Source organism: Stenotrophomonas sp. NA06056, assembly GCF_013364355.1.
Classification (GTDB): Bacteria; Pseudomonadota; Gammaproteobacteria; order Xanthomonadales; family Xanthomonadaceae; genus Stenotrophomonas.
On sequence record NZ_CP054931.1, the window covers coordinates 566,187 to 1,481,183 of the forward strand.

783 protein-coding genes, 12 tRNA genes, 1 other RNA gene, 2 pseudogenes and 3 riboswitches (2 of these 801 running past the window's edge) are annotated in these 914,997 nt (G+C 66.3%); of the genes and pseudogenes, 452 read left to right on the top strand and 346 right to left on the bottom strand.

The features are described from left to right. From HUT07_RS02535 to HUT07_RS02555, 5 genes are all read left to right on the top strand, one after another. Positions 1–1,023 carry the 3' portion of a LacI family DNA-binding transcriptional regulator gene (locus tag HUT07_RS02535; RefSeq protein WP_176019596.1) on the top strand. Its footprint begins 45 nt before the window's first position, so only the last 1,023 of its 1,068 coding nucleotides appear in the window; the start codon falls outside the window, past its left edge; it ends in the stop codon at positions 1,021–1,023. 7 nt (positions 1,024–1,030) lie between these two features. After that, a complete protein-coding gene (locus tag HUT07_RS02540) occupies positions 1,031–2,059 on the top strand; it encodes an SIS domain-containing protein (protein WP_100553557.1) in 1,029 nt (342 codons plus the stop codon). Then, positions 2,059–3,207 carry an N-acetylglucosamine-6-phosphate deacetylase gene (gene nagA, locus HUT07_RS02545; protein ID WP_176019597.1) on the top strand — a complete coding sequence of 383 codons (1,149 nt, stop codon included), beginning with the start codon at positions 2,059–2,061 and terminating at the stop codon, positions 3,205–3,207. The genes HUT07_RS02540 and nagA overlap by 1 nt, the downstream gene beginning before the upstream one ends. Positions 3,208–3,209: 2 nt before the next feature. Continuing rightward, positions 3,210–4,277, top strand: a complete 1,068-nt coding sequence (locus HUT07_RS02550; RefSeq protein ID WP_176019598.1) for a heparan-alpha-glucosaminide N-acetyltransferase domain-containing protein — start codon at positions 3,210–3,212, stop codon at positions 4,275–4,277. A gap of 290 nt (positions 4,278–4,567) precedes the next feature. Next, complete coding sequence (locus tag HUT07_RS02555; RefSeq protein WP_176019599.1) at positions 4,568–7,606, top strand: autotransporter outer membrane beta-barrel domain-containing protein; 3,039 nt, start codon at positions 4,568–4,570, stop codon at positions 7,604–7,606. A gap of 127 nt (positions 7,607–7,733) precedes the next feature. On the opposite strand, the gene HUT07_RS02560 is transcribed toward HUT07_RS02555, so the two are convergent. Further along, complete coding sequence (locus tag HUT07_RS02560; protein ID WP_176019600.1) at positions 7,734–8,156, bottom strand: hypothetical protein; 423 nt, start codon at positions 8,154–8,156, stop codon at positions 7,734–7,736. Between the two features lie 373 nt (positions 8,157–8,529). On the opposite strand from HUT07_RS02560, the gene HUT07_RS02565 reads away from it, so the two are divergent. The 5 genes from HUT07_RS02565 (at position 8,530) to HUT07_RS02585 (ending at position 10,244) form a co-directional block, all read left to right on the top strand. Further along, entirely contained in the window at positions 8,530–8,676 is a 147-nt protein-coding gene (locus tag HUT07_RS02565) for a hypothetical protein (protein WP_176019601.1), read from the top strand. Positions 8,677–8,679: 3 nt separating this feature from the next. Beyond that, entirely contained in the window at positions 8,680–9,018 is a 339-nt protein-coding gene (locus tag HUT07_RS02570; protein ID WP_176019602.1) for a hypothetical protein, read from the top strand. 46 nt (positions 9,019–9,064) lie between these two features. Beyond that, complete coding sequence (locus HUT07_RS02575) at positions 9,065–9,367, top strand: type II toxin-antitoxin system HigB family toxin (RefSeq protein WP_176019603.1); 303 nt, start codon at positions 9,065–9,067, stop codon at positions 9,365–9,367. Further along, positions 9,364–9,723, top strand: a complete 360-nt coding sequence (locus HUT07_RS02580) for a transcriptional regulator (RefSeq protein WP_100462573.1) — start codon at positions 9,364–9,366, stop codon at positions 9,721–9,723. Before HUT07_RS02575 ends, HUT07_RS02580 begins: the two co-directional genes overlap by 4 nt. An 86-nt stretch (positions 9,724–9,809) precedes the next feature. After that, positions 9,810–10,244: an SseB family protein gene (locus HUT07_RS02585; protein ID WP_049467432.1), complete on the top strand. Its 435-nt coding sequence runs from the start codon at positions 9,810–9,812 to the stop codon at positions 10,242–10,244. A gap of 44 nt (positions 10,245–10,288) precedes the next feature. Here the strand turns inward: HUT07_RS02585 and HUT07_RS02590 are convergent, their stop codons facing one another. Both HUT07_RS02590 and HUT07_RS02595 read right to left on the bottom strand, forming a co-directional pair. Beyond that, positions 10,289–11,509 carry a multifunctional CCA addition/repair protein gene (locus HUT07_RS02590; protein ID WP_176019604.1) on the bottom strand — a complete coding sequence of 407 codons (1,221 nt, stop codon included), beginning with the start codon at positions 11,507–11,509 and terminating at the stop codon, positions 10,289–10,291. A gap of 119 nt (positions 11,510–11,628) precedes the next feature. Then, positions 11,629–13,614, bottom strand: coding sequence for a transglycosylase SLT domain-containing protein (locus HUT07_RS02595; protein ID WP_176019605.1), 1,986 nt, complete (start codon positions 13,612–13,614; stop codon positions 11,629–11,631). A gap of 151 nt (positions 13,615–13,765) precedes the next feature. Between HUT07_RS02595 and HUT07_RS02600 the strand changes: the two genes are divergently transcribed. Then, on the top strand, positions 13,766–14,173 hold the full coding sequence (locus tag HUT07_RS02600; protein WP_176019606.1) for a biopolymer transporter ExbD: 408 nt from the start codon (positions 13,766–13,768) through the stop codon (positions 14,171–14,173). 257 nt (positions 14,174–14,430) lie between these two features. Further along, positions 14,431–17,295, top strand: coding sequence for a TonB-dependent receptor (locus HUT07_RS02605; RefSeq protein WP_176019607.1), 2,865 nt, complete (start codon positions 14,431–14,433; stop codon positions 17,293–17,295). Between the two features lie 147 nt (positions 17,296–17,442). On the opposite strand, the gene fhuE is transcribed toward HUT07_RS02605, so the two are convergent. The 3 genes from fhuE to HUT07_RS02620 all read right to left on the bottom strand — a co-directional run bounded on the left by fhuE (position 17,443) and on the right by HUT07_RS02620 (position 20,865). Beyond that, on the bottom strand, positions 17,443–19,602 hold the full coding sequence (gene fhuE, locus HUT07_RS02610; protein ID WP_176019608.1) for a ferric-rhodotorulic acid/ferric-coprogen receptor FhuE: 2,160 nt from the start codon (positions 19,600–19,602) through the stop codon (positions 17,443–17,445). A gap of 176 nt (positions 19,603–19,778) precedes the next feature. Continuing rightward, the gene (locus HUT07_RS02615) at positions 19,779–20,348 is read right to left on the bottom strand and encodes a M23 family metallopeptidase (protein ID WP_176019609.1); all 570 of its coding nucleotides are present in this window, start codon (positions 20,346–20,348) and stop codon (positions 19,779–19,781) included. A 43-nt stretch (positions 20,349–20,391) separates the two neighbouring features. Next, positions 20,392–20,865, bottom strand: a complete 474-nt coding sequence (locus HUT07_RS02620) for an Lrp/AsnC family transcriptional regulator (protein WP_165378087.1) — start codon at positions 20,863–20,865, stop codon at positions 20,392–20,394. Between the two features lie 72 nt (positions 20,866–20,937). Here HUT07_RS02620 and HUT07_RS02625 point away from each other — a divergent pair, with 72 nt between their 5' ends. Next, entirely contained in the window at positions 20,938–21,813 is an 876-nt protein-coding gene (locus tag HUT07_RS02625) for an EamA family transporter (protein ID WP_176019610.1), read from the top strand. Between the two features lie 136 nt (positions 21,814–21,949). Here the strand turns inward: HUT07_RS02625 and HUT07_RS02630 are convergent, their stop codons facing one another. The 4 genes from HUT07_RS02630 to HUT07_RS02645 all read right to left on the bottom strand — a co-directional run bounded on the left by HUT07_RS02630 (position 21,950) and on the right by HUT07_RS02645 (position 25,216). Then, positions 21,950–22,717 carry an endonuclease/exonuclease/phosphatase family protein gene (locus HUT07_RS02630; RefSeq protein ID WP_176019611.1) on the bottom strand — a complete coding sequence of 256 codons (768 nt, stop codon included), beginning with the start codon at positions 22,715–22,717 and terminating at the stop codon, positions 21,950–21,952. 22 nt (positions 22,718–22,739) lie between these two features. After that, positions 22,740–23,555 (bottom strand): thiol:disulfide interchange protein DsbA/DsbL, encoded by an 816-nt coding sequence (locus HUT07_RS02635; RefSeq protein ID WP_176019612.1) that lies wholly within the window; start codon positions 23,553–23,555, stop codon positions 22,740–22,742. 106 nt (positions 23,556–23,661) lie between these two features. Beyond that, positions 23,662–24,312 (bottom strand): thiol:disulfide interchange protein DsbA/DsbL, encoded by a 651-nt coding sequence (locus HUT07_RS02640; protein ID WP_176019613.1) that lies wholly within the window; start codon positions 24,310–24,312, stop codon positions 23,662–23,664. A 106-nt stretch (positions 24,313–24,418) separates the two neighbouring features. Beyond that, entirely contained in the window at positions 24,419–25,216 is a 798-nt protein-coding gene (locus HUT07_RS02645) for a c-type cytochrome (RefSeq protein ID WP_099820952.1), read from the bottom strand. 155 nt (positions 25,217–25,371) lie between these two features. Here HUT07_RS02645 and yihA point away from each other — a divergent pair, with 155 nt between their 5' ends. Then, positions 25,372–25,974 (top strand): ribosome biogenesis GTP-binding protein YihA/YsxC, encoded by a 603-nt coding sequence (yihA, locus tag HUT07_RS02650; RefSeq protein WP_176019614.1) that lies wholly within the window; start codon positions 25,372–25,374, stop codon positions 25,972–25,974. Positions 25,975–26,092: 118 nt separating this feature from the next. Here yihA and HUT07_RS02655 read toward each other — a convergent pair whose 3' ends face one another. From HUT07_RS02655 to HUT07_RS02665, 3 genes are all read right to left on the bottom strand, one after another. After that, positions 26,093–27,067: an MBL fold metallo-hydrolase gene (locus HUT07_RS02655; RefSeq protein ID WP_176019615.1), complete on the bottom strand. Its 975-nt coding sequence runs from the start codon at positions 27,065–27,067 to the stop codon at positions 26,093–26,095. Between the two features lie 680 nt (positions 27,068–27,747). Next, the gene (locus tag HUT07_RS02660; RefSeq protein WP_176019616.1) at positions 27,748–28,572 is read right to left on the bottom strand and encodes a helix-turn-helix transcriptional regulator; all 825 of its coding nucleotides are present in this window, start codon (positions 28,570–28,572) and stop codon (positions 27,748–27,750) included. Beyond that, the gene (locus tag HUT07_RS02665; RefSeq protein ID WP_176019617.1) at positions 28,569–29,273 is read right to left on the bottom strand and encodes a VIT family protein; all 705 of its coding nucleotides are present in this window, start codon (positions 29,271–29,273) and stop codon (positions 28,569–28,571) included. Before HUT07_RS02665 ends, HUT07_RS02660 begins: the two co-directional genes overlap by 4 nt. 152 nt (positions 29,274–29,425) lie before the next feature. Between HUT07_RS02665 and HUT07_RS02670 the strand changes: the two genes are divergently transcribed. After that, a complete protein-coding gene (locus HUT07_RS02670) occupies positions 29,426–30,790 on the top strand; it encodes a glutamate--cysteine ligase (protein WP_176019618.1) in 1,365 nt (454 codons plus the stop codon). A 122-nt stretch (positions 30,791–30,912) separates the two neighbouring features. Here the strand turns inward: HUT07_RS02670 and HUT07_RS02675 are convergent, their stop codons facing one another. Continuing rightward, positions 30,913–31,971 (bottom strand): NAD(P)-dependent alcohol dehydrogenase, encoded by a 1,059-nt coding sequence (locus HUT07_RS02675; protein ID WP_176019619.1) that lies wholly within the window; start codon positions 31,969–31,971, stop codon positions 30,913–30,915. A gap of 106 nt (positions 31,972–32,077) precedes the next feature. Here HUT07_RS02675 and HUT07_RS02680 point away from each other — a divergent pair, with 106 nt between their 5' ends. After that, a complete protein-coding gene (locus tag HUT07_RS02680; RefSeq protein ID WP_176019620.1) occupies positions 32,078–32,962 on the top strand; it encodes a LysR family transcriptional regulator in 885 nt (294 codons plus the stop codon). A gap of 126 nt (positions 32,963–33,088) precedes the next feature. Here the strand turns inward: HUT07_RS02680 and HUT07_RS02685 are convergent, their stop codons facing one another. From HUT07_RS02685 to HUT07_RS02695, 3 genes are all read right to left on the bottom strand, one after another. Further along, entirely contained in the window at positions 33,089–33,742 is a 654-nt protein-coding gene (locus HUT07_RS02685; protein ID WP_176019621.1) for a TetR/AcrR family transcriptional regulator, read from the bottom strand. Positions 33,743–33,934: 192 nt separating this feature from the next. Then, on the bottom strand, positions 33,935–34,351 hold the full coding sequence (locus HUT07_RS02690; protein WP_176019622.1) for a VOC family protein: 417 nt from the start codon (positions 34,349–34,351) through the stop codon (positions 33,935–33,937). A 108-nt stretch (positions 34,352–34,459) separates the two neighbouring features. Continuing rightward, positions 34,460–35,563, bottom strand: coding sequence for an alkene reductase (locus HUT07_RS02695; RefSeq protein ID WP_176019623.1), 1,104 nt, complete (start codon positions 35,561–35,563; stop codon positions 34,460–34,462). Between the two features lie 132 nt (positions 35,564–35,695). Between HUT07_RS02695 and HUT07_RS02700 the strand changes: the two genes are divergently transcribed. The 5 genes from HUT07_RS02700 to HUT07_RS02720 all read left to right on the top strand — a co-directional run bounded on the left by HUT07_RS02700 (position 35,696) and on the right by HUT07_RS02720 (position 40,601). Continuing rightward, positions 35,696–36,601 (top strand): LysR family transcriptional regulator, encoded by a 906-nt coding sequence (locus HUT07_RS02700; protein ID WP_176022460.1) that lies wholly within the window; start codon positions 35,696–35,698, stop codon positions 36,599–36,601. A 55-nt stretch (positions 36,602–36,656) separates the two neighbouring features. Then, the gene (gene frmR, locus HUT07_RS02705) at positions 36,657–36,932 is read left to right on the top strand and encodes a formaldehyde-responsive transcriptional repressor FrmR (RefSeq protein ID WP_005411009.1); all 276 of its coding nucleotides are present in this window, start codon (positions 36,657–36,659) and stop codon (positions 36,930–36,932) included. A 61-nt stretch (positions 36,933–36,993) separates the two neighbouring features. Further along, positions 36,994–38,103: an S-(hydroxymethyl)glutathione dehydrogenase/class III alcohol dehydrogenase gene (locus HUT07_RS02710; RefSeq protein ID WP_176019624.1), complete on the top strand. Its 1,110-nt coding sequence runs from the start codon at positions 36,994–36,996 to the stop codon at positions 38,101–38,103. Between the two features lie 52 nt (positions 38,104–38,155). Continuing rightward, the gene (gene fghA, locus HUT07_RS02715) at positions 38,156–38,986 is read left to right on the top strand and encodes an S-formylglutathione hydrolase (protein WP_176019625.1); all 831 of its coding nucleotides are present in this window, start codon (positions 38,156–38,158) and stop codon (positions 38,984–38,986) included. Between the two features lie 169 nt (positions 38,987–39,155). Further along, positions 39,156–40,601 (top strand): GGDEF domain-containing protein, encoded by a 1,446-nt coding sequence (locus tag HUT07_RS02720; protein WP_176019626.1) that lies wholly within the window; start codon positions 39,156–39,158, stop codon positions 40,599–40,601. 63 nt (positions 40,602–40,664) lie between these two features. Here the strand turns inward: HUT07_RS02720 and HUT07_RS02725 are convergent, their stop codons facing one another. Next, positions 40,665–41,105, bottom strand: a complete 441-nt coding sequence (locus HUT07_RS02725) for a universal stress protein (protein WP_176019627.1) — start codon at positions 41,103–41,105, stop codon at positions 40,665–40,667. Positions 41,106–41,246: 141 nt separating this feature from the next. Between HUT07_RS02725 and HUT07_RS02730 the strand changes: the two genes are divergently transcribed. From HUT07_RS02730 to HUT07_RS02745, 4 genes are all read left to right on the top strand, one after another. Further along, positions 41,247–42,164 carry a LysR family transcriptional regulator gene (locus tag HUT07_RS02730; protein WP_176019628.1) on the top strand — a complete coding sequence of 306 codons (918 nt, stop codon included), beginning with the start codon at positions 41,247–41,249 and terminating at the stop codon, positions 42,162–42,164. Positions 42,165–42,318: 154 nt separating this feature from the next. Then, positions 42,319–43,848: an MFS transporter gene (locus tag HUT07_RS02735; protein WP_176019629.1), complete on the top strand. Its 1,530-nt coding sequence runs from the start codon at positions 42,319–42,321 to the stop codon at positions 43,846–43,848. 22 nt (positions 43,849–43,870) lie between these two features. Then, positions 43,871–44,953, top strand: a complete 1,083-nt coding sequence (locus tag HUT07_RS02740; protein WP_176019630.1) for an HlyD family secretion protein — start codon at positions 43,871–43,873, stop codon at positions 44,951–44,953. Then, entirely contained in the window at positions 44,950–46,359 is a 1,410-nt protein-coding gene (locus tag HUT07_RS02745) for an efflux transporter outer membrane subunit (RefSeq protein ID WP_176019631.1), read from the top strand. Before HUT07_RS02740 ends, HUT07_RS02745 begins: the two co-directional genes overlap by 4 nt. A gap of 53 nt (positions 46,360–46,412) precedes the next feature. Here HUT07_RS02745 and HUT07_RS02750 read toward each other — a convergent pair whose 3' ends face one another. The 6 genes from HUT07_RS02750 to HUT07_RS02775 form a co-directional block, all read right to left on the bottom strand. Next, positions 46,413–46,811, bottom strand: coding sequence for a hypothetical protein (locus HUT07_RS02750; protein ID WP_176019632.1), 399 nt, complete (start codon positions 46,809–46,811; stop codon positions 46,413–46,415). A gap of 152 nt (positions 46,812–46,963) precedes the next feature. Next, entirely contained in the window at positions 46,964–47,302 is a 339-nt protein-coding gene (locus HUT07_RS02755; RefSeq protein WP_176019633.1) for a hypothetical protein, read from the bottom strand. A gap of 78 nt (positions 47,303–47,380) precedes the next feature. Beyond that, positions 47,381–48,322 (bottom strand): DegV family protein, encoded by a 942-nt coding sequence (locus tag HUT07_RS02760; RefSeq protein WP_049464775.1) that lies wholly within the window; start codon positions 48,320–48,322, stop codon positions 47,381–47,383. A gap of 95 nt (positions 48,323–48,417) precedes the next feature. Continuing rightward, positions 48,418–49,050 (bottom strand): DsbA family protein, encoded by a 633-nt coding sequence (locus tag HUT07_RS02765; RefSeq protein WP_176019634.1) that lies wholly within the window; start codon positions 49,048–49,050, stop codon positions 48,418–48,420. A gap of 19 nt (positions 49,051–49,069) precedes the next feature. After that, complete coding sequence (locus tag HUT07_RS02770; RefSeq protein ID WP_176019635.1) at positions 49,070–50,338, bottom strand: amidohydrolase family protein; 1,269 nt, start codon at positions 50,336–50,338, stop codon at positions 49,070–49,072. After that, on the bottom strand, positions 50,338–51,747 hold the full coding sequence (locus HUT07_RS02775; RefSeq protein WP_176019636.1) for an amidohydrolase: 1,410 nt from the start codon (positions 51,745–51,747) through the stop codon (positions 50,338–50,340). The genes HUT07_RS02770 and HUT07_RS02775 overlap by 1 nt, the downstream gene beginning before the upstream one ends. A 257-nt stretch (positions 51,748–52,004) precedes the next feature. Between HUT07_RS02775 and HUT07_RS02780 the strand changes: the two genes are divergently transcribed. From HUT07_RS02780 to HUT07_RS02790, 3 genes are all read left to right on the top strand, one after another. Beyond that, positions 52,005–55,646 (top strand): autotransporter serine protease, encoded by a 3,642-nt coding sequence (locus HUT07_RS02780; RefSeq protein WP_176019637.1) that lies wholly within the window; start codon positions 52,005–52,007, stop codon positions 55,644–55,646. 126 nt (positions 55,647–55,772) lie between these two features. Continuing rightward, the gene (locus tag HUT07_RS02785; RefSeq protein WP_025874105.1) at positions 55,773–56,549 is read left to right on the top strand and encodes an AMP nucleosidase; all 777 of its coding nucleotides are present in this window, start codon (positions 55,773–55,775) and stop codon (positions 56,547–56,549) included. Positions 56,550–56,592: 43 nt separating this feature from the next. Continuing rightward, positions 56,593–57,132 carry a DUF924 family protein gene (locus tag HUT07_RS02790; protein WP_176019638.1) on the top strand — a complete coding sequence of 180 codons (540 nt, stop codon included), beginning with the start codon at positions 56,593–56,595 and terminating at the stop codon, positions 57,130–57,132. Between the two features lie 93 nt (positions 57,133–57,225). On the opposite strand, the gene grxD is transcribed toward HUT07_RS02790, so the two are convergent. Then, entirely contained in the window at positions 57,226–58,152 is a 927-nt protein-coding gene (gene grxD / locus HUT07_RS02795) for a Grx4 family monothiol glutaredoxin (RefSeq protein ID WP_176019639.1), read from the bottom strand. Between the two features lie 60 nt (positions 58,153–58,212). On the opposite strand from grxD, the gene HUT07_RS02800 reads away from it, so the two are divergent. Then, entirely contained in the window at positions 58,213–58,992 is a 780-nt protein-coding gene (locus HUT07_RS02800; RefSeq protein ID WP_176019640.1) for a polysaccharide deacetylase family protein, read from the top strand. A gap of 346 nt (positions 58,993–59,338) precedes the next feature. Here the strand turns inward: HUT07_RS02800 and HUT07_RS02805 are convergent, their stop codons facing one another. The 3 genes from HUT07_RS02805 to HUT07_RS02815 are packed head-to-tail and all read right to left on the bottom strand — an operon-like array spanning position 59,339 to position 61,970. Then, a complete protein-coding gene (locus HUT07_RS02805; RefSeq protein ID WP_176019641.1) occupies positions 59,339–60,070 on the bottom strand; it encodes a class I SAM-dependent methyltransferase in 732 nt (243 codons plus the stop codon). A gap of 4 nt (positions 60,071–60,074) precedes the next feature. Next, positions 60,075–60,692 (bottom strand): SGNH/GDSL hydrolase family protein, encoded by a 618-nt coding sequence (locus HUT07_RS02810; RefSeq protein WP_176019642.1) that lies wholly within the window; start codon positions 60,690–60,692, stop codon positions 60,075–60,077. Between the two features lie 3 nt (positions 60,693–60,695). Then, positions 60,696–61,970 carry a pyridoxal phosphate-dependent aminotransferase gene (locus tag HUT07_RS02815; RefSeq protein ID WP_176019643.1) on the bottom strand — a complete coding sequence of 425 codons (1,275 nt, stop codon included), beginning with the start codon at positions 61,968–61,970 and terminating at the stop codon, positions 60,696–60,698. A 123-nt stretch (positions 61,971–62,093) separates the two neighbouring features. On the opposite strand from HUT07_RS02815, the gene rsgA reads away from it, so the two are divergent. Beyond that, positions 62,094–63,194, top strand: a complete 1,101-nt coding sequence (gene rsgA / locus HUT07_RS02820) for a ribosome small subunit-dependent GTPase A (RefSeq protein ID WP_176019644.1) — start codon at positions 62,094–62,096, stop codon at positions 63,192–63,194. 162 nt (positions 63,195–63,356) lie between these two features. Then, complete coding sequence (locus HUT07_RS02825) at positions 63,357–64,610, top strand: flavohemoglobin expression-modulating QEGLA motif protein (protein WP_176019645.1); 1,254 nt, start codon at positions 63,357–63,359, stop codon at positions 64,608–64,610. A gap of 446 nt (positions 64,611–65,056) precedes the next feature. Here HUT07_RS02825 and HUT07_RS02830 read toward each other — a convergent pair whose 3' ends face one another. From HUT07_RS02830 to HUT07_RS02845, 4 genes are all read right to left on the bottom strand, one after another. Then, positions 65,057–67,345 (bottom strand): TonB-dependent receptor, encoded by a 2,289-nt coding sequence (locus tag HUT07_RS02830; protein ID WP_176019646.1) that lies wholly within the window; start codon positions 67,343–67,345, stop codon positions 65,057–65,059. A 176-nt stretch (positions 67,346–67,521) separates the two neighbouring features. Continuing rightward, positions 67,522–68,262, bottom strand: coding sequence for an acetoacetyl-CoA reductase (gene phbB, locus HUT07_RS02835; protein WP_025874115.1), 741 nt, complete (start codon positions 68,260–68,262; stop codon positions 67,522–67,524). A 25-nt stretch (positions 68,263–68,287) separates the two neighbouring features. Further along, the gene (locus HUT07_RS02840) at positions 68,288–69,616 is read right to left on the bottom strand and encodes a CitMHS family transporter (protein WP_089238097.1); all 1,329 of its coding nucleotides are present in this window, start codon (positions 69,614–69,616) and stop codon (positions 68,288–68,290) included. A 78-nt stretch (positions 69,617–69,694) separates the two neighbouring features. Further along, positions 69,695–70,831, bottom strand: a complete 1,137-nt coding sequence (locus HUT07_RS02845; protein WP_176022461.1) for a porin — start codon at positions 70,829–70,831, stop codon at positions 69,695–69,697. Positions 70,832–71,107: 276 nt separating this feature from the next. Here HUT07_RS02845 and HUT07_RS02850 point away from each other — a divergent pair, with 276 nt between their 5' ends. Genes HUT07_RS02850 through HUT07_RS02865 form a run of 4 tightly spaced genes read left to right on the top strand, consistent with a single transcriptional unit; the run spans position 71,108 to position 74,944 of the window. Next, entirely contained in the window at positions 71,108–71,797 is a 690-nt protein-coding gene (locus HUT07_RS02850) for a response regulator transcription factor (protein WP_176019647.1), read from the top strand. Further along, positions 71,790–73,181 carry a sensor histidine kinase gene (locus HUT07_RS02855; protein WP_176022462.1) on the top strand — a complete coding sequence of 464 codons (1,392 nt, stop codon included), beginning with the start codon at positions 71,790–71,792 and terminating at the stop codon, positions 73,179–73,181. Before HUT07_RS02850 ends, HUT07_RS02855 begins: the two co-directional genes overlap by 8 nt. Then, complete coding sequence (locus HUT07_RS02860) at positions 73,178–74,233, top strand: ABC transporter substrate-binding protein (protein WP_176019648.1); 1,056 nt, start codon at positions 73,178–73,180, stop codon at positions 74,231–74,233. Before HUT07_RS02855 ends, HUT07_RS02860 begins: the two co-directional genes overlap by 4 nt. 60 nt (positions 74,234–74,293) lie before the next feature. After that, positions 74,294–74,944: a response regulator transcription factor gene (locus tag HUT07_RS02865; RefSeq protein WP_176019649.1), complete on the top strand. Its 651-nt coding sequence runs from the start codon at positions 74,294–74,296 to the stop codon at positions 74,942–74,944. 557 nt (positions 74,945–75,501) lie between these two features. Here the strand turns inward: HUT07_RS02865 and HUT07_RS02870 are convergent. Together HUT07_RS02870 and HUT07_RS02875 are read right to left on the bottom strand one after the other, a co-directional pair. Next, the gene (locus HUT07_RS02870; RefSeq protein ID WP_176019650.1) at positions 75,502–78,147 is read right to left on the bottom strand and encodes a PAS-domain containing protein; all 2,646 of its coding nucleotides are present in this window, start codon (positions 78,145–78,147) and stop codon (positions 75,502–75,504) included. 68 nt (positions 78,148–78,215) lie between these two features. Further along, the gene (locus HUT07_RS02875) at positions 78,216–79,385 is read right to left on the bottom strand and encodes a porin (RefSeq protein WP_176019651.1); all 1,170 of its coding nucleotides are present in this window, start codon (positions 79,383–79,385) and stop codon (positions 78,216–78,218) included. A gap of 331 nt (positions 79,386–79,716) precedes the next feature. On the opposite strand from HUT07_RS02875, the gene HUT07_RS02880 reads away from it, so the two are divergent. Next, positions 79,717–81,072: a dicarboxylate/amino acid:cation symporter gene (locus tag HUT07_RS02880; protein WP_176019652.1), complete on the top strand. Its 1,356-nt coding sequence runs from the start codon at positions 79,717–79,719 to the stop codon at positions 81,070–81,072. 229 nt (positions 81,073–81,301) lie between these two features. Continuing rightward, complete coding sequence (locus tag HUT07_RS02885) at positions 81,302–83,593, top strand: NADP-dependent malic enzyme (RefSeq protein ID WP_176019653.1); 2,292 nt, start codon at positions 81,302–81,304, stop codon at positions 83,591–83,593. 404 nt (positions 83,594–83,997) lie between these two features. Here HUT07_RS02885 and HUT07_RS02890 read toward each other — a convergent pair whose 3' ends face one another. Both HUT07_RS02890 and HUT07_RS02895 read right to left on the bottom strand, forming a co-directional pair. Next, positions 83,998–84,753: a basic secretory protein-like protein gene (locus tag HUT07_RS02890; RefSeq protein ID WP_176019654.1), complete on the bottom strand. Its 756-nt coding sequence runs from the start codon at positions 84,751–84,753 to the stop codon at positions 83,998–84,000. Further along, positions 84,750–88,094: a GH92 family glycosyl hydrolase gene (locus HUT07_RS02895; protein WP_176019655.1), complete on the bottom strand. Its 3,345-nt coding sequence runs from the start codon at positions 88,092–88,094 to the stop codon at positions 84,750–84,752. The genes HUT07_RS02890 and HUT07_RS02895 overlap by 4 nt, the downstream gene beginning before the upstream one ends. A gap of 438 nt (positions 88,095–88,532) precedes the next feature. Between HUT07_RS02895 and HUT07_RS02900 the strand changes: the two genes are divergently transcribed. From HUT07_RS02900 to HUT07_RS02915, 4 genes are all read left to right on the top strand, one after another. Continuing rightward, on the top strand, positions 88,533–88,730 hold the full coding sequence (locus HUT07_RS02900; RefSeq protein WP_025874129.1) for a zinc-finger domain-containing protein: 198 nt from the start codon (positions 88,533–88,535) through the stop codon (positions 88,728–88,730). 15 nt (positions 88,731–88,745) lie between these two features. Next, a complete protein-coding gene (locus tag HUT07_RS02905; protein WP_176019656.1) occupies positions 88,746–89,861 on the top strand; it encodes a glycosyltransferase in 1,116 nt (371 codons plus the stop codon). Then, positions 89,842–91,173 carry an O-antigen ligase family protein gene (locus HUT07_RS02910; protein ID WP_176019657.1) on the top strand — a complete coding sequence of 444 codons (1,332 nt, stop codon included), beginning with the start codon at positions 89,842–89,844 and terminating at the stop codon, positions 91,171–91,173. Before HUT07_RS02905 ends, HUT07_RS02910 begins: the two co-directional genes overlap by 20 nt. Positions 91,174–91,359: 186 nt before the next feature. Next, positions 91,360–91,809 (top strand): transposase, encoded by a 450-nt coding sequence (locus HUT07_RS02915; RefSeq protein WP_176019658.1) that lies wholly within the window; start codon positions 91,360–91,362, stop codon positions 91,807–91,809. A gap of 280 nt (positions 91,810–92,089) precedes the next feature. On the opposite strand, the gene HUT07_RS02920 is transcribed toward HUT07_RS02915, so the two are convergent. After that, positions 92,090–93,007, bottom strand: a complete 918-nt coding sequence (locus HUT07_RS02920; protein WP_176019659.1) for an LpxL/LpxP family Kdo(2)-lipid IV(A) lauroyl/palmitoleoyl acyltransferase — start codon at positions 93,005–93,007, stop codon at positions 92,090–92,092. Between the two features lie 60 nt (positions 93,008–93,067). On the opposite strand from HUT07_RS02920, the gene waaA reads away from it, so the two are divergent. Then, the gene (gene waaA / locus HUT07_RS02925; protein WP_176019660.1) at positions 93,068–94,366 is read left to right on the top strand and encodes a lipid IV(A) 3-deoxy-D-manno-octulosonic acid transferase; all 1,299 of its coding nucleotides are present in this window, start codon (positions 93,068–93,070) and stop codon (positions 94,364–94,366) included. 226 nt (positions 94,367–94,592) lie between these two features. After that, entirely contained in the window at positions 94,593–95,915 is a 1,323-nt protein-coding gene (locus tag HUT07_RS02930) for an amino acid transporter (RefSeq protein ID WP_254898799.1), read from the top strand. Between the two features lie 81 nt (positions 95,916–95,996). Here HUT07_RS02930 and HUT07_RS02935 read toward each other — a convergent pair whose 3' ends face one another. The 3 genes and pseudogenes from HUT07_RS02935 to HUT07_RS02945 all read right to left on the bottom strand — a co-directional run bounded on the left by HUT07_RS02935 (position 95,997) and on the right by HUT07_RS02945 (position 98,855). Continuing rightward, positions 95,997–97,355, bottom strand: coding sequence for a TolC family outer membrane protein (locus HUT07_RS02935; RefSeq protein ID WP_176019661.1), 1,359 nt, complete (start codon positions 97,353–97,355; stop codon positions 95,997–95,999). A gap of 16 nt (positions 97,356–97,371) precedes the next feature. Further along, positions 97,372–98,019, bottom strand: coding sequence for a protein-L-isoaspartate O-methyltransferase (locus HUT07_RS02940; RefSeq protein WP_176019662.1), 648 nt, complete (start codon positions 98,017–98,019; stop codon positions 97,372–97,374). Between the two features lie 136 nt (positions 98,020–98,155). Then, positions 98,156–98,855, bottom strand: a pseudogene (locus HUT07_RS02945) (TetR/AcrR family transcriptional regulator). A 123-nt stretch (positions 98,856–98,978) separates the two neighbouring features. Here HUT07_RS02945 and HUT07_RS02950 point away from each other — a divergent pair. Beyond that, positions 98,979–100,115: an efflux RND transporter periplasmic adaptor subunit gene (locus HUT07_RS02950; RefSeq protein ID WP_176019663.1), complete on the top strand. Its 1,137-nt coding sequence runs from the start codon at positions 98,979–98,981 to the stop codon at positions 100,113–100,115. 3 nt (positions 100,116–100,118) lie between these two features. After that, complete coding sequence (locus HUT07_RS02955; protein WP_176019664.1) at positions 100,119–103,280, top strand: efflux RND transporter permease subunit; 3,162 nt, start codon at positions 100,119–100,121, stop codon at positions 103,278–103,280. Positions 103,281–103,704: 424 nt separating this feature from the next. Here HUT07_RS02955 and HUT07_RS02960 read toward each other — a convergent pair whose 3' ends face one another. Next, a complete protein-coding gene (locus HUT07_RS02960) occupies positions 103,705–104,610 on the bottom strand; it encodes a LysR family transcriptional regulator (protein WP_176019665.1) in 906 nt (301 codons plus the stop codon). Between the two features lie 116 nt (positions 104,611–104,726). Here HUT07_RS02960 and HUT07_RS02965 point away from each other — a divergent pair, with 116 nt between their 5' ends. Beyond that, a complete protein-coding gene (locus HUT07_RS02965; RefSeq protein ID WP_176019666.1) occupies positions 104,727–105,500 on the top strand; it encodes an SDR family oxidoreductase in 774 nt (257 codons plus the stop codon). 43 nt (positions 105,501–105,543) lie between these two features. Beyond that, positions 105,544–106,674, top strand: coding sequence for a hypothetical protein (locus HUT07_RS02970; protein ID WP_176019667.1), 1,131 nt, complete (start codon positions 105,544–105,546; stop codon positions 106,672–106,674). Between the two features lie 99 nt (positions 106,675–106,773). On the opposite strand, the gene leuB is transcribed toward HUT07_RS02970, so the two are convergent. From leuB to ilvC, 9 genes are all read right to left on the bottom strand, one after another. After that, positions 106,774–107,835 carry a 3-isopropylmalate dehydrogenase gene (gene leuB, locus HUT07_RS02975; RefSeq protein WP_176019668.1) on the bottom strand — a complete coding sequence of 354 codons (1,062 nt, stop codon included), beginning with the start codon at positions 107,833–107,835 and terminating at the stop codon, positions 106,774–106,776. Then, positions 107,825–108,403, bottom strand: coding sequence for a 3-isopropylmalate dehydratase small subunit (leuD, locus tag HUT07_RS02980; RefSeq protein WP_176019669.1), 579 nt, complete (start codon positions 108,401–108,403; stop codon positions 107,825–107,827). The genes leuB and leuD overlap by 11 nt, the downstream gene beginning before the upstream one ends. Next, entirely contained in the window at positions 108,403–109,821 is a 1,419-nt protein-coding gene (gene leuC / locus HUT07_RS02985) for a 3-isopropylmalate dehydratase large subunit (protein WP_176019670.1), read from the bottom strand. The genes leuD and leuC overlap by 1 nt, the downstream gene beginning before the upstream one ends. Before the next feature lie 59 nt (positions 109,822–109,880). Further along, positions 109,881–110,660, bottom strand: a complete 780-nt coding sequence (locus HUT07_RS02990; RefSeq protein WP_176019671.1) for a class I SAM-dependent methyltransferase — start codon at positions 110,658–110,660, stop codon at positions 109,881–109,883. Between the two features lie 10 nt (positions 110,661–110,670). Then, positions 110,671–112,257 carry a 2-isopropylmalate synthase gene (locus HUT07_RS02995; RefSeq protein WP_176019672.1) on the bottom strand — a complete coding sequence of 529 codons (1,587 nt, stop codon included), beginning with the start codon at positions 112,255–112,257 and terminating at the stop codon, positions 110,671–110,673. Then, on the bottom strand, positions 112,254–113,345 hold the full coding sequence (locus HUT07_RS03000) for a threonine dehydratase (RefSeq protein WP_176019673.1): 1,092 nt from the start codon (positions 113,343–113,345) through the stop codon (positions 112,254–112,256). The genes HUT07_RS02995 and HUT07_RS03000 overlap by 4 nt, the downstream gene beginning before the upstream one ends. Positions 113,346–113,441: 96 nt before the next feature. Next, positions 113,442–113,693: an ACT domain-containing protein gene (locus HUT07_RS03005; protein WP_176019674.1), complete on the bottom strand. Its 252-nt coding sequence runs from the start codon at positions 113,691–113,693 to the stop codon at positions 113,442–113,444. After that, entirely contained in the window at positions 113,677–115,413 is a 1,737-nt protein-coding gene (gene ilvG, locus HUT07_RS03010; protein ID WP_176019675.1) for an acetolactate synthase 2 catalytic subunit, read from the bottom strand. Before ilvG ends, HUT07_RS03005 begins: the two co-directional genes overlap by 17 nt. 37 nt (positions 115,414–115,450) lie before the next feature. Continuing rightward, complete coding sequence (ilvC, locus tag HUT07_RS03015) at positions 115,451–116,425, bottom strand: ketol-acid reductoisomerase (RefSeq protein WP_176019676.1); 975 nt, start codon at positions 116,423–116,425, stop codon at positions 115,451–115,453. A 665-nt stretch (positions 116,426–117,090) separates the two neighbouring features. Here ilvC and ggt point away from each other — a divergent pair. Next, positions 117,091–118,809 carry a gamma-glutamyltransferase gene (gene ggt, locus HUT07_RS03020; protein ID WP_176019677.1) on the top strand — a complete coding sequence of 573 codons (1,719 nt, stop codon included), beginning with the start codon at positions 117,091–117,093 and terminating at the stop codon, positions 118,807–118,809. A gap of 528 nt (positions 118,810–119,337) precedes the next feature. On the opposite strand, the gene HUT07_RS03025 is transcribed toward ggt, so the two are convergent. After that, a complete protein-coding gene (locus HUT07_RS03025; RefSeq protein WP_176019678.1) occupies positions 119,338–120,915 on the bottom strand; it encodes a BCCT family transporter in 1,578 nt (525 codons plus the stop codon). 247 nt (positions 120,916–121,162) lie between these two features. Next, a riboswitch (TPP riboswitch) is annotated at positions 121,163–121,264 on the top strand. Positions 121,265–121,357: 93 nt separating this feature from the next. Here HUT07_RS03025 and thiC point away from each other — a divergent pair. The 5 genes from thiC to HUT07_RS03050 all read left to right on the top strand — a co-directional run bounded on the left by thiC (position 121,358) and on the right by HUT07_RS03050 (position 130,512). After that, positions 121,358–123,202, top strand: coding sequence for a phosphomethylpyrimidine synthase ThiC (thiC, locus tag HUT07_RS03030; RefSeq protein ID WP_176019679.1), 1,845 nt, complete (start codon positions 121,358–121,360; stop codon positions 123,200–123,202). A 101-nt stretch (positions 123,203–123,303) separates the two neighbouring features. After that, positions 123,304–123,975: an ion channel gene (locus HUT07_RS03035; protein ID WP_176019680.1), complete on the top strand. Its 672-nt coding sequence runs from the start codon at positions 123,304–123,306 to the stop codon at positions 123,973–123,975. Positions 123,976–124,234: 259 nt separating this feature from the next. Continuing rightward, positions 124,235–126,559, top strand: a complete 2,325-nt coding sequence (locus tag HUT07_RS03040) for a winged helix-turn-helix domain-containing protein (RefSeq protein ID WP_176019681.1) — start codon at positions 124,235–124,237, stop codon at positions 126,557–126,559. 115 nt (positions 126,560–126,674) lie between these two features. Beyond that, entirely contained in the window at positions 126,675–127,574 is a 900-nt protein-coding gene (locus HUT07_RS03045; RefSeq protein ID WP_176019682.1) for a helix-turn-helix transcriptional regulator, read from the top strand. Positions 127,575–127,623: 49 nt separating this feature from the next. After that, positions 127,624–130,512, top strand: a complete 2,889-nt coding sequence (locus tag HUT07_RS03050; RefSeq protein ID WP_176019683.1) for a TonB-dependent receptor — start codon at positions 127,624–127,626, stop codon at positions 130,510–130,512. Between the two features lie 219 nt (positions 130,513–130,731). Here HUT07_RS03050 and HUT07_RS03055 read toward each other — a convergent pair whose 3' ends face one another. Both HUT07_RS03055 and ppa read right to left on the bottom strand, forming a co-directional pair. After that, entirely contained in the window at positions 130,732–131,853 is a 1,122-nt protein-coding gene (locus tag HUT07_RS03055) for an HDOD domain-containing protein (RefSeq protein WP_176019684.1), read from the bottom strand. Positions 131,854–132,004: 151 nt separating this feature from the next. Continuing rightward, positions 132,005–132,541, bottom strand: coding sequence for an inorganic diphosphatase (ppa, locus tag HUT07_RS03060; protein WP_025874161.1), 537 nt, complete (start codon positions 132,539–132,541; stop codon positions 132,005–132,007). A gap of 183 nt (positions 132,542–132,724) precedes the next feature. On the opposite strand from ppa, the gene HUT07_RS03065 reads away from it, so the two are divergent. The 4 genes from HUT07_RS03065 (at position 132,725) to HUT07_RS03080 (ending at position 138,047) form a co-directional block, all read left to right on the top strand. Beyond that, positions 132,725–133,198, top strand: coding sequence for a hypothetical protein (locus HUT07_RS03065; RefSeq protein WP_176019685.1), 474 nt, complete (start codon positions 132,725–132,727; stop codon positions 133,196–133,198). A gap of 72 nt (positions 133,199–133,270) precedes the next feature. Beyond that, entirely contained in the window at positions 133,271–133,771 is a 501-nt protein-coding gene (locus HUT07_RS03070) for an RNA polymerase sigma factor (protein WP_176019686.1), read from the top strand. Between the two features lie 104 nt (positions 133,772–133,875). After that, positions 133,876–134,808, top strand: coding sequence for a FecR domain-containing protein (locus tag HUT07_RS03075; RefSeq protein WP_176019687.1), 933 nt, complete (start codon positions 133,876–133,878; stop codon positions 134,806–134,808). 320 nt (positions 134,809–135,128) lie between these two features. After that, positions 135,129–138,047: a TonB-dependent receptor gene (locus HUT07_RS03080; protein WP_176019688.1), complete on the top strand. Its 2,919-nt coding sequence runs from the start codon at positions 135,129–135,131 to the stop codon at positions 138,045–138,047. A gap of 115 nt (positions 138,048–138,162) precedes the next feature. Here HUT07_RS03080 and HUT07_RS03085 read toward each other — a convergent pair whose 3' ends face one another. Further along, on the bottom strand, positions 138,163–138,420 hold the full coding sequence (locus HUT07_RS03085) for a DUF2789 domain-containing protein (protein WP_176019689.1): 258 nt from the start codon (positions 138,418–138,420) through the stop codon (positions 138,163–138,165). A 109-nt stretch (positions 138,421–138,529) separates the two neighbouring features. On the opposite strand from HUT07_RS03085, the gene HUT07_RS03090 reads away from it, so the two are divergent. From HUT07_RS03090 to HUT07_RS03110, 5 genes are read left to right on the top strand one after another with little or no spacing between them, the layout of a single operon-like run. Further along, positions 138,530–139,117, top strand: coding sequence for a biliverdin-producing heme oxygenase (locus HUT07_RS03090; protein WP_176019690.1), 588 nt, complete (start codon positions 138,530–138,532; stop codon positions 139,115–139,117). A gap of 34 nt (positions 139,118–139,151) precedes the next feature. Further along, the gene (locus tag HUT07_RS03095) at positions 139,152–139,619 is read left to right on the top strand and encodes a YbaN family protein (protein WP_176019691.1); all 468 of its coding nucleotides are present in this window, start codon (positions 139,152–139,154) and stop codon (positions 139,617–139,619) included. Then, positions 139,606–140,334 carry a tonB-system energizer ExbB gene (gene exbB, locus HUT07_RS03100; RefSeq protein WP_176019692.1) on the top strand — a complete coding sequence of 243 codons (729 nt, stop codon included), beginning with the start codon at positions 139,606–139,608 and terminating at the stop codon, positions 140,332–140,334. Before HUT07_RS03095 ends, exbB begins: the two co-directional genes overlap by 14 nt. Positions 140,335–140,344: 10 nt before the next feature. Next, positions 140,345–140,770 carry a TonB system transport protein ExbD gene (exbD, locus tag HUT07_RS03105; protein ID WP_176019693.1) on the top strand — a complete coding sequence of 142 codons (426 nt, stop codon included), beginning with the start codon at positions 140,345–140,347 and terminating at the stop codon, positions 140,768–140,770. After that, the gene (locus tag HUT07_RS03110; RefSeq protein WP_176019694.1) at positions 140,767–141,483 is read left to right on the top strand and encodes an energy transducer TonB; all 717 of its coding nucleotides are present in this window, start codon (positions 140,767–140,769) and stop codon (positions 141,481–141,483) included. Before exbD ends, HUT07_RS03110 begins: the two co-directional genes overlap by 4 nt. A gap of 90 nt (positions 141,484–141,573) precedes the next feature. Here the strand turns inward: HUT07_RS03110 and HUT07_RS03115 are convergent, their stop codons facing one another. After that, a complete protein-coding gene (locus HUT07_RS03115; RefSeq protein ID WP_176019695.1) occupies positions 141,574–143,601 on the bottom strand; it encodes a sodium-translocating pyrophosphatase in 2,028 nt (675 codons plus the stop codon). A 306-nt stretch (positions 143,602–143,907) separates the two neighbouring features. Here HUT07_RS03115 and HUT07_RS03120 point away from each other — a divergent pair, with 306 nt between their 5' ends. Next, positions 143,908–144,411 carry a hypothetical protein gene (locus HUT07_RS03120; protein WP_176019696.1) on the top strand — a complete coding sequence of 168 codons (504 nt, stop codon included), beginning with the start codon at positions 143,908–143,910 and terminating at the stop codon, positions 144,409–144,411. A gap of 137 nt (positions 144,412–144,548) precedes the next feature. Here the strand turns inward: HUT07_RS03120 and HUT07_RS03125 are convergent, their stop codons facing one another. Together HUT07_RS03125 and HUT07_RS03130 are read right to left on the bottom strand one after the other, a co-directional pair. Next, entirely contained in the window at positions 144,549–145,343 is a 795-nt protein-coding gene (locus tag HUT07_RS03125) for a hypothetical protein (protein ID WP_176019697.1), read from the bottom strand. A gap of 164 nt (positions 145,344–145,507) precedes the next feature. Beyond that, positions 145,508–146,764 (bottom strand): 6-phosphofructokinase, encoded by a 1,257-nt coding sequence (locus HUT07_RS03130; protein ID WP_176019698.1) that lies wholly within the window; start codon positions 146,762–146,764, stop codon positions 145,508–145,510. A 136-nt stretch (positions 146,765–146,900) separates the two neighbouring features. On the opposite strand from HUT07_RS03130, the gene HUT07_RS03135 reads away from it, so the two are divergent. The 3 genes from HUT07_RS03135 to HUT07_RS03145 all read left to right on the top strand — a co-directional run bounded on the left by HUT07_RS03135 (position 146,901) and on the right by HUT07_RS03145 (position 149,732). Continuing rightward, positions 146,901–147,464, top strand: coding sequence for an adenylate kinase (locus HUT07_RS03135; RefSeq protein WP_025874177.1), 564 nt, complete (start codon positions 146,901–146,903; stop codon positions 147,462–147,464). A gap of 328 nt (positions 147,465–147,792) precedes the next feature. Then, positions 147,793–149,157 (top strand): UDP-N-acetylmuramate:L-alanyl-gamma-D-glutamyl-meso-diaminopimelate ligase, encoded by a 1,365-nt coding sequence (gene mpl, locus HUT07_RS03140; protein ID WP_176019699.1) that lies wholly within the window; start codon positions 147,793–147,795, stop codon positions 149,155–149,157. Further along, a complete protein-coding gene (locus HUT07_RS03145; protein WP_176019700.1) occupies positions 149,154–149,732 on the top strand; it encodes an LON peptidase substrate-binding domain-containing protein in 579 nt (192 codons plus the stop codon). The genes mpl and HUT07_RS03145 overlap by 4 nt, the downstream gene beginning before the upstream one ends. Positions 149,733–149,954: 222 nt before the next feature. On the opposite strand, the gene HUT07_RS03150 is transcribed toward HUT07_RS03145, so the two are convergent. Then, positions 149,955–151,952 (bottom strand): bifunctional DedA family/phosphatase PAP2 family protein, encoded by a 1,998-nt coding sequence (locus HUT07_RS03150; protein ID WP_176019701.1) that lies wholly within the window; start codon positions 151,950–151,952, stop codon positions 149,955–149,957. Between the two features lie 85 nt (positions 151,953–152,037). On the opposite strand from HUT07_RS03150, the gene HUT07_RS03155 reads away from it, so the two are divergent. Beyond that, positions 152,038–152,700 (top strand): serine/threonine-protein kinase, encoded by a 663-nt coding sequence (locus HUT07_RS03155; RefSeq protein WP_176019702.1) that lies wholly within the window; start codon positions 152,038–152,040, stop codon positions 152,698–152,700. Next, positions 152,697–153,185 carry a DUF2867 domain-containing protein gene (locus tag HUT07_RS03160; RefSeq protein WP_254898800.1) on the top strand — a complete coding sequence of 163 codons (489 nt, stop codon included), beginning with the start codon at positions 152,697–152,699 and terminating at the stop codon, positions 153,183–153,185. Before HUT07_RS03155 ends, HUT07_RS03160 begins: the two co-directional genes overlap by 4 nt. A gap of 47 nt (positions 153,186–153,232) precedes the next feature. On the opposite strand, the gene HUT07_RS03165 is transcribed toward HUT07_RS03160, so the two are convergent. Further along, positions 153,233–153,916 carry a hypothetical protein gene (locus HUT07_RS03165; RefSeq protein WP_176019703.1) on the bottom strand — a complete coding sequence of 228 codons (684 nt, stop codon included), beginning with the start codon at positions 153,914–153,916 and terminating at the stop codon, positions 153,233–153,235. A 107-nt stretch (positions 153,917–154,023) separates the two neighbouring features. Here HUT07_RS03165 and HUT07_RS03170 point away from each other — a divergent pair, with 107 nt between their 5' ends. Next, the gene (locus HUT07_RS03170; protein WP_176019704.1) at positions 154,024–154,842 is read left to right on the top strand and encodes an NAD(P)-dependent oxidoreductase; all 819 of its coding nucleotides are present in this window, start codon (positions 154,024–154,026) and stop codon (positions 154,840–154,842) included. Positions 154,843–154,989: 147 nt separating this feature from the next. Here HUT07_RS03170 and HUT07_RS03175 read toward each other — a convergent pair whose 3' ends face one another. Continuing rightward, complete coding sequence (locus HUT07_RS03175; protein WP_100554199.1) at positions 154,990–155,862, bottom strand: ion transporter; 873 nt, start codon at positions 155,860–155,862, stop codon at positions 154,990–154,992. 63 nt (positions 155,863–155,925) lie between these two features. On the opposite strand from HUT07_RS03175, the gene HUT07_RS03180 reads away from it, so the two are divergent. After that, the gene (locus HUT07_RS03180) at positions 155,926–157,152 is read left to right on the top strand and encodes an acetylornithine transaminase (protein WP_088101212.1); all 1,227 of its coding nucleotides are present in this window, start codon (positions 155,926–155,928) and stop codon (positions 157,150–157,152) included. 109 nt (positions 157,153–157,261) lie between these two features. On the opposite strand, the gene HUT07_RS03185 is transcribed toward HUT07_RS03180, so the two are convergent. After that, positions 157,262–157,864, bottom strand: a complete 603-nt coding sequence (locus HUT07_RS03185) for an HAD-IA family hydrolase (RefSeq protein WP_176019705.1) — start codon at positions 157,862–157,864, stop codon at positions 157,262–157,264. A 122-nt stretch (positions 157,865–157,986) separates the two neighbouring features. Here HUT07_RS03185 and azu point away from each other — a divergent pair, with 122 nt between their 5' ends. After that, positions 157,987–158,436, top strand: coding sequence for an azurin (gene azu, locus HUT07_RS03190; RefSeq protein WP_176019706.1), 450 nt, complete (start codon positions 157,987–157,989; stop codon positions 158,434–158,436). A 103-nt stretch (positions 158,437–158,539) separates the two neighbouring features. Here azu and hemL read toward each other — a convergent pair whose 3' ends face one another. Together hemL and thiE are read right to left on the bottom strand one after the other, a co-directional pair. Beyond that, a complete protein-coding gene (hemL, locus tag HUT07_RS03195; protein WP_176019707.1) occupies positions 158,540–159,829 on the bottom strand; it encodes a glutamate-1-semialdehyde 2,1-aminomutase in 1,290 nt (429 codons plus the stop codon). Positions 159,830–159,844: 15 nt separating this feature from the next. Then, a complete protein-coding gene (gene thiE, locus HUT07_RS03200) occupies positions 159,845–160,480 on the bottom strand; it encodes a thiamine phosphate synthase (RefSeq protein ID WP_176019708.1) in 636 nt (211 codons plus the stop codon). 34 nt (positions 160,481–160,514) lie between these two features. Here thiE and HUT07_RS03205 point away from each other — a divergent pair, with 34 nt between their 5' ends. Then, positions 160,515–160,739, top strand: a complete 225-nt coding sequence (locus HUT07_RS03205) for a rubredoxin (protein ID WP_176019709.1) — start codon at positions 160,515–160,517, stop codon at positions 160,737–160,739. Between the two features lie 76 nt (positions 160,740–160,815). Here HUT07_RS03205 and HUT07_RS03210 read toward each other — a convergent pair whose 3' ends face one another. From HUT07_RS03210 to HUT07_RS03245, 8 genes are all read right to left on the bottom strand, one after another. Then, a complete protein-coding gene (locus HUT07_RS03210; protein ID WP_176019710.1) occupies positions 160,816–161,661 on the bottom strand; it encodes a SirB1 family protein in 846 nt (281 codons plus the stop codon). Positions 161,662–161,979: 318 nt separating this feature from the next. Next, positions 161,980–162,426 (bottom strand): DUF192 domain-containing protein, encoded by a 447-nt coding sequence (locus HUT07_RS03215; RefSeq protein WP_176019711.1) that lies wholly within the window; start codon positions 162,424–162,426, stop codon positions 161,980–161,982. Between the two features lie 21 nt (positions 162,427–162,447). Next, positions 162,448–163,095 carry a ribose-5-phosphate isomerase RpiA gene (gene rpiA, locus HUT07_RS03220; protein ID WP_099820806.1) on the bottom strand — a complete coding sequence of 216 codons (648 nt, stop codon included), beginning with the start codon at positions 163,093–163,095 and terminating at the stop codon, positions 162,448–162,450. Between the two features lie 24 nt (positions 163,096–163,119). Further along, positions 163,120–163,599, bottom strand: a complete 480-nt coding sequence (locus tag HUT07_RS03225; RefSeq protein WP_176019712.1) for an EVE domain-containing protein — start codon at positions 163,597–163,599, stop codon at positions 163,120–163,122. Further along, entirely contained in the window at positions 163,596–164,189 is a 594-nt protein-coding gene (locus HUT07_RS03230; protein WP_176019713.1) for a 5-formyltetrahydrofolate cyclo-ligase, read from the bottom strand. The genes HUT07_RS03225 and HUT07_RS03230 overlap by 4 nt, the downstream gene beginning before the upstream one ends. An 83-nt stretch (positions 164,190–164,272) precedes the next feature. Then, positions 164,273–164,458: non-coding RNA, 6S RNA (gene ssrS, locus HUT07_RS03235), on the bottom strand. 97 nt (positions 164,459–164,555) lie between these two features. Beyond that, positions 164,556–164,852, bottom strand: a complete 297-nt coding sequence (locus tag HUT07_RS03240; RefSeq protein WP_025874199.1) for a cell division protein ZapA — start codon at positions 164,850–164,852, stop codon at positions 164,556–164,558. Beyond that, positions 164,849–165,070, bottom strand: a complete 222-nt coding sequence (locus HUT07_RS03245; protein ID WP_025874200.1) for a TIGR02449 family protein — start codon at positions 165,068–165,070, stop codon at positions 164,849–164,851. Before HUT07_RS03245 ends, HUT07_RS03240 begins: the two co-directional genes overlap by 4 nt. 153 nt (positions 165,071–165,223) lie before the next feature. On the opposite strand from HUT07_RS03245, the gene HUT07_RS03250 reads away from it, so the two are divergent. After that, complete coding sequence (locus HUT07_RS03250; protein ID WP_176019714.1) at positions 165,224–165,772, top strand: YecA family protein; 549 nt, start codon at positions 165,224–165,226, stop codon at positions 165,770–165,772. A gap of 5 nt (positions 165,773–165,777) precedes the next feature. Next, complete coding sequence (locus HUT07_RS03255) at positions 165,778–167,100, top strand: aminopeptidase P N-terminal domain-containing protein (protein WP_176022464.1); 1,323 nt, start codon at positions 165,778–165,780, stop codon at positions 167,098–167,100. Positions 167,101–167,618: 518 nt separating this feature from the next. Here the strand turns inward: HUT07_RS03255 and pepQ are convergent. The 7 genes from pepQ to rph form a co-directional block, all read right to left on the bottom strand. Then, positions 167,619–168,950, bottom strand: coding sequence for a Xaa-Pro dipeptidase (pepQ, locus tag HUT07_RS03260; protein ID WP_176019715.1), 1,332 nt, complete (start codon positions 168,948–168,950; stop codon positions 167,619–167,621). 75 nt (positions 168,951–169,025) lie between these two features. Beyond that, positions 169,026–169,400, bottom strand: coding sequence for a PilZ domain-containing protein (locus tag HUT07_RS03265; protein WP_176019716.1), 375 nt, complete (start codon positions 169,398–169,400; stop codon positions 169,026–169,028). Continuing rightward, on the bottom strand, positions 169,397–171,673 hold the full coding sequence (locus HUT07_RS03270; protein ID WP_176019717.1) for a DUF1631 family protein: 2,277 nt from the start codon (positions 171,671–171,673) through the stop codon (positions 169,397–169,399). The genes HUT07_RS03265 and HUT07_RS03270 overlap by 4 nt, the downstream gene beginning before the upstream one ends. A gap of 120 nt (positions 171,674–171,793) precedes the next feature. Next, positions 171,794–173,020: a radical SAM family heme chaperone HemW gene (hemW, locus tag HUT07_RS03275; protein ID WP_254898916.1), complete on the bottom strand. Its 1,227-nt coding sequence runs from the start codon at positions 173,018–173,020 to the stop codon at positions 171,794–171,796. 58 nt (positions 173,021–173,078) lie between these two features. Then, a complete protein-coding gene (gene rdgB, locus HUT07_RS03280; RefSeq protein ID WP_176019718.1) occupies positions 173,079–173,675 on the bottom strand; it encodes an RdgB/HAM1 family non-canonical purine NTP pyrophosphatase in 597 nt (198 codons plus the stop codon). Next, entirely contained in the window at positions 173,675–174,061 is a 387-nt protein-coding gene (locus HUT07_RS03285; RefSeq protein ID WP_176019719.1) for a VOC family protein, read from the bottom strand. The genes rdgB and HUT07_RS03285 overlap by 1 nt, the downstream gene beginning before the upstream one ends. Beyond that, positions 174,058–174,783 (bottom strand): ribonuclease PH, encoded by a 726-nt coding sequence (gene rph, locus HUT07_RS03290; RefSeq protein WP_025874210.1) that lies wholly within the window; start codon positions 174,781–174,783, stop codon positions 174,058–174,060. The genes HUT07_RS03285 and rph overlap by 4 nt, the downstream gene beginning before the upstream one ends. Before the next feature lie 122 nt (positions 174,784–174,905). On the opposite strand from rph, the gene HUT07_RS03295 reads away from it, so the two are divergent. From HUT07_RS03295 to recG, 6 genes are all read left to right on the top strand, one after another. Further along, positions 174,906–175,766 (top strand): YicC/YloC family endoribonuclease, encoded by an 861-nt coding sequence (locus HUT07_RS03295; RefSeq protein WP_176019720.1) that lies wholly within the window; start codon positions 174,906–174,908, stop codon positions 175,764–175,766. Beyond that, positions 175,763–176,425 carry a guanylate kinase gene (gmk, locus tag HUT07_RS03300; RefSeq protein WP_176019721.1) on the top strand — a complete coding sequence of 221 codons (663 nt, stop codon included), beginning with the start codon at positions 175,763–175,765 and terminating at the stop codon, positions 176,423–176,425. The genes HUT07_RS03295 and gmk overlap by 4 nt, the downstream gene beginning before the upstream one ends. 110 nt (positions 176,426–176,535) lie before the next feature. Beyond that, complete coding sequence (gene rpoZ, locus HUT07_RS03305) at positions 176,536–176,835, top strand: DNA-directed RNA polymerase subunit omega (RefSeq protein ID WP_042614409.1); 300 nt, start codon at positions 176,536–176,538, stop codon at positions 176,833–176,835. Positions 176,836–176,941: 106 nt separating this feature from the next. Next, the gene (locus tag HUT07_RS03310) at positions 176,942–179,104 is read left to right on the top strand and encodes a bifunctional (p)ppGpp synthetase/guanosine-3',5'-bis(diphosphate) 3'-pyrophosphohydrolase (protein WP_025874213.1); all 2,163 of its coding nucleotides are present in this window, start codon (positions 176,942–176,944) and stop codon (positions 179,102–179,104) included. A 138-nt stretch (positions 179,105–179,242) separates the two neighbouring features. Beyond that, positions 179,243–179,629: a RidA family protein gene (locus tag HUT07_RS03315; RefSeq protein WP_025874214.1), complete on the top strand. Its 387-nt coding sequence runs from the start codon at positions 179,243–179,245 to the stop codon at positions 179,627–179,629. Between the two features lie 6 nt (positions 179,630–179,635). Then, positions 179,636–181,747: an ATP-dependent DNA helicase RecG gene (gene recG, locus HUT07_RS03320; protein WP_176019722.1), complete on the top strand. Its 2,112-nt coding sequence runs from the start codon at positions 179,636–179,638 to the stop codon at positions 181,745–181,747. 113 nt (positions 181,748–181,860) lie between these two features. On the opposite strand, the gene HUT07_RS03325 is transcribed toward recG, so the two are convergent. Then, on the bottom strand, positions 181,861–182,271 hold the full coding sequence (locus HUT07_RS03325; protein WP_176019723.1) for a hypothetical protein: 411 nt from the start codon (positions 182,269–182,271) through the stop codon (positions 181,861–181,863). A 724-nt stretch (positions 182,272–182,995) separates the two neighbouring features. Between HUT07_RS03325 and HUT07_RS03330 the strand changes: the two genes are divergently transcribed. The 4 genes from HUT07_RS03330 to HUT07_RS03345 all read left to right on the top strand — a co-directional run bounded on the left by HUT07_RS03330 (position 182,996) and on the right by HUT07_RS03345 (position 187,279). Next, positions 182,996–183,934 (top strand): nucleoside hydrolase, encoded by a 939-nt coding sequence (locus HUT07_RS03330; protein ID WP_176019724.1) that lies wholly within the window; start codon positions 182,996–182,998, stop codon positions 183,932–183,934. A gap of 88 nt (positions 183,935–184,022) precedes the next feature. Continuing rightward, positions 184,023–184,265, top strand: coding sequence for a type B 50S ribosomal protein L31 (locus HUT07_RS03335; protein ID WP_010484049.1), 243 nt, complete (start codon positions 184,023–184,025; stop codon positions 184,263–184,265). Between the two features lie 296 nt (positions 184,266–184,561). Continuing rightward, positions 184,562–185,839, top strand: coding sequence for a citrate synthase (locus tag HUT07_RS03340; RefSeq protein ID WP_089236664.1), 1,278 nt, complete (start codon positions 184,562–184,564; stop codon positions 185,837–185,839). Between the two features lie 345 nt (positions 185,840–186,184). Further along, on the top strand, positions 186,185–187,279 hold the full coding sequence (locus HUT07_RS03345; protein WP_176019725.1) for a hypothetical protein: 1,095 nt from the start codon (positions 186,185–186,187) through the stop codon (positions 187,277–187,279). A gap of 239 nt (positions 187,280–187,518) precedes the next feature. Here the strand turns inward: HUT07_RS03345 and HUT07_RS03350 are convergent, their stop codons facing one another. Next, positions 187,519–188,286: a helix-turn-helix transcriptional regulator gene (locus tag HUT07_RS03350; RefSeq protein ID WP_176019726.1), complete on the bottom strand. Its 768-nt coding sequence runs from the start codon at positions 188,284–188,286 to the stop codon at positions 187,519–187,521. A gap of 93 nt (positions 188,287–188,379) precedes the next feature. Here HUT07_RS03350 and HUT07_RS03355 point away from each other — a divergent pair, with 93 nt between their 5' ends. The 7 genes from HUT07_RS03355 (at position 188,380) to HUT07_RS03385 (ending at position 200,201) form a co-directional block, all read left to right on the top strand. Beyond that, positions 188,380–189,135: an alpha/beta hydrolase gene (locus tag HUT07_RS03355; protein WP_176019727.1), complete on the top strand. Its 756-nt coding sequence runs from the start codon at positions 188,380–188,382 to the stop codon at positions 189,133–189,135. 280 nt (positions 189,136–189,415) lie between these two features. After that, the gene (locus tag HUT07_RS03360; RefSeq protein WP_176019728.1) at positions 189,416–189,919 is read left to right on the top strand and encodes a CS1 type fimbrial major subunit; all 504 of its coding nucleotides are present in this window, start codon (positions 189,416–189,418) and stop codon (positions 189,917–189,919) included. Positions 189,920–189,972: 53 nt separating this feature from the next. After that, positions 189,973–192,693 carry a TcfC E-set like domain-containing protein gene (locus HUT07_RS03365; RefSeq protein ID WP_176019729.1) on the top strand — a complete coding sequence of 907 codons (2,721 nt, stop codon included), beginning with the start codon at positions 189,973–189,975 and terminating at the stop codon, positions 192,691–192,693. Next, a complete protein-coding gene (locus HUT07_RS03370) occupies positions 192,690–193,823 on the top strand; it encodes a CfaE/CblD family pilus tip adhesin (protein ID WP_176019730.1) in 1,134 nt (377 codons plus the stop codon). Before HUT07_RS03365 ends, HUT07_RS03370 begins: the two co-directional genes overlap by 4 nt. Positions 193,824–193,840: 17 nt before the next feature. After that, positions 193,841–194,539: a pilus assembly protein gene (locus tag HUT07_RS03375; protein WP_176019731.1), complete on the top strand. Its 699-nt coding sequence runs from the start codon at positions 193,841–193,843 to the stop codon at positions 194,537–194,539. A gap of 67 nt (positions 194,540–194,606) precedes the next feature. Continuing rightward, positions 194,607–199,394 (top strand): ESPR-type extended signal peptide-containing protein, encoded by a 4,788-nt coding sequence (locus HUT07_RS03380; protein ID WP_176019732.1) that lies wholly within the window; start codon positions 194,607–194,609, stop codon positions 199,392–199,394. 69 nt (positions 199,395–199,463) lie between these two features. Continuing rightward, positions 199,464–200,201 carry a hypothetical protein gene (locus HUT07_RS03385; RefSeq protein WP_176019733.1) on the top strand — a complete coding sequence of 246 codons (738 nt, stop codon included), beginning with the start codon at positions 199,464–199,466 and terminating at the stop codon, positions 200,199–200,201. Between the two features lie 357 nt (positions 200,202–200,558). Here the strand turns inward: HUT07_RS03385 and HUT07_RS03390 are convergent, their stop codons facing one another. Both HUT07_RS03390 and HUT07_RS03395 read right to left on the bottom strand, forming a co-directional pair. Beyond that, positions 200,559–201,203: a hypothetical protein gene (locus tag HUT07_RS03390; protein WP_176019734.1), complete on the bottom strand. Its 645-nt coding sequence runs from the start codon at positions 201,201–201,203 to the stop codon at positions 200,559–200,561. Between the two features lie 279 nt (positions 201,204–201,482). Next, a complete protein-coding gene (locus HUT07_RS03395) occupies positions 201,483–203,909 on the bottom strand; it encodes a penicillin-binding protein 1A (RefSeq protein ID WP_176019735.1) in 2,427 nt (808 codons plus the stop codon). 219 nt (positions 203,910–204,128) lie between these two features. Here HUT07_RS03395 and HUT07_RS03400 point away from each other — a divergent pair, with 219 nt between their 5' ends. The 15 genes from HUT07_RS03400 to HUT07_RS03470 all read left to right on the top strand — a co-directional run bounded on the left by HUT07_RS03400 (position 204,129) and on the right by HUT07_RS03470 (position 220,994). Further along, on the top strand, positions 204,129–205,187 hold the full coding sequence (locus HUT07_RS03400) for a pilus assembly protein PilM (protein ID WP_032951624.1): 1,059 nt from the start codon (positions 204,129–204,131) through the stop codon (positions 205,185–205,187). After that, a complete protein-coding gene (locus tag HUT07_RS03405; protein ID WP_176019736.1) occupies positions 205,187–206,086 on the top strand; it encodes a PilN domain-containing protein in 900 nt (299 codons plus the stop codon). Before HUT07_RS03400 ends, HUT07_RS03405 begins: the two co-directional genes overlap by 1 nt. Further along, the gene (gene pilO, locus HUT07_RS03410; RefSeq protein ID WP_176019737.1) at positions 206,083–206,739 is read left to right on the top strand and encodes a type 4a pilus biogenesis protein PilO; all 657 of its coding nucleotides are present in this window, start codon (positions 206,083–206,085) and stop codon (positions 206,737–206,739) included. Before HUT07_RS03405 ends, pilO begins: the two co-directional genes overlap by 4 nt. After that, positions 206,736–207,272, top strand: coding sequence for a pilus assembly protein PilP (locus HUT07_RS03415; RefSeq protein ID WP_254898802.1), 537 nt, complete (start codon positions 206,736–206,738; stop codon positions 207,270–207,272). The genes pilO and HUT07_RS03415 overlap by 4 nt, the downstream gene beginning before the upstream one ends. A 21-nt stretch (positions 207,273–207,293) precedes the next feature. Next, positions 207,294–209,273 carry a type IV pilus secretin PilQ family protein gene (locus HUT07_RS03420; RefSeq protein WP_176019738.1) on the top strand — a complete coding sequence of 660 codons (1,980 nt, stop codon included), beginning with the start codon at positions 207,294–207,296 and terminating at the stop codon, positions 209,271–209,273. 309 nt (positions 209,274–209,582) lie between these two features. Beyond that, positions 209,583–210,608, top strand: coding sequence for a MoxR family ATPase (locus tag HUT07_RS03425; RefSeq protein ID WP_176019739.1), 1,026 nt, complete (start codon positions 209,583–209,585; stop codon positions 210,606–210,608). A gap of 8 nt (positions 210,609–210,616) precedes the next feature. Then, positions 210,617–211,546: a DUF58 domain-containing protein gene (locus HUT07_RS03430; protein ID WP_176019740.1), complete on the top strand. Its 930-nt coding sequence runs from the start codon at positions 210,617–210,619 to the stop codon at positions 211,544–211,546. Next, entirely contained in the window at positions 211,543–211,992 is a 450-nt protein-coding gene (locus HUT07_RS03435; RefSeq protein WP_176019741.1) for a DUF4381 domain-containing protein, read from the top strand. Before HUT07_RS03430 ends, HUT07_RS03435 begins: the two co-directional genes overlap by 4 nt. Beyond that, entirely contained in the window at positions 211,989–212,993 is a 1,005-nt protein-coding gene (locus tag HUT07_RS03440) for a VWA domain-containing protein (protein ID WP_176019742.1), read from the top strand. Before HUT07_RS03435 ends, HUT07_RS03440 begins: the two co-directional genes overlap by 4 nt. A 17-nt stretch (positions 212,994–213,010) precedes the next feature. Continuing rightward, positions 213,011–214,843: a tetratricopeptide repeat protein gene (locus tag HUT07_RS03445; protein WP_176022467.1), complete on the top strand. Its 1,833-nt coding sequence runs from the start codon at positions 213,011–213,013 to the stop codon at positions 214,841–214,843. After that, positions 214,840–216,540, top strand: coding sequence for a BatD family protein (locus HUT07_RS03450; protein ID WP_176019743.1), 1,701 nt, complete (start codon positions 214,840–214,842; stop codon positions 216,538–216,540). The genes HUT07_RS03445 and HUT07_RS03450 overlap by 4 nt, the downstream gene beginning before the upstream one ends. Positions 216,541–216,597: 57 nt before the next feature. Continuing rightward, positions 216,598–217,932: a dicarboxylate/amino acid:cation symporter gene (locus tag HUT07_RS03455; RefSeq protein ID WP_176019744.1), complete on the top strand. Its 1,335-nt coding sequence runs from the start codon at positions 216,598–216,600 to the stop codon at positions 217,930–217,932. Positions 217,933–218,134: 202 nt separating this feature from the next. After that, positions 218,135–220,132 carry a transketolase gene (tkt, locus tag HUT07_RS03460; protein ID WP_176019745.1) on the top strand — a complete coding sequence of 666 codons (1,998 nt, stop codon included), beginning with the start codon at positions 218,135–218,137 and terminating at the stop codon, positions 220,130–220,132. Positions 220,133–220,398: 266 nt separating this feature from the next. Next, positions 220,399–220,677 carry a type II toxin-antitoxin system RelE/ParE family toxin gene (locus HUT07_RS03465; RefSeq protein WP_176019746.1) on the top strand — a complete coding sequence of 93 codons (279 nt, stop codon included), beginning with the start codon at positions 220,399–220,401 and terminating at the stop codon, positions 220,675–220,677. 11 nt (positions 220,678–220,688) lie between these two features. Then, complete coding sequence (locus tag HUT07_RS03470) at positions 220,689–220,994, top strand: HigA family addiction module antitoxin (protein WP_176019747.1); 306 nt, start codon at positions 220,689–220,691, stop codon at positions 220,992–220,994. Between the two features lie 24 nt (positions 220,995–221,018). On the opposite strand, the gene HUT07_RS03475 is transcribed toward HUT07_RS03470, so the two are convergent. From HUT07_RS03475 to HUT07_RS03485, 3 genes are all read right to left on the bottom strand, one after another. Further along, positions 221,019–221,567, bottom strand: coding sequence for an NADAR family protein (locus HUT07_RS03475; protein WP_176019748.1), 549 nt, complete (start codon positions 221,565–221,567; stop codon positions 221,019–221,021). A 99-nt stretch (positions 221,568–221,666) separates the two neighbouring features. Next, positions 221,667–223,619, bottom strand: coding sequence for an acetyl-CoA hydrolase/transferase C-terminal domain-containing protein (locus tag HUT07_RS03480; protein ID WP_176019749.1), 1,953 nt, complete (start codon positions 223,617–223,619; stop codon positions 221,667–221,669). Between the two features lie 35 nt (positions 223,620–223,654). Further along, positions 223,655–224,212, bottom strand: a complete 558-nt coding sequence (locus HUT07_RS03485; protein WP_176019750.1) for a flavin reductase family protein — start codon at positions 224,210–224,212, stop codon at positions 223,655–223,657. A gap of 118 nt (positions 224,213–224,330) precedes the next feature. On the opposite strand from HUT07_RS03485, the gene HUT07_RS03490 reads away from it, so the two are divergent. From HUT07_RS03490 to HUT07_RS03510, 5 genes are all read left to right on the top strand, one after another. Further along, on the top strand, positions 224,331–224,696 hold the full coding sequence (locus tag HUT07_RS03490) for a BlaI/MecI/CopY family transcriptional regulator (protein ID WP_176019751.1): 366 nt from the start codon (positions 224,331–224,333) through the stop codon (positions 224,694–224,696). Continuing rightward, positions 224,689–225,903 (top strand): TonB family protein, encoded by a 1,215-nt coding sequence (locus HUT07_RS03495; protein ID WP_176019752.1) that lies wholly within the window; start codon positions 224,689–224,691, stop codon positions 225,901–225,903. Before HUT07_RS03490 ends, HUT07_RS03495 begins: the two co-directional genes overlap by 8 nt. Beyond that, positions 225,903–226,463, top strand: a complete 561-nt coding sequence (locus HUT07_RS03500) for a hypothetical protein (RefSeq protein ID WP_176019753.1) — start codon at positions 225,903–225,905, stop codon at positions 226,461–226,463. The genes HUT07_RS03495 and HUT07_RS03500 overlap by 1 nt, the downstream gene beginning before the upstream one ends. A gap of 234 nt (positions 226,464–226,697) precedes the next feature. Further along, positions 226,698–227,054, top strand: coding sequence for a hypothetical protein (locus tag HUT07_RS03505; protein ID WP_176019754.1), 357 nt, complete (start codon positions 226,698–226,700; stop codon positions 227,052–227,054). A gap of 73 nt (positions 227,055–227,127) precedes the next feature. Next, positions 227,128–227,601, top strand: a complete 474-nt coding sequence (locus HUT07_RS03510) for a hypothetical protein (protein WP_176019755.1) — start codon at positions 227,128–227,130, stop codon at positions 227,599–227,601. A 31-nt stretch (positions 227,602–227,632) separates the two neighbouring features. Here HUT07_RS03510 and HUT07_RS03515 read toward each other — a convergent pair whose 3' ends face one another. Beyond that, complete coding sequence (locus HUT07_RS03515) at positions 227,633–228,433, bottom strand: MBL fold metallo-hydrolase (protein ID WP_176019756.1); 801 nt, start codon at positions 228,431–228,433, stop codon at positions 227,633–227,635. Between the two features lie 10 nt (positions 228,434–228,443). Beyond that, entirely contained in the window at positions 228,444–229,262 is an 819-nt protein-coding gene (locus tag HUT07_RS03520) for a S1/P1 nuclease (RefSeq protein ID WP_176019757.1), read from the bottom strand. Between the two features lie 127 nt (positions 229,263–229,389). Between HUT07_RS03520 and HUT07_RS03525 the strand changes: the two genes are divergently transcribed. Then, the gene (locus HUT07_RS03525; protein ID WP_176019758.1) at positions 229,390–230,517 is read left to right on the top strand and encodes a GGDEF domain-containing protein; all 1,128 of its coding nucleotides are present in this window, start codon (positions 229,390–229,392) and stop codon (positions 230,515–230,517) included. A 152-nt stretch (positions 230,518–230,669) separates the two neighbouring features. Here HUT07_RS03525 and HUT07_RS03530 read toward each other — a convergent pair whose 3' ends face one another. Further along, positions 230,670–231,299, bottom strand: a complete 630-nt coding sequence (locus tag HUT07_RS03530; RefSeq protein ID WP_176019759.1) for an OmpW family outer membrane protein — start codon at positions 231,297–231,299, stop codon at positions 230,670–230,672. Between the two features lie 193 nt (positions 231,300–231,492). On the opposite strand from HUT07_RS03530, the gene gap reads away from it, so the two are divergent. The 8 genes from gap (at position 231,493) to HUT07_RS03570 (ending at position 243,235) form a co-directional block, all read left to right on the top strand. Next, the gene (gene gap, locus HUT07_RS03535; RefSeq protein WP_025874252.1) at positions 231,493–232,497 is read left to right on the top strand and encodes a type I glyceraldehyde-3-phosphate dehydrogenase; all 1,005 of its coding nucleotides are present in this window, start codon (positions 231,493–231,495) and stop codon (positions 232,495–232,497) included. Between the two features lie 129 nt (positions 232,498–232,626). Continuing rightward, positions 232,627–235,308 carry a DUF2339 domain-containing protein gene (locus HUT07_RS03540; protein ID WP_176019760.1) on the top strand — a complete coding sequence of 894 codons (2,682 nt, stop codon included), beginning with the start codon at positions 232,627–232,629 and terminating at the stop codon, positions 235,306–235,308. Further along, positions 235,305–236,681: a DUF3999 domain-containing protein gene (locus HUT07_RS03545; RefSeq protein WP_176019761.1), complete on the top strand. Its 1,377-nt coding sequence runs from the start codon at positions 235,305–235,307 to the stop codon at positions 236,679–236,681. Before HUT07_RS03540 ends, HUT07_RS03545 begins: the two co-directional genes overlap by 4 nt. A gap of 639 nt (positions 236,682–237,320) precedes the next feature. Further along, positions 237,321–238,496 (top strand): phosphoglycerate kinase, encoded by a 1,176-nt coding sequence (locus HUT07_RS03550; RefSeq protein WP_176019762.1) that lies wholly within the window; start codon positions 237,321–237,323, stop codon positions 238,494–238,496. Beyond that, positions 238,493–239,161 (top strand): HAD hydrolase-like protein, encoded by a 669-nt coding sequence (locus tag HUT07_RS03555; RefSeq protein ID WP_176019763.1) that lies wholly within the window; start codon positions 238,493–238,495, stop codon positions 239,159–239,161. The genes HUT07_RS03550 and HUT07_RS03555 overlap by 4 nt, the downstream gene beginning before the upstream one ends. Positions 239,162–239,342: 181 nt before the next feature. Further along, positions 239,343–240,809, top strand: coding sequence for a pyruvate kinase (gene pyk / locus HUT07_RS03560; RefSeq protein WP_176019764.1), 1,467 nt, complete (start codon positions 239,343–239,345; stop codon positions 240,807–240,809). 173 nt (positions 240,810–240,982) lie between these two features. Further along, positions 240,983–241,987 carry a class I fructose-bisphosphate aldolase gene (locus HUT07_RS03565; protein WP_176019765.1) on the top strand — a complete coding sequence of 335 codons (1,005 nt, stop codon included), beginning with the start codon at positions 240,983–240,985 and terminating at the stop codon, positions 241,985–241,987. Between the two features lie 135 nt (positions 241,988–242,122). Next, positions 242,123–243,235, top strand: a complete 1,113-nt coding sequence (locus tag HUT07_RS03570; RefSeq protein ID WP_176019766.1) for an ABC transporter substrate-binding protein — start codon at positions 242,123–242,125, stop codon at positions 243,233–243,235. A 73-nt stretch (positions 243,236–243,308) separates the two neighbouring features. Here the strand turns inward: HUT07_RS03570 and HUT07_RS03575 are convergent, their stop codons facing one another. Beyond that, the gene (locus HUT07_RS03575) at positions 243,309–243,905 is read right to left on the bottom strand and encodes an O-acetyl-ADP-ribose deacetylase (protein ID WP_176019767.1); all 597 of its coding nucleotides are present in this window, start codon (positions 243,903–243,905) and stop codon (positions 243,309–243,311) included. A 321-nt stretch (positions 243,906–244,226) separates the two neighbouring features. Continuing rightward, positions 244,227–245,186 (bottom strand): cysteine synthase A, encoded by a 960-nt coding sequence (gene cysK / locus HUT07_RS03580; RefSeq protein ID WP_176019768.1) that lies wholly within the window; start codon positions 245,184–245,186, stop codon positions 244,227–244,229. 208 nt (positions 245,187–245,394) lie between these two features. Here cysK and HUT07_RS03585 point away from each other — a divergent pair, with 208 nt between their 5' ends. The 8 genes from HUT07_RS03585 to HUT07_RS03620 all read left to right on the top strand — a co-directional run bounded on the left by HUT07_RS03585 (position 245,395) and on the right by HUT07_RS03620 (position 257,119). Continuing rightward, positions 245,395–246,378 carry a LysR family transcriptional regulator gene (locus tag HUT07_RS03585; protein ID WP_176019769.1) on the top strand — a complete coding sequence of 328 codons (984 nt, stop codon included), beginning with the start codon at positions 245,395–245,397 and terminating at the stop codon, positions 246,376–246,378. A 599-nt stretch (positions 246,379–246,977) separates the two neighbouring features. Then, positions 246,978–247,409 (top strand): DUF2946 family protein, encoded by a 432-nt coding sequence (locus HUT07_RS03590; RefSeq protein WP_176019770.1) that lies wholly within the window; start codon positions 246,978–246,980, stop codon positions 247,407–247,409. 72 nt (positions 247,410–247,481) lie between these two features. Next, positions 247,482–249,545 (top strand): TonB-dependent copper receptor, encoded by a 2,064-nt coding sequence (locus HUT07_RS03595; protein WP_176019771.1) that lies wholly within the window; start codon positions 247,482–247,484, stop codon positions 249,543–249,545. 291 nt (positions 249,546–249,836) lie between these two features. Further along, on the top strand, positions 249,837–250,943 hold the full coding sequence (locus HUT07_RS03600; RefSeq protein ID WP_176019772.1) for an efflux RND transporter periplasmic adaptor subunit: 1,107 nt from the start codon (positions 249,837–249,839) through the stop codon (positions 250,941–250,943). Beyond that, positions 250,940–254,065, top strand: coding sequence for an efflux RND transporter permease subunit (locus HUT07_RS03605; protein WP_176019773.1), 3,126 nt, complete (start codon positions 250,940–250,942; stop codon positions 254,063–254,065). Before HUT07_RS03600 ends, HUT07_RS03605 begins: the two co-directional genes overlap by 4 nt. Next, on the top strand, positions 254,058–254,597 hold the full coding sequence (locus HUT07_RS03610) for a GNAT family protein (protein ID WP_176019774.1): 540 nt from the start codon (positions 254,058–254,060) through the stop codon (positions 254,595–254,597). Before HUT07_RS03605 ends, HUT07_RS03610 begins: the two co-directional genes overlap by 8 nt. A gap of 178 nt (positions 254,598–254,775) precedes the next feature. Beyond that, entirely contained in the window at positions 254,776–256,293 is a 1,518-nt protein-coding gene (locus HUT07_RS03615; protein ID WP_176019775.1) for an alanine/glycine:cation symporter family protein, read from the top strand. Next, on the top strand, positions 256,286–257,119 hold the full coding sequence (locus HUT07_RS03620; RefSeq protein ID WP_176019776.1) for a TrmH family RNA methyltransferase: 834 nt from the start codon (positions 256,286–256,288) through the stop codon (positions 257,117–257,119). The genes HUT07_RS03615 and HUT07_RS03620 overlap by 8 nt, the downstream gene beginning before the upstream one ends. 569 nt (positions 257,120–257,688) lie before the next feature. On the opposite strand, the gene HUT07_RS03625 is transcribed toward HUT07_RS03620, so the two are convergent. From HUT07_RS03625 to HUT07_RS03640, 4 genes are all read right to left on the bottom strand, one after another. Beyond that, positions 257,689–259,110 carry a M28 family peptidase gene (locus tag HUT07_RS03625; protein ID WP_176019777.1) on the bottom strand — a complete coding sequence of 474 codons (1,422 nt, stop codon included), beginning with the start codon at positions 259,108–259,110 and terminating at the stop codon, positions 257,689–257,691. Between the two features lie 243 nt (positions 259,111–259,353). Further along, on the bottom strand, positions 259,354–259,758 hold the full coding sequence (gene mscL / locus HUT07_RS03630; protein ID WP_176019778.1) for a large-conductance mechanosensitive channel protein MscL: 405 nt from the start codon (positions 259,756–259,758) through the stop codon (positions 259,354–259,356). A gap of 54 nt (positions 259,759–259,812) precedes the next feature. Then, positions 259,813–260,529, bottom strand: coding sequence for a fumarylacetoacetate hydrolase family protein (locus HUT07_RS03635; RefSeq protein WP_176019779.1), 717 nt, complete (start codon positions 260,527–260,529; stop codon positions 259,813–259,815). Between the two features lie 70 nt (positions 260,530–260,599). After that, on the bottom strand, positions 260,600–260,881 hold the full coding sequence (locus HUT07_RS03640) for a hypothetical protein (protein ID WP_176019780.1): 282 nt from the start codon (positions 260,879–260,881) through the stop codon (positions 260,600–260,602). A gap of 178 nt (positions 260,882–261,059) precedes the next feature. On the opposite strand from HUT07_RS03640, the gene HUT07_RS03645 reads away from it, so the two are divergent. Further along, positions 261,060–261,395: a Rieske (2Fe-2S) protein gene (locus HUT07_RS03645; protein WP_049469607.1), complete on the top strand. Its 336-nt coding sequence runs from the start codon at positions 261,060–261,062 to the stop codon at positions 261,393–261,395. 320 nt (positions 261,396–261,715) lie between these two features. Here HUT07_RS03645 and HUT07_RS03650 read toward each other — a convergent pair whose 3' ends face one another. From HUT07_RS03650 to thiS, 4 genes are all read right to left on the bottom strand, one after another. Further along, positions 261,716–263,563 (bottom strand): SLC13 family permease, encoded by a 1,848-nt coding sequence (locus HUT07_RS03650; protein WP_176019781.1) that lies wholly within the window; start codon positions 263,561–263,563, stop codon positions 261,716–261,718. A 27-nt stretch (positions 263,564–263,590) separates the two neighbouring features. Further along, positions 263,591–264,325, bottom strand: a complete 735-nt coding sequence (gene trmB, locus HUT07_RS03655; RefSeq protein ID WP_089236613.1) for a tRNA (guanosine(46)-N7)-methyltransferase TrmB — start codon at positions 264,323–264,325, stop codon at positions 263,591–263,593. Continuing rightward, complete coding sequence (locus HUT07_RS03660) at positions 264,325–265,119, bottom strand: thiazole synthase (protein WP_089236612.1); 795 nt, start codon at positions 265,117–265,119, stop codon at positions 264,325–264,327. The genes trmB and HUT07_RS03660 overlap by 1 nt, the downstream gene beginning before the upstream one ends. A gap of 114 nt (positions 265,120–265,233) precedes the next feature. Continuing rightward, the gene (gene thiS / locus HUT07_RS03665; protein ID WP_176022468.1) at positions 265,234–265,434 is read right to left on the bottom strand and encodes a sulfur carrier protein ThiS; all 201 of its coding nucleotides are present in this window, start codon (positions 265,432–265,434) and stop codon (positions 265,234–265,236) included. 204 nt (positions 265,435–265,638) lie between these two features. On the opposite strand from thiS, the gene HUT07_RS03670 reads away from it, so the two are divergent. From HUT07_RS03670 to HUT07_RS03710, 9 genes are all read left to right on the top strand, one after another. Then, complete coding sequence (locus HUT07_RS03670) at positions 265,639–267,471, top strand: autotransporter domain-containing protein (protein WP_176019782.1); 1,833 nt, start codon at positions 265,639–265,641, stop codon at positions 267,469–267,471. A gap of 106 nt (positions 267,472–267,577) precedes the next feature. Next, a tRNA-Gly gene (locus tag HUT07_RS03675) sits at positions 267,578–267,651 on the top strand. A gap of 506 nt (positions 267,652–268,157) precedes the next feature. Beyond that, positions 268,158–269,744, top strand: coding sequence for an N-acetylmuramoyl-L-alanine amidase (locus HUT07_RS03680; protein WP_176019783.1), 1,587 nt, complete (start codon positions 268,158–268,160; stop codon positions 269,742–269,744). Between the two features lie 161 nt (positions 269,745–269,905). Next, positions 269,906–270,784, top strand: a complete 879-nt coding sequence (gene rimK, locus HUT07_RS03685) for a 30S ribosomal protein S6--L-glutamate ligase (protein WP_176019784.1) — start codon at positions 269,906–269,908, stop codon at positions 270,782–270,784. Between the two features lie 255 nt (positions 270,785–271,039). Continuing rightward, a complete protein-coding gene (locus tag HUT07_RS03690) occupies positions 271,040–271,516 on the top strand; it encodes a hypothetical protein (protein ID WP_176019785.1) in 477 nt (158 codons plus the stop codon). Positions 271,517–271,604: 88 nt separating this feature from the next. Continuing rightward, entirely contained in the window at positions 271,605–272,078 is a 474-nt protein-coding gene (locus HUT07_RS03695; protein WP_176019786.1) for a hypothetical protein, read from the top strand. Positions 272,079–272,086: 8 nt separating this feature from the next. After that, on the top strand, positions 272,087–272,764 hold the full coding sequence (locus tag HUT07_RS03700) for a response regulator transcription factor (RefSeq protein WP_025874286.1): 678 nt from the start codon (positions 272,087–272,089) through the stop codon (positions 272,762–272,764). Continuing rightward, entirely contained in the window at positions 272,727–274,097 is a 1,371-nt protein-coding gene (locus HUT07_RS03705; protein ID WP_176019787.1) for a HAMP domain-containing sensor histidine kinase, read from the top strand. Before HUT07_RS03700 ends, HUT07_RS03705 begins: the two co-directional genes overlap by 38 nt. A gap of 536 nt (positions 274,098–274,633) precedes the next feature. Continuing rightward, a complete protein-coding gene (locus HUT07_RS03710) occupies positions 274,634–275,020 on the top strand; it encodes a hypothetical protein (RefSeq protein WP_176019788.1) in 387 nt (128 codons plus the stop codon). Positions 275,021–275,072: 52 nt separating this feature from the next. Here the strand turns inward: HUT07_RS03710 and coaE are convergent, their stop codons facing one another. From coaE to HUT07_RS03725, 3 genes are read right to left on the bottom strand one after another with little or no spacing between them, the layout of a single operon-like run. Beyond that, entirely contained in the window at positions 275,073–275,684 is a 612-nt protein-coding gene (gene coaE, locus HUT07_RS03715) for a dephospho-CoA kinase (protein ID WP_176019789.1), read from the bottom strand. 11 nt (positions 275,685–275,695) lie between these two features. Then, a complete protein-coding gene (locus HUT07_RS03720) occupies positions 275,696–276,559 on the bottom strand; it encodes an A24 family peptidase (protein WP_176019790.1) in 864 nt (287 codons plus the stop codon). A gap of 7 nt (positions 276,560–276,566) precedes the next feature. Next, positions 276,567–277,826 carry a type II secretion system F family protein gene (locus HUT07_RS03725; protein WP_176019791.1) on the bottom strand — a complete coding sequence of 420 codons (1,260 nt, stop codon included), beginning with the start codon at positions 277,824–277,826 and terminating at the stop codon, positions 276,567–276,569. A 347-nt stretch (positions 277,827–278,173) separates the two neighbouring features. Here HUT07_RS03725 and HUT07_RS03730 point away from each other — a divergent pair, with 347 nt between their 5' ends. Continuing rightward, the gene (locus HUT07_RS03730) at positions 278,174–278,560 is read left to right on the top strand and encodes a prepilin-type N-terminal cleavage/methylation domain-containing protein (protein WP_176019792.1); all 387 of its coding nucleotides are present in this window, start codon (positions 278,174–278,176) and stop codon (positions 278,558–278,560) included. Positions 278,561–278,692: 132 nt separating this feature from the next. Further along, a complete protein-coding gene (gene pilB / locus HUT07_RS03735; protein ID WP_176019793.1) occupies positions 278,693–280,420 on the top strand; it encodes a type IV-A pilus assembly ATPase PilB in 1,728 nt (575 codons plus the stop codon). 129 nt (positions 280,421–280,549) lie between these two features. Here the strand turns inward: pilB and HUT07_RS03740 are convergent, their stop codons facing one another. Further along, positions 280,550–281,923 carry a sigma-54 dependent transcriptional regulator gene (locus HUT07_RS03740; protein ID WP_176019794.1) on the bottom strand — a complete coding sequence of 458 codons (1,374 nt, stop codon included), beginning with the start codon at positions 281,921–281,923 and terminating at the stop codon, positions 280,550–280,552. A 54-nt stretch (positions 281,924–281,977) separates the two neighbouring features. Next, positions 281,978–283,591 carry an ATP-binding protein gene (locus HUT07_RS03745; protein WP_176019795.1) on the bottom strand — a complete coding sequence of 538 codons (1,614 nt, stop codon included), beginning with the start codon at positions 283,589–283,591 and terminating at the stop codon, positions 281,978–281,980. A 377-nt stretch (positions 283,592–283,968) separates the two neighbouring features. Here HUT07_RS03745 and sucC point away from each other — a divergent pair, with 377 nt between their 5' ends. The 3 genes from sucC to HUT07_RS03760 all read left to right on the top strand — a co-directional run bounded on the left by sucC (position 283,969) and on the right by HUT07_RS03760 (position 287,894). Beyond that, a complete protein-coding gene (sucC, locus tag HUT07_RS03750; RefSeq protein ID WP_025874298.1) occupies positions 283,969–285,138 on the top strand; it encodes an ADP-forming succinate--CoA ligase subunit beta in 1,170 nt (389 codons plus the stop codon). A 21-nt stretch (positions 285,139–285,159) separates the two neighbouring features. Continuing rightward, the gene (gene sucD / locus HUT07_RS03755) at positions 285,160–286,035 is read left to right on the top strand and encodes a succinate--CoA ligase subunit alpha (RefSeq protein WP_017356169.1); all 876 of its coding nucleotides are present in this window, start codon (positions 285,160–285,162) and stop codon (positions 286,033–286,035) included. 224 nt (positions 286,036–286,259) lie between these two features. Further along, positions 286,260–287,894, top strand: coding sequence for an NAD+ synthase (locus HUT07_RS03760; protein WP_176019796.1), 1,635 nt, complete (start codon positions 286,260–286,262; stop codon positions 287,892–287,894). Positions 287,895–288,029: 135 nt separating this feature from the next. Here the strand turns inward: HUT07_RS03760 and HUT07_RS03765 are convergent, their stop codons facing one another. Further along, positions 288,030–288,914: an outer membrane protein assembly factor BamD gene (locus HUT07_RS03765; protein WP_176019797.1), complete on the bottom strand. Its 885-nt coding sequence runs from the start codon at positions 288,912–288,914 to the stop codon at positions 288,030–288,032. A gap of 113 nt (positions 288,915–289,027) precedes the next feature. Here HUT07_RS03765 and rluD point away from each other — a divergent pair, with 113 nt between their 5' ends. From rluD to HUT07_RS03780, 3 genes are read left to right on the top strand one after another with little or no spacing between them, the layout of a single operon-like run. Continuing rightward, positions 289,028–290,017: a 23S rRNA pseudouridine(1911/1915/1917) synthase RluD gene (gene rluD / locus HUT07_RS03770; protein ID WP_176019798.1), complete on the top strand. Its 990-nt coding sequence runs from the start codon at positions 289,028–289,030 to the stop codon at positions 290,015–290,017. After that, positions 290,017–290,784, top strand: a complete 768-nt coding sequence (gene pgeF, locus HUT07_RS03775; protein WP_176019799.1) for a peptidoglycan editing factor PgeF — start codon at positions 290,017–290,019, stop codon at positions 290,782–290,784. Before rluD ends, pgeF begins: the two co-directional genes overlap by 1 nt. Continuing rightward, complete coding sequence (locus tag HUT07_RS03780) at positions 290,784–291,209, top strand: thiol-disulfide oxidoreductase DCC family protein (protein ID WP_176019800.1); 426 nt, start codon at positions 290,784–290,786, stop codon at positions 291,207–291,209. Before pgeF ends, HUT07_RS03780 begins: the two co-directional genes overlap by 1 nt. A gap of 53 nt (positions 291,210–291,262) precedes the next feature. Here the strand turns inward: HUT07_RS03780 and HUT07_RS03785 are convergent, their stop codons facing one another. From HUT07_RS03785 to HUT07_RS03805, 5 genes are all read right to left on the bottom strand, one after another. Next, entirely contained in the window at positions 291,263–292,564 is a 1,302-nt protein-coding gene (locus HUT07_RS03785; RefSeq protein ID WP_176019801.1) for an OmpA family protein, read from the bottom strand. A gap of 394 nt (positions 292,565–292,958) precedes the next feature. Then, on the bottom strand, positions 292,959–294,323 hold the full coding sequence (otsA, locus tag HUT07_RS03790; protein ID WP_176019802.1) for an alpha,alpha-trehalose-phosphate synthase (UDP-forming): 1,365 nt from the start codon (positions 294,321–294,323) through the stop codon (positions 292,959–292,961). Then, the gene (locus HUT07_RS03795; protein WP_176019803.1) at positions 294,320–296,101 is read right to left on the bottom strand and encodes a glycoside hydrolase family 15 protein; all 1,782 of its coding nucleotides are present in this window, start codon (positions 296,099–296,101) and stop codon (positions 294,320–294,322) included. The genes otsA and HUT07_RS03795 overlap by 4 nt, the downstream gene beginning before the upstream one ends. A gap of 38 nt (positions 296,102–296,139) precedes the next feature. Further along, positions 296,140–296,898 (bottom strand): trehalose-phosphatase, encoded by a 759-nt coding sequence (gene otsB / locus HUT07_RS03800; RefSeq protein WP_176019804.1) that lies wholly within the window; start codon positions 296,896–296,898, stop codon positions 296,140–296,142. Between the two features lie 197 nt (positions 296,899–297,095). Beyond that, on the bottom strand, positions 297,096–299,528 hold the full coding sequence (locus HUT07_RS03805; protein ID WP_176019805.1) for a TonB-dependent receptor: 2,433 nt from the start codon (positions 299,526–299,528) through the stop codon (positions 297,096–297,098). 241 nt (positions 299,529–299,769) lie between these two features. Between HUT07_RS03805 and HUT07_RS03810 the strand changes: the two genes are divergently transcribed. The 4 genes from HUT07_RS03810 to HUT07_RS03825 all read left to right on the top strand — a co-directional run bounded on the left by HUT07_RS03810 (position 299,770) and on the right by HUT07_RS03825 (position 305,325). Then, positions 299,770–300,246 (top strand): DUF3574 domain-containing protein, encoded by a 477-nt coding sequence (locus tag HUT07_RS03810; RefSeq protein WP_165377925.1) that lies wholly within the window; start codon positions 299,770–299,772, stop codon positions 300,244–300,246. Between the two features lie 36 nt (positions 300,247–300,282). Beyond that, positions 300,283–301,140, top strand: coding sequence for an SH3 domain-containing protein (locus tag HUT07_RS03815; protein WP_176019806.1), 858 nt, complete (start codon positions 300,283–300,285; stop codon positions 301,138–301,140). A 109-nt stretch (positions 301,141–301,249) separates the two neighbouring features. Further along, entirely contained in the window at positions 301,250–302,968 is a 1,719-nt protein-coding gene (locus HUT07_RS03820; protein WP_176019807.1) for a thiamine pyrophosphate-dependent enzyme, read from the top strand. Positions 302,969–303,720: 752 nt separating this feature from the next. Next, positions 303,721–305,325: a hypothetical protein gene (locus HUT07_RS03825; RefSeq protein ID WP_176019808.1), complete on the top strand. Its 1,605-nt coding sequence runs from the start codon at positions 303,721–303,723 to the stop codon at positions 305,323–305,325. Positions 305,326–305,464: 139 nt separating this feature from the next. Here HUT07_RS03825 and HUT07_RS03830 read toward each other — a convergent pair whose 3' ends face one another. Beyond that, positions 305,465–306,175, bottom strand: a complete 711-nt coding sequence (locus HUT07_RS03830) for a glutathione S-transferase (RefSeq protein ID WP_176019809.1) — start codon at positions 306,173–306,175, stop codon at positions 305,465–305,467. A gap of 149 nt (positions 306,176–306,324) precedes the next feature. Between HUT07_RS03830 and HUT07_RS03835 the strand changes: the two genes are divergently transcribed. Continuing rightward, positions 306,325–307,140 carry a DUF3014 domain-containing protein gene (locus tag HUT07_RS03835; RefSeq protein WP_176019810.1) on the top strand — a complete coding sequence of 272 codons (816 nt, stop codon included), beginning with the start codon at positions 306,325–306,327 and terminating at the stop codon, positions 307,138–307,140. Between the two features lie 181 nt (positions 307,141–307,321). Continuing rightward, entirely contained in the window at positions 307,322–309,907 is a 2,586-nt protein-coding gene (gene clpB, locus HUT07_RS03840; protein WP_176019811.1) for an ATP-dependent chaperone ClpB, read from the top strand. Positions 309,908–309,979: 72 nt separating this feature from the next. Here clpB and HUT07_RS03845 read toward each other — a convergent pair whose 3' ends face one another. The 3 genes from HUT07_RS03845 to HUT07_RS03855 form a co-directional block, all read right to left on the bottom strand. Continuing rightward, complete coding sequence (locus tag HUT07_RS03845; RefSeq protein WP_176019812.1) at positions 309,980–310,780, bottom strand: MipA/OmpV family protein; 801 nt, start codon at positions 310,778–310,780, stop codon at positions 309,980–309,982. A gap of 141 nt (positions 310,781–310,921) precedes the next feature. Further along, positions 310,922–312,211 carry an ATP-binding protein gene (locus HUT07_RS03850; protein WP_176019813.1) on the bottom strand — a complete coding sequence of 430 codons (1,290 nt, stop codon included), beginning with the start codon at positions 312,209–312,211 and terminating at the stop codon, positions 310,922–310,924. Continuing rightward, the gene (locus HUT07_RS03855; RefSeq protein ID WP_176019814.1) at positions 312,208–312,942 is read right to left on the bottom strand and encodes a response regulator transcription factor; all 735 of its coding nucleotides are present in this window, start codon (positions 312,940–312,942) and stop codon (positions 312,208–312,210) included. The genes HUT07_RS03850 and HUT07_RS03855 overlap by 4 nt, the downstream gene beginning before the upstream one ends. Positions 312,943–313,122: 180 nt before the next feature. Here HUT07_RS03855 and HUT07_RS03860 point away from each other — a divergent pair, with 180 nt between their 5' ends. Both HUT07_RS03860 and HUT07_RS03865 read left to right on the top strand, forming a co-directional pair. Next, the gene (locus HUT07_RS03860) at positions 313,123–314,409 is read left to right on the top strand and encodes an aminotransferase class V-fold PLP-dependent enzyme (RefSeq protein WP_176019815.1); all 1,287 of its coding nucleotides are present in this window, start codon (positions 313,123–313,125) and stop codon (positions 314,407–314,409) included. Positions 314,410–314,493: 84 nt separating this feature from the next. Further along, a complete protein-coding gene (locus HUT07_RS03865) occupies positions 314,494–315,381 on the top strand; it encodes a GyrI-like domain-containing protein (protein ID WP_176019816.1) in 888 nt (295 codons plus the stop codon). A gap of 429 nt (positions 315,382–315,810) precedes the next feature. On the opposite strand, the gene ybaL is transcribed toward HUT07_RS03865, so the two are convergent. After that, a complete protein-coding gene (ybaL, locus tag HUT07_RS03870) occupies positions 315,811–317,511 on the bottom strand; it encodes a YbaL family putative K(+) efflux transporter (protein WP_176019817.1) in 1,701 nt (566 codons plus the stop codon). A 171-nt stretch (positions 317,512–317,682) separates the two neighbouring features. After that, positions 317,683–320,070 carry a TonB-dependent receptor gene (locus HUT07_RS03875; protein ID WP_176019818.1) on the bottom strand — a complete coding sequence of 796 codons (2,388 nt, stop codon included), beginning with the start codon at positions 320,068–320,070 and terminating at the stop codon, positions 317,683–317,685. 333 nt (positions 320,071–320,403) lie between these two features. Here HUT07_RS03875 and HUT07_RS03880 point away from each other — a divergent pair, with 333 nt between their 5' ends. Continuing rightward, positions 320,404–322,269 carry an ABC-F family ATP-binding cassette domain-containing protein gene (locus HUT07_RS03880; protein ID WP_176019819.1) on the top strand — a complete coding sequence of 622 codons (1,866 nt, stop codon included), beginning with the start codon at positions 320,404–320,406 and terminating at the stop codon, positions 322,267–322,269. A gap of 91 nt (positions 322,270–322,360) precedes the next feature. On the opposite strand, the gene ampR is transcribed toward HUT07_RS03880, so the two are convergent. After that, positions 322,361–323,224, bottom strand: coding sequence for a LysR family transcriptional regulator AmpR (gene ampR, locus HUT07_RS03885; RefSeq protein WP_176019820.1), 864 nt, complete (start codon positions 323,222–323,224; stop codon positions 322,361–322,363). A 176-nt stretch (positions 323,225–323,400) separates the two neighbouring features. On the opposite strand from ampR, the gene blaL2 reads away from it, so the two are divergent. The 3 genes from blaL2 to HUT07_RS03900 all read left to right on the top strand — a co-directional run bounded on the left by blaL2 (position 323,401) and on the right by HUT07_RS03900 (position 326,342). Beyond that, complete coding sequence (blaL2, locus tag HUT07_RS03890) at positions 323,401–324,312, top strand: L2 family extended-spectrum class A beta-lactamase (RefSeq protein ID WP_176019821.1); 912 nt, start codon at positions 323,401–323,403, stop codon at positions 324,310–324,312. Between the two features lie 117 nt (positions 324,313–324,429). Continuing rightward, the gene (locus HUT07_RS03895) at positions 324,430–325,644 is read left to right on the top strand and encodes a cation:proton antiporter (RefSeq protein WP_176019822.1); all 1,215 of its coding nucleotides are present in this window, start codon (positions 324,430–324,432) and stop codon (positions 325,642–325,644) included. A 56-nt stretch (positions 325,645–325,700) separates the two neighbouring features. Further along, a complete protein-coding gene (locus tag HUT07_RS03900; protein ID WP_176019823.1) occupies positions 325,701–326,342 on the top strand; it encodes a hypothetical protein in 642 nt (213 codons plus the stop codon). 112 nt (positions 326,343–326,454) lie between these two features. Here HUT07_RS03900 and HUT07_RS03905 read toward each other — a convergent pair whose 3' ends face one another. Next, the gene (locus HUT07_RS03905; protein ID WP_176019824.1) at positions 326,455–327,195 is read right to left on the bottom strand and encodes a DUF3011 domain-containing protein; all 741 of its coding nucleotides are present in this window, start codon (positions 327,193–327,195) and stop codon (positions 326,455–326,457) included. 159 nt (positions 327,196–327,354) lie between these two features. Between HUT07_RS03905 and aspS the strand changes: the two genes are divergently transcribed. The 18 genes from aspS (at position 327,355) to queC (ending at position 343,510) form a co-directional block, all read left to right on the top strand. After that, positions 327,355–329,106, top strand: coding sequence for an aspartate--tRNA ligase (gene aspS / locus HUT07_RS03910; protein ID WP_176019825.1), 1,752 nt, complete (start codon positions 327,355–327,357; stop codon positions 329,104–329,106). A 16-nt stretch (positions 329,107–329,122) separates the two neighbouring features. Beyond that, positions 329,123–329,458: a DNA primase gene (locus HUT07_RS03915; RefSeq protein WP_176019826.1), complete on the top strand. Its 336-nt coding sequence runs from the start codon at positions 329,123–329,125 to the stop codon at positions 329,456–329,458. A gap of 32 nt (positions 329,459–329,490) precedes the next feature. Further along, complete coding sequence (locus HUT07_RS03920) at positions 329,491–330,012, top strand: GNAT family N-acetyltransferase (protein WP_176019827.1); 522 nt, start codon at positions 329,491–329,493, stop codon at positions 330,010–330,012. A gap of 77 nt (positions 330,013–330,089) precedes the next feature. Further along, positions 330,090–330,722 carry an alpha/beta fold hydrolase gene (locus HUT07_RS03925; RefSeq protein ID WP_176019828.1) on the top strand — a complete coding sequence of 211 codons (633 nt, stop codon included), beginning with the start codon at positions 330,090–330,092 and terminating at the stop codon, positions 330,720–330,722. Positions 330,723–330,884: 162 nt separating this feature from the next. Further along, entirely contained in the window at positions 330,885–331,616 is a 732-nt protein-coding gene (locus HUT07_RS03930) for a YebC/PmpR family DNA-binding transcriptional regulator (protein WP_176019829.1), read from the top strand. 129 nt (positions 331,617–331,745) lie between these two features. After that, on the top strand, positions 331,746–332,267 hold the full coding sequence (gene ruvC / locus HUT07_RS03935; protein WP_176019830.1) for a crossover junction endodeoxyribonuclease RuvC: 522 nt from the start codon (positions 331,746–331,748) through the stop codon (positions 332,265–332,267). Between the two features lie 13 nt (positions 332,268–332,280). Next, positions 332,281–332,874, top strand: a complete 594-nt coding sequence (gene ruvA, locus HUT07_RS03940) for a Holliday junction branch migration protein RuvA (protein ID WP_176019831.1) — start codon at positions 332,281–332,283, stop codon at positions 332,872–332,874. A gap of 49 nt (positions 332,875–332,923) precedes the next feature. After that, the gene (locus HUT07_RS03945) at positions 332,924–334,843 is read left to right on the top strand and encodes a potassium transporter Kup (RefSeq protein WP_025874675.1); all 1,920 of its coding nucleotides are present in this window, start codon (positions 332,924–332,926) and stop codon (positions 334,841–334,843) included. A 341-nt stretch (positions 334,844–335,184) separates the two neighbouring features. Continuing rightward, a complete protein-coding gene (gene ruvB / locus HUT07_RS03950; RefSeq protein WP_176019832.1) occupies positions 335,185–336,225 on the top strand; it encodes a Holliday junction branch migration DNA helicase RuvB in 1,041 nt (346 codons plus the stop codon). Beyond that, positions 336,215–336,664 carry a tol-pal system-associated acyl-CoA thioesterase gene (gene ybgC, locus HUT07_RS03955; RefSeq protein WP_176019833.1) on the top strand — a complete coding sequence of 150 codons (450 nt, stop codon included), beginning with the start codon at positions 336,215–336,217 and terminating at the stop codon, positions 336,662–336,664. Before ruvB ends, ybgC begins: the two co-directional genes overlap by 11 nt. A 10-nt stretch (positions 336,665–336,674) precedes the next feature. Beyond that, on the top strand, positions 336,675–337,454 hold the full coding sequence (gene tolQ, locus HUT07_RS03960) for a protein TolQ (RefSeq protein WP_025874672.1): 780 nt from the start codon (positions 336,675–336,677) through the stop codon (positions 337,452–337,454). 24 nt (positions 337,455–337,478) lie between these two features. Beyond that, positions 337,479–337,907, top strand: a complete 429-nt coding sequence (tolR, locus tag HUT07_RS03965; protein ID WP_176019834.1) for a protein TolR — start codon at positions 337,479–337,481, stop codon at positions 337,905–337,907. Next, entirely contained in the window at positions 337,897–338,952 is a 1,056-nt protein-coding gene (gene tolA, locus HUT07_RS03970; RefSeq protein WP_176019835.1) for a cell envelope integrity protein TolA, read from the top strand. Before tolR ends, tolA begins: the two co-directional genes overlap by 11 nt. Positions 338,953–339,201: 249 nt before the next feature. After that, a complete protein-coding gene (tolB, locus tag HUT07_RS03975; protein ID WP_176019836.1) occupies positions 339,202–340,521 on the top strand; it encodes a Tol-Pal system beta propeller repeat protein TolB in 1,320 nt (439 codons plus the stop codon). A gap of 64 nt (positions 340,522–340,585) precedes the next feature. Further along, on the top strand, positions 340,586–341,104 hold the full coding sequence (gene pal / locus HUT07_RS03980) for a peptidoglycan-associated lipoprotein Pal (RefSeq protein ID WP_005410748.1): 519 nt from the start codon (positions 340,586–340,588) through the stop codon (positions 341,102–341,104). A 3-nt stretch (positions 341,105–341,107) separates the two neighbouring features. Continuing rightward, positions 341,108–341,926: a tol-pal system protein YbgF gene (ybgF, locus tag HUT07_RS03985; protein WP_176019837.1), complete on the top strand. Its 819-nt coding sequence runs from the start codon at positions 341,108–341,110 to the stop codon at positions 341,924–341,926. A 139-nt stretch (positions 341,927–342,065) separates the two neighbouring features. Further along, the gene (gene queE / locus HUT07_RS03990) at positions 342,066–342,767 is read left to right on the top strand and encodes a 7-carboxy-7-deazaguanine synthase QueE (protein WP_176019838.1); all 702 of its coding nucleotides are present in this window, start codon (positions 342,066–342,068) and stop codon (positions 342,765–342,767) included. A gap of 77 nt (positions 342,768–342,844) precedes the next feature. Next, positions 342,845–343,510, top strand: a complete 666-nt coding sequence (gene queC / locus HUT07_RS03995) for a 7-cyano-7-deazaguanine synthase QueC (RefSeq protein ID WP_176019839.1) — start codon at positions 342,845–342,847, stop codon at positions 343,508–343,510. Positions 343,511–343,575: 65 nt separating this feature from the next. Here the strand turns inward: queC and HUT07_RS04000 are convergent, their stop codons facing one another. Then, complete coding sequence (locus HUT07_RS04000) at positions 343,576–344,577, bottom strand: DUF2268 domain-containing putative Zn-dependent protease (protein ID WP_176019840.1); 1,002 nt, start codon at positions 344,575–344,577, stop codon at positions 343,576–343,578. Between the two features lie 172 nt (positions 344,578–344,749). On the opposite strand from HUT07_RS04000, the gene HUT07_RS04005 reads away from it, so the two are divergent. After that, positions 344,750–344,825, top strand: a tRNA-Lys gene (locus HUT07_RS04005). A gap of 219 nt (positions 344,826–345,044) precedes the next feature. Here HUT07_RS04005 and HUT07_RS04010 read toward each other — a convergent pair. From HUT07_RS04010 to HUT07_RS04020, 3 genes are all read right to left on the bottom strand, one after another. Continuing rightward, positions 345,045–346,097, bottom strand: a complete 1,053-nt coding sequence (locus HUT07_RS04010) for an acyltransferase (protein ID WP_176019841.1) — start codon at positions 346,095–346,097, stop codon at positions 345,045–345,047. A 254-nt stretch (positions 346,098–346,351) separates the two neighbouring features. Beyond that, positions 346,352–346,681 carry a hypothetical protein gene (locus HUT07_RS04015; RefSeq protein WP_176019842.1) on the bottom strand — a complete coding sequence of 110 codons (330 nt, stop codon included), beginning with the start codon at positions 346,679–346,681 and terminating at the stop codon, positions 346,352–346,354. A 79-nt stretch (positions 346,682–346,760) separates the two neighbouring features. After that, entirely contained in the window at positions 346,761–347,117 is a 357-nt protein-coding gene (locus HUT07_RS04020; protein WP_176019843.1) for a hypothetical protein, read from the bottom strand. Between the two features lie 735 nt (positions 347,118–347,852). On the opposite strand from HUT07_RS04020, the gene HUT07_RS04025 reads away from it, so the two are divergent. Together HUT07_RS04025 and HUT07_RS04030 are read left to right on the top strand one after the other, a co-directional pair. Next, positions 347,853–348,701, top strand: coding sequence for an alpha/beta hydrolase-fold protein (locus HUT07_RS04025; protein WP_176019844.1), 849 nt, complete (start codon positions 347,853–347,855; stop codon positions 348,699–348,701). 88 nt (positions 348,702–348,789) lie between these two features. Beyond that, entirely contained in the window at positions 348,790–349,725 is a 936-nt protein-coding gene (locus HUT07_RS04030) for an alpha/beta hydrolase-fold protein (protein ID WP_176019845.1), read from the top strand. Between the two features lie 154 nt (positions 349,726–349,879). Here the strand turns inward: HUT07_RS04030 and HUT07_RS04035 are convergent, their stop codons facing one another. Together HUT07_RS04035 and HUT07_RS04040 are read right to left on the bottom strand one after the other, a co-directional pair. After that, the gene (locus HUT07_RS04035) at positions 349,880–350,302 is read right to left on the bottom strand and encodes a response regulator (protein ID WP_176019846.1); all 423 of its coding nucleotides are present in this window, start codon (positions 350,300–350,302) and stop codon (positions 349,880–349,882) included. Positions 350,303–350,394: 92 nt separating this feature from the next. Continuing rightward, positions 350,395–351,162, bottom strand: a complete 768-nt coding sequence (locus HUT07_RS04040; RefSeq protein WP_176019847.1) for a CPBP family glutamic-type intramembrane protease — start codon at positions 351,160–351,162, stop codon at positions 350,395–350,397. Between the two features lie 149 nt (positions 351,163–351,311). Here HUT07_RS04040 and HUT07_RS04045 point away from each other — a divergent pair, with 149 nt between their 5' ends. After that, the gene (locus tag HUT07_RS04045) at positions 351,312–351,632 is read left to right on the top strand and encodes a zf-TFIIB domain-containing protein (protein WP_176019848.1); all 321 of its coding nucleotides are present in this window, start codon (positions 351,312–351,314) and stop codon (positions 351,630–351,632) included. Between the two features lie 6 nt (positions 351,633–351,638). Here the strand turns inward: HUT07_RS04045 and HUT07_RS04050 are convergent, their stop codons facing one another. From HUT07_RS04050 to HUT07_RS04075, 6 genes are all read right to left on the bottom strand, one after another. Further along, on the bottom strand, positions 351,639–352,151 hold the full coding sequence (locus HUT07_RS04050) for a GNAT family N-acetyltransferase (RefSeq protein ID WP_176019849.1): 513 nt from the start codon (positions 352,149–352,151) through the stop codon (positions 351,639–351,641). A gap of 81 nt (positions 352,152–352,232) precedes the next feature. Next, complete coding sequence (locus HUT07_RS04055) at positions 352,233–353,213, bottom strand: copper resistance protein B (RefSeq protein ID WP_176019850.1); 981 nt, start codon at positions 353,211–353,213, stop codon at positions 352,233–352,235. Continuing rightward, a complete protein-coding gene (locus HUT07_RS04060) occupies positions 353,210–355,024 on the bottom strand; it encodes a copper resistance system multicopper oxidase (RefSeq protein WP_176019851.1) in 1,815 nt (604 codons plus the stop codon). Before HUT07_RS04060 ends, HUT07_RS04055 begins: the two co-directional genes overlap by 4 nt. A 75-nt stretch (positions 355,025–355,099) precedes the next feature. Continuing rightward, positions 355,100–355,486, bottom strand: a complete 387-nt coding sequence (locus HUT07_RS04065; RefSeq protein WP_176019852.1) for a CopL family metal-binding regulatory protein — start codon at positions 355,484–355,486, stop codon at positions 355,100–355,102. 165 nt (positions 355,487–355,651) lie between these two features. After that, a complete protein-coding gene (gene recQ, locus HUT07_RS04070; RefSeq protein WP_176019853.1) occupies positions 355,652–357,457 on the bottom strand; it encodes a DNA helicase RecQ in 1,806 nt (601 codons plus the stop codon). A 595-nt stretch (positions 357,458–358,052) separates the two neighbouring features. Next, positions 358,053–358,601: a Dps family protein gene (locus HUT07_RS04075; protein ID WP_176019854.1), complete on the bottom strand. Its 549-nt coding sequence runs from the start codon at positions 358,599–358,601 to the stop codon at positions 358,053–358,055. Positions 358,602–358,687: 86 nt separating this feature from the next. Between HUT07_RS04075 and hrpA the strand changes: the two genes are divergently transcribed. Continuing rightward, on the top strand, positions 358,688–362,773 hold the full coding sequence (gene hrpA / locus HUT07_RS04080; RefSeq protein ID WP_176019855.1) for an ATP-dependent RNA helicase HrpA: 4,086 nt from the start codon (positions 358,688–358,690) through the stop codon (positions 362,771–362,773). 107 nt (positions 362,774–362,880) lie between these two features. Here the strand turns inward: hrpA and HUT07_RS04085 are convergent, their stop codons facing one another. Further along, the gene (locus HUT07_RS04085; protein ID WP_176019856.1) at positions 362,881–363,417 is read right to left on the bottom strand and encodes a hypothetical protein; all 537 of its coding nucleotides are present in this window, start codon (positions 363,415–363,417) and stop codon (positions 362,881–362,883) included. A 130-nt stretch (positions 363,418–363,547) separates the two neighbouring features. Here HUT07_RS04085 and HUT07_RS04090 point away from each other — a divergent pair, with 130 nt between their 5' ends. Then, positions 363,548–365,704, top strand: coding sequence for a bifunctional (p)ppGpp synthetase/guanosine-3',5'-bis(diphosphate) 3'-pyrophosphohydrolase (locus tag HUT07_RS04090; protein ID WP_176019857.1), 2,157 nt, complete (start codon positions 363,548–363,550; stop codon positions 365,702–365,704). Between the two features lie 30 nt (positions 365,705–365,734). Then, a complete protein-coding gene (locus HUT07_RS04095; RefSeq protein ID WP_176019858.1) occupies positions 365,735–367,300 on the top strand; it encodes a hypothetical protein in 1,566 nt (521 codons plus the stop codon). Here HUT07_RS04095 and HUT07_RS04100 read toward each other — a convergent pair. Further along, on the bottom strand, positions 367,297–369,396 hold the full coding sequence (locus tag HUT07_RS04100; RefSeq protein WP_176019859.1) for a glycosyltransferase: 2,100 nt from the start codon (positions 369,394–369,396) through the stop codon (positions 367,297–367,299). The genes HUT07_RS04095 and HUT07_RS04100 overlap by 4 nt on opposite strands. Before the next feature lie 95 nt (positions 369,397–369,491). Here HUT07_RS04100 and mrcB point away from each other — a divergent pair, with 95 nt between their 5' ends. The 4 genes from mrcB to tsaB all read left to right on the top strand — a co-directional run bounded on the left by mrcB (position 369,492) and on the right by tsaB (position 375,812). Continuing rightward, positions 369,492–371,933, top strand: a complete 2,442-nt coding sequence (mrcB, locus tag HUT07_RS04105) for a penicillin-binding protein 1B (protein WP_176019860.1) — start codon at positions 369,492–369,494, stop codon at positions 371,931–371,933. Further along, on the top strand, positions 371,933–372,466 hold the full coding sequence (locus HUT07_RS04110) for a hypothetical protein (protein WP_176019861.1): 534 nt from the start codon (positions 371,933–371,935) through the stop codon (positions 372,464–372,466). Before mrcB ends, HUT07_RS04110 begins: the two co-directional genes overlap by 1 nt. Positions 372,467–373,040: 574 nt before the next feature. After that, a complete protein-coding gene (locus HUT07_RS04115; RefSeq protein ID WP_176019862.1) occupies positions 373,041–375,089 on the top strand; it encodes an ATP-dependent DNA helicase in 2,049 nt (682 codons plus the stop codon). A 9-nt stretch (positions 375,090–375,098) separates the two neighbouring features. Beyond that, on the top strand, positions 375,099–375,812 hold the full coding sequence (gene tsaB / locus HUT07_RS04120; protein ID WP_176019863.1) for a tRNA (adenosine(37)-N6)-threonylcarbamoyltransferase complex dimerization subunit type 1 TsaB: 714 nt from the start codon (positions 375,099–375,101) through the stop codon (positions 375,810–375,812). Positions 375,813–376,353: 541 nt separating this feature from the next. On the opposite strand, the gene HUT07_RS04125 is transcribed toward tsaB, so the two are convergent. Then, a complete protein-coding gene (locus HUT07_RS04125; protein ID WP_100553284.1) occupies positions 376,354–377,238 on the bottom strand; it encodes an energy transducer TonB in 885 nt (294 codons plus the stop codon). Further along, complete coding sequence (gene gshB, locus HUT07_RS04130) at positions 377,238–378,185, bottom strand: glutathione synthase (RefSeq protein WP_176019864.1); 948 nt, start codon at positions 378,183–378,185, stop codon at positions 377,238–377,240. The genes HUT07_RS04125 and gshB overlap by 1 nt, the downstream gene beginning before the upstream one ends. A 239-nt stretch (positions 378,186–378,424) precedes the next feature. Between gshB and pilG the strand changes: the two genes are divergently transcribed. From pilG to HUT07_RS04165, 7 genes are all read left to right on the top strand, one after another. Continuing rightward, the gene (pilG, locus tag HUT07_RS04135) at positions 378,425–378,826 is read left to right on the top strand and encodes a twitching motility response regulator PilG (RefSeq protein WP_005418455.1); all 402 of its coding nucleotides are present in this window, start codon (positions 378,425–378,427) and stop codon (positions 378,824–378,826) included. 18 nt (positions 378,827–378,844) lie between these two features. Then, positions 378,845–379,207, top strand: coding sequence for a response regulator (locus tag HUT07_RS04140; RefSeq protein WP_108756949.1), 363 nt, complete (start codon positions 378,845–378,847; stop codon positions 379,205–379,207). Next, positions 379,207–379,737 carry a chemotaxis protein CheW gene (locus tag HUT07_RS04145; protein WP_025877750.1) on the top strand — a complete coding sequence of 177 codons (531 nt, stop codon included), beginning with the start codon at positions 379,207–379,209 and terminating at the stop codon, positions 379,735–379,737. The genes HUT07_RS04140 and HUT07_RS04145 overlap by 1 nt, the downstream gene beginning before the upstream one ends. 41 nt (positions 379,738–379,778) lie before the next feature. After that, positions 379,779–381,815 carry a methyl-accepting chemotaxis protein gene (locus tag HUT07_RS04150; RefSeq protein ID WP_176019865.1) on the top strand — a complete coding sequence of 679 codons (2,037 nt, stop codon included), beginning with the start codon at positions 379,779–379,781 and terminating at the stop codon, positions 381,813–381,815. A 100-nt stretch (positions 381,816–381,915) separates the two neighbouring features. Continuing rightward, entirely contained in the window at positions 381,916–388,605 is a 6,690-nt protein-coding gene (locus HUT07_RS04155; RefSeq protein WP_176019866.1) for an Hpt domain-containing protein, read from the top strand. Continuing rightward, entirely contained in the window at positions 388,592–389,923 is a 1,332-nt protein-coding gene (locus HUT07_RS04160; protein ID WP_176019867.1) for a chemotaxis protein CheB, read from the top strand. The genes HUT07_RS04155 and HUT07_RS04160 overlap by 14 nt, the downstream gene beginning before the upstream one ends. After that, the gene (locus HUT07_RS04165) at positions 389,920–390,384 is read left to right on the top strand and encodes a chemotaxis protein CheW (RefSeq protein WP_100553281.1); all 465 of its coding nucleotides are present in this window, start codon (positions 389,920–389,922) and stop codon (positions 390,382–390,384) included. Before HUT07_RS04160 ends, HUT07_RS04165 begins: the two co-directional genes overlap by 4 nt. Positions 390,385–390,531: 147 nt before the next feature. On the opposite strand, the gene HUT07_RS04170 is transcribed toward HUT07_RS04165, so the two are convergent. Further along, a complete protein-coding gene (locus HUT07_RS04170) occupies positions 390,532–391,269 on the bottom strand; it encodes a 16S rRNA (uracil(1498)-N(3))-methyltransferase (protein WP_176019868.1) in 738 nt (245 codons plus the stop codon). Further along, entirely contained in the window at positions 391,260–392,651 is a 1,392-nt protein-coding gene (bioA, locus tag HUT07_RS04175; RefSeq protein ID WP_217706633.1) for an adenosylmethionine--8-amino-7-oxononanoate transaminase, read from the bottom strand. Before bioA ends, HUT07_RS04170 begins: the two co-directional genes overlap by 10 nt. 77 nt (positions 392,652–392,728) lie before the next feature. Here bioA and nudE point away from each other — a divergent pair, with 77 nt between their 5' ends. The 5 genes from nudE (at position 392,729) to HUT07_RS04200 (ending at position 395,695) form a co-directional block, all read left to right on the top strand. After that, a complete protein-coding gene (gene nudE / locus HUT07_RS04180; protein ID WP_176019870.1) occupies positions 392,729–393,292 on the top strand; it encodes an ADP compounds hydrolase NudE in 564 nt (187 codons plus the stop codon). After that, positions 393,289–394,092, top strand: a complete 804-nt coding sequence (gene cysQ, locus HUT07_RS04185; RefSeq protein ID WP_176019871.1) for a 3'(2'),5'-bisphosphate nucleotidase CysQ — start codon at positions 393,289–393,291, stop codon at positions 394,090–394,092. The genes nudE and cysQ overlap by 4 nt, the downstream gene beginning before the upstream one ends. Before the next feature lie 14 nt (positions 394,093–394,106). Further along, positions 394,107–394,943 carry a nucleoside triphosphate pyrophosphohydrolase gene (gene mazG, locus HUT07_RS04190; protein ID WP_176019872.1) on the top strand — a complete coding sequence of 279 codons (837 nt, stop codon included), beginning with the start codon at positions 394,107–394,109 and terminating at the stop codon, positions 394,941–394,943. Next, positions 394,940–395,266 (top strand): YnfA family protein, encoded by a 327-nt coding sequence (locus HUT07_RS04195; RefSeq protein ID WP_100553277.1) that lies wholly within the window; start codon positions 394,940–394,942, stop codon positions 395,264–395,266. The genes mazG and HUT07_RS04195 overlap by 4 nt, the downstream gene beginning before the upstream one ends. Positions 395,267–395,392: 126 nt before the next feature. After that, on the top strand, positions 395,393–395,695 hold the full coding sequence (locus tag HUT07_RS04200; RefSeq protein WP_176019873.1) for a DUF962 domain-containing protein: 303 nt from the start codon (positions 395,393–395,395) through the stop codon (positions 395,693–395,695). A gap of 377 nt (positions 395,696–396,072) precedes the next feature. Here HUT07_RS04200 and HUT07_RS04205 read toward each other — a convergent pair whose 3' ends face one another. Genes HUT07_RS04205 through HUT07_RS04225 form a run of 5 tightly spaced genes read right to left on the bottom strand, consistent with a single transcriptional unit; the run spans position 396,073 to position 403,041 of the window. Further along, a complete protein-coding gene (locus HUT07_RS04205; RefSeq protein ID WP_176019874.1) occupies positions 396,073–397,260 on the bottom strand; it encodes a GDSL-type esterase/lipase family protein in 1,188 nt (395 codons plus the stop codon). Positions 397,261–397,274: 14 nt separating this feature from the next. Next, positions 397,275–398,027: a glucose 1-dehydrogenase gene (locus tag HUT07_RS04210; protein WP_176019875.1), complete on the bottom strand. Its 753-nt coding sequence runs from the start codon at positions 398,025–398,027 to the stop codon at positions 397,275–397,277. 48 nt (positions 398,028–398,075) lie between these two features. After that, the gene (locus HUT07_RS04215) at positions 398,076–399,380 is read right to left on the bottom strand and encodes an MFS transporter (protein ID WP_176019876.1); all 1,305 of its coding nucleotides are present in this window, start codon (positions 399,378–399,380) and stop codon (positions 398,076–398,078) included. Continuing rightward, positions 399,377–401,605 (bottom strand): oligoalginate lyase, encoded by a 2,229-nt coding sequence (locus HUT07_RS04220; protein WP_176019877.1) that lies wholly within the window; start codon positions 401,603–401,605, stop codon positions 399,377–399,379. The genes HUT07_RS04215 and HUT07_RS04220 overlap by 4 nt, the downstream gene beginning before the upstream one ends. Continuing rightward, positions 401,602–403,041 (bottom strand): polysaccharide lyase 6 family protein, encoded by a 1,440-nt coding sequence (locus HUT07_RS04225; RefSeq protein WP_176019878.1) that lies wholly within the window; start codon positions 403,039–403,041, stop codon positions 401,602–401,604. Before HUT07_RS04225 ends, HUT07_RS04220 begins: the two co-directional genes overlap by 4 nt. Before the next feature lie 243 nt (positions 403,042–403,284). Here HUT07_RS04225 and HUT07_RS04230 point away from each other — a divergent pair, with 243 nt between their 5' ends. The 6 genes from HUT07_RS04230 (at position 403,285) to gcvH (ending at position 410,922) form a co-directional block, all read left to right on the top strand. Beyond that, the gene (locus HUT07_RS04230) at positions 403,285–406,176 is read left to right on the top strand and encodes a TonB-dependent receptor (protein WP_176019879.1); all 2,892 of its coding nucleotides are present in this window, start codon (positions 403,285–403,287) and stop codon (positions 406,174–406,176) included. Between the two features lie 102 nt (positions 406,177–406,278). Beyond that, positions 406,279–407,022 (top strand): FadR/GntR family transcriptional regulator, encoded by a 744-nt coding sequence (locus HUT07_RS04235; protein ID WP_176019880.1) that lies wholly within the window; start codon positions 406,279–406,281, stop codon positions 407,020–407,022. 121 nt (positions 407,023–407,143) lie between these two features. Next, positions 407,144–408,103, top strand: coding sequence for an SPFH domain-containing protein (locus tag HUT07_RS04240; RefSeq protein WP_025877782.1), 960 nt, complete (start codon positions 407,144–407,146; stop codon positions 408,101–408,103). Between the two features lies 1 nt (position 408,104). After that, the gene (locus HUT07_RS04245; RefSeq protein ID WP_176019881.1) at positions 408,105–408,539 is read left to right on the top strand and encodes an NfeD family protein; all 435 of its coding nucleotides are present in this window, start codon (positions 408,105–408,107) and stop codon (positions 408,537–408,539) included. Positions 408,540–409,320: 781 nt separating this feature from the next. Next, positions 409,321–410,433: a glycine cleavage system aminomethyltransferase GcvT gene (gcvT, locus tag HUT07_RS04250; protein WP_176019882.1), complete on the top strand. Its 1,113-nt coding sequence runs from the start codon at positions 409,321–409,323 to the stop codon at positions 410,431–410,433. Positions 410,434–410,526: 93 nt separating this feature from the next. After that, a complete protein-coding gene (gene gcvH / locus HUT07_RS04255) occupies positions 410,527–410,922 on the top strand; it encodes a glycine cleavage system protein GcvH (protein ID WP_025877788.1) in 396 nt (131 codons plus the stop codon). Between the two features lie 283 nt (positions 410,923–411,205). Here gcvH and HUT07_RS04260 read toward each other — a convergent pair whose 3' ends face one another. Continuing rightward, a complete protein-coding gene (locus tag HUT07_RS04260; RefSeq protein ID WP_176019883.1) occupies positions 411,206–411,586 on the bottom strand; it encodes a hypothetical protein in 381 nt (126 codons plus the stop codon). Positions 411,587–411,698: 112 nt separating this feature from the next. Between HUT07_RS04260 and HUT07_RS04265 the strand changes: the two genes are divergently transcribed. After that, positions 411,699–412,238 (top strand): hypothetical protein, encoded by a 540-nt coding sequence (locus HUT07_RS04265; RefSeq protein WP_176019884.1) that lies wholly within the window; start codon positions 411,699–411,701, stop codon positions 412,236–412,238. Between the two features lie 63 nt (positions 412,239–412,301). Here the strand turns inward: HUT07_RS04265 and HUT07_RS04270 are convergent, their stop codons facing one another. Further along, positions 412,302–413,225, bottom strand: a complete 924-nt coding sequence (locus HUT07_RS04270) for a LysR family transcriptional regulator (RefSeq protein ID WP_176019885.1) — start codon at positions 413,223–413,225, stop codon at positions 412,302–412,304. Between the two features lie 113 nt (positions 413,226–413,338). On the opposite strand from HUT07_RS04270, the gene HUT07_RS04275 reads away from it, so the two are divergent. Then, entirely contained in the window at positions 413,339–414,097 is a 759-nt protein-coding gene (locus tag HUT07_RS04275; RefSeq protein ID WP_176019886.1) for an SDR family oxidoreductase, read from the top strand. A 126-nt stretch (positions 414,098–414,223) separates the two neighbouring features. Here the strand turns inward: HUT07_RS04275 and HUT07_RS04280 are convergent, their stop codons facing one another. Further along, entirely contained in the window at positions 414,224–415,624 is a 1,401-nt protein-coding gene (locus tag HUT07_RS04280; protein ID WP_176019887.1) for a serine hydrolase domain-containing protein, read from the bottom strand. A gap of 286 nt (positions 415,625–415,910) precedes the next feature. On the opposite strand from HUT07_RS04280, the gene HUT07_RS04285 reads away from it, so the two are divergent. Both HUT07_RS04285 and HUT07_RS04290 read left to right on the top strand, forming a co-directional pair. Next, complete coding sequence (locus tag HUT07_RS04285) at positions 415,911–417,239, top strand: MFS transporter (RefSeq protein WP_176019888.1); 1,329 nt, start codon at positions 415,911–415,913, stop codon at positions 417,237–417,239. A gap of 28 nt (positions 417,240–417,267) precedes the next feature. Beyond that, positions 417,268–417,618 (top strand): DUF1304 domain-containing protein, encoded by a 351-nt coding sequence (locus HUT07_RS04290; protein WP_176019889.1) that lies wholly within the window; start codon positions 417,268–417,270, stop codon positions 417,616–417,618. 504 nt (positions 417,619–418,122) lie between these two features. On the opposite strand, the gene HUT07_RS04295 is transcribed toward HUT07_RS04290, so the two are convergent. The 3 genes from HUT07_RS04295 to HUT07_RS04305 all read right to left on the bottom strand — a co-directional run bounded on the left by HUT07_RS04295 (position 418,123) and on the right by HUT07_RS04305 (position 422,046). Further along, entirely contained in the window at positions 418,123–418,590 is a 468-nt protein-coding gene (locus tag HUT07_RS04295) for a hotdog fold domain-containing protein (protein WP_176019890.1), read from the bottom strand. A 64-nt stretch (positions 418,591–418,654) separates the two neighbouring features. Continuing rightward, positions 418,655–421,132 carry an acyl-CoA dehydrogenase gene (locus HUT07_RS04300; protein WP_176019891.1) on the bottom strand — a complete coding sequence of 826 codons (2,478 nt, stop codon included), beginning with the start codon at positions 421,130–421,132 and terminating at the stop codon, positions 418,655–418,657. Continuing rightward, positions 421,129–422,046 carry an alpha/beta hydrolase gene (locus tag HUT07_RS04305; protein ID WP_176019892.1) on the bottom strand — a complete coding sequence of 306 codons (918 nt, stop codon included), beginning with the start codon at positions 422,044–422,046 and terminating at the stop codon, positions 421,129–421,131. The genes HUT07_RS04300 and HUT07_RS04305 overlap by 4 nt, the downstream gene beginning before the upstream one ends. Before the next feature lie 142 nt (positions 422,047–422,188). Between HUT07_RS04305 and HUT07_RS04310 the strand changes: the two genes are divergently transcribed. From HUT07_RS04310 to HUT07_RS04320, 3 genes are all read left to right on the top strand, one after another. After that, the gene (locus HUT07_RS04310; RefSeq protein WP_025877807.1) at positions 422,189–422,791 is read left to right on the top strand and encodes a TetR/AcrR family transcriptional regulator; all 603 of its coding nucleotides are present in this window, start codon (positions 422,189–422,191) and stop codon (positions 422,789–422,791) included. Positions 422,792–422,998: 207 nt separating this feature from the next. Then, complete coding sequence (locus HUT07_RS04315; protein WP_176019893.1) at positions 422,999–424,318, top strand: hypothetical protein; 1,320 nt, start codon at positions 422,999–423,001, stop codon at positions 424,316–424,318. Between the two features lie 38 nt (positions 424,319–424,356). Then, positions 424,357–425,001, top strand: a complete 645-nt coding sequence (locus HUT07_RS04320; protein ID WP_176019894.1) for a 2OG-Fe(II) oxygenase — start codon at positions 424,357–424,359, stop codon at positions 424,999–425,001. 61 nt (positions 425,002–425,062) lie between these two features. Here the strand turns inward: HUT07_RS04320 and HUT07_RS04325 are convergent, their stop codons facing one another. The 4 genes from HUT07_RS04325 to HUT07_RS04340 all read right to left on the bottom strand — a co-directional run bounded on the left by HUT07_RS04325 (position 425,063) and on the right by HUT07_RS04340 (position 430,714). Beyond that, on the bottom strand, positions 425,063–425,659 hold the full coding sequence (locus HUT07_RS04325; RefSeq protein ID WP_176019895.1) for a GNAT family N-acetyltransferase: 597 nt from the start codon (positions 425,657–425,659) through the stop codon (positions 425,063–425,065). A gap of 55 nt (positions 425,660–425,714) precedes the next feature. After that, entirely contained in the window at positions 425,715–428,471 is a 2,757-nt protein-coding gene (locus HUT07_RS04330; RefSeq protein WP_176019896.1) for a TonB-dependent receptor, read from the bottom strand. Positions 428,472–428,845: 374 nt separating this feature from the next. Continuing rightward, positions 428,846–429,700: a hypothetical protein gene (locus HUT07_RS04335; RefSeq protein WP_176019897.1), complete on the bottom strand. Its 855-nt coding sequence runs from the start codon at positions 429,698–429,700 to the stop codon at positions 428,846–428,848. Between the two features lie 120 nt (positions 429,701–429,820). Further along, the gene (locus tag HUT07_RS04340) at positions 429,821–430,714 is read right to left on the bottom strand and encodes an Hsp33 family molecular chaperone HslO (protein ID WP_176019898.1); all 894 of its coding nucleotides are present in this window, start codon (positions 430,712–430,714) and stop codon (positions 429,821–429,823) included. A gap of 77 nt (positions 430,715–430,791) precedes the next feature. Here HUT07_RS04340 and mtgA point away from each other — a divergent pair, with 77 nt between their 5' ends. From mtgA to HUT07_RS04355, 3 genes are read left to right on the top strand one after another with little or no spacing between them, the layout of a single operon-like run. Next, positions 430,792–431,541 (top strand): monofunctional biosynthetic peptidoglycan transglycosylase, encoded by a 750-nt coding sequence (gene mtgA, locus HUT07_RS04345; protein ID WP_176019899.1) that lies wholly within the window; start codon positions 430,792–430,794, stop codon positions 431,539–431,541. Between the two features lie 36 nt (positions 431,542–431,577). Continuing rightward, on the top strand, positions 431,578–432,597 hold the full coding sequence (locus tag HUT07_RS04350) for a glycosyltransferase family 2 protein (RefSeq protein WP_176019900.1): 1,020 nt from the start codon (positions 431,578–431,580) through the stop codon (positions 432,595–432,597). Beyond that, a complete protein-coding gene (locus HUT07_RS04355; RefSeq protein ID WP_176019901.1) occupies positions 432,557–432,988 on the top strand; it encodes a CBS domain-containing protein in 432 nt (143 codons plus the stop codon). The genes HUT07_RS04350 and HUT07_RS04355 overlap by 41 nt, the downstream gene beginning before the upstream one ends. Before the next feature lie 493 nt (positions 432,989–433,481). Here HUT07_RS04355 and HUT07_RS04360 read toward each other — a convergent pair whose 3' ends face one another. The 4 genes from HUT07_RS04360 to HUT07_RS04375 all read right to left on the bottom strand — a co-directional run bounded on the left by HUT07_RS04360 (position 433,482) and on the right by HUT07_RS04375 (position 438,866). After that, positions 433,482–435,455 carry an AsmA family protein gene (locus HUT07_RS04360; RefSeq protein ID WP_176019902.1) on the bottom strand — a complete coding sequence of 658 codons (1,974 nt, stop codon included), beginning with the start codon at positions 435,453–435,455 and terminating at the stop codon, positions 433,482–433,484. A 112-nt stretch (positions 435,456–435,567) separates the two neighbouring features. Then, on the bottom strand, positions 435,568–436,206 hold the full coding sequence (locus tag HUT07_RS04365) for a hemolysin III family protein (RefSeq protein WP_176019903.1): 639 nt from the start codon (positions 436,204–436,206) through the stop codon (positions 435,568–435,570). A gap of 96 nt (positions 436,207–436,302) precedes the next feature. Continuing rightward, positions 436,303–437,907 carry a peptide chain release factor 3 gene (locus HUT07_RS04370; protein WP_176019904.1) on the bottom strand — a complete coding sequence of 535 codons (1,605 nt, stop codon included), beginning with the start codon at positions 437,905–437,907 and terminating at the stop codon, positions 436,303–436,305. Between the two features lie 74 nt (positions 437,908–437,981). Next, a complete protein-coding gene (locus HUT07_RS04375) occupies positions 437,982–438,866 on the bottom strand; it encodes a M23 family metallopeptidase (protein WP_176019905.1) in 885 nt (294 codons plus the stop codon). 138 nt (positions 438,867–439,004) lie between these two features. After that, positions 439,005–439,123: riboswitch (SAM riboswitch) on the top strand. Between the two features lie 76 nt (positions 439,124–439,199). On the opposite strand from HUT07_RS04375, the gene HUT07_RS04380 reads away from it, so the two are divergent. The 3 genes from HUT07_RS04380 to HUT07_RS04390 are packed head-to-tail and all read left to right on the top strand — an operon-like array spanning position 439,200 to position 442,527. Further along, positions 439,200–440,231, top strand: a complete 1,032-nt coding sequence (locus HUT07_RS04380; RefSeq protein ID WP_176019906.1) for a homoserine O-succinyltransferase — start codon at positions 439,200–439,202, stop codon at positions 440,229–440,231. Next, positions 440,228–441,463 (top strand): O-succinylhomoserine (thiol)-lyase, encoded by a 1,236-nt coding sequence (locus tag HUT07_RS04385; RefSeq protein WP_176019907.1) that lies wholly within the window; start codon positions 440,228–440,230, stop codon positions 441,461–441,463. The genes HUT07_RS04380 and HUT07_RS04385 overlap by 4 nt, the downstream gene beginning before the upstream one ends. Continuing rightward, positions 441,460–442,527 carry a homoserine dehydrogenase gene (locus HUT07_RS04390; protein ID WP_176019908.1) on the top strand — a complete coding sequence of 356 codons (1,068 nt, stop codon included), beginning with the start codon at positions 441,460–441,462 and terminating at the stop codon, positions 442,525–442,527. Before HUT07_RS04385 ends, HUT07_RS04390 begins: the two co-directional genes overlap by 4 nt. Positions 442,528–442,614: 87 nt before the next feature. On the opposite strand, the gene HUT07_RS04395 is transcribed toward HUT07_RS04390, so the two are convergent. Beyond that, positions 442,615–443,610, bottom strand: a complete 996-nt coding sequence (locus HUT07_RS04395; protein WP_176019909.1) for an alpha/beta hydrolase — start codon at positions 443,608–443,610, stop codon at positions 442,615–442,617. A gap of 125 nt (positions 443,611–443,735) precedes the next feature. After that, positions 443,736–445,118 (bottom strand): L-serine ammonia-lyase, encoded by a 1,383-nt coding sequence (locus HUT07_RS04400; protein ID WP_176019910.1) that lies wholly within the window; start codon positions 445,116–445,118, stop codon positions 443,736–443,738. Between the two features lie 101 nt (positions 445,119–445,219). Between HUT07_RS04400 and HUT07_RS04405 the strand changes: the two genes are divergently transcribed. After that, positions 445,220–445,447 (top strand): glutaredoxin family protein, encoded by a 228-nt coding sequence (locus tag HUT07_RS04405; protein ID WP_176019911.1) that lies wholly within the window; start codon positions 445,220–445,222, stop codon positions 445,445–445,447. A 78-nt stretch (positions 445,448–445,525) separates the two neighbouring features. Here HUT07_RS04405 and HUT07_RS04410 read toward each other — a convergent pair whose 3' ends face one another. Genes HUT07_RS04410 through HUT07_RS04420 form a run of 3 tightly spaced genes read right to left on the bottom strand, consistent with a single transcriptional unit; the run spans position 445,526 to position 447,315 of the window. After that, the gene (locus HUT07_RS04410) at positions 445,526–446,098 is read right to left on the bottom strand and encodes a YceI family protein (RefSeq protein WP_176019912.1); all 573 of its coding nucleotides are present in this window, start codon (positions 446,096–446,098) and stop codon (positions 445,526–445,528) included. Between the two features lie 3 nt (positions 446,099–446,101). Beyond that, on the bottom strand, positions 446,102–446,674 hold the full coding sequence (locus tag HUT07_RS04415; protein ID WP_176019913.1) for a cytochrome b: 573 nt from the start codon (positions 446,672–446,674) through the stop codon (positions 446,102–446,104). Continuing rightward, complete coding sequence (locus HUT07_RS04420) at positions 446,671–447,315, bottom strand: YceI family protein (protein WP_176019914.1); 645 nt, start codon at positions 447,313–447,315, stop codon at positions 446,671–446,673. The genes HUT07_RS04415 and HUT07_RS04420 overlap by 4 nt, the downstream gene beginning before the upstream one ends. A gap of 166 nt (positions 447,316–447,481) precedes the next feature. Between HUT07_RS04420 and HUT07_RS04425 the strand changes: the two genes are divergently transcribed. After that, on the top strand, positions 447,482–451,027 hold the full coding sequence (locus tag HUT07_RS04425) for an ATP-binding protein (RefSeq protein ID WP_176019915.1): 3,546 nt from the start codon (positions 447,482–447,484) through the stop codon (positions 451,025–451,027). A gap of 96 nt (positions 451,028–451,123) precedes the next feature. Next, a complete protein-coding gene (locus tag HUT07_RS04430) occupies positions 451,124–454,654 on the top strand; it encodes a hybrid sensor histidine kinase/response regulator (protein WP_176019916.1) in 3,531 nt (1,176 codons plus the stop codon). A gap of 594 nt (positions 454,655–455,248) precedes the next feature. Here HUT07_RS04430 and mdtD read toward each other — a convergent pair. The 5 genes from mdtD to HUT07_RS04455 form a co-directional block, all read right to left on the bottom strand. Further along, complete coding sequence (gene mdtD / locus HUT07_RS04435) at positions 455,249–456,658, bottom strand: multidrug transporter subunit MdtD (protein WP_108265963.1); 1,410 nt, start codon at positions 456,656–456,658, stop codon at positions 455,249–455,251. A gap of 91 nt (positions 456,659–456,749) precedes the next feature. After that, entirely contained in the window at positions 456,750–457,832 is a 1,083-nt protein-coding gene (hemE, locus tag HUT07_RS04440; protein WP_176019917.1) for a uroporphyrinogen decarboxylase, read from the bottom strand. A gap of 28 nt (positions 457,833–457,860) precedes the next feature. Beyond that, entirely contained in the window at positions 457,861–458,100 is a 240-nt protein-coding gene (locus HUT07_RS04445) for a WGR domain-containing protein (protein WP_176019918.1), read from the bottom strand. Between the two features lie 122 nt (positions 458,101–458,222). Further along, positions 458,223–459,335 carry a 3-dehydroquinate synthase gene (gene aroB, locus HUT07_RS04450; protein ID WP_176019919.1) on the bottom strand — a complete coding sequence of 371 codons (1,113 nt, stop codon included), beginning with the start codon at positions 459,333–459,335 and terminating at the stop codon, positions 458,223–458,225. After that, entirely contained in the window at positions 459,332–459,874 is a 543-nt protein-coding gene (locus HUT07_RS04455; RefSeq protein ID WP_176019920.1) for a shikimate kinase, read from the bottom strand. The genes aroB and HUT07_RS04455 overlap by 4 nt, the downstream gene beginning before the upstream one ends. Positions 459,875–459,972: 98 nt before the next feature. On the opposite strand from HUT07_RS04455, the gene HUT07_RS04460 reads away from it, so the two are divergent. Continuing rightward, positions 459,973–460,176, top strand: a complete 204-nt coding sequence (locus HUT07_RS04460) for a dodecin family protein (protein ID WP_049465447.1) — start codon at positions 459,973–459,975, stop codon at positions 460,174–460,176. Between the two features lie 6 nt (positions 460,177–460,182). Here the strand turns inward: HUT07_RS04460 and HUT07_RS04465 are convergent, their stop codons facing one another. Then, positions 460,183–461,010, bottom strand: a complete 828-nt coding sequence (locus HUT07_RS04465) for a kinase (protein WP_176019921.1) — start codon at positions 461,008–461,010, stop codon at positions 460,183–460,185. 40 nt (positions 461,011–461,050) lie between these two features. Between HUT07_RS04465 and pdxH the strand changes: the two genes are divergently transcribed. Together pdxH and HUT07_RS04475 are read left to right on the top strand one after the other, a co-directional pair. Continuing rightward, positions 461,051–461,650 carry a pyridoxamine 5'-phosphate oxidase gene (gene pdxH, locus HUT07_RS04470; RefSeq protein WP_176019922.1) on the top strand — a complete coding sequence of 200 codons (600 nt, stop codon included), beginning with the start codon at positions 461,051–461,053 and terminating at the stop codon, positions 461,648–461,650. Between the two features lie 216 nt (positions 461,651–461,866). Continuing rightward, positions 461,867–462,328, top strand: coding sequence for a DoxX family protein (locus HUT07_RS04475; RefSeq protein WP_176019923.1), 462 nt, complete (start codon positions 461,867–461,869; stop codon positions 462,326–462,328). A gap of 136 nt (positions 462,329–462,464) precedes the next feature. Here the strand turns inward: HUT07_RS04475 and prpR are convergent, their stop codons facing one another. Next, positions 462,465–464,048: a propionate catabolism operon regulatory protein PrpR gene (prpR, locus tag HUT07_RS04480; protein ID WP_176019924.1), complete on the bottom strand. Its 1,584-nt coding sequence runs from the start codon at positions 464,046–464,048 to the stop codon at positions 462,465–462,467. Positions 464,049–464,204: 156 nt separating this feature from the next. Here prpR and prpB point away from each other — a divergent pair, with 156 nt between their 5' ends. From prpB to pbpC, 9 genes are all read left to right on the top strand, one after another. After that, on the top strand, positions 464,205–465,098 hold the full coding sequence (gene prpB, locus HUT07_RS04485; RefSeq protein WP_176019925.1) for a methylisocitrate lyase: 894 nt from the start codon (positions 464,205–464,207) through the stop codon (positions 465,096–465,098). 35 nt (positions 465,099–465,133) lie between these two features. Beyond that, entirely contained in the window at positions 465,134–466,291 is a 1,158-nt protein-coding gene (gene prpC / locus HUT07_RS04490; RefSeq protein ID WP_006384137.1) for a 2-methylcitrate synthase, read from the top strand. 97 nt (positions 466,292–466,388) lie between these two features. Further along, positions 466,389–469,007: a Fe/S-dependent 2-methylisocitrate dehydratase AcnD gene (gene acnD, locus HUT07_RS04495; RefSeq protein ID WP_176019926.1), complete on the top strand. Its 2,619-nt coding sequence runs from the start codon at positions 466,389–466,391 to the stop codon at positions 469,005–469,007. 101 nt (positions 469,008–469,108) lie between these two features. Beyond that, positions 469,109–469,351 (top strand): type II toxin-antitoxin system ParD family antitoxin, encoded by a 243-nt coding sequence (locus tag HUT07_RS04500; RefSeq protein WP_176019927.1) that lies wholly within the window; start codon positions 469,109–469,111, stop codon positions 469,349–469,351. Then, a complete protein-coding gene (locus tag HUT07_RS04505; RefSeq protein WP_176019928.1) occupies positions 469,348–469,710 on the top strand; it encodes a type II toxin-antitoxin system RelE/ParE family toxin in 363 nt (120 codons plus the stop codon). Before HUT07_RS04500 ends, HUT07_RS04505 begins: the two co-directional genes overlap by 4 nt. A gap of 3 nt (positions 469,711–469,713) precedes the next feature. Further along, entirely contained in the window at positions 469,714–470,898 is a 1,185-nt protein-coding gene (gene prpF, locus HUT07_RS04510; RefSeq protein ID WP_176019929.1) for a 2-methylaconitate cis-trans isomerase PrpF, read from the top strand. Positions 470,899–470,997: 99 nt separating this feature from the next. Then, positions 470,998–472,458 carry a bifunctional 2-methylcitrate dehydratase/aconitate hydratase gene (locus HUT07_RS04515; protein ID WP_176019930.1) on the top strand — a complete coding sequence of 487 codons (1,461 nt, stop codon included), beginning with the start codon at positions 470,998–471,000 and terminating at the stop codon, positions 472,456–472,458. A gap of 178 nt (positions 472,459–472,636) precedes the next feature. Then, positions 472,637–477,544: an alpha-2-macroglobulin gene (locus HUT07_RS04520; RefSeq protein WP_176019931.1), complete on the top strand. Its 4,908-nt coding sequence runs from the start codon at positions 472,637–472,639 to the stop codon at positions 477,542–477,544. 49 nt (positions 477,545–477,593) lie between these two features. Then, positions 477,594–479,978, top strand: a complete 2,385-nt coding sequence (pbpC, locus tag HUT07_RS04525; protein ID WP_176019932.1) for a penicillin-binding protein 1C — start codon at positions 477,594–477,596, stop codon at positions 479,976–479,978. Between the two features lie 154 nt (positions 479,979–480,132). Here the strand turns inward: pbpC and HUT07_RS04530 are convergent, their stop codons facing one another. Then, the gene (locus HUT07_RS04530; RefSeq protein ID WP_176019933.1) at positions 480,133–480,714 is read right to left on the bottom strand and encodes a ferritin-like domain-containing protein; all 582 of its coding nucleotides are present in this window, start codon (positions 480,712–480,714) and stop codon (positions 480,133–480,135) included. A 30-nt stretch (positions 480,715–480,744) separates the two neighbouring features. Further along, entirely contained in the window at positions 480,745–481,227 is a 483-nt protein-coding gene (locus tag HUT07_RS04535; RefSeq protein WP_176019934.1) for a peroxiredoxin, read from the bottom strand. 258 nt (positions 481,228–481,485) lie between these two features. On the opposite strand from HUT07_RS04535, the gene HUT07_RS04540 reads away from it, so the two are divergent. After that, positions 481,486–482,382 carry a DnaJ C-terminal domain-containing protein gene (locus tag HUT07_RS04540; RefSeq protein WP_176019935.1) on the top strand — a complete coding sequence of 299 codons (897 nt, stop codon included), beginning with the start codon at positions 481,486–481,488 and terminating at the stop codon, positions 482,380–482,382. 108 nt (positions 482,383–482,490) lie between these two features. On the opposite strand, the gene pilH is transcribed toward HUT07_RS04540, so the two are convergent. Both pilH and HUT07_RS04550 read right to left on the bottom strand, forming a co-directional pair. Next, positions 482,491–482,862, bottom strand: coding sequence for a twitching motility response regulator PilH (pilH, locus tag HUT07_RS04545; protein ID WP_005410644.1), 372 nt, complete (start codon positions 482,860–482,862; stop codon positions 482,491–482,493). A gap of 88 nt (positions 482,863–482,950) precedes the next feature. Continuing rightward, the gene (locus tag HUT07_RS04550; protein ID WP_176019936.1) at positions 482,951–483,946 is read right to left on the bottom strand and encodes a YhdH/YhfP family quinone oxidoreductase; all 996 of its coding nucleotides are present in this window, start codon (positions 483,944–483,946) and stop codon (positions 482,951–482,953) included. A gap of 152 nt (positions 483,947–484,098) precedes the next feature. On the opposite strand from HUT07_RS04550, the gene hflK reads away from it, so the two are divergent. The 5 genes from hflK (at position 484,099) to HUT07_RS04575 (ending at position 488,671) form a co-directional block, all read left to right on the top strand. Beyond that, the gene (gene hflK, locus HUT07_RS04555) at positions 484,099–485,235 is read left to right on the top strand and encodes an FtsH protease activity modulator HflK (protein ID WP_176019937.1); all 1,137 of its coding nucleotides are present in this window, start codon (positions 484,099–484,101) and stop codon (positions 485,233–485,235) included. After that, positions 485,232–486,095: a protease modulator HflC gene (locus tag HUT07_RS04560; RefSeq protein WP_089236460.1), complete on the top strand. Its 864-nt coding sequence runs from the start codon at positions 485,232–485,234 to the stop codon at positions 486,093–486,095. Before hflK ends, HUT07_RS04560 begins: the two co-directional genes overlap by 4 nt. Positions 486,096–486,162: 67 nt before the next feature. Continuing rightward, a complete protein-coding gene (locus tag HUT07_RS04565) occupies positions 486,163–486,348 on the top strand; it encodes a DUF2065 family protein (protein ID WP_176019938.1) in 186 nt (61 codons plus the stop codon). Positions 486,349–486,633: 285 nt separating this feature from the next. After that, positions 486,634–487,926, top strand: a complete 1,293-nt coding sequence (locus HUT07_RS04570) for an adenylosuccinate synthase (protein ID WP_176019939.1) — start codon at positions 486,634–486,636, stop codon at positions 487,924–487,926. A 106-nt stretch (positions 487,927–488,032) separates the two neighbouring features. Next, positions 488,033–488,671 carry a hypothetical protein gene (locus HUT07_RS04575; protein ID WP_176022469.1) on the top strand — a complete coding sequence of 213 codons (639 nt, stop codon included), beginning with the start codon at positions 488,033–488,035 and terminating at the stop codon, positions 488,669–488,671. 29 nt (positions 488,672–488,700) lie between these two features. Here the strand turns inward: HUT07_RS04575 and HUT07_RS04580 are convergent, their stop codons facing one another. Beyond that, on the bottom strand, positions 488,701–489,345 hold the full coding sequence (locus HUT07_RS04580) for a peptidoglycan DD-metalloendopeptidase family protein (RefSeq protein ID WP_176019940.1): 645 nt from the start codon (positions 489,343–489,345) through the stop codon (positions 488,701–488,703). Positions 489,346–489,349: 4 nt separating this feature from the next. Further along, positions 489,350–490,315, bottom strand: a complete 966-nt coding sequence (locus tag HUT07_RS04585) for a L,D-transpeptidase (protein WP_176019941.1) — start codon at positions 490,313–490,315, stop codon at positions 489,350–489,352. 231 nt (positions 490,316–490,546) lie between these two features. On the opposite strand from HUT07_RS04585, the gene HUT07_RS04590 reads away from it, so the two are divergent. Continuing rightward, positions 490,547–492,673, top strand: coding sequence for a methyl-accepting chemotaxis protein (locus HUT07_RS04590; protein WP_176019942.1), 2,127 nt, complete (start codon positions 490,547–490,549; stop codon positions 492,671–492,673). A 77-nt stretch (positions 492,674–492,750) separates the two neighbouring features. Here the strand turns inward: HUT07_RS04590 and HUT07_RS04595 are convergent, their stop codons facing one another. The 3 genes from HUT07_RS04595 to HUT07_RS04605 all read right to left on the bottom strand — a co-directional run bounded on the left by HUT07_RS04595 (position 492,751) and on the right by HUT07_RS04605 (position 498,683). Continuing rightward, a complete protein-coding gene (locus tag HUT07_RS04595) occupies positions 492,751–493,041 on the bottom strand; it encodes a hypothetical protein (RefSeq protein ID WP_176019943.1) in 291 nt (96 codons plus the stop codon). A gap of 14 nt (positions 493,042–493,055) precedes the next feature. Further along, on the bottom strand, positions 493,056–493,595 hold the full coding sequence (locus HUT07_RS04600) for a hypothetical protein (protein WP_176019944.1): 540 nt from the start codon (positions 493,593–493,595) through the stop codon (positions 493,056–493,058). Between the two features lie 99 nt (positions 493,596–493,694). After that, entirely contained in the window at positions 493,695–498,683 is a 4,989-nt protein-coding gene (locus tag HUT07_RS04605; protein WP_176019945.1) for an autotransporter domain-containing protein, read from the bottom strand. Between the two features lie 299 nt (positions 498,684–498,982). Between HUT07_RS04605 and HUT07_RS04610 the strand changes: the two genes are divergently transcribed. Then, a complete protein-coding gene (locus HUT07_RS04610; RefSeq protein ID WP_254898803.1) occupies positions 498,983–499,729 on the top strand; it encodes an alpha/beta hydrolase in 747 nt (248 codons plus the stop codon). 46 nt (positions 499,730–499,775) lie between these two features. Here HUT07_RS04610 and HUT07_RS04615 read toward each other — a convergent pair whose 3' ends face one another. Next, positions 499,776–501,872 (bottom strand): catalase, encoded by a 2,097-nt coding sequence (locus tag HUT07_RS04615; RefSeq protein ID WP_176019946.1) that lies wholly within the window; start codon positions 501,870–501,872, stop codon positions 499,776–499,778. 117 nt (positions 501,873–501,989) lie between these two features. Between HUT07_RS04615 and HUT07_RS04620 the strand changes: the two genes are divergently transcribed. The 3 genes from HUT07_RS04620 to HUT07_RS04630 all read left to right on the top strand — a co-directional run bounded on the left by HUT07_RS04620 (position 501,990) and on the right by HUT07_RS04630 (position 504,715). Next, a complete protein-coding gene (locus HUT07_RS04620; protein ID WP_176019947.1) occupies positions 501,990–502,712 on the top strand; it encodes an AraC family transcriptional regulator in 723 nt (240 codons plus the stop codon). A gap of 81 nt (positions 502,713–502,793) precedes the next feature. Continuing rightward, positions 502,794–504,164: an amino acid permease gene (locus tag HUT07_RS04625; protein ID WP_343203039.1), complete on the top strand. Its 1,371-nt coding sequence runs from the start codon at positions 502,794–502,796 to the stop codon at positions 504,162–504,164. A 140-nt stretch (positions 504,165–504,304) separates the two neighbouring features. Next, positions 504,305–504,715 carry a VOC family protein gene (locus tag HUT07_RS04630; RefSeq protein WP_176019948.1) on the top strand — a complete coding sequence of 137 codons (411 nt, stop codon included), beginning with the start codon at positions 504,305–504,307 and terminating at the stop codon, positions 504,713–504,715. A 137-nt stretch (positions 504,716–504,852) separates the two neighbouring features. Here the strand turns inward: HUT07_RS04630 and gcvP are convergent, their stop codons facing one another. Then, positions 504,853–507,720, bottom strand: a complete 2,868-nt coding sequence (gene gcvP, locus HUT07_RS04635; RefSeq protein WP_176019949.1) for an aminomethyl-transferring glycine dehydrogenase — start codon at positions 507,718–507,720, stop codon at positions 504,853–504,855. Positions 507,721–507,781: 61 nt separating this feature from the next. Then, positions 507,782–507,884, bottom strand: a riboswitch (glycine riboswitch). A gap of 299 nt (positions 507,885–508,183) precedes the next feature. On the opposite strand from gcvP, the gene HUT07_RS04640 reads away from it, so the two are divergent. The 3 genes from HUT07_RS04640 to HUT07_RS04650 all read left to right on the top strand — a co-directional run bounded on the left by HUT07_RS04640 (position 508,184) and on the right by HUT07_RS04650 (position 510,918). Continuing rightward, positions 508,184–509,410, top strand: coding sequence for a multidrug effflux MFS transporter (locus HUT07_RS04640; protein WP_176019950.1), 1,227 nt, complete (start codon positions 508,184–508,186; stop codon positions 509,408–509,410). 141 nt (positions 509,411–509,551) lie between these two features. Beyond that, positions 509,552–510,448 carry a siderophore-interacting protein gene (locus HUT07_RS04645; RefSeq protein WP_176019951.1) on the top strand — a complete coding sequence of 299 codons (897 nt, stop codon included), beginning with the start codon at positions 509,552–509,554 and terminating at the stop codon, positions 510,446–510,448. A gap of 77 nt (positions 510,449–510,525) precedes the next feature. After that, positions 510,526–510,918, top strand: a complete 393-nt coding sequence (locus HUT07_RS04650; protein WP_176019952.1) for a hypothetical protein — start codon at positions 510,526–510,528, stop codon at positions 510,916–510,918. Between the two features lie 122 nt (positions 510,919–511,040). Here HUT07_RS04650 and HUT07_RS04655 read toward each other — a convergent pair whose 3' ends face one another. From HUT07_RS04655 to HUT07_RS04670, 4 genes are all read right to left on the bottom strand, one after another. Then, on the bottom strand, positions 511,041–513,011 hold the full coding sequence (locus tag HUT07_RS04655) for a M2 family metallopeptidase (RefSeq protein WP_176019953.1): 1,971 nt from the start codon (positions 513,009–513,011) through the stop codon (positions 511,041–511,043). A 595-nt stretch (positions 513,012–513,606) separates the two neighbouring features. After that, complete coding sequence (locus tag HUT07_RS04660; RefSeq protein WP_176019954.1) at positions 513,607–515,256, bottom strand: phosphoethanolamine--lipid A transferase; 1,650 nt, start codon at positions 515,254–515,256, stop codon at positions 513,607–513,609. Then, positions 515,253–516,005, bottom strand: a complete 753-nt coding sequence (locus HUT07_RS04665; protein WP_176019955.1) for a phosphatase PAP2 family protein — start codon at positions 516,003–516,005, stop codon at positions 515,253–515,255. Before HUT07_RS04665 ends, HUT07_RS04660 begins: the two co-directional genes overlap by 4 nt. A gap of 112 nt (positions 516,006–516,117) precedes the next feature. Then, positions 516,118–517,821: a glycosyltransferase family 39 protein gene (locus HUT07_RS04670; protein ID WP_176019956.1), complete on the bottom strand. Its 1,704-nt coding sequence runs from the start codon at positions 517,819–517,821 to the stop codon at positions 516,118–516,120. Between the two features lie 132 nt (positions 517,822–517,953). Between HUT07_RS04670 and HUT07_RS04675 the strand changes: the two genes are divergently transcribed. Together HUT07_RS04675 and HUT07_RS04680 are read left to right on the top strand one after the other, a co-directional pair. Continuing rightward, positions 517,954–518,664 carry a response regulator transcription factor gene (locus HUT07_RS04675; RefSeq protein WP_099818923.1) on the top strand — a complete coding sequence of 237 codons (711 nt, stop codon included), beginning with the start codon at positions 517,954–517,956 and terminating at the stop codon, positions 518,662–518,664. Further along, positions 518,654–519,934, top strand: a complete 1,281-nt coding sequence (locus tag HUT07_RS04680) for a HAMP domain-containing sensor histidine kinase (RefSeq protein WP_176019957.1) — start codon at positions 518,654–518,656, stop codon at positions 519,932–519,934. The genes HUT07_RS04675 and HUT07_RS04680 overlap by 11 nt, the downstream gene beginning before the upstream one ends. Positions 519,935–519,971: 37 nt before the next feature. Here the strand turns inward: HUT07_RS04680 and HUT07_RS04685 are convergent, their stop codons facing one another. Then, on the bottom strand, positions 519,972–520,361 hold the full coding sequence (locus HUT07_RS04685; RefSeq protein ID WP_176019958.1) for a VOC family protein: 390 nt from the start codon (positions 520,359–520,361) through the stop codon (positions 519,972–519,974). A gap of 156 nt (positions 520,362–520,517) precedes the next feature. On the opposite strand from HUT07_RS04685, the gene HUT07_RS04690 reads away from it, so the two are divergent. After that, positions 520,518–521,768, top strand: a complete 1,251-nt coding sequence (locus tag HUT07_RS04690; protein WP_176019959.1) for a DUF819 family protein — start codon at positions 520,518–520,520, stop codon at positions 521,766–521,768. A 172-nt stretch (positions 521,769–521,940) separates the two neighbouring features. Beyond that, a complete protein-coding gene (locus HUT07_RS04695; protein ID WP_176019960.1) occupies positions 521,941–523,083 on the top strand; it encodes a DUF3103 family protein in 1,143 nt (380 codons plus the stop codon). A gap of 333 nt (positions 523,084–523,416) precedes the next feature. Here HUT07_RS04695 and HUT07_RS04700 read toward each other — a convergent pair whose 3' ends face one another. Together HUT07_RS04700 and HUT07_RS04705 are read right to left on the bottom strand one after the other, a co-directional pair. Then, on the bottom strand, positions 523,417–523,641 hold the full coding sequence (locus tag HUT07_RS04700) for a CstA-like transporter-associated (seleno)protein (RefSeq protein WP_025877091.1): 225 nt from the start codon (positions 523,639–523,641) through the stop codon (positions 523,417–523,419). After that, complete coding sequence (locus tag HUT07_RS04705; RefSeq protein ID WP_176019961.1) at positions 523,641–525,722, bottom strand: carbon starvation CstA family protein; 2,082 nt, start codon at positions 525,720–525,722, stop codon at positions 523,641–523,643. Before HUT07_RS04705 ends, HUT07_RS04700 begins: the two co-directional genes overlap by 1 nt. A 269-nt stretch (positions 525,723–525,991) precedes the next feature. On the opposite strand from HUT07_RS04705, the gene HUT07_RS04710 reads away from it, so the two are divergent. Beyond that, on the top strand, positions 525,992–526,843 hold the full coding sequence (locus HUT07_RS04710) for a pirin family protein (protein ID WP_176019962.1): 852 nt from the start codon (positions 525,992–525,994) through the stop codon (positions 526,841–526,843). 84 nt (positions 526,844–526,927) lie between these two features. Here the strand turns inward: HUT07_RS04710 and HUT07_RS04715 are convergent, their stop codons facing one another. The 5 genes from HUT07_RS04715 to HUT07_RS04735 all read right to left on the bottom strand — a co-directional run bounded on the left by HUT07_RS04715 (position 526,928) and on the right by HUT07_RS04735 (position 533,200). Beyond that, a complete protein-coding gene (locus HUT07_RS04715) occupies positions 526,928–527,386 on the bottom strand; it encodes a hypothetical protein (RefSeq protein WP_176019963.1) in 459 nt (152 codons plus the stop codon). A gap of 196 nt (positions 527,387–527,582) precedes the next feature. Further along, positions 527,583–528,302, bottom strand: a complete 720-nt coding sequence (aqpZ, locus tag HUT07_RS04720; RefSeq protein WP_176019964.1) for an aquaporin Z — start codon at positions 528,300–528,302, stop codon at positions 527,583–527,585. 121 nt (positions 528,303–528,423) lie between these two features. Next, positions 528,424–529,287 (bottom strand): pirin family protein, encoded by an 864-nt coding sequence (locus HUT07_RS04725; RefSeq protein ID WP_176022472.1) that lies wholly within the window; start codon positions 529,285–529,287, stop codon positions 528,424–528,426. 310 nt (positions 529,288–529,597) lie between these two features. Beyond that, positions 529,598–530,512, bottom strand: a complete 915-nt coding sequence (locus HUT07_RS04730; RefSeq protein WP_176019965.1) for an IS110 family transposase — start codon at positions 530,510–530,512, stop codon at positions 529,598–529,600. Between the two features lie 624 nt (positions 530,513–531,136). After that, the gene (locus HUT07_RS04735; RefSeq protein WP_176019966.1) at positions 531,137–533,200 is read right to left on the bottom strand and encodes a 3-hydroxyacyl-CoA dehydrogenase NAD-binding domain-containing protein; all 2,064 of its coding nucleotides are present in this window, start codon (positions 533,198–533,200) and stop codon (positions 531,137–531,139) included. A gap of 235 nt (positions 533,201–533,435) precedes the next feature. Between HUT07_RS04735 and rpoE the strand changes: the two genes are divergently transcribed. The 9 genes from rpoE (at position 533,436) to recO (ending at position 542,089) form a co-directional block, all read left to right on the top strand. Then, a complete protein-coding gene (gene rpoE, locus HUT07_RS04740; protein ID WP_025877103.1) occupies positions 533,436–534,056 on the top strand; it encodes an RNA polymerase sigma factor RpoE in 621 nt (206 codons plus the stop codon). Next, positions 534,053–534,928 (top strand): sigma-E factor negative regulatory protein, encoded by an 876-nt coding sequence (locus HUT07_RS04745; RefSeq protein ID WP_176019967.1) that lies wholly within the window; start codon positions 534,053–534,055, stop codon positions 534,926–534,928. Before rpoE ends, HUT07_RS04745 begins: the two co-directional genes overlap by 4 nt. Before the next feature lie 76 nt (positions 534,929–535,004). Further along, entirely contained in the window at positions 535,005–536,543 is a 1,539-nt protein-coding gene (locus tag HUT07_RS04750) for a DegQ family serine endoprotease (RefSeq protein WP_176019968.1), read from the top strand. 184 nt (positions 536,544–536,727) lie between these two features. After that, positions 536,728–538,521 (top strand): translation elongation factor 4, encoded by a 1,794-nt coding sequence (gene lepA, locus HUT07_RS04755; RefSeq protein WP_176022473.1) that lies wholly within the window; start codon positions 536,728–536,730, stop codon positions 538,519–538,521. A gap of 54 nt (positions 538,522–538,575) precedes the next feature. Next, a complete protein-coding gene (gene lepB / locus HUT07_RS04760) occupies positions 538,576–539,370 on the top strand; it encodes a signal peptidase I (protein WP_025877111.1) in 795 nt (264 codons plus the stop codon). A gap of 34 nt (positions 539,371–539,404) precedes the next feature. Continuing rightward, entirely contained in the window at positions 539,405–539,788 is a 384-nt protein-coding gene (locus HUT07_RS04765; protein ID WP_176019969.1) for a DUF4845 domain-containing protein, read from the top strand. Next, positions 539,778–540,458: a ribonuclease III gene (rnc, locus tag HUT07_RS04770; RefSeq protein WP_176019970.1), complete on the top strand. Its 681-nt coding sequence runs from the start codon at positions 539,778–539,780 to the stop codon at positions 540,456–540,458. Before HUT07_RS04765 ends, rnc begins: the two co-directional genes overlap by 11 nt. Continuing rightward, positions 540,455–541,351 (top strand): GTPase Era, encoded by an 897-nt coding sequence (gene era / locus HUT07_RS04775; protein ID WP_006382863.1) that lies wholly within the window; start codon positions 540,455–540,457, stop codon positions 541,349–541,351. Before rnc ends, era begins: the two co-directional genes overlap by 4 nt. A gap of 18 nt (positions 541,352–541,369) precedes the next feature. Further along, on the top strand, positions 541,370–542,089 hold the full coding sequence (gene recO, locus HUT07_RS04780) for a DNA repair protein RecO (RefSeq protein ID WP_176019971.1): 720 nt from the start codon (positions 541,370–541,372) through the stop codon (positions 542,087–542,089). A 241-nt stretch (positions 542,090–542,330) separates the two neighbouring features. On the opposite strand, the gene HUT07_RS04785 is transcribed toward recO, so the two are convergent. Next, a complete protein-coding gene (locus HUT07_RS04785) occupies positions 542,331–543,245 on the bottom strand; it encodes an IS110 family transposase (protein WP_176019965.1) in 915 nt (304 codons plus the stop codon). A 908-nt stretch (positions 543,246–544,153) separates the two neighbouring features. Then, positions 544,154–544,876, bottom strand: a complete 723-nt coding sequence (locus HUT07_RS04790; RefSeq protein WP_100461487.1) for a response regulator — start codon at positions 544,874–544,876, stop codon at positions 544,154–544,156. Positions 544,877–545,004: 128 nt separating this feature from the next. On the opposite strand from HUT07_RS04790, the gene rlmD reads away from it, so the two are divergent. Next, the gene (rlmD, locus tag HUT07_RS04795) at positions 545,005–546,339 is read left to right on the top strand and encodes a 23S rRNA (uracil(1939)-C(5))-methyltransferase RlmD (RefSeq protein WP_100461416.1); all 1,335 of its coding nucleotides are present in this window, start codon (positions 545,005–545,007) and stop codon (positions 546,337–546,339) included. A gap of 60 nt (positions 546,340–546,399) precedes the next feature. On the opposite strand, the gene HUT07_RS04800 is transcribed toward rlmD, so the two are convergent. Next, positions 546,400–547,020, bottom strand: a complete 621-nt coding sequence (locus HUT07_RS04800) for a hypothetical protein (protein WP_176019972.1) — start codon at positions 547,018–547,020, stop codon at positions 546,400–546,402. Between the two features lie 94 nt (positions 547,021–547,114). On the opposite strand from HUT07_RS04800, the gene HUT07_RS04805 reads away from it, so the two are divergent. The 8 genes from HUT07_RS04805 (at position 547,115) to HUT07_RS04840 (ending at position 553,336) form a co-directional block, all read left to right on the top strand. Continuing rightward, positions 547,115–547,600, top strand: a complete 486-nt coding sequence (locus HUT07_RS04805) for a CYTH domain-containing protein (RefSeq protein WP_176019973.1) — start codon at positions 547,115–547,117, stop codon at positions 547,598–547,600. A 92-nt stretch (positions 547,601–547,692) separates the two neighbouring features. Continuing rightward, positions 547,693–548,400, top strand: a complete 708-nt coding sequence (locus HUT07_RS04810; protein WP_176019974.1) for a DsbA family oxidoreductase — start codon at positions 547,693–547,695, stop codon at positions 548,398–548,400. Positions 548,401–548,562: 162 nt separating this feature from the next. Continuing rightward, the gene (gene nagZ, locus HUT07_RS04815) at positions 548,563–549,570 is read left to right on the top strand and encodes a beta-N-acetylhexosaminidase (protein ID WP_176019975.1); all 1,008 of its coding nucleotides are present in this window, start codon (positions 548,563–548,565) and stop codon (positions 549,568–549,570) included. Further along, positions 549,570–550,124, top strand: a complete 555-nt coding sequence (locus HUT07_RS04820; RefSeq protein ID WP_176019976.1) for a hypoxanthine-guanine phosphoribosyltransferase — start codon at positions 549,570–549,572, stop codon at positions 550,122–550,124. Before nagZ ends, HUT07_RS04820 begins: the two co-directional genes overlap by 1 nt. 80 nt (positions 550,125–550,204) lie before the next feature. Further along, positions 550,205–550,951, top strand: a complete 747-nt coding sequence (locus HUT07_RS04825) for an S-methyl-5'-thioinosine phosphorylase (protein WP_099818943.1) — start codon at positions 550,205–550,207, stop codon at positions 550,949–550,951. An 88-nt stretch (positions 550,952–551,039) separates the two neighbouring features. Next, positions 551,040–551,246 (top strand): cold-shock protein, encoded by a 207-nt coding sequence (locus tag HUT07_RS04830; RefSeq protein ID WP_019183439.1) that lies wholly within the window; start codon positions 551,040–551,042, stop codon positions 551,244–551,246. 373 nt (positions 551,247–551,619) lie between these two features. Beyond that, complete coding sequence (locus HUT07_RS04835; protein ID WP_176019977.1) at positions 551,620–552,888, top strand: NAD(P)/FAD-dependent oxidoreductase; 1,269 nt, start codon at positions 551,620–551,622, stop codon at positions 552,886–552,888. A 178-nt stretch (positions 552,889–553,066) separates the two neighbouring features. Beyond that, entirely contained in the window at positions 553,067–553,336 is a 270-nt protein-coding gene (locus HUT07_RS04840) for a hypothetical protein (protein WP_176022474.1), read from the top strand. Between the two features lie 21 nt (positions 553,337–553,357). On the opposite strand, the gene pdeM is transcribed toward HUT07_RS04840, so the two are convergent. The 4 genes from pdeM to HUT07_RS04860 are packed head-to-tail and all read right to left on the bottom strand — an operon-like array spanning position 553,358 to position 559,047. Further along, positions 553,358–553,999, bottom strand: a complete 642-nt coding sequence (pdeM, locus tag HUT07_RS04845; RefSeq protein WP_176019978.1) for a ligase-associated DNA damage response endonuclease PdeM — start codon at positions 553,997–553,999, stop codon at positions 553,358–553,360. Beyond that, a complete protein-coding gene (locus HUT07_RS04850; protein WP_176019979.1) occupies positions 553,989–556,448 on the bottom strand; it encodes a ligase-associated DNA damage response DEXH box helicase in 2,460 nt (819 codons plus the stop codon). Before HUT07_RS04850 ends, pdeM begins: the two co-directional genes overlap by 11 nt. Then, positions 556,445–558,052 (bottom strand): ATP-dependent DNA ligase, encoded by a 1,608-nt coding sequence (locus HUT07_RS04855; RefSeq protein ID WP_176019980.1) that lies wholly within the window; start codon positions 558,050–558,052, stop codon positions 556,445–556,447. Before HUT07_RS04855 ends, HUT07_RS04850 begins: the two co-directional genes overlap by 4 nt. Beyond that, the gene (locus HUT07_RS04860; RefSeq protein ID WP_176019981.1) at positions 558,049–559,047 is read right to left on the bottom strand and encodes a ligase-associated DNA damage response exonuclease; all 999 of its coding nucleotides are present in this window, start codon (positions 559,045–559,047) and stop codon (positions 558,049–558,051) included. Before HUT07_RS04860 ends, HUT07_RS04855 begins: the two co-directional genes overlap by 4 nt. Positions 559,048–559,161: 114 nt before the next feature. Between HUT07_RS04860 and HUT07_RS04865 the strand changes: the two genes are divergently transcribed. Beyond that, on the top strand, positions 559,162–560,799 hold the full coding sequence (locus tag HUT07_RS04865; protein WP_176019982.1) for an acyl-CoA dehydrogenase family protein: 1,638 nt from the start codon (positions 559,162–559,164) through the stop codon (positions 560,797–560,799). Between the two features lie 292 nt (positions 560,800–561,091). On the opposite strand, the gene HUT07_RS04870 is transcribed toward HUT07_RS04865, so the two are convergent. From HUT07_RS04870 to HUT07_RS04880, 3 genes are all read right to left on the bottom strand, one after another. Continuing rightward, positions 561,092–561,502, bottom strand: coding sequence for a hypothetical protein (locus HUT07_RS04870; protein ID WP_176019983.1), 411 nt, complete (start codon positions 561,500–561,502; stop codon positions 561,092–561,094). A gap of 147 nt (positions 561,503–561,649) precedes the next feature. Continuing rightward, positions 561,650–561,991 (bottom strand): hypothetical protein, encoded by a 342-nt coding sequence (locus tag HUT07_RS04875; RefSeq protein WP_089236409.1) that lies wholly within the window; start codon positions 561,989–561,991, stop codon positions 561,650–561,652. 124 nt (positions 561,992–562,115) lie between these two features. Continuing rightward, entirely contained in the window at positions 562,116–563,291 is a 1,176-nt protein-coding gene (locus HUT07_RS04880; protein ID WP_176019984.1) for a thiolase family protein, read from the bottom strand. A gap of 181 nt (positions 563,292–563,472) precedes the next feature. Here HUT07_RS04880 and HUT07_RS04885 point away from each other — a divergent pair, with 181 nt between their 5' ends. Next, positions 563,473–566,310 (top strand): S8 family serine peptidase, encoded by a 2,838-nt coding sequence (locus tag HUT07_RS04885; RefSeq protein ID WP_176019985.1) that lies wholly within the window; start codon positions 563,473–563,475, stop codon positions 566,308–566,310. 85 nt (positions 566,311–566,395) lie between these two features. On the opposite strand, the gene HUT07_RS04890 is transcribed toward HUT07_RS04885, so the two are convergent. Further along, entirely contained in the window at positions 566,396–567,493 is a 1,098-nt protein-coding gene (locus tag HUT07_RS04890; RefSeq protein ID WP_176019986.1) for a Glu/Leu/Phe/Val dehydrogenase, read from the bottom strand. Positions 567,494–567,768: 275 nt separating this feature from the next. Between HUT07_RS04890 and HUT07_RS04895 the strand changes: the two genes are divergently transcribed. Beyond that, positions 567,769–568,848, top strand: a complete 1,080-nt coding sequence (locus HUT07_RS04895) for an HDOD domain-containing protein (protein ID WP_176019987.1) — start codon at positions 567,769–567,771, stop codon at positions 568,846–568,848. Between the two features lie 3 nt (positions 568,849–568,851). On the opposite strand, the gene HUT07_RS04900 is transcribed toward HUT07_RS04895, so the two are convergent. The 3 genes from HUT07_RS04900 to HUT07_RS04910 form a co-directional block, all read right to left on the bottom strand. Beyond that, positions 568,852–570,420: a phospholipase D family protein gene (locus tag HUT07_RS04900; RefSeq protein ID WP_176019988.1), complete on the bottom strand. Its 1,569-nt coding sequence runs from the start codon at positions 570,418–570,420 to the stop codon at positions 568,852–568,854. Between the two features lie 162 nt (positions 570,421–570,582). Continuing rightward, positions 570,583–571,281 (bottom strand): RNA pseudouridine synthase, encoded by a 699-nt coding sequence (locus HUT07_RS04905; protein ID WP_176019989.1) that lies wholly within the window; start codon positions 571,279–571,281, stop codon positions 570,583–570,585. 47 nt (positions 571,282–571,328) lie between these two features. Continuing rightward, positions 571,329–571,829: a M48 family metallopeptidase gene (locus tag HUT07_RS04910; RefSeq protein WP_176019990.1), complete on the bottom strand. Its 501-nt coding sequence runs from the start codon at positions 571,827–571,829 to the stop codon at positions 571,329–571,331. Between the two features lie 61 nt (positions 571,830–571,890). Here HUT07_RS04910 and HUT07_RS04915 point away from each other — a divergent pair, with 61 nt between their 5' ends. Together HUT07_RS04915 and HUT07_RS04920 are read left to right on the top strand one after the other, a co-directional pair. Continuing rightward, entirely contained in the window at positions 571,891–572,448 is a 558-nt protein-coding gene (locus HUT07_RS04915; RefSeq protein ID WP_176019991.1) for a DUF2058 domain-containing protein, read from the top strand. A gap of 106 nt (positions 572,449–572,554) precedes the next feature. Beyond that, a complete protein-coding gene (locus HUT07_RS04920; RefSeq protein ID WP_025879161.1) occupies positions 572,555–572,821 on the top strand; it encodes a DksA/TraR family C4-type zinc finger protein in 267 nt (88 codons plus the stop codon). 514 nt (positions 572,822–573,335) lie between these two features. On the opposite strand, the gene HUT07_RS04925 is transcribed toward HUT07_RS04920, so the two are convergent. Then, complete coding sequence (locus tag HUT07_RS04925; RefSeq protein ID WP_080353823.1) at positions 573,336–573,929, bottom strand: mechanosensitive ion channel family protein; 594 nt, start codon at positions 573,927–573,929, stop codon at positions 573,336–573,338. Positions 573,930–573,964: 35 nt separating this feature from the next. Beyond that, complete coding sequence (locus tag HUT07_RS04930) at positions 573,965–574,144, bottom strand: hypothetical protein (protein WP_176019992.1); 180 nt, start codon at positions 574,142–574,144, stop codon at positions 573,965–573,967. 126 nt (positions 574,145–574,270) lie between these two features. On the opposite strand from HUT07_RS04930, the gene HUT07_RS04935 reads away from it, so the two are divergent. The 3 genes from HUT07_RS04935 to HUT07_RS04945 are packed head-to-tail and all read left to right on the top strand — an operon-like array spanning position 574,271 to position 576,261. Beyond that, the gene (locus HUT07_RS04935) at positions 574,271–574,849 is read left to right on the top strand and encodes a sigma-70 family RNA polymerase sigma factor (protein WP_176019993.1); all 579 of its coding nucleotides are present in this window, start codon (positions 574,271–574,273) and stop codon (positions 574,847–574,849) included. Next, on the top strand, positions 574,846–575,370 hold the full coding sequence (locus tag HUT07_RS04940; protein ID WP_176019994.1) for a hypothetical protein: 525 nt from the start codon (positions 574,846–574,848) through the stop codon (positions 575,368–575,370). The genes HUT07_RS04935 and HUT07_RS04940 overlap by 4 nt, the downstream gene beginning before the upstream one ends. Before the next feature lie 12 nt (positions 575,371–575,382). Next, positions 575,383–576,261 carry a DUF4097 family beta strand repeat-containing protein gene (locus HUT07_RS04945; protein WP_176019995.1) on the top strand — a complete coding sequence of 293 codons (879 nt, stop codon included), beginning with the start codon at positions 575,383–575,385 and terminating at the stop codon, positions 576,259–576,261. Positions 576,262–576,310: 49 nt separating this feature from the next. On the opposite strand, the gene HUT07_RS04950 is transcribed toward HUT07_RS04945, so the two are convergent. The 3 genes from HUT07_RS04950 to HUT07_RS04960 all read right to left on the bottom strand — a co-directional run bounded on the left by HUT07_RS04950 (position 576,311) and on the right by HUT07_RS04960 (position 578,390). Beyond that, positions 576,311–576,493, bottom strand: a complete 183-nt coding sequence (locus HUT07_RS04950) for a hypothetical protein (RefSeq protein WP_176019996.1) — start codon at positions 576,491–576,493, stop codon at positions 576,311–576,313. 11 nt (positions 576,494–576,504) lie between these two features. Further along, positions 576,505–576,798, bottom strand: coding sequence for a YkgJ family cysteine cluster protein (locus HUT07_RS04955; RefSeq protein WP_176022475.1), 294 nt, complete (start codon positions 576,796–576,798; stop codon positions 576,505–576,507). A 230-nt stretch (positions 576,799–577,028) separates the two neighbouring features. After that, positions 577,029–578,390 (bottom strand): Hsp70 family protein, encoded by a 1,362-nt coding sequence (locus HUT07_RS04960; RefSeq protein ID WP_176019997.1) that lies wholly within the window; start codon positions 578,388–578,390, stop codon positions 577,029–577,031. Between the two features lie 181 nt (positions 578,391–578,571). Between HUT07_RS04960 and HUT07_RS04965 the strand changes: the two genes are divergently transcribed. After that, positions 578,572–578,907 carry a zinc ribbon domain-containing protein YjdM gene (locus tag HUT07_RS04965; RefSeq protein WP_099818962.1) on the top strand — a complete coding sequence of 112 codons (336 nt, stop codon included), beginning with the start codon at positions 578,572–578,574 and terminating at the stop codon, positions 578,905–578,907. 7 nt (positions 578,908–578,914) lie between these two features. Here the strand turns inward: HUT07_RS04965 and HUT07_RS04970 are convergent, their stop codons facing one another. Continuing rightward, positions 578,915–580,072 (bottom strand): tetratricopeptide repeat protein, encoded by a 1,158-nt coding sequence (locus tag HUT07_RS04970; RefSeq protein WP_176019998.1) that lies wholly within the window; start codon positions 580,070–580,072, stop codon positions 578,915–578,917. Positions 580,073–580,300: 228 nt separating this feature from the next. Between HUT07_RS04970 and HUT07_RS04975 the strand changes: the two genes are divergently transcribed. From HUT07_RS04975 to HUT07_RS04990, 4 genes are all read left to right on the top strand, one after another. After that, positions 580,301–580,903, top strand: coding sequence for a hypothetical protein (locus HUT07_RS04975; protein WP_176019999.1), 603 nt, complete (start codon positions 580,301–580,303; stop codon positions 580,901–580,903). Positions 580,904–580,952: 49 nt separating this feature from the next. Next, the gene (locus HUT07_RS04980; RefSeq protein ID WP_176022476.1) at positions 580,953–581,132 is read left to right on the top strand and encodes an oxidoreductase-like domain-containing protein; all 180 of its coding nucleotides are present in this window, start codon (positions 580,953–580,955) and stop codon (positions 581,130–581,132) included. Then, a complete protein-coding gene (locus tag HUT07_RS04985; RefSeq protein ID WP_176020000.1) occupies positions 581,129–581,746 on the top strand; it encodes a DUF998 domain-containing protein in 618 nt (205 codons plus the stop codon). The genes HUT07_RS04980 and HUT07_RS04985 overlap by 4 nt, the downstream gene beginning before the upstream one ends. Positions 581,747–581,842: 96 nt before the next feature. Further along, positions 581,843–583,177: an AcvB/VirJ family lysyl-phosphatidylglycerol hydrolase gene (locus tag HUT07_RS04990; RefSeq protein ID WP_303245998.1), complete on the top strand. Its 1,335-nt coding sequence runs from the start codon at positions 581,843–581,845 to the stop codon at positions 583,175–583,177. 125 nt (positions 583,178–583,302) lie between these two features. On the opposite strand, the gene mprF is transcribed toward HUT07_RS04990, so the two are convergent. Next, on the bottom strand, positions 583,303–585,867 hold the full coding sequence (gene mprF, locus HUT07_RS04995; protein ID WP_176020001.1) for a bifunctional lysylphosphatidylglycerol flippase/synthetase MprF: 2,565 nt from the start codon (positions 585,865–585,867) through the stop codon (positions 583,303–583,305). A gap of 193 nt (positions 585,868–586,060) precedes the next feature. Between mprF and HUT07_RS05000 the strand changes: the two genes are divergently transcribed. Beyond that, the gene (locus HUT07_RS05000) at positions 586,061–586,408 is read left to right on the top strand and encodes a RidA family protein (RefSeq protein ID WP_176020002.1); all 348 of its coding nucleotides are present in this window, start codon (positions 586,061–586,063) and stop codon (positions 586,406–586,408) included. Between the two features lie 83 nt (positions 586,409–586,491). On the opposite strand, the gene HUT07_RS05005 is transcribed toward HUT07_RS05000, so the two are convergent. The 10 genes from HUT07_RS05005 to HUT07_RS05050 all read right to left on the bottom strand — a co-directional run bounded on the left by HUT07_RS05005 (position 586,492) and on the right by HUT07_RS05050 (position 596,916). Next, the gene (locus tag HUT07_RS05005; RefSeq protein ID WP_176020003.1) at positions 586,492–586,866 is read right to left on the bottom strand and encodes a hypothetical protein; all 375 of its coding nucleotides are present in this window, start codon (positions 586,864–586,866) and stop codon (positions 586,492–586,494) included. Positions 586,867–587,712: 846 nt separating this feature from the next. Beyond that, positions 587,713–588,126, bottom strand: a complete 414-nt coding sequence (gene rnfB, locus HUT07_RS05010) for an Rnf electron transport complex subunit RnfB (protein ID WP_176020004.1) — start codon at positions 588,124–588,126, stop codon at positions 587,713–587,715. A 24-nt stretch (positions 588,127–588,150) separates the two neighbouring features. After that, entirely contained in the window at positions 588,151–588,741 is a 591-nt protein-coding gene (locus HUT07_RS05015; RefSeq protein ID WP_176022478.1) for an HAD family hydrolase, read from the bottom strand. A gap of 76 nt (positions 588,742–588,817) precedes the next feature. Next, complete coding sequence (metG, locus tag HUT07_RS05020) at positions 588,818–590,896, bottom strand: methionine--tRNA ligase (RefSeq protein ID WP_176020005.1); 2,079 nt, start codon at positions 590,894–590,896, stop codon at positions 588,818–588,820. A 103-nt stretch (positions 590,897–590,999) separates the two neighbouring features. Continuing rightward, positions 591,000–591,443 carry a DUF2147 domain-containing protein gene (locus HUT07_RS05025; protein WP_176020006.1) on the bottom strand — a complete coding sequence of 148 codons (444 nt, stop codon included), beginning with the start codon at positions 591,441–591,443 and terminating at the stop codon, positions 591,000–591,002. Between the two features lie 479 nt (positions 591,444–591,922). Then, entirely contained in the window at positions 591,923–592,327 is a 405-nt protein-coding gene (locus HUT07_RS05030) for a VOC family protein (RefSeq protein WP_176020007.1), read from the bottom strand. Continuing rightward, positions 592,324–593,394 (bottom strand): serine hydrolase domain-containing protein, encoded by a 1,071-nt coding sequence (locus HUT07_RS05035; RefSeq protein WP_176020008.1) that lies wholly within the window; start codon positions 593,392–593,394, stop codon positions 592,324–592,326. Before HUT07_RS05035 ends, HUT07_RS05030 begins: the two co-directional genes overlap by 4 nt. A gap of 16 nt (positions 593,395–593,410) precedes the next feature. After that, complete coding sequence (locus tag HUT07_RS05040) at positions 593,411–595,354, bottom strand: DUF885 family protein (protein ID WP_176020009.1); 1,944 nt, start codon at positions 595,352–595,354, stop codon at positions 593,411–593,413. A 96-nt stretch (positions 595,355–595,450) separates the two neighbouring features. Further along, positions 595,451–596,236, bottom strand: coding sequence for a queuosine precursor transporter (locus tag HUT07_RS05045; protein WP_089236384.1), 786 nt, complete (start codon positions 596,234–596,236; stop codon positions 595,451–595,453). Next, positions 596,233–596,916: a DUF502 domain-containing protein gene (locus tag HUT07_RS05050; protein ID WP_089236383.1), complete on the bottom strand. Its 684-nt coding sequence runs from the start codon at positions 596,914–596,916 to the stop codon at positions 596,233–596,235. Before HUT07_RS05050 ends, HUT07_RS05045 begins: the two co-directional genes overlap by 4 nt. A gap of 84 nt (positions 596,917–597,000) precedes the next feature. On the opposite strand from HUT07_RS05050, the gene HUT07_RS05055 reads away from it, so the two are divergent. Then, positions 597,001–598,272, top strand: a complete 1,272-nt coding sequence (locus tag HUT07_RS05055; RefSeq protein WP_254898919.1) for a hypothetical protein — start codon at positions 597,001–597,003, stop codon at positions 598,270–598,272. A 7-nt stretch (positions 598,273–598,279) separates the two neighbouring features. On the opposite strand, the gene HUT07_RS05060 is transcribed toward HUT07_RS05055, so the two are convergent. The 5 genes from HUT07_RS05060 to trxA all read right to left on the bottom strand — a co-directional run bounded on the left by HUT07_RS05060 (position 598,280) and on the right by trxA (position 603,891). Then, a complete protein-coding gene (locus HUT07_RS05060) occupies positions 598,280–598,999 on the bottom strand; it encodes a hypothetical protein (RefSeq protein WP_176020011.1) in 720 nt (239 codons plus the stop codon). Positions 599,000–599,052: 53 nt separating this feature from the next. Beyond that, positions 599,053–599,505: a DUF4442 domain-containing protein gene (locus tag HUT07_RS05065; protein ID WP_176020012.1), complete on the bottom strand. Its 453-nt coding sequence runs from the start codon at positions 599,503–599,505 to the stop codon at positions 599,053–599,055. A gap of 89 nt (positions 599,506–599,594) precedes the next feature. Next, a complete protein-coding gene (locus HUT07_RS05070) occupies positions 599,595–601,229 on the bottom strand; it encodes a CHASE2 domain-containing protein (protein ID WP_176020013.1) in 1,635 nt (544 codons plus the stop codon). Beyond that, positions 601,226–602,926: a FecR domain-containing protein gene (locus tag HUT07_RS05075; protein WP_176020014.1), complete on the bottom strand. Its 1,701-nt coding sequence runs from the start codon at positions 602,924–602,926 to the stop codon at positions 601,226–601,228. Before HUT07_RS05075 ends, HUT07_RS05070 begins: the two co-directional genes overlap by 4 nt. Positions 602,927–603,033: 107 nt before the next feature. Further along, the gene (gene trxA, locus HUT07_RS05080) at positions 603,034–603,891 is read right to left on the bottom strand and encodes a thioredoxin (protein WP_176020015.1); all 858 of its coding nucleotides are present in this window, start codon (positions 603,889–603,891) and stop codon (positions 603,034–603,036) included. A gap of 153 nt (positions 603,892–604,044) precedes the next feature. On the opposite strand from trxA, the gene HUT07_RS05085 reads away from it, so the two are divergent. The 9 genes from HUT07_RS05085 to HUT07_RS05125 all read left to right on the top strand — a co-directional run bounded on the left by HUT07_RS05085 (position 604,045) and on the right by HUT07_RS05125 (position 612,062). Continuing rightward, entirely contained in the window at positions 604,045–604,653 is a 609-nt protein-coding gene (locus HUT07_RS05085) for a DUF998 domain-containing protein (RefSeq protein WP_176020016.1), read from the top strand. A gap of 105 nt (positions 604,654–604,758) precedes the next feature. Next, positions 604,759–607,398, top strand: a complete 2,640-nt coding sequence (gene leuS, locus HUT07_RS05090) for a leucine--tRNA ligase (RefSeq protein WP_176020017.1) — start codon at positions 604,759–604,761, stop codon at positions 607,396–607,398. A 139-nt stretch (positions 607,399–607,537) separates the two neighbouring features. Further along, positions 607,538–608,113 (top strand): LPS assembly lipoprotein LptE, encoded by a 576-nt coding sequence (gene lptE / locus HUT07_RS05095; protein WP_176020018.1) that lies wholly within the window; start codon positions 607,538–607,540, stop codon positions 608,111–608,113. A gap of 12 nt (positions 608,114–608,125) precedes the next feature. Further along, complete coding sequence (holA, locus tag HUT07_RS05100; protein WP_176020019.1) at positions 608,126–609,163, top strand: DNA polymerase III subunit delta; 1,038 nt, start codon at positions 608,126–608,128, stop codon at positions 609,161–609,163. Positions 609,164–609,166: 3 nt separating this feature from the next. After that, the gene (gene nadD, locus HUT07_RS05105; protein WP_176020020.1) at positions 609,167–609,832 is read left to right on the top strand and encodes a nicotinate-nucleotide adenylyltransferase; all 666 of its coding nucleotides are present in this window, start codon (positions 609,167–609,169) and stop codon (positions 609,830–609,832) included. 58 nt (positions 609,833–609,890) lie between these two features. After that, positions 609,891–610,304: a ribosome silencing factor gene (rsfS, locus tag HUT07_RS05110; protein ID WP_049467016.1), complete on the top strand. Its 414-nt coding sequence runs from the start codon at positions 609,891–609,893 to the stop codon at positions 610,302–610,304. 63 nt (positions 610,305–610,367) lie between these two features. Then, the gene (gene rlmH / locus HUT07_RS05115; protein ID WP_176020021.1) at positions 610,368–610,838 is read left to right on the top strand and encodes a 23S rRNA (pseudouridine(1915)-N(3))-methyltransferase RlmH; all 471 of its coding nucleotides are present in this window, start codon (positions 610,368–610,370) and stop codon (positions 610,836–610,838) included. A 22-nt stretch (positions 610,839–610,860) separates the two neighbouring features. After that, positions 610,861–610,937, top strand: a tRNA-Asn gene (locus HUT07_RS05120). Between the two features lie 150 nt (positions 610,938–611,087). Beyond that, positions 611,088–612,062: an alpha/beta hydrolase gene (locus HUT07_RS05125; protein ID WP_217706654.1), complete on the top strand. Its 975-nt coding sequence runs from the start codon at positions 611,088–611,090 to the stop codon at positions 612,060–612,062. A 50-nt stretch (positions 612,063–612,112) separates the two neighbouring features. Here HUT07_RS05125 and arcD read toward each other — a convergent pair whose 3' ends face one another. The 4 genes from arcD to HUT07_RS05145 all read right to left on the bottom strand — a co-directional run bounded on the left by arcD (position 612,113) and on the right by HUT07_RS05145 (position 618,258). After that, on the bottom strand, positions 612,113–613,534 hold the full coding sequence (gene arcD / locus HUT07_RS05130; RefSeq protein ID WP_176020023.1) for an arginine-ornithine antiporter: 1,422 nt from the start codon (positions 613,532–613,534) through the stop codon (positions 612,113–612,115). Between the two features lie 108 nt (positions 613,535–613,642). Further along, complete coding sequence (locus tag HUT07_RS05135) at positions 613,643–616,435, bottom strand: TonB-dependent receptor (protein ID WP_176020024.1); 2,793 nt, start codon at positions 616,433–616,435, stop codon at positions 613,643–613,645. Positions 616,436–616,650: 215 nt separating this feature from the next. Continuing rightward, entirely contained in the window at positions 616,651–617,301 is a 651-nt protein-coding gene (locus tag HUT07_RS05140; RefSeq protein WP_176020025.1) for an energy transducer TonB, read from the bottom strand. Between the two features lie 219 nt (positions 617,302–617,520). Further along, positions 617,521–618,258: an SIMPL domain-containing protein gene (locus HUT07_RS05145; protein ID WP_176020026.1), complete on the bottom strand. Its 738-nt coding sequence runs from the start codon at positions 618,256–618,258 to the stop codon at positions 617,521–617,523. Positions 618,259–618,387: 129 nt separating this feature from the next. On the opposite strand from HUT07_RS05145, the gene HUT07_RS05150 reads away from it, so the two are divergent. From HUT07_RS05150 to tldD, 4 genes are all read left to right on the top strand, one after another. Further along, the gene (locus HUT07_RS05150; RefSeq protein ID WP_176020027.1) at positions 618,388–618,996 is read left to right on the top strand and encodes a Maf family nucleotide pyrophosphatase; all 609 of its coding nucleotides are present in this window, start codon (positions 618,388–618,390) and stop codon (positions 618,994–618,996) included. Beyond that, positions 618,989–620,476 (top strand): ribonuclease G, encoded by a 1,488-nt coding sequence (gene rng / locus HUT07_RS05155; protein ID WP_025879287.1) that lies wholly within the window; start codon positions 618,989–618,991, stop codon positions 620,474–620,476. Before HUT07_RS05150 ends, rng begins: the two co-directional genes overlap by 8 nt. 30 nt (positions 620,477–620,506) lie before the next feature. Continuing rightward, positions 620,507–624,376: a YhdP family protein gene (locus HUT07_RS05160; RefSeq protein WP_176020028.1), complete on the top strand. Its 3,870-nt coding sequence runs from the start codon at positions 620,507–620,509 to the stop codon at positions 624,374–624,376. Positions 624,377–624,439: 63 nt separating this feature from the next. Then, entirely contained in the window at positions 624,440–625,885 is a 1,446-nt protein-coding gene (tldD, locus tag HUT07_RS05165) for a metalloprotease TldD (RefSeq protein WP_176020029.1), read from the top strand. Positions 625,886–625,926: 41 nt separating this feature from the next. Here tldD and yjgA read toward each other — a convergent pair whose 3' ends face one another. Next, positions 625,927–626,517 carry a ribosome biogenesis factor YjgA gene (yjgA, locus tag HUT07_RS05170; protein ID WP_176020030.1) on the bottom strand — a complete coding sequence of 197 codons (591 nt, stop codon included), beginning with the start codon at positions 626,515–626,517 and terminating at the stop codon, positions 625,927–625,929. A gap of 68 nt (positions 626,518–626,585) precedes the next feature. Here yjgA and pmbA point away from each other — a divergent pair, with 68 nt between their 5' ends. After that, the gene (gene pmbA / locus HUT07_RS05175) at positions 626,586–627,953 is read left to right on the top strand and encodes a metalloprotease PmbA (RefSeq protein ID WP_176020031.1); all 1,368 of its coding nucleotides are present in this window, start codon (positions 626,586–626,588) and stop codon (positions 627,951–627,953) included. 87 nt (positions 627,954–628,040) lie between these two features. After that, positions 628,041–628,403 carry a DUF4870 domain-containing protein gene (locus HUT07_RS05180; protein ID WP_176020032.1) on the top strand — a complete coding sequence of 121 codons (363 nt, stop codon included), beginning with the start codon at positions 628,041–628,043 and terminating at the stop codon, positions 628,401–628,403. Between the two features lie 123 nt (positions 628,404–628,526). Here the strand turns inward: HUT07_RS05180 and HUT07_RS05185 are convergent, their stop codons facing one another. The 5 genes from HUT07_RS05185 to HUT07_RS05205 form a co-directional block, all read right to left on the bottom strand. Next, positions 628,527–629,405: a farnesyl diphosphate synthase gene (locus HUT07_RS05185; RefSeq protein ID WP_176020033.1), complete on the bottom strand. Its 879-nt coding sequence runs from the start codon at positions 629,403–629,405 to the stop codon at positions 628,527–628,529. Beyond that, a complete protein-coding gene (locus HUT07_RS05190; protein WP_006381978.1) occupies positions 629,395–629,655 on the bottom strand; it encodes an exodeoxyribonuclease VII small subunit in 261 nt (86 codons plus the stop codon). The genes HUT07_RS05185 and HUT07_RS05190 overlap by 11 nt, the downstream gene beginning before the upstream one ends. A gap of 36 nt (positions 629,656–629,691) precedes the next feature. Next, on the bottom strand, positions 629,692–630,978 hold the full coding sequence (gene tilS / locus HUT07_RS05195) for a tRNA lysidine(34) synthetase TilS (RefSeq protein ID WP_303246016.1): 1,287 nt from the start codon (positions 630,976–630,978) through the stop codon (positions 629,692–629,694). A 614-nt stretch (positions 630,979–631,592) separates the two neighbouring features. Next, positions 631,593–632,138, bottom strand: coding sequence for a WG repeat-containing protein (locus tag HUT07_RS05200; protein WP_176020034.1), 546 nt, complete (start codon positions 632,136–632,138; stop codon positions 631,593–631,595). After that, a complete protein-coding gene (locus HUT07_RS05205) occupies positions 632,135–633,841 on the bottom strand; it encodes an alkaline phosphatase (protein WP_176020035.1) in 1,707 nt (568 codons plus the stop codon). Before HUT07_RS05205 ends, HUT07_RS05200 begins: the two co-directional genes overlap by 4 nt. A gap of 154 nt (positions 633,842–633,995) precedes the next feature. On the opposite strand from HUT07_RS05205, the gene HUT07_RS05210 reads away from it, so the two are divergent. The 7 genes from HUT07_RS05210 (at position 633,996) to HUT07_RS05240 (ending at position 641,073) form a co-directional block, all read left to right on the top strand. Continuing rightward, entirely contained in the window at positions 633,996–635,330 is a 1,335-nt protein-coding gene (locus HUT07_RS05210) for a dicarboxylate/amino acid:cation symporter (RefSeq protein WP_093820690.1), read from the top strand. Positions 635,331–635,560: 230 nt separating this feature from the next. Continuing rightward, entirely contained in the window at positions 635,561–636,100 is a 540-nt protein-coding gene (locus tag HUT07_RS05215) for a hypothetical protein (RefSeq protein WP_176020036.1), read from the top strand. A 32-nt stretch (positions 636,101–636,132) separates the two neighbouring features. Further along, on the top strand, positions 636,133–636,711 hold the full coding sequence (locus HUT07_RS05220; RefSeq protein WP_176022480.1) for a hypothetical protein: 579 nt from the start codon (positions 636,133–636,135) through the stop codon (positions 636,709–636,711). Between the two features lie 45 nt (positions 636,712–636,756). After that, the gene (locus tag HUT07_RS05225) at positions 636,757–638,127 is read left to right on the top strand and encodes an adhesin (RefSeq protein ID WP_176020037.1); all 1,371 of its coding nucleotides are present in this window, start codon (positions 636,757–636,759) and stop codon (positions 638,125–638,127) included. Positions 638,128–638,267: 140 nt separating this feature from the next. Next, entirely contained in the window at positions 638,268–638,972 is a 705-nt protein-coding gene (locus HUT07_RS05230) for a C39 family peptidase (protein WP_176020038.1), read from the top strand. Positions 638,973–638,985: 13 nt separating this feature from the next. Next, positions 638,986–639,738, top strand: a complete 753-nt coding sequence (locus tag HUT07_RS05235) for a hypothetical protein (RefSeq protein WP_176020039.1) — start codon at positions 638,986–638,988, stop codon at positions 639,736–639,738. Between the two features lie 45 nt (positions 639,739–639,783). Beyond that, complete coding sequence (locus HUT07_RS05240) at positions 639,784–641,073, top strand: transporter (RefSeq protein ID WP_176020040.1); 1,290 nt, start codon at positions 639,784–639,786, stop codon at positions 641,071–641,073. A gap of 23 nt (positions 641,074–641,096) precedes the next feature. On the opposite strand, the gene HUT07_RS05245 is transcribed toward HUT07_RS05240, so the two are convergent. The 3 genes from HUT07_RS05245 to HUT07_RS05255 form a co-directional block, all read right to left on the bottom strand. Next, positions 641,097–642,449, bottom strand: a complete 1,353-nt coding sequence (locus HUT07_RS05245; RefSeq protein WP_176020041.1) for a sigma-54 dependent transcriptional regulator — start codon at positions 642,447–642,449, stop codon at positions 641,097–641,099. Positions 642,450–642,677: 228 nt separating this feature from the next. After that, complete coding sequence (locus HUT07_RS05250; protein WP_254898920.1) at positions 642,678–643,385, bottom strand: C40 family peptidase; 708 nt, start codon at positions 643,383–643,385, stop codon at positions 642,678–642,680. A gap of 200 nt (positions 643,386–643,585) precedes the next feature. Continuing rightward, positions 643,586–644,125 carry a C40 family peptidase gene (locus tag HUT07_RS05255; protein WP_176022481.1) on the bottom strand — a complete coding sequence of 180 codons (540 nt, stop codon included), beginning with the start codon at positions 644,123–644,125 and terminating at the stop codon, positions 643,586–643,588. Positions 644,126–644,236: 111 nt separating this feature from the next. On the opposite strand from HUT07_RS05255, the gene HUT07_RS05260 reads away from it, so the two are divergent. The 6 genes from HUT07_RS05260 to HUT07_RS05285 all read left to right on the top strand — a co-directional run bounded on the left by HUT07_RS05260 (position 644,237) and on the right by HUT07_RS05285 (position 649,808). After that, entirely contained in the window at positions 644,237–644,719 is a 483-nt protein-coding gene (locus HUT07_RS05260) for a peptidylprolyl isomerase (protein WP_176020043.1), read from the top strand. A 99-nt stretch (positions 644,720–644,818) separates the two neighbouring features. After that, positions 644,819–646,063 carry a DUF418 domain-containing protein gene (locus HUT07_RS05265; RefSeq protein WP_176020044.1) on the top strand — a complete coding sequence of 415 codons (1,245 nt, stop codon included), beginning with the start codon at positions 644,819–644,821 and terminating at the stop codon, positions 646,061–646,063. Between the two features lie 202 nt (positions 646,064–646,265). After that, entirely contained in the window at positions 646,266–647,624 is a 1,359-nt protein-coding gene (gorA, locus tag HUT07_RS05270) for a glutathione-disulfide reductase (RefSeq protein WP_176020045.1), read from the top strand. A 160-nt stretch (positions 647,625–647,784) separates the two neighbouring features. After that, positions 647,785–648,705, top strand: coding sequence for a DMT family transporter (locus tag HUT07_RS05275; RefSeq protein WP_176020046.1), 921 nt, complete (start codon positions 647,785–647,787; stop codon positions 648,703–648,705). Beyond that, entirely contained in the window at positions 648,612–649,040 is a 429-nt protein-coding gene (locus HUT07_RS05280) for an MGMT family protein (protein WP_230109696.1), read from the top strand. The genes HUT07_RS05275 and HUT07_RS05280 overlap by 94 nt, the downstream gene beginning before the upstream one ends. A 93-nt stretch (positions 649,041–649,133) precedes the next feature. Further along, positions 649,134–649,808, top strand: a complete 675-nt coding sequence (locus HUT07_RS05285) for a rhomboid family intramembrane serine protease (RefSeq protein ID WP_176020047.1) — start codon at positions 649,134–649,136, stop codon at positions 649,806–649,808. A gap of 55 nt (positions 649,809–649,863) precedes the next feature. Here the strand turns inward: HUT07_RS05285 and HUT07_RS05290 are convergent, their stop codons facing one another. Beyond that, positions 649,864–651,450 (bottom strand): NAD(P)/FAD-dependent oxidoreductase, encoded by a 1,587-nt coding sequence (locus HUT07_RS05290; protein WP_176020048.1) that lies wholly within the window; start codon positions 651,448–651,450, stop codon positions 649,864–649,866. Next, the gene (locus HUT07_RS05295) at positions 651,447–651,929 is read right to left on the bottom strand and encodes a VOC family protein (RefSeq protein WP_176020049.1); all 483 of its coding nucleotides are present in this window, start codon (positions 651,927–651,929) and stop codon (positions 651,447–651,449) included. Before HUT07_RS05295 ends, HUT07_RS05290 begins: the two co-directional genes overlap by 4 nt. A 125-nt stretch (positions 651,930–652,054) precedes the next feature. Between HUT07_RS05295 and HUT07_RS05300 the strand changes: the two genes are divergently transcribed. Further along, positions 652,055–653,710, top strand: a complete 1,656-nt coding sequence (locus HUT07_RS05300) for an SDR family oxidoreductase (protein WP_176020050.1) — start codon at positions 652,055–652,057, stop codon at positions 653,708–653,710. 89 nt (positions 653,711–653,799) lie between these two features. Here HUT07_RS05300 and HUT07_RS05305 read toward each other — a convergent pair whose 3' ends face one another. The 7 genes from HUT07_RS05305 to HUT07_RS05335 all read right to left on the bottom strand — a co-directional run bounded on the left by HUT07_RS05305 (position 653,800) and on the right by HUT07_RS05335 (position 673,357). Beyond that, positions 653,800–655,806, bottom strand: a complete 2,007-nt coding sequence (locus HUT07_RS05305) for a M13 family metallopeptidase (protein WP_176020051.1) — start codon at positions 655,804–655,806, stop codon at positions 653,800–653,802. Positions 655,807–656,449: 643 nt separating this feature from the next. After that, entirely contained in the window at positions 656,450–658,555 is a 2,106-nt protein-coding gene (locus tag HUT07_RS05310) for a M13-type metalloendopeptidase (RefSeq protein ID WP_176020052.1), read from the bottom strand. A 190-nt stretch (positions 658,556–658,745) separates the two neighbouring features. Next, on the bottom strand, positions 658,746–661,736 hold the full coding sequence (locus HUT07_RS05315) for a TonB-dependent receptor (protein WP_176020053.1): 2,991 nt from the start codon (positions 661,734–661,736) through the stop codon (positions 658,746–658,748). A gap of 430 nt (positions 661,737–662,166) precedes the next feature. Beyond that, positions 662,167–665,019: a TonB-dependent receptor gene (locus tag HUT07_RS05320; protein ID WP_176020054.1), complete on the bottom strand. Its 2,853-nt coding sequence runs from the start codon at positions 665,017–665,019 to the stop codon at positions 662,167–662,169. A 181-nt stretch (positions 665,020–665,200) separates the two neighbouring features. Then, positions 665,201–667,234 (bottom strand): prolyl oligopeptidase family serine peptidase, encoded by a 2,034-nt coding sequence (locus HUT07_RS05325; protein ID WP_176022483.1) that lies wholly within the window; start codon positions 667,232–667,234, stop codon positions 665,201–665,203. A 158-nt stretch (positions 667,235–667,392) separates the two neighbouring features. After that, positions 667,393–670,200, bottom strand: a complete 2,808-nt coding sequence (locus HUT07_RS05330) for a TonB-dependent receptor (RefSeq protein ID WP_176020055.1) — start codon at positions 670,198–670,200, stop codon at positions 667,393–667,395. Positions 670,201–670,561: 361 nt separating this feature from the next. Next, complete coding sequence (locus HUT07_RS05335; RefSeq protein WP_176020056.1) at positions 670,562–673,357, bottom strand: TonB-dependent receptor; 2,796 nt, start codon at positions 673,355–673,357, stop codon at positions 670,562–670,564. Between the two features lie 215 nt (positions 673,358–673,572). On the opposite strand from HUT07_RS05335, the gene apbC reads away from it, so the two are divergent. Then, entirely contained in the window at positions 673,573–674,427 is an 855-nt protein-coding gene (gene apbC, locus HUT07_RS05340) for an iron-sulfur cluster carrier protein ApbC (protein ID WP_176020057.1), read from the top strand. Between the two features lie 79 nt (positions 674,428–674,506). After that, positions 674,507–675,073: a dCTP deaminase gene (gene dcd, locus HUT07_RS05345; RefSeq protein ID WP_089236335.1), complete on the top strand. Its 567-nt coding sequence runs from the start codon at positions 674,507–674,509 to the stop codon at positions 675,071–675,073. A gap of 65 nt (positions 675,074–675,138) precedes the next feature. On the opposite strand, the gene HUT07_RS05350 is transcribed toward dcd, so the two are convergent. From HUT07_RS05350 to HUT07_RS05360, 3 genes are read right to left on the bottom strand one after another with little or no spacing between them, the layout of a single operon-like run. Next, on the bottom strand, positions 675,139–675,306 hold the full coding sequence (locus HUT07_RS05350; RefSeq protein ID WP_025876120.1) for a DUF5668 domain-containing protein: 168 nt from the start codon (positions 675,304–675,306) through the stop codon (positions 675,139–675,141). Positions 675,307–675,321: 15 nt separating this feature from the next. After that, positions 675,322–675,744 (bottom strand): HIT family protein, encoded by a 423-nt coding sequence (locus HUT07_RS05355; protein WP_176020058.1) that lies wholly within the window; start codon positions 675,742–675,744, stop codon positions 675,322–675,324. Further along, positions 675,741–676,412: a dienelactone hydrolase family protein gene (locus HUT07_RS05360; protein WP_176020059.1), complete on the bottom strand. Its 672-nt coding sequence runs from the start codon at positions 676,410–676,412 to the stop codon at positions 675,741–675,743. Before HUT07_RS05360 ends, HUT07_RS05355 begins: the two co-directional genes overlap by 4 nt. 206 nt (positions 676,413–676,618) lie before the next feature. Here HUT07_RS05360 and rimO point away from each other — a divergent pair, with 206 nt between their 5' ends. After that, positions 676,619–677,980, top strand: coding sequence for a 30S ribosomal protein S12 methylthiotransferase RimO (rimO, locus tag HUT07_RS05365; protein ID WP_100553120.1), 1,362 nt, complete (start codon positions 676,619–676,621; stop codon positions 677,978–677,980). After that, positions 677,977–678,798 (top strand): DUF3025 domain-containing protein, encoded by an 822-nt coding sequence (locus HUT07_RS05370; protein ID WP_176020060.1) that lies wholly within the window; start codon positions 677,977–677,979, stop codon positions 678,796–678,798. Before rimO ends, HUT07_RS05370 begins: the two co-directional genes overlap by 4 nt. 43 nt (positions 678,799–678,841) lie before the next feature. On the opposite strand, the gene greB is transcribed toward HUT07_RS05370, so the two are convergent. Continuing rightward, on the bottom strand, positions 678,842–679,357 hold the full coding sequence (greB, locus tag HUT07_RS05375; protein WP_176020061.1) for a transcription elongation factor GreB: 516 nt from the start codon (positions 679,355–679,357) through the stop codon (positions 678,842–678,844). A gap of 78 nt (positions 679,358–679,435) precedes the next feature. Next, entirely contained in the window at positions 679,436–680,941 is a 1,506-nt protein-coding gene (locus HUT07_RS05380; protein ID WP_176020062.1) for a helicase HerA-like domain-containing protein, read from the bottom strand. Between the two features lie 122 nt (positions 680,942–681,063). On the opposite strand from HUT07_RS05380, the gene HUT07_RS05385 reads away from it, so the two are divergent. Together HUT07_RS05385 and HUT07_RS05390 are read left to right on the top strand one after the other, a co-directional pair. Beyond that, positions 681,064–682,674: a transglycosylase SLT domain-containing protein gene (locus HUT07_RS05385; protein ID WP_025876135.1), complete on the top strand. Its 1,611-nt coding sequence runs from the start codon at positions 681,064–681,066 to the stop codon at positions 682,672–682,674. Between the two features lie 23 nt (positions 682,675–682,697). After that, positions 682,698–683,045: a ribonuclease E inhibitor RraB gene (locus HUT07_RS05390; RefSeq protein WP_099819030.1), complete on the top strand. Its 348-nt coding sequence runs from the start codon at positions 682,698–682,700 to the stop codon at positions 683,043–683,045. A 92-nt stretch (positions 683,046–683,137) separates the two neighbouring features. Here the strand turns inward: HUT07_RS05390 and asd are convergent, their stop codons facing one another. After that, positions 683,138–683,980 (bottom strand): archaetidylserine decarboxylase, encoded by an 843-nt coding sequence (gene asd / locus HUT07_RS05395; protein ID WP_025876139.1) that lies wholly within the window; start codon positions 683,978–683,980, stop codon positions 683,138–683,140. Continuing rightward, a complete protein-coding gene (locus HUT07_RS05400; RefSeq protein ID WP_176020063.1) occupies positions 683,977–684,627 on the bottom strand; it encodes an SCO family protein in 651 nt (216 codons plus the stop codon). The genes asd and HUT07_RS05400 overlap by 4 nt, the downstream gene beginning before the upstream one ends. Positions 684,628–684,750: 123 nt before the next feature. Here HUT07_RS05400 and prmB point away from each other — a divergent pair, with 123 nt between their 5' ends. The 13 genes from prmB (at position 684,751) to HUT07_RS05465 (ending at position 703,051) form a co-directional block, all read left to right on the top strand. Next, the gene (gene prmB, locus HUT07_RS05405; RefSeq protein ID WP_025876143.1) at positions 684,751–685,680 is read left to right on the top strand and encodes a 50S ribosomal protein L3 N(5)-glutamine methyltransferase; all 930 of its coding nucleotides are present in this window, start codon (positions 684,751–684,753) and stop codon (positions 685,678–685,680) included. Further along, positions 685,677–686,780: a chorismate synthase gene (gene aroC, locus HUT07_RS05410; protein WP_176020064.1), complete on the top strand. Its 1,104-nt coding sequence runs from the start codon at positions 685,677–685,679 to the stop codon at positions 686,778–686,780. Before prmB ends, aroC begins: the two co-directional genes overlap by 4 nt. Continuing rightward, positions 686,773–687,810, top strand: coding sequence for a D-glycerate dehydrogenase (locus HUT07_RS05415; RefSeq protein ID WP_176020065.1), 1,038 nt, complete (start codon positions 686,773–686,775; stop codon positions 687,808–687,810). Before aroC ends, HUT07_RS05415 begins: the two co-directional genes overlap by 8 nt. A 90-nt stretch (positions 687,811–687,900) precedes the next feature. Further along, on the top strand, positions 687,901–688,929 hold the full coding sequence (locus HUT07_RS05420) for an aspartate-semialdehyde dehydrogenase (protein WP_176020066.1): 1,029 nt from the start codon (positions 687,901–687,903) through the stop codon (positions 688,927–688,929). Positions 688,930–689,059: 130 nt separating this feature from the next. Further along, complete coding sequence (locus tag HUT07_RS05425; RefSeq protein WP_176020067.1) at positions 689,060–691,042, top strand: FimV/HubP family polar landmark protein; 1,983 nt, start codon at positions 689,060–689,062, stop codon at positions 691,040–691,042. Positions 691,043–691,065: 23 nt separating this feature from the next. Continuing rightward, entirely contained in the window at positions 691,066–691,425 is a 360-nt protein-coding gene (locus HUT07_RS05430) for a VOC family protein (protein ID WP_176020068.1), read from the top strand. A gap of 32 nt (positions 691,426–691,457) precedes the next feature. Then, positions 691,458–692,228 carry a tRNA pseudouridine(38-40) synthase TruA gene (gene truA / locus HUT07_RS05435; RefSeq protein WP_176020069.1) on the top strand — a complete coding sequence of 257 codons (771 nt, stop codon included), beginning with the start codon at positions 691,458–691,460 and terminating at the stop codon, positions 692,226–692,228. After that, on the top strand, positions 692,225–692,881 hold the full coding sequence (locus tag HUT07_RS05440; RefSeq protein WP_100553111.1) for a phosphoribosylanthranilate isomerase: 657 nt from the start codon (positions 692,225–692,227) through the stop codon (positions 692,879–692,881). The genes truA and HUT07_RS05440 overlap by 4 nt, the downstream gene beginning before the upstream one ends. Before the next feature lie 168 nt (positions 692,882–693,049). Then, the gene (locus HUT07_RS05445; protein WP_176020070.1) at positions 693,050–693,724 is read left to right on the top strand and encodes a DUF1449 family protein; all 675 of its coding nucleotides are present in this window, start codon (positions 693,050–693,052) and stop codon (positions 693,722–693,724) included. Continuing rightward, positions 693,721–695,739 (top strand): hypothetical protein, encoded by a 2,019-nt coding sequence (locus tag HUT07_RS05450; protein ID WP_176020071.1) that lies wholly within the window; start codon positions 693,721–693,723, stop codon positions 695,737–695,739. The genes HUT07_RS05445 and HUT07_RS05450 overlap by 4 nt, the downstream gene beginning before the upstream one ends. A gap of 82 nt (positions 695,740–695,821) precedes the next feature. After that, positions 695,822–701,194 carry a DNA repair ATPase gene (locus tag HUT07_RS05455; RefSeq protein WP_176020072.1) on the top strand — a complete coding sequence of 1,791 codons (5,373 nt, stop codon included), beginning with the start codon at positions 695,822–695,824 and terminating at the stop codon, positions 701,192–701,194. After that, positions 701,191–701,898, top strand: a complete 708-nt coding sequence (locus HUT07_RS05460) for a hypothetical protein (protein ID WP_176020073.1) — start codon at positions 701,191–701,193, stop codon at positions 701,896–701,898. Before HUT07_RS05455 ends, HUT07_RS05460 begins: the two co-directional genes overlap by 4 nt. Positions 701,899–701,941: 43 nt before the next feature. Then, entirely contained in the window at positions 701,942–703,051 is a 1,110-nt protein-coding gene (locus tag HUT07_RS05465) for a toxic anion resistance protein (protein WP_176020074.1), read from the top strand. An 81-nt stretch (positions 703,052–703,132) separates the two neighbouring features. Here HUT07_RS05465 and HUT07_RS05470 read toward each other — a convergent pair whose 3' ends face one another. Further along, on the bottom strand, positions 703,133–704,020 hold the full coding sequence (locus tag HUT07_RS05470) for a LysR family transcriptional regulator (RefSeq protein ID WP_176020075.1): 888 nt from the start codon (positions 704,018–704,020) through the stop codon (positions 703,133–703,135). 96 nt (positions 704,021–704,116) lie between these two features. Here HUT07_RS05470 and trpB point away from each other — a divergent pair, with 96 nt between their 5' ends. From trpB to glmM, 5 genes are all read left to right on the top strand, one after another. Further along, positions 704,117–705,334, top strand: a complete 1,218-nt coding sequence (gene trpB, locus HUT07_RS05475; protein WP_176020076.1) for a tryptophan synthase subunit beta — start codon at positions 704,117–704,119, stop codon at positions 705,332–705,334. Further along, entirely contained in the window at positions 705,331–706,011 is a 681-nt protein-coding gene (locus HUT07_RS05480) for a hypothetical protein (RefSeq protein ID WP_176020077.1), read from the top strand. The genes trpB and HUT07_RS05480 overlap by 4 nt, the downstream gene beginning before the upstream one ends. Position 706,012: 1 nt before the next feature. Beyond that, positions 706,013–706,822 carry a tryptophan synthase subunit alpha gene (trpA, locus tag HUT07_RS05485; RefSeq protein WP_176020078.1) on the top strand — a complete coding sequence of 270 codons (810 nt, stop codon included), beginning with the start codon at positions 706,013–706,015 and terminating at the stop codon, positions 706,820–706,822. A gap of 216 nt (positions 706,823–707,038) precedes the next feature. Continuing rightward, positions 707,039–707,914, top strand: coding sequence for an acetyl-CoA carboxylase, carboxyltransferase subunit beta (gene accD, locus HUT07_RS05490; protein ID WP_176020079.1), 876 nt, complete (start codon positions 707,039–707,041; stop codon positions 707,912–707,914). Next, positions 707,914–709,278 carry a phosphoglucosamine mutase gene (gene glmM / locus HUT07_RS05495; protein ID WP_176020080.1) on the top strand — a complete coding sequence of 455 codons (1,365 nt, stop codon included), beginning with the start codon at positions 707,914–707,916 and terminating at the stop codon, positions 709,276–709,278. Before accD ends, glmM begins: the two co-directional genes overlap by 1 nt. Positions 709,279–709,350: 72 nt before the next feature. On the opposite strand, the gene galE is transcribed toward glmM, so the two are convergent. From galE to HUT07_RS05515, 4 genes are all read right to left on the bottom strand, one after another. Then, entirely contained in the window at positions 709,351–710,358 is a 1,008-nt protein-coding gene (galE, locus tag HUT07_RS05500) for a UDP-glucose 4-epimerase GalE (protein ID WP_176020081.1), read from the bottom strand. Between the two features lie 70 nt (positions 710,359–710,428). Next, entirely contained in the window at positions 710,429–711,286 is an 858-nt protein-coding gene (locus tag HUT07_RS05505) for a polysaccharide deacetylase family protein (RefSeq protein WP_176020082.1), read from the bottom strand. After that, positions 711,279–712,424 carry a glycosyltransferase family 4 protein gene (locus tag HUT07_RS05510; protein ID WP_176020083.1) on the bottom strand — a complete coding sequence of 382 codons (1,146 nt, stop codon included), beginning with the start codon at positions 712,422–712,424 and terminating at the stop codon, positions 711,279–711,281. Before HUT07_RS05510 ends, HUT07_RS05505 begins: the two co-directional genes overlap by 8 nt. 20 nt (positions 712,425–712,444) lie before the next feature. Next, on the bottom strand, positions 712,445–714,316 hold the full coding sequence (locus HUT07_RS05515) for a DUF3413 domain-containing protein (RefSeq protein WP_176022484.1): 1,872 nt from the start codon (positions 714,314–714,316) through the stop codon (positions 712,445–712,447). Positions 714,317–714,523: 207 nt separating this feature from the next. On the opposite strand from HUT07_RS05515, the gene HUT07_RS05520 reads away from it, so the two are divergent. The 27 genes from HUT07_RS05520 (at position 714,524) to pnp (ending at position 742,384) form a co-directional block, all read left to right on the top strand. Further along, positions 714,524–715,459, top strand: coding sequence for an isopenicillin N synthase family oxygenase (locus HUT07_RS05520; protein WP_176020084.1), 936 nt, complete (start codon positions 714,524–714,526; stop codon positions 715,457–715,459). Between the two features lie 718 nt (positions 715,460–716,177). Next, entirely contained in the window at positions 716,178–716,933 is a 756-nt protein-coding gene (tpiA, locus tag HUT07_RS05525; protein WP_176020085.1) for a triose-phosphate isomerase, read from the top strand. 50 nt (positions 716,934–716,983) lie between these two features. Then, on the top strand, positions 716,984–717,421 hold the full coding sequence (gene secG / locus HUT07_RS05530; RefSeq protein ID WP_025876192.1) for a preprotein translocase subunit SecG: 438 nt from the start codon (positions 716,984–716,986) through the stop codon (positions 717,419–717,421). A gap of 51 nt (positions 717,422–717,472) precedes the next feature. Then, positions 717,473–717,557: transfer RNA gene (locus HUT07_RS05535), tRNA-Leu, on the top strand. Between the two features lie 112 nt (positions 717,558–717,669). After that, positions 717,670–718,026 carry an NADH-quinone oxidoreductase subunit A gene (locus tag HUT07_RS05540; protein ID WP_005414075.1) on the top strand — a complete coding sequence of 119 codons (357 nt, stop codon included), beginning with the start codon at positions 717,670–717,672 and terminating at the stop codon, positions 718,024–718,026. Next, positions 718,017–718,571: an NADH-quinone oxidoreductase subunit B gene (locus HUT07_RS05545; protein ID WP_025876198.1), complete on the top strand. Its 555-nt coding sequence runs from the start codon at positions 718,017–718,019 to the stop codon at positions 718,569–718,571. The genes HUT07_RS05540 and HUT07_RS05545 overlap by 10 nt, the downstream gene beginning before the upstream one ends. 33 nt (positions 718,572–718,604) lie before the next feature. Continuing rightward, the gene (locus HUT07_RS05550) at positions 718,605–719,351 is read left to right on the top strand and encodes an NADH-quinone oxidoreductase subunit C (RefSeq protein WP_176020086.1); all 747 of its coding nucleotides are present in this window, start codon (positions 718,605–718,607) and stop codon (positions 719,349–719,351) included. Further along, positions 719,348–720,655 carry an NADH-quinone oxidoreductase subunit D gene (locus tag HUT07_RS05555; protein ID WP_176020087.1) on the top strand — a complete coding sequence of 436 codons (1,308 nt, stop codon included), beginning with the start codon at positions 719,348–719,350 and terminating at the stop codon, positions 720,653–720,655. Before HUT07_RS05550 ends, HUT07_RS05555 begins: the two co-directional genes overlap by 4 nt. Before the next feature lie 97 nt (positions 720,656–720,752). Continuing rightward, positions 720,753–721,280, top strand: coding sequence for an NADH-quinone oxidoreductase subunit NuoE (nuoE, locus tag HUT07_RS05560; RefSeq protein ID WP_025876204.1), 528 nt, complete (start codon positions 720,753–720,755; stop codon positions 721,278–721,280). 4 nt (positions 721,281–721,284) lie between these two features. Beyond that, positions 721,285–722,625, top strand: coding sequence for an NADH-quinone oxidoreductase subunit NuoF (gene nuoF, locus HUT07_RS05565; RefSeq protein WP_176020088.1), 1,341 nt, complete (start codon positions 721,285–721,287; stop codon positions 722,623–722,625). Continuing rightward, positions 722,622–724,856 (top strand): NADH-quinone oxidoreductase subunit NuoG, encoded by a 2,235-nt coding sequence (gene nuoG / locus HUT07_RS05570; protein WP_176020089.1) that lies wholly within the window; start codon positions 722,622–722,624, stop codon positions 724,854–724,856. Before nuoF ends, nuoG begins: the two co-directional genes overlap by 4 nt. Further along, a complete protein-coding gene (gene nuoH / locus HUT07_RS05575; protein WP_176020090.1) occupies positions 724,853–725,947 on the top strand; it encodes an NADH-quinone oxidoreductase subunit NuoH in 1,095 nt (364 codons plus the stop codon). Before nuoG ends, nuoH begins: the two co-directional genes overlap by 4 nt. A 3-nt stretch (positions 725,948–725,950) precedes the next feature. Beyond that, the gene (nuoI, locus tag HUT07_RS05580; RefSeq protein WP_005417924.1) at positions 725,951–726,439 is read left to right on the top strand and encodes an NADH-quinone oxidoreductase subunit NuoI; all 489 of its coding nucleotides are present in this window, start codon (positions 725,951–725,953) and stop codon (positions 726,437–726,439) included. Between the two features lie 9 nt (positions 726,440–726,448). Next, positions 726,449–727,105, top strand: coding sequence for an NADH-quinone oxidoreductase subunit J (locus HUT07_RS05585; RefSeq protein ID WP_176020091.1), 657 nt, complete (start codon positions 726,449–726,451; stop codon positions 727,103–727,105). Continuing rightward, on the top strand, positions 727,102–727,407 hold the full coding sequence (nuoK, locus tag HUT07_RS05590) for an NADH-quinone oxidoreductase subunit NuoK (RefSeq protein WP_006381125.1): 306 nt from the start codon (positions 727,102–727,104) through the stop codon (positions 727,405–727,407). The genes HUT07_RS05585 and nuoK overlap by 4 nt, the downstream gene beginning before the upstream one ends. A gap of 7 nt (positions 727,408–727,414) precedes the next feature. Beyond that, a complete protein-coding gene (gene nuoL, locus HUT07_RS05595) occupies positions 727,415–729,574 on the top strand; it encodes an NADH-quinone oxidoreductase subunit L (RefSeq protein WP_176020092.1) in 2,160 nt (719 codons plus the stop codon). Between the two features lie 23 nt (positions 729,575–729,597). Beyond that, positions 729,598–731,106, top strand: coding sequence for an NADH-quinone oxidoreductase subunit M (locus tag HUT07_RS05600; protein WP_176020093.1), 1,509 nt, complete (start codon positions 729,598–729,600; stop codon positions 731,104–731,106). Between the two features lie 15 nt (positions 731,107–731,121). Next, on the top strand, positions 731,122–732,582 hold the full coding sequence (gene nuoN, locus HUT07_RS05605) for an NADH-quinone oxidoreductase subunit NuoN (RefSeq protein ID WP_176020094.1): 1,461 nt from the start codon (positions 731,122–731,124) through the stop codon (positions 732,580–732,582). A 127-nt stretch (positions 732,583–732,709) separates the two neighbouring features. Next, positions 732,710–732,786: transfer RNA gene (locus tag HUT07_RS05610), tRNA-Met, on the top strand. 84 nt (positions 732,787–732,870) lie between these two features. Next, positions 732,871–732,947, top strand: a tRNA-Met gene (locus HUT07_RS05615). A gap of 366 nt (positions 732,948–733,313) precedes the next feature. Then, a complete protein-coding gene (rimP, locus tag HUT07_RS05620) occupies positions 733,314–733,904 on the top strand; it encodes a ribosome maturation factor RimP (protein WP_176020095.1) in 591 nt (196 codons plus the stop codon). Positions 733,905–733,908: 4 nt separating this feature from the next. Then, on the top strand, positions 733,909–735,420 hold the full coding sequence (gene nusA, locus HUT07_RS05625; RefSeq protein WP_176020096.1) for a transcription termination factor NusA: 1,512 nt from the start codon (positions 733,909–733,911) through the stop codon (positions 735,418–735,420). A 92-nt stretch (positions 735,421–735,512) separates the two neighbouring features. After that, complete coding sequence (infB, locus tag HUT07_RS05630) at positions 735,513–738,155, top strand: translation initiation factor IF-2 (RefSeq protein WP_176020097.1); 2,643 nt, start codon at positions 735,513–735,515, stop codon at positions 738,153–738,155. 132 nt (positions 738,156–738,287) lie between these two features. Beyond that, positions 738,288–738,671 carry a 30S ribosome-binding factor RbfA gene (gene rbfA, locus HUT07_RS05635; protein WP_176020098.1) on the top strand — a complete coding sequence of 128 codons (384 nt, stop codon included), beginning with the start codon at positions 738,288–738,290 and terminating at the stop codon, positions 738,669–738,671. A gap of 109 nt (positions 738,672–738,780) precedes the next feature. After that, a complete protein-coding gene (truB, locus tag HUT07_RS05640; protein WP_176020099.1) occupies positions 738,781–739,689 on the top strand; it encodes a tRNA pseudouridine(55) synthase TruB in 909 nt (302 codons plus the stop codon). Positions 739,690–739,863: 174 nt separating this feature from the next. Further along, positions 739,864–740,124 (top strand): 30S ribosomal protein S15, encoded by a 261-nt coding sequence (gene rpsO, locus HUT07_RS05645; protein ID WP_005410445.1) that lies wholly within the window; start codon positions 739,864–739,866, stop codon positions 740,122–740,124. A gap of 151 nt (positions 740,125–740,275) precedes the next feature. After that, positions 740,276–742,384: a polyribonucleotide nucleotidyltransferase gene (gene pnp / locus HUT07_RS05650; protein WP_176020100.1), complete on the top strand. Its 2,109-nt coding sequence runs from the start codon at positions 740,276–740,278 to the stop codon at positions 742,382–742,384. Positions 742,385–742,515: 131 nt separating this feature from the next. Here pnp and HUT07_RS05655 read toward each other — a convergent pair whose 3' ends face one another. Next, positions 742,516–743,508 carry a hypothetical protein gene (locus HUT07_RS05655; protein ID WP_176020101.1) on the bottom strand — a complete coding sequence of 331 codons (993 nt, stop codon included), beginning with the start codon at positions 743,506–743,508 and terminating at the stop codon, positions 742,516–742,518. A gap of 205 nt (positions 743,509–743,713) precedes the next feature. On the opposite strand from HUT07_RS05655, the gene HUT07_RS05660 reads away from it, so the two are divergent. Then, a complete protein-coding gene (locus tag HUT07_RS05660) occupies positions 743,714–744,904 on the top strand; it encodes a glycoside hydrolase family 18 protein (protein WP_176020102.1) in 1,191 nt (396 codons plus the stop codon). Between the two features lie 59 nt (positions 744,905–744,963). On the opposite strand, the gene HUT07_RS05665 is transcribed toward HUT07_RS05660, so the two are convergent. The 3 genes from HUT07_RS05665 to HUT07_RS05675 are packed head-to-tail and all read right to left on the bottom strand — an operon-like array spanning position 744,964 to position 747,093. Continuing rightward, positions 744,964–746,523: a PepSY-associated TM helix domain-containing protein gene (locus tag HUT07_RS05665; protein WP_176020103.1), complete on the bottom strand. Its 1,560-nt coding sequence runs from the start codon at positions 746,521–746,523 to the stop codon at positions 744,964–744,966. A gap of 10 nt (positions 746,524–746,533) precedes the next feature. After that, entirely contained in the window at positions 746,534–746,797 is a 264-nt protein-coding gene (locus HUT07_RS05670; protein ID WP_176020104.1) for a hypothetical protein, read from the bottom strand. Further along, positions 746,797–747,093, bottom strand: coding sequence for a hypothetical protein (locus HUT07_RS05675; protein ID WP_176020105.1), 297 nt, complete (start codon positions 747,091–747,093; stop codon positions 746,797–746,799). Before HUT07_RS05675 ends, HUT07_RS05670 begins: the two co-directional genes overlap by 1 nt. Positions 747,094–747,511: 418 nt before the next feature. Between HUT07_RS05675 and thrS the strand changes: the two genes are divergently transcribed. The 10 genes from thrS to HUT07_RS05725 all read left to right on the top strand — a co-directional run bounded on the left by thrS (position 747,512) and on the right by HUT07_RS05725 (position 755,634). Continuing rightward, positions 747,512–749,413, top strand: coding sequence for a threonine--tRNA ligase (gene thrS, locus HUT07_RS05680; protein ID WP_176020106.1), 1,902 nt, complete (start codon positions 747,512–747,514; stop codon positions 749,411–749,413). Between the two features lie 49 nt (positions 749,414–749,462). After that, positions 749,463–750,005: a translation initiation factor IF-3 gene (infC, locus tag HUT07_RS05685; protein ID WP_176020107.1), complete on the top strand. Its 543-nt coding sequence runs from the start codon at positions 749,463–749,465 to the stop codon at positions 750,003–750,005. Between the two features lie 274 nt (positions 750,006–750,279). Then, positions 750,280–750,477 (top strand): 50S ribosomal protein L35, encoded by a 198-nt coding sequence (rpmI, locus tag HUT07_RS05690; protein ID WP_002811096.1) that lies wholly within the window; start codon positions 750,280–750,282, stop codon positions 750,475–750,477. Between the two features lie 11 nt (positions 750,478–750,488). Continuing rightward, the gene (gene rplT / locus HUT07_RS05695; RefSeq protein ID WP_005410435.1) at positions 750,489–750,848 is read left to right on the top strand and encodes a 50S ribosomal protein L20; all 360 of its coding nucleotides are present in this window, start codon (positions 750,489–750,491) and stop codon (positions 750,846–750,848) included. 192 nt (positions 750,849–751,040) lie between these two features. Continuing rightward, complete coding sequence (pheS, locus tag HUT07_RS05700) at positions 751,041–752,036, top strand: phenylalanine--tRNA ligase subunit alpha (RefSeq protein ID WP_176020108.1); 996 nt, start codon at positions 751,041–751,043, stop codon at positions 752,034–752,036. A gap of 86 nt (positions 752,037–752,122) precedes the next feature. After that, on the top strand, positions 752,123–754,504 hold the full coding sequence (gene pheT, locus HUT07_RS05705; RefSeq protein ID WP_176020109.1) for a phenylalanine--tRNA ligase subunit beta: 2,382 nt from the start codon (positions 752,123–752,125) through the stop codon (positions 754,502–754,504). 27 nt (positions 754,505–754,531) lie between these two features. Next, positions 754,532–754,831 (top strand): integration host factor subunit alpha, encoded by a 300-nt coding sequence (locus HUT07_RS05710; RefSeq protein WP_005410432.1) that lies wholly within the window; start codon positions 754,532–754,534, stop codon positions 754,829–754,831. After that, positions 754,812–755,168, top strand: coding sequence for a MerR family transcriptional regulator (locus tag HUT07_RS05715; protein WP_005410431.1), 357 nt, complete (start codon positions 754,812–754,814; stop codon positions 755,166–755,168). Before HUT07_RS05710 ends, HUT07_RS05715 begins: the two co-directional genes overlap by 20 nt. A gap of 67 nt (positions 755,169–755,235) precedes the next feature. Continuing rightward, positions 755,236–755,312, top strand: a tRNA-Pro gene (locus tag HUT07_RS05720). A 118-nt stretch (positions 755,313–755,430) separates the two neighbouring features. Further along, positions 755,431–755,634, top strand: coding sequence for a hypothetical protein (locus HUT07_RS05725; protein WP_100460897.1), 204 nt, complete (start codon positions 755,431–755,433; stop codon positions 755,632–755,634). 250 nt (positions 755,635–755,884) lie between these two features. On the opposite strand, the gene HUT07_RS05730 is transcribed toward HUT07_RS05725, so the two are convergent. Genes HUT07_RS05730 through HUT07_RS05740 form a run of 3 tightly spaced genes read right to left on the bottom strand, consistent with a single transcriptional unit; the run spans position 755,885 to position 757,307 of the window. After that, positions 755,885–756,388: a GNAT family N-acetyltransferase gene (locus HUT07_RS05730; RefSeq protein WP_176020110.1), complete on the bottom strand. Its 504-nt coding sequence runs from the start codon at positions 756,386–756,388 to the stop codon at positions 755,885–755,887. Continuing rightward, positions 756,388–756,738 (bottom strand): DUF6713 family protein, encoded by a 351-nt coding sequence (locus tag HUT07_RS05735; protein ID WP_176020111.1) that lies wholly within the window; start codon positions 756,736–756,738, stop codon positions 756,388–756,390. The genes HUT07_RS05730 and HUT07_RS05735 overlap by 1 nt, the downstream gene beginning before the upstream one ends. A gap of 59 nt (positions 756,739–756,797) precedes the next feature. Further along, positions 756,798–757,307 (bottom strand): DUF3011 domain-containing protein, encoded by a 510-nt coding sequence (locus HUT07_RS05740; RefSeq protein ID WP_176020112.1) that lies wholly within the window; start codon positions 757,305–757,307, stop codon positions 756,798–756,800. A 240-nt stretch (positions 757,308–757,547) separates the two neighbouring features. Here HUT07_RS05740 and HUT07_RS05745 point away from each other — a divergent pair, with 240 nt between their 5' ends. Continuing rightward, on the top strand, positions 757,548–757,949 hold the full coding sequence (locus HUT07_RS05745) for a hypothetical protein (protein ID WP_176022485.1): 402 nt from the start codon (positions 757,548–757,550) through the stop codon (positions 757,947–757,949). A gap of 21 nt (positions 757,950–757,970) precedes the next feature. On the opposite strand, the gene HUT07_RS05750 is transcribed toward HUT07_RS05745, so the two are convergent. Next, positions 757,971–758,663 (bottom strand): aspartate/glutamate racemase family protein, encoded by a 693-nt coding sequence (locus HUT07_RS05750; protein ID WP_176020113.1) that lies wholly within the window; start codon positions 758,661–758,663, stop codon positions 757,971–757,973. Between the two features lie 150 nt (positions 758,664–758,813). Here HUT07_RS05750 and HUT07_RS05755 point away from each other — a divergent pair, with 150 nt between their 5' ends. From HUT07_RS05755 to HUT07_RS05765, 3 genes are all read left to right on the top strand, one after another. Further along, complete coding sequence (locus HUT07_RS05755) at positions 758,814–759,446, top strand: cation transporter (protein WP_176020114.1); 633 nt, start codon at positions 758,814–758,816, stop codon at positions 759,444–759,446. Positions 759,447–759,545: 99 nt separating this feature from the next. Beyond that, positions 759,546–760,184: a LysE family translocator gene (locus HUT07_RS05760; protein WP_176020115.1), complete on the top strand. Its 639-nt coding sequence runs from the start codon at positions 759,546–759,548 to the stop codon at positions 760,182–760,184. Between the two features lie 104 nt (positions 760,185–760,288). Next, the gene (locus tag HUT07_RS05765; protein WP_025876319.1) at positions 760,289–760,462 is read left to right on the top strand and encodes a DUF1328 domain-containing protein; all 174 of its coding nucleotides are present in this window, start codon (positions 760,289–760,291) and stop codon (positions 760,460–760,462) included. A gap of 25 nt (positions 760,463–760,487) precedes the next feature. Here the strand turns inward: HUT07_RS05765 and HUT07_RS05770 are convergent, their stop codons facing one another. The 5 genes from HUT07_RS05770 to HUT07_RS05790 all read right to left on the bottom strand — a co-directional run bounded on the left by HUT07_RS05770 (position 760,488) and on the right by HUT07_RS05790 (position 762,800). Beyond that, entirely contained in the window at positions 760,488–760,820 is a 333-nt protein-coding gene (locus HUT07_RS05770) for an SMR family transporter (protein WP_089236273.1), read from the bottom strand. A gap of 13 nt (positions 760,821–760,833) precedes the next feature. Then, positions 760,834–761,406 (bottom strand): TetR/AcrR family transcriptional regulator, encoded by a 573-nt coding sequence (locus HUT07_RS05775; protein ID WP_176020116.1) that lies wholly within the window; start codon positions 761,404–761,406, stop codon positions 760,834–760,836. 75 nt (positions 761,407–761,481) lie between these two features. After that, positions 761,482–762,237 (bottom strand): transporter, encoded by a 756-nt coding sequence (locus tag HUT07_RS05780; RefSeq protein WP_176020117.1) that lies wholly within the window; start codon positions 762,235–762,237, stop codon positions 761,482–761,484. A 53-nt stretch (positions 762,238–762,290) separates the two neighbouring features. Continuing rightward, positions 762,291–762,524, bottom strand: coding sequence for a DUF1653 domain-containing protein (locus HUT07_RS05785; protein WP_176020118.1), 234 nt, complete (start codon positions 762,522–762,524; stop codon positions 762,291–762,293). Between the two features lie 12 nt (positions 762,525–762,536). Further along, entirely contained in the window at positions 762,537–762,800 is a 264-nt protein-coding gene (locus HUT07_RS05790) for a hypothetical protein (protein WP_176020119.1), read from the bottom strand. Positions 762,801–763,215: 415 nt separating this feature from the next. On the opposite strand from HUT07_RS05790, the gene HUT07_RS05795 reads away from it, so the two are divergent. The 3 genes from HUT07_RS05795 to HUT07_RS05805 all read left to right on the top strand — a co-directional run bounded on the left by HUT07_RS05795 (position 763,216) and on the right by HUT07_RS05805 (position 764,473). Further along, positions 763,216–763,422, top strand: a complete 207-nt coding sequence (locus HUT07_RS05795) for a hypothetical protein (RefSeq protein ID WP_176020120.1) — start codon at positions 763,216–763,218, stop codon at positions 763,420–763,422. 130 nt (positions 763,423–763,552) lie between these two features. Further along, positions 763,553–764,095 (top strand): DUF3011 domain-containing protein, encoded by a 543-nt coding sequence (locus HUT07_RS05800; RefSeq protein ID WP_176020121.1) that lies wholly within the window; start codon positions 763,553–763,555, stop codon positions 764,093–764,095. A gap of 174 nt (positions 764,096–764,269) precedes the next feature. Further along, entirely contained in the window at positions 764,270–764,473 is a 204-nt protein-coding gene (locus HUT07_RS05805; RefSeq protein WP_032978640.1) for a hypothetical protein, read from the top strand. Between the two features lie 294 nt (positions 764,474–764,767). Here HUT07_RS05805 and dxs read toward each other — a convergent pair whose 3' ends face one another. The 7 genes from dxs to HUT07_RS05840 all read right to left on the bottom strand — a co-directional run bounded on the left by dxs (position 764,768) and on the right by HUT07_RS05840 (position 771,269). After that, positions 764,768–766,675, bottom strand: coding sequence for a 1-deoxy-D-xylulose-5-phosphate synthase (gene dxs / locus HUT07_RS05810; protein ID WP_176020122.1), 1,908 nt, complete (start codon positions 766,673–766,675; stop codon positions 764,768–764,770). Positions 766,676–766,780: 105 nt separating this feature from the next. Further along, complete coding sequence (locus HUT07_RS05815) at positions 766,781–767,446, bottom strand: HNH endonuclease (protein ID WP_025876340.1); 666 nt, start codon at positions 767,444–767,446, stop codon at positions 766,781–766,783. Positions 767,447–767,880: 434 nt separating this feature from the next. Continuing rightward, positions 767,881–769,671: an acyl-CoA dehydrogenase C-terminal domain-containing protein gene (locus tag HUT07_RS05820; protein WP_176020123.1), complete on the bottom strand. Its 1,791-nt coding sequence runs from the start codon at positions 769,669–769,671 to the stop codon at positions 767,881–767,883. A gap of 64 nt (positions 769,672–769,735) precedes the next feature. Beyond that, positions 769,736–770,212 carry an LEA type 2 family protein gene (locus HUT07_RS05825; protein WP_176020124.1) on the bottom strand — a complete coding sequence of 159 codons (477 nt, stop codon included), beginning with the start codon at positions 770,210–770,212 and terminating at the stop codon, positions 769,736–769,738. Positions 770,213–770,375: 163 nt separating this feature from the next. Further along, positions 770,376–770,927: a lipocalin family protein gene (locus HUT07_RS05830; protein ID WP_176020125.1), complete on the bottom strand. Its 552-nt coding sequence runs from the start codon at positions 770,925–770,927 to the stop codon at positions 770,376–770,378. Between the two features lie 148 nt (positions 770,928–771,075). Then, positions 771,076–771,151 (bottom strand) — tRNA-Phe (locus HUT07_RS05835). Positions 771,152–771,193: 42 nt separating this feature from the next. Further along, a tRNA-Phe gene (locus HUT07_RS05840) sits at positions 771,194–771,269 on the bottom strand. A 338-nt stretch (positions 771,270–771,607) separates the two neighbouring features. Between HUT07_RS05840 and HUT07_RS05845 the strand changes: the two genes are divergently transcribed. After that, on the top strand, positions 771,608–772,627 hold the full coding sequence (locus HUT07_RS05845) for an NADP-dependent oxidoreductase (protein WP_176020126.1): 1,020 nt from the start codon (positions 771,608–771,610) through the stop codon (positions 772,625–772,627). A gap of 73 nt (positions 772,628–772,700) precedes the next feature. Here HUT07_RS05845 and HUT07_RS05850 read toward each other — a convergent pair whose 3' ends face one another. Further along, entirely contained in the window at positions 772,701–773,543 is an 843-nt protein-coding gene (locus tag HUT07_RS05850) for a methylated-DNA--[protein]-cysteine S-methyltransferase (RefSeq protein WP_176020127.1), read from the bottom strand. A gap of 132 nt (positions 773,544–773,675) precedes the next feature. On the opposite strand from HUT07_RS05850, the gene HUT07_RS05855 reads away from it, so the two are divergent. Then, entirely contained in the window at positions 773,676–774,437 is a 762-nt protein-coding gene (locus HUT07_RS05855) for an SDR family oxidoreductase (protein WP_176020128.1), read from the top strand. Between the two features lie 236 nt (positions 774,438–774,673). Then, the gene (locus tag HUT07_RS05860) at positions 774,674–774,847 is read left to right on the top strand and encodes a hypothetical protein (protein ID WP_176020129.1); all 174 of its coding nucleotides are present in this window, start codon (positions 774,674–774,676) and stop codon (positions 774,845–774,847) included. A 59-nt stretch (positions 774,848–774,906) separates the two neighbouring features. Here HUT07_RS05860 and HUT07_RS05865 read toward each other — a convergent pair. The 4 genes from HUT07_RS05865 to HUT07_RS05880 all read right to left on the bottom strand — a co-directional run bounded on the left by HUT07_RS05865 (position 774,907) and on the right by HUT07_RS05880 (position 777,991). Next, a tRNA-Ala gene (locus tag HUT07_RS05865) sits at positions 774,907–774,982 on the bottom strand. Positions 774,983–775,117: 135 nt separating this feature from the next. Beyond that, positions 775,118–776,032 carry an alpha/beta hydrolase gene (locus HUT07_RS05870; protein ID WP_176020130.1) on the bottom strand — a complete coding sequence of 305 codons (915 nt, stop codon included), beginning with the start codon at positions 776,030–776,032 and terminating at the stop codon, positions 775,118–775,120. Continuing rightward, positions 776,022–776,915: an alpha/beta hydrolase gene (locus HUT07_RS05875; RefSeq protein ID WP_176020131.1), complete on the bottom strand. Its 894-nt coding sequence runs from the start codon at positions 776,913–776,915 to the stop codon at positions 776,022–776,024. The genes HUT07_RS05870 and HUT07_RS05875 overlap by 11 nt, the downstream gene beginning before the upstream one ends. A gap of 20 nt (positions 776,916–776,935) precedes the next feature. Further along, the gene (locus HUT07_RS05880) at positions 776,936–777,991 is read right to left on the bottom strand and encodes a sugar phosphate isomerase/epimerase family protein (protein WP_176020132.1); all 1,056 of its coding nucleotides are present in this window, start codon (positions 777,989–777,991) and stop codon (positions 776,936–776,938) included. 101 nt (positions 777,992–778,092) lie between these two features. Between HUT07_RS05880 and HUT07_RS05885 the strand changes: the two genes are divergently transcribed. The 3 genes from HUT07_RS05885 (at position 778,093) to HUT07_RS05895 (ending at position 782,399) form a co-directional block, all read left to right on the top strand. Further along, on the top strand, positions 778,093–778,683 hold the full coding sequence (locus HUT07_RS05885) for a TetR/AcrR family transcriptional regulator (protein ID WP_176020133.1): 591 nt from the start codon (positions 778,093–778,095) through the stop codon (positions 778,681–778,683). A 157-nt stretch (positions 778,684–778,840) separates the two neighbouring features. Then, on the top strand, positions 778,841–781,171 hold the full coding sequence (locus HUT07_RS05890; protein ID WP_176020134.1) for a TonB-dependent receptor: 2,331 nt from the start codon (positions 778,841–778,843) through the stop codon (positions 781,169–781,171). Positions 781,172–781,265: 94 nt separating this feature from the next. Continuing rightward, complete coding sequence (locus HUT07_RS05895; RefSeq protein WP_176020135.1) at positions 781,266–782,399, top strand: hypothetical protein; 1,134 nt, start codon at positions 781,266–781,268, stop codon at positions 782,397–782,399. A gap of 43 nt (positions 782,400–782,442) precedes the next feature. On the opposite strand, the gene HUT07_RS05900 is transcribed toward HUT07_RS05895, so the two are convergent. Beyond that, positions 782,443–784,515: a DUF4034 domain-containing protein gene (locus tag HUT07_RS05900; RefSeq protein ID WP_176020136.1), complete on the bottom strand. Its 2,073-nt coding sequence runs from the start codon at positions 784,513–784,515 to the stop codon at positions 782,443–782,445. Between the two features lie 117 nt (positions 784,516–784,632). Beyond that, positions 784,633–785,712 (bottom strand): ribonuclease D, encoded by a 1,080-nt coding sequence (gene rnd, locus HUT07_RS05905; RefSeq protein WP_176020137.1) that lies wholly within the window; start codon positions 785,710–785,712, stop codon positions 784,633–784,635. 84 nt (positions 785,713–785,796) lie between these two features. Here rnd and HUT07_RS05910 point away from each other — a divergent pair, with 84 nt between their 5' ends. Both HUT07_RS05910 and HUT07_RS05915 read left to right on the top strand, forming a co-directional pair. Next, positions 785,797–787,680, top strand: coding sequence for a formylglycine-generating enzyme family protein (locus tag HUT07_RS05910; protein WP_176020138.1), 1,884 nt, complete (start codon positions 785,797–785,799; stop codon positions 787,678–787,680). Between the two features lie 102 nt (positions 787,681–787,782). Beyond that, positions 787,783–788,673 (top strand): M48 family metallopeptidase, encoded by an 891-nt coding sequence (locus HUT07_RS05915; protein WP_176020139.1) that lies wholly within the window; start codon positions 787,783–787,785, stop codon positions 788,671–788,673. A 607-nt stretch (positions 788,674–789,280) separates the two neighbouring features. Here the strand turns inward: HUT07_RS05915 and xseA are convergent. Beyond that, entirely contained in the window at positions 789,281–790,621 is a 1,341-nt protein-coding gene (gene xseA, locus HUT07_RS05920; RefSeq protein ID WP_176020140.1) for an exodeoxyribonuclease VII large subunit, read from the bottom strand. Positions 790,622–790,666: 45 nt separating this feature from the next. Further along, positions 790,667–791,737 (bottom strand): tRNA epoxyqueuosine(34) reductase QueG, encoded by a 1,071-nt coding sequence (gene queG / locus HUT07_RS05925; RefSeq protein WP_176020141.1) that lies wholly within the window; start codon positions 791,735–791,737, stop codon positions 790,667–790,669. A 23-nt stretch (positions 791,738–791,760) separates the two neighbouring features. Between queG and HUT07_RS05930 the strand changes: the two genes are divergently transcribed. The 6 genes from HUT07_RS05930 (at position 791,761) to HUT07_RS05955 (ending at position 799,290) form a co-directional block, all read left to right on the top strand. Then, positions 791,761–793,245 (top strand): NAD(P)H-hydrate dehydratase, encoded by a 1,485-nt coding sequence (locus tag HUT07_RS05930; RefSeq protein ID WP_176020142.1) that lies wholly within the window; start codon positions 791,761–791,763, stop codon positions 793,243–793,245. Continuing rightward, complete coding sequence (gene tsaE, locus HUT07_RS05935) at positions 793,242–793,724, top strand: tRNA (adenosine(37)-N6)-threonylcarbamoyltransferase complex ATPase subunit type 1 TsaE (RefSeq protein WP_100460770.1); 483 nt, start codon at positions 793,242–793,244, stop codon at positions 793,722–793,724. The genes HUT07_RS05930 and tsaE overlap by 4 nt, the downstream gene beginning before the upstream one ends. An 82-nt stretch (positions 793,725–793,806) precedes the next feature. Continuing rightward, positions 793,807–795,357: an N-acetylmuramoyl-L-alanine amidase gene (locus tag HUT07_RS05940; protein WP_176020143.1), complete on the top strand. Its 1,551-nt coding sequence runs from the start codon at positions 793,807–793,809 to the stop codon at positions 795,355–795,357. A gap of 140 nt (positions 795,358–795,497) precedes the next feature. Continuing rightward, on the top strand, positions 795,498–797,399 hold the full coding sequence (gene mutL / locus HUT07_RS05945; RefSeq protein WP_176020144.1) for a DNA mismatch repair endonuclease MutL: 1,902 nt from the start codon (positions 795,498–795,500) through the stop codon (positions 797,397–797,399). 11 nt (positions 797,400–797,410) lie between these two features. Further along, positions 797,411–798,340, top strand: a complete 930-nt coding sequence (locus tag HUT07_RS05950; protein WP_176020145.1) for a DUF1684 domain-containing protein — start codon at positions 797,411–797,413, stop codon at positions 798,338–798,340. Positions 798,341–798,342: 2 nt separating this feature from the next. Next, the gene (locus HUT07_RS05955) at positions 798,343–799,290 is read left to right on the top strand and encodes a TraB/GumN family protein (RefSeq protein ID WP_176020146.1); all 948 of its coding nucleotides are present in this window, start codon (positions 798,343–798,345) and stop codon (positions 799,288–799,290) included. Positions 799,291–799,371: 81 nt separating this feature from the next. On the opposite strand, the gene phaR is transcribed toward HUT07_RS05955, so the two are convergent. The 3 genes from phaR to gluQRS all read right to left on the bottom strand — a co-directional run bounded on the left by phaR (position 799,372) and on the right by gluQRS (position 801,776). Further along, complete coding sequence (gene phaR / locus HUT07_RS05960) at positions 799,372–799,917, bottom strand: polyhydroxyalkanoate synthesis repressor PhaR (RefSeq protein ID WP_176022486.1); 546 nt, start codon at positions 799,915–799,917, stop codon at positions 799,372–799,374. A 180-nt stretch (positions 799,918–800,097) separates the two neighbouring features. After that, a complete protein-coding gene (gene phbB, locus HUT07_RS05965) occupies positions 800,098–800,838 on the bottom strand; it encodes an acetoacetyl-CoA reductase (RefSeq protein WP_089236243.1) in 741 nt (246 codons plus the stop codon). 17 nt (positions 800,839–800,855) lie between these two features. Continuing rightward, on the bottom strand, positions 800,856–801,776 hold the full coding sequence (gluQRS, locus tag HUT07_RS05970; protein WP_176020147.1) for a tRNA glutamyl-Q(34) synthetase GluQRS: 921 nt from the start codon (positions 801,774–801,776) through the stop codon (positions 800,856–800,858). A 93-nt stretch (positions 801,777–801,869) separates the two neighbouring features. Here gluQRS and htpX point away from each other — a divergent pair, with 93 nt between their 5' ends. Then, entirely contained in the window at positions 801,870–802,736 is an 867-nt protein-coding gene (gene htpX, locus HUT07_RS05975; RefSeq protein WP_176020148.1) for a protease HtpX, read from the top strand. A gap of 650 nt (positions 802,737–803,386) precedes the next feature. Here the strand turns inward: htpX and HUT07_RS05980 are convergent. After that, positions 803,387–804,214, bottom strand: a complete 828-nt coding sequence (locus HUT07_RS05980) for an inositol monophosphatase family protein (RefSeq protein ID WP_176020149.1) — start codon at positions 804,212–804,214, stop codon at positions 803,387–803,389. A 120-nt stretch (positions 804,215–804,334) separates the two neighbouring features. On the opposite strand from HUT07_RS05980, the gene HUT07_RS05985 reads away from it, so the two are divergent. From HUT07_RS05985 to HUT07_RS05995, 3 genes are all read left to right on the top strand, one after another. Next, on the top strand, positions 804,335–805,096 hold the full coding sequence (locus tag HUT07_RS05985) for an RNA methyltransferase (RefSeq protein WP_176020150.1): 762 nt from the start codon (positions 804,335–804,337) through the stop codon (positions 805,094–805,096). A gap of 183 nt (positions 805,097–805,279) precedes the next feature. Beyond that, positions 805,280–805,513, top strand: a complete 234-nt coding sequence (locus HUT07_RS05990) for a hypothetical protein (protein ID WP_176020151.1) — start codon at positions 805,280–805,282, stop codon at positions 805,511–805,513. After that, positions 805,510–807,636, top strand: a complete 2,127-nt coding sequence (locus HUT07_RS05995; RefSeq protein ID WP_176020152.1) for a GGDEF domain-containing protein — start codon at positions 805,510–805,512, stop codon at positions 807,634–807,636. The genes HUT07_RS05990 and HUT07_RS05995 overlap by 4 nt, the downstream gene beginning before the upstream one ends. Before the next feature lie 28 nt (positions 807,637–807,664). Here HUT07_RS05995 and epmB read toward each other — a convergent pair whose 3' ends face one another. Next, positions 807,665–808,705 (bottom strand): EF-P beta-lysylation protein EpmB, encoded by a 1,041-nt coding sequence (gene epmB / locus HUT07_RS06000; RefSeq protein ID WP_176020153.1) that lies wholly within the window; start codon positions 808,703–808,705, stop codon positions 807,665–807,667. A 96-nt stretch (positions 808,706–808,801) separates the two neighbouring features. Here epmB and efp point away from each other — a divergent pair, with 96 nt between their 5' ends. The 5 genes from efp to HUT07_RS06025 all read left to right on the top strand — a co-directional run bounded on the left by efp (position 808,802) and on the right by HUT07_RS06025 (position 813,021). Beyond that, positions 808,802–809,368: an elongation factor P gene (gene efp, locus HUT07_RS06005; protein ID WP_176020154.1), complete on the top strand. Its 567-nt coding sequence runs from the start codon at positions 808,802–808,804 to the stop codon at positions 809,366–809,368. Between the two features lie 159 nt (positions 809,369–809,527). Further along, positions 809,528–810,871 (top strand): TRZ/ATZ family hydrolase, encoded by a 1,344-nt coding sequence (locus HUT07_RS06010; protein ID WP_176020155.1) that lies wholly within the window; start codon positions 809,528–809,530, stop codon positions 810,869–810,871. A 25-nt stretch (positions 810,872–810,896) separates the two neighbouring features. Then, positions 810,897–811,613, top strand: a complete 717-nt coding sequence (gene ubiG, locus HUT07_RS06015; protein WP_176020156.1) for a bifunctional 2-polyprenyl-6-hydroxyphenol methylase/3-demethylubiquinol 3-O-methyltransferase UbiG — start codon at positions 810,897–810,899, stop codon at positions 811,611–811,613. Continuing rightward, positions 811,610–812,305 (top strand): phosphoglycolate phosphatase, encoded by a 696-nt coding sequence (locus HUT07_RS06020; protein WP_176020157.1) that lies wholly within the window; start codon positions 811,610–811,612, stop codon positions 812,303–812,305. The genes ubiG and HUT07_RS06020 overlap by 4 nt, the downstream gene beginning before the upstream one ends. Positions 812,306–812,316: 11 nt before the next feature. Beyond that, a complete protein-coding gene (locus tag HUT07_RS06025; RefSeq protein ID WP_176020158.1) occupies positions 812,317–813,021 on the top strand; it encodes a squalene/phytoene synthase family protein in 705 nt (234 codons plus the stop codon). 158 nt (positions 813,022–813,179) lie between these two features. Here the strand turns inward: HUT07_RS06025 and HUT07_RS06030 are convergent, their stop codons facing one another. Genes HUT07_RS06030 through yidD form a run of 3 tightly spaced genes read right to left on the bottom strand, consistent with a single transcriptional unit; the run spans position 813,180 to position 815,630 of the window. Beyond that, a complete protein-coding gene (locus tag HUT07_RS06030) occupies positions 813,180–814,028 on the bottom strand; it encodes a M23 family metallopeptidase (protein ID WP_176020159.1) in 849 nt (282 codons plus the stop codon). Further along, positions 814,028–815,374, bottom strand: coding sequence for a dihydroorotase (locus HUT07_RS06035; RefSeq protein ID WP_176020160.1), 1,347 nt, complete (start codon positions 815,372–815,374; stop codon positions 814,028–814,030). Before HUT07_RS06035 ends, HUT07_RS06030 begins: the two co-directional genes overlap by 1 nt. A 1-nt stretch (position 815,375) precedes the next feature. Continuing rightward, entirely contained in the window at positions 815,376–815,630 is a 255-nt protein-coding gene (gene yidD / locus HUT07_RS06040; protein WP_014037867.1) for a membrane protein insertion efficiency factor YidD, read from the bottom strand. A gap of 272 nt (positions 815,631–815,902) precedes the next feature. Between yidD and dksA the strand changes: the two genes are divergently transcribed. Beyond that, entirely contained in the window at positions 815,903–817,123 is a 1,221-nt protein-coding gene (gene dksA / locus HUT07_RS06045) for an RNA polymerase-binding protein DksA (RefSeq protein WP_176020161.1), read from the top strand. A gap of 612 nt (positions 817,124–817,735) precedes the next feature. Here dksA and HUT07_RS06050 read toward each other — a convergent pair. Genes HUT07_RS06050 through cysS form a run of 3 tightly spaced genes read right to left on the bottom strand, consistent with a single transcriptional unit; the run spans position 817,736 to position 820,863 of the window. Further along, the gene (locus HUT07_RS06050; protein ID WP_176020162.1) at positions 817,736–818,983 is read right to left on the bottom strand and encodes an MFS transporter; all 1,248 of its coding nucleotides are present in this window, start codon (positions 818,981–818,983) and stop codon (positions 817,736–817,738) included. Further along, the gene (locus HUT07_RS06055; RefSeq protein WP_176020163.1) at positions 818,980–819,432 is read right to left on the bottom strand and encodes a SufE family protein; all 453 of its coding nucleotides are present in this window, start codon (positions 819,430–819,432) and stop codon (positions 818,980–818,982) included. The genes HUT07_RS06050 and HUT07_RS06055 overlap by 4 nt, the downstream gene beginning before the upstream one ends. Before the next feature lie 54 nt (positions 819,433–819,486). Continuing rightward, a complete protein-coding gene (gene cysS / locus HUT07_RS06060; RefSeq protein WP_176020164.1) occupies positions 819,487–820,863 on the bottom strand; it encodes a cysteine--tRNA ligase in 1,377 nt (458 codons plus the stop codon). A 186-nt stretch (positions 820,864–821,049) separates the two neighbouring features. Between cysS and HUT07_RS06065 the strand changes: the two genes are divergently transcribed. From HUT07_RS06065 to HUT07_RS06115, 11 genes are all read left to right on the top strand, one after another. After that, positions 821,050–821,613: a hypothetical protein gene (locus HUT07_RS06065; protein WP_176020165.1), complete on the top strand. Its 564-nt coding sequence runs from the start codon at positions 821,050–821,052 to the stop codon at positions 821,611–821,613. 329 nt (positions 821,614–821,942) lie between these two features. Beyond that, complete coding sequence (locus HUT07_RS06070) at positions 821,943–822,953, top strand: N-acetylornithine carbamoyltransferase (RefSeq protein WP_025876421.1); 1,011 nt, start codon at positions 821,943–821,945, stop codon at positions 822,951–822,953. 60 nt (positions 822,954–823,013) lie between these two features. Continuing rightward, entirely contained in the window at positions 823,014–824,207 is a 1,194-nt protein-coding gene (locus HUT07_RS06075) for an argininosuccinate synthase (RefSeq protein WP_176020166.1), read from the top strand. A gap of 133 nt (positions 824,208–824,340) precedes the next feature. Beyond that, the gene (locus HUT07_RS06080) at positions 824,341–825,429 is read left to right on the top strand and encodes an acetylornithine deacetylase (protein ID WP_176020167.1); all 1,089 of its coding nucleotides are present in this window, start codon (positions 824,341–824,343) and stop codon (positions 825,427–825,429) included. 74 nt (positions 825,430–825,503) lie between these two features. Next, entirely contained in the window at positions 825,504–826,832 is a 1,329-nt protein-coding gene (locus HUT07_RS06085) for an acetylglutamate kinase (RefSeq protein WP_176020168.1), read from the top strand. Between the two features lie 5 nt (positions 826,833–826,837). Then, positions 826,838–827,437, top strand: a complete 600-nt coding sequence (locus tag HUT07_RS06090) for a GNAT family protein (RefSeq protein ID WP_176020169.1) — start codon at positions 826,838–826,840, stop codon at positions 827,435–827,437. Further along, the gene (gene argC / locus HUT07_RS06095; RefSeq protein WP_176020170.1) at positions 827,434–828,387 is read left to right on the top strand and encodes an N-acetyl-gamma-glutamyl-phosphate reductase; all 954 of its coding nucleotides are present in this window, start codon (positions 827,434–827,436) and stop codon (positions 828,385–828,387) included. Before HUT07_RS06090 ends, argC begins: the two co-directional genes overlap by 4 nt. Positions 828,388–828,407: 20 nt before the next feature. Further along, complete coding sequence (gene argH, locus HUT07_RS06100; RefSeq protein ID WP_176020171.1) at positions 828,408–829,703, top strand: argininosuccinate lyase; 1,296 nt, start codon at positions 828,408–828,410, stop codon at positions 829,701–829,703. Continuing rightward, positions 829,703–829,966, top strand: coding sequence for a YciI family protein (locus HUT07_RS06105; protein ID WP_176020172.1), 264 nt, complete (start codon positions 829,703–829,705; stop codon positions 829,964–829,966). The genes argH and HUT07_RS06105 overlap by 1 nt, the downstream gene beginning before the upstream one ends. A gap of 10 nt (positions 829,967–829,976) precedes the next feature. Further along, positions 829,977–831,134, top strand: a complete 1,158-nt coding sequence (gene proB / locus HUT07_RS06110; protein ID WP_176020173.1) for a glutamate 5-kinase — start codon at positions 829,977–829,979, stop codon at positions 831,132–831,134. Further along, positions 831,131–832,402, top strand: a complete 1,272-nt coding sequence (locus tag HUT07_RS06115; RefSeq protein WP_176020174.1) for a glutamate-5-semialdehyde dehydrogenase — start codon at positions 831,131–831,133, stop codon at positions 832,400–832,402. The genes proB and HUT07_RS06115 overlap by 4 nt, the downstream gene beginning before the upstream one ends. 233 nt (positions 832,403–832,635) lie before the next feature. Here HUT07_RS06115 and HUT07_RS06120 read toward each other — a convergent pair whose 3' ends face one another. The 11 genes from HUT07_RS06120 to HUT07_RS06170 all read right to left on the bottom strand — a co-directional run bounded on the left by HUT07_RS06120 (position 832,636) and on the right by HUT07_RS06170 (position 844,958). Continuing rightward, positions 832,636–833,550: an IS110 family transposase gene (locus HUT07_RS06120; RefSeq protein ID WP_176019965.1), complete on the bottom strand. Its 915-nt coding sequence runs from the start codon at positions 833,548–833,550 to the stop codon at positions 832,636–832,638. 634 nt (positions 833,551–834,184) lie between these two features. After that, the gene (gene pgaD / locus HUT07_RS06125) at positions 834,185–834,676 is read right to left on the bottom strand and encodes a poly-beta-1,6-N-acetyl-D-glucosamine biosynthesis protein PgaD (protein ID WP_176020175.1); all 492 of its coding nucleotides are present in this window, start codon (positions 834,674–834,676) and stop codon (positions 834,185–834,187) included. Then, positions 834,673–835,926 (bottom strand): poly-beta-1,6-N-acetyl-D-glucosamine synthase, encoded by a 1,254-nt coding sequence (gene pgaC, locus HUT07_RS06130; protein WP_176020176.1) that lies wholly within the window; start codon positions 835,924–835,926, stop codon positions 834,673–834,675. The genes pgaD and pgaC overlap by 4 nt, the downstream gene beginning before the upstream one ends. A 1-nt stretch (position 835,927) precedes the next feature. Then, on the bottom strand, positions 835,928–837,835 hold the full coding sequence (pgaB, locus tag HUT07_RS06135) for a poly-beta-1,6-N-acetyl-D-glucosamine N-deacetylase PgaB (RefSeq protein ID WP_176020177.1): 1,908 nt from the start codon (positions 837,833–837,835) through the stop codon (positions 835,928–835,930). 1 nt (position 837,836) lies between these two features. After that, on the bottom strand, positions 837,837–839,876 hold the full coding sequence (pgaA, locus tag HUT07_RS06140) for a poly-beta-1,6 N-acetyl-D-glucosamine export porin PgaA (RefSeq protein ID WP_176020178.1): 2,040 nt from the start codon (positions 839,874–839,876) through the stop codon (positions 837,837–837,839). Positions 839,877–840,248: 372 nt separating this feature from the next. Continuing rightward, positions 840,249–841,454 carry an MFS transporter gene (locus tag HUT07_RS06145; protein WP_176020179.1) on the bottom strand — a complete coding sequence of 402 codons (1,206 nt, stop codon included), beginning with the start codon at positions 841,452–841,454 and terminating at the stop codon, positions 840,249–840,251. Positions 841,455–841,688: 234 nt separating this feature from the next. Further along, positions 841,689–841,765 (bottom strand) — tRNA-Pro (locus tag HUT07_RS06150). Positions 841,766–841,903: 138 nt separating this feature from the next. Next, positions 841,904–841,980: transfer RNA gene (locus HUT07_RS06155), tRNA-Pro, on the bottom strand. Positions 841,981–842,036: 56 nt separating this feature from the next. Continuing rightward, positions 842,037–842,150 carry a cytochrome bd-I oxidase subunit CydX gene (cydX, locus tag HUT07_RS06160; RefSeq protein WP_025876452.1) on the bottom strand — a complete coding sequence of 38 codons (114 nt, stop codon included), beginning with the start codon at positions 842,148–842,150 and terminating at the stop codon, positions 842,037–842,039. A gap of 54 nt (positions 842,151–842,204) precedes the next feature. After that, positions 842,205–843,359, bottom strand: a complete 1,155-nt coding sequence (cydB, locus tag HUT07_RS06165) for a cytochrome d ubiquinol oxidase subunit II (RefSeq protein ID WP_176020180.1) — start codon at positions 843,357–843,359, stop codon at positions 842,205–842,207. 15 nt (positions 843,360–843,374) lie between these two features. Then, positions 843,375–844,958, bottom strand: a complete 1,584-nt coding sequence (locus tag HUT07_RS06170) for a cytochrome ubiquinol oxidase subunit I (RefSeq protein WP_176020181.1) — start codon at positions 844,956–844,958, stop codon at positions 843,375–843,377. Positions 844,959–845,243: 285 nt separating this feature from the next. Here HUT07_RS06170 and cydD point away from each other — a divergent pair, with 285 nt between their 5' ends. Continuing rightward, positions 845,244–846,932 carry a thiol reductant ABC exporter subunit CydD gene (gene cydD / locus HUT07_RS06175; RefSeq protein WP_254898921.1) on the top strand — a complete coding sequence of 563 codons (1,689 nt, stop codon included), beginning with the start codon at positions 845,244–845,246 and terminating at the stop codon, positions 846,930–846,932. Then, positions 846,929–848,608: a thiol reductant ABC exporter subunit CydC gene (cydC, locus tag HUT07_RS06180; protein ID WP_176020183.1), complete on the top strand. Its 1,680-nt coding sequence runs from the start codon at positions 846,929–846,931 to the stop codon at positions 848,606–848,608. Before cydD ends, cydC begins: the two co-directional genes overlap by 4 nt. A gap of 113 nt (positions 848,609–848,721) precedes the next feature. On the opposite strand, the gene HUT07_RS06185 is transcribed toward cydC, so the two are convergent. The 12 genes and pseudogenes from HUT07_RS06185 to ccmA all read right to left on the bottom strand — a co-directional run bounded on the left by HUT07_RS06185 (position 848,722) and on the right by ccmA (position 857,130). Continuing rightward, positions 848,722–849,066, bottom strand: coding sequence for a DUF1294 domain-containing protein (locus HUT07_RS06185; RefSeq protein ID WP_176020184.1), 345 nt, complete (start codon positions 849,064–849,066; stop codon positions 848,722–848,724). After that, the gene (locus HUT07_RS06190; RefSeq protein ID WP_176020185.1) at positions 849,066–850,178 is read right to left on the bottom strand and encodes a homoserine O-acetyltransferase; all 1,113 of its coding nucleotides are present in this window, start codon (positions 850,176–850,178) and stop codon (positions 849,066–849,068) included. The genes HUT07_RS06185 and HUT07_RS06190 overlap by 1 nt, the downstream gene beginning before the upstream one ends. A 117-nt stretch (positions 850,179–850,295) precedes the next feature. Further along, positions 850,296–851,285 (bottom strand): tetratricopeptide repeat protein, encoded by a 990-nt coding sequence (locus HUT07_RS06195; protein WP_176022487.1) that lies wholly within the window; start codon positions 851,283–851,285, stop codon positions 850,296–850,298. Next, on the bottom strand, positions 851,279–851,707 hold the full coding sequence (locus HUT07_RS06200) for a cytochrome c-type biogenesis protein (protein ID WP_254898922.1): 429 nt from the start codon (positions 851,705–851,707) through the stop codon (positions 851,279–851,281). Before HUT07_RS06200 ends, HUT07_RS06195 begins: the two co-directional genes overlap by 7 nt. A 34-nt stretch (positions 851,708–851,741) precedes the next feature. After that, a complete protein-coding gene (locus HUT07_RS06205) occupies positions 851,742–852,359 on the bottom strand; it encodes a DsbE family thiol:disulfide interchange protein (RefSeq protein WP_176020187.1) in 618 nt (205 codons plus the stop codon). Between the two features lie 9 nt (positions 852,360–852,368). Next, a complete protein-coding gene (locus tag HUT07_RS06210; RefSeq protein ID WP_176020188.1) occupies positions 852,369–854,288 on the bottom strand; it encodes a heme lyase CcmF/NrfE family subunit in 1,920 nt (639 codons plus the stop codon). Next, entirely contained in the window at positions 854,289–854,750 is a 462-nt protein-coding gene (gene ccmE / locus HUT07_RS06215; protein ID WP_176020189.1) for a cytochrome c maturation protein CcmE, read from the bottom strand. It lies immediately after the preceding gene. Further along, positions 854,747–854,896, bottom strand: coding sequence for a heme exporter protein CcmD (locus HUT07_RS06220; protein WP_343203040.1), 150 nt, complete (start codon positions 854,894–854,896; stop codon positions 854,747–854,749). The genes ccmE and HUT07_RS06220 overlap by 4 nt, the downstream gene beginning before the upstream one ends. After that, positions 854,865–854,948, bottom strand: a pseudogene (locus HUT07_RS20510) (hypothetical protein); the annotation flags it as partial. The pseudogene HUT07_RS20510 and the gene HUT07_RS06220, both read right to left, overlap by 32 nt. Further along, positions 854,929–855,693 carry a heme ABC transporter permease CcmC gene (gene ccmC, locus HUT07_RS06225; RefSeq protein ID WP_176020191.1) on the bottom strand — a complete coding sequence of 255 codons (765 nt, stop codon included), beginning with the start codon at positions 855,691–855,693 and terminating at the stop codon, positions 854,929–854,931. The pseudogene HUT07_RS20510 and the gene ccmC, both read right to left, overlap by 20 nt. Before the next feature lie 43 nt (positions 855,694–855,736). Beyond that, the gene (gene ccmB / locus HUT07_RS06230) at positions 855,737–856,432 is read right to left on the bottom strand and encodes a heme exporter protein CcmB (protein WP_176020192.1); all 696 of its coding nucleotides are present in this window, start codon (positions 856,430–856,432) and stop codon (positions 855,737–855,739) included. Beyond that, positions 856,429–857,130, bottom strand: coding sequence for a heme ABC exporter ATP-binding protein CcmA (gene ccmA, locus HUT07_RS06235; protein ID WP_176022488.1), 702 nt, complete (start codon positions 857,128–857,130; stop codon positions 856,429–856,431). Before ccmA ends, ccmB begins: the two co-directional genes overlap by 4 nt. A gap of 144 nt (positions 857,131–857,274) precedes the next feature. Between ccmA and HUT07_RS06240 the strand changes: the two genes are divergently transcribed. From HUT07_RS06240 to HUT07_RS06250, 3 genes are all read left to right on the top strand, one after another. Further along, positions 857,275–858,423 (top strand): pyridoxal phosphate-dependent aminotransferase, encoded by a 1,149-nt coding sequence (locus HUT07_RS06240; protein ID WP_176020193.1) that lies wholly within the window; start codon positions 857,275–857,277, stop codon positions 858,421–858,423. A gap of 14 nt (positions 858,424–858,437) precedes the next feature. After that, positions 858,438–859,244: an amidohydrolase gene (locus tag HUT07_RS06245; RefSeq protein ID WP_176020194.1), complete on the top strand. Its 807-nt coding sequence runs from the start codon at positions 858,438–858,440 to the stop codon at positions 859,242–859,244. Between the two features lie 106 nt (positions 859,245–859,350). Further along, positions 859,351–859,788, top strand: coding sequence for a hypothetical protein (locus HUT07_RS06250; protein ID WP_176020195.1), 438 nt, complete (start codon positions 859,351–859,353; stop codon positions 859,786–859,788). 35 nt (positions 859,789–859,823) lie between these two features. On the opposite strand, the gene HUT07_RS06255 is transcribed toward HUT07_RS06250, so the two are convergent. From HUT07_RS06255 to HUT07_RS06270, 4 genes are all read right to left on the bottom strand, one after another. Further along, positions 859,824–860,069, bottom strand: a complete 246-nt coding sequence (locus HUT07_RS06255) for a protein L (RefSeq protein WP_176020196.1) — start codon at positions 860,067–860,069, stop codon at positions 859,824–859,826. Between the two features lie 212 nt (positions 860,070–860,281). Further along, the gene (locus tag HUT07_RS06260) at positions 860,282–861,976 is read right to left on the bottom strand and encodes a pseudouridine synthase (protein ID WP_176020197.1); all 1,695 of its coding nucleotides are present in this window, start codon (positions 861,974–861,976) and stop codon (positions 860,282–860,284) included. Then, positions 861,969–862,841, bottom strand: a complete 873-nt coding sequence (scpB, locus tag HUT07_RS06265) for an SMC-Scp complex subunit ScpB (RefSeq protein ID WP_176020198.1) — start codon at positions 862,839–862,841, stop codon at positions 861,969–861,971. The genes HUT07_RS06260 and scpB overlap by 8 nt, the downstream gene beginning before the upstream one ends. 13 nt (positions 862,842–862,854) lie before the next feature. Then, positions 862,855–863,760 (bottom strand): ScpA family protein, encoded by a 906-nt coding sequence (locus HUT07_RS06270; RefSeq protein WP_089236191.1) that lies wholly within the window; start codon positions 863,758–863,760, stop codon positions 862,855–862,857. Positions 863,761–864,132: 372 nt separating this feature from the next. Here HUT07_RS06270 and HUT07_RS06275 point away from each other — a divergent pair, with 372 nt between their 5' ends. From HUT07_RS06275 to HUT07_RS06320, 10 genes are all read left to right on the top strand, one after another. Continuing rightward, complete coding sequence (locus HUT07_RS06275) at positions 864,133–864,432, top strand: YciI family protein (RefSeq protein ID WP_176020199.1); 300 nt, start codon at positions 864,133–864,135, stop codon at positions 864,430–864,432. After that, positions 864,429–864,704, top strand: coding sequence for a BolA family protein (locus HUT07_RS06280; protein WP_176020200.1), 276 nt, complete (start codon positions 864,429–864,431; stop codon positions 864,702–864,704). The genes HUT07_RS06275 and HUT07_RS06280 overlap by 4 nt, the downstream gene beginning before the upstream one ends. Positions 864,705–864,868: 164 nt before the next feature. After that, on the top strand, positions 864,869–865,891 hold the full coding sequence (locus HUT07_RS06285) for a LacI family DNA-binding transcriptional regulator (RefSeq protein WP_176020201.1): 1,023 nt from the start codon (positions 864,869–864,871) through the stop codon (positions 865,889–865,891). 76 nt (positions 865,892–865,967) lie between these two features. Further along, on the top strand, positions 865,968–869,024 hold the full coding sequence (locus HUT07_RS06290) for a TonB-dependent receptor (protein WP_176020202.1): 3,057 nt from the start codon (positions 865,968–865,970) through the stop codon (positions 869,022–869,024). A 246-nt stretch (positions 869,025–869,270) separates the two neighbouring features. Then, a complete protein-coding gene (locus HUT07_RS06295; protein WP_176020203.1) occupies positions 869,271–870,875 on the top strand; it encodes a glucoamylase family protein in 1,605 nt (534 codons plus the stop codon). A gap of 4 nt (positions 870,876–870,879) precedes the next feature. After that, entirely contained in the window at positions 870,880–872,220 is a 1,341-nt protein-coding gene (locus HUT07_RS06300; protein WP_176020204.1) for a sugar ABC transporter substrate-binding protein, read from the top strand. Next, positions 872,217–873,098, top strand: a complete 882-nt coding sequence (locus HUT07_RS06305; protein WP_025876513.1) for a sugar ABC transporter permease — start codon at positions 872,217–872,219, stop codon at positions 873,096–873,098. Before HUT07_RS06300 ends, HUT07_RS06305 begins: the two co-directional genes overlap by 4 nt. After that, positions 873,095–873,931, top strand: coding sequence for a carbohydrate ABC transporter permease (locus HUT07_RS06310; RefSeq protein ID WP_089236185.1), 837 nt, complete (start codon positions 873,095–873,097; stop codon positions 873,929–873,931). Before HUT07_RS06305 ends, HUT07_RS06310 begins: the two co-directional genes overlap by 4 nt. Further along, positions 873,928–877,095, top strand: a complete 3,168-nt coding sequence (locus HUT07_RS06315) for a discoidin domain-containing protein (protein ID WP_176020205.1) — start codon at positions 873,928–873,930, stop codon at positions 877,093–877,095. Before HUT07_RS06310 ends, HUT07_RS06315 begins: the two co-directional genes overlap by 4 nt. A 2-nt stretch (positions 877,096–877,097) precedes the next feature. Then, positions 877,098–877,979 carry an endonuclease/exonuclease/phosphatase family protein gene (locus HUT07_RS06320; RefSeq protein WP_176020206.1) on the top strand — a complete coding sequence of 294 codons (882 nt, stop codon included), beginning with the start codon at positions 877,098–877,100 and terminating at the stop codon, positions 877,977–877,979. A 176-nt stretch (positions 877,980–878,155) separates the two neighbouring features. Here HUT07_RS06320 and HUT07_RS06325 read toward each other — a convergent pair whose 3' ends face one another. Next, entirely contained in the window at positions 878,156–881,392 is a 3,237-nt protein-coding gene (locus HUT07_RS06325) for an Rne/Rng family ribonuclease (protein WP_176020207.1), read from the bottom strand. Positions 881,393–881,798: 406 nt separating this feature from the next. Here HUT07_RS06325 and HUT07_RS06330 point away from each other — a divergent pair, with 406 nt between their 5' ends. Further along, positions 881,799–882,773 (top strand): RluA family pseudouridine synthase, encoded by a 975-nt coding sequence (locus HUT07_RS06330; protein ID WP_176020208.1) that lies wholly within the window; start codon positions 881,799–881,801, stop codon positions 882,771–882,773. A gap of 546 nt (positions 882,774–883,319) precedes the next feature. Here HUT07_RS06330 and zupT read toward each other — a convergent pair. The 3 genes from zupT to HUT07_RS06345 form a co-directional block, all read right to left on the bottom strand. Beyond that, the gene (gene zupT / locus HUT07_RS06335; RefSeq protein ID WP_176020209.1) at positions 883,320–884,129 is read right to left on the bottom strand and encodes a zinc transporter ZupT; all 810 of its coding nucleotides are present in this window, start codon (positions 884,127–884,129) and stop codon (positions 883,320–883,322) included. A 97-nt stretch (positions 884,130–884,226) separates the two neighbouring features. Further along, positions 884,227–884,643 carry an energy transducer TonB gene (locus HUT07_RS06340; protein WP_176020210.1) on the bottom strand — a complete coding sequence of 139 codons (417 nt, stop codon included), beginning with the start codon at positions 884,641–884,643 and terminating at the stop codon, positions 884,227–884,229. Beyond that, positions 884,640–884,990 (bottom strand): 4a-hydroxytetrahydrobiopterin dehydratase, encoded by a 351-nt coding sequence (locus HUT07_RS06345; protein WP_089236179.1) that lies wholly within the window; start codon positions 884,988–884,990, stop codon positions 884,640–884,642. Before HUT07_RS06345 ends, HUT07_RS06340 begins: the two co-directional genes overlap by 4 nt. A 90-nt stretch (positions 884,991–885,080) precedes the next feature. Here HUT07_RS06345 and HUT07_RS06350 point away from each other — a divergent pair, with 90 nt between their 5' ends. Both HUT07_RS06350 and HUT07_RS06355 read left to right on the top strand, forming a co-directional pair. Further along, complete coding sequence (locus HUT07_RS06350) at positions 885,081–885,680, top strand: NfuA family Fe-S biogenesis protein (protein WP_049466593.1); 600 nt, start codon at positions 885,081–885,083, stop codon at positions 885,678–885,680. A gap of 10 nt (positions 885,681–885,690) precedes the next feature. Further along, the gene (locus tag HUT07_RS06355) at positions 885,691–887,448 is read left to right on the top strand and encodes a hypothetical protein (RefSeq protein WP_176020211.1); all 1,758 of its coding nucleotides are present in this window, start codon (positions 885,691–885,693) and stop codon (positions 887,446–887,448) included. 119 nt (positions 887,449–887,567) lie between these two features. Here the strand turns inward: HUT07_RS06355 and HUT07_RS06360 are convergent, their stop codons facing one another. Both HUT07_RS06360 and HUT07_RS06365 read right to left on the bottom strand, forming a co-directional pair. Then, on the bottom strand, positions 887,568–887,981 hold the full coding sequence (locus HUT07_RS06360) for a barstar family protein (protein WP_176020212.1): 414 nt from the start codon (positions 887,979–887,981) through the stop codon (positions 887,568–887,570). Beyond that, positions 887,978–888,433: a ribonuclease domain-containing protein gene (locus HUT07_RS06365; protein WP_176020213.1), complete on the bottom strand. Its 456-nt coding sequence runs from the start codon at positions 888,431–888,433 to the stop codon at positions 887,978–887,980. Before HUT07_RS06365 ends, HUT07_RS06360 begins: the two co-directional genes overlap by 4 nt. Before the next feature lie 223 nt (positions 888,434–888,656). Between HUT07_RS06365 and HUT07_RS06370 the strand changes: the two genes are divergently transcribed. Further along, the gene (locus HUT07_RS06370; protein WP_089236174.1) at positions 888,657–889,268 is read left to right on the top strand and encodes a superoxide dismutase; all 612 of its coding nucleotides are present in this window, start codon (positions 888,657–888,659) and stop codon (positions 889,266–889,268) included. Positions 889,269–889,366: 98 nt separating this feature from the next. On the opposite strand, the gene HUT07_RS06375 is transcribed toward HUT07_RS06370, so the two are convergent. Then, entirely contained in the window at positions 889,367–890,203 is an 837-nt protein-coding gene (locus tag HUT07_RS06375) for an endonuclease/exonuclease/phosphatase family protein (protein WP_176020214.1), read from the bottom strand. Between the two features lie 162 nt (positions 890,204–890,365). Here HUT07_RS06375 and HUT07_RS06380 point away from each other — a divergent pair, with 162 nt between their 5' ends. Together HUT07_RS06380 and HUT07_RS06385 are read left to right on the top strand one after the other, a co-directional pair. After that, entirely contained in the window at positions 890,366–891,931 is a 1,566-nt protein-coding gene (locus HUT07_RS06380) for an oligopeptide:H+ symporter (RefSeq protein ID WP_176020215.1), read from the top strand. Between the two features lie 7 nt (positions 891,932–891,938). Further along, positions 891,939–892,565 (top strand): rhomboid family intramembrane serine protease, encoded by a 627-nt coding sequence (locus tag HUT07_RS06385; RefSeq protein ID WP_025876742.1) that lies wholly within the window; start codon positions 891,939–891,941, stop codon positions 892,563–892,565. 58 nt (positions 892,566–892,623) lie between these two features. Here HUT07_RS06385 and HUT07_RS06390 read toward each other — a convergent pair whose 3' ends face one another. Beyond that, the gene (locus HUT07_RS06390) at positions 892,624–892,785 is read right to left on the bottom strand and encodes a hypothetical protein (RefSeq protein WP_176020216.1); all 162 of its coding nucleotides are present in this window, start codon (positions 892,783–892,785) and stop codon (positions 892,624–892,626) included. Positions 892,786–892,999: 214 nt separating this feature from the next. Here HUT07_RS06390 and HUT07_RS06395 point away from each other — a divergent pair, with 214 nt between their 5' ends. Genes HUT07_RS06395 through cfa form a run of 3 tightly spaced genes read left to right on the top strand, consistent with a single transcriptional unit; the run spans position 893,000 to position 895,358 of the window. Continuing rightward, positions 893,000–893,302 carry a GNAT family N-acetyltransferase gene (locus HUT07_RS06395; RefSeq protein WP_089236171.1) on the top strand — a complete coding sequence of 101 codons (303 nt, stop codon included), beginning with the start codon at positions 893,000–893,002 and terminating at the stop codon, positions 893,300–893,302. A 36-nt stretch (positions 893,303–893,338) separates the two neighbouring features. Then, positions 893,339–894,220, top strand: coding sequence for a DUF3298 and DUF4163 domain-containing protein (locus tag HUT07_RS06400; protein ID WP_176020217.1), 882 nt, complete (start codon positions 893,339–893,341; stop codon positions 894,218–894,220). A gap of 19 nt (positions 894,221–894,239) precedes the next feature. Continuing rightward, positions 894,240–895,358 carry a cyclopropane fatty acyl phospholipid synthase gene (cfa, locus tag HUT07_RS06405; protein ID WP_176020218.1) on the top strand — a complete coding sequence of 373 codons (1,119 nt, stop codon included), beginning with the start codon at positions 894,240–894,242 and terminating at the stop codon, positions 895,356–895,358. Positions 895,359–895,460: 102 nt separating this feature from the next. Here the strand turns inward: cfa and HUT07_RS06410 are convergent, their stop codons facing one another. Then, positions 895,461–897,626 (bottom strand): M3 family metallopeptidase, encoded by a 2,166-nt coding sequence (locus HUT07_RS06410; RefSeq protein WP_176020219.1) that lies wholly within the window; start codon positions 897,624–897,626, stop codon positions 895,461–895,463. A 161-nt stretch (positions 897,627–897,787) separates the two neighbouring features. Between HUT07_RS06410 and HUT07_RS06415 the strand changes: the two genes are divergently transcribed. Next, positions 897,788–898,267 (top strand): glutathione peroxidase, encoded by a 480-nt coding sequence (locus HUT07_RS06415; RefSeq protein WP_176020220.1) that lies wholly within the window; start codon positions 897,788–897,790, stop codon positions 898,265–898,267. 93 nt (positions 898,268–898,360) lie between these two features. On the opposite strand, the gene HUT07_RS06420 is transcribed toward HUT07_RS06415, so the two are convergent. The 4 genes from HUT07_RS06420 to HUT07_RS06435 all read right to left on the bottom strand — a co-directional run bounded on the left by HUT07_RS06420 (position 898,361) and on the right by HUT07_RS06435 (position 902,881). Continuing rightward, positions 898,361–899,140, bottom strand: a complete 780-nt coding sequence (locus HUT07_RS06420; protein WP_176020221.1) for a ferredoxin--NADP reductase — start codon at positions 899,138–899,140, stop codon at positions 898,361–898,363. Between the two features lie 79 nt (positions 899,141–899,219). Next, entirely contained in the window at positions 899,220–901,073 is a 1,854-nt protein-coding gene (locus HUT07_RS06425; protein ID WP_176020222.1) for an ABC transporter ATP-binding protein, read from the bottom strand. A gap of 425 nt (positions 901,074–901,498) precedes the next feature. After that, positions 901,499–901,948: a carboxymuconolactone decarboxylase family protein gene (locus HUT07_RS06430; protein ID WP_176022489.1), complete on the bottom strand. Its 450-nt coding sequence runs from the start codon at positions 901,946–901,948 to the stop codon at positions 901,499–901,501. A 36-nt stretch (positions 901,949–901,984) separates the two neighbouring features. Next, positions 901,985–902,881, bottom strand: coding sequence for an RNA polymerase sigma-70 factor (locus HUT07_RS06435; RefSeq protein ID WP_176020223.1), 897 nt, complete (start codon positions 902,879–902,881; stop codon positions 901,985–901,987). Positions 902,882–903,029: 148 nt separating this feature from the next. On the opposite strand from HUT07_RS06435, the gene HUT07_RS06440 reads away from it, so the two are divergent. The 3 genes from HUT07_RS06440 to HUT07_RS06450 all read left to right on the top strand — a co-directional run bounded on the left by HUT07_RS06440 (position 903,030) and on the right by HUT07_RS06450 (position 905,802). Next, positions 903,030–904,547, top strand: coding sequence for a fumarate hydratase (locus tag HUT07_RS06440; protein ID WP_176020224.1), 1,518 nt, complete (start codon positions 903,030–903,032; stop codon positions 904,545–904,547). A 221-nt stretch (positions 904,548–904,768) separates the two neighbouring features. Further along, positions 904,769–905,113, top strand: coding sequence for a hypothetical protein (locus HUT07_RS06445; protein ID WP_176020225.1), 345 nt, complete (start codon positions 904,769–904,771; stop codon positions 905,111–905,113). A gap of 53 nt (positions 905,114–905,166) precedes the next feature. After that, a complete protein-coding gene (locus HUT07_RS06450; RefSeq protein ID WP_176020226.1) occupies positions 905,167–905,802 on the top strand; it encodes a glutathione S-transferase family protein in 636 nt (211 codons plus the stop codon). Positions 905,803–905,895: 93 nt separating this feature from the next. Here the strand turns inward: HUT07_RS06450 and arsC are convergent, their stop codons facing one another. The 3 genes from arsC to HUT07_RS06465 form a co-directional block, all read right to left on the bottom strand. Then, positions 905,896–906,237 carry an arsenate reductase (glutaredoxin) gene (arsC, locus tag HUT07_RS06455; protein ID WP_176020227.1) on the bottom strand — a complete coding sequence of 114 codons (342 nt, stop codon included), beginning with the start codon at positions 906,235–906,237 and terminating at the stop codon, positions 905,896–905,898. Continuing rightward, positions 906,237–907,391 (bottom strand): phospholipase A, encoded by a 1,155-nt coding sequence (locus HUT07_RS06460; protein WP_176020228.1) that lies wholly within the window; start codon positions 907,389–907,391, stop codon positions 906,237–906,239. The genes arsC and HUT07_RS06460 overlap by 1 nt, the downstream gene beginning before the upstream one ends. Positions 907,392–907,513: 122 nt before the next feature. Continuing rightward, complete coding sequence (locus tag HUT07_RS06465) at positions 907,514–907,999, bottom strand: DUF456 domain-containing protein (protein ID WP_033831531.1); 486 nt, start codon at positions 907,997–907,999, stop codon at positions 907,514–907,516. A 237-nt stretch (positions 908,000–908,236) separates the two neighbouring features. Here HUT07_RS06465 and HUT07_RS06470 point away from each other — a divergent pair, with 237 nt between their 5' ends. Further along, positions 908,237–908,446 carry a cold-shock protein gene (locus HUT07_RS06470; RefSeq protein WP_025876765.1) on the top strand — a complete coding sequence of 70 codons (210 nt, stop codon included), beginning with the start codon at positions 908,237–908,239 and terminating at the stop codon, positions 908,444–908,446. Positions 908,447–908,534: 88 nt separating this feature from the next. Here the strand turns inward: HUT07_RS06470 and HUT07_RS06475 are convergent, their stop codons facing one another. Both HUT07_RS06475 and HUT07_RS06480 read right to left on the bottom strand, forming a co-directional pair. Further along, positions 908,535–909,032 (bottom strand): glycine zipper 2TM domain-containing protein, encoded by a 498-nt coding sequence (locus HUT07_RS06475; protein ID WP_176020229.1) that lies wholly within the window; start codon positions 909,030–909,032, stop codon positions 908,535–908,537. A 130-nt stretch (positions 909,033–909,162) separates the two neighbouring features. After that, positions 909,163–909,597 carry a cytochrome c gene (locus HUT07_RS06480; protein ID WP_176020230.1) on the bottom strand — a complete coding sequence of 145 codons (435 nt, stop codon included), beginning with the start codon at positions 909,595–909,597 and terminating at the stop codon, positions 909,163–909,165. A 79-nt stretch (positions 909,598–909,676) separates the two neighbouring features. Between HUT07_RS06480 and HUT07_RS06485 the strand changes: the two genes are divergently transcribed. Beyond that, a complete protein-coding gene (locus tag HUT07_RS06485; protein WP_176020231.1) occupies positions 909,677–910,504 on the top strand; it encodes a tRNA threonylcarbamoyladenosine dehydratase in 828 nt (275 codons plus the stop codon). A gap of 79 nt (positions 910,505–910,583) precedes the next feature. Here HUT07_RS06485 and HUT07_RS06490 read toward each other — a convergent pair whose 3' ends face one another. Then, the gene (locus HUT07_RS06490) at positions 910,584–911,357 is read right to left on the bottom strand and encodes a TatD family hydrolase (protein WP_176020232.1); all 774 of its coding nucleotides are present in this window, start codon (positions 911,355–911,357) and stop codon (positions 910,584–910,586) included. Then, the gene (locus HUT07_RS06495; RefSeq protein WP_176020233.1) at positions 911,354–911,569 is read right to left on the bottom strand and encodes a DUF6116 family protein; all 216 of its coding nucleotides are present in this window, start codon (positions 911,567–911,569) and stop codon (positions 911,354–911,356) included. The genes HUT07_RS06490 and HUT07_RS06495 overlap by 4 nt, the downstream gene beginning before the upstream one ends. A gap of 163 nt (positions 911,570–911,732) precedes the next feature. Between HUT07_RS06495 and HUT07_RS06500 the strand changes: the two genes are divergently transcribed. The 4 genes from HUT07_RS06500 to HUT07_RS06515 all read left to right on the top strand — a co-directional run. After that, entirely contained in the window at positions 911,733–912,572 is an 840-nt protein-coding gene (locus tag HUT07_RS06500; protein ID WP_176020234.1) for a glycine zipper 2TM domain-containing protein, read from the top strand. Between the two features lie 101 nt (positions 912,573–912,673). Further along, positions 912,674–913,216, top strand: coding sequence for a GNAT family N-acetyltransferase (locus tag HUT07_RS06505; RefSeq protein WP_176020235.1), 543 nt, complete (start codon positions 912,674–912,676; stop codon positions 913,214–913,216). A gap of 178 nt (positions 913,217–913,394) precedes the next feature. Further along, entirely contained in the window at positions 913,395–914,054 is a 660-nt protein-coding gene (locus HUT07_RS06510) for a glutathione S-transferase family protein (RefSeq protein ID WP_176020236.1), read from the top strand. Between the two features lie 89 nt (positions 914,055–914,143). Then, on the top strand, positions 914,144–914,997 hold the beginning of the coding sequence (locus HUT07_RS06515) for a thiamine pyrophosphate-dependent enzyme (protein WP_176020237.1). 1,426 nt of this gene lie beyond the right edge of the window; the window shows 854 of its 2,280 coding nt (coding positions 1–854); it begins with the start codon at positions 914,144–914,146; its stop codon lies off the right edge, out of view.

The following is a 914,997-nucleotide window of genomic DNA, read 5'->3' on the forward strand; positions in this document are numbered from 1 at the left end:
TCGCTGAAGACGGTGTCGCGGGTGATCAACAACGAGCCCTCGGTGATGCAGGCCACCCGTGCACGGGTGCTGCGTGCCATTGCCGAGCTCGACTACGAACCCGATCCGTCCGCGCGCAACCTGCGCAGCGGCACCACCTTCGTGATCGGGCTGGTGTACGACAACCCCAACCCGTACCACATCATCGGTGTGCAGAACGGCGTGCTCGCCGCCTGCCGGGAAACCGGCTTCGGTCTGCAGATCCATCCATGCGATTCCAGCTCGCCGCTGCTGGCCGATGAACTGGCCGACTGGGTGCAGCGCTCGCGCCTGGCCGGGCTGGTGCTGACCGCACCGATGTCCGAACGTCGCGACCTGATCCAGGCGCTCACCGCGCGTGGCATCAAGCTGGTGCGGATCATCGCCGCCACCGAAGATCCGGCCGATGGCGCCTGCGTGTTTGTCGACGACCGCGAAGCTGCCTACGAAATCACCGAGCACCTGATCCAGCTGGGCCACCAGCGCATCGGCTTCCTCTGGGGTGGCAGCTCGCACCGGTCCTCGGGCGAGCGCTACGCCGGTTACGAAGCCGCGCTGAAGGACTACGGCATGACCGTGGACAAGCACCTGGTGGTGCAGGGCGATTACACCTTCGACGACGGCTTCCGCGGTGCGCGGCGCCTGCTGGCACTGCGCGAGCCGCCTACCGCCATCTTCGGTTCCAACGATGAAATCGCGGCCGGCGTGCTGGCCGCGGCCAAGTCGGCCGGCATGAACGTGCCCTACGACCTGTCCATCGCCGGCTTCGAGGACAGCCCGTTCTCGCGCCAGTCGTGGCCGCCGCTGACCACCGCCAAGCAGGCCACCGAAGACATCGCCCGCCATGCCGCGCGCCTGCTGATCGCGCAGCTGCGCAGCGATGCCTACGACGATGCGCCGGCGTCGCTGCACAACCAGGGCTTCGTGCCACAGCTGGTGGTGCGTGGCTCGACTGCGCCGATGCGACCTGCTGCCGCCCGCCCCCTTCCTTCTGATCCTTCCTGAGCCTGCCATGTCGCTGTCCGACCCCACCGCCACCCTGATGTTTGCCGAGGCCGCCGAAGCGGCCGACGTCGTTGCCCGCCAGTTCGCCCGCAACCATGCCGTGATGGAGACGCTGGCGGCCAGCCTGCGCGCGGCGCCGCCGCCGTTCGTGGTGACCTGCGCACGTGGCAGCTCCGATCATGCCGCGACCTACGGCAAGTACCTGCTGGAGACCCAGCTGGGCCTGGTCGTTGCCTCGGCCTCGCCATCGGTGGGTTCGGTCTATGCCGCACCGCTGCAGCTGCGCGGTGCGTTGTTCATCGTCATCTCGCAGTCCGGCAAGAGCCCGGACCTGCTGCGCAATGCCGAGGCGGCCAAGGCCGCTGGTGCGCGCGTGGTGGCGCTGGTCAACGTCGAGGATTCGCCGCTGGCACAGCTGGCCGACACGGTGATCCCGCTGCATGCCGGCGTGGAGAAAAGCGTGGCGGCGACCAAGAGCTACCTCGCCTCGCTATCCGCGCTGCTGCAGCTGGCGGCGTACTGGAAGCAGGACAGCGCGCTGCGCAATGCCCTGGACCTGCTGCCGGACGCGATGCGCGAGGCCTGGCAGTGCGACTGGAGTGCAGTGACCGACGGCCTGGTGGAGGCCAACAACCTGTTCGTGCTGGGCCGTGGCCTGGGCCTCGGCGCGGCGCAGGAGGCCGCACTGAAGTTCAAGGAAACCTGCAGCCTGCACGCCGAGGCCTACAGCTCTGCCGAGGTCAAGCATGGACCAATGGCGCTGGTCGATCGCGGCTTCCCGGTGCTGGCCTTTGCCCAGCCCGATGAAACCGGTGCTGGCACCCGTGCCGTGGCTGAAGAATTCACCGCACGTGGCGCCCAGGTGTGGCTGGCCGGTGCCGGCGGCAACCTGCCGGTCGCTGCTGCGCCGCATCCGCTGTGTGCGCCGCTGCTGACGGTGCAGAGCTTCTATCGCGCGATCAATGCGCTGGCCCTGCGCCGTGGTTTCAACCCTGACCTGCCGCCGCATCTGAACAAGGTAACGGAGACGGTGTGATGGCAACCGTCCTGCGCAATGCCCGCATTCTTGCCGGTGATGAGTTCCGCGATGATCTTGCGGTCGTGATCGAGAACGGCCACATCAGCGCGCTGTTGCCCGACGCTGCACCGCAGCTGGGCACGGCCGACGAGCCGGTGGACCTGGGCGGCGGCTGGCTGCTGCCCGGCTTCATCGATGTGCAGGTCAATGGCGGTGGCGGCGCACTGTTCAACAACACACCCGACGTGGCGTCGCTGCGTACCATCGCGCAGGCGCATCGCCGCTTCGGCACCACCGCCCTGCTGCCGACCCTGATCAGCGATGACCTCGGTGTGATGCGCGAGGCGATCAATGCGATGCGTGAGGCCATTGCACAGGGCGTGCCGGGCGTGATCGGCATCCATCTGGAAGGCCCGTACATCGCACCGGCGCGTAAAGGCACGCACGATGCCAGCAAGTTCCGCGTGCCGGACGCGGAAGAGATCGAACTGGCGTCGTCGCTGGACAACGGCGTGACCCTGCTGACCCTGGCGCCCGAGCGCGTGCCGCTGGAGACCATCCGTGCGCTGGTCGAACGTGGTGTGATCGTCGCTGCCGGTCATACCGCCGGTACGTATGAAGAGATCCGTGCCGGTCTTGATGCCGGCGTGCGTGGCTTCACCCATCTGTACAACGCGATGTCGCCGCTGCAGGGCCGCGAGCCCGGCGCAGTGGGCGCGGCACTGGAAGATCGCGACAGCTGGATCGGCATCATCGTCGATGGCGTGCACGTGCATCCGGCCAGCCTGCGCGTGGCGTTGGCGGCCAAGCCACGTGGCCGCCTGCTGCTGGTGACCGATGCCATGCCGCCGGTCGGTGCCGACGATCCCAGCTACGTGCTGTATGGCGAAACCATCACCGCCATCGACGGCGTCGTGCGCAACGCCGCCGGCGCGCTGGCCGGTTCGGCGCTGGACATGGCCACCGCCTTGCGCAACACCGTGCAGCTGCTGCGGCAACCGCTGGCCGAAGCCGCGCGCATGGCCTCGACCTATCCGGCGCAGTTCCTCAATGTCGATGATCGCCTGGGCCACATCGCCGAGGGCTACCAGGCCGACCTGGTGCTGCTGGACGATGCGCTGCAGGTGCGGGGTACGTGGATCGCCGGCCAGTACGAGGCGGCCTGACGATGGGCAGCACGCCGCCACGCCGGCTGGGCTCGATCGACGCCCTGCGCGGCATGACCGTTGCGGCGATGCTGCTGGTCAACAACCCTGGTGACTGGAGTGCGGTGTTCGCACCGCTGCGCCATTCCGAATGGCACGGTTGTACACCGACCGACCTGGTGTTCCCGTTCTTCCTGTTCCTGGTGGGTGTGTCGATGGCCTTCAGCGTCGCACCGCGCGCGCTGGATCCGGGTGCACGGCCGGCACTTGCCCGTGGCGTGCTGGAACGCGCACTGCGCATCGCCGTTGCCGGCGTGCTGCTGCACCTGCTGGTGTGGTGGGCATTGCATACGCATCACTTCCGCATCTGGGGCGTGCTGCAGCGCATTGCATTGTGCGCGGCCGTGGTGGGCGTGCTGGCGGTGTATGCGCGTCCGCGCGCGCAGGCGGCCGTGCTGCTGGCGCTGCTGGTGGGCTACACCGCGCTGCTGCTGCGCATCGGCGATCTTGCGCCGTGGACCAACCCGGCCAGCCGTCTGGACACTACCTTGTTCGCGCCGTGGATCTACCAATGGCAGGCCGATACCGGTCTGGGCCATGACCCCGAAGGATTGCTGAGCAGTCTCGGCGCATTGGCCAGCACCGTGCTGGGCCTGCTGGCCGGCGGCTTGTTGCGCAGTGGTCGCGCCGGTGCATTGGCTGCGCTGGGCGCGGTCACCGCCGTGCTGGGCCTGCTGCTGACCACCGTGCTGCCGCTCAACAAGCAACTGTGGACGCCCAGCTACGTACTGTGGACCGGAGGCCTGGCCGCGCTGGCCTTGTGGCTGGGCCACGTGCTGATCGACCGCAAGGGGTGGCCGGCGCTGGGGCGGCGCTTCGGCGTCAATGCGATTACCGCCTATCTGGGTGCCTCGGTGATGTCGGTGATATTGCTGGCGACCGGCGCCTGGGGGGGGGTATGGCAGCAGCTGGCGGCCGCCCTGCCGCAGGCAGTGGAACTGGCGTCGATGCTGCAGGCATTGGCGTTCGTCGCGCTGTGGTGGGGAGTGGCGTGGTGGTTGGACCGACGTCGCATTTATCTGAAGATCTGAGCGTGTGTATCGCACGGTGGAAACACCATCCACGCATGGCGTGGATCAACCAAAACGGCGAACACACGCCTGGTGGATCCACGCCATGCGTCGATGCTCTCCACGGGCCGTCGAAGGTGAACCGATTCATCGACATGCGGGCTGCGTGAGCATGGACAAACTTCACATCGAAAACGTGACCGGTTACCTGTAATTTCACCTATCGAAATCATTCACGGCAGTGGCAGACTGCGTCAGCAGCGCCTACATAGCATCCGCAGTTCCTGATCCTTTCGACCCAGGAGTGCCGTATGTCACATGTCGTCCCGCCCGGGTGCCGCCGGCGCCGTTTGACCATTTCCCTGCTGCAGATCCTTACGGCGCCCCCGCTGCTCGCGTTGGCCACCCCGGCAGCATGGGCGGGATGTGACGCCTCCGCGCCCGCAGCCGGGCAGACCGTCACCTGCAGTGCGGCCGCGCCCAATCCCGAGACTGCAGCGATCACTGCAACTGGCGCAGCAGGCATCACCGTGAATGTCGGCAGTGGCGCCCAACTGCAGCAGGCAGGTGGGGGCAGTGCCATTTCCCTGCTCGGCGCTGGCAGCCACGTGCTGACCAACCTGGGGGCCATCAGCTCGGCGAGCGGTGCCACGGTGCAGCTTGGCGGTGGCAGTCGCGTCGACAACACCGGCAGCATCCGTTCTGCCAGCAGTACCGCGCTGCAGTTCAGTGGCGCCGGCGACAGCGTGCTGGTCAACCGCGGCACCCTCAGTGGCAGCATCGGCGTGCAGTTCGGTGCCGGCAATGATCGTCTGCAGATGCTGGCCGGCAGCATCACTGGCGGTGTCCAGCAGGGTGATGGCAACGATGTGCTGCTGCTCACCGATGGCACGATCGACAGTGTCGACCAGGGCAACGGCGATGACCAGCTGACCGTCAATGGCGGCACCATCACCGGGTTGGTGACGCAGGGCAGTGGCCGCGACGATTTCGTCATGACCGGTGGCACCATCGGTGCCCTGCAGCAGGGCGACAACATCGATACCTTCCGCATGAGCGGTGGCCGCATCGTCGGCGCGTTCGAAGATGGCGACCAGGCCTGGATGACCGGTGGCCGCATCGGCCGGGTCAACATGAAGCTGGACAAGAACCTGTGGGACATGTCCGGTGGCACCGTGGATGGCAACGTGGTGACCGGCTTCGACACCGATACCATCATCATCTCCGGCACCGCTTATGTGGGCGGCAACATCAGCGTCAGCGGCGGCAATGACAGCGTGACCATCACCGATGGCACCGTGCGTGGCCAGGTGCTGTTGAGCACCGGCAACGACACCTTCAACTGGAACGGCGGCGGCATCGTGTACGGCGCCATCGACGCAGGCCCTGACGACGACGTCGCCACGCTGAGCAACCTCAACCAGGGCAACATCGGTGCGGTGCCGCTGTTCGATGGTGGCAGCGGTGTGGACCGGCTCAATTTCAGCAACGTCAAAACTGCTGGTGTCAGTCGATTCCAGAACTGGGAAGCGATCAGTCTGGCCAACAGCACCGAACTCACCTTCGATGGCGATCTGGTGCTGGGTGACAGTGCAACCGGCAGCGGTGCGCTCACTGTGGATGACACCAGTACCGTCTACGCGGGCAGTGGTGGCCATGCCATCCGTCCATTCAACAGCGCCGCACTGGTGGACATGGTCAACGCCGGACGCATCGACCTGACCGGCACGGCCGCAGGCGATGTGTTCACCGTGCGTGGCAACTACCGTGGCGATGGTGGTGGCCTGTACCTGCGCACGGTGCTCGGCACGGACAACTCGATCAGCGACCGGCTGGTGATCGATGGCGGCGCCGCGACCGGCACCACCGGCATCGGCGTCCTCAATGCCGGCGGCAGCGGGGCGGCCACGCTGGTCGACGGCATCCTGCTGGTGCAGGCGCTGAACGGTGCGACCACGGCGCCCGGTGCGTTCTCGCTGTTCGCACCGGTCTCGGCCGGTGCCTACGAGTACTTCCTGTTCAAGGGCGGTGTCAGTGCTGGCACCAGCGAGAACTGGTACCTGCGCTCGACGCTGGCGAGCGGGCCGACGCCGGCACCGAATGGCAATGGCACCGCCACGCCGCCACCGCTGACGCCACCGGTGGCACCGCCGCCGCCGATTCCGCCGGCGCCCCCGCCGCCACCGGAAGGTGCCATCGATCCTGACCTGACCGCCGGCGAGACCGCGCCACCGCCGCCGCCGCCGGAACCGCCACCCGTGGCACCGCCCAGCGATCCCCCGGTGCCGGACGTGCCGGTGGCCGGTGGCAGCCTTCCCGCTACCGGTGCGCCGCCGCCCAGTGAGGGGGCGAGACCCGCCGCACCGGACGCGAATGGCCTGGTACCGCTGTACCGCCTTGAGACCGCCGCCTACGCCGTGGTGCCCCCGCTGCTGCGCGAGACCTCGCTGGCCAGCCTGGGTACTTTCCACGAGCGCCAGGGCGAACAGCGCCTGCTGTACAGCCAGGGCGCGTTCCGCACCGCGTGGGGGCGGCTGGTGGGGCAGAGCAGCGAGATCCACTGGAAGGGCGATGCACGGCCCGGCTTCGATGGCGACGTGATGGGCGTGCAGGCGGGCCTGGACGTATGGGCCGCTGCCGCCGACAACCACCGCAACCAGATCGGCGTGTTCGTCGGCCGCACCCGTGCCGATGGCAGGATCACCGGCCTGGCCATTGGCTGGGACAACGTGCTGGTGGGCCAGAGCCGGTTGGACGACAAGCACGTGGGCCTGTATTGGACGTTGACCGACAGCAGCGGCGGCTACATCGACGCAGTGGCGATGCAGAGCCGCTACGACGGCCGCACGCGTTCGTCGCGCGGGCTGGGCATCGACCTCAAGGGCGATGGCACCACGCTGTCGCTGGAAGCGGGCAAGCCACTGCTGCAGTTCGGGCAGTCATCGTGGTGGCTGGAGCCGCAGCTGCAGGTGATCTGGCAGCGCAGTTCGCTCGATGACCAGCGTGATCTGGTCTCTACCGTTTCCTTCGACAACGACAACGCCTGGACCGGCCGCGTCGGCCTGCGCCTGACGGGTGATTACCAACTGGCTGACAACGGCTGGCAGCCGTACTTCAAGCTGAACTACTGGCACGGCCGCTCGGGCGAGGACCGCATCCTGTTCGACAGTGATGCGATCATCAATCCGCAGCGCTCGCGCGCACTGGAAGCCGGTGTCGGCGTGGTCGGGCGATTCAACCGCACGATCAGCGCGTATGCCGTGGCCGATTACACCCGCGAGGTTGGCGGCAGCGACAACGGCACGCGCCGCATCATCGAAGGCAACATCGGACTGCGCGCGGACTGGTGACGCCCGCCACGTTGGCTGCTTGGGAGGGTGCCGACCTTGGTCGGCACAAATCCAACCGGCGACATGACCGCTCTGGTAGGTGTCGACGTTGGTTGACACGAATCCAACCGGCGTCATGGCACCTGCATCACAACGGCGAACGCCCCAACAACGCACCCGCGTGATCGGCCAGCAGCTGTACCGCATACAGCAACCCTTCCTCGGTCTGCGGCGGGCATTGCGCCTCCGCGTCGTCCAGTTCACGCGCGGCCTGCGTGGCCAACAACACACCACCCAATGCCGAGAGCGCCAGCAGGCAGCGCGTGGCGCCGGCCAGATCGCGCGCCCGTGCCGGGGTGATGCGCAGCTCCGTCCACGGCTCGCCGTCGGCGGCGTGGCAGCGCGTGATGTCGCGCAACCGCTTGAAAAAGGCAGGCGTGGGAGCGGATTCATCCGCTTCGGTCAGCGCGTCTTCCAACACCTCGGCAGTGGCGTTGGACAGCTGCAGGTCGGGCAGGGCATCGCCCAGCAAGGTGTGCAGGCGCGGATAGGTGGGGTAGAGCGTGGTCATGGCAACAACCTCACAGGACTGGGCCACCTGCGGGATGCAAGGTGGCGGGCGGTGCGGGTTGGCGTGCCGGTCAAGAGCAAAGAAGAAGCCGACGGACCCGAGAGTCCCCACGCACCGCCCGCCATGAACCGGCAGGTGGTGCATTGTCGCGAGTGCCTGCAGCGAGGCAATCGGTCATCTTTGCTCATTGATTCAGGACGCCAATCCCGGCCAACGCAGGTGGCGCTGGCAGAACCACCTTCGTGCTTTCGCTCGTGAGATGACATGAGCAAAGTTGCAAATCGCAGCCCGCTGCGTATGGGCCCAATACGACACCTTGCGCGTGCGCCGAGGCGGTATGCTGCGGTACTCATCAATGACGAAGGAACGTCGAATGCAGCTTGAGCTTCGAACGATGCTGCCCACCGCCGGCATGTCGACCGCCAACGTGATGCGGGACCGCAACGGACGTGACGATGCTGCAACCGTCGCCGCTGCCCAGGCCTGGTTGCTGGCCCAACCGGCCTGTGCGGGGCGCTGACCGATGCTGCTGATCGGCCAACACGAACGGGTGCTGATTGTCGGCCCCACCGAAGCGCACCATTGCCTGCGCTGCCAGACCGAAACCGAATTCGCGCCGCAGCTGCGCTACAAGATGGCGCGCATCGACCTGCTGTTCGGCTTCGTCTACCAGCGCCGCTATGAGCTGGCCTGCACCGGCTGCGAGCATGGCTGGGTGCTGGATACCGAAAGCATGGACCAGCAGCTGGGTGGGGTGCCGATCCCGTGGCGGCACCGCTTCGGCCTGCCGGTGATGCTGGTGGTGGTGGCCGGGCTGGCAGTGGCAGGGTGGATGTGGCGGCTGGGAGACGGAGGCGTTTGATGGCTCATGATTTGCATATGTCCCAAATTGGGACTAAGATGGCCCTGTGAGAGTTTTCGCGCTGTCTACGCTCAGGCGCTACTGGGAGAGGTTTCCAGAGTGCGAGCAGCCGCTGAAGGCTTGGCACGACGAAGTAAGGCGTGCCACTTGGGCGAGTCCGCATGACATCCGCAGTTGCTATGCGAGTGCGAGTTTCATCGGTGGCAGTCGCGTGGTTTTCAACATCAAAGGCAACAGCCACAGGTTGATTGTCGACGTTACTTATCAGCGTCAGATGGTCTACATCAAGTTCATCGGTACCCATGCCGAATACGACCGGATTGACGTAGCGACCGTGGAGGGAAAATGAACATTCGTCCCATTCGCACAGAAGATGACTACCAGAACGCGTTGCGCGAGCTGGAGGCCTATTTCGACAACGAGCCCGCACTGGACAGTGAAGAAGGCGACCGGTTCGAGATTCTCGCCACCTTGGTGGAGGCCTACGAAGCGAAGCATTACCCCATCGAGCTGCCGGACCCCATCGAGGCAATCCGCTTCCGCATGGAGCAGGGCGGTCTGACCGTCAAGGACCTGGTGCCCTCCATTGGTCAGCTCAACCGGGTGTATGAGGTATTGAATCGCAAGCGTGGATTGACCCTGGAGATGATCCGCAACCTGCACCGCAACCTCGGCATTCCGGCGGAAAGCCTGATCGGCCGCTGAGGCCCATCCGGGGCGGGATGCGGTGTACGTAGCCTTGAGTCGGGCCTGCTAGAGTTGCAGCCAGCAACCACGTACCGGAACCGACCATGGACCACGAAACGCCGTTCGAACCCGCCAACGACCTGGAAGTGCGCCTGTTGCAGGCCCAGGATGGAACCCTCACGGCCTCGCAGTTCCTCGACGGCCTGCTGACCGCGCCGGTGTTCGTGCTGTTGGACAAGGCCATCGGTGAGGACGGTGCCTGGGACGAGAGCATTTCGCCGCTGGTACTGACCAGCGAAGGCGGCGAGCCGATGTTCGCGGTGTTCACTGCGCCCGAGCGCGCGGAAATCTGGCACGAGCAGCTGCCGCAGTTCGCCCATGCCATGCCCATCGCGGTGCATGCGCTGCTGTCGGGCATCGGCGAGGGCGTTGGCCTGGTGCTGAACCCGGGCCTGGACGTGGGCATGGAGATGATCCCCGACGCGGTGGCGCAGCTGAAGGAACGTGCCGCGGCGATCACGCGTGGGATGGCGCACTGACAACGTGGATGCAGGGGGTGCCGGCCAGCGGCCGGCACTACCTCTCAACGGGCGGCGGCGATGGCTTTCACCCGCGCCTTGGCCAGCGCCTCACCAATGGCTGGACCCTTCAAATGGGTGGTATCCAGGTCACGCGCCTGCACTGACAACGCCGCCCGATGCAGGCGCTTCAGCGTTTTGCCCTGCGGGTAATCGCTGTCCTCGAAACCGAGCCGGCCGCGCTTGTCGGCCTCGCAGCACAGCGCGATGCGCGCCACGCGCTCGGGCCGGCGCAGCGCATCGCAGCGGCCCAGCAGCTCCAGCACGGTGGCATCGCGCAGCTCGTCGATGCGATGCACGTTCAGATGTTCGCGGCATACCGCCTCGGCCAACTGCTGGTGCTCGGTCGGAATCTTCAGGCGCGCGCACAGTGCTTTCAGCGGCGTGATACCGCGCTGTTCGTGCATGATGTGGCGCGGCCATTCCCCGGGCGGGGTCAGGCCCTTGCCGAGGTCGTGGGTCAGTGCGGCGAAGCCAACCAGGTCATCGCCGGGCGCCAGCTTCGCGGCCATGTCGCTGACCATTTCCTGGTGGATGCCGGTATCGACTTCCGGATGGAATTCCGCGCGCTGCGGTACGCCGTACAACGCTTCCAGCTCTGGCAGGATCGGGCCCAGCGCGTGCGCGTCGTGCAGCGTACGCAGGAACGCGGACGGGCGTTCGCACACCAGTGCCTTGCGCAGTTCCTGCCACACACGTTCGGGCACCAGCGCGTCGAGCTCGCCACTGGCGGCAATCTCGCGCATCAGGTCCATGGTTTCCGGCGCGACGGTGAAACCGAGCGAAGCGAAGCGGGCCATGAAGCGCGCCGCGCGCAGCACGCGCAGCGGGTCTTCGACGAAGGCAGGGCCGACATGGCGCAGCACGCGCTGCTCGATATCGCGCACGCCACCATAGGGATCGACAAGCGCGCCAGTGTCTTCATCGCAGGCGATGGCATTGATGGTGAAGTCGCGGCGCAGCAGGTCTTCTTCCAACGTCACCGCCGGGTCGGCATCGACCACGAAGCCGCGGTAGCCACGGCCGGATTTGCGTTCGGTGCGCGCCAGCGCGTATTCCTCGCCGGTCTTCGGATGCAGGAACACGGGGAAATCACGGCCGACGGCGGTAAAGCCCTGCGCTTCCATCTGCGCGGGCGTGGCGCCGACGACGACCCAGTCACGGTCGCCGGCAGGGCGCTGCAGCAGGCGGTCGCGCACGGCGCCGCCGACAAGATAGATCTTCATGGCCGGGATCATCGCATGCCCGACCTGTAGAGCCGAGCCCATGCTCGGCTGCTCGGGCGGTAGCGCTATCGGACAGGACAGCAGCCGAGCGTGGGCTCGGCTCTACAGAAGGCGGGCGATCAATCCCCGCCCTGGTCGGCGTTGGCGGCGCAGGTGAAGGCCTTGCGCTTGTCCACCAGACGGCCCATCAGGCGGTCGCTCAGTGGCAATGCATCGCCGTTGAGTCGCCAGTCGTAGATCACGCTGAAGGCCAGCACGCGGGCTACGTACTCGCGCGTTTCCTTGTAGCTGATGGTCTCGATCCACAGGTCCGGATCGAAGCCCGGGCGCTGGGTCTGCCAGCGTGCGGTCGGCGTCGGGCCCGCGTTGTAGGCGGCGATGGTGACGTAGGGCAGGCCGTCGTACTTGTTCATCAGCTGCCGCAGGTACGCGGTGCCGATGGCGATGTTGGTGTCTGGGTCGTACAGGCTGTCAGCGCCGCCGTAGCCGGTCAGGCCGATGGACTTGGCCACACCAGCGCCGGTCGCGGGCAGCACCTGCATCAGGCCCATGGCGTTGGCAGGCGAACGCGCGCGCGGAGTGAAGGTGCTCTCGGCACGAATCTCTGCAGCCACCCAGGCCGGGTCGATTGCATTGCGTGCCGACTCGCGGCGGATGGTGGCGTCGTGGTGCAGCGGGAAGCGCAGGTCGTACAGGCGCTGCTCCTGCTTCTGCTTGCCGAGCGAGAACACCGCGCGGTCGAACCAGCCGTTGTCCTGCGCCACGCGCACCGCGAGGCGACGCTGGGTGTCATCGAAGCGCGACAGTGCGTTGTTCCATTCGGCCACCGCCCAGCCGGTGCGGTCGATCTGGTACAGCGCCATCGCCCGCTGGATGGCCGGATCGCGTGCCACCACGGCCTGCGCTTGCGCGCTGTCGTTGGGCTTCCACGGGCACAGGGTGTAGGGCTGCTGCAGCTTGTCCGCCGCCAGGAAGCCATGGAAGGTCGGCGCGCGGGCGGCTTCGCGGAACAGCGGCTGCGCCTGCTGTGCCTGGCCGGTCTTTTCCAGCATGCGGCCTTCGAAATAGCGCCAGCGCGAATCGTTGCGCTGGGTCGGGCCCATCTTGCGGATCGCTGCCAGCGTCGCCGGCCAATCGCCACGCGACATCGCCTCGCGTGCGCGCCATTCGTGCAGGCGTTCGTCGTAGACCGCATCGGGTACCGCATTCAAGCGGCGGGCCGAATCGGGCAGGTAGGACGCGACCGTCCACAGGGCGATCTGGTAACGCACCTGGCCCTGCTGCTCGGCGCTCAGGCCCAGCGCCTGCGCGTACTGCGGCAGCTGCTGTTCGGTGGCGTCCGGGTCGGCCTTGGCCAGCTTGGCCAGGCCATCGGTGGCGATGCGCCGACTGCGCTCGTTGCGTGGCCAGTTCAGGGCACTGGCATTGGGCTTGTCGACGAAGGCGGCGTAGGCGGTGGCCTGTGCAAGATCACTGGCCGGCAGGCCGCGGGCGGCCGAGCGCATCACCGCTGGCTGCTGGGCATCGGCCGCGGCATCGATACGTTCCCAGCGCAGGGCATCGCTCATGCCGCCCTGCGCCTGCAGCACGGCGAATACGGCGTCGCAGGCATCGGGCAGCGATTTGCCGTTCTTGCGCCACAGGTCCTGCGCTTCGCCAATCCACTGCGGGTCCACCTTGCCGGTGGCCTGGCGTGCTGTCAGCTGCGCACAGCGCAGGCCGAGGTTGTCGGTCGGAACCCAGTTGGCCAGCAGCGTCGGCCAGTCCTGCCGGCGTGCGACAGAGGGCAACCAGGCGCTGCGGAAGCTGTTGGCCACGGCCTGGCCCTGGTAGCGCTTGAGGAAGGCCTGTGCCTGCGCGGTATCGACGGTGTCGATGTTGCGCCGCAGGTTGGCGAACTCCAGCCAGCCATACGCTGGATGGCGGCTGAGCGCGGCGGCCTGGCCAGGGTCGAACTGCCCACGTTCGGCGGCCGCGATGGCGGCCTTCAACTGGGCGTTCTGGGCATCGAGGGATTGGGCGCTCGCGCAGCCGATCAGCAGCGTGGTGGCCAGCGGGAGCAGGGACAGGGCGGTCGAAGATCGTCGGGTCATGGCGACCAGCATAGCGGGCGGTGGCTGAATTCAGTTTCGCACTGTGTACACGGCTGACGATGGCAACGACAGCTGAATGATGAGGTGATCCGCACTGCCGCGCGGCGGGCCACCCGGCGTAGGTTTGGGCTGGGGCAACGGGCCCTGCTGCAGGGAGCGGCACATGGCATTCAGTAGCGCAGGAAGAAGCGGCCCACTGGCGGACATCAACGTCACGCCACTGGTGGATGTGATGCTGGTGTTGTTGATCATCTTCATCGTGACCGCGCCGATGTTGTCACGGCCGATCAACGTGCAGTTGCCGCAGGCCACCGATCGCGTGGTTGATCGTCCCGAGCCGCCGCCGCCGATCGAGCTGCGGCTGGATGCGTCCAGCCAGTTGAGCTGGGACGGGCAGCCGATGGCCATCGGCGATCTGCAGTCGCGCCTGCAGGCGCAGGCCAGCGAGCATGCCGGCAACCTGCCGCAGCTGCGCATCAGCACCGATCCGTCGGCAGAGTACGACGGCATGGCCAAGATCCTGGCGGCCGCGGAAGCCACCGGCATGGAACGCATCGCGTTCGTGCAGTGAGCGCTTCACCGATGCGGCCCTCCTGATGGAGGGCCGCACTTGGCAGCAGGTGCTCATGAAGCGGCCGATGTCGATCCCGGCTTTCGGTGAATACGTCGCTATTTGACGACATCTGCTTTCAGAATCGTCAAATTCGCGTGAAATAGTGTCGGGCATCACGCCGCGATTTTTACCACTTGTTTACAAAGGAGACGCTGCCGCCATGCAGGGGGGAGCGCGGTAGTCCATGTCCCGACATTCCTTTGGAGAGAGAGCGAATGAATTACCTGCACCACCGCCCCTTGGCGGTTGCCGTCGCGCTGTGCGTGACCGCCCTGGCACCGTTGGGTGCTGCTGCCCAATCGACCACCACCAATCTGGACGCGATCGAAGTCACCGGCACCCGCATCAAGCGTGCTGAAGTGGAAGGCCAGGTGCCGGTCCAGACCCTCAATCGCGCCGACATCGAACGCACCGGTCTGACCTCGATTGGTGAAGTGCTGCAGCAGCTGACCGGCTCGGGCTCGGCGCTCAATGCCAAGTTCAATTCGTCGGGCAACTTTGGTTTCCCGCCCGACGGCAGTGGCGTCGGCGCGGGTTCGGCGCAGGTGGACCTGCGCCACCTGGGTGCCAAGCGTGTATTGGTGCTGGTTGATGGCATCCGCTGGGTCAACGAATCCTCGGCGTCGGGCGTAGGCTCGGCCACCGATCTCAATACCATTCCGCTGGCCATCGTTGAACGCATCGAAGTGCTGGAGGACGGTGCGTCATCGCTGTACGGCTCCGATGCCATCGCCGGTGTGGTCAACATCATCACCCGCCGCGATTTCGATGGCGGGCAGGTAACGTTGAACTATGGCCAGTACGGCAAGGGCGATGGCACGCAGAAGGGCGTGGACCTGGCCTGGGGCAAGAGCGGCGACCGTTACAGCCTGTTCCTGGGGGCCAGCTGGACCAAGCAGGACCCGGTGTATGCGAAGGACCGCGAGCAGTCGCGCTTCCCGATCCCCGGCACCGGCCTGGCCTTCGGCAGCGGCGGCATTCCGCAGGGGCGCTTTGCCTTCGTCGATCCCAACACCGGTGCCGAACAGGACATCGTGCCCAACACCGGCGTGAGCAGCCCGCGTTACGACGGCAGCGCCGGCTGCAACCGCACCGACGACTACCACTGCTTCACCAGCGCCGACCGCTTCAACTTCGCCGAATACAACATGGTGCTGACGCCGTCGGAGCGTAAGGGCCTGTTCGGCCAGTTCCGCTTCGACATCACCGACAACGTGCAGTGGTACGTCAAAGCGCTGGGCAACCGCCGCGAGTCGACCAACCAGGCCGGCCCGGAGCCGCTGTTCTTCGGCCCCGACGGCGCCACCGGCAATCCGCTGGCCGACAACATCGTGGTCTCGGCCCTGAACCCGTACAACCCGTTCGGCTTCGACCTGGTGTCGTCGGGCAACATGAGCCTGATCGGTCGCCGCCCGGTGGAAGGCGGCGCGCGCGTGTTCGAGCAGAAAGTGGACACCAGCTACTTCGCCACCGGCCTGGTCGGCAACTTCCAGGCGGCCGACCGCAGCTGGTACTGGGACGTCAACGGCATGTACAGCAAGAACAAGGCCGAGCAGACCAACTACGGCAGCTACAACATCTACAACGTCAACATGGCGCTGGGTGATCCGGCGGTGTGCGCGGCCACGCCAGGCTGTGTGCCGCTGAACATCTTCGGGGGTGTCGGTTCGATCACGCCGGACATGCTGAAGTGGATCCAGCCAGTGGTGCGCGATCGCAGCCAGAACGAGCTGAGCCTGTTCACCGCCAACCTGTCCAGCGATCTGTTCACGCTGCCGGCCGGCCCGGTGTCCTTCGCCACCGGCGTCGAACACCGCAGGTACAAAGGCTCGTACCAGCCTGACCCGCTGACGGTGATCGGCCACTACAACGGCGTGCCGTCGCAGCCGACGTCCGGCTCCTACGACGTCAACGAAGCGTATCTGGAGTTGAGCGTGCCGATCTTCGCCGACTCGGCACTGGGCAAGAAGCTGGACCTGAGTCTGGCCGGCCGCTACTCGGATTACTCGACCTTCGGTGGTGAGTTCACGCCCAAGTACGGCCTGCGCTGGCAGGTGACCGATGACTTCGTGCTGCGTACCACTTACGCCGAAGGCTTCCGCGCACCGTCGATCGGCGAGTTGTACGGTTCGGCGGCGCGCGCCGACCTGCAGTTGTTCGATCCCTGCTCGATCGGCCTGGGCGGGACGCCGCCACGAGGCAGTGCGGCCAACTGTGCTGCGTTGGGTGTGCCGGCGGGCTTCCAGCAGGCCAACTCGCAGATCTCGGTGACCACCGGCGGCAACCGCGAGCTGGAACCGGAGCAGTCGCGCAGCTTCAGTGCCGGCTTCGTGTGGAGCCCCTGGTTCGGCAACGATGCATCGTGGTCGGAGCGCTTCGATGTGGAAGTGACCTTCTACCGCCACAACATCGATGGCGCGATCCAGGCGATCAACGCGCAGACCCAGCTGGACCTGTGCGTGGATACGCTGGACCCGATCTACTGCGACGGCATCACCCGTGCCAGCACCGGTGCGGTCAGCAGCTTCAACAACCGCCTGACCAACCTGGGGTCGATCAAGACCGACGGCTGGGACGTGGACCTGTTCTGGACCCTGCCGCAGAGCTCGATCGGCCAGTTCAAGCTGGGCTGGAAGAACACCTTCGTCGGCCGCTACGAAGCCACCGGCGCGGCCGGCCAGCGGCAGCCACAGAAGCCGGGCATGGAAGTGGCTGACAGTTCGATTCCGGAATGGACCAGTAACGCCAGCATCGGTTGGACGCTGGACAACTGGAGTGCCAACTGGACGGTACGCCACATTTCCGAACTGACTGAAGACTGCGGTGACGCCGTGGCGTTCCCGGTGTGCAGCAACCAGGCCGCTGGCACCAACACGCTGTCGGCCACAACCTTCCACGACATGCAGGTGGGCTACAAGATCGACTGGATGAAGGGGCTGCAGCTGACCGCCGGTCTGAACAACGTGTTCGACAAGGATCCGCCGATCTGCCTGTCGTGCTCGTTGAACGGCTATGACGCATCGACCTACGACATCCCGCGTGGCCGTTACTGGTACCTGCGCGCGGACCTGCGGTTCTGATGAAGGGACGGCGCCGGGCTCAGCCCGGCATCCCCATGTGGATGTAGAGCCGAGCCCATGCTCGGCTTGATCGCCCACAACGTTGCGAAAGGCAGCCGAGCATGGGCTCGGCTCTACAGGTGCGGGGCGATCGTGCCCCGCGCCTGCTCAGAACGACCAGGTAAAGGTCAGCGAACCATTGCGACCATCGCCATACGCACCGTAACCGTTGATCTGCGACAGGTACTTCTTGTCCAGCAGGTTGTTGAGGTTGGCCTGCACGCTGAACTCCGGCGAGATGCGGTAGCGCACGAAGGCGCTGACCAGGGCGTAGCCGCTCTGTTCGATGCGGCCGTAGGCCGGTACCGGGTAGTAGATGCGGTTCTGCCAGTTGGCGCCGCCACCGACGGTCAGTTCCTGCAGCGACTGCGGGGTGTAGCTGGTGAACAGCTTCAGCGCGGTCTGCGGCAGGTTGGTGTTGATGTCGGCGTCGTTGATGTCCTTGGCCACGTAACGCGAAGCACCGAAGGTGGCATTCCAGCCCGGGGCCAGTTCGCCGTTCAGTTCGAACTCGAAGCCACGGCTGACCGTGCCGCGCGCGGCGCGATAGGCGAATTCGTTCGGACTGCCCTGCACGGGCTCACCGGTGGCCTGGCCGACGTTGTCCTGTTCGATGCGGAACACGGCCAGCGAGGCGTTCAGGCGGTTGTCGAACCATGCGCCCTTGACGCCCACTTCGTAGCTCTTGCCATCGACCGGATCGAGGTAGCTGCCGTTGCGGTCCTTCAGCGTCTGCGGCTGGAAGATTTCGGTGTAGCTGGCGTAGGTCGAGTACGTGTCGTTGATGTCGAACACCAGGCCGGCATACGGCGTGGTGACCTTGTGCGCGCGGTCGGCGCCTTCACCTTCGCTCTTCCAGTCGGTGTAGCGGGCGCCGATGATCAGCTTCAGCGGGTCAGCCAGCGACAGGCGTGCAGCGGCATAGCCGGCCTTCTGGGTGATGGTGCCTTCGCTGGCCAGGGCCAGTGGGTTCCAGTTCGGCTCGCTGATGTTGCCGGTCCAGTTCAGGTAGCTGGTGAACGGGTCCCAGGTCTGGCCGGCGCCACCAACCTGATAGTCGCCGTAGTTGGCGTAATCGCGCTTGTTGTAGCTCAGGCCGGCCATGAACTGGTGTTCGCGGCCGAACAGCTGGAACGGACCGTCAACGTAGCCATCAACGCCGGTGACCTTGCGCTCGGTGTTGTAGAAGCCCGCTGACGGCGAGATGCCGGCGCCGGTGGTCTTGTCGAAGCTCGACGCGCCGGTGGTCCAATCGTTGTACGCGGGGTAGAACAGCTTGTCGTCGGCCTGGGTCTCGTCATGCGTCGCGCCGATCTTGAACTTCCAGCCGTTGCTGAAGGCGTGCTGGAGGGTGGCAAAGGCGCGCTTGCTGGTGGTGTCCCAGTAGGTCCAGTTCGGGCTGGCGTTGAACGATTCGTCGTAGGGCGTCGCGCTGCCGTCGGAGTACAGCATCGGGAAGCCGCCCCAGGTCGCGCCGTTGGCGCGCTTCTGCTGGTAGTCGTAGCCCACGCTCAGCTGCGTGTCCGGGGTCAGGTCGGCATCGATGACTGCATAGCCCAGGGTCTTGCGCTGGTTGTAACGGTCCATCTGGCCGTCGGTATCCAGGTAGCTGCCGATCACACGGCCACGCACGGTGCCGCTGGCATTGAGCGCGCTGCCCACGTCCACGGTGGTGCGGGTGCGGCCCCAGCTGCCGACGTTCACCGACACGCTGCCGGTCAACTCGGCGATGTCGGCATGCTTGCGGATCAGGTTCACCGACGCCGACGGATTGCCGGCACCGCTGAGCAGGCCGGTGGCACCACGGACCACTTCCACGCGGTCGTACAGCGCCAGGTCCAGGCCGGAGTCACCGTAGCTCCAGTTCTGCACCATCTGCGTGGGCAGGCCATCGAACTGGTAGGCATCGATGTAGAAACCACGCGCGTAGAACTCGGTGCGCTCGCTGTCGGACTGGGTGCTGGTCACGCCGGTGGTGTTGCCCAGCACGTCGATGATGTCATCAAGGTTCTGATCTTCGATGCGCTGGTGGCTGATGATGCTGATCGACTGCGGAATCTCGCGCGGCGCCAGATCGAAGCGGGTACCGGCCGACGTGCGGCGCACCGAGTAGCCTTCGGCGCGCTCACCCTTCACTACCACCTTGTCGAGGGTGGTCGGGTCGGCGGCGGTTTCGGCGAGAGCGGCCGGGGCGGTGGCGCAGAGCGCGACGAGCACGGCAACGGACAGCTGCTGTGGCTGCGGGAGGCGGAGGGTGCGGGGGATCATGGCGGTTCCTGGACAAACACGCGCGTTCGGCCGGCATCCAGGAGGCGAGGCGCTACGGGTGGGGGAAGGGCGGGCAGGCCGTCCTGGCACCACCTGAAACGAAAGAAATGGTAATACGAACTATTCCTATTTACAAATCGTGAACAGGCGGATCCGAGGCCGCGCCCGGGCTGCTGTCATCGGGTGTCTCGGCGCTGCAGCAGCGGCAGCGGATCGCGAGCCCCGTCTTTTCCGTAGATGCCCCAATGCAGATGGGGCGGGGTGCCCTTGGCGTTGCCGCTGTCGCCGACATGGCCGAGCAGGTCGCCGGGCTGCACCACCTGGCCGCGTGCCAGGCCATCGGCCCAGTCTTCCAAGTGTGCGTAGTAATAGCGCTCGCGCCCCGGCCCGATGACCCACACCTGTCGGCCACCGAGGCCGCTGTCGCGGATGTCGGCGACAACGCCGGGGGTAGCGCTGCGTACCGGCGTGCCGCGCTTGCCGAAGATGTCGATGCCGGCATGGCTGCGGTCGCGACCGCGCGGCGCACCGAAGGTATCAGCGATCTGGCGCGGGCGGACGCCGTCCACAGGTACCGGCAGCTGCGTGGCCGGCGGCATGCGCGAGAGCGTCCACAGCATCTTCGGTGCGGCGGCCCACGGGCTGTTCCAGAAGGCCATCGCTGCGATGGCCAGGATCAGCAGGATGACGCCACGCAACAGCCAGCGGCGCAGGCGTCGGGCGTTGGAGGGGGCAGGGGTGTTCATGCGTTGCCAGTGTAGGTGCAGGCCAGGCTCAACCGCGCCTGCGCTATGACAGCGGCACGTCGAATCCACGTTTCAACGTGCCAAGCGCCACCGATGTGCGGAAACGCTCGATGTTGTCATCCGCACCGAACAGCCGCTCGGTGATCGCTTCGTACTCTTCCATCGATGCCGCCGAGAGCAGCAGCAGGAAATCGCCGTCGCCGGTGATCGAGTAGCACTGCTGCACGGCCGGATCGTCCTGCACACGGCGGCGGAACGGTGCCACCTTTTCACGTTGTTCGCTGACCACGCGCACCTCGACGATGATGGTCAGCGGTCGGCCGATCTTCGCCGCATCGATGACGGCCACATTGGCGGCGATTACACCGCTGTCCTGCAGGCGCTTGATCCGTCGCTGCACAGCCGGAGTCGACAGGTGCACGGCTTCGGCGATCTGCCGCTGCGGCAGGGTGTTGTCCTGTTGCAGCAGGGCGAGGATGGCGCGGTCGAAACTGTCCAGCACGGGGGCGGTGGCCATGGTGAGCAGAAGTTGCACGGACGGGCCGTCAATTGAGCCAAGTGCTCGCCGCTGGCGCAATAGACTGGTGGCATGCAGACTTCTCGAATCGCGCCGATGTTGCCGGCGCTGGCGGTGCTCGGCTCGGTCACCGCACTGGCCATTGGTACCTCCTACGCCAAGCAGCTGTTTCCGTTGATCGGTGCGCAGGGCACCAGCGCGCTGCGCGTGGGCTTCTCGGCGCTGTTGCTGCTGCTGTTCTGGCGGCCCTGGCGCTGGAAGACCAGCCGTGTGGATGCGATCACCATCCTGCGCTACGGCCTCACCCTGGGCCTGATGAACCTGCTGTTCTACATGGCCTTGCGGACCATCCCGTTCGGTATCGCGGTGGCCATCGAATTCACCGGTCCGTTGACGGTGGCGATGCTGTCGTCGCGGCGGCCGATCGATTTCCTATGGGTGGGCTTCGCGGCCGTCGGCCTGCTGTTGCTGCTGCCGATCGGCGGCGGCCCGGCACTGGACCCGGTGGGCGTGCTGTACGCCATGGGCGCGGCGGCCTGCTGGGGCCTGTACATCGTGTTCGGTAAGCGCGCCGGCCACCTGCATGCCGGGCACTCGGTGTCGCTGGGGCTGCTGGCCGCGTCGCTGGTGGTGGTGCCGGTGGGCGTGGTGCATGCCGGAGCAGCGTTGCTGGAACCGAAGATCCTGCTGGCCGGGCTGGTGGTGGCGCTGGTGTCCAGCGCAATCCCGATGTCACTGGAGATGATGGCGCTCAAGCGCCTGCCGAAGGAGACCTTCGGAATCCTGATCAGCATGGAACCGGCGGTGGCCGCGCTGTGGGCGATGCTGCTGCTGCACGAGCACCTGCATGGACTGCAGTGGCTGGCGATCGGCTGCACGGTGCTGGCCTCGGTGGGCAGCACGATGACGGCAAGGCGGTTGAAGGTGCCGGTGGCGCAGGCGGGATAGCGCCGGGCCATGCCCGGCGGAGAGCGTGCGGACCGTTTGTCCGCACCCACAAGAGCAGCTGTCCGCACCCACACGAGCAACGGTCCGCACCCACCAGATCAGCGTGCCAACCGAGGTTGGCACCTACCGGAAGCTCTCAGCGCAGGGCGTCGGCCGGGACGTCGATGGCCATGGCTAGGGCCAGATGGTCGGAGAACGCGGCCGGCACCGCTTCAACGGTACGGGTCTGCAGACCGCTGCTGACCAGGATGTGGTCGATGGCGCGGTCGGGGCGCCAGCTGGGGAAGGTCGGCACGATGCAGCCGGGCGGCTGCAGGCGGGTCTTCTGGTACAGCACCTGCATTTCCGGACGTTCGGCCAGGCAGTTGAAGTCGCCCATCAGCACCGCATTGGGATGGTCCGACAACAGCTCGGCGATGAAACCGAGCTGGGCCATCCGCGAGCCTGCGCCCAGCGACAGATGGGCCACCGCAACGGCCAGGCCATCGCGACCATCGCCGAACCTGGCCAACAGCACGCCTCGCCCGCCGATACGGCCGGGCAGGGCGTGGTCCTGCACTTCCACCGGTTCCAGCTTGCTCAGCAGGCCGTTGGCACTGGAGGCGACGCCGCCCATGCGCCGGTTCGGCTGATGGCTCCAGTAATTGAAGCCGGCGCGCTGGGCCAGGTAATGGGTCTGGTTGGTGAAGCCTGATCGCAGGCTGCCCGGGTCGGCCTCCTGCAGGCCGACGATGTCATGACCACGCGCCAAGGTGGCAATCGCGTCAAGGCTGCTGCGCTTGCGACCCGCCGGCAGCGCATGTGACCAGCTGCGGGTCACATAGTCGCTGTAGCGGCGGGTACTGGAACCGGCCTGGATGTTGGCCGTCAGCAAGCGCAGGGTCCGTGTTGTGGGGGAAGTCACGGCCGGGAAAACGTCTCTTTGATCAGTGAGCCTGGGCCGCACCGCGTTCGCGGGCGATCAGGTGGTCGGCAATGCGCAGCATGTCCGGGAAGCTCTTGCCCTTCACCAGGTACTTGCCGTTGACGATGATCGACGGGGTGCCGCTGATCTGGCTGCGCTGGGCAAACTGCTTGGCCGAGTTGGTCTTGGCATTGACCGCAAAGCTGCCCATGGTGGCGGCGAACTGCTTCGGGTCGACGCCGTAGGCACCGTAGAACTTGGCGATGTCATCGACCGAATCGGCACCGCGCTCGCCCTTCAGGGTCTTCTGCGAGTGGATGGCCGAGTACAGCGCTTCGTGGGTCTTTTCCTGCACGCCCAGCGTCTGTGCGGCGTAGAAGGCACGGGCATAGTTGTCCCAGGTGCCGCCGAACATGGCCGGCACGTAGACGAAGTTCACATCGCTCGGCAGGCCGGCCTTCCACGGGCTGACCAGCGGCTGGAAGGCCGCGCAGGCGGGGCAGACGTAACCGAAGATCTCGACCACTTCGACCTTGCCGGCCGCCGGCTGGAACGGCTGGCCGTTCGGGATCAGCTGGTAGTCGGCACCTTCCACCGGAGCCGGGCCGGTCAGCGCGGCGGTGGTCGGGGCAGGTGCGGCGGTGGCGGCGGTCTTGTCACCTTCGGCAGCCGGTGCAGCGGTCTCGCTGCCAGCGGCCGGTGCGGCCGGTTCGGTGCTGGCCGGGGTCGCTGCCGGTTCTGCCGGGGCGGAGGTGTTGGCGGTGCCATCGTCGGCCTTGCAGGCCGCCAGGATCGGCAGCAGCGCTGCGAGGGCGAGGACAGCGAAACGGGTCTTCATGGAAACGTCTCCAGCATCTGGAAAGGTGGGGCCGGCGTCAGGCGCCGGCCAGAGGGAAATGATGACATGCGGCGGCGACAGCGCCGTGTCGATGGTGTGAGTTGGTTCAGCGGCCGCGGGCGGCGCGGGCCTGGGCGATCAGTGCCGAGGCGATGCGCAGCTGGTCGTCGAAGCTCTTGCCACGGACCAGGTACTGGCCATTGATGATGATGGCCGGGGTGCCCGGCACCTGGGTGCGCTGGGCGAAGGCACGGGCGGCATCGACCTTCTTCTGTACCGCCTCGCCGCGCAGGGCCTGCGTGTAGCGCTCCGGAGTCACGCCATAGGCCTTGTAGAAGCTGGCGAGCTCATCGGCCGAAACGTTCTGCATCGGCAGCGTGCCATCCTGGTGCAGGGCCTTGAAGACGGCGGCGTGGCTGCGCTTGGCCACGCCCACTTCGTCGGCGGCGTAGTAGGCCAGCGCCCAGGCATCCCAGGCACCGCCGAAGGCGGCCGGGACCGGGGTGAAGCGCACGTCGGCCGGCAGTTTGGCCGCCCAGGCGGCCAGCTGCGGTTCGAAATGGGCGCAGTGTGGGCAGGTGTAGCCGAACACCTCGACCACTTCGATCTTGCCGGCCAGCGGCTGGAACGGGCCAGGCTGGGCGATGCGCTCGTAGTCTTTGCCTTCGACAAGCGGGGCGTTGGCGGGGGTGGCGGCACAGGCCGCCAACGGCAGCAGCACCAGCAGGGACAGCAGAAGGCGGGGAATCAACCTCATCGACACGCATCTCCGTTGAAAATGACAACGCCGGCGCAGCCGCCGGCGTGAAGGAAACATACCGCAGCGGCGGGCCGTCGTGGCGACCCGCGCCGACCAGTGGCTGTCAGGGGGCGGCGGCCGGTCGCGTCGAAGCGCCTTCGGCGGCGAGGTCGTCGGCCTTGTTGTGCAGGCCCTGCAGGTAGCTGGAAAGGGCCTGCACCTCCTGCTCGGTCAGTTTCTGCGCCACCGTGGCCATGATCTGGAAGTGCGCCTTGTCGGTTTCGTTGGTCTGCCCGGCCTGGTATTCCTGCAGGCGACGGGCGACATAGCTGGCGTGCTGGCCGCCGATGTGCGGGTAGGCCGGGCCGGGGTTGCCGGCGCCGCTGGGGCCGTGGCAGGCCATGCAGGCCGGCAGCCCGCGCTGGGCGTCGCCGCCGCGGTAGAGCTGCTGGCCGATCTGGTAGAACTTCATGCCCTTGTACGGGCCCTCGGCCACCAGCGTGTCGTCGGCGATGCCCGCGTTGGCCTTCTGGGTGGCGAAGAACGCGCCGATATCGCGCATGTCCTGCGGGGTGAGGTTCTGCACGAACGGCACCATCGCCACCGCAGCGCCGGAACTGCGCTGGCCGTTGGCGATCAGGGCCATCTGCTGGGCCACGTAGCGCTCGCTCTGGCCGGCGATGCTGGGATACATCTCCACCGTGGAATTGCCATCGGCCCCATGGCAGGCAGCACACGCGGTGGCCTTGGTCTGGCCGGCCTTGGCATCGCCCCAGGTGGTCTTGCTGAAATCCACCTCGAGTGAGGCGGTCCTGATCGGGCCGTTGTCGGGCAGCGGAGTCAGCGTGGTCTGCGCAAAGGCAGCAGCGGCAACAACGGCAGTAGCAAGGGCGGATACGGCAAGAACGCGAGCGTGGCGCATGCTGAAGCTCCGTATGGACCGGCCGGGCGGCGGCGGCCGGCATCGCCCGGATTATCAACGCCGTTTCCGTACACGGTCAACGCAGCAGTGCAGCATTTTCCCGCGGGAGGCCCACGGGCCGGGCGCGCGGCGCCGCAACATGCGATCCTATGCGCATGTCATTGCTCATCGAACGCGCCCAATACCACCTCTCTGCCCACAACATGGGGCAGCTGCCGCCCGATGAAGGTTCCGAAGTGGCCTTTGCAGGTCGCTCCAACGCCGGCAAGTCCAGCGCGCTCAACGCGCTGACCCGCCAGAACAGCCTGGCCCGGGTCTCCAAGACGCCTGGCCGGACCCAGCAGCTGGTGTTCTTCCAGGTCACCCCGGACGCCCACCTGGTCGATCTGCCCGGTTACGGCTACGCCAAGGTGCCGCTGGACCTGCAGGCGCACTGGCAGGCCTTCATCGACCGCTACTTCCGCACCCGCGAGGCCTTGAAGGGCCTGGTGGTGGTGATGGACATCCGCCATCCGCTGAAGGACTACGACCGGCAGATGCTGGCCTACGCCGTGCAGCGTGGCCTGCCGGCGCATGCGCTGCTGACCAAGGCCGACAAGCTCAGCCGCAGCCAGCAGATGCAGACCCTGCAGAAGGTGCGCAAGGAGCTGCATTCCTCCTTCGGCGATACGGTGAGTGTGCAGGTGTTCTCCGGCGCCGCCCGTACTGGCGTGGATGAAGCCCGCGGCATCATCGGCGGCTGGCTGGGGCTGGCATAAGGAACAGGGCGCTGGGCCTTGCCCGGCGTCATTTCCGTAGAGCCGAGCCCATGCTCGGTTGTCAGGGTCTCGCCGCGCTACGCGCGGCAGCCGAGCATTGGCTCGGCTCTACACGGGGTCATTTCAACGGCGAGAACTCTGCCGGTACCCACGCATAGGCCTTGCCTTCGCTGCGCACGTGACCCAGCCCGGGGAAGGGCAGGTGCGCACCGGCGACCCACCAGCCCTTGGCGGTGGCTTCCTGCAGCAGACTGCGACGGCTGGCCGTAGCCGCCGTGCGGTCCGAATCGGCCTCGAATGCTGCTTCCGGGTGCGCGAACTGGACTGCATGGAAATGCAGCACATCGCCCCACACCAGCAGTGACTGGCCTTGGCTGTCGAAGCGATAGGACACATGCCCCGGCGTGTGGCCGTGGGTATCCATTGCCACCGCGTGGCCGGGCAGGGCATCGCCGGGCTGGAAGGTGTGCAGGCGACCGGCAGCCTGGTACGGCGCCACCGCGTTGCGTGCCAGCGCGAAGGCGAAGCGCACGCCTTCCGGCGCTGTGGCTTCGCTGGCCGGGTCGAGCCAGTAGCGGGCATCGGCCTTGGACAACCACACCGTCGCATTCGGATAGGCCGGCTTGCCTTGTTCATCGAGGATGCCGCACAGGTGATCGGGATGGGCATGGGTGAGCAGCACCTCATCGATCTCGGACGGATCCACACCCGCTGCGCGCAGGTTGCCCAGCACCTGGCCCAGGCCGGGGCCGAAGCACTGCGCGGTGCCGGCATCGACCAGGGTCATGTGCGTGCCCTGGCGCACCAGGAAGGCGTTGATCGCAGTCTGCAGGCCTTTCTTGTCTTCGGGCACGTAGCGGCCTTCGAGCAGGCGACTGACCAGCGTTGGCGGCACATCGACCACTTCCTGCCGGCCGAGCGCGACCACGCCATCGAACAGGGCGGTGACCTGCAGCGCACCGATGCGCTGGTGTTGCACGCCCGGCACCTGCTGGGTGGGAGCGGGCGAGGTGGCCTCGGCCAGCGCGACCAGCGGCAGGGAGGACAGGGCCAGCAGCAGGGCGGCGCGCAGCGGCAGGTGGCGCAGGGTCATGGTGGTTCTTCTCGATGAGTGATGGGCAGGCCCGGTGCGCACAGCGTGCCGCGTTGCGCGAGCGTGCGGCGCTCAAACCACTGCGCGGAATGCTCAAGGGGTTATCGGCAGGACTGCGCCCTGCACCCGCGGTAGTGCCGGCCGCTGGCCGGCAACCTCAACAGCAACAGCAACAGCAACAGCAAAGGCGGGCATTCCGTGGGATGGCGGGGTGGGTCCGGTTGCGGGGGACGCTGCAAGTACGTCCATGTAAGCTCGGTCGCCGCATCCATGCGGCTCACGCCCCCGCAACCGGACCCACCCCGCCTTCGACAGATTTCCGCGATCTGTTGGGATGGCATGACCTGCTCTTGGTGGGTGTCGACCTTGGATCCAGGCCATGGGTGGATGCTCTTCGAATTCAATTCGGAATCATCGAAATGAATCGAATGGACGGGGAGGAAATCATCCACGCATGGCGTGGATCTACTGGCCACCGGGAAACTGTCGAAGGCGGGGCACTGTGGGTTTGCGGGGTGTGAGCCGCATGGATGCGGCGACCAAGCCTCCATGGATGGATTCACGGCGTCCCCGCAAACCCACAGTGCCCTGCCATCCCACGGAATGCCGCTTTGGCCTTTGCTGTCGCCGTTGCTTGAAGAGCCTCTGCGGGTGCAGGGCGCAGCCCTGCTGAAGAACCCTCAAATATCTGTAGGAGCGAGCCCGTACTGCTCGGCGAAGCGCTTGCTGAAGCTCGCGGCAGAGCGATACCCCGCGCGCGCTGCCACGGTCTTCAGCGGCAGGTCGGTGGTGTACAGCAGCTGCATGCCATGGGCCAGGCGCGCTTCGGTCAGCAGCTGGCGCAGGCTGGTGGCCTCGGCCGCCAACCGCCGCCGCAGGGTCGCGCCGCTCAGTGCGAAGTGCGCTTCAACGTCGCGCGACTGCCAGTCGCGTGCCGGTTCGGCAGCGATGCGGTCGCGGATCTGTTCGCCCAGCGTCGGTGCGTGCGGCAACAGCAGGTTGCCGTGGCCCTGCCGGCACCACGCCAGCACCAGGGTGGCCAGTGCCAGTCGCGCTTCGCTGTAGCGGGCATCCTGCAACGATTGCCGCCAGCTGCGCAGTACCGCCGCGTGATCACACAGCGCCTGTCGTGCCAGTGCCGGCCCGGCCGTTGGCAAGGCTTCGCTCCACAGGGTGCGCGCCGCGGCCAGTACTTCCGGGCACAGCGGCACGATCGCGCTGAGGTACCGGCCGGTCTGCGGGTCCGGCGTGTTGACCACATCGATGCGGCAACGCTGCGTGATCAGCAGGATGTCGCCCGGGACGAAGGTCAGCGACTGGTGTGCGGTACGCACCTGCTTGCGGCCTTCCAGCAGGATGGCGAACTGCGGCTGCGGTATCTCCACCGAACTGGCGCCATGCTCGCGGCGGGCGGTGATGCAGGCGTAGCCTTCGGCGCGTTCGCAGCCGGCCAGGCTGGCCATCTCCGCCAACAGTGCCATGGCGGTGGGGGGCATGCCGGTCATACGACGTGCGCGCCCAGCAGGCGACCCACCGCCGCTGCAGCGGCCATCGCCAGCGCGCCCCAGAACATCACGCGCAGGGCGCCGCGCATCGGTGACGCGCCACCGGCCCGCGCCGCCATCGCGCCGGTCAGGCATAGACCGGCCAGGGTGCTGACCGTGGTGGCCGTGGCGACGTTCTGTACCGGTGCCAGCAGTGCGGTCAGCACCGGCAGGGCAGCACCACAGGTGAAGGCGCCGGCCGAAGCCAGTGCAGCCTGCAACGGTCGCGCGCGCAGTTCCTCGGTGATGCCCAGTTCGTCGCGCGCATGGGCACCCAGCGCGTCGTGGGCGGTCAGCTGCTCGGCGACCTGGCGTGCCAGCGCCGGTTCCAGGCCGCGGTGGCGGTAAATCGCGGTCAGCTCGTCCAGTTCGCTGTGCGGGTCTTCGTGCAGCTCGCGTTTCTCCATCGCCAGATCGGCATTCTCGGTATCGGCCTGGGTCTGCACCGACACATACTCGCCGGCGGCCATCGACATCGCACCGGCCACGGTGCCGGCCACGCCCGTGGCCAGGATCGTGCTGGCCGAGGCGCCGCTGGCGGCCACCCCGACCACCAGGCCGGCCACCGAGACGATGCCATCGTTGGCGCCCAGCACGGCGGCACGCAGCCAGCCGACGCGATCGGCGCGATGCAGTTCAGGATGTCGTGAATGGCGGCTCATGGCCCTGAGTGTACGAGGGTCAAGAGGGTGTCGGTAGGATGCTGAAACCCGTCACCGTCGCATGACGTAACGAGCCGCCACGCTATAGTGCGCCCTTGCGATGCAAGGCTCCCAGCCCCACATCCCCTGCCACCGTCCAGCGAGCCACCCCCTTGTCGAGCCCCAGCCACGTCGCCGATACGCCCATTACCGACCGCTCGCAACTGGTGGCGGAGATCGCCTCCGGCGAGAAGCCCCGTTCGCAGTGGCGCATCGGTACCGAGCACGAGAAGTTCGGGTTCCGCCTGGATGACCTGCGCCCACCGACCTTCGAGGGCGAGCGTGGCATCGAGGCACTGCTCAACGGCCTGGTCCGTTTCGGCTGGACGCCGGTGCAGGAAAACGGCAACACCATCGCCCTGCTGCGTGATGGTGCCTCGGTGACGTTGGAGCCCGCTGGCCAGCTGGAACTGTCCGGTGCGGCGCTGGAAACCATCCACCAGACCTGCGTGGAAACCGGCACCCATCTCAATGAAGTGGCACAGGTGGCCGGTGAACTGCAGCTGGGCTTCCTTGGCATGGGCTTCCAGCCAAAGTGGACGCGCGATGAAATGCCGTGGATGCCGAAGGGCCGCTACAAGATCATGCGTTCGTACATGCCCAAGGTCGGTTCGTTGGGCTTGGACATGATGACCCGCACCTGCACCGTGCAGGTGAACCTGGATTACGCCAGCGAAGCGGACATGGTGAAGAAGTTCCGCGTGTCGTTGGCGTTGCAGCCGATCGCCACCGCGTTGTTCGCCGACTCGCCGTTCACCGAAGGCAAGCCGAACGGCTACCTCAGCTACCGCTCGCACATCTGGACCGACACCGATGCCGACCGTACCGGCATGCTCGACTTCGTGTTCGAAGACGGCTTCGGTTACGAGCGCTACGTCGACTACCTGCTCGACGTGCCGATGTATTTCTCCTACCGCGACGGCATCTACCACGATGCCAGCGGGCAGAGCTTCCGCGATTTCATGCAGGGCAAGCTGCCGGTGCTGCCGGGCGCGTTGCCGACGCTGCGCGACTGGTCGGACCACACCACCACCGCGTTCCCGGAAGTGCGGCTGAAGAAGTACCTGGAAATGCGCGGGGCCGATGGTGGCCCGTGGAGCCGCCTGTGCGCGCTGCCGGCCTTCTGGGTGGGGCTGCTGTACGACGACACCGCGCTGGACGCGGCGTGGGACCTGGTCCGCGACTTCAGCCTGGTCGAACGCCATGCGCTGCGTGATGGCGTGCCCAAGCATGCGATGAACCTGCCGTTCCGCAATGGCACCGTGCGTGATCTGGCGCGCGAAGCAGTGAAGATATCCGTGGAAGGCCTCAAGCGCCGTGCGGCGCGCAATGCCGATGGCCAGGATGAAAGCAAGTTCCTGGACGTGCTGCAGGAAATCGTCGAGTCCGGCCTGACCCCGGCCGAGCGCAAGCTGGCGCTGTTCCATGGCCGCTGGCACGGCGATGTGGATCCGGTGTTCCGCGAATTCGCGTACTGATCGCCTTGCGGTAGTGCCGGCCGCTGGCCGGCAGATGTACGGGGTTGCCGGCCAGCGGCCGGCACTACCAAACGAAAAACCCCGGCATTGCCGGGGTGTTTCGTTTTCACGTCCGCCTTGGATCAGGCGGCGTTCTTCATCGTCGCCATGTCGATCACGAAGCGGTAGCGCACATCGTTCTTCGCCATGCGCTCCCAGGCTTCGTTGACGTTCTTGATGTCGATCATCTCCACATCGCTGACGATGCCGTGCTCGGCGCAGAAGTCCATCATTTCCTGGGTTTCAGCCATGCCGCCGATCGCCGAGCCGGTCAGGTGCTTGCGACCGAAGATCACGCTGCCACCGGTCAACGGCGGGTCCAGTTCGGTCAGCACGCCGACCAGGCACATGGTGGCCTCGCGCTTGAGCAGGCCCATGTACGGGTTGGTGTCATGGCCGACCGGGATGGTGTTGAGCAGGAAGTCGAAGCTGCCGGCGTGGGCCTTCATCTGCGCCGCATTACGCGAGACCAGTACTTCATCGGCGCCCAGGCGCTTGGCGTCGGCACCCTTTTCCGGCGTGGTCGTGATCATCACCACGTGCGCACCGAGCGCCTTGGCGAACTTCACGCCCATGTGGCCGAGACCGCCCAGACCGATCACGCCGACCTTCTGGCCCGGGCCGACCTTCCAGTGGCGCAGCGGCGACCAGGTGGTGATGCCGGCGCACAGCAGCGGCGCGGCGGCCTTCAGGTCCAGCGTTTCGGAGACCTTGACCACGAAGCGCTGCTCGACCACCACGTGGTCGGAATAGCCGCCGTAGGTCGGGGCACCGTCAGCGCGTTCACGGCCGTTGTAGGTCCAGGTGGCACCTTCGGCGCAGTACTGCTCCAGGTCGTGTTCGCAGGCATCGCAGTGGCGGCAGGAGTCGACCATGCAGCCGACGCCGGCATGGTCGCCGACCTTGAAGCGGGTGACGTCGCTGCCGACCTCGGTCACGCGGCCGATGATCTCGTGGCCCGGCACCATCGGGTAGATCGAGCCACCCCAGTCGTCGCGGGCCTGGTGCAGGTCGGAATGGCAGATGCCGCTGTACAGGATCTCGATGCGCACATCGTTCGGGCCGACGGCGCGGCGCTCGAACTCGAAAGGTACCAGCGGATCGGTATGGGTATGGGCGGCGTAACCACGGGCGAGGGACATGGGGAATCCTTGGCGGGTTTGTCGAAAGGCGTTTTACAATACGCCCCGTACCGCAAGGTAAGAAGCCCATATATCGGCATGATTCATCAAGGCAGACTGCACAATCATGGCCACTGACAATCTGTCCCACCTGGCTGCCTTCGCCGCGGTCGCCCGCCATCGCAGCTTCCGCCGGGCAGGCGCCGAACTGGCCCTGTCGACCTCGGCGGTGAGCTATGCAATCCGCGCGCTGGAGGAACGGCTGGGGGTGGGCCTGTTCCATCGCACCACCCGCAGCGTGGCCCTGACCGAGGCCGGGCAGCGCCTGCTGGAACGCCTGCAGCCGGCGCTGGGCCAGGTGCACGATGCGCTGGAAGAGATGAACCAGTTCCGTGCCGTTCCCGCAGGCCTGCTGCGGATCAACGCGACGCGGGCGGCGGTGGCGACCCAGCTGGGTCCGAGGCTGGCGCGCTTCCTGCACGCCCATCCGGACGTGCGGGTGGAACTGACCGAGAACGATGGCCTGGTCGACATCGTCGCCGAGGGCTACGACGCCGGCGTGCGCCTGCACGAGTTCGTGCCCGAGGACATGGTGGCGGTGCCGATGGGACCGCCGCTGCGCGGATTGATCGTCGGTTCGCCCGAGTACCTGCGGCGCCGGCCGGCTCCGCAGCACCCGCGCGACTTGGCTGCACACGAGTGCGTGCGTTTCCGCTTCGCCAGCGGCCATCTGTACAAGTGGCAGTTCGAGCGCGAGGGCCAGACCCTGGAGATCGACGTACCGGGGCGGCTGACGCTGTGCGAGCAGGGCACCGTGGTTGGCGCGGTGCTCGATGGCATCGGCCTGGCCTATGTGCTGGAAGACACCGCGCGGCCGTACATCGACTCGGGGCAGATGGTGGCGGTGCTGGAAGACTGGAGCGAACCGTTTGCCGGGTTCGCGTTGTACTACCCCAAGCAGCGGCAGATGCCTGGAGCGCTGCGCGCGTTCGTGGATATGCTGCGCGAGTGAATCGTGGTGGGTCGCATCCACGCATGGCGTGGAACTACTGATCCACTGCCGCATGCCCATTTCGAGCCACGCCACGCGAGGATGCCCTTGCACAGTAGATCCACGCCATGCGTGGATGGCACCACGTTACGCAGCCTGCAACATCGGCTCCATCAACTGCAGGCAGTCGCGCAGATGCGCATCCACCGATGCGTCCTCGGCAACCACGCCGATGGCGCGTTCGCGCAGGGGTTCGGCCACGGCCATGGACAGCACCAGCCGCGCCATCTGCTCTGGATCACCGGCGCGCAGCAGACCACGTTGCTGCTGCCGCCGCAGCCAGTCCGTCAGCAGCGCACGACCGCGACCGATGCCGTTGTCGAGGTAGGCCTGCAGCAGCGCGTCCTTCCCCGGGAAGTCGGTGGTCAACAGGCGGAACACCCGCACCGCCTGCGCTGACAGTGCCTGCGCGCACACCGCCTGCAGGATGTCGTGCAGCAGTGGCAGCACGTCATCGGCGTGGCGGGCATCACGCTGCAGCTGCGGTGCGAAGCCATCGGTCCACTCGCGCACCGCCAGGCCCACCAGCTCGTCACGGTTGCCGGCATGCCGGTACACCGTCTTCTTGGCCACACCGGCATGCGCGGCGACCGCTTCGATGGTGGTCGCTTCGTAACCCTGCGTCAGCAGCAGATCCAGCGTCGCCTGCAGCACGGCATGGCGTACGTCGGCTTCTGGCCGTGCTGGACGGCCGCGGCGACGCGGCGTAGCGATCGGATCGGGCGTGGCGGTGGCAGTCATCGCGCACATTCTAGCGCACCCCGGGAATTTGGAAACTTATTTCGTTTCCGTATTTTCCGGACTTCATCTGCCGAAGCATTCACCATGGATACCGTCACCAGCGATACACCTGGCAGCACATCCGCCGGTGGCGGCACGCCTGAAGTTCCACCGCGCGCGTTGCTCACACCTGTGCCGTAGTGAGCAGGCGCGTTAGTCCAGCAGGGCGTCGTAGCCTGCATCGCTGAACTGGATCAGGCAGAAGCCGTGGCCGAAGGGATCGGCCAGCACGGCGATCTTTCCCCAGCGCCGCTCGCGCACGGATTGTTCGAGCGTGGCGCCGGCCGCAACCACACGCCTCAGCGCGACCTCGATGTCATCCACCACCCAATCCAGGTGCAGCGGCGTCCAGTGACGCTCGTAATCGCGCACGTCGCCGTCTTCGGTGGCGGCGCTGCCGGCGTCGTTCTGCAGCAGATACAGCGGCGTCGGTCCGCCCAGCAGTTCCAGCGCACCCGGGCCGAGGCGGCGGCCGGCGTGCAGGCCGAAGGCCTGGGTGTAGAAGGCTTCGGCGCTGGTGATGTCGGGGACGTCGAGGTTGACGATGAAGGAGGCGGCGGAGGGGAGCATGGTGGATGGCCGATGGGATGCCGGACAACCATGCGCCTGCTGTCTGGTTGCATCAAGGCGAGGCACACCGGCGGCCGCCGGTGCGCCGCATCTATGCATGGTGTGGATCTAGTGTGCGCGCGGGTAATCCAGGTAGCCTGCTTCGCCGCCGCCGTAGTAGGTGCTGCGGTCGGGCGAGGCCAGCGCGATATCGCGCTGCAGGCGCTCGACCAGGTCCGGGTTGGCGATGAACGGTTGGCCGAAGGCGGCCAGGTCGATGGCGCCGGCCTCGACCAGTTTCAGCGCACGGGCGCGGGTCATGCCGCCGGCCAGGATCAGCGTGCCGCCGTAGGCCTGCTTGAACTGCTGCAGGAACGCTTCGCCCAGCACCGATTCACCCTGCTGCAGGTTGTCGTTGAGGTGCACGTAGGCCAGCCCGCGTTTGCCCAGTTCTTCGGCCAGGTACAGGTAGGTGGCTTCGTTGTCCGGGTAGAACGGCATGTCGAAGGTCAGGTTGTTCGGTGCCAGCCGCACACCGATACGCTGCGCACCGATACGCTGCGCCATCGCATCGACGGTCTCCAGGATCAGCCGCGCGCGGTTCGGCAGCGAGCCGCCGTAGCGGTCCTCGCGCTGGTTGATGAGCGGGTTGAGGAACTGCTCGAACAGGTAGCCGTTGGCGGCATGCAGTTCGATGCCATCGAAGTCGGCGGCGATGGCATTCTCAGCACCGCGCACGAAGTCGTCGACGATGCCGGGAATCTCTGCAGTAACCAGCGCACGAGCCGGAGTCGGATCGGCATGGCCACGGCTGCCGTCGTCCAGATACACGAACGAGGTGTTCTTCGGTGCACTGGCCACCGGGCGCGTGCCGGCGCTGACCGGTTGTCCACCATCGGGCTGCAGTGAGGAATGCGACATGCGGCCGACGTGCCAGAGCTGGGCAAAGATCGTGCCCTGAGCGGCATGCACCGCCTCGGTGACCAGCGTCCAACCGGCCACCTGCTCGGCCGACCAGATGCCCGGCACATCGATGTAGCCCTGGCCCTGCGGCGAAACCGGCGTGCCTTCGCTGATGATCAGGCCGGCGCTGGCGCGCTGCCGGTAGTACTGCGCGGTGAGCTCATTGGCGACCGAACCGGGGTTGCGGGCACGGGTCATCGGGGCCATCGCGATGCGGTTGTGCAGGGGCAGTCCTGCAAGGTCGAACGGGCGGAACAGGGCGGCGGTCATGTCAGTCATCTCGGTGCGGGGGAGGGCGCCAGTGGCGCGATGCACACAGGATGGAGTTGACATGCAGACGCATAAAGCGCTTCGATTTCCCTTGGTGGGGGACTATTTGTCCCCAATGGAGAGCAGGAAATGATGCCGCCGCTGGAATCCTTGAATGGCCTGGTCACCTTCGTCACCACGGCGCGCTCGGGCAGCTTCACCGAAGCGGCCGATGCGCTGGGCATCTCGCGCTCGGCGGTGGGCAAGGCCATCGCGAGGCTCGAAGTGCGTCTGGGCGTGCGGCTGTTCCATCGCACCACGCGGCGCATCGCGCTGACCACTGACGGCGAGGCGTACTACGCCTCCTGCGCGGCAGCGCTGGAAGAAATCTCCGCAGCCGAGGCCTGCCTGGGTTCGGCCGGGCTGCCCAGCGGGCGGCTGCGCATCGACATGCCATCCTCGTTCGGGCGGCTGGTGGTGCTGCCGGTGCTGTTGCGACTGTGCCGGCAGTACCCGGATCTGCAGTTGACGATGACCTTCACCGATCACTTCGTCGACCCCGTCGAGGAAGGCATCGACCTGCTGATCCGCTTCGGCGGCCTGCATCAGGCCGAGCATCTGGTTGCGCGGCGGCTGGGACGCCAACGCCTGGTCACCTGCGCATCTCCGGAGTACCTGCGGGCACATGGCACCCCGCATACCGTCGAGGAGCTCGCACAGCATCGCAGCATCGTCGGCTTCCGCCACGGCCAGCCGGTGGCGTGGCGGATCGGCAGCGATGATGTGGAAGGAACCTTCATCCCGAATGCGGCCTACCAGCTCAACGACGGTGACGCGGTGATCGATGCGGCCATCGCCGGGCTGGGCATCTGCCAGATGCCCATTTCACTGATGCGCCGTCATCTGGAATCGGGCGCGCTGCACTCGGTGCTGGACGAGCACATGCAGCGGCATATCGACATCCACGCGCTGTGGCCGCCCACCCGCCACCTGCGGCCGAAGGTGCGCTACGTGGTGGATGAGCTGACACGATTGGCGGCCGAGGGCGCCTTCGATTGAGTTTGCGTGACGGGTCTGTATACTATCCCCCAGTATAGTTCCGAGGTGGGCCGTCATGCCGCACTCCCCCGAAGAAAAAAAGAAGGTTCTCGCCCGCGTGCGCCGCATCCGCGGCCAGTGCGATGCGCTGGACCGCGCGCTGGAAGCCGGCGCCGACTGCGGGCCGGTGCTGCAGCAGATCGCCGCCATCCGTGGTGCGGTCAACGGCCTGATGTCCGAAGTGATGGAAGCGCACCTGCGCGAGGAGTTCGGCCAGCCTGCCGCCTCCGATGAACAACGCGCCGAACGCGTGCGCGACATGAGCGCGTTGATCCGCTCGTACCTGAAATGAACGACGGCGCGACACAGCGCCGCGCATCCTGTTTTCCTTTACCTTTCTGGAGAGTGCCACCATGAAATCCCGTGCCGCCGTCGCCTTTGGTCCCGGCCAGCCGCTGCAGATCGTCGAGATCGACGTCGCTCCGCCGAAGGCTGGCGAAGTGCTGGTGAAGATCACCCACACCGGTGTCTGCCACACCGATGCGTTCACCCTGTCCGGCGATGACCCGGAAGGCCTGTTCCCGGTGGTGCTGGGCCATGAAGGCGCTGGCATCGTGGTGGAAGTGGGCGAAGGCGTGACCAGCGTGAAACCGGGCGACCACGTGATTCCGCTGTACACCGCTGAGTGTGGCGAGTGCCTGTTCTGCAAGAGCGGCAAGACCAACCTGTGCGTGTCGGTGCGGGCGACCCAGGGCAAGGGCGTGATGCCTGACGGCACCAGCCGCTTCAGCTACAACGGCGAGCCGATCTACCACTACATGGGCTGCTCGACCTTCAGCGAGTACACCGTGGTGGCCGAAGTGTCGCTGGCCAAGATCAACCCGGACGCGAACCCGGAACACGTTTGCCTGCTCGGCTGCGGCGTGACCACCGGCATCGGCGCGGTGCACAACACCGCCAAGGTGCAGGAAGGCGACAGCGTGGCCGTGTTCGGTCTGGGCGGCATCGGTCTGGCAGTCATCCAGGGTGCGCGCCAGGCCAAGGCCGGCCGCATCATCGCGGTGGATACCAATCCGTCCAAGTTCGAGCTGGCGCGCGAGTTCGGCGCGACCGACTGCATCAACCCGAAGGACTTCGACAAGCCGATCCAGCAGGTCATCGTCGAGATGACCACCTGGGGCGTGGACCACAGCTTCGAGTGCATCGGCAACACCAGCGTGATGCGTGCGGCGCTGGAATGTGCACACCGTGGCTGGGGCCAGAGCGTGGTGATCGGCGTGGCCGGTTCGGGCCAGGAGATCTCCACCCGTCCGTTCCAGCTGGTGACCGGGCGCAAGTGGATGGGTACCGCCTTCGGTGGCGTGAAGGGCCGCAGCCAGCTGCCGGGCATGGTCGAAGACGCGATGAAGGGCGATATCGAACTGGCCCCGTTCGTCACCCACACCATGGACCTGGACAAGATCAACGACGCCTTCGACCTGATGCATGAAGGCAAGTCGATCCGTTCGGTGGTCCACTACTGAGCCACGCCAGGTGGCGGGCCATTGAGCCTGCCACCCCTCGGGAGGAAACCCCATGGAACGCATCGAACACCGCGCCTGTGCCGGCGGCTGGCAGGACGTCTACCGCCATCACTCCGCTACGTTGGGCTGCGACATGCAGTTCGCCGTGTACCTGCCGCCGCAGGCCGCCAGCAAGAAGTTGCCGGTGCTGTACTGGCTGAGCGGGCTGACCTGCACCGAGCAGAACTTCATCACCAAGGCCGGTGCGCAGCGCTATGCGGCCGAGCACGGCGTCATCATCGTCGCCCCGGATACCAGTCCGCGCGGCGATGACGTGGCCGATGCCGAGGGCTATGACCTGGGCAAGGGCGCTGGCTTCTACCTCAATGCCACCGAACAGCCGTGGGCGAAGCACTACCGCATGCACGACTACGTGGTGCAGGAACTGCCGGCGCTGATCGAAGCGGACTTCCCGGTGAACGACGCACGCGCGATCAGCGGCCATTCGATGGGGGGCCACGGCGCACTGGTGATCGCGCTGCGCAACCCGGGCCGATACCGCAGCGTCTCGGCGTTCTCGCCGATCGTCGCGCCCAGCCAGGTGCCGTGGGGCCAGAAGGCCTTCACCGCCTACCTGGGCGACAAACCAGCCGACTGGGCGCAGTGGGACGCCACCGCGCTGATCGCCAACGCCAGCGAACGCCTGCCGCTGCTGGTCGACCAGGGTGAGGGGGATGAGTTCCTGCAGACCCAGCTGCAGCCGCAGCGCCTGCAGCAGGCCTGCGAAGCGGCCGGTCATCCGCTGACCCTGCGCCTGCAGCAGGGCTACGACCACAGCTACTACTTCATCGCCAGCTTCATCGGCGAGCACATCGCACACCACGCCCGGGCCCTGCATGCCTGACCGCTGGTAGTGCCGGCCGCTGGCCGGCAACCTGCAGACCTGGGTTTTCTCGGGGTTGCAGGCCAGCGGCCGGGTGCACGCGGAGTGTCGGTTTGCCGCAGTGGATCACGCCGCTGTGGCGTGGTGGCGCGCTATCGTGCCGCCATACGGCCTTGCGCATGGGGGATGCATGCTGGTTGTGCTGGCGCTGATGTTCGTGATCTGCCACGGCCTGGTCGTGGCGTTCTGGCCGGGCACGGCCGGTGGGGGATCGTTCGTGTTCCTGACTGCGGCGCCCCTGCTGGCCGCCGCGGCCTGCCTGTGGCGCGGCCAGCGCGACCGGGCTGCACTCGGCTGGCGGGCCACTGCGGTCGCGCTGCTGCTGTGGGCCGGTGGCATGGCCTTCAACATGGCCGATGCGCTGGGCGCCGGCCGAGCCGACATCACCCCACGCGTCAGCCTGCTGCTGTATGTGCTGTACGGCGTGCCACTGGTGTTCATCCTGGCCCGTGCCCGGCGCGAACGCCGGATGATCAGCCTGATCGACGGCGTGATGGCTGCATTGCTGGGCGTGCTGTTCTTCGTACACACGCAATCCTTTGCCGATCGCATCGACATCGATGACCAGGCGATGGCCCACATGCAGCGCATGTTCGACATCCAGAACCTGTGCATCGCCGGTTTCGCGGTGGTGCGCTGGGTCGCCGGCGATGCGCCCGAACGACGCAGCTTCTACCGCGCACTGGCGTTGTATGCGCTGTCCTATCTGCTGCTGGCGTTCTACATCAATCACTACACCGCCGAGCAGTCGTTCGGTGCCTTCAACGATCTGTTGATCGATCTGCCGTTCCTGCTGCTGGCATTGCTGGCGCTGCGCCAGGCACCCGCGCCGGGCTTTGTGCTGCACCCACGCCTGCTGCGATTGGTGCAGGCGGGCGGACCGATCATCCTGCCCCTGCTGCTGCTGGTGGTCGGCACCCTGGTGGTGGACCACGCGCGGCCGCTGGCGGTGACCGGCTTCGTGGTGGCGACACTGGGCTTCGGCCTGCGCAGCACCCTGCTGCAGATCGACCTGCTGGAACGGCAGGCGGGCCTGGATCAGCTGGCGCGGCAGGATGGCCTGACCGGCGTAGCCAACCGCCGTGAGTTCGATACGCTGCTGCTGGCCGAATGGAACCGCGCGCGCCGCAGCGGCACCGAACTGGGCCTGCTGCTGGTGGACATCGACCATTTCAAGGCATTCAACGACGAGCACGGTCATCCCGCGGGTGACCGTTGCCTGCAGGCGGTGGCCGCGGTGCTGCAGGCCACCGCCGGGCGTGCGGCCGACAGCGTGGCGCGCTATGGCGGTGAGGAGTTCGCAGTGATCGTGCCCGGCAGCCCGTTGTCAGGTGTGCTGGCATTGGCCGAGCGACTGCGTGAGGCGGTGGAAGCACTGCCGCTGCCGGAAGGCCCGGTCAGCATCAGCGTGGGTGTGGGCTACCTGCATCCGCCGGCGCTGGCCAGCGCCGAGCAGTTGCTGGCCGATGCCGATGCCGGCCTGTACGCAGCCAAGCGTGCAGGCCGCAACCAGGTGACCTTGCACGCGCATGTGCTGGACGACGACGGGAACGCGCACGGCACGCTGGACTGTTGAGCATGCCGGCGCAATGGCCACGGCAGCACGTCCCGCAGCCGTTCAGCGCTGGCGCCGGCGCACCTACGGATCGCGTGTTTCCACCAGCACCGGGCAGGGCGCGTGATCGATGGTCCATTGCCCGACCGAGGGCTCGAACAAGCGCTGCAGACGTGACAGATGTCGGTGGCCGATGACGATCAGGTCGCACTGCAGGCGGCGCGCCTGCGCGCTGATCACTTCACCCGGGTCGCCGCAGGGCAGCTGTGCGATGGCGTCCACGCCGCGCTCGCGCAGCTCGGCCAGGGCGTCGGCCAGCACGGCTTCGGCATGCGCCTGCTGCTTGGCGGCGGCGGGATATTCGCGGCGGTCGGCATCGGTGGTATTGGCGGCCAGTGCAAATTCGGGATCGAGCACGCACAGCAGGTGCAGGCGGCTGCGGGGGCCGGCCATGGCGGCGGCAAGGTCCAGCACGCGGTCGTGTTGGGGGCCGCCATCAAGCGCGACCAGCAGGGTGTTGAACATGAAAAGCTCCTTTGCAGGGCAATGATGGTCGCGCATGCCGTCGCGCGCACCCATGCCGTGCGCCGCAGTCAATGCGTGCACAGGACGCAACTCTGGCGGGTTTGGATTGCAGTAGAGTCATCGCATTTACGGGAGACTGCCATGCCCCTGCCGGACCTGAACCTCTTGCTGGCACTGGATGTGCTTATCGACGAATGCAGTGTGGCGGCCGCCGCGCGACGGATGAACCTCAGTGCGCCGGCGATGAGCCGTACCCTTGGCCGGGTGAGGGTGGCGCTGGGCGATCCGGTGCTGGTGCGCGCCGGGCGTGGGCTTGCCCCCACGCCACGTGCGCTGGAACTGCGTGAGCAGGTACGCGATGTGATCGAGCAGGCACACCGTGTGTTCAACGCGGGCCGCGAGGTTGACATGGCGACCCTGGAACGCACGTTCAGCGTGCGCGCCAACGATGTGTTCATCGGCAGCTATGGCGGCCGCCTGCGCGAAGTGTTCCGCCAACAGGCGCCGCGCTGCATGCTGCGCTTCGTGCCCGAAGGCGATACCGATGACGATGCGATGGTGCAGGGGCGGATCGACCTGTACATCAGCACCGCAGGCAAGCACAGCGCGGAAACCAAGGTGCAGCACCTGTTCACCACCTCGCTGCTGGGCGCGGCACGCGAGGATCATCCGCTGTTCGACGGCGACATCAGTGCCGAGCGCTTCGCCGCTTGCGACCACATCGCCGTGTCCCGGCGCGGGCTGGCGCACGGTCCGATCGACGAGGAACTGGCCGCGCTCGGCCTGCAGCGGCGGGTGGCGGTGGTCATCCCCACCTTCCACGGTGCGATCTTCGCCGCCGCCGATTCGGACCTGGTCCTGCCGCAGATGCCGAGCGTGATGCTCGACCGCATCACCCACATGGGCCTGCCGCTGCGCATGTTCCCGCTGCCGGTGCCGGTGCGTACCGTTGCACTGGTGCAGGCCTGGCACCCGCGCATGGACAGCGACCCGGCGCACCAGTGGCTGCGGCGGGCAATCAAGGGAATGTGTGATTCGGTCGAAGCGGCCCGCCACTGATCGCCTGCAGGTGTGCGCTGGACGCACGCCTGTGATGCCGGGCACGCCATTTTTCGCAGGCAACGACCTTTCTAGACTGCGCTCCCGATAGTTTCACTGAGCGCAATCCAATGACTCCACATATGCCGTGCACTGCACGGATCGGCAGCCGGCAGTGAGCACGCCTGCCGCCGTACTGCCGGCGCCGGCAGCGTCCCGTCCCGTCGCTGCACCTGGCCTCGACCGGCGCATCCTGGTCGGGCTGTGCGGTGTGCTGCTGGCGGTGCTGGTGTCGGGCTTCAACGAGAACGTCACCAAGGTCGCACTGGCCGACATCCGCGGTGCGATGGGTTTCAGCGTCGATGACGGCAGCTGGATCGTGGCGCTGTACAGCGCGATGTCGGTCAGCGCGATGGCGTTCGCACCGTGGTGCGCCGCCACCTTCTCGCTGCGCCGCTTCGCGCTGGTGATGATCGGCGGCTTCATGGTGCTGGGCGTGCTGTGCCCGCTGGCGCCCAACCTGCAGACCTTTCTGGTGCTGCGCGCATTGCAGGGCCTGTGTGGGGGTGCCTTGCCGCCGCTGTTGATGAGCGTGGCACTGCGCTTCCTGCCGCCAGGCATCAAGCTCTATGGCCTGGCCGCCTACGCACTGACCGCCACCTTCGGGCCGAGCATGGGCACCCCGCTGGCCGCGTTCTGGGTGGAGCAGGTGGGCTGGCACTGGGCGTTCTGGCAGATCGTGCCTTATTGCCTGGCAGCGATGGCGATGGTCGGCTGGGGGCTGCCACAGGATCCGTTGCGGTTGGAGCGCTTCGCCCAGTTCGACGGCGTCGGCCTGATGCTCGGCCTGCCGGCGCTGGTGCTGCTGGTACTGGGCCTGGTGCAGGGCCCGCGCTTGAACTGGTTCGACTCGTCGTTGATCACGCTGATGCTGGGGGGCGGTGCGGGTCTGCTGGTGCTGTTCTTCATCAACGAATGGTTCCATCCGTTGCCGTTCTTCAAGCTGCAGCTGCTGGCCAACCGCAACCTCAGCTATTCGCTGATTACGCTCGGTGGCGTGCTGTTCGTGCTGCTGGCGGTGATCTCCATTCCCTCCGGCTTCCTCGCCAGCGTGCAGGGCTATCGGCCGCAACAGACCGCGCCGATGCTGCTGTGGGTGGCAGTACCGCAGGTCATCGCGCTGCCGTTGGTGGCCGCACTGCTGAACATCCGCGCGGTCGATTGCCGTTGGGTGCAGGCCACCGGCCTGGCGTTGCTGGCGCTGGCCTGCTGGCTGGGCGCACATCTGGACGTCAGCTGGATCGGCGACAACTTCCTGTGGGTGCAGCTGCTGCAGGTGTTTGCGCAGCCGATGGCGGTACTGCCGCTGCTGATGCTGGCCACCGGGGGCCTTGCGCCACAGGACGGCCCCTTCGCCTCGGCGTGGTTCAACACGGCGAAGGGCTTTGCCGCGGTGCTGGCCAGCGGTGTGCTTGAAGCGGTCGCGCAGGGACGCCGACATTTCCATTCCACCGTGCTGGTCGACCGCCTCGGTGAACAGCCGTGGCTGGCCGAGGGGCCGCAACTGGGCTCGCGCCTGCATGCGCAGGTGCAGGCGTTGACCTCGGCCGATCTGTATCTGCTGGTCGCGTTGGTCGCGCTGGCCTTCATTCCCCTCATTGCCTGGATGCCCACCCGCATCCATCCGCCACGTGCCGTGGCCTGATTCCCTTTGCAGGAGCCCCCTCATGACAATCAATCGAACGTACCTCAACGCCGGCCTTGGCCTGGGCGTGTTGGTCCTGGCCGGCGCCGCCTGGCTGCTGCTGCGCGACGGCAGCCACCAGGCCACCAACAACGCCTACGTGGTTGCTGATTACACGGTGGTCGCACCGAAGATCGCCGGCTTCGTCAGCGCGGTGGACGTGGAAGACAACCAAGCGGTGAAGGCCGGCGACGTGCTGGCCCGCATCGATGATCGTGACTACCAGGTCGCGTTGCTGGCCGCCCGCGCCGACCTGGCAAACGCGCGTGCGCAGCTGGCCAACGCACAGGCAGCGCTGGCACAGCAGGGCTCGCTGATCGAACAAGCCCGGGCGAGTGTGGATGTCAGCCGCTCCGAACTGACCCTGGCCAGCGCCGACGGGCAGCGTTACCGCGAGCTGGCCCGCGATGGCGCCGGTACCGTGCAGAATGCACAGCAGGCGCAGTCGAAGCAGGCCGTGGCCAGTGCGCACCTGCAACAGGACCAGGCCGCATTGTCGACCGCGCGCCAGCGCACCGACATCCTCGCTGCCGGCGTGCAGGCCGCTCAGGCAGGCGTGCAACGTGCCGAGGCCGCACAGGCGCGCGCCGAACTGGATCTGTCGCACACAGTATTGCGTGCACCGATCGACGGCATGGTCGGGCGCCGCGCAGTGCGCGTCGGTGCCTACCTGACCCCGGGCACGCCGGTGGCTGCGGTGGTGCCGCTGCAGCGTGCCTTCGTGGTTGCCAACTTCCAGGAAACCCAGATGACCCGCATGCAACCTGGGCAACAGGTTGAACTGACGGTCGACGTGTTCCCCGGTACGCCCCTGCGCGGCCACATCGACAGCATTGCACCGGCCACGGGCGTGACCTTCGCTGCGGTTGCACCGGAAAACGCGACCGGCAACTTCACCAAGGTAGTGCAGCGCATTCCGGTGAAGATCGTGCTGGAGCCGGAGCAGCCGCTGCTGGACCAGCTGCGTGCCGGCATGTCGGTGGAAGCGAGCGTGGATCTGCAGGGTCCGCAGCGGGTGCAGAGTGCTCAGCGCCAGCAGCACCGCGCGGGCGGGGAGGGCGCATGATCCGCATATTCCCGCGTGTACTGGCTGCAGCGGCACTGTGCGCGGCATTGACCGCCTGCACGCTGGGCCCGGACTTCGTGCGCCCGCAGGCCGAACTGCCGACGCAGTGGCAGGGCGCAACGGTGGCATCAGCTGCGCTGGATGACGATGCGCGTTGGTGGTCCGGTTTCGACGACCCGCTGCTGGGGCAATTGGCGACGCAGGTACTGCAGGCCAATCTCGACCTGCAGTTGGCTGCCAACCGCGTGCAGCAGAGCCGCGCCGCGCGTGGTGTCACCGCTGCCGATCGCTTGCCCAGCGTCAACGCCACCGCCAGCGGCGTGCGCGCGCGCAACAGCGAGGTAGGCCTGAACGATCCGTCCGGCAACGGCGGTCGTGAGGACTATGGCCTGTTCCAGGCTGGCATCGGCATGAGCTGGGAACTGGATCTGTGGGGGCGCGTACGCCGCCAGGTGGAGGCCGCCGACGCACGCGTGCAGATGGCCGAGGAGGACGCACATGCGGTGCGTATCGCGCTGCTGGCGGAGACTGCGCGCGATTACCTGCAGTTGCGCGCAACGCGCCAACTGCTGGCCATCACCGAGGACAACCTCAGCATTGCCCGCGACATCAAGCGGTTGACCGAGGCACGCCAGCGCCATGGCGTGGCCAGCACGCTGCAGGTGTCCAGTGCGGCGGCACAGGTGGCATCGTTGCAGGCGCGTATCGCGCCGCTGCGCCATCGCGAATCACAATTGCGCAATGCGTTGGCGTTCCTGCTGGCGCAGCCGCCGCAGGCGTTGGACGCGCAGCTGCAGATCGCACGCCGCGACTGGCCTGCATTGCCGACCGTTGCCGTGGGCGTGCCCAGTGAGCTGGCCGAGCGAAGGCCGGACATCCGTCGCGCCGAAGCGGCGTTGCACGCAGCCACGGCGGGCATCGGCGTGGCCAAAGCCAGCTTCCTGCCGCGCATCACCTTGACTGGCGATGCCGGTTTCCAGGCCAAACAGCTGGCCGACCTGGATGGCTGGAACGCGCATCGCTTCAGCATCGGGCCGTCGATCAGCCTGCCGATCTTCCAGGACGGACGCCTGAAGGCCAACCTGGCGCTGAGCAGGCTGCAGCAGCAACAATCGGCGCTGCAGTTCCGCCGTACCGTGCTGCAGGCCTGGCATGAAGTGGACGATGCCATCGATGGCTATGCCGCCGAACAGCAGCGTACCGCGCAGCTGCACGTGGCGGTGGATGAGAGCGAGACGGCGCTGGGGGCCGCGCGTCGGCAGTACCAGGCCGGCGTGGTCGACATGCTGGATGTGTTGAGCACGCAGCGCATCGCGCTGGACAACCAAGCGGCGCTGGCCAACAGCCAAGCGACGGCGGCGATTGCACGCGTGGAGCTGTACCGCGCGCTGGGTGGCGGTTGGTAGGGCGCAGGATGGTAGTGCCGGCCGCCGGCCGGCAACCTGGCAGGCAGTCCGCCTCAGTCCGACGGCTTCTCGCGCTTGCGGAACAGCAGATAAGGCCAGATGCCGATCAACACCGCTGCGATGACCGTGCCGTAGACCAGCGCGAACACCGACTTGCCAGGCTCGGTCCAGACCATGCCCAGCAGAAGCAGGCCGAGCACGATGGTCGGCCCGCCCAGCAGGATCATCGCGAAGGTCTTTATCCGTCCACTGGTGGGCGCATTGGCGAGCTTGCCGACCATGTCGGTACCGCCGAAATGCACCTGCAGTGCATCGTTGGTGGAACGGGCGGGCTGCGGTTTTGCCGGTTCCGGCGGTGCCACCGGTTGCTGCAGGTCCATTTCCTGGGTCGCCGGCGGCAGCAGGTCCGACAGGTTGGTCTGCTCGATGAGGGCTTTCAGCTTGGGGTCCATGTGCAATCCGTGCGGTCGCCGTTGGCGGCGGCACGATAGCAGCACACCCAGGTGCCGGGTAGTGCCGGCAACGAGGAACGGGTAGATGCCAACCTTGGTTGGCAGCCTTTTGGGGAGCGCCAACCAGGGTTGGCGTCTACCCGAGCCGGAGCTCAACGTACGTCGCGCAGTTCCCAGTGGTGCCCGGCCAGCAGTCGCAGGCGCTGCTTGAACACGTCGCTGTCGATCCGGGTGGTAGCCACCAGGTTGATGCGCAGATCCTTCTGCTCGCCGGTCACGGTGGCGTCCGGATCGGTCACGCCCCACTGCGGTTCCACCGCATCCGGGTCCGGCTGCTTGTCGCGCCAGCGCTCGAACAGGCTGCCATTGCGCAGCGCATTCTGCAGTTCTTCGGCAAGGCCGGCGGCGCCCTGCGAATGGAAGGCCAGGTCGGGGTCGTTGCCGCGGGCCTTGGACGGGTCGGGCAGGCTGATGTGGTACTGCGCAGGCATGGTGATCTCCTTGTGGTGCGGCAAGGCTGGCATAAATGCGGTGGAACCGATGTGCAGATTCCAGCGCGTGGTTGACCTTCATTCAAACCGATGCGGCCCATCGGCGAAGCCCACGGTGACCGCGCCCTTGCCGACGTTGACCATGCCGGTCAGGCTCATCACCGATTCGTACACGGTCACGCCATGGCCGGCGCAGACCTCCTTCATCTGCGCGTAGCCGGGCAGGGCGCGCAGTTCGTCCAGTTCGCCGCCGTAGCTGACGCACACAGTGGGCGTCATCAGGCCGGCGCGTACGCGCTGGCCGACCACGCCGAACAGCTTCAGCACGGCATTGTCGAACCCCTTGATCTTCGCCACCGGCCCGGTCTCGCCACGGTAGCCATGCAGCACCGGCTTGATGTCCAGCGCACTGCCCAGCGCCGCGCTGAGCAGGCCGACGCTGCGGTCGCCCTTGTGCCGGGCGCGGGCACGCATGTAGTACAGGTCGCGGGTGACCATGTAGCCGTGTACGTTGCCGGCCAGTTCTTCCAGGCGCTCGCGGATCTGCTGCACGCTGGCGTCGCTGGCACGCAGGCGCACGGCTTCCACCGCCGTCACCGCCTGTGCGGCGAACAGGTTCTGGGTATCCAGCACGCGTAGCGCGAATGGCGAGTTGTAGCCTGCCGCCTGCCGCACCGGTTTGTAGTCGTTGAGGATGGCGAAGCTGGCCTGCAGCGCGTTGTCGTGGATCGGGCTGCGGGTCTTGGTGATGGTCATGCAGAACACGTGGTCGTAGTCGATCACCAGGCGTTGCAGGAACAGGTCGCGGATCTGGTTGACGCTGAAGGGGATGGTCTCCGCTTCGGCGCCGTGTTCGGCGACGTGTGCGTGCAGGAAGCTCAACGTGGCCTGCTCGTCGCGGTGGTCGGCGAGCACGGCTTCGCCGATCCGCACGGTGATCGGCAACAGCACGATGTTGTGCTCGGCAATGAAGTCCTGCGGCAGGTCGCAGGCCGAGTCGACGACGATTCCGATGCGCATCCGCAGCTCCCCCTCCAGGGCGGTTGTAGGTTCGGAAATGTGAAAACTATCTCAAAACTGGATCGGACGCGCGAGGGAAACGCGTCAACGCCTGTTCAGCGACTGCGCTGCACCGCCATCGGCAGCGCCACCGCCTGCTGCCAGTCCGGCTGATCCAGAAGGCCCGGGTCATCCAGTACCGCCACCATCAGCGGGTGGGTTTCGTTGCCCCAGAACAGTTCGCCATCGATGGCCAGTGTCGGCACGCCGAATACGCCAGCCTCGATCGCCGCGTCGGTGTTGCGACGCAGCTGCTCCTTGATCGCCGGCTCGCCAATGGCGGCCTCCACGTCGCTGATACCCAGCCGGGCGGCGGGTTCGCGCAGGGCCGGGGCACTGTCAGCCGCGTGGCCGTCGCGCCAGATCCAGTCGAACAGCACATCGACCGCCTCGGTGCTGACGCCCGCAGCCAGGCACAGGCGCAGCGCCGCCAGCGGGTTGAACGGATGCCCTGGCGGGAAGCGCAGCGGGGTGCCCTCGGCCTGCGCGGTCCACAGCAGCTGGCGGTACATGAAACGGCGCTTGGCCGGGATCTCGGCCGGGCCGAGGTTGCCCAGATGGTGCAGGACCGCACCGAAGGCGATCGGTACCGGCTGGATGTGCTCGAACTGCGGCAGCCGCTTCACCTTCTGCCAGTGCAGGTAGGAGTAGGGCGAGACGAAGTCGAAATACCAGCGCAGGGTGGGCATCGGTGGCTCCTGGTAACGGTCAGGGCTGCGCGTTGCGCTGCAGGTAGCGGTCGCGCAGTTCGGTCTGGCGCGAGCGCATCGGCATTGCGCGACCGCCCAGCCAGACCTGTTCTGCATAATGCGCCACATCCAGCGGATCGCCTTCCCACAGCACCAGGTCGGCGCGCTTGCTCGGCTCGATGCTGCCGATCTGGTCGGCCACGCCCAGCACCTCGGCCGGCACCCGGGTCAGTCCGGCCAGGCCGTCGGCCCAGGGCAGGCCATTGGCCACCGCGTTGCCGGCCAGCTGGCGCATCTTGCGCGCGTTGTGCGAGGCGTCGTCGCGCTGGGCAAAGGCCACCGGTACGCCGGCGCGCTGCAACCGCGCGGCGTTCTCCAGGGTGGCACCGATCTGGTCGAAGGTTGTTGGCAGGTTGCCCAGCGCGTCGACGAACACCGGTACCCTGGCCGCTGCCAGTTCCGGTGCCAGCTGCCAGGCCTCGGCACCGCCGGCGATGGCGATCTTCACCTTCTCGCGGGTCGCCCAGCGCAGCAGCTGGCGGATGTCGGCCGCGCGGTCCACTTCCACGACGATGCGGCCTTGCCCGGACAGATAGCGGGCCAGCGTGCGGCGACCGGCCGGAGTCAGCAGCGCATGCGGCGAGTCGGCGGCGACCTGGCCACGCGCTTCATCGACCATCTGCTGCAGCAGCATCCACTGCGCCGCGCGCGATTGCCCGGTCAGTTCAGACGCCGCCGCACCGAGGCGCAGGAACAGGGCGCGCGGGCCGATCGGGTCGGCACTGCCATCGAAACGCACGACGCCGCCCTGGCCGGCGACGAAGCCACCGCCGGTGGCCGCGCCCAGCGCTGTGAAGCCGATGCCATCCAGACGCGCGACCGGAATCAGCACCGAAGCGGGGTTGTAGGCCAGGGTCACGTCGAACTCGGGGCGCAGCGGTTGCTCACCGATCTTCAGCGCGCTGTCGACCGTGCTCGATTCGCCGGACACTTCCTCGATGCCGATCTCGGTGATGCCACCGAACAGGGCGGGGGTCAGCGTGCGGCCCTTGGCCTCGACCACCGGCACGCCGGCCGGCGCGGACAGGCCGCGACCCACCGCGCGGATGATGCCGCCCTGCACCAGCACGTCGGCGTCTTCGACGTTGCCGCGTGCGCTGGCGGTAGCGACGGTCGCACCGCGAACCAGCAGGTCCTGCGCCTGTGCAGGCGACGCGATGCAGGCCAGCGCCACGATTGCAACGCCGAGCGTTGCGGAAGACTTCGCCATTGCCTTGAACATGCCCATCAGCGCAGCTCCTGCCCAAGTTGGAAATCCGATCGCGGCGCCGCCGGTGGCGTACTGCGGTCGTACACGCGGCGGCCGTCGACAAATACCTGCTCGGCCAGTGCGTAGGAACTGAAGGGGTTGCCGTTCCAGATCACCACGTCGGCCATCTTTCCTGCCTCCAGCGTGCCGGTCTGTGCCTCGATGCCCAGTGCCTTGGCGGCGTTGGCGGTCATCCAGGTGATCGCGCGTTCCGGTGCGATCTCCGGCATGTGCGCGCGGCGTGCGGCGGCCATCACCTTGGCGGCTTCCTGGTTCAGGCGTTGGATGCCCTCGGGCGAGTCGGAGTGGACGATGGCACAGCTGTTCTTGGGACGGTCGACCAGCGCGATGTTCTCGGCAATGCCGTCGAAGGCCTCCATCTTGAAGCCCCACCAGTCGGCCCACAGTGCCCCGCAGACGCCTTCGGCGGCCAGCCGGTCGGCCAGCTTGTAGGCCTCCACGCCGTGGTGGAAGGCGGCCACCTTGAAGCCGAATTCCTTGGACAGATCGAGCATGGTGGCCATCTCATCGGCGCGATAGCAGTGGATGTGTACGCGGATATCGCCCTGGATCGCACCGGCCAGCGTGTCCAGCTTGAGGTCGCGCTTGCCGCCGGCGTCACCGGCACTGTCGCCCTTGTCGCTGCCGAACCAGCCTTTGCGCTTGGCCGGCTTCGGTTTGTTCTTGGCGATGTAGTCGGCCGCGTCGATGAAGGCCGCGCGGTAACCGGCGACGTTGCCCATCCGCGTTGCAGGTGCCACGCCCTTGCCACCGCCATAGACGCGCTTGGGGTTCTCGCCGCAGGCCATCTTCAGGCCCCACGGTGCGCCAGGGAATTTCATCGCCTGGTAGGTGGTGGCAGGCACATTCTTCAGCGTTACGCCGCGGCCACCGACCAGGTTGGCCGAGCCGGGCAGTACCTGCATGCTGGTCACCCCGCCGGCCAGTGCCGCCTGGAAACCGGGGTCCTGCGGCCATACCGAGTGCTCGGCCCAGACGTTGGCGGTGACCGGCGCGGTCATCTCGTTGCCGTCGCTGTGCGCGCTTACGCCGGGGCTGGGATAGACGCCCAGGTGCGAATGCACGTCGATCAGGCCCGGGGTCACCCATTTGCCGTCGGCATTGATGCGGGTAACGCTGGCATCGACCTGCAGCGCGTCGCCGACGGCAACGATGCGGCCATCACGCAGCAGTACGTCGGCATTGTCCAGCCGCTGGCCGGTGCCGGTCAGCACGGTAGCGTTCTGGATCAGCAACGGCCCATCGGGTTGCGCCTGGTAGGTGCTCGGGTAGGGATCGGCCACGAAGCGCGAAGCGCCCACGGCCGGCGCCGTGCTCAGTGATACCAGCGCCAGACCCAACCCGGCGCGCAACAACGTCGATGTCATGCAGATCCCCTTGGCAGCGTGTTCAACCCATCGACGCTAGCCGGGAGCACGGCCCCTTGCCAAGTGACGTTGGGCAGGGGGCAGGTGGGGGGAATTCCCGACAGTCACTGTGTGAAAAACGTATTAAGTTGACGTGAGCGCCGCCGATATCCGCAGGGCGGGCGAGCGCGCCCTGACCCGCCGCAGAGGTGTTCCCACAGTGCTCCACGAGGGAGCAGCACCCGAAACAATCCATGGAATCAAGGACGTAACTCCCGATGACCGTTTCAATGTCGTATCGCTCCACCGCTTCCCGCCGTTCTTTCCTGCCTTCCCCGCTCGCATCGGCCATTGTCGGCTCGCTGCTGATGGCCGCGGCACTGCCGGCCCTGGCACAGGGCAACGCAGACGAACTGACCCGCTATCAGTACCAGCGCAGCCTGCAGGCCGCATCGGCACGCCCGCACCTGAGTGCAGCGCCGGTGTCGGCATCGCTGCGCAGCGCCAACGGCATCGCCCCGATGGTCAGCGGCGAGCCGCAGCCGGTGATGGGCAGGCCGGGTGATCGCGCCAGTTGGCGTACCAGTGAGTTCAACCGCGACTGGGGCCTGCAGGCCGTCAATGCTGACGCCGCCTACGCGCGTGGGTTGACCGGCGCAGGTATCCGCCTGGGCGTGTTCGACAGCGGCACCGGCCTGGACCATCCGGAATTTGCCGGAAAGAACCATCGCAGCATCCATCTTGCCGATCGCCTGGCAGATGGATCGGCGTGCACCAACACCACCATGCTGAGTGGACCGGATGCCTGCTTCAGCAGTGACGGCGACCAGGTGGCCATTGATGCGCTGGTGTTCGACGGCAGCCTGACCCAGGCCCAGCTGGACCTGCTGGCGGCCAACGACTATGTGGAAGGCGCTTCCTACAACACCCACGGCACCCATGTCAGCGGCACCATCGCCGCCAACCGCGATGGCAGCGGCACCCATGGCGTGGCCTTCGGTTCGGACCTGAGCGTGGCGCGGCTGTTCTTCAACAGCGCCAGCCTGATCTACAACGACAACGGCACCCTGAGCCAGGGAGCGCTGGGCGGCGTCGGTCCTTCCGACGAGGTGTTCGCCGACCTGTACGCACAGATGAACGCGCAGCACGTGCGTGCGATCAACCACAGCTGGGGCTTCACCCGCGAGCCGGTCGATGCGGCCGAGCAGAACCTCAACTTCTTCAACAATCCGGCCTACGACGATTACTTCCGGATCATCGGCGACGGTTCGCGCGCCAACGGCATGATCCAGGTGTGGGCGGCGGGCAATACCACCGCACCCAATGCTTCGCCGGAAACCGCACCGATCGCCGGCGTGCATGCCACGCTGCCGCGCGTGCAGACAGACCTGGAGCCGTACTGGCTGGCGGTGGTCAACGTCAACCAGAACCTGGAACTGAGCAACCGCTCGATGCGTTGCGGCCTGGCCGCGAACTGGTGCCTGGCGGCACCGGGCACCGATATCGACTCGACCGTGTACGGTGCCGATTCGCAGATCGGTGGCAACGTGTACCTGACCGGCGCCAGCGGCAATGACGTGGCCTTCGACGTGACCGCGCGCATGCCGACCCACGCCTACGGTTCGATGTCCGGCACCTCGATGGCCGCACCGCATGTCACCGGCGCGCTGGGCCTGCTGTTCGAACGCTTCCCGTACCTGGACAACGCGCAGGTGCGTGATGTGCTGCTGACCACCGCTACCGATCTCGGTGCGGCCGGTGTGGATGACGTCTACGGTTGGGGCATGATGAACCTGGCCAAGGCCATTGAAGGTTACGGCTCGCTGCGCGTGAACACCAACGTGGTGATGAACCAGAAGGCTGGCGGCCTGAAGGTGTGGGAAGGCGATGCGTGGGACGATTGGACCAACGATATCGGCGGCCCGGGCACGCTGACCAAGAGCGGCATCGGCTGGCTGCGCCTGAGTGGCGACAACAGCTTCAACGGCGCGGTGGTGCGCGAGGGTGTGCTGGAACTTGATGGCGTCAACAGGCTGGGCAGCGTCTGGGTGCCCGGCGGCCGATTCGTGCTGAACGGTTCGCTGGTATCGACCCGCCTGGCGGTTGCAGGTGGCGAGGCCTGGCTCAACGCCGGATCGGTGGCAAGCGACGCGGATCTCGATCTCGCCGGCGGCAAGCTGGTGGTTGCCGGCACCGTTGATGGTCGTCAGTTCTACATGACCGATGGTACTGCCAGCATCACCGAGACCGGCAAGGTCCGCATGGACAACATCGACATGCGCGCCGGCACGCTGCAGGTGGACGGCACGCTGAGCAGCACCATCTTCTACATGTATGGTGGCACTGCCCGGGTAGGCACCAAGGGCGTACTGGACCACACCCTCCTGGACATCGTCGGCGGTGTGGTGTCGTTCAACGGTACCCAGAACGGTGGCATGACCGCGGTGGAAGAGGGCGCCACGTTGAAGGGCACCGGCACGCTCGGCTACACCATCGTCAAGGGCACCATCGCACCGGGTAATTCGATCGGCACGCTGACCATCAACGGCGACTACGTGCAGACCGAGACGGGCGTGTACCAGGCCGAGGTGGCACCGGGCAGCCGAAGTGACCAGCTGCATGTCATCGGCACTGCCACGCTCGGCGGCACTCTGGTGGCGCTGCCGGAACCGGGCTTCTACTACCTGGGTGAGCAGTTCAACTTCATCCGCGCCGATGGCGGCGTGAACGGGCAGTTCGCCGTTACCGACTTCAGCGCATTCTCGCCCTTCATGCAGTTCAACCTGGCCTATGGCGCCAACGGCGCGCGCATCGAAGTGACCCGCGGCAATTCGCTGGTCAGCTCGGCTACCACCGACAACCAGCGTGCGGTCGCTGCCGTGGCCGATACCCTGGCGATCAACCAGGGCCTGCCGAAGCCGCTGACCACGCTGTTCCCGCAGCAGGTGGGCGCAGCGCTGGACAGCCTCAGCGGCGAGCTGCATGCAGCTACCTCGATCGCATTGGTCGAGAGCAGCCGCTATGTGCGTGATGCGGCGCTGTCGCGTCGTGCCGGTGCGATCTCGCCGGGCGGTGACGAAGCGGCCGCGACCGGTGTGTGGGTGCAGGCAATCGGTGGCAATGGCACGCTGGATGGCAATGCCAATACGGCCCGCACCGAGGCCAACAGCAACGGCCTGCTGGTGGGCGTGGACCGCCAGTTCGGCGGCTGGCAGGTGGGCCTGCTGGCCGGCACCGGCCGTACCGACGTGAAGCAGCAGGACGGCCGTCGTGCGAAGTCGAAGATCGACAACACCCACTTCGGCGCATACGCCAGCCACAACTGGGGCGGTTTCGGCCTGCGTGGCGGCCTGGCATGGAGCGAGCATGACCTGGACAGCACCCGTGAACTGGCATTCGCCGGCTACAGCGATACGTTGAGTGCGCGCTATGACGGGCGTACCCGCCAGGCCTTCGTCGAAGCGGGCTACCGCTTCGGCGGCAGCGAGGCTGGCCTGGAGCCGTACCTGCAGGTCGCACGCGTTGAAGTGGACATGGAATCGATCAACGAGCGCGGTGGTGCTGCGGCCCTGCAGGGCAACGTCGACGATGCCCGCACCACCCTGGCCACTGCCGGTGTGCGCTTCGACAAGGGCCTGAAGGCTTCGTTCCAGCAGGACAGCTGGCTGCACGTGCGCGGCGGGGTGGGCTACCGCCATGCCTCGGGCGACCGCAATCCGATGGCCAGGCTGGGCTTTGCCAGCGGCGGCGATGCGTTCGCGGTCAGCGGCGCCCCGATCGCCGACAGTGCGGTGGTGGCCGAACTGGGCCTGTCGGCCTGGTTGACCGCCAACCAGCAGCTGGAACTGGGCTACACCGGCCAGTTCGGCGATGAAAGCCGTGACCATGGCGCCAACCTGCGTTGGTCGGTGCGCTTCTAAGCCATCGGGTTCCCAAGGCAATCCCCGGGAGGGCGGCCGCAGGGCCGCCCTTCTTCGTTGCCGCAGCAGGTGTGGCAAGGCAGGCAGGGGCCTACAATATCGGCCCCACGCCGCAGCGGAGCGCCCATGAAGAGCAAGCAGGACATCGTCGACAACTGGCTGCCGCGCTACACCGGCGTGCCCCTGGACCAGTTCGGCCAGCACATCCTGCTGACCAACTTCGGGGGGTACCTGCATACGTTCTCCGCGCTGACCGGTGCGCCGGTGATCGGCCTGGACCGGCCCATGGCCAGTGCCACCATCGACGGCATCACCATGATCAACTTCGGCATGGGCAGCCCCAATGCCGCGATCATCATGGATCTGCTGTCGGCGGTGATGCCCAAGGCGGTGCTGTTCCTGGGCAAGTGCGGGGGACTGAAGCGCAAGAACGAGCTGGGCGACCTGGTGCTGCCGATCGCGGCCATCCGCGGCGAAGGCACCTCGGGCGACTACCTGCCGCCGGAAGTGCCGGCCTTGCCGGCCTTCGCCCTGCAGCGTGCGGTTTCGACCATGATCCGCGACCTCGGCCACGATTACTGGACCGGCACCGTGTACACCACCAACCGTCGGGTCTGGGAGCACGACGAGGCCTTCAAGGAGCGGCTGCGGGCGATGCGCTGCATGGCCATCGACATGGAAACCGCTACGATCTTCGCTGCCGGCTTCGCCAACCACATTCCCAGTGGCGCCCTGCTGCTGGTTTCAGACCAGCCGATGATCCCGGACGGGGTGAAGACCGAGGCGTCCGACGCCAAGGTCAGCTCGCAGTTCGTGGAAAACCATATCCAGATCGGTATCGAGGCGCTTAAGCTTATCCGGCGCAACGGCAAGTCGGTCCGCCACCTGCGCTTCGACGAATGATGATGATGGCCTGGCGCGGTGCGCCGGCCCTGGGGAGTAGGTGATGGACGTTGCCGCGCAAGTGGTGGAATTCTGGAAAGAGGCGGGCCCTGAAAGGTGGTTCGCCCGCGATGATGCGTTCGACGCACGGTTCCGTACGCTGTTCGCGGACGAACACCATGCCGCCGCATCGCGTGCGCGCGAGCACTGGCTGGGCAGCGCCGAGGGCGCGCTGGCGCTGATGCTGCTGCTGGACCAGTTCCCGCGCAACTGCTTCCGTGGCACGGCCCATTCCTACGCCACCGATGGCCTGGCCCGGCATTACGCCATGCGTGCGATCGAGGAGGGGCTGGACCTGCAGCTGGTGCCCAAGCTGCGCGCTTTCATCTACCTGCCGTTCGAGCACTCCGAAGATCCGTTGGACCAGGACCGCTCGGTGGCGATGTTCGACGTGCTGGGTGACAAGGAATACCTGCAATACGCCGAACTGCACCGCGACATCATCCGCCGCTTCGGCCGGTTCCCGCACCGCAATGCCGTGCTCGGCCGCATGCCGTCGCCGGAAGAGCTGGATTACCTGGCCGAAGGCGGGTTTGCCGGATAACCCGGAAGGACTGGATCCACGCCATGCGTGGATGGATTCAACGGAAAACGCCGGCTTGCGCCGGCGTTTTTCGTGGGTATCAACTGCGGCCGATCAGTACTTCGGCACGCCGTTGTCCACTTCGTCCGACCAGGCGTCGATGCCGCCGGTGACGTTGAACACCTTGCTGAAGCCCAGCGTACGGAACTGCTCCGCCGCCTGCGCGCTACGGCCACCGTGGTGGCACAGGAAGGCCAGGGCAGTGTCCTTGGGCAGGGCTTCCAGCTCGGCGCGGCCGTTGCCATCGAAGCTCTTGAACGGCACGCCGACAGCGGCGATGGCACGTTCTTCGGCCGGGCGCACGTCCACCAGCATCACGTTGCCGGCACGCACCAGGTCGTCAGCATCGCGCACGCTGATTTCCTGCACCGGCTTGGGCGCGTTCGGGTTGTCGATGGCCAGGCCCTTGCCACGGATGTCATCGACCCAGTCGATGGTGATGCCATCGGCGCGGCGGGCGCTGGCCAGATCGAACTGCACGCGCAGGCCGTTGGACTCGGCAGCGATGGCGCCTTCGTCGTACGGGGCCAGCTGGAAGTTCGGCTGGAAGCGCGCGTCGATGCCCAGCTGCAGCGATGCACCCGGGGAATCGGCCAGTGCGCCCTTCAGCATTTCCACTGCGGCGGGGGTGACGGTGATGCGCGGCGGGGTGCGGTCCGGTGCGGCCAGGCCGAGCACGCTGCTCAGCTCACCGCTGGCGGCCATCTGCAGCACGATGTCGCTGCCGCCGACCAGTTCGCCGTCGATGTACAGCTGCGGGATGGTCGGCCAGTCGCCAAAGGCCTTGATGCCTTCGCGGATCTCCGCGTCGGCCAGCACGTTGACGTGGGCGAACTCCACGCCCAGGTCCTGCAGGGCACCCACGGCCTTGGCCGAGAAACCGCACTGCGGCATCGACGGCTGGCCCTTCATGAACAGCACGACGCGGTTGTCGTTGAGGATGGTTTCGATGCGCGAACGCAGGGCGGGATCGAGGGACATGGCAGTCATGGGTCCGAAAAATTCGAATCATCAATTCTACCCCCCATGGCATCATGGGGAATGACCAACGCAGGAACATTGCATCGCATCCCGACCCGGCCGTGGCGCTGGGTACCTTGGCTGGTGCTGTCGCAGCTGGCTGTGATCCTGATCTGGGCGCTGGTGGGCTGGCACTGGGGGCTGGCGGTGATGGTGGCAAGCCATGCGCTGTTCATGGTGCCGGTGTTCCTGCCCAACAGCCGCTTCTACGCGCCGGTGCTGAGCCGGTTGCCCGATGCCGGCAACAGCGTCTGGCTGACCATCGACGACGGCCCCAGTGAACAGACGCCGGCGGTACTGGATCTGCTGGACCGGCACCAGGCAAAGGCGACCTTTTTCCTGGTCGGCGAGCGCGCATTGGCGCATCCCGCCCTGGTAGAAGAGATCCTGCGTCGCGGGCACGACCTCGGCAATCACAGTCACAGCCATCCGCAGGCGCGCTTCTGGCGGCTGGGTCCGGGCACGATGGCGGCGGAGATCGAGGGTTGCCAGCAGGCGCTGCAGACGGTGAGCGGGCGACCGGTGCGCTGGTACCGCTCGGTGGTGGGCATGACCAACCCGTTCGTGGCACCGGTGCTGAAGAAGCTGGGCCTGGTGCGCGTGGGCTGGAGTGCTCGCGGCTACGACGGCGTCGGCTGTACGCCGGACGGCGTGCTGGCGCGCCTGCTGCCGGATCTGCGACCGGGTGCGATCGTGCTGCTGCATGAAGGGGCCGCCCACGGCCACAACCTGGCCATCATCGAACGCGTGCTGCAGGCGCTGGACGAGCGCGGTCTGAAAGCCAAACTGCCGGCCAACTGACACGTCTGCGGTAGCGCCGGGCGACGCCCGGCGAGCGCGCAGCGCGGCAAGAGCGAAGCGACCCGCGTTTGCTCTTCGCTTTTTCTCTCTTGTCTTCCGTGGTGGACGCCCCCGTAAACCGTCCGTGGCCGGGTGGGTGGGCGGCACAGGGGCGTGAGCCGCATGGGCCCGAGGCATGCCTCGGGCGGGCTGGGCAGGACGCCCAACCCCGGTCTTGCTCGTGTGCGCAGGACAGCGCGCATGAGCAAGCGGCGACCGAGCTTGCATGGACGTACTTGCAGCGCCCCCTGTGCAGTCCACCCATCCGGCCATCTCACGATCACCCTGGCCGCCCACCACGAGGGGCTCAGCCGTTGGCCGCCGTTCCCGGACGCTCGGCAACCAGCAGCCAGCTGTTGAACGGCGTGCGCCCATGCAGGGGCCGCAACGGAGCTACCTGCAATCCGGCTTCGGCCAATGTCGTCTGCAGCACCCGGGGGTCGGGGTAGTGACGCGGTCGCGTGCCCATCCAGCCGACCAGCCAGGCCAGGCGATCAGCCACCCGCGTGGTACGGTCGCGGCGGTCGCCGGTTGCCAGCGGCGTGCGCAGCAGCAGGCGGCCACCGGGCGCGACCCGCGCGCTCACCCCCCGCAGCAGATCCAGTTGTGGCGTCTCGTCCAGGTACTGCAGCACATCCAGCAGCAGTACATGCCCGCGATGCACCGGCAAGGGAGCCTGTACATCCAGACAGTCGAAACGTGCATCGGCCAGGCCGCTGCCGGCACGCTGCGCACGCGCGATCTTGTCGCTGTCCACGTCGACCCCGAGGTACGCCTGCTGGCGGCCGCGCTGGCGCAGCACATGCGCGAACAGGCCCAGTCCGCAACCGAGGTCGAGCACCGGCTGGCCGTCGTCGGGAAGATGCTGCAATACGCCGTCATACAGCGGGTCGCTGCCCAGCTTGCCGCGGGTGTAGTAGTAATCGCGGCGGCTGCCCCAGGCCTGCATCGGCCGGAAGGACTCGGCGATCAGGCGCGCCTGTCCGGCATCAAGCGGCGAACAGGGCAGGGGCGTGCCGTTCCGTGGCGAGCCATCCATCGTGTCAGTCCGTTCTGCTCAGCAGGTCTGCAGTCACCGGCAACGCACGCGCGCTCCACAACGCATACATCACTGCGGACGGGTGCAGGCCATCCTCGGCGATCATCGCCGGGTCCGTGCCGTTGTCGCGGCTGATATCGGTGATGTCGACGAAGGCCACACCCTGCTGGGCGCTGATCACCTTGGCAGCTGCGTTGAATTCGTCGGTTTCGATCCCGATGCGGGTCAGATGCCGTCCGCTCTGGATGCCGAACGGGGTCGCGCCCCAATCGGGGAACGACAGCACCAGCACGCGGTCGGCGCGGCCACCGGCAAAGCCGATCGCGCGTTGCAGCAAGGCCTGGAACTGCAGCTGGTATTCGTCCAGCGGGCGTCCGCGGTACTGGTTGTTGACGCCGATCAACAGGCTGACGAAGTCGAACGGCCCTTTCGGCGCCACTTCGTCGATGCCGGCGTCGAGCTCGTCGGTGGTCCAGCCGGTGGTGGCGACCGTCTGCGGGTCGGCCAGATCGATGCCCTGTGCGCGCAGGGCGGCGGCGAGCTGGTGCGGCCAGCGGCCTTCGACCGCGACCGCTTCACCGATGGTGTAGGAATCGCCCAAGGCCAGATACGACAAGCCCATCGATCAAGCCACCGACCGGCGGGGCTTCAACGGCACCACCTTGGTTGCGTCTTCGGCACGGCGGGCGAGGGCGCGGTCGATACGGGTGAACACCTCGCGCATCACCGATGCCTCCGGCAGCAGGGTCACGCGGAAGTGGTGGCGGTAAGGCACGTTGAAGCTTGATCCCGGGACCACCAGCACACCGTCGTTGTTCATCAGGTCCAGCGCGAAATTGTGGTCGTCGAAGCCCTTTGCGGCAGCACCGACCACGGCCGGGAACGCGTACAGGGCACCGGCGGGGGCGACCAGTGACAGGTGCTCGCTGGCCTCGCAGGCTTCGATCACCGCACGGCGGGTTTCATACAGCCGGCCACCCGGTGCGCACAGCTCGGAAATGGTGTCCGGCCCGTTCACCGCGGCGTCGATGGCGTACTGGCCCGGCACGTTGGCGCACAGGCGCAGCGCGCCCAGCAGGTCCAGCGCGGCGCGGAAGTCACCCAGGCGTGCGTCATCGCCGCTGAGGTGTGCCCAGCCCACGCGCCAGCCGCAGGCACGGTGCACCTTGCTCAGGCCGCTGAAGGTCAGGCACGGGTGGTCGCCGGCCAGCGGCGCGACCGGCTGGAACACCGCGTCGTCGTACAGGATCTGGTCGTAGATCTCATCGACCAGCAGCAGCAGGTTGTGGCGGCGCGCGATCTCGACCACGCGTTCCAGCAGCTCGCGCGGGTAGCTGGCGCCGCTGGGGTTGTTCGGATTGATCAGCACGATGGCGCGGGTGCGCGAGGACACCAGCGTCTCGATCTCGCTCGGGTCCGGCTGGAAGCCATTCTCGGCGGCGCAGCGGTAATACACCGGGCGGCCGTCGTTGAGGATGGTCGAGGCCGACCACAGCGGGTAGTCCGGCGACGGCACCAGCACTTCGTCGCCCGGGTTGAGCAGCGCACGCAGCGACAGGTCGATCAGCTCGCTGACGCCGTTGCCGACGAACACGCGGTCCGGGTGTGCATCGGGCGCACCACGGCGGGCGTAGGCGGCGGCGATGGCTTCGCGCGCGACCGGCAGGCCCTGCTGGTGGGTGTACGGATCGGTGCGGCCCATGTCATCGGCGATCGCGCGCTGCAGGTGTTCCGGTGCACGGAAGCCGAAAGCGCCGGGATTGCCGATGTTGAGCTTGATCAGCTTGTGGCCCTGCGCTTCCAGCTCCCGGGCTCGCCGCGCCAGTTCTCCGCGGATTTCGTAGCGCACTTCGGAAAGGCGCTCGCGGATGACCAGGGGTTTGGGCGAGGGGGTGGACATGGGCAGTGGGCCGGCAAAAGGCATGGAGGTTCCATGGTAGCTGAATTGCTGCAGCGCATGGCAAGGCCCCAGGGCCTGCGGTTGTTGGGCTGGCGGGGCACGGGCACGGGTACAATGGCGGCGATGACCCAGACCCCCGATTTCACCGCCCTGCAGACCATCGGCTGGCCCTGGCCGGGCCCGCCGGAGCACGCCGACTGGCAGGCCGCGATGGCCGCACACCCGCTGGCCCGACCGGCGCGGGTGATCGAGCAGCACCGCACCCACTATGTGGTGGCCGATGGCCCGGAGGCGTCGATCAAGGCCGAATCGTTGCCGGAATGGCAGCGCCCGCGCTTCCCCAGCCACGAACGGCCGGCGGTTGGCGACTGGGTGCTGCTGGACGGCATCCGCATCGTCGCGCTGTTGCCGCGACGTACCGCGATCAAGCGTGGCGCCGCCGGTGAGCATTACCACCAGCAGGTGATCGCGGCCAACATCGATACCGTCTTCATCGTCTGTGGGCTGGATGCGGATTTCAATCCGCGCCGTATTGAGCGCTACCTGCTGCTGGTGGGCGGTGGCGGTGCCGAACCGGTGGTGGTGCTGACCAAGGCCGACCAGACCGAGTACAGCGAAGACGCGCTGGCGGTGCTGGAAGAACTGGAGATGCAGGGCATCGCCCTGCACGCGATCAACGGCCTGGATGCTGACAGTGTTGCGGTGCTTGAACCGTGGCTGGGTCCTGGTCGAACGGTGGTGCTGGTGGGGTCTTCCGGTGCGGGCAAGTCGACGCTGACCAACACGCTGCTGGGCGAGCAGCGGATGAAGACCAACAGTGTGCGTGCCAACGATTCGCGCGGCCGCCACACCACCACCCACCGCGCACTGATGCCGCTGCCGATGGGCGCGTGCCTCATCGACACTCCCGGCATGCGCGAACTGAAGCCGACCGGCGAAGAGACGCTGGCCGAGGGCGGTTTTGCCGACATTGAAGCACTGGCCGCTCAGTGCCGCTTCAACGACTGCATGCATCAGCAGGAACCGGGCTGCGCGGTACGCGCCGCGATCGATGCCGGCGAGATCGAAGAAAGCCGGCTGTTGAACTACTTCAAGCTGAAGGAAGAAGTGGCCGCTGCGGCTGCGAAGCTGGCCGTGCGCCAGGCCGAGACCGCGCAGGAGCGCGGTGGCCGCAAGGGCAAGGGCCAGCAGTTCCGCCCGGCGGGGAAGCCGCGTAGGCGGTAAGGCTGGAGAAAGCTGTGGTGGGTGCCAACCTTGGTTGGCACTATCAGGGCAGGTGGCAGCCCAGTAGATCCACGCCATGCGTGGATGCTTTCCGCGGATGCATAGCGGTGCCAACCAAGGTTGGCACCTACCAAAGCAAGGGCAGGGCGCTATAGTCCGCCCATGGAACCGACCGCGACGCTCGACCGTGACGTGGCCCACCATGCAGCGCTCGATGCGCGCCTGGTCGAGGCCGTAGGAGGCATCCGCCTGCTGGGCCTCACCAGTTGGCCAGCGACCCTGCAGACCCCCTTCCTGGAGAGTGTTGCCCGCGGTCAGCCGAAGCTGCCGGTGGTCGACTACCCGAAGCTGGATTTCAGCGATGAGCGTCGCGCGCTGGCGGCACTTGCTGCCGAGTGCGATGAAACCCATCCGCTGGGCCATTACGTGCGGCAGTCCGCGCAGAGCTGGGATCTGGCCGCGCAGCTGCTGGAAGGCCTCGGCACCGCGGCCGTGGATGCCTGTTCGGTGCAGTTGTTCGGATCACCCGAGCAACCGTTGCCCGGCAACGGACCGAGCACGCGCGATGCAGCGCGCCACTTCATCCAGATTGCTGCCGAACTGGATCACGAACTGCTGGCACCGGAAGAGCAGGTGCCGGTATCGGCGATCGCCCTGCAGTTGCAGTTGCAGAATGACCTCGATGCGTTCTTCGAATCACGCATCATCCAAGTGCAGCTGGACCCGGAGCTGGTTTCCAAGGCGGCGGCCGGACCGACCCGTATCCGCCTGCGTACCAGCGCGCGTTTCAGCGCCTACGACCGCGCGCAGCTGTTCCACCACGAAGCGCTGGTGCATTCGCTGACCGCCTTGAACGGACGCGAGCAGCCGGTACTGCCCAGCCTCGGATTGTCATCGCCACGGGTAACAGCCACCCAGGAAGGACTGGCGACATTCGCCGAGCAGATCACCGGCAGTATCGACATCGAGCGACTGAAGCGCATCAGCTTGCGTACCGAGGCGATCGCGATGGCACGCGAAGGCGCCGATTTCATCGAAGTGTTCCGCTACTTCTGCGATGCCGGGCAGAACCCGGAAGAGAGCTTCGCCTCGGCGCAGCGGGTGTTCCGCGGTGTGCCGCCGAGCGGTGGCCTGGCCTTCACCAAGGACACGGTGTACCTGCGCGGGCTGGTGTCGGTGCACACCTTCTTCCGCCACATGCTGGCCGAGGATCGCCTGCAGGTCTGCCGTTGGCTGTTTGCCGGCAAGATGAGCCTGACCGATGCGATCGCGTTCGCGCCGCTGTTCGAATCGGGCGTGTTGAAGCCGCCGCGTTGGCTGCCGCACTGGATGAGCCGGGCGAACGGTCTGGCCGGCATGCTGGCGTTCTCGCTGTTCGCCAACCGCATCCGGATGGACCAGCTGGCGCCGGAATGAAATGCGTTGGCGGGATGAAGCGCTGGCGCCTTGATTGATATCGCTGGGCGGCGGTGGGGCACCCTGGCCAGGACACGCCGTAAACCCATCCATGGGGGCTCGATCGGCGCATCCATGCGCCTCACGGTCCTGGCCAGGGTGCCCCACCGCCGCCAGACAGATTCCCGCGCGGGCGGCAGCACATCACCGCGCCGAAGGGATTGCGCTTGAAAAGCAAAGAGCCGGGCAATGCCCGGCTCTTTGCTCTTGCTCTTGCTCTTGCTTTCCATTGCCTCCGCGCCGGCGCAGGGAATTGTCGAGCGCGGGTAGGCAGGCCCATGCAGGACCGTTGGCGCCATGGATGGCGCCATCGAGCCCCCAAGGACGGGTTTACGGCGTGTCCTGCATGGGCCTGCCTACCCCCGCCATGCAGGAACAATCAACGCGCCGCAGCGCCCGCTTCTGACTTAGAACTCCGCCGCCACCGTCATGAACACCTGCCGCGGCGCACTCGCATGGATCGCATACCGCGTGCCCTTCGGATCGGTCGGCGCGAACGAACTCAGCTGGCCCGCATAGCGCTTGTTGGTCAGGTTGGTCGCGTTCAACGACACCCGCACGTTGCGCAGGCCCATGCCCGGGCCGAAGTCGTAGCCGGCGCCCGCATCGAAGGTGGTCACGCCCGGCACCGACTGGTCGTTGGTGTAGGTGTAGTAGCGTTTGCCGGTGTACTTGGCGCGCAGGCTGGCGAAGAAACCATCGCGGTTCCAGCTGATTTCACTGGAGGCCATGCGCTGCGGCGTATCCACGGTGATCTTGCCGGCCACCGGTACGATTGCACCGCCCGAGGTGTAGTCATCCTCGTAGGTGGTCTTGTTCCAGGACAGCGCGTTGTACCACTGCAGGCCATCGACCGGCTTGAGGATGAAGGTCAGCTCGGCACCGTGGCTCTTCACCGAGCCGACGTTGATGAAGCGCGTCACGCACTCCGGACGCGTACCGACTTCGATGCTCGAGCACGGGTTCAACGACAGCAGACGGTTGTCGAACTTCACGTTGTAGGCCGCGATCGAGGCCTGGTATTTCTCACCGAAGGTACGGAAGCCGGCTTCCAGGCTCTTGGACTTCTCCGGCTCCAGACCAGCGCTGGCTGCGAACGATTCCGGCGACACCTGCAGCGGACCGCCGCTGCCGCCGCCGACGAAGGCCGCGATGTTCTCGGCGTACGAAGCGAACACTTCATTGTTGGCGTTGAGCTTGAAGCCCACGCCCAGCTGCGGCAGCACCGATTCCTTGGCGGTCAGCGTGCCCGAGGCGATGCTGGTTTCCATGCCCGGCTGGGCCTTGGCAGTCATCCGCGTGTTCGGGCTCTTGATGCCCACATCTACGGTCAGGCGCTGGTCGAGGAAGCGCATCCGGTCCTGTACGTAGAACTGGCGGGTACGGATGTCGAAGTCCTGATTGAACAGGCGGCGGTCCGGGTTCTGCAGGTACAGGTCGTCCAGGAACGGGCCGCTGATGTAGTAGAAGTTGCGCGAGACGTTATGGTCGTTCTGCTCGTACCACACGCCGGCTTCCAGTTCGTGGATGCCCAGCGTCCACGACAGCGCTGCGGTAATGCCGTCGCGGTTGATGGTGTAGTTGGTGCTGCGGATCGAGATCGGCAGCATCTTGTCGGTGCCCGGGTAGGACGGCTGGCCCGGTGCCCACCAGTGGCCTTGGCCACGGTTCTCGTGGTGGTAGCCCAGCAGTTTCAGGCGACCCTGCTCACCCAGGCGGATGTCGGCGTCAACCGAGTACAGGTTGTCGTCGCGCAATGCACGGCTCTGGTAGTACGCATCATCGATGCTGTTGACGCCGCCGCTGAAGGCACAGCGCGCCTTGTTGTAGGTGCCCGGTGCGCAGTACGCGGCCGCAACGGCGCGGTCCCAGTCCGGCGCGTAGATATTCCAGTCGTAGCCCAGCCCGCGCGCCAGCATGTCCTTGGACAGGTAGGCGTAGTTGGCCTGGCTGGCACGCGAGGTCGCGACGAAGGCGCCGAAGCGGTTGTCGCCCACGTTCCACACCGCCTTGGCATTGAACTGGCGGGTGGTCTGGTTCTGGTACGGCGCGGCCCACATGTCCTGGTCCTGGTGCACGCCGGAGACATAGGCCGAGAAGCCGTTGATGTCGCCGGTATCCACGCGCAGGTAGCCGCGACGCTGGTTGTCGTCGCCGACGGTGATGCTGGCGCGGCCACCGAACTCGGTGGACGGATCCATCGAGAAATACTGGATGGTGCCGCCCAGGTTGCTGGTCGAGGCCACGCCCAGCGAACCGATGCCCTGCGACAGTTCCGCGCCGGCCAGGTTCTCGGCGATCAGTGCACGGGCGATGCTCAGGCCGTTGTAGTTGCCGTAGCTGTTGTCGCCCAGCGGGATGCCGTCCAGCGTGTAGCCGAGGCGGCTCTTGTCGAAGCCGCGCAGGCTGATGGTCTGCGATTCTTCATTGGCACCGAAGGCATCGTTGGACTGCACCGACACGCCGGGCAGGCGGTCGAGGATCTTCTGGCCGCTGGTACCCGGCGGCAGCACCTGCTTGTCGACAGTGGTGATGCGCTGCACCTGGCGGGTCTCGCCCTGGCCGATGACCGAGACGGTATCCAGCGTCTGCGCGCTCAGCGCGATATCGGCGGTGGCGTCGGTGGCTTCAGCGGCGTGGGCGCTGGCGGCGGAAAGCGCGATCGCCACGGCGATCGTCAGATATCGGGTCTGCATGATGGTCCATTGCATGGGGGGTGATCACCGGCCTGGGGCGCGGTGCATGGCCACTATGCGAAGGGAACATGAAACCTTGTTTACGGAAAACCAACGAACGACGTCGTGGGGGAATCCGCGCAGGGCGTGAATCTACCGGGGGAGGGACGTAGATCCGCGCCCTGCGTGGAGAAGGGCTACCCCATGTACAGGCCACCGTTGACCGGATAATCGGCACCGGTCACGTAGGAGGCTTCATCCGAAGCCAGCCAGGCACACAGGCCGGCCACTTCTTCCGGGCGACCCAGGCGCCGCACCGGCACCGACGCGGCCAAGCGGTCCAGCACATCCGGCGGGAAGCTGCTGATCGCCTGGCTGGCGATGTAGCCCGGCGACAGCGTGTTGACGGTGACCCCACGCGAGGCGACTTCAGCCGCCAACGCGCGGCTGAAACCATGCATCGCGGCCTTTGCCGTGGCGTAGTTCACCTGGCCGATCTGGCCCTTGTGGGCGCTGACCGAACCAATGTTGATGATGCGGCCCCAGCCGCGCGTGGCCATGCCATCAACCACCTGCTTGGTCAGGTTGAACAGCGAGTTGAGGTTGGAGGCGATCACTGCATTCCAGTCCTCCACCGTCATCTGCCGGAACAGCAGGTCGCGGCTGCCGCCGGAGTTGTTGACCAGAACATCGACTTCGCCGACCTCGGCACGCACCTTGGCGAAGGCCGCCGTGGTCGACGCCCAATCGGTCGCGTTGCCTTCGGAGGCGATGAAATCAAAGCCCTGTTCGCGCTGCTCGCGCAGCCAGTTGGCCTTGCGCGGCGAGTTGGGTGCGCAGCCAGCGACCACGGTATGGCCGGAACGGGCCAGGCTCTGGCAGATGGCAGTGCCCACACTGCCCATCCCGCTGGTGACGTAAGCGATTCGAAGCGTCATTGCAGAAGGCTCCTTGGTAAGGGAATCAGGTCGTGAAGGGGTAAAGCCCGAACAACAGGCCGCCGATCATCAGCAACAACGAAATGGCGATCGCCCACTTCAGGGTGAACTTCTGGTGGTCGGCGAATTCGACCTTGGCCAGCCCCACCAGCAGATAGGTGGACGGCACCAGCGGGCTGAGCAGGTGCACCGGCTGGCCGGCCAGCGAGGCGCGCGCCATTTCCACCGGCGTGATGCCGTAGTTGCCGGCTGCCTCGGACAGGATCGGCAGCACGCCGAAGTAGAACGCGTCGTTGGACATGAAGAAGGTGAACGGCATCGACGCCACGGCGGTGATCACGGCGAGATACGGGCCCCAGCTGTCGGGGATGATCGCGAGGAAGCTGTGCGACATCGCTTCGACCATGCCGGTGTTGTTGAGGATGCCGGTGAAGATGCCCGCGGCGAAGATCAGCGCCACCACCGACAGCACGCTGCCGGCATGGCTGACCACGCGACGGCGCTGTTCGGCCAGGTTCGGGTAGTTGATCACCAGCGCGATGGCAAAGCCGATCATGAACAGCACCGGCATCGGCAGCACACCGATGATGAGTGCGCTCATCAGGGCCACGGTCAGCGCCAGGTTCACCCACAGCAGCCTGGGGCGCTTGGTGTCTTCGGCATCTTCCACGGTCGGCAGCGTGTTGCCGTCGTCGGACACGCTGTTGTCCATCCAACTACCACCCTTGGGCAGCGTCACGACGCCGAGGCGACGGCGCTCCTTCAGGCCCAGGTACCAGGCCAGCAGCAGCACGCCAGCGCAGGCGATCACCATCGACGGAATCAGCGGTACGAACACATCGGCCGGATCCACGTGCAGCGCGGTGGCCGCGCGTGCGGTCGGGCCGCCCCACGGCGTCAGGTTCATCACGCCACCGGCGAGGATGGTCACGCAGGTCATGTTCAGCGCGTTCATGCCCAGCCGCTGGTACAGCGGCAGCATGGCCGAGACGGTGATCATGTAGGTGGTCGAACCATCGCCGTCGAGCGAGATCAGCATCGCCAGTACGGCGGTGCCAAGCACGATCTTCATCGGGTCGCCCTTGACGAAGCGCAGGATGATCCGCACCAGCGGATCGAACAGGCCCGCATCGATCATCACGCCGAAGTAGAGGATGGCGAACATCAGCATCACGCCGGTCGGCGCGATCTTCTTGATGCCTTCCAGCATCATTTCGTCGATGCCGGCAGCGAAGCCACCGATCAGAGCGAAGATGATGGGAATGGTGATCAGGGCAACGAGTGGCGACAGTCGTTTGCTCATGATCAAGTACATGAACGTAATGACCATGCCAAAGCCGAGGATGCTCAGCATCATCTGCGGACTCCTAGAGGAAACAGGACGTGGGACGTGGAAGGGGCCCGGGAGCGTGCGCGCCCGGGAAAAACGCGCTTAGAAATCGAACTGCAGGCGCCCGGTGACCGCGCGGGTGCGGTCCACCGTGGTGCCGGCCAGGCGGTCGCGGTTGCGGCTTTCGATCACGTTGAGCATGAAGCGCAGGTTGTCGCGCAGGTACCAGTTGCCGCCCAGCGTCCAGCCTTCGGTGCTGCCGCGGCGCAGGTCGGGTTGGCCATCCAGGTGCTGTGCGCCCCACATCTGGTCGTAGCGCAGGGCCACTTCGAAGGCGCCGGCCTTGTGGCGGATGTTCTTGACCCGGGCGAAGCGGCCGGTCTTGCGGTCGTAGGCGCGGCTCTCGCCGGTGACGAACCAGCTGAGCATGCCGTAGGCGGCCATCACGTCACCGCGCTGCGCACCATCATCGAAGGTGGCGCCGCTGAACTCGCCCTGCCATGACAGCGGGCCGCGCACCTGCGCATATTCCAGCGACCACTTGTTGACGTCGGTATCGCGGCCAGCGGAGAAATCGACCAGGGTCAGGCGGCTCTCGTCGGACAGATGGCCGGCCGGGCGCGGACGGATCTTCAGGCCTGGCGTGCCGTTGCCGCCCGGGTTGTCATAGGCCTCGCGGGCCAGCGACAGGCCCAGATGCAGCACGTCGCCATCGGCAGGCGAGGGTGCCCAGGTGACGCGGCCACCTGCGGCGCGGCCCTTCACCTGCCACGCGTCGATGCTCTCCAGGCTGTACACGCTGGCTGCCCAGGTGAAATCGCCCGGATTGGCCTGCCAGGACGCGCCCAACCGGTACAGCGGCGCCAACGTGGTGCCGGCGTTGCCGCGCTCCAGGAAGCTGCCGTAGTTGGAACCGGTACGGTCGTCCAGCGAGAAATACTGCTTGAACTGGCCCACGGTGAGCCGGCCGGCATCGCCGAAGCTGCGGCTCAAATAGACGTCTTTGGCCTCGACACGGTCGCCGGAGAAATCGGCTTCCAGCTTGTAGTCGACCACGAAGAACTTGCCTGAAACGTCAACCCAGGCACGACGGATCTCGGTGTCGTCCTTGTTCGGCGTACCCCGGTTGTCGTTGTCGAAGGTGGCGAAGTCCAGGTGCAGGCGGCCGCCGACCGTGGCGGTCACCGGACGCTCGTCTTCGGCGAAGGCCGGCGCGGCCAGCGCAGCCAGGGCCATCATGGCGGCAGAACGCCGCCAGGCAATGCTCAATTCCACAAACCCTCCCAGGTGCACGCCAGGCGCGCGGCAATCGTGGGCACCGGACGGTGCGCGGCCGCAGTCTGTGTCGCGCAAGCTGTCATCGTCCTGTCAGCGGTTTGTGCACTGCAGCGTAAAAGACCGCCGGGCACGGCCCTGCGCCACGCATGCGGTGTATCCCGGTAGCGCCGGTCCATGACCGGCGGGCGGACCCTGCGCCATGCGGTAGCATTCGTTTCCCCTCACACGCCCCCGCCCATGCGCCTGCTGCTGGTCGAAGACAACCCGGACCTGGCCGATGCGATCATCCGTCGCATGCGTCGCAGTGGTCACGCGGTGGACTGGCAGGCCGATGGCCTGGCCGCCGCCAGCGTGCTGCGTTACCAGAGTTTCGACCTGGTGGTGCTGGATATCGGCCTGCCCAAGCTGGACGGCCTGCGCGTGCTGGCCGGCATGCGCGAGCGCGGCGACAGCACCCCCGTGCTGATGCTGACCGCACGCGATGGCATCGAAGACCGCGTGCAGGCGCTCGATGTCGGCGCTGACGACTATCTGGGCAAGCCGTTCGACTTCCGCGAGTTCGAGGCGCGTTGCCGGGTGCTGCTGCGACGTGCACGCGGGCAGGCCAGTGAAGTGGTGCAGATCGGCGGGTTCCAGTTCGACAACGCTGCGCACCGGGTGACCCTGGATGGCGAGCCGATCGAACTGCCCAACCGCGAATACCGCCTGCTGGAGATCCTGGTAGGGCGCATGGGCCAGGTCGTCGGCAAGGATGAGATCGGCAACGGCCTGTTCGGCTTCGATGACGAAGCGGGGCCGAACGCCATCGAGCTGTATGTCGGTCGCCTGCGCAGGAAGCTGGCAAGCGCGCCGCTGCGGATCACCACGGTGCGCGGTGTCGGCTACCTGCTGGATGCCAGCGATGACAGCACCGACACCGATGGCTGACGCGCGCAGCGCAGGCGCCGCGCCTGGCTCGCTGCGGCGCACCCTGCTGCTGTACCTGGGCGCATTGCTGGCGGTGTTCGCGGTGGCGCTGTTGTTTGCCGCACGCGACTACGGCCAACGCGCGGCCAATCGCTCCTACGACCACCTGCTGGTGTCCTCGGCCCTGTCGATCGCCGATTCGGTGGCACTGGTGGATGGCCAGTGGCAGGTGGACCTTCCCTATGCCGCGCTGGACCTGCTGGCGATGGCACCGGAAGACCGCGTGTTCTACCGGGTCGCCGACAGCCGCGGCAACCTGATCACCGGCTACGGCGACCTGCCAGCGTCGCCGCGCCGGCCGGGCACGCAACCACAGCTGTTCGATGCGCCCTACAGTGGCGAGACCGTGCGTTTCGTGGTGGTTGGCCGTAGCTTTGCCGCTGCCTCCGCGCAGGGCGAGGTGCAGGTGCAGGTGGGGCAGACCCGGCGTGCACGCGAAGCGGTGGCCCAGGAACTGGTCAACCGCGCGCTGCTTGCGATCGGCGTGCTGTCCGGCCTGTTGCTGGCACTGGTGGCCTTCGGCGTGCACCGTGCGTTTCGCCCGCTGGTGCGGGTCGAGCGCGAGCTGTCGCGCCGCGAGCCATCCGATCTGAAACCGCTGGATGCGCGCGTGCCGCGTGAGATGGACCAGATGGTGGCAGCGCTGAACCGTTTCATGGAGCGCCTGTCCAGCAGCAATGAAACCCTGCGTGCCTTCATGGCCGAGGCCGCGCACCAGATGCGCACGCCGTTGGCCGCGCTGCGTGCGCAGGCGCAGCTGGCGCTGGACGACGACGATCCGCAGGACATGCGGCGCAGCCTGCTGGCGATCGAACGCAACGCCACCCACATGAGCCGCCTGCTCAACCAGCTGCTCAGCGATGCCAGCGTGATCCATCGATCACATCTGCAGCGCTTCGCCACCGTGGACCTGGCCGAAACCGTGCACCAGGCGCTGCACGAAGCGCTGCCGCAGGCCGGGCCCGCCCCGCGCGTACAGCTGGCGATGACGGCCGAACCGGTGCATGTGCACGGTGACGCGCTGCTGCTGCGCGAAGCCATCAAGAATCTGGTCGACAACGCGCTGAAGTACGGCGGCGAAGGTCCCTTGCAGATCGCGCTGACCGCCGAGGGCGGGCAGGCCGTGCTGACCATCGCCGACCACGGCACGGGCATCGCCGCTGCCGATGCCGAACGCGTGTTCGAGCGTTTCGCGCGGGGCGAGGGCGCGCCCTCCGGCGGTGCGGGTCTCGGCCTGGCCATCGTCAAGCGGGTGGTCGACAGCCATGGTGGCCAGATCGATCTCAGCAACCGACCACTGGGCGGCCTGGTCGCCACCATCCGCCTGCCCCGGAGCAGCACATGATCCGCCTGTTCGCCGCTGTCGTTGTCCTGTTGCTGGCCCTGCCGGTGCTGGCCGCGCCCGGCGAGGTGCGCCGTTTCCCGGCGCAGGGAAAGACCACCGCGCAGCTGCGCATCCACGGCACCACAGACATTGAAGTGTTCGCGGTGGTCATCGCCGACTACCAGCGCCTGCATCCGGGCACCGAGGTGGTGTACGAGGACATCATCACCCAGGACCTGTACACGCGTTACCTGCACGACCGCGCCGGATCGGCCTCGCCGGACCTGCTGATTTCCAGCGGCATGGACCTGCAGACCAAGCTGGTCAATGACGGCCACGCATTGCCGCACCGCTCGGCGCAGACCGCTGCGCTGCCGGCCTGGGCGCAGTGGCGCAACGAGGCCTTCGGCATCAGCTACGAGCCGGTGGTGATGGTCTACAACACCCGCGCGCTGCCGGCGGCGAAGGTGCCGCACACGCGCCGCCAGCTGCTCGACCGCCTGCGTGCCGAAGGCGCGCCGTTGCGCGGCCGGGTCGGCACCTATGACATCGAGCGCAGCAGCGTCGGCTACCTGCTGGCCACCCAGGACGCGCAGCGCGGCAGCATCGCCGGCGCATTGCTGGGCGCACTTGGCGACAACGATGTGGTACGCGAGGAGCGCACCGGGGTGCTGCTGGACCAGGTGGCCAGCGGCCAGTTGTCGCTGGTCTACAACGTACTGGGTTCGTATGCGCAGGCGCGCATCGATGCGGGTGCACCGCTGGCCATCGTCGAGCCCGAGGACTACACGCTGGTGGTGCTGCGCACCGCGGTGATTCCGCGCACCGGCCCACACCCGGAGGAAGCGCGCCGCTTCCTCGACTATCTGCTGTCGCCGCGCGGCCAGCAGGTGCTGTCACGCGAGGCGCGGTTGATGCCGATCGTGACCGGCAACGCGCGCGCCGACGATGCCCCGGGCCGCAGCCGCCGCCCGATCCAGCTTGGGCCTGGCCTGCTGGTGTACCTGGACGCGCTCAAGCGCCGCCAGTTCCTCGACGCCTGGCGCAGCAGCGTGGAGCCGGCAGGGCGCTGATGTGCTGGTAGCGCCGGGCCATGCCCGGCGGATGCGGTTTGCTGCCCGTACAATGTGGGCATGAGCGAATACACCATCCTGATCGCCGATGACCATCCGCTGCTGCGTTCGGCGGTGGTGCAGTCCTTGCGGCAGAGCCTGCCGCTGGCGCAGGTGCGCGAGGTGGCCAGTGCCGAAGCACTGGCGGCGGCGCTGGACGCACAGGCTGATGTGGATCTGGTGCTGCTGGACCTGACCATGCCGGGTGCGCATGGGTTTTCCGCGTTGCTGCACGTGCGCGGTTCGCACCCGGACATTCCGGTGGTGATCCTGTCCTCCAACGATCATCCGCGGGTGATCCGCCGCGCGCAGCAGTTCGGCGCGGCCGGTTTCATTCCCAAGTCCGCGCCTGCCGAGACCATCGGCGAGGCGGTGCAGGCGGTGCTCGACGGCGGTCTGTGGTTCCCGGCGATGGCGGCCGAACGTTCCGAGGCCGATGCACTGCTGGCCAGCCGCCTGGCGCAGCTGACGCCGCAGCAGTTCCGGGTGCTGCTGTGCTTGGCCGATGGCCTGCTCAACAAGCAGATCGCCTACACGCTGGGCCTGGCCGAGAACACGGTGAAGGTGCACGTCACTGCGATCCTGAAGAAGCTCGAATGCCACAGCCGCACGCAGGCGGCAGTGCTGGTGAAGGCGCTGGAGCCGGAAGGCGACGCGGGCATCGGGTTGTAGTTCCAGCCAACGGCATAGCCCCTCGTGGATGGACACGTGGAGCAGTTCATGGGCGGGGCCGTGCAGGTGGGCTGCGCAGGGGGCGCTGCAAGTACGTCCATGTAAGCTCGGTCGCCGCATCCATGCGGCTCACGCCCCTGCGCAGCCCACCTACACGGCCACGGACAGGTTCCGTGTTCGTCCACCCACGGAAGAGAAAAAGAAGATCAAAAGCAAAAGCAGCCTGTCAGGCCGCTTTTTGTAGAGCCGAGCCCACGCTCGGCTGCTTTCCGGCCGGTCCGCGAAGCCGAGCATGGGTTCGGCTCTACACGAGCAAGCGCAGCGCCGCGACCCGCTCTTGATCTTCTTTTTCTTCTCCGTGGGTGGGGAACACCCGGAACCTGTCAGCGGCCGGGTGGGTGGGTAGTGCGGGGTGTCCGCGGCATGGATGCCGCGGCCAAGCCCCCATGGACGGGTTCACGGCGTCCCCGCAGTACCCACCCACCCGGCCAGCCCTCAGTAACCCGGCTTTCCGCGATCAACCAACACCCACGAGGGGCTGCGCCGTTGGCTGGAAATCACCCGCGATGGCGGATCAACAACTGACTCATCAACGCCCGCAGCGCCGGCGGCTTCACCGGCTTGGCCATCATCCCCCAACCGCGCTCGGCGGCCATCTCGCGCAACCCCGCATCGCGCTCGGCAGTCACCAGCACCACCGGTGGGCGAGCCGCCCACAACTCCGCCAAGGTCTCGTACAACACGGGCCCGTGGTGATCGCCCATGCGCACATCCAGCAGCACCAGTTCCGGCACCGTTTCTGTCGCGGCCAACTGCAATGCCGCCTGCGGCCCGTCGGCCAGCACCACCTCGCAACCCCATCGTTCCAGCAATGCGCGGCTGGCTGCACACACGTGCGGATCGTCGTCGATCACCCACACCCGACGCCCACGCAGCGGATTGTCTGCAGCCGGTTCCTGCACGACGACCGGAGCGGGTGCAATGGCCGGAATGGCACCGGCCTCGCCAAGCGGAACACCCACCGCGAACACGCTGCCCCGACCCAGCTGCGAGCGCAGCGCGATCGGGTGGCCAAGCAGGCGGCCGATACGGTCCACGATTGCCAAGCCCAGACCAGCGCCACGCTGCTGACCATCGTGCAGGCGCCGGAACTCCTCGAAGATCTCGACCTGCAGGGCGTCGGGAATGCCTGGACCCTGGTCGTGCACTTCGATCCACAACAGTCCGTCGCGGCGGCGGCAGCCGATCAGTACGCGGCCGCGCTCGCTGTAGCGCACCGCATTGGACAGGAAATTCTGCAGGATGCGGCGCAGCAGTGCTTCGTCACTGACCACCACCGCATCGGTATCCACCCAGTCCACGCGCAGCCCGCGCGCCTGCGCGCCAATGCCGGATTCGCGCGCCAGCGCCTGCAGCAATGGCCCCAGCCGGAACGCCTGCACGCGCGTGGGCAAGCTGCCCGATTCCAGCCGCGCGATGTCCAGCAGGCTGTTGAGAATCGCATCCTGTGCCGCCAGCGCGGCATCGATGTGGTCGCTGGTCTGCTGCTGCGCCGGGTCGCTCAGCTTGCCGCGCAGCACTGACACGAACATGCGCGCGGCATTGAGCGGTTGCAGCAGGTCGTGCACCGCCGAGGCCACGAAGCGGGTCTTGTAGCGGTTGGCCTGTTCGGCCTCGCGGCGGGCTTCGTCCAGATCCTGGGTGCGCTCGGCCACGCGATGCTCCAGCGCATCGGCCAGCGAGCGAAGTTCACGCGCGGCGTTCTTGTAGCTGGTGATGTCGGCATAGCTGGTGACGAAGCCTCCGTCGGGCAGCGGGTTGCCGCGGATCTCCAGCACCGTGCCGTCGTCTTTTTCGCTCTCGCGCATGTGCGGGCGGCCGCTGCGCAGATGGGTCAGGCGACGTTCGATGGCTTCGTCGATCGGGCCGGGGCCCAACAGGCCACGACGTGCGTTGAAACGGAACAGTTCTTCGATCGGGCGACCCACCCTTACCAGTCCCGCCGGGAAGCGGAACAGCTCCAGATAGCGCGAATTCCACGCTACCAGACGCTGCTCCCTGTCGATCACCACCACGCCCTGCGGCAGATGTTCGAGGCTGCGGCTCAAACCAACGTCGGCATCGGTGGCGGCTTCCAGCAGGCCGTCCTGGGCGGTGCGCAGCTCCTGCGCGTGCTGCTTGAGCAGGGTTTCCAGCTCGCGCCGGCTGCGCTGGCGATGCTTGGACAGGCGGCGCCGTTGCTGCACGAACAACACCAGGAATCCCAGCGCCAACCATGCGGCCGCGCCGGCGATTGCGGCGCCTCGGCCCGCGCTGGTGGCCGCGCTGGCGTCGTGCAGCAGATGCAGGCTCCAGTCTTCGTCGGGCAGCGCCAGGGTCTGCCACAGCATTGCCTGCGGCAGTGCCGGGTCGAGCAGACGCACCATGCGCCCGCCGTCGGCCAGCACATCCTCGGTGCGCACGCGCAACGGTTGCAGCGACCGATCGGCATACTGACGCGCCGCGCGCATCTCGTTGCGTTCTTCCGCGCCGAGCGGGCGCAGCAGGCGATAGCGCCAGGCATCGCGGTTGGCCAGGAACACCACGTCATGGTTGTCGCTGGCCAGCACCACGTCCGGGCTGTTCAACCATTCCTGTTCCAGCGCGGACAGCTCGATCTTGATCACGATCACGCCGATGCGCTGGCTGTCGGCATCCAGGATGGCCTCGGACATGAAGTAGCCGGGCACGCCGGTGGTCATGCCGATGCCGTAGAAGCGACCACGGCCATGGGCCAGTGCTTGCTGGTAGTAGGGGCGGTAGCTGTAATCCTCGCCGACGTTGCTGGTCGGCTGGTCCCAGTTGCTGGCGGCCACGGCCACGCCATCGCGGCCGACCAGGGTCAGCGTCGAGGTGCGGGTGACCTGGTTGGCACGCTGCAGTTTCAGGTTCAGGCGTTGCCGCTCGGCAGGCGAGGGCGGTACCTGCAATGCATGCAGCAGATCAGGGTCCAGCGCCATCACCTGCGGCAGGGTGCCGAACCGGTCGATGCGCTGTTGCAGCCCCTGGCCATACAGCTGCAGCTGGCGCTGTACCTGTGCGCTTTCCGTGCCGAGAGCGCGACGCCAGGCGTAGTGGCCGGCGGCGACCGCGCACAACACGGTGCCGGCCACCATCACCAGAATGGTCAGCAACTGCAGGCGGTGGCGGCTGAGCCAGTACATGGCGGCAGTCTACGCAGGGCCGGCGGGCGTGGTGTACACGCCCGCCGGGATCTGACACGTGGAAGGGATCAGAAGTGCATCTGCGCGCGAAGTTCGAAGATCTCCGGGGTGCTGTGCACACCGCGACGGCTGGCGTCGACCTTCACGTAGTTGGCCTGGAACTTGAAGTGACTGGTCAGGTACCAGTTCGCGCCCAGGGTCAGGTCGTGCTGGCGGCCGCCGAGGATGCTGCCGTCGTCCAGGTCCAGGCGGCTGTAGCGGGCCACCAGTTCCACTGCACCGTAGTCGTGTGCCGGCTTGATGTTGGCAACGGCGCCGGCGTTGTACGGACGCGATTCGCCGGTCAGCACCCAGCTGGCCATCGCGTACTGGCCGTGGCCGGTGTAGTCGGGCTTGCCGTCATTGCGGGTGACGGTGGCCTGCAGCGCTTCGGCCTGCAGCGAGAACGGACCACGGATCCAGATGCCTTCCAGGCCGGTGCGGCGGATCTGGTCGGCAGTGACCAGCGCGCCCGAATCGACCAGGCGGATGTCGGTCAGGCCGGCTTCCGGGCGGGCACGCAGGCGCGCGCTGGCTTCATGATGCACGTCGCGGCCATCGTGGTAACCGCGCGGGTTTTCCTGCGAATAGGCCAGGCCCAGGTGGATTACGTCACCCGGTGCCTTCACCGGGGTCCACACCGCACGCACCGCCTGGGTGGTGCCGGGGTTGTCGCCCTGCAGATCCTTGCCGCCATAGGCGCCGGCCTGCAGCAGGTACTGCGGGCGCTCCAGCACCCATTCCACGCCGGTGCGACGGCCTTCGTAGAACGCCTGCACGGGCAGCGCGGTTTCCAGGAAGCTGCCGGCGCGCGACGAGGTGCCCGCGTCCAGGCCCACCGGGGTCTTCATGTAGCCGAAGCGGAAGCGACCGACATCACGGCCGAAGAAGGCCTTGCTCTCGAAGCGCACGAACACGTCCAGCCAGGTATCGGCCTGGAAGTCGTAGTAGACCATCGCGTCGTACACGCCCTTCTTTTTCAGGGTCGCGCCGAATTCCTTGCGGCGCACCGCGTCGTCATCCTCGATGCCGCTGGCGGACGAGAAGTCGTTGTAGTCGTAGGCGATGTTGGCGGTGGCGGCCAGTTCGGTGCCGTCGCCGAAGGTGTACTTGGTCGGCCAGTTGTCGAAATCCGCAGCGGATGCGAAGGCGGGGAGGGTGGCCAGCGACAGGGCCAGCAAGGTCGGAATCGGGCGCATGGGTGGTGCGGCTCTCTCGGAATGCGTGTGGACAGGACAACAACGGCCGCAATGGCCGGAACTTTCGCAATGACGCGCCCGGCCGTTCAGGTCGGGCCACCGGCATCCCTGCGATCAGCGGTGCGGTGCCAGTGTAGGCAGCGCAGCCAGCTGAACCGGGGGGCTAGTACCAATAGGTTATCTGCGTGGCGGTGCGTGGCGCGTACAAAGGCGTCCATTGGTCGCACCCCTGCGCCTGCAGACAAGGGGCATGCGGTCAGTTTCCACGGTAACGGTTCCCGTGCACTTCCGGGGCCGTACGTGCCTGAAAACGCCCCTTCCGGAGTCCGCCATGCACATCCCGACCGCCCCGGCGCTGCCCAGCAAGCCGCTGCCGCTCTACCGCCAGCTGTATTTCCAGGTGATCGTGGCGATCGTCCTGGGCGCTGTCCTTGGCCATTACGAGCCGCTGATCGGCGAGAAGATGAAGCCGCTCGGCGATGCCTTCATCAACCTGGTGAAGATGATCATCGCCCCGGTGATCTTCCTGACCATCGTCACCGGCATCGCCGGCATGACCCATCTGCGCACGGTGGGCCGCGTGTTCGCCAAGGCGATGGCGTACTTCCTGTTCTTCTCCACGCTGGCGCTGATCGTCGGCATGATCGTGGCGCACGTGGTGCAGCCCGGCGCCGGCATGAACATCAACCCGGCCGAGCTGGACCAGACCGCGGTGCACAGCTACGTCGAGAAGTCGCACGACCTGACCCTGGTCGGCTTCCTGATGGACATCATCCCGAAGACCCTGCTCAGTGCCTTCGTCGACGGCAACATCCTGCAGGTGCTGTTCGTGGCGGTGCTGTTCGGCATCGCGCTGGCCTCGGTGGGCGAGAAGGGCAAGCCGATCCAGAACTTCCTGGAAGCGCTGGTCGCCCCGGTGTTCAAGCTGGTGCACATCCTGATGAAGGCTGCGCCGATCGGCGCCTTCGGTGCCATCGCCTTCACCATCGGCAAGTACGGCGTCGGCTCGCTGGTCAACCTGGCCTGGCTGGTCGGCTCGTTCTACCTCACCGCCTTCCTGTTCGTGGCGGTCATCCTGGGCGTGGTCTGCCGCCTGTGTGGCTTCTCGGTGTTCAAGCTGGCCCGCTACCTGAAGGCCGAGCTGCTGCTGGTGCTGGGCACCTCCTCGTCGGAGTCGGCGCTGCCGTCGCTGATGGAGAAGATGGAACGCGCCGGCTGCAGCAAGTCGGTGGTGGGCCTGGTGGTCCCCACCGGTTACTCGTTCAACCTGGACGGCACCAACATCTACATGACCCTGGCCGCGCTGTTCATCGCCCAGGCCACCAACACCGAACTGACCCTGGGCCACCAGATCGCCCTGCTGCTGGTGGCGATGCTCAGCTCCAAGGGCGCCGCTGGCGTCACCGGTGCCGGCTTCATCACCCTGGCCGCCACCCTGGCGGTGGTGCCGGAAGTGCCGGTGGCCGGCATGGCGCTGATCCTGGGCGTGGACCGCTTCATGAGCGAGTGCCGTTCGCTGACCAACTTCATCGGCAACGCGGTGGCCACGGTGGTGGTCTCGCGCTGGGAAGGCGCGCTGGACCGCGACCGCCTGAAGCTGGCGCTGGATGGTCGCGAAAGCGAACTGCCGCCGCCGGTCGATGCCGTGCCGCTGGCGATGGCCGAGGCGCTGCCCGCCAAGGGCTGATCCAGGTGTGTGGTACTGCGGGGCCGGTCACGACAGTGGCACGGCCCCGCAGCGTTTCAAGGCGTCCCACGGCTGTCATCGCCAGCGCCGAAGCTGTGCTCTGATAACGTCGCATACGCCATGGAATTGTGCGGTCGCAGCATCACTGCGACAGCATAGCGACAGGTCCGACCGCTCCAACGGGGGTATGATCCCCTGTCCCTTCTGCCCATTCATGTAACCCACATCGATGTCCAACGAAGATTTCAAACAGGCCGCCCTCGATTACCACCGGATGTCTCCGCCCGGCAAGATCAAGGTTTCCGCTACCAAGCCCATGCTGACCCAGCGCGACCTGTCGCTGGCGTATTCGCCGGGCGTGGCGTACGCCTGTGAAGCGATCAAGGCTGATCCGCAGCAGGCCAGCGAGCTGACTGCCCGCGGCAACCTGGTGGCAGTGATCTCCAACGGCACCGCGGTGCTGGGCCTGGGCAACATCGGTGCGCTGGCCGGCAAGCCGGTGATGGAAGGCAAGGGCGTGCTGTTCCAGAAGTTCGCCGGCATCGATGTGTTCGACATCGAAGTGGACGAGAACGACCCGGACAAGCTGGTCGACATCATCGCCTCGCTGGAGCCGACCTTCGGCGGCATCAACCTGGAAGACATCAAGGCGCCGGAATGCTTCATCGTCGAGCGCAAGCTGCGCGAGCGCATGAAGATCCCGGTGTTCCATGACGACCAGCACGGCACGGCGATCATCGTCGGCGCCGCGGTGCTGAACGCCATGGCGATCACCGGCAAGAAGATCGAGGAAGTGAAGCTGGCGACCACGGGCATGGGCGCGGCCGGCATTTCCTGCGTGAACATGCTGGTGCAGCTGGGCCTGAAGCCGGAGAACATCCTGGCCTTCGACCGCGAAGGTGTCATCCACACCGGCCGTACCGATCTGGACCCGGAAAAGCAGCGCTATGCGCGCGACACCGACAAGCGCACCCTGGCCGAGATCGTCGACGGCGCGGACATCTTCCTGGGCCTGTCGGCGCCGGGCATCCTGACCGCCGAGATGGTCAAGACGATGGCACCGGACCCGGTGATCTTCGCCCTGGCCAACCCGACCCCGGAAATCATGCCGGAACTGGTGCGCGCTGCGCGTCCGGACGCGATCATCGGTACCGGCCGTTCGGACTACCCGAACCAGGTCAACAACGTGCTGTGCTTCCCGTACCTGTTCCGCGGTGCGCTGGACGTCGGTGCGACCGCGATCAACGAGGAAATGAAGATCGCCTGCGTGCGCGCGATTGCCGCCCTGGCCCGCCGCGCCGCCACCGACATGGGCTCGGCCTATGGCGGTGAAACCCCGAGTTTCGGCCGCGAATACCTGATCCCGCGCCCGTTCGACCGCCGCCTGTTGGTAGAGCTGTCGGCCGCCGTGGCCCAGGCCGCGATGGATTCGGGCGTGGCCGCCCGTCCGATCGCCGACATGGAAGCCTACCGGCAGAAGCTGTCGCAGTTCGTCTACCGCACCAGCCTGATGATGAAGCCGGTCTACGACCGCGCGCGCAGCGACAAGCAGCGCGTGGTGTATGCCGAAGGCGAAGAAGAAGTGGTGCTGCAGGCGGTGCAGAACGTGGTCGATGACGGCCTGGCACACCCGATCCTGATCGGTCGCCCGGAAGTGATCGAGTCGCGCATCGAACGCCTCGGCCTGCGCCTGAAGATCGGCGAGAACGTTGAAGTCACCAACATCAACGACGACCCGCGCTTCAACGAGTACTGGCAGTACTACCACGGCCTGACCGGTCGTCGTGGCGTCACCGTGGCCGCCGCCAAGAACCTGATGCGTTCGCGCCCGACCCTGATCGCCGCCGTGATGGTCGCCCGTGGCGAAGCCGATGCGATGCTGACCGGCATCGTCGGCCGCTTCCACAAGAAGCTGGGCTACGTGCGCAGCGTGCTGCCGCTGGAGCCGAAGGTCACCTCGACCTCGGCGATGACCGGCGTGATCAACCAGCAGGGCGTGTTCTTCTTCGTTGACACCCACGTGCAGGAAGACCCGACCGCCGAGCAGCTGTGTGAAGCGACCCTGCAGGCGGCGTACCGCATGAAGCTGTTCGGCGTCGAGCCGAAGGTGGCACTGCTGTCGCACTCCAACTTCGGCAGCCACGATTCGAAGGATGCGCTGAAGATGCGCCAGGTGCGCGAGCTGCTGCTCAAGCGCAACCCGCGTCTGAACGTGGACGGCGAAATGCAGGGTGACACCGCATGGGATGAAGCCCTGCGCCAGAAGCTGCTGCCGGGCTCGACCCTGCAGGGCCGTGCCAACCTGTTCGTGCTGCCGAACCTGGAAGCGGCCAACATCGCCTACAACCTGGTGCGCGTGTTCACCGATGGCGTAGCGATCGGTCCGATCCTGATGGGCGTGAACAAGCCGGTGCACATCCTGACCACCAGCGCGACCTCGCGCCGGATCCTGAACATGACCGCGATTGCCGCAGTCGATGCGCAGATCCGCAAGCAGATCGAAGCGGAGAAGAAGGCGTAAGCCTTCGTTCCGCTACGATCTGCAGAAACGCGCCCTACGGGGCGCGTTTCTGTTTCCGCAACGCGGAAACGGTAGTGCCGGCCGCTGGCCGGCAACCGCAATCATGCCCAGGTACACTGCGACAGCCGGCCAGCGGCCGGCTCTACCTGCAGGCGCCTGCCACACCCGCTACGCCGCCCGGTAATCGCCCTGCAACCTCGCTACGGCCCAATACGCCCACGCGGCCCGGCCGTGGGAAGGGACCGGACTGGCCTTCCCACCCTGGGCCCGACCAACTTTCCATGGGCGGAGCAGTGTCATGCGCAGTCGAGTGAGCAAGCGGTATTTCCAGCAGTTGTTCGCGCTGTACGCCGGCTTCGTGCAATTGCGTTGAAGGCCGGGGCATCGCCCCGGCAACGTCGAACTTATCGCCGCTTTGCGCGCCGCGCGGGCGGCGGCGCCGGGGCCGGGGAGCGCGGCTTGGCGTACTCCGCCCACAGCGCCGGCAGGGTCTTGCCGGTGTGCTTCTGCCATAGCGCCGGTGCATAGCGCCCGTCGCGCAGATCCTTGTCCAGTGCCAGCACCAGTCCCGGATGCGCCGCTTCAGCCCACTTCAGGAAGGCACCGGTCACCCGGTAGCCGCTTTCCACCGTCTGGCCCTGGCTCAGCTTGTCCGGCAACGCCCAGCCGGCAGCGGTGTTGTTCATGCCGTAGCGGTCGCGTGCGTAGTCGGCGATGCCCTCCACCAGCCAGCCCGGCACGCGCTTGTCGCCATAGCTGGGGTAGCCCTGCACGATATGCATCGCCTCATGGGTCACCAGATCAATGTCATCCGGGTGCTGGACCAGCCAACCCGGGTTGATGGTGATGGTGCTGGCCTTGTCCTTGTCGCCGACGAAGGCGACGCCGTTGTACGCCGGATCGATCACGATGCGCACTTCATTCGGCGCGGCCGGGCGGAAGTCCGCACGCTCGCGCAGGTAGGCGAAGTAGAACGTATCGATGATGCGCTTGCGCACCGGTGCGGCCAGCGCGCCGGTGGCGTCCTGGTAATACAGCGTCACCCCGTCACGGCTGACCTGGCCATCGAAGGCCTGGGTCTGCGGTTGTGCATGGCTGAGCGTGGGGAAGGCAAGGGCAGCAAGAGCGAGGGGGAGGAAGCGTAGGCGCATGGGCGTCATTGTAGGGGGGAAGGCGCCAGCAGTTCGATCTCGGCCAGCTGCAGGCGCCCCGGCGCAGCCAGGCGCAGACGGTACTCGGCATAGCGTGAGGGCGAAGCGATACGGAATGGGCGGGTCTGTCGGGCCGAGGTGAATTCCTCTCCGCGTCGCTGGTCCAGCGTTACCCAGCGCCCGTTGCCGGTACGTGCTTCCAGCGTCCACTCGCCGCCACGGATAGCGCCATCACCGCTGGTCAGCGTGTACATCGTCGGTACGCCATCGCCCACATGGCTCAGCGCGATGGTCGCACCGGCGCCCAGTGGCACGGCCGTGGTGGCATCGTCGTCGATCAGCGCGGGCAGGGCACGGCCATCGGCCAGTGCCGCCTGTGCGCCGTTGCCGAGCAGATCATGCAGCAGCTGAGGGCGCTGGCCACGCGCGGTCAGCGAGCGGGGCACATCATCGATGCCGCTCCCCCAGCGCGACGGCTGCGGGCCCATCACGAAGTCCAGGGTCGCGCCCTTGGCGATCACCTCGTGCGGCACCCAGGTCTTCGTCCACGGCTTGCCGTTGATCTTCAGCGACTGCACGTAGACGTTCTCGCGCGAATTCTGCGCCGCATTGACGGTCAACACCGCGCCACCCTGCAGCTCGACACGGGCATGCTGGAACGCGGGCGAACCAATCGCGTACTCCGGCGCGCCCATGCGCAGCGGATACAGGCCCAGCGACGCCAGCACGTACCAGGCCGAGGTTTCACCGTTGTCCTCGTCGCCCGGATAGCCCTGGCCGATCTCGCTGCCGACATATAGCCGCGACAGGATCTCGCGCACATGCTGCTGGGTCTTCCACGGCTGCCCGGCATACAGGTACATCCACGGGATGTGGTGTGCCGGCTGGTTGCTGTGCGCGTACATGCCCATGCGCACATCGCGCGCTTCGGTCATCTCGTGGATGGTGCCGCCGTAGGAGCCGGCGAACGCGGCGTCGGCGGTTTCCGGCGTGGCGAAGAAGGTGTCGAGCTTGGCGGCCAGCTTGTCGCGGCCACCGTACAGCGCGGCCAGGCCTTCGCCATCGTGCGCGGCGGTGAAGGCGAACGTCCAGCCATTGGATTCGGTGTAGTCGTGGCCCCACACGCGCGGGTCGTAATCCTTGGCATCCAGGCGCCAGCTGCCATCGGCCTTGCGGCCCTGGAAGAAGCCGGCCGCCGGATCGAACATCGTCGCGTAGCTGGCGGCGCGGTAGCGGAAGTAGTCGGCTTCGGTGGCGTAGCGTTCGCGTGCGGACGGCGTCGTTGCACGCTTGGCCAGTGCATCGGCCATGTTGGCGATGCCGAAGTCATTGAGCGCACCTTCCATCGTCCACGACATGCCTTCATGCACGTCGGCGCTGGCATAGCCGCGGAACGTCGAACGCTCCATGCCCTTGCGACCGACGTGACGGTCTGGTGGTACCACCGTGGCGTTCTTCAGCGCTGCGGCATAGGCCTCTTCGGGATTGAAGCCACCGATGCCCTTCAGCCACGCATCGGCGAAGGCCACGTCCGAGCTGGTGCCGACCATCAGGTCCGCGTAGCCGGGCGAGGACCAGCGCGCGATCCAGCCACCGGCGCGGTACTGCTCGATGAAGCCCTGTACCAGCTGCCCGGCATCTTCCGGGGTGAACAGCGCATACGCTGGCCAGGTGGTGCGGAACGTGTCCCAGAAGCCGTTGTTGACGAAGACCTTGCCGTCGCGCACCGCTGCGAAGCTGCGCGTCGCGCTGCCGTCGGTATTGTCATCGGCGGCGCTGGCCTGGCTGGCATAGCGCCAATCGGGCGCGGCGGCAGTGCCCGCGTTCTCATGGCCGGAATTGGGGTACAGGTACAACCGGTACAGGCTGGAATACAGCGTGGTCTTCTGGTCGTCGCTGGCATTGCCGATGTCGAAGCGGGCCAGGCGTGCATCCCACGCATCCTGTGCACGCCCGGCCACGCTGTCCAGCGTATCGGCCGCGGCGATTTCCAGCGCCAGGTTGTGGCGCGCCTGCTCGACGGAGATCAGAGAGGTGGCGATGCGCATCGTCACCCGTTGCTCGCTGCCTGCGTCGAACTTGATGTAGCCGGTCGGGCGGCCGGTGTTGATCTGGCCGCTGCTGCGCCACGGCTTGTCGAAGCTGGCCACCACATACATGCGGGTGGCGCCGTTGGACAGGCCGCTACGGGTATCGGTGTAGCCGGACAACGTCTGCGTGGCGGCGTCGAGGGTCAGCCCACCGCGCGAATCGACGTTGTCGAACAGCAGGTTGGCGTCGCCACCTGCCGGGAAATCGAAGCGGAACAGCGCGGCGTGGTCGGTGGGGGCGATGGACGCGGCGATACCGTTGTCGAAGCGCACGTCGTAGCGGTACGGGCGCGCGCTTTCCTGTGCACGGTCGAAGGACAACGCCCGCTTGCTGCGATCCGCTTCGGGCGTGCCGTGCGTGGCCGAGGGCATCACCTGGAAGGTCTGGCGGTCACCCATCCACGGGCTGGGCTGGTGGCTCAGGGCAAGTGCCTGCAGCTGCGGCCGGTTCCTGGCATCGTTCTGCTCGTTCCAGCGGTACAGCCAGTTCAGTGCGCCGGCATCGGTCACTGGCGTCCAGAAGTTGAAGCCGTGCGGTACAGCGGTGGCCGGGAAGTTGTTGCCGCGAGAAAAGGTGCCGTTGGCCTGGGTTCCGCGGGTGGTGAGTACCCAGTCGGAGACACGCTGTGGTGCATGCCGTGGCTGCACATCCAGGCGCACGTCGTCGATCCAGCCCGACACAGGGGCGCCATCGGCGCTGGCCACCTCAAGCTCGATGGCGATCACGCGGCGGCCCTTCAACGCAGGCACATCGCCCAGGCGCACCGCCTTGCGCGCCCACTGCTGCGGGTACAGCGTCTTCGAGTCGCCCTGGGCCTGTGCGCTCAACGCCACGCCGTGCTGGTCGCGCGCGCCGCTGCCAGATACGCGGCTGCCATCGTCCAGCAGCAGGTCCAGCGAGACATAGGTGGAGGCCACGGTGTCCTTGCCGACGATCTCCGGCAGTACCAGCCAGGACAGCGTGGCGTCGGCATCGATGGGCAGATCGGTCTTGAACAGTTCGCGGCGTGCGTGGCCGCCGCGGGCGCTGTAGTGCAAGGCATGCAGGCCGCTGTAGCCGACGCTGCGCTTGGCCGCGTACGGCGCGCCGGGGCCGCTGCCGACGTTGACGGACAGCGCGCCATTGGCGTTGGCCGGTGCAGGCTCGCCCGGCTCGAAGGAGGTCTGCAGCCCTTGCGCCAGCACCGGTGTCGCAGTGGTCGCACAGGCCAGGGCCAGGGCGAGCGGAAGCAGGGCGCGGCGCGGATCGGACAGGGTCATGCAGGGTCTCCCGGTAGGGCAGGCGGCAGGCAGAACCCGCATCGGCGAACACCACGGACAGCACCGCCCCGTCCGCCGCAAGGCAGTCGGGAGGCGATGCTGGTCCGGTGGGGGGCGGGCCATGCGATCGGGTCAGGAATGGATCGGGCCCGATGCTGCAACAGCTGGCAGCGCCCTGACAAGTGCCATTTAGTTCGATCCAAATGCGGGAATTTCGAGCGAAGACCGGTTTCCCACGGAACTTATTGGCACGCATGGGGAATTTCCAGCCGACCGGGCTTGGCGCCGCCGTCGGCGAACGGGCAGGGTGGTTGCATGGCGGGGCCTTGGCGCAGGTGTGAAGCGGGCCGCCGCGCGCAGCGGCCACGCAGCGCGCGGTGTTTGCCAGGCCCAGATGCTAGAATCGCAGGCCTCGCAATCCGTTCATCGACATCCGCCATGAGCCATACCGCCACCGCGCCCGCCAACGCCGAAAAGCGCTACACCGTGCACCGCAGCGATCTGCCGCTGAGCTGCCCGACCCCGGAAATGGCGCTGTGGAACTCGCATCCGCGGGTGTACCTGCCGATCGAAGACGAACCCAACGGGCAAGCGCAGTGTGCTTACTGCGGCGCCGTGTTCGTGCTGGCCGACTAAGCGGCGGCCCCCTCGATGCGCCGATTGACCGTGGTGCAGTTGCTGCCGGCGCTGCACTCCGGCGGTGTCGAGCGCTCGACCCTTGAAATCGCTGCGGCCCTGGTCGCTGCCGGCCATCGTGCGCTGGTGGTCTCGGCCGGTGGTCGCCTGGTGCCAGCGCTGCTCGACAGCGGTGCCGAGCACCTGACCCTGGATATCGGCCGCAAGTCGCTGCTGACGCTGCGCCATCTGCCTACCCTGCGCCGCCTGTTCACCGAAGTGGGCGCCGACATCGTCCATGCCCGCTCGCGCCTGCCGGCGTGGCTGGGGCTGTATGCGATCCGTGCGATGCAGCCGGCGCAGCGCCCGCATTGGGTCACCACCGTGCATGGGCTGAATTCGCCCGGCCGCTACAGCGCGGTGATGACGAGCGGCGAACGCGTGATCTGCGTATCCAACAGCGTGCGCGACTATGTGCAGGCGCATTACCCGACGGTGGCCCGTGACAGGCTGCAGGTGATCCCGCGTGGCGTGGACGTCAGCCAGTTCCCACGTGTGGCCCGTGCCGATCGGCGGCCGCGGCTGGCGCTGGCGGCGGACTACCCGTGGCTGGCCCAGGTCGATGGACCGCTGTTGCTGTTGCCCGGTCGTGGCACGCGGTTGAAAGGCCACACCCACGCACTGCGCCTGCTGGCCGATGTCCGCACAGCGGGCGTGCCGGCACAGCTGTGGATGCTGGGCACCGACGAGCTTGGCCGCGAAGCCTATGTGGCAGAGCTGCGCAAACAGGCAGACGTGCTTGGCGTGACCGATGCCGTGCACATCAGCACGCCGACCGCACGTATTGCCCAGGCGTACGCCGCCAGCGATCTGGTGCTGCAGCTGTCTGACAAGCCTGAAGCCTTCGGCCGTACCGTGGTCGAAGCGTTGTCGGTCGGCAGGCCGGTGCTGGGTTGGGACCACGGTGGCGTCGGTGAACTGCTGCAGCAGCTGCAGCCCAGTGGTGCAGTGCCGCTGGGCAATGCGCAGCTGCTGGGTGAACGTGCGCTGGCCTTGCTGGCACAGCCGCCGTCACTGCCGGGCCGTATCCCGTTTACCCTGCAGGCCATGCAGCGCGATACCCTCCGCCTCTATGCCGACCTCGCTGGCTGACGCCGCGCCGACCCTGCGCGACGAGCGCGCGGGACGCTGGGCGCCCTGGTGGGTGCTGGCCTACGTTGCGTTGTGGCCGCTGCCAGGCATCGCCGAAACGGTGCTGGGCCTGGGAGCGTTGTACGCCGCCGCACGCATGGTCATCCGCCGGATGCAGCATCGACCGCATCTGCTGAGCCCGGCAGCGTGGGCGCTGACATCGATTCTTTTCCTTGGTTACTGGCTGCCGCAGGCGTTCTCGGCGTTCGATGCGGTTGACCCATCGGCGTCGTGGACCAAGGCGGCGGCCGGGCTGCGCTATCTGCCTTTCATGTGGCTGGTGGCGATCGCCGTGGCCACGCCACAGCGGCGGCGTTTGACGCTGGGTGGGTTGGCGGTGATCACCGGCCTGTGGACGCTCGACGCGCTGGTGCAGGCACTGGCAGGTACCAGCCCATGGTTCTGGTCGCTGCAGCAGATCAAGCTGGCCATCAGCGGCCACGCGCTGTGCCCGGCTGACGAAGCCGCATTGGCAGATCGTCTCAGCGGAGTGCTTGGGCCGTGCAACTTGAAGTTCGGCCAGGTACTGGCGAGTCTTTCGCCGTTCCTGCTGTTGCCGGTGGCACGTCGCTTCGGCAACGCGGGCTGGTTGCTGGCCGCTGCGGCGGTCGGTGTGGTGCTGCTGCTGGCTGGCTCCCGTGCCTCATGGATCACCTTCGGCCTGGTGGTTGTCTACAGTGGCGTGCGCCAACTGGGATGGAAGCGGCTGGGGCTGCTCGCGCTGGTGGGTGTTCTCTCGGCAGGTGCACTGACCGCCAGCGTGCCGCAGTTGCGGGAGCGTGTTGCGCGCACGGCAATGGCCTGGGGTGGAGGTGAGGATGGCGTCGAACAGGCACTGTCCGGTCGTACCCGCATCTGGAGTGCGGCGGCCTGCATGATCGAAGCGCATCCGATCAATGGCGTCGGTGCACGTGGCTTCCGCGATGCCTATCCCGACTGCGTCGCTGACGAGGGGCCGGCAGTGTGGGGTGCGACGCCGGCGCTGCACGCGCATCAGATCGTGCTGGAGATTCTTGCCGAGACCGGGGTGCTGGGGCTGTTGCTGTGGCTGGCGGCGGCGGCACAGGCATGGCGGGCATGGCGTTTCGCGCCGGCAGCGGCGCGCGAGCGTGCACGACCGGCGATGCTGGCGTTGGCGGTTACTGTGTTCCCGCTCAATACCCACCTGGCGTTCTATTCCGCGTTCTGGGGCGGCCTGACCGTGCTGCTGGCCGCGCTGTTCGTCGGCACGTTGCTGGCGCGCGAACCGGACGATCTGCCGGGCGCCGCGTAGCGCCGCATCCACGCATGGCGTGGATCTACTGGATTACGCGGGACGATGGTTGTGCCTGAGCAGTAGATCCACGCCATGCGTGGATGGACTTTCCCATGAACATTGGCCGTCGTCGCGGCTTTTTCCGACTGGCTGCAGGGTGGTCCGCCAATGCACGCAGGGTCCCGCAAACCGCAGTCTGGTCCCATGGCCAGCCCCAGACTCCGATACGGTCGCTATTCCCGCACAGGCAATGTCTATTCCCTGACCACGACAACACGTGGCCGGGAGCCCTTCTTCTCCGACGCAGGCAACGTCGCAATGCTGGTGGACGCATTGCGCTTCGTCGAACGCAGGGGCGTCAGCCACAGCCTAGCCTGGGTGGTGATGCCCGACCACCTGCATTGGCTGATGGAACTGCGGAAGGGAACGCTGGCCGAGTGCATGGCGCTGCTCAAGTCACGCAGCAGTCGGTTGCTGAACCGGCAACTGGGACGGAAGGGGGCGCTCTGGCAGCACGGCTATCACGACCATGCGGTGCGCACCGATGAATCCCTTCATGAGAAGGCGATGTACATCCTGGGCAATCCGGTGCGGGCCGGATTGGCCGGTGAGTTGGGGGAGTACCCGCATGCGTGGTGTCGTTGGCCGTTGTAGATTCCGGTGTCGGAGCGGAGAGCATCCACGCATGGCGTGGATGGAGCCAGCCGTCAGTAGATCCACGCCATGCGTGGATGGGGCCAGCCGCCAGTAGATCCACGCCATGCGTGGATGAAGCCAGCCAGTAGATCCACGCCATGCGTGGATGAAGCCAGCCAGTAGATCCACGCCATGCGTGGATGAAGTCAGCCAGTAGATCCACGCCATGCGTGGATGGGGCCAGTCGTCAGTAGATCCACGCCATGCGTGGATGGGGCGTTCCCGCCCGCCCGTCACATCACTTGTAGAAATCGCTCCGCCCGCCCGGCTGGCGCTTGAAGCGGCGATGGATCCACAGGTACTGGTCCGGCGCCTCGCGCACCATCTGTTCGATGGCCTGGTTGACCCGCGCGGTATCGGCCTCGACGTCTTCGCTGGGGAAATTCTCCAGCGGCGCACCGATCTTCAGGAAGTACTTCCCGCCTTCGCGGCGATGGAAGTAGGGAATGACCGCACAACCGGTCATCCGCGCCAGCTGGTGGGTCGCGGTGATGGTGGATGCGGTGTGGCCGAAGAACGGCACGAACACGGTGTCCTTGCCACGCATGTCCTGGTCGGGCGCGTACCAGAGGAAGCCGCCCTTCTTCAGGTGGCGCACCGTCGAACGGATGTCCTCGTTGGCGTACATGGCTTTGGCGTAGCGCAGGCGGCCGAACTTCACCGCCCACTCGTACACCGGGTTTTTGTGCTTGCGGTACATGCCGGACAGGTCGACGTGGTCGCACAGCAGGCGGCCGCACATCTCCAGGGTCATGAAGTGGCCCGAGACCAGCAGCACGCCGCGGCCTTCAGCCTGCATCTGCTTGAGGTGTTCCAGTCCTTCGATATGCACCTGCGGGCGGATGCTGTCGATGCTGCCCCACCACGAGCGCGCGCATTCGAAGATGCCTACGCCCAGCGCATCGAAGCTGTCGCGCACCAGGCGCTTGCGCCAGGCCTCGTCCTTCTCGGGGAAGCACAGCTTGAGGTTGACCTCGGCAGCGTGGCGGCGGCTGCCGGCCAGGCGCCAGGCGATCGAGCCGACCCCGCGGCCGAGCGCGCGCTGCAGCATCCACGGCAGCCGGGCGATCCCGAAGGCAGTGAACATGACGGCAAACATCGGCCAGTTGCGTGGATCACGCAGCGACGGACGGACGGCGGTGGTGGCATCGGACATGCCGCCATTCTACCAACCCGGCCGCGTGTCTTTCCCGGGGGGCTCCCGTATCCTTGCCGCATGCGTAAAGACCCTGTCGAATGGATCCTGCGTGGCCTGTACTCGGCCGTGCTGTACCTCCTGCTGCCGATCACCGTGTACCACCTGGTCTGGCGCGGTTTCCGGGTCCGTGAATACTTCCGGCGCTGGGATGAACGCTATGCGTCCTATCCGCAGCCGAGCGGCCAGCCGCGGGTCTGGCTGCACGCGGTCTCGGTGGGCGAGGTCAACGCCGCTGCGCCGCTGGTCAATGCGCTGCGTGAGCAGCGGCCGGACATCCGCTGGGTCATCACCACCATCACCCCGACCGGCTCGGAACGGGTGCGCGCGCTGTGGGGCGATGCGCTGGACCACGTGTACCTGCCCTATGACGTGCCCGGCAGCGTCAACCGCTTCCTCGGGCACTTCCAGCCCAGCCTGGCGCTGATCCTGGAAACCGAGCTGTGGCCGAACATGCTGTTCGGTTGCCGCGACCGTCGCATTCCGGTCTACATCCTCAATGCGCGCCTGTCGGCCCGGTCGCTGCGCGGCTACCGCGTGCTGGCGGCGTTGATCCGGCGTGCGCTGCGCACGGTCACCTGCGTGGCCGCACAATCGCAGGATGACGCCGCGCGGTTCGTGCAGTTGGGCGCGGCACAGGAACAGGTGCAGGCGTTGGGCAACCTGAAGTTCGACATCGCCACGCCGGACGTGCAGCCGTTCATCGAACAGTTCCACGCCCACGTACCGGCCACGCGTCCGGTGTGGATCGCGGCCAGTACGCATGACGGCGAAGAGCAGGCGGTGATCGACCTGCACCGCCGTCTGCGCCAGCAGCATCCGGACCTGCTGCTGTTGTGGGCGCCGCGGCATCCCGAGCGCTTCCCCAAGGTGGAGGCGCTGGCCCGCGAGCAGGGCTGGAGCGTAGCGACGCGGCGCGCGCAGCAGTGGCCAGTGGCCGGCAGCGATGTCTTCGTCATCGATACGTTGGGCGAACTGATGCCGTTCTACGGCTGCGCCCAGGTCGCCTTCGTCGGTGGCAGCCTGCAGGCCATCGGCGGCCACAACCTGCTGGAGCCTGCGGCAATGGGCACTGCAGCGGTGACCGGCCCGCACCTGCACAACTTCGCCGAAATCTCGCGGCGCATGCGTGAAGCCGGCGCACTGCTGATCGGTGAGGACGTTCAGGCGGTGGGTGATCTGCTGCTGCACCTGCTCGACGACGCGCAGGCGCGTGAGGACATGGCCCGCGCGGGTTGCACGCTGGTCAGCAATGGTCGCGGCGCGCTGCAGCGGACCCTGCAGCTGGTGGCTCCGCATCTGCCGCCACCGCTGGCCTGAGTCCCCGCGCGCTACCGCTAAGCGCTCTTCCAGGTGGCTCTGTCGTGATCGCCTGCATCACGTCTGCTTGATGCTGGTGAGTCTGTCGTAGCCGGACCGCTCCCGCTGTCCACTGCGTGCGGGCTGTCACAGCATGATGCCTGCGCCGCCCATTCCGATTCCGCTTCTCCCCGTCAGGCTGCAGCCTGCTGTCGACCACGCTTGGACGATATCAAGGGAGCTTTGAATGATTGGCGACAACGGAGGCGCGCTGCAGGGCGGCGCGAAGACCGGAGGGCTGGGCACCGACCATCTGCTGGTGGCGGCGCTGACCCTGCTGATGGGCGGCAGCGTTGTCGCGCTGGTCGGCCAGCACACGGCGGCGCAGGCCGGGCCGGCCATTGTCCTCAGCCTGTTGCTGGCGGCGCTGGGCACGCTGCCGATGCTGTATTGCCTGCGTATGGCGATGCGGAGCGTGCCGGATCCTTCCGGGCTGCATGGGCTGCTCCGTGCCGCCTGGGGCAAGCCGCTTGCGGATGTACTGGTGATCGCGCTGCTGCTGGAACTGACGGCGACCACCGCAGGCCTGGCGCAATCGATGGCGAACCATCTGTACGCGGCCGCTGAGGCCGTCGATGTCGCTCCCGCGCAGTGGATGCCATTGCCGCTGGCGGCCTCGATCATGGTGTTGCTGCTGGGAGCTGCCACAGCAGTGCTGCGGACACCGTACGCGTTGCTGTTGGCCAGTGCTCTGCTGACTGTGAAGCTGGGCGTGGGCCTGCTGCTGGTGTTGCTGGCGGCACGCCATGTGCACTACGCCTATTGGATTCCCTGGCTGCCATCAGCGACCGCCCCCTACCGCTTCGGATTGGGCGGCGTGCTTGCCGCTGGCGTGGCAGTACTCGGTGTCCTGCTCGGTGCCGGCCTGCTGGCTGGGTTTGCCGGGAGACTGCCGCGCCCCCGTCCGCAGGTTTCCCACGCCGCAGGCGCAGCGGTGCTGATGGCGATGTTGTGCCTGATGGTAGTGGCTGCGCTGCAGTCCGGCCTGATCGAATTTGCGGCACTGGCCAGCACGCGGCCGCTGTCGGTGGCATTGCAGGGTGTGCCGCAGCTGCAATGGTTGTTGCCGCTGTTGCCGTTGGCCGGTGGCGCGGGGCTGGCGGCGCTGCAGATGGTGTTGCTGCTGCTGGCCGCGCGGATGGGACTGGAGGTGTGGCCGCCCGCGTCGGGTGATGCGGGCGCCCATGCGCGATTGCTGGTGACGATTGCGTTGACCGTGCTGGCGGCGGCCTTGGCGTTTTCTTTGCCGGACGGTTGGCTTCCGCAGTTGCCGGGACCTGCGGGCCTGCTGGTCCTTGCCGCTGTGTGCCTGGGCGTTGCCCGCAGCCAATGGCAGGCGCGGGCTGCGGGCGAGGAGTGGCGGCTCGTCCCGATGCTGCTCCCACCTGTGGCGACTGCCCTGTGCCTGTTGCCGGCTGTCACGTCCCGGCTGTTCGTGCCGCTGCTGGTGGTACTGATGGTCGTGTTGGCAGGCATGTTTCTGCATCGACGGGCGGGGCGTTCGCGCTAGCGCCACGCGCGGCCCGTCATCGGCAATCCATAAAAAAAGCCACCCTCGCGGGTGGCTTTCTGATCAGGCCGGTACGTCGACTCAGTTCGTCGTCGTGGACGGATTGCCCGCGTCCAGGGTCAGCAGGCGATTGATGTCCTGCAGCTCGGCGACATCCAGGCCACCCACGGCCTGGCTCAGCAGCAGGCGGTTCTGCAGGAAGTTGTAGCGGGCCTGTGCGTAGTCCAACTGCGCGGAGAACAGGATGCGCTGGTTCTGGATCACGTCCAGTACCGTGCGTGTACCCACTTCCAGGCCGACCTGGGAGGCATCGTAGGCGCTCTGCGCGGACACCACCGCCAGGCGGCGGGCTTCCACTTCGCTGATGCCCTGCACCAGGGTCTGGTAGGCATTGCGGGTATTGCGGTCCAGCGCGCGCTTCTGCTGCTCGAAACCATCCTGGGCGATATCACGCTGGGCCAGGGCCTGGCGCACGCCGGACTGGGTGGCGCCGCCTGAGAAGATCGGCACGCTCAGGGTCAGGCCGATGCTGTTGGTGCGTGCATCGGGTGAGAGCGAACCCGCGCCGGTGCTGTCACCCCAGGTTGCGCTCTTGCCCCAGCTGCCGCCCAGCGACAGGGTCGGGTAGTGGCCGCCACGGGCTGCCTGCACGCCGGCTTCGGCGGCACCGACCTTCAGTTCCTGCGCCTTCAGCGCCGGATTCTGCGTGGTCGCCTGCTGCACCAGCTCGTCCAGGTTGCCGCGGTTGGCCGGCACTTCCGGACGGAAATCGGCTGGCAGGCCCTTCAGGTTCATCACCGGCTGGCCAGTCAGTTCGGTCAGGGCCTGGTAGTTGTCGGCCAGGGTGTTCTGCGCAACGATCGCGTTGGCGCGCGCCTGGTCGTACTGGGCGCGTGCTTCATGCACGTCGGTGATCGGCGCCAGGCCCACTTCCAGGCGCTTGTCGGCGAAGTCGAACTGCTTCTTCGCGGCCGCTTCGTTGGTCTTTGCGGCGTTCAGCGATTCGATCGCCACCAGCACGTTGAAGTAGGCCGCCGAGGTGCGCACGATCAGGTTGTCGTTGGCCGAGTCGAGGGTGAAATCCGCCGCCTTGCTCAGCTCGCGCTGCGAACGCAGGTTGTTGATCTGCGTCCAGTTGAACAGCGTCTGGCTGCCATTGATCGTGTAGTTGCGGCGCTTGCTGGTGACCGAGCCGGAGTTGGCATCGGCATTGGCTTCGCTGCGCGAGCGGTTCAGCGTGGCCGTGCCGTCGATCTGCGGCAGCAGGGCAGCACGCGCCTGCACGGCGCCTTCCTTGTCGTACAGCCGGGTGGATTCGGCGGCGGACAGCTGCGGGTCGCCATTGCGCGCCATTTCATAGACCTGCAGCAGGTCGGCGGCATGGGCGGACAACGGCAGCAGGGCAGTGGCCAGCGCAACAGCGAGGGATCGGCGGATCATTGCGGCTTCCTTGGACTCAGAGGTGGAACTGGGGGGCCGGGGCGGCACCACGCAGGTAATCGATATCGGTCTCGAACAGCGATTCGGTGCTGCCATCGGCCTTCACCAGCAGCGCTTCCATGGCCGGCGAACGACCGTGGATGACATACAGACGACCACCCGGACGCAACCACGAAGCGAACTGTGACGGCACCACGTCAACGGCGCCAGTGACACAGATCACGTCGAAGCGGCGTTCGGTCTGCCAGGCCAGGCCATCGGCCACTTCCACGCGCACGTTGGTGCCCAGGCCAGTGGCATCCAGACGGGCGCGCGCGGCGGCGGCCAGTTCCGGATCGATTTCCAGGCTCAGCACGTCGCGCGCCAGCGCGCCGATGCAGGCCGAGAGGAAGCCGCTGCCGGTGCCGATTTCCAGCACTTCGTCACCCGGCTGCAGATCCAGTGCCTGCAGGGTACGGCCCTCGATGACCGGCTTCATCATCTTCTGGCCGTTGCCGATCGGCAGTTCGACATCGGCATAGGCCAGCGCCCGGTGCGCGTCGGCGACGAAGGCCTCGCGCGGCAGGCGGGCCAGGACGTCGAGCACCTTGATGTCCAGCACGTCCCAGGGACGGATCTGCTGTTCCACCATCAGTTCGCGGGCGTGGGCGTAATCAATCGTCATGAGGTTCAAATCCAGCGCAGTGGGCCGGCCATTTTACCGGTGCCGGAGGCCGGCGGCGCGCCCAGAGCATCAGCTGCCGGGTGGCCGGGGTCGCAGTGCCGGAAGTCATCGCGACCTCCGGTTCGTTCAGTTTTGGTTATCCGGCGGTTCCTGCCTCCCGCGGGCCGTAGGCACGCAGGAAGAAATCCACGCTGGCGGCCACATGGATCGCAGCATCGGTCTCGACGGGTGACAGTGGTCTCGACGGGTGACAGTGGCATGCCGCACATCATATGCATGTGCACTTCGCCCTTCACCAGGGTCAGGAACTGCTGGCCGGCGATGTAGCAGTCGGGGATGTCCAGTTCGCCGCGCTCGGCACGCAGGCGCATGAAGTCGGCCAGCGCCTCGCAGGTGCGTTGCGGGCCTGCCTGCCAGAACAGTTCGCGCAGGCGCTCGTCGGTCTCCGGGGCCATCATCACCCGCTGGATCGACAGGGCCGCGTCGGAGGTGATCATCTCGAAGAACGCCATGCCGATGCCCAGCAGCTGGTCGCGCAGGGGGCCTTCCACGTCGGCCACGAACAGTGCGTCGGGCAGCATTTCGGTGCACTTGGACTGCACAGCTTCGGAGAACAGGGTCTCTTTGTCGCCGAAATGGCTGTATACGGTCAGTTTCGAGACGCCAGCCTGGGCAGCGATGCTGTCCATGCTCACACCGCTGTAGCCCTGTTCGATGAACAGTGTCTTGGCTGCCTCGAGTATCGCCGCGCGCTTGCCCAGGTCCTTGGGGCGCCCGGGACCGGCAGCCTTGGCAGCGGGCTTGGCCGACGGCTTTCGGGAAGTGGGAGAACTCATTCCGCTAATACTAGACCAAGCGGTTCGATATTTATACTATACCGGCTGGTTCACTAATGTCCGCGTTGCAACAGTATGTTGCCGGCGCGTTCCCCCCGGATTTCTTTTCAGGTCCTGTACCTCATGAAAAACATGCGTTGGTTGGGCGTAGGCGTGCTGGTTGTGGTGTTGGCAGCGTGCGGCAAGCAGGCCGCCGAACCGGTGGCGGCCATCCCGGTGCTGGTGGTGCATCCCACCACGCAGGATGGACAGGCTGCGGCCGCCTACCCCGGCGAGGTGCGTGCCCGCCAGGAAAGCCCGCTGTCGTTCCGGGTGGGCGGCAACCTGGTCAAGCGTCACGTCGACGCTGGCGAGCGGGTGAAGAAGGGCCAGCTGCTGGCCGAGCTGGACGCGGCCGACTACGCCTCGCAGGCGGCTGCGTCGCAGGCGCAGCTGGCGGCGGCGGAAGCAGACCTGGTGCGTGCCCGTGATGACCAGAAGCGCTACGCCAAGCTGGCCGAAGACCAGCTGGTCAGCCGCTCGGCGCTGGACCAGCAGACGGCGGCGTTCAAGGCCGCGCAGGGCCAGGCCAATGCCGCCCGGGCCAACCTTGCCGTGGCCCGCAACCAGGCCGAGTACGCGCAGCTGCGCGCGCCCGCCGATGGCGTGATCGCCAGCCGCCAGGCCGAAGCCGGGCAGGTCGTGAGCGCAGGGCAGACGGTGTTCACCCTGGCCGCCGACGGTGGCCGTGAGGTGCTGATCGCGCTGCCGGAAAGCAGCATCCGCGACTACAAGGTCGGCCAGTCGGTACAGGTGGAACTGTGGAACCGCCCGGGCCAGCTGCTGCCCGGCACCCTGCGCGAGATCGCCCCGGCCGCCGATGCGCAGGCCCGCACGTATGCCACGCGGGTCAGTCTGGCGCCGGAAGCCTTGAGCGAAGTGGAACTGGGCCAGAGTGCGCGGGTGTTCGCCAGCGCCGGGCGCAGTGGCGCACTGCAGCTGCCGCTGGCCGCCGTGCTGCGTGGCAGTGATGGCAAAGCCAGCGTGTGGGTGGTCAATCCGTCCAGTGGTGCGTTGAAGGCAACCCCGGTCCAGGTGGGTGCCTATGGCGCGCAGGCCGTGCCGGTGGTGTCCGGCGTGGGCGCGACGGACTGGGTGGTCGCTGCCGGCGGCCACCTGCTGCGCGAAGGGCAGGTGGTGACGCCGGTCGATCGCCAGAACCGCCCGGTGCTGGCGCCGTCGGCCGCCAAGCCGGCGCCGGCCGCAGGCAAGGGGCACTGACCCGTGCGCCGCTTCAATCTCTCCGAATGGGCGCTGGGCAATCGCCCGCTGGTGTTGTTCGCGATGCTGGCGTTCGCCGTCATCGGTGCCTGGTCGTACAAGCACCTGGGCCAGTCCGAAGATCCGCCGTTCACCTTCAAGGCGATGGTGGTGCGCACGATGTGGCCGGGCGCCACCGCCGAGCAGGTTTCGCGGCAGGTGACCGAGCCGATCGAAAAAGCGTTGATGAACACCGGCGAGTACGAGTTCATCCGCTCGTACTCGCGCCCGGGCGAATCGCAGGTGATCTTCATGGCCCGCGACAGCCTGCGCTCCAAGCAGATCCCGGACCTGTGGTACCAGGTGCGCAAGCGCGTGGGCGATATCCGCGCGACGCTGCCGAGGGAAATCGTCGGCCCGTTCTACAACGATGAGTTCGGCGACACGTTCGGCAACATCTATGCGTTGACCGGCGAAGGCTTCGACTACGCGGTGATGCGCGACTATGCCGACCGCATCCAGCTGGAGCTGCAGCGCGTGCCCGACGTCGGCAAGATCGACCTGGTCGGCCTGCAGGACGAGAAGGTGTGGATCGAGCTGTCCAACACCAAACTGGCCACCCTGGGTGTGTCGCTGCAGCAGGTGCAGCAGGCCTTGGCGGATCAGAACGCAGTGTCCGCCACGAGTTTCTTCGAGACCCCGACCGACCGCGTGCAGCTGCGCGTGACGGGTCAGTTCGATTCGATCGAGGACATCCGCAGATTCCCGATCCAGGCCGGCGAACGCACGCTGCACCTGGGTGACATTGCCGAGGTCAAGCGCGGCTTTGCCGATCCCTCTTCGCCGAAGATGCGTTTCATGGGCGAGGACGCGATCGGCCTGGCGGTGGCGATGAAGGACGGCGGTGACATCCTCAAGCTGGGTGCCACCCTGGATGCCGAGTTCGAACGCCTGCAGAAGACCCTGCCGGCCGGCATGCAGCTGCGCAAGGTCTCTGACCAGCCGCATGCGGTGGAAGAGTCGGTGGGCGAGTTCGTGCAGGTGCTGACCGAAGCGGTGGTGATCGTGCTGCTGGTCAGCTTCTTCTCGCTGGGCCTGCGCACCGGCCTGGTGGTGGGCGTGACCATTCCACTGGTGCTGGCGATGACCTTCTTCGTCATGCACTACTTCGACATCGGCCTGCACAAGATTTCGTTGGGTGCGCTGGTGCTGGCACTGGGCCTGCTGGTGGACGATGCGATCATCGCGGTGGAGATGATGGCCACCAAGATGGAGCAGGGCTATGACCGCCTGCGCGCGGCCAGTTTCGCCTGGGAATCCACGGCATTCCCGATGTTGACCGGTACCCTGATCACCGCAGCGGGCTTCCTGCCCATTGCCACCGCTGCATCGAGCACCGGTGAGTACACCCGCTCGCTGTTCCAGGTGGTGACCATTGCGCTGGTGGTGTCATGGATTGCCGCTGTGCTGTTCATCCCGTACCTGGGCGACAAGATGCTGCCGGACCTGTTCAATCCGCAGCTGCCCAAGCCGGACAGCCTGGCCGGTCGCTGGCGCGCCAAGCGCCTGCAGTGGGCCGACCGCCATCCGGCGCTCGCGCGCTGGATCGCACCGAAGGAACATGCGCACGACCATGATCCGTACCAGCGGCCGTTCTATACCCGTTTCCGGGCGTTCCTGGATACCTGCCTGCGCCATCGCTGGTGGGTGATCGGCGCGACCATCGCGCTGTTCATCGGTTCGCTGATGCTGTTCCGCTTCGTGCCACAGCAGTTCTTCCCCGACTCGACCCGCCCGGAACTGATGGTGGACATCGAACTGGCCGAAGGTGCGTCGCTGGCCGCGACCCAGGCACAGGCCGACAAGCTGGAGAAGCTGTTGAAGGGCCGCGAGGGCATCAGCAACTACGTGGCCTACGTCGGCACCGGTTCGCCGCGCTTCTACCTGCCGCTGGACCAGCAGCTGCCGGCGACCAACTTCGCCCAGTTCGTGGTGCTTACCGAAGACGCCAAGGCCCGCGAATCGACCCGCGACTGGATGCTGAAAGAGGTGATCAGGCAGTTCCCGGATGTGCAGATGCGCGTGACGCGCCTGGAAAACGGGCCGCCGGTCGGCTATCCGGTGCAGATGCGCGTGTCCGGCGAGCACATCGCACAGGTGCAGGCGATCGCGCGCCAGGTCGAGGCCAAGGTGCGCGAAAACCCGCACGTGATGAACGTGAATCTGGACTGGAGCGAGCCGAGCAAGGTGGTGCGGCTGGTGATCGACCAGGATCGTGCCCGCGCGCTGGGTGTCAGCAGTGCGCAGGTCAGCCAGTTCCTCAGCAGCTCGTTGTCGGGCATGAGCGTGAGCACCTATCGTGAAGGTAACCGCCAGATCGAAATGCTGCTGCGTGGCCCGGACAACGAGCGCGCGCAGCTGGACCTGCTTGGCAGCCTGGCGATTCCGACCAGCACTGGCACCGCGGTGACGCTGTCGCAGGTCGCGCGCCTGGAATACGCCTTCGAGGACGGCATCATCTGGCACCGCAACCGCCTGCCGACGGTGACTGTGCGCGCCGACATCAGCGATGGCATGCAGCCGCTGGACGTGGTGCAGCAGATCGTGCCGACGCTGGATGGCATCCGTGCCGAGCTGCCCAGTGGCTATCTGCTGGAAACCGGCGGCTCGGTGGAGGATTCGGCACGCGGCCAGAATTCGATCAAGGCCGGCATGCCGCTGTTCCTGATCGTGGTGGCCACGTTGCTGATGCTGCAGCTGCGCAGCTTCTCGCGTGCGGCGATGGTGCTGGTCACCGCGCCGCTGGGCATCATCGGTGCGACGTTGTTCCTGCTGCTGTTCCGCGCGCCGTTCGGCTTCGTGGCGCTGTTGGGCACGATTGCGCTGGCGGGCATGATCATGCGCAACTCGGTGATCCTGATCGACCAGATCCAGCAGGACATCGATGCCGGGCATGACCGCTGGCATTCGATCATCGACGCGACGGTGCGGCGTTTCCGCCCGATCGTGCTGACCGCGCTGGCGGCAGTGCTGGCGATGATTCCGCTGTCGCGCAGCGCGTTCTACGGCTCGATGGCGATCTCGATCATGGGTGGATTGATCGTGGGCACGGTGCTGACGCTGGTGTTCCTGCCGGCGCTGTATGCGGCGTGGTTCCGGGTGAAGCCGGACGAATCCGGGGCGTAATGCCCCGGGTTCCTGGGCCGCCGCCCTTGGTAGGTGCCAATCTTGGTTGGCATGGATGCATGCATCCACGCATGGCGTGGATCTACTGGTAGAGCCACCCCATGGGTGGCTGCGGACTTCCGGGCTCCGTCCATCCACGCATGGCGTGGATCTACTGGTAGAGCCACCCCATGGGTGGCTGCGGACTTCCGGGCTTTGTCATCCACGCATGGCGTGGATCGAGTGGTAGAGCCACCCCATGGGTGGCTGCGGACCTACGGGCTTCGTCATCCACGCATGGCGTGGATCTACGGGTAGAGCCACCCCATGGGTGGCTGCGGACTTGCGGGCTCCGTCATCCACGCATGGCGTGGATCTAGTGGTAGAGCCACCCCATGGGTGGCTGCGGACCTACGGGCTCCGTCCATCCACGCATGGCGTGGATCTACTGAAGCTGTAAGCCGCTGCGCAGCAGCGGCTCCAGCCAATCCAGGAATACCTGCACACGTTGCGCGCGGTGCTGACGATGCGGCAGCAACAGGGTCACCGGCAACGGCTGTGCCACGTACTGCGGCATCACTTCCACCAGCGCACCGGAATGCAGTTCGGCCTGCACGTCGTAGCGTGGAATCTGCAGCAGTCCCAGCCCCGCGACGCAGCAGGCAATCGATGCCTCGGCGCTGTTCACCCGCACCCAGCCCGTCATCGGCAGCGTGCGCAGTTGTGCGCCGTCCTGCCATTCCCACGGCTCCACCCGCGCGGTGGTTGGCGACGCGTAGTTCACCGCACGATGTTGCTGCAGATCGACAGGATGCTGCGGTACGCCGTGCTCGTGCAGGTACGCAGGCGCTGCAACGTTGACGAAATCCAGCTCGCCCAGCGTGCGGGCCACCAGGCTGGAGTCACCCAGCTGGCCCACCCGCAGCACCGCATCGCAGCCGTCCTCGATCAGATTCACCGCGCGGTCGGTCATGCCCAGATCCAGCTCGACCTGTGGGTGCCGTGCAAAGAAGTCGGGCAGGGATGGGGCGATGATGCGGCGGCCGATGCGGCTGGGTACATCGACCTTCAACAGGCCCCTCGGCTGCGCGTCGTCCTGCCGGAACAGTGATTCGGCATCTTCCACTTCGGCGATCAGACGCAGGCAGCGCGCGTAGAAGGTGTCGCCATCGTGGGTAGCGGAGACCCTGCGGGTGGAGCGCTGCAACAGGCGCGTGCCCAGACGCTGCTCCAGTTCCGCCACGGCCGCCGAGACGGTGGAGCGGGGCAGGCCGAGCTGGTCGGCGGCGCGGGTGAAGCTGGTGCACTCCACCACCCGGGCAAAGATGCGGAAACGCTCGATCCGGTCCATTGTTCGCCGACTCTGGAAAGTTAAGTCAATGTTGCGGGCTTTATCCGCGATTTCTGCACGATATCGTCGTCTGCACAGGGATGCCAGCCCGGCAGCCCCTCCCCGAGACCGATCCCATGACCGACCACCGTATCCAGGGCAAGACCGTGCTGATCGCCGGTGGCGCCAAGAATCTCGGCGGGCTGATCGCCCGCGACTTCGCCGAACAGGGCGCCAAGGCCATCGTCATCCACTACAACAGCGCCGCTACCCAGGACGATGCAGAGGCGACCGTCGCAGCCGTGCAGGCTGCAGGTGCCAAGGCCGTGGCGTTGCAGGCCGATCTGACCTCGGCGGCTGCGATGGAACGCCTGTTCGCCGATGCGGTCGCCGCCGTCGGTCGCCCTGACATCGCCATCAACACCGTCGGCAAAGTACTGAAGAAGCCGATGCTGGAAATCAGCGAAGCGGAGTACGACCAGATGAGCGCGGTCAATGCAAAGACGGCGTTCTTCTTCCTCAAGGAGGCCGGGCGTCATGTCAACGACGGCGGCCGCATCTGCACGTTGGTCACTTCGCTACTGGGCGCGTTCACGCCGTTCTATTCCAGCTATGCAGGTACAAAGGCGCCGGTGGAGCACTTCACCCGCGCAGCATCGAAGGAGTTTGGCGAGCGTGGGATTTCGGTAACCGCGATCGGTCCCGGGCCGATGGATACGCCGTTCTTCTATCCGGCCGAGAGTGCCGATGCGCAGGCGTACCACAAGACCGCTGCGGCGCTGTCGGCGTTCACCCGTACCGGCCTGACCGACATCGCCGACATCGTGCCGTGGATCCGCTTCCTGGTGACCGATGGCTGGTGGATGACCGGGCAGACCATCCTGGTCAATGGTGGCTACACCACCAAGTAGAGACACGCGAGGCTTGAGTTCATGCCGTAGATCCACGCCATGCGTGGATGCTCTTGGCTTCATCCACGCATGGCATGGATCTACTGTTGGTCGCCAAGTGGACAGCATCAGGGCGTTCACGGGCACAATAGCGGCCAGTTCCAGGGCCGGAGCGCCTGCCATGTCCTTCCGTACGACCTGCGCTTCGGCGCTGCTGCTGGTTGCCTGCAGCGGCGCTGCCGATGCGCAACCGGCACAGGCCGATGCCCTGCGGTTCCAGCACGATCTGCGGGATGTACTTGAGTGCAGCGCGAGTGCGGACGTCCAGCAGGCCGTCGTCAGCCGCCTGCGCGAGGCACGCTATGCCGACGCTTCCGAACGGCCGAGATACCTGCGCGACTGGCGATTCGAACAGGAGGATGAGGATGACGATCACCGGGTGACCGTCATCACGCCGCCGCAGTCGATGACTGTCCACGGTGTTGAAGCGCCGCGGCTGTTCGCCGACAGGTTCGGGTTCTCGGTTGCGCTGGGCCCTGCGCAGCGTGAGCGCATCGTCGCTGCATACGGGCTGCAGCTGCAGTCGAGCACGCTGCACGAACCATTCGAGCTCTGGTCGACGCCCGCCACATCGATCATCGTGCGCAGTGCGGGCGACAGTTATCGACTGGGCTGCAAACCTTCCACGAAAGATAGCAGGGCAGCCGTACGTCAGGTGCCGGCTGTTGACGTCCAGGACCTTCAGGATGCCATTCACTGTCGCGCCGACGAAGGCGGCATGCGCCGGTTGCAGGCGTTCTGGCAGCGGCTTTCCGAACAGCCGCAGTTCGAATGGCCGCAGGATGTCCGTTCGGTCAACGAGGTGAACTACACCGTCGGTGATGCAGAGCTGCACCTGCTGCTGGTCGGATTGCAGGTGCCCATCCAGGCGTACGGCGTTTCCACGCACACGATTGCGCTGGCGTTCGGTGGCTTCTTTGGCGCGGATCTCGGTGACGCCGCGGTGGCGCCAGTGCTTGCCCGGGCGGGCATGGATACCTCGCACGCGGTGGGCAAGGATACCTGGCAGCGCTTGTTGCCACCGGTTGCTTTCAGCGGTGGTAGTTGGATCCCGCAACACATCGTGATGCGCACCGACGAAGGCCGCGTTGTTGCCGGTTGCGCCAGCGACTACGAGCGCGGTCCTTCGCGTTGAGTTGATCTCCTGCAAGGCAACCCGCAGCAGGCCGGGTAGGGCTCGGCGTCACCGACGGACAGGCGAAGGGTGCCGGATATGCTCCGGCACCCGCGTGGCTCATGCCAGCTTGGCCAGCACCGCGTCGGTCGCCTGCGTGGTGCTCACGGCCGCTCCCTTGGCGGCCAGATCGGCGGTAAACACACCGTCATCCAGCACCGCATGCACCGCCGCTTCGACGGCGGCGGCTTCTGCTTCCAGCCCCAGTGAATGGCGCAGCAGCATCGCGGCGCTGAAGATGGTCGCGTACGGATTGGCGATGCCCTTGCCAGCGATGTCCGGTGCCGAACCGTGGATCGGTTCGTAGATGCCCACCGCACCCGGCTCGCCCAGCGATGCCGATGGCAGCAGGCCCAGAGAACCGGCCAGCATCGAGGCTTCGTCGGTGAGGATGTCGCCGAACATGTTCTCGGTCACGATCACGTCGTACTCGCGCGGCTTGGCCAGCAGGTGCATGGCCATCGAATCGACCAGCTGGTGCTCCAGTGCAACGTCCGGGAACTCCTCGCGGCCGATGCGTGCGGCCACATCACGCCACAGGCGCGAGGTTTCCAGCACGTTGGCCTTGTCCACCGACGTGACCTTGCCACGGCGCTGCTGCGCCAGGCGGAAAGCACTGCGCAGCACGCGTTCGATCTCGGCCACGGTGTAGCGGCACAGGTCACTGGCGCTGTCGGCGTCGCGGGTCTTGTCGCCGAAGTAGATGCCACCGGTCAGTTCGCGCACCACCACGAAGTCCACGCCCTGCAGCAGCTCGGCCTTGATCGGCGAGGCATGCAGTGCGGCTTCGTGGGTGCGCACCGGGCGCAGGTTGGCGTACAGGCCCAGCGCCTTGCGGATCGCCAGCAGGCCCTGTTCCGGGCGCACCTTGGCGTTCGGGTCGGACCACTTCGGGCCACCCACGGCGCCCAGCAGCACCGCGTTGGCGGCCTGGCAAGCGGCCAGGGTCGACGCCGGCAGCGGCTCGCCGTGGCGGTCGATGGCGATGCCACCGATATCGTGCTCGCTGAAGGTGAAGGTGTGGTTGAAGCGTTCGGCGACGGCCTTCAATACGGCAACCGCGGCGGCGGCGACTTCCGGGCCGATGCCATCACCGGGCAGGACAACAATCTCAGCGTGCATGCTCACTCTCGTAACGTTCGATTTCAGGGACACGGCCCAACAGATAACCCAATTGATCCACACCTTCCAGCAGGCAGGTCTGCGAGAAACCATCCAGCGGGAAGGAATACACGCGGCCGTCGGGCGTGCGCAGCTCGCGGGCGGCCACGTCGATGGTCAGTTCATCGTCCGGGCGCTCCATCAGTGCCTGCACGTCGGCCTCGTCCAGCACGATCGGTAGCAGGCCGTTCTTCAACGAATTGCCGCGGAAGATGTCGGCGATCTCGCTGCTGACGATGGCGCGCAGGCCCAGGTCGGTCAGCGCCCACGGCGCATGCTCTCGCGAGGAGCCGCAGCCGAAGTTGCGACCGGCCAGCAGGATGCTGCGGCCGGCATTGTGCGGCTGGTTGAAGGCGAAGTCGGCCACCGGCGAACCGTCGGCCTGCCAGCGCCAGTCATTGAACGCATTGCGGCCCAGGCCAGCGCGTTCGGTGGTGGACAGGAACCGCGCCGGAATGATCTGGTCGGTATCGATATTGGTCTGGCGCAGCACTACGCTGGCCGAACGCAGGGTGCGGAAGCCGCTCATCAGGCCACCTCCTGTGCGAACAGTTCACGGGCATCGGCCACATGGCCCTGCACGGCGGCCCAGGCGGCACTCATCGGCGAGGCCAGCAGGGTGCGCGAACCGGGGCCCTGACGGCCTTCGAAATTGCGGTTGCTGGTGCTCACCGCCAGCTGGCCGGGGGCGACCAGGTCGCCGTTCATGGCGATGCACATGGAGCAGCCCGGCTCGCGCCATTCGGCACCGGCAGCGCGTACGATCTCGTGGATGCCCTCGGCCTCGGCCTGGCGCTTGACGATTTCCGAGCCGGGCACCACCAGCATACGCACGTGCTCGGCGATGCGGCGGCCGCGCAGCACCTGTGCCACTTCACGCATGTCGCTCAGACGACCATTGGTGCAGGAGCCGACGAAGACCACGTCCACCGGCGTGCCGGCCAGTGCCTTGCCCGCCTGGAAGTGCATGTAGTCCAGGCCCTTCTGCGCGGCGGCATCATTGGCGGCCGGAATCGGCGCGTCCACGGCGATGGCGGTACCCGGGTGGGTGCCCCAGGTCAGGGTGGGGCGGATGTCGGCGGCGTCGATGTGCACTTCGCTGTCGAAGCGCGCGCCGACATCGCTGCGCAGTTGCTGCCAGCGCGCCACGGCGGCGTCGAAGTCGGCGCCCTTGGGGCCGCGCGGGGTGTTGGCCACGAAGTCGAAGGTGACCTGGTCGGGAGCGACCATGCCGGCGCGTGCGCCGGCTTCGATGGACATGTTGCACAGGGTCATGCGCTGTTCCATGTCCATCGCTTCGATGGTGCTGCCGCGGAACTCGATCACGTGGCCGGTGCCACCGTTGACGCCGATCACGCCGATGATGTGCAGCACCACGTCCTTGGCGCCCACGCCCGGGGCCAGCGGGCCGTCGACGGTGATCGCGAAGGTCTTGGCCCTGCGCTGCAGCAGGCACTGCGTGGCCAGCACGTGGCCCACTTCACTGGTGCCGATGCCGAAGGCCAGCGAGCCGAACGCACCGTGGGTGGAGGTGTGGCTGTCACCGCAGACGATGGTCATGCCCGGCTGGGTGAAGCCCTGTTCCGGTGCGATCACATGGACGATGCCGCGGTTGTCCGAGGCCATGTCGAACAGCTCGATGCCGTACTCGGCGCAGTTGCGCGCCAGGGTGGCCACCTGCGCTTCGGAGGCGGCGCTGGCATAGGGCAGCTTGCCGTCGGCACCGGCCGGCAGAGTCGGGGTGGAATGGTCCATCGTTGCCTTGGTCCGATCCGGGCGGCGCGGCTTCAGGCCGCGCTCGCGCAGTTCGGTAAAGGCCTGCGGCGAGGTCACCTCATGGATCAGGTGCAGGTCGATATACAGCACGGCGGGCGCGCTGTCGGTTTCTGGAACCACCACGTGGGCGTCCCACAGTTTGTCGTACAGGGTGCGGGGTGCGGAAGTCATGCGTTTGCCTGGCAGGAGTACGAAGTAGCGGACATCAATGAGAAAGTAACAGGGGCAGGTCAGCGGCGTCGCGCGAGCACGCGCAGGCGCACGTAGTCGGCCAGTGGCTGGCCGGCGGCATTGCGCGGCAGATCGGCCAGCAGCGCTGCGGCGGCTTCACGCACGGTGGCGCGGGCCTCGCTGGGCAGGTCGTCCAGCAGCGGCGCGGCGAAGACGCGCAGCCAGCCGGCAACGCCGGTCGGCAGCGCGGTCGGGCGTGGCAGGCATTCGATCAGCTGCACCTGGAAGCCATGCTGGCGCAGGCGCTCGGCGTAGGCATCGGCGGTAGGGAAGTACCACTGGAATGTACTTGCGCCATGCCCATGGGCCACGCGCGCGGCCTGCATGGCGGCAACGATCGTGGCCACGTTGCCATGACCGCCAAACTCGGCGACGAAGCGGCCGCCAGGGCGCAGGGCGCGGCGCACGCCTTCCAGCACGCGGTCCGGGTTGGGCATCCAATGCAGCGCCGCGTTGCTGAACACTGCATCGAACGCGCCATCGAAGGCCAGGGCGTGACCGTCCATCACCTGCGCATCGACGCCCCGCGCACGCGCGGCGATCACCATTTCCGGCGAAGCGTCGACGCCCTGCATGTGTGCGCCGCTGAGAGCAAGCTCGGTAGTGAGCACGCCATCGCCACAGCCCAGGTCGAGGATGCGCTCGCCGGCCCGCGCGTCCAGCAGGCGCGCTACCGCACCGCCGAGAGTCGGCACGAAGCCGGCATCGATCGCATAGTCCAGGGCATTCCACTGCTGGCCAGCGCTGCTGGTGGCGGTTGCGGTGTCGAAGGCGCTCATCTCACATTCCTCAGGCGGTGACAGTGGCAGGTGCTTCAGTGCTGGCGCCGGCGTTGGCCTGGCGCTGGCGCAGCAGGCGGTTGGCTACGTCCAGCCAGGCCAGCGCGGACGCTTCGATGATGTCCTTGCTGGTGCCGGTGCCGTCGTACTCGACGCCCTCGTGGCGCACGCTCAGGTTGGCTTCGCCGCGCGCATCGGCACCGATGCCGACGCTGTGCACGTGATAGCTGTCCAGCATCAGCTGCACGCCGGTGGCGGCCGACAGCGCGCCGAACAGCGCATCGACCGGGCCATCACCCTGCGCGGTCTCGGCCACGCGATTGCCGTCCGGGTCGGACAGTTCGACCAGCGCATTGGCGCGGCTGCCGACATCGCTGATGGTCATCGAAGCCAGGCGGTAGCCCTGTGCGTTGGAGCCGCCCTGCATCAGTGTCTGCAGGTCGGCATCGGTGACCACGCGCTGCTGCTCGCACAGGCCCTTGAACTGCTCGAACACCAGCTTCAGCTCGTCCTCCTCCAGCCAGAAGCCCAGGGCGCGCAGGCGCGCTTCGACAGCAGCGCGGCCACTGTGGCGGCCCAGCACCATCTGCGAGTCTTCCCAGCCCACGTCTTCCGGGCGCATGATTTCGTAGGTGCCGCGGTGGCGCAGCATGCCGTGCTGGTGGATGCCCGATTCATGGGCGAAGGCATTGGCACCGACGATGGCCTTGTTGCGCTGTACCGGCATGCCGACCAGGCGCTGCAGCAGCTGCGAGGTGCCGACGATGCGCGGGGTGTCAATGGCGGTGTCCTGCTCGTAGAAGGCCTGGCGCACCTTCAGCACCATCGCGATCTCTTCCAGCGAGCAGTTGCCGGCGCGTTCGCCGATGCCGTTGACGGTGCATTCGACCTGGCGCGCGCCGCCTTCAATGGCGGCCAGCGAGTTGGCCACGGCCAGGCCCAGGTCGTTGTGGCAGTGTGCGCTGAAGATCACGTTGTCCGCGTTCGGCACATCGGCGACGCCAGCGATGACCTGCTGGAACATCGTGCGGATCTCTTCCGGCGTGGTGAAGCCGACGGTGTCGGGCAGGTTGATGGTGGTGGCGCCGGCGGCGATCGCCACGCGCGAAACTTCAATCAGGTAATCCAGCTCGGTACGGGTGGCATCCTCGGCCGAGAATTCGACATCATCGATGTAGGAGCGTGCCAGCGATACATGCCTGCGTACCGACTCCAGTACCTGCTCACGCGTCATCCGCAGCTTGTGCTCGCGGTGCAGCGGGCTGGTCGACAGGAACACGTGCAGGCGCGGGTTGGCAGCCGCTTCCAGCGCACGCGCCGAGGTCTCGATGTCGGCCTGCAGGCAGCGCGACAGCACCGCCAGGCTCAGGCTCGGGCGGCGCAGTTCGCGGCCGATCAGGGCCATCGCTTCACGGTCGGACTGCGAGCTGGCCGGGAAGCCGGTCTCGATGATGTCCACGCCCAGTTCGTCCAGCGCACGCGCCATCACCAGCTTCTGCGGCGGGCTCATGCTGCAGCCGGGGGACTGCTCGCCGTCACGCAGGGTGGTGTCGAAGATGCGGATGCGCGGGGTGGTAATTCGTTCGATGGTGGTCACAGGGAAATCTCCTCGACAGCGGGTGCGACGGCTTGCAGGGGGGAAGGGGAAGGCGTTGGGAAGACGGTGGCGGTCGCCTTGCTGGGCGAACGCGGAGTTTCTGCCCGGCGTCGGCGCGGCTTGCGTGGCGGACGCGGGCGGATGTCGGTGAGCAGGCCTGCGAGCACGCCGGCATCGATGTTGCCGCCGGAGACGACCGCGCACTTGCGGCGGCCGGCGACACGGCGCCCGGCGGCCAGCGCCAGTGCGCCAGCGCCTTCGGCGATGATGTGTTCTTCCAGTGCCAACCGCACCAGGGTTTCGCGCAACTCGGCTTCGCGCACGATCACCACGTCGTCCAGCAGCGAGGTGCACAGGCGGCGGGTCAGGAAGCCGGGGATCTTCACCCGCACGCCATCGGCCAGCGACGGCACCGGGGTGATCTCGCGCACGTCGCCGCGGATTGCACGTGCCATCGAATCAACCCCCTCGACCTGCGCACCAACGATGCGTACGCCCTGCGACTTCAACGCCAGGGCGACGCCGGAGGCCAGGCCGCCGCCGCCGATCGGAACGATCACCACGTCCGGCGCATGCACCGCCAGCTCGATGCCGACGGTACCCTGCCCGGCGATGACATCGGCATCGTCGAACGCGGACAGGAAGCGGTAGCCATGGCGCTGCGCCAGTTCAACGGCGAACGCATAGGCTTCGTCATAACTGTTGCCATGCTGGCGCACGGTTGCGCCCCAATGGGCGACGCCTGCGATCTTGGTTGCCGGTGCGCCATGCGGCATTACGGCGATGGCCGGCACATCCAGGCGGTAGGCGGCCCAGGCCACGCCCTGGGCGTGGTTGCCAGCCGAGGCGCAGATCACCGGGCGCGTATCGCCACGTTCGCGGGCGGCCAGCAGGGCATTCAGCGCGCCGCGCACCTTGTACGATCCGGTGCGCTGCAGGTTCTCCAGCTTCAGCCAGGTGCCGAAGCGCTCGGCATGGTGCAGTGGCGTGGGCGGCAGGAAGCGGCGCAGACGGGCCTGCGCCGCCAGTACATCGGCAACGGTTACGTCGCCGACATCGCTTTCCTTGCTGGCGTCAGCGGCCGGCATGGGCCACCAGCAGGGTGTTGCCGACCACCGCATGTGGGCACGGGCGGCAAAGAAGACGCCTCCGTACCGGCACCGTGGTGAATACGGTACGGGCGTTCATGCGGATACTCCTTCCAGTGCGGTCATCTGCACTGAAACGCAGTCGTAGATCTTTTCCATCTGCCGGCACAGGGTTTCCGGCGGACGCGAGCCGTCCACCACCAGCTGCAGGTGCCAACGACCATCGTCGGCGGCCATCGGCGCACCGGTGATCGCGCGCGGTGCGAAGCCGCGGCGTTCGGCCATGCCGATCACGCGCAGCAGCGCGCCCTCGGCCGGTTGCAGCACCAGGTCAAGCCGGTATTGCATTGGGGATCTCCTGGCGTGCATGTGCAGGGTTGCTTTCCAGCATGGTGCTGTTGGCGGTATTGGGCGGCACCAGTGGCCACACGTTCGCGCGTGCATCAATGGCTACGTGCAGCAGGGCCGGGCCGGGCTCGGCCAGCAGTGCGGCCAGTCCACCTTCAACGTCATCACGTGCATCGATGCGCGTGGCGGCGATGCCGAACACCTTGGCCAGGGCCACGAAGTCCGGGTTGTCGGACAGGTCGATCTCGCTGTAACGCTCGGCGAAGAACAGTTCCTGCCACTGCCGCACCATGCCCAGCGAACTGTTGTCCAACAGGATGATCTTCACCGGCAGGCGGCAGCGCGCGATGGTCGCCAGCTCCTGCACGTTCATCATGAAGCTGCCATCGCCGGACACCAGCACCACCGTGCGCTCAGGGCAGGCGAACTGCGCGCCCATCGCCGCCGGCAGGCCGAAGCCCATCGTGCCCAGCGCGCCACTGGTCAGGTGGTTGCGCGGGTGATTGAAGCGGCAGTGCTGTGCCACCCACATCTGGTGTTGGCCAACATCGCAGGCGATCACCGCATCGGCCGGGGCCAGCTCGCTCAGGCGCTTCAGCAACGCCGGGGCGTAGATGTGCTGGCCCGGTGCGTCGTAGCGCGCGGCGAAGCGTTCGCGATGCTGCGCGCAGCGCTTGCGCCATGCGTCCTGGTGGGCCTTGGGGGAGGGGAAGGCCGCACGCAGGGCGCGGATGGCGTGGCCGACATTGCCGGGCACGGCGACATCGGCGCTGCGCAGCTTGGAGATCTCGTACGCATCGGCATCGATGTGCACCACCCGGGCAAACGGCGCGAACTCGGTCAGCTTGCCGGTCGCCCGATCATCGAAACGCGCACCCAGCACCAGCAGCAGGTCGCTTTCCTGCACCGCCATGTTCGCCGCGCGGGTGCCGTGCATGCCCAGCATACCCAACGACTGCGGGTGCTGGGCAGGCAGCGCGCCCAGCCCACGCAGGGTCATCACGGTGGGGATGGCGCTGGCTTCGACGAATTCGCGCAGCTCCTGCACGGCATCGCCCAGGGCAATGCCACCACCGGCATAGACCACCGGCTTTTCCGCCGCAGCCAGTGCGGCGATGGCCTCGGCGATGGCGTCGTCAGCGGCGGCCGGCGGCGGTTCCACGCTGGCCGGCACATGCGCCGGCAGGTGGCTGGCATCGGCCAGCTGCACATCCTTGGGCAGGTCGATCAGCACCGGGCCAGGACGGCCCTCGCGGGCGATGCGGAAGGCATCGGTCACCACGCGCGGCAGATCATCGACGCTGCGCACCAGCCAGCTGTGCTTGACGATCGGCATCGTCAAGCCGAACACATCCAGTTCCTGGAAGGCATCGGTGCCCAGCAGCGGCGTGGCCACCTGGCCGGTGATGCAGACCATCGGCACCGAATCGAGCATTGCATCGGCGATGCCGGTGACCAGGTTCGAAGCGCCCGGCCCGGAGGTCGCCACGCAGACGCCGACCTGGCCACTGGCACGCGCAAAGCCGTTCGCGGCCAGTGCCGCGCCCTGCTCATGGCGCACCAGGATGTGCTTCAGCGACGAATCCACCAGTGCGTCGTAGAACGGCATGATGGTGCCGCCGGGGTAGCCGAACAGCGTGCGGACACCCTCGGCCTCCAGCGCCTGGGTCAGCCAGCGCGCGCCGTTGGGCGGCGCGCTGCGGTGTGTGGGAGTGTTCATGGGGGAACCTTGCAGAGCGGGTGGGGGTGCCGCGTTGTTACGCGGCTTGACCTTGCAACCAGACCATCTTGGCGCGCAGCTCCTTGCCTACCTTCTCGATCGGATGCTCCAGGTCGGCCTGCTTGAACTTGTTGTAGTTCGGCAGGCCCGCTTCGTACTCGGCCACCCAGTTCTTGGTGAAGGTGCCGTCCTGGATGTCCTTCAGTACTTCCTTCATGCGCTCCTTGGTGCCGGCGTCGATGACCCGCGGGCCGCTGACGTAGTCGCCGTACTGCGCGGTTTCGGAGATGAATTCCAACATGCGCGAGATGCCGCCTTCGTAGAACAGGTCGACGATCAGCTTCAGTTCGTGCAGCACTTCGTAATAGGCGATTTCCGGCTGGTAACCGGCTTCCACCAGGGTCTCGAAGCCCGCCTGCACCAGCGCCGAAGCGCCGCCGCACAGCACCGCCTGCTCACCGAACAGATCGGTCTCGGTTTCTTCCTTGAAGGTGGTCTGGATCAGGTTGGCGCGTGCGCCACCCAGGCCGGCTGCATAGGCGAGTGCATACTCGGCGGCCTTGCCGCTCTTGTCCTGGTAGACCGCCCAGATGCACGGCACACCGCGGCCGATTTCATATTCGCGACGGACCAGCGCACCCGGGCCCTTCGGCGCGACCAGAACGACGTCCAGGTCCTCGCGCGGCTTGATCATGTCGAAATGCACGTTCAAACCATGCGCGAACAGCAGCACCGCACCCTGTTTCATGTTCGGTGCCAGCACGTCGTCGTAGAGCTTCTTCTGCACCATGTCCGGGGTCAGCACCGCGACCAGGTCGGCATCCTTCACCGCCTCGGCCGGTGCCTTCACGGTGAAGCCATCGGCCTGCGCCTTGACCTCGGTGGGGCCGCCCGGGCGCAGGCCTACCACCACATCGAAGCCGGATTCACGCAGGTTCAGCGCGTGGGCGCGGCCCTGGCTGCCGAAGCCGATGACGGCGATTTTGGTCTGGGGCAGGTCGTTGGTGCTCATGGGGGAGGTTCCTTGCGGGTGGGAAGAAAAAAGACGGCCGGCAGTCGAAGCGACGTACCGGCCGGTCAGGGAAAGGTGGGGAAGGCAGAGCTGCACATCGCACAGGTACTGCCACCACGAGGGTTCGTGGTGCGGCGGGTCCGGGTTGTGCGATGAGCGTTGGTCATGGTGGTTGCGTCTGAAACCAGGTCCTGAAATGAAAAAACCCGCACCTTGGCGGGTGCGGGTTTTGAAGAGTTCCGGTGTGTTTGTTGCTTACACGCTGGCTCGTCCCGCACCTGTTGGTTGGGTAATAAGTACGAGCACAAGAATCGAACGCAGCGAGGCGGCGCCGGTGTCGGCGGCTTCAATGTGGGTTCGCGGTGGTGTGTTGTGATGCAACATGTGATCGAGAAAACCACAGCCGTTTCGGCGCTGTCAACCCTCGCAGCGATATTTCCGTCGGTTTCCGCTGCATGCAGTGCAATCGCTTGTGGCGCAAGGATGGTTGCCGCTGAAAGTGTTTCGGTGAACCCGAATTCACTCTTTTAAACGGGTTTTTTGCGCGGGAATGAGGGCGTCTCTGCCGCTTCGCTCGCCGGGCATGGCCCATGACCTATGCCCGATGGCCCCTGATCGCCGCAGCAGCGAAGATCGGCCCACCACCCTTCCATCGGAACCCGACCGTGTCCCGACGTCTTGCCCGTTCCCTGCTGGCTGCTGCCGTGCTGGCTGCCGTGCCCCTGCTGTCCCTGGCTGCCGACCGCATCACCGGCCATACCTTCGCCACCCGTTCGGAGGTGATCGCCCCGCATGCGATGGCCGCCACCTCGCAGCCGCTGGCCACCCAGATCGCGCTGGATGTGATGAAGCGCGGTGGCTCGGCCGTCGATGCCGCCATCGCGGCCAACGCAGCGCTGGGCCTGATGGAACCCACCGGCAACGGCGTCGGCGGCGACCTGTTCGCCATCGTGTGGGACCCGAAGACGCAGAAGCTCTACGGCTACAACGGCTCCGGCCGCTCGCCAAAGTCGCTCACCCTGGCCGAGTTCCAGCGTCGTGGCCTGAAGGAGATTCCGGCCACCGGCCCGCTGCCGGTATCGGTGCCGGGTGCGGTGGATGGCTGGTTCGCTCTGCACGACCGGTTCGGCCGCAAGCCGATGGCCGACAACCTGGCCCCGGCCATCCGCTACGCCCGGGAAGGGCACCCGGTGGCAGAAGTGATCTCCTACTACTGGGACCGCTCGGTGCCGAAGCTGTCGCAGTATCCGGGTTTCAAGGAGCAGTTCACCGTCGACGGCCATGCTCCGCGCAAGGGCGAGATGTGGAAGAACCCGAACCTGGCGGACACCCTGCAGAAGATCGCCGACGGCGGCCGTGATGCCTTCTACAAGGGCGATATCGCCCACACCATCGGTGATTACTTCAAGAAGAATGGCGGCTACCTGAGCTACCAGGACATGGCCGACCACCACGGCGAGTGGGTGGAACCGGTCAGCAGCAACTACCGAGGCTACGACGTGTGGGAACTGCCGCCGAACAGCCAGGGCATCGCCGCGCTGCAGATCCTCAACGTGCTGGAAGGCTACGACTTCTCGAAGATTCCATTCGGCTCACCCGAGCACGTGCACCTGTTCGTGGAGGCAAAGAAGCTCGCGTTCGCCGACCGTGCACGCTTCTACGCCGACATGGCCTTCCAGCCGGCACCGGTACAGAAGCTGATCTCGAAGGAGTACGCTGCGCAGCGCCGCGCGCTGATCTCGATGGACAAGGCGCTGAAGGAAGTGCAGCCGGGCACGCCGAAGCAGCTGGAGGAGGGCGACACGATCTACATGACCGTGGCCGACGCCGACGGCATGATGGTGTCGCTGATCCAGTCCAACTATCGCGGCATGGGCAGCGGCATGGCACCGCCGGGGCTGGGCTTCATCCTGCAGGATCGCGGCGAAATGTTCGTGCTGCAGAAGAACCACCCCAATGGCTACGCACCGGGCAAGCGTCCGTTCCAGACCATCATCCCTGCCTTCATTACCAAGGGTGGCAAGCCGTATGCCAGCTTCGGCGTGATGGGCGGTGCGATGCAGCCGCAGGGACACGCGCAGATCGTGATGAACCTGGTGGACTTCGGCATGAACCTGCAGGAGGCCGGCGACGCACCGCGCATCCAGCACGAGGGCTCGACCGAACCGACCGGGCAGGCGACGGCGATGACCGATGGCGGCGAGGTCAATCTGGAAACCGGCTTCCCGTACGAGACGGTGCGTTCGCTGATGCGCAAGGGGCACCGCGTGGTGTTCGCCGATGGTCCGTACGGCGGCTATCAGGCGATCCTGCGTGATCCGGAGACCGGCGTGTATTACGGCGCGTCGGAGAGTCGCAAGGATGGGCAGGCGGCGGGGTATTGAGGTTTCCCGGCCAACGGGCTGAGCCCCTCTGCGGTGGGTTCAGAAGCGGAATAGCTTGTTGGGCCGGGTGGGTAGGCTGTTCGGGGGACGCCGCAAGTACGTCCTTGTAGGCTTGTCAGCCGCATCCATGCGGCTGACACCCCCGCCCAGCCCACCCACCCGGCCTCTGACAGTTTTCTGCGGCCGCCACCGCAGGAAGAAAAAAGAAGATCAAAAGCAACAGCAACAGCCGCGTGCTGATGGTTGGGGTCGGATCCGACCCCTTCTTGTTTTCCGATACACCTCATCCACGCATGGCGTGGAGAACCAACCGTCACCGGAAATCTGTCGGGGATGGGGCGGTGTGGGTGGGCAGGACCGTTGGCGCCATGGATGGCGCCATCGAGCCCCCAAGGACGGGTTTACGGCGTGTCCTGCCCACCCACACCGCCCCATCCAACCAGCAGAAACCCAGAGCCGCTCTGGCTTTTGAAGTTGCAGTTGCCGTTGCTTGAGAAAAGCGGTGCAGCCGCAGGCTGCAAAACCCCCTCAATCCGAATCCTGTGCGCGTGCTGCCTCCGCCTGGGTCTCTTCCTGCGCCGCCATCTCGCGTGCGATCCACGCATCGATCATGCGCCGCTGGCGCTGTGTCTGCCGGCGCTCCCGCGTGTACTCCTGGTCCAGCACCCGGTACAGCGACACCATCACCAGCACCATCAACAAGGCGAACGGCAACGCGGCGATCGTGATCATTCCCTGCAGCGCATCCAGGCCCCCGGCCAGCAGCAGTGCCGCGGCGATCAACGCTACCGCGATGCCCCACGCCAGCTTGCGCTTCAGCGGCGGATCGCCGGCTTCGTCGGTGGACATGCTGGCCAGCACCAGCACCGCCGAATCAGCCGAGGTCACGAAGAAGATCATCAACAGCACCAGCGCCACCGCCGACAGCATCAGCGACGCTGGCAGGCTGTCGAACAGCGTGAACAGCACCGTCTCATAGCCATTGCCCAGTGCCTGCACCAGGTCGGCGTGGCCGAAGATCTGCGCCCACAAGGCCGTTCCACCGAAAACGGCGAACCAGAAGAAGCCCAGCAGGGTCGGCGCCAGCACCACGCCGATCACGAACTCGCGCACGCTGCGGCCGCGCGAGATGCGTGCGATGAACGAGCCCACGAACGGTGCCCAGGAAATCCACCAGGCCCAGTAGAAAATCGTCCAGTCGGCCACCCAGGTGCTGCCGGAGAACGGCGACATGCGCAGGCTCATGGTCACCAGTTGGTTGAGGTAGGAACCCAGCGTGGTGGTGAACGTATCGAAGATGAAGCCGGTCGGCCCCAGCACCAGTACGGTCGCGGCCAGCAGCGCTGCCAGCGCCAGGTTGAAGTTCGACAGCCACTTCACGCCGCGCTCCACACCGCTGGCGGTGGAGGCCATGTACAGCACGAAGGCGATGGCGATGATGGTCATCTGCACCGGCACCGTGGCTTCCAGCCCGAACACGCGCTCCACGCCCGCAGCGATCTGGATGGTGCCGAAGCCGAGGGTGGTCGCCACGCCGATCGCCGTGGCGACCACCGCCGCGATGTTGACGACACGGCCGATCCAACCGCGGTGGTGGCGGCCGATGATCGGTTGCAGCATGTCGCTGACCAGTCCGCGTCCATTGCGGTTGAACTGGAACCAGGCCATCGCCAGCCCGATCAGCGCATAGATCGCCCACGGATGCAGGCCCCAGTGGAAGAACGCATAACGCATCGATGCACGCGCAGCATCCATGCTCTGCGGCGCAATCCCCTCCGGTGGCTTGGTGAAGTGCGAGATCGGCTCGGCCGCCCCCCAGAACACCAGGCCGATGCCCATGCCGGCAGCGAACAGCATCGACATCCAGCTTGCACGCGAGAATTCGGGCTCGGCGTCTTCGCCACCGATGCGCAGGTTGCCAAAGCGGCCGAACGCCAGGTACATCAGGAATACCAGCGCCAGGAATACGACCAGCAGGTACAGCCAGCCGACGCTGCGGATGACATCGCCCAACGCCGCCTGCACGACGGTATTGAAGGGGCCAGGCGCGAGGCCGGCCAGCAGCACCAGGGCAAGCACCAGTGCGATGGAAATGCGAAACACCATGAAGGAGCTTCTCCGATCAAGGGATTGAGGGGAGCGAGCGAAAGCTTGCAGGGAGTGGGCCGGCGACAGCGTGCGCATACCGGACAGGAGCCGCGATGGCGGCAGGGAAAGCACCGCTTGCAACGGTGCGGCGCGCGTGCACGTTACTGAATGCGACGTCACGGTTCTGTTAACGCGGGTGCGCTGGATCCATGCCCTGCGTGGATGAACGGCCAGGAGGCCGAGTGGTTTCTGTGCTCTAATGCGCACCAAGAAGCGGGGGTACCGCGGCCTTGTGGCCACGGTTGAGATAGTCCCTTGGAACCTGATCCGGCTCATACCGGCGTAGGGAAGCTTTGCAATGCAACCGTAGCCCGACCCCGCCCAAGGAGTGCCTTGGTGCCGTCCGGGCGCGGGTGCAGTGCGCCGCCGCTTCGTCCCTGACCTTCCTGGACGATGCCCGATGAACGCACAGCTCTCTGCCCTGCAGCAACAGGCCCAGCAACTCTCCGAGTCCGTGACCCGGCCCATACCCGGCTCGCGCAAGATCCACGTGCCCGGCTCGCGCCCGGACCTGCTGGTACCAATGCGCGAAATCGCGCTGACCCGCACGCCGACCGTGTTCGGTGGCGAAGAGAACGCACCGGTCACCGTCTACGACACCTCCGGCCCGTACACCGATCCGGATGTGCGCATCGATCTGTCTGCCGGTCTGCCGGCGCTGCGGCGTGGCTGGGTGGAGGAGCGCAACGACACCGAGCAGCTCGACGGCCTGAGTTCTTCGTTCGGCCGCGCGCGCGAGCATGATGCGAAGCTGGACCCGGTGCGTTTTCCCGCACGCAGCCTGCCGCGTCGCGCGCAGGCCGGCGCCAACGTCACCCAGATGCACTATGCGCGGCGCGGCATCATCACCCCGGAAATGGAATTCGTCGCCATCCGTGAGAACCAGCGGCTGGAGGCGATCCGTGATGCCGGGTTGCTGCAGCAGCACCCCGGTGAATCCTTCGGCGCATCGATCCAGCACATCATCACGCCGGAGTTCGTGCGCGATGAAATCGCCCGCGGCCGTGCGGTGCTGCCCAACAACATCAATCACCCGGAAAGCGAGCCGATGATCATCGGCCGCAACTTTCTCACCAAGATCAACGCCAACATCGGCAACAGCGCAGTGTCCTCGGGCATTGCCGAGGAAGTGGAGAAGCTGGTGTGGGCGATCCGCTGGGGTGGTGACACGGTGATGGACCTGTCCACCGGCAAGCACATCCACGAAACGCGCGAATGGATCATCCGCAACTCGCCGGTGGCGATCGGTACGGTGCCGATCTACCAGGCGTTGGAGAAGGTCGATGGCCGCGCTGAAGCGCTGACCTGGGAAATCTTCCGCGACACGCTGATCGAACAGGCCGAGCAGGGCGTGGACTACTTCACCATCCATGCCGGCGTGCTGCTGCGTTACGTGCCACTCACCGCCAAGCGGGTCACCGGCATCGTCAGCCGCGGCGGTTCGATCATGGCCAAGTGGTGCCTGGCCCACCACAAGGAGAATTTCCTCTACACGCATTTCGAAGATATCTGCGAAATCATGAAGGCCTACGACGTGACCTTCTCGCTGGGTGATGGCCTGCGCCCGGGCTGCATCGCCGATGCCAACGACGCCGCACAGTTCGGTGAACTGGAAACGCTGGGCGAATTGACGAAGATCGCCTGGAAGCACGATGTGCAGACCATGATCGAGGGCCCCGGCCACGTGCCGATGCAGTTGATCAAGGAGAACATGGACAAGCAGTTGCGCGAGTGCGGCGAGGCGCCGTTCTACACGCTCGGCCCGCTGACCACCGACATCGCGCCCGGCTATGACCACATCACCAGCGCAATCGGCGCGGCAATGATCGGTTGGTTCGGTACTGCCATGCTCTGCTACGTCACGCCGAAAGAGCACCTGGGCCTGCCCAACCGGCAGGATGTGCGCGACGGCATCATGGCGTATCGCATTGCCGCCCATGCTGCGGATCTGGCCAAGGGGCATCCGGGTGCGCAGGTACGTGACAACGCACTGAGCAAGGCACGCTTCGAGTTCCGCTGGGACGACCAGTTCCACCTCGGCCTGGACCCGGAGAAGGCCAAGGAATTCCACGACGAGACCCTGCCCAAGGACGCACACAAGCTGGCGCACTTCTGTTCAATGTGCGGCCCGCATTTCTGCTCGATGAAAATCACCCAGGACGTGCGCGAGTACGCCGAGAAGGGCATGCAGGAGAAGTCCGAGCAGTTCCGTGCAGCCGGCGCCGAGGTGTACCAGCAGGGCTGATCGCCGATGCGTGGCGCCGGGTCATGCCCGGCGCCATCCAGCCACCCAGCTCACGGCCATGCCGCTATCCTCGCACCATCGTTCCCCGGGGATAAGGAACCATGCCCATTGCCGTGACCACCCGCTGGCTGGCCATCGCCCGCCGTCATCCCTCTGCCTGGCTGCTCGGGGCACAGCTGCTGTCGGTACTGCTGTACCCGGCACTGGACGAAACCGCTGCCGGGCGCGCGGCAGTCGGGGTGTTCGGCATGGCCGTGCTTGGCCTGGCCCTGTGGGTGGTGCAGCGCAGCCCGCTGGGAACCTGGCTGGCGCTGGTGCTGGCCATTCCGGCGGTGGTGTTTTCGCTTGCCGCGGCCCTGCTCGACAGGCCCGCACTGGGCATCACCGCACAACTGCTGGAAAGCCTGCTGTATTTCTATACCGCCGGTGCGCTGATCGCCTACATGCTGCAGGACCACAAGGTGACCCGCGACGAACTGTTCGCCGCCGGTGCCACGTTCACATTGTTGGCATGGGCATTCGCTTTTACCTTTGCCGTATGTCAGCAGTGGTATCCGGGTAGTTTCCAGGGCGCCAGTGGTGGGCCGCAGCGCACGTGGATGGAGCTGCTTTATCTGAGCTTCAGCTTATTGTCAGGCGTTGGGCTGAGTGATGTCGTGCCACTGCATCCGCAGGCCCGCGCGCTGGTCATGCTGGAGCAGTTTTCCGGCGTGATGTATGTAGCGCTGGTGGTTTCGCGGCTGGTCGGGCTGACCATGCTGAGACGCTTCTGAAAATGAACGCCAGATAAAAATGTCGCGCCCGAAAGGGCGCGAATGATGATGCTTATTATGTGAATGCGTCGGCGAGAGAGGGCCTGATGTCGACCACGCGATAGGCGAGGTAACCCGCATAGGCTAATATCCGGAGGCTTCGTTTTTTTTGCGGTATGCGCCGATGCTTTGTGCGGAATCTGGCTTCTTGCTGTGCCAAGGATGGGAAGGGATCGATGGTGAACAGTGTTTGCGGCCTGTTTCAACCCCATAGCAACGAATGATCAACAGCGAAATCCAGTCGCCTGATTCCGACCGCGTCCGCGTCGGCGAATGCATCGTTACTTTGTCCTCGCGTGAGGTTGAAGTTGCGGGTGCGCGCCGTACACGACGTTTGACGCCCAAGTCGCTGGGCGTGCTGCGCATGTTGATGCGGCAGCCGGGGCGCGTGGTGACCCGTGACGAACTGTTCGCCGAAGTGTGGCCGGACACGCTGCCGACCAACGATGTGCTGACCCAGGCGGTTACGCAGCTGCGCAAGGCGTTCAGCGTCGACGACGACAATGGTCAGGCGTACATCGAGACCATCGCCAAGACCGGCTACCGCTTGCTGGTACCGGTGCAGCCGCTGGCGGACCACGAGACCGATGCGAACGCTGCTGCAGAGGAATCGAGCGCATCGCAGCCGCCTGCGCCGAATGCGGTGAGCACCGTCAGCGCGCCCATGATTGAACGCGGCAGTCGCCGCTGGCGTCGTCTCCGCCGTCGCCTGCTGCTGGCGCTGGGCGTGGTGATGCTGCTTGCACTGGTGGTGTTGAGCGTACTGCTGCTGCGCCGCCCGGCGCCGGTGAGTTCTCCGGTGGATGCGGCAGTGGAGAACGGCACGCGGGTGATCGGAAGCCCTGAGCGGCCGTATCGCTTGATTACCGCCACGGCTGGTTTTGAGACCTATCCCACACTTTCGCCTGACGGATCGCAGGTCGCCTATGAAGGCGCCAACGACGATGGCAAGGATGGCAACGCCATCAAGGTGCAGACCTCCGGCAATGCACCCGCACGCCAGCTGCTTTCGCCGCCGGCAGGTGCCAGCGACCGTTTCCCGAACTGGTCGCCTGATGGCCGCGAAATCGCTTTTGCCCGCTTTGGTGCCGATGCCAGCTGCCAGGTGTTGATCGCCAGCGCCACCGGCGGCGCCGTGCGCCAGGCAACACGTTGCGACGGCACTGAGCTGCTCAGTTTCGACTGGACGCCCGATGGGCGTGGCCTGGTCTTCGGCAGCATGGTGGGTCGCTATGCCCATCGCGGCATCCGCGTGCTCGATCTGGCCACCGGCCAGTGGCGAGCCCTGGACTACCACGTAGATGAAGATGATTTCGACTACGCCCCGCGCTATTCGCCGGATGGCAAATGGCTGGTGTTTGTCCGCAACCCTCAGTTGGGTGATCTGTGGCGGATGCCTGCCAGCGGCGGCACGCCCGAGCAGTTGACCACCGAATCGGCCGAGCTGCGCGGATGGGCATGGCTGGGCGACGGTCGACATATCGTGTTTGGCCGCCGCGTGGACAGCGAAGCGCGCCTGTACTACCTCGACGTCGAGCGCCGCACGCTGCGCGACGCTGGGCTCGATGATGCGCAGTGGCCGGCCGTCTCGCGCCGCGGCGACATGCTGGCGTTCGTGCATCGGCGCGCGCAGTTCGGCGTGTTCAGGATGCCCGCGCAGGGCGGTGCCGGCGAGCGTCTGTTCGCCTCCAGTGGCCGCGATGGACAACCGATGGTGGCGCCGGATGGGCGGCAACTGGTGTTCAGTTCCGATCGTTCCGGCAGCTTTGCGCTGTGGTGGGCCGACATGCAGCGGCCAGAGTCGTTGCGGCCGATCGAGGGGCTGAAGCCGGAGGCGCGGCAGGCACCGGACTGGTCGGCCGACAGTCGGCATCTGCTGGTGGTGGGGCGCGATGAGCATGGCGAAGCGGTTGTCTACGAGATTGCTCCACGCGATGAACAGCTGCATCGCCTTCCGGTTCCCGCTGAGCAACCGTTGCAGGTGTTGTACGGTGCCGGCGCGGAGCAGCTGCTGGTGGTTGAACGTGATGCCGACCAGCACACCCGTTTGAGCCTGTTCGACCGCAGCACGCAGCCATGGCGACGGTTGGCCAGCCTGGAGGGCGTGTCGCAGGCACGTTTCGACCGCAGTACCGGGCGGGTGCTGTTCACCCGGTTGGCAGCCGGCGGGCTGTGGTCGGTGGACGCGGCGTTGACCCCTGCCAGCGTGCAGCAGATCAGCGAGGACCGGCCGAGCCGTTGGCGCTACCGGACCTGGACAGTGGCTGGTAACGGCAGCATCGACTACCTCGGCAGCAGTGCCAGCTGCGGCACAACCCTTGTCCGTATCCAGTCTGGACGCGAAGAAGCGGAGCGCTGCCTGGACGCGCAGCGCCTGAGCGCGGGCAATGGACTCAGTGCCAGCGCAGATGGCAACAGCCTGTATCTGGCCCTGGCCATCAGCGATGGCGCCGACATCGGTGTGATGCGGCTGCCCGAACAGCCCCCGGCGTTGTTCCCGGCGTTCTCCAAACTGCTGATTCTGCAAGAGAAAGGGCCTTCGTAATTTCTTCGTGACGATCTCGCCGCGAATTCGTGGCGATCTCGGCAGTCTTTCCTGACGCGCTGTCGCCTGATTTGGCAAAACGGAGGCCTGTACTTGGCAAATCCGTGGTGCCCCCATGCGTCAACTCTCGCTGGCCGATCGTGGCCAAACCCTCTCCCTGGACAAGGCGATCGACGACGTCGCGCCGACCTGCATGGGCGTTGCCCGGCTCGGCAGCCTGCAGACCGCCGGCACCAGCTTCAGCGTCTGGATGCAGGTGCGCGGAACCTCGTGGGTGGAGGCCAAGGAAGGGCGGTTCCGGTTGCGCCAGGGCGAGTGGATCGCGTTCGAGAAGGAGTCCCGGCCGCTGGTCCAGGCCGGGCGCAACGGCTTGTGCGTGGGCATGAACCTGAACATCGAAGCGCTGCGCGTGCTGACCGAGATGGCCGACTGTGGCCTGTATGCCGGTCGCGGCCTGATGAACCGTGCCGATGCACGCGTGGCACTGCGCCTGTGGCGTGACGCCCTGGCCAGCGGGCAGCCAGCGCAGGCGCTGCGTCCGTTGCTGCTGCACCTGGCAGGCCTGCAGCGCAGTCTGGCCGACAACGTGCAGCGTTGCCCCGGTCGTTCGCGCAGCCGCAAGCGCCAGGTGTTCGGCCGCATGCAGCGTGCGCGCCTGTATCTGGAAGGCAACAGCCATCGTGTGGTGCGTATCGGTGAACTGGCCGAGCTGACCAACTTCTCCAGCTGGTATCTCTCCAAGACGTTCCAGAGCCTGTACGAAGAAAGCCCGCAGTCGCTTTCGGCACGGTTGCGTCTCGAGCGCGCTGCCGATCTGCTGCGCGACACCGACATGATGGTCGGCGAAGTCGCTGCCGCCAGCGGTTTCGACAACTGCTGCAGCTTCGCGCGTGCCTTCCGCGCCCGCTACGGCCAGTCCGCTTCGCGCTTCCGCGAGAACGACGGGCAGCTTCCGCCACACTCCGCAAAGTCTCCGGTTGTGTCGCGCAAATACAGCGCTGCAACGCAATCGTAACGTGCTACGGCGTTTTAACACGCTACTAACACGTACCTTGGAGAGATTGATGAACGTTCGTATTCCTGCAGTGCGGCTCGGCTTGTTGCCGGCCGGCATTGCGCTTGCCTTGGCACCGTCCTTCGCTTCGGCGCAGGACGCAGCTGCCGGCGGCACGACCGACCTGGACCGCATTTCGGTCACCGGTTCGCGCATCCGCCAAGCGAGCATGGAAACCGCACAGCCGGTGATCGCGCTGCAGCGCGCCGACATTGAAAAGCAGGGCTTCACCAGCGTTGCCGACATCGTGCAGAACCTGTCGGCAACCGGTTCGCCGGCGATCAGCCGCGCCGACGCCCTGAGCTCGGGCGAAGAAGTCGGCGGCCAGTACGTCGACCTGCGCAACCTCGGCCCGGAGCGCACCCTGGTGCTGCTGGACGGCAAGCGCATGGGCACCAGCACCGGCGGCTACACCGATCTGGCGTCGATCCCGACCTCGGTCGTGGAACGCATCGAAGTGCTGACTGACGGTGCCTCGGCCATCTATGGTTCCGACGCTATCGCCGGCGTGGTCAACATCATCACCCGCAAGAACTTCGACGGCCTGGAAGCCAGCGTCTACGGTGGCCAGTACGGCCAGGGCGACGGTCAGAAGCAGGTCTACAACTTCGTCTACGGCCAGACCGGTGAGCGCGGTTCGATCACCTTCGGCGCCGAGTACAGCAAGGAAGACGAGGTCAAGGCCAAGGATCGCTCCTTCAGCCGCTACCCGAACGGTCGCTTCCATCCGTTCCCGACCGACGACGATGCCAATGGCTGGTCGCCGGCATCCAACCATGGCGTGCTGATCGACGACATGGGCACCCCGAAGGACGCCAACGACGATATCTGGTACACCCGTGCCAATAACGGCGCCGGCAACGGCATGGGCGACTTCCGTGAGTTCGGCACCGCCGACTACACCAATGCCAGCCAGGAAATGTGGCTGCAGAACAAGTTGACCCGTCGCTCGGTGTTCGCCAACGGCAACTACGACCTGACCGACAACATCCGCGCTACCGCAAACGTGCTCTACACCAAGCGCACCGCGACCTCGCAGATTGCCGGCTACCCGTACCAGTCCGAGGTCTACGGCACCCCGCTGTCGGCCGACAGCATCTACAACCCGCTGGGCAAGGATGCGAACTTCATCCGTCGCACCTCCGAACTGCCGCGCCAGACCGAATCCGAGCAGGAAACCTTCCGCTTCTCGGCCGGCCTGGAAGGCTCGTTCGAGTTCGCTGACAAGTTCTGGGATTGGGACGTGGGCTACGTCTACAACCAGAACAAGGGTGTCAAGACCGGCACCGGCGACCTGTTCGTTCCGAACGTGCAGAATGCTGTCGGTCCGTCCTTCATGGACGGCGACGTTGCCCGCTGCGGTACCCCGGGCAAGGTGATCGCCGGTTGCACGCCGTGGAACCCGCTCGCACCGTACGGCTCCACCGGCAATGGTTCGCTGGCCGACCCGGCGCTGCAGGCCTACCTGTTCCTGCCGAGCCACGATACCTATACCAACACCACCAAGGCATACAGCGCCAACATCTCCGGTTCGCTGTTCACGCTGCCGGCCGGTGATCTGGCCATCGCCGCCGGTTACGAGCACCGTCAGGAAAGCGGTGAGTACAACCCGGATGCACTGCTGCAGTCGGGTCTGAGCACCAGCCTGGCCGGCGCGCCGACCAAGGGCAGCTACAAGCTCGACGAGTTCTATGTCGAACTGAACGTGCCGGTGCTGGCCGACATGCCGTTCGCCAAGGAACTGTCGCTCGACATGGCTGGTCGCTACTCGGACTACAACACCTTCGGCGACACCATCAACAGCAAGTTCGGCCTGAAGTGGAAGCCGATCGACGACCTGCTGGTGCGTGCGACCTATTCGACGGGCTTCCGCGCGCCGAACATCGCCAACATGTATGGCGGCACCTCGCAGACCTTCGACGCCTACACCGATCCGTGCGACAGCAGCTTCGGTTCGGCCTCGCGCAACCCGTCGGTTGCCGCGGCCTGTGGTGCACGTGGTGTTCCGGCGAACTTCCGCCAGATCACGTCCGGTGGCGCACAGTCGACCGGCCCGGGCACCCAGTCCTACAGCGCCTTCGAGTCGGGTTCCAACCCGGAACTGCAGCCGGAAACCTCCAAGACCTGGACGGCCGGCCTGGTCTACAGCCCGAACTTCGTGCAGGGCCTGGACGTCAGCCTGGACTGGTGGAAGATCCGCATCGACAACGTGATCGCCGCCGAGTCGGTGACCTCGATCCTCAACCAGTGCTACGTGCTGGGCGTGGCGTCGGCGTGTGACCGCTTCAGCCGCGGTACCGAAGGCCGCACCGTCAACCAGGTGGTCGACGTTACCCGCACCCTGATCAACGGTGGTTACCAGGAAACCGCAGGTTACGACCTGGGCATCAAGTACCGCCTGCCGGAGTTCTCCTTCGGCAAGATCGTGGTTGACTGGAAGACCACCTACGTCGACTACCTCGAGTACAAGCGCGACAACGAAGCCGAGACCCCGGTCGAGCAGCACACCAGCTGGGCAACCGGCGACTGGGGTGCAAACTTCCGCGTCCGTTCGAACCTGAATGTCGATTGGAGCCTGGGCAACCTGGGCGTGAACTGGGCGGTGCGTTACTACTCGAGCATGAAGGAGCCGTGCTCCTACGACACCGAGTGCAACCTGCCTGACTTCAGCTCGGCCTACACCCTGGGCCAGCCGACCCGCAAGGTCGGTTCGAACACCTTCCACGATGTGCAGGTGCGTTACACCCTGCCGTGGCAGGCGACGGTCTCGGTCGGTGCCAACAACGTGTTCAACCACGAAGGCCCGGTCATGTACAGCCAGCCGAACTCGAGCTTCTCGTACTACGGTGGCTTCGACATCGGTCGTTACTACTACATGAAGTACACCCAGCGCTTCTGATCCATCGAAGCGTGACAGCAGAAAGAGGAGGGCGGGCCGCAAGGCCCGCCCTTCTTGTTTCCTCTCCCGACCCACAGTAGATCCACGCCATGCGTGGATGAATCCCCGGCCATCCACAGTAGATCCACGCCATGCGTGGATGAACTTCCCGGCACAACGAAAAAAGGCAGGCCACGCGGCCTGCCTTTCATTCCCTGCGTACTCGCCCGAGACTGCGCCTCAGGCGTCGCTCGGCACCAGCCCCATCAGGCTGTTGGCATGCTCGCGCCACTGCGGCAGCTTGTTCAGCACGCCCGCGCGCTGCAGATAGTCCTCATCCACCGGATCGCCGTTGACCAGTGCGAGCGCCACGTGCACCGCACCGGTCACCCAGAAGCTGCGGGTGTTGGCGCGCTGCGGCTGCAGATGGAACGCCACCGCCTCGATGATCGGCATCGGCAGGCCCCACAGGCCAAGCAGGTAGGCACCCGCTTCGGCATGGCCGGGGCGGTCGTCGTCCGCCCGCTCGGGTTCGCTGCGCTCGTTGCGCACGCCCGGCAGCAGCAGGCCGATGTCGGCCAGCAGCGCGGCGGTGGCACCGAGTTCGGCGCTGGAGTCGGGCAGCAGGCGTGCGGCCAATCGCGAGGCCATCAAGGCACGCTGCTGCAGCGAGTTGCGTTCGGCGCCGGACAAGGTCGGTGCGGAGAACACTTCGCTGGCCAGCACCAGGTCGCGCAGTGTCGCCAGGCCCAGGCGGGTCACGGCCGTACGCAGGTCGGCGATGGTGCGGCCCTGGCTGAAGAACGCCGAATTGGACAGTTGCAGCACCTTGGCTGCGATCGCCGGGTCGGCGGCGACCAGTTTGGCCACGTCGGCGCTGTCGGCGTCGTCGTCATGTTCCAGCGCCTGGGTCAGGCTCAGGTACAAATGCGGCGGCGAGGGCAGCTTCTCGATGCGGCCGATGGCATCGCGCAGGCGCGGGCTGTCCAGCACGTCGCGCAGCTCTTCCAGGCTGGTCAATGCTTCCAGCAGCACTTCCGGTGCCAACGGCAATGGCAGGAAGCGATGGGCGACACCGATCAGGCGTGCCGGCGGCGGCCGGTTGCCATGCTGCGCATCGACAAGTGCGATGCGGATGGTCTCCGGGCGCAAGGTGCGGATCTGCCCCAGCAACGTGGTCGCGTTGAGATCGGGCAATTGCGGACAGACGATCACCGCGTCCACGCCCTGGGTGGCGACCGCGGTCATCGCGGTATGGCCATCGGTGGCGGTCAGCGGCTGCCAGTCTTCCCCAAGATCGGCAATGAATTCGGTCAGCTCAGCCGGCAGGCTGGCTGTATCCCCTACAAGCAGAATACGCACGACACATTCCCCTGGCTGTCTCGACGGTCGATGTCGAAGACGTGTGAAGTGACGCAATTTACCTAATACGGCGGCAAAGGTGATGTGCCGCCGTCATGAAACGTGACCCGCATCGCTCCGACGCCGCGCGCCGGAGCAATGCTGTTCAGTCTCAGGCCTTGCTGTCGAGGTGGCGCTGGTGCGCCTCGATCAGGATCTGCTTGGCCTCAGCGGCGCCGCCCCAACCGTCCAGCTTGACCCACTTGCCCTTCTCCAGGTCCTTGTAGTGCTCGAAGAAGTGGCCGATGCGCTCCAGCCAGTGGCTGGACACCTGCTCGATGTCTTCCACGTGGGCGTAGCCGCCGAATACCTTGGTGACCGGCACGGCCAGGATCTTCTCGTCGCTGCCGGCCTCATCGCTCATCTTCAGCACGCCGACCGGACGGCAGCGCACCACCGAACCCGGAACCAGCGGCAGCGGCAGCACCACCAGCACGTCGGCCGGATCGCCGTCGCCGCACAGGGTGCTCGGCACGTAGCCGTAGTTGCAGGGGTAGCGCATCGGGGTGGAGAGGATGCGGTCGACGAAGATCGCGCCGGTTTCCTTGTCCACTTCGTACTTCACCGGCTCGGAATCCTTCGGGATCTCGATGATGACGTTGATTTCTTCCGGCGGGTTCTTGCCGGGCGAGACGAGTTCCAGACCCATGGTGTGCTCCAGGTGGGGGATGTAGACGGATAGCTCTCCATTTTATGCCTTTGCCGGTCGCTGTGCAGGGGAGGGGGCTGACGGCAGGGTGGGGCAGGGGCCCACCTCGACGGCCGGGGTTCACCGATGGGGCCGGCCGACGTGCGGGCGCAGGCTGGATGCACCTACCCGAGGAGCTCCCGCATGAAACCATCCGCCCTGTCCTTCGGCGTGTTCTGCGCGCTGCTGGTCGCACCTGCCGCCGAGGCCTTTCCCTACGTCGATCTGATCGATTACCCGCACCAGGAAGCCAACTGGGACCGCTTCTTCGCCCTGGAAGGCCGGCTGCAGCATGGTTTCGACGCGATCTGTGGCGACACCTTCTGCGAGGGTGAGTACAGCGACATCCAGGCGCTGCGCCTGCGTTGCTCGGTGGATGCGGTGCGCGGCACGGTGCATGAGTGCCTCTGGGCATTTGCCGCCAGTGATCTGGCTGTGTCGCGGAGTGACGGTGCGATCGTGGCCCGGCAGCCGACCTGGTTGTGCCGGCTGCCGCTGATGCCGGGTACTCCGGTGGAGGACTTCCATGCAGCCCTGGCGGCCCGCAATCCGCTGCATGATCCCTTGCCCGGCACGTCGGAGAGCGTCTACGACGGGTTGACCGGCTGCATTCATTGATGCGAACGTGACTGATTCGCATTAACGGAGTAGCATGCGCGGCGCCTTCCGCCTGCCGTCCCGGTTCCGCGCATGCCCTCCAATGCCGCCTCCCTCACTGAACTGCTGATCCGCGAGCGGCCTGCGCTGCTGCGCAGGGTGCAGCGCATCCTTGGGGGTGACAACGGCGCAGAGGACGTGATCCAGGCCGTGTGGTTCAAGGCACGGGGGGTTGACGACAGTCTGGCCATCGACAACCCGCGCGCCTATCTGTACCGGCTGGCCGCCAACCTGGCGACCGACCACGGCCGCGAATCGACCCGGCGCAACCGTTTGCTGGCCGACCACTACCTGTGGGGCCCGGACGAGGTGATCTCGACCGAGGAGCAGGCGATGGCGCAGGACGAGCTGCAGCGCGTTCTTGACGCAGCAGGGCACCTGCCGGAGCCGACCCGCACCATCTTCCGGCTGAATCGCCTGCAGGGGCTGACCCAGGCCGAGATCGCGCGCCGTCTTGGCGTATCGGTGACCACGGTCGAGAACCATGTGCGCGCGGCGCTGCAGCGCCTGGCCTGGGCGCGCAGCGGTCGATGATCGCCCGGGCTTGGGGATCAGCTTCGCTGAAACGTCTTGATCACTGGACCGTGGATGCGGTCTAGTTCTCCCGCCCGCGCTTGAATGCGCCTGTCTGCCAGCCGATGAGCCCGCCGAACATGTTGCCCGCCGCCAATGACGATGCCTTGGCCGAACAAGCCCGGAGCTGGATCGCGTGGCTGGCATCCGGCGATATCCGCGATGCGCGCATGCACGAGTTCGAGCGCTGGCTGCAACAGCCGGGACACCGTCGGGCCTTCGAGCACGAGCGTGCGCTGTGGCGTAACGTGGGCCCGCGCCCGCAGGCCGCGCCCGTCGAGCGACGCAGGCCGCATCGCCTGCGCTGGGCAATGGCGGCCGCGGCCGCGCTGGTGATGCTGGTTGCATGGCCGGAAGCCTGGCTGCGCCTGCAGGCCGATCACCGCAGCACGCATGTCGTGCAGAACGTGCAGCTGCCTGATGGCAGCCGCGCGGTGCTGGATGCGGACAGCGCAATCGCCGTGCGCTTCGACGCGGATGCACGCCAGATCGAACTGCTGCGCGGGCGTGCCTGGTTCGAGGTCAGTCCGGATGCGCATCGGCGCTTCAGCGTGCGTGCGGGCAATGGCGTGGTCGAGGACATCTCGACGGCGTTCACCGTCGCGCGTGGCGATGACCGGGTGGAAACCCAGGTCGGGCAGGGCAGGGTGCGCGTGGCCAGCCCGGCCGACGGCGGCTGGACGTACCTGCAGGTGGGCCAGCGTGCGGCCTATGGTGAGCACAGCGGCGTAACGCGTCTGCGGGATGTTTCCGCCGACAGCGTGGGTGCGTGGCGGCAGGGCGAGCTGCTGCTGGAGCAGGCCAGCGTCGCCGATGCTGTGCACTGGGTGGGACGCTATCGCGCCGGCCCGACCTTCGTGCGTGGTGATCTGTCGCGACTGCCGGCGGTCAGCGCGGCACTGCGCATCGATCGCCCGGAACAGGCACTGGATGCGCTGGCCGCGACAACAGGGCTGCAGGTCACCCGTCTTCCGTTCGGCGTCGCCATCGTGCAGTAGATCCACGCCATGCGTGGATGGAAGGTGCAGCCACCCCGCAGCCACGCATGGCGTGGCTCTACTGAACCATCCGACACCCGGCGGGTCCACGCCATGCGTGGATGATCATTGCCTCTGTGCCGACCAACGGTCGGCACCCACCGCCACCGCCGGGCGACCAACGGTCGGCACCCATCGCGACCGCAAATGCCCTTGGGGTTGTCGCGCGCCCATCCGTCTTACCTCGCGAACGTACCCGCCGCCGCCACGTACGTCGCCGTGTCCGCCTGTGTTGCGGATGACGCCGCGTTCGCGGCACCGATTACCTGACAGGTTCCCCCATGTTCGACTCCCACCGCCCGGGCCGTATGCTGCGCCCGTCCCGCCTGTGCATCGCATTGCTGGCTGCCGGCCTCGCCAGCGCCGCACCCTCCGTACTGGCGCAGAGTGTCAGCGGCGACCACACCGCCATTCAGCGCTTCGACATCGCGGCGCAGCCACTGGACGAAGCGCTGCGCAGCTACATGCGTCAGTCCGGCGTGCAGGTGGTGTATCCCGCATCGCTGGCGCATGGTGCAACCTCGCGTGCGGTCCGCGGCAACCTGTCGGCCGACGAGGCGCTGCAGCAGCTGCTGCAGGGCAGTGGCCTGGCAATGCGTCGGGTCAGCGCCGATGCGGTGACCCTGGAAGCAGCAACGCCGGTGCAGGCCGGCAGCGGCGTGATTGTCACCGACACACTGAGCGTGGCCGGCGACCGCGTTGACAGCAGCGCGGCCAGCGACGAAGCGCGCCTGCTCGACACCTATCGCAGCATCGGCTCCACCAGCACGCTCAATCGCACGCACCTGGAGCGCTTCCGCGGTACCTCCAACGGTGACATCGTCAAGGGCGTGGCCGGCGTTACCGCTGGCGATCCGCGCGTGGGCAACGGTTTCGACGTCAATATCCGCGGCATCCAGGGCCAGAGCAGGGTGCCGGTCATCATCGACGGTGGCCAGTCCAGCATGGACACCTACCGTGGCTATGCCGGCCAGTCGCAGCGCACCTATCTCGACCCGGACCTGATCTCCAGCCTGACCATCACCAAGGGCCCGAGCCTGCAGGCCAATGCGTCCGGTGGCATCGGTGGCGTGGTCGAAATGGAAACGCTGAATGTCGGTGACGTGCTGCGCGAGGGCCGCGACGTCGGTGTGCGCGTGCGCGGCGGACTGGCCAACGGCAGCGCCAACAACCTTCCCAGTTACGACGCCGCGCCGCGTAGTGATCGCAGCGCCACCGGCAGCCAGTTCTTCAACGTCGCCGCCGCCGGTCACTGGGATCGTTTCGATCTGGTGGCCGCCTACGCATACCGCGACAATGGCAACTACTTCTCCGGCAGCAAGGGCTACGACGACTTCCCGCAGACCCGTCGCACCCTGGCGCCGTTGAACCCGCCGCGTACCGAAGTGTTCAACACCTCCTCGCGCTCGAAGTCGACCCTGCTCAAGGGCACCTGGCGCATCGACGACGCGCAGACGCTGGAAGCCGGCTATCGCCGCTATGAAGGCACCGCCGGCGAGATCATGGCCTCGCAGATCATCCGCGTCGACCGCGACCGCGTGCCGCAATGGGACCCGGGCCACGTCGACATGGACAGCTACAGCCTGCGCTACCGCTTCAACCCGGACAGCGAGCTGATCGACCTGCGCGTCAACGCGTGGTACACCGACGCCGACAGCGTGATGTACAACAGCCTGACCGGCATCACCCCGTGGTACTTCGATCGCCGCACCGAGTGGTACGACGCGCCCAGCTTCAGCGGCAATCCCGGCTACAAGGATGCCTACCGCAACCCGCTGCGGCAGAAGCGTTTCGGCCTGGATGCCAGCAACACTTCGGTGTTCGACAGCAGTGCCGGCCGCTTCACTCTCGATTACGGTCTGTCCTACAGCGATGAGGACATCGCTCCGGGCAGCTCTGGCCCGATCATGCACGACGACCTGGTCAACAACCGCTTCCTGCGCAATGCCGAGCGCAAGGAATACAGCGCGGTAGCGTCGCTGAAGTGGGCGCCGGACGAACACTGGGAAATGCTGCTGGGCGGGCGGTGGAACCGCGTGGACGTGCATGACCGCAACCGCCTGGCCACGCCGGACGGATACGAAGTCCAAGGCCAGTACCGTTACACCGAACTGCTCAACGGCAATCCCAAGCTGCCGTCGTGGCGGGCCAAGCGCATTGCCCTGTTGAACTGGTATCCGGACGCGAACGGAAATTTCACCCAGGAATCGCTGCTGGCTTCGCCGTACAAGAAGGGTACCGTCGGCGACATCGGTGGTTGGAACTTCTATGACGCCGATGCTGCAGAGGACCTGAAAGTGCCGGTGAGCTGGAGCTGGTCGCAGCCGATCCGCCGTCGTGACAGCGCGTTCTCGCCGACGGCCAGCGTGGCCTTCCGTTTCAGCGAAGACAGCATGGTCTACCTGAAGTACGCCGAAGGCACCAAGCTGCCGAGCCTGTTCGAGACCACGCTGGGCCTGTTCACTGCGGCCAAGCCGGTGGACGAACTCAAGCCCGAGCGTGCGCACAGCTGGGAACTGGGCGCCAGCACGATTCAGCACGACCTGTTCACCGCCGGTGACCGCCTGGCGCTGAAGCTGGCGTACTTCGATACCCGCATCGATGACCTGATCACCCGCGACTACCGCACGTTGTCGGCCGGCCTGATCCGCAACGTCGACCGCTTCAAGGTGTCGGGCATGGAGTTCCAGTCCAGCTATGACAGCGGCAAGGTGTTTGCCGATCTGTCGGCGCACTATTACTTCAAGGCCAAGACCTGCGCACCGGACATCGCTGCCGAGCGCCGCGCGTACGGCGTGCAGCGCAGGAACGCAGAGCTGGCCGGCACGCCGGACTGCGTGGATGGCGGCTTCGAAGGCTCCTACAGCAACACCCAGAACCCGCCGCGCTACATGGTCAACCTGACAGTGGGCTCACGCCTGTTCGACGAGCGGCTGACCTTCGGCACCCGCGTGGTCCACAACGCGGGCCCGATCAGCAAGCTGGACAAGGAATGGAACGTCGGTCTGTCGGCGATCCAGCAGCTGTACCGGCCGACCACGCTGGTGGATCTGTTCGCCAGCTGGAGCTTCAACGACCAGTTGTCGGTGGAAGCGAACGTGGACAACGTGACCGACCGCTACTACCTGGATCCACTGGCGTTGGGCGTGATGCCGGCCCCGGGCCGCACCGCGCGGCTGGCGCTGACCTGGAAGTACTGATCAACCCTCCACGCATGGTGTGGATCTATTGACGATCTGCAAGGGTGGGTGCGGACCTTGGTCCGCACCGCATTCGCCATGCAATCGGTAGCGCCGGGCCATGCCCGGCGCCTGCTTACAACCCGGTTGCTGCCTTTACCGCTTCTTCATGCAGCGACTCGTTCAGCTCATCGACCACCGTGCTCCACGCCGCATCGGCCTGCAGTGACTCGGACAGGAACTGGCGCTGGGCATCGCTCCAGTAAGGTGCCTCGGCCACTTCCACATCGGCGGCCAGTTGGTGTTCGCGGATGAAGCGGGCGATGCCCTCGGCGCTGGCGTCCAGGCCCAGCTGCAGGAACAGGTTGGTCATGCGCGGCTCGGTGGTGATCATCGTCGGTTCCGGGTGGAAGAAGGGGGAAGGCCCATTATCGGCACACACGGGCTTGGGGATAGCCCCACGGCAGACGTCTACAGCACGACGACCCTCCTGGCATTCCCCCATGAACGCACACATCGCTCCCGAAGACAGCCGCAGCCTGCGGCTCAAGGCCGCCACCCGCGACAGTCACGGCGCGCTGGACAAGCGCATCATGGCCGGCGACATCTTCGCCGACCGCAGCAACTTCGCCCGTTTCCTGCGCGTGCAGTACCGCTTCCATCGCAGCATCGACGCGTTGTATGCCAACCCTGCGCTGGACACACTGCTGCCCGATCTCGGTGAACGCCGCCGCCTGACTCAGGTCGCGCGCGACCTGCAGGACCTGGAACAGACCCTGCCGGACGCCTACATCCCCGCGCTGCAGGCGGACCTGGCGCTACCCGCAGCACTGGGCTGGCTGTACGTGGCCGAAGGCTCCAACCTGGGCGGCACCGTGCTGTACAAGATGGCGGCCAAGCTCGGCCTGGACCGCGATTTCGGCGCCCGTCACCTGGCGGCGCATCCCGATGGTGCCGCGCGCCACTGGCGCGAGTTCACCGCTGCGCTGGATGCGGTACCGCTGAGTGCCGAGCAGGAGCAGCAGGTGATCGATGCGGCCGATGCCGCGTTCCGCAGCGTGCACGGCCACGTCGAAGTGGAATTCGCCTGATGAAGAACGCCTACCGCGCGCAGGCGCAGGGCTGATGCGCTGGCTCTGGTTCGCGCTGGGATGGGTGATGGTCGGTCTCGGGGTGATCGGTGCGCTGCTGCCGGTAATGCCGACCACCATCTTCCTGATCCTGGCGGTGGGCTGCTTCGCGCGCAGCTCGCCGAAGTTCGAGCAGCGCCTGCTGGCGCATCCGCGCTATGGCCCGTCGTTGCGGTTGTGGCGCGAGCAGGGCGCGGTGTCGCGCAAGGGCAAGGCATTCGCCAGCGCCGGCATGGCGGTGGGATTCGCGATGTTCTGCTGGGGCGCCCATCCCTCATGGCGCCTGCTGCTGGGCGTGGGCCTGTTCTTCGCGGTCAGCGCCGGCTATGTGCTCAGTCGACCAGCACCACGCCTTGAACCCACGCCGCTGGTGGACGTGGACGACGCCCATGATCCGCGCACGGCCCGCCGCCGTGCTGCATCCCCTGATTCTGATGGAACCCGAGACGATGCTGCCTGCTGACCTGGCCCCTGTGGCTACCCCCGCCCTGACCCCGTGGGGCATGTACCTGGCCGCCGACGTGGTGGTGAAAGGGGTGATGATCGCGCTGGCCCTGGCGTCGCTGGCTACCTGGACCGTGCTGCTGGCCAAGGGCTGGGAACTGGCTCGGCAGGCGCGGCAGCTGCGAGCGGCGCGCGCGCTGTTGCTGCAGGCGGCAAGCCTGCCCAACGAACACGCGGATGCCAGCGTGCAGCAGGGCGCCGCGCTGGCGATGCTGGACGCCGCGCGCACCGAACTGCGCCTGTCGCAGGAGCTGGGTGGCCGCGACGGCATCAAGGAGCGCATCGCCTCGCGGCTGGATCGCATCGAACTGGAAACCGCGCGCGTGCAGCGGCGCGGCATCGGCGTGCTCGCCAGCATCGGCGCGGTGGCGCCGTTCGTCGGCCTGTTCGGCACGGTGTGGGGCATCATGAACAGTTTCATTGGCATTGCCCACAGCAACACCACCAATCTGGCAGTGGTTGCACCGGGTATCGCCGAGGCCCTGCTGGCAACCGCGTTGGGCCTGGTTGCGGCAATTCCTGCCGTGCTGGTCTACAACCACTTCAGCCGCGTGCTGGCCGGTCTGCGTGGTCTGCTCGGCGATCTGTCGGCAGCCGTGCAGCAGCTGGTCTCGCGCGATCTTGATCGTGCCGTGCCGCGTACCGCAGCGGCGCCGCTGCGTGCGGTGCATTGAGGGACGACTGATGGCGATCAGGACCGCGTCCGACCGTGACGATGCCCCCGAAGAAGCGCACGAGATCAATGTCACGCCCTTCATCGACGTGATGCTGGTGCTGTTGATCATCTTCATGGTGGCCGCACCGCTGGCCACCGTGTCGGTGCCGGTGCAGCTGCCAGCCAGCAGCGCCAGTGCTACGCCGCCGGAATCGGCGCCGGTGTACGTGACCGTGCAGGCCGATCTGTCGCTGCGCGTCGGTGAGCAGGCGGTGGCACGTGATGGGTTGGCGGCTGCATTGCAGGCGGCCACCCACGGTGACACCACGCAACGCCTGTTCCTGCGCGCCGATACGCGTGTGCCTTACGGCGAACTGATGGCGACATTGGATGCGTTGCGTGCGGCGGGCTACCTGAAGGTGGCGCTGGTTGGCCTGGAGCAGGGCGCGCGATGAGCGGACTGCGGCGCTGGGCGACCAGCCTGGCGATCGTGCTGCTGGTGCATGCGCTGCTGATCGGTGCAGGCTGCTGGTGGGCAGCGCGTGCGCCGTCGCTGGCGGTGGCACCGCCTGCGGCGCTGATGCTCGAACTGGCGCCGATGGCACAGGCGCCGTCGGTGCCGCCACGCGAGGTCGCCACCGGGCCGCTGCAGCAGCAACAGCAGCGGCAGGCGCCGAAACCGGCCCTGCGTGAGCAACCCAAGGCGCCATTGCAGCCGCAGGGTGACCTGCCACCGCCGCGTGCGCCGGAGCCGACACCCTCGCCGGACAGCGCCGACGCCAACGTCGCGCAGACCAGCGCGCCACCACAGGTGGCCGCCGATGCGGCCACGCGCTACACCGCACCGCAGACCGCTTCCGGTGAGCGCAGTCGTGCCGAGGCGACCTGGGAAGGGCGCCTGCTGGGGCACCTGCAGAAGCACCGGCGCTACCCGCGCCAGGCCGAGCGGCTGCGCCAGCAGGGGGTGGTCTACGTGCGCTTCGCGGTGGCCCGCGATGGCGTGGTCTCCGCCATGAAGCTGGGCCGCAGCAGTGGCTTCGCACTGCTCGACCAGGAGACGTTGGACACCGTGCAGCGCGCCAGCCCTGTACCGGCGCCGCCGGCCGAAGTGGCCGGCGACCCGGTGGAAGTGATGGTGCCGGTGTCGTTCTTCCTGCGCGGGCGGTGAGGGCACCGGCGGCTGTCATCCACGCATGGCGTGGATCTACCCGAGCGCCGCCAATCGACATCGGAGCCGTCATCCACGCATGGCGTGGATCTACAGCAGCGGCACCAGCAGCAGCGCGACGATGTTGATGATCTTGATCAGCGGATTGATCGCCGGGCCGGCGGTGTCTTTGTACGGGTCACCGACGGTATCGCCGGTCACCGCGGCCTTGTGCGCCTCGCTGCCCTTGCCGCCGAAGTGGCCGTCCTCGATGTACTTCTTGGCGTTGTCCCAGGCGCCGCCGCCGGTGGTCATCGAAATGGCCACGAACAGGCCGGTGACGATCGTGCCGATCAGCAGGCCGCCCAGCGCGCGTGGCCCCAGCAGCAGGCCGACCACCACCGGCACCGCCACCGGCAGCAGTGACGGCACGATCATTTCGCGGATCGCCGAGCGGGTCAGCATGTCCACGGCCCTGTCGTACTGCGGCTTGGCGGTGCCCTGCATGATGCCGGGGATCTCGCGGAACTGCCGCCGCACTTCCTCCACCACCGCGCCCGCTGCGCGGCCGACCGCTTCCATCGCCATCGCGCCGAACAGGTAGGGAATCAGGCCACCGATCAGCAGGCCGATGATCACGGTGTGATCGCTGAGGTCGAAGCGGAACTCCTGGCCGGGATTGGCCGCCTGCAGGTTGTGGGTGTAGTCGGCGAACAGCACCAGCGCGGCCAGTGCTGCCGAACCGATCGCATACCCCTTGGTGACCGCCTTGGTGGTATTGCCCACAGCATCGAGGGGATCGGTGATGTCGCGGATCTCCGAGGGCAGCTCGGCCATTTCGGCGATGCCACCGGCGTTGTCGGTGATCGGCCCGTAGGCATCGAGTGCGACGATCATGCCCGCCATCGACAGCATGGCGGTGGCCGCGATGGCGATGCCGTACAGGCCGGCCAGGGCATACGCACCCCAGATTGCCGCGCACACCGCGATCACCGGCAGCGCGGTGGACTTCATGGAAATGCCGAGGCCGGCGATGATGTTGGTGCCATGGCCGGTGGTCGAGGCCTGCGCCACGTGCTGCACCGGCTTGTACTGGGTGCCGGTGTAGTACTCGGTGATCCACACGATCAGGCCGGTCAGCACCAGGCCGATCAGCGCGCAGCCGTACAGCGCGATGGGACCATGCACGTTGTCGGCCATCAGCCCGGTGGTGATCGGGTAGAACGCGATTGCGGCCAGCACGCCTGAGACGATCACGCCCTTGTACAGCGCGCCCATGATCGAACCGCCCGGCTTCACCTTGACGAACAACGCACCGATGATCGAAGCGATGATCGATACACCGCCCAGCACCAGCGGATACAGCACCGCGTTGGCGCCTGCTTCGGCCAGCATCAGGCTGCCCAGCAGCATGGTGGCGATCACGGTGACCGCATAGGTCTCGAACAGGTCGGCGGCCATGCCGGCGCAGTCGCCGACGTTGTCACCGACGTTGTCGGCGATCACAGCCGGATTGCGCGGGTCATCCTCGGGAATCCCCGCTTCGACCTTGCCGACCAGATCGGCGCCGACGTCTGCACCCTTGGTGAAGATGCCGCCGCCCAGGCGCGCGAAGATCGAGATCAGCGATGAGCCGAAGGCCAGGCCGACCAGCGCATGCAGCGCCTGTTCCATCGGCAGGCCCAACCGCAGCAGCAGTGCGTAGTAGCCGGCCACGCCCAGCAGGCCCAGGCCGACCACCAGCATGCCGGTGATCGCACCGCCGCGGAACGCAACATCCATCGCCGCACTGATGCCATGCCGTGCGGCCTCGGCGGTGCGCACGTTGGCGCGCACCGACACGTTCATGCCGATGTAGCCGGCTGCGCCGGATAGCACCGCACCGACCGCGAAGCCGATCGCGGTGTACCAGCTGATGAAGATGCCGACCAGCACGAACAGCACCACGCCGGCGATGCCGATGGTCAGGTACTGGCGGTTGAGGTAAGCGCGTGCGCCTTCCTGGATGGCCGTGGCGATGGCGACCATGCGTTCATTGCCGGTGGGTTGGCGCAGGATCCAGCGCGCCGAGACGATTCCGAACAGGATCGCGAGAATGGCGCAGCCCAGCGCCAATGAAAGCCCGTGACGTTCCAGCATTAGACCCCTCCGCTAAATGGATGGACAAGCATCCAGTGGCGATGAACTGCACCACGAGGGGGACGACGGGCTGCAGCCTGGAACCAACCCGTACCGACCTTGGTGGTCGTCCGACGTATGGCGGTGTTCAGCATTCCCTGGTGCCCGCAGTATGCGTGTACCCGCGCCTGGATGGTAGCGCCGGGCCGCGCCCGGCGAGCGCAGCGGTTGCTGCACCGACGTCATATCCGTCGTCCCTGTCACCACCTTTGCACCCCGTTAAGCCAGCCTCTGCAAGCCTGCGCGCAGTCCTGTCGGAGAATCCTCATGCGCCTGTCCTTGTTGATGCTTGCTGTCCTGGCCCCGGCCACGTCTGCCCTCGCAGCGGAAGCACCCGAACTGCAGCGCGCTGTCGGTGCACCGCAGGCGGTCGGCGCGGTGCATACGCTGCGGCAGATTCCAGAAGCCTGTGCCCGCCTTGAAGGCGCTTTCACTGGTCAGGCCGCGGAGCCCTATCGTTTCTCGGCGGTGCGCACCAGCGAGCAGTGCCAGCCGCGTGCACGCTTCGTCGACTACGCCAAGGCACAACCGAGCGCCGACAAGGGCTGGAAACTCAATGATGTGATCCGTGTTCCGAATGCGGCCTGCCCGGCGCAGCAGGCGGTGGTGCGCGTGTGGCGTCTGCCGGTGAACAACGCCCAGGCGCTGGATGGGCAGGGACAGTCGCGCATCTACCTGGAAGAAGCCAAGAAGCAGGCCGCCGCCGGCAAGATTCCGCAGGTGACCATGTTCGCCGCGCAGCTGCAGATGGAAGGCAAGGCCTGCAATTGAGGCCGAGCATCCACGCCTCGCGTGGATCTACTGGAAGGGAGACCCGGGTAGTGCCGGCCGCTGGCCGGAAACCCCGTGATCAAAATGAAAAGGCCCGGGCGCTCGCGCGCCCGGGCCTTTCCTCATGCCGGCAGCGGTCAGTTGCCGCGGCAATCCTTCAGCCACAGCACGCGGCCGATCTGGTCATAACTGTCGACCACACCGGTCAAGGTCACCTTCTCGCGCGGGCGCAGGGCCAGCGCATACGCAGCCTGGTTGGCGGCGAACGAACAGGAAATGGCCACGCGCTCGAAGTCGATGCTGCCATCGCTGGGCAGGTCGAAGCTGGTGTTGTAGGTACCCCCGCTGCGCAGCACCGTGGTGATGCGGCCGGTGATGGCGTAGGTCTTGCCCTTGTAGCGCGGCTCGACCGCAGCCGGGTTGTCCTTGTTCTGGTTGCGCAGCTGGAAGCCGAAGCGCTCAGCCGCGACGGTCACCACCGACGCCTGCGGGGCGGTCCTGGCTGCCTGTTCGCCGGCCTTGCCGGGCTTGATCTGGTTGAGCAGCTTGCACATTTCATCGCGCACGCCGTCGGCCGAAGCAATGGCACCCTTGTTGACTTTCACCACCATGCCGACGGTGCCCTGGCCGCCTTCTGAGGTGGCGCTGATGATCATCGGAATCGGCTTGTGGGCCATGGTTTCCGGTTCTTCGATCAGCATGGAGCCGCCTTCCGCATCCTCGCTGAGGACATCCATGTTGGCATTCTTGGCAATTACCCGCATCTGGCCGATGGCGCTGGCCACGGTCAGGTCCGGCTGGGTGACCGACGAGGTGAAGGTGGTGCCGACGAAGGGATTGCCCTTCTTCTGGAAGTTGCTTTCGCAGGTCGCAGCGAAGGCCGGCGCAGCAGCGCCGCACAGCAGGGCAGCGATCAGGATCGGGTGCTTCATGGTTACAGTCCTTGTGAAATGGCAGCACGGGCCCGGGCCTTGCGGCCGGGCAGTGTCGAATCTGGCTTGCGGCGACCCCTTTGCCCCGGGCCGGAGCCCGATTGTGGAGCGCTTCGGCGGTCGCCGCAATGCGCCCTGCGCTCCGCGCGGGGCGCAGGAGGGCTTCAACCCTCGAACGTCGGCAGCTTCTGCTTCACCGCGACATTCTTCAGCGTCACATACTTCGGCAGGCCATCGGTGCCATACGGAAGCGGCGCTTCGCCCTTGATCAACGGCGACAGGTAGGCGCGCGCCTTGGCGGTGATGCCGAAGCCATCGCGACGGATGAAGCTGGCCGGCATCTTCTTCTCATGGTTGGCGATCTTCGACAGCGGTGCGGCTTCGATCTTCCAGCGATACGGCACATCGCTGCTGCGCACGATCACCGGCATCACTCCGTTCTGGCCCTTCAACGCCAGCTGCACGGCGGCCTTGCCGACCGCCTGTGCCTGCTCCCAGTCGGTTTTGCTGGCCAGGTGGCGGGCCGAGCGCTGCAGGTAGTCGGGCAGCGCCCAGTGCACCTTCAGACCCAGCTGGTCCTTGACCCGCCCGGCCAGGTGCGCGGCCACGCCGCCCAGCTGCGCATGGCCGAAGGAGTCCTTGCCGCCGCCGGCGTCGGCGACGAAGCGGCCGTCGGCGGTGGCGATGCCTTCCGAGGCCACCACCACGCAGTAGCCCACGCGTGCGACCACGGCCTTGACCTTGGCCAGGAACGCCGCCTCGTCATAGGCACGTTCGGGCAGCAGGATGATGTGCGGGGCGTCGTCATCGCCGTTGCCAGCCAGGCCGGCAGCCGCGGCCAGCCAGCCGGCGTGGCGGCCCATCGCCTCATAGATGAAGACACGGGTGGAGGTCTCGGCCATCGCCGCCACGTCCAGGGCCGCTTCGCGTACGGACACCGCCGTGTACTTGGCCGCCGAGCCGAAGCCGGGGCAGGTGTCGGTCACCGCCAGATCGTTGTCGATGGTCTTGGGTACGCCAATGCAGGTCAGGTCGTAGCCGGAGGCCTTGGCCAGCTGCGAGACCTTCAGCGCGGTATCGGCCGAGTCGTTGCCGCCGTTGTAGAGGAACCAGCGCACGTCGTGGGCGCGCAGGACCTCCAGCAGGCGGTCGTAACGGGCACGGTCGGCCTCCAGTGATTTCAGCTTGACCCGGCACGAGCCGAACGCGCCGCCGGGGGTGTGGGCCAGGGCGCGGATGGCCGCAGCACTCTCCTTGCTGGTGTCGATCAGCTCCTCGCGCAGGGCGCCGAGAATGCCGTTGCGCGCGGCCAGGACCTTGATTCCCTTGGCGCGGGCCTGTTCGATCACCGCCGCGGCAGTGGCGTTGATGACGGCGGTGACGCCGCCGGACTGGGCGTAAAGGAGGGTGCCATTGCGCATGCTTTTACCTGCTCGGGGGAGGGGACATTGCAGGGACATTACCCGGATGCGCTAAAGTGGCGCTATTGCGGTGCAGCGATACCGGGCCGTCCGGGACGCGAACCTTCTTTATTTTCAACACGTTGGAGTCAGGTCAATGCGATTGGTTCTGTTGGGACCGCCCGGTTCGGGCAAGGGGACACAGGCGACGCGCCTGAAGGAAAAGCTCGAGATCGCCCACATTTCCACTGGCGACATGCTGCGCGCGGAAATCGCCGCCGGCTCCGAGCTGGGCAAGCAGGCCAAGTCGGTGATGGATGCCGGCAATCTGGTGTCCGATGAGATTCTGCTGGGTATGCTGAAGTCGCGCCTGGCCCAGGCCGATGTCGCCAAGGGCTTCATCCTGGACGGCTATCCGCGCAATGTGGCCCAGGCCAACGCGCTGGACGGCATGCTGGCTGAAATCGGCCAGCCGCTGGACGCTGTGGTGCAGCTGGACGTGGCCACTGAACTGCTGGTCGAGCGCATCGCTGGCCGTGCGCAGGAGCAGGGCCGCGCCGACGACAATCCGGAATCGGTGCGCAAGCGCCTGCAGGTCTACACCGAGCAGACCGCTCCGGTGGTCGACTTCTACGCCGGTCGTGGCACCCTGGCCCGCGTCGATGGCGTCGGCGAGCTGGACGAGATCGAAGCCCGCATCCTGGCCGCGATCAAGCGCTGACCTGCCTGGCCGGTCGATGCCGGCCACCGCAGGCGCAAAAAAAACAGGCCTGATCCGCGAGGATCAGGCCTGTTTCGTTTCATAGGTGCCAGCAAAGGGCTTGCTCAGGGCCCCCACAGCATGAGCTCCCTTGGGGATGGCCTCTTGGGGAGTAGGACCGGTTCGGGTACTGCGGCTGGCATCCTGAATTGTGTCCGGGTTCACAGAACATCGCTATCGGGAATTCCCTGACATGTGATTGGAGTTTTCTCACAGTGACTGTAGGGGTTCTCTTACCCCGTTGCCGACAATGGCCCTATACAGCCGTGATCAGTCACAATCCCCGGTCATGAGCAGCGTACATATCCTTGCAATCGCCGGCACCTTCATGGGTGGCGTGGCCGCCCTGGCGCGGGAACTGGGCCATAAGGTCAGTGGCAGCGACCAGGCCATCTATCCGCCGATGTCGACCCAGCTCGAGCAGCTGGGCATCACCCTGGACCAGGGCTACCGCGCCGACAGCGTGCCGGAGGGCACCGGACAGGTGGTGATCGGCAACGCACTGTCACGCGGCAACCCGGCCGTGGAAGCCGTCCTGGATGCCGGCCAGCGCTACATTTCCGGCGCCCAGTGGCTGTCCGAACAGGTCCTGCCGGGCCGCGACACCCTGGCCGTGGCCGGCACCCATGGCAAGACCACCACCACCACCATCCTGACCTGGCTGCTGGAAAGCGCCGGCCGTTCGCCGGGCTTCCTGATCGGCGGCGTGGCCGAGGACTTCGGCGTGTCCGCGCGGTTGGGCCAGGGCCGTGAATTCGTCGTCGAAGCCGATGAGTACGACACCGCGTTCTTCGACAAGCGCAGCAAGTTCGTGCACTACCGGCCGCTGGTGGCGATCCTCAACAACCTCGAATACGACCACGCCGACATCTTCCCCGATGTGGCGGCGATCCAGCGCCAGTTCCACCACCTGGTGCGTACCGTACCGGCGCGCGGCCGCCTGATCGTCAACGGCGAAGACGCGCACCTGGCCGAAGTGCTGGCGATGGGCTGCTGGACCCCGATCGAACGCTTCGGCTTCGACCCTGCGCTGGAGTGGCATGCCGAGCTGCTGGCCGCCGATGGCAGCGCGTTCCGCGTCCATCATCGTGGGCAGGCGCTGGGCGATGTGCACTGGTCGCTGCTGGGCCGGCACAACGTACTCAACGGCCTGGCGGCGCTGGCCGCCGCGCACGCCGTGGGTGTCGCGCCGGCCGAGGTGATCCCGGCGCTGGCACGCTTCCGCAGCGTCAAGCGCCGCATGGAAGTGATCGGCAACCACGATGGCATCACCGTCTACGACGATTTCGCCCATCACCCGACCGCGATTGCCACCACCCTTGAAGGCCTGCGCGCCAAGGTCGGTGATGCGCGCATCGTGGTGGCGATGGAGCCGCGCAGCAATTCGATGCGGCTGGGCGCCCACGCCCAGGCGCTGGCGCCGTCATTGGCGCTGGCCGATGAGGTGGTGTTCCTGCACCGCCCGGAGCTGGCCTGGGACGCGGCAACGGTGATCGCGGCGGTGCGTGGACAGGCACACGCGGTGGCCGATACCGATGCGTTGTTGGCGCAGCTGCAGTCCGACGTGCGCAGCGGCGACCATGTGGTGTTCATGTCCAACGGTGGCTTCGACGGCGCGCCGCGCCGCTTCCTGGCAGGACTGCAGGCACGATGAGCGGCGAGGATTCGCTGCCGCTGTTCCCGCTGCATACGACGCTGCTGCCGGGCGCGGCCATCGGCCTGCGCGTGTTCGAGCCACGCTACCTGGATCTGGTCCGCGAAACCGGCCGCAGTGGCGAAGGCTTCGGTGTCTGCCTGATCCTGGAAGGCCAAGAAGTGGGTGCACCGGCAACGCCGGCCGCCTTCGGCGTGCAGGTGAAGATCGAGGATTTCGATGTCGGTGCCGACGGCGTGCTGCAGCTGCGATTGCGCGGTACCCGCCGTTTCCATGTCGAGCGTACACGCGTGCGCGACAACGGGCTGGTGGTTGCCGACGTGCGCTGGTGCGATGAGGATCCCGATGACGAACTGCGTCCGCAGCACGCGCTGCTGGCGACGGTACTGGACCACATCATCGAGCAGGCGGGCACGGCGTTCGCACCGGCCACGCCGGCATTGATGGACCAGGCCAGCTGGGTCAGCTGGAGGCTGGCCGAGCTGTTGCCGCTGAGCGAACAGCAGCGGCTGCAACTGCTGCAGCTGGACGACCCGCACCAGCGCCTGCAGCAGCTGCTGGGCTGGATGCCGTAGAAGCTATCCACGCATGGCGTGGATCTACTGGAACCCGCATCCACGCACGGCGTGGATCTATCGGAACCCGCATCCACGCATGGCGTGGATCTACTGGAACCCGCATCCACGCATGGCGTGGATCTACTGTAGAGCCGAGCCTATGCTCGGCTGCTCTTCGTGGGATTTATCAAGCGGAGCATGGGCTCGGCTCTACAGTGAGTGATCGCGCACCGATACCTGTCAGGGCGCCGTTGCCTTCAGGCGCAGCACCGGCAGGCCGGTCTCCGGGTGCATCGCTTCCTGCTGAGGCAGCGCCTGCACCGCTTCCTTCACCGCGTTCAACGCCGGATCAATCCCACGCACGGGGTGCCACATGCCGATCCACTGGAAGTGACGCTCGTAGCGCAGGGTCTGCGCGCTGCCCAGCCACAACGGGGTGTCGCCCGGCTGCAGCTGCGCCGGAGCCTGCCACAGGCGGAGCACGTAGCGCTCATCGGCCTGCGCGCCCTGGCGCACCATCAGCAGCGCTTCGACGCGCGTATCCAGCGTCGCCGGCAGCACCGGCAGTTCGTCGGCGCCGGTGTTCTTGTCCAGCATCAACAGGGCTTCCTGCCAGCCAGCCTGTGCCTGCACCTGCCAGCCGCGCGCTTCCAGCTGCGCCTGCAGCGGTGCCAACGGCCCGGCCACCTGCACATCCAGCGGCCAGCGCTGGTCATCGTCGAATTCGTTGCGGCGTGCCGGCAGTTTCGCCCAGTCGTGCTGCCACCAGGCCTGCGCGTCCATCGCCAGCGGCGCAGGCAGGGTCGGCTCGAAGCGTTCCAGCTTGATGGCGATGTTGCGCGGCGCGTACCACATCGCCGCCACCGCGAAGACGCCGTAGAACAGCCAGGCAACCGGCTTGACCCAGAACGAGCGGTTGAAGCGGCGGCGGTAGGCGATGCCGAGCACCAGCAGCCAGAAGGTGCCGAACAACATGCCGCCGATGACGTCGCTCAGCCAGTGCGCGCCCAGGTACAGGCGCGAGAAGCCGATCAGGCTGACCACGATGCCCGACACCAGGTAGGGCCAGACACGGGTGCGGCCGGGCATTTCGCGGGCGATCAGCACCGCGAAGAAGCCGAAGGTGATGGTGGCCATGGTCACCGACACCGACGGGAAGCCGAAGCCACTGCTGGCATCGATCGGGCGCACCACATCGACGGTGGCGCCGAGCAGTTTGGTCAGGGCCAGGCCGAAGGCCAATGCGGCAAGCCAATGTGCAGCCGCCATCCAGCGCCGGCGCCACACCAGGTAGCCCATTGCCGCAGCGGTTGCCGGCAGCAGCACCTGCCATGCGCCCAGCGAGGCCAAGGCGGCCATCGGGTAGTCGGCCAGCGGATTGCGCAGGGCCAGCATGGCCTGGTGCACCAGCAGGTCCACCGCCAGGGGCTCGCCGTGGGCGACCACCACGGTCAACAGGGCGAACCAGCCCCAACCCAACAGCAGCAGCATCAACGCCAGCATCGCCAACGGCACCGACTCGCGGCGCTTCGGGTCGAGCACGCCGACGGTATAGCGGCCCAGTGTCGGGTGCCGGTTGGACCAGTCGAGCAGGCGTGCCAACCAGTTGTCCATGCGCGCGGCCGACCAGCGATAGCCGTACAGCACGATGGCCCAGACCAGGCTGAGGATCACCGCCAGCAGGCCCGCCACCACGACCAGCCGGCCGGCAACAGCGGCAACGGCGTCATAGGCTTCGCCGAGGATCCAGCCCGGGGCCAGGAACAGCACGGCCCAGGAAATACTGGCGATGCCGCTGGCCTGCACATAGCGGCTGGCGGGCATCTTCATCATGCCAGCGATGGCGGGCACGAATGGCCGGATGGCACCGACATAGCGGGCGATCAGGATGCTCTTGAATGCATTGCGGCGGAACAGGTTCTCGCCGCGGTCGAGCAGCTGTGGATAGCGGCTGAACGGCCAGACGCCGCGCAGGCGGTCGCCCCAGCGCCGGCCTATCCAGTAGCTGATGCCATCACCGGCGAACGCGCCCAGCGCTGCGGCCGCAACCGCGTACGGCCCGGAGATCTGCCCAAGGCCGATGAACACGCCGACGGCGAACAGCAACGGCAGCGCCGGCACGATGGCGCCAAGAATGATGACCGCATCGCAGAAGGCGATCAGAAAGATGACCGCACCCGCCAACACGGGATGAGCGGCAATCCACGCGAGGGTGGCGTCGATCCATGAAGAGTCCATTTCCCGATTATAGAGGCGTGAAGGTGACTGGTTCCCAGCCGCTTGGTGACCGTTTGCAACCGACGCCATCGCCTAGAATGTCGCCATGCCTGTATCCAACGACACGCCAACGCATGCACTGAAGGCCGACAGCTTTGGCCGGATCCTCCTTGTGCAGGGCCCCGAAGGCCCCTTCGTCCGCCGCGATCTGGGGGCCACGCCGCTGTGGCTGCGGCTGCCTGCGTGGTGGCTGGCGCGGCGTGAAGCGCGCGCGCTGAAGCACATCCACGGAATGGCTGACGTGCCGCAACTGCTGGACTGGAATGGCCACCATCTCGACCGCAGCTTCATGGCCGGCGACGCGATGTACCAGCGCCCGCCGCGCGGCGACGTGGCCTGGTTCGGTGCTGCGCGGCGCCTGCTGCAGCAGCTGCACCGGCGCGGTGTGGCCCACAACGATCTGGCCAAGGAAGCCAATTGGCTGGTGACCGAGGACGGTCGTCCGGCCCTGATCGATTTCCAGCTGGCGGTGATCGGCAACCCGCGTTCGCGCTGGATGCGCCTGCTGGCGCGCGAAGACCTGCGTCACCTGCTCAAGCACAAGCGCATGTACTGCCGGGCGTCGCTGACGCCGGTGGAGAAGCGCGTGCTCAAGCGCACGTCCTGGGTGCGCGATCTCTGGTTCGCCACCGGCAAGCCGGTCTATCGCTTCGTCACCCGCCGCATCCTGCATTGGGAAGACAACGAAGGGCAGGGCCCCAAGCCGTGAGCGCACTGCTGAGCGAAGACAGCGTCCTGCGTTCGCAACTGCCGGGTGCCGATTTCGTCCATGCCTGCCGGGAGGCTGCGCCGCGCAATGGGCGTTCGGCGCTGCAGGCCTACCGTGATATGGCAGCGACGGTCCCGGGTTGGTTCGACGGGCTGATGGGCATGCGCAACCGTGGCATGCGGCTGCTGGGCATGAAGGATCTCGGCTCACTGCGCGCGGTGCAGCAGACCGTCGATCCACAGCCTGGTCAACGCCTCGGCATCTTCACCCTGCAGGCGCTGAGCGAAGATGCCATCGTGCTGGAAGACGACGACCGCCATCTGCGCGTGCAACTGGCGCTGCAGTGGCATGGCGATGCGTTGGAAGTGGCGACGGTGGTGCACACCCACAACGCATTTGGTCGCCTGTACATGCTGCCGGTTGCGCCGGTGCATCGCTGGATCGCGCCGCACCTGCTGAACAAGCAGATTCGCGGGTATCAGTAGATCCACGGCATGCGTGGATGCACTTCGCAGCATGGCCCGGCGAGCCCTTACGGCGTCAGTGGTACCACCTGCTGGCCAATGAAGTTGCGCTTGCCATCGAAGTCATAGCCGATCTGCAGCTGGCCGACATCCGGGCACGCATGGCAGTCGCGCAGTGGCGTGCGGTACAGCAGGCGGATACCACCGCCTTCCAGCGCTGTAGTACCCGCGGCCTGCGCCGGCGCGAACGGCGTGGCCTGCGGGTTCGCCTTGAGTACCTCCTGCACACCGGGATCGGCGCGCAGCGTGTCGTCCAACTGCACCGCATCCACGTCGATGCGCTTGCCGCCGGCATCGACCAGGCGCGTACCTTCATTGGTGTTGGCGCGGAACGGGTATTCGACGGTGGCCACGCCCAGGCCATCGTGTTCATGCCAGGCGGTCACGTAGGCCAGTTCGCCACCGCTGGACAACTGCTCGGCGGCAGTGACCGCATCGGCACTGGCCCCGCCGGCACGCATCGCATCGCGCAGGCAATCGCGGGTGGCCGCGCTGTCGCCTTGGCGGCAGCTGTTGAGGTCTCCATCCCAGACAACGGCCTCGCTCCAGCGCAGCTTGCCATCGCCGGCCGCCTTGTCGACGCTGGCGGCGTCATCCTTGGCCGGCGCGCTGCCGGGTTCAGGTGAGCGGCCTTGGCAGGCAGTGAGCAGGGCCAGGCCCAAGGCAGGCAACAACAGGCGGGAACAGCGCATGGCATGGACCTCGTGCAGTGACCGGGGCGCCAGTATCGTCAACGTGCGGTGAACTCCGCGTCGGCGCGGCATACTAGCGGCTCATTGCATACGCTGGAGTGTGGAACGTGGGCAGTCTGCAGGGAAAAACCCTTTTCATCACCGGTGCCTCGCGTGGCATCGGCCTGGCAATCGCGCTGCGCGCTGCGCGTGATGGTGCCAACGTCGCCATTGCCGCCAAGTCGTCGGTGCCCAATCCGAAGCTGCCGGGTACCATCCACAGTGCCGCCGAGGCGGTGACCGCAGCCGGTGGCCAGGGCCTGGCGCTGAAGTGCGACATCCGCGAGGAAGACCAGGTGCAGGCGGCGGTTGCCGCTACCGTGGACACCTTCGGTGGCATCGACATCCTGATCAACAACGCCAGCGCCATCTGGCTGCGTGGCACCCTGGACACGCCGATGAAGCGCTTCGACCTGATGCAGCAGGTCAATTCGCGCGGCAGCTTCCTCTGCGCGCAGGCGTGCCTGCCGTACCTGCAGCAGGCGCCGAATCCGCACATCCTGACCCTCGCACCGCCGCCGAGCCTCGATCCCAAGTGGTGGGGCGCACACACCGGCTACACGCTGGCGAAGATGGGCATGAGCTTTGTCACCCTCGGTCTGGCCGCCGAGTTCGGGCCGCAGGGCGTGGCGGTCAATGCGTTGTGGCCGCGCACCGTCATTGCGACCGATGCGATCAACATGATTCCCGGTGTGGACATCGGCGGCTGTCGTACGCCGCAGATCATGGCCGATGCTGCGCATGCGGTGCTGGTGCGCGAGGCGGCCGGTTTCCACGGCCGTTTCCTGATCGATGATGAAGTGCTGGCCGAAGCCGGCGTGACCGATCTTTCCGGGTATGCGGTGGATGCGTCGCGTCCGTTGCTGCCGGATCTGTTCCTGGATTGAGCCAGGCGCATCCACGCATGGCGTGGATCTACTGCTGTTCGGTGGGCTTCATCCACGCATGGCGTGGATCTACTGCCGTTCGGTGGACTTCATCCACGCACGGCGTGGATCTGCTGAGGTCGTGCCGGCCGCTGGCCGGCATCGCCGTCAGTGGCTGAAGGTATCCGGCAGCGGTCCGCCACACTTGCGGCAGTGCCGCGCATCCGGTTCGTGGCCTTCCAGCCCGCAGTGCGGGCAGCCACGTGCATCGCGGCGCGCGGCAAGCTCGGCTTCACGCATGGTGCTGGCCAGTTCGGCGGTGTAGATGCCGGTCGGCACGGCGATGATGCTGTAACCGATCAGGATCAGCACCGAGGTGACGAAGCGGCCGAGCACGGTCTGCGGCACGATGTCGCCGAAGCCGACCGTGGCCATCGTCACCACGGCCCAGTACATGCTGCTGGGGATGCTGGTGAAGCCATGATTGGGGCCTTCGATCAGGTACATCAGCGCGCCGGCGATGATGGTGATGGTGATGACCGTGAACAGGAACACCAGCACCTTGCGCCGACTGCGCCACAACGACTCCATCAGCACACCGCTTTCTTCGACGTAGCGGGTCAGCTTGAGGATGCGGAACACGCGCAGGATGCGCAGCGCACGCACCACCAGCAGGCTCTGCGCGCCGGGAATGAACAGCGACAGGTAGGTGGGCAGGATCGCCAGCACATCGATGATGCCCCAGATGCTCAGCGCGTAGCGCAGCGGCCGACGCACCACCGCCAGCCGCAGCAGGTATTCGGCGGTGAACAGGACGGTGAAGGTCCATTCCAGGATGTACAGGCCAGTAGACCAGCGCGCGTGCAGGTGCTGCACGCTGTCGATCATCACCACGATGACGCTGGCGATGATCGCCACCACCAGGATCAGGTCGAAATTGCGCGAGGGCCGGCTGTCGTGGCGGTAGATGATGTCGAACCACTGGCGGCGCCAGCCGGTCTCGGTGGCGGGGTTCAGCTGGGGGGCGGAAAACGGTCGCATGCGTGCATTGTGCCGCACGGGTTCCGGCGCGAGAATGGGCATTCCTGAACCCTGCTGACTGCCATGACCGCCGCCACCGATCCGCTGATCTCCCTGTCGCACTACTACCTGCCGGTGTACAAGCCCCGCCAGGTGGTGCTGGAGCGAGGCCAGGGCGCCCGCGTGTGGGACAGCCAGGGCCGTGAGTTCATCGACCTGGCCGCGGGCATCGCCGTGTGCGGCCTGGGCCACAACGACCCGGATCTGGTCGCCGCGCTGGTCGAACAGGCCGGCAAGCTGTGGCACACCAGCAACGTGTTCTACAGCGCACCGCCGCTGCACCTGGCCGAGGAGCTGGTGAAGGCCAGCCGCTTCGCCGAGCGCGTGTTCCTGTGCAACTCCGGTGCCGAAGCCAACGAAGTGGCGATCAAGATGGTCCGCAAGTGGGCCTCCAGCCAGGGCCGCCCCGCCGACAAGCGCGTGATCATCACCTTCCGCGGCAGCTTCCACGGCCGCACCATGGGCGCAGTGACCGCCACCGCGCAGCCGAAGTACCAGGAAGGCTACGAGCCGCTGCCGGGGGGCTTCCGCTACATCGACTTCAACGATGAGGTGCAGCTGGAAACCGCGATGGCCGCCGGCGACGTGGCGGCGGTGATGCTGGAGCCGATCCAGGGCGAAGGCGGCGTGATGCCGGCCAAGTCCGGTTTCCTCAAGCGCGTGCGCGAGCTCTGCGACCAGCACAACGCACTGCTGGTGCTGGACGAGATCCAGGCCGGCATGGGCCGTACCGGTACGCTGTTCGCGCACTGGCAGGACGACGTGGTGCCGGACATGGTCACCCTGGCCAAGGCACTCGGCGGTGGCTTCCCGATCGGCGCGATGCTGGCCGGCCCGAAGGTGGCCGAGACCATGCAGTTCGGTGCCCATGGCACAACCTTCGGCGGCAACCCGCTGGCCGCGGCGGTTGCCCGCGTGGCGTTGCGCAAGCTGGCTTCGGCCGAGATCGCGGCCAATGTCAGCCGCCAGTCGAAGGCGCTGCGCGACGGCTTCGCCCGCATCAATGACGAGTTCAAGGTGTTCAGCGAGGTGCGCGGTCGCGGCCTGATGCTGGGTGCCGTGCTCAGCAAAGAGTTCGCTGGCCAGGCGGGTGCGATCCTCGACCACGCCGCCGAACAGGGCTTGTTGACCCTGCAGGCGGGCCCGGACGTGCTGCGTTTCGTGCCGTCGCTGAACATCACCGACGAAGAAGTGGCCGAAGGCCTCAAGCGCCTGCGCGCGGCGATTGCCGCGTTCGTCGCCGCGCGCTGAGTTCCGACCCTACTGCTGCGGAACCTCCGTAGAGCCGAGCCCATGCTCGGCTCATCGCGATGTCAGGCAACAGCAGCCGAGCATGGGCTCGGCTCTACAGAATTGCGGATCACCGTACCGCGTAGCGCTTCAGTACCTTGCCCAGTCCGCGTCCGTCCTGCACGGTTTCCGCGTGGAGGCCGGCTGCGCGCGCACCGCGCACGTTGGCGAACAGGTCATCGACGAACAGCGTGTGTCCCGGTGCCACGCTGAGGGCTGCGAGGGTCCGCAGGAACACCTCCGGCGCGGGTTTGCGCAGGCCAAAGTCCGCGCTGCAGAACACGCGCTCCTGCAGGGCAGGAAACAGCTCCGGCAGCAGCGTCGGCAGCGCCTGCACCATCAAGGCGCCGTTGTTGGTCAGCACTGCCATCGGCACCTGCAGGGCCTGCAGCCGTTGCAGCACCGGCAGTTGCGGGTGGCTGGCCGCGTGGCGTGCGGCAATCCAGGTCGGCAGCGTTACCGTTGTACCGAGCAGTTCGCCAAGCTGGGCCAGATAGCGCGCGCCATCGAGTACGCCGCTGTCGTGTGCCGCTTCGAGCCCACTTTCGTACAGCGCGGCCTGCACGTGCGCGGTCGGCACGTCCAGCGCCTGCGCCAGATGCAGTACGCGCTGCGCGCGCTGGTAGTGCACCAGTACGCCGTCGACATCGAGCAGGAGAAGATCGATCCGCATCGGTCGAGCATGCCATTGCCGCATCCCAGCGCAAACCCTGGACCATGACTGCGACACACGGTCGCAGCCGGGCCAGCAGGCTGCTGCCTAGAATGGCCATCGAACCCGCAGGAGACGGAATGATGAAGGCTTGGATGGTAGCGGTGGGACTGGGCGCGTTGATGCTGGCGCCGTCGGCGATGGCGCGCGTATGTGCGGTGAGCATCGACAGCACCGACCAGATGAGTTTCAGCAGCCGCGAGATCAAGGTGGCTGCCGATTGCAGCGACGTCGACCTGACCCTGCGCCACACCGGCAGGCTGGCCGCCACCGCGATGGGCCACAACTGGGTGCTGACCCGCAGCGCCGACTACCAGCCGGTGGCGATGGCGGGCATGCGCATGACCTTGGCCGACAGCTACCTGCCGAAGGCCGACAAACGCGTGCTGGCGCACACCAGAGTGATCGGTGGTGGCGAGACCACCCGCGTGCGTTTTTCCACGAAGGGCCTGCAGAAGGGCGGCGATTACACCTTCTTCTGCTCGTTCCCCGGCCACTTCGCGATGATGAAGGGCAAGTTCGTTTTCGGTTGAGTACGGGCAGCCACGCATGGCGTGGCTCTACTTCCCGTTCAGTAGATCCACGCCATGCGTGGATGAAAGTGCCGACCAAGGTCGCCACCTACCAGGCCGAGGCTCAGCCCTTGGCCGCCTTGAACGCCACGCGCGCCGCTGCCAGCGTGGCCTCGATCACCGCATCATCGTGTGCGCTGGACAGGAAACCGGCTTCGTACGCCGACGGTGCCAGGAACACGCCCTGGCCCAGCATCGCGTGGAAGAAGCGGTTGAATGCCGGGATGTCGCAGGCCGTGGCCTGGGCGTAGGTCTCCACCTTTTCGCTGGTGAAGAACAGCCCGAACATCGCGCCGACCTGCGTGGTGGTTACCGCCACGCCAGCGTCGGCGGCAGCGGCTTCCAGGCCTGCGCACAGGCGTGCGGCACGCGCGCTCAGGTCGTCGTGGAAACCCGGCTGCTGGATCAGCTCCAGCATGGCCAAGCCGGCGGCCATCGCCACCGGATTACCGCTCAGCGTACCGGCCTGGTAGATCGGGCCGGCCGGGGCGATCTGCTGCATCAGCTCGCGGCGCCCGCCATAGGCACCCACCGGCATGCCACCGCCGATGATCTTGCCGAAGGTGGTCAGGTCCGGGGTGATGCCGTAGTGCGCCTGCGCACCGCCCAGGGCAACGCGGAAACCAGTCATCACTTCGTCGAAGATCAGCAGGGCACCGTGCTGCGTGCACAGCGCGCGCAGGTGCTGCAGGTAGCCTTCGCGCGGCGGAATGCAGTTGGCGTTGCCCACCACCGGTTCGATGATCAGACCGGCGATCTCGCTGCCGCGAGCCTCGAACAGTGCGGTGGCGGCTTCGAAGTCGTTGTAGGGCAGGGTCAGGGTCAGTTCGCTCAGGCCGGCCGGCACGCCGGGCGAGGTCGGCACGCCCAGGGTCAACATGCCGCTGCCGGCCTTGACCAGGAACGAGTCGCCGTGGCCGTGGTAGCAGCCTTCGAACTTGACGATGCAGTTGCGGCCGGTGGCACCGCGTGCCAGGCGGATGGCCGACAGGGTGGCCTCGGTGCCGGAGTTGACCATGCGCACCATCTCGCACGACGGCACCAGGCGGGTGATGGTCTCGGCCATGGTCACTTCCGCTGCGCACGGCGCACCGAACGACAGGCCGTTGTCGATCGCCTTCTTCACTGCCTGGCGCACGGCGGTGTGGTTATGGCCGACGATCATCGGGCCCCACGAACCCACGTAGTCGATGTAGCGGTTGCCGTCGACGTCGTACAGATAGGCACCGTCGGCGCGCTCGACGAAGAAGGGTTCGCCGCCAACCGACTTGAACGCGCGCACCGGTGAGTTGACGCCGCCAGGCAGCAATTCCTGGGCGCGGGAGAACAGGGCGTGGGACTGGTCGTGGTTCATGGGGTTTCCTGGGGATTACTGCGGCGTATCGAATCGGGCGAGGTAGGCACGCTGGGTCGCGACCGGGTCCGGCGCGGCGTAGATGCCGCTGACCACGGCCAGCAGATCGGCGCCGGCGTCGATGATGGGACCGACATTGTCCGGGCTCAGGCCACCGATCGCCACCCGCGGCACGCCCAGTGCGGCGCTTTGCCGCAGCAGGTCGACGTCGGCGCGGCTGCTGGTGACCTTGGTGGTGGTGGGGAAGAACGCGCCGAAGGCCACGTAGCTGGCGCCGGCAGCCACCGCACGCTCGGCGTTGGCCAGCTGGTCGTAGCAGGAGGCGCCGATGATGGCGTCGGCGCCGAGCAGCGCGCGTGCAGCGCCGATGTCACCGTCGGTGCCGCCCAGGTGCACGCCGGATGCGCCGATGGCCTGGGCAAGCGCAGGGTCGTCGTTGATGATCAGCGGCACGCCATGGGCGGCGCACAGAGCCTGCAGGGCCGTGGCCTGTTCATGCCGCAGCGCATCGCTGGCGGTCTTGTTGCGGTACTGCAGCCAGGTGGCACCGGCGGCCAGCAGAGGCGCGGTGCGCGCCAGCAGGCGGGCGGTATCGGGTTCATCCGGGGTGATCAGGTAGACGCCGCGGGGCGCCGGGGAAGCAGAAGTCATCGATGGCTACCGGTGGGTGGACCGCGATGGGACAATGGCGGCCCGTGAATCCAGCCCTGATTATCCGATGAGCGAAGCCACCCCCACCACCCTGCGTACCTGGATGTGCGTGGTCTGCGGATTCCTGTACCGCGAAGCGGAGGGGCTGCCGGAAGAGGGCATCGCTCCAGGAACGCGCTGGGAAGACATTCCCGAGACCTGGACGTGCCCGGATTGCGGCGTGACCAAGGACGATTTCGAGATGGTCGAGATCGACTGAGGGAGGGTCCGCCAGGCCCTCCTGTGGGTGTGGACCGTTGGGGTGGGTGCGGACCGTTGGTCCGCACACCTGTAAATCAATGCAGCCGCGGCACCGGTCCGCCGAGGTCGATCAGCTTCTCGCGCAGCCATTGCGCGTCGCTGGCCTCGGGGTTGCGCTTCAGGTACAGGCCCAGGTCGTGGCGGGCCCCGGCCAGATAGTCCAGCTGCAGATAGGCCAGGCCGCGATCACGCAGGGCATCGTCCTGTTCGGGGGCAAGCTTGAGCAGGCGGTCGGCACTGCGCGCCGCACGATCCCACTCGCTGGCCTCGGCATACACCCCATGCAGGTTGCGCAGCATGCGGATCAGGATCGCGCGGCTCGGTGCAGGGTCGAGGATCTGCGCCAGTACCTGGTCGTCGGGCATCTGCCCGCCCAGGTGCGACTTGGCGCGTTCGCGCAGCTCGTCAACGTCCAGCGGGCGGCCGCCATTGAACGGGTCCATCACCAGTACGCCATCGTCGACCGGCAGGCGCACCAGGAAATGACCGGGAAATGACACGCCGTCCAGCGGAATGCCCAGCCGTCGCGCCACTTCCATCTGCACCAGCGCCAGCGAGATCGGATTGCCCAACCGGCGCTCGAAGACCTGGTTGAGGTAGCTGTTGCGCGGGTCGTAGTACTCCTGGTGGTCGCCGCTGTAGCCCAGCTCATCGAACAGGTGCCGGTTGATGGCCGCCATCTTCAGCGGGCTGTGCTCGATGCTGTCCACCTCGGCGCGCAGGTGCTCGACGTGGCTCTGGACCAGCGCATCGTAGGTCGATGGCTGCAGATCGGGATATTCATCGCGCGCGATCAGCAGCGCGGTCGGCAGCAGTGGCAGCGCCTCGTCGTCGAAGTCGGCCAGTGCATCCCAGTCGGGGAGTGTGATCCGGTCCTGCATGTCCACAGACTGGCGGCAATCGTGGGCGGATTCAAGCAGTGTGGCGTGAATTCGTCACGTCATCGTCCTTCCATCCACGCATGGCGTGGATCTACCGTGTCGACCAAGGTCGACACCCACCAACAGCAGCGGGAAACTGTCAGGGGTGGGGCGGTGTGGGCTTGCAGGGCCGCAGGCGCCATGGATGGCGCCTACGAGCCCCCAGGGATGGGTTTACGGCGTGTCCTGCAAGCCCACACCGCCCCGCCATCCCTCGGTCGCCCAGATGTTGCATTTGATGTTGATTCGGCGGGCCCCGGGCGCAGCCCGGCCGAACCTTTACTTCTCGATACCCGGGCCGAAGGTCAGCTCGGTGCCATCCTTCAGCTTGAGCTTCTCCGCCTGCCCGGCGTTGAGCTCCAGCACGAAGCGCGCCGGGCCACCGCTGGGGTAGGGCGGGCACATGTCGCCGGCCGAGCACGGCGGCACGTCGCGCTGCTGGCTCACCAGCTTGCGCTCGCTGTCGAAATACAGGATGTCCAGCGCGATCTTGGTGTTCTTCATCCAGTACGCCTGCATTTCCTCGCGGTCATGCACGAACAGCATGCCGTGGTCCTCGGGCATCTGGTCGCGGAACATCAACCCGCGTGCACGGGTTTCATCGTTGGTGGCCAGTTCAACGTCATAGCGGGCGCCGCCCAGTTCCACCCAGTGGCGGGCGGCATCGGTGGCGCAGCCGGTCAGGGCCAGCAGCGGGAGCATCAGCAGTGAGCGCAGCAACGACATCGTCAGGGTCCTTCGAAAGGGTCAGAGCACGATCGGCGGCTCGCCGCCGACAATCACCACATCGGCACGGCGGCGCGCGAACAGGCCGACGCAGACCACGCCCGGCAACTGGTTCAGTTCACGCTCCAGCTTTTCCGGATCGGTGATCTGCAGGTTGTGGATGTCCAGGATCTGGTTGCCGTTATCGGTCACCACACCTTCACGCCAGGTCGGCTGGCCACCGGTCATGTCGCGGATCTGGCGGGCGACCAGGCTGCGTGCCATCGGAATCACTTCCACCGGCAGCGGGAACCTGCCCAGCACCGGCACCTGCTTGCTCGGGTCGACGATGCAGACGAAGCGTTCGCTGGCCTCGGCGATGATCTTCTCGCGGGTCAGTGCAGCGCCGCCGCCCTTGATCAGGCACTTGTTGGCGTCGCACTCGTCGGCGCCATCCACGTACAGCGACAGGGTGCCGGTGTGATTCAGCTCGATCACCTCGATGCCATGCTGCTTCAGGCGCGCGGTGCTCTGCTCGGAGCTGGACACCGCACCCTTGATGCGATGCTGGATGCGGGCCAGCGCATCAATGAAATAGGCGACGGTGGAACCGGTGCCGACACCGACGATCATGCCGTCTTCGACGTACTCGATGGCCTTTTCGGCGGCCAGGCGCTTGGCTTCAGACATTGCGGGGAGCTCTCAGGCAGGGAATCAGGATTTCTTTTCCAGCGACAGCAGCAGCTTCCACTGCGCGGCGGTGACCGGAAACACCGACAGGCGGTTGCCCTTGGCAACCAGCGGGAAGCCTTCGCCGAGCTCATCAGCGTGCAGCTTGATCTCGTCCAGCGCGATCACCTGCTTGAGCTTGCGGTCGAAGGCCACGTCCACCAGCATCCAGCGCGGGTTCTCGCGCGTGCTCTTGGGGTCGTGATAGTCGGATTTTGGATCGAACTGGGTGTCATCGGGGTAGGCCGCGCTGGCCACCGTGGCCAGGCCGACGATGCCGGGCACCTTGGTATTGGAGTGGTAGAACAGGATGCCGTCGCCGACCTGCATGCCATCGCGCATGAAATTGCGGGCCTGGTAGTTGCGCACCCCGTTCCAGGGTTCGACCTTGACCTTGGCCAGGTCATCGATGGAAAAAGCGTCCGGTTCGGACTTCATCAACCAATAGCGCTTGCGGGCGGTCATGCGTTCACGGGGGCAGCGGAAGGGAGCAGGGTGCCGGCTTCAGTGCAGATCGCATCCACCGGTACGTCCCAGGACGCTACCGGCAAGGACTCGACCTGCTGCACCGAGAATGCCGCGCCGACCAGCCAGGGTGGCGCCGGCCGATCATGGCGGAAGGCGAAGCTGCGATCATACCAGCCGCCTCCCATGCCCAGCCGCCGGCACTGCGCGTCGAAGCCTACCAACGGCGTCACCACCAGGGCCATCTGCGCCGGTTCCAGGGTGTCTTCGATGGCGACATCCGGTTCGGGGATGCCGTAACGGTTGCTGGTCAACGGCTGGCCGGGGCGCCAGGGCGCGAAGCGCAGCACGTCGCCGTGCAGTACCGGCAGGCAGTAGTGCAGCGTGTCGGGCAACTGCAGCTGCCAGCGGTGCAGGGCGATTTCGCCATCCAGCGCCCAGTAGCCGGCCACGGCGCCTTCGCGCGGGGCGAACGGCAGCGCCAGCAGCGCATCGGCCAGCGATTCGGCAGCCGCAATACGGACGGGGGCGGAAAGGTCGCGGCGGCGTTGCCGCAGGTCGTGGCGCAGGGCCTGTCGCGGGTCGGTCATGGCAGCATGCGGCAAGGATCAGCCGTCATTGTGCCGGAAAGAACAAGGGCGACGCCCGAAGACGCCGCCCTTGCTGGAATATTGCATTCTCCGCAATGTCGATGCATGCGAAACGACCTTGAACCCGGGGGCTCAAGTGGGAACGCTGGAGAACCATCGGGCTTCCCGCTGCAAGGCGGACCTGCACTCCCGGCGCTGTCGCGCTCCCGGTGTCGTTCTTAAGGGACAAGGCGAATGTTTGCACATGCCGTCGAGTACCGCAGAGAACGCGTGGCCATTATAGCCACCGCGCGTGATCTGGATAGGCCGTTCGTCGGCAACAGTGCGTGCCAATTCAGAAAAGAGAAGGCGCATTCCGCGCCCTTCTCACGTGCTGCTGTCGATCGCGCGGTCCAGACGCCGGTTCAGGTCGGCCAGGGTCTGTTGCAGGGCGACCGCTTGGCGGGCGTTCTCGTCGCGCAGCAGCTGCAGTTCGTGCGCCAGGTTGAGCGCAGCCAGCACCGCGATACGGTCGACCGCGGCCATCCGGTTGCTGCCACGGATCTCGCGCATGCGCGCATCCAGCAGGCGGGCGGCCGCCATCAGGCTGTCGCGTTCATCACCACCGACGCCAACCGTGTATTCACGGTCGAGGATACGGACGCTGACCGGTTCGGCACTCATGTGTGCTGCTCCAGGGACTTGAGCCGGGTGATCATCGCTTCCACCCGCGAACGCGCCTGCTCGTTCTTGGCCAGCAGCGTCGAGCGCTCGGCCACCAGCTGTTCCTGCTGGTGGCGCAGGCTGCGGTTCTCCTCGGCCAGCCGCTGGTTGCGGTCGAGCAACGCCTCCACACGGGCGGCGAAGGCCTGCAACTGGGCAAGGGGATCGGCGGGTTCCATGCCCGCACGATAGGCAAGCCGGGTCAGGGCGGTCAAGCACTGTCGCAGCAGGCCCGGGCGGCCACGAAGCGCAGGCGGACACATTGCTACACTACCGGGCTCACGGGCGCGCGCGTGCGCGCTCCGCAGTTTCCCTTCCGAACGAGCCGCACGATGACCGAACTTCCCTCCGTCGACGACGTTACCCGCGCCAGCCAGGAACTGGGCCTGGGCGCCACTGCTGCCGAGCTGCATGGCGGGCTGTGCGGCTGGCTGGCCGCTGGCGGTGCTCCCGGCAATGACTGGCCGGCGCGCGTGCTGGCCGACGACACTCTGCCGCAGGTGGCTGCCGACAGTGCGCTGGCGCAGTTGCTGGAGGTCACCATCAAGCAGCTGGAAGACCGCGACTTCGCCTTCGAGCTGCTGCTGACCGACAGCAGTGACGTGGCTGCACAGGCGGATGCCATGTTCAGCTGGACCCGTTCCTTCCTGGGTGGCTTTGGCCTGGGCAGTGGCGGCCATCGGCCGACCTTGTCCGAGGAAGGCGAGGAGGCACTGAACGACCTGGCCAGCCTGGCCCGTGCCTCGAGCGAGGACTTCGAAGCCGGCGGTGATGACGACGATGAAGCCCTGTCGGAGATCGAAGAGTTCATCCGGGTAGCGGTATTGCTGCTGCACGGCGACGTGGTGCTGGCCGCGCGCCATCGGCAGCGCCTGAACTGATGGATATCAAGCAGCGCACCGGCATCGCTGCCGGCGAGTACAAGCGTCGCCGTCGGCAGCTGATGGACATGGCAGGCGAAGACGCGATCCTGGTGCTGCCGGCGGCATCGGAGAAGGTGCGCAGCCTCGATACCCACTATCCGTACCGGCAGGATTCGGATTTCCAGTACCTGAGCGGCTTCCCGGAGCCGGAAGCGGTGCTGGTGCTGATTCCCGGTCGTCGCCACGGCGAAGCCATCCTGTTCTGCCGCGAGCGTGATCCCGAGCGCGAAGCCTGGGATGGTGGTCGCGCTGGCCAGGACGGCGCCGTCGCGCAGTACGCGATGGACGATGCTTACCCGATCACCGATCTGGACGACATCCTGCCGGGCCTGCTTGAAGGGCGTTCGCGGGTCTATTACCACTTCGGCCGCGATGCGGACTTCGACCTGAAGCTGATCGGCTGGGTGAACCGCGTGCGTTCGCAGGTGCGCCACGGTGCGCAGCCGCCGCATGAGTTCCTGGAACTGGGCCATCTGCTGCACGAGCAGCGGCTGTTCAAGTCCGGTGCCGAGGTGGCGTTGATGCAGCGCGCGGCCGACATCAGTGTGCTGGCGCATCGTGCCGCCATGCAGGCCTCGAAGGCCGGCATCCACGAGTACGAACTGCAGGCCGAACTGGAACGGGTATTCCGTGCCAACGATGCGGTGCCTGCGTACTGCAGCATCGTCGGTGCGGGCCGCAACGCGTGCATCCTGCATTACCGCGACAACAACGCGCGATCGCGCGACGGTGAACTGGTGTTGATCGATGCCGGTGCCGAGTTCCGCGGCTATGCCAGTGACATCACCCGTACGTTCCCGGTCAATGGTCGTTTCAGCGCCGAGCAGCGTGCGCTGCATGATCTGGTGGGGGCGGCACAGGCGGCAGCGCTTGCCCAGGCCAAGCCGGGCGTGGCGTACGAGTTGGGCCATCTGGCGGCGGTGCAGACTCTCACCGAGGGGTTGCTGCAACTGGGCCTGTTGAAGGGCACGCTGGAAAAAAATCTCGCCGAAGGGTTGTACCAGCGTTTCTACCGGCACAAGACCGGGCACTGGATCGGGCTGGATGTGCACGACGTAGGCGACTATCGACTGGCTGGCGATTCGCGCCTTCTGGAGCCGGGCATGGCATTCACCATCGAGCCGGGGCTGTACATCGGCGTGGACGACACGACGGTGGAACCGCGCTGGCGCGGCATTGGCATCCGTACCGAGGATGATGTGCTGATTACCGACGACGGGCATCGGGTATTGACCGAAGGCCTGGCGCGCAGCGCCGACGAGATCGAAGCGTTGATGGCGGGGTAGGGGTTTTCGGCAGGGCTTGCAGCCCTGCACCTGCAGAGGCGACAGCCAAAGCAAGAGCGGCATTGCGTGGGATGGCGGGGCGGTGTGGGTAGTCAGGACACGCCGTAAACCCATCCATGGGGGCTCGATGGCGCCATCCATGGCGCCAACGGTCCTGCCCACCCACACCGCCCCACCTCTGACAGATTCCTGCGGCTGTTGGTGGGTGCCGACCGTTGGTCGGCACATCTGTCAGATATCGAATGAATCATCCACGCATGGCGTGGATCTACTGGTAGGTGTCGACCTTGGTCGACACAGAGCGAGCGTAGCGAGCGACCCGCTTTTGCTTTTCTTTCTCTCTTCCGTGGTTGGACGCACACGGAAACTGTCAGAGGTGGGGCGGGGTGGGTTCGCGGGGGTGTCCGCCGCATGGATGCGGCGGCCAAGCCTCCAGGGATGGATTCACGGCGTCCCCCGCGAACCCACCCCGCCCCACCAAGCGCGGCTATTGCTCCAAGCAGCCAACCACGAGGGGCTCAGCCGTTCGCCGCCGCAAACACCGGCCGCGTCAGGTTGTCCGCCTCGCCTTCAGTGCACAGCACTTCGTCTTCGATACGGATGCCGCCGTATGGGCGGAAGAAGTCCACGCGGTCCCAGTTGATCGCATCGCCATGACCGGCAGCCTTCACTTCGTTCAACAGCATGTCGATGAAGTACAGGCCCGGCTCGATCGTCACCACCATGCCCGGTTCCAGTACGCGGGTCAGGCGCAGGTACGGATGACCAGCCGGGCGCTCGATGCGGCCACCTTCGTCACTGGCGGCGAAACCGGCCACGTCGTGTACCTGCAGGCCGATGAGGTGACCAATGCCATGCGGGAAGAACGCGGCGCTGACGCCGGTTTCCAGCGCGGTCTGCGGCGACACCTTGATCACGCCGAAGTCCTTCAGCACGCCCATCAGCGACAGGTGCGCGTCAACATGCAGCTGCTTGTAGTCGAATCCCGGGCGCACCGCTGCGCACATCTGCTGCTGCGCGGCATCAACGGCCTCGATCATCGCCGCGAACTCGTCATGGCCGGCGGCGGCGTAGGTGCGGGTGATGTCGCTGGCATAACCGTACGCGCTGGCGCCGGCGTCGATCAGGAAGCTGCGCAGCGGCTGCGGTGCCTTGCGGCCCAGCTCGGTGTAGTGCAGTACCGCCGCATGTTCGTTCAGGGCCACGATGTTGCCGTATGGCAGTTCAGTGGCGTCCTGGCCCACGGCCTGGCAGTACGCCATGTGGATGCTGAACTCGTCGGCGCCGTTGCGGAACGCCGCTTCGGCCGCGCGATGACCGCGCACACCGAGCACCTGCGCCTGGCGCATCAGTGCGATTTCATAGGGCGTCTTGCTGCCGCGATGCCATTCCAGGTAGTTCACCACCGGCGCCGGGTTGTTCGGCACATAAGCGCCCAGCGCACTCTGCGGTTCGCCCAGGATCGCGCAGCGCGTCGGGTCGGATGGCAGCAGTGCCAGCGCTTCGTCCGGCGTGCGGATGATGTGGATGTCGAAGTGCTCTACCCACCAGCCGCTGGGTGCATCCGGTACCACATGCCAGTAGTCGAACGGCTGGTGGAAGATCACCGCCGGGCGCTTGCCCGGAGTGAACACGATCCAGCTGTTGGGTACGCGGGTCAGCGGCAGCCAGGCCTTGAACTGCGGATTGACCGCGTACGGGTAGTCACGGTCGTCGAAGACCTGGTAGTGCAGGGTGCCGCTGGGCACCACCAGATGGTCGAAGCCGCCGCGTGCCAGCGCCTGCTCGGCGCGTCGGCACAGCACGGCCAGGTGGTCGGAATACAGGGCGCCGGGGTCTTGCTGGATCATTGCGGTGGCTCGACACGGAAAACGGCCCTAGATTCTGCCGCATACCGACACATCGCGCTGTGCCGGAACCGGCACTCAGCCCGTCGAAACCGGTGCCTCGTCGCTGTCTTCGCCGATCCACCGGCGCAGCAGCTGCCGATGCTCACGTGACAGGGTCAGGAAGCGGAAGCCTGCCCAGCTCTGGCCGGGCGCATGTGCCGGTTCGCTCCACAGCAGGTGTACGCCGACGTCGATCAACTCGCTGCGGCCATCGGCCAACGGCAACGGGAAGCGCAACTGATACAGCGCATCGTCGCGCAGCGTGGCGCTGGCCAGCATCAGCATGCCGGTCTCGGACACGTTGCCAAGGCGTCCAACCACGCTGTCGCGCATCTGGTCGGTCACCGGCACCAGGTCGGAGACCTGCCGGCGCGGTGCGCGGCGGGTATCAACAGGCGGTTGCGTGCTCATGCGTTGGGCTCCTGCGGTCCACGTCCGGCAAGCGCGCGCAGCGCGCCCAGGCTGGCCTGCCAGGCGCGGTCGACCAGACGGCCTTTGTCTTCGGTGACCAGGTGCGCGCGCCCGGCACTCATCTGTCGGGCCAGCGTATCGAGGGTGGTTTCGCCGATTTTCTGCCCGCGCGCGTTGACGAACAGCACGTGGCCGGTCAGCAGGCTGTACCAGGACAGGCGCTGGCGGCGCAGGGAACCCTCGCCAGCGTCCATATCAAACCAGCTGCCGAAGGGCAGCGTGCACAGCTGCTGATAGCTGGCTTCCTCGGCTTCGCTGCGTGGTGTGGCGTCACTGGCCAGCGCCTGTGCGCCCGCGTGTTCGCCCAGGCGTGCATGGGCCTTCAGGCGTGCGCTGAGTTCGGTGCGCGAGGTACTTTCGTCTTCGCCACCCGGCGTGGCCAGGCGACGTGCGACGGCAGCGGCTTCCTCTGCATGGTAGCCGACCTGCAGCAGGGCTGATTCAACCTCGGCGGCCAGTGGAGCATCGGTCGCGCTGCTTTCGCTGGCGGCTTCGGCCGTGATCGCCGCGATGCGTTCGGTCTGCTGCAGGCGCTCCTGCCACTGCGGCGAATCTTCGCCGTGGCGCAGGCGGGTCAGCGTCAACGCGTCCGCCCAGGCCTGGCGCAGCAATGTCTGCACGAAACGTGGCGGTTCCTGCGTGTCGCAACACTGGTCGATCTGCGCAGTGGCCTGGCGTCGCGCAAGTTCCAGGCGTTCCTTGCCGCGTGCCGCTTCTACGTGACGACGCTCGGCCAGTTCGGCGCGGTGCGCGGCGGCACGCTGGTGCTGCTGTATCTCTTCGTTGGCGGCGGCAAAGGCCTCGGGCGTGCGCGCGTCCTGGCCCAGCAGGCCCTGCACGCTCTGCGCCAGCCGTTGCAGCAGTTGCGGATCGACATCGTCATCGCCGAGCCAGCTGGCGCCGGCTTCAGCGACATGGTTGAGCAGTTCGCGTGCTGGGTGCTCGTCGCGCACGAAGAATCCCGGGTCAGCCATCGCCGCGCGTGCCAGCGGTACCTGCAGGCGCGCGAGCAGGGCGGCCGGCACCGGGTCCGGGCGTTGCTGCTGCTGGACCTGCTGCAGCAGCAGGCGCAGCAGATCGAGGTTGTCGCGGTCGTGGCTGCCGAGGCTGGCCTGCGCGCCGTGTTCGCTGCGCAGCTGGGCGACCACGGCGGCCTGCAGGTCGGTCATGGCGCTGGCAGCACTGGACTGGCCCTGCAGGCGCGCCAGTACGGCATCCACCGCCGCACTCGGCAGGGCGGGCGGCTCTGCAGCGGGCTGCGGAGCGTGCCGCGCCCGTTGCAGCATTTCATGCAGCACGTTGCTGGCCGATACCGTCAGCCCGGCCGACGCGCCGGGCGCAGCCGCATCGGCGAAAGCGTCCTGCATCAACGTCGACCACGAGCCGGCCGGTGCCGAGCCACCCCAGCCGGTCATCGGCGTGGGCACGCGCGGTGACGGCCGTCCACTGCGGCCGCTGCCAACCGACTGGGTGATGATCCGGCGGGTGCTGGAAGAACGCGCCAGGTACGGGGTGTAGACCAGGCCCGGCAGGATGCCGTGCTGCGCCAGCAGCGCGTTGGCGCGGTCGAGCACATCGCCCAGGCGCTCCAGCACCTGCCGCTCGAAGCTGCGGTACAGCGCCATCTGCACGTCGGCGCTGAGGGCATCCTGTTCGGCCAGTTTGCGCACCATCGTGCACAGGGCCTGCGGTGCCAGCGGCAGGGTATCGGCTTCAAAGGCCGGTGCGCCGGCAACAACGCCCAGGCGTTGGCCGAGCAGGTTCAAGGCGTTGGCCGAACGCAGCGTTTCCCGGCGCACCATTTCGGTCAGCAGCAGGTCGCGGTCGACCTCATGCTCGGCGACCAGGGTCAACCCCAGCATGCCGGGCAACGGTGGTGGGGCGACGGCGGGCACGGCCGGAGTGATCGGTTCACGCAGTCGCGCAAGCGCATCGGCCAGCGCATCGAGCATGCGGTCGCTGAAGTGGCCGGCAAACGCATGCAGCTGGCCGCGTTGGGCCAGCAGGTCAGCCTGCTGCTGCGGGTTGCGGGCATGGTCGGCGTCATGCAGCAGGGTCTGCTCCAGCGCTTCCACGGTCAGGATCAGCGGTGCCGTCAGGGCCTGGTGGCACAGGCCGATCAACGCGCCCAGCAGTTCGCGCACGCGCGGCGGCAGGTCGGCTGCGGCCAGGCGGGCAGTGTCGGCGCTGGAGAGAGAGAAGACAGCAGACATCGGCGAGGGGGTCCGGATTCCCGCGGATCGATCTTGGAATCTACCGTGTCGGCCGGTGACGGCGCTACTTTAGCGACGGATTCATTCAGCGCCGCCTTCCCTGGCTGCGCCGCCGACGGATCATTCTTCCAGGAACAGGCTGACCACATCGTTGGTGAAACGCCGGCCCAGCTCGGTCGGCTGCACGTGCCCGTCTGCCACCACCAGCCAGCCGCGCTGCACGGCTTCGCTCAAGGGTATGTCCAGCACGCTGCGGGCCAGGCCGGTGCGCGATTCGAAGTCGCGCAGGCTGAAGCCTTCGTGCAGGCGCAGCAGGTTGAGCATGTACTCGAACGGCAGGCGATCAGCGGCGATCACCTCGTCGCCGCTGAACGATGCGGCCGTGCCTGCGGTATCCATGAACGTCTGCGGGTGCTTGTGCTTCCAGCGTCGAAGCACGTGTTCCTCGGCGCCGGAACTGATCTTGCCGTGTGCGCCGGCGCCGATACCGAGGTAGTCACCGAAACGCCAGTAATTCAGGTTATGTGCGCTCTGCCGGCCGGGTCGGGCGTAGGCGCTCACCTCGTACTGGCCGAAACCGGCCTGTGCCAGCAGCGCCTGGCAGTGCTCCTGCATGTCCCAGGCCTTGTCTTCATCGGGGATGCCCTGCGGCGGCCGCGCGAAGAACACGGTGTTCGGTTCCAGGGTCAGCTGGTAGTGCGAGATGTGGGTCGGCTGCAACGCGAACGCGCGTTCCAGGTCGGCCTCGGCCCCGGCCAGGGTCTGTTCCGGCAGGGCGTACATCAGGTCGATGTTGAAGTTGTCGTAGCCCGCGTCCTGCGCCATTTTCACTGCGCGCTCGGCCTCGCCACTGTCGTGAATGCGGCCCAGTCGTTTCAGCGCGGCATCATCGAAACTCTGGATGCCGAAGCTGAGGCGGTTCACGCCGGCCGCGCGGTAGCGGTCGAAGCGACCGTGTTCAGCAGTGCCCGGGTTGGTTTCCAGGGTGATTTCCGCGTTCGGTGCGAAGCGCAGGCGTGCGCTGGCCTGCTGCAGGAAGCGGTCGATCGCTTCGGGCGGGAACAGGCTGGGCGTACCGCCACCAAAGAACACGCTGCTGACCACCCGGCCCCAGACCAGCGGCAGGTCCTGGTCGAGGTCGCGTACCAGTGCGTCGATGTAGGCATCGAAGGGCAGTTCGCCCTTGGCCTGGTGCGAGTTGAAATCGCAGTACGGGCACTTGCGCACGCACCACGGCAGATGCACGTACAGCGCCAGCGGCGGTGGGACCAGACGTGGCGCGGTGTCGTGGTCGCAGGACTCGCCGGGCAGGTGGTTGCAGTGGTCGTGGTCGTGGTCGTGCGGCATGGCAGTCATCGGTAGTGCCGGCCGCTGGCCGGCTTCCCTGTGTTGATCGGGTGGGGTATCAGAGCCAGGCGGCGAGCTGCTGCTTGAGCTGCTGCAGGGCGATGGCGCGATGGCTGATGGCATTCTTCAACGCCGGTTCCATTTCCGCAGCGGTCAGGCCGTGGGCGGTATCCAGGAACACCGGGTTGTAGCCGAATCCATTCGTACCGCGCAGTTCGCGGATGATCTGGCCTTCCCAGCGGCCTTCGCAGATCAGCGGCTGCGGGTCGGTGGCATGGCGCAGCAACACGATCACCGCGTAGAAACGGGCAGTGCGCTGGCCGTCGGCAATGTCGGTCATCGCGTCCAGCAGCTTGGCATTGTTGGCCGCCGCGTTGGTCGGATGACCTGCATAGCGCGCGCTGTACAGGCCAGGCGCACCACCGAGCGCATCGACGATCAGCCCCGAATCATCGGCCAGCGCCGGCAGGCCGGTCGCTTCGCAGGCAGCGCGCGCCTTCAGCAGCGCGTTCTCGACGAAGGTCAGGCCGGTCTCTTCCACATCGCCCAGGCCCAGTTCGGCGGCCGAAGTGATCTGCAGCGGCAGGTCGGCGAGGATTTCCTGCATTTCCACCAGCTTGCCAGCGTTGTGGCTGGCCAGGACAAGCTTCTTCATCAGCGGGGCTCCAACAGGTCCCAGGTGTTGCCGTACAGGTCGCGGAATACCGCGACCGTGGCGTAGGGTTCTTCGCGCGGTTCTTCCAGGAACTCGACACCGGCGGCCAGCATCGCCGCGTGGTCACGGCGGAAGTCATCGGTATTGAGGAAGAAGCCGACGCGGCCGCCGGTCTGGTTGCCGATGCGGCTGCGCTGTTCGTCGTTGCTGGCGCGCGCCAGCAGCAGGGCGGCGACGCTGCCATCGGTCGGGCCGACCACCACCCAGCGCTTGCTGCCCTGGTCGATATCTTCCAGCAGCTGGAAGCCGAGCTTGCCGGTGTACCAGGCAATGGCTTCGTCGTAATCGGCCACCACGAGGGTGGTCAGGGCAATGCGCCGGTTCATGCCGACAGCGCTGCCTGCTGCGCGGCCAGCAGCTCGGTCACGCCCTTCTCGGCCAGGCCCAGCAGTGCATCCAGTTCGTCGCGACGGAAGGCATGGCCTTCGGCGGTGCCCTGCAGCTCGATGAAGCCGCCACCGTCGTTCATCACCACGTTCATGTCGGTGTCGCAGTCGCTGTCTTCGGCGTAGTCCAGGTCCAGCACCGGGGTGCCGCGGTAAACGCCCACCGACACCGCCGCCACCGCACCGAGAATCGGGTTGCGCTTGATGTCGCCGCGCTTCATCAGCACGTTCACTGCATCGACCAGGGCCACATAGGCGCCGGTGATGGCTGCGGTGCGGGTGCCGCCGTCGGCCTGCAGCACGTCGCAGTCGAGGGTGATGGTGCGTTCGCCCAGTGCGTTGCGGTCCACGCAGGCGCGCAGGCTGCGGCCGATCAGGCGCTGGATTTCCAGCGTACGGCCACCCTGCTTGCCACGCGCCGCTTCACGGTCGCTGCGGGTGTGGGTGGCGCGCGGCAGCATGCCGTACTCGGCAGTCACCCAGCCTTCGCCCTTGCCACGCAGGAAGCCCGGTACCCGGTTCTCGATGCTGGCGGTGCACAGCACGCGGGTTTCGCCGAAGCAGACCAGCACCGAACCTTCGGCGTGGCGGGTGAAGCCGCGCTGGATGACGACCGGGCGCAGCTGATCGGGCTGACGGCCACTGGGGCGGAAATCGGACATGAGGCAGGTTCCGTTGGGAAAGGGAGTACGCCGCCATCCCCGCGGCCTTCACGGGGCGGGGAAAGGGGCTCAAAAGAGACCGCTAGGGTACCATTCCCCCTTTGCAAGCACCGGATACATCCATGATTCGAAGCATGACGGCCTATGCCGGCGGCGAGCGCTCCACCCCGTGGGGAACGCTGGGCTGCGAGCTGCGCTCGGTCAACCACCGGTTCCTGGAAGTGGGCACGCGCCTGCCCGAGGAACTGCGCGCATTGGAACCGCAGCTGCGTGAGCGCATTTCCGCACGCCTGAGCCGTGGCAAGCTGGATCTGGTGATGCGCCTGCGTGCGCCGGAATCGGCCGCCAGCCTGCAGGTCAACGAGGTGCTGCTGGGCCAGCTGGGCCAGCTGGCACACCGCCTGACCTCCGATTTCCCCAACCTGCAGGTCAGTTTCACCGATCTGCTGCAGCTGCCGGGCGTAACCCAGGGCGAGGCCACCGATGCCGCGGCCCTGCAGGTCGAAGCACTGGCGCTGCTGGACCAGGTACTGGACGGCTTCGTCGCCGCCCGCGAGCGTGAAGGCACGACGCTGGCCACCGCCATCGCCGAGCGCGTGGACGCCATCGAGCGCATCGCCGCCGAGGTCCGTACGTTGATTCCCGCCATTCGCGACGGCCAGCGCGCCAAGCTCGCCGCCCGTCTGGCCGACCTGCCGCACCCGGTCGATCCCGGCCGCGCCGAGCAGGAACTGGTGATGTGGCTGCAGAAGCTGGACGTGGACGAGGAACTGGACCGCCTGTCCAGCCACATCGTTGAGATCCGCCGCGTGCTGAAGCAGCGCGAGCCGGTCGGCCGCCGCCTGGACTTCCTGCTGCAGGAGTTCAACCGCGAGGCCAACACGCTGGGCTCGAAGTCGGTGGACAGCCGCACCTCCAATGCCGCCGTTGAGCTGAAGGTGCTGATCGACCAGATCCGCGAGCAGGTGCAGAACATCGAATGAGCATTTCCAAGCCCTCGGCCGCGATCGCACGCGGCACGCTGTACATCGTTGCCGCCCCCTCCGGCGCCGGCAAGAGCAGCATCGTCAACGCCACCCTGGCGCGCGATCCGCAGATCGCGCTGTCGATCTCCTTCACCTCGCGGGCCATGCGCCCGGGGGAAGTGAACGGCCAGCACTACCACTTCGTCAGCGCCGAAAAGTTCGAGGAGATGATCGCTGCGGGCGACTTCTTCGAACACGCCTGGGTGCATGGCGACTGGAAGGGCACTGCCCGCCAGTCGGTGGAGCCGCAGTTGAACGCCGGCCAGGACGTGCTGCTGGAAATCGACTGGCAGGGCGCGCAGCAGGTGCGCCAGCTGGTGCCGGGTACGGTGACGGTGTTCATCCTGCCGCCGTCCAAGCAGGCCCTGCAGGACCGCATGCGCAAGCGCGGCCAGGACAGCGAGGCGGTCATCGCCCAGCGGCTGGGCGCCGCCCGCGATGAAATGCTGCACTTCAACGAGTTCGACTACGTCATCGTCAATGAAGTGTTCGACACCGCCGTGGACGAGCTGTGTGCGATCTTCACCGCCAGCCGCCTGCGCCGGGAGGCCCAGAAGGTCCGCCATGCCGGCCTGATCCAGGCCCTGTTGACCCCGGATGCGGGTTCAACTGATTGATTCATAAAGGGTCCGGTGGGGGCTGGCTTGATTTTGTCCAGCCCCTGCCAGTACACTCCGTCCCCTTTCCCTCATTCGACTGAGCGGCCGACCGGTCGCCGGGAGCCCGTATGGCCCGCATTACCGTAGAAGATTGCCTGGAAGTCGTTAACAACCGTTTCGAGCTGGTGATGATGGCCTCCAAGCGCGCCCGCCAGCTCGCCAACGGCGTGCAGGCCACGCTGGACAACAGCGAGACCGAGGACAAGCCGACCGTGCTGGCACTGCGTGAGATCGCTGCCCGCAGGATCGACAACGCGCTGATCGACGAAGTCGAGAAGGCCGAGCGTGAGCGCGCCGAGCGCGAAGCGCTGGAGTGGGCCGCCGCTGAAGTGGTCGCCGACGAAGACATGTCCAAGAACGACGATTGATCGCATCGATCAACGTCATCGCTGGATACGCCGAACAGCCCGCCCCGTGCGGGCTGTTTCGCATTCAGGGTTTGCCGTAAACGTCGCGCTGGCATAGGCTTTGGCCATGAACCCAGGCCCCACTGCCAAGGTCGCCGCAGTCCCCGCTGCCGCCGTACCCGATTACGTCCTCCAGCTCGAACGCGCCGCCCACTACCTGCCGCCCGAGCAGCTGCCGCTGCTGCGCCGTGCGTGGGAAGTCGGCGCCTCCGCGCACGCTGGGCAGACGCGCAAGTCGGGCGAGCCCTACATCACCCATCCGGTGGCCGTGGCCCAGGTGCTGGCCGAGCTCGGCCTGGACGTGGAAGCGCTGATCGCCGCGATCCTGCACGACACCATCGAAGACACCCCGCTGACCCGCGAGGCCCTGTCGGCCGAGTTCGGTGAAGCCGTGGCCGAGCTGGTGGATGGCGTCACCAAGCTGGACAAGCTGAAGTTCCGCGACCGCCAGGAAGCGGCCGCCGAGAGCTTCCGCAAGATGCTGCTGGCGATGTCGCGCGACCTGCGCGTGATCATGATCAAGCTGGCTGACCGCCTGCACAACATGCGCACGCTGGGCGCACAGAGCCGCGAAGCGCGGGGCCGCATCGCCCGCGAGACGCTGGAGATCTACGCCCCGATCGCGCAGCGGCTGGGCATGAGCCTGGTCAAGAGCGAACTGCAGAACCTGGGCTTCAAGGCGCTGTACCCGTGGCGCCACGCGATCCTGGAAAAGCACATCCGCAGCCAGCCGGTGGTGCGCCGCGAGGCGCTGGCGCAGGTGGAGGTGCAGCTGTCGCAGCGCCTGGCCAAGGAGGGCATCGAGCATCGCCTGGTCAGCCGCATCAAGACCCCGTGGAGCATCTACAACAAGATGCGCGACGAGAACAAATCCTTCGACCAGGTGATGGACGTGTTCGGCTTCCGCCTGGTCGTGCGCGGCGTGCCGCAGTGCTACCACTCGCTGGGTGCGGTGCATGCCGCGTTCAAACCACTGGATGGGCGCTTCCGCGATTTCATCGCGATCCCCAAGGCCAACGGGTACCAGTCGCTGCATACCGTGCTGTTCGGGCCGTACGGTTCGCCGATCGAAGTGCAGATCCGCACCGAGGAGATGGACCTGATCGCCGAACGCGGCGTGGCTGCGCACTGGACCTACAAGTTCGGCGGTGATTCGCCCAACAGCGCGCAGAGCCGCGCGCACGCCTGGATCGTCGAACTGATCGATTCGCAGCGTGCTGCGGGTTCGTCGCTGGAGTTCCTCGACAACGTCAAGGTCGACCTGTTCCCGGACGAGGTCTACCTGTTCACGCCGAAGGGCAAGATCCTCGCCCTGCCACGTAATTCCACCGCGCTCGACTTCGCCTATGCCGTGCATACCGATGTCGGCAACATGGCCGTGGCCTCGCGCGTGGACAAGAAACTGGTGCCGTTGCGTACCAAGCTGGTGTCGGGGCAGTCGGTGGAGATCATCACCGCGCGCTCGGCCACGCCCAAGCCGCAGTGGCTGGAGTTCGTGGTCACCAGCAAGGCGCGCACCGCCATCCGCCACCAGCTCAAGCAGCTGGAGCACGAAGATGCCGTGCAGCTGGGCCACCGCATGCTCGACCGCGCGCTGGAGGCCATGGACAGCTCGCTGGAACGGCTGCCGAAGGGGCGCCTGGATGCGTTCCTGGCAGAGCACCGGTTCCCGCGCCTGGAGGCCCTGCTGGCCGAAGTCGCGCTGGGCAACTGGATGCCGACCCAGGCCGCACAGGCGCTGATGGCGTACGCCGAACTGCGCGGCGGCGCGCATTCGCGCCACAGCTCGCAGGAAAAGATCCTCATCAACGGCAGCGAGCGCGGCGTGGTCACCTTCGCCGGCTGTTGCCAGCCGATTCCGGGCGACGACATCATGGGTTACCACACCGCCGGCAAGGGCATCGTGGTGCATCGCATGGATTGCCCGAACCTGGCCGAGCTGCGCAAGTCGCCCGAGCGTTGGGTGCTGATCGGCTGGGACACCACCGTATCCGGCGACTACGACACCTCGCTGGTGGTGGAAGTGGAGAACGGCACCGGCGTGCTCGCACAGCTGGCTGCAGCGATCGCGCAGAGTCATTCCAACATCGAGCGCGTGGATTACCTGGACCGCGATTTCAACGCCGCGGTGCTGGCGTTCAACATCCAGGTACGCGACCGCAACCACCTGGCCGAAGTCATGCGTCGCCTGAGGCGCCTGTCGGTCGTGCAGGCGGTTCGCCGCCAGTAGATCCACGCCATGCGTGGATGATTCCGGCCGTGCCGGCCCGCCGCGCGGTTCATGCGGGGTAGATCCACGCCATGCGTGGATGCATCCCCACCCGGTACAATCACCGCTCTGTTTTCCCCCAACGCACCGGAGCGACCCATGTCCCGCCAGATCATCAACACCGAAAAGGCCCCGGCCGCCATCGGCCCGTACTCGCAGGCCGTGCGCGCCGGCAACACCGTGTATTTCTCCGGCCAGATTCCGCTGGACCCGGCCACCGGCGACATCGTCGGCGTGGGTGACGTCGAAGCACAGGCCCGTCGTGCCTTCGACAACCTCAAGGCCGTGGCCGAAGCAGCAGGCGGTTCGCTGGACAAGGTCGTGCGTCTGGGCCTGTACCTGACCGACCTGGCTGAGTTCGCCAAGGTCAACGCCGTGATGCAGGATTACTTCCAAGCCCCGTTCCCGGCCCGTTCCACCATCGAAGTTTCCGGCCTGCCGAAGGGCGCCAACTTCGAGGTCGACGCAGTGATGGTCATCGACTGACCCCACGTGGCACGCAAGGCGGCGGTCACTCCGGCACTGTCACCCTCCGGTGAAGCATCGCTTGCGATGCTCGCCGGCGTCGGTCCGGCCGTGGCCGCCAAGCTGCAGGCGCGTGGCCTGGCCACCCTGCAGGATCTCTGGCTGCACCTGCCGCTGCGCTATGAGGACCGCACCCGGCTGACCCGCATCGAAGACCTGCGCAACGGCATTCCGGCGCAGGTGGAAGTGCGGGTGGTCGCCGTCGAGCGCGGCATGCGCTACCGGCCGATGCTGAAGGTGGCGGTGGAGGACGAAGGGCAGGGCACCCTGGTGCTGCGCTTCTTCCACTTCCGCCAGCAGCAGGTCGGCCAGTTCGCGGTCGGCAATCGCCTGCGCTGCTTCGGTACGCCCAAGCCCGGGCACCTGGGGTTGGAGATCGTCCATCCCAGTTACCAGCTGCTGGGGCGCAATGACGACCCCGATCTCGGCGATCGCCTCGACCCGGTGTATCCCACCGTCGAAGGCGTTGGCCCGATGACCATGCGCAAGCTGATCGGCCAGGCGCTTGATCGCCTGCCGGAAGAAAGCACGCTGGAACTGCTGCCGACCGGCTGGCTCGACGGCCTCGGCCTGCCATCGCTGCGCAGCGCGCTGCTGACCGTGCACCAGCCACCGCCGGATGCCGATCTGGCCGCACTCGCTGCTGGCACCCATCCAGCGCAGCGCCGGCTGGCGATGGAAGAGCTGCTGGCGCACCACCTCAGCCTGCGGCGCCAGCGCATTGCATTGCAGGCGCATCACGCGCCGCCGCTGGCCGGTCCCGGCAAGCTGGCCAAGGCGCTGCTCAAGCAGCTGCCATTCGCGTTGACCGGTGCGCAGGCGCGCGTGTTCAAGCAGATCCGCGAAGACCTCGCACGGCCCAGCCCGATGCTGCGGCTGGTGCAGGGCGATGTCGGTTCCGGCAAGACCGTGGTGGCCGCGTTGGCGGCGATGCTGGCGGTGGAGCAGGGCAAGCAGGTCGCACTGGCCGCGCCCACCGAACTGCTGGCCGAACAACATCTCAACAACCTGCGCGGCTGGCTGGAACCGCTGGGCGTGCGTATCGCCTGGCTGGCCGGCAAGGTCACCGGCAAGGCGCGCGCGAAGGTGATGGAACAGGTGGCCAACGGCGAAGCGCAGGTCGTGGTGGGTACCCACGCGCTGATGCAGGAAGCGGTGGTGTTCCAGGATCTGGCCCTGGCCATCGTCGACGAGCAGCACCGCTTCGGCGTGCACCAGCGGCTTGCGCTGCGCGACAAGGGCAAGGGCGGCAACAACGTGCCGCATCAGCTGGTGATGACCGCCACGCCGATTCCGCGCACGCTGGCGATGTCCGAATACGCCGACCTGGATGTATCGGCCATCGACGAACTGCCACCGGGCCGCACACCGGTACAGACCGTTGCATTGAACAACGATCGTCGCCCCGAGCTGATCGAGCGCATCGCCCTGGCCTGCCAGGAAGGGCGTCAGGTCTATTGGGTGTGCACACTCATCGAAGAAAGTGAAGAACTGGATGCCACGCCCGCGCAAGCCACCTACGAATCGCTGCAGGCGCTGCTGCCCGGCGTGCGCGTGGGGCTGGTGCATGGCCGGCTGAAAGCGGCCGAGAAGCTGGCAACGATGGTCGCGTTCAAGGCCGGCGACATCGACCTGCTGGTGGCGACCACGGTGATCGAAGTGGGCGTGGACGTGCCCAACGCCTCGCTGATGGTGATCGAGAATGCCGAGCGCCTGGGCCTGGCCCAGCTGCATCAGCTGCGTGGCCGCGTCGGCCGTGGTTCGGCGGTGTCGCGCTGCGTGCTGCTGTACCAGGCACCGCTTTCGCAGATGGCGCGCGAACGCCTGCAGACCATGCGCGAAACCAACGACGGTTTCGTCATCGCCGAGAAGGATCTGGAACTGCGCGGTCCCGGCGAACTGCTGGGCACCCGCCAGACCGGCCTGGCCGGTTTCCGCATTGCCGATCTGGCCCGCGATGCGGGTTTGCTGCCGGGCGTGCATGAACTGGCCGAACGCCTGTTGGCGCAGCAACCGGCGCTTGCAGATCGCGTGGTGCAGCGCTGGATCGGCACGGCCGTGCGTTACGCCTCGGCCTGATCCCTGTAGAGCCGAGCCCATGCTCGGCTGCCGTTCGCGCTGCGCGCGTGCATCGAGCATGGATCGCCCCTACAAAAGCCTATCCACGCATGGCATGGATCTACTGGTATCTGCTAGACGGCAGTCAACTGCGTCCCCATGTATTCGGACAAACCACGGCAGGCCAGCAGCAGTCCTTCGCGGATGTCATCGCCTATCTGCTGCACTTCTTCGCCGTCCACGCGCACGCGCTCACTGGCGTGCAGCATCTCCAGCAGCATGATCAGCCCGGCATTGGCGCGGTCGATGCGGGCCAGCGCCACACGTTGCCCCGGCGTATGCCACCGGCTTGGCCACGGCTGACCGTCGGCACCTTCGCCCTGACGGATGCGCCTGAGGCAACCCAGCAAGGTGAAGCCGTCATCCGCAGGTGCGCTCGCAGGGGCGGCGAGGGTGGTTTCCAGGGCCTGCGCCAGTTCATCGGGGATGCTGGCGGCGGCGTCGCCGAGCGTGGCGAACAGGAAGGGATAGCGGGATGCGGTCATGTCGGCAGTCCTTGTGCGCAAGGCAAGAGGCCACCCACGCGAAGGCGAGGGTGGCGGGCGGTGAGTGGTTGCAATACCGGTGACTGCCTCAAGAACGCCGGCGGGCGCGAAGCCCCCACGCACCGCCCGCCATAAAACGCACGGACGGATTGCCTGCCGGACGCCACGCAGGAACACGCGCGCAACGCCGGCAGGCAAGCGTAAACAACAAGGCAGTCAAACGGGATTGCAAGCCCGTGCCATCCGTTGTCGATGGCCTCTCATGATGTCCACGACAGCCCCCGTCGCTTCAATCAGAATCATTGGAAAAATCGAAAACGCTGCAGTTGCAGCGTGGCCCTGCGAGGCGGGCTGATTACGTCATTGTTCTCGATCCTTCCGACATCCATCCACGCATGGCGTGGATCTACCAATTCCATTTCCATCGATTCCGTCAATTGCATTTCCAGAAATCCGGCAGCCGCACGTAACCTGTCGAAGGCGGGGTGGGTCCGGTGGTGGGGGTGTCCGCGGCATGGATGCCGCGGCCAAGCCCCCAGGGATGGGTTCACGGCGTCCCCCGCAACCGGACCCATCCCGCCACCCCAAGGAATGCCAGCTTTTGCCGTTGCCGTTGCTCCTGCCCTTGCGGGTGCAGGGCGCCGCCCTGCCGAACCCGAACCCCCATACTTGCAACGGTCATCTTCCCGGTCCACACTTCGTTGCCGATCTGAAGACGGCAACGATGACCAAGAAGATCCCGCTGTTGATCGATACCGACCCCGGTGTCGACGACGCACTGGCCCTGCTGATGGCCTTCGCCGATGAACGGCATGACGTGGTCGCCCTGACCATCGCCGCCGGCAACGTAGGCCTGCAGTACACCGTCCGCAACGCCCTCAAGCTCTGCGACATCGTCGGCCGCGCCGACGTGCCGGTGTTCGCCGGCAGCCCCGATCCGCTGCTGCATCCGTCCGTTGACGCCGCCCACGTGCATGGCCGCGATGGCTACGGCGACGTCGATCTGCCGCCGCCGAGCCGCCAGGCCGACGCCGAACATGCCGCATTGGCGATCCTGCGTCTGTCGCACGAACATGCCGGCGAACTGATGCTGGTGATGCTCGGCCCGCTGACCAACCTGGCGCTGGCGCTGAAGCTCGATCCGACCCTGCCACAGCGCATCAAGCGCATCGTGGTGATGGGCGGGGCAGTCACCTGCCACGGCAACATCACCCCGGCAGCCGAATTCAACATCGCCTTCGATCCGGAAGCGGCGCACGTGGTGTTCACCTCGTTCAAGCACCTGCTGGTGTCGGACTGGGAAGCCACCGTTGCCCACGGCCTGCCGCTGACCGAAGCCGAGCAGTGGCTGGGCGCCGATTCCGATCGCGCGCGCTTCTACGAGCTGATCTCGCGCAAGACCCGTGGCCTGTCCGAAGACAGCAAGGGCGGCCGTTGGTACACCGCCGATGCGCTGGCCATGGCCTGGGCGCTGAACCCGGAAGGCCAGCTGCAGGTCGAGTCGCGGCCGCTGAATGTGGAGCTGAACGGCACGTTCAGCCGTGGCGCCACCATCGTCGACTGGAACCGCCAGACCGGCCAGCCGGACAACTGCGATCTGCTGATGGCCTACGACCAGGGGCGTTTCGAGGCCCTGGTACGCCAGGCCCTGGGCGCAGGCTGAGGCCAGTTCCCCCGCACTGGTTGCCCCGGGCGGCAACCAGTGCTTATAATGCCGCTCTTGACCACCAGCCCATTTACGGTGTGAGCCCATGAAGGCCGATATCCATCCGAACTACCGCGACGTCGTCTTCCATGACGTCACCTCCGATTTCAAGATCCTGACCCGCTCGACCATGGCGACGAAGGAAACCATCAAGTGGGAAGACGGCAACGACTACCCGCTGGTGAAGGTTGAAATTTCCTCGGCTTCGCATCCGTTCTACACGGGCAAGCACAAGGTCATCGACACCTCGGGCCGTATCGACAAGTTCCAGAAGCGCTACGCGCGCTGATACGTCGTACCCGGTTCGAACCGACGGCCGCGCTCTGCGCGGCCGTTTGTTTTTGTCCAGCGCCTACCCAACGGGCGTTTGGATGGACGGAACACTGCGTCCTTGTGACACCGCTTTTGCCGATCCGGGCCGCTTGCTGGCAGGGTGCCGGCTGCCTGTCGTCTACGACTTCTGTCTAGCGCCGGGGAAATGCTGCTGTGCGATAATGACCTGATCCCCGGCACAGGCCGAGGACGTCATTCACGTGCCTGACCAATGCGCTTGGGCAGGCGCCTTCCCATGAAGGAGCGCACACAGTGTCCGATCTTGATCAGGTCACGCTCAACGCCGGCGATACGTCGGTCGTTCTGCCCGTCATCAAACCCACCCTCGGCAACGACTGCGTCGACATCGCGAAGCTGACCAAGGAAACGGGGTATTTCACCTACGATTCCGGTTTCACCGCGACGGCCAGCTGCAAGTCCGCCATCACCTACATCGACGGCGACAAGGGCGTGCTGCTGTATCGCGGTTACCCGATCGAGCAGCTGTCGGAGAAGTCGAGCTACGTCGAAGTGGCCTACCTGCTGATCAACGGCGAGCGCCCGAGCGCCGAGCAGCTGAAGGCCTTCACCGACGAGCTGGCGGCCGAAGCCAACGTCGATGCATCGATCAACACCCTGATCGGCAGCTTCGCCAAGGATGCCCATCCGATGGCCATCCTGACCGCCGCCATCGCGCAGCTGTCGGGCATCTACCACGCTTCGCTGGACCTGTCCGACGCCGAACAGCGCCGCCAGGCCGCCGTGCGCCTGATCGCCAAGGTGCCGACCCTGTCGGCGCTGATCTACCGCCACGGCAAGGGCCTGCCGGCCAACAAGCCGGACACCTCGCTGGACTACGTCAGCCGCTTCCTGAAGCAGACCTTCGAGTCGGCTGATGGCCAGTACGAGCTGAACCCGGATGTGGTCAAGGCGCTGGACCTGCTGTTCATCCTGCACGCCGACCACGAGCAGAACGCCTCGACCTCGACCGTGCGCCTGGTCGGTTCGACCGGTGCCAACCCGTACGCGTCGGTCGCCGCTGGCGTCACCGCGCTGTGGGGTCCGGCCCACGGCGGTGCCAACGAAGCCGTGCTGAAGATGCTGGAAGAGATCGGTTCGGCAGACAACGTCGAGTCCGCTGTGCTCAAGGCCAAGGACAAGACCTCCGGCTTCCGCCTGATGGGCTTCGGCCACCGCGTGTACAAGAACTTCGACCCACGCGCGAAGGTCATCGGCGAGATGACCGGCAAGGTGCTCAAGCAGCTGGGCGTGCAGGATCCGCTGCTGGACGTGGCGGTGAAGCTGGAACAGGCCGCGCTGCAGGACGAGTACTTCGTCGCCCGCAAGCTGTACCCGAACGTCGATTTCTACAGCGGCATCATCTACAAGGCGCTGCAGATCCCGACCGAGATGTTCACCGTCATGTTCGCCCTGGGCCGTACCTCCGGCTGGGTGTCGCATTGGCTGGAACAGCAGGTCGACCCGGAAATGAAGATCGGCCGTCCGCGCCAGGTCTACACCGGCCACGACGTGCGCGACTACCAGGGCTGATCGCTCTGCGTAGTTTGTGCTGGAGACGCCCCGCGATTGCGGGGCGTTTTTTTTTGGGGAGCGGGCTTGGTAGGTGCGGACCGTTGGTCCGCACGATTTCGGCGCCCGCGAAAAATCATCCACGCATGGCGTGGATCTACGTGGGTGCCTACCTTGGTTGGCACGATCTCGGCATCAAAGGAAAACCATCCACGCATGGCGTGGATCTACTGTGCCCCGGCACTTGGCACGATGTCCACCGCGCAAAGACCGCGTGATTCAAGGGTCTCTCCAGCTTCACAACCGCACGTGCAGCCTCAGGACACCAACTGCACCCGCAGCACCTGATACGGAGCGTTCGACCCCATGAGTACCCGATTCGACCCACCCGAGCGCGGCCCGCTTGGTCCCGACGTCGCCACTGTCGTCACCACTCCCATCGTGCCGCCCACCAGCGAGAGCGCAGTGTCGTGGGGCGCGATTCTGGCCGGTGCCGTTGCCGCCGCTGCGCTGTCCCTCATCCTGCTCATCCTGGGTGTAGGCCTTGGCCTGTCCTCGGTATCGCCGTGGTCGTTCGAGGGCGTTTCCAAGGAAACCTTCGGCTGGACCAGCATCGCTTGGCTCACCTTCACCGCGCTGGCCGCTTCGGGCCTGGGCGGCTATCTGGCAGGCCGACTGCGCACCAAGTGGACGCAGATCCATGGCGATGAAACCTACTTTCGCGATACCGCGCACGGCTTTGTGTCGTGGGCGGTGGCCACGCTGCTCACTGCTGGCCTGCTGACCTCGGCCATCGGTGGCGTGCTGGGCGCCGGCGCAAAGGTGGCTGGTGCCACCGCAGGCGCCGCGGTCTCCACCGCAGGTGTTGCTGCTGCCGGTGTCGGCACCGCGGCTGCCGGCGGCCAGGAAGGCGACCTCGACTACTGGGTGGATTCGCTGTTCCGCAACGCCACCCCGCCAGGCCCGGACGCCGCCGGTGCACCTCCGGCTCCGCCGGCAGCGGGCGCAGCACCGGGCAACGGCCCGATCGACCCTGCCGCACCGCCGCCGGCCGCCGCCAGCGTTGGCCCGCGTGACGCACGCACGGCCCCGCCGCCGCCGCGCCCGATGCCGGGCAATGGCCCGATGGGTGACCGTCGCGAAGTGCGTGCCGAAGTGAACCGCATCATCATCAACAGTCTGCAGGGAGATGGCCTGGACCCGGCCGATACCCAGTACCTGTCGCAGCTGATTGCGCGCGAGACGGGCATGAGTCCCGCCGAAGCGCAGGCCCGCGTGACCGACGTGCAGACCCGCATGCGTGCCGCGCTGGAAAAGGCCAAGACCACCGCCAAGCAGGCTGCCGATGATGCCCGCAAGGCCACGGCGTATGCCGCGCTGTGGCTGTTCATCACTCTGCTGATCGGCGCGTTCTTCGCCAGCCTCAGCGCCACCTGGGGCGGCCGTCGCCGCGACCTGTAATCCGCATCTGATGCAAGGAGACCTGCCATGAAGACGCTTCTGCTCTGGTTCCTGGGCGTACCGATTCCGCTGTTGATCCTGTACGCGATCTTCTTCTGAGATCGTGTCGTTGAGTGAGACCCATCAGGCCGCCGCGAAGCGGCCTGATGCCATCCACGTGTGCATGAGCGTCTGTAGCGTCGAGCCACGCTCGACTCACGCGCGCGCAGCGCGCAGGGCAGCCAGACGCAGGCCCGGTACTACGCCTCCGCGTACCGGCTCGGCGAACATCCCAGCACACGCCGGAAGGCCGCAGAAAACGCACTCGGGCTGGCATAGCCCAGGTCCAGCGCGATGCGGGTCACCGCTTGTCCCTGTCCAAGCCTTTCGATAGCCGCCAGCAGGCACACCTGCTGTCGCCACTCGGCGAAACTCACCCCGGTATCGGCGCGGAACAGGCGCGTGAACGTGCGCCGGCTCATGCCTGCGTCGGCGGCAACGCCATCAAGGCGGACGGCCAGCGAAGGGGTATCGAACAACGCACGGCAGACACGTGCAAGGCGAGCATCAGCGGGCAGTGGCGCGTGCAGGGAAAGCGCGGGCATCGCAGCGATCTCCGCCACCAGCAGCTGCATCAGCTTGCCGGCACGTCCGTTTTCGTCATACAGCGCAGGCAGGTCCACTGCACCCTCAAGCAGGTGTCGCAGCAGTGCAGAGACGTCGTGCACGCGGCATTGCATTGGCAGCGTCGCGGCAGCCTCGGCAGAGAGAAAGGCATTGAGCATCGTCACCGGCCCGCGCATGGTCATCTCATGGGCCAGCCCGGCCGGCACCCAGCAGGCGCGCTGCGGTGGCACCAGCCAGCGTCCCTGTGGCGTCGTCACGCTGATGGTGCCACGCGCAGCAAATGCGAACTGGCCACGTGCATGCGTATGCCGGGGAAAGGTCGATTCCGCTGCGTAATCGTTCGAGGTGACCACGACGTCGCGGGGCAGGTCTTCGTAGGGGTCGAGCAGGGTGTCGCGCATGGCCCGGATTCTATAGGGGATGACCCGCCATCAACGGCCGACCGGACGCACGCTTTCTAGCATGGAGGCCCCTCCAGACCGCACCGGCGCCCCATGACCAATTCCTTTCACCGCGTGGGGCAGGGGCCTCACCCCGTCCTGGTCCTGCACGGCTGGTTCGGCCACGCGCACGCGTTCGAACCCATCGAGCCCTGGCTGTCGCGCGATTACTTCAGCTACGTTTTCATGGACTGCCGGGGCTACGGCGGCATGCGTGATGCGCCGGGTCACTACAGCATCGACGAGATTGCCGGCGACGCGCTGGCGTTGGCCGATGCACTGGGGTTCGACCGATTCGACGTCGTTGGGCATTCGATGGGCGGCATGGCCATCGAGCGCATTGCCGTTCGCGCGCCACAGCGGGTCCGATCCATGCTTGCCATCGCACCGGTCCCCTGCGGCGGCATCGCCTACGACGCCGCAACGCGAAGCCTGCTTGAAGCGGCAGCCGGGGACGTCGGCTTCCGTCGGACCATCATCGACCGCAGTACCAGCGGACGCCTGCCTGCGGCCTGGCTGCAGTGGAAGGCGGACTGTTCGATGGCGCACTCATCGCCTGACGCATTTGCCGCCTATCTGCCTGCCTGGGCGGATACGGATTTCAGCAGTGAGATCATCGGCTGCCATCGGTTGAAGGTGCTGGTGGGTGAATACGACCCCACGTTCAATCTTGCACTGATGGAGCGCACCTACCTGCATCGCTATCGGGACGCCACGGTGGAGGTGCTGCGAAACGCCGGGCACTACCCGATGAATGAAACGCCATTGGCCCTGGTTGCGGCCATGGAGGCTTTCCTGCGGAACGGATGAATCTTCAAGGTGGATTGAACCAATGAGCAATGGAATATTTGCGTGCAATGAGGCTTATTGCATTCAGTGGATGAGGAAAGTTGCATAACCCTCAAACATTGAACGACCTCAAGGATTCCTCTTAACGTTCAGCTTTTTAGGAAAGCTTGAATAGTCTGCATGGCGCTGGGTTCCTAGCATTCTCTCCGTCGCCCGCAACCACCTCTGCGGGCGGCGCCTGCCTTCCGGTCATGCCGGAAGGCAGGCTTTCGATTATTCCCCCTGTCCGAGAGAGACACCCATGCACATGTTCAAGAAGGCCGCGCTGGCTGCAGCGCTGGTCACTGCGTCGCTGTCCGCGAATGCCGCCGAAACCCACATCACCATCCTGGCCGACGTCGACCCGACCCTGGCCCTGCTGCAGGCCGACGGCAGCCCGCTGCCGGACGCCGTCAAGCTCGACCACGCCCCGGGCCGTGGCCTGATTCCGTGGTCGCAGCAGGTGCGCATCTATTCCAACGACATCGACAAGGACATCGAAGTGCGCCTGATCAACGAGCCGGTGCTGATCGGCGATGCCGCCGGTACGCCGTCGGTGCCGCTGAAGGTCAGCCTGAACAGCCGCGAGCTGGGCCTGGCTGCCACCGATTACCTGGCTGCCGATCTGTTTGACGGCGCGCTGCCGGGTGCGTCGGTGTCCATGCCGCTGCAGATCGCACAGAAGACCCCAGGCGCCATCACCGTGGCCGACCGCTTCCAGGGCATGGTCAGCATCGCCATGAAGCAGAAGACCGCCAGCCCGTAAGTTCCGCCCCGCGCCGGCCCGCTTGCCGGGCCGGCCGCTTCTGGTTGCCCCCCATGAAAGCTACCGCCCCCGCCGTTACCCGGCTGGCGCTCGCGCTCGCCCTGTCGCTGGCCACGCCCCTGGTCGCAGCGCGCGGCGTTCCCGCCGGCTTCGAGGATCTGGTCGAAGGCCAGACCGAGCAGCTGGACGTGCGCCTGTTCGGCCGTTCGACCGGGTTGATGCCCGTGCGCGTCACCCTCGACCACGTGCAGCTGGAAGCGCCCGCCGAGGCGCTGCAGGCGCTGCAACTGCCCGCCGAAGCACAGGCCGCGCTTCTGCCCGCGCTGTCGCAGCCGCTGCCGCGCAACAGCCACCTGGCCTGCCGCTACGGCGGCGCCGCCGCCGGTTGCGGCTATCTCGATCCCCCGGAGGACCCCACCGCCGTGCGCGCACTGTATGACGAGGGCGAGGGCGCCGTGCGCCTGTTTGTCGCCCGCCAATGGATTCCCGGCGAGCCGGCCGCGCAGCGCCACCATCAGGTCAGCGCCAACGCCGAGAACGCCTTCCTGCACCAGCAGACGGTCAACCTCAGCGGCGGCCGCGACTACCAATCGCTGGCCGCGCAGGGGGCCGGCGTGCTGGGCCTGTTCGAGCGCGGCCATGTCTCGGCCAACTGGACCTTCAGCCACCAGCGTTACCGCAACCAGCGCACGCGGCACGACTTCCAGCTGGACAACGCCTACTACCGGCACGACATCGGCCCGGAGCACTACCTGCAGGCCGGGCGCATGGACCGCCGCAACCTGTCCAGCCCGCAGGGCGGCACCTTCAGTTTCAGCATGCTGCCGCTGGACCGTTTCCAGGGCCTGCGCATCGGCACCACCCAAGCCTACGTGGACAGCGAAGCGGCCGTGCAGGCCACGCCACTGACCGTGCTGCTGGCGCGCGATGCCCGCGTCGATGCCTTCGACGGCCAGCGCCTGCTCCAGACCTATTACCTGCAGGCCGGCATCAACCAGATCGATACGCGGCGCTTCCCGTTCGGCAACTACACCGTCACCCTGCGCATCTACGAAGACGGCGTGCTGGTACGCAGCGAAGAAGCGCCCTTCGACAAGGGCGGCGACTGGGCCGACAGCAGCGTGCAGTGGTTCCTGCAGGGCGGCCGCCGCAGCGAGCGCCGCAGCGACCAGTTCGACGGCGAGATGGCTGCCATGGCTGGTGTACGCGTGCCGCTGGGTCGCAGCGCCACCGTCACCGCTGGCGTGGCCGACCTGGCGGGCTTCAGCTATGGCGAACTGCGCGTGGACCTGCGCCGGGTGTTCGCCACGCAGGAGATCCGCGCCAGCTTCAGCAGCATGCAGGGCAGTGATGGCAGCCGCGGGCAGCAGCACCAGCTGTCCTACCGCCGCCACGCGTCCTGGAACCTGTACCAGCAGCGCATGCGCGGCAAGGCGTGCGAGTTCCGCGACGATGCCCGCGACCAGCTCGGCTGCGCCGATTCGCTCAGCGCCTCGGTGGCGTTGCCGGTGGCCGGTGGCCATGCCTACCTGGCCTATACCCGGCGCCAGACCTGGCGGCAGGGCGTGGGCATACCCGGCGATATCGACGATCCGCTGTACGGCCTGGACCCGTTGCTGCCGCCGTGGGCGCCGCGGCCCAGCCGCGAACCGCAGCTCAGCCGTACCTGGCAGGCCAGCTACAACCGCAGTGAACGCTGGGGCGACTTCAGCGCCTCCACGCGCGTGGGCGTGTGGCAGCAGCACAACGACGGCAGCCTGCGCAGCAGCCGCGACCGTGGCGTGTTTCTCACCCTTACCCTCACCCGCCTGCAGCAGGGCGAGCGCGGCACCGCGCAGCGCCGCTACGGGCTGGACCTGCGCCAGCCGCAGCACCAGCGCCCGGATGTGACCTACAGCGTGGCGCAGAGCCTGCGCCAGGACCACGACGACCAGTTCCGCGAATTGTCTGCCGAACTGCGCGGCAACAACAGCGACCGCTACAGCGCCACGCTCAGCGGGCAGCTGCAGAACCGCATCGGCCACACCGGCGCCACCGTGTCGCACTACCAGCAGCGCGGCCGCGATGAGCTGGCCTACAGCGCCACCCACAGTTCCGGCGTGGCGCTCGGCTCGCGCGGCCTGTACTGGGGCGGCGGCCTGGGCGCCGACGCAGGCCTGGCCGTGCAGGTGGATGGCACCGACGACCTGGAACTAACCGGCGTGGCCGCCGAACTGCAGGTGGGCGGCCTGCGCCGCCAGCGCCTGAAGCTGGGCGACCGCCGGCTGCTGCCGGTGTCGGCGTATCAGTCGCATCGTGCCGAAGTGCAGGATGCCAGCGCGCTGGACAGCATCGCCTCCATCCGCGTGACCGGCGTGGGCGGCGCGCGCCCGCTGTTCCTGCCGCCCGGCAAGCTGCTGCGCATGCCAGTGCCGATTGAAGTGACCTACACCTTCATCGGCAACGCGCACGACCTGGCCGGCACGCCGCTGCGCGGTGCCCGCATCCTCAACGCACCGGTGCCGGGCACCGGCAGCAACGGCGGCTTCGTGGCCGACTTCCCGCGCCGCGAAGCGGTGCTGTACCTGCTGCAGGACGACCGCCTGCTGCAATGCCCGCTGCAGGTGCGCGAGCGCCGCCAGGTGGTGCTGCTGGTGGGGGCCGTGCAGTGCGAACCGCTGAACGTGGCGCAGCTGCCGGCGGACATCCGCCAGCAGGCGCGGGTGACGCGTCTGCTGCAGGAAAAGGCGCTGATGGCCAGCAGCCAGCAGGCTGCCGCGGGAGGTGCGCGATGAGCCGGTGGCTGTGGTGGTGGCTGATGCTGTTCAGTGCGTTGGCGCTGGTGGTGCCGCAGGCGATGGCACAGCGGCCACCGGAAACGCATCCGACCGATGAGCATCGCGACATCGTGATGAGTTGGGATCGGTCTGCGATGCCGGGGGACATCGTGTTGATGCCACCGCGCACGCTGTTGGCGTACGACCATGTGGATCTGGGCAAGCGCTACGGCGAGCTGCATCTGACGTGTGTTTCTGATAGCAGCGCGGAGAGGGGGCGGTGCCCGGTGGAGGGGATCGAGGATCCTGATACTGGTCTCAGAAGTATCGCTCTGACTTTCGTTGAGCAACGCAGCCAAATGCATACAGAGTTGAGCATCCGGGGCGGGCTGGAACGGGCGCTCAGCAGTCGCGCCTGCTTGGGTGACTACTGGCAACTAGGGATCATCGCGCCATGGTCAACGTATGCCGCGGGCTGTGTGGCGGATGTTCCGGCCGGTGCAGCTGGTCAGATAGCCGTACCTGCGAATGAACTCAGCAAGCTCGTTGCAGGTATCTGGGCTGCAACGCTCGAAATCCGCGCCAACACCCCCGACACCCGCAGCCTCGCCACCTACACCTACCGCTTCGAACTCACGATCACCGACTACGACGCGGTCTCCATCTACCTGCCCGAGTTCCAGGAAGCCGCCCCCACCGTAGGCCTCAATCTCAGCTACGACCCCATCGCCCGAACCGTCGGTGGTCGCGCGCACCTGGACATGTGCCTGTACGACGGCCTCGGTTCGCAGAGTGAGTACCTGGGGGTCACCGTGCGCGACAGCGGCACGCGTCCTCCCGGTCCCACCGGCTATTCGGTCTGGCACACCAACGGTGGCAGCGATGACAGCCAACGCATGGACTACACCGTCATCCTCGACCACAACGGCGCGCGCATTCCCGTGCGCAACGGGGTGGAAGAACAACTGCGCAACATCGATACGGCGCGGTTGCGCCTGGTGATGTTGCCCGGGATGTCGCAGCCGGTGTTCTGCGTACCCACGCCGCTCACCCTCGATACCCCGCGCGTACCCATCGACGAGAAACGCTCTGGTGCCTACCAGGGCGATCTGAAGGTCGAACTGCGCCTGCCCACCTCCCGCCCGTGAAGTCGATGGAGCCCACTATGCATCCCGCCTTGTCCTGCCTGTTCACCTGCGCGCTGTTGCTTGCAGTCGCGCCCGCCCACGCCAACCTCACCGTGCATCCGATGCGTACCTCGGTAGAGGCCCGGAAGGGCGCGCAGATCCGCGTGTACTCGCAATCCACCACGGCGCAGTACGTACAGGCCACCGTTCGCCGCATCGACGATCCGGCCAGCACCGACGAGCAGGAAATCGAGATCGAGCCAGCCGACGCTGCCATTGCCATTACCCCGGGCAAGTTCGCCCTGGCCGGTGGCGGCAATCGCCTGATCCGGGTCATCCCGCTGCAGCCGGTGGAGAAGGAGACCGCCTACCGCGTGTACTTCGAAGGTGTGCGCGGTCCTGATGACGCCGAGCCGGACGATCCGGCTACCCGCGCCGCCGTGGGCATGAGCCTGATCTGGGGGGCGCTGGTGAACGTGGTGCCGGCCAACGGGCATGTAGACGTGCGCGTGCAGGGCAACAGCCTGGTCAATGCCGGAACCCTGCGCGTGGGCCTGACCAGCGTGGCCGACTGCGATGCGGCGGGCGCCTGCACCGCCCATGACGTCTCACGCAGCCTGTACCCCGGTGCATCCCTGCAATTGCCCTTTACCCCGAAGCCCGGCCATCGCCTGCAGCTGCGCTATCGGTTGACCCGCGATGGCTATCGCGAACACGTGCAGGCGCTCGCGCTCTGAAGCGCTCGATCCGTCGCGGCGGCGCGCAGCGACGGGCTTCTTTTCCCTTGGCTGTTAAGGAAAAACCATGAACAGAATCTATCGTCGTATCTGGTGCACTGCGCGGCAGTGCTGGATCGTTGCAAGTGAGCTGGCCACGGCACGCGGCAAGCGTGCCGCCTCATCCGGCGCAATCGTGCTGCCGGTTGTCGCATCGACCTTGATGGCATTCTCCGCGGCGGCCGAAAACATGCCCGTCGAAGAGGATGAGAGTGCCGAGGTGGCGGCGTATCTTTCCCCGAAAGGATTCAATAGCTTCGGCGCGATTCCGTTCGGAATTGGGGTGCGAAGGGATGACGCAATGGGAATTGCGGCTGCGCCGATCTACACGCAGGTGGCACTGACATCAGACTACTCCTACAGGAATTCCACCATCAATGGGGACCTGTTGTTGATGCTGGGATCGCGGTCTTCCATGACCGGGAATCGATCGGTTGCATACGGCAGCGTCATTACCGCAAATGGCGACAACAACACGGCAATCGGCTATGGCGTGGATATCACGCGAGGCGGCTACGCAACGGGTGTCGGCGCTCATGCCATTGCCAGTGGGATTGGAACCACTGCGCTCGGCAACAATGCCAAAGCCTACTCGGAGAACTCCATCGCTATTGGTAGTGGCTCGCGAACGGTGGAGAGTCACGCAGGGGTCGCGCGGATAGCCATCGGCGGGAATGCCTTTGCAGGTACTGCCGGATACTCGGGTGCGGTGGCCCTCGGCGGGAACGCTCGCGCTGAGTACAACGGCGTCGCCATTGGCCATCACGCCAAGGCGTTGGCGGTCGGAAGCGTTGCGCTGGGGCTGAATTCGGAGGCAACCGAATCCAACTCGGTATCGGTCGGTAGCAGCAGCACGAAGCGCCGGGTCGTCAACGTGGCAGATGCCCGTCTGTCCACCACCAGTACCGATGCAGTAACCGGCAAGCAGCTCCATGCCACCAACCAGAACGTCACCACCGCGACCAATACGGCCAATGCCGCGAAGACCACTGCCGACCAGGCACTGGTCAACACGCGACTGGTCACCCAGACCTCGGCCAGCAGCGCCGTACGCGTGGGCGGTGACAACACCGGCACCCAGCTGGATATCCGCAACAGGTCCAACGCCAACCGCAAGCTGACCGGCGTGGCCGACGCCACCCTCAGCACCACCAGCACTGAAGCGGTCACCGGCAAGCAGCTGCATGCCACCAACACCGCAGTGACCACGGCGCAGACCACCGCCACCGCGGCAAAGACCGCAGCGGATAACGCACTGGGCCAGGTGACCACCGTGGCCGGTCTGGTCGGGCAGGTCTCCGCCAGCGGCAATGTGCGCTTGGGCGCGCAGAACACCGGCACCGTGCTGGATGTAGCCAACAAGAATGGTGCTGCCCGCCGCATCAGCAACGTGGCCAATGCCACGCTCAGTGCATCCAGCACCGATGCCGTGACCGGTCAGCAGCTGCATGCCACCAACACAGCGGTGACCACCGCGCAGACCACCGCAACCGCCGCGAAGACGACCGCAGACAATGCCCTGGGTCAGGTGACCACCGTGGCCGGTCTGGTCGGACAGGTTTCTGCCAGCGGCAATGTGCGCCTCGGCGCGCAGAACACCGGCACCGTGCTGGATGTGGCCAACAAGAATGGTGCTGCCCGCCGTATCAGCAATGTGGCCAATGCCACGCTCAGTGCCTCCAGCACCGATGCCGTGACCGGTCAGCAGCTGCATGCCACCAACACGGCGGTGACCACCGCGCAGACCACCGCAACTGCCGCGAAGACGACCGCAGACAATGCCCTGGGTCAGGTGACCACCGTGGCCGGTCTGGTCGGGCAGGTGTCCGCGACCGGAAATTTACGCTTGGGTGCGCAGAACACCGGCACCGTGCTGGATGTAGCCAACAAGAATGGTGCTGCCCGCCGCATCAGCAATGTGGCCAACGCCACGCTCAGTGCCTCCAGCACCGAGGCCGTGACCGGTCAGCAGCTGCATGCCACCAACACGGCGGTGACCACCGCGCAGTCCACTGCAACTGCCGCGAAGACGGCGGCGGACAGCGCCATCAGCCAGGTAGGTACCGTGGCCGGTCTGGTCGGGCAGGTGTCGGCCAGCGGCCAGGTTCGCCTGGGCGCCGAGAACACCGGCACCGTACTGGACGTGTCCAACAAGAACGGCGCGCGCCGCCGCATCCAGAACATCGCCAACGGCATCCTGGGCGCATCGAGCACCGATGCGGTGACCGGTCAGCAGCTGTTTGCCACCAACGAGCGCGTAGGCTCGGCAGAGACGCGGAACGAGGCCCAGGATCTGCAGTTGGTGGATCATGCTGATCGTCTGGCTGATCATCGCGTGGATCTGGACCGCTTGCGCGCCGACTTCGATGGCTTCGAACCGGATCTGGAAGGTGTGGTGAAGTTCAACGCCGAGCGGACCTTGGTGGATCTCGAGGGGGCCGTGGTGAAGGGAGTTGGACCTGGGGATATCAGCTCGGCTGCCAGTACGGATGCGGTGAACGGTGGGCAGTTGTTTGCCACCAATGCCCGGATCGAGCAGATGGAGCAGGGTAGTCGCTTCCTGCAGGTTGGCTACGACGAGTTCAGTGAGGATGCGTCGGCTGGGTGGTTGGGTGTCGCCATCGGGGATTCCGCAGAGTCGTCACCGACTGGTGAAGGTGGCACCGCTGTGGGCAGTTTCTCGAAAGCGCTTGGTGTTAACTCGGTTGCGTTGGGGCGGGCTTCGTGGGTGGTAGAAGAGGCAACCGAGGGTTTCGCGCTAGGTTCTAGCTCGCACGTTCAGGCTAGTGGGGGCGTTGCCTTGGGAGCTCGTGCAGTTGTTGGCGCTGACGCAGAAGGTGCTGTAGCCCTTGGGTATGGGGCAATCGCTGACGAGGCGAATACGGTTTCTGTTGGGACAAAGGGGCGGCAACGCCGGATCGTAAATGTGGGTCGAGGCCACGCTGAGAATGACGTAGTTGCAGTTGCACAACTCAGGGAGTCTCTGGCAACCCTTGGAGGTGGTGCCGGCCTCGATGCCAGTGGCAACATCATCGCGCCCACCTACGCGATTCAGGGGAGCAACCACAACACCGTCGGCGATGCGCTGACCGCGCTGGATGGTGCGGTGGTTGTGACCGATGCGCGGGTCGGCTCGCTGGAAGGCAAGCTGCGCTCGGCATTCCAGGACACCGGGATCCGCGCTGATGGTTTGAACCAACTCACGCTGTCCGGCGCACAGGGTGCGGTGCTGACCAATCTGGCTGATGGTCGAATCGCAGCGGGCAGTCGCGATGCAGTGACGGGTAGCCAGTTGCACGATGCCAAGCAGGAGATCGCCCGCAATCGCAGCGATCTGGATGCGCTGCGCGACTCTCAGGTGACGGGTAACGATCTTGCACGCTTGTCTGCGGCTGAGACAGGGAGCGTAATTGACTTCGGCGGCGCGACACTGACCGGCGTAGCGGATGGCGAGCTGTCCGCAGGAAGCAAGGATGTTGTGAATGGCCGGCAGCTGTACGCCACCAACCAGCGCATGGATGGCCTTGAGCAGGGAAGCCGCTTCATGAAGGTCGGCTATGACGATCTGAGCATTGATGCATCGGCGGGCTGGCTGGGTGTGGCTATCGGCGATTCCGCGGAATCTTCCCCGACTGGCGAAGGTGGCACTGCTGTGGGGAGTTTCTCCAAGGCGTTTGGAACGAATTCAGTGGCATTGGGGCGTGCGGCCTATGTCACTGCGACGGCGATGGATGGCTTTGCTTTGGGTGCTAGTTCGCATGTTCAGGCTAACGGAGGCATCGCACTTGGTGGCAGGTCTGTGGTGGAAGCGGGTGCGGCGGGAGCCGTTGCGCTGGGTCACGCTTCCATTGCGGATGAAGCCAATACTGTTTCCATAGGCACCAAAGGACGGCAGCGCCGCATCGTAAACGTAGCCAACGGCCGCAACGCCCAGGATGCCACCACCGTCGCCCAACTCAACGCCACCCTCGCCACCCTAGGCGGCGGCGCTCACATCGACAGCAACGGCAACATCATCGGCCCGCACTTCACCGTCCAGGGCCAGCAGCAGTCCACGCTCAACGATGCACTGCAGTCGCTTGATGGCGCTGTCACCAGCCAGGGCTCGCGCGTGGACAAGGTGGAAACCCAGCTCCGCTCCGTCTTCCAGGACACCACCACCCGCAGCGACGGTCTGAACCAGCTCACCCTGGCCGGTGCACAGGGCATGGTCATCTCCAACGTGGCCAACGGCCGGGTGGCTGCCGGTAGCCGCGACGCCGTCAACGGCGGCCAGCTGCACGACGTGCAGCAGCAGCTCAACGGCCGCATGGACGGGCTGGAGCAGCGCATCGACGGCCAGCCGCAGGCACGCGTTGCCGCCAACGCCGCCGGTGCACCCGAGGCCCCCACGCCGCCGGCCGAAACGCCGACCGTGGTTGATGCCGGCAAGGCCCCCAACGCCACGCCGGAAACCCCGAAGGAGCCGACCCCGCAGGTCGACACCGCCGATCTGGAAAAGATGCTCGCCCGCGCCAACGAGTACAGCGATGGCATCTCGCGCGAGGTGGATCGTCGCCTGGACAAGATGGACAAGCGCTTCAACCGCATGGCGGCGATGAGCAGCGCGCAGAGTGCGATGGCCATGAACACCGCCGGCCTGAGCACCTACAACCGCCTGGGTGCGGGCGTGGGCTACAGCGATGGCGAATCGGCCATGGCGGTGGGCTACCAGCGCGTGCTCAACGAAAAGGGCTCTGCCACCTTCAGCCTAAATGGCGCGTTCACCAACAGTGGCGAACGCACCGTGGGCGTGGGTGTGGGCATCGGCTGGTAAGCCATGACGCCCCGGCGTGGTGCGCGTAACGAGCCCCGCCGCGCCGGGGCCATTGCAGAGGAAATTGCGATGTACAACTTCATGAGCCGCTTCATGACCTACCGGCGCTACTACGTCTGGCGCGCCCGCATCCGCTACGTCACCCACGACATGGATACGTGGACGCTGGCGTGCCTGGTGCTGATGATCTGCATGGGGCTGATGGTGTGGGGATTCTGGCGCGTGTTGAACGTGCCGCAGCCGCGTATCCATCCGCAGGCCGCTGCCGTGCGGGTGGAGGTGCTGACCGACGAAGCGATCCATCGCATCGTGCTGGTGCGCCACGGCGGCACGACGCCGGGTGATCCCTTCTACAGTGCTGCCGAGATCCGCGGCAGCACCCAGCGCACGCTGCGGGTCCGGCAGACGTTGCAGGACCCGGTGGCATTGAAGCTGCAGGCGGACATGTACGCCGACGTCGCCGACTACATCAACGCTACGGGTACCTGCATGCCGTTTCCCTGCCGCCGCGTGAGCATGCGCATCGAACAGCTGCAGCGGTCGGGCCGTGAAAGTGCCGTACGCAACAAAGCTCTGGCCGAGATTCTGCAGGTGCCGTGGTATCTGGTGCCGAACCTTGATGGCGAACGCATGCGGGTGCGCAGTGGTTGGTCGGATGATTTCCAGGATGTGTACTCGCACACCTGGCACCTGCACGACATGCAGAAGATGCATGCGCGCATGATGGCCGAATATCCCCACCGTGCCGCGGTGCCGTGGCTTGCGCGATTGGCAAGCCCGTCCGAAGAAAAGTTGATCTTCCGCTAGCGCTGGTCTTCCAGTAGAGCCGAGCCATGCTCGGTTGCTTTCTGTTCCAGCATCCGCGGGGCCTGAAGCATAGTGCGGACCAAGGTCCGCACCCACCAAAGACAGATGGCTACCCATGACTTCCAGTAGAGCCGAGCCATGCTCGGCTGCTTTCTGTTCCAGCATCCGCGGGGTCTGAAGCATAGTGCGGACCAAGGTCCGCACCCAACAAAGACAGATCGCTACCCATGACTTCCAGTAGAGCCGAGCCATGCTCGGCTGCTTTCTGTTCCAGTATCCGCGGGGCCTGAAGCATAGTGCGGACCAAGGTCCGCACCCACCAGAGGCTGGTCGCTACCTGCCAGAGGCGGATCGCTGTTACGCGCCGATGTAGGCGGTGATCTCCGTCTCGGCCAGCAACTGCCGCAACTGCGCGGCCGACGCCCGGCGCATGGGTTTCTCATCCACCGGCGACAGCGGCGCCTGACGCAGGGCGTCGTAGGGCAGTACCGCCAGGTCGAAGGTCAGTTCTTCGGCGCTGAACACCCACACCGGCACATCCAGGCTGCGCTCGCGGTCCATCCGCAGGCGCCGCGTACGCGATTCGGCGGGGATGCGATGCTCATCCAGGAAGCGATGTACGGCTTCGGGGTCGTCACTGTGCAGGTGCAGCTGCACGGGGCTGTTGGCATCCGCAGTGCCCTCGAGCACCGGCCCGGCCAGGCGCGGCGAGAACCCGTGCAGGAACTCCAGCGCACGCAGGGCGGATTCGCGTCGTCGCTGCAGTTCGCTGCCGTGCTGCGGGCCAGAGAACAGCCGCTGGTACTCGCGCAGGGCCTGTTCGATCTCGACGTTGCGGGGCAGCGAGGCATCGTCGTGGATGCCAAGACGACTGGCGGCCTTGAGCTTGGCCTGGTGGAAGTCGCGGATTCCGCCTTCGGCCATCAGCCGGGCGGCTTCGTGGGCGAGGCGATGACGCCGTTCGCGGGTCTGGCTGGCAGCATGCTGGTGAGCGCGGTGCATGCGATGACTCCCTGTTGCGACCTGGCTACAGACTAGCGCAGGCATGTGACATCTGCGTGGGTATTCAACGGAGGTGTCAACGAGGGTTGGCGTTTACCCGAGCAGGAGGGTGCCGTTGATGCTGTAGAGCCGAGCCTATGCTCGGCTCAGGGGCGTCGGGTAAAGCAGCCGAGCATGGGCTCGGCTCTACAACGGCGGCGCCAATCAGCGCAGTGCCGGGCCATGCCCGGCGGATGCCTGGGTGCCAACCAACGGTTGGCACCCACCGAACCTGCACCTTTAGAAGATATCGAACGCGGCCGCGTCGGCCTGCGGGGTGCTCTGCAGGTTGAGGTCGTAGTCGGTCAGGCGGTCCATGTCTTCCACCTTCACCCACTCCACCGCGCCGTTGAGCGTGGCCTGGACCATGCCGCTCGGCGGTTCGTTCTGGGCGATCGGGGTGTCCTTCAGCGCGGTGCGCATGTAGTCGATCCAGATCGGCAGGGCGGCCTTGCCACCGTATTCGCGGTAGCCCAGCGAGCGGAAGTCATCGCGGCCCACCCAGACGGTGGTCACGTACGGGCCGCCGAAGCCGGAGAACCAGGCATCGCGGTGGTCGTTGGTGGAGCCGGTCTTGCCGCCCACGTCCTCGCGGCCGAGCACCTTGGCCTGTGCGCCGGTGCCGCGCTGGACCACGTCGCGCATCATCGACACCAGCTGGTACGCGGTGCGGGCGTCGATCGCGCGCGGTGCGGTACGTGCATCCGGGTTGACCGGTGCTGCCGGGGTTTCGGTCTTGGCTTCAGCCTTGGCCATAGCGGCCGGGTCCACCTTCGGCGCCGGAGCGCCGAAGTTGAAGCCGTCCACCACCTGGTTCACCGGCTGGTCGCTGCTGCCGGCGCAGTCGCGGCAGGCCATCGCCGGGTTCTCCTTGAACACCAGGTTGCCATCGCGGTCGTTGACCTGGTCGATCAGCCAGGTGTCCACGCGCGAGCCGCCGTTGGCGAACACGGCATAGCCGCGGGCCACCGACAGCGGGGTCAGCGAGGCGGTACCCAGCGACATCGACAGGTTCGGCGGCAGCTCGGATTCGGCGAAGCCGAACTGACTGATGTACTTGCGCGCGTAGTCAACGCCCATGCCATCCAGCAGGCGCACCGAGACCAGGTTGCGCGACTGCACCAGCGCTTCACGCAGGCGCATCGGGCCGCGGAAGCCGCCGCCGTCGTTCTGCGGCGCCCAGGTCTTGCCGCGGCGGTCGCGGAACACGACCGGGGCGTCCAGCACGATCGAGGCCGGGTTGTAGCCCTTGTCGAAGGCGGCCGCATAGACGAACGGCTTGAAGCTCGAACCCGGCTGGCGACGGGCCTGGGTGGCACGGTTGAACTTGTTGCCGGAGAAGCTGAAGCCGCCTACCAGGGCCTTCAGCGCGCCACTGTGGGCGTCCAGCGAGACCAGCGCGGACTGGCCGCGCGGCAGCTGGTCCAGCAGCCATTCGCCTTCCTTGGCACCGGCGCGCACGCGCACGATGTCACCGCGCTGCACCAGCTTGCCGGGAGTCTTGTTGGTCCACTTGGCGGCACCGGCCGGCAGTACGATCTCGGTGCGGTTGGCCAGCACCACCGTGGCGCTGCCATCGGCACCGGTGCTGGCGACGATCGCCGGCAGCAGGCCGGCCTGGCCGAACATGCCGCGCAGGTGCTCGGCCAGGGCGGCGGCGTCTTCGCCGGCACCGACCTGCACCTGCTTCTCCACGCCGTGCCAGCCGTGGCGGTGGTCGTACAGCAGCAGGCCGTCGCGCACCGACAGGTTGGCCGCGGTCTGCAGCGTCGCGTCGATGGTGGTGGTGACGTGGTAGCCCTTGTTGACGACGTCGCCGCCGAAGCGGGCGATCATTTCCTGGCGCACCAGCTCGGCCACGTAGGGCGCATCGACCTGCACCGGCGGCTCATGCGCGGTGGCATGCATCGGCACGGCCTTGGCCGCGTCGGCCTCAGCCTGGCTGACGAACTTCAGGTCGGCCATGCGCTGCAGCACGTAGTTGTCACGGCGCTGGCGGGCGCGCTCCGGGTTGGAGATCGGGTTGCCCGACGACGGGAACTTGGGGATGCCGGCCAGCGAGGCCATCTCGTCCAGGTCCAGCTCATTCAGCTTCTTGCCGTAGTAGAACTCGGCAGCGGCGGCCACGCCGTAGGCGCGGTTGCCGAAGAAGCTCTTGTTCAGGTACAGCTCGAAGATCTCGTCCTTGCTCAGCTCGGACTCGATCTTGCGCGCCAGCAGGATCTCGGCCAGCTTGCGGGTATAGCTGTATTCGGAGCTGAGGAAGAACTGGCGGGCCACCTGCTGGGTGATGGTGGAGCCGCCGGGCACGCGCTTGTCGTTGGTGGTGGCCAGCAGCCACACCGCACGGCCGATGCCCTTGTAGTCCACGCCGCCATGCTCGTAGAAGCGGGCATCCTCGGTGGCCAGGAACGCCTGCTTCAGCTTCTCCGGCACGTCCTTCATGGTGATGGGGGTACGCCGGGTCTCACCGAACACCGCCATCAGCTTGCCGTCGGCAGCGTAGACGTACATCGGCTCCTGCATTTCCACGTCGCGCAGGGTCTGCACGTCGGGAAGCTTGGAAGAAACGGCGTAGTACAGGCCGCCAACGGCGGCCGCTCCGACCAGCGCCAGGACCAGGACAACAAGGAAGATCCAGCGCAGCCAGCGGCGGAGACGGGTCATCGGTGTCAGATTCCGATTGCGAATTTCGTGGTCGCAGAGTATAGATTACGCAAGGTGGCGGCTGGGGTCGGCACTGGGGAGCGCAAGGGGAACTGCTAGGGGCTGCGTGGCCATCCTGTGAGGGATGTCACAGCAGAGCGGTTGTCATTTGCTAAGAATACGTTATTAATGCGCGGACGCAGCTCTTGCGTCCAAGTGCCCGTCGGCAGGGGAGAAACCGTGGGGCTCATCCCAAAAAGTCAGTCGCCGCTCATTGGCGTCGACATCAGTTCGACTGCGGTAAAGCTGTTGCAGCTTTCCCGCAGCGGCAACCGTTTCCGCGTGGAACATTACGCCGTGGAACCGCTGCCGCCGAATGCGGTGGTGGAGAAGAACATCGTTGAAGTGGAGGCCGTGGGAGAGGCCATCCGCCGGGCGATGAACCGTTCCGGCAGCAAGGCCAAGCTGGCCGCTGCGGCCGTGGCCGGCTCGGCGGTGATCACCAAGGTGATCCCGATGCCGGCCGACCTGGACGAGAACGACATGGAAGCCCAGATCGAGCTGGAAGCGGTCAACTACATTCCGTATCCGATCGAGGAAGTGAACCTGGACTTCGAGGTGATCGGGGCGATCCCGAACAACCCGGAAATGGTCCAGGTGCTGCTGGCTGCCTCGCGGTCGGAGAACGTCGAACTGCGCCAGTCCGCACTGGAGCTGGGTGGCCTGCAGGCGAAGGTGATGGACGTGGAGGCCTTCGCGGTCGAGAACGCCTTCGCCCTGGTGGCCAGCGAGCTGCCGGTTTCGGCCGAGGGCGTGGTTGCGCTGGTCGACATCGGCGCCACCATGACCACCCTCAACGTGCTGCGCGGTGGCCGCAGCCTGTACAGCCGTGAACAGGTGTTCGGCGGCAAGCAGCTGACCGACGAGATCATGCGTCGTTATGGCCTGAGCTACGAGGAAGCCGGTCTGGCCAAGCGCCAGGGCGGTCTGCCGGAAAGCTACGAGATGGAAGTGCTGGAGCCGTTCAAGGAAGCCACGGTCCAGCAGATCAGCCGTCTGCTGCAGTTCTTCTATGCCGGCAGCGAATTCAACCGGGTCGATCACATCGTGCTGGCGGGCGGCTGTGCTGCCCTTGCAGGCCTGCCGGAGATGGTCGAGGAACAGCTGGGCGTGCCGACCGTGGTCGCCAACCCGCTGGCACAGATGACCCTGGGGCCGAAGGTGCAGGCGCACGCGCTGGCCCAGGACGCCCCCGCGCTGATGATCGCGACCGGTCTGGCGCTGAGGAGCTTTGACTGATGGCACGCATCAATCTATTGCCCTGGCGCGCCGAGCGGCGCAAGCAACGCCAGCGCGAGTTCGGCATCATGCTGGGCATGGCCGCCCTCGGTGGCGTGCTGCTGTCGCTGATGATCTGGTTCTACTACGACCTGCAGGTCAGCGGGCAGGGCGATCGCAACGCCTACCTGCAGACCGAGATCGACAAGGTCAAGGAGCAGAACAAGGAAATCGACCGCCTCGACGCGCAGAGAGATCGGCTGCTGGCCCGCAAGGAAGTGATCGAGCAACTGCAGGCCAAGCGCTCGCAGATGGTCCACCTGTTCGATGCGCTGGTCCGCACCATCCCTGATGGCGTGGTGCTCACTGCCCTGCAGCAGGAAGGCGACGTGCTGACCCTGGAGGGACGCACCCAGTCCAACGCCCGTGTCTCGGCCTACATGCGCAACCTCGAAGTCTCTGGCTGGATGACCAATCCGGAGCTGGCGATCATCGAGGCGCGTGAACCGGACAAGGACAAGGACGGGCGCGCCACCGGACCGGTGGTCGACATCAAGGCATTGCCGTACGTGTTCAAGGTCAAGGTCAAACTGCCCGCGCAGAGCGAGGAAGCGACGACTACTTCGGGCCTGAACCCTGATGGCAGCGTGGCCAGCACCGCGCCGGTGGCACCGACGGTCGCACCGCTCAGTGCTGGCCCGGACGCTGCGGCGCCTGCTGCTGCAGCTTCGCAGCCGGGTACGTCGCCGGCACCGGCTGCTCCGCCTGCAACGGCTCCGTCGCAGGTACCGCCACCGCCACCGGCGGCGACGCCTGCGCCGGCCGCACCGGCAACCAAACCGGCAACCAAGACTGAAGGCAGCCGCCTGGCGCAGCCGCCGCAGGCCTTCCACGCCCCGCTGCTGGGGGATCGCGCATGAGCAAGAAAGTCGACATCAAGAACCTTGATTTCAACGACATCGGCAACTGGCCGCAGAAGGCCAAGATCGTCTTCTGCGCGCTGTTGGCCGTGGTGATCATGTTCCTGGCGTGGATGCTGCTGATCAGTGGCAAGCGTGAGGAACTGGCCGGTCTGGAGTCGCAGGAAACCGAGCTGCGCAAGGAGTTCGCCGAGCAGCAGAAGCGCGCTGTCAACCTGGAGCCGCTCAAACAGCAGTTGGCGCAGATGGAGCAGGTGCTGCAGCAGATGCTGCGGCAGCTGCCCAGCAAGACTGAAATGCCCGACCTGATCATCGACATCTCGCAGACCGCGTTGTCCAGCGGCCTGTCCAACGAGTTGTTCGAGCCGGAGGAGGAGCAGATCAAGGAGTTCTACGCCGAAAAGCCGATCAAGCTGCGGATGGTGGGCAGTTACCACCAGTTCGGCGCCTTCGTCAGTGGCGTAGCCTCGTTGCCGCGGGTGGTGATCCTGACCATGCACGACATCAACCTCAAGCCGAAGGACAAGACCGGTGGCAACGTCCGCGCCGGTGCGCTGGAACTGTCCGGTACGGTCAAGACCTACCGTTACCTGGATGAGACCGAAGTGGCCGAGCAGCAGAAGGCCGAGGCGGGCAAGGAGGAAAAGAAGTGATCCGTTCCTTCATTGCACGCGGTGGGATGGTGTTGACGGTGCTGCTGCTGGCCGCCTGCGGTCGCGGCGTGACCAGCACCCCGGGTGATGCACCCAATCTGGAAAAATGGGTCGAGAGCGAGCGTGCACGACCAGCGGAGCCGATCGAGGCCCTGCCGGTGATGCAGCAGTTCGAGACCTTCGAGTACTCCGCGCAGGGCATGCGCGATCCGTTCACCGATGCCTGGACCAACCCGCAGCAGGGGAATGGGGGACTGCGGCCAGATCCGAACCGGCGCAAGGAGCCGATGGAAGGCTTCCCGCTGGACGCGCTGGACATGGTCGGCACCATCGGAACAGGCGCCGGCACCGTGGCGCTGGTGATGGGGCCGGACAAGGTGACCTATCGGGTGCGTCCCGGCGGTTACCTGGGGCAGAGCGACGGGCGGGTCACCGCGGTCTTCGAAGACCGCGTGGAGCTGATCGAACTGGTGCCGGATGGCGCGGGTGGCTGGCTGGAACGTCCAGCAACGCTCGCGCTGGAAGATCAATGATCGTTTACTGGGGATAGCACGATGACCTTTCACCAAGCCAAGGGGCTGCGTCCCATCCGGCGCTCTACCTTGAACCGCATCAGCGCGCTGGGAGTCGCGTTGATGTTGGCCTGCGCTCCGGCGCTGGCTGCCGCACCGTCGGAAAAACCGACCGGCACGGCGCTGGCCGCCACGCCGGCCGCTGCACCGGCAGGCCTGTCGGTCGCACGCATCGATTTCAAGCGCGGCGATGACGGCGCGGGCCGCCTGATCCTGCAGTTCGACGGCCAGGGCGCCATGCCCGACCTGCGCAGCCAGGGCAACAGCGTGGTGGTCGATGTCGGCAACGCGCGCCTGCCGGCCAACCTGCAGAAGCCGATGAACGTCACCGACTTCGCCACCCCGGTGCAGCGCATCGACGCCAAACCGTCCGGCGCCGGCACCCAGCTGGTGCTGAGCACGGGCGGTCCGGTCGAGTCGCTGGCCTACCAGAGTGGCAACGAGTATGTGGTTGAAATCAGCCCGCGCCAGGCCCAGGCCGCTGTTGGTGCGGTCACTGCCGGCAGCGTGACCCAGGCTGCCAAGGGCGTGCCGCAGCGCGGCTACGCCGGCAAGCCGGTGACCTTCAACTTCCAGGACGTGCCCGTGCGCACCGTGCTGCAGTTGATCGCCGAAGAGTCGAATCTGAACGTGGTGGCATCCGACTCGGTGCAGGGCAATGTGACCCTGCGCCTGGTCAACGTACCGTGGGACCAGGCGCTGGATATCGTGCTGCGTGCCAAGGGCCTGGACAAGCGTCGTGACGGCAGCGTGGTGTGGGTTGCGCCGCAGTCCGAGCTGGCCAAGTTCGAGCAGGAGAAGGAAGACGCGCGCATCGCGATCGAAAACCGCGAAGACCTGGTGACCGACTACGTCCAGATCAACTACCACAGCGCCACGCAGATCTTCAAAGCGCTGACCGAGGCCAAGGGCATCGGTGGCAACAACGCCGGTGGTGGTGGTCAGGGTGGCAATGGCTCGATGTCGCAGGAAGACAGTGGCTTCCTGTCTTCGCGTGGCCGCATCGTGGCAGATGAACGTACCAATACGCTGATGATCAGCGACATCCCGAAGAAGATCGCGCGGATGCGCGAGCTGATCAACGTGATCGACCGCCCGGTCGACCAGGTGCTGATCGAGAGCCGCATCGTCATCGCCACCGATACCTTCGCGCGCGAGCTGGGCGCCAAGTTCGGTGTCAGCGGCAGCCGCGACAACGTGTACTTCAGCGGCAACCTGGAAGCCAATGCCAAGACCCGGCAGTCGCAGGTCGACACCGACAACGCCAACAGGAAGGCGGAGCGTGACTGGGAAGCCGGTGGTCGCGTAGGCCCGCCGCCGGTGTCGGTCGGTTCGGCCATCACCCGCGGCCTGAACTGGAACCTGCCGGTAGCTGCGACCAGCAACCCGGGCTCGCTTGCACTGTCCATCCTCAACGCCGGCTATCTGCTGGATGTCGAGCTGTCGGCCATGCAGGAAGAGTCGCGCGGCGAAGTGATCTCCAACCCACGCGTGGTCACCACGAACCAGCGTGAAGCGTTGATCAAGCAGGGTAAGGAAATCGGCTACGTCACCATCAGCGCCAGCGGCTCCGGTGGTGTTGCCACTCCGAACGTGCAGTTCAAGGAAGTGGTACTGGAACTGAAGGTCACCCCGACCATCACCAACGACAACCGCGTGTTCCTCAACATGGCGGTGAAGAAGGATGAGGTCGAAAGCTACATCGTGCTGGAAGGTTACGGCCAGGTGCCGAACATCAACCGTCGCGAGGTCAATACCGCCGTGCTGGTGGAAGATGGCCAGACCGTGGTGATCGGTGGCGTGTATGAGTTCACCGACCGCAACAGCGTCAGCAAGGTGCCGTTCCTGGGCGATGTGCCGTTCCTCGGCAACCTGTTCAAGAAGCGTGGTCGCAACAAGGACAAGGCCGAACTGCTGGTGTTCGTGACCCCGAAGGTCCTGCGCGTGGCCCGCCAGAACTGAGGCGCTGCACCTGTTGCATCCGACCGGGGCCGCCACGTGCGGCCCCGTGTCGTTTGCCCAAGTAGATCCACGCCACGCGTGGATGGGCGCAATGGATCCGCGCCATGTCCCTCAAGTAGATCCACGCCATGCGTGGATGGGCGCAATGGATCCGCGCCATGTCCCTCAAGTAGATCCACGCCATGCGTGGATGGCCCAAGTAGATCCACGCCATGCGTGGAGGCTGTTCAGCCGTTCTTGATGCCAGCAGCCGGGCGGCCTGCGATGATGTAGGGAACCCGAGCCATCCTGCTCCGGTCAAAGGCCCCCATGAACCTGCCTCCGCCGATGCCCGAATCCATTTCTCCGCCGCCTGCCCCCGTCACCTCACGCCTGCATGCGGCCTTCAGCAACCTGCGCGACGCGCTGTCGGCCGAGATCGTCGGCCAGGCGGCGCTGGTCGAACGCCTGCTGATCGCCTTGCTGGCCGATGGCCATCTGCTGGTGGAAGGTGCCCCGGGCCTGGCCAAGACCACGGCCATCCGGGCCTTGGCGGCACGATTGGAAGCAGACTTCGCGCGCGTGCAGTTCACTCCGGATCTGCTGCCTTCGGACCTGACCGGCACCGAGATCTGGCGCCCGCAGGAAGGACGTTTCGAGTTCGTACCGGGGCCGATCTTCCACCCGATCCTGCTGGCAGACGAGATCAATCGTGCGCCAGCCAAAGTGCAGTCCGCGCTGCTGGAAGCAATGGGCGAACGCCAGGTCACGGTCGGTCGCCACACCTACGCACTGCCATCGCTGTTCCTGGTGATGGCCACGCAGAACCCGATCGAGCAGGAAGGCACCTTCCCGCTGCCGGAAGCGCAGCTGGATCGTTTCCTGATGCACGTGCGCATTGGCTATCCAGACCAGACGGCCGAGTCGGAGATCCTGCGGCTGGCCCGCGAGCGTGCCCGAGGCGCGCTGGGCGAGGCCGCAGCAGCGCCGGAAAAACTGCCGATGCAGGATGTCTTCGATGCGCGCCGCGAGGTGCTGGAGCTGCACATGGCCCCCGCGCTGGAACGCTATCTGATCGAGCTGGTGCTGGCGTCGCGCGACCCCTCGCGCTACGACGCATCGCTGGCGCGCCGAATCGCGTGGGGCGCAAGCCCCCGTGGTTCCATCGCACTGGAGCGGTGCGCGCGTGCGCGGGCGTGGTTGGCTGGACGTGATTTCGTCACCCCCGACGACGTGCGTGCCGTGGCGGCCGATGTGCTGCGCCATCGTGTCCTGCCCAGCTATGAAGCCACCGCCGAAGGCTGGGATGGCGAACGCCTGGTGCAGGAACTGCTGGCCCGGGTACCGGCACCCTGAGTGCGCGCATGACCGGCACACCCAATGGACCTGCTCCGGGCACCAGTGATGGCGATGGTCTGCGACCGCAGCTGGCCGAGCTGGTGGCATTGCGCCGCCTTGCACAGCGTCCGCCGCCGCCTCGTCGAGGGCGTGCGGGCAGCGCAGGCCAGGCACCTTCGCCGTTGCGTGGACGCGGCATGGAATATGCAGAATCACGCGAATACGTGGCGGGCGACGACGCGCGCCACATCGACTGGCGCGTCACTGCCCGCACCGGTCGCACGCACACCAAACTGTTCCAGGCAGAACGCGAGCGGGTCACCCTGATCGTTGCCGATACGTCGCCTGCGCTGTACTTCGGTACCCGCGTGCGCTTCAAGTCGGTGCAGGCGGCGCGCGCGGGTGCTGTCGCGGCATGGTCTGCACAGCGCCGCGGCGACCGTATCGGCGCATTGCGCGGCAGTGAGCGTGAGGCGCCGATCGCGCCGGCCGGCGGTGCCCGCGGGGTACTTCGCGTACTCGATGCACTCACGCGCTGGTACGCGCAGCCACCGGCCGATGATCTCGGCCTGGAGCGCGCGCTGGACCATGCTGGCCGAGTGTTGCGCCCCGGCGCGCGGATGCTGGTGCTGGCCGATCCGCAGCAGGCGATCCGCATTCCGCCGGCGCGCTGGAGCGCACTGGCCCAGCACCATGACCTGAGTCTGTTGCTGCTGGTTGATCCGCTGGAACTTCAGCCGCCAGCGGCACCCCTGCAGTTTCTCGCCGCACAGCAACGCATCGGTCTGGACCTGCGCCGGCACGATGTGCAGGCCCACTGGCACGCACATTTTGTCGAACCCCTGCAGCAGTTGCGCAGGCAACTTGCTGCGCGTCGCGTCGATGTGCAGGTGCTTTCCACCGATGCGGCCAGCGATGCCTGGTTGGCAGCGGCTCCGACGGAGGTGCCAGCATGAGTGCCTCCCTGCCGCTGCGTGATGTGCAGTTGCCGGCTTCGCCAGCGTGGTGGCCGCCTGCTCCAGGCTGGCTGATGCTGATTGCGCTGGTGCTGCTGTTGCTGGCAATCGTTGCTGCGCTGGCATGGCGTCGACGTCGCCGCCGCCGACAGTGGTTGCAGGTGTTCGACCAGGAAATCGCGGCAGTGACCGGCGCGCCTTCGGAACTGGCGGTCATTGCCAGCCTGCTGCGGCGTGCGGCACGTCAGGCACGCCCCGGCAGCGAAGCATTGCGCGATGATGCGTGGTGGCAGTACGTCGATCCCAAGGACAGCCTGCCGTCTGCGCAGCGTAATCTGCTGGCCGAAGGCGCCTATCGTCCACATGTTGATGCCGCTGCCGTAGCCGACGTGCGCACGTGGGCGCGGGCGCGCTATCTGGCGTTGCTGCAGGAGCGCCGGCGATGAGCGCGCTGGCAGCTTACTGGCCGTGGCCGGATCTGCAGCTGGCGTGGCCGCTGGCACTGCTGGCATTGCCGCTGCCGATCCTGATGTACGCATGGAAACGGCGTGCCGACCCGGGTGCTGCACTGCGGGTGCCTTATGCCGCTGCCGAACTGGAAGCACTGGCCGGTGGCGGCCGCGTCGGGATTTCCTGGTTGCGCAGCGGCGTGCTGTGGTTGGGTTGGCTGGCGCTGTGCGTGGCGATGGCGCGGCCGCAGCAACTGGGTGAAGCAATCACCCCGCCGCAGGAAGGCCGGCAGATGATGCTGGCGATGGACGTATCCGGCAGCATGAGCGAGCCGGACATGGTGCTTGGCGCACAGCCGGTGGAACGCCTGACCGCCGCCAAGGCGGTGCTGGCTGATTTCCTCGACCGTCGTGCCGGCGATCGCGTCGGCCTGCTGGTGTTCGGTGACCGTGCCTACACACTCACGCCGTTGACTGCGGATCTGTCCAGCGTGCGCGATCAACTGCGCGACAGCGTGGTCGGCCTGGCCGGGCGCGAGACCGCCATTGGTGATGCCATCGCGCTGGCGGTCAAGCGTCTGCGCAACCAGCCCGAAGGGCAGCGTGTACTGATCCTGCTGACCGACGGTGTCAGCAACGCCGGTGTGCTGGAGCCCCTGCGCGCAGCCGAACTGGCGCGTGCCGAGGGCGTGCGCGTGCACACCGTGGCGTTTGGCAGCGACGGTAGTGCGCGGTTCTTCGGCATTCCGGTGGCCGCCGACCGCGACCCGGTGGATGAGGCAACGTTGCGCAGGATCGCCGAGATGACCGGTGGCCGCTTCTTCCGTGCGCGTGATACCGACCAGCTGGTCGGTATCTACGCCGAACTGGACAGGCTGGAGCCGATCGCTGCGAAGGGACCGACACTGCGCCCGCGCAACGAGCGCTATGCATGGCCGCTGGCTGTCGCGCTGCTGCTGGGCGCGTTGGCGTGGGTATGGCCGGAGCGCCGCCGATGAGCGCCACCTTCCTGAAGATGCCCGACTGGAGCACGTTCGATTGGAGCGCGCTGCATTTCCTGCGCCCGGAATGGTTGTGGATGCTGGCGGCACTGCCGTTGATCGTAGCGGTAGCCATCTACCGGCAGCGACGCAGCGATGCGTGGCGGCAGGCGGTCGATGCCCATCTGCTGTCGCACCTGTTGGCGGGCGAGGGGAAGCGACGCGCCCGCCTGCCATGGGCGTTGCTGCTGGGCTGGACCCTGGCTGCACTGGCGATGGCTGGCCCCAGCTGGCGGCAGCAGGCACAGCCGGTCTATCAGGCCAGCGCGCCGCTGGTGGTCGTGCTGGATCTGTCCAGCCGCATCACCACGACCGATCTGCCACCTTCGCGCCTGCTGCAGGCGCGGGCAAAGATCGGTGCGTTGCTGCGCGCCCGTCAAGGTGGGCAGGTGGGTTTGGTGGTGTATGCCGAAGACGCCTATACCGTAGCGCCGTTGACCGATGACGCGGCCAACGTGGCGCTGTACCTGGACGCGCTGTCGCCGGAGGTGATGCCGCGTGATGGCCAGCGCGCCGACCGTGGCATCGACTGGGCGGTGCAGTTGCTGCGCCAGACCGGTGCCCTGCGCGGGCGGATCCTGCTGGTCAGCGACCAGGCTGACAGCGAAGCAGTGCTTGCGGCAACGCAGGCGCATGGCCTCGGCCTGCAGGTGTCGGTGCTGGGCCTGGGCACGCCGTCCGGCGCCGCCTATCGCGACGGACAAGGCCAGATCGCACAGGCCGCGCTGGACGAAACCAGCCTGCGCGCTGTCGCAACCGCAGGCGGCGGGCGTTACCAGCGCATCGCCAGCGATGACCGTGACCTGCAGGCATTGGATGTGCTCGATGCCAGCGATGGCGGCGCACTGCAGCGGCCTGGGCAGGCCCGGCAATGGCAGGACGAAGGCTATTGGTTGTTGCCGCCGATGATGCTGTTGGCATTGCTGGCATTCCGCCGTCGCGCGGTGCTGGCGGTGGTGCTGGCCGTGGGGCTTCTGCCCTTGAGCGGGCAGCTGCAGGCGCAGCCGCGCGCGTCGGCACCGGCAGCAGGCACGTTGTGGGAGCGTGCCGACCAGCGTGAGCATGCGCGCCTGGCCGCGGGCGTGCAGGCCTACCGTCAAGGCGATTTCGCCACGGCCCGCAAGCAGTTCGAAGGCATCGACAGCGACGCGGGGTGGTACAACCTCGGCAATGTGCTCGCCCGCCAAGGTGACTACGACGGCGCCATCGCCGCCTATGACAAGGCACTGGCGCGCCACCCGAAGATGGCCGACGCCGTCGCCAACCGTGCCGTGGTCGATGCCGCGCGCAAGCGCAAACCGCCGTCGAGCAACAGCCAAGGGCAGGGCAAGGGACAGCAGAAGCCGCAGCAGGGGCAGCAGCAGAACCAGCAGGGCCAGCAGGGCCAACAAGGCCAACAGGGCCAACAGGGCCAACAGGGCCAACAAGGCCAACAAGGCCAACAAGGCCAACAGAATCAGCCGCAGCAAGGCCAGCAACAACCGCAGGGCCAGAAGGGTCAGCAGAATCCAGCGTCTGCGGGTTCCGGCCAGCAGGGCACCAAGCAGGAACCGCCGCAAGCAGCCGACGCTCAGGCCCAGGCGCAGGCAGATGCCCAGCAGCGCCAGCGCATGCAGCAGGCCCTGCAGCAGGCGCGCGCCGGTGAAGCCGGCAAGACGGCAGTGCGCGGTGATGGCGGCACGCCGCAACAGCGCGAGGAGCAGCAGGCCGTGGAGGCCTGGATGCGGCGCGTGCCGGATGATCCGGGCGCATTGCTGCGGGCCAAGTTCCAGTTGGAAAACGAACGTAGAAAGAGGGAAGGGCGATGACAGGCATGGCGAGCAGGCAATTCCGGTGGCCTCTGCCTGTGCTGGCGATGCTGCTGCTGTGGCTGCCGATGGTGGCCATGGCGCAGACGCGCGCCTGGCTGGAACAGGACAGCATCGCCGCCGGTGATACGGTCACCCTGCACATCGAGACCGATCAGGGCGCACCGGACTATGCGCCGTTGAATGCCGATTTCTCGCTCAGCGCACAGAGCAGCAATCGCCAGGTGCAGTGGAGCAATGGCGGCGTCCAGCAACGCAACCTCTACACGGTTGCGTTGACGCCGCGCCGCACCGGTACGTTGCAGGTACCCCCGTTGCAGGTAGGCAACGCACGCACGGCACCTTTGGCGCTGCAGGTCAGTGATGCGGTGGTGGCGACCCCGCAGAGCAATGCCACGGCCTTCATCGAAACCGAGGTGGATGACCCTACGCCCTATGTTCAGCAGAGCGTGGGCGTGGTGGTCCGGCTGTACTTCGCCTCGCAGCTGGCGTCGGGCGAACTGGTGCTCGACACCCCCAGTGGCGCTTCGCTGCAGCGGGTGGGCGAGGACCGCAGCGACGTGCGTCAGGTCAATGGCCGTCGCTACAACGTGGTCGAACGTCGCTTCCTGCTGATCCCCGAGCGCAGCGGCGCGTTGCGCGTACCTGGCGCGCGCTTCACCGGGCGCAGTGCGGGCGGTTTCTTCGATGACTTCTTCGGCAACGGTGGCGATGGCCGCATGAATGCCGTCGGCGCCGAACGCACGCTGCAGGTACAGGCGCAACCGGCGCAGGCCGTGCAGCCGTGGTTGCCGCTGCACAGCCTGCAGCTGCGCTACACCACCGCACCCAGCAGCGCGCGCACGGGCGAAGCGGCCACCGTGGTGGTCGAAGCGATCGCCAACGGCGCCACCCGGGCCCAGTTCACCGATCTGCCCGTGCCCGACCTCGGCGACGCCGCACAGGTGTTCGCCGAACCGGCCCAGTACGAAGAGACCTTCAACGGCAGTACACCCCGCCTGAAGATCACTCGACGCTATTCGATCGTGCCGCGGCAGGTTGGGTCTCTGCGCGTGCCCGGGCCGCGCGTGGCATGGTGGAATGTGGACAGCGGCAGTGCCCAGCAGGCCAGCCTGCCGGATCTGCAGCTGGCCGTGGCCGCGGGCCGGGCCGGCGCGCCGGTGGCGCAGGCGATCAATACCGATGCCGCGCTGCCGGAGGACGCCGCACCTGCCGTTGCATCCTCTCTTGCGCCGACCGCAGCCGGTACCCGGCCGTGGCCGTGGATGGCCGCCGCCGCTGGCCTGGCGCTGCTGTGGCTGTTGACCCTGGCATGGGGATGGCGACGTGGCCGCCACGCGGCTACCCGCACTACCCCGGTGCCGCGGCCAGGGGCCATTGCGCCTGCAACGTCGTCGCGTGCCAGCGTGGCCGAACTGCGTCGGGCCATCGATGGCGAGGGTTTCGACCAGGTGGAGGCGCTGCTGTGTTCGATGGCGGGCGTGGAGCGCCTGGAACAGGTGATCGAGCGCCTGGCTGACCCGGCCCAGCGGCAGACCCTGCAGGCGTTGCAGCAGGCGCGCTGGGGCGGGACGGGCGATGTCACCGCGCTGCGGGCCCGTCTGCGCGAAAGCTTCCGTGACGGACCGCACTGGTCGGCCGCCAGCGGCACCGTCGACACTGGGCTGCCGCCGCTGTATCCGCCGCGGCAACCCTGAACCGGCGCGGCTTGCGCGCTTTGTTAGAGTAGATTCATTTTTCGAGGAATCCCGCGCATGACAGCAGCTGCTGCCGACAAGAAGAAGTTGCCCCTGCATTGGAAGATGGGCATCGGCTTTGCGATCGGCCTGGTCCTGGGACTGATCGTGCACGCCCTGGGCGGCAGCGTCGAAGGCCTGCAGACCGGTGCCAAGTGGGTAATGGACTACGTCACCACCCCGGCTTCGGGCCTGTTCCTCAACCTGATCTTCATGCTGATCGTGCCGCTGATCTTCTCGGCGCTGATCATGGGCGTGTCGGAGATGGGCGACATCCGCGCGCTCGGCCGCATCGGCTGGAAGACGTTGGCCTACACCGTGCTGCTGTCCGGCATTGCAGTGGGTATCGGCCTGGTGCTGGTCAACCTGCTCAAGCCCGGCGCAGGCGTCGACCCGCAGGTGGCCGCGCTGATGCTGTCGGAGAACGCCGAGCGCAGCAAGGAAATCGTGGCGGGCATCCATGGCACGCCGAAGGGCATGGACATGCTGCTGTCGATCGTGCCGAGCAACGTGCTGCAGGCCGCGTCCGACAATGGCGCGATCCTGTCGCTGATGTTCTTCGCGTTGATGTTCGGCATCGGCATGGTGCTGACCGACGAGGCCAAGGTGGCTCCGCTGCGTCGCGCCATTGAAGGCGTGTTCGAAATCTCGATGACCCTGATCAACCTGGTCATCCGCCTGGCGCCGTATGCCGTGGCCTGCTTCATGTTCAACCTGGCCGCGCTGTTCGGCTTCGAGCTGATCATCCGCCTGGGTGCCTACGTGGGCGTGGTGGTGCTGGCGTTGGGCCTGCACATGGTGGTGACCTACGGCACTGCGGTGTGGCTGTCGGGGCGTTCGCCGCTGGCGTTCTTCCGGCAGACCCAGGAAGCGACGGTGATGGCCTTCTCCACTGCTTCCAGCAACGCCACGCTGCCGACCGCGCTGCGTGTGGCCGACCAGATGGGCCTGCCGCAGCGCGTGTCGCGCTTCGTGCTGACCGTGGGCGCCACCGCCAACCAGAACGGCACCGCGCTGTTCGAGGGTGTGACGGTGATCTTCCTGGCGCAGTTCTTCGGTGTGGACCTGAGCATCGGCCAGCAGGTCATGGTGATGGCGGTCTGCATCCTCGGTGGTATCGGTACCGCCGGCGTGCCGTCCGGCTCGCTGCCGGTGGTGGCGATGATCTGTGCGATGGTCGGCGTCAATCCGCTGGGCATCGGCCTGATCCTGGGCGTGAACCACTTCCTGGACATGTGCCGCACCGCGCTGAACGTGACCGGCGACCTGGCCCTGACCACCCTGGTGGCCAAGGGTGAAGCCGCGGACACCCCGGCCGAGGCAGCTGCCGCTGCGGCCCGTCTGGACAACTGAGCCAGGCAACGCCTGAACGGGGTCGGGGCCTTTCCGCAAGGAATAGGCTCCGACCCCTTTTCATATGCGGAATCCAGCGGAGATCAAGGCGTTGCCGGCCAGCGGCCGGCACTACCCTCCTTGTTGGCCTGACCCCACCCGGCGTCTGTGGGACAATAGGCCGCCCGCAGTTCCGCGGCCGCCTCCCGATTCCGACAGAACCATGACGCAGCCTACCCGTCGCCAGTTGGCCAACGCCATCCGCTTCCTCGCCGCCGATGCGGTTGAAACCGCAAAGTCCGGCCACCCCGGCATGCCCATGGGCATGGCCGACATCGCCGAAGTCCTCTGGAACGACTACCACCGTCACAATCCGAACAACCCGCAGTGGTTCAACCGCGACCGCTTCGTGCTGTCCAACGGCCACGGCTCGATGCTGCAGTACGCGCTGCTGCACCTGAGCGGCTATGACCTGCCGATCGAGCAGCTGAAGGCATTCCGCCAGCTGGGCAGCCACACCGCTGGCCATCCGGAGCGTCACGAGACCCCGGGCGTGGAGACCACCACCGGTCCGCTGGGCCAGGGTTTCGCCAACGCCGTCGGTTTTGCCTTGGCCGAGAAGCTGCTGGCACAGCGCTTCAACCGCCCGGAGCTGGAAATCGTCGACCACCGTACCTGGGTGTTCATGGGTGACGGCTGCCTGATGGAAGGCATTTCCCACGAAGCCGCCTCGCTGGCCGGCACCTGGGGTCTGCACAAGCTGGTCTGCTTCTGGGATGACAACCACATCTCCATCGACGGCAACGTCGAGGGCTGGTTCACCGACAACACCCCGGAGCGTTTTGAGGCCTATGGCTGGAACGTGGTCCGCGGCGTTGATGGTCACGATCCGGAGAGCATCAAGGCCGGTATCGAAGCCGCCCTGTCGCAGGACGACAAGCCGACCCTGATCTGCTGCCGCACCACGATCGGTTTCGGCTCGCCGAACAAGGCCGGCAAGGAATCCAGCCACGGCGCACCGCTGGGCAAGGACGAACTGGAAGCCACCCGCAAGGCGCTGGACTGGAACTACGGCCCGTTCGAGATTCCGGAAGAGATCTACGCCGGCTGGCGTGCCGGCGGTACCGGCACCCTGCGTCAGGCCGAGTGGGAACAGCAGTTCGACAAGTACGCTGCACAGTACCCGGCCGAAGCCGCCGAGCTGACCCGTCGCTCGCACGGCGAGCTGCCGGCCGACTTCGTTGCCAAGGCCGATGCCTACATCGCCCAGGTCGCCGCTGAAGGCCAGACCATTGCGTCGCGCAAGGCGTCGCAGCTGGCCATCGAAGCCTACGCGCCGCTGCTGCCGGAAATCGTCGGTGGTTCGGCTGATCTGGCGCACTCCAACCTGACCCTGTGGAAGGGCAGCAAGTCCGTCGCCAGCGACGACGCCAACGCCAACTACGTGTACTACGGCGTGCGCGAGTTCGGCATGACCGCGATCGCCAATGGCCTGGCCCTGCACGGTGGTTTCATTCCGTTCGACGCTACCTTCCTGGTGTTCAGCGACTACGCCCGCAACGGCGTGCGCATGAGCGCGCTGATCCCGGCCCACGCCATCCACGTCTACACCCACGATTCGATCGGCCTGGGCGAAGACGGCCCGACCCACCAGCCGGTGGAGCATCTGGCCTCGCTGCGCTACATCCCGAACAATGACGTGTGGCGCCCGTGCGATGCGGTCGAGTCTGCAGTGAGCTGGAAGGCTGCGATCACCCGCCAGGACGGCCCGAGCTGCCTGGTGTTCAGCCGCCAGAACCTGCCGCACCAGCCGCGCAACGCCGAGCAGATCGCCCAGATCGAGCGCGGTGGCTATGTGCTGGCTGATGCCGCCGGCACCCCGGATGTGATCCTGATCGCCACCGGTTCGGAAGTCTCGCTGGCCACCGAAGCCAAGGCCCAGCTGGATGCGGCCGGCCTGAAGACCCGCGTGGTCTCGATGCCGTCCACTGATGTGTTCCTGCGCCAGGATGCGGCCTACCGCGAATCGGTGCTGCCGAACGCCGTGCGCAAGCGCGTGGCGATCGAAGCCGGTGTCACCGGTTTCTGGCGCCAGTTCGTCGGCCTGGACGGTGCAGTGATCGGTATCGACACCTTCGGCGCCTCGGCCCCGGCCGACAAGCTGTACCAGCACTTCGGCATCACCACCGCACACGTGGTGGAAGCAGCCAAGGCGCTGTAAGCCCCGCTGCGAAGCAGGAAAGGGAAAGGCCGGCGCAAGCCGGCCTTTCTCGTTTTCCGGCCGGCAACGACGACCGTTCTGTGGAATTGCCGACCATCGTGGCGATGATGACGCGATGGCCTCTTCCGCCCGGATGGCATTCCCTGCGAGAACAGGAGCCCAGGGTGGTCGCGTCAAGAGCGAGCCCGTTTCTGGATCTCGAGGGGCATGCGCTGGATGAATGTGCAAATTGCGGAATGTAAGGTGATGCCTTACAGTGTACTCAGGTGATCGTCAGCTTCCAGCACAAGGGACTGAAGGCACTTTATGAGCGAGGTGACGCATCAGGTGTCCGCGCTGATCATGTCGCACGCTTGCGGCGCCTGCTTCATCAGTTGGACCAGGCACATACTCCTGGAGACATGGGACTGCCAGGCAATCGTCTGCACCCACTGCGCGGAAGCTACAAGGGCTACTGGTCGGTAAGCGTGTCAGCCCATTGGCGACTGGTTTTTCGCTTCCGCGGGCTCGATGTTGAACTGGTCGACTACCTTGATTATCACTAGGAAGCTATCCGATGCCGTTGCATGACCCGCCCCATCCTGGGGAAGCGCTACGTGAAGACATCCTGCCCGCGATCAACATGACCATAAGTGCACTCGCGCTCCACCTGGGGTACTCACGTGGGCAGCTGTCGACGATCATCAACGGCCATGCGGGCATTTCCGCAGAGCTGGCGTACCGCCTGGAACTGGCTGGTCTGGGCAACGCGCGGATGTGGTTGGCAATGCAGGCGGCCTATGATCTATGGCAGGCAGAACATCGGGAACATCCTCCGATCAAGCGTCTCTATCTCGCCGATGCCTTGAACCACCAGCAGTAGATCCACGCCATGCGTGGAGGGACGTTACATCGCGTCCCGCACGTCCATCAGCGCAAACCCCAGCAGGTTCAATCCGCGCCACTGCGCCGGATTGTGTGCGTCGACGTGATCCTTGGCCAAGCCGATACCCCAGACGAAATCCACCGGACTGGCTTCCACCAGCACCTGGTCTGCCGTGGCACGCAGGAAATCGCCCAACGCCGCATTCTGCGAAAACTTGGCCCGATTGCCTTCGACCACCAACGCGTAGCGCGCCTGTGCCCAGAGCGCCTCATCGAAGCCCTCGATCTTCCGGCCCAGCGCTTTCACTTTGTCGGGCGTGTGGCTGGCCAGTACCTGGTCGAGGATATCGGTGGCACCAAACAGACGCGCTTTGCCGGCCATCATGAAGTGCTCGGCGGTGGGGTAGTGCACGCCATCAATGTTGAAGCCTGCGTCGTACCACTGGCTGAAACACGATGCCGCCACGCCTGTGCGCGGCGGCTGGTGGCCCCAGAAACAGAGATAGCGAAGATGCTCGCCATCGGCCTGGCGGCGTTGCAGGTCATGCAGGAAACGGGAATCGTTGTTCATCCGCACAGAATAGCGTGCCGCGTTGCTACGGTAGGTGCCAACCTTGGTTGGCACTGATCTGTATCCGCCGGGCGTGGCCCGGCGCTACCGTCTGCGCGGCTATGCGGTGCGCGCCAATGCCAGCCGCAGCAAACGCGCGTTCAACCGCTCGCCTAAATCCTTGGGTGACTGCAGTTCCATCCGCTGCAGGTACACCGCGTCGCCATCTCCCGCAGGCTGCCACAGCGCGGCCCACACGGTGCGCAGCTTGCTACCGCGCGTCTGCGTGTTGGCCTTCAGCCAGCCCAGTGCCTTCACCAGCACCTGCTCGATCTCGGTGAAATCGCTGCCCAACGGGTAATCGGGCAGGGTGCCATCGCTGCGGAATGGCGCCAGCGCTGCCGCCAGTGCTTGCGGTGTGTTGCGCTGCTGCCGCTGTGCATCCGGTTGTGCCGTTGCTACCAGCTTGCGGGCGGAGAAGGCCTGCTGCAGCAGCGCGTCCTGGAATGGCGCTTCGGTGATCGCCGCCATCGCATGCACGCAGTCGTCGTCGGTCAGGCCACGCACGTCGGCGATGCCGTACTCGTTGAGATAGATGTCACGCAGGTGGCGCGGAATGGTCGTGTGCCCGTAGTTCCAGCGCACATTGGATTCGCGCTGGCCACGATCATCACGGGCGGCGCGGAACATCAGCACACTGCGCGCTTCTGGCAGCGCGTGGGCCATCGCCACGAAGTTGTACTGGCCGCCAACGCCGGAGACCACGCGTCCGTCTTCCAGTGCATCGGATACCGCTGCGCCCAGCGCGGTGGCCATCATGCAGGAATTGAAGAAGCGTGCGTGCCGGCGCTGCAGGCGTTCCAGCGTTTCATTGCCGCCGTACAGCTGGTTGATCTCGCTGATGCGGCGCATGCCGATCGCCCGGCATTCGTCCTCGGGCAGGGTGCGCAGCCATTCGTAGAATTCGGATGAGCCGAGGTAGAACGCACCGTGCAGGTACTCGCCCTCCGCCTCCAGAGTGGCGTGGTCGATGGACAGCGTGCTGCCATTCTCGATGCGTTGCATCAGCGCCAGGTCATCATGCACCTTGCGCTTGATCACGCCGGTCTGCACCAGGCGGCGGAATCCCTCGTTGAGCATTTCGCTGCAGCCGTACAGGCCGATCTCGAACGGGTCCAGCCCGCCGATCTCCTGTACCAGCGGATGGCTGGCCAGTTGCGGGTCCAGCGCGTCCAGCACGCGCCGGTAGCGCGCATTGTCAGTGTGGCGCAGCACCAGTGCATGGCTGAGCGCATCGGCCAGGGTGCCGATGCCGATCTGCAGCGTGCCGCCGTCGCGCACCAGGGTGCTGGCATACAGGCCGATGGCATAGTCGGCGTCGGCCACCGGTTGCCGCGGCAGCCCGAACAATGCCGGATACGGCGCTGGCGGGGTGATGACCAGATCGAAGAAGGACACGTCGACCGTGGCCGTGCCGCCCAGGTACGGCAGCTGCGGATCGATCTCGGCGACCAGCAGCGGACGCGGCAGGCCGCGTGCGGTCATCGCGTCCAGCGTGTCCTGGGTGATGTCGTTGTTGCAGGACAGCGACAGGCGCCGGTCGTCCGGGCGCATCGCTACTTTCTGCACGATCACCTGCGGCGCGCGCTGGGCGACGGCGTCGGCAGCGTGGGTGTAGTTGAGGCTGGTGTAGCTGGACTGCGCCTGCCGCGAACCGAGCAGTGCACCGGACTGCATGTAGAACTCTTCCACCTGCACATGCGCTGGCAACGCATCGCGGGCGATTGCATCGGCATAGGCCAGGCGCGGGAAGTCTTCACCGAAATGGCGGGCCGCGAACGGCGCCATGAAGCGCGCTTCCAGGCCGTCGCCGCGGGCCTTGGGCGGGTTCAGCGACAGCGCGGTGTACAACTGCAGCGGTCGCGACGGGTCCTGCTCGACACGCGCATACAGGGCGTTGAGCAGGCGGTGAGGTTTGCCCAGCGCCAGCGGCGCACCGATCCGCAGCGGCCCGTCCACGCGCGCGAACAACCAGTCAACGGCGGCGTCCAGGTCGGTGAGGTGTTCGGTCATGCGGGGCGGTCCTGCTTCGGGGGGGAGTGCGGGCATTACAGCATGTCGGGCTTGAACCGCCGTCGACGCGAGACTTCGGCGCCGGACACCATGAACTGGCCATCGCCGCGGTAGTGGAACGTGCGCGGCAGCTTCGGCCGCGGCGCCACGTGCGCGCGCACGATTTCCCAGATGAAGAGATTGCTCGATTCGACCTGGCTGTCGTCATGCAGGCGGCACTCAAAACTGGAATGGCACTGGCCCACCAGCGGCGCCCCCACATCCCGCGCCGGCACCGCATCCAGGCCAAACCTGTCGAACTTGTCCACGTCGCGCCCGCTGCAGTTGCCGATGTCGACCACGGTGTCCAGCAGTTCCACCCCCGGCACGTTGATCACGCATTCGCCGCTGTCCCGGGCGAGGGCAAAGCTGTGGTTCTCGTTCCACAGATAGGTGGCCACCAGCGAGGGCGAAAAGCCCATCACCATGTGCCAGCCCATCGTCATCAGGTTGCGCTGGCCCTGCGCTGCAGTGCTGACCAGCACGATCGGGCCCGGTTCCAGGAAGCGGCGTGCGTCCTCGACGGGGTAGTCCTTCTTGCGCAGCGGCTTCATGCAGGCTCCGTGGGCGGTGGGTTCGATGCTGGTCCGGGGTGGATGAACCGCATGTCGAGGGGCTTGACAGAGAGTTCGATTACGCGCGTAATCGGTTTGTCGATTACGGATGTAAACCATGACCCCGATCAGCGAAGCCGAGGCCGTAGTAATGGAGGTGCTGTGGCAGCAGGCACCGCGAACTGCCGACGAGGTCGTGGCCGCACTGGCCCACCGCGATTGGGCCGAGCCGACCATCAAGACCCTGCTCAACCGCCTGCTGACCAAAGGCGCCATCGCCGCCGAGCGCGATGGCCGACGTTACCTGTACCGACCGCTGCTGCAGCGCCAGGTGTGGGTGGAGGCGCAGAGCCAGGACTTCATCGGGCGCGTGTTCGAAGGCCGTGTGGCGCCGCTGGTGGCGCATTTCAGCGAACGCGGCCAGCTGAGCGCGCAGGACATCGCCGAACTGAGGAAGCTGATCCAGGAGCTGGACCATGACTGAGCTGCTCGACGGACTGTGGCGGGCAAGCCTGTGGCTGGCGCTGGGCGTAGTCCTGCTGGCGGTACTGCGGCCGTTGCTGGTGCGACTGGGCGGCGCCGGACTGGTGTATCGCAGCTGGTGGCTGCTGCCGCTGCTGCTGGCCGCGCTGCTGCTTCCCTTGCCGCAGGTCGCGCTGCTGCAGCATGTGCCGGCCTTGCCGCTGAAGGTCGTGCCCGAAGCAGTGGAAGGCCTGCCAACGGCGTCACTGCAATGGCCCTGGGTGCTGTTGCTGGTTTGGACACTGGGCGCCGGCCTCTGCCTGCTGCGCGACCTGCGCGCACAGCGTCGCTTCGAACGTGGCATGGGCGGGCTGCGGGCGCGTGCCGATGGCAGCTGGCAGGCCAGTGGCGATCCCGGGCTGCCGGCGCTGGTGGGCCTGTGGCGGCCGCGCATCGTGGTCGGCCCGGATTTCGACCGGCAGTTCAACGCGCAGGAGCAGCGCCTGATCCTGCAGCACGAGCGCAGCCATCGTCGCAATGGCGATCACTGGGCCAACGGCGCGCTGTTGCTGATGCGCGCGATGTTCTGGTTCCACCCGCTGCTGCCATGGGCCGCACGTCGATTCCTGCGCGACCAGGAACTGGCCTGCGATGCCCGCACCATTGCCCCGCAGCCCGCGCTGCGCGGCCTTTACGCCAGCACGCTGCTGAAGGCGCAGCTGGTCCACCCGGTTGCGCCGGCGGTCTGCCATTGGCGCAGCCAACCCGTGTTGAAGGAGCGTATCGCCATGTTGCAGCAGTCCAAGCGGAAGGCATTGCCGTGGGTATCGGGGCAGGTACTGGTGGTTGGCTTGTGCCTGGGGATGGGGGCGGTGGCGTGGGCCAGCCAGAGTGGCGCAATGGCGGCCGGTCCAACGGTGGCCGTCATGGACCGGGAGATCCGGGTCGACAAGATGCCACCACCGAGCTACCCGAAGAGCGCGGTCGAGCAGAGCCAGACAGGCGTGGTGGTGCTCCGCGTCGACGTTGATGCGCAGGGTGCTGTCAGCGATGTGCGTGTAGTGAGCGCCACCAATCCGGGTGTGTTCGAAGCGGTATCGATCGCAGCAGCGCGAAGCTGGACCTACCGCCCGGCGCTGAGGAGCGGCAAGCCGGTGGCGGGCGCCGTGCGCATTCCGATCACCTTCGCCATGGATGAGAGCGACGACGTGACGGAGACCGCCAGGTGATGCGCATCGCACTGCTGATGGCAGCGGGGATGCTTGTCGGCTGCGCTACCCGGGAACGACTGAGCACCGTCGACACCCGCAATGAAAGCGTCGGCCATCATCGTCTGCACGCGGAAGGAAAAGGGGGCAGCGGCCAGGTGCAGGCGTACACGCTGGGAGCAACCGAAGGCTATCGGATGCCGCAGCTGTATGCAGCGCCGGAGCCGCAGATCGGTGACCGTGACCCACGCACCGAGCTGGCCCCGACCACGATCTGCCTGCAGGTGGTGGTTGATGCCGAAGGCGCTGTCGAGCGAAGCCTGGCGCTGACCGACCGCAGCGAATGCGCAGCAGGCGCGGCAAGCGAGAATGCGCCTCTGCTGCAGGCGGCGCAGGAGGCGGTGTCGATGTGGAAATATTCAGCCGCCGCCGTCTGCCACTTCGCACCGGGCAAGGTGCCGAGCGACCGTGGCGACTGCGAAGGGGCCGAGCGCGTCGAACCGGTGCCGGTGAGCCTGCTGTATGCCTTCACCTTCGAGATCGTGAAGGGCCAGCATGTGGTGCGCACGCGTGGGAAATGAATGGGGTGGGCCGGTGCACGTCCATCGGCAACGTTGCCAGTAACCTCGGACCTGGCCCTCATGGGCTGTTCTTGCTCTTGACAGGTCTGAACGAGATGCGTAATTCAGCGATCTGCAGGCCTATGTCATCGTGAGGGGGCGGCTGTGCGAGCCAACAGGACAACCGTGCTTCTCCTGGCCAGCGTGGGCTGCATCGGTGCCTTTAGGGATCACGGTGGAGACGTTCCAACTCCGATGAGCCGCGAGTTCGGGGTATGCATTTTCCTTCATGCCGGTGACAGCTACCAGGTGAAAGCCCCGGGACTGGATTTTGAACAGGGATTGTTGAAGCTGGCTGGCAAGGACATTGATGTCTACATCGGGAATCATCCTTCCTACGATGGCATTCGATGGAATCGAGACCTGAGCCCGACCCGTGGATTCGTGCTGGTCGGCACGGAGCATTCGAGGGGGAAGGACCGGGTGCTGCTCGGCACCAAACGCGCAGACCAGAAAGGCTTGATCTACGTGCAGTTCATGGGGACTGACCTCGAAGCGAAGCTTCCCGTTCTGACGCGCAGTGATCTGGTTGTGGATTGCGAACTGGATTGAGGGAAGCAGATCTGCAAAGGATTGAGAATCCCATACCGGCCTTTGCTCCGTTCTTCCTACAGTGGGATCTCAGATGAAGCGCTCGCTTTTACTTTTTTTGCTGATGCTGGTATCCGGCTCGACGGCTGCATCGGTTTCAGTACATATCGGCGGCAAGCCAACGGAACTTGTAACGGCGCAATCCGCGGGCATGAAGGTCGAAGTACAACTGGGCATCCGCGCGACAACTGCCGACGATCCCCGACATGCAGTCTGCGAAGGCGCACGCCCCTGCAAAGGAGTGCAATCGCTGCAGATCAGGGTCAATGGTGCGGCCTTGCCGGTCCCGCGTTCTGCCTATTTTGATCTGGTGGACCTTTCCAGTGCGAAGATCGATCTCGGCCCTAAGGGCGGCAGCCTGATGTTGCAGGGCGGTGACGCCTCGGAGAGTTACAACGTGCGTATTCGGTTCAGTAAGAACAGGGTCCTGTCGAGAGAGATCTTTGTTGGAACGTCGCAGGATGACCTGTTGGAGGAAACCACCTACCACGAGGTGAGTATCGGATAGCCGCCTCTCTCTGATGGCCGTCCCCCGGACCTCACGCCCCGCCCTGGATGTTCGCCTTCACCGCCGGCTGCATCAGCGTTGGCTCTGCCAGCGTCGCATCACGCGCCTGACGCACGCTGACAAATTCGGCTTCGCCCACGCCGTCATGCACGTGGATATTGTGCGCGCGCTGTTCGCCGATGGTGGTTTCATTGGCGAAATCGCGGCCGCCCGGGCCGTAGTCGTGGCAGACGAACACGCGGGTGGCATCGGGCAGGGCAAGCAGGCGCTGGATCGAGCGGTACAGCTGCGCGGCATCGCCGCCGGGGAAATCGCAGCGCGCGGTGCCGCCATCGGGCATGAACAGCGAATCGCCGGTGAAGACAGCATCGTCGATCAGGTACGCGATGCTGTCGCTGGTGTGGCCAGGCACGGCGATGATGCGTCCCTGCAACTCACCCAGTGCGAACGTCTCACCATCGGCGAACAGGTGATCGAAGACTGCATGCTCATCGGGCAGTTCCAGCCCATAGCGCGGTGCAAACGTGGCCTGCACCGCGCGGATGCCTTCGCCGATCGCCAGCGTCGCCTGCGGGAACCGCTGCTTGAGCCGCCGCCCGGCCGACACGTGGTCGGCATGGGCGTGGGTTTCCAGCAGCCAGCGCACGTGAAGCTGCTGCTGCGCGATGGCATCGAGCATCGCGCGTACCGGCGATTCGCTGCTGGCGTCGGTATCCGGGTCGTAATCCAGTACCGGGTCGATCAGCGCCGCCTCCCTGCTGGCCGGGTCGCTGACCAGGTAGCTGAAGGTATTGCTGTCACGGTGGAAGAACGATTGCACCTGGACCGACATCGGACACTCCTCAGCGTGTGGCGAGCACGCGGTTCAGCAACTGCGCCAGGTTCTCACCGGCCAGTCGCAGCTGCGCTTCGGCCACAGGCCGGTAGCGCGTGGTGTAGTCGTCGCCGATCTTACGCGAGGCAGGGTAAACGCCAGGTTGCACGGAAATGCGGCAGCTGGCTTCAGCCCAGCTGACGGGATCACGCTGCGGGTTGGACTGGCGTGCCAGCTTCGGCGCCGGCAGCGCGCGCAACACCGGCAGGTAACCGGCATCGTCGACCTTGCGGGTATTGAGCATGCCGCTGTCCCACAGCGAGTGCAGGTTGGTGCCGCGGTTGCCGAACTGCAGCTGGAAATCGTTGCCGCCCTTGTCGTGCGCGTAGCCGGCGTGCATCGGCTGGTGGATGTCGCCGACCAGGTGCACGACGAACTTCAGTGCCTGCAGGCGCTCGCCATCGGCCAGGCTGCGGTCGCCGAGGATCGCGCTCTGTGCCTTCAGGGCTTCGACGATGCAGTTGCCGCCCTTGCAGTGCTTCGGCGCCTCGTAGTGGCAGCCATCTTCGGCGATGTTGACGTAGTGCCAGCCGGCCGAGCGACGGCCGAGGCCGGGGTCTTTGGCGCGCAGCTGGTCGGCCCAGGGCGCGATGCTGGCCAGGGTGGCGCCGGGTTCGGTCGCGAGCAGGCGATCGACCTCGGTGCGTGCGGTCGGGGTGAGGCGGCTGTCAGCGACTTCGGCGACAAGGCGGTGGCCTTGCGCGCCCCAGGCGTGGGCGGGGGCGGACAGGGCCAGCAGGGCCGGCGCGAGAGCGGCGGCGAGGAACAGGGAGTGCAGTGCTTTCATCCGCTCATTCTAGCCGCGGGCAGGTGCCTGGGTCGTTGATGGAAAGCGGCGTGTTCCTGATCGCAGTGCCTACGCCTTCTTGATCGCAGCGACGCTACGGTATCCAGGCCACGCACGGGAGGCGGCAATGATCACGACGGACAGGCGCATCACCGCTGTACGCATGGACGAGGCTGGCTTCGATGCCGCTTTCAATGCACAGGTGCTCTGGCGCATGCGCTGGGCCTGTGCCATCGCCGCCGGATTCTCGCTCCTGTTCATCCTGCTGGACCGCCAGTGGTTGCCCGCCGATGTCGGCGGTGATGTGTTGCGCTGGCGCCTGGGCCTGCTGCTGCCGGCCCTGATGATCGGCGTGATGATGACCTTCCTGGCCCCGTGGCGCCGCCATCAGCAGCGCATCGGCGGTGCAATGGTGCTCTGCAGCGGCCTGGCGCTGGTGGCGATGGTGTGGACGGCGCACCGTTCAGTCACAGGGTATCCCTATGAAGGGGTGAGCCTGTTCCTGCTGTTCAACTACTTCCTGTGCGGGTTGCGCTTCAAGGTTGCTTCGATCAATGGCGCGGTGATCAGCCTTGCCTTCGCGGCGGCCGAAGTGCACGTACTGCCACATGGCCCGGCGCTGGCCGAGGCGCTGATGTTCGTGGTGGCCACCAACGTGGCCGGCATGATGGGCAGCTACATTTCCGAGCGGCAGGCACGTGCTGCATTCATCGCCGAGCAACGGCTGGATGCGATGGCCAACCACGATGGCCTGACCGGGCTGCTCAACCGACGCGCGTTCGATCGCCGTGCGAAGCAGATCTTCCAGGGGTATCTGCGCAGGCCGCATCCGCGTGGCGCATTGCGCATTGCGATGATCGATATCGACTATTTCAAACGTTACAACGATCATCACGGGCACCCGGCTGGCGATGACGTGCTGCATGCGGTTGCGGCCACGTTGGCGGCACAGCTGACGGCTGCCGATTCGGTAGTGGCGCGCTACGGAGGGGAGGAATTCGTGGCCCTCGGCCACTGGACGCCTGGCCAGCCCGAATCGGCGCCCTTCGAACAGTTGCGGCAGCAGGTACAGGCGCTGGGGATTGCCCATGCCGATTCGGACGCAGCGCCGGTGGTGAGCGTGAGCATCGGTGTGGCACGGTGGCACGACGATGGTGCCGATTCACTTGAACAGGCGTTGGCACGCGCCGATGTGGCGCTGTATCGCGCCAAGGAGAGCGGCCGCAACCGGGTGGAAGTGGCGACGGACCAATAGGAACGCGATCCTCGCTGGATCCACGCCATGCGTGGATGCGTCGTTGCGTCGAACGACGAAAAAAGCCCCGGCACACACATACCGGGGCAACATGCTGCGAGGGTTTTGCCTGTAGCGGGGAAGCGGGGGCCAAGCCCCCGCCAAACAACCCCTTAGAACTTGAAGACGTAGGACGCGCCGTAGACCAGCGGATCGATGTTGACCGTGCCGATCTTCTCGCCATCCAGCTTCACCTTGCTGTCGATGTCGATCCAGCGCATGTCCACGCGCAGGGCGCCCTTCTCGCCAATCGCGAAGTCGATGCCCGCATGCGCGGCCAGGCCCCACGAATCCTGCAGCTTCAGCTTGCTGCTGGCCAGCGCACCGGTGGTGTCTTCGCTGAAGAAGGTCGTGTAGTTCACGCCTGCACCGATGAACGGCGATACCTTGCCCTTGCTGTTGAAGTGGTACTGCAGGGTGACCACCGGCGGCAGCTGCTTGGTGCTGCCCACGCGGCCCAGGCCGTTGATGTTGATGTCGTGCTTGAACGGCAGCGCTGCCAGCACTTCGATGCCCAGGTTGTCGGCGATGAAGTACTCACCGGTGATGGTCGGCTTGACGTCGTTGTCGACATCGACCTTCAGGGTGCCACCGGCCAGCCAGCCGTTGTTCGACTTCGGGGCGACCTGGTGCACGCCGGCGGAAAGGGTCCAGTCGCCCTTGGACTGGGCCATGGCCGGGGCGGCGGCCAGCGACAGGGCGGCGGCCAGGCTGGCCACGATCAGGGGGGAGGTCTTGCGCATGGGGGTGATCTCGTTGCTGGGTGGATGCGGCCAGTCTCGGCCTCACGCCGCGCTAACGCTTTGATCCGGATCAAATCCTGTCCGGCCGCCGTCCCGGGGTCGGCCTTGGCCGGCGGTGGTCAAGGCCGGCCTGCTAGACTTGTGGGCCCTATCCACCCCGCCGCACCTGTCGCGGCTGCAGGAGCTTGAGAACATGGCAATCAAGGTTGGTATCAACGGTTTCGGTCGCATCGGGCGTAACGTCCTGCGCTCGGCGGTGCTGAACTTCGGCGACGACATCGAAATCGTGGCCATCAACGATCTGCTGGAGCCGGATTACCTGGCCTACATGCTCAAGTACGACTCCGTGCACGGCCGTTTCAAGGCCGACGTAGCCGTCGATGGCAAGGATCTGCTGGTCAACGGCAAGAAGATCCGCCTGACCCAGGAACGCGATCCGTCCAACCTGAAGTGGGACGAAGTCGGCGTCGACGTCGTGCTCGAAGCCACCGGCCTGTTCCTGGACAAGGTCAGCGCGCAGAAGCACATCGATGCCGGTGCCAAGAAGGTCATCCTGTCGGCACCGTCGAAGGACGACACGCCGATGTTCGTATTCGGCGTGAACGACAAGACCTACGCCGGCCAGGCGATCATCTCCAACGCCTCGTGCACCACCAACTGCCTGGCGCCGCTGGCCAAGGTCATCAATGACAAGTGGGGCATCAAGCGCGGCCTGATGACCACCGTGCATGCGGCCACTGCCACCCAGAAGACCGTCGATGGCCCGTCCAACAAGGACTGGCGCGGTGGCCGTGGCATCCTGGAAAACATCATTCCGTCCTCCACCGGTGCCGCCAAGGCTGTCGGCGTGGTCATTCCGGAACTGAACAAGAAGCTGACCGGCATGAGCTTCCGCGTACCGACCTCGGACGTGTCGGTGGTCGACCTGACCGTCGAGCTGGAAAAGGAAGCCACCTACGCCGAGATCTGCGCCGAAGTGAAGGCACAGAGCGAAGGCGCGCTGAAGGGCATCCTGGGCTACACCGAAGACAAGGTGGTGGCCACCGATTTCCGAGGTGAAACCCACACCTCGGTGTTCGACGCTGATGCCGGCATCGCCCTCGACGGCACCTTCGTCAAGCTCGTGTCGTGGTACGACAACGAGTGGGGCTACTCCAACAAGTGCCTGGAAATGGCCAAGGTCGTCGCCGCCAAGTAAGGCCTGCGAAGATCGTTGCGCGAACCCCGGCCTGGCCGGGGTTCGTCGTTTTAGGGGTCCGGCCTGACGTAGCATGGGCGAGTCGACCGCCGCCATCGTGGCGCGCGGGATCGCATTGGAAGGCGAGGAATGGAAGCACTCTTGGTCCTGGCAGTACTGGTCCTGCTGGCGATACCGCTGCTGCTGGTGGTGGCGCTGGTGATGATTGCTGGCCTGCGCCGGCGGGTCGCCGCGCTGGAGGCCGCACAGACCGTGCAGGCCGCGCCCACTCTGGCCGGGACTGTCGGCCGTGCGCCCTCGGCCGTGGCCGAGCCTCCGCGCGCGCCTGCGGCAACTCGCGAGGCCAGCAGCGAACCGTCGTTCCTGCGGCCCACGGCAACCCCGGCGCCAACGCCGGTCGCCGCCCGCGAAGCGCTGTTGCCTGCGCAGCCCGCGCGTCCGCTTCCGCCTCCGCCGTTGCCACCGGAACCCACATTGCCGCCGCTGCCGCCAGAACCGGCCCTGCCGAATCTGCTCGAGCGCGCGATCGGTGCGGTCAAACACTGGTTCACCCAGGGCAACGTGCCGGTCAAGATCGGCATGCTGGTGCTGCTTGCCGGTGTCGCCGCGCTGCTCAAGTACGTCAGCGACCAGGGCTGGCTGGTGGTGCCGGTCGAACTGCGGCTGGCGGGCATCACCGTCGGTGCGCTGGGCCTGCTGGCCTTCGGCTGGCACCAGCGCGAGCGCCGACGGATGTTCGCGCTGGCCTTGCAGGGGGGGGCCATCGGCGTGCTGCTGCTGACCATCTTCGCTGCCTTCAAGCGTTTCGATCTGCTCGCCCCGGGTTTCGCCTTTGCCAGTTCGATCGCCCTGGTCGCGGGACTGTGCGTGCTGGCGGTGGTGCAGAACTCGCGCACATTGGCGGTGCTGGGCATCCTGGCGGGCTTCATGGCGCCGCTGTGGCTGTCCACCGGCAGTGGCAACCACGTTGGGCTGTTCAGCTACTACGCCGTGCTCAACGCGGGCATTTTCGCCATCGCGTGGTATCGCCCGTGGCGTGTGCTGAACCTGCTCGGCTTCGCGTTCACCTTCGGCATCGGCACCTTCTGGGGCGTGCTGCAGTACGACGCGGCCAAGTTCGCCAGCACAGAACCGTTCCTGCTGCTGTTCTTCGCCTTCTATCTGCTGATTCCGCTGTTGTATGCGCGCCGGCAGCCGGCCGGGCGTCGCGATCTGGTCGACGGCAGCCTGGTGTTCGGCACGCCGCTGGTCGCCTTCTCGCTGCAGGCCGGCATGCTGCACGAACAACCGATGACGCTGGCCCTGTGCGCGCTGGGCCTGGCGGCGATCTATGCCTTGCTGGCACGCGCTCTGATCGCGCGCGCGTCGTACACGGTGCTGGCGCAGTCGCATGCGGTCCTGGCGGTCGGCTTTGCGACGCTGGCGGTGCCGTTGGCCTTCTCGGCGCGGGCTACCGGCGCGGTATTCGCGCTGGAAGGCGCTGGCCTGGCGTGGCTGGGGTTGCGCCAGAAGCGCTGGTTGCCGCAGGTGACCGGTGCGCTGCTGCAGCTCGCGGCCGCATTCGCGTTCGTGGTCGGTGCCGATCATTGGCACCAGGACCAGCGCTTCCTGCTCAACCCGACCGCAATCGGCGCGCTGCTGCTGGCCGTGGCAGGTTTTGCCGCAGCGTGGAGCTACCAGCGCAGGCAGCGCCATGACATCGCCCTGGCTTACTACCTGTGGGGCCTGCTGTGGTGGTTGGGCGGTGTCGCGCATGAAATCGGCCGCTTCTTCGAGCATTCGGCGCAGGCCGATGCCGTGCTGGTGCTGGCCGCCGTCACTGCGTGGCTGGCATCGGAAGTGCAGCGGCGCATGCCGGCGCGTGCGCTGGGCGTGACCGCGCTGACGATGCTGGCAGCGGGCTTCCCGTTGGCGCTGCTGCAGAGCGACGCGCACCAGCAGCCGTTTGCCGGATATGGCGCATTGGCGTGGGCGGTCTTCGCGGTGCTCGGCGTGCGCAGCCTGCTGTGCCTGCGCCAGGGCAGTGGTGGCGTGGCCCGTATCGCGCAGTTCCTGTGGTGGCTGCTGTGGCCGTCGCTGCTTTCGCTGCTGGCCCTGTGGGGCGGCGGCGACGCGCGCCTGGCGCAGGGCTGGACCGCGCTGCTGGTGACCCTGCCGTGGTTGCTGCTGGCGTCACTGTCGCTGTGGCGCTGGAACGTGCTGCGCTGGCCGCTGGGTGCTGCGTTTGATTCGGTGCGCCTGCCGCTGCAGAGCGTGATTTTCGCGGTGCTGGCGATGGCCTGGTTGTTCGGCCTGACCCTGGCGGGTGACGCCACGCCGCTGCCGTGGTTGCCGCTGCTCAATCCTGCCGAACTGGCGCAGTGGGTCAGCCTGTTGCTGATCGCGCGCTGGCTGTATGACGCGCACGGACCGGCGCCGCTGCAGCGCTTGCGTGTACCGGTGCTGGCCGTGGCCGGTTTCATCGCGTTGACCAGCACCGTGCTGCATGGCGTGCATCATTGGGGCGGGGTGGTCTGGGATCCGACGATGGCCCGCTTCAGCCTGGCCCAGACCAGCCTGACCGTGTTGTGGAGCGTGCTGGGCGTGATTGCCTGGGTGTGGGGCTCCCGTCGCGGCCAGCGTGTGCTGTGGATGGTTGGCGCCGTGTTGATGGCCGTGGTGCTGGCCAAGCTGGTGCTGATCGACCGCCAGCATCTGGGCAACCTGCTGGGAATCGCATCGTTCATCGCCTACGGCCTGCTGTGCACCGTGGTGGGTTACCTGGCGCCTGCGCCGCCGAGCGCACCGCCAATCGTGGAGGAAAAACAATGAGCAAGTGGAGCCGAGCGTTGCTGCCGGTGTTGTTGGGCGTGGCCGGTGCAGTTGCCGCGCAGGCCACGGACTACCGCGCGCAGTACGCCGAACAATGGCCGCTGAGCCTGTCCAGCGCGCAGTCCGGTGCCTATCGGGTGGTGCTGGAGCCGGCGATCTATCGCCGCGCAGGCGCCGCCGATCTGGGTGACCTGCAGGTGTTCAACGCCGCTGGCCAAGCATTGCCGTCGGCGCTGCTGGCGCCGGACCAGCCGTTGGCGCAGCCGCCGGTACAGCGCGAGCTGCCCTGGTTCGCGCTGCCGGCGTTGGCCGAGGCCCAGCGCAACGACCTGCAGTTGCTGACCGAGCGCGATACCGATGGTCGTGTGCGCCGGGTCGAAGCTCGGCTCGGTGGTGGTGCGGTGGCGAACGGGCAGGGCGGCTGGTTGATCGATGCCAGCGTGCTCGGCCAGCAACCGTTGGCAGCGCTGGTGCTGGACTGGGCCGAAAGTGGCCAGCCGCTGCAGGCGCAGGTGCAGCTCGATGCCAGTGATGATCTGCAGCGCTGGCAGTCGATCGCCCGCGATGTTCCGCTGGTGGACCTGCAGCGCGCGGGCAAGCGCCTGCTGCAGCGCCGCCTGCAGGTCGACAGCACGGTGCGCTACCTGCGGATCCTGCCGCAGGGCGAGGCACGCCTGCCGGAGCTGCGCAGTGTATTGGCGGAACTGCCGCCGGCGCCGGCAACGGTGCCCTGGGAGTGGCTGTCGCTGACACCGACCGCACAGGGCAAGGGGGAATTCACGTTCGAACTGGATGGTCGATTCCCGGTGACCCGGGCCGACGTCGCCAGCACCGACAACAGCCTGGTGCAGTGGACGTTGTTCAGCCGCGATGATGAAGGCGCCGAATGGCAGCGCCGCAGTGCCCCGTGGATCGCCTACCAGTTGCAGCAGGGTGCACCGGGCCAGCGCCAGCAATCGGCGGCACAGCCGTTGGGCGGCATGTACCGCGACCGCTACTGGAAGCTGGTAGCGAGCCCGGTGGAGACCACCAGCGTCCCGACCCTGCGCCTGGGCTATCAGCCGGAAGTGATGGTGTTCCTCAGCCAGGGCGCAGCACCCTACGCGCTGGCCGTGGGCAGTACGACCGCGCGCCGTGCGGAGGCACCGATCGCGGTGTTGATCGAGGAACTGCGGCAGCGCAATGACCCGGCGTGGCAGCCGACGCTGGCACGGTTGGAGGGCAGTCCGGAGACGCTGGCCGGTGATGCGGCGCTGAAGCCCCAGCACGACTGGAAGGCGTGGCTGCTGTGGGCGTTGCTGGGGTTGGGGGTGCTGGTTGTTGGCGGACTGGCGTTGAGTCTGCTGAAGCAGAAGCCGTCGCCTTCGGCGTAGTTTGCGGCGAACGGCGCAGCCCCTCGTGGGTGGTCGGTCGTTCAGAGCAGAAGCCGTGGTTTGGCCGGGCGGGTGGACTGTGCAGGGGGCGCCGCAAGTACGTCCCTGTAGGCTTGGCAGCCGCATCCATGCGGCTGACACCCCTGCCCAGCCCACCCGCCCGGCCTCTGACAATTTCCGGGTGCGTCCACCCACGGAAGAGAAAAAAGAAGAGCAGGAGCAGAAGCGGGTCGCTTCGCTCGACGGCCGTCGGGGTCGGAGCCGTTTTCCGCAGGAAAACGGCTCCGACCCCTTCTTTCTCCATCCGACACCAGAAACCGCCTTTGCTTTCTCCGTCCGCTCCGCCTCATGAACCTGTCGAGGCCGGGGCGGTGTGGGCTCGCGGGGGCGTAAGCGCCATGGATGGCGCGCCCGAGCCTCCAGGGATGGATTCACGGCGTCCCCCGCGGGCCCATACCGCCCCGGCCCACCCACAGCACCACGAAGCGCCAGCGCTTCGGCCGTTGCTGTTGCTGTCGCCGTTGCCGTTGCCGTTGCTTCGAAGCCTGCCGCAGGCAGCGGCGCGGCCGCCAGCCGCACCCGATACAATGGCTGTCTGCCGCACACCGGCATCCCATCTCCAGAGCCAAAGAGTTGCCCATGTCCATCGTCCGCATGACCGACCTCGACCTCTCCGGCAAGCGCGTGCTGATCCGCCAGGATCTGAACGTGCCGATCGAGAATGGCCGCATCACCTCCGAACAGCGCATCACCGCTTCGCTGCCGACGCTCAAGCGCGCGCTGGAGCAGGGCGCGGCGGTGATGGTCACCTCGCACCTGGGGCGCCCGAAGGAAGGCGTGTGGAGCGAGGCCGACTCGCTGGCGCCGGTGGCTGCGCGCCTGTCCGAACTGCTCGGCCGTGAGGTCCCGCTGGTGCGTGACTGGGTCGACGGCGTCGACGTGCAGCCGGGCCAGCTGGTGCTGCTGGAAAACTGCCGCATGAACGTCGGCGAGGGCAAGGATGATGAAGCCCTGTCGAAGAAGTACGCCGCGCTGTGCGATGTGTTCGTGATGGACGCGTTCGGTACCGCGCACCGTGCGCAGGCGTCTACCCATGGCGTGATCCGCTTCGCTCCGGTCGCTGCCGGCGGCCCGCTGTTGATGGCTGAACTGGATGCGCTGGCACTGGCCCTGGATGCACCGGCCAAGCCGCTGCTGGCCATCGTCGCCGGCAGCAAGGTCAGCACCAAGCTGGAACTGCTGGCCAACCTGGTCGGCAAGGTCGACCAGCTGATCGTCGGCGGCGGCATCGCCAACACCTTCATCGCAGCGGCCGGCTACAACGTCGGCAAGTCGCTGTACGAGCCGGACCTGCTGGACACCGCGAAGAAGATCGTGGCAGACGCCAAGGCACGCGGTGCGGACATCCCGCTGCCGGTGGACGTGGTGACCGCCAAGCAGTTCCTGCCCGACGCGGTTGCCGAAGTGAAGGCCGTTGATGCGGTGGCCGAGGACGACCTGATCCAGGACATCGGCCCGCAGACCGCCGCGCAGTACGCACAGCTGATCCAGAAAGCTGGCACCGTGGTCTGGAACGGTCCAGTGGGCGTGTTCGAGTTCGAAGCCTTCAGCAAGGGCACCGAAGCACTGGCCCGCGCCATCGCCAGTTCGCCGGCGTTCTCCATCGCCGGTGGTGGCGACACCTTGGCCGCGGTCGACAAGTTCGATATCGCACAGCAGGTCAGCTACATCTCCACCGGTGGCGGCGCGTTCCTGGAGTTCCTGGAAGGCAAGACCCTGCCGGCGGTGGCGGCTCTGGCTGCGCGCGGCGCATGAGCGTTGACCTGCAGGTGGACGGAGAAGAGCGTGCAACGCTCTTCTTCGACATGGATGGCACGCTGATCGATTCGGAAGTGGGCATCACCACCTGCATCGCCTATGCGCTGCAGAAGATGGATCACCCGGTGCCTTCGCAGGAAACGCTGCAGGGCTGGATCGGCCCGTCGCTGCGCACCACGTTCGCGCCGCTGTTCGGTGATGCCGAACGGGTGGAGCAGGCCGTGGCCTTCTATCGCGAGCGTTTCGACGTGGAAGGCTGGCGCGAGCACACGATCTATCCGGACATCGAAGCGGCCGTACGTGCGCTGCACGAGCGGGGGCATCGTTTGGCCGTGGTCACCGCCAAGAACGAACCGCATGCCCGCCGCATCGTCGAGCATCTGCCGTTCGGTGAGCTGTTCGAGGACGTGATCGGTTCAACGCCGGATGGCTCGCGCAGCAGCAAGCCGCAGCTGGTGGGCGAGGCGCTGCATCGTCTGCAGCTGGCGCCGGAACGCTGCTGGATGATCGGCGACCGCCGCATGGATATCGAAGGTGCCCGCCACCACGGCCTGCGCAGCGTGGGCGTGCTGTGGGGCTTTGGCGGCGAGCAGGAGCTGACCGAGGCCGGTGCCGGGCAGTTGGCCCGTGAGCCGGGGCAGCTGCTGGCACTGCTGGCCTGACCTAGACGATGCCAAGCGCCGGGCCTTGCCCGGCGGTGTTTCCGCTGCCATCGACCAGCGTATGTCCGGAACATGTCCGTGCGATGTCCCGCAGAGTCAGGCAGCACAAGGCTGTAACCGTATACATGGGACGTGAAGGATGTGCTAATTTCCGTCCTTTAACGGGAGAGGCCCATCCATCATGTTCGAGCGTCAGCGTCGCACCAAGATCCTTGCCACCCTCGGTCCGGCTACCGATCCGCCGGGCGTGCTGGAGGATCTGTTCCGCGCAGGCGTCAACGTGGTGCGCCTCAACTTCAGCCACGGTGACCCGTCCGGCCAGGCCAAGCGTGCCGCCGATGTGCGCGCCGCTGCGCAGCGTGTGGGCGTGGAAGTGGGCATCCTGGCCGATCTGCCGGGCCCGAAGATCCGCATCGAGCGCTTCGCCGAAGGCAAGGTGCAGCTCAAGGCCGGCGACCGTTTCGACCTGATTGCCAGCACCGATGCCGGCCCCGGCGATGCCACCCAGGTGGGCGTGAGCTACCTCGGCCTGCCGCAGGACGTGACCGCCGGTGACGTGCTGCTGCTCGACGATGGCCTGATGCAGCTGCAGGTGGTGGAAGTGCAGGGCGATCGCATCATCAACACCGTGCTCAACGACGGTCCGTTGTCCGATCGCAAGGGCCTGAACAAGCAGGGCGGTGGCCTGTCGCTGGGCGCGCTGACCGAGCGTGACAAGGAACTGATCGGCATCGTCGCCAAGATCGGCGTGGACTTCATCGCCGTGTCGTTCTGCCGCAATGCGCAGGACATGAACGATGCGCGCGAGATCGCCGAGTCGCATGGCTGCTACGCCGCGCTTGTGTCCAAGATCGAGCGCACCGAAGCCATCGAGAACCTGGAAGAGATCGTCGACGCCAGTGACGTGGTGATGGTGGCGCGTGGTGACCTGGGCGTGGAAATCGGCGATGCCGAGCTGCCGGGCCTGCAGAAGAAGATCATCAAGGCCTCGCTGGCGCAGAACAAGGTGGTGATCACCGCCACGCAGATGCTGCAGTCGATGGTCGAAAGCCCGATTCCGACCCGCGCCGAAGTGCTGGACGTGGCCAACTCGGTCATCGACGGTACCGATGCGGTGATGCTGTCGGCCGAAACCGCCGCCGGTGCCTATCCGGTCAAGGCGGTCGAAGCGATGGCCCGCATCTGCCTCGGCGCCGAGCGCCAGTTCCAGACCGAGACCGACTTCGGCGCCTCGCCGCGCAACCTGGAACGTGCCGACCAGGCCATTGCCATGGCCACCATGTTCCTGTCACAGCACGTGGGCGTGCGTGCGATCGTGGCGATGACCGAATCCGGTGGCACCGCCCGCTATCTGTCGCGTTTCCGTGCGTCGGCTCCCGTCTTTGCGGTTACCCGCCACGATGGTGCCCGCCGGCAGATGGCGCTGATGCGCGATGTGTTCCCGATCAACTTCGACAGCCGTGGCTTCACCCCGCGCGAAGCCGCACGCGGCAGTATCCGCCTGCTGGTGGAAGGCGGCATGCTGCAGGCCGGAGACCGCGTGGTGTTCACCAGCGGTGAGCACATGGAAACCCACGGCGCGACCAACACCCTGCGCCTGCTGGAAGTGGGCGACGACGGCCGCGCCAGCGGTCTCGGCGACCTTTAAGCCGGTTGCAGCGGGAGGCCAGATCCCGGCGCGGGATCTGGCCCGACTGTGAACGCGTGCGGACATTTCCTGTCCAGTGCGGACATGGAAGCGTTTCCATCCTGTCCTCCACGTCGGGGCAACGGGTGGCGGGGCTATACTTACGTTTTTCCCGCACCCGCCACAGGAAATACATGAGCATCGAACAGCTGGCCGAAACCGCCCAGGCCATGGTCGCCCCGGGCAAGGGCATCATCGCGATCGACGAATCCACCGCTACCATCGCCAAGCGTTTCGCCAGCGTCGGTATCGAGAACACCGAAGAGAACCGTCGTGCCTACCGCGAGCTGCTGCTGACCACGCCGAAGCTCAACGAGCACATTTCCGGCGCCATCCTGTACGACGAGACCATCCGCCAGTCGACCAAGGACGGCGTGCCGTTCGCCAAGTACATGGCCGACCACGGCATGATTCCGGGCATCAAGGTGGACAAGGGTGCGCATCCGCTGGCCGGCTGCCCGGGCGAGCTCGTCACCGAAGGCCTGGACGGCCTGCGCGAGCGCCTGCAGGAGTACTACAAGCTGGGTGCGCGCTTCGCCAAGTGGCGTGCGGTCATCAACATCGGCGAGAGCATTCCGTCGGGCACCTGCATCGAGTCCAACGCGCATGCGCTGGCCCGCTATGCAGCGCTGTGCCAGGAATGCGGCCTGGTGCCGATGGTCGAGCCTGAAGTGATCATGGATGGCGACCACGACATCGAGACCTGCTACGAAGTCACCGAAGCCACCCTGCGCTCGCTGTTCGACGCGCTGTACCAGCAGAACGTGCTGCTGGAAGGCACCATCCTGAAGGCCTCGATGGTCATCTCCGGCAAGGGCTGCGACGAGCAGGCCGACGTCGAGGAAGTGGCCGAGTCGACCGTGATGTGCCTCAAGAGCACCGTGCCGGCGATCCTGCCGGGCGTGGTGTTCCTGTCCGGTGGCCAGAGCGACGAGCAGTCCACCGCGCACCTCAATGCCATGAACCAGATGGGACATCTGCCGTGGCCGCTGAGCTTCTCCTATGGCCGTGCCATGCAGCAGGCGGCACTGAAGCTGTGGGCCAAGGACATGAAGGGCAACTACGCCGCCGCGCAGAAGACCGTCTACGAGCGCGCCAAGGAAAACGGCCAGGCCGCCCTGGGCAAGTGGAACGGCTGATCCGCCGTTTCGCAGCATGAACTGAACAAGGCAGCGCCGGCATCACGCCGGCGTTTGCTTTTGCCGGTATCGTTGCCGCCTCCCGCACGCCAGGCCAGTGCGTGGGGCATACATGGAAGGCCAAGGAGAAAGAGCATGCGCATTACCGCAATCACGCTGGCCGTTGCCACGGTGCTGGCCGTCGGCGGCTGCAACCGGATGGGTGGCAGCACTGATGTGGGCAAGGCCCCCACGCTGGAGTTCGACAAGCCGGTATCCGGCGAAATCACTTCGCGCAGCGGCGTCAATTTCAATGATGGCAGCCACCATCAGCTGTACCAGCTGAAGCTGGAAGACAAGCAACTGGTCGGTATCAAGTTGACCGGCGCGCTGCGCGGCTCGATTGCCGTGTTCAACAGTGGCGTGCTGGTGGCCAGCAGCAGCTCGGGCTACGAGCGCGGCGACGACGTCTCGCTGGCGTTCCGCGCCAATGGCACCGGCAGCTACCAGGTGGCCATCAATGCCGATGGCCCTTCGGCCTTCGGCCCGTACCGCCTGCGCGCCGAGAAGCTGGTGCCGTATGACGGCAAGCCGATGGTGGCTGAAGGTGAGATCGTCGACCTGCTGGTATCCAAGTCGCAGGATTACACCCTGCAGGTGGACAAGGCTGGCATGTACGAGATCCGTCTGGAATCGGATGCGTTCGATACCGTGCTGAAACTGGACGGCAACGGCGCACAGTCTGAAAACGACGACGGCGGTGACGGCACCAATTCGCGCATCGGCATGCCGCTGGAACCGGGCAAGTACACCCTGCGCGTCCGCAGCCTGGGCGAAGACGGTACCGGCACCTTCAAACTGACCGCCAAGCGTACCGAGCTGCCGGCCAACATGGTCATGCGTGATGGCACCACCCTGCCGAGCTCCGGCAGCGTGTTCGCCATGCTCGATGGCGAAGGTCGCCGCCGCTTCCTGCTGAGCCTGCCGCGTGCGGCCGATGTGCGCCTGGACGCGATCTCCAGCCAGGTGGATACGGTGCTGCGCGTGGTCGGTTCGAACGTGGAGCTGGCCGATGACGATGGTGGCAACGGCACCAACGCACGCCTGGAAGAATCGCTGCCGGCCGGCCATTACACCGTGGACGTGTCCAGCCTGAGCGATGAAGCGGGCATGGTGGAAGTGCGCGTACAGATCGATGGCGCCGCTTCGGCCGCGGCATCAGATGCTGCTACGGCGGCGGCCGACGCTGCCGCCGAAGTGGCGAACTGAGGCTGTCGCGACGGATGTAAACGAAAAAGGCCGGGCAATGCCCGGCCTTTTTTCTTCCACGCCTCGCATTGTTTCAATGCGCCGGCACGAAGCCGTTATCGCTCAGTGGCGGCAGCAGCGACGCGCGCCCACTGTCGGCGACCTGGCCTGCAGCCGTCAGCGCCTGCTGGTAGGCCTTGGCGGTCGCGGTGTTGAACGCCACCAGCACGATCCGCATCGGCTGGGCGTGGCTGCGTTGCCAGGCCATGGTTTCGGTTACCGCGATCTGCGCCGCCTGGTACAGCGGATAGCCATACACGCCGCAGCTGATGGCCGGGAACGCGATTGACTGCAGGTTCAGCGATTCGGCCAGCTGCAGCGACTTCCAGTAGCAGTTCGCCAACAGGGCCGGCTCGTCGCGCTGGCCGTCGTGCCAGACCGGACCGACGGTATGCAGTACGTGTCGTGCCGGCAGCGCATGGGCATCGGTTGCGCGAACCTCACCGGTCGGGCAACGCACGCCGGGGCGCAGCTCCGGCAATCGCTCGCACTCTGCCAGCAGGCCAGGGCCGGCCGCACGATGGATCGCGCCATCGACACCGCCGCCGCCGAGCAGTGACTCATTGGCCGCGTTGACGATCGCATCCACCGCCAGGGCCGTGATGTCGCCCTGCCACACTTCGATCTTCATGCGTCCGTCTCCTGCCTGTAATTGTTGCGCGCCGTGCCCACGCTGGCTGTACCCGCATCTTGCGGGACAGGGCATCCATGCTGCGTCATGACCGTCTCACGCACTGCGATCCGCGCGGTTCACGCACGATGGCCGGTGGCGCCTTCACGCAGGCTGAAGCGAGCGCCGCACGCAGGCGAAACGAAAGTTTCCGGAGTGCGTTGCTTCTGATTACTGGAGGAAACTGTCCGCTTCCAGCGGCAATGCCCATACAGGATTGCGCAAATGAAAACGCCCACCGCGAGGGTGGGCGTCGTCCTGCTGTCATCGACAACGCGGCGATCAGGGCAGACCGGCCAGCCAGTCGTCGTCCGAGCCTTCATTGACGTCGGCGAACAGCGGCGTGGAGAAGTAGCGTTCACCAGTGTCCGGCAACATCGCCAGGATCACCGCACCCGGTTCAGCACGATTGGCCACATCCAGTGCACTGGCAACAGTGGCGCCCGCGGAGATGCCGACGAAGATGCCTTCCTCCGCGGCCAGCCGACGTGCGGTGGTGATCGCGCGGTCATCTTCCACTGTCACCAGTTCGTCCACCACAGTGCGGTTGAGCACATCGGGCACGAAGTCCGGGGTCCAGCCCTGGATCTTGTGCGGCTTCCAGTCGTCGCCCTTCAGCAATGCGGCACCTGCCGGTTCGGTGGCGATGATGCGGGTGTCAGGGCGGGCGACCTTCAGCACCTCGCCGACCCCGGTCAGCGTGCCGCCGGTGCCCCAGCCGCTGACGAAGTAGTCCAGGCGCTTGCCGGCGAAGTCACGCAGGATCTCCGCGGCGGTGGTGTTGCGGTGGTACGCCGGGTTGGCGGGATTGGCGAACTGGCTGGCCAGGAACCAGCCGTGCTCCTCGGCCAGTTCGCGTGCCCTGCGCACCATGCCGCTGCCGCGCTCGGCGGCCGGGGTCAGGATGACCTTCGCGCCGTAGGCGCGCATCAGCTTGCGGCGTTCCACCGAGAAGGTCTCGACCATCGTCGCCACGAACTTGTAGCCGTGCGCGGCGGCCACCATCGCCAGGGCGACGCCGGTGTTGCCCGAGGTGGCCTCGACGATGGTGTCGCCGGGCTTGAGCAGGCCACGCTGTTCGGCATCGAGGATGATCGCCAGCGCCAGGCGATCCTTCACCGAGCCACCCGGATTGAAGGATTCGACCTTGGCGTACACGGTCACGCCCTGCGGCGCCAGGCGTTGCAGCTTGACGATGGGGGTGTTGCCGATGGTGTCGAGGATGGAGTCGTACAGGGCCATGGAAGCGCTCCAGGAGCAGGCCGCGCCGGGCTTGGCGGGCGGAAGGGAAGAGGGCTGGCTGTTCAGGCCAGCGGCTGCCGGCTGACCGTAGCGCCGGCATATGACGCCCGGAAATGACCAGATACCTTTCTTAAACAACCTTTGGTTATAAGCTGGTGACGGCAATTGACCCTAGAGTGGACCTCCGCCCCCACATCGCCCGCCTGCCATGACGCTGACCCAGCTGCGCTACCTGGTTGCCATCGCCGACGCCGAGCTGAACATCACGCTCGCCGCCTCGCGCGTGCACGCCACCCAGCCCGGTCTGTCCAAGCAGCTCAAGCAGCTGGAGGACGAACTGGGCTTCCTGCTGTTTGTACGCAAGGGGCGCAGCCTGGAGTCGGTCACCCCGGCCGGCACAGAGGTGATCAGCCGCGCCCGCGCCGTGCTGTCCGAAGCCAACAACATCCGCACCTACGCGGCCAACCAGCGTCGCGAGAGCCAAGGCCAGCTGATCCTGACCACCACCCACACCCAGGCGCGCTTCGTGCTGCCGCCGGCCGTGGCGCGCATCAAGCAGGCTTATCCGCAGGTCAGCGTGCACCTGCAGCAGGCCGGTGAGGCCGATGCGCTGGACCGGCTGAACCAGGGCGATGCCGATATCGCGATCATCAGTACTGCCGGCAGCGAACCCAGCGACGGCATCGCCGTACCGCTGTTCCGCTGGCGGCGGCTGGTGGTGGTGCCCAAGGGCCATCCACTGGACCGCGCCGGGCGCGCACCGGACCTGGCGGCGTTGGCTCGCCAGCCATTGATCAGCTACGAATCCTCGACCCGGCCCAACTCCTCCCTGCAGCGCGCTTTTGCCGCGCAGAACCTGGTGCCCGATCTGGCGCTGACGGCGCTGGATGCCGACCTGATCAAGACCTATGTGCGCACCGGCCTCGGGGTCGGCCTGCTGGCTGAAATGGCGATCAGCGCCAACGATGAGGACCTGCGGGTATGGCCGGCGCCGGCGCCGATCACCGAGTGCATCGCCTGGGCGGTGCTGCCACGCGACCGGGTGCTGCGTGATTACGCGCTGGAGCTGGTGCATGTGCTGGCGCCGCAGATCGATCCGCGGGACCTGCGGAGGGTGCTGGATGGCAACCAGGCCGCGTCCTGGCCGGTACCGCCGACCTGGGAATCGCTGACCCAGACCATCACGGTGTGAGGGTGGGTCGAGCAGGGCTGCGCCCTGCACCTGCTACCGGCCGGAGCAACAGCAACAGCAACAGCAACAGCGTGCATTCCGTGGGATGGCGGGGCGGTGTGGGCAGGCAGGACACGCCGTAAACCCGTCCATGGGGGCTCGATGGCGCCATCCATGGCGCCAACGGTCCTGCCTGCCCACACCGCCCCGCCTCTGAGAGATTCCGACGGCTGTTGGTAGGTGTCGACCTTGGTCGACACGGTAGATCCACGCCATGCGTGGATGCTTTTCGATCAATTGTCGAAATATTCGATTTCGATAGAGATTCATCCACGCATGGCGTGGATCTACAGATCGCGGAAATCTGTCGAAGGCGGGGTGGTGTCGGATTGCGGGGTGTCCGCGGCATGGATGCCGCGGCCAAGCCCCCATGGATGGGTTTACGGCGTCCCCGCAATCCGACACCACCCCGCCTCCCCACAGGAAGCCAGCTTCTGTTGTTGCTTCGGCCGTTGCCGTTGCTGTTGCCTCTGCGGGTGCAGGGCGCAGCCCTGCCGATAACCCCCTCCTGCGACGGTTCGTCGCACGGCGCCCCCGGGGGGCACCTCTAAACTAGCGCGGTGATCCGTACCGCCCGCCTGCATCGAACGTTGCTCCAGCTCGCCTTCGTCGCGACGCTGTTGATGGTGCTTGCGCCGCTTGTCAGCCGCGCGCTGCAGCCGCAGCCGATGGATCATGCGGGCATGGCAGGTATGGACCACACGGCCATGGGCCATGACATGCACGGCATGGCCATGGCAGGGCACGATCACCACGCTGCTGCGCCTGCAGCCCCCAGCCCTCCCGCCGATCCGCACGCCATGCATGGCGAGGCCTGCGAGTACTGCGTGCTGGCCATGCGCCTGCTGCCGTGGCTGGCAGTGCTGGTGCTGCTGCTGCCACTGCTGTGGCGGCCGAAGCTGGTGTTGCCACGGTCACAGCTGCGCCTGCCGCTGCTGCATTGGCCGGCGCATGCCGCGCGTGGCCCGCCGCTGATCTCCACCGTCCGCTGATTTCCCAATTGAATCCGTCGCGCGATGCCTGCAAGGGCGTCGCGCGCGCGTGCGTACCTTGGAGCTGTTTCCATGAAAATGACTTTCCCCGCCGCGGGCGCCCGTGTGCGCCTGCCGTTAGCCCTTGGCGCTGCCTTGAGCGCCCCCTTCGCCCATGCCGCGCCCGCTGAAGAAGCACGGACGCTGGATACGCTGGTGGTCACCGCCGCGGCGCCGTCCTCGCCCTTGCACTGGGTGACCGATCCGCGCCTGCCGCGGCAGCCGGTGCCGGCCAGCGATGGCGCCGATTACCTGAAGACCGTTCCCGGCTTTTCCGCCATCCGCAATGGCGGCACCAACGGCGATCCGGTGCTGCGCGGCATGTTCGGTTCGCGGCTGAACATCCTCAGCAACGATGGCAATCTGATTGGTGCGTGTCCCTCGCGCATGGACAACCCGCTGTCCTACATCTCGCCGGAGAGCTTTGACCGGCTGACCATCATCAAGGGCCCGCAGAGCGTGCGCTGGGGCGCGGGTGCGTCTGCGGGCACCGTGCGTTTTGAGCGCGATACCCCACGTTTCGACGAGCCCGGGCTGCGTGCCGATGCCAGCGCGCTGGTCGGTTCGCGCAACCGCAACGACCAGGTGTTGGACCTCACCCTGGGCAATCCGACGGGCTATGTGCGTGCCGGCGGCAACCGCTCCGAAGCCGATGACTACAAGGACGGCAACGGTGCTGTGGTTCCGTCGAAGTGGCGCAAGTGGAATGGCGATGTGGCCGTTGGCTGGACGCCAGATGCCGATACCCTGCTTGAAGTGTCCGCCGGTGCCGGCGATGCGATCGCGCGTTACGCCGGGCGCGGCATGGACGGCGCCGCGTTCGAACGCACCAGCTACGCCGCGCGCTTCGAGAAGCGCAACCTGCCCGGGGCATGGGACACGTTGCAGGCCAACGTGTACTACAACGAAGCCGACCACGTGATGGACAACTACACGCTGCGCGAGCCAAACCCGCACAGCATGATGCCGATGCCGATGGCATCGAACGTGGATCGCCGCACGCAGGGTGGGCGCATCAGTTCCGAATGGCGCTGGCAGGACGCGCAGCTGGTGGCCGGCGTGGATGGCGAGGACAGCCGTCACCGCGGCCGCATGGGCATGGGGCGCGACACCTACAAGCAGGCGGACTGGAACACCGACGCCAACTTCCGCCGCTACGGTGCATTCACTGAACTGACCCTCGGCGCCGACACCGACCAGCGCTGGATCGGCGGCCTGCGCGTGGATCGCGCCAGCGTGCGCGATGAGCGTGCCGATATCGGCGGCATGATGATGGCCATGCCCAATCCCACTGCCGGCCAGCGCCGCAGGGAATGGCTGGGCAGTGGGTTCCTGCGCTACGAACAGGATCTCGCCGACGGCCTGACCTGGTATGCCGGGCTGGGCCACAGCCAGCGCATGCCCGACTACTGGGAACTGTTCTCGCCCGATCATGGGCCGGCAGGCGCGGTGAACGCGTTTGCCGGCATCCAGCCCGAGCGCACCACCCAGCTCGACGTTGGCCTGCAGTACAAGGGGTCGCGCGTGCAGGCCTGGGTCTCGGCCTATGCGGGGCAGATCCAGGACTACATCCTGTTCACCTATCACGGCAGCGGCATGATGGGCATGAGCCAGGCCGACAACGTGCAGGCGCGCATTGCCGGTGCCGAGGCCGGGCTGCAGCTGCAGCTGGATGAGCAGTGGAAACTGGGCGGCACCCTGGCCTATGCCTGGGGCGAGAACCGCGACCAGCATCGCCCGCTGCCGCAGATGCCGCCGCTGGAAGCACGCGTGAGCGCGGGCTGGGAAGGCCGACGCTGGAGTGCCGGCGCGCTGGTGCGTGCGGTCACCCACCAGCATCGGGTCGCGGACGGGCAGGGCAACGTCGTGGCACAGGACCTCGGGCCGAGCAGCGGCTTTGCCACGCTGGCGCTCAATGCCGCCTATCGCTTCAGTTCGCAGCTGCAGCTCAGTGCTGGCGTCGACAATCTGTTCGACCGGGCCTACAGCGAGCATCTGAATCTGGCAGGCAGTGCCGACTTCGGCTTCCCGGCCGATCCGGTGCGCATCAACGAGCCCGGCCGCAGCCTGTGGATGAAGGTGAATTACCGGTATTGAGGCCGCAGGCCGTGCCGGATCACCGGGGTAAAAGAAACGGGGTCGGATCCCCGCCAGGTTCCGACCCCGCCCGGCGCCCTCGGCCGGGCCTCCCGACTGTACGACGGCATCGTCCGTCGTGGCGCGCCGGGATACATCCCGACATACGTCGACACCGTGCTGCGGACCCTTGCATGGAATGGGCGCGCGGCGCTATCGCAGCAGCGGTTCCACGTCGGTAAACGCTTGGCACATACCGCTTTTGCGGGGCCTTGCCTACACTCGGCGGCCGTGGATCGCTCAGGATTGTTCATGTTGGCTCGTATCGCTTCGACCCTGGCCCTTGGCCTCAGCCTGGCCGTGCTGGCCGGGTGCGCAGGCAAACAGGAGGCCGCCGCGCGTCGGCAGGGCGAAGCCGTGCCGGTCACCGCGCAGGTCGTGCGGACGATGCAGTGGAATGACACGCTGCAGGCGCTGGGCACGGCCAAGGCGCGCGAGTCGATCAGCGTGACCGCCAAGGTGAGCGAGATCGTCGAGAAGGTGCATTTCGAAAGTGGCCAGCAGGTCGCCGCCGGTGCGCCGCTGGTGACCCTGCGCGGGCAGGCCCAGGAAGCTGCCCTGGTGCAGGCGCAAGCGACCTTCCGCGAAGCCGACCAGTTGTACAAGCGCCAGCGCGAACTGGCGGCACAGCGGTTGGTGTCCAGCGCGACCCTGGACACGCAGAAGTCGATCCGCGACGCCGCCGAAGCACGCGTGGCGCAGATGCAGTCGGACATCGGCGACCGTCGTGTGCGCGCGCCGTTCGCCGGCGTCCTCGGCATCCGCCAGATCAGCCCGGGCACGCTGCTGACGCCGACCACGGTGATCGCCACCCTCGATGACGTCGAGCGCATGCACGTCGATTTCCAGGTGCCGGAAGTGGAGCTGGCGTCGCTGACCACCGGCGACAAGGTGCAGGCCACCAGCGTGGCTTGGCCGGGCCGCACCTTCGAAGGCGAGGTCAGCACCATCGATGCACGCATCGATCCAGCTACCCGTGCGGTGACCGTGCGTGCCGACTTCGCCAATGGCGACCACGCACTGCGTCCGGGCATGCTGCTCGACGTGCGTCTGTTCCATCCCGATCGACCCGCACTGGTCGTGCCGGAAATTGCCGTGGTGCAGGTCGGTCGCGACAGCTTCATGTACCGCATCAAGGCCGATGACACCGTCGAACGCGTGGACGTGGTCACCGGCGCACGTCGCGCTGGCGTGGTCGAGATCAAGCAGGGCCTGCAGGCCGGCCAGCGCATCGTGGTGGACGGCACCGGCAAGCTGCGTGCAGGCCTGAAGGTGGCGGCCACCGACGCCGCGCCCGCCAGTGGCGCGCAGCCGGCGACGGCTGAAGGCCCGGTCGCTGCCGAGGGTCACGGCGGATGAAGCTGTCTGACATCTCCATCCAGCGGCCGGTGTTTGCCGTGGTGATGAGCCTGTTGTTGCTGGTGCTGGGCGTGATGTCCTTCACCCGCTTGACCCTGCGCGAACTGCCGGCCATCGATCCGCCGATTGTCTCGGTCTCGGTGGATTACACCGGCGCGTCGGCAGCGGTCATCGAAAGCCGGATCACCCAGGTGCTGGAAGACGCGCTGGCCGGCATCGAAGGCATCGATACGATCAATGCGCGCAGCACCAACGGCCGCTCGCAGGTCAGCATCGAGTTCACCTCCAACCGTGACATCGAAGCGGCGGCCAACGACGTGCGCGATGCGGTCAGCCGCGTGGCCGATCGCATGCCCGAAGAGGCACGGCCACCGGAGATCGCCAAGGTCGAGAGCGATGCCGATCCGATCATCTGGTTCAACATGGTGTCCTCGACCATGGACACGCTGGAACTGAGCGATTACGCCGACCGCTACGTGGTCGACCGCTTCTCCAGCCTGGATGGCGTGGCCCAGGTCCGCATCGGTGGCCGCCAGCGCTACGCGATGCGCATCTGGCTGGACCGTGACCAGCTGGCCGCACGTGGCCTGACCACTGGCGACATCGAAACCGCGCTGCGCAACGAGAACGTGGAACTGCCGGCCGGCCGCATCGAGTCCACCGATCGCGATTTCACCCTGCGCGTGGAGCGCAACTACATCAAGCCGGAAGATTTCGCGACCATCCCGCTGGGCAAGGGCAGTGATGGCTACGTGGTGCGCATGGGCGATGTGGCGAAGATCGAGCTGGCCTCGGCCGAGCGTCGCGCCTACTACCGCAGCAACGGCGAGCCCGGCATCGGCCTGGGCATTGTCAAGACCTCCACCGCCAACTCGCTGGACGTGGCGCGTACCGCGCGCGCTGAAGCCGAGCGTGTCGCGCTGACCCTGCCCAAGGGCACGCAGATCTTCGTTGCCTTCGACAACACCACCTTCATCGAGGCCGCCGTCGACCGCGTGTACGCCACGCTGGTGGAAGCGATGATCCTGGTGCTGGCGGTGATCTGGTTGTTCCTCGGCAGCTTCCGTGCGGCGTTGATTCCGGCGGTAACGGTGCCGGTGTGCCTGGTGGCCGCGTTCATCGCGCTGTACGCATTCGACTTCTCGATCAACCTGCTGACGCTGTTGGCGCTGGTGCTGTGCATCGGCCTGGTGGTGGATGACGCGATCGTGGTGGTGGAAAACGTGCAACGCCGCATCGACCTGGGCGAGCCGCCGCTGGTGGCGTCCAAGCGCGGTACCGCACAGGTGGCGTTCGCGGTGATCGCCACCACCGCCGTGCTGGTGGCGGTATTCCTGCCGGTCGGCTTCCTGGAAGGCAATACCGGGCGCCTGTTCCGTGAACTGGCGGTGGCCCTGGCCGCAGCGGTCGCGCTGTCGGCGTTCGTGGCGCTGACGCTGACCCCGATGATGGCCTCCAAGCTGCTCAAGCCGCATACCGGGCAAGCACCGCGCGGGCTGCACGGTTTCATCAACCGCAATCTGGAACGCCTGGCCGGCGCTTACGGTCGCGTGCTCGATCATCATGTGGATCGCACCTGGATCTACCTGCTGGTGATGGTCGCTGCGTTGGCGGCCAGCTGGCTGCTGATCAAAGTGCTGCCTTCGGAACTGGCCCCGGCCGAAGACCGTGGCTCGTTCCAGATCATGATCGACGGCCCGGAAGGCGCCGGCTACGACTACACCGTGCAGCAGGTGCAGCAGGTGGAAGCGCTGCTGGCACCGCATGTGGGCGCGGACAAGCCGATCGTGCGCGCCAACCCGCGCGTGCCCGGCGGCTTCGGCGCAAGCGAGGAAATGCACACCGGCCGAGTCAGCGTGTTCCTGCAGCCGTGGCGCCAGCGCAGCGAAGGCACGCCGGAAGTGGCCAACGAACTGCAGAAGGAACTGGACACCATCCGTGGCGTGCGCGTGCGTACCCAGGTGGGAGGCGGGCTGGTGCGCAGTGGTGGGCAGCCGTTCCAGATCGTGCTGGGTGGCCCGGAATACGCCGAGATCGCGCAGTGGCGCGACCGCATCCTGCTGCGCATGGCCGACAACCCCGGTCTGGTCGGCCCGGACTCGGACTACAAGGAAACCCGTCCGCAGATGCGGGTGAACATCGACCGTCAACGTGCGGCCGACCTCGGCGTGCCGGTCACCGCGATCGGTTCGGCGCTGGAAACGATGATGGGCTCGCGCCGCGTCACCACCTTCGTCGACAACGGCGAAGAGTACGACGTGCTGGTCCAGGCCGGCCGTGATGGCCGCGCCAGCCCGGCCGACCTCGCCGCTATCCGCGTGCGTGCGACCTCCGGCGAACTGGTGCCGTTGTCCAACCTGGTCACCCTGAGCGAAGTGGCCGAAGCCGGTACCTTGAACCGCTTCAACCGGCTGCGCTCGATCACCATCAGCGCCGGCCTGGCGCCGGGGTATCCGCTGGGCGAGGCCATCGCCTGGGCCCAGCAGGTCACCGGCGAAGAGCTGCCGCAGTACGCGCAGGTGAACTGGAAGGGCGAATCGCGCGAGTACCAGAGTGCGGGCGGCGCGGTGCTGCTGACCTTCGCCATGGCCCTGCTGGTGGTGTACCTGGTGCTGGCCGCGCAGTTCGAGAGCTTCATCCATCCGCTGACGATCATGCTGACCGTGCCACTGGGCGTGCTCGGTGCGCTGGTCGGCCTGTGGCTGAGCGGAGGGACGGTGAACCTGTTCAGCCAGATCGGCATCGTCATGCTGGTGGGCCTGGCGGCCAAGAACGGCATCCTGATCGTCGAGTTCGCCAACCAGCTGCGCGACGACGGGCGAACCGTACGTGAGGCGATCATCGAATCGGCGATGGTGCGCCTGCGTCCGATCCTGATGACCTCGATCGCCACCGTGGTCGGCGCCATCCCGTTGGTGGTGGCCGGTGGCCCGGGTTCGGCCAGCCGTGGCACCATCGGCATCGTGATCATCTTCGGCGTCACCCTGTCCACCTTCCTGTCGCTGTTCGTGGTGCCGGCGTTCTACGCGCGGCTGGCCCCGTACACCCGCTCGCCGGAAGCGGTGAAGCGTGAGCTGGAGAAGCAGGAAGCCGACTCGCCGTCGGTGGGCGGGCATGCCTGAGTCGGCGCGCATTCTGCAGGGCGAAGGCTTCCTCCTGCGCCGCTGGCGCAGCGATGACCTGGAGTCGCTGCTGCGCCATGCCAACGACGCGGACGTCTCGCGTGGGCTGCGTGACCGCTTCCCGTATCCGTACACCCGCGAGGATGGCGAAGCCTTCCTGGGCGGGCGCGTGCTGGCCCCGGGCACGCTGAACCTGGCCATCGAGATAGATGGCCAGGCCTGCGGCAGCGTGGGCGCCCAGCAGGGCGTGGCCGAGCGCGGTCATATGGCTGAACTTGGCTACTGGCTGGGCCAGGCCTACTGGGGCCAGGGCCTGATGACCCGCGTGGTCGGCCTGTTCGCGCCGTGGGTGATGGACGAACTGCGCCTGTTCAGGCTGCAGGCCGGGGTGGTCGACTTCAACCTCGGCTCGGCACGGGTACTGGAAAAGAACGGCTTCCAGGAAGAGGGCGTGGATCGCTGCGCGATCTACAAGCGGGGTGAGCTGCACGACCTGCGCCGCTTCGCCCGGGTGCGCACGCAGCTGCCTTGAATGGCCGCCGGGCATGGCCCGGCGCTGCTTGGGGCGGGATCGCTCTTGTCGGTAGCGCCGGGCCATGCCCGGCGGATTCCTTCTGGCGCTATCGCAGCGACCTTCGATCAGGGAGAATCGACCGGTCCCCTCCAGCCGACGGGACGTCCTTACAACCCGCCGACTGGAGAGAGCGCGCGTGGAAGCTACCGTACATTTCATCAACAGCATCATCTGGAGCAAGGCGCTGATCTTCATGTGCCTTGCCGCCGGCCTGTTCTTCAGCCTGCGGACGCGCTTCATGCAGATCCGTGGTTTCGTCGAGATGTGCCGCCTCACCGTGTCCGGTGAGAAATCCGATGCTGGCGTGTCCTCGTTCCAGGCCCTGGCCATGTCGATGGCCGGCCGCATGGGCATCGGCAACATCGCCGGTGTGGCGACCGCCATCGCCTTCGGCGGCCCCGGCGCGATCTTCTGGATGTGGGTGATGGGTTTCCTCGGCGCGTCCACCTCGTACGTGGAATGCACCCTGGCGCAGATCTACAAGACCAAGGATGCCGAAGGCCGCTATCGCGGTGGCCCGGCCTATTACATCGAAAAGGCGATGGGACTGAAGTGGTACGCCATGGCCTTCGCCATCGCCACGATCATCGCCGCCGGCTTCCTGATGCCCGGCGTGCAGGCCAACGCGATCGCCGACAGCGTCATCAATGCCTGCCGTGGTACCGCGCTGTGCGGCCCGCTCGATGGCCAGGCCTTTGGCATGGAATCGGCGCAGGCGCTGAAGCTGGGCATCGGCATCGTCGTCGCGCTGCTGCTGGGCGTGGTGATCTTCGGTGGCGTCAAGCGCATCGCCAACTTCGCTGAAGTGGTAGTGCCGTTCATGGCGGCCGGCTTCATCCTGATGGCCATCGTCATCATGATCATCAACTATGACCGTGTGCCGGAAATGTTCGGCATCATCTTCAAGAGCGCGTTCGGTACCCACGCTGCGTTCGGCGCGATGATGGGCCTGGCGGTGGAGTGGGGCATCAAGCGCGGCATCTATGCCAACGAGGCTGGGCAGGGTTCGGGCCCGCACGCTGCGGCCGCCTCCGAGGTCTCGCATCCGGCCAAGCAGGGTTACGTGCAGGCCTTCGCCATCTACTTCGACACCATGATGGTGTGCACCGCCACCGCCTTCCTGATCCTGGCCAGCGGCACCTACAACGTGTATTCGCCGGTACCGGGTGGCGCGCCGATCTTCCAGGGCCTGGCCGGCATTCCCGAAGGTGCGGGCTACGCGCAGGCCGGTGTGGAAGCGGTGCTGCCGGGCTGGGGCTCGGCGTTCGTCTCGATCGCCATCTTCTTCTTCGCCTTCACCACGATCATGGCCTATTACTACATGGCCGAAACCAACCTCAGCTATGTGAACCACAACAGGAAGCGGCCGCTGACAGTGCTGCTGCTGCGCCTGGGCATCATCGGCATGGTGGTATTTGGCGCCTTCCACAACGCCACCCTGGCCTGGGCGTTGGGTGACATCGGCGTAGGCCTGATGGCCTGGCTGAACATCATCGCCATCCTCATCGTGCAGAAGCCGGCCATGCTGGCCCTGCGCGATTACGAACGACAGAAGAAGCTCGGCCTCGATCCGATCTTCGACCCCGATGCCCTGGGCATCAAGAACGCCGATTTCTGGCGTCAACGCAAGCTGGAGTTGTCCCGTAGTGAATGATCCCTGGAAGAATGCCCGCCGCCCGTCGTCGCGACCGCCGCGGGCCACCCCGCTGCCACCGCGTGAGGGCGGCACCCCGCCACCGCCGGGTCGTGGCAACGACGAACTGCGCCTGTATGGCTGGAACGCCGTGCAGGCCCTGTTCGCCAAGCGCCCGCAGGCGCTGCGCAAGCTGTACCTGGTGGAATCGCTGATTCCGCGCATGCAGCCGGTGCTGAAGTGGTGCGTGGCCAACCGCGTGGGCTATCGCGTGGTGGAAGAGGGCGACCTCAACAAGCTGGCCGCCACCACTCACCACGAAGGCCTGGTGGCCGACGTGCTGCGTGCGCCGGTGCTGCCGCTGGCGCAGTGGCTGGCCGAACTGGGCGAAGGCCCGGCGCTGGCGCTGTGGCTGGATGGCGTTGGCAATCCGCACAACTTCGGTGCGATCCTGCGCTCGGCCGCGCACTTCGGCGTCAAGGCGCTGCTGCTGCCGGCCGGAAGCACGCTGGCGCTGTCCGGTGCTGCCGCACGCGTGGCTGAAGGCGGCGCCGAGTCGGTGCCGTTGGTGCAGTTGCCTGAGGGTGCAGAAGCGATGGCGCAACTGCGCGCCGCTGGCTTTGGCCTGGCTGCGACCCTGGTCGAGGGTGGCGAGGACGTGTTCCGTGCGTCGCTGCCGGCACGCCTGGTGTACGTGATGGGTGCTGAAAGCGAAGGCATGGATCGCGGCCTGGCCAGCCAGTGTGACCAGCAGCTGTCGATTCCCGGCAGTGGCGCGGTTGAAAGCCTGAATGTCGCTTCCGCCACGGCGGTGCTGCTGGCGCAGTGGGCCAGTCGACGCGGCTGAGTGTCGCCCGGTGGGTGCGAACCTTGGTTAGCACCGCTCCTGCCGCTGCGCTCGCCGGGCATGGCCCGGCGCTACCGAAGCGGGATCTGCCTTGGTGGGGGCGAATCTTGATTCGCACCGCTCCCGCCGCTGCGCTCGCCGGGCATGGCCCGGCGTTACCGATGCAGGATCTGCCTTGGTGGGTGCACCGCTCCCGCCGCTGCGCTCGCCGGGCATGGCCCGGCGTTACCGATGCAGGATCTGCCTTGGTGGGTGCGAACCATGGTCCGCACCGCTCCTGCCGCTGCGCTCGCCGGGCATGGCCCGGCGCTACCGAAGCGGGATCTGCCTTGGTGGGGGCGAACCTTGATTCGCGCCGCTCCCGCCGCTGCGCTCGCCGGGCATGGCCCGGCGCTACCGATGCAGGATCTGCCTTGGTGGGTGAGAACCTTGGTTCGCACCGCTCCTGCCGCTGGGCTCGCCGGGCATGGCCCGGCGCTACCGATGCAGGATCTTCCTTGGTGGGTGCGAACCTTGGTTCGCACCGCTCCTGCTGCTGCGCTCGCCGGGCATGGCCCGGCGCGACTGCATCACTCGTTCGGCGGCGTGGTCGTCTTGGCTTCGCTGCCGAAGCTGCCATCGGCTTCCGCCGCCAGATACGCAAACACGGTGTAGGCCGCCACGTTCTGCGCGAGCGCCTTCGGGTCGATCTTGTCGAGCGTGTCGTCGGCGGTGTGGTGCAGGTCGAAGTAGTCCGAGCCATCCTGCGCCAGCCACGCCCATGCACCGCCCTTGGCCGCCAGTGGGCCGACGTCCGGGCCCGGGCCACCCTTGTCGGCCTGGTACTCGATGCCCAGCGGCTTCATCACCTCGGCAATCTGCTTGGTCGCCTCGCGCGAGCTTTCCGGGTTCGGCGAGCCGGTGTTGAAGGCATAGATGCGGCCAGCGCCGAAATCGCTCTCCGCGGCCAACTGGTGCAGGGCCACGTCCTTGGCATGCGCCTCGGCGTAGGCCTTGCCGCCATACAGTCCCTGTTCTTCGTTGGCGAAGGCAACCACGCGGATGGTGCGCTTTGGTGCCTGCTTGAGCTGGCCAATCAGATGACCGGCGGCCATGGTGATGCCCACGCCCGCGCCGTCATCCACCGCGCCGGTGCCCAGGTCCCATGAATCCAGGTGGCCGCCGATGACGACCACTTCCTTCGGCAGCGTGCGGCCGGTGATCTCACCGATGACGTTGTACGAGGTCGCCGTGCCATCCCAACCGCAGTCCAGCGCCACCTTCACCGTGGTGCTGCCACGGGCCAGCAGGCGCGCCAGCTGGTCGGCATCGGGCACCGACAGTGCGGCCGACGGCACCGGGGTCAGGCCATCGTCAAAACGGGTGATGCCGGTGTGCGGCACGCGGTGCGAATCGGTACCGGCTGAACGCATCAGGAAGCCGACCGCGCCCTTGCGGATGGCCTCGGACGGGCCCTTGCTGCGGATCGCGCCGCCGCGGCCATAGTCGCGGCCATCGCGGAACGGCAGCATCTGGTAGTCGACGAAGGCGATCTTGCCCTTCAGCGAACCGGCCGGTGCGGCCTGCAGCGCGGCCAGGTCGGCGAAGCGCACCACCTCGGCTTCCACGGTGCCGCCCGGGCTGCCACCCAGTGCGGTGATCTGCAGCGGCTGCGGGTTCTTGCCCGTCACCGCGGCGTGTTCACTGCGGCGTTCCCACTTCGGGAAGGTCACCGGTTCCTTCCAGACCTTGTCAAAGCCCAGTGCCTTGAACTTGGCTTCGGCCCAGGCCACGGCGCGGGCGTCGGCTTCGCTGCCGGCAATGCGCGGACCGATTTCGGTGGTCAGCGATTCGACCACCTTCCAGCCGGTGTCGTCGGCCAGCGCCTGGTCGCGCAGCTGCGCGGCCGTGGCCAGCGAGGCGGGCGGCAGGGTGGTGGCATGCGGCGCCGCGAAGGCCGGCGCGGCCAGCAGGGCGAGGGAGGATGCGATGGCAAGGACGCGGCGACGCATGGACAGCTCCGGGAAGGGTGTAAGCCTTGGAGCTTAACAGTCGTTCAGCGCCGCGCATGGGTGGGAGGTCATGGCTCCAGCGAACGCTGTTTTCCGGCCATGAACGGCAAAGCGAAAGCCCCGCCGGGGTGGGGCTTTCGTATGCTTCCGTAGAGCCGAGCCCATGCTCGGCTGCCGTTTCCAGATCAGCCGAGCGTGGGCTCGGCCCTACAGGTGGCAGGGACGCCAACGGCGCCCGGCGCCTTACTTCTTCAGGTTGTCGCGGATTTCGCGCAGCAGCAGAACTTCCTCAGCCGGTGCTGCCGGTGCTGCTTCCTTCTTGCGCGACAGGCGGTTGATCACCTTGATCACCAGGAAGATGGCGAAGGCCACGATCACGAACTGGATCAGCGTATTGATGAAATCACCGTAGCCGATCACCACGGCCGGAATTTCCTTGCCATCCGGCCCGATGCTGGCCGGCGACAACGTCCACGCCAGATGCGAGAAATCCACCCGGCCGATCAGATAGCCCAGCGGCGGCATGATGATCTTCTCCACCAGCGCGGTGACGATCTTGCCGAAGGCCGCGCCGATCACCACGCCGACGGCGAGGTCGATGACGTTGCCGCGCATCGCGAATTCCTTGAACTCGGTGAGCATTCCCATTGTTGTTTTTCTCCGGTGGGGAAGTGGACAGCGCGCAGGGTAGCGCAGGTGATGTCAGCCGGCGATCACGCCGTGGCGCTCGGCCACGTTCTCAAGGCGCGCGCTGAAACGGTCGCCGGGGTTGAGCGCGGCTACGCCGGAGGGCGTACCCATGAACACCAGGTCGCCGGCACGCAGCTGCCACAGCTTGGACAGCTCGTGCAGGATCTCCGGCACGTTCCAGATCATCTGGTCGAGCAGGGACTGCTGGCGTACTTCGCCGTTGATCTCCAGCGACAAGTTGAGCGCGGCCAGGTCGCCGACTTCACCGGCATGCACGATCTCGCTGATCGGCGCGGAGGCATCGAAGCCCTTGGCCGAATCCCACGGATGCCCCTTCTCCTTGGCGGCGGCCTGCAGGTCGCGGCGGGTCAGGTCCAGGCCCACGGCATAGCCATAGACCAGTGCCTCGGCATCGCCCACGGCCAGTTCGCCGGCAGGCGCGTCACGGCCGATCGCCACCACCAGTTCCACCTCGTGGTGCAGGTTGCCGGTGGCAGGCGGGTAGGGGATCACATCGTCGTGGCCGACCACGATCGCATCGGCCGGCTTGGTGAAGAACATCGGGCGGCCACGATCATCTGCGGCAGGCACGGCAGCGCCCATCTCACGCGCATGGTCGGCGAAGTTGCGGCCGACGCAGTAGATGCGGTGCACGGGAAAGCTGCCGCCGCCAACAACCGGCACACGCGGCGTGGCTGCAGCAGGGATCACATCGGAGACATCGGACATGCGGGCATCCAGAAAGGGAGTGCCCGCAGTCTAGAACGCAGCAAGGCCCGCCGTCAGCGGGCAGCGTCGATCAATGCGAGGTCGGCAGCGCCGACTTGCGCACCACGTGGTACTCACCCTCGACCACGTTCGGATCGATCGGGCGGCGCGGGCCGGGCTTGCGCGAAGCCAGCAGCTTCCACGCCAGACCCACCAGGATCATGGCCGCACCGACGAATACGCCGATGAACACCATCGCGGCCAGGATCGCCAGGCCGAGCAGGCCTACGGCAACGCGCACCAGCGGATGGCGCGGCTTGCGCGGGGCAAACAGGGTGCGGAACTGGTTGAAGGCGAAATCGCGATTGAACATGGTGGCTCGATAGGCTGGAAATCAGCGAGCCATGAGTATCGGCAGCTGCCACTGTCATTGAGTGAAAAACTCGTTAAATATAGCCTTGGCTTATTACGGATCAATGACTTGTGTTCATGTCGCAGCTAGTCACATGACCAGGCATGCGACAATGCGCGATTCCGTCCGAGCCTTCGCCATGACTGCCGCTGTTGCCCTGATCACCCTTGATGCCATTGCCGATGGCGCGTTTGCCGAGGTTGAAGCGGTGGTCGATGGCGATGCCGAGTCGCTGCTGTTGTACCGCGACGGTGAACAGGTGCGCGCGTTCCTGAACATCTGCCCGCACGCGGGCCGCCGCCTGGACTGGGCCCCCGGCCAGTTCCTGAAGAGCCGCGAAGGCCACCTGGTCTGCGCCGCCCACGGCGCCTCGTTCGCGCTGGACAGCGGCGATTGCATCGCCGGCCCCTGCAAGGGCGACCGCCTGCGCGCAGTGCCGGTGGACGTGCGCGACGGGCAGGTCTACCTGGCCTGATGCATCGGTGTGCGGACCAACGGTCCGCACCCACCAAGCCAACAGTCCGCACCCAACAGATCAACAGGTATCCAGAGATCCATCCACGCATGGCGTGGATCTACTGCAGATTGCAGTGATCTGTCGAAGGCGGGGTGGGTCCGGTTGCGGGGGCGTGAGCGCCATGGATGGCGCGACCGAGCTTACAGGGACGTACTTGCAGCGTCCCCCGCAACCGGACCCACCCCGCCATCCCACGGATAGCCAGCTTTTGCTGTTGCTCCGGCTGTTGCCGTGGCTTCTGCGGGTGCAGGGCGCCGCCCTGCCAACAAACCCCAACCTCAGAACATCAGGTTGATCATCACCACCACCACGCACGTATAGATCAGCGACAGCGGGCCGCCGACCCGCCACATCTCACGCGGGGTGTAGTTGGCCGGGCCGGTGATCATCGAAATCACCGGGTTCGACGCCGTCATCAGGTTGTTGGACGCCGACAGCGCCACGATCAGCGCGAACGCGGTCGGGTTGCCGCCGGCCGCCAGCGCCAGGTTCACCGCGATCGGCACCATCACGATGGTCGCCCCCACATGGCTGATCACCAGCGAGAACACCGTGGTCAGCAGGGCCAGCGCCAGCTCCAGCACCCAGATCGGAATGCCGGTGGGCAGCTTGTCGATGGTATGACCGGCCACCCACGCCGCCGCACCACTGGAATCCATCGCCCAGCCAAGCGGAATCAGCCCGGCCATCATGAACACCGTCTTCCAGTTGATCGAGGCATAGGCCTCGTCCATGCGCAGCACGCCGGTCAACAGCATGCCGGCCACGCCGGTCATCAAGGTCAGCGCCACCGGCAGCTTGCTGGTCAGCGCGATCAGGATGGTCAGGGCGAAAATCGCCATGGCGATCTTGAACTTGTGCGGGCGCTGCTCGCCGGTCGGGTAGTCGGTCACCACCACGAAGTCGCGGCTCTTGGCCGCCTGAGCCAGATCGGTCCAGATGCTGTGGAAGACCAGCATGTCGCCGGCGCGCAGCTGCACATCGCGCACATCCTCGCGGATCACCTGCTTGTCACGGTTGATCGCCAGCAGGCTGATGCCGCGTTCCTTGCGCAGGCGCAGGTCGGCCGCGCTCTTGCCGATCACGTTCGAGGTCGGCGGCACCACCGCTTCGGAAATGCCGGCGCGGCTGGGATTGAACAGATCGCCCAGGTGTTTCAGGCGCGAGGACATGCGCAGGAACTGGTTCTGCGCGAAATCGTGGATCTGTTCGCGCGGGCCCATTGCCCCCAGCACGCTGCCCACCCAGATGCGCATTTCGGCCGGCGGCGCCAGGCGGGTGTCGTTGCCGGTCTTCAGCGCCAGCAGCAGTGGCGCATCGTGCAGGTTCTCGGCTTCGCCCAGGGTCATGCCGACCAGCGGACTCTCGGCGGTGACCACCAGCTCGAACACATCACCTTCGATGCCGTAGGTCTTGGCGAAGTAGCTCTCGGTACGCGCCGGGGTGACCCCGTCGTTGACCAGGCTTTCTTCTTCCACCAGCTTGCGGTCGCCGTAATAGCGGAAATACAGCAGCGAGGCGATCAGCAGTGCCACGCCGATCGGCAGCGGCGCGAACATGCGCAGCGGCTCGATGGTAGCCAGGCCGGAGGGCAGGTTGTTGTTGGCCGAGGCCAGCAGATCGTTCAGCAGGATCAGCGGTGAGTTGCCGACCATCGTCAGTGCGCCGCCCATCACGATCGCTGCCGAGATCGGCAGCAGCAGGCGCTGCATGGTCAGCCCGGTGCGTGCGGCCAGGCGCGAGGCGACCGGCAGGTACAGCGCCATCACCGACGGATTCTGCATGAAGGACGAGTTCAGGCCAGCGATGGCCGTGGTCATCATCAGCAGCCGCTGCTCCACACCGTGGCCGCGCCGCAGCAGCCAGGCCGCGAGTCGGTTCAGCGCGCCGGTGCGGTCCAGGCCGGCACCGAGGATGGTGGTGGCGATGATGCTCATCACCGCGTTGCCGGAGAAGCCGCCGAAGATCTCCTCCGGCGCGATCAGGCCGGTCACGCCCAGCACCACCAGTACCACCAACGCGACCACGTCGGCGCGGATGCGCTCGAACAGGAACATCGCCATTGTGAAGCCGACCAGCCCGAGCACGAGCTTCATGTCAGTGGTCAGCGTCAGCGCGGTATCCATGTGGGGCGCGGCGTCCTCAGGCGTTCATCAGGTGCGGTCGTACAGCAGGTCCCAGACGCCATGGCCGAGCTTCTGGCCGCGGGTCTCGAAGTGGGTCTGCGGGCGCCAGTCCGGGCGCGGCACGCTGCCACGCGGGCCGGCGCGGTTGACCAGGCCGGGGGTGGCATCCAGCACGTCCCACATCTGTTCGGCGTAATCCTCCCAGTCGGTGGCACAGTGCAGGCGGCCGCCGGAGCGCAGCTTGCGCACCAGCAGTTCGGCAAAGCCCGGCTGGATCAGGCGACGCTTGTTGTGGCGCTTCTTGTGCCACGGGTCGGGGAAGTAGATGCGCACTTCGTCCAGCGCGCCATCGGCGATTTCCTTTTCCAGTACTTCCACCGCGTCGTGGTGGTACAGGCGCACGTGGTCGGCGTTGTCGTCGGCCAGCGCGTTCAGCAGCCGGCCGACACCGGGGGCGTGCACTTCCAGACCGATGTAGTCGCGGCTCGGGTCATGCTGTGCGGCAAAGCGCAGCGCGGCGCCGTTGCCAAAGCCGATTTCCAGCACCTTGCGCGCATCGCGGCCGAAGGTGGCATCCAGATCACGCGGTTCGCCGCTGAAATCCAGGCCGAAGCGTGGCCAGCGTTCGTCGAACGCGCGCTGCTGGGCGGGGGTGAAGCGCCCCTGGCGCAGCACGAAGCTGCGCACTTCACGGCGGCCTTCGTTGACCGTGAACGGCTTGGGCGGCGCCTTCGAACCGGCGCTGTCGAATGGATTGGTCATCAGCCGATCAACCCATCGATTGGCGAGGACGCACTGGCATAGCGCTTGCGCGGAATGCGGCCGGCCAGGAACGCCTCGCGGCCCGCTTCCACGGCCTTGCGCATGGCGCTGGCCATCAGCACCGGGTGGCGCGCACCGGCGATGGCGGTGTTCATCAGCACGCCGTCGCAGCCCAGCTCCATAGCGATTGCTGCATCCGACGCGGTGCCCACGCCTGCGTCGACGATGATCGGCACCTTGGCGTCTTCGATGATCTGCAGCAGGTTGTACTTGTTCTGGATGCCCAAGCCCGAACCGATCGGCGCGGCCAGCGGCATCACCGCAGCGCAGCCGATCTCTTCCAGGCGCTTGGCCAGGATCGGGTCGTCGGAGGTATAGACCATCACCTCGAAGCCGTCCTTGACCAGCTGTTCGGCCGCCTTGAGGGTCTGCACCACATCCGGGTACAGCGACTTCTGGTCGCCCAGTACTTCCAGCTTGGTCAGGTTGTGGCCGTCCAGCAGTTCGCGGGCCAGGCGGCAGGTGCGCACGGCATCCTCGGCGGTGTAGCAGCCGGCGGTGTTGGGCAGGATGGTGTAGCGGTCCGGCGGCAGCACGTCGAGCAGATTCGGTTCGCCCGGGTTCTGGCCGATGTTGGTGCGGCGGATGGCCACGGTGACGATCCGGGCGCCTGCGGCCTCGGTGGCCAGGCGGGTTTCTTCCAGATCCTTGAACTTGCCGGTGCCGGTGAGCAGCCGCGAGCTGTAGGTCTTGCCGGCGATCACCAGCGAATCGGGGGAGACATGAGCGTTCATGGCGCGATTATCGCTTATCCGCCTGAAGATGGGGTCGTCGTGTCGATCCCGCCGGAGACGTGAGCGAGGGTAGTGCCGGGCCATGCCCGGCGAGCGCAGGGCGCGGGCTTTGCTTCAACCACCGCCCAGTGCGTGCACGATCTCCACCACGTCGCCTTCGGCCAGCAGATGCTCGCCATGACGACTGCGGCTGACGATCTCGCCGTTGACCTCCACCGCCACCCGGCGTTGCAGCAACTGTTCGGCCGCCAGCAGGTCCAGGAGGGTCGCCGAAGCGGGCAGGGTGCGGGGTTCGCCATTGAGCTGGATGTTCATGCGGCCATTGTCGCTGATCGCCGGTTCGCATCGGAACTGTTGCAAGTTGTGCCCTACGCCCGCACCGGCAAAGCCCGCCTGGCCTGGCTTGGGCGACAATCCATGCGGCGGCGCAGCGTGAGCAATCGGCGGCGTGGTGAAACCATTCACCGTGCGCCGGCGTACGTGTGCCGGATCCTCAACATTTCCCCCAGGAGTTTCAACATGCTGCTCAGCAAACGCCCGATCCGCTCCCTCATGGCGGCCGCGATCGCGCTGGCCGCGCTGCCGGCCATGGCAGGCGAATCCCCGTTCACCAACACCGTGTTCTTCGGCGACAGCCTGACTGACGGCGGCTACTACCGTCCGTTGCTGCCGGCCGATGCGCGCCCGGTGGCGGGCCAGTTCACCACCAACCCGGGTTGGGTGTGGGCGCAGTTCGTGGCCGACTATTACGGCACCAATGCCGCCCCGAATGGCAACGGTCAGAACGGCGACAACTACGCTGTTGGTGGCGCCCGCGTGGGTACCGACCTGACCCAGCCGGGCTTCGGCAACGTGCCGGTGCCGTCGCTGAAGACGCAGATGGCCAAGTACTTGGCGGCCAACGGTGGCAAGGCCGATCCGAACGCGCTGTACACCGTGTGGGGCGGCGCCAACGATCTGTTCTCGATCACCGCGCCGGCACAGGCGCCGGCCGTCATCGGCGCGGCGGTGACCGACCAGATCGGCATCGTGGCCAGCCTGAAGCAGGCCGGCGCCCAGTACGTGATGGTGCCGAACCTGCCTGACGTCGGCATCAGCCCCGGGTTCATCGACCGCGGTGCGGCCGGCCAGGCGCTGGGTACCGCCCTGTCCACCGCCTACAACAATGCCTTGTATGGCGGCCTGAAGCAGGCCGGCATCGAGTTCATCCCGCTCGATACCTACACGCTGCTGCACGAAATCGTCGCCAACCCCGGCATGTACGGCTTCAGCAACGTCACCGGCCGTGCGTGCCTGGTGGCCTCGTCGCTGAGCTGCAGCCCGCTGGCTTATGCGCGTCCGGATGCGGCAAGTACCTACCTGTTCGCTGATGACGTGCACCCGACCAGTGCCGCCCACCAGATGCTGGGCCAGTACGCCATTTCGATCCTGGAAGGCCCGCGCCTGCAGCAGGTGCTGAGCCACTCGGCGCAGACCATCGGCCGCTCGCGCGCCGACCAGGTCAGCCTGCACCAGGCCGGCCGCCCGGCCGACGGCATGTCCTGGTGGGGTGGCGTGCGCGGCGACATGCAGCGTTACGACCATGCCGATCTGTACGACGGCCTGGCCCCGGCTGGCCTGTTCGGTGTCGACTGGGCGCGTGACGGCATGGTCTTCGGCGGTTTCGCCGGCTTTGGCCGTCTGAATGCCGACTTCGGCAACAGCCGTGGCGATTTCACCCAGAAGGACACCACCGCTGGTCTGTTCGCCGGTTGGTATGGCGACCGCATCTGGGTCAATGGCCAGGTCAGCTACACCTGGTTGTCCTATGACGTGAACCGCAAGGTCCAGCTCGGCCCGGCGACCCGCGAACACGGCGGCTCGCCGGACGGCAGCAACCTGACCGCCGCCCTGAACGCTGGTTACGAGTTCGGCACCGAAGGCGGCTTCCGCCACGGCCCGATCGCTTCGGTGATCTGGCAGCAGGTCAAGATCGACGGTTACACCGAAAGCGCCAATGCTGGCACCCTGGCTACCGCGCTGGGTTACGGCAAGCAGGATGCCGATTCCACCGTGGGCCGTATCGGTTGGCAAGCGCGCTTCGACGGCGGCACTGTCAAGCCGTACGTGCAGGTAACCTACGACCACGAGTTCGAAGACACCAAGCAGGCCAGCGCCTGGGTGCAGAGCCTGCCGGACGTGGGCATGTACCGCGTGCCGGGCATGGACTTCGACAAGAACTATGCAACCGCCATCATGGGCGCGCGCATGGAGCTGTTCGGCCTGCAGAGCAACATCGGCCTGAGCGCCACCACCCTGCAGAAGCGTGCGCAGGACGCGACGCTGTTTGCCAGCTTCAGCGGCAGCTTCTGATGCAGACGACGGCAGGCCTGCGGGCCTGCCGTCACCGCAACGGGCAGGCTACAAGGGCCTGCCCGTTGCGTTTGAACACGTGCCCCGCATAGACTTGTCGGGCAACGCGGGCGTAGCTCAATGGTAGAGCTGTAGCTTCCCAAGCTACTGACGAGGGTTCGATTCCCTTCGCCCGCTCCAGAATTTGAACCCCGACAGCGGTTGCGCCGTTGCCGGGGTTTTTTTATTTTCCCGGCATGTGGAACTTCAACAGTTCTGATGTTGTGCAATGTAGTCCACCGTTACCGCCTGTTTTTCAGGGGAACAGGAATGGCAGAGACGGTGTTGCTCCCCGATTGCACCCGATCTTTCTTTCCGCTGGTTTCGGTAAGCAGCAGCATGTGAGGCGGTGTGTTGGTCGGGCCGTATTTGCAATGCACCCCCTTTGCCCTCTGTTCGTGTGGCATGAAGTGCTGGCTGGGCGATGATGGATGGGGATTCTGGCGCATGTTCCGAGCGGTAGTGGCGGAAGTGTGATGAATATTTTATTTTAGTTGAGAAGTGGTTCCTGTTTCGGGTAAATAACTCCGGGGTGTGGCGTTGAATGCGTGCCATCTCTGATCAGCTGTTTACACTCCAAGTCAGGTTCAGCGGATGGACTACCGCTTTGGGCCTATCCCAACACGCACTCCACAGGAAGGATGCAAGTGAATATTAATAAAGGAAAGATCGTGCTTGGCTGGGCGCTGGCTTCGCTGCTGGTGTCATTCACTGACGCTGCCATGGCGCAGTCAAGTCCTGCTCAGGGAAATTTGACCATAAGTCAGCAGCGGCAGTTGGAGTCGATGATTAAGGATCTTGTGCGCGACGTGATCCGTGAAAATGACTTGCAGGTGGGTTCCGCGGAAAATCCACAGTTGAAGGTGACTTATGATCAGATAAAGCATGATGTCATCATTGATTTCGGCAGGTCGGCGGTCCCCAAGCGGCATACGCTCACTTTTGATGAGCACCTGCAGCTGATCTTCCAGACGGTCAACGATACTGTTGCCCCCTCTGTGCAGGTGTCCGGCATCAAGTTTTTGTTTGGTGGCGTCGACATCTACACCTATTTTCCGGAAGATCGCGGTCCGGTCGAAAATCCAGGTCGAAAATCCAAGGGTGTTTCGCCAGCATCTGCGGGAAACCCTGTCATGTTGATTTCAGCAGGTCACGGTTATGTCCTTGTGAATGCAACGAATCCGGCCACGTCTTACTGGGCGTATCAGCGACCAACGGTGGGAAATCAGATCGAGGATCTACAGACCATTGTTCTGGCGGCGGCAGTTGAGTCGAGCGTTGCTGCGCGGAGTGGCAGTGTTTCTCGCTACCTGGCCCGATCCACATCAAATGATGCCTACACTGCGGCATGTTCCGGCAGCCCCATCGTCTGCCCGCCGTTCAAGAATATGGCCGGTCGGTACTACCTTGAGAGCATTCTTCCTGGCAATCCGGAGATCTGGAACAATTACTCCGCTCAGAACCTGCACAGCCCGAAAGATCACGAGAGCGACGACATCCGGTCGCGCGGTCTCTACGCGAACCATCTTCAGGCTGATCAGATGATCACAATTCACACCAATGCGGCGTCGATCGATGGCGCGCCGCAGACAACTGCGTCGGGAACCCGTATTTACTTCAATGGCGCCAAGACCGGTGCGGATGAATTGGCGACAAATGTCACCTGTGCGATGAAGGAGATCATCAACGCCAGCGCGCAGTATCCGTCGTGGGTAGTGACCAAGCAGGCGTCCACCACCGGCTACGGCGAGAATAATTTTGCCAATCTCCCGGCAATCGTCATCGAGGTTGGTTTCAAGGACAACGTCACTGATGCTGCGGCCATGGCCGACCCGGTGTTCCAGGGGTTGATGGCAAAGGGGGTCGAAAAAGGTGCGCGGCTCTCACGCGGGTCTGAAATCTGCAAACCCTTCAAATTGCTCAGTGCAGCTAATGCCAGCGGCCCCCATGGCACCAAGCCAGCCGTCAAAATTTCTTACGAAGGGTTCCCGCAGTATCCCATCAAGGTGCATGCGCATGTGGCCAGTTGCCCGTCTGGCACCTGCAACGATGCTGATTTCACGATCAACTCTCCTGAGAACGGAAACACCTTTTCCTGGAAGTTTGGCTGCAACTCTTCAGCGTCAAGGCCGTCGATTACCTACGGCGTTGAAACTACTGCCGTGGACGCTGATGGCGTGAGAGTGGCTGCCATTGCATCAACGGTGACCTGCCAGAAGGTCACATCCATGTAATTCGCGGCCAAGCAGTGCGGAGGTGCTTGCTCCGGAAGACCGTGCGGTATGTTGGCCCCGGCAATGCGCTCTATTGCCGGGGTCTTCCGTTGCCCGAACAGCATCATCCACCCGCAACGCCGCCACGCTATGCTGCGCGCCTGCCGACCGATCCCACTGCGATGAAGCTCGCCATCCTGTCCCGCAACACCCGGCTGTACTCCACCCGTCGGCTGGTCGAGGCCGCGCGCGCGCGCGGCCACACCGTACGCATTCTCGACCCGCTGCGCTGCTACATGCGCATCGCCGCCGATGGCTTCTCGATGCACTACAAGGGCCGGCCGATGACCGGCGTGGACGTGGTGATCCCACGCATTGGCGCTTCGGTCACCCGCTATGGCACCGCTGTTCTGCGCCAGTTCGAACTGATGGGCGCGCGCACGCCGAATCCATCCGACGCGATCCTGCGCTCGCGCGACAAGCTGCGGGCACACCAGCTGTTGGCGGCCAAGGGCATCGACATGCCGGTCACCGTCTTTGGCGACAACCCGGATGACACCGTTGATCTGTTGTCCATGCTCGGCCCACCGCCGCACGTGGTGAAGCTCAATGAAGGCACCCAGGGTCGCGGCGTGATCCTCACCGAGAAGGCGAGTGCTTCGCGCGGCATCGTCGAGGCCCTGCGTGGGCTGTATGCCAACTTCCTGATGCAGGAGTTCATCGGCGAGGCCAAAGGCGCCGACCTCCGCTGCTTCGTGGTCGGCGACCAGGTGGTGGCGTCGATGCAGCGCCAGGCCCCGGAGGGGGATTTCCGCTCGAACCTGCACGCCGGTGGCACGGCTGTGGCGTCCAAGGCCAGCCGGGCCGAGCAGCAAGTGGCGGTGCGTTCGGCCAAGGCGCTGGGGCTGGGGGTATGCGGGGTGGACCTGATCCGCTCCGAGCGCGGCCCGCTGGTGCTGGAAGTGAACTCCACCCCCGGCCTGGAGGGGATCGAGGCGGCCTGCGGGGTGGACGTGGCCGCACGCATCATCGAGCATGTCGAGAAAATAAAAAAATCCTGATATTTCAGTGGCTTGAAATTTAGTTCAGGCAGGGTTGGCGGGTTTAACACCGCTTTAATCGGCCCGGGCGTAGCCTTCAACGAACCGCAGCTCTGCCTCTCAGCAGGATCGGTATCGGGATACAACTTCAGGCCCAGGCGGGTGCACCGCCTGGGTCTTTTTTATGCCCGAAGTCCCCCTGCCAAGGGTCCCTTGTGGGCGCGCTGGGACACTCGTAGAGTTGGGCCTTCGTTCCGAAGGATCGGGAGGTTGGCGATGTACCGCACCACGATGATCGTGCTGTTGCTGTGCCTGCCTGGCGTTGCATTGGCCAAGCCGGAAAAGGCGGCTGTGCAGATGGACCGCCAGAGCCCGGTGGCCGAGCAGGTCCGCCAGGTCGAAAAAGCCCTGCAGCAGGGCGACTACAACGAAATCTCCGCCGATGATCGCAGTCAGGTCCAGCAGGCGCTGGCGCGGATCACCCAGCGGATGGGCGACAGGCAGACTGTCCAGGAGCTGCCACCGCAGGTGCAGAACGACGTTTTCAACGATCAGGAGCGGATCAACAGCATCCTGACGCGCGCCCACGAAGACAGTCGCCAGATCTGCTCGTACCAGCGCACCACGGGCAGCAACATGCCAAAGAGCCGCTGTCTGACCGTCGCCGAACGGCGCCGTATCGAAGAGAAGGGCAAGGCCCTGCTCAACGACCAGCGCACCTACAGCAACGTGAACCCGGATTCCAAGCTTTAAGGCCACCTGCGCCCTGCCGGCCAGCACTTGCTGGCAGAGCGCGCATCCGCATACAGTCGGCGTTCACCTCAGACAGGGATTCGTTTGTATGAAGCATCCAGTGATATCAGCAGTTCTGGTTTCGGCCTTGGCCCTGGTTGCTGCCTCGGCAGCGGCCAAGAGCGCCGAAGAGGTATTCCTGCCGGGCAAGCCGCTGCTGCAGCAGGTTGAGCGCATCGAGATCGAGCTCAACGATGGCGAAACCTATTCCGAGCTGCGCCAGGAAGAGCGGGGCAAGGTCCGTGAGACCCTGGTTCGCATCCGCACTGCCGCCGAGCAGTATCCGACCCGGGACGCGATGCCTGAATCGGTACGAACCGAGGTCTTCAACGATCAGCAGGTCGTGAACACCGTTTTGACACAGGCGCGTGAAGATAGTCGTCTAATATGCCGACGTGAGAAGGCCATTGGTTCCAACATGTCGTCCACGCAGTGCATGACCGTCGCCGAGCGTGCTCGGCAGAAGGACAAGGCACAGCGCGACATGAGCCAGGCCCAGCGCGTCGGTAAATTCGTCAATTAGAGGTGACAGTGAGAATCCTGGTAATCGAAGACAACAGCGACATTGCGGCCAATCTGGGCGACTACCTGGAGGACCGGGGCCACACCGTGGACTTCGCTGCCGACGGAGTAACCGGGTTGCATCTGGCTGTCGTGCACGAGTTCGACGCGATTGTCCTGGATCTCAACCTGCCCGGCATGGACGGCATCGAAGTCTGCCGCAAGCTTCGCAACGAAGCGCGCAAGCAGACCCCGGTACTGATGCTGACCGCGCGCGATTCGCTGGACAACAAGCTGGCCGGCTTCGATTCCGGTGCCGACGACTACCTGATCAAGCCGTTCGCGCTGCAGGAAGTGGAAGTGCGTCTGAACGCCCTGTCGCGTCGCGGCAAGGGCGTGCAGACCCGCGTGCTGGAAACCGGCGATCTGGAATACAACCTGGACACGCTGGAAGTGCGCCGCCAGGGCAAGCTGCTGCAGCTCAATCCGACCGCACTGAAGATCCTGCAGGCGCTGATGGAAGCGGCCCCGGCCGTGGTCACCCGGCAGGAACTGGAAACCCGTGTCTGGGGCGAAGAGCTGCCGGATTCCGATTCGCTGCGCGTGCACATCCATGGCCTGCGCGCCGTGGTGGACAAGCCCTTTGAAGTGCCGATGATCCAGACCCGCCATGGCATCGGATACCGCATCGCTACGCCGGAAGCCTGATTCGGTGGCAAGCAAGGGGGAGCGTCGGCGCACGCCTTATCGGCGGCGCCTGCGCAGCCGTATCATCGTCTCGTTCGTGTTGTTGGGCTTCTGCCTGACGACACTGTTCGCGTTCGCCACCAACTGGGCCCGCATGCGGGTGGAAAACCAGCTGGTGGAAGACGTGATGAACCGCAACATCAGCGAGTACGTGCGGCGCTACTACGAAAGCCCCGACCGCAACCCCGACCTGCCCGTGCAGCAGATGCGCGCGCGCCTGATCAAGCCGGACAAGTTCGAGGCGCTGCGCGAGGAAGAGCCGGACTGGTACGAGTTCAAGGACGGCCTGTACAACATGGGCGGTGTGGACGAGCGCGGCGAGCGCTATTCCTACAAGCTGGCCGTGCGCAAGACCCCCGATGCCTGGGCGTTCCTGGCCTACGACATGACCGACAGCGTTCGCGGTGGGCAGCAGCTCAACCGCGCGCTGTTCCTGTCGGTGCTGGTGTTCAGCCTGCTGTCGCTGGTGCTGGGCTGGTGGTCGGCTTCGAAGGTGATGAAGCCGGTCTCGGACCTCGCCGCACGCCTGCGCGCGTACCGTGGTGGCACCAGCGACCCCGAACCTTTGGCGCCGCGCTTCCCCGATGACGAAGTGGGGCAGCTGGCGCAGGCGCTCGATGACTATTCCTCGCGGCTGACCGAAGTGGTGCAGCGCGACCGTGAGTTCAATGCCGACGTCAGCCACGAACTGCGCACGCCGTTGGCGGTCATCCGTGGTGCCACCGAGTTGCTGCTGACCCGCCCGGGTCTGGACGAGAAGGTGCTGCAGCGCCTGCAGCGCATCCAGCGTGCCGAGCAGCAGTGCAGCGATCTGATCGGCGCGCTGTTGCTGCTGTCGCGCAACGAACGCGGGCAGGGCAGCAGCAATGTGGCCCGTGTGGCCGAACAGCTGCTGGATGCGCATCGCGCGCAGTTGGGTGGCAAGCCACTGGAGCTGCACCTGGATGGCGAGCGCGATCTGGTCATCGACGCCCCGGAAGCCGCGTTGTCGGTGGCGCTGGGCAACCTGATCGGCAACGCCGTGAAGTATTCGCAGGATGGCGAGGTGCGCGTGCACGTGGGGGCCAATGCCGTGTCGGTGACCGACAGCGGACCGGGCCTGAGCGAGGAGGATGCCGCCAAGCTGTTCCAGCGCGGTTATCGCGGTACCCACGCCGGACACTCGCAGGGCGGCGGTATCGGCCTGTCGATCGTCAGCCGGCTTTGCGACCTGTACGGCTGGCAGGTGAGCGTGCGTCCAGGCGGCGCCCGTGGCGTGATCGCCACACTGACGTTCTCGCCGAAGCCGCTGTAATCCTCTCTGGCTTGATGCGGCGGATCGCTGGCGTCCATGGCTGTGGTGGGTGCCGACCTTGGTCGGCACGAATCCATCCGTCGCCGATATCTCCCACTCGGCGCGAAATGTCGCATGCAACGCCAATGCAGGGCTGGTGAAGGTGCGGCGCTTCTGGCCCAGCACGACAGCTGCGTGATGCACTCCGCGCACTGTGCGTGTCACACCGCACGCTTCCGCAGATCGTTGGCCCACATGGCGTTTTCGCCTCATGACCGCATTGCGCGCCGCGGGTGAGATGGCATGGCTGGGGTCATCGCCCTGGCCGGGATTGGCGTCCTGAATAAACCCGACAATTCAACAGCTCCTGATGCGCCCAGGCCATCATGGAAAATGCACCGCATGCTCTTGCTTCGGCGGGCGGTGCGTGGGGATTCACCAGAATCCGCTGGAGTCTTTTTCCTTGCTGTTGAGTTGTTGGGTCTCCGGTACGCCAACCCGCACCGTCCGCCACCTCGCATCTGCGGGTGGCCTTGCCGTCTGCGAGGAGCTTTGCCATGTCTGCACGCACCACCTATCCGAACCTGCGCCGCCTGGTCGGCGAATCCGCCGACCAGTTGCCGGCCGACATCGCCGAACGTATCGAAGACGTGCTGGCCGAGCCCAGCGATCTGCTGCCGGCGCTGCTGGCGCGCATGGATGGCCGCGACAACGCCGACGGCCAGACCCGGCAGGGCACCGGCCTTACGCCATCGCAGGCGGTAACCCTGGCCAGCCTCAGCCGCACCCTGGCCGGTCTCAATGCGCTGATCCAGATGCTGCACGCCGCCGAAGCGGCGCGGGTACAGGGCGGCGCAGGCCAGCAACTGCCCCCGGACGTAGTAGAGGGCCTGTTGCTGGCCACCCGCGAGCTGGCCCGCTACGCCCGCCAGCAACTGGAGTAGGTCCACGCCATGCGTGGATGCGTGTTCGGTCGAAGCCGGCAAACCTGCCGGCTTACCCGGCAGCCAGCTCCAGATACCGCGCGTGCAACCGCTCCACCTGCACCTGCAGGTCATCCGGCAGACCGTCATTCACCACCACATCATCGGCCAGGGCCAAGCGCTGCGCGCGGCTGGCCTGCGCGGCGATCATCTGGTCGGCCAGGGCTGCATCGATGCCGTCGCGCTGCATCAGGCGGGCATGCTGAACCGCCTCGGGGGTATCGACCAGCAGGACCCGGTCCAGCCACGGATAGGCCTGGCGGCCGCCCACTTCGGTCAACAGCGGGATTGCTGCCAGCGCATAGGGGCTGGCGGCCTGTTCGCACTGCTGCTGCATCAACCGGCGGATGGCCGGATGGGTGATCGCTTCCAGCGCCGTCCGCTCGGCCGGGTCCGCAAAGATGTGGGCGCGAAGCCGGGCACGGTCCAGGCTGCCGTCGGCCAGCAGCATGTCCGCACCGAAGCGCTCTGCAATCAGCGACAGGGCAGGGCTGCCGATGGCCACCACCGCACGCGCGGCCAAGTCGGCATCGGCCACAACAATTCCCAGCGCCTCGAAGCGCCGGGTGACCTCACTCTTGCCCGAGGCGATGCCGCCGGTCAGGCCCACCACATACTGGCTCATGGGTACTCCCCTCAGCGCAGCCCGCTCATCACCAGATACTGGTTCAGCAGGGGCTCGCCCCACATGAAGAACAGCCAGCCGGCCAGGGCCAGGTAGGGGCCGAACGGGATTGGCGTCGCCCGGTCACGGCCACGGCTGTACAGCCAGATCGAACCGATGATGGCGCCCAGTACCGACGACATCAGGATGATCGGCAGGATGCCCTTCATCCCGCACCAGGCACCCAACGCGGCGAACAGCTTGAAATCGCCGTGGCCCATGCCTTCCTTGCCGGTCAGCTGCTTGAACAGCCACCACACCGACCACAGCGACAGATAGCCCAGCAGGGCGCCCAGCAGGGCCGGTTTGGCCGGCATGTACAGGTTGTCGATGCTGCCGATCAGTCCCAGCCACATCAGGGGCAGGGTCAACTGGTCCGGTAGCAGCTGGGTGCGCAGGTCGATGCCGGACAGGGCGATCAGGAAGCAGGTCAGCACGATTGCACCGAAGCCCTGCCAGCCGAAGCCGAACTGCCATACGCAGGCCAGCACCATCACTGCGGTCAGCGCCTCCACCAGCGGGTACTGGATGGAGATCGGTGCCTTGCAGTGGCGGCACTTGCCGCCCTGGATCATCCAGCTGAACAGCGGGATGTTCTCGTACCAGCTCAGCTTGTGCTTGCAGTGCGGGCAGTGCGAAGGCTCCACCACGATGCCCGGCGGGGGCGGCTCGTAGAAGTCCGGCTCTTCCAGCACTTCACGGGCATCCCGCTTCCACTGCCACTCCAGCCGCTTGGGCAGGCGCAGGATGACGACGTTCAGGAAGCTGCCCAGAAGCAGTCCCAGGCCGGCCGCGGCGGGGTAGCCGAGGCCGGGATGCTGGTCAAGAAAAGCCATGTATGTGTTATCCGACGACGGAGGCGAGCTTGAAGATCGGCAGGTACATGCCGACGACCATGCCGCCCACGACCACACCGATGAACACCATGATCATCGGTTCGAGCAGGCTGCTCAAGGCGTCAACGGCATTGTTGACCTCCTGCTCATAATACTCGGCCACCTTGAACAGCATGGTATCCAGCGCACCGGCCTCTTCGCCGATGGATGTCATCTGTACCACCATATGCGGGAACAGGTTGGTCTGCTTCATCGCCATGTTGACTGGATAGCCGACCGACACGTCGTCGCGCATGCGCAGCACGGCCTCCTCATAGACCTTGTTGCCGGTGGCGCCGGCGACGATGCCCAGTGCCTCCACCAGCGGCACGCCGGCCTTGAAGGTCACCGCCGTGGTGCGCGAGAAGCGGGCGATGGCACTGTTGTGCATGATCTGGCCGATCACCGGCACCTTCAGGATGAAGCGGTCCATCGCATGCTGCATCGGGGGCGAACGCTTGTAGGCCATGACGAAGCCGACGATGCTGCCGATCACGATGATGGCGATCAGCCACCACCAGGACACCATGAAGCGCGAAGCGTTGACGATGATCTGTGTGAAAGCGGGCAGATCGGCGCCGAAGCTTTTGAACACGTCCTCGAACTGCGGTACCACGTAGATAAGAAGGATGGCGCTGACCAGCAGCGCCACCGCGATCACCATCGCCGGGTAGAACAGGGCCTTCTTGATCTTGCCCTTCAGCGCTTCGATGTTTTCCTTGTAGGTGGCTACGGTATCCAGCACCGTTTCCAGCACACCGGCGCCTTCACCGGCGCGCACCAGGTTGCGGTACAGCTCGTCGAACTGCACCGGGTACTTGCTGACCGACTCGTACAGCGACGAGCCGCCCTCGATGTCGGTGCGGACCCCGTCGACCATCTTCTTCATGCGCGGGTTTTTGTGTCCGCTGCCGATGATCTCCAGCGCCGACACGATCGGCACGCCGGACTTCATCATCGTGGCCATCTGCCGGCTGAAGAAGGAGATGTCCTTGGTGCCGATTGCCTTGCCGGCGGCACCGAACAGTGGCTTCGGCTTGGGCTTGACCTGGTCGGGGTTGATCCCCTGCCGGCGCAGCTCAGCGCGCAGCAGGTTGGCGTTCTTCGCCAGCTGCTCGCCTTTCATCTTCACGCCCCGCTTGTCGGTCCCCTGCCAGACAAACGGCTGCAACTCCATGGTGGCGCGGGCCACCGGTTCTTTCTTGATCGCACTGCGACTGACAGACATGTTGGCTCCCCGGCCCGCCATCCCCAGACGGGCATCTGCCGATGGTAGCGGGTTCACCGCCGTCTTGGCAGAGCCGGGAGGGGCGAGAGTGCGAATTCGTGCCGGCTGCCGGCCAAAGGTGACGCACTGCGTCACATTGCCGGGTCCATCGCAGAATGATGACTGGGGGGTTCACATCGCAGAAATTGCTGCCATCATGGGCGCGGGGAAATCCAGGGGGAGGCGTGCCGGGGTTGGCACGCAACCTGCGTTGATCCACCCGCAGGGCGCAGGACCCGCTCAGCCGGCCGATGGCCGGACCGATCCTGTGCGCTGACTCAACCACCACTTATCTTGGGGATGTAATCATGAAGAACCAGAAGGGCTTCACCCTGATCGAACTGATGATCGTTGTTGCGATCATCGCGATCCTGGCCGCCATTGCGCTGCCGCAGTACCGTAACTACACCGCCAAGGCGAAGATCACCCAGGCGATCGCGAGCGTTGCTGGCGAGAAGATCAAGGTTGCTGAAAACCACTCTTCGGAAGTGGCCAACCTGTGCCAGGGTGCGAGCAACTGCAGCGGCGCGGGCGTCCTGACCGGTGCGTCGCGTGATACCCCGGCTACCGCTGGTGTGACCCTGACCCCGACCATTCCGGCCGATGGCATCACTCAGATCACTTGGGCTTGTGTTGTGACCGCGTCCAGCGTCGCAAATTATGTCGGCGATCCCTGCGAAACCCTGACCCCGTAATTGAGACAGGGCTTTCAGGCTTCAATGCTGGAAGCAATCCCACAGATGCCCGCGAGAAATCGCGGGCATCTGCATTTGTAATGCCCGCTTCGGGCGTCTATAACCTGATCACCCCTTCCAAAGTCCGCCGCCATGAACGCAGTCACCACCGCCAATCTCGTCGGCATCACCGGCCTGGCCCGTCGCCTGGTCCAGGACGGCGCACTGGATGAAGCCGGTGCCCGCGATGCCATGGCCAAGGCCACCGCCGCCCGCCAGCCGCTGCCCACCTGGTTCGCGCAGAACAAGGTGGTCTCGCCGCCACAGCTGGCCGCAGCCAATGCGGTCGAGTTCGGCATGCCGCTGTTCGACGTGTCGGTGTTCGATGCCAGCCAGAACGCGATGAGCCTGGTCAGCGAGGAACTGCTGCGCAAGCACAACGTGCTGCCGCTGTTCAAGCGCGGCGGCAAGCTGTTCGTCGGCACCAGCAACCCGACCCACTCGCTGGACGAGATCAAGTTCCACACCAACCTGGTGGTCGAGCCGATCCTGGTCGATGAAGATCAGATCCGTCGCACGTTCGAGCAGTGGCACTCCAGCCACGACACCCTGGGCGAATCGCTCGGCGGCGATGATGAAGCGCTGGCCAATCTGGATGTGTCCGGCGGCGACGAGGACATGGCCGGCGGCGATAGCGGCATCGACGCCAAGGGCGACGATACCCCGGTGGTGAAGTTCATCAACAAGGTGTTGATCGACGCCATCCGCAAGGGCGCCTCGGACATCCACTTCGAGCCCTACGAAGACGACTACCGCGTGCGCCTGCGCATCGACGGCCTGCTGAAGATGGTCGCGCGCGCGCCGAACAAGCTCAACCAGCGTATCGCCGCGCGCCTGAAGGTGATGGCGCAGCTGGATATCGCGGAAAAGCGCGTGCCACAGGATGGCCGCATCAAGCTCAACCTCTCCAAGACCAAGCAGATCGATTTCCGCGTCAGCACACTGCCCACGCTGTTCGGCGAGAAGGTGGTGCTGCGTATCCTTGATGGCAGCGCGGCCAAGCTGGGCATCGACAAGCTGGGTTACGAGCCGGACCAGCAGAAGCTGTTCCTGGACGCGATCCACAAGCCCTACGGCATGGTGCTGGTGACCGGCCCGACTGGTTCGGGCAAGACGGTGTCGCTGTACACCGCGCTGGGCATCCTCAATGACGAGACCCGCAACATTTCCACCGCCGAAGATCCGGTGGAAATCCGTCTGCCCGGCGTCAACCAGGTACAGCAGAACAACAAGCGTGGCATGACCTTCGCGGCTGCATTGCGTTCGTTCCTGCGCCAGGATCCGGACATCATCATGGTCGGCGAAATCCGCGACCTGGAAACGGCCGAGATCGCGATCAAGGCCGCGCAGACCGGCCACATGGTGCTATCCACGCTGCATACCAACGACGCGCCGCAGACCATCGCGCGCCTGATGAACATGGGCATTGCGCCGTACAACATCACCAGCTCGGTGACGCTGGTGATTGCCCAGCGTCTGGCGCGCCGCCTGTGTTCGAACTGCAAGCAGCCGGCTGACCTGCCGGCACATGCACTGCTGGCGGAAGGCTTCACCCAGGCGCAGCTGGACGCGGGCATCCAGTTGCACGAAGCGGTGGGCTGCGATGAATGCACCGGGGGCTACAAGGGCCGTACCGGCCTGTACCAGGTGATGCCGATGACCGACGAGATCGCGACCATCGTGCTGGCGGGCGGCAATGCGCTGCAGATTGCCGAGGCGGCGCAGGCGATTGGTGTGAACGACCTGCGCCAGTCGGCGTTGAAGAAGGCGGCCGCGGGTGTAACCAGCCTCGCCGAGATCAACCGCGTCACCAAGGATTGATGCGGGATCGGCTCTACAGTAGATCCACGCCATGCGTGGATGGCCGTTACCAGTAGATCCACGCCATGCGTGGATGACGCGGCGACGGAACGCCAACCAAGGTTGGCGTCTACCAGGGCCGCTCGGCCCTTACTCCATTCCCAGCTTCTTCAGCTTGTAACGCAGCGCGCGGAAGGTGATGCCCAGCTGCGCGGCGGTACGGGTCTTGTTCCAGCGGTTTTCTTCCAGCGCACGCTGGATCGCACTGCGCTCAAGCTGCTCGATGTACGAGGGCAGGGCGGCGCTGCCAGGGTGCAGATCGACCACGGCTTCGGGATGGGCCGCACTGCCCGGTGAGCGCGGTGCATGCTGCGGCAGGCGCAGGTCGTCGGCACCGATGCGGTCTTCTTCCGCCAGCGCCAGTGCGCGTTCCAGGATGTTCTCCAGCTCGCGCACATTGCCCGGGAACCCATACTGGGCCAGTGCGTCCAGCGCCGAAGGTGCCAGCAGCGGCGTGCTGCGGCCATGGCTGCGGGCCAGCCGTGCCAGGATCGACGCGGCCAGCGCCGGCAGGTCCTGACGGCGCTCGCGCAGCGGCGGCACACGCAGCTCAATGACGTTGATGCGGTAGTACAGGTCGTGGCGGAAGCGACCGTCCTCGACCAGCTCGGCCAGATCCTTATGGGTGGCCGAAAGAATGCGCACGTCCACCGGTTCTTCGCTGGGCGCGCCCACCGCACGCACCGACTTCTCCTGGATTGCACGCAGCAGCTTCACCTGCATCTGCAACGGCAGCTCGGCCACTTCATCCAGGAACAGGGTGCCGCCGTGTGCGGCCTGGAACAGTCCTGGTTTGTCGGCATGAGCGCCGGTGAAGCTGCCCTTGCGGTGGCCGAAGAACTCGCTCTCCATCAATTCGGTGGGGATGGCGCCACAGTTCACCGGCACGAACGGCCCGGCGGCGCGTGCACCTTGCGCGTGGATGGTGCGCGCGACCAGTTCCTTGCCCACCCCGGACTCGCCCAGGATGTAGACCGGCGCCTGGCTGCGCGCGACCTTGCCGATGGTGGCGCGCAGCACGTCCATGGCTGGCGATTCACCCAGCAGGCGCGCGGCCTGTTCGGCAGCGGGCCCGGCAACCGGGCGTTCGCTGTTGTTGAGTTCCAGTGCGTGCTTGACCAGGCCGCGCAGCACGGTGATGTCCACCGGCTTGCTGACGAAATCGAAGGCACCGGCTTTCAGTGCTTCCACTGCCAGGTCCATGCTGCCGAAGGCGGTGATCATCGCCACCGGCGTGCGCGGGTAGTGCTGGGCGATCTCGCTGACCAGTTCGATGCCGTTGCCGTCGGGCAGGCGCATGTCGGTGATGCACAGGTCATAGGGATTGCTGGCCAGCAGCTCGCGGGCTTCGGCGAGGTTGGCGGCGGTGCTGATGCGCAGGCCCATGCGGCCGAGGGTCAACACCAGCAGTTCGCGGATATCGCGTTCATCGTCGACGACGAGGGCGCTGCGGGTTTCGTTCATGGGTGGGAAAGATAGCCGAGGGGGTGGAATGCGACAAATGTTTGACGGGCGGAATCAGTCCGGAAACAGCGTGTGCGGACCAGGCAGAACCAAGCGGAAGCAGGAGCCCCCGGCGGGAACGGGGATGTAATCCAGTCGTGCCTGGTTGGCCCGGCACAGCTCGCGGGCGATGTACAGCCCCAGCCCGGTGCCGTGCTCGGAGGTGGTGAAGAAGGGGCGGAACAGCTGTGCGGCGACGGTCTCGGGAATGCCGGGGCCACGGTCCATCACGTCGATCACCGCACTGCGTTCGTGCTGGGCCACGCGCAGCCGTACGCGCGCGGGCTGCTCGCCGATGCGGCCGTACTTCAGGGCGTTGTGCACCAGCACGGTCAGCACCTGGTACAGGTGGCGCGGGTCGACCTGTGCCGGCACCGAGGTGTCGTTGATGATCGGCTCGATGCTGTCGGTTTCCAGCGTCTGCCCCTGCTTGTACTCCAGTACGAAGCGGCGCACGAAGGCAGCCAGATCCACGTTTTCCGGATTGGCGCGTTCGCGCCGGGCCAGGCCGAGCACGCTCTCGACGATGCCGTTGGTACGCTGGCACTGCTGGTGGATGATCTGCAGCAGACGACGGTCGCTGTCGTTGAAGCCGGTACCTTCCTCAAGCAGCTGCACGGCGTAGTTGATGGCCGCCAGCGGGTTGCGGATCTCGTGGGCAAGGCTGGCCGAGAAACGTCCCATCGCCGACAGGGTGAGCGACTCGGCACGGCGCGAGACCACGCTGGAGTCGTCCAGGAACACCAGCACCAGGTCGCTGCCGGCCAGCAGCCGGGCAAAGCGCGGTTGCACTTCCGGCTGGTCGGGGTTGAGCTGCAGTGGCATTTCATCCTGCGCCCAGCCGTTGCGCCAGCGTTGCAGGCGGCGCGCCAGCTCGGGGGCGACGCTGGCCAGATCCAGGCGGCCGGATTCGCCGTTGCCGTCATTGTCGCCGAGCAGGATCGAGGCGGCTTCGTTGGCCAGGGTGATGCGGCTGTCGGCATCCACCACGACCACGCCGGTACGCATGCGGCGGATGATCAGTTCGTTGATCTGGAACAGGTTGGCCACTTCGTCGCCGCGCTGGTTGGCCAGCTGCTGGTTGCGGCGTGCGCGGTTGCCGACCTGGTAGCTGATGAACGCCAGCGCCAGGTAGCTGGTGGTGAACATCGCCAGCTCGGCCAGGGTACGGGTGGGATCGCCGCCTTCCAGCACCTTCCACATGTATTCGGCGGCGGTGGCGACGCTGGCGGCCAGCGCCAGCACCAGGCCCCAGCTCAGCGGCAGCAGGGTGGCGGCGGCGGCGATGTTGAACAGCAGCGACATCGAGATGCCGGCGCTGGCACCGGGCAGGGCATGCGCCAGCAGGCTGGCGGCAACGATGTCCAGCAGCACGCCGCCGACCACGATCTGCCGCAGCCAGCGCTCGTTGCGGCCGATCACCAGCCACAACAGGGACAGCAGCAGGTAGGCCGCCGCCACGGTGTAGGCCAGGCGCGGGTGATGGGCTTCGCCGCCGATCGCCGACAACGGGCTGTACAGCAGTGCGGCGATGACCGAGGCGATCAGCACCCGGTACAGGGCGAAGAAATACAGCTCTCGCCGCGGTATCGATTCGATGCGGTCGATCAATGAAGCACTGGGTGACACGCCGGAACTCCCCTTCTGGCTGCCTGGAACTGGATCATGACGGCGGTGGGCCGAACCTTCCCGACGTCCCCCGATCGTCGGATCTGTTCGCTGCCCGGTTGCCGGCACCGTGGGCTCGATTTTACGGGGTCAGTATAGGGCGCCTGTACCGGGCTGGGCTGCGCAATCGGCCGGGGCCGGCCCGGGGGCGGCGGGCCGGGCCATGCCGCAACTGCCTGAATGCCCGTGGAAATCTGGCCGGTTGCGGTCTTTTGTCCATACTTCTTTGCGCCCCGGCGCCGGCTCGGCCACAATAGTGGGCCCGCCGCGGTCCATGCCGGCGCCCCGCCGGGGCCCTGAGGAATTGCGTGCGGTCGTTCCTATTCCCACGGTGACGCATGAATTTCCACGAATACCAGTCAAAACAACTGCTTGCCGAGTACGGCATCCCGGTCCCGGCCGGCAAGGTCGCTGCGACCCCGGACGAAGCTGTTGCCGCTGCCAACTCCCTGGGCCAGGGCCCCTGGATGGTCAAGGCGCAGATCCACGCTGGCGGCCGCGGCAAGGCTGGCGGCGTCAAGTTCTGCAAGACCACCGACGACGTGAAGGCCGCTGCGGCCAAGATGCTCGGCACCAAGATGGCCACCTACCAGACCGCCGGCGTTGAACTGCCGGTCAACCTGGTGCTGGTGACCACCGCTGGCGAGATCGTCAAGGAACTGTACCTGTCGGTGCTGGTTGATCGTGGCACCAAGACCATCACCTACATCGCTTCTTCGGAAGGCGGCGTGGAGATCGAGCAGGTCGCCGCTGAAACCCCGGAGCTGATCCATTCGCTGAACGTCGACTTCGTCGAAGGCGTGCAGGGTTACCACGGTCGTGATTTCGGCTTCAAGCTGGGCCTGACCGCCAAGCAGGCCGGCCAGTTCGCCAACATCATGGTGAACCTGTACCGCCTGTTCAACGAAAAGGACCTGGCCCTGGTTGAAATCAACCCGCTGGCCATCCTCGACGACGGCAACCTGTACGCGCTGGACGGCAAGTTCGACAGCGACGACAACGCCGCGTTCCGCCAGAAGGCGCTGGTCGCCATGCGCGACAAGACCCAGGAAGATCCGACCGAAGTGATCGCTTCGGAACTGGACATCAACTACGTCACCATGGACGGCAACATCGGCTGCATGGTCAACGGCGCAGGCCTGGCCATGGCCACCATGGACGTCATCAAGCTCAACGGCGGCGAGCCGGCGAACTTCCTGGACGTGGGCGGCGGTGCCAACAAGCAGCGCGTCATCGAAGCGTTCAAGCTGATCCTGTCCTCGGACAAGGTCGAAGGCATCTTCGTCAACATCTTCGGCGGCATCGTCCGCTGCGACATGATTGCCGAAGGCATCATCGCCGCTGTGAAGGAAGTGGGCGTCAAGGTTCCGGTCGTGGTGCGTCTGGAAGGCACCAATGTGGAAGAAGGCAAGCAGCTGCTGCGTGACAGCGGCATGGCCATCATCCCGGCCGACAACATCAACGACGGTGCCAAGAAGGTCGTCGAAGCTGTCAAGAACGCCGCCTGATCCGACACCGAAGGAAATCCAATGTCAGTTTTGATCAATAAGAACACCAAGGTGATCGTGCAGGGCTTCACCGGCCAGCAGGGCACCTTCCACGCCACTCAGATGATCGAGTACGGCACCCAGGTTGTTGGCGGCGTGACCCCGGGCAAGGGTGGCACCACCCATATCGACCTGCCGGTCTTCAACACCGTTGCCGACGCCGTGCAGAGCACCGGCGCCAACGCTTCGGTCATCTACGTGCCGCCGCCGTACGCGGCTGACGCGATCCTGGAAGCCGCTGCTGCCGGCATCAAGGTCATCGTCTGCATCACCGAAGGCATCCCGGTGCTGGACATGCTGCGCGTCAAGAACGTGCTGACCCGTTCGCATCCGGACACCGTGCTGATCGGGCCGAACTGCCCGGGCGTCATCACCCCGGGTGAGTGCAAGATCGGCATCATGCCGGGCCACATCCACAAGCCGGGCAAGATCGGCATCGTGTCGCGTTCGGGCACCCTGACCTATGAAGCGGTCAAGCAGACCACCGAAGTCGGCCTGGGCCAGTCCACCTGCATCGGCATCGGTGGTGATCCGATCAACGGCCTGAACTTCGTCGACTGCCTGAAGCTGTTCAACGAAGACCCGCAGACCGAAGGCATCATCATGGTCGGTGAAATCGGCGGCGACGCTGAAGAAGCCGGTGCCGAGTACATCAAGAACCACGTGAAGAAGCCGGTCGTCGGTTTCATCGCCGGTGCGTCGGCTCCGGCTGGCAAGCGCATGGGCCACGCTGGTGCGATCGCATCGGGCGGCAAGGGCACTGCCGAAGGCAAGTTTGCTGCAATGGAAGCTGCTGGCGTCGTCACCGTGCGTTCGCCGGGCGACCTGGGTGCGGCCATCGCCAAGCTGGTGAAATAAGATCGACTGCCTCTGGCAGCCGATTCTGTAGAGCCGAGCCCACGCTCGGCTTGCTTTGGAAAAGCCGCCCTCGGGCGGCTTTTCTGCGTCTGGCGGCCGTCTGGTCGGCCCATCCACGCACGGCGTGGATCTACTGAGCCGGGGCTGTCCACGCAGTGAGCGCGCCCGGCGCGCGCATGGCCCGGCGTTACAATGTGGGCATTGCAACCACAGGCTGGATTCCCATGGCTTCGATCCGCATCGCGATGGCGCAGTTCGACTTTCCGGTCGGCGATGTCGCCGGCAACACCGAGCGCATCATCGAGATGATCGGCCAGGCGCGCGACGAATACGGCGCCGGGCTGGTGATGTTCCCCGAGCTGGCGGTCAGTGGCTATCCGCCGGAGGACCTGCTGCTGCGCCCGGGCTTCCTGTACGAGTGCGAGCAGGCGATGACCCGCATTGCCGCTGCGTGCCGTGGCATCACCGCCGTGGTCGGTTGGCCGCAGGCGGCCGGCGCGGTGGTCTACAACGCAGCCAGCGTGCTGCGCGATGGCCTGGTGGAGCAGACCTACCGCAAGCGCGAGCTGCCCAATTACGCGGTGTTCGACGAGCGCCGCTACTTCGATGTCGACCCGGACGGTGGCAGCTGCGTGTTCGAGGTCGACGGCATTCCCGTTGGCCTGCTGATCTGCGAAGACCTGTGGTTCGCCGAGCCGCTGGCCGATACGGTGCGTGCCGGTGCGCAGCTGGTGGTGGTGCCCAACGCTTCGCCGTACGAACGCGGCAAGCATGCCCAGCGCGATGCGGTGCTGGCGGCACGTACCCGCGAAAGCGGCGCGGCCATTGCCTATCTCAATGTGGTCGGTGGCCAGGATGCACTGGTGTTCGATGGTGCATCGGTGGTGGCCGATGGTGATGGCACGGTGCATCCGGCGGCGGCGGCTTTCGTCGACCAGTGGCTGGTGGTGGAGTACGACGGCGCGACGCGCCGCTTCATGCCGCACGTGTGGATGGACGACGGCGACGAGAGCATGGATGCGCTGGCCTGGCGCGCGGTGACCCGCGGCATCCAGGACTACTGCAGCAAGAACGGCTTCAGGAAGGTGTGGCTGGGGCTGTCCGGCGGCATCGACTCGGCGATCGTGCTGGCGATGGCCGTTGATGCGCTGGGTGCTGAAAACGTCACCGCAGTGCGGTTGCCGTCGCGCTATACCGCAGGCCTGTCCAACGACCTGGCCGCCGAGCAATGCCAGGCGCTGGGCGTGAAGCTGGAGGCGGTGTCGATCGAGCCGGCGTTCAAGGGGCTGATGGAATCGCTGGCACCGATGTTCGAAGGCACTGCGCCGGACGTGACCGAGGAGAACCTGCAGTCGCGCAGCCGTGGCGTGATCCTGATGGCGCTCGCCAACAAGTTCGGTGGCCTGTTGCTGACGACAGGCAACAAGAGCGAGTACTCAGTCGGTTACGCCACGATCTACGGCGACATGTGCGGTGGCTATGCGCCGTTGAAGGACCTGTACAAGACCGAGGTGTTCGGCCTGTCCAAGTGGCGCAACACCGTGGGCGGTGCGCCGGTGATCCCGCCGGCGGTGATCAGCCGACCGCCGTCGGCCGAGCTGCGTGAGAACCAGCTGGACCAGGACTCGCTGCCGGCCTATGACGTGCTGGACGGCATCCTGTACCGCTACATCGACCAGGAGCAGTCGCGCACGGAGATCGTTGCGGCCGGTTACGACGCGGCGGTGGTCGACCGTGTGCTGCGTCTGGTGCGCATCAGCGAGTGGAAGCGCCACCAGGCCGCGCCCGGGCCGAAGGTGTCGCGTCGCGCGTTCGGGCGTGAGCGCCGGTACCCGATCAGCAACGGCTTCAAGGGCTGAGGCGGGGCGCCGGGCATGGCCCGGCGCTACCAGACGACAGGGAGTGCCGGCCGTTGGCCGGCAACCCGATGCACCGTGCATCCACGCATGACGTGGATCTACCTGACAAAAAAAGGCCCCTTGCGGGGCCTCTTCTTACTTCTTTTCCAGTCGCGCGTTGCGCTGGCCGGTGGCGGCGGACTTCTCGCCGGCAAACGGGTTCAGCTTGCGGATCATCCACGGGTACTTCGGCCACTTGCCTTCCAGCCACGGGTGGTCCGGCTGGTTCAGCTGCAGGACGCGGCGGGCGTCGTCGGCCAGGGTCTTGTTGCCCAGGTGGGTGTAGGAGTCGGCCAGCACCGCCACCGCGTCGTTCTGGAACGCGCTCTGCGGGTAGGTTTCCAGCAGGTAGTTGGCGCGTCCAGCGGCCGAGACCCAGGCGCCACGGCGCATGTAGTACAGGGCGTTGTCGAGCTCGTGCTGGGCGAACAGGTCACGCAGCACCAGCATCCGCTGGCGCGCATCGGCGGCATAGCGGCTGTTGGGGTAGCGGTCGACCACGATGTTGAAGTCCGAATACGCCTGGTGCGGCGTGGACAGATCGCGGCGGCTTGCATCCAGCGACCATACGCGACGCAGGAAAACCGTACTGCGGTTGGAGTTGGCCAGGCCGCGCAGGTAGTACAGGTACGCAACGTTGCGGTGGGTCGGGTAGGTGCGGATGAAGCGGTCGATGCTGGACACCGCGTCATCGTGCTTGCCGGCCTTGTACTGGGCATAGGCCGACTCGATCATCGCCTGCTCGGTGTACGGGCCGTAGGGATACTGTGCCACCAGGCGGCGGAAGCTGGCTTCAGCGCCGCTCCAGTTGCCGCCTTGCATCAGCTTGTGGCTCTTTTCGTAGAGCTGTTCGACCGGGGTGCCTTCATCGGGGCGATCGCCCTTGGTGCCGCGGTTGCAGCCGGTGGCGACGATGACCAGCACCAGCAGAAGGGCGGTGAGGCGGACGGGCGCGGAGAGCAGGACGGAGCGTCGGATCATGGGGTCAATGCGGGACGCGGCTGGAATACGAAGGGTCGATGATAGCCTAGTGTCCTGTCCAGCGACTGAAACCGGCTCGCCGGGACCCCAAAATTTCAAAGATGCCCCCTGCCATGTCTGAACAACCCTCCGAATCGGCCCGCCAGGCCATTGTCCCCGACACCTCCGCCGGCCGTCGTTTCGACGCGGTCGTGGCCGAGCTGTTCCCCGAATACTCCCGCTCCCGCCTGACAGAGTGGATCAAGACCGGCGACGTCCTGCTGGACGGCGTACAGGCGCGCCCGCGCGAGGCACTGCGTGGCGGCGAGGTGGTCACCCTGCAGGTGATGCTGGAAACCCAGACCACCGCCGAGCCGGAAGACATCCCGTTGGACGTGCTGTTCGAGGACGAGCACCTGCTGGTGATCAACAAGCCGGTCGGTCTGGTGGTCCACCCCGGTGCCGGCAACCACAGCGGTACCCTGGTCAACGCGCTGCTGTACCGCGACCCGTCGGTGGCGGTGCTGCCGCGCGCGGGCATCGTGCATCGCCTGGACAAGGACACCAGCGGGGTGATGGTCGTGGCCCGCACGCTGGAAGCGCAGACCGCGCTGGTCGAGCAGCTGGCTGCCCGTGACGTGCACCGCCAGTACCTGGCTGTGGTGATGGGCGCGCTGGTGGCCGGTGGTACGGCAGATGCGCCGATCGACCGTCACCCACGCGACCGCCTGAAGATGGGCGTTCGCGAGGATGGCAAGGAAGCGGTGACCCATTACCGCCTGCGCGAGCGCTTCCGTGCGCATACCGCGCTGGAATGCCGCCTGGAAACCGGGCGTACCCACCAGATCCGCGTGCACATGGCGCACCTGCGTCATCCGATCGTGGGCGATCAGCTGTACGGCGGCGCGTTGAAGCTGCCCAAGGGTGCCAGCGACGAGCTGGTGGCCGCGCTGCGCGGCTTCAAGCGCCAGGCCCTGCATGCCGAGACCCTGGAATTTGTGCACCCGATCAGCGGGGAGCCGGTGCGCAACACCGCGCCGGCGCCGGCCGACATGCTGCACCTGATGAAGGTACTGCGTGAAGACAGCGCGGCCTTCGCTGAACGCGAGCGGGACCGCTGGTAATGAATACTCCGCTGCCGTTGCTGCAGGCCGATTGGCCGGCGCCCCCGGGCGTGCATGCGTTGACCACGCGCCGGCACGGCGCGGGCGTCTCGCCAGCGCCGTTCGCCCAGTTCAACCTGGGCAACCGGCATGCGGCCGATGGCGACACGCCGGCCAACGTCGAGCACAACCGGCAGGTGCTGCAGCAGGGGCTGGCACTGCCATCGGCGCCGCATTGGCTGCGCCAGGTGCACAGCAGCACCGTGCTGCGTTTCGCTGCGCCGCCGGTGGAAGGAGCCAGTGAACCGGTAGCCGATGCCGCAGTGACCTCGGTACCCGGCGTGGTGCTGGCGATCCTCACCGCGGATTGCCTGCCGGTGGTGTTCACCGCCGTCGACGGCAGCGAGGTGGGCGCTGCCCATGCCGGTTGGCGTGGCCTGGCCGACGGCATGCTGGAGGCCACTGTGGCCGCCATGCAGACGCCACCGGCACAGCTGCGCGCATGGCTGGGCCCGGCAGCGGGACCGGCCGACTACGAGATCGGCGAAGAGGTGTACCACGCCTTCGTCGGCCACGACGCGGCCGCTGCGGCGGCCTTCGTGGCCACCCGGCCAGGCCACTGGAAGGTGGACCTGTTCGCGCTGGCGCGACAGCGCCTGCAGGCTGCAGGCATGGACCTGGGCAGCATCCATGGTGGAACGGTGTCGACGATGGCGGATGCAGATCTGTATTCGCACCGTCGCGATCGCCGTACCGGTCGGATGGCGACGCTGGTGTGGATGGACTGATGCGGGGTGATCACGCTGCGGGGGCAGAACCTGGCGGCGTGATCGTCTTCGACGGCGTCTGCGCGTTGTGCAGCCGCTGGGTGCGTTTCCTGCTGCGCTTCGACCGGCGGGAGCGCTTTCGCTTCGCGGCCATGCAGGGCGCGCAGGGCAGCGCGCTGTTGCGGGCACACGGGCTGGATGCACATGACCCGACCTCGTTCCTGCTGCTGGACGCACAAGGGGCGTGGACCGATACCGATGCGATCCTGCGCGTGCTGACAGGCCTGGGCGGTGGCTGGCGTCTGGCGGCCGTGCTGCGCGTGCTGCCACGGCGCTGGCGCGATGGTGCGTACCGGGTATTGGCGCGCAACCGATACCGTTGGTTCGGGCGCCACGTTGCATGCCATCTACCCGATCCGCAGCAGGCGGCACGGTTCCTGGACTGACCGGCGCTGGGCGCGACTTGCTGCTACCGCCTGTGCTGGCACGGGGCGCGGCGTTACTGCAGCGTCCTGTAGGTAACGCGCCGATTGCGGGCGCGCCCCTCTTCGCTGCGGTTGTCGGCCACGGGATGATCGTGACCATAGCCCGCTGGTACCAGCACGTCGGCAGCAACACCGTGCTCCTGCAGTGCCTGGGCGAGTGCGTCCGCACGTAGCTGGCTGAGCTGCCGGTTGCCCTCGGTGCTGCCCGCGCTGTCGGTGTGTGCGGCCACTTCCACCCGTGACCCGGCTGGCACGCCGCGCAGTGCAGCGGCTACCGCGGTCAGGGTCTGCCGGGAGTCACCGGTCAGTTCGGTGGAACCGGGCTGGAACTTCAGGGTGGTCAGGTTCAGCGCGTTGATGCGCTGCGCTGCGTCGGCGTCTGCCGGCAACTGCGCCAGTGCAGCCAGCCCCGGGCCCCACAGGCCACTCATTTCCAAGGCGGAGAAGTCCTGGCGCAGTTGCCTTGAAATGGCCAGCCGCTGTGCGTCGCCCATGCCCGAGGTGTCGATCCGCAGCTGCGGCCCCTCGAATGCCAGCTGCAGGCCATCACCGCGCAGTACGGGCAGATCGTCGATCAGGCGGTCCAGCCAAGGAGCGGGACGCGCACGTGGGTCCAGACTGATGCTGCCGTGCAGATTCTGCCGACCATGCACGGCCGACAGTGCATTCCAGACGCGGCGACGGTCTGTTTCGCGGGGCAGGTTGCCCTCTACCTGCATCTGCGTGCCCTGCTGATGCAGCGACAGCCGTGCGTCGTGTTCGCGTGGAATCTCCTGCGCCGTCCACAGCGGCGTGCGCGCCTTCAGCTGGAGCCAGGCGGTGACAGCCAGCACCGCCACCACGGCCAGCGTCCACAGCAGGCTGCGCAGTGCCATGCCATACATGGCGCGGGAGGCGGCTCCGCCAGTGATGAGCGGGCGTGGCGTGGCGAGGCGGGCGCGCCGGGTCGGGGGTGTCGAGGGATCCAGACCGGTCGGCGAGGACAACAGGCCAACCACACCGGGCAGCAGATGGCAGGCCACCACTCGGAATGCGCCAGGGGACATGCCGCTGCGGTGCGCGATCATCGCCAGAGTGTGGGCACCGAGCGCTCGTTCCAGTTCACTGGCGACGATCGGCAACGCCAGCCGCGTGGGATGACGCCAGGAGTGGAAGCGGGCGCCCAGGCCCACCTGCTCGAACTGCTGCTGCAGACCGTCCAGCCCCTGTGGGTGCGAGTCGACCCACGCGGTGATCACCCTGACCACCCAGCGGGCGCGGTGGCCCAGTTCGAAGCGAATTGCGGCGTCTTCGATGAAACGGTTGTAAGCAGACATGCGGTGAATCCCCAGGAGTTGATGAGCACGCCACTTCGCGGACAGCGCCGTGGCGGAGCGCGATGGCTCTGGGGGCGTCACTCTGGGCAGTGCGCGTCAACGCCAAATGAAATAAGTGGGCCCAGCGCGGTTTCGTTTGCAGCCGCACGCGATGGCGCGGCACAAGCCGAAGACGCAAGGCCTTGTGCGAAGGTGGGTTTACAGCCGCGCCGTGCTGATTGCGACATCTCTTGGCGAGGGTTGCGCGCTCGGGGAAAAGGTTTCAATCGGAAACGATTTAGGGCTGAAAGCGACAATCCGTACACATGCGAAAACCGTTTGAACCGTGTCCACAACGAAGAAGCGCCGGGCAGGACCGGCGCTGTGAGGGCAGCGATAGCGATGCAAGAGGGGATCAGCCCTCCAACGCCTCCAGGTAGCTACGCCGCCAGTGGTTGATGTCGTACGTGCGCAGATGTTCCATCATGGCCTGCCAGCGCTCCTTGCGCCTGCGCAGAGACATCGTGGCGGCGGTGGCGATGGCATCGGCCACACCGTCCAGGTCGTGCGGATTGACCAGCAGCGCCTGCTTCAGTTCATCGGCCGCGCCGGCCAGCAGGGACAGCACCAGTACACCGGGATCTTCCGGGTCCTGCGAGGCGACGTACTCCTTGGCCACCAGGTTCATGCCATCGCGCAACGGGGTGACCAGGCCGACAGCGGCGGCGCGGTAGAAGCCGGTCAGGGTGGCGTGGGTGAAGTTCTGGTTGACGTAGCGCAGCGGAGTCCAATCGGGTTCGGCGTGGCCACCATTGATGTGGCCGGCGATCTGCTCCAGCTGGCTGCGCAGTTGCCGGTACTCGGTGACATCGCCGCGCGAGACCGGGGCGATCTGCAGGTAGGTGAGCGACCCGCGCTGGTCGGGATGGCGCTGCAGGTAGCGTTCGAAGCCGAGGAAGCGCTCGGGCAGGCCCTTGGAATAGTCCAGGCGATCCACGCCGATGGCGAGCTGGCGGTCACGCAGGCTGCTGCGCAGGTTCTTCACGGCGGCCTTGCTGGCGGCGGTGCTGGCCTGGCGCGCGATCAGTTCGGTGTCGATGCCGATCGGGAACGCCGCGGCACGGAAGTGGCGTCCGCCGGGCGCTTCGAGGTTGCCGTTGTCGAGTACGCGGCCACCGCCGAACAGCCGTAGATAGGTCTGGAAGCGATCGGCATCGCGCTGGGTCTGGAAGCCGACCAGGTCATAGGCGTACAGCGCGGAGAACAGCCGCAGATGGTCGGGCATGGCCTGCAGCAGATCAGCCGAGGGCATCGGGATGTGCAGGAAGAAGCCAATGCGGCAGCCGATGCCGCGCTCGCGCAGCATCGCGCCGAGCGGAATCAGGTGGTAGTCGTGGATCCAGACGATGTCGTCTTCGCGCAGCAGCGGCGCCAGCTTGTCGGCGAACAGGGCGTTGACCCTGTGGTAGGTCTCGCGCGTACCACGGTCGTAGTCGACCAGGTCCAGGCGGAAGTGCAGCAGGGGCCACAAGGTGCGATTGGCGAAGCCGTTGTAGTAGCCGTCCACATCACGCTTGGCCAGGTCCATGGTGACGTACTGGATATCGCCGTCGCGCTGTTCGTGCAGCGTGCCACTGGTCTCGCGCACGCTCTTGCCACTCCAGCCGAACCACAGCCCGCCGCGTTCCTTCAGTGCCGCCAGCAGGCCCACCGCGAGGCCACCGGCGCGGTTCTCACCGGGGACGGCAACGCGGTTGGAAACGATGACAAGACGGCTCACGAGGCCTCCTGCCAGGACCGCGACAGGCGCATGGCCGCGGTGATCAGGCCGACATGCGAGTAGGTCTGCGGGAAGTTGCCCCAGGCCTCACCCCCGTCGAAGGCAAGGTCCTCGGACAGCAGGCCCAGATGGTTGCGTTGCCGCAGCAGCGCCTCGAACATCTCGCGCGCTTCATCCATGCGGCCGATGGCAGCGAGCGCGTCGATGTACCAGAACGTGCAGATGGTGAAGCTGGTTTCCGGCTCGCCGAAATCATCCGGCGCGATGTAGCGGTACAGCGCGTTGCCATGCTTGAGGTCGCGGCCGATGGCCTCGACGGTGGCGACGAAACGTGCATCGTTGGCATCGATGAAGCCGATGTCGGCCAGCAACAGCAGCGAGGCGTCGAGGCGATGGCCATCGAAGGTGTCGGTGAAGTGACCGAGTTCCTCGCTCCAGGCTTTTTCCATGATGCGCGCGTGGATGGTGTCGGCACGCTCGCGCCAGTACCGCGCGCGGTCATCACGCTTCAGGCGCACGGCGATCTTGCACAGGCGGTCGCACGCCGCCCAGCACATGGCGCTGGTGTAGGTATGTACTTCGGTACGTCCGCGGAATTCCCACAGGCCCGCATCGGGCACGTCGTGCAGGGCGAAAGCCTGTTCGCCCAGCGGTTCCAGCCGAGCGAAGGTGTGGCTGTCGCCCGGATCCTGCAGGCGGCGGTCGAAGAACAACTGGGTGGAGGCCAGCACCACGCTGCCGTAGACATCGTGTTGGCGCTGCACCCAGGCCAGATTGCCGCGCCGTACCGGGCCCATGCCGCGGTAGCCGGACAGGCTGGGGACTTCATCCTCGTCCAGCTTGGCTTCGAAACCGATGCCGTACAGCGGCTGCAGGGTGCCGTCGGTGGTAGCCAGGTTGAAGATGTAGCCGAGGAACTGCTCCATCGTGCGCGTGGCGCCCAAGCGGTTCAACGCGCGCACCACGAAGGCGGCATCGCGCAGCCAGCAGTAGCGGTAGTCCCAGTTGCGCACGCTGCCGGGCGCTTCCGGAATCGAGGTGGTCATCGCCGCGATGATCGCGCCGCTGTCCTCGTACTGGCACAGCTTCAAGGTGATCGCACTGCGGATCACCGCGTCCTGCCATTCCAGCGGGATGGACAGATACCGCACCCATTCGCGCCAATAGTCGCGGGTGCGCTGGAAGGCTTCCTGCACATAGCCGCTGATGGAACGGTTGAGCGATTCATCCACACCCAGGATCAGGTGGATGGGATGGTTGAGCACGAACGGCAGGCCATCGCGCACGAAGCGCACCGGGACGTCGGTGGTCAGGCGCAGCACATGCTCGGGCAGGATCCAGCGCACGTGGTTGCTGCCCCAGGTGGACTCGGGAACGCGCGCGCCCCAGTCGGCCAGTGGCCGTGCACGGATCACGATGCGCGGGCTGCCGGACAACGGACGCACCTGGCGGATCAGGCTCACCGGCCGATAGAAACGGTCGTTCTGGCGCCAGCGCGGGGCGAAGTCGAGGATTTCCAGCGCACCGCCATGCGCATCGCGCAGCACGGTGCGCAGGATCGCGGTGTTGGTCAGGTACTCCTGCTCGCTGTCGGCGAAGTCTTCCAGCTCGATGGCGAAGTCGCCGCCGGTCTGCTGGTTGGGGCTGAGCAGGGCACAGAAGGTCGGGTCGCCGTCGAAGGTTGGCAGGCAACTCCAGACAACACGGGCGTGTTTGTCGACCAGGGCGCCGAAGCTGCCGTTGCCGACCACGCCCAGATCAAGATCGGGTTGGGTCATCACGCGGTACATCTCGGTTGCGGCCGTGGGGGCCGGGGTCAATACGCATTCTCACGCAGCCAGGCGTGCACGCTGCGTATGTCGGGCAGCGCGAACACCGCCGCGCTCTGTTCACGTTCGCCGATCAGCACGCTCCAGCCATGCAGGCCATTGGCCGCATCGAAGCCGAATTCATCGGTGAGGTCATCGCCGAGGAACACCGGCAGACGCCCACGGAACGGCAGGTACTGCATCAGCCGGCGTACGGCCCGGCCCTTGTTGGTCGCCACCGGCACGAATTCGACCACATGGTCGCCCGGTTGCAGGCGGTAGCTGGCCCGGCCGCGCACGTGGCGGTCAGCAAAGGCACGCACGTCGTCGGCCGCATGCGGTGCACCACGCCAGTGCAGGGCCAGTCCTACGCCCTTGTTCTCGACCAGTACGCCGGGGTGGCCATGGGCGAATCGCATGGCTTGCTGATGAAGCGCATGCAGCCAGTCGGCGGTGTCATCGCCATGCTCATCGCGTATCACGTGTCCGTCCTGCGCACGCAGCTCGTGACCATGCAGGCCCGCGGCAGGAAGCTTGAGCGGTGCGAACAACTGGTCCAGCTGTTCAAGCGGGCGACCACTGACCAGTGCCACTGCACCTTCCAGTCGATCGCTGATGCGGCCGATGGCTTCACGCACATCGGGGAGAAGCTGCACGGCGTCGGGGCGTGCAGCGAATTCGATCAGGGTGCCATCCACATCGAGGAACAACGCGCAGGCATCGTCCAGCAATGGAGGTGGCGGACGCAGGGGGAGCGGTTCAGCCATGTCCACCACCATGCCAGCGTCGGCGTGTACGTGGGGTCGAGGTCAGGCTACGGATTGGGGTAGTGCCGGCTGGTGCGGACCAACGGTCCGCACCCACCCGCAGGGACCCATGGCGTCCCAGTGGGTGCCGACCGTTGGTCGGCATGCTGTGCGGACCAACGGTCCGCACCCACCCAAGGCAATCACACCCAGAGCAATCAGAACGTGTAACGCACGCGCCCGTAGTAGTACGCGCCGTTGCTGCCGATCGGTGACAGCACGTCGTAGGGCAGGTTGCCGAAGTAATGGATGTCCTCGTTGGAGCGATCCGGGTAGTTGTCGGTCAGGTTCTGCCCGCCGATGGCCACGCTCCACTGCGGCGTGATGCGGTACTCCACTTCCGCATCCAGCTGCCACTCGGCCTGGTAGGTCTGGCGCGGAATGTAGCCATCGCCGAAGTTGAATACGCGGGTGGCACTGCCGTAGCGGTTCACGCGGCTGCTCAGGGACCAGTGGTCGTTGCTCCAGGCGGCCGAGAAACCGGCGCGGCTGCGCGGGGTGGCATCGGTGAGCGTATTGGTCTCTTCAATGCCGAACAGCACGTAGTCCGCGTCCAGCGCCTGCAGCTGGGCCGGGGTGGCCAGCACGTTCTTCAGCGTGGTCTTGGTGTAAGCGTAGGTGCCGGTCAGCAGCAGCTGCCCATCGCCCAGTGCCTGGCGCCAGTTGGTCACCAGTTCGGCACCGCGGGTGCGGGTATCGGCGGCGTTGACGAAGAAGCTGGCGCTCTGCAGCCCGGTGACACCGTAGTTGGCGGCCACGAAGTCGGTCAGTGCATCGCCGGTGATGCTTTCCGACAGCGCGATGCGGTCGTCGATATCGATCTGGAAGAAGTCCAGCGACAGGTCGAAATGCTCACCGATGCGGCTGGTGAAGCCCAGCGAAGTATTGAGCGACTTCTCAGGCTTCAGGTCCTGCGCACCCAGGCCGCGGGCGATCGGGTTGTTGACCGAGAGCAGGCGACCCTGCACCAGCTGGCCACCGGCGTTGTACCCGGTGGAGGTGGATTCGTAGCCGATCTGCGCCAGCGACGGCGCACGGAAATTGTTGGAGATCGCGCCGCGCAGGGCGAATGCGGGGGTGAATTCGTAGCGCAGGCCGAGCTTGCCGGTCAGCTCGCCGCCGAAGTCATCGCTGTGTTCGTAGCGCGCCGCCAGATCGGTGGAGAATTTTTCGCCGAACTGGCTGGACAGGCTGGCGTAGGCGCTGGCCACATCACGCGACAGGGTGGCCGCGTCCTGCGGGGTCAGACCGCCACCTGCCTGCGAGCCAGTGGGACGATCGGTGTACGGGCCGGCGGCGTAGCTGGCCGGGTCGCCCGGACGCGTCTGGTAGCGCTCGTGGCGGGCTTCCGCACCGAAGCCCAGGGTGTGGCTGATGCTGTCGGACTGGGAGAACACGCGGCTCAGATCGAAGTTGCCTACGGTCTGTGCGTACTCGTAGTCGGCGGTCTTGAAGCGGGTCGGGCTGGTCGGGCCCAGCGAGGCGTTGAGCGAGTCGCGCAGGCGGTACGTGAAGTCGTTCTGGCCATAATCCAGGCTGCCGTCGTAAGCCCATTCGCCCCACTGGCCGCGCACACCGGCCACCGCCTGCACGTCGCGGTTCTCGCCTTCGGAGATCGGCCGGTAGCCGTTGGGGTAGACCTGCTTCCAGTTGGCATCGCCGTCGGGGTAGCGGAAGTAGTTCGCGCCTTCGGTGTCACGCTGGTTGAAGGTGCCGAACGCATAGAACGTCGCGGTCTTGCCAACCGGAATCTCGGTGTTCAGCCACAGGTTGATGTCCTTGCTGGCGCCATCACCGAGCACGTAGTTGCGCTTGCCCTGCAGGGCAAGATTGGCCTCGGTCTGGTCCCACGGCGGAATCTGGTCGAAACCGGCGCGGTTGGTACCGTTGCGCTTCTTGTACTCCAGGCCCACGCGCAGGAAGCCACCGTCCTCGCCCAGCGAGGTGCCGACCTTGGCGCTGATGTTGCCGGTCTGGCCGTCGGTGAGGGTACGCCCGATCGGCTTGAGATCGGTGTGGTTGGCGCCGTAGCTGGCTTCGATCTCGCCGCCGTCGCCGCCGTTGTCGAGGATCACGTTGATCACGCCGGCCACCGCATCGGAGCCGTACAGCGCACCGGCGCCATCGCGCAGCACTTCGATGCGCTTGATCGCGCTGACCGGAATCGAATTGAAGTCGACCGGGGTGGTGCCCTTGCCGATCTTGCTGTCAGTGTTGACCAGCGCGGTGTGGTGGCGGCGCTTGCCGTTGATCAGCACCAGCACCTGGTCCGGCGACAGGCCACGCAACTGGGCGGCGCGCACGTGGTCGGCGCCGCCGGAGTTGGACTGGCGCGGGAAGTTGAACGAGGGCAGCAGGGCCTGCAGGGCGCTGCCGAGCTCGCCATTGACCACGCCGGCCTTGCGGATGTCCTCGGCGGTCAACACGTCCACCGGCGACGTGGATTCAAGCACGGTGCGGTCGGCAGCGCGGGTGCCGGTGACGATCACCGTGTCCAGGTTGGTGGCGGCGTCCTGGGCCGAAGCCAGGGCGGGGGACAGCGCGAGCGCGATGGCGAGGCCAAGCGGCGACGCAGACAGGCGGGGGGACATGCGGACTCCAGCAGCAACGACGTGGGGAAGGGGCGGGGCAGATAGTTTCACTTACATCCATCCGGATGAAGCGATATATTATCTTGGCGTGAGGAGGTGGTGCGACGCAAGCCCCGCCTCCCATCGCATCACTTCATGCCCTGCCGGCATGAGGGCATTGGTTGCAGCCGCAACCGAGGCGCAGGTGTACCCTCCGTGCCCCTTCGTCGTGCTTTTTCCTCTTCCCGGAGTGCTGTTCCCGATGAAACACCTTGGCCTTGTCTTCGCTGTGCTGCTGGCCACCAGTGGTTGCGCCAGCCTGTCCTCCAAGGCGCCCAGCGCCTATGCCACCACCGCCGACCTGCAGGGCGACGCCGCGCGGCCGTCCAGTGGCCACGGTTGGGTGCGCAGCGAACTGTACTTCGGCGTGGGCGAAGAGCAGGGCGCCGGTGACCGCCCGCAGGCCGACACCATCAGCGACGCGCAGTGGCGCGCATTCCTGGACAAGGAAGTGACGCCGCGCTTCCCGGATGGGCTGACCGTGTTCGATGCCTACGGTCAGTGGCTGTTCCGTGGCGATGCCGCGCCCAACCGCCTGCGCACCAAGGTGCTGGTGGTGCTGCACGAGGACAGCCCGCAGCGCCGTGCCGACATCGAAGCGATCCGGCTGGCGTGGAAGCAGCAGACCAAGCACCAGTCGGTGTTGTGGTCACGGCAGCCGGTTGACGTATCGTTCTGACCCAGAGGTGCCATAGTGGCGCTACAGGGAATGACGATGAAACCCAGGGATGTGCTGTTGGGCGTGATGCTGGCCGGCGTGTTGGCGCCCGTGGCGCAGGCGCAGGATGAGGGCCGGGGCTCGCTACGGTTTTCGCCGGCAGCGGGCGTGCAGGCAACGGCTGAGGTGCAGGAGGACGGCATGCTTGCCGTGCAACTGCAGCCTGCCGGGAAGCGCCAGCACCTGCCCGGCGCGCCGGATGCTGATGGAAATTCGCGTCTGAGTGCCGAGGACATTGATTTCGATGGACACCCTGAACTGGTCGCGCGGGCATCGGTGGGCATGGTCAACGAGGCGGTTGCGGCCTATCGGTTCGACGCGCGGAGTGGCGAATTCCGCGCGCTGAAGGCGGTGACCCATGGCAAGGACAGTTGCGGCGACCTGATGGGGCTGAGCGTGGACGCGGCCACCCGCACGCTGACCAGCAGCTGCCGCAGTGGGCCGATGTGGTACACCGACCAGTACCGGTTTGCAGGTACGCAGCTCTATCTGTACCGCGCCGAGAACGTACTGATGCTGGGCGATACGCTGAACGCTGCCCTGCACTGGGTGCAGACCGACGAGCAGGGCCCGCTTGCGGTGTGGCGCAGCTACGATGCGGCCGGTCGTGTGCTGGAGAGCGCCATCGCCGATGGCCTGGGTGCACCGCCCGACGGGCCTCTGCGTGGTCAACAGGCTTCCGTGCTGGCGGCGCGCCTGTTCCTGTTCGATCAGCCCGGTGCGTCCAGCACCAAGCGCTATCTGGTGCAGGGCGATCGCGTGGAGATGCTCGATGAGCAGAACGGTTGGGTGAAGCTGCGTTACCGCAATCCGAAACAGGGCGCGATTGAGGGCTGGATCAACGTCAACGATTGACGGCAGCCCCGCCCGGAGTTTGCACAACAAGGCGATCAGCCTCTTGCCCACGGGAACATCACTTCGCCGGGTCTAGCCTCGGGTTTCCCCCGAACCAGGCTGCAGCACCATGAGCAAGCGCGTTGCCGAGATCGTCGTCGATACATTGCAGCAGGCGGGCGTCCGCCGCTGTTATGGCATCGTCGGCGACACCCTGAACCACGTCACCGACGCACTGCATCGCAGTGAAATTGAGTGGGTGCATGTGCGCCACGAAGAGGTCGCCGCGTTCGCGGCCGGTGCCGATTCATTGATCAGTGGCCAGCTGACCGCCTGCGCCGGCTCCTGCGGCCCCGGTGGCCTGCACTTCATCAACGGCGTGTTCGAGAGCAACCGCAATCGTGCGCCGATGGTGCTGATCGCCAGCCAGGTGGTGACCAGCGAGCTGGGCATGGAATTCCCGCAGGAAGTGGACTTCAAGGCGGTGTACGCCAGCTGTTCGGTGTTCTGCGAGCAGGTGCACAGTGCCGAACAGGCGCGACGCGTGGTGACACTGGCCTGCCAGGCGGCGATCAGCCGGCGTGGTGTAGCAGTGGTGATCCTGCCGGCCGACATCAGCGAAGCGGAAGTGAAGCACGATGTGCCGTTCTCGGTGCATTACACCCAGCCGGTGCTGCGCCCGTCCGATTCTGAACTGCAGCAGATTGCCCAACTGCTGGGGCAGGGCAAGCGTATCGGCATCTATGCCGGCGCCGGTTGCCAGGGCGCCCATGCGCAGTTGCTGGAACTGGCGCGGCGCCTGCAGGCACCGGTGGCGCACACCTCGCGTGCGAAGGATTTCGTCGAACCGGACAACCCGTACAACATGGGAATGACCGGCGTCTTCGGCATCGAATCCGGGTTCCATACGTTGATGGAGTGCGACACGTTGCTGCTGCTCGGCGCGGATTTTGCCTGGGGCCAGTTCTACCCGGACAAGGCCACGATCATCCAGGTCGACCGTGATGGCAGCCACCTCGGCCGTCGCCACCCGGTGAACCTGGGCGTGGTTGGTGATATCGCGCCGACGCTGGATGCACTGCTGCCGATGCTGCCTCCGCGCGAGGACAGCAGCTTCCTGGACGAGTGCATCGAGCACCGCGACAAGGCGCTGAAGAAGCGCGAACAGGAAGAGCAGCCGGGTGAAGGCGAACTGATCCATCCGCAGCACTTGACCGCGCTGCTGTCGAAGTACGCCACCGACGATGCGCTGTTCACCGCTGACGGTGGCTCGCCGATGGTGTGGGTGCTGCGGCACATCCGGGTGAACGGCAGGCGCCGTACCTTGACCAGCCTGCTGCACGGCACGATGGCCAATGCGATGCCGCAGGCACTGGGTCTGCAGAAGGCGTTCCCGGGGCGGCAGGTGATCTCGCTGTCCGGCGACGGCGGGCTGGCGATGCTGCTGGGCGATCTGCTGACGGCGGTGCAGGAGGATCTTCCGATCAAGGTGGTGGTGTTCAACAACGGCTCACTGAATTTCGTCGAGCTGGAGCAGAAGGTGGAAGGCCTGCTGGACAACTACACCGACCTGAAGAATCCGGACTTTGGCCGGTTGGCCGAGGTGATCGGCTTCCATGGCCGCACGGTGACCCGTAGCGAGGATCTGGAAGAAGCGGTGCAGGATTTCCTGGCCCAGCGTGGTCCGGCGCTGCTGGACGTGCATACCAGCCGCGCGGAACTGGTGATGCCGCCGCAGATCGAGGCCAAGCAGGTGGCGGGCACGGCGTTGTATGCGGCCAAGGCGGTGCTGAGCGGTCGCATCGACGACGTGAAGCATCTGCTGGTGGACAATTTCCTGAAGAAGTAGGGGTTGGGTTTGATGCAGGGCTGCGCCCTGCACCCGCCGAGGCCAAAGCAACAGCAACAGCAACAGCAACAGCCGAAGCAACAGCTGAAGCAACAGCAACAGCCGAAGCAACAGCTGAAGCAACAGCAACAGCCGAAGCAACAGCTGAAGCAACAGCAACAGCGGGCATTCCGTGGGATGGCGGGGTGGGTCCGGTTGCGGGGGACGCCGTAAACCCATCCATGGGGGCTTGGCCGCGGCATCCATGCCGCGGACACCCCCGCAACCGGACCCACCCCGCCTTCGACAGAATCCCACGATCTGTCGGAATGGCGTGACCGGTTTCTGGTGGGTGTCGACCTTGGTCGACACGGTAGATCCACGCCATGCGTGGATGCTTCCCGGTATGCCGGCCGCTGGCCGGCAACCAGGCAGATGTCTGCGATCAGGTGCTCGCGAGCGTAGCGACCGGCTCTTGCCTTTGATCTTTTGATTCTCTTCCGTGGCTGGCGCGCGCAGGAAACTGTCAGGGGCCGGGTGGGGTGGGTTGCGCAGGACCGTTGGCGCCATGGATGGCGCCATCGAGCCCCCATGGATGGGTTTACGGCGTGTCCTGCGCAGCCCATCCCGCCCGGGCCACTCCGATAGGCTGCTTTCGGCGACCAGCCACGAGGGGCTCCGCCGTTGGCTGGAACCCATCATTCCACCCGGGAATTGGCGCGCCGGCCCCGCTGGGCCTACCATCGGCGGTCCCCACCCCCACCGCCCCTTCCATGTCCGCTCCCGCTTCCACCGCGCCGCGCCGCTGGTTCGTCGCTGGCGACTTCAATGGCTTCTTCGGCCTGGTCGTCGACAATCTCTCCATCCTCGGCTTCATCGCCATGGCGCTGGTCGGGATGTTCCAGTTCCCCGCCGACGTGGTCTTCGGCCGCATGTTCCCCGGCACCGCCCTGGGCGTGCTGGTCGGCAACCTGCTGTACACCCTGATGGCACGGCGCCTGGCTGCGCGTACCGGGCGCGACGACGTCACCGCCATGCCGCTCGGCCTGGATGCGCCGACCAGCATCGGCATGGCGCTGCTGGTGCTTGGCCCGGCCTTCCTGGCCTTCAAGCAGCAGGGCATGGACCCGCATGCCGCCGCTATCGCCACCTGGCAGCTGGGCATGGCCTCGCTGGTCATCATGGGCGTGCTCAAGCTGATCCTGTCCTTCTTCGGTGAAGCGGTGACCCGCGCGCTGCCGCGTGCCGCGCTGCTGGGCTCCATCGCGGGCATCGCGCTGGTGCTGATGGGGCTGCTACCGCTGCTGGAGACCCTGCGCTCGCCGCTGGTCGGCTTCACCACGCTGGGCCTGCTGCTGTACGTGCTGATCGCAAAGGGCAAGCTGCCGCTGCGCGGCCCGGGCGTGCTGCTGGCGTTCGTGTTCGGTACCGCCCTGTATTACGGGCTTGGCCTGGCCGGGCTGGGTGTGCCCGGCTTCCAGATTCCGGCCTGGGTGCCGCCGCAGGTGGTGCTGCCGCTGCCGACGCTGGGCTTCATCGAGGGCCTGCCCACGGCGATGACCTACCTGCCGCTGCTGCTGCCGTTCGGCCTGCTGATGGTGGTGGGTGGCATCAACGTGTCCGAGAGCGCGCGCGCGGCCGGCGATGACTACCGCACCCGCGACATCCTGCTGGTGGAAGCGGTGGCGACGTTGGTGGCAGGCGTCTGCGGTGGCGTGGCGCAGACCACGCCGTACATCGGCCAACCGGCGTACAAGCACATGGGCGCGCGCAGCGGCTACACCCTGCTGACCGGCCTGTTCGTCGGCATCGGCGGCATGCTCGGCATCATTTCCGGGCTGGTGCAGTGGCTGCCGCTGGCGGTGCTGGCGCCGATCATCGTGTACGTGTCGATCGACATCACCACCCAGGCGTTCCAGGCGACGCCGCGCCAGCATGCCGGTGCGATGGTGCTGGGCTTCCTGCCGTCGGCGGCCTACCTGCTGGCGATCAAGGCGCCGGGCTGGATTCCGGCCGAGCAGATGGGCGCGTTGCTGACCCACGTCGATGGCCATGGCTTGCCAGAGCTGGCGGTGATTTTCGCGCTGGGCAACGGCTTCATCATCACCTCGATGCTGTGGATCGCTACCGTTGCGGCGATGGTCGATGGGCGCCTGCGCCGCGCCTGTGGCTTCCTGCTGGTGGCGGCGGTACTTACATTGTTCGGCCTGATCCATTCGGTGGATCCGCGCGGCGGCATCTACCTGCCGTGGGACCTGCAGGGCCTGGCCCGCGTCATCAGCTGGCAGTTCGCCGGTGCGTATGTGGCGTTGGCCATCCTGTTGGGCCTGCTGTCGCTGCAGAAGCAAGCAGTGAAGCCGCTGGCTGAAAACGACTGATCACGGGTAGTGCCGGCCGCTGGCCGGCACCCTGCTGGGCATCGGTCGGCTTCGGGTACGTTGTAGAGCCGAGCCTGCGCTCGGCTGCTCTGAGCCGAGCATGGCTCGGCTCTACGTGGGAGAGTGGCAGGCGGCGGTATTACCGCTCTGAATCCAGTTCCGGGTAATGCCGGAAGATGCCGTTGGTGTTGAAGGCAAGCCGCCGCTCCGACGCGAGATAGGTGGCGATGTTGGGCCGTTGTTCCACCCGATCCTTCAATGCGCGCAGCAGCGGCAGCGTGGGCCACAACGCCTGCATTCGGCACGGAAACATGTAGTCCAGCCCGCTCAGCATCTGGAACAGTGACAGGTCCACGTAGGAGTGTTCGCGCAGTGGGTGGCGACCGCCGTTGGCCTTCAATACCTGCTCGAAGTAGCCGAGGAACTTCGGCAAGCGCTCGCCACGCATCGCTGTTGCGCGCGCCTTCGCTTCAGTCTTCTGGTCTTCGTAGTACTTCGACGTGGTGATTGGATGATGGGTGTCGTGCACCTCGGCCACCAGATCGGCGATGGTCAGCTGCAACTGCAGCGCCTGCATGCGCCGTGAGGCGGCCTGCGGAACCAGATCCAGCGTCGGGCCAAGGAAATCGAGAATGGCCGCAACCTGTGCGATGACCTGTCGTCCTGCCTTCAGGAACGGTGGCGCGAACGGTTGCGTACCTTCGCTGTGGCCGTCGAGGAACGGCTGCATCACCGCATCGCCGTGCACCCGCGCCATGTCGACATAGTCGGCGCCGGCATCTTCCAACGCCAGCCGCACGAATTCGCCACGGCCCTGGATGCCGGTCCAGTAGTACAGCGCGTACTGCATGAAGGCTTCTCCATCCAACAGGAACAGCAGGGTGGCGCTTGTCGCGCAAAGCAGGCGTGAACCACAACGCCAGCGGAATGGGTGGGGAACCCGCCGGAATCAGGGCAGTCACACCTTGTCCATGCGGGTGAAAAGCGAGGTGCGGCATCATGCAGAGTGCAAAAGCGGTCTGGCCCTGGGTTCTGGGCGTGGTGGTGGTGGGTGGTGCGGGCACATGGTTGTTCCGCGACCAGCTGCAGGGCCTGGCAGACGGCGTTTCGGTGCCGGTGCAATCAACGCCCGCCCGTACCGGCGCACCTTCGCAACCGGCAGCGACCGCAGCGCCGGCGGCACCCCCGATCCAGCATCCACTGGATTCCGAGGCCGCCGCCGACCCGGCGTTGCCGAAACTGGCCGACAGCGATGCTGCTGCCTGGAGCGCATTGAGCCAGCTGTTGCAGGGCGAGGGTGCATTGACTGCGCTGCTGCGCGATCACCTGATCCAGCGGCTGGTCACCCAGGTCGACAACCTGGACAAGACCAGTGTGCCGCCAACCGCGCTGGCCGCACGGCCGCTGCCGGGCAGCCTGCAGGTGGAGCCGACCGACGGTGGCGAACGCATCGCCGCGGGCAATGCGGCGCGCTATGCGCCCTATGTGCAGGCCTTCAGCGCGATGGACCCGACGGCGGCAGCCCTGGCGTACAAGCGCTTCTATCCGTTGATCCAGCAGGCCTACGTCGATCTTGGCAGGCCCGACGGCTATTTCAATGACCGCCTGGTGGCGGTGATCGATCACCTGCTGGATACCCCTGAACTGGCTCAAGCGCCACTGGTGCAGCGTGATGAGCGTGGCCGCTACCGCTTTGCCGACGCCTCCCTGCAGTCGCGCTCGATTGGCCAGAAGGCGCTGCTGCGCATGGACCCGGCGCAGGCGCGGGCGGTCAAGCAGCAGCTGCGGGCGATCCGGGGCGCGATCAGCCGTTGAGCCACGCCCTGTGCGGATCTGATCCGGATCAACGCGCCGACCACACCCTCTCCGGCATGCTGGCCGCAGGCTGACTGGCCTGCGAATGCAGTCGCAGCCACCCTTGAAACGGGGTGGGGCAACCGCATCTTTCCAGCATCGCCGGCGCGGGCCGGCCAACGATGACCGATGAGGTTTCGCAATGCGCATGGACAAGCTCACCTCGCGTTTCCAGCAGGCGTTGGCAGACGCACAGTCGCTGGCGGTAGGCCGCGACAACAGCATCATTGAACCGGTACATGTCTTCAGCGCCCTGCTGGACCAGCAGGGTGGCAGCACTCGACCGTTGCTGGCGCAGGCCGGCGTCAACGTGCCGGTGCTGCGCGAGCGCCTGGACGAAGCGCTTGAAGCGCTGCCGAAGGTGTCCGGCCAGGCCGGCAACCTGTCGATCGGCAACGACCTCAACCGCCTGCTCAACCACACCGACAAGCTGGCACAGCAGCAGGGCGATGCCTTCATCGCCAGCGAGTGGTTCGTGCTGGCCGCACTGGAGGACGGCGGCACGCTGGGCATGGCGCTGCGCGCTGCCGGTGCCGACAAGGCGCGGCTGCAGACTGCCATCGACAAGCTGCGTGGCGGCGAGAACGTGCAGTCGGAGAACGCCGAGGAACAGCGCCAGGCGCTGGAAAAGTACACGATCGATCTGACCGCGCGTGCCGAGAGTGGCAAGCTCGATCCGGTGATTGGCCGTGACGAGGAGATCCGCCGCACCATCCAGGTGCTTCAGCGCCGCACCAAGAACAACCCGGTGCTGATCGGTGAACCCGGCGTGGGCAAAACCGCGATCGTGGAGGGCCTGGCCCAGCGCATCATCAATGACGAAGTGCCCGAAGGCCTGCGCGGCAAGCGCGTGCTGTCATTGGACATGGGCGCGCTGATTGCCGGTGCGAAGTTCCGCGGTGAATTCGAGGAGCGCCTGAAGGGCGTGCTCAACGACCTGGCCAAGAGCGAAGGGCAGATCATCCTGTTCATCGACGAGCTGCACACCATGGTCGGCGCGGGCAAGGCCGACGGTGCGATGGATGCCGGCAACATGCTCAAGCCGGCACTCGCACGCGGTGAACTGCACTGCGTCGGTGCGACCACGCTGGACGAGTACCGCAAGTACATCGAAAAGGATGCCGCATTGGAGCGCCGCTTCCAGAAGGTGTTCGTGGGTGAGCCGACGGTGGAGGACACCATCGCGATCCTGCGTGGCCTGAAGGAAAAGTACGCGGTGCACCACGGGGTGGAAATCACCGACCCGGCCATCGTTGCCGCTGCAACGCTGTCCAACCGCTACATCACCGACCGCCAGCTGCCGGACAAGGCCATCGACCTGATGGACGAAGCCGCTTCGCGCCTGCGCATGGAGATCGACTCCAAGCCGGAGGAGCTGGATCGACTGGAACGTCGTTTGATCCAGCTGAAGATCCAGCGCGAGATGCTGAAGAAGGAAAAGGACGATGCCTCGCGGCAGCGCCTGGCCGATCTGGAAAACGATATCGATGCGCTGGAGCGCGAGTTCTCCGATCTCAACGAAGTCTGGAAGTCGGAGAAGGCCGCGCTGCAGGGCACCACGAAGATCAAGGAGCAGGTCGAGCAGGCCAAGGTTGAACTGGAGTCTGCGCAGCGTCGGCAGGATTTCGCCCGCATGAGCGAGATCCAGTACGGCGTGCTGCCGCAGCTGGAAAAGCAGCTGGCGGCCGCACAGGAAGTGGAGAACCACGACTTCAAGCTGGTGCAGGACCGGGTCACCGACGAGGAGATCGCCGAGGTCGTCTCGCGTTGGACCGGCATTCCGGTCAACAAGATGCTTGAAGGCGAGCGTGACAAGCTGCTGCGCATGGAAGAGGTGCTGCACAACCGCGTGGTCGGCCAGGAAGAGGCGATCAAGGTGGTGTCCGATGCGGTGCGTCGTTCGCGCGCTGGCTTGTCCGATCCGAACCGACCGGGTGGCTCGTTCCTGTTCCTCGGCCCGACCGGTGTGGGCAAGACCGAGCTGTGCAAGTCACTGGCCGAGTTCCTGTTCGACAGCGCCGACGCGATGATCCGCATCGACATGAGCGAGTTCATGGAGAAGCACAGCGTCGCACGCCTGATCGGTGCGCCCCCGGGCTACGTGGGCTACGAGGAAGGCGGTTACCTGACAGAGGCGGTGCGCCGCCGCCCGTATTCGCTGATCCTGCTGGATGAGGTGGAAAAGGCGCATCCGGATGTGTTCAACATCCTGCTGCAGGTGCTGGACGACGGTCGTCTGACCGACGGCCAGGGCCGCACGGTGGACTTCCGCAATACCGTCATCGTGATGACGTCCAACCTGGGCTCGCACCAGATCCAGGACATGAGTGGCGATGACACGCCGGAAGCCTACACGCAGATGAAGGCGGCGGTGATGGGCGTGGTGCAGGCGCACTTCCGTCCGGAGTTCATCAACCGCCTGGACGACATCGTGGTGTTCCATCCGCTGGACAAGCAGCAGATCAAGCAGATCGCGCGCATCCAGATGCGTGGCCTGGAGAAGCGCTTGGCCGAGCGTGGCCTGAAGCTTGTGGTGTCCGATGCGGCGTTCGATCTGCTCGGCAATGTCGGCTTCGATCCAGTCTACGGTGCGCGTCCGCTGAAGCGTGCGATCCAGGCACAGCTGGAGAATCCGCTGGCGCAGCAGATCCTGTCCGGTGCCTTCGCCAACGGCGACACCATCGAAGTGGGCAACGACGGCGGCCATCTGGTGTTTGCCAAAGCCTGAGCCGAACGGGGCGCTGCATGATCGCAGCGCCCTGTTTCCACACCAGCTGCGCGCGGCGCTTGCCGGCAATGCTCAGAACCGGTGCGTGTACCCGGTCATCAACCCGAACTGGTTGGCCTTCTGCACGATCGGGCTGTCGGCCGCATCGCCCAGCAGGCGGGTGCCTTCCACGGCGATGTACCAGTTGCCGTTGCGACCGGCGCGATGGCTCCATTTCATGCCCAGGCCGGCGCTGACCAGGCCGGCCTTGGGCTTGTGCCGGGCGAAACCGGTGCGTGCGGCCTGGTCAGGGCTGACGCCGTACCAGGTCTGCATGTAGCCGCGGTTGCCGTAGTCGGTGGAGACGCTGCCGCTGACCACGCCACCGGCCAGGTCGAACAACGGCATCTCCAGGTTCAGGTGGATTTGCTGGGTGGCGAGGCCGTTGTCGCCCTTGTCGTCGTCTTTCAGCGTGTACTGCCAGGAACCACTCAGCACCGCCTCACCCAGCGTATAGCCAGCTGCCAGGCCGACCAGGGGCCGGGTACGGATATCGCCCATGCCACGCAGGAAGTCCGAGCCGCCGAGGATCGAGTCCTTCTCGCGGCGGCTGCCGCTGCCGCCGACGTAGGCACGCACGCGGGTGTGTTCGCCGATCGCCGTACCCCAACCCGCACCGCTGGTACCCAGAAACCAGCCGCCCGGCGACGTCACGTCGAAGGACAGTGTAGGGGCGGCCTGGAATTCCTCGCTGCCGCTGTAACGCGGGGCGACACCGCCGCCAGCGGCAAGCTCGAAGGTCCATTGGTCATCCTTGGCATGCGCTGTGGACGTTGCGAACAAGGGCAGCAGGGCCAGGCCAAGCAGGGTGGGAAAACGGCGAAGGTGGGACATGGCAACTCTCTACATTGGGAGGAAACGCAGCGCGCGCATCCGGCGCGTGCTGCAGGGTCGCCAGCGTGGCGGGACGCCAGCGACCAATCCGTCCGCAGTTGTGCGGGAGTTGTAAGCAACTGTAAGCGCGGGCAGCGCCGTTCAGCTGGCAGCCATGGGCCAGTGCATTTCCAGGCGCGCGCCACCGAGGGTCGCGCGTCCCACGCGGAGTTCTCCATGGTGGCGAACCGCGATGCGCCCGGCGATGGCCAGGCCCAGGCCGAAGCCGCCGGTATCACGGCTGCGGCTGTCATCCAGACGGGTGAACGGGCGCAGCACCTTCTCGCGATCGGCTTCGGCGATGCCGGGGCCATCGTCATCCACGCGCAGGCAGGCCTTGCCGGCCACGCTGACCAGTGACACCTCCACGCGGGTGCGTGCATAGCGCATCGCATTGCCGACCAGATTGCTCAGGGCCAGCTGCAGCAGGCGCGGCTCGGCATCCACGCGCGGCAGCGCACTGGGCCACACCTGCAACACCAGGCCCACGCGCTCGGCATCGCGGCGCGCGTCTTCCATGCAGGCCTGCAGCCAGTCGTTCGCCTCGATCCGCTGCAGGGGCTCGGCATCGTTGGGGTGCTCCAGCCGCTCGTACGCCAGCAGCTCGCTGACCAAGCGATTGAGCTCGGCCAGATCGCCATGCAGGCCGGCAGCGAGGTGTGCCCGCCGCGCCGGATCGTTGCTGTCCTGCATCAGATCCAGGCCGAAGGCCAGGCGTGCGATCGGCGTGCGCAGCTCGTGGGAAATGGCATGGGTAAGATCGCGCTGCCGTTGCACCAGTTCGGCCACGCGTGCTGCCATGCGGTTGGAATGCTCGACGATGACCCGGATCTGCGAGCGCGGCGATACCTGGGCTCGCGCCTGCAGATCGCCAGCACCGATGCGGTCGGCATGACCCCGCAGCGCCTCCAGGTCGCGCCACAGCAGGCGTACCCACGCATACAGGCAGGCGCCCACCAGCAGCAGGATGCACAGGTACGCGGCGACGGTCATGTACAGGGTCATCTGCACTTCGCCGGGAAAGCGCAGCTCCAGCCAGCGCCCGTCAGCGCCATCGATGGGCAGCAGGACCTGCTGGTAGCGGTTGCGGACAATGAAGCCGTCCCCGCGCAGGACACTGCGCTCTTCGTCTTCGAGCACCGGCGGTGCATCCAGCAATGACAGCGTGATGCCGTAGTGTGGTTGCCACTGCGCCACACGCTGCTGTTGCTGCACGCGGTCCAGGCCGGTCAGTCCGCTGCGCAACGCGTACACCTGTCCGCGCACCTGTTCGACGAAGACACGTTCCTGCAGGGGCGTGTAGATGCGGTCCAGCAGATGGTTGAGGCTGAACACCGACACCAGCAGGCAGGCACCAGTGACGAACCACAGCCACAGGAACAGGCGCTTCACGCCGACCAGGCCGACGGATTGAACTGGTAACCGCGGCCCCACACGGTCTTGATCCGGCGCGGTTCGCGCGCGTCATCGCCCAGCTTGCGCCGCAGCTTGCCGATGCAGACGTCCACGCTGCGGTCCAGGCCATCAAAGCCGATGCCGCGCGCCGCCTGCAGGATCTGGTCGCGCGAGAGGATCTGCCCGGGTTGGCTGGCCAGCAGCCAGAGGATCTCGAACTCTGTGGTGCCCAGTTCCACCGGCTGCCCATGCAGGTGAACCTCGCGCTGCACGCGATCGATCAGCAGTTGCCCATGCATCAGCCGGCACGGCACACCGGCAGGGCCGCTGCCATGGCGACGGCGCAGCAGCGCACGCAGGCGCGCCAGCAGCAGGCGCGGCTCGATCGGCTTGTGCACGTAGTCATCGGCGCCGGACTCCAGGCCCAGCACCTGTTCGATATCGTCCTCGCATGCCGTCAGCATCAGAATCGGTACATCGGAGAAGCTGCGGATCTGCCGGCACACATCAATGCCACCGAGCCCAGGCAGCATCAGGTCCAGCACCACCAGTTCCGGCGCGTGCTGGCGGCAGGCCGCGCTGGCCAGGTCACCTCGTGGCACGTGCTGCACCGCAAATCCATGTTCGTGCAGGTAGTCGCTGACCAGCTCGGCCAAGCGGCGGTCGTCTTCGACCAGCAGTACCTGGGTCGGGGTGCCGGCGGCGGGAGTCCACGGGGAGGGCTGCATCGGTAGGGCGTCCTTGTCCGGGGCGAAGCGCCCGGCGGCGAAGCCTAGCAACGGCCCATGTCGTCTGCCTGAATCCCGGGCAACCTGATAACCGCCGGTACTGGCGTCATCGCCAGGCGCTCTCAATGGCGGTCGACGGCTGGCCTATGGTGGGGGTTTCCCCGGATGGAGCCTGGCGCAATGAGCGATCCGCAATGGCAACTGGAAACCCTGGCCGTGCACGGCGGCTACCGTCCCGACCCGACCACCCGCGCGGTGGCGGTGCCGATCTACCAGACCGTGGCTTACGCGTTCGATGACACCCAGCACGGGGCGGACCTGTTCGACCTGAAGGTGCCGGGCAACATCTATACGCGCATCATGAACCCCACCACCGACGTGCTGGAGCAGCGCGTGGCGGCGCTGGAAGGGGGCATCGGCGCGTTGGCACTGGCTTCCGGGCAGGCGGCCATCACCTATGCCATCCAGACCATCGCCGAGGCCGGTGACAACATCGTTGCCGCCAGCGCGCTGTATGGCGGCAGCCTCAATCTGCTGGCCCACACACTGCCGCAGTACGGCATCCAGACGCGTTTTGCCGATCCGGCCGACCCGTCGGCGTTCGCTGCCCTGATCGACGAGCGCACCAAGGCCGTGTTCGTCGAATCGATTGGCAACCCGCGCGGCAACGTCACCGACATCGCCGCGATCGCCGAGGTCGCGCATGCCGCCGGTGTGCCGCTGATCGTCGACAACACCGTGGCCACGCCGTTCCTGCTGCGCCCGTTCGAACACGGCGCCGATATCGTGGTGCACTCGCTGACCAAGTACCTTGGCGGCCACGGCACCAGTCTGGGCGGGGCCATCGTCGATTCGGGCCGCTTCGACTGGACGGCACAGCCGCAACGCTTTGCCCGCTTGAACCAACCCGACCCGAGTTATCACGGTGTGGTCTATACGGAAGCGCTCGGCGCGGCGGCCTACATCGGCCGTGCGCGGGTGGTGCCGTTGCGCAATACCGGTGCAGCGTTGTCACCCTTCAATGCGTTCCTGATCCTGCAAGGGATCGAGACCCTGGCCCTGCGCATGGAGCGGATCAACACCAATGCGCTGGCCGTGGCGGAGTACCTGCGCACCCACCCGAAAGTGGCCTGGGTGCGTTATGCCGGGCTGGCCGACGACCCCGAACACGCGGCGGCGCAGCGCTACCTGGGCGGCCATGGCTCCGGCGTGCTGACCTTCGGCTTGCCGGGCGGGCGCGTTGCCGGCGCGCGCTTCCTGGATGCACTGAAACTGTTCACCCGGTTGGTGAACCTGGGGGACGCGAAGTCGCTGGCCACCCATCCGGCGTCGACCACCCATCGCCAGCTCGATGCGGACGAACTGGCCAGGGCCGGGGTCAGCGAGGACACCGTGCGCCTGTCGATCGGCATCGAGCATATCGACGATCTGCGCGCTGACCTGGAACAAGCCCTGGCCGGCACCTGAGGGCAGGCAATCGCGCAGGATCGGTTACGCGCTCGGGCGGCGGATCAGGCAGGATCGCAGCCATGTCCTCGATGGGAGATGGTCATGAAACGGCTTGCAGGCCTGCGCCAGGCGCAGGGAATCGAACGGGTCATCGACCATCTGCAGGCCTGCCTGCGTGAGCAGCAGGCGCTGCCGGATGTAGCCGCACTGGCAACGGTCGCGCATCAGTCGCCCTATCATTTCCAGCGCCTGTACCGGGCGCTGACCGGCGAAAGCCCGGGGCAGACGCTGGATCGACTGCGTCTGCTCAACGCCCTGCAGGCGCTGCAGCAGCCCGACGCAAGCGTCACCGACGCCGCGCTGGCCGCCGGCTACGAGAGTGCGCAGGCGCTGGCGCGGCGCTGTCGCCAGCGCCTGGAGGCTACTCCCAGCGCACTGCGCAATGATCCGGTGTTGCGTGAACACTGGCAGCAGGTATTGGCGCAGTCGCCGGCCGACGTGGACGCAGAGACCGCTGCCCCGTTGAAGGTGGAAGTGCGCGCGCTGCAACCGTTCGAGGTCGTGCTGTTGCGCGCACAGGGTGCTTTCGGTGATCTCGACGCCAGCTTCGGTCGCCTGTTCGAATGGGCGCAGACACACGGCCTGGCCGACGATCTGCTGCATCTGGTGGGCATCGCCATCGATGACCACCGTGACGTACCGGCACGGGCGCACCGCTTCGACTGCGGCATGGGATTCGCCACCGGGTTGCCGCCCCTGTCATCGCCGCTGCGGCGGCAGGCCCTCGGGGTCGGACCGCATGCGGTTGTCCACCATGTCGGCCCCTACGAGCAGCTGCAGGCGGTGGGGGATGCGCTGCTGCGCGACTGGTGGCCGGACAGCGGGCACGCGCTTGCCGATGCGCCTCTGTATTTCCACTTCCTGGATGATCCCGAACAGGTGCCTGCCGACCAGCTGCGCGCCGACGTCTGTCTGCCGCTGGCAGGCTGATAGCCACCGGCTTGGTTGTCATCGCTACAGGCGATCACCACCGCTGCAGGAACGCGCTACGGTAGAGACGCTCTCCAAGGGCGTGGCGATATCATCCCCGGCCGATGCGGGTCGGCCGGGGATTCTTTTGAGAGCAACCAACCCTGGTCGATCCACGCCATGCGTGGATCGACGTGTCGACCAAGGTCGGCACCACCGAGAGCAGGCCATGCAATGCCGGCAGACCGCGGAGATCTGTCGAAGGCGGGGTGGGTCCGGTTGCAGGGGCGTGAGCGCCATGGATGGCGCGACCGAGCCTCCATGGACGGATTCACGGCGTCCCCTGCAACCGGACCCACCCTGCCATTCCCCAGGAAGCCAGCTTCTGCTGTTGCTTCGGCAGTTGCAGTTGCCTCCGCGGGTGCAGGGCGCAGCCCTGCTGCACACCCCTCACACCACCGGAATGCTGTGCTGCCCCAGGTTCCGGTACGGCGGCGTAGCCATGATCATTTCCGCCAGCGAATAGGCCAGTTCGCGCTCGGCCATCACCGTGCCATCGGCACCGTGTTCCAGCAGATGCTTCACTTCGGCGTCGCTGTGCGCACGCGCCAGCAGGGTCAGGTTCGGATTGAGCGCGCGCAGCTTGGCCAGCGTTTCACCAGCTTCCAGTGGCTGCGGGATCGCCAGCACCGCGATCTTCGCGCGCTCGGGATGGGCCTCGGCCAGCACCTTGTCCGACGCAGCGCTGCCGCGGATGCCGGGCAGGCCCGCCGCATGTGCCTCGGCCACGTGTTCCTTGTTGTCGTCGATGATCATCACCGGCACGCCACGGTCGCGCAGCACCTGCGCCAACGCACTGCCGACGCGGCCATAGCCGATGACGATGGCATGGTCATGCAGGTCCAGCGACGGCCCGGGCGGCAACTCGGTCTCCACTGCCGTGGGCGTGGTTTCCTGATGCTTCAGCAGCCAGCGGTCGAGCAGGCCGAACACCAGCGGATTGAGCATGATCGAGATCAGCGCGCCGGCCAGCACCAGCGCCTGGCCAGTGGGCGGCAGGATCTTCAGGGTCACGCCAAGCCCGGCGATGATGAAGGCGAACTCACCGATCTGCGCGAGGCTGGCCGAGATGGTCAGCGCCGTGCCGGTGGGGTGGCCGAACGCGCGTACGATGAAGAACGCCGCGGCCGACTTGCCGAACATGATGATGCCGGCGGTGGCCAGCACCTGCCACGGGTGCTCGATCAGGATGCTGGGGTTGAACAGCATGCCCACCGAGACGAAGAACAGCACCGCGAATGCATCACGCAGCGGCAGTGAATCACTGGCCGCCTTGTGGCTGAGTTCGGATTCGTTGAGCAGCATGCCAGCGAAGAACGCGCCCAGCGCGAAGGACACGCCGAACAGCATCGCCGAACCGAACGCCACGCCCAGCGCGATCGCCAGCACCGACAGGGTGAACAGTTCGCGCGAACCGGTACCGGCGATGCGCTCCAGGATCCACGGAATGACCCGGCGGCCGACCACCAGCATCACCGCCACGAACAGGCCCAGCTGCACGAACGTCCAGCCGATGCTGGCCAGCACGCTGCCGATGGTGTGGTGTTCATTGGCTGCGTCGGGCCCGAACACACCGGCCATCACCGGCATCATCACCAGTGCCAGCACGCAGGCCAGGTCCTCGACGATCAGCCAGCCGACCGCGATCTTGCCGCGCTGGGTTTCCAGCAGGCGGCGCTCTTCCATCGCGCGCAGCAGCACCACGGTACTGGCCGTGGCCAGCGCGAAACCGAACACCACGCCGTGGATGACCGGCCACCCCATCAATGCCGCCAGGCCCCAGCCGAGCAGGGTGGCGACCAGGATCTGGCCGATGGCACCGGGAATGGCGATGGCCTTCACCGCCATCAGGTCCTTCAGCGAGAAATGCAGGCCGACGCCGAACATCAGCAGCATCACGCCCAGCTCGGCCAGCTGGTTGGCCAGCGCCTGGTCGGCGACGAAGCCGGGGGTGAACGGTCCTACACAGATGCCAGCAACCAGGTAACCGACCAGCGGAGACAAACGCAGCTTGTTGGCCAGCGCGCCGAAGATGAAGGCGAGCCCAAGGCCAACGGCAACGATGTTGATCAGGTCGGTGTCATGGTGCATCGGCTCTCGCAGAAATCGGGGGGATGCCCCGATTTTCACCTAAGCGGCCAGATGCAGCAAACCCGCAGGCCACAATCTAGTGTTCTGCGGGTTTGCCCAGGCGTTGTTGCCGGCCAGCGGCCGGCACTACCAGAGCAGCCGCCGGGCAGGGCCCGGCGCTACCGTTACCGCTTACCAGTTGTATTTGATCCGCCCGTAGACATACGCGCCGTTGAAGCCGAACGGTGAGTAGTTGCTGTACGGCAGCATGCCGAAGGTCGAGTTCTGCAGGTCTTCGGTGCGGTCCGGGTACTCGTTCAGCAGGTTGTCCGCACCCACCGTCAGCGTCCAGTTCGCGCTCGGCTTGTAGCTGGCCGAAGCATCCAGCACCCACTTGTCGCCGTAGGTCTGGTCACGCGCGGCGGTGGCCGAGTTGCGCACGGTGAACTTGCCGTAGCGGGTCGCCGCCAGGCCCAGTTCCCAGTGATCCGAACGCCAGGTGCCGCTGAGGATGGTCTTGTCGTGTGGGTAGCTGTCTTCGATGCGGCCGATCTCATCGCGGCCGATCAGCGACTGGGTCAGGCCCAGCGTCCCGAACACCGCCGGCGTGCCGCCTACGCGCTGTACCTCGGTGTCGTTGTAGCTGTACGCCGCGGTCAGTTCCAGACTGCTGGCGCTGAACGGCACGGTGTAGCTGGACACGAAGTCAACGCCGCGGGTGCGGGTGTCCAGGCCATTGGTGAAGTATGAGAACGCGGTTACCTGCGGCAGGCCCAGGCCGGCCAGCAGGGCGCTGCTGGCAGCGTTGGTGGTGATGCTGGACGACAGCGCGATGCGGTCATCGATGTCGATCTGGTAGGCATCGACAGTGATGTACAGGCGGTCGACCGGCTGCAGTACCAGGCCCAGGCTGTAGGAGGTGGACGTCTCGGCCTTCAGCGGCGAGGCGCCCAGCGCCTGTGCGGCCTGGCTGGTGGTCGGGAAGGTGCCGCGTTCGACGAACACGCCGTTGGTGAACTGGCTGGTCACCGCCTGGTAGCCCTGCTGCGGCAGCGACGGTGCGCGGAAGCCGCTGGAGGCGGTGGCACGCAGCGCGACCTTGTCGGTGAACGCGTAGCGCGCCGACAGCTTGCCGGAGAAGCGGTCGCCGAAGTCCGAGTAATCCTCGTAGCGGCCGGTGATGCCGGCCGAGAACTTCTCGGTCAGGTCCGCTTCCAGGCCCGCATAGACCGCGTAGTTGTGGCGGTCGGTGTGCACTTCGTTGGTCGGGGTGAAGCCGGCGAAGCCCTGTGCACCGCTGCCGGTGTAGGAGTTCAGTTCACCCGGGTTCTGGTCCCACTTCTCGCGACGGTACTCACCGCCGAAGGACAGCGTGACCGGATAGGCCAGGCCCCAGTCCAGCGACTTGGTCAGGTCGGCGTTGAAGATGTCCTGCTGGTACTTCAGCGTGCCGTCGTAGAACGAACGCGGGCTGGTCGCGCCCAGGCTGTAGTTGATGCTGTTGCGGGTGTGGAAATCCAGGGTGTTCTCGCCGTGGTTCAGGCTCAGGTCCCAGGTCCAGCCGTTGTCGGTGTTGCCCTTGACGCCGGCCACCAGCGAGCGGTCCTTGGAGTACTGGTTGATCTGCGGCACGTAGCCGTCCGGATAGGTCTGCGCCAGCAGCGCGGTCTGGCCGCTGTGGTTGCGCGAACGATAGAACGCGAACGAGGTGATGTCGCGGTTGCTGAGCAGCGCGCTGGCATAGCCGGTCACGTGGTCGCTGAAATCAAAGCTGGCATTGACCGAGGCCGCGGTGGCGTCGACCTTCGGGTCACCGACGATGAAGGTGGTCTGGCCGATGCTGGGGAAGTTGCCGGTGTTCGGCGTGGTACCGCGGTACGGACCGGCGCGGTCGCTTTCATCCTGCTGGCTGATCTGGCCGGCCACGTGCACGCGGCCACGGCCGTTGCCGAACTCCACGCCGGTATCGCCGGACAGCTGGTACTTGTTGCCGTCGCCGGCCGAGTACTGGCCGTAGTCGACGGCCAGGCTGCCGCCACTGCCGCCGCCCTTCAGCACGATGTTGATGACGCCGGCGATGGCATCCGAACCGTACTGTGCGGAGGCACCGTCACGCAGCACTTCCACGCGCTCGATGGCGGCGATCGGAATCGCGTTGATGTCCACCGCCGACGAACCACGGCCGATGCTGCCGTTGACGTTGATCATCGCCGAGGTGTGGCGGCGCTTGCCGTTGACCAGCACCAGCACCTGGTCCGGTGACAGGCCGCGCAGCTGCGCCGGGCGCACGCCGCTGGTGCCGTCGGTCAGCGCCGGGCGCGGGAAGTTCAGCGACGGCAGCGCCCGCGACAGCGCGGTGGCCAGCTCACCGGTACCGGTGGACTGCAGGATCTCGGGGGTGATGATGTCGATCGGCGACTGCGATTCGGCGACCGTGCGGTCGGCCACGCGGGTGCCGGTGACGATCACCGTATCCAGGGTGTTGGCGGCGGTGCCGGCCTGCTGGGCGACGGCAACGAACGGAGAACCACCGAGTGCGACAGCGACGGCGGCGGCGATCAGGCTGGTCTTGCGGGTCATCGGGAGGGGGCTCCGGTTGGCGGGATGGCACCGGAATCGACATCACGGGGGTGAGCGGACGACGGTTGTTGCGGTGCGCAATACAGGAATTAACGGGATATTCAGTGCCTGTCAAATGCCGGTCATCAGAAAAAACGTTGCAGCAGCAACCATTTAGCTGCGACAGGCAGTGACGGGGGAGGGGCCCGGGAGGCGCGTGGACAGGACGTGGGAGAGAGGAACGTCGCCCGCCGCGCATCCCGGGGCGCGTCAAGTATTCGTTAACGTTAGAATTGCGTCGCAGGAACAGTGCTTACCAGCACATTCCATTCGGTTATATGGACGCCTCCCCCCATGATTTCGCTTCGTAATTTCGCCTTGCGCCGCGGCGAGCGGCTGCTGTTGTCCAATGTCGACCTGACCCTGCACGCCGGTTACCGGGTAGGCGTGGTCGGCCGCAACGGTGCTGGCAAGTCCAGCCTGTTCGCGGCGGTGAAGGGCGAACTGGAGGCCGACAAGGGTGACGTCGACCTGCCCGGCAAGATCCGCATCGCCAGCGTCGCCCAGGAAACCCCGTCGCTGCCGGACCCGGCGCTGAGCTTCGTGCTGGGTGGCGACATTGAGGTTGCCGCCGTGCTGGCGGCTGAGGCCGACGCTACCGCCCGCGAGGACTGGGAAGCGGTGGCCGAGGCGCATACGCGCATGGCCGAGCTGAATGCCTACGACGCCGAAGCGCGCGCCGGCAAGCTGCTGCACGGCCTGGGTTTCCCGGCCGAAACGCACCACCGCGCGGTGTCCTCGTTCTCCGGTGGCTGGCGCGTGCGCCTGAACCTGGCCCGCGCGCTGATGATGCCCAGCGACCTGCTGCTGCTCGACGAACCGACCAACCACCTGGATCTGGATGCGGTGTACTGGCTGGAACAGTGGCTGCTGAAGTACCCGGGCACCCTGCTGCTGATCTCGCATGACCGCGAGTTCCTCGACAACGTGGCCACCCACACCCTGCACCTGCACGGTGGCGGCGCCAAGCTGTACCCGGGCGGCTATACCGACTTCGAACGCCAGCGCGCCGAACAGCTGCGCCAGCAGCAGATCGCGCACGAGAAGGAACAGGCCGAACGCGCCCACCTGCAGAGCTTCATCGACCGCTTCAAGGCCCAGGCCAGCAAGGCCGCGCAGGCGCAGAGCCGGATGAAGCGACTGGCCAAGCTGGCCGGTACCGAGGCAGTGCGCGCCGAGCGCGAGTTCCGCATCGAGTTCGCGCCGCCGGCCAAGCTGCCGTTCTCGCTGATCCGCCTGAACCACGTCGAGGCCGGCTACGGCAGCGACTCGGTGATCCTGCACAACGTGGGCTTCGGCCTGGAAGCGGGCCAGCGCATCGGCCTGCTGGGCCCCAATGGTGCGGGTAAAACCACCCTGGTGAAGACCCTGGTGGGTGAACTGGCACCGATCGCCGGCGAGCGCGCCGCGCACCCGGACCTGCGCATCGGCTACTTCGCCCAGCACACGGTGGAGTCACTGCATGAAGGCCAGTCGCCGATGGAGCACTTCCGCGACCTGGCACCGGATGCACCGAACCAGTCGTTCCGCGACTTCCTGGGCAAGTGGAATTTCCCGGGCGACCGTGCCTTTGAACCGGTGGATGGTTTCTCCGGCGGCGAGCGTGCGCGCCTGGCGCTGGCGCTGATCGCCTGGCAGCAGCCGAACGTGCTGCTGCTGGACGAACCGACCAACCACCTTGACCTGGAAATGCGCGAAGCGCTGGCCGAAGCGCTGGCCGATTTCGACGGCGCGATCGTGATGGTCTCGCATGATCGCCATCTGATCGGCCTGGTCTGCGACACCTTCTGGCGTGTGGCCGATGGCGTGGTCGAGCCGTTCGACGGTGACCTCGACGCCTATGCCGCCTGGCTGCGTACCCGCCCGCAGGCGCAGGGCACCAAGGCGCGGATGGAGCAGGTGGAGGAGCCGGTGGTGGTCACCACCACCCCAGTGGCGCAGGTGGTGCAGAAGAAGCCGGTCAACCCGCACAAGCTGGCCAGTGCAGAAGCCAAGGTCGCCGAGCTGGAAGGTGTGCTGGCCGAACTGGACCGACAGCTCGCCGACTCCAGCAACTACGCCGATGCCACGCGCATGGCCGTGCTTGGCCGCGACCGCGAAGCTGCCGCCGCGCAGCTGGAAAAGGCCGAAGCGGCCTGGATGGAGCTGCTGGAGTCCTGATTCCATCGGTAGCGCCGGGCCATGCCCGGCGGCTTTTTCCATCCGCTGCGCTCGCCGGGCATGGCCCGGCGCTACCCGCGGCGCGCGTGTTTCACCCCTGCGCCTGCAGCCATTCGCGGAACCGCTTGGCCGGTTCCCGCTCTGCACGCGAACGCAGCCGGGTCAGCCAGTAGCGGCCCAGTTCCAGCGTAGTGGCAAACGGTTGCAGCAGCCGGCCCTCGGCCAGGTCCGCCTCGAACATGCGCAGCGGCAGCAAGGCCACGCCTGCGCCACCAGCGGCAGCCACGGCCAGCGTCAACGACGAATCGAACACCGGGCCGCGTGCTTCCACGCCGTTGGCCCCGGCCATCTTCAGCCACCGTGGCCATTCGTCGCTGCGGTACGAACGCAGCAGCGGCAAGGCCGCCAGGTCCCGCGGATGCTTCAGCCGGCGCGCCAGTGCCGGCGCACACAACGGTGCGAACGGCGCATCCAGGATCGCCGTGCAGGTCTGCCCCTGCCAGTCGCCATCGCCAAAACGGATCGCCAGATCCAGGCCCTCGCCAGCCAGGTCGATGCGGTTGTTGTGGGTCTGCAGGCGCAGTTCGATATCCGGGTGCGCGGCGTCGAACGCGGCCAGGCGTGGCAGCAGCCAACCGGTGGCGAAGGTGCCGACCACGCCGATCGTCAGCACCTCCCGCGCAGGGCCGCCGGTGTAGCGGGCGATGCTGGCCGATATGCGCTCGAACGATTCATTGAGCACCGGATACAGCGCCGCTCCCTCTTCGGTCAGCGCCACGCCGCGGGGCAGGCGATGGAACAGGCGGATGCCCAGCCGGTCTTCCAGTCCGCGTATCTGGTGGCTCAACGCCGCCTGGCTCACGCACAGCTCCAGCGCCGCACGAGTGAAGTTCTGGTGGCGAGCCGCGGCTTCGAAGGCGCGCAGTGCATTCAGCGACAGAGTGGGATGCAGCATGAGGACGTGTGAGGCAGGGTGATGGCTGATGGTAGCGTCCTTCCTGTAAATATCGGAGAAATAAAGAGTTGATCGCGTCATGCATGAATAAAGCTAATGGCTGTCGCTGAAAAATCGCGCTGGTCGCCTCTGCCAGGCCTCCCAATAATCAGGGGCAGCTTCCAGGAGAACCCCGCATGCTCGCTCGTCGCCGATTCCTGCAGTTCAGCAGTGCTGCTGTTGCCTCCACGCTTGCGTTGCCGCTGCTGGCCCAGGCTGCCCGTGCCACCAGCACGCCGGCTGCGGCCGCATCGGCCTTCGCATCGGCCACCGATTTCGCCGCACTGGAAAGGGCGTGCAGCGGCCGCCTCGGCGTAACCCTGCTCGACACCCGCAGTGGTCGCCGCCTTGGTCATCGCCAGGACGAACGCTTCCCGCTCTGCAGCACCTTCAAGAGCGTGCTGGCTGCCACGGTGCTCAAGCAGGCCGAACGCGATCCGGCACTGTTGGAGCAGCGCCTGCCGGTGCGGGCCCAGGACATCCTCGAGCACGCGCCGGTTACCCGCCGCCACGTCGGCAAGGACCTGACCGTGCGTGACCTGTGCCGGGCCACGCTGATCACCAGTGACAACACCGCCGCCAATCTGCTGTTCGCCGCAATCGGTGGGCCGCCGGCGGTGACGGCATTCCTGCGTGCCACCGGCGACACGATCACCCGCAGCGATCGCCTGGAGCCGGAACTGAACAGCTTCGCCATCGACGACCCTCGCGACACCACCACCCCGGCGGCCATCGCTGCAACGCTGCAGCGGCTGGTGCTGGGCGATGCACTCCAGCCGGGCTCACGCCAGCAACTGGCCGACTGGCTGATCGACAACGAAACCGGCGATGCCTGCCTTCGTGCAGGCCTGGGCAAGCGTTGGCGGGTGGGCGACAAGACCGGCAGCAATGGCGAAGACGCGCGCAACGACATCGCCGTGTTGTGGCCGGTGCAGGGCGGTTCGCCCTGGGTGCTGACCGCCTATCTGCAGGCGGGCGCGATCAGCTTCGAACAGCGCGCGGCCGTGCTTGCGCAGGTCGGGCGGATCGCCGATGGACTGATCGCCTGACCGTAGCAGCCGTGCACGGCGGCTGCGCAGCAGGGACCACTTTTCAGCAGTGTTCTACTTGTCCCGCCGCGCGCAGGCGTGCATCCTGCGCGCGTTCGATCCACACGGAAGTCCCCGATGAGCCATGAACTGGTCTACCTGCTGCTGATCTTCGCGCTGCTGGTGATCCCGCGCGCGCTGCAGCGGTTCAGCCTGCCCGCGCCCCTGACCTGCCTGCTGTTCGGCATCATCGGCATGCTCTGGCTGGGCGACCAGGCGCACGACGCGGTGATCGGCCTGCTGGCCACGCTCGGCATCTCCTCGCTGTTCCTGTTCGCCGGCCTGGAAGTGGACCTGCAGGCCCTGCGCCGCGGCATGTGGCCGCTGCTGGCGCATCTGGTCATCCGCAGTGCAACGTTGTTCGGCGTCGGCTGGTTGGCTTGGCGCTACGCGGGTCTGCCATGGCAGGCAGCAGGGCTGTTGGCGCTGGCGCTGCTGACCCCGTCCACCGGTTTCATCATGGATTCGCTGTCGCGCTTGGGGCTGAGCGAAGACGAACGTTTCTGGGTCACCAGCAAGGCCATCGCTGGGGAACTGCTGGCCCTGGCGGCGTTGTTCATCGTGCTGCAGGCGGGGGATCCGGCACACATGGCGCTGTCCAGCACGGCGCTGCTGGCGATGATGGTCGGCCTGCCGTTGCTGTTCATCGCGCTCGGTCGCTGGGTTGCGCCGCACGCACCGGGCTCGGAATTCTCGCTGCTGGTGATGGTTGGCATGGTGGCGGCGTACATCACCTACCTGCTGGGTGTGTACTACCTGGTCGGTGCGTTCATCGCCGGCCTGGTCGCGCGCCTGCTGCACCAGCGCATGCCGCTGCTGGCCTCGCATGAAAACCTGCATGCGCTGCGCCTGTTCGCCTCGTTCTTCGTGCCGTTCTACTTCTTCAACGCCGGTACCAAGGTGCCCAGCGAAGCGCTGAGCTGGGAGGCGCTGGGGCTGGGCATCGTCATCACCATGGTGGTGTTGCCACTGCGCATCGCCGTGGTCTGGCTGCAGCGCCGGGTGATGTTCGGTGAGAGCTTCCGCAGCAGCCTGCGCGTATCGCTGGCGCTGGCACCTACGTTGATCTTCACGCTGGTGCTGGCCGCGATCATGCGTGATCGCTTCCAGATTCCGGCGGTGCTGTTCGGTGCGTTGCTGTTGTACGCCGCATTGACCACGCTGCTGCCCTCGCTGGTGTTCCGCACGCCGTTCGATGTCGACCCGGTCGAGCAGGAGCCGGCAGGGCAGGGCGAAGATGCGCCGGTGGCGGCGACGGAAGTGGTTGCCGCCGCCCCAGCAGCCGAGCGTTGAGGCAAACCCCGGAAGCGCGGTTTGCGCGCATCGGCCATGGCCGTTAGGGTTGGGGCATGAAACCGATCGCCGCTGTTGCTTCCGCCATCGCCCTGCTCGGCCTCGTCGCCTGCTCGCAGCCATCGCACACGGTCAACCACGATCTGGCCACCGCACCGGCCGACGCCTTCATGGCCGCCATCGCGGCCCATTGCGGCCAAGCCTACGAAGGCAAGGTGGTGGAGGACACGCCGGCACCCACTGGCAAAGATCCCTTTGCCGGGCAGAAGCTGGTGATGCACGTGCGTGGCTGTGCCGACCCGGGGCATGAGCTGCGCATCCCGTTCCACGTGGGCGATGACCATTCGCGTACCTGGGTGTTGACCCGCACCGAGCACGGCGTGCGCCTGAAGCACGATCACCGCCACGCCGATGGCAGCCCCGATGCGATCACGCTGTACGGGGGCGACAGCACGCCGCCGGGCACCGCCGAACGCCAGCAGTTCCCCGCCGATGGCGAATCGGTGGCGATGTTCCGTCGTGCCGATATGCTGGCCTCGACCCACAACACCTGGGCGATGGAGATCGAGCCGGACCAGCGCTTCGTCTACGAACTGACCCGTCCGGAGGGCCGTCGATTCCGGGTCCAGTTCGATCTCAGCAAGCCGGTCGCATTGCCGCCGGCGCCCTGGGGTGATGCAGCGGCGCCGGCACCCTGATCGGCGCCCTGGCATGCTGCCGCGGACAGCCCGGTAGCGCCGGGCCATGCCCGGCGGCTTTCAAGCGGAGACCCTGCCGCTGCGCTCGCCGGGCATGGCCCGGCGCTACCCCTCAGCGCGTGCCGAAGCGCGCCCGGCAGCCGTTGCTGACCCACACGTTGCCACGCGAGTAGCCCCAGGTCCGACCTTCCTGGCAGGCACTGCCGGACAGCTGCTGCTGCAGCACCGGCCGGCCCTGGCGGTCGTCCCAGTTGCAGCTCTGCTGGCGGTTGTTGTTGCTGCTGCAGGTCACGGTGTAGTTGCTGTTGCCGCCCCCCCAGCCGCCGCCATTGCCGCCGCCCCAACCACCGCGGGCTTCGGCGAACTCGGCGCGGCAGCCGCGGTTGACCCAGATTGCGCCGTTGCGCACGCCCCAGTTCTGGCCTTCCACGCATTGGGTACCGGAGATCTGCCGGACCACGCGCGCGTTGCGCCAGCCGACCGGGCAGCTGCGCTCACGGTTGTCCTGGCTTTCGCAGCGCACGGTGCCGCCGCTGCCGTTGCCGCCGCCCCAGCCGCCACCGTTGCCGCCCCCCCAGCCGCCGCGGCCCTGGGTGAACTCGGCGCGGCAGCCGTTGTTGACCCAGATGCTGCCATTGCGGGTGCCCCAGGTGCGGCCCTCCACGCAGGCCGAGCCGGACAATTGGCGGACCAGTTGGGCGTCGCGCCAACCGGTGTTGCAGACACGTTCGCGGTTGTTCTGGCTCTCGCAGCGGACCACCCCGCTCTGCGCGGCGGCAGGTGCGGAGGGCAGGGCGAGCGCGGTAAAGCTACCGAGGATCACGGCCAGGCTGGCCAGGGACAGCGGTTTCATGGCGACATCCCCATACGGGAGTAGGTGCGCGACTATAAGGACCGGGGCGATCAAGCCCGCGTGACCGTCTGCATTTGCCCCCGCCGGGGCCTCGGCCGCAGAATAAGAGGCTTTCCGGCCCCCATCAGGCGCCGGCGTTCTCCAGCGGAGCTTTCCCCCATGCGTACCCACTTCTGCGGCCTGGTCGATGAGACCCTGATTGGCCAGACTGTCACCCTCGCCGGCTGGACCGACGTGGCCCGTAACCAGGGCGGCGTCTGCTTCATCGATCTCCGGGATCATGAAGGCATCGTGCAGGTGACGGTGGAGCTCGACAACGCCGAAGTATTCGCCGTGGCCGCCAGCCTGGGCTATGAGGACGTGTTGCAGGTGGAAGGTGTGGTCCGCGCCCGCCACGCAGTGAATGACAAGCTGCGCACGGGCAAGGTGGAAGTGATCGCCACTGCAATCACCGTGCTGAACAAGGCCGCGCCGCTGCCGTTCCACGCCCACGAGAACCCGGGCGAAGAAACCCGCCTGAAGTACCGCTACCTGGACCTGCGCCGTCCGGAAATGCAGCGCATGCAGCGCACCCGCATCAAGCTGGTGCAGGCCCTGCGCCGCCACCTGGACGAAAAGGGCTTCCAGGACATCGAAACGCCGATCCTGACCAAGGCCACCCCGGAAGGCGCACGCGACTTCCTGGTGCCGGCGCGCATGCACCCGGGCGAGTTCTACGCCCTGCCGCAGAGCCCGCAGTTGTTCAAGCAGATCCTGATGGTGGCCGGCTTCGACCGCTACTACCAGATTGCCCGCTGCTTCCGCGACGAGGCCCTGCGTGCCGACCGCCAGCTGGAATTCACCCAGCTGGACATGGAGTTCGCCTTCGTCCGCGAGCGCGACGTGCAGGACTTCGTCGAAGACATGATCCGCGGCATCTTCAAGGAAGTGGTCGACGTCGAGCTGGACGCCAGCTTCCCGCGCATGACCTGGGCCGAAGCCATGCGCCGCTACGGTTCGGACAAGCCGGACCTGCGCATCGCGCTGGAACTGGTGGACGTGGCCGAGCTGGTCAAGGCCAGCGAGTTCCCGGTGTTCACCTCCGCTGCCAATGATGCCGATGGCCGCGTCGCCGCGTTGCGCATCCCGGGCGGTGCGTCGCTGTCGCGCAAGCAGATCGATGAGTACGCCGCGCATGCCGCCAAGTACGGCGCCAAGGGCCTGGCCTACATCAAGGTGGGCGAGACCGGTGAAATCAGCTCGCCGATCCAGAAGTTCTTCAGCGAAGAAAGCTTCGCTGCGCTGGTCGCCCACGTCGGCGCCGGCAACGGCGACATCGTGTTCTTCGGTGCCGGTGGCTACAACAAGGTGTCCGACTTCATGGGCGCGCTGCGCCTGAAGGCCGGCAAGGACTTCGGCCTGGTCGCCGACGGCTGGGCGCCGCTGTGGGTCACCGACTTCCCGATGTTCGAGTGGGACGAGGAAGAACAGCGTTACGTTGCCCTGCATCACCCCTTCACCGCGCCGGCCGTGGACGACATCGCCGACCTGCGCGCCAATGCCCGTACCGCCGTATCGCGCGGCTACGACATGGTGCTCAACGGCAATGAAATCGGCGGCGGTTCGATCCGTATCCACCGTCCGGACATGCAGAGCGCGGTGTTCGAGCTGCTGGGCATCGGTGCCGAAGAGGCCCGTGCCAAGTTCGGCTTCCTGCTCGACGCGCTGAACTACGGCGCGCCGCCGCACGGCGGCATCGCCTTCGGCATCGACCGTATCGCCGCGCTGATGGCCGGCACCGAGTCGATCCGCGACGTCATCCCGTTCCCGAAGACCACCGGTGCACAGGATCTGATGACCGACGCGCCGTCGCCGATCGTCGACGCGCAGCTGGCCGAAGTACACATCCAGGTTCGCCCCAAGACCAACTGATCAGGAGATCCAGGCAATGACCGAGTTTGCGTTTTCGCTGGAGTGGGAAAAGCTGGGCAATGAAGGCTCCGAGGCCAACCTGGTCACCGAGCGTGCACGTGTCTTTGGTGGTTGGCTGGTCCGCGTCGGTACCAACCCGTCGGCCATGGCCCTGACCTTCGTCGCCGACGGCGAAGGTCGCTGGGACGGTGAAGACTTCGGCGTCGAGGATTACGAAGACGACGAAGAGGAAGAGTACGACGAGGACGAGGAAGGCGAGGAAGAGGAAGAGGGCGAGGAAGAAGAGGACGACGAGGAATACGAAGAAGAGGAAGAGGAAGAAGACGACAAGGAGCCGGCGGAGCGGGCTTGACCCGAACCGTTGTCCTGACGTCAACTCGACCCATGTATTCGATCCGCCGCGCCACTGTGGACGACGCGCCGACCCTGTCGGCGCTGGCCGCGCGCACGTTCACCGAAACCTTCGGCCATCTTTATCCGCCGCAGGACCTGCAGGCCTTCCTCGATGAGGCCTACACGGTCGAGCGCCAGCGCGTGATCCTGGCTCACCCGGATTACGCGGTGTGGCTGCTGGAGCTGGACGGGGAGGCGGTCGGCCATGCCGCCGCCGGCCCCTGTGGGTTGCCGCATCCGGACGTGAAGCCCGGTGACGGCGAACTCAAGCGCCTGTACCTGGTGAAGACGCAGCAGAGCTGCGGCTGGGGCAGCCGCCTGCTGGAAACCGCACTGGCCTGGCTGGAGCGCGACGGCCCGCGCACGCTGTGGCTGGGCGTGTGGTCGGAGAACTTCGGCGCCCAGCGCTTCTACGCCCGGTATGGTTTCGAAAAGGCCGGCGAGTACCTGTTCCCGGTGGGCGACACCAACGATCTTGAATTCATCCTGCGCCGTCTGCCGCATCCGGCCTGACGCCGTTCACTGCCGCTTGCCCCTGGCTTCTGTTCAATCACCGTAGTTCCGCCCCGCTGACCGCCAGGCTGTTGCACATGACTCCCCCCGTTCTTCTGTTGCATGGCATCTGGAATGCCCGTGCCTGGGTTGGGCCGCTGGCCTGGCGCCTGCGCGCGCGTGGCTTCCAGGTCCATACCTTTGGCTACTCGTCCGTATTTGGTGGCCCCGATGTGGCCGTCCCGCAGTTGCTGCAGCGGCTGGCAGACGCAGGCCCGCTGTCGCTGGTCGGGCACAGCCTGGGTGGCCTGCTGGCGCTGGAAGCCCTGCGCCGGCAGCCGCAGCTGCCCGTGCAGCGCGTGGTCTGCCTGGGTTCGCCACTGCGCGGTAGCGGCACCGCGCGCTCGTTGTCCGAACATGGTTGGGGCCTGGCGCTGGGCCGCAGCAGCGAACTGCTGCTGGATGGGCTGCCGGACTGGCGCGGCAAGGCCGCGGTCGGCCTGATCGCAGGTTCGGTGCCGCATGGGCTGGGCAGCCTGCTCGGGGCGCTGGATGACGATTCCGACGGCACCGTGGCGCTGGCCGAGACCCGCCTACCGGGCCTGGCCGACCACTGCGTGGTGCGCACCAGCCATAGTGGCCTGGTGGTGTCGCCGGATGCCGCACGGCAGACCGCGCATTTCCTCCGCCATGGCCAGTTCGATCACACCCGCGACGCCGCCGCCGCGTAGGTTGGTGGGTGCGAACCGTTGGTTCGCACGCCTTTCGCCGGGCATGGCCCGGCGCTACCGGGGCGCCAAGCCCTGCGGCATCTGGCCGCCCTCGACACGGTGGCCCGGCCCGATCAGGTAGAATCCGCGGCCTTATCCATCAACGCACGTACGGAAAGACCCATGGGTAGAGGCCCCTCCATCGAGAACCGCAAAAACGCGTCTGACGCGAAGCGCGGCAAGATTTTCACCAAGATCATCCGTGAGATCGGCGTGGCCGCGCGCGGCGGTGGAGGCGACCCCAACAACAACCCGCGCCTGCGTGTGGCCGTGGACAAAGCGTTGACCGCGAACATGTCCAAGGACGTGATCGAGCGCGCCATCAAGAAGGCCACCGGTGAACTGGAAGGCGTCGAGTACGAAGAGATCCGCTACGAGGGCTACGCGCCTGGTGGCGTGGCCGTCATCGTCGACTGCCTGACCGACAACCGCGTGCGCACTGTGGCCGATGTCCGCCATGCGTTCAGCAAGTGCGGCGGCAACATGGGCACCGAAGGCTCGGTCAGCTTCATGTTCAAGCGCGTGGGCGTGCTGCATTTCGCCGCCGGCGCCGATGAGGACGCCATCTCCGAAGCGGCCATCGAGGCTGGCGCGGATGACATCGTGGTCTACCCGGAGGATGGCGCGATCGACGTGCTCACCGCCGCGGACAGCTTCCACGCGGTCAAGGATGCGATGCGGGCGGCGGGCCGCACGCCGGACCACGCCGAGCTGACCTTCCGCGCCGACAATGACATCAAGGTCGAGGGCGACACCGTCCTGCAGGTCAAGAAGCTGCTGGACATGCTGGAAGACCTCGACGACGTGCAGGACGTGTACTCCAACGCCGATCTCGGCGCGGACGCCTACGCCTGAACGGACGCTCCACCGGTCGCCTTTGGCGGCCGGTGAGCGGACAATGCGGACCATGATGACCCCAGACGTTTCCAGCCATCACCGCCGCATGCGTCCTTCCCGGATCGGCGGCTTCGGCGTGTGTGCCGCATGACCCGTATTCTCGGCATCGACCCGGGTTCGCAACGGACCGGCGTCGGCATCATTGATGTCGATGCCAGCGGCCGGGTCAGCCACGTGCACCACCAGCCGCTGGTCCTGCTCGGCGCCGATGACTTCCCGCAGCGCATGAAGCTGCTGGTGCTGGGCCTGGCCGACCTGTGCCGCGAGTACCAGCCGCAGGAAGTGGCCATCGAAAAGGTGTTCATGGCGCGCAACCCCGATTCGGCGCTGAAGCTGGGCCAGGCCCGCGGCGCGGCGATTTCGGCGGTGGTGCTGCGCGACCTGCCGGTGCACGAATACGCCGCCAGCGAGATCAAGCTGGCGGTGGTCGGTCGTGGCGGCGCCGAAAAGCAACAGGTTCAACACATGGTCGGGCTCATGCTCAACCTGAAAACCAAGCTGCAGGCCGACGCGGCCGACGCGTTGGCCGTGGCCATCACCCATGCCCACGTAAGGGCAACGGCCAACCGCCTGGGGCTGACTGCCCGCCAGGCGTGGGGTCGCAAATGAGGAGCTGCACGCAATGATCGGTCGACTGCGCGGAATCGTCGCCTACAAGGCGCCGCCGTGGCTGGTGGTGGACGTCAACGGGGTGGGTTACGAGCTGGAGGCGCCGATGAGCACCTTCTACGACCTGCCCGAGCTGGGCCGTGAGGTCATCCTCTACACCCACTATTCGCAGAAGGAAGACAGCGTCTCGCTGTACGGCTTCCTGCGCGAGGGCGAGCGCCGCTTGTTCCGCGACGTGCAGAAGGTCAGCGGCATCGGCGCGAAGATCGCGCTGGCCGTGCTGTCCGGCGTCACTGTCGAAGAATTCGCCCGCATGGTCCAGGCCGGCGACATCACCGCGCTGACCCGCATCCCCGGCATCGGCAAGAAGACCGCCGAGCGCATGGTGCTGGAACTGCGTGATCGCGCGGCCCAGTTCGGCGCCGGTGGCGCACTGCCGACCGGCAGTGGCCCGGCTCCCGCTGATCCGCTGTCCGATGCCACCGTGGCGCTGCAGCAGTTGGGCTATAAGCCCACCGAGGCGGCGCGGATGGCGCGCGAGGCCTTCAACGAAGGCGACGAAGTGGCCACCGTCATCCGCAAGGCCCTGCAATCGGCGCTGCGCTGAGCCGCTCCGTTTCCCTTCCAATCACACCCTGAGCTTCGCCAGGAGCCCCATGTCCAGCAGTCAAACCCCGCACAACGCCGCCCATGGCGGCCATGGTCACGCTCCCCCCGCCGGGGGGCTGGCGCTGATCATCGGTGCGATCGGCGTGGTCTTCGGCGATATCGGTACCAGCCCGCTGTACACCCTGAAGGAGGCGTTCTCGCCGCACTACGGGCTCAACAGCGACCATGACACCGTGCTGGGCGTGCTGTCGCTGGCGTTCTGGGCGCTGAACATCGTGGTCACCCTGAAGTACGTGACCATCATCATGCGCGCCGACAATGATGGCGAGGGCGGCATCATGGCGTTGATGGCGTTGACCCAGCGCACGCTGCGCAACGGATCACGCTCGGCGTACGTGGTGGGCATCCTCGGCATCTTCGGCGCTTCGCTGTTCTTCGGCGACGGCGTGATCACGCCCGCGATATCGGTGTTGGGTGCGGTCGAAGGCCTTGAGGTTGCGGCTCCCGGGCTGCACGCCTTCATCGTGCCGATCACGGTGGTGGTGCTGCTGGCCGTGTTCGCCGTGCAGCGCTTCGGCACCGCGAAGATCGGCAAGCTGTTCGGTCCCATCACCTCGATCTGGTTCATCTCGCTGGCGGCGATCGGCATCTACAACATCGTCGATGCGCCGGAAGTGCTGAAGGCGTTCAACCCATGGTGGGCGATCCGCTTCTTCATGGAGCATGGCTGGCACAGCATCTTCATCCTCGGCGCGGTGGTACTGGCAGTCACCGGTGGCGAGGCGCTGTATGCCGACATGGGCCACTTCGGTGCCAAGCCAATCCGCCACGCGTGGTACTTCTTCGTGCTGCCGTGCCTGGTGCTGAACTACCTGGGGCAGGGCGCACTGGTGCTCAACCACCCCGAGGCGGTGAAGAACCCGTTCTTCGAAGCAGTGCCGTCGTGGGCGCTGTATCCGATGATCATCCTGGCCACGATGGCCGCGGTGATCGCCTCGCAGTCGGTCATCACCGGCGCGTTCTCGGTTTCGCGCCAGGCCATGCAGCTGGGTTACATCCCGCGCATGCGCATCAAGCACACCTCGCACGACACCATCGGCCAGATCTACATCCCCGGCATCAACTGGGGCATCGCGGTGATGGTGATCGGCCTGGTGCTGGCCTTCCGCAGCTCGTCCAACCTGGCCGTGGCCTACGGTATCTCGGTGTCGGCCACCATGCTGATCGATACCCTGCTGCTGGCCCTGGTCGCCCGTTCGCTGTGGCCAAAGGCACGTAACTGGATCCTGCCGCTGTGCGTGGTGTTCTTCATCATCGACCTGGGCTTTGTCATCGCCAACGGCGCCAAGCTGCTGCAGGGTGCCTGGTTCCCGGTGGTGCTGGGCATCTTCCTGTTCACCATGATGCGTACCTGGCGCCGTGGCCGCGAGTTGCTGCGCGATGAGATCCGCAAGGACGGTATCCGCATCGACACCTTCCTGCCGGGCCTGATGCTGGCCCCGCCGGTACGCGTGCCGGGCACCGCGGTATTCCTCACCGCCGACCCCACCGTGGCCCCGCACGCGCTGATGCACAACCTGAAGCACAACAAGGTGCTGCACGAGCGCAATGTGTTCCTGCACGTGGTGACCCTGCCGGTGCCATACGCGGCGGAGGGGCAGCGCCTCAAGATCGAATCGGTGGGCGATGAGTTCTACCGTGTCTACGTGCGTTTCGGCTTCATGGAAACCCCGGACGTACCGCTGGCGCTGATGCGCTCATGCGACCACGGCGGCATCTACTTCGACCCGATGGACACCACTTTCTTCGCCAGCCGCGAAACCATCGTCGCCACCGCCAACCGCGGCATGCCGATCTGGCGTGACAAGCTGTTCGCGCTGATGCACAGGAATGCTGCTCCCGCGACAGGCTTCTTCCGGATTCCGGGCAACCGGTTGGTTGAGCTGGGCGCGCAGGTGGAGATTTAATCTCCACCGTCGATCCATCCAGAGATCCATCCACGCATGGCGTGGATCTACCGTGTCGACCAAGGTCGACACCCACCAAGAGCAGGCAGAGCCGGCCATGCCATTCCGGCAGATTGCGGAGATCTGTCGAAGGCGGGGTGGGTCCGGTTGAGGGGGTGTGAGCGGCATGGATGCCGCGACCAAGCCCCCATGGATGGGTTTACGGCGTCCCCCTCAACCGGACCCACCCCGCCATCCCCCAGGAAACCTGCTTCTGCTCTTGCTTAGGCTGTTGCCGTTGCCTCGGCTTCTGCGGGTGCGGGGCCGGCCGAATTTCCCCGCTTTTGCCGCATAATCAGCACATGACCGACGACCGCATCATCGGCGCCGGCGCCACCCGCGAGGATGACGCCGCCGACGCCAGCATCCGACCCAAGCGACTTGCCGATTACCTCGGCCAGGTGCCGGTGCGCGAGCAGATGGAGATCTACATCCAGGCTGCCAAGGGTCGTGGCGATGCGCTGGATCACGTGCTGATCTTCGGCCCACCCGGCCTCGGCAAGACCACCCTCAGCCATGTCATCGCCAACGAACTGGGCGTAGCACTGCGGGTGACCTCCGGCCCGGTGATCGAAAAGGCCGGCGATCTGGCCGCGCTGCTGACCAACCTGCAGCCGCACGATGTGCTGTTCATCGACGAAATCCATCGCCTGTCACCGGTGGTGGAGGAAGTGCTGTACCCGGCGATGGAAGATTTCCAGATCGACATCATGATCGGCGAGGGCCCTGCGGCGCGCTCGATCAAGATCGATCTGCCGCCGTTCACCCTGATCGGTGCCACCACCCGCGCCGGCCTGCTGACCGCGCCGCTGCGTGACCGCTTCGGCATCGTCCAGCGCCTGGAGTTCTACAGCGTCGAAGAGCTGACCCGGATCGTGCGTCGCTCGGCCGCGATCCTGGCCATCGACTGCACCGCTGATGGGGCAGGGGAGATCGCGCGCCGCGCGCGTGGCACCCCGCGTATCGCCAACCGCCTGCTGCGCCGCGTGCGCGATTACGCCCAGGTCAAGGCCGGTGGCCACATCGACCAGACCGTGGCCCAGGCCGCGATGCAGATGCTGAAGGTCGATCCGGAAGGCTTTGATGAGCTTGACCGTCGGCTGCTGAAGACCATGGTCGACTACTTCGACGGTGGCCCGGTCGGCATCGAGTCGCTTGCAGCGGCACTGTCCGAAGAGCGCGGCACCCTCGAAGACGTGGTCGAACCCTACCTGATCCAGCAGGGCTTCCTGGTGCGCACCGCGCGTGGTCGCATGGCGACCCACAAGGCGTACCGGCACATGGGCCTGAAGCCGAAGAACCCGCCGCAGGACCTGTTTGCCGAGGTTCCCGATGTCGGTTGAGCCCTCGGTTGAACCCCGATTCAGTTGGCCGACACGCATTTACTGGGAAGATACCGACGCTGGCGGGGTTGTCTACCACGCCCGCTACGTGGCCTTCATGGAACGGGCCCGGACCGAATGGATGCGTGCGCTGGGCTATGGCCAGGAGCGCATGCGTACCGAGCACGGCATGGTCTTCGCGGTGCGCTCCATGCAGATGGACTTCATCAAGCCGGCACGGCTGGATGACCAGCTGCAGGTGAGCGCCCGCCTGGTCCAGCTGAAGAAGGCCAGCATGGTCTTCGACCAGCAGGTCCTGCGCGATGGCCAGCTGCTGCTGTCCGCGCAGGTCCGCATCGCCGCACTGGACGCGGCCAGTTTCCGCCCGCGTGGCATGGACGATGCCGTCCTTGCCGCGCTGCAACCCCACCTCCACCCCGAATCCGAACAGAACACTTGAGGAACAACGGATGATCGCAACGCTCCTGGCCCTGCAGGCCACGGTCACCGAGGCTTTGCCGGCTGACGTCAGCAATGCCGCGACCCAGACCCTTGCCCAGGCCACCACCGGCGGCGGCATCAACTACCTCGAACTGATGGCCAAGGCCAGCTTGCCGGTGAAGATCATCGTGCTGGCGCTGCTGGTCGGCTCGTTCGTCAGCTGGGTGATCATTTTCCGCAAGGCCCGCATCTTCAAGCAGGCCACCCGCGAAGCCGATGAGTTCGAGAACCGCTTCTGGTCGGGCGCCGACCTGGGCAAGCTGTACAGCTCGGCCACCGACCGCAGCCGCAATGTCGGCGGCCTGGAAGCGATCTTCGAAGCCGGTTTCCGCGAGTACACCCGCCTGCGTGACAAGCGCCGGCTGGATGGCCGTGCCCAGCTGGAAGGTGCCCAGCGCGCCATGCGCACCACCTATACCCGCGAAGTCGACCAGCTCGAGCGCAACCTGGAACTGCTGGCCAACATCGGTTCGACTGCCCCGTACGTGGGCCTGGTCGGTACCGTGTTCGGCATCATGGTGACCATGCACGACATGATCAGCAGTGGTGCCCAGGCCGGTATCGCCGCCGTCGCCCCAGGCATCTCCGAAGCACTGTTCGCCACCGCCATCGGCCTGTTCGTGGCGATTCCGGCGGTGTGGGCCTACAACCGCTTCACCACCCGCGTAGAGCGCATGTCGGTGCGGTTCGAAACCTTCGCCGACGAGTTCAGCTCGATCCTGCAGCGCCAGAGCGCTGGCGACGAGTAAGCGCCTGACCCGGGAGTCCAAGCCATGTCCGCTGCCATCGGTCGCCGCAAGCGCCGCAAGCTGAAATCGGAAATCAACGTCGTTCCCTATATCGACGTCATGCTGGTGCTGTTGATCATCTTCATGGTCACCGCGCCCATGCTCACCCTGACCTTCGACGTCGACCTGCCCAACTCCAACGCCAAGGCGCTGGAAAGCAAGCAGGATCCGTTGATCGTCTCGGTGCGCCAGGACGGCCAGCTCAGCCTGAAGCTGCCCGACGCCAAGGAACCCTCCGCGGTGACCGCCGAGGAACTGCAGGGTCATTTGTCCGGCATCGCCGCCCAGGACAAGGACGTGCGCGTGATCGTCGCCGCCGACCGTGCCGTGGCCTATGAAAAGGTCATCGCGGCAATGGATGTGATCAAGCGTGCCCACGTCGACAAGGTGAGCCTGGCCACCGATGCAAACTGACGTCCTGCCGCCACCGCACAAGCAGGAACCGGGCTGGGGCCTGCCCCTGGTGCTGGCCGTGCTGGTGCACCTGCTGGTGGCGCTGATCTTCATCGGCGCCTGGCTGTGGTCACCGCAGCGCAATACCGATGCCGCCGCAGGCGATCCCTCGGTCGAGGCCAGCCTGGCGCTGTCCGCGTCCGAAGCGGCTGCCGCGCGCCAGGCCCTGCGCCAGTCGGAAAGGCTGGAAGACCTGCCGCCGCCGGTGGCCGAGCCGATCCCGGTGCCGGAAGACACCATCCCGCCGCCGCAGCCGATTGAAGAGCCGCGCCCGCAGGACGCACCCACGCCGCAGCAGCAACAGGCGCAGGAGCGCGTGGCGCAGCCGGACACCAAGGACCAGGACGCGGTGAGCGCGTTGGCGATCTCGCAGGAGAAGGCCAAGCAGGAGCAGGAAGCCAAGCGCCGCCAGGAGCAGATCGACCTGACCGAGCGCAAGCGCCAGGAAGAGGCGGAGCAGAAGCTGCGCCTGGCCAAGCAGCAGGAAGCGGACGCCAAGAAGAAACAGGCCGATCAGGAACGCCAGGCGGCCGACAAGGCCGAGGCCGAGAGGCAGAAGAAGATTGCCGACATCCGTGCCCGCCGTGAGCAGGCCGAGAAGGAGGCCAAGCTGGCCGAGCAGAAGCTGCGTCAGGTCGCTGCTGCGCGCAACGCGGCCGGTACCGCCGCAGCCGGTGCCAGTGGTGCAGCACAGCCGGCCGCCGGTGGTGGCGGCAGCAGTGACGATCTGTCTGCCAAGTATGCTGCGGCCATCCAGGCCAAGGTGCTGGCGCAGTGGGTGCGTCCGGACAGCGTGCCGCTGGGTCAACGCTGCCAGATCACCATCAACCAGCTGCCGGGTGGAACGGTCCGCAGCGCTACGGTCAGCGCCGGCTGCCCGTTCGACGAGGCTGGCAAGCGCTCGATCGAGGCGGCCGTGCTCAACGCCCAGCCGTTGCCGTACCGCGGCTTCGAGCAGGTGTTCGCGCGCACGATCAACTTCACCTTCACCGCCCAGGATCGCTGAGGCGTAGGGGAGGGCAGCCCTTTGGGGCTGTCCCGTCCTCCAATGACGCCTTTGGCTCTGGATGGTGCGGCGCCGTCCAAGCGATGCTTTGGACGAGTCATTCGCACGGAAGGTGGCCATGACGTTAACGGCATGTGAGAGACCCGGCTGGCACTGACCCGGAATTCACGTACCCTTGGTTCATGATTGCGAAGCGGTTCACCGCCGTTTTGTTATCCCTCGTTCCGGTTCCCCCTATTTGAGCGCTCCATGAAGAAGATGCCTCGCTGGCTTGCCGTGTTTGCGGCCCTGTTGCTGCCCTTTGCTGCCGCCGCGCAGCAGAAGGGGCTGGATATCGACATCATCGGCGGCAATGCCTCCGCCCTCCCGATCACCATCGTGCCGATGCCCTACCAGGGCGCCGCTGGCGCACCGCAGACCGACGTCGCCGGCGTGGTCCGTGCCGACCTCGAACGCTCCGGCCAGTTCCGCACCCTGCCCGAAGCGCAGATCGTCGAAAAGCCGACCCGTGGTGGCGACATCCAGTTCGCCACCTGGCGCGCGCTGAAGCAGAACTACATCGTCGTTGGCCGGGTCATGGACGCCGGTGCCGGCGCCTACCGCGTCGAGTACGAACTGTTCGACGTGCCCAAGGGCGAGCGCCTGCTCGGCCTGGCGATGACCGCCCGCGGCAACGCCATGCGCGACGTCGCCCACCAGATGGCCGACGCCATCTACGAGAAGATCACCGGTGTCCGTGGCGCCTTCTGGACCCGCATTGCCTACGTGACCGCCAGCGGCAAGGGTGATGCCATGCGCTATGCGCTGATGGTCGCCGATTCCGATGGCTTCAACCCGCAGACCATCGTGCGTTCGGCCGAGCCGCTGCTGTCGCCGTCGTGGAGCCCGGATGGCAACAAGCTGGCCTACGTCAGCTTCGAACGTGGCAACTCCGCCATCTACATCCAGAACATCTCCACCGGCGCCCGTGAACTGGTCACCAGCTTCCGCGGCATCAACAGCGCCCCGGCGTTCTCGCCGGACGGCCGCAAGCTGGCCCTGACCCTGTCGCGTTCGGGCAACCCGGAAATCTACGTGATGGACCTGGGCAGCAAGCAGCTGACCCAGCTGACCAACCACTTCGCCATCGACACCGAGCCGACCTGGTCCCCGGATGGCAGCGCGGTGTACTTCACCTCCGACCGCGGCGGCCGTCCGCAGGTCTACAAGGTCGGTGCCGGTGGCGGCAGTGCCGAGCGCGTGACGTTCCAGGGCAACTACAACGCCAAGCCCTCGGTGTCCTATGACGGCAAGAAGATCGCCGTGGCCCAGGGTTCGGGCAACAGCTACAAGATCGCGATGATGGACAGCTCGCTGGGTTCGCCCCGCTGGAGCACGCTGTCGCCGGGTTCGCTGGACGAGTCGCCGAGCTTTGCGCCCAACGCAAGCATGGTGCTGTATGCCGCCCGTGAGGGTGGCCGTGGTGTGCTGTATGCCGTCTCGGCCGATGCGCGGGTTCGCCAGCGCCTGGTCCTGGCCGATGGTGATGTGCGCGAGCCGGCATGGTCCCCATACCGTACCCAGCGCTAAAAGAGTGTTAACATTTTCTCTGTATTGAACCCCTCATCGGCTTAGGAGCCACAAAGGTATCGCCATGAACAAGTCCACCCGCGTTCTGCTTGTTTCCCTGCTGTCCGTGGCCGTCCTGGCCGGTTGCTCGAAGAAGGTGAAGGAAGAGCCGGCAGCCCCGGTTGATACCGGCACCTCGACCACCACCCCGACCGGTCCGTCGACCTCCGGCCTGTACGGCCCGGGCGACCTGGACACCGACGCTTGCCTGCGCCAGCGCGTTGTCTACTTCGACCTGGACAAGGAAGACGTGAAGCCGGAATTCCAGGCCATCATGGCTTGCCACGCCAAGTACCTGCGTGACCGTCCGTCTTCGCGCATCACCCTGCAGGGCCACACTGACGAGCGCGGTTCGCGCGCGTACAACCAGGCCCTGGGCGAGCGTCGTGGCAACGGCGTCAACTCGGCACTGCAGGCCAACGGTGGCTCGGCCTCGCAGCTGACCGTCGTGTCCTACGGTGAAGAGCGTCCGGTCTGCACCGAGTCGAACGAGTCCTGCTGGTCGCAGAACCGTCGCGTCGAAATCGTCTACACCGCGCAGTAATCCATGCGCCTTGGCATCAAACTGATGCTGGTCGTTGCGGCAGCCCTCGTGGCTGCCGCACCGGCGCATGCACAACGTCAGAGCCTGGCCGACCGTGTCGGTTCGCTCGAGCAGCAGATGTACAACAACAGTGCCAACCAGGACCTGTTGAACCAGATCAACCAGCTGCGGCAGCAGGTCACCAGCCTGCAGGCCTCGATCGAGCAACTCCAGCACGACAATGCCCAGCTCAAGCAGTCCGCCCAGGACCAGTACCTGGATCTGGACGGCCGCCTGAACCGGTTGGAAGGGGGCTCTGCCGCCCCGGCCCTGCCTGCTGTTCCGGCGAGCGCACCGAAGGCCCCCGCGGCCCCGGCAAAACCCGCAGCGGCGGCCACTTCCGAGCGGCCGCCTTCCGTCCATGGTGACCCGGGCAGCCTGGCCGTCACCGGTGACGAGCGTACGTCCTACAACGTGGCCTTCGACGCACTGAAGGCGGGCAAGTACGATGATTCGGCGCAGCTGTTCCTGAGCTTCCTGGAGCTGTACCCGAACGGCGTCTACGCCCCCAACGCGCTGTACTGGCTGGGCGAAAGCTATTACGCCACCCGCAATTTCCCGATGGCCGAGTCCCAGTTCCGCGAACTGCTCTCGCGCTATCCCACCCACGACAAGGCCGCAGGTGGCCTGCTCAAGGTCGGCCTCTCGCAGTATGGCGAGGGCAAGGTCGACCAGGCCCAGCAGACGCTGGAAACCGTCGTGGCGCAGTACCCGGGCTCGGACGCCGCGCGCACCGCGCAGGACCGTCTGCAGTCGATCCGCCTCGGCAATCAGATCCGCTGATCCGCTGACCGGGCGTACAATACGCACCCTGGCGCTGGGCTGACTCCCGGCAGCCTTCTGTAGAGCCGAGCCCATGCTCGGCTGCTTTCGTTTCCGGCGCCGATACATCCGTCGCCCGCCCCATGAAGAATTGTCTGCCATGACCGCCGTCACTCCGTCCAACGCCGTCGCCACGCCCAGCGAGATCGTGCAATCACCCCTGCCGCGCCTGAAGATCACCGAGATCTTCACCTCGCTGCAGGGCGAAGCCGATACCGCCGGTTGGCCGACCGTGTTCGTGCGCCTGACCGGTTGCCCGCTGCGCTGCCAGTACTGCGACACCGCTTACGCCTTCCACGGCGGCACCTGGTGGGACATCGACGACATCGTCGCCGAGGTCCTGGCCCAAGGCGTGCGCCATGTATGCGTGACCGGCGGCGAGCCGCTGGCGCAGAAGCGCTGCCTGGTGCTGCTGCAGAAGCTGTGCGACGCCGGCATGGACGTGTCGCTGGAGACCTCCGGCGCACTGGACGTCAGCGCGGTGGATCCGCGCGTATCGCGCGTGGTCGACATCAAGACCCCCGGCTCGGCCGAAGTCGCCCGCAACCGCTGGGAAAACCTGCCGCTGCTGACCGCACGTGACCAGGTCAAGTTCGTCATCTGCAGCCGCGAAGACTACGACTGGGCCAAGGTCATGCTGGCCGAGCACGCGCTGGTGAAGCGCACGACGGTGTTCTTCTCGCCCAGCAAGGGCGAGATCACTGCACGCCAACTGGCCGACTGGATCGTGGAAGACCGGTTGCCGGTGCGCTTCCAGATGCAGTTGCATAAGATTCTCTGGAATGACGAACCGGGCCGCTGAGCCCATCCGTTGTTCCTTGATGTAGTTCCGGCGCGGGACAGCGTGCTGGCTTTTCCCCCAAACCGGACGATTTACCCATGAAGAAGGCAGTCGTGCTTCTCTCCGGCGGCATGGATTCAGCCGCCGTCATCGCCATGGCCCAGGAACAGGGCTTCGCCGTGCATGCCCTGAGCGTGCGCTACGGCCAGCGCCACACCTCCGAGCTGGACGCCGCCGCGCGTGTGGCCAAGGCCCAGGGCGTGATCGTGCACAAGACCGTGGACGTGGACCTGCGCAGCATCGGCGGCTCTGCGCTGACCGACGACATCGACGTGCCCGAAGCGGGCGGCGAGGGCATCCCGGTCACCTACGTGCCGGCGCGCAACACCATCATGCTGTCGCTGGCGCTGGGCTGGGCCGAAGTGCTCGGTGCCAACGACATCTTCTGCGGCGTCAACGCCGTGGACTATTCCGGTTACCCGGACTGCCGCCCCGAGTTCATCGCGGCCTTCCAGGCGCTGGCCAACCTGGCCACCAAGTCGGGCGTGGAAGGCGCGGGCATCACCGTGCATGCGCCGCTGCAGTTCCTCAGCAAGGGCCAGATCGTCAGCGAAGGCGTGCGCCTGGGCGTGGACTTCGGCCTGACCGTGTCCTGCTACAACGCCGATGCCAACGGCGCGGCCTGCGGCCATTGCGATGCCTGCCGCCTGCGCGCGCAGGGCTTCACCGAAGCCGGCGTGCCCGACCCCACGCTGTACGCCTGAGGTAATGGGGGCTGACGGCCCCAATGGTGGGTGCGAACCGTTGGTTCGCACTCGCTGTCCCGCCGCTACCGGCGGCTGGAGTCTGGTAGTGCCGGCCGCTGGCCGGCAGCCTCATCAGGCAACCACCCCGACGCATCAATGAACGCCTGCACTGCCTTCGGATCGGCATAATCCAGCTCGATCATCCGCGCGATCCCCGCCTTCTCATCCGCCTGCTGGCGCATGTACTCCTGCGCGATGCGGTAACCCGCGTAGTAGCCCACATCACTCATACCGAATGGATTGCGGTTGTTGTTGTACAGCCAGTTGTCCAGGTCATCGCCGTCCATCTCCGCGATGAAGCGAGCGCGGATCTCCGCCTCGTGGCCCGCGCCGTAGTCATAGAAGGGCAGTGCCGGCCGACGCCCGCTCAGCCGCTCGGCCACATACTCGGCCACACCCTCGCGCACCGCGTACTGCGCGAGCGAACCGGTGGTCTCGCGTTGCTGGGTATGCACGTACTCGTGCAGGTTGTTCTGCGCGTTGTTGGCACCCGGCCGGCTGTCGTAGAAGACCCGCAGGCGACTGCGCAACGGCTCCGGCAATTCACTGACATCCACGCTTGCATCGCCCAGCGCCATCTCCGCACCGATCAGCACCTCGTTGCCCAGCGTGGTCCCGCCGGTGCGCAGCACGCCTACCGCATAGGTGATGCTGGCAGGACGCAGGGCAGGGTAGAGCGCGCGGAACGCCGCCAGATCCCGCTCCAGCGTGGCACTGGCCTGCTGGGCGTTGGCGGTCAGTGGCCGTACCGAGGCCCAGAAGCGCGGCCAGGCAAGCATTGCTTTGGCGTACTCGGCGGCGGTGTAGTTGCGCACCTTCATCAGCGCATGCAGGCCGGGGCTGCCAGGGTCGATATAGCGCCGCTGGACCAGGGCCACCCGCTGCGCGGCATCGGGCTCGGCAAGGACCGCATCGTAAGTGACCCAGAAGCGGTCGATATCGTCGGTCCGCACCTGTGTGGGCGCTGCGGCCGAGGCGGCGAACGGCAGCAGCAGGGCAAGTATCAGCGGCAGTGACAGGCGCATCCATCGCTCCGGGACAGGGTCGCAGGTGAGATGCGGCGGGCGCCAGAAAGGTTTAGAAGCCCGCATTTGGGTAGTGCCGGCCGCTGGCCGGCAACGTCGTAGATCCCCGACTTCACCCAGCCCCGCAAAGTACGGTAGAATGCCCACCCCGCCGAAAGGCTGGGGCTTGCATGGGCCGTTAGCTCAGTCGGTAGAGCAGAAGACTTTTAATCTTTTGGTCGATGGTTCGAATCCATCACGGCCCACCATTGCAGGCAATGACTTAGGCGCCCTTGCGGCGCCTTTTTCTTTGCCTGCTGAAAAACCTCCTGAAAACTCAGGGACCGATGCAGGTTTCACGACAGGCAAGCGATGATCGTATCCATCGCGCATGGCGGCGCTCTTATGCCCGCCATGCTCTGGCCCTTCGCTATCGGTGATGCCTCGATGCAGTCTGCCGGTTCCGGTACCGCCCTGGTCGCTGCCGATTAGTCGGCGCGTTGGTTCCTGCCCGCGCGCCAGCGGCTGGGCAGGGCGAGCAGGGGGCGCTCAAGGCGAGCATGCACCACGCTGCCAGTGATACAGCAGGCGAGCGTGGCAATCGCAACGAAGGCTACGTGCCAGGCCCATCCCGACGATGGCAGGAACATCGTCCATATGCGCCCGATTGCTGAAATCACGAAGATATGAGTCAGGTAGAGGGAGTAGGAAGAGTCGCCGAGGCGGGTCAGCCACAGGGGCATGCGCATGCGGTTCTGCGCTTCCAGTCCCACGCACCCCGCCAGTATCAGCACCGACGCGGTACCGAACAACGCCACCCGCGTGTAGACACTCATGCTTGCGGGTCCTGCCTCCGGGAGCGCAACAGCTGCAGCGACCGCGACGGCGGCGCCCGTGATGATCAAGGGCAATGCCAGCCAGGATGGGATTTTTTTCCAGTAGAGACCGAGCATTGCCCCGGCAATGAACTCGTAGGTCAGCGGATTTGTGACCAGATTGTGGGCGGGTGTGGCCGGCCCTTCCGCAAGCCAGGGCGCCACCCCAACCGCAGCAGCCCAGGCCAGCAGAAAAACGGGCACGAAGCGCTCCGGGACGAACGCAATCGCACTTGCAAATACCAGATAGAAGTACGCTTCGTGCACCAAGGTCCAGCCTACGGTGAGCACCGGCAGCTGCGCGTGTGGAATCAACAGGTAGGAGGCCAGCACGCTCTGGTCTGCGTATGAGGTGTTCACCATGGTCGGGAACAAAGCCATCAGCACCACGACCAGGGTGGTGAAGATCCAGTACAGCGGCAGCACGCGCCAGGCGCGCTTGACCAGGAACTGCGAGGTCGCCCCGTCTCGGGTATAGCGTCCTGCCGACACGGTTGTCATCACGAAGCCCGACACCACGAAGAACAGGTCCACGCCTGCATCTGCATACCTCGCAATCGCATCCAGCACCGCTGGGCCTTGTAGGTACTTGATCTCCACACCACGCAGGTGGAACAGGACGACAGCGAGCGCTGCGACACCGCGCAGGCACTGTAGCGAGTCCATTCGATATCTTGTGCCCATTGCTCTGCGCTCCACGTGGGGGCGAATGCTAGCACCAGGCCCCTGCTCCTGCACTGCTGCGGGTGTCAGCGCCCCCCCGGCCTGAGTAGGGGGCGGGTTTAGGGTCCGGTGCTGACTATATGGCAGCCGCCAAAAGTGGGCTGGACCGGCCAGGACCGCTCCGCAACGCGAAACGGTGCCCTGCTACAGAGGGTCTTCAGGGTGCCGTTGCAGATGGCGTCGCGGAACGTGAGGCCTTATAGCGACTTCGAACCCTGAGAACGGGCCGCCTCGCGTTCTGCCGCCACCTGTGCGGCAACCGCTGCCGCGTTGGCGGCAGCCTTCGCAGCACGCTCCACTGCGGCGCGATCAGCGTCGAACCGGGCCTGCCGTTGGGCGCTGTAATTGCGCTCCAGTTCCAGCGAGGCCATGAAGCTGTCGAGATGGTTCGCGGCGCACGCTTGCTGCACCAACTGCACGGCACGGTCGGACAGGCCGGGCTGGATGTTGCCGAGCAGGCAGTCGGCGTACGGTACAGGCGCGGCCGGGCCAGCGGCCAGGGCGGCAATGATCATGGCATTCAACATGCGAACCTCCTTGTGTCAGTGTCGATGGAACCCGGAACGGGCCCGACCCGGTATGGGCCGGATCATGGTGCAGCTGTTCCTACTCTGGCCGGATATCCCGGCATACCAGCTCTGCCAGCCCGCGGCAGGCGAAGAACAGCCCGTCGATCACGCCGTCATCCAGATGCCGGTCCGGCGTTGCCATCGATCGGCAGCGCTCGGCGGCATGCAGCATCTCTGCCACGGTCAGCATGCCGACGGCTGCCCGTTCCACGCGTGACAGTGCCACCCCGCGCCCTGTGGGAAGGCTTGCATCCGGCCAGGGCTGGCCGTCTGCACCTTCGCCCGTTCGGATGCGTTCGAGGCAGCCCAGGAAAGTGCTCAGTTCGGGCGCGGGGTTGTCATCGTCGTCGTTGACGCTGGCGGCATATGAGGCATAGGGCGGACGTTCGGTCATCTCGGCTTCCTCGGCTCTGGGGTGGGAATGCCACCGCGTGAGGCGGGTGGCGGACGGTGCGTGTCTGCAAGCCGGGAAGACAGTAAGCAGTTAACCGGCGGATCCGAAGACCCCCACGCACCGCCCGCCATAAAGGCCGACGGATCACCCGCCGGCACGGTCCGGAGACAGTGCCGACGGGTGAGCGCAAACAACATGCTTTTTGTCTTCCCAGGCTTGCAGGCCCGGTGCCACCCGTTGTCGGTGGCGCAGCATGGTGTTTACGCCCGCGCTTGGAGTTCAATCAGAATTTTCCGAAGGGAAATGCGGACTCCAGACGCGTGGCGATGGTGGCGCAGGCGTGTCTTGCGCAGCAAGCGTCAGTACACGACGTATTCGCTTCCACGTTTGGTTGGTCACGTTGGAAAATGGCGCAAATCGCATATGGCGGGGCATCTGCCGTGAACCAACGCGTGTAAAGCTCACTTCACTTTTGCCATCAAAGTCCTCCGTGCGTGCCAGCCGTCCCCGCCGCGTTTCGGTGCAGATGCGACGGCAGCGGCGTCCTTGGCGGTTCAAACGCGACACGTGGCGGTGCACGCGCGGTATGGGGGGCGTACCTCGGCGCGATTCACGGGAAATCATCCACGCATGGCGTGGATCTACGCATCCGGCAGGGATGTTGAGCGTGCCGCAGCCGCCAACGCTCGTGTCCGGGCGCTATGCTCGGTGTCTTTCCCTGGATGGGTCGCCCCAATGCGTTTGATCGTGCTGTCGCTGTTGTTGTCCGCTGTCTCCGCCGCGCCGCTGATGGCCGCCGAACCGGCGCCGTCCGCACAATCAGCTGCCGCAACCCCGCTGGTGATCGGTGAGACCTTCACCATCGAGTCGAAGGCGCTGGGCGAGACCCGCCGCATCAACGTGTACCGCCCGCAGCCGTGGGGCCTGGACCCGAAGACGCCGCTGCCGGTGCTCTACATGCCCGACGGCGGCATCGGCGAAGATTTCCTGCACGTGGCTGGGTTGGTGCAGGTGCTGACCGGCAACGGCAGCATGCGCCCGTTCCTGCTGGTGGGCATCGAAAACACCGAACGCCGTCGCGACATGACCGGCCCCAGCAGCGAGGCGGAGGATCGCAAGATCGCGCCACGCATCGGTGGCTCGGCGGCATTTCGCGATTTCCTGCGCGACGAACTGATGCCGCAGGTGCGCCAGCGCTACCCGACCACCGACGAGCGCGCGTTGATCGGTGAGTCGCTGGCCGGCTTGTTCGTGGTCGAGACGCTGCTGCAGGAACCGACCTTGTTCAACAGCTACATCGCACTGGACCCCAGCCTGTGGTGGAACCGCAGCGCGTTGCTGTCTGGTGCAGGCAAGCAGTTGCCGTCAGTTGCCCGCAGCGGCGCACGGCTGTTCCTGGCCAGCAGTGGCCAGCCGGAACTGGCGGCGTCGAGTGCACGCTTGGCGGCCCTGTTGCAGCAGTCATCACCGGCAACGTTGGTGAAATACCAGCCGCTGCCGGAAGAGACCCACGCGACGATCTATCACCCGGCGGCGCTGCAGGCCCTGCGTGCGCTGTTCCCGGCGCCGCCGGCCTCGCCCTGATGAGCTTGGCTTGGCATGCAGCAACGTAGCGTGTGAGGATGCGGTAGCGGCGCCATCTGGGTGCGCCGCCCGCAACAGGAGAGCGCGGATGCAGCGTGTGCGTGGATGGAGTGTGCTGGCCTGCCTGGCCCTGGCAGGTTGCGCGATGTCGGTGGCGCCACCGGCGACGCAGAATGAAGCCAAGGACGCCGCGACGGCCGTGCAAGGCGTGGTGCTGCCCGATACCGAATCCCTGCGTGTACATGACCCGATCGGGCGCGACTATGCCTTGTGGGTGGCATTGCCTGCCGGCTACGCGGCACAGCCGCAGAAGCGCTACCCGGTGCTGTATGTGACCGATGCGCTGTACAGCTTTCCGCTGGTGCGCAGCGTGCGCAACCTGGTGGGGCAGCAGGGCATCAACATCGAGGATTTCATCCTGGTCGGGCTGCCGCCGCAGGAAGGCCTGACGTCGAAACAGAGCCGCTCGCGTGACTACACGCCCAGCGAGCCCGTGCGCGACAGGCCTGGTTACTACAGCGATGACGTCACCTACGGTGGCGCGGCCCACTATCGCGACTTCGTGGCCGACCACGTATTGCCGATGATCGATGCGCGCTACCGCACCGATCCGGCGCGGCGGGCGTTCGCTGGTCATTCCTATGGGGCCCTGTTCGGCGCCTATGTGTTGACCACGCGGCCAGATATGTTCCGGACCTACATCCTGTCCAGTCCTTCGCTGTGGTTCGACCAGCACCTGCTGCCGCGCATGCAGGACGAGGCGAAGGCACCGGCGAACCCGACACGCGTGTTGCTGTCAGTCGGCAGCTACGAGACGGTCAAGCCGGGCCCACGCTATTCAACCGGCAACGACATGCTGCGGCAGGCCGCTGACTTCACCGCCCAGCTTGAGCGGAGTGGCCGCACGCTGCAGGTGGACAATGTGGTGATCGACGGTGAGGACCATCTCACGGTGTATCCGCGCGTGATCACCCGTGCGTTGTTGCAGGTGTTTCCGGGTGAAGGGCCGTACACGGGCGGTTGATTGCCGATCCCATCCACGCATGGCGTGGATCTACTGCTTCAATCCACACACGGCGTGATACCGGCGGTTGATGTTGGGCGGCATCCACGCATGGCGTGGATCTACTGTATCGGGCGCGGAGTCAGTAGATCCACGCCATGCGTGGATGAATGCCTCACGCCGCCCGTGCATCCGCCCCGGTCAACACGCCCACATCCGCATGCCGGAAGCACAACCGGATCGCATCCAGCAGCTCGCTCATGTTGTAGGGCTTGGGCAGGAAATGGATGCCGTGATGCAGCTGCGGCAGCACGGCATGCTGGTCCATGCCGGAGGTCACCAGAATCGGCAGATCGGGATACAGACTGCGCACGTGGTTGGCGGCCTCGATGCCACTGACGCGGCCAAGATTGACGTCGGTGAACAGCAGGTCGAAGCGCTCTCCGGCGGCCAACAGGCCCAGCGCGGCTTCGGCGCTGCTGACGCCTGCAACGTGGCAGGCCTGGCTCTCCAGCGCCATCCGGCTCAGTTCACGGGTTTCCTCGGCATCTTCGATCAGCAGGACGCGTGGTTCAACGTGGCGCTTGGACAGCAGCATGACGCAACAACTCCGGACGGCAGGGCATGAAAGGCGCGCAAGTATGCGCAAGCCGGGGGTGATCCCGGCGTGCACGCCAGGCTAAGTGAGCGTTACAGCCGATGCTGGCGCTGGCGGCGTACCTGCCAGGCCAGCACGACCACCGCCAGCAGGGCGGTGCCGATGCGCAGGCTGGTAGCCTGCCAGCCCAGTGCGACAGCGTCATCGAGGCGGAATACGTTCCAGGCCAGGTTCATCGATACGTGCAGCACCAGGCCGCACCACAGGGTGTCGCCATCCAGATGGTCCAGCCAGGCGAAGATGAAGCCGCCCAAGGCGATCACCGCGCCGACGAACAAGGCGGTGCCGCCGCCGTCGAAGCCGCCGAACCCGAGCCAATGCACCCAGCCGAACAGCAGCGCCTGCGGCAGCGCAAGCAGGGGCCACGGGCCGCGCACGATCTTCACCAGCAGCACGAAGCCGAGACCGCGGAACAGCACTTCCTCGGCCAGCGGAAACAGCACAGTGAGCATCGCCGCATCGAGGGCAGTCAGTGCGGTGTTGGGTGTGCCAAGCAGCGCCAACCCCAGCCAACACGGCAGGCTGGCCAGCAGCACCCACAGCGGGCCGCGCCAGCCGTTTCCGCGCAGGCCGAGGCTGGCCAGCAGGCCAATGCCCTTGGGGCGCAGCAGCGAGGCCAGCAGCAGCGCCAGCAGCACGGCCAGCGCGTTGTCGAGCAGGCTGCCGCCGTAGGGCATGGGCAGGGCTGCGATCGGAGCGCCGATGGCCGCGGCGATGTCGCGCACGTTCAGGCCGAGACCGACGCCGAGCAGCACCAGCATCAGGCGCAGCGGGGCGGGTACGCGGGACAGGATGGTCATGCACGCACTCCTTGCGGGTCAGGGCGCAGTGTGCGGGCACAGCGGCGGCCCCGGCGCGCGCCGGAAGTCTCTGTGCCATCGGTCATGCGTTGCCGCACAGTCATCCGCACGCAGGTACAGTCGAGGTCAGACCGACAGGAGCAATGCGCATGTTGTGCCCCGTGTGTACGACCCAGACCCTGCAGATGGCCGAGCGCCATGGCATCGAGATCGATTACTGCCCGGGTTGCCGTGGCGTGTGGCTGGACCGTGGCGAGCTCGACAAGATCATCGAGCGCGCCAACGCCGGTGCTGCGGTGCCACCACCCGCCCCGGTGCAGGCACAGCCGGCCGTCGCGCCGCCGCCGCCGGTGATGCATCGCGACACCCGCCATCTTGGCCAGCGCTACGAGGACAATCGGGGCCAGTACAGCGACGGCTACAAGAAAAAGAAGAAGGAGAGCTTCCTCTCCGAGCTGTTCGATTTCTGATGCCGCTCAGGGGCGGCGCAGGATGAACTCGCGGTCGTGGGTATCGCCCACGACGAAGTCGTACTCGCCGACCTTGCTGCAGCCATAGCGTGCGTAGAAGCGCTGCGCACCAAAGTTTTCTTCCCAGACGCCCACCCACAGGGTGCGGCGCTGCGGCTGGTCCAGCCAGGCCATGAAAGCGTCCATCAGGCGCGCACCGTGGCCACCGTTCTGGTGCGTGGCCAGGATGTAGAAGCGTTTCAGTTCGATGTCGCCCTCGCGGGCCTCGGCATGCGGCAAGGTGTTGGCGCCAGCGGCCAGGTAGCCGACGACATTGTCGCCTTCCATCAGCAGCCAGATCGCACTGCGCGGGTCGCACAGCTCGGCGCGTTGGGGTTCGCTGCTGTAGTGCGCCTGCAGGAAATCCTGAAGCTCCTGCGCTGGGTACGAGTCGCCCCAGGTTTCGTTGTAGGTGGCAATGGCAATGGCCGACAGTGCGTCGACGTCGGCAAGGGTGGCGCGGCGGATCTGCAGCGACATGATGGAGCCTGCAATGGAACGAGACGCAGTGTAGCCGGCCCCGGCGGTTGCCGGGGCTGGCTGCTGCTCACGATCCGCTGCTCAGAACCACATCCGCACGCCCGCCACCCAGCGCGTGTCACGGGCGTGGTCGCCGGCATAGTCGGCGCTGTCGCCGAAACTGCGTTCGTGGCTGATGCCGATATAGGGCGCGAAGCGACGGTTGAACTCGTAGCGCAGGCGCAGGCCGGCTTCGACCTTGTTCAGGCCGCGGCCGATGCCGTACTCGGGTTCATCCTTCGCTGCCACTGTAGCCTCCAGCAACGGTTGCAGGATCAAACGATTGGTCAGCAGCACGTCGTACTCGACTTCGGCCTTGGCCAGCACCTGGCCGCCGGAGCCCATGTACAGCGTGGCCGAGCTTTCGAACTTGTACGGCGCCAGACCCTGGATGCCGATGGCCGCCCAGGTGCGCGAGTCGGCTGGCCGGAAATCCTGGCGTACGCCCACCAGCACGTCCCACCACGGCGACACGCTGCGGCCATACAGCGCTTCGACCGCAGACGATTCGGTGCGGCCGTTGCTGCGTTCGCCATCGGTGCGCAGCCACAGGCGGTTGATGTTGCCGCCGATCCAGCCGGTGGCTTCCCAGGCCTGGCCGTTGCTGCTCTTGCCATCCCAGTGTTCGAGGCGGTCGATCAGCAGCAGGCTGTTGATCTCCGGCGCGTGTTCCATTGCACCGTGTGCGATGGGTGGGAAGGCGGCGGCGCGGTCCGCATCGGTGGGGACCGGAATCGGCTCGCGCGGTTCGGTAGGCGCGGGTGTGCCATGGCCCATCGCCGCGTGATCCATCTGGGAATGGTCCATCGTGGAATGGTCCATCGTCGCCGGTTCCATCGCACCGTGGTCCATCTTCGAATGGTCCATCTTCGAATGATCGACCGGTTCGGCCGGCGCCTTCGCGGTTTTCGCCGGCGGTTCCATCGCGGCCATGTCATGGCCGGCATGTGATTGCGCGAACACCGGCAATGCAGCCGTCAAGCCCAAGGCCAGCAGGGTGGGGGAAAGGAGTGAGCGGCTCATTCTTCGATCCTCACTTCGCGCATCATGCCCGCTTCCATGTGGTACAGCAGATGGCAGTGGTAGGCCCAGCGGCCGAGTGCATCGGCGCGCACGCGATAGGTGCGGCGTGTGCCGGGCGGCATGTCGATGGTGTGCTTGCGCACCTGGAATTCGCCTTGTGCGTTCTCCAGATCGCTCCATACACCGTGCAGATGGATCGGGTGCTGCATCATCGTGTCGTTGACCAGCACGATGCGCATGCGCTCGCCGTAGCTCAGGCGCAGCGGTTCGGCACCGGCGAAGGGAATGCCATCGAACGACCAGGAGAACTTTTCCATGTGGCCAGTCAGGTGCAGTTCGACCTCGCGGCTGGGCTCGCGGCCATCGGGGTCTTCGAACAGGCTGCGCATCGCGCCATAGGTCAGCACCTGGCGGCCGTTGTCGCGCAAGCCGATGCCGGGGTCGTCCAGCTTCGGCTCGGTGGCCGAACTCTGCATGTCCACCAGCGGGTTGTTGCGCTCGCTGGCCGGATGTTTTGGCGCCTTGCTGGTGGCATCGCTGCCGCCGCCATGCGCGCCGTGGCCCATGCTGGCACCACAGCCGCCTTCCATGCCCTTCATCGCCGCCATGTCGTGGCCGCCGTGGCCACCGCCGCCCATGTCGTGCCCCATGTCGCTCATGGTCAGCAGCGGGCGTGGGTCGCGCGCGGGAATCGGTGCCTGCAGCCCGTGGCGCACGGCGAGGGTGCCGGCGGCATAGCCGGTGCGGCCCATGTCCTGGCAGAAGATGGTGAAGGCATCCTGGCCGCTGGGTTCAACCAGTACGTCGTAGGTTTCGGCCGGGGCGATGCGGAATTCGTCGATGCTGACCGGATGGATGTACTGGCCGTCGGCAGCGACCACGGTCATCTTCAGGCCAGGGATGCGCACATCGAAGTAGGTCATCGACGCGCCGTTGATGAAACGCAGCAGCACCTTTTCACCACTGCGGAACAGCCCGGTCCAGTTGCCGGCCGGCGCAGTGCCGTTCATCAGGTAGGTGTAGGTGTGCGCGTTGATGTCGGAGATGTCGCTGGGCGTCATCCGCATCCGGCCCCACATGCCGCGGTCGGACAGCGCAGCCGACCAGCCGTCGCGGCGCGCGTCGCGCAGGAAGTCGGGCAGGGTGCGCTTGTAGTAGTTGTCGTGCTCGGCGAGCTTCTTCATGCGCCGGAACAGCGCGCCAGGATCCATGTCGGTCCAGTCGGACAGCATGATCACGTGCTCGCGGTCATGCCGGTACGGCGCCGGCTCGGCCGGGTCGATGATCAGCGCACCGTACAGCCCCGCCTGTTCCTGGAACAGCGAATGGCTGTGATACCAGTAGGTGCCGGACTGCTTGAGATTGAAGTGGTAGTGGTAGGTCTCGCCGGGGCCGATGCCGTTGAAGCTCAGGCCGGGTACGCCGTCCATGTTGGCCGGCAGCAGGATGCCGTGCCAGTGGATGGAGGTGGGGTGCTGGCCGAGCGTGTTGCGCACGAACAGGTCCACGGTCTGGCCTTCGCGCCAGCGCAGGATCGGTGCCGGCAGCGAGCCGTTGACGGTGATTGCTGGGCGGGTGCGGCCGGTGAAGTTGGCCAGTGATTCGCCGATGGCCAGTTCGACGCGGGTATCACTGATGACCGCCGGCGCGCCGGCCAGGCGTGGCGCGGCAGCAGCGGCGGCGAGCGCGCGCTGCGGGACGCCGGCTGCGGCGATGCCGGCAACCACGCCGCCAGCGGCGATGCCCTGCACGAAAAGACGACGCGATGGCATGGGCACAGCGCCCGGGCCGGGGGGAATGCGGGTATTCATGGTGGTGACTCCAGACACGGAAAGACGCCAGCGCAGGGCTGGCTTCAGTGCGCAGCGCGCACGAGGCGTGTTGGATCAGCCGATGGGAGGGCGTGAGATCGGCGGCAGCGGCGGTGCCGGGCGGCCGTTGGCAGGCATCGGCTGCGGGGTCAGCGAAAGACCCGGGCCAGCCAGGAACGGTAGTGCCTGCACCGCCAGCAGCGGGTGCTGGGCGCAGCTGCGCACACAGTCCTTGATCTGGCAGTGCGCGTCATGGGCGGGCGCCTTGGCCTGCGGCGCTTCGTCGGCGGTCATGCCGGCGTGGTGGTGGCAGTCCACGTCGCCCTCATCGGTCATGGCCGAGGTCATCGCATGGGCCATGCGACCCATTTCCTCGTGTCCGCTGGCCATGGCCGCGTTCAGCCCGTTGAGCAACAGGCTGAGCATGAGCACGACACGGAGCAGGGTCGAGGCGAGGGACATGGCGTCAATTTAGCGGCAAGCGGCGTGGGATGCACTTCTGCCTGAATGGATGGTTCAAGGTTGGAGCCGCACCAATGTAGAGCCGAGCCCATGCTCGGCTGCTTCTGCGCGAACGGCAGCCGAGCGCGGGCTCGGCTCTACAGGGGCATCAGCGTACGGTTGGCGCTACCCCTCTTCGCGCACGATCTCGACCAACCGCGGGCCATAGCGGCTGAGCTTGGTACCGCCGATGCCACCGACCCGGGCCAGCTCGTCCAGCGAGGTCGGGCGCTGTTCGGCGATGTTGCGCAGGGTGCTGTCGTGGAAGATCACGAAGGCCGGCACGTTCTGCTCGCGCGCCAGCTCGGCGCGCAGGCCGCGCAGTGCATTGAACAGGGTCAGGTCCTGCGGCAGCACCGACAGGCCGGTACGCTGCGCGCTGCGTTCGCGCCCGGCGCTGGCGCTGACTGCATCGCGGCGCATGCTGATCTGACGGCGACCGGTCAGCACATCGCGGCTGGCATCGGTCAGGCGCAGGCCACCGTGTCCCTCGCTGTCCACTTCCAGCAGGCTGGCGGCCACCAGCTGGCGGAACACGCTGCGCCAGGTGCGCGCATCCAGGTCGCGGCCGATGGCGTAGGTGCTCAGCTTGTCGTGGCCCTGCTGCTTGACCTTCTCGTTCTCGCTGCCGCGCAGGACGTCGATCAGGTGACCGACGCCGAAGCGCTGGCCACTGCGGTACACACAGCTCAAGGCCTTCTGCGCGGGGATGGTGGCATCCCAGGCCGCCGGCGGCGTCAGGCAGTTGTCGCAGTTGCCGCAGGGCTTGGGATAGGTTTCACCGAAACCGGCCAGCAGCACCTGGCGGCGGCACTGCATCGATTCGCAGTACCCCAGCAGGTGGTCCAGCTTGGACCGCTCCAGCTGCTTGCGCTCCTCGCTGGCCTCGGACTGCTCGATCATCTGCTTCAGCAGCACTACATCGCCCAGGCCATAACAGAGCCAGGCCTCGGCGGCCTCGCCATCACGGCCGGCGCGGCCGGTCTCCTGGTAGTAGCCTTCCATCGACTTGGGCAGGTCGGTGTGGGCGACGAAGCGTACGTCCGGTTTGTCGATGCCCATGCCGAAGGCGATGGTCGCGCACATGACGATGCCATCCTCGCGCAGGAACCGGCGCTGGTTGTTGGCACGTACTTCCGAAGGCAGGCCGGCGTGGTAGGGCAGGGCGTTGAAGCCCTGCGTGCACAGGAACTCGGCAGTTTCCTCCACCTTGCGCCGTGACATGCAGTAGACGATGCCGGCCTCGCTGCGATGGCTGCGCAGGAAGTCGCTCAGCTGCTTGCGGGCGTTGTCCTTCTGCACCACGGTGTAGCGGATGTTGGGGCGGTCGAAGGAGCTGACGAAGTGACGGGCCTCGGCCAGGTCCAGGCGCTCGGCGATCTCACGCTGGGTCGGCGGGTCGGCGGTAGCGGTCAGGGCGATCCGCGGAATCTCCGGCCAGCGCTCGTGCAGGACAGTCAGCTGCCGGTATTCCGGGCGGAAGTCGTGGCCCCATTGCGACACGCAGTGGGCTTCGTCGATGGCGAACAGGGCGATCCGGCTGCGCGACAGCAGCGACAGGAAGCGGCCGGTCAGCAGGCGCTCGGGGGCGACATAGAGCATGTCCAGCTCACCGGCGAGCAGTTCGCGTTCGACCCGGCCGGCCGTTTCGGCGTCCAGGGTCGAGTTCAGGAATTCGGCGCGCACGCCGAGCTGGCGCAGGGCTTCGACCTGGTCCTGCATCAGGGCGATCAGTGGCGAGATGACGATGCCACATCCGTCACGCAGCAAGGCGGGCACCTGGTAGCACAGCGACTTGCCGCCACCAGTGGGCATCAGCACCAAGGCATCGTGACCGGCAGCCACATGCTCCACGATGTCCTGCTGCGGACCACGGAAATCGTCGTAACCAAAGACGCGGCGGAGCAGGTCGTGCGCGGGACGGGAAGCCATCCGGCTAGTTTACCCCGGCGGGGGAGTCGGCAGGGCTGCGCCCTGCACCTGCTACGAGCCAGAGCACCGGCAAAGGCAACAGCCGGCTCTGGGGGAATTCGTGGTTTGGTGGGGTGGTGTCGGAGTGCGGGGACGCCGCAAGTACGTCCCTGTAGGCTTGGCAGCCGCATCCATGCGGCTGACACCCCGCACTCCGACACTGCCCCACCTTCGACAGTTTCCCGGTGACGGTTGAGCCATCCACGCCATGGGTGGATCAAAATCCATCGAAATCGAATATTTCGACAGTTGATCGAAGAACATCCACGCATGGCGTGGATCTACCGTGTCGACCAAGGTCGACACCCACCAAGAGCAGGCCATCCAATTCCGACAGATCGCGGGAATCTGTCGAAGGCGGGGTGGGTCCGGTTGCGGGGGTGTAAGCGCCATGGATGGCGCGCCCAAGCCTCCATGGATGGATTCACGGCGTCCCCCGCAACCGGACCCACCCCGCCAACCCACAGGAAACCAGCTCCTGCTTCGGCCGTTGCGGTTGCCGTTGCAGTTGCCTCTGCGGGTGCAGGGCGCAGCCCTGCCGAACCACCCCCAACTCTTACTGGAGCAGCGAACGCAGCATCCAGGCGTACTTCTCGTGCGTCTGCAGGCGCTGGGTCATCAGGTCCTCGGTCGGGGCGTCGTCAGCGTCGTCGGCCACATCCAGCACTTCACGTGCCGTACGGCATACCGCTTCGTTGGCGACCACCAACTGGCGTACCATTTCACGCCAGTCCGCACTGTCGGTCAGGCCCGGCTCCTCGGCGATCGAGGTCAGCGCAGCAAACTCCCGGTAGGAGCCCGGGGCATTGAAGCCCAGTGCGCGGATGCGCTCGGCCACATCGTCCAGTGCCGCCCACTGCTCGGTGTACTGCGTCTCGAACATGGTGTGCAGCGAGTTGAACATCGACCCGGTGACATTCCAATGGAAGTTGTGGGTCTTCAGATAGAGCGTGAACGCATCGGCCTGGAACCGCGCCAGACCGTCGGCGATCTTCTTGCGGTTGCCCTGGGTGATCCCGATATCGATGTTGGGCGCCGACGGCGCGGAGGCCGCAAGCTTCTGCTTGCCGGTCTTGGGCTTGGTCGTGCTCTTGGTCTTCGCCATGGGGTTCCTCCTTGTGGAATCGTTGGCCTTCACAATAAATCAGTCGTGATGACTGGTCGCATTCAAAGTTTTAAACGAACCGATTGATGAACGCTATCGACAAAATGCCGCAGTCCCGCCAGCGCCAACAGCGTGCCGCCATTGACGGCGCCATGAGCCGCGACCGTGGACGATTGCTGGGAATGCTCTCGCGTTGCCAGGCCAAGCCACAGGATGCGGCGCTGGCCGCCACCTTCGAGCAGGCCTTGCAGGTTTCGGTGCAGCGCCGGCAGGCGCGGGCACAACAACTGCCGGCCATTACTCTGGACCCGCAGCTGCCGATTGCGCGTGAAGCCGAGACCATCACCCAGTTGATCCGCGACCACCAGGTGGTGGTGATCGCCGGTGAAACCGGCTCGGGCAAGACCACGCAGCTGCCAAAACTGTGCCTGGCCGCCGGCCGTGGCCAGGCCGGCATGATTGGTTGCACCCAGCCGCGACGGATCGCCGCGCGTGCGGTGGCCAGCCGGGTCGCGCAGGAACTGCAGAGCGAACTGGGGCAGCTGGTGGGCTACCAGGTGCGCTTCAACGACAAGGTCAGCGACGACAGCCGCATCAAGTTCATGACCGACGGCATCCTGCTGGCGGAGATCGCCAGCGACCGCTGGCTGTCGAACTACGACACGATCATCGTCGACGAAGCGCACGAACGCAGCCTCAACATCGACTTCCTGCTCGGCTATCTCAAGCAGCTGCTGCGCAAGCGCCCGGACCTGAAGCTGATCGTCACTTCGGCGACCATCGACACCGAGCGTTTTGCCCAGCATTTCGACAATGCGCCGGTGATCAGCGTCGAAGGCCGTACCTATCCGGTGGAGGTGCGCTATCGCGCGCTGGAAGGCGAGGGCGAAGACCAGGGCGAACGCACGGTCAACGATGCGATCGTCTCGGCCATCGACGAAATCACCCGCCTGGATTCGCGCGGTGATGTGCTGATCTTCCTGCCGGGCGAGCGTGAGATCCGCGATGCGCACCAGTCGCTGGAACGACGCAAGTACCGCAACACCGAGGTGCTGCCGCTGTATGCGCGCCTGTCCAACCAGGATCAGGACCGGGTGTTCAACCCGGGCCCGAACCGGCGCATCGTGCTGGCCACCAACGTGGCCGAGACCTCGTTGACGGTGCCGCGCATCCGCTATGTGGTTGATCCGGGTTTCGCGCGTGTGAAGCGCTACAGCCCGCGCAACAAGCTCGATCGCCTGCACATCGAACCGATCTCGCAGGCCAGCGCCAACCAGCGCAAGGGCCGCTGCGGCCGTATTGCCGAGGGCATCTGCTACCGCCTGTACGCCGAGGCCGACTTCCAGGCACGGTCGGAGTTCACCGATCCGGAAATCCGTCGCTCCAGCCTGGCCGGAGTGATTCTGCGCATGCTGCAACTGGGGTTGGGCCGGATCGAGGACTTCCCGTTCCTGGAGGCGCCCGACGAGCGCGCTGTGGCCGACGGCTGGCAGCATCTGAACGAGCTGGGGGCGATCGACAGCGAACGCCGCCTGACGGCAATCGGCAAGCAGATGGCACGTTTGCCGGTGGACGTGAAACTCGCGCGCATGCTGGTTGCCGCACAGGCGGCCGGTTGCCTGCGGCCGATGCTGGTGATCGCCTCGTTCCTGGGTATTCAGGATCCGCGCGAACGGCCGCCCGAGGCGCGTGGCGCCGCCGACAACGCACATGCGCAGTTCGCTGACGGTCGCTCCGAATTCGTTGGCGTGCTGCGCCTGTGGGACGCCTATCGCCAGTCCCATGAGGATCTGACCCAGTCCAAGCTGCGTGACTGGTGTGGCCGCCACTTCCTCGGTTTCCTGCGCATGCGTGAATGGCGCGAACTGCATCGACAACTTCGCCTGCTATGCGAGGAGCTGGGCTGGAAGGAAGAAGCCAACGAGGCATCGATGGCGCCGCTGCTGGCTGGCAGCAGTGCACCGCCAGCCGCACGCGACGAGGCCACCGCAGTAAAGGCGACCCGTGGCCAGCTGCACCGTGCCGCGCGCTTGGCCCGGGAGGGCAAGGCCGAAACGGCGCCTGCGCCGGTTGCTGCGCGCGCGCAGAAGGACCAGGCACCTGACGGCGGCGGTTACAGTGAACGCGTCCGCGCCATTGCCTACCAGACCCTGCACCGGGCGTTGGTGGCAGGCCTGCCCACGCAGATCGGCCATCGCACCGAGAGGGGCGATTTCGAGGCGCCGCGCCAGCGCCGTTTCCTGCCGTTCCCCGGCTCGACGCTGTCCAAGCGACCGCCGCCGTGGCTGCTGGCGGCCAACCTGCTGGATACGCAGAAAGTATGGGGCATGACCCTGGCGGCGATCGAGCCGGACTGGGTGATCGCCGAACTGCCGCACCTGCTGCTGCGCAAGCACTTTGATCCGCACTGGTCGCGTGCGCAGGGCCAGGTGCTGGCCTCCGAACAGATCAGCCTGTTCGGGCTGGTGCTGGCACCGAAGAAGCCGGTGCATTACGGCCGCATCAATGCCGGCGAAGCGCACGACATCTTCGTGCGCCAGGCACTGGTGACCGGTGAAATCAATACGCGTGCCAGTTTCGTGGCGGACAACCAGAAGGTGCTGGAGCAGGCGCGCGAGGAAGAGGCCAAGCTGCGCCGTGCCGGCATCGTCGCCGACGAGGACTGGCAGGCACGTTGGTACCTGGACCGGGTGCCGCCGCAGATTCACTCCGCGTCCGGGCTGGATGCGTGGTGGAAGGCGTTGCCGCCGGAACAGCGCAAGGGACTGCACTGGTCGCTTGTGGATCTGCTGCCGGGCGAAGGCAGCGAGCAGGAGCGCTACCCGAAGTACCTGGCCCTGGGCCAGGCGCGATTGCCGCTGCACTACCGTTTCGAGCCGGGCGCCGAAGATGACGGCGTGACCCTGGACGTTCCGCTGCATCTGCTCAATGCACTGGATGCGGTGCAGTTGGGATGGCTCGCGCCCGGTTTCGTCGCCGACAAGGCGGCCGCGCTGATCCGCAGCCTGCCCAAGGCGATGCGGCGCAACTACGTGCCGGCGCCGGATTTCGCGCGCGCGTTCTACGAGGCCTTCACGCAGCCCAGCGCCGATGCGATCACCGGCGAGCTGGCGCGCTTCCTGTCACGGGCAACCGGGGCAACCGTGGCCGCGACCGATTTCGAGCCCGGTTCCATCGAGCCACACCTGCACATGAACCTGCGCCTGCGCGACGAGCAGGGCAAAGTGCTGGCGACGTCGCGCGACCTGGAGGTGCTGCGTGCGAAGTTTGGTGGCCAGGCTGGTGACGCGTTCGCTGCACGTGCCGGGCGGGAGATGGCGGCCGATGGCCTGCGCACGTTCCCGGCTACGCCGATTCCGCTGCAAGTGCCGGGGGAAGCCGGGGTGCCGGCGTATCCGGCGTTGAAGGATGAGGGTGACAGCGTTGCATTGCGTATCTTTGCTGATCGCCAACAGGCCGAAGAAGTGCACCCGCTCGGCGTGCGCCGGCTGCTGGAGATCGGCCTGGGTGAGAAGATCAAGCAGGCTCGCAAGCAGTTGCCGGTCGCAGCGAAAACCGGCCTGTTGTACGCCTCGATCGAAACCCAGGAGCGCCTGCGTGGCGATCTGGTCGACGCTGCGCTCAATGCCGTGCTGGCCGACGGCCTGGGCGATATCCGCGATGCAGCGGCATTCGAGCAGCGTCGCGAACACGCCGCAAGAACACTGTTTGGCGAAGCCATGCAGCGGTTGAAGCTGGCCGAGTCGATCCTTGCCCTGGTGGCCGAGTTGAAGCCGATGCTGGAAGCGCCGTTGATGGGCTGGGCGCGCGGCAATCTGGACGACATGGAAGCGCAGCTGGTCGGGCTGATACACCCGGGCTTCCTGCGCGACACACCGGCTGACGCTCTGGCGCAGTATCCGCGCTACCTGAAAGCGATGATCCTGCGCACCGAACGTGCCAAGCGCGATCCTCCGCGCGACCAGGCGCGCATGCTGGAACTGCATCCATTCCTGGAGGCGTTGCAGGTGGGCGAGCAGCAGGGCCTGCGTGAACGGCCACAGTGGCAGGCACTGCGCTGGGATCTGGAAGAGCTGAGGGTGTCGTTGTTCGCGCAGGAGCTGGGCGCACGCACTGGCGTTTCGGCGAAGAAACTGGCGCAGCGGGTGACTGCACTGCGCCAGGCTTCGTAACTTCTCGCCTGACCCCGCCGGGTGCTCGCCGGTGGGGTCGCGCGGAATGCCATCCACGCATGGCGTGGATCTACTGCGGGTCTGGGCGGTAGCGGTCGATGGTGCTGTTACTTGGTACGGCGCACCTTGGGCTGGGTGTTCACGCCTTCGACCTTCAGGTACCACACGCCCATCACCCCGGGGCTGATGCTGACCTTCGGCGATTGCTTGCGCACGCCGGACACCGAGGTGGTATCGGTCTGCTCCCACTGCTGGCCGTTGTCCAGCACGTAGATCCGGCCCTTGCCGAAACCGCGGAACTCGCCCTGCAGCACGCCGCTGATCGGTTCGTTGCTGCCGAAGTCGAAGAAGCCGCGGTTCTTCACGATCACCTCCTGGCGACCTTCCTCGCGCGCTTCTTCGCGCACCGCAGCGACGGCTTCGGTGGTGGCAGCTTCAACCTTGCCCTGCAGCCAACGGTTCAGCGTGGCCAGCTCGGCGGCATTGAGCTTGTCCAGGCCTGCGGCCTTGAATTCGGCCGGCGACATCTGCTGCTGCAGGTCGCCCTGCACCACGCGCTGGGCCAGCGCAGGCGCCGACAGGGACAGCAGCACAGCGGCACAGGCCAGCAGGCGAGGGCGGAAAGGCAGGGTGATCGAAGGCATGGCGGAACTCTCCCGTGGATGTCGGCGAGTGTAGCGGCATGTCCACATTCCCGGCGATGGTGGCCGCGGCGATTGTTCCTGAACGGCTGCGGCGCTAGTGTAGAGGCCTCTGTCTTGCCTGCTTGATGCTGTGAACCGCGCTTCTGTCCCCGGCCTGGATGCCTTGTTGAACCGCCCCTCGGCAGCCGTGCTGCCTGTTCCGCTGCGCGAGGCCCTGCGCGGACACTGGGAAGCACCCGACTGCGACCCGCAGATGCGTGCCAGCTGGTCTGTGCTGGGCGATACCCTCGACGCGCTGGCCATGCTCTCGGCAGACGAGGGCGCTGTGGTAGCGGCCCTGCTGTTCGATCTGCCCGGCCTGCGCGCCCACCTCGACGCACTGCCGCTGGGCAGCCACAAAGCGGCCGTGATCGGTCTGCTCGATGGCCAGGATGCGGCCGATCCGGTGTGGGCCCTGCATGCCGGGCGCGAGGCGGGCCGCAACAGCGAAGGCCTGCGCCGGTTGCTGCTGGCCATCATCCGCGACCTGCGGGTGGTGCCGATCCTGCTGGCCCGGCAGCTGGCGCGCATGCGCGCGGCCGACAAGCTCGATGAGGAGCAGCGCCGCGCGCTGGCCCAGTTGACCCGCGACATCCATGCGCCGCTGGCCAACCGGCTGGGCATCTGGCAGTTGAAATGGGAACTGGAAGACCTGGCGTTCCGCCACCTGGAACCGGACACCTACCGGCGCATCGCGCGCGAGGTCGACGAAACGCGCATCGCCCGCGAGCGCTACGTCGAGAACGTGAAGAAGGTCCTGTCGCGCGAACTGGGCGTGCAGGGCATCCACGCCGAGGTCAGTGGCCGGCCCAAGCACATCTACAGCATCTGGCGGAAGATGCAGAAGAAGCGGCTGGCGTTCGACCAGCTGTACGACATCCGCGCAGTGCGGGTGATGGTCGACGACGTGGCCGCCTGCTATGCCGCGCTGGGCGTGGTGCACGCGCTGTGGGCGCCGGTGCCGAGTGAGTTCGATGATTACATCGCACGGCCGAAGGCCAACGACTACCGTTCGCTGCACACCGCTGTGGTTGGCCCGGAAGGGCGCACCATCGAAGTGCAGATACGTACCCACGACATGCACGCGCAGGCCGAGCTGGGCGTGGCCGCGCACTGGAAGTACAAGGAAGGCGGCAAGGGCGCGGAGAAGTCGTTCGATCGCAAGATCACCTGGATGCGGCAACTGCTGGAACAGGCGCAGGACGGGCAGGGCAATGAACTGGCCGGGGCGCTCGATGCCGAGCTGACCGAGGACCGGGTCTACGCGCTGACCCCGAAGGACGAGGTGCTGGACCTGCCGCAGGGCGCCACACCACTGGATTTTGCCTACCAGGTGCACACCATGGTCGGGCACCGCTGCCGTGGCGCCAAGGTCAACGGCCGCATCGTGCCGTTGACCTACCGTCTGCGCAGCGGTGACCGGGTCGAGATCCTGACCGGCAAGGAGGCCGACCCGCGCCGCGACTGGCTGATGCCGGCCAACGGCTTCCTGGCCAGCAACCGCTCGCGCGAGAAGGTGCGCAGCTGGTTCCACAAGCTGGACCGTGCGCGCAACGTGCAGGCGGGGCGCGAGCTGCTGGAGCGCGAACTGAAACGGCTGGGCCTGCAGCATTCGGACCTGTCCGCGGCGGCGAAGAAGTTCCATGCCGACAGCGTCGACGACCTGTACATCCAGGTTGCCTTGGGCGATACCGGCCCCAACCAGGTCAGCCGTTCGCTGCTGGAAGCCGAGCGTGCGGCCAGCCAGCCCGCGCCGACGTCGGCGTTGCCACGGCCGACCGCGCGCCGCGAGAACCTGGGCAAGTCCAAGTTCACGGTGCAGGGCGTAGGCAACCTGCTGGTGCAGCTGGCGCGCTGCTGCCAGCCGGTGGCCGGTGAACCGATTGTCGGCTACCTGACCCGTAGCCGGGGTGTCACCGTGCATCGTGCAGACTGCGTCGCGCTGGCGCGGCTGGCAGCGACCAGCCCGCAGCGGATCCTGCCGGTGGAATGGGGCCAGGCTGGCGGTGGCTATGAAGTGGACGTGGTGGTCGACGCGGTCGACCGTCGCTGGCTGTTGAAGGACATCACCAACCTGATCGCACAGGAAGACGCCTACGTGCTGGACATCCACAGCGACAACGTCCGCAACAGTGGCCGCGCGCATCTGCGCCTGCGGCTGAAGGTCAGCGATTACGGCCAGTTGTCGAACCTGCTGGGCAAGCTGGACGCATTGCCGGGTGTCAGCGAGGCGCGTCGTCTGGGCTGAGCTTCACGCTGCCCCGGCTACCCTGCACGCATGGAACGCGAGCCCCCGCATCGCTCACACGGCGCCGCACATCCGGCGCTCGATCGCGTTCGCCGCGAGAGCCGCTGGTGGTGGCTGCAGGCGCGTCATGCACGCCGGGTGTGGCGTTGGGCGCTGCTGGCGGCTGCAGCCGTGTTCGTGCTGCTGGTGCTGGTGCGCAAGCCGCTGGCCGACTGGTTCTGGGATGAGCCGCAGATCGAGCAGCTGCTGGCCGAGGGCGATCGCGCGCTGTCAGAAGGACGCCTGACCGCGGGCGACGGCAGCGGCGCGCGTGAGCGCTACCAGGCAGTGCTGGCCTTGGACGGTGACCGTCCACAGGCGCGGCAGGGCCTGGCGCGCACCGGCGCTGCAGCGCTGCAGCACTCACGTGAGCTGCTGCAGGCAGGCGACCTGGACGGCTGCGCGCAGGCGCTGGCGTTGGCGCGTGAACTGCAGGTACCGCGCGCCGAGGCAGACGCGGTGGCCCAGCAACTGCAGGCGCGTCGTCGCGCCGGGGCGGGAATCGGCGCGTTGCTTGCGCAGGCCCGTAATGCCTTTGCAGCGGGGCGGTTGGACGACGGCGACAGCAGTGCGTTGCCCTTGTTCCAGCGTGTGCTGACGCTGCAACCGGACAATCTGCCTGCGCTGGAAGGCCGCGAGGATGCACTGAGCGATCTGCTGCAGCAGGCGCGTGCACAGGCGGTACGCGGCGAATTGGCCACCGCGGCTGCCATCCTGCAGCGTGCACGCCAGTTCGATGCAGGCCATTCCGAACTTCCTGCCAGCCAGGAGGCGCTGGCCCAGGCCGTCGACCAGCGGCTGCAGCAGGGTCAGCGCGCCCTCAAACGGCAGCAGCTTGAGGCGGCGGCAGACAGTTTCCAGGCCGTGCTGGCGGTTACCTCCGATGATCCCACTGCACTGCGTGGGCGCGAGCAGACCGTGCAGGCATTGCTGGCGCGCAGCCAGAAGCGGGCCGACGACTTCCAGTTCGAGGCGGCCGACAAGGATGCGGCGCTCGCGGCAGGTCTGGGCGCCTCGCAGGCGGCACAGCAGCAGCTGGCACAGCGCCTGCAGCGTGCGCGGCAGGCACGCCAGTCGTTGCAGCAGCCGGGCATCAGCGCTGCCCAGCGTGAGCGCCAGCTGCGTGATCGGCTGCGCCAGATCGACCGCGCCGAGCGCGCCGGACAGTGGATCAGCCCTCCCGGGCACAGCGCTTTCGATGCGCTGCGCGAAGCGCAGGCACTGGCGCCGCGTGACAGCCGGGTCAAGGCAGCGGCGGCGCGCCTGCTGCCCGCCAGCAGGTCCTGTTTCGATGACAACCTGCGACAGAACCGGGTGCAGGCCGCAGGTGCCTGCCTGCAGGCCTGGCAGACGTTGGCGCCGACGGCAGCAGGATTGCCCGATGCGCGTTTCCGCCTGGCGCAGCGCTGGCTGGCGATCGGCAGCGAACGGCTGGGGCGCGGGGATGTGGAGTTCGCCGCCTCGGCGGTGGAGCAGGTGCGGCGGCTGCAGCCGGATCTGGCCGAGCTTCCCGCGTTCGAGGACCGCCTGCGGCATGCAGGCGGCCACATTGACTAGTCGAAGAACACCCGCTGCACGGTGGCCGACGCGGCGTCCAGCGAGAAATGCTCGGCGACGTTGGCCAGGCCCGCGGCGGCCAGCTGCTGCCACAGCACAGGGTCCTGGTACAGGCGGACCACCGCGTCGGCAAAGCCCGCTGCATCGTCGGCCACCAGCACATCCTGGCCGGCGCGCAGATGCATGCCTTCCACCGCGCAGGTAGTGCCGACCACGGGCTGGCCATGGGCCATGCTCAGGTTGATCTTGCCCTTCACGCCGGCGCCGAAGCGCAGCGGCGCGATGGCGATGCGGGCACCGTCCATGTACGGAACGATGTCTTCGACGAAGCCGTGCATCTCCACGCCCGGCTGGGTAGCGGCCAGGGCAAGCAGCGTGTCCGGTGCGCCGGCACCGATGCAATGCAGGCGTACCTGCGGCAGTGCCGCGCGGATGTGCGGGAATACGTCGCCGATGAACCACTCCATCGCGTCCAGGTTCGGCGGATGGCGGAAGCCGCCGACGAACACCAGGTCGTGGCGCTGTTCGAACGGTGCGCCGGTGCCGGCGACCTCATGCAGGTTGGAGATCAGCTCCACCCTGACCTTTGGGGCGTCGGCCTGAAGCTGTTCGCGCTCGGCAGCACTGACCAGCACGGTGATGTCGCACCGGTCCATCACCGCCAGTTCGCTGGCGCGGGTGCGTTCGGCGTTGCGCAGCAGGCCAGCATCGCCCGCCACTTCCGCACCCCGGCGTTCGCGCAGGTAGTGCAGGTCGACGGTGTCGAACACAGTGCGGGCCTGTGGCGCATAGCGCTCAAGCAACGGCAGGCATTCGTTGGCGACGTGGTGGCGCACCATCATCACCACGTTGAAGCGGGTGCCGTGGGCGCGCAGCCAGCCTGCAACACCGTCCAGGAAGGGGGCGTACCAGACTTCCACACCCATCCGCTGCAGGGCTTCGGTCGCCACGCCGCCGTGTTCGCGCCGGGTGGGCACGAACACCACGTGGGCGCCGCCCCGCAGCAGCAGGCGGATCAGGTTGACCTGCCGCAGCGAGCCGGAGTCGCGTTCCGGGCGCGGCACTTCCTCATCGAGGATCAGCACCTGGCGCCGGCCGCGCAGCAGCAGCGCAGGCGAGGGCACTTCGCCGACCTTCGGATGCGAGGCCAGTTCGGCGGCCCATCTGGCTGCGAAAACACCTTGGTTGCGTACCTGGTAGGCCTTCACGCCGCTGCCGGTATCGGTGCCGTTGCTGGTGCCTTCATCGTGGATCACCCGGCTGGCCGGCTGCACCAGCACCCGCAGGCCCTGCGCATGCACGCGGAAGGCCAGGTCGGTGTCTTCGTAGTAGGCCGGCTTGTAGCGGGTGTCGAAGCCGCCCAGCTGCTGCCACAGTGCACGGGGCAGCATCAGCGCGGCGCCGGAGCAGTAGTCGACGTCGCGCAGGCTGGCGAAGCGGGGATCATCGGCCGCTTCGAAACGGCCGTAGCTCCAGCCACTGCCATCGCCGAAAATGACCCCGCCCGACTCCTGCAGGCGGCCGTCGGGGTACAGCAGCTGGCTGCCGACCAGGCCGGCATCGGCGACGGTCGCAAAGGTGTCCAGCAATGCCTCCAGCCAGCCCGGCTGCGGCACCGTGTCGTTGTTGAGCAGCACCACGTAGCGGCCGCGCGTGCGCGATACGCCGTCGTTGCAGGCCTCGATGAAGCCGCCGTTGCGTTCGCGTACTTCGTAGCGCAGGCCGCTGATCTGTGGCATCCACTGCAGCGTTGCGTCGCTGCTGCCGTCGTCCACCACGAGGATCTCGCAGGCCACCGACGGCGGGTGCGCGGCCAGTGCGCGCAGGCAGGCCAGGGTATGGTCGACGTGGTTGTAGACCGGAATGACGATGCTGACGTCCGGCGCATCGCTGGTGGGCACCGCGAAGGGAGCGAACGGCTGCGCCGGTGGCAGGTACAGGGGCTTGCGCGGTGCTGGAACGGCGCGCTGGCTGTGCACGCGGATCCGCTGCCAGGTGGCCCGCCAGCCGCGGGTGCGCAGGCTGGCCAGGCTGCGGCGGGCCAGGCCGGTCAGGCGATTGATCAGGTAGCGGATTTCGGCCAGGGACATCGCCATCCGGTTGCAACTCCAGCTTAAGCAGGGGGGCCGGGAGAATTCGCCTGCCGCAGCGGCTGGGGTAGACTCGCCAGACCCTACATTGTCGCATTCCCGTGCCCCGACGCTACGATTCAGACGATATCGACGATTTCGACGACGACGACCAGCAGGACACCGGTCCGCTCTGGCGCCGCCGGCTGATCACCTGGAGCATGGCGGCGGTCGCGTTGGGGCTGGGTTTCCTGATCCCCTATACGCTGTACCTGAACCAGCAGGTGACGCAACGTTTCGGTGAACTGCGCTGGCAGATCCCGACGCGCGTCTATGCACGGCCGCTGGTGCTGCTGCCCGGCAAGGCGATGGATGCGGCGACCCTGAAGACCGAACTGGCCGCCTCGGCCTATCGCGATGATGGCCAGGGCAAGGAACCGGCAACCTATGCGGTGCAGGGCGGGCGCTTCGTCATTTCCAGCCGCGGCTACAACGATGTTGACGGCCAGGTCGCAGCGCGTCGGGTCGAGCTGTCGCTGTCTGGCGGCAGCATCGCCTCGTTGCGCGACGCCGACAGCCGCAAGGCGCTGAAGGCGGCCCGCATGGATCCTGCGCGCATCGCCACGCTGTATGGGCAGAAGCAGGAAGAACGCCGCCTGATCCGCATGAACGAGGCCCCCGACTTGTTGGTCACCGGCCTGCAGGCGGTCGAGGACAAGGACTTCAACCGCCATCACGGCATCGATCTGTCCGGTATCGCGCGCGCGGTCTGGGTGACGGTCCGCTCCGGTGGTCAGAGCCGGCAGGGCGCTTCCACCCTGACCCAGCAGCTGGCCCGCAGTGGCCTGCTGGGAATCGGCAAGGAACAGACCTATACCCGCAAGTTCAACGAAGTGCTGTACGCGTTGATCATGGAAGCGCGTTATGACAAGCGCACCATCTTCGAGGCGTACCTCAACCAGGTGTATCTGGGCCAGCGCGGCAGCCAGGCGATCCACGGCATGTCCTCCGGCGCCGAGTTCTGGTTCGGGCGCGATCTTTCCTCGCTGGAAACCGAGCAGATCGCGCTGCTGATCGGTCTGGTCAAGGGACCGTCCTACTATGACCCGCGGCGCAATCCGGAGCGTGCGCTGGATCGTCGCAACTTCGTGCTGGGCAAACTGCATGAAGCGACCCTGATCGATGATGCCGAGTACCAGCGGGCGTTGAAGGCGCCGCTGGGCGTGCCCAAGACCCCGGGCCTGGTGGCAGCCAACCGCTTCCCGGCCTACGTTGATCTGGTGCGCCGCCAGCTGGGCCACGACTATCCGGAATCCGCCCTGCAGGGTGCCGGCCTGAGCGTGATGAGTGGCATGTCACCGTCGGCGCAGGCCTATGCCGAAGGCGCGGTCACGCGCACCATCAAGTCGCTGGAAAGCAAGCGTCGCCCCGAGCTGCAGGCCGGTCTGGTGATGACCGACGTGCACAACGGTGACGTGGTGGCGGTCATCGGCAGCCGCGACGTGTCCGAGGTCGGCTTCAACCGCGCCATCGAGGCGCAGCGTCCGGTCGGCTCGCTGCTCAAGCCGTTCGTGTATCTGCTGGCGCTCGCGCAGCCGGACCGCTATTCGCTGGCCAGCTGGGTCGACGATTCCCCGGTGACCGTGCAGCTCAGCCGTGGCCGCAACTGGAACCCGGGCAATGCGGACAACCGCAGCCATGGCACCGTGCGCCTGATCGATGCGCTGGCCCACTCCTACAACCAGGCCACGGTGCGTGTGGGCATGCAGGTGGGCCCGGAACGGGTGACCCAGTTGATCCACGTGCTGGCCGGCATCAAGGCCGAGCCGAATCCGGCGGTGATCCTCGGTTCAACCGACCAGAGCCCGTACGCGATGACGCAGCTGTACCAGTTCCTGGCATCGGGTGGCGAGATCCAGCCGCTGCACGCGGTGCGTGGCGTCCTTGATCCGCAGGGCAAGCTGCTCAAGCGCTACGACAAGACCCCCGCGCCGGCACAGGAGGGCGACTCCATTGCTGCCAACCTGATCAGCATCGGCCTGCAGCAGGTGGTGGCAAGTGGCACCGCACAGCGTTTGAACGCCGACGGCCTGGGCCGCCTGCAGCCGGCCGGCAAGACCGGTACCACCAACGATGGCCGTGACAGCTGGTATGCCGGTTACACCGGTGACCATCTGGCGGTGATCTGGATGGGCAACGACCAGAACGAGCAGGCCGGTCTGTATGGCGCCACCGGTGCGATGCGGGTGTGGTCGGGCATCTTCCAGCGCCTGCCGACCGCGCCATTGAAGGTCAGCAACAAGGGCCTTGACTGGCAACCGGTTGCAGCGACGGGCACCAACAGCACCGATGAAGGTTGTCCGGGCGCGCGACGTTTCCCGTTCGTGGTGGGCTACGCGCCTGCCTATGAGCCGTGCGCACCGGCTACCGTGCCGGACGCGCAGGATGGTGCAGAAGGCGAGGGCGGCGGCTGGCGCAGCTGGTTCGGTCTTGACCGCAAGCCGGAACCCGCCGCTGAACCTGCCGCAGCACCCGCTGCAGCCACTCCTCCTCCAAGCCGATGATGCCGATGACTCTCCGTTCACTGTTCCAGCCCCTGGTCCTGAGTGGCCTCAGTCTGACCCTGGCGGCCTGCGTGAGCAGCGCGCCGCAGGTGGTCAAGCCGGTGGACACCACCACGCCCGCGCAGCGACTGGCTGCGGTAGAAGCCGCCGCCGGCCCGGATGACAAGGAACTGTCGGTGCAACCGCTGCGCGACTCGCAGGTCGAGGATCTGCGGCTGACGGCGTTGACCCAGCGCCAGGCCAACGATCTGGCCGGCGCAGCCAGCAGCCTGGACCAGGCATTGCAGATCGTGGCCGGTGATCCATCGGTATTGCAGGAGCGCGCGGAACTGGCGTTGCTGCAGGGCCACTGGGCGGAGGCGGAAACGTTCGCGCGCAAGGCCGTGGATCTGGGTTCGAAGACGGGTCCGCTGTGCCGCCGGCACTGGGCGACGATCGAGCAGGCGCGCCTGGCGCGGGCCGAGAAGGAGAATGCGGTGTCCGCGCATGCGCAGATTGAAGGGTGCACGGTGCCTGGGATCAAGCGGTACTGAGGTATTCCCCTCCATCGGGCGCTGCCCCCTCTGCGGCACGCACTCGCACTGATGGATGGTCGTGATGGGCCGGGTGGGTGGGGCGTGCAGGACACGCCGTAAACCCATCCATGGGGGCTCGATGGCGCCATCCATGGCGCCAACGGTCCTGCCCGCCCCACCCACCCGGCCTTCCACACATCGCGCGGGCCGCAGGCAAGAACAAAATCAAATTCAAACGCGGGTCGCGCGCTGCGCGCACTCGCTGAGGGGTCGGAGCCGTTTTCCGCAGGAAAACGGCTCCGACCCCTTCTACTTTCCCCGTTACACCAACCGCTTCTGCTCCGCCTTTGCCTCCCGTCACCGGGAAACTGTCGAGGGTGGGGCGGGCAGGGCAGGCAGGACCGTTGGCGCCATGGATGGCGCCATCGAGCCCCCATGGATGGGTTCACGGCGTGTCCTGCCTGCCCTGTCCGACCCACCCCAGCACGTAGCAACCCAGAGCCATGAACAAGCGCTGTTGCCGTTGCTTTTGCTTGTGCTCTGGCCTGAAACGGGTGCCGGGCAGCGCCCGGCCGGGTATCCTTTCCACCTGATGTCCGACCTTGTCCATGCCAGCCGCGAAGCCCTCAGCGAAGGCGGCGCGCTCGCCTCCCACCTGGATGCATTCGTCCCGCGTCCTGCGCAGCTGCGCCTGACCGAGGCCATCGCCGCGTCGATGCAGCAGCGCGACCTGCTGCTTGCCGAGGCCGGTACCGGCACCGGCAAGACCTTTGCCTATCTGGTGCCGGTGCTGCTGTCTGGAATGCGCACCATCATTTCCACCGGTACCCGCGCGCTGCAGGACCAGCTCTACCACCGCGATCTGCCGCGCGTGCGTCAAGCGCTGGGCGTCGGCCTGCGCAGCGCGTTGCTGAAGGGACGCAGTAATTACCTGTGCCGTTATCGCCTGCAGCAGGCACGCGGTGAACCGCGCTTCTCCAGCCCGGAACAGGCGGCACAGTTCCAGCGCATCCTGGCCTGGTCGGGGCGTTCGGACTCGGGCGATATCGCCGAGCTCGAGGGCCTGGCCGACGACTCACCGCTGTTGCCGATGGTCACTTCCACCGTCGACAACTGCCTGGGCAACGAGTGTCCCTTCTGGGATGACTGTTTCGTCGTGCGTGCCCGTCAGCGCGCACAGGCCGCCGACCTCGTCGTGGTCAACCACCACCTGCTGCTGGCCGATCTGGCGCTCAAGCAGGAGGGTTTTGGAGAGCTGCTGCCCGGCGCGCAGGCCTTCGTCATCGACGAGGCCCATCAGTTGCCCGAGCTGGCTGCGCAGTTCTTCGGCGAGGGTTTCGGCATGCGCCCCTGGCAGGAACTGGGCCGAGACTGTCTGGTTGAAGCGCGCGGTGTGGGTGGCGCGCAGTCGGCATTGCAGGAGCCAGTCGATCATCTGCAGCAGGCGTTGTCTGCACTGCGTGCAGCGATGGAGGGGCTGCCTGCACGCGGCACACAGTGGCGGGCGTTGGCGATGCCGCAGGTACGCGAGGGTTTCGATGCGGTGATGTCCAGCCTGGTGGTGCTGGAGCAGGCATTGCAGCCATTGCGCGAAGCTGCTGCTGGCCTGGATGCCTGTCATGCGCGCGCACGTGAGGCGATTTCGCGGCTGAGCCGTTGGCTGGGCGATGAAGAGCCCGCGCTTGACTTCGATGCCGATCCTGCTGAAGCGACAGCCGCGGGCGGTGACGTGCTCTGGTACGAGTTGACCCCGCGCGGTTTCCGCTGCCAGCGCACGCCGATGGATGTATCCGCGCCGCTGCGCGAACACCGCGAGCGCAGCCATGCCGCATGGATTTTCACCTCGGCCACGCTGACCGTGGGTGATGGCTTCGAGCATATCGCCACGCGCCTGGGCCTGGATGATCCGCAGACGCTGGTGCAGCCCAGCCCGTTCAACTGGCCCGAGCAGGCGCTGTGCTACCTGCCGGAAGGTCTGCCAGATCCGGCCGCGCGCGGTTTCGGAACCGCACTGATCCAGGTGCTGCGCCCGGTGCTGCAGGCGTCGCAGGGCAGGGCGTTCCTGCTGTTCGCTTCGCATCGTGCGCTGCGTGAGGCCGCCGAGGCGTTGCGTGATGGACCCTGGCCGCTGTTCGTACAGGGCGAAGCGCCACGCGCGACGCTGTTGCAGCGCTTCCGCGAATCCGGCAATGGCGTGCTGCTGGGATCGGCCAGCTTCCGCGAGGGCGTGGATGTGGTCGGCGAGGCCTTGAGCGTGGTGATGATCGACAAGCTGCCCTTCGCCACGCCCGACGATCCGGTGTATGAAGCGCGGTTGGAGGCAATCCGTACCCAGGGCGGCAACCCGTTCCGCGATGAGCAGTTGCCGCAGGCGGTCATTGCCCTGAAGCAGGGCGTTGGCCGCCTGATCCGCAGTGAGACCGACCGGGGCGTGTTGGTGCTGTGCGACCCGCGCCTGCTCAACCGTGGCTATGGCAAGGTCTTCCTGCAGTCGCTGCCGCCGTTCCGGCGAACCCGGGCACTGGCCGATGTGCAGGCCTTCTTTGCGCCACAATGGGCCCCCGTGGCAGACGCCGCTGCCCCGACCACCGCCGTGGCGGGCCCGCAGCCGGCCCCCGGTGCCACGTTCCCCCTGTTCTGACCCGACCCGATGAAACTGCTCGCCTTTGAAACCGCCACCGAAGCCTGTTCCGTAGCCCTGCACGTTGACGGGCAGGTGCTGGAACGCTTCGAGATCGCCCCCCGCCGGCATGCCGAACTGAGTCTGCCGTGGGCGGAGGAGCTGCTGGCCGAGGCGGGCATCAGCCGCCGCCAACTGGATGGCATCGCACTCAGTCGGGGGCCCGGTGCGTTCACCGGTGTGCGCTTGGCAATCGCTTTGGCACAGGGCATCGCACTGGCGCTGGATCGCCCGTTGCTGCCGGTGTCGACGCTGCAGGTGCTGGCGCTGCGCGCGCCGAAGGAAGAGAGCCAGATCCTGTCGGCGATCGATGCGCGGATGGGCGAGTTGTACGTGGCACGCTTCGAGCGCGTGGACGGCCTGCCGGTGGCGCGTGATGCCGAGCGCGTGTGCTTGCCGACGGCAGTGTCGTTGCCGGAAGGAGCGTCCGTCTACGGTGTCGGCACCGGTTTTGCCGCGGCTGAGGGGGCGCTGGTCGCGCAGCTGGGTGCGGGTCTGCACCGCTTCGATGCGACGGCGCTGCCGCATGCAGCGGATGTGCTGGCACTGGCGGTACCGGCGTTCGCACGCGGCGAAGGCATCGCGGCAGAGAAGGTCGAGCCGGCGTACCTGCGTGACAACGTGGCGCTGACGCTGGTCGAACAGCAGGCTGCGCGGGACGCGAAGGCGAAGGCCAACGGCTGAGCCCCTCGTGGCTGGGTTGGTCGCGTAGATCAAAAGCCTCGCTTGGCCGGGCGGGGTGGGTTCGCGGGGGACGCCGTGAACCCATCCATGGGGGCTTGGCCGCGGCATCCATGCCGCGGACACCCCCGCGAACCCACCCGCCCGACCTCTGACAGTTTCCGTGCGCGTCCGCCACGGAAAATCAAAAAAATCAAAGTCAAAAGCCGGTCGCTTCGCTCGCATCCACGCATGGCGTGGATCTACCGTGCAGGCATGGCGTGGATGCGTCGTGTCGACCAAGGTCGACATCTACCAACAGCGGGGCGACGATGCGCCGCGATCTGTCAGGGGTGGGGCGGTGTCGGGTGGCGGGGTATCCGCAGCATGGATGCCGCGGCTAAGCCTACAGGGATGTACTTGCGGCGTCCCCGCCGCCCGACACCGCCCCGCCAGGCTTCAGTAAACGAACCGCCGCTCTTGATCCTGCCGTTGCCGTTGCAGTTGCAGTTGCAGTTGCAGTTGCTTCCAGCGGGTCCCGGGCCGCAGGCCCGGGCAGAAAACCTTACCGGTCGTCGCGCAGTTCGCCACCCGGCAGGAACACCCACGTGCGCGTGACCTGCAGGATGTCGATCTGATCATCGCTGTTGGGCAACGGTGGGAACGGCTGCGCCAGCTGGATCACCCGCAGCGCCGCCTCATCCAGCAGGGGCGTACCACTGGAGCGCAGGATGCGGCTGCTTTCCACGCTGCCATCGCGGCGCACGCCTACGCTGATCACCACCTGCCCACCCAGCCGGCGCTGCCGCGCTTCGTCGGGGTAGTTCAGGTTGCCGACCTGCTCTGCGCGGTCCACCCATGCACGCAGGTAATTGGCGTAGGCGTATTCGCGCGTACTGGCCGAAACGAATTTCCGGTTCGGGCGCTTGGCGTACTGCGCCGAACGCAGGTGTACCTCCGCGGCCAGCCGCGCCATCTCGGCATCGCGCTGTTCGCGTGCGGTCAGGGGGGCGTCCGGCGTGGGCTGCAACGGGGTCGGGCGCGACTGCGCCAGGGCCACCGTGTCCTGGCCATTGCGGCTGCTGACCACGCGCGCCTGCGGCGGCGGCACCGGTGCTGCCGATTGTTGCTGCTGGGGTACCGGGCTGATGCCGGACTGGGCCTGCGGCACGATGCCCGCCTGGTTGTCGCGCGGACGCTGCGCACGATCATGCTCGCCACCACCCTCCTGGCTGGCGGCGGCCAGGAAATCCGCCTGCTTCGGGGTCAGCGCGGTGCGGGTCTGGCTGAAGATCACTTCCAGGGTCGGCACCAGTGGCGCGTCGCCTTTCACGGCAAAGCCGACCCCGAGGATCAGCAGGGCATGCACCAGCACCGACAGGGCGATGGTGGCTCCCAGCCGCTGCGCTTCGCGCGGCGGCGGGGCAAGGACGGCGGGTGCGGCATCCATCAGTGCAGATCGGCCTCGATCGCGTCGAACAGGGTGGCGCAGATGTTCAGGCCGTACTGCGCGTCCAGCTCGCGCACGCAGGTCGGGCTGGTGACGTTGACCTCGGTCAGGTAGTCACCGATGACGTCCAGGCCGACGAAGCGCATGCCACGGCGCTTCATCTCCGGGCCGACCTGGGCGGCGATCCAGCGGTCGCGTTCGCTCAACGGACGACCTTCGCCGCGGCCACCGGCGGCCAGGTTGCCGCGGAACTCATCGCCCTGCGGAATGCGCGCCAGGCAGTAGTCGACCGGCTCGCCATCGACCAGCAGGATGCGCTTGTCGCCGGCGGTGATGTCGGGGATGAACTTCTGTGCAAGGGCGAGCTTGCGGCCGCCGTCGGTCAGCGTTTCCAGGATCACGTTCAGGTTGGGGTCGCCCTGGCCACTGCGGAAAATCGAGCGTCCGCCCATGCCATCCAGCGGCTTCAACACGGCCTGGCCGTGTTCCAGTGCGAAGGCCTTCAGCGCCTTGGCGTCGCGGCTGACCAGGGTCGGCGGACAGCACTGCGGGAACAGCAGCGCGGCCAGCTTCTCGTTGTAGTCGCGCAGGCCCTGCGGGTTGTTGACCACGCACGCGCCAGCGGCGGCAGCAACATCCAGCACCTGGGTGTCGTAGACATACTCAGCGTCGACCGGCGGGTCCTTGCGCATCAGCACGATCTGGCCGGGGCCGAATTCGGTGCGGCTGAATGCGCCCAGCTCGTACCAGCCGGCCGGGTCGTCGCGCACCTGCAGGGGGGCGGTCCAGGCCACGGCCACCCCGCCTTCCAGCGCCAGTCCGCCCGGGCGCACGTAGTGCAGGGCATGGCCGCGGCGCTGGGCTTCCAGCAGCATGGCGAAGGTGGTGTCCTTGGCAATCTTGATGTGGGCGATGGGATCCATCACCACGATGACGTTCAACGGCATGGGCGCACCTGTCAGGCAAGGCGTTGATGGTAGCGGCAACGCCCGCTGTGCGCCTCCCTGTGGCGCTGCAACGCTGCGTCCGTCCCCGGTTGCGCAGTCATTGCCAATCCGGTCACGTTCAGCCAGCCGCCACCCCAAGCCCCGTGGGCGTCCCTTGAAGCGGGCGCGGAAAGTGCGATATAGATACGCTTTCGCAGCGGCTCCCGCCAAAGATTGGGCCGTGCGCTTGGGGAATGGCAATGACTGAAAACACGACTGCGGGCGGGGAGCTCGCAGGACTCCGGGTGATGGTCATCGATGACTCGAAGACCATCCGCAGGACTGCGGAAACACTGCTGAAGCGCGAAGGCTGCGAAGTGGTGACCGCGACGGACGGTTTCGAGGCCTTGGCCAAGATCGCCGACCAGCAGCCGCAGATCATCTTCGTCGACATCATGATGCCGCGCCTGGATGGCTATCAGACCTGCGCACTGATCAAGGGCAACCAGCTGTTCAAGGCGACCCCGGTGATCATGCTGTCATCCAAGGATGGCCTGTTCGACAAAGCGCGGGGGCGCATCGTCGGCTCGGAGCAATACCTGACCAAGCCATTCACGCGCGAAGAACTGCTGGGTGCCATCCGCACGTACGTCAACGCCTGACCAGGGGGGAAAGGCACAATGGCTCGTATCGTCCTGATCGAGGATTCACCGACTGACCGCGCGGTGTTCACCCAATGGCTGCGCCGTGCCGGCCATGAGGTGCTGGAAGCGGACAACGCCGAAGATGGCCTGCAGCTGGTCCGCGACCAGGTGCCGCAGCTGGTCCTGATGGACGTGGTGCTGCCGGGCATGAGTGGTTTCCAGGCCACCCGGGCGATGGCCCGCGACGCAGCGACCAAGCATATCCCGGTGATCATCGTCAGCACCAAGGCGATGGAAACGGACAAAGCCTGGGGGCTGCGCCAGGGCGCAGCCGATTACATCGTCAAGCCGCCGCGTGAGGAAGAACTCATCGCGCGGATCAACGAGCTGGTGGCCTGATGCGCTCGCCTTTCGACATTCTTGAAGCCTACGAACGGCGCAGCCTGGCCCATGCGGTGCAGCTGCCCGGGCGGCAGTTCGCCCAGGACCTGTGGCGTGGCGTCGGTTTCCGTGTGGGTCAGCGCCGGCTGGTGTCCGATTTCCGTGAAGTGGTGGAGATCGTGCCGATGCCGCCGGTGACCCCGGTGCCCTGCGCGCAGCCGTGGCTGCTGGGCGTGGGCAACCTGCGTGGCAACCTGTTCCCGGTGGTCGACCTGAAGTACTTCCTGGAAGGTGCGCGCACCGTCCAGCAGGAAGGCCAGCGCGTGCTGATCATGCGCCAGGCCGGCGGCGACGTCGCCCTGACCATTGACGAACTGTTCGGCCAGCGCAGCTTCGAGCTGACCCAGCAGATCGAGGCCGGTTCACTGGCCGAGGGACGCTACGGGCACTTCGTCGATCGCGCTTTCCATGCCGATGGCAACGACTGGGGCGTGTTCTCGCTCTCGCTGCTGTCGCGTACCCCTGAATTCCGGCAAGCCGCGGCCTGAGGCCGGGCATCGCCCCCTGCATTGAAAATCGAGGTTGAACGATGAGTACTGCTTCGGATGCCACCAAGTCCGGCAAGCTGCGGCTGGGCGGCAGCAACCTCTGGCTGGCGCTGCTGGCGCTGTCGATGATCCTGTTCGGCGTGAACACCGGTGTGTCCACTTGGCAGGGCAGTCGCTTGGCCGACGCCGGCTCCAAGGCGGCGGACCTGCAGGTGCTGTCGCAGCAGTTGGCCAACCAGGGCCGTGACGCGGTCGGCGGCAACGCGCAGGCCTTCACCGCTTTCAAGGCCACCCGCAACGCGATCGAGCAGAACGTGTCGACCCTGCAAGGGCGCTACGGCAACGAGCCGGGTGTGTCCCGCGCGATCTCGACCCTGGCCGACACCTGGACGCCGCTGGGCAAGCAGGCAGGCCAGCTGGTCGCCAGTGAACCGGCAGTGCTGGCCCTGGCCGGCAACGCCAACAACTTCTCCGGTGCGGTGCCCGGCCTGCAGGCTCAGTTGAATGAGCTGGTGCGCGCGATGTCCGCCTCCGGCGCCCCGTCCTCGCAGGTCTACAGTGCCCTGCAGCAGGTCGTGGTGGCCGGTTCGATGGCACGCCGCGTTACTGAAATCCGCGCCGGTGGAACCGCCGCTGCAGCTGCCGGTGACGCGCTGGCCCGCGACATCACCGTGTTCTCGCAGGTGCTCGATGCGCTGCGCAATGGCAACGAGGATCTGGGCATCACCGCTGTGCGCGGCGCTGCCGCCGTTGCTGCGCTGGAGCAGTCGCAACAGAAGTGGGAGGCGATGAAGCAGGACGCCGACGCCATCCTGGCCAGCTCGCGCCAGCTGTTTGCGGCGCAGTCTGCTGCCGCCACGCTGGGCCAGGGTTCGGCGAAGATGCTGACCGACAGCCGCAAGCTGTTCGAAGCGTTCTCCTCGTTCGGCTCGGTGTCCGACACCCGCCTGTTCCCGAATTTCTGGATCGGCGTGGTATCCGGCGCGCTGTCGCTGATCGCGATCATCGGCTTCGTCTCCACCAACGTGCGCAGCCGCTCGCGCGAACAGGAACTGCGCTACCAGACCCAGGTGGAGTTCAACAGCCGCAACCAGCAGGCGATCATGCGGCTGCTGGATGAAATCTCCTCGCTCGGTGAGGGCGACCTGACCGTGAAAGCCTCGGTGACCGAGGACATGACCGGCGCCATCGCAGACGCCATCAACTACGCCGTGGATGAGCTGCGCCACCTGGTGACCACCATCAACGACACCTCGGCCAAGGTCGCGCTGTCGACCCAGGAAACGCAGGCAACAGCGATGCAGCTGGCCGAAGCGGCCGGCCACCAGGCCAACCAGATCACCTCGGCGTCGGACCGCATCGGCGAAATCGCAGCGAGCATCGAACAGGTGTCGCGCAACTCGGCCGAGTCGGCCGACGTGGCACAGCGTTCGGTGGTGATCGCCGCCGAGGGTGCAGGCGTGGTCCGCGAGACCATCCAGGGCATGGACCAGATCCGCGACCAGATCCAGGAAACCTCCAAGCGCATCAAGCGCCTGGGTGAGTCGTCGCAGGAAATCGGCTCGATCGTTGAACTGATCAACGACATTTCCGAGCAGACCAACATCCTGGCGTTGAACGCGGCCGTGCAGGCAGCGTCGGCCGGTGAAGCCGGTCGCGGTTTCGCGGTCGTGGCCGACGAAGTGCAGCGCCTGGCAGAACGCACCTCGGGCGCGACCCGACGCATCGAAAACCTGGTCCAGGCCATTCAGGCCGATACCAACGAAGCGGTCACCTCGATGGAACAGACCACTGCCGAAGTGGTGTCCGGTGCGCGCCTGGCCGAAGACGCCGGTACCGCGCTGACCGAGATCGAGCGCGTGTCCAACGCACTCAACACCCTCATCAAGAACATCTCCATCGCCGCCCAGCAGCAGTCGTCGGCAGCGTCGGACATCACCCGCACGATGGGCGTCATCCGCCAGATCACCGGCCAGACCTCGCAGGGTGCCGGGCAGACCGCCGAGTCGATCGGCCACCTGGCGCAGCTGGCGGCCGACCTGCGTCGTTCGGTCGCCGACTTCAAGCTGCCGGCGTGACGCGGGCAGGGCGGCGAGCAAGGAACCAGTCGATGAAGCATTTCCATTTCCCACGCCAGGATCCGCGCGACCGTCGCGCGGCGGCGACCGGAGCGCATCCATGAGCAGCCTGCGCGATGCGATGAGCCACGCGGCATTGGGCTGGGTCAAGCCCGAGCTGGACGAGACCCTGCGCCTGGTGCGCAACGAGGTCGAGTACTTCGCCGAAGACCCGGGCGACAGCAGCCGCATGCGCATCTGCGCCGGCTACCTGCACCAGGTGCAGGGCACGCTGCGCATGGTGGAACTGTATGCACCGGCAATGGTGGCCGAAGAGCTGGAACAGCTGGCCATTGCTGTCGGCAAGGGCGAGGTGGCCGAGCGCGATGAGGCCTGCGCCACTCTGATGCGCGGCAGCGTGCTGCTGCCCGATTATCTGGAACGCCTGCAGAACGGGCACCGTGACATTCCGATCGTGCTGCAGCCCCTGCTCAACGAGATCCGCGCCGCGCGTGGCGAAGCGCTGATCAACGACAGTGTGCTGTTCGCGTTCGCACCCGATTCGGTGACCGCCACCGAAGCGGAGCTGGACCATGCGCGTGGCAGCCTCAGCGGCCGCAACCGCGAACTGCTGGATACCGTTGGCAACGCGGTGAAGGAAGAACTGCTGCAGGTCAAGGACGCCCTGGACCTGCACCTGCGCACCGACGGTGCGCCGCAGCAGCTGCAGGAGCAGGTGACCAAGCTGGGTTCGGTGGCCGATACGCTGGGGATGCTCGGCCTGGGCGCTGCGCGCGGCGTGGTCGTGCAACAGCGTGATGCACTGCGCGGGGTCGTCGAAGGCCGCCAGCAGATCGACGAAGACATGCTGCTGGATATCGCCGGTGCGCTGCTTTATGTCGACGCATCGCTGGACGACCAGGTCGCACACCTGGGGGCCAGTGGCAGTGGCCAGGATGATCCGAGCGCGGTGGAGAACCGGCGCACGGTGGAGGTGCTGGCACACGAGGCGATCGCCAATTTCGCCGCCGCCCGCGAGCATTTCGTCGCTTTCATTGAAACCAGCTGGAACCACGCGGAACTGCAGGATGTGCCACGCCTGCTCGGGGATGTCTCAGGCGCATTGCGCATGCTCGACCTGGGCACCGCTGCCGACTACCTGCGCGGCGTGCAGCAGTACATCGAAGCCGAACTGATCGGCCGCCAGCGCGTGCCAAGTGGACGCCAGCTGGACACCCTGGCCGATGCCATGGCCAGCCTGGAGTACTACCTGGAAGCCCTGCGTGACCGCCGTCCGGGCCGCGAGGACATCCTCGACATCACCCGCAGCAGCCTGGAAGCGCTGCGCTACTGGCCGCTGCCGGAGCGCGGCGCGATCGCCGCCGAGCCGGTGCAGCCGGTCGAGCGCGAAGCCGTGGCGATGCCGGACGTGCCGCTGCAGATCGAACCGCTGGACGTGATCGTGCAGGCCGCCGCGCCGGTTCCTGGCGATGTGCCTGCCTCGCTGCCCGATTTCACCTTCGATCCGTTGCCGGAGGCTCCGGCCGCCGACAACGACCTGATGTTCGGATCGCTCGCTACGCCCGCGTCGCCTGCAGAACCGCACGGTACCCCGGCGCCCCTGTTGTTCGCTGCTTCCAGCGCGCCCGCGCCGGAAGTGCCGCAGTGGGAACTGGGCGGATTCGACGCGTCCGCAGTTGCGGCTGTGGAGCGCAGCGACGAGCGTGCACCGACGTTCGACAGCTTCGATCCGGTCAGTTTCGATCCCGTGCCCGCCGAACAGTCCAACACCGTTGCCTGGACGTTGTCCGAAATGCCGGTGGAGGAACAGGGCGATACGCAGGTAGCCGTCGTGGACGGCAACGATGTTGCCTTCCTGGCGACGTCGTTGGATGACGCGTCGTTTGCCGCGCCGATGGATGCAGCCGTTTCGACGGCGTTCGATCCGGTTGCCGCCGAGCAGGACAGCCAAGCGCCGCTGCACGATGATGTCGTGTTCCGTTTCGACAGCAGTCTGCTGGACAACGCCGATGACGTGCTGTCGCTGGAGGCGATGGAAACCCTGTCGCTGGACGACGAACAGGCGTCGCCTGCGACGCTGGAGCTGATTGACGCAGCGGCGGTGCCGCAGGCCGACGATGGCCTGGCCGTTGCCGAACTGACCGACGCAACCTTTGGCGCTGATGCTGAGGCTTACGCCGCTCCGACCGCTGATCTACCCGCGTCGGAGGACCTGCCGGCTTCGGCGGCTGCGCCGACCGTGGCGCTGGTCGATGTGGATACCATCGCGCCGATCGACTTCAGCGAGGCCGATGCGCAGTTCTTCGCGGAGCTGAATGCCGCTGCCGCCGACTTCAATCCCCAGGCCATGCAGGCAACTGCCGGGTTGACCGAAACCGTACCGTCGGCCGTGGCCGAGGGTGGGTTCGATGCGGGTTTCGACGACGATGCCGAAAACATCGACCAGGACATCCGCGAGGTGTTCCTGGAGGAGTTCGACGACGAGCTGGGCAACCTCGGCACGCTGCTGCCGGCATGGCGCATGCAACCGGACAACATGGACCGGCTGCGACCGATCCGGCGCATTTTCCATACACTGAAGGGCAGTGGCCGCCTGGTTGGCGCACGTACCCTGGGTGAGTTCGCGTGGAAGATCGAAGGCATGCTCAATCGCGTGCTTGATGGCACCCGTGCCGCCACGCCGGCGGTGCTGGCGATGGTCGATCACGCTTACACGGCACTGCCGCAGTTGAACGCTGCGCTGCGCGACGGCCAGCGGATCAACGTTGACCTGCAGGCGATGCAGGCCATCGCCGATCGTGTGGCTGCAGGTGAAGAGACATTCTACGTTGCGCTGCCGGGCGCCCCCGCGCCGATGGCAGTGGCGTCGGCCGACGCGGCCGAGTCGGTGGCCAGCGCCGTGGCTGTTGAGGATGCCCCGGCAGAGCGCGCTGTCGAAGCGGCAGGTACTCCGGCCAACATCGACAGTGTGCTGCGTGAGATTCTGGAGGCCGAGGTGGAACTGCACCAGGCCACGCTGCAGGGCTGGTTGCGTTCTGCGCAGCAGGCACCGCAGCCGGTCAGCGACGCGTTGCTGCGTGCGGTGCACACCATGAACGGCGCCTTCGCGATGACCGAAGTGCCGGAAATCACCGCCGTTACGGGCGGCGCCGAGTCGTACATCAAGCGCGCGCTGGCCGCCCAGGTGGTGCCCGGTGATGACGCCGTGGCGGCGCTGGACGAGACCGCGCAGGCGATCAACGCGACCATGGATGCACTGCAGGCCGAGCAGCCGCGCATTACGCCGCAGCCTGAACTGGCGCAGCGCCTGCAGGCGCTGGCTGGCGAACTGCCGGAAGCTCGCTGGCCGATGGCCGGGTTGGACGTCGAGGATGAAGACGAGCGCGAAGATGTGGGCGAAGACGGCCCGCTGCCCTCGCAGATCGTCGATACCGATGCCGACCTGGTCGCGCCGGAGTCTGGGGCTGAGATCGAGGCGGACGCCGGACGTGACACCGATGCCGCCGCTGTCGATGCCGATATGCTGGATGCGGTGCAGGTCAGCGAGGATTCGCTGACTGATGAGGCGGGCCTGGAGTCGGCTGAATTGACCGGCAGCGATGATCTGTCGCGCTACTTCGATGCCGGGTGGCCTTCAATGCCGGACGTGGCAGCGCCTGAATCTACGTTGCAGGTGGCTGCTTCCTCCATCGAGGGCGCGGCTATCGGCGCTGGGACGGCAGTGGCTGTGTCGGAAGACGACGCGCTGGACGAAATCGGGTTGAACGCGGTGGACGATCTGTCGCCGTATCTGGACGCCAGCGCACTTCCGGTTGACGACCGCGACCTGGATGTCGCAATCGACCTGAATACGCCGCTGTCGTTCACACCTGAAACGGCGGTGGATGACGACGCTGCTGCACTGCCACTCGACAGCGAGCTGTCCAGCCTGCAGGATGAAATGGCTGTGCCGGGCTTCGCAGACCCGGTCACGCTGGAAGCCGCGCTCGAGGCCGGCCTGCACGTGATCGACGAGGAGCAGGGCCAGGACGAAGACGGGCAATGGCCCGTGCTCGGCCTGCAGGCCAGCGAACTCGCGCCTGGCGAGGCGGAAGCCTTTGCCGAGGATGCGGACGTCGGCGGGGAGACGGCGGTCGGTGAAGGAGAGAGCACCGACCAGCCGTCCCCGGCGACGGTGGAAGATGTTGGGTCCGCGGAGACGGCGCGGGACGCCATTTCGCCCTCGCGATTCTTCGAACTGGAAGATGCTCCGGGCCAGACTGCCCTGGCAGACAGCGGCATGATCGTGGTGCCGATCGCGGCGGATGCTGCGACCATCGAGGCCGAACCTGTTGCAGCCGACAGCGGTGATGCGGTGGTGCTGACGGATACGGCTCTGTCCGACGCTCAGAGCGAATCCGAATCCGAATCCGAATCCGAAGACAGCGGCGACCTGCTCGACTTCAGCACCTATGACCGCGAGCTGGTCGACATCTTTGTCGAGGAAGGCAAGGACCTGCTGGATCACTGCGATGGGCTGATCAGTGAACTGCGCGAAGCGCCGCAGGATCGCGAAGCGCTGGCCGGCCTGCAGCGCGATCTGCATACGCTGAAGGGCGGTGCGCGCATGGCCGGCATCAACGCCATCGGCGACCTCGGCCACAGCATCGAATCGTTGCTCGAAGCCGTGGCTGGTGGACGCACCGAGATCGAACGTCGTGACGTGCAGTTGCTGGAACGTGGTTTCGACCGTCTGCACCAGCTGCTGACCCGCACCGGTGAGCATCGCGTTGTCGAGCCGGCGCAGGATCTGCTTGACGCCTTTGAAGCACGCACCACGGCCGACATCACCGCCGCTGCCAACGCAGCAGCAGTCGCTGCTGCCGTCGTCGCGGAACAGGCCCCGCAGGCGGCTCCGGCCGTGGCCGTGGCCGACGCGCCGTTGTCGGCACCGTTGCCGGTGGAAGGCGCGACCGAGGAAGACCCGCTGGCCCGTCCGCAGCAGGAACAGGTGCGTGTGCGCGCCGACCTGCTCGATCGCCTGGTCAACCACGCCGGTGAAGTGGCGATCTACCGTTCGCGCCTGGAACAGCAGCTCGGCGCCTTCCGCGGCGCGATGGGCGAGCTGGAACGCACCAACGCGCGTCTGCGCGACCAGCTGCGTCGCCTGGACCTGGAAACCGAAGCACAGATCGTAGCCCGCTACCAGCGCGAGCAGGACCAGGCCGACCAGAAGTTCGATCCGCTGGAACTGGACCGTTTCTCCACCCTGCAGCAGCTCAGCCGCGCGCTGAACGAGTCCGCCGCCGATCTGGGTGGCCTGCAGGGCGTGCTGGATGATCTGTCGCGTCAGTACGATTCGCTCCTGCAGCAGCAGTCGCGCGTCAGTTCGGAACTGCAGGATGGCCTGATGCGCGCGCGCATGGTGCCGTTCGACGGCCTGGTACCGCGCCTGCGCCGGGTGGTCCGCCAGGCCGGCATGGACACCGGCAAGCAGGTCCACCTGACCCTGGAGGGCACCCACGGCGAACTCGACCGCAACGTGCTCGATCGCATGGTCGCGCCGCTGGAGCACATGCTGCGCAACTCGGTTGCCCATGGTCTGGAAGCACCGGAGCAACGTCGCGCCGCCGGCAAGCCGGAAGAAGGCGAAATCGCCATCCGACTGCATCGGGAAGGCTCGGAAATCGTGCTGGACGTGGCCGACGATGGCGCTGGCCTGGATCGTGAGGCGATCCGTCGTCGCGCCATCGAACGCGGCCTGCTGCCTGCCGATGCGCAGCCGAGCGAACAGGAACTGGACAACCTGATCTTCGCTTCAGGCTTCTCCACCGCCGATCAGGTCAGCCAGCTGGCGGGCCGTGGCGTCGGTATGGACGTGGTCGGCAACGAAGTGCGCCAGCTCGGTGGCTCGGTCGACATCCAGTCGGTACGTGGCCAGGGCGTGCGTTTCACCCTGCGCCTGCCGCAGACGCTGGCGGTCACCCAGGCGGTGTTCGTGCAGATCGGCGAAACCACTTTCGCGGTGCCGGTGGCCTCGGTCAGTGGTATCGGCCGGCTGTCGCACGAACGCTTCGAAGCGGCCGACAGCAGCTATCGCTACGGCGGCGAAGACTATCCGCTGTACGACCTCGGCAGCCTGGTCGGCCAGGCCCCGGCACGCGCCGATGGCCAGGCCCAGGTGCCATTGCTGCTGGTCCGCGCGGGCGATCTGCGCGCCGCCGTTGCGATCGATCAGGTACTGGGCAACCGCGAAGTCGTGGTCAAGCCCGTGGGTCTGCAGATCGCCTCGGTACCGGGCATCTACGGCGCCACCATCACCGGCGATGGCCGCGTGGTGGTGATCCTGGACGTGGCCCCGCTGGTGCGTCGTTTCCTGGCCAACCCGACCGCGCCGGTTCTGGTCAATGCACCCCGCCAGGAACGGCAGGTGCCGTTGGTGATGGTGGTGGACGATTCGCTGACCATGCGCAAGGTCACCGGCCGCATCCTGGAGCGTCACAACTTCGAGGTGAGCGTCGCCCGCGATGGCATCGAGGCCCTGGAACAGCTGCAGGAGCGCGTGCCGGACCTGATGCTGCTGGACATCGAAATGCCGCGGATGGACGGCTACGAGCTGGCTACCGCGATGCGTGCCGACCCGCGCTACAAGGACGTGCCGATCGTGATGATCACCTCGCGCAGCGGCGACAAGCACCGCCAGCGCGCCTTCGAAATCGGTGTGCAGCGCTACCTGGGCAAGCCGTACCAGGAGCTGGACCTGATGCGTAACGTATACGACTTGCTGGGGATTGCCCGTGTCCGTGAGTGACCTCGATCCGGTTCCGGCCGTAGCCCTGCTGGCCCGCCCGGGCGCGGCGCGTGAGCGCCTGCGCGAGGCGCTGGCCCATGCCGATGTGCAGATCGTGCTGGAAGACGATCCCATCACGCTGGAGCCGCAGGCGCTGCACGATGCACGCCCGCAGTTCGTGGTCATCGCGCTGGAAGTGGCCATTGAAGATGCGCTGGAGCGCCTGGAACCGGCGCTGTCTGCCCCCGGGTTGACCCTGGTGTTCGACGAGGCTGAACTGGCCGCGCGGCGCGATGGTTGGGAAGCGCAGCGCTGGGGCCGTCACCTTGCCGCCAAGCTGCACGGCCACCAGCAGGTGCTGCCGCCCGGCGCCGAGGACGAACCGGCGCTGCAGCTTGAACCGGGCCTGCCGTCGACGCCGCCGGTGCCGAAGGAAATCGCGCTGCAACCGCACCTGGAACAGGCCCGTTCGTGGGCCGACGACGTGCCGGCGGATGGCCTCTATTCGCCGCCGGCGCATCTGCATGAGCCGATCGCGCTGGAGCAGGCGCTGGCTGCGTTGCAGCCGGTGCTGCCGGACAGGGCCGCGCCCGCTGATGCGGCGCCTGAGCCGCCACCGGTTCCAGCAGCTCCACCGACGGTATTCACCGATCACACGGCCTGGTCGCTGGTCGACGAGGCCAGTGAGGCGCCGGCAGATCTGCGTACCGCTACGACGGTCGCCGCACCGGAACCGACGTTCGACACCGAGCATCTTTCACTGGTCGATCTGGACGCCGCCGCACCCGCAGGCAGTCGTGCCGGTGCGTTGCTGGTACTGGCCGGGATCGGCGGTCCCGATGCGTTGCGCCGCCTGCTCGCTGCACTGCCCAGCGGGCTGGCCGTGCCGGTGCTGGTGCACATGCGCCTGGACGGCGGCCGCTACGGCAACCTGGTCAAGCAGATGGCACGCGTATCGCCGCTGCCGGTGCAGTTGGCCGAAGCCGGCCAGCGCGCCACGGCAGGCGAAGTGCATGTGCTGGCCGATGACATCGGCGTGCATGCCGCCGCCGACGGCCTGTATTTCCAGACCGAAGCGCAGGGCATCTCGATTGCCGCGTTGTCGGCCGAGCACAGTGCGCTGGTACTGCTCAGCGGTGCAGACCTGGCCCATGTAGGACCGGCGTTGGACCTCGCCGCCGCCGGCGCCTGGGTGGCCGGGCAGGTGGGCGAAGGCTGCTACGACCCGGCTGCGGCGACGGCCGTGGTTGCTGCCGGCATGGTGGCAGGTGAACCGCAGGAACTGGCACAGGTGATTGCCGCGCGCTGGGGACTGGATGACGACGGAGATGCCGCATGAGCTACGCCAGCAATGATGAGATCCGTGGTGTCCTGATCTCGGCCGGTGCCGAACGGGTACTGCTGCCCAATGCAACCGTGGCCGAGATGATGTCGCGGGTACCGGTGCAGGCGGTGGCCGACGCGCCGCGCTGGCTGGTGGGTGAGATCGGCTGGCACGGCTGGCAGGTGCCGCTGGTGTCGTTCGCACGGCTCTCCGGGTTGGGCGAAGAGACGGTGGCCGGCCACAACAAGGTGGTCGTGCTCAAGACCCTCAGCGGCAACCCGGAGCGTCCCTACTACGCGCTGTTGACGCAGAGCTTCCCGCAGCTGATCTCGGTACCGCGCGATGGCCTGCTGGCCGACGCGTCGGAGGAAAACCTGCCCGACATCGTGCACATGCGCGTGCTGCTGGGCGAACAGAGTGCGCTGTTGCCGAATCTCGACGCACTGGAAGCCGCGCTGGATTCGCTGACGGCGTGAATACCGCCGATCGGTAGTGCCGGCCGCTGGCCGGCAACGTCATGATCCCGAGGTTGCCGGCCAGCGGCCGGCACTACCGGGTCGTAAGTCACACGCGTTGGCACTAGGGCCATGCCCGGCGAGCGCAGCGGCCACCGGACCGGCGCCTTACCCCAGATCGCCCAGCCGTGCCTGCAACGCCGCGATCGCGGCCAGGCCTGCGGTTTCCGTGCGCAGGATGCGTGGGCCCAGCTGCAGGCCCTGGAAACCTGCGGCTGCCAGCTGCTCACGGTCACGCGGCGACCAGCCACCTTCCGGGCCGATGGCGATCACCACGCCGCCTGCAGGCGCCGCCTGCAGTGTCGACAGCCGGTGCGCTCCCAGCGGGTCCAGGGTCAACCGCAACGTATCGGCTGGCAGTGCCGCGCCGGCCTGTGCCAGCGACTGCGGCGCCCCTACCTGCGGAATGCGCGCACGGCCGGATTGCCCGCAGGCTGACTGCACCACGTTGTTCCAGTGCGCCACGCGCTTCTCAGCGCGCGCTGCATCCAGCTTCACCTCGGTACGTTCCGCGTTCACCGGCACGATGGCGCTCACCCCCAGTTCGGTGGCTTTCTGCAGGATCAGGTCCATCTTCTCGCCGCGTGCGATGCCCTGCAGCAGGGTGATGTGCAGCGGCGATTCGTTGGCGATCGGCTGCACCTCGTCGATGCGCACCTGCACCTCGCGCTTGCCGGCCAGCGTCAGCGTGGCGGTGTAGTCGTGGCCATCGCCGTTGAACAGCACGCAGCTGTCGCCCTCGCGCAGGCGCATCACCCGCACCAGGTGGTTGGCCGTCTCTTCCGGCAGGGTCACGGTCTGGCCGCTGTGCAGCGCCAGGTCGATGGGGCAGCGGGTCACGCGCATGCAATCGCCTCGTCGATGGCTGCCAGCGTGGTATGCGCCAGCAGCTCCAGTTGTTCGTCGTCCACGCAGTACGGTGGCATCCAGTACAGCACGTTGCCCAGCGGGCGCAGCACCACGCCGCGCTTCAACGCCGACTTGTAGGCGTGCAGCCCAAGCTTCAACCCGGGATCGAAGGGCGTGCGCTTGTCACCGTTGCGGGTCAGTTCGAAGGCCACAACCATGCCGGCCTGGCGTACGTTGGCCACGTGTGGATGGTCGGCGAACGGTGCGGCCAAGGTGCCCATCACCGAGGCAATACCACGATTGCGCGCGATCACATCGTCGTCGCGGAAGATGTCCAGCGTGGCCAGCGCCGCCGCACAGGCCAGCGGGTTGCCGGTGTAGCTGTGCGAGTGCAGGAAGGCGCGTTCACGCGAATCATCAAGAAATGCGTCATACAGCACCTGCGTGGCCAGTACTGCAGCCAATGGCAGGAAACCACCGGTCAGGCCCTTGGACAGGCACAGCAGGTCGGGCATCACCCCGGCTTGTTCGCAGGCGAACATCGTGCCGGTGCGGCCGAAACCGGTGGCGATCTCGTCGGCGATCAGGAAAGCGCCATGGGCATCGCACAGTTCACGCACGCGCTGCAGATAGGCCGGATCGTGCATGCGCATGCCACCGGCGCACTGCAGCCTTGGCTCCAGGATCACCGCGCAGATTTCGCCCGGATGCTGGTCGAACAGCGTGGCCAGGCCATCGGCGGCCTGGCGTGCGCGGTCGGCCGCGCTCTGCCCGGGCTCGGCCAGGTAGGCGTCGGGCGAGGGCGCGAACAGGCCCTCGGCCAGCAGTGGCGCATAGACCCGGCGATACAGCGGAATGTCGGCCAGTGCGAGGGCACCCAGCGTCTCGCCGTGGTAGCCGTTCTCCAGCGAGACGAAGCGCGTACGTCGGGTCTCACCACGGTTCTGGAAATACTGGAAGGCCATCTTCAGCGCCACTTCGACGCCGGCCGAGCCGTTGTCGGCGTAGAACACCTTGGCCAGCGGCGCGCGGCCGGGCTGGCGTGGCGCGAGGGCCAACAGGCGTTCAGCCAGGGTGATCGCAGGCTCGTGGCCGAAGCCGGCCAGCATCACCTGTTCCAGCTGTCCAGCCTGAGCGGCGATGGCACCGCCGATGCGCGGCTCGGCATGGCCGAACAGGTTGGTCCACCAGCTGCTGACGGCGTCCAGGTAGCGGTTGCCGTCGTGATCGATCAGCCAGGCGCCTTCGCCGCGGGCGATCGGCACCAGCGGCAACGTGTCCGGATGCTCGCGCATCTGCGTGCACGGATGCCACAGGACCTGGAGGTCGCGTTGCCGCCAGTGCTGGACCAGCGGAGAGGGGGTTGGGTCTGCTAGCATTTCGGGCTCATGAACATGTTGCTGCCTGCACATTCTATCGGCCTTGGCGCACGCGCCGGCTGCCACGGAGATTCCGCATGAACGATGACCGCGCCAGGCGTCCGCTGCCGATCATCCATCGGATCACCGATGAGGAGAACGGGCCCTTCCAGCGCCAGCACCTGGATCTGGAGTTCTCCAATGGTGAACGCCGCCGCTTCGAGCGCCTGGTCAGCCGTGGCCATGGCGCGGTGGTGGTGGTGCCGATGCTTGATGATGAAACCGTACTGCTGGTGCGTGAATACGCGGCTGGCATGCACCGCTACGAGCTTGGCCTGGTCAAGGGCCGGATCGATGCCGGCGAAACGCCGGAGCAGGCTGCCGACCGTGAGCTGAAGGAAGAGGCCGGCTATGGCGCTCGGCAGGTTGACGTGCTTCGCGCGATGACCCTGGCGCCGACCTACATGAGCCATCAGTCCTGGCTGGTGGTCGCACGCGACCTGTACCCGGAGAAGCTGGCCGGCGACGAGCCGGAGGAGCTGGAAGTGGTGCCATGGAAGCTGGCCGATCTGGACCAGCTGATGCTGCGCGAGGACTTTTCCGAAGGGCGTTCACTGGCGGCGCTGTTCATCGCCCGCCAGTGGCTGCAGGGAACGCGATGATCAAGCTGACCACGGAATTGCGAGAGACCACGATCGCCATCGCCCAGGAAGCCGGGCAGGCCATCATGCAGATCTACAACAACGGTTTCGACGTGACGCTCAAGCACGACGACAGCCCGGTTACCGCTGCCGACCTCGCCGCCGACCGGGTAATCCAGCAGGGGCTGCGGCAGCTGACCCCGGACCTGCCGATCCTGTCGGAGGAGTCGCCGCTGGTGCCGTGGGAGCAGCGCCAGCACTGGGGCGCGTACTGGCTGGTCGATCCGCTGGATGGCACCCGTGATTTCGTCAAGCGCAATGGCGAGTTCAGCGTCAACATTGCGCTGATCTACCAGGGTGCTCCGGCCTTCGGCGTGGTCCAGTCGCCGGTCACCGGTATTGTCTGGCACGCGATGCGGGGCGAGCTGGCGTATCGCCGGCAGGGTGTACATGACACCGTGCTGCGTACCCGTACACCCGCGATTGCGCCGCTGCGGGTTGCCGCCAGCCGTTCGCATCGGTCTGCCGAGACCAATGCCTTGCTGGCCCGGATGGGCGACATCGAGACCGTGGTGCAGGGCTCTTCGCTGAAATTCTGCCGGATCGCCGAGGGCGGACTGGATGTCTATCCGCGGCTCGGCCCGACCTCTGAATGGGATACCGCAGCTGGCCAGTGCGTACTGCACGCGGCCGGTGGTGCGGTGCTCTCGGTCGGCACCGGCAAGCCGTTCCGCTACAACCGCCGGCCGACGCTGTTGAACGGCGAGTTCATGGCGCTGGGTGATACCAGCCTGCCGTGGCGCGACTGGTTGTCTGATTGATGCTGGAGAAACGCATGAGCACGCACGACACCCCCGCCACCGGCGAGGCCAGCGCGGAGCTGGAGCGCCTGCTGGCCATCATGGCGCGCCTGCGCGACCCGCAGGGCGGTTGCCCTTGGGACCTGCAGCAGAACTTCGCGACCATCGCGCCTTACACGATCGAAGAAGCCTACGAAGTGGCCGACGCGATCGACCGTGGCGACCTCGACGACCTCTGCGATGAACTGGGTGACCTGTTGCTGCAGGTGGTGTTCCATGCACGCATGGCTGAAGAGCAGGGGGCATTTGCCTTCGCCGAAGTCGCGCGCGCGATCAGCGACAAGATGCAGCGGCGTCACCCGCATGTGTTCGCCGATGTCAGCGTCGCCGATGCCGACGGTGTGACGCGTAACTGGGATGCGATCAAGCGTGCCGAGCGCGCTGCCAAGGGCGAGCAGGACACCTCGGCGCTTGCGGATATCTCGCGGGGCCTGCCGGAATGGCAGCGGGCCGTGAAGCTGCAGTCGCGCGCGGCCAAGGTCGGTTTCGACTGGCCCGGTCCGCTGCCGGTGCTGGACAAGGCGGCCGAGGAGCTGCAGGAGCTGCGCGAGGAATTCGAGCGCGGCGATATCGCCGGCAACAAGGCGCGCCTGCAGGAGGAACTGGGTGACCTGCTGTTTGTCTGCGCCAACCTGGCGCGGCATGCGGACATCGATCTGGGCGCGGCGCTGCGCGGGGCCAACCACAAGTTCGAACGTCGCTTCCGTTCGATGGAGGCGCAGGCCGAGGCACAAGGCGATTCGCTGGCTGCCCTTGATCTGGATGCACAGGAAGCCCTCTGGCAGCACGCCAAGGCGGCGGAGAAGGCGTGAAGACGCTCGGGCTGTTCCTGCTGACCGCGCTGGCCGAGATCGTTGGCTGCTACCTGCCGTGGTTGTGGCTTCGCAAGGGCGGCAGTATCTGGCTGTTGCTGCCGGCTGCGGCCAGTCTGGCATTGTTCGCTTGGCTGCTGACCCTGCACCCGACCGCCAGTGGCCGCGTTTACGCCGCATATGGTGGCGTGTACATCGGCACGGCGCTGTTCTGGCTGTGGCTGGTCGATGGCATCCGCCCCAGCCGCTGGGACATGCTGGGTGCGGCACTCTGCCTGGCCGGCATGGCGGTGATCATGTTCGGGCCGCGGCAGCCGGTCTAATGGCCGCGTCTCCTTTCCTGTAGAGCCGAGCCATGCTCGGCTGCTCTTGTCCGGCGTGGCCGAGTAGGCTCGACTCCACGCAGCAAAGGCGCATGATGGAGCCGGTCATCGCCCCGGAGCATGCGCATGTCCCGCTTCGCCAACTTCCGCGAGTTCTACCCGTTCTATCTCAGCGAGCACCGCAACACGGTCTCGCGGCGCCTGCACTTCATTGGCAGCTGCGGCGTGCTGCTGCTGGTCGCCACCGCCGTGCTGCGAGGACAGCCGATGCTGCTGTTGGCTGCGCTGGCCTGTGGCTACGGCTTTGCCTGGGTCGGTCACTTCTTCTTCGAGAAGAACCGCCCTGCCACATTCCGCCATCCGCTGTATTCCTTCATCGGTGACTGGGTGATGTTCGCCGACATCCTGCGGGGCCGTATCAGATGGTGACCCGGGTTTTTGACCTTCTGTAGAGTCGAGCCATGCTCGACTGCTTTTGGCAGAGGCAGCCGAGCATGGCTCGGCTCTACAGGAAGCCAAGGCAGCCGAGCATGGCTCGGCTCTACAGGAAGCCAAGGCAGCCGAGCATGGCTCGGCTCTACAGGAAGCCAAGGCAGCCGAGCATGGTTCGGCTCTACAGGAAGCCAAGGCAGCCGAGCATGGCTCGGCTCTACAGGAAGCCAAGGCAGCCGAGCATGGCTCGGCTCTACAGGAAGCCAAGGCAGCCGAGCATGGCTCGGCTCTACAGGAAGCCAAGGCAGCCGAGCATGGTTCGGCTCTACAGGAAGCCAAGGCAGCCGAGCATGGCTCGGCTCTACAGAACCACGTCAACGCGGGCCCGTGCAGCCCAGCATCGCCAGGTCGATCGAGTCGGCCATGCGCCGGTAGCCCTCGTCGTTCGGATGCAGATGATCGCGGGTAATGTTCGCTGGCAGTGATTCCGGCTGTTTCGGATCACGCAGCGCCGCATCGAAATCCACCACGCCATCGAATCCGGTGTCCTTGCCACGTGCCCACTGGTTGATCGCGGTGCGGGTGGCGGCCGATACCGGTTCGTAGCGCTCCGAATCGCCGAACGGCGTCAGCGTACCGAGATGCGCGCGGATGCCATGCGCGTGCAGCCGTGCGGCCACCTGGCGATAGCCGAGCAGCATGTCCGCAGCGCTGCGTCCCGGCAGCGGCTGTGCACTGCCACCGTGGCGGATGTCATTGATGCCTTCGAACAGGATCACCTGGTCGGCGTCGGCCACCGCGATCACGTCGCGATCCAGCCGTGACAGCGCGCTGTGGCTGCGGCCATGGTCCAGCAGCTTGTTGCCGCTGATGCCCTGGTTGAGCACCACGAAGCGGTCCGGGCAGGCCTGTTGCAGACGCAGGCCCAACCGCTCGGGCCATTGGTTGAGCGAGCCGCGCGAGGCGGTCGCGCCTTCGGTGATGGAATCACCCAGGGCCACGATCACCTGCGGCCGATCAGCGCGCTGCACCAGTACGGCCGAGAACACATTCTGCTGGTAGCCCACGCGCACGCTGTCGGCCACCGCATCCTGTTTTCCGTCGGCCACGCGCACCACGGTGCGGCGCACCGCAGGGCGGGTGGGCTGTGGGAAGTACGCGATCACGCTGATCTCCTGCAGGGCGGCGACCTGCAATGGCAGCGCATCACTCAGCAGCGCTGCACCCACCGGTACGTCGATGGACGTGCGTCCATCGACGGTGACCGGCAGTGCTGCCGCCTTGCCGTCCTTCAGGCGCACCCGCACCTCTTCCACATGCAGCGGCGTGGTGCCCAGCTCGTTGCTGATGCGCAGACGCAGCGCATCGCCCTTGCTGCCCAGGCGCATGTCCTGGCGCACGGTCTGCGCTGCGAACTGTACCGGCGCGTCGGCGCTGCCATCCTTGCGGTCAGGTGCGGGCGAGGCGGTCCAGGCGGTGACCCAGACCGGTGCGGCCAGCGCCACGGGGGCGGTCACGGCGCTGCCGATGGCCAGGGAAAGCAGGGTGATCCAGCGCTGCATGGGCTTTGGTCCGGTCAGGAGAAGTAGGTGCCGCCGTTGACGTCCAGGTTGGCACCGGTGATGAACGCTGCAGCGTCCGAGGCCAGGTACACCGCCGCATCGGCCGCTTCATCCGGCAGGCCCTGGCGACGCAGCGGCGTCGCACCGGCCACCGCCGTGCGCACTTCAGGCTTGGTGAACTCATCGTGGAAGCGGGTGGCGATCATGCCGCAGCACAACGCATTCACGCGGATACCCTTCGGTCCCAGCTCCTTGGCCATGGCCCGGGTGAAGGTCATCACGCCTGCTTTCGCTGTGGCATAGATCGCCGCGCCAGGGCCACCACCATCGCGACCGGCCTGCGAGGCGAAGTTCACGATCGCCGCGCCTTCGCTCATGTGCGGTACCACGGCATGGGTGGTCAGGTAGGTGGAGGTCAGGTTGAGGTCGATGACCTTGTGGAAGAACGCCGGATCGATGTCGGCCAGCGGACGACGCTCGACCATGCCGCCGGCCACGTTCACCAGCACGTCGATGCGCTGGCCGAATGCAGCCTGGGTTGCTGCGACCAGACCGGCCACTGCGGCCGGATCGGTGACGTCAGCGCGGTGGGCGATGGCCTGGCCGCCAGCCGCCTTGATTAGCGCCAGTGTTTCCTGCGCGCTGGCTTCGTCGTTGGCGTAGTTGAGGCAGACGCGGGCACCGGCCGCGGCCAGCTTGATCGAGACGGCACGGCCGATATCACGGCCACCACCGGTGACGATGGCCACCTTGTCCTGGAACGACATACGGGAAACTCCTTGGTTTGCGGGGGAATACGAGGAAAGAGGGGGCGCTCAACCGTCTGTGCGGTCGAGCTTGTGGATGGGTCCGGTCCACCACCACAGCGCCGCCAGCGACAGCGGCACCAGTGCGGCAACGAGGATGAAGATCGGTGCATAGGAATGGCGGGTCAGCACCGGCACCAGCCAGGTGGTGATCAACGTGCCGGCCACTGCGGCCAGGCCGCCGAGACCGGCCAGCGTGCCGACCGAGCGGCCGTCGAACAGATCGCCGGGCAGGGTCTGGATGTTGCCGATGGCGATCTGGAAACCGAACAGCACTGCAGCGATCGCCAGCACCGCAAACAGCGGCTGGTTGGCCAGTACCGCACCCAGCAGGGCCGGTGCCATGATCACGCAGCCCAGCGAAATCGACAGCTTGCGCGCGCGGTCCACGCTCTGTCCGGCATTGATCAACCGCCCTGACAGCCAGCCGCCACTGAGGCTGCCCAGCATGGCGCCGACGAAGGGCACCCAGGCGAACAGGCCGATCTGCTTGATGTCGAAGCCGAAGGTCTCGGCCAGGTAGATCGGCAGCCACGATACGAACAGCCACCAGATCGGATCCAGCAGGAAACGGCAGGCGAGCATGCCCCAGCTCTGCCGGTGGGCCAGCAGCGAACGCACGCTCACCTTCGGCGCATCGGCGCGCTGCTGACCTGCCTGGTCTTCCAGGATCAGGCGTCGCTCCGCGTCACTCACCCACGGGTGCTTGTCCGGGCCGGCGCGATAGACGAACAGCCACGGCAGCAGCCACAGGAAGCCAAGCGCACCGACCAGCACGAAGGTGCCGCGCCAGCCCAGCCACAAGTACAGGCCGGCGATGGCCGGTGCCGAAACGATGGCGCCGATGGACGCACCTGCGTTGAAGATGCCCTGCGCGAGGGCGCGCTCACGCGCGGGGAACCACTCGGCGTTGGCTTTCACCGCGCCGGGCCAGGCACCGGCTTCGCTGATGCCCAGCATCGCCCGCACCACGCTGAAGGACAGCATGGAGTGAGTGACCGAATGCAGCGCGATCGAGATCGACCAGACACTGATCGACAACGCGAATCCCAGACGCGTCCCGATCATGTCGAACAGGCGCCCGAACAGGAACTGGCCAGCGGCGTAGAACAGCATGAACACGGTCACCAGCAGCGCGTAGTCGTCCTTGGTCGCGCCGACTTCCTTGGCGATCTCCGGCCACATCACCGCCAACGCATTGCGGTCGATGTAGTTGATCACGGTGGCCACCGCGATCAGGCCGACGACCAGCCAGCGCACGGCTGAACGCACCGGTACCTTGCGCAGCGCGGCCACGGCCGCGGGGCCGTTCATCGTGCCTCACCCTTGCTGCGGTCCATGCGCGCATGGCTGCCGCTCCAGCGGTAGGCATGGCCGTCCACGGTCACGCTGTGTTCGCCCTTCGCGTCGCTGTCGTCGGCCACGCCCAGTGCGATGCGTGCACCGCTGGACAGGCGCAGTTCCAGCACCTCGGCATCATTGCCGCGCGTGCGGATGATCTGCTTGATGCGGCTGTAGGCGCCGTGCACGTACTCGGCGGTGCCGTTGTACTCGCCATGCGGCTCCAGCACGCTGAAGAAGGTCACATCCTTCTGTCCTTCCACGCGCTGCAGCAGTGCCGGTTCGCGGCGCAGGTTGAATTCGGGATCGTTGGCACCGCTTTCCACCAGCAACGCCTGCGATGGCGCGCTGCTGCCGAAGCGGTAGGTGTAGAAGCGTCCGTCGAGCAGCCATGCCAGCGTGCGCGGTTCACTGCCGGCCTTGCTACGCGCGTCCAGCCACAGGTGCTGGTAGCCGTTGTCGCCGCCGAGCACCGGGCGCTGGGTGGGGAAATGCTCGGCCTCGAAACCGGTGGTGACGATATGGCCGTTGAAGTGCAGCGGCAGGTCGTAACGCGCGGCCTTGTCGCCGTGCACCTGCAGCAGGTCCAGCACCACCGGCAGGCCCAGTTCGGGGTGGCGCAGCAATGCCTGGGTGCGGGTGAAGACCACGCCCGGATAGGCATCGCGCATCGTCGCCGAGGCGATCTGGGTATCTGCGTCGGCCTGGAAGAAGCGCACCTGCGGGGCGAGTTCCTCACCGCGCTTCCAGTCACCCTTGAAGTGGCTCTGCTCGTTCACCACCAGGGTGTTGTGGGCCACGGTCTGCTTGGCCCAGCTGCGGTTCTCGGCCAGGTAGATGCCGCCTCGCTTGGCTTCCACGTTGAGGAAGCGTGCTGCGCCGTAGTCGGTCACCACGGCATTGCCGTTGTCGTAGAACAACCAGTTGAGCTTGTCGAAGTGGCCATGGCCCATGCCCTGCATGGTGTCCTTCTGCACCAGCGCCTGGCCGCGTTCGCCGCCCATGCGCAGGATCGCCAGACCGCCGCGTTCACCGTCCGGGCCATCGCGCAGCAGCATCGGCCGGTAATCGAACGGCTTGGCTTTGTTGGCCGCCAACGCCTGCGCCACCTGCAGCCCTTCCGGTGACAGCAGCAGGCGTTTCTGCTGCTGCGCGACCGACAGCAGACGGTCATCGCCGGTGCGCGCATAGGCAATGCCGATGCCGGCCACCAGCTCTTCGGTGTCGATGCCCTTGTCCAGGATTGCATCGTTGATCGGGAAGAACAGGCCGCCGTAGCTGGTCTGCACCAGCACGTCCACCGCCTTCAACAGCACGCCGTCGCGGCGCGCGAAGATCTTCCGTTGCGGCTCGTTGCGCTCGATTGCGTTGGCGAACAGCAGGAACGGCGCCAGCGCATAGCGCTGGTAGTAGGGGCCTTCCTCGTAATAACCATCGGGCGAGAACAGCAGGTCGATCTGCCGCAGGAAACCGAACTGGTCATCCTTGCGGCTGCCGCGCAGCGATTTTTCCACCAGTTCCGGATCGCGCAGCACGTAGCCGGTCATGCCGGTGGCCGCCACCGCCCAGGTTGCGTGGTTGTGGATCTGATCATAGTTCTTCGGTTCACTGGCCAGGAACTCAGCCATCGGCCGGAACACCTGCGATTCGATGGTCTGCCGATCCTGCGGCGACAGGGCATCGCGGATCGCGTCGTAGCCCTGGATGGCGTTGACCAGCCAGACCGAATCGTTGAGCACCTGCCAGAACACCCGGCCGGGAATCTGCCCGCGTCCTTCCGGATGCGGGCCGAGGGTCGGGTAGAGCTGGGCGTACTGCAGCAGCATGTCGCGCGCGTACGTCACGTAGGCCTTGTCGCCGGTCAGCCGGTACAGGGTGCCGGCGGCCAGCAGTGCCTGGTAGTTGCGCTTGTGCTGCTCATGGGTGCGACCGCCACCCTTGTCCTTCGGCACCGGCACGTCGATGCCGGCCTTCATCATCTTCTGCAGCGACTTCTGCGTACGTGCCTGCTCCTTGGCGAACCACGGATAGCGGCTGCCCTCGCTGGCCATCTGCTGCCACTGTGCAGCGGTCACCAGTACCGGCGCGGTGTCGGCTTGGCGTGCGGCGGGCGTCGGTGCCGCCTGCAGCGGCAGGGCCGGCAACACGGCGGCGGGCAGGGCCAGGGCCAGGGAAACGAACAGCGGCTGCAACCTCATCGATCAACTCCGGTGCTGGTGCGTGACAGGGCAACCTCGCCCACCTTGGGATACCAGTCCACCCCCGTCTGTTCGCGCGGGGTCATCGCCAGCGCCGGATCGGCGCCGATGGCGGGCAGCGCCGTTGCCGGCACCCACAGGCCGCTGGCCGCCAGCTGCAGGGCGATGTTGGCGCTGCTCACGCCGCCCGGGAATACGCTGCTGGCCTGTGGCGACTGCACGTTGTTGCTGAAGGCGATGCCCGCCAGCGAGCTGGCCGCATTCGGTGGATTCTTGCTGGTGCGGTTGACGATCAGGTTGCCGCTGAAGTGGCTGTTGCTGGCCGCGACCACGATCCCCTTGGCCTCGTCATGGCCCACGCCGAAGCTGATCTTCGCCACGTCGACAAAAGTGTTGCGGCTGATGGTTGCGTTGACCACCGGCGCATAGCCGGACAGTGGCGGATTGGCCTGCGCATCCATCACCGCCAGCGCCGAACGGTTGCTGGAGCCGGCCAGCCGTTCGAAGTAGTTGTTGCTGACGGTCTGGTCGGCATTGATGATGCGCACGCCGCCGGTGCCGGCCTTGTCGTCGCCGAGGAAGAGGTTGTCGATCACCCGGTTGCCGTTGCCATGGCGCAGGGTCAGCGCGCCGGCCGAACGATAGAACACGTTGCCACGGAAGGTGTTGCCGCCGGACTTGTTGGAGACGATCTCGGTCTCACCATCACAGCCCTCGAACCAGTTGTTTTCGACAGTGCTGTTGGAATCGCTCAGCGAGGTATCGCTGGTGCCGACGCGGATCGTTTCACCGCCGTTGACGCCCAGTGCCGGCCGCGGGCCGAACCAGTTGTGGTCGATGCGGTGCTGGTTGTCCAGGCCCTGGACCGCATCGCGCACCACTACCACCGTCGGGCCGGCATTGGTCTTGCCACGCAGCTGGCTGTGGTCGAGGCGGTTGTTGCTGCCGTACAGCGACACCCAGTAGTCCTGGTCGCTGCCATCGGGGTTGCTGTAGTCATCAATGACCAGGCCGGTGACGCGGCTGTGGCTGGCCACCGCCTTGCTCGATTCGCGGAAGGCCACCACCGCGTCACCCGGTGTGTAGCCGTTGCGGAACACCAGGTTGGAGACCTGCAGGTAGCTGCCGGCCAGGCGCAGGTCCGACGCCCCGCTGAGGATCACCTTGCCCGGTGTCTGCGCGCGCAGCACGATCGGCGCGGCAGCCGTGCCCTGGCCCTTCAGCAGCAGGCGCGCATCGGTCCAGGTGCCATCGGCCAGCACGATCTCATCGCCTGGCTGCAGGGCGGCAGCGGCGGTGGCGAATGCGCTGGCGTCATGGACGAGCCAGCTGGCGGCCGTTACAGGGGAACTGGTCAGGCATGCTGCCAGACCAATTGTCAGGCAAGATGCGACGGTGGTTCTTGAAAGGCGGTGCGAAGTCGATTGAGTGCGCATGAAGTCCTTCCAGAGACGGCTATGTCGAGGTTTCAGAGTCGGTGTGCATACCACTTGTTGGGTGTGTTGTAAGCCACGTTGCGCGCAAAGTCATGCTGCATGAGCACATGAAATGGCGGGCAACCGGTCTGAATCAAAGGTAATACGAAAAATCCAGTCCAGTTGGTTGACATTTCTGTGTCGACGTGTCGAAGCTGCGTCCCACGCCTACTGTCCGGGCGTTCCTTTGGGAGGAGGAAAACCATGCGGCTACCTGCCGGAGTTGTACGTCGTACACCGTTGTCACCCACGCCACTGATCGTGGCACTGCTCGCTGCGCTGGCGGCTTCGCCGGCCGTGCAGGCGCAGTCTGCCGGTACCGGTTCCGGGCAGGACGCCACCACCCTGGATCAGGTGCAGGTCACCGGCATCCGCGAGTCGATGCAGAGCTCGATCAACAAGAAGCGCGACGACACGGTGATTGCCGATGTGTTGTCGGCCGATGACATCGGCGACCTGCCCGCGCCGTCGCTGGCCGATGCGATCGAAACGCTGACTGGTGCCGCCTCGACCCGCGACAAGACCGGTGCGTCGGAAATCTCGATCCGGGGCTTGGGCGCATTCCTCAGCAGCACCAACTTCAATGGCCGCGAGATCACCAACGGCAGCGGCGACCGCTCGGTGAACTTCAACATGTTCCCGGCCGAGCTGATCAACACGGTGGCGATCTACAAGACCCAGCGTGCCGACATCATCGAAGGCGGTGTGGCCGGAACCATCGGCCTGGAGACGGTCAAGCCGCTGGAGTATGGCAAGCGCTCGGCGCAGTTCGACCTGCGCGGCAGCTGGGCCGAGTATGACAAGAAGTACCGCGACGACGATGGCATCGGCTATCGCGGTACCGCCAGCTACATCGACCAGCTCGAATTCGGCAACGGCCAGAAGCTCGGTATCTCGCTGGGCATCCAGCGGCTGGAGGGTACCGATCCGGAGGAGAGCATTACCAGCGGTTCCACCTGGTATGCCTGCGATGGCAGGCAGAATGTGGCCAATGCCAACTGCAATGAAGTCAGCGCCCAGGCCATCGCCAACGGTGCACCGTATTACCTGGTGCCAAGCAGCCGCATCTATCGCCTGAAGCAGGAACGCAATGATCGCCAGAGCGAGTTCGCGGCGATCCAGTGGCGGCCCAACGACGTGGTCGAGGTCAACCTCGATTTCGAGCATACCGAGCGCAACTGGGACGAGAACCGCAGCGACCTGAGCCTGTCCAATGCACGTCGCGGCATCACCCAGCGTGATGTGGACGAGGACGGCATCGTCCGCCACCTGCATGGCAGCACCTCCATCGATTCGACCTCCAACCGCTACTGGCGTGGCGAGGAATACACCGGCGGTGGCCTCAACCTGATCCTGCGCCCGAGCCCAGCCTGGGAGCTGTCCACCGATCTTTCCTATTCGCATACCAACCGCTTGGACAGCGAGCGCATGACCCGGCTGCGCGCCAACCAGCGCGACGTCAACAACGCCATCGTGCCGGGCATCAGCAGTGGCGCCACCGGCTATGTCGACTACGACTGGGACTGGCATGGCGAGGTGCCGAGCGTGGCGCTGGCGCCGAACTTCGATCCGAACAACTGGGATGCCTACACCGGTGCAGCGCGGGTGACCTCCAGCGCTACCGAGAACGACCACAAGATCAAGGCTGGCCGCTTCGATGCCAGCTTCATGCCGGAGTCCGGTTTCTTCACCCGGATCAAGGGCGGCGTGCGCGCCAGCCAGGCCGACTACCGCCTGCGCGACAACACCCTGGTGACCGACTACGACCAGCGCGTTGCGGCAGACAAAGCGAAGATCATCGCCGCCAACCGTGCCTGCCGAGCCCCCTTCCCGCAGGACGACTTCATGGACGCGGCCAGCGGCAACACGATCTCCTCGTGGGCGTACTTCGATCCGAGCTGCCTCTATGAATCCTTCCGCGGCACCAGCGACAGCGGCCTGGACCCGGATTTCCAGGATCCGAACAACGTCGATGTGACCGAGAAAACCCGCGCGCTGTACCTGATGGGCGAGTTCAGCAGCACGCTGTTCGGGTTGCCGGTCACCGGCAATGTCGGCCTGCGCTGGGTCAAGACCGACGTGCGCTCGGAAGGAGTGCGCACCGACCTGGCAATCATCGACAACGGCGACGGCACGATCCGCCTGCAGCCCACCGGCGACTACACCACCCAGGTGTTCAAGGCGGGCAACGACAAGCTGCTGCCGAGCCTGAATGCCGCTTTCGAGCTGAAGCCGGACCTGCTGCTGCGGGTGGGGGCGTACCGGGCGATGTCACGCCCGGATATCGCCGCACTCGGCGCCGGCCGCACCATCAATGTCAGCAGCGATGCCACCTATACCGGTCTGGCTGACGCGCTGGACGACATCAGTGCCAGCGGCAATCCGGCCGCACAACCGTTGATGTCCTGGAATGGTGATGTCTCGCTGGAGTGGTATGCCAACCCGGACACGCTGCTGGCCGGTGCGGTGTACTGGAAGCAGTTCAACGGTGGCACCGCCACCGCGCTGGTGCCGGAAACCTACACCATCAACGGGCAGACGGTGACCGTGCCGGTGCGCCAGCAGGTGACCACCGACGAGGACAGCACCCTGACCGGTATCGAGCTCAGTGCCACCCACCGGTTCTCGTACCTGCCCAAGCCGTTCGATGGCCTTGGCTTCAAGGTCAGCTACAACTATGCCGACGCCGACTACCAGACGCAGGATTCACGGTTGGGCGAGCAGTTGGCCGCCGACGGATCGATCATCCCGGCTATCGTGCCGCCGGCCGGCCTGAGCGGATTCTCGCGGCACGTACTGTCCGGTTCCCTCTACTGGGATGTGGGCCGCTTCAACATCCAAGCCATCGGCAAGTTCCGTTCGCACTATTACCAGGACTTCACCGGCAACACGGCGCAACAGAACCGCTACTACGATGACAACACCAGCGTCGACCTGCGCCTGCGCTACCGGGTGAACAAGCAACTGTCGCTGTCGCTGGAATTGATGAACCTGACCAACGAACCGCGTGTGGCATACCAACCGCTTTACGGGAATTTCCGCGAGGTGGTGAGCTACGGGCGGCGCGCGTATTTCGGTGTACGATACAAGTTCTGAACAGGGCGGCGCGGCCAATGGTCGCGCCGTCGCTCCAACCGGACCCGCACCGTGCCCGGTGGCCGGGGACGGGCCCGGAGGGAACCGCCAAGGGTCAGCCGCATGTCCGCCAACCGTCTCTACCAGACCATCGCCGCCAAGCTCCGCAAGCTGATCGAAGATGGCGAATATCCGTCGGGTTCGCGCCTGCCGGGCGAACGTGAACTTGCCGAACGCTTCGGCGTCAGCCGGGTCACCATCCGCGAGGCGGAAATCGCCCTGGAAGCGCAGGGCTGGATCGCGATCCGTATCGGTTCGGGCGTCTATGTGAAGCCGCGCCCGGCGCAGGCTGCCGGCGGGCTGCCCGATATCAGCGCCTTCGACCTGACCGCTGCGCGTGCCGTGTTCGAGGCAGAAGCCGCCGCGCTGGCGGCCAGCAATGTCGATGAGGCCGGTATCGCCGAACTGCAGGTGCTGGCCGAAGCGTTGTGCCGGCGTGACCTCACCGATGAAGAGGCCGGTGATTACGACCGCCGCTTCCACCTGGCCATCGCCCGCCTGTCCGGAAACCCGGTGGTCGAGTATTTCGTGCAGCAGATCTGGCGCATGCGCAGCGAGCTGCCGCGGGTGACCGAGGTCTATGCCCGGGTGTGCCATGACGATGGCGCCAGCCGCGCCGACGAGCACATGGCGATCTTCGAGGGGCTGCGTGCGCGTGATCCGGTCGCGGCGCGCAATGCAATGCGACATCACTTCCAGCGCCTGTTCGAGGCGATGCTGGAGGCGACCGAAAGCCAGGCCCTGGCCGAGATCCGCCGGCAGACCCAGCAGGACCGCGAGCGGTTCCTGGCCACGACCCGGATCTGACCGGGTCCATCCGGTAGCGCCGGGCTCCGCTCGGCTGCTTTGCGCTGGAACGTGCGATACCCGCATAGCCTGTATCCGCGCGCTATGCTGGGCTCCGGACGTCTCCCATAAGGAAAGCGCGATGTTCCCGACCATGTTCTTCAGCGCGGTACTGGCCTTCGTGGCCGTGGTCATCCTGTTCAAGGCGGTACGGATGGTGCCGCAGGGCTATGAATGGACCGTCGAACGGTTCGGCCGTTACACCCACACGATGTCACCCGGTCTGCATTTCCTGATCCCCATCGTCTACGGGGTGGGGCGCAAGGTGAACATGATGGAGCAGGTGCTGGACGTGCCCGGTCAGGAAGTGATCACCAAGGACAACGCCGCCGTGCGCGTCGACGGCGTGGTGTTCTTCCAGGTGCTGGACGCGGCCAAGGCCGCCTACGAGGTGTCGGTGCTGGAAGTGGCGATGATCGCCCTGGTGCAGACCAACATCCGTACCGTGATCGGCTCGATGGACCTGGATGAATCACTCAGCCAGCGCGAGGTGATCAACGCCAAGCTGCTCAGCGTGGTCGACCATGCGACCAACCCCTGGGGCGTGAAGGTCAACCGCATCGAGATCCGCGACATCCAGCCGCCGCGCGACCTGCTCGATGCGATGGCACGGCAGATGAAGGCCGAGCGCGAGAAGCGCGCGCAGATCCTCGAGGCGGAAGGTTCGCGCCAGTCCGAGATCCTGCGTGCCGAAGGCGAGAAACAGGCTACGGTGCTGGAAGCGGAGGGGCGACGTGAAGCCGCGTTCCGCGATGCCGAAGCCCGCGAGCGCCTGGCCGAAGCCGAAGCCAAGGCGACCCAGGTGGTGTCAGCGGCGATCGCCGACGGCGACGTCCAGGCCATCAATTACTTCATCGCACAGAAGTATGTGGAAGCGTTCAAGGAACTGGCCACCTCGCCGAACCAGAAACTGGTGCTGATGCCGATGGAGGCCAGCGGCGTGATTGGTTCGATCGCCGGCGTGGCCGAACTGGCCAAGCAGGCCCTGTCCAACCAGGAAACCCGGCCGCCGGCGAAGCGCCCGCCGCCGATTGGAGGCTGACATGCGCTGGGAAGTCGTTGCCTGGGGTGCGCTGGCGTTGCTGCTGTTCGCCGCCGAAGCGCTGGCGCCCGGCGCGTTCATGCTGTGGATCGGCATCGGTGCGGCGGCGGTGTTCGCGCTGGTCGCGGTGTTCGCCGATATCCCGGTGCTGTGGCAGGTGGTCGCCTTCGTGGTGCTGAGCGTGCTGTCGATCCAGTGCTACCGGCACTGGGGCAAGCCGCGTGCACGGCAGAGCGACGCGCCGCTGCTGAACCGTCGCGCTGAACAACTGGTTGGGCGGGTGGTGCCATTGCAGCAGGCCATCATTGGCGGGCAGGGCAGGGTCAGCATCGACGATGCATCGTGGCAGGTGAGTGGGCCGGAGCTGCCGGCCGGCACGCTGGTGCGGGTGGTGGCGGTGCAGGGCAGTGCGCTGGTGGTCGAAGCGGTGGCCTAGGTTTCCAGCCAACGGGGGGGGGGGGGGGGGGGGGGGGGGGGGGGGGGGGGGGGGGGGGGGGGGGGGGGGGGGGGGGCGGGGGGGGGGGGGGGGGGGGGGGGGGGGGGGGGGGGGGGGGGGGGGGGGGGGGGGGGGGGGGGGGGGGGGGGGGGGGGGGGGGGGGGGGGGGGGGGGGGGGGGGGGGGGGGGCGCGCCCGCCCCCCCCCGCCCCCCCGGGGCGGGGGGGGGGCCCCCCCCCCCCCCCCCCCCCCCCCCCCCCCCCCCCCCCCCCCCCCCCCCCCCCCCCGACGGTTTCCGTGCGCGTCCAGCCCACGGAGAAGAAATCAAAAGCGAGAAGCAAAAGCCGGTCGCTGCGCTCTGTGGTGTCGGAGCCCTTTCCGCAGGAAAGGGCTCCGACACCTCTCTATATATGTATCGACACCCAAATCTGCTCTTGCTCCTGCATTTGACTTCCGTTCCGTCACTGGGAACGTTGAAAGGCTGGATCGGTATGGGCGAGCGGGACCGTTCGCGCCATGGATGGCGCGACCGAGCCCCCAGGGATGGGTTCACGGCGTGTCCCGATCGCCCATACCGCTCCGGCCAAGCCGTCGACTTCGCCGAGCCGATACGCTTTGGCTTTGGCTGTTGCTGTTGCCGTTGCCGTTGCCGTTGCCTGGCTTGTAGAAAGCGCTCGCCGGCCGCAGGCCGGCCAACATCCCCCGCTGCGCTGCGGCGCGACCTGCGGCCGACCGATCTGGGATAATGCGCGTTCTTGTTTCCTCTGCTGCCGGACCCGGTCATGACCCAGAAGACGCTGCTCAACGATACCCACCGCGCCCTTGGCGCCAAGATGGTCGATTTCGGGGGTTGGGACATGCCCATCCACTACGGCTCGCAGCTGGACGAGCACCACCTGGTGCGTCGCGAGTCGGGCGTGTTCGACGTCAGCCACATGACCGTGGTCGACCTGCGCGGTGACCAGGTCAAGCCGTTCCTGCGCCGCCTGCTGGCCAACTCGGTCGACAAGCTCAAGGCCACCGGCAAGGCGCTGTACTCGTGCATGCTGAATCCGCAGGGCGGCGTCATCGACGACCTGATCGTCTACTACCTGGGCGAGGACTTCTTCCGCATGGTGGTCAATGCCTCCACCCGCGAGAAGGATCTGGCATGGCTGCGTGAGCAGGCCGCACCGTTCGGCGTTTCCGTCGAGCAGCGCCCGGACCTGGCGATCCTCGCCGTGCAGGGGCCGCAGGCGCGCGACATCGTCATCGGCCTGGCCCGCGAGGCCGACCGTGAGGCGCTGGGCAAGCTCGGCCGCTTCGCCGCGCTGCAGGTGCAGTCCGACGACGGCGTTGAACTGTTCGTCGCCCGCACCGGCTACACCGGCGAAGACGGTTTCGAGATCCTGCTGCCGCAGGATGCCGTGGTCGCGTTCTGGAACCGCCTGCTTGCTGCTGGCGTAAAGCCGGCCGGCCTCGGCGCGCGCGACACCCTGCGCCTGGAAGCCGGCATGAATCTGTACGGCCAGGACATGGATGAAGCAATCAGCCCGTACGAAGCGGCGCTGGCCTGGACGGTGTCGCTGGACGAAGGTCGCGACTTCATCGGCCGCGACGTGCTGGAGGCGCAGAAGGCGGCCGGCAACGCACGTCAGATGATCGGCCTGGTGATGGATGAGAAGGGCGTGCTGCGCCATGGCCAGGCGGTCACCACTGCCGGCGGCCAGGGCGAGATCCTGTCCGGCACCTTCTCGCCGACCCTGGCCAAGGGCATCGCATTCGCGCGCGTACCGGCCGGTGAACTCGGCCAGGTCACCGTCGACATCCGCGGCCGCCAGGTGCCGGTGCGGGTGGTCAAGTTCCCGTTCGTGCGCGAAGGCCAGGCCCAGCCCGGCGTGCTCGCCGACGCATGATCCAAACGTGCCGGTCGTCACTGCCAGCAGTGGCGGCCGGTTGGTTACACTAGCCCCGTTTTTTCCACCCCTGCATATCTCTGGAGCAGTCCCATGAGCGAGATCCCCGGCGACCTCAAGTTCCTCAAGTCCCATGAGTGGGCCCGTGTCGAAGGCAATGGCCGCGTTACCGTCGGTATTTCCGACCACGCCCAGGGCCTGCTGGGTGACCTGGTCTACGTCGAGCTGCCGGAAGTCGGCGCGACCGCCAAGGCCAACGAGCAGATCGCGGTCGTCGAGTCGGTGAAGGCCGCCTCCGACGTCTACAGCCCGATCAGCGGCACCATCGTCGAGGTCAACTCGGCGCTGGCCGACAAGCCGGAAACCATCAACGAAGACGCCTACGGCGACGGCTGGATGTTCGTGGTCGAAGTGTCCAACAGCGACGAACTCAACGAACTGCTGGACCCGGACGCGTACGCCGAAGGCCTGGAAGACGAAGAGCACTGAGTCGTCGTTTCCCAGCTACGAAAACGGCCACCCTCGGGTGGCCGTTTTCGTTTTGGAGGACGCGTCGAACTTATGCCGACCGGTTCGCCGCATGCCATCGCCATGGCATCAGCCGGCGTTGAGCGCGGCCAAAAGGCGTGCGCAGTTTTGCGCAAATCCGTGTTTCGACCCCCGCGGCGGCGCGCCCGGATGTGAAAAGTTTTTGGCCGTGTTGCAGGTCCGTTGTGCTGCCGTTGGCGAGTGCACTGCCGTGCGTGGCAGCGTCGCCGTGCGGCGTTCTACTTCATGCCTCTACATGGCGCAGAGTGCTTGTTTCAAGTGTTTTTTCTTCGCTGCTCGTGCGCAGTTGATGGTTGCCACGATGCGCAATGCGGTGTTTGCCGGCGCTCGCGAACGAGCAGCGGCGGGCGTGGGAAGGCCTCCCGGGACGCGGCGGATGTGAAAATTTTTCGCGGGGGTTGTTGACAGTAAAAAAAACCGTGATTAGGTTTCGCCTCAGCAGACCTTGCCTGCCAAACCGAGTGCGCAGAATCAATCGTCCGATGCGAAGCAGCCCCTCGAAGACCACCGCGATCCTCAAGACGGTGGACATGGCCCCGCTTCCCCCGGAGAAATGCAAGGCGACCCCTGTTCCGATGCCTGCTCCGCCGATCGTGGCGGGCATCACCGCATCCGTAACGGCGCGCCTGACGCGCCGGCGGTCCCCGCACGCAGCATGGGCGGGTTTGATCCACCTGGGCGTTTCAACTCCCTATCACTGACGAGGAGCCATCACCATGGCAACCAAGAAAGCTGCGAAGAAAAAGCCCGCCGCCAAGAAAGCGGTGAAGAAAGTCGCCAAGAAGGCCGCTGCCAAGAAGGCAGTGAAGAAGGTCGCGAAGAAGGCGACCGCCAAGAAGGCAGTGAAGAAGGCTGCCAAGAAGGTCGCCAAGAAGGCCACGGCGAAGAAGACAGTGAAGAAGGCTGCGAAGAAGGTAGCCAAGAAGTCCACTGCCAAGAAGGCCGTAAAGAAGACCGCGAAGAAGGCCGTCAAGAAGGTAGCCAAGAAGGCCACCAAGAAGACTGCCAAGAAAGCCGTAAAGAAGACCGCCAAGAAAGCTACTGCCCGCAAGCCGGCCAAGAAGGCAGTGAAGAAGGCGGTAAAGAAGACCGCCAAGAAGGCGGTGAAGAAGACTGCGAAGAAGGCCACCAAGAAGGCTGCCCCGAAGAAGGCTGCCAAGAAGGTTGCCAAGAAGGTTGCCAAGCGCAAGCCGGCCGCCCGCAAGAAGAAGGCCGCCCCGGTGGCCCTTCCGGCAACGCCGGCACCGCTGATCTAAGTACTTCCCGATAGCCGTACCCTGAGACCCCTTCCCCGACTGCCCAGCGGGGAGGGGGTTTTTTTATGGGCTGTCTGCGCCTGGCCAGTTGCGATGGTCAGCGGCTTCGTACGGAAACCGCTCGATCAGGAAATCCACGAAGCTGCGCAGCCGGGTCGAGTGATAGCGGTCATGCGGATAGACCACGTGCATGGGCCGGCCGCGCCGCCCAAGTTCCGGCAGCAACGGGACCAGGCCGCCGTCATCGATGTCCGCCGCCAGCAGCAGGCTCGACTGCAGGATGATGCCCAGGCCCTGCAGCGCAGCCTGCCGCAACGCTTCGCCGTTGTTGATCTGCAGGCGTCCTGAGGGTAGCTGCCCCGCCGACGTCGCCTCGTCGCCCAGCCAGTGCGACAGCGCTGCCGGGTCCAGCGACAGGCAGTGATGCTGCCGCAGCGCCTGCACGCTGTGCGGCGTGCCATGCCGTGCGAGATAGGCCGGTGCTGCACACAAGGTCAGTCGGTAGGGGCTGAGCGGACGCGCTACGAGATGCGTGGCGTCGGCAAGCGTGCCGATGCGGATGGCGGCCTCGAACCCCTCATCGGCCAGTTCGACCACGCGATCGGTCAGGACCAGTTCGACGCTGACCTCGGGGTAGCGGTCCATGTAGGTCGACAGTGCCGGCACCAGCGCATGCGTGCCGAAGATCACCGGTGCACTGATCCGCAGTTTGCCGGCCGGTGCCAGATGCTGGTGCTGGGCCTGCGCATCTGTTTCCTCCACCAGACGCAGGATCTCCCTGCAGCGGCCGTAGTAGGCCTCACCGAAAGCAGTCATGTGCTGCCGTCGGGTGGTGCGGCTCAGCAGCTGCATGCCCAGCCGTTCTTCCAGAGCGCGCAGGTGCTTGCCGGCCATCGTTGCGGAGATGTCCAGTGCCGATGCCGCGGCACTGAGGCTGCCTTTTTCCACGGCCAGCACGTAGACCTGCATGCTCTCAAACAGGTTCATCTGACACTCCGGGTTCTGAATGTTGAAACTTTTCCGGAGTTTATCAATCGAGGGTATTCAAAGAGCATGTCCGCACGGCCAGATGGGCCGGTAGACCCTGGCAGGGGTAACACATGAAGCTGGATCTTGAAGGCCGTACCGCGCTGGTCACCGGCGCAGGCAGTGGTATCGGCGCGGGTGTCGCGCGGGTGCTGGCGGCATTGGGTGTACGTGTTGCGATCACTGCGCGGCGGCAGGCGTCGTTGCAATCGGTGGCGGACACGATCGAGGCGGCGGGTGGACCGGTACCGCCCGTGCTGCTGGGCGATCTCACCGACGCCGACGTTGTAAAGCGCATCGCCCGTGCATCGCTGGATGCGTTGCAGCGCGTGGACATCCTGGTCAATGCGGCCGGGGGCGCACGGCTGGCCGGGGTAGCGGCAGCGGATGAGGTGTGGGACGAAGCGATGGCGCTGAATTTCTCGGCGGCACGGCGACTGACGCAGGCATTGCTGCCATCAATGCGGGCCAATGGCTGGGGGCGTGTCATCAACCTCAGCGGGTCGATGGAGCCGCGTGCGGTGAATGCCGCGAGCCCGGCGAAGGCGGCGCTGCATCTGTGGAGCAAGGGGCTGTCCTGCGATGTGGCGGGCGAGGGCATCACCATCAACTCGATCGCCCCGGGGCGGATCAACAGCGCGCAGATCCTGGATCGGCTGCATCCCACGGAGGAGAGCCGGCGTGACTTCATCGCCCGCAATATTCCGATGGGGCGTTTCGGCGAACCGGAGGAGGTGGCGCATCTGGTCGCGTTTCTGGCCTCCCCGCTGGCGGGGTACATCACCGGGACGGTGATTCCGGTGGATGGAGGCATGCACTACTTCGCGCACTAGCGCTGCGGAACGGTAGCGCCGAGCCATGCTCGGCTGCTTGAATCAGCCGAGCATGGGCTTGGCTCTACAACAAAAGAAAAGGGCGACCCGTGGGCCGCCCTTCTGTTTACGGTCGAGCTTGCCAGCTCAGCGCGGCGACGCCACCGCGCGATTGCCCGAAGCGCCCTTGCCCTTGCGCTTGTCCTGCTGTGCAGGGGCGGCGCCTTCGGCCATCAGGTTGTCGCTGCCGAAGTCGGTGTCCACATCCAGCCAGCGCTGCGACGGCAGACCGAGGGCTGCGTCGAGCACGGTCGGCAACAGGCCGCTGGGCAGGCCGCTTTCGCCGTTCCACATGATGGCGATGCCGAGGTCGCGCTCGGGCACCAATGCGACCAGGCCGCGGTAACCCTGCACGGCACCGGCATGGAACACGACATCGTGACCGGCATAGTCGAAGGTGCGCCAGCCCAGCGCGTAACCCGCCGAGTGCAGGCGCTCGCGTCGCCAGCCCGAGCGCATCTCGCCCGGCGTGTTGATCAGGCTGGAGTGCAGGGTCGCCAGCAGCGGCGCCGGCAGCACGTCCGGACGGTGGCCGGTATGAGCCAGCAGCCACTGCGCCATGTCACTGGCACTGGCGTTGACGCCGGCAGCAGGGGCGACACGGTAGTAGGTCGGTTTCGGCGTCAGCGATACCCAGCCATTGCGGCTGCGCACGTGCGGGCGCGCCCAGCGCGAGCTGGCCTGGATGCCGGCCAGGCCGAGACTGGCATCGTTCATGCCCAGCGGCTTGAAGATGCGGCGTTCGACCGACTGCTCGTAGAAGCTGCCGGAGGCGGCGTAGACAACGTCGCCGATCAGGCTGAAGGCCACGTTCTGGTAGGCGTAGCAGTCGCCCGGCAGGCACTTCAGGCCGGTGTTGGCCAGCTTCTGGGTCAGCGCGTAGTACTCGGCATTGCCTTCGATGTCGCGGTCGTAGGCGTTGTACGGCAGGCCGACGCGGTGGCTGAGTACATCGGCCACGGTCAGGCGGTCGGTCGCCTCCGGCGAGTTCAGGCGGAAACCCGGCACGTAGTCGGTGACCTTGCTGTCCCAGCGCAGGGTGCCGTCGTTGACCAGCAGGCCAGCCATGGTGCCGGCGAAGGCCTTGGACAGTGACGCCAGGCGGAACACGGTGTGGGCGTCGACCGGCAACGGGTTGTTGACGTCGGTGACGCCGTAGCCGCGCGCGCTGAGTACTCGACCGCCCTGGACGATGGCCACGGCCATGCCCGGCACGCGCTCGCCATAGGTGAGCTGCTGCGCCATCGATTCGATGTTGGCGACGTTGAAGCCAGCCGCCGGCAACTGCACCTGCGGCACCAGCCCGGTGCGGTAGGCCGCAGGCTGGGTGTGGGCGACGGCGCCACCGGCAGCGGTTTCGATGTTGGTCGGCATCGGCGGCAGGGCCGGCGAGGTCTGCGCGGTGGTGGACAAGGCAAGGGGCATCAACATGCCCAGCAAACCGGTGGCCGCCGAACGGATCGGACGACGCAGGCTGTTCTTTTTCATCGGTTGGAACCCGTGCGCGACTGCTGGGGACGATTCTAGCGCCGCTTTTCGTCTATGCACAAACAAAGCGAAGATGAATGCGCATCTCGTTGAAAAAGTTGGATTTTTGACGCGGCAAACGCGGGTATCAGAAGGTGTCCCGGGTGGCAGGTCGTGACACTTCGTTGCAGTCATGGGGGGGCCTGTGCTGGCGATGTTGCAGTGCATTGGATAACGTACGCGCTTCACTGCCCCCGGAGCCTGCCATGCCGCTGTCCAACCGCCGTTTGCTGGCGAGGGGAGCCGCGTGAGCGCGGCCTGGACAGGCGGCCCGCTGAAGAAGCTGGTCGCAGCGCTGCGCGAGTCGCCGGCGCTCTGGTGGTCGTTCCTGTACTTCTTCTGCCTGCTCAGCGGTTACTACGTGCTGCGCCCGGTACGCGAGGCGATGGCCGCCTCGGCCGACCTGGAGACGGTGTTCCCACCGGTGCTGATCGCCTGGTTCGCCAGCCACGGCATCGCGCTGAAGGACTTCGTCCTGCAGTTCCTGTTCTCCTGCGTGTTCGTGATCATGCTGGTACTGCAGCCGGTGTACGGCTGGCTGGTCAGCCGCTTTCCGCGGCGGGTGTTCCTGCCGGTGGTGTACGGCTTCTTCATCGTCACCCTGCTGGGCTTCTACGTGCTGTTCGACAGCGGCATGCCTGGGCGTGGCATGGCGTTCTTCTTCTGGATCACCGTGTTCAACCTGTTCGCGGTGGCGGTGTTCTGGAGCTTCATGGCCGACGTGTTCTCCAATGCGCAGGCGCGGGCGTATTACGGCTATATCGGTGCGGCCGGCACCATCGGCGCCTTCCTGGGCCCGATCATCACCAGTGCGCTGGTGCAGCGCGTGGGCATCGCCAACCTGATGCTGGTCTCGGCCGGCTTCCTGGCGATCTGCCTGCTGAGCATCTGGCGGCTGCGGCACTGGGCGGTGCTGCGCGAGCGCGAGCAGCAGCTCGTCTCCGGTGAAAAGCCGATGGGCGGCAGCGTGCTGGATGGCCTGAAGCTGATCGTGCGCGAGCCCTTGCTGCGCTGGTTGGCGATCATGGTGGTGTTCGGCGTGGGCGTCGGCACCTTGCTGTACAACCAGCAGGCCACCATCGTGCGTGCCTCGTTCACCGATGCAGGTGCTGCCACCGCGTTCTTCTCGCGCATCGACCTGGCGGTGAACGCGCTGGCGTTGCTGATGCAGCTCGGGCTGACCCGCTGGCTGCTGTCTCGCCACGGTATCGCCCCGGCGTTGCTGATTCCCGGCTTCGCGATCCTGATCGGCTTCTCGGTGCTGGCCGCTTCACCGATGCCGTTGATGGTGGCGGTGGTGCAGGTGATGACCCGCGCCAGCGAGTTCGCCCTGGCCAAACCAGCCCGCGAAACCATCTACACCCGCGTGGACCGCCAGTGGCGCTACAAGGCTGGCGCAGCGATCGACACGGTGGTCTATCGTGGTGCCGATCTGAGCTTCGCCTGGTTGCACAAGGGGCTGTCGCTGTTCGGTTCGCACGTGGTGTTCATCGGTGGCGTTGCCGTAGCCGGGTTGATGACCCTGGCGGCGTTCGGTGTGCTGCGCGAAGAGAAGAAGCTGCCGCGCGACCGCTGAGGTCGCACCCCTTCCAAGGAGAGAGACGATGTCGCTGATCGCGCTGCTGTTGACCGTGCTGGTCGCTGTGCTGCACTTGTACTTCCTGGTGCTGGAGATGTTCCTGTGGACCCGCCCGCTGGGCCTGAAGACGTTCCGCAATACGCCGGAGAAGGCAGAGACCACGCGCGTGCTGGCGGCCAATCAGGGCCTGTACAACGGCTTCCTGGCCGCGGGCATCGTGGTGGGGCTGGTGCTGGCGCAGCCGGTGCTGGTGACGTTCTCGCTGGTGTGCGTGGTGGTGGCGGGGTGCTATGGCGCGTACAGCGTGAGCCGTCGCATCTTCATGATCCAGGCGGTGCCGGCGATCCTGGCGTTGGTGTTGCGCGCGCTGGCGTAGTTTCCAGCCAACGGCGCAGCCCCTCGTGGGTTGGTCGCGTAATGCGGGTCATGGGGCTGGCCGGGCGGGGGGGGGGGGCAGGGGACGCCGTAAACCCATCCCTGGGGGCTTGGCCGCGGCATCCATGCCGCGGACACCCCTGCCCAGCCCACCCGCCCGGCCCCTGACAGTTTCCGTGTGCGGCCAGCCCACGGAGAAGAAAAAGAAGATCAAGAGCAACAGCGGGTCGCTGCGCTCGTGGGTTCTGCGCGCATGAAAAAAGCGGCCACCGGGCCGCTTTTGTTTTTGCTTTTGCTCTTCTTTTTTCTCTTGCGTGGGTGGACGCCGCAGAGAACTGCCAGAGGCCGGAGGGGTGGGGCCGGGCGGGGTATCCGCGCCATGGATGGCGCGGCTAAGCCTACACGGACGTACTTGCGGCGTCCCCGCCTGGCCCCACCCCTCCGGCCCAACCGATAAATCGCATCCCGCGTCCACCCACGAGGGGCTGCGCCGTTCGCGGGAACCTCACTTCGCCGGCGACACCCACATGTCGATCACCGCACTGAACACCTCCGTGCCCGCGCGGTCGCGCACGCTCACCGTCACCGGCAACGCGTAGCCTTCCGTCGCCACCGCGATCGGCTGCGCTGGCAACGCTACCGCGTGCAGCGTGCCACGCGCCTTGGCCAGGTACTGCACCTGCATGCCCTTTGGAATCCAGCGCATGCCCTTGGGCAGTGACGCGTCGACCATCAGGCCGGCGGTCAGCTCGGCCAGGTTGCACATCGCGATCGCGTGCACCGTACCGATGTGGTTGCGCACCTTGCGGCGGTCGGCCAGCGTGCCCTCGCAGCGGCCGTTCTCGAGGAGAGTGATGCGCGGGGCGATGCTGGCGAAGTAGGGCGCCTTGAAGCACACCGCGCGCGAGAACAACCAGTTGCCGGCGGGCCAGCGCTGCAGGCGGTGGTAAAGCGTAAGCAGTGGAGCGGACATCGGGGGTCTCCCTAAAGAAACGGCGGACCGAAGTCCGCCGTTGTCGTTTACATGGTGGCTTCGATCACGCGGCCTGCGACTGCGCGCCCTTCTGCTCGCGCTTGTAGTAGCCCGCTGAGCGCAGCTCTTCCGGATCGAAGTCGTCCACGGTGATGGTTTCCAGGGTGAGCGTACGCAGCTCTTCGAGCAGGGTGCGCTCGTCCTGGGTGATCACGCCTTCGGCCACGGCCTCGTCCAGCTGGGTGACGAAGTCCAGCGCCTCGATGCCCTTGGTCTTGAGCGCCTTGATGAACTTGCGCTCCACCGGCTCGGCCATGATCGCCTTGCTCAGGTAGCTGTTGATGCGGCCGCCCGGGTTGTTCTCGCATGGGGTCAGGAACACGCCGCTGGCGAGGCGGTCGCGGGCTTCGTTCGGTGCCATCAGCAGGGCGGCCACGCGGCGGCTCAGGCGGTCACCCGGGGCCTCGGCACGACGGCCCAGCGGGAAGATCAGCGCCCACATCAGCCAGCCGATCGGACGGATCGGGAAGTTGCGCAGGGCGGCCGACAGCGATTCCTCGATCTTGTGCACGCTGTCATGGAAGGCCCAGGCCAGCAGCGGCTGGTCGGCCTGCGGTGCGCCTTCGTCGTGGTAGCGCTTGAGCATGGCGCTGGTCATGTAGACGTGGCTCAGCACGTCGCCCAGGCGGCCAGACAGCGATTCCTTGAACTTCAGCTTGCCGCCCAGCGTCATCATCGAGATGTCGGCCATCAGCGCCAGGTTGGCCGAGTAACGGTCCAGCTTGCGGAAGTAGCGGCGGGTGTAGGCATCGCCCGGGGCAGCACCGAAGCGCGCGCCGGTCAGGCCGAACCAGAACGAACGCACGGCATTGGAGATGCCGAAGCGGATGTGGCCGAACAGGCTGCGGTCGAAGTCCTGCAGGCCGGTACGGGTGTCCGGATCCTGCGCGGCCTTCATTTCCTTCAGCACCCACGGGTGGCAGAGGATCGCACCCTGGCCGAAGATCAGCAGGCTGCGGGTCATGATGTTGGCACCCTCGACCGTGATCGCGATCGGTGCGGCCTGCCAGCTGCGGCCGGCGAAGTTGCGCGGCCCCAGGATGATGCCCTTGCCGCCGATCACGTCCATCACGTCCGAAATCACTTCACGGCTCATGTTGGTGCAGTGGTACTTGGCGATCGCCGACGGCACCGACGGCACGTCACCACGGTCAACAGCGGCAGCGGTGGCCTGCGACAGCGCGCTGATCTTGTACGCCTTGCCACCAATGCGGGCCAACGCTTCTTCCACGCCTTCGAAGCGACCGACCGAGAGGCCGAACTGCTTGCGGATACGCGCGTAGGCACCGGTCACCACCGCGCCGGCCTTGGCGCCGCCACTGGCGGTGGAGGGCAGGGTGATCGAGCGGCCGACGGCCAGGCACTCGTTGAGCATGTTCCAGCCCTTGCCGGCCTTCTCGGCGCCGCCGATCAGCTGGGTCAGCGGGATGAAGACATCCTTGCCACGGATCGGGCCGTTCTGGAAGGTCGAGTTGAGCGGGAAATGGCGACGGCCGATTTCCACACCGGCGGTGTCACGCGGCAACAGGGCCAGGGTGATGCCGATATCGCGGGTGCTGCCGATCAGGCCATCCGGGTCGTACATGCGGAAGGCCAGGCCGATCAGCGTGGCCACCGGGGCCAGCGTGATGTAGCGCTTGTCGAAGGTGAGCTTGACGCCGAGGACCTGCTCGCCGTTCCACTCGCCCTTGCAGACGATGCCGTAATCGGGAATCGAGGTCGCGTCCGAGCCGGCGAACGGACCGGTCAGGCCGAAGCAGGGCACTTCGCGGCCATCGGCCAGGCGCGGCAGGTACTGGTCTTTCTGTTCCTGGGTGCCGTAATGGTTGAGCAGCTCACCCGGGCCCAGCGAGTTCGGTACGCCCACGGTGGAGCTGACCACGCTCGATACCGACGCCAGCTTCTGGATCACCTTGTGGTGGGCCAGCGCGCTGAAGCCCAGGCCGCCGTATTCCTTCGGAATGATCATGCCGAAGAACTTGTTCTTCTTGATGAAGCTCCACAGCTCCGGCGGCAGGTCGGCATGGACGTGGGTGATCTCCCAGTCGTTGACCATCCTGCACAGCTCTTCGACCGGGCCATCGAGGAAGGCCTGTTCTTCAGCGCTCAGCTGCGGCTTGGGGTAGTTCAGCAGGATGTTCCAGTCCGGGTCACCGGTGAACAGTTCGCCTTCGAAGCCGACCGAGCCGGTTTCCAGGGCGATGCGCTCGGTCTGCGACAGCGGCGGCAGCACCTTGCGGAACACCTTCATCATCGGGGCGGTCAGCAGCGGCTTGCGGATGAACGGCAGCAGCAGCGGCACGACGATCACGGCCAGTACGGCAGCAGCGACGATGGTGGCGGTCTGGTTGACGTAGGGAATGAACCAGCAGGCAACCAGCAGGGCCACGCTGATCAGCGTCCAGGTCAGCAGGCGCATGCGGTGGTAGGCGACGAACGCGCCTGCCAGCAGCAGGGCGAGGAAGGGAATGACGAGGCTCATGAGCGTGCTCCGGTGACGTGCTCGTTTATGGCGGACGAAGCTGCAGCATCCGCTGCGGGCAACACGTCCAGATAGTCCAACACAGTAGCGGTAAAGGCGTCGTTGTCATCACCGGCGACCATGTGCGTGGCCTGCGGCAACTGTACGTGGCGTGCGTGTGGCGCCAATGCCAGGAATTCGGCCACGGTCTGCGGGGTGACCAGGTCGCTGCGGCCACCGCTGACCAGCAGCAGGGGACACTTCACCTGGCGCGCGGCCTCGGCCAGCGCGTCCTGGTGCTGCTCGCTGTCGCGGGCCAGCTCGGCCACCAGGCGCGGGTCCCAGTGCCAGCGCCAACGGCCGTGGCCATCTTCGCGCAGCAGGGCGCGAAGCGAATCCTCGGATTTGCGCGGGCGGTGCGGCATATAGGCTGAAATCACGTCGGCCGCCTGCGCCAGCGAGGCGAATCCTTCCGGATGCGCGGTCATGAAGGCGAGGATGCGCTCGACCCCGGCGGTGTCCCAGCGTGGGGTGATGTCTACCAGCACCATCGCCGAGAACAAACCGGGCCAGCGCGATTCGGCCAGCAGGCCAAACAGGCCCCCCATCGAAGCGGCGACCAGTACCGGCGGTCGCGGCTGTTCGCCGGCCAGCACGATCAGGTCATCGGCGAACTGTTCGCCGTGATAGGGCAGGTTGGCCGGATTCCAGTCGGAATCGCCGTGACCCCGGGCGTCGTAGGCCAGGGTCTGCAGGCCCGCGGCGGACAGGGCCTTGGCGCTGCTCGTCCAGGCGTGGCGGGTCTGGCCAAAACCATGCGCGAACAGCACGCGCCCGCGACGGCCGACCGTACTGGCGGTTGCAGCCAGCGAGGCGCCGTGGGCAGCCTCCAGGTGCAGGTCATGGAACGCAGCGGGAGTAGGGGACATAACCATACTCGCTAGTATGGATTGCTTCGGCAGGAAGTCAATACTGTACGGTATGGTGCGCTGCAGGAATCCCTTTTGACCCAGCTGCCGACGGTTTCGGCCGCAACCGCGTACTGCAACGAACCCCGGCGTATGGTTAAATCAGCGAATGAATCAACCTGACGCTTCCGCCGGCGAACCGCGTGCCGGCCGCAACAGCCGCCTGAGTGCCGAAGACTGGGCCCAGGCGGCCCTCGATCTGATTGCCGAGCAAGGTGTGAGTGCCGTCGCGGTGGAGCCGCTGGCGCGCCGCCTTGGCGTGACCAAGGGCAGTTTCTACTGGCATTTTCCCTCGCGTGATGCGCTGCTGCAGGCTGCGTTGGAACGCTGGGAACTGTTCGAGCAGGAACAGGTGTTCGGCAGCCTTGAAGACGTGCCGGACCCGCGCGTGCGACTGCGCCAGCTGTTCCAGATGGTGGCGCACGAAGTGCAGCCGCACATCATCTACAGTGAGCTGCTGAAGGCGCTGGACCATCCAATGGTGCGGCCGGTGATCGACCGTGTGTCGCAGCGACGGCTCGACTACCTGATCGCCTCGTTCCGCCAGGCGGGCCTGAGCTCGACCGATGCCCGCCATCGCGCACGCCTGGCCTACGCGGCGTATGTCGGCTTCCTGCAGCTGTCGTTGCAGCTGCAGCAGCCCAAGCAGGCGCGCGAGGATTTCGAAGCGTATGTCGAGCATCTCATCGATACGTTGATTCCGAACGGCTGAGCGGTTCTCCTGAACTGGCAGTCAGGTCGTCTGCATACACTGCGATACATGCGTGGCAACGGCCTCTTCGGGGGCCGTTTCTGTTTGCAGGTGCGCCTTGCAGGCTACAGCGCGCGATGATCTTCTGTTCCCAAGCGTGCTTGACATCAGCCGGGCATCTATCAAACATGCGGATTGAAATGCTGGCCACTTCAAGGAAGGTGTGGGATGTTCAAGGCATGGAACGATGCAATCATTCCAGCGTTGGCGCGAATCCGTGACTCCCCGTTGCAGGCGGTTATCGATCAACGCCTGTCACTCTTCTCCCAGGCGATCGGTGCCAAACGAATCCGGTTGATCCCGCACCCGTTGGTGTTTGATCGGGATGAATACGATCGGATTACCGCAGGTGCGCTGCATATCCTCAGTGCCCAGGCAAAGCTGGTCGCTGCACTACGTGCCCGGCAGTCGGCCGGGGAGATGATGCAGCGCCTGGGCCTGCCGGCGGCTTGGGAAAAGTACGTCGACTGGACACAACTGGCGTCTGGCCAACATCGCGTCGTACGCGTCGATCTGATCGCAAGCGCGAGTGGTCACCATATCTGCGAGTTCAACTTCTCGGCGGCCGTGGGCGGCGGAGAACTGCATGACTATTACCGGGTTTTTGCAGATGTAATCGGCTTTCCTCGTTCTGAGTGCGATATCTCACCGTTCGAGAACCTGGGATGCCTCTACCAGGCAACGCAGGTACGGCAGCCATTCGAGAATTTGGTGCTGCTCGACTGGAGTTCGCATGCCGCGTTGGGTTATCCCAACCCGTCCCTCTGTCGCCAACAACTCATGCGCAGTCTTCCTGGTGTCGACATCCAGATTCATGATGAGCTGAGTCTGGCGACGGCCTGGGCGGCACGAAGCGATCTGTCGGACGCGCTGATCCACCGCTGTTTCACCTATGACGACGTGACGGCCAACGCCACGCTCTACGATGACCTGGTGGAGCGCGGTGCGCGCTTTTCCAACGGGCTTGAAGCCGAACTGCTGATGAGCAAAGGCTGGCTGGCCTTGCTGTGGGATACCGCCCACCATGCATTGTTCAATCCTGAGGAAATCGCTGCAATCAAGACGTTCCTGCTGCAGAGCTGGGAGGTTCGCGCCGAGGATCGACAATGGATGCTGGCTGAGAAGGACCGGCTGATCTTCAAGCAGAAGAACTCCTATGGCGGCAGCGGCATCGTGCCGGGTGGCTCATTGACCGGAGAAGCGCTGTGGCAGGAGCTGCAGCAGGCCGGCTTGGACAGCTGGATCGCCCAACGTTTTGCTGACAGTCCTGAGGTAGTCCACGCCGTAGACAACGATGGTGCATCGGCTGCGCACAGGCAGGTACTGGGACTGTATCTGCACGGCCAGCGGCCCAGTGGCATCGTCGTACGCTCCGCGCGTGGTTCGTCGGTCGTCAATGCAGGCAGTGGCGCTTGCGCGGGTTGGGCGCCGGTACTCACCGCGGACGAGCGCGAGAGTCTGTCCGATAGACTTCATTCGATGCGTTGACATTGTATTCCCCCCACACCCATGGAAAGGAGTAGGTGATGAGTGAAGCAGTAGCCACGGAAGCGACGACGTTGTTCCAGCAATACGCCGAGGAGCTCCAACGCACCGGTAGCACGTTGATTCCGGCAGGGCTGGTATTCACCGAGGAAGAGATTACGCGGCTGGAAGGACTGCAGGCGCAGATTCCAGAAGAGGCGGTGACCAATGGTGATGCTGGCGATACGCACGACATCTACGTCCGCCGCATCATGCTGGATCTCGCGGGTGAGATGCCGACGTTGGTCAATCAGCCTTTTTCCGGTGCGATCACTGACATTCTGTCGGCGGAGCCGCGTCGCTCATGCCTTGCGGAGCTGTTCCAATCCAACGATCCGTACTTCATCCGCCGCTGTCAGATGAACCGGATGACCGCCAACTCCTTCATCGGCCTGCACCTGGATGCAGCCAGCAACCCGGACTACGAGTACTCGGTCATCGTGCAATTGGGTCGTGCATTTGAAGGTGGGGCCTTCGTTGTTCATACCGATGACGATCAGCAGCACGCCTACATGGCGTCCTATGCGTCGGTGCTGGTGACCAACTGCAGGTATCGCCATGAGGTCAGCACGGTGCTGTCCGGCGAACGCAACTCATTGGTGTATTTCTACTCCAAGCATGGTGGAGTGAACCGGCGCAGCGCGTAGTACGTTCACCCGGCTGCGACGCGGGTCTCCGCGCGCAGCTCCGGTCTGATCGCAGGCGAGCTCATGCAGCCGGGACAGGCTCGGTGACCGGCTGTGTGAGTGCGTGTTCCATCAGGCAGAAGTCACGCGCGTCGTAGGTCATCCGTTGGCGGCGCTGGAAGCCCAGCGAGCGAGCCATGGCCAGCGCAGCGGCATTGTTTTCATCGGTGATGGCTACAACGCGGTCTGCGTCACCATGGCGCCGCATCCAAGCCAATGCCGCAGTGCCTGCCTCGGTGCCGATGCGCCGGCCCCACGCATGTCTGGCGAGCGTGCAGCCGAATTCGGGCAGGTCCGCGTAACCCGGGGGCATTGCGCGGTGTGTTTGGGCAAAGCCGAGTTCGCCGCAGAACGTACCCTGCTCGCGATCACGAATGGTCCAGTAGCCGAATCCGGTGAACTCCCAGTGGCCAACGCAGCGGAGCACGCGGCTCCAGGTTTCACTTGCATCAAACGGACGATCGCGGATCAGTCGTACCACCTCTGGATCCTGCCACATGGCGACGCAGTCAGCGAAGTCATCGTGTTGGTGGCGTTCAAGAATCAGCCGGGTGGTGACAATGCGCGAAGGGGCAATGATTTTTTTCATCGGCATTTTTCTGTTGGCGTTGCGATCCATAAAAAACAACGGCCCCTTTCGGGGCCGTTGCTGCATCAGCTGATCAGCGGATCGATCAGAACTTCTGCTTGTACTGCATGTACATGTAGCGGCCCGGCAGGTCGTACTGCGGGTCGAACATGTTGTACGAGGTCGAGTACGAGACCGGCGGATCCTTGTCCCACACGTTGTTCAGGCCGACCATGATGGTGCCCTTCCAAGGAGTGTTGTAGCGGAACTGGATGTCGTGGTAGGTGGTGGCACCCATGTGGTTCTTGCCGTTCTGGCCATCGGAGCAGTAGCCCACCAGGTCAGAGTCACGCACCGGATCGAACGGGCAGTCTTCGGTCATGCCGGACTTGTAGCGCAGACCGTAGTTCACGCCGAAATCGCCGTAGGTCCAATCAACGTACAGGTTGGAACGGACACGCCAGTACGGATCCTGGTCGAGGTAACGGCCGGCGCGGCCATCCAGCGGTGCATCTTCGGTCGACTTCGTGTCCCACTTGGACAGGTAGGTGCCGTCCAGGCTGATGGTGAACTGACCGAACGAGGTTTCCGGCAGCTTGTACAGGATACCCAGATCCCAGCCTTCCACCTTGTACGACGACAGGTTCTGCAGCGGCATGTCGACGTTGGTGATCGTGTAGCGCTGGGTGGCAGTGCCGTAGTTCGGATCACGGGTGATCAGGCCACAGTAGGCGGCCTGTTCCTGCGGGGAGCCACCGTAGCAGCGATCCATGATGTCCTGGATGGCCGGGCGGGTGATCGCGTCTTCAATCTTGATCTGCCACCAGTCCAAGGTCACGTTCAGGCCCTGGACGAAGCTCGGGCTCCACACCAGGCCCAGCGTCTTGCTGGTCGAGGTTTCCGGCTTCAGATCCGGATTCGACTTCCAGGTGAACGCTTCCGGCGTCTGCTTGTTGGCGCCGCTGCCGGCACCCGGCTGCTGGAAGTTCGCCGGTACGCCTTCAGCGGCACACTGCGCAGCCACCGCACCGGTGCGACGACCGCTGGAGGCCGAGCACGGATCGGCATAGGTTTCGAACGAATCAGCGTCGCCGCGATACAGGTTGTTGATGCTCGGTGCGCGGAAGCCTTCGGAGTAGTTACCACGCACCATCAGGTCGTCGATCGGCTTCCAGCGGAAACCAAACTTGTTGTTGGTGGTGTTGCCGAAGTTGCTGTACTTCGAGTAGCGCGAAGCCACGCTGAAGTCCAGCAGCTTGGCACCCGGCAGGTCAGCCAGAATCGGAATCGACAGTTCCAGGAAGAACTCGTCGAGGTCGTAGGAACCCTTGGTCGGTGCAGCACCGTTGCCGGTGCTCAGGCCAGCGGCAATGAACGCGTCCGGATCGAACTGGCCGCTTTCCTTGCGGCCTTCATAACCGGCTGCAAAGCCCAGCGCGCCGGCCGGCAGCTGCACGATTTCACCGGAGATGTTGGCGTAGTAGCTCTTGGAAACCAGGCTGGCCGAGTCATGCGCGGTGAAGGAGGCGTAGTCCAACGCTTCCTGCGAGATCGAGCCCAGCCCGCCCAGCGGATTCATCGGCACGCAGCCCGGAATGACAGCGCCACCTGCGGTCAGACAGACGGCCTGGCCATCACGGATGGCCGACGGGCCATAGGCCTCGTTCAAGCGCTGGACATTGAACAAGCCGTAGGTGAGGTCATTCTGGTCGGTCTTGTCGTAACGGTAGCCGACGTCCCAGTCGAAGTTACGATCGGCGAATTCGAAGAAGCCTTCGAAACCACCGTAGAAGTGCCAGTTCTTGACGTTCTGGTTGAACGAACGGCCGCCGGTTTCATTGAAGCGGCGATTCACACCAGTCAGATCCACACCGTACGGGTTGTAGATGCTGCTGGCGCTCAGGCGACGGCTGGTCACCGGCATCGCCGCGAGCAGCTGCTCGGACTTGCGCTCGTTGTACATCGCCTCAGTACGGAAGGTGATGTTGTCGGTGACGTTGTAGGAACCGGTAGCGAACAGCGAGGTACGCTCGTTCGGGGTCAGCAGGTAGTTGTCCGGCGAAGTGTTGTAGCCGTGCACATTGGCGTCGAACAGAGTTTCAACGCCATTGACGATGACGTAGCGCTCGTCATTGCGGATGTAGGAACCCGGGATGCCGGTGCTGCTCTGGCCGCCAAAGAACGGGGGGCCGCCTGCGGAGATCTTGCGATCACCCGCCATGACTTCCTTTTCGTTCACATAGGACACACCCAGCACCAGCGATGCGCGATCGGTGGTGGTGCCGATGGTGAAGTCGGCTGCTTCACGCTCGCCGTCGCCTGCGCTGTACTGGCCCTTGTAGAAGTTCGCTTCGGCGCCGTCGAAGTTCTGCTTGGTGATGATGTTCACCACGCCGGCGATGGCGTCCGAACCATAGATGGTCGAAGCGCCGTCCTTCAGGACGTCGATGCGCTCGATCATCGCGGTCGGGATGGTGTTCAGGTCGACGCTGCCGTCCAGGCCGGTGGTCCAGCGGCGGCCATTGACCAGCACCAGGGTGCGTTCGGCACCGAGGTTGCGCAGGCTGACGCCGGCCGAACCGTCACCGCCGTTGTTGAACGTACGGTTCAGAGCGGCGCCGTTGGCGGCAACGCGCTGCAGGATGTCGGCGACCGAGGTCACGCCCTGCTTTTCGATGTCAGCGCGGGTCAGGCTCAGGACCGGCTGCGAGGTTTCGATATCGGTGCTCTTGATGCGCGAACCGGTTACCGAAATGCGATCCAGGTTGGTCGCTTCCTGCGCCTGGGCTGTTACGGACGTCGCCGCACCGGCGATCAGCGCGACGACGACAGCGTCACGCAGCTTGTTGGACTGGAAATTCATTGGCTCTCTCTCTCCAAGAAATCTTGGCTGGGGTAGTGCCTGCGCGGCGGAGCCCAAAAGAGGGCTCCAAAATCGCGAGGCTGAATCGATAGTAACGGCCCTCTGCCAAAAATTAAAGCTGCGTTAATTCACGGTGTGATCACACATGAATGCGCTTCGATTTCTTTTATTTCAATGAGTTATCCTGGTGCGTGGGCGGGTGCCACTGCGTCTACCCGCGTCCGAGGCACAAAAAAGTTTCAGTTGATGCATGTCGTGATGTATCCGTTTGTAACGGGTGAGTGCTTTTCGCACTTGACAGACGCGTCCAGAAACAATTCGGGCGCCCCAGGGCGCCCGATGTTGAACACAGCATGTTCGCGGTCAATAACCGGCTAGAGGTCCTGCTCGTAGCGGACGTACGGCACGGTGCCGTCATCGTTGCTTTCGTTGCGCGGGGAGAACGGGTTCTTGCCGCGACTGATGACGTTTTCCGCGCCGACGGTGAGCTGGCCGGACCACGGGGTGCGCCAGGTCAGGCCGATGCCCAGGCCTTCCCACTTGCCAGGCTTGCCCGGAACGTCAACCACCCGGCCGACGATGCTGCCGCTGAAATTGCCGTAGCCGGCGCCCAGGCTCAGGCTCTTGCTGTCCCAACGGTCAACGATGGCCGGTGAGGCGTCAGCCAGTGGTACCAGGCGTGCCTTGGCATACGTGCCGGCGATGGAGACAAAGCCTTCGCGACCGATGTTCTTCTGTGCGAACACGGTCAGGTCATTCTGTTCGGCGCGCAGCGACGGGGTCTTGCTGGGCGTCGCCAGCCAGGCGGGCAGTGTCTCGCGGCCGGTGCCAGCCGTGATTCCCAGGCGTCCGGTGCCGCGGTTGAGCGCGGCGGTACCGGTCAGGCGTCGGTTGGAGCCGATGGCGTCGTCGTCGTCGCCCAGGCTGGCCAGCATGCAATGGCTGGCCAGTCCGCTGATGCTGGACCCGCTGCTGCTGTTGCACAGCAGGCCCAGCGAGTCGCCCGAGGACAGGCCGAACGCTGCATCGAGCGAATTGCGGCCGAAATGCCAACGCGCGCCCACGGCCTGTTCACCGGTCGGCTCCAGGTACAGCAGGGCCTCGACCTTGCCACTGCCCTTGTTCCAGACCGGAATCACGGTGCGGGTGTCCTTGCTCTGCGCGTGCACGCCCGTGATCGCGCCAAGGGCGATCAGCAGGGCCAGCGGTAGACGCAGGAAGGTACGCATCGGACCAGTTCAGACAGGGACAGACAGTGAAAGTTCCCGCTGGGGCGGGAACTCGATCCTAGGGTGTTTATGAATTCTTAACAAGCCTTGTTCCTCCCCAGATACAAGACTCATTCGTTTTTACTGAAGACGTTCAGGTGCCGGTACAGCCCCCTGGGCACCGTGGAACAGTATGCCGAACTCCGTCAACGGAAAGTGATACTCCTGTCCGCAGAATTCGCAACGCACGTCCACCGCACCGGTGTCTTCGGCGGCGGCACGGGCCTCGTCCTCGCCCAGCGAATACAGCATGGAGGCGACCCGTTCACGCGAGCAGGAGCAGGCGAAGGACAGGGCCTTGTCCCCCACCAGCTCCGCCTTCTCCTCGTGGAACAACCGGTGCAGCAGTTCTTCGGCCGGGGTGGCCAGCAGCTCGGCCTTGCCCAGGGTGTCGAACAGCGCGCTGGCGCGGGCCCAGCCGTCGTCGTCGCCCTCGTCGCCCGGCAGCTTCTGCAGCAGCAGGCCGGCAGCGCCGTCGCGGCCGGCGGCCAGCAGCAGCCGCGTCGGCAACTGCTCGGACTGGCGGAAATAGTCCTCGAAGGCTTCATCCAGTTCCGGCGCAGTCAGCGCCACCAGGCTCTGGTAGCGCTGCGGTTCGCGCGGGTCCAGGCCGGGGTTCTCGATGGTGATGGCCAGCAGAGCGTCCTGGCCCAGGTCGGTCAGGTCGCGGGGGGCGTCACCGCCTTCAGCCAGCTGGACGATGCCGCGCAGGGTGCCGGCAGCGGTGCATTCGGCGAACAGGGTGCGCAGGGCGGTATTGCTGCGCAGCTGGATCGACAGGCGGCCGTCCACCTTGGTGTGGCCGGTGAACAGCGCCGAGGCCACGCAGGCCTCGCCGAGCAGTTCGGTGGCACTGTCCGGATACTCGCCGTGGGACTGGATGTCCTGCCAGGTGGCCTGCAGGCGCACGTGGACGCCACGGACACCGGCGTCGGGGAGCAGGAAACGGATAAGGGAATCGGATTGGGCGGTCATCGGCTCACATCGCGCGGAAACGGGGATGGTTGCCGGATAATGCGCCGACAACCAGGCATAAGAAGGATGCACCAGTAATGGGGGCAGGGGGAGAGCAGGACAAGGTAGTGGCCGCCGCCGACACGGCGCCGCGTCGGCGCTGGCGCTGGAAGCGGCTGCTGTGGCTGCCGGTGCTGTTCGTGGCCTTCAGCTGCCTGCAGGTGCTGGTGCTGCGTTTCATCGATCCGCCGCTGTCCACGGTGATGGTCTGGCGTTTCGGCGAGGCACTGGGTGAAGGCGACTGGTCCTACCGGCTGCATTACCAGTGGCGGGACCTGGACCAGATGGCGCCGAGCCTGCCGATTTCGCTGGTGGCCGCCGAGGACCAGCGCTTTCCGGACCACAGCGGGTTCGATCTGCAGGCCATTGAAAAGGCGCGTGATCACAATGCGCGGGGCGGGCGCCTGCGCGGGGCCAGCACGATCAGCCAGCAGGTGGCCAAGAACCTGTTCCTGTGGCAGGGACGCAGCTGGATCCGCAAGGGCCTGGAGGTCTGGTACACGGTGCTGATCGAAGCCTTCTGGCCGAAGCAGCGGATCCTGGAGATGTACGCCAACATCGCCGAGTTCGGCGATGGGGTGTATGGTGCCCAGGCGGCGGCGCAGACATTCTGGGGCAAGGATGCCGCGCGGCTGAGCCCTGCGGAGAGCGCGCGTCTGGCGGCAGTGCTGCCGGCGCCACGCCGCTACAACGCGGCAAAGCCCGGCCCCTACGTGCAGCGGCGTGCAGCGTGGATTCAGCGGCAGGCACGGCAGCTGGGTGGCGCGGGGTATCTGGCGGAGGACTGAGGGGCTGCACGCCCGTCAACGACGTACAATCGCGCGATGACCCGCGAACGCCTTACTTTCGTCATCGCCGCGCACAACGAGGCGCTGGCGCTGCCCCAGCTGCATCCGCGGCTGTGCGCGGTACTGGATGGCCTGGTCGGAATCGATGGACACATCCTGTACGTGGATGATGGCAGCAGTGACACGACCTGGTCGTTGATCACCGCGCTTGCCCAGACCGATCCGCGGGTATCGGCACTGAAGCTGTCGCGCAATTTCGGCAAGGAGGCCGCGTTGACCGCCGGCCTGGACCAGGTGCGCGAAGGCGCGGCGATGATCCTCGATGCCGATGGCCAGGATCCGCCGGAACTGGTGCCGCACTTTGTCGAGCGCTGGCGCGAAGGCTACGACAACGTCTACGGCACCCGCCTGTTGCGCGACGGGGAGAGCTGGAGCAAGCGTGCGACCGCATCGATGTTCTACCGGGTGATAGGGCGCCTTTCGCGTACGCCCATTCCTGCCGATACCGGCGATTTCCGTTTGTTGTCACCGCGCGCGCTGAGCGCACTGCGCGAGATGCGCGAACGTCACCGGTTCATGAAGGGGCTTTTCAGCTGGGTCGGTTTCCGTCGCATTGCGGTGCCGTATCACCGGCATGCCCGCTTGGCCGGCACCAGCAAGTTCAGCCTGTGGCGGCTGTGGAATTTCGCGCTGGAAGGCATCACCGGTTTCTCGACGGTTCCGCTGCGGGCGGCGACCTACATGGGGTTGGCCACCGCGGGCGTGGCGTTCGTGTTTGCCATATGGGTGATCGCCAAGGCAGCGATTTACGGCGACCGTGTGGCGGGGTGGCCGACCATGATGGCGGTGATCCTGTTCCTGGGAGGCGTGCAGTTGATCGCGCTGGGGCTGATCGGCGAGTACCTGGGGCGCCTGTACGAGGAGTCCAAGCAGCGACCGTTGTACCTGGTTGACGCATGGCTGACTCCTTCCGTGGCAGACTCGGGACTGCAACCCACCCTGGGAGGGCAGGCAGATGACGTCGGTACGGCAACTGTTGGACGGCAAATCCCCTGAAGTACATGCGGTCGCGCCCGGCGCGGCGGTGATCGATGCGATCCGGCTGATGGCGCAGAAAGGCATCGGCGCGGTGCTGGTGATGGATGGACCGCGACTGGTCGGGATCCTGTCCGAGCGAGATTACGCACGCAAGATCGTGCTCCACGATCGTTCGTCACGCGATACCGCAGTGTCGGAGATCATGACCGGGAAAGTCGTGACGGTGACCCCGGGTGAGCAGGTGGAACACTGCCTGCAACTGGTAACCGATTACCGCATCCGCCATCTGCCGGTGGTCGAGGGCGGGCAGGTGCTGGGGGTGATCTCCATTGGTGACCTGGTGAAGTCGGTGATCGATGCGCAGCGGCGCGAGCTGGATCAGCTGCAGCAGTACATCGTGGCGGGGTGAGTTTGTCGCTGGCGGGCCTGCGGCCCGCCGGCCCGCTGGCCCGCTCTTCCAAGCAACTGCCAAAGCCGAAGCCAAAGCAGCGCCTTCCTGTTACGCAGCGGAGGCGGAGGGCATGGCCGTGCAGGACACGCCGTAAACCCATCCATGGGGGCTCGATGGCGCCATCCATGGCGCCAACGGTCCTGCACGGCCATGCCCTCCGCCTCAGGACACGTTCCTGCGAGCGCGGTGGCTTTCACCACGACAATCCGCGGTTGGTGGATGCCAACCTCGGTTGGCACAGCTTCTGATTCTGCTTTTTTCTTTTGACTTTGAATTCCTGCTCTCGTTCCGCGCGCTCAGGAAACTGTCGGGAGGGGTGCGGGTGGCCCAGGCAGGACCGTTGGCGCCATGGATGGCGCCATCGAGCCCCCATGGATGGGTTCACGGCGTGTCCTGCCTGGGCCACCCGTACCCCTCAAGCCAAAATCAACAAAGGCGCCGAACGCCCGCTCTACTTCGCGTAGTGCCCACCGCAGTCGGCATTCTTGCCCGGGCCAAGTTCGATGGTGGCCAGCAGTGCCGCTGGCGGCGCGATGCTGCCCAGCGTCAACGCCACCGCCCCCCGGATACCCAGCGCCTTGAAGTCCGGACGGAACGATGGGTCCTTGAACGTGCCGCCGATGCGCAAGGGTGAGCGCAGCACCAGGATGCTCCTGTCCTTCGGTCGGGGCTTCAGCAGCAGGTCCAGCGTTTCATCGCGCAGGCTGACATCGCCCTCGCCGAGGATGATCGTGTCGGTGGTGTCCACTGCCATCGACCGGGTATGCATCAGGCCCTCGCGTACGCCGAAATCGGCGAACGCGCAGCGCAGCGGAATCTGCTTGTCGCCGGTGAACAGGAATTTCAGCGACTCGGTGATGTCCAGCCCCGCCACTTCCATCAACAGGTTGCCGACATGGCCGCGGCCCATGCCCAACGCCACGTTGCCGCTGCTGCTGCCAAGCATCGCCGCGATCGAGTTGCCGTTACCGGTCAGGTCAATGTCGCCACTGATACCACCCTTGGCCTGCTCGGCCAGCTTGGCATCGGGGAACAGCTGGCCCAGTTGCACGCCACGCACGCTGGCCTTCAGTGAAGTGGCAATCTGTGGCCGACGTGCGTCCATGCGGATCGTGCTGCGGATGTCGCCGCCTGCAACGCCGAAGTTCAACGGATCCAGCCGCAGCACGCCATCATCCAGCAGCAGGTGCGCATCCATGTCGTCCAGCGGCAGCTTCGGCGCATTGATGCGCTGCGCCTTCCAACGCACGTCGGCATCCATCGCACGCAGTTTGCCCAGGTTGTACGGTGTGGCCGGCAGCACCTTCGCGCTGGCAGCCACGCGGGCAGCCTCGGCCTTCTGTTCTGCATTGGCGGTCTCACCGCCGCCGGTCTTCGGGGGCGCGCCAACGAAGCCGGCAAGATCATCGAAATCGAGACGACGCGACACCAGGTTCGCGGTCATCCGTGGGCGCTCCCGGGACACGTCGAACTGCACATCGCCCCCCAGGTCACTGTCGCCGACCTTGCCGGTGAAGCGCTCGTAGCGCCATACCTGATGATCGCGCTTCAGGCGGCCCTCCAGGGCATACGGCGGGGAAGGCGGAATGGCGATGCCCAGCAGTGGATACAGGTCGGCCAGGTCGTTGCCGCTCAGCGCGAACTGCAGGTCGAATACCTGCAGCTGGAACGGGTTGGTCAAGGTGCCGCTGGCGACGGCGTGGGTGGCACCGGCGCGGCCATCAAGATGGATGCGGAAGGGGTGGGCGCTGTCGGTCAGTTCCAGCGGCGATTCGGTGCCACCGCTCAGGATGAAGGGATTGCCCTGCCAGCGCCCCTTGCCGGCGACCAGCAACGGTGGTGCGGCGTCGGCCTGTTTCGGTTCGCCGCTGCGCACGTTCACCAGGATATCGGTGCGGCCGAGCGCGTCGAGGAACTGCAGGCGGCCATCATCGATACTCAGGCGCTTGAGCTGCGGCGTGGTGCCGCCATTGCTGTCGCCGAGGAAATTCCAGTTGCCCGGGTCGCCTTTCCGCGGTGCCGTCTCCAGCAGTACGTCAGGGCGGGTCAGGCGGACTTCGGGCAGTTGCACGCTACCGCGCAGCAGTGGCCAGACCCGCACGTCGATCTCGACCCGGTCGGCGCTGGCCATGTTCGGCTGCTTGGCCCAGGGCGCATTGGCAAAGGTGAGGGTATCGGCACGCACGGTGGTGGTGCGGCCCAGGTCGACATCCAGGTTGCCGATATGCAGGACGCGCCCCGTACGCGCCTGCACCGCACGTTCCACCGGGCCCTTGAACCAGTTCCAGTCCCACAGAGCGATGAGGACCAGCAGTGCCGCGAACAGGAACACCAGTGCGGCGAGCCAGCGCTGCCCACGTGGACCGGGGCGGCGCAGGCGCCAGCGCGACGCCTTGGGAGCAGCAGGAGCAGAGGCAGCATTCACGCTGCCATGGTTGCCCTGTCGGGGTGGACGGGGCGCGAAGCGATCATGTAGATGGCGTGCAGAGTGGACGCCTGCTTGCCGGGCAGGGCCCGGCGCTACCGCAGATCAGCGGTCACAGCACCTGTCGGGTCACTGCGACGAAGTGGCAGACACTGCCGCCGATCACGAACAGATGCCAGATCGCATGCGAGTAGGGAATGGATTCGCGGTGGTAGAAGTAGGTGCCCAGCGTGTAGGACAGGCCGCCGCCGAACAGCCAGGCCAAGGTGCCGCCATCGATCGAAGCCCACATCGGCTTGATCGCCACCACCACCAGCCAGCCCATGGCGATGTAGATCACCGTGGACAACACCTTGAAACGGCCGGTGTAGAACAGCTTGAACACCACGCCGCCGAGCGCCAGCGCCCAGATCGCGGTGAACATGCCCCAGCCCCAGGGGCCGCGCAGGCCGATCAGGGTGAACGGCGTATAGGTACCGGCGATCAGCACATAGATCGCGCAATGGTCGAACACCTTCAGGCGGCCCTTGGCCTGCGGGTGCTGGATGGCGTGGTACAGCGTGGAGGCGGTGTACAGCAGCAGCAGGGCGATGCCGAACACGATCGCGCTGGCCAGTTGCCAGCCATCGCCGTAGATCGCGGCCAGGGTGATCAGTACCGCGCTGGCGGCCAGGGCAAGCACCGCACCCAGGCCGTGGGTCAGGGCGCTGGCAATTTCTTCACGGATCGAAGCAACGGAAGTCGTGGACATGGCATGGGCATCATCTGCAGGGAGGGGGACCCGCACCCCCCTATCATCGCCGCGATGGCGGGCGCGTGCACCCCCGCCACCGTATGGTCGCTGCAATCAGTTGCCGGTGACCGTATGCGCGGCTTCACGGGTTGCCGAGAAACGCACGTCCGGCGCGCGTTCCTGCGCCAGCTGCAGGTTGACCCGGGTCGGCGCCAGGTAGACCAGGTGGCCGGCGGCGTCGAGGGCCAGGTTCAGCGCGTTCTTCTCGCGGAACTCTTCCAGCTTCTTCTCGTTGCTGCAGTGGACCCAGCGCGCCGTGGTCACGCTGACCGGCTCGAAGGTGGCTTCCACACCGTATTCGTCCTTCAGACGGTAGGCGGCCACATCGAACTGCAGCACACCCACCGCGCCCAGGATCAGATCGTTGCTGGTCAACGGACGGAAGAACTGGGTGGCGCCTTCCTCGGACAACTGTGCCAGGCCCTTCTGCAGCTGCTTGAGCTTGAGCGGATCGCGCAGGCGGGCGCGACGGAACAGTTCCGGTGCGAAGTTGGGGATGCCGGTGAAGGTGATCGCTTCGCCTTCGGTGAAGGTGTCACCGATGGAGATGGTGCCGTGGTTGTGGATGCCGATGACATCGCCCGGCCACGCCTCGGCGGCGATTTCACGGTCGCTGGCCATGAAGGTCAGCGCATTGGCCAGCTTCATGTCCTTGCCCGTACGCACGTGCAGGGTCTTCATGCCGGCAGTGAACTTGCCCGAGCAGACGCGCATGAAGGCCACGCGGTCACGGTGCTGCGGATCCATGTTGGCCTGGATCTTGAACACGAAGCCGGTCAGCTTCGGCTCCTGCGGCGCGATCTCGCGACCGGTGGTGGAGCGCGCCTGCGGCGACGGTGCGTGTTCGGCGAAGAAGTCCAGCAGCGGCTGCACGCCGAAGTTGTTCACGCCCGAACCGAAGAACACCGGGGTCTGCTTGCCGGCCCGGTAGGCCTGCAGGTCGAACGGGTGGCTGGCGCCCTGCACCAGTTCCAGTTCGTCGCGCAGATCGGCCAGCATCCGCTCGCCGATCTTCTCGGCCAGCCCGGGCGAATCGATCGACGGGAAGATGGTCGAATCCTGACGGGTGAAGTTGCGGCCCTGCTCGTAGAGATGCACTTCGCCGGTGATCAGGTGGACCACGCCCTTCAGGCGCTGACCCATGCCGATCGGCCAGGTGACCGGTGCGCACTGGATGCCGAGCACGCTTTCAACCTCATCCAGCAGGTCGATCGGCTCCTTGCCCTCGCGATCAAGCTTGTTGATGAAGGTCATGATCGGGGTGTCGCGCAGGCGGCACACTTCCATCAGCTTGATGGTGCGCTCTTCCACGCCCTTGGCCACGTCGATCACCATCAGCGCCGAGTCCACCGCGGTCAGCACGCGGTAGGTGTCCTCGCCGAAGTCGGCGTGGCCCGGGGTGTCGAGCAGGTTGATGATCTTGCCTTCGTACGGGAACTGCATCACCGAGGAGGTGACGGAGATGCCGCGCTCCTTTTCCAGCGCCATCCAGTCCGAGGTGGCGTGGCGGGCAGCCTTGCGGCCCTTCACCGAACCGGCCATCTGGATCGCGCCGCCGAACAGCAGCAGCTTTTCGGTCAGCGTGGTCTTGCCGGCGTCAGGGTGGGAAATGATGGCGAACGTGCGGCGACGCGACGCTTCGGTGGCGACTTCGGACATGGCAGTGGCGCCCGCACGGGGCGCTTTTCAAAGAGATAAGCGCCCGATTATACCGGCCTGCCGGCGTCGGCGGGTCAGCGCCCAGCGCTGGCGTCGCCGCTGCCCTCGCGGGCGAAGTGCAGTTCGCCCTGCGGGGCGAGGATGCGCACTGGCACTGAACGCAGGCCCATGCCGCGGTTGAGCTGCACCACGAAGTGCAGGTGCGGGGCGGTGCTGTAGCCACTGTTGCCGGACAGGCCGATCGGCTGGCCGGCCTGCACCGCTTGGCCGGGGCGGACCCGCATGCCGCCGGCCTGTAGGTGGGCGTACATCGCCATGCTGCCGTCGCTGTGCAGGATACGAACGAAGTTGGCGCGTCCGGCATCTCGTTCACGATCCACGCCATTTCCGTGGAAACCGTCCTGTACCTGCATCACCGTGCCCTCGCGGGCGGCCAGGACCTGCGTTGCTTCGGGCAAGGCAAAGTCGATGGCGTCGCGGTTTTCCTCGTCATCGTGACTGAACCGGCCTTGCGGGGCCTGATCCACACGAAGCTGGGCAGCCTCGAAGGGCAGGCGATAGGCGACGTCTTCGGCGTGCGCGGCCGGATTGCCCGGCACCGATTGCAGGCGAAGGTCCAGTGCCTTGCCGCTGGAAGGGGAGGGAAGGTGACCTACCACCAGACTGCTGGTGGCCTGCACCAGTGACTGCAGCGGCAGGCCCTCCATCTGCGTGCCGGGGGCCGCGCGCAGCTCGATCTGCACCGGGCCGGACAGGGGATTGTCGATCCGCGCCTGCCACTGGTCGCCCAGCGACTGCAGCCGCAGTCCCACCTGGGGGGCGGGGATGCCGTTGCCTGCGGTGTCGCCGGTCAGCTTGCGGTCTGCCAATCCCCAGCCCTGGCGCCAATCGGCGGCGTTCACCGTTGGGCTTGCCACTACAGGCAGCAACAGCAGGCACAGCAGGCGCAGGCGCGACATCGACAACTCCGGAGCAATGGACCGCCGTGACTGTACGCAAGCGGCTCCCGGGCGGGTAGTGTCGACGGGTCGTGCTTCATTCATCGCTTTATCCGCATGAAGGGATTGACATGGCCGGAAAGGGCTGGCATCGTGGCTACACCATCGAGACCGGCAGAGGGACAGGCCCTTTGAAGCCGGGGCAGCCCGCAGACGCGAAAGCGCCTGCGTAGGTGCCAAATCCTGCGGGGACCGTGGCGTCCACCGAAAGATGGTTCGAACCTGCACACAACGTGCATGTCGAACGCGAGCCCCGCGAAGGCTCGATGGCCGATTTCCCTACCGGAACCCGCCATGAGCTTCGCCACCAGCACCGTGCTTCGCCCCGAACCCTTTGTCCCCGTCAGCGTGCCGGTCGATGACCGCGTGCATGCCGAGCGCGGCGAGTTCGCCGCAGTGCTGTCGATGCGTCATGCCGGTCCTTGCCCGGTACGCCTGCGCTATGAGTGGGTCGGTCCGGTCAACGCCCCTGTGGTGGTGCTGGCCGGCGGTATTTCCGCGCACCGCCATGTGGCCTCCAACGCGCAGTTCACCGAGAAGGGCTGGGCCGAAGGCCTGGTCGGCAGTGGCCGCGCACTGGATCCGCAGCAGCTGCGTGTGCTCGCGTTCGATTTCATCGGTGCCGACGGTGCGTTGGATGTGCCGATCGATACCGCCGACCAGGCCGATGCATTGGCACTGCTGCTGGACCACCTCGGCATCCGCGCGCTGAAGGCGTTCGTCGGCTATTCGTACGGTGCGCTGGTCGGCCAGCAGTTCGCGATCCGGCACCGTGCACGGGTACGCCAGCTGGTGCTGGTCAGCGGCGCGCACCGTCCGCATCCGTATGCCGCCGCCTGGCGTGCGCTGCAGCGCCGTGCCGTGGCGCTGGGCCAACTGCAGTGTGGCGAAGACCACGGTCTGGCACTGGCCCGCCAGTTCGCGATGCTCAGCTATCGCACGCCGGAAGAATTCGGCGAGCGCTTTGATGCCGCACCGGAAGTGGTCAATGGCCGCGTCCGTGTGGCGGCCGAAGATTACCTCGACGCCGCTGGCGCACAGTACGTCGCACGGACACCGGTCAATGCCTACCTGCGCCTGTCCGAGTCGATCGACCTGCACCGCGTGGACCCGAGCGCGATCCTGCCGCCGACCGTGGTGGTTGCCGTTGAAGGCGACCGCCTGGTGCCGCTCGCCGACCTGGTCGGCCTGGTCGAGGGCTTGGGCCCGCGCGGCAGCCTGCGCGTGCTGCGCTCGCCCTACGGGCACGACGCCTTCCTGAAAGAAACCGATCGCATCGACGCGATCCTCGCCACCGCCTTCCGCACTTCTGGAGAGTCCGCATGAGCCTGCACGCCGCTGAACCGTCCTGTTGTCGCACCACTGCCGCCGTCCGCGCCGGCATCGATCGGGACACCGCCCATGGCGCGGTCACGCCGCCGATCGTGCTGTCGTCGAACTTCAGCTTTGAAGGCTTCGGCAACAAGCGCCAGTACGACTACACCCGCAGTGGCAACCCCACGCGCGACCTGCTGGGCGAAGCGCTGGCCGAACTGGAAGGCGGCGCCGGTGGCGTGGTGACCGCCACCGGCATGGGCGCGATCAACCTGGTGCTGAACGCATTGCTGCAGCCCGGCGATACCCTCGTGGTGCCCCATGATGCGTACGGTGGCAGCTGGCGCCTGTTCAACGCGTTGGCGAAGAAGGGCCATTTCGACCTGGTCACCGCCGACCTGACCGACCCGCGTGCGCTGGCCCAGGCGTTGGCCACGCAGCCGAAGCTGGTGCTGGTGGAAACCCCGTCCAACCCGCTGCTGCGCATCACCGACCTGCGCTTCGTGATCGACGCGGCGCACAGGGCCGGTGCGCTGGTGGTGGTCGACAACACGTTCCTGTCGCCGGCGTTGCAGCAGCCGCTGTCGTTCGGTGCGGACCTGGTGCTGCATTCCACCACCAAATACATCAACGGCCACAGCGACGTGGTCGGCGGTGCAGTGATTGCCCGCGATCCCGCCGTGCACGAGCAGCTGGTGTGGTGGGGCAACGCGCTGGGCCTTACCGGCTCACCGTTCGATGCGTTCCTGACCCTGCGCGGCCTGCGCACGCTGGATGCGCGCCTGCGCGCACACCAGGAAAACACCGCCGCAATCGTGGCACTGCTTGATGCGCATCCGGCGGTAGCCAAGGTCTATTACCCGGGCCTGGCCGATCATCCGGGCCACGCCGTTGCCGCCCGGCAGCAGAGTGGTTTCGGCGCGATGCTGTCCTTCGAACTGGCCAGCTGTGCCGGCGAAGATCCGCACGCCGCGGTGCGCGCGTTTGTCGATGGCCTGCGCTACTTCACGCTGGCCGAGTCGCTGGGGGGCGTGGAGAGCCTGATCGCGCACCCGGCAACCATGACCCATGCAGCGATGACTGCCGAAGCCCGCTCTGCTGCGGGCATCAGCGACGGGCTGCTGCGGCTGTCGGTCGGTATCGAAGGCGAGCGCGACCTGCTGGCGGATCTGGGCGCTGCATTGGCACGCGCCGAAGCGGTGATCGACGCAGTGGCACGCGGCAAACAGGTGGCAGACGCATGAGCGCTTTGCCTGTCGAGATTCCGCTGCTGGGCAGTGGCCGCTTGGCGCTGCTCGGAACCGGCACCGTCGGTTCGGCCTTCGTACAGCGCTACCAGGCGTTGCAGGCGCGTGGGCTGGAGTTGCCCAGCGTGCAGTGGCTGGCCAATTCGCGCACGGCGCTGGCGATCGATCGTGATCTGGTGTTGCCGCTGGAACTGGCACGCCGTGCGCCGCGCGATGGGCAGAGCTCGCCACCGTGGGCCAGTGCCGAAGGGCTGGAGCGTGGTGACGTGGTGGTCGATGCCACTGCCAGCGAAGACGTAGCGGCGCGCCACGTGCAGTGGTTGGCGCGCGGTGTGCACGTGGTCACCGCCAACAAGCTCGGCCGCGGTGCGCAGCTGTCACGCGCGCAGGCCATCGCACAGCATTGCGCCGACAGTGGTGCGCGCTACGGCGACAGTGCCACCGTCGGTGCTGGCCTGCCGTTGCTCAGCAGCCTGCGTGCGCTGGTTGCCGGTGGCGACCACATCCATGCCATCGAAGGCGTGCTTTCCGGCTCGCTGGCGTGGCTGTTCAATCGTTATGACGGCCAGTCGCCGTTCTCGGCGGCGGTGCGTGAAGCGCTGGCGGCCGGCTACACCGAGCCGGACCCGCGGTTGGATCTTTCCGGCGAGGATGTCCGCCGCAAATTGTTGATCCTGGCCCGCAGCAGCGGACTGGCGCTGGACGCTTCGCAGGTGCAGGTCGATTCACTGGTGCCGGATACGCTGGCGGCGTTGCCGCTGGAAGATGCCGTCAATGCGCTGGAACAGCTGGATGCACCGCTGCAGGCGCGTTGGCAGCAGGCGCGCGCGAACGGCCGGGTGCTGCGGTTTGTGGGGCGTGTTGATGGCGAAGGCGCGCAGGTGGGCCTGCGCGAGCTGCCGGCCGATCACCCGTTGGCGCAGGGCGCGGGCACCGACAACCGCGTGGCCATCCACAGTGATCGCTATCAGCGCCAGCCGTTGCTGATCCAGGGGCCTGGGGCGGGTGCGGAAGTCACCGCTGCCGCGCTGCTGGATGACGTGCTGCGGATCGTGGGCTGAGCCCAGCCGCTGCGCTCGCCGGGCATGGCCCGGCGCTACCCACACCGATCCTGGTAGCGCCGGGCCATGCCCGGCGGTCATGGAACGTCAACGCGCTTTGAGTGCCTTCAACAACGCCGCATTGAACTGCTTCGGATCCTGCACCTGCGGCGAATGGCCCAGTGCCGCGAACTCGACCAGGGTCGAGCCAGCAATCGCCGCCGCTGCGGCCTTGCCCAATGCCGGGTAATTGCCCAACGTGCCCTTCAGTTCGGGCGATGCCTGGTCACGGCCGATCGCTGTGCGGTCCTTCTGGCCGATGAACAGGGTGGTGGGCACCTGCAGGTTCTTCAGCTCGTAAATCACGGGTTGGTTGAACACCATGTCCGAGGTCAGCGCCTGGCTCCAGGCGACCTGCTGCTTGCCTGGGCCCTCGTACATGCCCGACTGCATGCGCGCCCAGGGTTCGTACGCCGGCTTCCACTTGCCGTCGTAGTACACGTCCAGCTGGTAGCGGCGGATGCTGTCATAGCTGATGTTCATTTCGCCGGCGTACCACGCGTCCACGCTGCGCCAGGGCACGCCCAGCGCCTTCCAGTCCTCCAGTCCGATCGGATTGACCAGCGACAGACTGCGCAGCTCCTGCGGATACATCAGCGCATAGCGGATCGCCAACATGCCACCCATCGAATGGCCGACCACATGCACCGGTACGTCACCCAGTTGCAGCTGCTGCAGCAACGCATGCGTGTTGTCGGCCAGTTGCCCGAAGGAATACTGGTAGCGCTCGGGCTTGCTCGATTTGCAGAACCCCACCTGGTCCGGCGCGATCACCCGGTAGCCTGCAGCCAGCAGTGGCTTGATCGTCTCCTTCCAGGTGGCTGCGCAGAAGTTCTTGCCATGCAGCAGCACCACCACGCCGATCGGCTTCTTCTTCGGCGCGACATCCAGATAGGCCATTTCCAGCGGCTGGCGCTGTGATTCCAGCGCAAAGATCTTCACCGGATAACCGTAATCGAATCCCTCCAACCGCGGCCCGTAGGTTGGCGCAGCGAGAGCGGACAACGGAAGGCAGGCAAGCAAGGCTGCAGCGATCACGCGCATGGGAGATTCCGGGGCAGGGGATGCCCGAGCCTAACCGGAAAGTGGGGACGGTGTTGTCCGTTGTAGAGCCGAGCCCACGCCCGGCTGCACAGGTAGAGCCAGGCCATGCCTGGCTGCACCCATCATCAGCACTCGATGACGTTCACCGCCAGGCCGCCGCGGCTGGTTTCCTTGTACTTGTCCTGCATGTCGCGGCCGGTATCGCGCATGGTCTTGATGACCTTGTCCAGCGACACCTTGTGCTTGCCGTCGCCTCGCATGGCCATGCGCGACGCATTGATCGCCTTCACCGCACCCATCGCATTGCGTTCGATGCACGGAATCTGCACCAGACCGCCGATCGGATCGCAGGTCAGGCCCAGGTTGTGCTCCATGCCGATTTCCGCCGCGTTCTCGATCTGGCTCGGGTTGCCACCCAGCGCTGCAACCAGACCACCGGCGGCCATCGAACAGGCCACGCCGACCTCACCCTGGCAGCCCACTTCTGCGCCGGAGATCGAGGCGTTTTCCTTGTACAGGATGCCGATTGCCGCCGAGGTCAGCAGGAAGTCGAACACCCGCTGCTCGTTCGCGCCCGGGCAGAAGCGGTCGAAGTAGTGCAGTACCGCCGGCAGCACGCCGGCCGCGCCGTTGGTGGGCGCAGTGACCACGCGGCCGCCGGCAGCATTTTCTTCGTTCACTGCCAGCGCGTACAGGTTGACCCAGTCCAGCGTGGTCAGCGGGTCGCGCATCGCCGCTTCCGGTTTGGAGGACAGTTCGCGGTACAGCGCCGGTGCGCGGCGGCCCACTTTCAGGCCTCCCGGCAGCACACCTTCCTCACGGATGCCACGCGCCACGCAGGACTGCATCGCGCTCCAGATCTCGCGCAGGTTGTCGCGGATCTCTTCTTCGCTGCGCCAGCATTTCTCGTTCTCGAACATCAACTGGGCGATGCTCAGGCCGCTGCGGGCGGTCTGCGCCAGCAGCTCGTCGCCACTCTTGAACGGGTAGGGCAACGGTGTCTCATCAGGTACGATCCGGTCATCGGCCGCGTCATCCTGGTTGACCACGAAGCCGCCGCCCACCGAGTAGTAGTCGCGGGTGGCCAGCACTTCGTCGTCGGCGTTGTACGCGGTGAAGCGCATGCCGTTGGTGTGGTAGGGCAGCTTCTGTCGCTTGTTCAGCCCGAGGTCGCGCTTTTCGTCGAAGGCGATCTCGTGCTGGCCCATCAGCATGATGCGCTTGCTGCTGCGGATGCGTTCCAGCGTGGACGGAATGATGTCCGGGTCGATCAGGTTCGGGCGCTGCCCTTCCAGGCCAAGCAGGATCGCCTTGTCGGTGCCGTGGCCGCGACCGGTCAGGGCAAGCGAGCCGTACACATCGGCACGGATGCGCGCGACCTCCGCAAGCTTGCCCGGGTCGAGCAGCCAACGATGGATGAAGCGCTCGGCGGCCCTCATCGGCCCGACGGTGTGCGAGGAGCTCGGGCCAATGCCGATCTTGAAAACGTCGAACGTGCTGACAGCCATGGTTGCCGTACTGCGGGTACCGGGAGAGACCGCTATTCTAGCGGTTCACGCCGCACTTCCATGACTGCGGCGCAGCATTTCCGCCAAGGGAGCAAGCCCCGGTGTTGATCCTGTTCCAGCGTGACGACTGCCATCTGTGTGATATGGCCCTGGCCGAACTGGCCAAGGCGCGGGCGCCCGAGTTTGAATCGGTGTTCCTCGATGACCAGCCAGCGTTGGAGGCGCGTTATGGGGCGCGGGTGCCGGTGCTGCGCGATGAGACGGGCGGGCGGGAGCTGGACTGGCCGTTCGATGCGGCCTCGGTGCAGGCCTGGCTGGCGGCCGGGTGAATCCGCCGGGCATGGCCCGGCGCTACCCTGTGTCACCGTTCAAGGTAGCGCCGGGCCATGCCCGGCGGCAGACCCGTGTTATTTCGCGTCGAACTTCACGATGGTGCTGATCGCGGTTTCGTCCGGAATGGTCTTGGTATCGGCCCAGTCGCCGCCGCCAACACCGAAGTCCAGACGCTTGACCGTGGCCTTGCCGGTCAGCACCGGCTGTGCGCCGGGCTTCCAGGTGAAGGTGAAGGTGACCGGCTTGCTCACGCCACGCAGTTCCAGCGTGCCGTCGGCGGCGAACTGGTCGTTGCCCAGCGCACGGAAGCCCTTTGCGGTGTAGCGCGCGGTAGCGAACTTGCTGACGTTGAAGAAGTCCGCCTCCTTCAGGGTGGAGTCGCGGTCGCTGTTGCCGCTCTTGGCGCCGGCCAGCGGAATCACCACGTCCAGCGAACCTGCGGACGGGTTGGCCGGATCGAAGCTGAGCTTGGTGGCAAAGCCCGGGAAGCTGCCGGTGAACACTTCACCATCGTATTTGGTGGCAAACGCCAGGAACGAACCGGCACCAGGGGCCTGGGCGTAGTCGGCGGCGAGTACCGGTGCGGTGGCCAGCATGCCGGCGAGGGCGGCAGCCACGGCGGCCGGGGTGGTCAGTTTCAGGTTCATCGGTCAGTCCTTCTGGGGAGAGGCGAGCCAGCCACGCGGCAACATCCGGGACAGGGTGGCATCGCGCTGGAACAGGTGGTGGTAGAAGGCGGCGCCGGCATGGGCCAGCACCACCGCGATCAACAGCCAGAAGCCGTATTCGTGCAGGGCATGGGAAACCGCCACGACCTGCGGGTCCGGTCCGCTCAGCTTGGGCACGTCGACCAGGCCGAACCAGCGGAACGGGCGCAGGCCGCTGGCCGAGTCGTATATCCAGCCCGACAACGGAATGGCGAACATCAGCACATACAGCAGCACATGGGTGGCGCTGGCGATGCGCTCCTGCCAGCCCGGTACGCCCGGTACCGGTTTGGGGGCACCGGCGTACAGACGCCAGCCCAGGCGCAGCACCACCAGTGCCAGCACGGTGATCCCGATCGACTTGTGCGCGGTATAGACCCAGAAATACTTGGGCGTCTTGGGCAGTTCGCCCATGGTCAGGCCGACGATGCCCAAGGCGAGGATCAGCAATGCGATCAGCCAGTGCAGGGTCTGGCTGACACTCCCCCAGGCGGCGGGCGTGTTCTTGGCGGTCATGAAGGGTCCTTGGTGGCCGTCTGGCTGTCGGAGTGGGGTTGGGGCGCGGGAGTTCCCGGAGAATCGCTGCGGTCGAGCGTGGCTTCAGCCTCGATCCGCACCTGCACCGCATCACCGATCACGCCAGGCCAGGCAGTGATGCCGAAGGCGCGCCGGCTCAGTGACGTGGTGGCGGAAAATCCTGCGGTACGCCGGAACGGCGGCAGTGGATAGCGTTTGATCTGGTTCAACGTCACGTCCAGCGTGACCTCCTGGCTGACACCGCGCAGGGTCAGGGTGCCCAGTACGCGCGCATGGCGGGCGTCGACCGGTTCGACCTGGCGGGAGACGAAGCGGGCGGTGGGGAAGCGGTCGCCGTCAAGCAGGCTGCGCGCCAGCGTGGCCTGGTTCCACTTGGCATCGCCAAGGTCCAATCGCGCTACCGGAATCTCGACGTCCAGCGTCGCTTCGCGCCAGTTGTCGCTATCGAAGTACAGTTGCCCCTGGCTGCCGGAGATCGTACCCAGCGCCTGCGAGTAGCCGGCGTGGTCGATCGCGAACAGCACCCGGGTGTGCACCGGATCGATGCGGTAGGCATCGTTGCCTGCCCAGGCGGGGGCGACGGCAAGCAGCATCGGCAGCAGGGCCAGGCAGAGGCGCATCGGCGGTGGACTCGGGGAAAAAAGACCGTTCGATCATACCCATAGCCCCTGCGCAACGCTGTGTGCACGACTGCAACAGTTTGTGGTGCCGATGTGGCCGGAAACAGGCTGTTGCAGCGATGTCTCCAGCCCTGTGTGACAATCGGCACAGGACAGGGGGTTCAGGATGACGAGCGGCTGGCGCCGGTGGTGCCAAGGCATTGCAGGAGCAGGTCTGGTGCTGTTGGCGCTTTCCGCTGCAGCCGCGACCTTGGACATGGCCGGTGAAACGCCGCGCCTGCGCCGCTTTGGCGCGGCCGAAGGGCTGCCCTCGCGCATGGTGGTCGCGCTGGCTGAAGACCGTCAGGGCCGTGTGTGGGCCGCCACCGACGGTGGCCTTGCCCGCTATGACGGTGGGGAGCTGCGGGTCTGGCAGCACGACCCGGCACAACCGGATTCACTACCCGGCAACGAGATCGAAACCCTGCTGATCGACCCGCGGGACCGGGTGTGGGTCGGCATCAATGGCAAGGGCCTGGCCCGCCTGGATGCCGATCGCGAGCGCTTCAAGACCTTCGAGTCCGTTACCGAAGGCTGCCAAGGGCAGTTCTGGACCTTGGCCTATGCCGAGGACGCGCTTTGGATCGGCAGCAGCAGCCATGGGGTCTGCCGCTTTGGCGAAGACGGCTCGTTGCGCTATTTCCAGCATGATCCGGCGCAGCCCGGCGGACTGCCGAGCGACACGATCTTCAGCAGCCTGGTCGATGCGCAGGGACGTCTGTGGGTGGGAACCGAAGCTGGCGTGGCGCGCTGGAATGGCCACGCCTTCGAGGCCGTGGCGCCGCGCGAACTGAAAGCGGTCAATGTCCTGCGGCTGAGCCGCGATGCCGATGGCGCGATCTGGGTCGGCACACAGAACGACGGCCTGTATCGCATCGATGCGCAGGACCGGGTGACGCGACCGGCCTGGGCCGACAGTGCTGGCCTGCGTTCGGCCCTGGTGCTGCCCGACAGCCGCGGGGGCTATTGGGCGGGAACCTCCGATGGACTGCTGCGCGGTGACGGCCAGGTGTTGCGCAAACTGGATGGCGACCGTGGCAGTGGCTTCCTGACCGGTCACAGCGGCGTGCTCGACCTGCTGCAGGACCACGAAGGCGGGCTCTGGGTGGCCCTGCTGACGCAGGGGCTGGCCTATCTTCCACCGGACTGGCGACGCTTTTCGACCTGGTACCAGCTCGATGGCAGGCCGCTGGACAGCCAGTACCTGCTGAGTGCCGCCGCTGACGGTGACAGCTACTACGTCGGTTCAGCGCATGGTGTCTACCAGATCGATGCACAGGGGACGTTGAGCCTGTTGGCCAGCAACCGTGAGCTGGGCAGCGGTGCGGTGTGGTCGGTGCTGCCGCGTCCCGACGGACGGCTGTGGCTGGGCCGCGCTGGCCGTATCAGCGTCTATGACCCGGCGACGCGCGCGCTGCGTGACTGGCGCATCGACGGCGGCTCCGACCTGCGGCAGCGGATCGATCTGATGCGGCAGGCGCCTGATGGAACGGTCTGGGTGTCGGTGATGAATCTGGGCCTGCAGCAGCGCAGTGCGGAGGGCCGCCTGTTGCGCAGTTTCGACGCGGCGACGCTGCGTGGCAGCACTGATGCGCCGGTCGAGCAGATCCGCTTCGATGCCGGCGGGCGGGCCTGGGTGATGGGGGAAATGGGTATCTGGCGCGAGCAGGGTGACCGCTTCGAAGCGGTGCCGGGCGTGTCCCAGGGTTCCATCTACGATCTGGTGTGGATCGATCCCCGGCAGATGTGGATCGCACGCCAGGGCGCGTTTGAACGCTACCAGTGGGATGGCCTCAGCCTGCGTCTGATCCAGCGCGTCGATGCCAGTGCCGGCGTGCCGCCGGTCAGCATGGGAGGGTTGGCCCTGGCCAGCAACGGACAGGTGTGGGCGACGACGCCCCGTGGCCTGCTGCGCTGGGATCCGAAACAGCGTCGCCTGCAGATCTTCAACGAGCGCGACGGCCTGCTCGATGCCGAGTTCACCGGACGCCCGCCGGCGATCGCTGCCGATGGCCGGGTACTGGCTGTGACTCAGACCGGCATGGTGGGCTTTGATCCAAATGCCGCCGACACCGAACTGCCGCCGTCGCAGCTGGTGATCGCGCAGGTTCGCGTCCGTCGCGACGATGCGCGCGGCTGGCAGCCCCTGCCAACCTCCGGCCTGCTGTTGCTGGGTCCCGATGACCGTGATCTGCAGATCGATGCGCGGTTGCTGTCCTACGCCAGCCCGCAGGGCAACCGCTATCGGTTCCGTGTGGACGGTTACGACCAGAACTGGGTGGAACAGGGCGGGGATGGCCAGCGTACGTTGTCGCGGCTGCCGCCCGGAGCCTATTCGGTCGAGGTGCAGGCCGCATCGGCCAGTGGGCCGTGGACGCCTTCGCAGCAGCTGCACATCAAGGTATTGCCGCCCTGGTGGCGCAGCAGCATGGCGATCTTCGGCTATGTGATGCTGGGTTCGCTGTTGCTGCTGGCACTGCTGTGGTTGATCCGCAGGCGCCTGCGGCGGCGCCAGCAGTGGCAGTTGACGGTGCACAAGCAGCAGATCGCCGAGCAGGCATCTCAGGCCAAGAGCCGATTCCTGGCGACCCTGGGCCACGAGGTGCGCACGCCGATGACCGGCGTACTGGGCATGAGCGAACTGCTGCTGGCTACCGAACTGGACCCGGTGCAGCGCAGCTATGCAGGCTCGATCCAGCAGGCTGGCAGCCATCTGCTGCGCCTGGTCAACGATGCCCTGGACCTGGCACGGATCGAGGCCGGCCGACTGGAACTGGATATCCGGCCGTTCGATCTGGGCGGGCTGCTGGACCAGGTGCAGGCGCTGATGCAGCCGATGGCGCAGCAGCGCAGGCTGGCCTTCCTGCGTGAGGGAGACCTGCCAGGCCCGATCTGCATCAGTGGCGATGAGATGCGCGTCCGCCAGATCCTGCTGAACCTGCTGGGCAACGCGATCAAGTTCACCGAGCGTGGCCATGTCGGCCTGGCGGCACGCCTGGACGAGAACGGCGGCGTGGTGACCTTCGAGGTCAGCGACAGTGGGCCGGGCATCAATGCCGAGCAGCAGCAGCGGCTGTTCCATCGTTTCGAACAGGCCGATGGCCCGCGGACCGCCTCGCGCTATGGTGGCAGTGGGCTGGGCCTGGCAATCTGCCAGGAGCTGGCGGTGGCGATGGGTGGCCGCATCGATGTCGACAGCCAGCCGGGGCGTGGTGCGCGTTTCTCAGTGCGGCTGCCGCTGCCATGGAGCCGGCAGCAGGCCTCCAGCCATGGTGAAGCAACGTCGCCGACGCTGCCTGCACTGCGCATCCTGCTGGTCGAGGATGATGCAACCGTTGCCGAGGTCATTGCCGGCCTGCTGCGCAGCCGTGGCCATGAGGTGGTGCATGTGCTGCATGGCCTGGGTGCGCTGTCGGAGATTTCCACCGAGGGCTTCGATGTCGGCCTGCTCGACCTCGACCTGCCGGCATTGGATGGCACTGCCATCGCCCGCCAGCTGCGTGCGATGGGCTACGAACTGCCGTTGGTGGCGGTTACCGCGCGCTCGGATGCCTATGCCGAGACCCAGGTGCTTGCAGCCGGCTTCGATGGTTTCCTGCGCAAGCCGGTGACCGGCGATCTGCTGGTTGCGGCGATCGCCCAGGCACGCAGCAAGCGGCAGATCATCAGCTGAGTACGGCATCTTGCGACGTGAATCCCGCAACTTTCGGTTTACCATGCCGACGCCCACGGCGTGGGGATCATCAACAGCAGCGTGAGGAGGCCATCGGTGGTGTATCTGCGGGCAGTGACGCTGCTGATGCTGCTGCTGTGCTGCCTGGCGCCCGCTGCTGCACAGCCGGTGCCGCCGTCGCCGCGGCAGGTCACCGTGTTCGACGGGTTGCCATCCAACACCGTCAACCGCATGGCCGAAGACCGCTACGGCTACCTGTGGATTGCCACCAACGACGGCCTGGCCCGCTACGACGGGCGCAACTACCGCATCTGGCGTTCCGAGGACGGCCTGCGCGACAACCGCATCTGGAGCGTGCTGGTCGACGCCCGCAACGAGCTGTGGATCGGCACTGAAAATGCCGGCCTGGTGCGGATGTCGGCAGACCGCCGACAGCTGCGCTTCTATGACCGCAGCAGCCAGCCGCTGATGGGCAGCAACACGGTCTGGAGCCTGGCAGCGACACCGGATGGCGCGATCTGGTTCGGCACCCATGAGGGCGGCCTGTACCGGTTGGACAAGACAGATCGTCTGCAGCGGTTCCTGCCGGAAGCGAACAACCCGCGTAGCTTGCCGGCCGCATCGGTGCCCTACCTGGCCACGCTTGCCGACGGCAGCCTGTGGGTCGGCACCAAGCATGGCGTAGCTCGCTGGACCGGCACCGATTTCGAACGCATCGGCGGCGACCTGGTGCCCAGCCTGCTGATCAATGGACTGACCGCCGAACCCGACGGCAGCCTGTGGATCAGCACGCTGGCCGGGGCGACCGTGCGGCGCCCGGATGGCCGTTTCGAATCCGTGCCCTGGACATTGCCGGCCGGCGACCAGGTGCTGGGCATGATGCTGCGTGACGAGCAGGGCGGGCACTGGTTGGATACGCGCAGTGGCCTGGGCAGGGGCATCGATGGCCGGTACCAGACCGTACCGCTGTACAGTGCCATCGCCCGCGGCCTGGTGCGGCCGAACTGGACCGGCGCCTATGAGGACCGCGAAGGCGGCATCTGGCTGGCCAGCACCAACGCAGGCCTGTGGCATCTGCTTCCGCGCTGGTGGCAGTTCTCGGTGTTCTCGCGGCTGGAGGATGATCCGTCCTCGCTGCGCAATTCCTATGTGCTGGGTACCAGCCCCTCCAGCAATGGCGGCGTATGGACCGTCGGCAGCCATGGCGCGCTGGATCGTTTCAATCCACGCACGGGCGTGATCGAACAGCACCGCACCTTCGTCAACGGCATGCACTGGCTGACGTCGGTGCGCGAAGACCGGCGGGGACAGGTATGGGTGGGTTCGACCGACGCATTGATGCGTTACGACCCGCGTCGGGGCGAGTTGCGGCGCTGGGGGCGGGATTCCGGCGCGGATGCGACCATGGAAGGCAATATCGAGGCGATGATGACCTGCGATGGCGACAGTCTCTGGCTGATGCTGTCAGCGGGCCTGCAGCAGCGTGACCTGGACGGGCATGTGCGCCGGCAGCTGGAAAACGGCCGGGAGGGTCTGCAGGCCGGTCAGCTCAATCTGGACGTGGAGTGCGGCCCGCAGGACCGGATCTGGCTGGCCAGCAGCCGCGGCCTGCTGCAATGGCAACCGGATGCGCAGCGCTTCCAGCCGGTGCCTGGTGCGCCGGCCACTGCGGTGTATGCCCTGCACGTGGGCAAGGACGGGCAGGTCTGGTTGTCCGAGGATGGTCGCTTGTCGCGCTATCTCTGGAGCCAGGGCAGGCTGGAGCGGCAGGCGGTGGTGGGGGCGGAGCAAGGCTATCCGGCAATTTCCGCCACCGGTCTGGTGGTCGACGCGCAGGGCGTGGCGTGGGCCACCAGTGCCCGTGGCCTGGTGCGGGTGAGTGCCGATGGCGAAAGCGTGCGCCTGTACGGGGTGCACGATGGGCTGCCCAGCCAGGAGTTCCGCGAGCACACCCTGATCGCCTCGGCCGCAGGGCGCATGGTGGCGGGTACACCTGCGGGTGTGGTGGTGTTCGATCCCGAGCAGGTTCGACCGTCCACCCGGCGTGCGCCGCTGGTGATCGAGCGGGTGGAGGTGCGCCGCAACGAGCAGTTGCTGGACCTGACCCATGACACGCCGCTGCAGATCGCCGACGGCGACCGCGACCTGCGTATTGTCGCGCGCCTGCTGTCCTTCGCCGACTCGGCCTCCAACACCTACCGCTACCGGTTGGCCGGCTACGACCCCGACTGGGTGGAAGTGGGGCCGGCCGGCGAGCGCCTGTTCTCGCGCTTGCCACCCGGTGCCTACCGGCTGGAAGTGCAGGCGCGTTCAGCTGATCACGTATGGTCGCGGGTGCAGACCCTGGAATTCCACGTGCAGCCGCCATGGTGGCGCAGCTTGTCAGGGCTGTTGGTGCTGACCTCGATCGCACTGCTGCTGACCAGCTGGTTCGCCTGGCTGTACCGGCGGCGCCTGCAGCGCCAGCATGCCTATCAGCTCGCTCTGCACAAGCAGGATCTCGCCGAACACGCGTCGGCGGCCAAGACACGCTTCCTCGCCAATCTCGGCCATGAGATCCGCACGCCGATGACCGGCGTGCTGGGCATGAGTGAGCTGTTGCTGGCCTCGCCGCTGGACCCGCAGCAGCGCGGTTACACCCAGTCGATCCGACATGCGGGTGAGCACCTGCTGCACCTGGTCAACGATGCGCTGGACCTGGCCCGGATTGAATCGGGGCGCCTGGAACTGCAATCCAATGCATTCGCGCTCAATCGCCTGCTGCAGGATCTGGCCGCGCTGATGGGGCCGCTGGCTGCACAGAAGGGCCTGCGGTTCATCCTCGACAACCAGTTGCCCGCTGGCTTGCAGGCGACCGGCGATGCGATGCGGGTGCGGCAGATCCTGCTCAACCTGCTGTCCAACGCGGTCAAGTTCACCAGCCGCGGCAGCATCACGCTGCACGCGCGTTGCGAAGACGGACCACGTGGACTGTATTTCGAGGTGCGCGATACCGGGCCTGGCATCAGCCAGGAGCAGCAGCAACGGTTGTTCCGGCGCTTCGAACAGGCTGACGGCGCGCGCACTGCAGCGCAGTACGGCGGCAGTGGCCTGGGCCTGGCGATCTGCCGCGAGCTTGCACTGGCCATGCAGGGCCGGATCCGCGTGGAAAGCCAGCTGGGCACTGGCACGTGCTTCGGCGTCAGCCTGCCGTTGCCGCTGCAGCAAGGTGCAGCCAGCGAGGGCGGTATCGACAGCGATGCCGCCGCTGCCGCGGTCAACATGCCGCCGCTGCGGGTGTTGCTGGTGGAGGATGATGCGACCGTAGCTGATGTGGTGTCCGGCCTGCTCACGACTCGCGGCCACGAGGTGGTCCACGCCGCCCACGCGCTGGCCGCGCTGCGTGAAATCAGCGCGGGTGATTTCGATGTTGGCCTGCTTGATCTGGACCTGCCGGGCCTGAGTGGTTTTGAACTGGCCCAGCACCTGCGCAACCAGGGCTACACATTGCCCCTGCTCGCGGTGACCGCGCGCACTGATCCTGACCTGCAGCAGCAGGTGGAAGCGGCGGGCATTGGAGGTTTCCTGCGCAAGCCGGTGACCGGTGAGCTGCTGGTGGAAGCGATCGCCCGCGTGCTGGGGCGGTAGGGGGTTCGGCAGGGCTGCGCCCTGCACCTGCAGAGGCAACGGCAACGGCCGAAGCAACAGCAACAGCCGAAGCAACAGCAACAGCCGAAGCAACAGCAACAGCAACAGCTTGCTATCCGTGGGATGGCGGGGTGGGTCCGGTTGCGGGGGACGCTGCAAGTACGTCCATGTAAGCTCGGTCGCGCCATCCATGGCGCTCACGCCCCCGCAACCGGACCCACCCCGCCTTCGACAGATTTCCGCGATCTGTCGGAATGACATGGCGTGCTCTTGGTGGGTGTCGACCTTGGTCGACATGTAGATCCACGCCATGCGTGGATGTTTTTCGATCAATTGTCGAAATATTCGATTTCGATGGAGATTCATCCACGCATGGCGTGAATCCATCAGACACCGGAAATCTGTCAAAGGTGGGGCGGTGTCGGATTGCGGGGTGTCTGCGGCATGGATGCCGCGGCCAAGCCTACAGGGACGTACTTGCGGCGTCCCCGCACTCCGACACCGCCCCGCCATCCCACGAGATACCCGCTGTTGCTTCGGCTGTTGCCGTTGCTCCGGCCTCTGCAGGTGCAGGGCGCAGCCCTGCCGAACCCACTACTCCGCTACGTGCTCGACCTCGCGCGGTTCCGGCTTGGTGTCAGGCAGCTGCCAGAAGATCAGCGTCGAGGTCAGGGTGATCGCGCCCACGCACAGGAACGTGGCATGCAGCGCAGCCGTCGCGCCATGGCCTTCCAGCTGTGTGCCGAACGCGGCCAGCAGGCTGCCTGCAGCCGCCGCACCGAAGCCGGCGGCGAGCATCATCACCATCGACAGCAGGCTGTTGCCGGAACTGGCGAACTCGCGATCGAGATCGCGCAGGGTGACGGTGTTCATCACGGTGAACTGCAGCGAATTGACCGCACCGAAGAAGGCCAGTTGCAGCAGGCGCACGGACAGGTGCTGGCCGGGTGTCATCAGAACGAAGCTGGCCATCGCCAGGCCGACCAGTACGGTGTTGGTCATCAGTACGCGGCGATAGCCGTAGCGCTCGACCAGCTTCACCGCCAGCTTCTTCGACACCATGCCCGCGGCGGCCACCGGCACCATCATCAGGCCGGCGTTCATCGGCCCCAGGCCAAGACCGACCTGCAGCAGCAGCGGAATCAGCATCGGCATGGCACTGCTGCCGATGCGCGAGAACAGGTTGCCGAGAATGCCGATGCGATAGCTGGGCACGCGGAACAGCGCCAGCGAAAACAGCGGTGCCGTTGAATTCGCCGCGTGCAGCCAGTAGCCGACCAGCGCAGCCAGGCCGGCCACGGTCATCAGCATCACCAGCGCGTGAGGTGTGCCGAGCCCGGAAATGCCGTCCAGCGCCAGCGACAGCACCACCATCGCAAAGGCAAGCATGGCGTAGCCGCGCAGGTCGAAACGGGTGCGATGGCTGGCGTAGTGGTCGGGCATGATCTTCATCGCGGCGATGAAGCCGATGACGCCGATCGGCAGGTTGATCAGGAACACCCAGTGCCACGATGCGATCTCGACCAGCCAGCCGCCCAGGGTCGGGCCGATCAGCGGACCGACCAGTGCGGGGATGGCGATGAAGCTCATCGCACGCAGGAAGTCCTCGCGCGGCACCGAGCGCATCACCGCCAGGCGCCCGACCGGCAGCAGCATCGCGCCACCGATGCCCTGCAGTACGCGTGCAGCTACCAGCTGGTGCAGCTGTTGCGCCATCGCGCAGGCCAGCGAGCCGAGGGTGAACAGGATGATCGCCACCAGGAAGGTGCGACGGGTGCCGTAGCGGTCGGCGATCCAGCCGGAGGCGGGAATGAAGGTGGCCACGGCCAGTGCGTAGCTGAACACCACCGACTGCATCTGCAGCGGGCTCTCGCCAAGGCTGGCTGCCATCGCCGGCAGCGCCGTGTTGACGATGGTCGAGTCCAGCATCTGCATGAAGATCGCCAGCGAGACCAGCCACAGCAGGGGACGCTGGCGGGTATAGGTCGATGGCGCTGTGGACATGGGGTGTGGCCGGTGCAACGTGGGGGCGCCATGATCGCGCACTGCGGGTCACGGCGCGATCAACATCGCGCCGCGACCGCATGCGGGACGCTCAGCGTTGGCTGTGCGCGTGCACCGCGTCGACCAGCACCTGTACGTGGGCCGGGTCCATGTCCGGCGACATGCCGTGGCCGAGGTTGAACACATGGCCCTCGCGCGAGCCGCCATTGCCGGCCGCATAGGTGTCGAGCACGCGTGCGGCGGCGGCGGCGATCGCATCGGGCGAGGCATACAGCGTGGTCGGGTCCAGGTTGCCCTGCAGGGCGACGCGGCCACCGGTGCGGCGCAGTGCTTCATCCAGATCCAGCGTCCAGTCCAGGCCGAGCGCATCGGCGCCGGTCTGCGACAGCGCTTCCAGGTGCAGGCCGGTGCCCTTGCCGAACAGGATCAGCGGCGTGCGCTCGCTGCCTTCGCCGCGCTCCAGGCCTTCGGCGATACGCTGCAGGTAACGCAGCGAGAACTCGCGGTACATCGCCGGCGACAGTACGCCGCCCCAGGTATCGAACACCTGCAGGGCCTGCGCACCGGCGGCGCGCTGTGCGCGGAGGTAGGCGATGACCGCGTCGGTGGTGACCTCCAGCAGACGGTGCAGGGCCTGCGGATGATTCAGCGCCATCGCCTTGATGCGCGCGAAATCCTTGCTGCCGCCGCCTTCCACCATGTAGCAGGCCAGTGTCCACGGGCTACCGGAGAAGCCGATCAGCGGTACCTGGCCGTCCAGCTCGCGGCGGATCAGGCGCACCGCGTCCATCACGTAGCCCAGGTCCTGTTCCATGTCCGGCACCGCCAGTTTGGCGATGGCCGCTTCGTCACGCACCGGATGGCGGAACTTGGGGCCTTCGCCTTCGACGAAGTACAGCTCCAGGCCCATGGCATCGGGAATGGTGAGGATGTCCGAGAACAGGATGGCCGCGTCCAGCGGGAAGCGGCGCAGCGGCTGCAGGGTGACTTCGCAGGCGATCTCCGGGTTCTTGGCCATGGCCAGGAAGCTGCCGGCCTTGGCCCGGGTGGCGCGATATTCCGGCAGGTAGCGGCCGGCCTGGCGCATCAGCCAGACGGGGGTGCAGTCCACCGGTTCGCGGCGCAGGGCGCGCAGCAGGCGATCGTTGCGGAGAGGGCTGGTCACAGTGGGCATTCCTTGGGCGAAAAGGGCAGCGGCGCAGTCAGTCGCCGTGCGAAAGAATCTGGAAGCCCCGATGCAGTTCGGCATCGCGGGCCTTCTCATAGGCGTGGCGGGCTTCGTCGGCCTGGAGGTACAGCTCGCGCCGCAGCTGCGAGCGGGCGCCGATGCGGCCGGATTCGCACAGCAGCTCCCAGCCGCCGAACAGGTCCGGGACCAGCGTCAGGCGCAGGAAACGCGGTGCCTGGGCACCGTCGGCGGGTTGTTGCAGGTGGACGTGCATGGCGTCGATTGTAGCGGGGGTGGTGTGACCCCTGCCGCAACGCGGAAGTGCCGGCCGCTGGCCGGCAACCTCATGAAACCTCCCCGGTAGCGCCGGGCCATGCCTGGCGAACGCGGAAGCGGTCAGCCCTCGCCCAGCACCTTCAGTACCGCCGCTTCATCCACATCCGGCACCACTTCGGCACGGCCCATGCCGCGCCACAGCACCAGGCGCAGACGGCCGGCCACGTTCTTCTTGTCCAGGCGCATGCGGCCGAGCAGGGCCAGCGGGTCCAGTCCAGCGGGGATTGCCACCGGCAGGCCCAATTGCTGCAACAGGGCCTGCAGGCGAGCACGGTCGGCGTCCTCGGCCAGGCCCAGCTGGGTGGAGAGGCGGGCCGCCAGCACCATGCCCACCGCGACGGCCTCACCGTGATTCAGCGCATCGCGCCCCGGTGCGGAGTAGCCCTGTTCGGTTTCGATGGCATGGCCGAAAGTGTGGCCCAGGTTGAGCAGGGCCCGTTCGCCCTTCTCGAAGGGGTCGCGCTCGACGATCGCGGCCTTATGCCGGCAGCTGCGCGCGATGGCCTCGGCGATCACGTCATCTTCGCCAGCCACCAGTGCATCGGCGTGCTGCTGCAGCCACTCGAAGAACACCGCATCGCCCAGCGCACCGTACTTGACCACTTCGGCCAGACCGGCGCGCAGCTCGCGCGGCGGCAGGGTAGCCAGCACGCGGGTATCGGCGATTACCGCACGCGGCGGATGGAACGCGCCGACCAGATTCTTGCCGGCCGGGATATCCACGGCGGTCTTGCCGCCCACCGAGGAGTCGACCATCGCCAGCAGCGTGGTCGGCAGCTGCACGCAGTCGACGCCGCGCATCCAGCAGGCCGCGGCAAAGCCGGCGAGGTCGCCGACCACGCCGCCGCCGAGGGCAAACACGCAGGCATCGCGGGTCGCGCCGAGTGCCGCCAGCGCCTCGATGACCGAGCCGAACTCGGCCAGGGTCTTGGAGGCTTCGCCGGCGGCCAGCACATGCTCACCCACGATCAGGTCCGGGCGTGCGGCCAGCAGGGTCTGCCTGACGGCATCCAGATAGCGCGGCGCAACCTCGCTGTCGCTGACCAGCAGCACGTGGCGGCCACGGACATGGCTGGCCAACGCAGCGCCGTCGGCCTGGGCGCCAGCGCCAATGGTGATGGAATAGGGACGGTCGCCGCCAACGGCGACCTGCAGCAGGGCAGGGGAAGTCATGCAGTGGGGTCCTGTCGCTGCCAGTGCGTGGCCAGCTTGACGACAAGCTGGGCGGTCGCATCGGCTGCGGTAAACGGGTCGGTATCCAGGGTGACATCGGCCAGCTCGCGATACAGCGGGTCGCGATGCGCGGCCAGATCATGCAGTACCTGTTCGCGGTCCGGCCGTTGCAGCAGGGGGCGGGCCTTGTCGCGTGACAGGCGCTCCAGCTGGGCCGCGACGCTGACCCGCAGGTAGACGACAAAGCCGCGCCGGGCGATCAGGGCGCGATTGTCCGGATCGAGCACGGCACCACCGCCGGTGGACACCAGTTGGCCGCGACCGGCCAGCACCTGCGCCAGCGCCTCGCGCTCATGGGCACGGAAGCCGGCTTCGCCGGAATGTTCAAAGATCGCGGGGATGCTGGCCCCGGTCGCATCGACGATGGCCTGGTCGACGTCGACGAAGTCCAGCGTGAAGCGCTCGGCGAGGCGGCGGCCGATGCAGGTTTTGCCGGCGCCCATCGGGCCGATCAGGATCAGGTTCGGAGCGGGATTCATGCCCTCTGATGCTAACACCTCCGTGCCTTGGCCTTTACGTTCTTCACGTCAGGGTGGAGGTTCCTGCGGGGTTTCCCGCGCCTGACGGAGTGCCTGCCATGTCGGTTGCCAAGGTCATCGAAATCAATGCGTCCTCGCCCAAGAGCGTGGAGGACGCGGTGCGCAGCGGATTGAAGAAGGTGTCCGGGACGGTCAAGGGCATCCAGGGCGCCTGGATCAACGAGACCAAGGTGGTCACCGACGGCAACGGTGAAATCACCGAATGGCGGGTGAACCTGCGGATCACCTTCCTGGTGGAGTGAGCCTGCTCAGCGCAGCGCCTGCACCTGGCGCTGCGCGTCCAGCACCACCACCCGGTCGGCAATGGCCGGCAGCGCACGCAATGCCTGCCGGCTGACCCGCTCGTAGTACTGCACGAAACGCTCCAGTTGCGGCCGGCTCATGCCATGCCGGCCCGGCTGGGCCGCCTGCAGGTTCTGCTCCTGCTGCCAGCGCCAACGCGGCACGACCGAGAAATCCGGGGGCTGCAGGAACCAAAGGCGGTCGCAGCGCTGCCACAGCGCCGGATAGTCGCGGGCCAGCGCCTGGTTGCACCAGCGCCGCCAGCGGCCATCGGCATCGGCCTCGCGCTCCAGGGCGTTCAGAGGAGTATCCAGTCCAGCCTCGTCCTGCGCCGGAGTGCCGAGGAACCAGCCCTCGAAGACCAGCAGGTCCAGCGGTCTTTCGAGCTGCGGCCACTGCGCTTCGGGCAGGCGCTCGTCGGCCAGTTTGTCGAAGCGGGGCAGGGCCAGCGGCTGTCGTGCGGCCACGGCATCCAGTACCGCATGCGCCAGCGGCAGGTCATGAGTGCCCGGCGGGCCACGGGTGATCAGCAACGGATGCACCTGACGTGCCAGGCGCTGGCGCTGCGCGCGGGTCAGGTACACATCGTCGATGGAGAGCGTTGCGGCGTTCAGGCCACGGGCCTTGGCGCGGGCAACCACCTGCGCGGCCAGCGTCGATTTGCCGCTCCCCTGCAGGCCGCTGATCGCCAATACTGGTACGGCTGTACTGCTGCCCAGCGCGTCATCCAGCGCCTGCTCGACCACTGTTTCGGGGAATCCTTTCACCTGGGGCATGTACGCAGCAGCGACCATGCCGCCACAATAGCCCAAACCGTGTGAGAAGAATGCTGTCATGAGCGACCTGTACGCCGAAGCCCTGTCGACCTTTGCCGCCCTGTTCGAAGAAGCGAAACAGAGCCGTGAGGTGGAGCCCAATGCGATGACCGTAGCCACTGCCGATACGCAGGGCCGGCCGTCGGCGCGTACTGTGTTGCTGAAGGCGTTCGACGAGCGCGGCTTCGTGTTCTACACCCACCTGCACAGCCACAAGGGAAACGAACTGCAGGCCAATCCGCAAGCGGCGCTGCTGTTCCTGTGGCGCAGCCTGCGCGAGGCCGGCATCCAGGTGCGTATCGAGGGGCGCGTGGAGCAGGTGGCCGATGCCGAAGCCGATGCCTATTTTGCCAGCCGTCCGCGCATGAGCCAGATCGGCGCTTGGGCGTCGCTGCAGTCGAAGACGTTGAACACGCGCGAGGAGTTCGACGCACGCGTGGCCGAAGTCGAGGCACGTTTCGACGGCAAGGATGTGCCGCGTCCGGACGGCTGGAGTGGCCTGCGGGTGGTCCCGGACCGCATCGAATTCTGGTACGGCGCGCAGTTCCGCCTGCACGAGCGCTGGTGCTATGAAGCCGGTGCCGAAGGGCGTTGGAGCAAGCGTCTGCTGTATCCGTAAGGCGCAGTGATGGGGCGCGTGACGCTCGTGCCGGCTGATCGGGCGCTGTTGTAGAGCCGAGCCCATGCTCGGCTGCGCATTCTTCGGAAAGTTCAGCCGAGCACGGACTCGGCTCTACGGGCATCCACGCTTGTCGCCAATGGACCGGCCAGCTTCATCTGCGAGCAGGCTGCCATTGGGCACACTCGGGTCGATATTTCCTGTTCCGGAGTTGCCATGTCGTCCTGGCGTTGCCTGTTTGCCGTGCCGTCACCGCGCCGCGGCATGGAAGCGTTCCTGCTGCTGCTGGCCCGCATCGTGGCCGGTGTGATGTTCAGTGTGTCCGGCTGGAACAAGGTGTTTACCGACGCCGGGCGCGAGCGCATGGTGCACACGCTGGTCGAAGCGGGCATTCCGTTCCCGGCGCTTAGTGCGCCAGTGCTGGGTGCAATTGAATGGATTGCCGGTGGACTGCTGGTACTCGGCCTGCTCAGCCGTCCTTCGGCCCTGCTGCTGGCGGCGATCTGCGCGGTGGCAGCGTTGACCGATGGCATTGCGCGCATTCCCGCTGGGCTGAGTCTGCCCGATTGGCTCAGCTGGTTCTTCTACCTGAGCGAAGTGCCGCTGGGGGTACTGCTGCTATGGATTGCCGCAGTGGGCAGTGGCCGGTTTGCCATCGAAGCGCGATGGGCAAGGTGAGGGCTCCTCGTCCGCGCGCAGCCAGAGCGCGCCTGTAGCGTTCGGTGTGTTCCGGTAGATCCACGCCATGCGTGGATGAGGTGCTTGACGGAAGCGTGGTGCGAACCAAGGTTCGCACCCACCAGGCAATAGACGGTTACAACCCCTCCGCACGCAGCCACCGCCACAGCGTGGTGCGAGACACCCCCAGTGCCAGCGCCATTCCCTCGCGGTCGTTGCGATGTTCCTGCAGCAGCGCCTCCAGCTGCGCACGCGGCGGGCGCTTGCCGTTGCTTTCCGCCGGTAACGCGGCGAGGCCTTCATTCACCAGCTCCGGCGCCAACTGCAGCAGTCGTGTTGTGTCGATCAGCCCTTCACCCGGCTGCCAGTGGATGCGCAGTCGATCCACCAGGTTGCGCAGCTCACGCACGTTGCCCGGCCATTGCGCAGCGCTGAGCAGGGCCAGTGCATCTGCATCCAGCGGCGCATCGATGCCGCGCAGTTCGCGGAAGAAGTGCGTGGTCAGCAACGGAATATCGCCGCGCCGTGCACGCAGGTTGGGCAGCGCGATGCGCAGCGCGGCCAACCGGTAATACAGGTCGCGACGGAAGCTGCCCGCCGCTGCGCGCTGCTCCAGCGATTGCAGCGTGGCGGCCACCACGCGCAGGTCGACCGGGGTCGGTTCGGTGGCGCCCACGCGCAGTACTTCGCGTTCTTCCAGTACGCGCAGCAGACGGGTCTGCAGCGGCAGCGGCAGCTCGCCGATCTCATCCAGGAACAAGGTGCCGCCATCGGCGGCCTCGACCAGGCCGACGCGGCCACCGCGACGTGCACCGGTGAAGGCGCCGTCGCTGTAGCCGAACAGCTCGGCCTCCAGCAGCGATTCGCTGATCGCACCGCAGTTCAGTGCCACGAAGCGGCCACGACGGCCACTGGCGGAATGTAGTTGGCGCGCCACCAGTTCCTTGCCGGTGCCGGTCTCGCCGGTGACCAGTACGGTGCTGTCGTGCGGGGCGTACAGCGCGATCTGCGCGCGCACCTGGGCCATTGCGTTGCTGTCGCCGAGCAGCGCATGCGCATCGGCGCGTGGTGCGGCCCTTCGGCGCGCGGCTGGGCGCGCGTCCGCCGAGCGTGCCAGCGCCTGGGTCAGCTCCAGCGCGTGCTCGAAGGCCTGCCGCACCGAATCGGCCGAGTACAGCAGCACGCCGGGCAGGCCTGCCTGTTCGGCATGGTCGATGGCCATGCCGGTGCCAACGATCACCTCGATCCCGTTGGCACGCAGGTCGGCAATGCAGTCGCGCGCGTCCTCGCGGGTGACGAAGCGGCGATGCTCGATGTCCAGACCGAAGCTCTGCTGGAAGCTGCTGAACACGGGCACATCGCTGGCGTGGGTGACCAGGCCAATGCGAGGGGCGATGCGGCGTGCGCGTGCCAGTGCTTCCATCAGGTCGAAACCGTTGGCCTGGATCGGCACCAGCGGCAGGTCCAGTCGGCCGCGCAGCCAGGCCGCGTTGGATCCGCCAGCGATCACTACATCGCAGTGTTCGCGGCGCAGGCGCTGGCCGATTACTTCCACTGCTTCCTCAAAGCCGAGGTTGATCTGCTCGATGCGTGCGCGGCGGTCGAATTCGGGAATGACATCGCCCAGCAGGCCGGTCAGGCGCGAGACGCTGACGGTCCAGATCACCGGCCGACCGGGATCGGTATCAGCGTGGCGCAGGGGCGAGCGGGGCAGGTACATGGTGCGGAGACCGGGTGTGGCGATGTTTCATGATACATCTGTTTCAATGTTTCATATGTTTCACTGTTGCATCCCGGTCATCCCCGTGAAATCAATCACTTGCAGGTTGGCATGGTGCTTGCGCTTACCCTCCTGTCCTTCAACCTGGATCGCCGCATGACCGCTTCCACCCCCTTCTCCGCTGGTGCCCGCTTCCGCGAGGCGCTGGCAGCCGAATCGCCGCTGCAGGTGATCGGCGCGATCAACGCCAACCATGCGCTGCTGGCCAAGCGCGCGGGTTTCCGCGCCATCTACCTGTCCGGCGGCGGCGTGGCGGCCGGCTCGCTGGGCCTGCCGGACCTGGGCATCAACACCCTCGAAGACGTGCTGGTGGATGTGCGCCGCATCACCGATGTCTGCGACCTGCCGCTGATGGTCGACATCGACACCGGCTTCGGCCCGAGCGCGTTCAACATCGCCCGCACCGTGAAGTCGTTGATCAAGGCCGGTGCGGCCGCCTGCCATATCGAAGACCAGGTGGGCGCCAAGCGCTGCGGTCATCGGCCGGGCAAGGAGATCGTCTCGCAGGGTGAAATGGTCGATCGCGTGAAGGCGGCTGCCGACGCCAAGACCGATCCGGACTTCTTCCTGATCGCACGCACCGACGCCATCCAGGTGGACGGCGTGGACAAGGCCATCGAGCGCGCCATCGCCTGCGTCGAAGCCGGTGCAGACGGAATCTTCGCCGAGGCCGCCTACGACCTGGACACCTACCGTCGCTTCGTTGATGCGGTGAAGGTGCCGGTGCTGGCCAACATCACTGAATTCGGCGCGACCCCGCTGTTCAGCCGAGATGAACTGGCCTCGGCCGGCGTGGCCATCCAGCTGTTCCCGCTGTCGGCGTTCCGCGCTGCCAACAAGGCAGCCGAGAACGTTTACCAGACGGTCCGCCGTGAGGGTCATCAGCGCAACCTGATCGACAGCATGCAGACCCGTGAGGAGCTGTATGACCGTATCGGCTACCACGCCTTCGAGCAGCAGCTCGATGCGCTGTTCGCCGCCAAGAAATAAGCAGTACCCTGCACCATCAAGTTTCGGAGGGAAACATGAACGATACGACCGCAACCCCGACCTTCAAGCCGAAGAAGTCCGTCGCTCTGTCCGGCACTGCTGCCGGCAACACCGCGCTTTGCAGCGTCGGCCGCAGTGGCAACGACCTGCACTACCGTGGCTACGACATCCTGGACCTGGCCAACACCAGCGAGTTCGAGGAAATCGCCTACCTGCTGGTGCACGGCAAGCTGCCGACCCGCGCCGAGCTGGTTTCGTACAAGGCCAAGCTGAAGTCGCTGCGTGGCATTCCGGCTGCGGTGAAGGCTGCGCTGGAAGAGCTGCCGCCGTCGGCGCACCCGATGGACGTGATGCGCACCGGTGTGTCCGTACTCGGCTGCGTGTCGCCGGAGAAGGACGACCACAACCATCCGGGCGCACGTGACATCGCCGACAAGCTGATGGCCTGCCTGGGCTCGATGCTGCTGTACTGGTACCACTGGAGCCACAACGGCCGCGCGATCGACGTGGAAACCGACGATGACTCCATCGGTGGCCACTTCCTGCATCTGCTGCACGGCGAGAAGCCGCAGGATTCGTGGGTGAAGGCGATGCACACTTCGCTGATCCTGTACGCCGAGCACGAGTTCAACGCCTCGACCTTCGCCTGCCGCGTCATCGCCGGCACCGGCAGCGACATGTACAGCGCGATCTGCGGTGGCATCGGTGCGCTGCGTGGCCCCAAGCACGGCGGCGCCAACGAAGTGGCCTTCGAAGTGCAGAAGCGCTACGACAACCCCGATGAGGCCGAGGAAGACATCAAGGCCCGCGTCGAGCGCAAGGAAGTAGTGATCGGTTTCGGCCACCCGGTCTACACCGTGTCCGATCCGCGCAACAAGGTGATCAAGGACGTCGCCCGCGAACTGTCCGAAGAACAGTCGAGCCTGAAGATGTACGACATCGCCGAGCGCCTGGAAACGGTGATGTGGGACATCAAGAAGATGTTCCCGAACCTGGACTGGTTCAGCGCCGTCAGCTACCACATGATGGGCGTGCCGACCGCGATGTTCACCCCCCTGTTCGTGATCGCCCGCACCGCCGGCTGGAGCGCGCATATCGTCGAACAGCGCATCGACGGCAAGATCATCCGCCCGAGCGCCAACTACATCGGTCCGGAAGATCGCGACTTCGTTGCGATCGACAAGCGCGTCTGATCCATCCGCTGTACCCATCCGGCCGGCCGCGTGCCGGCCGGATGCCTGTATCGCCGTATCGCCGGCACCCGGCCCGCCACGAGCATTCCGCCAGCCCATGAATACCGATTACCGCAAGACCCTCTCCGGCACCTCGCTGGACTATTTCGATGCACGCGCCGCCGTTGACGCGATCCAGCCGGGCGCTTACGCCACGCTGCCGTACGTGTCGCGCGTGCTGGCAGAGAACCTGGTGCGGCGCTGCGAGCCGGCCACGCTGACCGATTCGCTGAAGCAGCTGATCGAGCGTCGCCGCGACCTGGATTTCCCGTGGTTTCCTGCGCGCGTGGTGTGCCATGACATTCTTGGGCAGACCGCGCTGGTCGACCTGGCTGGCCTGCGTGATGCGATCGCCGACAAGGGCGGTGATCCGGCCAAGGTCAATCCGGTGGTGCCGGTGCAGCTGATCGTCGATCACTCGCTGGCAGTGGAGTGCGGCGGCTACGATCCGCAGGCGTTCGAGAAGAACCGCGCCATCGAGGATCGCCGCAATGAAGACCGCTTCCATTTCATCGACTGGACCAAGCTGGCCTTCGAGAACGTGGACGTGATTCCGCCGGGCAACGGCATCATGCATCAGATCAACCTGGAGAAGATGTCGCCGGTGATCTACGTGCAGGACGGCGTGGCCTTCCCCGATACCTGCGTGGGCACCGACAGCCACACCCCGCACGTGGACGCGCTGGGCGTGATCGCCATCGGCGTCGGCGGCCTGGAAGCGGAGAACGTGATGCTTGGCCGCGCGTCGTGGATGCGCCTGCCGGACATCATCGGCGTCGAGCTGACCGGCAGGCCGCAGCCGGACATCACCGCCACCGACGTGGTGCTGGCGCTGACCGAGTTCCTGCGCAAGGAACGCGTGGTCGGCGCCTGGCTTGAATTCTTCGGCGAGGGTGCCGCGGCACTGACCATCGGTGATCGCGCCACCATCTCCAACATGTGCCCCGAGTACGGCGCGACCGCCGCGATGTTCTACATCGACGGGCAGACGCTTGATTACCTGCGCCTGACCGGCCGCGAGGAGAAGCAGGTCGCACTGGTCGAGAACTACGCGCGCAGCACCGGCCTGTGGGCCGATGACCTGGCCACGGCACAGTACGAACGCGTGCTGCGCTTTGATCTGTCGACGGTGGTGCGCAACATGGCTGGCCCGAGCAATCCGCATCGCCGCCTGCCGGTCTCGGAGCTGTCCGAGCGGGGCATCGCCGACGCCGCCAAGCTGGAAGCCGGCAAGGCCGAGCAGGCACAGGGCCTGATGCCGGACGGCGCGGTGATCATCGCCGCCATCACCAGCTGCACCAATACCTCCAACCCGCGCAACGTGATCGCTGCGGCGCTGCTGGCGCGCAACGCCAACGCGCGGGGCCTGCAGCGCAAGCCGTGGGTGAAGTCGTCGCTGGCGCCGGGCTCGAAGGCCGTGCAGCTGTATCTGGAAGAATCCGGCCTGCTGCCGGACCTGGAGCAGCTCGGCTTCGGCATCGTCGCCTTCGCCTGCACCACCTGCAACGGCATGAGTGGTGCGCTGGACCCGAAGATCCAGCAGGAAATCATCGACCGTGACCTGTACGCCACGGCCGTGCTGTCGGGCAACCGCAACTTCGATGGCCGCATCCATCCCTACGCCAAGCAGGCCTTCCTGGCCTCGCCGCCGCTGGTGATCGCCTACGCCATCGCCGGCACCGTGCGCTTCGACATCGAGAAGGATGTGCTGGGCGTGGATGCCGATGGCAACGCGGTACGCCTGAAGGACATCTGGCCGAGCGACGCCGAGATCGACGCGGTGGTGAAGGCTTCGGTGAAGCCGGAGCAGTTCCGCAGCGTCTATAACCCGATGTTCAACGTGCGCGTGGAGCATGGTGCAAAGGTCAGCCCGCTGTACGACTGGCGCGCGCAGAGCACCTACATCCGCCGTCCGCCGTACTGGGAGGGTGCACTGGCCGGTGAGCGCACGCTGGCAGGGATGCGCGCGCTGGCGGTGCTGCCGGACAACATCACCACCGACCACCTGTCGCCGTCCAATGCGATCATGGCCTCCAGCGCCGCCGGCGAATACCTGGCGAAGATGGGCCTGCCGGAAGAAGACTTCAATTCCTATGCCACCCACCGCGGTGACCACCTGACCGCGCAGCGCGCCACGTTCGCCAACCCGAAGCTGTTCAACGAGATGGTGCGCAACGACGACGGCAGCGTGAAGCAGGGCTCGCTGGCGCGCGTGGAGCCGGAAGGCAAGGTCATGCGCATGTGGGAAGCGATCGAGACCTACATGGACCGCAAGCAGCCGCTGATCATCATTGCCGGTGCCGACTACGGCCAGGGCAGCTCGCGTGACTGGGCCGCCAAGGGCGTGCGCCTGGCCGGTGTGGAAGCCATCGTGGCCGAAGGCTTTGAACGCATCCACCGCACCAACCTGATCGGCATGGGCGTGCTGCCGCTGGAGTTCAAGCCGGGCACCACCCGCCTGACCCTGGGCATCGACGGCACCGAGACCTTCGACGTGGTCGGCGAGCGTACCCCGCGTGCCGAGCTGTCCCTGGTCATCCACCGCCGTGACGGCCAGGACGTGGTCGTGCCGGTCACCTGCCGTCTGGACAGCGACGAGGAAGTGGCGATCTACGAGGCCGGCGGCGTGCTGCAGCGCTTCGCGCAGGACTTCCTGGAAGGGGCCAAGGTGGCGTGATGCCGGGCTGAATGCCTGCCCCCGTAGGCCGGGGGGCGGGCTTGTCCGACAGCAGGGTGGGGCGCACACTGACTTGGCAAAAACTGCCAAAGGAGAGTTTCATGGCCACCATGAACATTTCGCTGACCGATCCGCTCAAGCAGTTCGTGGACGAAGAAGTGCGCGAAGGCGGCTACTCCAGTACCTCCGACTACGTGCGCGACCTGATCCGCCAGCGCCAGAGAAGCAAGGCCGAGGAGCTGCTCAGGCAGTTGATCGCCGAGGGTCTGGCGTCAGGCCCTTCGGCGCCTCTGCCGCCTGACCACTTTGACAAGCTGCGTGAGCGTGCACGGAACCGCAAGTGAAGCCCGCGCACTGGTCCCCTGCAGCGATTCGAGATCTTGACCAGACGGCAAGCTGGTATGGAGATCAAGGCGGAGAGGCGTTGGAAATCGGCTTCATCGATGCGGTGGAATCCGTCGTCAAGCTGATCCAGATCCACCCAGGTGCTGGTTCCGCACTGCATGCGGGTCTGTTGCCCTCGCTGCCAGCGCCATTGCGTTTTCATCCGGTTCGTCGCTTCGACGGCTACCTGGTCTACTACGTGGAGCTACCTGCGCACGTTTCCATCGTGCGCATCTGGAATGCTTCGCGGGGCATGGAAGCACTGTTCGAAGACGAGGAGCTCAACCCCGATATTGGTTCGTCGCATCCAGGATACTGATCCATGACCGTCCTCCCGCAACTCCGTATTCCCGCCACCTACATGCGCGGTGGCACCAGCAAGGGCGTGTTCTTCCGCCTGCAGGACCTACCCAAAGCAGCGCAGGCGCCGGGCGCCGCACGCGATGCACTTCTGATGCGCGTCATCGGATCGCCCGATCCGTATGGCAAGCAGACCGACGGCATGGGCGGTGCAACGTCCAGCACCAGCAAGTGCGTGATCATCTCGGCCGCCTCGGTGCCCGACCACGACGTGGACTATCTGTACGGCCAGGTGTCGATCGACACGGCTTTTGTCGACTGGAGCGGCAACTGCGGCAACCTCAGCACCGCGGTTGGTCCGTTCGCGATCGCCAATGGCCTGATCGATCCCGCGCGCGTGCCGCGCGACGGCCTGTGTACCGTGCGGATCTGGCAGGCCAACATCGGCAAGACCATCATCGCCCATGTGCCGATGCGCGACGGGCAGGTGCAGGAGATCGGTGATTTCGAGCTGGATGGTGTGACCTTCCCGGCGGCCGAGATCCAGCTGGAGTTCATCGACCCATCCGACGATGGCGATGCCGGTGCGATGTTCCCAACCGGTAATCTGGTGGACACCCTGGACGTGCCGGGCGTGGGCAGCTTCGAGGTGACGATGATCACCGCAGGCATTCCGACCATCTTCCTCAACGCCGCCGATCTCGGTTACACCGGTACCGAGTTGCAGCCGGCGATCAATGAGGACAAGGCAGCACTGGAGCGCTTCGAGAAGATCCGAGCATACGGTGCGCTGCGCATGGGCCTGATCACGAAGCTGGAGGACGCGGCCACCCGCCAGCACACGCCGAAGGTGGCCTTCGTGGCACCGGCGCAGGACTACGTGTCGTCCAGTGGCAAGGCAGTCGTGGCTTCGGCCATTGACCTGCATGCGCGTGCGCTGTCGATGGGCAAGCTGCACCACGCGATGATGGGCACCGCTGCCGTGGCGATCGGTACCGCAGCGGCAATTCCGGGCACGCTGGTCAATCGTGCGGCTGGTGGTGGCGAACGCGAGGCGGTGACCTTCGGCCATCCCTCCGGCACGTTGCGCGTGGGCGCGCAGGCCGGGCTCGTTGACGGACAGTGGACGGTGACCAAGGCCATCATGAGCCGCAGCGCCCGTGTGCTGATGGAGGGCAAGGTGCGGGTGCCCGCCGATACGTTGTAAGGCAGGTTCATTGCGGTAGCGCCGGGCCACGCCCGGCGAGCGCAGCGGGCCCCGCCGATGAACCGCCGGGCGGGGCCCGGCGCTACCGGAGAACACATGATGTCCAGCAGCCACACCCCATCCAACGCGCGTGCAGCCTGGGATGCGCTGCTGGTGGATATCGTCGACTACGTACGTGACACCCGCATCGATTCGCCCCTGGCGTTCCAGACGGCGCATCACTGCCTGCTCGACACGCTCGGCTGTGGGCTCGAGGCGTTGTCCTTCCCCGCCTGCAGCAAGCTGCTGGGGCCGCTGGTGCCGGGCATCAGCGTAGCCAACGGCGCACGCGTCCCTGGCACCAACTTCGTGCTCGATCCGGTGCAGGCCGCCTTCAACATCGGCGCGATGGTGCGCTGGCTGGATTTCAACGACACCTGGCTGGCCGCCGAATGGGGCCACCCTTCGGACAACCTGGGTGGCATCCTCGCCGTAGCCGACTGGCTCGGCCGCAACGCGGCCGCGCTGCGACGTCCGCCGCCGACCGTGCACGACGTGCTGTTGGCGATGATCAAGGCGCATGAGATCCAGGGCGTGCTGGCGCTGGAAAACTCCTTCAACCGGGTTGGTCTTGACCATGTGCTGCTGGTCAAAGTGGCGACCACCGCGGTGGTCGCGCAGATGCTCGGGCTGGACCGCGAGCGCATGCTCAACGCAGTATCGCTGGCCTGGGTGGATGGGCAGGCACTGCGCACCTACCGGCATGCGCCCAATACCGGCTCGCGCAAGAGCTGGGCTGCCGGCGATGCGACCAGCCGTGGCGTGCGCTTGGCGCTGATGGCTGCGGCCGGCGAGATGGGCTACCCCAGCGTGCTGAGTGCACCGGCCTGGGGCTTCGAAGCGGTATCGATGCATGGCCAGGCGCTGACCCTCGGCCGCCCCTTCGGCAGCTACGTGATGGAGAACGTGCTGTTCAAGATCAGTTTCCCGGCAGAGTTCCACGGGCAGACGGCGGTGGAGGCGGCGATCCTGCTGCATCAACAACTGCGCGCGCTGGGGCGCAAGGTCGAGGACATCGAACACATCACGATCCGTACCCAGCAAGCCTGCATCCGCATCATCGACAAGCAGGGACCTCTGCATAATCCGGCTGACCGCGACCACTGCGTGCAGTACATGGTGGCCATCGCGTTGCTGCATGGACGGCTGGTGGCCGAGGATTATGAGGACGACATGGCGGCCGATCCGCGCATCGACACGCTGCGGGCGAAGATGGCCTGCCATGAAGACCCGCAGCTCAGCCTCGATTACCTGGACCCGGAAAAGCGCAGCATTGCCAATGGCCTGAGCGTGCGGCTCAGCGATGGCACTGAACTGCCGGAGGTGCTGGTGGAGTACCCGCTCGGCCACGCGCGCCGGCGCGAGGAAGGCATCCCGCTGCTGATGGACAAGTTCCGCCGGCACTTGGCCCACCGCTTCCCGACCGCCCAGCAGCAACGGGTGCTGGCCGCCTCGCTGGACCCGGTCGCGCTGGCGGCAATGCCGGTGACGGACTACGTGGACCTGTACCTGCCGGGGTGAGGGCGCTCTGGTAGATGCCAACCTTGGTTGGCACGGGGTTGGCGCCAACCAAGGTTGGCGACTGCCGCCCCCGCCGGGCATGGCCCGGCGCTACCGTTCCGATGCATTCCTGCCGAATCCGCGTCAACACCTTGACGCGGCCTGCCTATAATGGCCACCTCGATCAAGGAGTGACGACATGAGCGGTCCGGCACGGCGGAAGCGGTGGGGATGGGCGGCGGCGGTACTGGCAGGAGGCCTGTTGCTGGGCCTGGCCGGTTGCCGCAACGACAGCGGGCAGCTGCCCAAGGCCAGCGGCGAGGCCATTGCCACCAAGGCCGAGCAGGTGAAGGAGTTCACCCTGCTGCGTGCCTACCCGGACCAGAAGAGTGAAGGCCTGTCGCTGGCGCTGGAGTTCTCGCGCCCGCTGGTCGGCACCCAGGACTTCGACAAGCTGGTGCGCTTCGAAGAGAAGGTCGGCACCGATGACAGCAGCTGGACCCTGTCCGATGACGGCCTGACCCTGCGCTATCCCTTCGTCGAAGCCGGCAAGGAATTCAGCCTGGTGGTCTCGCCGGAGCTGCTGGCCGCCGATGGCAGCCGCCTGGGCAAGGAACTGAAGCAGAAAGTATTCAGCGGTGAGCTGAAGCCGGTGGCCGGTTTCGCCTCGCAGGGCAGCGTGCTGCCGGCCAAGGACAGCCGTGGCTTGCCGGTGGTGTCGGTGAACGTGCCGGAAGTCGACGTCGAGTTCCTGCGCGTGCGCGAAAAGGATCTGCCGACCTTCTTCAGCCAGTACCAGCGCGGCGGTCGCCGTGGCAGCTGGGAACTGAGCAGCGATTACGAGCGCAGCCCGATCAACAAGCTGGCCGAGCCGGTCTACGTCAACCGCTTCATTCTGGGCGGCAAGCAGAACGAGCGGGTGCTGACCTACCTGCCAACCCAGGACATCAAGGAGCTGCAGGAGCCGGGCCTGTATTTCGCCCTGCTCAAGCGGACCGGCGACTACGAGGGCGAGTTCGATACCGCGTTCTTCTCGGTCAGCGACATCGGCCTGCACACCCGCGCGTACAAGGACAAGCTGTTCGTGCACACCGCCGCACTCAAGGACGGTGCATCGCTGAAGGGCATCGACCTGCGTGTGCTCGACGCCAAGGGCGAGGTGGTGCTCAAGGGCAGCACCGACAGCAACGGCAATGCGCTGCTTAACTACACCCTGGATGCCACCCACGTGCTGGTGGCCAGCAGCGGCAAGGACACCAGCTTCCTGCCGTTCAACCAGCCCGCGCTGGACCTGAGCGAGTTCGCCGTGGCCGGCCGTGACAATGCCTGGTTCGACGTCTACGCTTGGTCCGGTCGCGACCTGTACCGCCCCGGCGAAACCGTGCGCCTGTCTGCGCTGCTGCGCGACAACGACGGCAAGCCGGTGAAGAGCCAGCCCGTCTTCCTGCGCCTGAAGCAGCCCGACGGCAAAACCTTCCGCGAAACCCGCGTGCAACCGGGTGAACAGGGCTACATCAACTTCGAACAGACCATTCCTGCCGAGGCGCCGACCGGGCGCTGGCAGGTCGAGTTCCGCACCGACCCGGCCAGCAAGGAAGCGATCCAGGGCATGACCCTGCGCATCGAGGAGTTCCTGCCCGAGCGCATGAAGCTGGACCTGGACAGCACGCAGAAGACGCTGAAGCCGGGCGAAGACCTGCGCCTGCAGGCCAACGGTGCCTATCTGTACGGCGCCCCGGCCGATGGCAACCGCTTCACCGCGCGCATGGCGGTGGCCGCTGAACAGAAGCCGGTGGAGGGTCTGCCGGGTTACTTCTTCGGCGACCCGACATTGCAGCTGCCGCGCGAAGCCAAGGATGTGATCGACACCACGCTGCCGGCCAATGGCCAGCTGCGCGAAGACGTGTCGCTGCCGGAAGAAGCGACCAAGGCCAAGGCACCGATCGCGGTGGTGCTGTCCGGCAGCCTGTATGAAACCGGTGGCCGTACGGTCACCCGCACCCTGAAGCGGGTGGTGTGGCCGGCCGCTGCGCTGGTCGGTGTGCGCCCGCTGTTCAATCCCGACGACGGCGCTGATTCCAACGGCAACGCGCGGTTTGAACTGATGCGCGTGGATGCGGACGGCAAGCCGCAGCCGGCCAAGGGCCTGAAGATCACCTTGGTGCGCGAGCTGCGCGACTACCACTGGACCTTCAATGACAACCGTTGGGATTACGATTTCACCCGCCGCTTCGAGAACAAGGAAACCCGTACCGTCGACGCCGGCAGCAGCGCGGTGGCCTTCGACTTCCCGGTGGAGTGGGGTGAGTACCGGGTGGACGTGTTCGATCCGTCCACCGGTCTGACCAGCCGCTATCCGTTCCGCGCCGGCTGGAGCTGGGGCGATGACAACCGTGGCCTCGATGCCCGCCCGGACAAGGTCAAGCTGGGTCTGGACAAGACCGGTTACAAGGCCGGCGATACCCTGGAAGTGACGGTGACCCCGCCGCATGCCGGCAAGGGCGTGCTGATGGTCGAGACCGACCGCATGCTGTACGTGCAGGACATCGACGCCAAGCCCGGTGCCACCTACAAGATCCCGGTCACCGCCGATTGGGAGCGCCACGATGTCTACATCACCGCGCTGGTGTTCCGCGGTGGCAGTGCGCCGAGCAAGATCACCCCTGCCCGTGCCGTAGGCGTGGTGCACGTGCCGATGGACCGCAAGGGCCGCACCGTGGCCGTCGGCCTGGCTGCACCCAAGCAGATGCGACCGGAGCAGGACCTGCCGGTGACGGTCAGTGCACCGCAGTTGGCCGGCAAGGTCGCGCATGTCACGGTTTCGGCCGTGGACGTGGGCATTCTCAACATCACCCGCTTCCCGGTGCCCGATGCCGGTGCGCACTTCTTCGCCCAGCGTCGCCTCGGCATCGATGCCTATGACATCTACAGCCGGGTGATCGAGAGCTTCGACGGCAGCAGTGGCAAGCTGAAGTTCGGTGGTGACATGGCGCTGCAGGCGTTGCCGCAGGCCAAGCGGCCGACTGCGCGCGTGCAGACCGTGGACCTGTTCTCCGGCCCGGTGCAGCTTGATGCCAAGGGCATTGCCCGCATCCGCCTGAAGGTGCCGGATTTCAATGGCACCCTGCGCGTGTCGGCGCTGGTCTACAGCGATGACCAGTATGGCAAGCGGGATGTTGAAACCGTGGTGCGTGCACCGATCCTCGCCGAGGCCAGCATGCCGCGTGTGCTCGCCCCGGGTGACCGTAGTACGGTGACCCTGGACGTGCAGAACTTCACCGGCAAGCCGGGTCAGTTCAACGTGCGCGTGGACAGCGAAGGCCCGCTGAGCCTGAGCGAGGGCACGCGCAGCGTGCAGCTCAATGCCGATGCCAAGACCACGTTGAGCTTCCCGTTGTCCGCGCGGGAGGGCCACAGCGTGGCCAAGGTGCGCGTGCGCGTGGACGGCAACGGCTTCAAGGCCGACCGCCGCTACGATCTGCCGGTACGCGCGGCGTGGCCGCAGGTGCTGCGCTCGCAGGTACGCACGCTCGATCCGCTGGCCGCGGTGAGCCTGGATGGCGGCCTGATGGACGGGCTGATGTCCGAATCGGTCAATGCCCGCCTGCTGGTCAGCCCGCTGCCGCCGATCCCGTTCGCCAGCGCGCTGCAGGGGGCGCTGAACTACCCGTACGGCTGCGCAGAACAGACCACCAGCAAGGGCTACGCCGCGCTGATCCTGGATCAGGCGACGTCGTCCATGCTCGGCGCTGATGGCCTGGACGCGAAGACCCGCCGCGAGCGCATGGAAGGTGCGTTCGGTCGCCTGGCGTCGATGCAGGTGGCCAACGGCAACTTCTCGATGTGGGGCGACGACGGCTACGTGAACCCGTGGCTGACGCCGTATATCGCCGAGTTCCTGCTGGACGCGAAGGACGGTGGTTTCGCAGTGCCCGACAACGTGCTGCAGAAGGCGCTGAACCGCCTGAGCGAAGACCTGCTGTCTGGCGGCAACCAGTTCTACGGCCAGGAAAAGCGCGAGAGCCTGAAGTTCGCCAACCAGGCCTACTCGGGCTACGTGCTGGCCCGCGTCAACCGCGCGCCGCTGGGTACCCTGCGCACGCTGTACGACAACGAACGCAGCAAGGCCGTGGGTGGCCTGTCGCTGGTGCACCTGGGTGTGGCGCTGTCGCTGCAGGGAGACGCCAAGCGTGGCCAGGCCGCTCTTGCGGCCGGCTTCGCCAAGTCCAGCAGCGAACGCCCTTCGTACTTCGGCGACTACGGCAGCGCGGTGCGTGATGACGCGCTGATGATCGCACTGACCCACGAGAACAAGCTGGCCAAGCCGGCATGGGATGCACGCGCGGTCGATCTTGGCCGCGGCCTGGATGCGCGCCGCAACAGTGGCTGGATGTGGCTGAGCACGCAGGAGCAGGTGGCCATCGCCCGCCTCGGCAAGGCGCTGGCTGCCAACCAGAAGGCACTGGTGGCCGGTGAACTGGTGATCGGTGGCAACACCGAGGCCATCGGCGAGCGCAAGCTGTTTGGCCGCAACTTCGATGCAGGGCAGCTGGCCGCGGGCGTGCGCTTCACGCCGCAGGGGCAGCCGCCGATGTTCGCCAGCATCGATGTGGCCGGCATTCCGCGCAGTGCACCTGCGCCGGACAACAGTGTGATCGGCGTGGAGCGCAGTTACTTCGGCACCGATGGCAAACCGTGGTCGCCGCGTCCGTTGAAGGAGGGTGAAGCGCTGATCGTGCGCGTCACCATCACCGCCGACAGCGAGATGCCCGATGCGCTGCTGACCGACCTGCTGCCGGCAGGCCTTGAGATCGAGAACCTCAACCTGGGCGATGCCAAGCAGTGGGCCGACGTGGTGGTGGATGGCATCACCATCAGCGACCGCAGCGAAGCGGCCGATACCAAGCACGAAGAGTTCCGCGATGACCGCTATGTGGCGGCGCTGAAGCTCTCGCGTGGCAGCAAGGCCAATGTGTTCTATCTGGTGCGTGCGGTCACTCCGGGTACCTACACGGTGCCGCCGTCGCTGGTGGAGGACATGTACAGGCCGCAGCTGCGTGGCGTTGGCCGCAGCAACCCGACCACGTTGACGGTGGTACAGCCGTGATCGTGCGGACGGGCCGCGACGGCGCGGCCCGTCCCACAGGATGCCGTGGATGAAAGTGGGATCTCTGAAAACGCGGCTGCCGCGCCTGCGGCAGCGGCTGCAACCGCTGTGGCCGTGGCTGCGCTGGGGCACGGCTGCGTTGCTGATGCTGTTGCTGGTGCTGGATGTCGTCTTCCCGCCACCGTTGCCGAAGCAGCGTGATACCAGCACGCTGGTGGTCGCCGCCGACGGCAGTCCATTGCGTGCGTTCGCCGACGCCGAGGGCGTGTGGCGCTATCCAGCGTCGGTCGACAGCGTTTCGCCGTTGTACCTGCAGGCGCTGCTGACCTACGAGGATCGCTGGTTCTGGCAGCACCCGGGCATCAATCCGCTGGCGATCCTGCGTGCCAGCGGCCAGTTGCTGCGCGGTGGACGCATCGTCTCTGGTGGCTCGACCCTGACCATGCAGGTCGCGCGCATTCTCGATCCGCATACGCGCACGCCCTGGGGCAAACTGAAGCAGATGCTGCGTGCGGTGCAGCTGGAAGTGCACCTGTCCAAGCGCGAGATTCTCGCGTTGTATCTGGAGCGCGCGCCCTACGGTGGCACCATCGAGGGCGTGGAGGCGGCCAGCTGGGCTTATCTGGGCAAACCGGCCGCGCAGCTTTCGCATGCCGAGGCCGCGCTGCTGGCGGTGCTGCCACAGGCGCCCAGTCGCTTGCGCCCGGACCGTCATCCCGAAGCCGCGCAGAAGGCACGCGACAAGGTGCTGGCGCGCATGGCCGAGCTGGGCGCGTGGACGCCGGACGAAGTGGAAGATGCGCGCATCGAGAACGTGGTTGCCCGCTCACTGCGTCCGCCGTTGCATGCCGCACTGCTGGCGCAACGCCTGCATTCGGCACAGCCCGGCAAGGCGCGGATCCAGAGCAGCATCGACATCGGTCTGCAACGCACGCTGGAAGAGCGCGTCGCCAGCTATTTCTCCACGCTGCCCGAGCGCACTTCCGCGGCGCTGCTGGTGGTCGACAACCAGACCCTGCAGGCGCGTGCTTACGTCGGCACATTGTCTTTCGGTGATCGGCAACGGCTGGGTCACGTGGACATGGTGCAGGCCTGGCGTTCCCCAGGCTCCACGCTAAAGCCGTTCCTGTACGCGATGGCGCTCGATGACGGCCTGATCCATTCCGAAAGCCTGCTGGTGGATGCTCCGCAGAGTTTCGGCAATTATCGGCCGGGCAACTTCGACATGGCCTTCAACGGACCGATCAGTGCCGCCAGCGCGCTTCGCCTGTCGCTGAATGTGCCTTCGGTGGACCTGCTGCAGCGGGTGGGTGCTGCGCGCTTTGCCGCGCGCCTGTCGCACGCTGGTATCCAGCTGCGTTTCCCACCGGGCAGCTCGCCGAATCTGTCGCTGATTCTTGGCGGCACCGGTGCACGCTTGGAGGATCTGGTCGGTGCGTTTGCCGCACTCAATCGCAACGGCATTGCTGGCCGCGTGCGCTACACCGATGACGAACCGATGATCGAGCGGCGGCTCGCGTCACCCGGTGCCAGCTGGATCGTGCGTGAGATGCTGGAATCGAACCCGCGCCCGGGCTATGGCGTGGGTACCTTCGATGTTGGCGGCCGCCCGCGGGTGGCCTGGAAGACCGGCACCAGCTACGGCTATCGCGATGCGTGGGCGATCGGCAGCACGCGTCACTACACCGTGGGCGTGTGGGTGGGGCGGCCCGATGGTACGCCGCTGCCGGGCCAGTACGGCGCAGTCACTGCGTTGCCGCTGATGTTTGAAGTGGTCGACAGCCTGCCGCGCCAGCGCGGCGATGCGGCGGCCGCGCCGATGCCGGCCAGCGTGACCGAAGCGGACATCTGCTGGCCGACCGGCGAACTGGCCGAAGCGTTGCCTGCCGAGCTCTGCCAGCGGCGCCTGTCGGCGTATCTGCTGGACGGCGCTGCGCCACCCACCTTCCCGGAGCGCGATGCGAGGCGTTGGCAGCCAGGTCGGCAGCGTTACCTGGCCGACGCGCGAACGGGTCTGCGTGTATCGGCTGACTGCAGCGCACCGCATGAAGAAGTCGCGCGTGAGATCGCGCGGTGGCCGGCGCTGCTGTCCCCCTGGCTGCCCAAGGCCACACGCGACGCCTCACAGCTTCCCGTGCTGTCGCCGGACTGCCGCGATGATGGGCGCGAGGCCAGCGTGGCCCTGCATATCGATGGCCTCAACGAGGGCGCGACGCTGGCGCGTGCGCCGAATGCCGAGCACGGTGTACGCCTGCAGTTGCGCGCATTGGGTAGCGAACAAGCCGTGGATTGGCTGCTGGATGGCCGTTGGATCGCGCAGACGCGCGGTGCGCAGCTGATGCAGCGCGAGTTCGCCGATCCGGGCGCGCATGCGTTGACCGCACTTGCCGCTGACGGTACCTGGACACAAGTGCGTTTCAATGTGCTGCGGTAGCTGCCGACCTTGGTCGGCGCTTTCCGTATATTTGCGACGCTGTTGTAGCGCCGAGCCCATGCTCGGCTGCTCTTGCGACGTGCGTTGAGCAGTCAGCCGAGCATGGGCTCGGCGCTACAACGCCGCAGATGACAGCGAGCGTGTGGCGTAACCGCTATTCCCCGATCCACCCATCCAACAGGTCGGCGAATTCATCGGCGTGCTCCTCCTCCTGCGCCAGGATCTCCTCCAGGATGCGTTTGGTGGTGGTGTCACGGTCGCCGATGACGTTGATCATCTCGCGGTAGCTGTCGATGGCGATGCGCTCGGCCACCAGGTTTTCGCGGACCATGTCGCGCAGGTCGCGGCCTTCCTTGTATTCGGCATGCGAACGCGCGGTCAGCGTGTCCGGGTTGAGGTCCGGCTCGCCGCCGAGCTGGACGATACGCTCAGCCAGCTTGCCGGCATGCGCCTGTTCCTGCTGCGCATGTTCGAGGAATTCACCCTTGACTGCATCGGCCAGCATGCCCTTGGCCATGAAATAGTGCCGGTAGTAGCGCAGCACGCACACGTACTCGGTGGCCAGTGCGTCGTTCAACAGCTTGATCACCACCTTGCGATCGGCGGCGTAGCTGTCGGTGATCGCTCCGTCCTCGATGTTCTTCCGTGCGCGCTCGCGCAGGGTCTGCCGATCACTGATGCCAGCAATCCTGGCGGACGGGGAGGATTTGCTGGCTTTGGCTGGCTTGTTGGACATGGCTGGCCGGTTTCCTTTGCAGTCAGGGTTTCAGGTAGGAAGGTGCTCCAGCACATGCTCGGCCGAAGACACGTCGAACTGTCCGGGCTCCTCGATCCAGGCGGCGCGTACCGTGCCGTCCACCACATACAGGGCAAAACGGCGCGAACGGATGCCCATGCCCGAGGCACTGGCATCAAGCTCCAGGCCAAGCGCGCGGGTCAGTTCGGCGTTGCCGTCGGACAGCATCAGCAGACCGTCGGGCACGTGCTGGTCAGTGGCCCAGGCCTTCATCACGAACGGATCGTTGACCGCCATGCAGTACACGTCGATGCCGCGCTTGCGGAAGGCCTCGAACGTTTCCACATAGCCAGGCAGGTGGCGCGCAGAACAGGTGGGGGTGAAGGCACCGGGTACGGCGAACAGCACCACCTTGCGCCCGTCGAACAGAGCGTGGGTATCGAGGGTCTCGATGCCTTCGCGGATGCGCTTGAGAGTGACTTCCGGAATGCGGTCGCCGACATGGATGGTCATGGGAACTCCTTGCTGGATGAGGGTAGGGGCCAGGACGGGACGGACGCGTCAAGACATTGGAAAACCCATGTATACACCCCATCTCTGTCGTCCGCGGCGGGCTGTCAGCCACAGCATGGGGCAGGGCGATGGCAGGCGCATTGCGCTGAATCAGTCTGCCTCACCGTTGCCGCACGACCGCCGGCGTAGCATCGCCGGCGCGTAGAATGAACCCGGGGCGGCGCCACCGGCGCCGCCGAAGCGAATCGAGGTAGCTGGATGGAATTCAAGGATTATTACGCCACCCTGGGGGTGGAACCGAGCGCGGGCGAGGCGGAAATCAAGACCGCCTATCGTCGGCTGGCACGCAAGTACCACCCGGACGTCAGCAAGGAGGCCGGGGCCGAAGACAAGTTCAAGGCCATCAACGAAGCCTACGAGGCGCTGCGCGATCCAGAGAAGCGCGCGGCCTATGACCAGCTGCGCGCGCAGGGCTATCGCCCGGGCGAGGAATTCAACGTGCCGCCCAACTACGGTGGTGGCGGTTTCAATTTCGAGGAAGTGTTCGGTGGCGGCGGCGGTGGGCCCAATGGTGGCTTCAGCGACTTCTTCGAGAGCCTGTTCGCGCGCCAGCGCGGCGGCCAGGGCGCGGGGCCCGGTCCGGGCTTCAGCAGCCACGGGCACGCGCCCAACCGTGATACCCGGGCCAAGCTGTCGGTACCGCTGGAGGCGGCCTACAACGGCGACAGCCTGCGCATCACCGTCAACGGCAAGCAGCTGGACGTGCGCGTGCCCAAGGGCATCCGTCCCGGGCAGGTGATCCGCCTGGCCGGGCAGGGCAACCACGGCGGCAACCTGCTGCTGGAAGTGGAGTACGCCGCGCATCCGCAGTTCGAGGTCGACGGCCGCAACATCCTGTACACGCTGCCGGTCACCCCGTGGCAGGCGGCGCTGGGTACCAGCATCAGCGTGCCGACCCTGGGCGGAGCGGTGGAACTGAAGATTCCGGCCGACTCCGATGCCGGTCGCAAGCTGCGCCTGCGTGGGCGTGGCCTGCCGGGCAGCCCGGACGGCGATCAGATCGTCGAAATCGAGATCGTAGCCCCGGCGGCGACCGACGAGGCGCAGAAGAAGGCCTATCGGAATCTGGCCAAGGCGTTTGGCGAAACGATCTGAGATGGAGTCTGGTGGGTGCGGACCTTGGTCCGCACGCCTTGCCGGTAGTGCCGGCCTCTGGCCGGCAAAGGTGTGCCAACCAAGGTAGGCGCCTACCAGGGCGGCGTGTCAGCCCTGCCCGGCGAACACCCGCTCCAGCACCTCGGACAGCTCGTCTTCCGAGAACGGCTTGGTGATGTAGGCCTTGGCGCCCTGGCGCATGCCCCACATGCGGTCGGTGTCCTGGTCCTTGGTGGTCACCAGGATCACCGGGATGTGCCGGGTTGCTTCATCGCGGGCAAGGGTGCGGGTGGCCTGGAAGCCATTGAGGTTGGGCATCACCACGTCCATCAGCACCAGGTCGGGCAGCTCGGCCTTGGCGGTCTCCACCCCGGCCGCACCATCGGTGGCGGTCAGGATCTGGTGCCCGAGCTTCTCGACGATGCGCTGTATCCCCAACAGCTGCGACGGTGAGTCGTCGACGATCAGAATGCGTGCCATGTTGTTCCCCATGTGATGCCGGAAGTGTAGTGCCGGCATCCTGTTGGCGGGAGGGCGACGGTTGCCGTCCGTCGCCTGCCTGCGACGTTCAGTCGATCCGCACCACCGTGCGGCCAAGCGAGCCGCCCGCCAGCATGCGATCAAACACCGCGGGCAGACCGTCCAGACCGACTTCGGCGGTGCAGATGCGGTCCAGGTGCTGTGGTTTCCACGCGCCGCCCAGGCGTGCCCACACTTCTTCGCGCAGCGCGCGTGGGGCGTTGGCCGACGAGACACCAAGCAGCGAGACACCGCGCAGGATGAACGGCATCACCGTCATGTCCAGCGCCGGGCTGGCGGCCAGGCCCGCACTGACCACGCTGCCATAGGGCACGGTCTGTGCCAGCAGGCTGGCCAGCATCGGACCGCCGGCGTTGTCCAGGCCACCGCCGAAGCGTGCCGACTGCAGCGGACCGGTGTCGGCAAGGGCATCACGCGGCAGCACCTCTGCAGCACCGATGCCGCGCAGGAAGTCGGTCTGCTCCGGTTTGCCGCTGATCGCGTGCACGGCATAGCCGGCGCGGCTGAAGATGTCTACGGCCAGGGCTCCGACCCCACCGCTGGCACCGGTGACCGCCAGTGGCCCAAGCTCGGGCGTCTGCCGGTTGTCCTGCAGGCGCAGCAGTGCCAGCGCGGCGGTGAAGCCGGCGGTGCCCAGCACCATCGCCTCGCGTGGGCTCAGGCCCGCGGGCTGGGCGATGACCGCGCTCGATTCCAGCCGCACGTACTGGCTGTAGCCGCCATCGCGGGTTTCGCTGAGGCCGCAGCCGGTGGCCAGTACCGCGTCGCCCTCGCGCCAGGCCGGATCGGTGGAGGCGACCACCGTGCCGGCCACGTCGATGCCGCCCACCAGCGGGAAACGCCGCAGGATCCGGCCTTTGCCGGTGCCGGCCAGCGCATCCTTGTAGTTGACCGAGGACCAGTGCGCGCGGATCAGCACCTGGCCGGGATTGAGGTCGTCCAGGCTCAGCGGCACCAGGCCGCTGCGGTAGCCGGCGTCGTCTTTTTCGATGCGGAAGGCGGTGAACGGGGCGGTGGGGGCCATCGGCGTTGCCTGACTTCGAGGAAAACGCCACCTTACCCGTTCCGGACCCTTTCAATCCTGCCGGTCAGCCCCATCTTGTATGATCGGTAATGGTTCATGGCTGGCGTTGCGGGAAGGGCCCGCGTCGCAGCCCACATCTTGATGGAGCGTGCATGGCCTGGAATACACCCGGCGGCAACAAGGGCGGACAAGGCCCCGAGGACAATCGACGCGGGCCGTTCGGGTCGCGCGGCGGTGGCAATGGTGGCGGCTGGGGCGGATTGCCCGGACCGCTGAAGGACCTGTTCGACGGCGGCATCCTGCGTTGGGTGGCAGCAGCAGTGGTACTGCTGGTGTTGTTCTCCAGCTTCCAGCTGATCGGCGAACAGCAGCGTGGCGTGGTGCTGCGCTTCGGCCAGTTCTCGCGCATCCTGACCCCAGGCCCGAACTTCAAGTTGCCCTGGCCGATCGAATCGGTCACCAAGGTCAACGCGACCGAGATCAAGACCTTCTCGATCCAGGTGCCGGTGCTGACCCGCGACGAGAACATCGTCAACGTCTCGTTGAACGTGCAGTACCGCATCGATGACCCGCAGCAGTATCTGTTCGGCACCGTCGATGCCAACCAGGTGCTGGAACAGTCGGCGCAGAGCGCGGTGCGTGAGGAAGTCGGCCGTGCCGACCTCAATGCCGTGCTGAACAACCGTGGCCCGCTGGCCGTGGCCGCCGAGGAGCGCCTGCAGGCGCTGCTGAAGGCGTTCAAGACCGGCCTGACCGTGACCGGCCTGACCCTGCAGGACGCCCGTCCGCCGGAGGAGGTCAAGCCGGCCTTCGACGAGGTCAACGGTGCCCAGCAGGTCAAGGAACGCCTGATCAACGAAGCCCAGGCCTATGCGGCCAAGGTCGTGCCTGAAGCGCGTGGCCAGGCGTCGCGTGCCCGTACCACCGCCGAAGGCTACAAGCAGGCGGTGGTGTCCAAGGCCGAAGGTGATGGTCAGCGCTTCAGCCTGCTGCAGGCCCAGTACAAGGATGCACCGGAAGTCACCCGCAAGCGCCTGTGGCTGGAAACGGTGCAGCAGGTCCTGAGCGAGAACCGCAAGGTCATTGGTGGCGATGGCCGTCAGCTGATCTACGTGCCGATGACCGGCGATACCCGTGCCACGACCTCGGCTCCGCCGGGGGTGACGAACCCGGAGGTGGTGATGCCGTCGCTGCCGGGTACCACGGCAGTGGAAGCTTCCCGGGATCCGGGCCGGCCGGTGGGCCGCCCGACCGGGCGTTCGAGCGGCCGTGAGGAGGGCAGCCGATGAGAAATTCAATGTGGATCGCCGTTGTCGTAGCGGTGCTGCTGGGCCTGCTGGGCTCGGTGTACGTGGTCCGCGAGGACCAGACCGCCATGGTCCTGAACCTGGGCAAGGTGGTGCGTTCGGACATCAAGCCGGGCCTGCACTTCAAGCTGCCGGTGGTGGAAACGGTGCGGGTGTTCGACCGCCGCTTCCAGGTGCTGGACACCGCGCCGGCACGCTACTTCACCGCCGAGCAGAAGGACGTCAGCGTCGACTTCTTCGCCATCGGTTACATCTCCAACGTGGGTGACTACTTCCGTGCCACCGGCGGCGATCCGCGCATCGCCAACGCCCGTCTGGCACCGATCATCACCGACTCGCTGCGCAACCAGATCAACTCGCGCACCCTGCAGCAGCTGGTTTCCGGCGACCGCAGCGAGCTGATCGCCGAGCAGCTGAAGGGGATCAACGAAGCCGTTGCCGGCCTGGGCATGCAGATGATCGACCTGCGCATCAAGCAGGTGGACCTGCCGACTGACAGCCAGGTGATCAATGACGTGTATGAGCGCATGCGCGCCCAGCGCAAGCAGGAAGCCGCCAAGCTGCGCGCCGAAGGCGAGGAGCAGTCGCTGACCATCCGCGCCCAGGCCGACCGTGACAGCACCGTGCTGATCGCAGAAGCCGAACGCGATGCCCAGCGCCTGCGTGGTGAAGGCGATGCCGAGGCCGCACGCATCTACGGCAAGGCCGGTTCGGCTGACCCGTCGTTCTACGCGTTCTACCGCAGCCTCGAGGCCTATCGCGGCTCGATGACCGACGGCAACGGCGTAATCGTGCTGGACAAGAACGATCCGTTCCTGCAGTACCTCAAGAACGATCGCTGAGACCGCACGGCAGTACCTCACGGGGCCCGGCCATACGCCGGGCCCCGTGCTTTTCCGGAGTTCCCCCATGAAAGATCTGTTCGCCGCCGTCTGTCTGGTCGCGGTGCTGGAAGGCCTGTTGCTGTTCGCGGCCCCCCTGGCCTGGAAGCGCATGGCCGAACGCCTGCTGGAACTGCCCAGCCCGGCCCTGCGCAGCTTCGGCGGCCTGGTCCTGCTGGCCGGGTTGAGCCTGCTGTGGTGGGTGCGCCACTGAGAGGGTAGTGCCGGCCGCTGGCCGGCAACCCGGGGCTGCCGGCCAGCGGCCGGCACTACCGGCCTGACCGGCCGGTGAAGCCGTCCGTCGGAAAGGTGGCACCCGACCCCCGAAACCCGGATAATGCACAAAAGCCGGACGGGCCTCCCCGTTCGGCTTTTTCCGTGTCTGGGCCTTCCATTGCCGGCCGCTCCCCGTTTGGAGCCGCCACCCAAGCGCTGGCCAGCCCTGCTGCGGTTTACCCGTCCGCGGCCCCGATGGCCGCAACAAATAGAGGAACCCGTCATGGGTCAGTCTGTCGTAGTGCTTGGTGCCCAGTGGGGCGATGAAGGCAAGGGCAAGATCGTCGATCTGCTCACTGAGGAAATCGGCGCCGTCGTGCGCTTCCAGGGCGGCCACAATGCCGGCCACACCCTGGTCATCAACGGCAAGAAGACCGTCCTGCACCTGATCCCGTCGGGCATCCTGCGTGACGATGCGCTGTGCCTGATCGGCAACGGCGTAGTGATCTCGCCGGCTGCGCTGCAGAAGGAAATCGCCGAGCTGGAAGCCTCCGGCGTGGAAGTGCGTTCGCGCCTGAAGATCTCCCCGGCCGCGCCGCTGATCATGCCGTACCACATCGCCCTGGACCAGGCACGCGAGCGCGCTGCCGGCGGCAAGGCGATCGGCACCACCGGTCGTGGCATCGGCCCGGCCTACGAAGACAAGGTGGCGCGTCGCGGCATCCGCATCGCCGACCTGCATTACCCGAAGCAGCTTGAAGAACTGCTGCGCACCGCGCTGGATTACCACAACTTCGTGCTGACCAAGTACCTGAACACCGATGCGGTCGACTTCCAGAAGACCTTCGACGAAGCGCTGGCCTTCGGCGAGTACGTGCAGCCGATGAAGTCGGACGTTGCCGGCATCCTGCATGACCTGCGCAAGCAGGGTAAGCGCGTGCTGTTCGAAGGTGCGCAGGGCGCGCTGCTGGACATCGACCACGGTACCTACCCGTACGTCACCAGCTCCAACACCACCGTGGGTGGTGCGCTGGCCGGTGCCGGCGTCGGCGCCGATGCGATCGACTACGTGCTGGGCATTGCCAAGGCCTACGCGACCCGCGTTGGCGGCGGCCCGTTCCCGACCGAACTGGACGATGAAATCGGCCAGGGCATCCGCGACCGCGGCGCCGAGTACGGCGCTTCGACCGGCCGTCCGCGTCGCTGCGGCTGGATGGACATCGTCGCGCTGAAGCGTGCCGTGGCCATCAACGGCATCAGCGGCCTGTGCATCACCAAGCTGGACGTGCTGGACGGCATGGAAAAGCTGAAGGTCTGCATCGCCTACGAATACAACGGCAAGCGCACCGAGTACGCGCCGCTGGACGCGCAGGGCTGGGAAGACTGCACCCCGGTGTACCTGGAGTTCCCGGGCTGGACCGAGAACACCCACGGCATCACCAACTGGGACGACCTGCCGCCGGCCGCACGCGCCTACCTGCGTTCGCTGGAAGAGCTGGCCGGTTGCCCGATCAGCATCGTGTCCACCGGCCCGGACCGCGACCACACCATGGTCCTGCAGGATCCGTTCGCCTGAGTGGTCACACGCTGACGTGAAGGAAAAGCCCCGCGAAAGCGGGGCTTTTTCGTTAGTGTGTACGCAGTGCCAGCAGGGAAGCGGACCGATGACCGGCGATGTCAGCGTGAAAGGGGCGAGGCTGCTGCGGATCACCCTGTGGGTGTTCTGGGGCCTGTGGTCCGCCGCCTGCGTGGTGCTGGCGGTGGGCGCCGTGGCCAACCACCTGGCATCACGCACGCAGACCCTGCCGCTGATGCTGAGCCCCGGTGCGAGCGCGGAAATCACGGTCTACCGCTTCATTGACGATCGCCTGCGGTTGCGGCTGCGCTATCCGGCCAACGCTGCCGACCCGGCCCTCGATCCTGACGTGCTGATGCGCGTCGAAACCCCAAACGAGCACGCGGATTTCCGTGCGAGCGTGCGATCAGGCCCGCCTGCGGCGGATGTCGTGCGCAGGGTGGAAACCGTTGAAACGGCAGGTTTCACCGCCGCGTACTTCGGCTATGGCCGCGGTGACGCCTTGCCCCGTGGCCGCTCCTGGCTGCGGGTGACCGTGCTGGAAGTGGAGCCAGCGCTGGTCGGCAGGCAGGCAACGATCGAGGTGCAGCCGCCGATGGATCTTCTGAAGCTGACCGACCTGGACTACATCTGGTTGTGGCCGTTCTTCTTCTGGAAACTGGCGGCGCTGTTGCTGCTGGTTCCAGGTGTCGCATTGGCAATCTTCACCCTCGCGCTGCGAAGGCAACGTCCACGTGCTGCTTAGGCGCCCGAACAAGCCGTGCGGATTGCGACTTAATCCCCTCCGTCCCCTTTTTTCAGCAGCGGATAGGGATTGATTGACTCGCCCTTCCACCACTGTTTTTCAGGCCCCAGCACGTGCACTTCGAAATGCAGGTGCGGGGCTTCGGGGTTGGCGTTGCCGGTGCTGCCGACGTAGCCGATCACATCGCCGCGCTTGATGGCCTGCTTCTCGGCCAGGCCGTCGGCGTAGCGCTGCAGGTGTGCGTAGTAGTAGCACCAGCGGCCGCTGGGTTCGAACTGGTAGATCGTCAGGCCACCGCGTTTGCTGTCGAACAGTTTCTCGACATGGCCATCGGCCACGGCCAGCACCGGCGTGCCGGCAGCGGCCATGATGTCGATAGCGTCATGCACACGGCCTTCGCTGCGTGCGTCGGTGAAGGTGTCCTGCAGCTGTGACGGCGCAATGCCCTGTACCGGCAGCAGCAGGCCGGAGGGTGTGCCGCTCGCTGCGGCTGGGTCGGGCTCAGCGATTGTCGTCGCTGCCTGCTCCGCGGACAGGGCAGGTGCGTGGTCCGCCGCAACCACTGCGGGAGGGTGGGCAGTCGTGCCATCGGACGGCTCGCCATCGCGCTGCAGCCACCATCCGGCGGTCACGCCCATCACCAGTCCCAGCACGATCAGTTGCGCAAGTCGCATCGGCTTACTCCTGCATCACCACGACCACCGACGTATCAACCGCCGCGGCCACGCGCAGCGCATCCCAGTTGGTCATGCGCACGCAGCCGTGCGACTCGGTCTTGCCGACGTGGCCGGGGACCGGCGTACCGTGCAGGCCATAATGCGGCTTGGACAGGTCGATCCAGACCCGGCCAACCGGGTTGTTCGGGCCGGGCGGAATCGTGGCTTTGCGATCCCCCTTCTTCGCGTCCCAGAACAATTTCGGGTTGTAGTGGAATGGCGGGTCCGGGTACACACCGAGGATCTTCCATTCACCGATCGGCAGCGGGTCGTGTTCGCTGCCCGACGACACCGGCACCTGCGCGATCACTTTGCCCTGCGCATCCAGCAGTTGCAGGGTGGAATCGGATTTGTCGACCACCAGCTTGACGGCCTTGGGCAATGCGGCCGGCGCAAGGTTGGGTACCTGGATGCGGCTGCCGGCCTTGCTCAGATCCACGCCGGGGTTGAGTGCCTTCAGCAGATCGGGCGAGGCATGGAAACGTTCGCCCAGCGATTCTTCGACGCTGCTGAAGCCCAGGGATTTCAGTTTGGCCTGTTCGGCCGGCTTCTTGGGGATGGCGACAAAGGGGCCGGCTACGTCTTCGGCGGTAAGCGTGTAGCTCGCCAAAGGAGCGACCGTATCGGCCTGCAGGGCCTTCCAGGTGGCGTCGTCCAGTTCCCCGCTGACCGTCAGACCGTGGGCGGCCTGGAAGCCGGACACCGCACGCCGCTGGTTGCTGCCCACCTCGCCATCGATCTCGCCCGGAGAGAAGCTGGCACGGTCCAGCAGCACCTGTGCATGCAGGGGCGAGCGCGCCGCGGTGTCAGGACCGGCTTTTTCGGCAATCGGTGCGGGCAGGCCTGCCGGTGGCGGGGCCTGCGCGAAGGCGGGCGGAATCAGCAGTGACAGGGCGAGCAGGGCGGGGCGGCATACGGGCATGGGCATCTCCAGCGGATAACGCCTCCACCCTGCCTGCAAACGCTGCGCAGCCGCCGTGAAAGGGAACTGATGCCGGCATGAGCAGTGGGGCGCGCCGCCAGGCAGAAGGCCCGCAGCAGAAGCGGGAGACAAGGCCTCACCAAGGTGAACGGCTTCCGACGCAGGCGAGCGTGGAGCGATCAAGATTCCCGGCCGGTAGGCCGATATGGGCGCATCCCCCCGTTTTGGATTCACCCCATGAACTACTTGAGGAACGTCAGGGTTGCCTGGCGTCTTGGGCTTGGCTTTGGCCTGTTGCTGCTGCTGGTTGCCGCCGTGGTGGCCACCGGTGCTACCGCCACCACCGTGCAGAAGCGTGCGATGGAGCAGGTGGTCGAGGTTGGCGTCGCCAAGGTACGGCTGCTGTCGGAGATGCTCGATGCCAACAACCAGATGATGGTCGTGCGCCGCGAGATGTTGATCCGCCAGGGCGAAGACCGCGCCAGCGACGAGCAGCGCATCGCCGATCTGGTCAAGCGCTACGAGGCCAGTTGGACCGCCTACCAGGCCCTGCCCGGCGATGCCGAGGGCAAGGTGATCGGCGAGACCATCGCGGCCAAGCGCGCACTCGCCCGTCCGCTCAACAAGCAGACCAGCGAACTGATGGAGCAGGGCGATTTCCCCGGTGCCGTGGCGTTGACCCTGGGCCCGGTGCAGGAAGCGGCCAATGGCTGGAACAAGGCCCTCGCCGATGGCGTGGCCTATGAGGAAAAGGAAAGCCGCGAGGCGGCTGCCGAGGCCATCCGCCTGGGCGAGCGCAGCCTGCTGCAGTTGCTGGTGCTGGGCGGCGTGGCCCTGCTGGTCGGCATCGCCGCATCGGTGTTGATCGGACGCAGCATGACCGGCCCGCTGGCGCGTGCGGTGCAACTGGCCGAGCGCCTGTCCAAGGGCGAACTCGACCAGGAATTCCGCCTTGGCGGTCGCGACGAGCTGACCCAGCTCGGCGAGGCTATGGCCAGTGTGCGCCAGAGTGTGCAGGCTGCGATCGGCGCGCAGCTGCAGATGGCCGAACAACACGAAGCCGGTGCGATCCGTTACCGGATGGACGCCACTGCGTTCCCTGGCGACTTCGGACGCATGGTGCAGGCCACCAACCACCTGGTCGAATCGCACGTGCAGGTGCAGCTGCTGATGGCCGAGGTGATGCAGCGCTATGCCATCGGCGATCTCAGCCGTGACCTGCCCGAGTACCCGGGCGAGAAGGGCACGCTGACCCGCACCCTGGCGGCGGTCAAGCAGAGCCTGATGGCGATCAACGCGCAGATCGATGAACTGGCCCGTGCCGCACGCGCCGGCGATTTCAGCATGCGTGGCGACGCTGCGGCATTCCAGTACCAGTTCCAGGCGATGGTGAACCACCTCAACGGCATGATGGCCAGCTCGCAGGCCAGCATCGCCGATGTTTCCGATGTGCTGCGCGCCATCTCGCATGGCAACCTCACCGCACGCATGGACGGTGAGTACGAGGGCGTGTTCGCACGCATGCGTGATGATGCCAACACCACCACCACGCAGCTGACCGGTATCGTGCGTGGCATCCAGGTGGCCGCCGACAGCATCAACAACGCGGCGCAGGAACTGGCGGCCGGCAACAACGACCTGTCGCGCCGTACCGAACAGCAGGCGGCGAACCTGGAAGAGGCTGCCGCCTCGATGGAAGAACTGACCTCGACCGTGCGCCAGAACGCCGAGCTGGCCCGCCAGGCCGACAGCGAAGCGCACGCGGCCGGTGTTGCCGTGCGCGAGACCGAGCAGGCCATGGCGCAGATGGCCACGGTGATGGGCGAGATCGACCAGTCATCCGCGCGCATCTCGGAAATCTCCACGGTGATCGATGGCATTGCCTTCCAGACGAACATCCTGGCGTTGAATGCCGCGGTGGAAGCGGCGCGTGCCGGCGAACAGGGACGCGGCTTTGCCGTGGTCGCCAGCGAAGTGCGTACGCTGGCCCAGCGTGCCGGTGTGGCCGCCAAGGAGATCAAGGAACTGATCGAAGACGCGGCCGCCAAGGTGCAGAGTGGCCTGGCGGTGACGGTGCAGTCGGAAGCCGCCATTGCGCGCGTGGCGCAGGCCAGTTCGCGCACGACCCTGCTGATGAGCGATATCGCCGCCGCCAGCAAGGAGCAGGCGGCCGGCATCGAGCAGGTCAACCAGGTGGTGGTGCAGATGGACCAGGTGACCCAGCAGAACGCGGCTCTGGTGGAAGAAGCCACCGCTGCCAGCCGCGCGCTGGAAGAGCAGGCGCATGCACTGACCACGTCGGTGTCGGTGTTCCAGCTGGAGCAGGGTGTGCGCAAGCCTGCCGTGTCTGCGCGCGCGGCGTAAGCGATCTCTGGTTGGATGACGTCCTGCATGCGATGGCCCGCATGCAGGGCGTCGATGTACGCAACGGGTGGGAACAGCTAGCGCCCGCGTGCAGAGCGTTCGATCAACCAACCGGCCGCGTACAGGAACAGTAGTGTTGGTGGCACCAGAACCGCATACGCGGTCGACCAGGGCTTGCCGTACAGCAGGCCGCCTGCGCCGATGGCATCAAGCGCGGCAGACTGCAGAGTGATGGGCAGCGCCATCAGGATGTAGGTACCCTTCGGGTCCGCATCCGACTGTGCGCCGTGAACCAGCCACGCGGTAAACAGCAGGTAGACCACGCACAGCGCGAGGCCGGTCCAGCTGAACAATCGTCGCATCTTCATCCGCAGACCTCCTTTCAACGGACCTTGAAGCGGGCCTGCAGCGGCAGGCTCACACCCCGCAGCAGATCCTTGACCACCACCTGCGCAGTCCAGGTACCTTTCGGATCGCCGAGCTCGGCGACGAATTTCAGCTGCACGTTGGTCATGTACAACAAGGTGGGTGGACCCGGCAGGCGGGCGGTGAAGCAGGGAACATCGCGCTCATCCGCGCTGGTGCTGCCGTCTGGGCGCAGCATGCGCACGTCGCAGTGGACCTTGGCTGCGCCATCCTCGCCCAGTTGCGGGTTGGACAGGAACGTCAGCACGAACAACTCTCCACCCAGCTGCACGTCGCTGGCCTCGGTGAAGTTCGGCGTGGTGTCCGCTGGGGTTTCCCACTTGGCCCGCCAATCGGCGTCGGAGGTGAGCAGCAGTGATGCCGCAAATCCATCCCTGGACTTCATGGCATCGGTCTGCGGCACCGCCTTGCCGTCGTGATTGATCCAACCGCCATCGGCAAAGGCAGGCAGCGGCAGCACCAGGGCCATCATGGCCAGTGCGGATGTCCATCGCATCATCGTTTCTCCTGTCAGCCGCGTCCTGCGGCGGCGCAAGTATCGCCGATCCGGCATGCCCCCCCCAAAATCGGGGGGCATGTCGGTTGCAAGGCCGGTTCAGCGCGGTGCAGCGCTGGCCTGTGGCGGGCAACGACGCGGGTTGCAGCGTGGCTTGCCGGTCGCGTCACTGCTGCCGACAGCGCTGCCTCCGGCAGCACCGCCCGCGGCCCCATAGCCGACACGCAGTCCGATGCTGCTGGCACGACTCGAGCCGCGGGTCTGCTCGTGGCCCAGCAGCAGCGACATGAACCAGCCACGCTGCAGGCGCACGTCCATGCCTGCAGCAATCGACAATGCGTGGTCGTTGTAGCTCTGCATGCGCAACTGGTAGTCCTGCGCGCGCGGTCCGATGGCGTAGTTCAGGTAGGCATCGCCCTTGTCATCCAGCGCCTGGCGGTATTCGATGCTCCAGAACGGGCGCACGCGTGCTTCCGGGTCGGCTGACAGGTACGCACCTTCCAGGCCGAGCGCCATGGCACTGTTGCGCACCACCTGCTGGCGATAGACCAGGTCGTACAGGCCAGCGCCGCTTTCGCGGTAGCTGTCCAGGGTACTGCGGCTGGCCTCGATGCGGCCATAGCCGGTCAATGTTGTGCCGGCATGGCGATGCTCGTAGCCGAAGGCCAGCGAACCGAACCACTGGTCGCCGTCGCGCTTGCCCTGTGCGAACGCATCGGCGTCCACGCTCCAGCGGCGGGTGTCGAAGTCCAGTGTGCCGGTGGCCACGATGCCGTCGACAAACACGTGCTCACCGCCGCGCCACAGGCCATAGGCTGCCAGTGAACGCTGATCGGACTTCACCCGTGCGTCGGTGTCTTCCATGTCGCTGTTGTTGCGACCCAGGCTGCCGGCCACACCGAACAGGAAACGAGTACCGAACGCGCGGTCTACGCCAATGGTCAGGCCATCGGTGCGGAAGTCGTAGCGGCTGCCGCGGCCCGGCCCGGCACCGTAGCTGGCGGTGCCGGACGCCCACATGCCCCAACCGGCAGGCAATGCAGGCAGGGCATCGCCCCCCAGCTTGGACATGGGCACCGAGACGTTGGGCAGGTCGTTGCCGCCAGCGTAGTTCAGCGACAGCTGGTTGCTGGACGCGTTGCTGCCACCACGCACCTGACGCAGACGGTCGCGGATATTGGACTGCTGTGCACTGGCGAAGCGCACGCTGGCATCGACCTGCGCCTGCAGACCGGCCACAACGCCCGGATCGCGCGTCGGGTCGGGGCGCTGGCTGACCACCAGGCGCAGTTGCGCAGTACCCGCTGCATAGCCGCCTGAGGCTGCCTGGGTGACGGTGAGGATCGCTACGCCTTCGCCAACCAGAGTGACGGTACGGCCCTGCACGCTGGCCACCGTCGCATCACTGCTGGAATAGCTGAAGGTGCCGCGGCTGGGGCTCTGCGGATCGACCAGGTCGAAGGCTGCTTCGCCGAACATCTTGTGCAGCTCCTGCGGCCATTGCAGCACCGGCACAGCGGCGGCGATGTCCACTTCCAGGAGGGCCTGGGGGGCTGCCAGGTACTGCGTATTGCCGGCCTGGTTGGCGGTCAGGCTGCAGCGGCCGGCCGCGAGCATGGTGACGCTGCCGCCATCCACGCGGCACACCGCCGGGGTGGTGGTGGCGAACACGATCGCATTGCCGGACGCGCCGCCGCTGGCCGACACGCTGAAACGACCATTCTCGCTGTAGACCGGCGCGGTCGGGTTGGCCAGGAATGCGCTGATCTGCTGCGTCGCTTCAAGCACCTGCAGGGTATAGGCCTGGCTGGCGGTGAAGCCGTTCGCATCGGTAACTGTCACCGTGAAACCGTAGTTGCCTGCGCCCTGGGGTGTGCCGGAGAACACGCCATCGCTGGCCAGCGCCAAGCCGGTCGGCAGGGCACCGGCACTTACCGCGAAGCTGTACGGCGCGGCACCACCGGAGACCTGCAGGCGCTGCGTATAGCCGGTGGCCGTGGACGACTGCGGCAGGTTGGAGAGTGCAAACGCCAATTGCGGAGCGTTCACCACCAGGGTGTAGGCGGTGTCCTTGCTGGATGGGCCACTACCGGTGCTGCTGTCGGTCACGCGCACGCTGAAGCTGTAGGTGTTGGCTGCGGTGGGCGCGCCGCTGAAGACGCCTGCCGGGCTCAGCGACAGGCCCGGCGGCAGCGTTCCGATCACCTGGTAGCTGTACGGCGCCGCGCCACCACTGGTGGACAGCGTCGGCGTGTAGGCGGTGCCCGCGGTTGCCGGGCCCAGCGAGGCGGGCGTTGCCACCAGCGTCGGCGGGGACACGGTGATGCTGACCGTCACTGTGGCCGAGGTCGTGTTGCCGTCGCTGGCCTGGTAACTGAAGCTGTCCGCGCCGTAGTAGCCGGTTGTCGGCGTGTAGGTGACCGAGGTTCCGCTGACGGCGGTCTGGCCATGGGCCGGATTGCCGATGATGACCACGCTGGTCGGAATGCCGCTGATCGTCAGTGCCACAGCGCTTGCGGTGTCGTAGGCCACCGTTGCGCTGGATGGGCTGGCAACGATCGCATCCGCAGCGGTGACCGCATTGGATGCAGCAGACGCGCTGCCGGTGCCTGCGCTGTTGGTGGCGGTGACGGTGAACGTGTACGACTGGCCGACGGTCAGACCGGTGACGGTGATGGGAGAACCTGCACCCGTGCCGGTAGCGCCGCCTGGCGAGGCGGTGACCGTGTAGCCGCTGATCGTCGATCCGCCGGTACTGGCCGGAGCGGTGAACGTGACACTGACCTGACCGGTGCCCGACGGGCTGGCGGACACGCTGGTCGGTGCGCCGGGTACCACCGCATTGACGGTGAACGACTGGCTGACCTGCGATGCCGGCAGGTAGGTGCTGTCTCCGGCCTGGTTCGCATTGATCGTGCAGGTACCGGTGGTGACGAAGCTCAGCTGCCCACCGCTGGTGATGGTGCAGACCGCAGTTGTCGACGAGGTGAAGCTGACCGCAAGGCTGGAGGTGGACGTTGCCGTCAACGTGGGAGTGGTGCCATAGGTCTGCGCGCCCGGGTTGGCGAAGGTGATCGTCTGCGGAGACGCCGGGGTGATGGCATTGGAGGCGGCAGACGCGCTGCCTGTTCCGGCGCTGTTGGTCGCGGTGACGGTGAAGGTATACGCAATGCCGTTGGTCAGGCCGGTAACGGTGATCGGCGAACTGCTGCCGGTGCCGGTCAGTCCTCCAGGATTGGAGGTCACGGTGTACCCGGTGATGCTGCTGCCGCCATTGCTGGCCGGCGCAGTGAAGGTCACCGATGCCTGGCTGTTTCCAGCGGTCGCGGTGCCGATCGTCGGCGCGCCGGGTGCGATCGCGGCGACGGTGAAGGTCTGCGACACCTGCACTGCGGCCGTGTAGGTGGCATTACCTGCCTGATCCGCATTGATGGTGCAGCTGCCGGCGGAGACGAAGGTCAGGGCACCACCAGACGCGATGGTGCAGACCCCGGTCGTGGCGGAGCTGAAGCTTACCGGCAGGCTCGAACTGCTGGTGGCCGACAGCGTTGGCGTAGTGCCGAAGTTCTGCACACCCGGATTGGTGAAGGTGATGGTCTGCGGGGACTTCGGTGTGACGGCATTCGATACGCCGGACGCCGCGCTGGTGCCGATGGCGTTGGTGGCAGTGACGGTGAAGGTATAGGCCGTGCCGTTCGTCAGGCCGGTGACGACGATGGGCGATGCCGAGCCCGTACCAATGACGTTGTCCGGCGAGGAAGTGACGGTGTAGCCGGTGATGGCAGACCCGCCGGTATTGGCAGGTGCAGTGAAGCTGATCGTGGCCTGGGAGTTGGCAGCGGTCGCCGTGCCGATGGTCGGGGCACCCGGCGCGGTGGGAATGGCGACGCTGTGCGTGGTGCCGCTGCTGTAGGCCGTGGCGACATTGCCGGCCGCGTCGACAATATTGGTGCTGCCGTTGACATTGAGCTTGAGGGTGCCGTTGCCGGTAATGCCCGTCACGTCCACGCCGTAGACGGCGCCACTACCCGACACTGCGGCCAAGTTGCCGGTGGCGTTGCCTGTACCCACCAGAGTGAAGTCGTCGATGGAAACATTGCTGACCGCCTCGCTGAAAGTAACCGCAAAGCTCACGCTGGTGGCGGTGGCTGCCGGCGAACCACTGGGCGCGGTGCTGCTGACGGTCGGGGCGAGGTCATCGGTGACGACAATCGTGAGCGCTTTTTCGAAGATGGCGCCGTTCTCGTCCGTCGTGCGGATGCGTATGCTGCGGTTGCCTGCAGCCAGCGCAGAGGGCGTGCTGGCCCGCAGTGTGTTGCCGGCGATGGTGAAGCTGGCATTGTCGGTGCTGCCGGCACCGGCGACCAGCGAATAGGTGAAGGTGCTTCCGATATCCGGATCGGTGCTGGTCAGCGTGCCAACGGTGGTGTTGGCCGAACTGCTCTGCAGGACCGTGTTGCCCGACAAGGAAACATCGGACGGCGGGCTGTTGGGAATCTCAACGACCAGGTTGTTGATGGAGTGCCAGGAGAATCGATTGGGATTGACCGTACCGCCGGCGAGCATTTCTATCCGGACCTCATCGACGTTGTCGAAGGCGGCTGGCAGGGACACGGTAACCGGCGTGTAGTCGGGCCAGTTGAAGGTCCGGCTTGCCCCGCTCACCGCAGAACCCGAGCGGAAGCCCGTAACCTGGATCTGGGTGCCGTAGTTCTCTCCCCAGTTGATGTACAGGAAGGACTTCAGCGAAAAGGGCCTGCCATTGGAGGATCTGACCACCATTGCCAGATGCTCGGTCTGGTGGTCGGTCAGCGCCCCTCCGAATGCGGGGTCCAGTGTTTGAAAGAATCCTTCGTTCTGGAATGAGATCGCGCCTGTTGCGGTGCTCGATGCGTTGTTCGTGTTGAGAATCTGCAGAGTCAACCCTGCAATAGCCTGCGAGCCACCCTCGCCACTCCTGGCAACGCCGTCCGGCCAGGTCCCCGAGCTGAAATTGAGCTGCGCGGCCTGCGCGGACCAGACTGTCAGCGCGCACAGCAGCAGAAGCGCCGCCCGCAGCAGCGGACGGACAAAGTTTGGTGCGGACATGCGATCCCCCTGATCCATCCACGAATGTCAGCCACCGCATCGCGCCTGCGCGCATCTGCCGGTGGGCCGTTCCTTCTTTTCAGATTCCCGATGTCGGCCGGGTTGCCGGTCGACAGTCCATTGCCGTGATGCAATTTCCGTGCCGTGGCACGTACTTCCTCAATCCCCTGGGCCACCGTCGGCAACCCGTGTGGCGGCGATTCTATCCGTTTCTCCGCCCTTGCCAATGGGGGCGTCTGAACGGGTCATCGCGCACGTCTGCGTACCTCAGCGTATGGCGTGTCGGCTGCCGTTCGGCCATGCTCGAGGTCCTCCACCGTGGACATGCGAAGGGCATTGCGTTGAGTGATCCGTTGCCACTACAGGTCGTTGTGTTGCCCGGGCTGGACGGCACCGGTTGGTTGTCAGTGCCCTTTGTGGATGAGCTGCGCGCGCATGGGCTGGATACGCGTGTGCTGGCGCTGCCCTGTACGGGCGCGCAGGATTACTCGACGTTGGCGAAGCTGCTACGGCCGCAGCTGCCTGCGCAGCCGTTCGTGCTTCTTGCCGAGTCCTTCGCCGGCCCGCTAGCGATGGAGCTGGCCGCAGGCCAGCTGCCCGGACTCCGTGGACTGGTGCTGTGCACGACGTTCGCGCGGCGGCCCGTGCCGTTTCCCGCCAGCGCTGCGAAGGGGCTGGCACCTGCGTGGCCGATGCCGCCGGTGCCGCTGATGGCGCGCCTGCTGCTGGGGCGCTGGCGTACCCGCAACAATCAGCAGGCCCTGCAGGATGCTTTGGCCCAGGTGCCGTCGTCGGTGCTGCGCCAGCGCGCAGCGGCCACCCTGCGCGTTGATGTGCGTGCGCTGTTGCCCAGGATCCAGGCGCCCACCTTGAATGTGCAGGCGCTGCAGGATCGACTGCTGTGGCCACCCAGCGTACGCGAGCTGCAGGCGTTGCTGCCCAACGCACGGCACATCGCCATCGAAGGCCCGCACCTGCTGCTGCAGGCGCGGGCCGAACCCGCTGCCGCGTTGATCGCGCGCTGGATCAAGGCGTTGCCGGGGTAGTCGAAGTCATCCGCCAGCGTGGGTACGCGATGCCTTCATCGGATGGTCAGGCCAGCAGACGCAGCTTCGGCTCGCGCGCCCATTGGCGAGTGGCGGCAGCAGCCAGGAAGGCCTTGCTGTCTGTAGCGTCCACGTTGCCGGCATCATTACCGACGCGCGCTGCCTTCAGCAGGGCCTGTGCGCCTTCGTCACTGGCGATCGCTTTCAGGTGCACCCATGCATCACTGACGAAGCCAACGGCCGCCGCTTCCTTGGCCAACGCCTTGCCAGCATCGGCACTCAGTACCACTGCCACTGCGTCGAACACCACCGACGGGGTACCGGCCAGCTGTCCATCGGCGGCCTGCACCTTGCCGTCGCTGAGCGTGGCGCCACCGACTTTCGGTGCGACCAGCTTGACGCTGGCACCGGCCTTTTCAGCGGCCTTGCGCAGGTTGGCGATCACCCGTGCATCGGAACCGTCGTCGAACAGGATGCCGATGCAACGCCCCTGCAGCAGTGGCGTGGTGCGGCCGATCACGCGCACTTCCGGGGCGGCCGGCAGGTCCTGCGCGGGTGTTGCCGTCGGTGCCGGGTCGGGCAGGGCGCGCAAGCCCAGGCCGTCACTCACACGCTTGGCCAGTCCTTCGTCGATGTTGCGCAGATGGCTGACGGTGCGCACGCGCACCTTCTCCGTTTCCACCTTCGACAGCTCGAACACCAGCGCCGAGGCCAGGTGCGCCTGTTCCGGCTTCTCCAGGCTGCGGAAGAACATCCGTGCCTGGCTGTAGTGGTCGGCAAAGCTCTCCGCGCGGGTGCGGCCCTTGCGCCCGTCATCGGCGCTGGCGTGGCTGCGGAAGCCTGCTGCGGTTTCGCGCGGACTGTCCCCCTGCAGCGAGCTGGGGTCGTAGGCGACGCGTCCCTTCGGTACCTGCATCTGCATGTGGCCATCGCGCTGGTGGTTGGCGAACGGGCACTTCGGTGCGTTGATCGGGATCTGGTTGAAGTTCGGCCCGCCCAGGCGGATCAGCTGGGTATCCAGATAGGAAAACAGACGCCCCTGCAGCAGTGGATCGTTGCTGAAGTCGATGCCGGGCGGCACGTTGGCCGGGCAGAACGCCACCTGCTCGGTCTCGGCGAAGAAGTTGTCCGGCCAGCGGTCCAGCACCATGCGTCCAATCACCTGCAGCGGCACCAGTGACTCGGGAATGATCTTGGTCGGGTCCAGATGGTCGAACGGGAACGCCTCTGCCTCTTCTTCGGTGAACAGCTGTACCGCCAGTTCCCACTCGGGGAAGTCGCCGTGCTGGATCGCTTCGAACAGATCGCGACGGTGGAAGTCGTTGTCGGCCGCCTGCAGCTTCAGCGCCTCGTCCCAGACCGTGGACTGCAAGCCGAGCTTCGGGCGCCAGTGGAACTTGACGAAGGTGGAGTTCCCGTCTTCATCCAGCAGGCGGAAGCTGTGGATACCGAAGCCCTCGATGGTGCGCAGCGAGCGTGGGATCGTGCGGTCGCTCATCGCCCACATGATCATGTGCATCGATTCGGGCATCAGCGAGACGAAATCCCAGAACGTGTCGTGCGCGCTGGCGGCCTGCGGGAACGCGCGGTCCGGTTCCATCTTCACCGCATGGATCAGGTCGGGGAACTTGATCGCGTCCTGGATGAAGAACACCGGAATGTTGTTGCCGACCAGGTCCCAGTTGCCTTCCTTGGTGTAGAACTTCACCGCGAAGCCGCGCACGTCGCGCGGAGTATCGACCGAGCCGGCGCCGCCGGCAACGGTGGAGAAACGGGTGAACACCGGCGTCTTCACCCCGACCTCGGTGAGGATCTTCGCCCGCGTCACCTTGCCCAGCGACCGGGTCAGTTCGAAGAAGCCATGGGCGGCCGAGCCGCGCGCGTGCACGATGCGCTCGGGAATGCGCTCGTGGTCGAAGTGGGTGATCTTCTCGCGCAGCAGGAAGTCTTCCAGCAGGGTGGGTCCACGCGGCCCCTGGCGCAGGGAATTCTGGTTGTCGGCGACCGGGATGCCCTGGTTGCTGGTCAGTACCGGATGGTCGCCTCCCGCGAGCTGATGCAGTTCATCGCCCTGGCCGCGGCTGTCACGGTCGGCGGAGGGAGTGGCGGGAGCGCGCTTGCCGGTCGGCTTGCTGGCGGCCATGGAGGATCTCCTGGAGCGGGTAGGGGCAGACCCCGGACACTGGCGCCGGCGGCGTTAAAGCACGGTCCCGCGGGAGTGAACGCGCAGACAAATCGGCGGCTCGGGTATGCTTGCCGCATGCGAGTCGAACCCGCCGACATCGAAGCCCTGTTCGACGCCATTCCGGACGTGCTGTTCTTCATGAAGGACCGCCAGGGCCGCTACACCTACGTCAACCAGACCATGCTGCGACGGCTGGGCCTGCGTGCGCGCAAGGACGTGATCGGCCGCACCGCGGCCGAGATCTACCCCACCGGCCTGAGTGCGGACTATGTCGACCAGGACGCACGGGTGCTGTCCGGCGAAGTGATCGAGAACCTGATGGAACTGCACCTGTTCGCCAACCGCGAACCGGGCTGGTGCCTGACCTGCAAGCGCCCACTGGTGGTCGATGGGCAGGTCGAAGGGCTGATCGGCATCTCCCGCGACCTCGGCCAGAAGGACAGCCTGGGCACCCAGTACGAGCAACTGCGGCTGGCCCTGGCCCACCTCAATATGCATTACGCCGAGAACGTGCGGATGCAGACGCTGCTGGACATCACCGGTTTTTCGTTGTCCAAGCTGGAGCGCAGCTTCCGCAAGGTGTTCCAGATGACCCCGCAGCAGGTGCTGACCCGGTTGCGGATCCAGATGGCCATGCACCTGCTGCATGGCAACGAGAGCATCGCCTGCATCGGCCAGGCCTGCGGTTTCAGCGACCAGAGCGCGTTCACCCGCAAGTTCAAGGCTGAAACCGGTTTCTCGCCGCGCGCCTATCGGGCCCGTATTGGCGGGAACGTCGGCGAACCGCTACCGGCCTGAGTTTCCTGCTGCGCTGTGCCTATCCCCGCAGCGGCTGGACACGGTAAGGTGTCGCCCTTGTCGCCGCCGCCAGCCCTGCCGATGCCCGCCACTCCCGATCAGACCGCTTCGCCCTCCCGCCTCGGCCATTCGCTCAAGCCACGCCAGCTGATCATGATGGGGCTGGGCAGCGCCATCGGCGCGGGCCTGTTCCTCGGCTCCGGCGTAGGCGTGCAGGCGGCCGGCCCGGCGGTGCTGGTGTCGTATCTGGTCGCCGGTGCGCTGGTGATCATCGTGATGAACGCACTGGGCGAAATGGCCGCCGCCAAGCCGACCAGCGGCGCGTTCTCGGTGTATGCGGCCGATGCCATGGGCGCCACCGCGGGCGCCACCGTGGGTTGGCTGTGGTGGGTGCAGCTGGTCATCGTCATCGCCGCCGAGGCGGTGGGCGCGGCCGGGTTGCTGGCCACGGTCTGGCCAGTGGTGCCGGTCCCGATGGCGGCATTGGCCTTCATGCTGTTCTTCACCGCGATCAACCTGCTTGGGGTGAAGAACTTCGGCGAATTCGAATTCTGGTTCGCCATCCTCAAGGTGGCGGCGATCCTGGCCTTCATCGCCGTTGGCGTGGCGCTGCTGATGGGCTGGCTGCCGCAGGTGGCCTCGCCCGGCCTGAGCAACTTCACCGCGCACGGTGGCTTCGCGCCGAAGGGTCTGGCCGGTATCGGCGCTGCGCTGCTGGTGGTGGTGTTCGCCTTCGGCGGCACCGAGATCGTGGCCGTCGCGGCAGCGGAAACCGAAGACCCCGAGCGCAGCATTGCCCGCGCCATCCGCACCGTGGCCTGGCGCATCCTGGTGTTCTACATCGGCTCCCTGAGCGTGATCATCGCCGTGGTGCCGTGGACCAGCGAGTCGCTGAAGTCGCCGTTTGCCGCGGTTCTTGATGTTGCCAATATTCCGGGGGCAGCCACTGCGATCACCCTGATCGCGGTGATCGCCCTGCTGTCGGCGCTCAATGCCAATCTCTACGGCGCCTCGCGCATGATGTATTCGCTGGCACAACGCCGCGAAGCACCGGCCGTGCTGGGCTGGACCGATCCGCGCCAGGTGCCGGTGATCGCGGTGCTGGCCAGTGTGCTGTTCGGCTTCGCTGCCACCATCATGGAACTGCTGTTCCCGGACAAAGTGCTGCCGGTGCTGCTGAACATCGTCGGTTCCACCTGCCTGCTGGTGTGGACGCTGTCGCTGGTCTCGCAGCTGGTGCTGCGCCGCCGCGCCGACCGCCTGGGCACCCGCCTGCCGTTCCGCATGGCCGGCTTCCCGTGGCTGACCGTGTGTGCGCTGGCGATCCTGGCGCTGATCTTCGGCCTGCTGTTGAGTGAGTCGCATACGCGCCTGCAGTTCCTGTCGATGGTGGCGCTGACCGCGACCATCGCGGCCAGCAGCGCCATCGCCCGGCGCCTGCGCGAGGCGTGATTCTGTAGAGCCGACCCTACGGTCGGCTGCCGTTCGGGCAGACGTCAGCCGAGCATGGGCTCGGCTCTACAGAAGGCATACATTCGGCGTGCAATCCTGCTTGCGTGGGCCGTCACCGGCCCGTCGACCAGGAGCACCGCATGCTGCGCAGCCGTCCCTTCCTGATGTTCACCGGCCAGGCCGAAGCCGCGCTCGCCCTGTACGCCGAAGCCTTTGCGGAATTCCGCCTGCTGGCCCTGCAGCGTCATCCGGACGGGGCGGGCGCGGGCGTTCCCGGGCAGGTGCGCCAGGCCATTTTCCTGCTCGGCGGCACCCACTACCTGTGCTTCGACAGCCTGGATGTGCACGACTTCACGTTCACGCCCTCGATATCGCTGTTCGTTGAATGTGCCGGTGCCGAATCGTTCGAGCGTGCCGCGCGCGTGCTGGGCGAGGGCGGGCACTGGCTGATGCCGGTGGGCGAGCAGGAATTCAGCAGCCGCTACGGCTGGGTACAGGACCGCTTCGGCGTGTCGTGGCAGCTGAGCCTGGGGCAGATGCCGGACCCGTGACGGCAAGGTATCCACGCATGGCGTGGATCTACTGAAGAATGCGCCTACCGTGGCAGGTCGTAGATCCACGCCATGCGTGGATGCAAACGAGAACGGCCCGCTTGCGCGGGCCGTTCTTCTACCGATGCCGCGAAGGCTTACGCCTCGACTTCATCATCCTTGTAGGCATCGACCGGGATGCACGCACACATCACGTTCTTGTCGCCGTACACGTTGTCCACGCGGGCCACCGGCGGCCAGTACTTCTGCAGCTTCAGGCTCGGCAGCGGGAAGGCGGCCAGTTCACGCGGGTAGGCGTGGGTCCATTCGCTGGCCGTCACCGCCGTGGCGGTGTGCGGGGCGTTCTTCAGCGGGTTGTCCTCGCGGTCCAGGCGGCCGTCTTCGATCGCGGTGATCTCTTCGCGGATCTGGATCATCGCGTCGATGAAGCGGTCCAGCTCGTGCAGCGATTCGCTTTCGGTCGGCTCGACCATCAGCGTGCCGGCCACCGGGAAGCTCAGGGTCGGGGCATGGAAACCGAAGTCGATCAGGCGCTTGGCCACGTCCTCGGCGCCGATGCCGCTGGTCTTCTCCAGCGGGCGAACGTCGAGGATGCACTCGTGCGCGACCAGGCCGTTGCGACCGGTGTACAGGGTCTTGAAGTGCGGGGCCAGGCGCTTGGCGATGTAGTTGGCGTTGAGCTGGGCGACCTGGGTGGCCTTGCGCAGGCCTTCGGTGCCCATCATCGCGATGTACATCCAGCTGATCGGCAGGATCGAGGCGCTGCCGAAGCTGGCCGCGCTGACCATGCCGACCGGGCCGTTGTCACCCAGCTTGCCCGGCAGGAACGGGGCAAGGTGCGACTTGACCGCACACGGGCCAACGCCCGGGCCGCCGCCGCCGTGCGGGATGCAGAAGGTCTTGTGCAGGTTCAGGTGCGAAACGTCCGAACCCCACTTGCCCGGCTTGGCCACGCCGACCAGGGCGTTCATGTTGGCGCCGTCGGTGTACACCTGGCCGCCGTGCTTGTGGATGATCTCGCAGATCTCGACCACTTCCTCCTCGAACACGCCATGCGTGGACGGGTAGGTCATCATGATCGCGGCCAGGCGATCGCTGTACTTCTCGGCGTTGAGGCGGATGTCCTCGACGTCGACGTTGCCGTTGGCATCGGTCTTGGTCACCACGACCTTCATGCCGCACATCTGTGCCGAGGCCGGGTTGGTGCCGTGCGCCGAATCCGGGATCAGGCAGATGTCACGATGATCTTCGCCGCGCGAGCGGTGGTAGGCGCGGATCGCCAGCAGGCCGGCGTACTCGCCCTGCGCGCCGGAGTTCGGCTGCAGGCTGACCGCGTCGTAGCCGGTGCACTCGACCAGCATCGCTTCCAGCGAATCGATCAGTTCCTTGTAGCCCAGCGCTTGGTCGGCCGGTACCAGCGGGTGGATCTGCGAGAACTCCGGCCAGGTCACCGGGATCATCTCGGCGGTGGCGTTGAGCTTCATGGTGCAAGAACCCAGCGGGATCATCGTGCGGTCCATCGCCAGGTCCTTGTCGGCCAGCGAACGCAGGTAGCGCAGCAGTTCGTGCTCGCTGTGGTGGGTGTTGAACACCGGGTGGGTCAGGAACGCGGACTGGCGCAGCAGACCGGCCGGCAGCGCATCGGCGGTGCTGGCGTCCAGTGCGTCCACATCCAGCTGCGCACCGAACACCGCGGCCAGGGCCACGATGTCGGCGCGGGTGGTGGTTTCGTCCAGGCTGATGCCGACCGAGTCGCTGTCGATCGCGCGCAGGTTGTAGCCGGCGGCGCGGGCCTTGGCATGGATCTCATCGGCGTGCACACCGGTGACATGCAGGGTGTCGAAGAAATCGCCACCGACCTGCACGCCGGCATTGCGCAGCGCTGCGGCCAGGATCGAGGCCAGGCGATGGGTGCGGCGGGCAATGCGGGTCAGGCCTTCCGGGCCGTGGTAGACGGCGTACATCGAGGCCATCACCGCCAGCAGCACCTGCGCGGTACAGATGTTGGAGGTGGCCTTCTCGCGGCGGATGTGCTGCTCGCGGGTCTGCAGGGTCAGGCGGTAGGCCGGGTTGCCCTGCGCGTCGATCGAGACGCCGATCAGGCGGCCCGGCATCGAACGCTTGTAGGCGTCACGGCAGGCCATGAACGCAGCATGCGGGCCACCGAAGCCGAACGGCACGCCGAAACGCTGGCTGTTGCCGACCACGATGTCCGCACCCCATTCGCCCGGGGCGGCCAGCAGGGTCAGGGCCAGCAGGTCGGTGGCCACGGCCACCAGGCCGCCGCGCGCATGCACGGCATCGACCAGCGCCTTGTAGTCGCCCACCTGGCCGAAGGTATCCGGGTACTGCAGCAGCAGGCCGAAGGCTTCCGCTTCCAGCGCTTCGGCCGGAGTGCCGACGCGCAGCACGATGCCCATGGGCTCGGCGCGGGTGCGCAGCAGTTCCAGCGTCTGCGGGTGCACGGCGTCATGCACGAAGAAGGTGTCCGACTTCGACTTGGCCGAACGCTTGGCCAGGGTCATTGCTTCAGCGGCGGCAGTGGCTTCGTCCAGCAGTGAGGCGTTGGCGATTTCCATGCCGGTCAGGTCGGCGCACAGGGTCTGGAAGTTGATCAGCGCTTCCATGCGGCCCTGCGAGATTTCCGCCTGGTACGGGGTGTAGGCGGTGTACCAGGCCGGGTTTTCCAGGATGTTGCGCAGGATCACGTTCGGCGTGTGGGTACCGTAGTAGCCCTGGCCGATGAAGCTGCGCAGCACGGTGTTCTTGTCGGCGATCGCGCGGATCTTCGCCAGCGCCTGCACTTCGGTGATCGACTCCGGCAGCGCCAGCGGTGCCGGCGACTTGATCTTGGCCGGGACGATGGCATCGGTCATCGCATCCAGCGAGGCGTGGCCGATGACGCCGAGCATCTGCGCGATCTCGGCATCGTTGGGGCCGATGTGACGCTCGACGAACGCGGAATGGTGCTCGAGCTCACGCAGGGAAGGGGTGTTCTGGGACATGGCGAAGGATCCGTCAGGAAAGGGCACACGCACGGGCACAAGCCGCCGGTCGGCGGTCTGCGGGCGCCCCTCTGTCCTTTTGCCTGAGAGTTTAAAAGCGCGGGAAACCGCAGCTTCGTGCCCCTTCGGCGCCGGATCGAACCGGTCTCTCCAGAGTTCTGTTACGGGTGGTATCGGGCCTGAGCGATTACGGGCGTTGCGCCTTCGGCAGCGGTGACCTGCTTCTCCCACCATGTTGCCCGCCGATTATAGCCTCTTGCCGGCGCCCGACGGTGGCCCGCAACGGCCTCACAGGCCTGAATGGCCGATGGCCCGGGCGTGCGTTCTGTGCACCCGTGCATGGCATCGCGCGCATTCCCCACCTATGATGGGCGGATTCTCGTATTCATCTGGCGCCGTCCCTGCTGCAGGGGATCGGCGCCCGCCGTGCGTGTCACGCATGGCCCTGCCGGACGCTTGCCCGATGACCGCCGCTGTTGCTCCTTCCACCCGCCGCATGGCCCTGTTGCTCGCTGGCCTGGCCATGTTCGGTCCGTTCTCGATCGACACCATCTTTCCTGCATTCCCGCAGCTGGCCCAGCGCCTGGCGGTGGACGAGGTGGCCGTGCAGCAGACCATCAGCGTCTACCTGCTGTTCTACGGCCTGATGAGCCTGGCCCACGGCCCGCTGTCCGATGCGTGGGGGCGCAAGCGGGTGATCCTCGGCGGCCTGGTGATCTTCGTCGGCGCCTCGGTGGGCTGCGCGTTGTCCACCGACCTGACCACGCTGCTGGCGTTCCGCGCGCTGCAGGGCCTGTCTGCCGGTGTCGGCATGATCGTTGGCCGGGCGGTGATCCGCGACCTGTACCACGGCCACGACGCGCAGCGGCTGATGAGCCAGGTGTCGATGCTGTTCGGCATCGCCCCGGCCATCGCGCCAATCATCGGCGGCTGGATCCTGCTCAGCGGTGCCGGCTGGCCGCTGATCTTCTGGTTCCTGGTGGTATTCGCGCTGGTGCTGCTGGCGGCCACCGCGCGCTTCCTGCCGGAAACCCATCCGGCGCAGGCACGGGTCGCACTGTCGCCACGCACGTTGATGCGCGACTACGTGCGCATCGGCTTCAACCCGCGTTTCCTGCGCCTGGCGCTGGCGGGCAGCATCGGCTTTGGCGGCATCTTCCTGTACATCTCCTCGGCGCCGGCCATCGTGATGCAGCACCTGCACCTGGGTGAGGGCGGCTTTGCCTGGCTGTTCATTCCCACCATCGGCGGCATGACCACCGGTTCGTTCCTGTCCGGGCGCATGGCCGGGCACAGCACGCCGACGCGGCAGGTCTCCCTTGGCTTCACCTTGTGTGCGGTCTCTGCGGTGTTGAACATCGGCTACGTCAGCCTGGCACCGCAGTTCGCGTTGCCGTGGGCGGTGATGCCGATCTTCCTGGGCGGCATGGGCATGGCGCTGATCTTCCCGATCCTGGCGCTGGCAGTGCTGGACATGTATCCGCAGCAGCGCGGTCTGGCCTCGTCGCTGCAGGCCTTCGTGCAGCTGATGATCAGCACCGTGGTGGCGGGTGTGGTGTCACCGCTGCTGCACGACAGCCCGCTGCATCTGGCACTGGGGCAGGCGGGCTTCTTCGCGGCCGGCTTCCTGTTCTGGTTCTGGGAGCATCAGCGCGAACGCGCATCAGAGGCAGCCGGCACGGCGCATTGAGCGTCGCGCAGGGGTAGGGCACAGCATCGCGCAGTGCCCCCTTGCGGCGCTGCGGGCAGGGGCTAGGCTGGGGTTTCCAGCGAGCCGGTTCGTGGATGCACGACAGCCAGCCATTCCGATGTCGTCGCATGAGGTACCCCCATGGCTGCGCAGCAGACCTACCGCCTGTTCGAGGTGGCGCTGAAGGAGCGCCGCGTTCTTTCTCCTTCTCTGGACCGCCTGGTGTTCACCGGCGCCGATGTAGCGCGCATGAAGACTGAAGGCCCGGACCAACGCATCAAGGTGTTCTTCCCCTTGCCCGGGCAGGACGCGCCGCACGTGCCCAGCGGCGAAGACTGGTATGCCCGTTACCGGGCGCTGCCAGATGACGCGCGACCGCCGATGCGCACCTACACCATCCGTCAACTGCGCGCGGAACGGTGCGAGGTGGACGTGGATTTCGTCCTGCATGGCGAGACCGGGCCAGCCTCGCGCTGGGCCATCCACGCCCGTCCGGGCGACCGCGTGGTGCTGCTGGCCCCCGACGCCGACTGTGCCGACAGCAGCGAAGGTTGGGAGTGGAAGCCGCCGGCGGGTGTCGGCCAGGTGCTGCTGGTGGCCGATGAAACCGCGCTGCCGGCGGTGGCCGGTATTCTTGAAGAACTGGCCGCGCTGGCCGAGCCGCCACGTACGCTGGCCCTGCTGGAGGTCGGCCAGGCCGGTGACGCGGTGCCATTGAAGGCGCCGGCCACGGCCGAGCTGGTCTGGTTGCCGCGCGGACAGGCGGCTTACGGGGCGCCCCTGCTGCACGCGGTGCAGGCGCGGCTGGCGGCGGCTTCAAGCGTGGTTGCCGGCGCTGAACTGGAGGACATCGATGTCGATGCACAGATCCTCTGGGAGCAGGCCGATGCCCGCGTGGCTGAGCCGTTGTATGCCTGGGTGGCAGGTGAGGCGGGAGCGGTAATGGCGATCCGCCGGCATCTGGTGAAGGACTGCGGGCTGGATCGTCGCGCGATCACCTTCATGGGCTACTGGCGGCAGGGGCGGGTGCTGGACTGAGCCGAAGCCGTGCCGGTGTGAACCAGCATGCAGGTGGCGTGGGTTATCCTTGCGCCCCCGCAATGCAAGCCCCACCGATGTCGACCTCTTCCAAATCCCGCCGCGACCAGCGCCGTCGCCAGGAACAGCAGGCTGCCAACAAGGCCGCCGCCACCGCCTCGCCCGTCGAGCCGCATGCCGAACTGCGCGACACCCAGCGCACGCTGCTGGCCGGCGTCGTCCGTCGCGATGGCGAATGGGTGCTGGGCATGGATGGCCGCATTGCCGGCCAGAGCGAAAGCGCGGCGCAGGTGCTGGCGCTGATCATGCAGGCCGGTGAGCTGCACGAACGGCAGGGCACGCCGGTGCGCTTGATCTATTCGGATGCGCTGCGCGATGCGGCGCAGGCTGAAGCCAACGAGAAGGGCCAGACCTTCGAGGAATTCAAGGCCGCGCTGGCTGCGGCGATGGCGGCGAAGAAGAACAGCTGATCGTCATCGCGGTAGCGCCGGGCCATGCCCGGCGAGCGCAGCGGTGTGATGAAAAGCAGCCGAGCATGGCTCGGCTCTACAACACGGAGAAGGGGCGGATCCTCGCGGACCCGCCCCTTCTTTCATTTCGCCGCTGCTGCCGGTGCTGCGTTGGCCTGCCAGCCGCACATCTGGCCTTCGTTCTGCTGCTTCAACCAGGCGTTGACGGGGCTGAAGTACTCGATCATCGGGCCGGCATCGAGCTTGTCCGAGCCGGTCAGTTCCTTCAACGTGGCCTGCCAGGGCTGGCTGGCACCCTTGCTCAGCATCGCCCAGTACTTCTGGCCGGCTTCCTTGTTGCCGTAGAAGGTGCACTCGTGCAGCGGGCCCTTGAAGCCGGACGCGTCGCACAGGCCCTTGTAGAACTGGAACTGCAGGATGCGCGCCAGGAAGTAGCGGGTGTACGGGGTGTTGCCCGGCACGTGGTACTTCGCGCCCGGATCGAAGAACTCTTCACCACGGGTAGTGGCCGGTGCCACGCCCTGGTACTTGGCCTTCAGGTCCCACCAGGCCTTGTTGTAGTTGTCCGCGGTGATCGAACCATCGAACACACCCCAGCGCCAGCGGTCGATCATCAGGCCGAACGGCAGGAACGACACACCGGACAGCGCCATGCGCATCTGGTTGTTGATGACCGCCTCGCGGCTCTCGGTCGGCGCGTCGACCAGCCCGATCGAGCTGAGGTACTTCGGCGTCATCGCCAGCACGATGGTGTCGCCGATTGCTTCATGAAAGCCATCGTTGGCACCGCCCTGGAACAGCGGCGGCAGCGGGTTGTAGGCCAGGTCGTAATAGATGTGGCCCAGCTCATGGTAAATGGTGGTGAAGTTTTCTTCGTTGGGCTTGATGCACATCTTGGTGCGCACGTCGCCTTCCATGTTCATGTCCCAGGCACTGGCGTGGCAGACCACGTCGCGGTCATCGGGCTTGATGAACTGGGTCTTGTCCCAGTAGGACTGCGGCAATGACGGCATGCCCAGCGACACGTAGAAGTCCTGCGCACGCTCGGTCATCTGCTTGGCGGTGCGCAGTTCGGCTTCGCGCTGCGCCTTGTACTGCGCGGCCACGTTGGCATCCTTGCCGGCCTTGGCCAGCGCCGCGCTCAGGTTGGTCTGGTACTGCTTTTCCAGGGCCGCAGTGATGTCGAGGCTGCCGGCGCCCGGGTACGGTTCCAGCTGGTCCCACAGGTTCGACCAGTCCTGCTGCCACATGTTGCCCATCAGGTGCGCGGCGATCAGGCCGTTGCCCACCTCGGCCTTGTCCTTGCCGTAGGTCTTGTCCAGCTTGCCGCGCGCGTAGCAGTGCAGCTGCTCGTACATCGGCTTGACCTGTTCCCACAGGCGGTCGGTTTCCGGGCCGATCTGCTCCGGCGGCATGTCATAGCCACTGCGCCACATCTGCCCGGCATCGGTGAAGCCCATGCCCTTGGCGCCTTCGTTCACCAGGCCGACGAACTTCTGGTAATCGCCGCGCATGTTCTTGGTGGTGCTGTGCCAGCCCTGCCAGGCATCGAGCTGCTGGTCGTAGTCGCGGCTGCGCGCCAGCACCTGCTCCAGCTCGCCCAGCTGGCGGCAGGAATTCGGATCGTTGGCGTCGGTGCAGTACTTGCCTGCGCCGTAGCTGCCTTCCATGCGGGTGGCGATCTGGGTCAGTTCGGCCAGCTTGGCCGGGTCGCGCGGTGCCGGCATCGACGACATCAGCTTCAGCAGGTGGATCGCGCGCTTGCTGTCCTCGCTCATCGGCTTGCCGTCGTACTTGCCGGCCTGCTCGATCCAGCTGTTGAGCTGGGTCAGCGAACGCTCGTTGGCCTTGGCGGCGATGCGCTCTGAATCACTGTTGATGTAAGTGGAGGACAGCCACTGGGCCGAGGTCATCTCCGGGTAGGCCGCCTTGAATTCGGCATTGATGCGGGCGACAAACTGGTCGGCGGTTTCGCCGGCCGGCGCGCTGCTGCTGGCGGTATCGGTGCCTGGGGCAGCTTCCTTCTTGCAGGCGGCCAGGGCCAGCGTGGCGGTGGCGATTGCCGCGGCCAGCAGGAGATGACGGTGTTTCACGGGCGGTCCTTGGGTGGTGAACGACGGCCGAAGGCTAGTGGGCCGTCGCTGCTACCGCAAGTGGCAAAGGTCGGCAGGGCTGCGCCCTGCACCCGCAGAGGCCAAGGCAACGTCAACGTCAAATGCGGGCTATCTGTGGTTTGGCGGGGCGGTGCCGGAGTGCGGGGACGCCGCAAGTACGTCCCTGTAGGCTTGGCAGCCGCATCCATGCGGCTGACACCCCGCACTCCGACACCGCCCCACCTTCGACAGGTTCACGCGGCTGTTGGTAGGTGCCGACCGTTGGTCGGCACATCTGTCAGACATCGAATGAATTCATTCGTGCCGACCAACGGTCGACACCCACCAGGGCAATACGTCGTTCCGACAGATCGCGGCCAACTGTCGAAGGCGGGGTGGGTCCGGTGGCGGGAGTGTCCGCGGCATGGATGCCGCGGCCAAGCCCCCATGGATGGGTTTACGGCGTCTCCCGCCACCGGACCCACCCCGCCACCCCTTAGGAAACCCGCTTCTGCTGTTGCTTCGGCCGTTGCTGTTGCCGTTGCCGTTGCCGTTGCCTCCGCGGGTGCAGGGCTGCAAGCCCTGCCGAACAACCCTAACTCTCGCAGTTGGCGAACAGATCGCGATCGCGCTCGTACAGCGAGGTCTTCACCTGCATCAGGCCCAGCACCGACGGGAACAGGTTGTCATGGTCGGTATACGCGGCCGAACGCTTGCGCACGCACTGCAGATCCAGCCCACGGCTGCTGGCGAACCCTGGCGAGAACCACATCGTCATCGGCACACGGGTCTGTTCGGCCGGGGCGATCGCGTACGGCACGCCGTGCAGGTACAGGCCCTTTTCGCCAAGCGATTCACCGTGATCGGACAGGTAGATCATCGCCGTGTCGTAGTCCTGCAGGCCCTGCAGCGTGCCGATGGTCTTGCTCAGGAAATGATCGGTGTACAGCACGGCGTTGTCGTAGCTGTTGGTGATCTCTTCGCGCGTGCAGCGGCCGATGTCGCGGGTATCGCAGGTCGGGGTGAAGCGGCGGAAGGCGGCCGGGTAGCGCTCGAAGTAGGCCGGTCCGTGGTTGCCCAGCTGGTGCATCACCACCACCCGGTCACCCGGGCGCGCACGCACCTGGGTCGCCAGATCCTGCAGCAGGATCTCATCCATGCAGCGGCCATCGGCACACAGCCCCGGCGTGGTTGCGTCCGACAGCGACTGGAAGTCCAGCCCCTCGCATACGCCCTTGCAACCAGACTGATTGTCGCGCCACAGCGGCGTGATGCCGGCGCGGTTCAGTACATGCAGCAGCGATTGGTGCGCACGGATCTTCTTCTCGTCGTACTCGTGGCGTCCCCACGGTGAGAACAGGCACGGCAGCGATACCTCGGTGCTGGTGCCGCACGAGTGCATGTCCGGGAAATTGACCACTGCCGCCTGGGCCAGCTCCGGCGTGGTGTTGCGACCACCATTCAAGCCCCAGTTCTGCGCGCGGACCGTTTCGCCCATCACGATCACCAGCAGGCGTGGTTTGCTGGTCGGTGCGCGCGGGGTCGCCTTGGCATCGGTACCGATCGGCAGCTTCGGCGCACGTTGCACAGGATTGTCGCCACGCAGCGCACGCGGCAGCCCCAGCAGCACATTGGCGGGTGTCGCCAGGTAGCGCACTTCGCGCTGGTTGCGCATCAAGGCCGACACATCCTGGAAGGACACCAGCGCGCCACCCAGTGCGGTGGCCGCGGCGACCAGCAGGAAACCGACGCGCCACAGCAGGCTGCGGCCCCAGCTGCGGCGGCGCAGTTCAACGCGCCACACCACCACCATCGGCAGCACCGCCAGCAGCAGTACCGGCCACAACAGCGACACCGTCATCAGTTCGCGGCTTTCCTTCGGGTCGGTGGCCAGCACGTTGCGCAGCATGTCCGCATCCAGGTAGATGTGGTAACGGCTCATGTAGTGCGCGGCAAACGCGGTGACCAGCAGCAGTACGCTGATCACCACCTTGGCATTCCAGCGCCACACCAGGATGCCCAGCAACACGCCGTGTGCGCCGAGCAGCAGCAGGAACAGCGACAGCGCGTAGCGCAGGCTGCCCGGATGGCTGGCCATGGCGCTGTGCCAGAACAGGCCGTTGCCGGCGACAGCGAAGAACAGGCTGGTCAGGACGATCAGCGCTTCGGTGGACAGCTGCGGCCGCCATGCGCGGATGCTGGCCAGTGTCGGCAACCGGAAGGAACGTTGGACCGATGCGTTCATGCAATCGCCTCCTGGCGGGTCGAGCGGTCCAACTGGCGGCGGACCATCAGGTACAGGCCCAGCGACAGCAGCCAACATATCAAGGCGGTGGCAACGTCATGCGAAAGGAAATGGGCGCCGCGAAGCTGCTGGCCGATACCGAATACCAGGCCACTGCCGAGGCCGATCCACAGCCCGGCCCAGCGCCACGACGGTCGCCACAGCAGGGCGAAGAAATACAGGCACAGCCATGCGTATCCCGCGCTGGCGTGGCCGGCGGGGAAACAGGCGCGCGCGGCCATGCCGGTCGGGCGGCTGCTGAAGAGGCCGACGAACGGTTCGTGTCCGCCATAGCGCAGCAGATCCCACGGGCAGTCCATCGGCACCAGTGACTTCAGCAGCGAGATCAGCCCGGTGCCGAGTGCCACGGCGACCACCACATACAGCAGCGCCCAACGCAGCCTGCGATCGCGGCCGCGGCGCCAGTGATGGAAGCACAGCAGCATCGCTACCAGGGCCGCTGTGGTGCTCAGCCACTTGCCGGCCTTGTGCACCACCGAACGTGTCAGCCACGCATCCTGCAGCGCCCAATGGCCGCCTTCCAGCCGGAACAGATGGTCGGCCAGCCACTGGTCACCACCGAAGCCCATCAGCAGGGTGAACACCGCAATGCCGATTGCAGAAGGCAGCCAAAGATGGGTAACGGCAAAACGCGACGCCAACAGCGATGGCGCGAAGGAGACTGCCGGGGCAAGAGGACGAGCGGGCATGCAGGGAAGGGGCCGTTACGGGAATCCGCGGCCATGCTCGTCACTGGCATGTCGGAGAAGGGTCGTACCTGCGTTTGCACCGGGTTAATACGCCCCCGCCGCGAATTGTCGTTCAGTCTTCGTCTTCGTTGGCGCCGGCGCGTTCGGCGTGGCAGGCCGGGTCCCACGCGGTGCCTGGAAGCAATTGCCAACGATTGCGATTTGCAACACCGATCTCGATGACCTGGGCTGGATCGACACAGGGGCTCATCGCCTGGTCCAGCACCAGCAACCAGCGCTTGTCCGGGGCCTCGGCCAACCACGGGCCAGCGTCGTGCCACTGCTCCGCCCACGGCCGCTTGAAGCCGAACTCGCGCACCGGCCGGTCGGCCTGCAGCAGGTTCTGTTCGCGCCAGGCCACCAGTGCCAGTTCCGCATCGGGTCCGATCCGCGTGCCCACCCGGCGCATCACCGCCGACGCCGAGGCATAGGGGTCCAGCGCCGGTATCAGCACCAGTCCGTACAGCATCCACAGCAGGCCATGGGTGAGCAGTACGAGCGTGGCCGCGCGCCGTACCCGCAGCCACACCGCCAGTGTCGCCACGGCGATGGCGAAGGTCAGCAGGCCGTCGCCGAACGCGGGCAGCAACGTGTCGGGCATCGCCCGCCGTGCCAGCTGCGCCTGCGCCCAGGGGCTGTCGGTCAGCATCATCACGCCCAGCGCGCCGGTGGCCAGCATCAGCAGCAGGCTGTAGCCGAACAGGTAGCGGCGCACGCACAGGCGGCGCAGCAGGCCGGGCAGCAGCGGCGCCACTGCCAGTGCCATCGCAGGCAACATCGGCAGTACGTACACCTCACGCTTGCCGGGGCTGGCAGTGAAGAACAGCAGGACCAGCGCGGCCCAGCCCAGCAGCAGCCATTGGCGCCGGTCACCGCGACGCAGCCGGCGCCACCACGGCTTGACCATCAGCGGCAGCAACAGGGCGCCCGGCAGCCACAGGGTGGCGATTACCTGCAGGTAGTACCAGACCGGCTGGCGATGGTGCCAGGCGTTGGCATAGCGGGTGCCGGTCTGCTTGAACAGCAGCTCGTGCGCGTACGACTGCAGCGATGCACTGGGCTCATGCAGCAGCGCCCAGCCCAGAGGCGCCAGCCAGACCGCCGTGCCCAGCAGGAAAGCCGGAATCAGCCACAGCAGGCTGGCGGGGTGGGGGCCGTCCAGCGGCAGGCCGCGACGGCGCTGGTACAGCCACCAGCCGAACCAGGGCAGCACCATCAACAGCGGCAGGAAGCCCACGCCCTTGGTCACTGTGCCGACGCCGGCGGCGAAGCCGGCCAGCCACAGCGCCGGCAGGTTGCGCCGTTCGCAGAGATGACGCAGCAGGCCCCACAGGGCCAGCGTAGTCATGCCCACCAGCACCATGTCGATCTGCGCGCGCTTGGCCATCAGGCCGAACTGCAGGGTGCAGAACAGTGCGCCAAGTGCGTACAGCGAATGGCGTGGCGACCACAGCCGGCGAGCCAGGTCTGAAACCAGCCACAGGCTGAGCAGCGCGGCCAGCAGCGACGGCAGCAGGAACGACCACTGCCAGCTGCCGACCACCTGGTGGGCAGCGGCCTGCAGCCACATGAACACCGGAGGCTTTTCTGCGTACAGCTCACTGCCCCGGTGCGGCAGCAGCCACTCGCCGCTGTCCACCATGGCGCGTGCGGCCAGCACGAAGCGTGGTTCGTCCGGCGGCTGCGGCTGGCGCATGCCAAGACCAGCAGCCAGCGCCATCACGATCAGCAGCCACAGCAGGGGAAGGTGCCAGCGGCGGGGCAGGGCTACGGGCACGGCGGGCTCCGAGAGCAAAACGGCCATTCTGGCGAGGGGTACGTGGGAAAGTCGTCAGAGTCGCCGACACGGCGACCGCATTCCGACATCCGCAGCGCTACCATGGCATGAACTTCCGTGGATGTTTCGTGCATGCGCCTGTTGGTGATCGAGGACAACCGCCAGTTGGTGGCCAACCTGTTCGACTATTTCGAGTCGCGCGGGCATGTGCTCGACGTGGCCCCGGACGGCATCACTGGCCTGCACCTGGCGGGCAGCCATCCGTATGACGCGGTGATCCTGGATTGGATGCTGCCACGCATGGAAGGCCCGGAGGTGCTGCGGCGGCTGCGTTCCGAACATGCCTCGGAAGTGCCGGTGATCATGCTGACCGCGCGCGACGAACTGCCGGACAAGATCGCTGGCTTCCGCGCCGGGGCGGATGATTACCTGACCAAGCCGTTCGCCTTGCCGGAACTGGAAGTACGCCTGGAGGCGCTGCTGCTGCGCGCGCAGGGTCGCAATCCGCGCAAGCGCCTGCAGGTGGGCGACCTGGTGCTGGACCTCGCGACCCTGGAGGCGCAGCGCGCAGGCCAGGTACTGCACCTGTACCCGGCCTGCCGCAAGCTGCTGGAAGTGCTGATGCGGGCCAGCCCGGGGGCGGTCACCCGGCAGCAGCTGGAATTCGCACTGTGGGGTGATGAACCACCGGATGGCGACCTGCTGCGCTCGCACGTGTACGAGTTGCGCCGCAGCGTGGACGGCCCGTTTGCCGACAAGCTGATCCACACCCTGCCGCGGGTTGGCTACCGGCTGGCGTCCACCGCAGGCGCCGACGCACGGAACGATGACGATGGCGCGTAAACCCGGGCCGCTGTACCGGCGGGTGGTGTGGTGGCTGCTGGGCTACCTGGCGCTGATCTCGCTGGCGGTGTTCAGCGTGGGCAACTACGTGCATGAACACGCCGAGCATGCCGCGTGGCGCGCGCTGCTCAATTCCGAACTGGACAGCATCGTCGAACACACCGAGCACGAGCCGCACTATCGCTGGCAGGATTCGGACACGCTGAGCCTGTTCCGCTTCAATGAAGCCAACATGCCCTCCAGCCTGCGCAGCCTGCATCCGGGGTTGCATGACGGGGTGATGATCGGCGAGCGCGAGACGGCGGTGATGGTGCGCGATACCGGCTCGATGGGGCGGGTTGCATTGGCCCTGGACATCTCCGATTTCCACGACCTGGAACAGTTCGCCACGCGCTGGGTGATGCTCGCCGGCATCATCATGATCTTCGTCACCGTGTTGATGGCCTCGTTCGGCATGGAGCGCATGGTGCGCCCGCTGAGCCTGCTGGCCCAGCACATCGGTGCACTGCGGCCGGGCGTGCAGGGCCAGCGCATCCACGTTGATCCGCGCGGCAGTTCCGAGCTGCACACCATTGCCGATGCGCTGAACGACTATCTTGATCGCAACGAGCAGTTCGTCGAGCGCGAGCGGGTGTTCATCAGTACCGCGAGCCATGAACTGCGCACGCCGATCGCGGTGATGACCGGTGCCGCCGAGCTGGCCCTGGAGCAGCCAGGCCTGCCTGAGCGCGCACGCCAGCAGATGCAGCGTGTGCTGCGTACCGCGCAGGGCGTCGAGCAGCTGATCGAGTTGTTGCTGGTGTTGGCACGTGATCCCGCACGCCTGGCCAGCCGCGCCGAGCGCATCGCCCTGGACCAGCTGCTGCCGGAGATCGTCGACGACCATCGCCACCTGCTCGGCGACAAGGACCTGAGCATCGGCATCCAGGCTGCGCCGGTGGACATTGTCGCACCGCTGGCCGTGGTGCAGGCCGCGATCGGCAACCTGCTGCGCAACGCGATCGAGAACAGCGGCCGCGGTCATATCGAGCTGCGCCTGACCTCGGCAGCGGTGTTGACCCTGCAGGACCCCGGCCATGGCATGAGTCCGGAAGAGATCGCTGCGATCCACGCGCGGATGGCGCGCGGGGAGCGAGGCGACCGCGGCGGCATCGGCCTGGAGCTGATCGCGCGGCTGTGTGAGCATCTGGGCTGGACCCTGCAGCTGCAGCCCTGTCAGCCGCGCGGTACCCTGGCCTCGCTCGATTTCGGCGCCGCGCGCCCGAATTGAGGGTAGTGCCGGCCGCTGGCCGGCAATCCGAGGGGCGCTAGCCCCCCGTTGGCCGCGCTACGTGCTGGTCGATCAGGATCACATTGCCGTCTGGATCGGCCAGCTGCAGGTAGCCCGTGCCCTGGCCATCAGGATCAGTACGGAGCGCCAGTTCAATCCCCTTCGCATCCAGTTCGGTCTGTATCTCGCGGACGTCCTGGAAAGATGCCAGCTCCTGCTTGTGCTGGTCCCAACCAGGGTTGAAGGTCAGCAGGTTGCCCTCGAACATGCCCTGGAACAGGCCGACCACGATGCCGTTGTTGCGCAGTACCAGCCAGTTCTGCGACGCATCACCACCGGTCACCGAGAACCCGAGCGCCTCATAGAACGCACGCGAGATGGCGAGGTCCTTCACTGCCAGGCTGACTGAAAAAGCGCCGAGTTGCATGGGGCAGGCTCCAGAAGGGAATGCTGCGATTCTCGGCAGGCCCGCGCGCTGCCGCAAGCAGCGCAGCATGACCCTGCGTGAAGACTATGTTAATTTCGACCCGCGCCGCTTATGCGGCGCTTTTCTTTTCCGCTCTTTCGATCGACAGAGGATCCCATGCCGACCGAACCCGCTACTGCCCTGATCAGCAACGATATCGTTGGCCTGGGTCTGATTGCCGCCACGCTCGCCCTGATCTTCTGGGCTGCCAGCGGCCCCACGCCCTTGCTGAAGAAGATCTTCGCCTGGGTACCCGCACTGCTGCTGTGTTATTTCATCCCTGCCATCTACAACACCGCCGGTGTCATCGATGGCCACAACACCTCGCTGTACAACCCGGTCGCACGTGACGTGCTGCTGCCGGCGGCATTGGTCCTGCTGACCCTGTCGATCGACCTGAAGGGCATCGCCAAGCTGGGGCCGAAGCTGCTGCTGGTGTTCTGCGCCGGCACCGCCGGCATCATGCTCGGTGCCATCGTCTCCTTCCAGGTGATGAAGCTGATCCACCCGGAAACCGTGGCTGGCGACACCTGGGCCGGGATGGCCGCATTGGCGGGCAGCTGGATCGGCGGCGGCGCCAACATGGTCGCGATGCGCGAAGTGTTCGGCACCGATGCCACCACCTTTGGCCAGTTCGCCGTGGTCGACGTGGCCTGCGCCAGCCTGTGGATGGCGATCCTGCTGTTCATGGCCAACCGCGCCCAGCAGATCGATGCCCGCAACGGTGCCGACACCCGCGCCATCGATGAGATGAAGGCGCGCATCAGCGCCTACGACGCGCAGAACGCACGCATCCCGAGCATGACTGACCTGATGGTGATCGTCGGTGTGGCGCTGGGTGGCGTCGGCCTGGCCCATGCGATTGCTGCGCCATTGTCGGGCTGGTTCAAGACCAACGTCAGCTGGGCCAGCCAGTTCAGCCTCGACAGTCAGTTTGTCTGGGTGATCCTGCTGTCCACTGCGATGGGCCTGGCCCTCAGCTTCACCCGCGCGCGGCGGCTGGAAGCGGCCGGTGCTTCGCGTCTGGGCACCGTGTTCCTGTACTTCCTGATCGCCTGCATCGGCATGCAGATGAACCTGCTGTCGCTGCTGGATCGTCCGTGGCTGTTCCTGCTCGGTGCGATCTGGATGGCCACCCATGTCCTTGTGCTGTGGATCGTCGCCAAGCTGGTGCGCGCACCGCTGTTCTTCTTCGCGATCGGTTCGCAGGGCAACATCGGCGCCGCTGCCTCGGCACCGGTGGTGGCGGCAGCGTTCCATCCGACGCTGGCGCCGGTGGGCGTGCTGCTGGGCACGGTCGGTTACGCCACCGGTACCGGCCTGGCGTACGTGACCGGGTTGATCCTGAAGTGGATGGCCAACGGCTGAGCCCTCTCGCGGCCGCCACGGAAATCAGAAACGGGTAGAGCCGAGCCCACGCTCGGCTGCTTTGCGCAGGATACTGCCGGAACTGTGCGGCACATACCGGAACGTATGGCGCGTGCGACGTAGCGTGGGAAGCTCCTGCCGGCGTTGCCGGCGACGTTCGATGGGGCCGTCGATGACGAAGCAATGGAGGTTTCGGGTTTCCGCACTGGTGCTGTTGCTGGCCAGCACGGGGGCATTCGCGCAGGGACCGGTGAGGGCCGGCGGCGCCGATGTACAGGTGCTGACGGATGCCGGTGCGCGCGAGGTGGCGGCACTGTTCGCCCAGCCAGGGTTCGCCGATGCAGTGCGCAGCTCGCTGCATGCGGTGCCGGAGCAGGGCGTGTCGGTGCAATCGTTGATGGGCCGTTTCGATCCGCAGGCGCATACGCTGGCTAGTGCAGCGCTGGCAGCCGGCGATCGCCAGCTGCGCCAGCGCAAGGGGCTCCCGGCACAGGGGCAGGGGCTGCTGCAGCTGCGTGCGTACGTGCCCGAGGGGCACTCGCTGGCGGCCATCAATCCGCACCCGCTGTGGGTGGCCAGTCTGCCGCGTGGCAATGATCGCGACTGGACCACGATCACCGCCTACGATGCGCACGGCCGCGCGCATGTACTGGATGCGAAACAGGCCCCGGATTTTCCGGTGCTGATCGTCGACGTCGACACGCGGCGTGCCGTGCAGGAGGGCATGGCCCTGGTCAATGCGGGGCTGAAGGCCCGCGGCCTGCAATCGCCCGAACGCATCCGGCTGTCGGCTGACGGCACGCAGGCTTCGCTGGATATCACCCGCCTGGACCGCATCCGCCTGGCCGACGACCAGGAGCCCTGGGCGCTGGGGGCGGCCGAGGTGTTCGCTGTTGTTTCCGGCCTGCAGGTGGGCGCCACCGCACCGGAGATGGTCACCGTCGACATGCCGTACCTGGACTACGACGGTACCGACTACACCCCGCAGCAACCGCTGATCATCTGGGGCAACTATCGCTTCAACGCTGCCAACGTACAGCTGTTCGAGGACGACGGCGATACCAATTACCAGGAGCTTCTGGTGGCGCTGAGCAACGGCGTCAAAGCGGCACTGGGCGCCTTCGCCCCCGAGTATGCCGTCATCGCCGACATCGCAGGCGCGATCCTCAAGGCCATGCCGACGTCGTGGTTTGCCAATGACATCGACTATCTCGACAGCTACTACCTGTTGCAGCGCGGTCAGGCCTACCAGGACCGCATGGGCGCGGCCAACAACGCCAAGGTCACCCTGACCCCGATCACGCTCACGGAGTAGTCCCGCCGGACCGCACCCGAAACCGCCATCCGCGGATCAATTCCATCGGCATCCACGAACAAAAAGGGGTCGGATCCGTTTTCCAAAGGAAAACGGATCCGACCCCTGATGTTTCCGCACCGTCACCGGAAATCTGTCAAAGGTGGGGCGGTGTGGGCTTGCAGGACCGTTGGCGCCATCGAGCCCCCATGGACGGGTTTACGGCGTGTCCTGCAAGCCCACACCGCCCCGCCAACCCAACAGAAACCCAGAGCCGACGCTTCGGCCGTTGCAGTTGCAGTTGCCGTTGCTTCTGCGGGCGCCGGGCTGCAAGCCCGGCACCCACCTCACACTTCAACAGCAGCGACCACCGTTGCGCCCGCCATACCGCGCTTCCTGCCGTTCGCGGAAGAACGTCTTGTAATCCATCGGCTCGCGGTCCGGATGCTTCTCCCGCACATGCCGCACGTAGTTGTCGTAGTCGGGAATGCCGCAGCACAACCGCGCGGTCTGCACCAGGCGCCGCCAGATCCGACGATGTGCCTGGTACTGCCCCACCGGAACCAGTTGCGTACTCATTACAGGTCCACCATTTCATGCGGCTTCAGCGCCACGTACGGGGTCTCGCGGTCACTGCGCTGCGGATTGCGGCGCGCCGCCACGATCGTCTTGATCGAATACACCAGCACCGATGCCACCACCAGCAGGAACAGTGCGGTCAAGCCGGTGTTGACGTAGGCGTTGACCACGATCTGCTGCATCTGTGCGACCGACTTGGCGGGTGCGGTGATGGTGCCGCTGGCCAATGCATCCTGGAACTTGTGTGCCTGGGCCAGGAAGCCCTGCGCCGGGTTGCTGTCGAAGATCTTGATGAAACCGGCATAGGTGGTGCAGATCAGCAGCCACACCGCAGGCACCGCAGTGACCCACGCGTAACGGTCACGCTTCATCTTGAACAGCACCACGGTACCCAGCATCAGCGCGATGCCCGCCAGCATCTGGTTGGAGATGCCAAACAGCGGCCACAACGTCTGGATGCCGCCGAACGGATCAACCACGCCGGTGTACAGCAGGTAGCCCCACAGTGCCACGCAGCCCGCCGTGCCGATGATGTTGGCGGTCCACGATTCGGTCTTCTTCAGGGCTGGCACGAAGTTGCCGAGCAGATCCTGCAGCATGAAGCGTCCGGCGCGGGTACCGGCATCCACTGCGGTGAGGATGAACAATGCTTCGAACAGAATGGCGAAGTGGTACCAGAACGCCATCATCGCGTTGCTGCCACTGGGGATCGCTTCATGCAGGATCTGCGCGATGCCCACGGCCAAGGTTGGCGCACCACCAGCGCGGTGCAGGATGGTCGGTTCACCGATGGCCGCCGCCGTGGCGGTCAGCTGTTCCGGGGTGATCGTGAAGCCCCACGTATTGGTGATGAAGTGCGCGGCCGATGCCGCATCGGCACCGATCACCGCCGCCGGGCTGTTCATTGCGAAGTAGATGCCCGGATCGATGATCGAGGCCGCGACCAGCGCCATCACCGCCACGAACGATTCCATCAACATGCCGCCGTAGCCGATGTAGCGCATGTGCGCTTCATTGGCCAGCAGCTTGGGCGTGGTGCCAGAGGAGATCAGTGCATGGAAGCCCGACACTGCGCCGCAGGCGATGGTGATGAACAGGAACGGGAACATGCCGCCCTTCCACACCGGGCCGTCGCCGCTGGCGGCGAACTGGGTCAGCGCCGGCATCTTCAGTTCCGGCATCACCACCACGATGCCGATGGCCAGTGCGATGATCGTGCCGATCTTGAGGAAGGTCGACAGGTAATCGCGGGGGGCCAGCAGCAGCCACACCGGCAGCACCGAGGCGACGAAACCGTAGCCGATCAGCATCCAGGTGATCTGGGTACCGGTGAAGGTGAAGGCTGGGCCCCACACCGGATCGGCAGCGACCTTGCCGCCGTACCAGATCGCGGCCAACAGCAGCACGAGGCCCACCACCGAGATCTCACCGATCTTGCCCGGTCGGATGTAGCGCATGTACACGCCCATCAGGATCGCGATGGGCATCGTCGCGATCACCGTGAACATGCCCCACGGGCTTTCCGCCAGCGCCTTGACCACCACCATCGCCAGCACGGCCAGGATGATGATCATGATCAGGAAGGCACCGAACAAGGCGATGGTGCCGGGCACCTGGCCCATCTCCTCGCGCACCAGGTCACCCAGTGAGCGGCCGTTGCGGCGGCTGGATAGGAACAGGACCATGAAGTCCTGCACCGCGCCGGCCAGCACCACGCCGACCACCAGCCACAGCAGGCCGGGCAGGTAGCCCATCTGCGCGGCCAGGACCGGGCCGACCAGCGGGCCGGCACCGGCAATGGCGGCGAAGTGGTGGCCGAACAGCACGTGCTTGTTGGTTGGTACGTAGTCCAGGCCATCGTTGTTGATCACCGCCGGGGTGGCCCGGGTCGGATCGAGCTGCATCACCTTGTCGGCGATGAACAGGCTGTAGAAGCGGTAGGCGACCAGGTACAGCGATACCGCCGCCACCACGATCCACAACGCGTTGATGTGCTCACCGCGTCGAAGCGCCACCGTACCCAGGCAGAACGCGCCGAGCAGGGCGAGGGCCGCCCAGCCTATTTTGGAAAAACCTTTCATGAGGTGCTCTCTCCCGGAAAGACAGGCAAAGAGTCCCGCGTGCCCCTGGCAGGGTCAATGTGCACGGGACCATTCTGCGGTAGTACTTTGGTCGTACATGGGTCTGGCAGGTGGCGATGTTCCCTCGCTGCCCAGAACGCAGGCGATGCCGGCGCGCGGACATGACATGCGGCGAACACCAGGGATGGAACAATCGGTTGCGACGGCATCCATTGGCGTTGCGCGCTGCAGCGTCCATTTTTACTGGCATCCATCCAACAGGAGTCACCATGAGCCTTCCCGAGCCGGTCCGCGTTCTGCGCACCATCCGTGGCATGCCCACCTCCGACGGTGCCGGTGTTCGCCTGACCCGGGTCATCGGCGGTCCGTCGCTGCCCGACCTCGATCCGTTCCTGCTGCTCGATGAGTTCGGCACCGATCGCGCAGAGGATTACATCGCCGGTTTCCCCGAGCATCCGCATCGTGGTTTCGAGACCGTTACCTACATGCTCGATGGCCGCATGCGGCATCGCGACAATCACGGCAACGAAGGCCTGCTGACCCCGGGCAGCGTGCAGTGGATGACTGCAGGCCGTGGTCTGGTGCATTCGGAGATGCCCGAGCAGGAAAGCGGGCAGATGCGCGGCTTCCAGCTGTGGGTGAACCTGCCGGCGCGCGACAAGATGACTGCGCCGAAGTACCAGGAATTCGCGCCGGAAAAGATTCCGGTGGTGCGGCCGGCAGAAGGCGTGCAGGTCAAGGTGATCGCCGGCACGGTCGATGGCACGGCGGGCCCGATTGCACAGCCGGCCACCGATCCGTTGTATCTGGATATCGAACTGGCCGCCGACCGCGCCTGGACCTACGCGCTGCCGGAAGGCCACAACGCATTCGCCTATGTGTTCGAAGGTGGACTGACGGTGGGTGAGCAGGACGCTGCGCGCGACGTGGCACGTCAGGAGCTGGCGGTGCTGGGCGGCGGCGAGCAGCTGCATCTGTCGGCAGGTGCTGACGGTGCGCGGTTGATCCTGGTGGCGGGGCGTCCGTTGCGCGAGCCGGTGATGCGCCACGGCCCGTTCGTGATGAACACCCGCGAAGAACTGATGCAGGCCTTCGTTGATTTCCAGGAAGGCAGGTTCTGAGGGGGAGCGCCGGGCTATGCCCGGCGGACGCCCGGTGTGCCGGATCCTGCGGGGACGCTGCAATGCAGTCATCCCCGCAGCCCCTCAGCGGCCGTCGGCGACGGCAGAGGGCGTCAGGTTCATGCCCTGCGCAAGCTGCTGCAGCGCGCCCAGTTCCTGGGAGCTGTCGGGATACAGCGCGATCTGCGCGTAGCGGCCCTTGTCCAGCTTGACCACGCTGATGCGGCGCTCGGCATAGCCGGGCGGCTGCTGGCCGCCCAGATCCGGCTGATACCAGTACATCGATTCACCGGCAAAGCTGCCCTTTTCCTGGCGCAGCGAGCGGGTCAGCGGAATGCCCGGATCGCGCTGGCTGAGCATCAGGCTCAGCACTTCGCGACCGTCCCCAGTGGCCGCGCGGCAGATCAGGAAGCCGGACTGTGCCTGCTGCTGCCATTGCAGGCCGCTGCTGGCGGGCAACGAAGGACATTCGACCGGGGCCTGCGCGCAGGCAGACGCCGCAACGAACAGCAGGCTCGACAAAACAACAGGCGCGAACTTCATGCATCCCCCAAGGTGGCGTGTCGTTGGCACCGCCGATGTCATCGGCGGCCGAGGCATCCCATCCCCGGATGCCGTCCTGCCCGGCACAAGCACGGGCGGATGACCAGACCTTAACGGAACGTGAGCGATCGCACAAATCGCGGTTACATCCGTAACCATTGCGGCCGAAGGTCGGCCGCAATGGCACGGTCACGGCTCAGTGGTCGTTGCCGATCCACTTGTAGATGATGCCGCCGATCGCACCGCCCAGCAGCGGGGCGACCCAGAACAGCCACAGCTGGCCAGTGGCGCCGCTGCCGGCGAAGAAGGCCACCGCCGTGGAGCGGGCCGGGTTCACCGACGTATTGGTGACCGGAATGCTGATCAGGTGGATCAGGGTCAACGCCAGGCCGATGGCCAGCGGCGCAAAGCCCGCCGGCGCCTTGCCATGGGTCGCACCCATGATCACGATCAGGAACACCGCCGTGAGCACCACCTCGCACAGGAACGCGGCTGCCACGCTGTAGCCACCGGGCGACAGCGCACCATAGCCGTTGCTGGCGAACGCACCCGCCTGGCTGCCATCAATGGCGAAGCCACTGGCACCGGAGGCGATCTGCAGCAGGATGAAGCCGGCCAGCAGGCCGCCGGCCACCTGGGCGATGATGTAAGGGATCAGGTCCTTGGTCGGAAAGCGGCCGCCAGCCCACAGGCCCACGCTGACCGCTGGATTGAAGTGCGCACCGGAGATGTGGCCGAAGGCGTAGGCGCCGGTGACCACGGTCAGGCCGAAGGCGAGGGCCACGCCGAGGAAACCGATACCCAGCGGATTGCTGTCGCCACCGAACTTGGCGGCCAGCACGGCACTGCCACAGCCACCCAGAACCAGCCAGAACGTGCCGAGGAACTCGGCGGACAAGCGTTTACCCATGCTCATGTGTTGCACTCCTTTGACGGTCTAAAGTGTGATTTATGTCACATTTCAGTGATCAGCGGGTGACTGTAGCGTCAACGCCGGGTGCAGGGATACACCTTCGGATGTGTGTAACACGCGATGCTCAATGCTCGGGCAGGGGAATGAATTCCTTGTCGTCACCGGGAATGGTGCCGAAGCGCCCGGCTTCCCAGTCGTGCTTGGCCTGCTCGATGCGTTCCTTCGAACTGGAAACGAAGTTCCACCACAGATGGCGCGGGCCATCCAGCGGCTCGCCGCCGAACAGCATCGCCTTGACCGGCGTCTTCGCGCGCAGGCGGCCGCGCGCACCGGCTTCGGGGATCACCAGGTGCTTGGCGGGAATGTCCACGCCATCCAGCTGGGCTTGGCCTTCGAGGATGTACAGCGCACGCTCGCGATGACCATCATCGATGTCGATCTCTGCATCCGGGTCGAGGTCGATCGCCACGTTGAGGGTGTCGGCGAATACCTTGACCGGCGACTCCTCGCCATAGGCGCGCCCGGCGATCACCCGCAGCCACGCGCCGTTGCGACGTTGCTCGGGCAGGGTGGCAGCGGCATGGTGGTAGAACGCCGGTTCGATTTCCTCATGCGACTTCGGCAATGCGACCCAGGTCTGCATGCCGTGGATCGGGTTGTCATGATCGCGGTCCGGTTGCGGCGTGCGCTCGGAATGGGCGATGCCACGGCCGGCGGTCATCCAGTTCACATCGCCCGGGCGGATCACCTGGTCCGACCCCAGTGTGTCGCGGTGGCCGATGGCGCCCGACCACAGGTAAGTGACGGTAGCCAGGCCGATATGCGGATGCGGGCGAACGTCGATGGCGGTACCGGGGTGCATGAGTGCCGGGCCCATCTGGTCGACGAACACGAACGAGCCGATGCTGCGGGCCTGCAGGGTGGGGACGGCGCGACGCACTTCGAGGCCGCCGATGTCGTGTACGCGCGGGGCGATGATGGTGGTCATGCGGGCGTTCTCGCTGGCAGGGATCAAGGCGGTCAGCATCGCATGCTGTCGTGACGGTGGCATTCCCCGTTCGGGTAACAGGTTGTTCCAGCCAACGGCGCAGCCCCTCGTGGCTGTTGGTTGGTTGGTCGCGTAAGGCAGAAGCAAGATCAAGAGCCGCGCTTGGCCGGGCGGGGTGGATTCGCGGGGGACGCCGTGAATCCGTCCCTGGAGCAACTGTGTTGAGAGAGGGGCCTCGGCCCCTCCGACAGTCACGCACGGTAGTGCCGGCCGCTGGCCGGCAGCCTTTTGGGGCACGCGCAGACTGGCTTCAGGCGGGGATCGATCCGCCTTGAGCGTCACGCACGCGGGCGTTGAGAATCACCAGCATCTTCCGCATCACCGCCACGATGGCTACTTTTCCTTCTTTGCCTCGGGCTCGCAGCGACTGGTAGAAATCGCGCAGTCGAGGTTCATGCCGCATGGCCGACATGCTGGCCATGTAAAGCACCTGACGGATCTCGGCCCTGCCGCCATGGATGCTTCGTTTGCCGCGCATGGTTCCACTGTCGTGGGACATGGGTGCTACACCGACCAGACTGGCGATGGCCTTGCCGCTGATCTTGCCCAGCTCCGGCAGATAGCTGGCCAATACCGCCTGCAGGACAGGGCCCACGCCTTTCATCGACTTCAGTACCGCCAGCTGGGGTTGCTGGGCAACCTGCTCGGCAATCTGCTGTCCCAAACGCCCAACCATCCTCTGCAGGCGGCTGATGCTGGCTTGCAGCAGTCGGCGCAACTCACGATCGGTCACCATCTCCTGCTGCTGGCGCGCTACGGTCAGGGCTTCCATCGTCTGTCGACGCGCCCGCACAAATTCCCGCAGCTTTTGCTGCCAGGGCTCCAGTGGCTGATAGGCGGGCAGTTTCACCAAGGCCGCCATCTGCGCCAATGCATAGGCATCCAGACGGTCGGTCTTGGCCACCTGGCCCATTCCCTGGGCCAGCCTGCGAGCCCGCAGCGCGTTGGCACGAACCACCGCATGACCGGCGTTGTGCAGAAAGTTCAGTACTGACTGTTCGTAGCCCCCAGTGGCCTCCAGCACGATCTGGCTCACCGGATGTTTCCTCAACCAGAGATCCAATTCAGCGAAACCCGAAGCGCTATTGCTAACCTGCAGCACCTCTCCGTCCGTCGTGCCGACATCCAGTTGGCGCTTGCTGACATCAATCCCGATCCCGTTCATCACCGGACTCCGTATAGTCTGGAAGGGTCGAGAGCTCCCCCGCTTGCCCAGTCTTATTACTGCGAGTGTCAGCTCCAGCAACTGTTCGGGCGGATCAAGGGAGATTCCGGCGTGGGCGCCAAGCTCCAAGGCGATCGTCGAGATCCAGGCTTGCACGGCGGCCCACGCCGGCTCTCGGCACCTACGCTGCCAGATTCCGATCAGATAAGGCTTGGCCGCGGCATCCATGCCGCGGACACCCCCGCGAACCCACCCCGCCCGGCCTCTGACAGTTTCCGTGTGCTGTCCAGCCACGGAGAAGAAAAAAGAAAATCAAGATCAAACGCTGGTCGCTTCGCTCGCATCCACGCATGGCGTGGATCTACTGTCGACCAAGGTCGACATCAACCGGAAATCGCGATTGACCGACCGTCACCGGGAAACCGTCAGGGGTGGGGCGGTGTGGGCTGGCAGGACCGTTGGCGCCATGGATGGCGCCATCGAGCCCCCATGGATGGGTTTACGGCGTGTCCTGCCAGCCCACACCGCCCCACCCAACAAACAGAAAAGCCAGAGCCGCTTTGGCCCTGGCTTTTGCTGTAGCTGTTGTTGTCTCTGCGGGTGCCGGGCCGCAGGCCCGGCCGATCAAACCACCGGTTCGCGCAGGACCGGGTTGTCCCAGCCCGGGCGCGGGGCGAAACGGTCGCCGTGGCGCTGCTGCAGTGCCTTCAGCCGCTCGACGATCGCATCGGCGCCCACCGCACGGATATGCTGGATTGGACCGCCGCGGAACGGTGCAAAGCCGGTACCGAAGATCACGCCCGCATCCAGCAGGTCCGCGTCGGCCACCACGCCCTCGTGCAGGCACGCCACGGCCTCGTTCAACAGCGGCAGGATCAGGCGATCTTCCAGATCGGCAGGTGCCTGGTAGTCGCGTGCCACGTCCGGCTTCTTGGCCCGGCCGTTCTCCCAGGTGTAGATGCCCTGGCCATCCTTCTTGCCGCGCTTGTCCGGTTCCACCGTCTGCAGCGCCGCCGGAATCTGCAGGCCCAGGAACGGTGCCAGTTCCTTGCCCACGCCCGCGGCCACGTCCAGGCCCACGGTGTCGATCAGTTCGATCGGGCCCATCGGCATGCCGAACTTCACGGCCGCCTTGTCGATCACCGGGCCCGGAATGCCTTCGGCGTATGCGGTGGCCGCTTCCAGCATGTACGGGAACAGCACGCGGTTGACCAGGAAGCCGGGGGTACCGGCCACCGGCACCGGGAACTTGCCCAGCGCCTTGCAGAAGGCCGCCAGGCGACGCTCGGTTTCAGCGGCCATGCCGTCGTGATGGATGATCTCCACCAGCGGCATCTGTGCCACCGGATTGAAGTAATGCAGGCCGGCGAACTGCGCCGGACGCTGGATGTGATCGCGCAGTTCCACCAACGGAATCGACGAGGTGTTGGTGGTCAGCAACGCGTCGAGCTTCATCTTCGGCTCCAGCGTCTGGTACAGCGCACGCTTGGCTTCCGGGTTCTCGATGATCGCTTCGATCACCAGATCGGCCTGCGCCACGCCGTTGCCTTCCAGGTCCGCACGCAGGCGCGCGGCGACGGCGGGGCGCTTGCTCTCGTCACGTACCTTCTTGGCGAACAGTGCCTGCGCACGTTCCATGGCCGGGTCGATGAAGCGCTGCTCACGGTCCTGCAGGGTCACGTCGAAGCCCTTGTAGGCGGCCCATGCGGCGATGTCACCGCCCATCACGCCGGCACCGACCACGTGCACGTGGCGGATGCCGGAATCGCCACCGCCCAGGCCCTTCAGACGTTCGGTGAGGAAGAAGATGCGGATCAGATTGCGCGCGGTCGGCGTGCTGGCCAGCTTCACCACGGCGCGCCGTTCGGCATCCAGGCGTGCCTGCACCGGCTTGCCGCCGCTGCGCTGCCAGGTGCTGATCAACGCATACGGCGCCGGGTACTGGTTCTTTTTCGCCTTGCGTGCGACCTGCTTGACCATCTGCGGTGCCAGCAGCTGGCGTGCCGGCCAGGTATTGGTGACCCATGCAAGCGCACGCTGCTTGAACGGGCGGGTGGTGCCGGACAATGCCAGCGCCACGGCGGTGTCGAGCACGACCGCCGGTGCCACCACCTTGTCGACCAGGCCGATGCCCCGTGCGGCCGAGGCCGACAGGGTGCGTCCGGTCAGCATCATGTCCATCGCCGCCGGTGCGCCGACCAGCTGCGGCAGGCGCGCGCTGCCGCCCCAGCCCGGGAAGATGCCAAGCTGGGTTTCCGGCAGGCCGATGCGGGTGGTGCTGTCATTGGACGCAACGCGATAGCGGCAGGCCAGGGCCAGCTCGGTGCCGCCGCCCAGGCAATGGCCGTGGATGGCGGCCACCGTCGGGCAGGGCAGTTCGGCCAGCTTCTGGTAGGTGGACTGGCCACGACGGATGGCATCGTTGACGGTGCCGCGGCGATCGAACTCCTGGAATTCCTTCAGATCGGCACCGGCGATGAAGCCTGCCTTCTTGATGGACTGGATCACCACGCCCTTGGGCGGGTCCATGGCGATGCGTTCAAGCAGATCGCCCAGCTCCAGCAGGACATCCTGCGACATTGCGTTGACACTGCTGTCCTGACGATCAAGAGAGAGGACCACCACGCCATCGTCGCGGATCTCGGGGTGCCAGTGGCTGAAGCGGAGACCATCGAAGCTTGAGAGCATGGACGTTCCATCCGGTTGTGTATGGAGAAGGGGGCTATGATCCAGAGGTTGTTTCCCCCGCGTCAAATCCCAATAGCAGGGGTGTGGCGCCCCGGATCGCAGGCCTTGGACCGGAACGTTAACGGAACGGTGGTTAAAAGCTGGTGCGGCGCCGGGTGATCGGCGACTGAACTTTTCCCGGGATTGGCAGTCTCATTGCCCGACGTCGGTTGGGCTGACAGGAGTGCGGCCCCTCATGGCCGATGTTGATACACCTCAGGAGCTGGATCTGGAACTGGTCCGGCGCGTGCAGCACGGCGAGAGTGCCGCCTTCGATGTCCTGGTGCGCAAGTACCAGCATCGGGTCGTGGCCCTGGTCGGACGCTACATCGCCGACTGGAGTGAATGTCAGGACGTGGCCCAGGACACTTTCATCCGTGCTTACCGTGCGATTGGAAGCTTCCGTGGCGACGCCCAGTTCTCAACCTGGTTGCATCGGATCGCTGTGAATACCGCCAAAAATCATCTGGCTTCACATAATCGCCGCCCGCCGACCGATGACATCGACATCGGCGACGCCGAGCAGTTCGACAGCGGGACACGCCTGCGCGACACCGACACGCCCGAGCGTGAGTTGATGCGACAGGAGCTGGAACAGACGGTGATGAAGGCCGTCAACGCGCTGCCGGAAGAGCTCCGGTCAGCGATCACCCTGCGCGAGGTGGAAGGCCTGAGTTACGAGGAAATCGCGCAGAAGATGGGGTGCCCGATCGGCACCGTGCGTTCACGGATCTTCCGGGCGCGCGAGGCGATCGACACCGAACTCCGGCCGCTGTTGGACATCGGCAGCGCCACCCGCGAGAAGAGCCGTATATGACCCGCATTCCGAACAACGAATCGCACAACCATCAGTCTCCCGCCGGGCAACGCCTGGACGAACGCCATCGCCAGCAGTTGTCGGCGCTGGTCGACGGCGAGCTGGGGGCAGATGAGGCGCGCTTCCTGGTGCGCCGCATGGAACACGATCCGGAACTGGCTGGCTGCCAGGAACGCTGGCAGCTGCTGGGTGACGTCATGCGAGGCCAGGCGTCGCTGCTGGCACCGGCCGGTTTCAGTGCCGCCGTGGCTGCCGCCATCGCCGCCGAGCCTGCGGCGCAGGCCGAGCCGAAGCGTCAGGCCCGCCGCAGTGGTTGGCGCGCCTGGGGCGGCGGCGCACTGGCCGCTTCGGTTGCCGCCGTGGCGCTGTTCGTCGGCCGGGAGAAGCTGCAGGAGGCGCCGCCCGTCGATGTCTCCGCACCACAGGTGATCGCCAGCCAGGCGCAGTTGCCGCCGGCATCTGGTCAACCCGCCGCTGTCACCGAGGCGTCGGTGGACACCGCTACGATGGCCGTGGCCAGCGTGCCGGCGGTGGCCATGGCCGCCGCCAGCCGTCGCCAGGACGCACGCCGCGCCAGCGCCACCCGCAGCCAGCAGGCCGCACGCGTGGCCCAGCGCGATGACGCACCGCTGCGCGCGGTCGCCAGCCAGGCGCCGCTGATCCCGACCGTGCCCGCCGGTAGTGCGCGCAACCTGCCATTTGGCGAGGTCGGCAGCCTGCAGGCACGGCCGTGGCCGCGCTCCAGCCTGGCGCCCGCCGCGGGTGGCGCTCTCAATGCCAGCTTCCCGGCCCATGCCGGTAGCGCCGCGTTCTATCCGTTCGAGCCGCGCCTGCAGGACAACCTGCCGGCGTCGCAGCACCCGCGCGACTGAGCCGGGTACCGTCACACGCCCCGCCGTCGGCGGGGCGCTTCTCTCCCTTTCCCTACGACCCGGAGGTTGCCGTCCGATGACTCCCCGACTCCGCACACAGGCCATTGGCCTGTTCGCCCTGACCCTGCCGCTGGTGGCCTGTGCCCAACCGGCGGCACCTGCCGCCCAGCCGCAGGCCGCGGCCGCCGCCGCTGCACCACGCGCACCTGCGCAACCGCTGGTCAGTGGTCTGCCTGATTTCACCAATCTGGTTGAACAGGTCGGCCCCGGCGTGGTCAACGTCGACACCACCATCGTCCGCAGCAACCGCCAGGCGCGGGGCGGCATGGGCCCGGGCGATGACGAAATGCCCGAATTCTTCCGCCGCTTCTTCGGCCCGGATTTCCCGATGCCGGGGCAGGGTCCCGGTGGTCAGGGCGGCGGACCCAGCATCAAGGGCCGCGGCATGGGCTCGGGCTTCATCATTTCGCCTGACGGTTACGTGCTGACCAATTACCACGTGGTGGCCGACGCCAGTGAAGTGAAGGTCAAGCTTGGTGATCGTCGCGAGTTCACCGCGAAGGTGGTCGGCAGCGACCAGCAGTACGACGTCGCCCTGTTGAAGATCGACGGCAAGAACCTGCCGACCGTGCGCGTGGGTGACTCCAACAGCCTGAAGCCCGGTCAGTGGGTTGTCGCAATCGGCTCGCCGTTCGGCCTCGACCACTCCGTTACCGCCGGCGTGGTCAGTGCCCTCGGCCGCAACACCGGTGGGCCGGACCAGCGCTACGTGCCGTTCATCCAGACCGACGTGGCGATCAACCAGGGCAATTCCGGCGGTCCGCTGCTGAACACCCGCGGTGAAGTGGTCGGCATCAACTCGCAGATATTCTCGGCCTCCGGTGGCTACATGGGCATCAGCTTCGCGATCCCGATCGACCTGGCGATGAGTGCGGTTGAGCAGATCAAGAAGACCGGCAAGGTCACCCGTGGCCAGCTCGGCGCGGTGGTGCAGGAAATCGACGGCCTGAAGGCACAGGCAATGGGCCTGCCCGACAGCCGTGGTGCACTGGTCAACCAGATCGTGCCGGACAGCGCTGCGGCCAAGGCCGGGGTCAAGATCGGTGACGTGATCCGCACGGTGAATGGTGCGCCGGTCAACAGCTGGTCCGATCTGCCGCCGTTGATCGGTGCCATGGCACCAGGCAGCCGCGTCACCCTGGGCGTGATCCGTGACGGCAAGCCGCGGGACCTGAGTGCGACCCTGACTGCCTTGGCCGAGGATGCGCAGGGCAATGCCCGCAGCCCGTCCGCAGGCAATGACACGGCTGCTCCGCAGACAGGCGCCAATGCCCTGCTTGGGTTGGAGGTTGCCGACCTGACCGCGCCGCAGCGCAAGCAGCTGGGCCTGGAGGCGGGTGAGGGCGTGCGCATCACTGCAGTGAAGGGCGAGGGCGCCCGTGATGCCGGCCTGTCCGGCGGCATGGTGATCCTGCAGGTGGCCAGCACCCCGGTCGGCAGCGTTGAAACCCTGAACCGTGCGCTGTCCGGGTACAAGAAGGGCGACGTGGTCATGCTGCTGGTCCGTACCGGCAGCGGCAACAGCGCCTTTGTGGCGGTCAAGGCCGGCCCGTAAGAACGGATGGCCGCCTTCGCGGCGGCCCTTGTGGTGTCCCCGAAGCCCCGCCCTGGCGGGGCTTCGGCCATTCCAGGCCCGTCCGGCCAGGCCAACCACGCCGCTACCCTCCGGGCGTGCGATAATCCACCGTTACCCTGACGACGCCGCGCGCCGCCGCCACCTCTCTATGTCCTCTGATTCGATGCGGAACATCCGCAACTTCTCCATCATCGCCCACGTCGACCACGGCAAGTCCACGCTGGCCGACCGCATCATCCAGCTCTGTGGCGGCCTCCAGGCCCGCGAGATGGAAGCGCAGGTGCTCGACTCCAACCCGATCGAGCGCGAGCGTGGCATCACCATCAAGGCGCAGTCGGTGTCGCTGCCGTACGTGGCGAAGGACGGCCAGACCTACCACCTGAACTTCATCGACACGCCCGGCCACGTCGACTTCTCCTATGAAGTCAGCCGCTCGCTGGCCGCCTGCGAAGGCGCGCTGCTGGTGGTCGATGCGGCGCAGGGTGTGGAGGCGCAGTCGGTGGCCAACTGCTACACCGCCGTGGAGCAGGGGCTGGAAGTGGTGCCGGTCATCAACAAGATCGACCTGCCCACCGCCGATATCGAGCGTGCCAAGGCCGAAATCGAGGCCGTCATCGGCATCGATGCCGCCGACGCCGTGCCGGTCAGCGCCAAGACCGGCCTGAACGTGCAGGACGTGCTGGAAGCCATCGTCCATCGCATCCCGGCCCCGGTGCCGCGCGATACCGACAAGCTGCAGGCGCTGATCATCGACTCCTGGTTCGACAACTACCTGGGCGTGGTCTCGCTGGTGCGCGTGATGCAGGGCGAGATCAAGGCCGGCGACAAGCTGCAGGTCATGTCCACCGGCCGCAACCACCAGGTCGACAACGTCGGTGTGTTCACCCCGAAGCGCAAGGTGCTGCCGGCACTGCGCGCGGGCGAGGTGGGCTGGGTCACCGCCAGCATCAAGGACGTGCACGGCGCTCCGGTCGGCGACACGCTCACTTTGGCCGGCGACCCGGCACCGAAGCCGCTGCCGGGCTTCCAGGAAATGCAGCCGCGCGTGTTCGCCGGCCTGTTCCCGGTCGATGCCGAGGACTACCCGGATCTGCGCGAAGCGCTGGACAAGCTGCGCCTGAACGATGCTGCGCTGCGCTTCGAGCCGGAAAGCTCCGAGGCGATGGGCTTCGGTTTCCGCTGCGGCTTCCTCGGCATGCTGCACATGGAAATCGTGCAGGAGCGCCTGGAACGCGAATACAACCTGGACCTGATCAGCACCGCGCCGACGGTGATCTATGAAGTCCTGAAGACCGACGGCACCATCGTCAACATGGACAACCCGGCCAAGCTGCCGCCGGTCAACCATGTGCAGGAGATCCGCGAGCCGATCATCCGCGCCAACGTGCTCACCCCCGAGGAGTACATCGGCAACATCATCAAGCTGTGCGAAGAAAAGCGCGGCAGCCAGCTCGGCATCAACTACCTGGGCAGCCAGGTGCAGATCAGCTACGAGCTGCCGATGGCCGAAGTGGTGCTGGACTTCTTCGACAAGCTGAAATCGGTCAGCCGCGGCTATGCCTCGCTGGACTACCACTTCGTCCGCTTCGATGCCGGCCCGTTCGTGCGCGTGGACGTGCTGATCAACGGTGACAAGGTCGACGCCCTGTCGCTGATCGTGCACCGCAGCCATGCCGATCGTCGTGGCCGCGAGCTGTGCGAGAAGATGAAGGACCTGATCCCGCGCCAGCAGTTCGATGTCGCCATCCAGGCCGCCGTCGGCTCGCAGATCATCTCGCGCACCACGGTCAAGGCCATGCGCAAGAACGTTCTGGCCAAGTGCTATGGTGGCGACGTTTCGCGCAAGAAGAAGCTTCTGGAAAAGCAGAAGGAAGGCAAGAAGCGCATGAAGCAGGTCGGCCGCGTGGAAATTCCGCAGGAAGCTTTCCTGGCCGTGCTGCAGATGGACAACAAATAAGCCCCGAAACCGGCCTTCGGGCCGATCGTCCGGTGACGTTGCAAAGGACCCTGAATGAAACTGTTTGAGATCCTCCTGGTCGTGCTGACCCTAGCCTCCGGCCTGATCCTGCTGGCCGACAAGCTGTACCTGGCCAAGCGTCGCGCCCAGCGCGCCGGCCTGCTCGACACCGAGCCGGTGCTGGTGGACTACTCGCGTGCGTTCTTCCCGGTGCTGGCGATCGTGCTGATCGTGCGCAGCTTCATCGCCGAGCCGTACAAGATCCCGTCCAGCTCGATGATGCCGAACCTGCTGATCGGCGATTTCATCCTGGTCAACAAGTTCTCCTATGGCCTGCGCCTGCCGATCACCAACACCCGCTTCGTGCCGGTCGGCGATCCGGCCCGTGGTGACGTGGTGGTGTTCCACTTCCCCGGCCATGGCGACAACGACCCGGCCAAGGGCGAGAACTTCATCAAGCGCGTGATCGGCGTGCCGGGCGACACCGTCGTGTTCGAAGGCGACGGCGTGATCCTCAACGGCGAGCCGCTGAAGTACGACAACAAGGGCATCTACGCCGGCCACAAGGGCCAGGGCGAGGGCGCCAACCTGCTGGTCGAGCACTTGCCGGGCCGTACCCACACCGTGCTGGAGACCGACTATCCGCGTGGCCAGGGCCAGTGGACCGTGCCGGCCGGCAAGTACCTGGTGATGGGCGATAATCGCGACAACAGCGACGACGGCCGTTTCTGGGGCCTGCTGCCGGAAGAGAATCTGCGCGGCAAGGCCTTCCTGATCTGGCTGAACTGTCAGGGCTGGTTCTGCAAGGACGGCTTCGAACCGTCGCGGATCGGTTCGAGCATCAACTGACTTCACATCCACTCGCGTATCTGGGGAGAACGCAATGAAGACGATGAACACGCAGCGCGGCATGACCCTGACTTCGTTCCTGGTTGTCCTGATCGTGGTTGGCTTCTTCCTGTACGTCGGCATGAAGCTGTTCCCGATGTACCAGGAGTACTACGCAGTGCGTTCGGCGATGAAGAGCCTGGCCAACGAGCCCGGCGTGGGCAGCATGGAGCCGGCACGCATCCAGTCGATGTTCTTCAAGCGCCTGGACATGAACTACTCCGACAGCCTGAAGCCGGCCGACGTCAAGTTCGACCGTCGCGACAATGGCTGGACCCTCAAGGTCAACTACGAAGTGCGCCGCCCGCTGGTCGGCAACCTGGATGTGGTTGGCAAATTCGATTCTTCCCAGGACCTGACCCGTAGCGGTGCCGAATAAATCTTTCCAACGTGAAGACCTGATCGGTCACGCCTTCCGCGATCCAGACCTGCTCAAGCAGGCGCTGACCCATCGCAGTGCGGGCGCGCCGCATAACGAGCGGCTGGAGTTCCTTGGCGACAGCATCGTCAACATGATGGTCGCCGAGGCGTTGTACCTGCGCTGGCCCAAGGCGGACGAAGGCGCGATGACCCGCGCCCGCGCCGAGCTGGTGCGCGAGGGTGCGCTGGCGGTGATCGCACGTGCCCTGCAGCTGGGTGACCGGCTGACGATGGGGCCTGGCGAAATGAAGTCCGGCGGCCATCGCCGCGACTCGACCCTGGCCGATGCCTTCGAGGCGGTGGTCGCTGCGATCTACCTGGATGTGGGTTTTGACGCCTGCCGGGCGAAGGTGCTGCCCTGGTTCGCTGCCTCGATGGAGGCGCTGCCGGCCACCGGACGACCGGAGAAGGACCCCAAGACCCGCCTGCAGGAATGGCTGCAGGGCCGACAGAAGGCGTTGCCACAGTACGAGCTGGTGTCAGAATCCGGTGACGACCACGCCAAACACTTCCGGGTACGCTGCAACGTAGCCGACCCCGCCGCCAGCACCGAGGGCGAAGGCTCCTCGCGGCGGATTGCCGAACAACAAGCGGCTGCGGCCGTCCTTGAACAACTGGATTCCAAGTGAGCGAACAAACTCCCCATCATTGCGGCAGCGTGGCCGTCATCGGCCGCCCGAACGTGGGCAAATCGACCCTGACCAACGCCTTGGTCGGGGCCAAGGTCAGCATCGTGTCCAACCGGCCGCAGACCACCCGTCACCGCCTGCTGGGCATCGCCACCTACCCGGAAGGACAGCTGGTACTGGTCGACACGCCCGGTCTGCACAAGGTGCAGAAGCGGGCGATGAACCGGGTCATGAACCGCGCCGCCCGTGGTTCGCTGGAAGGCGTGGACGCCGGCCTGCTGGTGATCGAAGCCGGTCGCTGGGACGAAGAGGACAGCCTGGCGTTCAACGTGCTGCGCGACGCCGGTATCCCGGTGGTGCTGGTGGTCAACAAGATCGACCGCTTGAAGGACAAGGGCGCACTGCTGCCGTTCCTGCAGGAAGTGACCGCAGGCCGTGACTTCTCGTCGGTGCATCCGATTTCGGCACAGAAGCGCAACGGCCTGGAAGCCCTGGTGCGTGATGTGCTGGCACTGTTGCCGGAAGCTCCGCCGATGTTCGGCGAAGACGAAATCACCGACCGCAGCCAGCGCTTCCTGGCCGGCGAACTGGTGCGTGAACAGCTGATGCGCCAGTTGGGCGAAGAGCTGCCGTACGCCACCACGGTGGAGATCGAACGCTTCACCGAGGACGGCAACCTGCTGCGCATCGGTGCGGTGATCTGGGTCGAGCGCGAAGGCCAGAAGGCGATCGTGATCGGCAAGGGCGGCACCCGCCTGAAGGAGATCGGGGCCAAGTCCCGCCTGCAGATGGAGCGACTGTTCGGGGCCAAGGTGTTCCTGGAAACCTGGGTGCGGGTGCGTGAGGGCTGGTCCGATGACGAGGCCGCGCTGAAGGCCTTCGGCTACGAATAAGCCGCGACGGTCGCTTCGATGCTGATCGAGGACGACACTGGTTTCGTGCTGCATGCGCGGGCCTATCGCGAGACCAGCCTGCTGGTCGAGGTATTAAGCGCCGAGCACGGCCGGATCGGTCTGCTCGCGCGTGGAGTTTCCACGGCCAAGGGCCAGGTGCTGCGGGCAGCCCTGCAGCCTTTGCAATGGATCCGCTTCAGCGCCCTGCAGCGTGGCGAACTGGCCCAGCTGCGCGGTGCCGAAGCGCTGGATGTTGCGCCGCGCCTGCATGGCCAGGCCATGCTGGCCGGGTTCTATCTCAGCGAACTGACCCTGCGGCTGGCGCCGCGCCAGGATCCGCTGCCGGAGTTGTACCTGGCCTATGGCGAAGCGCGGGCGCGTCTGGCTGTGGGGGCCGGACTGGCCTGGACACTACGCCGTTTCGAGCGCGAGCTGCTGGCGGCGCTGGGTGTGGGCTTCGATCTGGAGACCGCCAGCGATGGCCAGCCGATCGACCCGGCGGCACGCTATGAACTGGATCCGCAGGAAGGGCCGCAGCGCCTGCTCAGCGAGCGTGGCGGCGAACGTCGTGCGGCGGCTACCGGCTCGGCACTGTTGGCGCTGGCAGCCGACGACGAACCGGACGCAGCGGATCTGGCCAGCCTGCGCCTGCCGATGCGGCGGGTGCTGGCCCATCACCTTGGCGCACGCGGCTTGAAATCGTGGGAGATGCTGGAGCAGTTGGCACCCAGGCGTTGAGGGTGGGGGTGCCCGGCAGGGCTGCGCCCTGCACCCGCAGAGGCCGGAGCAACAGCAACGGCAACGGCAACGGCAAAAGCCGGCATTCCGTGGGATGGCAGGGCGGGTCCGGTTGCGGGGGACGCCGTGAATCCATCCATGGAGCAACTGTGTTGAGAGAGGGGCCTCGGCCCCTCCGACAGTCACGCACGGTAGTGCCGGCCGCTGGCCGGCAGCCTTTTGGGGCACGCGCAGACTGGCTTCAGGCGGGGATCGATCCGCCTTGAGCGTCACGCACGCGGGCGTTGAGAATCACCAGCATCTTCCGCATCACCGCCACGATGGCTACTTTTCCTTCTTTGCCTCGGGCTCGCAGCGACTGGTAGAAATCGCGCAGTCGAGGTTCATGCCGCATGGCCGACATGCTGGCCATGTAAAGCACCTGACGGATCTCGGCCCTGCCGCCATGGATGCTTCGTTTGCCGCGCATGGTTCCACTGTCGTGGGACATGGGTGCTACACCGACCAGACTGGCGATGGCCTTGCCGCTGATCTTGCCCAGCTCCGGCAGATAGCTGGCCAATACCGCCTGCAGGACAGGGCCCACGCCTTTCATCGACTTCAGTACCGCCAGCTGGGGTTGCTGGGCAACCTGCTCGGCAATCTGCTGTCCCAAACGCCCAACCATCCTCTGCAGGCGGCTGATGCTGGCTTGCAGCAGTCGGCGCAACTCACGATCGGTCACCATCTCCTGCTGCTGGCGCGCTACGGTCAGGGCTTCCATCGTCTGTCGACGCGCCCGCACAAATTCCCGCAGCTTTTGCTGCCAGGGCTCCAGTGGCTGATAGGCGGGCAGTTTCACCAAGGCCGCCATCTGCGCCAATGCATAGGCATCCAGACGGTCGGTCTTGGCCACCTGGCCCATTCCCTGGGCCAGCCTGCGAGCCCGCAGCGCGTTGGCACGAACCACCGCATGACCGGCGTTGTGCAGAAAGTTCAGTACTGACTGTTCGTAGCCCCCAGTGGCCTCCAGCACGATCTGGCTCACCGGATGTTTCCTCAACCAGAGATCCAATTCAGCGAAACCCGAAGCGCTATTGCTAACCTGCAGCACCTCTCCGTCCGTCGTGCCGACATCCAGTTGGCGCTTGCTGACATCAATCCCGATCCCGTTCATCACCGGACTCCGTATAGTCTGGAAGGGTCGAGAGCTCCCCCGCTTGCCCAGTCTTATTACTGCGAGTGTCAGCTCCAGCAACTGTTCGGGCGGATCAAGGGAGATTCCGGCGTGGGCGCCAAGCTCCAAGGCGATCGTCGAGATCCAGGCTTGCACGGCGGCCCACGCCGGCTCTCGGCACCTACGCTGCCAGATTCCGATCAGATAAGGCTTGGGCGCGCCATCCATGGCGCTTACACCCCCGCAACCGGACCCACCCCGCCTTCGACAGATTTCTGCGATCTGCCGGAATGGCATGGCCTGCTCTTGGTGGGTGTCGACCTTGGTCGACACGGTAGATCCACGCCATGCGTGGATGTTCTACGTTCAATTTTCGAACTATTCGATTTCGATGGAGATTCATCCACGCATGGCGTGGATCTATCAGCCATCGGGACACTGTCGAGGCGGCGACCAAGCCCCATGGATGGATTCACGGCGTCGACAGTTTTCTGCTGCTGTTGGTAGGTGTCGACCTTGGTCGACACGTAGATCCACGCCATGCGTGGATGCTCTTTTTTCAATTGTCGAAACCTTCGATTTCGATGGAGATTCATCCACGCCTGGCGTGGATCTACTGGCCACCGGGAAACTGTCGAAGGCGGGGCACTGTGGGTTTGCGGGGTGTGAGCCGCATGGATGCGGCGACCAAGCCCCCATGGGTGAGGGCGCTTTGCTTGCGAAGCACTGCTTCGCAAGCGTCCGAACGCACAGCCGCCGGCGGCTGGGCCGGTCTGGGGGTTCACGGCGGCCCCGCAAACCCACAGTGCCCCGCCATCCCGCAGGAAGCCGCTTTGGCTGTTGCTGTTGAGGTTGCCGGCCAGCGGCCGGCACTACCACGGTTGCCGGGCGCAGCCCGGCCGAACCGCTCAGTGCAGCAGAGCCGCTACAGCCGCCCGGAACACCGCCTGCGCCTGCCCCGATTCTGGCGTGTGGTGCAGCTGCCGGACCGCACGCGCCAGCCGCGCCGCGCCCACGAACCCGCAACTGGCCTGCAACCGGTGCAGCTGGCTGCGCAGCTGGCGCTCGTCATGCTGGTCCACGGCCTGTTCGACCGCGTCGCGTACGCCCGGCAGTTCGGCCAGGAACAGTTCGCGCAGTGCGATCAGGTGGTTGCGCTGGCCATTCAGCGCGGCCAGGGCCGCAGTTTCGTCCCAGTCCTCCAGCGCCAGCTCGACCGCCGCTGGCGGCGCCGTGGAGCCGCCGGGGCTGTTGACCAGTGCGCGCCGGACCGCCTTCAGCAGCTGGTCGCGACCCAGCGGCTTGACCAGGGTGTCGCTGAAACCTGCCTCGCGCAGGCGTGCGTGAATGGCAGCATCGCCGTCAGCGGTATGTGCCAGCGCGGGGGTGTCCGGGTGTGAGCGGCGCAACTGGTGCAACAGCTGGGCACCATTGCCATCGGGCAGGTTGACGTCGATCAGCCACAGATCGTGGGCCCCGGGCTCGGCGCGCGCCAAGGCGCTGGCCAGAGAATCGGCGGTGTCCACATCCGCTGGTAACGTTTCCAACGCCGCTTTGAAAAAACCACGGCTGATGATGTCGTCCTCGACAAGCAGGAAGCGGGGTCGACTGGCCCGCGGGGTCATCTGCATCAGGGCTGCCTCCATGTCAGCTGGGGTCAATCATCAAGCACGGCGGCGGCGGGCGCAAGCGGCCAGCGGCCCCGCCGGTCAGGATCTGCGACAATACCGCCCCACTTTTGCCCGCAGCCTGTTGCCACGTGGCCCGATCCCGCTCCCGTATCGACCGTACTCCCTTCCAGACCGAGATCCTCGACCTCAGCCATGATGGTCGGGGTGTTGCCCGCCGTGAAGGCGAGGGCGGCAAGGTCACCTTCATCAGCGGTGCCCTGCCGGGCGAAGTGGTGATGGCCGAACAGACGGCCCGCAGCCGCCACTTCGATGAGGCGCGCACGGTCGAAGTGCTGCAGGCCTCGCCGCAGCGGGTCACCCCCAAGTGCCCGCATTTCGGCACCTGCGCCGGCTGCGTGCTGCAGCACCTGGACGAGGACCAGCAGATCGTCGCCAAGCAGCGTGTGCTGATGGACAACCTGGAGCGCATCGGCCACGTGAAGCCGGGCACCGTGCTGCCGCCGCTGGTCGGCGACAGCTGGGGCTACCGCCGCAAGGGCCGGTTCTCGGTGCGCCGGGTCGAGAAGAAGGACAAGACCCTGGTCGGCTTCCGCGAACAGGACCCGCGCTTCGTCGCGGACCTGCAGCAGTGCCTGACCGTGATCCCGGAAATCGGCACCAAGGTGGAGGTGCTGTCGACCTTCATTGAATCGCTGGACGGCAAGCGCGACATCCCGCAGATCGAGTTCATCGCCGGTGACCAGGCCGTGGTGCTGACCGTGCGCCACCTGCAACCGCTGAGTGATGCCGATCGCGCTGCCTGGGCGGCCTTTGGCCAGCAACAGGGCTTTGTCATCTACCTGCAGTCGGGTGGCGTGGATACCGTGCAGCCGCTGGACGGGCAGGGTGTAGCGCTGTCGTTCCGGCTGGCGCCGTGGGACGTGGAACTGGCGTTCCGCCCGCTGGACTTCATCCAGGTCAATGCCAAGCTCAACGAGAAGATGATTGCCCACGCGCTGGACCTGCTTGAGCCGGGTGCCGACGAGCGCGTGCTGGACCTGTTCTGTGGCCTGGGCAACTTCACCCTGCCGCTGGCGCGCAAGGTTCGCGAAGTGGTGGGCGTGGAAGGTGATGCCGGGCTGGTGGCGCGTGCGCGCGAGAACGCCGAGCGCAATGGACTGGCCAACGCGCAGTTCTACAGCGCCGACCTGACCCAGGACCAGCGCAGCACGCCGTGGATGCGCCAGGGCTTCGACAAGCTGCTGCTGGATCCGCCGCGTTCGGGCGCCATTGAAGTGCTGCAGCAGCTGCCGTTGAAGCAGTTCAAGCGCATCGTGTATGTCAGCTGCCATCCGGGCTCGCTGGCCCGCGATGCCGGCTACCTGGTCAACGAACAGGGCTTCACCCTGGTCAGCGCCGGTGCGATGGACATGTTCCCGCACACCGCACACGTGGAAAGCATCGCGGTGTTCGAAAAGCGTTGATACCTGCAGCGCCGGGGTCTGCCCGGCGCTTGCCTCGCTGCCTGCACGCAGGCAACGCGGTCAGTCGGCCGGGGCGTTCTGCCACTGGCCGTCCACGCGCACGAAGGCCATGGACTGCTCGCCGTGCTCGTTGCCGTCGCCCGCGCGCACCGTGCACTCGATGACGGCCCGGTCGCTGGCGACGTCGCAGTTCCTCACGTCCTGCACCTGCAGGGTGCCGGCCGCCTGCTCGTAGCGTGCGCGCAGGGCGGGGTCGCCCTGCTGCTGCGCCTGTTCGGCGATCCGTTCCCGCAGCAGGGCCTGCACCCGCTCCCTGGACGGCGCCGGTACGGGCACATCGCGCTGGTCAGGCAGTGTCCACACGCCGTCCACGCGGGCCAGACGCAGCAACCGTGGTCGCGATTCGATGCCTGCGCTGGTGGTGGCGATGCAGTCGACGGCGTCGCTGGCCTCGGCGGCTGCGCAACTGTCCAGGGCCAGCAGACGGGGCCGGAAGGTCTCGGCAACCAGACGGCTGCTGTCGCTGGCGGGACGATCGGCCACGGCCTGATCGAACATCCGGTCCATTGCGGCCTGTGCCTGCTGCAGCGATGGCATGTGCGGCGATGCGGCGCCGGCGATGGCGCACGGCAGCAGCGCCGACAGGGCAAGACAGCGACGAAGACGACGGGAAAGTGTCATGAGCGACCATTCCTTGGTGGGGGGGCTGCGCAGTGTAGTCGTGCCTGTCGCCGTGCCGATAGGCAGCGTCTGGCGTGAGCCGCATACTGTGCCCATGGGCATCGAAATCGAACGCAAATTTCTCGTCACCCATGATGGGTGGCGCACGGCCGCGCACCGGGTCATCCCGATGGCGCAGGGCTATATCAACGATCTGGGCGCGCTCGACCGCGGCACCCAGAATGCCTCGGTGCGGGTCCGCATCGAAGGCGATACGGCCGCGCTGAACCTGAAGTCACGGACCCTGGGCCACACCCGGCAGGAGTTCGACTACCCGATTCCGGTGCAGGATGCGCGTGACCTGCTGGCGCTGTGCGTTGGCGGCCTGATCGACAAACGCCGGCACCTGGTCGAGTACGCTGGATTGATCTGGGAGGTGGACGAGTTCCTTGGCGAAAACGCTGGCCTGGTGGTCGCCGAAGTGGAACTCGACAGCGCTGACCAGCCCATCGACCTGCCGGACTGGGTCGGTGTCGAAGTGACTGACGACGCGCGCTACTACAACGTGGCATTGGCCAACAAGCCCTATTCACAGTGGTGAAGTGGAGGGGGGCCTTGATCCCAGCTGTGCAGAAAGCAACTTGATCCCCTCCGTCCCCTTTTTTCAGGGCGAGCAGGCCACATGTCGCAGGGATGAGAATCGATATCTACTCCGACGTGGTCTGCCCCTGGTGCTGGATCGGCAAGCATCGCTTCCAGCAGGGTGTGCAGTTGCTGGGCGCTGACGCGCCCGAACTCGAGATCCACTGGCAGCCGTTCCAGCTCGACCCGGATGCGGACGCCACCCCGGTGCCGCTGCGCGAGGCCTATGTGCGCAAGTTCGGCGGTGCCGAGCGTACCGAGCAGATTCTTGGCCAGACCCAGACCACCGCGCGGGCCGAGGGCCTGCCGATGGACTTCAGCCAGGGCCAGGTGCGGGTGACCACGCTGCCGGCGCATCGCCTGCTGTGGCTGGCGGGCCAGCACGGCGTGCAGGAGGCGGTCGGCGAGGCGCTGTTCCGCGCCCACTTCGAGCACGGACGAAATCTGGCCGACCCGGCCGTGCTGGTCGAGGCTGGCGCTGCGGGCGGTCTGGGCGCAGACGAGATCCAGCAGATGCTGGCCGGCGATCGTGGCCTGGCCGAAGTGGAAGCGGGCCTGGCCCAGGCCCATGCGCTGGGCATCTCCTCGGTGCCCACCTTCGTCATCGACGGCCGCTGGGCGGTTTCCGGCGCCCAGCCGCCGGAAGCCTTCGCCAACGCGCTGCGCCAGATTGCCGCCGAACAGGCTGCGGGGCAGGGTGCGCAGGGCGCCCCGGATGGCAGCGACGACGCCTGTGGCGCGGACGGCTGCAAGGTCTGACCGCACCACAAAAGGGGACGGAGGCGATCAAGGCGTATTTGGCACCATTGGGTCGATTGCGCGTCAATCCCCTCCGTCCCCTTTCTTGAACACTGCGCCTGTTGGCCGGTTCTGCGACAATGCGGCACTGCGCCATGCGGGCGCCCGTTGTGGAGATCGACCATGCTGCTGATCGGCGTTGCCGGTACTGAACTGACCGCCCAGGAACGTGACTGGCTGCAGCACGACGCTGTGGCCGGGGTGGTGCTGTTCAAGCGCAACTTCGCTTCGCGGCAGCAGGTGACCGAACTGTCCGCGGCCATCCGCGCTGGCGCACCGCGCCCGCAGTTGATCTGCGTGGACCAGGAAGGGGGGCGCGTGCAGCGCTTCCGCGAGGGCTTCAGCGAGCTGCCTCCGCTGCAGGACATTGGTGTCCAGTACGCGAAGGACCCCGACGCTGCATTGGCACTGGCCGAGCAGCACGCCTGGCTGATGGCCAGTGAAGTGCGTGCCAGCGGCGTGGACCTGAGCTTCGCGCCGGTGGTTGATCTTGGCCGTGGCAATCGCGCCATCGGCAACCGTGCCTTCAGTGAAGATCCGCAGATCGTGGCTGCGTTCACCGCCGCCTACGTGCGTGGCATGCATGCGGTTGGCATGGCCGCCACCCTCAAGCATTTCCCCGGCCATGGCACCGTGCTGGAAGACACCCATGTGGACACCGCGATCGACCCGCGCGCGCTGGATGAACTGCGTGCGCAGGATCTGGTCCCGTTCGCGGCCGGTATCGCCGCAGGCGCCGATGCAGTGATGATGGCGCACGTGATCTATCCGCAGGTCGCGCCGGAACCGGCGGGTTACTCGCCGCGCTGGATCCAGCAGATCCTGCGTGGCGAGCTCGGCTTCCGCGGCGTGGTGTTCTCCGACGACATCGGCATGGCCGCCTCGCACAGCGCCGGTGGCGTGCCGGCCCGCGTGCACGCGCACCTGGATGCCGGCTGCGATGTGGTGCTGGTCTGCCACCCGGAACTGGTCGATGAAGCCCTGCACGCGGTGCAGGGACGCTCCCTCAATACCGCTGCGCTGCTGGGCCTGCTCGGTCGCGGCGCGCTTGGCTGGGATGGCCTGCTGGCCGATGCCCGCCATGGCGACACCCAATCCCGTCTGCTTCAAACCCTTGGAAGAACCGTCTGATGCCGAACCTCACCATTTCCCAGGCCCTGGCCCAAGCTGACCTGCTGGTCGATCGTCCCACCATCGACAAGGCCATTGCCGGCATCGCCGACGCCATCGCGCGCGATTACCAGGGCGAGGTGCCGCTGTTCCTGTCGATCATGCACGGTGCACTGCCGTTCGCAGGCCAGTTGGCGCTGGAACTGGGCGCACGTGGCCAGGACGTGCAGTTCGATTACCTGCACGCCACCCGTTACCGCGGCGAGACCACCGGCGGCGACCTGGTGTGGAAGCACAAGCCGGCCACCGCGCTGTTCGGCCGCCGCGTGCTGCTGGTCGATGACATCCTCGACGAGGGTTACACCCTGCAGGGCGTGCGCACCTGGTGCCTGGAACAGGGCGCAACCGACGTGCGTATTGCCGCGATGACCGTGAAGAAGCACGACCGCGCGCTGCCGGATGTCATCGCCGACTACGCCGGCATCGAACTGCCGGATCGCTACGTGTTCGGTTTCGGCATGGACGTCAACGAAACCCTGCGCTGCGTGCCGGCCATCTACGCGATGAAGGAATAACGACGCGGCCGCCTGGGCCTGCGTTTGCTGCCGCCGGCATCCTCGGGTGCCGGCGTTCTTTTTTCTCTGGAGTGCTTTTCATGCAACAGATCGCCCTGGCCGTGATTGGCGGCACCGGTGTCTACAACCTGGCCAAGCTTGACGACGTGCAGACCCACGAAGTCTCGACCCGATTCGGACAGCCATCCGGCCCGGTGCGGGTCGGGACATTGCTCGGTCATCGAGTGGCTTTCCTGGCGCGTCATGGTGAAGGCCATTCGCTGCCGCCGCACAAGATCAACTACCGCGCCAACCTGGCCGCGCTGCAGCAGATCGGCGCGCAGCGGGTGCTGGCACTGAATACCGTGGGCGGCATCGGTGACGATTTCGGCCCGCGCGTGCTGGCCTGTCCTGATCAGGTAATCGATTACACCTGGGGCCGGATCAGCACGATCTGCGAGGAAGAGGGCACCGACGTGGTGCATGTGGACTTTGGCCATCCGTACACGCCGATGCTGCGCAGCAAGATCCTGGCGGCGGCGAAGGTGACCGGTGTGAAGGTCCACGACGGCGGTTGCTACGGCGCAACGCAGGGCCCGCGACTGGAAACCATCGCCGAAATCGCGCGCATGCGACGCGATGGTTGCGACCTGGTAGGCATGACTGGCATGCCCGAAGCGGCGCTGGCACGTGAGCTGGGGCTGGATTATGCGTGCCTGGCGATCGTTGCAAACTGGGCGGCCGGGTGCGGTGACGGCGAGGAAATCACCATGGCCGAAGTACTGGCCAATGTGCAGGCCGCCAGCAACGGACTTCCGGAACTGGTCGGCGAATTGGCGCGGGGGTGATTGTCTTCGCGTAACAAGCTTTGCATACTCAGCTTGTGCGCGGGTTCAGCGTACACCACCCATTCATTGCATAAGGTCACGCATCACCATGCCGAACGGTACCGTCAAGTGGTTCAACGACGCCAAGGGATTTGGCTTCATCTCGCCGGAGGACGGCAGCGCCGACGTCTTCGCGCACTTCTCCGCGATCAACTCCAAGGGCTTCCGCAGTCTGCAGGAAGGCCAGAAGGTCACCTACGACGTGACCCAGGGCCCGAAGGGCGCCCAGGCCTCGAACATCGTTCCGGCCGAGTGATCCACTCGACAGTGCGTTGAAAACCCCGCTTCGGCGGGGTTTTTTTTCGGGTCGTGAAGATGCTCTTGCTGCGGGAGCGCCTGTCCTTGCGTGCGAATGTCCCCGGCGCTGGCCTCCGGCCATCGCCTCCTCCTTTACTTCGCACGCAAGGACAGGCGCTCCCGTTGCGGAATCGCGCGCGCCAGCGGATGCCATGAAGGCCGAGCGCCGCCACCGCTGCAGGCTCTCCTGCGAAGTAAAGGAGGAGGCAGCCGCGCAGAGGCTGCCGGGGGACATTCGCAGGAGAGCCTGCAGTGGTGGCGGAGCCCGAAGTACCGCTTCTGTTGGGAAGACGCCCGATGTGCCGCTCCTGCGCCGATGGCACAATGCGGGCATGACGGAACGACTGCGCATCGCCGTAATTGGATACGGCACCGCTGGCCAGGCCTTGGCCATCCTGCTTACCCGTGATGGCCACGAGGTGGAGATCTTCGAACGCGTGCCGACGCCAGGGCCGGTGGGCGCGGGGTTCCTGCTGCAGCCCAGTGGACTGCAGGCGCTGTGGCAAATGGGCCTGCTCGATGCCGTGCGCGGCTACGCCATGCCGGTGCGTCGGCTGTATGGCGATACCCCGTGCGAGCGCGCAGTGATGGACATGGGCTATGACGGCCTGGATGCGCGCCTGCATGGCCTGGGCATGCAGCGCGGCGCGTTGTTCTCGGTGCTGGACCAGGCGCGTGAAGGCGCCGGCGAGCTGCACGTGGGTACGACCATCGTCGAGGTCGACCACCAACAGGGGCGGCTGCGCGACAGCGACGGCCGCACGCACGGACCGTTCGATCTGGTGGTTGCCGCCGATGGCGCTGCGTCCACGCTGCGCAACGGCATCGAAGGCGGCGCGGCGCTGGACCGGGTGTACCCGTGGGGCGCGCTGTGGTGCCTGTTGCCAGCCGAAGACTGGCCGCACATGCAGCAGCTGCGGCAGCGCTACGTCGCCGCGCGCAAGATGATCGGCCTGCTGCCGGTGGGTACCCGACCGGGTGACGACACACCTCGACTGAGCTTCTTCTGGAGCCTGCCGCGTGCGGATTTCGACCGCTGGCAGGGCGATGGCATGGCGCCCTGGCTGGAAGAACTGCATACGCTGTGGCCACAGGCGGGTGCGCGCTTCGCCCATCTGCAGGACGCCGGGCAACTGGCGCGGGCGGTGTACCGCGATGCGGTGATGAGGCGTTGGCATCAAGGCCGGCTGGTACTGGTGGGTGACGCAGCACACGCGATGAGCCCGCAGTTGGGGCAAGGCGTGAACATGGCGCTGCTGGATGCGCTGGCGCTGCGCGATGCGTTGCGCACCCATGGTGCAGGCGAACCTGCATTGCAGGCCTACCAGGCGCAACGGCGTGCGCATGTGGCGGTCTATCAGCGCTGGAGCCGCTGGCTGACGCCGCTGTTCCAATCTGATCGTGATGCATGGGCGAAGGCGCGCGACGTACTGCTGGGACCGATGGGACGGCTGCCTGGCGGACGAGGACACATGCTGCGTGTGCTCAGCGGTACCCAGCACGGTTGGCTGGGCGCGCTACCGCTCGATCCGGCATTCATCGAAGCGCTCGCCACTGCGCCCACGCCGGTACGGGGCATGGCGATGCCCGCCACCGCGTGAAGCCATTCGTCGGCTCACTTAACGATTACCTCACCCCGTATATGCGACAAGAGATGAGCACGCGGCAGCCGCGTCGCCCGCTTTCCTTTTCGTGATCGTTCATCGCGTGGCCCGGGTGGCGCCGCCGTCGCTGCCTGCTGCGGCCCGGATGTGCCGCACGATGCACGAGGAGGACGCCATGTTGTTCGCGGTCGAGAAGCTGGAATCGGAAATCTGCAAGCTGCGCGGTCTGCTGCGGATGCTGCACGAGGACCAGCCCGACGTACTGGAGGATGTGTTCGAGTTTCATGTGGGCAGTTTGATCAGCCATGCATCACCGGAAAGCCACGACCATATCCGCGCCTGCGCCCATGAGATGCTGGCAGCGATACAGGCACTGCCGCGCCACGCTGACAAGGCCACGCCGGATTTCAGCCTGATGCCCGAAATCGTCGCCCGCCCGTCGTAATGCAGGGCAGGCCTGGACGCATCAGCGAACCGGCAGCGGAACCACACTGCCTTCCACACACGCGAGCAGCTGTTCGCCCGCTGCCAGCACAGGCACGACACCGGCGGTGAATGCCGAGAACGCCGGCAGGACGGTGACGCCCTGGCGCAGCCAGAACGCGGGGAAGCGCCGACGCAGTGCCGGCAACGCAACCTGCGGATGCACATGGCCCGCCAGCACGTGCGTGGAGGCATCGGCCAGCGGCTCGTGCCGCAACAGGAACGGTCCCAACCGTGCGTCGTCATGCATCCGCACCTGCAGTGCTGCCTTCGGCAGATCACGGTCGTGATTGCCGCGCACCACGTGGATGTCCAGCGCGGCATGCTGTTCGCGCCAACCGAGCCATTGCTGGTACCAGGCCGCGCGATGTGCCGGGCCATGCAGGACGTCGCCGAGGATCCATAGTTGCTGGCACTGATGGATGGCCACCATGTCCTGCAGGCGCTGCAGATCAGTACTTGTACCTCCGGCCGGCAGGGCGATTCCCGCGCGCCGGAATACGTCCGCCTTGCCCAGGTGCAGGTCGGCGATCAGCAACGTGCGACGCGCTGGCCACAGCAGCGCGCGTCCACCCAGCAGCAGCATGGATTCACCGCCCAGCTGCAGCGGCAGATCAGCGGCCATGGCGGCGCTCCAGTTGCTGCGCGGCACGCTGCACGCGCGTGCGCCAGTCTTCATTGCTGAACTGCCCACGCAGGCGCTCGGCCCATAAAGGAAACGCCAGCGGCGTCAGCGACGATGGCTGCTGCAACGACAACGAACGTGTGGCGATGCCTGCCAGCACTTGCTGCAGGCCGGGCAGATCCAGGCTGTCGTGCAGCACCTCATGCTCGGCCAGCACCAGCAGCAGATGTTCCGGATCATGTTCGCGCAGCACGTCATGCAGCAAGCCGGCAGAGGCCTGCAGCTGGCGCAGCGAGCGTGGCATGCCACCCGGCAGGCTGGGCACCAGCAGGCCCGCCACGCGTGCGATGCCGCGGAACTGACGGCGCGCCAGCTCGCCCAGGTTCACCGCTTCGCGCAGGTCATGCAGCAGATCGTCCGCGTCCAGCATCGCCCGCCAGTCCTGTTCCTGCAGGTCCAACGGCGTGGCAGGGGCGAGCACCAGGCCATGGTCGTTCACTGCATAGCCGATGCTGTTGCGTTGCCGCCGGGTGCAGCGCAGGGCCAGCAGCGCAGCCAGCGCTTCATGCACATGGCGCCCAGCAAAGGGATAGACGAACAGGAACTGGCCTTCGCGTCGGCGCACATTTTCCACCAGCAGGTGGCCTGGTGAAGGCAGCGCAGAGAGCTGCGACTGCAACGCCAGCAGTGGCGCAAGCCAGCGCGACTCCGCGCTCTGGTCGGCGCCTGACAGCACCCTCTCCAGTTCGCGTCCCAATGGCATCGACAACGGCAGCTGGCCGCCCTGCCAGCGCGGCACCACGCCGTCACCACCGCCGCGCGCCACGCGTACGAATGCAGTCATGTCGCGCAGCTGCACCAGCTCCAGCAGCCGTCCTGCGAACTGGAAGCGGTCGCCGCGGCGCAGGCGGCTGGCGAACTGTTCTTCCACCGCGCCCAGGCTGCCGCCGCGCAGGAACTGCACGCGCACGCTGCCGTCGCTGCTGATGGTGCCGATCGACAGCCGGTGGCGCAGCGCCTGGCGGCGATCGGGCATGCGGTAGATGCCATCGGCATCGCGTACCACCTTGTGGAACTCCGGATACCGGGACAGTGCGCGTCCGCCTTGCACGATGAAATCGAGCACGGCCTTCCATTGCGCGTCTTCCAGCGCGGCGAAGGCATGCGTGCCACGAACCTGCTGCAGCAGTGCATCGGCGTCGAAGCCGCCAGCCAGCGCACGACTGACCGCGTGCTGGGCCAAGACATCCAGCGACAACGTGGGGGGACGTCGCGCTTCGATCACGCCGTCATGCAACGCGCGCCGGGCCGCCGCGTACTCTGCCAGTTCCAGCGCGTGGCTGGGAATGCACAGTATTTCGCCGCTGGCACCGGGCCGATGGCGCGCACGCCCGGCCCGCTGGCGCAGGCGGGCTACGCCCTTGGGACTGCCCAGCTGAAGCACCTGGTCAACTTCCGGAAAGTCCACGCCCAGGTCCAGGCTGGACGTGGCCACCACGCACCGCAGCGCGCCCGCACGCAGTCCGTCTTCCACCTGCTGCCGCAGCGTGGGATCCAGTGAGCCGTGGTGCAGGGCGAGGGTGTCGGCATCCTCCGGCCACACCGCTGCGAGCGCCTGGTGCCACAGTTCGGCCTGCGCACGCGTATTGGTGAAAAACAGGCTGCTGCGTGCGCGGAACACTGCATCGAGCACGCGCGGAAGCTGGGAAAGGCCAAGATGCCCGGCCCATGGAAAGCGTTCGCCGGGTTCGGGCAGCAGGCTGCGGATCGTCACCGGCCGCTGCCGGGCGCCCTCCACGATCGGTGCCTGTGGCTGGTGTGGCAGCAGTACGTCGCGCGCCTGCGGCAGATTGCCCAAGGTGGCTGACAGCCCCCACAGCTGCATCGTGGGCGCTGCCGCACGCAGCAGCGCCAGGTTCAACTGCAGCAGCACGCCGCGCTTGTTGCCCAGCAGTTCGTGCCATTCGTCCACCACCACGCAGCGCAGCTGGCGCATGCGCTCAAGGGTGTCGGGATAGCTGAGCAACAGCGCCAGCGACTCCGGCGTGGTCACCAGCACGTCGATGCGACCTTCGCGGGCCAGGCGCCTGTCGCGGTTGCTGGCATCGCCGCTGCGCAGCCCCACGCGCCAGCCCAGGCCAAGGCCGTCGATCGGCGCCTGCAGCGCGCGTGCGGTATCACTGGCCAGCGCACGCAGTGGTGTCACCCACAGCACCTGCAGCGGGCGTACCGCGCTGGCACGGCGCGGTGCGGGGGGCGGGTCGAGCATCGCCTGCAGCAGCGGGCCGCCGAACATGGCAAGGGTCTTGCCGCTGCCGGTGGGCGTGTGCAGCAGGCCCGATTCGCCGGCCAGGTAGTGGCGCCACATCGCGCGCTGGAAGGGCAGGGGGCGCCAGCCGTGGCTGCCGAACCAGTCGTTCAGGCGCAGCAGCGCATCGCTGCGCTTCATCGCGCCAGCGCCTGCAACTGGGCCAGGTGGTCGGCTTCGGCAGCCGGCTTGTCGTGGCGCCAGCGCAGGATGCGTGGAAAGCGCACGGCGATGCCGGACTTGTGCCGCGCGCTGCGGTTGACCGCTTCGAAACCGAGTTCGAATACCTGCTCGGCACTGACGCTGCGTACCGGGCCGAAGCGCTCGCGGGTGTGCGCGCGGATCCAGCGGTCGAGGGCGAGGATTTCCTTGTCGTCCAGCCCGGAATAGGCCTTGGCCACGGGAACCAGCGTGTCGCCGTCCCAGACCCCGAAGGTGTAATCGGTGTAGAGCGTGCTGCGCCGGCCATGACCCGCCTGCGCATACAGCAGTACGGCATCGATGGTGAGCGGTTCGACCTTCCACTTCCACCAGTCGCCGCGGCGACGCCCGGACTGGTAGATCGAATCGCGGCGCTTCAGCATCAGCCCTTCCACGCCGCGCTCGCGCGATGCGTCGCGCAGCTGCGCGGCATGCTGCCAATCGTCAGCGCGCACTTCGGGCGACAGCTGGATGCGAGGGTCACCGAGCGCGCCGACCACCTCGGCCAACTGCGCGCGACGTTGCTGCAGCGGAAGTGCACGCAGGTCCTGACCGTTGCGTTCAAGCAGATCGTAGGCGAGCACGCGCACCGGCGTGTTGCGCAGGGTGGCGGCGCCGGGCTTGCGGCGCTGGATGCGCGTCTGCAGCGCAGTGAATGCGCGCGGCAGATTGTCGGCCTCGTCCCACGCCAGCAGCTCGCCATCCAGCACGCAGCCATCGGGCAGCAATGCGGCGGCCTGCTCGATTTCCGGGAAGCGACCATCCAGCCGTTCTTCGCCGCGCGACCACAACGCCACTTCGCCCTGGCGCCGCAGCAACTGCAGGCGGATGCCGTCCCACTTCCATTCCAGCAGCCAGTTGCCGATCTCGCCCAGCCGCTCGGTGGGCTCGCCATCCAGTGGCGAGGCGAGGAAGAACGGATAGGGCTGCTGGCGATCGGTCGGCAGTTCTTCGGCAGACAGCAACGTGGCCAGCAGGCCGGGGGAGGGCACCCAGTCGCCGAGCATGCGCTGGGCGATGCGGGCGATGTCCAGCCCGGACCATTCGGCCAATGCCTGCTGCACCACGCGCTGCGATACGCCAACGCGCAGTGCACCGGTCAGCAGCTTGTTGAAGACCAGGCGTTCGGCCGATGCAAGCTGACGCCAGCCCTCGACTACAGCGGCACGACGCACCGGCTCCGGCTGGTTGGCAACGGCAAGCAGGTGTTGTTCGATCCAGTCGGCCAGGGGGCGATCCTCGGCTTCGCTGGCCGGATCATCCAGCAGCAGCGTGAGCGTTTCGGCAAGGTCGCCGACCTGCGCATAGCTGTCCTCGACCAGCCATGGTGGCAGGCCGGATTCTTCAGCGATCCACGTCCGCAGTTCGCCGCTGCCCGCGATCCTGCGGCGCGCACCGCCCACTTTGCCACCGCTGAGCAGGTACAGCGCCCACGCCGCGTCGTGTGGTCGTGCGTGCTGGAAGTAGTCGATCAGCGCCGCGCGCTTGTCCAGCGTCGCCGTGCTGCGATCCAGCCGCTGGTACAGCGCGGCGAAGGCCTTCATTCCTCGCTCCCGAAATCGGTGCGGAAGGCTTCGGCGGCAACGCCGCGTTCGCGCAGGTATGGAATCAGCGCATCGGTGTTGCCGTGGGTGGCGATGATGCGTTGCGCACCGGTCTGCGCGATGGTCTGCAGCAGCGCAGGCCAATCGGCATGGTCGGAAATCACGAAGCCGCGGTCGACGTTGCGTCGGCGGCGGTTGCCGCGCAGCTGCATCCAGCCCGAGGCGAATCCAAGCTGGTGGCGGCCGAACCGTCGCAGCCAGGGCGTACCGGCGGCTGAAGGCGGCGCCAGGATCAGCTGGCCGGCGGCATCGGGCTGACGTCCCTGCTCGGCAACGGTGAGCGTATCGAGCATCGGGACACCGGCCTGGCGATAGACGGCGACGCCGTTGGCGATGGCACCATGCAACCACGCAGGCTGGTCATCCACCGCACGCAGCTCGGACAACACGCGTTGCGCCTTGCCCAGCGCGTAGCAGAGCAGCACGGCCGCTTCCCCCCGCTGTGCGCACTCGCGGCGCCAGGCGGCGATTTCGGCCGCCACTGCGCGGGTATCGGGCCAGCGATAGATCGGCAGCGCGAACGTGGCTTCGGTGATGAAGGTATCGCAGGGCACCACTTCGAACGGGGTGCAGGTGGGGTCGGGCTGGCGCTTGTAGTCGCCCGAAGCGACCCAGACCTGCTCACCGTCGTCGATGCGCACCTGCGACGAGCCGAGCACGTGGCCGGCCGGATGCAGCGATACCTGCACCCGGCCCAGCGCGAACGGCACGCCCTCGGCATGCGCATGCAGCGGCACATCGCCCAGGCGCCAGCGCAGGATCGGCACGCTGCCGGTGCTGCAGTGGTATTCGCCCATGCCAGGACGCGCGTGGTCGCCATGGCCATGGGTGATGACCGCGCGCGGTACCGGCCGCCAGGGATCGATATGGAAATCGCCTGCCGCGCAGTACAGCCCTTCCGGCCGCAGTACCACCAGATCGTCATTGCCTGCCATGCCATCACTGTGGCGTGGCGGTCGTGCACGCGGCGAGAATCGGCCTGAACGCGGGGTTGCCGGACGATACGGCACAATCGGGCCGCACACCTCTTGCCGGCGGGGAAAGAACCGATGAGTGGACCGAGCTTCAACAGCAGCGCTCACTACGAAACCCACGTGGTGCTCAACCAGCCGCCACCGTTCGCCGGTCGCCAGTTGTGGACCGACGACGTGGCACTGATGGAGGCGGTGCAGCGCGAGGGTGCGGCGGCCTTCGCGCCACGCCTGGCGGTGTACGGAGGGCTGGCCGGTGACGAGCTGTACCGCATCGGCTTCGACGCCAACCGCGATCGCCCACGTCTGCGTACCCATGATGCGCAGGGCCATCGCATCGATACCGTGGAATTCCATCCGGCGTACCACCAGCTGATGCAGACGGCGAAAGAGCATGGCGTTGCAGGTCTGTCCTGGCACGAGCCGCAGCCTGGCGCGCATGTCGCGCGCGCTGCGCTGAGCTACCTGCATCACCAGGCCGAGGCGGGCACCAGCTGCCCGTTGACCATGACCCACGCCGCGGTGGCCGTGCTGCGCGGGCAGCCGCATCTGGCCGAGTGGTCGCGCAAGGCCGCCGCACCGGTATACGACCCGCGTGATGTGCCGGTGGCCGACAAGGCCGGCATCACCCTGGGCATGGGCATGACCGAGAAGCAGGGTGGTTCGGACGTACGTGCCAACACCACCCGTGCCGAGCCCATCGATGGCGAGCGCTATCGGTTGATCGGGCACAAGTGGTTCTTCTCCGCCCCCATGTGCGATGGCTTCCTGGTGCTGGCGCAGGCGCCGGCCGGGTTGACCTGCCTGCTGATGCCGCGACGGCTGGCCGACGGCGATCGCAATGCGTTCCGCCTGATGCGCTTGAAGGACAAGCTGGGCGACTGGGCCAACGCCTCCAGCGAAGTGGAGTTCTGTGGGGCGCAAGCCTGGCGGGTGGGCGAGGAAGGGCGTGGCGTGGCCACCATCATCGGCATGGTGATGATGACCCGGCTGGACTGCATGCTCGGTTCTGCGGCGGAAATGCGCATGGCGCTGGCGCAGGCGCTGCACCACGCGCGGCATCGGCGCACCTTTGGAAAGCCCCTGATGGACCATCCGTTGATGGCCAACGTGCTGGCCGATCTGGCGCTGGAATCGGAAGCCGCTACGGTGCTGGCGATGCGTATCGCGCGCGCGGTCGATCACGCCGGCAGCGATCCAGCCGAGGCCGCGCTTGCGCGGCTGGGTACGGCATTGGGCAAGTACTGGATATGCAAGCGCGCGCCTGCGTTCGTCAACGAGGCACAGGAATGCCTCGGCGGTGCCGGCTACGTGGAGGAATCGATGTTGCCGCGGCTGTACCGGCAGGCGCCGTTGAATTCGATCTGGGAGGGTAGCGGCAACATCCAGTGCCTGGATGTGCTGCGCGCGCTGGCGCGCGAACCGGAGGTGCTGGCGGCACTGCACGGTGAGTTGGAGGCGGTGGCCGACCGTGATGCGCGCTATGCGGCGGCGCTGCAGCAGTGGCGAGATGCGCCGGCGCCGGAGGAGGCGCAGGCGCGGGTGTTCTGCGAACGCACGGCATTGCTGCTGCAGGCGGCCTTGTTGCTGCGTGCGCGCAGTCCGATGGCTGATGCGTTCATCCGCAGCCGGCTGCAGGGCGAACATGGGCTGGCGTTCGGCACGCTGCCGGCCGGGGTGGATGTGGCGGGGATGCTGGCGCGCGCGCTGCCGTAGGTGACGGCCAACGGCGGAGCCCCTCGTGGTGGGCGCTGCGGGAGTGTGGGGCGGGGCCGCGCGGGTGGGCTGCGCAGGGGGCGCCGTGAACCCATCCCTGGGGGCTTGGCCGCGGCATCCATGCCGCGGACACCCCTGCGCAGCCCACCCGCGCGGCCTTGGACGGTTTCCGTGCGCGTCCAGCACGGAATCAACAGAAGAAGCGAAAAGCAGAAAGCAGAAAAGCCGCGGCAATGCCGCGGCTTTTCCTGTAGAGCCGAGCGCCGGGCCATGCCCGGCGAACGCGAAGGCCTTAGTGCTTGGCTTCTTCCTTGGCGGCAGTGGCCTTGGCGTCGTCGGCCACATCGCGGGCCTTGTCGGCAACCTTCTGCGCGGCATCGGCCGTGGCGTCGCTGGCGTGGGCGGCAGCATCGGTCGCTGCGACCTTGGCTTTGTCGGCGGCATTGGCGGTAGCGGCTGCGGCGCTGTCCAGCGCCTGCTGGGTATCGGCAGCAGCCTGCTCGGAGGCGGCGGCGGTCTTGTCGGCGGCGTCGCGGGTGGCTTCGGCGGCCTTGTCGACGGCATCGCGTGCGGCGGCGCCGGCGCTGTCGGCGGCCTGCGCGGCATCCTGCTTGGCCTGCTCGGCTTCCGGGCCCTTGCAGGCGGCCAGTGCCAGCAGCAGGGAGGCGGCCAGCAGGGTGGTGGTCAGCGGGCGAATCTTCATGGCGGTCTCCGGTACTGCAATGGATGGGGACGCCAGCCTATTCATGCCGTTGTGAAGACGTGGTGGTGACCCGCGCAGAACCGCGCGCAAAGAAAAAGCCGCTGGCGAACCAGCGGCTTCTTCAGAACAGCTTGAAGAAAGAAGTTATTACTTCTTGGCTTCTTCAGCAGCGTCCTTGGCCTTCTCGGCGGTGCCTTCAGCAGCCTTGGCAGCGTCGGCAGCAGCGCCGGCAGCAGCGTCGGTGGCAGCGCCAGCAGCCTGGGCAGCGGCGTCAACCGAAGCGTCAGCAGCGGTGGCGGCGGTGTCAGCGGCCTGCTGGGCAGCGTCGGCGGTCTGGGCGCCAGCAGCGGCGGCCTGGTCGGCAGCAGCCTGGGCTTCGGTGGCGGCCTGGTTGGCCGAAGCAGCGGCGTCCTGGGCAGCTTCCTGCTTCGAGCAGGCGGCCAGGGCCAGAGCCAGGGACATCGCGACCAGCAGCTTGTTGATGCTCATTGTGTAAATCCTCGTCGTTAGAATTAGGCAACGCGCATGCTGCGCGCCGACAACATGATGACAAGCCAAGATTGGGTGTCAAGCGATCCCGCATTCATTTTTGCGAAATAGACGTTAAACCCTTTCAGATCAACTCGATGGCGATAGCCGTCGCTTCGCCGCCGCCGATGCACAGGGTGGCAATGCCGCGCTTGCCGCCCCGCGTGCGCAATGCATTGACCAAGGTGACCACCAGGCGTGCGCCGGAGGCACCGATCGGATGGCCCAGTGCGCAGGCACCGCCATTCACGTTGAGCTTGTCGTGCGGGATGCCCAGTTCGCGCATCGGTGCCATGGCCACCACGGCGAAGGCCTCGTTGACTTCGAACAGATCGATCTGGTCCAGCGACCAGCCGGTCTTCTCCAGCAGCGTGTGGATGGCGCCGATCGGGGCCGTGGTGAACCACTCCGGCTCCTGCGAATGGGTGGCGTGGCCGACGATCCGCGCCAGCGGCTGCAGGCCGCGTGCGACAGCATCTTCTTCGGTCAGCAGGACCACCGCGGCGGCGCCGTCGGAAATGCTGGAGGAGCTGGCGGCGGTCACGCTGCCGTCCTTCTTGAAGGCCGGGCGCAGGGTCGGGATCTTGGCAATGTCCGAACGGCCGGGCTGTTCGTCGCTGGTGACCTCGACCTCACCCTTGCGGGTGGCGACCTTCACCGCAACGATTTCGTCGGCGAAGGCACCGTTGGCCTGGGCCGCCTGAGCGCGCTTGACCGATTCGATGGAGTAGGCGTCCTGCTCTTCGCGGGTGAACTGGTATTTGTCCACGGCGCATTCGGCGAATTCGCCCATGGCCTTGCCGTCATAGGCGTTGACCAGGCCATCGTGGGCCATGTGGTCCACGGCCTGGAAGTTGCCGAAACGGTTGCCGGTGCGCGAATTGGGCAGCAGGTGCGGGGCGTTGGACATCGATTCCATGCCGCCGGCGACCACGATCCTGGCCGAACCGGCCTTGATCAGGTCATGGCCGAGCATGATGGCCTTCATGCCCGAACCGCAGACTTTGTTGAGGGTGGTCGCACCGACCGACAGCGGGATGCCGGCGGCGATCGCCGCCTGGCGGGCAGGGGCCTGGCCGAGGTTGGCCGGCAGCACGCAGCCCATCAGGACTTCGGAGACGTCGCTGGCAGGAACGCCCGACTGTTCCAGTGCGGCGGCAATGGCGGCCGCGCCGAGGGTCGGGGTCGGAACGCCGTTGAACTGGCCGAGGAAGGAGCCGATGGCGGTGCGCTTGGCGGCGGCGATGACGATGTTGGACATGGCAATCTCGTTGATGCGTGAGCAATGTTCGGAAAGGAGACGGCGGCTGTTGGATGCGGCGCCGTTTCCCGGCAGACTGCGTGGGGGTCGGCTCAGTATAGAGGGTCGGCGAAGACTGCCGCTGGGCAGTCCTTGATGCCTGCCCGGATGGCGGCAGGCCAACGTTCATGGGAAGGAAACGATGGAACGTAAGACGATGGGAAGGTCGGTCCTGGCATCGGCGCTGGCAGTGGCGCTGTCGGCGTGTGGCGGTGGAGGAGGCGGCAGCAACGTGCGCATCGACCCGCCACCGGTCACGCCTCCCGTTACCCCCCCGGTTACTCCGCCGCCAGCCGGCAGACCGCTGGAACCGGCTGTGGATGCGCATCTGGCACAGACCAACGCGCGTGCCGCACAGGCCGCTGGCGCGACCGGTCGCGGCGTGCGCATCGGCATTGTCGATTCGGGCGTGCTGCGCAATGCCGAGGCACTGAACGGACGGGTGGTGGCCAACCTCAACTACATCGACCCGAGTCGCAACAATCTCAGAGTCGACGACGTGCTTGGCCATGGCACGGCCGTCGCCAGCCTGGCCGCCGGCGCATCGGTGGGCGTCTGGCCGGGGGGGATCGCCCCCGGTGCGGAGATCGTCTCGGCGCGCATCATTTCCGACACCGAGCCCAAGGATGACGGCAGCGGCAACGGCAATTCCTTCAGCGGCACGCTGGGCGTGGCCGGGGTCCACCAGGACCTGATCAACTACGGCGTGAAGGTGATGAACAATTCCTGGGGCGGCCTCTACTGGACCGACCTCGGCACCACCGCGCAGGTCGCGGCCGAATACCGCCCCTTCATCATCAACCATGGTGGCCTGGTGGTGTTCGCTGCGGGCAACGAGGGGCGCGACCAGCCCAGCAGCGTGGCTGCGCTGCCCAGCCAGCGTGGCTTTGGTGGAACGCTGCCGGCGGCCGACCTGGAGAAGGGCTGGCTGGTGGCCACCGCGATCGATCCGAACAAGCCGGGTGAACGCGCGCCCTGGGCCAACGCCTGTGGCGACACGGCGCGCTACTGCCTGACCGCTCCCGGCAGCGCGGTGTTCCCAGAGCCGGGTACCGGCAAGTATCTGTGGAATTACGGTACATCGTTCGCCGCACCGCTGATCTCCGGTGCCGCTGCGCTGGTCTGGCAGCGCTACCCGTACTTCGACAACGACCTGGTGCGGCAGACCCTGCTGGGCACCGCTACCGACATCGGCGCGCCAGGCGTCGATGCGGTCTTTGGCTACGGCATGCTCAACGTCGGCAAGGCGGTGAACGGCCCCGGCCGCTTCGACTGGGGCGATGTGACGGTCAATGTCGATGCGTCTTCCTCGGGCTCGCTCTGGAGCAACGACATCGCCGGCACGGGTGGCCTGGTCAAGCGCGGCGACGGCCGGCTGGAGCTGAGCGGCAACAACAGCTACAGCGGTGCGACCCGCATCGAGCGCGGCAGCCTGGCCCTGCGGGGCGGTGCTGTGATTCGTTCCAACGTCAGCATCTCTGGTGCCGGCGGTGCCTCGATGGTCGGGCTGCAGTTCATGCCGGGCACGCCACGGGTGATCGGCAACGTCGACAACGGCGCCAGCGTGGTGCTGACCAACGCCAACACCAACGCGACCATCGAAGGCAATTACAGTCAGCGGCCGGATGCGCAGCTGATTGTCGCGCTGGGCGTGAACCCGCTGCAGGTGACCGGCACCGCACGCCTGGCCGGTGGCGTGGTGGTCAATGGCATCGTTTCCGGCTACGTGCCGCAGGTCGGCAGCCGCCAGGGCCTGATCCATGCCAACGGCGGCATCAACGGTACGTTCACCACCCCGGTGTCCAACACCGGTGCCAACGGCCTGACCCTGCTGCAGGCGCAGTACGGCTACAGCAGCAACGACGCGTGGATGGACCTGACCCAGGTCAATGTTTCCGCTGCCGCGTCCGGTCTGGGTGCCACTGCACAGGCATCGGCACTGCGGGTGTCGTCGGCATTCACTGCGCTGGACCGCAATACGAACCTGCAGGGTTCGGCGTTCGGCGTGGCGGCCGGCGAGCTGCAGCGTACGGCGGGCGGCACCGATGGCCTGTCGGCGAGCCTCGAAAGCCTGTCCGGACAGGCGCATGCACGCGCTGAAGCGTCGACCTTCGACAGCGTGGACATGTCGCGCCGTGCAGTTGCCGAGCGCTTCGACCGCGTGCAGGCGGCGCCGAAGCTGCGTGGCGCCTGGCAGAGCGCGCTGGGTGAAGCCGGGCAGGGCAGTTTTGCCGGCAATGCCGCCGACAGCCGGGGCTGGATGGCCGGCCAGGACGTAGCACTGGGCAGCAACGGTCTGCTGGGCATGGCCTTCGGTGAAACCCGCAGCAACGGCGGCAGCAACTTCAGTGGCGATCGCGGTCGCGACCGCCAGACGCAGGCGCAACTGTATGCCGGCTGGAACCTGGGGCGTGGCTATGCCCTGGCCCAGTTCGGCACCGGCCAGTTCGCCCGTGAACTGGACCGTCAGTTGCTGCTGGGCGCAGGTGCCTACGGTGTCTCCGCGCGCTACGGCGGGCGTTTCAGCAGTGCCAGCGTCGAAGGCGGCTATCGTTTCGGTCGCATCGGTGCGTCGTTGACCCCGTACCTGGGGGCCAGCAGTACACGCCTGGATACCGATGGCTTCAGCGAGCAGGGCGGCTTCGGCTTCGGCCTGCGTGGTGAAGCGTCGCGTGCGCAGCGCAGCCAGATGCTGGCGGGCCTGCGTGGTGAACGCCAGTGGGGCCGCTGGACCCTGCGCGGCCATGCCGAATGGCAACAACGGCTGGATGGCAGTGAGCAGGCCCGGCAGGCAAGTTTTGTCGGCGTTGATGCCTGGGCGCCGTTGGCCGGTATTGACGCGCCACGTGGCAGTGCCTTGTTCGGCCTGGCACTGGAATCGTGGTGGGGCCGCAATGGCCGCTTGAGCCTGGGTATCGACCAGCGCGTGGGTGGCAATGATGCCCGGCAGGCGGCGCTGCGCTACAGCACGGGCTTCTGATCGTAGCGCCGGGCCTGCTGCCCGGCGCGTCTACTCGGCGGTGCCGACCCACGGTCGGCACGCGCCCGGTTCGTGAAGGCGGCGATCAACCGCCGCGCAGGTTGCCCAGGCGCGGCGTGCTGCGGCCCAGCGGCATCTTCAGCTTGCCGATCGACAGGATGCGCGCTTCGGCGATCCGGTCGGCGGCACGCTGCGGGGCGATGTTCTCGCGCTGCGACAGTTCGAAGATGCGCGTCAGGTTGTGGTAGATGCTGCGGATCAGCCGCATCGCGCGCTCGCGGTTGTAACCGTCGATTTCCAGGGACACGTTCATCACGCCACCGGCGTTGACCGCATAGTCCGGCGCATACAGGATGCCGCGCGCATGCAGCTCGTCGCCGATCTCCAGGCTGGACAGCTGGTTGTTGGCGGTGCCGCAGATGATCTTCGCCTTGATCCGCGGCAGGGTGTCGGCGTTGATCGCGCCTTCCAGCGCGCACGGCGCGAACACATCGGCGTTCACTTCGTGGATCTCGTCCGGCTTCACGGCCTCGGCGCCGAAATCGCTGACCGCACGATCCACCAGTGCACTGTCCAGATCGGTGACATACAGCTTGGCGCCGCGGTCACGCAGCAGCTTCACCAGTTCCATGCCGATATGGCCCAGGCCCTGCACCGCGATGCTGGTCTTGCCCACTTCCTCATGGCCGAACTTGAAGCGCATCGAGGCCATCAGCGCCTGCAGCGCGCCATAGGCGGTGAACGGGGCCGGATCTCCCGAGCCGCCATGGACCTGGTGCACGCCGGTCACGAACTGGCTTTCCAGGTAGATGTTCTCCATGTCGTTGACGTCGGTACCGACATCCTCGGCCGTGATGTAGCGACCGCCCAGCGAATCGACGTAGCGGCCGAAGGCGCGGAACAGCACTTCGGTCTTGTCGGTCTTGGGGTCGCCGATGATCACCGCCTTGCCGCCACCGACATTGAGACCGGCCAGCGCATTCTTGTAGGTCATCGTGCGGCTCAGCCGCAGCACGTCGGCCAGCGCATCGTCGGTGCTGGCGTAAGGGCGCATGCGCACTCCGCCCAGGGCAGGGCCCAGGGTGGTGTTGTGGATGGCGATGATCGCCCGCAGGCCGGCATCCTGGTTGTGGCAGAACACCACCTGTTCGTGGCCGGTGGTTGCGAGGGTTTCGAATAGCATGGGGTCTCCGATGGCGCGATCTGCGGTGAACTGCGGCGAACTGCCAATGAACGGTAGGGTCCGAAAACAAAAAAAGCGACGTCGTCGGTACAGGGGGACGGGTCGCGCGGCGCCATTCTAGTCCATTCGCCCGGGATATGCCGTGGACGCTGGAGGCGCCCGGGTTAAAGAAGATGAAAGTGCGGCCGATGCTGCGACGACGGCAGGTGGCCGGATGTGATGAAGGTGCAGGGGCAGGCCGTGGCAGCAGCAGGACAACGACAGGATGGGCGGCGATGACCGCAGCGTGGTGGCGATCGGTGCTCCGTTGGCTGTCGCAGCTGGGCGGGCAGGCCCCGTCACGCCTGGCCGCAGCACCCCGCCAGGCCGTGGCCGCAGCGGCGGCCAGCCTGCAGGGTGACGCCTTGCCGGCGGCCGAGGTGGCCGCTCACCTGCAGCGCGGACTGCATGCGCTGGCACTGTATCCGCGCCTGGCAGGTGAGCCGGTGGCGGTCAGCGCATCGGGTCTGGCCGAAGCGGTGGACCGTGCACTGCAGGACCGCGACTGGGCCACCCGGCAGTTGCCGCGGCGCCCGCAGCTGTTGCCGCAGCTGATCCAGACGGTCAACGACGACGTTGCATCGGCGCGGGTGATGGCCGCGATCATCGGCCAGGATCCGGTGCTGACCGGCAACCTGCTGCGGATCGCCAACAGTCCGGCCTACAAGGTGCACGAGCGACCGGTGGAAAGCCTGCAGCGGGCGGTGACCCTGGTCGGCACCGAAGGTGTGCGGCAGATCATCAGTGCCGTGCTGGTGCAGCCGGTGATGCAGGTGCAGTGCGAGGTGTTCCCGCAGTTCAGTTCGATCATATGGGAGCACGCGCTGCTGGCTTCGCGCGCGGCCGCCGACCACGCACGCACGGTCACCTTTGGCGATGCCTTCGCTGCGCAATGGCTGGGCCTGGTGCAGGGGCTGGGTGCGGCGCTGGTCATGCGCCAACTGCTGCAGGAAGCGCAGGCGCGCGGCGAAGCGGTGGAGCCGGCGCTGGCCCTGCAGTTGCTGCAGCAGTGGTCTCAGCCGCTGGCTCAGCGTGTGGCGGCCGCCTGGGAACTGCCCGAACCGGTGCATCAGGCTCTGGCCCCTGACGCCGACGGTCCGCTGGCCGACAGCCTGCGCCTGGCCAGTGCCGCTGCGGCGGCCAGTCTGCTGTGTCGGCATGGGCATGCCAGCCAGGGCCGCATGCTGGCCCTGCTGGAGCAGTTGCCGGCAGCGCCACCGCACGCGCTGCGCTGGATCTGGCGGCGCCTGCATGGGCGCAATGTGGAAACCCTGGATGAGAGCGTGCACGGCGATGGCGAGGGGCCTGCCTCCTGATCGCTACAGTTGGGATTCCAGCGGCAACCAGCTGATCACCCGCGCCGTCCAGCGTTTGCCGAGGCTGCTGCCAGGTTCGGCTTCGACCCAGTGCGGCGGCGGCTCGCGCTGCAGCCAGCGCAGTTCGTCATTGGCACCCAGTGCCAGCCACCAGCTGTGCTCCGGGCTGGCCAGGCGCAGGTATTCCGTACGCAGCTGTGCGCCCAGCACCGGGTCGTCGAACAGCACGCCCATCTCGGTGTTGAGATAGGCCGAACGCGGATCAAGGTTGAACGAGCCGACGAACCCGCGCTGGTCGTCCACCAGCAATGCCTTGGTGTGCAAGCTGGCGCCACTGCTGCCGAACAGGCTGCCGTCAGTGGCCTGGCCATTTGCCTTCAGTTCGTACAACTGCACGCCGGCCTTCAGCAGCGGCACCCGGTAGCCCATGTAGCCACCGTGCACGGCAGCCACATCGTTGGCCGCCAGCGAGTTGGTCACCACGCCAACCTGGGCGCCACCTCCGGCCATCGCGGAAAGGCCGTCCAGCCCTTCGCTGCCGGGCACGAAGTACGGCGAGATCAACAGGGCCTTGTAACGTGTCGACTGCAACTGCCGGACCAGCTCGGTGACCAGCCAGTCGTCGTGCGCATCGCCGTGGTGCTTCATCGGTGGATCGGACACGATCCGGACCTGCGTGCTCCAGTGCAGAGGCTCCGGGCTGGCGCGCTGGCGCTGGCGCGACTCGGCCACGCGCTGCAGGTACGGTTGAGCCTGTGCAAGCAGCGCGTCCAGGTCGGACTGGCGTACCAGCTGGCGCAGTTGCGCATCGGTGTAGATGGCCAGCGCCGAGATTGGAATTGCCGCGTCACTGTTCCAGTAGTCGTCGAAAATCTGGCTGGCCTGCTGCACGGCCGGGCCGGCGACCACCAGGTCCAGGTCCTGGAAATTCACGTCGCTGCGCGCGCTGAAATACTCCTCGCCGATGTTGCGGCCACCGACGATGGCAATGCGGCCATCGGCGATCCAGCTCTTGTTGTGCATGCGATGGTTCACGCTGAAGGCGCGTTGCACCAACTCCAGCGTGCGGGCGATGCCGCTGCGGTTGCGGAACGGGTTGTACAGGCGAAGCTCGATGTTGGGATGCGCATCGAGCGCCATCATCAGCGCATCCTTGTCCTTGGCATTCATGTCATCGAGCAGGATGCGCACACGCACGCCACGTTCGGCAGCGTCGTACAGCGCCTTGGCCATCAGGTGGCCGATCAGATCGTCGTGCCAGATGTAGTACTGCAGATCCAGGCTGCGGCCGGCATGTTCGGTGATCATCGCGCGGGCGGCGAATGCATCCATGCCATCGCTGAGGAAGGCCACGCCTGACTGCCCCGGATGGGCCGCCAGCAGGGGCATCATCTGCCGATCGATGATCGTCTGCGCAGGCTGCAGGGGCAGGACCTGTGACGCGTCGCCGCGCGCCTGCGGGGCCAGATGGTCGGCCAGCAGCAGGCCGGACAGAACCAGCAGAAGCAGGGCCGCGATGATGATCACGGCGACGCGCAGCAGGCGCCGCCATAGGGGTTTGCGTAGACTCATGACGCCGATGGTAGATCCACGCCATGCGTGGATGAAGCCCCACACCATGCGCGGAGGTAGATCCACGCCATGCCTAGATGGCGCGCCATCAGTAGATCCACGCCATGCCTGGATGGCGCGCCATCAGTAGATCCACGCCATGCGTGGATGAAGCCCCGAGACTCAGAACCGCTCGTCGCTGCCCAGGTAGCGCCACTGGCCCACGGCCAACGGGCCCAACGCCACTCGACCGATGCGCAGACGACGCACGGCCACAACCTGCAGGCCGGCAGCCGTAACCGCAGTCCTCAGCCCCTTCGCAGTCAGCCCCTTGCCTGCAAAACGCAGGCGCTGCTCGCTTTGCCAGCTGACCTTGGGGCCGCCCGCTTCATGCTGCAGCCGGGCCATCAGCCACGGTCCACGTTCCGGACCACCTTCAGCCACTTCGACCAGGTACTCCTGTTCGGTGCGGCCGAGGTTCCGCTGCAGGTGTGCGAGCACCGCCGGGTCCTGACTGACCACCACCAGACCGCTGTCGTCGGCCGGCAGCGACGATGCCAGCTGCAGACCGTGGAAATGCCGCTGCAGCGGACGGATGTCACTGGCATCCAGTTCGCTGCGGGTTTCAGAGCGGATCAGCGCGCACAGGGCATCGGCCGGCACGCCCGCCGGTTTGTGCAGCAGCATGCTGGCACGCTCGGCCTTGCTGTCGCTGGCCTGCTCGGCCACCACGATGCTGGCGCTCTCGTCCACCGGCCGCTGCGGCTGTTCCACCACTTCGCCATCGACGCTGACCCAGCCGCCCTCGATGTAGCGCCGCGCTTCACCACGCGGGATGCCGAGCAGGGCGGACAGGCGTTTGTCGAGACGGGTCGGTTCCATGGCGGAAAGGTCAGGCAGGGGGCGCGCAGTGTAGCTGCTACGCCGTTTCAGCGCTGGCTGCGGTTGGCCAGCTCGGTCAGGTACAGCCGGGTATCGAACTCCAGTTGCAGGTAATCCGGCTCCATGTGCTGGCACAGCTGGTAGAAGGCCTTGTTGTGGTCGGCCTCCTTCAGGTGGGCCAGTTCGTGCACCACGATCATGCGCAGGAAGGCCGCTGGCGCCTGCCGGAACACGGTAGCGATGCGGATCTCGCGACTGGCCTTGAGCCGGCCCCCGTGCACGCGGGAAATGGCGGTGTGGGTGCCCAGGGCATGCTTGATGACCTCCAGCGTGTTGTCATAGCAGACCTTGTTGAGCGGCACCGACTTGCGCAGGTAGCGGTCCTTCATGTCCTGGGTGTAGTCGTACAGCTGGCGGTCGCTGCGCACCTCATGCGGGTCGGGGTAGCGCTGCTGCAGCCAGGGGCCGAGCTTGCCCTGGGCCAGCAGATCGCTGACCTGGGCCACCAGGGGTTCGGGGTAGCCGGTGAGGTACTTCAGGGCAGCCATGCAGGGGCGTCGGCGCGTCGGTAGAATGGGGCATCCAGATTACACGCGGTACGTATCGACCATGGCAAAGCCCAACGCGCTGCAGGAACAATTGCTCAAGGCCGGCCTGGCCAAGAAGTCGCAGGCCAGCGCCGCCGCGAGCGCGCAGGCCAAGGCCCGTCAGGGCAAGGCCGAGTCGACGTCCGCCGAGGTCCAGCGTGAAGCTGAACGCGCTCGCGCCGAGAAGGTTGAGCGCGACCGCGCGCTGGCCGCCGAGCGCAACGCGCAGGCCAAGTTGGCTGAACAGAAGGCGCAGGCAAAACAGATCATCACGGCCCACGCCGTGCCTCACAAAGGCGAGGACGAGTACCGTTTCAGCGACGGCGCGGTGATCCGCACGCTGCTGATCGATACCAAGCTGCGCAAGGCGTTGTCGGTAGGCGTGCTGGTCATCGTGGCCCATGGCGACAGCTACGCGGTGCTGCCGCGCGCGGCGGCCGAAAAGGTGCGTGAACGCGCCCCGGAAGCCATCATCGTCGACCACGGCACGCCAGGCTCCAGCGCCGAGATCTCCACCGGCAACGCCGAGGATGACGCCTACTACGCGCAGTTCCAGGTTCCCGACGACCTGGTCTGGTAAGGCGGCGCTGAACCGGCCGCAGCGTCCGCCGGGCATGGCCCGGCGCCACCGATTGCGGTGGGGTGTATCGTCCCCATATCAGGTGACACCCCTGCGGAGGATGGCCATGGCTACCGGTTGGGCCGGAGATGGTGCGGTCCAGGACCAGATCGACGCCACCGTCGACGATGCGATTGCCCGCGCGCGGCGCCAGCTGCGCCAGGGCCCGGGTCTGGAACACTGTGAGGAATGCGACGCGCCGATTCCCTTGGCGCGGCGCCAGGCGGTGCCTGGGGTTCGGCTGTGCGTGAACTGCCAGCAGGCGCATGACGAAGAAGAACAGGCGCAGAGTGGCTACAACCGGCGCGGCAGCAAGGACAGCCAGCTGAGGTAAGGGTTGTTCGGCAGGGCTGCGCCCTGCACCCGCCAAGGCAACAGCAACAGAAACAGCGGCATTCCGTGGGGTGGCGGGGCGGTGTCGGATTGCGGGGACGCCGCAAGTACGTCCCTGTAGGCTTGGCAGCCGCATCCATGCGGCTGACACCCCGCAATCCGACACCGCCCCACCTCTGACAGTTTTCCGGTGCCTGGTAGATCCACGCCATGCGTGGATGAATCTCCATCGAAATCGAAAATTTCGATATCGGAACGATCTGAGCCGAGCATGGCTCGGCCCTACAGAAAGCAGTGCCCGACAGATCGCGGAAATCTGTCGAGGGCGGGGTGGGTCCGGTTGAGGGGGCGTGAGCCGCATGGATGCGGCGACCGAGCTTACATGGACGTACTTGCAGCGTCTCCCTCAACCGGACCCACCCCGCCAACCCACGAAATGCTGGCTTTTGCTGTTGCTCTGGCGGTTGACGTTGATTCGGCAGGTGCAGGGCGCAGCCCTGCAAAGAAAAACCCCCTCAGCCGTCGCCCTGGATGCCGCCGGGCGCCTGCGTCGGGTCGCGCCAGCGGCGCACCGTGCGCTGGAAGAACAGGTTGTTCGGCAGCTGCAGCACCGTGCCTTCGTGGCCGTCACCGGTTTCCTGCAGCGTGGTGTAGATCAGGTTGACGTCGATCACCCGGCCCTTCAATCCGGGTTTTTCGCCGTTCTCCAGCACTTCGATGTAGTCATGCAGGCGGAACGGGCGCGTGGTGAAGATCAGCAGCGTGCAGAAGATGTTGGACAGCACGCTCCAGGCGGCGAAGAACGCCACCGCACCCACCGCAGCGAAACCGGTGAAGGCCGTCCACAGCACCGAGGGCGAGGCGCCGAGCAGGCTGAGGATGTACAGCACCGCGCTGAAATAGACCACGAAACTGGTGATCCGGCGCGCACCCATCACCATTTCCGGTGGCAGCGTGTAGTGATCGGCGAAGCGGCGGATCAGGCGCCGGGCCAGGACCCGCAGCAGCCAGGCGGCGAGCAGGGTGATCAGGATCTGCAGGGCGATCCCGATGTCATGCAGCCAGGGGTGGGTCCAGGCGGGCAGGTGGTCCTTCAGCGACAACATCATGGGGCGACAACGTGTGACGGAAACGGGGCTTGATGTTACCCGGCGCGTGTCGACGTTTCGACCGCCTGTACCCAGGCCACGCAGACAAGGTCCTGTTTGTGCTGCTGCAGGCAGGCGCGGCCGCTCTCGGCACGCCAGTGCAGGGAGACGCCGCATGCCTGCAGCAGCATGCAGGCCGCGATCGCCAGCAGGGCGGCGCAGGATGGACTGGACATGGGAGGCTCCTGGCCGGGCAGGCCTGCGGGGGACCTGTGATGGATGCAGCCAGCCGCGAAAAGGTTGCATCCCGAAAACGCGCCGGAAGATCTAAACCTTTTTCCGGCAGGCTGCATCCAACGGATATGCTCGACACCACCATGCCCGCGCCGCCTGCCGCCAACGACGCCGTCGACGAAACCGCTTTGGTGCGTGCGGCGGCGGCCGGCGATACCGCGGCCTATGAACTGCTCTATCGACGGCATGCGCCGCGGGTGTTTGCCTCGGTGTGGCGCCTGTGTGGTGGCCAGCAGGCACGCGCCGAGGATGCACTGCAGGAGGCCTTCCTGCAGGCATGGAAGGCACTGCCGGGCTTCCGTTTCGAGAGCAGCGTATCAACCTGGCTGCATCGGTTGGGGGTCAATGCCGCGTTGATGGAACTGCGCGGCCGTGCCGCCGGGCGCGACCACGACAGTCTGGACGACGTTGACGGTGGCATACCGGAGATGGCGGTGCACGACGGTTGCGCGGGCACCGAACGCGACCTGGAGCGCGCGTTGGCGACCCTGCCGCCGCGTGCACGTGCGGTACTGGTACTGCACGATATCGAAGGCTGGAAACACCATGAAATCGCCGACCAGCTGCAGATGGCGGTCGGTAGTTCCAAAGCACAGCTGCATCGCGCGCGTGGCCTGCTGCGCGCGCGCTTGGGAGACATGACATGACGACGCACGACCCTGATCACGACCTGGCGGCGCGCCTGCGCGCGCTTCCCGCAGAACGCAGCGCACCGGCTGATGGCTGGGAACGCCTGTCGGCGCGGTTGCCCCCCCGCGAACCGGTTGCCTCGCAGGTGCCGGCGGACAACGTGGTGACCTTGCCACTGCGGACCCAGCGACGCTGGTGGTTGCCGGTTGGCGCGGCATTGGCGGCCAGCCTCGCGCTCTACGCAGTGGCGCCGTGGCGGCATGCGCCCGAGGCGCTGCCCGCACCCAGTGGCCTGCAGCTGCAGGCCGATGCGATGACCGAACAGTACCGGCAGGCAGTGGCGTCGCTGCCTGATGGCACGGCGCCGGAGTGGCAGCCAGCGCTGCATGAACTGGACCGCAGCGTGGAACAGATCCGTGCCGCGATGGCGCAGGACCCGCGTGCGCCGCACCTGCTTGGACAGCTGAAGCGGACCTACGCGCTGCGGCTCGAACTGACCCGGCAGGCGGCCCAGGCCGCCACCGGTCTGACAACCTGAGGAGACCCACCAATGCGAACCCTTTTGCCTTTCTGCGCGGCCTTGCTGCTGGTGCCCGCCATGGCGCTGGCCGATACCCGTATCGACGAGCGTCACAACATCGCCAGCGGCGGCCGCGTCGAACTGAGCAACATCGCTGGCAAGGTCACTGTGCGCGGCTGGGACCGCAATGACGTGCAGCTCACCGGCACGCTCAGCGACGGCCTGCAGCTGCGCCAGGAAAAGAGTGCCAACCGGGTGCGCTGGGAAATCGAGTATCCGCGACGCAGCAACAGTGGCGGCGCCACACTGACCCTCAACGTGCCGCGCTCGGTGGAGTTGCTGCTGAGCACGGTCAGTGCCGACCAGGACATCAGTGGCGTTGATGTGCGACGCCTGCAGGCCGATACGGTCAGCGGCAGCCTGAGTGCGTCCGGTCGCAGTGGCGACAGCAAGCTCAACACGGTCAGTGGCAGTGTCAATGCGCGACTGCAGACGCCGAAGATGGACGTGAACACGGTCAGTGGCCGCATCGAAGCCGGCGGCGGCGTGTCGGGCGATATCGGTGCGCAGACGGTGTCCGGCCGGGTCGAGGTCGACGCCGGTCGCGTGCAGCGGCTTGCGGTGGAAACCGTGTCGGGCAGCATCGACCTGTCGGCAACGGCCTTGGCGCCGGGCGGGCGCATCAACGTGGAGTCGGTCAGTGCATCGGTCAGCCTGCGCCTGCCGCGTACGGTATCGGCGCAGCTGTCGGTGAACAGCTTCAGCGGGTCGATCAACAGTGACGCCGGCAAGGTGGAGCGCCCGCGCTATGGGCCGGGCAGCAGCCTGGATGCCCGCCTGGGTAGCGGCGACGGCGATATCCGCGTGCAGTCGCACTCGGGCAGCGTGCAGGTACGCCTGGACCGCTGAGCGCGGTCCGGCAGGCCGCGGCGGCAGCGCCGCCGCGGTCGGGGGAGGGTCAGCTGGCTTTCTTCAGCGCCCAGGTGGTACCGAGAACTTCAATCTTGCCACCGCCCTTGCGGAACGCAGCCAGGTCGGAGGCGATCGAGTCGCTGTTGACCACGGTGCTGGCGGATGCGCCCTTGCGTTCGCTGCGGATGCTGTTGCTGGCCTTCGCGGGGGTCTTTGCCTTGCGGGGCATGGTTGCTCCTGTCAGGTGGAAGGGGAGGAAAGCGCACAGGACTCAGCCTGGCGCAGGTAGTCCTGCCGCTCGCGGCGGCAGTCGTCGCCGCCCATCGAAAACTGGCGGCAGATCGCCGGGCGCTGCGAATAGATCGTGCAGCGCAGGTGATATGGATCGATCGCCGCGCACCAGCCTTCCTCGTTGCGCGCCATCACGGTACGGCCGTGTGCGTCGCGCGACAGGAACTGGCCGGGCACGTGGTCGCCGGGCTGCAGCAGGACCGGCAACCGGCAACAGACCGCGTCACAACGGCGGCAGTCGATGGGTGCTGGTTCAGCGTCAGGTTGTACGGCCACAGGGGCCTGGCGGGTGCCCAAAGCGGGTCTCGATGGCGGCTCGGGTAGTACGCGGACCATGATCGAGCCAGAGGGCATGGCCGCCAGACCCGCTGGGCGGGTCAGGCTGCACCATGGGTACACACACCGGCGAGGCCAGCGGAAGGTGCAGCGGTTTTCTAGCCGGCCAAGGGTAGCGCAGACCGCGTAACGTTTTGTTAATCCCGGCTGGCTGCCGCCAGCGCAAGGCCCTGGACGACCCCCAGCGAGGGCTCGCCGTGGACCATCCGGGCGCCCGGGAAGGCCTCGGCAGCGGCCTGCCGCAGGTAGCCGGCGCGGGACATGCCGCCGGTCAGGAACACCGCGTCCGGGTCGCCGCCGATGTCATTGCGGACCTGGGCGAGCAGTTCGCGGATCTGGGTCAGGTAGCCATGGGCGGCGGCGGCCAGGCCGTCGGCGCTGTTGTCCACGTGCAGGTCGCGCGCAATGTAGTCCAGCGTGCTGCGGTGCTCGCTGGCGCCGCTGAGGGCAATCTTGGCGCGCTCGACATCGCGATACAGGCGGGCAGTGTTGCCGGTGTCCTGCAGTGCCTGCAGGCGCGCGCCCCACGGCGCATCCACGTTGTCGTAGTTGTGCTGGCGGAACTCGCGCTGGCGGGTCATGTCCTGCACGGTGGCCGCTTCCACGTAGTGGTGGGTGGGCACGCGGGTGATGCCACGGCCGAACAGCGGCATGTAGCCGGACAGGCTCAGGGCCAGGTCGATATCGGTACCGCCGCGGGCGATACCCCAGGCACGATGGATCCGAGGCGCTTCGCTGCCGCCCACTTCGGCGTACGCGATATCAGTGGTGCCGCCGCCGATATCCACGATCACCGCCTGATGGCGATCGCTGCTTTCAGCGTGGTAATGCATCGCGGCGGCGGCGGGTTCTTCAAGGAAATCGATCTGGTCGAAGCCGGCCTGGCTGGCCGCTTCGCGCAGGATGTCCAGGGCCTGGTCGTTGCCGGCCTCGCCGATGGAACTGCGGAACTGCACCGGACGGCCGAGCAGGGCGCTGCGCAGCGGCTGGCCGAGCTGGGCGCTGGCGGTCAAGCGGATGTGTTCGAGGATGTGCGCGGCGATGCCGGTGATGGTCTGCCGCGCGCGCGGGTGCAGGTTGTAGCCGAGCATGGACTTCGGGCTCTGCACGAGGTTGCCTTCGTGCTCCTCGAAATAGGCTTCCAGCGCGTCATCGCCATAGACCGCGTTCTGCAGCAGGTCGCTGGCGCTGCGTTCTTTTCCAGCGCGAGCCTCCATCCACTCCCGGCGCAGGGCGCGCAATGCCTCGCGGCGCAGGGCCTGTGGCGTGCGTTCCTGGCCAGCGGCGCGGGCTGCACGGGCGGCGCTGTCGATCAGTTGCTGCAGTTCGTGTTCCTGCCCGGCGTCGAGCTGGAAATCGTCCGGGTCGGGGACCACGCCGGGGAAGTACACGCTGGTACGGAACTGTTCGGCCTCGCCGAAGCGGATCGGCAGCAGCTTTCCATCACGCACGATGGCGGCGGCGGAGTTGCTGGTACCGAAGTCGATGCCGAGGCGCATGGGGAGGTCCGGGGACGATCAGGGGCCGCGCACTCTGCTGCAGTTTGCCGCGCGCTGCAAGTTCCGCTGCCTTCCTTGTCCGGGGGGGCGGGCGAGGTGCCGCACGGATCGTCGCCTGAAAATGAACGAAAAGGCCGGGCGGTTACAATGGCGGCTGTTGATTCATTTTGAGGTACTTGCGATGTCTTCTGTTCCCGCCTGCCCGCAGTGCACCCTGGAAAACACTTATGCCGATGGCGCGCTGTGGATCTGCGCCGACTGCGGTTTCGAGTGGACGGCCGAAGAAGGTGCTGGCTCGACCCTGGTCGTGCGTGACAGCAACGGCAATACCCTGCAGACCGGTGACACCGTCACCGTGATCAAGGACCTGAAGGTCAAGGGTTCGTCGATCCCGCTCAAGCAGGGCACTGTGATCCGCAACATCCGCCTGGTCGAAGACGATGCCGAACACATCGAAGGCAACTCGGACAAGATCAAGGGGCTGGTGCTGAAGACCTGCTTCCTCAAGAAGGCCTGATCGCGCCTCAGCGCTTGGCCTGCTGCGCCCGCCAGCGGGCCAGGCTGTCCAGCTTGGCCTGGTAGCGGGCCTGCTGCGTTGAACCGCCCAGTTCCTGCGCCCGCAGCAGCTCACGATCGGCACGCTGCAGCCGGCCCGTCAGGAAATACACCCGCGCCAGGCCGAAATGGAACTGGTGCGCGGTGTCGTACAGGCGCACCGCGCGCCGGTAGTAGGTGATCGCTTTGTCCAGGTCGCCAGCGCGTTCGGCCTGGGCGCCCTGCATGTACTGCGCGAACGGATCCTCGCGCTGCACCGACTGCAGTTTCTTCTGCATGGCCTGTGCCTGCGCGACCATGCCGAGCTTGCGATAGAGCGCACTGGCGTTGTTCAGCGCGGCACTCTGGCGCCCGTCCAGGCGCAGGGCCGTGTCCAGCGCCGTGCGGGCTGCCTGGTCATCACCCAGGCGGTTGTCGAGCACGCCGATGTTGTTCCACGTCGAGGCGAAGCTCGGATCCTGCGCCAGCGCGGCATCGAAGAAGGCACGCGCCCCGCTCAGGTCGCCATCGGCCAGATGCTCCGCGCCCCGGTTGTTGTAGTAATGCGCCAGCGCCCGCTCACGGCCGATGGGCTGCGGCCCATGGCGGTCATACAACACATTGCGGTCAAGGTCGACCGTGCCATAGCGGCCACCGACATCGACGCCGGCATTGACGTGCCCGACGTTGTAGACCACGCCCTGGTCCTGGTCCTGGTACCACGACACCACCTGGCCCACTTCCTGCACCCGCGCCTGGATGCCGGCCTCACGGGCGAGGGTGACGAACAGCAGGGTGAAGGCCAGGCAGTTGGCGCGCTGGTGCTGCCAGATCTCGCTGACGGTGTAGGTGGCATCGGCGTCGTACTGCAGGTCCAGGCCGTGCTGGCTGAAGATCATTTCCACCAGCGCCTGCAGGCGCTGGTCGCGCGAGTAGCTGCGGCTGATCACCTGCTTCTGCAGCATCTCGCGCATTGCCGGCGGGATCGCGAACACCTGTTCGGGCGTCGGCACGCTGGTGGCCGTGACCTTTACGGTGGAGATGGTCGGGATGGCGGGCGCGGGGGGCGTAGCATCCTGCGCGGACAGGGCTGGCACGGCGAGCGCAGCCAGCGACAGGAGAAAGCATCGAGCGGCAAGACGGCGCATGACGGTTTCCGGCAGCGGCGGGCGCTCCCGCCTGCGGCCAGTGTAGACCTGCACGTGGCAGTCCGCATCCATCGGCGACCCTTGTGCCGCTCATCCACAACCGGTGTGGACCAGCACGCGACAAACCTGTGGACAACTGCTGGCGGGCCTTGTCCGGCGCGGCGCGTGAACTGCTGGTGAAAAAACAGCCAGCTTGCCCGGCGTTGCCAAGGGCGGGATCATCCACGCATGGACTTCGCCCCGCTGACCCTCGCTCCCGCGCATTGGCAGGCACTGCAGGATGCCTATGCCACACCGCCGCGCGCCTATCACCACTTCGGCCACGTGCGCGCGGTCCTGCAGCATTGCCAGCAGGTAGCCGAGGGGCCGGGCTGGCAACAGCCGGCCGAGGTCTATCTGGCAGCGCTGTACCACGATGCGGTCTACCAGGCCGGGCGCAAGGACAACGAGGCCAAGTCCGCCGCGCTGGCGCTGCGGGCCATCGCGGACTGGCCGGAGCTGGCATCGGTGGACGCCGGCCGGGTCGAGCAGTTGATCCTGCTTACCGCCCGCCATGGTGAGCTGGGCCCGGCCGATGTCGATGCCGAGGCTGCGTTGTTCCTCGATTGCGACATGGCGATCCTGGCGGCGCCGGAAGCGGTGTTCTCCGCCTATGACCGTGGTGTGGCCGAAGAGTACAAGGGTGTGGTGCCGGGCTTCCTGTACCGCGCCGGACGTCGCCGCTTCCTGCAGGGGCTGCTGCGCGCACCGCGGATCTTCCTCAGCGACTTTTTCGACCAGCGCCTTGATGCTGCCGCGCGGGCCAACCTGCGCCGCCAACTGGGCGCCTGAGCGCGCCGCTACACTGTCCACCTGCAACCGCGTGGTGTTGTTTCCAGCCGTGACCGTCTCCGATACCCCTGCCGATCCCCGTCCGCTGCCGCCGGAAGAACCCGGCCCCAACGAATGCTGCGGCAGTGGCTGTCCGCTGTGCGTGCTCGACCTGTACGCCGAGGAGCTGCAGCGTTACCGCACGGCCCTGGCTGACTGGAAGACGCGGCATCCGGACGCCGACCCATGACGCGCGCGCGCCCGGCCGCGATGCTGGCGCTGGTGGCACTGCTGCTGTTCATGGCGACCGCGCTGTGGACGCAGTTCGCGCGTGCGGATCTGGATTGGGTGAAGGCCACCCTGAGCCTGTACCTGCATGGGCCGTGGGGCCTGGCCCTGCGCACCGCCTATTGCCTGCTGGCACTGGCCATCGCCGTGCTCGGCGTTGCGCTGTATCGGCACAGCGTGGGGCCGCGGCGCAGCGCAGCGGCACCGTTGTTGCTCTGCGTAGCTGCCATTGGCCTGGCCACCGTTGCCATCGGTGACAGCTGGTTGCCTGAGGCAACGCCGTTGCTGGCCCCGCTGATCCACGGGCTTGCCGCCAATACCGCTTTCCTGTGCGCCAGCGTGGGCATGCTGCTGCAGGCTTGGTACCTGCGCCGCGAGCCGGGCTGGCGACGCAGTGCGGCGTTGCTGTGGGGCTGGGCATGGCTGGCCTTCGTGCTGCTGTGGGTGCATGTGCTCTGGCGCGGCGGTCCGCCGCGTGGGCTGGGGCAGAAGCTGGTGATCGCCGTGATCGTTGGCTGGCTGCTGTGGCTGGCGCTGGCGCTGTATCGCCGCGGGCGCTCCACCGGCACCCGCTGAATCGACCACCTGCTGAGTTGCAGGACGCCAGTACCAGTACGTGCCGTGCACGCAGCGGCGGCGTATCGTGTGCGCATTCCAACGGGATGCGAAACGATGCGTGCAGGGCTGGGCAGGGCGATGGGACTGGTGTTGGCGCTGGCGGCGTTGCCAGCGGTGGCGGCAGTGCAGCAGGTCAGCCACGGACGTTTCGATCAGGTGCCGGTGCATGTACCTGCCGGAGCACCACAACGGGTGGTGATCTGGTTCCATGATGGCGCCGGCGCCGCTGAAAGCCGCACGCCGATCGAAGCGCTGCGTGCCGATGGTGCACTGGTCGCCTCGGTGGATGTGGCCCACCTGCGCGGCGTGCTCAAGCGCGAAGGCAACACCAGCTGCGCGTTCGGGGCAGGCGATGTCGAGAATTTCTCGCGTTGGGTGCAGGCGTTCCTGCATCTGCCGGGCTATCACCTGCCGTTGGTCGGCGGCAGCGGCGAAGGGGCTGAACTGGCCTATGCGCTGGCAGCGCAGGCCGACACCCAGGTCTTTGCCGGCCTGTTGACCTCGGGCTTCTGCCCGGCCCACGCGCACGAGCGCATGGTCTGCGGCGATGGCGTGAAGCATGACCGCCTGCAGCCCAGCGAACTGAATTTCCCATGGCTGAACGCGGCGGGTGCGCCAGGGTGTTCAACCAACAGCGCCAGCCCGTTCGTGCAGCAGGTTGCGATGGCTCGTGAATTCAAGCGCACCGTTGCTGGCGATGCGACACCTGGGCTGGTGGCAGCGGCCCGGGTAATTGGCGCGCAGGCAGGGGTGGCGCTGGCACCGCCGCCGGATGCGCTGAAGGGCTTGCCGGTGGTGGAAGTGCCAGCGCAGGGCAGCGGTGACACGCTGGCGGTGTTCGTTTCCGGCGATGGCGGCTGGGCCGGCCTGGACAAGGACGTAGCCGGCGCTCTGGCCGAACACGGCGTGGCGGTGGTCGGCATCGATTCGCTGCGTTACTTCTGGAGCGAACGCACGCCGCAGGGATTCGCTGTCGATCTGCAGAAGATCATCGGCCACTACCGCCAGCAATGGCAGCGCGACAAAGTGATGTTGATCGGTTTCTCGCAGGGTGCCGATGTGCTGCCCGCCACCATCAATCAGCTGGATGCGGGCACCCGCGCCGGCCTGGAGCGCATCGTGCTGCTGTCGGTGGGCAAGAACGCCGACTTTGAGTTCCACGTCAGCAATTGGCTGGGCGGCGGTGGCGGCGGTCTGCCGATCGCGCCGGAAGTGGCGAAGCTGCCGGCGGACAAGACCCTGTGCGTGTACGGCGACAAGGACGACGATGCGCTGTGCCCCGACCTGCCGGGCAACGACGGCGTGCACAAGATCAAGCTGCCGGGCGACCATCACTTCGGCGGTGACTACGATCGCTTGGCCGAAGTGATCCTCAAGGGCGGCGCGTAGGCCCTGGTAGACGCCGACCTGGGTCGGCGCTGCGGCTTGGACCATCACGGAAGGGAGCGTGTCGACCAAGGTCGACACCTGCCGGGCGGCAGGTAGCGCCGGGCCATGCCCGGCGGATCGTGACCTCAATTCCGTCGCGGGTCCAGCGAGATCAGGCGCGTGGCATCCAGCAGTGCGGCCGGCAGGTGCATGCCGCCGGGTGCAGCCAGATAGCGCGGTCGCCACTGCGGATCGAACTTCGACTTGAACCGGCGCAGGCCACTGAAGCCATAGAAGCGCTCGCCGTGTCGCGCGAGCAGGCCGGCCAGGCGGTTCCATCGCCCGGCCAGACGGTGCTGGGCCAGGCCGGACAGCGGCGCCATGCCCAGCGAGAAGCGTGCATAGCCCTGCGCGCGGCCCCACAGGAACAGCTCGATGAACAGGAAATCCATCGTGCCCTTCGGCGCATCGCTGACATGACGCATCAGATCCACTGACAGTTCGGCGCCGGCCGGTGCCTGCCACAGGTTGGCAAACGCTACGATCCGACCTTCGGCTTCGACCAGGGCGATCGGGAAACGCACCAGATAATCCGGGTCGTAGCTGCCCAGCGAGAAGCCCTTCTCGTCGCCGGACTTGTCATCCAGCCACGCGTTGGAAATGGCATGCAGGCGTGGCAGCAGGGCAGGGATCTCTTCCGCCGGTGCAACGCGGAAGGACAACCCACCGCGCTTGCCGCGGTTCCATGCTTGCCGCAGGTCGGCACGTTCACGACCTTCCAGGCCGAAGTCGTGCAGCGGCACCATGGCCTCTTCACCCAGCTTGACCAGGCCCAGGCCGAGATCGAGATAGGTCTGCCAATACGCCTCACCCACCTGGTAGAACACCGGGCGCAGGCCGAGCCGATCGGCTTCTTCGCGGAAGCGCCAGATCAACGCACGCGCCACTTCGGGTGGCCCGACCGGATCGCCCATTGCGATCAGCGAGCCGCCGTAGCGCTGCATCATCACAAAGCCCTTGTGCTCCTCATCGCGCAGCACCGCCTTGTCGGCGGTCAGCACCAGACAGGCCTGGGTGTCGGTGGCGCCGGCCAGCACCGGTGCCAGCGCCTGCAGGGTTGCATCGTCGGCAGGCGGCAGTGGGCTGCGCGTGCTGTGCAGCAACCGCGCCAGCCCGAACATCACCAGTGCCATCGCCACCAGCAGCAGCGCACGCAGCGCGCGCGGCGCATTGCCGGACACGGCGAACTGCCACCACAGCTCGTTCTGGTATTCGACGTGGCTGTAGGTGAAGAACAGCAGCCAGGTCACTGCCACCAACACCAGGCCAAGGTTGCGCAGCCAGGGCCACGACCAGGCTTCGTCCAGCAGTGCGCCCTGGCGATAGAACTCGCGACGTGCCGCCCACAGCGCCATCGCCACCAGCAGCGCCGACAGGGCGATCAGCGGTTGGCCACCGCGCAGCCAGATCGGCAGCGGCGCGATCACGCAGATCGCCATCGCCAACATCCAGGCCGCGTGGCTGCGGCGGGCAAGGCCCTGGCCGATCAGCAGCAGGGCGACGCCGCCGAGGCTGCCGATCAGGTGCGAGGTTTCCAGGATCGGCAGCGAGGCATTGATCAGGTGCCGCCGTGGTGTGGGCAGGGTACCGTCGATGACCAGCGCGGCGCCGACGCTGAAGGCCGCCAGCGCGATGATCTGCGGCAGCCACGGGCGCAGTGCGTTCCAGCCGGCACGGGTTGCGCCTGCACTGGCCTGCAGCGGTTGCCGCAGCGCGGGCGCCAGGGCCAGCACGGTGGCCAGCAACAGCGGTAGCACGTAGTAACTGACGCGGTAGATCAATGCCGCCGCCAGCACTGCAGCGGGCGCTACCTGTGGCAGCAGCTTCAGCAGGCTCCATTCGAACACGCCCAGCCCGGCCGGCACGGTGGAGATCAAACCGGCCAGTACGGCCACCAGGTACAGGCCGACGAAACCGGGCAGACCGGTTGGCGTGGAATCCGGCAGCAGCACATAGAACGCGGCGCTGGCCAGCACCAGCTCGACCACGCTGAGCACGGTGACGCCCAACATGGTGCGTCGGTCGGGCAGCCACAGGCCGTGGCCGAAGATACGGAACTGGCGACCATCGCGGCCGACCAGGACGTAGGTGGCGGCAAAGGCGATCAGCGCGATGATGCCGACCACGCGCACCGCCGCAGGGTCCAGCGGCAACGCCAGCGCGGCCGCGGCCGGCTCCATGCACAGCGCCACGCCGATCAGCAGCCACGCGCCGAAGATGAAGCCCAGTGTGCTCATCAACACCACCTGGCCGATCTGCGCCAGGTCCAGGCCGGCACTGCGGTAGCCGCGCAGGCGCACGGCACCACCGGTGAGTGCGGCAAAGCCCACGGTCTGGCCCAACGTGTGGGCCAGGAACGCGGTGATGCCGATACGGGCCGGGTGCACGCGGATGCCGCTGCGCCGCAGGCCGATCGCATCGAAGCCGATCAGGCACGCGTAGCTGGCCAGGCCAAGCAGCACGGTCAGCGCGATCTGGGCAGCGCTGAGCTGGCGGAACGCCTGGCGGATGGCGCGATAGCCGTGCTCATCGAATTCACCGGCCAGCCCGTGCAGGGCCAGCGCCAGGATCAGCAAGGGAACGACGATGGTGACGACCCGCTTCCAGGTCGGGGTGGAGGCGGCAGTGACGGAATCGGTAGGGGCGGTCATCGGCGCAAGGGTGCGTCAGTAAGGGCGAGGGCGGTGTCAACGCAGGGCGTCGCGCATCGTGCGCCTGCCAGCGCGGTTTGACCAGCGCCGCGGCTGTGCCGCCGCTGGCGGTATTCAGTGGCCGCGCCGGGCACACACTTCCAGCGCCGGCTGGGTGAGAATGCAGTCCAGACCACCCGCAGGAGCCACGCCCATGATGGAGCGTTACGACGTCGGACCGCGCATGTCCGAAATGACCGTGTACAACAAGGTCGCCTACCTTTCCGGCCAGATTCCGGAAGACACCAGCCAGGACATCACCGGGCAGACCCGGCAGGTGCTGGCCGAGATCGACAAGCTGCTGGCGCTGGTGGCCAGCGACCGCCAGCACGTGCTGCGCGCAGAGATCTTCCTGGCCGACATGGCTGACTTCGAAGGCATGAACAAGGCGTGGGACGAATGGGTGGTGGAGGGCGCGACCCCGGCCCGCGCCACCGTCGAAGCCAAGCTTGCGCATGCCGACTGGAAGGTCGAGATCATCGTGACGGCGGCCGTGCCGTAACGACCGGGCAGGGGCCAGATCCGTTTTCCAATGGGTAAAGGGATCTGACCCCACTCGCCGGGGAGCCGAGGCTGCGACATCCGTTACGGCTGCGGCTGTAGTTGGGTGCTTGCCTGTGCGCACAAGGCCAGGCAGGCCAGCATCAACCCTTCCATGACCCGGTCGCCGACGTATTCCTCCGGCGCGCCGTTCTGGCGGACGCGCTCGGCGGCCAGCATGACCTCCTGCACCACGCGCAGCCCCGCCAGCGCGCAGTCGGCATCGGCCAAGGCCAGGCATCGGCTGGGAAGTTGATGCCGCTCCGGCCACGGTTGGCCGTCAGCGGCGGCACCGGTGCCGATGCGTCGCAAGGTCGCAACCAACGTGGTGGGATCAAGCGCAGGCGACTGTTCCGTCTCCCCGTCGGCGTCTGCCGGACCGAGGTAAGCGTGCAGGTGGGGGAAATCCGATGCATTCATGGCGAGGCTCCGTGCAGGACAGTCGGTAGCCGCCACCCAAAGGTGGCGGACGGAGACGTGGCTCGAAAACCGGTGTCGAACGCTCCGGCTGGCCCGAAGGCCCCCACGCCCCGCCCGCCATAGCCGGCAGACGGATTGCCAGCCGGCGCCACGCAAGGTGACGCCGGCTGGCAAGCGTAAACAACGTTCGACAAAACGGGTTTTCGAAGCCCGGCCACCGATTTGCGGTGGCTCTTCATCTGTAAACCCACTGTGGCGGAATGCCAATCAGACGAGTTGCATTGCTCGCACCATCAAGACGCTTTCAGCATTTTTGCATGCTGTTGAACGGCCTCAAGCGCAGGTGGCGCAAGGCGCGCGAATGATCGAGCAATCTGCGACATGCATCGTGATTCGACAGTTTCCAGTGCACACAGGGCAGGTCGTTTGCGACGAAGGTCCATGACGTCGGAAAGATTGTGCGGACCAAGGTCCGCACCCACCAAAAGCCGGGCCACATCCACCAAAGGCTCTGCCATATCCATAGAAAGCACAGCCACATCCACAGGCAGTGCACTTCAATCTACCTATCGAACCCATGCCCTTGCTTCTGCAATTGACGTTGCACTTGCTCGACCGTCCGTGACGGACAACTGTCGGGGGCGGGGGGGGGGGGGCAAGCGGGACCGTTGGCGCCAAGGATGGCGCCATCGAGCCCCCATGGATGGGTTCACGGCGTGTCCCGCTTGCCCCCGCCCACCCGCCCAGACCATGAAACTCAGCCAGCCGACGCTCCAAGCAGTTGCCGTTGCCGTTGCCGCTGCTGTTGCTCCCAGCGCAACGCGACGCCGCCGCGTCGCAAAAAAACTAAACCAACACCAGCTCGATGCAATCCACCGGACACGGCGGGATACACAACTCGCACCCCGTGCACAGATCCGCAATCACCGTGTGCATGTACTTCGCCCCACCGACAATCGCATCCACAGGGCAGGCCTGAATGCACTTCGTGCAGCCGATGCAGTCAGCCTCCACGATCAACGCCACCTGCGGCACCTTGTGCTCGCCCCGCGATCGATCAAACGGCAGCGCCGGCACACCCAGCACCTGCGCCAACGCCCGTGCACCGGCATCGCCGCCCGGCGGACAACGATCCACGCCCGCCTCGCCACGGGCCATCGCCTGCGCATACGGGCGGCAGCCGTCGTAGCCGCATTGCCCGCATTGGGTCTGCGGCAGCAAGCGGTCCAGGCGTTCGGTCAGGGGCGGAATCAGGCTCATGCGTGGCGAAGGCTGCGCGTGTGGTTACTTCAGGGGTTTGCCGCGGTACCAGCGCTCGTGCGCCAGGGCCAGCATCGGCTTGTCTTCGGAACTATCGCCGTAGGCGTGGATGCGGACGTAGCGTGACAGATCGAACTGGCGACGGATGTGCTCGACCTTGCGCGGGCCACAATCGCCACCGGCGTAGCGGCCGGTCAGTCGTCCGCTTTCGCTTTCCAGCCGATTGCAGATCAACTGCAGGCCCAGTTGCTCACACCACGGCCGCAGGTACAGGTCCAGTGAACCGGACACCACCACCACGGTGTGCTGCTGCGCCTTGTGCCAGCGGATCTGCTCCAGCATTTCCGGACGCACGACATCGGGCAGGAACTCGCGGGAAAAGCCCGCCGCCAGCGTCTCGATGTCATCGGCGTGGCGCTCGCTGAAGGTCAAGCGGGTCACCCGGGCGCGAATGCGCTCGGCGGAGATCAGCTTCAGCTTGTAGGCCAGCAGCCACGGGCCGATCTTCCACCACGCCTGTGCCAGCTGTTCAGCGGTGGCGACCCGGCGCAGGAAGCGGCCGTAGGTGTCGCAGGTGGTGACAGTGTGGTCGAAGTCGAACAGCGCCAGTTCCAACGCAGCATCTCCCATCACGGTACCCCCTCTCGCAGTGCTCATGACCGGGCGCGGCCGGGGCCGCGCCCATGTTGCATCAACGCACCGGCATGCCCGGCTGCGCGCCGCTGTCGGCGTCCAGCAGTGCCAGCGCGCCGCCATCGAAACCGGCCGACAGGATCATGCCTTCGCTCAGGCCGAAACGCATCTTGCGCGGGGCCAGGTTGGCGATGAACACCACGCTGCGGCCGACCAGCGCTTCCGGCTCGCCGTAGCTGCCACGGATGCCCGAGAAGATCTGGCGCTTGCCCAGCTCGCCGGCATCCAGTTCGAAGCGCAGCAGCTTGTCCGAGCCTTCCACGAACTCGCACACCAGCACCTTGCCGATGCGCAGGTCGAGCTTGGCGAAGTCGTCGATGCCGATATAGGCCGGCGCGTCAGCGCTTTTCGCTTCGTCCTTGGCCACCACGGGTGCGGCAGGCTTGGCGGCTTCCACCTTGGCAGCGGGGGCAGCAGCGGCGGCGGTCAGGGTGTCCTTGGAGGCGTCGATCATGGCGTCAATCTTCTTCGGGTCGATACGGGTGAACAGCGGGGTGTATTCGGTGATGCGGTGGCCCAGCAGCGGCTGTGCCAGTTCGGTCCAGTCATTCACTGGCGCGGCCAGGAAGGCCTCGGCCTGCGCAGCGGTGGCCGGCAGCACCGGCTTCAAGGCGGTGACCAGCACGCGGAACAGATTCAGGCCCTGGCTGCAGACCGCCTGCAGCTGCGCGTCGGCGCCTTCCTGCTTGGCGATCACCCACGGCTTGACGTCGTCGATGTAGCGGTTGGCCTCATCGGCCAGGGTCATGGTCAGGCGGATCGCCGCGGCCGGGTCGTTGCGCTCGTAGGCCTCACGGATCGGCGCCAGGCCATCGACGAAGCGCTGGTACTGCGCCGCGTCGGGCAGCTGCGCGGTCAACTGGCCATCGAAGCGCTTGCTGATGAAGCCGGCGCAGCGGCTGGCGAGGTTGACGAACTTGCCGACCAGGTCGGCGTTGACGCGGGCGATGAAGTCGCCCAGGTTCAGGTCGAGGTCGTCGACGCCGCCACCGGACTTGGCCGCGAAGTAGTAACGCAGCGCCTCCGGTTCCAGACCGGCGTCCAGGAAGGTACGCGCCATCACGAAGGTGCCGCGCGACTTGCTCATCTTGGCGCCATCGACGGTCAGGTAGCCGTTGACGTGCAGGCGGGTCGGCGCGCGGTGGCCGGTGCCGTGCAGCACCGCCGGCCAGAACAGTCCGTGGAAATTGACGATGTCCTTGCCGAGGAAATGGTGCAGCTCGGTGCTCGTGCCCGCGCGCAGGTGCGATTCGAAGTCCTCGCCGATCTTGCCGCACAGGGTCTGGAAGCTGGATAGGTAGCCGATCGGCGCGTCCAGCCAGACGTAGAAGTACTTGCCCGGCTGGCCGGGAATCTCGAAACCGAAGTACGGCGCGTCACGCGAGATGTCCCACGCGCGCAGGCCACCTTCGGCGTTGAGCCATTCACCGAGCTTCGCCTTCACGCCGGGCAGGGCGACATCGCCGGACAGCCAGTCGCGCAGGAAGCCGTCGAAGTGGCCGACCTCGAAGAAGAAGTGCTCGGAGTCGCGCATTTCCGGGGTGGCCCCGGAGATCACCGAACGCGGTTCCTTCAGGTCGGTCGGCGCATAGGTGGCGCCGCAGACTTCGCAGTTGTCGCCGTACTGGTCGGCGCTGCCGCAGTTCGGGCAGATGCCCTTGACGTAGCGGTCGGGCAGGAACATGCCCTTGGCCGGGTCGTAGAACTGCGCCACCGAACGGCGGCTGATGTGGCCGGCTGCTTCCAGCTTCAGGTAGAACGCCTCGGTCAGCGCTTTGTTGGCGGCCGAATTGGTCGAGTCGTAATGGTCGAAGGCGACGCCGAAGGCGGCGAAATCACGTTCGTGACTGGCCTGGATGTTGGCGATGAAGGCTTCCGGGGTGACCCCGGCCTTCTCCGCAGCCAGCATGATCGGGGTGCCGTGGGTGTCGTCGGCGCACACGAACCAGGCCTTGCCGCCGCTCATTCGACGCGCACGCACCCAGATGTCAGCCTGGATGTAGCCGACCAGGTGGCCCAGATGCAGCGGGCCGTTGGCGTAGGGCAGGGCGGTGGTGACGAGCGCGGTACGGGTCATGGTCACGGGGTGCAGCCAGGGGGAACCGCAGATTATCGCATGCCCGCAACGAGGTGACCCGGCCGAGGCCGGGTCACGGGGATAAGGCGGGGGCCGGGGGCGCTTATTCGCGCTGCCAGGTCTGCGCGCGGCAGATGAAGGCGATGCAGCCGGACACGTCCAGCTTGGTGCCGCCGGGCTGCAGTTCCATCTTCGACCTGTAGGTCTTGCCGTTGGCCGGGTCGAGGATGGTGCCACCGGACCACTTGTTGGCGCCGTCGGCCTTCAGGTTCCAGAGGATGGTCATGCCCTTTACCGGCTTGTTCTTGTTGGCGCCTTCGCAACCGTCGCAGACCGGATTGGGGCCCTTGTCCGAGTGCAGGATCTCGACCACCTTGCCGGTCAGCGTGCCGTTGGCGGCCTGGCTGATCTCGACGATCGACTTCACCTTGCCGGTCTTGTCGTCGATGGTCTTCCAGCGGCCGGCGGCACTGTCGGCAGCCTGCGCGGAGAGCGCGGCCAGGCACAGCGGCAGCGCCAGCAGCAGGGTCTTGAAGGTCTTGCGCATGGTCCCCTCCCAGGGTTCATTCCGGCACGATGCCGGTACGGGTCGACTGTATACCCATTCGGCGGGGTATGGGGAAGGGGGGGGCTCGGCCGGGCTGCGCCCGGCACCCGCAACGGCAACGGCAACGGCAACAGCAACAGCAACAGCAACAGCAACAGCAACAGCGGGCGTTCCTTGGGATGGCGGGGTGGGTCCGGTTGCGGGGGACGCCGTAAACCCGTCCATGGGGGCTTGGCCGCGGCATCCATGCCGCGGACACCCCCGCAACCGGACCCACCCCGCCTTCGACAGGTCTCCGCAATCTGTTGGAATGGCACGGCCTGCTCTTGGTGGGTGTCGACCTTGGTCGACACTTGGATCCATGCCATGCATGGATGAATACCTGTCGGAATGGCACGGTCTGCTCTTGGTAGGTGTCGACCTTGGTCGACACGTAGATCCACGCCATGCGTGGATGAATCTCCTCGATTGAAAAATGCTCAACCGACTTCGTACAGCTCCAGCGGCAGGTCGTCGGGGTCGGCGAAGAAGGTGAAGCGGCGGCCGGTGTACTCGTCTACGCGGATCGGTTCGCAGGCTACGCCGTGGCTGGCCAGGCGTTCGATGAACGGTTCCAGCGCGGCTACCCGGAACGCGAGGTGGCGCAGGCCCTGGGCTTCGGGGCGGCTGGGCCGTGCGGGTGGCGAGGGGAAGGAGAACAGTTCCAGTTGGCCGCCATCGGGCAGGGCCAGGTCCAGTTTCCATGAGTCGCGTTCGGCGCGGTGGTTCTCGGCCAGTATGCGCAGGCCCAGCACGCGCACGTAGAAGTCTTTCGAGCGCTCGTAATCGCTGCAGATCAGCGCGGCATGGTGGATGCCCAGCAGGCCGGTGGTTTCGGGGGTCATTGCAGGGTGTCCAGCCAGCGCTGGGCGATCTTCAGCGCCAGCGCATAGGGTTCGGGGGCGTTGCGGTTGCTCAGCACGATCACGGTCAGGTGTTTGTCCGGGTAGCGCAGGATCACGTTGCGGAAGCCGATGCTCTCGCCACTGTGCCACTGCATGCGCCCGTTCAAGCGCCAGCCGAAACCGTAGTGCGGTACGTCCGCTTCGGTGGTGGCGGTGGCCGGGCTGAACATCGCCTTGCGTGATGCGGCTGACAGCAGGCGGTCGTCATAGAGGGCTGCATCCCAGCGGGCGAGGTCGTCCAGCGAGGAATAGATGCCGCCGTCGCCGAGTACGGCGCTGGTCGTGCTCTGGTCGGTGCGTTGCCAGTGGCCGCCGACCTCGCTGTAGCCATAGGCACGCTGCGCCACCACGTCGACACCGTCCCGGTGGGCGACGGTATGCGCCATGCCCAGTGGCCGGAAGATGCGCTGCTGCAGGAAGCTGGCAAAGTCGCTGCCGGCGGCGCGGCCGACGATCAGTGCCAGCAATGCGTAGCCGCTGTTGCTGTAGCGGTATTGCGTACCGGGGGCGAAGGCGAGGCGATCTTCGCGGGCCAGCAAGGCCAGAACATCGGCGTCGTGCACCTGCCGGGTGTCGGCAGGATCCATCAGGTCTTCGTAGTCCAGCAGGCCGCTGGTGTGCGACAGCAACTGGCGCAGGGTGATGGCGGCTGCGGCGGGGGGCAGTTCCGGCAGCCAGCGCCGCGCCGGCTGGTCCAGCGCGAGGCGGCCATCCTCGACCAGCAGCAGTACGGCGGCGGCAGTGAACTGCTTGCTGACCGAGGCCAGGCGGAAGTTGCTGGCCGGCGTCACGGCGCTGCCATCTTCGACCACGGCCAACCCGTAGCCGCGCCGGAATACCGGCTGGCCGTCGTGCAGCACCAGCACCGCCGCGCCCGGCACCTGGCCATCGTAGGCCTGCATCAGGCCATCGATGCCTGCATCCGGCGGCGCCAGCGCTGCCGCCGCCCGAGTGATCGACGGCGGCACAGTGAGCACGACGAGACACAACAGGGCGGCAGGGCGCATGGCAGCTCCGTGACGGTCAGGGGGCGGGTGCTGGTGTTGCAGTGGCCGGCTGGGCCAGCCAGCGTTCGATCTTGTGGTCCAGCACATCCAGTGGCATCGATCCGTCCTTCAGCACTTCGGCATGGAAGCGGCGCAGGTCAAACGCTGCGCCCTGGCGTGCCTTGGCTTTGTCACGCAGGGCGATGATCGTGGTCAGGCCGGCCACGTTGGACAGGGCCTGGCCAGGCTGGGCCATGATCCGTTCCACTTCCGCATTGGCATCGTCAGCGCTCATGTCGACGGTCTTCTGCAGATAGGTCACGGCCTGCTGCTTGCTCCAGCCCTGCGCATGCACGCCGGTGTCGGCGACCACGCGCGCGGCGCGCAGCAGGCGCGAATACAGATAGCCGATACGGTCGTACGGATCGCTGTACGCGCCAAGCGTTTCGCCCAGAGTCTCCGCATACAGGCCCCAGCCTTCGACGAAGGCGAGGTCACCACCGAGGCGGCGGAAGCGCGGCAGCTTGGTCAGTTCCTGCTGCAGGCCCAACTGCACGTGGTGGCCGGGAATGGCTTCATGCAGATACTGCACCGGCACGTTCCAGCGTTTGCGGCTGGGCAGGTCGCCGGTGTTGATGAACAGCACGCCGGGTTGTCCCGGGGGCGACGGCTGGTAGGACGCTGCAGCGGCGGTCATCGCACGCTCCGGCTCCACGGCATGGATCTGCAGCGGCGCCTTCGGCAGGGTGTCAAGCACCTGCGGCAGGCGTGCATCAACCTGCTGCTGCACCTGCCGGTAACGGTTGAGCAGCGCGTTGGCATCGCTGTACTGGAACTGGCGGTCGTTGCGCATGCTGCGCAGCAGCTTGGCCTGCGAACTGCGCAGCTTGCCATCGCGCATCACCGTGGTGATCTGCGCCTGCAGTTCCTGTACGCGCTGTTCGCCCAGCGCATGCAGCTGCGCGGCGGTCTGCTGGCTGGCAGTGGTCTGCACGATCAGGTTGGCGTACCAGGCCTGGCCATCGGGCAGTGCGCCCAGGCCGCTGCTGCTGCGCGTGGCGGGCAGGTATTCGGTGGCAATGAAGCCACGCAGGGCGCGGTACGCCGGCATGATGCGCAGTTCGATCATGCGCTTGTACTCGGCGCTGATGCGCGCCTTGTCTTCGGCGGAGATGGACTCGGGCATGGTCCGGATCGGCGACCAGAAGATGCTCTCTTCGGCGGTCGGCTTGATCACCGCATCCAGCTGCGGCAGGACTTTCTCCATCAGGTCACGCGGCTGCACCACGCCGGCCTTCATGCCCTGTCGCATGTTGGCGATGGCCTGGTCGAACAGGTCGGGGATGCCCAGCGAGCGTCGCGACCAGGTGTCGTAGTCCTTGGCCGTGTTGAACGGCTGCGCGCCAGCGCCGGCGCCGAGGATGGCCATGATGCTGCCGACGTTGTAGTACTGGCTGATCGGCATCATCCAGCTCGGATAGCGTTCGGCGGCCAGTGAGGCGCGGGCGTCGCGCACGAAGATCTCGTAGCTGAGCAGGTCCTGCCCCTGCAGGCCGTCGCTGCCGACCTTCTCGACCTTGCCCAGCCATTCGGTGGTGAAGTCGTGTGATTGCTGGCGCCAGGCGGCGGACAGGATGTTGGGCAGCTGGTCGTTGTAGCGCGGCTCGCCCTGGAAGGTGGCCTGAAGCGGGTTCAACCGCATGGAGGCATCCCAGTATTCGTCGTACAGCCGCTCCAGCTGCACCTGCTTGGGCACTGCGCGGGCTGGGGCGACCGGGCGCGGCGCGGCGCGGCGCGTCGAGCTGCCGCGGGCCGGCGGGGTGGCACGTGTGCCGGCGCGAGCCTTCGGCTTGGCGGCCTGGCGGGTCTGCGCGGCGGCGGGGCGGCTGCCCTTCTTCTTCGCTGCTTCAGCCGGCGGAACGGCGCTGAACAGGAACAACGCGGCGATGGCGGCGGCCAGGACGCGGGGGGAATACGGCATCAAGAAGCTTCCGTGGAACACAGACCGTGGAGCTTGCACGATCCGCGCGCGTACGGCCAGCGTGAGGGCGCAGTCAGCTTGTGTGCCGCTGGGGCTTCAGTCAGCCGCGGCCGCAGCGCGCAGGTCGGCGGCGCGCTGCTCGCCCAGATAGCGGGTGATTGCGCGGCGCATCAGGTACAGCAACGGAATCAGGGCGATCGCGAAGCCCATCTTGTAGACATAGTTGACGCTGCTCACTGCCAGGAACAGCGAGGTCGGCCAGTGCTGCGGGCCGAGCACGAAGGCGATCCAGATCACCACGAAGCTGTCCACCAGCTGCGAGACCGCGGTGGAACCCGTGGCACGCAGCCATACATGACGTTCGCCGGTGGCCTGGCGGATGCGATGGAACACCGCCACGTCGATCAACTGGCCGAACAGGAACGCCACCAGCGAGCCGGCGATGGTCCACATGCCCTGTCCGAACACCGCGGCGAACGCGGCCTGGTAATCGGGCACGCCGTGGGCATCCATCGAGGTCACCCACCAACTGGCCGGTGCCAGCGAGATCGCAGCGAAGGCGAACAGGAAGCCGTAGGCGATCAGCACCACCGCCAGCCACGAGATGAAACGCACCCCGCGCTTGCCGAAGAATTCGTTGATGGTGTCGGTCATGATGAACACCACCGGCCACAGCAGCGTGCCAGCGGTGAAGCTCAACGAGCCGGTCTGGCCGAACAGGTTCCAGTTCAGCGGGTCGATGCCGAGGGTGTCTTCCAGGGCGAAGATCTTCACCCCGATCAGTTCGGCCAGCACCGCGTTGCCGCAGAAGAACGCGGCCAGCACGATGAACAGCAGGACCGCGCGGTCCTGCAGTGGCCGCGCGTGCGACGCCTCGCTCATTCGGAACGATCGCCAGCGCGGGTGAACGGAACGCTGGAGGGTGCCACTGCACCGCCGGAAATGATGAAGCTCATCGCCTGGTCCACCGTCCAGTCGGTCGGGGTGAGCAGTTCGACGGGCACGATCTCCAGATAGCCCGAGGTCGGGTTCGGCGTGGTCGGTACATAGACGGCGGCCAGTTCGCGATCGGTGCCCTGTTCCTTGATGACCCGGGTAACCAGGCCGACCGATTTCATGTCCCGATGCGGGAAGTCGATCAGCACCACGCGCTGGGTGCTGCCCGGCTCGGTCTGCAGCATGTCCAGCAGCTTCTTGGCGCTGTCATAGATGATGCTGGCCAGCGGAATGCGCTTGATGATCGCACCGACCCAGCGCAGCAGGCGCTGGCCGACCACGCGGCGGCTGGCCACGCCCACTGCCAGGATCACCAGCAGGGTGGCCAGCAGGGCGATGGTGTTCTGGATCCATTCGGCGCGGACCCAGCCGAGGTAATGCGGGAAGTTGGTCGCGATCTGTTCGGACAGCGGCACCACCAGCGGGCTGGAGATGCCCGACAGCAGCACGAACACGAATTTGACCACCACCCAGGTCAGCCAGATCGGCAACAGGGTCAGCAGGCCGGTCAGGAACAGGCGCTGCAGGGAGGGGCGGGGAACCAGGGCGGGGGCTTCGAGCGACATGCGCGCATTGTAGCGGTCGCGGCCGCTCGTTTACGCTGCCTGTTGGCGGCGCTGGCCTTGCAGGGAAAGGATGCTGTGTTGAGGATGCTGCGGTGGATGGGCTGGGCAATGCTGGGTCTGCTGGTGATGGCCATCGCGGCATGGCTGCTGTCGAGGTTCTGGCCGTTGTCGGCCGCCCAGCGGGAAGACAGGCGCCTGCTCGAGGCCGTGCATCCAAGCGAAGGTCGCAACGGCTTCGCCCTGCTGTGGACACTGCCGTTCGATGGGCTGGACCTGGCCCAGCGTGAGGCGGCATTGGCCGACGATCTGCGGCGCTGGCAGACGACGCCAACGCACGCGTCGCACGCGTCGGTACTGGCGGCCGCGCAGGCACCGTTGAATCTGGATGGGGCAGGTCGTTGTGCCGTCGGGCCGGTCGGCTGCCTGGCACAGGTGCGCGCTGATCCGCAGCGCTTCGCTGGCGCCCACACTGGACATGCGGGCTTGCATGAGCGGCTGGCCAGGCTGGCAGACTTCGATCGTTTTGATTCGCCGTTCCAGCCCAGCGGAATCGAACTCATGCCGTTGCCGGCCTACACGCCGCTGTTGGATGGCGCCAGTGCGCAGGCGCTGGCCTACCTGCAGGGCGATGTTGCCGGTGCCATCGAGAGCGGCTGCAGCGCGGTCCGGTTCGGACGGCGGATGATGCGCACCGGCAGCACGCTGGTGGACAGCATGATGGGCGCTGCCGTGGTGCGGACCCATGCTGCGTTGCTGGGTGACATGCTGGTCGAGCAATCACCGGACTACGTGCTGTCGGCCTCCTGCAAGGCGGCGCTGCTGCCTCTGGACGCCGACGAACAGAGCCTGTGCCATGCAATGCAGGGCGAATTTGCGATGAACAAGGCGGCCATCGGGGCGTCCACGCAGACAGCAGGCAACCGTCTGCTGCTGGATCGCGACCACACCCTGGCCCGGATCGCCGGCAATTTCGGCTGGGCATGCCGCCCCGCTGCAGCCAAGGCGCTGGCAGCCGACGTTCCGCTGCCTGTGTCGGCGCGACCTCAATGGGATATGGGCTGTGTGGCCAATCCGCTGGGATGCACATTGAGCGCCATCGCCGGGCCGTCCTACGCCCAGTACGCGGCGCGCAGCCAGGACGCGGCGGCGATGATCCGCCTGCTCGGCGCGCAGCGCTGGCTGCGGCAACAGACCGAAGCGCCCGCCGAGGCGCTGGCGCGGTTGCCCGCACAATGGCGCTCGGATACCCGAGCGCCACAACTGTCTGCCGACGGTCGCTACCTGCAGGTACTGCGGCGTGGACCTGCGCGCGACGGCGAGGGCGGGTACTTGTCGATGCCGTTGCGGGCCGACTGACCCTGGCTCAGTCGCCGTCGCCGAGCGGATTGAACGCCCAGCCATCGCCGACGCTGTCCAGCGTCCAGCGCCTGCGGTCGCGCAGGGTCTGCCAGCGCACCTGTTCCTTGTCGTCCTGCATGCTGCCTTCGGTCAGCTTCACCTTGCCGGTAGAAAAGTTCACGCTGAGGCCCTCGGTCTGCCCGGAATTGCGCATCATCGAGTCGCGGTCGTAACCGATCAACGCGAAGTCGCCTTGCTGCCAGCGGAACGTGAATGTGGTGGTGCTCGTCGACCAGCTGCCCGCGCTGGAGAACGAGTACAGGCCCACCCGCAGTGCGCCGCGCTGGATCGACACGCCGGTGCCTTCGGCCAGCACATCGCTGAGCACGGGCGAGTCCGGCCGTGGAATGAGGGTGTGGTTCTGCGCGGCCAGCACGTAACCGGAAGGTCGCGCAAAGGCGATGGCGAGGATGCGCGGGTTGCTGTCATAGGGCGAAGGGCCGAACCCATCGTGCTCGATGATGTTGCGTGGATCCTGCTGGCGCAGTACCAGCGCAAGGTCCGCGCGCCCGTCCTGGTCGAGGTCGCCTTCGATCCTGTATTCCAGCGCCCAGCCGGAAGGTACGAAACCCTCGGCGGTGGCGGCGTGCGCCGGCAGGCTGGGATAGCGCACCGGCGGCACATCCAGTGCGGCAGCGGCAAAGGGCAGGGCGACCAGCGCCGCGGCAAGGAACAAAAGGCGCATTGCAGCCTCCATGGCAGGGCTGCAGAGGATAGCGGGACGCTCGCTGGCCTGCTTTACCGTGCGTGTGGCTTCAAGCGCACATAGACCTGCTTGCGTACCTGCGCGACGACCTCGCCTGCTTCGTCGACCACGTCGTTGCTGAACCAGCGCAGCACTTTTCCGCCACCGGCCGCCTCGGCACGCAGTTCCTCCAGCAAGGCATCGTCGATGCGGAACGAGGTGCGTACTGTTCCGCGACCGGGCTTGAGGAAATCGATCGCACCGGCGCGATCCCAGACGTAGTAATCACGGCCGAGCGTGTGCATCAGGCCCAGCATCCAGAACGGATCGGTCATCGCGAACAGGCTGCCGCCGAAGTGGGTGCCGACGTAGTTGCGGTTCCAGGGGCGCAGGCGCAGTTCCACGTCGATCTGACGGTAGTCCGGGGTGATCCGGGTGACATGGATGCCGGTGAACAGGAACGGTGGCCACAGATTGAGGCCGAAGCGGAACGTGCTGGCTTTCATGCGGTAGCCGGGCAGGGGGCGGGGCCCCAGTCTAACCATTCGCATGCGTATGTTGTAGCCCGCAGGGACGGCGTCAGGCCTGCCCGGCGCTACGGTCCGGGCGTGCCCGCGTCGATCACATAGCCGTCGCGGCCATTGTCCTTGGCCCGGTAAAGGGCGTTGTCGGCGCCTTCGACGAAATGATGTGGCTGCAGGTCGCTGTCCGGCACGCGGGTATAGACGCCGATGGTCAGGGTGACGCCCGTGTCGCTGCCATCACCGGGCGGCGGCAGGGCGCGGATGCAGGAGATCAGGTCTTCGATCACCTGCCGTGCGCCTTCCACCGGGGTGTCGGGCAGTACCAGGGCGAACTCGTCGCCGCCGTAGCGTGCGGCCATGTCACGGGGACGCCGGGCATGCGCCTGGATCAGGCGGGCTACTTCGCACAGCACGCGATCGCCGACCTGGTGGCCATGACGATCGTTGTGGTGCTTGAAGTGGTCGACATCGATCAGGGCCAGGGTCAGGGGCTTGCCGCTGCGGCGTGCCGCGTCGCATTCCTGTTGCAGCGATTGTTCGAAGCGCAGGCGGTTGCCCAGTCCGGTCAGCGCGTCGCGGTTGGCCTGGCGGTGCCAGGAGGCGATCCGCCAGGTCGCCCATGCGGTCAGTACCAGCAGGACGCCGAGCAGGGCGCTGGCCGGCGCCCACCAGAGGCTGCCAGTGCGCAGCAGCAGCCAGCTCAGCAGCGGCGCGGCGGGCAGCGCGCACAGGGCAACCACCCAGGGCAGGCGCAGCCCGAGCAGCAGTACGCACAGCGCCACCAGCAGGCCGGCCAGGGCGTCCTGCCAGGCGCGGGGCAACACGTCGATCTGCTTGTCCTGCAGCAGCATCGAGGCGATGTTGGCCTGGTACTCGCTGCCGCTCATCCAGTATTCGCGGGTGGTGGGCGTCAACAGGCGGGTGGTGATGCCGCTGGCCGTCATGCCCACCACGATGCGCCTGCCATGCAGCATCGAGGCATCCACGCGACCCTCCAGTACATCGGCGTAGGACACCTGCGGCAAGCGTTCCGGTGGCCCGGCATAGCGCACGCGCACGTAGTCGTTGCGGCGCCACTGGTAGGGCGAGTCCAGCGCGGGGTCGGGGTCGGGCAGGCCCTGCGCGCGTTGCGGCGGCAGACCGGTCAACGCCAGGCCGAGTGCAGGCCAGTGTGCCTGGCCGATACCGGCATGCAGATAGATTCCACGGGCGACCCCATCGCCGTCGACTTCGACGTCGCTGTGGCCGATGGCGGCCGCGCTGGCAGCAATCAGCGGAATGGGCAACATCTCCTCGGCCATGCGGTCACCGGCGGCAGGCGCGGCCAGCACGGGCAGCACCACGCGGCCGTTGCGCCGGATCGCCGCTGCAAGCTCGGCATCCTGGCGCGCATCGCGGCGGTCGGGCTCGGACAGCATGAGGTCCAGCGCGACGCGCTCGGCACCGGCATCGGTCAGGCGGTCCAGCAGGCGGGCATGTACCGAGCGCGGCCACGGCCACTGGCCCAGCCGCTGCAGGCTGCCCTCGTCGATGGCGACGATCAGCACGCTGGGGTCGGGGCGGTAGTCCCAGCTGCCGACCATCATGTCGTACGCCGTTTCGTCCTGCCGCCACAGCCATTGGCCGTGGCTGACCACAGCAGTCGATACACCTGCCAGCAGGGCCAGCAGGATCCGTCGCGACCACGGTAAAGGCGAGCGTCTCACAGCAGCAGCCAGAGCAGCAGGACGCCGCCGCCCGCGCCGTAGCACAGGCGGCATGGCAGCTTCACCTGCTGGGCAGGCGAGAACGGGCCCGCATGGCCGTCATCGTCGATGTACTGCACACGGATGTACAGCGTGCCGCGCCACGGGCGCTTGAAGCTGACCTGTGGTTGGTCAACGGTGGCATCGACCAGTGGTGTGCTGAAATCGCCGCGACGATCGACCTGCACCCGGTAGCGCTGGCCATCGCTTCCGGCCTGCCAGCGCAGGGTCAGCTCACCATCGGTGGCTTCGGGCGGCTGCAGTGCCGGGTCCACGGGTTCGTCGCTCAGATGCAGCGTCAGCGCCTGGCCATAGCGACCCTGGTGGCCCTGACCATCACGCGACGCGATCCGCCAGTAGTACTGGCCGGGAGGCAGTGGTTCGCCCAGGCGCAGGTCGGTGCCACCGGAACGCTGCTCGCGCAGCGGCTGCAGGAACTGCGGTTCGTCGGCGATCTGCAGCACGCTGCTGCTTGCACCGGGTGCCTGGCTCCACTGGAAGCGCGGCCGGTCGCTGTTCACCGTCTGGCCCTGCAGCGGCGAAATGGTCAGCGGCGGTGGCGGCTGGTCGCTGAGGAGGAAATCCTCGCTGGCATCGAGTCCTTCCACGCCTTGTGCATCCACCGCGCGCAGCAGCAGGCGCAGCGCTCCCGGCGGCAGCTCGCCGATCACCATCCGGGTGTCGGTGGTGGTGGCGGCAAACAGCAGAATTTCCGGAGTGCCGGCCTGTACGACTTCGACGCGGTAGTGATCGGCGCCTGCCACGGGCTGCCAGTCGAGCTGGGCCGGCAGGGCGCCCAGGCGGGTCGAATCGGCGCGCAGGTGTGGTGCCGGCAGCAGCCCGGAAACCGCTTCGGGTGCTGTTTCGCTGCCCGCGCTGCGGCTGGCCTGGCCGGGATGGACCAGGCGCTGGCCATGTGGGTTGCCGACCTGCACTTTGCCTTCCAGCACTTCGGTGGCACCGGCATGGGCGTCATCGCCGGCGCTGACCCGGAACACGGTGCCGCGCACGCTGCTGGTGGCCGTGGGTGCATCGATGATGTAACGCGAGGCGGGTCCACGCGCCGGGGTGACCCGGTTGCTGGCGCGCCCCTGCTGCAGGCGCAGGCGGGTATCGACCATGCCGGTGCGTCCATAACGGCTGAGCTGGTCCAGGCGCAGGCGTGAGTACTCGCGCAGCTGCAGCCGCGAGGCGTCGGCGAATTCAAGCGTGATACTGGAGTCGGCCTTGGTCTGGATCGCATCGCCGATGTGCAGCTGCTCACCTGCGCGCACAGCGCGGCTGCTGCTGCCATCGGCCGCGCTCAGTTCAACCTGCCCACGCACGGCGAGCACCCGCGCGGGTGCGGGTTCAATGCGCAACCAGCCGATCGGGAAGCGCAGCAGTTCACCCGGCGGCAGCCGGTACGGATTGTCGATGCGGTTGTGCTGCTGCAGCTGTTGCCAGCCCACGCTGGGCTTGAGATAGGCCGCACCCAGATCCCACAGGGTATCGCCGGGGCGGACCCGGTAGTTCCAGTCCTGCGCGCCGGCGAACGCCGGCAACAGGCAGAGGGCACACAGCAGTGTGCGCAGGAAACGCATGATGAAAGACGACGAGCGGCCAACGGTCACGGATTGCTGTCCCGGCAAAGCGGGGGCGCAGCTGCAAGACCCCATGGCCCCGACCTCATCCCCCCGAACGGATCGTGGCGACCCTTGGGGCCACCATCGCGGGCATTATTGCCCGCGTTCAGTGCAGGGATTCTGAACGATGCCGGTGCCGTTCAGAACAGCAGGGAGGCCATCCGGCGCCGCGAACGGCCGACCAGGTCTTCATCGGAGATGACGTTGAAGGCATCGATCAGCGCCTTGCGCGGCAGTCCTTCCTGGAAAGCGCGGTCGATCCGCAGCATCTCCAGGAACTGTTCCAGTGCGGCTTCGTCGTCGCCGGCCAGCAGCAGCTGCACGCCGCGCAGATGACGTGCCTGCAGATCCTTGCCGTCGGCGGCGATGCGCGCCTCCAGCACCTCGGCGGGCGGGGCTTCCTTCAGCGCGGCGGCGAAAGCAAGGCGTGCGCGGCCACGCACGGCGCGGTCATCGGTAGCCAGGTTGGCGGGCAGGGCGTCGATCAGGGTACCGGCCTCGTCCACGCCGCCAACCTGCAGCAGTGCCAGGGCCAGGTCGAGCTTCAGCTCGTCCTTGCCCGGCTCGGCTGCGATCTGCGCGCGCAGCACGTCCACCTGCGCCTGCGGGTCGAGCGGGGCCTCGTCCTCGACGATGGCGTCGCCGACATCGGCCGGCACAACGCCGTGCTGGGCCAGGAATTCACGCAGCTGACCTTCCGGCAGGGCACCGGGGAAGCCGTCCACCAGCTGCCCACCCTTGACCAGGAACACGGTGGGCACCGAACGGATCTGGAAGGCGGCTGCGATCTGCTGTTCCTTGTCCACATCGACCTTGGCCAGTTCGAACGCACCGTTGTATTCGCCGGCCAGCTTTTCCAGCATCGGGCCGAGGGTCTTGCACGGTTCGCACCAGGTCGCCCAGAAATCCACCAGGACCGGCGTCTGCAGCGACTTCTGCAGCACGTCCGCCTCGAAGGTGGCGGTGGTGGCGTCGAATACGTAGGTCGTCTCGGTCATGGGGCATCGTTCGGCATCTGGAGACCGATTCTATGGTGACGAACCTTGTCGGTCTCAACCCTGGGGTCACTCCCATCCTCAAATCCCGGATGGCTTGGCGGAGGTGCCAGCTGCCGCGACAATGTCCTGATGTTCTTCCTGAGAGTGGCCGCAATGTCCGTGGTTCGGCTGGACCGTTGGGTGGGCGTGCTCGCCGCAGCCCTGTTCGTGCTGTCGGTGGTCGGCTTCGGTGCGGCGCTGCCGGACTATTCGCAGGCGCTGCATCCGGTGACCTGGCTGGGCGCGCATGGCATCCCCCATGCGCTGGGCTTCAACCTGCTGGGCCTGGTGCTGCCGGGCGCGCTGGCGGTCGTCGTGGCCGAGCGCCTGCGCCGGCTGCTGCCGGTGGACGCTGCCTGGACGGCACGCGTGGGCAGCCAGATGCTGCTGCTGGCCGGCCTTGCCTTCATCGCGATGGGTCTGCTGCCGCTGGATTTCGAGGACCAGATGGACATGCAGGGCCCGGCCAGCAAGCTGCACGCCAGCATGTGGATGGTCTGGGCGCTGGCCTTTGTCGCAGGTAGCGTGCTGCTGGGGGCGGCACGGCTGCGGCACTCGGGTGGGCGCAGATTGGGTCTGCTGGCGCTGGGCTGCGGGATCGGTGCCGGTCTGCTCGCGTTCGGCCTGCCCGGTGTACTGCCGGCGGCGCTGGCGCAGCGCCTGGCCTTTGCCTGCTGGGCACTGTGGCTGGCCTTGGCCCTGCCTCTGTCGCGCGGGCGCTGAGACGCATTCCGCTGCCTCGCTGCGGGCGGGTCCGGCAGGCGGGATTGGAGCCATTTGCCGCACTGCGGTACGCTGTACCGCTTTGCCGCCGCAACCGCGTGTTACATGACCAGCGTCGAACCCAACGTTTACGATCCGCAGCAGGTTGAATCCGCCGCCCAGAAGTACTGGGACGCTACCCGTGCCTTCGAGGTCGATGAAGCCTCGGACAAGCCGAAGTACTACTGCCTGTCGATGCTTCCGTATCCGTCCGGTGCGCTGCACATGGGCCACGTGCGCAACTACACGATCGGCGACGTGATCAGCCGCTACAAGCGCATGACCGGCCACAACGTCCTGCAGCCGATGGGCTGGGACGCATTCGGCCTGCCGGCGGAAAACGCTGCGATCAAGAACAAGACCGCGCCGGCCGCCTGGACCTACAAGAACATCGACCACATGCGCAGCCAGCTGCAGTCGCTGGGCTATGCCATCGACTGGTCGCGCGAGTTCGCCACCTGCCGCCCGGACTATTACGTCCACGAGCAGCGCATGTTCACCCGCCTGATGCGCAAGGGCTTGGCCTACCGCCGCAATGCGGTGGTGAACTGGGACCCGGTCGACCAGACCGTGCTGGCCAACGAGCAGGTCATCGATGGCCGTGGCTGGCGCTCCGGTGCGCTGGTGGAAAAACGCGAGATTCCGCAGTGGTTCCTGCGCATCACCGACTACGCCCAGGAACTGCTGGACGGCCTGGATGAGCTGGACGGCTGGCCGGACTCGGTCAAGACCATGCAGCGCAACTGGATCGGCCGTTCCGAAGGCCTGGAAATCCAGTTCGATGTGCGCGACGTTGATGGCGCCGCCCTGGATCCGCTGCGCGTGTTCACCACCCGCCCGGATACCGTGATGGGCGTGACCTTCGTGTCGATCGCCGGCGAACATCCGCTGGCGCTGCATGCGGCGAAGAACAACCCGGAACTGGCTGCGCTGCTGTCGGAAATGAAGCAGGGCGGCGTGTCCGAGGCCGAGCTGGAGACCCAGGAAAAGCGCGGTATGGATACCGGCCTGCGCGCCGTGCATCCGGTGACCGGTGCCCAGGTGCCGGTATGGGTCGCCAACTTCGTGCTGATGGGCTACGGCACCGGCGCCGTGATGGCCGTACCGGGCCATGACCAGCGCGACAATGAGTTCGCCAACAAGTATGACCTCCCGATCCGCCAGGTCATCGCGCTGAAGTCGCTGCGCAAGGACGAGGGCGCCTACGACGCGACGCGTTGGCAGGACTGGTACGGCGACAAGACCCGCGAAACCGAGCTGATCAACTCCGAAGAGTTCGACGGTCTGGACTTCCAGGGCGCTTTCGAAGCACTGGCCGAACGGTTCGAGCGCAAGGCCCAGGGCCAGCGCCGCGTGAACTACCGTCTGCGCGACTGGGGCGTGAGCCGCCAGCGTTACTGGGGCTGCCCGATTCCGGTGATCTACTGCGACAAGTGTGGCGCGGTGCCGGTGCCGGAAGACCAGCTGCCGGTGGTGCTGCCGGAAGACGTGGCGTTCTCGGGTACCGGTTCGCCGATCAAGACCGATCCAGAATGGCGCAAGACCACCTGCCCGGACTGCGGTGGCGCGGCCGAGCGTGAGACCGACACCTTCGACACCTTCATGGAGTCGAGCTGGTACTACGCCCGTTACACCTCGCCGGGCGCCCGTGATGCGGTCGACAAGCGTGGCAACTACTGGTTGCCGGTGGACCAGTACATTGGTGGCATCGAGCACGCGATCCTGCACCTGATGTATTTCCGCTTCTACCACAAGCTGCTGCGCGACGCGCGCATGGTGGACAGCAACGAACCGGCACGCAACCTGCTGTGCCAGGGCATGGTGATCGCCGAGACCTACTATCGTCCGAACCCGGACGGCTCGAAGGACTGGATCAACCCGGCCGACGTGGACGTGCAGCGCGATGAGCGCGGCCGCATCACCGGTGCGACGCTGGTCGCCGACGGTCAGCCGGTCGTGGTCGGCGGTACCGAGAAGATGTCCAAGTCGAAGAACAACGGCGTGGACCCGCAGGCGATGGTCGGCAAGTACGGTGCCGACACCGTGCGCCTGTTCTCGATGTTCGCGGCGCCGCCGGAACAGTCGCTGGAATGGAACGAAGCCGGCGTGGACGGCATGGCCCGCTTCCTGCGCCGCCTGTGGGCGCAGGTGCAGAAGCATGCTGCCGACGGTGCCGCACCGGCGCTGGATGCAGCCGCGCTGGATGCCAGCCAGAAAGCCCTGCGCCGCAAGACCCACGAGACCATCGGCAAGGTCGGTGACGACTACGGCCGCCGCCACAGTTTCAATACCGCGATTGCCGCGGTGATGGAGCTGATGAACGCGCTGGCCAAGTTCGAGGACGGCAGTGAACAGGGGCGCGCCGTGCGCCAGGAAGCACTGCAGGCCATCGTGCTGCTGCTCAATCCGATCACCCCGCACGCCAGCCACGCCCTGTGGCAGGTGCTGGGCCATGGCGAAACGCTGCTGGAAGACCAGCCGTTCCCGCAGGCCGACAGCAATGCGCTGGTACGTGACGCGCTGACCCTGGCCGTGCAGGTCAATGGCAAGCTGCGTGGCACCATCGAGGTCGCCGCCGACGCTGCGCGCGAGCAGATCGAAGCGCTGGCACTGGCCGAGCCGAATGCGGCCAAGTTCCTGGAAGGCCTGACGGTGCGCAAGATCATCATCGTCCCCGGCAAGATCGTGAACATCGTCGCTGCCTGATGTACCTGGCACCGGCCGCCATCGTGGCGGCCGGTGCGTTGTCGCCACGCCGGGCGCGCCCGGCCGATGGCCCTGCGTTCACGCGGCCTCGGGCACCCTGTCTGTTGCCGTGATCGCCCGGCTCCGCCAGACTGTCTCCATGACCCGAATCCTGCTTGCCCTCGTTCTTGTCCTCGGCCTCGCCGGCTGCGGTTTCCACCTGCGCAACAAGCTGATGCTGCCGACCGATACGGCGCCGGTGAAGGTGGTATCCACCGCACCCTACAGCGAGCTGGTCAAGCTGTTGAACCGCAGTCTGCTGGCATCCGGTGCGCGCTTGGCCGATGAGGACAGCAAGGACCCCACCACCCAGCTGCAGGTGTTGTCCGAGCGCTGGGGTGACCTGCCCATCGCGATCGACTCGCAGGGCCGCGCGCAGGAGTACAGCCTGCGCTACGCGGTGATCTTCATCTTCCGCCGCGAAGATGGCAGCGAACTGGTGCCGCAGCAGGTGATCGAACTGTCGCGCGACTACGTGTCGCCGCCGACCGACGCCACCGGTACCACCACCGAACGCGAGATCCTGGCCGATGAGCTGCGCCGGGAAATGTCGGCCTCGATCATCCGCCGCATCGACAGCGTGGTCCGTGCTGAACTGGAAAAGGGTGGCAGCCTGTCGGCGCCGAAGCCGGTCGAGCACGACCCGGTCGAGCCCGCACCTGCCGTCAAGCACTGAGTCGGGCGGCTGATGGAACTGCGACCGGAACAGTTGGCCGGCCAGGGTGCCGACACGGCGCTGGCGCCGGTCTATCTGATCGCCGGTCCGGAAACGCTGCGTGTGCTGGAGGCCGCCGACGCCGTGCGTGCCCGCGCACGCGCGGCCGGCATCGACGAGCGCGAAGTATTTGACGCCGATGGCCGCGATTTCGACTGGAACCTGCTCGATGCCAGCTTCCATGCCCCCAGCCTGTTCAGCGCACGCCGCCTGGTGGAAGTGCGTCTGCCCAGCGGCAAACCGGGCAAGGAAGGCGGTGAGGTGATCAGCCAGTTCTGCGCCAACCCGGCGCCGGACGTGATCCTGATGATCACCTCCAATGAATGGAGCAAGGCCCACCAGGGCAAATGGGCCGAGGCGGTCAACCGTGTCGGCGTGCTGTCGGTCGCCTGGGCGATCAAGCCGCACGAGCTGCCGGACTGGATCGAACGACGCCTGCGCGGCAGGGGCCTGCGCGCCGAGCCTGCCGCCGTGCAGCGCTTGGCCGAGCGCGTGGAAGGCAACCTGCTGGCCGCTGCGCAGGAGATCGACAAGCTTGCGTTGCTGGCCGATGGGCAGACCCTGGACGTGGAACGGATGGAGTCGCTGGTTGCGGATGCTGCCCGCTACGACGTGTTCCGGCTGGTGGAAGCCACGTTCTCAGGCCAGCCGCAGGCGGTGCTGAGGATGCTGGCCGGGTTGCGTGGCGAAGGCGAGGCCGTGGCCGCGCTGATGCCGATCGTGATCCGTGAGCTGTTGGCCGGTGCCGGTCTGGCACGGGTACAGGCACGCGGCGGCAATCTGGCTGCAGAAATGAAATCCCGCGGAATCTGGGAATCGCGGCAGGCACCCTACAAGCGTGCACTGCAGCGGCATCCGGAAGGCAAGCGCTGGGAACGTTTCGTGGCCGAAGCCGGGTTGGTTGACCGCATCGCCAAGGGACGCGCCGACGGCGATGCCTGGCTCGCGCTTGAGCGCCTGCTGGTGGCGGTAGCCGAAGCGCGCGCGGTACGGCTGCTCGCCCGGGCCTGATCCATGAGCCTGCGGATCTATTACGGGGGCACCTTCGACCCGGTGCATCTGGGCCACCTGGCAATCGCGCGCGCTGCGCGCGATGAACTGCAGGTGGCGGTGCGCATGCTGCCCGCCGCTGACCCGCCGCACCGCGCGGTGCCGGGCGCGACCGCCGAACAACGCTGCACCATGCTCGGCCTGGCCATCGGCGATGAGCCGGGCCTGCTGCTGGACCGTCGAGAGCTGGATCGGGCTGCGCGCTTTCCCGGCAGGCCGTCCTACACCGTCGATACCCTGCGCGAACTGCGGGTCGAACTTGGCCCCAGCCGCCCGCTGGCGTGGCTGGTGGGGGCCGACAGCCTGCTGGGCCTGCCCAGCTGGCACGAGTGGCAGTCGCTGTTCGGGCTGGCCCATTTCATCGTCGCCGAGCGTCCGGGCAGTCCGCTGCGGGCCAGTGTCGACGGCGCGTTGGGTCAGGCCACCGAGGGGCGCTGGGCCGACAACGAGCAGGCCCTGTTCGCCAGCCCGGCCGGCCGCATCCTGCGCCTGCACCACCCGCTGCGCGAGGAATCGGCCAGTGCCGTGCGCGCCCAGATTGGCGCGGGCGGCCCTTGGCGGGCCATGCTGGCGCCGGCGGTGGCCGACTATGTTTCTGGCCACGGCCTGTACCGCCCCCCCACCGCGTGAATACGGTTGCCGCGCTGTGCCCGTATAATCGCCTCCACGTTTATCGAGTCGACCCGCTTTGAGCAACCAGACCCAGCCCCAGACCATCAAGGTCGATCTGCCCAGCCCGCCGCCCTCCGTGCCGGAACTGCTGGCCAGCGTCCGTCAAGCCACCGAAGACCTGAAGGCCAAGGACCCGGTCGAGATCGACGTGCGCGGCAAGTCCAGCGTCGCCGACTACATGGTGGTCGTGTCGGGCACTTCGACCCGCCATGTGAAGTCCATCGCCGATGAAGTCGTGCGCTTCGCCAAGAACATCGACGTCATGCCGCTGGGTGTTGAAGGCGAGCGTGAAGCCGAATGGGTGCTGGTCGACCTGGGCGACGTCATCGTGCACGTGATGCTGCCGCGCGTGCGCGAGTTCTATGCGCTCGAGCGCCTGTGGACCGTCGGCGACCAGCCGCCGTCCCACGAAGACGACGAAGTGGCCTGAGCCATTCGTTGATGCGGTTTTCGACGGCGCCGATGGCGCCGTCGACGTTTTGGAGGAATGTTGATGAAAGCCCGCCTGATCGCCACCGGCGAACGCGCGCCCAACTGGGTGGCGCAGGGGTTTGCCGAGTACCAGAAGCGGCTCTCGCACTGGCTGCCCTTCGAGCTGGTGGAGATCGAGCCCGGCCTGCGCGGCAAAGGGCGGGATGCGCGTCGCGCCACCGACGACGAAGGCAAGCGGGTGATTGCCGCGCTGCCGAAGAATGCCTATGTCGTCGCACTGGACGTTCCGGGCCGCCAGCTCAGTTCCGAACAGCTGTCGCAGCGACTGGAACATTGGCGCGGGCAGGGCAGGGATCTTGCATTCCTGATTGGTGGGCCGGAAGGCCATTCGCCGGAAGTGTCTGCGCTGGCCGATGAAAAGTGGTCGATCGGCCCGCTGACACTGCCGCACATGCTGGTGCGGCTGGTGGTGGCCGAACAGCTGTATCGCGCCGCTGCGATGTTGGCAAATCACCCCTACCATCGCGCGTGAAGAGTCGTTATACTGGCGGTCTGCCCGAATAGCTCAGCCGGTTAGAGCACTTGACTGTTAATCAGGGGGTCGTTGGTTCGAGTCCAACTTCGGGCGCCACATCCAAGAGGCCTGCATCGCAAGATGCAGGCCTTTTTTGTTGCGTCGTGCCGTGTGATCGCGTGCGGCGACAGATCCACATCATGCATGGATGCATTGCGCGCGATCTTTCGAGCGAACCCGACTCTACAATGCGGGGCCATCATGTGGATGTCGACGATGCGCGCGTTTCGCCTTGCATTTCTCCTGCTGATGGCCTTGCTGCCATCCATCGCATCAGCTGCCGCACCAGCCACCTGGAAACCGCCGGCGGGCACCACCGAATTCCCTCTCTGGCCGGACGGGAAGGTGATGGCGCCGCCGAAGCTGAAAGGCCCCGAGCAGGTCAGCGAAACCGTCTCCAAGGCCAGTGGCGAGCACTGGATGATGCTGCAGAACGTGGCCGTGCCCACACTCACCGTGTTTCCGGCGAAAGGCCTGCCGAACGGCACGGCAGTGATGGTCGTGCCGGGCGGTGGTTACAACGTGCTGGCGATGGACCTGGAAGGCAGCGAGATATGCGATTGGCTGACCGCGCAGGGCATCACCTGCGCACTGCTGAAGTATCGCGTGCCGGCCTCGGGGCCGAACTGGGATCGCCAATGCAACTGCCGCGACATTCCGGCCGTGCCGATGGCATTGCAGGACGCGCAGCGGGCGATGGGCCTGCTGCGTGCGCAGGCCGCACGCTGGAGGATCGATCCGCAACGGCTGGGCGTGATCGGCTTCTCGGCCGGCGGCCACGTGGTGGCCGGGTTGAGCACGCATGCGCAGCGCAGCTATGCGGCGCTGGATGCAGCCGATGCGCAGTCCAGCCGGCCGGATTTCGCGATGGTGATGTATTCCGGGCACCTGTGGGCGGGGCACGGAAAGGGATTGTCGCTGGTCAAGGACATCGTTGTGGACGACACGGTGCCGCCGACGTTCATCGCCCAGGCCACGGATGATCCCACTGATGACGTGCGCGAATCACTGGCCTACTACCAGGCATTGATCGATGCCGGCGTGCCGGTGGAAATGCACCTGTTTGCACGCGGCGGCCACGCGTTCGGGGTGCGCATGAAGGACGCGCCGGTGGCTGCGTGGACAGGCTTGGCCGAGCGTTGGATGCAGGACATCGGCATGCTGCCGAAACGCCCGTTGTAGAGCCGAGCCGATGCCCGGCTGCCTGCGCGAAGCCGAGCGCAGGCTCGGCTCTACAGCGTCAACTGGCCTTTCCAGAACGCCACCAGCGTAGCGATTGCCACCACCACAATCGCGCCGAACAGCACCCATTCCCAATGCGTGAAAACCCGCTCGCCGCGCTGGCGCCGAGTCAACGCGTACAGCACCACGCCCGGCACATACAGCAGTACCGACAGCAGCAGGTTGTCCAGGCCGCCGGCATACACCAGCCACAGCGCATAGGCGCTGGCCAGCAGCGCGACGATGAAATCCCGCCAGCGCGCACTGGCCGCGCCGGTGTAGGCCTCGCCCTGCCAGGCCAGCTTCACGCCGAATGCGCTGGACAGGAAGTACGGCACCAGGCTCATCGACGCCGCCAGCAGCACCAGGCTGGTGTAGCTGCCCGAATTGAACAGCACCAGCAGCAGGAACAGCTGGATCAGGCCGTTGCTCAACCACAGCGCATTGGTGGGCACGCCGCGCGCGTTCTCGCGTCCGAGAAAGGCCGGCATCGTGCCATCGCCAGCGGCGGCAAACAGCACTTCGGCACACAGCAGCACCCACGCCAGCAGCGCGCCCAGCACCGAGATGATCGAGCCGATGATGATCACCGTCGCGCCCCATTCGCCCACGATCGCGCGCAGCACATAGGCCATCGACGGATTGGGCAGGCCCGCCAGTTCGGCCTGCGACAGCACGCCCATCGACAACAGGCTGACCAGCACCAGCAGCAGCCATACGCCGATGAAGCCGATCACCGTGGCGCGGCCGACATCGGCGCGGCGCGCGGCCCGCCGCGAGTAGATGCTGGCGCCCTCGATGCCGATGAACACCCACACGGTGACCAGCATCATCCCGCGTAGCTGCTGGCCCATGTCCCCCAGCGCGGGAACGCCGAAGAAGTCGGCGCGGAACACGTCCATGCGGAACGCACCGGCCGCCAACACCAGGAACAGCGCGATCGGCACCAGCTTGGCCACGGTGACCAGGCCATTGATGATCGCGGCGGTGCGCAGGCCGCGCAGTACCAGCAAGTGAACGGTCCACAGCAGCAGGGATGATGCGGCGATGGCGGCGGGCGTATTGCCTTCACCGAACACTGGCGCGAAGTGGCCGAGACCGCTGAAGATCAGCACGAAGAAACTGGCGTTGCCGAGCACCGAAGCGACCCAGTAGCCCCAGGCCGCAGAGAATCCGATGTAGTTGCCGAAACCTGCGCGCGCATACGCGTAGATTCCGGTGTCCAGGTCGGGGCGACGGTTGGCCAAGGCCTGGAACACGAAGGCCAGCATCAGCATCCCCGCACCGCTCACTGCCCAGCCGATCAGTGCGGCGGCCGGGCCGGCGCTGCGCGCCACGTTCTGCGGCAGCGAGAAGATGCCGGCGCCGACCATCGAGCCGACCACCAGTGCGGTCAGTGCGGCCAGACCAAGGCGTTGGTTGGAAGGAGGCATCACGCGCGCCGCAGCTGTCGGGGTACCCATGATGGACGCTGTCGCGTGCGGAAAAAAGCAAAGGCCCGGGCGAGAGCCCGGGCCTTTGCAGGTGAAGCGGCAGCCGTATTACTTGAAGGTGTACTTGAAACCGACGGTGTAGTAACGGCCCAGCGCACCGGAGAAGTGCATCGGGTTGTAGTTCACGCCGCCGTAGGTGGTCGGGTCGAGCGGGGCGATGCGGTCGAACACGTTCGCCACCGAGGCGTTGAGTTCGAACGAATCGTTGATGCTCCAGCGACCGGACAGATCCATCGTGGTGAACGAGGAAATCTTCTTCACCGGCTCGCCATCGGCGTAGAAGGCCAGGTAATCGCCGCCACGCTTGTCCTTGTTCTCCATCTTGCTGATGTAGTTGGCAACGGCGCTGACGCTCCACGGCCCCTGCTTCCAGGTGGTGCCGAAGTTCACCTTGTCCTTCGGCGTGCCGATGCAGTTGGTGACATCGCAGTTGCCGTGGGTACCCACGTAGTCAACCGTGTCGCCGCCTTCGGTCCGCTCGAACTTCAGGATGTGGCTCCACTGCAGGTCCAGCTCCAGCTGGCCCGGGCCGATATCGAAGGTCTGACGGATGTCGGTATCGATACCACGCACGCGTGAGGAGCTGGCATTCACGTAGGCGGTGTTGACCGCCAGAATGGTGCCGCTGTTGGGCACGCCATTGAGGTCGTTGCTGTCGCGCAGGACGTTGCCGGCGAGGATCGCCGCCGAGGTGCTGCCCTGCACGATTTCGTTGGTGCGCTTGATCTGCCAGGCATCGACGGTCATCGAGGTGGACGAGGTCGGCTGCAGCACGATGCCGACCGAGTAGCTCTTTGACTCTTCCGGCTTCAGCAGCTTGTTCGGCTTGGTGATGATCGCCACCGAGTTGGCGCCGCACTCTGCCGCATTGTTGCCGCTGATCTGGCAACGAATCGGGTCGACCGCGGTGGAGAAGGCGGCGAGGCCACCGTCACCATTCTCGGCCGGGTTCGGCGCGCGGAAACCTTCGGCGTAGCTGGCACGCAGGGCGATCCAGTCGGCCGGGGTCCACTTCACGCCCAGCTTCGGCGTGGCCTTGCCTTCACCGCTCTCGTACTTGTCATAACGCATCGCTGCCGACAGCTCCAACTGCTCCAGCACCGGTGCGGACAGTTCGACGTAGCCGGCGTACACGTTCTGGGTGCCGTCGTAGGCCGAATAGCCCAGGCCGATGATGTCGCCGGTGTCGGTGAAGGTCTGCGGGGTCAGGCTGTTGCTGGTCTTGCGCCATTCGGTGCCGAACGCCAGGCCCAGCGGGCCGCCCTTCAGGTCCATCAGGCTGCGCGACATGGTGAAGTCGAACATGTCCAGGCTGGACTTGGCGCGTGCGCTGATCATCGGCGAGATGAAGTCGTACAGCGCCTGCGAGTTCTGGCCGGCGTTGTCGCCGATGCGCCACACGCCGCCGGCGCAGTTCGGATTGGCCAGCGCACAACGCACGTTGTCGTAGTTGAGGAAGCCGGTGCGCTTGTTGGTCAGGTCGGTGCCAGAGTGCAGGTAGGCGGTGTCGTAGCTCCAGTCACCCCAGTTGCCCTTTACGCCAACCAGGAAGCGGTTGAACTCGTTGGTGTTGTCGGTAACGCGAGGGCCGACATCCCAGGCCGAGTAGCGCAGGCGCACCGGCGCACCGGTCGGGTTGTCCGGATGGGTGGCACCGAGCGTGGTGGCGCCCGAGCCGCTGTTGGCGTTGACCGGACCGCCGGGGTAGCCCCAGCCGCCAGATACGCCGGACGGCGTATTGCTGAAGATCGTCTGCTTCTTCGAGTAGCCGATCTCGGTGTAGACCTCGCCGCCTTCACCGAAGGCGAAGCTGGCGCGACCGAACACGTTGACGTACTTCTCTTCCGGAATCAGGTCGCGGTACTGCTGCGCCGGATCGAACAGGCAGCCGTCGGCGGCGATGCTGGCCGGGGTCTGGCCACCGATGGTGGTCAGGCCCGCGCAGCCAGGCAGCGGAACCAGGTGGCCGGTGGCATCCAGGTAGGAACCGTTCGGGCCGGAACCGCCCGAGGTGCCGCCACGGGTGTACGCGCCGCCCAGGAACTGTGCGGTCTTGTCATAGCCCCACTGACGGGTATCGCCGGTGCCGATCCACTTGCGGTTCTTGCGGTCGCTGATCTTGATAGCGTCGGTCTTGCCGACGTCCAGGCTGAAGAACGCGTTCCAGCCATCGCTGGCAAGGTCGCCGGTACCGGCGGTCAGGGTGGCCTTCTTGGCGTCGCCATCGCTATCGCCGGACAAGCCGTAGGAGCCACGCAGAATCACGCCCTGGAAGTCGCTGCGCAGGATGATGTTGACCACGCCGGCGATGGCATCGGAGCCATAGATCGCCGAGGCGCCGTCCTTCAGCACTTCAACGCGTTCGACAGCGTCGAGGGGAATGGTGCTGAGGTCGGTGAACACCTTCTGGCCGTCATCGGCCAGGCCATAGGTGGCCATGCGGCGGCCGTTCAACAGCACCAGCGTCGAACCAGCACCGAGGCCGCGCAGCGAAATGCCGGCGCCGCCACCGGCGAAGCCGTTGCCGAAGGTCTTGGGAATGGAGCCAGCACCGTCAGCGGTGATGGTCTGCAGGTACTCGGCCAGCGAGGTCTTGCCGGTGCGATCGATTTCCTGGCGGGTCACCACCTGCACCGGCGACGGTGTCTCGGTGTTGGTGCGCGGGATGTTCGAACCGGTAACGGTGATCCGGTCAAGGTTGGTGGCCTGTTCCTGCGCGAATGCAGAGGAAGAAGCCACGGCGCCGGCCAGCAGCAGGGCGCCGCCGGTGAGGATATGGGTGATGGACGATGCCAGGGTGTTGCGGCGGCGGCTGGCGGGCCGTTGGATCGGGTGTTTCACAGCTTCTCTCCTGACTGGAAAACTCGAGCATTGAGGGCTGTCTCCGGTGTGTCCCGGGACGCGTCAATCTAGGTTTCCAGCAGGTGACGAAGGTGTGAAGTTTTACTAAATTCGTAACGGATTTCCAACGAAGTTCAAATAACCGGGCAGATTGGCCCTGTCCCGCCCCGTTCGCCGTTGCTGCCGGCCCGGCAGGTGCCGGGCCGGCCCATGGGTCAATCGGGCAGGGAGAACTGCACCGGCACCATGCCGATGGCCGGAACGGCCATGCCGTCACGTTCGGCCGGCACGAACCGCCAGTGGCGCAGCACCTGCTGACGGGCGGCCTGGTCCAGGCTGCGCGAGCCGCTGCTGCGTTCGATGCTGACGTTCACCGGCTGGCCACTGGGGTCCACTTCCACCCGCAGCAGCACCGTGCCCTGCTCGTGATTGCGCAGGGCCTGGATCGGGTAGCTCGGCGGCGGGTTGCTGCGGTACTGCAGCTGGGCACCCGCCAGCGGCGTGGACGGGGCGATCGTCGGCACAGCCTGCACCGCTGTCGGCTCGGCCGCCGGCAGGATGATGCCCTGGGCCTCCTCGACGGTCGCAGTGGCTGGAGGCAGGGTCGGTGCGACCGGGACAGCCTGCTGCTTCTGCACCACCTCCACCTTTTCCGGCTTGATGGGCGGCGGTGGCAGCGGTTTCGGCTCTTCCTTGGGCAGCAGCGTCACCGTGGTTGCGTCGCGCGGCAGCGCGGTGACCGCCTGGTAGGTCGCCGGGATCAGCAACAGCAGAAACGCGAGCAGATGCAGGGCGATGGCCGCACTCCAGGCGGCAACGCGGGCGGGATCGAAGTGCAGGGGTACTACGGGATACGTACGAACCATGGTCCACCTCCATGCCAGTGTCGAAGTCCTCAACGCACCAGGGCCGCCATCGGGGTTGCCGCACGCGGCTGGCAGTCAATCATTAGCGCGCGGACTCCACCACTGCCTAGAGGCAGGGGCGACAGCATTGAGCTGGCCTTCATGTACAGGGCGAGCCCGCCGGCAGCGGAAACGAAAACGGCGCCCCGGAGGGCGCCGTTGAGGAGGCTGGACGGGGCCTCAGCGGCCCAGTTCGAACACCACGTCCAGGTTGACCGAGACGGTCGATTCGCCCGGGGCGACCGGGGTGGCCTTGTCCATCGCCGCGCCCGCTGCCATCGATCGCATCATCATCGGCGGGCGGAAACCGCCACCGGAATTTTCGGAGATGCTGACAATGCGGCGCACCTGCAGGCCAAGCGACTTCGCGTAGGTCTGGGCGCGGGCCTGGGCCTTCTTCAGTGCCGCCAAGCGGGCTTCGTCATAGACCGGTTCGGGCTGGTCGATCTCGAACTGCGGGCCGTTGATCTGGTTGGCGCCCTGTGCGGCCAGCGCATCCAGCACCTTGCCGAGCTTGGCGATGTCGCGGACCTTCAGGCTGACGGTGTTGCTGGCCTGGTAGCCGGTGATCTTCGGCGCTTCGTTGTCGGCATAGCGGTACTGCGGGTTGAGGCTGACGCCGCTGGTCTGCACGTCGCGCTCGGCGATGCCGGCGGCCTTGATCGCGGCCAGTACCTTGTCCATCTGCTGGGCGTTCTGGCGCATGGCGCTGTTGCCGTCGGCGGCCTGGGTGACCACGCCGGCCGACAGGGTGGCGACGTCCGGCACGCGGGTCGCTTCGGCGTTGGCCGAGATGTTCAGCAGTGTGCCTTCGGCCGCGGCGGCGATCGACGGCGACGACGGGTCGGCATGGGCGGTCATCGAAGCTCCAAGAGCGAGGGACAGGGCAAGCAGCAGCGGGGTGGCGGTGCGGCGCATGGGATCTCCTTGTTGTGGCGTGAGGGTGGTGTCGTAGCGATGAACGCGCTGTGAGTCCGTTCGGGGTTGCAGGCGCCAGGGAAGGATTGTCCGACGATTCAGGTACCGGCGTCAGGTTATGCTGTGTCGATGCTCTATCTTGCTTCCCGCTCCCCCCGACGCAACCAGCTGCTGGCCCGACTCGGACGCCCTTTCCAGGCTTTGGACCTGGAGGTTGTCGAGCAGCGCGCGGCCTCTGAAAGTGCCCAGGACTATGTCTGCCGGGTCGCCGCCGACAAGGCGCGCGCCGGCCTGGCACGGGTGCTGGCCGATGACCCGCAGGCGCGGGTGCTGGGCTCGGATACCGAAGTGGTGCTCGATGGCGAAGTCTTCGGCAAGCCGACCGACGCCGCCGACGCGCGGGCGATGCTGGCGCGGCTGGCCGGGCGCACCCACCAGGTGATGACCGCCGTGGTGGTGGTCGACGCGCAGGGGCTGGACAGCGAACTGGTCGTTTCCGAGGTCACCTTCGCTGCGATCGATGCGGCCGAGATCGCCGCCTATGTCGCCACCGGCGAGCCGCTGGACAAGGCGGGCGCCTATGCCATCCAGGGCGGCGCCGAGCGCTGGATCGAACACCTTTCCGGCAGCTACTCCGGTGTCATGGGGCTGCCGCTGCTGCATACCGATCGTCTGCTGGCCCGCTGCGGCGTGCTGGCCCAAACTGCTGATGCCGCCAGGGAGGCTGCCGATGTCTGAGGAAATCCTGGTCAATGTGACCCCGCGCGAAACCCGGGTCGCGGTGATCGAGAACGGCATGCTGCAGGAACTGCACATCGAGCGCGGTTGGCGCCGGGGTGTGGTCGGCAACATCTACAAGGGCAAGGTGCAGCGGGTCATGCCGGGCATGCAGGCGGCATTCGTCGAAGTGGGGCTGGAGCGCGCCGCGTTCCTGCACGCCAACGACGTGGTGCGGCCAGCCCCGGTGGCCAGCGCCGATACCGAGAACACGACCCTGCCGCCGCCGTCCAGCGTGCCGATCGTTGAGCTGCTGCGCGACGGCCAGGACATCGTGGTGCAGGTGGTGAAGGATCCGATCGGGACCAAGGGCGCACGCCTGACCACCCAGATCAGCATTCCCTCGCGCTACATGGTGCTGCTGCCGCAGTCGAAGGTGGTGGGCGTGTCGGCACGCATCGAGGACGAAGGCGAGCGCGCGCGGCTGAAGGCGCTGGTGACCGAACTGTCGGCCCAGCATGGTGGCTACGGCTACATCGTGCGCACCAATGCCGAGGGCCAGCCGGCCGAGGCCATCGCCGAAGACATCGCCTACCTGTCACGGGTGTGGAACGTGGTCGAGCGCCGCGGCCGCGAGGCGGCGTCGTGCAGCAACATCTATGAAGACCTGAGCCTGCCGCTGCGCTCGGTGCGCGACCTGATCCGCAAGGACGTGGACAAGGTGAAGGTGGACTCGAAGGAGACCTTCGCCCAGCTGCAGGCCTTCGTGGCCAAGTACATGCCGGTGCTGGCCGAGAAGATCGAGCTGTACAGCGGCGACCGTCCCATCTTCGACATGTTCGGGGTCGAGGACGAGATCGGCCGTGCGCTGGACAAGCAGGTGCCGCTGAAGTCCGGTGGCTACCTGGTGATCGACCAGACCGAGGCGATGACCACCATCGATGTGAACACCGGTTCCTTCCTGGGCCAGCGCAACCTGGAAGAGACGGTGTTCCGCACCAACCTGGAAGCCGCACAGGCGGTGGCCAGGCAGCTGCGCCTGCGTAATCTGGGCGGCATCATCATCATCGACTTCATCGACATGGATGACGCCGAGCACCGCCGCCAGGTGCTGCGCACCCTGGAGAAGGCACTGGCCCGCGACCACGCCAAGACCACGGTGTACGACTTCTCGCCGCTGGGCCTGGTGGAAATGACCCGCAAGCGCACGGTGGAAAGCCTGGAGCGCCAGCTGTCGGAAACCTGCCCGCAGTGCAGTGGCCGCGGCACCATCAAGACCACCGAAACGGTGACCTACGAGATCTTCCGCGAGATCACCCGTGCGGTGCGCCAGTTCGACGCCGCGCGCCTGCTGGTGATCGCCTCCAGCAAGGTGGTGGCGCGGATCACCGATGAGGAATCCACGGCCGTGGCCGAGCTGGAGGAGTTCCTCGGCAAGAGCATCCGCTTCCAGGCGGACGAGCAGTACCTGCAGGAGCAGTTCGATGTTGTCCTGCTCTGATCCAGGCCGACTGTCTCCCTTCGGTGGCCGATGAGCGCGCCGCCGCGCCTGCGACTGCGAAGGATCCGCCGTCATTTCATCGCCGCCTGCGCGGTCGGCCTGGTCGGGCTTGCACTGCTGGTCGGCACGCTCAGCCAGCTGCTGCCGCTGGCTGAGCGCCATCCTGACAGGATCGCGGCCTGGCTGAGCGCGCGCGCCGGACAACCGGTGCGCTTCGAACGCCTGGACACCGCTTGGACCCGACGCGGTCCATTGCTGCAGTTGAAGGGCCTGCGCATCGGCGCGGGCCAGGGCCTGGCCATCGGTGAAGCCGAAGTGCTGGTGTCGATGTACAGCGGCCTGTTGCCGGGCCGCTCGCTGACCGAACTGCGCCTGCGCGGCCTGGCATTGGACCTGCAACAGGCCGCCGATGGCCGTTGGTCGGTGCGCGGCTTGCCGCAGTCCAGTGCTGGCGGCGATCCGCTGGATGCGTTGCGCCGGCTGGGCGAACTGCAGGTGATTGGTGGCCGTCTGAGCGTGCATGCACCTGCGCTGGGCGTCGAAGCCACCCTGCCACGCATCGATCTGCGTATGCGCGTGGACGGCGACCGCCTGCGGGTGGGCGTGCGTGCCTGGGCGCAGACCGATGCCTTGCCGCTGACGGCGGTGCTGGACCTGGATCGCCAGCGCGGCAACGGCCAAGCCTGGCTGGGGGCCGATCCGATTGATTTCCGTGCCTGGTCGCCGTTGCTGGCGGCCGGCGGCGTGCGCCTGCGCGAGGGCAAGGGCGAGCTCAATCTGTGGCTGACCCTGCGCGATTTCGCCCCGATGGCGCTGACCACCGATTCGGATCTGCGCGATCTGCGTATTGAAGGCGCGCCGATGCCCGGCATCGCACGTCCGCAGATGCAGCTGCAACGGCTGCAGGCGCGGCTGCGCTGGCAGCGGACGGCAGACGGTTGGGCGCTGCAGGTGCCGCGCCTGCGTCTGCAGGCCGATGGCAACCCGCAGCAGCTGGATGGCCTGCAGGTACGGCTGGGCAAACAGATGCAGGTGCAGGCTGGAGCGACGCAGGCGGGTATCGCCTTGCGCGCGCTGGCACTCAGCGACCGGCTGGATGCGGGCCTGCGTCATTGGCTGTACCTGGCCAAGCCGCAGCTGGACGTGGCGCAACTGCAGGTGCGCGGCCAGCAGGATGGCCCGTTGTGGGTACAGGGCGAACTGCAGTCGCTGGGTTTTGCCAGCGTTGGCAACTCGCCGGGTCTGCGTGGCCTGGGCGGCCGCTTCGAGGGCGATGCCGATGGCTTCAGCCTGCAGCTGCAGCCGCAGCGCCAGCTGCAGTTCGATTGGCCGACCGGTTTCGGCGTGCGCCATGACCTGCACCTGGCCGGGCAGATCGTCGGTTGGCGCGACGAGGCCGGCGGCTGGCGCATCGGCACCCCGGCGATGCGTGTGGAAGGCACCGACTACGCCGCCGACGTGCGCGGCGGGCTCTGGTTCCAGGGCGATGGCACCCGGCCGTGGATGCAGCTGGCGGCCAAGCTGGACGACGTGCCGATGACCGCCGCCAAGCGTTTCTGGATCCATTCCAAGATGAGCAAGGGCGCCACCGACTGGCTGGACATGGCCTTGGCCGGTGGTCAGGTGCGCAACGGCATTGGTCTGGTCAGTGGTGACCTCGACGACTGGCCGTTCGACAACAACGATGGCCGCTTCGAGGCCACCGGCCACATCAGCAACGGCGACATCCGATTCCAGCACGACTGGCCGTTGATGGGCCAGGTGTATGCCGATGTCGCCTTCATCGGCCCCGGCTTCCACATGCAGGGTCGCGGCGATCTGGCCGGCGTAGCGGTGCAGAAGTTCGAAGCGGGCATCCAGGATTTCGGCCAGCAACCCCTGTACGTGCGCGCCGACAGCCAGGGCGATGCCGGCAAGCTGCTGGCAATGCTGCGGCAGAGTCCGCTGCACAAGGAATACGGCGACACCTTGGACAACCTCGCGGCAAGCGGTCCGGCCAACGTGCATTTCGACCTGCTGCAGCCTCTGCACCATGACGAAGGCGGTGGCCACCTGCAGGGCACGGTGGACCTGGCTGGGCTGAAGCTGGTCGACAAGCGCTTCCAGCTGGAATTCGACAACATGCGCGGGCAGGCCCGCTACAGCAATGCCGGCTTCGCCGCCGAAGCGCTGGCGGTGCGCCATCTCGGCCAGGACGGCCGGCTGAGCCTGCGCGCCGGTGGCTTCGTGCGCGACCCGAAGCTGGCCTTCGAATCGGAACTGGCCGCTTCGCTCGATGCGGGCGTGCTGATCGACCGCGCAGCGGAAATGGCGTGGCTGAAGCCCTACATCAATGGCACCTCGCCGTGGACCATCGCGGTGAACCTGCCGAAGGCCGCGCCGGGTGCGCCCGCGCCACCAAGTGAGCTGCGCCTGCGCTCGGATCTGGTGGGCACCCGCCTGGACCTGCCGGCGCCGCTGCAGAAACCGGCCAGCGAGCCGCTGCCGACCACCGTGGCCGCGCAGTTGCCGATGGGCGCAGGGCGCATCGACGTGGCGTTCGGCCAGCGTGTGGCGCTGGCCGCGCGCAGCCACAACAACCAGACCGGCGTGCAGGTCACCCTGGGCAGCGACCACGTTGACCGCGAGCCACCGCCCAGCGGGCTGACCATCAATGGCCGCAGCCCGACCCTGGATGCGCTGGAATGGATCGGCCTGGCCCGTGGCGCCGGTGGCGATGGCGACCCGATGCCGCTGCGGGCAGTGGACGTGCAGGTCGGTCAGCTGATGCTGATCGGTGGCGTGTTCGAGCAGACCCGGTTGCAGCTGCACCCCGGCCCGCAGGCGCTGGACGTGCGCCTGGATGGCCCGTCGTTGGCCGGCAAATTGAACGTACCCAACGCCGATGGCGGCACCATCAGCGGCCAGCTCGAGCGGGTGTACTGGCAATCGTTGCCGACCGTGCCCGGAGCTACCGCTGCACCGGCACGGGTGCAGGCCGGTGCCGACGACATGGACCCGGCCAAGCTGCCGCCGTTCGCACTGGACATCGCCGACCTGAAGTTCGGCAAGGTCGTGCTGGGCCAGGCGATGCTGCGCACGCGGCCGATCGCCAACGGCCTGAGCGTGGAAGAACTGCGCTTCCGCGCCCCCAGCCAGGAGATCGACATCCGTGGCCGTTGGCTCGGCAAGGGCGGTGGCTCGCGCACCGCGCTTGATGCGCAGGTGCGCAGTGAAGACCTGGGCGGGTTGCTGCAGAACCTCGATTACGGCGGCCAGCTGCGCGGTGGCTCCGGCCACGCACAGCTGCAGGCGTCCTGGCCTGGTGGTCCTTCCGATTTCCAGCTGGGCAACCTGCAGGGCCAGCTCGATGTGAATGCCCGCAATGGCCAGTTGCTGGAGCTGGAGCCGGGTGCGGGCCGCGTGCTGGGCCTGCTCAGCGTCGCCCAGCTGCCGCGGCGGTTGATGTTCGACTTCCGCGATTTCTTCTCCAAGGGCTTCGCGTTCAACCAGGTGGAGGGCAGTGTGCAGTTCGGCGAGGGCATGGCCCGTACCGACAAGGTGCTGATCGAAGGGCCGGCCGCGAACATCACCATCCGTGGCGAGGCCGACCTGCGCAAGCAGCAGTTCGACCAGACCATCGACGTCAACCCGCGCGCGGGCAACCTGCTGACCGTGGTCGGCGCGGTGGCCGGCGGTCCGGTCGGCGCGGCGCTGGGCGCCGCCACCAATGCGGTATTGTCCAAGCCACTGGGCGAGATCGGCGCCCGCACCTACAAGGTGACCGGCCCGTGGAAGGAGCCCAAGGTGGAAGTGATCGAGCGCAGCCGCGAACGCCAGCCCGCGCCCGCGCCGCCGCCGCGCCTCCCGCCCTTGCCAGCCGTGCCGCCGACCGTCACCGAACCCTCACCGCCGCGCTGAACCCGGCGTCCCTGTTTCCCCGGCGGACTTGCCTGACCGCCTTTACACCCCCAGATCGAGACCATGACTGACAACGCCCTGACGCTTGCCCAAGATCGCCTGTTGCGGCCCGGTGGCCTGGATACCGCTGGCCTGGAGCGCACCTTCGGCCAACTGCTCGGCCCTGGTGTGGACTTCGGCGACCTGTACTTCCAGCACGCCCGCCGTGAAAGCTGGAGCGTGGAAGACGGCATCGTCAAGGACGGCGCCCATTCCATCGAGCAGGGCGTGGGTGTACGTGCAATTGCCGGCGAGAAGACCGGCTTTGCCTATTCCGATGACATCCACGCCGGTGCACTGCTGGCGGCGGCGCAGTCGGCACGCGCGATCTCGCGCGAAGGTGGCGCGCAGACCGGGCGCTCGCTGCTGCGCGGCGATGCGCGCGTGCTGTATCCGTCGCTGGACCCGATCGACGGCATCGGTAACGAAGCCAAGGTCGAGGTGCTCAAGCGCCTGGACGGTTATCTGCGCGCGGCCGACCCGCGCGTGAAGCAGGTGATGGTCAGCCTGTCCGGTGGCGTCGATACCGTGCTGGTCGCCCGCACCGATGGTGTGCTGGGCGCCGATGTGCGCCCGCTGGTGCGGTTGAACGTGCAGGTGATCGTTGAACAGAACGGTCGCCGTGAGTCGGGTTATGCCGGCGGCGGTGGTCGCTACGGTTATGAAACGCTGTTTGCCGATGGCCGCCCGGAAGCCTTCGCCCGCGAGGCGCTGCGGCAGGCATTGGTGAACCTGGAGGCGGTGCCGGCGCCGGCCGGAGTGATGCCGGTGGTGCTGGGACCGGGCTGGCCGGGCGTGCTCCTGCACGAGGCGGTCGGTCATGGCCTGGAAGGTGACTTCAACCGCAAGGGCACCAGTGTCTACGCGGGCAGGATCGGCGAGCGCGTGGCGGCACCGGGCGTGACCATCGTCGACGACGGCACCCTGGATGGGCGCCGTGGTTCACTCAACATCGATGACGAAGGCCATCCGACCCAGTGCACCACGCTGATCGAGGACGGCATCCTGGTTGGCTACATGCAGGACAGCCTCAACGCGCGGCTGATGGGCGTGGCGCCGACCGGCAACGGCCGTCGTGAATCGTTCGCGCACATGACCATGCCGCGCATGACCAACACCTACATGCGCGCTGGCCAGCACGATCCGCAGGAAATGATCCGTTCGGTGAAGAAGGGCCTGTACGCGGTCAATTTCGGTGGCGGCCAGGTCGACATCACCAGCGGCAAGTACGTGTTCTCGGCCACCGAGGCCTACCTGATCGAGGATGGTCGGATCACCGCGCCGGTGAAGGGCGCGACCCTGATCGGCAACGGCCCGGAAACCATGCAGAAGGTGCGCATGGTCGGCAACGACCTCGCCCTGGACGAGGGCGTGGGCATCTGTGGCAAGGACGGGCAGAGTGTGCCGGTCGGCGTTGGCCAGCCTTCGCTGCTGATCGAGGGCATCACCGTCGGCGGTACCCAGGCCTGAGCACGGCGATGGCCACAGCCACCGCCATGCCCGACGGGGACTCAGTCCTCGTCGGCGTCGTCGACCGGCGCGTCTGCCTCGGCGTCCTCGCCGGACGGCTTCAGACCCAGCGCGGCCGGCAGCATCAGCGCGCGCAGCACCTGGAAGATTTCGCGGTAGGCACGCGGCGGCTTGTTCCTGGCCTTTTCAGCCTGCGCGTTGCGTACCAGCGTGCGCAGCTGCTGGCGGTCGGCCTGCGGGTAATCGTTGAGCAGTTCGGCCAGCGCGGTGTCGCCCTCGTTCATCAGGCGTTCGCGCCAGTCTTCGGCACGATGCATCATCGCCACTTCGCGGCGACCGGTGTCGCTGTTGACGTCCAGCGCTTCGCGGATCGCGTCCAGGGCGGCATCGTCCTCGCGGCGCATGTGCTTGGCCAGGAACGCCAGCTGCCGCTTGTGCGCGATATGGGCGGTGATCCGCTTGCACTCGGCGATGTGCGGCAGCAGGTCCTCGGGGATCGGCAGGCGCGCCAGCTGGGCCGGGGTCAGCGACACCAGCTTCTCGCCCAGGGCCAGGACGTCGAGCGCATCGCGCCGGTTCTGGCTGCGGCTCTTGTCGTGGAATTCACCGGTTTCTTCGTCGCGTCCGCGCATCGTCCATACCTGATTTCAAAAAAAGTCGCCCGGCGTGATGCCGGGCCCAACCCGCACAGGATAAAGCATTGAACGTGATCGCCCCTGAAGTCGCCGTCGGCGACGACAGCCCGGCCCGGCTGGAACGGCTGGCCGACATCTCCCAGCAGCTGTTGCAGCGTGCCCGCGCGCTGGGCGCCAGCCAGGCCGAGGTCAGCTGCAGCGAGGACCGTGGGCTGGAGGTCAATGTCCGTCTCGGCGAGGTCGAGACCGTGCAGTCCACCCGCGACCGCGGCATTGCCGTGACCGTGTACTTCGGCCAGCGCAAGGGCAGTGCCAGCACCGCCGACCTGCATGAAGCCAGCTTGCTGGCCACCGTCGAGCAGGCGTGCGCGATCGCCCGCCATACCGAAGACGACCCGGCCGCCGGCCTGGCCGAGGCCGGCTTGATGGCCCGCGACTTCCCCGAGCTGGACGGCTGGCACCCCTGGGAGCTGCAGGCCGACGAGGCCGTGGACCTGGCACTGGCCTGTGAGGCAGCGGGCCGCGAGGCCGATGCGCAGATCCGCAATTCCGATGGCGCCTCGGTGTCGAGCATGCAGAGCGTGTCGGTCTATGCCAATTCGCATGGTTTCATCGGCCGCGAGCGCGGCACCCACCATTCGATCGGCTGTGCGCTGATCGCCGGCATCGGCGATGGCATGCAGCGCGATGGCTGGTACACCGGCGCACTGGCCCGCGAGGACCTGGAAGATCCGGCCAGCGTCGGTCGCCGCGCCGCCGAGCGCACGGTCGCCCGCCTGCAGCCACGTTCGTTGCCGACCGGCAGCATGCCGGTGCTGTACGCGCCGGAAGTAGCGCGCAGCCTGGTCGGTCATCTGCTGTCGGCAGTGTCCGGCGGCGCACTGTACCGGCAGGCCAGCTTCCTGCTGGACAGTGTCGACCAGCAGCTGTTCCCCGACTGGATGCAGATCGAGGAGCTGCCGCATCTGCGCCGCGGCCTGCGTTCGGCGGCCTTCGACGGCGACGGCGTGGCCACGCGTGCGTCGGCCCTGGTCCGCGACGGTGTGCTGCAGCGCTACGTGCTGGGCAGCTATTCGGCGCGCAAGCTGGGCCTGCAGACCACCGCCAATGCCGGCGGCGTGCACAACCTGCAGCTGGCGGCCAATGCCGGTTCGCTGCAGGACATCGCCACGCAGATGGGCAACGGGCTGCTGGTGACCGAGCTGATGGGGCAGGGGGTGAACGGGGTGACCGGCGACTACTCGCGCGGCGCCGGCGGCTTCCGCGTGGAGAACGGCCAGATCCAGTATCCGGTGGATGGCATCACCATCGCCGGCAACCTGCGGGACATGTTCATGGCGATCGAGGCGGTCGGCAGCGACGTCGATCCGCGCTCACATATCCGTACCGGCTCGATCCTGGTGGGACGGATGACGATCGCCGGTAATGATTGATGCCATTGATGGCGTAAGCTAGGCGCGCCTGACGCGACCGGCTTGCCGCCGGTCGGTCCAGACCACCCAATAAAAAGGAGTTTTGTCGTGAGCGAATTCGAGAACGTCCCGGCTGCGAGCAGCGTACCGGCCGACCAGCGCACCATGGCCCTGGCGGCGCACCTGCTGGGTATCTTCACCGGCTTCATCGGCGCGCTGATCATCTGGCTGATCAACAAGGATGACGCCGGCAAGGCCTTCGTCACCGACCAGGCCAAGGAAGCCCTGAACTTCCAGATCACCGTGACCATCGCGATGGTCATCAGCATGATCCTGACCGTCGTGATCATCGGCGTGTTCCTGGCCCCGATCGTCGGCATCATCAGCCTGGTGTTCAGCATCATCGCTGCGGTGAAGGCCAACAACGGCGAAGCCTACCGTTACCCGTTCGCGCTGCGCCTGATCAAGTAAGCGGTAACGATCAACGACGCAAACAGAAACGCCCGGCAATGCCGGGCGTTTCCGTGTATGGCGCACCTGGTAGCGCCGGGCCATGCCCGGCGAGCGCACAGCGCTGCAGCTCCATTGCTGCGGTCAGTGATCGCGTTCCACCGCCAACGTGGCCAGCGCGCGCAGCGCATCGGCTTCTTCGTGATAGCCCGCCAGCGCCTGCTGCATGCGCGCGGACAGTTCGCGCAGCTGCGCCTTGGCACCGTCCATGCCGAGCAGGGCAGGGAAGGTGCTCTTGTCCTGCGCCTGGTCCTTGCCGGCGGTCTTGCCCAGCTGCTCGGAACTGGCTTCGACATCGAGGATGTCATCGCGGACCTGGAAAGCCAGGCCGAGCGCATCGGCGAAGCCGTCGAGCTGGGCCAGCACCGGCTCGGGCGCATCGCCGCACAACGCGCCCATGCGCACCGCGGCGCGGATCAGCGCACCGGTCTTCAGCGCATGCATGCGGGTGAGGGCTGCCAGCGACTGTTGCTGGCCGGTGGCATCGATGTCCAGCGCCTGGCCGCCGCACATGCCGGCCGCACCGGAGGCATGGGCCAGGGTCTGCAGGCATGCCACGCGCAATCCCGCCGGCAGCGGCGCATCGGCCAGCAGGCCGAACGCACGGGTCTGCAGGGCGTCACCGGCAAGGATCGCGGTGGCTTCGTCGAAGGCAATGTGGGTGGTGGGCTTGCCACGGCGCAGGGCATCGTCGTCCATGGCCGGCAGGTCGTCGTGCACCAGCGAGTAAGCGTGGATCAGCTCCACGGCCATTGCTGCGGCATCGAGCTTGTCCAGCGGCGCGCCGAACACCTGGCCGGCGGCATAGACCAGCAACGGACGCATGCGCTTGCCGCCGCCGAGCACGGAATAGCGCATGGCCTGGTGCAGGCGTTGCGGCGCGTCGGCCGGCGAGGGCAGGGCAGCGTCGAGCTGGCTTTCGATACGGTCGCGCCAGCGCGCGAACAATGCCTCAGCCGTCATGGCTGGGCGGATCGAAGGGTTCGGCGGTTTCGGGCTGGGCCGGATCGCTGAGCAGGCGCACGCGCAGTTCGGCCTGTTCCAGCGCCTGCTGGCACTGGCGGTACAGACCGACGCCACGTTCGTAAGCGCTGAGCGAGGCTTCCAGGCTCAGCTCGCCGGTTTCCATCTGCTCCACCAGCTGTTCCAGCGATTCGAGCGACTGCTCGAACTGGGCGACCGGGGAGGCGTTTTCGGGGGACTTCTTGGCCATGCGACAAGTGTGGACGGCGCGCGCGCGAGGGTCAATTCACCAGCCGCCCGGATGCCACTGCAACTGTGCATTGCGTGCCTGCAACCAGGCCTGCAGCGGCGCGGCAATGACTACATCGGCGGCGGCCAGCAGCTGCCCGCGGTCGAACAGCAGCGGCAGCTGTGCGCGTCGCCAGGGCGCCAGGTGTTCGCGCTGCAGGCAGTCTTTCAGTGCGGATGAATGCGTGCGGCCAGGCAGCACGATGCGTTCGCCGCCTTGGCGGGCGCGCAGTTCCAGCGGGTGGTCGAAGCCGTCCGCACCGAGCAGGCGCAGCTGGCCGCCATCCGGCAGCTGCAGCGGCACGCGGCCATCCCATGCCGCCTGCCAGTTCTTCGGCAGGGCGGGCAGCTCTGCCGGCAGCAGGTAGGCGTGCTGGCGCCACTGGCGGATCGCGTGCTGTTGCCAGCGCACCTGCGATTGCCGATCAGCGCCGGCGAGCATCAGTTCGTTCTGTGCCTGCCGCAGTACGTGTGCCGGCAACGGTGCCGCGTCATGGCGGCGTACCCACGCACGCAGCACGCGTGCAGCACGCTCGGGTGCAACCTGGCGCAGCAGCTCCAGCGACAGCACACGTGGTGCCACTTCCAGGTGAGCGAGCAGCTCGGCATCTTCTTCGTCGAGCAGCGCGCGGGTCTGCGCGCTATGTGCAGCGCTGGCAGCCAAGGCGGCAGCGGCATGTGGCCAGCGCTGGCGCAGCAGTGGCAGTACCCGCAGGCGCAGGAAATTGCGGTCGGCGTGGTCTTCGCCGTTGCTGGGGTCTTCGATCCAGTGCAGCCCATGTGTGGTGGCGTAGGCCTGCAGCCCGCTGCGAGGCACATCGAGCAAGGGCCGCCACAGCCGATGGCCATCGAGTTGGCTGTCAGCGGTCATCGCCGCCAGCCCATCAATGCCCGAGCCGCGCAACGCGCGCAGCAGGAAGGTCTCGGCCTGGTCGTTCTGGTGCTGGGCCAGCGCCAGGGTTTCCCCGGCCTGCAATTCGGCGGCGAATGCAGCACGGCGTGCCAGCCGGGCGGCACCTTCGAGGCCATGCCCGCCCGCGTGCGGGACCTGCACGCGGTGCACGGCCAGTGCAATGCCCAGCGCCGCGCATTGCTGCTGGCAGTGCCTTACCCAGTCATCGGCAGCCGGTTGCAGGCCGTGGTGTACATGGATGGCACGCAAGGGCGTGCCGGCGGCCTGCGCCGATTGCCACAGCCAGTGCAGCAGCACGGTCGAATCCAGGCCGCCGCTGTAGCCGACCAGCAGCGGTGCATCCAGCGGAACGAGGGTCGGGAAGGCAGTCACGGCGGCAAGTATAGGGTGGGTCGGCAGGGCGGCGCCCTGCACCTGCAGAGGCGGTAGTGCCGGCCGCTGGCCGGCAACCTGAGCAGCAACAGCAACAGCAACAGCCGAAGCAACAGCGGGCATTCCGTGGGATGGCGGGGTGGGTCCGGTTGCGGGGGACGCCGTAAACCCATCCATGGGGGCTTGGCCGCGGCATCCATGCCGCGGACACCCCCGCAACCGGACCCACCCCGCCTTCGACAGAGTCCTGCGATCTGTCGGAATGGCGTGGCCTGCTCTCGGTACGTGTCGACCTTGGTCGACACGTAGATCCACGCCATGCGTGGATGAATTTCAATCGAAATTGAATATTTCGACAGTTGTTCGACAGTTGATCGAAGAGCATCCACGCATGGCGTGGATCTACCAGACGCCGCGAAACTGTCAGAGGTGGGGCGGTGTCGGATTGCGGGGTGTCAGCCGCATGGATGCGGCTGCCAAGCCCCCATGGATGGGTTCACGGCGTCCCCGCAATCCGACACCACCCCGCCATCCCACGGAATGCCGCTGTTGCTGTTGCTTCGGCCGTTGCCGTTGTTTCGGCGGGTGCAGGGCGCAGCCCTGCCGAAAACCCCTTACTTCAGCCGGCGACCGGAACGATCGATGCGGAACCACTCGCCGCCTTCCATCGGCGTATGCCCGTCGCCATCCGGCGTGCCTCGGCGGCAGCCGTTGCAGACCTCGGCCTCGCCGTCCTGGAACGGCCAGGCAAAATCGAACGTGGCCGCAATCACCTGCTCGAAGGCGGCGTTGAAGTAGCCCACGCGTTCACCGACGCGGCCGCGGAACAGGCCTTCCTGCAAGGGGTCTGCGCCGTTGTCCCAAGCGATCACGGCCTGGCTGCGTCCGCGCCGGTCCACGTAGTGGAAGCCGTCGGCGGTCTGTACCAATGCCAGGCCATCGCCGTCGTAGGGAAGATCCTTCAGGGTGTCCGTGCTGATCTGCGGCTTGTGATCGACCACCTCGCAGCCGGGCAGCATCCACAACCCGTGTTCTTCGGTCATGACCTTGCAGGCCGGCCCCTGCGCTGACGCACAGGTGCTGGCCAGCACGCCCAGCAGGGCGAGCCAGCGCACACAGCGAAGGCTGGCCGGAGCAGGGCGTGCCGGCCGCGCCATCACTTGCTGTCGGCCTTGCGTTCGAAGGTGGCCGGTGCCGGCAGTTCCACCGGTACGCCCTTGTCGTCGCAGGTGCCGGCCTGGCACAGGCGATCACGCAGGGCCGGGGTGGCCTGCACGATCATGTGGTAGATCGCGTTCTGTTCCAGCGTGCCGCGGATCGCCTTGCTGCCCGGGCCACGTGCCCAGATGCCGACGTCCTCGCCGCCATGCGATTCGGACTTCATCGGTACCAGCGCTTCCTGCATGTAGTCCGGATGCTCGGTGTCCACGTCGTGCAGGTTCGGGCGGCCGTTGGCCGGCTCGAAGCTGCTGGGGTTGTGCGGGTAGCGCTTCGGGCCGGCCGGCTGCTGGTTGCTGGTGCCGGTGTGGCCGGGGCCGTTGGCATAGCTCAGGGTGGTGTAGGGCTGGCCGTTGCCATCCAGCGCCAGGTCGAGCTTGCCCGCGCCGTCTTCGCCGCCCTTGTCCTTCACCTTGCCCAGGATCGGATTGCCACGGGCCGGGTAGCCGACGAAGTTCAGGGTGTGCGAATGGTCGGCGGTGACGATGATCAGCGTGTCGTCGGCCGAGGTCAGCTCGTTGGCCACGCGCACGGCATCGGACAGGGCCACGGTTTCGGTCAGCGCACGGTAGGCGTTGCCGCTGTGGTTGGCATGGTCGATGCGCGCACCTTCGATCATCAGCACGTAGCCTTCCTGATGGCGCGACAGGTTCTTGATCGCTGCAGCGGTCAGCTCGGCCAGGCTCGGCTCGCCGGCCGGGTCCTGCGGGCGCTCGTATTCGTAACGCATGTGATCCGGCTCGAACAGGCCAAGAATGGCCGGTGCGCTGGCGGCGGCGGCCAGCTGCTTGCTGTTCCATACATAGGCACCCTGCGGGTGCGCCTGCTGCCATTCCTGCACCAGGCTGCGGCCGTCAAGGCGTTGGCCGACCTTGTCGTCGTACTCCGGATCGCGCTCTTCCACGGTGGTGAACTCACCGCGACCGCCGCCGAGGGCGACCAGCGGGCCGCGGCCATAGCGCGAGGTGGACAGCAGCTGCTGGGCGATGTCCTTGCAGCCGGCGGCCTTGGCCGCTTCGGTCAGGTCGGTGTCGTTCTCCCAGTTGCGCTCGGGCGAGTGTGCGTAGGTCGCCGCCGGGGTGGCGTGGGTCAGGCGTGCGGTGGAGACCACGCCGGTGGCCAGGCCGGCACTGTCGGCCAGCTGCAGCCAGGTCAGCAGGCCCTTGGACAGGCTGTCGGCGCAGTCGGTACGGCTACCTGCGCTGACGCCGATCGCACCCATGTGGGTCTTCACGCCGGTGGTGATGGCGGTCATGGTGCCCGCCGAATCCGGCGTCTGCGAATCGGTGTTGTAGGTCTTGCTGAAGGCGGTGGCCGGGAAGCGCTCCCACGACAACAGGTTCTCTTCGCCCGAGCCACCCTTCTGCTGGCCTTCGTAGATGCGTGAGGCGGCCACGGTGGTCAGGCTCATGCCGTCACCCAGGAACAGGATGACGTTTTTGGCCTTGCCGGCCATCGCACCATTGGCGGCGGCCTGGGCAGCGCCGCTGCGGTACCACCACTGCGGGGTTTCACCCGCCGGGTGGGCGACGGGGGCGACGCTGACCTTCAGGCCGGCCGGAGCGGACGCGGGGGCGGTGCTGGCGCAGGCGCCGAGCAGCAGGGTCGTGGCGCAGGCGGCCAACAGGGAGACGGAACGGCGCATGGACGCTGGGATCTCACAAAGTGTAACGGGACGTTCATTATGCCCGGCCTCGCAAGGCACGCCGATGACACACTGATTTGCCACGTGGACGGTCGTTCTGCGGCCCGCCTTGGGCTATCGTGCCAGCATCCCTTCCTACCCCCTTGGATTGCCTATGAAGCTGGTCTCTGCCTGGCTGCGGATTCCATTCTGGCAGCGCGTGGTCGGTGGCTTCGTGCTCGGTGCGCTGGCCGGCTGGGCGCTTGGCCCGGCGGCTGAAACCTGGTTCGGCCCGCTCGGCGAGCTGTACGTCACCCTGATCAAGATGATCGCGGTGCCGCTGGTGTTCTTCGCCGTCATCAACGCGATCTCGTCGCTGCACGGCCAGAAATCGGTCGCCGCGCTCAGCGGGCGCACGTTCCTGTGGTTCGTGATCACTGCCGCGCTCGCGGTATGCGTGGGCCTGGGCGTGGGTACGGTGCTGCAGCCCGGCGCTGGTGGCCTGCAGCTGTCGATGGCCAGCAACTATGTGCCGCGCGAAGTGCCCAGCGTGGTGCAGGTGCTGCTGGATGTGGTGCCGTCCAACGTGTTCTACGCGCTGTCAGGTATCGGCACCAAGGTCAACGCCGCCGGTGAGACCGTGCTGGCGGCGGGCCGTGGTTCGATCCTGCCGGTGATCTTCTTCGCAGGCCTGGTTGGTTTTGCCATCGTCAAGCTCGGCGAGAAGGTGACCGAAGCGCGCAAGCTGGTCGGGCAGATGAGCGACATCATGATCCAGGTGACCCGCTTCGTGCTGGAAGTCACCCCGATCGGCACCTTCGGCCTGATCGCAGGCCTGGTGGGCAGCTATGGCTTCGAGAAGCTGCTGCCGCTGGGCCACTTCGTGCTGGCGTTGTACGTGGCCTGCGCGCTGCACATCGTGGTGGTGTACAGCGCGCTGCTGCTGGCGCACGGCCTGAACCCGCTGAAGTTCTTCCGCGGTGCGGCGCCGGGCATGCAGGTGGCCTTCGTCAGTTCCTCCAGCTTCGCGGCGATGCCGGTCGCGCTGCGCTCGATCACCCACAACCTGGGCGTCAACAAGGATTACGGTTCGTTCGCGGTGCCGCTGGGCGCGAGCATCAAGATGGACGGCTGTGGCGCGATCTATCCGGCGCTGTGCGCGGTGTTCATCGCCCAGTACAGCGGTGTGCCGCTGACGCCCGAGCAGTACGTGGTGGTGCTCATTGCTTCGGTGCTGGGCAGCTTCGGCACCGCCGGCGTGCCGGGTACGGCGGTGATCATGGCCACGGTGGTGCTGAGCGCGGCAAATCTGCCGCTGGAAACCATCGGCTATCTGTACGCGATCGACCGCATCCTGGACATGATGCGCACGATGACGAATGTGACGGGTCAGATGCTGGTGCCGGTGCTGGTGGCCAAGGAAACCGGCCTGCTCGACCAGGCGGTGTACGACAACCCGTCCACCAACGTCGGCATCGATGATCCTGACCCGAGCCCGCCGCGCGCCTGAAGCGGGACTGCAACGGGCTGTATCAGTACCTGTAACACTGCTGATACAGCCCTGATGGCGCCTTGCGCAGTGGTGTTTCCTGCGCGTTAAGGCCAACGAAATCCGAACGAAGTTGTAACACGGCGGCGTCATGCCGCTGCGGTGTTGCCGGCGAAACGCCCGCTGCGGCGACCTCCCGGTGTTGGCACGAAAGCTGCTCACTCCCTGCGCATAGGCAACGGGAGAGCGGCATGGACGGCAGCACCACCCTTATCACTGTTTCCGGCCGGCAGCTTGCACTGCTGCTGGTGTTGGCCGTTCCGCTGTCGGCCACTGCTTCGGGTGCGCGGCAGGGGGTGAAGGCGCAGCCTGGCGAAATCGTCCTGCTGCGCGACGTGGCCACGCGCCCGGCCTACCGCATGGCACCTCCCGGCGTAGCGTTGATCGCCGATCCGAAACCGCAACATGAGATCGCCGCTGCACTCGGCAGCAGTGGCGCCTCCAGCGGCATGGATGAACTCAGCGATGACGACTACGCCGGCCTCGGCGCTGGTCAGGCCGGCAGCGTGTCCGCGCACGGCGTCATCACCGTCGAGCGGGTGACCCAGCAGGCGCTGGGCGGGACCCTTGGCCGCTCGGGCGAGGGGATGATGAGTGGCAGCAACCTCAGCGGTGCGATGAGCGGCCCGCTGGGTGCGGTCGGCAATACCACACGCGGCATCGGCGATACGGTGCGCGGTGCGCTGGCGCAGTTCCCACTGGGCGCACCTGCGCAGGCGGGTGGCAAGTGAAGCGCGCTGTGCTGCTTGCGGCCTTGTTGGCAATGCCGGCCGCAGCGTTGGCCGACGACTACAGCGGCATGCTGGCCTACCTCGACGTGACCCGCATCGACGGCCGTGCGCTGGCGGGTGCCAGCGGCGCCATCGCCATCAACCAGGCGGCGGGCGATCTCAACATCCAGGCCAACCTGCATGGCATGGCCAGCGGCGACCGCGCCGACGTGGCCATCGCGGCGCGGCAGCAGCACAGCAACGACGTCGTGCTGTCGGCGCCACTGGAAGCCAGTGCGCACATCGCCGGACAGGCGCTGGCAGGCGCCAGCGGCATTGCATCGATCAACCAGGCCAGCGGCATCGCCAACACGACGCTCAATGTCGTCAGCGCGACGCTGGCCCGGCAAGGAATACGCGAGTCCGATGACACGGCGCTGGCCGCCGCGGACATCGCGTCAGCAGGGGGGCAGGGCGATGCCGGTGACGGTGTTGCGGCGGGTATCCGCAGTGTCGGCGTTTCAGCGACGGCACTGCGGGGCTTCGACGGTGTCCTGCAACTCAATCAGATCGCGGGAGCGCGAAACGATACGGCCAATGTCCTGGGCCTGGTCGTGCAGGGCAACCCGTGAGTACCACCCACCACCCGATGTATCACTGATGAGAGAGAGGGCACCATGAAAGCGACCGTCAAAAAGACCGTACTCGCCATGGCAATTGCCACTGCCTCGACCGCTGCTGCGGCCAATGGCTGGGACAACCAGAATGCCAATGCGAACATCAACCACAACCATGTCGTGACCGAAACCCGCAACGACACGCACAATCACACCGACAACGAAGTCCGCAACTGGACCCGCAACACCACCACGGTACGCAACAACACCGATAACTCCAACGTGACCCGCAACCGCACGGTCAACGTCAACGAACACAGCAACATCCAGGCCGACGAGCGCAAGGAAAAGAACAACCACGGCGTCGACGTGAACCTGGAGAAGGACCTGCGGCTGAGTTCGGACATCAACTTCTCCGGCGACCCGACCATCAGCGGCGACATCGATCTGGATTCGGCAGCCATCGCCGTGATCGACAACCGCCAGTCGATCAGCAACAACGTCACCGGCAACAGTCTGGTCACCAACAGCGCGTCGATCGCCGATGATGTCGGTGCCGGCGCCTCCGGCAACCTCGGCTTCAACGTGGTGGCCGGTGACAACAACGCGCAGGACAACGCTGCGTCGCTGTCGGCTGCGGATGCTTCCTTCAGCTTCGGCATGGCCGACGCCGAAGTGTTCGTCAACCAGGCCGGCTTCGGCAACACCACCATGAACTCCGGCGTCACCAACGCCGCTGGCCTTGGTGGCAATGCCTTCGGCGGTGCATCGGGCAACATCGGTGTGAACATCGCCTCGGGCAACAACAACGAGCAGAAGAACGCGCTCGCTGCCTCGGTAGCCACCAGCGCGATGGCGCAGTCGAGCATCAGTTCCAACCAGGTCTCCACCGGCAACACCGTGTCCAACGCCGGCTTCGTGCAGTCCTACACCGATACGGTGCAGGTCGGCCTGAGCGGTCGCGTCGCTGGCGGTACCCTGGCCGTGGGTGCTGGTACCTATCGCGGCACCGGCAACGCCTACCAGATGGCCAACTACTACCTCGATACGTGGAGTGGCGATCTGCCGCATCCGGGTGGCAACGCGACCGGGCACATCGACCTGGACAACGAGATCCAGAACGCAACGATGAACCCGAACCGGCCGGGAGTGGGTGGCCTGGGCTTCGATACGCGTGAAAGCGGCACCAGCCAGTTCGTCGAGCTGGGCGTGGCCGACCTGTATGCCAGCCTCAGTGGCACGGTCAGCACCACCCGCTGGGTGAACGTCAACGCCACCAACACCTCGGCACTGTCCGGCAGCGCGTTCTCCGGCGCGTCCGGCAACATCGGCGTGAACGTGGCATCGGGTACCGGCAACCTGCAGGCCAACAGCCTGGCACTGGCCGTGGCGCAGCCGAGCACCGGCGGTGGGACCGGCGGCGGCGAATGATCCACGGTGTGACCGCTTTCGCAGCGAACCTGCGTTGAGCGCAACAAGCCCGGCCATCCGCCAATGGCCGGGTTCCCCCGGGAGCCCCTGTCCCTCCTCCCCCTTGGGGCAGGGGCTCCTTCCTTCTCGTGGAGAACAGCATGGCCGGTCATCGCTGGTGGTTGCGTTTGCTGCCCTGCCTGCTGCTGTTGAGCAGCGCCTGTGGCTGGGCAGGCGAAGTGGTTTTCAGCGGGGTACTGCCCAACGGCGCGCTGCTGCAGCAGAAGGTGGAAAGCATGCAGGAGCGGCGTTACCGCAACCTGGTGCGGCAACACACCGACTACAGCTGCGGGGCGGCCGCACTGGCCACCATCCTGCGTTATGCCTACCACCTGGACACCACCGAGGCGACGGTGATCGAGGGGATGATGGGGGTATCCGATCCACAGCTGGTCAAGGAACGCGGTTTTTCGCTGTTGGACATCAAACGCTATGTCGAATCGCTGGGCATGCGTGGACGCGGCTATCGCATCGATGAATCGCGCCTGCGCACGCTGCGGGTTCCAGGGCTGGTGCTGATGGATGTACGCGGCTTCCGGCATTTCGTCGTGCTCAAGCAGGTGCGCGATGGGGTGGTGGAAGTGGCCGACCCGATCCTGGGCAACCGCAGCCTGTCACTGGCCGAATTCAGCGCTGCGTGGCCGTCACGTGCCGTTTTCGTCGTGATCGGCAGCGACTTCGATCGCAACACGGTGCTGCTGCAACCCAGCGAACGGCCCAGTGCCCGCGCGTTGTATGCGCGGCAAGGACCGATCACCGATGCCGAACTGGTCGACTTCGGCTTCAGCCACGCCGACCTGTTCTGAAGGAGGCACGATCATGCAATGCCAACGTGTGGTACTGGCCCTGCTGCTGATGCTGTCGGTGTCGCCGGTGATGGCGGCGGAGGGCGCACCGGGGCGCGGCCTGAAGGAAATACCCGATCCCGAACTGAACCTGATGCGTGGCCGCTACACCGTGGGTGGCAACAACGTGGCCTGGTTCGGGGTGACGATGATTTCGCAATGGCAGGGACCCAACGGTGCGGTGGTGCAGGGCGCACTCACCCTGGGCATGGATTTCCGCAATGGCGGGACACCGAAGCTGAGCTTCCAACCGAGCGTCCACGTCACCGCCGCTGACGCACCGTTGCCGACGACGGCAGGGCGCAGCATCGACAGTACCGGCCTGGCCAATGCCAGCGGACTGGTGCAGAGCGTGCAGGTGGCCGGCGATGGCAATACCGCGCGCAACGTGACCACGCTGACCGTGCGTGACGGTGCGGTGCCGTCAGCAATGACCGACGACGGCAGCCGCATGGCGCAGGCACAACAGGGCGGTGCCACCGCCACGGCCATGCTTGATGGCAACCAGGCGCGCCTGTTGCTGCAGGTCGATGGGCAGAGCCTGGTACAGCAATGGATCCGCAATGGCAGCGTGGGGCAGGGCATTGCCCTGGCCGGCGATGGACAGGCAGCCAGCAACCGGCTGCAGCTGGAGCTGGTACGCAATACCGCGGCCAACAACCTGCCCTTGAGCCAGAACGTGGCCCAGGCGATCGGGATGAACCGCGGCATGGGCCCAGGCCAGTAGCGCGGCCTGGTCAGGGGGAATCGACGTACAACGCAGGTCACCGACATGCACACTCTCTTCCGGCTTACCCCGCTGGCGCTGGCGGCGCTGGCGACCACTGCCTTCGCCCAGCAGCCTGCGCCCAGTGAAGGCGCCGACATGCAGGCACTGATCGCGCAACTGGAACAGCTCAAGGCCAATTACGCACAGGAAGTACGACGCCTGCGCGAACTGGACATGCAGGTGCAGGCGATGCAGGCGCGGCTGAGCGGTCGCGCAGGCCCCGGCGCCACGCCCGCTGCCCCGTTGGCGCCCGCTGCCGCATCCGCGGTTCCGCCCAGCAGCGAAGGCTATGCCAGCAGCGCGGCCGAGGCCCAGCAGGCCAAGCAGGAAGCCCGGCGCAGCGTGGATGACGTCAAGCAGCAGCAGGCGGCGTTGTTCTCGCGCCGGTTCACCATCGAGAACGGCCTCACCTATGCGCGCTACGACCGCAAGCAACTAACGCTCAACGGGTTCCTCGCCCTGGATGCGATCTTCCTCGGCAACATCGCGATCGAGAACGTCGAATCCGATTCGCTGACCTACAACCTGGCCGCGCGCTGGGGCGTCAGCCCCAACCTCACCTTGAACCTGGACGTGCCGTACCTGGCACGACGCACGGTCTACCAGAAGGGCGGTGCCGGTGGTGCGGCGGCGGCGATCGCGCAGGAAGAAACCAACGGCAGCGGCATCGGCGATGTCAGCCTGAGTGCCAATTACCGGTTGTTCGCCGAACGTGGCTGGCGTCCGGAGACGGTGCTGACCGGTGGCGTGACGGCTCCTACGGGGCGCGCACCCTATGGCCTGGACTGGAAGGTGATCGAACGCGACGACGATGACTACATCCGCTTCGCGGTGCCGCAGGAACAGCCGACCGGCAACGGTGTGTGGCAGGCCAATCTTGGCGTGTCGATGGTGAAGACCGCCGATCCGGCCATCCTGTTCGCCAACGCGGGCTACATCCATTCGTTCCCTCGCGGCTTCAGCGATATCGACAGCAACCCGGACACGGTCAACCCCGGCGATGTGAAGCTGGGCGGTTCGGTGTACTTCGGTGCCGGCGTCGCCTTCGCGTTCAATGAGCGCACCAGCCTGAGCATCTCCTTCAGCGACAAGATCAGCACGCGTGCCTCAACGCGGTTCAAGGGCGGTGAATGGGTGAAGGTGATCGGCAGCGATGCCAATGCGGCGTCGCTCAATCTCGGCGTGACCTATGCGTTGAACCAGCACACCACGCTGGTGACGATGCTGGGCATTGGCCTGACTCCGGATGCGCCGGACTTCACGCTGGCCTTCAAGGTGCCGTACATGTTGTAGGCGGGGCGGCCGGGGCGCAGCGGTCAGCGCTGCGCCGGCAACTCAAGGTGATGTTTCCGGCACAACCGGTAGACCGTCACCCGCGAGATCTGCATGTGCCGCGCGCAGGCCGACACGTTGTAGCCATGTTGGCGCAGGGCCTGCAACAGCACATCGCGTTCCACCTGGCCACGTGCATCCTGCAGCAGCGCGCGCCGTGCGGGCGCATCGGGTTCGGCCAGGTCCAGGTCGGCCGCGCTGATCAGTTCTCCCTCCGCCACGATCGCCGCCCGCTGTACGCGATTCAACAGCTCGCGCACGTTGCCAGGCCAGTCGAACCCGCGCATCGCCTGGTGCGCTCCAGGATCGAAACCGCGCGCGCGACCCGCATGACGTTGGCGGAAAGCGCGCAGGAAGTGCTCGGCCAGCAACAGCACATCGGCACCGCGTTCGCGCAGCGATGGCATCGGCAGGCGCAGCACATTGAGGCGATAGTAGAGATCACGCCGGAAGCGCCCGTGGGCGACCGCCTGTTCCAGCTCCACATGGGTGGCCGCCAGCACGCGCACATCCACCCGCAGTGGCTGGTTGCTGCCGACCCGTTCCAGGGTGCCCTCCTGCAGCACCCGCAGCAGACTGGTCTGCGCATCCGCGGGCAGGTCTCCGACTTCGTCGAGGAATACAGTGCCGCCATGGGCGGCTTCGAACAGGCCGATGCGGCGTTGGGACGCGCCGGTGAACGCGCCACGCTCGTGGCCGAACAGTTCGGACTGCACCAGGTTGGCGGGAATGGCGCCGCAGTTCACTGCCATGAAGGGCTTCCCTGCGCGCCCGGACAGCGCATGCAACGCCTGCGCGGCCAGTTCCTTGCCGGTGCCTGTTTCGCCCGTGACCAGCACCGGCAACTCCACCGGGGCGAACTTGTGCAGAGCGGCGCGGACGGCCAGCAGGGGCGCGCTGTTGCCGATCAGTGCAGGAAGACCGCCACCGTTGTGGGTCGCGGCAAGTGGCAGGTCATCACCGTCGCATTGGCGTTGCATCGCCGACAGCAGGTCGGAAAGTTCCAGCGGCAGCGAGAACTGATCCTGGCAGGCCCGCAGCAGCGCACCCCAGGCGGGCGGAGGGCTGCCCAGCCCCGCCGGCAGCACGGCCAACCATGGCAGGTGATGGTGCTGCTCGATCCACGGCAGCAGCAACTGTGCCGCCTCTGCATCCAGGTGGCGAAGATCGACGACGGCGACCAGATGATCGCGGCCGCGCAGGCCAATGGCCATGGCAGGTGCAGGGCTGACACAGCGAAGTTGCCATCCGGCGGCCGCCAGCGCGCCGCGCTCGGCTGCCGGTGGGTGGCCGAACCAGATCACGCAGCGCGATGGAATCTCCAGGCTTGCCGCCATGCCTTCCCCCAGCATCCGGGCAACGCGGGCGGCTGACAGGTCATCATCGGCGTGCCGCCCCACGCCGGGATGCTGCGGCCACGTGGGTGGCCGGTTGCGGCCCAACCGGACCGTGACATCAATGACCAACGCAGCATGTGTCGACCAGCGGCCATCCTTGTGGCCAGACCCAACAAAAAAGCCGCTGCAGGGCAGCGGCTTGTCAGGTCCGGCGTGGACGGCCTCTAATCAGAGGTCGACCCGGCGGGCCTGCATGAACTTGTTGCCCCAGTAACCACTGAGCAGGGTGTCGACGCGGACGTCCTTGCCGGTGCTCGGGGCGTGCAGGAAGCGGCCATCACCCACATAGATGCCGACGTGGTCGACCCGGCCCTTGCGGCCGAAGAACACCAGATCGCCAGCGGCCAGGGCGGCGCGATCGTTGATCAGCTCGGCATTGGCGTCATGCGCCATTTCGCGTGAAACGCGCGGCAGCTCGATGCCCAGGGCCGAGCGGAACACATAACCGACCAGACCGCTGCAGTCGAAGCCGCTGTCCGGATTGCTGCCACCCCAACGGTACGGGGTGCCAAGCAGGGTCATGGCCCGGCGCAGCAGCGACTGCACCTTGCCGTTGTCGGCAGCGGTGCCGACCACAACGCTGCCATTGGGGGCGCTGCTGGTGTCGTAATTGGCAAGGAGGCGGCTGAGGTCGCCGGCCACCATGGCCGAGCGGTCCATCAACGGAATGGTGTCATTGGCGGCCAGGTGCGGCAGCAGGGCCGCCAGAGTGGCGCTGGCGGCGGCATCGGCGCGGCTGCGCTGTGGAGCAGGGGCATCGGCCTTTGCGGCTGCGCGGGGCGCGGTCTCGGCGGTGGCAGCCGAGGTCGCATCGGTACGGGTGGGAGCGGACTGCGACCAGGCGGGAAGGCTGGTCAGACACAATGCCAGGCCCAGCAGAAGCGGGCGGACACTACGCGAAGAAGCGGCGGTCTGGCCTGGGCACGTCGGGTCGTTTGTCGTCACGCGTCGGTCACAGGAAAAAAACGATGGGGAATCATGCCCTGTAAAAGCGGTAATAAGTTAAAAATTCCGTTAGTAAATCGTTAGTTGAGCGGTGATGTCCGTCACATTTTTGAACATCTCGCCTGTTCATTTTAGCGAAGGACGCGTTTCGCCCCTGTGTAGTGGTCCTTCCAATAGGGGCCGCTGAGCGAATCCAGACGCACCGTGCCGCCGGTGCTCGGGGCGTGCACGAAGCGGCCTTCGCCGACGTAGATCCCCACATGACTGACATTGCCGCGGCTGCCAAAGAAGACCAGGTCGCCGGTGGCCAGGCGCTTCGGGTCGATCTTCGGTCCCTGTACCGCTGCCAGGTCGCGTGAGGTCCGCGGCAGCTTCAGGTCCAGCATTTCACGGTAGACATAAGCGACCAGGCCGCTGCAGTCGAAGCCGGATTCGGGCGTGTTGCCGCCGTAGCGATAGGGTGTGCCGACCAGGCTGATGGCGCGCATCAGCACCGAATTGGCGGCCTCGGGGTTGTCCGGCGTGGTGCTGGGCCAGCTTGCCGCGGGCGGTGGAGGTGGGGAACGGACGGCCTTGCCGCCGCCACAGGCGGTCAGCAGCAAGGGCAGGGCGAGCAGCAGGGCAGGCGCGAGGCGCCGGCGCGTGCCGGACGAAACTGGCGTGATGTGCATGTTCTCCGGATAATGCGCGACCTTGGATTGGCCGTCATGATGGCGGCGTCCCCGCCGGGCGACAACCCGCCCCAACCCGCCTGCCTTCGGCAGATCCAGACAGAGTTGCGCATGAAGATCGAAAAAGACCGCGTTGTCCGCTTCCACTACACCGTCTCCGAGGCCGGCCAGGCGCCGATCGAATCGTCCAAGGACCGCGGCGAGCCGCTGGCGATCCTGATCGGCCACGGCAACATCATCCCGGGCCTGGAAAACGCCATGATGGACAAGGAAGCCGGCGCGACCTTCGACGTCGACGTCAAGGCGGCCGATGCTTACGGCGAGCGCCGTGATGGCCTGTCCCAGCGCGTGCCGAAGAAGCATTTCGGTACCGCCAAGCTGGTCCCGGGCCAGCAGGTCGTGCTGCAGACCAACTTCGGGCCGCGTGCCGTCACCGTGCAGAAGGTCGGCATGAGCGTGGTCGACGTTGACCTGAACCACCCGATGGCCGGCAAGGACCTGCATTTCGACGTCGAGATCGTTGAAGTGCGCGAAGCCGGCAAGGAAGAACTCGAACACGGCCACGTCCACGGCGACGGCGGTCACCAGCACTGATCGCACTGCGATCGTGATGGCAGCAACGGCCCGCTTCGGCGGGCCGTTGCGTGTGTGGAACAGGGCGGGGTCATCCATGGCCCGCAGGCCGGCGGCATAATGACGGACCTGCACGCCGGATGCCCCGTGAACACCGCTTCCCCTTCCCTGCAACCGGTGGCTTCCGGCGAACGCATCGCCCTGCTGGACATACTGCGTGGGTTTGCCCTGCTGGGCATCCTGCTGATGAACATCGAGGCCCTCAGCGGGCCGCTCGATCTGGCCTTTACGGGCATCGACGCGCATTGGCAGGGCATCGACTACTGGGCTGATGCCTTCGTCTATGTATTCGTGCAGGGAAAATTCTTCACCCTGTTCTCGCTGCTGTTCGGTGCGGGCTTTGCGGTGATGGCCCAGCGCGCTGAAGCTGCCGGTCGCCTGTTCACGCCGTTTTACCTGCGGCGCAGCGCCGGGCTGCTGCTGATCGGCCTGTGCCACGCACTGCTGGTCTGGTCGGGCGACATCCTGGTGCTGTATGCACTGGCCTCGCTGCCGTTGCTGGCCTGCCGCGAATCACCGCGCAGCTGGCTGCCGTGGATGGGGCTGCTGGTATATGGACTGGGTATCGCGCTGATGCTGCTGGTCGGCGCGATGGTGTCGATGGCCACCCCGCAGGATCTGCAGAAGATGTTGGTCGATGCGCAGCAGGGCATCGACCAGCAACGCCTGGTGTACGGCCAGGGTGACTGGATGCAGGCCAACGTGCAGCGGCTGCATGAGTTCGGCGCGTCGCTGGGCGGCATGTTCATTTCCGGACCCGAAGTGCTGGGCATGTTCCTGCTGGGTGCCTGGTTCGCAGGCAGCGGCGCGTTGACCGCGCCTGAGCGTTTCCCGCGGTTGTATGCCGGCCTGCGCTGGGTCGCGCTGCCTCTGGGCCTGCTGGTCACCCTGGCGGGTGTGTGGTGGAAGCCCTATCTGGCGCCGGGCGTCTATGACCTGCCGACTACTGCGGCAATGGCACTGGTGGCCATGGGCGGCGTGCCGATGTGCCTGGGCTACCTGGCCTGGATCGTGCGCTGGCATGCGCATATGGGGTGGCTGGCGCCGGTCGGCCGGATGGCGCTGACCCATTACCTTGGCCAATCGGTGGTCTGCACGTTGCTGTTCTATCGTTACGGGCTGGGCTGGTTCGACGCAGTGCCACGTGCCTGGCAGCTGCTGTTTGCAGTGCTGCTGTTCGCTGCGCAGGTAGTGCTCAGTCATCTGTGGCTGCGCCGCTTCCGTTTCGGTCCGATGGAATGGTTGTGGCGCGCGATGACGTACCGGCAGTGGCCGGCCATGCGCCTCGGAGCCGGGCAGGGGTGATCGATGCAGGCCGCGCACATCGCTTCCTGCGTGGCTGCGTGCGTTGCCAAGTGCGCTACTGCATACCCTCACGTCTGGCCTGCAGCGGGCCATGGCATGCTCGCAGCAGCATGAGCGCCTGCGCCAGCCAGTTGCCCGTCGATCTTCTCTGCGGGCGCGCGCCCGCCATCGATCCTGTTTTCTGCCGACTCGAGCGATTCCGATGAACACTCCCTCTTATGACTACGATCTGATTGTCCTTGGCGGCGGTTCCGCGGGCTTGGCCGGGGCCATCCGCGCTGCGCAGCACGGCAAGCGTGTTGCCCTGCTGGAGCCTGGCGAACTGGGCGGTACCTGCGTGAATGTAGGCTGCGTGCCGAAGAAGGCGATGTGGCTGGCGGCCGATCTGGCCGAGCGCATCGGCCTGGCCAGCGCGATGGGCTTCGACGTTGAGGCACGCCCGGCGCTGTCGTGGAAGGAACTGGTGATCCACCGCCAGGCCTACATCAGCAACATCCACACCAGTTACCACAAGCGCCTGGATGAAACCGGCGTGGTGCGTATTCCGGCCCGTGGCCATCTGCTGGATGCGCACACTGTGGCGTGCAGTGACGGCGTGCAGTACAGCGCTGCACACATCCTCATTGCTACCGGCGCCCATCCGCAGCGGCCCGACATTCCCGGCGCCGAGCTGGGTCTGGTGTCCGACGATTTCTTCGACCTGCGTGCGGCACCGGCCGAGGTCGCCATCGTCGGCGGCGGCTACATCGCGGTGGAACTTGCCGGGCTGTTGCAGGCGCTGGGCAGCAGGGTGAGCCTGCTGGTGCGTGGCAGTCGCCTGCTGGAGCGCTTCGACTACGAGCTGACCGCGCAGCTGGCCGAGAACCTGCGCCAGCAGGGTGTCCGCATCCACTTCGATTACCGCCTGCGTGAGTTGAAGCGCGACGGCGAGCGCGTGCGCGCCTTCGGTCATGACGGCCCGATCGACAGCGTGTTCGACGCCGTCTTCTTCGCGACCGGTCGGCGCGGCAACAGCAAGGATCTCGGCCTGGAGGCACTGGGCATCGGCATCGGTGAACACCAGCAGGTAGCGGTGGACGAGTGGCAGACCACGGCGGTGCCGAGCGTGCATGCGGTTGGTGACATTGCAGGCAAGGTCGGTCTGACGCCGGTCGCCGTGGCGGCATCGCGACGCCTGATGGATCGGTTGTTTGGTGGTCGTCCGGAAGCGAAGATGGACTACGACAACGTGGCCAGCGTTGTGTTCTCGCATCCGCCGCTGGGCGCAGTGGGCATGAGCGAAGAAGACGCGCGTGCGCGCTTCGACCAGGTGACGGTGTACCACAGCCGTTTCCGGCCGATGCTGCAGGCACTGGCCAACGGTACCCAGCGCAGCCTGTTCAAGATGGTCTGTGCCGGGCCGGAAGAGCGTGTGGTGGGTGTACACCTGCTGGGCGAAGCGGCCGACGAGATCCTGCAGGGTTTTGCGGTGGCAGTGAAGATGGGTGCGACCAAGGCCCAGTTCGACGATACGGTGGCGATCCATCCGACGTCTGCCGAGGAAGTGGTGTTGATGCGCTGAGCCGGGCCGTTGTAGAGCCGAGCCATGCTCGGCTGCTTTTCGCCCAGGCATGGCGAAGCCGAGCGTAGGCTCGGCTCTACAGGGCACCGGCCGCCCCCATGCGACAATGGGCGCCGCCCATGCGTTTCCGGGCCGCCCCGCGCGGCTCGCCGTCGTCCTGATGTCCAACCCTGCTTCCCGCATCGCTACCGCTTCCCCACGCATCGCACTGGGAGGCATCGGCTTGGCTGCGATCGGCGCCATTGCCGCTTCGGGCAAGGCCATCATCGTCAAGCTGGGGCTGCGCCATGGCGTGGACGCCACTACGCTGCTGGCCCTGCGGATGCTGATGGCGCTGCCCCTGTTCGCGCTGATGGCTGTATGGGCGTCGCGCCGTGCGGAGCGGCTGTCCTGGGCTGACCGGGCACGCGTGCTGTGGCTCGGCTTCACCGGCTACTACCTGTCCAGCCTGCTCGATTTCCAGGGCCTGCAGTACATCAGCGTGACCCTGGAACGGTTGATCCTGTACTTGAACCCGACCCTGGTGCTGCTGATCAATGTGCTGCTGGCGCGGCAGCGGCCGGGGCGCTGGCAGATCGGCGCGCTGGTGCTCAGCTACCTCGGCGTGCTGATCGCGTTCGGCCATGACCTGCAGCGCGAAGGCGGGCAGATCATCCTTGGCAGCCTGCTGGTGCTGGGCAGTGCGCTCAGCTATGCGCTCTATCTGTTCGGCAGCGGCCAGGTGGTCGCCCGTATCGGCGCAGTGCGTCTGACCGCCTACGCCAGCTGCGTGGCCAGCGTGCTGGTGCTGCTGCATTTCACCATCACCCACCCACTGCCGTTGCTGTGGCAGGCACCGGCTGCGGTGCAATGGCTGTCGCTGATCAACGCGACGGTCTGCACGGTGCTGCCGGTGCTGGCGATCATGCTCGCGGTGCAGCGGGTCGGCTCGTCGCTGGCCGCGCAGGTGGGTATGCTGGGCCCGGTTTCCACCATCGTGATGAGCCTATGGCTGCTCGACGAACCGATGGGGCCGGCGCAGATCGCCGGCACCGTGCTGGTCCTGCTCGGCGTACTGCTGGTGACGCGGCTGCGCCGCTGACGCCGGAGCAGGCGCGTGCGCGCATCCTGGCGGTGATCCATGCCATTCCGCCGGGACAGGTGATGGGCTATGGCCAGGTGGCGATGCGCGCGGGCCTGCCCGGGCGTGCGCGCCTGACCGCGCGCATCCTTGGCCAGAATGAGGATCCGTCGCTGCCCTGGCACCGGGTGCTGCGTTCGGATGGGCGCATCGCCATGGCCGAAGGTTCGGCCGGCTGGCGTGAACAGTCGCAACGACTGCGTGCCGAGGGCGTTGTCGTGGAAAACGGCCGGGTGCGGATGCCTGCCGCCGATCCGGCGGCAGCGCTGGATGCCGCGGTGTGGGGCCCCGGCTGAGCGCCGCTGGCGACTGAACGGGCCGCGCCTGGGGGGCGGCAACAAGACACGGTGCTGCGGCTATGATGGGGGCCGTTCCATGCCGGTGTCCCCATGTTCCCGCGACTGCCAACCGTCACCAAGGCCCTGCTGATCGCCAACGCGATCCTGTTCCTGCTGCAGCAGCCGTTCCTGCTCGGCATGCAGACCTTCGAGCCGTTCATGCTGCAGCCACTGCAGCAGGGCTTCGATGCGTTCTCGCCGGGCGGAAACTTCCAGCCCTGGCAGCTGCTGACCTACGGCTTCCTGCACGGCAGCTTCGGCCACCTGTTCTTCAACATGCTGGCCGTCTTCATGTTCGGCGCGCCGCTGGAACAGACCTGGGGCGAGAAACGCTTCCTGCTGTACTACCTGGTGTGCGTGGTGGGCGCTGGCCTGTGCCAGTTGCTGGTCGGCACGATGCTCGACAATCCGGCTACGGTGCTGGGGGCGTCCGGTGGTGTGTTCGGCCTGCTGCTGGCTTACGGCATGCTGTTCCCCAACCAGCGGGTGATGCTGCTGTTCCCGCCGATCCCGATGAAGGCGCGTACGTTCGTGATCCTGTTCGGCGTGGGCGAGCTGGTGCTGGGCATGACCGGCTGGCAGCCGGGCGTGGCCCACTTCGCGCATCTGGGCGGCATGCTGTTCGGCTGGCTGCTGATCCGCTACTGGCGCGGCCAATCACCGTTCAACAAGCGTCGTCCCCCCGGCCCGCCGAAGCGCCCGAACCATCTGCGCAGCGTGAAGTGAGGCGCTACGCGCCGCGTTTCACGGCGGTAGGTGCCCACCTTGGTTGGCATGCGTTTCATGCATCTGCCAGCACCACCTGCGCCGCGTTGTGCCCGGGCGCGCCGGTCACCCCGCCGCCCGGATGCGTGCCCGAACCGCACAGGTACAGGCCGGGCAGGGCGCCGCGATAGCCGGCCTGGCCGACCATCGGTCGCGCCGAGAACAGCTGGTTGGCGCTGAGCGCACCGTGGAAGATGTCGCCGCCGATCAGCCCGAACGTCCGTTCCAGATCCAAGGGTGAAAGTACCTGTCGACCGAGCACGCTGTCGGCGAAGCCGGGGGCGTAGTGATCGACGGTCGCGATCATCAGGTCGGCGACGGTGTCGCGATGGTCGTCCCAGTGGCGGCCTTCGGGCAGCACCGGTGCCACGTGCTGGCAGAACAGGCTGGCCACATGTTGCCCTGGCGGGGCCAGCGAGTCGTCCAGCGTGCTCGGAATCAGCATCTCCACGATCGGCTCGCGCGACCAGCCAGCGCGGCGGGCATCCAGCCAGGCACGGTCCATGTAATCCAGGCTGGGCGCCATGATGATGCCGGCACTGAGGTGGTCGCCGGGGCCGGGCAGGGCGTGGAAATCGGGCAGTCGTGACAGCGCCACATTCATCCGGAACGTGCCCGAGCCGCAGCGCCAGTTCGCCATGCGTTCTCGGGTGGTGGCCGGAACCTGCGCAGGCTCGAGCAATTGTTCGTACAGCAGCTTTGGATTGACGTTGGCCACCACGGTACGTGCGCGCAGACACTCGCCATTTGCCAGTGCGACACCGACCACGCGTCCGTCTTCAACCAGCAGGCGTTGCACGCCCGCATCGACCCGCAGTTCGGCGCCAGCCGCACGCGCGGATGCGGCGATGGCCTGACTGATCGCACCCATGCCACCGATGGCATGGCCCCAGGCGCCCTTGACCCCGTTGCACTGGCCGAACACGTGATGCAGTAGTACGTAGGCGCTGCCTGGCGTGTAGGGGCTGGCGTAGTTGCCAACAATGCCATCGAAACCGAACAGGGCCTTGATCGGCTCGCTCTCGAACCAGCGATCCAGATACTCGGCGGCCGACAGCGTGAACAGATCCAGCAGTTCCTGACGCAATGCGGGATCGAGCGCGGCCAGCTCACGCCCCAGTCGGCCCATCTGCCACAACGCGGGCAGCGCGCGCCAGCCGGCCGTCACCCCGAGGTCGGGCGGCGGACGCAGCGCCCAGTCGCGCAGCACGTCGGCAAATACTTCCAGGCGCGCTTCATAAGCGGGCAGCGCCTGCGCATCGCGCTCGGAAAACTTCGCCACTTCCGCCTGGGTGCGGCCCGGCGCAGCCAGCAGGTAGCGACCCTCGGGCAGTGGCAGGAAGTTGTTGGCCGGCCGCGCGACAATGCGCAGCCCGTGCGCGTGCAGCTGCAGGTCCTCGATCACCTTCGGCTGCAGCAACGACACCGTGTACGAGGCCACCGAGTTGCGGAAGCCCGGGTGGAACTCCTCGGTGACAGCCGCGCCGCCCAGCACGCTACGGCGCTCCAGCACCAGCACCCGTTGCCCCGCGCGCGCCAGATACGCCGCACACACCAGCCCGTTGTGGCCGCCACCGACGATGATCGTGTCCCACGTCGTCATGCGCTGCGGATCGCCGCTTCGATGGTGGCGATGTCGATCTTCTTCATCGGCATCATCGCGTTGAAGGCACGCTTGGCCAGGGCCTTGTCCTTGCTGGTCACCGCTTCGATCAGCATGCGTGGGCTTATCTGCCAGGAAATGCCCCAGCGGTCCTTGCACCAGCCGCACTGGCTTTCCTGACCACCGTTGCCGACGATGGCATTCCACAGGCGATCGGTCTCGGCCTGGTCTTCGGTGGAAATCTGGAACGAGAACGCTTCGCTGTGCTTGAAGGCCGGGCCGCCATTGAGGCCGACGCAAGGGACGCCGCAGACCGTGAATTCTACGGTGAGGATGTCACCCTGCTTGCCGTCGGGAAAGTCGCCTGGCGCGTGATGCACCGCGGTTACTTCGCTGTCGGGAAAGGTCTTGGCGTAGAACGTGGCGGCCTCGAGCGCGCCGCTGTCGTACCAGACGCAGATGGTGTTCTTGTGAGCCATGGCGGGGCTCCGCAGTGGACGAAGGTGCAGCGATAGCACGCCCGGTGTTAATGCCGGATCGTGCTGCACTGCGGGAGCTGGCGGCGTCGCGTTACCATGGCCAAACGACACGACAGGGACGATGCGTGAAGATCCTGATTCTGGGTGGATATGGAGTGTTCGGGGGGCGTCTGGTCCGCTTGCTGGCTGACCTGCCGATGCTGCAGCTGCTGATCGCTGGCCGTAACCTGGCGGCGGCGCAGGCGTTCTGCGACAGCTATGTCGGGCATTCGACGCTGCGCCCGCTGCAGGTCGACCGGCAACAGCTGGCCACGGCGCTGCAGGCCGAGCGACCGGACCTGGTGGTGGATGCCTCCGGTCCATTCCAGGACTATGGTGAACACCGCTATGGCGCGATCGAAGCCTGCATCGCCGCGGGCATTGATTATCTGGACTTCGCCGATGCGGCGGACTTTGTATTCGGCGTTTCCCAGTACGACGTGCAGGCCAGGGCGGCCGGCATCTACGTACTGTCCGGCGTCAGCAGTTTCCCGGTGCTTACTGCTGCGGTGCTGCGTGAGATGGCCATGCACATGGAGATCGTCAGCGTGGAAGGCGGCATCGCGCCATCGCCCTATGCCGGCATTGGTCTGAATGTGATGCGTGCGGTCGTCGGCTATGCCGGTGCGCCGGTGAAGCTGCGCCGCAACGGTCGCGATGGGCATGGTATCGGCTTGGCCGAGAGTCGCCGTTTCACCGTCGCGGTGCCGGGACGGCTGCCGCTGCGCAACCTGCATTTCTCTCTGGTGGATGTGCCCGATCTGCAGGTGCTGCCTCCCGAACATCCGACGTTGACCGATATCTGGATGGGCGCCGGCCCGGTGCCGGAGATCCTGCATCGCGTGCTCAACCTGTTGGCCAAGGCACGCCTGCACCTGAGGCTGCCGTCGCTGGAGCCGTGCTCGCGGTTGTTCTACACCGTATTGAATCTGATGAAGTTCGGCGAACATCGCGGCGGCATGATCGTACGCGCGGTGGGCACCCGCGATGGTGCGCGCATCGAACAGAGCTGGCATCTGCTCGCCGAGGCCGATGACGGCCCGTACATTCCATCGATGGCGATCGAGGCGGTGATCCGCAAGCAACTGGCCGGTGTGCGGCCGGCGCCCGGTGCGCGCCCGGCCACGCACGCGCTGGAGCTGTCCGACTACGACCGGCTGTTCGAAGGGCGCACGATCCACACCGGGTTTCGCCGTGACATGCCGGGTGCCAGTCTGTACCAGCGGGTGCTGGGCAGCGCATACGCGCAACTGCCGGCCAGCGTGCAGGCGCTGCATGCGCCGGGTGCAGCCCCGCGCTGGAGCGGCACTGCATCGGTCGAACGTGGTCGCGGGCTGCTGTCGCGTCTGCTGGGGAAGGTGTTCGGTTTCCCTGCCGAGGGCGAGAACGTGCCGGTCAGTGTGGCGTTCACCCCGGAGGCAGGCGGCGAGCGCTGGACGCGCACCTTTGCCGGCCGTCGTTTCTCTTCGCTGCAGACGCAGGGGCAGGGGCGCAACGAGGCACTGCTGGTCGAGCGCTTCGGCGTGATCTCGGTCGCGTTGGCGCTGGTGGTCGACAACGGGCGGCTGCAGCTTGTGCCGCGACGCTGGTCGCTGTGCTGCATACCGCTGCCGCGCGCGCTGTTGCCGGGCGATGGCAGTTTCGAGACCGAACGCGACGGTGTCTTCGTATTCGATGTGGAGATTGGTGCGCCGATTGTGGGGCGCATCGTGCATTACTGCGGTACGTTGCAACCCGGGTGATGGTCAGCCACGCATGGCGTGGATCGACCCCGAAGCATGCGAAAAAGGCGCCCGAAGGCGCCTTTTCCGTTACGGCATCACCGCTGCACTCAACGCCAGACTTTGATCTGCTCGGCGTCGGTACGCTGCATCGGCTGGCCCGCCTTGCAGCTGAAGCTGGCGCCGAACGCCGGCAGGTTCGACAGCGGGCCGTTGGTGCGCCAGCGGCCCGGTGCACGGATGTCGGCGGTCAGGCGGCGTGCGGCCTCGTTCGGCGACAGCTGCTGCGGCCACAGCGCGGCCCAGGCACGGAAGAAGCCCTGCTGCTGTGCCGGCTTGGCCTTCGGCTCCTGCGCGGTGTACGCGGCCCAGGCGAGCTCCAGGCCGGCGATGTCGGCCAGGTTCTCTTCCTGGGTCAGCGTGCCGTTGACCTTGGCTCCCTTCACGCCGGGGAACTCGTAGGCGCCGTACTGGCTGGCGACGCGGGTACCGAGCAGGGTCCAGGCAGTCTTGTCGGCCGGGGTCCACCAGCTGCGCAGTTCGCCCTTGGCGTCGACCAGCGCACCCTTGGCGTCGATCGCACGGGTCAGTTCGTGACCGACCAGGCCGCCGAAGCTGCCGAACTTGTCGGCGGCGTCGGCCTTGGCGTTGAACACCGGGCCCTGCAGGATCGCCGCAGTGACGATCAGCCGGTTCTGCGCCAGGTCATACGCCAGCGACGGCTGCTGCGGCAGCACGTCCCAGCGGCGGTCGGCGTTGCCCTTGCCGATGCGCTTCATTTCCTCACGATGACGCCAGGTGGAAGCGATCAGCATGTTGCCGCCGAACGAACCACGGCCCATCGGCTGCACGCTGTAATCCAGATCGCGCAACGGGGTACCGATCTCGATCTTCAACGCGGCCAGCTTGGCCTGCGCTTCGGTCTTGGCCTCGGCGCTCATCCAGCTGTTGTTCTTGACCGCCTCGATCTGCACTTCACGCACCTTGTCGACGATCCACGCCGCCTGGCGACGGTCTTCGGCGGACAGGTAACGCGCGGCGTATTCACGGCCGACCATCGGGCCGGCGGCCACGTTGATCGCGTCCAGCACGCTCTCCCAGCGTTGCGGCGGCAGGGTCTCGCCACGCAGCACGCGGCCACGGAATTCGAACTCCGCATCGCGGTATGCCTTGGACAGGTACGGTGCCATCGAGTCGCCCACGCGCCAGCGCAGGTAGGCCTTCCACTGGTCCGGCTTGAGCTTGGTGACCATGCCGTCGAGCTGCTTGAACAGCGCCGGGTCGGCCAGCGAGACCAGGTCATCGTTGACGCCCTGCGCCTTCAGGAACGCATCCAGCTGCAGGTTGCGGTAGCGGCTGTTGAGGTCCTTGGTGGAGATCGGTGCGTAGTTGTTGAACGGGTTGTTGATGCCCGCCAGCGACTGCGCGTTGCGGGCCAGTTCGGTTTCCAGCGCGATCACTGCCTGCGACTCGGCGTCCAGCTTGGCCGCCGGGGTACCGGTCAGTGCGAGGATCTGCTTGACGTAGTTGCGATAGCGGCCCATCAACGCGACGGTGTCGGCGTCGGTGCGCGTGTAGAAGGCCGGATCAGGCAGGCCCATGCCGCCCTGCATGAAGTAACCGATGTGGCGGTCCAGTGCCTTCAGGTCCACATCAGGACCGAAGTTGAACGCCACCGGGATACCGACCTGGTGCAGTGCGGCGATCGAGGCCGGAACGTCCTTGGCCTTCTTGATTGCATTGATGCGGGTCAGCAGCGGTGCAATCGGGTTGGAGCCATCGGCTTCCACGGCCGCTTCGTCCAGGCCACTGGCCCAGAAGTCGCCCAGCAGCTTCTGCACATTGCCCTGCGGCGCCTTCATCGAGGCGTCCAGCAGTTCACGCTGCTGCTGCCGGCTGCGGTCGACCAGCTGGCCCAGCGCGGTGGCGGCACCGGTCTGCGGCACCGGGTTGGCCTTCAGCCAGCCCGCGTTGGTGGCGTCGTAGAAATCGCTGCACTGCGCACTGACGGCCGGGGCGCGTGCGGCCTTCTTCTTTGCGGCGAACGCATCGTGGGTCGGAACCAGGGTCGCCAGGCTGATGCCCAGGGCGATGGCAAGCGGACGGAAGTTGGGCATGTAGAACGAATCCGTGATGGATTAAGGGCGGGCGAACTATAGCAAGCCGCGCATGGGCACGGCATGCACGCATCACGGTGCATCCGCCGGGCATGGCCCGGCGCTACCGGATGGGTGGCATGGGCACGGCATGCACGCATCACGGTGCATCCGCCGGGCATGGCCCGGCGCTACCGGATGGATGGCATGGGCACGGCATGCACGCATCACGGTGCATCCGCCGGGCATGGCCCGGCGCTACCGGATGGGTGGCATGGGCACGGCATGCACGCATCACGGCGCATCCGCCGGGCATGGCCCGGCGCTACCGGATGGATGGCATGGGCACGGCATGCACGCATCACGGTGCATCCGCCGGGCATGGCCCGGCGCTACCGGATGGGTGGCATGGGCACGGCATGCACGCGTCACGGTGCATCCGCCGGGCATGGCCCGGCGCTACCGGATGGGTGGCATGGGCACGGGATGCACGCGTTACGCTGGCTCCTTCATGCCATGCGCCGACCATGGTCGGCCTCCACCAACGGCGCGGACCGGCAGACTGCCAGTAGATCCACGCCATGCGTGGATGGTTGGCGCCGCAAAAAACAAAGGCCCGGGACATCCCGGGCCTCTGCAGGCAAACCGTGGCCTCAGTCGTGGCTTACCAGATCACCACCTGCGAGTCGCCGGTGCGCGACATCGGCGTACCCGGCTTGCACTGGAAGGCCGCAGTGAAGGTCGGCAGGTTCGACGGCGCACCGATGGCACGGAACTGCGCCGGCGCGTGCGGGTCGGTCGCCAGGCGGACCTTGGCGTTCTCCGGGGTGTACTTGGTGCGCCACACGGTGGCCCAGTTGAAGAAGAAGCGCTGATCGCGGGTGAAGCCATCGATCTTCGCGTCCTCCTTGCCGGCCGACGCCTTCTGCAGCGCGTCGTAGGCGGTGGCCAGGCCACCCAGGTCGGCGATGTTCTCGCCCAGGGTCAGATGGCCATTCACCGCCTGGCCGTCAACCTTGTACTGGTCGAACTGCTTGACCAGCTTGCCGGTCAGGCCAGCGAAGTTCTTCGAATCGCCTTCGGTCCACCAGTTCTCGAAGTTGCCGGTCGGCCCGAAGCGGCTGCCCTGGTCGTCGTAACCGTGGGTCATTTCGTGGCCGATGACCGCACCGATGCCGCCGTAGTTCAGCGCGTCGTCGGCCTTGGCATCGAAGAACGGCGGCTGCAGGATGGCGGCCGGGAACACGATCTCGTTCTGCAGCGGGTTGTAGTAGGCATTGACCGTCTGCGGGGTCATGCCCCACTCGGTCTTGTCCACCGGCTTGCCGATCTTGGCCAGGTTGTACTGGTAGTTGAACGCGGTGGCCGCGCGCACGTTGCCCAGGTAGCTGTCGCGGTTGGTCTGCAGGCCCGACCAGTCACGCCACTTGTCCGGGTAGCCGATCTTCGGCGTGAAGGTTTCCCACTTGGCGATGGCCTTGGCCTTGGTTTCCGGGCTCATCCAGGTCAGACCCTGGATGCGTTCCTTCAGCGAGGCGGCCAGGTTCTTCACCAGCTCTTCCATCTTCGCCTTGGCTTCCGGCGAGAAAGCAACCTTCACGTACAGCTGGCCGAAGGCTTCGCCGGCGTCGCTCTCGATGGTGCCCAGCACGCGCTTCCAGCGCGGCTTCTGTTCCTTCTGGCCATTGAGGGTCTTGCCGTAGAACTCGTAGCTTTCCTGCACGAAGGCATCAGCCAGGTACGGCGAGGCGCTGTCAACGGTGTGGAAGCGCAGGTAAGCGCGCCACACCGACGGATCGGTGTCGCCCAGCGCCTTGCTCACTTCCTGGTGGAAGGCCGGAATGGCCAGCGAGAACTTCTCCGGCGCGGCAACATTCTGCGACTTGAAGAACTCGGTCCAGCTGAAGTTCGGGGTCAGCGCATCGGCTTCGGCCAGGCTGACCGGGTGGTAGTACAGCGAGACATCGCGCGACAGCTCGACGCTGGACTTGGATGCCTTGGCCAGGCGGGTCTCGAACTTGACGACTTCTTCAGCCTGCTTGGCGGCATCGGCCGCAGCGACGCCGGACAGTTCCAGCACCTTGGCCACGTGGGCCTGGTAGGCCTTCAGCTTGTCGGCCTTGGACGCGTCGGTATAGAAGGTCTTGTCCGGCAGGCCCAGGCCGCCCTGGCTGGCGTAGGCCATGTTCACGGCCGAATTCTTGAAATCGGCTTCGGCGCCGAAGCCGAACAGCACGTTCTCGCCCTTGGCGGCGCTGGTGCGCAGGTAGTTGGCGATGGCGGCCTTGTCCTGCAGGCCATCGATCGCGGCCAGGTCGGCCTTCAGCGGCTCGATGCCCTGGGCATTGACCTTGGCTTCGTCCATGCCAGTGGCCCACAAGTCGCCGACGATCTTCTCGATGCCTGCCGGGTTCTTGACCTGCGCGACCTGCTCGGCCAGCTGGTGCTGCACGGCCACCGAGCGCTCGTCGAGGATGGTGAAGGCGCCCCAGCTGGTGCGGTCGCCCGGAATCTCGTTGGCGGCCAGCCACTTGCCGTTGACGTAGTCGCCGAAGGCGGTGCAGGCGTCCAGGTTGCTGTCCAGATCGCTGGCCTGGAAGGCGTTGTAGGCCGGCAGCTTGCTCTCGTCGAGCTTGTAGGTGGTGGCGGCGTCGGCCGCGGCCGGCGTGGAGGCGGTGGCATCCTTTGCCGGGGTTTCGTTCTTGCCGCAGCCAACCAGCGCGGCCGAAACGGCCAGGGTCAGCAGCACGATCTTGGGAGTACGGGTCACTTGAATGGCCTCCAGGCCGAGTGAGTCAGGGAAGGGCCGTGGTGACGGCCGTGGGCCGAACAATACGCCGCCGGCCCGGACTGCAAGGGTGTCGAAGGTCATGGCCGGGCGCAAGGGGGCCTTGCCGGCACCGGGAAAAGACAGACCCGGCAAAAGCCGGGTCTGTCGGGGTACTACATCTGTTACCGGATCAGAACTTGTAGGTCGCACCCATGTACATGTAGCGGCCGATGTTGTCGTACATCGCCGAACCGACGTCGGAGCCGAAGTAGTTCACCGGCGGATCCTTGTCGAAGGCGTTGTCCACGCCCAGGTAAACGTCGATCTTGTCGCCCGGGAAGCGGTAGCCGAACTGGAAGTTGTGGTAGACGTACGAGCCGTTGCGGATCGGGCTGGTCTGGCCCGGGTTGGCCTGGTAGCTCTTCGGCTGCACGCGCAGGTTGCTGCTCACGTAGTTCAGGTCCCACGACGCACGCCACTGACCCAGCGAGTACTTGGTCTGCAGCGAACCGCGCCAGCGCGGGTCGGTCACCCAGGTGACGTTCTCGTCGTACTCGGTCGGGAAGTCCTGGAAGGCCCATTCACGCGACTGCAGCAGACGGGTACCGACCAGGCGGATCACTGTGTCGCCCTCGGCCAGCTTGAAGCGGTAGTCCATTTCCAGGTCGACGCCGACGCGACGCGAGCGGGCCAGGTTTTCGTTCAGCGCAACCCAACGGCTGATCGAATGTTCCGGGAAGGTACGACCGCCCGCGTCGGTCTTGCCACCGACCGGTGCGCGCTCGATGAAGCCGCAGAAGCTGTTGTTGATGCCCCCCGGCGAATCCACGCAGCGGGTGGCGTTGGTCTGTGCGGTCACTGCACCGATGGCGTCCTTCAGGCTGATCCACCAGTAGTCCACGGACATGCCGAAGCCCTGCAGGAATTCAGGCTGCCAGACCAGGCCATAGGTGAAGCTGCGCGCGCGTTCCGGCTTCAGGTTCGGGTTGCCGCCGCTGACGCCGGGGCGGGTTGCGGTGTAGGTGTCGACCCAGCCGACCGGCACGCCCAGCGCCGAGCAGTTGGCCTGGCGCAGCGCCGGGTCCGCCGCGGTGTTGGGGCGGTTGGAGTTGGTGGCCAGGTAGTTGCAGGGATCGTTGACGGTGGCGAAGTTCTCGCTCTGCGGGTTGTACAGTTCGCCGATGCTCGGCGCACGCACCGCCTGCGACAGGGTGCCGCGGGCGCGCAGGGACGGGATGATGGTCCAGTCCAGGCCGACCTTCCAGGTGGTGGTCTTGCCGATGCTGCTGTAATCGGACCAGCGACCTGCAGCGTCCATGGTCAGGTTGTAGATGCCCGGGATGTCGGCCAGCAACGGAACGGTGGCTTCGACAAACGCCTCGCGCACGTCGTACTTGCCCATCCGGTTGGGGATCGCATTGAGGAAGGTCAGGCCCTGCGCTGCCAGCGGATCGGTGATCTCGCGGCTCTTCTCGCGGCGGTATTCCACGCCACCGGCCACGCCGACGTCGCCGGCCGGCAGGCTGAACAGCGAGGCGTTGGCCAGCGAGGCGCTGAACACCGACTGCTGCAGGCGCGAATAGTTGAACGAATCGACGTTCATCCAGTCGCGTGCCGCCTGGGTCACTGCACCGTTGCCGAACACCGAGAACGGTACGCAGCCTTCGCGGGCGAACTGCGAGTACACGCGGTTGCCGTTGTTGGGGTTGGTTGCGTTCGGGTTGAGCGTGGTACGGCAGACGATCTGGCCGGTGGACGGATCGACCACGGTGTCCAGGCCCGCCTGCCAACGCTCGTTGATGCGGTTGTTGAGGTTCCAGCGCTTGACTTCGCTCTGGCCCCAGTTGCCGTACACGTCGTAGGTCCAGTTCTCGGTGAGGTTGCCCTCGACGCCGAGCACGAAGCGCTGGGTGTTGCGCTCCACGTGCTCGCCACGTTGGCCGGCATCGACGTTGAATCGGCTCAGGGTCAACTGGCTGGCGCCGTTGGCGGCCATCAGCGCGCGCAGCTGCGGCGAGACGTAGGCATTGTCGCGCTGGATGCGCAGGGTCTGGTCGAACGACGGCTGGGCCAGGAAGTCCGACACGGTCTCGGTGTACTTGCCTTCGAAGTACAGGCGATGGTTGTCGGTCAGGTCGAAGTTGACGACCGCGTTGACGCTCTTGCGGTCGAAGCCAGGCTGCAGATCGGCGACCGAATTGAGATCGGCGAAGTCGCAGTTGACGCAGCTGGTGGTGCTCGGCATCACGCCGTCATAGCGCTGCGGGCGATAGGTGCCGTCCGGGTTGAACTGGTAACGGTTGCCCCAGGTCGCCTTGTTGGTGGGCGAGAACGCACCCAGGGTGAAGGTGCCGCCGAAGGAGATCGAGTGGTTGCCACCCGGGCCGCTGAGGACGGTCTGCGGATTGCTTTCGTTGGAGGGCTTGGTCGGGTCGTAGTTCGGGTTCGGCACCGACACCAGGAATTCATTGCCGATCGCGCGGTCGCTGCGGACGAAGCGGTCCTGCTTGCTGTATTCCAGTGCGATCGCGGCGTTGCCGCGGCCGTTGGCGAAATCGGTGCCGGCCGAGGCACTGATGAAGGACCGGTTGAAGCCGCCTTCGCTGGCCATGCCGGTCTGGGCGCGCACTTCGGCGCCATCGAACGACTTCTTCATGATGAAGTTGACGACGCCGGCCACGGCATCGGCGCCGTACACGGCCGAGGCGCCACCGGTGATGACTTCAACGCGCTCGATCCACTCGACCGGGATGGTGTTGACATCCACCGCCGAGGAGCCGGAGGTCGCGCCGACATGGCGGCGACCATTGACCAGTACCAGCGTACGCGAGGTGCCCATGCCGCGCAGGTCCATCAGGCCCACGCCGGCGGTGCCGATGAAGCGGGTGGAGTTGCCCAGCGTATAGGTCGGGCTCAGCGCCGGCAGGCGCGCCATCAGGTCGCCGATGTTGTTGGCGCCGGTGGCGCGGATTTCTTCGGCGGTGATGGCGGTGACCGGCGAGGGAGTCACGAAGCCGGTGCGCGCGATGCGCGAGCCGGTCACGCTGACGCGGTCCAGGTCGATCGGGTTGCTGCCGGAGCTGGCCTCCTGGGCCAGGGCCGGTGCCGCGGCAGCCATCATCAGGCCGGCGAGCAGAGCGTTGGTCAGCGGGTGGCGACCGGGCGTGCGGTAGTGCGTCATCAGGTGAATCCCCCTAGTGGAAAGAGATCGACCACCTCCGTGTGTTTGTTATGTGAATGTTCATGTGTCGTCCTGACGTTCATCGAACCTAACACGGGCTTAACGGAAAAAGCATGGTTCCGTCACATTTCTTTGCGGAATAAGGGTTTTCACATCATCAAATTGCAACAATTACAGTGCCTTAGTCTCAGTTGTGATGGATGAATTTTGTTTTCCCGGAGATATATGAATGGGGTGTTAAGGGGCGCTTTGCGCAAGCTGGCGGTTGTAGCGCCGTGCATGCCGTTCTCCCGGTCTCCCTGGCCTCCTTCGGACGACATGGCCAGCCAGGCTGTCGTCGGGCCAGTGGCGAAAGCAGAAGGGATGCAGGCCCAGCAAAAGGAAAGGGCGGCTTGCGCCGCCCTTTCCGGGTACTGCAGTTACTGCTGGATCAGAACTTGTACTTCAGGCGTACGAACGGGGTGCGGCCGTAGTAGTCGTACTGGGTGGCGAAGGCCGGTACGTTGCCGTAGCGGGAATCGGCCACGCCGGTGGAAACCAGGGGCGGGGTCTTGTTGAAGATGTTGCTGACGCCCACCAGGATTTCCCAATCGGCCTGCGCGTAGCTGACAGACGCGGTGTGGTAGATGCGCGAATCAGCCACGATGTCACGGTAGGAGTTCGGACGGCCCTGGTAGGTGAACACCGGATCCAGATCGATGTCTTCGGTCTTGTGGATGTAGGTGGTCAGCCAGTTGTACGACCAGTCGCCACGGGTCAGGCTCAGTGCCAGGTTGCCCACGACCTTGGGACGGCCGATGTCGCCCAGCAGCTCGGAGGATTCCAGGCCGCTTGCAGCTGCGCTGGAGAACACCTGCTGGGTATCTTCGATCGTGTAGGTCACCTGAGTCTCGGCCGAGAACTTGCCGAACGAGAAATCGTGGTCGAAGTTCGCGGTCAGGTCGTAGCCACGGGTACGCTGCTTGTTGATGTTGATGAACTTGTTCTGGATCTCGGTCACCGCATACGGCTGGGTAGCAGTGGCCGAATTGCGGGTCAGCAGATCGCAGTAGCTGTTCGGGTACACCGTGCCGCCGTAGCAGCCGCGCAGGACGTTGGTGCTGCCCAGCTGCGCGATTTCATTGCTCACTTCATAGTCGAAGTAATCGATGGCCACGCTCAGGTTGGCGAAGGTCGGGGTGAACACGATACCGGCGGTCTTCGCGCGCGAAGTTTCCGGAATCAACGAGTCACCACCGCCCTGGCGGTACACCGTGCCGCTGCTACCACCACCGGCATAGTTGGCCGGAATCCCTGCGGCCGCGCAGTTGGCCTGGTAGTTGGTGTTGGAGCTTTCACCCCAGCGCACGCACGGATCGTTCGCCTGCGAGAAGAAACCGGTCTCGTTGCCCAGGTACAGCTCATACAGGCCCGGGGCGCGATAGGAGGTGCCGATCGAACCGCGCAGGCGCAGCGACGGAATGATCTGCCAGTTCACGCCGACCTTCCAGACGTTGTCCGAATCGGCCACGTTGTCGTACTTGAACACGCGGCCCGAGGCGTTGATGCTCAGCGATTCCACCGCCGGCAGGCCCTTCAGCAGCGGCACATCGACTTCGACGAAGGCTTCCTTGACCTTGTCGTTGCCCTTGGTCACATCAGCCGAGGACGAGCCCCAGATGTCGCCGGTGCGGGACAGTTCGCTCGGCTGGTCGTTGAGCGAGTAGTAACGGTACTCCAGGCCCGCGGCGACGCCCACTGCACCGGCCGGCATCTCGAACAGATCGCCGCTGACGATCGCGTTGATGGTGGCCTGCTTGTAGATGGTCTTGCCCCAGTCCCACGCACCCAGCTTGTCGACCAGCTCGTCGACCTTGCGGCCGCTGAGGTAGTCCGGGTCGAAGTAGTTCACTGCCGGCGGTTCGTCGGTGTAGTCCAGGTCGCCGCTCTTGGAGGCCTGGATGGCCAGGTTGCCGTATTTGCCCTTGGAGTGGCTGAAGTTCGCGTTGACTTCCCACGCCCAGGTGTCGGTGCCCTTGAACAGGCCATCAAGCTTGGTCGCGGCGTAGAAGTAATCGACGGTGATGTCCTGCTGCGACTTGAACAGCATCACCGGGTTGGCGACGATCTGGGTGCCCGGAACGTAGGCATACGGGAAGAACTGGCGCCAGGAGAACGTCTCGGTTTCGCGGCGGTTGAACAGGAACTGGGTCTTCCAGTTGACCGAATCGAAGCCGAAGTCGGTGGCCAGGTAAGCCGTCTTCCGCTCCTGCTTGTTGATGATGTGGCCCTGTCCCCAGCGCTCGAAGTTCACCGGCTCATCGTAGAAGGCCTGGCCGCGCGTGTAGTTCTGGGTGGTACGCGGGCGGTAGCCCGGCAGTGGGCCGACGGTGCTGCCATCGCGCGACGGCACGTAGCGGGTGCTGCCGATGTCGACCACGTTGTGCAGCATGTTGTTGCAGTTGGCCAGCGGCGTACCGGCATTGAGCGAACGATCCTCGCGGTCGATGCGGTTGCCGTCGGCGTCCTTGATCAGGTCGTTGCTGCAGTTGAGGAAGTCGCGGTCGCCGCGGGTCAGCTCGTTGTGCTGATACCACTCGACGGCAGCGATGATGCTGCCCTTCTCGAAGTTCCAGCCGTTGGCCAGCGACGCCGAGAACACTTCACCGCCGCCCTCGGTAGGCACGCGGCCGGTGACGGTCAGTTCCGGACGCTCGATGTTCTTCTTGGTGATCAGGTTGACTACACCAGCCACGGCGTCGGAGCCGTAGATGGAGGACGAGCCGTCCTTCACGATCTCGGCGCGCTGCAGGATGGCGGTGGGAATGACGTTCAGGTCGAAGGCGCCCACGGCACCACGGGTACCGGCCGGGCCCGGACGCTGGCCGTCCAGCAGCACCAGGGTGCGGTTGGCGCCCAGGCCGCGCAGCGACACGGTCTGCACGCCGGTGCCGCCGTCGACGACGAAGCCGCCGAACTGGTGGGTGATCTGCGTTTCAGCCGAACCGATGGCCGACTTCTGCAGGAACTCGGCGACGTTGACCTGGCCCTGCTTGGCGTTGGTCTCGGCGTTGATGGTGAACACCGGCGAGGTGGTTTCGTAGTCCGCGCGGCGGATCAACGAGCCGGTGACGGTGACCTTGTCAAGGTCAGTCGCACGCTGGGTGGAGGAAGAAGTGCTTGACGCCTTTGCTTCCTGCTGGGTGGTCTCCTGGGCCAGTGCCGGTGCGACCTGGAGGCAGGCCAGCACAGCGAGAGTCAGTGGTACGCGGCTTGGCTTGTTATGGCGGTTGGCGTTGCGCATTTCGTCGTGATCCCCACTTGTTATGCTTCGGTTAATGGAGTGTATGTGCGGCGTAAAGTAAATGCAACATGAATGGATATGTGTCGTAACTTATTGTTGCTAAGGGGAAATTCAGGAATACGGGCATTAAAAAACCCCGCCGGTTGAGCCGGCGGGGTGGGGGATCGGGCTTCCTGCCGGGTTACAGGCCGCCTGGTCCGCAGTCCTTGGCCAGGTAGTCGGCCATCAGGGTGAGGGTCGTCTGGAAGTGGCGCGGGTACCACGGCATGCTGTGCGGCATGTCGGGGATCAGTTCGAACCTGGCCGGCACCTTGCCCTGGACGGCGGAGTAGAAATTGCGGGCATGGAACGCCGGCGTGCGCACATCACGGTCGCCGACGAAGGTCAGCAGCGGAATGGTCGCCTTGGCCGTGTTCTGCATCGGGTCCATGCCCTTCACCGTGCGGCCCTGCAGGATGCGCTGCAGGCGGTTCTGGCTCCAGGACGTGCCAAGCCGGCCCAGGTCGGTGACCGGTGCACCGGCGATGGCACATTGGTACGGCGACGGGCTGCGCACGGTGGCTGCGGCCGCGGCAAAGCCGCCGTAGGAGTAGCCGAAGATCGCGATGCGATCCTTCGCCGCGATGCCCTGCGACACCAGCCAGGCGGCACCATCGTCCTTGTCATCCTGCATCTTCTGGCCCCACTGGCCATCGCCGGCCAGCCACAGCTTGCGGCCCAGGCCGGAGCTGCCCCGGTACTGCGGGCGCAGCACGGCGTAGCCGCGCGAGGTGAAGAAGGGTACCCAGCCGGACACGTCCCAGCCCGTGTAATCACGCGCCCACGGCCCGCCGTGCGGGTGCACCAGTGCCGGCAGTGGGCCGTCGCCCTGCTTCCAGCCTGCCGGCAGGTCGAGGATTGCCGGGATCTGCTGGCCATCACGGGCGGTGTAGGTCACCCAGCGCTGCTCGCCGATCTGCTTGCTGTCCACCCACGGGCGTTCGTTGCCCAGCGGCATCACGTCCTTGCGGTCGGCCAGGATGTAATAGCTCTTCGGGTTGCGGTTGCTTTCGGTGGTGAACAGCACCCGCGAGAGGTCGTCGTTGTAGCCGGTGATGTAGACGGTCAGGCCCGGATAGGCCTTCTGCAGGCCTTCCTGCAGGCCCTTCATCTGCGGGTCGACATAGATCGCCTGGCGCTGCGGTCCATCAATGTAGAAGCCCAGCACCTGGTTGAAGTTGCTCTTGCGGGTGCCGAGGATCAGCGAGCTGATGGAGAAGGTCGGGTGGGCGGCCAATGGCTCCTTGTCGAACTCTTTCTTGATCGGGTCGTACAGGCGGGCCTGTACCAGATCGGAAAACTGGTCGGTCAGCACATACAGCTTGCCGCTGTCATCGTCGATGCCGACCACGTCTACCGTGTAGCGTTCGCTCAGCTTGGTGGTGAGCGGCGCATGCACCTCGAACTGGCCGGCGCCGTTCTTGATCAGCACGCGCTGTTCGAAATCTTCTGAACCGCTGGATTCGATCTGGGTCTGGGTCACCACTTCGCCGGTGCGCGGGTGGAACAGGCCCGGGGTCGTGCGCGAGCTGCCCTTGAACAGCAGTTCGGTCTGGCCGGTGCGCAGGTTGAAGCGGTAGTAGTTGGCCTGCAGGGTGGCTTCATTGAGCTGGTTGATGATGACCCGGTCCGGGTCCAACGGCAGCAGGTGCACCAGCGAAGCGGTACCGGCCAGCTCCAGGCAGCGCAGGGTATCGGCACTGACGCCCAGGGTTCGCGTGTTGCTTGCAAAGGCCTCGTCGAACTTGGCCTGGCTGGCGTCGGTCAGGTAGGCCTTGGTCAGGAAGGTCTTGGTGGCGCCGGTACTGTTGCCTTCGCCGCAGCCGCCCAGCTTGCCGGTCCACTCCTGGCGGCTGATGACCAGGTTCCGCCCCGCCTTCAGTGCACTGGCAGCGATGAACTTCATTCGATCGCCGGACGGGGTGATGGCCACCGGGCCCGCGGCGAGGTTGTCCAGGTTCCAGTTGGCCAGCGCGGTATCGGCATTGTTGCTGCCGGGGGCGGCGATGATGGCGACCAGTTGCTTGCCGTCGGCACTCATCGTGACCGACTGCAGTGCGGGAATCTTGGCGAAATCCTCTGCGGGCAGTGGCGCGGCAGCGGCGTTGCCGATGCACAGTCCCAGCAGCAGCGTGGCGGCGGTACCCAGGCGGGCGGACTTGTAACGGGGTTGCATCATCAGAGGTTCCTTGTGGCAGAGCACGGCAACATGACCTGAAGATGAACGAAGCCCAGCATTCCGTCAACTCAGCGTGAAGAGGTCCGTTGTCCGGTGGCAGCCCAAACGAAGAGACCCCGCCGAAGCGGGGTCTCAGGCGCTGCAGTGCGGGTGGCTTACTTCTTGCCGAACTCGTACTTGGCCTGCACGTAGATCGCACGGCCGTACGGGTTGTAGATGTTGCTGTTGTAAGGCGCACCGATGTTACCGGCGTAGCTGTGGGCCTGGCCGTCGGGCATCTTGTTGAAGACGTTGTTGACCATCATCGACAGGGTCAGGTTGTCCATCGCCTGGTAGTTCACGCTGAGGTTGTAGGTGGTGTACGAGCCCCACTTGCCGGCCTCGTAGCCCGACGGATGCACGTAGTCGTAGCCCTTGCCTAGGTACGCCATGCGGTTGGGCGTCTTGCCGATGTAGTTGAAGTACAGCGTGGTGGTCCACTTGTCCTTCGCCCAGCCCACCGCGCCATCTGCACGTACCTTGGCGTACTGGTCGTAGTTCCACATCGCGTACGGATCACGCAGCAGGTCCAGGTAGTCGTCGCCCGGCTGCGGCTGCAGTTCGCGCTTGATCATGTTGGTGTAGTTGCTGGAGAACTGCAGCGCACCGAAGCGGCCGATGTCCTGCACATACTTGAAGCTGGCCGTCACCGCCTGCAGGTTCTGGCTGGCGATGTTCATCTTCGGGGTGTAGATCTGCTCCAGCTTGCCGGTGCCGTCACGGGTGATCCAGTCGCTGACGTTCTGGCAGCTGGCCGAGGTGTTGTTGGTCTGGCCGTTGCGGCAGTAATACTCGGCCAGCAGCAACTGGTCGGAACTGAGGGTGTTGACCTCGTTCTTGATCTTCCAGTTGTAGTAGTCGACCGACACCGACAGGTTGTTGATGGGGGCCCACACGATGCCGGCGTTCCAGACATCGGCGGTGATTGCTTCCAGGTCGGGGTTGCCGGACTGTTCGCCGAACACCGATTCATTGGCGTACGGGCAGCCCACGGTGTCGCTGGGGTTGAAGCCCAACTGGCCACAGCGGTAGTAATCCACCGAGCTGTTGGCGTAGTAGCCGCTGCGGCCCTGGAACGCGTCGGACAGGCTGGGCGCGCGGAAGGCGGTGCCGTACTTTCCGCGGAACAGCAGGCTTTCGATCGGGCGGAATTCCACGCCGATGCTGTAGGTCGATTTGTCGACGGTCTTGTCGGCGATCTTGAAGGCGTCGTAGCGACCCGAGGCGGTCACGGTCAGCGACTCCAGCAGCGGCATGCGCAGTTCGCTGGTCAGCGCATAGTTGCTGCGATGGCCGGCGCCGGCAACCGAGGTGGTGCCCCATACGCTGCCATCAAGCAGCCGCTGGTCCGGTGTATACGACCAGCCTTCGCTGCCGGCTTCGGCCACCACGGCCAGGCCTGCATCGCCGCCGGGCAGCTTGAACAGCGAACCGTTGGTGATCTGCGCACGGCCCAGGTTCTGCCAGGTGCGGCTCTTGTTGTAGGTGAAACCGGTGAAGGTCTGGAAATCACCCGCCGGCAGCGGCGAATAGAACGCGCCCCAGTTCGGGTTGTAGATGTTGTAGCCGTCGTCGGTAACGCCCAGCACCGGGCCCAGCACACGGTCTTCGAAGTAGCTGTCGATCTCGTTGGCCCAGCGCGCGAAACTGCGCTCGGTCAGCTTGTACTCGCCGCGGCTGAAGCTGGCGCTGTAGTCCCAGTTGCCGACGTTGCCACGACCGCCCAGTGTGACCTGGTAGGCCTTGTTGCGGTCGGTACTCATGATGTCGCGGTAGCCAGCGCTGCTGATGTCCTCGGGCGCGAACGCGCGCTGCAGGTTCATGTACTCGCCGCTGGCCTGGTCGACGAAGGCGCCAAAGCCCACATCGCTACCCCAGAAGGCATAACCCGAACCAGCGGTGTACTGCACTTCTTCCAGGCTGTAGAGCGCGTCTGCGAACAGCTGGAAGTTGTCGTTGACGTCGAAGGACATCGACGAATAGATCTGGCTGCTTTCCTTGCCGTTCTTCAGCGTCTTGTAGCCGGCGCTGAAGGGCGAGCCACAGGATTCACCGACGGCACGCGTGCCAAGTACGGTGGTGCCGCCGAACTGGCCGGCCACATTGGCGCAGCGGCTCGGGTCCATCATCACGTAAGCGTTCTGCTGGTCCGGCAGGTAGACCAGGAAGTCGTTGGTGGGAACCTGCGGCGTATAGCCCTTGGTGTTGTTCTGCTTGGTCAGGTCGCGCTGGTAGCCCCAGATCGGGCTGCTCTTCTCGTACTGCACGTTGACCAGCGCGTGGAAGCGGTCATCGAAGGCGTTGAAACCATGTGCGCCACTGACGCGGAAATCGTTGCCGCCGCCCTCGGTGTAGCCGCCGCCGCGTACGTTCAGCACGCCGCCGTCCATGCGGTCCTTGAGGATGATGTTGACCACACCGGCGATTGCGTCCGAACCGTACAGCGACGACTGGCCGCCGGGCAGGATCTCGATGCGCTCGACGATGTCGATCGGGATGCCACTGAGGTTGTTGAAAGTGTCGCTGCCGTTGTAGAGGGCAGGGTAGGACAGCATCGGCCGTCCGTTGATGAGGTACTTGGTGTAGCTGGGGCTGAGGCCGAACATGCCCGAGGCTTCAGCGCCCTGGGTGAACGAAGCGGAAGTCTGGCCGCCCTGCAGGCCGCCGGTGGTCAGCGAGTTCTGCTGCAGCACCTCGGCCACGCTGGTGAAGCCGCGGGTCTGGATATCCTCCGCGGTGACGGTCAATACCGGCGTGTGGTTCTCGATCTGCGTCTGCGGAATCAGTGAGCCGGTGACGGTCACGCGTCCGAGATCGGTGGGGGTGTTGTCCTGGGCGAGCGCGGTCGCGCTGCTGCTGGCCAGGATCAGGCCGCTGAGGACGGCGCGGGTGAGCGGGTGACGCGGGAAGCCATTGCGAGACATGCGGTACTCCGTGTGGTCGTGAGAAACGCGTTTTCCCTTTCCTGGGAACTCATGGATGGTTCAGCAGCCTGTAGATGCAGAACGGCGGCGTTTTTCGAACGTAACACACGCTTAACTTGTTTTTCGCGGCTCTGTCGCGCTCCCGCAATCGCTCGCGGTGAGTTAATAAAAAAATCTTTAAAAACAATTTGTTGCGACATCGGTACGAATTTGCCGAGTGTGGCTTAATGAATATCTGGTAAACGATAGGGCATTTAACAATCGAGATATTCATGCGCTGATCGATGCGCGTATGTCGCGGCAAAAAAAGGCCCCGCCGAAGCGGGGCCTGGTCCGGAATCAAACCCGGAAAACGACGGGATTACTTGCCGAAGTCGTACTTGGCCTGCACGTACATGGTGCGGCCGTAGACGTTGTACAGGTAGTTGTTGAACGGCGTGCCGGAAGTACCCTGGTAGCTGTGGGCCTGCTGCTCGGGCATCTTGTTGAACACGTTGTTGACCATCAGCGACAGGGTCAGGTCATCCTGCACGCGGTAGTTCACGCTCAGGTTGTAGGTGGTGTACGAAGCCCACTTGCCTGCCTTGTAGCCCGACGCGGCATGGGTGTACTCGTAGCCGTTCAGACCTGCCAGGTAGTTCGGGGTGTGGCCGATGTAGTTGGCGTACAGCGTGGTGGTCCACTTGTCCAGCGACCAGGCCACCGACGCGTCGGAACGGACCTTGGCGTAGCTGTCGTAGTTCCACATCGACTTCGGGTTGCCCAGCAGGTCCTGGAAGGCCTCGCCCGGCTGCGCCTGCACTTCACGCTTGAGCATGTTGGTGTAGTTGCCCGAGAACTGCAGCGCACCGAAGCGGCCGATGTCCTGCAGGTACTTGAAGCCGACGGTCACGGCCTGCAGGTTCTGGCGGGCCACGTTCATCTTCGGGGTGTACAGCGAGCTCAGGTTGCCGGCCGAATCACGGGTGACCCAGTCAGCCACGTTCTGGCAGGTGGCCGAGGAGCCGTTCGGCAGGCCGTTGCGGCAGTAGTACTCGGCCAGCAGCAGCTGGTCGGTGCTGGCCGTATCGACTTCGTTCTCGATCTTCCAGTTGTAGTAGTCGGCCGAGATCGACAGGTTCGCCATCGGCGCCCAGACGATGCCCGCATTCCAGACGTCGGCGGTGATCGGCTCCAGGTCCGGGTTGCCGGCACGCTCGGAGTAGACCGAGACGCTGTCCGCGTAGCGGCAGGCGTCGGTGTTGCCCGGCACGTAGCCCAGCTCGCCGCAACGGTAGTAGTCGGTCGAGTTGGCAGCGTAGTAGCCGCTGCGGCCCTGGAACGCGTCGGGCAGGGTCGGCGCGCGGAAGGCGGTGCCGTACTTGCCGCGGAACAGCAGGCTTTCGATCGGACGGAACTCGACACCCACGCTGTAGGTGGCCTTGTCGACGGTGTTGTCGGCGATCTTGAAGGCGTCATAGCGACCCGAAGCGGTCACCGTCAGCGACTCCAGCAGCGGCATGCGCAGCTCGCTGGTCACCGCGTAGTTGCTGCGATGGCCGTTGCCGGCAACAGCCGACGAGCCCCACACATCGCCGTCCAGCAGGCGCTGGTCCGGGCTGTAGTCCCAACCTTCGCTGCCGCCTTCGACGACCACGGCCAGGCCGGCGTCACCGCCCGGAAGCGCGAACAGCGAACCGTTGGTGACCTGCGCACGTGCCAGGTTCTGCCAGGTGCGGGCATGGTTGGTGGTGTAGCCGGTGAAGCCAGCGAAGTCTTCCGGCGCGATCGGCGAGTAGAACGCGCCCCAGTTGGTGTTGTAGATGCCGAAGCCATCCTTGGTGCCCAGCTGCGGGCCCAGCACCTTGTCGGCGAAGTAGCTGTTGATGGCATTGCCGAAGCGCTGGAACTTGCTTTCATCCAGGCGGTATTCGCCGCGGGTGAAGCTCAGGCTGTAGTCCCAGTTGCCGACCGCACCCTTGCCGCCCAGGGTGACCTGGTAGGAACGGCTCTTGTCGTTGTTCAGGATGCCCTTGTAGCCTTCGCCGCCGATGTCTTCCGGAGCGAACGCGCGCTGCAGGTTGACCAGCTTGCCCGACGCCTGGTCGTAGAAGCCGCCCATGCCGCTCTTGGTGCCCCACCACAGGTAGTTCGAACCGGAGGTGTATTCGGTCTTTTCCTTGCTGTACAGCACGTCGGCGAACAGCTGGAAGTTGTCGTTCACGTCGAAGGTCATCGACGAGTAGAACTGGCCGCTGTCCTTGCCGTTCTTCAGGGTCTTGTAGCCGGCGCCGAAGACCGAACCGCAGGACTGGCCGGTCGGGCGGTTGGCCAGCACGGTGGTGCCATCGAACTGGCCGGCGACGTTGGCGCAGTTGCTCGGGTCCATCATGTACAGCGCATTGGTCTTGGCGTCGATGACGGCGAAGTCGTTCGACGGCAGCTGTGCGGTGTAGCCGTGGGTGTTGTTCTGCTTGGTCAGGTCGCGCTGGTAGCCCCAGATCGGGTTGCTGCTTTCGATCTGCACGTTGACCAGTGCATTGAAGCGGTTGTCCAGCGCCGAGAAGCCGTGGGCGCCGCTGATGCGGAAGCTGCTGCCGCCGCCTTCAGTGGTGGTGCCGCCACGCACGGACAGGCTGCCGCCTTCCATGTGGTCCTTCAGGATGATGTTGACCACGCCGGCGATCGCGTCCGAACCGTACAGGGAGGACTGGCCACCCGGCAGGACTTCGATGCGCTCGACGATGTCGATCGGAATGCCGCTGATGTTGTTGAACGCGTCGCCGCCGTTGTACAGCGCCGGGTAGGACATCATCGGGCGGCCGTTGATCAGGTACTTGGTGTACCCCGGATTCAGGCCGAACATGCCAGCGGCTTCAGCGCCCTGGGTGAACGAGGCGGAGGTCTGGCCGCCCTGGATGCCGCCGGTGGTCAGCGAGGACTGCTGCAGCACTTCGGCGACGCTGTTGAAGCCGCGCGACTGGATCGCTTCGGCGCTGATGGTCATGACCGGCGTCTGGGTCTCAACCTGGGTCTGCGGGATCAGCGAACCGGTGACGGTGATCTTGTCCAGGTTGGTGGCCTTGTCCTGGGCCATTGCCGGCGAGGCGGCAACCAGGGCGGAGATCAAGGCGACAGCGAGGGTGTTGCGACGTGCGGAATTGCGAAGGTCTTTCATGTAGTTCCGTTCAGAGAGCAAATACGAGTACGGCACTGCGCATGCGCCATCGTGCGTGCCGTACAACCAGCAACGCAGCCCAAAACCAGTGCTCAGCGAACGTAACATGAACTTAACAATCTGTGCACGAATCTGTAGCAATCCTGAATTTCAGTCAGGCTACGTCCAGCTTGTATGATGTTGGGTTATCCCCCTCGATACCGCTGGTGCCCGTTGTGAACAGTTCTCCCCGCCGCCCCCATGCCAGCCAGGTCCAGAAGGGACTGACGCCACATGCCCGCATCCGCAATGTCATTGCGGTCGGCTCGGGCAAGGGCGGTGTCGGCAAGTCGACCACGGCGGTCAATCTCGCCGTTGCCCTGCAGCAGCTCGGCGCGCGCGTCGGCGTGCTTGATGCGGATATCTACGGCCCCAGCGTGCCGGCGATGCTGGGCCTGTCCGGTCGCCCGGAAAGTCCGGACAACAAGAGCATCGAGCCGATGCGTGCCTTCGGCGTGGACACCATGTCGATCGGCTATCTGGTCGAGGACGAAACGCCGCTGATCATGCGCGCACCGCGCGCGACGGCGGCGCTGACCCAGCTGTTCGAAGACACGCTGTGGGACGATCTGGACTACCTGCTGATCGACCTGCCGCCGGGCACCGGTGACATCCAGCTGACGTTGGTGCAGAAGATCCCGCTGGCCGGCGCGGTGATCGTCACCACGCCGCAGGACATCGCCACGCTGGATGCGAAGAAGGCGCTGAAGATGTTCGAGAAGGTGGAGGTGCCGGTGCTGGGCGTGGTCGAGAACATGGCCGTGCACACCTGCAGCAACTGCGGGCACGTGGAGCATCTGTTCGGCGAGGGCGGTGGCGAGCGCATGGCGGCGCAGTACGGCGTGCCGCTGCTGGGGTCGTTGCCGCTGCAGATCGGCATCCGCGAGCAGGGCGATGCCGGCACCCCGATCACCGCCGCGCAGCCGGATTCGGCGGCGGCCCAGGCCTACCATCGCGCGGCCCAGCGTCTGGTCGAGGAGGTGGGCAAGCGCCCGCGCGCCTCGATCCCGATCCTGTCCTCGCTGCTGTAAGGGCCCGCTGGCGGGGCTGCGGCGGTGACGCCCGGCCCCCTGTTAGAATCCTCGCGCCCCCTTGCACCCAGGACAGAGCATGAGCATCAAGAGTGACCGTTGGATCCGCCAGATGTCCGAACAGCACGGCATGATCGAGCCGTACGAGGCCGGGCAGGTCAAGCAGGTCAACGGCGAGCGCATCGTCAGCTACGGCACGTCCAGCTACGGCTACGACGTGCGCTGCTCGCGCGAGTTCAAGGTGTTCACCAACATCAACTCGACGATCGTCGACCCCAAGCATTTCGATCCGGGCAGCTTCGTCGATATCGTCGGTGACGAGTGCATCATTCCGCCGAACAGCTTCGCGTTGGCGCGCACGGTCGAGTATTTCCGCATTCCGCGCGACACGCTGGTGGTGTGCCTGGGCAAGAGCACCTATGCGCGCTGCGGCATCATCGTCAACGTGACCCCGCTGGAGCCGGAGTGGGAAGGCCACGTGACCCTGGAATTCAGCAACACGACGCCGCTGCCGGCGCGGATCTACGCCAACGAAGGCGTGGCGCAGATGCTGTTCTTCCAGTCCGATGAAGTGTGCGAGACCTCGTACAAGGACCGCGGCGGCAAGTACCAGGGCCAGACCGGCGTGACCTTGCCGCGCACCTGAAGGTAGCGCCGGGCGACGCCCTGCGTTTTCCGTGATCACAAAGGCGGCGCATGCGCCGCCTTTGCTTATTTGCCGCGACCGAACAGGATCGCGATGCCCACGGCCACCAGGCCGAGCGGCCACCAGGTCAACAGCAGGCGCGACAGGTTCAGGTTGGTCCAGCCCAGGTTGCTGGCCAGCATGAACAGGCCGATCAGGATCAGCAGGATGGCGGCGACGATATTGAATCGCATCGGGTCGGCACTGGCTCAGGAATGGGCCGGATATCCTAGCCGTTCCTTCCAGTAGGCGACATGCTGGTCCAGCGCGGCCGGCTCATAGCGGTGCGCCGGGCCGCTGCCCCATACCGGTCCCGGCCATGCCGGATCGCCGTCGTGGCGTCCGATCACGTGGAAATGCAGTTGCCGCACGATGTTGCCCAGCGCACCGATGTTGATCTTCTCCACCCCGTCGGAACCATGCAGGGCCTTGCAGGCGCGGTTGAGCTCGGTGCGCAGCTTGTCCTGCTGCTCGCCGTCCAGCTCGATCCACTCGGTCACCCCGGGCAGGCGCGGCACCAGGACCAGCCAGGGGAATCGTTCGTCGTTCATCAGTCGCACTTGCGACAACGGGCCTTCGGCTACCAGCACGCTATCGGTGGCCAGGCGTGAATCGAGTTCGAAATCGCTCATCCAAGATGCTCCGAGAAGAAGTCCAGGGTGCGTTGCAGCGCCAGGGCGGCGCTGTCTGGATCATACGCATGTCCGACCTCGCGGTTGAAGGCATGGTCGGCGGGATAGACGTAGGTCGCCATCTGCGGCAGCTTCTCGCGGTGGGCCTGGATCGCCTCCGGCGGGATGCTCTTGTCCTGCGCGCCGAAGTGGAACATCACCGGGGCCTTCGGTGTTTCCTCCAGGAACTGCACGTTGCGCGCCCCGTAGTAGCTCACCGAGGGCAGGCCCAGGCGCAGCGCGGACAGAAGCGCGACGCTGCCGCCCCAGCAGTAGCCCACCGTGCCGACCTTGCCGTGCGGGGCCAGCCGGGTGGCGGCGGCGCGGACCACTTCCAGTGCCTTCTCCATGCCCAGGGCAGTGACCCGTTCCAGGCCATCCTTTACGCCTTCAGGGCTGTAGGGCAGGGCGTCCGGATCGGCCTCGGGGCCGTCGACCAGGTCGAAAAACGACGGCGCCAGCACCGCATAGCCCTCGGCCGCGAAGCGCTCGGCGACGCCGCGGATGTGCGGGTTGGCGCCGAAGATCTCCTGCACCACCACCAGGCCGCCACGCGGGGTGCCTTCGGGCAGCGCCTGCCAGGCGCGGACCGGGCCATGATGCGTATCCAGGGTGATCCATTCGGACATCGGGGTGTACCTCGTTGCAGGGGGCAGGCCTGCATTGTCGGTGTTTGGCGGGTTAGCGCGATGTCAGCGGTTGTGCGGGATCGGGCGATTCACGCGATTCAGAGGCGGCCGTCCAACCCCGGTATACTGGCGCCCTTTCAGGCCCCGGCCCCCAGGTCCCCCTGCCATGCCGGCAGGGGCCCAGGCCCCCAGAGTCCCGCGATTCCATGTCCCAGCTGAACCCCAAAGTCGGCTTCGTCAGCCTTGGCTGCCCGAAGGCCCTCGTCGATTCCGAGCGCATCCTCACCCAGCTGCGGTCGGAAGGCTACGACATCGTGCCGTCCTACGATTCGGCCGACGTTGTGGTGGTCAACACCTGTGGCTTCATCGATTCGGCGGTGACCGAATCGCTGGATGCGATCGGCGAGGCGATGAACCAGAACGGCAAGGTCATCGTCACCGGCTGCCTGGGCAAGCGCCCCGAGCAGATCCGTGAGGCGTACCCGAACGTGCTGGCGGTGTCCGGGCCGCAGGACTACCAGAGCGTGATGGAAGCCGTGCATGCGGCGCTGCCGCCCAAGCACGATCCCTTCGTGGATCTGGTGCCGGACTACGGCATCAAGCTGACCCCGCGTCACTACGCTTACCTGAAGATTTCCGAGGGCTGCAACCACCATTGCAGCTTCTGCATCATTCCCTCGATGCGCGGCAAGCTGGTCTCGCGCCCGGTCGATGACGTGCTGCGCGAAGCCGAGCGCCTGGTGCGCGGCGGCGTGCGCGAACTGCTGGTGGTTTCGCAGGACACCTCTGCCTACGGCGTGGACGTGAAGTACGCCGAGAAGATGTGGCGCGACAAGGCCTACCAGACCCGCTTGAAGGCACTGTGCGAAGGTTTGTCCGAGCTGGATGCATGGGTGCGCATGCACTACGTCTATCCGTACCCGCACGTCGATGACGTGGTGCCGCTGATGGCCGAGAACCGCATCCTGCCGTACCTGGATATTCCGTTCCAGCACGCCAGCCCGCGCATCCTGCGCCTGATGAAGCGCCCTGGCGCGGTCGAGAAGACCCTGGAGCGCGTGCAGAACTGGCGTCGTATCGCGCCGGACATCACCGTGCGTTCCACCTTCATCGTCGGTTTCCCGGGGGAAACCGAGGCTGAGTTCGAAGAGCTGCTGTCGTTCCTGGACGAAGCGCAACTGGATCGCGTGGGTGCGTTCGCCTACTCGCCCGTCGAGGGCGCCACGGCCAACAACCTGCCGGACCCGGTGCCGGAAGAAGTGAAGCAGGAGCGCTTGGCGCGCTTCATGGAAAAGCAGGCGCAGATTTCGGCGTCGCGTCTGGAAGCCAAGATCGGCACGGTGCAGCAATGCCTGGTCGATGCCATCGAAGGCGATATCGCGGTGGCCCGTTCCAAGGCCGATGCGCCGGAGATCGACGGCCTGGTGCATATCCAGAACGCCGACCAGGTTGCGCTGCGCGTGGGTGAGTTCGTCGACGTGGAAATCACCGAGAGCGACGAGCACGATCTGTACGGCGACGCACTGCCGCCGACCACGCGCCCGGCATTCGACCTCAAGGTGCTGTGACCGGAGCAAAGGCTGCTGATAGCGGCCCACGCCGCTTCGTAGCACCGCTGCGCACGGCGGTGGATCGGGCTGCATTCGATCATCCGCTGTTTGCCGGTGTCGCGGAATTCGGTGACCTGCTGGCGGCAGTGGACTGGCCGCGCGTGTCCGACCTGGACGCGCGCCTGGCGCTGTCGGGCAAGCGCTTTGTCGAGCAGGATGCGGCGCTGCTGGCCGACGGCCTGCACTACGAAACGCGCATCGCCGAAGGGCGCATCGCAACCCGTGCCGAGAACTGGCACGACCTGTTCAATGCCCTGGCCTGGGCACGCTACCTGCCGATCAAGCGCGCACTCAACACGCAGCAATGCCGGCATATCGAGGGTATGGCCGCAGGGCAGCGCAACCGCGCGCAGGCCGCGCTGACCCAGTTCGATGAAACCGGCGTGGTGGTGCGCGTGCGCGATCCGGCGTTGCTGGCGAGCTGGGATGCCCACGATTGGCGCACGTTGTTCGAACCGATCCATTGGCAGTCAGGGCGGATTGCCATTGCCGCTGTATTTGGTCATGCGCTGATGGAGCAGGCGCTGTTGCCGGGGCGGCTGCTGGTGGGTAAATGCATCGTGCTGCAGGGCGATGACGATGCGGGTTGCATCGGCGCGGTCGCCCAGGCCATCGACGAGGGCAGGGTGCTGCTCGACCCTCTGGAGCTACGTCCGCTGCCAATGGCGGGCATTCCGGGCTGGCATGCCGGTCAGGCGCCAGCCTTCTACGCGAACGACGACTACTTCCGCCCTCTGCGCGACGGGCGTCGTTACCCGCCACCGCTGCCGCTGTAGAGCCGGGCCGATGCTCGGCTGAGCACCACTGTCCGCTGGAGGCTCAGCCCTTGGCCGCAGCCTCGTACTCGACACCGATCACCGCAAAGGTGTGGTGACCGCTAGGCAGTTCCACCGAAAACTCATCATCCAGGCGCTTCTTCAACAGGGCCCGCGCCAACGGCGAGTCGATGCTGATCCAGCCCAGTCCGGCATCGGTCTCATCCGGCCCGACGATGCGATAGCGGCTGGTCTGCCCGCTGTCCACGTTCTCCAGCTCCACCCACGCACCGAAGAACACCGCCTGCGGATCGGTCGGCGTGGTGTCGACCACGCGCAGTGATTCCAGGCGTTTGGTCAGGTAGCGCACGCGTCGATCAATCTCGCCCAGCTGCTTCTTGCGGTAGGTGTATTCGGCATTTTCCGAGCGATCCCCCTCTGCTGCTGCGGCGGCCAGCGCTTTCACCACTTCGGGTCGGCGCACACGCCACAGGTCATCCAGCTCGGCCTTCAAGCGTGCATGGCCGGCGGCGGTGATCAGCGCGGTGCTCTTTTCTGCAGGGGGACGCCAACGCGACATGTAATACGGCTTCTCGTACGGAATGAAACAACGACGGCGCGCCCTTGCCGGCGCGCCGCGGAGGTACTGGCGGGGTTCTCAGCGCTTGCCGCCGAAGATGCCACCCAGGATGCCGCGCACGATCTGGTTGCCCAGCTTGGTACCGACCGTACGCGTGGTCTGCTTGGCCATCGTCTCGATCATGCCCTGGCGGCGCTTGGTGCCGAAAATAGCGTCCTTGATCGACTGCCCGAAGCCACCTTCCTGCGCCTCGTCCTGTTCACGGCTGCGCGCAGCCGGCGCATCGGTTTTCTCGACGGCCTTCTGCGCGCGCTGCGCCAGCAGTTCGGCGGCCGATTCGCGGTTGATGGCGGTGTCGTAGCGCGTGCCGACCGGGCTGCCTGCACGCACCTGCGTACGTTCGGTCTCGGTGACCGGTCCCATGCGGCAGCGCGGCGGGGCGATCATCGTCTGCTGCACCGGCATCGGCACGCCCTTGTCCTGCAGCGTGGACACCAGCGCTTCGCCGGTGCCGAGCTGACTGAGCACCTTCACCACATCCAGCTTGGGGTTCGGCACGAAGGTCTCGGCGGCGGTCTTCACCGCCTTCTGGTCGCGCGGGGTGAAAGCGCGCAACGCGTGCTGCACGCGGTTGCCGAGCTGGCCGAGGATGTTGGCCGGCACGTCGTCGGGGAACTGCGAGCAGAAGTACACGCCCACGCCCTTGGAGCGGATCAGTCGCACCACCTGTTCGATGCGCTGTACCAGTGCGGGGGGCGCATCGTCGAACAGCAGGTGCGCTTCGTCGAAGATGAAGACCAGCTTCGGCTTGTCGAGGTCGCCCACTTCCGGCAGCTGCTCGAACAGTTCCGACAACAGCCACAGCAGGAAGGTGGAGTACAGCTTGGGCTTGAGCACCAGCTGGTCGGCGGCCAGGATGCCGATGACACCGCGGCCATCATGGTTGACCCGCATGACGTCGGCCAGTTCCAGCGCCGGTTCGCCGAAGAAATGCTCGCCGCCGTCCTGCGCCAGGCGCAGCAGGGCGCGCTGGATGGCGGCCACCGATTGCGCGCTGACCAGACCGTACTCGGTGGAAATGTCCTTGCGCTCCTCGGCCACCAGGCCGAGGAGGGCGCGCAGGTCGTCCGTGTCCAGCAGCAGCAGGCCGCGGTCATCGGCCAGCTTGAACACGATGTCGAGCACGCCGGCCTGGGTGTCGTTCAATTCCAGGATGCGTGCCAGCAGGGTCGGACCCATCTCGCTCACGGTGGTGCGCACCGGATGGCCCAGCTTGCCGTAAAGATCCCAGAACACGGTGGGGCTGGCCGCGGGGGCGTAGTCGCTCACGCCGATCTCGGCCGCGCGCTTGAGCAGGTTCTCAGCGCCGGTACCCGGCACGGCCAGGCCGGACACATCGCCCTTCACATCGGCCAGGAATACCGGCACCCCGATCCGCGAGAATCCCTCGGCCAGGGTCATCAGGGTCACGGTCTTGCCGGTGCCGGTAGCGCCGGCCACCAGCCCATGGCGGTTGCCGAGTTTCGGCAGCAGGGTGACAGCCACATCGTCGGTGATGCCTTTGCCGAGCAGAATCGGATCCATGGTCCAGCCCTTGTGATGAATGTGCCAATGTTAACCGCCGACGGTGACGGGTCGAATGTCGGCTTGCCCCGACCTTGGCCGCGCCGCTACTCTGCCTGCCTGTTTCATACACAGTGCCACCAATGCCCGTTCCTGTCCTGATTTCCCGCACCTGGCCGCTGCTGGCCCTGGCCGGCCTGGTTTCCCTGGCACCGGAGGCCCACGCACAGCGGGTTTCGGCCCGGGACAAGGTGAAGGTGGATGCACTGCAGCAGCGCATGACGGCTGCCGAGAAGCGCTACAGCGATGCCGTGCTGCTGGTGGCCAACGCCGATCCGAAGGGTCGCAACGAGGCCGATGCCGCGCTGGAGGACATGGAAGATGTCATCAGCGAGTGCGTGAAGCAGAAGGGCTGCCAGATGAGCAACATGCTGGCGACCTACAAGCGGTTGCTCAAGCATGACGCCGATGCCGCCGCCGATGATGACGTGGCCGATGAGGCTGGCGACCGCCTGGAGGCCGATCCGGACCATGTCGGCCCGCTGGCTGCCGACGTACCCGAAGCGGCCCGCGCAGCGGCGCTGTTGAACGACAAGCGCCATGCCTTCGACAACATGGTCGAGTACAACCCGGCCGTGCAGGCCGGCATCCGCCGCTGGCTGACCGACATGCGCCCGGCGCTGATGACCACCTACGAGAACTACCAGAACCTGCGCGCAGTGATGTGGCCGGAATGGGAAAAGCGCGGCCTGCCCGAGGCGCTGCTGTTCGGCATCATGGCCAAGGAGTCCAACGGCCGCGTGCATGCGTCCTCACGCGCCGGCGCCGCGGGCCTGATGCAGTTCATGCCGGCCACTGGCCGCCGCTTCGGCCTGGGCCCGGACGGTACCGGTTTCGATACCCGCTTCGATGCGCGCAGCGCCGCCGAAGCCAGCGCGACGTACCTCAACGAGCGCATGCGCGAGCTCAACAACAACGTCGAACTGTCGTTGGCCGGCTACAACGGTGGCGAGGGCCGCGCGGCGCGGGTCTACAAGCAGTACCCGGGCCAGAGCTTCTGGGTGGACAGCGTCTACAACCAGTTCCCGGGCGAGACCAAGGACTACGTGCCGATGGTGATCGCCGCGTCCTGGATCTTCCTGCACCCGCAGCAGTACGGCGTGGAGTTCCCGAAGATCAACGCACAGCCGGCCACCATCCGCTTGGCCCGCTCGACCACGATCTACGAGCTGACCATCTGCCTGGGCAGCCATGGCACCCGCGATGGCTACATGCGCGCACTGCGCAACCTCAATCCGCGCTATGAGGCCGATGGCTGGATTCCGGCCGGCACCCTCATCAACGCCACCAACCGCATTGCCGGCCTGTACGCGCGCAACTGCGTCAGCGGCCCGCGTGCGGATCTGGCTCGCACCCTGATCACCGCCGACCTCAATGCGGCGATCGTGCGCCCCAGCGCTGCCAGCTACACCGGCAGCGTGGCCGTGGGCGGGGTGGTGCCGGTGGTCGATCCCAATGCCGCCAGCAGCGTGCCGACCACGCCTGCCGCGCCCGTGGCTGCGCCGCGCCCCGCGCCGGCACCGCGCGCCAAGCCGGCCCGCAGCTACAAGGTCGGCAAGGGTGAGACCCTGGGCCGGATCGCCGCGAAGTTCCAGTGCGATGTGCCGGTGCTGGCCCGCGCCAATGGCCTCAAGGCCCCCGGCTACAGCCTGCGCCACGGCCAGGTGCTGAAGCTGCAGGGCTGCGACAAGTAATCTTTCCGCAATCTGGATATCGCATGGACCTCGAAGACACCCGCAACCTGTTCACCAACCTCCGTGAGAACACCGACTGGGACCTGGACGCTCCGCTGCTGTGGGGGTACTTCTTCGTGCACTCCACCGCCGAGCCGCTGCAGGCACTGGGCACCCACCTGCAGGCGCAGGGGTATGTGCTGGTGGAACTGTTCGAGCAGGAGCCGGAGGACGGTGACGCTGCATTCCACGTGCTGCACGTGGAGCGCGTGGAAGTCCACGACGAAACCTCGCTGGACAAGCGCAACCAGGAACTGAGCGCGCTGGCCACGCAGATGGGCGTCGAAGACTACGACGGCATGGACGTCGGCCCGGCGCCGACCCTGCAGTAACGCCCGCATCCGGTAGTGCCGGCCGCTGGCCGGCAGCTTTCGATGCGTTGGATCAACGGCGGTGCCGGCCAGCGGCCGGCACTACCGGAGGATCAGCGCAGCTTCGCCAGTGCCTGGCCCAGCTGCACCGGATGCTCTGCATCCAGGTGGGGGGCGAATTCGGCCACGCCTGGCGGCAGCAGCACGATCACGGTCGAGCCGTAATTGAAGCGCGCCATCTCTTCGAAGCGCTGCAGCGTGATGCCGCGGCCGCGGTAATCCTTGCGGGTGATGCGGTCGCCGTAGTGCGGAATCTCTTCGCCGCTCCATACTGTTTCCACGCCCGACACCAGCAGCGCACCGACCATCACGCTGACCATCGGGCCGAAGCTGGTGTCGAAGTGGCAGACCAGGCGTTCGTTGCGTGCGAACAGACCGGGCACGTTGTTCACCGCGGCGGGGCCGACGCTGAACAGACGGCCGGGCACGTGTACGGTTTCGCGCAGGGTGCCGGTCCACGGCATGTGCACGCGGTGATAGTCGCGCGGCGACAGGTACACCGTGGCGTACAGGCCCTCGTTGAACGGCTTGGCGTCCTCTGCGCTGCCCAGCAGTTCGGCGGCCGTGAAGGACTGGCCCTTGGCCTGGAAAATACGCCCGGCGTCGATCTTTCCGAGCTGGCTGATGCGGCCGTCGGCCGGCATCACCAGGCTGCGTGGATCGGCATCGGCCACGCGCGCACCCGGCTTCAGCGCACGGGTGAAGAACTGGTTGAAGGTCGGGTAGCTGCGCGGGTCCGGATTGGCCGCTTCATCCAGGTTGACGTTGAACTTGCGGGTGACCGTGTCGATCAGCCAGCGCGATACGCGCGGGTTGTCCGAGTACGCCAGCGAACGCGCCATCGAGGACAGCAGGCGGTGGGGCAGGACGTACGTCAGGGCGGTGGTCAGACTCATGGGGCGGATTTCTCGGTCAGCTTCTGCAGGTCGCGGGCGATTGCCGGCGCATTGAACGGGGGGCGCACCAGGCCGGCAAGCCGGCCCTGCGGATCGAGCACGGCCAGGCTGGCGGAGTGCTCCAGGGTGTAATCCTCGGGGTTCTCGTCGAAGTGCTTGCCCGGCACCTTCTGGAACACGAAGCCCAGCGAGGTGGCAAAGCGCTCCAGCGAGGGGACGTCGGCGGTCGCCGCCAGGGTGTCCTTGTGGAAGCCGTGGGCGTACTCGCCGAGACGGGTTGCGGTGTCGCGCTCGGGGTCGACCGAGACGAACAGCACGCGCGGGCGCAGGCCGTCGGGCAGGGCCTCCCACTGGTTCTGCGCACCGGCCAGCTCGGCCAGGGTGGTCGGGCACACGTCCGGGCAGAAGGTGAAGCCGAGGAACACCAGTGTCCAGTGGCCCTTCAGTTCGCCGGGAATCAGGCGCGTGCCGTCGGACTGGGCCAGGTTGTAGTCGGGCAGGGCACGCGGCTGCGGGTACAGGGTGATCGCTTCGGTGGCCGGCTGCCCGGCCGGCGGCTTCGGCGCGAACACCTGCTGGGCGGCGAGCAGGCCAAGGCCCGCTGCCAGAGCGATCAGCAGGATGATGCCGACGTTGCGATTGAACATGGGATTCCGCCGCAGGAAGTGGCCACCATCATACCGGCTGCGGCTGGATCGTTTCTGCCGCAACGGATGCCGGCGCAGGCGGCAACCCCTATAATCGGGGGCCACTTTGCCCGCAGTACCGCCATGACCGCTGAAACGGCCGCCGAACTCCACACGATCATCGATCTGATCCGCTACGGCACCAGCCGTTTCAATGCTGCGGGCCTGACCTTCGGGCACAGCTACGACAATGCCTTGGACGAGGCCACCCAGCTGGTGCTGCACGGCCTGCACCTGCCGCACGACCTCGGCCCGGCCTATGGCCAGGCGCGCCTGCTGCGGGAAGAGAAGCTGGCGGTACTGGAGCTGTTCCAGCGCCGCATCGACGAGCGCATCCCGGCCGCCTACCTGACCGGTGAAGCCTGGTTCGCCGGCCTCAGCTTCAAGAGCGACACGCGTGCCCTCGTGCCGCGTTCGCCGATCGCCGAACTGATTGAATGCGGCTTCGAGCCGTGGCTGGCTGGTCGCGATGTCAACCGCGCGCTGGACCTGTGCACCGGTTCGGGCTGCATCGCCATCGCCATGGGCCACTACTACCCGAACTGGGAAGTGGACGGCGTGGACCTCAGCGATGAGGCGTTGTCGCTGGCCGAAGAGAACAAGGAGCGCCTGCAGGCGCACAACGTGACCCTGCTGAAGTCGGACCTGTTCAACGGCCTGACCGGCCGCCATTACGACCTGATCGTCACCAACCCGCCGTACGTCACCAACGACGAGACCGATGCCCTGCCGCAGGAATACTCCTACGAGCCGGAGATGGGCCTGCGTGCTGGCGACGATGGCCTGGACCTGGTGCTGAAGATCCTGCGCGACGCCCCGCTGCACCTCAGCGAGGACGGCCTGCTGATCTGCGAAGTGGGCGAATCCGAACAGCACCTGATCAAGCTGCTGCCGGAAGTCGATTTCGCCTGGGTCGAGTTCAAGGTCGGCCAGATGGGCATCTTTGCGGTCGAGTGCCGCGAGCTGATCGCCCACAGCGCCCGCATCACTGAACTGGCGGCACAGCGCCCGTGAGCTCCAATTCGTTCGGCAAGCTGTTCACCGTCACCACGTTCGGCGAATCGCACGGGCCGGCCATCGGCTGCGTGATCGATGGCTGCCCGCCGGGGCTGGCGCTGGACGCGGCCGAATTCAGCCACGACCTGCAGCGTCGCGCTACCGGCAAGAGCCGGCATACCTCGGCGCGGCGCGAGGCCGACGAGGTCGAGATCCTGTCCGGGGTGTACGAAGGGCTGACCACCGGCACCCCGATCGCGCTGCTGATCCGCAATACCGACCAGCGCAGCAAGGACTACAGCAATATCGGCCAGCAGTTCCGTCCGGGGCATGCTGATTACAGCTACTGGCACAAGTACGGCATCCGCGACCCGCGTGGCGGCGGCCGTTCCTCGGCGCGCGAGACCACCATGCGCGTGGCCGCAGGCGTAGTCGCCAAGAAGTGGCTGGCCGAACGCTTCGGCATCACCGTGCGCGGTTACCTGTCGCAGCTGGGCGAGATCACCCCGGCCGGTTTCGACTGGTCGGTGGTCGAGGACAACCCGTTCTTCTGGCCGCACGCCGCACAGGTGCCCGAGCTGGAGGCGTACATGGATGCGCTGCGCAAGTCCGGTGATTCGGTCGGCGCCTGCGTGGACGTGGTCGCCGACAATGTGCCGCCGGGCTGGGGCGAGCCGATCTACGGCAAGCTCGATGGCGAGCTGGCCGCCGCACTGATGAGCATCAACGCGGTGAAGGGTGTGGAGATCGGCGACGGTTTCGCCAGCGCCATGCAGAAGGGCACGGAACACCGTGACCTGTTGACCCCGCAGGGCTTTGCCAGCAACCATGCCGGCGGCGTTCTCGGTGGCATCTCCACCGGCCAGCCGGTGGTCGCGTCGATGGTGCTCAAGCCGACCTCCAGCCTGCGCCTGCCCGGTGAGTCGCTGGATACGGCTGGCAATGTGGTCGAGGTGGTCACTACTGGCCGCCATGATCCCTGCGTCGGCATCCGCGCCACGCCCATTGCCGAGGCGATGATGGCCCTGGTGCTGATGGACCAGGCATTGCGCCACCGTGCGCAGTGCGGTGACGTCGGCACCATCACTCCGCGCATTCCCGGCCAGCTTGATGGCTGATACGCGGCCGACGGTATGGGTGAGCCAGCCGCTGATCGATGCGGCCATCGCGCCGCTGCGTGATCGTGTGCAGCTGCGCACCACCGATACCGTCACCGCGTGGTCGCCACAGCAGATCGCCGCACAGCTGGCGGTCGTTGACGGTGCGATCATCACCCTCAACGAGCGCATCGGCGCGGCGCAGGTTTCCGATGCGGCGCAGCTGCAGGTGATCGCCAACGTCGGCGTCGGCTACAACAATCTGGATGTCGATGCGCTCAGCACCGCCGGCATCCTCGCCAGCAACACCCCGGACGTCCTCACCGAAACCACCGCCGATCTCGGCTTCGCCCTGCTGATGGCCACCGCGCGCCGGATCACTGAATCCGAGCGCTGGCTGCGCGAAGGTCACTGGGGACAGTGGTCGTTCCAGACCATGCTCGGTGCTGACATCCATGGCAGTACGCTGGGCATCCTCGGCATGGGTCGCATCGGCCAGGGCATCGCCCGTCGCGGTGCGCACGGTTTCGGCATGAAGGTGCTGTACCACAACCGATCGCGCTTGCCGGCCGAAACCGAGGCCGCGCTCGGCGCCACCTACGTGGACCTGGACACGCTGCTGGCGCAGTCCGACCATCTGGTCACCGTGTTGCCGTACACCCCGGCCTCGCACCACATCATCGATGCGGCCGCGCTGGCGAAGATGAAGCCCTCGGCCACGCTGGTGAACATCGCCCGCGGCGGCATCGTCGACGAACTGGCTTTGGCCGATGCACTGGCCTGCGGTCGTCTGGCGGCGGCCGGCCTGGATGTCTACGAAGGCGAACCGAACGTGCGCGCGGAACTGCTGGCGCTGCGCAACGTGGTGCTGACCCCGCATATCGGCAGCGCTTCGCTGGCCACGCGCACGGCCATGGTGCAGATGGCCGTGGACAACCTGCTTGCCGGTCTTGGCCTGGACGGCAGCCCGTCGCGCATGCCGAGCGCGATCAACGCCGACGCGGCGCTTGCCGCGCGCGCGACCTCGGGCAAAAAAATCGGCAAACGATAGGGAACCTTCGCGCGTCTCGCTTGAGAAGGTTCCCCGAACCCAGCTGTCGTGCACGATTTTCCCATCCCCGTTTTTTGTGAGAGTTCCCCCATGAGCAATGCACAACGCAGCTTCCACGTCGCCATCGTCGGCGCCACCGGTGCGGTCGGCGAGACCATGCTGGCCATCCTGGCCGAGCGCAACTTCCCGGTCGGTACCCTGAGCCTGCTCGCTTCCGAGCGCTCGGCCGGCGGCGAAGTCGAGTTCGAAGGCCAGAAGGTGAAGATCCAGGACCTGGCTACCTTCGACCCCAGCGGCGTGGAGATCGCCCTGTTCTCGGCCGGTGGCAGCGTGTCCAAGGAATACGCGCCGAAGTTCGCCGCCGCTGGTGCGGTGGTGATCGACAACTCCTCGGCCTTCCGTTACGACGATGACGTGCCGCTGGTGGTGTCGGAGGTCAACCCGGACCAGATCGGCAACCGTCCGCGCGGCATCATCGCCAACCCGAACTGCTCGACCATGCAGATGCTGGTGGCGCTGGCACCACTGCACCGCAAGTACGGCATCGAGCGCATCAACGTGTCCACCTACCAGTCGGTGTCCGGCGGTGGCCGTTCGGCGCTGGAAGAGCTGGGCAAGCAGACCGGCCAGCTGTTGAGCTTCCAGGAAATCGATCCGCAGCGCTTCCCGGTGCAGATCGCCTTCAACCTGATCCCGCACATCGACGATTTCCAGGACAACGGCTTCACCAAGGAAGAAATGAAGCTGGTCTGGGAAACCCGCAAGATCCTCGGCGACGAGAGCATCCTGGTGAACCCGACCGCGGTGCGCGTGCCGGTGTTCTATGGCCACTCCGAATCGGTGGCGATCGAAACCCGCGACAAGGTGACCGTGGCCGAAGCGCGCGCGCTGTTGGAGCAGTCGCCGGGCATCGAGGTGGTGGATCGTCACGAGGCCGGTGGTTATCCGACGCCGGTCACCCATGCCTCGGGCACCGATGCGGTGTACGTCGGTCGCATCCGCGAGGACCTGTCGCATCCGCGCGGCCTGAACCTGTGGATCGTGTCGGACAACGTGCGCAAGGGCGCTGCCCTCAACGCGGTGCAGCTGGCCGAGCTGGTCGCCGCCGAGAAGCGCTGATGGAGAGGCCGGGCAACGCCCGGCCTTTTCTGTAGAGCCGAGCCCATGCTCGGCTCTCCCCAAGCGGCCGAGCATGGGCTCGGCTCTACATGGATGCGGACCTTGGTCCGCACGCTTTATAGTGTCGCCCATGAATAAACGAGCCAAGGGCGCACGGCGTCCGCTCACCTGTCTCTCTGCTGCCCTGCTGGCCCTGGTCAGCAGCTCGGCCATGGCCCTGGGGCTGGGCGACATCCGTGTCCTGTCCAAACCGGGACAGCCATTGCTGGCCGAGATCCCGGTGATCTCGGCCGATCCGTCCGAACTTGAGAACCTGCGCGTCGCGCTCGCCTCGCCGGTCACCTTCGAACGCGTTGGACTGCAGCGCCCGGCCGGCCTGGTCAGCGAACTGCAGTTCGAGTTGACCCGCAACGCGCAGGGCAGGGCGGTGGTGCGGGTGACTTCGCAGACGCCTGTGGAAACACCGTCGTTGAGCTTCCTGGTCGAGGCCGATTGGGGCCAGGGCCGGCTGGTGCGTGAGTACTCGGCCCTGGTCGATGCACCGGCCAGTGCTCTGGCCGTGGCTGAGCCGGAGATCGTCGCGCCGGCAGGGGTGCTGTCGGACACCATCGTCCGCGATACGCCTGTTGCTGCTGCAACCGCCGCCGAACCGGCACCTGTCTCGGCGGCCGCCGCACCTGCCGCACCGCGTCCGCGCGCGGCGGCACCTGCACCAGCAGAACGGGCACCAGCCGCACCTGTGGCCGCAGACGGCAGCGTGACCGTGCAGCGTGGGCAGTCGCTTTCGCAGATCGCCGGATCGCTGGCCCGTGGCAATCAGATCAGTCGCGACCGGGCGATGATCGCGCTGTTGCGTGCCAACCCCGAAGCCTTCATCCGCGGCAATGTGAACCTGCTCAAGCAGGGCGCGGTGCTGCGCATGCCGGGCGATACCGCACTGGCCGCGGTGGATGCGGCCGAAGCTGCCGCGCTGGTTCGCGAACATGCGGCGCAATGGCGGCAGGCACGCACCGTGCCGCAGCCGGCCGGCGCCCCGATGCCGGTGGCCAAAGCCGACGGCGCTGCTTCTTCCCCGGCTGCGGCCACAGGGGCACGACTTGAAATCGCTCCGGCGCTGGCGTCCGACGCCGCGCACGCGGGCACAACCACCGGCACCACTGCCGGCAGCGAGGGTGACATGCTGGGCAACGAGCAACTGCGCCAGGCCAAGGAAGACATCGCCACCCGCGATGCCGAGATCGGCGATCTGAAGCAGCGCGTGGCGGAGCTGGAGAAGCTCAAGGAGCAGCAGCAGTCACTGATCGCGATGAAGGACAACGACCTGGCCGCCGCGCAGCAGCGCTTGGCCCAGGCGCCGGGTGCGCCGGGTGCCGGCATGCCGTGGTACTGGCTGGGCCTGCCGCTGCTCGTGCTGGTTGCCTTGGGCGCCTGGCTGCTGCGTCGTCGCAAGCCCTCGCCGCTGCCGCCGCTGCGCGAGGAACACGACGCTGCTGGCCTGGCTGCAGCGCTGCCGGCCGGTGCCGCGCTCGATACCCTGGCCGAGCAGGACGCCGGGCCGGGTTTCGCGGCCGAAGGCGGACGTCAGGAACCGGCGATGCCGGCCTGGGCCAGCACTGCCGACCACGACGCACCCGATGCGGAAATCCGTGCGGATGTCCCGCCGGCCGCGTGGCGGGCGGGTGAGCTCGATGAAGACGCGCTGGCTGAACTGCCTGCTGCGGTGAATGATCTGCCGCGTTGGGACGATCCGGCCGCCGCTGCTGCGGTGGCACCAATCGAGCCCACCGAGGTGGCCGTGCCCGACTACGCGCTGCAGGCCGAACAGGAGCCGCAGTTCCGCGGTGTGTTCGATCTGCCTGCCGAACCGCATGAGACGGCTGCACAGGGCGACCTGCGCGACGATCACGCTGCCGCCGAGGACGCCGTCGAGTCTTCGCCAGACAGTGGCCATGACGGGGCGCCGCGTATCGGTCAGGAGCGGCTGGAGCTGGCCATCGCCTATCTGGACCTGGGCGACGCACAGACCGCGCGCACCCTGCTGCAGGAGGTTGCCGAGGGGGGCGATCTGCATTGCCAGGCGCAGGCCCGCGAACTGCTGGCCCGTCTGCCCTGACACCGCTTCGACAAGGACCTGCCATGACCCGCGAACGCCGTCTCGACTACGTTGAATTCGCCTCGAGCGACCCGGCTGCAAGCCGCGCCTTCTTCGAGGCCGTGTTCGGCTGGACCTTCGTCGATTACGGCAGCGATTACACCGCCTTCGACGATGGGCGCCTGCAGGGAGGTTTCTTCCGCGGCCAGCCGCAGCGTGCCAGCGAAGGTGCGCCACTGCTGGTGCTGTACGCCGACCAGCTGGCGCCGATGGAAGCGGCGGTGCGCGCGGCCGGTGGCCAGATCGTGCGAACCGTGTTCTCTTTCCCCGGCGGCAGCCGTTTCCAGTTCATCGAGCCCGGTGGCAACGAACTGGCGGTCTGGTCCGAGCGCGACCCGGCCTGAGCGCCGCCCCACCCGCAACATCGAGGTAGCACATGCGTTACGCGCTCGGCGTCGAGTACGACGGCAGCGATTTCAGAGGGTGGCAGAACCTGGGCGAAGGCGGACCCAGCGTCCAGGCCAGTCTGGAACAGGCCCTGTCATCGGTGGCCGATACCCCCTTGCAGGTGGTCTGCGCCGGCCGCACCGATGCCGGCGTGCATGGTGAGTGCCAGGTCGTGCACTTCGAGACCGACGTGGTGCGTGACCCGCGCGCCTGGATGCTCGGCACCACCACCCGCTTGCCGCGTTCGATCGCGGTGCGCTGGTGTGTACCGGTGGCCGATGACTTCCATGCGCGGTTCTCCGCGCGGGCCCGACGCTACCGCTACCGCCTGCTCAACCGCGAAGTGCGCCCGGCGCTGGGCCGGCAGACCCTCAGCTGGGAGCGGCGCCCGCTCGATGCCGAGCGCATGCACCTGGCCGGGCAGGCCCTGCTGGGCGAGAACGACTTCAGCGCCTTCCGTTCGGTCCAGTGCCAGGCCCTGCATGCGCGGCGTGAACTGCAGTCGCTGCAGGTCAGCCGCGACGGAGACGTCATCGAGGTGGCGGTCCGCGGTAATGCATTCCTTCATCACATGGTCCGCAATATCGTCGGCTCGTTGATTCTGGTTGGCAGTGGGGAGAAACCGGTGGAGTGGATCGCCGAACTGCTGGCCGGGCGCGACCGAACCGTAGCCGGTCCCACCGCTCCTCCGCAGGGACTGGTGTTCCTGGGGCCGCTGTACCCCGACAACTGGCATCTGCCCGCCGAGGTAACGCTATGAGCCGCTCCTACTACCGTACCCGCATCAAGTTCTGTGGCATGACCCGTGCCGGTGACGTGCGCCTGGCCGGCGAGCTGGGCGTGGATGCGGTGGGCTTCATCTTCGCCCGCGAGAGCAGCCGCCGGGTCGCACCGGCTGAGGCGCGCGCAATGCGCCAGGCAATCGCACCGATGGTCGACGTGGTGGCACTGTTCCGCAACAACAGCAAGGAAGAGGTGCGCGAGGTGCTGCGCACCGTGCGGCCGACCCTGCTGCAGTTCCATGGCGAGGAAGACGAAAGCTTCTGCCGCAGCTTCAACATGCCCTATCTGAAGGCGATCGCCATGGGCGGGCGCGAGGAGATCAATGCGCGCACCCTGCAGCTGCGTTACCCCAGCGCCGCAGGCTTCCTGTTCGACAGCCACGCCCCGGGCGGCGGCGGTGGCACCGGCGTGGCCTTCGACTGGTCGCGCGTGCCGACCGGGCTGCATCGTCCGTTCCTGCTGGCTGGCGGCCTGACGCCGGAAAACGTGTACGACGCCGTGCTGGCGACCCTGCCGTGGGGCGTGGATGTGTCCAGTGGCATCGAACTGGAGCCGGGCATCAAGGACGGCTACAAGATGCGCACCTTCGTGGAAGAAGTCCGGCGGTCCGATTGCGCCGTGCTGGATTGAGATGCGGTGACTTTTGACGCATCCGGCCTTCACATTTGAGCCTGCACACCTTCTTCACATAGGATGATCCCGAGCGTGCTGGCCATGAGGGCCGGCACGAGGATCGACGGAGCCGCTGTTGGCGTGCTCCGAACAGGCGCTTGGCGCCCCCGCCCAGGAAGGCAAACGATGCAGGAATTCCTAACCGTCGTGCTCGGTTATCCGACCCTCCCGTACAGCGTCGCGCTGGCGGTGGCGGTTCTGTATTGGGGGATTGCCGCTTTCGGCCTGGTCGATGACGGTTTCGGCGAGGCCGGTGCCGACGGTGCGCTCGAAGGCGACGCCCAACTCAGTGGTCTGTCCGCCCTGCTGGCGCGCTGGGGCCTGGGCGGTGTGCCGCTCATGGTGGTGGTGACGCTGCTGAGCCTGTTCGCCTGGACCCTCACCTACTTCATCCATCTTTACCTGCTGCTGCCGTTGCCCGACCCGCTGCGCTGGTCCTTGGGCACCGTCGTGGCGGTGCTTGCACCGCTGCCGGCCGTGCCGGTCACCGCGCTGCTGCTGCGTCCCATCCGTCGCTTCCTGCTGCGCCTGCGTCCGGTGCCGCAGGCCTCCCTGCTGGGCCGGGTCGGCGTGGTCGCCTCGCCGAAGGTCGATGCACGCAGTGGCCACGCCACCGTCGATGACGGCGGCGCCGGCCTGGTCCTGCAGATCCGCAGCGACATCGAACTGCAGCGCGGCGAGCGCATCGTGCTGGTCGAGCACGTGGCTGCACAACACCATTACCGGGTGGTCCGCGCCGACGCGGTCGCCCTCGACTTCCAGGACAACCTGCTTCCGGGCAACAAGGAGAATCATCAATGACGCTGGCTTCCGTGCTTCCCTTCCTCTTCATCGTGGGCTGCGTGCTTGCCCTCCTGCTCGGCGTGGCCGGCCTGTTCAAGGCGTTCTACCGCAAGGTCGACCAGGGCGTGGCGCTGATCGTCAACGACATGAGCGCTACCCCGAAAGTGCATTTCACCGGCGCGCTGATCATTCCCGTGCTGTACCGCGCCGAGCTGATGCGGATCAGCCTGATCACCCTGCAGATCGACCGCCGCGGCAAGGAAGGCCTGATCTGTCGCGACAACATGCGCGCCGACATCGCCGTGGCGTTCTACCTGCGCGTCAACGAGACCCAGGCCGACGTGCTGCGCGTGGCCAAGGCCATCGGCGCCGACCGCGCGTCGGACAAGCACGCCGTCGACGAGCTGTTCAACGCCAAGTTCTCCGAAGCACTGAAAACGGTCGGCAAGAAGTTCGACTTCACCGAACTGTTCGAGAAGCGCCAGGAATTCCGCGACGAGATCATCGCGGTGATCGGCAATGATCTGAATGGCTATGTGCTCGAAGACGTGGCCATCGACTACCTGGAGCAGACCCCGAAGTCGCTGCTGGACCAGTTCAACATCCTCGACGCGCAGGGCATCCGCAAGATCACCGAGCTGACCGCTGCACAGAACGTGGTGACCAACGAGCTGGAGCAGAACGAGAAGCTGGCCATCACCAAGAAGAACGTCGAAGCGCGCGAAGCGCTGCTGGCGCTTGAACGCCAGCAGGCCGAGGCCGAGGCACGGCAGAAGCGCGAGATCGAGACCATCCGTGCGCGCGAGGAAGCCGAGACCGCCAAGGTGCAGGAAGAGCAGCGCCAGCTGTCCGAGAACGCCCGCATCGAAGCGCAGCAGGTGATCGACATCCGCGAGCAGAACCGCATGCGCGAAGTCGAAGTGGCCGAGCAGAACCGCCAGCGCGCCGTGGCCATCGAAGCCGAGCGCGTCGAACGTGCACGCCAACTGGAGCAGGTCACCACTGACCGCGAAGTGCAGCTGCAGGGCGTGGAGCGCGACAAGGTGGTCGAGCAGGGCAAGATGGACGTGGCCAACATCACCCGCGAACGCATCTCCATCGACAAGACCGTGGCGCAGGAAGAAGAGCGCATCAAGGAAGTGCGCGAAGTCTCCGAGGCCGACCGCCAGAAGCAGGTGCTGATCCTGGAAGCCGAAGCCAAGGCGCAGGAATCGCTGGTGCGCGAAGTGAAGGAAGCCCAGGCCCGCGAAACGGCCTCCAAGCATCGCGCGGTGGAGCTGACCACGCTGGCGCAGGCCGAGCACGAAGCCGCCGGCAAGCAGGCCGAGGCCAAGCGCCTGCTGGCCGATGCGTTCCGCGCCGAACAGGCGGCGCCCGGCCTGGCCGAAGCACAGGTGCGTGAAGCATCGGCGCTGGCCATCGAGAAGGTCGGCATCGCCGAAGCACGCGTGATCGAAGCCAAGGCCGAAGCGAACCTGAAGCAGGGCAGCAACGAGGCGCGCGTGCTGGCCGAGACGCTGCAGGCACAGGCACAGGGCGAGGAGAAGATGGGCCTGGCCCGCGCCACGGCTACCGAATCGCTGGGCAATGCCGAAGCCGGCGTGGTGCAGAAGAAGCTGCTGGCCGAGGCCGAAGGCCTGGTCCGCAAGTTCGAAGCGATCGCCTCGCTGAGCGACCAGGCACGTGGCCACGAAGAGTTCCGCATGATGCTGGACAACAGCCTGAAGCAGGCGCTGGCCTCGATCGAAGCCGGCAAGGAAGTCTCGCGCGAGAATGCGGGCGTGATCGCCAGCGCACTGCGCAACGCCGACATCGACCTGGTCGGTGGCGACGGTGGCATGTTCGAGAACCTGATCAAGGCGGTGTCGCTGGGCAAGTCGATCGAAGGCTTCGCCGGCAAGAGCCCGATCGTGCAGGACCTGATGCAGCGCTACCTGGGCGTCAACGTGGCCGACAGCGCACCGCGGCAGATCGCCGAGGACGTGGACACCGTGTCCGTCGCGTCGACCGCTGTGGTCGACAGCGCGCGCTGATCCACCCGGCGATGGCCACCGCCATTGCCCACCCGTGCCGGCCGCATCGACGGCCGGCCGTTCGTGAGCCGGAAACCTGCTGATGTCCGAAACCAAACCGTCCCCCGAATCCGCCGTGGCAGAGGCTGCCGGCGATACCGTCGACCAGGCTGTTGCCCAGGGCGGCGCCTATGAAGTCCTGCGGCGTCGCCTCGGCGAACAGGGCCAGCGCCTGCAGGCCGTTGCCGAGCAGCTGAACCGCCAGCGCCTGGCCGAGTTCGGCGACAGTCGGCTGGAGGTGGTCGGCCGCTTCCGCATCCGCAGCGAGAACAACTGCGTCGGCCGCGACATCGTCCAGGTCGGTCCGGACCGCCTGTTGTTCGGCTACAACGTGTTCATCGGTCTCAAGACCCAGACCCGCATCGAAGATGTGTTCGGCCTGTACCGGCTGGTACAGGGCAATGATGGCTACGACGTCGCGACGCTGGAGTTGAAGGGCAGTTTCCTCGACCAGCCCGGCTTCGTGCATGACTTCAACGAGCTGTACGCGTACTACAAGCATGCGCGCCTGCTGCAGCTGATCGTGGTGGGCGACAAGCTGCTGGCGTCGTTCCAGATCGGCGAGCGCAGCAGCGACGTGCGCGTGTTCCGCTGGGCAGTGTCACGCGACGGTGAGCTGACCTACCTCGATGCACGTGGTGAGCGTGACATCGCTCTGCCACCGCCCTTCGATTTCGAATGGGCCCGCGCCACCCGCGACCTCGCCGTCAACGGCCGCCATTCGCACCTGAACATTCTCGACACCCTGTTCGTGGAGACCACCGGTGGCGACCTGACCATCAAGGTGGAGAACAACACCGAAACCGGGCAGGGCATCTACAGCGAACCGGTGGAAGACAGCACGCAGTCGCTGGACGACGCCCAGTTCGAGTTCGCCCGGGTCGGCTCGCTGGTGCTGCTGAAAGTGTTGCCGTACCGCGAAACCGAGTGGCGCGGACTGATCTACAACACGCTCACCGGCGACATCGTGCGCAACGATGCCATCGTCCAGGCCTGCGTGCAGCTGCCCGAAGACCACGGCATCATCTTCCCCGGCGGTTATTACCTGCAGGGTGGCGAACACAAGGCGTTCGACGCCGCGATGGATGGCATGCAGTTCAAGCGCAGCATCCGTTCGCCAAACGGCGAGGACGTGCTGTACATCTTCTACGAGCGCGAAGGCGGGCGTTCGGCATTGTTCGTCTACAACACCATCCAGCGCGTGCTGCAGAACCCGGTGTTCGGCCACGGCTATGCCTTCATGCAGGACGGGCGCATGGTGCTGTTCCATGCTGAAGGCAGCGAGCCGACCCGCATCCATCCGATGCAGGTCTGGCAGACACCCTTCAGCAGCGATGAATTTGCCGCCAGCCGTCCACCCGGCAATACCTTCATGGGGCGCATCGGCAACGCCGAACTGGTGCGTGGCATCTCCAACCTGTTCAACCTGGCGCGCGGGATCGACGGCCAGGATGTATCGGTGCAGCGCTACCAGCGCTTGGTCGCTGACACCCGGCGGCTTTTCGACGCCCACCATTGGCTGGGCGACGAGGCCTGCGATGGCGCCGAGGCGTTGCTGCGGCAGATCAGTGCCACCGGCGAATCGGTGCTGGACGAATACGAAAAAGTGCAGTCGATCCGCCAGCAGTCGGCGCAGGCGATGGCGGAGGCCGAGGCCACGCACAAGGCGCTGCTGGGCCGGCTGCAGCCGGAAAACTGGAACGAGGTGCAGGCCTTCGTCGAGGCACTCAACGCGATCACCGCACTGCGCGGGCGGCTGCTGACCATCCGCGACCTGCGCTACATCGATACCGCGCGCATCGAGGCGATGGCCGCCGAGCTGGTGCAGGCGCACGATCGCGTCGGCGCCGCCACCGGTGCGTTCCTTGCCGGCGATGAAGCACTGGCCCCCTTGACCGCCCGCATGCAGGCATTGGATGAGGCCGCACAGCAGGCCGCCAGTGCGCGCCAGCTGGATGAGCAGCTGGACGGCCTGCGCGGCATGGCCGGCGATCTGGACATGCTGTCCGAGCTGATGGCCGGACTGAAGGTGGACGACGCGACGGCACGTACCCGCGTGGTCGAGTCCATCTCGCTGTTGTACGGGCGCCTGAACCAGGCGCGCGCACGCGCCGAACAGCGCCGCAAGTCGCTGGGCTCGGCCGAAGCCGTAGCCCAGTTCGCTGCCCAGTTCGCGCTGTTCTCGCAATCGATCACCAGCGCGCTGGCGATGGCCAGCGACCCCGAGCGTGCCGACGAGCAGTTGTCGCGCCTGCTGGTGCAGCTGGAAGAACTGGAGAGCCAGTTCGGCGAGCATGAGCAGTTCCTCGACGACATCCTCAGCAAACGCGAAGAGCTGGTCGAGGCCTTCGACACGCACAAGCAGGCCCTGCTGGATGACCGCCAGCGCAAGGCGCGTTCGGTGCTTGATGCCGCCAACCGCATTCTCGATGGCCTGGCAAAGCGCACCGAGCGTTTCAGCACGGCCGACGAGCTCAATGCCTTCTTTGCAGGCGATCCGCTGATCCTCAAGCTGCGCGAACTGGCCGAGCGCCTGCGTGCGCTGCGTGACAACGTCAAGGCTGACGATGTCGAGGCACGCCTGAAGGGCGTGCGCGACCAGGCCGTGCGCCAACTGCGTGACCGCAGCGACCTGTACGAGGCGGGTGGCAATGTGGTCCGCCTTGGCCCGCGCCACCGGTTCAGCGTGAACACCCAGGCGCTGGACCTGACCCTGTTGCCGCGTGGCGACACGCTTGCCATCCATCTCACCGGCACCGATTTCCTGGAGACCCTGCACGATCCCGAGCTGGATGCGCTGAAGCCGTTCTGGCAGGTGACCCTGGATTCGGAATCGGCAGCGATCTACCGCAGCGAGTACCTGGCCGGGTGCCTGTTGCTGGCTGCGGAGGAGGGCCGGGATGGCCTGGACCTGGCCCAGCTGCAGCACGACGCGGCCGAACCGGAAGCCCTGGACCAGCGGGTCCGTACCTTTGCCGCGCCTCGCTACCGGGAAGGCTACGAGCGCGGCATCCATGACCATGATGCCGCGCTGATCCTGCGTGCACTGCTGCCGCTGCAGCAGGCCGCCGGTCCACTGCGGCATTCGCCGCATGCACGTGCGCTGGCGCTGCTGTTCTGGGCCGCGCGGCAACGCGATGAAGCCGTGGCGCAGTGGCCCGGCCGGCAGGCCGGTGCGGAGGCCATCGCGCGCCTGTTCGGTTCCGATGAGGGGCGCCATGCCCTACGCGCGGAAATGGCGAAGGCGCTGCACGACCATGCACTCGCGCATGCTCTGCCGTTCGACACCGCCGCTGCGGACGCGGCAGCGGTGTATCTGGGCGAAGAGCTGGTGGCCGGCGAGCCGGTGTTCAGCACCAGCCGGCACGCGCAGGCACTGCTGGACGCGCTGTCGCAGCAGCTGGAGCAGGCGGGCCAGCGTGACGCGCTCGAACGTGCGCTGCAACGCTCGCAGGATCCGCTGGCCACGCGCTGGGCGTTGGCCGGGCAATGGCTGCGGGCACTCGCCGGGCTGCCGGCACAATCGGCACACGCCGGCTATGTCGAGGAAGCGGCCGCACTACTGCTGGTGCAGCGACAGCTGCGCACCCGTGCCAGCGATGCGCCACTGCAGGCGGAGGTCAGTGGCCTGCTGGGCGAGCACGCGCGCATCCACAACGGCAGCCTGACCGTGTCGCTGGATGATTTCCTGGCACGCCTGCAGCAGCATCTGCAGTCCTTCGTGCCGGCGTTCCATGCCTATCAGGCAGTACGCCAGGGCATCATCGGCCGTGAGCGCGGGACGCTGCGACTGTCGGAGTTCAAGGCGCGGCCGTTGTCGTCCTTCGTGCGCAACAAGCTGATCAATGATGTGTATCTCGGCGTGATCGGCGACAACCTGGCCAAGCAGATGGGCACTGTTGGCGAGAACAAGCGCAGCGACCTGATGGGCCTGCTGATGATGATCTCGCCGCCCGGCTACGGCAAAACCACGCTGATGGAATACGTGGCACATCGCCTTGGCCTGGTCTTCATGAAGATCAACGGCCCGGCGCTGGGCCATGAAGTCCGTTCGCTGGATCCCGAACAGGCGCCGGACGCGACCTCGCGGCAGGAGCTGGAAAAGCTGAACCTGGCGCTGGAGATGGGCAACAACACCATGCTGTATGTCGATGACATCCAGCACACCCATCCTGAGTTCCTGCAGAAATTCATTTCACTGTGCGACGGCACGCGCCGCATTGAAGGCGTGTGGCGCGGCAAGACCCGCACCTATGACATGCGCGGCAAGAAGTTCTGCGTGGTCATGGCCGGCAACCCGTACACAGAATCCGGCGAAGTGTTCAAGATTCCGGACATGCTGGCCAACCGTGCCGACATCTACAACCTGGGCGACGTGCTTGGTGGCATGGAAGCGGCCTTCACCCTCAGCTACATCGAGAACAGCCTGACTTCCAACCCTGTATTGGCGCCGCTGGCCACGCGTGAGATGGCTGACCTGTACCTGCTGGTCGACCGCGCAATGGGCAAGGATGTGTCCACCAACGGCCTGAGCCATGCCTACAGTGGCGCCGAGGTCAACGAGATCATCGCCACCCTGCAGCGCATGCTGCGCGTGCGCGACGTGGTCTACACGGTCAACCAGCAGTACATCGCCAGTGCGGCGCAGGACGACCGCTATCGCACCGAGCCGCCGTTCCGCCTGCAGGGCAGCTACCGCAACATGAACAAGCTGGCGGAGAAGATTTCGCCGGTGATGAATGACGATGAGCTGCAGCAGCTGATTTCCGACCATTATCTGGGCGAAGCGCAGCTGCTGACCACCGGTGCCGAGGAGAATCTGTTGAAGCTGGCCGAGCTGCGCGGCGTGCTCGATGACGAACGCGCGCAACGCTGGACGCAGATCAAGCGCGATTTCCTGCGCAACAAGGCGATGGGCGCCGGTGACAGTGATGTCGGTGGCCGCGTCGTCGCGCAGCTGGCCGACATCGCCAGTGCGCTGCAGCTGCCGCCACCGCCGGCGGAAGTCGCCGCTGTACCTGAGCCGGCACCCTGGCCGGCCCTGCTGGCGGCCCTGCAGCGCCTGGCGGACGCACGCCCTGCCAGTGCGCCGGCGGCTGCCGCCCCGCAGCCGGCAGCCACGCCATTGGCCGAAGACCTGCAGGCCGGTCTGGCACCGCTGCTGCAGTTGCTGGTCGCCTCACAGGAACAGCAGGTGCAGCTGTCGCAGACATTGGCGGCGTTCGCCGGGTGGGCGCGGCAGCAGGTAACGGCCGATGCGTCTACGGCCAACACACCGCGTCGCCCGCGCGTGCGTCGTGCGGCGACACCAGAAGAACGCGCGCTGGACGAAGCGCTGATGCGCCACTTCTACGGCGAATCATTGCCGCCGGAAACGGTGGATGATGATGGTCCGCGGCCGCCGCCACTGCCGTGACCTCCTCATACTCTCTGCCCGAACCCGCGCTTCCGGCACCTACCGACGTGGCCGCGTTGGCTGCGTACGGCGGCCCCCTGCTGCAGGTGTTGGCCGCACCGACGCCCTTGCAGGCCGATGCGGACGGCGCAGGCCTGGTGGCTGCGCTGGCGCAGATCGCATTGGCCCTGCAGGCCGCTGATCCGGCGCGCCTGCGCCGGCAGGAGAGCTGGTGGGGGCGCCTGCTGGGCCGCGACGTTGCGCGCGAAGCGCAGGCGCAGGGACTGCAGGCACAGCTGGGCGTGCTGGCGCTGCAGGCACGCGAGCAGGCGCAGGGCCTCGCGCAGCGCGTGCAGCAACGTGCCCGGGCCATCATCGACAACGATGCGGCTGCTGCCGCGTTGGACGCCTGGGCCACGTTCGGCGCCGCGCAGCTGGCGGCGCTGGAAGGCGCTGCGCAGGTCGCGCTGGCCCCGCGCGTGGACCACCTGCAGCGGCTGGCCACGCTGCGGCGCATCGAAGGCGGGCAGTGGCAGCTGCTGCAGGCGCAGGACGAAGCCCTCTTGCAGCGCTTCGTCCGCATCCACGATGTCCTGCTGCCGGCCTGGCGGCAGGCCGCGCTGGCACGCCAGGCACAGACGCAGGCTGCACAGGTCGCGCACGCGGCTACGCTGCAGGCCCAGATCGACGACGAAGTGGCCGCTGCTCAGGCTAGACTGCGCTGAGCCGGCCGCCGCTGCCGCTTATCCACTGCAAGGACACTGCCCGATGAACCAGGACAGCCAGAACTCCGGCACGCTCGTGCCCACCACGACATCCACCCCGGACCTTGACGAGAGCACGTTGAAGGCTCTCGGTCTGGTCCGCGACGACCTGCCACGCATTGCCGAAATCGGCCGCGAGCTGGAAGACCTGCGCCCGGGCAACCTGCAGGTGTTCGGCCGTGAAGCCGCCGCACGGACAACGGCCTTCTCCAGCCAGTTGCTGGACCAGGTGCGCAACCGTGACCTCGACGCCAGCGGCGAAAAACTGGGCGAAGTGGTGCGCATCGCGCGTGAGCTCAAGCTGGATGGTTTTTCGCAGCGCTCGAAGGTGCCGTTGATCGGTGGCCTGATCGATCGCCTGCGTGCTTCCAAGGGCGAACTGGTGCAGAAGTTCAGCGATACCAATTCGCAGATCGAACAGCTGCTCGGCGACGTCGGCGCGCAACAAGCGCTGATGGGCAAGCGGGTGACCGATTTCGACCGCATGCATGACATCGTCCGCGAGGAACGTCACGCGCTGGGCCTGTATGCCGCCGCCGGCAAGCAGCGCCTGGCCCAGCTGCAGTCCGAGCAGGTGCTGGGGCAGGGCAGCGAAGACCCGCAGCAGCGCATCCGCCAGAGCGAGATCGACAATGCGATCCGGCTGATCGAGAAGCGCGTCTCCGACCTGCAGTTGATGCAGCACGCGGCGGACCAGTCGTTGCCGATGATCCGCCTGATCCAGGCCAACGCGCTGCAGCTGATCGAGAAATTCAACACCGTCCGCGACATCACCATCCCATCGTGGAAGCGCCAGTTCGCGATCCAGTTGTCGCTGGGCGAGCAGAAGAACGCCGCCGAACTGGCCAATGCGATCGACGATGCGACCAACGAGCTGATGCGGCGCAATGCCGACCTGATGCGCCAGGCCTCGGTGGACACCGCACGCAGCAACCAGCGCGGTGTGATCGACGTGGCCACCCTGCGCCACGTGCACGATCAGCTGATTGCTACTGTCGAAGAAGTGCGCAGCATCCACCGCGAGGGCATGCAGCAGCGCCAGCAGGCCGAAGTCGAGCTGTCGCGCCTGCGCGAGGATCTGCAGCAGCGGCTGGCGGCGCCGACGGCCCCCTGATCGCGCTTGGCAGCATCGAGCCTGCTCGATCGCTGCCGGTTGGTCCTTCTGTAGAGCCGAGCCCGCGCCCGGCTCTCGTACTCAACGCAACTGCCCAACCACCCAGTCCGCCAACGCGTCCACGCGCGCATCGACAGGGCCATCCGGCCGCGCCAGCACCCAGAATCCGCCGGTCGCGGCAAACCCCCACGGTGCCACCAGCCGCCCCGCGGCCAGATCCTCTGCCACCAGTGGCTCTGGCGCGATCGCCGGACCCAGCCCGGCCACCGCCGCTTCCAGCAGGTAGTACAGGTGTTCGAAGCCTGTCCCCAGTTGTAGCTGGTCCGGGTCCAGCCCGTGCGCCTGCGCCCACGCGGGCCACGCCTGTGGGCGCGAACTGGTGTGCAGCAGCGTTTCCCGCAGCAGGGCCGACGGCGGTACATGGCGCAGGCGCTGCGCCGCCGGGTGCGAGGGTGCCACCACCACACCCACCCGTTCCGGTGCCAGCTCGCGCACCTGCCAACCGCGGGGCCACGGTCCCTGTGCCAGCAGCAGTACCGCATCCAGCGTTGCCTGCGTCTCGGTGAAGCTGCCATCCAGCGCGGACCACTGCAGGCGCACGCCGGGCAGGGCCGCTTGCAGGGCCGGCAGCCGCGGAATCATCCAGCGCGCCAGCACGCTGCCGCTGCACCCCAGCACCAACGCCGGTGAAGCCGCTGGCCGTTGCAATGCGCGCACGCAGTCCTCGATGCCGGTGAAGGCCTCGCTGCACGCCGCCTGCAGGCGGGTGCCGGCGGCAGTCAGGCGCAGGCCGCGGCCGGCGCGCTGGAACAGGGCCAGGCCCAGATGGTCTTCCAGCAGCTTGATCTGCCGGCTGACCGCGCCATGGGTCACATGCAGTGCCTGTGCAGCGCGGCCAACGCCGCCCAGTCGTGCGGTGGCCTCGAATGCCCGCAGGGCGTTCAGCGGCGGCAGCAATGACGTGCTCATGTGAGATTTCCTGACGGGATGCGCCAGATAATATCCATTTTCCGGACACAATCCGTGCGCTAGAGTATCCACCTGTCTGAACGACCGGTCGTCTCCATGTCTGCCTCCCCCATTGCCGATTTCCACGCATTCCCTGACGCCCAGGGCCACTTCGGTCGTTACGGCGGCAGTTTCGTCGCCGAAACCCTGGTCGGCCCGTTGCAGGAGCTGGCCCAGGCCTATGACCAGGCCCGTCAGGACCCTGCATTCCAGTTGGCCTATGACCGCGATCTGGCCCATTACGTTGGCCGGCCGAGCCCGATCTACCACGCTGAACGGCTGAGCGATCACGTCGGTGGCGCGCAGATCCTGCTCAAGCGCGAGGACCTGAACCACACCGGCGCGCACAAGATCAACAACACCATCGGCCAGGCGCTGCTGGCCGCGCGCATGGGCAAGAAGCGCATCATCGCCGAGACCGGCGCCGGCCAGCATGGCGTGGCCAGTGCCACCGTCGCTGCGCGGCTGGGCCTGGAGTGCGTGGTGTACATGGGGGCCACCGACATCGAGCGGCAGAAGATCAACGTCTACCGCATGAAGCTGCTCGGTGCGACGGTGGTGCCGGTCACTTCCGGCTCGGCCACCCTGAAGGATGCCCTCAACGAAGCGATGCGCGACTGGGTCACCAACGTGCAGGACACCTTCTACATCATCGGCACGGTTGCCGGTCCGGACCCGTACCCGCGCATGGTGCGCGACTTCAACGCCATCGTCGGCCGCGAGGCGCGTGAGCAGATGCTGGCCGAGTATGGTCGCCTTCCCGATGCGATCACCGCCTGCGTCGGCGGCGGCAGCAATGCGATCGGCCTGTTCCATGCCTTCCTCAACGACCGCCAGGTCGAGATCGTCGGCGCCGAAGCCGCTGGCGATGGCATCCACACCGGACGCCATGCGGCCTCGATCGCTGCTGGCCGTCCCGGCGTGCTGCACGGCAACCGCACCTATGTGCTGTGCGATGACGATGGCCAGATCATCGAGACCCATTCGGTATCGGCCGGCCTGGACTACCCGGGCGTCGGTCCGGAACATGCGTTCCTGGCCGACAGCGGCCGCGCGCGCTACGTCGGCATCACCGACGAAGAGGCGCTGCAGGCCTTCCACCTGCTGGCCCACACCGAGGGCATCCTGCCGGCGCTGGAGTCCAGCCATGCCCTTGCACAGGCGATGAAGCTTGCGCGCGAACGCCCGCGCGACCAGATCGTGCTGTGCAACCTCTCCGGCCGCGGCGACAAGGACGTGCACACCATTGCTGCGCGCGAAGGCCTGGTGCTGTGAGCGCGCTGCTTCGCAGGAGCAGCGCACTGCTGCTGGCGTTCGGTCTGGCCGCCTGCCAGCCACCGGAGCCGCCGCTGTTGGCGCCGGCGGCCAAGGCAACTACGCAGCCCGCGCAGCAGCCTGCTGCCAATGATGATGTCGACCCGTTGGCGCGCACGCCGATTGACGACCCGCCCGCAGCAGAAACGGCGGGTGAGGATGATTCCCCTGCCGTGGTTTCGGTGGCGCTGGATCATGCCGGTGAGGTCTTGATTGGACAGCATCTGAGCGATCTCAAGGCATTTGGGCAGTGGGTGGCACAAGGGGCGGTCGAAGCACTCGGCGGAAGTTGCGAGTACTACGACGGCAAGGGCCTGCCGGCCGGCGTTTCGATGATGACCGACGAGGACCGCGTGGTTCGTTTCGACCTTGGTCTGGACCCGGAGACCGGGGCGCCGCCCGAGCAGTCGGGCCCGTTCGGTCTGCGCGTGGGCATGACGCGCCTGCAGGCGGTCGCCCGGTTTCCGAAGCCGCCGCTGTCCAGCCCGCATGCCTACGACGGCGAGCAGGGCGAGTACCTGACCTGGCAGGACCCGGGCTCCGCGCTCGGCATCCGCGTGGAACTGTTTGAAGGGAAGGTCATCCAGATGTACTGGGGGACCAGTGAAGCGATTGAACTGATTGAAGGGTGTGCCTGAAATGTCCGTATCCCGACTTGATGCCTGTTTCCAGCAGCTGCGCCAGCAGCAGCGCAAGGCCCTGATCCCCTTCATCACCGCCGGTGATCCTTCGCTGGAAGCTACGGTGCCGGTCATGCACGCGCTGGTCCAGGCCGGTGCCGATGTGATCGAACTGGGCGTGCCGTTCTCCGATCCGATGGCCGACGGCCCGACCATCCAGCGCAGTTCCGAGCGCGCGCTGGCCCGCGGCGCAGGCACCCGTTATGTGTTGCAGGCCGTGGCGCAGTTCCGCGAACAGGATGCGCAGACGCCCGTGGTGCTGATGGGCTATCTCAACCCGGTGGAGATCCACGGTTACGTGGCGTTCGCCAACGCGGCAGTGGCCGCTGGCGTGGACGGCGTGCTGCTGGTCGACCTGCCACCGGAAGAAGCCGGTGAAGCCCAGCAGGCCTTCGATGCCGCGGGCCTGGCGCTGGTGCTGCTCGCGTCGCCGACCACCAGCGAGGTGCGCGCTGACAAGCTGCTGGCGCTGGCCCGTGGCTATCTCTACTACGTCAGCTTTGCCGGTGTCACCGGCGCCTCCGAACGACTGGACAGTGACGCGGCCAGTGAACGTCTGCAGGCGCTGCGGGCCAAGGCCAGCGTGCCGGTGGTGGCCGGCTTCGGCATCAAGGACGCAGCCAGCGCGGCGGCCATGGCCCGCCAGGCAGATGGCGTAGTGGTAGGCAGCGCGCTGGTGGCAGTGCTGGCTGAAGCCGCCTCCGCCGAGGATGCAGCGCAGCGCGCCGCTGCGTTCCTGGCCCCGCTGCGGCAGGCGCTCGACGCGTAATGGTAGTGCCGGCCGCTGGCCGGCATCCTCCGTACCCGCCCGCTTGCAGGCGCTGCCGGCCAGCGGCCGGCAGGCCCCAACACCTAAACGTACGTCCCAGCATGGTTTTTTCCGCCGGGGCCACGGCCGGGCAGGGGGTGCACGGGCAGGGAAAGCGGAGCTAGACTGTCCGCCTTTGCGGCCCTCGGGCCGCCCTGAACGGAAGTGTCCTCCCGCATGAGTTGGCTCAGCAAGTTGATGCCGTCTGGCATCCGCACCGACAACACCCCCAGCAAGAAGCGCAGCGTCCCCGAGGGCCTGTGGGAAAAGTGCAGCAACTGCGGCAGTGCGTTGTACCGTCCGGAGCTGGAAGAGAATCTGGAGGTCTGCCCGAAGTGCGGCCACCATATGGCCATCCGCGCGCGCGCGCGCCTGGCTGCACTGTTCGATGCTGACAGCACCACCGAGATCGGCGCCCGCCTGGGGCCGACCGACCTGCTGAAGTTCAAGGACCAGAAGAAGTACGGCGAGCGCATCAAGATCGCGCAGAAGAACACCGGTGAGTACGACGCGCTGATCGCCATGCGCGGCCTGCTCAAGGGCCGTGCGCTGGTCGCCTCGTCGTTCGATTTCGCCTTCATGGGCGGTTCGATGGGCTCGGTGGTGGGTGAGCGTTTCGCGCTGGCCGCTGAAACCGCAGTGGAGATCGGCGCCCCTTACGTGTGCTTCTCGCAGAGCGGCGGCGCGCGCATGCAGGAAGGCCTGTTCTCGCTGATGCAGATGGCCAAGACCTCGGCCGCGCTGGGCAAGCTGCGTGAGGCCGGTCTGCCGTACATCTCGGTGCTGACCCACCCGACCACCGGCGGTGTGTCGGCGTCGTTCGCCATGCTGGGCGACATCAACATCGCCGAACCGCGTGCACTGATCGGCTTCGCCGGCCCCCGCGTGATCGAGCAGACCGTGCGCGAGAAGCTGCCCGAAGGGTTCCAGCGTTCGGAGTTCCTGCTCGAACACGGTGCCATCGACCAGATCTGCGACCGCCGTGAACTGCGCGATCGACTGGCCGACCTGCTGGCGATGCTGCGCCGCGAGCCGGCACCGGAGGAGGTTTGATGGGGAGCCGCAAGTACTTCGGTACCGATGGCATCCGCGGTCGAGTTGGCCAAGGGGTGATCTCGGCGGATTTCGTGCTGCGCCTGGGTAATGCCCTGGGCCGCGTGCTGGTGTCCCAGCGCGGGCAGGATGGCCGCCGTCCGATCGTGGTGATCGGCAAGGACACACGGATCTCCGGCTACATGTTCGAAGCCGCGCTGGAAGCCGGGTTGGTTGCTGCGGGCACTGATGTACAGCTGCTCGGTCCGATGCCGACCCCGGCCGTTGCCTTCCTCACCCGTACCCTCGGCGTGGATGCGGGCATCGTCATCAGTGCTTCGCACAATCCGCACTACGACAACGGCATCAAGTTCTTCTCCGCCCAGGGCGAGAAGCTCGACGATGCCACCGAGCTGGCGCTGGAAGCTGCCCTGGACGTGCCGTTCACCACGGCCGTTTCGGAGAAGCTCGGCAAGGCCTCGCGTGCACGCGAGGCCGTTGGCCGTTACATCGAGTTCTGCAAGTCCAGCGTGCCGCGTGCGTTCGATCTGCGCGGCGTGCGCCTGGTGCTCGACTGCGCGCATGGCGCCACCTACCAGATCGCGCCGCTGCTGTTCCGCGAACTGGGTGCGGAGGTCATCGGCATCGGTGCCGAACCCAATGGCGTCAACATCAACGACGGTGTGGGTTCGACCCATATCGACAACCTCGCTGCCAAGGTGCGGGAAACCCGCGCTGACCTGGGTATCGCCTTCGACGGTGACGGCGACCGGGTGCTGATGGCTGATGATCGCGGCAATCCGGTCGATGGCGATGACCTGGTGTATATCCTGGCGCGTGCATGGCAGGCCGATGGCCGCCTGCGCGGTCCTGTGGTTGGTACCTTGATGAGCAACTTCGGACTGGAAAAGGCCCTGGCCGAACTGCAGATTCCGTTCCAGCGCAGCAACGTCGGCGACCGCTACGTGCACCAGGCACTGGTGGAGGGCGGCGGCGTGCTCGGCGGTGAAGCGTCCGGCCATCTGCTGTGCCTGGACCGGGCCACCACCGGCGACGGCATCGTCAGCGCCCTGCAGGTACTGGTGGCGCTGAAGCAGCAGGGAAAGAGCCTGCGCGAAGCGCTGCAGCCGTTGACCAAGGTGCCGCAGAAGACGGTCAACGTGCGCCTCGGCGATGTTTCGGCCAAGGCCACCGTGCAGGCCGAGAGCGTACAGGCTGCGCTGACCGAAGCGCAGCAGGCCGTATCCGGCCGTGGACGTGCCTTCCTGCGTCCCTCCGGCACCGAGCCGGTGGTGCGGGTCACGGTCGAGGCGGATGACGCAACGTTGATGCAGGACACCCTGGATCGGCTTTCGGCGGCGGTCAGGACGGCGGCTGCGGCCTGAGTCCTGTCGCGGGATGGAACCGACAACATGGCCGCCTGTGCGGCCATGTTGCTGTCTGCTGCAGGCAGGGCGTCAGGCGCTGCGCGGCATCTCCGACTGCCATTTCCATGTGTCGCGGCACATGTCCGCCAGACCATGGCGCGCAGTCCAGCCCAGCTCGCGCAGCGCAAGGGACGGGTCGGCAAAACTCACCGCGATGTCGCCGCTGCGGCGGCCGGTGATCCGGAATGGAATCGGCCGGCCGACGGTCTGCTCGAAGGCCTTGATCAGTTCAAGCACGCTGTGGCCCTTTCCGGTGCCCAGGTTCAAGGTGATGCTGCGGCGCTTGTCACGCAGGTACTGCAGCGCCAGTACATGGGCCCGCGCCACATCTTCCACATGGATGTAGTCGCGTACGCCGGTACCGTCGCAGGTCGGGTAGTCATCGCCGAACACCTGCACTTCGGGCAGCAGGCCGGCGGCCACCTGGGCGATGTAGGGCATCAGGTTGCTGGGTGTTCCGTGCGGCAGCTCGCCGATCAGCGCGCTTGAATGCGCGCCCACCGGATTGAAGTAGCGCAGCGTTGCCACATGCAGCGTTGCATCGGCGCCGACCAGATCGGACAGCAGCTGCTCCACCACCAGTTTCGAACGGCCGTAGGGCGTCATCGCGCAGGTCGAGGCCGTCTCGGCCACCGGGCAATGGTCCTGGTCACCGTAAACGGTTGCCGACGAGCTGAACACGAACGTGCCCACGCCGGCATCGCGCATGGCGCCGAGCAGGGCAAGGGTGCCGCTGATGTTGTTGTCGAAGTAATCCAGCGGCATCTGCCGCGATTCGCCAACCGACTTCAACGCGGCAAAATGCAGTACCGCATCGATCGAGTGCTCGCGCAGCAAGGCTGCGATCCGTGCACGGTCGCGCACGTCGGTCTGCACGAACAATGGCGTGATGCCGGTGATGTCGCCGATCCGGCCGATCACCCCGGCGTCGCTGTTGCAGAGCGAGTCGACGATGACCACTGCGTGGCCCTGCTGCTGCAGTTCCACGCACGCGTGGGAGCCGATGAATCCCGCACCGCCGGTAACCAGAACGTTCATTTCCTGTATTCCTTCCACTCGGTTGCAGCTTCCTTGCCGAAGCAATGTCAGACCGGGCCTGGAGAAGCCATCACGGCCCCGGCACCATCTTCTTCTGCCGCGCCTTGAAGCCATTGAACAGCGGTGCGATCAACGGGTTGTAGCTCCATGCGATGCGCTTGCGCAGCCAGCTTGCCGGCCGGTTGCGGATGGCGAAGCGATAGATGCGCTCGGGATCGCCGCCGACCACGTTGCGGCCGAACGGATGGGTGGTATGCAGGTAGCGGAACCCCTGCTCGCGTGCCACTTCAATGTAGTCCTGGTCGAAATCACCGTACGGCCAGCACAACGTGTCCGACACTTCGCCCAGCTTCTCCAGCAGCACTTCCTTGGCCTTCGACAGATCGCCACTGATGCCGGCGCGGCGCTGGGCGCGGTCCAGGTCCTGGCGGCGAAGCCAGCGCGTATGGGTGTGGGTATGGCAATGGATCTCGAAGGTGCCCGCCTCGATGGCCGCGCGTGCTTCGCTCCAACGCATCATCACTTCGTCGCTGCGGCCCTGCTTGTAGATCAGGTCTTCGCAGGCGCGATGCTCGGGCGTTTCCGGCAGCGTGGCACCGGCGATGCCGGCATGCGGGCGCATCGGGCCCTCGTGCATCCAGCCGGTCACCACGAACACCACTGCGTGCATGCCGTACTTCTGCAGGATCGGATGGGCGTAGACCCAGTTGTCCAGATAGCCGTCATCGAAGGTGATCACGATCGACTTGCGCGGTACCGGCTTGCCGGCCAGGAAGCCGGCGTACTGGTCCAGCGTCAACGAGGTCCAGCCGGTGCGCGCCAGCCAGGCGATCTGGCTTTCGAAATTCTCCGGCGACACCGTGATCATGCCGGGCGAGTTGCTGACGTGGTGATGCATCAGCACCGGTACGGTTCTGGCATTAGCCATGACCCAGCTCCTTCATCCATTGGTGGTAGTAGTGTTCGGTGGCTTCAGCGTGGCCTTCGGGGCTGAAACGCTTGGCGCTGCGGATCCAGTCCCAGCCGGAACGTCCCATCTGCCGGCGGCGCTCGGGATCGTCCACCAGCAGCCGCAGCGCGCCGGTGAGTGCGGCGTTGTCGCCAAGCCGGGTGAGGATGGCATTGCTGCCTTCCACCAGCATTTCAGGCACGCCGCCGACCCGGTGCGAGACGATCGGCAGGCCTGCCTGTGCCGCTTCCAGGAAGACCGTGCCCGAGGCTTCCTTGTGCGTGGCCAAGGCGAAGATGTCGAAGCCGGGCATCAGCTGGCTGGCATCGCTGCGGAAACCCAGCAGATGGACCTGGCGCTGCAGGTCGTGTTCGGCGCACGTGGCCTGCAGGCGCTGCATCACTGCCTGGCCATCGCCGATCACCACAAGATGCAGACGGGGGTTGGCCTTGCACAGCGGCACCATGGCCTGCAGCAGTTCGGCGTGGCCCTTGGGTTCGCGCAGCACAGCCACGCAGCCCACCACGATGTCCTGTTCATCGAATCCGAGCTCGGCGCGCACGCGAGCGCGGGTCTCCTGCAGCGCCTGCCAGGACGGCTCCTGTGCGGCGCCACTGCCAGCCGGAGCCGTCGCCATCGGCGGCACGATGCCGATGTGATCGGCGGGAATTCCACGGTCTGCCAGCAGTTGCTTGACGAAGTTGCTCACCGTGATGACCCGGTGGGGCAGGCCGGTGTAGGTCAGCAGCGAATTCACCGGGCTCATCAGATGGCGTGAGCGCACCACCAGCGGTGCCCCGCCCAGGCGTGCACCTGCCGCGGCGATCAATGCATCGCGACGGCTGGTGGTGTTGACCACGTCGTAGCGCTCGCGGCGGACCAGTCGTGACACCGACCAGATGCCGCGCAGCAGGCGGGCCATGCCGCCCATGCGCAGCGTATGTACGGTGAAACCATCATCGCGCGCGCGGGTGGCCAGGCGCGCGTCGGGCTGGCACAGCAGTGCGACGTCATGACCGCGCGCGCGCATCACCTGCATGTGCCGGAAAATGTAGATCTCCTGCCCACCCATGCCTTTGGCGGCTTCGGTATGCAGGATGCGCAACGGACGGTTCATGGGCGGATCGGTCCTTGGATTCAGCGGTTGCGGAAGCGGGTCAGCGCTTCCCATGCCGCGCGGATGCTGGCGGCGTCGGGGGTCTGGTGCGGCAACGGGCGGTAGCGCGCATCGAGCGCGGTGGCGTTGCCGAATTTGTCGAACACGTAGATCGCCTCGCCGGCGCGCACCGCGCGCTGCGACCAGCTTTCCACCACCAGTGCACGCTTGCCGGCGGGTGCAGCCAGCAGGTCATGGCCGGTGCTGTAGTCGGTCAATGCGTTCTCGCAGCCCAGGCCGTGGCGCATCAGTGTCGGCACCCAGTCTTCATGCGAGCTGACGCGCGTGTCGCGACCGCCACCCTGGCCCGGCCAATGCAGCACGAACGGCACCTGCAACTGGTAGTTGGAGAAGTTGCCGTTGTGGCCCCAGTAGTTCAGCTTGAGGTCGTTGAATTCCTCGGCATGGTCGCCGGTCACCAGCACGATCGTGTCCTGCTCCAGGCCCTGCGCGCGCAGGTCATCCAGCAACGAACCAATCAGGCTGTCGGCGTAATGCACCGCGGTGTGATAGCGGTTCAATTCCGGTGTTGGATCGTGCGCCGGGCCGAACTTGAGAAAATCGATGGCATCGGCCATCGGCGTGGCGAGCGGCGGATAGCCGGCCGGCATGTGGTAGGGCGCGTGGGTGGAATCGAGGAAAACGAAACCGAACCATGGACGCTGTGCTGCCTGGCTGGCGCGGATGTCCTTCTTCAGTCCAGCGACGATGGCGGCGTCGCGGCCGTCAGACGTCAGTTCAGACGGGCCCTGGTGCAGCTGGTCGCGGACATCGGCAAACGCCGTGCGATCAAACTCCGGGCTGTACAGCGGCGCGCTGCCATACAGATGCAGGTCATAGCCCTGTTGTCCCAGTACCTTGAACAACTGCGAGCCGCGTTGTTCATCGAGCATGCTCGGCCAGTAGCCGCCTGGCAGACCGTACAGCAGCCCGAACAGGCCATAGCGGGTGGCGTTGCCGGTGCTGAAATGATGCTCGTACACCCGCGAGGACTGGGCCAATGCGGAGGCGTTGGGCATGAACTGCGCGGTGAGCACGTCATGGCGCAATGACTCCAGTACCACCATCAGGACGTTCGGCCGCTGGTGGCTCTGGCAGCGCAGGGGCTGCAATGGATAGTTGAGCTGGGCATGGCGCGGGTCGGGCAGGCCAACCTGGTGCTGGCTGACCACGCCGAAGCGGCGCATCGCGCTCTTGGCGGTGATCGGTTGTGCCCATGGCAGGTAATTCCACTGGCTGATCACTGCGCGTTCGCCGAGCGCGTCATAGTAGGCGGTGGCGACCTGGCCACCGCCCATCAGCAGGGCAATCGCGGCCCAGGCCTGCAGTACCCGTCGCCGTCGCGGTGCCGCGGGCAGCAGTTTCCAGCACGCCCATGCAAGCAGGCCCTGCGCGGCGAAGATCGCCGAGACCATGGCAACCGCCTGCAGCCAGGTCTTCCAGGACAGACTCACCTGGTCCTGCAGGGCGCCGCCGAAAACCATGTTGGCGACCATCGCGTTGAGGTGGAAGCGATACAGCGCGAACACCTTGGCATCCACCAGCAGCAGGCAAAGCCACAGGCCCTGGCAGATCACCGCCGACACACTCAGCGCGCGCGCACTTCGCGGCCACAGGCCGATGGCCAGCGGCAGCAGTCCGGCCAGTGCGCCGAACGCGAGCAGGTGGCCGGGCAGGGCGATCGCCAGATAGGCCAGGCCGAGTGCCCCGCCGGGGTTGTCGCGCAGCGGCACGTTGCCCAGCGCGATGAGCGCGGCAAGCACCGCGTTGACCGCGATGAACAGGGACCACCAGGCCAGCCTGCGCCAGCGTCGGGCTGGCCCGGGGAGATCGGCGGTGGTGGCGTCGGGCAGGGCGGCGTCCATGGGAAGGGCGGTTTCAGGTGGGCAACGAGGGCGGTTCCCGGCGTGACGAAGTCGTTAAACCGCGCGCGGGTGGCGCATTGTATCGGTTTGTTTCAGTGTGTCGGTGGCGTGTCCTGATCTATCTGTCACAATGTTCAGATCGGCCGCTGTGACCCGGGCGGCCCGTACCGACTCAACGACAAGCCAGGAACCGCTGTGAGCCAGATCCCCACCCTCGACATCACCCGTTTCGACAGTGACCGCGACGCCTTCGTGGCCGAGCTGGGGGCGGCGTATCGCCAATGGGGGTTTGCCGGCATCCGCAACCACGGCATCCCGCAGGCCGACATCGATGCGGCCTATGACGTGTTCAAGGCCTTCTTCGCACTGCCGGATGAGACCAAGCGCAAGTACCACGTGGCTGGCAGCGGCGGCGCCCGTGGCTATACCCCGTTCGGTGTGGAGACCGCCAAGGGCTCCAAGCACTTCGACCTGAAGGAGTTCTGGCACATCGGCCGCGAGATCGCCGACGACTCCAAGTACCGTGACGTGATGGCGCCGAACCTGTGGCCGTCCGAGGTGGAGGGCTTCCGTGAGCGGGGTTACGGCCTGTACCAGGCGTTGGACAACCTGGGTTCGCGCGTGCTGTCGGCCCTGGCCCTGCACATCGGCCTGCCGGAGCACTTCTTCGCCGACAAGACCAACTTCGGCAATTCGATCCTGCGCCCGATCCATTACCCGCCGATCACCACCGACGACATCCCGAACGTGCGTGCCGGTGCGCATGGCGACATCAACTTCATCACGCTGCTGGTTGGCGCAAGCGCGGCGGGCCTGGAAGTGCAGTCGCATGATGGCGACTGGGTGCCGTTCACGTCGGACGCGGACACCATCGTGGTCAACATCGGCGACATGCTGCAGCGCCTGACCAACCATGTGTATCCGTCGACCATCCATCGTGTGGTCAATCCCCCGGGCGAGCTGGCCCGCCAGCCGCGCTATTCGGTGCCGTTCTTCCTGCACCCGAACCCGGACTTCCTGATCGACGTGCTGCCCTCGTGCGTCACCCCGGAAAACCCGAGCCGGTACCCGGAGCCGATCACCGCCCACGGCTTCCTTGAAGAGCGCCTGCGCGAGATCAAGCTGAAGTAATGAAGAAGCCGCCGAAAGGCGGCTTTTTCATTACGGGTAGCGCCGGGCCATGCCCGGCGAGCGCAGCGGAGGGTGTTCGGCAGGGCTGCGCCCTGCACCCGCAGAGGCCAAAGCCAAAGCCAAAGCCAAAGCTAAAGCGGCTCTGGGATGTTCCGTGGGGAGGCGGGGAGGTGTCGGATGGCGGGGACGCCGTAAACCCATCCCTGGGGGCTTGGCCGCGGCATCCATGCCGCGGACACCCCGCCATCCGACACCTCCCCGCCTTCGATAGTTTCCCGGTGACGGTTGGGTTGCATCTGGCGGCGGCGCGGCGGTTGGGCTGCACCTGGTAGATCCACGCCATGCGTGGATGGGATCTGTCAGGTATCGGGGCGGGGGAGGGGCTCTGTTTCTGCTCTCGCCTTTGATCTTCTTTTTTCTTTCCGTGGCGGACGGAACCGCCGGAATGTGTCATGGGCCGGGCGGGTGGGGCTGGCGAGGGTGTCCGCGGCATGGATGCCGCGGCCAAGCCCCCAGGGACGGGTTCACGGCGTCCCTCGCCAGTCCCACCCACCCGGCCAACCCCACAAATCCCACCGGGCTCTCCGCGACCAACCCCAAACCCCGCCACGAGGGGCTGCGCCGTTGGCTGAAAATCCATGTAACCGCTTACAAAGAAACGGTTTTTTGCCACAGCAGGTATCATGGGCGGCTGAGTTCACACAGGAGCCACCCGCTCATGCGCCGCAAGATCGTCGCTGGAAACTGGAAGCTGCACGGCAGCCGTCAATTCGCCATCGAACTGCTGGGGCAGGTCGCTGCCGGGCTGCCGAAGCGCGGGGTGGAGGTGGTGATCCTGCCGCCGATGCCCTACCTGGGTGAGCTGGTCGAAGACTTCGGCGAGACCGGCCTGGCCTTTGGTGCGCAGGACGTCAGCAGCAATGAGAAGGGCGCCTACACCGGTGAGGTCTGCGCGGCCATGCTGCACGAGGTCGGCGCCCGCTATGGTCTGGTCGGCCACTCCGAGCGCCGCCAGTACCATAACGAGAGCAGTGAGCTGGTCGCGCGCAAGTTCGCTGCCGCCCTGCATGCCGGCCTGGTGCCGGTGCTGTGTGTCGGCGAAACCCTTGAGCAGCGTGAGGCGGGGCAGACCGAGGCGGTCATCGCCAGCCAGTTGGCCCCGGTACTTGAGCTTGTCGGTGCCGAAGGCTTTGCCAATGCCGTGGTCGCCTACGAGCCGGTCTGGGCCATTGGAACCGGCCGTACCGCAACCAAGGAGCAGGCGCAGCAGGTGCACGCGTTCATTCGTGGCGAAGTCGCGCGCATCGATGCTAGAATTGCTGATTCACTGCCCATTGTTTACGGCGGTAGCGTGAAGCCCGACAATGCCGGGGAACTGTTCGCGCAGCCGGATGTCGATGGTGGGCTGGTTGGTGGTGCCTCCCTGGTGGCCGCCGACTTCCTGGCCATCGCAGAGGCGGCGGCAAACAATTAGTTACGGTTGCCGGCTAGCCGCCGGCACTCTAGTCCGAGGGCGGATTTCCAATGCTGATGTTGATCCTCAATGTCGTCTACGTGCTGGTTGCCGTAGCCATGGTCGCGCTGATCCTGATGCAGCGTGGCTCGGGTGCGGCGGCAGGTTCGGGCTTTGGCGCTGGCGCCTCGGGGACCGTGTTTGGTGCGCGTGGCGCGTCCAACTTCCTGTCCAAGTCGACCAAGTGGCTGGCCGTGGTGTTCTTCGGCATCAGTCTCTTCATGGCCTGGTACGCCGGCCATGGCAACCGCCCGGCCGCCGATCAGGATCTGGGCCTGATGTCCGCCCCGGCGGCCAGTGCTCCGGCCGCTCCGGCGGGCGAATTGCCGGCTGTTCCGAAGGCCGATGCGGTCCCGGCCGCCCCGGTTCCGGCCGCAACTGTGCCGGCTCAGGCGGAATCTTCGGTTTCTGGTGAAGAAAAGCCTTCGGAAGGCTCCCAGAAAGACTGAAGCCGGTTACAATACGCGGCGCATCGGGAAGATAGTCTGATGTGATCGTTTGCCCAGGTGGCGGAATTGGTAGACGCACTACCTTGAGGTGGTAGCGACTTAGGTCGTAGGGGTTCGAGTCCCCTCTTGGGCACCATTTAGTAAGTAAAGCGGGTTCGTCTGGCGCGCAAGGCGCCAGGCAGATTCCCGTCCACTCCCCCATGCCAAAGCGCCTGCAGGCGCAGCGGCAGAGGCAAGAGAGAATCGCTGTGCTGGCCGAATATTTGCCGTCTCTGCTGTTTCTGATCGTTGCCACCGGTATCGGCATTACGCTGATGCTGGTTGGTCGATTCCTCGGTCCCCGCCGCCCCGATCTGGAAAAGCTGTCGCCGTATGAGTGCGGCTTCGAAGCCTTCGAAGACGCGCGCATGAAGTTCGACGTGCGCTACTACCTGATCGCGATCCAGTTCATCGTCTTCGACCTGGAAATCATCTTCATCGTGCCGTGGACGCAGGTCTTCATGGAGCTTGGCGCGCGTTCGCTCGTCACCATGGGTCTGTTCGTCGGCATGCTGTTCCTCGGTTTCATTTATGTCTGGAAGAAGGGAGCGCTGGAATGGGAGTGATTCAGACTCTCGATGGCCTGATGACCAATCCCGTCCCGGAAGGGCGGGTTGATGACATCCTGCGGCCGGAAGGCGACAACCCGCTGCTGGAGAAGGGTTTTGTCACCACCAGCGTCGATGCCCTGCTGAACTGGGCGCGTACCGGCTCGATGTGGCCCATGACCTTCGGTCTGGCCTGCTGTGCCGTCGAAATGATGCACGCAGGTGCGGCGCGCCTGGACCTTGACCGTTACGGTGTGGTGTTCCGCCCGTCGCCGCGTCAGTCCGACGTGATGATCGTCGCCGGCACCCTGGTCAACAAGATGGCCCCGGCGCTGCGCAAGGTCTATGACCAGATGCCCGACCCCAAGTGGGTGATCTCGATGGGCAGCTGCGCCAACGGCGGTGGCTACTACCATTACTCCTATTCTGTGGTGCGCGGCTGTGATCGCGTGGTGCCGGTGGACGTCTACGTCCCAGGTTGCCCGCCGACCGCCGAGGCGCTGGTGTACGGGATCCTGCAGTTGCAGAAGAAGATCTGGCGTACACAGACCATCGCCCGCTGACCCCTTCACCTGACAAGAGCGCGCCAAGCCCCCATGGCAGAGCAAGCATCCTTCATCGACCGACTCTCCGCACGTTTCGCAGGTGCGAAGGTCATCGTGGTCGAACCCCGCGGCGAAGTGACGCTGGAAGTGCCTGCCGCTGAGTGGCACGCCACCGCCCTTGCGCTGCGTGACGAGTTTGGTTTCGAGCAGGCCGTGGACCTCTGCGGCGTCGACTACCTCGGTTATGGCTCCGACGAGTGGGACACCGCCGACGTGTCCTCGCAGGGCTTCAGCCGCGGTGTCGAAGGCAAGGCCCAGGGCCGCTTCGCCTGGGGCGAGTTCCCCAGCGAAGAGAGCGCCGACGGTGCCCGCCCGCAGCACATGCCGACCCTGCGCTTTGCCGTGGTCGCACAGCTGCGCTCGTACCAGCACAACCTGATGATGCACCTGCGCTGCTTCGCTCCTGACGAAGCGCTGCCGGTGGTGTCCTCGCTGACCAGCATCTGGCCGGGCCTGAACTGGTTCGAGCGCGAAGCGTTCGACCTGTATGGCGTGATCTTCGAAGGTCACCCGGACCTGCGCCGGATCCTGACCGACTACGGGTTCGTCGGCCATCCGTTCCGCAAGGACTTCCCGCTGATCGGCAACGTCGAAGTCCGCTACGACGAAGAAAAGAAGCGCGTCATCTACGAACCGGTCACCTCGGTGGAGCCGCGCGTCGGCGTGCCGCGCGTGATCCGCGACGACGCCCGGCTGCAGACCGCGGCCGGCGAGCGTTCGCAGGAGGCAGTGAAGTGAGTCACGTACACCAGGCCGGCGAAGCATTCGCCAGCAATGCTGCCGAAAGCCGGCAGGAAATCCGCAACTACACCATGAACTTCGGCCCGCAGCATCCGGCCGCGCATGGCGTGCTGCGCCTGATCCTGGAGATGGACGGCGAGACCATCATGCGTGCCGACCCGCACGTGGGTCTGCTGCACCGGGGCACCGAGAAGCTGGCCGAGTCCAAGCCCTTCAACCAGTCGATCGGCTACATGGATCGCCTGGATTACGTGTCGATGATGTGCAACGAGCACGCCTACGTGCGCTCGATCGAGACCCTGATGGGCATCGAAGCGCCGGAGCGCGCGCAGTACATCCGCACCATGTTCGATGAGATCACCCGCATCCTCAACCACCTGATGTGGCTGGGTTCCAATGCACTCGATCTGGGTGCGATGGCGGTGATGCTGTATGCCTTCCGCGAGCGCGAAGAGCTGATGGACTGCTACGAAGCGGTCTCCGGCGCGCGCATGCACGCGGCGTACTACCGTCCGGGCGGCGTCTACCGCGACCTGCCGGACCACATGCCGAAGTACAAGGAATCGCGCTGGCACAAGGGCAAGGCCCTGAAGAACCTCAACGCCTCGCGCGAAGGTTCGCTGCTGGACTTCCTGGAGAACTTCACCAATGAATTCCCGCACCGTGTCGACGAGTACGAGACCCTGCTGACCGACAACCGTATCTGGAAGCAGCGTACCGTTGGCATCGGCGTGGTCACGCCTGAGCTGGCCCACCAATGGGGCATGACCGGCGTGATGCTGCGCGGCTCGGGCATTGCATGGGATCTGCGCAAGAAGCGTCCGTACGCCAAGTACGACGCCGTCGATTTCGACATCCCGCTGGGCAAGGAAGGCGATTGCTACGATCGCTATCTGTGCCGCGTGGCCGAAATGCGCGAGTCCAACCGCATCATCAAGCAGTGCGTGGCGTGGCTGAAGGCCAACCCCGGCCCGGTCATGGTCAAGAACTTCAAGGTCGCTCCGCCCAAGCGCGAGGACATGAAGGACGACATGGAAGCGCTGATCCATCACTTCAAGCTGTTCAGTGAAGGCTACTGCGTGCCGGCCGGCGAAACCTACGCCGCGGTTGAAGCGCCCAAGGGCGAATTCGGCTGCTACCTGGTTTCCGACGGCGCCAACAAGCCGTTCCGCGTACACCTCCGTGCGCCGGGCTTTGCCCACCTGTCCTCGATCGATTCGATCGTGCGCGGCCACATGCTGGCCGACGTGGTGGCGATGATCGGTACCTACGATCTGGTGTTCGGCGAGGTTGACCGGTAATGCCGTCCGCCACGCCAACGCCCGCTGCAGGCAGCCGGCGCAAGCCGGCGCCGCAGTTTCTGCAATTTCACGTTATGCATTTCGCTGAGGTCGGCCGATGAAGGCGACAGGTAATTTCGAGGCGGCGCGCGACGTCGACCCGATGGTGGTGTTGAGCGACAAAACCCGCGCTCACATCGATCACTGGCTGTCCAAGTTCCCGCCGGACCGCAAGCGCTCTGCCGTGCTGCAGGGTCTGCATGCTGCCCAGGAGCAGAACCAGGGCTGGCTGACCGACGAGCTGATCGCCGGCGTGGCCAAGTACCTGGACCTGCCGCCGGTGTGGGCCTACGAGGTCGCCAGCTTCTACTCGATGTTCGAGACCGAGAAGGTGGGCCGCAACAACGTGGCCATCTGCACGAACATCAGCTGCTGGCTCAATGGCGCCGAAGACATCGTGCGTCATTGCGAGAAGAAGCTGGGCATCAAGAACGGTCAGTCGACCGCTGATGGCCGCGTCTACCTCAAGCGCGAGGAAGAGTGCCTGGCCGGTTGCGCCGGTGCACCGATGATGGTCATCAATGGTCACTACCATGAGCGTCTGACCCTGGAAAAGGTCGACGAGCTTCTGGACGGGCTGGAGTAAGGGCATGGCACATCACCACGAATCCAAGGGTCCGGTCGGCCCCGCGCCGCTGCCGCACCAGGTGGTCTACACCACCCTGCATTACGACACCCCGTGGTCGTACGAAAGCTATCTGAAGACCGGTGGCTACGCTGCCCTGCGCAAGATCCTCGAAGAGAAGATCCCGCCGGAGCAGGTCATCGAGATGGTCAAGGCTTCGGGCCTGCGCGGCCGTGGCGGCGCAGGTTTCCCGACCGGCCTGAAGTGGTCCTTCATGCCCAAGGGCAACGTGCAGAAGTACATCCTCTGCAACTCGGATGAATCCGAGCCGGGCACCTGCAAGGACCGTGACATCCTGCGTTACAACCCGCATTCGGTGGTGGAAGGCATGGCGATTGCCTGCTACGCCACCGGTTCGACCGTGGGTTACAACTATCTGCGCGGTGAGTTCCACCACGAGCCGTTCGAGCACTTCGAGCAGGCCCTGGCCGATGCCTATGCAAACGGCTGGCTGGGCAAGAACGTGATGGGTTCCGGCGTGGACATCGACATCTACGGCGCCCTCGGTGCCGGCGCCTACATCTGCGGCGAAGAAACCGCGCTGATGGAGTCGCTGGAAGGCAAGAAGGGCCAGCCGCGCTACAAGCCGCCGTTCCCGGCCAACTTCGGCCTGTATGGCAAGCCGTCGACGATCAACAACACCGAAACCTACGGTTCGGTGCCTGCGATCATCCGCAATGGCCCGGAGTGGTTCAAGGGCCTGAGCCTGACCGCCAATGGCGGCCCGAAGTGCTTCTCGGTGTCCGGCTGCGTGCAGAAGGGCGGCAACTTCGAAGTACCGCTCGGTACCACCTTCGACGACCTGCTGGAAATGGCCGGCGGCCTCAAGCCGGGCCGCAAGCTCAAGGGCGCGATCCCGGGCGGCGTGTCGATGCCGGTGCTGACCGCGGCCGAGCTGAAGGGCCTGCCGATGGACTACGACACCATCCGTGCGCTGGGCTCCGGCCTGGGTTCCGGTGCGGTCGTGGTGCTGGATGACAGCGTCTGCTGCGTCAAGTTCGCTTGCCGCATCAGCCAGTTCTTCCACAAGGAATCCTGTGGCCAGTGCACCCCGTGCCGCGAAGGTACCGGCTGGATGCACCGCGTGCTGGAGCGCATCGTCGCCGGCAAGGCCACGATGGAAGACCTGCACCAGTTGAAGACCGTGGCCGGCCAGATCGAAGGCCACACCATCTGTGCGTTCGGCGAAGCGGCGGCGTGGCCCATCCAGGGCTTCCTGCGCCAGTTCTGGGACGAATTCGAGTACTACATCGTCAACGGTCATTCGATGGTTGACGGCAAGAAGGTGGAGGCAGCCGCTGCATGAGCGCGCAACCCATAAATCCCAGCGTGCCACCGGACCACGTCACCATCGAGATCGATGGCAAGTCGCTGGTCGTGCCCAAGGGTTCGATGATCATCCAGGCCGCCGACAAGGCGGGCATTTCGATTCCGCGCTTCTGCTACCACGAGAAGCTGCCGATCGCTGCCAACTGCCGCATGTGCCTGGTGGACGTAGAAAAGTCGCCGAAGCCGGCGCCGGCCTGCGCCACGCCGGTGATGGATGGCATGAAGGTCGCCACCCGTAGTGAGAAGGCGCTGAAGTTCCAGCGCTCGGTGATGGAATTCCTGCTCATCAACCACCCGCTGGATTGCCCGATCTGCGATCAGGGCGGCGAGTGCGAGCTGCAGGACGTATCGCTGGGTTATGGCCGTTCGGTCAGCCGCTTCAACGAGCGCAAGCGCGTGGTGGCCGACGAGGACATGGGGCCGCTGGTCGCCACCGAGATGACCCGCTGCATCCAGTGCACCCGCTGCGTCCGCTTCACCGCCGACGTCGCTGGTACCTACGAACTGGGCGGCATGTATCGCGGTGAAAACCTGCAGATCGGCACCTACGACGGCAAGCCGCTGACCACCGAGCTTTCGGGCAACGTGGTTGATGTGTGCCCGGTCGGTGCGCTGACCAACAAGGTGTTCCAGTTCCGCGCCCGCCCGTGGGAACTGACCGCACGCGAGTCGCTGGGCTACCACGACGCGATGGGTTCGAACCTGTTCCTGCACGTCCGTCGCGGCGAAGTGCTGCGTACCGTGCCGCGCGACAACGAAGCCGTGAACGAGTGCTGGCTGTCCGATCGTGACCGCTATTCGCACCAGGGCCTGTACAGCGAAGACCGTGCGGTCAAGCCGCTGCGCAAGGTCAATGGCGAGTGGAAGGAAGTGAGCTGGGCTGAAGGCCTGGCCGCGGCTGCCGAGATCCTCAAGGCCAACCAGGGTGATCACCTGGGCGTGCTGGTGCACCCGTCGACCTCCAACGAGGAAGGCGCGCTGCTGGCCCGTCTGGCCAAGGGGCTGGGCTCGAACAACATCGACCACCGCATCAACAACCGCGACTTCTCCGACGCCGCAACCGCCGACGTGTTCGGCCTGCCGCTGGCCGAGATCGAAGGCGCCGACCGCATCGTCGTTCTGGGCAGCAACATCCGCCACGAACTGCCGCTGCTGCACGCCCGCCTGCGCAAGGCGCAGACGACCAATGGCGCGAAGATCCACGTCGTCAACCCGGTCGATTTCGATTTCGCCTTCAGCATCGCCGGCAAGCAGATCGTGGCTCCGTCGAAGTTCGCCGATGCGCTGGCCAACGCCGAGCTGCGTTCGGCGGTGCAGGGCGGTACCAATACCGTGCTGATCGTCGGTGGCATCGCCGAGAACCACCCGCAGGCTGCCGCGATCCGCGCCGCTGCGCGTGACTTCGCCGCCGCCACCGGTGCCAAGCTGTGCCGCATTCCGCAGGGCGCCAATGCCGTGGGTCTGACTCGCGCCGGCGTGCTGCCGGCCGGCAAGGACGTCGCCGCGATGCTGGCCGATCCGCGCAAGGCTTACGTGGTCTACGGCCTGGAACCGGGCCTGGACTTCGCCGATGCTCCGGCAGCGCGCAAGGCGCTGGTCGGCGCACAGGTGGTGGCCTTCAGCCAGTTCGCCTGCGCCTCGACCCGCGACGTTGCCGACGTGATCCTGCCGATTGGTGCGCTGCCGGAAATCGATGCCACCCTGACCAACCTTGATGGTCGCGAGCAGTCGGCCCGTGCCGGCGGCAAGCTGCCGGGCGAAGCCCGCGAGGGCTGGCGCGTGCTGCGTGCACTGGGCGGCGAAATGGCGCTGGCCGGTTTCGACTTCATCGACCTGGCCGGCCTGCGCGCCAGCCTGGCCCCGGTGACGGTTGCCGTTGCTGCCTCGGCGCAGCCGGCGCTGGCGGGCGAAGGCCTGGAAGTGGCTTCGACCGCTGCGATCTACCGCACCGACGCGATGGTCCGCCGCGCGCCGGCGCTGCAGTCGCATCCGCTCAACAACGCCCCGCGCATCGTGCTGAACGCTGACGATGCCGCGCGCCTGCAGCTGCAGGAAGGGCAGATGGCCAAGGTCGGCACCGATGCCGGCAAGGCCACCCTGCCGGTGGTGGTCGACGCCCGCGTCGCTGCGGGTTCGGTCTGGATTGAATCGGGCCACGGCGCGACCGCGCCGCTGGGTGCCGCTCGCGTATCGGTGGTGGCTGCATGAACGAATTGCTGTTGAACGCGGTCGACCCGCTGCACCAGTGGCTGCTTGGCCTCGGTGATATCGGCGCGCTGATCTGGATCATCCTGAAGATCCTGGTGATCACCGTGCCGGTGATCGTCTCGGTGGCCTTCTACGTGGTCTGGGAACGCAAGCTGATCGGCTGGATGCATGTCCGCCACGGCCCGATGTATGTGGGCATGGGCATCTTCCAGGCCTTCGCCGACGTCTTCAAGCTGCTGTTCAAGGAAGTCCTGCAGCCGAGCAGCGCCAACAAGGCGATCTTCCTGCTGGCCCCGCTGATCACCCTGGCCCCGGCCTTCGCGGCCTGGTCGGTGGTGCCCTTCGATTCGCAGATCGTGCTGTCCAACGCCAACGCCGGCCTGCTGTACCTGCTGGCGATGACCTCGCTGGGCATCTACGGCATCATCCTGGCCGGTTGGGCATCCAACTCGAAGTACGCTTTCCTGGGTGCCATGCGCGCCTCGGCGCAGATGATCAGCTACGAAATCGCCATGGGCTTCGCCCTGGTCGGCGTGATGATCGCGGCGGGCAGCCTGAACCTGAGCAACATCGTGATGGCGCAGGCCGGCAGCTCCGGCTTCCTGGACTGGTTCCTGCTGCCGCTGTTCCCGTTGTTCGTCATCTACTGGGTGTCGGGCGTGGCTGAAACCAACCGCGCGCCGTTCGACGTGGTGGAAGGCGAATCGGAAATCGTCGCCGGCCACATGGTCGAGTACTCCGGCGGTGCCTTCGCCCTGTTCTTCCTGGCCGAATACGCGAACATGATCCTGATCAGCTTCCTGATCTCGATCTTCTTCCTCGGCGGCTGGCTGAGCCCGATCCAGGGCTGGGTCGACTTCGGCAACGTCTCGCCGCTGGTCGACTGGATCTGGAAGGGCGGTGCACCGTGGCTGTTCGTCAAGGTGTTCTTCTTCGCCAGTGCCTACATCTGGTTCCGTGCCAGCTTCCCGCGCTTCCGCTATGACCAGATCATGCGCCTGGGCTGGAAGGTCTTCATCCCGCTGGCCATTCTGTGGATTGCGGTTACCGCCGTCATGGTGTTCTTCGGCGTGATTCAAAAGGGCGTCTAAGTGATGAACAGGATTACCCATTACTTCAAGAGCCTGCTGCTGCTCGAACTGCTGGCCGGTCTCTGGCTGACGCTGAAGTACAGCTTCAAGCCGAAGTACACGATGATGTACCCGATGGAGAAGTTCCCGCAGTCGCCGCGCTTCCGTGGCCTGCATGCGCTGCGCCGTTATCCCAACGGCGAAGAGCGCTGCATTGCCTGCAAGCTGTGTGAGGCGGTCTGCCCGGCACTGGCCATCACCATCGACTCGGCCAAGCGCGAGGACGGCACCCGCCGCACCACCCGCTACGACATCGATCTGTTCAAGTGCATCTTCTGCGGCTTCTGTGAAGAAAGCTGCCCGGTGGACTCGATCGTCGAGACCCACATCCTCGAGTACCACTTCGAGAATCGTGGCGAAAACATCGTTACCAAGCCGCAGCTGCTGGCCCTGGGCGACCGTCTCGAATCCGAGATCGCCGAGCGTCGTGCCGCCGATGCCGCTTACCGCTGAGGTCGAGAGATGGATTGGGTAAATATCGCTTTCTGGGTGTTCGCCATCGCGGCAACGGTTTCGGCCGGTGCGGTGATCAGCGTGCGCAACCCTGTTCACGCCGTGCTCTGCCTGGTGCTGACCTTCTTCTCCATCGCCTGCGTGTGGCTGCTTGTCGGTGCCGAGTTCCTCGGTGTCGCGCTGGTGCTGGTCTACGTCGGCGCGGTGATGGTGCTGTTCCTGTTCGTGGTGATGATGCTGGACATCGACCCCACGAAGATGCGTGAAGGCTGGGTGCGCTACCTGCCGGTCGGCCTGATCGTTGCCGTGGCGATGCTGGTGCAGATGCTGATCCTGATCGGCGTGAAGGGCAGGGCGGTCACGCCGTTCCCGGCCGACAACGCCGCCGCGGTTGCCGCAGACAGCTCCAACGTCACCTGGCTCGCCCGCACGCTGTTCACTGAATACCTGCTGCCGTTCGAGTTCGCTGCCGTCATCCTGACCGTGGCCGTGGTGGCCGCGGTAATGCTGACCCTGCGCCGCCGTACCGGTGTGAAGAGCCAGAACCCGGGTGAGCAGACCATGGTCAAGGCGGGCGACCGCCTGCGCATGGTCAAGATGGGCGCCGAAGTGCCGGTCGTGCACAGCAACAGCAAGCCGGTTGCCGGCGAGGAGACCCAGCCGTGATTACCCTTGGCCACATGCTTGCGCTTGGCGCGGTGCTGTTCGCCATCAGCCTGGCCGGCATCTTCCTCAACCGGAAGAACGTCATCGTCCTGCTGATGTCGATCGAACTGATGCTGCTGTCGGTGAACGTCAATTTCGTCGCGTTCTCGCGTCAGTTGGGTGATCCGTCCGGCCAGCTGTTCGTGTTCTTCATCCTGACCGTCGCCGCAGCCGAGGCCGCCATCGGCCTGGCGATCCTGGTGACCCTGTTCCGTACACGCCGAACGATCAATGTCGGCGAAGTCGATTCGTTGAAGGGCTGATCCACAGATGGAAATCACTCTCTCCAAGAGTCTGTTGATCGCAGTGGTGCTTGCACCGCTGTTCGGCAGCATCATCGCCGGCCTGTTCGGTCGCCAGGTCAAGCGCTTCGGCGCGCAGACCATCACGATCCTCGGTGTCGCCGTTGCCTGCGGCCTGTCGATGCACACGCTCTACCAGCTGCTGTGGGGCGGTGCGCAGCCGTTCAACGAGAACCTGTACACCTTCTTCGAAGTCGGCCAGTACTCGGCCCACGTCGGTTTCATGGTCGACAAGCTGACCGCGATGATGATGGTGGTGGTGACCTTCGTGTCGCTGCTGGTCCACATCTACACGATCGGCTACATGCAGGACGATCCGGGTTACCAGCGGTTCTTCAGCTACATCTCGCTGTTCACCTTCTCGATGCTCACCCTGGTGATGAGCAACAACTTCCTGCAGCTGTTCTTCGGCTGGGAAGCAGTGGGCCTGGTGTCGTACCTGCTGATCGGTTTCTGGTTCAAGCGCCCGACCGCGATCTTCGCCAACATGAAGGCCTTCCTGGTCAACCGCGTTGGTGACTTCGGCTTCCTGCTGGGCATCGCCGGCGTGTTGTGGGTGTTCGGTACCCTGGACTACTCGCAGGTGTTCTCGCAGGCCGGCATGCTCGCCGACCCGCGCGCCCAGCTGCAGATCTGGGACGGCACCATGTTCGGCATGCAGCTGCTGAACGAGCCGGTGATCTGGTCGATCGCCACCGTCATCTGCATCGGCCTGTTCATCGGCGCCATGGGCAAGTCGGCCCAGGTTCCGCTGCACGTGTGGCTGCCGGATTCGATGGAAGGCCCGACCCCGATCTCGGCACTGATCCACGCCGCGACGATGGTGACCGCCGGTATCTTCATGGTCACCCGCATGTCGCCGCTGTTCGAGCTGTCGCAGACCGCGCTGAACTTCATCCTGTTCATCGGTGCCACCACCGCGTTCTTCACCGGCCTGATCGGCATCGTGCAGAACGACATCAAGCGCGTCGTCGCGTACTCCACGCTGTCCCAGCTGGGTTACATGACCGTGGCGCTGGGCGTGTCGGCCTATTCGGCTGCCGTGTTCCACCTGATGACCCACGCCTTCTTCAAGGCGCTGCTGTTCCTCGGTGCAGGCTCGGTCATCATCGCGATGCACCACGAGCAGGACATGCGCAAGATGGGCGGCCTGCGCAAGTACATGCCGATCACCTTCATCACCATGTGGATCGGTACCCTGGCCCTGGTCGGTACGCCGTTCTTCTCCGGCTTCTACTCGAAGGACACCATCATCGAGGCCGCCGAGATCCACGCCCACATGCAGGGCAGCTGGGTGGCCACCTATGGCTACTGGGCCGTGCTGGGTGGTGTGCTGGTAACCAGCTTCTACAGCTTCCGCCTGCTGTTCCTGACCTTCCATGGCAAGGAGCGCTTCCGCGACGCGCATGATGATCATGGTCACGGCCATGATGATCACCATGCTGCCGATGCGCATCATGCCGACGCGCATGACGACCACGGCCATGGCCACGGTCCGCATGAGCCGCATGAAACGCCGTGGGTGGTGACGCTGCCGCTGATCCTGCTGGCCATCCCGTCGATCGCCATCGGTTTCTTCAGCATCGGTCCGATGCTGCACGGCACCGACTGGGCGGGTCACCATGCGCATGCGGCGATCAAGGGCCAGGCCACCACGTTCTTCACCGGTGTCGTGGACTTCTACGATCCGGCCAAGAACACCGTCGGTTTCCTCAGCGAGCATTTCCACGGTCCGGTCAAGTTCGCGCTGCACGGCATGATGCTGCCGCCGTTCTGGCTGACCCTGGCAGGCTTCCTGCTGGCTGCGTTGTTCTACCTGTGGAAGCCGGACCTGTCGGGCAAGGCGCGCAAGACCTTCGCCCCGGTGGTGTCCGTGCTGGAAAACAAGTACGGCTTCGACAAGCTGTGGATCGATGGCTTTGCCGGCGGCAGCGTCAAGCTGGGCAAGGTCTCGCGCTGGATCGACAGCAACATCGTCGACGGCGTGGTCAATCTCTCGGCACGTGTTGTGGACGTCGCAGCCAGCGTGCTGCGTCGTACCCAATCCGGTTTCCTCTATCACTACGCCTTCGCGATGATCATCGGCCTGATTGCCCTGCTGGGCGTGCTGATGCATTACCTGCGTTGATGACCTGTACGGAATAAGAAGACGTGTCGAACTGGCCTCTACTCAGTGTCCTCATCTGGCTGCCGATTCTCGGCGGTGCCCTGATCCTTGCGATTCGTGATGCGCAGACCGCCCGCTGGGCGTCCCTGGGCGTCGCGGTGCTGACCTTCGTGGCGAGTCTCTCGCTGCTGGGTGGCTACAACCCGGGCATCGACGCACTGCAGTTCGTCGAGACCCACGCTTGGATCCCGACCTACAACATCGGCTACAACCTGGGCGTGGACGGCATCGCCGTAGCGCTGATCCTGCTGACCACGCTGGTCAGCGTGCTCGCCCTGATCGGTGCCTGGAGCGCGATCGACAAGCGCGTGAACCAGTACGTGGCCGCCTTCCTGATCCTGGAAGGTGTCACTGTCGGTATCTTCTCGGCCACGGACGCGATGCTGTTCTACGTGTTCTTCGAGGCGATGCTGATCCCGATGTTCCTGATCATCGGTGTCTGGGGCGGCCCGCGCCGCATCTACGCGGCGCTGAAGTTCTTCCTGTACACCTTCCTCGGCTCGGTGCTGATGCTGGTGGCACTGATCTACCTGTACATGAAGGGCGGCAGCTTCCAGCTGGCCGACCTCTATGCACTGCAGCTGTCGGGCAAGGAGCAGACCTGGATCTTCTTCGCCTTCCTGATCGCGTTCGCGGTCAAGGTGCCGATGTTCCCGGTGCACACCTGGCTGCCGGATGCCCACGTGGAAGCGCCGACCGCCGGTTCGGTGATCCTGGCCGCCATCGCGCTGAAGATCGGTGGTTACGGCTTCCTGCGCTTCAACCTGCCGATCGTCCCCGACGCGTCGCAGGAATGGGCATGGCTGGTGATCGCGCTGTCGCTGATCGCGGTGATCTACGTCGGTCTGGTCGCCCTGGTGCAGGACGACATGAAGAAGCTGATCGCCTATTCGTCGATCGCGCACATGGGCTTCGTCACCCTCGGCACCTTCATCGCCCTGTGGCTGGTGCGTGAAGCCGGCAACGTCGATGCGGCCCGCCTGGGCCTGCAGGGCGCCATGGTGCAGATGATCTCGCACGGCTTCGTGTCCGGCGCGATGTTCTCCTGCGTCGGTGTGCTGTACGACCGCATGCACAGCCGCCGCATCGCCGATTACGGCGGCGTGGTCAACGTGATGCCGTGGTTCGCCACTTTCTCCATGCTGTTCTTCATGGCCAACGCGGGCCTGCCGGGTACCAGCGGTTTCGTCGGCGAGTTCATGGTCATCCTGGCGGCCTTCCAGCGCAATCCGTGGATCGCGCTGGGCGCAGCCACCACCCTGATCATCGGCGCCGCCTACACCCTGTGGCTGTACAAGCGCATCTTCTTCGGCGAAGTGGCCAACAGCCACGTGGCCGAGCTGAAGGACATCAACGGCCGCGAATGGCTGCTGCTGGGCGTCTTCGCCATCGGCGTGCTGGCCCTGGGTATCTACCCCAAGCCGCTGACCGACCTGATGGAGCCCTCGATCGCAAAGCTGGCGATGCAGATCGCATCCAGCAAGTTGCTGTAATTCCAGGATTTGATGATGACCACCTCGCCGCTGCTGCCATTGACCGCCGCTGACCTGCCACCGCTCGCTCCCGAGCTGGTGCTGATCGGCAGCGCCTTCGCCCTGATGATCCTCGACCTGTTCGTCAGTGAACGGAACAAGATCGTCACCCACCTGTTCTCGGTCGCTGCACTGGCCGTCGTCCTGTTCATGCTGGCTACCGGCGTGGGCGGGCAGGGGGAGGTCTTCCATGGCATGTTCGTGCGCGATACCGCCGCGGACGTGATGAAGACCGGGATCGTGCTGCTCAGCGGCCTGACCCTGATCTACGGCTGGGGCTACCTGCGCGAGCGCAAGCTGTTCCAGGGCGAGATCCCTGTGCTGATCCTGTTCGGCACCGCCGGCATGATGATCCTGGTCTCCGCCGGCAGCCTGCTGATGGTGTACCTGGGCCTGGAACTGCTGGCCCTGTGCTCCTATGCGCTGGTCGCCAGCAACCGCGAGAACGGCCTGGCCTCGGAAGCGGCGATGAAGTACATCGTCCTCGGCTCGCTGGCTTCGGGCCTGCTGCTGTACGGCATGTCGCTGATCTACGGCGCTACCGGCAGCCTGCACCTGGATGCCATCCAGGCCGCCATCCCGCACTCGGAAGAGCGCGTGCTGCTGATCACCGGCGCGGTCTTCATGATCGCCGGCGTTGCCTTCAAGCTGGGTGCCGCACCATTCCACATGTGGCTGCCCGACGTGTACCAGGGCGCTCCGGCACCGATCGCACTGTTCATCAGCTCGGCACCGAAGCTGGCCGCGTTCGGCATGGCCTACCGCCTGCTGGAAATGGGCGTGGGTCCGCTGTCCACCGAACTGCAGCTGCTGATCGCCGGCCTGGCCGCGGTCTCGCTGGTGATCGGCAACCTGATGGCCATCGCGCAGAGCAACCTCAAGCGCATGCTGGCGTTCTCCACGGTCTCGCACATCGGCTTCCTGCTGATGGGCATCGCCGGTGGCGGTTCGCAGGGCTATGCGGCTGCGCTGTTCTACGCCCTGGCCTACGCCATCATGTCTACCGCCGCCTTCGGTGCAATCATCGCGCTGTCGCGTGCGGGCTTTGAGGCCGAGAACATCGAGGACTTCAAGGGTCTGAACGCCCGCAACCCGTGGATGGCCGGCCTGGTGCTGTGCATCATGGCGTCGCTGGCGGGCATCCCGCCGTTCCTCGGCTTCTGGACCAAGCTGGCCGTGCTCGGCGCTGCGATCAACGGCGGCCTGCTGTGGCTGGCGATCCTGGGTGTGCTGTGCGCCGTGGTCGGCTGCTTCTACTACCTGCGTGTCATCAAGGTCATGTACTTCGATGAACCGGTGGGCGAGGCGATGCCGCGCAGCAACGATCGCGTGCTGGGCGTGGTGCTGGGCGTGAATGCACTGGCACTGCTGGCGCTGGGCCTGTCCTGGAACCCGATCATGCTGTGGTGCCAGCAGGCCTTTGCGCATCTTGCATAAAAGTTGACACAAAGCTGCGCGATTCGTGTAATATGCGCAGCCTGAGTTGTCACTGCAGCGGTTCAGCCAGAACATCGTTGCGGTAGCCCTCCTCGAAAGAGCAGGGCAGCAGTTCAAACACTTCCGGTGCGGGGTGGAGCAGTCTGGCAGCTCGTCGGGCTCATAACCCGAAGGTCGCAGGTTCAAATCCTGCCCCCGCTACCAACACATCGAATCGGCGCCAACCAATTCGATGAATGAGGAAAAGCTTGCAGGTTTTGAAGTTATCCCTCATAATTCCGCTTCTGATGCGGGGTGGAGCAGTCTGGCAGCTCGTCGGGCTCATAACCCGAAGGTCGCAGGTTCAAATCCTGCCCCCGCTACCAAGTAAAGAATGCGCCTTCGAAGCTTTGTTTCGAGGGCGTTTTTCTTTGTGGTGCTGGTCGATCCGCTGGGCATGCCCGGCCTGGCCTCACGCCGCGCAGCGGTCGCTTTGCGCCGGCCCGCAGCCTTGCACCAGAGCGGTGCAGGGGCTATCATCAGCGGCCTAGAAGTACCCCTGACGGCGGCGCTCCCCAACGGAGAACCACCCGGAAGGAGGGCCGCAACACGCTTGTTCAGCGCGTTGCAACCGGAATCCAGTCACCGGAGTCTTTCCGGAAAAGGGGCCCAGCGGGCCCTTCGTCGTTTTCGGGGCGTCATGTTTCCACGCTGGCCAAGGCCGGCACCCAACCAAGAGATCAAGGCAGGCTGTGAGCGACAAGGCAACCGACATCGCGAATCTGCTCGCCCCGACCGTTGTGTCGCTGGGCCTGGAGCTGCTGGGCGTTGAGTATCTGCCGGCCCCCGGCGGTGCGACCCTTCGCCTTTACATCGACGTGCCGCTGGCGGAACAGCCGGAGCGCATCATCAATGTGGACGACTGTGAGCGGGTAAGCCGCGAAGTCTCGGCACAGATGGACGTCGAGGACCCGATCAGCGGCAATTACACGCTGGAAGTGTCCTCTCCGGGCGTGGACCGCCCGCTGTTCAACCTGGAACAGTTCGGTCGTCACCTCGGCGAATCGGCCAAGGTCACGCTGAAGCTGCCGCAGGAAAACCGCCGCCGCCTGCAGGGTCGCATCGACGCGATCGACGAGGCGCAGGGCAGCATCACCTTCATCGTCGACAACGCCGCACTGGTGGTGTCGGCAGACAACATCGACAAGGCGCGGATCATGCCTGACTGGGTGGCGCTGGGGCTGGCCCCGAGCAAGCCGACCGGTCCGGCACCGAAGCGTCCGAAGCCGAACAAGAATTCTTCTTCCAACGAGCCGGCGGCAAAGAAGCCGCGCGCGGAGTGAGCCAATGAGCAAGGAACTGTTGCTGGTAGTGGACGCGGTCGCCAACGAAAAGGGCGTGCCGCGTGAAGTGATCTTCGATGCCATCGAGGCCGCCCTGGCCTCGGCAGCGAAGAAGCGCTATCCCGACGAGGAAGTGCTGACCCGCGTGGTCATCGACCACAAGGATGGCAACTACGAAACCTTCCGCCGCTGGGAAGTGGTGGCCGATGACGTGGTGATGGAATCGCCGGATCGCCAGATCCGCCTGATGGATGCGATCGAGGAAGCCGAAGGCGTGGATGTCGGCGACTACATCGAAGAGCAGATCGAGAACCCCGACTTCGGTCGTATCGCCGCTCAGGCCGCCAAGCAGGTGATCGTGCAGCGCGTGCGCGAAGCCGAGCGCCAGCAGGTGGTCGATGCGTGGGCCGACCGTGTGGGCGAGCTGATCACCGGTGTGGTCAAGCGCGCCGAGCGCGGCAACATCTATGTCGACCTTGGCGGTAACGCCGAGGGTTTCATCCCGAAGGACAAGGGCATTCCGCGTGACGTCCTGCGTGCTGGCGACCGCGTCCGCGGTTACCTGGCCGAAGTGCGTTCGGAGCCGCGTGGCCCGCAGCTGTTCATCAGCCGTGCCGCACCGGAATTCATGATCGAGCTGTTCAAGCTGGAAGTGCCGGAAGTCGGCCAGGGCCTGGTGGAAATCAAGGCCTGCGCCCGCGATCCGGGCGACCGCGCCAAGATCGCCGTGCTCGCCCACGACCAGCGCACCGATCCGATCGGCGCCTGCATCGGCATGCGTGGTTCGCGCGTGCAGGCCGTCTCCAACGAGCTCAATGGCGAGCGCGTGGACATCGTGCTGTGGAATGAAAATCCGGCCAACTTCGTCATCAATGCGATGGCGCCGGCCGAAGTGCAGTCGATCATCGTCGATGAAGACAAGCACTCCATGGATCTGGCCGTGGCAGAAGACCGCCTGGCCCAGGCCATCGGCAAGGGCGGCCAGAACGTGCGCCTGGCCAGCCGCCTGACCGGTTGGCAGCTGAACGTGATGACCCAGGACCAGGTCACCGCCAAGTCCGAAGCAGAGCAGGCTTCGGCCCGCCAGCTGTTCATGGACAAGCTGGAAGTCGACGAGGAAATCGCCGGCATCCTGGTCAGCGAAGGCTTCGGCACGGTCGAGGAAATCGCATACGTACCGGTTGGCGAACTGCTGGCCGTGGAAGGTTTCGACGAAGACATCGTCGAAGAGCTGCGCGCACGTGCCCGCGATGCGCTGCTCAATGAGGCCCTGGCAGTCGAGGAAGGCCTCGAGGATGGCCAGCCGGCGCAGGACCTGCTGTCCCTGAAGGGCATGGACGAAGCCACCGCATATGCGTTGGCCGGCCACGGCGTGCGTACCAGCGAGGACTTGTCCGACCTGGCCGCCGACGAGGTCATGGACTTCGGCATCGAAGGGCTGGACCAGGAGCGCGCTGCGGCGCTGATCCTGGCCGCGCGTGCCGAGGAGATCGCCCGACTGGAACGCGGCGAATGAGCCGGCAATGAACAGGGCCCTGAGCCGATCAGGGCGTAGAATCCGCGCCACCTCCAGATGCGGGGGGGCGCCCTCAAGATCATAGGATCCGAATGTCGCAGCAAACCACCATCCGCAAGCTTGCTGAACTGGTCAATACACCGGTCGAAAAACTGCTGGAACAGCTGGCCGGTGCCGGCATGAAGTTCAGCGGTCCCGACCAGGTCGTGACCAGCTCCGAGAAAGTGAAGCTCCTGGGCTTCCTTCGTCGTTCGCATGGCAAGCCCGAGCAGGCCCCGGAAGAGACGGATCAGTCCGCCAAGAAGATCACGCTCAATCGCCGGAAACAGCAGGAAGTGACGGTCAATTCCGGTCGCAGCAAGACGACCGTGAATGTCGAGGTGCGCCAGAAGCGTACCTACGTCAAGGATGGTGCGCGTGCGATGACCCCGGACGAAGAGCGCGCCGACATTCTGCGCAAGCTGGAAGAGTCGCGCGCACGCAACCTCGCAGAGCAGCAGGCGCTGGCCGAGAAGGACCGCCTGCGTGACGAGGAAATCGTCCGCAAGCGCGAGGAAGAAGTTGCCGCCAAGGAGCGTGCCGAGGCCGAGAAGAAGGCGGCCGAGGAAGCTGCGGTTGCCGCCAAGGCTGCCGAGGCGCTTGCTGCCAGCAAGCCCAAGGTGCGTGCTCCGATCGACGAAACCGCGCCGCGCCCGCCGCGCGCTCCGGCCGCAGCCCCGGCTGCGCCGCGCAGTGCCGCGCCGCCGCGCAACGACGACCGCAACAACCGCAGCGCGCCGCGCAACGAGCGTGGCCCGGGTGATCGCTTTGCCGGTCAGATGCACCTGTCCGCCGCCGATCGTGCGCGCCGTGGCAACAGCAACAACAGCAACAACCGTGGTCGTCCGGGCAGCCGTCCGACGTCCGGCCGTCGCGACATGTCGCGCGGCGGTGGCAACGCCGGCCCGCACGCCTTTGAGCGTCCGACCGCACCGGTCGTGCGTGAAGTGGCGATCGGCGACACCATCACCGTGGCCGACCTGGCGCAGAAGCTCGCGCTGAAGGGCGGCGAAGTGGTGAAGGCGCTGTTCAAGATGGGCGTGATGGCCACCATCACCCAGTCCATCGATCACGACACCGCAGCACTGGTCACCGAAGAGCTGGGCCACAAGGCGATCCGCGCCAGCGACAACGACGCCGAAGACGCGCTGTTGGCATCGGCGGGTGAGAACCAGGGTGAGGCCGTGCAGCGTCCGCCGGTGGTCACCATCATGGGCCACGTCGATCACGGCAAGACCTCGCTGCTGGATTACATCCGTCGCACCAAGGTCGCCACCGGCGAAGCCGGCGGCATCACCCAGCACATCGGTGCGTACCACGTTGAAACGCCGAAGGGCGTCATCAGCTTCCTGGATACCCCGGGCCATGCCGCGTTCACTTCGATGCGTGCCCGCGGTGCCAAGCTGACCGATATCGTGGTGCTGGTCGTGGCTGCCGATGACGGCGTCATGCCGCAGACCAAGGAAGCCATCCAGCACGCCCGTTCGGCAGGTGTGCCGCTGATCGTGGCGATCAACAAGATCGACAAGTCCGGCGCTGATCCGATGCGGGTCAAGAACGAGCTGCTTTCCGAGCAGGTCGTGGCCGAGGACTTCGGTGGCGACACCCAGATGGTGGAGATCTCGGCCAAGACCGGCCTGGGCATCGACGATCTGCTGGAAGCTGTTTCGGTGCAGGCTGAACTGCTGGAACTGAAGGCAGTCGACGATGGCCGTGCCAACGGTGTGGTCATCGAATCCTCGCTGGACAAGGGCCGTGGCCCGATCGCGACGGTGCTGGTGCAGCAGGGCCGCCTGAAGAAGGGCGATTACCTGGTGTGCGGTATCCAGTACGGCCGCGTGCGTGCGCTGTTCGACGAAACCGGCAAGCAGCCGGAGTTCGCTGGTCCGTCCATCCCGGTGCAGGTCCTGGGTCTGTCCGGCGTGCCGGAAGCCGGTGACGACTTCGTCGTCGTCGACGACGAGCGTCTGGCCAAGGACGTTGCCCAGCAGCGTGAGACCAAGCGTCGTGAATCGCGCCTGGTGGCCACCGCTGGCAGCCGCATGGAAGACATCATGGCGACCCTGGGCAAGGGCGAGGGCCAGCAGGTCCTCAACCTGGTCATCAAGGCCGACGTGCAGGGTTCGGTGCAGGCCCTGAGCCAGGCACTGGTCGCGCTGTCCAACGAAGACATCCGCATCAACGTGATCCACTCCGGCGTGGGCGGCATCACCGAATCGGACGCCAACTCGGCGGCCGCTTCGAAGGCCACCGTCATCGGCTTCAACGTGCGTGCGGATGCTTCGGCCCGTCGCATCATCGAATCCAACGGCGTGGACCTGCGTTACTTCTCGATCATCTATGACGTGATCGATCAGGTGAAGCAGGTGGCGTCCGGTCTGCTGGGCGTGGAGATCCGCGAAGAGATCATCGGTATCGCCGAGGTCCGCGACGTCTTCCGCAGCTCCAAGCTGGGCGCCGTCGCCGGCTCGATGGTCATCGAGGGCGTGGTCAAGCGCAACAAGCCGATCCGCGTGCTGCGCGACAGCGTGGTGATCTTCGAAGGCGAGCTGGAATCGCTGCGCCGCTTCAAGGAAAACGTCGAGGAAGTCCGCAACGGTACCGAGTGCGGTATCGCGGTGAAGGCCTACAACGACGTCAAGCCGGGTGACCAGATCGAGTGCTTCGAGCGTATCGAAGTGCCGCGCACCCTGTAATGCTGCAAGGTGGCCCGACCATCGGTCGGGCCCTACCATGTACCTGTAGCGCCCGACCGTTGGTCGGGCGACAATCGAATCAAAGGTAGCGCCCGACCGTTGGTCGGGCGACAACTGAACCAAGAGCCTCTCGTGCCCAAGACTTTCCATCGAACCGACCGTGTCTCCGCCCAGTTGCGCCGTGAACTCGGCACCCTGGTGCACAACGCCGTGCGCGAGCACGGGTTGCCCTCGGTGAGCGTGTCCGACGTGGAAATCACCCGTGACATGGCCCATGCCAAGGTGTTCGTCACCGCGCTGATGCCGGAACGTTCGGTTGAAGCAGTGAAGGGCCTGAAGGAACTGGCCTGGGGCCTGCGCATGGAGCTGGCGCGCGCGATGAAGCTGCGGCATGTGCCAGAGCTGCATTTCCACTACGACGACTCGGTCGACCGTGGTGAGCACATCGACAACCTCCTGCGCGACCTGCCCGATACGCTGGCTGCGGAGAAGCGTCGCGAAGGCGACGAAGAATAACCGCGCGACGCCGGGCATGCCCGGCGTTGTTGCATTCCGGCTGCGCGATGTCTGAGGCAGACCGCGCTGCGCGCTCGCCGGGCATGGCCCGGCGCTACCCGTACCTGTCATGACCCGAATTCAGTTCCGCCGCCTGGATGGCATCCTGCTGCTCGACAAGCCGACCGGCATGAGCTCCAACGCCGCACTGCAGGTCGCCCGTCGCCTGTTCCGTGCCGAGAAGGGTGGCCACACCGGCAGCCTGGACCCGCTGGCCACCGGCCTGTTGCCGCTGTGCTTTGGCGAGGCGACCAAGATCGCCGGCCTGCTGCTGGGCTCGGCCAAGGCCTACGACGCCGAGATCGTGCTGGGCCAGACCACCGATACCGACGATGCTGAGGGCCAGGTGCTGCTCGAGCGTCCGGTGCCCGTGATCAGTGCCGAGGCGCTGGAAGCGGCACTTGCGCCGTTGCGCGGCAACATCCTGCAACGTGCGCCGATCTATTCCGCGCTCAAGCAGGGTGGGGAGCCGCTGTATGTGAAGGCCCGCCGTGGCGATGTCATCGAGGCGCCTGAGCGCCAGGTGCAGGTCCACGCCATCGAGGTGCTGGAGCAGCAGCCTGAGCGGCTGCGGCTGCGGGTCACCTGTGGCTCGGGCACCTATATCCGCAGTCTGGCCCGTGACCTGGGTGAAACGCTGGGCTGTGGCGCACACATCAGTGCCCTGCGGCGCCTGTGGGTGGAACCGTTCCGCACCCCTGTCATGGTCACCCTGGACCAGCTGCGGGCACTGGTCCAGGCCGGCGAGGAGGCCGCCATGGAGGCCCTGCTGCTGCCGCTGTCGGCTGGCCTGGCCGAGTACCCCCGGGTCGACCTGGATGCCGACCAGGCCCACCGCTTCTGCGTGGGCCAGCGTCAGCGCGATCCGTCGTGGCCGCAGGGCCTGGTAGTCGTGTTTGGACCTGAATCGGCGCTTCAGGGCCTTGGCCAGGTCGATGACAGTGGCCTGCTGGCACCGCAGCGCCGCTTCAACCTTTGACCGGCGCCGGTCGATTCAGCCCCGGACCTTGTTCCAAAACCCCCTGGCCGTTACAATTTCGCGGCCGTTTTCCGGCAACCTGCCTCGCGCAGGTTTCATCCTTGTAGTCCACGGCGAGCCAGGCGGTGCGCGAAAGCGCGTTCCTGCCGGCCACGCATCACAGAGAAAAAAGACATGTCGATCGACACCCAGAAGGTCATTGAAGACAACAAGCGCAGCTCGGCTGACACCGGCTCCCCGGAAGTCCAGGTTGCACTGCTGACCGCCCGCATCGAACTGCTGACCGGCCACTTCAAGACCCACAAGAAGGATCACCACAGCCGCCGCGGCCTGCTGCAGATGGTCAATCGCCGTCGCAGCCTGCTCGACTACCTGAAGAAGAAGGACGTCGAGCGTTACAAGGCCCTGATCGAGAAGCTTGGCCTGCGTCGCTAAGCAACGAATCCCCCGCGGCGCAGCGATGCGCCGCGGTTTTGTTTTGTAGCACCGTAATTCCCGATTCAGACCGGAACGATCCGGTCACCCGCTGGCGGCAAGGGTCGCCGACGGTCCAATTCGCAGACAGCATCCCCAAGGACACCCATCCGTGGCAAAAATCACCAAAACCTTCCAGTACGGCAAGCACACCGTCACGCTTGAGACCGGCGAAATCGCCCGCCAGGCCGGTGGCGCCGTCATCGTCAAGTTCGACGACACCGTGCTGCTGGTCTCCGCCGTTGCCGCCAAGAGCGCGCGTGAGGGCCAGGACTTCTTCCCCCTGACCTGTGACTATCAGGAGAAGTTCTACGCCGGTGGCCGCATCCCGGGTGGCTTCTTCAAGCGCGAAGGCCGCGCGACCGAAAAAGAGACGCTGATTTCGCGCCTGATCGATCGCCCGATCCGTCCGCTGTTCCCGGAAGACTACAAGAACGAAGTCCAGATCATCGCCACGGTGATGTCGCTGAACCCGGACATCGACGGTGACATCCCGGCGCTGATCGGTGCCTCGGCTGCGCTGTCGCTGGCCGGTACCCCGTTCAAGGGCCCGATCGCCGCCGCCAAGGTCGGTTACAAGAACGGTGAGTACATCCTCAACCCGACCGTGACCGAACTGAAGGATTCGGAGCTGGAGCTGGTCGTTGCCGGTACCGCCAATGCTGTGCTGATGGTGGAATCCGAAGCCGCGCTGCTGTCCGAAGACGTGATGCTGGGCGCTGTGACCTTCGGTCACCGCGAAATGCAGAAGGTCATCAACGCCATCAACGAGCTGACCGTCGAAGCCGGCACCAAGCCGTCGACCTGGGAAGCCCCGGCCAAGAACACCGCGCTGATCAGCGCCCTGCAGGAAGCCATCGGCCCGCGCCTGGGCGAAGCCTTCCAGGTGCGCGACAAGCTGCAGCGCCGCGACGCCATCTCGGCGATCAAGAAGGACGTGACCGAGTCGCTGGCGGGCCGCGTTGCCGCCGACGGCTGGAACCCGGCCGAGCTGTCGAAGGAGTTCGGCGAGCTGGAATACAGCACCATGCGCAACTCGGTGCTGGACACCAAGGTCCGCATCGACGGCCGTGCGCTGGACACCGTCCGCCCGATCGCAGTGAAGACCGGCATCCTGCCGCGTACCCACGGTTCCTCGCTGTTCACCCGCGGTGAAACGCAGGCCATCGTGACCATCACCCTGGGCACCGCCCGTGACGGCCAGGTCATCGATGCCGTCTCCGGTGAGTACAAAGAGAACTTCCTGTTCCATTACAACTTCCCCCCCTACTCGGTGGGTGAAACCGGCCGCATGATGGGCCCGAAGCGTCGCGAGATCGGCCACGGCCGTCTGGCCAAGCGCGGCGTGCTGGCAGTGATGCCGTCGCTGGAATCCTTCCCGTACACCATCCGTGTCGTGTCGGAAATCACCGAATCCAACGGCTCCTCGTCGATGGCATCGGTCTGCGGCTCGTCGCTGGCCCTGATGGACGCCGGCGTGCCGGTGAAGGCACCGGTTGCCGGTATCGCCATGGGTCTGGTCAAGGAAGGCGATCGCTTCGTCGTCCTGTCCGACATCCTGGGTGACGAAGATCACCTGGGCGACATGGACTTCAAGGTTGCCGGTACCGCTGAGGGCATCTCCGCCCTGCAGATGGACATCAAGATCGAAGGCATCACCGAAGAGATCATGAAGCAGGCGCTGCAGCAGGCCAAGGCTGGCCGTCTGCACATCCTGGGCGAAATGGCCCACGGCCTGACCGCTCCGCGCGAAGAGCTGTCGGACTACGCGCCGCGTCTGCTGACCATCAAGATCCACCCGGACAAGATCCGCGAAGTGATCGGCAAGGGTGGTTCCACCATCCAGGCCATCACCAAGGAAACCGGCACCCAGATCGACATCCAGGATGACGGCACCATCGTCATCGCGTCGGTCAATGCCATCGCTGCCCAGGCTGCCAAGGCCCGCATCGAGCAGATCACCTCGGACGTCGAGCCGGGCCGCATCTACGAAGGCAAGGTCGCCAAGATCATGGACTTCGGTGCGTTCGTCACCATCCTGCCGGGCAAGGACGGCCTGGTGCACGTGTCGCAGATCTCCAGCGACCGCGTCGAGAAGGTCGGCGACGTGCTGAAGGAAGGCGATGTGGTCAAGGTCAAGGTGCTGGAAGTCGACAAGCAGGGCCGTATCCGCCTGTCGATGAAGGCCGTCGAGGAAGGCGAAGGCGCCAGCGCCGAGTAATCGATGGTGTGTGTCAACCTTGGTTGACACGCCTCGATTCCGGTAGGTGTCAACCTTGGTTGACACACCGAAATGAAAAAGCGGGCTTCGGCCCGCTTTTTCTTTGCCTGCAACACCCACCAGGCGTAGCGCTACGGCGACGGTTCCTCTGCATTTTCCTGCCCCAGCCACCACACCTGGCCAGGCTCCGGGTCCGGAAGCGGATGCTCACGGTGTTCAATCGACTCCAGTACGCGCCCACGGCCTGCTGACGTCCATACCGCCATCAGCTTCTCCACGGCGGCACGGCCCTGCGCGGCAATACCGAGATTGCGTTCGCGCGCCCAGGCCTCGTCACCATCGTGGCGGTCGTCGCCGTGCTGGTGCGGCGTGCCATAGCTGCAGCGCAGGCACAGGTGGCGTACCGAATGGGTCCAGTCTTCGACCAGGCCGATACCGGGCAACGTGAGCGCCCGCAGCGCGGCAATGTCCTCCGGCCCATCGCATTGCACGAACACGGCATGGGTCGCCATGTCCGACTGCTGCAGGCGCTGCATGGCGTTGAACACCGGCACTTCGCGCTCTCCATAGGTGCGGCGCCCGGTGGATGCACCGTCGTGCAGCACGATGTCACCGAAGCGGAACCCGCTTTCTGGAAGCGGCACGTTCTCCAGCCGCGCGCGCACCGGATCCAGCCGGCGCATGTACACAGTCTCGCCGCTGGACCATGGATTCAGGCGAACACAGGCAACGCCGAAATTGCCGTCGATCGGGCCTTCGCCTTCGGGGAGTGTGATGCCGCAACGGGTCCATTGCCGCCGCGCCTCCGCCCAGTCACCGGCACCGGTAGCGGCAATGCCAGCGTTCCATGCGGTGCCCTCATCGAGGCCATCACGCAGCTGCTCTGAACGAAGGTTGTCCTGCAGCGACAGCGGCCAATCGCGCAGGTACTTGTGTGCAAGCCCGCGCATGTAGTGCAGGTGCGGGATGTCGGGTGTGACTGCGATCAGCTCGCCGAACAGGGTGGCGGCGTCCGCCAGGTCGCCAGCATCGAACGCCGCATAGGCACGCGCTTCCATTGCCTGCAGCTTCTCGAGGGTTTCATCGTCCAGCAGTTCGTCGTCTGCGTCGTGGTCTGTGGTCATGTCCGTGTGTCATTGAAGATCCTGCGCCACCTTAGCTCAGGCGGGTCGTGTGTTGTCCTGCAGTGACGTGCTTTCGACGTTGCGCCGCCATGGTCGTGTCAGCTTCCAGTGGCTGGCTGCTGTCCAGCGGACGACTTGCGCGGACATCCGCACGCTGCAGCGATCTGTTTGCTAACGTGGCTGCGCCTTCGACCCGGGAGTTTCCATGTTCCGCCAGACCATGGCCGTACTTGCAGTGCTGGTTGCCGCCGCTCTGCCCATCGCAGCGCCGGCGGCGCCAGCGCAACCGCCGATCTTCGGTGCGTACTATCCGGGCGGATCGGCCGAGCGCTATCCGGTGTCCAGCATCCCGGCTGAGCGACTCACCCATCTGTTCTATGCGTTTTCCACCATCGAGGATGGACGCTGTGCGATTGGTGCCGAGGCGTCGGCCAACTTCGTTGCGTTGGCCGAGCTGAAGCGCAGGCATCCGCATCTGCGCACGTTGATTTCGATTGGGGGGTGGGGCGCGGGCGGATTCTCCGATGCTGCGCTGACCGAGGCCAGCCGCAGGCGCCTGGTTGATTCGTGCATGGCGCTGTTCTTCGAGCGTCATGCTGGCAGCTTCGATGGCGTGGACATCGACTGGGAATTTCCCGTCAGCGGTGGCCCGAAGGAGCTGGCGCACCGCCCGCAGGATCGCGCCAACCTGACGAAGCTGGCGCAGGCCTTCCGCGTGGCGCTTGATGCACGTGGCAGAAAGGCGGGGCAGCCGATGCTGCTGACCGCGGCGCTGGCGGCTGGCCGCCTGCAGACAGACGGTCCGTACGATCCCGCCGCCAGCTACGATCTGCCAGCGCTGGCCAAGGTGTTCGACTTCATCAACCTGATGAGCTACGACATGGGCACCGGCTTCTCGTCGGTATCGACCTTCAATGCCCCCCTGCATGAAGTGCCTGCCGACCCGTTGGCGCCGGAACTGCGGCGCTGGAACAACGTCGCTGGTGCCGTGCAGTACTACCGCGAGCGGGGTGTGCCGGCGAGCAAGCTGGTGCTGGGCGTGCCGTTCTATGGGCGCGGTTTCAAGGTCACCGGTGAATCGGCAGACGGCTTGTACCAGGCTTACAGCGCTCCGGCCGATGCCGGTGACTGGCGGGTGATCAAGGCGCGCTATCTCGACCAGCCGGGCTGGGACAAATACTGGCAGCCGCAGGCGCAGAGCCCGTGGTTGTACAACCCGGCAGAGAAGATTTTCATCAGCTATGAAGACCCGCGTTCGATCGGCCTGCGTGCGCAGTTCGCGCGCGAACAAGGCCTGGCCGGTGTCTTCATGTGGGAGCTGACCGGTGACGACGAGCAGGCCAGCCTGCTCAACGCCATGCTTGCTCCGTGGCAGAAAGCCCGCGTCGGCGACTGACCGTGCTGGCAACGCCGGGCTTGGCCCGGCGCTGCAATCCGTTCATCGATGGCGGATTGTCAATTCGCCCATACGCTGTTGGGGTCACCCCTGCGGGCTCGGCGCTGGCTGGCCACCGCCAGCCGGGCAAAGCCGAACGCCATTGCCAGTGCCATCGCATCGATCCAGAACAACGGCCAGTGGCCGCGTGCGGCGGCCAACCACAGCCAGTCACCGTTGAGGGCACCGTGCGCCACCGGCACCAGCGCGGTGCTGATCGCCGCGGCCCACAGCAGCTCGCGTGCCGCCTGTGCAGGACGGCGCAGGGCGGCCCACAGCGCGCACGCCGCCCAGGTCACGAAGCAGGCCCAGCGGATGCCGTGGTCGACCGCCGTCGGAGCCATCCGCTCCAGCACCAGTGCGGCCACGAACGCTACCGAGATCGCCACGCACAGGCCGATGCAGACACCGACCGTGGCCCGCGCCATGTTGACGGCGGCGCGTGACTGCTGCGGCTGGCGGCGCTTGCGGCGCGATTCGATCCACAGCAGGTTGCCCGAATAGAACAGGAAGGCGCCGCCGAGGCCGAGCAGGAAATACAGCCAGACCACCACGCCATTGCCGAATTCGCCGAAGTGCAGGGCATAGGCCGCACTGAGGGTGGCGTGGTTGGCATCGCGTTGGCCGGGCAGCTGGCTCGCCAGCAGGCGGCCGCTTTCGACATCCAGCGCGACAGCGCCGAGCGGGCCGAGCGTGCCGCTGGCCTCGCCGGTGATCTCGATGGTCGCGTTGGCATCACCGCCATTGGCCAGCTTCAGATAGGCCGGTTCGAAGTTGGCCACGCCCTGCGCGCGCGCCACTTCCAGCGCCCGCGCGTGCAGTTCGCGCAGGCTGCCCGGCGCAGCAGGGATGCCACTGGCTTCGCGCAGCGGCGCCGTATCCATCGCCGTCGGCACCGCCTGCAGGGCCTTGCCGTCGTAGATCAGGGGATTGAGTACGGCCATCTGCATGAACACCAGGCAGAGCAGGGCGCCGGTCACCGCGAACATCAGGTGGAACGGCAGGCTGAGCACGCCGATCACGTTGTGCGCGTCCTGCCACTGCTGCTTCAGATTGCGGCCCGGGCGCAGCGCGAACAGATCGCCCAGCAGCTTGGGCAGGTGGATCACCAGGCCGCTGAGCAGGGCCATGCCGTACAGCAGGCTGACGATGCCCATCACGTAGATGCCGGCCACCGGCAGGCCCAGGCTGTAATGCAGTTCGTTGACCAGTTCGGCCAGCCCGGTCTGCGGTGGCGTCGGGCTGCCGCTGATCTGTCCCGGCCATGCATAGCGCCAGCTGCCGTCTTCGGCCTGCCAGTACGCCAGCGGTCGCGGATGATCGGCGCCGGGGAAGGTCATGCCAACGTGGCGACGCGCTTCCGCATGCGTGGCCAGCACGTCGTCGAGCAGGTACTGCGCATCATCCAGGCCGGCCGGCAGTGCGGTTGCCGCGCCAGGCGTCTGCCACAGCGGGAGGTCGTGGTGGAACAGGGTCAGCGCGCCGGCATAGAACGCCACGAACAGCCCGAAGCCGGCGACCAAGCCTACCCAGGTGTGCAGCGTGGTGAACGTGCGCAGGGTCTGTGAACTGAATTTCATGCGGTCGATCTCATTGCACCGCGCCGGTCAGGCGCAGCAGGCCGAGTACGGCGAAGCCAAGGGCCGCGCAACCGGCCAGGGTCAGCCAGGCGCGCAACGAGCTGCGGAAACTGAAGGCCCACAGCGCGGCCAGCATCCACAACGGAACGAACGCGATCAGGCTCGGCACCAGGGCCTTCTGCCAGGGGCCCGGCGGCAGCCATGCGACCAGGCCGGTCGCCGCTGCGGCAAGGAAGAAGCCGGCGAAGATGCCAGCCAGCGCGCGCGGCCACATCAGCGGGGCTCCACATCGGGGCGGTGCCACGCGGCCAGCGCGGGCAGCAGCATGGCCGCCAGCATCCAGGTGCACAGCATCGCGACCAGGCCGGCGGCAAAGCCCAGTTCGGCCATCCACAGCCATAGTGCGGCGACAGCAGCGACCAGGCCGATCTGCCGGCCCAGACGGCCGGCACGGCGCAGGCGTGGCCAACGGCAGTGCGATGAGGCGGCATAGAAGGCCAGCGCGGAAAACATCGCCGACAGCATGCCAAGGCTGCAGAAGCCAAGGGTCGACAGGCCAACGGTGATCATTGCGGGCTCCGGGCCCGGCACACGGCCGGTGAACGCGGGGCACGGGCGGGACCGGCAGACGCCGGTCGGGGCGGGTGGCGCATTGCAGGGTCCTGGGGGAAGCGGGCACGCCGACACGGAGGCTGGCTGCGCGGACATGGTAATCATTGCGTTTTCACGCCGCCAGCGAGCGCCATTCAGGGGCCACTTGGGCTTTGTCGGCCACTGGTTTAAGATCATGGGCAATCTCATCCTGGAACCAAGGTGGCCCGCGCACTGCGCCGGCCGAGCGTGCGACATGAGCACTACCACCGCCCACTGTTGACCTGCCCCGAAGGCCCTGTGTTCCAGGCGCCCTCGTGGCGCTTTTTTGTTGCCCGGGCGTCGCCCCGGGAGCGCTTTCCAGCCCGCCCGGCGGGCCCCGCATGAAGCCATTGCAATGATCACGATTACCCTTCCCGACGGCAGCCGCCGCAAATTCGAACATCCCGTCAGCGTCATGGACGTCGCCCAGTCGATTGGCGCCGGCTTGGCCAAGGCCACCATCGCCGGTTCGGTGGATGGCGTGCTGGTCGATGCCAGTGACGTCATCGACCACGATGCCTCCCTGCGCATCATCACCGCCAAGGACGAGGAGGGCGTGGAGATCATCCGCCACTCCAGCGCCCACCTGGTCGGTCACGCGGTCAAGCAGCTCTATCCTGACGTGAAGATGGTCATCGGCCCGGTGATCGCCGAGGGCTTCTACTACGACATCTATTCCGAGCGCCCGTTCACCCCGGACGACATGGCGGCCATCGAAAAGCGCATGGGCGAGCTGATCGCGCAGGACTACGACGTCATCAAGAAGGTGACGCCGCGTGCCGAAGTCATCGAGATCTTCAAGGCCCGTGGCGAGGACTACAAGCTGCGCCTGATCGAAGACATGTCCGACGATATCCAGGCGATGGGCATGTACTACCACCAGGAATACGTGGACATGTGCCGTGGTCCGCACGTGCCGAACACGCGCTTCCTGAAGGCGTTCAAGCTGACCCGCATTTCCGGCGCCTATTGGCGCGGCGACGCGCAGAACGAGCAGCTGCAGCGCGTCTACGGCACCGCCTGGGCCGACAAGAAGCAGCTCGATGCGTACATCAAGCGCATCGAAGAAGCGGAAATGCGCGACCACCGTCGCATCGGCAAGCAGCAGGACCTGTTCCACCTGCAGGAAGAGGCCCCGGGCCTGGTGTTCTGGCATCCGAAGGGCTGGGCGCTGTGGCAGGTGGTCGAACAGTACATGCGCAAGGTGTACCGCAGCACCGGCTACGGCGAAGTGCGCTGCCCACAGATCCTGGACGTGTCGCTGTGGCAGAAGTCGGGCCACTGGGACAACTACCAGGACGCGATGTTCTTCACCGAGTCCGAGAAGCGTACCTACGCGCTCAAGCCGATGAACTGCCCCGGCCACGTGCAGGTGTTCAACCAGGGGCTGCACAGCTACCGCGATCTGCCGATCCGCTACGGTGAGTTTGGCGCCTGCCACCGCAACGAGCCCTCCGGCGCGCTGCACGGCATCCTGCGCGTGCGTGGCTTCACCCAGGACGACGGGCACGTGTTCTGCACCGAAGACCAGGTCGAGGCGGAAGTGACCGCGTTCCACCAGCAGGCGCTGGCGGTGTACCAGCACTTCGGCTTCGAGGAGATTCAGGTCAAGATCGCGCTGCGCCCCGAATCGCGGCTGGGCGATGACGCCACCTGGGACAAGGCAGAGGGCGCGCTGCGCTCGGCACTGGCCAGCTGCGGGGTGGAATGGCAGGAGCTGCCGGGCGAGGGTGCCTTCTACGGCCCGAAGATCGAGTACCACCTGAAGGACGCCATCGGCCGCACCTGGCAGCTGGGCACCATGCAGGTCGACTTCATGATGCCGGGCCGTCTGGGCGCTGAATACGTGGATGAAAACAGCCAGAAGAAGCATCCGGTGATGCTGCACCGGGCCATTGTCGGCTCGATGGAGCGCTTCCTGGGCATCCTGATCGAGCACCATGCCGGCCAGTTCCCGGCCTGGCTGGCGCCGACCCAGGTGGTGGTGGCCAATATCACCGATGCGCAGGCTGAATACGTGTCTGCGGTGACCAAAAGCCTTGCGGATCAAGGCTTCCGCGTCAGCGCCGATTTGCGTAACGAGAAGATCGGCTATAAGATTCGCGAGCACACGCTGCAGCGCGTGCCGTACCTGCTGGTCATTGGTGACCGCGAGAAGGAAAACGGCGCTGTGGCGGTGCGTACGCGTTCTGGCGAAGATCTCGGCAGCATGAGCCTTCAGGCCTTCACCGAGCGGCTCCAGGCCGAGGGCGCGTAAACAAAGGTCCGGCCCGTGCGCATTGGCGCCCGGGCCGGGTTCGACACCCTTGGGAGATCGCAATATCAGTACCCCTGACAACAAACAGAACCGCAAGAATCAGGAAATCCGTGTGCCGCGCGTCCGCGTGATCGGCAGTGACGGAGAAATGATCGGCGTGTTGACGCGAGACGAAGCGTTGTCCATGGCCGAAGATGAAGGCCTGGACCTGGTCGAGATCCAGCCACAGGCTGACCCGCCGGTGTGCAAGATCATGGACTTCGGCAAGTTCAAGTTCGAAGCCCAGAAGAAGGCCAGCGAGGCCAAGAAGAAGACCAAGCAGGTCGAGATCAAGGAAGTGAAGTTCCGTCCGGTTACGGACGAGGGCGACTACCAGATCAAGCTGCGCAAGATGCGTGGTTTCCTTGAAGATGGCGACAAGATCAAGGTCAACATCCGTTTCCGTGGCCGTGAAATGAGCCACCAGGAACTGGGTCGCGAGATGGCCAGCCGGATCGAGACCGATCTGGGCGAGGACATCGTCATCGAATCCCGTCCGCGCCTGGAAGGGCGTCAGATGGTCATGATGATCGCGCCGAAGAAGAAGACCTGAGGCCTGACGGGCTGCCTCGCGGGGCGCCTGGCGGCTGAATGGATGAAAGTGAAGGGGCGCCGCTGGCGTCCTTTTGCTTTTCCGGGGCAGGCGCGGCCGGATTCCGGGTGAAAAGCTGTATGGGGGCTGGTGACAGGGCGGTTTTGCCTGTATCATGCCCGGCTCGACCCACCCAGGACGGGTCGTACGCCGATCATGGCAGGACGGAAAGAGCGGCCCAGGCCGCCGCCAGATCAGTCAGAAACCAGGGTCATATCCCATCAAGGACATTGCAATGCCCAAGATCAAGACCAACCGGGCGGCGGCCAAGCGTTTCCGCAAGACCGCCTCGGGCAAGTACAAGTGCGGCCACGCCAACCGTAGCCACATCCTCACGAAGAAAGCGACCAAGCGTAAGCGTAACCTGCGTCAGACGAATCACGTCCGCGCAGAAGACGCAGGCCGTCTGGACCGCATGCTCCCTTACCTCTGAGGAACTGAAAAATGGCACGAGTTAAGCGTGGCGTACAGGCGCGTCGCCGCCACAAGAAAATCCTTGATCTGGCGAAGGGCTACTACAATGCCCGTCGCAAGGTCTTCCGCGTCGCCAAGCAGGCGGTCATCAAGGCACAGCAGTACGCCTACATCGGCCGTAAGCAGAAGAAGCGCAACTTCCGTTCGCTGTGGATCACCCGCATCAACGCGGCTGCCCGCATCAACGGCCTGAGCTACAGCCGTTTCATGAACGGCCTGCTGAAGGCTGGCATCACCCTGGACCGCAAGGTTCTGGCTGACATCGCCGTGCACGACGCAGCTGGCTTTGCTGCACTGGCCGAAAAGGCCAAGGGCGCACTGGCGGCATAAGTCCTTCCCGATGCCGTTGCCGTTCACGGAGAACGGTGTCAGGTAGAGGCAATGCATGGGGAAGGGCGCAAGTCCTTCCCCATTCTTTTTTGGGTCCCTGCGTGCCACAGCGGCAGCGCGGGGACGGCGGTGGCGACAGGGGTCGGCCCTTCGCGCATCGCGATGGCAGACCGACTGGAGTTCCGGCTACCCATGAGCGACATCCAATCCCTCACTTCCCAGGCGCTGGCCGATGTGGCCGCCGCGCAGAGCCCGGACGCGCTGGAACAGCTGCGCGTGGCCCTGCTTGGCAAGAGCGGCAGCATCACCTCGCAGCTGAAACAGCTCGGTGCGCTGCCGGCCGACGAGCGCAAGGCGGCCGGTGAGGCCATCAACCAGGCCCGCGACACGCTGAGCAGCGCGCTGGGCGAGCGCAAGGCGCTGCTGGAAAACGCCGCGCTGGATGCGCGCCTGTCCGCCGAAGCGATCGACATCACCCTGCCGGGCCGCAACGGCGACCGCGCCGGCCTGCACCCGATCACCCGCACCCTGGAGCGCATCACCGGCATCTTCGGTCGGTTGGGCTACGAGCTGTCCGAGGGGCCGGAGATCGAGGACGACTGGCACAATTTCGAGGCGCTGAACTTCCCGCCGCACCATCCGGCACGCGCCATGCACGACACCTTCTACTTCGGTGACGGTCGCCTGCTGCGCACGCATACCTCCGGTGTGCAGGTGCGTTACATGGGCGAGCACCGGCCGCCGCTGCGCATGATCGCCGCCGGCAAGGTCTATCGCAGCGACAGCGACCAGACACATTCGCCGATGTTCCACCAGGTCGAAGGCCTGCTGGTCGACGAGCACTCGACCTTCGCCGACCTGAAGGGCACGTTGTCCGAGTTCGTGCGCGCGTTCTTCGAGCGTGATTTCGAGATGCGTTTCCGCCCCAGCTACTTCCCGTTCGTCGAACCCGGCGCGGAAGTGGACATCGCCTGGCAGCAGCCCGATGGCAGCACCCGCTGGCTGGAAGTGCTCGGCTGCGGCATGGTCCACCCGAACGTGCTGCGCAACGTTGGCATCGATCCGGAGCGCTACACCGGATTCGCCTTCGGTCTGGGCGTGGAACGTTTTGCGATGCTGCGCTACGGCGTCAACGACCTGCGCGCGTTCTTCGAGAACGACGTGCGGTTCCTGAAGCAGTTCGCGTAAGCCACAGCCATGTCGTGCCGGGCGATGCCCGGCTGCACTTGAATCCGAAGCCCAGGCGCAGGCGCCGGGCCCACCAGGGTGACCCCATGAAATTCTCCGAAAACTGGCTGCGCAGCCACGTCCCGACCACTGCCTCGCGCGATGAGCTCAGCGCGGTGCTGACGGCCATCGGCCTGGAAGTGGAAGAGGTGACCGCGCTTGGCGATGGCCTGCAGCACGTGGTCGTTGCGCGCATCGTCGAAGCCGAGCGCCATCCCGAAGCCGATCGCCTGCAGGTGTGCAAGGTTGATGCGGGGCAGGCTGAGCTGCTGCAGATCGTCTGCGGTGCGCCGAATGCGCGCCCGGGCCTGGTCGCGCCGCTGGCGATGGTCGGTGCGCAGATCGGTGAGCTGAAGATCAAGCCGGCCAAGCTGCGCGGTGTCGAGTCCAACGGCATGCTGTGCTCGGCCAAGGAGCTGGGCCTGGACAACGACGCCTCCGGTCTGCTGGAGCTGCCGGACGACGCGCCGGTCGGCCAGTCCCTGGTGGAGTACCTCGGCCTGCCGGACGCCAGCATCGAAATCAAGCTGACGCCCAACCGTGCCGATTGCTTCAGCATCCGCGGCATCGCCTATGACGTTGCTGCAGCGACGCGCAGCGAAGTGCTGGATTTCATTGCAGAGCCGGTCGTCGCCGGCGGCAGCCGTGAGCTGGCAATCCAGCTCGACGCCGGTGCCGAAGCGCCGCGTTATCTCGGTCGTGTCATCGAAGGTGTCAACGCCGCGGCGAAGACCCCGTTGTGGATGGCCGAGCGCCTGCGCCGCAGTGGTGTGCGCCCGGTATCGCTGCTGGTCGACATCACCCAGTACGTGATGCTGGAGCTGGGCCAGCCGATGCACGCCTACGATCTGGGCACACTGCAGGGCACGATCGGTGTGCGCCGTTCGCGCGCCGGCGAAAGCCTGAAGCTGCTGGACGGCCGTGACGCTGCGCTGGACGACAGCTTCCTGGTGGTCACCGACGCTGATCGTGCGGTCGGCCTGGCCGGTCTGATGGGCGGCTTCGATACGCGCGTCACCGATGCCACCACCGCCGTGTTCCTGGAAGCGGCGCATTTCGCTCCGGCCGCGATCATGGGCCGTGGCCGCAAGCTGGGCCTGCATACCGATGCCGGCCATCGCTTCGAGCGCGGCGTTGACCCGGCGCTGCCGCGTTCCGCCATCGAGTACGCCACCCGCCTGGTGCTGGATCTGGCTGGCGGCACTCCGGCGCCGGTGACCGAGGCGGTGAACGCGGCGGATCTGCCGCCACCGGCCACCATTACCCTGCGCCGCGCGCGCATCACCCGCGTGCTGGGCATCACCATCGAAGACGCCGAAGTCGAGCGCATCCTGCGCGCGCTGGGCATGCAGGTGGTGGCCGCTGGCGAAGGCTGGCAGGTCACCGCGCCGAGCCGCCGCTTTGACATCGCCATTGAAGAAGACCTGATCGAGGAGCTGGCCCGTATCCACGGCTACGAGCAGATCCCGACCACGCTGCCGGGCGGCGCATCGCGTGTCGCGATGCCGACCGAGACCCAGCTGGACACGCTCAGCGTGCGCCGCCAGCTGGTGGCCCGCGATCTGCAGGAAACCGTCAATTTCGCCTTCGTCGACGACGCATTGCTGAGCCAGTGGCAGCTGCGCGACAACCTGGTGCCGCTGGCCAACCCGCTGTCGGCCGAGCTGGCGGTGATGCGTCCGGCGCTGTTGCCGGGCTTGGTCGCCACCCTGGGCCGCAACGCTGCCCGCCAGCTGGGCCGCGTGCGCCTGTTCGAGATCGGCCGGGTGTTCGCCCAGCAGGTCGGCGATGGGCAGCCGGCGCCGCTGGAAACCGCGCGCGTGGCCGCTGCGGTCTGCGGTGACGCGCAGGCGGTGCAGTGGGGCCTGCCAACCCGCAAGGTCGATTTCCATGATCTGAAGGGCGACCTGGAATCGCTGGCCGCTGCCAGTGGTGCGGTGCTGGAGTTCCGCCCGTCCACCCGTGCCTACGGCCATCCGGTGCGTTCTGCCGAAGTCTTCCGCGACGACGTGGCGATCGGCTGGATCGGTCAGATCCATCCGCGCCTGGCCAAGGCGATGGACATCGACGTGGACGTGTACGCCTTCGAGCTGGATCTGGAAGCGCTGTCCGCCCGTGCGCTGCCGCGTGCCGGTGAGCTGTCGCGCTACCCGGCGGTGCGCCGCGACCTGGCCTTCCTGGTGCCTGAACAGGTGGCCTGGAGTGACCTCGCCGCGACCATCCGCCAGGCTGCGGGTCCGCTGCTGCGCGAGCTGAACCTGTTCGACCGCTATGTCGGCCAGGGCGTCGAGCCGGGATTCAAGAGTCTCGCTATGGGCTTGATTTTGCAGGACAAGTCGCGCACTCTGACGGACCGCGACGTGGAAGCGGTAGTGGCCGAGGCGGTCACTGCCATCGAGCGTGAACACCACGCCCGGATCCGCGGCTGAGCGGGCAGCACTCGGGGGTAGCAGGCAATGGCATTGACCAAGGCGGAGATGGCGGAAAAGCTGTTCGACGAAGTCGGTCTGAACAAGCGGGAAGCCAAGGAATTCGTCGACGCGTTCTTCGATGTGCTGCGTGAAGCATTGGAACAGGGACGTCAGGTGAAGCTGTCGGGCTTTGGCAATTTCGACCTGCGGCGCAAGAACCAGCGCCCGGGCCGCAACCCCAAGACCGGCGAGGAAATTCCGATTTCCGCCCGTACGGTGGTTACCTTCCGTCCGGGCCAGAAGCTCAAGGAGAGGGTGGAAGCTTATGCTGGATCCGGGCAGTAACCGCGAACTTCCGCCGATTCCGGCCAAGCGCTACTTCACCATCGGTGAAGTCAGCGAACTGTGCGACGTCAAGCCGCACGTGCTGCGTTACTGGGAAACCGAGTTTCCCAGTCTCGAGCCGGCCAAGCGCCGTGGCAACCGTCGTTACTACCAGCGCCACGACGTGCTGATGGTGCGGCAGATCCGCAGCCTGTTGTACGAACAGGGCTACACCATCGGTGGCGCGCGCCTGCGCCTGGATGGTCCAGATGCGCGCGAGGAATCGGCCTTGAGCAACCAGATCATCAAGCAGGTGCGGATGGAACTGGAAGAAGTGCTGCAACTGCTGCGTCGCTGACCCATTTCCGCCGTAATCCGCTATACTTCACGGCCCGCCGCACTGGCGGGTACATCGCAGCATCAGTCGGGGCGTAGCGCAGCCTGGTAGCGCATCTGCCTGGGGGGCAGAGGGTCGTCGGTTCGAATCCGGCCGTCCCGACCACTGTGATGAAACAGACAAGCCTGCGCAGCGATGCGTGGGCTTTTTTGTTGCGGCGTTGTATCCTGCACGCACTCGTACTACCGCGGCTGCTGAACCCGGTACTCACGAGAACACGATCATGGAAACGCAAAGGAACCGCGCCTGGAGGCGCTCGCAGTCCCGCCATCACGGCGGCGACCACACGGCACCTGTGCCGATCTTCAAGCCGGAAAAGAACTGGAAGCTGATGTATACGCGCGGCGACAAGCTGCTGCGGGCGCGCCAGCTGGGTTTCACCTATCCGGTCCTCAGCCCGCGGCAACTGCTGGATCAGGAATGTTGAACCTGTTGTTTGTCTGCAGCCGCAACCAGCTGCGCAGCCCCACCGCCGAAGCGATGTGGCAGCGTCGGCCGGGTTTCAGTGCGCGCTCTGCTGGTACCAGCCCGCATGCGCGTCGACCCATCAGCCCAGCGGATATCCGCTGGGCTGATGTCATCTTCGTGATGGAGCCCAAGCACCAGCATCGGCTGCAGGCGAATTTTGCGCGCCTGCTCGAGCACACGCCGCTGCATTGCCTGGATATTCCCGACGACTATCGCTGCATGGATCCGGCGTTGATGGCGCTGCTGGAAGCGAAGGTCGCGCCTTGCCTCGCGTCACCAGCAGCGAAGCGGTAGATCAGCTCTGGATCGCCTTCGTCGAGGCCGTGCACGATCCCGCACTGAACGAAGCCAGCGGCTGCCAGCAGCCGCTGCATGCGGGTGTTGGATTGGTTGGTGGAGCTGAAAAGCCTGGCACCTTCATTGCGCGACGTGGCATGCAGCAGCAACGCACGGCCGATGCCGTGTCTGCGCAGCGGCGCGGCCACCATCAGCATCTCGATGAAGGCCTCACCGAAGAAGTGCCGATGCTGCACGCGGTAGCCGGCCAGCCTTCCATCGAGCTCGGCCACGTGCATGTGGCCGTCCGCCAACCACTGGCCGATCTGCACGGCGCGTCGTGTGTCATGCGCCGCAACGCTGTCCAGGGCGACCAGTGCAGGAAGATCCGTGCATGCGGCCGCGCGTATGCAAAGTGCTGGAGCCTGCGCGGTCATCACCGACGGCTGCGCAGCAGCAGACCGCAGCCGCTGACCAGACAGGCCAGAAGCGTAAGCAGTGACAGCGGCAGATGGAATTCATCGCGACCGGCCGCAGCGAAGCCTGTGTGGATGAGGGCGGTACCGATTCCCAGCCCGCCGCACAGCTGCGCGTAGCGGCGCGCAGAAGCCAGGCCAAGCACGACCTGGCGGTAACCGTGCAGCAGGACGCCAATGGCAAGCAGATTGAATACCAGGAATCCCTGGATGCCGCCGGGTACCTGGAACATCCGCCACTCCTGCCAGAACGCGGCATCGATCTGATGCAGCAGCAAGGACACCATCGTTGCCAGATACCAGCGTTCCATGCGGTGCTTCCTGCTGCGGGGTCCTCATTCTAGCGGGGATGGGCCCGCAGCCGTCGCGCTCAGTAGACGCGGAACTCGGCGCGGCAGCCATCGCTGACCCATACGCCGCGTCGGTCCCAGCCCCAATTGCGATCCTCGGTGCAGTGTGTGACCGACTTCTGCTTGACCAGTCGCACGTCATGACGGACGCGGATGCGGCAGTACTTCTCCTTGTTTTCGTAGGATTCGCAGACCAGACGCTCGCCGTCGCGATCTCGATCGCGGTCACGCCCAGGCCAACGGCCGTGGCCACGTTCTTCAGCGACGAATTCGGCGCGACAGCCATCGGTGACCCACAGCATGCCGCGGCGCTGTCCCCAGTTGTCGTCTTCCACGCATCGCGTCACTGACAGCTGCCGGGCCAGTCGCGCGCGACCTTCAAACGGGCACTGCTGGGTCTTGTTGAAGTGTGATTCGCAGGTCGTGCGCGGCGACGATTCGCTGTCGTAGTCCTGGGCCGAGACGGTGGTTGCGGCCAGCAGCAGGGCAAGCGCAGAACCGCCCAAGGGCAGTAGCAGGCGAAGGCTCATTGAAACCTCGGGTTGGGGATGGGACGCAAGAATGGCGCACCTGCGGCGCGCTGCGACGACGGGGGCCTGCGCTGGCTCAGGACGGATTTATAAGTGTCCGGCGGCGCATGCAGTGCATTACATCCCGTATCATCCCCGGCACATCCGATTGCATCGGTTTACAGTTTTTTACACGTTCCAGCGCTTTCGGACGCGGCCTGCGGGCGTCGCCCGTGGCCGCTGGCGCGGGTGCGGACAAGGATGTGCGGACCACGACGACCACAGGGGGTTGCGTTGATCAGCAGTATCGTCATTCATCGGTCGGCCGGCGCAGGCACGGCCGAAGTGCAGGTCCTGGACACGACGTTCAAGGGCAAGCGTGTTTTTGTTGCGTGGGGCCTGCGTGGCCTGGAGTTGACCCGCGAAGCCGAGCCGGAAGATACGGTCGCGGCCCGCCATGCCTTGCGGTTTGTTTCCCGCCAGGCCGACGGGCCGCGCAGCAGTGAGATTTTCATTGCCAGCCAATCGGGCGTGGCCATCAGTGTCTATCGGATGCTGACCGAGGCCCGCAGCGGCGACGCTGTGTTCTTCCTGTGCGATTCGCCACCGGTGGTGGAGTGGCTGGTCACTTCGCTGGCGGTACAGCCGGAATCGCCCGTGTGACCGGCCGTACCCCGTCGTGCGTCATGCCAACGCTGCGTCCACTGCCGCGCGCGCATGCAGGGTCGTGGTATCGAACAGCGGCACCGGGCTGTCTTCGGCACGTACCAGCAGCATGATCTCGGTACAGCCCAGGATGATCGCTTCGGCACCGCGGGCAACGAGGCGTTCAATCACCTCGACGTACACCTGCCGTGATCGCTCGTTGACCACGCCGGCGATCAGTTCTTCGTAGATGATCGCGTGCACATCGCGGCGGTCGTCGGCTTCCGGCACCAGGACATCCAGGCCGAAACGCTCGCTCAGGCGGCCACGGTAGAAATCCTCTTCCATGGTGAAGGCCGTGCCGAGCAGGCCGACACGCTGCAGACCGGCCTGCACGATCGCCGTGGCGGTGGGGTCGGCGATATGCAGCAGCGGCAGCGCGCAGGCCGCCTCGATCCCGCCAACAAGCTTGTGCATGGTGTTGGTGCAGATCAGCAGCAGTTCGGCACCTCCGGCCTGCAGCCGCTGTGCAGCATCGACCATCTCATTGCCCAGGGCATCCCAGTCGCCATCGTGCTGAAGCTGCTTGATGCGGGCGAAATCCAGCGACCACATCAGCAGCTGCGCCGAGTGTGCGCCGCCCAGCCGGGTGCGTACCTCTTCGTTGATGAGGCGGTAGTACTGCGCCGAACTTTCCCAGCTCATGCCACCGATCAGGCCAAGCGTCTTCATGCGTGTCTCCATGCCGGGGAGTGCCATTGCAGCACAACGGAGGGCAGGATGCTGCGTGCCGGATTGCCCGGCGCACGCAATCGCGTCGCAACCGCTGCCGAAGCGCCTGATCGGCGCGATAATGGGCCACGACAAGCAGAGGGCAGGGCGATGGGCGAATGCTGTGGCTGCGGCAAGACGCTGGATGTGGCGGCCATGCAGGCGCGCCACCGGCGGGTGCTGTGGATCGTGCTGCTGATCAACCTGGCGACGTTCCTGATGATGGTGGGCGCGGCGTGGTACAGCCACTCGTCCGCGCTGCTCTCTGGTGCGCTGGACAACCTGGGCGACGCGGCCACCTACCTGCTGAGCCTGCTGGTTGTGGGCGCCGGCGTGGCGGCCAAGGCGCGGGTTGCATTGTTCAAGGGTGTGCTGATCCTGGCGGCGGCGGTCGCAGTGGCGGTACAGATCGGATGGCGGCTGGCGCATCCGCAGGTTCCCCTGTTCGAAAGCATGGGCCTGGCCGCGCTGCTGAATCTTGCCGCGAACGGTTTCTGCCTGTGGCTGCTGACGCCCTATCGCAATGACGACGTGAACCTGGCATCGGCCTGGGAATGCGCGCGCAACGATATCTTCGAGGGCATTTCGGTGGTGCTGGCGGCGGGGCTGGTGGCCCTGTTTGGTGCCGGTTGGCCGGACCTGCTGGTCGCGGTCGCACTGCTGGTCGTGTTCCTGCGCTCGGCGCTGCGGGTGCTGCGCATCGCGGTGGCCGAGCTGCGCGCGTCACGTGTTGCCAGCGGCTAAGCCGCAGCCGCTGTAACCGTCGAATCGACCCTGGACTGTGCATGGTGGTGACAGTCGCTGCGCACTATCCTTGCAGGGATTATTCCGGTGGACGAAGTGATGGCCCTGCATACCTGGTGGTGGTTCCTGGCGACAGTGTTCGTGCTGTGCGGCACGCCGGGGCCGAACATGCTGCACATCCTGGGGCGCAGTGTCGGCCTGGGCTTCCGTCGCAGTGTGCCCGCCATGGCAGGTTGCCTGCTGGCGATGCTGCTGGTGCTTGCAGCATCCGCAGCCGGGTTGAGCGCGGTGCTGCGCTCGTCGCCGATGCTGTTCGATGTGCTGCGTTATGTGGGTGTGGCCTACCTGGCCTGGTTGGGCATCAAGGCCTGGCGTGACAGCTACCGGCAGGCGCCGGCGGTGACGGAGGTCGATGCATCGCTGGTGCCAGTGCACGGTGCCTGGGCGGTGTTCCGAGGTGGCCTCCTGGTGGGGTCGAGCAATCCCAAGCTGCTGCTGTTCGCCGCCGCGTTCCTGCCGCAGTTCGTTGATCCCGCGCGTGGCCAGGCCGTGCAGTACACGGTGCTGGTGGCTACCTTCGCTACCTGCGAACTGTTCTGGTACGTGATGTATGCCGCAGGCGGACATGGGTTGCGGCGTTGGCTGGCAAAGCCCTTTGCGCAACGCTGGTTCGAACGCCTGGTCGGCAGCGTGTTTCTGGCCTTCGCAGTGGCCCTGCTGCGCTTCCGGCCGCGCTGAGCCGGATCGTTTCACGCCGCGCCTGCTAGCTGTTCACGCGTGTGGCATCGCGGCCTGCCTAACCTGATCGCACCTTCAGTATTCCCATCAGGGAGAGGATCGACATGATCAAGTGGGCCATCATTTTCGCCATCATCGGCCTGATCGCCGGTGCGTTGGGTTTCGGCGGCATCGCCGGTGCCGCCGTGGGTATCGCCAAGTTCCTGTTCTGGGCCGGCATCATCATTGCGGTTGTGCTTTTCGTGCTCGGCATGACTGTCGCGAAAAAGGTCGCCTAGCCCGGCAGTTGGTGCAGCGGCGCGCTCAATGCGCGCTGCTGTGTGAGAACAGATTGATGACCAGTACGCCGGCACAGATCAGGCCAATGCCGATCAACGCCGGCGCATCCAGGCGCTGCTTGAACACGAGCAGGCCGATCAGCGAGATCAGCACGATGCCGACACCGGACCAGATGGCATAGGCGATGCCGGTGGGGATCGACTTCATTGTCAGCGACAGCAGGTAGAAGCACACGCCGTACCCGGCGAGCGCGCCCAACGTAGGGCCGAGGCGGGTCATGCCTTCGGATGCCTTGAGCAGGGACGTGGCGATCACTTCCAGCACGATCGCGCCGGCCAGGTAGAAATAGGGGTTCATCGCAGCCTCCCGCTCATGCCGGTTCGCACAGTTTCAGTGCCTCCAGGGCCATGGCCTGGGCGTTCTGCCGTTCGTCTTCGTCCAAGGGCCGCCCATAGGCGGTGGCCCAGTAACCATCGGCGACGCAACGCGCGGCGTACAGGCGCGGATCGCAGGCTTCATCCGGAAACTCGGCCAGCATGCCGCGCATCCACGTGCGCCAGTGGACCAGCAGTGCCGGCTCCAGCATGTTGCCCATGGTGAGCCCGATGTCGTTGATCTGTTCCTGCTGCAGTAGATGTTCGAAATTCACCTGCACGTAGGCACGGCTGAAGCCGCCATGGCGGGCCGGGGACTGTCGCAGCACCTCGCGCACCCTGTTCTCGAAGTCGGCGATCAGCGAGCTCAGCGTCGCCTCCACCAGGTCCTGCTTGCTGCTGAAATGATGGAACAGTGCGCCCTTGCTGACACCGGCCGCGTCGGCGACGTCCTGCACAGTGAGGGCCGCCAGCCCATTCTGGCCGATGGTGTGGGCGGTCGCGTGCAGCAGCGCTTGGCGCACGCTGTCGGGCGCCTTGCGGCGGGAGCGGGGAGGGGACTCTGGCATGGGGAACAAAACCGACTGGACGGTTTGATTGTAGCGCGGGGCGCTGCGCCCAACGCGCACGATCAGTTCAGCAGGTCACTGCAGATAGAACGCGATGCCGGTGCCGAGCTGCAGGTCGGGGCTGTTGCGATTGAGGCCGAGGTCGAATGAGGCGTCCAGCTGCACGTTCGGCCGCAGCATCCAGGTCAAGCCCGCGCCGGCGATGGCCTGGTCGGGTTGCTGCCTGGCGTGGGTAAAGCCGGCTTCGAGATAGGTGCCCAGCCGCTCGGTCACGCTCAGCGCGAGACTTGGCGACCAGGTCGTGCTGCGCTCGCCTGCGCCGCGCTGATGGCTGCCATACAGCCCACCGCTCCAGCGGTCGTTGAAGGTGTGTTCGACGCTGGCGGCCAGCGCGTACTGACGGCCATCGCTGAAGGCGGCATCGCCACGTGCGATCACACCGCTGGCCAGCAGCGCCCAGGCCGTGCGCTCGTTACTGCCGGGACCTGCCCACTTCACACCGACAGTGCTGTCGCCGGCGCCGCGCTGCTGCGTGCGCGGCATGTCCGGGCCACGTTCGCGCTGGCGCTGCCACGGTGTGGACGCCAGCTGCAGTTCCCAGCCCGGGGCCAGGCCCGTGCGCAGCAGCAGGTCGCTCGACAGCGATGTCGTACGCAGGCCGTCGCGATCACGATCACGTTGATAGCTGGGCAGGCCCACTTCGACGGCAAGGCCGCCACGCGGCACCGTGTCGGTACCGAAGCCGATGCCGGGGCGGTCGAAGCTGGGAGGTTCTGCGGCCAGCACGGGGGTGCTGGCCAGCGACAGGGCGATCAACAGGGTGTGGCGCATGCGGGCTCCGTCTCGCAGGAAGGCTTCAGCATGCGCGGCGTGAGCCGCGCGGTTCAGTCGCCGATGCGGGCGAAGCGTGCCTGCGGCCCGTGCTCGCCGGGCACCTGTTCAATGAACATCGGATAGGGACGCACCCACAGGCCGCCTTCGCCGTACAGCGCGCGATAGAGAACCATCGGCTGCAGCGTTTCACTGCTGCGGACGATGTCGATCACCTCGTACTCGCCACCCTTGAAGTGGCGGTAGCGGCCGGGTGCCAGTGTGGGCAGCGGGGACAGGTCGGTCATCGGGGGCATTCGTTACTTGCGTGCCGGCGATGCCGGGGTAGCGCAGTAGGCATCGATGGCTTCGGCGGTGTTGGCCAGGCCCTGTGCCTGCGCCAGTTCCCACGGGCGCTCGCAGCGCTGGCTGTGCGCGCACCACTGATAGCCGGCCGAACCAATGCATCCGTGCGCATCGCGGTCGCCACCGACCACGGGCGTGGCTGCGTCATGGGTGACCGGCTTTTCCGGGCTGGCGCACGCGGCCAGGGCCAGCAGCGGGATCAGGAACAGGACTTTCATGGGTGCGGCTCCGTGCCGTAAACCGACAGTCTGTGCGCTCCCCGCAGCGGCGGCAAGCATCGCTGGCCAAACCTCAACTCAGCGATGCGCGGACCAGTTCCTCGATCAGTACCACGTAGCTGGCGGCAAAATAGAACTTCAGCAGCGTCGAACGCTGCAGTGGAAGGGAGGTGCGCATGTGGAAGGGGCCCCTGTTGATGACGGTAGTGTGAAGCGCGGCTGACTTCGTGACAAGGGTCACGGAATGGATTTCTTAAATGGCCTCAGGGATGTGATGGGCGGCGCTTTCTGAGGTGTCGGCAGGGAGTTTTCGGATAAATCCGATAGGTCTTCCCCGAGGTGCTGGCTAGGCTGGTCGGGCATCGGAAATCGGCCTTGCGCCGGTCCCGGATTTCCCAGAAACGCAGGAGCTCCCATGGTCATCACTGTCCAATGCAACGCCCAGCGCTGGTCCGTGCTGGATCCGCAGTCGCGCTCAACCGAAGTGTTCAGCAGCGGTGCGGCCGCCTTCGACGCCGCTGCCTCACGGGCCAGCGAGCATCACTGCCGTACTGGTCAGCACAGCACGGTGCGCGTGGAAGCACTGGGCACCGCAGTCGACGCGCTGCACTTCGGCCGCTGAGCCGCCGCGGCCGCAGTCAGTTGCGGTTGGGTTGGTTGAATGGGGGAAAAACCGCCGTCACGGCGCCCTCTGTGCGCCGCGCCCGGAATCCCCGATGCTTGCCTCCACCGTATTCACCTGGAGACGAGGGATGGGCAAGGGACTCACTTGGCGCACCGTGGCGTGCACCCTGTTGCCGATGATGGCTGCCGCCGGCGGCGTGCAGGCGCAGAACTATGGCTACGATGATCGCTACGACGACCGTGGCGGCAGTGGCATCGTGCGCTGCGAATCGATCAAGAACCGCAGCAACGAGTGCCGGCTGGACGGGCGCGCGCGCATGATCCGCCAGTTGTCAGGTTCCCCCTGTGTGGAAGGTGAGACCTGGGGCCAGTCCCGCTACGGTGTCTGGGTTACCCAGGGGTGCCGTGCCGAGTTCGTGGGTGAGTACCGGCGACCGGGCGGTGGCGGTGGCAACGGTTGGGGCGGAAGCCAGTGGGGCGGCGGCGGCCAGGTGATTGCCTGCCATTCCAATGACCGGCGGCAGCAGTACTGCGATGCACAGGTTCGTCGCGGTGTGCGTCTGGTACGGCAGGAATCGCGCAGTGCCTGCATCGAAGGCCAGAGCTGGGGCTGGGACCGCCGTGGCATCTGGGTCAGCAATGGCTGCAGGGCCCAGTTCCAGGTGAACTGAGCGGCCGACGCAATCGGCTCAAGATCAGAAAAATCTGATAGCGATCACACTTCTTTCCTCGTATTGTCGACTCCCGGGACGCCTTGCGCGTCCCGGTTCGCACTGGCGATTGTTGTCGCGCCTGGTGCGGTCATTCTCTCGTCGTCGATACGCTGTTCAAGGAGTGAGCACCGCATGTTGATCCGACTGCAATGTGAGCAGCGCCAATGGCGCGTGCTGCACCCGGACAAGCCGGAACCGATCGAGTTCCGCGATGGTGTCCGTGCCTTCGATTTCGCCGAAACCCTGGCCCGCCTGCATTTCACCGATACCGGCCAGCGCGCCTCGGTGCGGGTCGAGTCCAGCGGTGCGTTTGTCGAGGCGATCAGCTACGGCTGAGTAGGCCGATTGCAGGCAGGGGGCGCGGCATCCACGCATGGCGTGGATCTACTTCTGCACCACCAGCACCCTGGTAGATCCACGCCATGCGTGGATGTATTTCTGCACCACCAGCTCTCTTGTAGATCCACGCCATGCGTGGATGTATTTCTGCGCCACCAGCACTCTTGTAGATCCACGCCATGCGTGGATGTATTTCTGCGCCACCAGCACTCTTGTAGATCCACGCCATGCGTGGATGAGGGGCCCGGGGAGCCACGCATGCCGTGGCTGCCTCATACCCCTGCAGGGTTCTCAGCCCGCCGCGCTCAGCGGCGGATTGCCAGCAGCCAGTTGCGGCCAGCGCTTGAGCAGGGCCGCGCGGATGCCGGCCGCATCGATGCCAGCTTCGGCCAGCAGGTCCTCGCGGCTGGCGTGATGCTGGTAGCTGTCGGGCAGGCCCAGGTGCAGGATCGGGCGCAGCACGTCCTCGGCATTGAGCAGTTCGGCCACGGCCGAACCGGCGCCGCCCGCCACCACGTTGTCTTCGATCGTCACCAGTGCCTCGTGCTGGTTGGCCATGGCCAGTACCAGCTCGCGATCCAGTGGCTTGATGAAACGCATGTTGACCACGCTCAGGCCCAGTTCGCGACCCACCTGTTCGGCGGCGGTGACGGTGCTGCCGAAGGCGAGCAGGGCGACGCGGCTGCCCTGCAGGCGCAGCTCGCCCTTGCCGATCGGCAGGGTCGACAGGTCGCTGCCGGCATCCACGCCGGTGCCGCTGCCACGCGGGTAACGCACCGCCGCCGGGCCGGGGTGCTGCAGGCCGGTGCTGAGCATCTGCCGGCACTCGGCCTCGTTGGACGGGGCCATCACCACCATGTTCGGTACGCAGCGCAGGAAGCTGAGGTCGAGGTTGCCGGCGTGGGTTGCGCCATCCGGGCCGACGACGCCGGCGCGGTCGATCGCAAACAGCACATCCAGGTCCTGGATGGCCACATCGTGCACCAACTGGTCGTACGCGCGCTGCAGGAAGGTGGAATAGATCGCCACCACCGGCTTGCCACCCTGCGTGGCCATGCCTGCGGCCAGGGTCACCGCGTGCTGCTCGGCGATGGCCACATCGAAGTAGCGCTGCGGATACTCCTTGCTGAAGCGCACCAGGCCGGAGCCTTCGCGCATCGCCGGGGTGATGCCATACAGGCGCGGCTCGGCTGCGGCGGCGTCACACAGCCAGTCGCCAAACACGTCGGTATAGGTCGGCTTCTTCGCGCCGGTCTTGGCCACCAGGCCCTTGTCCGGATCGAACGGGCCCACCGCGTGGTAACCGATCTGGTCACCTTCGGCCGGCTCGTAGCCCTTGCCCTTGGTGGTCATGACATGCAGCAGCTTCGGACCCTTGGAGGCACGCAACGTCTTCAGCGCGGACAGCAGCGCTGGCAGGTCATGGCCGTCGATCGGGCCGGTGTAGTGGAAGCCCATTTCCTCGAACATCGTGGACGGCACGAACATGCCCTTCCAGTGTTCTTCCCAGCGCTTCACGAAGCGCGCGGGATTGTTCTTCTTGTCGCCGAGGATCTTCTTGCCGCCTTCGCGCAGCGCATTGAGCGTGCGGCTGCCGGTGGCGCGGCCGAGCATCTTGGTCAGCCCGCCCACCGCCTCGGAGATCGACATGTTGTTGTCGTTGAGGATCACCAGCAGGTTCGGTTCCGGTTCCATGCCGCCGGCGTGCATCAGTGCTTCGAAAGCCATGCCGGCGGTCATCGCACCATCGCCGATCACGGCCACGACCTTGCGATCGTCACCTTCGGTCTGGCGCGCGATGGCCATGCCCAGCGCTGCCGAAATCGAGGTCGAGGAGTGGCCGACGCCGAAGGTGTCGTATTCGCTTTCCTCGCGCTTGGGGAACGGCGCAACGCCATCCTTCTGCTTGACGGTGTGGATCTCGTCGCGGCGACCCGTGAGGATCTTGTGCGGGTACGTCTGGTGCCCGACGTCCCAGACCAGCTGGTCGACCGGGGTCTGGTACAGGTAGTGCAGGGCCACGGTGAGCTCGATCACGCCCAGGCCGGCGGCGAAGTGGCCGCCGCTTTTGCCAACCGATTCGATCAGGTAGGCACGCAGTTCATCGGCAACCGCCGTCAGTTCGGATTCGTCGAACGTGCGCAGGTCATCCGGTGTCTGGATGCGCGCAAGGCGGGGATAGCGGGCAGAGTCGATCATCATGTTCGCACTTGTTCTGAACGCCCATTTTCGCCCTCAAACGGGGGTGGGGCAAGCAAACGCCGCCGTCCGTGACAGGACGGTGAGGGTTGCAATTCCAGGTGTTCAGGTGCAGAGCTTGGAACGCTTGGGCAGCTGGGCCCTCAGGAAGGCCATCTGGTCGGCCAGGATGTTGCGGTTGGACAGGATCAGGTGCTCGATCCAGCTCGGCCGGTAGGGCACCGCCAGCAGCGGCATGCCCGCCTGTTGCGGGGTGCGGTCGCTCTTGCGCGAATTGCAGTGGAAGCAGGCGGTGACGACGTTTTCCCAGGTATCCAGGCCGCCTTTGGACAAGGGCATGACGTGGTCGCGGGTGAGGGTCGGGCGTCCGAACTGCTGGCCGCAGTAAAGGCAGAGATGGGCATCGCGGGCGAACAGGGCCGGGTTGGTCAGGTTCGGCGTCGGGTCCAGCGCACGTGAGCGGGCATGGCCGCGCGCAGCGATGATCGGGTGCAGGTCCATCCCGCTCTGCATGCCACTGCGACGATTGGTCCCACCATGGATGTGCAGGCAGGGATCGCCGAGGGTCCAGGCGACGGCATCGCGGGCGTAGAGGCAGGCGGCGTCCTGCCAGGTGATCCAATCCAGGACCCGCCCGTGACCATCAAGTGAGAGCAACCGGACCGTGCCGGGGCGATGCAGCGTCGTGGCGTTGGGCGATGCTTCGGCGCCCGGAGCAGAAAACGGAGCTCCGGCTTCGATCAGACCCAAGCGTGTAGTGTCTGTCTCCATCGGGAAAACAGCTTATACCTGAATTGTTGCGTTTTGGGTATCGCGACTTGGGCGATACCCAAAACGCAACAATTCAGGTCCGCGCATTCTTCCTAATCCCCGCGCCTTCGGCGCGCCCCCTTTAACAAAAGGGGGCTTTTCTCCAGATGGATTTCGGTGGTTTCCATCCACGCGTGGCGTGGATCTACGTGTCGACCAAGGTCGACACCTACCAACAGCCGCGGGGAGTTGTCGAGGGGCGGGGCGGTGTGGGTTGGCAGGACCGTTGGCGCCATGGATGGCGCCATCGAGCCCCCAAGGATGGGTTTACGGCGTGTCCTGCCAGCCCACACCGCCACGCCATCCCGCAGAAAACCAGCCGTTGCTGTTGCTGTTGCTGTCGCGGGTGCCGGCCAGCGGCCGGCACTACCGCGGGTGCCGGGCGGCAGCCCGGCTCAGGCGCCGAAGCGTTCGTCGTCCATTGCCATCAGCGATGCGGCACCGGCCTGAATGGCGGCGGCGTGGCCGAGGGTGCGTGGCAACACGCGGGCGAAGTAGAAACGTGCGGTCTCGCGCTTGCCCTGGGCGAATGCTGCGCCGTGTGCGCTGGCATCGGCGGCGGCAACGCTGCGCGCCCACCAGTAAGCCAGCACCACATAACCCGAGTAGAACAGGTAGTCGTAGCTGGCTGCGCCCAGTTCGTCCGGGTTGGCGGCCGAACGCTGCAGCACATCCATCGTCAGCTTGCCCCACTCGGCGGCCTTGGCGCGCAGCGGGCCGATGAACTCGGCCAGGCTTTCGTTGCCTTCATTCGCCTTGGCGAACGCTTCGATCTCGGCCAGCATCAGCTTCAGGCCAGCGCCTTGGCTGGACGCGGTCTTGCGGCCGATCAGGTCCAGCGCCTGGATGCCGGTGGTGCCTTCATACAGTGTGGTGATGCGCGCATCGCGGGCCAGCTGTTCCATGCCGTGCTCGCGGATGTAGCCGTGACCACCGAAACACTGCAGGGCGTTGTAGGTGTTCTCGATGCCCCATTCGGTCTGGCAGGCCTTCGAGATCGGGGTCAGGAAGCTCACCAGGGTGTCAGCGCGCTCACGCTCGCCGGCATCTTCTGCATGGTGCGCGACGTCGATCAGGGTGGCGGCATGCAGGGCCAGCAGGCGGCTGCCTTCCACCAGCGACTTGATGGTCAGCAGCATGCGGCGTACGTCCGGATGCACCAGGATCGGGTCGGCCGGCTTGTCCGGGAACTTGGCGCCGCTGAGCGAACGCGACTGCAGGCGCTCACGGCTGTACTTCAGCGCGTTCTGATAGGCGCGTTCGGACAGGCCGATGCCCTGCAGCCCCACGCCCAGGCGTGCAGTGTTCATCATGGTGAACATCGCCTGCAGACCCTTGTGCGGCTGGCCGACCAGGTAGCCCTGCGCGCCGTCGAAATTCATCACGCAGGTGACCGAGCCCTTGATGCCCATCTTGTGTTCGATGGAGCCACAACGCAGCGCGTTGCGCTCACCGACGTTGCCGTCGCGGTCGACCTTGAACTTCGGGGTGACGAACAGCGAGATGCCCTTGGCGCCCGGCGGAGCATCGGGCAGCTTGGCCAGTACCAGGTGCACGATGTTGCCGGTCAGGTCGTGCTCGCCGGCGGTGATGAAGATCTTGGTGCCGGTGATCGAATAGCTGCCATCGGCATTCGGCTCGGCCTTGGTCTTGAGCAGGCCCAGGTCGGTGCCGCAATGTGGTTCGGTCAGGCACATGGTGCCGGTCCAGCGGCCTTCGATCAGGGGCTTCAGGAACGCCTCGTGCTGCCAGGCTTCACCGTGCTGCTTCAGCGCTTCGATCGCGCCGTGCGACAGCAGCGGGAAGTTGCCCCAGGCCAGATTTGCAGCGTTGATCATCTCGTTCAGCGGCACGCCCAGGGTATGCGGCAGGCCCTGGCCGCCCAGTTCCGGTGACGCGGTCAGGCCGGTCCAGCCGCCATCGACGAACTGGTCGTAGGCCTGCTTGAAGCCGGGCGGGGTGGTCACTTCGCCACTGGCCTGGTCGAGCACGCAGCCGATTTCGTCACCCACGCTGTTGAGCGGGGCCAGCACGCTGGCGCTGAAGCGGCCGGCTTCTTCCAGCACAGCATCGACGACATCGGCGGTGGCGTCGGTGAAGCCCAGGCGGGCGAACAGCGGCTCGACCTTCAGCACGTCGTGCAGGCCGAAACGAAGGTCGGAAAGCGGGGCGGTGTAGCTGCTCATCGGTGCGTCTCGATTTGATCAGTAACAGGGGAGCGGCGCGATGCGTCGCGGCGGAAAGCGGAAATCAGCGCAGCACGCCGGGCAGGCCCGGGGCCTGGTTGAGCGTGCTGCGGCTGTTGATATCGAAGGTGCGCTGCTTCTTCTCCTGCGGCGTGGCCGACACCGTGCCCTTCAGGCTATAGGCGAGGGTGCGGTTGCTGGCCAGTGCGTCGGCGATCACCAGGCGCGCGGCCGGGCTGGGTTTGAAGTTGACGTTGATGACATCGGCGGAGACGCCACCGATGGAGATTCCGGGCTTGGCCGACAGGGGGCCGGCCTCGGTGTCGCCGATGGCCAAGGTCAGCGCCACGTCGTCGAAACTCATCGGCATCGAACTGTAGTTCTGCAGACGCAGGGCGATGGTCCAGTCACCGTTGGCCTGCACAGTCAATTGCTGCAGGCTCGCAGCCGGTTCCGAAACACGCTTGACGATGCCATCGCCGCAAGCGACCAGGGCCAGGGTACACAGGACGATCAAGACGGTACGGAAGCGGTGGAGCATGGGCGCAGGTCCTCTGAAGGCGGTGCGTGGAATAAGCATACTACGGCGTATGGTTGAATGGGGCGCGTGCGGCGACCGGCCACAGAGGGTAGCGCGTGAAGATGTACGCGAGGCGTGCGCGATGCCGGATTGCGGACGTGGCGTGCGCCGGTTGGGCGGCGCCTCAGTTGGCGGGTGTGTCGCGCAGGGGCGCCATCATGCGCAGCGGTGCGAGGTCGTAGCCCATCGCTTCGGCCTTGGCCTTGAGCTGGTCGAACAGGGCGCGGTCCATCTCCGGCAGGCGCGCGAGGATCCACAGATACTTGTGGTCGGGTTCACCGACCATCGCCCACTGGTAGTCCGGGTCCAGCGCGATCACCCAGTAGTCGGCCCAGACCAGCGGCACCCAGCTCAGCCAGTCGGGAACGAAGCGCACCTGCAGTTGCCCGGGCTGTCCGGCAACGGGCCGCGCCACACCCTCGGCGACAATCCGCTCGCCATCCGCCTTGCGGCAGGCATTGGTGACGCTGATGCGGCCATCGCGGCGCAGCCCATAGTTGGCGGTGATTTCGCCCACGCACTGCTTCTGGAACGACACCGGCAGATGGGCGATCTCGTGCCACTGGCCGGCGTAGCGATCAATGTCCAGTTCGCTGACAGCACGCACCGGCTCGGCAGCGAGGGCCGGCGCGGCGAAAAGCAGCAGGCAGGCGAGCAGGGCAGGGCGCAGGTGCATGGGTCGGCTCCGGGCAGAATCTGGAGCGTAGGTTGCGCGGCACGCGCAGGTGTAAATGTTTCGTCAACCGGGAGGGGTAGATCCACGCCATGTGTGGATGGCAAACCGCAGACAAAAAAAGACCTGCATTCCTGCAGGTCTTTGAACATGGTGGCCGAGGACGGAATCGAACCGCCGACACGGGGATTTTCAATCCCCTGCTCTACCAACTGAGCTACTCGGCCATGTAGAAAAAAAAGACCTGCATTTCTGCAGGTCTTCGAAAGTGGTGGCCGAGGACGGAATCGAACCGCCGACACGGGGATTTTCAATCCCCTGCTCTACCAACTGAGCTACTCGGCCACTTGTTTCGTTGCAGCGATGTCGCTGCCGAGGACGCGCATATTACGGACGTAGGACAGGTTCGGCAAGCGTTTTGGAAAAAAACCTTCACATTGGTGTCTGCGAACGGCGGAAGGCACTGCAAGTAGTTGATCCTGCGTTGAGTCGGCCAGACCGGGATTGCCGGACGCGGAAAACAGCGGCCCGTCGCTGGCGCCAAAGCTGATGGGGCAAGCGATGCAGCGGCGGAATGGGGAAGGCACCGATGGAACGCTGTTTTCATGGCGCCCACGGGGGCAGGGCGCGGCGTACTGTCGCGGTTCTCCTCCCCGAAGCTGCCCGCAGCAGAGCCATTGGACATGTCAGATTCAACCACCCGCATCGTGCTCGCCTCGCGCCCGCAAGGTGCGCCGGTCGCCGCCAATTTCCGCCTCGAACAGGCGGCTCTGCCAGCGCTGGCACCCGGCCAGGTGCTGCTGCGCAACCGCTATCTTTCGCTGGATCCATACATGCGCGGACGCATGGATGACGGCCCGTCATACGCACCGCCGGTGGCAGTGGATGCGGTGATGGAGGGCCAGACCGTGGCCGAAGTGCTGCAGTCGCAGGCGCCTGGCCTGGCGGTGGGCGAACTGGTGCTGGCCCCGGGCGGCTGGCAGACCCATGCCGTGGTGGCGGCTGATGCGATCAGTCGGCGTCTGGATCCGGCCGGGCTGCCGCTGAGCACGGCGCTGGGCGTGTATGGCATGCCGGGGTTCACCGCGTACTCCAGCCTGATCGAAATCGGCAAGCTGCAGCCTGGTGAGACCCTGGTGGTGGCGGCTGCCACGGGACCGGTCGGTGCTACCGTTGCCCAGTTGGCCAAGCTGCAGGGTGCGCGGGTGGTCGCCATTGCCGGTGGCGAGGCCAAGCGTGCCTACCTGGAGACACTTGGCGTGGATGTGCCACTGGACCATCGCGCCTCCGATTTTGCAGCGCAGCTGCGTGCTGCCGTGCCGGATGGCATCGACGTGTATTTCGAGAACGTGGGCGGGCATGTGCTCGATGCCGTGCTGCCGCTGCTCAATGATTTCGCGCGCATTCCGGTGTGCGGCACCATCGCCACCTACAACGCCCGCGGCGTCGCGCAGCCTGGACCGGATCGACTGCCGGCGCTGTTCAGCCAGATCCTGCGCCAGCGGCTGACCGTGCGTGGCTTCATCGTCCACGACTTCAAGCATCTGTGGCCGGATTTCGAGCGCGACATGCCGCAGTGGCTGCGTGATGGACGCATCCAGTACCGCGAAGACGTCGTGCAGGGTCTGGAGAGCGCACCGGAAGCCTTCTTTGGCCTGCTGCAGGGGCGCAACTTCGGCAAGCTGGTAGTGAAGCTGGACTGATCGATCGCCGGGCATGGTCCGGCACTGCCGCAAATGGAATGCGCCGATCAAGGTCGGCGGCTACCGGTGCACGTCAGCCGTTGGCCGCCTTCTCCCGGCGCAGCAGTTCGCGCTTGCGCGCCACGCCCCACGCGTAACCGGAAAGATCGCCATCACGGCGCACCACGCGATGGCAGGGCACCGCTACCGCCAGCGGGTTGCTTGCGCACGCGCGCGCTACGGCACGGCTCGATCGGGGAGCGCCGATGCGTGCGGCGATATCCGCATATGAGGCGGTCTGCCCGCGCGGGATCTGCTGCAGCGCTTGCCAGACCCGTTGCTGGAATGCGGTGCCACGGATATCCAGTGGCAATGTGGCGCCACGTGAAGGATCCTCCACCAGGCCGACTACCTGCGCCACCAACTTTTCGTAGCCACTGTCGGCACCCACCAGCTCCGCCTGGCGGAAGCGTTGCTGCAACGACTGCAGCAGCCTTTCAGGATCATCGCCGAGCAGGATCGCAACCACACCGGTCGCACTGCTGGCCACCAGTACGCTGCCCAGCGAGCTTTCGGCAAGCGCGAAATGGATGACTTCGCCGCGGCCGCCAGCACGCCACTGCTTCGGGGTCATGCCCAACAGTCGTGGTGCGTTCTCGTAGAAGCGCCCACTGGAGCCGAAACCGGCATCGTGGAAGGCATCGGTGATGCGCTCCTGCTGCTGCAGTCCGACACGCAGGCGGTCAGCGCGCAACGCGGCGGCGTACTGTTTCGGCGTCAGTCCGGTCGCCTGCTTGAACAGGCGGTGCAGCCGGGTCGGGCTGCAGCCGGCGATCCCGGCCAGTTCCTGCAGAGAGGGTTCTTCAAGGCTGGCCTGCAGATGGCGGCAGACCCGTTCGACGCGGGCATCGATAGCAGTGGTGGCGGTGCTGTCCATGGCCGGATTCTGGCATGTGCCGGTTCTGGAGAAACTCCGTTTCCTGCACCCGACAGCCATGCCCGGAAACGGAGTGTCGGCAGGCCTGCAGCACGGCATCGTGGAGGCTACTTCACAGCAGGTACTACGGACATGCGCCTGAACAACAAGATCGCCCTTATCACCGGTGCCAGCGCTGGCATTGGCCGCGCCAGCGCGCTGCGCTTTGCCGCCGAAGGGGCCAAGCTGGTACTCAACGCGCGGCGGCCGCAGCCGCTGCACGATCTGGCCGAGCAGATCCGCGCCGCTGGTCACGAGGTGGTGGTGCACGCTGCCGACATTGCCGATCCGGGTACGGCGCAGGCGCTGGTGGACCTGGCGCAACAATCATTCGGCGGCCTGGACATCGCGCTCAACAATGCCGGCATGCTTGGCCCGGGCGCGCCAGTGGCGGAGTATCCGATGGATGCCTGGCGCGATGTGATGGCGACCAACCTCGATGCCGCCTTCCATGCGGCGCGTGCGCAGTTGCCGGCAGTGCTGGCACGCGGAGGGGGTTCGCTGGTATTCGTCGGCACGTTCGTCGGCCACACCGTGGGATTTCCGGGCATGGCGGCCTACGCGTCGAGCAAGGCCGGGCTGATCGGCCTCAGCCAGGTGATTGCCGCCGAGTACGGCGCACGTGGCGTGCGCAGCAACGTGCTGCTGCCCGGTGGTACCGATACCGAGATGGGTCGGCAGGCCGCGCCGACCGGCGATGCGCGTGATTTCGTGAGCTCGCTGCACGCATTGAAACGCATGGCCAAGCCGGAAGAGATCGCCAACGCGGCCCTGTTCCTGGCCAGTGATGAAAGCAGCTTCGTCACCGGTACCGCGATGCGTGTGGAGGGTGGGGTGTCGATCACCCGAACCTGACCGCGATCACTGGCGCGAGGCGTACAGGATGGCGATCACAACGCCATGCGGCTGCTGGGGCTGGCTTTCGGGCAAGCCCCGTGCAGTGCATGCGGCCGGATGTCCAGCGTGCGCAGTTGCGTTGGGGGCTGAGGCGGGCGGGCTGCACATCGCGTTCGCATGCCGATGACCTGCGGACTACCCGGCAACCTCTAGCGTGGCATCAGGGCTGGCTTCCGCCAGCGCAGGAGCGACCGATGAGCGAACGCGACAAAGACAAGGGCGACCCGAAGCAGGGCATTCAGGAAAGCCGCCAGGACAGGAAGCAGGACGAGGTGGCCAAACAACGGCCGGGCCAGCGCGATCAACAGGTGCGCGATGCGCATTCGCGCAGCCCGCAGCGCAAAGAGGGCGATGAAGATCCCGCCTGAGTTGCCGCTGAAAAGAAAAAACCCGCAGATCACAGAGATCTACGGGTTCTTCCGGATAGTGGTGGAGCCAAGGAGGATCGAACTCCTGACCTCGTCATTGCGAACGACGCGCTCTCCCAGCTGAGCTATGGCCCCATGGGTGGTGTTGCATCCCGTGGGCAGCGGAGCTGGCGCCACGTGACGGCCCTAGCATAGCGCTGGCCGGTGCCGGCTGCAAAGGGGCGGCCCGGACGCAACGGCGCAGGTGCTCTGCGCCGTTGCGGGTCTGCCTCAGGGCAGCAGGGCGACCGCGCGCTGGATCGCGATGTCGGTCGCAGCCGACACGCCATGCAGGTGGATGCAGGCGTGGATCATCCCCGGCAGGCGCTCCAGCGCGCAGTCCACGCCTGCGCCCCGCAGCTGCGCGGCGTACTGTTCAGCTTCGTCGCGCAGCGGGTCGAACTCACAGCTCAGTACCGTGGCTGCCGGCAGCCCGCGTAGATCTGGGGCGTGCAGGGGCGAAGCGAGCGGCTGCCGGCGGTCACCGTCGCCCAGGTAAGCCTGCCAGCAGCGCTGCATCAGTTCGGCGCTGAGGTAGTAGCCGTCGGCGAACTCGCGATAGGAACTGCTGGCCATGGTGGCATCCAATGCCGGGTACAGCAGCAGTTGATGCGATGGCAACGGCAGTCCCTGATCGCGCAGCAGCAGGCAGCACGCGGCGGCGAGATTGCCGCCGGCACTGTCGCCACCGATGCGCAGACGCGCTGGATCAAGGCCCAGGGCTGTGGCATTGGCCTGCAGCCACAGCCACGCGTCTGCGACGTCGTGCAGCGGCGTCGGGAACGGATGCTCCGGGGCCAGCCGATAACCGACGGCAGCGATGACATGGCCGCTGGCATTGGCCAAGGCCCGGCAAGGGCCGTCATAGACCGCCAGCGAGCACTGGAACCAGCCACCGCCGTGGGCGAACAACAGGGCAGGGCGCGGGTCCGTACTGATGGCTGCGGGCGTGTACAGGCGCACGACCAGCGCATGGCCGTCGCGCGCGCTGATGACGTGCTCCACGACATGCGATACCGCCTCGGTGGCACCCTGCAGCGTGGGCAGCGCCTGCTCACTGAGTGCGCGCAGTTCCAGCAGGTCGTCTGGCAATGGTTGCGCCGCCACCGCATCCACGAACGACTGCAACGCAGGTTCAAGCGGCATGGCCAGCCTCCTGCAGGAACGGTAGCAGCTGGGCGAGGAACGCCTGCGGTGCTTCTTCCATGATGAAGTGACCGCAGCCCGGAACGACGCTGCCGCGCAGGTCGTCGGCGTGCGGCTGCAGGGTCAGCATCGGTGCGTTGCCGGTAGCGTGCTCGGCGCCGATGGCCAGCACCGGCATCGTCAACCGGCGTTGTGCGCGGAGCTGGTTCTGGCGGATGGTTTCCGGAATCGCGCGGTACCAGGCAAACCCTGCACGCAACGCACCAGGGCGGCTGTAGGCGGCGATGTAGGTCTCGCTGGCCACGGTATCGCGCCGGTACGACCAGCGGTCGAACATGAAGTCCAGGTAGGCACGTTCGCGACCCGTGATGAGGGCCTCGGGCAGGTCGGCGACCTGGTTGAACATGAAGTGCCACAGGAAGATGTTGTCAGCCGGTGCGGCGAAGATACCCGGCTCAGGTGCCAGCCCGGGAATCACCGCCTCGGTCACAGCCAGGCGCTGTACCGCCTGCGGCTGGTCGCTGGCCAATGCATAGGCAATCCACATGCCGATGTCATGGCCGACCACCTGGTAACGCTCGTGGCCCAAGGCCTGCATGGTCTGGTGCAGTACCGCGGCGGCACTGCCGGTGTCGTAGCCATGCGCGGGACGATCGGATTCGCCGATGCCGGGTGGGTCGACCGCGATCGCTTCAAAACCAGCCTCGGCGAGGGCATGCAGCACGTGGCGCCAGGCATACCAGGTCTGCGGCCAGCCCGGGATCAACAGTACCGGTTGACCGCTGCCGGCGGATACGCAATGCACGCGTTGGCCGTCGATGCGCAGGTAATGGTGGCGCAGGGTATCGTCGCCGGCGGTACCAGCGGTGGGGAGGTTCGTCATGGGAATGTTCCTGTGGGGGCTCAGGCGATGCCGAGCATGTGCTGCATCTGGGCGCTGCTGATCGGCGCGCCGGCGAAGTCGTCGAAGATCTTGTCGGTGACCGGGATGATGTGGTCGCGGATGAAGGCAGCACCTTCGCGCGCGCCGGCCTCCTGGTCCTTCAGGCAGCACTCCCACTCCAGCGTCGCCCAGCCGGCGTAGTCGTACTGCGCCAGCTTGGAGAAGATCGACCTGAAATCGACCTGGCCATCGCCCAGCGAGCGGAAGCGGCCGGCGCGTTCGGTCCAGTCAGCGTAGCCACCGTAGATGCCCTGGCGGCCAGTGGGGCGGAACTCCGCGTCCTTGACATGGAACATGCGGACCAGCGGATGGTAGATGTCCAGGAACTGCAGGTAATCCAGCTGCTGCAGCACGAGGTGGCTGGGATCGAACAGGATGCGGCAGCGCTCGTGCTGGCCTACGCGCTCGAAGAAGCGTTCAAAGCTGGTGCCGTCGTGCAGGTCTTCGCTGGGATGGATCTCGTAGCAGAGGTTGATGCCGTTGTCCTCGCAGGTATCGAGGATCGGCCGCCAGCGACGCGCCAGCTCATCGAACGCGGTATCGATCAGGCCCGGCGGGCGCTGCGGGAACGGGAACAGATACGGCCAGGCGAATGAGCCGGAGAAGGTGCCCATGTCCTGCAGACCGAGCCGGCGCGAGGCGCGGGCGGCCAGATGCAGCTGCTGCTGCGCCCATTCGCTGCGTGCCTGCGGATTGCCACGCAGCGCTTCCGGGGCAAAGCCATCGCACAGTTCATCGTAGGCCGGATGTACCGCCACCAGCTGGCCCAGGATGTGGGTGGTCAGCTCGCTGACCTGCAGGCCGTGCTCGGCCAGGGTGCCGCGGATGTCATCGCAGTAGTCCTGGCTGTCGGCAGCGGTGGCCAGGTCGAACAGGCGCGCATCCCATGCCGGAATCTGCAGGGCCTTGAAGCCATGGCCGGCCGCCCAGGCAGCGATGCCGGACAGGCTGTTGAACGGCGCTTGGTCGCCAGCGAACTGCGCCAGATGCAGGCTGGGGCCTTTGAGGGTTTGCATGTGTTTCTCCAATTGTTTGTCGGTCGACAAAGAATAGGTGCGTGCATCGGAATGGTCAACACCCGCGCTACACTGCGCGCCTCAGAACGGCAGGCAGGCAGATGGCAGGGCGACCGCGCGAATTCGACAGGGACCAGGCGTTGCGCAAGGCGATGCTGTTGTTCTGGCAGCACGGCTATGAGGGCACCTCGATGTCGGCCCTGGTCGAAGCGCTTGGCATTGCCTCGGCGCGCATCTACGCCGCGTTCGGCAGCAAGGAGCAGTTGTTCCGCGAAGCGGTGGCGCTGTACGAGGAAGGCGAGGGTGGCTTCGCGCCGCGTGCGCTGGAGCAGGCGTCACTGCGCGATGCGATCGGCAGCATGCTGCGTGATGCCGTACTGACCTACACCCGTCGGGGTCGTCCGCATGGCTGCCTGGTGGTGTCCTCGGCCAGCAGCGTGTCACCGGATGGCGAAGGCGTACGCGACTGGCTGGCCAGCCATCGGCGCCAGCGCACGGCGGCGATCATCGCGCGGCTGCAGCAGGCGCAGGCGGCCGGCGAGCTGGCGGCCGATCTGTCGGTACAGGCGCTGGGCGATCATTTCGCCACGGTGCTGCATGGCATTTCGGTGCAGGCGCGTGACGGCATCAGCCGTGACCGGCTGTTGGCGATGGTCGAGGTGGCTCTCGCACCGTTGCCTCAGCACGGCTGAGAGAGGCTGGACTGTGCCGAAAACGGCTTGATGCCCCGGTTGTCCACCGGCGCAACGAAATTGTAACAATTTGGAGGATAATGGCCGCTTGCGCAGTTTTCCTCCCAATTGCCGCCCGGTCAGCGCAGGCCGCACGGACGCCTCCTCAGAGCTTTCGATGCCTTCCCATTCCGATTCCCGCCGTTCGTCGGGCATGTCGTCCTCCCTCGTTTCCTTCCGCCGCCACCCGCTGGCCCTGGCTTGTGCGGGCCTGGCGCTGGCTGCCAGCTTCGCTGCTGCCGCGCAGGACAGTGCGCCGACCCCGACCGGGCTGGACACCATCACCGTGACCGCCGAGCACCGCGAGCAGAACCTGCAGGAAGTGCCGGTGTCGGTAGGCGTGGTGCAGGGCGAGCGCATGCGCGACTTCACCGCCGGCGGCGACGACACACTGCTGGCGCTATCCGGCCGCGTGCCGAGCCTGTATGCGGAAACCACCACCGGCCGCATCTTCCCGCGCTTCTACATCCGCGGCCTGGGCAACATCGACTTCTACCTGGGTGCCTCGCAGCCGGTGTCGATCATCCAGGACGACGTGGTGCTGGAGCACGTGGTGCTGAAGTCCAACCCGGTCTATGACGTGGACCAGGTGGAAGTGCTGCGCGGCCCGCAGGGCTCGCTGTTCGGCCGCAACACCACCGCCGGCATCGTCAAGTTCGACACCCTCAAGCCGACCCAGGACTACAGCGGCCGCGTCAGCGCCAGCTACGCCTCCTACAACAGCGTGTCGATCGACGGCGGCTTCGGCGGCCCGATCAACGACATCGCCTCGTTCCGCGTGTCGGCCCTGTACCAGCACCGCGACGACTACGTCGACAACACCTACACCGGCCCCAGCGCCGACGGCACGGTCAGCCCGAAGAAGAATGCCATGGGCGGCTTCGACGACCGTAACGTGCGTGCGCAGCTGCTGCTGACCCCGAGCGACCAGTTCTCGATCCTGGCCTCGGCTCACGCCCGCGATTACGAAGGCACCTCGACCCTGTTCCTGCGCAATGCGCTGACCAAGGGTTCGAACAAGACCGACGTGCCGCGCGACCAGGTGGCCTATGACGAGGCCGACAACAACCCGCAGGCGTACAAGACCTACGGTGGTTCGGTGAAGGCGCGCTATGACTTCGGCGCGATCGACTTCACCTCGATCACCGCGTACGAAACCACCTCCGGCTACAGCCGCGGTGACACCGACGGCGGCGCTGCAGTCAACTTCCCGGTCAATGGCGTGCCGAACGGCTACGGCCAGTCGATGGGCCAGATCCGTGACCTGGACCAGTGGACCCAGGAATTCCGCCTGGCCAGCCACGATGACAGAGCTCTGCAGTGGCAGGCCGGCGCGTTCTACTTCAACGGCAGCGACACCACCGACTTCTATCAGCGCGCCTGGTTCCTGAAGGGCGCGGCGCGCAACCCGAACAACTGGGTGCGCCTGCGCAACAAGAACACCTCGTGGGCCGGCTTTGGTCAGCTCAGCTATGCCTTCACCGACAAGTTCACCGTCACCGCCGGCCTGCGCCAGACCCGCGATGAGAAGCACACCCGTCTGTTGAAGACCGCTGATACCGCTGCCGGCGTGGTCACCTACAAGGGCCGCACCGACGTCAAGATGACCGACACCACCCCGAGCTGGGATCTGAGCGCGATGTATCAGATCACCCCGGACGTGAGCGTCTACGCAAAGGTCGCGCGCGGCTTCCGCGGCCCGACCATCCAGGGCCGTTCGGCGGTGTTCAACGCCGACTTCACCACCGCTGATTCGGAGACGATCCTGTCCTGGGAAGCCGGCGTGAAGAGCAGCCTGTGGGACAACCGCCTGCGCTTGAATGCCACTGCGTTCACCTACACCGTCAACGACATCCAGCTCAACGGCAACGATTCGGACGGCAATGGCGTGTTGTTCAACGCCGACAAGGCCAAGGCCTATGGCTTTGAAGCGGACATGGAGCTGCGCCCGATCCCGAACCTGACCCTGAGTGCGGGCCTGAGCCTGCTGCACAGCGAGATCAAGGACAAGCGCGTCTACGCGCAGGTCTGCGCACTGAACGGCAAGGTGGTATGCACCGTGGACGACCCGACGATCAAGGTCGGTGCCAACACGTTCGCCCAGATCGACGGCAACCCGCTGCCGAACGCGCCGAAGTACAACATCAATCTGGCTGCGCGCTACGACTTCCCGCTCAGCGATGCAGGCACGATGTTCGTGTCCACCGACTGGAACAAGCAGGGCTACACCAGCTTCGTGCTGTACGACAGCCAGGAGTTCAATTCAAAGGGTGACTTCGAAGGCGGCCTGAAGATCGGCTACTCGGGCAACTACGGCGCCTATGAAGTGTCGCTGTTCGCGCGCAACATCACCAACGAGAAGAACCTCAAGGGTGTGATCGAGAACTACATGGCCGCGGTCTACAACGAGCCGCGTACCGTGGGTGTCTCGCTGAACATGAACTGGTAAATCCAGCCGTCCGCGTTTCGAGAACGGCGCTCCTGGAGCGCCGTTTTTCGTGTGCCATGCTAAGGTCCGACGCTGTGTTGAAAGGATCTCGACCATGCTTGATGCGCTGTACCAGACCTATTCCGAAACCAGTGCCGGTGCAGACCTGCAGGCGCGTTGCCGGGAGCAGGTGGTGTCCTGGCGTTGGGCGACCCACTCGATGGCTTTCGTGGTGCCGTTCATGCGGGAAGAGCATGGCGGGCCGGTGCCGCGCTGGATCGTCGATGGCAAGGCTGACCCGGCCAGGCATGTGCGCCATGGGCTTGATGCGGAAGGGCGGATCATCCTTGAGTGCGACCCCAGCGGGGGCGTGTCGGTCTGGCTGCATCTGCTGGACGTTCGACAGCAGTTCTCCTTCTATAACTCCGGCAGCCTCGGCTCGATCATGGAGTTCCGCGAGCCCGGTGGGCGCCTGCAGGAACTGGAGTTGGCTGCCGACGGCCGTGGCTTCACCGAGCACTACGCGTGGGAAGGCGAGCGCCTGCAGCGGGTGCTGATCGAGAACCGGGGCGGCGGCAGGCGCACCTGGTGGTGCCAGCGCCTGCATGACTATGATGATGACGGCCAGTTGCAGCGGATGACGCTGGAGTACCTGGACAGCAGGAGGCGCCGCAAGGGCGACGCGCAGCTGCTCTATCTGCGGCCGAGGAAGGGAGAAACGCTGGCGACGGTCAGCACCGAGGTGCAATGCCTGTTGCAGCAGGCACTCTCCGATGCCCTGTCAGGCATCCCGCAGGAAGAGCCGCTGTACTGCCTGCTGCTGTGCTTCACCGAGGAAGACGTGCCGGCGGCATGGCCGCCGTTCCTGGTCTGGGGCCGGCAGTCCTATCGTGAGCAGGTACTGGCACGGGGCGAGGACATTGCCTATTACCTGTGGGCACCGGATGAGATCCGTGAAGCGCAGGCCGGGTCCTGCGAATGCTGGTTCGATGCGCCCGCGCTGGTCGAGGCGTGTACCCGACACAACCAGTACATGGCGCTGCGGCAGAGCTCGGCCTCGGCGATGCAGGTGCTGAAAACGGTGGCCGCCTGGCTGGATGAGCCGGAACAGCGCGGACGGTTGCGGACCACCGATGATTTCGTAGTGGCGGTGGCAGACAACACCGGCAGTGTTGATCCGTTGCCGGCCCTGCGGCGGGCGCTGGCGCCCGAGCGCTGGGCACTGCTGAAGTCGCGCGGTTACGTTTGATCCGGAGGCGGCCCGGTGGCGTGGGCCGCCCTCCCGTGTTGCCTCAGACCGCAGTGAGGTTGCTGTCCTGCGTGCGCTGGCCGAAGGTCAGCGCCCAGGTGGCGCTGTCCACCTGCTGGCGGTCCTGTTCCTGCTGCCTGCGCGCGCGGCTGGCACCGAACCAGCGACCTTCGCCGTTGATCAGCGGCGCCATGCGCACCACATCCACGTACTCGGTATCGATTTCGCTGGCGCGTTGCAGCCAGGTCAGGGCCAGGAAGGCGTTGGCCGGCACACCGTTGCCGAAGTGGTAGACATCGGCCAGATACCCGGCGGCCCATAGCTTGTCGTCGTCCTCACCGCGCCACCACAGCGGAATCAAAGCCCGTTCGACCGCCTCGCGCTTGTACGCGTCGTTCTGTCCATCGAAGGCCAGGCAGGCCAGGTTGCGGCAGGTCGGGCCCCACACGCGCTCACCAGCGTCGGCCTCGCGCAGGCAACGCAGGTACAGCTCGCGCGCACGCGCTTCATTGTCAGTGCCACCGGCGGCGACCAGGCGCACGCCAAGGTTATAGGTGGCGATCAGGTCACCGCCTTCCACGGCACGCTCCTGCCAGTACAGGGCCTTCTGCGCATCAACGAAATCCGGCTGGTCGCGGCCGCCCAGTCGGCCCTTGTACAGATCGCACAGCGCGGCCATCGCACCGGCATCGCCGTCGTCGGCCATGCGCTGCAGCAGCGACATGCCAGCGTCCTGCGAGACATCGCAGAACAGGTTGGATGCAAATGTGACCGTGGAGGTTTTCTGCTGCGCCGCCAGTGTCAGGGCGCGCTGCAGCAGCGGCTGTGCACGTGCCGGGTCGGCGGTCTGGCCCAGCATCCCGTGCTCGATGGCGGTAGCCGCCCAGAGCAGGCCGAGCGCCGAATCGCCTTCGCGTGCGGCGTAGTCCACGACCTGCGCGAACAGTGCTTCGGCACCGTCCACGTGAGCGAACCAGGTGCAGGCCTCCAGGTTGCTGAAGCCATCATGCAGGACCACGTCACGATCCAGGGCCCAGGCCTGCTGCAGGTCCTCGAGTACCGCCCGCATGTGTCCGGCGTTCCATTGCACATCGCCATCGTCGTCCTCGCTGCGGCCCAGGCAGTAGCGCAGCGATGCACGCTGGATCAGCACCTGTGCACGTACGAAGCGTTCGAGGTGCCAGTCCAGGATCCGCGCATACGCCCGCTCGTGCATGGCCACTGCTTCGGCATCGTCGCGGTGTGGCAGCTCGCCCATCCAGTCCTGTTCCTTGCACCAGCGCAATGCGTTGCGCTGCGCCAGCTCCAGGCCACGGCACCAGCTGCCTTCGATGAAGTCCTCCATCGCCTCGTGGCTGCCGCCCCAGCGCGGATACAGGTAGTAGATGGTGTCTTCCAGCGTGCTCAGGTCATCGGGCCGCTGCGCGAGCACCTGGCGCATCCAGTAGGCCAGGGGCGCACCGAATTCGTCCTGGCTGCGCTCCCGCAGCAGCGCGGGCAGTTCGTCGGGCAGGGACGACAGCGGCGCGCCGAAGCGCGAGAGCAGCTGCAGAGCCTGCGGCCAGGCCTGCGGATAGTGCTCGGCCAGTGCCTCTTCATCGGATTCGGCGGGTTGGCCGGCCTGCAGTGCCAGCAGCCAGTTCGGCTCGCGCAGGTAGCTGGTGATGCGCTTGATGCCATCCAACGCCAGTGCGGGTCGCGGTGAAAGTGCAGCCGCCTGCAGGTACGCATGCACGGCATGGTCGCGCGCCAGCTGCGCAGCCAGCCACTGGCTGTCCTCCACCAGTGCGGCCACGTCGGCACTGCGCAGCGCACCGGCGGCCGACTCCCAGCACGCACCCAGGCGCAGATGGGCGTAGTAGCTGTGCGGTGCGGCGGCGGCCCACTGCTGTGCCTGCTTCAGGCGTTCATCCAGGCTGAGCGTTGCGTCATGCAGATTGCGCAGGCGCCAGCGGATGCCGGGCAGCTGCTTCGTGCCGTCCAGCCAGGCCTGTTCGTGCGGTCCCAGCAGTGCATCCAGCGCTGCGTAGTCCTGTTCCTGCAGTGCGCTCCGCGCCTGGGCACGCCAAGCCAAGTCCTCGACGGAGAGCCCGTCCTTCGCAAGTCCATTTGTCATCTGATGCAATCCAACAATAGCGGGGACGCTATTGGACAGGTCCACGCGCGCCTCGGCAAGCGTGGCAGATGCTCATGCCTGTGGTGCAGGCGCCGGGTTGCCCGGCGCCGGTTGATCTCAGCGCGCGGGCAATAGCGCCTGCAGCTGCGGTTCCAGTTCCTGCTGGCGCCATCCGGCCAATGCAGCAGGCCATTGCCGATGCTCCAGATAGCTTTCCAGATGCTTGCGCGAGGCCAGTACGCCGTCGGCCAGGCCGAGCTCGCGGCTGCGTTCGGCCACGGCGTCCTGCAGTTTCTTCAGCAGCTGCTTGTTGGCATCGCTGGCCTGCATCGCCAACGGGGCATCGGCTTCGTCGGCCAACGGCGTATCCAGTGCCTGCCATACGGCAGCGACAAGCTTGCGAGGCGCCTTCGGGAACTGTTCGAACAGCGTGCTCAATGCCGCGGCATCGGCAGGTGGGGTGCGTGCCAACGTCGCGGCCAGTTCATTGTCCAGGATCCAGCTGCGTGGTCGGTCGCTGGCCCGCGCCTGCACGTCGCGCCAGCGCAGCAGGCGCAGCAGGCGACGTTGCGCGGCGGCGTCCAGGAACTGTGCCGAGCGCATGCCCAGGTGTGGCCAGCGGTCCTCGTCATTGGCAACGCTGGCCAGCAGGCGCTCACCGTCGTCGTGCAGCCACTGCTGGCGCCCCAGCGATTCCAGCTTGGCGGAAATCGCGTCATGCATCGCGAACAGATGCTCGACATCGTCGGCGGCGTACTTCAGCTGTGAATCGGACAGCGGCCTGCGCATCCAGTCCGAGCGGGTTTCGCCCTTTTCCAGTGCCACGCCGGTGATTTCCTGCACCAGCTTCTGGTAGCCCATGCCGGCGCCGATACCGGCCAGAGCGGCGCCGATCTGGGTGTCGAACAGCGGTCGCGGCAGCACGCCGCAGGTCCACTTGAACGCCACCAGGTCTTCGCTGGCGCTGTGCATCACCTTGGTGATGGATTCATCGGCCAGCCATGGCGCCAACGCCTCGGGCATGCCGGGAATCAACGGGTCGATCAGCAGGATGTCCTCGCCGACGGCCATCTGCACCAGCGCCAGCTGCGGCCAGAAGGTGCGTTCACGGATGAATTCGGTATCCAGGCCGATGCGGGTCGGCCGTTGCTGGCGGTATGTGTCCAGCTCGGCGGGGGTGGTGATCCAGATTGCCACAGGTCAGGGCCTACTACTCGTGTTTGCTCAGGCAGGGGAGAATAGCCTAACGTCGGTTCGCATCCGTGCCGAAGGAGGCCCTGCTTGCGTTTTCTGCTGTCGCCCGCGCTGTTTACCGCCTTGGCCGTGGGCCTGGCCGGCTGCACGCCGTCGCCCCCAGCGCCGACCGCCGGTGGCACCGCAGGCCGCCCGGCCGATTCCGCAGAGGAAGCCGGGCCGACACCCGGTACCGGGCAGGGCACAGTGACCATTGCCGACGACGATGCTGCCGAGGACATCCAGCAGTGGACGCCGCCGCGGGTCGATCGCCAGGGACGGACCCTGGCACAGCTGCGGCGGGCTGCCGATCAGGCATTCGCGCGGGGGCATCTGTACGAAGATGGCGATGCGGCAGTGCCGCTGTGGCTGGCAGTGCAGGAAGAGGAACCCGACGACCGCCAAGCGCGGCAGGGGCTGCAACGTGCGAAACAGACGTTGCTGCAGCAGGCCGATGCCTTGTTGCAACGGCCATTGCAGCAGCGTGAAGCATTGGCCGAGGCCGGCCGCCAGGCGCTGGTACTGCTGACCCTGGCACCGAAGGACGAGAAGGTGCGCGCGTTGCAGGGCCGGGTGGAGACGGCACAGCGCGTGGTTGCCTACAACCGCGCGGGCGAAGAGGATCTGCGTGCCGACCGGATCGGTGAAGCGGGCGATGGCGCCATCGGCAACTTCCGCGAGGCGCTGGCACTGGACCCCAACAACCGCCGCGCACGGCAGGGCCTCGCAGCGGCGGAAAGCGGACTGATCCGGCGGGCCGAGGACGCTGCGCGCATCCGTGATTTCGCCAATGCCGGCACGTGGTTGGCAGAGGCCAGCAAGGTGCGGGATTCGTCGCCGACCATCGCTGATGCGTTCGAGCGCATCGAGCAGATCCGTGCAGCAGCGCTGGTCCAGCTGCGCGATGGCGGCCTGCATGACCTGACCACGCCGCAAGGACTGAAACCTGCGCGCGAGAAGCTGGCCGAAGCGCTGCGCATCGCCTTGCCGGGCGACACGGTGGTGGCGCAGCTGCGCGAGCGCATCGAACTGGCTACCCACTATGGCAGCTTCCGGCCCGGGCAGGTGTTCAGCGACGCGCTGCGCGATGGCGGCCGTGGGCCGCAGATGATCGTGGTGCCCCACGGCGGTTTCCAGATGGGGGCCAGTGATACCGAACCGGGCGCGACCGACGCAGAGCGACCGTCGCACTATGTGCGCTTCGAGCGCGGTTACGCGATGGCGATCACCGAGATCACCGTGAGTGATTTCGAGCGCTACGTGAAGGCGACCAATACCCGGCCGCGCGCGACCCGACGCGGGCATTCGGTGGTCTATGACGAGCGCAGCGGCAATTTCATCCGTCGCAGCGGCGTGGACTGGCGGTCCGACTATGACGGCGGGCGGGCGCTGGGCAATTCCCCGGTGATGCACGTGAGCGTGCGTGACGCGGAGAACTACGCGGCCTGGCTGTCCGAGCAGACTGGTCGCAGCTACCGCCTGCCCAGCGAGGCCGAGTTCGAGTATGCGATGCGTGCCGGCAGCAGTGGCCGCTACCCGTGGGGCGATGCCGGGCTGCCGCCGGAAGGCAGTGGCAATTACACCGGCAGCAAGGACGTTTCACCGTCCGGTCGGCATTGGCACAACGCCTTCGTTGGCTACGGCGACGGGTGGTGGGGCCCGGCCCCGGTCGCCAGCTTCCAGGCGAACGGCTTCGGCCTGCACGACATGGGCGGCAATCTGAGCGAGTGGGTGGCCGACTGCTGGCATGCCAGCTATCGACGCGCCCCGGCCGATGGTGTGGCCTGGTTCAACCCGGGCTGCCGTTCACGGGTGATCCGGGGCGGTAACTGGGCCAATGCCCCGGAACAGACCCGGGCGGCCTGGCGGCAATCGCAGGATTCGGATACCACCAACGCGCGCATCGGCTTCCGCCTGGTCCGCGGGATCTGACGCGCGCGCTCGCGCCGGCGTCGGCTTCACCCGCCGCAGGCAGCGTCGCACTAAGATTGCGCCGTGCCCGCCGGCCGGCGGGGTCAGCCGGAAGACCTGCCGATGCGCAACGATCCTTTTTCCCGCTCACCGCAGCAGCGACGTGGTCTGTTCGGCAACATCCGCTGGTGGGTGCTGCTGCTGGCCGCTGGCTATGCGGCGTTCTACTGGTTCTCCAACCGTGCGGTCGACCCCTATACCGGTGAGAAGGTGCTGATCGACAGCAGCCTGGACGCCAGCCAGGAGAAGGCACTGGGCCTGCAGGCCTATCAGCAGATCCTGTCGCAGGAACGCCCGTTGGGACCGAACGAACAGGTATCGCGGGATGTCCGGGCGATTGCCGAGCGATTGATTGCCAAGGTGGACGTGGTGGAAACCGCGCTGGCGCAGGAACACGGGTTGCAGCCGGCACACTTCGCACGCGACTTCGAGTGGGAGGTCAACGTGATTCCGTCCGAGCAGGCCAATGCGTTCTGTCTGCCCGGCGGCAAGATGGCGGTTTACACCGGGTTGATACCGGTTGCGCGCACGCGCGATGCGATGGCGGTGGTGATGGGCCATGAAATCGCCCATGCGTTGCTGCGCCACGGTGCACAGCGCATGGCCCAGCAGAAGCTGACCCAGATCGGCCAGATGGCTGGCGCTGCAAGTGGCATGGATGCGCAGCAGCAACAGATGATGATGTCGGCGATGGGCTACGGCTATCTGTTGCCGTATGCGCGCAGCCACGAGACGCAGGCTGATGAAGTGGGCCTGATGTTGGCGGCGGCGGCGTGTTTCGACCCGCGCGAGGCGGTGCCGCTGTGGCAGCGCATGGGCCAGGCGGGTGGCGGCCAGTCGCCGCCGGAATTCGCTTCGACCCACCCGAATCCGGGTACCCGTATCCAGAACCTGCAGGCGTTGATGCCGAAGGCACTGGAGTACCGGCAGAAGTTCTGCGAGCAGGCCAAGTAAAGGGTGGTTCGGCAGGGCTGCGCCCTGCACCTGCAGAGGCGGTAGTGCCGGCCGCTGGCCGGCAACCTCAGCAGCAAAGGCAACAGCAACAGCGGGCTATCCGTGGGATGGCAGGGTGGGTCCGGTTGCGGGGGACGCTGCAAGTACGTCCATGTAAGCTCGGTCGCGCCATCCATGGCGCTCACGCCCCCGCAACCGGACCCACCCCGCCTTCGACAGTTTCTCGCGATCTGCCGGAATGGCATGGCCTGCTCTTGGGGGGAGCGGCGACCTTGGTCGACACGGTAGATCCACGCCATGCGTGGATGAATCTCCATCGAGATTGAATATTTTGAATTCAAATCGAAAAGCATCCACGCATGGCGTGGATCTACCAACCGTCACCGGGAAACTGTCGAAGGCGGGGCGGTGTCGGATTGCGGGGTGTCCGCGGCATGGATGCCGCGGCCAAGCCCCCATGGATGGGTTTACGGCGTCCCCGCAATCCGACACCGCCCCGCCAAACCCACAGACAACCCAGCGCCGGCTGTTGCATTTGCCGTTGCTGTTGCTGTTGCCTTGGCTTGGAGCCTCTGCAGGTGCAGGGCGCAGCCCTGCCGAACACCCCTTAATTGACCGCCGTCACCTGGACGTCGATCACGCCGTCGCCGACGCGGGCCTGCAGTGCGTCACCCGGCTGTACCTGCTCGATCCGGCGCACCAGCGCGCCATCGTCTGCTCTGGTCACGATGCTGTAGCCACGAGCGACGGTCGCCAGCGGACTGACCGCTTCCAGCGAGCGCGCCAGGCCACGCAGGCGCAGCGCATCACGCTGCAGCAGGCGCTGCAGCGCCGCGTGTGGGCGGCCACCCAACGCGGCAAGGCGACGTCGCAGTGCCTCCATCTGCCGTTGCGGATGATGACCACGCAGGACTGCAGCAGCGTGGCGGAGGCGGGCCGCGCGACGCTCCTGCTGCTGGTCGTGGGCCGCATGCAGGCGACGACCGAGGTCCAGCTGGCGTCGGCGCAGCAGATCCAGACGTGCCTGCGGGCTCTGTGCATTCAAGCGCAGCAGGGCACGATCGGCGCGCTGCATGGCTTGCTGCAGCGTGTGGCGTTGCAGCTGCACCATGCGTGCCGCGTTGCGGCGTAGGCGCAGGGTCAGGTCGCGCTGATCGGGTACCAGCAGTTCTGCGGCCACCGATGGCGTAGGCGCGCGCAGGTCAGCGGCAAAGTCGCTGAGACTGAAGTCGGTTTCGTGACCCACCGCCGATACCACCGGCGTGCCGCTGGCGGCGATGGCCCGGGCCAGGGCTTCGTCGTTGAATGCCCACAGGTCCTCCAGCGAACCGCCACCACGGGTCAGCAGGATCACGTCGTAGCGGCCGCTGGCATCGGCCGCCTGCAGCAGGCGGGTGATCTGTGCGGCAGCGGTCGCGCCCTGTACCAGGGTCGGCAGCAGGTCCACCTCCAGCAGCGGGAAGCGGCGGCCGAGCACGCTCAGCACGTCGCGCACGGCGGCGCCGGTGGGCGAGGTGATCACCGCCAGGCGCTGCACATGTGCGGGCAGTGGTCGCTTGCGCGCCGGGTCGAACAGGCCTTCAGCCTCCAGCCGCGCCTTCAGCTCCTCGAACGCGCGCCGCAGTGCGCCTTCGCCGGCTTCTTCCATGTGGTCCAGCACCATCTGGTACTCGCCACGGGCGTCGTACAGGGTCACCTTGCCACGCACCAGCACGCGCATGCCCTCGCGCGGCACGAATTTCAGGTACTGCGCCTTCATCCTGAACATCGCAGCGCGCAACTGCGCACGCGCGTCCTTCAGGGTGAAGTACAGATGGCCGGACGCCGGGCGCGCCACGCTGCCCAGTTCGGCCTCCACCCAGATCGCGGGGAAGCTGCCTTCCAGCAGGTCGCGGGCAAGGGTGTTGAGCTGGCTGGGGGTGAAGACGTCGTTGTTGCGTGGCTGCATGGTTACGGCGTGGGGCAGATGGCGCGGGGGCCTCAGGATCGCACGTCAGCGCAGGCCGTGCTGGCCCAGTGCCCATTGCACGTGTTCACGGACCACGGGCGAAGCATCCCCGGCGCGCGTCTGCAGTGCCGACAGCGTCTCCGCCGTGGTCGACGCATTGCCCAGTGCCACCGCGATGTTGCGCAGCCAGCGCTCGTGGCCGCTGCGGCGGATCGGGCTGCCTTCCGTACGGCTAAGGAACTCGCCTTCGTCCCACGCGAACAACTGGTCCAGGCGCGCGGTGTCCAGATTGTTGCGCGCACGGAAATCGGCTTCGTCGGTGCGCTTGGCGAACTTGTTCCAGGGGCAGACCAGCTGGCAGTCGTCGCAGCCATAGATGCGGTTGCCGATCAGCGGCCGCATCTCCACTGGAATCGCACCTTCATGCTCGATGGTCAGGTAGGAAATGCAGCGGCGCGCATCCAGCCGCTGCGGGCCGGTGATGGCCTGGGTCGGGCAGACGTCGATGCAACGCGTACAGGTGCCGCAGTGCGCGGTGGCCGGCGCGTCGATCGGCAGCGGGATATCGATGTAGATCTCGCCGATGAAGAACCACGAGCCGCCGTGGCGGTCGATCAGGCAGGTGTGCTTGCCGATCCAGCCCAGCCCCGCGTTGCGGGCCAGCGCGCGCTCCAGCACCGGCGCCGAGTCGACGAACACGCGGTAGCCCAGCGGCGCCACCTCATCGTTGATCTGCGTGGCCAGCTTCTGCAGGCGGTTGCGCATCAACTTGTGGTAATCGCGGCCGAGCGCATAGCGCGCCACATAGGCGCGGCCCGGATCGGCCAACGTGGCCCAGGCCTCGGTGTCGTCCCGGTGGCTGTAGTCCATGCCCACCGAGATCACCCGCACCGTGCCGGGCAGCAGCTCGGCCGGGCGCGCGCGCAGGGTGCCGTGGCGGGCCATCCAGTCCATCGTGCCGTACAGGCCCTGGCCCAGCCAGTCGGCGAGGTGCGCTTCATCCTCGCCCAGTTCGATGCCGGCGATACCGCAGCGCTGGAAACCATGCGCCCGCGCGAGCTCGCGGATGCGCTGTACGGCCAGGGCCGGATCGAGGGGGGCAGGGACGGGGGACATGTCCACCAGTATAAAATCCCCGCATGGCCAACCTCGCCGATCTGTTCGATTCCCGTGCCGCACGCACACTCGATGCCCAGGCCTCCGCGCTGGCGGGCGAGGGTGGCTGGGGCCTGATGGCCGAGGCGGGGCAGGCGGCCTGGCAGTGCCTGCTGCAGCACTGGCCGCAGGCGCAGCGCATCGGGGTGATCGTTGGCAGCGGCAACAACGGCGGCGATGGTTACGTGCTGGCCTGCCATGCGCTGCAGGCGGGGCGGCAGGTGCAGCTGATTGCGCTGCCGGGCAGCGCACCTTCCACCGCATTGGCGCAGCGTGCCGCAACGGATTTCAGGTCCGCCGGGGGAATGGTCTCTGAATTCAACGGTGAACTGGCCCAGGCCGATGTATGGGTTGACGCCCTGTTCGGCCTCGGCTTCGCCCGCGCACCAAGCGGTGCGGCGCAGGCCTTGATAGAGGCGTTGAACGCGCAGCGCGCGCCGGTGTTGGCGCTGGATGTGCCCAGTGGCGTCGATGCCGACCGTGGTTGCGTGCCGGGTGTAGCCGTGCGCGCGACTCGGACCTTGCAGTTCATCGTCGCCCATCGCGGCCTGTACACCGGCGACGCGCTGGAATACATCGGGCGCAGACAGCTGGCACCGCTGACGCTGCCCGACGAGGCCTGGCAGGGTGTCGTTGCCGCCGCAGAATGCTGGACGCAGTCGCGCCTGCCGGACCTGCTGCCGCCGCGCCGTGCCAACAGCCACAAGGGTGATTCCGGCCATGTGCTGTGCGTGGGCGGCAACCATGGCAGCGGCGGCGCAATCGCCATGGCCGCCGAAGCCGCGCTGCGCGCTGGCGCAGGTCTGCTGAGCATCGGTACGCGTGGCGACCATGTCGGCCCGCTGCTGGCGAGATTGCCCGAAGCGATGACGCATGCGCTGGAAGATGGTGCTGCGCTGCCCGCATTGCTGGCAAAAGCCAGGGTCGTAGCGATCGGCCCCGGCCTGGGCCAGGACGAATGGGCGCGCGCGTTGTATGCGCGTGTCCTGCAGTCGGGCCTGCCGCTGGTGATCGACGCCGATGCGTTGAACCTGCTGGCGCAGGACGCGCATGCAGTGGCTGATGCGATCCTGACCCCACACCCCGGCGAAGCCGCACGCCTGCTGGAAACCACCACGGCGGCAATCCAGGCCGATCGCTACGGCAGCGCGCAGGCACTGGCCGAGCGCTATCACGCGGCGGTGGTGCTGAAAGGGGCTGGCAGCATCGTCGCCGCACCCGGCCACACCCCTCGACTGATTGCGGCCGGCAACCCGGGAATGGCGGTGGGTGGCATGGGTGACCTGTTGACCGGCATCATCGCCAGCCTGCGCGCGCAGGGCCTGCCTGCGTTCGATGCGGCGGCAGGCGGTGCGCTGCTGCATGCCCTGGCCGGTGATGTTGCCGCTGCCGACGGTGCCCGTGGCCTGCTTCCCACTGATCTGCTGGCGCCCCTGCGGCGGCTGGCCAACCCGGAATGTTCCCGATGACCGAATTCTTCCTTGCTGACAGCGACGCTACCGAACTGCTGGGGCAATGGCTGGCGGCTACCCGTCCAGCGCAGGCGCTGGTTGAACTGCGCGGCGATCTTGGCGCTGGCAAATCGACCACGGCACGCGCGCTGCTGCGGGCGCTGGGCGTGCAGGGCGCGATCCGCAGCCCCACGTACACGCTGGTCGAGCGCTATCCGCTGTCCAGTGGCGGCGAGGCCTGGCACCTGGACCTGTATCGCATCGGCCAGGCCGGCGAGCTGGATTTCCTGGGGCTGGATGAGGGCAGTGCCGTGCTGTGGCTGGTGGAATGGCCCGAGCGTGGGGCGGGTGCGTTGCCGCCCACCGATCTGGTCGTGGCACTGGAAATTGAAGGGCAGGGGCGGCGCGTGCGTCTCACTGGCGTCAGCGACGCTGGACGTGAATGGCTGTCGCGGCTTCCCGAAGGTGGCGACTTGCAGGCCCTTTCTGTCGGCTGACGAGAACAAACACCGGCAGGTTACGGATTATTAAGGAAAAAGGTGTTGCATTCCGTTCAGTGCGGTGATTGAATCCTGAGTCATGCGCCCGGGGAATCGACTCATTGCCATCTGTGCCGCCGTCGGACTTGGTCTGGCGAGCGTCAGTGCGTGGGCCGGCGAGGTCCGCCAGGTGTTGCTCAATACCGGTGCGACCGGCACCCGCGCGGAAATCGCGCTGGTCGGCAGTGGCGGCTACAAGACCCTGTCGCTGGCCGGTCCGAACCGGTTGGTGGTCGATTTCCCCGATTCCAGCGCGGTGCGCAACCTGAAGATGCCTTCGCCGCAGGGTGTGGTCACGGCAGTGCGCACCGGACAGCCGGTACCGGGCACCTTCCGTGTCGTATTCGACCTGGCCGAGACGGTCGCGCCGTTCCGCCCGCAGATGCAGCGCGAAGGCAATGAATCCAAGCTGGTGATCGAGTGGCCGGGCGATGGCCCGGCCGTGGCCGCCAGCCGACCGGCCGCGACGCCGCCAGCGGCATCGTCAGTGAGTACGGCCCCGACCCCAGCACAATCCGCACAGTCCCGTGGTGATGCCGCACGTGCCACCGCGCTGTTGACCGCACAGGTCCAGCAGCAGGCCAGTGCCAGCGCTGCGGTACCGGCAGCGCCGACGCCAGCGCCAGGTACTGCGCCGGTGCAGATGGCGGCAGCGGGCACCACCGCCAGCAGCGCGCCGGCGTCATCGCCGGCAGCGATCCTGGCTGGTCAGGCCACCACCGCGGTTGTGGCCACCGCACCGAAGCCGGTGCCGACACCTGTTGCGCCGACCGAGCCGCCGCGTCCGACCATGCCCGGTGATGCCTCGCGTATCCGCATGCAGCCGGGCATGCGTCATCTGGTGGTGGCCATCGACCCGGGCCATGGCGGCCAGGATCCCGGTGCCATCGGCCCGACCGGCAAGCGCGAGAAGGACGTCACCTTGGCGGTGGCGCGTGAACTGGCCCGCCAGGTCAATGCCACGCCCGGGCTGAAAGCCTTCCTGACCCGCGACAGCGATGTGTTCATCCCGCTGCCGATGCGTGCGCAGAAGGCGCGTGCGAACAAGGCCGACATCTTCATTTCGATCCATGCCGACGCCGCCGAAAACCGTTCGGCCACTGGTTCGTCGGTGTACGTGCTCTCGACCAAGGGCGCGTCTTCGCAGCGTGCGCGCTGGTTGGCGGACAAGGAAAACGCGGCCGATCTGGTCGGTGGCGTGCGCCTGCAGCAGACCGAAGGCACCTTGGCGAACGTCCTGCTGGATCTGGCCCAGAGCGGCTACATGAAATCCTCCGAGGACGCCGCCGGGCACGTGCTGGGCGGGTTGAAGCGGATCGGCAACAACCACAAGCCGAACATCGAGCGCGCCAACTTCGCCGTGCTGCGCACCTCGGACATGCCGGCGATGCTGGTGGAAACCGCGTTCATCTCCAACCCGGATGAAGAGCGCCGCCTGATCGACCCGGCCTACCAGCGCAAGGTCGCCGGTGCGGTGCTGGATGGCGTGCACATGTTCTTCAGCCGCCAACCGCCGCCGGGCACCTTGTACGCCGCACGCGCGCAGGCCGAGATCGACGCCGCTAGCACCGTGGCTGGCGGCAGCAAGTAAGCCGGATTCGCGGTCTTCGCGTTTCTCGCTTCCGGTAGCACCAGGCCATGCCTGGTGGGTGCTGCACGCGGTGGATCTCGACTCTACCTGCCGCCGCTCCGCTATCATCGTGGCATGACGTCTGCCTGCCCGACCTGCCCATGAATGCGCCCGATCCGCGTCCGATCCGGCCGCTGCCGGAAATCCTGATCAACCAGATTGCCGCCGGTGAGGTGGTCGAACGGCCCGCATCGGTGGTCAAGGAACTGGTTGAGAACGCGATCGATGCCGGCGCCAGCCGCGTCGACATCGAACTGGAAGAAGGCGGTGTGCGCCTGATCCGCATCCGCGACAACGGCAGTGGCATTGCCGCAGAGCAGTTGCCGCTGGCAGTTTCGCGGCACGCCACCAGCAAGATCGCCAACCTGGACGAACTGGAGGCGGTGGCGACGCTGGGCTTCCGTGGTGAAGCGCTACCGTCCATCGCCTCGGTCAGCCGTTTCACCCTGGCCTCGCGCCGTGCCCATGATGAGCACGGTTCGGCACTGCAGATCGAAGGTGGCAAGATCGGCGAGGTGACCCCGCGCGCGCATGCGCCCGGTACCACGGTGGAAGTACGCGAGTTGTTCTACAACGTGCCGGCGCGACGCAAGTTCCTGCGCGCCGAACGCACCGAACTGGGGCATATCGAAGAGTGGCTGCGCTCGTTGGCGCTGGCCCGCCCCGATGTCGAGCTGCGCGTCTCGCACAACGGCAAGGCCTCGCGTCGCTACAAGCCGGGCGACCTGTATTCGGACGTGCGCTTGGCCGAGACCTTGGGCGAAGACTTCGCCACCCAGGCCGTGCGCGTGGACCACAGCAGTGCTGGCCTGCGCTTGCACGGCTGGATCGCGCAGCCGCACTATTCGCGCGCCAGTACCGATCAGCAGTACCTGTACGTCAACGGCCGCTCGGTGCGCGACCGCAGTGTTGCCCATGCCGTGAAGATGGCCTACGGCGACGTGCTGTACCACGGGCGGCAGCCGGCCTATGTCCTGTTCCTGGAACTGGACCCGACGCGGGTCGATGTGAACGTGCACCCGGCCAAGCACGAGGTGCGCTTCCGTGATTCGCGGCTGGTGCATGACTTCGTCTACCGCACCCTGAAGGATGCGCTGGCCGACACCCGCGCCGGCATGACCGCGCAGGAGATCGGTGCAGGAGCGGCGCATCCGGGCGAGGGCGGCACTGCCTCTGCGACGCTGGGCGCGAGCGCCTCCAGCTTCGGCTACGTGCGCGGTCCGGCACCTGGTGTGGGGCAGGGCGGCGGCGGTGGATTTTCCGGCTGGCGACCCCAGCAGCCGCTGGGGCTGCAGGTGGCCGATGCGCCCGCAGCCTATGCTGCGCTGTATGCCTCGCCTGCGGGTGCCGAGCGCGGTGCCGCATTGCCGCCGATGCCGATGGAAAACGGACTGCCGGTCACCAGCGCAGACGCTGGCGTTCCGCCGCTGGGCTACGCCATTGCCCAGCTGCATGGCATCTACATCCTGGCCGAGAATGCTGAGGGCCTGATCGTGGTCGACATGCATGCGGCGCACGAGCGCATCGGCTACGAAAGGTTGAAGAATGCACACGATGGCATCGGCCTGCAGTCGCAGCCGTTGCTGGTGCCGATCACCCTGGCGGTGGGCGAGCGCGAAGCCGACACCGCTGAGGCGGAGGCCGATACGCTGGCCGCCCTCGGGTTCGAGATCACCCGCGCCGGACCGGGCGCGCTGCACGTGCGCAGCATTCCGGCGCTGCTGGCCCATGCCGAGCCCGAAGGCCTGCTGCGCGATGTGCTGACCGACCTGCGCGAGCATGGCCAGAGCCGTCGCATCGCCACGGCGCGCGACGAGCTGCTGTCGACCATGGCCTGCCATGGTGCCGTGCGTGCCAACCGGCGCCTGACCGTGCCGGAAATGAACGCGCTGCTGCGCGACATGGAAATCACCGAGCGGTCCGGCCAGTGCAATCACGGCCGGCCGACCTGGGCCCGTTTTTCGCTGGCGGAGATCGACCGCTGGTTCCTGCGCGGACGTTGAGGGGAGCACCGATGCGACTTTGGGGAATGGGCGGCCTGCTGGCGGCCCTGTTGTTGGTGGCCTGCAGCCCGGCACCCGCGCCGGCGCCAGCCGCCGTCGAGGATCCGGCATTCGCCGCGCAGCAACAGCACTGGCGGGTACTGCGTTACCAGGACCTGACCCGGCCCGATGGGTGGACTGCGCTGGTCGGCCTGCACTGGTTGCAGAACCGATCGCATTTCGTCGGCAGCGGCGCCACCAGCGGCATCCGCCTGGCGGTGGGGCCGGCCAGGCTGGGGCTGCTGCGCCGTGAAGGCGACCAGTGGTGGTTCACGCCGGAATCCGGCACCGACGTCACCCTTGATGGACAGCCCGTGCGCGGGCCTGTCCGCATGGATACCGACAAGGACCCGCAACCGACCCTGCTGGCCTTCGATGGGGGCAAGGGCCAGCTCAGCCTGATCCGTCGTGGCCCGCGCGATGCGCTGCGGGTCAAGCACGCCGATGCACCCGCACGCCGCGATTTCGCCGGCCTGCAGTACTGGCCCGGTGGCCCGCAATGGCAGGTGCAGGCGCGTTTCATCGCGTATCCGCCAGGCAAGACCCTGCCGATCGTGGACATCACCGGGCTGACCACCGAGATGCCCAACGCCGGCGCGGTGGAATTCGATCGCGACGGCCGCAGTTGGCGGCTGGAAGCGATCGGCGAGCCGGGGCAGCCGCTGTTCCTGATTTTCGCCGACCGCACCAGTGGCCACGGCAGCTATCCTGCTGGCCGCTACCTGGATACCGATGCGCCCACGGCCGACGGCCACGTGACGCTCGACTTCAACCATGCCCACAACCCGCCGTGCGCGTTCACCGCCTACGCGACCTGCCCGTTGGCGCCGCCGGAAAACCGCTTGGACCTGCGCGTGGAAGCGGGTGAGAAGGCATATCACCTGCCTGAAGGAGAGGGCTGAACATGTTGATGAAGCTGCTGTTGCGCAGTGCTGTATTTCTGGTTGCCTGCGCCGCCGGCCCGTTGGCCATCGCGCGCGATGCACCCGCCGAAACTGCGGCTGGCAAGCCGCCGGTGCCGCTGCTGTGGAAGGTCACCGGACAGGGAGACGCACGCCTGTACCTGCTGGGCTCCTTCCATCTGCTGAAGCCGCAGGACTACCCGCTGTCGAGCGATGTCGAGCAGGCATTTGAAGCCTCGCAGCGCGTGCTGTTTGAAGTGACGCCAGAGGAACTGCAGTCGCCGCAGATGGCCAGCCAGATGGTGCAGGTCGCCACCCGCAAGGACGGCAGCGAACTCAAGCGTGACCTGGACGCAGCGACCTGGCAGAAGCTGCAGGCCTATGCGACGCAGAACAAGCTGCCACTGGCGCAGTTGCAGGGCATGAAAGCATGGTTCGTCGGCCTGACGATCACCGTGGGGCAGATGCAGAAGCTGGGCCTGGACCCGGAGCTGGGGCTGGACCGCCACTTCATGCAGCGGGCGCAGAAGGCCGGCAAGAAGACCGCAGGCCTGGAAGACATGTCCAGCCAGATCAACCTGCTTGATGGCATGAGCGTGCAGGAGCAGCGGCAGATGCTGTCCGAGGCCCTGGACGAAGCAGGCAAGGGCGATGCCCAGGCGCAGATGCTGCATGAGGCGTGGCGCCGTGGCGACGATCGCCTGTTGTGGAACCGCATGGGCGTGGAGATGCGCCAGAAGTACCCGCAGCTCTACCAGCGCATCAACACCGATCGCAACGATGCGTGGGTGCCCAAGCTGCAGCCGTACCTGCAGGCCGGGCAGGGCGGCACGCTGGTGGTGGTGGGTGGCCTGCACCTGCTGGGCAACGATGGCGTGGTGGAGAAACTGCGTGCGAAGGGCTACAAGGTCGAGCGGGTGTGCTCGGCATGCAAGACGAAACGTCCGTAGATTCACGCCACGCAGGGTGGCGTTGAAAACAGAACGGCGCGCCCATGGCGCGCCGTTTTCGTATCAACCGGGGCGGTTGCCTCAGCGGCGGGTCTTGCCGCCGGTACCCGTGCCGCTGGTCGGTTCGTTCGGCTTGCCGGCGGTACCGGTGCCGGTGCCCGTTCCGGTGCCGCCGGGACGCGGACCACCGAAACCACTTCCCATGTTGCGCTGGAATTCCTGCCACAGCTCCAGGTTGCGCTCGGTCAGCTGATTCATCATCGCCCACGGCGTCTGCCCCAGCAGGTTGCCCATCTGCTGGCGGAACTGCTGCTGTTGGTCGAGGAAGACCTGCATGCTGCGCTCCAGGTAGTTGCCCATGAAGCCCTGCAGGGAATCGCCGTAGAAGCGGATCAGCTGGCTCAGCAGCTGGGTGGAGAGCATCGGTTCACCGTCCTGCTCCTGGTCGGCGATGATCTGCAGCAGGACCGATCGGGTCAGGTCGTCGCCGCTCTTGGCGTCGCGGACTTCGAAGTCTTCGCCGTCGAGGATCAGCTGACGCACGTCCTCGATGGTGATGTAGCTGGAGATCTCGGTGTCGTACAGACGGCGGTTCGGATACTTCTTGATGATGCGGGTCGCAGCCATGAAGCGGTACTCGTCACAGTAGACGCGCAGCATGGCGCAGTGCAGCAGCGGTTGCAACCGCCCCAGCCCCCGCCAGGCTTGGCTTTCCGTGGCCGGATTGTTGCGCAACAAGGCTTTGCGTGCTGCGCAGCATGACCAACGGCAGGGTGCAGTACCGGTTCCCCCAGGCGCCGGCGCCGTTTACCAGCCCATGTGGTGGCCGCCGTTGATGTCCAGGTTGCTGCCGGTGATCCACGAGGCCTCTTCGGCCACCAGGAAGGACACGCCATAGGCGATCTCCTCAGGCTTGCCCAGGCGTCCGGTCGGGATGTCGGCGATGATCTTGGCGCGCACTTCCTCGGGCACCGCCATCACCATGTCGGTGGCCACGTAGCCGGGCGAGATCGTGTTCACGGTGATGCCGAAGCCTGCATTCTCGCGCGCCAGCGAGATGGTGAAGCCGTGCATGCCGGCCTTGGCGGCGGCGTAGTTGGCCTGGCCGTACTGGCCTTTCAGGCCGTTGATCGAGCTGATCTGGATGACCCGGCCCCAGCCGCGTCGACGCATGCCTTCGATGACCGGGCGGGTGACGTTGAACACCGAATTGAGGTTGGTATTGATCACGTCGTGCCACTGCTCCGCGCGCATGCGGTGGAACGTGGTATCGCGGGTGATGCCGGCGTTGTTGACCAGGATCTCGACCGGACCCAGCTCGGCCTCGACCGCGCGGATCAGCGCTTCGGCGCTGGCGGAGTCGGAGACATCGCCCGGGAAGATCGACACCTGATAGCCACGTTCGGTCATCGCCTGCTGCCAGGCGCGGGCCTTGGCTTCATCGCGGTAGTTGGTGGCGACGCGGTGGCCCTGGTCGGCCAGGCGTTGGCAGATGGCGGTACCGATGCCGCCGGTTCCGCCGGTGACCAGTGCGACGCGAGATGTCATGGAAGGCTGTCCGGATATCAGGTGGGGGAAGGGGGATTCTGCAACATCGGCGCGGAAAGTGCGCCCGCCGCCAGCAGGATGTCGGCGTGCGGCAGCAGGCGGGGGGTGAAGCTGTGCTGGGCGGCGGCCAAAAGGGTGTCGCGGTCGTTGATGCCTTCCAGGGCGCTGGTCGGCTGGCCCAACAGTTCCCACAGCCGGCGCAGCACCGGTACCGGCTCGCGGGCCTCCACCGGCAGCGCGGCCAGTGACTTGGACAGTTTGTGGCCCGGTGCATCCAGCAGCAGTGGCAGGTGCCAGTAGCGCGGTGTCGGCAGGTCCAGCGCCCGCTGCAGCAGGATCTGGCGGGCGGTGGAGTCGAGCAGGTCGGCGCCGCGCACGACTTCGTTCACGCCCTGCGCGGCATCGTCGACCACCACCGCCAACTGGTAGGCCCAGCAGCCGTCGGCGCGGCGCAGGACGAAGTCGCCGACTTCGGCATGGACATCCTGTTGTTGCCGGCTGCGCAGGCCGTCCTCGAAATGCACCACGCTGTCCGCAGGTACCCGGAAGCGGACGGCCGGGTCGGCTCGTGCCTGCCGCGCGACGCAGCGATGGTGGATGCCGCCGGTGGCGGCCAGGTCGCTGCGGCTGCAGTGGCACACGAACGCGTGGCCATCGGCCAGCAAGCGGTCCAACGCAGCCTGGTAGGCGTCGCCACGTGCGCTTTGCCAGATCACTGGTCCGTCATGGGCAAGGCCGAACGCGGCCAGGGTCTGCAGTTGCGCCTGCGCCGCACCGGCAACCGTGCGCGGTGGGTCGACGTCTTCGATGCGCAATCGCCACAAGCCGCCATGGTGGCGGGCGAGCAGCCAGCTGCCGAAGGCGGCGAGCAGGGAGCCGGCGTGGAGCAGGCCGGTCGGCGAGGGCGCGAAACGGCCGCAGGGAATGGGGGAGGTCATGCTGGCTGAATCGTCGGTCAGGTTGGTGCTTGAATTCAAGCTGACCACACCGCAAATTGACCGGTATCGACCCCTTCCGAGCCGGATTTTCCCATGTTTACCCGCATTGCCCTGTTCCTGGCGACCAACTTCGCGGTGCTGATTCTGGCCAGCATCGTGATGTCACTCCTGGGCGTGGACTCCCGTTCGATGAGTGGCCTGCTGATCGTGGCCGGCTTGCTCGGTTTCGGTGGTTCCCTCGTCTCCCTGCTGCTGTCCAAGTGGATGGCCAAGCGCTCCACCGGCGCGGTGGTGATCACCGAGCCGCGCAACCAGACCGAGCGCTGGCTGCTGGCCACCGTCGAGCGACAGGCCAAGGCGGCCGGTATCGGCATGCCGGAAGTGGCGGTGTATGACGGCCCCGAGATCAACGCGTTCGCCACCGGCGCCAACCGCAACAACGCGCTGGTGGCGGTGTCCACCGGCCTGCTGCACAACATGAGCGAGGACGAAGCCGAGGCCGTGCTCGGCCATGAGATCGCACACGTCGCCAACGGTGACATGATCACCATGGCGCTGCTGCAGGGCGTGCTGAACACCTTCGTGATCGTGTTGGCCCGCGTGGTCGGCGGCATCATCGACAGCGCGCTGTCCGGCAACCGCGAAGGGGGTGGTCGTGGCTTCGCCTACTTCATCATCGTGTTCGTGCTGGAGATGGTGTTCGGCCTGTTCGCCACGATGATCTCGATGTGGTTCTCGCGCCACCGCGAGTTCCGCGCCGATGCCGGCGGTGCCTCGCTGGCGGGGCGTCAGAAGATGATTTCGGCGCTGGAGCGGCTGCAGTTGAACCACGGCCAGAGCACGCTGCCGACCCAGATCGCCGCGTTCGGTATTGCCGGTTCGACCGCGAAGAAGCTGTTCATGAGCCACCCGCCGCTGGAAGAGCGCATCGCCGCGCTGCGGGCGTCGACGGTGGCGTAAGCTTCGGCCCCCGATGGAGATGCAGGAACGCCTGGCTTCGCGCCGGGCGTTTTTGTTTGCGGAGATGTGTTGCTGGCGCCGGGCTCGCCCGGCGGCTCGTTTCCGCGACCGCGGAGGGGTGTCACTTTCTTTGCTCGTGCAAAGAAAGTAACCAAAGAAACACGCCGCCGGCCGCGAGCCGTCGTGCTTCGCACGTCGGTTCCCTGCGCTCCTCGGTCCGTCGAGGGACGGTGCGGGAACTCGCTGCGCTCAGACACCCGCACCTCTTCGCCCTCGCCGGACCTGCGGTGCTCGGCTCGCTATAAGGCGGACTGGAAGATCAAGATCAATGGCAAGAGCATCCACGCATGGCGTGGATCTACTGGGTGCAGCTGTGGCCTTTGACGTTGGGTCCGCCTTGTAGCAAGCCGAGCATCGCAGGGAAATCAGGGGCGCAGAGGCGCCGATGTCTGAGCGCAGCGAGTTCGGCGCCGTCCCCTGATTCCCCGAGAAGCGCAGGGCACCGGTGCGCAGCACCGGCTCGCGGATGGCGGCGTGTTTCTTTGGTTACTTTCTTTGCACGAGCAAAGAAAGTGACAAGCACGATCACCGCGCAAACGAAAACGGCACCTTCGCAGGTGCCGTCCCCATGAACCGCGTTACGCAGAAAATCAGAACTTCGCGTCGAACTCGGCAGCGTAGCCGGTGTTCACCAGCACCTTCTGCAGCGACTCGGCCACCTTCAGGTTGCCGGCCACGATCTGCTGGGTGTCCGGGCCGCGGTTGTCCATGCGTGCCGGGGTCGCGCCCTTGAAGTCGCAGACCTTGCCACCGGCTTCGCGCACCAGCAGCACGCCGGCGGCGATGTCCCAGGCCTTCACGCCGGCTTCGAAGTAGGCGTCGGCGCGGCCACAGGCCACGTAGGCCAGGTCCAGCGCGGCCGAGCCCGAGCGGCGGATGTCTTCGGCGTGCACCAGCAGGGCGTCCAGCGACTTCAGCTGTGCACTGGCGCGCGCACGTTCGCGCGGGGCGAAGCCGGTGTGGATCATGGTGCCTTCCAGATCCTTGCGGTCGGCCACGCGGATGCGGCGGTCGTTGAGCACGGCGCCTGCACCACGGCTGGCGGTGAACAGTTCATTGCGCAGGGGGTCGAAGATCACCGCGTCGGTCGGCTCGCCGTTCTCGACCAGGGCGATCGACACGCAGTAGTGCGGCACGCCGCGCAGGTAGTTGCTGGTGCCGTCCAGCGGGTCGATGACCCACATGTGGCGACGCTCGCCCTGCACGCCACCTTCTTCACCGAAGATGCCGTACTCGGGGTAGGCGCGCTTGAGTTCCTTGACGATCACCTTTTCCGCGTCCGCATCGACTTCGCTGGCGTAGTCCATGCGGCCCTTCTGGACTACATTCAGTGCCTCGAGCTTGTTGATGTTGCGCAAGAGGACGTTGCCGGCGAGGCGGGCGGCCTTGACCATGACGGTTACGGCGGGTTTCTGCATGGCATGGGCTCCCGGAAGGGCAGAAGAGAAGGGCTGGCGGGGGAAAAGAGCGGGTCCGGCGCAGTGGCCGGCCGCACAGTTTACCATTGGTCTTCGTCCAGCTCGACATTTTCCCTGTTCATGTCCCAGTTTCCTGCCGCCACCCGCCTCCGATTCGTCCTGGTCGGGACCCAACACCCCGGCAACATGGGCGCTGCCGCCCGTGCCCTGAAGACCATGGGCCTGGCCCGCCTGGTCCTGGTTGCGCCGGAGAAGCCGCTTGATGAAGAGGCCTTCCGGCGCTCAGCCGGCGCCGAGGACGTGCTCGGCGACGCACCGGTGGTGGCCAGCTTGGCCGAAGCCGTGGCCGACTGCCGGTTCGTGCTGGGCTGCACCGCCCGTGCGCGTCGGGTCCAGCTGGAGGAGTTCCTGCCCGCAGATGCCGCCGCCCGCGCCGTGGCCAAGGCCGACGAAGGCGCCGAGGTGGCGCTGGTGTTCGGCCGCGAGCGCACTGGTCTGACCAACGAGGAGCTGCAGCTGTGCCACGCTGCAGTGCACATTCCGTCCGATCCTGAGTTCAGCTCGCTCAACCTGGCTGCTGCGGTGCAGGTGCTGGCCTATGAAGTGCGCATGCAGCTGCTGGATGCACAGCCGGTGGCCGGGACCGAGCCGGACAGTCGCGAGCAGACGGCCAGCCACGAGCAGATGGAGAGTTTCTTCGCCCAGCTGGCTGACACCCTGGACGAGATCGATTTCCACAAGGGGCGCGCGCCCGATTCGGCGATGCGCAAACTGCGCCGTCTGTTCCTGCGCAGCGAGCCAAGCGAGCAGGAAGTGCGCCTGCTGCGCGGCATCCTGGCCGACACCCAGCGCATGGCGCGCCTGGCACAGAAGAACAGCTGACGACGGTCTCATTTTTTCGGGTAGTCTGTCTGGATACCCTGGGGGGATGATGCTTGTGTCGGGTCTGCGTAGGGCAATGCAGGGGGAGCTGCTGAGCCTGGTATTGGCCCTGCTGGCCGGGACGGTGCATGCCGCGCCGGGCCGACAGCGGGGGCGTTGGGCAGCGATGGGGGGCGATTGGCGATGACGCAGGATCATGTGCTTGGCTGGGTGGACCGGCAGGCTGCCGGTCCGGCGCCGAGGATGTCCGGCCGCGCGTCCGGCCTGCTGCCGCGTGTCGCCCGTCGTTGGCGGGTGCACAGTGCGTTGAAGAAGGTGTTGGGGGCTTCCGGTCTGCGCCGCGTCGATGCGCGTGCGCGGCCGTGGTTGGATGAATTGGAACAAGGGTCGACGCGCGTGCGGATGGAAGTGGAATGAAGTTGCTCGGCTCCGGGATGCAGGCCCGATTCCTGCTTGCGATGGGCGGGGCGATGCTGGTGGTGGTGGCGATCCTGGCCGTGCTGCTGGGACGGCAGGCGGCGATGCAGGGCGAGGTGAGGTCGCTCAGCAACGGCGTCATCCACGAACTGTTCGACCGCAGCGTGCGCAGCCGTGGCGAGGCCATGGTGCGCGAACTGTCCGATGCGCTTGCCGGTCCGCTTCATGGCAACGACGTGGACCAGGTCGGGGTCCTGGTGCGCAGCATTTCGCGGCAGCCGGTGGTGCGCTACGTACTGGTGTTCGACGACCGCGGGCGGCTGGTGCATGACGGCTCGACCGGGGTGCCCGATGCCGGACGACCGATGAGCGATCCGCTGGCGGCCGGGGCGGTTGCCGCGCAATCGCTGGTGGTGCAGCAGTCGCCCACAGTGCTCGACAGCACGATGCCGATCAGGATGGGCAATCAGCGCATCGGTGGTGTCCGTGTCGGCATGGCGCTGGATCAAGTGCTGCAGCGCGAGCAGGCGGCCAACGCGACCCTCGATGAGCGGCTGCAGCAGATGGGAAGCCGACATCTGGGCTGGTTGCTGCTGATGCTGGGCCTGCTGGTGGTGATCGGCGTGGTGGTGATCCTGTACGTGCAGCGCACGCTGGTGGCGCCCATCCGCGACCTGGCCGCAGCCGCCCGGCGCATCGAAGCTGGCGACTATCAGGCGCCACTGCGGGAAAACACCCGTGATGACGAGGTGGGTGAACTGGTTCGCGGCTTTGCCCGCATGCGTGATGCGATTGCCCGCCACGACCGCGAAGTGCGGCGCATGGCCTACACCGACGGGTTGACCGGGTTGACCAACCGGCTGGCGTTCCGCGAGGCGTTGGACCACCGGTTGATGGCGGCACGTGCGTCCAATCACCGGTTGGGCCTGCTGTTCGCCGATATCGATGATTTCAAGCGGGTCAATGACACCCTGGGCCATGAGGCCGGCGACGAGGCGCTTCTGCAGTTCGCGCAGCGCATCGGCCGTGCCGTGACCGAGGCCGGCGGCGACGATGCTTTGCTGGCGCGGTTCGGCGGCGACGAATTCGTGATCCTGGTCGGTGATGGCGATGTCGCAGCCAATGCGCGGTTGCTGGCCGAAGTGCTGGTACGCGAGCTGGGTAAGCCGCTGGTGGTGCAGGGCAGGGAACTGTTCCTGGGCACTTCGATCGGTGTGACCCTGTTCCCCGACGATGCCGCGGATGCGACGACGCTGCTGAAGAACGGCGACATTGCGATGTACCAGGCGAAGATGGCCGGCAAGAACTGCTACCGCTACTACAGCCGGGCCATGGATCACGCTGTCGAGCGCCGCGTGCACATGGAGCAGGAGCTGCGCGGCGCCTGGGAGCGCGGCGAGCTGCGGCTGGCCTACCAGCCGATCTTCCGCATGCGCGACCGCCGCATGGTCGGTGTGGAGGTGCTGCTGCGCTGGCAGCACCCGACGCTGGGCACGATCCCACCATCGGTGTTCATCGAGGTGGCCGAGCAGAGTGGCCTGATCGAGATCATCGGCCCGAAGGTGCTGCGTGCCGCCTGCATGGAAGCGGTGCAGTGGCCGCGGGGCGTGGCCGGCGACGAACTGTTCGTCTCGGTCAATGTGTCGCCACGGCAGTTGCGCGGGGGGGAGCTGCCGGCGTTGGTCGCGCAGTGCCTGCAGGAATCGGGCCTGCCGGCCTCGCGCCTGCACCTGGAGCTGACCGAGACGGCGGTGATCGGCGATGAAATGCTGGCCGCGCAGTTGCTGGACCGGTTGCACCGGGCGGGGGTGAAGGTGTGGCTGGACGACTTCGGTACCGGTTTCTCCGGTCTCAGCCACCTGCGGCAGGTGCCGGTGGACGGGGTCAAGATCGACAAGAGCTTCGTCGCCGACATGCAGCGCGACCCGGACGATCTGGCCCTGACCACGGCGATCATCGCCATGGCCCATGCGCTGGGCATCACGGTGGTGGCCGAGGGTATCGAGCAGGAAGCGCAGTTCGAGCTGCTTGCCCAGCGTGGCTGCGACCTGGGCCAGGGCTACCGGTTGAGCCATCCGGTCACGGCCACCGAAGTGGTGCGGATGATCGAATCGGGCGTGTAACAGTAGATCCACGCCATGCGTGGATACGTTACACCGGGCGCTTGCTCGGGTCGCCGGGTAGCTCGCGGACCAGCTTGGGCACCAGGTAGCCGGACAGCCGGGCAGTGAGGCCGGCGATCAGGGCCTTGGCCTGAACGTCGTCCACTTCGAAATGGGCGACGCCTTCGACCCGATCCAGCTGATGCAGGTAATAGGGCAGCACGCCGGCGGCGAAACTGCGCTCGCTCAGGTCCTGCAGCGCCTGCACGCTGTCGTTGACCCCGCGCAGCAGCACCGCCTGGTTCAGCAGTTGCGCGCCGATGCCACGCAGGTGGGCCATCGCCGTATCGACGCTGGCATCGAATTCATTGGCGTGGTTGGCGTGGACCACGATCGCCAGCGGCCATGGCAGGCTGCCCAGCCAGGCCAGCAGCTCATCATCCACCCGCTCGGGCAGCACGATCGGCAGGCGCGTGTGGATGCGCAGCCGGCGGATATGCGCGATGCCACGGAGTGCATCGGTCAGCTCGGCCAGCTTGTGGGTGGCCAGCGACAGCGGGTCGCCACCGGACAGGATCACCTCATCGATGTCCGGGTCTGCGGCGATGGCCTCCACCGCCTCCTGCCATCCCCCCTTGGCGGCGTTCTCGGCGCCATAGTCGAAATGCCGGCGGAAGCAGTAGCGGCAGTTGATCGCGCAGCTGCCGGTGGCCACCAGCAGGGCCCGGCCGCGGTACTTCTGGATGACTCCGGTGGCTTTCTTCGCTGCGCCGTCGCCCACCGCGTCGAAGCTGAACCCGGGGGCAGGACGCATCTCGGCGTCGATCGGGAGCACCTGACGCAGCAATGGGTCGTGGGCATCGCCACGACGCATGCGCGCGACGAACCCCTCCGGCACGCGCAGTGCGAACTGGGCGATGGCGGCCTCGGATACGCCCAGCGCCGCAGCATCCAGATCCAGCCGGGCCAGCAGTGCCTGTGGGTCACGCAGGGCCTGCCGCCACAGTTGCTGCCAGCGCGCGGGCGCACCTGGCGACTGGGTCCGGGGGAAGGCGGAAAGCTGCATGGAGAGGGGGCCTGCGGTTATCATGGGGGCATAAACAGTTGCCCACCGGGGTTCCGGTGGGTTTTCCATTCTACCGGCTCGCCGCACGCGCGGCGGTTTCGCCATTTGAGGAGCTTGAGCATGGCCACTGCGGGCATGAACGATGTCAAGAACGGGATGAAGATCCTGGTCAACAATGAACCGGCCGTCATCTCCGAGACCGAGTTCATCAAGCCGGGCAAGGGCCAGGCGTTCACGCGCGTGCGCTACCGCTTCATCAAGTCGGGCCGCACCGTGGAAATGACCATGAAGGCGACCGACGACGTGGAAGTGGCCGATGTGGTCGATACCAACATGGACTACATGTACAGCGACGGCGAGTACTGGCACTTCATGGACCCGGAAACCTTCGAGCAGGTGCAGGCCGACAAGGCCGGCATGGGCGGCGCCGAGAAGTGGCTGAAGGGCGAGGAGTCCTGCATCGTGACGCTGTTCAACGGTTCGCCGATCTTCGTGCAGCCGCCGAATTTCGTCGAGCTGAAGATCGTGGAAACCGATCCGGGCGTCCGTGGCGACACCTCGGGCGGTGGCGGCAAGCCGGCCACCCTGGAAACCGGCGCGGTGGTCCGCGTGCCGCTGTTCGTCAACCAGGATGAAATCGTCAAGGTCGACACCCGTTCGGGCGAATACTCCGCACGCGTCAAGTAATCCGGCGCAACCGGATTACCTGTAGAGCCGAGCCCACGCTCGGCTTTGCTTCCGGCCCCGCTGGCGCCGGAACGAACAGCAGCCGAGCATGGCTCGGCGCTACATGGCCACGATCCACCCGGTGGATCGTGGGCCCACCGCCCCAGCCAGTGAGCCCGCATGAGCGATAGCCCGCACCTCCCCGAAGCCTGCGACCTGCTGATCGAAGCCGGTTATGTCGTCCCGATCGAGCCGCATGCGGTGGTGCTGGAAGACCATGCCGTCGCCGTGCGTGGCAGTGAGATCGTGGCCATCCTGCCGCGTGCCGAAGCGCGTGCGCGCTTCCGCGCCACCCAGGTGGTCAGTCGTCCCGAGGCCGCGCTGATGCCGGGCCTGGTCAACGCACATACGCACAACCCGATGACCCTGCTGCGCGGCGTCGCCGACGACCTGCCGCTGATGACCTGGCTGCAGCAGCACATCTGGCCGGTGGAAGCGGCGGTGATCGGGCCGGAATTCGTCGCCGACGGCACCACCCTGGCCATCGCCGAGATGCTGCGTGGCGGCACCACCTGCGCCAACGAGAACTATTTCTTCGGAGACGTGCAGGCCGCCGTCTACAAGAAGCACGGCTTCCGCGCGCTGGTCGGCGCGGTGATCATCGATTTCCCCACCGCCTGGGCCAAGACCGACGACGAGTATTTCGCCAAGGCCGGTGAACTGCACGACCAGTGGCGCACCGACCCGCTGATCGGCACCGCGTTCGCGCCGCATGCGCCGTACACCGTCAACGATGCCAATTTCGAGCGCGTGCGCATGCTGTCCGACCAGCTCGACATGCAGGTGCATCTGCACACCCACGAGACCGCGCAGGAAATCACCGATTCGATCAAGCTGCACGGCCAGCGCCCGTTGGCGCGGCTGGACCGCCTCGGCCTGGTCAACGACCGCCTGATCGCGGTGCACATGACCCAGCTGACCGAGGCCGAGATCCACCTGTGCGCCGAGCGTGGCGTCAGCGTGGTGCATTGCCCGGAATCGAACCTGAAGCTGGCGTCGGGCTTCTGCCCGGCCTGCGCCCTGCAGCGCGCCGGCGTGAACCTGGCCATCGGTACCGATGGCTGCGCCAGCAACAACGATCTGGACATGTTCAGCGAAAACCGCACTGCGGCGATCCTGGCCAAGGCCGTGGCCGACGATGCCACCGCGCTGGATGCAGCCACTACCTTGCGTGCCTCCACGTTGGGCGGCGCCCGCGCGCTGGGTTTCGGTGACCGCATCGGCTCGATCGAAGTCGGCAAGCAGGCCGATCTGGTCTGCGTCGACCTGTCGGCGCTGGAGACCCAGCCGCTGCACAACGTGCTGTCGCAGCTGGTGTACGCCACCGGCCGCCAGCAGGTCAGCGATGTCTGGATTGCCGGCAAGCCGAAGCTGGTGCAGCGTGAGCTGGTCGGCATGGACCTGCCGGGCATCATCGCCAACGCGCGCCAGTGGCGCGAGCGCATCCGTCATATCCGCGCCTGATTCCCGGCGCCGCAAGGACCCCACCATGACTGCCCCCCACGCTTCTTCCAATTTCGATCAGGCCGAGCTGGACAAGTTCGCCGCGCTGGCCAACCGCTGGTGGGACGCCGATGGCCCGCAGAAGCCGCTGCACGCACTGAATCCGGTGCGCCTGCAGTACGTGGCCGACCGCGCGCCGCTGCGTGGTGCGCGCGTGCTCGACATCGGTTGCGGTGGCGGGCTGCTGAGTGAAGCGCTGGCCCAGGCCGGTGCCGAGGTGACCGCCATCGATCTGGCGCCTGAGCTGGTCAAGGTTGCACGCCTGCACGCGCTGGAAAGTGGTGTCACCGTCGACTACCGGGTGCAGGCCGCCGAAGACCTTGCCGCCGAACAGCCGGGCAGCTTCGACGTGGTGACCTGCATGGAGATGCTCGAGCACGTGCCCGATCCGGGCGCGATCATCGAGGCCTGCAAGCGCCTGCTGAAGCCGGGCGGCCACCTGTTCCTGTCCACCATCAACCGTACCGCTGCGGCGTTTGCAGTGGCCATCGTCGGTGCCGAGTACGTGGCACGGCTGTTGCCCAAGGGTACGCACCACTACCAGGAGTTCATCAAGCCGGCCGAGCTGGCGCGTTGGCTGCGCGAGGCCGACCTGCAGCTGGCCGATGTCAGTGGCATGGCCTACGAGCCGTGGCGCAACCGCGCCCGCCTGAGCAGCCGCACCGACATCAACTACCTGGCCTACGTGGTCAAGGCGCCGTGACCGCCGCCGCATTCCCGCGTGCAGTGCTGTTCGACCTGGACGGCACTTTGCTGGACAGCGCACCGGATTTCGTCGCCACCCTCGATGCGATGCTGGCCGAGCGCGGTCGCGCGCCGATTGATCCGGCGCAGTTGCGGCCGGTGGTGTCGAAGGGCTCGCGGGCGATGGTGTCGGCCGCGTTTCCAGAGCTGGAGACGGCCGAGCGCGATGCACTGATTCCCGAGTTCCTGCAGCGCTACGAAGCCTTGATCGGCCAGCACGCGGTGCTGTTCGACGGGGTTATCGGCATGCTCGATGCGCTGGACGCGGCGGGTACGGTGTGGGGCATCGTCACCAACAAGCCGGAGTACCTGGCGCGGCTGATCGTGCCGCAGCAGCAGTGGCAACAGCGCTGCGCCGTGCTGGTCGGCGGTGACACCCTGGCCGAACGCAAGCCGCATCCGTTGCCGCTGCTGCACGCCGCGCAGGCCATCGGTATTGCACCCGAAGAGTGTGTGTATGTCGGCGACGATGAGCGCGACATCATCGCCGCGCGTGCCGCCGGCATGCCGTCGGTGGCAGCGCTGTGGGGCTACCGCCTGCACAGTGACGATCCGCTGGCCTGGCAGGCCGACGTGCTGGTCGAGAACGCCGAACTCCTGCAACTGGCCAGTCTCTGGCCGATCCGGCCGGCGACCCCGGCCCAGCCGTAAGGAACACCGTAGTGAGCAGTACCGCGCTGGATAGTTTCCTCGACAAGTGGCGCAGCCGTTGGCCGGAATGGTCGGTGGCTGAGCCGTTCGTGGCCGAGCCGCAGCGCCATGTCGCGCTGGCGTGGTTCGCGCTGCTGCAGGAATTCGACGACATGCTCAACACCGGTGGCGATCCGCTGCCGGCGGACGCCAAGCTGGCCTGGTGGGGCGAGGAGCTGCGCAGCTGGGCCGCGCAGCGTTCGCGGCATCCGCTGGGACGCGTGCTGGAGCCGGTGCGGGCGCCGTGGGCGCAGCTGGCCGAGGCGCTGCCGGACCTGGTCGAGGCGCGCACCGTAGCGCTGGACGCTGCCGGCGCCGAACGCGGGCTGGGCAACTATGCTGAAGCGGTAGCTGCGGTGGAAGCCGTGGTGTTTGCTGACACGCCGCGCAAGGGCGCCGGCCCTGCCGTGCTGCTGCAGACCCTGGCCCAGCGGCTGCAGGACGCTGGCGTGGCCGGCATTCCCCGCAGCCTGCTGGACGAGGATGCAGGCAACGCCGCGCAGCGTTGGGCGCAGCAGTTGCTGAAAGGGTGGGGCACCCGTGTGCCCGGTCCGCGCGCGCGCCGCGTGTGGTCCAGCCTGGCGCGTGCCCGTCTGGCCGCGCAGGCCGCAGGCAAGCCGATCGAAGCGACGCCCGTGCGCACGTTGCTGCGTGTGTGGTGGGCCGCGCGCGGCTGAACCCTCGGCCTGCTGACTGCTTCTGGTGGGTGCGGACCTTGGTCCGCTCGCTGTCTGTAGAGCCGAGCCCATGCTCGGCTCACCACGCACGCGCGACAGCAGCCGAGCGTGGGCTCGGCTCTACAGAAGCAGGATGCCACGCCAGCGGGTGACGCGCGCTACTTGCGTTCCAGCACCAGCAGCGGGTCGATACGGGTATCGAACCAGTTCATGCCCCAGTGCAGGTGCGGCCCGGTCGCTCGACCGGTCGCGCCGACGGCGGCAATCACCTGCCCCTGTTCGACGCGATCACCGACTTTCACGTCAATGCGCGACAGGTGCAGGAAGTTCGAACTGACGCCGAAGCCATGGTCGAGCAGCAGGGTGCCACCGGTCAGGTACAGATCCGGGCCCGCGAACGTCACCACACCGGCAGCCGGTGCTTTCACCGGGGTGCCGGTCGGCACCGCGATGTCCATGCCGGAGTGGCCGGCACCGGGCTGGCCGTTGTACACGCGCGCATTGCCGAAGCGACCGCTGATGCGGCCCTGCACCGGCCAGATGAAGGTCTGGGTGAAATCGGTGCGGTTATCGTCGCGTGCGCGTGCCGCGGTGACCTGCGCCTGTTCGCGCTTGATCCGTTCGGCGATGGCCGGCGGCGGATTGACCGTCTTCGGCGGCACGCCGTTGACCCGCTCGGTCGGCCAGTCGCGCGGGGTCACGGCGATGGCGGCCGTCTCGCTGCTGCCATCCGGTCGACGGATCTGCACCTGCAGCGGTCCTTTCTCATCGCGACCGATACCGAACACCACGCTGCCATAGCTGCTCACGCGCAGGTCGCGGCCTGCGTAGCGAACGCTGCTGCCGGCGGGAACCTTGCCGATCACCAGCGCGCCCTGCGACGCGCTGGCCGGGAACACCACGCGGCTATCGATCAGGTCGCCGATGCCGTCCTGCGCCTGTGCCGCCGGTGCGGTGAACAGGGGCGCCGCCAGCAGCAGCGCCCCGAACATGAGTGCCGAACGCATCAGCGGTCGTAGGTCATGCGCTGGCCGGCGGGCTGACCCACCAGCGTGCTGCCGTCCCACACCAGCTGGCCGTTGACCCAGGTGGAGGCCACGCGCGAACGGAAGGTGGTGCCTTCGAACGGCGACCAGCCGCACTTGGACAGCACGTCCTCGCGCTTGACCGTGAACGGCACATCTTCCACCAGCACCAGATCGGCGAAGTAGCCTTCGCGCAGGAAACCACGCTCTTCCACGTCGAACAGCTGGGCGGGCGCATGGGCGAACTTCTGCACCACCTGCTCGCGGGTCAGCTTGCCTTCGTGCACGCGCTCCAGCGCGGCCACCAGGGCGTACTGCACCAGCGGCAGACCCGACGGCGCCTGTGCGTAGGGCTTCTGCTTCTCTTCCCAGGTATGCGGAGCGTGGTCGGTGGCCAGCACATCCAGAACGTCGTCAGCCAGCGCGGCGGTGATCGCCTCGCGGTCGGACACGTCCTTGATGGCCGGGTTGCACTTGATCAGATTGCCCTTGGTCGCATAGTCCGGGCGGGCGAAGTGCAGGAAGTGCACGCAGGTCTCGGCGGTGATCTGCTTGCGGCTGCCATCGGCGCGGATCAGCGGGCCCTTCTCGAACAGCGCCAGCTCGTCGGCGGTGGAAATGTGCAGCACGTGCAGGCGGGTGCCGTGCTTGCGCGCCAGTGACATGGCCAGCCGCGTCGACTTGATGCAGGCTTCGCGCGAGCGGATGTCCGGGTGCATCTCCGGGGTCAGCGCGTCGCCGTACTTTTCCTGGAAGGCCTTCAGGTTGGCATCGATCATGGGCGTGTCTTCGCAGTGCGTGATGATCGGGGTCGGGCACTCGCGGAAGATCGCGTCCAGCGTTTCCGGGTTGTCCACCAGCATGTTGCCGGTGGAGGCGCCCATGAACACCTTCACGCCCGGCGCCTTCTTCGGGTCGAGGGCGCGGATGGCGTCCAGGTTGTCGTTGCTGGCACCGTGGTAGAAACCGTAGTTGGCCCAGGCACGGCCGCGCGCCAGTTCGTACTTGGCTTCCAGAATGGTCGAGTCGAGCGTCGGCGGGTTGGTGTTGGGCATGTCCATGAAGCTGGTCAGGCCACCGGCCACGGCCGCGGCCGACTCGCTGGCGATGTCGCCCTTGTGGGTCAGGCCCGGTTCGCGGAAGTGCACCTGGTCGTCGATCATCCCGGGCAGCAGCCAGCGCCCGGCCGCATCCACCACCTGTTCGCCATCACGCGGGGTCAACCCTTTGCCGATCTGCGCGATGCGGTCGTTCTCGATGCGCAGGTCGCCGTCGAAGGTGCGGCCTTCGTTGACCAGGCGGGCATTGGTGATGAGCGTGGAGGACATGTCAGTGTTTTCCTGTGCAACGGCAAGAAGGGGCGTTGGGAGATTCGGGCACTGGATCGAAGCCGCCGGGATGGAACGGATGGCAGCGGCCCAACCGTCGCGCCGCCAGCCAGCTTCCGCGCAGCGGGCCGTGCCGGGAGATGGCGTCCATGGCGTATTCAGAGCAGCTCGGCACAAAACGGCAGCGAGGCCCCAGCAGCGGGCTGATGAAGCGCTTGTAGAAGCGCAGCAGGGCGATGAGCAGGCGCGAGATCACCCAGTCATCTTAAGCCAGTTGGCATGAAGGCCGCATTTGTGCAGGATGGGCCGTTGGTCGCATGTCGTAGATGGCCTGCGACCGCTATCGGCACCCCTCCAGGTGCCGGACAGGTTCCGTACCGCGCAGGGCGGTCCGTGCTCGTCGGACCGCGCCTTGGCCCCATTGCTCCTGGACTGAATGGAGCGGGCCACCGAGGTTGCTGCTGCGGGTCGGGTAGGCTATAAAGGCCCGCTTTCCCGGGCCCCGGGGAATCCAAGGAAGAGCGTTTCGTGGCTGCTAAAAAAACTGCAAAGAAGGCCGTCAAGGCCGCCAAGAAAACCGCCAAGCCTGTTGTGAAGAAGTTGGCGGCCAAGCCCGTTGCCAAGAAGCCGGCCAGCAAGCCGGCGACCAAGGCGGCATCCTCACAACCGGCGGCCAGGAAGGCCACCGCAAAGAAAACGCCGGCCAAGTCCGGCAAGCCGGCAGTGGCGAAGAAGCCCGCTGCGCCGGTCAAGGCCAAACCTGTCGTTGCCAGCAAGAAGGCACCGGCGGTGAAGAAGGTTGCCAGCAAGGCTGCGCCGGTGAAGAAGGCCGCTGCCAAGCCGGCACCGAAGAAGGCAGCAGCCAAGCCGGCGCCGAAGGCCGCGGTGAAGAAGGTTGCCGCCGCGCCCGCTGCGAAGCCGGCCGCAAAGAAGGTGTCGCCCGCCAAGTCGGCACCTGCCGCCAAGGCTGCCAAGAATGTCGCCCCGCCGGCTGCCAAGCCGACGCCGGCCCCTGTAGTGAAGTCCGCACCGAAGCCAGCTGCGAAGCCGGCCCCGGCCAAGTCTGTCCCGGCCAAGACCGCGGCAGTGGCAGCAGCCAAACCGGCCCCCAAGCCGGCCCCGGCCGCCGCTTCTGCAGCATCGACCGCCCCGCAATCCAAGAATCCCGTGCCCGTTTCGAAATCGCCTGCTAAAACCGCCGTGAAATCCGATTCCGCTCCGAAGACCGTGACCCGCCCAGTGGGCAAGGTTGCCGTGGCCGTCGCCGCCCGTTCGGCGGCACCTGCGCCGCGCAGCAAGTACAAGGTCGTCGAATACAAGACCGACGAGGCCACTGGCCGCCCGATCCTGCCCGCAGGCTACAAGCCGGCCTCGGACGAGGAGTACATGAGCTCGCTGCAGCAGGAGTACTTCCGCCAGCGCCTGCAGAACTGGCGCGCCGACCTGGTGGAAGAGTCCAAGCAGACCATCGAGAACCTGCGCGAGGAAGTGCGTGACATCGGCGATGAAGCCGAGCGCGCGACCCGCGAAACCGAGAACTCGCTGGAACTGCGCACCCGTGACCGTTACCGCAAGCTGATCGGCAAGATCGACAGCACCCTCAAGCGCCTGGAAGCAGGTGATTACGGCTACTGCGTGGACACCGGTGAAGAAATCGGCCTGGAGCGCCTCGAAGCGCGCCTGACCGCCGAGCGCACCATCGACGCGCAGGAGCGTTGGGAGCACCTGCAGAAGCAGCAGGGCGACTGATTCCGGTTCGTTGTGATGTCATGCGAAAAGCCCGGCTTCGGCCGGGTTTTTTGTTGGGTGGCGGTTGGCAGCGTAGAGCGGCGCCTTGGTTGTTCCGTGAGCGAGCGGGCGGGTCACCCGGGCCAGGACACGCCGTAAACCCATCCCTGGGGGCTCGGTCGCGGCATCCATGCCGCGAACGGTCCTGGCCCGGGTGACCCGCCCGCTCCAGACGGTTCCCGAGTGCGGCCGCTGTAGAGCCGAGCCCACGCTCGGCTCAGGCCGAAGCCGGAGGGCAAGGAAGAGCAAAAGCAAAAGCAGCCAAGCATGGCTTGGCTCTACCAGGAGCGGTTATGCGTGCGCTCGCGGCTGTTGGGTCCGCCTTGTAGCGAGCCGAGCACCGCAGGGGAATCAGGGGCGAAGAGGCGCGGGTGTCCGAGCGAAGCGAGTTCCGCGCCGTCCCCTGATTCGCGGAGGAGCGCAGGGCACCGGTGCGCAGCACCGGCTCGCGGATGGCGGAGCGTTTCTTTGGTTACTTTCTTTTCGCGAAAAGAAAGTGACAAGCCCAATCATCGAGGGAGAGCAACGGCCCCAGCCAAACGCCCGGCGCCGCCGAATCCGCTGTTCGCAGCGTCACTGCAGGTCGCGAAGATTCAGTTTCCGCAATGTCGGGTTCTTCCACGCGGTGATCCCGGCCACGCTCAGCACCGCGAACCCGCCCAGCACCACCGCCGGTACCAGCCCCAGCACCTTGGCCATCGTGCCGGCATAGAACGCGCCCAGTTCGTTGGACGAGCTGATGAAGATGCCGTTGATGGACGAGACCCGACCGCGCATCTCTTCTGGCGTGGCCAGCTGCAGGATGGTGGAGCGGATCACCACCGACACGCCGTCGAAGGCGCCGTAGAACAGCAGGATCAACGCCGACAGCCAGAAGTGCTGGGACAGGCCGAAGCCGATCACGCAGAGGCCGAAGCCGGCCACCGCGAACAGCAGCACGCGGCCGGCATTACGGTGCAGCGGGTGGCGTGCCAGCCACAGGCCCACGCACACCGAACCCAGCGCCGGCATGGCGCGCAGGATGCCCAGGCCCTCGGGGCCGTGATGCAGGATCTCGTGCAGGAACGCTGGCAGCATCGCCACCACGCCGCCCAGCAGCACCGAGAACATGTCCAGCGCCATGGCGCCGACCATGATCCGGTTGCCGACCACGAAGCGCGCGCCTTCAGCGATGCTTTTGAAGATCGGGGCGGCTGGGCCGGCATGCACCGGCTCTTCCACCTTCAGTGTGGCCAGGCAGCCCATCGCCACCAGCGCGAAGACCGTGGCCACCGCATAGGCCAGGCCCTTGCCACCGAAGCCGACCAGTACGCCACCCAGTGCCGGGCCGGCGATCATGCCGGTCTGGAACACCACGGCGCCGAGGCCGGCGCCACGGGCGAAATGCTCACGCGGCAACACGCGGGCGAACAGTGCGTTGTAGATCGGTGACAGGAAGGCGCGGACCATGCCGGTCAGGGCGATGGCTGCATAGATCGGCCACACGCCTTCAACCGGCAGCCAGCCCTTGGCGACGCTGGTCAGCACCAGCGCGGTGGCGATCAGTCCGGAACAGGCGACCATGCCCAGTCGGCGGCGCGGCAGGTGATCCACCAGGTAACCGGCGAACGGTGCCACGCAGAAGAACGGCAGTACCTCGGCCAGACCGATCAGGCCCAGCGAGAACGGATTGCGGGTGACTTCGTAGATATGCCAACCGACGGTGACCGCAACCACCTGGTAGGACAGCATCGCGAAGATGCGGTACGCCAGCAGCCGGGCGAAACCGGGCCGGGACAGCAGGCCCAGCGCCGTGTCTTCGGCCGTGGCAGGTTCGCTCACGACGGATCGCGCTGCAGCTGCGCCTGCGCGGTCTCACGGATGAAGGCCAGCATCGCCGCCACGCCGTTGCTGCGGGTCGGCGACAGGTGGCGGGCCAGGCCGATATCCTGGATGTAGCTGGGTTCGGTGGCCAGGATCTCCTGCGCGGTGCGCCCGGAGTACACGCGCAGCGCCAGGAAGATCAGGCCGGAGACGATGGCCGAATCGCTGATGGCGTGGAAGCGCAGCGACTGCGCATTGCCTTCCGGCACGATCCAGACCATCGACTGGCAACCGAGCAGACGATGTTCTTCGGTCTTCCACTCTTCCGGAAACGCCGGCAGCTTGCGGCCGAGGTCGATCAGGTACTGGTAGCGCTCGGACCAGTCGCCGAAGAAACCGAATTCCTCGGCGATGGCCGTCTGTGCCTCGGTGGCGGTGGGTTCAAGCGGGAACGGGGAGTCGATCACAACAGTCTCTACAGTGGGGGCGTGGCCGGCGGACCGGCCACGGGGCAGGGTGGGTCAGCCGCGCTTGCGCGACCAGCGGACGCCCTGCGGGGTGTCTTCCAGCACGATGCCCTCGGCGGCCAGCTGGTCGCGGATGGCGTCGGAACGGGCGAAGTCGCGCGACTGCTTCGCCGCTGCGCGTTCGTCGATCAAGCCCTGGATGCGTGCATCGTCGCTTTCATCGCCGGCTGCGGTTCCGAACCATTGCGCCGGATCGGCCTGCAGCAGGCCCAGCGCCAGGCCGGCGCCGAGCAGCTCGCCCTTCAAGCGTGCGCGTTCGGCCGGATCGGTGGCGCGGCGCGCTTCACCGGCGATACGGGCGACTTCAGCCAGCGCCTGCGGAGTGTTGAGATCGTCGTCCAGCGTCGCCTCGACGGCAGCCGGAATCGCTACGCTGGCCTCGATCGACGCCAGCTCGCGCAGGGTGCCGTACAGGCGGTCCAGCGTGCGCACCGATTGCTCGATCAGGCCATCGGACCAGTCCAGCGGCTGCCGGTAGTGGGCCGACAGCAGGGCCAGGCGCAGTGCCTCCGGGGGGTGCTGGCGCACCAGATCGTGCACGCGCTCGATGTTGCCCAGCGACTTGCTCATCTTGGCACCGCCGAAGTTGAGCATGCCGTTGTGCAGCCAGAAGCGGGCGAAGATCTTGCCGCCATGGGCGCATTCGCTCTGCGCCAACTCGTTCTCGTGATGCGGGAACTGCAGGTCGACGCCACCGGCATGGATGTCGATGGTCTCGCCCAGGTGCGCGGCGGCCATTGCCGAGCATTCGATATGCCAGCCCGGACGGCCGCGGCCCCAAGGCGATTCCCAGCCGGGCAGGTCATCGCTGGACGGCTTCCACAGCACGAAATCGCCCGGATCGCGCTTGTAGGGGGCCACATCGACACGGGCACCGGCCAGCATTTCCTCGGGATCGCGGCGCGACAGCTTGCCGTAGCCCTCGAAGCTGCTGACCGAGAACAGCACGTGGCCCTCGGCCGGGTAGGCGTGGCCACCGGCAATCAGCTGTTCGATCATGGTGACGATCTGTGGAATGTGCGCGGTCACTTCCGGTTCGATATCCGGCGGCACCACGCCCAGCGCGGCCATGTCTTCACGGTAGGCAGCGGCGAAACGGTCGGTGATGGTGCTGATCGGCACCCCCTGCTCGCGCGCGGCGGTGTTGATCTTGTCGTCCACGTCGGTGATGTTGCGGGCGTAGCGCAGGGCGCCGAAGCGTCGCCGCAGCAGGTCGGCCAGCACCCCGAACACCACCGGCCCACGGGCGTTGCCGATGTGCACGTAGTTGTAGACCGTCGGGCCGCACACATACAGGGTCGGACAGGCCGGGTCGAGCGGGGTGAACGGTTCGAGCTGGCGAGTCAGGTTGTTGTGCAGGCGCAGGGTCATGGGTCTGTGACTGGGGGACAAGCCTGTGATTTTAGAACGTGTCGGCCCCTTTGGGGGGGCCGTTGCCACCGGTGGACGTCACCGGCCGCCGGGGTGGGGTGGGCAGGAACGACGCGGACGGGTAATGTTCAGCCCCTTGCGGTCACCACTGCCTACACTATTGCCGTGTCCCTGCTCCCATCGCCAATGAAAACCACCGCGTTGCTGACCCTGGCCTGCCTGTCGGCGCTGCCCGCCGTGGTCCTGGCCCAGGAGGCCGAGCCCCGCAACCGGGTGGTGATCGTGGAGAACGTGAAGTTCGACTACGCCCAGGTGCTCAACGTGGAGCCGGTGTTCCAGACCCTGCGCGCAACCCGTACCGAGGAGCATTGCGAGCCGGTCTCGACCCGCACCCTGGCCCCGGTCAACGTCACCGGCGAAGAGCCGGTCGAGGACAAGGGCCGCATCGGCCGCCTGTGGGATTCGGTACGCTCGATGTTCAAGCGCAGCGACGAGGAAGGGCTGGAGGAGGTTCCGGCGGAAACGCCGGCCCCGGCGCCGGCTAACACGGGCCCGATGCTGACCCGGGACTGTCGCATCGTGCCTGTCGGGCGCGAGTTCCGCCGTCCCATCGCCTATGACGTGGACTATGTCTACAAGGGCACCAAGTACCGCTCACGGTTGCCGGAAGACCCCGGCAACCGGCTGAAGATCCGGGTTTCGATCACCCCTTGGGTGGGCCCCGAGCAGGCTGCCGCTGGCACCCCCTGATTCTGAGACGCCGGCCCCTTGCGCCGGCCCCGGCTGCATGTAAAGATTGCCGACCAATGAAGCTCACCGACTTCCAGCACGACAGCAGCGCCGCCCGCCAGGCCACTGGCATGACGTCGCGTGCCCGTCGACCGGAACCCCACATCCTCGCTGGGTAATCCGGAGCTTTCTGCTGTTCGTCCGAAAAAAACCCAGCCCGCCGGCTGGGTTTTTTCGTTTCCGCGTTCTGAAAGCTTCATCTGCAACCTTTTCGTACCACCCTGGTTCCCGGTTTTCCCTTCCACCTTCCACCGCGTCGGCCACCGGCGCCGCTCAAGCAAGGAATGATGATGTCCCCCAAGCACTTCCTGAACACCCAGGACTGGAGCCGCAGCGAACTTGACGCGCTGCTGACCCAGGCGGCGCTGTTCAAGCGCAACAAGCTCGGCGACCAGCTCAAGGGCAAGTCGATCGCGCTGGTGTTCTTCAATCCGTCCATGCGTACCCGCACCAGTTTCGAACTGGGCGCGTTCCAGCTCGGTGCCCACGCGGTGGTGCTGCAGCCGGGCAAGGATGCCTGGCCGATCGAGTTCAACCTCGGCACGGTGATGGACGGCGATACCGAAGAGCACATCGCTGAAGTGGCCAAGGTGCTTGGCCGTTACTGCGACATCATCGCCGTACGCGCATTCCCGAAGTTCGTCGACTGGGCCTACGACCGCCAGGATGTCGTGCTCGAGAGTTTCGCCAGGTACTCGCCAGTGCCGGTGATCAACATGGAAACCATCACCCATCCGTGCCAGGAGCTGGCGCACGTGATGGCGCTGCAGGAGCATTTCGGTACCCAGGACCTGCGCGGCAAGAAGTACGTGCTGACCTGGACCTACCACCCCAAGCCGCTGAACACCGCCGTGGCCAACTCGGCGCTGACCATCGCCACCCGCATGGGCATGGATGTGACCCTGCTGTGCCCGACCGCCGACTACATCCTCGACGAGCGCTACATGGGCTGGGCCGAGCAGAACGTCGCCGAGAGCGGCGGTTCGCTGAAGATCAGCCATGACATCGACAGCGCCTATGCCGGTGCCGACGTGGTCTATGCCAAGAGCTGGGGCGCGCTGCCGTTCTTCGGCAACTGGGAGCCGGAAAAGCCGATCCGCGACCAGTTCAAGCACTTCATCGTCGACGAGCGGAAGATGGCGCTGACCAACAACGGTGTGTTTAGCCACTGCCTGCCGCTGCGCCGCAACGTAAAGGCGACCGACGGCGTGATGGATTCGCCGCAGTGCATCGCCATCAACGAGGCCGAGAATCGCCTGCATGTGCAGAAGGCGATCATGGCCGCTGTTGCCGGGCGCTGACTCTTTTCGATTCGAACATTTCCGCCGGGCATGGCCCGGCGCTACCAGGACATATCCCCCATGAGCAACAAAGACGTCGTTCTCGCCTTCTCCGGCGGCCTTGATACCAGCTTCTGCGTGCCGTACCTGCAGGAGCGCGGCTACAACGTGCATACCGTGTTCGCTGATACCGGCGGCGTGGATGACGAAGAACGCGATTTCATCGAGAAGCGTGCTGCCGAGCTGGGTGTCACCAGCCACCAGACCGTCGATGGCGGTCCGGCCATCTGGTCGGGCTTCGTCAAGCCGTTCGTGTGGGCCGGTGAAGGCTACCAGGGCCAGTACCCGCTGCTGGTGTCGGACCGTTACCTGATCGTCGATGCCGCGCTCAAGCGCGCCGCCGAACTGGGCACCAACATCATCGCCCACGGCTGCACCGGCATGGGCAACGACCAGGTGCGTTTCGACCTGGCAGTGAAGGCCCTGGGTGACTACCAGATCATCGCGCCGATCCGCGAGATCCAGAAGGAACACACCCAGACCCGCGCCTACGAGCAGAAGTACCTGGAAGAGCGTGGCTTCGGCGTGCGCGCCAAGCAGCAGGCCTACACGATCAACGAGAACCTGCTGGGCCTGACCATGTCCGGCGGCGAGATCGATCGCTGGGAAGCACCGGGCGAGGGCGCGCGTGGCTGGTGCGCGCCACGCGCCGAGTGGCCGGAAGCACCGCTGACCGTCACCTTGAAGTTCGTCGAAGGCGAAGCCGTCGAGCTCAACGGCAAGGCGCTGCCGGGCGAGCAGATCCTGGCCCAGCTCAACAAGCTGTTCGCTCCGTACGGCGTCGGCCGTGGCGTGTACACCGGCGACACCGTGATCGGCCTGAAGGGTCGCATCGTGTTCGAGGCACCGGGCCTGGTCTCGCTGCTGGCCGCGCACCGCGCGCTGGAAGATGCGGTGCTGACCAAGCAGCAGAACCGCTTCAAGCCGGACGTGGCGCGCAAGTGGGTGGAGCTGGTGTACGAAGGCTTCTACCACGACCCGCTGAAGACCGACATCGAAGCGTTCCTGAAGTCCTCGCAGGCCAAGGTCAACGGTGAAGTGGTGCTGGAAACCCGTGGTGGCCGCGTCGACGCGGTGGCGGTGAAGTCGCCGCACCTGCTCAACACCAAGGGTGCCACCTACGCGCAGTCGGCCGACTGGGGCGTGGAGGAGGCTGAAGGCTTCATCAAGCTGTTCGGCATGAGCTCAACGCTCTTTGCTCAAGTCAACCGCTGAGCGGTTGACCACGCATTCCACCTCAACCCTGCGCCGTTGGCGCGCCCCCTTCAACAAGAAGGGGGCTCTCCACCAGACGCATTCCGGTAGCGCCGGGCCATGCCCGGCGGAATTCCACAGGAACTGTTGATTCATGCTTGAACAGACGCTCGATCACCTGCAGGCGCTGGTGTCCTTCGACACCCGCAACCCGCCGCGTGCGATCACCACCGGTGGCATCTTCGATTACCTGCGCGACAACCTGCCCGGGTTCAATGTCGAGGTGATCGACCACGGTGCCGGTGCGGTCAGCCTGTATGCCGTGCGCGGTACGCCGAAGTACCTGTTCAACGTGCACCTGGATACCGTGCCGGATTCGCCGCACTGGAGTGCCGACCCGCACGTGATGCGCCGCCTGGACGACCGCGTGGTCGGCCTCGGTGTATGTGACATCAAGGGCGCGGCCGCAGCACTGGTGGCGGCCGCCAACGCCAGTGATGGTGATGCCGCGTTCCTGTTCTCCAGCGACGAGGAAGCCAACGATCCGCGCTGCATCGCCGCGTTCCTGGCCCGGGGTATCAAGTACGAAGCCGTGCTGGTGGCCGAACCGACCATGAGCGAGGCAGTGCTGGCGCATCGAGGCATCAGCTCGGTGCTGATGCAGTTCGCCGGCCGCGCCGGCCATGCCTCGGGCAAGCAGGATGCCGCCGCCAGTGCGCTGCACCAGGCGATGCGCTGGGGCAACCGTGCGCTGGACCATGTGGAATCGCTGGCCTCGGCCCGCTTCGGTGGACTGACCGGCCTGCGCTTCAACATCGGGCGCGTTGAAGGTGGCATCAAGGCCAACATGATCGCGCCGGCGGCGGAAGTGCGCTTTGGTTTCCGGCCGCTGCCGTCGATGGATATCGATGCGCTGCTGGCGACCTTTGCCGGCTTCGCTGAACCCGCAGCGGCAGTGTTCACCGAAACCTTCCGTGGCCCGAGCCTGCCTGCCGGCGATATCGCCGAAGCTGAGAACCGCCGCCTGCTGGCGCGCGACGTGGCCGACGCGCTGGATATTCCGATCGGCAACGCGGTGGACTTCTGGACCGAGGCGTCGCTGTTCTCGGCCGCTGGCTACACCACGATGGTGTTCGGACCGGGTGACATCGCCCAGGCCCATACCGCCGACGAGTTCGTGACGCTGGAGCAGCTGCAGCGCTACGCCGACGCCGTACATCGGATCATCGCCGCCGGCGCCTGATCGACCCACAACGCCGCTGCGCACCTGCGCGTCGGAACTGCAACGCGGCGACCGCCGCCTGTGACGAAACCGAAATGTCTCCTGCCCTCCAGCCCCACCGCCAGACCCGTCAGACCATCGTGCGCCTGCTTTCGAGCATGGCCAGCGCGAAGGAGATCAGCCAGTACCTCAAGCGCTTTTCGCAGCTGGACGCCAAGCGCTTCGCCGTGGTCAAGGTCGGCGGCGCGGTGCTGCGCGACGATCTCGACGCGCTGACCTCCTCGCTGTCGTTCCTGCAGGAAGTCGGCCTGACCCCGATCGTGCTGCATGGCGCCGGTCCGCAGCTGGATGCGGAACTGTCGGCCGCCGGCATTGAAAAGCAGACGGTCAATGGCCTGCGGGTGACGTCGCCGGAAGCGCTGGCGATCGTGCGCCGGGTGTTCCAGCAGTCCAACCTGCGCTTGGTCGAAGCCCTGCAGCAGAACGGCGCGCGCGCCACCTCCATTACGGGCGGCGTGTTCGAGGCCGAGTACCTGGGCCTGGATACCTACGGCCTGGTCGGCGAAGTAAAGAAGGTCAACCTGGCGCCGATCGAAGCCAGCCTGCGTGCAGGCTCCATTCCGGTCATCACCAGCCTGGGCGAGACGGCGGGTGGCCAGATTCTCAACGTCAATGCCGACTTCGCCGCCAACGAACTGGTGCAGGAACTGCAGCCGTACAAGATCATCTTCCTGACCGGCACCGGTGGCCTGCTGGACGAAGAGGGCAGCGTGATCGATTCGATCAACCTGTCCACCGAGTACGACCACCTGATCGAGCAGCCGTGGATTCACGGCGGCATGAAGGTGAAGATCGAACAGATCAAGTCCCTGCTGGACCGGCTGCCGCTGGAATCGTCGGTGTCGATCACTCGGCCCGCCGACCTGGCCAAGGAACTGTTCACCCACAAGGGCTCGGGTACGCTGGTACGCAAGGGCGAGAAGGTGCTGCGTGCAACCGCCTGGAGCGAGTTGGACCTGCCGCGCCTGAAGGGCCTGATCGAATCCAGTTTCGGCCGCACGCTGGTGCCGGACTATTTCGAGAAGACCACGTTGCTGCGCGCTTACGTCAGTGAGAACTACCGCACGGCGGTGATCCTCACCGATGAGGCCGAGGGCGTGTACCTGGACAAGTTCGCCGTGCTCGACGACGCGCAGGGTGAAGGCCTGGGGCGCGCCGTCTGGAACGTGATGCGCGAAGAAACCCCGCAGCTGTTCTGGCGCTCGCGCAACGGCAACCCGATCAATCATTTCTACTACGCCGAGTCCGACGGCTGTTATAAGCAGGGCCATTGGAAGGTGTTCTGGTACGGCGCCGATGGCATCGACCGGATCAGGACGTATGTCGATCATTGCGCCGTGCGTGCGCCGAGCCTGGAGGGCTGATCGCGATGAACCACGCAGACTGGACCCGGGTACCCACGCTGACCGGCACGCATGCGCGGCTGGAGCCGCTGCAGATGAGCCATATCGATGGCCTGCGCGGTGCGTTGGGCGACGGCGCGCTGTCCCGGCTCTGGTACACCCAGGTACCCGATGCGAAGACCATGACCGGCTATGTGCAGGCCGCCCTGCAGGCGCAGGCCGAGGGCAAGGTGCTGCCGTTCGTGGTGTTCGATGCCCACGGCCAGATCGTTGGCACCACCCGCTACTACGATCTGCAAGCGGACGTGCCGCGGCTGAGCATCGGCTACACCTGGTATGACGAGTCGGTGCAGCGCACCGGGGTCAACACCGAAACCAAGCTGATGCTGCTCAGCCATGCCTTCGAGCGGCTGGAATGCCTGAGCGTGGTGTTTGAAACCAGCTGGTTCAACTTCACCTCGCGCACCGCGATCGCGCGCCTGGGCGCCAAGCAGGATGGCGTGCTGCGCAATCACAAGCGGCATGCCGACGGCACGCCGCGCGACACCGTCATCTTCTCCATCATCGACGCGGAATGGCAGGGCGTGAAACGCCACCTGCAGCACCGCCTGGACAGTCACGCATGAACGATTCGACTTTCACCCTGGGCATCGTCGGTGCCCGCGGCCATACCGGCGCCGAGCTGATCAAGCTGGTGGCCGCCCATCCGCGGCTGAAACTGGCCTTCGTCTCTTCGCGTGAGCGCGCCGGGCAGCGCCTGTCCGATCACCATCCGGAATTCCAGGGTGACCTGCAGTACGAGAACCTGGACGCCGACGCAGTGGCCGCCAAGGGCGTGGATGCGGTGATCCTGGCCCTGCCCAATGGCCTGGCCGCACCGTTCGTGGCCGCGCTTGAAACCGCGAAACCGGACACTGTCATCGTCGACCTCTCGGCCGACTACCGTTTCGACAGCAGCTGGTACTACGGCCTGCCGGAACTGACCCGTGGCCGCTACAACGGCCAGAAGCACATCAGCAACCCGGGCTGCTATGCCACCGCGATGCAGCTGGCGGTGCATCCGCTGCAGGACCTGCTGGCCGGTCCGCCGCAGTGCTTCGGCGTGTCCGGCTACTCCGGTGCCGGCACCTCGCCGTCGGACAAGAACAACGTCGAGCTGCTGGCCGACAACCTGATGCCGTACGCGCTGACCAACCACGTGCACGAACGCGAGGTGTCCGTACAGCTGGGCGTGGCGGTTGAATTCATGCCGCACGTCGCGCCGCATTTCCGTGGCATTACGCTCACCGCCAACCTGTGGCTGAACCGCGTGCAGACCCGCGAGCAGATCGTCGAGCGTTTCCAGCAGGCCTATGCCGGTGAAGCGCTCATCGAGGTCGTGGACGACGCGCCGTGGGTAAGCCGTATCGCCGGCCGCCATGGCGCCCAGGTCGGTGGCTTCACGCTGGCCCCGGGCGGCAAGCGGGTGGTGGTGGTGGCGACCCTGGACAACCTGCTCAAGGGCGCGGCCACCCAGGCCATGCAGAACCTCAATCTCGCGCTGGGTATCGACGAACTGACGTCGATCCCGCACTGAACCCGCATTCCGGAGCCCCCATGGCAGACCTTCTTTGGCAGAAGCCCGGCGTCGCTGTCGACGCCAAGATCCAGACCTTCCTCGCCGGCGACGACGTGATCCTCGATCGCGAGTTCTTCCTGCACGACATCGCTGCCAGCGCCGCGCATGCGCAGGGCCTGCAGCACATCGGCATCCTCAGCGCCGATGAACTGGCTGGCCTGCTGCGCGAACTGGACGTGCTGGCGCAGGACTTCCGCGAAGGCCGTTTCGTGCTCGATACGCAGTATGAGGATGGCCATTCGGCGATCGAAGCGCGCCTGACCGAACGCCTCGGTGATGCCGGCCGCAAGATCCACACCGGCCGTAGCCGCAACGACCAGATCCTGGTCGCCACCCGGTTGTGGTTGAAGGAAAAGCTGCAGCACGTGGCGCAGGTCAGTGCCGAAGTGGCCAAGGTCGCGCTTGACCGCGCGCAGGCCGAGCAGCACCTGCCTATTCCGGGTTACACCCACATCCAGCGTGCGGTGGTGTCCTCGGCCGGCATGTGGTGGGCCGGTTGGGCCGAAGCCTTCATCGACAACGCCGTGCGTGCCCGCGATACCCATGCGCTGGTCGATGCCAATCCGCTCGGCACCGCCGCCGGTTACGGCGTGAACCTGCCGCTGGACCGCGAGCATACGACCAGCGCGCTCGGCTTTGCGCGCATGCAGATTTCACCGATCTATGCGCAGCTGTCGCGTGGCAAGTTCGAGCTGGCTGCATTGGAAGCGCTGGGCGGCGCGACCCTGGACCTGCGCCGCATCGCCTGGGACCTGTCGCTGTTCACCAGCGCCGAATTCGGTTTCGTCGCGCTACCGGCGCAGTACACCACCGGTAGTTCGATCATGCCCAACAAGCGCAATCCGGACGTGATCGAACTGATGCGGGCCACCCACGCCAGCGTCGCTGCCGCGCGTACCGAGATCGAACAGCTGCTGTCGCTGCCGTCGGGCTACCACCGTGACCTGCAGTCGTCCAAGGGCGCGATCTTCCACGGCTTCGGTCGTGGCCTGGCCGCGCTGGAGCTGCTGCCGGCACTGCTGGCCAACCTGGAATGGCGCGATGACAAGCTGCGTTCGGCGATCGATTCGGGCATGTACGCCACCGACGTAGCGGTGGAGGCCGCGGTAGCGGGTGTGCCGTTCCGCGAGGCCTACAAGGCCGCTGCTGTCGGGGCCGACAGTGCGGGGCAGGGGCGTACGCCGGAAGGCAGCCTGGCGGCGCGCGTATCGCCGGGTTCGGCGTCGGACCTGCGCCTGGATGAACTGCGCGCGCGCTGGCAGGCGCTGTCCTGATGGCCGGCACCGTCTACCTGGTGCTGGCGATGCGCCAGCCGGGCTTCACCGATGCCGTGGTGCAACCGCACCGCGACTTCCTTGATGCGTTGCAGGCCGAAGGCAAGCTGCAGCTGACCGGCGGCTTCGCCGATGGCAGTGGTGGCGCCTACGTGCTGTGCAACATCGACAGCCTTGCGCAGGCACAGGCCATCGTCGCCACCGATCCGCTGGTGACGATGCAGGCATCGGCACTGACCGTCCATGAATGGAATACGCGCTGAGGCGCCTCTGATGACCGTCCACGCTGCCACCGTTGCATCGCCGTTCCCCGAACAAGCGCTGCCGTCGTGGCGGCGTGCCGTGCTCAAGGTCGGCAGCAGCCTGCTCGCTGCCGATGGTGGCGGCCTGTCGCCGCGTCACGCGCTGGGCCTGGCCCAGTTTGTCTCGGCCAATGTGCTGGCCGGTCGCGAGGTCGTCATTGTCTCCTCCGGTGCAGTGGCTGCCGGCCGCGCGATCCTGCCCCGGGCCGATGAGCCCGGCGCGGCGATGGCTGCACGACAGGCGTTGGCGGCACTTGGCCAGGCACAGCTGATCGGTCTGTGGCAGCGCTTCTTCGAACGCCCGGTGGCGCAGGTGCTGCTGACCCATGACGATCTGCGCAACCGCCGTCGCTACCTCAACGCGCGGGCAACCCTCAACGAATTGCTGCGGCTGGGCGCACTGCCGGTGGTGAACGAGAACGATACCGTCTCGGTGGACGAGCTCAAGCTCGGTGACAACGACAACCTGGCCGCGACGGTGGCAGCGCTGGTCGATGCCGATGCACTGTTCATCGCCACCGACATCGATGGTCTGTTCAGTGCCGACCCGCGCACGCATGCCGATGCACGACCGCTGCACGAGGTGTCTGAGTTGAATGATGCAGTGCTTGCGATGGCCGGTGGTGCCGGTTCAGTCGCCGGTACCGGTGGCATGCGCACCAAGCTGGAGGCCGCGGCCAAGGCCGGCCGGGTCGGCATCGAAACCTACTTGTTCAACGGCCGCAGCGGCGAGGTGGTGCGCGCGCTGGCGCAGGATCGCCTGTTCGGTACCCGCATCCACCCTGCGCGCAGCCGCGAGGCGGCCCGCAAGCACTGGCTGCGGCACGCACCGCTGGCCGAGGGTGCGATCCTGATCGATGCCGGTGCAGCCCAGGCGATGCGCGAGAAAGGCGCCTCATTGCTGCCCGGTGGCATCACCGGCGCCGACGGCGCGTTCCGCCGTGGTGACATGGTGCAGGTGTGCTGGAACACCGAAGCCGGCAAGGTCTGCGTGGCCCGTGGCGTCAGCCAGTACGCTGCCGATGATGTGCGCCGCATTGCCGGCCGCCACAGCCGGGATATCCAGGCCGTGCTCGGCTACAACTACGGCGGTACCGTCGTCCATCGCGACGATCTGGTGCTGCCATGACCGGACTGCAGGAGGTCCCGATGAGTGAGATCGAATCGCAGGCCCGCGCCTGCCGCGACGCAGCCCAGGTGGTCGCTGGCCTCGACAGCGATGCGCGCAGGGCGCTGCTGCAGGCGATGGCGCAGGCGCTGGAGGTCAATGCCGGGCAGATTCTTGCGGGTAATGCGCGCGACCTGGCCGCCGCCCGCGACAAGGGTGTCGGCAGCGCGATGCTTGACCGCCTGGCGTTGGACCCGGCGCGCCTGTTCGCGATGGCCGAGGCCGTGCGCGAAGTGGCCGCGTTGCCGGACCCGATCGGGCAGGTGACCCGCGACGACGTGCGTCCGAACGGCATCCGCGTGCAGAAGGTGCGCGTGCCGCTGGGGGTGATCGCGATGATCTACGAAGCACGCCCGAACGTGACTGCCGAAGCCGCCGCGCTGTGCCTGAAGGCAGGCAACGGTGTGATTCTGCGTGGAGGTTCGGAGGCGATCCATTCCAATACCGCCATCGCCCAGGCGTTGGCTGGTGCATTGAAGGCCAACGGCGTGCCGCCTGCCGCAGTGACGGTGCTGACCGACCTGCGCCGCGAAGCCATGCTGGAACTGCTGCAGCTGCATGAACTGATCGACCTGGCCATCCCGCGCGGTGGCGAAGGCCTGATCCGTTTCGTTGCCGAACATGCGCGGGTTCCGGTGATCAAGCACTACAAGGGTGTCTGCCACCTGTTCGTGGATGCCACCGCCGATCTCGCCAAAGCAGTCGATCTGCTGGTGGATGGCAAGTGCAGCCGCCCGTCTGCATGCAATTCACTGGAAACCCTGCTGGTGCACCAGGACATTGCCGCAGCGTTCCTGCCGCGTGCCGGACAGGCACTGGCCGAACGTGGCGTGGAGTTGCGTGCCGACGAGCGCGCGCAGCCGTTGCTGCCGGGAAGCATCGCGGCCAACGAAGATGACTATGCCGCCGAATTTCTTGATCTGGTGCTGGCGGTACGCGTGGTCGATGATCTTGACGGAGCTGTCGCGCACATCCGTACCTACACCTCCGACCATACCGAAGTGATCGCTACCGAAGACGCGGCCAGTGCCGAGCGTTTCGTCAACGCGTTGCGCTCGGCAGTGGTGATGGTCAATGCGTCATCGCGCTTTTCCGATGGCGGCCAGCTTGGCCTTGGCAGCGAGATCGGCATCTCCACCACGCGCCTGCACGCCTATGGCCCGATGGGATTGGAAGCGCTCACCGTCGAACGTTTCGTGGTGCGCGGCGAAGGCCAGGTCCGGAGTTAGGTTCACGGCCGGGCTGCGCCCGGCACCCGCAGAGGCAACTGCAACCGCAACGGCCGAAGCAACGGCAACAGCTGGGTTCCTGTGGGATGGCGGGGTGGGTCCGGTTGCGGGGGACGCCGTAAATCCATCCATGGAGCAACTGTGTTGAGAGAGGGGCCTCGGCCCCTCCGACAGTCACGCACGGTAGTGCCGGCCGCTGGCCGGCAGCCTTTTGGGGCACGCGCAGACTGGCTTCAGGCGGGGATCGATCCGCCTTGAGCGTCACGCACGCGGGCGTTGAGAATCACCAGCATCTTCCGCATCACCGCCACGATGGCTACTTTTCCTTCTTTGCCTCGGGCTCGCAGCGACTGGTAGAAATCGCGCAGTCGAGGTTCATGCCGCATGGCCGACATGCTGGCCATGTAAAGCACCTGACGGATCTCGGCCCTGCCGCCATGGATGCTTCGTTTGCCGCGCATGGTTCCACTGTCGTGGGACATGGGTGCTACACCGACCAGACTGGCGATGGCCTTGCCGCTGATCTTGCCCAGCTCCGGCAGATAGCTGGCCAATACCGCCTGCAGGACAGGGCCCACGCCTTTCATCGACTTCAGTACCGCCAGCTGGGGTTGCTGGGCAACCTGCTCGGCAATCTGCTGTCCCAAACGCCCAACCATCCTCTGCAGGCGGCTGATGCTGGCTTGCAGCAGTCGGCGCAACTCACGATCGGTCACCATCTCCTGCTGCTGGCGCGCTACGGTCAGGGCTTCCATCGTCTGTCGACGCGCCCGCACAAATTCCCGCAGCTTTTGCTGCCAGGGCTCCAGTGGCTGATAGGCGGGCAGTTTCACCAAGGCCGCCATCTGCGCCAATGCATAGGCATCCAGACGGTCGGTCTTGGCCACCTGGCCCATTCCCTGGGCCAGCCTGCGAGCCCGCAGCGCGTTGGCACGAACCACCGCATGACCGGCGTTGTGCAGAAAGTTCAGTACTGACTGTTCGTAGCCCCCAGTGGCCTCCAGCACGATCTGGCTCACCGGATGTTTCCTCAACCAGAGATCCAATTCAGCGAAACCCGAAGCGCTATTGCTAACCTGCAGCACCTCTCCGTCCGTCGTGCCGACATCCAGTTGGCGCTTGCTGACATCAATCCCGATCCCGTTCATCACCGGACTCCGTATAGTCTGGAAGGGTCGAGAGCTCCCCCGCTTGCCCAGTCTTATTACTGCGAGTGTCAGCTCCAGCAACTGTTCGGGCGGATCAAGGGAGATTCCGGCGTGGGCGCCAAGCTCCAAGGCGATCGTCGAGATCCAGGCTTGCACGGCGGCCCACGCCGGCTCTCGGCACCTACGCTGCCAGATTCCGATCAGATAAGGCTTGGGCGCGCCATCCATGGCGCTTACACCCCCGCAACCGGACCCACCCCGCCTTCGACAGATCTCCGCAATCTGTCGGGATGGCATGGCCTGCTCTTGGTGGGTGCCGACCTTGGTCGACACATAGATCCACGCCATGCGTGGATGCTTTTCATTCCTAATTCGAAATATTCGATTCCGATGGAGATTCATCCACGCATGGCGTGGATCCACCAGATTGCGGAAATCTGTCAGAGGTGGGGCGGTATGGGCAGGCAGGACCGTTGGCGCCATGGATGGCGCCATCGAGCCCCCATGGATGGGTTTACGGCGTGTCCTGCCTGCCCATACCGCCCCGCCATCCCACGGAATGCCAGCCGTTGCTGTTGCTTCGGCCGTTGCCGTTGCCTCTGCGGGTGCCGGGCGCCGCCCGGCCGAACCCCCGTTACCGCAGCAGCTGTGCCGTCATGCCCAGCGGCCGCGCATGCTCATCCATGTGCAGGGTGATGGCCTTCGCATTGAACATCTGTTCGGCAAGCTGGTCGCTGGCACCCAGCGAATGGGCGATCTCCGAGCGGCTGGCATCCTCGCGCGGATGGCGCCGTTCCTTGCCGGCGAAGCGGTAGCGGTTGTACTCGGCCCAGGCGATCAGCAGCAGCGCACAGCCGGCCAGGATCACCGGCAGGGCGATGATCACGAACGGGTCGAGATGCTGCTTGCGCTCATACAGCTGCAACCAGGCCAGCTGGCCACCGAGCAGCCAGGACACCAGCGTGACCAGCGGCGCCCAGAGGTAGAAGTAGAACCCCCAGAACGCCAGGGTCACAAACCCCCAGGCAGTGCGCTGCAGGCGGGGCTGTTGGCGCGGCTTCTGGATCAGGCGCGAGTCGAAGCGGTTGGACGGCTTGCTGGCCGCCGTCTGGCGATGTGCGTTCATCGGATACCTCTGTCTGGACTGACCCAGGTGGCGCGCTTGCCACGCCGCCTGAGCAGCGTCTTCGGCAGTGCCACCAGCGTGGTGAACAGGCTGATCAACCAGTACGCCATCGGGTACCAGATGACCCAGAAATAGTTGCGGCCGATATGCGTTTCGTAACGCCTGTCGATGATCAGGCTGCTGGCGAACTGCAGCAGGCAGACCAGCGCCAGGATCACGCCATGCCATTGCGGCAGCAACGTGTCGATGTACAACTGCGGCGGCAGCGGGATGAACTTGCCCGCTGCCCACAGCAGAATGATCGCGAGCATGGTGTAGGCCCACAGCACGCTGAGGATGTATTCCATCAGCACGCCCCACATGCGCCGCTTGCGCCAACTGAACAACGAAGTGCCGTGACGCAGCAGCACTTCCACACCGCCCTGTGCCCAGCGCAGGCGCTGCCGCCACAGACCCTTCAGGGTTTCCGGCATCAGGATGAAGCACAGCGCATTGGGCTCGTAACGGATGTCCCAATGATCCAGCTGCAGTCGCCAACTGATGTCGATGTCCTCGGTGACCATGTCATCGGCCCAGTAGCCGATGCGGTGCAGGGCCGTGCGACGGAATGCGGCGATGACGCCGGACACGGTGAAGATGCGGCCGTAGACGCGCTGGGCGCGCTTGATCATGCCGATGATCGAGGAGAACTCCGCCACCTGCAGGCGGCCAAGCAGGGTGGAGCGGTTGCGGATGCGCGGGTTGCCGGTCACCGCACCCACGCGCGGGCCGCTGGTCAGGTGCCAGACCATCCAGTGCATGGCGAACTCTTCCAGCATGGCATCGCCGTCGATGCACACCAGGTATTCCGAGCGCGCGGCCAGGGCGCCCATGCGCAGTGCGTTGGCCTTGCCCAGGTTGCGGTCCAGATGGACCACGCGCAGGCGTGGGTGCAGGGCCGCAAGTGCATCCAGGCGGGCGCCGGTGTCGTCGCTGCTGCCATCGTTGATGGCGATCACTTCGAAGTCCGGATAGCGTTGGGCCAACGCAGCGCCGAGGGTGTCGTCCAGGTTCGCCGATTCGTTGTGGCACGGAATCAGCAGGCTGGCGAACGGATACTCCGCCATGGGCGGTGGGTCGTTGCGCGGCCGTGACTTCCGCTCACGGCGGAAGAAGTAGTACAGGCCACCGGACATCCAGAAGAACGCCATCACCATGGGGTAGAAGAAGGCGAACTGGAACATGGCGTTGAGCCACGGGTTCATGTCCACGTCACTTCTCCGGATACGGGAAGTTGCGCGCGGACATCGCCGCGCGTGCATCCTGCGTCGACGGCTTGTCGGCAATGAAATCGTCCGGGTACCACGCAAAATGGCGCACGCCCTGCGCCTGCAGGCGGCGGATCTGCGCGCGCAGCTGTTCGCCGCTGATCGGCGTCTGCGTGCGCCAGTCCACGGTCTGCAGCTCGAACATCGTGTGTTTCAGCTCTGGATCGTGTTCGCGCACAGCCACCACCAGGCGGTCCATCCAGCGCTGGGGACGGCGGCTGCCCTCCATCCACGGCATCGCCATCAGTGCGGTGCGGTCGTAGGCCTGGTTGAACAGGTCCAGGCGCTGGGCGAACCATGCCGCGCTCTGCGGTTCCAGCACCGGCTGCGCGTACAGGTTGCGCACGGTGCCCAGCTTGGGGCGCCAGCGCTGTGCGCTGTCACGCAGTTCCAGGGTGAAATCGATCAGCGCCTGGGTGCGGCCGCCGTCGCTGCCTTCCTGTGGCAGCTGGGTCAGTTCGGTATCGCGGACGTAGCCGTCATCGTGGAACAGCAGGCCTTCGAAGTACGAGTTGATCGCCAGGTCTTCGTAGATGTCCTTGATGATCTGCCGCGCCTGCGGCTTGGTGAAATCCAGGCGGTACATGCCATCGCGTTCCGGGCTCTGGATGCCCAGCGCCGCACGCTGCGCAGCGTCGGGCAGTTCATAGCCCAGCACCGGCAGCCATGCGTAGACCTTTACCCCGGCCCGGGTTTTCAGCTGCCAGGCGACGCGGTTGAACAGGTCCGCGCGCACCGGCAGGTGCCGGTTCGGGAAGTACAGCGCATCGGCGGTGTTGTTGCCGTCCGGATCGGCGAACGCCTGCAGGTAGACGTGGGTCGGGCTGATCCGCTTCACGCGTTCAATCAAGGCATCCAGGTTGCGTGCCTGCTGCGCAGGATCACTGTCGTAGACCGAATCCAGGTCGATCTGCAGCGCACGGGTGCCGTCCAGGTTGACGTTGCGACGAAGTTCGAAGGCCAGCGAGGTGACGTTCGGATTGCTGGTCACCAGCAGGCGTGCCAAGCCGTGCAGGTCGGCCGTCACCGGCGTGCTGCGCCCTTCCAGATCGAAGGACACCGGCATGCCCAGCTGCTCGGCGATGTCGTTGCTCAACTGGTTGTAGGCAGCATATGGCCAGACGATCGCTTTCGGGCGTACCCCCAGTTCCTTCTCGATGCGCTGCACGCTGCGGCCGAGATCGTCGCGCAGGCGCTTCTCGTACTCCTGCGCGCTTTCATAGCGCTGCGCCTTGGGGTCGTAGATGCGGGTGATCACCGCCGGGGTCTGGTTGCCCTGCGGGTTGGACTGCACGCCATGGTGCAGGTTGTCGGTGTGGCTGGCCAGCTCGATCAGGCCGCTGGCCTGCATCTCGCGCAGCTGGTCCCAGGTCAGGAAATCGTCATGGCCGAAGGGACGGTAGCCGTAGTCGATGGTGCGGCCCGGTGCCATGTCCACGTAGTCGGTGATCACCGCCACCAGCGCCGGATAGTTGTACGCACGCAGCAGCGGATAGACACGGCTGTACACGCTGCGCAGGCCGTCGTCGAAGGTCAGCAGCACCGGCCGCGGCGGCAGCTTTGCTTCTCCACGCGAGGCCTTGATCAGCTGCGACAGCGAGACCGGGTGATAGCCATGGGCGGACAGCCAGTCCAGGTGTGCGGCGAAGTTCTGGGTGCTGACCGCGTAGGCGTCGGCATCGGATTTTTCCAGCACATCATCGCGCACGTCGTGGTAGCTGAGGACCAGCAGGCCGTTGTCGGCCGCGTCCAGTTCAGCGGCCGCGCGGGCGCGTTGGGCTGCGGCAGGCAGGGCGATGAACAGCAGCGCCAGCAGCAGTACGGTCGTCAGGTTGCGAAGCATCCGTTCCATCTCATTCTCCCCAGCGCAGCGCGGCATCGAAGCCGATATGTCGTTCACGTTGGCCGTCGTAGACCGGCCGCGACCAACTCACGCCGTACTCGAGGATCCGCCCTTGATCGAACTGCCATTCGTGGCGGTAGGCCACGGTCGGAATGATTGAACTGCCAAAGCCTTCCTGCCAGTAGTTGCCGACGGACACGGTCAGGCGATGGCGGAAGTGGCGCTCGTAATGGCGCCACAACTGCTGGTCGATGCGCAGGCCCACTTCCACCGAGCGGTCCCGGGAAGGATTGAAGTAGGGCGCGTCGTCGCGGCTGCCACGACTGGTGTAGACACTGCCCAGGCCATCGATCAACAGGCGGGGGCGGGTCAACAGCCGCTGTTCGATGGCACTGTTCAACGTATCGCGGCGATTGCCATCGTCATAACGGAACTGGCTGCCACCGATGCTCCAGTGCGTGCGTTCGTTGCGCGTGTAATCCACGGCTACTGCAACGCTGTCGGCGGTGATGCCGGCCACGCGCGCCTGCATCGAGGCTTCCGGATCATTGCGGGCGGCCGTTACGCCGGCGTGCCAGCGGTCGTTGAACTGCCAGCCGACGCTGCCACGCAGGCCGGTGTCGCCGATGCTGTCGTTGGGGCGCATCACCGCCGCCTCGGCATCCAGGCGGTCGAAGCGGTAGCGCACGCCCGCACCGATCCACAGCGGATCGATATCCTGATCCTGGAACGTGACCGAACGGCGGTCGGCGAAGGCGAACAGGCGCCAGCGGTCGTTGAGAACCGGTGAGGCGACTTCCATGCCGTAGTGCAGGTCGTCGTTGCCCAGCGGCGAGGTGCCGCCACCGCCGGAACTGCGACCACCCTCGACCTTGGCCAGCAGCTGCCAGCCGCGATGTGCGCGCCAATCGCGGTCCATGCGCTGCACCGACGGCTGGCTTGGATAGCGGGCCAGCAGGTCGTCATGCAGGGGGCGCGCCAGATCGTCGCGTTGCAGCTGGACGTAGGATTCGTACATGCCCAACCGCGGCGCGATGTCACGCGGGTCCAGGGTGTAGGCCATCTGGTGGCGTTCCAGTGCGCGCCGTGGCCAGCCACGCATCTGGTAGACGCTGCCCAGCGAGGTCTGCAGGCTGCCATTGCCCGGGCCGACGTCCACCAGTGCTTCCAGCTCGCGCTGGGCGGTGGGCAGGTCGCCGCTGTAGGCCCGCACCATTGCCAGGTTCAGGTCGGCTTCGTAGCGCGCCCAGTTCTGGAACGGTGTCTTGCCACCGCCCCAGCGCCATGCCGGTTCATCCTTCTGCCACGCCTGCAGGTAACCCACCGCTTTCTCGGCCTGCTCGGTTTCCAGATAGGCATAGGCCAGCTCCGAGCGTGACTGGAAGCGCGAGGGATCGTTCTTCGCGGCGGCCTCCAGCAACGGGATGGCTTCCTCCGGGTTCCGGGTGGACATCAGCGAGTCGCCGACCGCCGGCAGCACGTAATCGGGCAGGGCATGACCCTCGCGCTGCAGCGCCCGGGCCTCGTCGCGCACCTGGGTGTGGCGGGCCAGGCGGTTGAGCAGGATCAGCCGGTCCATGCGGATCCGCAGCGGCGCCTGCGCTGGTGTCGTGCCATCGCGCTCGACGTACTGCTCCATTTCCGCCAGCGAGGCTTCGGCCTCGTCCAGCCGGGTGTCTTCGGTTTCGCCGTAGGCCAGGCTCCAGTTGACCAGCTTGGCCACGTAATTGGCTTCCAGCCGCGCCTTCTGGTCCTGGTCGAACAGGTTGGGCCGGGCCTGGTAGAGCCGCCAGGCGCGATGGGCATTGCCGATGTCGCCCAAGGTCAGTACCTGCAGCTTGTACAGCAGGTCGTCGCCAGGTTCCCGCAGTTGCGCCCGCTCGATCGCCGCCAGGGCATCGACCCAGCGCGCCTGGTCACGGTAGTGGCCGATTTCGGCCAGCCGGTCGCCGCGCGTGGTCGCGGTGGGCGGCGAGGCCGCGTGGGCCCCGTACGCCAGGGAGGCGCAGGCCAGGCCGACGCAAAGCGCCAGCGGACGGTAGACAACCATGTGATCCCCCTAAGCATCCATACCTGAACGATGTGCTGAAAGTGTGACGCACATCACATGCCAACTATAACCGACGCAGTGCCAATGCGCCTGGTTCCGGTCCGTACCTGATTGACGGAGCATCCTTGGCGGACCGGCCAGCCTTGTCGCAACTCGTTGTCCCGAATGTGCTTTTCCGCGAATCCCCACGCCCACCAGCGCCAACCTGGCGCCGTTCGCCCGCCTGTGCGGCGCGCCGCAGGGCGGGTTCTGGACACGAAGCGGGTCAGCTTTGGACACGCTACGTCACCCGCTGCGGTGGCGGTGTGTAGACGGTGGCAGTGGGGGCGGGGTGGTCGGCTGCGAGACGGGGGCGTCAGGCAGCCGGACCGGTCACCACAGATCTTCCAGCTTGCGCGGCTTGCAGGCCACCCACGAGGCGCACAGCATCAGCACCGCGCACCCAAACAGGAAGGCGAAGGGCAGCGTCCAGCCCTCGCTGACGGTGTGCAGCCAGCCGACCAGGAACGGGCCCAGGCAGCTGAAGCTGTAACCCACGCCCTGCATGAAGCCGGACAAGGCCGCTGAGCCCGTGGGGGTGCGCGTGCGCAGATTGATCAGGGTCAGCGCCAGGGGGAAGGTGGACGGCCCGACACCCAGCAGGCAGGCCCACAGCAACGGCGCCTTCATCGGCGCGAACAGCAGGCCGGCGAAGGCGATGACGAAGGCGGAAAAACCGATCAGCACCAGCGGGAAGGGATTCTGCAGGCGTACCGCCAGCGATGGGATCACCAGCGATGGCAGCAGGCCCAGGGCCGAAAACACCGCCACCATCACCCCACCGAAGGCGGGCGTGGCACCGGCTTCGACCACGATGCGCGGCAGCCAGGTGAACATCGAATAGGTCATCAGCGAGGTCATGCCGAACATCAGCGTCATGCTCCAGCCCAATGACGTACGCCAGACCTTGCCGTGCGGCTGCACGGTGGGATCGTTGCTGTCCAGCACCGGTTTCGGTGCGCGGCGCGCCAGCAACAGCCAGGGCAGGGTGGCGGCCAGCGCCAACAGCGCCCACATGCCCAACGACACCCGCCAGCCTGCGGCGTTGGCCACCGGCACCGCCAGCAGCGCCGGCATCATCGTGCCCAGCTGCAGCACGCTGATGTACAGCGTGCTCATGGTGCCGACCTTGTTGGCGAAGTAGCGCTTCACCAACGGCGGCACCACCACATTGCCGATGCCCATGCCCGCCAGTGCGATCACCGAGCCCAGCAGCAGGGTGCCGACATTGCCGGCGCTGGAGCGCAGCAGCAGGCCGGCGGCGGCCATCAGCATCGCCAGCAGGGTGGTGCGCTCAAGGCCGAGGCGTCGTGCCAGCGCCGGGGTGGCGACGCCGAACAGTGCGAACGATGCGGTGGGCAGCATGCCCAGCACGCCGGTCATGGTGGTACCGAAGCCGAACTGCTGGCCCAGCACGTCCAGCAGCGGGGTGATCGACGTGACCGCGGTACGCAGGTTGACCGCTGCCAGCAGGATTGCGGCGAACGCCAGCAGGCGACCTTGCAGCAACGATGGCGAAGGGGAAGTGGGTGATGTCATGCGGTGTTCCTTGCAGGTGGCGCACGCCACGCAGGTGACGTGCAGCGCCCGCACCGGGCGTGGCCGGTGTGGCAGGTGGGGGAGTGGCGGCCATTGTACGTTGACGCCCGCGTCAGGTCCCCGGCGCCGGTGCGGCACGTGGCCGATGGCGGCGGAGTCGGGTGTCCTGGATTCCAGGCACAAAAAAACCCGGAGGACAGTGATGTCTTCCAGGCTTCTTGGTGACCACCGGAGTGGTCGGGGAGACAGGATTCGAACCTGCGACCTCTACGTCCCGAACGTAGCGCTCTACCAGACTGAGCTACACCCCGAAGGGAGCCGCCTATTCTAGCCATTTCCCCCGATGGCGGCAAGGGGGAAGGCCGTTCTGCTTCGCTGCCGTGACAGCGACTCCTGCGGGAACAAAAAAGCCTGGAAGACTTCACCAGGCTTCAATGCGACCACCAAAGTGGTCGGGGAGACAGGATTCGAACCTGCGACCTCTACGTCCCGAACGTAGCGCTCTACCAGACTGAGCTACACCCCGAAGGAGCCGCCAAGAATACGGTGTGAAGGCCGTATCGGCAACCCTTTTTTACAGTTTCAACGCACTTCCTTGTCGGCGCGGGCGCTTTCGCGCGCTTCGAACCACATCCCGTTGAGGATGGCCACGACCGAAGCGAGGCCAGCGCCGAGAATCCAGGCGAAATACCACATGGTCAATCTCCTATCTGCGAGGGGTGTGCCGACCCTCGGCCGGCACACGGGCAATCAGTACGCGTTGGGGTTGTCGTCCATGTCTTCGACCGTCGTCTTGCCCTTCAGTACGCGGTACACCCAGGTGGTGTAGGCAAGGATGATCGGCAGGAAGATGGCCGTGGCCAGCAGCATGACCCACAGCGTGAGATGGCTGGACGAACTGTCCCAGACGGTCAGGCTGGAGGTGGGCTGGCTGGAGGACGGCAGCAGGAAGGGGAAGATCGCAAAGCCGACGGTGAGGATGATGCCGGCAATGGACGTGCCCGAAGCGATGAAGGCCAGGCCGCCACGACGCGCACGCAGCAGCACCGCACTGGCAAGCGCGCCCAGCAGGCCCAGCACCGGGAACACCAGCGTTGCCGGCATGCTGCTGTAGTTGCGCAGCCAGCCGCCCGCGGCGGTACCCAGTTCGGCGGTCTTCAACAGCGGATTGGTCGGCCCGTCGGTCACCACCTGCGAAGTGATCTGGTAGCCCGGCAGGCCGAAGGCCACCCAGGCGCCGGCAACGGCGAACAACACGAAACTGATGATGGCGGCGATGCTGCCGTAGCGCGCTGCACGTTCTGCCACCGGGCCGTCGGTCTTGAGCACCAGCATGGCCGCACCGTGCGACACCAGCATGGCGACGCTGATCAGGCCGGCGACGAGTGCGAACGGCGTGAGCAGGCCGAAGAACGAACCGGTGTAGGTCACGCGCAGCGTGTCATCGAAGTGGAACGGCACACCCAGCAGCACGTTGCCCACCGCGACGCCGGCAATCAGGCCCGGCAGCAGGCCACCGACGAACAGCACGCGGTCCCAGTTGTCGCGCCAGCGCTTGGACGGCAGCTTGCTGCGGTACTTGAAGCCGACCGGGCGCAGGATCAGCCCGAACAGCATCGCAAACACCGCCAGGTAGAAGCCGGAGAAGCTGACCGCATACAGCGGCGGCCATGCGGCGAAGATCGCGCCGCCACCCAGCACCAACCAGACCTGGTTGCCTTCCCAGACCGGGCCGACGGTATTGATCACCAGCCGGCGTTCTTCGTCGGTCTTGGCCACGAACGGCAGCAGCGTGCCGACGCCCAGGTCGAAACCATCCATGACAGCCCAGCCGACCAGCAGGATGCCGAGCAGCAGCCACCAGATCACGCGGAGCGTGGTGTAATCAAGTGCAATGAATTCCATCTGGATTCTCCTGCCTCAGGCCTGGCCGGGGGCAACGGCATTGGGGGAAACAGGGCGGATGTCGGCCTGCAGCGTCGGCAGGATGTCATCAGGACCCTTGCGGACGGCCTTCAGCATCAGCTTGATTTCGATGATCAGCAGCACCGTGTACAGGCTGGTGAACACCGCAAGCGTGGTCAGGATTTCATGCAGTGCCAGGCCCGATGCCGCATAGAAGGTGGGCAGCACGCCGTCCACCGCCCACGGCTGGCGGCCGTACTCAGCCACGAACCAACCGCATTCGATCGCGATCCACGGCGCCGGCAGGCTCCACACGGCCAGCTTCAGGAACCAGCGCTTGTCCTGGAAGTTGTTGCGGCACGAGTAGTAGAAGGCCAGCGCGAAGAAGGCGATCAGGTAGAAGCCCAGCCCGGCCATGATGCGGAAGGTCCAGAACAGCGGCGCCACGCGCGGTACGGTATCCATCGCGGCCTTGGAGATTTCTTCCGGCGTCGCGTTGAGGATGTCTTCGCGGTAACGCTTCAGCAGCAGGCCATGGCCGAGATCCTGCCAATGGCGGTCGAACATCTCACGCGCAGCAAGGTCGGTCTTGTCCTTCTTCACCCGTTCCAGTGCGCCATAGGCGATCTGGCCGCCGCGAATGCGGTGCTCGGCACGCTCCACCAGTTCCAGGATGCCGGGAATCGGCTGGTCCAGCGAACGGGTGGCGATCAGGCCCATCAGGTACGGGATCTTGATCGCGTAGTCGTTGGTGTGGGTGTCCTGGTTGGGAATACCGAAGGCAGTGAAGTCGGCCGGCGCACGCTCGGTCTCCCACATCGCTTCGATCGCGGCCAGCTTCATCTTCTGGTGTTCGCTGGCGGCGTAACCACTTTCGTCACCCAGCACCACCACCGACAGCGAGGACAGCAGGCCGAAGGCCGCAGCCACCGCGAACGAACGGCGGGCCATGTCCCTGTGCTTGTTGCGCAGCAGGTACAGGGCGCTGATGGACATCACGAAGATCGCACCGGTCACGTAACCTGCACTGACGGTGTGCACGAACTTGGCCTGCGCCACCGGGTTCAGCAGCACGGCGGCGAAATCCACCACTTCCATGCGCATCGTTTCGGGGTTGAATACCGCACCGGTCGGGTTCTGCATCCAGCCGTTGGCGATCAGGATCCACACCGCCGACAGGTTGGTGCCCAGCGCCATCAGCCAGGTCACGGTGAGATGCTTGACCGGGCTCAGGCGCTTCCAGCCGAAGAAGAACAGGCCGATGAAGGTGGCTTCCAGGAAGAACGCCATCAGGCCTTCGATCGCCAGCGGCGCACCGAAGATGTCACCCACGTAGTGACTGTAGTACGACCAGTTCATGCCGAACTGGAACTCCATCACCAGGCCGGTGGCCACGCCGATGGCGAAGTTGATGCCGAACAGGGTGCCCCAGAACAGGGTCATCTGCCGCCAGACCTGTTTGCGGGTCATGACGTACACGCTTTCCATGATGGCCACCATGAAGGACAGGCCAAGCGTGAGCGGTACGAATAGGAAGTGGTACATCGCGGTCAGAGCGAATTGCAGCCGCGACAGTTCTACGACTGTCTGATCAATCATGGCCTGGCTACCTCGTTGGATAGTGCCGTTGCAGGTGGCGGGAAGGGTGGTCTACGGGGTGAATGATGTGACCGACTACTTCAAACAGCCTTGATCCAGATCAATGTATGAACACGTGTTCAGGGGGATCGTATGCCAACCCGATGAAGACTGCGACCGCCGGCCGCAGGGGAAGGCTGTTGCCTGCGCCTACAATGCCGTTCATCCCCTTGTTGCCTGTGAAGATCCTTGAGCGCTGCCGAACCGACCGCTGACGCCCCTGATCGGGTTGACGAATCGACCCGCTTGCGGCGTGTCCGCACCGCGTGGCTGGCCGATCTGGCCCGTGCCGCGAAGGGACGGCAGCGGCTGGCGGCGTTGTGCATCAGCGTGTCCGGCGCGCTGCTGATCGGCCAGGCCGCTGCCATCGCCTGGCTGGTGCAGCAGGTGCTGGTCGAGCGCGCGCCATTGGCCCAGGGCCTGCCGGTGCTGGCCGCGCTGGCGGTGATCCTGGTGCTGCGGACCCTGCTGGGCAGTGCCACCCAGGCTGCGGCCGGTGACGTTGCCGATGCCGCACGCCTGTCCCTGCGCGAGCGCGTCTTCGCACGCCTGCTCGGGCACGGTCCGTTGTGGCTGCGGCAGCGCCGCACGGGTGAACTGGGTGAGCTGATGCTGCATCACGGCGATGCGATCGAGAATTACTACAGTGGTTTCCTGCCGGTACGCACCGAAGTGGTGGTGGTGCCCTTGTTGATCCTGGCTGCTGTGGCCTGGGTGGATTGGGTGGTCGCACTGATCCTGCTGTTCACCGCGCCGCTGGTGCCGTTCTTCATGATGCTGGTGGGGTGGGGCGCTGAAGCGGCAGGGCGCGCGCAGTTGGGCGAACTGGCGCGGATGAGCGGGCACTTCGCCGATCGCATCAAGGGTCTGGGCCTGCTGCGCCTGTATGGCCGCGGGGACGCCGAACTGGCCGGCATCGAGGCCGCGGCCGAAGGTGTTCGCGTGCGCACCATGAAGGTGCTGCGCATCGCTTTCCTGTCGTCCACCGTTCTTGAGTTCTTTGCATCGGTCAGCGTGGCGATGGTCGCGTTGTATCTGGGCCTGAGCTATCTGGGTCTGATGTCCCTGCATGCGACCGTGCCGACCTTGGGGGCGGGCCTGTTCTGCCTGCTGCTGGCACCGGAGTTCTACGCGCCGCTGCGGCGTCTGGCCGCGCACTACCACGACCGCGCCAATGCACTGGCCGCTGCCGCCGAGGTGGAGCGCCTGCTGCAGGTGCTGCCCGAAGAGGAGGCCACGATCGCCGAGGACGGCGTGCCGCTGGTACCGGAACCGGCCGAAGCTGCGTTGCCGCCGCTGCAGGCAAACGGATTGGTGTTGCGCCCGTTGGGCGCTGCCCACGACGTCCTGCAGGACCTGGACCTGCAGCTGGAACCGGGGCAGCGGCTGGCCCTGGTTGGCCCCAGTGGCAGCGGCAAGAGCACGTTGCTGGAAGCGCTGGCCGGTTGGCTGCCGCCGCGTGCGGGCCGTGTACAACTGCGGCCGGGGTTGCAGGTGGCCTATGCCAGTCAGCGTCCGTATCTGTTCCACGGCACCATTGCCGAGAACCTGCGTTTGGCCGATCCCGGCGCCAGCGACGCGCGTCTGCGCGCCGTTGCCGAAGCCGCACAGGTACTGCAGTTCACGCACCGCCTGCCGCAGGGTCTGGATACAGTGATCGGCGAGCGCGGCTTTGGCCTGTCCGGTGGCGAAGCACGTCGTATCGGCCTGGCGCGTCTGCTGCTGCGCGATCCGCAGGTGCTGCTGCTGGATGAACCGACCGCGTTCCTCGACGCCGAAACCGAAGCGGCGCTGTTGCGCAGCCTGGCCGCGTATGCGCGCGGACGCAGCGTGGTGGTGGCCACTCACAGCCCGGCGGTGATCGCCTGGGCCGACCGCTGCCTGCTGCTGCCGGAAGGACGCCTGGTCGAGCCGGCGCAGGCGGTACGCGCATGAGCCGGTCTTCCGATTCGCTGCGCACGGTGTTCCTGCGCCATCGCCCGCGCCTGCTGCTGGCTGTGCTGTTGTTGTGGACCACGATGCTGGCCGGCACCGCACTGCTGGGCCTGTCCGGCGGCTTCCTGACCGCTGCAGCGCTGGCCGGTGCAGCGGGTCTTGGCCAGGGCTTCAACTTCTTCACTCCGTCGGCCGGCATCCGTGGGCTGACCATGGCGCGCATCGCATCGCGCTACTTCGAAAAACTGGTGGGGCATGACGCCACCCTGCGCATTGCCCGCGACCTGCGCGTGTGGTTCTTCCGCCGCGCGCTGCCGCTTGCCCCCGCACGGCTGGGGGCGACCCGCACTGGCGATCTGCTGGCGCGGCTGTTGGGCGACATCGGCGAGATCGATGGCCTGTTTGTGCGTGCCATCGGCCCATTGCTGGCGCTGGCTGCGTTGACCCTGGTGGGTGTGGGCTCGGCGGCGTTGATCCTGCCATCGGCAGCGGTGCTGCTGGCAGTGCTGGCACTGCTGATCGGCATGGGCGTGCCGTGGTTGGGCGTGAGGGGGCATGACAGCGAAGAGGCCGACCGCGCGGCGCATCGTGCAGCGCTGCGCACGGCGGCATTCGAAGGGCTGGAAGGGGCAGCGGATCTGGCTGCGCTGCATGCCGGCAATGCCTGGCAGTTGAAGGTGCGCGTGGCCGCCAAGCAGGTGGCCTCGCGTGATCGCCGCCGACGCCTGCACCTGATTGCCGCATCAACGCTGCATGGCGTGCTGGCCGGGCTCGGCCTGGTGGCGATGCTGGCGCTGGCGCTGCATGCGGCCGAACAACAGCGGATCGCGCCGGAAATGGCAGCCGGGCTGGTGTTCCTGACCGTGGCGATGATCGAGCTGTGGGCGGGCATGGGCCTGGCCTGGCAGTCGCTGCAATCGGGCCGCATTGCGGCCGCGCGTCTGCAGTCCATCGTCGAGCAGCCGCCGTCGGTGCAGGAACCGGCAGCGCCGCAGCCGTTGGCACAGGCCGCGACCGTGCACTGGGACGACGTGCATTTCCAGTGGCCGGGCGCCGCACGGCCGGTTCTGTGTGGCCTGCAGCTGACGCTGGCGCCGGGCGAGCGCATCGCCATCCGTGGTGACAGCGGCAGCGGCAAGACCACGTTGTCGAGTCTGCTGTTGCGCCTGTGGGACCCGCAGCAGGGACGGCTGACCTACGGTGGCCAGGACCTGCGCGATGTCGACCAGGCCGACTGGCACAAACACCTGGCGTGGTTGCCGCAGAACGCGCCGGTGTTTGCCGGCAGCGTGGCCGAGAACCTGCGTCTGGGCGACCCTGAGGCCAGCGACGAGGCGCTGTGGGCGGTGCTGCAGCGGGTACGGCTGGGCGAATGGGCCGAGCGCAATGGCGGCCTTCAGGCCTGGGTGGGCGAGAACGGCGCAACGATGTCGGCCGGCCAGGCGCGGCGCCTGGCGCTGGCCCGCGCGCTGCTGCGCAATGCGCCGATCCTGTTGGTGGATGAGCCCACCGAAGGCCTGGACGTGGATACCGCGCGCGCGCTGTTGCAGGACCTGCCGGCATTGCTGGAAGGGCGCAGCCTGTTGATGATCACCCACGATGACCTGCCCGCAGGTGTGGTGGATGTGCAGTACCGGTTGCGCGACGGGGTGTTGGTGCGCGAACCGCTTCGGTAGGCGCCGACCTTGGTCGGCACATCCACGCGTGGCGTGGATCTACTGTAGAGCCGAGCCCATGCTCGGCTGCATTCCGACCGTGAGCCGAGCATGGGCTCGGCTCTACAGGGCGTTCACCGCGAGAATTCGCGCAGCATCACCGCGATCGTGGCCACGTTGGCCAGCACGCACAACCAGAACACCCACTGGAACTGCATTTTGCGATGCTTGTGACGGAACACCGCCTGGCCGAGCAGGGCACCGGGCCAGCCGCCAGCAAAGGCCAGCAGCTGCAGCGTGCGTTCCGGTGTCCGCTGCTGTTTTCGCTGCGCGGCGCGCTTGTCATGTCCATACAGGCCGAACGACACCGCGCTGGCCAGCGCGCACCATGCGCCCAGCCAGAGTGGAAGCACGCCGGTCGCGGTCAAGCCGATCAACGCACCGCACGCGGCCAGTGCGAGATTGCGCCGCCACCCCATTACAGTTCGTCGAGAAAGCCGCGCACGGCCGGGCCGAAACGTTCGAAGTCGACCAGGAACGCGTCGTGGCCCTGCGGTGATTCCAGGCCGATGAAACGTGCATCCGCGCCGCCGGCGCGCAGGCCATCGGCAACCTGTTGCTGCTGCTGTACCGGGAACAGGATGTCGGTGTTGGCACCGATCGCCAGTGCCTTGCCGACGCGGATCCTGGCCAGTCCGGCCAGCACATCACCGTCGCCATACTCGGCCAGGTCGAACCAGTCCATCGAGCGGCTCAGGTACAGATAGCAGTTGGGATCGAAGAAGCGCACGAACCGGCGCGCATGGCCTTCCAGATAACTTTCGACCTGGAATTCGAGACCGAATGGATCATCGTCGGCCTGGTCTGAATCCAGCCGCACGCGACCGAAGCGGCCATCCCATTCCAGCGCCGAGCGGTAGGTGATCACGCCCAGCTTGCGTGCCATGCGCATGCCCGATTCCGGGTAAGCGTCATTGTCGTAGTGGCCGCCGTTCCAGCGTGGATCCAGGCGGATCGCTTCGCGCTGCAGCGAACGGATGGCGATCGAGAAGGGCAGGGCCTGCGCGCTGCCGGAAATGTTGATATGGCTGCGGGCGATGCCCGGGTGCAGCATCAACACGGCCAGCGCGGTCATCCCGCCCATCGAATTGCCGATCACGCAGGCGAGCTGCTCGACGCCCAGTGCGCGTACTACATCGATCGCCGCGCGTGCACCGTCTTCGATGGATAGTTCCGGGAAATCCAGGCGATACAGCTCGCCGCTGGCCGGGTTGATCGACGCAGGGCCGGTGGAGCCCTTGCAGCTGCCCAGCGAGTTCACGCAGACCACGAACCAGCGGTCCGTATCGATCGGCTTGCCGGGGCCGATCATGGCTTCCCACCAGCCCGGTGCAGGATTGCCCTCGTTGGCCGCTGCATGCGCATCGGGCGACAGGCCCGTGACGATCAGGATCGCGTTACCGGCGTCTGCGTCCAGCGTGCCCCAGGTCTCGTAGGCCACGCGCGCACCGTGCAGGACGCCACCGCGTTTGCACTGAAAGGGCGAAGGCAGGGCATGGAAGCGGGTGCCGGGCGGAATGAATTCGGTCATGTGGGCATTCTAGCGGGACGGCATGTGCAGCTGGCGACACGCTGGTTTCCATCGGCTGCCGTATCCACGCATGGCGTGGATCCACTGTAGAGCCGAGCCCACGCTCGGCTGCGCATCTTAGGGGAACCGCAGCTCGACCACGCCGTCGTGCGGCAGGGTGACCTTGACCGGCACGGTCTGCAGGTCGTCTTCGCTGCGGTTGGCGCTGCCGCTGCGCGAGATGCGCGCGAGTACTTCCACTTCGCGGTGCGCCGACAGCGGCGCAGTCGGCATCGGGCTGTCGCCGTCGCCGAGGCCGACCGTTGCAGGGAAGCCGGCCAGGGGCAGCTTGCGTGCGGCTACCGGCATTGGTGGACCACCCACTGCGCGGGCGAGCACGAAGACCTGGGTGCTGGCCGGCCAGTTACCCGTTTTCAACGATGCGGGCAGCTGCACCCGCACCTGCAGCAGCGCCGGAGCAGTTGCCGATGTGTCCGACGGCTGGCCTGCGGCCTCACGGGCGATGGCGATCTGCGCCTGCAGGGCCTGCGCCGCACCCGGCTCGAGGCGAGGCAGCAGCGTGCTCCAGAGATCGGCGGCCTCGGCGTTGCGGCCGCGCTGGCGCAGCGCAATGCCAAGCAGCCAGCTTGCACGCTCGGCATCAGGCGACAGCGTACGCGCGCGCTGCAGCCATGCCAGCGCGGTGTCATCGAACTGCTTGCCTGGATCCGCCTGCGCGCGTGCCTGCGCGGCCTCGACCAGCACACCCGGCTCGTCCGGTGCCAGTGCCGCAGCGCGGCTGAAGGCTTCGGCCGCAGCGGCGGCATTGCCGAGTTCGGCCTGCGAACGGCCCAGCAGCACCCAGCCATCAGCGCGTTGCGGGTCACGTTGCAATGCCTGCTGCAGTGCTTCCACGCCATCCCGCAGCGTAGCGACCGAAGGCGCGGCCTGCACCTGTGCGGCGCGGGGGTTGCCAACCAGCAGGTACAGGCAGGCACCGGCTACGCCCAGTGCAACCACCCCCAGCACGAAGCCGCGACGGCCCTGCTGGCGCAGCGGCCATAGCACTGCTGCCGCCAACAGTGCAGCGGCCACGGCGGCGACCATCGGCAACCAGAGCGTCACCAGTCCTCTCCCTCGGTTGGGTTCACCGCAGCGGATTCATCCATCTGCCGGCTGCGACGACGGACGATGCCCATCACCACCAGCGCGCCCCCCCCCAGCACCAGCAGCGGACCGCCCCACAGCAGCCAGGTGCCCGGTTGCAGCGGCGGTTGATAGAGCACGAACTCGCCATAGCGGGCGACCAGGAACTGCTTGATGGCCGCATCGTCGAGGCCCTGCTGCATCAACTGCAGCACTTCACGGCGCAGGTCCTGCGCGATCTGTGCGTTGGAGTCGGCCAATGACTGGTTCTGGCACTGCACGCAGCGCAACTGCGCAGCCAGGTCGTGGAAGCGCGCTTCCTCGGCCGCATCGTGGAACACCAGCGGCCGCGCATCATGCACCGGTTGTTGGGCGAGGCCGGCATTCGGCTGCACCAGGGTCATCGCCAGCAGCAGGGGCAGCAGCCAGCGCATGTGCTTACGGCGAGGCGTGCAGAGTGTTGCCGGCATCGCCCTGGGCCTTTTCGAGCTTCTCCAGCGCCGGAATCAATTTCTGGTCGACCACCTGCTGGGTCATCGCGCCGCTGTACTTCCAGCGCACGATGCCGCTGCCATCGACCAGGAAGGTCTCCGGTGCCGCCGTCACGCCCCAGTCGATGGCGGTGCGGCCTTCGATATCGCTCAGCACGACCATGAACGGGTTGCCCAGCTGTTCCAGCCAGTGCAGCGCGTCGGTCGGTTCATCCTTCCAGTTGTAGCCGATCACGCGTACGCGCTTGCTTTCGGCGAAGCGGGTCAGCACCGGATGCTCTTCACGGCAGGCCGCGCACCAGCTGCCCCAGACGTTGAGCAGGTAGGGCGCACCACGCAGCTCTTCGCTGCGCACGATCATCTGCGGGTCATGCAGCACCGGTAGCGCGAACGCAGGCGCCGGTTTGTCGATCAGCGCCGAGGGCAGCACATCGCGCTGAGGATCGCCCGATTTCATCACCCCGTAGATCATCAGGCCAAGCAGGCCGAAGAAGAACAGGACGCCAATCACGATGGCTACCGGCGGCAGCGGGCGGGACGGGCGTGGGGCGGGTGACTCGGACATGGGGAACTCCTACGGACGACGAAAGCGGCGATCGGCGGCGGTGATGAATCCGCCCAGGGCCATCAACAGCGCGCCCAGCCAGATCCAGCGCACGAAGGGTTTGATATGCACCCGTACCGCCCACGCATTGTTGCCCAGCGGCTCGCCCAATGCCACGTAGACGTCACCGCTGAGGCGCGCATCGATGCCGGCTTCGGTCATCACCTGGCCACCGCTGGCGTACTGGCGCTTCTCCGGATGCAGCAGGGCCCGTTCGCGACCATCGCGCAGTACCCGCAGATGGCCGCGATCAGCGACGAAATTCGGGCCTTCGTGATGGTCCACGCCCTCGAAACGCACTTCATGGCCGGCGACCACCACCTGCTGGCCCGGTGACAGCGCGACTTCGCGCTGCACGTTCAAGGCTTCCACCAGCAGCGCGCCGGCCAGGAACACCGCGACACCGGCATGGGCGACGATCATGCCAAGCATCTCGGCGGTGAAGCGGCCATTGCCACGCAGGCGCTGCCAGACGAAACGGGCGGTACCCAGACCGACCCAGGCAGCAGCGGCGACACCGATACCGGCCTTCCATCCATTCTGTGGCGCCTGCCACCAGGCCCAGGCGCCGAGCAGCACGGCCAGGCCCGCCCATGGCAGCAGCAATGCCAGTGCGCGCGAGGGTTGGTCGCGCTGCCACTTCACCAGCGGTCCGAACGGCAGCAGCAACACCATCGGCGCCATCAACAGCAGGAACAGGCTGCCGAAGTAAGGTGGCCCCACCGAGATCTTGCCCAGCGACAGCGCATCGGCCAGCAGCGGGTAGAGGGTGCCGAGCAGGACCATCGCGCAGGCGCTGGCCAGCAGCAGGTTGTTGGCGAGCAGCAGGGTTTCACGCGAGGTCGCGGTGAAACCACGACGTGGATCGCCGGCATCCACCGCCAGCCGCGGCGCGCGCAGCGCATACAGCAGCAGGCTGCCACCCACCAGCAGCGACAGGAAGATCAGGATGAACAACCCGCGCGAAGGATCGGCCGCGAACGAATGCACGCTGGTCAGCACGCCGGAGCGGACCAGGAATGTGCCCAGCAGCGACAGCGCGAACGCCGCGATGGCCAGCAGCAGCGTCCAACTGCCGAAGGTGCCGCGCTTTTCGGTGACCGCCTGCGAATGGATCAGCGCCGCGCCAACCAGCCACGGCATGAAGCTGGCGTTCTCGACCGGATCCCAGAACCACCAGCCGCCCCAGCCCAGCTCGTAATAGGCCCACCAGCTGCCCAGCGCGATGCCCAGCGTGAGGAAGCCCCAGGCGACATTGGTCCAGGGCCGCGTCCAGCGTTGCCAGCGCGCATCCACGCGACCTTCCAGCAGTGCAGCCACGGCGAAGGCGAACGGTACCGCAAAGCCGACATAGCCCAGGTACAGCATCGGTGGATGGATGATCAGCCCCGGGTCCTGCAGCAGCGGGTTGAGGTCACGGCCTTCCAGCGGCACCGGGTTCAAACGCAGGAACGGATTGGAGGTGAAGATCAGGAAGGCGAGGAAGCCGACGCTGACCACGCCCATCACCGCCAGCACGCGCGCCTGTACCGGTGCCGGCAGGTGGCGTGAGAACAGCGCCACAGCGCCGGTCCACAGCGCCAGCACCAGCGCCCACATCAGCAGCGAGCCTTCGTGCGCCCCCCACACCGCCGAATAGCGGTAGATCAGCGGCAGCAGCGAGTTGGAGTTCTCCGCCACGTAGCGCACCGAGAAGTCCTGCTGCACGAAGGCCGCCGTCAGTACGGCGAACGCACCGGCAAGCAGCACCAGCTGGGCAATCGCTGCCGGACGCGCAACGGACATCCATGCGTCGTTGCCGCGCTGCGCACCGACCAGCGGCAGCACTGCCTGCAGCAACGAGGCCAACAATGCGCAGAGGAGGAGGATCTGACCGAATTCGGGAAGCACTCAGCGCACCTCGGGCGCCGTGACCGGCACATCGTGCTTGCGATGTGCATCGCCCATCTTATCGGCCACTTCCTTGGGCACGTAGTTCTCATCGTGCTTGGCCAGCACCTCGTCGGCGACAAAGGTGCCGTCCTGCAGGCGACCGCTGGCGACCACGGCGGTGCCCTCGCGGAACATGTCCGGCAGGATGCGGTCGGTGCTGACCGGCAGCGTCGCATCGCCGTCGGTGACCACGAAGTGGGCCTGCAATGAGCCGCTGGGGCGATTGAAGGAACCCTTCACCACCATCCCGCCCAGACGGAAGCGTGACTGCGCCTCCACGTCCCCGCGCAGCACTTCCGAAGGGGTGTACAGGTAGGCGATGTTGCGCTGCAGGGCGAAGGCGACCAGCGTGGTCGCCAGCCCGGAGGCCAACAGCAGCAGGAGCACCCAGATCATGCGGCGTCGCTGTACCGGCGTCATCGGCTGAGCTCGGTGGTGAGCGGAGCCTGCGCCGACGCGTTGCCACGTGCCTGCAATCGCTGCTGGCGCCGTTGCGCCAGCTGTCGGGCGCTGCGCAGGCGCAGCCACGAGCCCAGTGCATCGCAGCCCAGCACCAGCAGGAACACCGCAAAGGCGGCGATGATGTAGGGCAGGTGGGTCATTGCCGTGCCTCCCCATCCGCCGTGCCGAAGCGCTCGCCGATCCAGGCCTTGCCGGCCTCGCGTGCGATGTTGTCGGCACGCGCCTTGGCCAGCAGCGAGCCGACGAACCACAGTTTGGTGGCTACCACCATCCACCACAGCGGGGCGATCAGCTCCGGCCGTACCGCGTTCTCGCCGAACACGTTGATCGACTGGCGCTGGTGCAGCGCGCCCCACCAGTCCACCGAGTAGCGGATGATCGGCAGCAGGCCCACACCCACGATGGCCAGCAGGCCAGCCGCGCGTGCGGCGCTGCGGCGGTCTTCGATGGCGTGGTACAGGCCGATCACACCCAGGTACAGGAACAGCAGGATCAGTTCGCTGGTCATGCGCGGGTCCCAGTCCCACCAGGTGCCCCAGGTGCCTTTGCCCCAGATGCTGCCGGTCAGCAGGGTGATCAGGGTGAAGCCGGCACCCATCGGCGCGCAGGCCATGGCCAGGATCTCGCAGATCTTGATGCGCCAGATCAGTGCGATGGCGGAATAGGCAGCCATCAGCGCGAACACGAACAGGCTCATCCAGGCGCTGGGAACATGGATGTAGATGATGCGGAACGCATCGTGCTGGTTCTGTTCCGGCGGTGCCACGAACAGGCCCTGCCACAGGCCGATCAGCAGTACTGGAACCGCTGCGGCGTAGAACACGCGGGACCAGCGTGCAGCGAAACGATCGAAGGTCGGGGGCGAACCGAGTTGATGGAACCAGCGGACGATCGGATTCATGCGTGGCGGCTATCCAGCAGGGGTGGATTGGCTCTCAGCTCGGTCAACTCAGAGAAATACGGATCGCAGCAGCGGTGGCCAGCGGTGCCAGCACCAGGGCGATCACCAGCCCTGCGCCCAGCATCAGCAGCGCACCGACCGGATCCTGTCCGCGGCTGGCTGCCGCCAGGCTGCCAGCACCGAAGACAAGCACCGGTACATACAACGGCAACGACAGCAACGCCACGAGAATACCAGAGCGCCGGATGCCCACGGTCAGTGCTGCGACCACGCCGCCGATCAGGCTCAATAACGGTGTTCCCAGCAGCAACGATGCCAGCAACATCGGCAGCTGGTCATGCGGCAGATGCAGCATTTCCGCCAGCAGCGGGCTCAGCAGGATCAACGGCAGGGCAGTGGTCGCCCAATGCAGCAGCACGCGCACCAGCACCAGCCACGCCAGTGGTACCGGCGCCAGCAGCCACTGTTCGAGCGAGCCGTCTTCGGCATCGGAGCGGAACAGCGAATCCAGCGCCAGCTGCCCGGCCAAGAGCACCGCCAGCCACAACACCGCACCAGCGGTGGTGGCCAACGGCTGCGGGTCGCGGCCCTGGGCGAGGGCGAACAGCACCACCACCAGCAGAGCGAACAGCAGCGGCTGCAGCGCATCGCCACGGCGGCGCCAGAGCAGGCGCATATCGCGCGCCACCAGTGCGCGGGCGGTCTGCCACAGGCCCGGTTCGGTGCCCGGCGCGATCATGCGGCACCGCCGAGGTCGAGCTGGCGGGTGCGTACCGGCGGGGCGGCATAGGCGCCATGGGTGGTGACCAGGGCGGCGCCGCCGCTGCGCAGATGTGCGGAAATCATCCGGTTGACCAGGTTGATGCCTTCCAGGTCGAGGTTGGCATAGGGTTCGTCGAGCAGCCACAGCGGGGCCGGCGACAGCCAGATGCGGGCCAGCGCCAGCCGCCGCTTCTGCCCGGCTGACAGGTGCCGCACCAGGGTGTCTTCGTAGCCGGCCAGGCCGACGATGGCCAGCGCATTGCCCGGCATCTGCCGTGCGCGGCGGCCGTGCAGGCCACACAGGAAATTCAGGTTCTCCAGCGTATCCAGGTCCGGCTTCAGTGCCGGCAGGTGGCTGAGGTAGGCGACATAGCGCGCGCGCTCGGCGTTGCTGGCCGGCTTGCCGTCGATCAGCACCTGGCCCGCGCCCGGGCGCGCCAGGCCCGACAGCACGCGCAGCAGGGTGGTCTTGCCGGCACCGTTGCCGCCCTGCACCAGCAGCGCTTCGCCAGCATCCACGTGGAAGTCCAGCGGGCCGAACACCGGCTCGTCATTGCGGGAGAAGCTCAGGCCGCTGGCGGCCAGCAATGCAGGGGTGTTCAAGGCGCAGGGGTCTTCATGCGGGAGTGCGGCGGCAATTGTAGCGGTGAATGTGGCCCGGTAGCGCCGGGCCATGCCCGGCGAACACGCAGCGCGGCTTGCCATCGGTGCGGCATGTGCAAAGAGCCGCCGGATATGAGCCGGCGCAACCGCTGGGCGCCGCAGGCCGGGTCCGGATTTCGTACACTTCCAGCCCTCGTTTCCCCACAGCCCAGGCCGATGCAACCGAACACCAAGCTGCCCAAGGTCGGTACCACGATCTTCACCGTGATGTCCCAGCTCGCCGCCGAACATGGCGCGGTCAACCTCGGCCAGGGGTTCCCGGATTTCTCCGCGCCGCAGCGTCTGATCGACGAAACCACCAAGGCGATGGCTGCTGGCCTGAACCAGTATCCGCCGATGACCGGCGTGGCGCCGCTGCGCCAGGCCATCGCGCAGAAGTCGCTGGACCTGTACGGCGCGCAGATCGATCCGGATTCCGAGATCACCGTCACCAGCGGCGCCACCGAAGCGATCTTCAACGCCATCCACGCCGTGGTGCGTGCAGGTGAGGAAGTGATCGTGCTCGACCCGGCCTACGACTGCTACGAACCGGCCATCGAGCTGGCTGGCGCCACGGCCGTGCATGTGCCGCTGGACCCGCAGACCTTCGCCGTCGACTGGGACCGCGTGCGTGCGGCGATCACTCCGCGCACCCGCATGCTGATGGTCAACACCCCGCACAACCCGTCCGGCGCGATGCTGGACGAGGCCGACATGCAGGCGCTGGCCGACGTGCTGCGTGGCACGCAGATCTACCTGATCTCCGATGAGGTGTACGAGCACATCATTTACGACGGCCGCCGCCACGAATCGGCGCTGCGCTACCCGGAGCTGCGCGAGCGTACCTTCGTCATTTCCAGCTTCGGCAAGACCTACCACTGCACCGGCTGGAAGATCGGCTATGCGGTGGCGCCGCCGCTGCTGACCGCTGAATTCCGCAAGGTGCACCAGTACAACACCTTCACCAGCTTCGGCCCCGCGCAGTACGGCTTTGCTGCGATGATCCGCGACGAACCGCAGCATCATCTGGAACTGGGCGCGTTCTATGAAGCCAAGCGCGACCGCTTCCGCGAGCAGCTGGCCGGCACCCGCCTGAAGCCGCTGCCGGTGCCGGGCGGTTATTTCCAGCTGGTCGACTATTCGGCCATCAGTGACCTGCCGGACCACGAGTTCGTGAAGTGGCTGACCATCGAGAAGGGCGTCACTGCCATCCCGCTGTCGCCGTTCTACGAAACCGCGCCGGTCGGCCAGCGCCTGGTGCGCCTGTGCTTCGCCAAGAACGAGGCCACCCTGGACGCGGCGATTGAACGCCTGCGCCTGCTGTGAGCGGAGTAGACAGCATGCAGGACCTGCGCATTTCCCTCGTGCAAGGCGATACCCGCTGGCACGACCCCGCTGGCAACCGCGCCTACTACGGCGCGTTGCTGGCGCCGCTGGCCGGTAGCACCGACCTGGTGATCCTGCCTGAGACCTTTACCAGTGGCTTTTCCAACGAAGCCATTGCCCAGGCCGAAGGCATGGACGGCCCGACCGTGGCCTGGGTGCGCGAACAGGCCAAGGTATTGGATGCAGCAGTGATCGGCAGTGTGCAGCTGCGCGATGGCGAGGGCGTCTACAACCGCCTGCTGTTTGCCACGCCTGACGGAGGCCTGCAGTACTACGACAAGCGCCATCTTTTCCGCTACGGTGGCGAGCATGAGCGTTACGCCGCCGGCCGTGAGCGCCTGAGCGTGGAATGGAAGGGCTGGCGGATCAATCCACAGGTCTGCTACGACCTGCGTTTCCCGGTGTTCTGCCGCAACCGCTACAACGTCGAGCGTGCCGAACAGCTGGACTTCGACCTGCAGATCTTCGTCGCCAACTGGCCGTCGGCGCGCGCCTATGCGTGGAAGACCCTGCTGCGCGCACGGGCGATCGAGAACCTGTGCTTTGTCGCCGCGGTCAACCGCGTGGGTGTGGACGGCAACCAGCTGCATTACGCCGGCGACAGCGCGGTCATCGACTTCCTCGGCCAGCCGCAGGTGGAGATCCGCGAGCGCGAGCAGGTGGTGACCACCACCATCTCGGCCGAAGCGCTGGCCTCGCACCGTGCACGCTTCCCGGCGATGCTCGATGCCGATGCCTTCCATCTGGATGTACAGGCCTGATACCGCGCCTGAACGCCTTCTGCCTCACCACGCGCGCCTGCATCCAACGTGCACGCGCGCGCTGCTAGATTCGCCCACATTACCGACCGATGTGGATGTTCTGCCGATGAATACCAAGCCGTTTGCCCTGCTGCTGGCGCTGGCCGCCGCCTCCCTGGCCCCGGCCGCGCAGGCCGGTGGCAACCTCGATTGCCAGCTGCGCTACAACCTGTCGGGCTGGTCGCTGATCTACAAGACCGCCTCGGGCAATGGCACCATCCACTGCACCAACGGCGCCAGCATGCCGGTGCGGATCCAGCTGAAGGGCGGCGGCCTGACCGTCGGCAAGTCGAAGATCACCGATGGTCGTGGCAGCTTCACCGGCGCCAGCAGCGTCGGCGAGCTGCTGGGCACCTACGCCTCGGTCGGTGCGCATGCCGGTGCAGTGAAGTCCAGCAATGCGCAGGTGATGACCAAGGGCGATATCTCGCTGGCGCTGTCCGGCACCGGCAAGGGCTGGGACGTGGGCGTCGACGGCGCGGCGTTCACCATCAGCCGGCGTTGATCCCCTCCGTCCCGTTTTTCTTGCCGAAGGTGCCGTCACGCGCCTTCGGTATTGGTGCGCACGTTGAGCTTCCACCGGATCGCGCCCTGCTGGGGAGCGTGCTGGTGGTGCGATTGCGGCGGAAACGGGTCGCGCTGATTGCTGGTGATTTCGCGCTTGCAGCCGAGGCATCGATAAATGCCCGAGACCTGCACGGTGTCACCGGGACCGTAGATGGTGTTCCACCAGGTATTGGTGTCGTTGACCTGCAGCAATACGGAAGTGGACGTGTGCCAAGCCATCGTGACTCCTGAGTGTTGTGAATGGAGTGCTGACGATAGGAAGTCGATGGGTTTCATGCGGCGACGAATGACACAAACAGCGCGTTTTCAAAGAATTCCTAGTTCATGCTTTTCATTCGCGCGTGGCGTGGATCTACCCACGGATCGATCCGCCAGACAAAGAAAAACCCCGGCCGAAGCCGGGGTTTTTCATGTGTCAGCGATGCGCTCGATCAGCCGCCGCGCGGGCCGCTGCGACGCGGGCCGCCCGGGCCACGGTTGCCACCCGGGCCGCCGGGACCACGATTGCCACCGGGACCACCCGGGCCACGATTGCCGCCGGGGCCGCCTGGGCCACGGTTGCCACCTGGACGTGCATTCGCATTGCCACCCGGGCGACCGTTGCCGGCCGGACGCGAGTTGCCGTACGGATTGAAGCCCGGATTGGCGTGGTCGGACGGGAAGCTGGGGGCGTTGCCCGGATGGCCGTAAGGGTGCTTGTTGCCCTGGCCCTGCGAGCGGTTGCCCGCACCGGCCGGACGACCCTGGCCGCCCGCGCCACCACGACCTTCACCGCCGTAGCCGCCGCGGCCTTCGCCACCGTAGCCGCCGCGACCCTGGCCGCCACCAGCGCCAGCGCCTGGGCCCTTCGGCTTGCCGTACGGACGGCCCTGGCCGCCTGCACCTGCACCTGCGCCACGGGCACCCGGGCCACGAGCGCCCGGACCGGCGTTGCGATGGCCGCTCGGGCCGGTGCTGACGCCATCCGGCACGTACCAGGTACGGAATGCGGCCGGGTTGCCTTCCGGCAGCGAGCGGTCGTTCTTCGGCGCGCGCTGCTTGAACGGGCGCTGCGACTGCTTGGCCGCGGCTTCACCGCTGACCGTCAGGCCGCCCTTGAAACCACCGCCACCCTTGCCACCGCGACCGCGGCCACGATCTTCGCGCACGTTGTCGAAGCGACGCAGTTCGCGACCTTCATCGGCGGTGTTGTGACCGTTGACGTAGGCATTGCCGCGGCCACCTTCGCGCACGCGCACGGTGGTCTTGGCGGCACGCCGCTGGCCGATCACCGGCTGCAGGGTGAGGGCCGACGGTGCACCTTCTTCCAGCTTCAGTTCAGCGCGCAGCGCTTCGACCTGGCTGCCCGGCAGTTCGACGGACTGGCCGCGGGCCAGTTCGCGCGGCAGGCTGACCTTGCCGTAGCGGGTGCGCTTGAGGCGGCTGACCTGGCAGCCCTGCGATTCCCACAGGCGGCGCACTTCGCGGTTGCGGCCTTCCTTCACCACGACGCGGAACCAGTCGTGCGAATCGGTGCCGCCGATGCGTTCGATCTCATCGAACTTGGCCGGGCCATCTTCCAGCGCCACGCCACGGGTAAGGCGGTCGATGACGGCATCGGGCACCTTGTCCTCGCCTTCCGGGGCGCGCACGCGCACCACGTACTCGCGCTCGACCTCGAACGAGGGGTGCATCATGGCGTTGGCCAGTTCACCGTCGGTGGTCGCCAGCAGCAGGCCGGTGGTGTTGATGTCCAGGCGGCCAACGGCGATCCAGCGGGCACCCTTCAGCGCCGGCAGCGATTCGAATACGGTCGGGCGGCCTTCCGGGTCTTCGCGGGTGGTTACTTCGCCTTCCGGCTTGTTGTAGACCAGCACACGCGACGGTTCGGCCAGCGCGGTGGCGACGAAGCCGCGACCGTCGAGCTCGATCTTGTCACCGCTCTTGACCGACATGCCGGTCTGCGCGACTTCACCGTTGACCTTGACCAGGCCTTCGGCAATGCGCTGCTCCAGGGCGCGGCGCGAGCCGAGGCCGGCCTGGGCCAGGACCTTGTGCAGGCGTTCTTCCAGCTTGAACTGTTCGGACGTGGCTTCGCGCTTGAGCGAAAGCTTGTTCAACGAGGGCTTGCGGGGGGTGTCACTCATCAGTTTTGCTCCGGCCGACGGTTTCGAGGTCGGCCTCTGGTTCGGAATCGGCTTGGTCAACAGCCACGGTCGTCTTCGCGACGGCGTTGTCTTCGCGTTCGTTCACTGTCACCGCGCGCTCGCCCGGCGCGGAATCGGGGTGCCCATCATCGGAGGGCGAAGGTGCTTGCTCATCGTCGGCCGCCGCAGGCAATGCGTCGGCAGAATCGGGGGTGTCGCCAGCAGTGGTGCTGGTGTCGTCATTTGCAGCGGCGTCCGGCTCGGCGCTCACGTCCGGACCGTCGGCGCTGGCGGCGAGGGGGGCGTCGCGATCCAGCGCCAGCTGCGGTTCCAGGTCGCCCAGGTCCTTCAGCTCGGAAAGGGGCGGCAGTTCGTCCAGGCGCTTCAGCCCGAAGTAGTCCAGGAAGCCCTTGGTGGTGCCGAACAGTGCGGGCTTGCCGGGTACGTCGCGGTGGCCCACCACGCGGATCCACTCACGCTCTTCCAGTGCCTGGATGATGTTACTGCTGACCGCCACGCCCCGCACCTGCTCGATCTCGCCACGGGTGATCGGCTGCCGATAGGCGATCAGCGCCAGCGTTTCCAGGGTGGCGCGGGTGTAGCGCGTCTTGCGTTCGGTCCACAGCCGGCTGATCCAGCCATGCACTTCGGCGGTCACCTGGTAACGGAAGCCGGAGGCCACCTCCACCAGTTCCACACCACGGTCCTGGCAGCTCTCGCGCAGCCGTTCCAGCGCACGTTCGATGCTGCCCGGCGGCGCCGGCTCATCCTCCGGGAACAGGTCCTTCAGCTGGGCCAGGGTGAGCGGCTGGCTGGAGGCCAGCAGCGCACCTTCGACAATACGGTTGATCAGCGTTTGATCCATCGGCAGTCAGCGCTCACTCGTTTTCATTGGCGGCGTCGTTGTCGTCGAATTCGCTGCTGAACTGCAGCGGGGCATTGGTATTGCCGGCAGCCAGGGACTTCACGTAGATCGGCGCCAGCGGTTCTTCCTGCACGAGGTCCAGCAGCTGTTCCTTGGCCAGTTCCAGCACGGCCAGGAACGTGACCAGCACGCCCAGCTTGCCTTCTTCGGCGGTGAACAGGTTTTCAAAACGATAGAACCTGCCGTCTTCAAGCCGTCCCAGCACTTCGCCCATGCGTTGCCGGACACTCAGCGCCTCGCGCTTGATCGCATGGCCGGTGAACAGCTCGGCGCGCTTGAGCACGTCGTGCAGTGCCATCAGCATTTCCTTCAGGTCCACCGGCGGCGGCAGCTTCACTGCAGCGCGTTCGGGCATGAAGGCATGCGCCACACTGGTGTCACGGTCCTGCCGGGGCAGGGCGTCGATATCCTCGGCGGCCTGCTTGAAGCGTTCGTACTCCTGCAGCCGTCGCACCAGCTCCGCACGCGGGTCGGCTTCCTCGCCCTCCACGCTGGGCGGGCGGGGCAGCAGCATGCGCGACTTCACTTCCGCCAGGATCGCCGCCATCACCAGGTACTCGGCGGCAAGCTCGAAGCGCAGCTCGCGCATCACGGTGATGTATTCCACGTACTGCCGGGTGATCTCGGCGACGGGAATGTCCAGTACGTCCAGGTTCTGCCGGCGGATCAGGTACAGCAGCAGGTCCAGCGGGCCTTCGAAGGCGTCCAGGATGACTTCCAGCGCGTCCGGCGGGATGTACAGGTCCTGCGGAATCTGCAGGACCGGTTGCCCATGCACCACGGCCAGCGGCATTTCCTGCTGCTGGGGGGCGGGCGGCCGGGTTGGCGTGTTCGCGTCGAGCGCGAGTTCGGAAGTCATCTAATGGAGATCAGGATTGCAACGGACCAGTCGCGGCAGCTGGCACACCGGGCAACTGCCACGGACTGCCAGGACACCAGGCGCGCCTGTCTCGGCGCGGTTCCACACATCAAACAACAGGACGCTCCGCAGGACACGGCAGCGACAGGACTACGGGAGGTCGTCTACGGGGCCCGGTCGAGTGGACCGGTTCGAAGCAGCGGGTCGGTCGTCGGGGGCTGCGTTGGCCGCAAAAACCGACGGGCTGCTGCATCCAGCCACGTGCAATGGTTGCTAGGGTAAGTCTTTACCACGCCAGTGTCCAGCCGAGGCCGGGCAGGGGAATGGATTGGCTAGAATCGGTTCACCAGCAACGCAAGCGAGGAAATGCCGGTGTGGTACGTGATTGAAGGATATGACGGCCAGGATGTACTGGCCCAGCGGCTGCAGGCGCGGCCTGAGCACCTGGCGCGGCTGACCGCGTTGCGCGATGAAGGCCGCCTGCTGCTGGCCGGGCCGTGTCCGGCGATCGACAGTGAAGACCCGGGCCCGGCGGGGTTCAGTGGCTCGGTGGTGATTGCCAGCTTCGACTCGTTGCAGCAGGCCCAGGCCTGGGCCGATGCCGATCCGTATGTCGCCGCGGGTGTCTATGAGCGGGTGCAGGTGCGTCCGTTCCGCAAGGTGCTGCCGTGAACGCGAAACGGATCGAGCAGATTCGTGATGCGCTGCAGCAATCGCTGGCCCCCAGCGTGCTTGAGATCGAAGACGACAGCCATCGCCATGCAGGCCACGCCGGAGCACGCGATGGTCGTGGCCATTTCAACGTGCACGTGGTCAGCGAGCGCTTCGCGGGAATGGCCCCGCTGGCGCGTCATCGCGCGGTCTACGCGGCGCTGGGCACGCTGATGGAAACCGACATCCACGCATTGTCCATCCGCGCACACACCCCGTCAGAGAAGGGCTGAAGCCCTGTCCCAAGCTGTCCTGGCAGGTCCGTCGAGCGACCTGCCAAGGACAGATTTTTGTGTCCGTTCAGGGACATTCGCCTAACGGACTGTTTACAAGCGCAGATGGAAACGCTTACATTCCGCGCCATTGCTGGTAGATCCAAGCCGTGGAGGGCGGCTTCGTGAACAAAGCAGCCATAACAATCAAAGACGTCGCCCGTGAAGCCAAGGTCTCTGTGGCCACGGTTTCGCGTGCGCTCAATGGGCATGAGAATGTTGCCGAACCGGTCCGCCAGCTGGTGCTGGAGGTGGCCGCACGGCTGCGTTATACCCCGCATGCCGCCGCCCGCAGCCTGAGCAGCCGCCGCACCAATACGGTGGGTGTGGTGCTTCCCGATCTGTACGGCGAGTTCTTTTCCGAGCTGATGCGTGGCATCGACAACGTCGCCCGCAGCCGGCGCCAGCACCTGCTGGTGTCGAGCTATCACGGCGACCAGGAGCAGCAGGGCGCCGCCCTGCGGGCCATGCGCGGTCGGGTCGACGGTCTGCTGGTGCTCTCGCCCTATGCAGAGAGCCCGGGATTCCTGACCGACAACCTGCCGCAGGCATTGCCGACGGTACTCATCAACACCTACCTGCCTGAGCAGGACCACCCGGTGTTGAGCATCGATGACCATGCCGGGGCGATGGCGATGACCCGCCACCTGCTCGACGCCGGCCATCGGCGCATTGCATTCATTTCTGGCCCGGACCTCAACTTCGACGCGCGTGAGCGCCTGCGCGGCTTCCGTGATGCGCTGGCGGCTTTTGGCGGTGGCGCCGAGGGGATCGAGTTGCCCGGTGATTTCGACGAAGCTTCCGGCCATCGCGCCGGTCAGGAGTTGCTGGCAGCCGGCACGCTGCCCGATGCCGTATTCGCCGCCAACGACATGATGGCCCTCGGTTGCCTGTATGCCTTCGCGCAGGCAGGTGTCCATGTGCCCTCCGACGTCGCCCTGGCCGGTTTCGATGACATTCCGCTTGCGCGTTTCGTCCACCCGTCGCTGACCACCATGCAGGTCAGCATCGCCGAACTGGGCGATCGGGCGATGTCGCGCTTGTTGCAGTTGATGGACGGCACCTCCACGGAAGGGGCAGGGGACAAACAGACCCTGGTCCCGCGCCTGATTGTTCGCGATTCCACCACTCCGCCATCCGGCCATTGAAGCCAGAGGCGTTCCTTCTTTTTTGATTGATCGCAGGTGCCGCGCAAGCGGTCACCGCCACCCGGAGATTGAGTTGATGATGCATTCCACGATCCGCATGCCGGCGCGCCGGCTGCTGAGCACCGCCCTGGTCAGCTGCCTGATGCTGGCCGCCGCTCCCAACGTCATGGCGCAGTCGGCCAACGCCAGCCTGCGCGGCCAGGTGTCCGGCGCGCAGGCCGGTGCCGAAGTCACCGCCACCAACGTCGCCACCGGCACCGTGCGTCGCGGCACCGTGCGCGCCGATGGCAGCTATTCGCTGATGGGCCTGGACCCGGGTACCTATGACGTGGTGGCCAACGGCCAGACCCAGAAGGTCACCGTCACCGTCGCCTCGACCTCGACGCTGAACTTCGCTGGCGCCGCCGCCGGCGGCACCGGTACGACCGCCGCCACCAACCTGGACACCGTCAACGTCGTTGCGCCGACCCTGCTGCAGGAAGTGCGTACCTCTGAAGTTGGCAAGACCGTCAGCCTGCAGCAGATCCAGACCACCCCGCAGGTGTCGCGCAACTTCCTGGAGTTCGCCGACGCGGTGCCGGGCCTGATCTTCACCCGCGATGCGAAGGGCAACACTTCGCTGCGCGGCGGCGCCACCAATGCCGACGGCACCAACGTCTACATCGACGGCGTGGGCCAGAAGAGCTACGTCAAGGGCGGCGGTGTGGCCGGCCAGTCCGGCAGCGCCGGCAACCCGTTCCCGCAGCTGGCCATCGGCGAGTACAAGGTCATCAGCGGCAACTACAAGGCCGAGTACGGCCAGGTGTCGAGCGCTGCAGTGACCGCGGCCACCAAGTCCGGTACCAATGAATTCAAGGGTGAGGCGTTCTACCGCTACACCGACGAGGACATGCGCGCCAAGACCCCGGCCGAGCGCCAGGGCGGCAAGGACAAGATGGTCTCGGCCGAGAAGGAATACGGCTTCGCGCTGGGTGGCCCGATCATCCAGGACAAGGCGCACTTCTTCGTGACCTATGAAGCCAAGCGCTTCGACCTGCCGGTCACCATCGCGCCGGACGGCGCGGTCACCGGTGCTGCTGGCTTGTTGCCGGCCGTGGGCGCCGCCGGCCTGGGCCCGGCCAGCCAGCCGTTCCAGCAGGATCTGATCTTCGGCAAGATCGACTTCGAACCGACCGACAACGATCGCATCGAGCTGACCTTCCAGGACCGCGATGAAACCCAGTCGCAGTTCAGTGGCCAGACCTCGCCGGAAGCCGGCCGTGAAGTGGTCAACACCGACCGTCGTTACGCCCTGCGCTGGAACCACAGCGGCGAGCGTTACTACAACGAAATGATGGTCACCCATGAAGATTCGTTCAACAACCCGACGCCGCTGACCCTGGCCAATGGCATCACCTATACCGCACCGGACGGCACCGAAGACCGCACCGTGGTCAAGATCGGTGGCGCATCGGCACTGGATTCGCAGGTGAAGGGCCAGAAGGGCTGGTCGATCGAAGACAACCTGACCCTGGACGGCATCCAGTGGGCCGGCGACCACACCATCAAGATGGGCGTGAAGTACAAGGCGATCGACCTGTACGCATCTGATGCGGCGCAGATCAATCCGACCTTCACCTACAGCCTGGGCGATCCGGACTTCCCGGACTCCATTCCGTACAAGGCGCAGTTCGTCAAGCCGGTGACCGGCGTGTCGGGCGTGTCCGGCGAGGTGCGTTCGAAGTCCAAGCAGTACGGCGTGTTCATCCAGGACGACTGGCAGGTCAACGACCATCTGCAGCTGAACATCGGCCTGCGTTGGGACTACGAGAAGACCCCGTCCTATCTGGATTTCGTGACCCCGCAGCAGGTGGTCGACGCGATCTACTCGCAGGATCCGCGCGGCCCCGCCGGCCAGACCTACGCCGATTCGCTGGCGCTGGGCGGTCTGGACATCAGCGACTACATCAGCAACGGCCACAACCGCAAGGCGTTCAAGGATGCCTGGCAGCCGCGCCTGGGCTTCTCGTATGACATCAACGCCGATGAGCAGCACGTGATCCACGGTGGTGCCGGCCGTTCCTACGACCGCGACCTGTTCGACAACCTGCAGCTGGAAACCACCAAGCTGGCCCTGCCGCAGCCGACGATCTACTTCCGCAACCCGGCCACCGGCACCTGCATCAACGGCCAGGCCGCCTGCTATGACTGGAACCCGAACCTGCTCAACGGTATCGGCAACCTGCAGTCGCTGGTCGGTGCGACCAGCAATGCGGGCCTGGAAGTCGATCTGCTCAACAACAAGCTGAAGGCTCCGTACTCGGATCAGTTCAGCCTGGGCATGAGCAACCAGATCGGTGACTGGCTGACCGACGCCACCATCGCGCGCACGCTGAGCTACGACGGCTTCGCCTTCACCCTGGGCAACCGCTACCCGACCGGCCAGTTCTTCGATGACCCGCGCCTGTGCGGCGGCACCGACCCGGGCCTGAGCCAGGCCTGGAGCTGCAACGTGCCGGGCTTCGGCAGCCTGATCATCGGCCAGCAGGGCATCAAGACCCGCGCTACCCAGATCCTGCTGTCGGCGCAGAAGCCGTTCACCCAGGAAAGCGGCTGGGGCACCTCGATCGCCTACACCTGGACGACCGCGCGCCACAACCGCGACATCAACGAGAAGTACGCCTTTGACCGCGGCCTGATCGGCGATTACCCGACCATCCGCTCCAACGGCGCGCCGCGCCACCGCCTGGTGGTGACCGGTTCGTACGCGGGCTTCTGGGGCATCACCTTCGGCGGCAAGATCACCCTGGCCACGCCGACCGCCGTCAACGACTGGTACCCGGTGCCGCAGGCCAGTGGCTACAACCTGCCGACCCCGCAGGCGGCCGTGCCCAACGCCAATGGCAAGTTCCTGGTGGGTGGCAAGATCTTCGGCTACCGTTCGGTCGACCTGCAGGCGACGAAGACGTTCAAGATGCCGGGCGATACCGAGCTGTACGCGCGTATCGACATCATCAACGTGTTCAACTTCGACAACTTCTCCACCTACAACTACGTCAAGACCAACGGCAAGCTGCAGGCCAGCTACAACGAGACCGGCGAGATCATCGGTACGCCGCGCCAGGTCAAGGCCGAAGTGGGCTTCCGCTTCTAAGCGGAATGCCGGATGCAGCACCACGGAGCCATCGGTTCGCCGATGGTTCCGGTTTCAACGGCAATGGCCGGCCTCCGGGCCGGTCCATTGTCCAGACCATTGCCAGACAGGGGGCAATGGCCTGGGCGATGATTGCGGTGTCATCAACCACGTTTCCGTGGTTTTTTAAGACCGCACTTTGTAAACGATTTCAGGTCATTGGACGTTATGCTCTTTCATCGATCAGCCCACCGGAGGAACCGCGCCATGCAGGCACGCCATCTGATGACCGCCGCTGCGATGACCCTGGCCATCGCCGCCTGCAAACCGGCCCAGCAGGAGCCTGCCAAGCCGCGTCCGCCGGTGATCCTGATCGAGGCCGACGCACCGCCACGGCCGATGAAGCCCGAGCTGCCGCCGCTGTTCGATGACCTCGAACGCCGCACTTTCCAGTTCTTCTGGGATACCACCAACGAGATCAACGGCCTTACTCCGGACCGTTACCCGTCGCGGCCGTTTGCCAGCATCGCCTCGGTCGGCTTCGCCCTGACCGCCTATCCGATCGGCATCGAGAACGGCTGGGTCAGCCGCAACCAGGCGATCGACCGCACCCTGACCACCCTGAAGTTCTTCCGCGACGTGCCGATGGGCCCGCAGCGCACCGGCAAGGCCGGTTACAAGGGTTTCTATTACCACTTCCTGGACATGCAGCAGGGCCGCCGCTACGACAGCTGGGTGGAACTGTCCTCGGTGGATACCGCGTTGCTGATGATGGGCGTTCTGTTCGCACAGTCGTACTACGACGGCGACGATCCGCGCGAGAAGGAAATCCGGCAGATCGCCGACACCCTGTACAAGCAGGTCGACTGGCCGTGGCTGCAGCAGCGTGCGCCGCTGATCTCGATGGGCTGGTTCCCCGAGAACGGCTTCATCGACCATGACTGGATGGGCTACAACGAGGCGATGATGGTCTACATCCTTGCCCTGGGTTCGCCCAGCCATCCGGTGAGCCCGGATGCGTGGACGGTATGGACGCGGACCTACGACAACGACTGGGGTGTCTACCAGGGCCAGGAATACCTGTCCTTCGGCCCGTTGTTCGGCCACCAGTACAGCCACGTCTGGATCGATTTCCGCGACATCCAGGATGCGTACATGCGCGAGCGTGGCAGCACCTACTTCCTCAACAGCCGCTCAGCCGCGCTGGCCCAGCGTGAGTACGCCATCGCCAATCCGATGAACTGGAAGGAGTACGGCGAGAACGTATGGGGCCTGACCGCCAGTGATGGTCCGCAGAACACCACCCAGGAATACCGCGGCGAGCAGCGCCAGTTCCGCCATTACTCTTCGCGTGGCGCAGGCCTGCGCGAGAATTTCGATGACGGCACGATCGCGCCAACCGCCGCGATCTCCTCGGTCGTGTTCGCGCCCGAGGAAGTGATCCCGGCCACGCTGGAGATGCACAAGCGCTACGGCGACTACATCTACTCCAGCTATGGCTTCCTGGATTCGTTCAATCCCAGTTTCAACTACGACATCCCGATCAAGACCGGGCGCGTCGTGCCGGATCGCGGCTGGGTTGCCAGCGACTACATCGCGATCGACCAAGGGCCGATCCTGACCATGATCGCCAACTACCGCAACGACTTCGTCTGGGATGTGATGAAGAAGAATCCGTACATCCGCAAGGGCCTGGAACGGGCGGGCTTCAGTGGCGGCTGGCTGGCGCCGGAAGGTGAGTTCCAGCCGCTGGAGCTGCAGAAGGATGAAAAGGCCGCAGCAGCACGTGCGGTCGGTATCGCCGAATCACGTGCGGCTGCCGCGCAGGAACAGAAAAACAATGCCAACCGCAACACCGGTCAGGGGAAGTAACAAGGTGCACGACTGGAAACACCGCCTGCGACGCTGGGCATTGCCTGCACTGGCCGCGCTGGTCATGGTTGGCTGCGCTCGCCCCGAGCAGGGCACCACTACCGTGCGATTCTGGGCGATGGGCCGCGAGGCCGAAGTGGTCAGCGAACTGATCCATGAATTCGAAGCGGAGAACCCCGGCATCAAGGTCGATGTGCAGAACATCCCCTGGACCGCCGCGCACGAGAAGCTGCTGACTGCGTTCGCCGCCGATGGTCTGCCCGACGTGTGCCAGCTCGGCAACACGTGGGTGCCCGAGTTCGCGGAACTCAACGCGCTGACCCCGTTGCAGCCGTTCGTGCAGCGCTCGACCGTGGTCGATCCGAAGGACTATTTCCAGGGCATCTGGGATACCAACGTGATCCACGACGAGCTGGTTGGCGTGCCGTGGTACGTCGATACCCGCCTGATCTATTACCGCAAGGACCTGCTGGCCAAGGCCGGCTTCGACCACCCGCCGCGCACCTGGGCCGAGTGGGACCAGCAGATGGCCGCGATCAAGAAGATGCAGGGCCCGAACCGCTATGCGGTGCTGATGCCGATCAACGAATTCGAGCAGCAGCTGTCGTTGGCCCTGCAGCAACCGGATCCGTTGCTGCGCGACGATGACACCCGTGGCAATTTCTCCAGCCCCGGTTTCCGCCGCACGCTTGGTTTCTACGCCAACATGTTCGAGCAGGGCTGGGCGCCGAAGATGTCCGAGACGCAGATCTCCAACGTCTGGGATGAATTCTTCCGCGGCTTCAATGTGTTCTACATCTCCGGCCCTTGGAACATCCGCGAGTTCAAGAAGCTGCAGCCGAAGGAACTGGAAGGGCAGTGGGGCACCGCCGCGCTGCCGGGTCCGGAGGGTCCGGGCGCGGGCATCGCTGGTGGCACCAGCCTGGTGATCTTCCGCAAGTCACAGCAGAAGGAGGCGTCGTGGAAGCTGATCGAGTTCCTGTCGCGCCCGGAAATCCAGGCGCGCTTCCATTCGATCATCGGTGACCTGCCGCCGCGCCGCAGCACCTGGAACGCGCCGTCGCTGGCCAACGATCCGCTTGCCGCCGCGTTCCGCGACCAGCTGGAGCGGGTCAAGCCGACCCCGAAGGTGCTCGAATGGGAGCGCATCGTGCAGGAAATGCGCATCGTCACCGAACAGGTGGTGCGCGGTGGCCTGCCGCAGGACAAGGCCGTGGCCGAGCTGGACCAGCGCGTGGACAAGGTGCTGGCCAAGCGCCGTTGGATGCATGAACAACAACGCCTGCAGCGCAGCGCACCCGCCCCGGGTTCGACCAGTGCAGTCGCGGCCGGGAGCCCGCAATGAAACGTACTTCGCTTGCCGGCTGGATCTTTGCCGGTCCCTCGCTGATCGTGCTCGGCGTGTTCTTCGGCCTGCCGGTGGCCTCGGCGCTGGCGCTGAGCGTGACCGACTTCGACCTGTATGCGCTGGCTGACAGCAGCAACCTGCGCTTCGTGGGGCTTGGCAACTACATCGACCTGCTGCAGACCCCGATGTTCTGGAAGTCGCTGTGGAACACCACGTACTTCGTGGTGATCGGCGTGCCATTGTCGATCGGCGTGTCGCTGGGCGCGGCGATGCTGCTCAATGCCCCGGCCGCGCGCTTCAAGGCGTTGTTCCGCACCGCGCTGTTCGCCCCGGTGGTGACCACGCTGGTGGCGGTGGCGGTGATCTGGCGCTACCTGTTCCACACCAGCTACGGCCTGGTGAACTATGGCCTGGGCCACCTCGGCATCAGCCCGATCGACTGGCTGGGCGACCCCAACTGGGCGATGCCGACCATCATGCTGTTCGCGGTGTGGAAGAACTTCGGCTACAACATGGTGATCTTCCTGGCTGGCCTGCAGGCGATCCCGCATGACCTGTACGAGGCGGCGCGCATCGACGGTGCTTCGCGCTGGAAGCAGTTCCTGCACATCACCCTGCCGATGCTCGGCCCGGTGCTGCTGGTGGTCGGGGTGATTACGGTGTCCGGCTATTTCCAGCTGTTCGCAGAGCCTTACGTGATGACCCGCGGCGACCCACTGCAGAGCACCGTCAGCGTGCTGTATTTCATGTTCGAGGAAGGCTTCAAGTGGTGGAACCTGGGACGCGCCTCGGCTGTGGCGTTCCTGCTGTTCCTGATCATCCTGGCGGTGACCACCGTGATGCTGCGCTTTGGCCGCAAGAGGCAGTTGGTATGAGTCGTGAAATCGGCCAGTCACGCTGGCACCCATGGATGATCAACGGTGCGTTGCTGGTGCTGGCCCTGGTCAGCCTGGCACCGTTGCTGTGGATGCTCTCGGTCTCGTTCATGCCGCAGGGTGAGGCGACTCATTTTCCGCCGCCGCTGCTGCCGTCCAGCATCACCACGCACAACTACACGGAGCTGTTCGCGCGTACCGGCATGGGCGGCAACTTCGCCAACAGCCTGCTGGTCTCGCTGGCGATCACCCTTGGTTCGCTGCTGCTCAACACGATGGCCGGGTACGCGTTCGCCAAGCTCAATTTCGTCGGTCGTGAGCGCCTGTTCCAGGTGCTGATGGCCGCGCTGGTGATCCCGGCGCAGGTGGCGATGCTGCCGCTGTTCCTGCTGATGAAGCAGCTGGGCCTGGTCAACAGCTTCGGCGGTGTGATCGTGCCGGCGCTGGCCAGCGTGTTCGGCATCTTCCTGGTGCGGCAGTACGCCCGCTCCATTCCCGATGAGCTGCTGGAAGCGGCGCGCATCGACGGGGCAGGGGAGCTGCGGATCTTCTTCCAGATCGTGCTGCCGATGCTGAAACCGGTGCTGGTGACGCTGGCGATCTTCACCTTCATGGGCGCCTGGAATGATTTCATGTGGCCCCTGATCGTGTTGACCGACCAGGAGCACTACACTTTGCCGGTGGCCCTGGCCACCCTCTCGCGCGAACACATCATGGACGTGGAAATGATGATGGCCGGCGCAGTGGTCACCGTGGTTCCGGTGCTGGCGCTGTTCCTTGTGCTGCAGCGGTACTACATCCAAGGATTGTTGCTGGGGAGCGTGAAGGGATGAAGCGTGCGATCGCCGTTGGACTGGGCCTGTTGTGGTCTTCCCTGGCGATCGCCGCACCACCGGCGCTGCCCGCGCCGAAGGTGCTGGATGATTTCGACGACATCAGCGCATGGAAGCTGGTGTTGTCCGACCAGGTCAGTGGCTCGCTGCGGCCCGTCAGTGGTGCCGGCGGTGGCCGCGCGCTGTGCCTGGATTACGACTTCCATGAGGTTTCCGGCTACGTCGGCATCCGCCGCCCGCTGAACATCGAGTACCCGGCCAACTACCGTTTCGGCTTCCAGATGCGCGGTGATTCGCCAGCCAATGATTTGCAGTTCAAGCTGATCGACGCCAGCGGCGATAACGTGTGGTGGGTCAACCGTCCCGGCTATGCCTTCCCCAAGGCGTGGACGCCGGTGGAGTACCGCCGGCGGCAGATCGACAAGGCCTGGGGGCCATCGCCGGAGAAGGACATGACGCGCAGCGCGTCGATGGAATTCACGATCTACAGCAAGGTCGGCGGCCGCGGTACCGTGTGCTTCGACAAGCTGACCCTGCAGGGCTTGCCTGCGCAGGATGATTCAGCGTTGCGGCCCTCGGTGATCGCCGATACCGCAACCGCGCTGCAGGACCGGATGATCGACGGCAAGTCCGATACTTTCTGGATCAGTGGCGGGGTCAAGCAGCAGACCATCAGCCTGGACCTGCACAAGAGCCGCGAGATCGGCGGTGCGGTGATCGACTGGCTGCCCAGCCTGGAAGCGAACCGCTACACCGTGCGTACCTCCGAGGATGGCCGTGACTGGCGAACCGTGCGTGAGGTGACTGCCGGTGCCGGAGGCCGCGACTGGCTGGCACTGCCCGACACCGATGCGCGCTACGTGCGGTTCGACCTGCAGGATGGGCCGAACTGGCGCTACGGCATCCGTGACATCACCCTGAAGCCTTTGGCCTTCGCTGCGACGCCCAATGCCTTCCTGTCCTCGGTGGCAGCTGACCTGCCGCGTGGCGCATTGCCGCGTGCCTACGTTGGCGAGCAGCCGTACTGGACCCTGCTTGGTCTGGACGGTGGCCAGGAGCAGGCATTGATCAGCGAGGACGGCGCACTGGAGCCAGCCAAGGGCAGCTTCAGCATCGAGCCGTTCATCCGCCTCGACGGCAAGCTGCTGGATTGGGCCGACGTTGCCATCACCCAGTCGCTGCAGGATCGCTACCTGCCGATCGCCACGGTCGACTGGGTGCACGAGAAGGCCGGCTTGTCGGTGACCAGCTTCGTGCAGGGCACGCCCGAACGCGCGCAGCTGATCGGGCGCTACCGTTTGAGCAATCCGGACAAGGTCGCGCACGAATACACCCTGGCCCTGGCGATCCGCCCGTGGCAGGTCAATCCGCCCACCCAGTTCCTCAACACGGTGGGCGGCTTCAGCCGCATCGACAGTCTGGACGTGGGCGAGCAGCTGGTGCGCATCAACGGCGAGCCGCGGCTGTATCCCCTGCAGGTGCCGGACGCGCGCTTTGCCAGCAGCTTCGACGGCAAGCTGGATGCGATGCACCTGGCCAGTGGCAAGCTGCCCGGCACCACCGCCGTGAAGGACCCGACCGGTATGGCGTCGGGTGCGCTGATGTACACGATCAAGCTCGAACCCGGGCAGAGCCGTGAGGTGGCGATCGTGCTGCCGCAGACCGGCAGCTGGGCGCCGCAGGCGCTGGATGCGGCCAAGGCGCAGCAGCAGGTCGCGGCGATGTGGCGTGACAAGCTGGGCGTGGTGACCCTGCAGGTGCCGGCTGCCGGCCAACCGCTGGTGGAGACCCTTCGCACGGCGGTGGCGCACATGCTGATCTCGCGCGTCGGCCCGCGCCTGCATCCGGGTACGCGCTCGTACGCGCGCAGCTGGATCCGCGATGGCGCGATGATTTCCGAAGGCCTGCTGCGGATGGGCCGTAGCGATGCCGTGCGCGACTACGTGACCTGGTATGCGCCTTACCAGTTTGATAACGGCAAGGTGCCGTGCTGCGTCGATGCACGTGGCAGCGATCCGGTGCCCGAGAACGACAGCCACGGCGAGCTGATCTACAACATTGCCGAGTACGGCCGTTACACCGGCGACACCGCCTTCCTCGAACAGATGTGGCCGCACGTGCAGGGCGCCTTCAACTACATGGAGCAGCTGCGCACCAGCGAGCGCACCGATGAGAACCGGGCGCGCAATCCGGCCTTCTACGGGATGATGCCGGCCTCGATCAGTCACGAGGGCTATTCGGCCAAGCCGATGCACTCGTACTGGGACAACTTCTGGGCGCTGCGTGGTTACAAGGACGCCGCGCAGTTGGCGGCGCAGCTGGGCAAGGTCGAGGCGATGCAGATCAGCGAATCGCGTGACCAGTTCCGCGATGACCTGCAGGCCTCGCTGCTGTCGGCCATGCAGCAGCACCGCATCGACTACCTGCCGGGCTCGGCCGAGCTGGGTGATTTCGACGCCACTTCCACCACGATCGCGTTGGCACCGGGTGGCGAGCAGGGGAGGTTGCCGCAGGAGGCGCTGGACGCGACCTTCCAGCGTTACTGGAACGAATTCGTCGCGCGCCGCGATGGCAAGCGCGAATGGAAGGACTACACGCCGTACGAATGGCGCAACGTCGCTGCGTTCGTGCGCCTGGGCTGGCGTGAGCGTGCCTGGCAGGCCACCGAGTTCTTCTTCAAGGATCGTGCGCCGCAGGCATGGAACCAGTGGGCAGAGGTGGTCTCGCGGACACCGCGCAAGCCGTTCTTTGTCGGTGACCTGCCGCATGCCTGGGTGGCATCGGACTTCGTCCGTTCGGCGCTGGACATGTTCGCCTACAACCGCGATGCGGATGAGGCGCTGGTACTCGCAGCAGGTATCCCGGTGTCGTGGCTGCAGGGCGATGGCATCGCCGTGCAGGGCCTGCGTACGCCGCAGGGGCAACTCAACTATCGCCTGCAGCGCAGCGACAAGCAGCTGGTGCTGGACGTACAGCCCGGCCTGGTGCCCCCGGTCGGTGGCGTGGTGCTGCCATGGCCATATTCGGGCGAGCCGGGGCAGGCGACGGTCAATGGCGAAGCGGTGGAGTGGATCAACAACGAGCTGCATGTGCATCAGTTGCCGGCACGGGTCGAGATCGACGTGCCCAGCGCGGTGCGTCGCGCTGAGCGCAAGGGGCAGTAACCATGCGTCAACCGCGTGGAATCGGCCGCAGTCTCGGCGTACTTGGGCTGGCGATCGCGTTGGCCCTGCCCGGAGTGGCGCCAGCCGCTGCAGCGGTCGCCGCGGTTGATGCGGCGTCGATCAGCGAGCCGGGCATGAGCATGGTGACGTTCAACCTGCACCATGATCGCGAGGACTGGCCCAGCCGCCGCCGCACGATCGTGGCTGAGCTCAAGCGCCTGCAGCCCGATGCCATCGCACTGCAGGAGGTGATCCAGAGGCGCAACGTGCGCAACCAGGCGCAGTGGCTGGCCAGCCAGCTCGGTTACCGGTATGTATTCGTGTCCACCGACCCAGTGGGTGCGCCCAAGCGCTATGGCAATGCACTACTGACCCGGCGCCCGATCCTGGCCCGTGGCGAGCACCTGCTGCTGCCGCTGGATGACTATCGCACCGTGGCCCACCTGCGCATCGACGTGGACGGCAAGCCGGTCAATGTCTATGCCACCCACCTCAACGAGCGCAGTGACGACACCGGCCAGCGCATCCGCCGCAGCCAGGTCGAGGATCTGCTGCGCTACATCACCGCGACATCCGCTGGCGCGCCGGTGGTGATCGCCGGCGACTTCAATGCGCTGGTCGATGCTGGAGACCTGAGCGAGCTGCGCAGCTACTACGGCGACAGCTACGGCAGCGTGCACGTCAACACCGACCTGGCCGGCGTCAGTACGCTCAACCGTCATTACTACCAGGCGCCGTCGCGGATCGATCACATCTTCTTCCAGCAGGACCAGATGGTCGCGCGCGAAGCGAAGATCCTGTTTGACCAGCCGGATGATGGCGGCCGTTGGGCGTCGGATCACTACGGGGTGTGGACCCGGTTGCAGTTCGCCCCGGCGAACTGACACACGCGTTGGTAGATGCCAACCTTGGTTGGCATGAAACCCACAGCGCCAACCAAGGTTGGCCTCTACCAGAGCGCTGCCTCCTGATGGCAGGGGAGGGTAGGGACCAGACGCACAAACAAAAAAGGCGGGGATCATCGATCCCCGCCTTTTCGTCTTACGCGATCAAAGAACGATCAGTTCGCCGGCGGCGTGCGCTTGGCGGCTTCTTCGTCTTCGTCCGATGCCTGGGCATCAGCGGCCTGTGCGGCAGCGTCGGCATGGCCATCGGCGACCGGGTCGATCGACGGCGCCACCACTGCTTCGGCCACCGGTGCAGCGGCTTCCACTGGCGCGGCTTCGACAGCCACCGCGGTTGCCGGCTGCTCGACGATCGGCGCGACTTCAACCTCGGCCTTCGGTTCGACGGCCGGAGTGGCTTCAACCACCGGTGCAATTTCGGCTACCACCGGCTTCGGCTCGACCACCGGGGCGGCTTCGATCACCGCAGCCGGTTCAACGGCCGGGGGTGCTTCGACCACCACGGTCGGTTCAGCGGCCGGGGCTGCTTCGACCACCGCAGCGGTCTCGACCACCGGCGGTGCCTCAGAAGCCGGCTGTACCGGCGTCGCTGCATCGATGGCATCCAGCATGCTGGTCTGGACTGGCGACGGGGCCGGTTCGGCCTTGGCAACGGCTTCCACCGGAGCGACTGCATCGACGACTACGGCGCTGCTCACGGCTGCGACTGGAGCAACAGCAGCGGCCACTGCAACCGGGGCGCGTGCCGGCTTGCCGGCATCAGCGGCGGCCGGTTCGACTTCGTCATCGAAATCGAATTCCGGCTGCGAACGCGACGGCTGCGCGACGGCAACCGGGGTATTCACCGGAGCCTGGGCCGTCTGCTCGACGGAATCGCCGTCGTTGTCGTCACCCTCGGCGTCATCGCCGTCGTCCAGCTCATCTCCCAGCACGTCGCCGCCTGCGGCGTTCTCGGCACCGCCACGACGACGACGACGACCACCGCGACGGCCACGGCGGCGGCGGGTTGCGCTTTCGCCGGCCTGATCACCTGCGGCATCGGCCGCAGTCTCTTCGGTGGCGCCGGTCGCAACCACGACCTCGGCCGCGGCGGCGGTGTCCACGACCGCGGCAGTGTCGACCACGTTCTCGGTGACGGCGGTCGATGCCAATGCCTTTTCTTCCTGCACTACGACGGTGGCCGCAACCGCGGTCGTGGTAGCCACGGCAGCTGCTGCGGTCACGACATCGGCCGGGGCTTCGGCAGCAGCACGCTGCGGCTTCTCGGCTGGCTTGTCACCGTCCTGCGGGCGCGGCTGCTTCGGCTGCTTCAGCTTCGGCTGCTGTTGGCCCTGACCCTGGCCCTGTTCGTTGCGCGGCTTGTTGTTCTGTTGCTGCGGCTGCTGGGCATCCTTCGGCTTGCCCTGCTGCTGCGGGTGCTGCTGGGCGTTGCCATTGGCCTGGTTGCCGCCGTTGCGGCCGTCCTTGCGCTGCTCACCGCGGTCCTTGCGGTTACCGCCATCCTTCTGCTGCTGCGCGTTGCCATTGCCATTGCCATTGCCGCCGTTGCCACGGCTGTCCTCGCGGCGGTCCTTGCGGTCCTTGTTGCGATCCTTGTTGCGGTCACGGCGGCCGCCATCCTGCTGCGGCTGGCGTGCAGCAGGTGCCGGTGCGGGAGCCGGTGCCGGCTCGCCGCCGAAGATGCGCTTCAACCAGCCAACCACGCCGCCGCTGGCGGCGGCAGCCGGAACCACTGGGGCCACCGGTGCCGGTGCGGGTGCCACGGTCGGTTCCACTTCCTCGCGTACCGGGGCGGGCGAGTTGTGCTTGACCTGGGTCACCATCGGCGGCGGGATGTTCAGCTGGCCCTTGGTCAGCGCGTGTACCGGCAGCTTGCGCGGAGTGCCGCGCTGGTAGCTCGGCCTGCCGCTTTCTTCGCCCAGTTCGTTGTCGCGCAGGCGGGTGACGGTGTAATGCGGGGTGTGCAGCTGCTCGTCGGCAACGATCACGATCGGCGCTTCGTGGCGCCGTTCGATCTCGCGCAACGCGCTGCGCTTTTCATTGAGCAGGTAATTGGCGATCTCCACCGGGGCCTGGACCAGCACCTGCCCGGTGTTCTCCTTCATCGCATGCTCTTCAGCGACGCGGATGATCGACAGCGACAGCGACTCGACGCTGCGCATGCGGCCATGGCCGTCGCAACGCGGGCAGACGATCTGGCTGGATTCGCCCAGGCTCGGACGCAGGCGCTGGCGGCTCATTTCCAGCAGGCCGAAGCGCGAGATGCGGCCGACCTGCACGCGCGCGCGGTCGTACTTCAACGCGTTGGCGAGGCGGTTCTCGACTTCGCGCTGGTGCTTGTTGGAGGCCATGTCGATGAAGTCGATCACCACCAGGCCGCCGAGGTCGCGCAGGCGCAGCTGGCGGGCTACTTCCTCGGCCGCTTCCAGATTGGTCTGGAACGCGGTGTCCTCGATGTCGCTGCCCTTGGTGGCGCGCGAGGAGTTGACGTCGACGGCGGTCAGGGCTTCGGTCTGGTCAACCACGATCGAGCCGCCCGACGGCAGGCGCACGTTGCGCTCGTAGGCACCTTCGATCTGCGATTCGATCTGGAAGCGGTTGAACAGCGGGATGTCGTCCTTGTAATGCTTGAGCTTGCGCAGGGTCTGCGGCATCACCTGCTGCATGAATTCGCGGGCGTGCTCGTACATCTCCTCGGTGTCCACCAGGATCTCGCCGATGTCGGCGCGCAGGTAGTCACGCAGGGCGCGCACGATCAGGCGCGATTCCTGGTAGATCAGGAACGGGGCCGGCTTGCTCAGGGCGGCCTCGGCGATGGCGCGCCAGACGTTGAGCAGGTAATCCAGATCCCACTGCAGCTCTTCCGCATCGCGGCCGACGCCGGCGGTACGGATGATCACGCCCATGTCATCAGGGATGTTCAGCTTGTCCAGGGCGTCCTTCAGGGCGGCGCGGTCTTCGCCCTCGATGCGACGAGAGACACCGCCGGCGCTCGGCGAGTTCGGCATCAGCACCATGTAGCGGCCGGCCAGCGAGATGAACGTGGTCAGGGCTGCGCCCTTGTTGCCACGCTCTTCCTTGTCCACCTGGACGACGATTTCCTGCCCTTCCTTCAGCAGCTCGCGGATGCCGGCCTTGTTGTGGTCGACACCGGCCTGGAAGTAATCGCGGGAGATTTCCTTCAGCGGCAGGAAGCCATGGCGGCCGCCACCGTATTCAACGAAGGCCGCTTCCAGCGAGGGCTCGATGCGGAAGATCCGGCCCTTGTAGATGTTGGACTTCTTCTGTTCCTTGGACGGCTGCTCGATGTCGATGTCATACAACGACTGGCCATCCACGATGGCAACGCGCAGCTCTTCAGCCTGCGTGGCGTTGATCAGCATTCGCTTCATTGTTGCGTTCCTCGCAAGCGGCTACCGCGCGGAACGCCATGGGGTTTCGCCTCTGGACACGGCTCGCCGCCCATTCGCGCAAGCGCGGGGAGGGCGGCTTGGGTTTCCAGCGCTACGACACCACGGCAGGCCGCGGGAGCGCTTCAATTTTCTGGTTTTGGGTGTTGCAGGGCCGGCGGCAGCTGTCAGCCAGGCTGGAGCGCCGCACGGGACATGTTCAGCGCGACTGCGTGTCAGGCAATCGGCGATGGCCGGGAACGCCGGTGAGCCGCTAACATGGCCGCCCCGCGGGCGGTGGTCGCGCACTGTGCCGGATTCGTCGGAAGCTGGGCTTCTGGCCCTGAGTAACTTCCAACGAAATCAATCCCTTATCTCGCCCCCCGAGTGTAACAGAATAAACAGGCTGATGACTGCACAAGACCCCACCAAGCCGGCCGGCGACAAGCCTTCCGTGCGCATGATCACCGTTCCGGCCGACCGCGCCGGCCAGCGGCTGGATAATTTCCTGCTCGGCCAGCTGAAGGGCGCCCCGCGCAGCCTGGTCTACAAGCTGGTCCGCAGTGGCCAGGTGCGCGTCAATGGCGGGCGAGCCAAGGCCGAGCGCAAGCTGGAGGCCGGCGACGAAGTGCGGATACCACCGGTTCGTCTCACTGAAGAAGGAGACAAGGCTGGGCCACCCGAGGCCTTCATGCGTCGGCTGGAGCAGGCCATCGTCTTCGAAGATGCCCGCCTGCTGGCGCTGAACAAGCCGACCGGCGTCGCCAGCCATGGCGGCAGCGGCATCAGCTTTGGCGCGATCGAGACCCTGCGCGCCCTGCGCCCCGGGCAGACCCTGGAGCTGGTACATCGGCTGGACCGCGATACCTCCGGCCTGCTGATCGTGGCCAAGAAGCGTTCGGCGTTGAGCGAGTTGCAGGCGCTGCTGCGCGAAGACCACGGCGCAGGCATCCGCAAGCGCTACCTGACCCTGCTGGCCGGGCGCATGCCGGACGGTGTGATGACGGTCGATGCGCCGTTGCACGTGGGCCTGCGCCAGGGCGGCGAGCGCCATGTGCAGGTCAACGCGATCGGCAAGGAATCCATCAGCCACTTCCGGGTGCTGGAGCGCAAGGGCGGCCATTCCTACTGCGAAGTGCGGATCGAAACCGGCCGCACCCACCAGATCCGCGTGCATGCCCAGCATCTGGGTCATCCGGTGGCCGGAGATGACAAATATGGCGATCCTGCGGTCAACAAGCGGCTTCGTGAGCAGATCGGGCTGAAACGTCTGTTCCTGCATGCGGCGTCGCTGGAGTTCGCGCTGGACGACGGCAAGAGCCCGTATGTGCTGAGCGCGCCACTGGCGGAAGAGCTGGTCGAGGCGCTGGATCGACTCCGCTGACGGCAGTTCGGCGGCGCCGGGCGCTTGGCTGTCGCCGTCGTTTCCCTGCGATGAATGGGCTTGTCACTTTCTTTGCTCGTGCAAAGAAAGTAACCAAAGAAACACGCCGCCATCCGCGAGCCGGCGCTGCGCGCCGGTGCCCTGTGCTCCTCGCTCCGGCGAGGGGCGGCGCGGAACTCGCTGCGCTCAGACACCCGCGCCTCTTCGCCCTCGCCGGACCTGCGGTGCTCGGCTCGCTACAAGGCGGGCCTGACAGCCGCAGCGTAGACCCGTGGCCGCACGCAACCTTTGTAGAGTCGAGCCGTGCTCGACTCACGCGCGCAGCGCGGGCTTCGCTTTTCATTCTTTCATTGCGCGGCTGGCATGCACGTAGCCTGTCAGAGGCCGGGCGAGGTGGGTTTGCGGGGGTGTAAGCGCCATTGATGGCGCGCCCAAGCCCCCATGGATGGGTTTACGGCGTCCCCCGCAAGCCCACCTCGCCTGGCCCAACCGCAGAATGCCGCTCTGCCAGCCGCGAGGGGGCTCAGCCCGTTGGCCGGAAACCCTTCACCACTTGAACAGCACCAGGCTGATCGCCAACGTGCCCATGCCGGCCACCAGGCCGTAGACCGTTTCATGCCCCTTGGCGTAACGCTTGGCCGCCGGCAGCAGCTCGTCCAGGGCCAGGAACACCATCACACCGGCGATCAGTCCGAACACCCAACCAAACGTGGCGTGCGACAGCGACCCTGACAACAGCCAGTAGCCCAGCGCCGCGCCCACGGGTTCGGCCAGGCCCGACAAGAGGCTGGCCGAGAACGCGTAGAACTTGTTCTGCGTGGCGAAATACACCGGCACCGCGATCGCGATGCCCTCGGGGATGTTGTGGATGGCAATGGCGAAGGCCAGCGGCATGCCCACCGACGGGCTTTCCAGCGTCGCGAAGAAGGTCGCCAGCCCCTCCGGGAAGTTGTGGGCGGTGATCGCGATCGAGGTCAGCAAGGCGACCCGCTTCAGATACTCGCGGCTGTTGTCGCGGAAGGTGGGGTCCTGTTTGTCCAGGCTGTCATGCGGATTCGGGATGAAGTGGTCGATCAGCACGATCACCACCACGCCCAGCAGGAACGCCAGCGTTCCGTAGGTGAACCCGGTGCGCTCGCCATAGGCCAGCGCGAACGAGGCGATGGATTTGTTGAGGATCTCCGACAGCGAGACGTACACCATCGCGCCGCCGGCAAAGGCCAGGCCGAAGGCCAGCAGGCGCGGGTTGGGGCGGCGCGAGAACAGCACCAGCAGGCTGCCGATGGCAGTGGCCAGGCCCGCAGCGAGGGTGACCGCCAGGGCGATCCAGATGTTTTCGGGGGGGATCTGCAGCATGTACCGACGCGTTCCTTGTCATCAAGCAATCGCCCCGGCACGGGCCGGGGCGGCAAAGGCGAGGCGGGCGTCGGCTGGCCTCGTCAGCGGCAGGCGATCAGCCGCCGCGGCGCAGGCTTTCTTCGATGGCGAAGCACTGGTCCGGCTTGGGTTGTGGCGGGTTGAAGCTGACCGGCACCTGGATCGTGGCCGGCACGGCCTCGCCATTGCGGGTGGCGGCCTTGAACTGCCAGCCCTGCACGGCGGTCTTGGCCAGCTCGTCCAGCTGCGGGTTGCCCGCGCCGGTCAGCAGGGTGACCTCGCTGGGTTTGCCGTCGGTACCGATCACCACCTTGAAGGTGCTGGTGCCGCCCACGCCGGTGCAGGCCAGCTCGAGCGGGTACTGCGGTGGCGGCGTCTTCACTGCGGCCACCTCGGTGGGGGCCGCAGCCGGCGCTGCCGGCGGCTCGGAGGTGCCGCAGCCGGCCAGGCTGGTCGCGGCAAGCAGGGACAGGCTCAGCAATCGCACGTTCATTTCAGTTGCTCCGTCAGGGCCGAAGTCTTCGCTGCGCAGATGAAGTCGTTCTCGCTCAGGCCGCCCACGTCGTGGGTGGAATAGCGAACGACGGCACGGTCGTAATGGACGCCGAGGTCGGGGTGATGGTCTTCGCCGTGGGCAATCCAGGCCAGTGCGTTCACGAAGGCCATGGTGGCGTAGTAGTCCTTGAAGCGGAATGTGCGCACCAGCGCCTGCCCGGCCTCGGCCAGCTCCCAGCCGGGAACCTGCGGCAGCAGTTCGGCCAGGCGGGCCTCGCCCAGCTTGTGGTCGCTGCCCTTGCGCGGCACGCAATGCGCCTGTGCCAGCGGAATCAGGTCGGCCATGGGTTCCTCCACCTCGTGTTGACTGAACAATGCGCCGGCCGGTGTATAAAACGAATGAGCGGCTGACGCTTACTTGGCTAGAATAGCCTGATGATCCAGATCTCCGACACTGCCCAGACCCATTTCCGCAAGCTGATCGAACGCGAGGGCGTGCCCGGTATGGGCGTACGCTTGAGTGCGGTCGACCCCGGCACCCCGCGCGCCGATGCCCGGCTGGAGTTCGCCGAGCCGACCGACCTGCTCGGCGACGAGTGGGCGGTGGACTGCGATGGCTTCACGCTCTATGTCGACGCTACCAGCGTTGGCTGGCTCGATGGCGCGGAAATCGACATCGTGCCCGGCACCGCCGGCACCCAGCAGCTGACGATCAAGGCGCCGCGGATCAAGGGCGAAGCGCCCGGCGATGCCGCCTCGCTGGTCGAGCGCGTGCATTGGGTGGTGGAAAACGAAGTCAATCCGCAGCTCGCCTCGCACGGCGGCAAGGTGGCCGTGCAGGAAGTCTCGGCCGACGGCGTGGTACTGCTGCGCTTCGGTGGTGGTTGCCAGGGCTGTGGCATGGCCGACGTCACCCTCAAGCAGGGCATCGAGAAGACCTTGATGGGCCGTGTGCCCGGCGTAACCGCCGTGCGTGACGCTACCGATCACGACAGCGGCCACGCACCGTATATTCCGCGCGGCAACGCCGCCTGATCGCCAACGCGTGCCTCTGCCCAGAGCCGAGCAACTCATCGACCTGCTGCTGGCGCGCCAGCAGCGTCCCCCCATCCTCGAGAAGAAGACCGGCCTGCCGTATGGCTGGGCAATCTGGCTGCGGACGCTGACGCCACTGCCACCTTCCTTCCACGCACGCGACCTGATCGCGGTGCTGCTGCCGCGGCCGCTGCCCGGGCCGCCGGGACAATTGCCGGCGCTGGGGCCATGGGCGTCCCTGCGTCGTCTGTTCTGGCAGGACTGGGATCCGGCGCCTCGTGACCAGCGCTGGATGCGCTGGACGTCGGCGCTGCTCAGCGCGCTGCTGCATCTGTTGTTCTTCCTGTTGCTGCTGTGGGTGGCGGTGATCCGCACATCTTCGCCGGACGAGCAGGGCAGCGAGGGTGACCGCGTGCAGATTGAATTCGTCGGCCGTGCTGCGCAGGAAGGCGGCGGCGACCAGGCCGGTACCGAAGCGGCTGCCGCTGCGGCCGCCGGTGCCACGGCCGCAGGACAGGAGGCGGGAGCTGCCACCGCGCCGCGCCCGCAGCCGGCTGAACCTGCGCCGGCTTCTGCCGCCACGGCTGCTACAGCGCCGACCGCCAGCGTGCCGCCACCGCCCGAGGTCGAGCCTGCACCGATTGCTGCACCGCCGCCCTCACCGGTGCAGGCCACCGAAGTGGCGCAGGCCACCACCGATTTCGTGGTGCCACCGATGGCGCCGCCACGGACCGAGGTCAGCATCGTTCCGCGCGATACCGTCCCGACCGTGCGCGAGCGCAGCGTGCAGCCGGTGCAGGCGACGCCGATGCCAACGCCGGTACGCACGCCCGAGGTGGCCGTGCAGGCGCCGCGCGTGCGCGATGTGGAGGTGCAGGAACGCGAAATCGCCACGGTCGAAGCGCCGGTGGCGTCGCAGACCCTGCGTACCACCGACATCCCGGTGCGCGTGCCGCAGCGTGAGGTGCAGGTGCGCGAACGCGAAGTTCAGGCCATGACCGATCCGCAGGTGCGCATGGCCACTGTCGCGGGGCGCGAGCCCACCGTGCGTGCGCCTGCCGGTCGCGAGGTGCAGGTGCGCGAACGGGAGGTTGCAGCCGCTCCGGTTCCGGCAGTGTCGACGTCGGCCGGCAGTGCGACGACGCCTGCACCGGCGCCAGCCGGTAGCGCAGCCCGGAACGACACCAGTGCGGCGCGTCCAGCAGCGACCAGCGCGGCCTCCGCGCAGGCGGGCGCACGCCCGGCGCCGACCCCGGGCAACTGGGCGACACCTGCACGCGGTGACGATTGGGGCGCCTCCAGCCGCAATCGCGACGGCGCCAATCAGGGCGCTGCGCAGGCCAGTGCCGGCAAGGGCGAGGGCCTGTTCAATGCCGACGGCAGCGTACGCGTGGCCGGCCAGGACGGGGGCGGCAAGGCCGAGCGTGGCGCACCCGGTGGAGCCAATGATGGCTGGAGCAAGGAACGCATTGCCGAGTCCGGCAGGTGGCTTAAGCGGCCGCCGTACGACTACACGCCCACATCGTTCGACAAATACTGGGTGCCGCAGGAATCGCTGCTCGCCGAATGGGTGCGCAAGGGCGTCAAGGCGATGGAGATTCCGTTGCCGGGAACCAGTACGAAGATTTCCTGCGTGATCTCGATCCTGCAGGCCGGTGGCGGCTGTGGTCTCACCAATCCGAACATGCAGGACCAGCCCGCCGTGGCGCGTCCGCCGCCGGATATCCCGTTCAAGAAAGAGCTGCAGGAAGATAACGGCAGCCGGTAGGGCGGCGGATCCACGCGTGGCGTGGATCTACCCGGTCGGATGCACAGTAGATCCACGCCATGCGTGGATGATCCCTGCGCGGGGGCACGGCATGCCGACCAAGGCCGGCCTCTACCGGGTCACGCGCTCTGCGACAGGAACACCCAGAACGGGACGTCGCGGCCCACCCAGTCACGGCTGGCTTCATCGAGGATGTCCAGCAGCGTGTCGAACTCCTTGCCAGCCCCTGCGCGCAGGGCATCGACATCGGCCAGGAACAGCGCATAGCCATTGGCCGGCAACCATTGCAGGTCGCGCAGGTTGTCGGCCAGTGCATCCCAGTTGCCGCCGAAGCCGGCGGGGAAATCAAGCTGGGCGGCCAACCGTGCCAGCAAGGTGCGCTTGTCGCTCACGCCATCCAGATCGATCCGGATCACCTTCAGGTCGGCATCGCGCATCGCTGCCGACAGTGCGCTGATATCCGAGCTGTCGATCGCGTAGACGCCGGCATTGTTGATGTCATGCAGGCCGAGGCCGAAATCATCATGGCTCATGGGCGTTCTCCGGAGGCCGGTAGAGTGAAGCTGCGGAACGATTCGTAGTGATCATCGGTGTAGTACCAGGCATCTGGCGGGGTGCCACCGGTGACGATGCGTCGCGCGCCACGGTTGCCTGCACCCGGCGTGTCGACGGTGTACTCGCGGTAGTAGCCACGCGGTCGCTGTGGCAACCGTTGTTCGCGGTTGCCGAAGGTGCTGCCGTCCTGGCGGTGCGGGAACGGACCACCACGCTGGATCAGTGCGATGGTCTGGCGGGCTTCGGCCGGCAGGAAGGTGGGTAGGGCGCTGTCGCTGCCGCTGTTGCGGACTGCCGGAGCACTGGCGGCCGGCGTGCCCTGCAGGTCAGGCGCGAACTGCGGCGGCGCTGGCCGCTGCAGGAAATGATTGGCGACCAGGCCGAGCAACAGCAGGGCGATGGCGGTGATCAACAGCCGGGGGTTGCGCATGAGCAGAGGCGGGCGAGGGTGGTGTGCCCACTGTAGCGCCTGCGCGCTGCACCCTGCATGAGGCCGCGCGCTGCGTCACCTCCGGGTAACAATTGCCGGCATGCTCACCTGCAGGACGCAATTTCCTTTACATCCCCCTTGGTAATCTGGCGGTCTGTCCCCATCATTCACCGCGCACCGCCCGACGATGCCGTCGGGTGCCCTCGCTATCAGGAGATGCATCATGGCCTACACCCTGCCCAAGCTGCCCTACGCCTACGACGCGCTGGAACCGCATATCGATGCGGCGACGATGGAAATCCATCACACCAAGCATCACCAGACCTACATCAACAACGTCAACGCTGCGCTGGAAGGCACCGAATACGCCGACCTGCCGGTCGAAGAACTGGTGAAGAAGCTGAAGTCGCTGCCGGAGAACCTGCAGGGCCCGGTGCGCAACAACGGTGGCGGCCACGCCAACCACTCGCTGTTCTGGACCGTGATGGCGCCGAACGCGGGCGGCAACCCGGTCGGTGATGTGGCCAAGGCGATCGACAAGGACCTGGGCGGTTTCGACAAGTTCAAGGATGCCTTCACCAAGGCCGCGCTGACCCGTTTCGGCAGTGGCTGGGCGTGGCTGAGCGTGACCCCGGACAAGAAGGTCGTGGTCGAGAGCAGCGGCAACCAGGACAGCCCGTTGATGGAAGGCAATACCCCGATCCTCGGTCTGGACGTGTGGGAACACGCGTACTACCTGAAGTATCAGAACCGTCGTCCGGAATACATCGGCGCGTTCTTCAACGTCATCGACTGGAACGAAGTCGAGCGTCGTTACCAGGAAGCGATCGCCTGATCGCAGCGCCTGCGTGAACGCGAAAAGGCCGGGGGAGACCCCGGCCTTTTCGTTTGCGCATCGGTAGTGCCGGCCGCTGGCCGGCAACCTCATGGTTCTCATTCGGTGGTGGCGGGCACATCCTGCAGCCGCAGCGTCGCCATCACACCCAGGCGCAGGCCGGGCAGATCGCCATCGGCGGGCAGCAGGATCGCCTGCTGGCGGATGCCGCCGAAGTGCTTGACCTGGAACAGAACATCCAACCCATGGCCACTGGCTCCACCGCCGCTGGCCGCCGGTGCGCCAGGACTGCGCCGGGACGGTTGGAAGCCAGGTGTGCCGCGCACAAGCTCCACGGTGCTGGCGGAGAAATCCCCGGCGATCAGGCTCGGCATGCCTTCCGCCGTGGCACCGATCCAGGTCATCAGGTCGCTGGTCTGATGCTGTCGGGCCGTGGCCTCATCGGGCTCCGGACGCAGGCGTGCGACATAGACGTTGACGTCGTTGTCGCCCAGGCGCAGGCGCATCATGCCGGCGGCACTGAAGGTGCCCGGCGGGTGCAGCAGGGTGACCCCGTCCTCGCTGACCGGCAGCCGGCTGAGCATGGCGTTGCCATGCCGGACCGGCTGGCTCGGCGGGTCCGCGGTGACGAAATCGCAGCTGTAGCGCAGACGGCTGGCCAACCAGCAGGCCGGATTGCGCCCTTGCTGCTGCAATACCTGCTGCACCGAAATCACATCCGGCTGCAGATCGGTCAGCAGCTGCAGCACCTGTTCGCGGCGCTGCTTCCACTGGCCCTCGTCACGGCTGGGCAGTTCCAGCGCGGCAACGGTCAATTGCCGCACTTCGGTGGCAAGGCTGGTGGCCGGCGGCGCCTGTGGCCGGGCCAGCGCAGGCACGGCCAGCATGAGGGCAAGGCAGCTGGGCAGGATGCGGGCGAAGGGCAGGGGGCGCATAACGATAAGTTTACGCTTTTACCGTGCAGGTTCCGTGACTTCCGGCAGGGCTGGAAATGCCTGCCATGCTTTGCTGCGGCTGTCATGCAGCCCTGCAGCGTGCTTCGCACGCACAGGTTCCGGTACTCTTGCGCCTTTCGTTTTGCAGGAATGCCTTACAGGATGAGCCACGACGCAGTCGCCCCCATCGCCGGCCAGGGAAAGATGCCGCGCCAGATCCCGTACATCATCGGCAATGAGGCCTGCGAACGGTTCAGTTTCTACGGGATGCGCAACATCCTGGTGCAGTTCCTGATCACCTCGCTGCTGCTGCAGGAAATCACTGCGGAAGGTCGTGCCGGTGAAGCCAAGGACATCATGCACAGCTTCATGATCGGCGTGTATTTCTTCCCGCTGCTCGGTGGCTGGCTGGCCGACAAGTTCTTCGGCAAGTACCACACCATCCTCTGGTTCAGCCTGGTCTACTGCATGGGCCATCTGTGCCTTGCGTTGTTCGAGGGCAGCCGTGAGGGCTTCTTCCTCGGCCTGGGCCTGATCGCGCTGGGTGCCGGTGGCATCAAGCCGCTGGTGGCCTCGTTCATGGGCGACCAGTTCGACCAGAGCAACAAGCACCTGGCCAAGATCGTCTTCGACGCCTTCTACTGGATCATCAACTTCGGCTCGCTGTTCGCCTCGCTGCTGATCCCGCTGGTGCTGAAGAACTGGGGCCCGCAGTGGGCCTTCGGCATTCCGGGCATCCTGATGTTCGTGGCCACCTTCGTGTTCTGGCTGGGCCGCAAGCGCTACGTGCTGGTGCCGCTGCCGCCGAAGGACCCGCATTCGTTCGCCAATGTGGTGCGCACCGCACTGACCGCGCGCGTCGCCGGTCAGGGCCGTCCGGGTCTGGCCATTGCCGTGGCTGGGCTGGTGCTGGCTGTCGCCTCGTTCGGCCTGGTCGGCTCGCTGGGCATCGTGATCTGCCTGTGCCTGGCGCTGGTGTCGATCCTGGCCGGTGTCGGCGGCGGTACCTGGTTGCAGCTGGACCGCGCCCGCGGCCAGCACCCGGCTGAAGCCGTGGAGGGCGTGCGCTCGGTGCTGCGCGTGCTGGTGATCTTTGCCCTGACCACGCCGTTCTTCTCACTGTTCGACCAGAAAGCCTCGACCTGGGTGCTGCAGGGCCAGCAGATGCAGATGCCGAGCTGGTTCACCGCCTCGCAGATGCAGGCGCTGAATCCGTTGCTGGTGATGATCCTGATTCCGTTCAACAACCTGGTGCTGTACCCGGCCCTGCGCCGCTTCGGCTTCGAGCCGACCGCGCTGCGCCGCATGACCGCCGGCATCGCGTTCAGCGGCCTGGCCTGGATCGTGGTCGGCGGCATCCAGGTGGTGATGGACGGTGGCAATGCGATGTCGATCTTCTGGCAGATGCTGCCGTACGCGCTGCTGACCTTCGGCGAAGTGCTGGTCTCGGCCACGGGTCTGGAGTTCGCCTACAGCCAGGCACCGCAGGCGATGAAGGGCGTGGTGATGAGCTTCTGGAACCTGACCACCACCATCGGCAACCTGTGGGTGCTGCTGTCCAATGCAGCCGTGCGCAATGACACGGTCACCCACCAGATCGCCAGCACGGGCTTGAGCGAGGCGGCCTTCCTGATGTTCTTCTTCGCCGGGTTCGCTTTCGTCGCGGCGTTGGCCTTCGGTTGGTACGCGAAACGCTATCGTATGGTCGACAACTACCGCACCGCCTGAGCCTGACATGACCCCCGTCAATCTGCTGTTGATCGCCATCACCGCCATCCTGTCGTGGATGGCGTTCAACAACCGCAAGCTGGCCGACCGCCTGATCCTGTGGCCGCCGGCGGTGGATCGCCATCGCCAGTATGACCGCCTGATCACCTATGGCTTCATCCACGCTGACTGGTCGCACCTGATCTTCAACATGATCACCCTGTTCTTCTTCGGGGGATTCATCGAGAGCGTGATGGTGCAGCTGACCGGCAGCTACCTGGTCTATCCGGCGTTCTACGTCGGTGCGCTGCTGGTCTCGATCCTGCCCAGCTACCTGAAGAACCAGAAGAACCCGAACTACCTCAGCCTCGGTGCGTCCGGGGCGGTGTCGGCGGTGCTGTTCGCCTTCATCCTGATCAAGCCGTGGTCGATCATCCTGGTGTTCTTCATCCCGGCGCCGGCGATCGTCTATGCCGCGTTCTACGTCGGCTACAGCATCTGGATGGACAAGCGCGGCGGCGACCGCATCAACCACAGCGCACACCTGGCCGGTGCGGCGTTCGGCGTGATCTTCATGCTGGCCATGCAGCCGAGCATCTTCAGTCACTTCCTGCGCGAGCTGTCCAACCCGACCTTCCGCCTCGGAGGCGGTTGAGGGTGGCCGGGGTCGGATCCACGGGATCCGACCCCCGGGGCTGCGGCCCCGCTCCGGGTCAGGCCCGGGTTTCCTGACCGTAGGTATCCAGCAGGCGGGAGAACACTTCCTCGCCGATGCTCTGGAATGCCTGGTCTTCGGTCTGTCCCTCCACGGCCAGTTGCAGCAGGCCCTCCAGCAGGGCGTGATCGGTATCGGGATGGGAATCGCTGGGGTGCATCGCGGGCCTCCACGGCAGAGCGCTTGATCAACATCAACTGTCGCAAGGGTCATGCCAGTCTGGCGCACCCCTGCAAAGGGGTTAGCGGCCGCCCGGGCTGCAGCTTGAGGGCAACAACTGACGCAGCAGGCGCTGACTTGCCCCTGTTCAGGCTTCACGCGATCATGGCGCCCGCCTGCGCACCATCCACGCAGTCGCCGCAGGAGACAGTCCCATGGCTTCGGTCACGCCCCCCGGTCTGGCTTACGAGGTCGAACATGATCAGGTCAACCACCGTTTCACCGCCCGCGTGCGCGGACAGGTGGCACTGTTGGACTACCAGATCAAACGCAGGCGGATGGTCATCACCCATACCGAAGTGCCCGAGCCGATTGCGGGCCGTGGCATTGCCGGTGAGCTGACCCGGGTCGCACTGCGTTTCGCCCGGGAGCAGAAGTACAAGGTGGTGCCGGCATGCGCCTATGCCGAGGCCTTCCTGCAGCGGCACGAGGAGTATCACGATCTGCTTGTGGGCTGAATCCAGCGGGCCACGCTTCAGCCAAGGCAGGCGATGATGTATGAACATGAACAGGGGATCCCGATGAAGATTGGAAACAACCGGCCACTGCACGCCAGCGTGCTGGCCGGCGCTATGGGCGTGCTGTTGCTGGCCGGTTGCCAGCGTGACAACGAGGCGGCACCTGCCACCGACGCCGCGCCTGCGGCCGAAGCCACAGCCACCGCCGAGACGCCCGCAGCGGAAGCGCCGTTGGATCTGCGCGATGTGATCGAGAACAATGAGCGTGAAGTGGTCGGCATCAGCTACCCGGCTGGCATTGATCGCTATCCGGGGTTGGCACGCGCGCTGCAGGCCTATGCCACGTCCGCCCGCGGCGATCTGCAGCAGGCGCTGGACGGGCTGGGCAACGACAAGCCGACCATGCCCTATGAGTTGTCGCTGAGCTTCGAGAAGCTGCTGGAAACGCCGCAGCTGGTGGTGGTCAGTGCCGACGGCAGCCGCTACACCGGTGGCGCCCACGGCGAACCGTTGGTTGCACGTTTCGTGTGGCTGCCGGCGCAGCAGCAGATGTTGAGCGCCGACAAGCTGGTGACCGATGCCAAGGGCTGGAAGGCGATCAGCGATTTCGTCGCCGACCAGCTGCGTGAGCGTGTGGCCACCCGCCTCAGCGGCGAGGACATGGACCCGTCGCAGCTGCAGGAATCGCTGCGCAATGCCTCGCGGATGATCGCCGACGGCACCGGTCCGCAGGCCGACAACTTCAGCCAGTTCCAGCCGCTGACCGACGACAAGGGCCAGATCACCGCGCTGCGCTTCGTGTTCCCGCCTTACCAGGTGGGTCCATACTCGGACGGTACCCAGACCGCTGACGTGCCGGCCTCGGTCGTGTTGCCGCACGTGGCCAAAGACTACGTGGAGCTGTTCGCACGCGGGTAACCGTAGACGAGGAGGTGGCGTGGACACAGGGTTGCAGGAGCGGGTCACCGGCCTGCTCCACGAAGCCGGGGTCCAGATCGATGGAACCCGGCCGCAGGATATCCAGGTGCATGATCCGCGTTTCTTCGCGCGGGTCATGGCGCACGGCTCGCTCGGGCTGGGCGAGAGCTACATGGACGGCTGGTGGGACGCCAACGTCCTCGATGAATTCCTGTTCCACCTGATGCAGGCGCACCTGGACGAACGGGTGCACGGCTGGCGCGAGCTGGCTGACGCCCTGAAGGCGCGCCTGTTCAACCTGCAGGCCGGGCAGCGCAGCTATGAAGTCGGCCGCCGCCACTATGACCTGGGCAATGATCTGTACCAGGCGATGCTCGGCCGGCGCCTGGTCTACAGCTGTGGGTATTGGCGCAACGCCAACGATCTGGATGCGGCGCAGGAAGCCAAACTTGATCTGGTGTGCCGCAAGCTCGGGTTGCGCCCGGGGCAACGCGTGCTGGATATCGGCTGCGGTTGGGGCGAAGCGCTGAAATTCGCCGCTGAGCGCCATGGTGTCAGTGGCGTGGGCATCACCATTTCTCAGGAGCAGGCCGACTACGCGCGTGATCTGTGCGCGGGCCTCCCGATCGAGATCCGGCTGCAGGACTACCGCGAACTGGACGAGCCGTTCGATGCGGTGTTCTCCATCGGCATGTTCGAGCACGTCGGCGACAAGAACTACCGTAGCTTCTTCGATGTGGCACGGCGCTGCCTGTCGCCGCGCGGGCTGCTGCTGTTGCACACGATTGGCACCAACATCTCGCGCCATCGCACCGATCCATGGATCGCGCGCTACATCTTTCCCAATTCGATGCTGCCGTCGGCGGCGCAGATCAGTCGCGCATTTGAAAGGCGCTTCGTGCTGGAGGACTGGCACAACTTCGGCACCGACTACGATCTGACCCTGCAGGCGTGGCGGCGCAATGTGGAAGCAGCGTGGCCGACACTGGATGCGCGGCGCTATGACGAGCGGTTCCGTCGCCTGTGGCGGTTCTACCTGGCTGGATCGATGGCGACGTTCCGCAGTCGGCATGCGCAGTTGTGGCAGCTGGTGCTGTCACCGCACGGAGTGCCGGGGGGATATGTGGCACCGCGTTGATTGCTGGGAGCATCCACGCATGGCGTGGATCTACTGGGATGCCGCACAAAAAAACCGCCCGGTCGCCCGGGCGGTTTTCGTTTCACGCTACGGTGCCGGCGATCAGTTGCCAGCGCCGGTCAGGCCACGCTTCTCCAGCAGCGGTTCGATCTGCGGCTCGTGGCCGGCAAAATCGCGGAACAGCTGCATCGCATCCACGCTGCCACCCTTGGACAGCAGGGTTGCGCGGAAGTGGTCGCCGTTCTTGCGGCTCAGGCCACCGTTGTCGCGGAACCACTTCTGGGTGTTGGCGTCCAGCACTTCCGACCAGATGTAGGCGTAGTAGCCGGCCGAGTAGCCGCCCATGATGTGGCTGAAGTACGGGGTCTTGTAGCGCGGCGGAACCGGCGCGTAGTAGATGCCGTCCTTCTCCAGCGCGGCGCGCTCGAAGGCCATCACGTCCTTGGCGGCCGGCACCTGGTCCGGGCCGATCTGGTGCCAGCGCTGGTCAAGCATCGCCGCGCCCAGATACTCGGTGGTGGCAAAGCCCTGGTTGAACTTGGCCGCGGCCAGCACCTTGTCCAGCAGCGCCTGCGGCATCGCCGAACCGTTCTGGTAGTGCTTGGCGTAGTTCTTCAGGATGGCCGGGTTGTCGGCCCACATTTCGTTGACCTGCGAGGGGAACTCGACGAAGTCGCGCGGCACCGCGGTGCCCGAGAAGTACGGGTACTTCACGTTCGAGAACATGCCGTGCAGGGCGTGGCCGAACTCGTGGAAGGTGGTGCTCACCTCATCCCAGGTCAGCAGCGTCGGCTGGCCGGCCGGCGGCTTGGGGATGTTCAGGTGGTTGGCCACCACCGGCTTGAAGCCGGTCAGCTTGGACTGCGAGACATACGAGTTCATCCATGCACCACCGCGCTTGGACGCACGTGCGTACGGGTCGAAGATGAAGATCGCCAGCTGGCTGCCGTCGGCATCGAACACGTCATAGACGGTGACATCATCGTGGTAGACCGGAAGGTCGGTGCGCTGCTTGAAGCTCAGGCCGAATTCCTGGCCGGCCGCGTAGAACACGCCGTTCTCCAGCACGTTCTTCATTTCGAAGTACGGCTTCAGCTGCGACTCGTCGAAGTTGTACTTGGCCTGGCGCACCTTCTCGCTGTAGAAGGCCCAGTCCCACGGTTCCAGCTTGAAGGTCGGCTTGCCGGCGGCCTTCTGTTCCTGGTCGATCATCGCCTGCAGGTCGGCGGCTTCGCGCTTGGCATTGGCCACCGCGGCCGGTGCCAGCTTGCCCAGCATCGCATTGACCGCTTCGGGGGTCTTGGCGGTCTGGTTGGTCAGGTTGTAGGCGGCGAAGTTGGCAAAGCCCATCAGCTTGGCCTTGTCGGCGCGCAGCTGCATGATGCGTGCGACCAGCGCGGTGTTGTCGAACTCACCGCCGCGGCTGCCACGGGTGGTGGAGGCTTCGTAGATCTTCTGGCGCAGCGCGCGGTTGGCCAGGTTGGTCAGCGGCGGCTGGCCGGTGGTGTTGAGCAGGGTGATCACGTACTTGCCGTCCAGGCCACGGGCCTTGGCGGCTTCGGCGGCGGCAGCGATCTGTTCCTTGGACAGGCCGTCCAGTTCCTTGACGTCGTTGACGGTGATCGCCGAAGCGTTCACTTCCGACTGCACGTTCTGGCTGAACTTGGTGCCCAGGTTGGCCAGCTCGGCGTTCATCTTCTTCAGCGTGGCCTTGTCGGCCTCGGACAGCTTGGCGCCGGCGCGCACGTAGTTGTCGTAGTACTTCTCGACCAGGCGCACGCCTTCAGCGTCCAGGCCCAGGGTGGTGCGGCTGTCATACAGCGCCTGGATGCGCGCGAACAGCTTGCCGTTCAGCGCGATCGCATCGCTGTGCGCGGCGAACTTCGCCGAGTAGTCGGCCTGCAGCTTCTTGCGGGTGTCGTTGGTATCGGCGCCCACCAGGCTGAAGAACACGGTGGTCGCGCGGTCCAGGGTGTCACCGCTCTTTTCCAGGGCGATGATGGTGTTGTCGAAGGTCGGCTTGGCCTTGGTGTTGGCGATCGCCTCCACTTCCTTCAGCTGCTGCGCCATGCCGGCGTCGAACGCCGGGGCGAAGTCGCTGTCCTTGATCTTGTCGAACTGCGGGAAATGCAGCGGCAGCGGGCTGTCGGCGAAGAACGGATTGGCCTGCTGGGCGTTGGCGGCGGCCGGGGTGGCGGCGCTGGCCGAATAGGCGGGCAGGGCAAGGCCGAGGGTCATGGCCACGGCAAGGGCAAGACGGGTGGTCAAGGTCGATACTCCGGTAAGGCAAACAAGGGCCCGAGGGTAACCCGGCGGCAGGGCCGGGCACTTGTGTCAAAAGGCATGCAGGCAAAGCCGCCCCGCATTAGAGCCACCCCATGGGTGGCTGCCCGGGTACCATGCAGAACACCGCCCCCAGGCCAGCCGCCATGACCACCGCCTACGATTTCAGCTTCCGCGACCTCGACGGCCAGCCTCAGGCCTTGGAGCAGTACCGCGGCAAGGCGCTGCTGCTGGTCAATGTGGCGAGCAAGTGCGGTTTCACCCCGCAGTACACCGGGCTGGAACAGCTGTGGCAGGGATATCGTGATCGCGGCCTGGTGGTGATCGGCTTTCCCTGCAACCAGTTCGGCGCGCAGGAACCAGGCGATGCCGCGCAGATCCGCCAGTTCTGTTCGATCGATTACCCGGTCAGCTTCCCGCTGTCGCAGAAGATCGAGGTCAACGGCGAGGGCGCCGACCCGCTATGGGCGTGGCTGTCGCACGAAAAGCGCGGGCTGCTGGGCATCGCCCGCATCAAGTGGAACTTCAGCAAGTTCCTGGTCGATCGCAACGGGCAGGTGGTGGATCGCTATGCGCCGACCACCAAGCCGGAGCAGCTGCGCGGCGGCATCGAAGCACTGTTGTAGAGCCGAGCCCATGCTCGGCTGCGTTTCCAGGCGGACGGCGTGTGCGTGCTGCGCGCGAGCCGAGCGCGGGCTCGGCTCTACAGATGCGATGCGTTATTTCTCGACGAACGCGCGCTCGAACACGTAGTGGCCGGGTGTACCGATGCGTGGCGAGGTCTGGAAGCCGCGGCTGTCCAGCACGCTGCGCAGGTCGGCCAGCATCTGCGGGCTGCCGCAGATCATCGCGCGGTCGTTCTCCGGGCTCAGTTCCGGCAGGCCCAGGGTGCGCTGCATTTCGCCGCTTTCCATCAGCTGGGTCAGGCGGCCCTGGTTGGCGAACGGCTCACGGGTCACCGCCGGGTAGTACAGCAGCTTGTCGCCGATCATCTCGCCCAGGAACTCATGCTCGCGCAGTTCCTTTTCGAAGTAGTCGCGGTAGGCCAGGTCCTTTTCGTAGCGCACGCCATGGCAGAGGATCACCTTCTCGAAGCGCTCGTAGGTTTCCGGGTCCTTGATGACCGACAGCCACGGTGCCATGCCGGTGCCGGTACCCAGCAGGTACAGGTTCTTGCCGGGGTGCAGGTCGCTGATCAGCAAGGTGCCGGTGGGCTTCTTGCCGACCAGTACCTTGTCGCCCGGCTTGATGTGCTGCAGGCGCGAGGTCAACGGGCCGTCCTGCACCTTGATGCTGAAGAACTCCAGGTGTTCTTCCCAGTTGGCGCTGGCGATGGAGTACGCGCGCAGCAGCGGCCGCGCCTCGGTCTCCAGGCCGATCATCACGAACTGGCCGTTCTCGAAGCGGAAACCGCTGTCACGGGTGAGGGTGAAGCTGAAGTAGGCGTCGGTCCAGTGGCGGACCTCAAGCACCGTTTCGGCGCCGAAAGCGGAGGACATGGGCGTATCTATCGGAAGTCGTCGGGACAATTCTATCTCAAATGAGACAGGTTCTCATTAGGCGGAACGAGAGGCGTTCTCAGCGGTAACCGGCCGCCTGCAGCTCGAACAGCTCGGCATAGCGGCCGCCCTGGGCCATCAGCTGCTGGTGGGTGCCGCTGGCCTCGATCCGGCCATCAGCCAGCACCAGGATGCGGTCGGCCATGCGCACCGAAGAGAAGCGATGGGAAATCAGCACGGCAGTGCGATTATCCGCCAACTCCCTGAACCGCTGGAACACCTCGAACTCGGCACGGGCGTCCAGCGCCGCGGTGGGCTCATCCAGGATCATCACCTGTGCATCGCGCATCCATGCGCGGGCAATGGCGATCTTCTGCCACTGGCCACCGGACAGGTCCACGCCCTGCTTGAAGCGGCGGCCGATCTGCTGGTCGTAGCCGGCGGGCAGGGCCGCGATCACTTCCTCGGCCATGCCGCGGCGGGCGGCATCGGTGATCCGCGCGTGGTCGTCCATCGCTTCCACCTGGCCGACGCCGATGTTCTCGCCGGCACTGAGGTTGTAGCGCACGAAGTCCTGGAAGATCACCCCGAGATTGGCGCGCAGATCGTCCAGGTCGTAGTCGCGCAGGTCGCGGCCATCGAGCAGGATGCGGCCTTCGTCGGGCTCGTACAGGCGTGCCAGCAGCTTCACCAGGGTGGTCTTGCCCGCACCGTTCTCACCGACCAGCGCCAGCACTTCGCCCGCGCGCAGCTGGAAATCGAGGTGGCGCACGGCCCATTGCTCGGCATCGGGATAGCGGAAGCCCACGTCCTCGAACACGAAGCCCTCGCGGATCGGCTGCGGCACGCGCACCGCGTCCTTGCGCGAGTGGATTTCCGGTTCGATCTGGAAGAACGAATACAGGTCGTCCAGGTACAACGCCTGGCTGGCCACTTGCGAGAACCCGATCAGCAGGCCTTCCAGCAACTGGCGCAGACGCAGGAAGCTGCCGGCGAGGAAGGTCAGGTCACCTATGGAGAAATCACCGCGCACCGTACGCCACGCGATATAGGCGTAGGCGGTGTAGTAGCCCAGCGTGCCCAGTGCGGCCAGCAAGGTGCCCCAGAACGCACGCCGCCGGGCGAGCGCGCGGTTGGCCAGGAACAGCGCTGCCGACAAACTGCGGTAGCGGTCGACCAGGAACCGATGCAGGTTGAAGATCTTTACTTCCTTGGCCGTTTCCACACTGGCGCCGAGCTGGCGCAGGTAGTCCAGCTGGCGGCGCTCGGGCGTCCACAGGAAGTTGAGGCTGTAGCCGGCCGCATTGAAGTGCGACTCGCCGATGAAGGCCGGCACCAGCGCCAGCGCCAGCAGCAGGATCAGCCACGGCGCATAGACCAGCAGGCCGACGGCCAGGCTGGCGACGGTGATGGCATCCTGCACCTGGCCGAACAACTGGCTCATCAGGTTCATCCGGCCCATGGTCTGGCGCCGCGCACGGTCCAGCTTGTCCTGCAGGTCCGGGTCCTCAAAGTCCTCCAGGTCAAGGGTGGCCGCGTGCTCCATCAAGCGCACGCTGGTGGCGTTGGCGAACAGTTCCGACAGCAGGGCATCGGCATAGCTGACCAGGCGGCCGAGCAGGTCCGAGGCAATGGCCAGGCCCAGTTCCAGAGCCAACAGGCCGAGCAGTGGAGTGAGCAGTCCACTGGACAGGGCCTCACCCAGCGGTGGGAAGCCGGCATCATGCTGGCTGAGGTGCAGCGCGGTATCGATGATGAGCTTGCCGACATACAGCATCGCCACCGGCAGCAGCGCGCGGATCAGGCGCAGGCCAAGACTGGCCAGGGTCAGGGCGCGGCTGGTCTGCCACACCTGGCGCAGGAACGGCGGCAGGTTGCGCATGGCCTTGAAGCGTTGACGCAGGCTGGGTTTCTTTTCGGTGGCAGCAGGCATGTCGCCATTGTGCGCGCCTGATACGTGCAGATGGGGTCAGGGCAGGGTGTCCCGTTCCATCAATCAACCTTCCCCTCGAACCTTCAGCAGCGGTCGAGCAAACGCGACATCTACCGGTTTCCTTCATCCACGCATGGCGTGGATCTACCGTGCCGACCAAGGTCGACACCTACCAAAGCGGGATGCCGTACCGACAGGCCGCGGGAAACTGTCGAAGGCGGGGTGGGTCCGGTTGCGGGAGTGTCAGCCGCATGGATGCGGCTGCCAAGCCCCCAAGGACGGGTTTACGGCGTCTCCCGCAACCGGATCCACCCCGCCATCCCTCAGGAAGCCAGCTTTTGAAGTTGCTGTTGCTGTTGAGGTTGCCGGCCAGCGGCCGGCACTACAGGCGGGTGCCGGGCGGCAGCCCGGCCAACAGAACCCTCTTACGGCAGCGGCGGCAGCAGGCCCGCGCCCAACCGGTTCCAGGCATTGATCACCGCGATACCCATGCTCAGGTCACTGATGCCCTTCTCATCGAAGTGCGGCGCCAGCGCGTCGAACGCTTCCTGCGACGGTGCACCGTCGGTCAGCCGGGTCAGCGCCTCGGCCCAACCCAGCGCGGCGCGCTCGCGTTCGTCGAAGAACCGGCTTTCATGCCAGGCCGGCAGCGTATCGAGCTTGCGCGGCTCGATACCGCCCTTGCGCAGCGCCGTGCCGTGCATGTCCATGCAGTAGCCGCAGCCATTGAGCTGGGAGACGCGCAGGAACAGCAGTTCCATCAACGTCGGGTCGATCGAACTGTCATGGACCGCCTTGCTGGTAGCCAGCAGGCCCTTGAAGGCCTCGGCAGCCAGGCGGGTGTAGGGAACGCGGGGAGAGGCATGGTCGGACATCTTCAGCTCCACGGCAGCCACCATGGCCGCCTTTCATTACAAGGACGCCGCAGTGTCCGCATGCGTGACAGCCGTCGGCAGTTTTTCCGGATTGAGCACGCTGTAGACATTGGCGATGCGGCCATCGACCACTTCGATGGTGGTGACCGAGTGCAGGCGGTCGCCGTGGAAGCGCAGGATGGCCGGTTCGCCGTTGACGTAGCCCAGCTGTGCCGGATGCACTGCGCCGCGGCGGGCGATGGCCCAGAACAGGCGGCCGATGCGTTCGGCGCCCAGCAGCGGTCGCACCGCCGCGGTGACTACGCCACCGCCATCGGAGACCAGCAGCGCGTTGGCATGCAGCAAGGCCTGGATCGCTTCGCTGTCGCCAACCTGGGAAGCCTCCATGAAACGCGCCAGTAGTTGCCGGTGCTGGCTGGCATCGGCATTGAATCGCGGCCGCCCGGCCAGCAGACGCTGCCGGGCGCGGTGCACCAGCTGCCGGCAGTTGGGTTCGCTGTGGCCGATCAGTTCGGCGATTTCGCGGTAGTCGTGGTCGAAGGCTTCCTTCAGCAGGAAGGCGGCGCGCTCCTCCGGGCCCAGTTGTTCGAGCAGGGTCAGGAAGGCCACCGAAACGTCGTCGGCCAGCGCGTGCAGCTGGGCCGGGCCGGGCGCCGGGTCGGGTTCCAGGCTCACCGCCAGCGGTTCCGCCAGCCACGGCCCGACATAGTGGGCGCGTTCACGCTTGGCCGCGCGCAGCCGGTCCAGTCCCAGGCGGGTGGTGGTGGTGACCAGCCAGGCCTCGGGGTCGACGATGGTGGTCGTATCGCTGCCGGCCCAGCGCAGCCAGGCGTCCTGCACCACGTCCTCGGCGTCGCTGCGGCTGCCCAGCAGGCGGTAGGCCAGGGCCATCAGGCGCGGCCGGTGGGTGTGGAAAGCGGATTCGGCGTTCATGTGGGCAAGGACGCGCCAGTGAGGCGTGGCGTGACAGAGGGCAAGGGTCAGATCTTGCCGGCCAGTGGCCGCCACTGCCACCCCGCGGTCGAGGGAGGGGGTAAAATGGGCGGATTACCCCCGCCAGCCTTCAGCAAGCGAGCAATCCGTGACATCGATCAAGCAGGAAGACCTCATCCAGTCCGTCGCCGACGCACTGCAGTACATCTCGTACTACCACCCGGTCGACTACATCAAGAACCTCGCCGCCGCCTACGAGCGCGAGGAGTCGCCGGCAGCGAAGGAGGCGATCGCGCAGATCCTGATCAACTCGCGGATGTGCGCCGAAGGCCACCGGCCGATCTGCCAGGACACCGGCATCGTCACCGTGTTCCTGGAAATCGGCATGGACGTGCGCTGGGATGACGCCACCATGGGTGTGGAGGACATGGCCAACGAGGGCATCCGTCGCGCCTACCTGTACCCGGACAACAAGCTGCGCGCCTCGGTGCTGGCCGATCCGGCCGGCAAGCGCATCAACACCAAGGACAACACGCCGGGCGTGGTCAACGTCAAGGTGGTGCCGGGCAATACCGTCGAGGTGATCGTCGCCGCCAAGGGCGGTGGTTCGGAAGCCAAGACCAAGTTCGCCATGCTCAACCCGTCCGACTCCATCGTCGACTGGGTGCTGAAGACCGTGCCGACCATGGGCGCCGGCTGGTGCCCGCCGGGCATGCTCGGCATCGGCATTGGTGGCACCGCCGAGAAGGCGATGCTGCTGGCCAAGGAAGCGCTGATGGAACCGATCGACATCACCGAGCTGCAGGCCCGTGGTGCATCCAACCGCATTGAAGAGCTGCGCCTGGAGCTGTACGAGAAGGTCAACGCGCTGGGTATCGGCGCGCAGGGCCTGGGTGGCCTGACCACCGTGCTCGACATCAAGATCAATGATTACCCGACGCATGCTGCCAACCTGCCGGTGGCGATGATTCCGAACTGCGCCGCCACCCGCCATGCGCACTTCACCCTGGACGGCAGCGGCCCGGTGATGCTGGACCCGCCGTCGCTGGAAGACTGGCCGAAGCTGACTTACGACGCCTCCAAGGGCACCCGCGTGGATCTGGACACGGTCACCCCGGAAGACGTGGCCAACTGGAAGCCGGGCCAGACCCTGCTGCTCAACGGCAAGCTGCTGACCGGCCGCGACGCCGCGCACAAGCGCATGGTCGACATGCTCAACAAGGGCGAGGAACTGCCGGTCGACCTGAAGGGGCGCTTCATCTACTACGTCGGTCCGGTCGATCCGGTGCGCGACGAAGTGGTGGGGCCGGCTGGTCCGACCACCGCCACCCGTATGGACAAGTTCACCGAACAGGTGCTGGCACAGACCGGCCTGCTGGGCATGGTCGGCAAGGCCGAGCGCGGCCCGGCGGCGATCGAAGCGATCAAGAAGCACAAGTCGGCCTACCTGATGGCCGTCGGCGGTTCGGCCTACCTCGTGTCCAAGGCGATCAAGGCGGCCAAGGTCGTCGGCTTCGCCGACCTGGGCATGGAAGCGATCTACGAGTTCACCGTGGAAGACATGCCGGTGACCGTGGCCGTCGATTCCACCGGCGAGTCGGTGCACAAGACCGGCCCTCGCGAATGGCAGGCCCGCATCGGCAAGATTCCCGTCGTGGTGGAGTGATCGGCGCGGCATCATCCACGCCTGTCCGATGGCAGAACGGCGCCCTGGTGGCGCCGTTCTTCTTTTAACGCCTGCAGTTGCGTTGCTTTGCTAGGGTGTGCGCATTGCCCGGGAAGGGGCAGTGTCCACGAGCCCATCAGATGCGCTGCCAGTTGCGGCGGACCGGTGGGCGAATCCCGTTCTTCCGGCAGTCTTCCGGTCCATTGAACAAGGAGTGTTTCGTGAATCTGGCTTGCAGCCTTTCCGTTGTCACGCTGCTGGTTCTGGCTGGCTGCAGTACATCGTCTTCGTCGTATGACAGTGGCGGTGGCTTCAGTGCCGGTGCCCAGTGCCAGATGCAGTGCCAGGCCAGCTACCGCAGCTGCATGGCCCAGGACCAGGGGATCGGCAGCCGCCAGGCCAGCTGCGAGCAGCAGATGGCACCGGCGCCGGACAAGCGCTGCAGGGACATCGAGCATCCGGAACTTCGCCGCTCCTGCGAATTGAAAGCGCACGACTGCACGCTGCGGGCACCGATGATGGGCTGCGGCGAGCGTCGTGATACCTGCATGGGCACCTGCGGCTGACCGAACCGGCAACAGCGAGCATAATCAGCCGTTCCCCGCACAGGACCGGTCATATGCGCACCACCTTGTATGGTTCCACCAGCACCGCATCGCTGGTGGTGCACTGGCTGCTGATCGAGCTGGGTATCGAGCACGAACTGATCCTGTTGGATTTCGACCAGCGCGAGCACAAGTCGGCCGACTATCTGGCACTGAATCCAGCCGGCAGAGTGCCGACCTTGCTGATCGACGGCCAGGTGCTGACCGAGGCGGCCGCGATCGCGCTGTATCTGGCAGACCGTCATCCGCAGGCAGGACTGTTGCCTGCCGTTGGCACGCCCGCGCGTGGCGAGGCCTATCGCTGGATGTTCTGGTGCGCCAACACCGTGCAGCCCGCTTATCGCGCCTGGTTCTACGCGGATGAGGTGGCGGGCGGCGAGTGCATCGACGGCGTGCGTGCGATGGCGCGACAGCAGCTGGAAGCGGCGTGGCAGCACGTTGCCACGCACCTGCAGGGCGGCGGTCCGTATCTGCTTGGCGATGTGCCCAGCGTGGTCGATTTCATGTTGGTGATGTTGATGCGCTGGTCACGCAACATGCCCACGCCCAGCGACCGCTGGCCGGCGTTGAAGGCCTATGCGGACCGCCTGAAGGCGCGCCCCGCGTTTGCCGAGGTCTATCGCCGCGAAGGCATCACCGACTGGCGGTAACGCGTTCTGTAGAGCCGGGCCATGCTCGCCTGCATCCACGGGTAGCACGCGAACCGCAGCCGAGCATGGCTCGGCTCCACAACGTGGGGCGGGTTACAGGATCTCCAGCACCGTTTCCGGTGGTCGGCACAGGCGGGTGCCCTTGGCGGTGCGTACCACCGGGCGGTTGATCAGCCGTGGGTGGCTGGCCATGGCGGCCAGCAGGGCGTCGTCGTCGGCTCCCCGAAGTTCCAGTGCGGCGAATTCGGGTTCCTTGCTGCGCACCAGTTCGGTCGCTGCCAGGCCGGATTCCGCCAGCACCTGGCGCAGCGTGGCCACGTCGGGCGGGCTGCCCAGGTACTCGATCACCACCGGTTCGAAACCCGCGTCGCGGATCAGCTTCAGCGCCCCGCGCGAGTTGCTGCACGCGGGGTTGTGCCAGATCGTGACATCCATCAGAACCATTCCAGCAGGGACACGCCCACGCCGACGTAGGTCGCCTTGTGGTTGTAGTCGATCAGGCTCTCGCCATAGCCGTCGAAGATCTGCACATGGCCGCGCAGCAGGTTGCTGATCGGGAAGCCGTAATCCAGCTGAAGGGCGCCGTGCGAGCGGTCACCGGTGCGCAGCGAATGACGCGCCATCAACGAGACCTCGTGACCCTTGTGGTTCCAGGTCAGGGTTGCGTCGCCGCGGCCCATGTAGTCCTCGATGTCCGGATTGTTGTCGTCGCTGCGGGTCTCGGGAATGCGGTACCAGGGGCGCAGCACCAGTGCCCAGTTCTCGCGGTCCAGGCCGACATTGAGCATCACCCGGTTCCAGCTGCGCGACAGCGGGTCGGCACGACCGTTGGACTGGTGGTTCAGCGCAATGCCGGTCATCCGACCGCGCCAGCCACCGATCGAGTAGCCGTTGCGGAACACCATCATCACTTCCGGCTCGTAGTTGGTCTCGCGGAACGGGCGCGAGTCCTCGCCGTTGTAGGCCTGCCAGCGCGAGCTCTGGGTATATCCCGCCCAGATGTCGCCGTTGTCGCCGAACAGGTTCTCGGCGATCTTGGTCTTGAAGCTGATCTGGAACTTCAGCTCGGCGCTGTCCAGCACCTGCGGGGTGGTCACGCTGTTGGCCGGGTTCGGCGAGTGCGGCATGGTGTTGCGATCGCTGGTCCAGAAGGCCGGCAGCAGGTACACCGGCTTGTACGCACGCAGCTGGAACGGACCCAGCTTGGAGTCCTCGGCCAGTTCCCAGCGGCTGTCCAGCAGCGAACCACGGCCGGCATTGGCAAGGGCGCTGTCCGGCGCTTCTGAACGGAACAGATCACTGACGCGCTCGCGCAGTTTTTCCTCGCCCTGGCTTACCCGCGTGGTGTCGCGCTGCTCGCGGCGCGCCTGCGCGGCGGCTTCGGCGGCCGCATCAGCTTCGGCGGTGGCCTGCGGCGTGCGGCCGAACTGGCGGTCATAGCAGGCCAGACGTGCCGCATCGGTCGTGATGGCCGCACAGGCAGCCGGCGAAGCCTCGGCGCTGGGCGCGAATTCCTGGGCCGCCAGTGGCGCGCTGGCCAGGGCCAACGCCAACGGTGCAAGGCGGGGGAACAACGGAGAGAGGGTCATTGCAGCAGGCCCTTCGAAATGAATGCGGAAAGAGAGACAGTGTGGCGGCTGCATCCGGTAACGGCCAGCCCCACAGGTTTATGCCCGGCGTGTGCGTGCGCGCTGCGTGAAGGCTGCATGCCTCACAGGAACCAGGCGAAGGCGAACAGGCCCAGCATCGCGATCACCAGTGCCAGCTTCAGTGCCAGGCCGAGCAGGATGCCCAGCCACGTGGCCAGCCCGACCTTGGTCGAGCGGCCGAGCTCGCGGGTATGCCAGTACTCGCCCAGCAGCGCGCCGAGCAAGGGCCCGGCGAACAATCCGATCGGCATGAAGAACAGGCCGACGATGCTGCCGATGAAGGTGCCCCAGAGTGCCTTGCGGCTGGCGCCCACGCGCTTTGCACCGACCACGGTCGCCAGCACGTCGACCAGCAGTGACAGCGCGGTCAGTACGCCGAGGATCAGCAGGGTGGGCCAGCCGACATGGACGAAGCCGTCTGCCCACGCAGCAAGCACCAGCCCGATGAACACCAGCGGGATGCCTGGCAGGGCCGGCAGGACGATGCCCGCGATGCCGATAAGGACAAAAATGACCGCTAGCAGATACAAGATGAATGAGAGGTCCATGCTGCCCAGTATGGTTGTCTTTTTGGGGTTGACAGTGAAAGGTTTTTGCCAGTTGCTTTTTCGTTTTGGTCGGGTTAAGTTGCAGTCGCTGAGCTTGGCAAGGTCACCGTGGATCGTGGCCTGATGAAGCAAGATCGTTCCGATCCGCTGCATCGATGCACCTCGCTTCCCCCTTGCTTGTCAGCCGCCCAACAGGCGTATCCAACAACAAGTAGAGAGTCAAAGGGAGTTAGTGAGATGGCTGATCGCGAGAACGGTACCGTGAAGTGGTTCAATGATGCCAAGGGCTTCGGCTTCATCAGCCGCCAGAATGGCGAGGACGTGTTCGTGCACTTCCGCGCCATCGAGACCCAGGGCTTCAAGAGCCTCAAGGAAGGCCAGGCCGTGAGCTTTGAAGTCGTGCAGGGCCAGAAGGGCCTGCAGGCCGACAAGGTCCAGCCGGCGTAATACCTGCCGCTTGCCGGCATGAAAAAGGCCCGCGCAAGCGGGCCTTTTTTTGTTGCGCCGGTTCTGATCGGCCGGGGCACGCTGCGGATCAGCGCAGGATGACCTTGCCGTTGACCACGCGGACGTAGGTGTTTTCGCGGATGCCGCCGAGGTCGCGCTGGTTGACCACGATGGTGCGGCCGTCATCCATGCGCACGCTGATGTCGTAGGTATCGCTGGTGACGTTCTTCTGGATCTGGTTGCCGGCCAGTGCACCACCCACGGCGCCGGCAGCGGCGGCGATGTTCTTGTTGCCGCGGCTGCCACCGGTGTGATCGGAGATCTCATGGCCGGCAACCGCGCCGACGATGCCGCCGAGGATCGCGCCGGTGGCCGAGGGCGCAGTACGGCCGGACTGCACGGTATTGATGCGGGTAACGATGCCGCAATCGGCGCAACGGCCTTGGTTGTAACCGGAATTGTTGCCGTAGCCGCCGTTGTTGTAGCCGCTGTTGTTGTAACCACCACCGCCATAGCCCGGCGAGGTGGCACAGCCGGCCAGGGCGAGGGTTGCGATGACACTGGCGGCGATGAGCTGGATCTTCATGGGGCGTCTCCTGGCCGTGAAGGCGGGTGCGTTGGGTGGTACTGCGTCATGCAGCAGGGTGAGCGAATCCTCCTCTTTCCAACGTGAACAAGGCGCCAATCACATCGCTCTTCGCCCACTCGAAGATGAATCAGCGGAAGTCCTGGTGACAGGCCCGGCAATCGTTCTGCAGTGTCTGCACCTGCTGCGCCAACGCGGTGCAGTCGGCAGGAGGGACCGCCAACGCGGCATTGAGGTCGGCGCGGTACTGGCTGGCGTGCTGCTGGAACTGCCGGCTGTCCTTCAACCCGGGGAAGGCCAGGTCCAGGTCGTTGGACAGCAGGCGCAGCACCTGCAGGCGCGGGACGCTGTCGGCCAGGCTGCAGCGGTTCTGCTGCTGCGCCTGCTGCAGCAGATCCGCCTGCCGCTGCATCACCTGCATCAGACTGTCCGGGAACGGATCACGGCGCGCCTGTACAGCACGGCCGACCATCACCGTGGCAATCAGGCCGATCAGCAGGCCCAAGCCGAGGACGAACAGATAGCGGTAGGCGGTGGACGGGCGGCGGGGTGGGCTGGCACTCATGGCGGGCGCTCCGGGCATGCAACGGTGGGTTCGGTGTTGGCGTGCAGTAGTCAGGGGATCTGCACGCTAAAATAGCCCGATGAACGAACAGGTCAAACAACGCTTCGCCGGCATTGAACGGCTGTATGGCGTCGGCGCGCTCGAGCGCCTGCAGGGCAGCCGTGTCGCCGTGGTCGGCATGGGCGGCGTCGGCTCGTGGGTGGTGGAGGCGCTGGCGCGCTCGGCGGTCGGCCATCTGGCCTTGATCGATGCCGACGACATCTGCGTGTCCAACACCAACCGCCAGCTGCCGGCGATGGAAGGGAACTACGGGCGCAACAAGGCCGAGGCCATGGCCGAGCGCTGCCGGGCGATCAATCCGCAGATCGAGGTCGACGCCGTGCAGGCGTTCCTGACCCCGGCCAACATGGCCGAACTGCTGGACCGCAGTTTCGACCTGGTGATCGATGCCTGCGACAGCTTCCGGGTGAAGGTGGAAACCATCGCCTGGTGCCGCCGCCGCAAGCTGCCGTTGCTGACCGTCGGCGCGGCCGGCGGCCGAACCGATCCCACCTTGGTGCGCATCCGCGATGTCTCGCGTACCGAGCATGACGCGATGCTGGCGCTGATCCGCAAGAAGCTGCGCAGCGAATTCAACTTCCCGAAGAATGCCAAGCGCTATTTCGGCGTGCCGGCGGTGTATTCGCTGGAGAACGTGAAGTATCCACAGGCCGACGGCAGCGTCTGTGGCCTGCGGCCTAACCTGGGTGCCGATGCGGCCCTGAAGCTGGATTGCGGCGCAGGCCTGGGTGCGGCCACCCACATCACCGGCGCGTTTGCGTTTGCCGCTGTGGGCAAGGCGCTGGAAATGCTGCTGGAGCCGAAGAAGGTGAAAGCCGAAGCGGTCGAGGCAGAGGCCGGGGTGTGATCGGGTAGTGCCGGCCGCTGGCCGGCATCTGTGCTGAATCAAAACTTCCGGGGTTGCCGGCCAGCGGCCGGCACTACCGTTAGGGTGCGGGCAGGCTGAACAGTCGCCGCGCATTGTCCGTGGTGGCCTGCGCCACATCGACAACGTCCACTCCACGCAGCGAGGCGATGTGGCGCGCGATGACCGCCAGCCGCGCCGGCTCGTTGCGCTGGCCACGGATACCCGCGTCGGGCTGATCCGGCGCATCCGTCTCCAGCAGCAACTGTTGTAGTGGCATTTCGCGGACAAGCCGTTGCAGGCGTTGAGCACGGTCGTAGGTCAGGGGGCCGCCCAGGCCGAGCAGGAATCCCAGCCTGTGCAGCTGTGCGGCCTGCTCCGGGCTGCCGGAAAAGCTGTGCACCACCCCGCGCAGGGCACCGATGCGGCGGATTGCCGCGATCACCGCATCCACGGCACGGCGGGCATGCACGATCACCGGCAGATCGAACTCGCGCGCCAGCTTCAGCTGGCCGATGAAATACGCCTGCTGGGCCTCGGCATCAAGGCCCTCGACGAAGAAATCCAGCCCGCATTCGCCGATCGCGCAGGGCCGCTCCCGTTCGATCCACGCACGCAGCTGCAGCAGGTGTTCAGGCCGGTGCTGGTCCAGGAACATCGGATGCAGGCCATAGGCAGGGTAGAGCCCCGTCGCCTGCTGGCAGACCAGGCGCAGCTTCGGCCAGCTGGCCGCAGTGACGGCTGGAACCACCTGCCACTGCACGCCGGCCGTGCGTGCACGGTCGATGACCGCCTCGCGGTCACCGTCGAATTCGCTGGCATCCAGATGGCAGTGGCTGTCGACCAGCAGCTTCAACGCTGCTCCAGAGGGGGAGGCGTGGTCGCGCCGCGGCTCTTCCAATTGGCCAGCAGCAGGGTGCCCAGGCCCAGCACCAGTTCGTCGACGAAAGGAATCGGATCGGGGATGAACAGGGTCAGCGCGAACAGGCCGGCGGTCAGCTTGAACAGGGTGGGGTAGCGCAGCCGGCGCGCCCATTGCAGGACCGGCAGCAGCATCGGGTTGGCCATGACAGGGGTCCTCCTGGGGAATGTGCAAACGCTACCACGGGCCCAGCATTTCCCGATGCTGAATGGGTTACGGCGGCGAGCAGGAAATGTGGAGATTCCGTTCAGGCAGCGCGTGCTGCAATCTGGCCTGAGAACGTTGCGGACGGTCCGCAAGGAGCAGGTCATGAAAAGCACAACTACAACTGTCCTGGTCGCAGCGGGCGCGCTGCTGGTCGGTGGTATCGCAACCGCCGCCTTCATGAAGAGTGGCGACAAGTCGCCCGAGCAGCTCAGCGCCGGAAACCCGAGTGAATCGCGCCTGGTCGATGGCAATGCCACCGACGATGGCGCGCGTGGCGACGCCGTGGACGCCAGTGCGCCGCGTGGCCTGGAATACGCCGATGTGCTGAAGGTCGATCCGATCACCGAGAAGCAGAAGGCCTATGCCACCGTGATCGGCACCGATCCGGTACGCGAAACGTCCACCACCCAGACCCCGCACGAGGTCTGTCAGGACGTGGTGGTGCAGGAGCGCCTGCCCGAGCGTGATGGCAACGTCGGTGGCACCGTGGTCGGTGCCGTGGTCGGCGGCCTGCTGGGCAACCAGGTGGGCGGCGGCAATGGCAAGAAGGCTGCGACCGCGGCCGGTGCCGTGGCCGGTGGCTTCATCGGCAACCAGGTCGACAAGCGCCATGTGGGGGGCCGCGTGGTCAACCGCACCGAGCGCCAGTGCCACACCGAAACGGCAACGTCCGAGTCCAGCCGTGTCACCGGCTACAACGTGACCTACCGCAATGAAGACGGCACCACCGGCACCATGCGCATGGGCAGCAAGCCGGGCAACCGCATTGCCATGGGCACAACCGATGTGGTCAAGGGCTACAACGTGACCTATCGCTACGACGGTGCGGAGAAGACCGTGCGTCTGGACAACAAGCCAGCCAGCGATCGCCTGCCGGTGGTGGACGGGCAGCTGGTAACCCAGACGGCCGCGGCCGCTGATTCGACGGCCAACCGCCAGTAATCCCTCGCTACGACGCAGTATCGGACAGGCCGGCGTTTGCCGGCCTGTTTTTTTGCATCGGTGGGGTTCATCCCCGCGTCGCGCGGATCTACCATGACCCCATGAGCATCTTCGACCTGCGCATCGAAACCGAACGCCTGATCCTGCGCCCGCCGCAGCGGCAGGACTACGCGCCCTATCTGGCGTTCTGTGCCGACGAGGAGGTGATGCGTACGCTGGGTGGCGTGCAGGCACCCTCGGTGGCATGGCGCAGCTTCTGCAGCCTGGCCGGGGCGTGGCAGTTGTTCGGCTTCTCGATGTTCAGTGTGATCGAGAAATCCAGCGGTGAATGGGTCGGGCGCATGGGGCCGTGGCAGCCACAGGACTGGCCCGGTACCGAGGTCGGCTGGAGCATCCGTCGTGCCAGCTGGGGCAAAGGCTACGCACCGGAGGCGGCGATCGCAGCCATCGATTGGGCGTTCGATACGCTGGGCTGGGACGAGGTGATCCACACCATCGCCGAAGACAACGAGAACTCGAAAGTGGTTGCGCGCAAGCTGGGCAGTACGCTGCTGCGCATGGGGCAGTTGCCACCGCCCTATGAAGGCAAGCCGCTGGAAATCTGGGGGCAATCGCGCGAGCAGTGGCAGCAGCGCGCACGCTGAGCGCTGCCTGGTAGCGCCGGCCGCTGGCCGGCCATCGCACCAATCCCGCTGCATCGGGGTTGCCGGCCAGCGGCCGGCACTACCGGATCGGCATGCTGCACCCGCGCTTGGCAATCGCCAGGCTGCTTGCCAGACTGCGGGCAGCCGGCTGCAGGCCGGGAACTCCCTGGAGCAGGCAATGGTGGAAGAACGCATTCCGTTGACGGTGCATGGCATGTCGGTCTCGGGCAATTGCCATAAGGTGCGGCTGCTGCTGGAACAGATGGGCAGCCGCTACCGCTGGGTGGAGGTGGACAGTGCCCACGGCCAGACCCATACCGCGGAATTTCTCGCCCTCAACCCCAATGCCAAGGTGCCGTTGATCGTGCGCGACGATGGCCGCGTGCTGACCGAATCCAATGCGATCCTGTTCTGGCTGGCGGAGGGTACGCCCTACCTTCCGGCCGACGGTTGGCAGCGCGCACAGGCCTTGAGTTGGATGTTCTTCGAGCAGTACACGCATGAGCCCTGCGTGGCGGTGGCACGCTTCATCCGCGGTTGGACGGCGGCCGACTCACCACGCCGCGCTGAACTGCCGCGCCTGCATGAGCGCGCCGCCAGCGCGCTGGCGGTGATGGAGCAGCACCTGCAGCAGGCGCAGTGGTTCACCGGCGACGACTACGGTATCGCCGATATCGCCCTGTTCGCCTATTCCGATGTCGCCGCCGAAGGTGGCATCGCGCTGGATGCATTCCCACAGGTGCGGGCCTGGCTGCAGCGGGTGCGTGCGCAGCCTCGCTTTGTGCCCATGCCTGCGGTGACCGCCGAGGTGCGCGCGCGGTTCAACGCACCGGATTGATTCCCCTGCAGCGTCGGGCGTGCTCGACCGGCGGAAGGGTCGAGCACGCCTGCCGTCACGGTTCGCTACAACGGCACGGAGGGTGTTCGATGTTCGCTGTGGTTCCAGATCCGATTCCCGCACGCATGCGCGGCCTCAACCGTGCCGACGTCTGTGACGTCAATTTCCTCGAGGCCGTACGTGCCTGGCACGGCATGCCGCGACCACGTCCGGCGCCGGATGCGCCGATCCTGCCGGGGAGCACGCTGACGGCCACTGCTTTTGGCGAACTGTTTGAATCGCAGCTGGTCAGTCGCCAGCTGGACTTGATGGCGCGCGTGCTGCGCGTGCAGAACAAGGTCTTCTACACCATCGGTTCGTCCGGTCATGAAGGCAACGCGCTGCTTGCACGCGCCTGCCGGCATACGGATCCCGCATTCCTGCATTACCGTTCCGGCGCCTTCATGGCCGAACGTGCACGCTGGATGCCTGGCATGGACCCTGTGCGCGACGCCGCGCTGTCCTTCGCCGCCAGTGCCGACGATCCGGCCAGCGGCGGTCGTCACAAAGTGTGGGGCAGCAAGCCGTTGTGGGTGCTGCCGCAGACCTCGACCATCGCATCGCATCTGCCCAAGGCGCTCGGTACTGCATTGGCGATCGAGAGTGGCAAGCGCCTGAGCCAGCCGCTGCCGATTCCGGCCGACAGCATCGTGATGTGCTCTTTCGGCGATGCCTCGGCCAACCACGCCACCGCACAGACCGCGTTCAATACCGCGATGTGGTCGGCATACCAGAAGCTGCCGGTACCGATCCTGTTCGTCTGCGAGGACAACGGCCTCGGTATTTCGGTGAAGACACCTGAAGGATGGATCGCGGAGCGCTTCAGCCGGCAACCGGGCCTGGACTATTTCTTCGCCGATGGCCTGGACCTGGCAGCCGGGCACGCGCAGGTGCAGGCGGCGGT

What these genes read in the sequence shown, in the direction of transcription:
- HUT07_RS02775 (WP_176019636.1), bottom strand. Translation starts at nt 51,747, where the DNA reads ATGACATCGACGTTGTTGCGCGCCGGGTTGGGTCTGGCGCTGGTATCA.
- HUT07_RS06315 (WP_176020205.1), top strand. Translation starts at nt 873,928, where the DNA reads ATGAAGCGTGCGATCGCCGTTGGACTGGGCCTGTTGTGGTCTTCCCTG.
- HUT07_RS02920 (WP_176019659.1), bottom strand. Translation starts at nt 93,007, where the DNA reads ATGTCCGATGCCACCACCGCCGTCCGTCCGTCGCTGCGTGATCCACGC.
- HUT07_RS05885 (WP_176020133.1), top strand. Translation starts at nt 778,093, where the DNA reads ATGGCAGGGCGACCGCGCGAATTCGACAGGGACCAGGCGTTGCGCAAG.
- HUT07_RS06185 (WP_176020184.1), bottom strand. Translation starts at nt 849,066, where the DNA reads ATGGGGTGGCGGCGCAATCTCGCACTGGCCGCGTGCGGTGCGTTGATC.
- HUT07_RS05060 (WP_176020011.1), bottom strand. Translation starts at nt 598,999, where the DNA reads ATGCGCCTTTTGTTCCTTGCCGCGGCGCTGGTCGCCCTGCCCTTTGCC.
- HUT07_RS04630 (WP_176019948.1), top strand. Translation starts at nt 504,305, where the DNA reads ATGCTGCGCAGCCGTCCCTTCCTGATGTTCACCGGCCAGGCCGAAGCC.
- waaA (WP_176019660.1), top strand. Translation starts at nt 93,068, where the DNA reads ATGCGTAAAGACCCTGTCGAATGGATCCTGCGTGGCCTGTACTCGGCC.
- HUT07_RS04110 (WP_176019861.1), top strand. Translation starts at nt 371,933, where the DNA reads ATGCCGATGACTCTCCGTTCACTGTTCCAGCCCCTGGTCCTGAGTGGC.
- HUT07_RS04165 (WP_100553281.1), top strand. Translation starts at nt 389,920, where the DNA reads ATGAGCTACGCCAGCAATGATGAGATCCGTGGTGTCCTGATCTCGGCC.
- HUT07_RS06510 (WP_176020236.1), top strand. Translation starts at nt 913,395, where the DNA reads ATGGTGGAAGAACGCATTCCGTTGACGGTGCATGGCATGTCGGTCTCG.
- nuoI (WP_005417924.1), top strand. Translation starts at nt 725,951, where the DNA reads ATGAACAGGATTACCCATTACTTCAAGAGCCTGCTGCTGCTCGAACTG.
- blaL2 (WP_176019821.1), top strand. Translation starts at nt 323,401, where the DNA reads ATGCTCGCTCGTCGCCGATTCCTGCAGTTCAGCAGTGCTGCTGTTGCC.
- HUT07_RS06465 (WP_033831531.1), bottom strand. Translation starts at nt 907,999, where the DNA reads ATGGACCTCTCATTCATCTTGTATCTGCTAGCGGTCATTTTTGTCCTT.
- HUT07_RS03515 (WP_176019756.1), bottom strand. Translation starts at nt 228,433, where the DNA reads ATGTCGGTCCAGGTGCAATCGTTCTTCCACCGTGACAGCAATACCTTC.
- HUT07_RS04355 (WP_176019901.1), top strand. Translation starts at nt 432,557, where the DNA reads ATGACGTCGGTACGGCAACTGTTGGACGGCAAATCCCCTGAAGTACAT.
- HUT07_RS04940 (WP_176019994.1), top strand. Translation starts at nt 574,846, where the DNA reads ATGACGACGCACGACCCTGATCACGACCTGGCGGCGCGCCTGCGCGCG.
- HUT07_RS03805 (WP_176019805.1), bottom strand. Translation starts at nt 299,528, where the DNA reads ATGTCCCCCCGCCTGTCTGCGTCGCCGCTTGGCCTCGCCATCGCGCTC.
- HUT07_RS03120 (WP_176019696.1), top strand. Translation starts at nt 143,908, where the DNA reads ATGCGCCTGTCCTTGTTGATGCTTGCTGTCCTGGCCCCGGCCACGTCT.
- HUT07_RS03040 (WP_176019681.1), top strand. Translation starts at nt 124,235, where the DNA reads ATGATCAACAGCGAAATCCAGTCGCCTGATTCCGACCGCGTCCGCGTC.
- HUT07_RS04990 (WP_303245998.1), top strand. Translation starts at nt 581,843, where the DNA reads ATGCGTGCAGGGCTGGGCAGGGCGATGGGACTGGTGTTGGCGCTGGCG.
- HUT07_RS04960 (WP_176019997.1), bottom strand. Translation starts at nt 578,390, where the DNA reads ATGCGCCTCGGCATCGACTTCGGTACCAGCAACTCCGCCGCCGCCATC.
- HUT07_RS02950 (WP_176019663.1), top strand. Translation starts at nt 98,979, where the DNA reads ATGAAAAACATGCGTTGGTTGGGCGTAGGCGTGCTGGTTGTGGTGTTG.
- HUT07_RS03110 (WP_176019694.1), top strand. Translation starts at nt 140,767, where the DNA reads ATGAGCGGACTGCGGCGCTGGGCGACCAGCCTGGCGATCGTGCTGCTG.
- HUT07_RS03390 (WP_176019734.1), bottom strand. Translation starts at nt 201,203, where the DNA reads ATGCACCGCGCTCACCAGCATGCTGCCAGCCAGACCCGCGAACGGCGT.
- HUT07_RS05150 (WP_176020027.1), top strand. Translation starts at nt 618,388, where the DNA reads ATGCTCTATCTTGCTTCCCGCTCCCCCCGACGCAACCAGCTGCTGGCC.
- HUT07_RS04340 (WP_176019898.1), bottom strand. Translation starts at nt 430,714, where the DNA reads ATGACCGCCCAATCCGATTCCCTTATCCGTTTCCTGCTCCCCGACGCC.
- acnD (WP_176019926.1), top strand. Translation starts at nt 466,389, where the DNA reads ATGAATACCGATTACCGCAAGACCCTCTCCGGCACCTCGCTGGACTAT.
- HUT07_RS05730 (WP_176020110.1), bottom strand. Translation starts at nt 756,388, where the DNA reads ATGACCGCGCAGGCTCCAGCACTTTGCATACGCGCGGCCGCATGCACG.
- HUT07_RS04020 (WP_176019843.1), bottom strand. Translation starts at nt 347,117, where the DNA reads ATGACCGAACGTCCGCCCTATGCCTCATATGCCGCCAGCGTCAACGAC.
- HUT07_RS04595 (WP_176019943.1), bottom strand. Translation starts at nt 493,041, where the DNA reads ATGAAGATGCGACGATTGTTCAGCTGGACCGGCCTCGCGCTGTGCGTG.
- HUT07_RS03485 (WP_176019750.1), bottom strand. Translation starts at nt 224,212, where the DNA reads ATGAAGCCGCTGCGCAAGAAGGACTACCCCGTCGAGGACGCACGCCGC.
- HUT07_RS06105 (WP_176020172.1), top strand. Translation starts at nt 829,703, where the DNA reads ATGGCCGGCACCGTCTACCTGGTGCTGGCGATGCGCCAGCCGGGCTTC.
- HUT07_RS02690 (WP_176019622.1), bottom strand. Translation starts at nt 34,351, where the DNA reads ATGCTCCCCTCCGCCGCCTCCTTCATCGTCAACCTCGACGTCCCCGAC.
- HUT07_RS02850 (WP_176019647.1), top strand. Translation starts at nt 71,108, where the DNA reads ATGCGCCTGCTGCTGGTCGAAGACAACCCGGACCTGGCCGATGCGATC.
- HUT07_RS06495 (WP_176020233.1), bottom strand. Translation starts at nt 911,569, where the DNA reads ATGGCCAACCCGATGCTGCTGCCGGTCCTGCAATGGGCGCGCCGGCTG.
- HUT07_RS02695 (WP_176019623.1), bottom strand. Translation starts at nt 35,563, where the DNA reads ATGACCGCCGCCCTGTTCCGCCCGTTCGACCTTGCAGGACTGCCCCTG.
- HUT07_RS05545 (WP_025876198.1), top strand. Translation starts at nt 718,017, where the DNA reads ATGGGAGTGATTCAGACTCTCGATGGCCTGATGACCAATCCCGTCCCG.
- HUT07_RS04830 (WP_019183439.1), top strand. Translation starts at nt 551,040, where the DNA reads ATGCCGAACGGTACCGTCAAGTGGTTCAACGACGCCAAGGGATTTGGC.
- HUT07_RS04280 (WP_176019887.1), bottom strand. Translation starts at nt 415,624, where the DNA reads ATGAAAAAGAACAGCCTGCGTCGTCCGATCCGTTCGGCGGCCACCGGT.
- HUT07_RS06305 (WP_025876513.1), top strand. Translation starts at nt 872,217, where the DNA reads ATGAAACGTACTTCGCTTGCCGGCTGGATCTTTGCCGGTCCCTCGCTG.
- gcvH (WP_025877788.1), top strand. Translation starts at nt 410,527, where the DNA reads ATGAGCGAGATCCCCGGCGACCTCAAGTTCCTCAAGTCCCATGAGTGG.
- HUT07_RS02580 (WP_100462573.1), top strand. Translation starts at nt 9,364, where the DNA reads ATGAACATTCGTCCCATTCGCACAGAAGATGACTACCAGAACGCGTTG.
- HUT07_RS05820 (WP_176020123.1), bottom strand. Translation starts at nt 769,671, where the DNA reads ATGAGCAGCTACACCGCCCCGCTTTCCGACCTTCGTTTCGGCCTGCAC.
- HUT07_RS05980 (WP_176020149.1), bottom strand. Translation starts at nt 804,214, where the DNA reads ATGCAGAAACCCGCCGTAACCGTCATGGTCAAGGCCGCCCGCCTCGCC.
- tpiA (WP_176020085.1), top strand. Translation starts at nt 716,178, where the DNA reads ATGCGCCGCAAGATCGTCGCTGGAAACTGGAAGCTGCACGGCAGCCGT.
- HUT07_RS04970 (WP_176019998.1), bottom strand. Translation starts at nt 580,072, where the DNA reads ATGCGCCGTCTTGCCGCTCGATGCTTTCTCCTGTCGCTGGCTGCGCTC.
- tkt (WP_176019745.1), top strand. Translation starts at nt 218,135, where the DNA reads ATGACGCAGCCTACCCGTCGCCAGTTGGCCAACGCCATCCGCTTCCTC.
- pgaB (WP_176020177.1), bottom strand. Translation starts at nt 837,835, where the DNA reads ATGGAACGGATGCTTCGCAACCTGACGACCGTACTGCTGCTGGCGCTG.
- ruvC (WP_176019830.1), top strand. Translation starts at nt 331,746, where the DNA reads ATGACCCGTATTCTCGGCATCGACCCGGGTTCGCAACGGACCGGCGTC.
- HUT07_RS04225 (WP_176019878.1), bottom strand. Translation starts at nt 403,041, where the DNA reads ATGCGCACTCAATCGACTTCGCACCGCCTTTCAAGAACCACCGTCGCA.
- HUT07_RS04150 (WP_176019865.1), top strand. Translation starts at nt 379,779, where the DNA reads ATGAGTACTGCTTCGGATGCCACCAAGTCCGGCAAGCTGCGGCTGGGC.
- HUT07_RS06360 (WP_176020212.1), bottom strand. Translation starts at nt 887,981, where the DNA reads ATGAGCCATGATGATTTCGGCCTCGGCCTGCATGACATCAACAATGCC.
- HUT07_RS04115 (WP_176019862.1), top strand. Translation starts at nt 373,041, where the DNA reads ATGTCCGACCTTGTCCATGCCAGCCGCGAAGCCCTCAGCGAAGGCGGC.
- HUT07_RS04600 (WP_176019944.1), bottom strand. Translation starts at nt 493,595, where the DNA reads ATGCGATGGACATCCGCACTGGCCATGATGGCCCTGGTGCTGCCGCTG.
- metG (WP_176020005.1), bottom strand. Translation starts at nt 590,896, where the DNA reads ATGACCCGTACCGCGCTCGTCACCACCGCCCTGCCCTACGCCAACGGC.
- HUT07_RS03525 (WP_176019758.1), top strand. Translation starts at nt 229,390, where the DNA reads ATGATCACGACGGACAGGCGCATCACCGCTGTACGCATGGACGAGGCT.
- HUT07_RS06080 (WP_176020167.1), top strand. Translation starts at nt 824,341, where the DNA reads ATGCTTGAACAGACGCTCGATCACCTGCAGGCGCTGGTGTCCTTCGAC.
- phbB (WP_025874115.1), bottom strand. Translation starts at nt 68,262, where the DNA reads ATGACGCTTCGAATCGCTTACGTCACCAGCGGGATGGGCAGTGTGGGC.
- ubiG (WP_176020156.1), top strand. Translation starts at nt 810,897, where the DNA reads ATGACTGCCCCCCACGCTTCTTCCAATTTCGATCAGGCCGAGCTGGAC.
- HUT07_RS05425 (WP_176020067.1), top strand. Translation starts at nt 689,060, where the DNA reads ATGAATAAACGAGCCAAGGGCGCACGGCGTCCGCTCACCTGTCTCTCT.
- HUT07_RS02555 (WP_176019599.1), top strand. Translation starts at nt 4,568, where the DNA reads ATGTCACATGTCGTCCCGCCCGGGTGCCGCCGGCGCCGTTTGACCATT.
- thiS (WP_176022468.1), bottom strand. Translation starts at nt 265,434, where the DNA reads ATGAACATCCAGCTCAATGGCGAACCCCGCACCCTGCCCGCTTCGGCG.
- hemL (WP_176019707.1), bottom strand. Translation starts at nt 159,829, where the DNA reads ATGAACCACGACCAGTCCCACGCCCTGTTCTCCCGCGCCCAGGAATTG.
- queC (WP_176019839.1), top strand. Translation starts at nt 342,845, where the DNA reads ATGAAGAAGGCAGTCGTGCTTCTCTCCGGCGGCATGGATTCAGCCGCC.
- lptE (WP_176020018.1), top strand. Translation starts at nt 607,538, where the DNA reads ATGACCCGAATCCTGCTTGCCCTCGTTCTTGTCCTCGGCCTCGCCGGC.
- HUT07_RS04215 (WP_176019876.1), bottom strand. Translation starts at nt 399,380, where the DNA reads ATGAACGGCCCCGCGGCCGTGGCCGCGCTGCGCAAGGTACCGGTGCGT.
- HUT07_RS04140 (WP_108756949.1), top strand. Translation starts at nt 378,845, where the DNA reads ATGGCTCGTATCGTCCTGATCGAGGATTCACCGACTGACCGCGCGGTG.
- HUT07_RS06250 (WP_176020195.1), top strand. Translation starts at nt 859,351, where the DNA reads ATGAATACCAAGCCGTTTGCCCTGCTGCTGGCGCTGGCCGCCGCCTCC.
- ruvB (WP_176019832.1), top strand. Translation starts at nt 335,185, where the DNA reads ATGACCGACGACCGCATCATCGGCGCCGGCGCCACCCGCGAGGATGAC.
- HUT07_RS03005 (WP_176019674.1), bottom strand. Translation starts at nt 113,693, where the DNA reads ATGCAATACCGGCTTGACCTGGTGCTGCAACCGGCCGAGGGCGCGCTG.
- asd (WP_025876139.1), bottom strand. Translation starts at nt 683,980, where the DNA reads ATGAGTCTGACCACCGCCCTGACGTACGTCCTGCCCCACCGCCTGCTG.
- HUT07_RS02935 (WP_176019661.1), bottom strand. Translation starts at nt 97,355, where the DNA reads ATGATCCGCCGATCCCTCGCTGTTGCGCTGGCCACTGCCCTGCTGCCG.
- HUT07_RS03445 (WP_176022467.1), top strand. Translation starts at nt 213,011, where the DNA reads ATGCCCGACTGGAGCACGTTCGATTGGAGCGCGCTGCATTTCCTGCGC.
- HUT07_RS06085 (WP_176020168.1), top strand. Translation starts at nt 825,504, where the DNA reads ATGTCTCCTGCCCTCCAGCCCCACCGCCAGACCCGTCAGACCATCGTG.
- HUT07_RS04220 (WP_176019877.1), bottom strand. Translation starts at nt 401,605, where the DNA reads ATGAGGTTGCAGCCGCTGTTCGTTTCCCTGGCCCTGGCCCTGCCCGCC.
- HUT07_RS03245 (WP_025874200.1), bottom strand. Translation starts at nt 165,070, where the DNA reads ATGGAACCCGCCGATCCCCTTGCCCAGTTGCAGGCCTTCGCCGCCCGT.
- HUT07_RS03595 (WP_176019771.1), top strand. Translation starts at nt 247,482, where the DNA reads ATGAAAATGACTTTCCCCGCCGCGGGCGCCCGTGTGCGCCTGCCGTTA.
- HUT07_RS03925 (WP_176019828.1), top strand. Translation starts at nt 330,090, where the DNA reads ATGACTCCCCCCGTTCTTCTGTTGCATGGCATCTGGAATGCCCGTGCC.
- HUT07_RS02915 (WP_176019658.1), top strand. Translation starts at nt 91,360, where the DNA reads ATGGCCAGCCCCAGACTCCGATACGGTCGCTATTCCCGCACAGGCAAT.
- HUT07_RS04245 (WP_176019881.1), top strand. Translation starts at nt 408,105, where the DNA reads ATGCGCTGGGAAGTCGTTGCCTGGGGTGCGCTGGCGTTGCTGCTGTTC.
- HUT07_RS02565 (WP_176019601.1), top strand. Translation starts at nt 8,530, where the DNA reads ATGCAGCTTGAGCTTCGAACGATGCTGCCCACCGCCGGCATGTCGACC.
- fghA (WP_176019625.1), top strand. Translation starts at nt 38,156, where the DNA reads ATGGAACGCATCGAACACCGCGCCTGTGCCGGCGGCTGGCAGGACGTC.
- exbD (WP_176019693.1), top strand. Translation starts at nt 140,345, where the DNA reads ATGGCGATCAGGACCGCGTCCGACCGTGACGATGCCCCCGAAGAAGCG.
- HUT07_RS04910 (WP_176019990.1), bottom strand. Translation starts at nt 571,829, where the DNA reads ATGGCTGCCCTGAAGTACCTCACCGGCTACCCCGAACCCCTGGTGGCC.
- HUT07_RS03895 (WP_176019822.1), top strand. Translation starts at nt 324,430, where the DNA reads ATGAGCCATGAACTGGTCTACCTGCTGCTGATCTTCGCGCTGCTGGTG.
- rpoZ (WP_042614409.1), top strand. Translation starts at nt 176,536, where the DNA reads ATGGCCCGCATTACCGTAGAAGATTGCCTGGAAGTCGTTAACAACCGT.
- argH (WP_176020171.1), top strand. Translation starts at nt 828,408, where the DNA reads ATGGCAGACCTTCTTTGGCAGAAGCCCGGCGTCGCTGTCGACGCCAAG.
- HUT07_RS05220 (WP_176022480.1), top strand. Translation starts at nt 636,133, where the DNA reads ATGCCGGCCGCAGCGTTGGCCGACGACTACAGCGGCATGCTGGCCTAC.
- HUT07_RS05750 (WP_176020113.1), bottom strand. Translation starts at nt 758,663, where the DNA reads ATGAAGACGCTTGGCCTGATCGGTGGCATGAGCTGGGAAAGTTCGGCG.
- HUT07_RS03435 (WP_176019741.1), top strand. Translation starts at nt 211,543, where the DNA reads ATGAGTGCCTCCCTGCCGCTGCGTGATGTGCAGTTGCCGGCTTCGCCA.
- HUT07_RS02895 (WP_176019655.1), bottom strand. Translation starts at nt 88,094, where the DNA reads ATGACCCTGTCCGATCCGCGCCGCGCCCTGCTTCCGCTCGCCCTGGCC.
- HUT07_RS05795 (WP_176020120.1), top strand. Translation starts at nt 763,216, where the DNA reads ATGGTCATCACTGTCCAATGCAACGCCCAGCGCTGGTCCGTGCTGGAT.
- rplT (WP_005410435.1), top strand. Translation starts at nt 750,489, where the DNA reads ATGGCACGAGTTAAGCGTGGCGTACAGGCGCGTCGCCGCCACAAGAAA.
- HUT07_RS05715 (WP_005410431.1), top strand. Translation starts at nt 754,812, where the DNA reads ATGCTGGATCCGGGCAGTAACCGCGAACTTCCGCCGATTCCGGCCAAG.
- HUT07_RS04425 (WP_176019915.1), top strand. Translation starts at nt 447,482, where the DNA reads ATGACGAGCGGCTGGCGCCGGTGGTGCCAAGGCATTGCAGGAGCAGGT.
- HUT07_RS06190 (WP_176020185.1), bottom strand. Translation starts at nt 850,178, where the DNA reads ATGACCGAATTCATTCCGCCCGGCACCCGCTTCCATGCCCTGCCTTCG.
- HUT07_RS04000 (WP_176019840.1), bottom strand. Translation starts at nt 344,577, where the DNA reads ATGCGCCTGTCACTGCCGCTGATACTTGCCCTGCTGCTGCCGTTCGCC.
- HUT07_RS05930 (WP_176020142.1), top strand. Translation starts at nt 791,761, where the DNA reads ATGGCCAACCTCGCCGATCTGTTCGATTCCCGTGCCGCACGCACACTC.
- HUT07_RS03550 (WP_176019762.1), top strand. Translation starts at nt 237,321, where the DNA reads ATGTCCATCGTCCGCATGACCGACCTCGACCTCTCCGGCAAGCGCGTG.
- HUT07_RS03500 (WP_176019753.1), top strand. Translation starts at nt 225,903, where the DNA reads ATGCGCATCGCACTGCTGATGGCAGCGGGGATGCTTGTCGGCTGCGCT.
- mdtD (WP_108265963.1), bottom strand. Translation starts at nt 456,658, where the DNA reads ATGTCCACAGCGCCATCGACCTATACCCGCCAGCGTCCCCTGCTGTGG.
- HUT07_RS02570 (WP_176019602.1), top strand. Translation starts at nt 8,680, where the DNA reads ATGCTGCTGATCGGCCAACACGAACGGGTGCTGATTGTCGGCCCCACC.
- HUT07_RS04935 (WP_176019993.1), top strand. Translation starts at nt 574,271, where the DNA reads ATGCTCGACACCACCATGCCCGCGCCGCCTGCCGCCAACGACGCCGTC.
- HUT07_RS04880 (WP_176019984.1), bottom strand. Translation starts at nt 563,291, where the DNA reads ATGTCCAACATCGTCATCGCCGCCGCCAAGCGCACCGCCATCGGCTCC.
- sucD (WP_017356169.1), top strand. Translation starts at nt 285,160, where the DNA reads ATGTCAGTTTTGATCAATAAGAACACCAAGGTGATCGTGCAGGGCTTC.
- HUT07_RS02560 (WP_176019600.1), bottom strand. Translation starts at nt 8,156, where the DNA reads ATGACCACGCTCTACCCCACCTATCCGCGCCTGCACACCTTGCTGGGC.
- HUT07_RS03130 (WP_176019698.1), bottom strand. Translation starts at nt 146,764, where the DNA reads ATGCGCAATGGCACCCTCCTTTACGCCCAGTCCGGCGGCGTCACCGCC.
- HUT07_RS04265 (WP_176019884.1), top strand. Translation starts at nt 411,699, where the DNA reads ATGGCAACCAAGAAAGCTGCGAAGAAAAAGCCCGCCGCCAAGAAAGCG.
- HUT07_RS06295 (WP_176020203.1), top strand. Translation starts at nt 869,271, where the DNA reads ATGCAGGCACGCCATCTGATGACCGCCGCTGCGATGACCCTGGCCATC.
- HUT07_RS03545 (WP_176019761.1), top strand. Translation starts at nt 235,305, where the DNA reads ATGAGCAAGTGGAGCCGAGCGTTGCTGCCGGTGTTGTTGGGCGTGGCC.
- HUT07_RS02725 (WP_176019627.1), bottom strand. Translation starts at nt 41,105, where the DNA reads ATGTTCAACACCCTGCTGGTCGCGCTTGATGGCGGCCCCCAACACGAC.
- HUT07_RS06065 (WP_176020165.1), top strand. Translation starts at nt 821,050, where the DNA reads ATGAAAACCACCGCGTTGCTGACCCTGGCCTGCCTGTCGGCGCTGCCC.
- infB (WP_176020097.1), top strand. Translation starts at nt 735,513, where the DNA reads ATGTCGCAGCAAACCACCATCCGCAAGCTTGCTGAACTGGTCAATACA.
- HUT07_RS06120 (WP_176019965.1), bottom strand. Translation starts at nt 833,550, where the DNA reads ATGAACGGGATCGGGATTGATGTCAGCAAGCGCCAACTGGATGTCGGC.
- HUT07_RS04010 (WP_176019841.1), bottom strand. Translation starts at nt 346,097, where the DNA reads ATGGACTCGCTACAGTGCCTGCGCGGTGTCGCAGCGCTCGCTGTCGTC.
- HUT07_RS05205 (WP_176020035.1), bottom strand. Translation starts at nt 633,841, where the DNA reads ATGCGCCGTTCCGTCTCCCTGTTGGCCGCCTGCGCCACGACCCTGCTG.
- HUT07_RS03650 (WP_176019781.1), bottom strand. Translation starts at nt 263,563, where the DNA reads ATGGATACCGCGCTGACGCTGACCACTGACATGAAGCTCGTGCTCGGG.
- tsaE (WP_100460770.1), top strand. Translation starts at nt 793,242, where the DNA reads ATGACCGAATTCTTCCTTGCTGACAGCGACGCTACCGAACTGCTGGGG.
- HUT07_RS03835 (WP_176019810.1), top strand. Translation starts at nt 306,325, where the DNA reads ATGCAGAGTGCAAAAGCGGTCTGGCCCTGGGTTCTGGGCGTGGTGGTG.
- HUT07_RS04415 (WP_176019913.1), bottom strand. Translation starts at nt 446,674, where the DNA reads ATGACCGCCAAGAACACGCCCGCCGCCTGGGGGAGTGTCAGCCAGACC.
- HUT07_RS03385 (WP_176019733.1), top strand. Translation starts at nt 199,464, where the DNA reads ATGTACAACTTCATGAGCCGCTTCATGACCTACCGGCGCTACTACGTC.
- nagA (WP_176019597.1), top strand. Translation starts at nt 2,059, where the DNA reads ATGGCAACCGTCCTGCGCAATGCCCGCATTCTTGCCGGTGATGAGTTC.
- HUT07_RS06260 (WP_176020197.1), bottom strand. Translation starts at nt 861,976, where the DNA reads ATGAGTGACACCCCCCGCAAGCCCTCGTTGAACAAGCTTTCGCTCAAG.
- HUT07_RS06460 (WP_176020228.1), bottom strand. Translation starts at nt 907,391, where the DNA reads ATGACCCTCTCTCCGTTGTTCCCCCGCCTTGCACCGTTGGCGTTGGCC.
- HUT07_RS03430 (WP_176019740.1), top strand. Translation starts at nt 210,617, where the DNA reads ATGACCGGCACACCCAATGGACCTGCTCCGGGCACCAGTGATGGCGAT.
- HUT07_RS04520 (WP_176019931.1), top strand. Translation starts at nt 472,637, where the DNA reads ATGAGCGGTCCGGCACGGCGGAAGCGGTGGGGATGGGCGGCGGCGGTA.
- tldD (WP_176020029.1), top strand. Translation starts at nt 624,440, where the DNA reads ATGACTGACAACGCCCTGACGCTTGCCCAAGATCGCCTGTTGCGGCCC.
- rpmI (WP_002811096.1), top strand. Translation starts at nt 750,280, where the DNA reads ATGCCCAAGATCAAGACCAACCGGGCGGCGGCCAAGCGTTTCCGCAAG.
- HUT07_RS03575 (WP_176019767.1), bottom strand. Translation starts at nt 243,905, where the DNA reads ATGAAGATCGAAGTGTGGCAGGGCGACATCACGGCCCTGGCGGTGGAT.
- HUT07_RS06470 (WP_025876765.1), top strand. Translation starts at nt 908,237, where the DNA reads ATGGCTGATCGCGAGAACGGTACCGTGAAGTGGTTCAATGATGCCAAG.
- HUT07_RS04665 (WP_176019955.1), bottom strand. Translation starts at nt 516,005, where the DNA reads ATGCCCGCTCGTCCTCTTGCCCCGGCAGTCTCCTTCGCGCCATCGCTG.
- pdxH (WP_176019922.1), top strand. Translation starts at nt 461,051, where the DNA reads ATGAGCGACCTGTACGCCGAAGCCCTGTCGACCTTTGCCGCCCTGTTC.
- HUT07_RS03690 (WP_176019785.1), top strand. Translation starts at nt 271,040, where the DNA reads ATGTACCGCACCACGATGATCGTGCTGTTGCTGTGCCTGCCTGGCGTT.
- HUT07_RS04885 (WP_176019985.1), top strand. Translation starts at nt 563,473, where the DNA reads ATGGAACGTAAGACGATGGGAAGGTCGGTCCTGGCATCGGCGCTGGCA.
- HUT07_RS02770 (WP_176019635.1), bottom strand. Translation starts at nt 50,338, where the DNA reads ATGGGCATGTTCAAGGCAATGGCGAAGTCTTCCGCAACGCTCGGCGTT.
- HUT07_RS04660 (WP_176019954.1), bottom strand. Translation starts at nt 515,256, where the DNA reads ATGAACGCATCGGTCCAACGTTCCTTCCGGTTGCCGACACTGGCCAGC.
- HUT07_RS04205 (WP_176019874.1), bottom strand. Translation starts at nt 397,260, where the DNA reads ATGCAGCGCTGGATCACCCTGCTTTCCCTGGCCATCGGCAGCGCCGTG.
- HUT07_RS03075 (WP_176019687.1), top strand. Translation starts at nt 133,876, where the DNA reads ATGAGCCCGCCGAACATGTTGCCCGCCGCCAATGACGATGCCTTGGCC.
- truA (WP_176020069.1), top strand. Translation starts at nt 691,458, where the DNA reads ATGCGTTACGCGCTCGGCGTCGAGTACGACGGCAGCGATTTCAGAGGG.
- HUT07_RS06010 (WP_176020155.1), top strand. Translation starts at nt 809,528, where the DNA reads ATGAGCGATAGCCCGCACCTCCCCGAAGCCTGCGACCTGCTGATCGAA.
- HUT07_RS05790 (WP_176020119.1), bottom strand. Translation starts at nt 762,800, where the DNA reads ATGAAAGTCCTGTTCCTGATCCCGCTGCTGGCCCTGGCCGCGTGCGCC.
- otsB (WP_176019804.1), bottom strand. Translation starts at nt 296,898, where the DNA reads ATGGCTGAACCGCTCCCCCTGCGTCCGCCACCTCCATTGCTGGACGAT.
- HUT07_RS03175 (WP_100554199.1), bottom strand. Translation starts at nt 155,862, where the DNA reads ATGCGACCGTTTTCCGCCCCCCAGCTGAACCCCGCCACCGAGACCGGC.
- pbpC (WP_176019932.1), top strand. Translation starts at nt 477,594, where the DNA reads ATGAAAGTGGGATCTCTGAAAACGCGGCTGCCGCGCCTGCGGCAGCGG.
- HUT07_RS05775 (WP_176020116.1), bottom strand. Translation starts at nt 761,406, where the DNA reads ATGCCAGAGTCCCCTCCCCGCTCCCGCCGCAAGGCGCCCGACAGCGTG.
- HUT07_RS03725 (WP_176019791.1), bottom strand. Translation starts at nt 277,826, where the DNA reads ATGTCTGTCAGTCGCAGTGCGATCAAGAAAGAACCGGTGGCCCGCGCC.
- HUT07_RS06450 (WP_176020226.1), top strand. Translation starts at nt 905,167, where the DNA reads ATGCGCACCACCTTGTATGGTTCCACCAGCACCGCATCGCTGGTGGTG.
- HUT07_RS02765 (WP_176019634.1), bottom strand. Translation starts at nt 49,050, where the DNA reads ATGCCCACCCTGCGCTGGTATTTCGACTTCGTCTCGCCCTACTCCTAC.
- nuoE (WP_025876204.1), top strand. Translation starts at nt 720,753, where the DNA reads ATGAAGGCGACAGGTAATTTCGAGGCGGCGCGCGACGTCGACCCGATG.
- HUT07_RS02855 (WP_176022462.1), top strand. Translation starts at nt 71,790, where the DNA reads ATGGCTGACGCGCGCAGCGCAGGCGCCGCGCCTGGCTCGCTGCGGCGC.
- grxD (WP_176019639.1), bottom strand. Translation starts at nt 58,152, where the DNA reads ATGTCCCTCGATCCCGCCCTGCGTTCGCGCATCGAAACCATCCTCAAC.
- HUT07_RS04695 (WP_176019960.1), top strand. Translation starts at nt 521,941, where the DNA reads ATGACGAAGCAATGGAGGTTTCGGGTTTCCGCACTGGTGCTGTTGCTG.
- HUT07_RS02860 (WP_176019648.1), top strand. Translation starts at nt 73,178, where the DNA reads ATGATCCGCCTGTTCGCCGCTGTCGTTGTCCTGTTGCTGGCCCTGCCG.
- lepB (WP_025877111.1), top strand. Translation starts at nt 538,576, where the DNA reads ATGAAACTGTTTGAGATCCTCCTGGTCGTGCTGACCCTAGCCTCCGGC.
- HUT07_RS06485 (WP_176020231.1), top strand. Translation starts at nt 909,677, where the DNA reads ATGAACGAACAGGTCAAACAACGCTTCGCCGGCATTGAACGGCTGTAT.
- HUT07_RS05660 (WP_176020102.1), top strand. Translation starts at nt 743,714, where the DNA reads ATGTTCCGCCAGACCATGGCCGTACTTGCAGTGCTGGTTGCCGCCGCT.
- yihA (WP_176019614.1), top strand. Translation starts at nt 25,372, where the DNA reads ATGTCATTGCTCATCGAACGCGCCCAATACCACCTCTCTGCCCACAAC.
- HUT07_RS05860 (WP_176020129.1), top strand. Translation starts at nt 774,674, where the DNA reads ATGAGCGAACGCGACAAAGACAAGGGCGACCCGAAGCAGGGCATTCAG.
- HUT07_RS05185 (WP_176020033.1), bottom strand. Translation starts at nt 629,405, where the DNA reads ATGACGGCTGAGGCATTGTTCGCGCGCTGGCGCGACCGTATCGAAAGC.
- HUT07_RS03165 (WP_176019703.1), bottom strand. Translation starts at nt 153,916, where the DNA reads ATGCGCTGTTCCCGCCTGTTGTTGCCTGCCTTGGGCCTGGCCCTGCTC.
- leuS (WP_176020017.1), top strand. Translation starts at nt 604,759, where the DNA reads ATGACCAGCGTCGAACCCAACGTTTACGATCCGCAGCAGGTTGAATCC.
- HUT07_RS06320 (WP_176020206.1), top strand. Translation starts at nt 877,098, where the DNA reads ATGCGTCAACCGCGTGGAATCGGCCGCAGTCTCGGCGTACTTGGGCTG.
- HUT07_RS03830 (WP_176019809.1), bottom strand. Translation starts at nt 306,175, where the DNA reads ATGCAGTACGCGCTGTACTACTGGACCGGCATCCAGGGCCGTGGCGAA.
- HUT07_RS05895 (WP_176020135.1), top strand. Translation starts at nt 781,266, where the DNA reads ATGCTTGATGCGCTGTACCAGACCTATTCCGAAACCAGTGCCGGTGCA.
- HUT07_RS03135 (WP_025874177.1), top strand. Translation starts at nt 146,901, where the DNA reads ATGCGATTGGTTCTGTTGGGACCGCCCGGTTCGGGCAAGGGGACACAG.
- HUT07_RS02930 (WP_254898799.1), top strand. Translation starts at nt 94,593, where the DNA reads ATGATTGGCGACAACGGAGGCGCGCTGCAGGGCGGCGCGAAGACCGGA.
- proB (WP_176020173.1), top strand. Translation starts at nt 829,977, where the DNA reads ATGACCGTCCACGCTGCCACCGTTGCATCGCCGTTCCCCGAACAAGCG.
- mpl (WP_176019699.1), top strand. Translation starts at nt 147,793, where the DNA reads ATGAGCAGCGTACATATCCTTGCAATCGCCGGCACCTTCATGGGTGGC.
- HUT07_RS05305 (WP_176020051.1), bottom strand. Translation starts at nt 655,806, where the DNA reads ATGCCCAACTTCCGTCCGCTTGCCATCGCCCTGGGCATCAGCCTGGCG.
- cysS (WP_176020164.1), bottom strand. Translation starts at nt 820,863, where the DNA reads ATGACCCTGCGCCTGCACAACAACCTGACTCGCCAGCTCGAACCGTTC.
- HUT07_RS04810 (WP_176019974.1), top strand. Translation starts at nt 547,693, where the DNA reads ATGAGAATCGATATCTACTCCGACGTGGTCTGCCCCTGGTGCTGGATC.
- HUT07_RS03490 (WP_176019751.1), top strand. Translation starts at nt 224,331, where the DNA reads ATGACCCCGATCAGCGAAGCCGAGGCCGTAGTAATGGAGGTGCTGTGG.
- HUT07_RS05210 (WP_093820690.1), top strand. Translation starts at nt 633,996, where the DNA reads ATGAAGCTGGTCTCTGCCTGGCTGCGGATTCCATTCTGGCAGCGCGTG.
- HUT07_RS04040 (WP_176019847.1), bottom strand. Translation starts at nt 351,162, where the DNA reads ATGACCATCCTGTCCCGCGTACCCGCCCCGCTGCGCCTGATGCTGGTG.
- trmB (WP_089236613.1), bottom strand. Translation starts at nt 264,325, where the DNA reads ATGACCAATCCATTCGACAGCGCCGGTTCGAAGGCGCCGCCCAAGCCG.
- HUT07_RS05765 (WP_025876319.1), top strand. Translation starts at nt 760,289, where the DNA reads ATGATCAAGTGGGCCATCATTTTCGCCATCATCGGCCTGATCGCCGGT.
- HUT07_RS04730 (WP_176019965.1), bottom strand. Translation starts at nt 530,512, where the DNA reads ATGAACGGGATCGGGATTGATGTCAGCAAGCGCCAACTGGATGTCGGC.
- pgaD (WP_176020175.1), bottom strand. Translation starts at nt 834,676, where the DNA reads ATGAACGCACATCGCCAGACGGCGGCCAGCAAGCCGTCCAACCGCTTC.
- HUT07_RS05505 (WP_176020082.1), bottom strand. Translation starts at nt 711,286, where the DNA reads ATGGCTAATGCCAGAACCGTACCGGTGCTGATGCATCACCACGTCAGC.
- HUT07_RS02890 (WP_176019654.1), bottom strand. Translation starts at nt 84,753, where the DNA reads ATGACGCCCATGCGCCTACGCTTCCTCCCCCTCGCTCTTGCTGCCCTT.
- HUT07_RS04585 (WP_176019941.1), bottom strand. Translation starts at nt 490,315, where the DNA reads ATGCCCATGCCCGTATGCCGCCCCGCCCTGCTCGCCCTGTCACTGCTG.
- HUT07_RS04385 (WP_176019907.1), top strand. Translation starts at nt 440,228, where the DNA reads ATGAGCCTGCACGCCGCTGAACCGTCCTGTTGTCGCACCACTGCCGCC.
- tolB (WP_176019836.1), top strand. Translation starts at nt 339,202, where the DNA reads ATGAAGAAGATGCCTCGCTGGCTTGCCGTGTTTGCGGCCCTGTTGCTG.
- hrpA (WP_176019855.1), top strand. Translation starts at nt 358,688, where the DNA reads ATGAACGCTATCGACAAAATGCCGCAGTCCCGCCAGCGCCAACAGCGT.
- pilB (WP_176019793.1), top strand. Translation starts at nt 278,693, where the DNA reads ATGAACGCAGTCACCACCGCCAATCTCGTCGGCATCACCGGCCTGGCC.
- HUT07_RS06070 (WP_025876421.1), top strand. Translation starts at nt 821,943, where the DNA reads ATGTCCCCCAAGCACTTCCTGAACACCCAGGACTGGAGCCGCAGCGAA.
- HUT07_RS04895 (WP_176019987.1), top strand. Translation starts at nt 567,769, where the DNA reads ATGACCGCAGCGTGGTGGCGATCGGTGCTCCGTTGGCTGTCGCAGCTG.
- thiE (WP_176019708.1), bottom strand. Translation starts at nt 160,480, where the DNA reads ATGACTTCTGCTTCCCCGGCGCCCCGCGGCGTCTACCTGATCACCCCG.
- HUT07_RS03705 (WP_176019787.1), top strand. Translation starts at nt 272,727, where the DNA reads ATGGCATCGGATACCGCATCGCTACGCCGGAAGCCTGATTCGGTGGCA.
- HUT07_RS05995 (WP_176020152.1), top strand. Translation starts at nt 805,510, where the DNA reads ATGAAGTTGCTCGGCTCCGGGATGCAGGCCCGATTCCTGCTTGCGATG.
- HUT07_RS03710 (WP_176019788.1), top strand. Translation starts at nt 274,634, where the DNA reads ATGTCTGCACGCACCACCTATCCGAACCTGCGCCGCCTGGTCGGCGAA.
- HUT07_RS02595 (WP_176019605.1), bottom strand. Translation starts at nt 13,614, where the DNA reads ATGCTGGTCGCCATGACCCGACGATCTTCGACCGCCCTGTCCCTGCTC.
- HUT07_RS03625 (WP_176019777.1), bottom strand. Translation starts at nt 259,110, where the DNA reads ATGCGTCGCCGCGTCCTTGCCATCGCATCCTCCCTCGCCCTGCTGGCC.
- mazG (WP_176019872.1), top strand. Translation starts at nt 394,107, where the DNA reads ATGAGCACGCACGACACCCCCGCCACCGGCGAGGCCAGCGCGGAGCTG.
- HUT07_RS02780 (WP_176019637.1), top strand. Translation starts at nt 52,005, where the DNA reads ATGACCGTTTCAATGTCGTATCGCTCCACCGCTTCCCGCCGTTCTTTC.
- prpB (WP_176019925.1), top strand. Translation starts at nt 464,205, where the DNA reads ATGACCGCTTCCACCCCCTTCTCCGCTGGTGCCCGCTTCCGCGAGGCG.
- HUT07_RS03915 (WP_176019826.1), top strand. Translation starts at nt 329,123, where the DNA reads ATGACCGAGTTTGCGTTTTCGCTGGAGTGGGAAAAGCTGGGCAATGAA.
- HUT07_RS04300 (WP_176019891.1), bottom strand. Translation starts at nt 421,132, where the DNA reads ATGAGCCTCGTCATTCCCTTCCTCGCCCTGCTGCTGGCAGGCGCGTTC.
- HUT07_RS06240 (WP_176020193.1), top strand. Translation starts at nt 857,275, where the DNA reads ATGCAACCGAACACCAAGCTGCCCAAGGTCGGTACCACGATCTTCACC.
- HUT07_RS06415 (WP_176020220.1), top strand. Translation starts at nt 897,788, where the DNA reads ATGACCACCGCCTACGATTTCAGCTTCCGCGACCTCGACGGCCAGCCT.
- HUT07_RS03315 (WP_025874214.1), top strand. Translation starts at nt 179,243, where the DNA reads ATGTCCCGCCAGATCATCAACACCGAAAAGGCCCCGGCCGCCATCGGC.
- HUT07_RS02750 (WP_176019632.1), bottom strand. Translation starts at nt 46,811, where the DNA reads ATGGACCCCAAGCTGAAAGCCCTCATCGAGCAGACCAACCTGTCGGAC.
- HUT07_RS03335 (WP_010484049.1), top strand. Translation starts at nt 184,023, where the DNA reads ATGAAGGCCGATATCCATCCGAACTACCGCGACGTCGTCTTCCATGAC.
- HUT07_RS04240 (WP_025877782.1), top strand. Translation starts at nt 407,144, where the DNA reads ATGTTCCCGACCATGTTCTTCAGCGCGGTACTGGCCTTCGTGGCCGTG.
- HUT07_RS04145 (WP_025877750.1), top strand. Translation starts at nt 379,207, where the DNA reads ATGCGCTCGCCTTTCGACATTCTTGAAGCCTACGAACGGCGCAGCCTG.
- HUT07_RS05755 (WP_176020114.1), top strand. Translation starts at nt 758,814, where the DNA reads ATGGGCGAATGCTGTGGCTGCGGCAAGACGCTGGATGTGGCGGCCATG.
- HUT07_RS02910 (WP_176019657.1), top strand. Translation starts at nt 89,842, where the DNA reads ATGCCGACCTCGCTGGCTGACGCCGCGCCGACCCTGCGCGACGAGCGC.
- HUT07_RS04445 (WP_176019918.1), bottom strand. Translation starts at nt 458,100, where the DNA reads ATGCACGTCCACCTGCAACAACCCGCCGACGGTGCCCAGGCACCGCGT.
- HUT07_RS03355 (WP_176019727.1), top strand. Translation starts at nt 188,380, where the DNA reads ATGACCAATTCCTTTCACCGCGTGGGGCAGGGGCCTCACCCCGTCCTG.
- HUT07_RS05295 (WP_176020049.1), bottom strand. Translation starts at nt 651,929, where the DNA reads ATGGCTCACAAGAACACCATCTGCGTCTGGTACGACAGCGGCGCGCTC.
- HUT07_RS06480 (WP_176020230.1), bottom strand. Translation starts at nt 909,597, where the DNA reads ATGAGTGCCAGCCCACCCCGCCGCCCGTCCACCGCCTACCGCTATCTG.
- sucC (WP_025874298.1), top strand. Translation starts at nt 283,969, where the DNA reads ATGAATTTCCACGAATACCAGTCAAAACAACTGCTTGCCGAGTACGGC.
- HUT07_RS05355 (WP_176020058.1), bottom strand. Translation starts at nt 675,744, where the DNA reads ATGAGCGATTTCGAACTCGATTCACGCCTGGCCACCGATAGCGTGCTG.
- HUT07_RS03880 (WP_176019819.1), top strand. Translation starts at nt 320,404, where the DNA reads ATGATTTCGCTTCGTAATTTCGCCTTGCGCCGCGGCGAGCGGCTGCTG.
- scpB (WP_176020198.1), bottom strand. Translation starts at nt 862,841, where the DNA reads ATGGATCAAACGCTGATCAACCGTATTGTCGAAGGTGCGCTGCTGGCC.
- HUT07_RS04855 (WP_176019980.1), bottom strand. Translation starts at nt 558,052, where the DNA reads ATGAAGGCCTTCGCCGCGCTGTACCAGCGGCTGGATCGCAGCACGGCG.
- HUT07_RS05420 (WP_176020066.1), top strand. Translation starts at nt 687,901, where the DNA reads ATGAGCAATGCACAACGCAGCTTCCACGTCGCCATCGTCGGCGCCACC.
- HUT07_RS04155 (WP_176019866.1), top strand. Translation starts at nt 381,916, where the DNA reads ATGAGCAGCCTGCGCGATGCGATGAGCCACGCGGCATTGGGCTGGGTC.
- mtgA (WP_176019899.1), top strand. Translation starts at nt 430,792, where the DNA reads ATGGGGGCAGGGGGAGAGCAGGACAAGGTAGTGGCCGCCGCCGACACG.
- lepA (WP_176022473.1), top strand. Translation starts at nt 536,728, where the DNA reads ATGCGGAACATCCGCAACTTCTCCATCATCGCCCACGTCGACCACGGC.
- HUT07_RS02815 (WP_176019643.1), bottom strand. Translation starts at nt 61,970, where the DNA reads ATGTCCACCCCCTCGCCCAAACCCCTGGTCATCCGCGAGCGCCTTTCC.
- HUT07_RS04570 (WP_176019939.1), top strand. Translation starts at nt 486,634, where the DNA reads ATGGGTCAGTCTGTCGTAGTGCTTGGTGCCCAGTGGGGCGATGAAGGC.
- HUT07_RS02635 (WP_176019612.1), bottom strand. Translation starts at nt 23,555, where the DNA reads ATGAAGACCCGTTTCGCTGTCCTCGCCCTCGCAGCGCTGCTGCCGATC.
- HUT07_RS05850 (WP_176020127.1), bottom strand. Translation starts at nt 773,543, where the DNA reads ATGGACAGCACCGCCACCACTGCTATCGATGCCCGCGTCGAACGGGTC.
- rpsO (WP_005410445.1), top strand. Translation starts at nt 739,864, where the DNA reads ATGTCGATCGACACCCAGAAGGTCATTGAAGACAACAAGCGCAGCTCG.
- nagZ (WP_176019975.1), top strand. Translation starts at nt 548,563, where the DNA reads ATGCTGCTGATCGGCGTTGCCGGTACTGAACTGACCGCCCAGGAACGT.
- HUT07_RS04365 (WP_176019903.1), bottom strand. Translation starts at nt 436,206, where the DNA reads ATGTCCACGACTTCCGTTGCTTCGATCCGTGAAGAAATTGCCAGCGCC.
- cydC (WP_176020183.1), top strand. Translation starts at nt 846,929, where the DNA reads ATGAGCCGGTCTTCCGATTCGCTGCGCACGGTGTTCCTGCGCCATCGC.
- coaE (WP_176019789.1), bottom strand. Translation starts at nt 275,684, where the DNA reads ATGAGCCAGTATGTGGTGGGCCTGACCGGCGGCATCGCCTCGGGCAAG.
- HUT07_RS02830 (WP_176019646.1), bottom strand. Translation starts at nt 67,345, where the DNA reads ATGCAGACCCGATATCTGACGATCGCCGTGGCGATCGCGCTTTCCGCC.
- HUT07_RS04645 (WP_176019951.1), top strand. Translation starts at nt 509,552, where the DNA reads ATGGCTGCGCAGCAGACCTACCGCCTGTTCGAGGTGGCGCTGAAGGAG.
- ccmC (WP_176020191.1), bottom strand. Translation starts at nt 855,693, where the DNA reads ATGAATCCGATCGTCCGCTGGTTCCATCAACTCGGTTCGCCCCCGACC.
- leuC (WP_176019670.1), bottom strand. Translation starts at nt 109,821, where the DNA reads ATGACTTCCGCACCCCGCACCCTGTACGACAAACTGTGGGACGCCCAC.
- HUT07_RS03860 (WP_176019815.1), top strand. Translation starts at nt 313,123, where the DNA reads ATGAGCGATCCGCAATGGCAACTGGAAACCCTGGCCGTGCACGGCGGC.
- HUT07_RS04375 (WP_176019905.1), bottom strand. Translation starts at nt 438,866, where the DNA reads ATGTCGCGCCTGCGCCTGCTGTGCCTGCTGTTGCTGCCTGTAGTGGCA.
- pilO (WP_176019737.1), top strand. Translation starts at nt 206,083, where the DNA reads ATGAGCAAGAAAGTCGACATCAAGAACCTTGATTTCAACGACATCGGC.
- HUT07_RS02730 (WP_176019628.1), top strand. Translation starts at nt 41,247, where the DNA reads ATGCCCCTGCCGGACCTGAACCTCTTGCTGGCACTGGATGTGCTTATC.
- HUT07_RS03855 (WP_176019814.1), bottom strand. Translation starts at nt 312,942, where the DNA reads ATGCAGCCCTCCCCGTGGACTCCCGCCGCCGGCACCCCGACCCAGGTA.
- aroB (WP_176019919.1), bottom strand. Translation starts at nt 459,335, where the DNA reads ATGACTTCCCCTGCCCTGCTGCAGGTCGCCGTTGGCGGCGACCGTCCC.
- HUT07_RS04790 (WP_100461487.1), bottom strand. Translation starts at nt 544,876, where the DNA reads ATGCAGATGACCCCGCGGGCCAGTCGACCCCGCTTCCTGCTTGTCGAG.
- HUT07_RS02960 (WP_176019665.1), bottom strand. Translation starts at nt 104,610, where the DNA reads ATGGACCGGATCGAGCGTTTCCGCATCTTTGCCCGGGTGGTGGAGTGC.
- clpB (WP_176019811.1), top strand. Translation starts at nt 307,322, where the DNA reads ATGCGCATGGACAAGCTCACCTCGCGTTTCCAGCAGGCGTTGGCAGAC.
- ampR (WP_176019820.1), bottom strand. Translation starts at nt 323,224, where the DNA reads ATGCTGCATCCCACTCTGTCGCTGAATGCACTGCGCGCCTTCGAAGCC.
- HUT07_RS06310 (WP_089236185.1), top strand. Translation starts at nt 873,095, where the DNA reads ATGAGTCGTGAAATCGGCCAGTCACGCTGGCACCCATGGATGATCAAC.
- HUT07_RS06400 (WP_176020217.1), top strand. Translation starts at nt 893,339, where the DNA reads ATGTATGAACATGAACAGGGGATCCCGATGAAGATTGGAAACAACCGG.
- HUT07_RS03845 (WP_176019812.1), bottom strand. Translation starts at nt 310,780, where the DNA reads ATGTCCCACCTTCGCCGTTTTCCCACCCTGCTTGGCCTGGCCCTGCTG.
- HUT07_RS02900 (WP_025874129.1), top strand. Translation starts at nt 88,533, where the DNA reads ATGAGCCATACCGCCACCGCGCCCGCCAACGCCGAAAAGCGCTACACC.
- HUT07_RS04680 (WP_176019957.1), top strand. Translation starts at nt 518,654, where the DNA reads ATGGCGCGTAAACCCGGGCCGCTGTACCGGCGGGTGGTGTGGTGGCTG.
- pdeM (WP_176019978.1), bottom strand. Translation starts at nt 553,999, where the DNA reads ATGGCCGCTGATCTGCCGCTGCAGCTGGGCGGTGAATCCATGCTGCTG.
- HUT07_RS05400 (WP_176020063.1), bottom strand. Translation starts at nt 684,627, where the DNA reads ATGTTCAATCGCAACGTCGGCATCATCCTGCTGATCGCTCTGGCAGCG.
- recO (WP_176019971.1), top strand. Translation starts at nt 541,370, where the DNA reads ATGCTGATCGAGGACGACACTGGTTTCGTGCTGCATGCGCGGGCCTAT.
- HUT07_RS03270 (WP_176019717.1), bottom strand. Translation starts at nt 171,673, where the DNA reads ATGTCTGCTGTCTTCTCTCTCTCCAGCGCCGACACTGCCCGCCTGGCC.
- pilH (WP_005410644.1), bottom strand. Translation starts at nt 482,862, where the DNA reads ATGGCACGCATTCTGATCGTCGACGACTCACCGTCGCAGCTGTTGGGG.
- HUT07_RS02790 (WP_176019638.1), top strand. Translation starts at nt 56,593, where the DNA reads ATGGACGTTGCCGCGCAAGTGGTGGAATTCTGGAAAGAGGCGGGCCCT.
- HUT07_RS05235 (WP_176020039.1), top strand. Translation starts at nt 638,986, where the DNA reads ATGCAATGCCAACGTGTGGTACTGGCCCTGCTGCTGATGCTGTCGGTG.
- HUT07_RS02655 (WP_176019615.1), bottom strand. Translation starts at nt 27,067, where the DNA reads ATGACCCTGCGCCACCTGCCGCTGCGCGCCGCCCTGCTGCTGGCCCTG.
- trpA (WP_176020078.1), top strand. Translation starts at nt 706,013, where the DNA reads ATGTCCGTATCCCGACTTGATGCCTGTTTCCAGCAGCTGCGCCAGCAG.
- HUT07_RS06370 (WP_089236174.1), top strand. Translation starts at nt 888,657, where the DNA reads ATGGCCTACACCCTGCCCAAGCTGCCCTACGCCTACGACGCGCTGGAA.
- gcvT (WP_176019882.1), top strand. Translation starts at nt 409,321, where the DNA reads ATGACCCAGAAGACGCTGCTCAACGATACCCACCGCGCCCTTGGCGCC.
- HUT07_RS04965 (WP_099818962.1), top strand. Translation starts at nt 578,572, where the DNA reads ATGTCTTCTGTTCCCGCCTGCCCGCAGTGCACCCTGGAAAACACTTAT.
- HUT07_RS06390 (WP_176020216.1), bottom strand. Translation starts at nt 892,785, where the DNA reads ATGCACCCCAGCGATTCCCATCCCGATACCGATCACGCCCTGCTGGAG.
- HUT07_RS04540 (WP_176019935.1), top strand. Translation starts at nt 481,486, where the DNA reads ATGGAATTCAAGGATTATTACGCCACCCTGGGGGTGGAACCGAGCGCG.
- HUT07_RS03740 (WP_176019794.1), bottom strand. Translation starts at nt 281,923, where the DNA reads ATGAACGAAACCCGCAGCGCCCTCGTCGTCGACGATGAACGCGATATC.
- HUT07_RS06170 (WP_176020181.1), bottom strand. Translation starts at nt 844,958, where the DNA reads ATGATTGATCAGACAGTCGTAGAACTGTCGCGGCTGCAATTCGCTCTG.
- rnfB (WP_176020004.1), bottom strand. Translation starts at nt 588,126, where the DNA reads ATGAGCCTGATTCCGCCCCTGACCGAACGCCTGGACCGCTTGCTGCCG.
- HUT07_RS02825 (WP_176019645.1), top strand. Translation starts at nt 63,357, where the DNA reads ATGGAACCGACCGCGACGCTCGACCGTGACGTGGCCCACCATGCAGCG.
- HUT07_RS04390 (WP_176019908.1), top strand. Translation starts at nt 441,460, where the DNA reads ATGAGCGCTTTGCCTGTCGAGATTCCGCTGCTGGGCAGTGGCCGCTTG.
- HUT07_RS04610 (WP_254898803.1), top strand. Translation starts at nt 498,983, where the DNA reads ATGCTCGAGGTCCTCCACCGTGGACATGCGAAGGGCATTGCGTTGAGT.
- pgeF (WP_176019799.1), top strand. Translation starts at nt 290,017, where the DNA reads ATGAATACTCCGCTGCCGTTGCTGCAGGCCGATTGGCCGGCGCCCCCG.
- HUT07_RS05815 (WP_025876340.1), bottom strand. Translation starts at nt 767,446, where the DNA reads ATGGAGACAGACACTACACGCTTGGGTCTGATCGAAGCCGGAGCTCCG.
- HUT07_RS06500 (WP_176020234.1), top strand. Translation starts at nt 911,733, where the DNA reads ATGAAAAGCACAACTACAACTGTCCTGGTCGCAGCGGGCGCGCTGCTG.
- pal (WP_005410748.1), top strand. Translation starts at nt 340,586, where the DNA reads ATGAACAAGTCCACCCGCGTTCTGCTTGTTTCCCTGCTGTCCGTGGCC.
- HUT07_RS05045 (WP_089236384.1), bottom strand. Translation starts at nt 596,236, where the DNA reads ATGAGCGAGGCGTCGCACGCGCGGCCACTGCAGGACCGCGCGGTCCTG.
- HUT07_RS02840 (WP_089238097.1), bottom strand. Translation starts at nt 69,616, where the DNA reads ATGCTGAGCATCCTCGGCTTTGGCATGGTCATTACGTTCATGTACTTG.
- HUT07_RS05710 (WP_005410432.1), top strand. Translation starts at nt 754,532, where the DNA reads ATGGCATTGACCAAGGCGGAGATGGCGGAAAAGCTGTTCGACGAAGTC.
- HUT07_RS04530 (WP_176019933.1), bottom strand. Translation starts at nt 480,714, where the DNA reads ATGTCCAACAAGCCAGCCAAAGCCAGCAAATCCTCCCCGTCCGCCAGG.
- rimO (WP_100553120.1), top strand. Translation starts at nt 676,619, where the DNA reads ATGTCCCAGCTGAACCCCAAAGTCGGCTTCGTCAGCCTTGGCTGCCCG.
- HUT07_RS03540 (WP_176019760.1), top strand. Translation starts at nt 232,627, where the DNA reads ATGGAAGCACTCTTGGTCCTGGCAGTACTGGTCCTGCTGGCGATACCG.
- HUT07_RS03145 (WP_176019700.1), top strand. Translation starts at nt 149,154, where the DNA reads ATGAGCGGCGAGGATTCGCTGCCGCTGTTCCCGCTGCATACGACGCTG.
- HUT07_RS06385 (WP_025876742.1), top strand. Translation starts at nt 891,939, where the DNA reads ATGACCCCCGTCAATCTGCTGTTGATCGCCATCACCGCCATCCTGTCG.
- mutL (WP_176020144.1), top strand. Translation starts at nt 795,498, where the DNA reads ATGAATGCGCCCGATCCGCGTCCGATCCGGCCGCTGCCGGAAATCCTG.
- HUT07_RS05005 (WP_176020003.1), bottom strand. Translation starts at nt 586,866, where the DNA reads ATGAATGCATCGGATTTCCCCCACCTGCACGCTTACCTCGGTCCGGCA.
- HUT07_RS04095 (WP_176019858.1), top strand. Translation starts at nt 365,735, where the DNA reads ATGGAACGCGAGCCCCCGCATCGCTCACACGGCGCCGCACATCCGGCG.
- tolA (WP_176019835.1), top strand. Translation starts at nt 337,897, where the DNA reads ATGCAAACTGACGTCCTGCCGCCACCGCACAAGCAGGAACCGGGCTGG.
- HUT07_RS03035 (WP_176019680.1), top strand. Translation starts at nt 123,304, where the DNA reads ATGCCCATTGCCGTGACCACCCGCTGGCTGGCCATCGCCCGCCGTCAT.
- cydX (WP_025876452.1), bottom strand. Translation starts at nt 842,150, where the DNA reads ATGTGGTATTTCGCCTGGATTCTCGGCGCTGGCCTCGCTTCGGTCGTG.
- HUT07_RS04125 (WP_100553284.1), bottom strand. Translation starts at nt 377,238, where the DNA reads ATGGATGCCGCACCCGCCGTCCTTGCCCCGCCGCCGCGCGAAGCGCAG.
- HUT07_RS05290 (WP_176020048.1), bottom strand. Translation starts at nt 651,450, where the DNA reads ATGACGACGTGGGACACGATCATCGTCGGTGGCGGCCACAACGGGCTG.
- htpX (WP_176020148.1), top strand. Translation starts at nt 801,870, where the DNA reads ATGTTTACCCGCATTGCCCTGTTCCTGGCGACCAACTTCGCGGTGCTG.
- HUT07_RS06325 (WP_176020207.1), bottom strand. Translation starts at nt 881,392, where the DNA reads ATGAAGCGAATGCTGATCAACGCCACGCAGGCTGAAGAGCTGCGCGTT.
- HUT07_RS02885 (WP_176019653.1), top strand. Translation starts at nt 81,302, where the DNA reads ATGTCCAACGAAGATTTCAAACAGGCCGCCCTCGATTACCACCGGATG.
- HUT07_RS03365 (WP_176019729.1), top strand. Translation starts at nt 189,973, where the DNA reads ATGAAAGCTACCGCCCCCGCCGTTACCCGGCTGGCGCTCGCGCTCGCC.
- HUT07_RS03025 (WP_176019678.1), bottom strand. Translation starts at nt 120,915, where the DNA reads ATGGTGTTTCGCATTTCCATCGCACTGGTGCTTGCCCTGGTGCTGCTG.
- HUT07_RS03645 (WP_049469607.1), top strand. Translation starts at nt 261,060, where the DNA reads ATGACTGCCGCTGTTGCCCTGATCACCCTTGATGCCATTGCCGATGGC.
- HUT07_RS03210 (WP_176019710.1), bottom strand. Translation starts at nt 161,661, where the DNA reads ATGCAGGACCGGATCACACTCCCCGACTGGGATGCACTGGCCGACTTC.
- HUT07_RS05350 (WP_025876120.1), bottom strand. Translation starts at nt 675,306, where the DNA reads ATGCGATTCAATATCGTCGCCGCCATCCTGCTGATCCTGATCGGCCTG.
- HUT07_RS03720 (WP_176019790.1), bottom strand. Translation starts at nt 276,559, where the DNA reads ATGGCTTTTCTTGACCAGCATCCCGGCCTCGGCTACCCCGCCGCGGCC.
- HUT07_RS05190 (WP_006381978.1), bottom strand. Translation starts at nt 629,655, where the DNA reads ATGGCCAAGAAGTCCCCCGAAAACGCCTCCCCGGTCGCCCAGTTCGAG.
- HUT07_RS05870 (WP_176020130.1), bottom strand. Translation starts at nt 776,032, where the DNA reads ATGCCGCTTGAACCTGCGTTGCAGTCGTTCGTGGATGCGGTGGCGGCG.
- HUT07_RS03225 (WP_176019712.1), bottom strand. Translation starts at nt 163,599, where the DNA reads ATGACCGCCCGCAAGCGCTATTGGTTGATGAAGTCCGAACCGGACGCT.
- HUT07_RS03350 (WP_176019726.1), bottom strand. Translation starts at nt 188,286, where the DNA reads ATGCGCGACACCCTGCTCGACCCCTACGAAGACCTGCCCCGCGACGTC.
- HUT07_RS04725 (WP_176022472.1), bottom strand. Translation starts at nt 529,287, where the DNA reads ATGACCACCATCATCGCCCCGCGCGTACACGACATCGGCGGCCTCGAA.
- HUT07_RS05880 (WP_176020132.1), bottom strand. Translation starts at nt 777,991, where the DNA reads ATGCAAACCCTCAAAGGCCCCAGCCTGCATCTGGCGCAGTTCGCTGGC.
- HUT07_RS03440 (WP_176019742.1), top strand. Translation starts at nt 211,989, where the DNA reads ATGAGCGCGCTGGCAGCTTACTGGCCGTGGCCGGATCTGCAGCTGGCG.
- hemE (WP_176019917.1), bottom strand. Translation starts at nt 457,832, where the DNA reads ATGCCCACTGTGACCAGCCCTCTCCGCAACGATCGCCTGCTGCGCGCC.
- azu (WP_176019706.1), top strand. Translation starts at nt 157,987, where the DNA reads ATGAAGGCTTGGATGGTAGCGGTGGGACTGGGCGCGTTGATGCTGGCG.
- HUT07_RS04745 (WP_176019967.1), top strand. Translation starts at nt 534,053, where the DNA reads ATGACCCGCATTCCGAACAACGAATCGCACAACCATCAGTCTCCCGCC.
- HUT07_RS04985 (WP_176020000.1), top strand. Translation starts at nt 581,129, where the DNA reads ATGACGCGCGCGCGCCCGGCCGCGATGCTGGCGCTGGTGGCACTGCTG.
- HUT07_RS04765 (WP_176019969.1), top strand. Translation starts at nt 539,405, where the DNA reads ATGAAGACGATGAACACGCAGCGCGGCATGACCCTGACTTCGTTCCTG.
- HUT07_RS05940 (WP_176020143.1), top strand. Translation starts at nt 793,807, where the DNA reads ATGCGCCCGGGGAATCGACTCATTGCCATCTGTGCCGCCGTCGGACTT.
- nadD (WP_176020020.1), top strand. Translation starts at nt 609,167, where the DNA reads ATGAGCCTGCGGATCTATTACGGGGGCACCTTCGACCCGGTGCATCTG.
- fhuE (WP_176019608.1), bottom strand. Translation starts at nt 19,602, where the DNA reads ATGATCCCCCGCACCCTCCGCCTCCCGCAGCCACAGCAGCTGTCCGTT.
- HUT07_RS03610 (WP_176019774.1), top strand. Translation starts at nt 254,058, where the DNA reads ATGCCTGAGTCGGCGCGCATTCTGCAGGGCGAAGGCTTCCTCCTGCGC.
- HUT07_RS05760 (WP_176020115.1), top strand. Translation starts at nt 759,546, where the DNA reads ATGGCCCTGCATACCTGGTGGTGGTTCCTGGCGACAGTGTTCGTGCTG.
- HUT07_RS04050 (WP_176019849.1), bottom strand. Translation starts at nt 352,151, where the DNA reads ATGTCGCTGCAGATCCGCCGCGCCACCCTTGCCGACGTCGACGCACTG.
- cysQ (WP_176019871.1), top strand. Translation starts at nt 393,289, where the DNA reads ATGATCAAGCTGACCACGGAATTGCGAGAGACCACGATCGCCATCGCC.
- dcd (WP_089236335.1), top strand. Translation starts at nt 674,507, where the DNA reads ATGAGCATCAAGAGTGACCGTTGGATCCGCCAGATGTCCGAACAGCAC.
- HUT07_RS04335 (WP_176019897.1), bottom strand. Translation starts at nt 429,700, where the DNA reads ATGCGTACCTTCCTGCGTCTACCGCTGGCCCTGCTGATCGCCCTTGGC.
- HUT07_RS04785 (WP_176019965.1), bottom strand. Translation starts at nt 543,245, where the DNA reads ATGAACGGGATCGGGATTGATGTCAGCAAGCGCCAACTGGATGTCGGC.
- secG (WP_025876192.1), top strand. Translation starts at nt 716,984, where the DNA reads ATGCTGATGTTGATCCTCAATGTCGTCTACGTGCTGGTTGCCGTAGCC.
- thiC (WP_176019679.1), top strand. Translation starts at nt 121,358, where the DNA reads ATGAACGCACAGCTCTCTGCCCTGCAGCAACAGGCCCAGCAACTCTCC.
- HUT07_RS06245 (WP_176020194.1), top strand. Translation starts at nt 858,438, where the DNA reads ATGCAGGACCTGCGCATTTCCCTCGTGCAAGGCGATACCCGCTGGCAC.
- HUT07_RS05785 (WP_176020118.1), bottom strand. Translation starts at nt 762,524, where the DNA reads ATGACCGACCTGTCCCCGCTGCCCACACTGGCACCCGGCCGCTACCGC.
- rlmH (WP_176020021.1), top strand. Translation starts at nt 610,368, where the DNA reads ATGAAAGCCCGCCTGATCGCCACCGGCGAACGCGCGCCCAACTGGGTG.
- HUT07_RS05740 (WP_176020112.1), bottom strand. Translation starts at nt 757,307, where the DNA reads ATGAGCCTTCGCCTGCTACTGCCCTTGGGCGGTTCTGCGCTTGCCCTG.
- HUT07_RS04710 (WP_176019962.1), top strand. Translation starts at nt 525,992, where the DNA reads ATGAGCCTTCCCGAGCCGGTCCGCGTTCTGCGCACCATCCGTGGCATG.
- HUT07_RS04460 (WP_049465447.1), top strand. Translation starts at nt 459,973, where the DNA reads ATGTCGGTTGCCAAGGTCATCGAAATCAATGCGTCCTCGCCCAAGAGC.
- phaR (WP_176022486.1), bottom strand. Translation starts at nt 799,917, where the DNA reads ATGGCTGCGACCCGCATCATCAAGAAGTATCCGAACCGCCGTCTGTAC.
- HUT07_RS03370 (WP_176019730.1), top strand. Translation starts at nt 192,690, where the DNA reads ATGAGCCGGTGGCTGTGGTGGTGGCTGATGCTGTTCAGTGCGTTGGCG.
- HUT07_RS02755 (WP_176019633.1), bottom strand. Translation starts at nt 47,302, where the DNA reads ATGCCTGCGCAGTACCACATCAGCCTGCCCGACCCGTCCAAGGCCCGC.
- HUT07_RS03455 (WP_176019744.1), top strand. Translation starts at nt 216,598, where the DNA reads ATGACAGCAGCTGCTGCCGACAAGAAGAAGTTGCCCCTGCATTGGAAG.
- HUT07_RS04685 (WP_176019958.1), bottom strand. Translation starts at nt 520,361, where the DNA reads ATGCAACTCGGCGCTTTTTCAGTCAGCCTGGCAGTGAAGGACCTCGCC.
- HUT07_RS05415 (WP_176020065.1), top strand. Translation starts at nt 686,773, where the DNA reads ATGGCTGATACGCGGCCGACGGTATGGGTGAGCCAGCCGCTGATCGAT.
- HUT07_RS03825 (WP_176019808.1), top strand. Translation starts at nt 303,721, where the DNA reads ATGTCCGCTCCCGCTTCCACCGCGCCGCGCCGCTGGTTCGTCGCTGGC.
- HUT07_RS06350 (WP_049466593.1), top strand. Translation starts at nt 885,081, where the DNA reads ATGATCCAGATCTCCGACACTGCCCAGACCCATTTCCGCAAGCTGATC.
- HUT07_RS04825 (WP_099818943.1), top strand. Translation starts at nt 550,205, where the DNA reads ATGCAACAGATCGCCCTGGCCGTGATTGGCGGCACCGGTGTCTACAAC.
- HUT07_RS03080 (WP_176019688.1), top strand. Translation starts at nt 135,129, where the DNA reads ATGTTCGACTCCCACCGCCCGGGCCGTATGCTGCGCCCGTCCCGCCTG.
- HUT07_RS04310 (WP_025877807.1), top strand. Translation starts at nt 422,189, where the DNA reads ATGAATCAACCTGACGCTTCCGCCGGCGAACCGCGTGCCGGCCGCAAC.
- HUT07_RS05855 (WP_176020128.1), top strand. Translation starts at nt 773,676, where the DNA reads ATGCGCCTGAACAACAAGATCGCCCTTATCACCGGTGCCAGCGCTGGC.
- HUT07_RS02740 (WP_176019630.1), top strand. Translation starts at nt 43,871, where the DNA reads ATGACAATCAATCGAACGTACCTCAACGCCGGCCTTGGCCTGGGCGTG.
- HUT07_RS04850 (WP_176019979.1), bottom strand. Translation starts at nt 556,448, where the DNA reads ATGAAGCGCAGCGATGCGCTGCTGCGCCTGAACGACTGGTTCGGCAGC.
- galE (WP_176020081.1), bottom strand. Translation starts at nt 710,358, where the DNA reads ATGAACGTTCTGGTTACCGGCGGTGCGGGATTCATCGGCTCCCACGCG.
- rsgA (WP_176019644.1), top strand. Translation starts at nt 62,094, where the DNA reads ATGACCCAGACCCCCGATTTCACCGCCCTGCAGACCATCGGCTGGCCC.
- HUT07_RS03155 (WP_176019702.1), top strand. Translation starts at nt 152,038, where the DNA reads ATGCCTGTATCCAACGACACGCCAACGCATGCACTGAAGGCCGACAGC.
- HUT07_RS03495 (WP_176019752.1), top strand. Translation starts at nt 224,689, where the DNA reads ATGACTGAGCTGCTCGACGGACTGTGGCGGGCAAGCCTGTGGCTGGCG.
- HUT07_RS03785 (WP_176019801.1), bottom strand. Translation starts at nt 292,564, where the DNA reads ATGTCTGCTTACAACCGTTTCATCGAAGACGCCGCAATTCGCTTCGAA.
- HUT07_RS04295 (WP_176019890.1), bottom strand. Translation starts at nt 418,590, where the DNA reads ATGTCCGCTCCACTGCTTACGCTTTACCACCGCCTGCAGCGCTGGCCC.
- HUT07_RS05230 (WP_176020038.1), top strand. Translation starts at nt 638,268, where the DNA reads ATGGCCGGTCATCGCTGGTGGTTGCGTTTGCTGCCCTGCCTGCTGCTG.
- HUT07_RS05275 (WP_176020046.1), top strand. Translation starts at nt 647,785, where the DNA reads ATGTCCAACCCTGCTTCCCGCATCGCTACCGCTTCCCCACGCATCGCA.
- ilvG (WP_176019675.1), bottom strand. Translation starts at nt 115,413, where the DNA reads ATGAACACTCCCACACACCGCAGCGCGCCGCCCAACGGCGCGCGCTGG.
- HUT07_RS05265 (WP_176020044.1), top strand. Translation starts at nt 644,819, where the DNA reads ATGACGGACCTGCACGCCGGATGCCCCGTGAACACCGCTTCCCCTTCC.
- HUT07_RS03180 (WP_088101212.1), top strand. Translation starts at nt 155,926, where the DNA reads ATGACCGCCGCCACCGATCCGCTGATCTCCCTGTCGCACTACTACCTG.
- HUT07_RS02660 (WP_176019616.1), bottom strand. Translation starts at nt 28,572, where the DNA reads ATGACCGGCATGCCCCCCACCGCCATGGCACTGTTGGCGGAGATGGCC.
- HUT07_RS06115 (WP_176020174.1), top strand. Translation starts at nt 831,131, where the DNA reads ATGACCGGACTGCAGGAGGTCCCGATGAGTGAGATCGAATCGCAGGCC.
- HUT07_RS04315 (WP_176019893.1), top strand. Translation starts at nt 422,999, where the DNA reads ATGTTCAAGGCATGGAACGATGCAATCATTCCAGCGTTGGCGCGAATC.
- holA (WP_176020019.1), top strand. Translation starts at nt 608,126, where the DNA reads ATGGAACTGCGACCGGAACAGTTGGCCGGCCAGGGTGCCGACACGGCG.
- HUT07_RS05145 (WP_176020026.1), bottom strand. Translation starts at nt 618,258, where the DNA reads ATGCGCCGCACCGCCACCCCGCTGCTGCTTGCCCTGTCCCTCGCTCTT.
- HUT07_RS05465 (WP_176020074.1), top strand. Translation starts at nt 701,942, where the DNA reads ATGAACCAGGACAGCCAGAACTCCGGCACGCTCGTGCCCACCACGACA.
- HUT07_RS04870 (WP_176019983.1), bottom strand. Translation starts at nt 561,502, where the DNA reads ATGAAGATTCGCCCGCTGACCACCACCCTGCTGGCCGCCTCCCTGCTG.
- HUT07_RS04320 (WP_176019894.1), top strand. Translation starts at nt 424,357, where the DNA reads ATGAGTGAAGCAGTAGCCACGGAAGCGACGACGTTGTTCCAGCAATAC.
- HUT07_RS02585 (WP_049467432.1), top strand. Translation starts at nt 9,810, where the DNA reads ATGGACCACGAAACGCCGTTCGAACCCGCCAACGACCTGGAAGTGCGC.
- HUT07_RS06345 (WP_089236179.1), bottom strand. Translation starts at nt 884,990, where the DNA reads ATGGCCGACCTGATTCCGCTGGCACAGGCGCATTGCGTGCCGCGCAAG.
- nusA (WP_176020096.1), top strand. Translation starts at nt 733,909, where the DNA reads ATGAGCAAGGAACTGTTGCTGGTAGTGGACGCGGTCGCCAACGAAAAG.
- HUT07_RS06340 (WP_176020210.1), bottom strand. Translation starts at nt 884,643, where the DNA reads ATGAACGTGCGATTGCTGAGCCTGTCCCTGCTTGCCGCGACCAGCCTG.
- HUT07_RS04475 (WP_176019923.1), top strand. Translation starts at nt 461,867, where the DNA reads ATGTCGTCCTGGCGTTGCCTGTTTGCCGTGCCGTCACCGCGCCGCGGC.
- HUT07_RS02600 (WP_176019606.1), top strand. Translation starts at nt 13,766, where the DNA reads ATGGCATTCAGTAGCGCAGGAAGAAGCGGCCCACTGGCGGACATCAAC.
- HUT07_RS04620 (WP_176019947.1), top strand. Translation starts at nt 501,990, where the DNA reads ATGCGAGTCGAACCCGCCGACATCGAAGCCCTGTTCGACGCCATTCCG.
- HUT07_RS05655 (WP_176020101.1), bottom strand. Translation starts at nt 743,508, where the DNA reads ATGACCACAGACCACGACGCAGACGACGAACTGCTGGACGATGAAACC.
- HUT07_RS05065 (WP_176020012.1), bottom strand. Translation starts at nt 599,505, where the DNA reads ATGAAAGCCAGCACGTTCCGCTTCGGCCTCAATCTGTGGCCACCGTTC.
- HUT07_RS02800 (WP_176019640.1), top strand. Translation starts at nt 58,213, where the DNA reads ATGACCAACGCAGGAACATTGCATCGCATCCCGACCCGGCCGTGGCGC.
- frmR (WP_005411009.1), top strand. Translation starts at nt 36,657, where the DNA reads ATGCCGCACTCCCCCGAAGAAAAAAAGAAGGTTCTCGCCCGCGTGCGC.
- HUT07_RS05800 (WP_176020121.1), top strand. Translation starts at nt 763,553, where the DNA reads ATGGGCAAGGGACTCACTTGGCGCACCGTGGCGTGCACCCTGTTGCCG.
- HUT07_RS04055 (WP_176019850.1), bottom strand. Translation starts at nt 353,213, where the DNA reads ATGAGCCGCTCACTCCTTTCCCCCACCCTGCTGGCCTTGGGCTTGACG.
- HUT07_RS03265 (WP_176019716.1), bottom strand. Translation starts at nt 169,400, where the DNA reads ATGAGCACGCAACCGCCTGTTGATACCCGCCGCGCACCGCGCCGGCAG.
- HUT07_RS04075 (WP_176019854.1), bottom strand. Translation starts at nt 358,601, where the DNA reads ATGGCGAAGACCAAGAGCACGACCAAGCCCAAGACCGGCAAGCAGAAG.
- HUT07_RS05780 (WP_176020117.1), bottom strand. Translation starts at nt 762,237, where the DNA reads ATGCGCCACACCCTGTTGATCGCCCTGTCGCTGGCCAGCACCCCCGTG.
- HUT07_RS03505 (WP_176019754.1), top strand. Translation starts at nt 226,698, where the DNA reads ATGAGCCGCGAGTTCGGGGTATGCATTTTCCTTCATGCCGGTGACAGC.
- aqpZ (WP_176019964.1), bottom strand. Translation starts at nt 528,302, where the DNA reads ATGAGCATGGGTAAACGCTTGTCCGCCGAGTTCCTCGGCACGTTCTGG.
- HUT07_RS03250 (WP_176019714.1), top strand. Translation starts at nt 165,224, where the DNA reads ATGACCGAACTTCCCTCCGTCGACGACGTTACCCGCGCCAGCCAGGAA.
- HUT07_RS05325 (WP_176022483.1), bottom strand. Translation starts at nt 667,234, where the DNA reads ATGCAACCCCGTTACAAGTCCGCCCGCCTGGGTACCGCCGCCACGCTG.
- HUT07_RS03635 (WP_176019779.1), bottom strand. Translation starts at nt 260,529, where the DNA reads ATGTCCGATGTCTCCGATGTGATCCCTGCTGCAGCCACGCCGCGTGTG.
- tolR (WP_176019834.1), top strand. Translation starts at nt 337,479, where the DNA reads ATGTCCGCTGCCATCGGTCGCCGCAAGCGCCGCAAGCTGAAATCGGAA.
- gap (WP_025874252.1), top strand. Translation starts at nt 231,493, where the DNA reads ATGGCAATCAAGGTTGGTATCAACGGTTTCGGTCGCATCGGGCGTAAC.
- HUT07_RS04515 (WP_176019930.1), top strand. Translation starts at nt 470,998, where the DNA reads ATGTCCAGCAGCCACACCCCATCCAACGCGCGTGCAGCCTGGGATGCG.
- HUT07_RS05915 (WP_176020139.1), top strand. Translation starts at nt 787,783, where the DNA reads ATGCGCAACGATCCTTTTTCCCGCTCACCGCAGCAGCGACGTGGTCTG.
- HUT07_RS06255 (WP_176020196.1), bottom strand. Translation starts at nt 860,069, where the DNA reads ATGGCTTGGCACACGTCCACTTCCGTATTGCTGCAGGTCAACGACACC.
- nuoG (WP_176020089.1), top strand. Translation starts at nt 722,622, where the DNA reads ATGAGCGCGCAACCCATAAATCCCAGCGTGCCACCGGACCACGTCACC.
- HUT07_RS04275 (WP_176019886.1), top strand. Translation starts at nt 413,339, where the DNA reads ATGAAGCTGGATCTTGAAGGCCGTACCGCGCTGGTCACCGGCGCAGGC.
- exbB (WP_176019692.1), top strand. Translation starts at nt 139,606, where the DNA reads ATGCTGCCTGCTGACCTGGCCCCTGTGGCTACCCCCGCCCTGACCCCG.
- HUT07_RS03760 (WP_176019796.1), top strand. Translation starts at nt 286,260, where the DNA reads ATGGCTTCGATCCGCATCGCGATGGCGCAGTTCGACTTTCCGGTCGGC.
- ilvC (WP_176019676.1), bottom strand. Translation starts at nt 116,425, where the DNA reads ATGAGCACCAACGACCTGCCCCAGACCAAAATCGCCGTCATCGGCTTC.
- HUT07_RS03510 (WP_176019755.1), top strand. Translation starts at nt 227,128, where the DNA reads ATGAAGCGCTCGCTTTTACTTTTTTTGCTGATGCTGGTATCCGGCTCG.
- HUT07_RS06270 (WP_089236191.1), bottom strand. Translation starts at nt 863,760, where the DNA reads ATGACTTCCGAACTCGCGCTCGACGCGAACACGCCAACCCGGCCGCCC.
- prpR (WP_176019924.1), bottom strand. Translation starts at nt 464,048, where the DNA reads ATGTACCTGCCCCGCTCGCCCCTGCGCCACGCTGATACCGATCCCGGT.
- HUT07_RS04950 (WP_176019996.1), bottom strand. Translation starts at nt 576,493, where the DNA reads ATGCCCCGCAAGGCAAAGACCCCCGCGAAGGCCAGCAACAGCATCCGC.
- HUT07_RS05985 (WP_176020150.1), top strand. Translation starts at nt 804,335, where the DNA reads ATGTCCCAGTTTCCTGCCGCCACCCGCCTCCGATTCGTCCTGGTCGGG.
- HUT07_RS05040 (WP_176020009.1), bottom strand. Translation starts at nt 595,354, where the DNA reads ATGCCGTATTCCCCCCGCGTCCTGGCCGCCGCCATCGCCGCGTTGTTC.
- HUT07_RS05000 (WP_176020002.1), top strand. Translation starts at nt 586,061, where the DNA reads ATGATGGAGCGTTACGACGTCGGACCGCGCATGTCCGAAATGACCGTG.
- HUT07_RS04565 (WP_176019938.1), top strand. Translation starts at nt 486,163, where the DNA reads ATGAAAGATCTGTTCGCCGCCGTCTGTCTGGTCGCGGTGCTGGAAGGC.
- HUT07_RS03900 (WP_176019823.1), top strand. Translation starts at nt 325,701, where the DNA reads ATGAAACCGATCGCCGCTGTTGCTTCCGCCATCGCCCTGCTCGGCCTC.
- HUT07_RS04700 (WP_025877091.1), bottom strand. Translation starts at nt 523,641, where the DNA reads ATGAGTACGCAACTGGTTCCGGTGGGGCAGTACCAGGCACATCGTCGG.
- yjgA (WP_176020030.1), bottom strand. Translation starts at nt 626,517, where the DNA reads ATGCGCGGACGCGACGAAGAAACCGGTGAATTCCACGACAAGAGCCGC.
- HUT07_RS05745 (WP_176022485.1), top strand. Translation starts at nt 757,548, where the DNA reads ATGTGCGGACCACGACGACCACAGGGGGTTGCGTTGATCAGCAGTATC.
- HUT07_RS05380 (WP_176020062.1), bottom strand. Translation starts at nt 680,941, where the DNA reads ATGGATCCGATTCTGCTCGGCAAAGGCATCACCGACGATGTGGCTGTC.
- HUT07_RS04085 (WP_176019856.1), bottom strand. Translation starts at nt 363,417, where the DNA reads ATGCCTTCGATCACCCTGCCTTTCCGCCCTCGCCTGCTGGCCTGTGCC.
- HUT07_RS03125 (WP_176019697.1), bottom strand. Translation starts at nt 145,343, where the DNA reads ATGAAGCACCCGATCCTGATCGCTGCCCTGCTGTGCGGCGCTGCTGCG.
- aspS (WP_176019825.1), top strand. Translation starts at nt 327,355, where the DNA reads ATGCGTACCCACTTCTGCGGCCTGGTCGATGAGACCCTGATTGGCCAG.
- HUT07_RS03530 (WP_176019759.1), bottom strand. Translation starts at nt 231,299, where the DNA reads ATGCGCAAGACCTCCCCCCTGATCGTGGCCAGCCTGGCCGCCGCCCTG.
- HUT07_RS03425 (WP_176019739.1), top strand. Translation starts at nt 209,583, where the DNA reads ATGAACCTGCCTCCGCCGATGCCCGAATCCATTTCTCCGCCGCCTGCC.
- HUT07_RS06205 (WP_176020187.1), bottom strand. Translation starts at nt 852,359, where the DNA reads ATGTCCGAGTCACCCGCCCCACGCCCGTCCCGCCCGCTGCCGCCGGTA.
- ruvA (WP_176019831.1), top strand. Translation starts at nt 332,281, where the DNA reads ATGATCGGTCGACTGCGCGGAATCGTCGCCTACAAGGCGCCGCCGTGG.
- HUT07_RS04025 (WP_176019844.1), top strand. Translation starts at nt 347,853, where the DNA reads ATGCGTTTGATCGTGCTGTCGCTGTTGTTGTCCGCTGTCTCCGCCGCG.
- HUT07_RS04420 (WP_176019914.1), bottom strand. Translation starts at nt 447,315, where the DNA reads ATGCGCCTCTGCCTGGCCCTGCTGCCGATGCTGCTTGCCGTCGCCCCC.
- nuoL (WP_176020092.1), top strand. Translation starts at nt 727,415, where the DNA reads ATGGAAATCACTCTCTCCAAGAGTCTGTTGATCGCAGTGGTGCTTGCA.
- HUT07_RS04325 (WP_176019895.1), bottom strand. Translation starts at nt 425,659, where the DNA reads ATGGATCGCAACGCCAACAGAAAAATGCCGATGAAAAAAATCATTGCC.
- HUT07_RS06075 (WP_176020166.1), top strand. Translation starts at nt 823,014, where the DNA reads ATGAGCAACAAAGACGTCGTTCTCGCCTTCTCCGGCGGCCTTGATACC.
- HUT07_RS03905 (WP_176019824.1), bottom strand. Translation starts at nt 327,195, where the DNA reads ATGAAACCGCTGTCCCTGGCCAGCCTGGCCGTGATCCTCGGTAGCTTT.
- leuB (WP_176019668.1), bottom strand. Translation starts at nt 107,835, where the DNA reads ATGCACGCTGAGATTGTTGTCCTGCCCGGTGATGGCATCGGCCCGGAA.
- HUT07_RS03730 (WP_176019792.1), top strand. Translation starts at nt 278,174, where the DNA reads ATGAAGAACCAGAAGGGCTTCACCCTGATCGAACTGATGATCGTTGTT.
- HUT07_RS03345 (WP_176019725.1), top strand. Translation starts at nt 186,185, where the DNA reads ATGAGTACCCGATTCGACCCACCCGAGCGCGGCCCGCTTGGTCCCGAC.
- HUT07_RS05455 (WP_176020072.1), top strand. Translation starts at nt 695,822, where the DNA reads ATGTCCGAAACCAAACCGTCCCCCGAATCCGCCGTGGCAGAGGCTGCC.
- HUT07_RS02805 (WP_176019641.1), bottom strand. Translation starts at nt 60,070, where the DNA reads ATGGATGGCTCGCCACGGAACGGCACGCCCCTGCCCTGTTCGCCGCTT.
- rpoE (WP_025877103.1), top strand. Translation starts at nt 533,436, where the DNA reads ATGGCCGATGTTGATACACCTCAGGAGCTGGATCTGGAACTGGTCCGG.
- HUT07_RS05215 (WP_176020036.1), top strand. Translation starts at nt 635,561, where the DNA reads ATGGACGGCAGCACCACCCTTATCACTGTTTCCGGCCGGCAGCTTGCA.
- HUT07_RS05670 (WP_176020104.1), bottom strand. Translation starts at nt 746,797, where the DNA reads ATGTGGCCGCGCGCGCTGGCTGGCATCTTCGCCGGCTTCTTCCTTGCC.
- HUT07_RS03115 (WP_176019695.1), bottom strand. Translation starts at nt 143,601, where the DNA reads ATGCTGGAACGTCACGGGCTTTCATTGGCGCTGGGCTGCGCCATTCTC.
- rimK (WP_176019784.1), top strand. Translation starts at nt 269,906, where the DNA reads ATGAAGCTCGCCATCCTGTCCCGCAACACCCGGCTGTACTCCACCCGT.
- HUT07_RS05830 (WP_176020125.1), bottom strand. Translation starts at nt 770,927, where the DNA reads ATGCACCTGCGCCCTGCCCTGCTCGCCTGCCTGCTGCTTTTCGCCGCG.
- HUT07_RS03865 (WP_176019816.1), top strand. Translation starts at nt 314,494, where the DNA reads ATGAAACGGCTTGCAGGCCTGCGCCAGGCGCAGGGAATCGAACGGGTC.
- HUT07_RS05315 (WP_176020053.1), bottom strand. Translation starts at nt 661,736, where the DNA reads ATGACGCACTACCGCACGCCCGGTCGCCACCCGCTGACCAACGCTCTG.
- HUT07_RS04455 (WP_176019920.1), bottom strand. Translation starts at nt 459,874, where the DNA reads ATGAATCCCGCTCCGAACCTGATCCTGATCGGCCCGATGGGCGCCGGC.
- HUT07_RS04640 (WP_176019950.1), top strand. Translation starts at nt 508,184, where the DNA reads ATGACCGCCGCTGTTGCTCCTTCCACCCGCCGCATGGCCCTGTTGCTC.
- HUT07_RS05955 (WP_176020146.1), top strand. Translation starts at nt 798,343, where the DNA reads ATGTTGATGAAGCTGCTGTTGCGCAGTGCTGTATTTCTGGTTGCCTGC.
- HUT07_RS05675 (WP_176020105.1), bottom strand. Translation starts at nt 747,093, where the DNA reads ATGATCACCGTTGGCCTGTCGACCCTTGGCTTCTGCAGCCTTGGCATG.
- HUT07_RS05725 (WP_100460897.1), top strand. Translation starts at nt 755,431, where the DNA reads ATGGAAACGCAAAGGAACCGCGCCTGGAGGCGCTCGCAGTCCCGCCAT.
- HUT07_RS04370 (WP_176019904.1), bottom strand. Translation starts at nt 437,907, where the DNA reads ATGTCCGAAGTCGCCACCGAAGCGTCGCGTCGCCGCACGTTCGCCATC.
- epmB (WP_176020153.1), bottom strand. Translation starts at nt 808,705, where the DNA reads ATGATAACCGCAGGCCCCCTCTCCATGCAGCTTTCCGCCTTCCCCCGG.
- HUT07_RS06430 (WP_176022489.1), bottom strand. Translation starts at nt 901,948, where the DNA reads ATGTCCGACCATGCCTCTCCCCGCGTTCCCTACACCCGCCTGGCTGCC.
- cydB (WP_176020180.1), bottom strand. Translation starts at nt 843,359, where the DNA reads ATGGAATTCATTGCACTTGATTACACCACGCTCCGCGTGATCTGGTGG.
- nuoH (WP_176020090.1), top strand. Translation starts at nt 724,853, where the DNA reads ATGAACGAATTGCTGTTGAACGCGGTCGACCCGCTGCACCAGTGGCTG.
- HUT07_RS05845 (WP_176020126.1), top strand. Translation starts at nt 771,608, where the DNA reads ATGTCAGATTCAACCACCCGCATCGTGCTCGCCTCGCGCCCGCAAGGT.
- HUT07_RS06330 (WP_176020208.1), top strand. Translation starts at nt 881,799, where the DNA reads ATGACTGCACAAGACCCCACCAAGCCGGCCGGCGACAAGCCTTCCGTG.
- HUT07_RS04735 (WP_176019966.1), bottom strand. Translation starts at nt 533,200, where the DNA reads ATGCTCTCAAGCTTCGATGGTCTCCGCTTCAGCCACTGGCACCCCGAG.
- HUT07_RS05335 (WP_176020056.1), bottom strand. Translation starts at nt 673,357, where the DNA reads ATGAAAGACCTTCGCAATTCCGCACGTCGCAACACCCTCGCTGTCGCC.
- gmk (WP_176019721.1), top strand. Translation starts at nt 175,763, where the DNA reads ATGAGCATTTCCAAGCCCTCGGCCGCGATCGCACGCGGCACGCTGTAC.
- pilG (WP_005418455.1), top strand. Translation starts at nt 378,425, where the DNA reads ATGACTGAAAACACGACTGCGGGCGGGGAGCTCGCAGGACTCCGGGTG.
- HUT07_RS03325 (WP_176019723.1), bottom strand. Translation starts at nt 182,271, where the DNA reads ATGACCGCATCCCGCTATCCCTTCCTGTTCGCCACGCTCGGCGACGCC.
- HUT07_RS03480 (WP_176019749.1), bottom strand. Translation starts at nt 223,619, where the DNA reads ATGACCGAACACCTCACCGACCTGGACGCCGCCGTTGACTGGTTGTTC.
- trpB (WP_176020076.1), top strand. Translation starts at nt 704,117, where the DNA reads ATGTCTGCCTCCCCCATTGCCGATTTCCACGCATTCCCTGACGCCCAG.
- trxA (WP_176020015.1), bottom strand. Translation starts at nt 603,891, where the DNA reads ATGACCGAGACGACCTACGTATTCGACGCCACCACCGCCACCTTCGAG.
- HUT07_RS05390 (WP_099819030.1), top strand. Translation starts at nt 682,698, where the DNA reads ATGGACCTCGAAGACACCCGCAACCTGTTCACCAACCTCCGTGAGAAC.
- gcvP (WP_176019949.1), bottom strand. Translation starts at nt 507,720, where the DNA reads ATGTCCCAGAACACCCCTTCCCTGCGTGAGCTCGAGCACCATTCCGCG.
- HUT07_RS05440 (WP_100553111.1), top strand. Translation starts at nt 692,225, where the DNA reads ATGAGCCGCTCCTACTACCGTACCCGCATCAAGTTCTGTGGCATGACC.
- HUT07_RS03215 (WP_176019711.1), bottom strand. Translation starts at nt 162,426, where the DNA reads ATGTCGTTGCTGCGCTCACTGCTGATGCTCCCGCTGCTGGCCCTGACC.
- HUT07_RS04820 (WP_176019976.1), top strand. Translation starts at nt 549,570, where the DNA reads ATGCCGAACCTCACCATTTCCCAGGCCCTGGCCCAAGCTGACCTGCTG.
- HUT07_RS02700 (WP_176022460.1), top strand. Translation starts at nt 35,696, where the DNA reads ATGCCGCCGCTGGAATCCTTGAATGGCCTGGTCACCTTCGTCACCACG.
- HUT07_RS05160 (WP_176020028.1), top strand. Translation starts at nt 620,507, where the DNA reads ATGAGCGCGCCGCCGCGCCTGCGACTGCGAAGGATCCGCCGTCATTTC.
- HUT07_RS04100 (WP_176019859.1), bottom strand. Translation starts at nt 369,396, where the DNA reads ATGGCGATGTCCCTGGCCGAAATCCGCTACCTGATCAATCGCCTGACC.
- HUT07_RS04230 (WP_176019879.1), top strand. Translation starts at nt 403,285, where the DNA reads ATGCGGCTACCTGCCGGAGTTGTACGTCGTACACCGTTGTCACCCACG.
- efp (WP_176020154.1), top strand. Translation starts at nt 808,802, where the DNA reads ATGGCCACTGCGGGCATGAACGATGTCAAGAACGGGATGAAGATCCTG.
- HUT07_RS03875 (WP_176019818.1), bottom strand. Translation starts at nt 320,070, where the DNA reads ATGACCCGCAAGACCAGCCTGATCGCCGCCGCCGTCGCTGTCGCACTC.
- HUT07_RS04915 (WP_176019991.1), top strand. Translation starts at nt 571,891, where the DNA reads ATGGCAAAGCCCAACGCGCTGCAGGAACAATTGCTCAAGGCCGGCCTG.
- HUT07_RS05255 (WP_176022481.1), bottom strand. Translation starts at nt 644,125, where the DNA reads ATGCACATCACGCCAGTTTCGTCCGGCACGCGCCGGCGCCTCGCGCCT.
- HUT07_RS03310 (WP_025874213.1), top strand. Translation starts at nt 176,942, where the DNA reads ATGAACCCAGGCCCCACTGCCAAGGTCGCCGCAGTCCCCGCTGCCGCC.
- HUT07_RS04590 (WP_176019942.1), top strand. Translation starts at nt 490,547, where the DNA reads ATGAACTACTTGAGGAACGTCAGGGTTGCCTGGCGTCTTGGGCTTGGC.
- glmM (WP_176020080.1), top strand. Translation starts at nt 707,914, where the DNA reads ATGGGGAGCCGCAAGTACTTCGGTACCGATGGCATCCGCGGTCGAGTT.
- gshB (WP_176019864.1), bottom strand. Translation starts at nt 378,185, where the DNA reads ATGCCGTTGAACGTCATCGTGGTGATGGATCCCATCGCCCACATCAAG.
- HUT07_RS04800 (WP_176019972.1), bottom strand. Translation starts at nt 547,020, where the DNA reads ATGACACTTTCCCGTCGTCTTCGTCGCTGTCTTGCCCTGTCGGCGCTG.
- HUT07_RS03795 (WP_176019803.1), bottom strand. Translation starts at nt 296,101, where the DNA reads ATGACCCAACCCGATCTTGATCTGGGCGTGGTCGGCAACGGCAGCTTC.
- HUT07_RS04905 (WP_176019989.1), bottom strand. Translation starts at nt 571,281, where the DNA reads ATGGAACCGACCCGTCTCGACAAACGCCTGTCCGCCCTGCTCGGCATC.
- HUT07_RS02675 (WP_176019619.1), bottom strand. Translation starts at nt 31,971, where the DNA reads ATGTCCCTCGCCCGTGGTTACGCCGCCCATACCCATACCGATCCGCTG.
- HUT07_RS06090 (WP_176020169.1), top strand. Translation starts at nt 826,838, where the DNA reads ATGAACCACGCAGACTGGACCCGGGTACCCACGCTGACCGGCACGCAT.
- HUT07_RS04065 (WP_176019852.1), bottom strand. Translation starts at nt 355,486, where the DNA reads ATGTCCCTCGCCTCGACCCTGCTCCGTGTCGTGCTCATGCTCAGCCTG.
- HUT07_RS03565 (WP_176019765.1), top strand. Translation starts at nt 240,983, where the DNA reads ATGAGCATCGAACAGCTGGCCGAAACCGCCCAGGCCATGGTCGCCCCG.
- HUT07_RS06425 (WP_176020222.1), bottom strand. Translation starts at nt 901,073, where the DNA reads ATGCCTGCTGCCACCGAAAAGAAACCCAGCCTGCGTCAACGCTTCAAG.
- HUT07_RS05285 (WP_176020047.1), top strand. Translation starts at nt 649,134, where the DNA reads ATGTTCCCGCGACTGCCAACCGTCACCAAGGCCCTGCTGATCGCCAAC.
- HUT07_RS06290 (WP_176020202.1), top strand. Translation starts at nt 865,968, where the DNA reads ATGATGCATTCCACGATCCGCATGCCGGCGCGCCGGCTGCTGAGCACC.
- HUT07_RS03660 (WP_089236612.1), bottom strand. Translation starts at nt 265,119, where the DNA reads ATGAACGCTCATGTCTCCCCCGATTCGCTGGTGATCGCCGGCAAGACC.
- argC (WP_176020170.1), top strand. Translation starts at nt 827,434, where the DNA reads ATGAACGATTCGACTTTCACCCTGGGCATCGTCGGTGCCCGCGGCCAT.
- HUT07_RS05510 (WP_176020083.1), bottom strand. Translation starts at nt 712,424, where the DNA reads ATGAACCGTCCGTTGCGCATCCTGCATACCGAAGCCGCCAAAGGCATG.
- HUT07_RS04805 (WP_176019973.1), top strand. Translation starts at nt 547,115, where the DNA reads ATGGGCATCGAAATCGAACGCAAATTTCTCGTCACCCATGATGGGTGG.
- HUT07_RS04875 (WP_089236409.1), bottom strand. Translation starts at nt 561,991, where the DNA reads ATGAGCATCAACAAGCTGCTGGTCGCGATGTCCCTGGCTCTGGCCCTG.
- hemW (WP_254898916.1), bottom strand. Translation starts at nt 173,020, where the DNA reads ATGCCGCACGACCACGACCACGACCACTGCAACCACCTGCCCGGCGAG.
- HUT07_RS04900 (WP_176019988.1), bottom strand. Translation starts at nt 570,420, where the DNA reads ATGAGTCTACGCAAACCCCTATGGCGGCGCCTGCTGCGCGTCGCCGTG.
- rluD (WP_176019798.1), top strand. Translation starts at nt 289,028, where the DNA reads ATGTCTGAACAACCCTCCGAATCGGCCCGCCAGGCCATTGTCCCCGAC.
- HUT07_RS03570 (WP_176019766.1), top strand. Translation starts at nt 242,123, where the DNA reads ATGCGCATTACCGCAATCACGCTGGCCGTTGCCACGGTGCTGGCCGTC.
- HUT07_RS04860 (WP_176019981.1), bottom strand. Translation starts at nt 559,047, where the DNA reads ATGGCAGGCAATGACGATCTGGTGGTACTGCGGCCGGAAGGGCTGTAC.
- HUT07_RS03810 (WP_165377925.1), top strand. Translation starts at nt 299,770, where the DNA reads ATGAAACACCTTGGCCTTGTCTTCGCTGTGCTGCTGGCCACCAGTGGT.
- HUT07_RS03945 (WP_025874675.1), top strand. Translation starts at nt 332,924, where the DNA reads ATGTCCAGCAGTCAAACCCCGCACAACGCCGCCCATGGCGGCCATGGT.
- HUT07_RS02640 (WP_176019613.1), bottom strand. Translation starts at nt 24,312, where the DNA reads ATGAGGTTGATTCCCCGCCTTCTGCTGTCCCTGCTGGTGCTGCTGCCG.
- HUT07_RS04715 (WP_176019963.1), bottom strand. Translation starts at nt 527,386, where the DNA reads ATGAAGTTCGCGCCTGTTGTTTTGTCGAGCCTGCTGTTCGTTGCGGCG.
- HUT07_RS03375 (WP_176019731.1), top strand. Translation starts at nt 193,841, where the DNA reads ATGCATCCCGCCTTGTCCTGCCTGTTCACCTGCGCGCTGTTGCTTGCA.
- HUT07_RS02625 (WP_176019610.1), top strand. Translation starts at nt 20,938, where the DNA reads ATGCAGACTTCTCGAATCGCGCCGATGTTGCCGGCGCTGGCGGTGCTC.
- queE (WP_176019838.1), top strand. Translation starts at nt 342,066, where the DNA reads ATGACCGCCGTCACTCCGTCCAACGCCGTCGCCACGCCCAGCGAGATC.
- HUT07_RS05805 (WP_032978640.1), top strand. Translation starts at nt 764,270, where the DNA reads ATGTTGATCCGACTGCAATGTGAGCAGCGCCAATGGCGCGTGCTGCAC.
- HUT07_RS04975 (WP_176019999.1), top strand. Translation starts at nt 580,301, where the DNA reads ATGGACTTCGCCCCGCTGACCCTCGCTCCCGCGCATTGGCAGGCACTG.
- HUT07_RS05140 (WP_176020025.1), bottom strand. Translation starts at nt 617,301, where the DNA reads ATGGTTCGTACGTATCCCGTAGTACCCCTGCACTTCGATCCCGCCCGC.
- rng (WP_025879287.1), top strand. Translation starts at nt 618,989, where the DNA reads ATGTCTGAGGAAATCCTGGTCAATGTGACCCCGCGCGAAACCCGGGTC.
- bioA (WP_217706633.1), bottom strand. Translation starts at nt 392,651, where the DNA reads ATGCTAGCAGACCCAACCCCCTCTCCGCTGGTCCAGCACTGGCGGCAA.
- HUT07_RS06505 (WP_176020235.1), top strand. Translation starts at nt 912,674, where the DNA reads ATGAGCATCTTCGACCTGCGCATCGAAACCGAACGCCTGATCCTGCGC.
- prpC (WP_006384137.1), top strand. Translation starts at nt 465,134, where the DNA reads ATGAACGATACGACCGCAACCCCGACCTTCAAGCCGAAGAAGTCCGTC.
- HUT07_RS04535 (WP_176019934.1), bottom strand. Translation starts at nt 481,227, where the DNA reads ATGACCATCCATGTCGGCGACCGCATTCCGGAAGTCACTCTCAAGCGC.
- HUT07_RS02875 (WP_176019651.1), bottom strand. Translation starts at nt 79,385, where the DNA reads ATGCGCCCGATTCCGACCTTGCTGGCCCTGTCGCTGGCCACCCTCCCC.
- HUT07_RS03420 (WP_176019738.1), top strand. Translation starts at nt 207,294, where the DNA reads ATGACCTTTCACCAAGCCAAGGGGCTGCGTCCCATCCGGCGCTCTACC.
- HUT07_RS03240 (WP_025874199.1), bottom strand. Translation starts at nt 164,852, where the DNA reads ATGAGTGCCGAACCGGTCAGCGTCCGTATCCTCGACCGTGAATACACG.
- HUT07_RS05330 (WP_176020055.1), bottom strand. Translation starts at nt 670,200, where the DNA reads ATGTCTCGCAATGGCTTCCCGCGTCACCCGCTCACCCGCGCCGTCCTC.
- HUT07_RS03090 (WP_176019690.1), top strand. Translation starts at nt 138,530, where the DNA reads ATGAACGCACACATCGCTCCCGAAGACAGCCGCAGCCTGCGGCTCAAG.
- HUT07_RS03085 (WP_176019689.1), bottom strand. Translation starts at nt 138,420, where the DNA reads ATGATCACCACCGAGCCGCGCATGACCAACCTGTTCCTGCAGCTGGGC.
- HUT07_RS03405 (WP_176019736.1), top strand. Translation starts at nt 205,187, where the DNA reads ATGGCACGCATCAATCTATTGCCCTGGCGCGCCGAGCGGCGCAAGCAA.
- HUT07_RS02550 (WP_176019598.1), top strand. Translation starts at nt 3,210, where the DNA reads ATGGGCAGCACGCCGCCACGCCGGCTGGGCTCGATCGACGCCCTGCGC.
- HUT07_RS05890 (WP_176020134.1), top strand. Translation starts at nt 778,841, where the DNA reads ATGCCTTCCCATTCCGATTCCCGCCGTTCGTCGGGCATGTCGTCCTCC.
- tolQ (WP_025874672.1), top strand. Translation starts at nt 336,675, where the DNA reads ATGATCGCAACGCTCCTGGCCCTGCAGGCCACGGTCACCGAGGCTTTG.
- HUT07_RS04750 (WP_176019968.1), top strand. Translation starts at nt 535,005, where the DNA reads ATGACTCCCCGACTCCGCACACAGGCCATTGGCCTGTTCGCCCTGACC.
- leuD (WP_176019669.1), bottom strand. Translation starts at nt 108,403, where the DNA reads ATGAGCGGCTTCCGCACCCTGCGTTCGGCCAGCGTAGTGCTGCGCCAG.
- HUT07_RS02590 (WP_176019604.1), bottom strand. Translation starts at nt 11,509, where the DNA reads ATGAAGATCTATCTTGTCGGCGGCGCCGTGCGCGACCGCCTGCTGCAG.
- HUT07_RS05240 (WP_176020040.1), top strand. Translation starts at nt 639,784, where the DNA reads ATGCACACTCTCTTCCGGCTTACCCCGCTGGCGCTGGCGGCGCTGGCG.
- HUT07_RS03820 (WP_176019807.1), top strand. Translation starts at nt 301,250, where the DNA reads ATGAGCAAGCGCGTTGCCGAGATCGTCGTCGATACATTGCAGCAGGCG.
- HUT07_RS03330 (WP_176019724.1), top strand. Translation starts at nt 182,996, where the DNA reads ATGACCAAGAAGATCCCGCTGTTGATCGATACCGACCCCGGTGTCGAC.
- HUT07_RS04045 (WP_176019848.1), top strand. Translation starts at nt 351,312, where the DNA reads ATGTTGTGCCCCGTGTGTACGACCCAGACCCTGCAGATGGCCGAGCGC.
- HUT07_RS03360 (WP_176019728.1), top strand. Translation starts at nt 189,416, where the DNA reads ATGCACATGTTCAAGAAGGCCGCGCTGGCTGCAGCGCTGGTCACTGCG.
- ccmB (WP_176020192.1), bottom strand. Translation starts at nt 856,432, where the DNA reads ATGATCGCGCCGGGCACCGAACCGGGCCTGTGGCAGACCGCCCGCGCA.
- zupT (WP_176020209.1), bottom strand. Translation starts at nt 884,129, where the DNA reads ATGCTGCAGATCCCCCCCGAAAACATCTGGATCGCCCTGGCGGTCACC.
- HUT07_RS04350 (WP_176019900.1), top strand. Translation starts at nt 431,578, where the DNA reads ATGACCCGCGAACGCCTTACTTTCGTCATCGCCGCGCACAACGAGGCG.
- HUT07_RS03920 (WP_176019827.1), top strand. Translation starts at nt 329,491, where the DNA reads ATGTATTCGATCCGCCGCGCCACTGTGGACGACGCGCCGACCCTGTCG.
- HUT07_RS02685 (WP_176019621.1), bottom strand. Translation starts at nt 33,742, where the DNA reads ATGACTGCCACCGCCACGCCCGATCCGATCGCTACGCCGCGTCGCCGC.
- HUT07_RS02990 (WP_176019671.1), bottom strand. Translation starts at nt 110,660, where the DNA reads ATGAGCGCCTTCGACACCGCAACCGCCACCAGCAGCGCTGGCCAGCAG.
- xseA (WP_176020140.1), bottom strand. Translation starts at nt 790,621, where the DNA reads ATGCAGCCACGCAACAACGACGTCTTCACCCCCAGCCAGCTCAACACC.
- HUT07_RS02965 (WP_176019666.1), top strand. Translation starts at nt 104,727, where the DNA reads ATGACCGACCACCGTATCCAGGGCAAGACCGTGCTGATCGCCGGTGGC.
- prmB (WP_025876143.1), top strand. Translation starts at nt 684,751, where the DNA reads ATGACCGCTGAAACGGCCGCCGAACTCCACACGATCATCGATCTGATC.
- ccmE (WP_176020189.1), bottom strand. Translation starts at nt 854,750, where the DNA reads ATGACGCCGGTACAGCGACGCCGCATGATCTGGGTGCTCCTGCTGCTG.
- HUT07_RS06375 (WP_176020214.1), bottom strand. Translation starts at nt 890,203, where the DNA reads ATGCGCCCCCTGCCCTTCGCCCGCATCCTGCCCAGCTGCCTTGCCCTC.
- HUT07_RS04030 (WP_176019845.1), top strand. Translation starts at nt 348,790, where the DNA reads ATGCAGCGTGTGCGTGGATGGAGTGTGCTGGCCTGCCTGGCCCTGGCA.
- pepQ (WP_176019715.1), bottom strand. Translation starts at nt 168,950, where the DNA reads ATGATCCAGCAAGACCCCGGCGCCCTGTATTCCGACCACCTGGCCGTG.
- thrS (WP_176020106.1), top strand. Translation starts at nt 747,512, where the DNA reads ATGATCACGATTACCCTTCCCGACGGCAGCCGCCGCAAATTCGAACAT.
- gorA (WP_176020045.1), top strand. Translation starts at nt 646,266, where the DNA reads ATGAACACTCCCTCTTATGACTACGATCTGATTGTCCTTGGCGGCGGT.
- HUT07_RS03050 (WP_176019683.1), top strand. Translation starts at nt 127,624, where the DNA reads ATGAACGTTCGTATTCCTGCAGTGCGGCTCGGCTTGTTGCCGGCCGGC.
- HUT07_RS05280 (WP_230109696.1), top strand. Translation starts at nt 648,612, where the DNA reads ATGGCTGCTCGACGAACCGATGGGGCCGGCGCAGATCGCCGGCACCGT.
- HUT07_RS03555 (WP_176019763.1), top strand. Translation starts at nt 238,493, where the DNA reads ATGAGCGTTGACCTGCAGGTGGACGGAGAAGAGCGTGCAACGCTCTTC.
- HUT07_RS04270 (WP_176019885.1), bottom strand. Translation starts at nt 413,225, where the DNA reads ATGAACCTGTTTGAGAGCATGCAGGTCTACGTGCTGGCCGTGGAAAAA.
- HUT07_RS03780 (WP_176019800.1), top strand. Translation starts at nt 290,784, where the DNA reads ATGCGGGGTGATCACGCTGCGGGGGCAGAACCTGGCGGCGTGATCGTC.
- HUT07_RS02665 (WP_176019617.1), bottom strand. Translation starts at nt 29,273, where the DNA reads ATGAGCCGCCATTCACGACATCCTGAACTGCATCGCGCCGATCGCGTC.
- HUT07_RS03295 (WP_176019720.1), top strand. Translation starts at nt 174,906, where the DNA reads ATGATTCGAAGCATGACGGCCTATGCCGGCGGCGAGCGCTCCACCCCG.
- HUT07_RS05125 (WP_217706654.1), top strand. Translation starts at nt 611,088, where the DNA reads ATGTCGACGATGCGCGCGTTTCGCCTTGCATTTCTCCTGCTGATGGCC.
- HUT07_RS04015 (WP_176019842.1), bottom strand. Translation starts at nt 346,681, where the DNA reads ATGTTGAATGCCATGATCATTGCCGCCCTGGCCGCTGGCCCGGCCGCG.
- HUT07_RS04210 (WP_176019875.1), bottom strand. Translation starts at nt 398,027, where the DNA reads ATGTCGTTCCAGGACAAGGTGGCCATCGTCACCGGTGGTGGCCGTGAT.
- HUT07_RS05585 (WP_176020091.1), top strand. Translation starts at nt 726,449, where the DNA reads ATGGATTGGGTAAATATCGCTTTCTGGGTGTTCGCCATCGCGGCAACG.
- HUT07_RS03605 (WP_176019773.1), top strand. Translation starts at nt 250,940, where the DNA reads ATGAAGCTGTCTGACATCTCCATCCAGCGGCCGGTGTTTGCCGTGGTG.
- HUT07_RS03000 (WP_176019673.1), bottom strand. Translation starts at nt 113,345, where the DNA reads ATGCCGGCCGCTGACGCCAGCAAGGAAAGCGATGTCGGCGACGTAACC.
- HUT07_RS02905 (WP_176019656.1), top strand. Translation starts at nt 88,746, where the DNA reads ATGCGCCGATTGACCGTGGTGCAGTTGCTGCCGGCGCTGCACTCCGGC.
- HUT07_RS02810 (WP_176019642.1), bottom strand. Translation starts at nt 60,692, where the DNA reads ATGGGCTTGTCGTATCTGGCCTTGGGCGATTCCTACACCATCGGTGAA.
- ybgC (WP_176019833.1), top strand. Translation starts at nt 336,215, where the DNA reads ATGTCGGTTGAGCCCTCGGTTGAACCCCGATTCAGTTGGCCGACACGC.
- HUT07_RS03470 (WP_176019747.1), top strand. Translation starts at nt 220,689, where the DNA reads ATGCCGTTGCATGACCCGCCCCATCCTGGGGAAGCGCTACGTGAAGAC.
- HUT07_RS03520 (WP_176019757.1), bottom strand. Translation starts at nt 229,262, where the DNA reads ATGAAAGCACTGCACTCCCTGTTCCTCGCCGCCGCTCTCGCGCCGGCC.
- hflK (WP_176019937.1), top strand. Translation starts at nt 484,099, where the DNA reads ATGGCCTGGAATACACCCGGCGGCAACAAGGGCGGACAAGGCCCCGAG.
- HUT07_RS05030 (WP_176020007.1), bottom strand. Translation starts at nt 592,327, where the DNA reads ATGACCCCCGAAACCACCGGCCTGCTGGGCATCCACCATGCCGCGCTG.
- HUT07_RS04060 (WP_176019851.1), bottom strand. Translation starts at nt 355,024, where the DNA reads ATGAATACCCGCATTCCCCCCGGCCCGGGCGCTGTGCCCATGCCATCG.
- dxs (WP_176020122.1), bottom strand. Translation starts at nt 766,675, where the DNA reads ATGATCGACTCTGCCCGCTATCCCCGCCTTGCGCGCATCCAGACACCG.
- ybaL (WP_176019817.1), bottom strand. Translation starts at nt 317,511, where the DNA reads ATGCACCATGACACCGACCTGATCAACATCGTTGCCGTTGGCCTTGGG.
- HUT07_RS04550 (WP_176019936.1), bottom strand. Translation starts at nt 483,946, where the DNA reads ATGGCCCCCACCGCCCCGTTCACCGCCTTCCGCATCGAAAAAGACGAC.
- HUT07_RS05665 (WP_176020103.1), bottom strand. Translation starts at nt 746,523, where the DNA reads ATGAAATTCAGTTCACAGACCCTGCGCACGTTCACCACGCTGCACACC.
- HUT07_RS05050 (WP_089236383.1), bottom strand. Translation starts at nt 596,916, where the DNA reads ATGTCGCTCGAAGCCCCCGCCCTGGTTCCCCGCCCCTCCCTGCAGCGC.
- HUT07_RS04290 (WP_176019889.1), top strand. Translation starts at nt 417,268, where the DNA reads ATGTCGCTGATCGCGCTGCTGTTGACCGTGCTGGTCGCTGTGCTGCAC.
- HUT07_RS03205 (WP_176019709.1), top strand. Translation starts at nt 160,515, where the DNA reads ATGGCGGCCCGTGAATCCAGCCCTGATTATCCGATGAGCGAAGCCACC.
- HUT07_RS03380 (WP_176019732.1), top strand. Translation starts at nt 194,607, where the DNA reads ATGAACAGAATCTATCGTCGTATCTGGTGCACTGCGCGGCAGTGCTGG.
- HUT07_RS02615 (WP_176019609.1), bottom strand. Translation starts at nt 20,348, where the DNA reads ATGAACACCCCTGCCCCCTCCAACGCCCGACGCCTGCGCCGCTGGCTG.
- HUT07_RS03695 (WP_176019786.1), top strand. Translation starts at nt 271,605, where the DNA reads ATGAAGCATCCAGTGATATCAGCAGTTCTGGTTTCGGCCTTGGCCCTG.
- HUT07_RS03070 (WP_176019686.1), top strand. Translation starts at nt 133,271, where the DNA reads ATGCCCTCCAATGCCGCCTCCCTCACTGAACTGCTGATCCGCGAGCGG.
- HUT07_RS03185 (WP_176019705.1), bottom strand. Translation starts at nt 157,864, where the DNA reads ATGCGGATCGATCTTCTCCTGCTCGATGTCGACGGCGTACTGGTGCAC.
- truB (WP_176020099.1), top strand. Translation starts at nt 738,781, where the DNA reads ATGACCCGAATTCAGTTCCGCCGCCTGGATGGCATCCTGCTGCTCGAC.
- HUT07_RS04605 (WP_176019945.1), bottom strand. Translation starts at nt 498,683, where the DNA reads ATGTCCGCACCAAACTTTGTCCGTCCGCTGCTGCGGGCGGCGCTTCTG.
- nudE (WP_176019870.1), top strand. Translation starts at nt 392,729, where the DNA reads ATGAACGATGACCGCGCCAGGCGTCCGCTGCCGATCATCCATCGGATC.
- HUT07_RS05035 (WP_176020008.1), bottom strand. Translation starts at nt 593,394, where the DNA reads ATGCGCCCTGCCGCCCTGTTGTGTCTCGTCGTGCTCACTGTGCCGCCG.
- HUT07_RS03600 (WP_176019772.1), top strand. Translation starts at nt 249,837, where the DNA reads ATGTTGGCTCGTATCGCTTCGACCCTGGCCCTTGGCCTCAGCCTGGCC.
- HUT07_RS04235 (WP_176019880.1), top strand. Translation starts at nt 406,279, where the DNA reads ATGTCCGCCAACCGTCTCTACCAGACCATCGCCGCCAAGCTCCGCAAG.
- pheT (WP_176020109.1), top strand. Translation starts at nt 752,123, where the DNA reads ATGAAATTCTCCGAAAACTGGCTGCGCAGCCACGTCCCGACCACTGCC.
- HUT07_RS06365 (WP_176020213.1), bottom strand. Translation starts at nt 888,433, where the DNA reads ATGCGCAACCCCCGGCTGTTGATCACCGCCATCGCCCTGCTGTTGCTC.
- HUT07_RS04410 (WP_176019912.1), bottom strand. Translation starts at nt 446,098, where the DNA reads ATGAACCTGAAACTGACCACCCCGGCCGCCGTGGCTGCCGCCCTCGCC.
- HUT07_RS04890 (WP_176019986.1), bottom strand. Translation starts at nt 567,493, where the DNA reads ATGCTATTCGAAACCCTCGCAACCACCGGCCACGAACAGGTGGTGTTC.
- pgaA (WP_176020178.1), bottom strand. Translation starts at nt 839,876, where the DNA reads ATGGTTGTCTACCGTCCGCTGGCGCTTTGCGTCGGCCTGGCCTGCGCC.
- HUT07_RS04260 (WP_176019883.1), bottom strand. Translation starts at nt 411,586, where the DNA reads ATGCCCGCCACGATCGGCGGAGCAGGCATCGGAACAGGGGTCGCCTTG.
- HUT07_RS05260 (WP_176020043.1), top strand. Translation starts at nt 644,237, where the DNA reads ATGAAGATCGAAAAAGACCGCGTTGTCCGCTTCCACTACACCGTCTCC.
- HUT07_RS03640 (WP_176019780.1), bottom strand. Translation starts at nt 260,881, where the DNA reads ATGTTCAATCGCGATTTCGCCTTCAACCAGTTCCGCACCCTGTTTGCC.
- phbB (WP_089236243.1), bottom strand. Translation starts at nt 800,838, where the DNA reads ATGACATCTCGCGTCGCACTGGTCACCGGCGGAACCGGCGGCATCGGT.
- mprF (WP_176020001.1), bottom strand. Translation starts at nt 585,867, where the DNA reads ATGACCGCCCCTACCGATTCCGTCACTGCCGCCTCCACCCCGACCTGG.
- HUT07_RS05470 (WP_176020075.1), bottom strand. Translation starts at nt 704,020, where the DNA reads ATGAGCACGTCATTGCTGCCGCCGCTGAACGCCCTGCGGGCATTCGAG.
- HUT07_RS05085 (WP_176020016.1), top strand. Translation starts at nt 604,045, where the DNA reads ATGTCCGTGGTTCGGCTGGACCGTTGGGTGGGCGTGCTCGCCGCAGCC.
- nuoN (WP_176020094.1), top strand. Translation starts at nt 731,122, where the DNA reads ATGACCACCTCGCCGCTGCTGCCATTGACCGCCGCTGACCTGCCACCG.
- HUT07_RS04675 (WP_099818923.1), top strand. Translation starts at nt 517,954, where the DNA reads ATGCGCCTGTTGGTGATCGAGGACAACCGCCAGTTGGTGGCCAACCTG.
- HUT07_RS03815 (WP_176019806.1), top strand. Translation starts at nt 300,283, where the DNA reads ATGAAACCCAGGGATGTGCTGTTGGGCGTGATGCTGGCCGGCGTGTTG.
- HUT07_RS05450 (WP_176020071.1), top strand. Translation starts at nt 693,721, where the DNA reads ATGACGCTGGCTTCCGTGCTTCCCTTCCTCTTCATCGTGGGCTGCGTG.
- HUT07_RS06030 (WP_176020159.1), bottom strand. Translation starts at nt 814,028, where the DNA reads ATGCGTTCGGCACTCATGTTCGGGGCGCTGCTGCTGGCGGCGCCCCTG.
- arsC (WP_176020227.1), bottom strand. Translation starts at nt 906,237, where the DNA reads ATGGATGTCACGATCTGGCACAACCCCGCGTGCAGCAACTCGCGCGGG.
- HUT07_RS04840 (WP_176022474.1), top strand. Translation starts at nt 553,067, where the DNA reads ATGTTGTTCGCGGTCGAGAAGCTGGAATCGGAAATCTGCAAGCTGCGC.
- prpF (WP_176019929.1), top strand. Translation starts at nt 469,714, where the DNA reads ATGACCGTCCTCCCGCAACTCCGTATTCCCGCCACCTACATGCGCGGT.
- rdgB (WP_176019718.1), bottom strand. Translation starts at nt 173,675, where the DNA reads ATGAAGAAGCTTGTCCTGGCCAGCCACAACGCTGGCAAGCTGGTGGAA.
- HUT07_RS02940 (WP_176019662.1), bottom strand. Translation starts at nt 98,019, where the DNA reads ATGACGATTGATTACGCCCACGCCCGCGAACTGATGGTGGAACAGCAG.
- HUT07_RS04500 (WP_176019927.1), top strand. Translation starts at nt 469,109, where the DNA reads ATGGCCACCATGAACATTTCGCTGACCGATCCGCTCAAGCAGTTCGTG.
- HUT07_RS04865 (WP_176019982.1), top strand. Translation starts at nt 559,162, where the DNA reads ATGAGTGGACCGAGCTTCAACAGCAGCGCTCACTACGAAACCCACGTG.
- HUT07_RS02785 (WP_025874105.1), top strand. Translation starts at nt 55,773, where the DNA reads ATGAAGAGCAAGCAGGACATCGTCGACAACTGGCTGCCGCGCTACACC.
- HUT07_RS04625 (WP_343203039.1), top strand. Translation starts at nt 502,794, where the DNA reads ATGCCCGCCACTCCCGATCAGACCGCTTCGCCCTCCCGCCTCGGCCAT.
- HUT07_RS02845 (WP_176022461.1), bottom strand. Translation starts at nt 70,831, where the DNA reads ATGATGGCCCTGGCTGCGCTGGCCGCGCCGGCCTTCGCCGAAGACGAG.
- HUT07_RS04200 (WP_176019873.1), top strand. Translation starts at nt 395,393, where the DNA reads ATGTCCCGCTTCGCCAACTTCCGCGAGTTCTACCCGTTCTATCTCAGC.
- HUT07_RS05320 (WP_176020054.1), bottom strand. Translation starts at nt 665,019, where the DNA reads ATGCGCAACGCCAACCGCCATAACAAGCCAAGCCGCGTACCACTGACT.
- HUT07_RS02540 (WP_100553557.1), top strand. Translation starts at nt 1,031, where the DNA reads ATGTCGCTGTCCGACCCCACCGCCACCCTGATGTTTGCCGAGGCCGCC.
- HUT07_RS05825 (WP_176020124.1), bottom strand. Translation starts at nt 770,212, where the DNA reads ATGCTCCACCGCTTCCGTACCGTCTTGATCGTCCTGTGTACCCTGGCC.
- HUT07_RS03230 (WP_176019713.1), bottom strand. Translation starts at nt 164,189, where the DNA reads ATGACCGACCCGCGACAGGCCCTGCGCCACGACCTGCGGCAACGCCGC.
- HUT07_RS05990 (WP_176020151.1), top strand. Translation starts at nt 805,280, where the DNA reads ATGACGCAGGATCATGTGCTTGGCTGGGTGGACCGGCAGGCTGCCGGT.
- rpiA (WP_099820806.1), bottom strand. Translation starts at nt 163,095, where the DNA reads ATGTCTGAAGCCAAGCGCCTGGCCGCCGAAAAGGCCATCGAGTACGTC.
- HUT07_RS05360 (WP_176020059.1), bottom strand. Translation starts at nt 676,412, where the DNA reads ATGTCCGAATGGATCACCCTGGATACGCATCATGGCCCGGTCCGCGCC.
- tsaB (WP_176019863.1), top strand. Translation starts at nt 375,099, where the DNA reads ATGAAACTGCTCGCCTTTGAAACCGCCACCGAAGCCTGTTCCGTAGCC.
- HUT07_RS04170 (WP_176019868.1), bottom strand. Translation starts at nt 391,269, where the DNA reads ATGCGCGTGACCCGCTGCCCCATCGACCTGGCGCTGCACAGCGGCCAG.
- ybgF (WP_176019837.1), top strand. Translation starts at nt 341,108, where the DNA reads ATGCGCCTTGGCATCAAACTGATGCTGGTCGTTGCGGCAGCCCTCGTG.
- HUT07_RS05735 (WP_176020111.1), bottom strand. Translation starts at nt 756,738, where the DNA reads ATGGAACGCTGGTATCTGGCAACGATGGTGTCCTTGCTGCTGCATCAG.
- HUT07_RS06380 (WP_176020215.1), top strand. Translation starts at nt 890,366, where the DNA reads ATGAGCCACGACGCAGTCGCCCCCATCGCCGGCCAGGGAAAGATGCCG.
- cysK (WP_176019768.1), bottom strand. Translation starts at nt 245,186, where the DNA reads ATGGCCCTGTACGACTCCATCCTCGACACCATCGGCAACACCCCCATC.
- HUT07_RS05075 (WP_176020014.1), bottom strand. Translation starts at nt 602,926, where the DNA reads ATGGGGTCTTGCAGCTGCGCCCCCGCTTTGCCGGGACAGCAATCCGTG.
- mscL (WP_176019778.1), bottom strand. Translation starts at nt 259,758, where the DNA reads ATGGGAATGCTCACCGAGTTCAAGGAATTCGCGATGCGCGGCAACGTC.
- HUT07_RS03065 (WP_176019685.1), top strand. Translation starts at nt 132,725, where the DNA reads ATGAAACCATCCGCCCTGTCCTTCGGCGTGTTCTGCGCGCTGCTGGTC.
- HUT07_RS04380 (WP_176019906.1), top strand. Translation starts at nt 439,200, where the DNA reads ATGAGCTTCGCCACCAGCACCGTGCTTCGCCCCGAACCCTTTGTCCCC.
- HUT07_RS02760 (WP_049464775.1), bottom strand. Translation starts at nt 48,322, where the DNA reads ATGCGCATCGGAATCGTCGTCGACTCGGCCTGCGACCTGCCGCAGGAC.
- HUT07_RS04945 (WP_176019995.1), top strand. Translation starts at nt 575,383, where the DNA reads ATGCGAACCCTTTTGCCTTTCTGCGCGGCCTTGCTGCTGGTGCCCGCC.
- HUT07_RS02680 (WP_176019620.1), top strand. Translation starts at nt 32,078, where the DNA reads ATGGCCACTGACAATCTGTCCCACCTGGCTGCCTTCGCCGCGGTCGCC.
- HUT07_RS06035 (WP_176020160.1), bottom strand. Translation starts at nt 815,374, where the DNA reads ATGTCCTCCACGCTCATCACCAATGCCCGCCTGGTCAACGAAGGCCGC.
- HUT07_RS05875 (WP_176020131.1), bottom strand. Translation starts at nt 776,915, where the DNA reads ATGACGAACCTCCCCACCGCTGGTACCGCCGGCGACGATACCCTGCGC.
- HUT07_RS04920 (WP_025879161.1), top strand. Translation starts at nt 572,555, where the DNA reads ATGGCTACCGGTTGGGCCGGAGATGGTGCGGTCCAGGACCAGATCGAC.
- HUT07_RS02865 (WP_176019649.1), top strand. Translation starts at nt 74,294, where the DNA reads ATGAGCGAATACACCATCCTGATCGCCGATGACCATCCGCTGCTGCGT.
- HUT07_RS03450 (WP_176019743.1), top strand. Translation starts at nt 214,840, where the DNA reads ATGACAGGCATGGCGAGCAGGCAATTCCGGTGGCCTCTGCCTGTGCTG.
- HUT07_RS05385 (WP_025876135.1), top strand. Translation starts at nt 681,064, where the DNA reads ATGCCCGTTCCTGTCCTGATTTCCCGCACCTGGCCGCTGCTGGCCCTG.
- queG (WP_176020141.1), bottom strand. Translation starts at nt 791,737, where the DNA reads ATGTCCCCCGTCCCTGCCCCCCTCGATCCGGCCCTGGCCGTACAGCGC.
- HUT07_RS05770 (WP_089236273.1), bottom strand. Translation starts at nt 760,820, where the DNA reads ATGAACCCCTATTTCTACCTGGCCGGCGCGATCGTGCTGGAAGTGATC.
- accD (WP_176020079.1), top strand. Translation starts at nt 707,039, where the DNA reads ATGAGTTGGCTCAGCAAGTTGATGCCGTCTGGCATCCGCACCGACAAC.
- HUT07_RS05055 (WP_254898919.1), top strand. Translation starts at nt 597,001, where the DNA reads ATGCTGCGGTGGATGGGCTGGGCAATGCTGGGTCTGCTGGTGATGGCC.
- HUT07_RS04395 (WP_176019909.1), bottom strand. Translation starts at nt 443,610, where the DNA reads ATGCGCGTGATCGCTGCAGCCTTGCTTGCCTGCCTTCCGTTGTCCGCT.
- nuoF (WP_176020088.1), top strand. Translation starts at nt 721,285, where the DNA reads ATGGCACATCACCACGAATCCAAGGGTCCGGTCGGCCCCGCGCCGCTG.
- HUT07_RS03150 (WP_176019701.1), bottom strand. Translation starts at nt 151,952, where the DNA reads ATGGACTCTTCATGGATCGACGCCACCCTCGCGTGGATTGCCGCTCAT.
- ccmA (WP_176022488.1), bottom strand. Translation starts at nt 857,130, where the DNA reads ATGGCCCGGCGCTACCGGGCCACATTCACCGCTACAATTGCCGCCGCA.
- HUT07_RS03395 (WP_176019735.1), bottom strand. Translation starts at nt 203,909, where the DNA reads ATGACCCGTCTCCGCCGCTGGCTGCGCTGGATCTTCCTTGTTGTCCTG.
- HUT07_RS04690 (WP_176019959.1), top strand. Translation starts at nt 520,518, where the DNA reads ATGCCGACCGAACCCGCTACTGCCCTGATCAGCAACGATATCGTTGGC.
- HUT07_RS05550 (WP_176020086.1), top strand. Translation starts at nt 718,605, where the DNA reads ATGGCAGAGCAAGCATCCTTCATCGACCGACTCTCCGCACGTTTCGCA.
- rph (WP_025874210.1), bottom strand. Translation starts at nt 174,783, where the DNA reads ATGTCCGATTTCCGCCCCAGTGGCCGTCAGCCCGATCAGCTGCGCCCG.
- HUT07_RS05225 (WP_176020037.1), top strand. Translation starts at nt 636,757, where the DNA reads ATGAAAGCGACCGTCAAAAAGACCGTACTCGCCATGGCAATTGCCACT.
- gluQRS (WP_176020147.1), bottom strand. Translation starts at nt 801,776, where the DNA reads ATGACCTCCCCCATTCCCTGCGGCCGTTTCGCGCCCTCGCCGACCGGC.
- HUT07_RS04035 (WP_176019846.1), bottom strand. Translation starts at nt 350,302, where the DNA reads ATGCTGCTGTCCAAGCGCCACGTTGAACCACGCGTCCTGCTGATCGAA.
- HUT07_RS03045 (WP_176019682.1), top strand. Translation starts at nt 126,675, where the DNA reads ATGCGTCAACTCTCGCTGGCCGATCGTGGCCAAACCCTCTCCCTGGAC.
- HUT07_RS03475 (WP_176019748.1), bottom strand. Translation starts at nt 221,567, where the DNA reads ATGAACAACGATTCCCGTTTCCTGCATGACCTGCAACGCCGCCAGGCC.
- HUT07_RS05245 (WP_176020041.1), bottom strand. Translation starts at nt 642,449, where the DNA reads ATGGCGGCAAGCCTGGAGATTCCATCGCGCTGCGTGATCTGGTTCGGC.
- HUT07_RS05900 (WP_176020136.1), bottom strand. Translation starts at nt 784,515, where the DNA reads ATGACAAATGGACTTGCGAAGGACGGGCTCTCCGTCGAGGACTTGGCT.
- HUT07_RS04465 (WP_176019921.1), bottom strand. Translation starts at nt 461,010, where the DNA reads ATGGTCGCTGCTGCGTACATGCCCCAGGTGAAAGGATTCCCCGAAACA.
- HUT07_RS06145 (WP_176020179.1), bottom strand. Translation starts at nt 841,454, where the DNA reads ATGACATCACCCACTTCCCCTTCGCCATCGTTGCTGCAAGGTCGCCTG.
- HUT07_RS03670 (WP_176019782.1), top strand. Translation starts at nt 265,639, where the DNA reads ATGCTGCTCAGCAAACGCCCGATCCGCTCCCTCATGGCGGCCGCGATC.
- HUT07_RS04705 (WP_176019961.1), bottom strand. Translation starts at nt 525,722, where the DNA reads ATGAAAGGTTTTTCCAAAATAGGCTGGGCGGCCCTCGCCCTGCTCGGC.
- HUT07_RS05430 (WP_176020068.1), top strand. Translation starts at nt 691,066, where the DNA reads ATGACCCGCGAACGCCGTCTCGACTACGTTGAATTCGCCTCGAGCGAC.
- HUT07_RS04560 (WP_089236460.1), top strand. Translation starts at nt 485,232, where the DNA reads ATGAGAAATTCAATGTGGATCGCCGTTGTCGTAGCGGTGCTGCTGGGC.
- HUT07_RS06200 (WP_254898922.1), bottom strand. Translation starts at nt 851,707, where the DNA reads ATGACCCTGGTGCAGCCGAATGCCGGCCTCGCCCAACAACCGGTGCAT.
- HUT07_RS04930 (WP_176019992.1), bottom strand. Translation starts at nt 574,144, where the DNA reads ATGTCCAGTCCATCCTGCGCCGCCCTGCTGGCGATCGCGGCCTGCATG.
- HUT07_RS02870 (WP_176019650.1), bottom strand. Translation starts at nt 78,147, where the DNA reads ATGTACTGGCTCAGCCGCCACCGCCTGCAGTTGCTGACCATTCTGGTG.
- HUT07_RS02745 (WP_176019631.1), top strand. Translation starts at nt 44,950, where the DNA reads ATGATCCGCATATTCCCGCGTGTACTGGCTGCAGCGGCACTGTGCGCG.
- HUT07_RS04400 (WP_176019910.1), bottom strand. Translation starts at nt 445,118, where the DNA reads ATGGCTGTCAGCACGTTCGACGTTTTCAAGATCGGCATTGGCCCGAGC.
- HUT07_RS04650 (WP_176019952.1), top strand. Translation starts at nt 510,526, where the DNA reads ATGTCGACCTCTTCCAAATCCCGCCGCGACCAGCGCCGTCGCCAGGAA.
- ppa (WP_025874161.1), bottom strand. Translation starts at nt 132,541, where the DNA reads ATGGGTCTGGAACTCGTCTCGCCCGGCAAGAACCCGCCGGAAGAAATC.
- HUT07_RS02620 (WP_165378087.1), bottom strand. Translation starts at nt 20,865, where the DNA reads ATGGCCACCGCCCCCGTGCTGGACAGTTTCGACCGCGCCATCCTCGCC.
- recQ (WP_176019853.1), bottom strand. Translation starts at nt 357,457, where the DNA reads ATGGCTTCCCGTCCCGCGCACGACCTGCTCCGCCGCGTCTTTGGTTAC.
- greB (WP_176020061.1), bottom strand. Translation starts at nt 679,357, where the DNA reads ATGTCGCGTTGGCGTCCCCCTGCAGAAAAGAGCACCGCGCTGATCACC.
- HUT07_RS04330 (WP_176019896.1), bottom strand. Translation starts at nt 428,471, where the DNA reads ATGAATTTCCAGTCCAACAAGCTGCGTGACGCTGTCGTCGTCGCGCTG.
- HUT07_RS02605 (WP_176019607.1), top strand. Translation starts at nt 14,431, where the DNA reads ATGAATTACCTGCACCACCGCCCCTTGGCGGTTGCCGTCGCGCTGTGC.
- HUT07_RS06395 (WP_089236171.1), top strand. Translation starts at nt 893,000, where the DNA reads ATGGCTTCGGTCACGCCCCCCGGTCTGGCTTACGAGGTCGAACATGAT.
- HUT07_RS04925 (WP_080353823.1), bottom strand. Translation starts at nt 573,929, where the DNA reads ATGATGTTGTCGCTGAAGGACCACCTGCCCGCCTGGACCCACCCCTGG.
- HUT07_RS04580 (WP_176019940.1), bottom strand. Translation starts at nt 489,345, where the DNA reads ATGCGACTTGCGCAACTGATCGTGCTGGGACTGGTGATGGGCGTGACC.
- HUT07_RS05950 (WP_176020145.1), top strand. Translation starts at nt 797,411, where the DNA reads ATGCGACTTTGGGGAATGGGCGGCCTGCTGGCGGCCCTGTTGTTGGTG.
- HUT07_RS03765 (WP_176019797.1), bottom strand. Translation starts at nt 288,914, where the DNA reads ATGATCCGACGCTCCGTCCTGCTCTCCGCGCCCGTCCGCCTCACCGCC.
- HUT07_RS02880 (WP_176019652.1), top strand. Translation starts at nt 79,717, where the DNA reads ATGCACATCCCGACCGCCCCGGCGCTGCCCAGCAAGCCGCTGCCGCTC.
- HUT07_RS06435 (WP_176020223.1), bottom strand. Translation starts at nt 902,881, where the DNA reads ATGAACGCCGAATCCGCTTTCCACACCCACCGGCCGCGCCTGATGGCC.
- pheS (WP_176020108.1), top strand. Translation starts at nt 751,041, where the DNA reads ATGAGCGACATCCAATCCCTCACTTCCCAGGCGCTGGCCGATGTGGCC.
- HUT07_RS04305 (WP_176019892.1), bottom strand. Translation starts at nt 422,046, where the DNA reads ATGGTTATGTCCCCTACTCCCGCTGCGTTCCATGACCTGCACCTGGAG.
- HUT07_RS05025 (WP_176020006.1), bottom strand. Translation starts at nt 591,443, where the DNA reads ATGCGCAAGACCTTCAAGACCCTGCTGCTGGCGCTGCCGCTGTGCCTG.
- HUT07_RS02710 (WP_176019624.1), top strand. Translation starts at nt 36,994, where the DNA reads ATGAAATCCCGTGCCGCCGTCGCCTTTGGTCCCGGCCAGCCGCTGCAG.
- HUT07_RS06420 (WP_176020221.1), bottom strand. Translation starts at nt 899,140, where the DNA reads ATGTCCTCCGCTTTCGGCGCCGAAACGGTGCTTGAGGTCCGCCACTGG.
- HUT07_RS03585 (WP_176019769.1), top strand. Translation starts at nt 245,395, where the DNA reads ATGACGCTGACCCAGCTGCGCTACCTGGTTGCCATCGCCGACGCCGAG.
- HUT07_RS05445 (WP_176020070.1), top strand. Translation starts at nt 693,050, where the DNA reads ATGCAGGAATTCCTAACCGTCGTGCTCGGTTATCCGACCCTCCCGTAC.
- arcD (WP_176020023.1), bottom strand. Translation starts at nt 613,534, where the DNA reads ATGCCTCCTTCCAACCAACGCCTTGGTCTGGCCGCACTGACCGCACTG.
- pyk (WP_176019764.1), top strand. Translation starts at nt 239,343, where the DNA reads ATGTTCGAGCGTCAGCGTCGCACCAAGATCCTTGCCACCCTCGGTCCG.
- HUT07_RS04835 (WP_176019977.1), top strand. Translation starts at nt 551,620, where the DNA reads ATGACGGAACGACTGCGCATCGCCGTAATTGGATACGGCACCGCTGGC.
- HUT07_RS06475 (WP_176020229.1), bottom strand. Translation starts at nt 909,032, where the DNA reads ATGAAGATCCAGCTCATCGCCGCCAGTGTCATCGCAACCCTCGCCCTG.
- HUT07_RS03095 (WP_176019691.1), top strand. Translation starts at nt 139,152, where the DNA reads ATGCGCTGGCTCTGGTTCGCGCTGGGATGGGTGATGGTCGGTCTCGGG.
- HUT07_RS04615 (WP_176019946.1), bottom strand. Translation starts at nt 501,872, where the DNA reads ATGGCCGCCAGCAAGCCGACCGGCAAGCGCGCTCCCGCCACTCCCTCC.
- HUT07_RS03285 (WP_176019719.1), bottom strand. Translation starts at nt 174,061, where the DNA reads ATGAACCGGCGCATTGCCCTGACCACCCTCGTGGTGGCCGATTACGAC.
- HUT07_RS02645 (WP_099820952.1), bottom strand. Translation starts at nt 25,216, where the DNA reads ATGCGCCACGCTCGCGTTCTTGCCGTATCCGCCCTTGCTACTGCCGTT.
- HUT07_RS03930 (WP_176019829.1), top strand. Translation starts at nt 330,885, where the DNA reads ATGGGTAGAGGCCCCTCCATCGAGAACCGCAAAAACGCGTCTGACGCG.
- HUT07_RS02720 (WP_176019626.1), top strand. Translation starts at nt 39,156, where the DNA reads ATGCTGGTTGTGCTGGCGCTGATGTTCGTGATCTGCCACGGCCTGGTC.